Source organism: Ruegeria sp. I3, assembly GCF_056532525.1.
In genome coordinates this window covers 110,172-805,527 of the sequence record NZ_JBQFNI010000003.1, presented here as the reverse complement: position 1 = coordinate 805,527, position 695,356 = coordinate 110,172, and the positions used below count along the sequence as shown (strand labels likewise).

Here is a 695,356-nt window from a genome sequence, read left to right as displayed (position 1 = left end):
TAGAAAATCCCAGAGCAGCCCGTGCAGACTACAATTGATCACCCCGATCAATTGCTTAACGATCAAACCTCGCCAGGCTCATAACATGAAGATCGAAGTATCGTAGTCTCTACTGAGATGGACAAAAAGACAACGACGATCCGCTTGTCAGCATGCCTCTTAGAAGAGTGAGCAATGTAGTAGAGTTATCAGTTAAATTCAAACTTTCGTCACTGGACGCTTTCGAAGTGCAGGTTTTTCCGTAGTCCCGAGGATCTTTCCCAAACATCTTGTTTCCAATTCGCGAACTAAGAGTTTCGAATTTAGTCGTGGACACATTTTTGCCATAATGCCATCTTGGCACAGAGGGCGGCATGTCTTTATTTTAGCACTTTCTAGTTTTTCCAACTGGATTTGAGGGGGTTACCTAGTTCGATATGCCGCCCCACGAGCAGTCTTCTGATCGTCCAATGAATTAAGCGCATTTTCGGTGGCGTTGATATAATGCGCGTTCAAACCTTTTGTATCGCGCAATTGGGTATAGTTATGGTGTACTTCGACAGCGCCATTAGATTCTATGGGCGCAGTTTCAGGTATCTTTCCATTGATCGTTGCGCGCCGAATGATGTGCAATCGGCGATGCAGAGGTGCAACAGGTCAAGATAGAAATGCCATCAGAACGACCCCAACTAACGTCCTGAGAGCGGTATCTGAGCAAGTAAGCGCTGCCTGGATAGCAAGTTTCCGCAACGTAAGCATAAGCTCACTTTTCGCCTTTCAAGACTTGCTCTATGCCGGGTGCAGCATTCCGGTGGGGGCCGATATGAAACTCAGTGCGTTGGAAATCCTTTGCGTCATTTTGGCAAGTGTTGTGGCAGTGGTTGGTTTTGCCGGAGCCGTGAATGCGCTTGTTTCAGCGATCTAATGTAGCACCGCAAAGTTGTAGGGCCTTTAGGCGCATGTTGTCGCGCTCGTGACAACTGTTCTCTCGGGGTGTCGGTGGCTTTGTAGTAAGACATTGAAACTAAAAAATTAAAGAAACACCATGTACTTCTTTTTCGTTCATCGTTGACGCCGTCGTCGCCCAAAGTGAAAAGGCCTAGGGCCCGAAAACAAGCCCGCTTCGTCCAAATCTCGCGGTAGCGGTATTAGATTGAAAGCGTCGCCTCGTATTCCACCTAGCAGAGGGGTTGGCGAGGGGGTCGAGCCAACCCCTCTGAAGGGGATACACGGAACAGTGAAAGTGGTCCGTTGAGCTCAGGTTATGCGATGCGTGTAGGCCCGTATATTGGGGGTTCCCCGTAGTTGGGAAAATTAATCTTTCAGACACATTCCGGACATCTCGCCCAGATACCAAAACGATACGGCGCGCCTAGAAGATGTCTGATGATTTCTTGAGGGGGTACGAGTTTGGCGCGTCGTACCTTGAACCTCGATGATTTCCCAAAAACCTCAAACGAGGCTGATAACGTTGCCCTGCTTCAAGGACGCATCCGCCGCATCGGCCAGCAACTGAGCCCGCAGCCCATCGATGATACTTGGTGCAAGTTGTCCTGATCCGGACACAGCGGCGATGAAATGGGCCATCTCGGCTTGATAGGCGCCTTCGTAGCGTTCAAGAAAGAAATGCTGGGCGGGGGCTTTGCGGAAACCCGACGGAGTCGCGACCTCAACCACATTCTCCAACATGTTTTCGGCCCGCAACATGCCCTTCTCGCCATGCACCTCGATGCGCTGATCATAGCCATAGCTGGCGCGGCGCGAGTTGGAGATCTGGCAAATCTTGCCACTGGCCGTCGTCAGGGTTACGGCTGCGGTGTCGATGTCTCCGGCTTTGCCGATCTCGGGATCGACGAGCGATGATCCAACAGCGTAAACGCTGATAGGTTCTTCGCCCAGCAAGAAACGTGCCATATCCAAGTCATGAATCATCATATCGCGGAACAACCCACCCGAGCTTTCGATATAGCTGATCGGTGGCGGCGAGGGGTCGCGGGACAGAATGGTGACAATTTCGACCGCGCCGATCTCACCTTCGGCGATGCGGGATTGAATATTGGCAAAGCTCGGATCAAAGCGGCGGTTGAAGGCCGTCATGAAGGGCACGCCGGTGGCTTCGACCACTTTGATGCAATCGCGGATGCGGTCAGCGGACATGTCCACTGGCTTTTCGCAGAAGATCGCTTTGCCGGCATTCGCCGCTTTATGGATCAGATCGTAATGGGTGTCGGTCGGAGTACCGATGACGACAGCATCGACATCTTTGCTTTCGATCAGTTCGTTCGCCGACAGGATCTGTGCGCCAGTTTTGTCGGCCAGCATCTGAGCCGGTTCTGTGAATGCGTCCGCCACTGCGCTCACCCGTGCGCTATCAATCTGCCCGATCGAGCGCGCATGAACCTGACCGATCCGCCCGCATCCCAATAGCCCAATATTCAGCATGTCATGCCCCTTTGAACGCTTTCAGTACTCGGCGCGTCGCCTCGACCACCGGTTCATGTGTATCTTTCAGTATTTGAACGCGGTCGAACCTGTCCGGATCGGCATTCACGGCCGTTCGCAGGGCATTCCCAAAGGCCATTCGCAGCTCGGTCCCGATGTTAAATTTGCAGATTTTCGATCCGCGCGCCAGCGCAGCACGTTGCGCAACCGGCACGCCCGAGCCGCCATGGATTACCAGAGGTATATCGGTCACGGCTTCGATGGCGCGGATACGGGCCTCATCCAGACCGCCCTCTTTGTTCTGTTGCAAATGGACGTTGCCGACCGAGATCGCCATTGCATCCACGCCGGTCTCTCGGGCGAATTGCGCGGCTTCCTCCGGGTCGGTTCCGTCCGAACCTTCACCACCCGAATAGCCGACAAAACCGATTTCCCCCTCGCAGGAGACACCAGCGGCATGGGCCATCTCGGCAATTGCAGCGGTCTCGGCGATATTCTGTTCCAAAGGCTTGCGCGATCCGTCAAACATGACCGAGGTGAAGCCGCTGTCGATGGCGATGTGGCATTCGTCATGGGTGTAGCCATGGTCCAGATGGGCCACGACAGGCACACTGGCCCCTTCGGCCAGATGGCGGAACATCTTGCCCAGAACCGGCAGCGGCGTGTGTTCGCGGCATGATGGGCCGGCTTGCAGGATGATCGGTACGCCTTCGGCTTCTGCAGCGGCCACGTAGGCACGCATATCCTCCCAGCCCAACGTCACCAACCCGGCCACGGCATAGCCGTCACGCAGCGCGGGTTGCAGCACGTCCGATAATGTCACAAGGCTCATTTGAACTTGGCCACCATGTCCATAATGCCCGGGATCGTATGCAGCTGGGCTGCATGGGTCGGTTGGAAATACTGCTTCAGCGAGCGCTGACTGAGCCCGCCGAGGATGGTGAAATAGTACATTTCATAACCCGGCAAAACTGCGCAGGGGTGATAGCCCTTGTCCAGCAGGATCGTCGAGCCATCCATGATGTGATAGGCATCACCCGGCTTGTTGTCTTCGCGCTGCAGCATCTGGACGCCAGAACCATAGTTGGGCCGGAAGCGGAAATTATAGGTTTCGTCATGGCGGGTTTCGATCATTTCGCCATCGTCGCTTTTGCGGTCGGTGTCATGTTTGTGGCTGGGAAAGCCGGACCAGCCGCCCTGACCCACGGTATAAAGTTCAGACACCAGCAAGCGGCCGACCTTGTCGTGATGGTTCGCGCCCAGAATGTGTTTGATTTTTCGATGGGTTTTGGTGTCGTCCGATCCATACTGCACCAGATCCAGCTCGGGTACGCGGACATCAAAGGGTTCAAGCACACGGTCGAATTTTGCGCCCGCGATGAAGGTTTCGGTTTCATCCGTCATGCAGGTTATTCGAACCTTGGCGCCGACGGGAACGTATACGCCCTCGGGCTCGCCATCCCAGACGTCGATGGTGCGGTTGCCAAGGTTGGTATAGATCGCGCCGTCCACATCGACATCCACGGTACCGGTGGCGGGCACGATGCAGGTCTCATAGCCCGGTACGGCATATTCGAACACCTCGCCCTTTTTCAGTTTGACGATGTTGAAATAGTTTAGCGGCACCAGATCATGGTCGGCATCGACGATAGGTTTGTTCTGGTTGTCATGGGGCGCAATATGCATCTGCGGCTCCTTTCAGGTATCGGTTGGGCCCGGGTGTTGGGCCAGAAATTCGTCAAGTTCGGGCGTCGTCGGCATGGCCCCGGCGCAGCCGGGTTTCGACACGACGATCGACGCGCAGGCCGAACCGCGCAGCACCGCATCGCGCAGGTCATGCCCCGCAGCGGTCGAGGCCAGCAGTCCGGCCAGAAAACTGTCGCCTGCGCCGTTGGGCTTCACGGCGGTAACCGGGTAGATGCCGGTGCGGACCTCTTGCCCGTCTGCCAGCGTAATGGCCCCCTCATGGCCCATCTTGTAGATCACCATCTTGCCGTTGGCCGCCAATTCGCGGGCCTTGTCTAAACCTTTTTCGATGCCGCCCGCCATAAAGCCGAACTCTTCATCATTGCCTACGATCAGATCGCTTTCATTCCCTGCGCGGGTCAGAACCTCTGAGGCGACTTCGGGTGATGGCCAACTATAGGGGCGGTAATCGATGTCGAAGATCACCGGCAGGCCTGAGGCGCGCGCATTTTCAAACGCGCGGAAGGTGGCCGAGCGTGAGGGTTCCGCAGCAAACACCGTGCCCGCCGTGATCAGGGCTGAGAAGGCGCTGTAGTCGACCTCATCCATATCCGCCTCGGTTACCTGGAAATCAGCGGCGCCGTTGCGGTAGATGACATTCTGAAAGTCTTCGATGCAACTTTCGTAGACAGCCAAGGACGTACGCGCCTCGCCACCCACAGCTCGGACATATCTCGTTTCAACGCCATAGTCCCGCAGCCGGTTCACACAGAACCGCCCCACGGCATCATCCGAGACCGAGGTGACCAGCGCCGCTTGCGATCCCAGCTTCACCAGTCCGGCGCAGATATTGGCGCTTGATCCGCCCAGATCGGCGCGAAACACCTGTGCGTCTTCGCTTTTGGTTCCGACCGGATCCGCAAACATGTCCATTCCGGCCCTGCCGAACACGGCAAAGCGGTTACCTTTTATACCTTCGATCAGAGTCACGTGCGCCCCTCGGTATTGCCTGCCCGCGCGGCATCCAGCACCTCGGGGTAGGGATAATTCAGGCCCAGCAACTGCCGCAGATCGGGACTTGCCTGATCAAGGAAATCCTGCGGTAGCGCAGCGGGCATATCTTCCATCGGTTTAACCCATTTGGGCAGATACTGGATCAGGATCGCGCTGCGGTCGTGATCCGCTTTGTTCGGCATCGCGCAATGCCACGTTACGCCATAGAACAGAGCAACATCGCCAGGCTCACCGGTCATCTGCTCGCATTTGTCATAGAACTTGTCTTCGGGCGTGGGATAACGAAGCTCTTTCTGCGATCCGGGTACATAGCCGGTCGCGCCGCTTTCCTTGGTGAACGGGTCCAGCAAAACCGAGACCTGTGCATTCATTGGAAATGATCCATTCAGACCGACGGGATGCGTTTCGGGGCTGTGAAAGTCCCAATAGGGATAGTCGACATGCGGCTCCTGCCCCGGCCCGCCCGGCAGGATGCGATTGGCAGCGATCGAGCCCATGATGAACTCGGTCCCCAGAAACTTGCGGAGGATCTTCATCAGAACCGGATGCGCAGCCATGCGTGAAAACACGTCGCCCTTGGCCAACAGATTCCAGACCCGCCGCTGCAGGTTCAGTTTGCCATCCTCTTCCGCAGCGCCTTGGAAATGGGTCACTTTCTCGGCCGCCGTTTCGGATTCGGCCATGACGATGGCACGTGCCTCGGCGATCTCTTCAGGGGTGAAAAGGCCCGAGATTGCGACGACTCCATCACCGTTCAGCAATTCATCCACAATGACGTCTGGGTCAGCCGTTTCTACCTTGAACCGTTTCATCAGATGCCCTTGCGTTGTTTTTCGCGGGTCGATTCCCATTCGACATGGGCGTCACGAACCCTTTCGTCAGCCGAAGTGTGGGGCGTTCCAACCTCCCACCATGCATGGCCTTCAGTGGTCCAGCCTTCATAGGCGTCCACGTTCATCACAATCACATAAGTCTTATCGCTGGCCTTGGCGCGCTTGAACGCTTCGGCCAGTTCTGCCGGGTTCGCGACCTTTTCGCTGGTGGCCCCCATCGAGGCCGCGTGGGCCGCGAAATCAACGCCAAAGGCTTCGGGGATGGTAGGGCAGTCTTCCAGCAGGTTGTTGAAGCTTTCGTTGCCTGTGTTGTTCTGCAGCTTGTTGATGACTGCAAAACCGCCATTGTCCAGCACCAGAACAATCATCTTTTTGCGGCTCAGAACCGAGGAATAGATGTCCGAGTTCAGCATCAGATATGAGCCATCACCGCAAAACGTAATCGTGTCCTTATCCGGCTCACGCTCAGATTGGGCAATGCGCGCCCCCCAAGCGCCTGCGATCTCATAGCCCATGCAGGAGAATCCGAACTCAACATCAACGGTGCCAATATCCAGCGTGCGCCAGTTGGCGGTGACTTCAGCGGGCAGACCTCCGGCAGCGGCGACCACGCGGTCACGCGAGTCACAGAGTTCGTTCACAACGCCGATGGCCTGAGCATAGGAATTTGGACGGTTCCCGTAAGACACATTCTCAGCCACGTAAGCATCCCAATTGCGGCGCTCGTCTTGCGCCAGTGAAACCCAATCGGATGCAGCCGTGTAGTCAATTGCCTGTGTTAGAGCCTGAATTGAAAGCTTGGCATCCCCAACAACTGGTAAGGACATGTGCTTACCCGCATCATGCCGCGCAGCATTGATCGAGATGAACTGAGCGTCTTTGGCAAAGGCGGTCCACGATCCGGTGGTAAAATCCTGCAGCCGCGTGCCAACAGCGACGATCACATCGGCTTGCTCCGCAATTGCGTTGGCACTGTCCGATCCAGTGACGCCGATCGGGCCAATGTTCAGCGGGTGGGTCGCCAGCATATTGGCGCGGCCCGCGATGGTTTCGACGACCGGGATCTGAAGCTTTTCGGCGAATTCGGTCAGCTCGGTCACGGCTTTGGAATACTGCACGCCCCCACCCGCGATGATCATCGGGCGTTTCGCGCTTGCCAACGCGGTAGCGGCATCGGCGATTTCATCCGCATCGGGAGATTGGCGACGAATGCGATGCACTTTTTTCTCAAAGAACTTCACCGGGTAATCATAGGTCCAACCCTGCACATCCTGTGGCAACCCGAGGAACGCCGGCCCGCAATCGCCCGGGTCCAGCATTGTCGCTATAGCGGCGGGCAGAGATTGAATGACCTGTGCCGGATGCGTGATGCGATCCCAATAGCGGCTGACCGGTTTGAAGGCGTCATTCACACCAAACGTCGGGTCATAGTAGTTCTCCATCTGCTGCAGAACCGGATCCGGTAAGCGGGTGATGAACGTGTCCCCGCACAACATCAGCATTGGCAGCCGGTTCGCATGGGCCAGTCCAGCAGCAGTCAACAGATTCGCAGTGCCGGGGCCTGCGCTAGCGGTGCAGAACATGAATCGCTGACGCAGCCACTGCTTGGCATAGCCTGCGGCGGCGAATCCCATGCTCTGTTCATTCTGTCCGCGATACAACGGCAGCTCATCCCGGACAGTATTCAGTGCCTCGCCCAGGCAGGTCACATTGCCATGACCAAAAATCCCGAAGCCCCCGCCACATAGGCGATATTCCTGACCATCGATCTCTATAAACTGGTTCGACAGCCAGCGAATGATCGCCTGCGCCGTTGTCAGGTAAACAGTTTCGTGTTGCGCGGACATGTCTGCGGGCTCCTTTAGGAAAATTATGATGCAGTGCCGAATGCAGCTTGCGAGAGTCCTATTCTCACGATACAAGTTTTGCAACCGGTTGCAAATGGTTTTCAAGAAAAAGCGAGGGAGGACGTCGGAATGGCAGAGATCGGCATTGGCATTCTAGGCGGCGGATATATGGGCAAGGCTCATGCGGTCGCCATGTCCTCGGTTGGGGCGGTGTTCAACACGGCCTTGCGACCACGGTTAGAGATGGTGTGCGCCTCGTCACCGGAAAGCGCTGAGCGGTATCGTCAGGCCTATGGATTCGCGCGCTCGACGGATGACTGGCGTGTGTTGGTGAACGACCCGAAGGTCGAGGCCGTTGTGATCGCCACGCCTCCGGAAACACATCGCGAGATCGCTCAGGCAGCGTTTGCGCTGGGCAAACCTGTGCTGTGTGAAAAGCCTTTGGGCGCGTCGCTGGAGGATGGTGCGGCGATGTCAGCAGCGGCCGAGGCCTCGGGCTTGGCCAACATGGTTGGTTTCAACTATATCCGCACCCCGGCCAGCCAATACGCTCGCGCTCTGATAGCCGAAGGAGAGATCGGCGACATCACATGGTTTCGGGGTGAGCATACCGAAGATTTCTACGCGCACCCTCAAGCCCCGGCAACCTGGCGTACAACAGGAATGTCGAACGGAACGATGGGTGATCTTGCGCCTCATATGATCAATGCCGCACTGGCTTTGATCGGCCCGATTTCACGCGTGATGGCCGAGGTCGAAACCGTGCACAATAGCCGCCCGGGTGGCGAAGTTGACAATGACGACCACGCTCAGATGATGGTGCGGTTCGCGAACGGAGCAATGGGATCGATCTATATCAGTCGAATCGCGACTGGGCGCAAGATGGGCTATGCCTATGAGATCAGTGGCACCAAGGGTGCGATCCGCTTTGATCAGGAAGACCAGAACGTTTTGTGGCTCTACCGTATGGAGGGTCCCGAAGCTGAGCGTGGCTTTCGCAAGATCCTGACCGGCCCTGCGCACCCGGACTATGAGCCGTTCTGTCAAGGGCCGGGCCATGGCACGGGCTATCAGGATCAGATCATCATCGAGGCGCGAGATTTCCTGCGCGCGATCGAGACAGGTAAACCGGTCTGGCCGACCTTCCACGACGGGCATGAGGTCAACCGGGTCGTCGCTGCGGCATTGGCATCGTCAGCGGATGAAAGCTGGAAAAATATCGAAGATTTCTGAGCATCGGAGACAAGACAAGATGAGCATCAGAATTGGCAATGCGCCCTGTTCCTGGGGCGTGGAATTTGCGCAGGACCCGCGCAATCCGCATTGGAAAACCGTTCTCAGCGAATGCGCTGCGGCCGGGTATAAGGGTATCGAACTCGGCCCGGTGGGTTTCATGCCCGAAGACCCTGCGGTGCTGGCCGATGCGCTGGCCGAGCATGATCTTGAACTGATCGGCGGCGTTGTGTTCCGCAACTATCACGACCCCGACGCGTGGGAAGACGTGCTGGACGCCACCCACCGCACCGCTCGCGCATTGAAAGCGCATGGGGCGCAGCACATGGTGCTGATCGATGCGATCTCACCCCGCCGCGCGCCAACCGCTGGTCGCGCCGATGAGGCTGAGCAGATGGACAAGGCCGAGTGGACGGCGTTCCGGGATCGGATTTCTGAAAGCGCGCGGATCGGGTCCGAGGAATACGGGCTGACCGTTGGGATGCACGCTCATGCTGCGGGCTTCATGGACTTTGAACCTGAACTTATCCGTTTGCTGGACGAGGTCGATGAAAGCCTTCTTAAAATTTGCTTCGATACGGGGCATCACTCTTATGCCGGGTTCGATCCGGTCGGCTTCATGAAGCGCTACGTTGATCGGATCTCGTACATGCACTTCAAGGATATCTCTCCGACAGTGAAAGCGGATGTAATTGCCAATCGGACGGGCTTCTATGATGCTTGCGGGCAGGGGATTTTCTGCAATCTGGGCGACGGCGACGTGGACTTTCCGACCGTTCGCCAGGTGCTGCTGGACGCTGGTTTCACAGGATGGTGCACGGTCGAGCAGGATTGCGACCCAACGCTCGACCCTGATCCTGTGGGGGACGCGCGGAAGAATCGTGAATACCTTGAATCAATTGGTTTCAGTTAAGGAGGTCCAGACCATGACCAAGCTGAAATGGGGCATGATCGGAGGCGGCGAAGGCAGCCAGATCGGACCGGCGCACCGGTTGGGGGCGCTGGCGGACGGGCATTTCCAATTCACCGCCGGAGCGCTGGATCACAGGCCTGACATTGGTCGCGAATACGCCCAACGATTGGGTATCGCGGCAGACCGAGCCTACGGCGACTGGACCCAGATGCTGGAAGGTGAGCGCGGGCGCGAGGATCGGATTGATCTGGTCACTGTAGCCACTCCAAATGCGACGCATTTCGAGATCACCAAAGCGTACCTTGAGGCCGGGTTCAACGTGCTGTGCGAGAAGCCCATGACCATGACGGTGGAAGAGGGCGAAGAGATTGTCAAAGTCGCAGAGAAATCAGGAAAGATTTGCGCGGTAAACTACTGTTACTCGGCTTATCCGATGGTGCGTCAGGCTCGTGCGATGGTGCGCGCAGGTGAGATCGGCAAGGTCCGTCTGGTCGTTACCAATTTCAGCCACGGCCATCACGGAGACGCCACCGATGCTGACAATCCACGCGTGCGCTGGCGCTATGATCCCGCGATGGCGGGTGTTTCCGGGCAGTTCGCTGATTGCGGTATCCACGCGATGCATATGGCCGGATTCATTGCGGATGATGAGGTTGAGACCCTCTCTGCAGATTTTGCTTCAACCATTGGCAGCCGTGAACTTGAAGATGATGCCATGGTCAACTTCCGCACGACAAAAGGCGCTGTTGGCCGGTTGTGGACCTCTTCGGTCGCCATCGGTCGGCAGCACGGGTTCGACATTCAGGTGTTCGGAGAAACCGGCGGTCTGCGATGGGCGTCGGAGCAGCCGAACCAGCTTATCTACACGCCTGTTGGTGGTCGCCTGCAGATCATAGAAAAAGGCGAAGGCGGGCTGCATGAAGACGCGCAACGTCTCAGCCGGGTGGCGATTGCGCATCCCGAAGGGTTCCCGTTGGCGGTTGCGAATATCTATTGCGATCTCGCAGATGCAATTGCCGGGGAAACCCGCGACGGCTTGCCCAATGCGGCAGACGGCGTGCGGTCGATGGCGGCTGTGCATACAGCGGTCGAGTCGGCGAAACAGGGCAGCGCGTGGATGGATGCCCGGCCACCGATGTTTCGTTAACTCTCAGATACGGGGCGCAATGTGCCCCGTTCCACCACCGAACATGGGAATATCCGCGCCTCCGGATATCGGTCGGGTTCGTTCAGGGTTGCCACCATCAGCTCGATCGAAGAGCTCACGATTTGCCGGATCGGCTGATGGATGGTGGTGAGATCAATATTCTCCCACCGTGCCATTTCCATGTCGTTCAGGCCGATGATGCCGATGTCTTCGGGCACCTTTAGGCCACTATCCAGAATTGCGGACAACACCCCGATGGACAACACGTCATCACCGCAGAAATAGGCATCAGCCCGCTCAGATTGCAGCAAGCGTAGCATTTCCTGACGACCTGCATCGAATGAGTAAGCCTCAGCAAACGAGCAGGTCACATCAATGCTAGGATGCCGGGCCATCTCTGACATGAAGCCTGCATGGCGATCCTGGGTCGAGGTCGCCGCTTCGGGCCCGCCTAGAAAGGCTACTTTCGTATAACCACGCGCGACCAGCTCGCGGGCCGCCATGCGTCCGCATTCCACATTGTCAATCCCGACCACATGAACCTGCGGTGAAGAGGATGACCGGCCAAAGCTGTGCACCACTGGTACGCCGGCATCCCGAAACGCTTTTGCGAAGCCGGGCGGCAAGGTCGACGACGCTACGACAACGCCATCGACCGAATACTGGCGCAGCATTCGTACCGAATTTTCGGGTTCAACCTCGTCGGTCAGATTCACCAGCAACGGGCGCAGGCCTCGGTCCTGCAGCCCCCTGGTAAAGAGGTCGAAAACTTCAAGAAATATCGGGTTGTGGAAGTTGTTCGAGACCAGCCCGATCAGCTTAGTTCGGCCTGTGGTCAGAGATGAAGCCAGTGCATTTGGGCTGTATCCCAGCTCACGCGCGGCCTTCTCGACTTTTCGGCGCATCTTGTCGGAAACCGAGGCCCCATCGGTGAAAGTGCGCGACACCGCCGAGCGTGAAACGCCGGCGCGTTCTGCAACCTCTTTCAATGTGACAGCCATGATCCGTCTGACCTTCCTGCGTTTAGTGGCAGTCCTTTTACCTGTATTCTTTGGCAGATACAGTATGAAACACATCTGACACCGTTTGCAACCGGTTGCAAAATTTTGACAGATATGCTCTAACTCGAGTCGGAGAGGTGCGAAGGACTGCCTCAATCCGCGATAACATGAGTTTTGGGAGGACATCATGACTTCACTGACGAAGAAGTTGGCGCTGGCGGCGGCGGTAGCTGCGACGCCTCTGATCGCAGCCACGGGCGCTGCGGCGGAAGGTGAGAAATACATTCTGGTCAGCCACGCGCCAGACAGCGATAGCTGGTGGAACACGATCAAGAACGGCATCGCGCTGGCAGGCGACCAGATGGGTGTCGAAGTCGAATACCGCAATCCGCCCACTGGCGACCTTGCTGATATGGCGCGGATTATCGATCAGGCGGCTGCTTCGGGTCCGAACGGGATCATTACCACGTTGGCGGATTATGATGTGCTGAGCGGACCGATCAAATCAGCGGTCGATGCGGGCGTTGATGTCATCATCATGAACACTGGTACGCCGGATCAGGCACGGGAAGTTGGTGCCCTGATGTATGTGGGTCAGCCCGAATATGATGCCGGATTTGCTGCAGGCCAGCGCGCCAAGGGTGACGGCATCGGCTCGTTCCTTTGTGTGAACCACTATATCGTTCAGCCCTCAAGCCAGGAACGTTGTCAGGGCTTTGCAGACGGCCTGGGCATTGAACTGGGGGATCAGATGATCGACGCCGGTCAGGACCCAGCCGAGATCAAGAACCGCGTGCTGGCCTATCTGTCGGCGAACCCGGATACTGATGCGGTTCTGACACTGGGTCCAACCTCGGCTGATCCGACAATTCTGGCGCTGGAAGAAAATGGTATGGCCGGTGACATCTATTTCGGCACCTTCGATCTGGGTGGTGAGATTGTCAAAGGCATCAAGTCTGGCGTGATCCAGTGGGGAATTGATCAGCAGCCCTTCCTGCAGGCTTACCTGCCGGTTGTTGTGATGACCAACTACCACCGCTATGGCGTTTTGCCGGGCAACAACATCAATTCGGGTCCCGGCTTCGTAACTGCTGATGGTCTGACCAAGATCGAAGAATTTGCTGGCGAGTACCGCTGATTCTTACAGCGCGGGTGCCCCGCCAAAGCGGCGCCCGCCAACAACTATCTGACGCAAAATCACTGCTTAACTCGGAGGGGCGTTCTAATGAGCGAGTCTGCTCAAAACACGGCTGTAACCGACGAACGGATTAAAGAAATATCGCCGCTGCGCAAGGCCTTGATCCGGCCTGAACTCGGCGGGATGGTTGGCACCGTTGCCGTCTTCACCTTCTTTCTTTTGTTCGCTTTTGACAGCGGCATGTTCAACGCACAGGGCATGATGAACTGGTCGGTTGTCTCGGCGCAGTTCATGATCATCGCCGTAGGTGCGTGCCTTCTGATGATTGCCGGTGAGTTTGACCTGTCAGTCGGGTCGATGATTGGCTTTTCGGGCATGATGATCGCAATTTTTTCGGTCACGCTGGCGTGGCCGGTCTGGATGGCGATTCTCGTCACGTTTGCAATGGCGGTGGCAATCGGCGCGCTGAACGGTTGGATCGTGATCCGGACTGGTTTGCCCAGCTTTATCGTAACGCTGGCCTTTCTGTTCATTTTGCGCGGCTTTACAATCTTCCTGCCGCAGGTGATCGAGCGCAAAACTATTATCGGCGGTGTGAAAGACGCAGCCGAAGGCGATTGGCTGGCGCCGATCTTTGGTGGTAAAATTTTGCAGGGATTGTTCCAATGGCTCGGGGATGCCGGGATTATCGCCGTATTCGAGCGTGGCACCCGCGCCGGTCAGCCAGTTGTGGATGGTATTCCAATGCTGATCGTCTGGGCGATCGCACTGATCATCTTTGGACACGTGCTGCTGACCAAAACGCGGTTCGGCAACTGGATCTTCGCCTCGGGCGGGGATGCTGAGGCGGCGCGCAACTCGGGTGTGCCTGTGAACCGGGTCAAGATTCTGATGTTTATGTTCACGGCCTTCTGCGCCACCGTCTTTGCCGTCTGTCAGGTGATGGAGTTCGGATCGGCTGGTGCTGACCGGGGTTTGCTGAAAGAGTTCGAGGCGATCATCGCCGTGGTCATCGGCGGCGCGCTTCTGACCGGAGGATACGGCTCGGTACTGGGCGCAGCGCTGGGCGCGCTGATCTTTGGGGTGGTGCAACAGGGGTTGTTCTTTGCCGGTGTCGAAAGCTCGCTGTTCCGGGTCTTCCTTGGGGTGATCCTGCTGGGGGCGGTGATCCTCAACACCTATATTCGCCGCATCATCACGGGAGAGCGTTGATATGAATCCCGAACATGAACCCATCATCCAGATGAAAAACATCGAAAAGCACTTCGGCAGCGTGATCGCGCTGGCGGGTGTCTCGGTGGACGTGTTCCCCGGTGAATGCCACTGCCTTCTCGGCGACAACGGTGCTGGCAAGTCGACCTTCATCAAAACCATGTCGGGCGTGCACCAGCCTACGCATGGAGAGATTCTGTTCGAAGGCCACCCCATGCATTTCGCCGACCCGCGTGATGCCATCGAGGCCGGGATCGCAACCGTGCACCAGCATCTGGCCATGATCCCGTTGATGTCGGTCTCGCGCAACTTCTTCATGGGCAATGAGCCGGTAAAGAAGGTCGGACCTCTTCACTTTTTTGATCATGACTATGCCAACAAGGTCACGATGGAAGAGATGAAGAAAATGGGGATCAACCTGCGCGGCCCTGATCAGGCGGTGGGCACGCTGTCAGGTGGTGAACGCCAGACCGTCGCCATCGCGCGGGCGGTGCATTTCGGCGCGAAGGTTCTGATCTTGGATGAACCGACCTCGGCCCTTGGGGTGCGCCAAACAGCCAACGTTCTGGCGACCATCGACAAGGTGCGCAAGCAGGGGATCGCGGTGGTCTTCATTACTCACAACGTCCGCCATGCACTGGCGGTTGGTGACAGGTTCACGGTTCTCAATCGCGGGCAGACGCTGGGTACGGCGCAGCGCGGTCAGATCACCCCGGAAGAGCTGCAGGACCTAATGGCCGGTGGTCAGGAGATGGTCGAGCTTGAAGGCAGTCTGGGCGGAACCGTCTGATACATTTTTGCCCCGCTGGCTGTGCTGGCGGGGTGACTACTTCTTCTCGAAGTACAATATGACCTCACCCAGCCTTACGCCAAAACGCGAAACATAGGCTCGGTTCAATAACCGGTCATCCGACAACAACCACATCCAGTCATCGAAATTGACACGCATGGTGCCGTCTTTGACGGGCAGGTCGATTTTGTACTTCCAGTTAAACGTATCGCCCCTTTCGACCCCACTGGCTGTGCCCAGCACACCGGGAGCGGTGCCGGTCCAAGTGTCATCGCCGGTCTTGGTCAGGGTCCAGATCCGTTGTTCGGTCGCACCATCGTCATAGACGAAATCTTCGACAAGCGTCAGAGTCTCTCCGTCCCATGTGCCGTCAATATCGACCTGGAAGCGACGCGGGACATTACCTAGTACATCCTGAAACTGACCATAAGCGACAGTCCTACCTTCGAAGAACTCTTCAAGGTTCAGTTGACGATCTGACAGAAACGTTTTTGGTATACGCGGTTTGGCCGAGCATGCGGCGAGGATGGCCAACCCCGCGATCGCGACACCTGCAATAAGGGTACGGCGGGGGATCATTGCAAAACCCTCAGCTCAGAGTCTGCATCGTGGCCGTTTGCGCCATGCAGATGGGTGGATTTCACTTCAGGCGCAGGGCGCATCGTGGCGACCAGCTCGGCCACCTTGATCCCGAATTTTCGCATCTCGGACCGGTTCATGATTACACCGTTCTCCGTCAGATACATCCAGTCGGTCACATCCAGTGTATGCCCGCCCGCGTCCTCGGGCAGGATGATGCGATAGGTCAGCTTGACGGTTGAGCCTGAAATCACGCCTTTGCCCTCGCCGACTATATCGTCCGCTGTTGCGGTGAATGTGTTACCCGTGCCTAACGTCAGATGCCATTTGCGGGTCATCTGTTTGCCGTTGGAATAGGTGAAATACTCGGAAAGCGTACCGGTGTTGCCATCCCATTCGCCGACCATACGCGCGACAAAGCTGTTCGACATCTTGCCGTTGGGGCCATAGATCAGCCCTTCCGACAGGATCTCTCCATTCAGGTTCTTCTTCAGCGAAAACTCAGGCCCGGTTCCGCTGTAGTCGGAGGGTGATTGCGAGCGGAAACTGAGGAACCGGTTCTTCACAGCAAACAGCGCAAAAATCGCAAGCAGACAGATCAGGAGCGTTTTCATTTGGCAGAGACCTCTGTCGGGAGAGTCAGGACCATGCCAAACGCTCCGAGTTTCAAGATGCAGGGCAGCACCGCATAGGCGAGGGTGAGTGTATTCAAAGCCTCGGCAGAATTGGCCTGTCCAGGTGTAAAGCCGCTGCGTTCCAGTAGCGGCAGTGTGAAAAAGGCGGCCAGAGCTAGACCCAGCTTACCTGCGAAAGACCAGATGCCGAACGCAGCAGATGCGTTCAGCCCGGCCCGGGTCAGAACGACCGAGAACATAGCGGGCAGGACAACCATGTCCGCCCCAAGCGCCGCGCCGGATGCGAGGCATATGATGGCGAAACCGATGAGATTCCCAGGGGCTAGAAGAGCGGCCCCGACAAAGCCGAGAATGGCCAGCGGCATGGCGATCATCAGAGTCTGTTTCGGGCCAATTCGGTTGCTGAGCCTGGCCCAGAACGGAACGCTGAGCCCGGCGCTGAGGAAGAACAGGATCAGCAATGGCCCCGCTTTGCCTGGCAGTTGCAGCCGATCTTCAACAAAAAACAGAAACAGGGTCGAGGTGATGGCGACGGGCAGGCTGTTGACCAACGCAAGGGCAAGCAGACGTAAAGCCCCTGCCTGTCCTAGGCCTGCAAAGGACAGCCCTTGACCGGTGATCGGCGTGCGTCGCCACATTGGCAGAGTAACAGCCAGAGTCACAACGCTCAGAAGCCCGAGAAACACTCCAAAGGCCGGATACCCTTGCGCGGCTGCGCCAAGCGCCACGAACACAGCGGGTGCTGCGGCTGCTATGATAACTCCGGTCAGTTGTCCGCCTTCGCGGAAGGCGGCTAGTGTCATCAGTTCCTTCGCGCTAGCCTGTTTCGCCAGCGTGGCGCTGCGGCCATAAAGCAAGATGGTCCCGAGGCTGTAGGCCGAGAATAACAGGATCAGAATAGACACTAATGCGGCGATACTTGCCCCTTCTGGCAAACCAAACAGCAATGGGAATCCAATCGCCAGACCCAGCGCAGAGGCGGCGGCAAACAACATTTGCCCACCGGGCCAGCGATCAATGGCCCAGCCAATCAGTGGATCTTGCACCAGATCGACCAGCCGAATGACCAGCAGAATGGTGCCAATGACCCCCAGCCCGATACCGAGATTCACGGCTGCAAAGCGCGGCAGGTGGATGTAAAGCGGGATACCTGCTGCAGCAAGCATCAGCGCATAGAGGCTGACACGCGGGTACAGCATCACTGCCCCTTCAACTGCTGTGTGAACGAGGCGGATCGTGTATTGTTACCCAGAAAAATTGACATGAAGCTGCGTGTGATACCCGGATTTGTCAGGGTGCAGGTTTTGCTTCCGTTGCGCCAGAAGCTGACGCTGTTGGGGCCTTGCGCGATGGCCAGATAGCTATCGCCTTTGCTGACCGCCTGAAAACAGCCCTGCAATTGGGCTTCCGTCGGCGCAGAATTGCCTTGTCGGGCCATCTCTTCCAGTGTCGACTCGACCAGCGCTTTTTGTTTCAGGTTTTTTCGATAGGTCAATTGTAGGCCGAAATTCTCGTTCCAGCTGAATGCGGCACCGCCGGGCGTGTAAAGCTTGGCGTCATAGAGCGGCAGCCCCAGAAAACGGAATGTCCCGGCGCCGCGCAGCTTAGGATCTTTGATTGCATCCGACAAAGGCGAAGCCGCCAGTCCGCCGGGGACCATCAGCGCCAGTGACAGCAGCGCAGCGCAACAGGTTCTATACGCTGGCCGAAACAGCGAGGTCCGTTTCAGGGATACCATTGTCAGCTCCGATGCTCTGCGGGATGGCGGTGAGGCGCTCGACAACATGCATTGCGCTGGCAATCCCGTCTTCGTGGAAACCATGCCGGTTATACGCCCCGGCAAACCAGGTTCGGTTCTGTCCCTGCATCTCGCGGATTTGCCCTTGCGCGCGCAGGGCGGCTTTGTCGAACACCGGATGGGCGAACTCGACCTCGTCATAGATTTTGTCCGCGGGAATGTCTGATGCGGCGTTCAGGGTCACAAACAGTGGGTCACTGTCGGGGATATTCTGAAGCCGATTCATCCAATATGTGACCCCAACATTGCCCTTTTGCGATCGATAGGTCCAACTGGACCAGCAAGCACGCCGCCTGGGCATTTGGCGGGGATCACAGTGCAGGATAGCTTTGTTCGGTTGATATCTAATCGCACCGAGCGCCGCTTTTTCCGCTTCGGTCGCTGCATCACCCAAGATGGCGAGAGACTGATCGGAATGGGTTGCCAGTATGATTTCGTCAAACAGAGCGGCCTCACCTCCTGCATGGACGGTGACGCCCAGATCATGCCGCTCGATCCGCTGCACGGGTGCGGACAGTCTGATGTCAGCACCGCGCGCACGTAGCGCAGTTTCGATCCGGCGGACATATTCGATGCTGCCGCCTTTCACGGTGTACCACTGGTGCTGATTGGCACGGCCCGAGGCCAGCAGCGCGTGATTGCGGAAGAACTGCACCAGCGAGCGGGCTGGGAACTGATCGACGAACTCGACCGGAGTTGACCAGATCGCGCCGCACATCGGCATCAGATAATTGTGCCGGAACCAGTGGCCGAGACGCAGTTGATCCACAAGCTCACCGATCGTGGTGTCGTCGTCCTGCGCGGCTTCGGGGGCCTCTTTGCCAAACCGCAGGATATCGGCGATCATCTTGTAATAGGCTGGACGCGCGAGGTTGCGTTTCTGCGCGGTCAAAGTGCGCAGATTGTTCAACCCATATTCGATGCGGCCATTGTCGATAGTTGCGCCAAAGCTCATCTCACTTTTGGTAACTGGCACGTTCAGCTCATCAAACAGCCGGGTCAAATAGGGGTATGTGACATAGTTGAAGACGATGAAACCGGTATCTACCGGCTGATCTCCGTTCTTTCCGGCCATCACCGTGCGGGCGTGGCCGCCCAGTCGAGGTTCAGCCTCGAACACGGTTATATCGTTGTCTTCGGAAAGGTAATAAGCTGCGGAGAGACCTGAAATGCCTGCGCCTATGACTGCGATTTTCTTGCGTACGCCCCGGGTTTCGTCGAACATTCCATCCTCGTTATTCGGTATTTACAACAAGATACGCAGGGAATGAGCCTTTGGATCAACCGAGTTAGAAGTTTTTTTCCGACGCGCTATGTAGTGTTATCTGGCCGAATGCTACGAGCGCTGGGCGTGATCCATTGCTGCTGTCAGAACGTATTCGACCTACTAGTACGAAAAAAGACTTACGCATGAGCAGTTTTGACGGAAAAACCTATTGGATCATTGGCGCCAGCGAAGGGCTGGGCCGTTGCTTGGCCGAAAAGCTGAGCCGCGAAGGCGCGCATCTGATCCTTTCTGCTCGCAATGCCGAGCGATTGGATGAAATCTGTGGCACCTTGCCTAATGCACGTGCTGTACCGATGGATGTGACTGATCTCGACACTGTGCGCCGCGCTGTGGTGGAGGCTGGCTCAATTGACGCGCTTGTCTACAACGCAGGCGCCTATGAGCCGATCAGTACGTCAGATTGGGACACCGATGCCGCTTTGGCGATCAGTGATGTGAACTATTCCGGTGCGCTTCGGGTGTTGGGTGAAACCGTCCCAGGATTTGTGGGCTCAGGCAGTGGTGATATCACGCTGATCGGGTCGCTTGCCGGGTATCATGGGCTTCCCAATGCGATCTCGTACGGGGCCAGCAAGGCTGCGCTGATCTCGCTGGCCGAGACCATGCGGCACGATCTGGCAGGGTCAGGCGTGACGGTGCGCATTGTCAATCCGGGGTTCATCAAGACCCGTCTGACCGACAAGAACAGTTTCAAAATGCCGATGCTGATGACACCCGAAGATGCGGCCGATCGCGTATTGCGCGCCATGTCCCGTCGCCGGTTTCGAACCGATTTCCCGATACCGTTCTCATGGGTTGTGCGCTTGATCGATTATTTGCCCGATATTCTGGTGTACCGGGGAAAGTGACCCTATCCGCAAGTAAGCCTCTGAATTGTGCCTGCGCCGTTCACATAAACGTTCAGCCGGTCGATGCGATAATCCTGCGTGGCAATATCATCCGGGCCCAGAACGCGCGACCGTTCAGGCAGTTGGGCTTGTATGGTTGAAACCGGCTCACCAATGGTGTTCGCAAACGGTTCTCCCTTACAAAATGCAAGATCAACCGGTGCCTCCTCTAGTTCAAGCGCCGCGTCCTGCGGTGCAGAGGTCTCAGAACATGCGGTCAGAAGAATTAGGATCGGAAATAAACGGTACATTGGCGCAGGGCTTTCTGGTGATGTCGTTTCTGAAATATCAAAGATTTAGCCAACCTGTCATGAAAGCGCAGTTGAAAAAACCCTGTATTTGACGCAGGGTCGGGCAAAACAGACAGGGAGACAAGCACCATGCGTACCCGTGCTGCCGTCGCCGTTCAGGCAGGCAAACCTTTGGAAGTGATGGACGTAAACCTTGAAGGCCCCAAAGCGGGCGAGGTTCTGGTCGAGATCAAGGCGACAGGCATTTGCCATACCGATGAATTCACACTGTCGGGCGCCGACCCTGAAGGCTTGTTTCCCGCCATTCTGGGCCATGAAGGCGCAGGTGTCGTGCTTGAGGTCGGCCCGGGTGTAACCAGCCTGAAACCCGGCGATCACGTCATCCCGCTTTATACGCCCGAGTGCCGTGAGTGCGAATACTGCCTGCATCCCAAGACCAACCTGTGCCAGGCAATTCGCGAAACCCAAGGCCAGGGCCTCATGCCGGATGGCACCTCGCGTTTTTCTACGTTGGATGGCGATCCGATCCTGCACTACATGGGCTGCTCGACCTTCTCGAACCATACGGTTCTGCCTGAAATCGCGCTCGCCAAAGTGCGTGAGGACGCGCCCTTTGACAAGATCTGCTATATCGGCTGCGGCGTGACCACCGGAATTGGCGCGGTGATCAACACTGCCAAGGTAGAAATTGGCAGCCGTGCCATCGTGTTCGGCTTGGGCGGTATCGGCCTGAACGTGATTCAGGGCCTGCGTCTGGCTGGCGCGGATCAGATCGTGGGCGTTGATTTGAATCCAGCCAAGGTGGAAATGGCGACCAAGTTCGGCATGACCGATTTCGTGAACCCCTCTGAGGTCGAAGGTGATCTGGTGCCGTATCTGGTCAACCTGACCAAGGGCGGCGCGGATTATACCTTTGACGCCACAGGCAATGTCGGCGTAATGCGCGCAGCGCTGGAATCGGCTCACAAGGGCTGGGGTGAATCGATCATCATCGGTGTGGCTCCTGCGGGTGCCGAAATCTCGACCCGACCGTTCCAACTGGTAACAGGCCGCTCATGGCGTGGCACCGCGTTTGGCGGAGCGCGTGGACGCACCGACGTCCCGAAAATCGTGGATTGGTACATGGACGGGAAGATCGAGATCGACCCCATGATTACCCACACCATGGGCCTGGATGACATCAACCACGGTTTCGACCTGATGCATAAGGGCGAGAGTATCCGATCAGTGGTCGTCTACTAAGGCTCTATAAGGGCTGAAATGGATTGCACGGCGCGCTGCAATGCGCGCCGTTTCTTATTCTCCGGGCCTCGTCGCTCCAGTATCTGACCGCGGCGACCTGACGCGCAGCACAGGCGTATTAGCAGAGGTAGTGTTTGATCGGCTCTCTCGCCAAACCACGAAAACACCTGATGCGATGATGATACTTGCGCCAACGGCGACCCAGATATCCGGGTGCTCGCCAAAGAAAATCACGCCGAAGATCGTGGCCCAGATGATCTGGCTGTATTGACTGGGCGCAATGACGCCGGCGGGGGCGGCGCGATAAGCAAGGATGATCAGGTGCTGTGCGATTACCGAGAACACCCCGACAAACGCCATCATCGCCAGATGCAGCAATGATGGTGGTTGATAGACTGCCGGTTGGGCGACGCTCATGACGGCGATGGCCAGCAGCATAGGATAAAGGATCAGGACGGCAGAGCGTTCTTCATTCCCGATTTTGCGGACAAGAACCGAAGCAAATGCGCTGCAGAAGGCTGCTGCCAGAGCCGCTAAATGGCCCAGGGTGATTTCGGTTGCGCCAGGGCGCAGGACGATCAGGACGCCGATCAGGCCGACGCCCACGGCCGCCCACCTTTGGGCTCGGACCACCTCACCCAGAATCGGAATCGACAGAACAGTTACGATCAGCGGGAAGGAAAATAGCAGGGAATAGACTTCGGCCAGCGGCAGCACCGAAAAAGCGTAGAAGGCACAAGACATGGCCATGATCATCGTCGCTGATCGCAACAGCACCAACCACGGATGCCGCGGCAGGAAATTCCCAGTGGTCCGATCGGCCAGAATTGTTACTGCCATAGGGACAAAGGAAAACAGCGTCGCAAAGAAGATGATCTGCAAAACCGAATAGGTGCCACCCAGCACCTTGATCAGCACGTCATGCGTCGCGAAGACGGCAAAGCCTAAGAACGCAAAGGCAAGCCCACGAAGGGTGGAGTTCTGAGCGCTCATGACAAAAGCCTCAATCATAGATGGATCGTTTGGGGTGTTTGATGTTTGCTTAGACCCAAATTGGTCTGACGGGTAGCCCTTATTTTATCGCTAACATTCTTTTGCAGGCAGGGTTGCAGATTTTGCAATACGCAGGAAACGGGTCGAGTCCAAAACAAGCGATTGCCATGATCATCTCAAATCAAGGAGAAACATCATGCACGGAATTTCAGCCCTACCAACACAGCAGGTTCAGGCATATCGCGCCGGTGCGCCGGATGGATATGGAAACCCACCAGAGCGTGCGATTTCCAATGGGGCGGGCAACCCATGCCGTCATTGTTTGAAATACATACCGGAAGGCAAAGAGATGCTGGTGTTGGCGCACCGACCCTTCCCGGAAACGCAGCCTTATGCAGAGACTGGACCGATCTTCCTTTGTGCCGACCCCTGCGCACGCTATGAAAGTGAGGATGTGCTGCCCGAGGCGTTGACCGACTCGCCCAACTACCTGATCAAAGGGTATGGTCCGGACGACCGAATTGTCTATGGAACCGGGATCATCACCCCACAGGCGCAGTTGCATGAGGCGGCTGAAAAAATCTTCTCCCGCGCTGAAGTCGCTTACATCCACATCCGATCTGCTCTGAACAACTGTTATCACGCACGGATCGATCGTGTCTAAAGCTTGACGCGGTGCATCCCCCGATGTGGTTGGTTCGGGTCGTTGACAGTTGCGTCGTCGACCCGACTGGAGGTCAACGCAAGGAACACATCCTCAAGATCAGCTTCTTCAGTGCGGACGTCCTGGATGCGAATATCGGCCTGACGTACAGATTCCAGCACCTGCTCGGCTGTAGTTAGGTTGCTGTGGTATTGCAGCACAAGGTCGCCGTTCTCACGTTGCGCTGCAATCACGTTATCCGCTACAGGCAGAGTCTGAATGGGGCTATCCGGCACGATCACCATGGTTCGGCTGTCCATGCGGCCTAGCAGATTGGCCGTGCTGTCTTGTGCGATCTTTTCGCCGTGATTGATAATGGCGATCTCGTCACACATCTCTTGCGCTTCTTCCAGATAGTGCGTGGTCAGGATGATGGTCATGCCCTGTTCGTTCAGCTTGCGCACATTGGCCCAAAGCATCTGTCGCAGTTCAATATCCACACCCGCCGTGGGTTCGTCGAGCACCAGAATCTTGGGATGGTGCACCAGCGCTTTGGCCAGCAGCAGACGCCGCCGCATTCCGCCCGAAAGCGTGCGCGCATAGGCCTCGGCCTTGTCGGCAAGGCCAACGAGGTCGAGGATCTCATCGCTTCGCCGATCAGACTTGGGAACACCGTACAGCCCGGCCTGAACTTCTAATGCGCCTCGAGGTGTAAAGAACGGATCAAGGTTCAATTCCTGAGGCATCACGCCGATGGCGGCGCGGGATTGGCGCGGGTTTTGATCCTGGTCGAAGCCCCAGATCGAGACGCTGCCAGACGTTTTGACCACCAGCCCCGCCAGAATGTTGATCAGGGTCGATTTGCCGGCTCCATTCGGGCCAAGCAGACCGAAAACGGACCCCTGCGGTACCGTCAGGTCGATCCCTTTCAAAGCCTGTTTCTCGGGCTGGCCCTTGCCGCCGCGATAGGTCTTGCGCAGTGATCTGATTGTGATTGCCGCATCGGACATGTGGCCCTTGCCCCCGGTTTGCTCATCGCCCATAAACGCACCTAATACATGCCCACGAGGCCGACAACCAAAGAAGGATCGCCAGCCGTGACCATCGAAGCGCCGGAAACCAAGATTGTCGATAATACCCGTGTCGCCTGCGATGGTGGCGAGGGTGCGCTGGGTCATCCGCGCGTCTGGCTGCAGATTCCCGAAGACACTGGTTGGGTCGAGTGCCCCTATTGCGATTGCAAATACGTGCTGCGTGGTGAGGACTCTGGTCAGGACGCGTAAGGGCGATCAGGACGGCAGGCGGTCGTAACTGGCGAGGATGGATAATGCTGTTCACAGCCAAAACGATTGACCTTTCCGACAGCCAGCCAATCGCGAACGGGACTGTGCGCAGTGTCTATGACTTTCCCGGTCATCCTGACCTTCTGATCAAAGTTTTTACCCGGTCCCAAGATCGTGTCTCGCACAGGCTTGGCAAGCGACTGGCATGGAAACTGTTCCCCGAGGCGCAGTATCGCAGCACGCTAAAAGAGCTGGAATGCGAGCTGCGGGTATCGCTGAAACTCGGGACGGAAATTGAGCGTTCACCCCTGTCCAGGATGTTGGGCGTGGTTCAGACGACGCATGGGGCGGGGGTTGTGGTTGAGCGCATTTCTGGCCTTGATGGCGGGCTTGCACCCAAGCTTTATGAAGTCTGCCGCAGTGGATTGGACGCCCCGGTTTTGGAAGCGTTGAATGCATTCGTTGCGCAGATGTTTGACCTTCACATCGTCGCGCGCGACGTCAAAAGCTCGAACATCGTCTATGGAACGCGGGGGGCGGGCCCAGCCTGTTTCCTGATCGATGGATATGGTGAGCGGAACCTCATCCCACTGCGCAGCCTGTCCCAACGTCTGAATGATCGCTCGCTGAACAAACAGTTCTCGTTGATCGCGCAAAAAGCAGGCTTGGCTTGGAATGCGGATAAGCGCACTTTTTCGAATAGCTAAGGCCAGACCACGGGCAAATTAGGTCGCAACGAATTGGCCAGGTGGCCTCGTCTTTCGTGCAGCCCTTCTGTACAACTTGGCGCAAACCAGCGCAGGAGCCTCATATGACCACCACCCAATTCGGAAAAGGCTGCCATCTGCATCTGATTGATGGATCAGCCTTTATCTTCCGCGCCTATCACGCTTTGCCGCCGTTGACGCGGAAATCAGATGGGCTACCGATTGGGGCCGTGTCGGGCTTTTGCAACATGCTGCAGAAATATGTCGAAGGAAACGCCGGGCCGGATGCGCCGACCCATGTCGCGGTGATCTTCGACAAGGGCTCGCATACGTTCCGAAATGATCTGTATGATCTCTACAAGGCCAACCGTGAAGCGATGCCCGAGGATTTGCGCCCGCAAATGCCGCTGACGCGCGAAGCCACCAAGGCGTTCAACATCGCCTGCAAAGAACTTGAAGGCTATGAAGCCGACGACATCATCGCGACCCTCGCCGTTCAGGCGCGTGAGGCCGGTGGGCGGGTGACCATCGTCAGTTCTGACAAAGACCTGATGCAGCTTGTGGGTGGCGGTGTCGAGATGCTGGATGCGATGAAGAACAAGCGCATCGATCGCGACGGGGTGGTTGAGAAGTTCGGCGTCGGGCCCGAGCGTGTGGTCGATGTGCAGGCTTTGGCCGGGGATTCGGTGGATAACGTACCGGGCGCTCCGGGCATTGGTGTGAAGACGGCAGCGCTGTTGATCAATGAATATGGCGATCTGGAAACCCTGCTGGATCGCGCTGAAGAGATCAAACAGCCCAAGCGCCGCCAGACTCTGATCGAAAAGCGCGACCAGATCGAGCTTTCGAAGAAACTTGTGCAATTGGATGAAAACACACCGTTGGATTTCACTCTGGATGACCTTGAGGTGAAGGATCCCGATGCTGAGACTTTGATGAAGTTTCTGGCAGAGATGGAATTTCGGACGCTCACCAAACGCATTGCTGACAAGCTGGGCGTTGAGTCCCCCGTCATCCCCGATATATCCACGCCCGAGGCGGAGTCACAGGCCGAAGACGTCCCATTTGATGCAACGAAATACGAATGCGTGCGCGATGCTGCGGCTTTGCAGAAATGGATCGATCAGGCATACGAGCGCGGCTGGGTTGCGGTGGATACCGAAACCACTGGCCTGAATGAGATGATCGCCGATTTGGTCGGGATTTCGCTATGTGTCGAGGCGGGTGAGGCTTGTTACATCCCGTTGACTCACCGTGAAAGCGCGACCGATGATTTGTTCGGATCGGATGCGCTGGCCGATGGACAGATGCCGCTGGATACGGCTCTAAACTTGCTGAAACCGATGTTTGAGGATCCGTCGATCCTGAAGATCGGACAGAACATGAAATACGATGCCAAAATCTTTAAGCGATATGGCGTCGACGTCGCCCCCATCGACGACACGATGCTGATGTCCTACGCCATGCATGGCGGTGAGCATGGGCATGGCATGGATACGCTATCTGAACGCTATCTGAGCCATACGCCGATTCCCATCAAACCTCTGCTTGGCTCGGGCAAGTCTGCAATCACTTTCGACAAGGTGCCGATTGACGAGGCCACGGCCTACGCTGCCGAGGATGCGGACATCACCCTTCGCCTGTGGAAATTGTTCAAGCCGCAGTTGCATCAGGTGCAGGTGACGACGGTGTATGAAACACTTGAACGTCCATTGGTGCCGGTTCTCAAAGAAATGGAGATGCATGGCATCAAGGTCGATCGCGATGTTCTCAGCCGAATGTCAAATGCATTTGCGCAGAAGATGGCCGGATTAGAGGCTGAAATCCACGAATTGGCGGGTGAGAACTTTAACGTCGGTTCGCCAGCGCAACTGGGTGAAATCCTGTTCGACAAAATGGGGCTTGAGGGCGGCAAGAAGGGCAAGACCGGTAAGTACTCGACCGGGGCGGACATTCTTGAGGACCTTGCAACGGAACATGAACTGCCGCGCCGGGTGCTGGACTGGCGGCAACTCTCCAAGCTGAAATCGACCTATACGGACGCGCTGCAGACCCATATCAATCCTGATACGGGCCGGGTGCATACGTCATATTCGATTACGGGGGCGAATACGGGCCGTTTGGCCTCGACCGATCCGAACCTGCAAAACATTCCGGTGCGGACTGAGGAAGGTCGGCGCATACGTGAGGCGTTCATTGCCGAGCCGGGCAATGTGCTGGTCAGCCTTGATTACAGCCAGATTGAGCTTCGGATTCTGGCCCATATCGCCGATATTCCGACCCTGAAACAGGCGTTTGCGGATGGATTGGACATTCACGCAATGACGGCGTCCGAGATGTTTGATGTTCCGTTGGACGAGATGACGCCGGATATCCGTCGTCAGGCCAAGGCGATCAACTTTGGTGTGATCTACGGCATCTCGGGCTTTGGGCTGGCGCGCAATCTGCGCATTCCCCGGGCGGATGCGCAGGGTTTCATCGATCGCTATTTCGAACGTTTCCCGGGCATCCGGCGCTATATGGACGACACGATCGCGTTTGCCAAAGAGAATGGCTATGTCCAGACCCTGTTCGGCCGGAAAATCCATACACCTGAGATCAATGCCAAGGGGCCGCATGCGGGGTTCTCGCGTCGTGCTGCGATCAATGCTCCGATCCAAGGGACGGCAGCAGATGTGATCCGGCGCGCGATGGTGAGGATGCCGGATGCGATCAACGGCTTGCCCGCTAAGATGCTGTTGCAGGTGCATGACGAATTGCTGTTCGAAGTGGCCGAAGAGGCCGTGGATCAGACCATCTCGGTCGCGCGCGCGGTGATGGAAGGGGCGGCTGATCCGGCAGTGAAGCTGGATATCAAGCTGGTCGCGGATGCCGGACAAGGCGCGAACTGGGCCGAGGCCCATTAGGGGCGGCGCAGCTTATCAAGCCCTGCGGGCCCTCTTTGCAGCGGGTCAGGCTTCTGGCCTGACCAGGCGGGCGATCAGGCGTTTTACGAAAGGGCCCAGCGTCAGGATGACGGTAAAGGCGATAGGCCAGCAAAAGGCCCAAGAGGCCATCCAGTCTCCCAGTGTTGAAGGGCTGAAGCCGATAGCTTTGAGCGTGGCTATGCCGGTGACGACGCAGGACATCAGGCCGGACATGATCAAGGCGAACAGGGCATTGGCATAGCGGGCAGATATCATGCGGGGCATCCTTGGCGTGTCGATGCCCTCAATTGCGCCATTTCAGTCTGAAAATCCAGCGTTCATGCAGGGTTTAATACTGTATCCAAGCCAGTGAGTCCTCAGTCCGCCGGGTTGAGGGGTTGTATTCGGCGCTGACCCAGCCGCTGTAATCCGACTGGTCCATCGCAGCAAACAACGCGGCAAAGTCCATTGTACCCAGTCCGGGTTCCGAGCGATCCGGCGCAGCCCCGATCTGTGCATGGACAATATGGGGCTGAAAACGGTGCCAAATCGCCAGCGCGTCGCCGTGGATCATCTGCGCATGAAAACTGTCATATTGTAGGCCGACATTTGCGCGGTCGACGCGGTCCAGCACTTCGGCGGCCAGATCATAATTGTTCAGGAAGTAACCGGGTTGCGATACGGGGTTGAGCGGTTCGATTGTAAACCGCTGTTCCGGCGCAAGATCTGCCGCCCATTGCAGGTTCTCGACAAAACAACGCAGGGCCTCGGGGCCGGAAGCGTATCCGGCCATAACGTGAATCATCTCTGGCCGCAGCAAATCCGCGTAGCGCAGAACGCGCCGGATATCGGACTTAAACCTGTCAGAGCTGCCGGGCATGGCGGCGTAACCCGGTTCACCGCCGGTATAATTCGGGGGCGGGGCGTTGATCAGCACCAGATCAAGCCCGCTGGACAGCAGCGCGCGGCGGGTCTCTTTGGCCGCGAGGCCGTAGGGGAAGAGAATTTCAACAGCCGTAAACCCGGCCTGCGCGGCGGCTTGAAACCGGTCGAGATAGGGCAGTTCTGCAAACAGCAGTGAAAGATTGGCGGCAAATCTGGGCATCGGGCATCCGGTGTCGAACTTTGCAGAGCCTAACGATCACGACGGCCACGTGAAAGAGACTGAAAACGACAGATTGTCGAAAATCGGCCAGATAAAGGCTTTCGAATCAGGGACCATCAGGCTCAAGCGGTATCCCGTTGCGAGGGCCGCGCCAACAATAAGGTCTGATCACGATGGCCATGAGCCCTGAACCCGCGCGCGGGACCGCTATAGCTGTATCTGACGGTCGACAGACCGCGTTCACCGGAAATACGCTGGCGGTGGCTTCGATGCTGACGTGGGCGGCGGGGTTCCCGGCGGCTGAGATCCTATTGCAAAGCTGGCCACCTATCGCACTGTTCGCGGCACGGATGTCTCTTGCGGTGTTGGTCATGGTACCAATCTGGCTGATTCTGGACGGACCGGCTCAGGTATTGCGCGCCCGATGGGGCCATGCCCTCCTGGTCGGCGGTTTGGGGCTAGGGTCGGGGATGTTCCTGATCCTTGTAGCGCAGAAGCTGACCGACCCAGTTACCGTTGCCATTATCGCCTCGTGTGCGCCTTTGATCGCTACGATCATGGAGCTTGTGGCGGGAACGCGGCGATTGCGCTGGAGCTTTGCGCTGGGATTGGTGATTTCAATCATTGGCGGCCTGATTGCCACCAGCGCGGTGGCACCGGCACAATTAGGACTGGGTGCGATGTGCGCAGTGGTGTCTACCGCGCTGTTCTGTTGGGCCAGCATGGCCACTGCGCGCGACTTCCCCGAGCTTAGCCAGTTGGGCCGTAGCACCATTACCTTGGTCGGAGGATTGTCGACCGCAGCCATTCTAGTACCGTTAGCCGGATTGCTGGGGCTAGAGGTCTTGCCTACACGCCCCGTTGATGTGGCGCAGATGGGTATGTTGGTGTTCTACGCACTGTTCTCACTGGGCCTGAGCCAGTTTTTCTTCATAGCATCAGTAGGAAAATTAGGGGTCGCCCTGGCGTCATTCCACATCAATATCGCGCCATTTTATGTGATGGTGATCATGATGGCGCTGGGCGAGGACTGGAACTGGACCCGCGCGCTGGGCGCGTCGCTGGTGGCGCTTGCAGTCGTGCTGGCGCAGGACCGCAAGCCGCGACCGGTTCAATCCTCTAGCACATCAGATGCGATCAGTGGGAAAAACTGGCCGTCCGACCAGACACCAAACCAACCGTCGTGATGTCTGGCGATCTCGACCAACCGGTAAAAGCTCTTGCGATCAATGCGCGCCTCAAGATTCGCGCGCATCAATATGTAGGGTGAGGGCTCATCAGTTTCCGTATTTAGGACAATGCGGATCGGGTGATCGGGCCCGGCGATGGCTGTATCGCCCACTTGCGTCGTAAAAGTCAGACGTTGGGCTTCGCCTTGTCCCTCATGCTCAAAATCAACGGCAACAAACGGCGCATCCTCGACGGTGATTCCCACCTTTTCAGCGGGAGTGACGAGAAAGTACCCACCCTCTTCTTTCTTAAGAATTGAGGAAAATAGCTTAACAAGCTCGACCCTGTTGATCGGTGACCCTAGATAACTCCAAGTGCCATCTTTGGCGATCCGAATGTCCAGATCGCCACAAAACGGAGGATTCCATAGGTGAACGGGCGGCAAACCCCGCGTTTTGGCCGCTTTGACCGAAGCCGCCAGACCGTCTGGTGAAGGGGTCACGGGTTTTTGTCCGCTCATTGCTTTTGCCATTTCCTCTCAGCGCGATACACTTCAATCATAACAGTCCACGGAAGGGAACCTCATGTCCGAACCTGCCGACCTCGTGTCCGAGATCGAAGCGCTGGAAAACAAGCTGCAAGAGGCCAAATCCTCGATCACCCGCCGCTTTATCGGGCAGGAGAAGGTCGTGGACCTGACCCTGACCGCGCTTTTGTGCGGCGGTCACGCGCTGCTGATCGGTCTGCCGGGGCTGGGCAAGACGCGGTTGGTCGAGACGCTTTCGACCGTGATGGGCCTGCATGGCAACCGCATCCAGTTCACGCCGGACCTGATGCCTGCTGATATTCTGGGCTCGGAAGTGCTGGATACTGCCGAAGATGGCAGCCGCCATTTCCGGTTCATCTCCGGCCCGATTTTCTGTGAGTTGCTGATGGCGGACGAGATCAACCGTGCCAGTCCCCGGACCCAATCGGCGCTGTTGCAGGCGATGCAAGAGCGTACGGTGACAGTCGCGGGCGAAGACCGCGAATTGGGCGTACCGTTCCATGTGCTGGCAACGCAGAACCCGATTGAGCAGGAAGGGACCTATCCATTGCCCGAAGCTCAACTGGACCGGTTTCTAGTGCAGGTCGACGTGGAATATCCGGATCGCCAGACCGAGCGTGATATTCTGCTGGCTACCACGGGTGTTGAGGAAGCCGAGGCGCATCAGATTTTCACCAAAGAAGCATTGCTGGCCGCACAGGTTCTGTTGCGCCGGATGCCTGTAGGAGAGTCGGTTGTCGAACTGATCCTCGATCTGGTCCGCGCCTTCCGCCCGGATGAGGCAGGTGTGTCAGAGCGGGTGAAGGAAACTGTTGCCTGGGGTCCCGGACCGCGCGCTGCGCAGGCTCTGATGATGACCGTGCGCGCAAATGCGATGCTGGAAGGCCGTTTGGCCCCCAATGCCGAGGATGTTCTGACCATGGCGCGTCCGGTTCTCAGCCACCGTATGGCGTTGAACTTCGCGGCGCGGGCACGTGGTGACAGCCTCTCTGACCTGATTGAGTCCACCGCTACTGGGCTGGTCCGAAATGAGGCCGCGGCGTGAGCGCCGCCCAGACCCTACGCGAACGCTCCGAGGCCGAAGCGTCCCGGTTGCCGCCGTTATTGGCGCGGGCCGAGCATCTGGCCGGAACCGTTTTATTGGGCGATCACGGGCGGAGACGCTCGGGTCTGGGGGATGATTTCTGGCAGTACCGCCCTGCGCAGATTGGCGACAGTCGCCGGTTGATCGACCATCGCCGTTCGGCCCGTGGTGATCAGCAGTTTGTACGTGAGCGCGAATGGCAGATTGCACAGTCGATCATGCTTTGGGTCGATCAGGGCGCGTCGATGCGGTTTGCTTCGGACAAGAACTTGCCGACCAAGGCCGATCGTGCGCGCCTGCTGGGGCTGTCGACCGCTATCCTGCTTGTGCGTGGTGGCGAGCGCGTTGGTCTGACTGGCACGACGCTGCCCCCGCGCAGGGGGAATGCTCAGATCATTCGGCTGGCCCAAGCCTGGTCTGAAGATGCGCAAACCGATTACGCGCCACCCGAACACCGCGCCATGATCCCGCATGCGCGTGCGGTGTTTATCTCGGATTTTCTTGGGCCGCTGGACGAGGTCGAGCTGGCCCTTACCAAAGCCGCTGACCGGGGCGTGCGCGGCGTGTTGCTGCAGGTTCTGGACCCCAGCGAGGAGTCCTTTCCCTATTCGGGACGTACCATTTTTGAAAGTGTTGGTGGCACCGCTCGACATGAAACCTTGAAGGCCGCTGATTTGCGCGATCGTTATCTGGATCGCTTAGCGGCGCGCAAGGACGCGCTGACCCACCTGTGCCGCGCGACTGGCTGGCAGATGGGGCTCCATCACACCGATGACAGCGCTCAATCGGCTCTGTTGTGGCTTTATCGCGCCTTGGATGGGGGTGCGCAATGACGGTTCTTGCCGGAATCGGATTTACCGCGCCTTGGGTGCTGCTGGGTCTTCTGACCCTTCCGATTTTGTGGTTGATCCTGCGTGCCGTCCCACCTGCACCGATCCGACGTCTTTTCCCGGCGGTCACCTTGCTGCTGGGATTGAAGGATGATGAAAGTGTTTCGGACCGTACACCATGGTGGTTGCTGCTACTGCGGATGCTGGCAGCCGCAGCGATCATCATCGGGCTGGCAGGGCCGGTGCTGAACCCCTCACGCGATGAGACCGGATCCGGGCCGCTTCTGCTGGTGCTGGATGCAAGCTGGGGGGGCGCGACACGTTGGTCCTCGACACTTGATCAGATTGATGCGCAATTGACGGAAGCCGGGCGGGCGGGTCGTCCTGTGTCGATCTTGCGTCTGACTGAGCCTGAGGCACCTGTGTTTCAGGCCGCCGAGGCGTGGCGTGGTCGTCTGCCGGGCCTTACACCGATGCCGTGGCAGCCAACCGAAGCGCAGATTGACCAAACTCTGATCGCGTTGGGACAGGTCGAAGGTGGCTTCGACACCCATTGGTTCAGCGACCGTCTGTCCTATGTCGGCCATGATCGTTTGACTTCTGCCCTGCAGGCGCGTGGGGACGTGATTGTCTACCAATCCTCTGCACCTGTCACCGCGATCTTGCCCGCCACCTATCAGGACGGCGCAATCCGACTCAGCGTACAGCGCGCTAATCCAGGACCAGAGGAAAGAGTCACCGTTCTGGCGCAAGGGCGCGACCCGGCAGGAGCAATGCGGGTGCTGCAATCGACCAATCTTGAGTTCGAAAACGGCTCTACGCAGGTGGAAATTGATCTTGCGCTTCCATCGGAACTGCGCGCACGCATTACACGGTTCGAGATTCAAGGCCAGCGCTCTGCCGGTGCCATTACACTGACAGATGACAGCCTGCGTCGGCGCGAAGTGGCATTGATCGCAGGTACCCTGAACCGCGAAGGGTTAGAGTTACTGTCGCCGCTTCACTACCTGACACAGGTACTGATTCCGACCGCTGATTTTGTCGAAGGCGGCCTGGCCGAGGTTCTCCCCGCGAACCCGGATGTGATCGTATTGGCGGATGTGGCCAAGCTGTCCGAGTCGGAACAGGCTGAAGTCGTCGAATGGGTTGAACAGGGCGGCCTGCTGCTGCGCTTTGCCGGCCCACGCATGGCCGCCAGCGATCTGGGGCGCGATACTGAGGATGCACTGTTGCCGGTTCGACTTCGTAGCGGTGGCCGCTCGGTCGGCGGCGCCATGAGTTGGGGTGAAGCGAAGGGGCTTGCTCCGTTCACTGAAAACTCGCCGTTCTATGGGTTGGAGATTCCTGCGGACGTCTCTGTGACCACTCAGGTCATGGCACAACCAGACCCTAATTTGGCGGATCGGGTCATTGCGTCACTGTCGGATGGCACACCATTGGTGACCCGAAAACCGCTGGGGCTGGGGCAGGTGGTTCTGTTCCATGTCACGGCTGATGCGGAATGGTCCAGCCTGCCGCTGTCCGGGCTGTTTGTCGAAATGCTCGACCGGCTTGCCGTTGCCTCTGCTGCCAAATCGCGCCAAGAGGCTCAGATGCAGGGCACCGTATGGGAGCCGATTCAAATAATGGATGGCTTCGGTGTTTTGACTGACGCAGGAACGCTGCCCGGTGTCGATGGAGTCGAACTGGTTTCTGGGCAAATCGGGCCGGACCTGCGCCCGGGGCTTTATGAAAACGGCAAGCAGAAACTGGCGCGGAATGTTCTTGCCGAGGATGCTGTACTATCCCCGGTGATCTGGCCGTCTGACGTCCCAATCCGGGGTCAGGAGATCAGCAATGAGACTCCGTTGGAAGGGCTGTTGCTTGGCCTTGCATTGTTGTTGCTGACAATCGATGTGATTGCGTCTTTGGCGTTGTCGGGGCGCTTGGCCAAGGCAACCCCTGTTGCATTTGCGCTTGCTGCCCTGTTCCTTGCCCCCGAGGTGCGGGCACAGACCCCCGAAGACACCGATTTTGCATTGAACGCGACGCATGAGCTTGTGCTGGCCCATGTACTTACCGGGAATGCTCAGGTCGACGATATCGCGCTGGCCGGGCTGCGGGGGTTGGTGCAGACGCTGCATTTTCGCACTTCGGTCGAACCCGCCGACCCGATTGGCATCGACCTTGAACGTGATGAGCTTGCATTCTTTCCGCTGCTCTATTGGCCTGTTACTCCGGACCAGCCGCAGCCCTCGGTTGAAGCTTATGCAAAGCTCAACGCCTATCTGCGGTCGGGTGGGATGATCCTGTTTGACACGCGCGATGCCGATATCGCCGGTTTCGGGGCCTCCAGCCCCAATGGGCGCAAGCTACAACAGCTGGCGGCACCGCTGAATATCCCCTCGTTAGAGCCTGTTCCGCGTGACCACGTGCTGACTCGCGCCTTCTACCTGCTGCAGGATTTTCCCGGACGATATTCTGGCACCGAGGTCTGGGTCGAAGCCGCGCCACCCGATGCCGAGCAGATCGAAGGAATGCCCTTCCGAAACCTCAACGATAACGTGACCCCGGTGGTGATCGGCGGTAATGACTGGGCCGGGGCCTGGGCGGTGGATCGCAACGGTCAGTCCCTGTTGCCCGTGGGTCGCGGTTATGCCGGAGAACGACAGCGCGAGTTGGCCAATCGGTTTGGGGTTAATCTGGTAATGCATGTGCTGACCGGGAATTACAAATCCGATCAGGTTCACGTGCCCGCGCTTTTGGACAGGTTGGGACAATGACCGGAACCGTCATCTTTGACCCGCTAATCCCGTGGCCGTTTCTGGCAGCCGTGGCATTGATTGCCATGTCAGGTGTGGTTCTGGCGCTTTGGCGCGGTCTGTCGGGCTGGGCCCTGCGCGGCTTGGCGGCCTTGGTCATCCTCGGGGCGCTTTGCGGTCCTGTTTATCAGGTCGAAGATCGCGCGCCGCTTACCGACATCGTGTTGATGATCGAAGATGAAAGCGCCAGTCAAACCCTATCGGATCGTGCCGAACAGACTGCTCAGGCTGCCAACGACCTCGCGACCGAGATCGAAGCCCGAGACAATACCGAGCTGCGCCGCATACAGGTTGGTGACGGCGATGGTGACGAGGGCACGCTGGTCATGGCTGCGCTGAACGCGGCGCTGGCCGAAGAACCCCGTGCGCGGATTGCGGGCATTGTCGTGGTGTCAGACGGCATCGTTCATGATGCAGACCTGGCACCCGACCTGCCTGCTCCAATGCATCTGTTGCAGACCGGGCGGGAAGGCGATTGGGATCGGCGCCTGATCGTGCGTAACGCCCCAGCCTTCGCCATTATCGGTGAACCCGTGACCCTGACCCTGCGCGTCGAAGATACTGGCGCTGCGCCTGCTGGAGTTACTAACGCTCCGCTTGAGATTTCCGTCGATGGAGGTGAACCCGAGCAGTTCACCATTCCAATCGGTCTGGACGTCGAGCTCCCGATCACGCTGCCGCATGGTGGTCGGAACGTCATCCAGTTCACGGTCCCGCAGGCCGAGGGCGAACTGACCGACCGCAACAACACGGCTCTGATCCAGATGAACGGTGTGCGGGATCGCCTGCGTGTTCTGCTGGTATCGGGCGAGCCGCATCCGGGCGGGCGTACTTGGCGCAACCTGCTGAAATCTGACAGCTCGGTTGATTTGGTCCATTTTACCATCCTCCGGCCGCCGGAAAAACAGGATGGCGTACCGGTGGATGAGCTCTCACTGATTGCCTTCCCAACGCGAGAGTTGTTTCTGGAGAAGATCAATGATTTCGACCTGATCATCTTTGACCGCTACAAACGGCGCGGCATCCTGCCTGCGATCTATCTGGATAATGTTGGCGACTATATCGTCAATGGTGGCGCGGTGCTGGTCGCTGCTGGCCCTGATTTTGCCACGGCTGACAGCCTGTACCGATCCCCTCTTGGGCCGGTCCTGCCCGCAAAACCCAGTGCGCGGGTTTACGAGGAACGGTACGTGCCCATGGTCACCGATCTGGGCCAGCGTCATCCGGTTACCGCTGATCTGGGCGATGCTGAGACTTGGGGCGCTTGGCTGCGCCAGATCGATGTCAGCCAGCTGTCCGGCAATATGCTCATGACCGGCGTGGATGATCGTCCGTTGCTGCTGTTGGATCGCGTGGGTGAAGGCCGTGTGGCGCTGATGGCATCAGACCACGCCTGGCTATGGAGCCGCGGCTTTGAGGGTGGTGGCCCGCAGCTGGAACTACTCCGCAGGCTGGCGCATTGGATGATGAAAGAACCCGAGCTTGAGGAAGAGGCGCTGTGGGCCGAAGCGAACGGCCAGTCCATGCGCATTATCCGTCAAACGCTGGAGGATGAGGTTGGCCCAGTCACCGTCACCCCCCCCAATGGCGACACCTTGGAGATTACGCTAAACGAAGTCTCGCCCGGTCGGTTCGAGGCGCAGTACTTCGGCCCTGAAATTGGCCTGTACCGTCTGGAAGAGGGTGCGCATTCTGCCGTGATCGGTCTTGGTCCTGCTGCACCAAAGGAATTCGAGCGCACGATCGCGACCGATGAGATTCTAAGCCCCGTTCTGGCCAGCCTGCGCGGGGGAACGATCCGGTTGGAAGAGGGTCTGCCCTCAATCCGGAATGTCCGTGCGGGCCGTCCGGCAGCAGGTCGGGGCTGGATCGGTCTGACCCCGCGCGACGCCTATGAAACCCGCGATGTTACACAGGCCGGGTTGCTTCCACCCTGGCTGGTGCTGTTGCTTGCCGGTGGGTTCCTCTTGGCCGGTTGGTTGCGTGAGGGACGTCGCTAACGCTGCTTAAGCACTTTTTCATGCTCTACCGCGATGCTCTGAGCAGATTATCGCGGGAAAACTTTACATGAGTCTTGCTGAGAAACTGGCGCAGGAACGGCGCGCACGACTGGCGGCCGAGCGGTTGTTGCATCTGAAACAGGCCGAGTTGTCTGCTGCCAACCGCAAATTGGGACGCCATGCTATCGCATTGACACGTCAGATCGATGAGACTCAGGCCGAGGTTGCGACGGTTCGCGATGAAAACGAAAAGGTCAAATCCGATCTGACCGTTGCCAATGCCAAGATCGAAGTGGCTGAACGCCGCCTGTGGCATTCGATCCAGACCATCCCTGACGGGTTTGCTTTTTTCGACGGCAACAACACACTGATCGGTGCCAACGCCGCTTACCTAAGCGTTTTCGATGGGCTGGAAGAGGTCGCGCCGGGGATCAGCTACACGCGTATTCTCGAAATTCTGACCCATGAAGGGATCGTGGACATCGGCGCGGAAAATATCGCGGACTGGCAGGCGCGCATGCTTGCACGCTGGGTGCAACCGCACCCCGAACCCGAGGTGATCCAGTTGTGGAACGGCCAGTATATCCGGCTGATTGATCAGCGGGGCCACGGCGGTGACGTGCTGAGCCTTGCGTTGAACATCACAGCCTCGGTCCGGCATGAGGCCGAGCTGAACGCCGCGCGTGAACGGGCCGAGGCCGCAAACCGCGCCAAATCCGCCTTTCTGGCCAATATGAGTCATGAGATTCGCACGCCGATGAACGGGATCGTCGGCATGACCGAACTGCTGACCGAAACCCCGATGAACGAAGAACAAAGGCTCTATGTAAGTACAATTCGCAATTCGGGCGAGGCTTTGTTGGTCATCATCAACGATGTTCTCGACTATTCCAAGATCGAGGCCGACAAGTTGACGCTGCACCCCGAACAGTTCGATTTGGAGCGCTGTATCCTTGAGGTCGCGATGCTGTTGCAACCCAGCGTACGCGACAAGGGCCTGACCTTGCTGGTGGACTATGACCTGTTCCTGCCGACGCTTTTTGTGGGTGATCCGGGGCGGATTCGGCAGATTCTGACCAACCTTGTCGGCAATGCAGTGAAGTTTACCGCGCAAGGCCATGTCCTTATCCGGGTGACCGGTGTTCCTGACGCGACAACTGAAACCTGCGACATCCACGTGGCCATCGAGGATACGGGTATCGGAATCAAAGCCGACAAGGTCCCGCACATCTTTGGTGAATTCAATCAGGTCGAGGATGCCCAGAACCGCCAATTCGAAGGCACGGGTTTGGGGCTGGCAATCACCAAGCGGCTGATCTCGATGATGGGGGGTGCCGTCTGGGTCGAAAGCGACGCGGGCAAAGGATCTTGCTTTGGTTTCCGTATCACACTGCCCACGGCCGAAGGTCCGCAGCCCGTTCCGCCCGATCTGGCGGGGCAGTTGGGCCAGGTTCTGGTGGTCGAGGATATGGCCGTCAACCGCGCCATTCTGACCAAACAACTGAGCCGCCTTGGGTCTCAGGCGCTCACGTGTTCAACAGGGGCTGAAGCGCTTTCTGCAATGGACAAAACTATTGATCTGGTGCTGTGCGATCACGATCTGCCGGACATGGACGGTCTGGAACTCGCCACAACACTGCGCGACAAAGGATGGGGTGATCTGCCAATTGTGGTGATGTCGGCCAATCCGGGTGTGATTCATGCCGACCCGGCCCATCGCCTGATTGACGGCGTGTTGCAAAAGCCCATTCCTCGCGCCGAGCTGTATTCACGGCTGATGGCGCTGGGTGCTCCTGTATTCAAGTCGGATCGCAGTGACGACTGCGTCGCTGATCCCGAGACTCATGCGCAAGTTCCGCAGAATCAGAGGCTGATGCGGGTTCTGGCAGCCGAGGACAATCGAACCAATCAACTGATCCTTCAAAAGATGACCAAAGATCTGAATATCGATTTGAAATTCGTCTCCAATGGGTTGGAGGCGATCGAAACCTTCGCCAGTTTCGACCCGGACCTGATTTTCATGGATATCTCGATGCCAAAGATGGATGGGAAAGAGGCGACGGGTGAAATCCGGCGGCGCGAGATCGGAACGGATCGACATGTTCCCATAGTGGCCCTGACGGCCCATGCCATGACAGGGGATGATCAGGGCATACTGGCAGCCGGGCTTGATCATTATCTGACCAAACCGTTGCACAAGAAGCTGATCCACAAGATGATACTGGAACATCGTCCAGCCGATGCCCAATTGGTCGGTGCAGAAGGTGAAAGTACGGAATAGGATCGATTTATGTCAGATGAGCGCGGTTTTCGCCCCCGGGGATTGGGTGAGATTGCAATTCGCTGCGCCGATATGGCGGCAATGGTGTATTTCTATGAGAAGGTGATCGGGTTGCAGCGATTGCAAGGCGACCATAACAGCGCCATCACCTTTTTTCGGATTGCCGAAGGGTTTGGTGGACATACACAGGTGCTGGCCCTGTTTCACCAATCTGTTGGCTCTGAGCGTGGATCGGGCCAGACTGGCGCGGCAGTGCCAGTAACAGGGGGCGCCTCGGCCCTGCACCATATCGCGCTGTCGCTGCCCTTTGTCGAACAGGATGCTGTCATGCGCTGGTACGACCAGATCGACCAGCCTTATCGGGTCGAGCATTTCGGCTGGATCGGCTGGCGCGGTATCTTCACCCAAGACCCCGAAGGGAACACCGTTGAGCTTGTAGCCTACGACCCTTCACTGCTTGATCAGGCCTGATAGGGGCGAACAAACACAGGTTTGTAGTCGTCAGACAGATCTGCCCTGTATTCATAACCACCGCTGTCGAAATCCAACAGGCCACTGGGATCGGTCAGGCGGTGCTGGATGATGTAGCGTGCCATCGCACCGCGCGCTTTCTTGGCAAAGAAGCTGACGATCTTGGGGGTGCCGCCCTTGTCCTCCATGAAGACCGGGGTCACAACGGGCAGCTTCAGTGCCTTCAGGTCGACCGCGCCGAAGTATTCCTGACTGGCGCAGTTCACCAGAACCTTGCTGTCAGTTTCGGCGGCCTGCGCGTTCAGCACCTTGCTTAGCTGATCGCGCCAATATTCGTACAGGTTTTTTCCGCGTCTGGTTTTCAGTTTACTACCCATCTCAAGCCGGTAGGCCTGTATGGCATCCAGCGGGCGCAATACGCCATAAAGCCCCGACAGAATGCGCAGGTGATCCTGTGCCCAGGCCATTTCGTCGGCATCCAGCGATGCGGCTTCAAGCCCTTGATAGGTATCGCCCGCAAACGCCAGTGCGGCAGGGCGCGTCGTCTCCGCATCGGGCGCGTCCGAGAACATACGATACCGGTCGCGGTTCAGGCGGGCCAAGTCGTCGCTCAGATCCATCAGTTTTTTCAGATCGCCCAATGTCAGATTGCGTGCTGTCTTCGACAAGCGGATCGCGTCATCCTGAAAATCGGGTTGGGTTAATTCGACGTTTCGTTCTGCCCAATCCAGCCGCTTGGCCGGGGAAATCACTACCAGCATATCCGCCCTCGTTTCTCGCCTGTTCAGGCGTATCTAGCCCGCCTGTTGCAGCACGTCCAGAAACGCCGCGCCAAACCTTTCGTGACGACGGTCACCCAGAACCTGCTCCATCGCTCGTGGATCATCCGGGTGCAGTTGCGCCACTTTCGCCAGTTGCGAGGCCGTACAGCTTAGCGGTTTGTCGATCCCGTCGGGGCCACGCGACAATTGCGATTGAACCTCAAGCAACTGATCGTAAATGTCGCCCTGATTGCGGCCGGCAAGTTTGCGCCTTGCGGGGTGCAGCTCTTCTACCGCGCCGGTCAGCACCTCAAGGAAAGTGGAACCATAGCGTTCCAGTTTCTTTGACCCGATACCGCTGATCCGCGCCATGTCATCCAGATTTGCAGGTCGGGTTTCTGCCATCTCGATTAGGGTGCGATCAGGAAAAATGACATAAGCCGGGACCCGAGCAGCCTCGGCCAGTGCGCGCCGCTTGGCCTTGAGCGCCGAGAGCAGCGGCGCGTCTTCCTCGGACACCATCGCTTTGACAGCGGGTCGTCGGGTGGCTTTGCGGATGGTATCCTTGCGCAGATCGATCAACGCCTCACCTTTCAGGATGGGTTTGGCGGTTTCTGTCATACGCAGCGCGCCGTGGCGTTCAGGGTCGGGGCGCACCAAATCATGGCCCATCATCTGCCGGAAGATCGCTTGCCATTGCGGGCGCGACCAGTCCTTACCGATGCCGTAGGTGGACAGATTGTCGTGTCGCCGTGCGCGAATTTTATCGGTCTCGTTGGCAAGCAGAATGTCGATCAGATGACCTGCCCCGAACCATTCCTCGGTGCGTAAAATCGCGGACAGAGCCATGCGGACGGGCGTTGTGCCGTCGAAGATTTCTGGCGGGTTGTCGCAGAGATCGCACTTGCCGCAGGATTCAGCCTGTTCCCCAAAATACCCCAGCAAGCTCTGGCGGCGGCATTTCAGTGCTTCGGCCAATCCCAGCAGCGCGTTAAGACGCGCATGATCCGCCATGCGCCGTTCAGGTGGGGCCAGCCCTTCGTCGATCTGTGAGCGTCGTAGTCGGATATCGTCAGGCCCGAACAAGGTCAGGGTCTCGGCTGGTCCACCATCGCGCCCGGCGCGACCGATTTCTTGATAATAGGCCTCGATCGATTTCGGCAAATCCGCATGGGCGACCCAGCGGATGTCCGGCTTGTCGATACCCATGCCAAAGGCGACCGTAGCGACGACAATCAGCCCGTCCTCGCGCGCAAAGCGAGCTTCCACGATGCGGCGATCCTCGGCCTCCATCCCGCCGTGATAGTGGCAGGCCGTGTGACCTTCGGCGCGCAGGGCTTGCGCCAGCACCTCGGTCTTGTTGCGGGTCCCGCAATAGACGATGCCGGACTGGGTTTTGCGCGCGGCAGCGAAATCGAGGATCTGTTTGCGCGGTCCATCCTTGGCGGCAAAAGCCAGATGGATATTGGGCCTGTCGAACCCCCGCAGGAATTTGCGCGGCGCGACACCGTCGAACAGTTTTTCGACGATCTCGTCCTGCGTTTCCGCATCCGCTGTCGCGGTGAACGCGGCGAGGGGAACATTCAAAGCGCGCCGCAGCTCTCCGATCCGCAGATAGTCAGGGCGGAAATCGTGGCCCCATTGGCTGACACAATGGGCTTCATCCACCGCGATCAGATTGACGTTAATCCTACGCAGCATCCCCAGCGCCGACCCGGCGGCCAGACGCTCGGGCGCCATATACAGAAGCTTGAGCCGCCCAGCCTCTAATGCGTCCCACACCGCATCAGTTTCTTCGGGGGTGTTGCCCGAGGTGAGCGCGCCCGCCTCGACACCGGCTTCCTGCAGCCCACGCACCTGATCGCGCATCAAGGCGATCAGCGGAGAGATCACAACAGTCACGCCGTCTCGCAGCAACGCAGGTAATTGGAAACATAAGGACTTGCCCCCACCAGTGGGCATGATCGCCAGCACGTTTTCACCTGCGGTCACGGCGTCGACGATCTCTTCCTGACCGGGGCGGAAGTCGTCGAATCCGAAAACGTCTCGCAACAAGGGTGCGGAGTCGAACATGCGACGGAGGGTCCTGTTTTATGGTTTATCTGCTCTTAAGACAGGACCATCACATACTAAGATTCGGTGAACAAGAGGTCAGTAGAAATAGACCGCGTTGTTGATCAGGATTATCCGCAACGCATAGACTCCGATCAGCACCACCAGAGGGGTCAGATCCAGACCGCCCATGGCGGGCAGAATGCGGCGAATGGGGCCGTAGATCGGCTCTAACAAACGGTTCAGTCCGTACCAGATTTGCGCCACCAGTTGCTGGTGCAGGTTCAGCACCTGGAAGTTGATCAGCCAGCTCATGATCACATGGGCAAGGATGATGAACCAGACAATGTCCAGGATCAGCAGAAGGATTTGGATCAGCGACAGCATGGGCACTCCGTTCGTCAATTGTCCTGAGACCTAAGCGTCACAGCCGCAAAGAGCAAGTGCGCCCCAACAGAACGCTTGCGAATTGACCCAAAGCCCCGTCTTATGATCGCAACAATAATAATATGGGGCAGAGATGGCTGAGATTTCCAAGCGTAAGCGCATCTGGGGCTGGTGGTTTTTCGACTGGGCCAGCCAGCCGTTCCACACATTGCTAGTGACCTTTGTCTTTGGCCCCTATTTCGCCGGGGTGGCGGCTCAATACTATGCGAATACCGGATTAGACACCGATGCAGCGGCGGCGCAGGCGCAGACCGTCTGGGCGAATTGCCTGACCATAACTGGGCTGATCATCGCGTTCGGAGCGCCCCTGTTGGGCGCGATGGCGGATGTTTCGGGTCGACGCATCCCGTGGATTCTCGGGTTTTCGGTGATGTACGCGGTGGGGTCTGCCGCGTTGTGGTATACGATGCCCGATGGCTCGAACATGTGGTTGATGCTGTCGGCTTTTGGTCTGGGCTTTGTGGGCGCAGAATATGCACTGATCTTCATCAACTCTCAGCTGCCCGATCTGGGTGACGATAGAGAAGTGGGCGAGATTTCAGGTTCGGGCTTCGCCTTCGGCTATTTCGGAGGCCTGCTATCGCTGGCCATCATGCTGGCGCTGTTTGTTGAACAGCCCAACGGCAAGACCTTGATTGGTGTGGATCCGTTGTTCGGGCTGGATGCGGCAACGCGTGAAGGGACGCGGTTTGTCGGCCCCTTCACCGCTGGATGGTTCGTGTTGTTCATGGTGCCGTATTTCCTGTGGGTTCGGGATGATCCTGAGACCAACAAACAGGGTAGCGTGGGTGATGCGCTGCGCTTGCTGGGCAAGTCCGTGGCGGCTTTGCGTCACCGGGTCAGTCTGGCGACCTATCTGGGGTCTTCTATGTTCTATCGCGACGCGTTGAACGGGCTATACAGTTTCGGAGGCGTCTACGCGCGGTTAGTGCTTGAATGGGACCTGATAAAAATCGGCGTATTTGGGATCGTCAGCGTTCTGGCCTCGGCCATCTTTGCGTGGATCGGGGGCAAGATGGATCGCAAGTACGGCCCTAAACCGGTGATATTGGTTGCGATTTGGGTTCTGATCTTTGTCTGCGTAACGGTTGTGTCGATGGATCGAACACAGATCTACGGAATTTCATTACCCGTAGGCTCGGGCCTGCCGGACATGGCGTTCTTCGGGTGCGGAGTTCTGATCGGCGGCATGGGAGGTATTCTGCAATCCGCCAGCCGTTCAATGATGGTACGCCATACTGATTCCGCCACCCCGGTCGAGAGTTTTGGGCTGTACGGGCTTTCGGGTCGGGCGACCGCCTTTGCAGCGCCGCTATTGATCGGAATAGCAACAGCAGCAACCGGTAGTGCAAGACTGGGGGTGTCACCGATCATTCTGTTGTTTATTCTGGGCCTAGTCCTGATGCGCTGGGTGAAACCGGAAGGGGATCAGAGCAGATGATTTTACTACGTTTTTTGGCCGTTCTGGCCGCAATAGCACTGCCAGGCGTGGCCACGGCACAGCCCTTGGCCAAACAGTTATTCGGAGCCCAGAAGGTTGGGTCGCAGCAAAAATCTGCCGCATTCGGCAGTTATTCGCGCGGGTGCGCCGCCGGGTCGGTGCAACTCCCTGAAACCGGGCCAACTTGGCAAGCCATGCGCCTGTCGCGCAATCGCAATTGGGGGCATCCTCAGGCGATCGACTATGTGCAGGATCTCAGCCGGTTTGCCGCGAAACAACCGGGGTGGAATGGTCTCTATATCGGGGATATCAGCCAACCGCGGGGTGGGCCGATGACCTCGGGCCATCGTTCGCACCAGTTGGGTTTGGATATCGATATCTGGATGCTGCCGGGCGATAACATGCGCCTAAGTCGCAAAGCACGCGAGAATATCTCGTCCATATCCTTGCGCCGCGCGAACGGCGCGTATGTAAACGGCAACTGGACCAAGCAGCACCATGCGGTATTGCGCGAAGCCGCTAAGGACAAGCGCGTTGCCCGGATCTTCGTATTCCCGGGTGCAAAGGTGCAGATGTGCAATGACGAGAAGGGCAACAAAGCCTATCTGCGCAAGATCCGGCCATGGTGGGGACATCACTATCATTTCCACGTGCGGCTGAAATGCCCGAAAGGATCGAAAGGCTGTGTAAATCAGGACCCGCCACCCAAGGGTGATGGTTGCGCCGAGGCGCAGCAATGGGTGCGCAATATTCTGACCCCACCGCCACCTGATCCAAATGCGCCAGCACCGAAAAAGCGTCGTGAGTTTCGTCTGGCTGATCTACCCCAGCAATGTACCGCCGTTCTGCAATCCAACTGATCACGGCGCTTCTGCTGGCAGGGACTGTTCAGGCGGTGGAGCTTAAGCAGGCTTCGCTGCTGGACAGCTATGTCTGGCGCGACAACGCCGACTGGTTCGGTGGATTTTCGGCGATTCATATCTCTGAAAACGGGCGGAACATGGTCGCTATCAGTGACCGGTCAACATTGATCACCGCGCGGATTGAACGAGATCAAGATACGATCAGAAACATCCAAATCCTTGACCAGTGGCCGATCCTGTCCAGCAAAGGCCGTATCTTGAAGGGGAGGGCAGGGGATTCCGAAGGGCTCGCCGTTGCTGCAGATGGCAGCGTTTACGTCTCGTTCGAAGGCGTTCACCGAGTCGTGCATTACACTGCCCCCGACGCCAATGGACGGGTTCTGCCGCGCCCGCGAGAGTTCCTGAATATGGACCTCAACGGCTCATTTGAAGCGCTGGCGATAGATGGTCGCGGGCGGTTGTATACGCTGACCGAAAAGACCCGCACTGTTCGGGGCGATATACCGGTCTATCGCTGGGATGGCGCACGCTGGTCAGCGCCTTTTGTGCTGCCGCCCCGTGGAAAGTTCCTACCGGTTGCAGCGGATTTCGGGCCCGACGGGAGGCTCTATGTGTTAGAGCGTGCAGTGGCTTTCATCGGCTTCCGCTCACGCTTGCGACGCTGGGTGATCTCTGGCGACGTGCCCAAGGCCGAAGAAACGCTGTTTGAAACCGCTACCGGGACCCATGATAATCTGGAAGGTCTTTCGGTCTGGCGCGATCAGGACGGGCGGTTGCGCGCAACCATGGTATCGGACGACAATTTTCGTTCCTTGCAACGTACCGAGCTGGTGGAATATTTGCTGCCCGATTGACAGGCGGCAGACAAAGGTCTAAACGCACGGCCTGCCTCGGGATGAGCCTGGGGCCAAGTCGCCGCTACCTTGTCAAAACGGGCATCTGAAAATGCAACGCAGCTTTATTCCCGGCATCCTTGCCATGGCCTCGATCGTCGTGGCCTCAAACATCCTGGTCCAGTTCCTGATCCTTGACGGCCTGTTGACCTGGGGTGCCTTCACCTATCCGTTGGCCTTTCTGGTCACGGACATCATGAACCGTGTCTACGGCGTGGGTCCGGCTCGCAAGGTCGTATTCGCCGGTTTTGTCACCGGTATCATCTGCTCGCTGATCGGCAGCCAGATCATGCTGCAGGGTGACGGCTTCACCTATGCCGCCGTACCGCTGCGCATTGCTGTGGCTTCGGGCACCGCCTTCCTGATTGCGCAATTGACCGACGTCACTGTGTTCAACTCACTGCGTGGTGGCCGCTGGTGGCGCGCACCGCTGGTGTCGACACTGGTTGGCTCGGCGCTGGACACAGCGATCTTCTTTACCCTGGCGTTCTCGGCCTCGGTTACCGTCTTTGGTGCCAATGCAGATGCAGCGATCAACTGGGCGTGGGAGCCTGTGCCGTTTATGCTAAGCGGCCCGATGGCCCCGCTCTGGGTAACGCTGGCCTTCGCCGACTGGCTGGTGAAACTGTCGCTGGCGCTAATCGCCCTGATTCCGTTCAAGGTGATTGTTGTCCGTTTGACCGCCGCGCAGCCTGCATAAAAAAGTGCTTTGAGATTGGCGCATCTTGTGTCAGGCTCAGAGTTAACCGCAACAGATAGAAAAGGAGGTGATCCAGTGTCGAGAAAGAGATTGGAGAGAGGTGTTGGAACAACCGGGGGGATCGCCTGTTAAGGCAGCCCTTGGCGGAGCGCTCGCTCCGGCTGGTCGATTGATCTAACCGACCCAACCTCCTGAACTTTCGAAGGGCCGTCCCGCCGGGGCGGCCCTTTTTGTTTTCAACTGCGCCCTGTAAGGTCCGATCCATGTTGCGCATCACCGACGATATCGCCCTGCAAGACTGGGAAATGACCGAAAGCTTCGTGCGGTCCTCTGGTCCGGGTGGGCAGAACGTCAACAAGGTCTCCACCGCCGTTGAGCTGCGGTTCGAGGCCGCGCGCTCACCCTCCTTGCCTGATCCGGTCAAGACACGTCTGAAACGGCTGGCCGGACGTCGCTGGACCAAGGACGGCGCGATCATCATTCAATGTGAAGAAACACGTTCTCAGGCCCGCAACCGCGAGATTGCGCGTGACCGGTTGGCCGAGTTGATCACGCGCGCACTGGTCAAACCCAAGCGTAGGATCGCGACCAAACCTACGTACGGTTCGGTCAAAAGGCGGTTGGCGGCAAAGAAAGCCCGCGCGGATGTCAAAGCCCTGCGAGGCAAAGTGTCCGAAGATTGATCTGGCAGTTTCGCTGCACGTTGCTACTCTGCCGATGCAAGACGCAGGGGAGGTAAAGCCATGAGGCTTGAGGGAAAAACCGCCATCGTAACCGGCGGCGCATCCGGGTTCGGCGCTGGGATTGCGCAAAAGTTCCTGACCGAAGGCGCCCGCGTGATGATCGCAGATATCAATGGCGAAGCGGCTTCTGACATGGCGTCTGCGGTCGGCACGAATGCCATCGCACAGCACGTTGACGTCTCGGATGCGGCATCGGTTCAGGCCATGGCAAATGCGGTGTCGGAAGAATTCGGAAAGCTTGATATTCTGGTGAATAATGCGGGCGTGACGCACCTGCCGGCCCCACTTGAGGACGTCGATGACGATGAATTCGACCGCGTCTTCGCCGTGAACATGAAATCCGTCTACCTGACCGCGCGCGCCTTTGTTCCGCAGATGAAGACACGTGGCGCGGGGGCGATCCTGAACGTGGCCTCAACAGCGGGCCTGTCGCCGCGTCCTAATCTGAACTGGTACAACGCCTCCAAAGGCTGGATGATCACCGCGACCAAGACGATGGCCGTCGAACTTGCCACTTCGGGCGTGCGCGTCAACGCGATCTGCCCGGTGGCGGGTGAAACCCCGCTGCTGAAATCCTTCATGGGTGAAGACACCCCGGAAATCCGCGCCAAATTCCTGTCAACGATCCCGCTTGGTCGCTTCTCAACTCCCGAAGACATGGCAAACGCCGCCTGTTTCCTCTGCTCGGACGAGGCCAGCATGATCACCGGCACAGCCCTAGAAGTGGACGGAGGCCGATGCATCTGATCCGCCCTTCATCTGGCCATAAATATCTCCGCCGGAGGCAGCGCGCGCCAGCGCGATTTCCGGCCCAGTGTGCGAGACGAAAATGAACCCCGGACCCAGAAACCTGATCACTGATGTCGCTGGCCTCATGGTTGGCAATGCGCACGATGATACGCTTAAATCAGGCACAACTGTCCTGACGGCGGACAACCCGTTCACAGCTTCGGTTCATGTGATGGGCGGCGCCCCCGGCACGCGTGAGACCGACCTTCTGGCGGTCGACAAAACTGTTGATCGGGTCGACGCGATTGCTTTGTCCGGCGGCTCGGCCTTTGGACTGGATGCGTGCTCGGGCGTTTCAGACGCATTGCGCGCTCAGGGGCGCGGATTTCAGGTCGGTTCGGCCGTCGTGCCCATCGTGCCGGGCGCGATTCTGTTCGATCTACTCAATGGTGGAGATAAGAACTGGACCGAAAATCCTTATCGCGATCTGGGGAAGTCTGCGTATCTCACCGCCTCACCAGAATTTGAACTGGGCTCGGTGGGGGCTGGTACCGGCGCATTGGCCGCGATGCACAAGGGTGGCTTAGGCTCGGCTTCGTTAAAGCTTGAGGGTGGCGTAACCGTCGGTGCGCTGGTTGCGGCCAATCCGCTTGGCAGCGTAACCACACCGGGTGATCGGCATTTTTGGGCTGCGCCGTTTGAGATCGATGACGAGTTCGGTGGATTGGGGCCAGACCCGGCCTCGGGCCTTGGTTCCTCTCTTGTCAGCCGCAAGGCGCAAATGATGCATTCTGTTCCGCCAGATCACGCAAACACCACGATTGCTATAGTTGCAACTGATGCAGCGCTGACCAAACCGCAATGCCAGCGTCTGGCGGTAGCAGCCCATGACGGCATCGCCCGCGCCATCGTGCCTGCGCACACGCCTGGCGATGGAGATCTGGTATTCGGTCTCAGCACCGGCGCGCGCACGGTTGGCCCCGAGGCGATGGCGATGATCGGCCATGCGGCCTCGATCTGTCTTGCACGCGCAATCGCCCGAGCGATCTATCTGGCCACGCCCAGCCCGGGCGACCTGCTGCCGTGTTGGTCTCAGTTACATGACTTCGGTTAAGGACGGCCCCGATCGCCTGTGACACAGTGCCATCGCGCGGCAATCTGCGCGTTGACTCTCTGCTGTGCCAGCGATCCATTCGGTGCAGCCAATTCGTATCGGAGCAAAAGCTATGAATCGTATCCTTGCCACCGCAATTGCCGGTCTGCTGGCCTTACCTGTCTATGCAGAGGGTGACGCCGAAGCGGGTATGAAAACTTTCAACAAATGCAAATCCTGCCACATGATTGCTGACCCTGCGGGTGAAGTTATCGTTAAGGGCGGTAAGACGGGTCCGAACCTGTACGGAATCGCAGGCCGCACCGCCGGCACTGAAGAAGGCTTCAGATACGGCGATAGCATCGTGGCCGCGGGCGAAAATGGGCTGGTCTGGGATGAAGAGACTTTCGTTGCCTACGCCCAAGACCCCAAAGCATTCTTGAAAGACTATTTGGGGGAAACCTCGGCCAAGTCGAAAATGACCTTCAAGCTGAAGAAAGGCGCCGAAGACGTTTACGCCTATATCGTGAGCGTTTCGGGAGAGTAACTCCGCCAACAGGTTTACAGACGAACTTCGAAATGCCGCAGCCCCTGCGGCCTTTCGTGCGATTGATTGACATTGTAATCAGCGCCACTTTGGTGAAAACCGGTAAGGCCATGTGCACCGGAGATCGCCAACAGGAGACGACAGATGGGAATCTTGATCCCGGCTTGGGTTGAGGGCGAACTGACACCCGTCGACAAGCTGGAGGCGCATGAAAAGGGGCTGCGACACAAGGCTGTGTCCGTGTTTGCCGTGCGCGGGACCGAGATATTGCTGCAACGCCGGGCGATGGGCAAATACCACACGCCGGGTCTATGGGCGAATACCTGTTGTACGCATCCGGATTGGGACGAAAGCGCTTCGCATTGTGCCGTCCGGCGCCTGCGCGAAGAATTGGGCATCACCGGGCTCTATCCCGAATACCGGCATCGATTGGAGTATCATGCCGATGTCGGCAACGGAATGGTCGAGAACGAGGTGGTCGATGTCTTTCTGGCCCATGTGCGTGGGGCTCTGAAAATCGAGCCTAACCCGGAAGAAGTGATGGATATCCGCTGGGTCGATTACCACGATCTGCTGGCCGAGGTGAAGCGGCACCCCGACCGATTTACCCCGTGGCTCAAGATTTATCTGCACAATCACGCTGACACGATATTTGGACCTGACCTGATAATCTCGGCCAATTCATAACCCTGCCTTGCAAGGCGGACGCAAGCGGCATACATCAACGCGTCATGGCCAAGCAGAAGCAGAACACTGACCCGAATTACAAAGTGATCGCCGAAAACCGGCGTGCGCGCTATGACTATGCGATCGAAGACGATCTCGAATGCGGTATTGTCCTGGAAGGGTCCGAGGTCAAATCCCTGCGTGCCGGTGGGTCGAACATTGCTGAAAGCTATGCGTCCGTCGATGATGGAGAGCTATGGCTGATCAACAGCTATATCGCGCCCTATGAGCAGGCCAAGGTCTTCAAACATGAAGAACGCCGCCGCCGTAAACTGCTGGTGTCACGCAAGGAACTATCGAACCTGTGGAACGCGACCCAACGCAAAGGCATGACGCTGGTGCCGCTGGTGCTTTATTTTAATCACAAGGGTCGGGCGAAGCTGAAGATCGGCATCGCCAAAGGTAAGAAGCTGCACGACAAGCGCGAAACGCAGGCCAAGCGCGACTGGTCACGGCAGAAACAGCGCTTGATGAAGGACCACAGTTAGAACGCCATGGCCGCCTGAACCGCGCGTTGCCAGCGTGCATAGGCCGCGTCTCGGTCAGCTACGGGTTTTGCAGGCTCAAACCGCCGGTCCAGATCCCAGGTTTCGGCGAATCCGGCCTGATCCGGGTAGACACCCGCTTTCATGCCCGTCAGCCATGCGGCACCAAGCGCGGTGGTTTCCTGCATCACCGGGCGGTCGACCGGGGCGCCCAGAATGTCGGAAAGCCCCTGCATGGCCCAGTCCGAGGCGCTCATTCCGCCGTCGACGCGCAGGATCACGTCAGTCTCTGCGCCCCAATCGCCCTGCATGGCGTGCCACAGGTCGCGGGTCTGGAACGCGATGCTTTCCAGCGTGGCGCGCGTGATTTCGGCGCGGCCTGAATTGCGAGTCAGGCCAAAGATTGCGCCCCGGCAATCGGGTTTCCAATAAGGCGCGCCCAGCCCAGTAAAGGCAGGGACGAGAACAACGTGCTGGTTTGGATCCGCTTTGGCGGCCAGTTCACCGCTTTGCGGTGCGGTTTCGATGATTTGCAACGCATCGCGCAGCCATTGCACCGCCGCACCGGCAATGAAAATCGAGCCTTCAAGCGCATAGGTTTTCTGCCCGTCCAACTGATAGGCAATTGTCGTTAGCAGCCGGTTTTTCGACTCAACTGGCTGCGTACCGGTGTTGAGTAGTGCGAAACAGCCCGTGCCATAGGTGGATTTCATCATGCCCGGCTGGAAACAGGCCTGTCCGATGGTGGCAGCTTGCTGATCCCCCGCCACGCCGAGAATTGGAATATTACCGCTAAACAGCGAGGTCGATCCGAAGTCTGCGGCGCAATCGCGCACGTCGGGCAACAAAGCTTGGGGGATGTCCAGCAAGTCGCAGATCTCGGTACTCCATTCCCCTTTGTGAATATCGAATAGCAATGTGCGGGCCGCATTGGTGGCGTCGGTGGCGTGCACGCGCCCTTCTGTCAGTCGCCAGATCAGGAAGGTATCGATTGTGCCAAACAGCAGCTCTCCGGCGGCGGCACGGTCGCGTGCGCCGGGGACGGTATCAAGCAACCATTTGACCTTGGTGCCTGAAAAATAAGGATCTAGCAGCAGACCGGTCTGGGCAGTTACGTCATCCTCGCATCCCGCTTTGCGAAGACGCTCGCAAATCTCAGCGGTGCGACGGTCCTGCCAGACGATTGCGTTGTGAATGGGGGCCCCGGTGGCGCGATCCCAGATGACAGTGGTTTCGCGTTGGTTGGTAATCCCGATGCCAGCGATCTGTGCCGCGGATACACCTGTCGTTTGCATCACTTCACGGCAAACCGTCAGAACGCTGTCCCATATCTCCTCGGCATCATGCTCAACCCAGCCTTCCTGTGGGAAATGCTGTGTAAACTCGTGCTGCGCAGTGCCGACGCGCTGCATTTGCGCGTCGAACAGGATTGCACGAGACGATGTGGTGCCCTGATCGATTGCCAGAATATAGGTCATTCCTGCGCCCCTCCCGCTTTGGTTTTGCAGGACTTTAGCGCAAACACAACCAAACGTGCCAGAGGGGAAATCAGACCGGAGACACCGGTAGATTGTCGATCAGCCGCACGCCGTCGACCAAGGCTGCCGCAAACAGTCGTGCGGGTCGTTTGGCATGGGTCATAGGCTCCAGCGTTTCAGCGCAGCGTAGTTGCAGATACTCCACTTCGTTGAAGCCGGCGGCCAAAAGATCGGCCTGTGCCTGAGAAGCCAAAGCTTCGAATTCTTCGCCGTTTTCCAGCGCCTGAACAACTGCACGCATGATACGATGTTTTTCGGCTGCGATGGCCAGACCATCCTCGGATAGCCTTTGATTGCGCGAAGACATTGCGAGGCCCGAAGGTTCACGCACCGTGGGGCAACCAATCACCTCGATCGGGATATCGAGGTCGCGGGCCATCCGGCGGACGATCATAAGCTGCTGATAGTCTTTTTCCCCGAAATAGGCTCGATCCGCTTGCGTTTGCAGGAACAGCTTGGCGACAACTGTTGCCACACCATCGAAATGACCCGGGCGGAATTCTCCCTCCATCGCGTCGGTCAGACCCGAGACCGAGACTGTGGTGGCGAAGCCATCAGGGTAAATCTCATCCGGGTCGGGCACGTATATCGCATCGACGTTGTAAGGCGCGAGCTTTTTCGCGTCTTCTTGTTCGCTGCGCGGATAGTTGGCGAGGTCTTCGGGGTTGTTGAACTGCTTGGGGTTTACAAAGATCGTCACGATCACCCGGTCGCAAGCCGTCTTCGCGGCTTCGGCCAGCGACAGATGCCCCTGGTGCAGCGCACCCATGGTGGGGACAACTCCGATCACCTCACCATTCAGATGCCAATCACGGGTCAGAGCGCGCAAGTCTGCCAGTCGACGCAGAATAGGCGCGGTCATGACTTGGGTCCTTTGACGGGTACGGCATCGGCAAAGACATGTTCGTCTGCCGGGAAGCTTCGCGCACGAACCTCGGTTGCGTATTCAGCAATGGCGGCTTCGGCCAGCGGGCCAAGATCAGCATAGCGTTTGACGAATTTCGGTTTGAAGGCGGTGAAAAAGCCAAGCATATCGTCCACCACCAGAATTTGCCCGTCACACCCGGCCGAGGCACCAATGCCGATTGTGGGGATCGCAATCTCAGCGGTAATCCGGTTGGCCAAACCCTGCGGAACTTTCTCTAACACGACCGAGAACGCGCCTGCTTCGGCGACGGCCTGGGCGTCGGCCAATACGGCATCGGCCTGTTCGTCGCGCCCTTGTACCTTATAGCCACCCAAAGTGTTTATCGACTGCGGTGTCAGGCCAATGTGTGCCATCACCGGGATCCCACGTTTGACCAGAAACCGGATGGTTTCAGCCATCTCGACGCCACCTTCCAGCTTAACCGCCCCAGCTCCTGTTTCCGACATCAGCCGGGCTGCGTTGCGAAATGCCTGAGCCGGGTCATGCTCGTAGCTGGCGAAAGGCATGTCGATCACCATCATTGCCTTGTCCAGACCACGGGCAACGGCCTGGCCGTGCATGATCATCATCTCCATCGTCACACCAAGAGTCGACGTCAACCCGTGCAACACCATGCCGACGCTGTCACCGACCAGAACGAAGTCACAATGCGCATCCATCAACTGCGCCATCGGTGTTGTGTAGGCGGTCAACGAGACCAGAGGATCAGTACCTTTCCGGGCGCGGATATCCTCGGCGTTCGGGGCTTTCTTGCGGGCGGTGGCGCTCATGCTCGCTCCTCGCAGGGTTCATGTTGCAGCGCGGCATAGCAGATGCGGCAGGCGCAAAGAAACCCCGGTTGCGCCAACAATTCCTTGATTGACCTCGGGTTTGCGAGGACATTGGTCGCAGATCGGCCCGAAAAAAGCAGGGCTAGCCAATTTCAGTGGGGAGAGATTTTCATGACAAAGCAGCGCTTTCGCTCGTTCGCGTCGGCCCTAGCCCTTGGCGCGGGCCTGTTTGCCACGCAGGCCATGGCCAAATCTGACATCACCATCGCCATGCAGCTTGAGCCACCGCATCTGGACCCGACCAGCGCTGCGGCGCAGGCTATCGATTCGGTTGTCTACACCAATATCTTCGAAGGCCTGACCCGGTTCATGGGGGATGGCTCGGTGGTGCCGGGGCTGGCCGAAAGCTGGGAAATCTCGGATGACGGTACCGTTTACACATTCAAGCTGCGCGACGGTGTGACATTTCACGATGGCACAACGATGGATGCCGAGGACGTCAAGTTCACCCTTGATCGCGCCACGGCAGAAGACAGCGCCAACGCGCAGAAGGCTTTGTTTGCGGGCATTAAAAGTGTCGAGGTGGTGGACCCCCTGACCGTTCAGGTGACGTTGAATGAGCCGAACGGGAACTTCCTTTTCAATCTCGCCTGGGGTGACGCGGTGATCGTTGCGCCCGAAAGCATCGAGAATATCAAGACCAATCCGGTTGGCACGGGGGCCTTCACCTTCTCTGACTGGCTGCAGGGTGACAGCATCATCCTGAATCGCAACCCCGACTATTGGGGCGAACAGCCCGCGTTAGAGACCGCAACGTTTAAGTTTATCTCGGATCCGACCGCCGCCTTTGCCGCCATGATGGCCGAGGATGTAGACGTGTTCGACAACTTCCCCGCACCCGAGAATCTGCCGCAATTCGAGGCTGATCCGCGCTTTCAGGTTCTTGTCGGCTCGACCGAGGGGGAAACCATTCTGTCGACCAACAACAAACAAGCCCCGTTTGATGACATATTGGTCCGACAGGCATTGGCCCACGCGATTGACAGGCAGGCCATCATTGATGGGGCTATGTTCGGCTATGGCACACCCATCGGTACGCATTTTGCTCCGCATAATCCGGCTTACGTCGATCTGACCGGCAATTCGGCCTATGACCCGGAAAAAGCCAAGGCGCTGCTGGCCGAGGCCGGGTATCCCGATGGGTTCGAGACCACGCTGCACTTGCCGCCGCCTTCCTACGCCCGACGCGGGGGTGAAATCATCGCTGCGCAACTGGCCGATATTGGCATCACCGCCGAGATCATCAATGTGGAATGGGCGCAATGGCTGGAAAGCGTGTTCAAGGGCAAGGAGTTTGGCCTGACCATTGTCAGCCATACCGAGCCGATGGATATCGGTATTTATGCACGGCCCGACTATTACTTCCAATATGACAGCACCGACTTTCAGGCATTGATGGACACGCTGAATTCGACCACGGACCCTGATGAGCGCACACGTTTGTTGGGTGAGGCACAGCGCTTGATTTCGACCGATTACGTCAACGGGTACCTGTTTCAACTTGCCAAACTTGGCGTGGCCAAGGCCGGTGTTGAGGGGCTATGGGAAAACGCACCCACGGCAGCGATCGATCTGACCGGGATCAGTTGGTCCGAATAGAAGAACAGAGTTGGACCGGGGCGATGGCCAGCGCCCCGGCGCGAACTGTTGCACCATGAAACCCACAAGGATTCTGGTTTGGCGGGTTTCTTTTTGTCTATCTTCTCGTGCCTTAGGCGCTGGACCCACACGGGATGTGACCCTAACGTTTCCAAATGCTCCGCTACGCCCTCAAACGTCTGCTGTCGCTGATCCTGAGCCTGGCTGTCGCCTCGGTTGTCATCTTTGCAGTGATCGAGGTCGCGCCCGGTGATCCGGCGTTGTTCATGCTGGGCGTGAACGCGCAGGCCGATACATTGACTGCGCTGAGAGCTGAACTGGGCCTCGATGTCTCGAAGATCGAGCGGTACTTTAACTGGGTCGGCGGGATGCTGGTTGGGGATTTTGGTACGTCCTACACCTATCGCACACCCGTGTCGCAGATGATCGCAGATCGATTGTGGGTGTCATTGCCGCTGGCTTTATACGCGCTGACCCTGTCCACGCTGATTGCTTTCCCCGCCGGTATCTACGCAGCCTCACGGCGCGGCAAACCGGGTGATCTGACCGTGATGGGTGCGACTCAGCTTGGTATCGCGGTGCCGAATTTCTGGTTCGCGATGATGCTGGTGTTGGTCTTTGCCATCAATTTGCGCTGGTTCAATGCCGGCGGTTTCGCGGGTTGGGAGAACGGCATTTGGACCGGTCTACATTCGCTGACCCTTCCAGCCATTGCATTGGCCCTGCCGCAAGCGGCGATCCTTGCGCGGGTTATGCGCTCGGCTCTGTTGGATATTCTGGCCGAGGATTTTATGCGCACCGCACACGCCAAGGGCCTTTCGCGTCGGCAGGCGCTTTGGCGACACGGAGTGCGGAATGCGCTGATCCCGGTACTGACGATCATTGGACTCCAATTCTCCTTCCTGCTGGCGGGTTCGATCATCATCGAACAGGTGTTTTATCTACCCGGCCTCGGGCGGCTGGTTTTTCAGGCCATATCGGCGCGCGATCTGATCGTCGTGGAATCGGTAGTTATGCTGCTGGTCTTTGCCGTCATCATGGTGAACTTTTTTGTCGATCTGGCCTATGCCGCAGTCGATCCAAGGCTGAGGAGCAGGACATGAGCCGCAACCTGATCCTTGGCGCGACGCTGTCCTCACTGGTGGTGCTGGCAGCGCTGGTGTCCTTTGTCTGGACCCCATACGACCACGCCGCGCTGAGCATTCCGGCCAAGCTGCAGCCACCCAGCGCACAGCACTGGTTCGGTACCGATCATTTCGGACGCGACATGTTCTCGATGATCATGGTTGGTGCGCGCACCTCGATTGCGGTGGCGCTGGTCGCGGTCGGGATTGGCATGGCGCTGGGCGTTCCCTTGGGTCTGGCTGCCGCTGCGCGCAGTGGATCGTGGCTAGATGAATTCATCATGCGCGGCAATGATCTGGTCTTTGCATTCCCCTCTCTCGTCATCGCCATTCTGATCACCGCCGTCTTTGGTGCCGGGGCCATAAACGCGATCATCGCCATCGGTATCTTCAACATCCCCGTTTTTGCCCGCATCACCCGAGGCGCAGCTTTGTCTCTTTGGGAGCGCGAGTTTATCCTTGCCGCCCGCGTGTCAGGCAAAGGCGCGGCACGGATATCGGCTGAACATATCCTGCCCAATGTCGCCAATCTGCTGATCGTTCAGGGAACAATCCAGTTCTCACTTGGCATTCTGGCCGAGGCCGGGCTGTCCTATGTCGGTCTTGGTGCGCAACCGCCTACGCCAAGCTGGGGCAGAATGCTGGCCGATGCGCAGACGATGGTTAGTTTTGCCCCGCATTTGGCTCTGATTCCGGGTCTTGCCATCATCGTGACGGTTTTGGGCCTGAACCTTCTGGGTGATGGCTTGCGCGATTGGCTGGACCCTCGGATACGGGTGGCCCGCGCATGAGTCTTTTGCAGATCAAGGACCTCTCGTTGGCCATCCATGGCACGCCGATTTTAAAGAAGATCAACCTGTCGATTGCCCCTGGGCAGATCGTGGCTGTGACCGGAGAAAGCGGTTCGGGCAAATCAATGACAGCCTTTGCCGTGATGCAGTTGCTGCCAAACGATGCCGAAGTAGATGGGGTGCTAGAGTTAGAGGGCCAGAACCTGCTGAACCGGTCTGAGGCCGAGATTTGTGCGTTGCGGGGCGCTGCGATCGGAATGGTTTTCCAAGAGCCGATGACTGCCCTGAACCCGGTGAAGACCATCGGCGATCAAGTTATGGAGACTATCCTGATCCACAAGGCCATGCCCCCGGCCAAAGCGCGCGCTCGGGCCGAAGAGGTTCTGGCCCGGGTTGGATTGCCAACCGACAGGTTTCCGTTGAAGCGTTATCCTCACGAACTGTCAGGCGGTCAGCGCCAGCGAGTGGTGATCGCCATGGCGATTGCACTGCGCCCCCGACTGTTGATCGCGGATGAGCCGACAACGGCGCTTGATGTGACCACGCAGGTGCAAATCCTTGATCTGCTTAAAGGGCTCGTGTCGGAGTACGGCATGGGTCTGCTGATGATCACGCATGATTTGGCGGTGGTTGCAGACATGGCGGATCAGATTGTGGTCATGCGGCATGGGGAGGTTGTTGAAACGGGCGCAACAGATCATCTCCTGCGCCATATGCAGCACCCTTACACCCGTATGCTGTTCGAAGCTTCGGGGCATCAAGTCAACCTGCCGACCTCTCCTGCACCGCGAGCGTTGCTTGAGGTCGAGAACGTGGTGCGGGACTACCGTCTGCCCCGAACGCGCCTGTTTGCCAGGCCCGGCCATCATCGGGCCGTCGATCACGTCAGCTTTACCCTGAATCGGGGGGAGCGTTTAGGGCTGGTTGGAGAGTCCGGTTGTGGGAAATCGACCCTAACACGAGCCATTTTAGGCTTGGAGGAGGTGCAGCAAGGCCGCATTTCCCTTGATGGCCAGCCTGTTTTCACCGGCCACAAACCCAATCTGGCAGTGCGACGCAAGATGCAGGTGGTGTTTCAGGACCCTTATGGCAGCTTCAATCCCCGCCACCGGGTCGCGCGCCTGATCACCGAGCCATTTCATTTGCTGGACACCCCGCCAACCGGTTCTGAACGGCAGGATCGCGTCGCTGAGATGCTTACCGCCGTTGGCCTAAGCCCCGATGATGCGGGCCGCTACATTCACGAATTCTCGGGTGGGCAGCGGCAACGTATCGCTATAGCGCGCGCTCTGATTATTCGACCCGAGTTGATCCTGTTTGATGAGGCTGTCTCGGCGCTGGATGTCTCAGTCCGCGCCCAAGTTCTCGACCTGCTGGCCGAACTTTGTGCGACTTACGATCTGACTTACCTGTTCATCAGCCATGACCTGAGCGTGGTTCGAACCATCACCGACCGTGTGTTGGTGATGCAGGCCGGCAAGATTGTGGAACAGGGTGAAACCGAGCAAGTCTTCACAGAGCCTCAGCATCCTTACACACGAACTCTGATCAATGCGGCACCGAAATTGCCGGAGACTGGACGAGGCGCTGCATGAAAAACCCTTGTATAGAGCCTGATATTGGAGCTTCCGATGACTAACCCCCTCTGGTTCGATCCCAACCTTTGCCTGATCGGCGGAGAATGGAAAATGCCCGCGTCAGGTCAAACCTTGCCGCTGGTGAATCCCTCGGACGGTTCCGAAATTTGCCAGATCGCTCGAGGTGGCGAAACCGATATCGACGCTGCGGTGCAGGCCGCCCGATCCGCGTGCGATGGCGATTGGGGTCGCATGACGGCCCTGGAGCGTGGGCGTATTCTCACCCGACTGGGGCAACTGGTTCTGGACCGAGTGGATGAACTGGCACAGCTAGAGGCGATGGATGTCGGCAAACCGCTGACCCAAGCGCGGGCAGATGCGGTAGCATTGGCGCGGTATTGCGAATTTTATGGTGGCGCTGCGGATAAAGTGATGGGCGAGACCATTCCCTATCTGGATGGCTATACCGTCTACACGTTGCGCGAGCCGCATGGTGTGACCGGCCACATCGTGCCGTGGAATTATCCGATGCAGATCATTGGCCGTTCTGTCGGGGCGGCGCTGGCAATGGGTAACGCCTGTGTTCTGAAACCGGCGGAAGAGGCCTGCCTGACCGCACTGGCCTTCGCGCATCTGGCGATACAGGCGGGCCTTCCGCTTGGTGCCCTGAATGTGGTGCCCGGCCTGGGGGCTGAGGCGGGCGCGGCCCTGTCGGCACACCCGGGTGTGGATCACATTTCATTCACCGGTTCGGTCGCGACAGGCGCGTTGGTTCAGCAGGCGGCGGGACGAAACGTTGTTCCGGTGACACTGGAACTGGGCGGCAAGTCGCCGCAACTGGTTTTCGATGACGCCGATCTGGATGCCGCGCTGCCGTATCTGGTGAATGCGGGTATACAGAATGCGGGCCAGACCTGCTCGGCCTCTTCGCGCATTCTGGTGCAGCGCGGTGTTTATGATGCGGTGAAATCCCGTATGGCGACTGCCTATCAAGAACTCACCGTTGGTCCGGCGGTCCGGGATTTGCGCGTCGGTCCGCTGATCTCAACACGGCAAAAAGAAATCGTGACCGGTTTCCTTCACCAAGGCTCGGACTTGGCGATTGCCGCCGAGGGCCAGATTGCGGCTGGCGCACCCGAATCCGGCGCATATGTCCGGCCCACATTGTTCTCGGATGTGCCGCCCGATCATGCCTTGGCGCGGGATGAGATCTTTGGCCCCGTACAGGTTCTGATCCCGTTTGACACCGAGGAACAGGCTCTAACCATAGCAAATAGCACCGAATATGGCCTTGTTGCCAGCGTCTGGACCCGAGATGGTGGGCGGCAGATGCGGCTGGCCAAGGGTTTGCGTTCGGGGCAGGTGTTCATTAACAACTACGGCGCGGGCGGAGGTGTCGAGCTGCCTTTTGGCGGCGTTGGAAAATCCGGCCACGGCCGCGAAAAAGGGTTCGAGGCACTTTATGGTTTCTCACAACTGAAAACGGTTGCGGCCTACCACGGCTAAACGATCACTTCGATCGGCTCCTGCGCTCCAACGCCAAAGACGCGCTTGTACCGCTCAATCTGCTCGGCGGGTCCCATCGCCTTTTGTGGGTTGTCAGATAGTTTGACCGTCGGGTAGCCATTGGCCGAGACCGCCTTGCAGACTAGCGAAAAGGGAGCCAATGCGTCATTCGGTACAAGTTCGCGGAAGTCATTGGTCAGCAACGTACCCCAGCCGAACGAGACATTGGTTTGATCCGCGAACTGAGCGTGCAATTCGCGTATCTTGTCCACATCTAACCCGTCCGAGAAAATAACCCGCTTCTGCGTCGGGTCTTCGCCGCGTGATTTCCACCAGTCTATTGCGATTTTTGCGCCGGTAGCGGGGTCGCCGCTGTCAACGCGAATGCCGGTCCAGCCTGCCAGCCAGTCAGGCGCGCGGTCCAGAAACCCTTTGGTGCCATACGTGTCGGGCAGAATGATGCGCAGATTTCCATCATGTTCCTCGTGCCAGTCGCTAAGGACGTCATAGGGCGCCTGCGCAAGCGCGGCGTCGTCTTCGGCGAGCGCAGAATACACCATAGGTAGTTCATGTGCGTTGGTGCCAATAGCCTCAACTTCGCGTCGCATTGCGATCAGACAGTTGGACGTTCCGGTAAAGGACGAGCCCAAACCTTCAATCATGGCCTGCACACACCAGTCCTGCCAAAGGAAGGAATGCCGCCGCCGCGTGCCGAAATCCGCGATCCCAAGCCCCTCAATAGTGCGAAGCTGGGCTATCTTTTCCCATACGCGTGTCATTGCACGGGCATAGAGCACCTGTAGTTCGAACCGGCGCATATCGTTCAGAACCGCGCGTGAGCGTAATTCCATCAGTACGGCCAGCGCCGGGATCTCCCATAGCATGACCTCGTGCCACTTACCCTCAAAGGTCAGCTCATACTGATCACCCTTACGCTCCAGGTGGTAAGGGGGCAGGCGCAGGTTCTCGAACCATTCCATGAAATCCGGGCGGAACATCTGACGCTTGCCGTAGAATGTATTGCCCCGCAACCACGTGCTTTCCCCACGACTCAGACTTAGCGAGCGGATGTGATCCAACTGCTCGCGCAGCTCGCCTTCATCGATCAAACGGGCCAATGGCACGTGATTCGACCGGTTGATCAGCGAAAACACCACATCGGTTTGGGGCTTATTTCGAAACACTGACTGGCACATCAGCAGTTTGTAGAAATCTGTGTCGATCAATGACCGGATAATCGGGTCAATCTTCCATTTATGATTGTAGACCCGCGTCGCGATATCGACCATGGGGACCTCCTGCAATTTCCGTTGTTAGATCAATCGGAGCACGAAATGGCAAGAGTCGCGGAATTGGGAACAATGCCCACGACAGAACACATTACGGGCTTATTGTGGGTTTCCTTCACGCTTTAGTGAGGGGTGGGGATGGAACTGAAGGTTGAAGTTAGTGAATGAGTCTCGAGTACGATTTTGACATTGTTGCAATAGCTCCGGATGAGGTTGATCCTGAGCATGGGCAAACATCGATAACTGGGCGGCCCCCGGTGCGGGCGCGGTTCAGGGATATCAAGACGGCAGACGCTTTGCGCGCTGCATCGCCCAAGATTCGCAGAATATTTCTGGAATCAGGATTTAGCCTGGACGAGTCGGATGGGCATCTTGCCCGAGGTTATTTTCGGCCAGAAGAGGCTGAAGATCGCCTCCTGATCCTAAAGCGGCTTTTTGCGAATATCCGGAATATGGGTGTCCAGGGAGAGTATAGTGGTGAGTTCGATTTCCATCACTTCTTGGGCCATATCAGGACCGCAAAGCCCGGGACCGTGAACCGGAAAATGCCCGAGCGACCATTGCAAGCGCCACGCCCAAGACCAGTGCGTCCAAAGCGTCGCACGGTTTCTGGGCGTATCGGTTTCGCGTTAGGTCTTGCCGTGATCCTGTTTGTGTTTCTGAAACTGCTGGCCGAGCATGGTGCCGCGCTTTGATCCTCAGGCCAGTGTCACACCTGCTGCGCGCATGGCCTGTTCTGCGACAGCCAAAGATCCGTCCATATCAATGGCGCGGCACAAGTTGCTTAAGACAGTGACATCAAACCCCAGCTGTGCCGCATCTACCGCCGAATAATGCACGCAGAAATCTGTCGCCAAACCGACCATGGTCAGCTGCGTGATCCCGCGCGTCTCAAGATAGCCTTTTAGACCAGTGGGCGTGGAATGGTCGTTTTCGAAAAACGCGCTATAGCTATCGATAGCGCTGCGAAATCCCTTGCGGATGATCAGATCGCCATCTGTTCGCAAATCCGCATGGAAGTTCGCGCCTGCGCTGCTCTGAACACAGTGATCGGGCCACAAGACCTGAGGGCCATAAGGCATGTCGATCATCTCGAACGGCGCTTTGCCAGTATGAGAACTGGCGAATGAAGAATGCCCCGCCGGGTGCCAATCCTGTGTCAGGATCACCGTATCGAAGGTATCCATGATCGCATTGATCGGTGCGACGATCTCGTCCCCTCCGGCAACGGCAAGCGCGCCGCCTGGGCAGAAGTCATTCTGAACATCGATAACGAGCAGGGCGTGGGACATGCTGGCCTCCTAAAGTCGTGTTATCGGTATGGTGCGCAGCGGGTATCGTCAATCCGGTCTCTTGTGTGTTTTTGCCAAGGGCATTAGATCGCCCACATGTACACAATCGCTGCCCTATATCATTTCACGCGTTTTCCCGACCCAGATGCGCTGCGCCCAGCTTTGCACGAGCTTTGCCGCGCGCAGTCGGTGAAAGGCACCCTGCTGCTGGCGCAAGAAGGGATCAATGGCACCATCGCCGGACCCCGCGCAGGTATCGATGCGGTTCTGGCTCATATCCGTGCGTTGCCAGGATGCAGTGATCTTGAGTGGAAAGAGGCGACTTCGGACCACCCGCCCTTCGGCAAGATGAAGGTGCGGTTGAAGAAAGAGATCGTGACGATGGGCCAGCCCGATGTCGATCCCCGCGCAAATGTCGGGAATTACGTCGAGCCTGAGGACTGGAACGCGCTGATCCGATCAGATGATGTGGTGGTGATCGACACCCGCAACGATTACGAGGTGGCGATTGGCACGTTTGAGGGTGCAATAGACCCTAAAACAGCCAGTTTTCGCGATTTCCCGGCGTGGTGGGAACAGAACAAGGACCGCTTTCACAACAAACGCGTTGCCATGTTCTGCACCGGTGGCATCCGGTGCGAAAAATCCACCAATTATCTGCTGGGGCAAGGGGTCGAGGATGTCTATCACCTGAAGGGTGGCATCCTGAGGTATCTGGAAGAAACGCCACCCGAAGACAGCACTTGGCAGGGTGAGTGTTTTGTATTCGACAACCGCGTCTCAGTTGGTCATGGTCTGGTCGAGGGGCCGCACAAGCTATGCCATGGTTGCCGTCGCCCGATCCTGCCCGAAGATGTGAAACGCCCTGAATACGAGCATGGCGTATCCTGCCATCGGTGTATCAATGAGACTTCAGAACAGGACAAGGCGCGGTTTCGCGAGCGGCAAAAGCAGATACAGCTGGCCCGCGCGCGGGGCGAGGAACATCTGGGTTCTGACTGAAATCAGCTTGCAGGCCACGTTTGAAATCGGATGATTGTGCGCAAGCCCAACCGACGGAGCGCTCATGACCCACGAACCCAGAACCCTGGAAGAATGGAAATCAACTTTGCTGGCGGCGCTTGGACTGGTCTTGGCAAGCTTTCTTGCGTGGTACGGTCTGTCGCGCCTGAACGAAGCCACTGCAGGCGACACCATTGGCACGCTTTCCTCGGTAGGCCTTCTAATCTGGATCGCCTCGCAGTCCTGGTACTACATGACCCAGGTGAAATCCCCCCGGAGGTTGTTGTTCCTGATGGGGGTGTCCTTCATCCAGGTCGTGCCATTCCTTTTCGCAGCCGTCTACGGCGCGTTTGGATATAAAGACCATTGTGTGATCGGCGCCGAAGGGCCAGCCGATATTCTATATTTCTCATACGTCACCTTCACAACGGTCGGATATGGGGACATGTCCCCAACCGGCTTTTGCCGTGGGCTGGCTGTGGCCGAGGCTGTGACGGGTTACATCCTGTTGGGCATGTTTGTGGCCGCCGCCGTCGCGCTATACGCGCGCAACCACGGCAAATAGAGCGATTTATTTATTATGATCGATCCAGCGCGACATCATTTGTTTGTCGCGGAAACACTCGGACGGGATCGGGCGGCGCTTGCTGCGCGAGATACGTTCGGCAAAAGCAACCTGCTTACCTGTTGGGTAGTTTGCAAAGGGCGACGGATCATGCGGCTTATGGGCTGAAATCCAGTCCGACAGGGATTTGCGGTCACGCTGGGCCTCGACCGGAATCTCAAGCGCTGATTGTTGCGCGATGGCGCGGGCAAAGCGCATCTGCCGATCTGTAACTGGCAGCAGGTGATAGTCGTTTGTCGGGCCGCTCAGGGCGGAATTTCGCATGTTCTGGGCCATCGGGTAATTCTCTGACTATGTAGAACATAAATAGAACATTAACCTTTCGTTTCAAGGGAAGACCCTTTGTATTAGGCGAGATCCTGCCAATTTGCGACTTGATTGACTGATCAGTCAATAATCGATAGTTCGATCCTCAACGTACGCGATCTCTTTGCCTAAAGAGATTTCTGAACACAAAGGGAACCGGCATGAAGTTTCAACCCAAGGCCAGCCACTTCATCAATGGCGAGTATGTCGAGGACACCAATGGCGCGCCCATCGACGTTATCTTCCCCGCCACCGGAGAGGTCATCGCACGGCTACATTCCGCCACGCCTGAGATTGTTGAAAAGGCTCTAAACAGTGCAAAATCGGCCCAAGCGGCCTGGGCTGCCCTATCGGGCACCGAGCGAGGCCGTGTGCTGCGACGCGCGGCCGACATCATGCGGGATCGCAATCGTGACTTATCGATCATCGAAACCCATGATACCGGCAAACCTCTGCAGGAAACGCTGGTGGCCGACGCTACCAGCGGCGCGGATGCGCTGGAGTATTTTGGTGGTCTGGCGGCCTCGCTGACCGGCGAACATATCCCTCTGGCAGACGGGGATTTTGTCTATACCGTCCGCGAGGCGCTGGGCGTTTGTGTGGGCATTGGGGCATGGAACTACCCGACGCAGATCGCTTGCTGGAAGGGTGCCCCGGCGTTGGCGTGCGGAAACACAATGATCTTCAAGCCTTCCGAGACTACTCCGCTGTCGGCATTGCAAGTAGCCGAGATTCTGATCGAGGCAGGTGCACCCAAAGGCGTCTATAACGTTGTTCAGGGCTACGGTGATGTAGGCGCCAGCCTGGTGACCGACCCCCGAGTGGCCAAGGTCTCGCTAACAGGGTCGGGTCCAACGGGCCGCAAGGTGTACGCTGCTGCCGCCGATGGCATGAAACATGTCACCATGGAATTGGGTGGCAAGTCCCCGATGATCGTGTTCGACGACGCCGACATCGAAAATGCCGTGTCAGGCGCCATTCTGGGAAATTTCTACTCCTCGGGACAGGTCTGTTCCAACGGCACTCGAGTTTTTGTGCAAAAGGGAATCAAGGAAGCGTTCCTTAAGCGCCTGTCTGAACGCCTTGCTACGGCGAAAATCGGCGACCCGATGGATGAAGAGGTCAACTTTGGCCCGATGGTCAGCGAAAACCAAATGAATATCGCGCTTGGCTATGTCGAAAAGGGGAGGGCCGAAGGCGCGCGGCTGATCTATGGCGGCGAACGGGTCCAAGGCGATGGTTTCTACATGCAGCCCACGGTTTTTGCCGATGTTAAGGACGATATGACAATCGCGCGCGAAGAGATTTTCGGCCCCGTGATGTCGGTGCTGGACTTCGACACCGAAGAAGAGGTTTTGGCCCGTGCCAATGACACTGAATTCGGTCTGGCCGCCGGCGTCTTCACCAACGACCTAACCCGCGCCCACCGCATCGTGGCAGGTTTTGAGGCGGGGACTTGTTACATCAACACTTATAACCTGGCCCCGGTTGAGGCGCCTTTCGGCGGCTCCAAGATGTCGGGCGTCGGTCGCGAGAACTCGAAACTGGCAATCAACCACTTCAGCGAGATGAAGACAGTCTACGTCTCGATGAATGATGTGGAGGCCCCATACTGAGTAAATCCGGTTGAATAGTCTCTGTTCTTGACAGTTCACGTCGGGGACAGAGCACATGCTGGTTCGTACATATGGCTAAATTCCTCAAGACGCCTCGTCCGCAAACCGGAGATCAGCCTGTGAAAACACACGCCCAAGCTTTTGTGATCGGTGCAGTTTGATCCTTTATCAACTGGCCAAGTTTGGTTGGATTGACGTGGCGATGCTGGAAAGGGCGAGCTATCTTCGGGCCAACCCCAGACCATGTCCCCGGCACAATACGCAATGCCAATTGTAGCGATTGTTTTGGCGGAGCATGTTCGCATCTGGGCTGAACACATTTCTGGGGCGGGTCTGCCGGATCCCGATGTGGCAACCGTAGTGCCCTGGAATACGGTTTCAGAAAGTCCGAGTCACTCGGCCCGGTTTACCAAGGGCAGATGTGGTGATCGTAATCTCAGATAGAGTTGTCCAAGAACCAGCACACTTGAACGCGTGCGGTGGTCCTGAATGATCATTGAGCCAGCTGTAGATCTTCGACACGTTCACTGAGTTTACCGCCACTGTCCCATGGGCATCATGGATTGGCGCATAGGAAGTCCAAATGAATTCAATACCTTTGTTAGAGGCTGATTTTGGCGTCTATCAGCCTACAGGCCAAAGCAGTTACACTTGTCTCTGCAAGAACAGACTTCCAAGGTTCAGTTCGGGTCGATTGCGCGCACTGTCTCAAGCATTTCAGTGATCTGCGCGCGTGCGATGGTGCTGTCCTGTAATAGCATTGCGGCGTCCGACAACGGCTTGTCCGGCTGCCGCGCAACAGGCTTGATCAGGGATGTTCGGATGCGGGACAAATCGGTGAAGGTGTTTGACCTCGCTTCATCCGCACCGCCGGAGCCCGCCAACCAGTTGTATCGATCGGCCATCTCGTGCTTCCCGCCTGCCTGTAATGCGCGCGCGGCGGCATCGAAATCCTGTGTTTGCATCATGGCCTGGGCGCGTAACTCTTGTGCGGTGTCCGAGGAATCGTCCGCGATTTCCAGCAGCGCCTGACGGGGACGGTTGTCCATCAGAGCCGCCTTTGCCCGAAGCCGAGCACGATCACGGCTGCGTTCCCGATCTTGCGGTCGGTTTGCCAGCGCGTAAGCCTGCGCTGAAAACCCAAGGTCAGCCAATCGCTCTGCCATGGATACGGCAGTTTCGACCGCCAGCGCGTTGCGTCGCTTGTCCTTCAATTCCATCACATGGCGCAGGAAAGTAATGTCGTCCGCCCGCTCCGCCAGCAATTGGAATACCTGATCTCGTGTCCTCTGCCATTCGTCGGAATCCGAGACATCCTCAAAACTGGCAAGAGCTCCGGTAAAATCCTGCGACAAAGCCATCGCCAAAGCGTGTGCACGCGCCAACATCGGGCCAAGTTCGGACTTCCGAAGCTCGCGCGCATAACTTGCAGCTAAATCGAGGTCGCGGGGCGAGACCGTACCCCGGTCCGACCACCGCTTTTCGATCAACCGCGCAAGTGCCAACGGCGCATCGGTCGCGGCATCGGGCGCCGATATGACCTCGGTCAACAGCGTTTCTGCTGTATCGGTATCCCCTGCAGCATCCGCGATTTTGGCTTGGGCGAAGGTTACATCAGCGGGTTCGTCCTCTAAGACCCGTTCGACCGCACGCAAGATCCGGCGCGATACTTCAAGTCGGCCTGCCGAGACAAACATCTCGGCGATATCCGGGCCGAGATGTTGCCTGAGATGCCACGGCAGCCGACCAAAACTGCGTTCGATCGCCTTCACATGCGCATCGGATTGAAGTTTACCCTTACTCAAAAGCGCCCAGAGTGCGGCGGCACCATCACATCTTTGCTGTCCTTCCAAAGGGTTCGGCGTCGGCGCAGGCAACCCGTCCATCACTGATGCGATGGCCGCTACTCTGCGCTGCTCAACCGAGGTCTCCGACAACAAAGACAGGGCTTGGTGCGCTTCTACACCGAACCCAAAATACGTGTAGAGCTTCGCCAAATCCATTGCATACGCCTGGTCGACACGATCGAATTCCAGAAATAACCCGACCCGCAATTCGGCCACATCCTCGGAAAATGATCGAGCGCCCGACCATGTCTCAAAACCCAGTTCGCTGTCCGTGATACATTCCGGTTTGCTATCAATCTGAGGAACTGCCTGATTGCTCAGCCCCGAAACCTCATCGAGCACCGAAGACAGTCGCAGATTTGGCACCAGCTTTTCCGAAGATCGCAGCGGCCCAAAACTGGACGATTCCCTGCTTCCGACACCTGCCAGTTCAAGATCAACAACCTCTCGATCAGCGCTTTGCAATATACGTGATGCCAACTGCTCCTCAAAATTTCGTTGATTTAACTGCAGCAAAGGCAAGGCCAGTTCGGTGGCTGGAATATCAGTAGGTAAGGGTTTTGGGGCCGGGATACTTGCAGTCCTGGGAAGCGCCTCTGGCTCTACCGGGTCATTTGCAGGTGTACCCTGGCCGGGTGCGATATCTATGACCACCATAGTTTGGCGATGCAGAAACGCCGTTGCCACGCAGTCGCACCCAAAAGTCATCTCCAACGCTGCACCTGGCCCGACCTGTTGAAGCGATTGCAGACGGTTCCCCGACAGACGGTCGAAGACAGCTGCAGTGTTGAATGTCGCAGTATCGATGCCAATGCTCAGCCGCGCGCCGTTCTCGACCGGATCCAACATCCAACCGGTGCCAGAGGGGACCTGTACCACCAGACGCGTGTATCCCTCATGCTCGCCCGATCGCACGGTCAAAGCCTGTGCTGACGCGCTTGTGCCCCATGCGAGCAAGACCAAAGACAATGCGCGGATCATGCTGCAGCCTGCTTGAGTTCCTTAAGCGCGTCTTCAAGTTCCGAGAAACCGGGCCGGTTGTGGGTCGGTGTGTTCTGGCGGCCGACCTCAATACACATGGCCGCGTTGTGGTTGTGAAGATTAGCCACCAGAACCTCTTTGATGAGTTGGTAAAAGTGGTTGTCTTCTTCAACAACAGATTTCAGCTTGCCCGCGAAAGGACCCACCAATCCATAAGCCAGAAAAACCCCCAGAAACGTCCCAACCAACGCGCCGCCGATCAGCTTACCCAGAACTTCCGGTGGTTGGTCGATTGATCCCATCGTCTTGATCACACCCAAAACGGCGGCCACGATCCCCAGGGCGGGCAACCCGTCAGCAACGGTTTGCAGCGCGTGGCTTGAATGCATGGCATGGTGGAAGTTCGCCTCCATCCGCTTTTCCAGCACCTCCTCAACCTGGTGCGGGTCGTCATAGTTCATCGCCGCCGAGCGCATGGTGTCACAGATCAGATCCACCGCTTCTTTGTCGGCTTGAATCTTGGGATATGCGGAAAATAGCGATGAGCTTCCTGGCTCTTCAATGTGCTGTTCTACCTCGACCGGGTTCGCGCGTGCGATCCGGATCAGAGAGAACAACAAGCATAACAGATCGCGATAATCCTCGGGCTTCCATTTGGGTCCTTTAAAAACTTTCGCGATATCCTTGGCGGTGTGTTTTACGCCGCCGATATCATTGCTGATCAGAAATGCGCCGACTGCGGCCCCTCCGATCATCATCATCTCGAAGGGCAGTGATTTCATAATGATGGCCATCTTGCCGCCTGCGGCAAGGTAGCCGCCGAATACCATGACAAAGATGACGGCAATTCCGATGAGCCCGATCATGAAAGGCCTCCAGCGTTGAGGGTGCAGATAGATATGGCCATGAGGGTCATTCCTGTGGGGCACGTGCATTGCGCCCGGCCATGATCACGCTGATGGTGTAAGCAGCCTCGGGGCTGAGACCGGCCATAACTTCAGCGGCAGCTTCCGGTGGCATGCGAGACAGGAAGCCAGCGGCGAATACCGCGTCCATCGTTTCGAACAACGCGGCGGCATCTTTGGGCTTCATGCTCTGATACACGTCAGTCAGTTGTGTCAGATCGTTTTCGGCGGCCTTTTCGGCAATCGCCACCGTTTCACGCAGAGCGTTCTCGGCGTCCTCCAGCATGGTGAGCCGGGTTTCGATGGCCTGATCAGCAATGTCGAGCGCCCGTTCCCGGTCCAAAATCGTGCTTTCACGCTGGTTTAGAGTCTTTTGACGGCGCAATAGTTCCGTAAGCAGCAATTGTAGATCTGCCGCATTCGCCTCTTTGCGTTCACCACCGTCGGGCGAGGCCATGTTTGGTTCCGCGCCGCGGGCAAGTGCAGGCCCGGCCTCAAGCCCGATGCGAATAATCGCAGAGCCGACCATCAGCAAGGAAATGACGGTCAGAACACCGCCGCGCGCTCGGCGATCAGGCGCTTTTGCCCGGTTGCGACTCATTTCGCTGCTCCGCCAGATGGAGCGGCGTGCCGAAAGAACATCAGGCCTTCTGGTTTCTTTGCGGGCGGCTCTGGTGGTGCTTCCGATGGCTCAGTCGAGACCTCAGTTGGTTCACCAGACGGATCGGATGCAGTTTCTTGTGCTTCGCCGGGCTGCTCAGACCTGTCCTCAGCAGGTGCGTCATCTGGCTGATCCATGGGAGCGTCTGGCTCAGAGGGCTCTTCCTGAACGACATCGTGCATCGAGGCCATCATAAGCTCCAACCGTTGTGCGACGGTTTCTGCCCGTTCGGTCAGCGTCTGCAACGCGGTGCCGGAATCATCCGAAGCCTGACGCGCGCTATCCAGCGATTTTCGCAACTCTTCTGCTTGCGAGGACAGCACAGAAACGGCGCCACCCACACCCTTCTCAAGATCGGTAAACCGCTTCAGGCGTCGCGACAGAACGAAACAATACAGACCAGCCCCAAGAGCGCCCGCAACCAGCAGAATATCGGCAATCAACTCCACCATCGCCTCCTAATTCAGTACAAATTCCATGACCAGAACGTCACGCACGCGGCCTTCGCCAACGACGATCCCAATGCGTCGTAGCAGGTGTCCGCGGATCCTCATCAAAGCCAGAGAATCTTCCAGATCGGTTAACTCAAGGGCGCGCAAATAGCTGTTCAGAACGTCCATGATTCGCGGCTGCATCTTTTCAACCTCGGCGGCGTAGCCCGCATTCACTTCAAGCTGCGCGTGAAATTTCAAATGTCGCGAATCATCTGACTTGACCGAGATGATCACCGGCGGAAGATCGACAAATTTCACATCGGGAAGTGCCTTTACGGAAGCGTCTTCGCCTTTCTTTTTGGCTTCTTTCACCATCTCGGACCCACCTATGGGAAGCAGGCCGGATGCAGTTATGAAATAGCCGCCAACACCGCCCGCGATAGCCAGAATCAGCCCAAGCATAAAGCCTTTTTTCCCTGATTTTTTAGGGGCTTCCACCTCATCTGCAGTTGCGTCGGTCATGCCGTCCTCATGAATCTGTTCGGCAACCGTCATAACCCCTCAGGGACTAACCGATTGTTAAGGGCAATCGTCCAAACAAGGGCAGAGCCGCACAGAATGTCGGTGAGTCGGAGGTAAGCGTGCAGCAGATCGGAACTGTCTGGGCAAGTTTGGACAGGCGCAAACAAATTATCGTGGCCGGTGCCGTGGCACTGGTGTTTCTGGGTGTGCTTGCGATGTCACGGATTGTGACAGCGCCGTCGATGACGCTGCTTTATGCGGGGCTCGAAAGCGGTGCAGCTGGGGATATCGTGCGGGCGCTGGACCAGCGTGGTGTGACCTATGAAATAAGGGGTGGCTCAATCTACGTCCCCGGCGTTCAGCGGGATGAGTTGCGGATGACTTTGGCTAGCGAGGGCCTGCCTGCGAACGGCAATCGCGGTTACGAACTGCTGGATTCGCTCAGCGGCTTTGGCACTACGTCGCAGATGTTTGATGCCGCCTATTGGCGCGCAAAAGAAGGAGAGCTGGCGCGCACGATTGTGGGCAGCCCGCATGTCAGCAAGGCCCGGGTGCACATCGCCAACAGCTCCTCCAACCCGTTTCAGCGCAGCATAGCACCAACCGCTTCGGTTTATCTGGTCCCGTCGGGTGCACCGATTAACGGAGATCAGGCAAAGGCGATCCGGTTTTTAGTGGCGTCGGCGGTTAGCGGGCTGGCATCGGAAAACGTCACTGTGATTGATTCGAATGGGGCCGTGATTGGCGCGCAGGACACGGCGGTGGCAGCCGATACTGCAGATGATAAGGCGCGCCAATTGCGTGAGAAAGTTCTACGTCTGGTCGAAGCCCGGGTCGGGGCCGGCAACGCGGTGGTTGAGGTCAGCGTAGATACGGTGACCGAAACCGAGTCTATCCGGGAACGTCGCTTTGACCCCAAAGGCCGTGTTGCAATCAGCACGGATGTTGAAGAACGGTCGGACAGTGCGCGTAATCAGTCGGCGGATGTGACAGTGGCGTCGAATTTGCCGGATGGCGACGGGGCCGGAGGCGATGAATCCAATTCGAATGCCACTCAGACCCGCGAACGGGTGAATTATGAGGTGTCAGAGACCGAGTTGGAAGTTCATCGCGCGCCAGGTGCGATCAAACGTCTGACTGTCGCGGTGCTGGTCAATGGTGTTCGAGCGGCAGGTACAGATGGCGTCGAGATTTTTGAACCCATGCCGCAGCCCGAGCTTGATGCACTGCAAGAGCTTGTGGCTTCTGCGGTCGGGTTTGATGCTGAACGCGGCGACGTCATCACACTGAAATCGCTCGACTTGCCCATGGTTGAACCCCAGGGAACGTTGGTGTCCGGGTCGATCTGGCAGAACATGCATATCGACGCTATGTCGCTAATCCAGATGGTGGTTTTGGCGCTGGTTTCCCTTGTTTTGGGTCTGTTTGTCATACGGCCAATTCTGACGAAATCTGCGGCATCGGCGCTGCTGCCAGCAGGTGCACCGGTCGAGGTCGCCCCAGCGCCTTCCCTGACCGGGGAAATTGCGACCGCAGATGCGCCGGACTTTGCACCGCTCGCGGATGCGGCGCAGCCGAATGTTCCGGCGATTGCCGCTGCGCGTGGGGAAGATCCTGTCGACCGTTTGCGCGCCATGATCGGCGACAAGCAGGAAGAGACGGTAGAGATCCTGCGCAGCTGGCTTGAAGAAGGCGAGGAGAAGGTGTGATGTCGATCGCTCATCTTCTTGAAGACTTCACCGCCCCTGCGGCTGGGGTGGCCGTACATCTACTGGATGAAGACGCACTGGAAGAACAGCGGCTTGCTGCATTTGAACAAGGCTATGGGGCGGGCTGGGAAGATGCGGTTCAGGCGCAGGAACAGACTGGCACACAGCTAAGCTCCGATCTGTCGGCGACGTTATCCGACCTGTCCTTTACCTATCAAGAAGCATTGACCCGCATGACCCTGTCGCTGGAACCGATGTTCCAGAGCCTGGTTCAGACTATTCTGCCTGAGACGATCGAGCATGGCTTTGCGAAGCGATTGACCGAGCAGATTTGCGACATGGCGCGTGAGCAGGTCGGCCAGCCACTGCAGCTGACTGTTCCGGCGGGCACTTCGGATCAGGTCGAGGCGATGCTGCCGCAGGATATCTCGCCGCGTCCCCAGGTCATCGAGGATGTCTCGCTCCAGCCGGGACAGGCGCGATTGCAGGTGGGGATCGCCCAACGCGAGGTGGACTGCGCTGCCTTGCTCTCATCCATTGCTGCAGCGTTCGACGCATATCTGTTTGAAGCAAAAGAGGCTTTGTCAAATGAGTGATCCTCAACCACCGAAACCCGAAAAACCCAACCCGTTCGAGACTGTTCCGATCGAAGTCACCGTCTCGGTCGGGCGTGCGCGGCCTTTGATCCGTGACCTGTTGAGCATGGGCGAAAATGCCGTACTGACACTGGACAAGCGGATCGAGGATCCGGTTGACCTCTATGTCGGGGACCAATTGGTAGCGCGCGGTCTGTTGGAAGAGATGGAGGGCGACCAGTCCGGGCAACTGGCTGTACGGCTGACCGAAATCTCGGATCTGCAGAACGGGATCGGATGATGCGCTACCTTTTTTGGCTGGCATTTTTGCTGGTCATACCCTCCGGTGGCGCGGCGCAAGAACTGTCGCTGTCCCTGGGCGAGGGCGGGTCGATCTCGGCCCGGACCATCCAGTTGATTTTGCTGATCACGGTGCTCAGCCTGGCACCGGGACTGGCGATCATGATCACCTGTTTCCCGTTTTTGATCACGGTTTTGGCGATCCTGCGGCAAGGAATCGGCTTGCAGCAGTCACCGCCAAATATGTTGATCGTCAGTCTGGCGCTGTTTCTGACCTATTTCGTCATGGAGCCGGTTTTTACCGAGGCGTGGGAGACCGGGATTCAGCCGATGGTCGAGGAAACGCTTGACGTAGAGCCTGCGCTGGAACGCGCGCTAGTGCCGTTTCGCAGTTTTATGGCAGCGCGCATTGATGTCGACACGTTTCAGGCCATGGCAGACCTGCGCCCGGATGATGCTGCGATCCAACTATCGCCCGAGGCCCCGTTATCCGTGCTGATGCCGTCCTTCATGTTGTCGGAAATCGCGCGGGCCTTTCAGATCGGGTTCCTGATTTTCCTACCTTTCCTGATAATCGATCTCGTTGTCGCAGCGGTTTTGATGTCGATGGGAATGATGATGGTGCCCCCGGCTACAGTCTCGCTGCCGTTCAAATTGGCGTTTTTCGTCATCGCTGATGGCTGGGCCTTGATCGCCAGCGCCTTGGTGCGCAGCTATGCGCCATGACTATTGCCGTGTGATCTGTAGTCGGGCGCGCAGACCCTGATCTCCGGCCTCGAAACTCAGCGTTCCGCCATGTTGTTCGGCAACGGTGCTGACAATTGTCAGGCCCAATCCGAACCCGTCCGAAGATCCGATGTTTGATCCGCGCTGGAACGGTGCCAGTAGCGCCTCGATATCCGCGACCGATAGGTCGGTGCCCTTGTCTTCGACGATGATCGTGGCGGTCTGTGCATCAGTTTCCAGTTCAACCTCGGCGTGACGACCGTATTTCAGGGCATTATCGATCAGATTGGACAAAGCTCGTTTCAATGCGATGGGCTGACCCGTCACCAGGATGCGCCGCGTTTCCGGCAGCGACGCATGCCCACGGCGTGACATGAAAACAGACGACGCGCTTTCGACGACAACGGGATCAACGGCTTTCAACGACACAGGCCGGTCCATATCCTGATAATCGGCCACAAGCGATTCAACCAGCGAGGTCAACGATATCTGGCGCGGTTCCTCGACGCTGAGTTCCGATCGCGTGTAAGTAAGCACGCTTTCTATCATGCCGGTCATCTGGTCCACGTCGGCCTCGAGCTTTTCGCGCAACTCGCCATCGGGAATCAGCGCCGCACGCAGCCGGACCCGGGTTGCAGGTGTCCCCAGATCGTGGCTGACACCCGACAGTACAATGGCGCGTTTCTCAAGCTGCGCACGTTCGGCATCCAGGTGATCATTCACCGCAGTCACGATATCGCGCAGCTCTTCGGGCCCGTCCGCGTCATAGCTTTGCGGCCCGCCGCGACGTCGGCGGTCACCAAGTGCCTGAGCAAAGCGTGCGAAACTGTCAGAAACATTCCCGACCGAGGTCAGAAGCACCGCCAAGGACACAATGCCCAGCAATATTGCGGGCAAACGCAGATCAACCGGCGCAGCCTTACAGCCCCAGATTGCGGTGCCGTCGACTTGCTGCCAGACCCCGCGCCCGAATTGCGCGATCAGGATAGGTTCGCTGCAATATGTGGCCAACAGGCGGGTCAGGTTCCCCATCTTCTCGGGGCCGGTCTGATCGCTGCCAGATACGATGTCTGAAACCGGATAGACCAGTCGATCCGATAACACCGCAAGCGTCAATTCGCGGCCACTCAGGGGGGCTGAACTGTCGGTCAGGATCGACAGATTGGTGACAAAGCGGCGATCCGCAAAGCCGGGCATTTGCTGGAACGCTCCACTATCAGCAAGCGCGGCTGCCTCGGTTGGCAATGGGTTGATCAATAGGCCGGGTGGCGGCGCCATCCCCGTTCGCAAGTCTTCGTATATGGTGAAACCAGCAACAAATGCTGCGGTCTGGTACCGGTTCCACGCCTGTGCCGAGGTGAACCACATCCCGGCAGCGACCAGCCCCGCGACAAAGGCGGACAGGGTCCAGAGCCAGCCAAAACTGCGCAGGCGCAGGGTCATGCGTCCTCATCCACCATAACGTCAGCGGTAAACAGATAGCCAACACCGCGCTCGGTGCGCAGCATCTGGGGGTCTTTTGGATTGGCCTCGATTTTCGACCGCAACCGCCCCACCAGCATATCTATGGCACGGCCTTGCGCCTCGGGCTTGTCGGCCTCACCGGTTACATCCAGTGCGGCGGCGATCTCATCACGGGTCAGCGGAATATGCGGGTTCGCCAGCAAAACCTTCAGCAGGGCGGTCTCCCGTTGGGACAGGGAAACCAGATAGCCTTCGGGCGAATGCACCTCGTCCCGTTTGCCGTCAAAGACCCAGCCGTCAAAGTGAAAGGTGCGCGTGCGGCGGCGGTATGCCAGCGAAGGCGTGCGTCGGGCGCGTTGCATCACCGCACGGACGCGGGCCAGCAACAGTTGCGGGTTGAATGGTTTGGCGATGTAATCGTCTGCTCCAACCTCATATCCTGCCATGCGCTGATGATCCGCCGACAGGGCCGAGACCAGAATGATCGGTACATCCTGTTCGGCCCGCAACCGGGCACAGATCTCGACGCCGTTTTCATCGCCCAGCATCACGTCCAACAGGATCAGGTCGATCCGCCCCGAGGTTAGATGCGTGCGTATTTCACTTTCGGAACTGGCAGGCAGAGCAATATACCCGTTCTGCTGAAAGAACTGGGTCATCATCGACCGCATCTCCGAATCGTCATCCACCACCAGGAGCCGGGGAATGCCCACTCTGTTTCTCCTCCTCAGGGTTCTCCGTCGCCGCCAATTGTAACGAATGGAAACGGATTCAAGGCCAACGTAACACGGGGTAACAAAAGCGGTGAAAATTTCCACCTTGTCAGGATATTGCATCGCATTCTGCGTTGCCATGCGGCATTCCGTTAGCGCTATATCACCTATGGCCGCCCTTGGGGTGGCACCGAATTCTCAGGGAGGAGAACAAAAAATGAAGCGTTTTGCATTTGCCACCGTGTCGACCTTGGCCGTAGTGGCCGGGTCGGCTGTTGTGGCTGAACCAAAGGCCGAAGTTCTGCACTGGTGGACATCCGGTGGTGAGGCGAAATCGGTCGCGGTTCTGCAGGAAGAGTTCGCCTCGAACGGCGGCACATGGACCGATATGCCGGTCGCAGGTGGCGGCGGCGATGCGGCCATGACTGCGCTGCGTGCCCGGGTTCTTGCGGGTAACGCGCCGACTGCTGTTCAGCTGAAAGGACCTGCCATTCAGGAATGGTATGAAGAGGGCGTTTTGGCAGACATTTCATCCGTGGCAGAAGCCGAAGGCTGGGCCGATGTGCTGCCAGCATCGATTGCAGGCCACATGATGTGCGAAGGTACGTGGTGCGCAGCACCTGTGAACGTGCACCGCATCGACTGGATCTGGGCCAATGCTGACGTTCTGGCCGCCAACGACATTGAAATGCCCACAACTTGGGAAGAGTTCAACGCCGCTGCCGAAAAACTGCAGGCTGCCGGAGTGATCCCGTTGGCCCATGGTGGCCAGGCGTGGCAAGACGCCACAGTGTTCGAAGCGGTTGCGCTGGGACTGGGTGGCCCCGAGTTCTATCAGAAAGCCTTTGTCGATCTCGACCCCGAGGCGCTGACCTCGGACACCATGGTTCAGGTCTTTGATCAGATGCGCACCCTGCGCGGTTATGTGGACGAAAACTTCTCAGGCCGCGACTGGAACCTTGCCACCGCCATGGTGATGAATGGCGAAGCAGCCTTCCAAATCATGGGTGACTGGGCCAAGGGCGAATTCCTGGCGGCTGGCAAGAAGCCCGGCGAAGACTTCCTGTGTGCCTCGACCCCCGGCGACGGATATCTGTACAACGTCGACAGCTTCGCCATGTTCGAAGTGGAAGGTGACGACAACCGCGCTGGTCAGGAATTACTGGCCAAGCTGATCGTCGCGCCGAAGTTCCAGGAAGTGTTCAACCTGAACAAGGGCTCGATCCCTGCGCGGACTGATGTGGCGCTGGATGCGTTCGACATCTGCGCGCAAATCTCGGCCGAAGATATGGGTTCGACCTCGGCAGGCGGTTCGCTGCTGCCGTCTTACGCCCATGGTATGGCGCTGCGCGGGTCGCAGGCCGGTGCGATTACGGATGTTGTGACCGCACATTTCAACTCGGATATGTCCTCGGCTGACGCGGTTCAGCAACTGGCGGACGCGGTAGCAAACAGCTACTGATCCAATACGCTCTGCCCCTATAGTGAGGGGCAGGGCATCTTTCCCCGGAGGCTAAAATGTCCGAATGGCTGGAAAACCACCTGCCCAAGGTGGTGCTGGCACCGTCGTTCATCGCCGTATTGATCTTTGTCTACGGATTTATCGGATGGACCGCATGGGTGTCGCTAACCCGATCGAAACTACTGCCGAAATACGAGATCAAAGGCTTCATTCAGTATGAACGCCTGTTCGACTCACCCCGCTGGGATACGGCGATCAACAACCTGTATATCTTTGGCGCGCTGTTCATCGTGATCGCGATGGTACTGGGCCTGTTGCTGGCCATCCTGCTGGATCAGAAGATCCGCGTCGAAGGCGCGATCCGGACGATCTACTTGTACCCGATGGCGTTGTCGATGATCGTGACCGGTACGGCGTGGAAGTGGATTTTGAACCCGGGCCTGGGCATCGAATCCATGGTGCAGGGCTGGGGCTTTCCGAATTTCGAATTCGACTGGCTGGTGAACCCTGACTATGCGATCTACACTATCGTGATCGCCGCGATCTGGCAGAGTTCCGGCTTCGTCATGGCGTTGTTTTTGGCCGGTTTGCGTTCGGTCGATGGCGAGATCATCAAGGCCGCACAGGTCGATGGTATCCCCACGTGGCGCATCTATACGGCGATCATCATCCCTTCGATGGCCCCGATTTTCCTGTCTGCTTTCATCGTGCTGGCGCACCTCGCAATCAAAAGCTTCGACCTTGTCATCGCCCTGACTGGTGGCGGTCCGGGCTACGCAACCGATCTGCCCGCTACTTACATGTATGCCATGGCGTTTTCGCGCGGCGATATTGGTCAAGCAGCCTCGTCCGCGATGATCATGATGCTGGTCGTCTTTGCCATCGTGGTTCCCTATCTTTACTCAGAGCTGAGGGCGAAAAATGACTGATCTGTCGATGCCCCAAACACAAACCCGCACCCAAAGCGCTACGGGCAAGATTGCCCTGCGTTGGTTGCTTTATGTCCTGCTTGGCCTGTTTGCACTGTATTATCTGATGCCGCTCTTCGTGATGTTGACGACATCATTGAAAAGCCTTGAGGAAATCCGCACCGGCAGCCTGATTTCGCTGCCGCGAGAGGTCAGCTTTGACGCTTGGAAAACCGCATGGTCCGGCGCTTGTACCGGTATCCAGTGTGAAGGTTTGCGACCCTATTTCTGGAACTCGGTTTTGATCGCGGTGCCTGCGGTATTTTTGTCGACCCTGCTGGGTGCGCTGAACGGCTATGTCGTGGCGCAATGGCGGTTCAAAGGGGCCAATATCATCTTCTCGCTGATGCTGTTCGGTTGCTTCATCCCGTTCCAAGTTGTTCTGCTGCCAATGGCACGTCTGCTGGGTATGATGGGGATTGCCGGAACCATTCCGGGCCTGATCTTTGTCCATGTGATCTACGGGCTGGGCTTCACCACGCTGTTCTTCCGCAACTACTATGTCACCATTCCGGCCGAGCTGACCAAGGCGGCGCGGGTTGATGGGGCCGGCTTCATGCGGATCTTCTGGTCGATCTTCCTGCCGCTGTCGCTGCCCATCATCGTGGTGACCGTGATCTGGCAGTTCACGCAGATCTGGAACGACTTCCTGTTTGGCGTGTCGTTCAGCCAGGCAGGGACACAGCCCGTAACTGTTGCGCTCAACAACATCGTAAACTCCACCACCGGCGTCAAAGAATACAACGTCGACATGGCTGCCGCGATCATCGCAGGGCTGCCGACGCTGCTCGTCTATGTCGTTGCCGGTAAGTATTTCATCCGCGGCCTGACCGCTGGCTCAGTGAAGGGATAAGACCCATGGCTCCCATCCTTGATATCAACAAACTCTACAAGAATTACGGCGCGACCGAGATTCTGAAAGACATCAACATCTCGATTGAACCGGGCGATTTCCTGGTGCTTGTCGGCCCCTCGGGCTGCGGTAAGTCTACGCTGCTGAACTGCATTGCGGGACTGGAAGAGATCACCGGTGGCACATTGTCCATCGGCGGCAACGACATGACCCATGTCAGCCCCAAGGATCGCGACATCGCGATGGTGTTCCAGTCTTACGCTTTGTACCCGACCATGTCGGTGGCCAAGAACATCACCTTCGGCATGAAAGTGCGCGGCGTCGATCAGGCCACGCAGGAAGCTAAGCTGAAAGACGTCGCCTCCTTGCTGCAGATCGAGCCATTGCTGAACCGCCGCCCCAGCCAACTGTCGGGTGGTCAGCGTCAGCGGGTCGCGATGGGCCGGGCGTTGGTGCGCGACCCCAAGCTGTTCCTGTTCGATGAACCGCTGTCGAACCTTGACGCCAAGCTGCGGGTCGAGATGCGGACCGAGATCAAGAAGCTGCACCAGACACTGGACGCCTCCATTGTTTATGTCACCCACGACCAGATCGAAGCGATGACGCTGGCCACCAAGATCGTGGTCCTGAAAGGCGGGGTCGTGCAGCAGATCGGTACTCCGGCCGAGATCTACAACAACCCGGCCAACCTGTTTGTGGCGGATTTCATGGGCTCACCTGCGATGAACCTGATCCCGGCACAGGCATCGAACAATGGCTCGGGAACGCAAATCTCTATTGCACGCGAATCCGGTGAAACGCTGGTTCTGAACGATGCACGCGACTTGTCTCTGCCGCAGGATGTCATCCTTGGTCTACGCCCTGAAGATATCGCCGAGGCGGGGTTCCGCGCTGGCGCAGGCGTGCAGGAAGCCGCCTGCATGGTCGATATGGTCGAACCCGCAGGGGCAGATACCTATGTGGTGTCGGAATTGGGTGGCAAGCAGGTCACGGCGCGGCTGCATGCTGAAACCAGCGCGCAGGCCGGTCAATTGCTGAACTTGGCGTTCGACATGAGCAAGGTGTCCTACTTTGCCAAGGAAACGGGTGAACGGCTGAACTAAGGGACCGTTGGCCCGCACCAACCCGGGGTGGGCCATAGCAATCACGGTCGGTTTTGGCCGGTTAATTTGAAATATGCTATCTTGGGACGTAGCGAAGGGAGGCGCGCTATGTCCGATCCGTATTCCGATCTGGCCGGGCAGGATATCTCGGTCCAAGAGCGTATCGCCGAAGCTATGGAAGCGCGGTGTCTGGAGCCGGCGCAGAAAGAGATCAGGGATAGCTATCTAAGTGATCTGATTGTCCCTGAGGGCGGGTTCGCGGTTGAGCTGGGTTCAGGCACCGGGCACATCACGCAAGAGCTGCTGTCAGTTGGCGGGGTGGAGCGCGCGCTCGGCATTGAGCCCTCACCGGTTATGGTCAAACGTGCGAGAAACGGCTTCGCCAGCGAGAGCAATCTTGTTTTTGAAACCGGCGATGCAAAGGCAACCAGGCTTGAAGATAGCTCAGCAGACCTTGTTCTGGCGCATACACTGTTGTGCCATGTACCCGGCCCCGACGATGTGGTTTCCGAGGCCTTTCGGATACTGAAACCGGGCGGGATATTCGCGATTTGCGATGGGGACTACGATACCGCCACAGCGCAGATTGCCGATTTTGATCCTCTGGATCAACTCATTCGGTTCATGATCAATCAGAACGTCACAAACCTTTGGATCATGCGCCAGATTGGCGGTGTACTCTCTCAGGCAGGTTTTGAGCTGGGCCGTCGCCGGGGACACGGTTATGTAGCCGAAGGAGAGGCGACTTACTTTCTGACCGTTATCGACCGTGGTGCGGATCGAATGGCCGAGACCGGGTTGTTGGCGCCTGAAACGGCACAGGCGCTGAAATCCGAGGCCCGGGCGCGTGTGTCTGCAAACACGTTTTTTGGCTACATGTCTTATGTCAGCCAGATCGCGCGCAAGCCTGCAACCTGAACAAAAAAGCCACCGCGCGAACGGGTCGAGCGGTGGCCGGCGTAGGGTAATACCTCTGATCAGCCAGTCTTTTTCAGATCTTTGATCAGGCGATTCAGGTCGCCGCCGCGCGCATCCAGCATTGCGCCAATCTCTGTGCGCTCGGTCAGCAACAAATTTACACCTTCGATGAACATGTTGTAGAACTTGCCACGGCCCGATTTGTCGGACACCAGGAATGTCACTTCGAACGGGGATGAGCCGCGCAATTTGACCGAGGTTCTGACCTCGTATCCGGTCTTGATCTTGCGCGCGTTACGCACGGTGACCTCACCGCCGATGAACTCGCGGAACCGGCGACCATATTTGCGCGAAATATAGCCTTCGAACGCTTTGGTGAACTGACGCAGCTGTGCGGATGAGGCTGTGCGTGCATCCGCCCCCAGCGCATAGCGGGCCATGATCGGCACATCACCGTATTGCACAAAGATCTTTTGAAAATCACGCAGCATGGCATTTTCGGATTTACCCGAGTCAATGATACGCGTGATATCGGCCACAACGCTGTTGACCAGCTGTTTGGCCTGCGCTTCGGTCAGCGCGAACGCGGGCAGAGGCAATGCGGCAACTGTCATCCCGGTCAGGGCGGTGGCCACAAAACGGCGTCGGTTCAACAGGTTATTCGGCATAGGGGTCCTCGTACGGGTCAAGATAGGGGTCTCTGACAGGGTCGGTCCCGGTGGTGGCGTAGGGATCGTCATACAGACCCAGATAGGCGTCTTCATCATCCCTTGCCAGTTCAAAGCGGCGATTTTGCAGGTAGATCGTACGCGCCTGCGCGTAACTGTCTGCACTTTCGTACAGAATCGAATCAACTGTATCCGAGAACCGTCCGCGATCTCCCATCCGCCGCACGACCTCGGCATAGACACCAATATTGTCGACCGGGCGGGTCGGGCTAAAGTTGATCGGATTCGAGAACAGGTTGACCACGACGCCGACCGCATCGCGCGCAGTGGACGGGCCATAGAAGGGCAGTTCCACATAAGCACCTTCGCCCACGCCCCAGACATGCAGGGTTTCGCCGAAATCAGTGTCAACAGGCGGCAGGTTCAGCTCATCCGCCGGGGCTGACAGGCCAAAGCCGCCCACGGTCGAGTTGATCAGAAAGCGCAGCAGCGCATTGCCGGACTGTTTCAGATTGCCTTGCAGCAGATAGTCCAGCGCCTGCCCGGGCATCGTCAGGTTTTCGGCAAAGTGATTGAAACTGGTAACCATCGGATCTGGTACGATCTTCACATAGCCTTTCGAGGCCGGTCGGAACAGGAATCGGTCTACACCCAGATTGAACTTGTGAATGCCCCGGTTGGTCCCTTCATAGGGGTCAAAAATCTCACCCCGCGCCGCTGCGTCCTGAGGCTGCGTCGCGCATGCCGATAGGACCGTCAGGATGCCGAGTATGATCAGGTGCTTCAGACGAATGTAACTTGGCACTGTCTTCGTTACTCCGAAAATTGCCCAGCGGTATCTGGGCCTTCAATCAATACAGCCTTTGCACCCTTGGTGGCGCAATTGGTCTCACATAGAGGTTTCGCGCAGGATTTGAAACAACAACTCGCGTTTACCTCAGCCGATGGGGCGACGTAAAGTGACACGAATTCAACACTTCCTGAATAAGAGGAGACCTGCCCAGTTTGCAGGCAATGGGAAAAATCCCGCTTTCACGCTTTCGGAAACAGGTTTTCCCGGTTAGCGTCCGCGCGGAATCACTATGAGATGAGGATAATCCACATGAGCATCGCAGCAAAACTGGACAGCCTGGGTATCAGCCTGTCGGACGCACCTGCTCCGGCAGCGAACTACGTTCCTTTCGTGCGCATCGGCAAAATTGTCTACGTGTCGGGCCAGATCTCCAAGGCGGATGATCTGATCACTGGTAAGCTCGGTGATGATATGGATGTTGAGGCAGGCGCCGCTGCAGCCAAAGTCTGCGCCATCAACCTACTGGCTCAGGTCAAAGCGGCCTGTGGTGGCGATATCGACAAGCTGGTGCGCGTGATCAAGCTGACCGGTTTTGTAAACTCGACCGCTGATTTCACAGAACAGCCGAAGGTGATCAACGGGGCCTCCGACTTCCTGGTCGAAGCGCTGGGCGACGCCGGTCGTCATTCGCGCTCGGCCGTCAGCGCAGCCTCATTGCCTTTGGGTGTTGCCGTTGAAATCGAGGGTATTTTCGAGGTTCAATGAAACCGTCCCTTCCGTCTGAGTTCCTGCAGCGCCCGATAGCACATCGCGCGCTGCATGACATTTCTGATCAGCGGCCCGAGAATAGCCGGGCCGCCATTCGTGCCGCAATAGACGCCGGTTATGGGGTCGAGATTGATCTGCAACGCACCCGTGACAATCGGGCCATGGTGTTTCACGACTATGACATGACCCGTCTGACTGGGCAGCCCGGACCGATCCAACAGATCACCGAAACACAAGCGCGGGCCCAGACGCTTCTGCATTCTGACGGTGAAGGTATCCCCTCGCTGGAAGAGGTGCTGGGCCTTGTTGCGGGACGGGTGCCCTTGCTCATCGAGTTGAAGGATCAAGATGGTGCAATGGGCCCCGATGTCGGTGCTTTGGAAGCAGATGTTGTAAGCGCACTGAAAGACTATGAAGGCCCGGTCGCGCTGATGTCGTTCAACCCGCATTCAGTCGCAGAGATTGCACGCCTTGCGCCACATTTACCGCGCGGTCTCGTTACCAGTTCTTACGAGCCCAAGGTCGAGCTTCTGCCGAAAGCCGTCTGCGATCATCTGCGCAACATCCCGGATTTCGACCGCGTTGGAGCCAGCTTTATCAGCCATGAAGTCATCGATCTTGACCGCCCCCGGGTCGCTGAGTTGAAGGCACAGGGTGTGCCGATCCTGTGCTGGACCGTGCGCTCGCTTGAACAAGAAGCAGAGGCACGCAAGGTTGCCGATAATGTTACGTTCGAAGGCTATCTGGCCGAACATCCCGCTTGATCCCGGCGCGCGCGATCACAGATAAAGGTGCAGCGCGGAGGGGATATGGATCAGGCACAGATTGAGGTTCGGGTTCTGACATCGGTCTCGCAGATTTCCGCGAGCGACTGGGACAGTTGCGCCTGCTCCGAGGTTGCCGATGGCGGGCGACCGTTTGATCCGTTCACGACACATCGGTTTTTGCTTGCCCTGGAAGAAAGCGGCTCGGTCGGGCGCGGTACTGGCTGGCAGCCGCAATACCTGACAGCCTATCTGGACGGGATGCTGATTGCGGCAGCCCCGATGTTTGCCAAGTCGCACTCCCAAGGTGAATACATCTTCGACCATAGCTGGGCTCATGCCTATGAAAGCGCGGGCGGGCGATATTATCCCAAGCTGCAGATCGCGGTGCCCTTCACACCCGCGACTGGCAGGCGTTTTTTGGTGCGACCCGGCTACGATGCTGTCGGGATCTCGGCGCTGGTGCAAGGAGCGGTGCAACTGGCCGCCGAGAATCGAATTTCCTCGCTGCACGCTACTTTCTGCACCGAGGCCGAAGCGCTGGCAGGTGAGCAGATGGGCCTGATGGTCCGCCACTCGCAGCAGTTTCACTGGCTCAATGATGATTACGCCGATTTTGACGAGTTTCTGGCTGCGCTGTCCTCGCGCAAACGCAAGAATATCAAGAAGGAACGCACGCAGGCCTGTGATTTCGGTGGGCAGATTCGAACAATCACCGGCGATGATCTGCGACCCGAGCATTGGGACGCGTTCTGGCGGTTCTATCAGGATACTGGCGCGCGAAAATGGGGCTCGCCCTACCTGACGCGACAATTCTTTGATATCGCTCAGGAAACCATGACGGATGACATCGCTTTGGTGCTGGCCGAACGCAATGGATACCCCGTCGCCGGTGCGTTAAATTTTGTCGGGCGGGAAACGCTGTATGGCCGGTATTGGGGCTGTGTCGAACATCACCCCTGCCTGCATTTCGAACTGTGCTATTATAGGGCGATCGACTTTGCCATTGCGGAAGGTCTGGCGCGGGTTGAGGCCGGTGCGCAGGGCGAGCACAAGCTGGCGCGCGGCTATCTGCCAACCCGCACGCATAGCTTGCACTGGGTTGGCGATCCGGGTTTTGCTGATGCGGTTCAGAAATATCTGGACGCCGAGTCCCACGCAGTGGGAGAAGAGATCGAGATTCTGACGGATTTTGGTCCGTTCAGGAAATCGAACCCGGAGGAACAGCAATGACCGAACTTCTGTCAACCGAGACCCGCGGCCCGCTGCTGGACCCGCTGTTCAGAAATGGCTGGACCATGGTCGAAGACCGCGATGCGATCACCAAGACCTTCATCTTCGATAATTTTGTCGCCGCCTTTGGCTGGATGACGCAGGTGGCGATCTGGGCCGAGAAATGGAACCACCACCCCGAATGGTCGAATGTCTACCGCACGGTCGAGGTGGTCCTGTCGACCCATGATGTTGGCGGTCTGTCTGCACAAGACGCCAAGCTGGCGCGTAAGATGGACAGCCTGCTAACGGTCTCCGCGTGAACCCGTACCACCGGCCAGCAATGTTGCCGTTCCCAGCTGCTTGAATTCTGCCGGGGTTATCGTGCCGTCGCTGACATTGATATTGCCCGGAATTCTGATCGTACGGGTGCCGACGGACCGCACGCTGCGGGCCGACGGATTGATGTCGAGACACCGATTTTCATAGCAGGTCAAACCGCTGGTATTGATCTGAATCTGCACCTGACCATCAGGGCCGCTGATCACCGGGGATTGCTGTACGTCACATGCGGCCAAAGCCACCAGGCTACCGAGGCAGATCCATTTAATCATGACAAGCTCCTGCCAACCAAGTTGGCGTTTAATCTAAGAGACCGTTGCCATCCTTATCCGCAGCGTCAAAATCGTTCTGCATCTGGCTGACATACTCTGCCTTTGAGATAAGACTGTCGCCATCCCGGTCAACGGCTTCGAACTGTTTGATATCCAAGAACGGTTTTGCTTCGCTCAGGCCCAGAGTGCCGTTCTTGTCTTCGTCCATTGCCTGAAATGCATAGTCCGAGAAGGCGTTGAATTCGTCCTTGGACAGGAAGCCGTCATTGTTGGTGTCGATGTTATTCAACTCGGCCTCGTGCAGTTCTGCGACAGTCTCTGCGTTTGCAGCAGCAGCCATCACGAATACGGTGGTGATAATCAATACTCGTTTCATCTCAAATCTCCTCAGCACGCATAACGTTCGCCAGACACGCCACCCGCAGCGGCGCCCGCCGCCGTCAGGATGGTCTTTCCTGAACCACCGCCAAATTGATTGCCGATCACTCCACCGATCAGGGCGCCGCCTATGGTACCACTCAGGCAGGCGATCTCGTGCTGTCGCGCAGCCTGTTGTTGGGGTGTGGGTGCAGGTCCGCACGCCGCCAGGGCCCCGGCGGTGCCAAGAAACAATGTAAGAAATTTCAGTCGCATCAATGAACTCCCCAGTTGTATGGGCCAAGTATTGGCGCATCGGGGCGTTGCATCAAGTTAAATGCGTTTCACGTGGCCCCGGTCAAACCGGGGCCGACAGGGATCAGATACTATCAAGCAGGCCTTCACCAGCCGAGACCTCACAGACACCGGGGTTTTCTTCCAGATTCATCGCCACAACCTTGCCGTCTTCAACCAGCATTGCATAGCGTTTGGAGCGTGCAATCAGGCCTACGGGCGGGGCGTCGAAATCCATGCCGATGGCCTTGGTAAACTCGGACGCTGCATCGGCCAGCATGGTCAGCCCGGCCGCTGTTGCACCGGTGCTTTCTCCCCAGGCGCCCATCACGAAAGGGTCGTTGACCGAGATACAGATGATTTCCTCTACACCCTTGGCATCGAACTGGTCCTTGGTCCGCATGAAGCTTGGTACATGAGCGGTTGTGCAGGTTCCGGTGAACGCACCGGGTACAGCGAAGATCACAACCTTGCGCTCTTTGGTCTTGTCTGAAATCCGAACCTCCTCGGGGCCTTCGGCACCCATCTGGATCAGCGTGGCCTCGGGCAGCATGTCACCTGTTGCAATCATTTTTACGCTCCTGTCATTTGGATTTGCAGAGTCGGGCTTTGCCGCAATATAGGTGGTCGAAACAAAGTAACCACGTGAATTCTGCAGGGTGAGCGAAACATGAGCCATATTGTCGTGATCGGGGCAGGGCAGGCCGGTGCTTCTTTGGTAGCACGGCTGCGCAAGGACGGGTTCGAAGGTGACATCACCCTGATCGGAGCCGAGCCGCATTTGCCCTACCAACGCCCGCCCTTGTCCAAGGCTTACCTGTTGGGCGAGATGGAGCTGGAGCGCCTGTTCTTGCGGCCCGAGAGCTTCTATGCCGAAAACAATATCACCCTACGGTTGGGTCAACGTGTGACGGCGATTGATCCAAAGGCCAAGACGGTGACCCTCGGCGATGAGGTGATCACCTATGATGAACTGGCGCTGACCACTGGGTCCGACCCACGCCGCCTGCCCGCAGCGATCGGGGGCGATCTTGAGGGTGTCCATGTGGTGCGAGATCTCGCCCATATCGACGAGATGGAACCTCGGGTATCGGATGGCGCCCGCGCGCTGATCGTTGGTGGCGGCTATATCGGGCTTGAAGCCGCCGCCGTTTGTGCCAAGCGCGGGGTCAGGGTGACCTTGGTCGAGATGGCCGACCGCATCCTTCAGCGTGTTGCGGCGAAAGAGACAAGCGACTACTTTCGCACGCTGCACACCGAATACGGGGCCGACATTCGTGAGGGCGTCGGGTTGGATCGTCTGGTTGGTGAAAACGGCAAAGTGAAGGGTGCTATTCTGACCGACGGCACCGAGCTTGAGGTGGATTTCGTCGTGGTTGGCGTCGGCATCGCGCCGTCGATTCAATTGGCTGAAATAGCCGGGTTAGAGCTGGATAACGGCATCAAGACCGACGCCCATGGCCGCACCTCAGATCCGTCGATCTGGGCGGCGGGCGATTGCGCGTCGTTCCCGCATGGCGAAGGCCGTATCCGCCTGGAAAGCGTGCCGAACGCCATTGATCAGGCCGAGATCGTGGCCCAGAACATGTTGGGCGCGGCTAAGGATTACACTGCAACGCCATGGTTCTGGTCCGATCAGTATGACGTCAAGCTGCAGATCGCCGGGCTGAATACCGGCTATGACCGTGTGGTGACTCGCAAGGGTGAGGGCGCGACGGTGTCCTTCTGGTACTACAAGGGCGATCAGCTGATCGCGGTCGACGCGATGAATGACCCGCGCGCTTATATGGTCGGCAAACGCCTGATTGATGCGGGCAAGACCGCTGATCCGGCTGTTGTTGCCGACCCAGAAGCGGACCTGAAACCGCTGCTCAAAGCGTGAGGATCATCGCCGGAGACTTCCGGGGCCGGGCTCTGACTTCGGTTGGCAAAGGCGATGCCGGTGCGCATCTTCGCCCGACCACTGACCGGGTAAGGGAAAGCCTGTTCAACGTTTTAAATCATCAGATCGACTTCGACGGCTTGCAGGTTCTCGACCTGTTTGCGGGCACCGGTGCATTGGGACTTGAAGCGCTGTCTCGAGGCGCGTCCCACGTCACGTTTGTCGATGATGGGAGGGTCGCGCAGGGTCTGATCCGCAAGAATATCGCCCTGACCGGAAGCGCCAGCCAGACCACTTTGATCCGGCGGGATGCGACCCGTTTGGGCGAAAACCCGGGCACTGTTTGTGATCTGGTTTTTCTGGATCCGCCTTACGGAAAAGCTCTGGGTCAAAGGGCACTGGCCGCGGCTACCCAAGGTGGTTGGTTGTCTGATGACGCTCTGATCGTCTGGGAAGAAAGCACCCCCATGCTCGCGCCCGAGGGCTTCACGCTGCACGACGCGCGGAAATATGGCGACACGCATATCTCGCTGATGTGGCGCACAGGGGGCTGAGATGCACGATCTGGTTATCTTTGATTGCGACGGCGTTCTGGTCGATAGCGAGGTTTTGTCCAATCAGGTCATGGTCGACAATCTCGCTGGCCATGGTCTGCACTTGTCCTTAGCCGAATGCATGTCCCTGTTTGTCGGCGGCACCATGACCGGTGTGCTCGACAAGGCGCGCGAGCTGGGGGCTGATCTGCCGGATGACTGGACTGATCAAATCTATGCGGAAATCTACGAGACGCTGAAAGCAGGCACGCCTCTGGTCGCGGGTATCCGTGAATTGCTGGCGCAACTGGATGCAAGTGACATTCCCTACTGTGTCGCCTCAAATGGGCGGCCTGAGAAAATGAAGATCACTTTGGGCCAGAATGGTCTTTGGGAGCGTTTTCAAGATGTGATGTTTTCGGCTCAGGTGCTTGGAACGGGCAAGCCCGACCCGACCCTGTTCCTGACCGCTGCCCAGCATTTCGGCGCAACGGTGCCGGTTGTGATCGAAGACAGCGAAAACGGTGTCACCGCAGCAATCCGCGCCAATATGCGCTGCCTGGGCTACGCGGCCCATGATGATGGTGCGCGATTGGAAGAACTAGGGGCCGAAGTGTTCTCCGACATGTTACATGCGCCCAAGCTTTTGGGACTTTGAGCCATAAACGTGTTATGCTTGGTCCATGGACCGCGCTATCACACCTCCGCTCTGGGCTTTTTCGAAAGACGCCGACACCACAACTGGGCCTCCACCCAAACCGATGCGCGCGCCGGTGTTCATTCACGACGCGGTTATCCCGTGGCGGGATGAAACCTTACTGCTGAAGCTATTACGCGATCAGGCGACCGATCAGGACGAATAGGTCGGGTGATATTTGCCGCCCGGTGACAAGGTGAAAATCTCAACCCCATCTGCGGTCACACCGACCGAATGCTCGAACTGCGCCGACAGCGATTTGTCGCGGGTCACGGCAGTCCAGTCATCGGACAGTGTCTTGGTTTCAGGACGCCCCAGATTGACCATCGGCTCGATGGTAAAGAACATGCCCTCTTCCAACACAGCTCCGGTACCCGGACGACCATAGTGCAGGACATTTGGTGGCGCGTGGAACACCCGGCCCAGACCGTGGCCGCAGAAATCGCGTACAACGCTCATCCGATGCGCCTCGACATAGGCCTGAATGGCGTGGCCGATATCGCCGAAGGTATTGCCCGGCTTGACCATCTCGATACCTTTGAACAGTGCGTCGTGGGTCACCTGAATCAGCCGTTCGGCCTTGCGCGGCAATTTACCCGCCACATACATGCGCGACGTATCACCGAACCAGCCATCAACGATGACGGTCACGTCGATATTCAGAATGTCGCCATCCTTCAGCTTTTTGTCACCCGGAATGCCGTGACACACCACGTGGTTCACGCTGATGCAGCTGGCGTGCTGATAACCCTTGTAGCCAATGGTTGCCGATTCCGCACCTGCATCCTCGACCATCTGAGTGATCAGCCCGTCAATCGCACCGGTGGTCTGGCCGACAAAAACATGTTTAGCAATGTCATCCAATATCCGCGCAGCCAGCGCCCCTGCCGCATGCATGCCGGCAAAGTCACTCTGTTCATAGATGCGGATACCGTCTTTGGTCAGACGGCCACGATGTTCTTTCATCGGTGCGGGACTCCAAATATTTCACGCAGCACTTCTTTTACGCTGCTTGTGCAGAAAGTACCAGAGGGTGCGCGGTGGTGAATGTTTTTCAGTTGATTTGGTTTAACACGTAGACTGATAAGGGCTCTTGGTGATCAAGGCAGACGAAAGTGAGTTGGGAATACGCCGACACCGCTTCCTGGGCCAACAAGAATAATCTGTCTTCCGGTTCGCAGACGTCTGCGAATACTGTTCGGGACATCACAAACGACGTTAACAGCACGCGCCGTGTCTTTAAGAGCGATTGGCCTAGGGCACTTCCGATAATCTCCCATATTGGGATCACTAACAACAAATGTTATTTCTACCGTGCGAAAAGAGGGAAGAGAAACAACCATCGGGATCGTCGCCGCCACTATAAGAAAGCCCGCAAGCGCACTTACCAAAGGCATGAACAATATAGACAATGTTGTTTTTATTGGCTCTGAGAATTGGATGCCTTCGGATAAGCTAAGGTGAACCGCCCAAAGTGCTGTCGCTCCCGAAATTGCTCCCACTACGCATGCAGGCCAAAAAGCCCAGGAAACCCAAATCGGAGAGGGAACAAACGCTACGCCAAAAAATCTAGCCAATACAGGTATCCCTCCCAAAATCATTAGGGTCACTGAGATTGTTCGGATACGCTTTTCTAAACGGGTGTTCTCGGTCTTCGGTAGTGCCGTCATTAAGTTGTCCTTTGAGAATCTCTAAGCAAATTCGATAGAAATAGTCGGGTTCATCTGAATTTTTTCTCAGCAATTGATTGACGAGTTGACCAAAACACCTCTTGGCGAAATCTGCGTCCCGTAAACCAGCTTCTCCACCCCCTGCGCTTGCGCCACCTCAAACGCCGCCGCATAAGCCGGATCAATATCGGTAGCCAGCGCAAACCGGTCGCAATCGGTCCGTTGAACCAGATACAGCATCACCGCCCGATGCCCTTGTGCCGCCATAGCCGCCAGTTCGCCGAGATGTTTGTTACCGCGGGCGGTCACACTGTCGGGGAATTCAGCTAGGCCGGGTTGGCGTGAGAGGGTGACGCTTTTGACCTCGACATAAGCATCGGGTAGGCCCGGCCCAGTCAGCAGGAAATCGATACGGCTGTTTTCACCGTATTTGACCTCGGGGCGCACGGTTTCATAGGCGGCCAGCTCGGGGATTTCGCGCGCCTCGAGCGCCACCCGAAGCGCCTTGTTGGGGACTGATGTGTCGACCCCTGTGAAATGCCCGTTCTCATGATCGACCAGCCGCCAGCCGTATTTCAGCTTTTTCTTCGGATCGTCGTTGGGCTCCAGCCAGATTTTCTCACCCGGTTCTGCCAGCCCCATCATTGAGCCCGGATTGGCGCAATGGGCTGTCACCTCGCGCCCGTCTTCCAGCCTGCAGTCTGCCAGAAAGCGTTTGTAGCGGCGGATCAGTCGAGCGGGGACAAGGGGGGTTTCAAATCGCATGGCCAAGGGCCTATACCTGCCCTAACGGTCGATCAAGAGGGAGGGCGCGTCATGGCCAATCCAACCGCTGCAATGTTGGTGATCGGGGATGAGATCCTCTCGGGCCGCACCCGCGATGCCAATATGCATTATCTGGCTGGAGAGCTGACCAAACACGGCATTGACCTGAAAGAGGTGCGCATTGTCAGCGATGATGCACCCGCGATTGAGGCAGCCGTAAGGGCGCTATCAGAGGCCCATGACCATGTGTTTACCAGTGGTGGTATTGGTCCGACCCATGACGACATCACCGCTGACTGCATCGCCCGTGCCTTTGGCGTGCATATCGATGTTCGCGACGACGCGCGTGCATTGCTTGAGGCGCATTACGAGAAATCCGGGCTGGAGCTGAACGACGCTCGCCTGCGCATGGCGCGTATTCCGGAAGGGGCCGAATTGATCGACAACCCGGTCTCGACCGCGCCCGGCTTTACCATCAACAACGTCCATGTCATGGCCGGGGTGCCTTTGGTTTTTCAGGCCATGGTTGCGAGTGTTCTGCATTCGCTCATCGGAGGTAGCCCGCTTTTGTCGCAGACGCTGCGTGTGGATCGGGGTGAAGGCGATATTGCAGCAACTTTGGCCGCACTGGCCAAAGACTTCGGCGATCTTTCGATCGGCTGTTATCCGTTTCAGACGAATGGCGTCTTCGGAGCCAACGTCGTCGTGCGCGGCACCGAGGGTGGACGGATCGATGCCGCCATGACCCGCCTTGCGAAAGAGATCGAGCTTTGAATCCCGATTGGGCCGCTGTTGTCGATGGCACATGGCCTGCCGCCGGCTATCAAACGCAAGGCCCATTTCGACTGCGGCAAGGACAGGGCGGAGGTTCACGCGTCTCTGCCGCCAATCGCACCGGGAACGTCACCAGTGCCGATATCGATGCGGCCGAAAGCGCCATGCAGGCGATGGGTCAAAAACGCATCTTCTGCCTGCGGCCCGGAGATGAGGCGCTGGATGCAATGCTTGCGCAACGCGGCTACGACATCCTTGATCCGGTTAATATCTATTCCTGCCCGGCGCAGCAGTTGACCGATATCCCGATCCCGCGCGTGACTGTTTTCAACATCTGGGAACCGCTGGCCATCATGCGTGAGATCTGGGCGCAGGGCGGTATCGGCCCCGAACGGATTGCGATCATGTACCGGGCACCGTGCCCAAAGACCGGCCTTTTGTTGCGCCACAGCGATCAGCCCGCAGGAACCGGCTTCGTGGCGATCCATGAAGGTATCGCGATGGTTCACGCGCTGGAAATCCTACCGGATCACCGCCGCAAGGGGTTGGGCCAGTGGGCCATGCGCGCCGCGGCCTTTTGGGCGCTGGACAATGGCGCGCAGACGCTTAGCGTGATCTGTACCAAGGCGAACGCGGGGGCCAATGGCCTCTACCACTCGCTTGGGATGAAGATCGTCGGAGAATACCACTATCGCCAGCGCGTCTGAGGAGGACGAATTGACCAAACAGGACATGCCCACTGCCCTGGATCTGCCAATGGTGGACCCACTACCGTCAGAGACGCAGAAATACTTTGATATCTGTGTCGAGAAACTGGGAATGGTGCCGAATGTCCTGCGCGCCTATGCCTTCGATATCGACAAGCTGAATGCCTTCACTTCGATGTATAATGATCTGATGCTGGCCGATAGCGGGCTGACCAAGCTGGAACGCGAGATGATTGCGGTCGTGGTGTCCTCGATCAACAAATGCTTCTACTGCCTCGTGGCTCATGGCGCAGCGGTGCGGCAGCTTTCGGGCGATCCGCAGCTGGGTGAGATGCTGGTCATGAACTACCGCGTCGCCAAATTGGACGCGCGCCAACGTGCAATGCTGGATTTCGCAGCCAAGATGACCACCGCCAGCACCACAATCGAAGAGCCCGATCGCCAGCTTTTACGCGATGTCGGGTTTTCGGATCGCGATATCTGGGACATTGCCAATGTCACCGGTTTCTTCAATATGACCAACCGCGTGGCCAGTGCCACTGCCATGGTCCCGAACCCAGAGTATCACGCGCAGTTCCGATGATCCGTTTCCTGTTCCTTAGCCTCCTTTTGGCCGTGCCTGTGCAGGCGCAGGAACTGACGTTGCCCGCCAGCGCCCGGCAGATTTCGGATCGCACCAGTGCATTGGACAGCTACGACCTGCCAACCGGCGTGTTTGCCGACGGCGCGGTTCCATCCCGCACTGTCGAAGGGCGTGTCGAGCGGCTAACATGGCGTCTGCAGGCCGGGTCCAGCACGACGCTGCAAATTCTTGCACCGCTTCGGGATCAGCTTCAGGCGCAAGGTTTCGAGATCGCGTTTGAATGCGAGGCACGCAATTGTGGCGGTTTCGATTTCCGCTTTGGCACCGAAGTGGTGCCGACGCCTGACATGTATGTGGCGATCCACGATTACCGTTTTCTATCCGCCTCCCGCGGTGACGAAGTGCTGAGCCTGCTGGTCAGCCGCAACCCGCCGGATGGCTATGTGCAGATGATCCGGGTGACCCCGCAAGGTACGCTGCCTGCGCAGCCACTTGTGATCGAGGAAACCGTTGAGGGCCCTGCCGGGTTGCTAAACGATCTCAGCAGTACCGGACATGTCATCCTTGATGACCTGCACTTTCGCACCGGCGAAGTCGCGCTGGGCGAAGGGTCGTTTGCCTCGCTTGCGCTGCTTGCGGGCTATCTGGCCGACAATCCTTCGACCCGTTTGGCGCTGGTAGGGCACACGGATGATACGGGCGCATTGCAGGCCAATATTGCGGTCAGCACCAAACGGGCGGAAGCCGTGCGTGCGCGCCTGATCGAAGCGCACGGTGTTGCCGCCGACCGGATCGAGGCGCAGGGCGTAGGCTATCTTGCGCCCATCACCTCTAACGCTACGCCCGAGGGCCGCGATCTCAATCGCCGGGTCGAGGCGGTGTTGCTGGTCAACTAACAGGCGCGAGCACCGCGGACACCCTGTGTCCCCCTTGCCCTGATGGCGCGGTCTGATGCACACTTGCAGCTAATCGGTGCGTCTGTCTTGCCATCAGGCCTGTTGGCAGGCAGTCCCACCAGTCACCATGCTTTGGGAGGAATGCGTCATGGCATCCAAAACCGAAGATACCACTCCGCCGGATAACACGGTCCCACAGCAATCCATGCCCGAGGTTAACAGGCTGACGGCCGAGGATATTACCGCATCGCTGAAGGCCGGGTTTTCCGACTTCCTCGCACACCCGGTCATGAGCGGCTTTTTCGGCCTGTTCTACGCGGTTTTCGGCATCCTGTTCGTTTGGTGCCTGGTCGGGCTTGGCAAGATCTGGATGATCATTCCTGCCGCCGTAGGCTTTCCGCTGGTTGCCCCATTTGCGGCCGCCGGGCTTTATGAAATGTCCCGCCGGTTGCAGAAAGGGGAAAGCTTCGGTTGGTCCGAAATCCTCAGCGTCATGGCACATCAGCGCAAACGCGAAATGGGTTGGATGGCCTTTGTCACCCTGTTCATTTTCTGGGTATGGACCTACCAAATCCGCCTTTGGCTGGCGATCATCCTGCAAAAGGCGTCCTTCTCGGATTTCGAAGGGTTCATGAACACCATCTTCTTCACACCGCAAGGCTGGACCTTTCTTGCGGTCGGCACCTGTATCGGCGCTTTTTTGTCGGCGGTCCTGTTCTCGGTGACTGTGGTGGCCATGCCCATGCTTCTGGATCGGGAAACCAACTTTGTTTCCGCCATGCTCACTTCCATTCGCGTGGTCGCTGAAAGCCCGGTGGTAATGCTCAGTTGGGCGGCGATCATCTCGGTCACCATGCTTTTGTCGCTGGTTCCGGCGTTTCTGGGGCTGATTTTCACGCTGCCGATCCTGGGCCACACCACGTGGCACCTGTATCAGCGGGCCGTATCACCAGAGACTAACTGATGCATCGCTAAACAAAAAAAACCCGTGCTATTCAGCACGGGCCGTTTAGGTGCCACAGGGAGAATTCTACCAGTCCATCGGACCCTTTTCAGCAAAGGATTCGACAAGAAAATCAATGAATGCCCGCACCTTGGGCTGGGTAAACCGGCCCGGCGGGTACACTGCATAGACGCCCTGAACTTCATCCGGCAGCGAAGGCATGGCGTCCACCACCTCACCCGATTTCAGTGCGTCGGCGTATAGATAGCTGGGCAGATGTGCGATCCCCAGCCCAGAGATGGCTGCGTTCAGCAGCGACTGCCCGTCATTCACGCTCAGCCAGCCAGCAGTGCGGACCTGACGCTTCTCGCCCGAAGGCGCCGTCAGCTTCCACACGCTGCCCGAGGATTGGCTGGAGTAATGCAGCAGTTTGTGTTCGTTCAGATCGTCGATCTTCTGCGGGCGTCCGAACTGCTCGATATATCTCGGCGACGCGACCATGCGTTTCACTGTTTCGGTCAGCTTGCGGGCGCGCAGCGTGCTGTCTTCCAGCTCGCCAATGCGCACGGCCACGTCAAAGCCTTCGGAAATCAGCTCAACATAGCGGTTGTTCAGAACCATGTTCACGGTGATGTCCGGATAGGCCGACAGGAAGTCCGACAGGACCGGCGACAGGTGATTGACGCCAAAATCTGTTGCCACAGAGATCCGCAGCAGACCAGAAGGCGCAGATTGCATCGAAGTCACCAGCGCATCCGCTTCGCCTGCGTCGTTCAGCACGCGACGGGCGCGATCATAATAGGCCAACCCGATCTCGGTTGGCGAAACCCGGCGCGTTGTCCGGTTCAAAAGCCTTGCCCCCAACCGCGCCTCGAGGCTCGAGACGTGTTTAGACACGGCTGATTTGGAGATGCCCATTTTCTTGGCCGCGTCGGTGAAACCACCCTGGTCCACCACGTTGGAAAAGGCCTCCATTTCAGTTAGTCGATCCATTCTCGTTCCCCAGGTCTTCCGTTCGTTGTCTCTTTATCGCGATCAATCTGGGCAAGAACTGGGCAGACATGGGATAATATCAGGGTTTTGAATCGGATCGTTTGCAACTAGGAAACGCCCGGGCCTATATGCCGCGGACCATGCCTTTCGATACAAAACCCCGTTTTCTGGACTTTTTTCCAATCGTGCTATGATGAGAATGGCATTTTTGTGACCACGGAGGAGACTATGAAAGCCCTATTTGCTGTCATTACCCTGTGTCTGACCGCCAGCCTTGCGTGGGCCGGAGGGGAAACACCATCGAATCCAGATGCGAAGGTCTATTTCGTCAACCTGTCTGACGGTGACACCGTGCAATCACCTGTGACCGTAGTCTTTGGCCTCAGCGGCATGGGCGTTGCCCCCGCTGGAACCGAGAAGGAAAATACAGGGCACCATCACCTCCTGATTGATCGCCCACCACTTGGGCAGGGAGAAGACGGTGCGGACGAACTGTCATACGGTCTGCCCGCAGACGACAATCACATTCATTTCGGTGGCGGTCAGACCGAGGTGACTTTGGAATTTGCTCCGGGTGAGCATACTTTGCAGCTGGTGCTTGGGGATGCAGGCCATGTCCCTCATGCGACGCCCATTGTGTCCGAGGTGATTACGATCACTGTAGAGTAACAATTCACCTTCGCCGCAAAACACGATTATGCGTCGGCAGGCAGCAGGAATATATCGCGGGCAAGCTGCATGTTGAGACGTTCCGCAGAATACCATTGGTTGAGTACTGACTTGGCCATCAGGTCGGAATTTTCCTGTGCGAAACTCTTAAAGTCAGTAGCTTGCGTGTTGGCCAGCCGCTCTGCGATCAGGCTCATGAATGCGTAGGTGATTGTCAGATTGAACTTGTTCGGTGCGCCTGCGTTCGCTGCTAACGTGCGAATTCCCTTGGCGTAGATCGCTGCGGCATCGATGAAATCATACTTGCGTAGCAGGTCATAAGCGACTTGCACATGTTCGACGTGTCCGAACGTTGCGTTGTCGATTGCGTGTGCTTCAAATGCGATGGTGACGTCGGCGTATCGCGATGCGCTCATTCTTCATCCTCCTTGAAACGGTGGCTGTCTTCAGCTGTCCAATCGAAGTCGTAGACACTTTTGAGTTGTTTGATCTTCTTCAGCGTCTCTTCAGAGAAGGCTGGCTTGTTCTCAAAGCTGTGCAGCGCGATGCCCTCAATCAGGTCGCCAAGGGTCATGTCCAGCGATTCTGCCAGCCCTTTGAGAACTTTCAGAAGCCGCTTCTCGATTCGAATTCCTGTTTGGGTGCGTTCTATGTTCTGACTCATGTGGTACATATGTATATTGATAACAACTGAGTCAAGGAAAACGAAAAAAGCCGCCTCTTCCGGGGCGGCTTTCTCCAGCGCACTGGCATTACAACGTCAGAACGCTGCCGCCAGACGTGTGCCCTGATTGATCGCACGTTTGGCGTCCAGCTCAGCTGCCACATCTGCTCCACCAATCACATGCGGGGTCATTCCACGTTCGAGCAGCTCATCCGCCAGCGACCGGTCCGAGACCTGCCCGGCACATAGGACGATCGACTCGGCTGCGATCACGGTTGGATCATCGCGGGTTTCGCCAAAGCTGACATGCAGGCCGTCCTCGTCGATGCGCTCATAATTCACACCACCAACGAAACTGACGCCCTTCATCTTTAATGTCGCGCGGTGGATCCAGCCCGTTGTCTTTCCCAGCCCCTTGCCGTGACGCTGCGCCTTGCGCTGCAGCAGCGTGACCTGCCGTGCTGGTGCTTCGGACTGCGGGCCCTCGGGGGCCAGGCCCGAGCGGTGTTCTGCGGGGTCGGTCACGCCCCATTCCTTCATCCACAATGGAAGGTCCGTGGTTGGGCTGTGACCGTCTTCCAGCAGGAATTCGGAGACATCGAACCCGATGCCTCCGGCCCCGATCACGGCGACGGTGCTGCCGACCTTGGCCTTGTCGCGCAGCACGTCGATGTAGCTGAGCACATTGTCCCGATCCTGGCCGGGAATCTGCGGATCACGAGGAGTGACACCGGTGGCGATGACCACCTCATCATAACCGGTCAGATCATCCGCACTGACCTCGCGGTTCAGTTCGACCGTCACGCCTAGGTCGTTCATCATGGTGCGATACCAGTCGACCAGTCCCCAGAACTCTTCTTTCCCTGGCACCTGTTTGGCCATGTTCAACTGCCCGCCTATCTCGGCGGCGCGATCAAACAGGGTTACATCATGGCCGCGCTGGGCAGCTGTCATCGCAGTGGACAAACCTGCAGGGCCAGCGCCGACAACGGCCACTGTCTTGCGTGTCTCGGCCTTGCCGATCACCAATTCAGTCTCATGACAGGCGCGCGGATTGACCAGGCATGAGGTCAGCTTGCCGCTGAAAGTGTGGTCCAGACAGGCCTGATTGCATGCGATGCACGGGGCGATCTTCGCGGCTTCATCCGCAATCGCCTTGTTCACGAAATCCGCATCGGCCAGCATCGGCCGCGCCAGAGACACCATATCGGCGCAACCGGTCGATAGAACTTCTTCGGCAACCTCAGGCGTGTTGATCCGGTTCGAGGTGATCACCGGAATCCCGACCTTACCCATCAGCTTCTTGGTAACCCACGCAAACGCTGCACGGGGAACGCTGGTGGCAATCGTCGGAATCCGCGCCTCATGCCAACCGATACCGGTGTTGATGATCGTTGCCCCGGCCTGCTCAATCCGCTGCGCAAGTTCAACGACTTCGTCATGGGTCGACCCATTGGGCACAAGATCAATCATCGAAAGGCGATAGATGATGATGAAATCGCTCCCCACGGCTTCCCGCGTGCGGCGCACCACCTCGATAGGCAGACGCATCCGGTTCTCGTATGACCCACCCCAGCGATCCTCGCGCTTGTTGGTGTGGGTCACGAGGAACTGGTTCAGGAAATACCCCTCGGAGCCCATGATTTCGACCCCGTCATAGCCCGCCTTCTGGGCCAGAACAGCCGCGTTGACGATGTCGCTGATTTGCTTCTCGATACCCTCTTCGTCCAACTCATGCGGCGGAAACGGAGAAATTGGGGATTTCACCGGGCTGGGGGCCACGCATTTCGGACCATAGGCATAGCGCCCCGCATGCAGAATCTGCATCGCGATCTTGCCGCCTGCCTCATGCACACGTTTGGTCACAATGGAATGGTTCGCCACCTCTTCATCATTGGTCATCATCGAGGCCCCGGGCAGCACCGAGCCCTCAAGGTTCGGGCCAATCCCACCCGTCACCATCAAAGCAACACCACCGCGCGCGCGATCCGCGTAGAACTCGGCGACACGGATCCAGTCGCCGGTCTCTTCCAGACCGGTATGCATCGAGCCCATCAGCACGCGGTTCTTCAACGTGGTAAAACCCAGATCCAGCGGGGCCAACATGTTTGGGTACGCAGTCATGGCAAACTCTCCCTCCCGACTTTGACCGTCAGATTGACCTTCGCGTCACCTTTGTCACGCGAAACCTAACGTCATTCCCTTTGCCTTTACTGCGGCGCTTGCTAGAGACGCAGCAAAGCTTAATCACGAGGCCGCGCATGACCCCTGATGAAATCGCCAAACTGCCCTATCGCCCCTGCGTGGGACTGATGTTGATGAATGCCGAGGGTCTGATCTTTGTCGGTCAGCGCAATGATCGCCACAAGGACGCCTGGCAGATGCCTCAGGGTGGCGTGGACAAGGGCGAAGACCCGCGCGATGCGGCCCTGCGCGAGCTTTGGGAAGAAACTGGAGTGCCCGCTGATCTTGTGGAAATCATCGCCGAGACCGACGGCTGGCTGCCCTATGACCTACCGCATGACATTGTGCCGAAAATCTGGAAGGGCCGGTATCGCGGGCAGGAGCAGAAATGGTACCTGATGCGGTTTCTGGGCCGGGATGATCAGATCGACATCGCAACCGAGCACCCCGAGTTCACCCACTGGAAATGGCAGACCACGACGCGGCTGGTCGATGAGATCGTGCCGTTCAAAAAGGACGTCTACCAGCAGGTGCTTTCTGCGTTTCAGCCGCATCTCGGGTAGTTCGGGTTAGGAACCAAGCGCCGTAATCACCGCTTTGGCCAGCGGCAGCGGGGAATAACCGGTATCGGACGGTGTAAGCCCCAATCGCACGATCACCAGATCACGCGAAGGGAATATCCCGACCGATTGCCCATCGTGTCCGGCCATCCAGACCGCATCTTCGAACGGGGGTTCTCCACCCGGCACGTCGCGCCACAAGTGACCTTTGGCATATGCCCCGCCCGAGACAGCAACCGGTTCGAACATCCAGTCAGTGAACCCTTCGGGCAGAATTTGCTGCCCGTCCCATGTGCCGCCCTGCAGCAGGAATTGCCCATATCGTGCCCAATCCCGCGCTGTGGCGTACATATAGCTTGAGCCGACAAAGGTGTCAGAAACATCAGTTTCAAGTATGGCCGAGGTCATGCCCAGTGGCAGCAGGAGTGCGCGCTGCGGATAGGACAAGCTGTCATCTTTGACCTGATCCTGCCAGACCCGCGCCAAGACGGTGGATGTGCCCGACGAATAGTTGAATTCAGTATTTGGCTCAGCCTCGGCCTCAAGCGAAGTGACAAACCCCGCCATGTCGTCGCTCAGATATAACATCCGAGTCACGTCCGAGACGTCACCATAGCCTTCGTTCCATCGCAGGCCGCTGGACATGGTCAACATATCCTCGACGGTAATGTGCTGCCGGTTGTCCTCTGCCCAATCGGGAAATGAATCGACCAGTGTATCCGTCAACTTCATCTGACCGGATTTTATCAGCGTTCCAATCAATCCAGAGGTTATGGTTTTGGTCATTGACCAGCCCAGAAGAGGGGTATTTTCGTCGAATCCATCCGCATAAGCCTCACCAATGATCCGGCCATCATGCACCACAACAACGGCGCGGAAGCCCTCTCCCAGAATGGTCGGGTCCGACAGAACCATTGCCAATTTGGAGTTCTGCGCTGGGGCCACTGTAGTGCCTTCCGGCCAAAGTGCATCAGACAGCGCGGGCAGAGTGTTTAGCTGGGTGCTGACCGGTTGGGCCTCATGCGTATTCGCACATCCCAGCCCCTCGCGATATTGGCTGGTCGCAGGGGCGAAGATCCCGAGTAGCTTTGCAGATACTGATTGCGCCTCTGGGTCAACCGAGACCGAGACGTGTTTCAGCAACGGATGCCCGGGCGCCTGCACATCAACCGCCAGAACCTCTTGCGCATCCCGCCCGGCGATGAACACGTTAGAACAGACGATCTTGGCCGAATAGTTGGTCCCGACTCGCAACAGGTCGGGCGGAGAGATCAGCAAGTACCCAACGCCGGCCACAAGCCCCAACGCCAATGTTCCTGCGGTGATCCTGAGTGCTCTGCCCAACATGAATTGGCTCCCCCCTTACATCAAAAAAGGGTAGCCATTCCGAAATGTGACGCACCAGCGTTACGTTGCGTTTCGCGGGATCAGAGCAATCCCTCAGCCTGCAGCAACTCCTGCATGTTCGCCTCTGGGCGCGGGCCGATATGGCTGATCACCTCGCGGGCACAGACATTGCCGATCCGCGCACAGGTCTCGTAATCGCGGCCTGTTGCCATGCCATAAAGAAACCCGGCGGCGAATTGATCGCCCGCGCCGGTCGCGTCCACGGGTACGACCTTTTCAACCGGTACATCGATGCGCGCGTTGCCGTTCAGAACAGTCACCCCGTCGCCCGACCGGGTGCAAACGACCAGAGGGCAAATCTCGGCCGTTTTCGCCAGCGCCTCCTCAAGATCGTCGGTTTCGAACAGCGATTTGATCTCGGCCTCGTTGCCGATTACAAAATCCAGCTCATTCTCGATCAGCAGCAGGAAATCGACCCGGTGCCGTTCTACACAGAACGGGTCAGAAATGGCGATGCCCGCCTTGCCGCCACCCTTATGGCAGTTGCGCGCGGCTTCAAGGAACGCGGCTTTGCCCTTTTCCTTGTCGAACAGATAGCCCTCGAGGAACATGATCTGGCTGTTGCCCGCGACGTCTTCCGAGACATCCCGAGAAGACAGCTCGGACGAAATACCCAGATAGGTGTTCATCGACCGCTCGCCATCCGGTGAGACAAAGATCATCGAACGCGAGGTTGGCAGCTCGCCCCCCGGCACCGGCGGGTTCACAAAATCCACCCCGTCTTCGTTCATCGCATCGGCATAGAAACGGCCCAGCGCATCATCATGCACCCGCCCGATAAACGCCGAATCCAGACCCAGTGCACCCGCACCCGCAATGGTATTGGCAACCGAGCCACCCGGAGTCTGCACCCGGCCTTCCATCGAGGCGTACAGTACCTCGCCGCGTTCCTGTTCGATCAGCTGCATGATGCCCTTTTCGATGCCCATCAGCTCAAGGAAACTGTCATCGGCTTGGGAAATCACGTCCACAACGGCGTTTCCGATGCCGGTCAGTTGGTAGGTTTTCATAGAGTCTTGTCCTCAAATTCGCAGAGATCGCGGATGATACAGGTAGGGCACTGCGGTTTGCGTGCCTTGCAGTGATAGCGGCCATGCAGGATCAGCCAGTGATGCGCATGCAGCTGAAAGTCGGTCGGTATGTTGTCTTCGATGGCGCGTTCGACGGCGTCCACATTCTTGCCCGGGCAGATGCCGGTGCGGTTGCCGACGCGAAAGATATGCGTGTCCACGGCCTGCGCCGGATATCGCCACCACATGTTTAGGACAACATTGGCTGTCTTGCGCCCCACACCCGGTAGCGATTGAAGCGCCGCGCGGGAGTTGGGCACCTCACCGCCATAGTCTTCGACCAGAATGCGACTCAGCTTGATTACGTTCTTGGCCTTCTGGCGGAACAGGCCGATGGTCTTGATATGTTCGATCAGACCTTCTTCGCCCAGATCCAGCATCTTCTGTGGCGTGTCGGCGATCTTGAATAGCGCGCGCGTAGCCTTGTTGACGCCGGCATCGGTCGCCTGCGCTGACAGTGCGACGGCAACGACCAGAGTATAGACGTTTACATGCTCCAACTCGCCCTTGGGTTCAGGGTCGGCGTCGTGAAAACGCGTAAAGATCTCGCGGATCTTGTGGTATCCGAGTTGTTTGGCCATCCGAGCCTTAATGCCCTGCCAGACAAGCGGTCGCAATTGAAAAGGTGCGTTTTGGTTTTGCCTAGGCGCGGGTCTTGGTCGATTTATCCCTATGCCTCACTTCTGCAGTCGGAAATCCACCCCCGCCGTTGCAAGTTGATCCCTGATCCCCTGCCACCGGTTCGGATCAGCCGCCAGAACGGCTGCCGAATTGATCTGAACCCGGTATCCTCGATTGAGCGCGCCCTGCGCGGTCTTATTCACGCAATGACACCCGTCCAACCCTGTCAGAACCAGCGTTCCGATCCGTTTGTCTTGCAGGAACCGTTCAAAGCCCGGCGAAGAAAAGGCGTCACCTACGGATTTTACAAACTCGGCATCGGGATTCAGCGCAAGACGCGGATCCAACCCAACTCCGTCGGAACCTGCGTTGCCGCGCCCCTGATTGAACCACCCGTTCAGCAAGTTCGCCAGCCGTCCCTTGAATTCATGACGGATGGCAATCACGGACCAGTCAGACTGGCGGGCGCTGTCCGTCGTTGACCGGATCGTCGACAAGGCACCCTCAATTTGTGCGTCATCCCAGGTGGGTATCGAGGTAAAATCTGTTTGCATATCGATCACCAGCAGCGCCGTTTCAGGCCGCGATGCCAGGTCTATTTTGGCTCCGGTTGTCGGAGTGCCAATCTTTCGGATTTGCAAGAGGATGTACAACACGGCGATCATGATGCTTGCCGCCATTATCCAAAGGACGGTCATGTCAGGCCTCCTTGGCGAGTTCTGCGAAATAGCGGGTCAGGGCCAGCTGAACCTTGTGATAGGCGACAAGCTCTGACGCAGAAAAGTCCTGTGCAAAGCGTGTCAGCTTGGCCATCTCATCCGCTCTGATTGCCGTGATCGTCTCTTCGCCCGCAGGGCTCAGCCGGTAGCAGTAGGTGCCTGCACGTTTGGGATTGGGCTGGCTTTCGATCAGCTGTGCACCCATCAACTCTTTTAAGATGCGCGAGACATATTGTCGTTTCAGCTGCAGCTCGGCGCATAGCACCGGGGCTGTCGCGCCGGGAGATAGCGACAGACCTTCCAAAAGGGCACGTTGCCCGACGGTCACGCCTTTGCGCTGGCTGCCCTGCTCAACTGCTGCCGTGATGTTCCGCAGCAAAGGCCGGGTGGCCTGAACTGCCTGATAAAGCTGATCCAACCTGTGTCCCATACCTGAATGGTAGGAGAAATCGATTTGATTCGTCAACTCAGTTGACAAGATAAAGCGCAGGTTCCGGGTCGCAAGATCGACAGGGGCGAGTTACTGTTCCTGTAACTGATGAGGTGACCGATGAACGTCCAGACAGCAGAAAGCGGATATCATTATAACGTCATGCGGCGCGCGATCGAATTGATCGATCAAGGCGGAGAGAGTCTCAGTCTTGATGAGTTGGCTCGCCAGATGGATATGAGCCCTGCCCATTTTCAGCGTCTGTTCTCACGCTGGACCGGGGTCTCACCGAAGCGATACCAGCAATACCTGACCCTTGGCCATGCCAAAGCTCTGTTGCACGAGCGTTTCACCACGCTGGAAACCGCTCATAATGTGGGGCTGTCCGGCAGTGGTCGGCTTCATGACCTGTTCCTGAAATGGGAATCCATGAGCCCGGGTGAATACGCCCGCAAAGGCGCAGGTCTCACGATCTACTGGGGCTGGTTCGAGTGCCCCTTTGGCCCTGCGCTGGTCATGGGAACTGACAAGGGAATCTGTGGAATCGCCTTTGGGGCCGAGACAGGCGAGGAGGCGGCGATGGAAGACATGATCTCTCGTTGGCCCAATGCTGATTTTGTCGAGGACCCGATGCGCCTGCGGCCTTGGGTGCTCAGCGCCTTCGGTGCGGCCAGCGACCGGTTGGAGCCGACCCCACTCTACCTGATTGGCTCACCACTGCAGATCAAGGTATGGGAAGCGCTGATGCACATCCCTTCGGGGCAGGTCACCACCTATTCCGAGATCGCGCAGCGGGTCGGCTCACCCCAAGCGGTGCGCGCCGTGGGCACCGCAGTTGGGCGCAACCCGGTCAGTTGGCTGATTCCCTGCCACCGTGCCTTACGCAAATCGGGCGGCCTGGGTGGCTACCACTGGGGACTGCCCGTCAAGCGCGCCATGCTGGCCTATGAGGCGGCGCAGGCCGACGCCTGATTGACATTCTGGCGCGTCGTTGCCATATGCACGGCAGGTTCGGGTCCCCTGCCGTTCGCGGCCTTAGGCTTTGGTGAAACCCGATTGAATCACATCTGTTGCCCTTTCCTGGCGCGCGGATGGCAATGCGAACCCCGTCCAGATTTCGCGCCCGTTTCAGGAAACGAGGCACACCATGACACATATTCAGAACATCGCTCCGGTTGCGGAGCTGAAAGAGCAGGCAAAACGCCTGCGCAAACGCCTGCAGGACGCCGGAGTGAAGCTATCGCATAGCGAGGCGTTGGAACTGTTGGCGCATCAACTCGGTGTGCGGGATTGGAACACGTTGCACGCGATGGCAGGAAATCGAGTGCAGTTGCGCGTTGGTGACCGGGTTGAGGGTCGATATCTGGGTCAGCCCTTCACCGCCGAAATCCGCGGTCTGACCATGATCGGGGATGGCGGACATCGCCGGGTGACCCTTCAGTTCGACGTGCCCGTAGATGTGGTCCGGTTCGACAGTTTTTCGTCCCTTCGCCAGCGGGTGACAGGTGAGATTGGCTGGGATGGTCGATCCACCCGCCACACGTCGGACGGAGAGCCGCAGCTTATCGTCCGACCTGCCTAAGAAACAAAGCGAGGCACCCTTAGGGTGCCTCACATTTTGATAGCACCAAGATTGACTATTCGGCGGCCCAACCGCCAACGGCCTTGACCTCAAGGAAGTCCTCCAGTCCCCAAACCCCGCCTTCGCGGCCATTGCCGGACTGTTTCATCCCACCAAACGGGGACCCAGCGCTGCGCGACTGGCCGTTCATCTCAACCATGCCCGACCGCAAGACGCGAGCCATTCGGTTGGCGCGTGCACCGTCTTGGGTCTGAACATAATTGGTCAGCCCGTAAGGTGTGTCATTGGCAATCTCGATGGCTTCTTCTTCGGTATCGAAGGGGATCATGGTCAGAACCGGGCCAAAGATCTCCTCGCGCGCGATGGTCATCTGGTTGTTGGCATCTGCAAAGACCGTAGGACGCACATAGTAGCCCTTGTTCAGTCCTTCAGGGCGACCGGTACCGCCTGCCACCAGACGCGCGCCCTCATCAATTCCTTTCTGGATCAGGTCCTGAATTTTGGTCCACTGCACTTCGTTCACCACCGGTCCGATATGTCGGCCTTCTTGGGCGGCACTGCCGACGGTGACCTTGTTTGCCACTTCGGCGGCTGTCTCAACCGCCTGATCATAGATCGGACGCTGCACCAGCATCCGGCTGGGCGCGTTACAGCTTTGACCGGTGTTGTTCATCATGTGCAGGACGCCGCGTTTTACCGCCTTTTCGTCGGCATCGGCGAAGACCACATTGGCCCCTTTGCCGCCCAATTCCAGATGCACTTTCTTCAGTGTATCCGCCGCATTCTTGGAAATCGCAGTGCCCGCGCGGGTCGAACCGGTGAAGCTGACCATATCAACATCTGCGTGCCCCGAGAGCTGAGAGCCCACGCCCACGCCATCGCCATTCACCAGGTTGAAAACACCAGCCGGGAAGCCAGCCTCATCCATCATCTCAGCAAAGATCATCGCGTTCAGCGGGCTTTGCTCGGACGGTTTCAGCACCATCGTGCAGCCCGCAATCGCCGCCGCGCCGACCTTGAGCGTGACCTGATTCATCGGCCAATTCCATGGGGTGATCAGGGCTGCCACACCCACCGCTTCATAGATGATCCGGTCATTCGGCGCATGATCGCCCAACGGACGTTCGAATTGGAACGCCTTGGCGGCACGGATGAAGTTTTTCAGGTGATAGATCCCCGCGCCCGATTGCTGGCTGCGCGCCATTTCGATCGGTGCACCCATCTCCATCGACATCGCCTGGGCCAGATCCTCTGAGCGGGTGGCGTAAATATCGACCAGTTTCTCTACCAAAGCGATGCGCGCGTCCACCGGGGTTGCCATCCAACCAGGCAGAGCAGCTTTGGCCGCGGCGACCGCTGCGTTAGTGTCAGCCTCTGACCCCAATGAGATCACCGCGCATGGTTCTTCGGTCGACGGGTCGATCACTTCGAAATCATTCGGCTCTGATGGGGCGACCCATTTGCCGTTGATATAGAAATCGCGTTTTTCGATCATGGCTCATCCTCCGGATCAGGAATCAATCGACCGAACGGTCGGTTTTCATTCGCACTCTGTCACCCACCCGGGTGTCGGGCAAGGGTAAAACATAATTTGATCAAATTATCTACCTACTGAATCTTCTGACAGCGCAACATGAATGGTTTAACCTCTGCGCAAAGTGATTAGGTTGGCAGCAATCGACTCGCGATTTTTCACAGGAAAGGAGTTTCCCAATGGGTTTGCGCATCAATGATACGGTCCCGAATTTCACCGCAGAGACAGATCAGGGCACCGTCCAGTTTCATGACTGGATTGGCGATAGCTGGGCCATCCTGTTCTCACACCCCAAGGACTTCACTCCTGTTTGCACGACCGAGTTTTCGGCAGTTGCGCAGCTGAACGATGAATGGGCGGCGCGGAACACCAAAGTGATCGGCGTGTCGGTCGATGGTGTCGAAGATCATAAGAAGTGGAAAAAAGATATCGAGGCCTATGGCAACGCCAACCCCGGCTTCCCGATCATCGCCGATGACGGTCTGGCTGTGTCCAAAGCCTTCGACATGCTGCCGGCCGAGGCCTATCTGCCCGACGGCCGCACGCCTGCCGACAGCGCAACTGTACGCTCTGTCTTTATCATCGGACCCGATAAGCAGTTGAAACTGTCCATGACCTACCCGATGACCGTGGGCCGCAACTTTGCCGAGATTCTGCGTGCGCTGGATGGCCTGCAGATGAGCGCCAAGGGCGTGGCAACCCCCGCAAATTGGGTGCCGGGTGAGGATGTGATCATTCCACCTGCGGTCTCCAACGATGAGGCAAAAGAGAAGTTCGGCGAGTTCGAAACGATTTTCCCCTATCTGCGCAAAACCAAAGCGCCATCGTGATTGGATAATGGGCGGGGGGCACAAGCCCCCGCCCTCGTTTAGTGCGCAAACGCTGCAGTAGCTCCACAAGGGGCACACAGCTCCGGGCGCAGCATCTGCACTTCGTACGGTTTCAGAACCGGCAGCACCGTATCACCATAGCCGCCTGCGTCGGAATGAAGCTCGGGGAACAGCTCGAATAGTTCCTCCTTCACCGCACTGCTCATCGCGTCCAACGTGTATCCGCCGGGATAAAACGATTCCGACCACAATCCTTCGACATTCACCAGCTCATGCTGGTCGAATAGAATGTGAATGTACTCGACGCCCCCGCTTGGCGGTACTTGCGTGATAGACTTGCCGTTGAGCAGAGACTTGGCCGTCGCCAACATCATCGGGTGACTATGATGCAGTTCCAACGAAGGTGAGGACACGACAACCCGATGCTGAGGTGACAGCAGCAGATCTCGCGATGGTGTCTGCGGCCCAAGACTGCCCGCACTGATCCGGATCGGGCAATGCTTAGGGGTCTGTCTCAGATCCGCCTCACTCATCCGTCGCCGACCCACCCAGCGCACGGCCCGACCGGTGCCATCTGCGGTGATCACATGATCGCCTGCTTTGACTTCTTCGATCAGACGCTGGCCCGGTGGTGTCAGAATATGTGACCCCGAAGTAAAGCAGACAAAGCTGGGAAGGTTATCATATTCGACCGCAGGTGCAGTACTCTGGGCCAGTGAGTTGCCTGTCAGTACATCGTTAACGGCAACGTTTCCCGAGGTCACAACGATGTATTGCGTACCCGAGAATTGCAGCAGTGTGTAGGTGACCGGTGCACCTCCGACCGTCGCGCTGTAGCCTTCAAATATCTGAAAGCTGCCGGAGTTGCTCAGCCCGGGGATTGGGAGGGTATCGAACTGTTGGCTGCCGTTGTTGTCCGGATTTTCGAGAAAATTATCATCATCAGTAATGGTGACCTGAAACCCCTGGGTCACCGTCACACTGGGGTTGCCAAACGGATCTCCGTCGATCTCAAAGATGGTGATAGAGGCCAAAGCGCGGCGACGTCCCAGATGATTTGGATTTCCTTAACTTTGAGCTAACTCAACTTAGAAGTGTTAACATATCGTTTACCGTGACGCGCAGGGCTCGAAAGCGGCACTGATCGAAAAAGGCAGATTGGCTATGGTTGGATCGACTGTGTGCACGCCTGCCGAGGCGGTGGTTGGAATCGGATACGTCGGTTGAACGCGGTCTCGCTGCCAAAGGATCGTATCTTCTGATGGAAACTGAAAACCGCACTGACTGCGCTGACCAGGCGAAACATTGCCATGATGTTCGATACCACAGAGGCTGCGTATCTCGAGGCGATCAACTGGGATCCGATTTTGGACGTCGAAAGGTTGCGTTGAAGGCAACCGTGACGCGGCTTTCTTTACTTTGGTTTGGGTGGACCCAATGGGTCAGATAGGATGGAAAAAGGATCATTTCGCCGGCTGCCGGGCGCAGCTTCTTTTTGTTCCGAAACGCACTCGCCTGAAGTATGCGCCAGTGAGGCAACTCGTTTCGAGGGTCGAGAAACTCAATCATTCCAGACGAACCTTCTTCGATCTCGGGTTGAGAAACATAGTACACTCCAGACCAATGCGCGCCGGGATGAGTATGCGGCGCATTGTACCCGCCGGAAGGATTGTCGTTTATCCACCCGAACAGTTTCAGGCGAAGTTTATCCAGTTCAACCTTGTCTGAGACCTTTCGCGTTATTTGAAACACCGCATCTTCGGCCGCGTCTCGCAAATTCTGAATAGCGGGCGTATCGCGATCAAAGAGGTTTCCGTTTGAGTGCCATCCGCCGCGATTGGATTTTGAGGCACCCTCGTCTTCCTCACGCATCTTTTCGGCCTCAAACAGAATCGCCGCATTAAGCGCTGCACTGTTAGGCACCACAAATCGCATCATTGGAGTAGAGAAGAGCTTTTCGAATTTCTTGGCTTCGGGCATATCCTCGGTGTCACCTTCAAAAACTACATGGCTGTAAATTCAGATCGGTCCGAGATCAAATTCAGGAATTTGCTCCTGAAAAATTTTTCGGCGCTCTCCAAATCCACGTTCCCGCACATTGCGCGCATTACCCAGTACCGTTGAGGATATAGTTCTTTGGTTCAAGTCTGGCCTAACCAACCTAAGTTATATTCCCATCGCAAAGCGCCGATGTTTTAGTTCAATTGGCAATTCCTTTGAGGATGGGAACATGAACAAGAAAACTATCGGTCTGACATCAACTTTCGTTCTGATGGCCACCACGGCGCTTTCGCAAACCACCAAGCAAGACATCATCGACGAACTCACAGAACAAGGTTTCCAACGAATCGAAATAACCAACACGCTGTTTGGGAATCTTCGCTTTGAAGCGACTGGACCTGGAATCGAGAGAGAAGTGGTGCTGGGGAAAGACGGAACCATCGTTCGGGATCGTTCAGAGCGAGACGATGAGTTCGACGATGAGGAAGATGACGACGAAGATTTTGATGACGAAGATGACGACGAAGGATTTGATGACGAAGGTGACGATGACGAAGGCGATGGGGAAAACGATAGCGAAGGCGACGATGGTGAGCGCGACAGCGAAGGCGACGATGGTGAGCGCGACAGCGAAGGCGACGATGGTGAGCGCGACAGCGAAGGCGACGATGGTGAGCGCGACAGCGAGGGCGACGATGGCGAGCGCGACGGTGAAGGTGACGATGGCGAAGGGGATGACGAAGGCGACGATGATTAATTCAGCTTCCAACTTGAGCCCAAGCGAGATTGGGGTTTGAACAAATGGTTTAAAAAAGAAGCCATGTTCAAAGCGGGGATCGCTGTATATGCGATCTCTGCTTTGACGTTTGTGATCGAATTGATTGGCGAAATAACAGGGTACTACATTTTTTCCGCGAGTTGGGTGGTCCATGAAATCACGGCTCTCATCACCCTATTTGGGTTTATTCTTGGGGGGCTTTTGATTTGGCAAAGCCACAGGCTGTTTTTGCGACGTCACCAAGAAGTCAAACAGAACCTGCGAAAGGCTCAAGGCGAGTTTTTTCGGATGCTGGAACTACAGTTCGACCGTTGGGGCCTTAGTGCTGCGGAACGAGATGTTGCACTTCTCACCGTAAAGGGCCTGTCCCTCGCAGAAATAGCTAAACTGCGCGAGACCAGCGAGGGAACAATCAAGTCCCAGAACAATTCAATCTACAAAAAAGCTAAGGTCAAATCGAGGACGCAACTGTTAGGCGCGCTCATAGAAGAGCTTTTGATCGAAGAAAAGAAATAAACCAAGAAACGATCGGATATCGTCGTAAATTCATTCATTTATCGGCAATGAGTAGAAAAGAACGCCCAAGTAGATGCCTCGGGCCTGTAAAGCCAACGTTTTAAGTGGTTGCGAGGCTCTGTTTCAGGGCAATGCACTCAGCGATTAAAACTGTATCCTCATCTAAATTGAAGCCTACCCCAGCACCAGCTGATGATCGGCACATTCCACAGTATCGCTACGGCACTCGACATTCGCCCAAAGAAAAAGGCCCCGGCAGATTACCGGGGCCTTCGTTCTTGCAAAAGAGGCAGATTACTCTGCGCTTTCCTCTTTCTTTTCTTTCTTCTCGGGAACGATCTCTTCGCCGGTTTCCTGATCGACAACTTTCATCGACAGGCGCACCTTGCCGCGATCGTCAAAGCCCAGAAGCTTGACCTTTACTTCCTGACCTTCTTTCAGAACATCCGACGGATGGTTCAGGCGGCGGTTTTCGATCTGGGACACGTGTACCAGACCGTCGCGCTTGCCAAAGAAGTTCACGAAGGCACCGAAGTCGACGATCTTGACCACTTTACCGGTGTAGATCTGGCCCTCTTCCGGCTCAGCAACGATCGAGTGGATCATCTCATAGGCCTTCTTGATCGATTCACCGTCGGGCGACGCGATCTTGATGACGCCGTCGTCATTGATGTCGACCTTGGCGCCCGAAACCTCGACGATCTCGCGGATGACCTTGCCGCCTGAACCGATCACTTCACGGATCTTGTCGGTGGGGATGTTCATGGTCTCGATGCGCGGGGCGTGGACCGAGAATTCGTTGGTCTCGGACAGGGCTTTGCCCATCTCACCCAGAATGTGCATCCGGCCGTCCTTGGCTTGCGCCAGGGCTTTCTCCATGATCTCGGGCGTGATGCCCGCAACCTTGATGTCCATCTGCAGCGAGGTGATGCCGTTTTCGGTGCCAGCCACTTTGAAGTCCATGTCGCCAAGGTGGTCTTCGTCACCCAGAATGTCCGACAGGATGGCATAGTTGCCGTCATCTTCCAGGATCAGGCCCATGGCCACACCGGCAACCGGCGCTTTCAGCGGGACGCCCGCATCCATCATCGACAGCGAACCACCGCAAACCGACGCCATCGAGGACGAGCCGTTGGATTCGGTGATCTCCGACACGATGCGGATCGTGTAGGGGAAGTCGGTCGCCGCAGGCAGAACCGCCTGCAGGGCACGCCATGCCAGCTTGCCGTGGCCGATCTCACGACGGCCCGGGCCACCGACGCGGCCAACTTCGCCAACCGAGTAGGGAGGGAAGTTGTAATGCAGCAGGAAGTTGGATTTGAAGTTGCCGTGCAGTGCGTCGATAAACTGCTCATCGTCGCCAGTGCCCAGCGTGGTCACGGCCAACGCCTGAGTTTCACCACGGGTGAACAGGGCGGAACCGTGGGTCCGCGGCAGCATCGAGGTTTCTGCGACGATCGAACGGATATCGGTGGTCGAACGACCGTCGATACGCTTGCCGCCTTTGACGACGTCACCGCGCAGAATGCCAGCTTCCAGCTTCTTCATAGCGGAACCGAGGTTGCCGTCTTCTAGTTGCTCTTCGGTCAACGCTTCCTTGATCGCTTCACGGGCCGCGGCAACAGCGGCGGTGCGCTCTTGCTTGTCGGTGATCGCGAACGCGGCGCGCATCTTCTCTTCACCGGCAGCCGAAACAGCGGCGGACAGCTCCGAGTAATCGGGGGCGACAAATTCGAACGGCTCTTTCGCGGCTTCTTCGGCCAGCGAGATGATCAGGTCGATCACGGGCTGAATTTGCTCATGCGCGAAGTTTACCGCGCCCAGCATTTCCGCCTCGGACAGTTCGTACGCTTCCGATTCCACCATCATCACGGCGTCTTTGGTACCGGCGACAACCAGGTCCAGACGCTGTTCAGGGTTCAGGCGCAGGTCCTGCATGTCGTCGACGGTCGGGTTCAGAACGTATTCGCCATCCTCGAAACCAACGCGGGCACCGGCGATCGGACCCATGAACGGCGCGCCGGAAATGGTCAGAGCAGCGGATGCCGCGATCATCGCAACGATGTCGGGGTCGTTGACCAGATCGTGGGACAGCACGGTGCACATCACCAGAACTTCGTTTTTAAAGCCGTCAACAAACAGCGGGCGGATCGGACGGTCGATCAGACGCGCGGTCAGCGTCTCTTTCTCGGTCGGGCGCGCTTCGCGCTTGAAGAAGCCACCCGGAACCTTACCGGCGGCATAGTATTTTTCTTGATAGTGCACGGTCAGCGGGAAAAAATCCTGACCGGGCTTTTGAGCGCGGGCAAAGGTCACGTTTGCCATCACGCTGGTTTCGCCCAGCGTGGCAATCACGCTGCCGTCGGCCTGACGGGCAACCTTGCCGGTTTCCAGTGTTAGCGTCTCTTCGCCCCACTGAATCGATTTCTTTGTTACATCAAACATATGCGTATCCTAGAACGGAGCACTCCCGCCCCTGCGGGTCTCCGGTTTGCATGGCGGCCCCATTGCCGCCGACCCCACTTTATCTTCCATTCGAGTGCCGGGGTCAGGGCACAACGTCTCAGATGACTGGCCCATACATGAGTTTGGAAGCTTTGGAAAGTCGGGAGTTTTTGGGGGGCAGGGGATTGCCTAACCCCCGCCCAAGCAGGGCAGGGGTCGACATGTCATAGGATCGCGTGCGCCAGGATCATCACCACGCCGCAGCCCAGCGCATAGCCGGTGTCGACCGCGATGGCGAAGCCGCTTTTCTGCGCCCATGCCCCGACCGATGCGGCCTGAGCAGCCACCGCAAGGATCGCCAGCACCGCAACGCCAAGGCTGTTGGTGGTCTCGGTCACCGCGATCACGGCGGCCAGCAGGATCAGGAACACGATCTGGGCCGCCATCTGCGGCAGGGGTGGAGATTCGGGTGGGGTGGGGTCGATCCGTGTTCCCTCGGCCCAGCGTTTCTGAAAGCCGACGGGTCCATAGACCAGCCAGCCCAGCAGAAAGGCCGCGATCACACCCACGCCAAGGGCGAGCCAGTTGATCACAGCGCACCCTCCAGTGTCTCAAGGATACGGGTCCAGCCACCTTCATGGTTGTTGCGGCTTTCTTCTGAAGGGAAGCGGATGTGGTGCAGGCGCAATTCCGTACCCTTGTCGGTGGGCGTGAAATCCAGCGTCACAGTGGAATCGTCCTGACTGTAGGGTGAATTCCAGGTGAATTGCAGCCGGTTGGGCCTGTCGATCACCTTGTATTCGCCCTCATGCGGCAGATCTCCGGCCTTGGGCGCGCGCATGATGATCTTGAAACGACCGCCCACCTTGGCGTCGGATTTCGCCTCGGGCACGGTCATGTTGGGGCCGGGCAGCATGAACTTGGCCAGCATTTCCGGGTCGAGCCACGCATCAAATACCTTTTCAGGCGGGTGCGGGATGGCGCGGGTGATTTCAAGGGACAGTTCCGTCATCTTCTGGGTCCTCCAAAGCAGTTTCCAAGGCGTCCAGCCGAAGCGCCCAGATCGAACGCAGCCCGGCGAACCAGTCATCCACGGCTGACAAGGGGGCCATCTGCACCTCGATCAGATGCTCGCGCCATTCCGTCCGGCGCTGCACCAGCCCAGCACTCTCAAGCACCTTGATGTGCTTGGACACCGAGTTGAGGCTCATATCGAATTGCCGCGCGATATCCGTCACCCGCAATGGTCCCTGCTGCGCAAGCATTGTCAGGATCACGCGGCGGGTCGGGTCGGATGCGGCCTTCAATATTGCATTGAGGTCATAGCGACTCTCTCGTTCAACCATTTGGATGAATTACCTGCCTTTTCTGCTTCAGTCAACCTTTTGGGTGAATAACAATTTATCCACGGTACTGAAAGCTGAATCTACAGCTTTCCCGGCGTAAGCATTCGTAAAATCGAATATATTTGGTGAAAATTTAGTATCCGTATAGGCTGAAACCACCATACCTGCGGTCGAGACGACGGAAACGCGCCAAGGGACTACGAATACCACCTCCGTCCGCCGGTCGAATACCTTGGCGTTTGCATATTGCGAACAGAAGGGTAGACGCATGGCACAAACCAAGAAAATGCTGGATCCGGATCCCCGGATTTACGATTTTGAGACCGAATATGAGCTTGGGCAAGACAATGTCCGGCCCTTCGGTCTGGATATCCATAACCCGGTCTTTTTGATCTCAAGCATCCTGATCTTTGCGTTCGTCCTGATCGCGCTGGCAAATCAGGAGGCAGCGGCAACCTTCTTCGGCTGGCTCCGGCCTTGGCTGACCAGCACGTTTGACTGGTTCCTGGTACTGTCGGTTGACGCAATCACCCTGTTCTGTCTGGTGCTGATCATCCTGCCTGTCGGAAAAGTTCGCATCGGCGGCAAGGACGCCAAGCCTGACTATTCCTATGCCGGTTGGATCGCGATGATGTTCGCCGCGGGTATCGGCATCGGGCTGCTGTTCTTCGGCGTGATGGAGCCGGTCTATTACAACTTCGCCGAAGGCGGTAATGCACGGCCCCTAGGCATCGATATCGCGGTGCCCGGCAATGAGTATATTGGCATCGTTGGCACAATCCACCATTGGGGATTGGAAGGCTGGGCGGTTTACGCGGCCGTCGGTCTGGCACTGGCGATCTTCAGCTACAATCTCGGTCTGCCGCTGACCCTGCGCTCGGCCTTCTACCCGATCCTGGGCGAACGAGTCTGGGGCTGGTGGGGCCATCTCATCGACACGCTGGCCGTGTTTGCCACGCTCTTTGGCCTGACCACCTCACTTGGACTAGGCGCTCAGCAGGTGGCTGCTGGATTGAACGAGGTCTTTGGCATCGAACCCAGCCCCACGGTCACCGTCCTGCTGATCATTGGCATCACCTTGATCGCATTGGGATCGGTCCTGATGGGCATGGATGCAGGTGTCAAACGGCTGAGTGAGATCAACATGATCATGGCCGTGGGCCTGTTCATCTTCGTCATCGTTGTCACCGGTGTTGGCACCGCCATCGCGCGGTATTTCAACGTAATGGTGGATTACGTGACGCACCTGCCTGCTCTGTCCAATCCATTCGGTCGGGAAGACACCAGTTACTTCCACGGCTGGACAACCTTCTATTGGGCCTGGTGGATTGCGTGGTCACCTTTCGTGGGCATGTTCATCGCCCGCATTTCCAAAGGTCGTACGGTGCGTGAGTTCGTGATCTGCGCCTTGTTGGCACCCACTGCGGTATGTGCCTTGTGGATGTCGACCTTTGGCGGCGCAGCCATCGACATGCTGAACGCAGGCGGAGCAGAGGGCGTCCGCGCCACAGTGATCGAAAGCTATGCCCCCGAGGGCGCGCTGTTCGGCTTCCTGAAAGAGCTGCCGCTTTACGGCATCATTGCCCCGATCGCTCTGATCCTGATCGTTGTATTCTTTGTCACATCGTCGGACTCAGGCTCGCTGGTGATCGACACGATCACGGCAGGCGGAAAGATGGACGCACCGGTTGTGCAACGCGTGTTCTGGTGCACGCTTGAAGGCCTCGTCGCAATCGCACTGCTGCTGGGCGGAGGTCTCTCTGCCTTGCAAGGGGCAGCGGTGTCGACTGGAATTCCGTTTACCTTGGTGGTTCTGATCATGTGCTACTGCCTGTGGCTGGCGCTTAAATCAGAAAAGGCCAAGATGTAACTGGGATTATCCTGAGAAAACCGAAACGCCCGCCAATTCGGCGGGCGTTTTTGGTCCGGAGCGGCCCCTGTAGCGCGTGCCCATGCAGAAGTCGTCAGGAGCGTACCAAACGGCGGTCAGTGCAGCGAATCCTTGCGTTTGCCTTGGGTTGGATATTCCATCTTTTCATCTTCTAGGATCCCGCGAAGAACCGCCGCTGTCTCAACCTTCGAAATTGCCTTCTTATGGTCGTAGGGATTATTCAAAATCGACCGCGCATTTGTGGCGTTGGACGTCTCAGACATCTTGGTTGCAAACACCCGGCTCAGAATTGACTTCAATGGCATCATTCAACTCCCGCAACATATGGTCATCAAATCCTTGCCGCTGCGGGTCAGGTCCAAGCCACTTGAGGGAAGGGCTCAAAGACCAACTTCCGTGAGTGTGAACCCGCAGCGACACCGTCCATGTAAGAAAAATAGGGTGCCGAGAAAGGGGGAAGAAATCTGCTGTTCGCATCATTTTTTTGACCGCTTGGAAAAAAATCACGGCACTGCTTACGCTTACGTCAACCTTCTAACCTAGGGCCCGGCTTTCGCGACGCGGCGTCACAATTCGAAACCCAAGGTCAGCCCCCCGGATACCGCCCGTCGCCGCGCCAAATTGGACAGAAAACGAAAGAGCCCATACCCTGACTCCGGGCAAATCTTGGCGCAGCGCGTGTTTCTTGTGATGTGGCCGGCCCCCTCGACGTTTTGAAATTGGATTATTCCGGGACCGTAATGAGGAAGCTGTTATGAACCTTTCACGATTGTCTCTGTTGCTGGTCGTTTTCATTGACGTGATGGGTTTTGGATTGATCGTGCCGATTTTCAACACGATCCTGCTGGATCCACACCAGGCTTTCCTCGCACATGGAACAGCGACGAATATCCGCCAGCTCGACTATACGATTCTGATTGTCGTCTTCTTTCTGTTCTACTTTTTCGGGGCGGCCTTCATCGCCAAGTTGTCGGACTATATCGGGCGTAAAACAGGCATCATGATCTGCCTTACCGGTGCCCTGATCGGCTATGTTCTGACTGTGGCCGCGATCATGACGTCCAGCTATTGGCTGTTGCTTTTGGGGCGCGCCATTTCCGGGTTTACGACGGCCAACCAACCCATTGCGCAGGCCGCATTGATCGACATCAGCCATGACGATCAGGAGAAATCAAAAAACCTCGGGATGATTGTTGCGGCATCCGCGCTGGGCCTGCTCGGGGGGCCACTGATTTCAGGACTGCTCAGCGACCAAAACCTGATGGGATCATTCGCGTCACTGGAACTGCCTTTCTACGTCGCCATTGCCCTGATCCTGATCAACATGGCCCTGATCCTGTTCTTCTTTTCCGAACCCGGTTTCAAAAGACAAAAAATTGACTTCGGGCTTTTAGATGTTGTTTTGAACTTGTGGAAAGTCTTCTCGCACCCGGTCGTTTTGCGGCTTTCGGTCGTCATGTTGTTCTCGCTGATGTGCCTGAATGCGTTTTTCTTCTTCATCGACACGTATCTGCTGACCCGGTTCAAGTTCAGTACGCTTCAAAACAGCATGGCCCTCGCCGTGTTCGGAGGCTCCATGGCCTTTGGCAGTGCCTACCTCACCGCGCCGCTGCATAAGCGCTATAAAAAGTTCCCGATTCTATATGTTTCCATTGCCGCAATGGCGCTTGGGATATTGGCCTTCATGCTGAACCCCATGGCCGATCTGACCTATGTCCTGATTGTTCCGATAACCATCGCGTTCGCGATCATGTACCCGACCATGCTTTCGTTGTTTTCCGCGAGCGTCGGCCCAACCGAGCAAGGTTGGGTCATGGGTGTGACAGTCGCCATTTACGCGTTGGGCTCCGGGACCATTACGGCCCTCAGCGGATCCCTCATGGCAATCAATTTGCGGATGCCTTTCGTGCTCGCGGTCATCTGCGGTGTACTGGCATTGATTGCGATGGCGAAACTGTTTCGCCATCCCGGCGTTCAGGCGCTTGATACCAAAGGCAAGTAGGTTTCATCAGTGTGTCCCGAACGAAAATGGGCGCGCCCGTTACAGGCACGCCCAGTAAAAAAGGGAGGACTATGAAAAACCTGACGCTCGAAACAAAAGAAGCGCCTACTCACTAACACCCTCAGAATGGCGCAATCTTTGACCGCGTTCAGTGAAGTGGTTCACAGGAAGTTAAAAAAGTTTGCGCTTCTTTGCGTAGCGGTAAGGTTTGGGCCGCGGGTATGTGTGTGCCGTCTCTCATGAACATGGCGGGAAATCCGCGCGCCGCACAGTTCACTGGATTAGAGAGTGACCAAAACAAATACGCCCACCAAATGGCGGGCGTACAAGATGTACAATTTGTACGAACAGGGCCTCAGCGCCTGTACAACATGAACAAAACGCGTTTAGCGGCGGATGCCCAGCTTTTTGATCAGGTCCTGATAGCGTGCTTCTTCTTTGCCCTTCAGATAGTCCAGCAGCTTACGGCGCTGAGCAACCATCTTCAGCAGACCACGACGACCGTGGTTGTCTTTCTTGTGGGTTTTGAAGTGCTCGGTCAGGGTGTTGATGCGCGAGGTCAGGATAGCAACCTGGACTTCAGGCGAACCAGTGTCGCCGTCCTTGGTTGCGAATTCTTTCATGACGCGTGCTTTATCAGCGGCAGTAATCGACATCGGGGTCTCCTTTAAAGGTTAGAGTTGATGGCGCAGGCCGGGATGTCGTCCAGCACAGGCCCATGGAGAAAACCGCACCGATTCCGATGCGGATGGGCGCGTATAGGCGCATTCACCGCAAATGGCAAAGGGATTCTGCAGGCTCAACTAGTGAAGGCGTACTGCTCCAACTGGGCTTCGGTCACAAACTGAATATCTTCAACAGTCAGACCCTCTGCGCCAAAAAGCTGAGCGACGTCTTCGCCATTGACCCGAACATGGGTCAAGCTGTTGTTTTCACTGTCCTGTTCGATCGTCAATTCCGGTTCTTCCGGGTTGTCCCAGGTGATCAGAAGCTTGTCGTGGCCGATCTGGAAATCCATGATTGTCGTGGCTTCCTGCTCGGGGTCGGACTGTACAACGATCTCGTCCTCGCCCTCTCCACCGGTGACCACATCGCCGTCTTCGGCAAGAATGACGTCGTCCCCAGAGCCCCCGTTTAGGAAGTCGCGCGCATGCTCGTCCGGACCATCTTCTCCGGACAAGATGTCATCACCATCTCCGCCAAACAGGGCGTCTTCACCGGCACCCCCAACAAGGTAGTCGTCGCCATCTCCGCCTTGTAGCGCGTCGTCGCCGTCATCGCCGCTTAACGTGTCATCGCCCTGACCACCAAAAAGCCGGTCATTCCCATCACCGCCGCTCAGATCATCTGTTCCGAAATGACCATACAGGTCGTCATTTCCTGACATTCCGTCCAGCACGTCGTCACCATATTCACCATGGAGCACATCATTCCCGAGGTTGCCAAACAGGACGTCCCCGCCACCACCGCCATACAACACGTCGTTGCCAGCGCCGCCGTCGATCCAGTCGTCCCCGCCATATCCGTTGATCTGATCGTTGCCTTCCTGCCCGGTCAGAACATCCGCATCCTCATCGCCCGCAATGACCAGATCGCCTTCATACTCGGACACAATCTCACCAGTGTCAGAGTCGGTTTCCTCGGCAGAGCTGGGCTCGTCGACATTCTCGTCCGCGTCAAGCAAATTGCCTTCCGACAGGTCGTCGTCGGCCGTTTCCTCGATGCGATCGTCTTCCTCCTCGTCATCGCCTTTGTTTTCTGGCACAAGTACGTCGCTGATTGCGTAGGCGGCACCACCCATGGCGGCCATTCCGAATAATCCGATCAGAAACATATCTACCCTCCGCAAGCACAATGGCTCCGAGTGTAAAACATCTCATGCAAACAATGGCTTGGTCAAAGCGAAGCTGAGAGCGTGGTTAACCCTTTATCACCAGGGTTCGGGCTGCTGAGTGTACGCAATGTAGAGAGGATGCTTCGGATGCCCGTCCTTGGTCAGCCCAAGGTGGAACAAGGGCTGGCCCGTGCCGCGCAGCAAGTCCTCAACTGCGGGGCCGCGTTCCAGATGTGCGCCATGGGTGCCCCAGGCGGCGATGACCTGATCCGCCCATTCCACGCCGTCTAGGATGGCTGCGTCATTCTCAGGCCCCACCGGATCTGCAGATGCTCGCATCTTGCGCGGATCAGTGTCGCGCCAGGCAAAGATATTGGTGACCTGAAAAGCTCCGAAACCCAGTGTGCGTGCGCGACGCTCGCAACGTTCCACCGTGGGGTCGTTCTGCACCTCGGTCGCCGTCGACGGATTCAGCATCACAAACAACGCCTTGCGGCCCGCCGGGTTCCAGATACGGGTCAGGCTATAGCGGTATTTTTCGCAATCGGAGTAGATGGCAGTCGAGGGCGCGTCGCCCTTGGTATGAGAACGGGTGATCATGCAGTCGGGTTTGGCTGGAATTAGGCCCGTTTACAAGGGGCGATGTCCTGATCCTTAACTTGTGCTATACCTGCCTTCATTTGAACGGCTTATTCTGGGGGAAGACATGACATTCGAGACATTGGATCCGGCGGATTGGGAGCAGACCCGCAAGTTAGCACATGAAATGTTGGATATGGCGTTGGATCATACGCGTGATGTGCGTGATAGGTCGATTTGGAAAGATATGCCGACTGCCATACGCAACGGGTTCGAAACGCCTGCACCTCAGCAGGGTATGCCGTTGGGTGATTTGATGGATGATGTCCAGTCTCAGGTCATGCAGTATCCAATGGGCAATATTCATCCCCGGTTTTGGGGCTGGTATATGGGCGCGAGCAATTTCACTGGCGCGATGGCGGATTTTCTGGCTGCGGTTCAGGGATCGAACCTAGGGGGAGGGAATCATGCGGCAGCCCTGATCGACCGACAAGTCGTCGACTGGCTACGCGAGATGATCGGTCTGCCGGAAGGGGCCAGTGGGACATTGGTCAGCGGCGGCAGCGTGGCAAACTTGATCGGGCTGACGGTGGCCCGCAACGTCAAATCCGGGATCGACATGCGCGAAGAGGGCATCGCCGCCATGGATAAGCCGATGCGGTATTACGGATCGGATCAGATGCATAGTTGTCACCAAAAGTCGCTCGAAACACTGGGTCTGGGCAACAAGGCGCTGCGGCGTGTTCCTACGCAAGACGATTTGACGATGGATCTTGAAGCGCTTGCCGGCATGGTCGCGCAGGATCGCGCAGACGGCCTTAACCCCGCTTGTGTGATTGCTACCGCCGGAACCGTGAACACAGGCGCCATCGACGACTTGTCGGCGATTGCCGATTTCTGCCGCGAGGAAGGCCTGTGGTTTCATGTTGACGGCTGTATCGGTGCGTTAATTGCAATCGCCCATGATAACAGTTGGCGCGTGTCCGGCATCGAACGCGCGGATTCCGTCGCGCTCGACCCACACAAATGGTTACATGCGCCTTTCGAAGTGGGTTGCGCATTGGTGCGAAGCCATGATGCCCACCACGCGACATTTACTCTGACCCCGGAATACCTGGAACCGCAATCCCGAGGCGTCGCCGGGGCGGCGTTTTTGCACGATTACGGCATTCAGACTTCGCGTGGGTTTCGAGCGCTCAAGGTCTGGATGTCCTTGAAGGAGCACGGCGTTCAGAAATTCGGCAGGCTCATTGATCAGGATATCGAAAAGGCGCGTTATCTGACTTCGCTGATCGAGGCAGAGGATGACCTCACCTTGATGTTCCCCACCAATATAAACATCGTTTGTTTCCGCTATGACCCGGGCGGTCTCAGCCCCGAAACTCTGCGTGCGATTAACAGCGAAATCATGTTGTGCCTGCAAGAGGAAGGCACAGCGGTTTTATCGGATACAACGGTTCAGGGGGCGCATTGCCTACGGGTGGCGGTCAACAATCACCGCACGCAAAAGCAGGATCTGGATCTACTGGTGTCCGAGATACTTCGACTGGGTCACAAATTGCGTATCGCCGCCTGAACAGTCATCAGTTGGCGGCAAAGACGCGGCTTGGGTGCAATTCGCCCGACTTGTAAATTCCTACGGCCACGGCCTTGCCATCCAGCGAGGCCCAGGCCTCGTCGCCGTATTCTACGTCAGAGGCCAGCACCATGCCCGGATTGCCATTCCGCAGACGGGTGGCTCCTTCAGAGGTGCATTTCAGCTCGGGTAGGTCCGATAAGCCGGTTTCCAGCGGATGCAGATAATTATCCAGTGCGGTGGTTTTGGCCATTTCGTCGATCTGTTCGATGGTCAGGCCATCCTCGGCCTCAAACGGGCCGGACCAGATGCGGCGCAGTTTTTTCACGTGGCCGTGGCAGCCGAGCGCCTCACCCAGATCACGCGCAATGGAACGGACATAGCCACCTTTGCCACAGGTCATCTCCAGCACGACGTGGTCTTTGTCGGGGCGGTCGATCAGCACCAGTTCCTCTACCCAAAGAGGGCGGGCGGTCAGTTCTACATCCTCGCCATCGCGGGCCAGCTTATAGGCGCGTTGACCGTCGATTTTCACGGCCGAGAACTTGGGCGGCACCTGTTTGATATCGCCCAGAAACGGGCCGAGCGCTTGTTTGATATCCTCATCCGAGGGGCGCGCAATGCTCTCAGCGATGACTTCGCCCTCAGCATCATCGGTGTTGGTGGCCTGCCCCAGCCGCACGGTGAAGGTGTAGGCCTTCAGCGCATCGGTGATGTAGGGGACGGTCTTGGTTGCCTCACCCAGCGCAACGGCCAAAACGCCGGTTGCCTCTGGGTCCAGCGTGCCCGCATGGCCCGCTTTCTTGGCGTCCATCGCCCAACGCACCTTGTTGACCACCGCGGTCGAAGTCATGCCAGCGGGCTTATCCACCACCAGCCAACCGGAAATGTCGCGGCCCTTGCGTTTGCGTCCCATTCTACACCTTGAGTCTTGCTGAGGCGCGCGAGTTAGCGGATCGTTTCGATGCTGTCAATTTGCCGGAACGTCCTCGACGACACCCACGATGGGTCCCAGCGAAAACCCGATATCCGACCGGTTGCTGGCGCGATCATACATGCGGGAAATGTTGCCATCGAGAAACAGCGCATTCGGTGTTTTCAATACATCGCGGAATAGGCTGCCGAATTCGTGGAAAGTGACGTAATCGTCCGAGATCGCAAACACCGCACGCGTGCCATCGGCGCTGGTGCCCACCCCGTTTCGGGTGTAGCGCGAGGTTGAATCCGGCAGAAAGCGAGGGTGCAACTCTCCGTTGATCACCAGCATGGGGCCCGATTGTGTCGCAAAGCGGCACTGCGGCGCCTGATCGACGAAATCCAAAGTCTCGAACACATCGGCACGGTTTTCACGGATGCAGAACACACCGTTGGGCAGCAGGCCGAAATTGCCGGGTCCGGCATTCGGTATCACGCGCATCTGCTCTTGCCCTTCTTCGACATAGTGGCCGACGGGCGAGCGGTCGTCATGGTACATGCCCGCATTCATCGCAAAGACGAGCCTTTTCCCCTGAGGCTCCAACGCCTCATTCACCGAAGAGAAATGACCCAGCAGATCGCCATTTTCATCGTTCAGAAACAGGCGCAAATCTTCCGAGGTATCCACCTCGCAAACCGTATATCGCTTGTCCTCATGAGTCAGCTTCTCGCAAGTGACTGCAGAGACTTGCGCGGCCCAAAGGACCGCACACAGCGTGACAAGGGTACGGATCACTCGTCCAGATCGCGGCGTACCGCGTCCTGATTAAACATACGGCGGGTGTCGTCCAGTCGATCAAACGTGTCATCCAGACGGAACCGCAGGTCGGGTGAGAATTTCAGGCCCACCTTCTTGCCCACTGCGCGCCGAAGCTCACCCTTGTTTCGAGCGAGCAGTTCGATCACGTCCTCCTGCCCCTTGCCGCCCAGGGGCAGCACGTAGGCGGTGGCGATCTTCAGATCGGGCGAGGTGCGCACCTCACCCACGGTGATCGACATGCGGTTCAGGTCGGGGTCGTGGACATCTCCGCGCGCCAGAACCTCGGACAGGGTGCGGCGGATCAGTTCGCCGACGCGCAGCTGTCGTTGGGAAGGGCCGGGGCCATCGTGGAATTTGTTCTTTGCCATGCCCCCCGATCTAAGCCCAAAGCGGGGCTTTGCCAAGCGGGCGCGAACGGGTTAGGAGGCTTTGAGCCGACTTTAGAAAGGACCAGCGCAATGACCCATATTCCGGGGATCGTCATCACAGGGGCTTCGGGCCGTATGGGGCAGATGCTGATCAAGACCGTGTCTGAGAGCGATCAGGCGCGTCTGGTTGGTGTGGTCGAGCGTAAGGGCCATGACTGGATCGGTCAGGATGTGGGTCAGGCAATGGGCGGGCAGGCGCTCGGTGTTACCGTCACTGACGATCCGCTGGAGGCATTTGCGCAGGCGCAGGCTGTTATCGACTTTACGGCGCCCGAGGCGACGCTCGAATTTGCCGCGCTGGCAGCACAAGCGCGGTGCGTTCACGTGATTGGCACCACCGGAATGACGGATGAACAGATCGCAGCTTTGGAACCTGCCGCGCGCCATGCCGTGATTGTGCGGGCCGGGAATATGAGCCTCGGGGTAAATCTGTTGGTTCAGCTGACCAAGAAGGTCGCTGCGGCACTGGATGAGGATTTTGATATCGAGGTCATCGAGGGGCATCACCATCACAAGGTCGATGCGCCTTCAGGCACAGCTTTGATGCTGGGCGAAGCCGCCGCCGAGGGGCGCGGTGTCAAGTTGTCGAATGTGGCCGATAGGGGCCGCGACGGTATTACCGGTGCGCGCAAACGCGGCGATATCGGCTTCCACGCGATTCGTGGCGGAGACATTGTCGGCGAACACGATGTCCTGTTCGCGGCACCCGGTGAGCGTATCGTGTTGCGCCATCTAGCTACTGACCGTGCGATCTTTGCCCGTGGGGCGCTCAAAGCCGCGTTGTGGGGTCAAGGCAAGGCGCCGGGCCAGTATGACATGGTGGATGTTCTGGGGCTGTAGGCTCTATCGATCGGGCAGATGAAAGCTGTCTCAGCTTGCCTGAATGTGCCGGTCGACCATCCGTTGTACCATCGGTGCGAAATGGGCGAAATCCGGGGTCTCCATATCAGCGCGTTTTCCCGCTTCGTCCAGATAACGGACCTGAATGATCTCTTTCAGGTTCGGATTTGCCTCGAACTCGGCTATCTCCTTGGCACTCATCGGACCACCCTGCAGTTCCAGCGTATGGACCGAGGCTTCGGACAGGCGATTGAAATACTCCGGCTTGGTGGCGCAGAGATACCGCTTGGCTGCCACGTGGTACCGGCAGCAATCGGTGATGACCGACGGAAAGAACTGCTCCAACACCTCGGCACCTGCATCTTCATGATGCCGGTCCTCGGTGTCGTCCGGATGGTAAGTGCCGAATTCCGACGTAAAATGGCCAATGTCGTGCAACAGCGCACCGACGATGATTTCTTCAGACTGTCCGTTCTGTTCCGCAATCGTGGCACCTTGCAGCATGTGCTGGGCCATGGTGACGGGTTCCCCCAGATATTCCTCACCCCCCCGACGATCGAAGATGTCACCGATAAAGGCCACGATATTGTCCCGGTTTAAGGTCGAGAAATCGGGTTTCATTCCGCCGCCTCTGGTTGTGTCATCTGCATGGCGGCCAGTGTCGAAAGCAGCCCATCCTTGTCAGCATAGCATCCCTGCAACCAGCGAGACCCGGCCCCGGAATAGCCCAGCCGTGCATGCATTACGCGAGTGTTGTCGACGATGAAACTTTCGCCCGGTTCCAGCTTGAAAGACACGCCCATAGCGGGATCGTCAATTATCTCGCCCAGCTGGCGATAGGCTGCATAGTAGGCTTCCATCTTGTCAAAGGGTACATCCACGAACGGCGCAGACGAGCGGTTGTTGAAGCGAATGCCGATCAACTCGCCATCGGGGGAAAGCTCGATCATCGGGCGACGTGACCGCAAACAGACCCCGTCCGAACCTTTATACTCGAACCGTGCCGGATAGCCTGCAAGCAAGGCGAAGCCCTCGGGGTTCAGATCGCGCAGACGCTCAGCCGCGCGGAAACCATCGACAACGATGGAATCGCCGCCTTCGGCCGAATTCTCAAGGCAGTAGAGGATTTGCAGTGTCGGCACCGGGTCGCGATAAGGGTTGTCGGTATGGGCCTGCAACCCCAACCCAGTATAGGCGAGGTTGGTCGGGTTCACCTCGGTCCGAACCTCGAAATAGGGGCCGTAATTTGTCTGGCGCACGTAGCCGAACAGATCGGCCACTTTCAGCAGCGATTCCGGCTCGGTTGGGCCACCTGTCAGCTTGGCAAAGCCGTACTCCGCGACGGCAGCCAGCCAGCTGCGCTTGGCCTCAGGGTCGGTGTGCACCCTTTCCCAGTCACCGCTGGGGGCGCTGATACCACGCTCCCATGTGGTGACGCCGGATGCGGTGCGGCCAACTTCTTGCGCCTGTTCGCGGTCATAAACGTGATCGGCTAGCCAATCGGCAGGGAACATCACGGATTTGTTTTCGGGCTGGAACGTAACGCTCAGATCGCCATTTCGGATCTCGGCAGCGCTGATCGAGATATCGGAGGGGATATCGCCGATTGTGATCAGGCGCTGCCCGTTGCCGGGGGCGCGGGTCTCGGGGTCCAGCGCATTGTCGCGCAGCCAAATGGCGTGGAAGCGGGCCTGGGTACTATCGGAAAACGCGATAGTGACCACAGATGGGTCGAAAGTGGCTGAGCGCAGCATGGGGTCTCTCCTATTCGGCGCGGACTTTGCTTGAGGAGATACGCGCTCCGTGGCATTACTACAATTAAACCTTATTGCCACTGAGGGCTGGAAATACTTATGGCTAAGAAGCAGATCGGTTTACCTCCTTTGGACTGGCTGCGCGTGTTCGAAGCCGCCGGGCGATTGGGCGGTTTTTCTGCTGCCGCGCGCGAATTTGGTTTGACGCAGGCGGCGGTCAGTCAACGGATAGGCAATCTTGAGGCGTGGCTGGGCCGGTCATTGTTTGTGCGCGAAGCCCGCGGTGTTTCGCTGACCATCGAAGGCGAAAGCTATCTGCCATTGGTGCAGGACAGTCTGCAAGCACTGGAACGCAATACCGAGGATCTGTTCGGCAAAACTCCGCGCGAGCTTCGGGTCGCGGGACTTTCGTCGCATATCCACGCGCTGGTTCTGCCAGCCTTGCCCACGTTCCTTGAGGCGCAGCCAAATGTGCGTGTAATGACAGATTCGATGGCCCGCCGCGCCTCGCTGGAGGAAGAACGTACCTGGCTGCAGATCCGCTATGGCAGAGGTGTCTGGCCTGGACGAAAGGCAAAGCTTATTGCGCCCGAAGTGCTGGCACCGATGGCCGCATCCGGCATCAACTGGGGTGCGCCGCTGATTGATTTGCGCGGAGAACGCCCCGGCTGGAAGGACTGGGCGCAGGTTGCGGGGGTTGATGAATTACCGGCTGGCCGGATCAGTTTCGACTCGGTGGGTCATGCGATCACGGCGGCGCGTCAGGGCATGGGGATCGCCTTGGGTTCAATCCCTCTGGCATCGGGCAGCATCAAGACTGGTCAGTTATACAGACTGGATATGCCTGAGCTTAGGACAAAGGATGGCTATTGGCTGACTTGGCCCGAGGATCGGGCAAGATCGAAGCGGCAAAGGGCGTTGATAGACGACTTTCTGCAAGCGCTGCGGGGCGGGGCCTGATCAGAAATCGATGGCGATGCCCTTTTTTTCCCAATCACCATAGCGTGCCGGATCGGGACCGTCGCGCCCACCCAGTTCCTTGGGCTGCGCCTTGGCTTCCGCTTCGGCCTTTTTGCGACGTTCCTCAGCCTCGGCCAATGCGCGCTGAGCGGCGGGGGGCAGGTCTTTGCGCTCGTCACTCATGACATCGGGTTCCTTTCTGTTCAGGGCCTTGATATACGCCCTCGTCCGCCTAAGGCAATGCGGCAAAGGTCACGAGAGGCACTCAGCATCATGTCAAACTCTGCAACCGCCGCGCGGCGCAGTGCAATCTATCTGCTGGATCAGATATTGGGCGAGGGGCGGCTGTTACCTGAATGTCTGGCGGCCGGCGCATTGGATCGTCTGGTACCCGAGGATCGCGCGCGCGCGCAGCGTCTGACGATTGAAACCCTACGCGGGCTTGAGCGTGCCGACCGGCTGTTGGCCGATCACTTGCGGCAGACACCGGCGCTAACGGTGCATAACGCGCTGCGGCTTGGAACGGTCGAGTTGTGTCAGGGCGAGGCCGCGCATGGCGTGGTCAATTCGATGGTCGAGATCGTGGGACGCTCGCGCAAGCATGGGCGGCTCAAGGGGTTGGTGAATGCAGTCTTGCGCAAGATTGCCGCCGATGGACCGGATGCTTGGCCCAAGATGCGCGTGCCCCGTCTGCCCGACTGGCTGCGCGATCCTCTGATCATGGCGTGGGGCGATGACGCAGTAAAGGGTATGGAACAGGCCCATTTCAATGGTTCACCGCTGGACGTGACGCTGAAACCGGGCGCCGAGGCGCCGGGCGGAGAAGCCCTGCCCACCGGCTCAGTCCGTTTGCAGGATGCGGGGCAGGTGTCGGCTTTGCCGGGCTACAAGCGTGGAAACTGGTGGGTTCAGGATGCGGCAGCGGCGCTGCCTGTGCGCGTGCTGGCCCCGAAAGCCGGGGAAAAGGTGTTGGACCTTTGCGCCGCGCCCGGTGGCAAGACGTTGCAATTGGCTGTGGTAGCGGCAGAGGTCACGGCGCTGGATATCTCCGAAACACGGTTGGAGCGGGTGCGCGAGAACCTGAAACGGACAGGTTTGAAGGCCAAGGTGATCGCTGGTGATGCGCTGGACCATCAGGGCCAGTATGATGCCATCCTGCTCGACGCGCCGTGTTCGGCCACGGGCACGATTCGCCGCCATCCTGATTTACCCTTCGCCAAGGATGGCTCGGAATTCGGGGGATTGATCGAACTACAGGCCCGGATGCTGGCCCATGCCTGGACCCTGCTCAAACCCGGAGGCCGATTGGTATATTGCACCTGTTCCTTGTTGCCGGACGAAGGAGAGGTGCAGATCGAAGAGGCGCTGGATCAATACCCGGATATGCAGATTGACCGTGCGGCGCTTGAGATTGCGGGCGTTGAACCAGACTGGATTACAGAAGAAGGTGGCTTGCGTTTGCGCCCGGATTTCTGGGCGGACAAGGGTGGCATGGACGGGTTCTATATCGCCTGTCTGAACAAATCCGCTTGAGGCGACGCTTTTCGATGACTTGACGCGCGGACCGGTCTATCGTGTGTTCAAGCGCCCGCAGAGCGCAAGGGGCAGAGTCGCAAGCGTCATGTCAGAATCGGACACAATGGCCAATCGCTGGATGCGGTTTCAGAACCGCCTTTACGCGCGCCTGAGCCAAAGGCGGAAGGCGGTTTCGGGATTCGTCAGCCAGCCTGAGCCGCGCACCGTCGGTTCGTTTGCACGCGGGCGACAACTGGTGGCCGGGAATCTCCTTTTCGCTGGATATCTGGTCGAGGCGGATGACACCGATCTCTGGGATGTTGCTGCGCCCAGTCCGGATTTTGATGATGAACGCCACGGTTTCATCTGGCTGGATGATCTGGCAGCCGTCGGCGATATGCGCGCCCGTGAAAAGGCGCAGCGATGGGTCTGGGGCTGGATCACCGCACATGGGCGCGGGAAGGGACCCGGCTGGGCGCCGGACCTGACCGGGCGTCGGGTGATGCGCTGGATCAACCACGCGCAATTTCTGCTACGCGGCGCTGATGAGGCGCAAAGCAGAGCTTTCTTCCGCTCCTTGGCACAACAAACATGGTTTCTTTCCAAACGCTGGACAGCAGCAACACCAGGATTGCCGAGATTCGAAGCGCTCGCAGGGCTGGTTCAGGCTGGATTGGCCCTGGAGGGGTTGGAGCAACTGGCTGATCCCGCATTGCGCGCACTGGCCCGGGAATGCGACCGCCAGATCGATGCCGAGGGCGGCATTCTCACCCGCAACCCTGAGGAATTGCTGGAGGTCTTCACACTGCTGGCCTGGACTTCTGCTGCACTTGGTGAAGTTGGCCGGGGCACGCCTGCCTCTCAGACCGGGGCGATCAAGCGCATTGCACCTACTCTGCGAAATCTGCGTCATGCAGATGGATCTCTGGCCAGATTTCACGGGGGCGGGCGTGGGCTTGAAGGGCGGCTGGATCAGGCACTGGCACAAAGCGGTGTCAAGCCGCAGCAGCATTCGGACCTGTCAATGGGTTATGCACGATTGGCCGCCTCGAGAACCACGGTTCTGGTGGATGCCAGTGCGCCTCCCAAAGGTGCTGCGTCGTTCAACGCCCACGCATCCTCGCTTGCGTTTGAGCTGACCTCGGGGCGCCGTCCTCTGATCGTGAACTGTGGATCAGGCGGCAGTTTTGGGCAGGAATGGCGCAGGGCAGGGCGCGCGACCCCGTCGCATTCGACCCTATGCGTCGAAGGGTATTCCAGCGCCCGGCTTGCAGAAGGCGCAAATGGGTCGTCGCAAGAGGCATTGGTGGATGGCCCGCAGGATGTGCCCGTAGATTTCGAGGATGCCTTCGAAGGCACCCGCTTCATGGTGGGTCATGACGGCTATGCCAAAGTGTTTGGCCTGACCCATGCCCGCACGCTTGAGCTGCGTTTTGATGGGCGTGAACTGGTTGGTGAAGATATTCTGTTGACTGCAACAGATAAGGCTAAACGTCAGTTTGACCGGGCGATGGACGGATCGGGCCTTAAGGGTGTCGCGTTTGATATCCGTTTTCACCTGCATCCAGATGTTGATGCGGCGCTGGATCTGGGCGGAGCAGCGGTGTCGATGGCGCTCAAAAGTGGTGAGATCTGGGTTTTCCGCCATGATGGTGTTGGAAAGTTGTCAGTTGAACCAAGTGTTTACCTGGAAAAAGGCCGATTAAAGCCGCGCGCGACAAAACAGATCGTTCTATCCGGGCGCGCAATGGAGTATGCGACGCGCATCCGGTGGACGCTCAGCAAGGCTCAGGACACAGCCTATGCCGTGCGGGATACGCACCGGGACGAGCCCGTTTTCGACTGACGCCAAAAGGACCTTTGGACCCATGACCGACCTTCACCCCGTGCGCCGCGCGTTGCTTTCCGTTTCCGACAAAACCGGGCTGATCGAGCTGGGAACGGCGTTGGCCGAACGCGGGGTTGAACTGCTTTCGACCGGCGGTACCGCGAAGGCGCTACGCGATGCGGGGTTGGAGGTGAAAGATGTCAGCGAGATCACCGGCTTCCCTGAGATGATGGATGGCCGGGTCAAAACGCTGCACCCGATGGTCCATGGCGGGCTGCTGGCTCTGCGCGATAATGACACCCATGTCGCCGCGATGAACGAACATGGTATCGGCGCAATCGATCTGCTTGTGGTAAATCTCTACCCATTTGAAGCGACCGTGGCCAAGGGCGCTGCCTATGATGAGTGTATCGAGAACATCGATATCGGCGGCCCAGCCATGATCCGTGCCGCATCGAAGAACCATGCTTTTGTAAACGTGGTTGTGGATGTCGAAGACTACTCGTCGCTGCTGGATCAGCTGGAAGAGAATTACGGTAAGACTTCTCTGGGCTTCCGTCAGTGGTTGGCGCAAAAGGCCTATGCCCGCACTGCCGCTTATGACACAGCCGTGTCCAACTGGATGGCCGATGCGCTGGAGCTTGAGGCGCCCAAACGCCGCGCCTTTGCCGGTGAGCTGAAACAGACCTTACGATATGGCGAGAATAGCCACCAGTCGGCAGCGTTCTATGTAGATGGCTCGGGTCGTCCGGGCGTGGCGACGGCGGTACAGCATCAGGGCAAGGAACTGAGCTATAACAACATCAACGATACCGATGCCGCCTTTGAGCTGGTCGCTGAGTTCGACCCGGCCGAAGGGGCAGCTTGTGCGATTATCAAGCATGCCAATCCGTGTGGTGTAGCGAAAGGTGCGACGTTGCTTGAGGCCTATAAAGCCGCGTTCGACTGCGACAGAACGTCGGCATTCGGCGGTATCGTGGCGTTGAATCAACCGCTGGACGCGGAAACCGCGCAGGAGATCACGGGGATTTTCACCGAGGTTGTGATCGCTCCGGGGGCGTCAGACGAGGCCAAGGCGATCTTCGCCGCCAAGAAGAACCTGCGCCTGCTGACGACCGAAGCTCTACCGGATGTGACCGCCGGTGGTAAAACTGTGCGACAGGTGGCAGGTGGCCTGCTGGTGCAGGACAAGGATAACGGCTTTGTTGGTATGGATGACTTGAAGGTGGTCACCAAAAAAGCACCATCTGAGGAACAGATGCGCGACCTGCTGTTCGCGTGGAAAGTGGCGAAACATGTCAAATCCAACGCCATCGTCTATGTCAAAGACGGCGCGACCGTGGGTGTCGGCGCGGGGCAGATGAGCCGCGTTGACTCGGCACTGATCGCGGCAAAGAAAGCAGCGCGTATGGCTGATGCGCTGGGCTTGCCCCAGCCGCTGACCATCGGTTCGGCCGTAGCTTCTGATGCATTCTTCCCCTTCCCCGATGGGCTTATGGAGGCCGCCGAGGCAGGCGCGACATGCGTTATTCAGCCCGGCGGTTCGATGCGTGATGATGAAGTGATCGCGGCGGCGGATGAGGCCGGTCTGGCAATGGTCTTCACCGGCATGCGGCATTTCCGTCACTGATGCGCGGTTCGTTCATCCTATGGGCCGGATTGGCGGCGTTTTTGATCGACCAGATGAGTAAGTATCTGGTCGTGCACGTAATGCGCGTAGCGCAGGGCGATATCGACGTGCTGCCACCGCTTCTGGTTTTCAGATACGGCGAGAATCGCGGCATCAATTTTGGCCTATTTCAGGGCGACGGTGACGCCGCCCGCTGGGTGCTGATCGGGGTTTCCGTGGCGATCTGCCTGGGCGTCCTGATCTGGCTGGGCCGCATCGCTCCTACGAAGCTTCAACAATTCTGCGGCGGTCTTCTGATCGGCGGGGCGCTGGGAAATGTCGTGGACCGGGTGCTTTATGGCTATGTTCTGGACTTTTTGAACATGTCCTGCTGCGGGATCAGCAACCCTTTTGTGTTCAATCTGGCGGATGTGTTCATATTTGCGGGAGCTTTGGGATTGGTCCTGTTCGATGGCAAAAAGCCCTCGTGACCTGCCGGACGATATGCGATAAAAGCGCCTGAAACTGGCTGGAGACACTGATGCGTATGCCACGCGCCATTCTTGTTCTGACACTCGCCGTTGTCGTTGCGGGCTGTTCCGATATTGGTTTGCGCAATCTTGATCCGCCCGGAGCGGGGCCGGATGAATTTTCGGTATTGCCCGTCAAGCCGCTGACCCAGCCCAAGGACTACGCCTTTCTTCCAGCGCCGACTCCCGGCGGTGCAAACCTGACCGATCCTAACCCCAAAGCGGATGCCGTTGTGGCGCTGGGTGGTAGTGAGGCAGCGCTGAACCCGAATACCGCAATACCGGCCAGCGATGCGGCGCTTGTGACGGCCTCAAGCAGATATGGCGTTCCTGCCAATACGCGTCAGGTAACGGCCGAAGAGGATGCGGCTTTCCGCAAAAATCGCGGTCGCTGGACCCGCCTGCGCCTGTTCCCGGTTGATCGGTACTCGCAGGTCTATGAACGTCAGTCAATCGATGCGAACGCGACCAATGAAGCGGCGCGTCGTCGTGGGATCGAAACGCCGTCGGCCCCGCCGCTGGAATGAATTCTTCTTAACTTTCCGTCATTGGCCTTGAACCCCGGCGGCACCACCGTAGTTTGAATATCAGAAATGAAACGGAGGATGCCCCATGGTTCGGGCCCTGGCACTGTCGGCTGCCCTGATCGCCGCCACCCCCTTGTTCGCGAAAGAGGGGCAAGAGGCTGTCACCACATTTACGCTTGAAAACGGCATGGACGTCGTGGTGGTCGAGGATCATCGCGCGCCTGTTGTTCAGCATATGGTCTGGTACCGGGCCGGATCCGCCGATGAACCGATCGGATCCTCTGGCGTTGCACATTTCCTGGAACATCTGCTGTTCAAAGCCACCGACACAATGGAAGCGGGCGAGTTGTCAGCCACTGTCGCGGCCAATGGCGGCAATGACAACGCTTTCACTTCTTACGACTACACCGCCTATTTTCAGCGCGTCGCCGCTGACCGGCTGGAACTGATGATGCGGATGGAGGCAGATCGTATGCGCAACATCCGCCTGACCGAGAATGATATCATCACCGAACGCGACGTGGTTCTGGAAGAGCGTAATCAGCGGACCGAAAACAATCCACGCGCTCTGTTCGGAGAACAGATGAATGCAGCGCAATATTTGAACCACCGTTACGGAGCGCCGATTATCGGCTGGCGCCACGAGATGGAGGCGTTGGATATGGACGACGCCCTGTCCTTCTACCAGACCCATTATGCACCCAATAACGCCATATTGGTCGTCACCGGAGATGTTGACCCCGACGAAGTCAGGGCGTTGGCCGATCAGTACTACGGTGTTATTCCAGCCAACCCTGATTTGCCCGAGCGGATACGCTCGCAAGAACCACCCCAGACTGCCGAACGTCGCCTGACCTTCAAGGATGCGCGTGTCGCACAACCCTACGTGCAGCGCAGCTATCTGGCCCCTGAACGGGACGCCGGTGAGCAGGAGAAGGCCGCTGCCCTGTTTCTTTTGGCGGAATTGCTGGGAGGAAGCACAACCTCATATCTGAATGAAAAGCTGCAATTTGAGCAGCAGAAGGTGGTCTATACCGGTGCGTTCTACAAGGGGGTCTCATTGGATGACACGACCTTTGATCTGATCGTTGTGCCGGCTGAGGGCGTTTCGCTTCAGGATGCGGAGGATGCCATGGATCAGGCCGTTGCGGATTTCATCGCGGAAGGTGTCAAGGATGAAGACCTGGAGCGCATTAAGATGCAGCTCCGCGCCGCGCAGACCTATGCGCGCGATAACGTGGACGGTATTGGAAACCGCTATGGTCGTGCGTTGACCAGCGGGTTGACGGTCGAGGATGTGCAGGCCTGGCCCGACATCCTGCAGGCTGTGACGGGTGACGAGATCATCGCGGCTGCCCGTGAAGTGCTGCAACCTGAAACCTCGGTCACTGGCTGGCTGATGCGTGACGATGAGGTGACACAATGAAACGGTTTGCCGCAACGCTGATTGCGCTGATCATTGCCCTTCCCGCCTGGGCCGAGATTAAGATCAAAGAGGTAACCTCGCCTGGTGGTATTACCGCTTGGCTGGTCCAAGATCATTCGATCCCCTTCACTGCGCTGGAACTGCGGTTTCGTGGAGGAACGTCGCTGGATGATCCCGATAAACGCGGCGCGGTTTATCTGATGAGCGGCCTGATTGAGGAAGGCGCCGGCGACATGGATGCCCGCACCTATGCACGCGAACTTGAATCTCTGGCTGCATCCTTCAGCTACAGGGCAACAGATGATACGGTCTCCATTTCGGCGCGGTTCCTGACTGAGAACCGGGATGAAGTGATTGATTTGCTGCAGACCACAATTCATGAACCGCGTTTCGATGAGGATGCGATCGATCGGGTGCGCGCTCAGGTGATTTCGGGTCTGAAGTCCGACCAGACTGATCCAAGCGATATTGCCGGACGTAGCTTTGCTGAAATGGCATATGGGGATCATCCTTATGCGTCGGACGGTAAAGGTACGATTGAAAGCGTTTCAAGCCTGACCCGCGACGACATCGTCGCTGCCTACGACAATGTCTTTGCCAAGGACAGACTGTATGTCGGGGCTGTTGGCGACATCACGGCAGAAGAGTTGGGCGTACTGTTGGACGAATTGCTGTTGGATCTGCCAGCAACCGGGAAACCCATTCCAGACAAGGCGAAGGTCACCATTGATGGCGGTGTCAGCGTAGTGGACTTCAACACTCCGCAATCCGTCGCCCTGTTCGGGCAAAGTGGCATTGATCGCGACGATCCCGATTTCTTTGCGGCCTATATCCTGAATCACATTCTGGGCGGCGGCGGATTCGAAAGTCGCCTTATGCAGGAAGTACGTGAGAAACGTGGCCTGACCTATGGCGTGGCGACCTATCTGGTGCCCAAGGATCTGGCGTCGGTGTATCTGGGCTCGGTCTCATCTGCCAATGACCGCATCGCCGAAGCGGTCGAAGTGATCCGACAGGAATGGGCGCGCGCGGCTGCGGAAGGTGTGACGCAGAAAGAATTGGATGACGCCAAGACCTATTTGACCGGGGCCTATCCGCTGCGTTTTGACGGCAATGGCCAGATTGCCGGAATCATGGTCGGGATGCAGATGGAAGATCTGCCTATCGACTACATTGCGACTCGCAACGACAAGGTGAATGCAGTGACCTTGGAGGATGTGAACCGGGTGGCGTCTGAACTGCTGAACCCCGAGGGTCTGCATTTCACCATCGTCGGCAAACCGGAAGGGGTGGACGGCTGACGTCGTCCATCTACCCGCTGCCGAACAGGATTATTCGTTGTTATTGAATAATTTTTCTTGGAATTGACCGCAGTGGGTGATGCGAACCACTGGCGGAAACAACGAGTTTGTGAACTCTTCCAGGGCGCAGCGCCAGACAGAAGATCGGCAATTCTCCGCCTTAAGTAATCGTTAACTCGCCTTGGCCATACTTTGGCCAGAAATGTCGAGAATTCTATGTTAGTCGGGAACGGAGATGGGGTTCAGAAGATCAACATCTCCTGAGACGAGGCTTGGGACGGATAGCGGCACCATGATAGTTGCGATAATGGGATTGGGAATACTTGCAGGGTTGTTAACCTTTGCTGCCGCTTTGATTGTCGGTCAATCTCTGCTCAGCGCTTTCGCACTTTACGTGGTGGCCGGTACGCTGACATCGCTTTTGGTAGCAGCGGGTATCTATTTCAGAAGCTCTTGAATTTGGTAGGTTGGAAATAAAGCCCAGCGACTGAAAAGTTTGCCACCAATCGGATTCCTGTGTTCTAACCTAAGCTTGGCCCTTTTTCGCTGCGCGCAGCATCTGACCCATCATCTGGCCAAACTTGCCCGAGCCGCGCTGATACAAAGCCCCGTCAACGGCCATGACTGTTCCGCTGATATAGCTCGCCATATCAGAGCTAAGGAATAGGCAGGCATTTGCCACATCCTGAGGTTGACCCCAGCGACCCAGCGGGACGTCCCGACGCAGCTCTTCATGGGCGTTTTCGGTAGGGGCCAGCCGTTTTGCGCCTTCGGTTCCTTCGATAAAACCCGGAACGACCGAATTCACGCGAATCCCTTCGACGCCCCATTCCATTGAAAGGGTTCGGGTGATTTGATCAACGCCCGCCTTGGCGGCGCAAACATGGGCCTGCCCTTCGTAAGGCAGATAGGATTGCGGGGCCGAAATGTTGATAATGCTGGCACCGGGACGTTTGAGATAGGGGTAGGCCCCTTTCATGACGTGGATCGTGCCCATCAGATCGATATCTATGACCGCCTTGAATGCATTGACCGACATTTCAGATGCCAGCGCTGGGAAGTTGCCGGCAGCACCAGAAATCAGGACATCGAAATCTCCAAAAGCGTCGTGGAATTGCCTAAGGCCTTCGGCTACGGCCTCTGGATTGCGAACGTCGAACGCCGCGCCGATCGCGTCGGATGCGCCTGCTGCTTTCAACGCGGCCACGGTATCATCGACCTTTGCCTGCGACCGGCTGGCGACAGCCAGATTAGCACCCGAGGCCGCAAAGGCCTCGGCAATGCCGCGATTGATACCGCTGGTGCCACCAATGACGATGACGGTCTTACTTGAAAAATCCATTTAGGCCTCCGGTGGTACGGGGGCCTTACTCTCCGTAGGGCACCCAGATGTTTTTCACTTCGGTCGCAGCCTGCAGGAAGCGGCGCGAATGGTCCACGCTCCAGTCAAATGCCGTCGCGTTATTGACCCAAGTCCGCTTCAGATTTCCGGCCGAGACGACCTCGATATCTTTAGACAGATCGGTGGACGAGAACGACCAGACCGCATCCACGTTCAGATGCGAGGCCAGCGGCTTTGCCAGCTCTGCGTGGCTGCCGGTCAGGATGTTGACCACACCGGCTGGCACGTCCGAGGTTTCTAGGATCTGGTAAAAATCCGTTGCTGCCAGCGGGTAGGGCTCACTTGCCGCCAGAACCACCCGGTTGCCCATCGCAATCGCTGGCGCCATGGTCGAAACTAGACCCAACAGGGGTGCTTCATCCGCACACAGGGTGCCGATCACGCCAACCGGCTCTTTCATGGCAATGGCGACGCCCCGGATCGGAACACCATGTACTTGACCATCATACTTGTCCGCCCAAGCGGCGGCGGTGAACAGTCGCTGGATCGAGGCCTCAACCTCTTTCGCGCCTTCTTTCTTACCGATCATCGCATCAATACGAGCAGCGAACTCGCCCGCACGTGCCGAGAGGTTTTCACCGATGTAATACAGGATCTGAGCCCGCAGATGGCCGGTGGTCTTGGACCAGCCTTTTGCACCCGCTGCAGCCTCAACCGCGTTGCGCACGTCCTTACGGTTGGCCAGACCCACATGGCCAAGTAGGCCGGATTTGCCCCAGACGGGTTTCGAATAGCCGCCATCGGGCCGCGCCTGCTTACCGCCGACATACATCTTGGCGGTGCGGTCAATAGGATCGACTGGAGCGCCTTCGCCCATTGCCGCCTCAATCTTCGTCAGCGGTTTGGCCTTGGCTTTGGGCTTGGTATAAGCCGTCAGCCCTTCCCAACCGCCTTCACGGCCAAAGCCGCTTTCGCGTACACCGCCGAACCCGGCAGCAGCGTCGAACAGGTTAGTTGCGTTCACCCAGACCACGCCCGCAACCAGATTGGGCGCGATATCCAACGCGAGGTTTACGTTCTCGGTCCAAACAGTCGCGGCCAGCCCGTAGCGGGTGTTGTTGGCCAACTCGACCGCTTCTTCCGGGGTGCGGAAGGTCGAAGAAACCAGAACCGGGCCAAAGATTTCTTCCTGCATCAGCGGATCGGAGGTTTCGAGCCCAGAGATCAGCGTTGGTGGATAGTAGCAGCCATTCGAGGGCAGCTCACAGGCCGCCTGATGCACGTGACCCGCAGTGTTGCTCTCGACCATTCCTTTAATGGTTTGCAACTGAACCGGGTCCACAACCGCGCCCACATCGATGCACTTGTCCAGCGGATCACCAATACGCAGATTGTCCATCCGGGCACGCAATTTGTCGTGGAAGCGATCAGCGATACCCTCCTGCACCAGAAGGCGCGAGCCCGCACAGCAGACCTGGCCCTGGTTGAACCAGATCGCGTCGACCAAGCCTTCGATCGCTGAATCAATATCGGCGTCGTCAAAGACGATGTAGGCGGACTTGCCGCCCAGTTCCAACGTCAGTTCCTTGCCAGAGCCAGCGGTCGCTTCACGGATGCGACGGCCCACGACGGTCGAGCCGGTAAAGGCGATTTTGTCGACGTCCGAAGACACAATCATCTCACCAACGGCACCATCACCTGTGACGATGTTGACCACGCCTTTCGGCAACCCGGCCTGCATGCAGATGTCGGCAAACAGCAGCGCGGTCAGCGAGGTGTACTCGGCCGGCTTCAGAACCACCGTGTTGCCCATTGCGATTGCAGGCGCGATCTTCCACGCCAGCATCAGCAGCGGGAAGTTCCACGGGATGATCTGGCCGCAAACACCCAGTGCTTCGGCATCTGGCAATTCACTTTCCATCAACTGCGCCATGCCGGCGTGATAGTAGAAATGCCGCTGTGCCAGGGGGATGTCGATGTCGCGGGATTCTCGGATCGGCTTACCGTTGTCGAGGCTTTCGAGCACAGCAAACAAACGCGAGTGCTTCTGCAGCAGGCGCGCAATCGCGTAGAGGTAGCGCGCACGACCGGCACCGCCCAGCTTCTCCCATTTCGGCTGCGCTTTGCGCGCTGCAGAAACGGCGGCGTCTACGTCAGCCTGCTTGGCTTGTGTCAGCTTGGCCAGCACCTCTCCGGTTGCTGGGTTGCGGCTGTCGAACCCTTTGCCGGGTTTGGTAAACGCGCCATCGATGTAGTGGCCGAACTTGTCGCCCTGATCGACCAGCCAGGCCAGTGCCTCGGCTGCGCTTTCGGGGGCAGGGCCGTAGTCCATGGTCTCGAAAATCTCTTTGACTGTCATTGTTTTTGTCCTCAGCCCATGGAGTGACGGTAACCGGCAGAGTAAGCGCCGGTGACATAGTGTTCCAACTGCCGCTCAATGTCGCCCAGCAGTGATGAGGCACCAAAGCGAAACAGGTCCGGCTCCAGCCAGCGGTCGCCCAGCTCGTCCTTGATCAGCGACAGATAGACCAGCGCATCCTTGGCCTTCGAAATCCCACCCGCAGGCTTGTAGCCTACGCGATAGCCGGTGCGGTCATAATAGTCGCGAATGGCTCGGATCATTACCAACGACACAGGCAAGGTGGCGTTGACGCTTTCTTTGCCGGTCGAGGTCTTGATGAAGTCTGCCCCTGCCATCATGCACACCAGCGAGGCACGGGCGACGTTGCGCAGGCTGCCCAGCTCTCCGGTCGCCAAAATGGCTTTGACATGTGCGTCGCTGCAGGCGACGCGGAAGGCCTTCATCTCATCATACAGGGCCTGCCAGTCGCCAGACAGCACATGACGGCGCGAGATGACGATGTCGATCTCCTCCGCTCCGGCCTTCACGCTTTCTTCGATCTCTGCAACACGCAGATGAAACGGAGAGAGCCCGGCCGGGAAGCCAGTGGATACCGCCGCAACCGGAATACCAGTGCCTTCCAATGCGTCCACAGCCGTTTCGATCATGTCATGGTAGACACACACCGCTCCGGTTGTGATCGGCGGCATGTCCAGCGCCTGCAGAACTGAAGACGCGACAGGCTGACGAGCCTTTGCGCACAGGCGACGAACCCGCCCAACCGTGTCATCGCCCGATAGCGTGGTCAGGTCGATCATTGTGATCGCCTTGAGCAGCCATGCGGCCTGGTATTCTTTTTTCACCGACCGCCGACCGGGCAGCGTCGCTGCGCGGCGCTCGATGGCCGAAGTGTTGGCCTGCACGGCCCGCACCCAATCCAGATCCAGATCCATTCCTGGGTTCCGGGGCTCGGTCACTTGCGGCAGATGCGGGGTGCGCACGGTGCTTTCTGAGCTCTGCGTTTCCATTATTCCGTCCTTTTGGAGGTTCGCGTCAAAATCGCATGGGTCGCAGCGAAAGGGAAGGTGTGCCAGCGTCGTAAGGGGCAAATTTTTGACCAAATGGACAAATATAGTCGTTTTCTTGCGAGTAATTCGCATTTGCATTGACTTAGTTGCGAATGGTTCTCATATTTTGACTTAACAGGATAACCGTTCGGAGTCTGAAATGATTCGTCGATCGCTACTTACGGCATTGGCTCTCGTGCTTGTGTGGCCCGTCGCCGCAATCGCTCAAGCGCCGCTGAAAGTCGTCGCCACCACCGGCATGATTGCAGACGCTGCGCGCCAGGTCGGCGGTGAACAGGTCGACGTGAAGGGCTTGATGGGACCCGGTGTCGACCCTCACGCCTATCGCCAGACCCGCACCGATATTGTTGCGATGACCCGCGCTGATCTGGTGCTGTGGCACGGCCTCTATCTAGAGGCTCAGATGGAAGGTTTCTTTGACGATCTGGGCCGCAAGCGGACAGTGGTTGCCGTGGCGGATGGCATCGACACATCGAAACTGCGCGCCCATGACGATTACGCTGACAAATTTGACCCGCATGTCTGGATGAGCCCGGTTCTGTGGCGCGATGTCGTGATCGAAGTGCAGGAAGCTCTGACCGAAGCCCGGCCCGAAGCGGCAGATAAGTTCGCAGCCAACGCACAAGTTTTTCTGGCCGAGATCGATCTGCTGGCCGCCTATGGCAAGCAGGTTTTGGCGGCCGTTCCCGAAAACAACCGCGTGTTGGTGACTGCGCATGATGCATTTGGCTATTTCGGTGATGAATATGGCTATGAGGTGCTGGGTATTCAGGGCATCTCAACCCAATCCGAGGCAGGGTTGAACCGGATCGGTGAATTGGTCGAAACTCTGGTAGAGCGTCAGCTGAACGCCGTGTTTGTGGAGAGTTCCGTTTCAGATCGGTCTATGCGTGCCTTGATCGAGGGTGCTTCGGCCGAAGGTCACAAAGTGGGCGTCGGCGGAGAGCTTTATTCCGACGCCATGGGCGAGCCGGGCACTTATGAGGGCACCTATATCGGTATGCTCGATCACAACATTACCGTGATTGCCGGCGCGTTGGGGGCGGATGTGCCCGAGCGCGGCATGAACGGAAAACTGTCGGCGGGGTTTTGAGCCATGATTGAACTCGCCACAGTTCAAGGGGTTTCTATCGAAGGGCAGGACATTGATCTCTGTCCTCTCGCCATACGGGGTTTGACCGTCTCGTACGGTCAGAAGCCAGCGGTTTTCTCGGTCGATATGACGGTGCAGCCCGGCGCCATGACGGCGATTATCGGGCCAAATGGGGCTGGCAAATCAACCTTGCTAAAGGCTGCTTTGGGGATCGTGTCTCCGTTGTCGGGTCAGGTGACCGTGTTTGGTCAGCCGCTCGAGGACCAGCGGGCACGCATCGCCTATGTACCACAGCGCGCCAGCGTGGACTGGGATTTCCCGACGCGCGTGATTGATGTGGTGCTGATGGGCTTGTCGCGTCAATTGGGCCTGCTGGGTCGGGTTCGTGCCCGCCATACCGCCCGTGCCATGGACTGTCTGCACCGTGTCGGTATGCGGGAATTTGCCGACCGTCAGATCGGGCAGCTTTCTGGTGGTCAGCAACAGAGGGTCTTTCTTGCGCGCGCATTGGCACAGGATGCCGACATGTATTTGTTGGACGAACCTTTTGCAGGCGTGGACGCCGCGACTGAAAAGGCGATCATCGCCGTGCTGAAATCGTTGAAAGAGGCTGGCAAGACCGTTGTTGTAGTGCATCACGACCTGGCCACGGTCACCGACTATTTCGACCATGTGTTCCTGATCAACACCCGCAAAGTGGCCGAGGGACCGGTGGAGCAGGCCTTTACCGCTGAAACGCTGCAGGCCGCTTATGGCGGACGTCTTGCAACGGCTCAAATCGATCAGATTTCGCGCGCGCTGGGGTAGTCATGCTTTGGGAGGCTTTGACGTTACAGCTTGGCTATAACGCCACGCTGGTTGCTATTGGTGCGACGTTACTGGGCGTTTCAGCAGGTGTGACGGGCACGTTCTTATTCCTGCGTAAACGCGCGCTGGTTAGCGATGCCATCAGCCACGCGACCCTACCGGGCGTTTGCCTTGCCTTCATGGTGCTGGTGGCTTTCGGTGGTGATGGGCGTAACTTGATCGGACTGCTTGCAGGTTCGGCAATATCCGCATGGGTTGGTTTGCTCTGTATGAACTGGCTGACCAGTCGCACACGTTTGGCAGAAGATGCAGCGATCGGCGCAGTGTTATCGGTGTTCTTCGGTTTTGGTGTCGTACTGCTGACGGTTATTCAAACCATGGGGGTTGGACGCCAGGCAGGATTGGAAGGATTCTTGCTGGGTTCTACTGCGGGGATGCTGTGGGCGGATGCTCTGGTCATCGCGATCGGGGGCGCGGCAACTTTGGTGCTGGTGATGATCATCCGCCGCCCGATGACGATGGTCGCCTTCGATCCTGAATATGCCGCTGCGCGCGGGTTGCCCGTGCATCGGATTGATCTGGCGATGATGGGGCTCGTGATGGCGGTGACCGTGGTCGGGTTAAAGATCGTTGGTCTGATCCTGATTGTTGCTCTGCTGATCATCCCGCCTGTGACAGCGCGGTTCTGGACGGAGCGATCCGACCGCGTGGTCGTTCTGGCCGGTTTGGCCGGAGGTCTTGCAGGGTTTCTGGGGGCAGGTATTTCGGCCTCGGCTCCGAACCTGCCGACCGGACCGATCATCGTTCTGGTCAGTTTTGGGTTCTTTGCCCTGTCGCTCCTGTTCGCGCCGGTTCGGGGCGTGTTGGCAGCTATTCTCAGCCACCTTCGGTTCCAGCGTCGAGTGCACATTCGGCAGGGACTGCTTGCACTGGCGCAGGGGCAGCAAATCTATGAACCCCTAACCATTCGCCTGTTACGCCGCACCGGCCTTGTGCGCGCCGATGGAGTTGCAACGGAGGAAGGGAGGGCGCGTGCGGCCAAGGCCCTACGAGACGAAAAGCGGTGGGAGATCGTCCGCGCGGATCAGGCGCATGAGGCCTCTGCGGCGCTGTACGATGGGCTGCGCGATATCGAGACCGTGCTGACTCGCGATCAGATCGCCGAGATTGATCGTCGTATCGGCGGCCCGCAGGAGGTCACGCCATGAGCGGAGAAGAGTTCGTACCCCTGTCGCTGACGCCTTTGTTGATTGGGACATTCGCGGCCATCGCATGCGCTCTGCCCGGTAACTTTCTGGTGCTGCGCAAGCAAGCGCTGATTGGCGACGCGATCAGCCATGTGGTGTTGCCCGGTATTGTCGTCGCGTTTCTGCTGACAGGCGCAATTTCAACCTGGCCGATGATGCTTGGCGCAGCAGGGGCTGCTGTGGTCGCCGTGGTTATGATCGAAGCGATCCGGCGATTGGGTCAGATCGAGCCGGGGGCAGCGATGGGTGTCGTATTCACGACCATGTTCGCCGGTGGTGTCCTACTGCTTGAGCAGACTGACACTTCGACCGTCCATTTGGACGTTGAACATGCGCTTTACGGCAATCTGGAAAGCTTGATCTGGCTGGATGCAACGGACTGGTCGTCGCTGCTGGATCTACAGGCATTGGCAGGGTTGCCACCTGAATTGCCGCGCATTGCGCTGACACTGACGGGGGTCTTGCTGTTCACGTGGTTGTTCTGGCGACCGCTCAAGATATCGACCTTCGATGAAGGCTTTGCGCGCACAATTGGTATCCGCACTGGTGCGTTAGGGATGGCTCTGGTGATCATAGCTGCGATTGCTGCTGTCGCGGCATTTGATGCAGTGGGGTCGATCATCGTGATTGCAATGTTCATCTGCCCGCCAGCTGCGGCACGGATGATGACCAACCGGTTGGAAGTCCAGATCGTCTGGAGTGTCCTGTTCGCAACCCTTTCCGCCGTGTCCGGTTATGTTTTGGCAGGCTATGGCCCATTGTGGTTGGGGGCTGCGGATGCTGTCAGCGCCGCAGGAATGATCGCCACGATATCAGGCCTGATTCTGGCGCTGACCGCTGCTTTTGGCCCATGCCGAACCCGCAGCGGAGCGCCCAGTCAGGCTTGACTTGGCGTATTCACGCCAACGCCCATCACGCAGTTTCGGCTGAACTTCGCCAAGTGGAAACAATCACGAATTCTTAACAAGATTTATTCCATTTTCGGTGATACCAAACTTTCAATTGGAAACCACAAGACCACCACTCACTCTGGTATATCCGGCCAGTTCTGACCTTAGTCGCTACCCCCTTAACGGCGCGGTCAAACTGGCCGGATACCTCGTTTAAAGCCCGCTCTTCACAATTCAAACCAGTGGTCGAATCGCGTGCACATATGCTAGGTCTAGCGGTATGGTGTATGCTAACCCCAATATCAGCGACGATCGGCCGGTCATTCGACAGCTTGACGACGCAGCGATCAACCGGATTGCAGCGGGTGAAGTCGTGGAACGGCCTGCTTCTGCCGTCAAGGAACTGGTCGAAAACGCCATCGATGCCGGGGCCACACGCATCGCCATTGAGGTCGCGGATGGCGGCAAGACCCTGATTCGTGTCACAGATGATGGGTGTGGGATCGCAGCCGGGGATTTGCCACTGGCGCTGTCGCGCCATGCGACATCGAAGATCGACGGCGCCGACCTGTTGAATATCCACACCTTTGGATTTCGCGGTGAAGCACTGCCCTCGCTGGGGGCTGTCGGGCGTTTGACCATCACCAGCCGTGTCTCGGGTGCTGATGCGGCCTCGATCCAAGTGTCCGGTGGCAAAATGGATGCAGTGAAGCCAGCAGCCTTGCGCGCTGGGACTGTGGTTGAGTTGCGAGACCTGTTTTACGCCACCCCGGCACGGCTGAAGTTCATGCGCACGGACCGGGCCGAGGCGCAGGCGATTTCAGACATTGTGAAACGTTTGGCGATGGCCGAGCCTTCGGTCGCGTTCACCCTGCGCGATGTCTCGGGCGGGGGAGAGGGGCGCGTGACCTTCCGCGCCGACCGCGAGAATGGCGATCTGTTTGATGCGCTGCATGCCCGATTGGCGCGCGTTCTTGGCCGTGAGTTCGCTGAGAATGCTTTGCAGATCGATACCACACGCGAAGGGCTCAGGCTTTATGGCTATGCCGCGTTGCCGACCTATTCGCGCGGGGCTGCAGTGGCGCAGTATCTGTTCGTCAATGGGCGACCCGTGCGGGACAAGATGCTGACCGGTGCGCTGCGAGCGGCCTATTTCGATTTCCTCAGCCGCGACCGGCATCCGGCGGCGGCGCTGTTCATAGATTGCGATCCAACGTTGGTGGATGTGAATGTACATCCGGCAAAATCCGAGGTTCGGTTCCGCGATCCCGGCCTCGCGCGTGGCTTGATCGTGTCCAGCCTGCGTCACGCGTTGGCCGAGGCCGGGCACCGGGCATCTTCGACCGTGGCCAACGCAACCTTGGGTGCGATGCGGCCCGAGCTCGCACCTGCAACCCCGGCGCGGGTGTATCAAATGGATCGCCCGTCATCCGCGGCGCGTCAGGCGGCCTATCGGGCGCAGTCTCCGGGCTTTGCGGAACTGTCGCAGGACTATAGCGGACGCATCATGGAACCGGTGTCCGAAACTGCACCGGTGGATGAGCCGCAAGACCTGCCCTTGGGGGCGGCGCGCGGGCAGGTGCACGAGAATTACATCATCGCCCAAACGGCAGACGGCATGGTGATCGTGGATCAACACGCCGCACATGAACGGCTGGTTTACGAAAAGCTCAAGGCTCAGATGGCCGAAAATGGCGTTGCTGCACAAGCGTTGTTGATCCCTGAAATTGTCGAACTAACAGACGGCGACTGCGCGCGACTGATGGCCGTTGCAGAGGACCTGTCGCGCTTTGGATTGACCATCGAACCCTTTGGTGGCGGGGCAATCGCCGTGCGCGAAACTCCGGCCATTCTTGGCGAGGTCGATGCCCGCGCGATGATCCACGATATCCTTGATGAGCTCTCCGATCAGGGCGAAAGCCAGATGGTGCAAGCGCGGATCGAGGCGATCCTGAGCCGCGTGGCCTGCCATGGCTCGGTTCGGTCTGGCCGTCGGATGCGGGCCGAAGAGATGAATGCCCTGCTGCGTGAGATGGAGGCGACGCCCCATTCCGGGCAGTGCAACCACGGGCGGCCAACTTATGTGGAACTGAAGCTGAGCGATATCGAACGCCTGTTCGGCCGCAGTTGATCCGCTGGCCCGCTCGGGCTATGAAGAATAAAACAAGAACATCCGAGGCGATATGATCGAGATTGCTGGCACCCAATATGCGTTGAATGACCCTATCATCCTGATTGCAGGCGGGGTGGTGGTATTGATTCTGCTGCTTCTGTTTCTGTCACTTCGAGCGTCACAGCGTTCAGCTCGGATGGCGGAGCCGCTGGCCCGGCAGATGGCGCACCTTGGGCAGCATGTGCAGCAACTGGGCCAGGGGCAGGAACAACTGCGGGGTGGCCTACAGCATGTCTCGGACACGCAGGCCAATGCGCAGGTGCAGGTGATCCAGACCGTTGAATCTCGCCTGTCATCGGTGCAACAGCAGATGAATGACCGGCTGGCCGATAACGCGATGAAATCGGCACGCGCCCTGGCTGAGATGCAGGAGCGGATGAAGGAATCGCTGCATGGTTCGTCGAAACAGACGGCGACCTCGCTGACGCAATTGCAGGAACGTCTGACGGCCATCGACAAGGCGCAGGACAATATCACCAAGCTTTCAGGCGACGTGCTGTCATTGCAGGATATTCTGTCGAACAAGCAGACGCGCGGGGCATTCGGGGAAATCCAGCTGAACGATATCGTTTCAAAGGCGCTGCCATCAGATAGTTTTCAGCTGCAGGCCACGTTATCGAACGGACGGCGCGCTGATTGCCTGATCAACCTGCCGAACCCTCCCGGACCGATCGTGATCGACAGTAAGTTCCCGCTGGAAGCCTATGAGGCGCTGATCGGATCGACCAACGACATGGAGCTGAAAGCAGCGGTACAGATGTTCCGCAGTACCGTGCGCAAGCACATCAACGATATTGCCGAGAAGTACATTCTGGACGGTGAAACTGCAGATGGTGCGCTGATGTTTCTACCCTCTGAGGCAGTCTATGCCGAGCTGCACGCCAAGTTCCCTGAATTGGTGCAAGAGAGTTTCTCGAAACGCGTTTGGATCGTTTCACCCACAACTTGCATGGCGACGCTGAACACCATGCGGGCGATCCTTAAAGATGCGCGTATGCGCGAACAGGCCGGTGCGATCCGCAAGGAATTGGGGCTGCTGCATAAGGATGTGGAACGTTTAGGCGACCGGGTGTCGAACCTCGACCGTCATTTCGGGCAGGCTGCAAAGGATATCTCGGAAATCAAGATCAGCGCGGAAAAGGCGGGTCGCCGGGCGCAACGGTTGGACAATTTCGATTTCGAAGAGCTTGCGCCGGATGACCAAACAAACGTCGTGCCGCTGGGCAAAACCGAAGGGTAAGCGTTATTGGATCGACAGGTCCAAATTGTAACCAACCGTCTTGCCTGTGTCGCGATCGTTACCCATCAGATAAACACGTATGGTGTAGTCGCCATCATCGGGAAGCTCGATCCGGGCGGTATTTCCATCGATTGAGCCGTTGTAAATTGCGACGCCGTCGCTATCCGGCGGCAAGATGTTAAAGTAGATCACGCCGTTGCCATTGGTGTCACTGACCTTAAGGTCGGCGAACATCTCCTGCCCAGCCTTGGCTCCGAGTTTATAGTCGAAATATTCCTCGCCGGTGACAGTACCGTTCACCATCGTGCCGAAACTGCCCGGTTGGAATTTAACGTCTGCGGACATCTGTGCGGAAACGCTGGCTCCAAAAGTCAGCAAAAGCGCTGTGACTGCCATCCTTAAGAACATTGAAAACCCCGATTTAGTTAGCGTCGATAGACAACCCTACCACAACGGATCAGATTCGAAGGAATGGCTGGAACAGGCGCGGCATCAGCTTGCTGAACTTCAGTGGAGCATCAGTGACGGCCAGGCAAATGCAGTCTTCAGAAATATCTGCCGTAGGGGTATGATGGATAGACTGGTCAGCGATTTCGACATCGCCGCGGTCGAAGCGGTCGATCTCGTCAGAGAATGCACCCTGCAGGACCATCGTCAGTTCTATGCCTTTATGGCTGTGATCCGGCACCGCTGCCCCGGCGGGGATAAACAACAACCGGGCGGTGGCTTCGCTGGTCGTGGGCAGGATTGCCTGTTTGACACCCATGCCGACGGGCTTCCATTTGATCGCGTTCACGTCGCCACCGACATAGTCCTGCAGCGGTGTCGGAAGAACTGCACAAGACGGGTGCGCGGGTTTCACCTTTGGTGCGCCCTGAGCAATCAATGCCATTGTTGCCGCCAGTGAGCCGTCACTCATGCTTGCTGACGCATCTTGTTCCTGCAAAACGCATCCGCCAACTGCGTCAAAGCTTTCAGCGCGGGCGCGACAGTGGTCGCACAGAGAAAGATGCGTTGCGACCATCAGGTCAAACGCTTCGGGCAGATTGCCTGCGGCATAGGCCATTAGCAGGTCGTCTGTCAGGTGATGTTTAATCTCGTTTATCATGCTCGTCATCTCAGTTCATCGCGTGGCGCAAGCGGTCCAGCGCCAGCCGTATCCGTGATTTGATCGTTCCCAAGGGCAACCCGGTCTGAGATGCGATTTCTCGATGGCTCAGATCTCCGAAGTAGGCCTTCTCGATCAGCTGTCTTTGCGCCTCAGGTAATGCCGCCATGGCATCACGCAGCTGCGCGGTTTCCTGTTGCAGCGCTAGAACGTCTTCCTGTTCCGGCTCCGCCTCCGGCCCCCACCCGAGGTCTTCGGGTTCTGGGCGGCGTTGCTTGCGCAATACGTCAATGCGCTTGTTCCTTGCGATCGTGAACACCCAGGTCGCAACCGTTGCCCTTGTCGGGTCAAACAGATGCGCCTTGTGCCACAAGGTCGCCATGACCTCCTGCGCGCATTCTTCAGCCAGGGCGGCATCCGAACCGGACTTGATCAGGAACGCCTTGATACGAGGCGCGAAATGCTGAAACAGTTCGGCGAAGGCCGCCTGATCCTGAGCGTCTCGGATTCGACGGACGTGTTCCACCCAATCCTTTCTGGCGCCACAAGTATTATTCTCTCCGTTCACCGAGTTGCCCTTAAAACGCTTAGGTCCGCGCCAAACAATTCTTCCAACAGCTTCTGCCGCCGGTTCGTCCAATGTCGCGGTGTCAGTCTCGGTAAACATAACCACAATACGTGGGGACACCCAAGGTGGATCAGTCGGTTGGATAAATTTCATCCAAAACCGGCTGAATATCGTATTGTGAGATACCAGATATGCGGAAATGCATGTCAATTGAATGATTTGCGGGCAGGACGGAAAATCTGTTTCATGAACAGAATTGATTATATCGCGGGCCATACCTTTCACGGGCGCAAAGGTGCGGTCGAGAATGCGTTTCGCTATTCCGTCGATTACATCTTGCTAGACCCCGAGGCCCACCCCAAGACCCCATACCTGTTTTCGATCAATGGCGCGAACCTGACAAGCTGGCGAGATTGCGATCATGGGGGTGAACCTGGTCAGGGTCGCGGGGGGATCTGGCTGCGTGAGTGCTTTGAGGCGCAAGATATTCCACAACCGGACAGGATGACCTTGCTGACACAACCCCGTGTGTTAGGGCATGTGTTCAATCCGGTCAGTTTCTGGTTCTGTTTTGATAAAGATAACCAGCTTTATGCTGTGGTGGCCGAGGTGACCAACACTTATGGCACACGCCATAGCTACTTGTGCCACAAACCCGATCTTTCACCGATTGCACCTACCGATCGGATACTTGCGGACAAGCTGATGCATGTCTCTCCGTTTCAGAAGATCGAGGGCACCTATACCTTCCGCTTTGACTATCAGGACGAACGTGTTGGTGTCTGGATCGATTATGGGCGTGCCCGAGGCGGTTTGATTGCCACGCTGACCGGTCCGCGCCAGCCGTACAGCAACCGGATCATTCTAAAGTCTCTCTGGCGGCGTCCGTTCGGCGCGCGCCGGGCGGTGTTTCTGATCCACTGGCAGGCTGTGAAGCTGTGGTTCAAACGGGCGCGGTTCAGCCCGTTTCGTACCGCGCCGGTTCCCGATCAGCCTGTATCCCGGTCGCGGCACTAAAGCCCTCCGCTTTGCGCAAGATCAAAGACGATCACCTGTGGGATCGTGCAGAAATGCCTGGACCGCGAACACGAGGAGTTGAGACAGATGTTGGAAATCTCGGCAAGAAAGATCGCCCAAGTCGCCATGATGGGGCGTGAACTGGACCGGGCCGAGGGCGAATTGCGCGCATTCATCGACCGTATGGGTGAGGATGAGCAAGCAGAGCTGGTGGCCGTCATGTGGATCGGTCGAGAAAGCTTTTTTGCCGAGGATTTGGCCGAAGCGATTGCGACGGCTAAGTCCGAAGCCTCGACGCCTTGCGCGGATTATCTGATCGGAACACCGCATTTGTCGGACCATCTGGAAAACGGTTTGGATGCGCTGGGAATTTCAGCCGAGGACGTTGAAAACGATCTGATGTAGTCGGTGATCTGGCGACGGGTCAGCTTATCCTAGCGTATGAAGCAAAATTAATGCGGCCTTCCGTCGGGGTTAATGTCGAGTTCTTTGATCAGGTTCATCAAACACAGCGATGAATCTAGGAGGAACCGTCATGGCACATGTCAATGCAACCGGAGCAGATCATCGGGATCTGCTTTTTGGCCAACTTGTGAACCAAACAGTGCCAAAGTCAGGATGGCAGCGCCGCAAGGTCTACAAGAACACGATCCGGGCGCTTGAAGAACTCAGCGATCGTCAGCTTTTTGATATCGGCATTCCGCGTGGTGAGATCAGGCGGCGCGTATATCGAAACGTCTATCAGAACATACCCTATCTGAACGGCGTTTAAGCCTTTCCGGCGCTGTACGGATATCGGTCCATTGTAAATTTTGCTGAGGTAACGAGTATGCTGGATGCCAACCCAATCCCGAAACAAACCCCTTCAAAAAGCGCATTGATGCTGTTTGACCGGGCGATGAGAATACACGCGATCAGGGCGGATATCGTTTGTGCCGCCCAGGAACTGAACCGGCTTTCTGATTCCGATCTGTCAGAACTGGGCATCAATCGCTGTGATGTTGAAGCGGTGATTGCGCAATACATCTGACGATAGCGGGTTAAGCCGCATTAAGAACGCAGCCGCTCCGAAGGTACCGGAGCGGCTGTTTGTGATTTAGGCCGTGTGGTCCACGATCTGCAGGTGCTGTGCCAGCGTGTCGATCTCGCGCATCCAGTCCTGCACCAGCTTCGGGTCGCTGGGTGCAGCGTGAACTCCTGCGGGAATAGCGCGGTTCAGCACGGCCTCGACGGCCAGTGAAACCGGGATCGAAACCAGCCGCGCCATCGCCGTCCCGCGCGCGTCGCCCCAGGCATCCATGACATAGGTTTTGTGCCAAACTTCAACGCCGTCTTTATCCGCCTTCAGGCCCACACATAAAACCACGCGGTCAGGCTCGCCCTCGTCATAGGCGTTCTCGGCCCAGAACTGATCCGACATCTCTTTCAAGCGCGCATCGCCTTCGGGGCCGGACAGCGTTTCGATTTCGGTGAACACATCCGACCACGCCTCAGCCCAGCCGTTCAGGCGCAGGGTGCCACGGACAAATTCCTTGACCGGCCAGTGATCCTCGAACTGGTACTCGGCCTTGAAGGGGATCGAGTCGCGGTTCGGGTAGACTTCGAAGCTTTCCGGAGTGGGCAGCGGTGCGATGTAGCTGGTGATCGCGTCCCAAGGTCGGGCGACATCCAGCGGCGCGTAGTCCCGGATTGACTTGGAAGGAGAGCGCAGCGCCTTGAGCACACCCAGAGGTGACCAGCTGAATTTGTAGCGGAACGGGTTGGGATTCTTGGGAACGCCTCCGCAATAAGAGATAAAGCTCAGGTGGTTTTGCGGATCAAACGCGTCCGAGGCGCGGTAATCGGCAACCAGAGCGTGCGCCATCAGATGGTCGATGCCCGGGTCCAACCCAACTTCGTTAACCAGTGCAACCCCGGCCTCGCGGGCCTTGTCGTCCAGCGCGCGCATCTCAGGTGCGATATATGAGGAAGAGACAAAGTTGGCTTCTTTCGAGATTGCCAATTCTGCCAAAGGTACATGCCAGTCACCAGGCAGCATCGATACGATGACGTCACCTTTTCCCAGCACCTCACCCAATGCATCGATGTCGAAGGCGCGGATGTCGTCGGTGAGGTCACCGACCTCTGTCTTGGCCTTCTCAATGGTCCGGTTCCAGACAGTGACTTTGTGCCCGCCTTCAATAAGACGGCGCAGGCCGGGGATGGCCGACAGGCCGGTGCCGCACCAGTGAATCGTCATCGCTCAGATCCCTTCAATATGAGTTTTGTAAGTTGCTTCTGCCCGGCCCCAGACGCCGCTATCCAGATCGGTGAGGGTCAACAACGACGGAAGTAATTGCGCCGCGTAGTCTTCGGAACTTTCGACAGGCAGCATCGACGGCAGGTTGTCGATCGCCATAACATCCATCACCGGATCGGTGGCCACGCGCAAGGCGGGGGCATCCCATGTGGTCGCGCGGTCATAGACCGGCACTGGGTTGTAATCGCTATCCGGGTCGCAGGCCACATCGCCGATAGCTGTAAGGTTCCGCGAGGTGGTCAGCGCTGACCGTGGGACAAAGACCGGTGTGCCGGGACGAGCGAAGATACAGTTCAGGAACAGGTCGTGGTCGAGGATTTCTGGGAATGGTCCGCCGCGGGCGGTTTCAGCCATGTCCCATTTGGTAACGCTGACGCCCATTGCCTCGCAGAGATCAGCCGCGCCTGTGCCAACACGGCCCAACGCACCGATGACGATGGCGCGGGGACGGTCGGCGCCGGTGGAGTCCAGCTCAGCCAGCAATTCGGCATTCAACGTGTCTTTGTTCTTATAAACACCAACCGGCGGGCATTCTTCATTTCGTTGCTGGGCCGCCCATGTCTTGAGCGTCACGGCAGCCCCCGCGTATCCAGCCCAATAGCCGAAAGCGGCAACCCGGCGGCCGTTTTCCTCGACCAGATACTCCAGATCATAAAGTGTGCCGCCGCCAGCCTTGAACCGCTGCAAAAGCGCGCGTCCTGAATGTTGCCCCTTATAGGCATGGCCGAACATGATATGGCGGTGGGGCAGGGGCGTGCCGTCCTCGGGCAGCTCCTTGAGGCCAAAGATGATCGCGTCCAGCGGGGCATTGGGCCAGGAATTCTCAGCCGCGATTTCACAGCCCGCGTCCTTGTAGCCATCAATTGCGATGGCGCGGACGGAACTTTCCTCGACCGTCACGCGGATGCCTGCCGCGATCAACGCGGCAGTGCCTTCGGGGGTCAGCCCGACCCGTTCCTCGTTCGGGCGCTGTTCTGCCCGGACCCAGAGATGTGTCATTCCAATTCCTTTTGTCAGAGCATACCGGCAGCGCGTACCGCCTGTACCGAGGGACGCGCCTCCATCGCTTCGCGGAAGGCGATGATCTTTGGAAAGGCCGAGACGTCAACACCGTCGCCCTCCAGCCAGCTGCAAACCACGTACAGGTACGCGTCGGCCAGCGAGAACGCCTCGCCCAAAACAAACGGCCCACGCAACCCGTTCGACGAGATATATGCGCAGGACCCAGTCATGTTTTGCGCGACTTTGTCCTTCATGTCTTTCCAGCTGGATTTCTTGTCTGCCCAACGGGGCCCGCGCATCTTGTGGGCATGGTTCACATGCATGGTCGAGGCGAGATAAAACATCACCTCTCGCATCCGCGCCGCCATAACCGGATCTGATGGCACCAATCCCGCCTCGGGCGCTTTAGCGGCAATGTATTCCAGCAACGCTCCGGTTTCGGTCAGAATGCCGCCATCCACAACCAGTGCCGGGACCCGACCTTTTGGATTGATCTGCTTATAGGCGGGTTTGGTTTGCTCACCTCCGGCAAAGTCCAGTTGGATGGCCTCATACTCAAGCCCGGCCTCTTCCAGCGCAATTGCCACGGCGACCGAGATTGTGCGGGGGGCATAATAAAGTTGCATTGTAGCCTCCTTACAGATGGGTCTGCGCGAACTGACGGTCTGGCGCTTCCAGATGGGGCACTGCGTTGAACAGAACCGGACTTAGCTGCGCGCCAATCGGGTGCAGACGATGCATCGACGTGTTCATGATGGCAAGCGCCACCCGCGCCATCGATGGGATATCCAAGCCCATCGCCTGCCGCACCACCATCGAGATCAGCCCGCCCGAGGTTACGACAATTGCCGGACCGCCTTCGGTACCTATCTCTCGCAGAGCGTCGCGAACGCGAGTCTCGAACTCTTCAAAGGTTTCCGGCGTATCTTCGATCTCGCCCCGGGACCATGCGGCAAAGGTGCGGGGCAAGTGCTCGACAAAGCCTTCGCGGTCGGTTGGTATTTCAACCCCGTGCTGCTGTTGGAACAACTGGGCAAGGGTGAAATACTCGATCTCATTCAGCCGCGCATCCCGAGTTGGCTGCGGCAGCCCCATGCTGGCCGCAGTTTCCACGTGCCGGTTGAGTGTGCCGCAATAAACCCGAGGGTAATGCAGGCGGGTATCGCGCAGATGCGCGCCCAGCCAACGGGCCTGTTGGTGACCCAGTTCGCTCAGCCGGTCATAGCTCAGCTCATCCCGTGCGGTTGTGTTGGCCTGCCCGTGGCGCACTAATGTGATATGTGACATGATGATCCCTCTTGCGTTGACGTCTTAGGGCAGGTTCGGGGCCGGGACCAGAGGGCTTTCACGCGGGCCCGAAAAAACTCCTATATCAGGCGAAGTTTACCGCTATGGTCACCCCGACAAGGAGGACCCATGGCTGTCGATCACACACGGTTTCTGACCGATCTACACACGCTGCGTTCATTCGGGGCTTCGGGCGTCGTCAAGGGCGTCGTCCGCCCCGCCTATTCCAAAGCTGATATCGCCGCGCGCCAGTGGCTCGCCGGGCGCATGACCGAGGCTGGCCTGACTCCGCATGTCGACCCGGTTGGAAACCTGTTCGGGTTGGCTGATGGACCCTCGCTGCTGATGGGCTCGCATTCCGACAGCCAGCCCGAGGGCGGTTGGCTGGACGGAGCGCTGGGCGTCATTGCGGCACTGGAAATCGCGCGCTCCAGTGACCGACCCATCTCGGTCGTCAGTTTTCAGGACGAAGAGGGGCGGTTCGGCGTCACCACCGGATCGGCGGTCTGGTCAGGTGGATTATCTTTGGAACAGGCGGACGTGCTGACTGATGGCTCAGGCGTCACCTTTGGCAGCGCGCGGGCTGAAATGGCAAAGAAGTCGCAAGGCTTTGTTGATCCTGCTCGGTTTAGCGGTTTCATCGAAATGCACATCGAACAGGGCCCGGCACTGGATGCAGCCGGTGAACAGATCGGCGTTGTCACCGATATCGTCGGCATCCGCGATATGGCCATCACCTTCCAAGGCCAGCAAAACCACGCCGGAACCACGCCAATGCATTTGCGACGTGATGCGTTTCAGGCCCTGTCGCTGTTTAACGCGCGTCTCAACGACCGGTTCCGTAATGTGGTCACGCCGCAAACCGTCTGGACCATCGGGCGTGTTGATGTTCACCCCAATGCGTCCTCTATCGTGCCGGGACGGGTGCGGTTTTCGATGCAATGGCGCGACGGCGATCCTGAGCGTCTGGTGCGTATGGAAGACATCATTCGCGCGACCGCACAGCAGATTGCCGAAGAGCAGGGCGTAACACTAACCTACGGCCCGATGCTGGGGTTAGAGCCCGTCAGCATGGACCCGGTTTTGCGCGGTGCGCTGGAAAGCGGCGCGCAGGCCATTGCGCCTGGGCGTTGGCGCAATATGCCATCCGGAGCGCTCCACGATGCCACCAATGTCTCGCGCCTGATGCCGGTTGCGATGCTCTTTGTCCCGTCGATTGACGGAATCAGCCACGATTTTGCCGAAGACACAGCCGAAGAGGATTTGGTTGCAGGTCTCAGGGTGCTTGATCGCGCAGTCCATTCCCTTGAGGAATGAAGGTAAGTTGAAGACCATTTCACGATTTTCCACGCTAAACCAAGTTACTATCGGGGATGTCCACCAGCTATGGGTGGGTGCTCGGCACAGTTTTACTGACTCCGAACAAGGAGTGTTGCCTAACGGAAAAAAGTTTCCTATAGGAACATTATTGATGCATGCACCCGTATACTGTTCTGCCGTGATCGAGGCGATCTGCTGAAATCCTGGGCTGAATCGTTGCAATCTGTGCAGCTTGGGTCAGACTGACAGGAACGTTTCTGGGTAACTGATACAAAGCAGGTGGCCACCATGACTTCATCCTTAAAACGCACGCCTCTTTACGCTTTGCATGTTGAGTTGGGGGGTAAGTTGGTTGATTTTGCGGGTTGGGAGATGCCTGTTCAGTATCCTTTGGGGATTATGGGGGAGCATAAGCAGTGCCGTGAGAAGGCGGCGGTGTTTGATGTGAGCCATATGGGTCAGGTGATTTTGCGGGGCGAGAATGTGGGCGAGAAGCTGGAAGCGCTTTGCCCGCAGGCCTATGCGACGCTGAAGGAAGGCAAGGCGCGGTACGGGTTCTTTACGAACGCAGAAGGCGGGATCATGGATGACCTGATCGTGTCGAATGCGGGCGATCATTACTTTGTGGTGGTGAACGCGGCGCTGCGGCATCAGGACATTCCGCATATGCGTGAGCACCTTGAAGGCGTTGAAGTGATCGAGATTTTCGACCGCGCGCTGGTGGCGGTTCAGGGCCCTGCGGCGGAAAACGTTGTGGGCGAACTGTGCCCCGCCGCGCGTGATCTAAAGTTCATGGAAACCACGGTTGCCGATATCAACGGTGTTGAGTGCCGTATCTCGCGGCTGGGCTATACCGGCGAGGATGGCTACGAGATCTCGATCCCCGAGGACAAGGCGATCGAGATCACCAAAGCCTTTCTGGCGCATGAGGATTGCGAGCCGGCCGGTCTGGGCGCGCGCGACAGCCTGCGGCTGGAGGCAGGTCTGTGCCTTTATGGCAATGACATCGACCAAGGCACCTCACCGATTGAGGCCTCGCTGGCTTGGGCGATCCAGAAACGCCGCAAGGAAGAGGGCGGCTTTCCGGGGGCGGACCGCGTGCAGAAGGAACTGGCCGAAGGTCCCGCGCGCAAGCTGGTGGGCATCAAGCCCGAAGGCCGTGCGCCTGCGCGTCAGGGCGTGGAAGTGCAGTGCCTTGAGGGCAACAGCATCGGTCAGATCACCTCGGGCGTGTTTGGCCCCACGGTGGGTGGACCGGTGGCGATGGGCTATGTGAGCAAAGGCCATGGCGAGCCGGGCGAGAAGGTGAACCTGATCATCCGGGGCAAGCCGCAACCGGCTGAGATCGTGGCGCTGCCCTTCGTCAAACAGAATTACAAGCGTTGAAGTCAGGAGAGAGAGACATGGCAACCTATTATTCCGAAGAGCATGAATGGCTGAGCGTTGACGGCGACACCGCCACGCTGGGCATCACCAAACACGCCGCCGAGCAATTGGGTGACGTGGTGTTCGTGGAACAGCAGGAAGCAGGCGACGAGTTCGAAAAAGGCGGCGAGATCGGCGTGATTGAATCCGTCAAGGCGGCGTCCGAGCTTTACGCACCGGTCGACGGCGAGATCACCGAGGTGAACGAGGCGCTGGCCGACAATCCCGGCGCGCTGAACGAAGACCCCGAAGGCGAGGCCTGGATCTACAAGATCAAGATCGCGGACGCCTCGCAGCTCGAAGACCTGATGGACGAGGCCGGCTACAAGGCCTTCATCGGTTAACTCAGGCGGCGGGTCCGTGCGCGGACCCGCCCCTTCATCTGTTTCCAAATACTTCCGCCGGAGGCTCCTGCCGTCTCCGCCGGGCCTGACCTATCCTTGAGGAGCGCACACATGGCCTTCAAACTGACCGATTACGAAGCCTATGACTTCGCCAACCGCCGCCATATCGGGCCCAGCCCGACCGAGATGCGCGACATGCTCAAGGTGATCGGCTTCAAGACGCTGGACGAGCTGATCGACGCCACCGTCCCGCCGGCGATCCGGCAGAAAGAGCCGCTGGACTGGGGTCCGGCGATGACCGAGCGCGATGCGCTCTTTCACATGAAAGAGGTGGCGAGCAAGAACAAGGTTCTGACCTCGCTGATCGGTCAGGGCTATTATGGCACCACCACGCCGGCGCCGATCCTGCGCAACATTCTGGAAAACCCGGCCTGGTACACGGCCTACACGCCTTATCAGCCCGAGATCAGCCAGGGCCGACTTGAGGCGCTCCTGAACTTCCAGACCATGGTCAGCGACCTGACCGGGCTGGACGTGGCCAACGCGTCCTTGCTGGACGAAGCGACTGCTGCGGCGGAAGCCATGGCGATGGCCAAGCGCGGTGGCCGGTCCAAGGCCAACAATGCAGCCTTCTTTGTCGACAAGAACTGCCACCCGCAGACCATCGCGGTGATTAAAACGCGCGCCGAGCCTCTGGGCATCGAGGTGCAGGTGGCTGATCCGGACACGCTGGATGCGGGCGCGGTCTTTGGCGCCATCTTCCAGTACCCCGGCACCCATGGCCATGTGCGCGACTTCACCGCCGAGATTGCGGCCCTGCATGAACACAAGGCGATTGCCATCGTCGCCGCCGATATCCTGTCGCTGGCGCTGCTGAAGTCGCCCGGCGAGATGGGCGCGGATATCGCCATCGGCTCGACCCAGCGCTTTGGTGTGCCGATGGGCTATGGTGGCCCGCACGCCGCGTATATGGCGACCACCGACAAGCTGAAGCGCTCGATGCCGGGCCGGATCATCGGTGTCAGCATCGACAGCCGGGGCAACAAGGCTTACCGCCTGGCACTGCAGACCCGCGAACAGCACATCCGGCGTGAGAAAGCCAACTCGAACGTCTGCACCGCGCAGGCGCTGCTGGCGGTGATTGCCTCGATGTATGCCGTGTATCACGGCCCCGACGGCATCAAGGCCATCGCGCAATCGGTGCACCGCAAGACCTCGCGTATGGCTGCCGGTCTGGAAGAGGCAGGCTTTGCTGTGGAGCCGGAAGTGTTCTTCGACACGATCACGGTTGAGGTTGGCCATCTGCAGAAAACGGTCATGGAGGCCGCTGTGGCCCGGGGCGTCAACCTGCGTAAGGTCGGCGACACGAAAGTGGGCATCAGCCTGGACGAACAGACCCGCCCCGAGACCATCGAGGCGGTCTGGGGGGCCTTTGGCATCGACCGCAAGGATGACAGCTCGAACGTGGCCTATCGCCTGCCGGATTACGCGCTGCGCGAAAGCGAGTACCTGACCCACCCGATCTTCCACAAGAACCGGGCCGAGGCCGAGATCACGCGCTACATGCGCCGTCTGGCCGACCGCGACCTGGCGCTGGACCGGGCGATGATCCCGCTGGGCTCGTGCACCATGAAGCTGAACGCCACGATCGAGATGATCCCGGTCACCTGGCCCGAGTTCGGCAACCTGCACCCGTTCTGCCCCGAAGATCAGGCGCAGGGCTATCATGAGATGATCGATGATCTGAACGACAAGCTGTGCCAGATCACCGGCTATGACGCGATCAGCCAGCAGCCCAACTCGGGCGCGCAGGGTGAGTACGCAGGCCTCTTGACCATCCGCAACTATCACTTCGCCCGGGGCGAAGGGCAGCGCAATGTCTGCCTGATCCCGACCTCGGCGCATGGGACCAACCCGGCCTCGGCGCAGATGGTGGGCTGGCAGGTTGTGCCGGTGCAGGCGGATGAGAATGGCAACATTGATCTGAATGACTTCCGCGCCAAGGCTGAAAAGCACTCCGATCATCTGGCCGCCTGCATGATCACCTACCCCTCGACCCATGGCGTGTTCGAGACCACCGTGCAGGAGGTCTGCCAGATCACCCATGATCACGGCGGTCAGGTCTATATCGACGGCGCCAACATGAACGCCATGGTCGGCCTGTCGCGTCCCGGAGACATCGGCGGTGACGTCAGCCACCTGAACCTGCACAAGACCTTCTGCATCCCCCATGGCGGCGGCGGCCCCGGCATGGGTCCGATCGGCGTCAAGGCGCATCTGACCGAGCATCTGCCCGGCCACCCGGAATACGGCACTGCCGTGGGTCCGGTCTCGGCGGCGCCCTTTGGGTCGCCCTCGATCCTGCCGGTTAGCTGGGCTTATGTGCTGCTGATGGGCGGCGCGGGTCTGACCCAGGCCACGAAAGTGGCGATCCTGAACGCTAACTACATCGCGGCGCGGCTCAAGGATGCCTACCCGATCCTCTACACCTCGGAAACGGGTCGTGTGGCGCATGAATGCATCCTCGACACCCGCCCGCTGGACGAAGCGGCCCATGTCAGCGTCGATGACATTGCCAAGCGTCTGGTGGACAGCGGCTTCCACGCGCCCACCATGTCCTGGCCGGTGGCCGGCACCCTGATGGTCGAGCCCACGGAATCGGAACCCATGGACGAGCTGGACCGCTTCTGCGACGCCATGCTGTCCATCCGCTCCGAGGCACAGGACATCATCGACGGCAAGATCGACGCGGAAAACAACCCGCTGAAAAACGCTCCCCACACGGTGCGCGATCTGGTCGGCGACTGGGACCGTCCCTACACCCGTGAACAGGCCTGCTTCCCCCCAGGCTCCATGGGCGTCGACAAATACTGGTCCCCCGTCAACCGCGTCGACAACGCATACGGCGACAGAAACCTAATCTGCACATGCCCGCCAATGACCGAATACATGGACGCAGCAGAATAAACCTCAATCAATAAACCCCCGCCAACTGGCGGGGGTTTCAATCCGAGTTCGGGAACGATTGCTCGCGGCCGAAGCACTAGAGAAGGTGGAGGAGAAATGAAGCATTATGTCCCTGCAAATGACCATGCGCATTTGACCGAAACCACGTTGGCACGACCCAAACGAGACCATCAGATCGAGATCATTCTTTGCGAGGGCGGAGCGGAAGCATCGGCAGATATGCTGGTTGATTTCTATCGTGCCCTGAATGAACTGAACGAAGGCCATACATACATTACAAATATCCGCACCATTGCCGACGGTGCTGCGGGCGGACCCTTGCACTGGGCCGGGCGAACCGCGATTTTCTGGGGGGATATCTACAAAAGCTGGCCTCTGACACCGTCGGACAAAACCTGGATCGCCCAAGTATTGAACCTGTCCTACCGATCAATTCTCGTTGGCGGTGCAGTGTTTCTTCTCGCCCAGACTAGTCGCGCAACCAAGCGGATTGCATCGGTTCACCCCAACTTTTCTGCCGCAGCGCAAGAGGTTGGACTGATCGACGTCGGTTCGGGTACATACTGGTCCTCAGATAGCCGCACCCATAGCGCATCAACCAGATTGGGCACGTTGCGTTTGTTGTCCGATTTTGTTGCCTTTGATCACGGCGAGCATCTTGCCGAGTCAGTACGCAGCTATATCGGGTTGGCCGACAGGCAAACTACATGCGCAAGCCAACAGGCAGCTCGATTGATCAGACGTTCAAAAGCCGACCCAATGGTGCGACAGGTTGTTGAAAAGATGCAGAACAATCTGGAGGATCCGCTTAGGATACCGGAACTTGCGATGGCGCTTGGTACATCAACGCGCCAGTTACAGCGGCGGTTTCTGGACAGAACGGGTGTAAAACTGCTGACAACGTATCGGGAACTTCGCCTAGAACGGGCCTATGGCCTGCTTCAATTTACCGAGATGACCTATCTTGAAGTGGCGACAGCTACGGGCTTTTCTTCCACAAGTGCATTGGTGCGTGCGTTCCGGGATCACTATGATGCATCGCCTGAAAGTGTACGAAATCGGCGATTTGCAGGCAAAACTCAGGCTGTTTAGCTTGATCGTGTGAATCGACAGCGCAGTCGAATGCGGTTGATACCACACTGGGCCTGAACTTTTGGCATTCACCATTCATGAGGTTGACGACAGATACGATTGTTAGTCCAGTTAACAATGCTTTGCCACCGGCCCAAATATTGGCCCGGCTAAATCCTCAGTTGCCGTCTTTCAGACAAGCTCGCAGCTACGCGCTGGCCAATTGTTGTCGTAGGACCTCTCGCTTGAGATCTGCGAAGTTGATACGCTGGTGTTTCGATCGATACGATATTGTACGGGCCGGTTATCCATCCAAGTCCGCACTGGGAAAAGAGAGCATGAAACCTAGGAATTTCGTTCCGAAAGGGGCCGCGACGTTCGACATCGATTATGACGGATCATCCAACGAGATCTATTTTCTGTTGCTGCCGAAACTCACCATGCTTGCCTTTAGCGCAGCGGTTGAACCGCTGAGGATCGCCAATCAGGTCACCAACAAAGAGCTCTACAAGTGGTTTCTGATCTCAGAGGATGGGAACCCTGTTCGATGCTCCAATGGAGTCGAAATAGCAGCTGACTTGGCTCTGCATAATTTACCGCGATCATCCAGATTGTTTGTGTGTTCAGGGATCGAACCATCGGAAAGCATTAATTCAACGATCCTTTCGTGGATCAGCCGTCAGAAAGCGTTTGGCTGCAAGCTTGGTGGAATTTGTACCGGCGCATTTACGCTGGCCAAGGCAGGTATGCTGACCGGCAAGAGGTTCACACTGCATTGGGAAAACCAACCCGCCTTTGTTGAACACTTCGAACACCTGACACCATCGGCTAACCTGTATGAGATTGACAATGATCTGATGACATGCGGTGGAGGTAACGCGGCAACCGATATGGTACTGGACATGATTGAAACCGACTTCGGAAAGGATCTGGCCATCATCGTCTCGGACATGTGCATCCACTCACGATCCAACAATCAAAAAACGCTCCAGAAATCCGCGTTTTCTGTCGCGTTGGGCAGTCGGAACCAATACCTGATCAGCGCCATCCAGATCATGCATGAGAATCTGGAAGAGCCTCTGGATATCTCTGAGATCGCCAAGATCGTTCAGATTTCTCGCCGACAGTTGGAGCGGCTGTTTCAAAAATATGTCGAGGTTTCCCCGGTACAATTCTACATCGAGTTGCGTGTGGCGCGCGCTTACGCGTTGCTAAGCGAAACAGAAATGACCGTTGCTGAAATTGCGGCCGCCACGGGTTTTGGCAGCGCGACCCAACTGACAGTTCGGTTCAAGAAACGATACGGCGCAGCGCCGACTTCATTCAGGCGAGGCTGGTCGGGACAGAACGATTGAGAGATGCCGGGCCGGTGGACCCGTCTGCCATCGTACTCTACCAATCAGGGCTAGAGTCCGAGTTCGCCCCGCTCGGATAGCACCTATAATCTGGGAACATTAACCGCCATGGAATTGAACCAACCCGAACTTCGCCAACTTAGGCGGTCATTCCACAGACACCCCGAATTGGGCTTCAATGAAACGAAAACCAAAGCCAAAGTTGCGGCGCTGCTACGTCAATACGGGCTTGAAGTTCATGAAGGCGTGGGCGTGGTGGGTATCCTCAGGGCCGGTCAAGGCAACCGCGCGATCGGATTACGCGCAGATATGGACGCGCTACCCATTCAGGAAGCCAGCGATCATGATTACGTGTCACAAAATACCGGCATTATGCACGCCTGTGGCCATGATGGTCACATGACGATGCTGTTGGGCGCAGCAAAGACTTTGTCCTCGGATTCCGGTTTCAGCGGCACGGTGGTGTTCCTGTTTCAACCGAATGAAGAGCTTGGCCTGGGGGCCAAAGCGATGCTGGACGAAGATGTCCTAACGCGATTTCCAATCGAAGAAGTCTACGCCATACATAACCTGCCCGGGGCACCCGTCGGGCAGATGTCGACCCGAACCGGTTTAATATGCACATCGGAAAGCCTTTTCGAAATTACGATCAATGGGCAAGGCGGCCATGCGTCCATGCCGCAGTCTGGACGTGATGCGCTAACCGTGGGGGCAGAAATCGTTCTGGCGCTTCAGACAATTGTTGCGCGCAAGCTGGCCCCGGGCGCCGGGGCGGTTGTGTCGGTGACCGAATTTCTGACCGATGGGCAGCGCAACGTCCTGCCAGGAACCGCGACGCTAAAGGGTGATGCGCGGGCTCGCAGCCCTGAAGATCGAAACAAGATCGAAGAACAAATGCGCAAGATTGCACATGGCATCGCATCCGCCCATGGCGTCGAAGTCCAAGTGGATTTCAAAACCGAATTCATCGAAACAGTCAACGCACCGATCCCGACCGAGGCTGCCATCCGCGTCGCGCAGCTATCCGGGCTGGACACACTTCCCAATCGTCAACCGATGAGCTTTTCAGAGGATTTCGCGCATTTTTGCAAAGCCGTACCCGGCTGCTTTATCCTATTGGGCAACGGTGAATCCGGCCCCAATGGTCAACCGCTGCATTCGAACGACTACGATTTCAACGATGCGTTACTGCCGATCGGCGCGGAATTCTGGGCAAATCTCGTGCGCGATAGGCTTCCGCTTCAAGACGAAGACTGAACGGGGCCCAGCAACATAGCACCTTCGAACGGCCGTCAGATGAATGATCTAAGACGGCCGCTCACACTATAATTTGGACCTTACCCTTGCTAGAGCCTGATGCGGAATGCCGCAAACCCATCAGCGCCTTCACCGGCATCCTCGATGGTGACGCCTTTGACTTCGCCCATGTAGTCGCGCGCCTTTGGACCAGTTTCAAACAACACGGTGGTGCCAGAAAGCGGCGCAAACGACCAGTTTGCATCGGCCTTGGGATCGATTGTTCCTTGCTCGACGATATACCGCACGATCACGTCGCGGTTGGTGTCAGGGGCTTCGAACACGACGGTATCACCCATTGCGCCCGGGAAAGAACCGCCGCCCGAAGCACGATAGTTGTTGGTGGCAATGATGAACTCCATGTCATCCGTGACCGCCTCACCGTTGAAGGCCAAATCTACGATACGGGCTGCATCCGGGTTGATCTCTTCCCCCTTGGGTCCAAAGCGCGACGGTTGCGATAAGTCGATCTGGTAGGTCACACCGTCCATCACGTCGAAATTGTAGGAAGGGAAGTCCGGGTTTAGCAAAATCGCATCCTCGGATCCCGCCTCGATCTGGTTGAACATACCCGCCGAGCGTTCCAACCAACCCCGAACCTGAGCACCGTTCACGCGTACCGCGCGCACGGTATTGGGATACAGGTAAAGATCAGCCACGTTTTTGATCGCAACATCGCCCACCGGAACATCTGTGTAATAGTCCGGGCCGCCGCGACCCCCGGCCTTGAACGGCGCTGCAGCCGATAGGATGGGCAGACCTTCATGTTCGGTGCCCTTCATCATCTCTTCGACGTACCATTTCTGCGCGATCGAGACGATTTGCACCGATGGGTCATCCGCAACTAACGCGAAGTAGCTGTGCAGCGGAGCCGAAGTCTTGCCGACCGCGCGGCGTACATAGGCCAGTGTTTCGTCGTGATCTTTCGCCACCGAGTCCAGCACCTTCTGATCGTCGCCAACAAGTGCGGTGATCGAACGGTCTTCGTTTCGCTTTGAAATCGGGCGCGCCTCGGACGTTGTCGTCACAACCCGCCATTCGTTTCCGTCGCGCTCAAGCAGCAGATCCAGCAGGCCAAGATGTGACCCCCAAAATCCGCCCATCACCGCCGGTTTGCCCATCAAGGTCCCCTTGTCGACATCAATGCCGGGACGATCAGCAAAGGTAGCGGACGGGAATACGAGGTGATTGTGCCCGGTCACCAGCGCGTCGATGCCATCGACCCCTGCCAAAACGACTGAAGCATTTTCCATTCCATCAGCGTGATCCGCATCCCCAATGCCGGAATGCGACAAGGCGATGATCAGGTCGCAACCCTGCTCTTGCATCTCGGGGACATAAGCCTGCGCCGTTTCGACTATGTCACGCGCCTGCACGTTGCCTTCCAGATGCTTGCGATCCCAGTTCATGATCTGAGGCGGAGTAAATCCGATGACACCAACCTTGATCGGATGCTTGCTGCCATCCCCCATTTCAATCTCACGCTCAAGGATGGCATAGGGCTTCACCAGAGTCGTATCATCGCGGGGGGACGCCCCAGTCTCTTTTGCAACATTGGCCAGAACCACGGGGAATTCTGCACCAGCAAGCGCTTTTTCAAGAAAATCTAGGCCATAGTTGAACTCGTGATTGCCCAAAGTGGCAGCGTCATAACCAACAGTATTGAAGGCAGTGATGATCGGATGGCTGTCGCCTTCTTTCATGCCACGTTCATAGGCGATATAGTCGCCCATCGGATTGCCTTGCAAAAAATCTCCGTTATCGACGAGCAGCGAATTAGTCGCCTCTGAGCGTATCTCATTAATGATCGAAGCGGTTCGCGACAAGCCAACTGTATCGCGAGGTTTGTCCGCATAGTAATCGTATGGGAACACGTGAACATGGATGTCAGTGGTTTCCATGATCCTCAGATGCGCCTGATTGTTGGCCGCCGCCGCCGAAAAGGGATGCAAGGTGATGGCAGCAGCGCTGGCGGTCGTAGTGGCAAGAAACTGACGGCGCGAAATCAAACTACGATTGGAATAGGACATAAGGCACCTCTCAGGTTTGTGGATCGACGCGTGTTCTGGATGCTTTTCACAACAAGGGTATGACAGTGAAGATCTTTGCATCAAACATGTCGAACTTGGGGGTAGGATCCTAAAAGCCTATTGTATTGAATTGTACAGTCCAAGCCACTTTACGCACCAAAGGCGATTGCAGTGAACTGCCCGCATCGTCAGGCCTTCCAACCGATGGATGGCGGTTTCCGCGAGAGCGATGGCTGAGAGACAGACAGCGGTCAAAGCGCGTCGCAACGCGCATTAGACCCTTGAGCCTATCGGATATGATCTCGATGCGGTTTTGCCGTCTGTACCGACGCTTGTCATATTTGACCGGGGTCTTGCGCGGACCATAATCGGCAGGAGCGGCACGTCAGCGCATATCATTGTGAATGAAAAAGACTATTTCTCTCAATACACACCTATCGTCGAACCGGGGCTTTCTAGGCGACTTCGGGATGAAGGGTCTAGGCGTGCTATCTGCGCGTCAGCCAGCCGATGAACTCAATCATGATTTCAGTTCAATTTTCCAATCGGGAAAAAAGTGAAAGCTGCAAGTCAATGGCTTCCGAACTTGACGAAGTTACGATGGCCAAAACTGTTTGAAAAGCAAATACCCATTGCCTTTTCCACCAAAGCAACTAGTAGAGACGCGACTTCGTATTCGGGCCCCCTCTGACTTTCCTGCGCAGACTTAGATAATGAGCGATTTTGTCATGACACAGACATCACTGGACAACCTGCTACACAAACTTAATGCGAAGCAGGCTGTGATCGGGATTGTTGGACTGGGATATGTTGGACAGCCCCTGGCCCTCAGATATACCGAAATTGGATACCGGGTCATTGGCTTCGACCTGGATGCCACAAAGGTGCAGGACTTAAACTCCGGTCACAGTTCGATTGAGCATATCGACGATGCCCGCATCACAGCGGCACGGGAAAATGGGTTCGAGGCTACCACGGATTTTTCGCGTATCGCTGAGGCGGATGGCATTATGCTTTGCGTGCCAACGCCACTCAACAAATATCGCGAGCCAGATCTGAGCTTTGTCACCGACACGTGCGATCAGATAGCAGATCATTTGCGTCCGGGACAGGTTATTGCACTGGAAAGCACAACTTATCCAGGCACAACCAAAGAAGAAGTTTTGCCTCGGCTTGAGAAGAACGGCCTCAAGGTCGGCGAGGATATTTTTGCGGTCTACTCACCTGAACGGGAAGACCCAGCCAACCCGGATTTTACCACCAATACCATCCCAAAGGTTGTCGGCGGGCATACAGGCGCCTGCCTGAAAGCGGGTATCGCGCTTTATGAACACGCAATTGATAAACTCGTACCAGTAAGCTCGACTGAAACTGCCGAGATGACAAAGCTTCTGGAAAATATCCACCGGGCGGTAAACATTGGCCTCGTGAACGAGATGAAAATCGTTGCTGACCGCATGGGGATCGATATTTTTGAGGTTATCGACGCGGCCGCGACCAAACCCTTCGGGTTCACGCCTTACTATCCGGGTCCGGGACTTGGAGGGCACTGCATCCCCATCGATCCATTTTACCTGACCTGGAAAGCACGTGAATACGGCATCAACACACGCTTCATCGAATTGGCCGGTGAAGTGAACACGGCGATGCCGGAATATGTGTTTGGCAAACTCGCCAATGCGCTGAATGATCGCAGCAAAGCGATTCGTGGCAGTAAAATTATGGTTTTGGGCATCGCGTACAAAAAAAATGTCGACGACATGCGTGAGAGCCCTTCTGTCAGCTTGATGGAGCTGATCCGAGACAATGGCGGAGACCTCAGCTACTCGGACCCCCATGTGCCCGAGTTTCCCACGATGCGGGAACACTTCTTCGAATTGTCATCTGAGACCCTTACCCCTGAGGTTCTGTCGGAGCAGGATGCAGTTATTCTGGCGACCAATCACGATGCCTTTGATTATGAGTTGATCAAAAAACACGCGAAGCTCCTCATCGACACCCGCGGTAAATACCGTACCTCTGAGCAAAATATTGTTCGTGCTTAAATGAAACTGCGTCCGGCTCTGCGTAGCTGAGCCGGAACACCTGGCGGATGGTACTTAGGAACGGCTGTCGCTCGTATGATCGCTTACGCGGGACCAAAACTCTGAATGGTTTGACGGTGTCCTAAGCGCTGGATGAATGCGCTGAGTATTGGACCCGCAAGGCAAAAATGTCGGCACTTTCCTGCCATTCCAATCAATTCATAGGTACGAACACCGCCTAAACAACTGGCGGCGCATGAAACGCGCGTTGTTCCGGTGCAGGTAGGCAGATATAGTTGTGGGAAATGTCAGGCCGCCTTCGGGTACAGGAAGATTGGCTGTTGACGAGTTCCAATTGTGAGCAATCAAGGGCCAAAACGCGTGAGCTTGAAAAACCGCAACACCCCGCCTCAGCGCCATGAGCTGCGAAAGGTGCGTAATCAGGGGAACAGTTTCCTGGCGCTTGCCTTCATTTTCAGCGTTTTTGTCAATCTGCTTATGCTGACCGGACCGCTGTTCATGCTACAAGTGTATGATCGGGTCCTTGGGTCACGCTCGGTCGAGACTTTATCAGCGCTATTTCTGCTTGTCGCGCTGCTTTATGCGCTGATGGCGATGTTGGACTATGCGCGCGGCCGAATTGTGGCTCGGTTCGGAGCGCGATTTCAATCAGCACTCGATGAACGCGTGTTTGAAGGGACCATGCGACGCGCATTGTTCCCACAGGTTCGATCAGCACCTGCGACAGCATTGCGAGATCTAGAATCGATCCGTGCATTATGTGCCTCGCCCGTTTTGTTGGCGGTAATGGACATCCCTTGGACTCCAATCTTTGTGGCTGCAATTTTCCTGTTCCACCCGTTGCTAGGCTGGTTGGCCGTCGCAGGCGGAACGCTTCTGGTTGTTATCGCCCTACTAAACCAAGCGTTGACCCATCGCAAAGTGGCAGATGCTCAAATCGCCTCTGCCAAAGCAAATGCATTTTCTGAACACGCCAGACAAGCTGCCGAGGTCGTCAGATCTCAGGGCATGCAGGAAGATGTCTCAAAACGCTGGTTGAACCAACGCACCGAGGCGCTTTCTCAATCCATATCCGCAAGCGACTGGACCGGCAGCTTTACTTCGTTGACTAAGTCTCTGCGGCTGTTTTTGCAATCCGCCATGCTGGCGCTTGGCGCGTTGCTGGTTCTGCGCAACGAAATGACGCCCGGTGCTATGATTGCTGGCACGATCCTTCTAGGTCGCGCTTTAGCTCCGGTCGAAATGGCGGTGGGTCAATGGTCGATGATCGAACGCGCGCGCACGGCATGGATTAACCTGAACACATTTCTTGATTCAACGCCCCCCGAGGCGTCGCGCACCAAATTGCCCGTTCCGAAAGCACATCTTGTCGCAAAGGGCCTGACGGTGATCCCTCCGGGCGCGAAGACACCGACACTACGGAATGCGGCACTTGAGTTGCGCCCCGGCACAGCTCTGGGTGTGATTGGTAAAAGTGGGTCTGGCAAAACAACCCTAGCCAAAGCGTTGTTGGGCCTTTGGCAACCGGCGGCAGGGGAAATCCGTTTGGCCGGCGCTACACTTGATCAATACGACCCTGATGATCTCGGGCAACATATTGGCTATTTGCCACAGCAAGTGACCCTATTTAACGGAACGGTTGCTGAAAACATCGCCCGGATGTCACAAACCCCTGATCCCGAAGCTGTAGTTGCCGCAGCGAAAACAGCCAATGCGCATGAGCTGATTCTGGGGCTTGAGAAAGGATACGATACCTTCCTTGAGGGCAATGACAGCCAGCTTTCCGGTGGGCAGAAACAGCGGATTGCATTGGCGCGCGCTCTCTATGGTAATCCGGTATTGTTGATTCTGGATGAGCCAAACTCGGCCCTGGATGCAGACGGAACCCTCGCCCTGAACAACGCGGTCCGCGAGCTCAAGAGCGCGGGCAAATCCACGATTATCATGACGCACCGGCCTCAGGCGATCTCGGAATGCGACGATCTTGTCGTTGTCGAGAAAGGCCAGATCGTCAAATCCGGTGGGCGCGATGAAGTTTTGAACACGATGGTCCAAAACGCCAACGTTATCAAAAGGCACCTGAACAAGGTGGGTGAATAATGGCAGACAAGAGTTCACGTCCCGTTTGGAGTATTAAAGCGCCCGCTTTTGTCGGCCTTTTGGCTCTGGCAGTTTTGATCCTGGGACTGGGATTATGGAGCGTCCGCACTGAGCTGGCCGGTGCTATTATCTCGCAAGGTGTGATCGAAGTTCAGAGCAATCGTCAGGTCATCGAACACCCCGATGGTGGCGTTGTAGGCGAGATATTCGTACGTGACGGTGATGCAGTGGCGCGTGGGGACATGATGCTGCGGCTTGACGATACGTTTTTGGCCTCGGAGCAAACGATCGTGGAATCTCAGCTATTTGAGTTACTTGCCCGAAAGACTCGGCTAGAGGCTGAACGGGATGGTGCTAACGCAGATACGTTGAAGAAAAATCTGCAAGAGCTCAAAACCCGCGAATCGATCGACGACGATCTGTTGGAAGGCCAACAACGTCTGTTCAACGCCAGGTTGGAAACGCTGACCCAGCAGATCGACCAGCTTGGGAAACAGAAGATACAGATCCAGAACGAAATTGAGGGGACGCAGGCGCAATTGGCGTCACTGAATACTCAGGTCGAATTGATCAGAACGGAGCTCGAAGATCAGCAAGGTTTGCTTGATCGCGGCCTGACACAGGCCAGCCGCGTTTCTGCATTGCAGCGGGAAGAGGCAAATCTAACAGGGCAAATCGGCAGCCTCGAATCCACAGTTGCGCGACTGACAGGCCAGATCGCCACGACCGAGATTCAAATTGTTGAATTGCAGGCCACGCGGCGCGAAGAAGCCATCACCGAGCTTCGGGATGTGCAGTCTCGCGTTGTAGAACTGGCAGAACGTCGTCTTTCCCTTTCCGAGCGTTTGTCGCGTCTAGACATCCGTGCACCCGTCGCTGGCACAGTTTACGACAGTCAGGTTTTTGCCATCCAGTCTGTGATCCAGCCGGGTGAGCCGATGATGTATGTAGTGCCGCAGGATACGCCCTTGTTGGTCGCAGCACGGGTGGATGCGTTGCATGTGGATCAGTTACATCGCGGGCAGGAAGTCGCCCTGCGCTTTCCCGCATTCAATCAACGCGACACGCCTGAGCTGAATGGCCGTGTGATCAATGTATCAGCAGATTCATTCACAGATGAGACAAGCGGCTTTACCTTCTACCGTGCTGAAGTTGTGCCTGACGAAGGACAACTGGACCGTTTGAATGGTCAGGAACTGTTGCCAGGTATGCCTGTCGAAGCCATGATCAAAACTGATGAACGCACTCCGCTTTCTTACCTGGTCAAACCATTGGCAGATTACTTCTACCGCGCGTTTCGAGAATAGCACCGGTCACGCAGTCTCATTCAAACTGCCTCGATATTGCCAAGCAGTATTGAGGTCATGTCGACCGACAGATCACTATCAACAATAGTGACCTCTGCTCCGGTTTCGTAGGTGACGTTGCTGCGTGAAATTCCGGATAGATCCGCATTTGCATCCAGAAAAACCCACTCAGCGTTGTGCGCAGAAGGCTGGCCAACCGCAACCTGAAGAATTGCCAGTGCATCCAACGCGTTTACCGATCCATCCCGGGTGATATCGGCCGCAATGTAATTTTCGGCCGTTGCCGGACCCCATGTCGGATCAAGGCCAACCGACATGCGCAAAACCTGCAATGCATCCAGCGCTGTTATCTCGCTGCTAGCCGTTGAATACGATTTGATGATGTCCAATTGGCCGGAAAACGCGCCGTCTGGTAGATCCAGATCAAATTCACCTTGTGCATTTGCCTGCGCAACAATTGCAGACCCTCCGTCTGGGGTGAACCGGATTTCAGCATTTCCCAACGCTGCGTTTGGAGTCGTCGAATTCAGCGTGAACCCACCAGCTACCCCGTCTGATGAGTTGTTATCCGGCCCGCTACCCAGATTGACAGGAATATGATCGGGACCACCAAACCCTGCGCCGAATACCTGCTCAGTTGTCAGGGACGTGCCATTAGCTGAAACAAGTTCTATCGTTTCGTCGCGATAAGCGATTTGGGCGCCTCGAGCGGTGGAAGTGAAATCCAACTGCGCTGGGGTGCGCAGAAACGGATAATCGGTCAGATCCAAACGATCGGTGCCGGCCTGAAAGTCCGTGATCACAGTCGGGCCACTTGTTTGACGGATCACAAAGATGTCCGCACCAGCACCACCCGTCATGGTCGTGGAACTGGTGCCCGTAATCAGCATATCGTCCCCTGCTCCGCCGTCCAGAATAGTGTCCAGTACACCGCCTTTTAGCATGTCGTCCTGCGCGGTTCCGGTTACTGTTCCGAACCCTTCGGCAACAATTCCAAGGTCGGCAATCGATATACTCAGCTGAGTGAGCCCTGCATCGTGTTGAGATGATACAAATATCTGCAGTTCATCCCCCATATGCGCAACGCTGATCGTTTGAACATTTTGCAATCCACTGTCCAGGGTATCAGCAAAACTATCCATATGGATGAGCTGCCCGTCCGGCGTCATTGTAAACAGCGTGATCCCATCATCCCCGCCCCCAGCCACCACGAAAACCCGACCATCAACCTCAAGGACTGAAAGATCCTGTACGGCCCCAAACCGGGTATGCAGGGTGTCCAGAATATGATCCGTCGGCTTTAACTGCCCGCTGGCGTCCAATTCCATAACGCTTAGCGAATTGCTTTGTGATCCGGCCACAACAATCCATGACTTTCCATAGGCTTGAATTGTCTCAACCGCCGTAGGAGAACTGATGCCCAGCGTTTGGATATCGTCATTACCGGCAACCTCAGAGAGCACGCCACTGCCTTGATCGATCGAATATGACGAGATTGTTCCACTGGTTGCATCTGCGCCGACAATGAAATGATTCGACCCCGATTGCAGGGTCTGAAGCGTACTGGCAGACGCGTTGATGCTATGCGCCGGGCTCAGCGATCCATCACCATTGATACTATAGGTGCCGATCTGGCCTGTGTCCTCATGCGCAAGCGCAAGCAAGTCGCCAGCCCCAATCGTTACCTGGACCGCTGCAGCGATATCCCCGCCGCCCGTCAAGGCATCGGTTTCTTGCAAGGCACCCATAGTGCCATCCGCGTTTAGTTCATAACCCACAAGCCCTGTGGCAGTATCGACGTCGAGGACCAGTTGATCATTGCCCGCCAGATGAATCGGGGTTCCGCTGTGCCCGACCTGATGGGCAATCGAGGCATCGAAATATTGTTGGTCCTGTTCTTGTGGGCCAGCCCCCTCCACAAGGTGCCAAGACACGAGCCCTCCCCCGGGTCCGCTCGTGCTGTAAAGATACGTTTCCCCGTTAAACGTTTTTAAAGCCGTATCGCCGATACCTGAATCGAGCGCTGCGGTCCCCGTTGCCACCACTCTTTCGAACTGAAGCATCATCGCCCATTACCCCCTGCCACCCCTGGCAACACATACAGGATGAAACGATGTTCGGTTCTGAACCAGAACAGAAATGTGGTGAAAACAAGGACTTCAGTTCCAGATTAACTCAAATTTTTCGCAGCGGTCGAATGGCTCAGAAGATCAAACCACAGACCAGATCGGCCGAAAACAGCATATCACGCAACGACCAGCGTCCATCTAATGAGAGGGCAAAATGACCAAAGATACCGTTTCGACCAATAAATCGACCACGGACGCCGGGCCCGATGCGCAACGTACGCGCCATATCCGCAAATGGTTCGACAAAAAACTTCAGCGATGGGTAGGACGCGGGGTTGCTGGCGGCCTTGGCTCGACACTATTCGCATTACCAGCTCTTGCGCAGGCCACCGATGAACAGCTTGCGTCTCATCAGTTTGCTGAGTCAATTCCGGGCGTTCGGGTGGCAAAGCTGCTTTCGAATGGCGACGTGCAGCTGAAACTGACAGATGGGCGGACGATTGTTGTCTCTGCCGAGAACGTACAGATTCTGGAAAACGGCACCATAATGGTTGCAGATGAAGTCGTCGGCGAAATTGCACAATTAGTTCTAGCCGCAGAGGCCGCAGGTGCGACCGCAGCGACCGCTGGTGGCGTAAGCGGTGCCGGGCTGGCCTTGGGCGGGCTGGGAATAGCCGGTGCTGCAGCTGCCGGTGGCGGAGGCGGCGGCGGTGGAGACAGCGACGATGAAACTGATGCCGAACCCACCGTTACCCCCTCACCTCCTCGACCGCCCAGCCTGAACCTGGCTGAGTTGCAATCAAACGCATTGAGTAATCTCAGCAGCCAAACAACAGCGCCGGAAGGAACAACGACTGTAGAAGTTACCATCGGATCGGTGACAAAATCAGTCACTCCTGCAGGCGACGGAAGCTGGAGCGTTTCACTGACGCAGGCCGAGGCAGCGGCCCTGCCTCAGGGGATCTCGGATGTTTCTGTGCGCCATCTGGATGGTAGCGGGATGGAGCTATCGGCTGAAACCGCAAGGTTCGACGTTGATACCATTCCGCCGGTCCTGACCATCGATACATTCTCGGCGGGTGCGGTAATGAATGCTGCAGAACAACGTACAAATCTCGAAATCTCTGGCACAACGGATGCCGAGAATGGGCAGACCGTAACGGTAGCGATTGGTGGGCAATCCTATAGTGGCACCGTTTCGGGCGGCGGCTGGAGCGTTTCGGTGCCCGCTTCAGATCTTACCACGCTGCCAGACGGGTCAAGCGTCACGGTGACGGCTGATGTATCGGATCGCGCAGGGAACCCAGCAGCTCAGGCCAATGGAAGTTTCGACACTGATCTGACTGCGCCTGATCTGACACTAAACCCAGTGGGTGGCGGTTCAATAGATCTGGCCGATGTCGTTGGGGATCTTGTCTTGTCGGGCACGACCACAGCTGAAAACGGCCAGGTGGTCAATGTATCTTTCGACGGTCAGGATTACACGGGTTCTGTATCGGGCGGCAGTTGGTCAGTGACGATCCCGAATGCCGATTTGTCTGGTTTGGCAACCGGTGTGCCCGCATCCGTTTCAGTTGCCGTCAGCGACACAGCAGGCAATTCGGCAACACCGATATCGGTATCCGTTCCGGTCGATCTTACGGGCCCATCAATTGCAATCACTCCCTTGTCGGTCGGGGCTATCCTGAATGCGGTCGAAACCGGATCTGACCTGGTCGTAAGCGGGACAACAGGGAACGTAACCGACGGGCAGCAGGTAACAGTAGCCCTTGATGGGCAGACTTATACCGACTCGGTCTCGGGCGGCAGTTGGAGTGTGACAATCCCCAGCGCCGATCTCATTGCGCTTGCCGATGGCGGAGATTTCAATATCACAGGCGACGTGACGGACGCCGACGGCCTTGTCGCCCCGCAAGCCAGCGTCAACTTATCCAAAGATGTCACCGCCCCAACTCTGAGTATCGACAGTTTTTCGGACGGAGCGGTTTTGAATGCTGCGGAACGTGGTACGGACTTGACCATTACGGGCACTACATCCGCCGAAGATGGTCAGACAATCACCGTAAATCTGAACGGCCAATCCTACACAGGACAGGCCTCAACCGGGGGGTGGTCGGTCAGTGTCCCCTCGGCGGATTTGGCGGCGCTACCCGATGGGGCCACGAACAGCGTGACAGCAGATGTCTCGGATGCCGCCGGCAATCTGGCGATACAGGCGACCAACAGCTTTGACACGGACTTCACCGCCCCGTCGCTCGCCATATCATCACTGTCAGGTGGAGCTGTAATCAACCTGACCGAACAAGCAACGGATCTGGTGGTCTCGGGAACTTCTGATGCGGCCAATGGTACGCAAGTTTCGGTACAGATCATCCAATCCGGAGGTGCGGTTCTGACCGGCGGAACCGCCACTGTAAATGGTGGCATCTGGACATTCACAGCGGCTGCTGCCGATTTGAGCAGCCTGCAGGACGGGCAAACGTATGACGTGAACGCCTCAATCACGGATGCGGCTGGCAACACGAATGCAGCGACTACCAGTTTCAGCACCGACCTCAGCGCACCAACAATTGCATTGAACCCGCTTTCGGTTGGATCGGTTCTGGATATCGTTGAACAGGGAACAGACCTCAATGTGTCGGGGACAACAAATGCCGAGGACGGGCAGATTGTAACGATTAGCCTTAATAACCAGACCTACAGTGCGGTGGTTTCCAGTGGCTTGTGGAGCACAAGCATTCCTTCGGCGGATTTGGCCAGTTTGGCCGATGGAGGCAATTTTGCGGTCACGGCATCGGTTCAAGACGCCGCAGGAAACCCGGCAACCGATGCGACAACCATGTTGGCCACGGATTTCAAACCTATCCTCTACATCGATGATCTGGGTGCCAATAGTGCCGTGTCGCTGAGCGATGCACAAAACACTGGAATGACCGTATCAGGCAGTTCCGCAGGCCTGTCAGCCGGACAAGCGGTCGATGTTACACTTAACTCGGTCTCGCTTGGTTCGGCGACGGTTGCGGCCGATGGGAGCTGGACCCTGTCCGCGCCTGCCGCAAGCTTTGCCTCGATTGAAGCGGGAGACGCCCTCGATTTCGAAGCACAGGCGACAGTCGCAGGCGGCCCCGATCCTGATCCGGTGTCCGAACACGCAATTGCTCATGTTCCGGCGGCCTACACCATCGTTGAAGCCGGTCGCAGCGGAACGACAGTGACGTTCGAGGTCTACGCAGATTCCGATCGCGATATCTCAAGCGGTCTGGCCTTTACCGCCGAGCTGGGGTTCGATCCTTCGGTGGCGACCTACGATAGCGGCTCCGAGACAGAAAACCCTGACTTCAATCTCTTTCTGGCTAACCCGAATGGAGGTTCCGCAATCAGTTTCGCGGGCGCGGCCACGAGCTATGGGGATTTATCGCAGCCTGTGGTGACATTTACCATGACAGTTCAGGACGCGAACCAACCCATCGTCTTGACGTTGACCACTCCAGACGGAGGGCCATCACAGCTCCATCTCGGCACCAGTGGGAATGATACCATTACGGGCTCGGATGTTGATGATGTCATCCGCGGCAACCAGGGCGACGACACCATAGATGTGTCCGGGGGGGGTCGAGACGTCATCGTTTTCGAAGCTGACCCATCTTCAAATGGCATTGATACGATCAATGGTTTCACACTGGGCCCAGCAACCAGCGTTTCTGACGCCTTGATGTTCCAGGGGTTGAATACCACATCGCTTCGCGGCGACGGGACCGGTGTCGAGACCTTGGTGGCCGGCGGCACAATTGGTGCCAACACCGGTTTCATCGGGCTGGAGACCACGCTTTCGGACCTTGATCTGGATACAATCACTAGCGCAGCCGAAAACCTGAATGGTGCTCAATCAGGTGATGAGATGTATCTGCTGGCAACGGACGGCACTGACAGCATTCTGGTCAAGGTTGACTATTCTGGCCCAGATTCGGCGTCGGTCGAAGCGCTTGCACAGTTCGACGGCCTTTCCGATCTGAGCAGTTTGTCCGACGACAACATCCTGATCACCGACCCAACTGGCGCTTCGGCCTAAACGGCGCACGTAGCTTGGGGCGATGCACAAATGTAGCCTCGCCTCTTCAGGACAAGAGGATCACATGGCAGAGAACGGCCTTTTCCCAGTCAGCCTTGTACGGCACAGGAATCGATTCTGGCGCCGGTTCACATCATACCAATTTGTTGCAGAGATGGACGCCTGTCCCATCGTCATCTCAGAAGTTCCGCAAATTGCCACATCTTTTCCGATTGTGTTCCTGTCAAACCAAACAGGTTTTTCTCCCGTCGCACTATTCTCAGTCATCCCGGAAATGGCACCGCCCTTCGTCGACCAAAACGGTCGCTGGCTTGCGCCTTATGTGCCCTCAGCGTTGCGTTGCTTTCCATTCCAGGCAGAAGCTATGAAAAAGGGCGGCTCTCGGTCACGTCTGTTTGTCGACGAGGATTCAGGGTTGGTTACACATGACCCTAAAGACCAACCATTTTTTACAGTGGACGGACTTTTGACGCAGGATCTCTGCCGTGTGCGCCGCTTTCTGCAAAATCGCCTGGCCTCGGCAAACAAAACGGACCAAGTCTGCTCTTTGATCGCTGAAATGGGTCTGCTTGTACCACTGGACGAACAGAATGGCGTCACTTTGACCGAGGGTTACTGGGGCGTTGATCCAATTCTGCTGGAACGATTGCCCGAGTCTTATAAATTGGCCCTGCTTTCCAGCGGCGCGCTACGGTTGATTCACGCTCATCAAGTATCCCTGTCGCATTGCGTTTGGCTGTCCAGTGCACAGAGCCAATCAGGCACGAGGAGTTCAGAACAAAACGACACCATTGGCGGATTCATGACTGCACTTGCTGAAGAGGTTCGGCACGGACAATGCAAGGAGGGCGCGATCCATGCAATGGGTTAAGTTCGGGCTTGGAATCCTTGGCATAACAGCGGGGTTACTGTCAGTTTCAGCCTGCACCTCAACGCCCAACCTTGCCGATGTCGAGACATCTTTAACGCGAGGAACGACCGGAGCAAGCGCAACAGCGCGATCAAAAGAACTTTCAAAGAACGCTTTTGACCAACAAGTGCGACAGGCTGTTCAGAGCAGTTCGATTGTGGCACGAAGTGGGTCCAAAACAAGGACAATCCAAGCTTACCAGAATGCCGCTGGCGGTGCATTTTTGGCTCAGGCTTTATTGGGGTTGATAGCACGGCCCGTTCAGACGAACTCCATTAGTAGTGAAGTGCCGTCTTACTTGCGGGTATCAAACGGTCATGAATCTAGAATGGGTGTATTGACCGCGAAATCCCGAGTGTCGGGTAAGAAACGCAACGACATGCAGCTACAGGAACGGCTGATTCTGGCAGAACAGAACTTCGCTTTGGCCAATTACGCCTCATTGAGCCTAACTGAGCGCATTCTGGATTTTCCGAGGTTCACGATGGACGCGCTGGATAAGTCGCTATGAATGTTGATCGTGCAACTCTGACCGAACTGGAAGCTTGCTTGTTGAATGTCGCGGCGACACTTGAGCGACCGTTGACAGTGGCAGCACTGAACGCCTGCCAATCTGGTGATACAGGTGAGTTGACCGTGCGCGATGCGATGCACGCGGCACAACGAGCAGGCCTGCAGGTCGGGTTTGGTGCGCGAAAGCTGTCGGCATTTGATGCATCGCTGGCACCTGCGATCTTGTTGTTGGAAGGCGATCGCGCCGTTGTGTACCACGGGCGCACGCGCAATGGCGATCTATTGCTTTACGACCCCGCTTTGGATGACGGTATCGGAGAGGTTCCCGAAAGCGGCGTGGGCGAAGTCTACACGGGCTATGCATTGTTGTTTCGACCCTTGCACCGCGACGAGGTTAACGCAGATCAAGCGGATCAGCGGGGTCATTGGTTCTGGTCGGCACTTTCCGCAAACCGCTGGTCTTACGTTCAGGTGGCGCTGGCTGCGGCGATGGCAAACGTTCTGGGGCTTACGACCTCAGTCTTTATCATGATCGTCTACGACCGGGTTTTGCCCAACGAGGCGACCGAGTCGCTGATAGCTTTGACGCTTGGCGTGGGGTTGGCGCTTCTTTTTGACTTCGCGCTGAAGCTCCTTCGCGCGGGGTTCATAGATCGCGCCGGCCAGAATGCTGACATGTCCATGGGACGGCGAGTATTTGACCAGGTGCTGAATATTCGCATGTCGTCCCGAACGGGCTCAACGGGTGCAATGGCCAGTACCATCCGCGAATTCGAAACTTTGCGTGAATTCTTCACTTCTGCCACACTCGTCGCTGTCGTAGACTTGCCATTCATCGCGGTTTTCATATTCGCGATCTATATGGTGGGCGGCCCGCTGGCGCTTGTTCCAGCACTCGCTGTACCAGTCGTTCTTCTCAGCGGACTGGCTGTTCAACCGATCCTGTCGCGTCTTGCTGAACAAAGTTTTGCAGACGGACAATCCAAGCAATCTGTTCTGGTTGAGGCTGTATCAGGCTTGGAAACCATCAAGACAACCGCCGCCAGTCGGCAGATGCGAATGCGGTGGGAAGGTGCAATTGCACGCCAGTCAAACTACGGATCACGCAGCAGGGCCGTTACTCAATTTGCCCTGAACCTAACTGGATTTACTCAGCAGGCCGCGCAAGTTCTTATCGTCTTTTATGGTGTATTTCTGATCACGGATGGCCAGACGAGCATGGGGGCACTTGTTGCGTCGGTGATGCTGACCGGCCGTGCCCTGGCACCGCTGGGACAATTGGCGCAAACCCTGACACGTGTCAATCAGGCACGCAGTGCCTACCGCAATCTGGACACGTTAATGCAGGCGAGCAATGAGCGGCCTGAAGGCAAATCTTGGATCAGCAGATCCGAGTTTTCCGGGCGGATAACGTTTAACAATGTTCATTTCGCATATCCTGATCAAACGGAAGACGCGATGAAAGGTGTTTCATTTACAATCGAACCCGGTGAAAAAGTCGCTGTCCTGGGCCAGATTGGGTCGGGCAAGAGTACGATTGCGCGACTGCTGTTGGGCCTCTACCAACCGCGCGTGGGCTCGGTGATGTTGGACGGGCTGGACATTCGCCAGATTGATCCCGGCGACTTGCGGCGAAATATTGGTTCAGTCTTGCAAGACATCTGGCTGTTTTCCGGTACCGTCCGGGAAAACATTGCCAGCGGGTCGGTGCGCCCGCGTGATGATGAACTGATCCGTGCAGGGCGCATTGCAGGTGTCGAAGATTTTATCGCGCGGCACCCACGGGGCTATGATCAGCCTGTAGCCGAACGAGGAGAAGGATTGTCAGGTGGTCAAAGGCAGGCGATTGCATTGGCCCGGGCGCTTATCGGGCATCCTCCTATCCTGCTGCTGGATGAGCCTACGAGTGCGATGGACGTCAAATCCGAATCCGAAATTATACGCCGCCTTAAAAAGACCACGCCAGATACCACGATGATCATTGTGACGCACCGAACCAGCCTGCTGGAACTGGTTGATCGGGTCATAGTGATTGAGGATGGCAAAATTGCGATGGATGGACCCAAAAACATCCTGACGCAGGCAGTTCGCAAACCCGGGAGGCATCTGAATGTCGCGGCATCCTGATCTGGAAAGCCTCGCCCGTGAAATGCGTGGAGGGTCACCGCTGCGGGGATCATTGCTGCTGCTCCTGATACTCAGTTGTTTGATAAGCGCCGTCGCCTGGGCTCATTTAACTGAACTCGACGATGTCGTGAGGGCAGATGGGCGTATCGTGCCATCCGGCGATATTCAGGTGATCGAAGCGACCGAACCCGGTGTTTTGCGGTCCGTTCACGTGCGCGAGGGTCTGGTGGTTGAGGCTGGTACATTGCTGATGGAGCTGAATACTACTCAGATCGAACGAGAGTTGAGCCAAGAGCAACAGCGTGCCTTTGGTTTGATGGCCCGCGCACAACGACTACGTGCCGAAATCGATGGGGCTGAGCTTGAGTTCGACGACGATCTTCTGACTGGCGCGCCAGATGTCGTGCGGTCGGAGACTGCGCTGTACCACGGTCGGCAAGCAGAACTTGAAGCTGAGATTGCAATTCTCTCTCGACAGCGCGAACAGCGGCAACGCGAGTACGAAGAGGGATTGGTTGACCAGGTCACGTCAACCGAGACCCTGAATGTGTTGGCCGATGAGCGCGCTATGATGGTGCCATTGGTCGAACAGAAGATGGAACCGGCAACAACCCTTTTGGCCCTGCGCCGTAGCGAGGCGGAATGGAAAGGCCGCAAGGTCAGAGCAGAGGCGATGATCAACCGGTTGAAGGCCGGGCTGGATGAAGTGGATGACAAGGTCCGCGCGACGCGTAGTCGGTTTCGTAGTGCCGCACTAACTGATCTGGCTTTGGTTTCGGCAGAGCTTGCCGCCTTGCAACCTGCCCTACCCTCTTTGCGTGACCGTGCGTCTCGCGCGCTGATCCGGGCCCCCGTACGGGGTGTCGTAAACCGGATTCACCGGACGACGATCGGCGGGATGGCCCGAAGCGGTGAGGAACTGATTGAGATTGTTCCGTTGGACGACAGATTGTTGGTGGAAGCCTATGTCCGGCCCAAGGACATCGCCTTCCTGCACCCAGAGCAAAAGGTCAAAATCAAGATCACGGCCTACGATTTTTCGCGGTACGGCAGTCTGGATGGTGAGATCGTTCGAATCGGTGCCGACACCATCACTCGCTCGGAACGAAGTGAAGAAGAGGTTTTCGTCGTCGAAATTCAGACGTCAGACACGATGTTGGATGCGGGTGGTACAGCGGTTGAAATCATCCCAGGAATGATCGCTCAGGTCGATATTCTGTCAGGCCGAAAGTCAGTTCTGGATTATCTGATCCAACCTGTTCTGAAGATAAAAGACGAGGCGCTGCGCGATTGAAGAGAACGACAGATGGGCAGCAGATAGCAAAGCACCAGCCGATAGACATCTTAGGCGTCGGGGGGGACCGACGACTAAGACCAGGTCACGTCACCAAGAAAGATATATCCCGCACCATATATCGTTTTAATAAGGCGCGGGTTTTTGGGATCTTCGCCCAGCTTCGTTCGCAAGCGGGAAATCCGAACATCCATAGCGCGGTCAAAGCTGTCACCTGCCCCGCCACCCAACATGTCCTGCATGCGCGCGCGGCTGATCAGGCGTTTGGGACTTTCAAGAAACAATCGCAGAACCTCACCTTCGGCATGACTGAAAGGTGTCTCGACGCCATCGGCATTGATCAAGACATATCGATCAAACTGTGCTGTCCAACCATTGAATTCGGCTATGTCTGAATTCGGCGTTGCTGGTCCAGTAGAGCGTAGCCGGGCGCGGACCCGAGCAATTACTTCGGCTGGATCAAATGGTTTGGTGATGTAATCATCTGCGCCAAGCTCCAATCCCGTTACCCGGTCCTGTACCTGAGCGCGGCCTGAAATGATGATGACGGCAGCACCTTGCTCAAGCGCAAGTTTGTGCACAAGTGCAAGACCGTCGGTATCCGGCAATGATAAATCCACCAAACACAGATCCGGAGTGACCCTTTTCAGCGAAGCTTCAAATTCACGGGCACGTGAAAAGCTTTGAGTTTGAAACCCGGCATCTTCCAGCGCTTCCGTTAGGATACGGCGGATTTCAGGTTCGTCATCGAGAATGGTCACCAAAGGTTGTGTCATTCAGGCGGCCTCGGTTCGGATCAACGCCGACAATTGCGACGATGTGAATGGTTTGCTTAGGACAGGTGCACGGGTCAATGCCTGATGATGTAGCGGGTCATTTAGCGGCAGCGACGTCATCAGTATACAGGGCAACGCACCATTCAGGCGGTCGACAATGTCGATCCCAGTGCCTTCGCCCTCCAGCTTAATATCTGATAGAACCAGCGCGATATCACCGATTTCCGACGTCAAGGTCAAAGCTTCATCGACCGAGCTTGCCTCGATCACCGAACACCCCAAATCGACCAGCATGTCCCGGAACTGACTGCGCAGGTCATCGCTGTCTTCAACCAACAATACGAGACCCGCTTGCGCGGACGGGGCAGGACGGTAGGGCAAACGTATCACGACCGAAGCACCAGAAGGCGTGTTGCGCAAATTAAGGTCACCGCCCGCCAGCTTTACCGTGTCGTAGACCATTGGAAGTCCCAACCCCGAGCCATCGCTGCCTTTGGTGGAAAAGAATGGGTTTAACGCTTTCTTTAATGCTTCCCCGGTAAACCCCGGGCCAGTGTCCGACACCGTGATCTCAACCCATATTGTCCCGATTGCATGCGCAGTGATCGTGATCTGGCCCGATGTGCCGCAAGCATCCCGCGCATTCAGAACCAGGTTCAGCAGTGCATCCTGAACCATGCCGGGATCGAGCATCAGCGCCTTGTCGGGTAGAGTATTGACCACCGACAACCCCATGCCCCGCGGCAAGGACGGGGTGGCAAGGATTCGCAAATCCTCAAGTAAACCGCGCATATCCGTCGCCTGAGGTTGCGGCGTGCGATTGCCGGTCATGTCTGCGATGCGATTCAGCAGTTGCCCCCCGCGTCGGGCAGTTTGTTGCGTAGCCGTGACTAGCTGATCGGCTTCCTCGGGTAGATCCATCCTCTCTAATCGCGCCTGCATGCCCAGAATGATGGTCAGCAAATTAGAAAAGTCATGGGCAAGCCCGCTTGTCATCTGCGCCGCCATGGCTCTGCGCCGCGTTTGCTGAAGGGCGACACGGGCTTGAGTTTCTTCGGTGATATCCACCGACATGACATAAACACCACCCGCTTTATCCGGGGTGAATGATACCCGAATGCGGCGTGAATCCTGATCTTCGGTAAACTCGAAAACCGAAGGTTGGCCTCCATAGGCCTGTTCCAGATGTGGCTTTACCCGGTCATAGGCAGATGACCCCAAAGCCTTTGATATATGAAGGCCTAGAATGTCAGACGGACGGCCGGGCATGACCGAACTGAGGCGGCGGTTTGAGTAATCGTATCGTCCATCGGCATCCAGATGCGCGATATGAGCCGGCATCATCTCGGTCGTCATCCGCGTGCGGGCCTCGATCTCGGTCAGTTGACGCTTGGCTTCTTCCAGCGCTGTGATGGTTGCGGCCAGTTTGCGGTTGGTTGCGGAAAGCTCTTCGGCATGGCTCAGAAGTTGGTCAGACAGTTCTTCTGAACGGGCGCGCAGCAAATCTTCTACCCGCTTCGTGCGAGTTATGTCGGTATAGACGGCCACCCAACCCCCATTGGGCAAAGGTGCACCTTCAACCGAGATCACCTGACCATTGGGCCGGGTGCGCTCCATATAATGCGGCTCGAACGCGAGGGCCTGTGAAACGCGTAGCTCGACCATCTCGTCAACATCGCCGACCGAACCGTATTCCCCGCGGCTAGCGAGAAAATAAATTGTGTCGCGAAACAGAGCCCCCGGCTCGACAAGTTCGTTTGGCAGGTCGAACATTTCCTGAAACCGCAGGTTGCTGACAACGAGACGCAATTGGCTGTCATAAATTGACAGCGCCTGACCGATCAGGTTCAGGCCAGCCGTGGTCATCGCCTTGATGCGCTGTTCGGAAATGTCCAAATTCATCCTCCCCTGCGCCCATGGGTATCACCAGTTCAGGCGCAGGTGTAGGGAGATTTACCTATCCGTGCAGCGGCAAATTGTTCGCGGCACGGTAGGCTTGAACATAGCCGCGTGCCACTGATCGAACGGCTGTCCCGATCTGCGAATACGCCTCGTCCGGCAGGTTGGCAAAGGACACACGGGCCGACCATCCGGGCGCATCAAATCCGCTGCCGTTCAGCAAAACGATGCCATAGTCTTCGGCCAGCTTGAACGCGATATCCAATGGATGAACATTCTGCTTGATCCAAGCCACGACATCTTCACCGACATATTTTCGCAACCAGTATTCGAAATCGATGATGCCGTAATAGGCGTCGTAATGCTCACCTGCCTGCACCTCGATGCCCATCGCTTCGGTCAGCAGTTTGAAACGGCGATGAACCAACTCCATACAGGCGGTCTGATAGATCTTCTTGCTGTCGACCAACTCACTGAGTGAAAACAGTGTCATCATCACCTGCTGCGGCAGCGACAGGCCCGCCGTGTGGTTCAAAGCCACATCGCGGCTATCGGCCACAAGCCGGTCGATAAAGCGAATGTCGCGCGGTGTCAGGCTAAGCGTGCCATAGCGCTTGTCCAGGGCCTGTTTGATCTCATCCGGGTGATCCGCCAGTTTCAGATCGAAGATGTTGTCTTGCGCGACAGCAATCACGCCAAGACGCCAGCCGGTGCAGCCAAAGTACTTGGAATAGGAATACACCCCGATCGTGTTGCGTGGCAGATGGCCCATGACCGAGGTAAAATCATGCACAAAGGTGCCGTAGACATCATCCGTCAACACGATCAGATCGGGACGGTGGTTTTCCACCAAATCCGCCAGTTTGCGCAGTGATGCGGTGCTTAGTGCAACCGAAGACGGATTGCCCGGGTTGACCAGAAAGAACGCCTTTACCTTGGGATCTTTCAGCTTTTCCACTGCGGCATCCGTCAGTTGGAAGCCGTCTTCCTCGTCGGTTTCCACATGGACGGATTCAAGGCTGTAATCCTCAAGCTCTGGCATTTCCAGATAGGGGGTGAAGATCGGTGTACACAACGCGATCGTATCACCCGGGTTCAGCAGCCGATTGGCTTTGAGCGTCTTGAAGATATAACACATCGCCGCCGTGCCGCCTTCGACTGCGAACAGATCGAACTGAGCGTCAGGCCGGTGACCTCGGCACATGGACCACATCAGGTATTCATGGGCAATGGTGGCATTGTGTTTCAGGATGCGGTCAGGCACCGGATAGTTATCACCGATGATCGAATCCGTCAGTTCATGCACAAACTCGTCCGCATCGAAATCAAATGCGGATATGGCATGCGCCACGAGCTCAAGCAGCGTATCGACGCCCGGCGTGTCGGAATGATCAGACGCCCAGCTCTGCAGCCGTCCATGGCAACCTTTTTGCACCGGCATTCCGCCTAAACCAGCGGGGTGGTCCATCACACGTTTGGATTCAGTTATGGCAAATTGACCAAGGGCAAAGAACGCCTCACGCGGACGGGTGGCAACCCAGTTAGGATTGCCGCGCCCCGCGTTCAGGAAAGCGCTATTGGCCTTACCCGCCTCGGCCGAGGCCAGTTTGATCAGCTCATCCTTGATCTGAAACGGGCTGAGTGCTTCGTAATCGTGCAGCGCTACTCTATCCATAACGTGAACCTCTCCAAATCAGCTTAGGATCAAAACAACGACCATCCCGAAGATGGTCAATAGTGTATTTCCGATCGCATACGGCATTCCGTAGCCAAGCGCCGGGATGCGACTTTGCGCGGCTTCCTGGATCATACCCAACGCGGCAGTGGTGGTGCGTGCGCCTGCGCAGGCACCAAACAGAATAGCCGGGTGGAACTTGAATACGTAATGCCCGACGTAAACTGCAAAGATCATTGGTAGCGAAGTCGCGACGATTCCCCATAGCAGCAGCGCAATACCGGCCTGTTGCAGTCCCGCGACAAATCCCGGCCCTGCGGTGATCCCTATCACCGCGATAAAGACGTTCAGGCCCAGCGTGTTCATCAACCACAGTGCCGGCCCCGGGATGCGCCCAAAGGTCGGGTGCACCGTACGCAGCCAACCCAGCACCAGCCCAGCCAGCAGCGCGCCTCCGGTAGTGGAAAGGCTGATCGGGAAACCACCCATCATGACTGACAATGTTCCAATGATGCCGCCGATGAAAATCCCCCAGCCTACAAAGGCCAGATCCGTGGTGTCTACCGGGCGGTCGGCATAGCCAATCTGGGCAACTGCGGCCTCGACATGCCGCTTGCTGCCCTGAATTGTGACGATGTCACCACGATGCACGACTGTCCCGGGTAGCAGCGGCAAATCCTGCATGTTTCGCATCAGTTTCGAGACATAAATGCCCCGCGCGATCGACAGTTTGCTTAGCTCTTCAAGCGTCTTGTTATGAACCTCTTTGCTGGTGATCAGCACATCCAGTTTTTCCGACGGTATGCTCAGCAGATCAGGCGCGTCAGCTTCTGTAAGATTGGTCTCAAGCAAACCCACCAGATCAGCGCGGCGGCCTGAGAACATCACAACATCTCCGGCCTGCAATATGGTGTTATCATCTACCTCTATGATCTTCCCGTCACGTCTCAGGCGTTCGGCATAGATGCGGATACCGGGCATCAGATCTTTGACCGGTTGCCCTAGCAAATCGCTACCTTCTGGGATCTCAAAGGCCCGCGCCTCGATCGCGCGATATGCCGAGACGATGCCATCACCGGTTTCAACCGACGTCGTGCCACCCAGCTTAGCCTCATATTCCTTGCAGGCCGCGACCAGATCGACGCCAATCAGACGCGGGCCGATCTTGGCCAGAATGATGGCCGACCCGATTGTGCCGTAAATATAGGTCACCGCATAGGCAATCGGAATCTGGTTCGCATAGGTTTTGGCCTGTTCCGCCGACAGGCCCAGCTGGCCGATTTGGTCGGTGGCAACACCGATCGCCGCTGAAATCGTCTGCGATCCGGCATAAAGCCCCGCGGCATAGCCAAGTTCCAGACCCGCGACCTTGGCTGCGATGATCGGGATTACAAGGCAAAGTGCGAGCACGCTGAGCGCAAAGAACACCTCGCGCGCGCCGTCTGCTTTCAGGCCGCGGATGAACTGAGGTCCGACACCGTAGCCCACAGCAAAGATGAACAAGATGAAGAAAGTCGATTTGACCGCCGAGTCGATTTCAATCTGGGCCTGCCCGATCACCACCGCCGCCAACAACGTTGCCGTGACCGTGCCCAGACTGAACCCCATCAGTTTCCAGGGACCAACGAGAAAGCCGATACCGATGGACAGGAACACCGCCAATTCAGGGTAGTTTTGAAGAATATGCACCAGCCAATCGACCATCAATCACCTCTCAATCCGCGCCTGACAGGCATTTGAGGCAAAAGCCGGAGACAAGGTGAAGAAGCGCCCAATTGGCCCACTTGCTGCCCGACCAAGCCGCCTGTTCGAACACACAACCGCAACAGGAAAACTTCGGCCTCACGATACCTTACAAAGGACATTTGTCTATAATTATCTGAATATTAATAGTTCTGCTTGTCCGCCCTCATTCAGAACATCCTGACTGAGCCTGCCCCACAATGCAAACACGCGAAACGCATGGCTCGCCCGCTCTGCCTGCTCCAGAGCCGGAACCATGGGCTTCACTGTCGCTCTACCGCAATGCGCGGGCGCAAAATCCTGAGGGGTTCGAACAAATCCATTGCAGCGACCCGGTGTTTGCCATCACATATCGCTATGACACGGCCGACGATTATTTCCGAGACCAGCGCAACCGGCGTTTGTATCCGCCTTGCCGGAGATCTGCGCACTCAATCGTTGGATCGTGTCGAAGCGGGTTTTGCTGCCCAAAAGCCCAACGGCCAAGATGTCATTGTGGACATGTCGCAGGTGGAATCGCTGGATACCGGAGGGGCCTGGCTAGTCGCCAATCTGGTGCAGCGGATGGGAAGCGAGGGCGCTCAGGTCCAGCTCGAAGGGTTGGCCCCTGCGCATTCGTCATTGATCGAAACAGTATCGCTCAACATACCCGAGGTTACAGGAGAAGAACTGCCGCCGCATGGCTTTGTGAATTGGGTTGCCCGGATTGGGCAAAAAACTTTTGGCGCCTGGCAGGACACATTATCAATCATCGGCTTTCTTGGCCTTACTCTGCATCGATTGGTCCGGACTCTGATCATGCCATGGCGACTGCGTCGTGCTGCCTTGGTGTCACAGATGGAGCAAGTCGGCTTCAAGGCGCTGCCGATTGTGTCCTTGATGGGTTTCCTGATCGGCGTCGTTCTGGCCTTTCAGGGCGCGACGCAGTTGAAACAGTTCGGGGCTGAGATCTTTGTTGTCGAATTGATCTCCATCTCCATCCTGCGTGAGCTTGGTATCCTGCTGACAGCGATCATCGTCGCTGGTCGCTCCGGTTCGGCTTTTACGGCTTCGATTGGCTCGATGAAGGTGCAGGAAGAGATTGATGCGATGCGCACCCTGGGGTTGGATCCGATTGAAGTTCTGGTCATTCCCCGTGTTCTGGCGCTGTTGATCATGTTGCCCATTCTTGGCTTTGTTGCCGATATGGCTGGCCTGATCGGCGGAGCGTTGATGAGTTGGATCGACCTCGGTGTCAGCCCCGGCATGTTCCTGACCCGGTTGAAGGAAAATACCGGCGTCGCACAACTTGCCGTCGGGATGATCAAGGCACCGTTCTTTGCACTGGTGATCGGTGTCATTGCCTGCTGGCAGGCTATGCAGGTCAAAGGTTCATCCGAAAGCGTTGGTCAGCGGACGACAGCCTCGGTCGTGCAATCGATCTTTATGGTCATCGCCATCGACGCCCTGTTTTCGATCTTCTTCTCAGAGTTGGGGATCTGACATGGATGGCGCCGCGCTTCAGGACAAGCCCCAATCCGACACGAAACGCGAAGCCGTTATTCGTGTGCGCAATTTAACCAACCAATTCGGCGAGCAAGTGGTCCACGACAACCTCAACCTCGATGTCTGGCGCGGTGAAGTGCTGGGTGTTGTCGGTGGATCGGGCACTGGGAAGTCCGTGCTTTTGCGTACGATCGTCGGGCTGAACAAGCCCAAGTCGGGAAGTATTGAGGTTCTTGGCGTCGATGTTCTTAATGGCCCCGAAGAAGAACGTCAGCGGATCGAAAGAAGCTGGGGTGTGGCATTCCAGGACGGTGCGCTGTTTTCCTCACTGACTGTATTGCAGAACGTGATGGCGCCTCTGCGCGAGCACACGGGTATCAGTGAAAAATTGATGGCCGCACTGGGTGGTCTGAAGATCAGTCTTGTTGGCTTGCCTCAACTAAGTTGTAGCAAGTTCCCTTCGGAACTGTCCGGCGGAATGCGTAAACGCGCCGCGTTGGCCCGCGCCCTGTCGCTGGACCCTGAAATCGTTTTTCTGGACGAACCAACTGCCGGGTTGGACCCGATCGGGGCCGCCGCATATGATGAACTGATCGGGGAACTTCAGCACACGTTGGGGCTGACCGTGTTCATGGTAACGCATGATCTGGACAGCCTTTATGCCATATGTGATCGCGTCGCGGTACTTGCGGAAAAACGCGTGCTGGTTGAAGGTCCGATAGAAGAGATGACCAAGGTCGACCATCCTTGGGTTCAGGAATATTTCACAGGCCCCCGCGCCCGTGCGGCACAACAGAAGGGGCAGGACAGGTAGAGGCGATGGAGACCCGAGCGAATTACATCCTGATCGGTGCGTTCACCCTGGCGGGCATCCTTGGTGCCTTCGGGTTCTTTCTGTGGCTCGCCAAATTCGAAGTGACCCGGCAATACGCCTATTATGATGTGTTGTTCGACAATGTCTCGGGCCTGTCGGCTGCAGGTGGCGTAAATTACAACGGCTTGCCTGTGGGTCAGGTGGTTTCCCTGGACTTGGACAAAGATGACCCGTCAAAGGTGCGAGTGCGGCTTGAGGTTGATGCCGACATCCCTGTTACCAAAGAAACCATCGCACAGTTGCAATCTCTGGGTGTGACAGGGGTTGCTTATGTTGAGCTTTCCGGCGGGTCCCCAACCGCAGAAAGGCTGGCCCAGAACAGTGTCATCCCAAGCAAGCGCAGTTCGATTCAATCCTTGCTTGAGGGTGCGCCAGAGGTTCTGGAAAAGGCGGTCACCCTGTTGGAGAACCTCAATTCGGTTGTTGATGACAAAAACCGAAAGGCGGTGTCGGATATCCTGAACAATCTGGCAGAAGCGTCGGGCAAGCTGGATAAAACTCTGACGGATTTCCAGTCGCTCTCGTCCGATTTGGGCGGTGCGGCCAAAGACGTTGGAGAATTTACCAAGAGACTGGATACGTTGGCAAACACGGCCGAGACGACGTTGAGCACAGGAACGGACACGCTGAAGAGCATCAAAGAGACCTCAGAATCCGCCAAAACAACGCTAGAGACTGCAAATAACGCCATTGCCAGTGCTGAAAGCGTGATTCAGGAAGATATCCGGCCCTTTATCGAACGCGGGTCAATCCTGGCCGAAAGGCTGACTCGGCTGTCAGATGAAGGCAGCGTTACGCTTGAGGTAATCAGCGAGACTGTTCTGAATGCAAACACCACCCTTGAATCGGTTACATCGACTATGGATTCAGCCAAAGGGGCGCTCGATTCAGCAGAGAGGGCGTTTGACTCGGCAAACCGCGTGATGGACGAGGATATCTCGCCTGTCGCTGAAGATGTGAGTAAGGCGGCCAATCAGGTTGCGGAAACCGTCTCGAATATTACCGAAAAGATTGACAAGATTTCCGACGATGTTCTCAGCGCCTCCCAATCGGCGTCGGATCTGCTGGGAACCATCGACGGGATCGTTCAGGACAACCGCCGTCAGGTTTCGGACTTCTTGCGCGTTGGGTTGCCTCAGTTCATCCGGTTCATCGAGGAATCACAGCGTCTGGTCATCAGTCTGGATAGATTGGTCGACAAGGTCGAACGCGACCCGGCCCGCTTTTTGTTAGGCACCCAAGCATCGGAGTTTCGTCAATGATACGGCCCTTAATATTGACTCTGGTTTTGGCCGCTTTGACGGGCTGCACGGGCTTGGGCACGCTGCGGCAGGCTTCCAAGCCTAATGATTTGTATTTGCTGACACCCAAAAGCACGTTCTCGTCATCGCTGCCGCGTATCCAAAAACAGATCGTTGTCGAAGAGCCCACAGCGACGGCGGCCGTGAACACCGATCAGATCGCCGTGCAGCCCACCTTGCTTCAGGTTCAGTATCTGCCGCGGGCCCGATGGGTGGATCGCGCTCCGTTAATTGTGCAGGCGCTGATGGTCGAAAGCTATGAAAATTCCGGCAAGGTCGCGGCCGTAGGACGTTCGACTGTAGGCCTAAGAGCGGACTATGTGATCGCGCCTGATCTGCGCGAATTTCAGGGCATCGTCATCAGCGAAACCGAAGACACGAAAACGGTCCGCGTAGAAGTGCGCATCAATATCAAGATCATCGATGAGTATGAGGACAAGATCATCGCTTCAAGCTCATTCCAGGAAGCAGTGCTGGCGACCAGCGACAAAACACCCGAACTGGTTGAGGCCTTTGATATCGCCTTGGGCAAGACAATGCGGGATGCCGTGGAATGGAGCATCCGCAAAATTCATACGCATACGCTCAATAACCCGCGATCAAGACCTAGCTAGTGGTCGCTAGAACTGGCTCGCTGAGGCGACTTGCCAGTCAGCGGCGAACTCTTCGGGGATGATCTTGCCCAACAAAGAGCCGTCATCCAGAAAGCTGTATAGCTCGGCATAAGACCGCTCTCGTTCATCCGCATTTCGGCGCCGGATGTCAGCAGGGCGCAGGTCGGAAACTTTTGCTTTGCCCATAGCCCCTAATATCTCGCGGAAACTTTCAAGCGTCGCGTCATGAAACCGATGCACGCGCTGTCGTTTCTGTGGCACATTCACCGCCCGCCCACGGATCGGATCTTGCGTTGCCACCCCCGAAGGGCACCTGTTGGTGTTGCAATGCAGCGCCTGAATGCACCCCACCGCAAACATCATTGCCCGCGCCGCGTTACACATATCCGCACCCAGAGCAAATTTCTCGACCATATCAAATCCGGTGGCCACTTTGCCCGAACAGATCACCCGCACTTTGTCGCGGACTCCAATACCGCGCAGGCAGTTGTTCACAAAGATCAGCGCCTCGTTGAGTGGCATCCCCAATCGGTTGGTAAACTCGACCGGGGCAGCGCCAGTGCCCCCTTCCGCGCCGTCCACCGTGATGAAGTCAGGCAGAATCTCAGTTTCCAACATCGCTTTGCAAATCGCCATAAACTCGGATCGACGACCGATGCACAGTTTGAAGCCTACGGGCTTGCCACCTGACATCTCTCGCAGATGCTGAACGAAATGCATCAATCCAGTCGGTCCATCAAAAGCCGAATGAATAGGTGGGGAAATCACATCCTGATGTACTGGAACCCCACGAATCTCGGCGATTTCTTCATCCACCTTTGCCGCCGGTAGGACCCCGCCATGAGACGGCTTCGCCCCTTGCGATAGTTTGATCTCGATCGCCTTGACGACATCTTTCTTGGCCTTTTCGGCAAACAGGTCCTTATCGAACCCACCTTCAGGCGTGCGGCATCCAAAATATCCTGTTCCGATTTGCCAGATGATGTCTCCACCTTCTGCCAGATGGTGGGGGGACAGTCCGCCTTCGCCCGTGTTATGCGCAAAACCCCCATCTTTTGCACCGCCATTCAAAGCACGGATTGCGTTGGCGCTGAGTGCACCGAAACTCATTGCTGATACGTTCAGGCGCGACGCATTGTAGGGTTTGTCGCACTGAGGGCCGCCCAGTATCACCCGTTCTTCGCTCTCTTCGACGTGCTTGGGGGATAGCGAGTGATCAGCGCGGTGATAACCTACCGTCATGATATCGTACTGAGTGCCAAACGCCTGAGTATCCACCTGCCCCTTGGCGCGGGAATAGACCAGACTGCGGATGATCCGATTATAGGGCCGCCCGCTCTCATTGGTTTCAACGAAATACTGCCGGATTTCAGGGCTGACAAACTCCAACATATATCGGAAGTGACCCAGTACCGGGTAGTTGTTCAGCACATTATGCTTGGTTGTCAGCATATCGTAGAGACCGACAACCGCATAGGGGATCAGTATGATCAGCAACCAGTGGGCGGGTGGCCAGAAAAAACCCCAAAGCAAAGTCAAAGGCAAGCAGACATAGCTGAGGAAATAGTAAAGCCTGCGAACAATCATTTTCTATCTCCCTGAGTAGCGCTGTGACAGCGTGACCTTGAATGGACATTGGGTCCATGACCCTGCTCTTCATCCAGAACGTGGAACAAATTGACCTGTTTGCGCAAGCCCTTGCTAATCAAACAAAGATAACGGTTGGGTTAGCGAGGCCGGTTGAACCAAGCAAAAGCAGTCTGTATGCAAAATGAAACGCTGGTCAGAGCAGGATCAACCGCAGTGTCGAAAACAGCGCCTGCATTCGGGCATCGCGCCCTGATGTATACAGCCGTCTTTGTGGGGGGTGCTGCAGGGTCGTTGCTGCGCGAGCTATTTTCGCTGGAGATCCCCGGCGCTCCGTTCCTGACCGCGACTTTCGGCATCAATGTTGCGGCCTGTTTCGTTCTAGGTTGGCTCTATGCCATTCGAAATCGTGTCCACGCCCACGTCCTGCATCTAGGGGCCGTCGGATTTTGCGGTGGGCTATCGACGTTTTCCTCATTCGTTGCCGAGCTGGAAAGACTGGCAGAAACCGGGAATTGGTTTGTGGTTATCGCCGTAATCGCGGAGATCGCATTTGGTCTTACGGCGGCGGTTCTTGGGGAAGCGCTGGGTCGGCGGCATCATTCCCGGGAAACATCGGAATGACGACCTTGTATCTGCATGCCATGTTCGCATTGGGCGGAGGATTGGGGGCTGTACTGCGGCATTGGCTGGCGCTTCGGGTGACGCATGATCTGCCGTACTCGACCCTGATCGTGAATGTTCTGGGCAGCCTTCTGCTGGGTCTATGGATTGGTTATCTGGGTGGCTCTGCAGAAATGGGCGAAGAGGAAAAACGCCTTGTATTCGGGTTTTGCGGCGGCTTCACCACATTCTCAAGCTTCGCCTATCAATCGCTGCAATTGCACCGTGAACGGACGATCGTATTTGCCGCCGGTAACATCGCTCTCAGCCTCGCATTGTGCTGGTTCGCGCTATGGCTGGGCCTTGTTCTGATGCGCTAGTGAACGGGTGCTGCAGCCCTTTGGTCGGGCCTGGGCGCGCGGCAGAAGAACAACAGTGGGATCGTGGCCAACGCCAGCAGTCCAAGATTGTTGAATACAGTAAGGTACGAGATCATCTCGGCCTGCCGTGCGATCTCTTGTCCCAAAATGGCGGCGCCCTGGGCGCTATCGGGTGTCAGCCCCAGCGGCGCAAGATAAGCCTGTGCAGCAGGATTGTAGGGTGTCACATTCTGGCTTAGCACTGCCGTATTGGTTTGCAGGCCACGCACGACCCAAGTCCCCACCAATGAAATACCTACCGAAGAGCCAAGCTGCCTGGTGACGTTGAATAGGCCCGAGGCCTCATCCTGCCTTGATTTACTGATGCTCTCGAATGCCAGAATAGACATCGGCACAAACACCAGCCCCATCCCCAGACCACTGACAAAGCCCGGCCAAGCCAGTTGCCAGAAACCGGCGTCGAGGTTGAGCGTGCCCAACATGAAATTCCCCACTGCTGTCAACAGCATCCCCAACCCGGCTAAAACTCGTGGATCAAACCGGGTGACCAGTACGGCCCCGGTCAGCACCATCGATGCACCTGCGGCGATTCCGCGCGGAATGAACAAATGACCGGATACGATCACGGGGTAATCGAGCAGGCTTTGCACAAAGGTTGGCAGTATGGCGATCCCGCCAAACAATGAGATCGCGAACCCCGCTATCACCAGGTTGCACAGGGCAAAGTTGCGATCCGCAAAAAGGCGCAAATCAACGACAGAATGCCGGGATGTCAGAGAATGGACTATGAACCCCAGCGCCCCAAGAACCGAAGCGATCAGCGCCAGCTGTATCATCCTCGATGACAGCCAGTCCTTGGTCTCACCTTGGTCAAGAATGAATTGAAGGCATCCGATGCCAAGTGCCAGCAGCGCCAGACCTTTCCAGTCGATGCGCACCTCTTCGGTTTTGTCGTCCGGCAACTCGCCCGCTAAAAGCAGCAGGGCCATGGCAGCGACCGGAAGGTTGACGAAAAACACCATTCGCCACGAAAAATACTCTGTCAGGACTGCGCCTACAGTTGGGCCCAACACTGGTGCGACCACCACGCCCAAGCCAAAGACCGCCATGGCCTGCCCCCGTTTTTCGCGCGGAAAGGCATCAAACAGGATGGACTGCGACAACGGGATCAGGAACGCGCCGAACATCCCCTGCGCCAGGCGGAACGCGACGATAGTCTGAAGACTCCATGACAGGCCGCACATGACAGACATTGTGGCAAAACCCGTGACCGCAGTCAGGATCAGCCTGCGCCGCCCGACCCGACGCGCGACAAACCCGGTCAGCGGCATGACCACAACGGCTGAGACGATATAGCTGGTTAAGATCCATGTCGCCTGATCGGTTGTGGCCCCAAAAGCCGCCTGAATATGCGGCAACGCAACATTGACGATGGTACTGTCCAGAACTTCGAGAATTGCACTGAGCACGACGGCCACGACAATCACGCGATTGATATGGCCGGCATCAGTCATTGGCTGGTTCCGGTTGTATCCACCGTAACTTTGCTGCTGCCTCCTACACGTAGCGGAGCATCAGTTGGATCAAGCTCAATCCGCACCGGGAAACGTCGAGTGACCTTGACCCAGTTGCCGCTGGAGTTTTCGGACGGCAACAACGAAAACGTATCGCCCGAGCCTCGACCGATCGACGCAACCTTGCCGGTCAGGGTCGTGTCTGGAAGCATATCCACCTGCACTGTGACCGGCTGACCGGGTCGGATGCGTGGCAGTGATGTTTCCTTGAAATTTGCATCGACCCACCAGTCAGACGACTCGACAATGGAAAATTGCGGCGCATTGGCCGAGACAGACGACCCTGGCCGCAGCGTCAGATTTGCGATCCAGCCATCGGCCGCGGCATAGACCTTGGTCCAGACAAGATCGGCCTGCGCGATTTCCAACGCAGCCTGCGAGGACAACACATTGTCCTGCCGGGCCGCGAGGCCACTTTGCAACGCAGAAAGCTCGGACCGGCTGGTGGTCAACCGGGCCGAAGCCTGTGCGAATTCGGACGTAGTTTGGTCCAGCGAGGCCTGCGCGAGGTCCCCGTCCGAAAACAAAGCTCGGGCGCGTTCAAGATTGCTCTGCGCGGTTTCGTAGAAAGAGTTGGCGCTTTCGACAGCGGCCTGTGCAGCGGTGATCTGGTTCGAGAAGGAGTCAGCCTGCTGAATGGCACTGTCCAGATTAGCTTTGGCCTGATCGACCGAGGCTTGGAACTGTGTCGGATCAATCGAGAACAGCAAATCGCCTGCATTGACCGGCTGGTTTTCGACCACCGCAACGTCTGAAACCTGCCCGGTCACCTGTGCGGCCACGTAGATGATATTCGCGCCGATATAGGCGTCTTTTGTTGACGGATACCGCTCTTCATGCCGCCAGAAAAGGAACAATCCAATAGCAATCGTGACCAGTATCCCTGCGGCGGCAATTGCCTTGAATGACTTCATAAGCAGCTTCCTTCTCGGTGCCTAATCGAGCGACCTCACATCACCTGCATATGCATGCGCATGGCCAGATTGCCCAGAATCCAAACTGTCCCGCCGATGATAATCAGCAGAACAAGTGTCGAGAACAGAACCAGGTCCAGATCCTCTCGGCTGCTGCGGCGGCGGTCGATGTGTAGAAAATAGATCAGTTGAACAACCAGTTGTGCCAACCCCAGAAGGCCGATGGTCATATAGACGCCTGGTGTTTCAATACCAAAATGATAGGCGATCACAAATACCACCAGCGTGAGCAGCAGTGACCCACCATAGCCAATCACGTAACGCCGCCGTTCGCGGTGATGCATCTCGGATCGTTTATCCATAGGCCAGCCCTCCGAAATACACGATGGTTATTATGCCGATCCAGATCAGGTCGAGGAAATGCCAGAATAGCGCCAACCGCACCATACGCGACATCAGCAGATCGGTCAGCCCGAACACACGCAGCTGAATACCCAGCACGATTAGCCACAGACACCCGGCTGCAACATGCAAGCCGTGGAGCGGTACGAGACCATAGAAGGCCGACAAAAACCCGCTACGCTGTGGGATACCGCCTTGGGCTGCCATGTTCATGAAATCACGGATTTCCAAAACCAGAAAACTGAGCCCCAGCAGCAGTGTCACTCCGAACCACAGCACGATCCGTGCCCGAGGCAGGTTGTATTTCAGCGCCAACATCGCCAGCCCGACGGTCAAACTGCTGGTCAGCAGAATGAGAGTCTGGGCAAAGATGCTTTTCAGGTCGAACAGCTCATGCGGGCCCGGACCGCCGGCCTGCGCGTCTATCATGGTGATATAGATCGCGAACATCAGGCCGAAATAGACCAGATCGCTCATCAGGAAGACCCAGAAGCCGAAAGTGACGACCTCGGTCGCCTTGTGAGCGCTGGCGTGGTCCTCACCGAGGTTTATCCCCGGATAGCTGTGCTTGGGTGCGCGCCTCATATCACGGCCTCCATATCCGGGCGGGCGAGGCCGCGATTCTCCGGTGTACTTTCATGATCGCGATCCACAGCGGCGGTGCTGTGGACCAGCGCCAACCACGCCTCGTGTTCTTTGCGGACCTCTTCGGCGGGGATGATGACCTCGGTGCTGGTGTCGAAACTCCAGATGATAATGGCGAGGATCATCGCGATGGTCATCAGTGCTGCCAGCCACCAGATCCACCAGACCAGAGAGAACATCCAGATGCCACTGAGCACGCAGAGGATAAACCCGATGCCGGTGTTGCGCGGCATCTCGATATCTTCGTAGGCCGCGGGTGCAGGATAGGCTTGTCCGCGCTCCTTAGCTGCAGCAAAGTCATCGCGCTCGCCAACCTGCGGAATAATAGCGAAGTTGTAGGGTGGCGGTGGAGACGGGATCGACCATTCCAGCGTACGCCCATCCCAAGGATCACCGACCGGTGCGCGGGTCTGTTCTCGGTCGCGTATACTGACCCACAATTGGACCAGGATCGAAAGCAACCCGCAAGTAATCACCAGCGATCCTATGACGGCGGTGATCATGTAGGGGTGAAAGCTGGGATCCTCCCAACTGAACGACCGGCGGGGCATGCCCATCAGACCAACGAAGTAGAGCGGCATGAAGGTCAGCAGAAACCCAACTGTCCAGCAGAAAACCGAAACGCGGCCCCAGAACTCGTTTAGACGGAACCCAAAGGCCTTGGGGAACCAGTAGTTATAGCCGGCGAGCAACCCGAACAGCACACCGGGTAGCAACGCGTTGTGGAAATGCGCAACCAGAAACAGCGTATTGTGGACCTGATAGTCGACGGTTGGATTGGCAAGAACCACTCCGCTGAGGCCGCCGATGACGAACAACATCAAAAACGCAAGGCCATAAAGCATCGGGACCGAGAATCGAATCCGCCCACGGTACAGAGTCGCCATCCAGTCATAGACCTTTACCCCGGTCGGAATGGCGATCAGCATCGTGGCAATCCCGAACACCGCGTTGATCAGAGCGCTTTGCCCCATGGTGAAGAAATGATGCAACCAAACCGTGAAGGACATGACCGCAATCGACATTGTTGCGATGACCAGTGAGTTGTAGCCATAAAGCCGCTTGGCCGAAAAGGTGGCAAAGACTTCGGAATAGATGCCGTAGGCGGGCAGGACCAGCAGGTAGACCTCGGGGTGACCGAACAGCCAGAACAGGTTGGCATAGTTCATCATGTTGCCACCAAGGTCATTGGTGAAGAAGTGGAAATCGAGATATCGGTCAGCGGCCAGCAACAATGCAGCTACACCAAGGGGGGGCATGGCAAAGATGATCAGAATCGAGCTGCAGATTATCGTCCAGCAATACATGGGCAACCGCATGAACTTCATCCCCGGCGCACGCAGCTTGTAGATCGTGACGGCAAAGTTGATGCCAGTCAGTGTTGTGCCCACGCCAGAGACCACGATGGCCCAGATCCAGTAATCCGGCCCAACGCCGGGATTGAACGCGGCCCCGGTATAGGGCGGATAGGCGGTCCAACCACCTGTTGAGAATTCGCCCACCACCAGCGAGACCATCAGCATCAGCCCGGCCGAGACGGTCAGACCAAGCCCGATCTGGTTCATCACCGGAAAGGCCACGTCGCGCGCGCCTATCATGAGCGGAATTATGTAATTAGCGACGCCAAAGACAAAAGGTACCGCGACGAAGAACACCATTATGGTGCCATGAGTGCTAAACAGTTCCGCGAAATGCTCGGGTTCCAGAAATCCGTCCCCCGGTCCCGCCGCCTGTTGGGCCCGCATCACCACGCCTTCCAAGACGCCCCGCGCCAGCATGACGATGGCGAAGACAATGTACATGATGCCGATCTTCTTGTGATCAGCGCTGGTCAGCCAATCGCGCCAGAGCGGGCCCCACAACCGGAACCACGTCAGGATGCCAATCACTACCACTACGCCCACGATCACAATAGCAGCAGCAGCGTTTGCAATGATCTCATTTGCGCCAGGGTTCTGGATCAGTCCAGCGATGGGAAAGGCATCCCAGCTCAGGCGACCGAAGAAACCGGTCTCGGCATTTGTCATTGGCTTGCCTCCTGCCCGTATTCAGCCGTTCCGGGTTGCTGATCCAACTGCAGAGGCTCTCCGCTGTGATAACGACGCAGGATCGAATGGAACAGGTCGCCCTCTTCCAGCGTGAAATAAAGCGCATTCAGCGGCATGAGTTCGGTGCCCAATGCCGCCTGTACCTCATCCCGATCCGTACGCATCGCCAACGTCCGATAGGTGCTTTCGGTCAACGGTATGCCATGCGCTTTAACACTGGCGACCCATGCCTGAAAATCCTCGGGCTGCATCGCTTGCGCCAGGAATTTCTGCTTTGTGAATCCTCGGCCATTATACTGTGTGTTCTCGCCTTGCATCGTCTCAGGCGAGTCTGCCACCAGGTGTAGCCGAGTCGTCATCCCCGGCATGGCATAGATTTGCCCTGCCAGCGCCGGGATCATGAACGACTGCATCACCGTGTCTGTGGTCAGCGTCATCGCAACTTGCTGTTTGATCGGTATGCCCAGTTCTCCCACCGTTGCGATGCCATGATCTGGATAGATGAACAGCCATTTCCAATCGAGACCAACCACCTGCACATTTAGGGCGGGCCCTTCCCCAAACGGGGCCGAATAAGGGTCAAGACGATGTGTCGCTTTCCAGAGATAGAAGGACAGGATCATCACGATCACCACCGGGACGCCCCACATCAGAAATTCTAGCTTCGCCGAAAAATCCCAATGCGGAGTGTAGGCTGCGCTTCCTCCTTTCCGTCGCCGATAGCGAATGGCGATCAGCGGCACCAGAACCAGAACCGGAATCACCGCGATCAGGATCAGGGCCGTCGCACGCAAAAGATGGGTCTTTTGCACCGCCGCGATCGGGCCTTGAGGGTCCATGAAGCTATCGCTCGCCCCGGCTGTCTGTGCCGTCGACATCAGAGCAACAAGCGTCACCAAGGCGGGCACAGCGACTGAAGACATCCGGGAAAAGGTCAAGCCTGATGATCCTCTTGCGGCGGGGGTTCCCGGCAACTATCGGCAGAGTCACAGATTTTCTCAAGGACTTTTGCAAAATTGCCCGAACACCCCGATGTTGACATAAAGTCATGCGCACGCGAGACCGGTCATATGCGTTTGGTTCTTGCTCTCCTCTCCCTGCTTTGTCTTGCGGCCCCTTCGGCCGCGCAGGATCGCGCTGCGGTTGAGCGTCAGTTTCAGAGCTGGCTGCAACAGACCATATGGCCTCAGGCAAAAGCCAAGGGCGTTTCGAAACGCACATTCCAAAGTGCCTTTGACGGGGTAACACTAAACTGGGACCTTCCTGACCTGGTTCCGCCGGGCAGCTCTAAAAAGACACCCAAGCAACAACGGCAGGCCGAGTTCGGCTCACCTGGTCGTTATTTCAATGCCGGATCAGTCCAGGGTGCCACCTCCGTCGGTCGCAAGATGGCTAAGCGCCACGCGGACACGCTATCACGTGTCGAGACAGAAACCGGCGTACCCGCCCGAATCATACTGGCCATCTGGGGCCGCGAAAGCGGATACGGACAAGTCCCGATCCGCCATAATGCGTTTCAGGTGCTGGGCACCAAAGGGTTCATGAGCACACGGGCAGAGTATTTCACGGCTGAACTGATTGCTGCGCTACAGATCGCTGAATCCGGTCACGGCCAAGGCCACGCACTGAAAAGCAGTTGGGCGGGTGCCTTGGGGCAGCCTCAGTTCATGCCCACAAATTTTCTGACTTACGCGCGCGATGGCGATGGGGATGACCGGGCTGATATCTGGGGCTCGGCCTCGGACACGATTGCATCGATCGGCGCGTATCTTGACGAGCACGGATGGGTGACAGGCCGCGACTGGGGGTTCGAAGTTATCCTACCCACGACCGTTTCTTGCGCGTTGGAGGGCCCTGATCAGGGGCGATTGATCCGCGATTGGGTCGCCATGGGCGTAAATCGCGTTTCCGGCAAACCTTTTCCGGCACATGAACTTGATGCCGAGGGCTATCTTATGATGCCTGCCGGTCGTAGCGGTCCGGCCTTTATCGTAACGCCCAATTTCTATGTCCTCAAAGACTATAACACCAGCGACCTTTATGCGCTGTTTGTGGGTCATGTCGGCGATCGCATCCAATACGGAGTTGGCGATTTTCGGGGTCGTTGGGGCGATGTCGGCAATCTCTATCGCTCAGATGTCGCCAGCATGCAGCAGGTGCTTGTTCAACAGGGTCATGACGTCGGTGGCGTCGATGGCCTGCCCGGATACAAAACCCGACGCTCGATCGGGCGCTGGCAAGAGGCTTCTGGAAGCACACCAACCTGCTTCCCCGATGCCTCATTGAAGGCCGTTCTGAAGCCGTAGCAGCGTACTGATTCGCCATTTACGAGCATCAATGCGAACACATTCACCCACGGTGATATGTTGAGCTTCACGAAAATGTCACTGCCACGAAGCGTTTCAAAATAAAATTTTAACACCTCCGCCGGCTGCGGTTCTAATCAGCCTTTGTGGTCTTCACCCACCGCAAAACCCTTTACCTTTGCTTCAAAACTGACAGGTTCATGGGCAGTGAAAGATAGCTTTCGCATTCGGATCTCCGACATTGCCTGATGCATGAATGCCGAAATTATCGATCTTGGCACGATCTAGATCAAGGTAAAGTCCAGACAATTGCCGGAGACAAAATGGCAGACAAGCGCCCACCGCGAATGCGGTTTGGACGTTCGAAACCATAAAAAATGGGAGTAAACACATGAACAAAATAATCAGAACCTCTTTGGCAGGACTGTTGTCCTCGACCATCATTACCGGTGCTGCAATTGCTGCCGGTACACATCCCGAAACCGGAGAAGCCCTGGCCGACGATCAGACCTTCACCTATCGGATTCTCGATGAACACAGCTCGGTCGACCCACAAGTCGTAGAAGATGTATCGGGTGCAGAAATTGTTCGCGATCTGTTTGAAGGCCTGATGAATCAGGATGAGGACGGTAACCTGGTTCCTGGTGTCGCCACCGAATTCTCGGTCAACGATACAAAGGACGTTTACACCTTTACCCTGCGCGATGAAGCGAAGTGGTCGAATGGTGATCCGGTGACCGCAGGTGACTTTGTGTATGCCTGGAAGCGCGCCGTCGATCCCGAACTGTCGTCGCCCTATGCGTGGTTCATGGAACTGATGTCGATTGAAAACGCTGCCGAGATCATCGCGGGCGAAAAACCGGTGGATGAGTTGGGTGTCAAAGCCATCGACGACAAAACGCTGGAAGTCCGCCTGAGCGCCCCCCTGCCCTATTTCCCGCAGATGACCACACATTCGACAACCTTCCCGGCACCGCAGAAAGTGATCGAAGAATTTGGTGACGCCTGGACCAAACCGGAAAACATCGTCTCGAACGGCGCTTATGTTCTGACCGAGCACCTGCCGCAGGAACGCTCGGTACGTGAACGCAACACCGCCTATTGGGACAACGATAACACCATCATCGACAAGGTCGTGGCGCTGGTCATCAATGATGAAAACGTCGCCCTGACCCGCTATTTGGCTGGCGAACTGGACCGCACCGAAATTCCAGCCGGCCAGTACCCACGTCTGAAGGAAGAGCACCCTGTAGAAGCCATCAGCTTCCCACGCCTGTGCAACTATTATTACACCTTCAATCTGTCTGATGGTGGCCCCGAGGCTTTCAAGGACCCGAACGTCCGCCAAGCCCTGTCACTGGCCGTTGATCGTGCGATCATCACCGAAAAAGTGATGGCAGGCGGTCAGCCCGAAGCCTACACCTTCGCCCCCGAAGCAACCGCAGGCTTCACCGTCCCGGCCGTTGAAATGGCATCCATGTCCCAAGCCGAACGCGACGAGTTGGCGAAGGAGCTGCTAGCAGAAGCAGGTTATGGGCCTGACAACCCTCTGAGCTTCCAGATGGTTTATAACACCGCGGAAAACCACAAGAAGGTCGCCGTTGCGCTGAGCCAGATGTGGAAGCAGAAGCTTGGCGTGAACGCCGAACTGGCAAATATGGAGTGGAAAGTCTTCCTCGAGGAGCGCGGCAACCAAAACTTTGAGCTGGCACGTGGTGCTTGGTGCGGAGACTACAACGAAGCGTCGACCTTCCTGGACCTGCTGCAGTCGGACTCGGGCTATAATGACGGCAAATATGCCAACGCGCGCGTTGATGAGCTGCTGGCCGAGGCCAAAACCTCGGACGATCCGGCTCCGCTTTACACCGAAGTTGAACGCATCATCGCCCAAGAAACGCCTGTGATCCCGATCTATCACTACGCAGGCGTCTATATGATGGACAGCGATGTAGGCAACTGGCCGGTGAACAACGTCGAGCAGAACTGGTACTCGAAGAACCTCTACAAGCTCGCTGAATAATCGTCTTTGAACCACGCCCTGCCCCGGAGACATCCGGGGCAGGGCCAATAAACACGGGGGCATGAAATGCTTGCCTACAGTTTAAAGCGGCTGCTGGTCGCTATTCCGACGATCCTGTTATTGATCGTCGCCTGCTTTTTCCTCATGCACATCGCGCCTGGCGGGCCATTCACCTCGGAACGGCCATTGCCGCCGCAGGTTCTGGCCAATATCGAGGCGCGTTATGGATTGGACCAACCGCTGTGGAAACAGCTTTGGGACTATCTGTACAACATCGTGGTGCATTTTGATTTCGGACCGTCCTTCAAATTCAAGGATCGGGATGTAAACGACATCATCGCGCAGGGTTTCCCGATTTCGTTGACCTATGGTTCGTTGTCTTTCCTGGTGGCAACTTCCGTTGGCGTCGCGCTGGGAATTGCCGCTGCAATCAAACACAACAGCTGGATTGACTATTTTGCGGTTGGTCTGGGTATCGCCGCTCAGGCGCTTCCGAACTTCATCATGGGGCCGATCCTGATACTGACCTTTACCCTGTGGTTGGGGTGGCTGCCGGGTGGCGGCTGGCATGGCGGTCAATGGCAGTATCTGGTGATGCCGGTGATTGCGTTGGCGACCTCCTACATGGGCTCAATCGCAAGAATTACGCGGTCATCGATGCTGGAGGTTCTGAACTCGAACTTCATTCGAACTGCACGGGCCAAGGGATTGCCGACAAGAACCGTGATCTGGCGCCATGCGCTTAAGCCGACATTGCTTCCCGTTGTCTCGTACCTCGGGCCGGTTTTTGTCTACGTTCTGACCGGTTCGGTATTTGTCGACATCTATTTCTCAACCGGTGGTCTGGGGCAGGCCTATGTCGGCTCGGCCTTGTCTCGCGACTATGCTGTGCTGCTGGGGGTCACCATCCTTTACGGCGCGTTGACCGTGGTTGTGAACCTTCTGACAGACCTGGCTTATGCCTGGTTCGATCCAAAAATCCGATACTGAGGGGCAGGCAATGCTTGGAAAATCACAAAAAGCCGCCCATCTGGCCGAGGAAATCACTGATTACACGGTCATTCAGGGGCGCTCGCTTTGGCAGGACGCACGGATACGTTTTGTCCGCAACAAGGCCGCAATGGCCAGCGTTTTCATTTTGGGTCTGATCGTGTTGTTCACGATTGTTGGGCCTTACTTCGCGGTCTGGAACAATGAAGAGATCGATTGGAACGTCATGGGGGACGTGCGCGGCATGGGGATGCCATCCATCGAAACCGGACACTTTTTCGGCGTCGATGATCTGGGGCGCGACCTATACAGCCGTGTCATTCAGGCCACCACCACATCGCTGCTGGTCGGTTTGATCGGGGCCGCGACCGCTCTGATCGTCGGCACCTGCTATGGCATCACCGCTGGATATATTGGCGGGCGCACCGACAGTGCCATGATGCGGTTCGTGGACATCCTGCTTGCAATTCCGGCAACACTGATCATCATTTTGCTGCTTGTCGTCGCGGGACGATCCTTTTTCATGCTGTTCATCGCCTTGGGCGCTGTTGGTTGGCTGACGATGGCACGGATTGTTCGGGGGCAAACCTTGACCCTGAAGAACCGCGAATTTATCGAAGCCGCGCGCGCCGCCGGTGTCAGCGAATTTACCATCATGTACCGTCACATTCTGCCCAACCTGTTGGGCGTTGTGATCGTGTACGCTTCGTTACTGGTGCCTGAGATGATCCTGACCGAAAGCTTCATCTCGTTCCTCGGCCTCGGAATCTCAGAACCCTACACATCGTTGGGCCGCCTGATCGCCGAAGGTGCTGGCACCATGGCGTATGGTACGCTCTGGCAGCTGATGTTCCCACTTACTTTTTATGTCGCCATCATCATCACCATGTTTTTCATCGGTGACGGGCTTCGCGACGCTCTGGACCCGAAGGATCGCTGATATGAGTCTGTTTTCCGTGAAGGACCTGAGCGTCCGATTTGATACACCCGACGGCGTGGTTGAAGCTGTAAAGGGCATCAGTTTCGACATTAATCCCGGCGAATGTCTGGGCATCGTCGGCGAAAGTGGCTCGGGCAAAAGCCAGACGTTCATGGCAGCGATGGGGCTGTTGCCCTCCGCTGGCCATGCGTCTGGTTCTGCTTTGCTGAATGGTCAGGAGATCCTGAATCTACCTGTGAACAAAATCAACAAGATCCGTGGCTCAGACGTCGGCATGATTTTTCAGGATCCGCTGACCGCCCTGACCCCACATCTGCGGGTCGGCCAGCAGATGCGCGAAGTGCTACAGGTTCACGAAGGTTTGCAAGGCTCGGCTGCCCGCCAACGTTGCCTTGACTGGCTGAATCGCGTTCGCATCCCCGAAGCGAAACGGCGGCTGGATCAATATCCACATGAATTGTCTGGTGGCATGCGTCAGCGTGTGATGATCGCCATGTCGATGCTGTGTAATCCCAAACTTTTGATCGCGGATGAGCCGACTACTGCGTTGGATGTGACCGTTCAGGCCGACATTTTGGACCTGATGGTACGGTTGCAAAAGGATGAAGGTACGGCCATAGCTCTGATCACCCATGACATGGGCGTTGTTGCGCGCATGTGCGACAATATTCAAGTCATGCGTATGGGTGAGTTTGTCGAGGCCGGTGACACGCGCGAAGTCTTTCGTTCTCCTCAGCATGATTATACCCGAACGCTACTTGAGGCTATGCCGCGAATTGATGCGGGCGATGCTCCGAAAGCTCTTACGCAGACGGAAGAACCGTTACTGAAAGTGGATGACGTCAAGGTGCATTTCCCGATCCATGTCTCGGGTGGTCTTTTTGGGCACAAGGTACCCCTAAAAGCCGTTGATGGCGTGAGTTTCGACATCCGAAAGGGCGAGACCCTGGGTGTTGTTGGAGAATCCGGCTGTGGCAAATCCACGCTGGCCCGGGCTGTGCTGCAATTGATCGAACCCAGCGCGGGTAATGTCAGCTGGCTGGGGCATCCGATCGTCGGGCTGAAACGGGCCGAGTTGAACAAGTACCGCAAGGACCTGCAGATCGTGTTTCAGGACCCGCTGGCGAGCCTTGATCCACGGATGACAATCTCGGCCTCGATCGCGGAACCGCTGAAAACCTATCGCCCGGATCTGACCGAGCGGGAACGCAAAAAGTTGATCGCCGAGATGATGGAGCGTGTTGGCTTGAAGGCCAACATGATTAACCGATATCCGCACGAACTATCCGGGGGGCAAAACCAGCGTGTTGGAATCGCGCGTGCCATGATCAACAAACCAAAACTGATTATCTGTGACGAGGCAGTCTCTGCGCTGGATGTGTCCATTCAAGCCCAGATCGTAGGATTGTTGCGTGAACTGCAACAAGAGTTTGGCCTATCGATGATCTTCATCAGCCACGATTTGTCTGTGGTACGTGCGGTTTCGAACCGGATCATGGTTCTATATCTGGGCCGCATCGTTGAATTGGGCGATGGTGAAGTGATCTGTTCCGAACCGAAACATCCTTACACTCAGTCCCTGATCTCGGCAGTTCCGATCCCTGATCCGGATGTCGAGCGCAGCCGCCAACGGCTTAAACTGCCTGGAGAATTGCCTTCTCCCATGGATCCGAAAGCAGCTTTGCGCTTTCTACCCAGCAGATTGTCTATGGGTGAGACCAACTATGTACCTCAACTCAGTGAGGTTGCCCCGGATCACTTCGTCGCCGAACACGATCCGCTTGAGGCGATTATGGCCAATGCATAATCTTACGCGTCCCGATCCAATCTATCGGGCGCGTTTTAAACTTTATTGAATAAGTGATTAGTGGATTGGTTCATTGATCCAGCTTTCGGTCGTGTTTCGTTTTGACTCTGCCCTTAAGTTAATGGCAGATTCCAGCGAACCCGTAACTAACCAGCCGGGTGCGATTGATTGGTAGGATTTTAGATTATATGTGGGGCTCCGGCATCACCGAGAGTCGTCGGCAATATAAAGAATTAGTGAGGTAGTATGGTACGCAAAGTCACCAAGGCGATATTTCCCGTAGCGGGAATGGGCACTCGGTTTCTTCCGGCGACAAAGTCGGTGCCAAAGGAAATCATGACATTGGTTGATCGTCCACTGGTCCAATATGCCATCGACGAAGCGCGTGCGGCCGGGATCACTGAATTCATCTTCGTGACATCGCGCGGAAAATCAGCGCTTGAGGACTATTTCGATCACAATCTCGTGCTGGAGCAGGACCTCAAATCCAAGGGCAAAGACGAACTGCTTGAAGTATTGAACGCAACCAATATGGAAAGCGGAGCAATTGCCTATATCCGTCAACACAAGGCTTTGGGATTGGGGCATGCGGTCTGGTGCGCCCGTCGACTGATCGGGGATGAACCCTTTGCCGTGATGCTGCCCGACGATGTGATTGCCGCCGACAAACCCTGCCTACAGCAGATGGTCGAAGCCTATGAGGAAACCGGCGGCAACATGGTCGCCGCGATGGAAGTTCCCAACGAAAAAACCAGCTCCTACGGTATTCTGGATACCGGCCAGAATGTTGGAACGGTTGTCCGTGCCAAAGGAATGGTTGAAAAACCGAAACCCGAGGACGCGCCATCCAATCTAGCGGTGATCGGTCGTTACATCTTAGGTCCTTCGGTTCTATACAATCTGAACCAGAAAAAGAAGGGAAGTGGCGGCGAAATCCAACTGACCGACGCAATTGCCGAGGATATAGGCAATGGTGTTCCTGTTTTTGGCTACAAGTTTGATGGACAGCGGTTCGATTGTGGTTCAAAGGCTGGCTTTCTGCAAGCAACGGTCTCGTTCGCATTGGCCCGCGATGATCTGCGCGACGACCTAAACCAATATCTGCATGAAGTCGTGGCCTCTGATCGGGCCGCGCAGTAGGCCTAATTGTGTCAGCTATTCCGATTTCAATTCAATAGTTTAAGCTAATAGGTTCAGAAGGGGCAGGCATTATGAGCATGGTCTATCCTGTAATTTTATGTGGCGGATCCGGTACTCGGCTTTGGCCGTTGTCGCGTAAAAGCTACCCCAAACAGTTTGTTCCGCTGATTGGTGAAACCAGCCTGCTGCAGCAATGTGCCGAGCGGTTGAAAGGCCCGACCGACACGCCTTACGCCAAACCTCTGATCCTGACCAACGAGGCTTTCCGCTTTGTTGTCCCTGAACAATTGATGGCCATCGGAGTCGATCCGGGTCCAATCTTGATCGAACCCGAAGGACGCAATACTGCACCTGCAGTGCTGGCCGCTGCCCTGCACCTTTCATCCATTGATCCCGACGGGATGATGCTGGTAGCCGCGTCGGATCACGTCATTCCAGACAGTGCGGCCTTTCACGAGGCCGTCACCGAAGGTGTCCGAACAATAGCCGAGCGTGGAGATCTGGTGACGTTTGGGATCACACCCGACCGACCCGAAACCGGATATGGCTACCTTAAGCTCGCCCAAGCACCGGACTCGTCAGGCGCTTCTGTGCAACTTGACCGGTTCGTTGAAAAACCCGATCTTGAAAACGCCAAGGCAATGGTGGCTGAAGGGAGTTATCTTTGGAACTCGGGCATCTTTTTGTTCGCGGTCCGAGATATCCTTGAGGCTTTCGACCAGCATGCACATGATCTAATTGCGCCCGTTCAGAAGGCGGTTGAGCATGCACAGTGTGATCTGGGCTTCCTGCGGTTAGATCCCGAGGCCTGGGCGACAGTTCAGGACATCTCTATCGACTATGCGGTTATGGAGAAGGCCGACAATCTCAGCGTTGTCCCTTATGCCGCCGGGTGGTCAGACGTGGGCAGCTGGTCTGCCGTACAAGAGCTGAGCAACCCCGATCCAGACGGCGTTGCAACTGCCGGCGAAGTGACCGCCATAGATTGTCGCAACGTGCTTGTGCGTTCTGAATCGCCCGCGCTAGAAGTTGTTGCAATGGGGTTAGAGAACGTAATCACCGTGGCTATGCCTGACGCGGTTTTAGTCGCCAGCATGGACCGGACGCAAGACGTCAAGCAGGCCGTCGCAGCATTGAAGGCAAAAGGCGCCAAGCAGGCGGTAGCATTGCCCGTTGATCATCGCCCTTGGGGATGGTTCGAAAGCCTCGTCATCGGCGATCGGTTTCAGGTCAAACGCATTCACGTCCATCCCGGCGCTTCGCTGAGCTTGCAATCGCATCACCATCGGTCCGAGCATTGGATTGTCGTGGAAGGCACCGCCGAGGTGACTATTGACGACAAGGTACAGCTCGTGTCTGAGAATGAATCCGTCTATGTGCCGCTCGGGGCCGTGCACCGGATGGTAAACCCAGGCAAAGTGCCAATGGTTCTTATCGAGGTGCAGACCGGGACCTATTTGGGTGAAGATGACATTATTCGCTACGAAGATGTCTACGCGCGTGACTGAGATCTGATTTCAAGAACTGATCCAAGTTTTGGGGCATCTGCAAGGCAGATGTCTCCATATTTCTGAGACCAAATCTTAAAATTTCGAAACCTGGGCGTTCGGCTGGGTCAGGCGGGATTTACGCACATCACGGCAGTGTAGCGCGCAATCATCATCGGACCGACACCACAGGAGGATGCCCATGCCACAGAACTCTCCCCGTCTAAATCTGCCCTATCTGCAACCCGCGCAGGCCCAAAAACATGTGACCCATAACGAAGCGCTGCGTGCGCTAGATCTGGTGGTGCAGCTAAGCGTTGCGTCCGTTAACGCGACTATCCCACCAGCTGCTCCTGATCAGGGTGAAACCTATGCATTGGGCACGTCTCCGACCGCAGCATGGTCCGGACAGGATGGAAAACTGGCGGCTTGGTTGGACAACGGGTGGCATTTCTTGACGCCCGACATGGGCTGGCGGGCTTGGGATCAAAATGCAGGGCTGTTGAAAGTCTGGGACGGGTCGGCGTGGATCGACCCGCCGGTCAATACACAGAACCTTTCCGGGATCGGCATCGCAACCGGATCAGACAGCACCAACCGTCTGGCCGTACGTAGCCCTGCCACCTTGTTGACGCATGAGGGCGCTGGCCACCAACTCAAGATCAACAAGGCTGGTGCCGGTGATACTGCCTCGCTGCTGTTTCAATCGAACTGGACCGGCCATGCCGAAATGGGCCTATCCGGCGATACAAATTTTTCAATCAAGGTCTCGCAGGATGGCGGAAGCTGGGTCGATGCTTTGCGGTTTGACGCCACAACCGGAACAGCCAGCGGAGCGGCTGTGCAAAGCAGCGCCGATGACACCACCTCGGGTCGCCTGATGCGGGCAGATTACGGGTACGGACCGGGCAATGTGCTGGGCACCGTATCCGAAAGCAGCGGCGTACCCAGCGGAGCGGTGATCGAGAGGGGCGGCAATGCAAATGGTGACTACACGCGCTTTGCTGACGGAACCCAGATTTGCACCGCCGTTCTAAGTGCGGTGGCCTGCACGACCGCAACTGGTAGTATGTTCGCCAGCGGTACCGCCAATTGGGATTTCCCTATTGCCTTTGCTGACAGCAGTTCTCCCGCTCTCAGCGGGAACGGCGGCGGTATTGGCCGATTTATGGGGTTTGACGCACCTTCAGAAACTCAAGCGACGTATCAGGTGATGGCTCCATCCTTGGACGCTACCAGTATAGCGCCAACAGTGATCGCAGTCGGTCGTTGGTACTGAATAAAGACCGTTCGGGCCATCGCCCGGACGGTTATCGTTCTTGCAAATTGGTTTCTGACCGATCCAGACAACACGCAAAGATCTGTCTTATCCTGTACCAAGATCGATACCAGGAACCCAGCTAACAACCCTATCATTTCACTCTTTGTGAAAGCGACAGATCAATGCCAGTTACAAGGCCGCCGTCCATACGCGATATCGACCCTGCCCGGTTACTTCGCGGATCAGCCCCCTATCGCTGAATTTGTCCAGATTTCGCTGTGCCGCTGCACGCGAGGCATGGGTCAGTTCTTCGGCCAGCGGGGCGGAAACCATCGGCCAAGCCGTTAATGCATCAATCAGCAAGGGTGGGGTTCGACCGCTTAGGTCCGAAATGGCGTCGCGGGCGCGCCCTTCCCAAGCGCTGATCCGGTCCAAATGCAGCAAAGCCGCAAGTGAGGCCTGGCCTGCCCCCTGAATCCAGGCCGAAAGTTTCTCGTCCAACGATCCTGCCCCCCGCAATGCACCTGGGCCCGACAGAGAAAGCGGCATGAACAATGCGCCACCTCGACCCATCGCGGCGGCATGGCGGGCCGCGATGACCGCGGCCTCGGTATCCTGTCCGATGCCAGGAGACAACGCGCGCCACGCGTGAAATCCGATGGCGGCCTGGGTAACCGGGTGCAAACCGGCGACATTTCGCATGGTTTCCGCCAGATCAATCACTGCTTCGGGTGTATCTTCGAAACCTTGGGCCTGACGGTCTAGAAAAGCGGTCAGCCCCGCATCCCAGCCGCCCTCTGATGGCGCAGCACCCGACGACAGCCGCCTCACTGCCCATCCCGCCCGATACAAAGCCTGCACATCATCACCGGTTGCTCCGATCCGCAAACCGGTCCAAAGCGCAAGGCGGTCGACGCTGATCCGATCGCCCGTCCACCAGCCCAGATCCGAGACCTCCATCAGGGCCAGACGGTGACCCCACCCCTTGGGACCCGCGCGCAAACGTTCATCCAGAGCTCCAAATGTCACGGCCAGATCGGCAAGTTCAGCTGATAACTCGGATTGGGCCGCACTCCAGTCCCTTGGGTCAAACAGCAAACGCTGGTCCGGTCTCGGTACAGAGGGCAGAAATTCTCCCGGGTCTTCTTCGCCGTCGGGCGGAAGGAACCACAAATCGTCGTCTTCCGGCGGATCGGCGTCATAGATGCTGCGCGGCCCTTCTTCCAAGGCCTCATCATCCGGGTCCGGTATCTGAGGGTTCGGCTTCATGTCGGGTATTCTTCGGGCATTTACCGCGGTTCACAAGTGGTTTTGCGGATTCTTGTCGCTCAGCCTGAGAACGCCTCGGTCAAAACACTTAGTTCTCCACTCAGGTCTGTTTGCGCATCTCCACCCAACAGCATATAGCCGTAGCCATCATTCGCCCATGTCGCTGTCGCAAGACCACTGAGCACCGCAAGGTTCACATCCTTGACCGGTGCTCCCGCGCCTTGCCGGATCACACAAAACGCCACCGGATTACCCTGGGCGTCAGCAAAGACCACCTGCACCAAAGGTTTACCTTTGAACGACAGTACCTGAGCACGTTTCAGATCAAGGCCCGGCAGAGTTTCCAACACGTCCCGGTTCAGTGAACGACCCAACTGAGCCTCGGCCTGAACAAACTGCGCGTCCAGCGTTTGCTGAGAATTGTCCAGATCGGCAATCGTGTCCGGTGAATAAAGCGATTGATAGATCGCAGCCTGCTCCGCCCAGCCCAATGCCTGTGGTCGCGTGGCCCAGAATGTTGCAGACGCAGCAATAACAGCAACTGAGGCTGCGACCGTCAGCAAACGGAGCGGTCCGGCATTGGATTGTTGAGCGCTCGGAATGGGCAGATCGATCGAAGGCGCCTCAGTTGGAATGCCTTCAAAAGCCTGCTGCACAACCTGGGCAAATGGGTCGAGCGCCATGAGACGGTGTTCGAGTGCAGAATCCTCGGCCACCGCGTCTTCGATGGCGCGGGCTTCGGCCTCATCGAGGCTGCCTTCCAGATAGGCCAGAAGTGTTTCGTCGGAAAACTTCATTTGCCACTCCGTTGCACGGTGTCAGCCGCATCGTGCTGCATAACGGTTTTCAGTTTCTGCCGGGCATTGGAAAGCCGGCTCATGATTGTGCCGATGGGTACGTCCAGCATATCCGCAGCTTCGCGGTAGCTGTAGCCTTCGACAAACACAAGCATTACCGTTTCACGTTGCGCCTCTGGCAGCTGCATCACTTGAGTAAACACCTGAGCGGCGAAAATATTCGTTTCTGAATCAGGCCCTGTCGCGACTAATTCCGCCTCGGGCGTGACTGAAAGCGCCTGCGCCTTTCTTACGGATCGCGCCCGTATCTCGTTCAGCCAGATTGAACGGCAGATCGTCATCAGCCAACTGTCCAGCCGTTCATACGAGGTGACCTGGTGGTGCTTCTCCAACGCACGCAATGCCGTCGCCTGCAACAGATCATCCGCAACGTCCGACGCACCCGACAAAGCCAGCCCAAACCGCCAGACCCGTTTCGAGTGGGTCTGGATTGCGCCGCGCACGGCTTGTTCGGTGCTCATCTCAACACTCATCGAATAAAACGCGACCTGTGTGTGTTTGCTTTGACATGGGACCGGGCCCGCTTGGTCAGAACTGTCATAGATCCTGGAGGAAAGAAATGAAACTTCTGTTCAAAACAATCACGATTGCGTCGGCTATTATTGCAGGCCCGGGTCTGGCTGCAGATTGGACACTAAACCCGGATGCGTCTCATCTGGCTTATGGAACGGTCAAGATCGATGATGTTGGAGAGGTCAATTCTTTCACCAACCTTTCGGGTCATGTCAGCGAAGATGGCAAGGTTAGTATCGATATCGATCTGTCGTCGGTCGAAACGAATATCGACATCCGTAACGAACGGATGATCGAGTATGTGTTTCGCAAAGCCGCGACCGCAACCTTGAGCGCGAATATTGATATGGACCAAGTGTCGAAGCTGGATGTGGGTGCCAGTAATACGATTGAGGTGGATGCGAAGCTGGCTCTGGCGGGGACCGAGGTGGAATTCTACACCGATATGTTTGTCCTGCGTGTGGCCGAAGATGCCGTCATGGTTTCAACCAACGACATGGTGTTCATCAGCACCGAGGATGCGGGCGTTTCGGTAGGCGTAGACAAGCTGATGGAGTTGGCACAACTACCCAGCATCACCCGCACCGTACCGGTGACCGCACGATTGATGTTCAGTCTCGAAGGCTGAAACCTAAGAAAAGTACGGGGTCGAATTTGGCCCCGGCTTATGCCCCCCAAGTGTCGCTTAGGCGATAGCCGCCAGGCCATGGGTCATCGGGGTCCAGCATGTGCTGGTGCGTACCCGTAATCCAGCCTCGCCCCGAGATTTCCGGGGTGATCGCCACGCGGCCGTTCAGATCATGCCGTTCTACGATACGGCAGCGAAATTCACTGTTGATGACTGAACGCGCGTGGTAGCGATCGGTCATCGTTATTTCTCCCTTGGCCAGCAAAACCGCCATCCGCGCTGAAGCACCGGTGCCACAAGGTGAACGATCCAGCTTACCCGGTTTGATGGCGACAGTATTACGTCCGATGAGAATATCGCCCTGACGATCGAGCGGGCCTGCAATCTGGCAGAACGAAATGTGGCTCCAGTCTTTAGTAGGGTGATCGAAGCCAAGCTGCTCATTGGCAGCATCGGTGATGCGCGCGCCAGTCCTTGCAAGATCAGCCCCTTCATCAGGGGTAAGCTCGAAACCCAGATCGGCGGCATCGACGATTGCAAAACTGTCGCCACCAAACGCGGTATCCACGCGCAACGTCCCGATGCCCTCAACCTCGATCCGGGCGTCCAGCTTGTCGACGAAACTTGGCACATTATGCACAAAGATACGTTCGGCCTTACCATTGCGGCATTCGGCGCGGACGCGGATCAACCCTCCTGGGGCTTCCAATGTCAGATGGGTTTCAGGCTCGTGCATCGGAAGAATGCCACTGTCCAACAGAACCGTTGAGACACAAATCGAGTTGGAGCCTGACATCGGTGGCGTGTCTTCCGGTTCCATGATGATGAACGCTGCATCGGCCTCGGGGTTTTTTGGTGGAACCAGAAGATTCACATGGCGAAAGACACCGCCGCGAGGTTCATTCAGCATGAAATCCCGCAATGTCTGGTCTTCAGCGATAAAGGTCCTTTGGTCCCATACCGTCTCTCCCGGAGGCGGAGCGACACCACCGACGATAACGTCGCCCACTTCGCCTTCAGCATGGGCCGAGATCACATGGATGGTTTTGGAACTGCGCATAAAGCCTCCGGAAAGCCGATGGATAATGCGCAGTCATGCAAAACAGATCCGGTCTGGCAAGCCCTATCGCAGCCGCTGACCCGTCTCGGGATCGAACAGCATCGCACGCTCAGGACGAACCGAAAGCCCGATGCGGTCACCCTTCGTACTGCGTTGGTCTTCCCGTTCTTCCACAATCAGCTTATCGCCATTTGGCGTCAGCAGATAAGAATATGAAACACCACCGAGCGCTTCGGTCAGATCAACTGTGCAGGTGTCACCGTTTCGATCCACCTGAATATGCTCGGGGCGAATACCCAATGTTACTTTCGTCGCTCCTTTGGGAACGCTCTCGGTGACCGGGACATCATCAGTAAGTGCAGGGTGCCGCACCATGCCGTCCACGATATCGCACTCAAGGAAGTTCATTGCAGGAGACCCGATGAAACCCGCCACGAACTTATTGTCGGGGTTGCGATACAGGTCCATAGGGGCTCCCACTTGCTCAATCCGACCGTCGCGCAATACCACAATCTTGTCGGCCATGGTCATCGCTTCAACCTGATCGTGCGTAACATAGATCATCGTCGCGCCGATTTCCTGATGAAGCCGCGCAATTTCAACCCGCATTTCCACGCGAAGTTCTGCATCCAGATTCGAGAGCGGTTCGTCGAACAGGAAAACCTCGGGGCCGCGCACAATGGCACGCCCGATCGCGACCCGCTGACGCTGACCGCCGGACAACGCTTTGGGTTTGCGTTTCAGATATTGATCGAGCTTCAGAATATTTGACGCTTCCTGAACCTTCTGGTCAATCTCGGCCTTGGCAACACCGTTCATCCGCAGACCAAAACCCATGTTCTCGGCCACGGTCATATGGGGATAGAGCGCGTAGGTCTGAAACACCATCGCCACTCCACGCTTGGCCGGATCCACATGCGTGACTTCGCGTGCACCGATATGGATTTCCCCGTCCGAGGTTTCTTCCAAACCCGCGATCATCCTCAACAGCGTCGACTTACCGCAGCCCGAGGGGCCCACGAACACGCAAAACTCACCATCTTCAATCTGCAGATCAATCCCGTGAATGACCTGCGTCTGGCCATACCGTTTGATCGCGCCTTTCAGGGTTACACCTGTCATGTTGCTTGCATCCTATTCTGTTGGCCCTCGGGGAACCGCCACGCCTGTGCTTCTGTGCCGATCTGTTCAGCGACGCGCCGGACGCGCGGCACCCAAGATTGCAATTGCTCGAAATCCATTCGCCCAGTCGATCCTGTCACCGATAGGGCCCCCAACATGCGGCCCCCGTTAGTCAGAATCGGGCAGGCAATGCAGATGATGCCGGGCTCATGCTCTTCATCATCAACTGCGTAACCGCGGCTGCGGATCTTAACGAGATCAGCCCGCAATGCCTTTTCCGAGGCCAAGGTCTTGTCAGTGAACCGATGAAAGCTTTGTTGCGAGATTGTCTTTTCCAACTGTGCCTCGTCCAAATAGGCCATCATCGCTTTGCCAACGCCTGTGCAATAGGCCGGGCCGACCTTGCCGGCCTCGGAATACATCTCAATTGGTCGTTGCGCGTTGCGCTTATCCACATAAAGCACCTGCCCGGAATCAAGTTGCGCCAAGTGCACGGTCTCCCCTGTCTCGGCGCTGAGAGCGTCCAGGAAAGGCCGCGCTATTGGAGCTAATGAGCTATGCGTCCATGCCGAATGCGCCAATCGCACCAATCGCATACCTGGCGAATAGGTCTGCCGTTCCGGTTCGTAGTGCAGCATGCCCTGATTGGTTAGTGACTGCAGAAAGCGGTATAGCGTCGCCTTGGGAAATTCACTGCGTTCCAGCAATTCCCCGAACCGCACCGGGCGTTCGAAGGCCGCGACCTGTTCCAGCACGTCACATGCTTTTCCTATTGTTCCGTCACCTGCCACGGGTGCCTGTTCTCCTCCACTTTCCCTCGGCTTTGGGCACGAGGGTCTTGACAAGAGTAGCCGAGTCGATGTGTAGTTTTCAATATATAAAACAAGGTTTCAATATTTGAGACCAATATGGAAGCTTAAGGGAGGAAACTATGCATTCCATGTTCAAGCGCACAGCGGCTGCTTTGGCTGCCAGTGTGGCACTTGCTGCGCCCGTCGCAGCAGAGCTGACCGGCGAGCTGCGAATCTTCCTCGATACGTCCAACCCGGCGCCGCGCGCGACGATGGAAGCGATGATCGAGCGATTCGCGGCCGAACATCCCGGTCTGGAAATCGAAACCACCGTGATCGACCGTGAGGCCTACAAGACCCAGATTCGCAACTTCCTGACGGCTGACACGCCAGACGTTGCCACCTGGTATGCAGCCAACCGGATGAAGCCTTATGTTGAAGCGGGTCTTTTCGAAGACGTCTCGGACCTGTGGGCTGAACCTGAAATCGCCGACAATCTGGCCTCGACCAAAGGTGCGATGACCATTGATGGCAAACAGTGGGGCGTTCCGTACACCTACTATCAATGGGGCGTTTATTACCGCAAAGACATCTTTGATGAGCTGGGTCTGACCGAGCCGACCACTTGGGAAGAAGAACTGGCCAACTGCCAGAAGATCGTCGATTCCGGCCGCGCCTGTTATACCATCGGCACCAAGTTCCTGTGGACAGCAGGTGGCTGGTTTGACTACCTGAACATGCGCACCAACGGGTTCGACTTTCACAATCAACTCGCAAATGGCGAGATCAGCTGGGAAGACGACCGGGTTAAGCAGACCTTCGCCAACTGGAAACAGCTGATCGACATGGGCGCATTCATTGACAACCACCAGACCTATAGCTGGCAAGAAGCCCTGCCCTTTATGGTCAACGGTGAGGCCGCCGCCTATCTGATGGGTAACTTCGCTGTGGCTCCGCTGCGTGAAGCAGGCCTAACCGACGATCAGTTGGACTTCTATCAGTTTGTCGCCATCAACCCCGATGTTGAACTGGCTGAAGACGCGCCGACCGATACGTTCCATATCCCAGCCAATGCCTCAAACAAGGAAGCCGCGCGTGAGTTCCTGCGTTTCGCAGTCTCTGCGGACGAACAGACCGAAATCAACAACGGTGCAAACCTCGGCCAGTTGCCTGTGAACGCGCAATCCGCAGTGGACGACGACAAGTTCCTGCAGCAGGGCTTTGTCATGCTATCGTCTAACAGCCCCGGCGGTGTTGCACAGTTCTGGGACCGCGACGCACCAGCGGAAATGGCAAAAGTGTCGATGGAAGGCTTCCAGGAATTCATGGTCAAGCCGGACAACGCTGACAAGATTCTGGCCAAGCTGGAACGTGCGCGCGAGCGCATCTACGACAACTAAGTCTTGTCCAGGGTCGGGCTGAAGCCCGGCCTACACCTTGCACAATAGTAGGGCGGGCTTCAGCCCGCCTTCTCCCACCAGATCCGAGATGCCCATGACCGCTGCCGTTGACGCCCCCGAGCAAGAAAGCTGGTTCCACAGAAACCAACAGCGCATCGCGCCCTGGCTGTTTTTGGCTCCGGGTCTGTTGTTCTTCATGGTCTATGTGATCATCCCGGTCTTTCAGTCTTTCAATCTGTCTCTTTATGAATGGGACGGTTTAGGTGCAGCTGAATATGTCGGCTTTCGAAACTATGAAGATCTGTATTGGGAATGGGTGGACCGCGACGCTTTCTACATCTCGCTCAAGAACAACCTGATCTGGCTGATCCTGTATCTGGCCGCAATCCCTGCAGGCTTGTTTATCGCACTGTTCCTGAACCAGACGGTCTGGGGCATCCGCCTCTACAAGTCTTTGTTCTTCTTTCCCTTCGTCATCTCTCAGGTCGTCGTTGGGCTAGTATTCACATGGTTCTACGACCCAACCTTTGGCCTGCTAAATGAATTCCTAAGCCTCTTTGGCCTCGGTCCACTGAACGTGCTGGGGGATGAGCGCTTCGTAACCTACGGCATTATCTTCGCAGGTCTATGGCCACAAACGGCCTATTGCATGATCCTCTACCTCACCGGCCTGAACGCCGTCGACCCCGAACAGATCGAAGCCGGGCGTCTGGACGGCGCAAAAGGTGGGCGAATGCTGTGGCACATTATTCTGCCGCAGCTGCGCCCGGCAACCTTCATCGCATTCGTTGTGACAATCATCGGCGCGCTGCGCAGCTTTGACCTGATCTCGATCATGACACAGGGCGGTCCTTTTGGTTCGTCCCGCGTGCTGGCCTACTACATGTTCGAGGTCGCGCTGTCCGAATACGGCTTCCGCATGGGATATGGCGCAGCTATCGCTGTGATCCTGTTCCTGATTATGCTCTGCTTCATCGCCTACTTCCTGTGGTCGATGTACCGCGAAGAAAGGGGGCACTGAGATGTTTCCCAAACCGATCGAAAAACAACCCCGTGCGGCACAGATCACTTATCAGGCGATGTTGCCTCTGGCACTGCTACTATGGCTGGGGCCCCTTTTGGCGGTCGCACTTTTCTCGGTCAAACCAGCCGCAGACTTCACCAATGCGAATTACTGGGGGATGCCGTCCAGTTTTGAGGGCGCGTTCAACTATGGTCAGGTCTTTTTCAATTCGGATATGCCACGTTACTTGATGAACTCGTTCCTGATCACCGTACCAACGGTAATCGGGGCCGTTGCACTCAGTTGCATGACAGGCTTCGCGCTGGGGATCTACAAATTCAAATCGAACCTCTGGATCTTCTTCATGTTTGTGGCGGGCAATTTCGTACCCTTCCAGATCCTGATGGTCCCCGTGCGCGATCTCACGCTGGAGTTGGGCCTTTACAACACCAAAACAGGGCTTGTGCTATTCCACATCGCCTTCCAGACAGGGTTCTGCACGCTCTTTATGCGCAACTTCATCCGCGCCCTGCCATTCGAACTGATCGAGGCCGCACGGGTTGAGGGCATTAGCGAATGGCGAATCTTCTGGTACGTCGTTCTACCGCTGATGAAACCGGCCATCGCCGCACTCAGTGTCCTGATTTTCACCTTCATCTGGAACGACTATTTCTGGGCTGTTGTCCTGACCCAAGGGGCCGAAAGCCAGCCCGTGACAGCCGGGATCACCAGCTTTAACGCGCAATTTCGCGCTGCTTATCAGTTGATGAGTGCCGGTTCTATAGTGGCAGCCCTGCCGCCGGTTGCCATGTTCTTCCTGATGCAGAAACACTTCATCGCGGGCCTGACCCTCGGTGCCGTAAAATAACGTCAAACCAGAGGTTTACCTCATGACCAAGATCACCTTTGTAGGTGCAGGTTCCACGATCTTCATGCAGAACATCGTGGGCGACGCCCTGCTCACCCCTGCCCTTGCAGACAGCCACTTTGCGCTGATGGATATCGATCCGGTGCGCTTGGCCGAAAGCGAAGCTGTGGCCAAGGCCATGATCCGCTCAGTCGGCACGGGTGCAACCGTCTCAACCCACACGGATCGTCGCGCGGCGCTGGACGGCGCAGATTTCGTGATCACTGCCTTTCAGGTTGGCGGGTATGAGCCATGCACGGTGACAGATTTTGAAATCCCAAAACAATATGGCCTGCGTCAGACTATCGCCGATACGCTGGGTGTTGGTGGCATTATGCGCGGCCTGCGCACTGTGCCCGTTCTGTGGGGCGTCGCGCAGGACATGATGCAGTTGTGCCCCAACGCAACGCTGCTGCAATACGTGAATCCGATGGCCATCAACACCTGGTCTCTGGCTGAGCGCTTCCCTAATCTGAAACATGTCGGCCTGTGCCATTCTGTCCAGAACACGGTCGAAGAACTGGCGCATGATCTAGACCTGCCCAAGGCGGACTTTCGCTACAAAGTTGCCGGTATCAATCACGTCGCGTTCTTCCTCAAGCTCGAGCATGAAGGCCGCGATCTGTATCCGGCTTTGCGTCAGGGCTATCGCGCCGGGCATTTACCCAAGCCTCCGCTGCTAATGCCGCGCTGTCCAAACAAAGTCCGGTACGAAGTGATGGACCATCTTGGATACTTCTGCACCGAAAGTTCCGAGCATTTTGCAGAATACGTTCCTTGGTTCATCAAAGACGGTCGCAATGACCTGATCGAACAGTTCAGCATACCGCTGGACGAATACCCGACCCGCTGTGTCGAGCAGGTGGCCAATTGGAAGGAACAGGCCAAGACCCTGACAGATGGTCGGAACATTGAAGTAACCCGAAGCCATGAATTCGCCGCCGACCTTATGAACGCAATCGTGACAGACACGCCGTACACAGCCTACGGCAACCTGCCAAATACGGGTCAGATTCCGCAATTACCCCTAGGTGCAACGGTTGAAACGCCGTGTCTGGTTGACTCGAATGGCGTCCAGCCTTCCGTGGTCACGGATATCCCGCCACAACTGATCGCGTTGATGCGGACCCAGATCAACGTACAAGAGCTAACGGTTCGCGCGCTGACCGAAGAAAACCCCGAATACATCTATCACGCCGCAATGATGGATCCCCATACTGCGGCCGAGCTGGATCTGCGCCAAATTCGCAGCCTCGTCACCGATCTGCTTTCTGCCCATGGCGATTGGCTGCCAGATTGGTGCCGTCCAGCCCGCGCAGCTTGATCTTCCTCTTCTCAAAAAACACTCAATTCCAACGCCAGACAGACAGAGCTAATAATGACCAAGAAACGCCGTTCACAGCATTGGTACGGAAAACTTGATAAGGACGGGTTCATTCACCGGTCCTGGATGAAAAACCAGGGCTTTCCGGATCACGCTTTTGACGGGCGCGCCATCATCGGCATCTGTAACACATGGTCGGAACTGACGCCCTGCAATTCGGGCCTTCGTGATCTGGCCGAAGGCGTGAAACGAGGCGTGTGGGAGGCAGGCGGCTTTCCAGTGGAATTCCCCGTTATGTCGCTGGGCGAGACCCAGATGAAACCCACCGCCATGCTGTTTCGCAACCTGCTGGCGATGGATGTCGAGGAATCGATCCGCGCCTATGGTATCGACGGCGTTGTCCTGCTGGGTGGATGCGACAAGACCACCCCGGGGCAGCTGATGGGTGCAGCCTCGGTCGATTTGCCGTCCATCGTGGTTAGCTCTGGCCCGATGCTGAACGGCAAATACCGGGGTCAGGATATCGGCTCGGGCACAGATGTCTGGAAGTTTTCCGAGGCTGTTCGTGCCGGAGAAATGACACTTCAGGATTTCATGAACGCTGAATCAGGCATGTCGCGTAGCGCGGGCGTGTGCATGACTATGGGCACCGCTAGTACCATGGCCTCATTGGTTGAGGCGATGGGCATGTCGCTGCCCACCAACGCCGCCCTGCCTGCCGTTGATGCCCGCCGCATGGCACTGGCGCATCTGACCGGCAAGCGCATTGTCGAGATGGTGGACGAGGACCTCAAGCCATCAGATATCCTGACCAGGGAGGCGTTTGAGAATGCCATCCTCGCCAATGCAGCCGTCGGAGGATCGACAAACGCAGTGGTCCACCTGTTGGCACTTGCAGGTCGCGTGGGTGTCGACCTGACGTTGAAAGACTTTGAAATCGGATCGGAAATCCCCCTGCTGGTCAATTGCATGCCTTCTGGCAAATACCTGATGGAGGATTTCTGTTATGCAGGCGGTGTGCCAGTGGTTCTGAGCGAACTCAAACCTTTCCTGCGCCCGGCAAGAACAGTTCTGAACAAGGACATCTCGGCCCACTGTGAAGGGGCTGAGTGTTTCAACACAGACGTCATCCGCCCATTTGACGATCCGGTAAAACCCGCCGCAGGCCTGCGGGTTCTGCGCGGCAATCTTGCGCCCAACGGGGCAATCGTGAAGCCTTCGGCGGCCACAGATGCACTGCTGGAAACCGAGGCCGAAGCATACGTTTTTGAAAGCATCGAAGATCTGAAAGCCAATATCGACCGCGACGACCTACCAGTTACACCTGAGACCATTCTGGTCCTCAAAGGTTGTGGGCCCAAGGGCTATCCAGGGATGCCCGAGGTTGGGAACATGCCGATCCCGGCCAAGCTGGTCAAAGACGGCGTACGCGACATGATCCGGATCTCGGACGCGCGTATGTCTGGTACTGCATTCGGGACAGTTATCCTGCATGTCAGCCCTGAGGCTCAGGCCGGTGGTACGTTGGCGTTGGTCAAAACCGGTGACCGTATTCGCGTGTCCGCCAACAAGGGCGAGCTGCAGCTGCTGGTCGACGAAAAGGAACTGGACGCCCGCCGCGCCCTGTGGCAACCGGACGATCCGCATTACTCGCGCGGGTATGCGAAGCTTTATATCGACCACGTGTTGCAGGCTGATCGCGGCGCGGACCTTGATTTCCTTGTGGGCAAAGACACGCGCCTAGTGACGAGAGAGAGCCACTGATGGATCAACCTGCTACATTTCAAGACCTCAACGGAGCCTCTGTTTATATCACCGGCGGCGGTTCGGGCGTTGGTGCAGCGTTGACTGACGGGTTCATGGCCCAAGGGGCTAAAGTTGCCTTTATCGGTCGGTCAGATGCCGGTGAATTTGTCGAACAGATGCGTGACAAGCACGGCCGCGCCCCCTTGTTCCTACAGGGTGACATGACTGATACCGAGCTGTTGCACGCCACCATGGCCAAAGCAGCTGAAGCCCATGGCTCGATTAAAGTGCTGGTCAACAACGCCGCGAATGACAAGCGGCACTCACTTGAAGAAACTACAACCGAGTTCTGGGACTGGATGATCGAAGTCAACCTAAAGGCCTACTATTTTGCCTGTCAGGAAGCCGCGCGACAGATGAAGGACAAAGGCGGTTCGATCATCAATTTCAGTTCGATCAGTTACCTGATGGGGAACGCAGGTTATCCAATCTATACAAGTTCAAATGCGGCAATCACCGGCATGACACGCTCGTTGGCGCGTGAACTTGGGCCACATAAAATTCGCGTCAACGCGCTGGCACCGGGATGGGTTCTGACACAGAAACAGCTGGACATGTGGGCCACACCCGAAGATCTGGCTGCGCATATGGATCGCCAGAGCCTGAAAGAGCATCTGACGCCCGAAGACATGATCGCACCAACCCTGTTTCTGGCTTCAAGCGCAAGCCGTGCAATGACCGGGCAGTGCATGGTGGTTGACGGCGGCGTGGTAGGAACGGGGTGACGCTATGAATGTCGAGTGGATCGCTGTTGACTGGGGAACATCTCATCTGCGGGCATGGGTCATGCAAGGTGATAGCGTTTTGGCACAGGCCGCGTCGTCAGATGGTATGTCCCGCACAGCCGGCGGAGGTTTTCAGGCAGCCCTGCTAGCTTTGATCGAAGATTGGCTGCCCGGGCAACCGGTAGATGTGATCGCCTGCGGAATGGTTGGGGCACGGCAAGGTTGGGTCGAGGCCCCGTATTCCGCTGTTCCGTCCGAACCAATCCCGATCGTACCATTCCGTGTTCCAAACACCGATCCGCGCATTCGGGCCTTCGTTGTTCCGGGGCTGAAACAGACCAGCCCTCCCGATGTGATGCGCGGCGAAGAGACTCAGATCGCGGGGTTCCTCAGCACGCATCAGAATTGGGACGGTGTGATTTGCCTGCCCGGTACTCATACGAAGTGGGCCCAGATCAGTGCCGGAGAGGTGGTCAGTTTCCGAACCTTCATGACCGGCGAGTTGTTTGATCTGCTGCGCGGGCAATCCGTTCTGCAGCATTCAATTGACGAGGGCTGGGACGACGCGAGTTTTACCGAAGCGGTTGCCGACATGCTGTCGAAACCCGAGCAGCTGGCAGCGCGCCTATTCGGGCTACGGGCCGCTGATTTGCTGCACGGTCAAAGCAAGAGCGTTGCACGCGCCCGTCTTTCAGGGTTCCTGATTGGCGCCGAGCTTGCCGCATCGCGGCCCTATTGGCTGGGCCAACAATTGGCGATCATCGGCTCGGAAAGTCTGACCAAGGCCTACGCGACCGCCCTGCAGCAACAAGGTGCCATGGTCGAAACCGCAGACGCCACAATCGCAACACTTGCAGGTCTGTCTCAGGCCCGAACATTAACGAGGCAAACCGCATGAGCCGCCCAATCATCGCCATTCTGCGCGGGTTAACCTCTGACGAGGCGCTACCGGTCGGTCACGCCCTGCTGGAAGCGGGAATTGACCGGATTGAGGTTCCGCTGAACTCTCCCGATCCGCTGGAAAGTATCCGAGTTCTCGCCTCGGAGATCGGGGACCGCGCGCTTATTGGGGCGGGTACTGTATTGACCCCCGATCAGGTTGACGCGGTTGCCGATGTCGGGGGCAAACTGATCGTTTCGCCGAATTGCGATGTGTCCGTGATCCAACGCTCTGTCGCGCTTGGGCTGCAAAGCTGGCCGGGTGTGTTCACGCCGACCGAGGCCTTCGCAGCGCTCCAGGCCGGGGCTACAGGGTTAAAACTTTTCCCCGGTTCGCTCGCAGGTCTTGCAGGGTTGGCTGCGCTACGCCCTGTTTTGCCGACGGGCGCTCAGGTCTTTGCGGTGGGCGGTGCGGGCCCCGAGAACTTTGGAGCCTGGATCGAGGCCAGCGCCGACGGCTTCGGAATTGGGTCTGCGCTCTATAAGCCCGGAATGTCAGTTGGAGATATAGCAAACCGTGCCCGGCAAATCGTTGCCGCCTATGATGAGGCCGTTGGATGAGTCAGGTCTATGACGACCGCCCCTGCGAATTAGGCGAGGGGCCATTGTGGCACCCTGAACGGCAACAGCTTTTCTGGTTCGATATCATCGGCAAACGACTGATGACGCGAGAAAATGAACAAGCGCGTAGCTGGGCGTTCGATGAACATGTCTCAGCCGCAGGATGGGTAGACCGTGACACTTTGCTGATCGCGTCGGAAACCGGCCTGTGGCGATTTGGGCTTGAGAGTCGAGCCAAAGATTTGATCGCCCCGCTTGAGGTCGACAATCCGGTGACTCGATCCAATGATGGGCGCGCCGATCCTTGGGGCGGGTTCTGGATTGGCACCATGGGCAAACAGGCAGAAGTAGGCGCAGGTTCGATCTATCGCTATTGGAATGGCGAGCTACGGCCATTGGTCCGAGATATCACCATCTCAAATGCAATCTGCTTTGCGCCGGACCAATCCTGCGCCTATTGCAGCGATACCGCCACCAAGCTGGTCATGCGTTGGGAACTGGACGCGCAGACAGGCTGGCCCATAGGCAAAGCGGCGGTCTTCCTTGACCTGCGCAGCGAAGATCTGAACCCGGACGGCGCTGTGGTTGATCGCTCCGGAAACATCTGGATCGCCCAATGGGGTGCCAGCCGGGTCGCAGCCTATACGCCCAGCGGTCAGTTCCTGAAAGCTGTCGTCTTCGATGCCAAACACACTTCGTGCCCGAGTTTTGGTGGTGATGACCTGACTACACTGTTCTGCACCACCGCCCGCCAAGGGCTGGACGCGGACACCCTTGCAAGAACGCCGACGAATGGCATGACACTCACCGCGCCAAATGTGGCGCAAGGTCAAGCTGAACACAGAGTTATACTATGAAGCCGGAACTTGGCGTTTGCTATTACCCTGAACATTGGCCCGAAGAAAACTGGGCTCAGGACGCCGCGCGCATGGTCGAGACTGGCTTGAAATGGGTCAGGATCGGCGAATTCGCCTGGAGCCGAATGGAACCCACTGCTGGAGACCTGCAATTCTACTGGTTGGATCGCGCGATTGAAACCTTGGGTGCGGCAGGGCTGAAGATTGTGCTGGGCACCCCGACGGCAACACCTCCGCGATGGATGCTGGACAAGCATCCCGACATGCTGGCTGTGGATGCTGATGGCAATCTACGCAAGTTCGGCTCACGCAGACATTATTGCTTTAGTCACACCGGCTATATCGACGAATGCAAGCGGATCACGAAGATCATGGGTCGGCGCTATGGCCGCAACCCGTATATCGCTGCTTGGCAAATCGATAACGAATATGGCTGTCACGATACGACGCTCAGCTATAGTGCTGCGGCGTTGTATGCTTTTCACCGCTGGCTGGCGGACCGATACAACTCGATCGACGCGTTGAACGATGCCTGGGGGAATGTGTTCTGGTCGATGGAATATAACAGCTTTGATCAGATCGAGCTGCCGAACCAGACCGTGACCGAGCCCAACCCGGCACACGTCTTGGCGTTTCGCAGGTTCAGTTCGGATCAAGTGGTGGCGTTCAACAAGGCCCAGGTCGATGCGCTGCGGCCGCTAACGGATCAACCATTGCTGCACAATTACATGGGGCGTGTGCTGGAATTCGATCATTTCGATGTAGGCAGGGATTTGGACATCGCGACGTGGGACAGCTATCCGATTGGCTTCTTGTCGGATCGGTTGGAAGTGGACGAGCCGCACAAGACTGCATTTCTGCAGCAGGGTGATCCGGACATGCAGGCCTTTCACCACGACCTATACCGCGCCGTCGGTCGAGGCCGTTGGTGGGTCATGGAACAGCAACCCGGTCCAGTGAACTGGGCCCCCTACAACCCGGCACCCCTGCCCGGCATGGTGCGTCTCTGGTCGCTTGAGGCGGTGGCCCATGGGGCCGAAGTGGTCAGCTATTTCCGCTGGCGGCAAGCGCCATTTGGGCAGGAGCAGATGCATGCCGGTCTACTTACCCCGCATGGCGACGAAGCACCCGGTTTGGCCGAGGCGCGTCAGACCGCCGATGATCTGGCCGCGATAGGCACGGTTCAGCCTATCCATGCGCAGGTTGCTATCGTCTTTGATTATGCATCTGACTGGGCCTGGACAACGCAGCCTCAGGGCGCGGGGTTCGATTATTTCCGGCTCGTATTCTCTGCCTACCGCGCGCTGCGGCGCGCTGGGTTGTCGGTGGATTTCGTGCCTCAGGACGAGGTCGGCAAGGAGCACTATAATCTGATCCTAGCACCGGGCTTGGCTGCCCTAGGCGATCTTGAACAAAGGCTAATACAAGGGTGTGATCTTGCTGTTCTGGGACCGCGCAGCGGGGCAATCACCGCAGATTTTCAGATCCCTGATTCGGGGCGCCCAGGTCTTGATGGCCTCAGCAGCCATGTCGATCTGATCGAAACTTTGCCACCCGGCGTAACCCGTATTGTCGAAGGGGGTGGTGCTGCGGAACATTGGGTTGAGCGCTTGTCAGGCTCCGCGCAAAAATTGCTTTCTTTCGCAGATGGCACTGCGGCGTTGCATGGCGGTGCCGGTCTTTGGTATTTGGCGGGGTTCCCCGATGAGGCCCTTTGGGATCGCGTCATAGCCATGGCGGCCCAGAAAACGGATCTGGCGCTCCATCCGATGCCCAAAGGGCTGCGGCGGCGCGAGACGCAGTCGCACGAAGCGCTGATCAACTATAATGCGCATTCAGTGACATGGGACGGCCAGCAGATCGAGGGATGTGATGTCCTGTTCAGGACGCGCGGTTCATATAAACGTTAATCTAGATACCGCTAACATAACCTGTTAGATGGCGTGACGCTGGTCATGGCTCCAACAGGTTGCGACAATGAAATATACCCGTTCTGACTTTCCCAATGGCTTTCTGTTTGGTGCGGCTTCCCCTGCAGAACCGGCAACTGGGCTAGACATGCACCGCTTTACAGTTCGTTGGCAGCACATCGTGCCAGACGGTCGCATTCCTGATGCAAGCGCATTGGATCAGTGCGAGCAGCGGATTGATCAGCTTTTGGCACACAGCATTCGGCCATGCATTGTGCTGGATCACAACGATATCCCCCCAGCGCTGGAGGATATCGGCGGGTGGCGCAATCGAGTAATGGCCGACTATTTTGCAGCGTTTTCTGAGGCAGTCGTCGCTCGGATGGGTGATCGGATATTCAACATCTCTACCTTGAACCCGTCCGTCGGAATCGAACGCGACCCTCGCACTAATGCCCGCAGCCTGCACCATCAATTGCTTGCACAGGGCGCGGCGCGTCAGGAAATGCGGAGCTATGGGATGGCCAATCTGGGTGTAGAGGTCGATCCGCTCATCCTTGATACGATAACCAACGGGCAATACCCGCAGTCTTTGCTGGATCGATTGGCCCGCCACTTTCCCGAAAATTGGCGGGATGATTTTCCCATCATCGCCGAGCCGATTGATTGGTGCAGCGTAGTCGTGAAAGAAGGCACTGACATAGACATGCTCATGCGCACAACACATGAGCAATCGCTGCCTTCATTCGTGACCGTAGCTGCCGATGCGGGTCACGACTTGGTGCATACGCTGGAGCGCATGCATGACGCGCTTGAATCCGACACCTTGGTACACGGCATTTTCGTTCAGTCCGGGACCGACGTCGAGGCGTTGCAGACAATCCAAACAAGTGACGCCCAGCCGGCCCCATGGCTTAGACCTAAGGGAGGGTTACACGCACATTGGAATCTGGTGGCCGATATCGGCGGCACCAATACTAGATTGGGCGTCGTAACCGAGGGAGAGCTGACCGATCTTCGCAAACACCCCACGGGCACCGTAAGCGACCTGCAAGACGCATTACACAGTTTGTGCGACGAGGTCGGGACACAGCCGCGCGCTGTGGTCGCGGCCGGGGCGGGGCCGGTTCAGGACGGCACCATTCGCCTGACCAATGCCAATCTTGATCTTTCCGAAGACGCTCTGGCCCGAGCAACCGGCGCGCACCATACCTATGTCATCAATGATTTCACGGCTGCCGCATGGTCAGTCGCCGAGATTACCGAGAATGATGTTGAGGTATTGCAGGGCTCACCCGCTCCACCACTGGGGACACGGCTAGTTGTCGGGCCGGGAACCGGGCTGGGTGTGGGCGCCCTGCTCTACTCCGAAGGACATTTTCACACCGTTTCCGGCGAGGGCGGCCATGTTGGATTGTCCCCGCGCCATCGTGACGAGGTCGAAGTTTTCAGCGCAGCGCGCCAGATCATACCCGACTGCTTTTTTGACGATACGCTCACCATCGAGGCCGAGATGTTCCTGAGCGGAACTGGCCTACCGGTTCTCTATCAGGCGATCGGAATGGCCGAAGGTCAGCCCAACGGCATGATACGTTCGGCAAAAGACATTCTGCAGGATGCTCAGGACGGCTCGGATGCCTGCGCTGTTAAGGCGGCGCGAATGTTCACCGAGCATCTGGGCGCCATCATGGGCGATCTTGCTGTCGCTCTTATCCCCGCCGGAGGCGTATTTCTGGTTGGCGGGGTGGCCGAAAAGAACCGCTGGCTGTTTGGTCAGGATTTTCTGCGGGCCTTCAACGCAGGAGGTCGGTTTGATGAACTGCGGCGATCAATGAACCTGTATGTGTCGGAGCAGAATGAGTTTGGCATTGTTGGCGCTAACAATTTCTGTAAGAATGCCTTGGCGCGGTAATTTGGCCGTGCATTTTCAAGCAGGCCGAGGGATAGCAGAATGATCCTGTGCTGTGGAGAAGCTCTGATCGATATGATCGCCGAACCAACGGTTTCTGGCGGCAAAGGGTTTGTCCCACATTCCGGTGGTGCAATCTTCAACACCGCGATTGCACTGGGTCGTCTGGGCATACAAACGGGGCTGCTGTCAGGGCTATCTACCGACATGTTCGGAGAGCAGTTGATCGCCGCCTTGCAGATCAGCCATGTCGCGACCTCGCACGTTATCCGCTCGGACCGTCCTACGACACTTGCATTCGTGCAGTTGAGGGATGGGCACGCCACATACAGTTTTGTCGATGAGAATACGGCGGGCCGGATGCTGCGGCCCGAAGACATGCCGGATCAACTGCCGGGCGTTTCCGCACTGTATTTCGGAGGGATCAGCCTGGCTTGCGAACCATGCGCTGATGCGTACGCGGCCGCACTTGATCGTCATGGCGCGGATCATGCAGTGATGTTGGATCCCAATATTCGACCCAGCTTTATCAAGGATCAGACCCGATACCGGACCCGCTTGAACCGTATGATCGCAAAGACCGACATCATCAAAGTTTCCGATGAAGACCTTGATTGGATTATACCGGGCCCCGAAAGCCATGGCGAGAAAATTCCCCTGCTGCTTCGTGCAGGACCAGCGATTGCAATCGTGACCAAAGGGGGGGATGGCGCGACAGGCTATCTTTCTGATGGAACGGACGTATCCGTACCCGTCCAGAAAGTTAAGGTTGTGGATACTGTTGGTGCTGGCGATACGTTCAACGCAGGTGTGCTGGCCGCGTTGAGCCAAACCGGTCACCTCAACAAACCCGCCTTGCGCACTTTGCCCACAAGCAGTCTTCGCGACGCGCTTGAATACGGTGCAAAGGTCGCTGCCGTCACCGTATCCCGAGCGGGGGCAAACCCGCCTTGGGCACAGGAGCTCTGAAGGTATACAGACCGATGCCGTGTTCAAGCTAAGACAGCAGCAAGGTCCAACGCCGCGTTCTTAATCGCAGCTGAAACAAAAGGCCCCCGAGATTGCTCGGGGGCCGCTTTGTTACCACAGTATCGGAAAGAACGATCAGCTGCGGCCTTTCCATGGCACCAGCCAGTTCTCGGCCTTGCGCATCAGGATATCGATTCCATATCCGATCACCCCGATCAGGACGATCCCCATAATGACAATGTCGGTCAGCTGGAATTTGGATGCGGCGATGATCATCATGCCGGCGCCCTTTTGTGCGGCAACCAGTTCAGCCGCAACAACAGTTCCCCAACAGACACCCATAGCCACACGTGCACCGGTGAAAATCTCGGGCAGCGAGTTGGGCACGATCACATGGCGCATGATCTGCCATTTCGACGCCCCCAGAGAATACGCTGCGTGGATTTTCGAGATGTTCACACCGGACACACCAGCCCGCGCGGCGATGGTCATGATCCAAAGGGCCGCAAGGAACAGCAGAACGATCTTGCCGGTCTCCCAGATGCCGAACCAGATGATCACCAGTGGGATCAGCGCAAGTGGCGGCACAGGTCGCATGAACTCGACAATCGGATCGAACCAGCCGCGGAACCAACCGGATAGGCCCATTGCATAACCCAGCGGAATCCCCACAAGCGCACCTGCGATAAACCCAGCAATCACGCGCAACAGCGACCAGCCCAGATGCTCCCAAAGCGAGAAGTTCTGGTAGCCCTCATTCGCAATCTCAAAGAACCGGGCCACAACGGTTTCAGGGGCTGGAAGCCAGATGGGGTTCATCTGCAAGCCCTGTTTGGGGGTGAAACTGATCGCCCCTTTCCCGGTCAGCGTTACGGTACCATCGCCTGTATCAACCTTTTGGCCTTCACCTATAGGTGTGCCGTTGATCGCGACGATCTTTGCACCCTCATTACGTTTGGCATCATCGTTCTTGTCGAACAGGATCGTCGATGAGCGGCCCGCAGCAGCTGCAACCGCATCGTCTTTGGCAAATCCGCTGCCGGGCTCGACCTCGAATTTTTCTGCTTCCTCACCGAAGGCTGGAACGCGAACAAAAATCGTGGCTTCATCCGTGCTGCCATCCGCGTTTTCGAGCGTATAGGTGAATTGCGTATCACCTACAAATGGGCCCGGCACATGGATCGGAAACAACTTCGAGCCGGTGAAAGCCGCCCAGATTACAAAGATCACGAGAACCGAGATTATCGATGCAGCCCTATCCGCTCGTACGGCACTTTCGTCGCCGAAAGTCACAGTTTTCAAGCTTGTGAAATCCTGACGCGATTGCAAACCGCGGCGTAACGCGTAGACGATAAAAAACGCGCCACCGAACAGGCCGATATAGAAGAGAAGTACAATCATGATGCCTGCTCCGTCCGACCCATAATTTCTTCTTCCATCTCCCAGATCATCGAGAGGATCTCATCGCGCTTTTCCGCAAAACCTTCGGATTTCTTCACATCACGCAGATCGGCATTCACACCGCGTTCAGCAAAAGGCAGATTGTATTCGCGGTGAATGCGCCCCGGTCTGGGGGCCATGACAATCAAACGCTCACCCAGCAACAAGGCCTCTTCGACCGAGTGGGTGATCAGGATGATCGTCTTGCCTGTTTCTTTCCAAAGCTTCAGGACAAGGCCCTGCATTTTCTCACGGGTCAGCGCATCCAAAGCACCCAGCGGTTCGTCCATCAGGATGACGTCCGGCTCGTTTGCCAGGCACCGCGCCAACGCAACACGCTGCTGCATCCCGCCCGATAGTTCATAAACCGCCTTGTCCTTGAAATCCTGCAGCCCGACGACCTCAAGCAGATGGTCGGAAATCTGGTCACGCTCGGCTTTGGGCATGCCTTTCATGCGCGGGCCAAACTCGACATTTTCCCGCACGTTCATCCATTCGAACAACGCGCCCTTCTGAAACACCATCCCGCGTTCAGCATCAGGGCCTTTGACCAGATGGCCGTTCAGTTCAATCTTGCCAGATGTCGGCGCCAGAAATCCTGCAACGATGTTCAGCAACGTCGTTTTACCACAGCCCGACGGGCCAAGGACAGACATCAGCTCACCCTCTTTAAGGCTGAGTGAAACATCTTGTAGGGCCTGTACTGAGGAGCCGTTGGGTAAGTCAAAGCGCATGGACAATTCTACGATGTCCAGTTCAGGCATCCTGCCTCCTTCCTGCTTTCATAGCTGTCGACCGGCCCGAAACCGGGGCCGGTCGCATGAAATGTCCTGCGTGATTAGTTATTCGCAGCTGTCAGCGGGCCTGCATTAACGGCACCATCATACGAATCCAGAGCGGATTCGATGCTGCCTGCCGACACGAACACGTTTGCAACACCCTGCATGAAGTCTTGCGCGCCACCGCCCAGCCACTTCTCGGACAGCTGGTCTTCAACTGACGGGAAGGTGAAAGTCGCGATTGTGGCTTCAGCGTCTGCAGGATCCATACCAGCATCCTTGGCAATCACCGGCAGCATTTCATCTTTGCTGTCTCCTGCGTTCCACTTGGCGTTGGCATCTGCGGTAACCTTAAGGAACTTCGACAGAAGCTCGGGCTCTTCTTCGATGAAGCTTGCCGGAGCGCTAGTGACGTCGAACACCAGGATACCGATCTCTTCTTTTTCAGCACCGGTCAGCAGGATGTTGCCATGCTCGGTCATGCGACGAAGCGCGCCACCCCAGCCGCAAACCATGTCGAGGTTGCCCTGCGCAAATGCCGCGGCGCCATCGGCCGGAGCCATGTCAACAATTTCCATTGAACCGATGTCGACACCAAAGTGAGACATTTGCGACAGGAAACCGTAATGCGCAGCTGTGCCGATCGGAACACCGACCTTCTTGCCGTTCAATTCACCCGCATTGCCCTTGTCGATTTCAAGCGCTTCGGCAACAACGCAGTTGTCGTTGTCTGAATAGCTGACCGCCACATCGACGATCTGGATGTCCTGACCGGCCGAAGTGGTTACCACAAACGGTGGTACCCCTTGGCTGACTGCGATCTGTACATCACCCGAGGCCATCGCAGCTGACATGGCGGTACCGGTGTCGAAAGACACCCAGTTGATCTTGACGCCCAGTTCTTCTTCGTAGGTTCCGTTTGCTTTCGCATACTGGAACGGCATCGGCCATTCGAGGAAATATGCAACCGTCAGTTCATCAAGCGCGGCGGCTTGTGAAGCGGTAACGGCCGCAATCCCGGCATATGCTGTTGTGAGCAGATATTTCTTGATCATTTTGACTATTTTCTCCCTGCTGGTTCCACTTGTCGGCTCTTGAAACGTCCGAACTCTGGAACAGTAGAAAAACCATAGTCCTTACGCGTTGAATTAGTAAATCAAAATACTGGTTGCGTAAAAAGCGAAACTTTGTTTCGCTTTTGACTGATAGTTCGCTGGTTTGGGAGCACCCGATGACAAAGAAAGCACTCAGTCTCAGGTGGCTGGAGGTCTTCCAACTTATTTCCAAGTTGGGTTCAATCCAAAAGGTGTCAGCTGAAACCGGTTTGTCAATCAGTACGGTCTCCAATCACTTGCGCAGTCTTGAAAAGGCGCTGGATGTGGATTTGGTGGACCACAGCCGCAGACCCATGGGTCTGACACCCGCAGGCACGGTGTTCTCACGACATGTGCATGACGGCCTGATCGCCTTGAAACGGGGCGAGGCCGAGCTTCGCTCGGGCAGTTGGCAACATGCAACAGATTTGCGTCTGGGCCTGATTGACGATTTTGACAGCCGGGTCGCGCCAGAACTGTTCCGTCATCTCTCTGCAAGCCTGCCGCGGTGCAATTTTCGCCACTTTACCCGCCCCAGCCATGAGATTCTTGACAAACTGCAGTCTCAAAAGCTGGATGCAGGCGTTGCGACCCGACCTCCTGAGCACTTTGAGGGGTTAATCGAATTCCCGCTACTTCGAGATCCGTTTATCGTCATTCTTCCGCCTGCATATGACGGACCGGTCGAGGAACTGACCAAATCAGACAGTCCGCTTCCGCTTTTACGATATTCGCGTGATCACACCATAGGCAGACTCATCGAAATTCAGCTAACCCGCAGCAAGATTAACCTACCCAACCGGTTCGAACTTGAATGTAATCAGTCAATTATCGGACTTGTCGCCGGGGGCAGTGGTTGGACGATCACGACTGCCGCCAGCTACTATCGCGCACGGCGATTCCACAAAGATACACGCGCATTACCTTTCCCGGGCAAAAGCTTTGCGCGTACCGTATCGTTGTTCACGACCAATATCTATCCGTCGACAACCACACGACTGATCCACAACACACTGCAAAACCTGATCCGTCGTCATGTGACCGAGCCTATGAATTCGCGGTTTCCGTGGTTGAATGACGACTTTCGAACCATTCCCGCACCCCCCGAATGAGCAACCAGGTAATCTGAGCGCAATATCGAAGTTATTTTCCGGCTTTTTCGAAACCGGGTACAGTGCGCTTGACCGACGCGCCCCATCCGCTGTGATTAGGCCTGACCTTGCGGCTTGAATACAGGCGGCATTCTAAACCCAGAAACCTACCCAGCGGCACATGTTGGCAAGACCTACCGGTCTTGAACCATGTGCCGGGCCCAGATCAGGACAGCTTGATGCATCTTTCCCGTTTTCCCCGTGTTTTTCTTGCCCATCTGCCAACACCGCTTGAACGGATGGATCGTATGTCCGAGGCTCTGGGAATCGATCTGTGGATCAAGCGAGACGACTGCACCGGCATGTCGACGGGTGGCAACAAGACCCGCAAACTAGAGTTTCTGTTCGGCGAAGCGCTCGAACAAGGCGCAGACATGGTGATGACACAAGGGGCAACGCAATCGAACCATGCGCGTCAAACCGCTGCATTCGCTGCCCGGCTGGGTTTGAAATGTCATATCCTACTGGAAGACCGCACCAGCTATAACAACGCCAACTACAACAACAACGGCAACGTTCTGCTGGATCATTTGCATGGCGCAACCACCGAGAAGTTTCCCGGCGGCCACGACATGCCCGCCGAGATGGAGCGTTCGGCCGCGAAGAAGCGTGGAGAAGGTCACAACGTCTATGTCATTCCGGGCGGAGGTTCGAACCCGATCGGAGCGCTTGGCTATGTAAACTGCGCGCTAGAGCTTGTGAGCCAGGCCAATAACGCCGGTCTCAAAATCGATCGAGTGGTGCATGCGACGGGCTCCTCGGGCACGCAAGCCGGGCTGGTCACCGGGCTTTGTGCCATGAATACGGGCATTCCGGTTCTTGGCATTGGCACCCGCGCACCGCAGCCCAAGCAAGAGCAGATGGTCTATGATCTAGCCTGCAACACGGCTGAGAAATTGGGTTGCCCAGACGTGGTGCGGCGCGAGGATGTGATGGCCAATACCGACTATGTAGGCGACGGCTACGGCTTGCCGACCGAAAGCGGCATTGAGGCGATCCGCATGTTTGCCGAACTGGAAGGCATTCTGCTCGACCCGGTCTATTCCGCCAAAGGGGCCGCCGGTCTGATCGATCTGGCGCGCAAAGGCTCGTTCAAGGATGAGCGTGTGGTGTTCTTGCATACCGGAGGCTCGGTTGGCCTGTTCGGTTATGATTTCGCTTTCGATCACACCGACCGCTGGGTCAATCTGTAAATCACGGTGATAAGTTCCAGCAAGCAGGTCTTCGCATGAAACCCCGCGTCACCGGCATATTGGGCGGAATGGGCCCCGAGGCGACAATTCTGTTGCAGCAGCGCGTGTTATCCACGGTACAGGCGGCGGATGATGCCGATCACCTGCCACTACTGATTGACATGAACCCACAGGTGCCTTCCCGCATCTCGCACCTGATCGAGGGCAACGGGTCTGATCCCGGGCCGGTTCTGGCCGATATGGCGAGAAGATTGGAGCAATCAGGGGCAACCGCGCTTGCGATGCCGTGTAACACCGCACACCACTATGCGGCGCAGATAGAGGACGCCGTCTCGATCCCCTTTCTGAACATGGTAGACCTGTCCGTGGATCAAGCGGCGCAACTCCTGCCTACTGGCAGCCAGGTCGGAATTCTTGCCTCCCCAGCGCTGCGAAAGGTCGGAATTTTTGACGCCCCCCTGAACCGCGCCGGATTTACCGCAATCTGGCCCGAGGATGAAGACAGGATGCTCGGCACGATCCGCCACATCAAATCTGAAGGGCCAACCGGCGCTGCACTCAGCACACTTTCCGACGCTGCTAACGCCCTTTCGGGCCGGGGTGCCGCGCTTTTGTTTGTGGCCTGCTCCGAATTCTCTCTGCTCACCCGCGACTTGCCCAAAAGCGTTCCGATCATCGACACCGTCGATATTCTGGCGGGCGCTATCCACTCCCACTCTCTGACGCGTTGAGGTTTCCCATGGCCGTCTCTTATCTGAAAACCGCCCTGCCCCGCCCCGATGCAGAAAATTCGGATATCCGCGATATCGTCGCAATCATGCTCTCCAATATCGAGCGCGAAGGCGAAGAGGCCGTTCGGCGCTATGCCGGAACGCTCGATGGCTGGACGGGAGAGTTCGTGTTGACTGATGAAGCGCGCAAAGCCGCATGTGACCGCGTGCCTGAACAGGTCAAAGACGACATCCGCTTTGCCCATGCCAATATCCGTCGATTTGCCGAAGCGCAGATGACCACGGTGAGCGAATGCGAGATCGAGGTGATGCCCGGCCTGATCGCAGGTCAGAAACAGATCCCGATCGCTAGTGCGGGATGTTACGTTCCTGGTGGTCGGTATAGCCATATCGCAAGTGCGTTGATGACGATTACCACGGCAAAGGTGGCTGGGGTGTCCCACATCACGGCGGTCTCGCCACCGCGTCCCGGTGCGGGCATCCCCGATGCAATAGTTTATGCGATGGACCTTAGCGGTGCAGATCTGATCCTGAATTTGGGCGGAGTTCAGGGGATTGCTGCGATGGCCCATGGCTTTTTTGGTGCGCTTCCTGCCGACATTCTTGTCGGTCCCGGAAATTCCTATGTCGCCGAGGCGAAACGGATGCTGTTTGGTAAGGTTGGCATCGACATGTTTGCAGGTCCAACCGATACCTTGGTAATTGCCGATCACACAGCATCGATCGAGACCGTCGCCTGGGATCTGGTGAGCCAAGCCGAGCACGGCGTCGATAGCCCTGTCTGGCTTGTCAGCACCGATAAAGCTCTGGCCCAGGGCGTTATCGCGCGCGCCGATGCCCTGATCGACAGTCTTCCCGAGCCGAACGCTAGTGCAGCGCGCACGGCATGGCGCGACCGGGCCGAGATCATTCTTTGCGACAGCCGCGACGAGGCTGCCAGGGTCGCCAATAACTACGCGCCCGAACATCTGCAGGTGATCGCCGAGGACCTGGATTGGTGGCTGGACCAACTGACCACCTATGGATCGCTGTTTCTGGGTGCCGAAACAACAGTGCCCTTCGGCGACAAGACGTCCGGGCCAAATCATGTTTTGCCGACAAGCGGAGCGGCCCGATATACCGGCGGTCTGTCAGTGCATAAATTCACCAAAACGGTGACATGGCAGCGCTGCTCAGCGCAAGCCTCGCACGAGCTTGCTGAACGCACTGCTAGGATCAGTCGGATGGAAGGCATGGAAGGCCACGCACGCGCGGCAGAAATGCGATTGTCTAAAGTGTGCTAAATCTGGCCCAAGGATGCTGTTGATTAGTCAGATTCACCGCATCACGAACGGATCGGGGATCGGATCGTCGCTTGTGCGCAACCAGACCGATTTGACCCGTGTGTAATCAAGCGCCGCCTGTAGGCCCCCTTCGCGCCCGTGGCCCGACAGTCCATGACCTCCGAATGGAGCAATCGGGCTGACAGCGCGATATGTGTTAACCCAGACAATGCCAGCCCGAATTCTGCGGATCATTCGATGTGCGCGGGTCAAGTCTTTGGTAAAGACACCCGACGCCAGCCCAAACGCGGTGTTGTTGGCTATTTGTATCGCCTCCGCTTCGGTCCCGAAACTGACGACTGAGAGGATCGGACCAAAGGCTTCGCGCGTCAGACAGGGCGCATCAGGCGCGTCCGTACAATCAATGATTGTCGGTGGAAAATAGTGCCCCTCACGGTCCAAAGGTTGCCCACCCGCTATCACGGTAGCCCCTGCCGAGACGGATTCAGCAACCAAATTTGCCGCTGTCACAAGCTGAGCCTGAGTGCACAGCGGGCCAACTTCGGTCTTTAGGTCATCGGGCGCCCCGATCACGATCTCACCCGCTTTTTCGGTGAGCCGGGCCAGAAACTCATCTTTGATCTTATCAGAGATTACCAATCGCGATCCCGCCACGCAGCTTTGCCCGGTAGCAGCAAAGATCCCCGAAACCTGCGCGTTCACAGCACTTTCGATATCGGCATCTTCGAATACGATGAACGGGGATTTTCCGCCCAGTTCCAACGAAGTCGAAGCGAGGTTTTCAGCCGAGTTGCGCACGATATGGCGCGCGGTTTCCGGGCCGCCTGTAAAGGCAACATGATCGACATTCGGGTGACTGGTCAGAACGGCGCCGCATTCCGGCCCGAAGCCGGTGATGACGTTCAGAACTCCGGGCGGGAAGCCTGCCTGATCGAAAATACGCGCGAATTCCAGCATCGGGGCCGGACCATCTTCGGATGCTTTCAGAACGACTGTGCAACCGGCGGCAAGCGCCGGGCCAATCTTGACCGCAGACAGGAACAGTTGCGAATTCCACGGCACTATGGCGGCCACCACACCAACTGGTTCTCGGCGCAGCCAAACCTCCATGTCGGGCTTGTCGATCGGCAGGTGCGCCCCTTCGATTTTGTCCGCCAATCCGGCATAGTAACGGTAGTAGTCCGCGACATAGGCGATCTGAGCAGAGGTTTCGCGAATGATCTTGCCGGTATCGCGCGTTTCAAGCTCGGCTAAGGTCTGAGCATTTTCGGCGACCAGATCGGCCAGCCGGTACAACAGTTTACCACGCGCCGTTGCTGTCATGGTCGCCCATTCGGGGGCATTCAGCGCTGAACACGCAGCCTCAACCGCGGCGTTCACATCATGTGTTCGGGCCTCAGGCATTTTCGCCCAAACGGTGCCCGTCGCGGGATCAAGGCTGTCGAAATGCGCGGTCCCATCCGAAAACGTGCCGCCGATATAGTGCTGAAACTGCCGCATTTTCTCTCCTTAGGCGAAGGCGGGCATGACGTCCGCGATGAACCGCTCTAGCGAGGCTTTCTTGCGCTCAAAGCTCATCCCACTGTCGATCCAGAAAGAATACTCATCATATCCAAGATCGCTATAGCCCTTGAGGCGTTCGATTGCTTTGTCGGGCGTGGCGATCACATTGTCCCGGATCATCGCCTCGGGCGAATAGAAGGGATGGTTAGCGATGTCGTCATCGCTCAGCGTCTGGATCAGACCCTGCGACACAGGGCGTTCGTTTTTGAACCACGCGCCGAAATAGCAATAAAAGCGATTGATCTCTTCCGCCGCGCGACGGGCATCCGCCTCGTCCGAGGCAATGTAGGTGTGGTTCAACAGCATGATTTCGGGGCGCGGGACGTCATGGAATTTGGCACAAGCGGCATTGAACGTATCCATCAGCCGGGTGATCTCTTCGTCGCCCTGCCACAAAGGGGTGACCTGCACGTGACAACCGTTCGATACCGCAAACTCATGACTGTTGGGATCGCGCGCGGCAACCCAGATCGGTGGACCGTTGTGTTGCAGAGGCTTGGGTGAAGATGTGGTTGCCGGGAAAGAATGAAACTCTCCGTCCAGCGCATGATCGCCCTCCCAAAGACCCCGCACTGCCGGAACAAGCTCGCGCATACGCTGGCCTGCCTCCCAGGCGTCCAGCCCCGGCACCATCCGCTCGTATTCATAGCTGTAGGCGCCACGCGCAATGCCCAGATCCAAACGGCCATTCGTGATCATGTCCGTCATTGCGGCCTCTCCGGCCAGCCGGATCGGATGCCAGAACGGAGCGATAACGGTTCCGGTTCCCAGACGCACATTGTTGGTCTGGCGTGCTAGATCGACGATATTCAGGAACGGGTTCGGCGAGATGGTGAAATCCATCCCGTGATGTTCGCCGGTCCAGACCGCATGCATGCCGCCCGCATCAGCGATCTTGGCCAGTTCTATGAAGTTTTCATACAGCTCCTGCTGGTCCTGATCGGGAGAGGTGCGTTCCATATGAACGAAAAGCGAAAACCGCATGTCAGTGACCTCCTCGTGTAATCGGGCGAACCTCGCCGCTGTTCTTGTTTCCGTAGTAAATGCCAAAATCTCCCAGCCGGGATTCCTCGGACAATCGTTCCAGCATGGTTCGGGTCGCCGTGTCGGTTACAGTGCCAAAGGATACGACGTCCAGCGGGACGAAATTACCTTTCTTCGGCTCACCATCTGCGGCCTGACACAGAAACGCGATATGTTGACGCTTTTTCTCAGCATCCTCGTAAACCGAGTAAACAAAGCCCGGCTCTGCGGTCAGCCCGGTGGCCTCAATCAATTGTTCCAATGCCGCTGAAACACCTCCTGACCCAACCACTGCCTCGGGCGGTGCAAGCGCGCCGTCACCGGCATCGATCAACAGAACCTCACCTGCGCGTTCGATCAAGGCTGAGACGATCAGGCCGGTGTCCTGCATCAAGGCACCAGCAGCTGTTGATGGTGTTACATAGGCCCCCCTGACATATCCGAGACCGGGTGCCGGAGTATTGTCGAAGGCTTTGACCTCGCCGATCAGGATCACATGATCCCCCGCTTCGACGGTTTTGTGCATAGCGCAGTCAAACCAGGCCGACGACCCATCGATCAACGGCGATCCCGCAGGTCCACGCCGCCACTCGACGCTGGCAAACCGGTCTTCGACGGGCCGGGCAAAGGTATTGGATACCTCGATCTGTGTCTCTGACAGGATATTGACGGCAAACCCGTCAGCGGCAATCAATGCGTCATAGTTCTTTGAACTGTTGGCGAGACAAACCAGCACAAGCGGCGGGTCTAGTGAGACGGATGTGAACGAGTTCGCGGTAAACCCGATCGGGTTACCTTGGGTATCATGCGACGTAACCACGGTGACGCCCGTCATGAACGCTCCAAATGCATTTCGCAGCGTGCGGGGATCAAGCGAGGTCATTGCGCAATCCTTTCTTCGGCGGGCTGGCCGAGCCATTCAACCAGATGCGCTGTTACTTCATCGGGTGCTGTCAAGTTCACCATATGTCGGTGGCCTTGGATCACAACGGCCCGACCGTTTTGAACTGCTGCGGCCATAGCTTGTGACATAGCCGGGGTTGAGTTCGAGTCTCCGTCGCCGGTGAGCGCCAGAAACGGGCACGAAATCAGATTCATCTTGCTGGCGTAAGTGGCATCGCCCCGCGCAAAAGCGGAATAGGCGATGGCGTAGCCTCGTTGATCCACAGACCCAAGCCACGACGCCACCTGCGCACGGGCAGCCAGATCACCCGGACTGTCACCAAACCAGCGCGACAACGGCGTTTCCAGATCAACTCGACCCGCGCTGATTTCAGCGGCCCGTTGGATGACTGCGGCGCGGGCTGAGGCATCGCGACAGAAGACGCCGTTCAACATAGCAACACGGCTAGTGATGTCGGGGTGCTCTGCCGCAAAGCCGGCGGCAATCAGTGCCCCCATTGAATGCCCGATGATTGCGACCGGAGCCAGATTCAACGCGTCGACAACATCATGCATCCAGCCAACAAAATCCGGCAATTGGCTTCCAAATGGCAGACGGTTACTGCCTCCATGCCCCGGCAGATCAACCGCAATTATACGGCAATGCTGGCTCAGCGTGTCAAACTGAGGGCCCCAGGCCGCAGATTGCATGCCAACGCCATGGATCATAAAGACCGGTTGCCCTTCGCCCGCCTCTCTGAACGCGACTGATCGGCCCGAGTTAGACAGCTGCAGGGTTGTCAACGTCATGACCAAGTTCCTCGATGTCCTGATAGCGATCCCCGATCCGGTGGTGCGGCCGCCCTCCAATCGATGCACCCAGTGCAATCAGAATCTCATCTGCCGCAGGTGCATCTGCGACCGAAGTCTGGATCGTAAGGTAGTGAGAGCGACGACCCCCATCATGTTTGTCCATCAAGGGGATCAGCAGCGGCGCATTGGCAGGGCCGCGCGTATTGCAGAAGGAAAGGTAGGATTTCGCGCCGACTGCTTTGCGATAATGATTGCCAAAATGCAGCGTGTGGATCAGGGCCGACGCATGCTCAACCTCTCCGTTCAAGCCCACAATCGCGGATTTTCCATAGGCTTCGACCCGGTCGCCGCCACCTGAAGCATCCAAAATCATTTTGGTCAGCAACTCCCCCAATCCGGGGGCGCAATCGCGGATCGCGGGGCCAAGATCTTCGACAAAACCCTGACCAGCCCAAGGGTTCCGAATGACAGCTATTGCGGCAATTAGCTTCAGCGGAGTGTCCGCCAACTTACCACCCTCGATCAGAGTGTCTTCGACATGCAGAAGCGTTTTTCGAATTTCGGCGGACATGGTGATTCCTTTGGCAAGCCTTTGGTCGAGAATATGGTATACCATAATACGATATGTCAATCATACTTGTTCCGGATCCGTACCACAGATATGAAAGCGTCGATGATGAACACCGACTCCACCCTACAAAAGATCGAAAAAGCACCGCAAACCTTGCGGGATATCGTGCAAGCGCGCCTGCGCGAAGCGATCATCGCCGGGCATTTTGCCCCCGGTGAGCGGCTTGTTGAACGCCCGCTTTGCGATCAGCTTGGTGTCAGCCGCACCGTCATCCGCGAGACGATCCGGTTTCTGGAAGCCGAAGGTTTGGTTGAGATTATCCCCAACCGCGGGCCAATCGTCTCGACCCTCAGCTGGGACCAAGCGCGGCAAATCTATGACATCCGCTTACAGCTAGAAGGCTCAGCCGCCGCCGCCTGTGCACAAGCGCATGAGACAGGTTTCGCAAACGATCTGGGCAAGGCATTGAAAGCAGTGGGCGCGGCGCAGAATGACACCGAATGGTCAAATCTGCTACAGGCCACAACTCGCTTCTATGAACTGATTTTTCTACAGGCTGGGCACAGCATCGCCTGGGATGTCGTGCAACGTCTGAACGGCCGGATCAGCCGCCTGCGGGCCTTGACCCTCGCAGCGCGGAACCGAGAGCGTACTGGGATGAGCCACATGACTGCCATCCATGATGCCATCCTCAGTGGTGATCCTGCCAAAGCCCGAAAAGCAGTCGAAAGCCATATCGCGGATGCTGCACAGACCGCGCGCGGCTTTTTGGAAAGCTCTGAAACCTGAGTGCTCGGCAATTGAGCCAGAATTCCAAGATTCTGATATCAAAGCTTTCAAAATCTGCGTATTTTCGTCAGGACCGCCCTGATCTCACGAAAGCACCGGAATGCCGCGTCAGTCTGCTCCCAAAGACCTCAGTCTCAAATGGCTGGAACTGTTTCAGATATGTGCGCAAAAGGGCTCGCTACAGGCGGCCGCCAAGGAAACAGGGCTGACGATCAGCACCGTTTCCCATCACCTGCGCAATCTCGAAGACCATCTGGGCGTTGAGCTGTTCAACCACACCCGTAGACCCATGGTTCTGACCCCAAAGGGCCGGGTCTTCCTGCGCATTATCGACGATGCGCTGCACCTGATCCGAAAGGCCAAGGCCGAAGCGTCTGCAGGAAGCATCACCGAGGCCAGCTATCTGCGTTTCGGCACGATCGAAGACTTCGACAGCGACATTATTCCAGAGCTGGCGGTCTATCTATTCGCGAATATGCCCGCCTGTGATTTCATGTACCACACGGATTCCAGCCACGCGATTATCGACATGCTGCGTGACAGGCAGTTGGATCTGGGGATTTCCACTACTCCTAGCGAACGTATGCGCGATCTGCAGGATCGCCCCCTTCTGCGCGATCCATTTGTGATCGTTTTGCCTGCGGTGAGTGACAAGTCTTTGCAAGACATTGTTGAGGGTCGAACTAAATTGCCGTTTCTACGATATTCCAGCAATCTGATCATCGCGCGCCAGATCGAGTCCCAATTACGCCGGATGGGGATTTCGTCCTCTCACAGGTTTGAATGCAGCAACAATCAGACGCTGATGTCGATGGTGTCCTCCGGTGCGGGTTGGACCATCACGACGCCGCTGCTGTATTCTCGTGCAAAACGGTTTCAATCAAAGCTGTGCATGCACCCGTTTCCGGGCAAGAGCTTTGCACGCACACTGGCACTGGTCGCGACGCCGGATTGTTCAAGATCGGTGATTGAGCTTGTGGATGCCAAAACCCGATCACTGATCAATGACCGCATCATTTCCCCACTGCGCGATGATATCCCGTGGCTGGCGGATAGTTTCAAACTGATCGAATAGCACTGGATCAGCCTTCAAAGAATTTTGAAGCGATCTCGGATTTGCCGATCCTGTTCGTCTGACAGGTATCTTGGCGTATGGGTCTGCAAAATTTCTTGCGCCCGATGTCGCGCGCGGCTCCAGGCATCTTGCGCTCCGTTTTCTGCCCAGGTTCGCGGCTCGTCCCTGTCTGCGAGTGAGGGATAAAAGTAATCCCGTTCCATGGCCGCAAAAGTATGCTGACCACCCAGAAAATGGCCCTCGCCCAGAACTGCTTCGCAGATCGCGTCAAAGCCCAGATTCTCGTGTGTCACCTCTATGCCCCTCAAAGCGCGGTAGGTGTACGAGTGCATCTCATCATCCAGCACGAACGCCTCAAAACTTGCACCCAGCAACGAGGCCGTCATGCCTGAGCTTTCATAGATCAGATTACCACCTGCCAGCGCCGCCGCCATTGAGGTCAGTCCCTTTTCCATCCCGTATTGAGCGTCGATCGCCTTGGCATCAGACATCGAACAGGCCACGCCTGAAGGCAGCCCAAGCCAATTTGATAATTGTGCTGATGCTGCATTCAGGACAGCCGTCTCTCCGCTGCCACCTGAGAACGCGCCGGTCCGAAGGTCAATCACCAGTGGCCAATTCGAAAAGACCATAGGAAACCCGGGCTGGATCGCGTGGACCATTACTAGACTCGCAAGAGTTTCTGCCAATGACTGCGCCAGAAAACCAGCCAAGGTCGCTGGTGCAGTCGCGCCGGCCTGAGCAGCGGTGATGCAAGAAATCGGAATATTGTGTTCGATGCAGGCGTAGACCACATCCACTGCGTCTTCGCCGTAGCGCATCGGCGAGATCACCGGGCTTATATGTGCTTTCATGAACGGGCGTTTTGCGAATTCACCGGGTCCCCCGGCTGCGATATCCAATATCTCAACAATTGGCGCAACGTGCTGCGCCAATGTAAAAGACGTCGCGGTGGGCTTGGAGGTATTCTTCAACAGCGCATAGACGGTGTTCACATCCAGATCGAAGGTTTCCTCCAGATCGGTTGCAACGCAACAGCGGGTGAACCAGCTGACATTTGGCAAGACATCCTGAAGACGCGTGAAATCATGCAAGTCCTGCAAGGTCGAAGGCCGATAGTGACCACTGCGCAGATCAAGCGTCTGAACCGCCGCCCCTCCGGTTCCGAAATAGACGCGATTACCGCCAACTTCGATGGATCGGGCTGGATCACGCCCGTGCAGAACGAAGGTCTTGGCGGCCTGATCAATCGCCTGTTCCACAAGTTGAGGCGAAAAAAGTATCCTCCCCTCCCCGCTATCTTGCGCCCCAACCGCCAACAAATCAGAACGCAAGCGATCCGGCACCTCGCCGATCCCCAGCTTCTCAAGAAGATCCAGAGCTGTGTTGTAAATCCGCTCAAGCTCAACCCCAGTCAAGGGTTTGTAAGCGCCTCCCGGTTGACCTGGCGGACAGGGGTCGAGCGCAGGCTTTTCAGCCCGCTGTGCGATACGTCCTTTTCGACCGGACCTTTTCGCCTGCGGCGCAGCCATTTGTGATCCTCCAACCGCATCAGGTGGATCAATTCAACTAAACGCCTAAAGCCAATTTCAACCGCATTCGAATTACTACGAGTTAATGAGCTTTTATTTTCGATTTTTTACGTAACAATATCCAACCGCTTGTGAACCAACTGACAGAACAGGCTAATCCCCAAAAGACTACCTACCGGAGGGTCCTTGATGAAATCGCGCACTAAAGTGGTCGTCATTGGCGGCGGTATCGCCGGCTGCTCGACTCTGTATCACTTGACCCGTGAAGGTTGGACCGATGTGGTGCTGGTCGAGCGCGATGAGTTGACCAGCGGCACAACTTGGCATTCGGCCGCGCAGGTGACCAATTTTGGCATGAACCAGACCATGGTTGGTCTGAAGACCCACTCGATCAACCTGTACAAGGAACTGGCCGAGGATCCGGACTATCCTATCAACTACCATCACGGTGACGGCGGCATCCGGCTTGCAAATACGCCTGAGCAGATGCAGGGGTACCACCATTTTGCGTCTATGGCGCGCGGAATGGATGTGCATTTCGAGGTCATAGATGCAGAGGAATGCGCCCGCCGGCACCCGTTGATTTCCACCGACAACCTTCTCGGTGGGCTATGGGATCCGCTAGATGGCGACATCGATCCGGCTCAACTGTGCCAAGCACTGGCACGCCGCGCGCGTAAAGCCGGGGCCGAGGTGTATCGCAATACTCCGGTCACAGGACTGACACAGCACAAGGACGATACCTGGACGGTTCACACGGAACACGGCAATATTGACTGCGATATCGTAGTTAACGCTTGTGGTTATCGGGTAAACGAAGTGGGCGCGATGATGGGCGTGCACCACCCTGTCGCTTCGATGGAGCATCAGTATTTTCTGACAGAAGAAATCGCAACGATCCGCGACGCAGGCCACCGGATGCCCCTGCTGCGCTGTCCGATCAGCGACTATTATTGTCGGCAGGAGAAGAACGGCTTGCTGGTCGGTTTCTACGAGCAGGATTGCAAAACCTGGGGCATGGACGGGATCGATCCGAATTTTGTGAACGCGCTGTGCCCTGACGATCTGGACCGCGTGACGGATGTGCTGGAAGGTGCCTTCGCACGCATGCCTGCACTGATGGATGTCGGCATTCATACAGTGGTGAATGGTCCGATCACCTACACAATTGACGGCGCACCTTTGGTCGGGCCAATCCCCGGAAAGCGCAATGCTTTCTGCATCATCGGTCTGCGCGCGGGTTTGGGCGAAGGGGGTGGCCATGGCTGGCTGCTGGCCCAACAGATCGTTCACGGCGAGGCCTGTTATGACACGTGGTGCCTTGATCCGCGTCGGTTTACCGGCCACACAAATGTGGAGCTGACCGCGCTGAAAGCCATCGAAGATTACCAGAATGAATTCCGCTTTCATTTCCCGCACGAACACCGGCCTGCCGGTCGCCCCGCCAAAACCACACCGCTGACCCCGATCCTCGCAGCAGAAGGGGCTGAATTTACAGTGGTCAACGGTTGGGAGCGGGTCGACTACATCAAGCCTGCACCAGATTTTCACCCAACGCTGAGTTTCAGTTTTGATGAGACCTTTGACGTCGTGGCAGCGGAAATCAGAAACCTTCAAGAAAATGTCGGACTGGCCGAAGTGAACGGCTTCAACCGGCTGGAAATCACTGGAACCGATCGGCATCGGTTTCTGGATCGGATGATGTGCGGCGCGGTGACAAAACGCGACGGGCGGGTCGGCCTTGGTTATCTGCTGAACCACCACGGGATGGTCAAAGCCGAGGCCACCATCGCCAACCTTCCCGCGAGTGATCGCGGCCCGGCACGGGTCTGGTACGGGTCCGCCGCCGCCAGCGAATACCATGATATGGACTGGCTAAAGGCGCATCTGCATGATGGCGAAGATGTGCAAATCCGCTCACTCACCAATGATCAGATAATATTAGTGCTGGCCGGACCCAAATCGCGCGACGTGCTGTCCGCTTGTGCTCGAGGAGACTGGTCGCGAGAAGCTTTTCCCTGGCTGTCAGTTCGCGAGTGTTTTGTCGGGTTCGCGCCAGCAACTGTATTGAATATCAGCTTCTCAGGGGAACTGGCCTACGAGATACATGTCCCGAACGCCTCACTATACGCGGCCTATCTGGCGCTCAGAAAAGCTGGCGAGACGCATGACTTGAAATTATTTGGTGCTCGCGCCGTCGAGTCCATGCGGATGGAGAAAGGGTTCTTGCACTGGAAAGCCGATCTGCTCACAGAGTTCGACCCGTTTGAGACCGGTTTGGATCGGTTCGTGAAACTGACCAAAGGCGATTTCATTGGCCGAAACGCGTTGCAGAGACGCCTTGAGAACGGGCCTCAAAAGAAACTGGTAAGCCTGAAAATCGATACAACCAAAGCACCTGCCTATGGTGGAGCCTCTCTGATGTTGGACGACATGGTTGTTGGTACGATCACGTCAGGTGACTGGGGCCACAGAACAGGGCTAAACCTTGCTTACGGCTTTGTGAATCCGGAATTTTCCGAACCCGGCAGCCGAATGCAACTTGACCTGTGCGGAGAAATGATCGCTGCCGAGGTGATTGCGCCGTCCCCGTATGACCCGGACCTCTCACGCGTGCGAGGCTAATCCCAAAGTTACTCCCCGTTTCGATAGGCTGTTGGTGTCTGCCCGAATTGCATCCGGAACGCCCGCGTCATTGCGCTTGGGTTCTCATACCCGCAGCGGCTGGCGATCTCGGCCACGGACTGCTGGGTCTCGACCGCAAGTTTACGCGCCAAATTCAGACGCAGGCGACGATAGAGCGCCTGCGGTGTTACACCCAGCTCGGACAAAACCCGGGTCTCAATCTTCTTTTGAGAGCACCCGAGCTGACGAGCGATATCCTTTATCATTACTGGCGCATCCAACGTGCCCTGCATGACGCCCAGCACCCGATTCACCAGCCTGTCTTCGGATTTCATCTGTGGTGAAGCAGCACTTGGTTCACCACGGTTCATCAGAAGATGCGCCACCTCCATCGACAACAGCGGCCCGTGATCCGCAAGAATCAGCGCAGTCGCCAGATCATAAGCAGCCATCGCGCCTGAGCAGGTGATCCGGTCCCGGTCGATCACAAAACGTTCCTGCACGACCTCGACATCGGTAAAAGTTTCTTCGAACCGGGAAAGTTCATCCCAGTGAATGGTCGCGCGATGCCCTTCCAACAGTCCCGCACGCGCGAGCAACCAACTCCCTGTGTCCAGACCAGCCAGTTTGCGATGACGGGTTGCGGCCCTGCGCAAAGCGCGATGAGTATCGGGAACCGAGTGTTCCAGATACCCATAAGACGGCATGACAACCAAAGCATCACCCGCCTCAATGCCCATCGCTCCATGAGGCGCGACTTGCAACCCGCTGGAGCTTTGGACTGGCGCACCATGGGGTGAATAAAACTGCCAGGCATAGAGATCTTGCCCCGCCAGTGTATTCGCCGCGCGCAGAGGCTCGACCATGTTGGCGAGGCAAAGGTTCGAGAACCCGTTGAACAGCAAAAAGTTATATATCTGGGTCAAATTTTTCTAACTCGGCATGATATCGTACGATTACTGCATGTCATCGTGTCAGGCAATTACGTTTCATTGCCAATCAGACATCAAGGGAACGCGTCATGCAATTTGGCTTAACCGAAGAACAGGAAATGATCGTCTCAACAGTGCGGAGCTTTGTTGAGAACGAGATTTACCCCCACGAAGCTGAGGTCGAACGCACCGGACAGGTGCCGCAAGAACTGGGCGACGAAATCAAGCGGAAATGCATCGAACTGGGGTTTTATGCCTGTAACTTCCCCGAGGAAGTTGGTGGCGCAGGTCTCTCGCATCTTGATTTCACTCTTGTCGAACGCGAGCTCGGCCGAGGTTCGATGGCATTGACCCATTTCTTCGGTCGCCCGCAGAATATCCTGATGGCCTGCAACGCCGACCAGCGAGAACGCTACTTGTTGCCTGCCGTGCGTGGCGAAAAGATGGATGCTCTAGCTATGACCGAACCTGATGCGGGGTCAGATGTTCGGGGCATGAAATGCCAGGCCGTTCGCGATGGCGGTGACTGGGTCGTCAACGGTTCGAAACACTTCATCTCGGGCGCGGAGCACGCGGATTTCTTCATCGTATTCATCGCAACAGGTGTGGATGAAACTCCGAAAGGCCCCAAAAAACGGATCACTTCCTTCCTCGTAGATCGTGGTACGCCGGGTTTTGAAGTGCGCGAGGGGTACAACTCAGTCAGCCACAAAGGCTACAAGAACTATATCCTGTATTTTGACAATTGCCGTTTGCCCGACGCACAGGTTTTGGGCGAGGTCGATGGCGGTTTCGCGATGATGAACGAGTGGCTCTATGCAACGCGCCTGACGGTTGCTGCTTTTTCGGTCGGGCGCGCGCGGCGCTGTTTTGATTACGCACTGAACTACGCGGCTGAGCGCAAGCAATTCGGCCAGCCAATCGGCAAGTTTCAGGGTGTTGGCTTTCAGATCGCCGACATGATCACCGAGATCGACGCTGCTGACTGGCTGACGCTCGCGGCCGCATGGCGACTGGATCAGGACTTGCCCTCAAATCGCGAGATTGCCTCGGCCAAGCTTTATGCTTCGGAAATGCTGGCAAAGGTCACGGATACGACGCTGCAAATCTATGGTGGCATGGGTCTGATGGACGACTTCCCGATCGAACGGTTCTGGCGGGATGCGCGCGTAGAACGTATCTGGGATGGTACGAGTGAAATCCAGCGGCATATCATCAGTCGTGATCTGCTGCGGCCTCTGGGTGCCTGAGGCCCGAATGAGCAAGGATATCTCCCGTCTTCTACGCCCGGAATCCATCGCGGTGATCGGCGGCGGCGCGTGGTGCAAGCAGGTTATCCTGCAATCGGAACGCATGGACTACGCAGGGAAAATCTGGCCTGTCTATCCCAAGGCGGATGAAATTGCCGGGCACAAGGCCTACGCACGGATTGAAGACCTGCCATCGTCCCCGGACGCGGCCTTTGTTGGCATCAACCGTCACGCCACCGTTGAGGCCGTTCAGGTTCTGTCAGACATGGGCAGCGGCGGAGCAGTTTGCTTTGCCTCTGGCTTCTCGGAAGCTGCAGCCGAGGATCAGGCAGGAGGAGATCTGCAATCAGAGTTGATCAATGCAGCAGGCAGCATGCCCATTCTTGGGCCGAACTGCTATGGCTTTATCAATGCGCTTGATGGTGCACTGTTGTGGCCCGATCAGCATGGAGCCGCTCGGGTAGATCGAGGCGTTGCCATTCTGACCCAGAGCTCCAACATCTCGATCAACCTGACTATGCAGAAACGAGCTCTGCCGATTGCCTATATGGTGACTTGCGGGAACATGGCGCAGACCAGTCAGGCTGAGATTGCCTTGTCGCTGATCGATGATCCACGGGTCACTGCCGTCGGTTTACATATCGAGGGCTTCAAGGATATCCGCGAATGGGAGGCCTTTGCTGCCAAAGCACATCGGAAAGGCGTGCCTCTGATCGCACTTAAGGTGGGTGCATCCGAACAGGCGCAGGCAGCAACAGTTTCTCATACCGCCTCACTGGCAGGGAGCGATGCGGGTGCGCAGGCTTTGCTAAACCGGCTGGGCATCCCGCGCCTGTCCTCGCTGCCCGAGTTTCTGGAAACCCTGAAATTGTTGCATTGTTATGGGCCTTTGCCGGGGGGCAACATTGCTTCGATCAGCTGCTCGGGCGGCGAGGCCAGCCTGATCGCAGATATGGCGATCGGCACTGACCTCAGATTTCCAGAACTGTCCAGAGACAAGCAAACCCGATTGCGCGATGCGCTTGGTCCGATGGTCGCACTAAGCAATCCACTCGATTACCACACCTATATCTGGCGCGATGAAGATGCGATGGCGAACGCTTGGGCCGGAATGACTGGCGACGACATAGATCTGACATTCACGATCGTTGATTACCCGACCACCGATCCCACAGATTGGGCCGCTGCCACGCGTACAGCACAAAAAGTGCGGGCAGATACGGGTGCGCGTTTTGCCGTGGTTTCTACCCTGCCCGAATTGCTACCTGAAGATGTAGCACAAACCCTAATGGAGGCCGGTGTGGTACCCTTCATGGGTCTCCGCGAAGCCCTTTCTGCCACGCGCGCGGCGGGTCAGGTCGCCGTACCTGCAAGCGCGCCAGTCTGCTTGCCGGGTACGTCTGATGTCAAGCATACGTTATCCGAAGCCGAGGCCAAGCAAGCTCTGGCTGCCCATGGTTTGCGCATCCCTCGAAACAGGTCCGTCCGAAGCGCAAAGGAAGCCCTCAGCGCGGCGCAAGAAATGGAAGCGCCATTTGCTGTCAAAGGTGTCGGCCTTGCCCACAAGTCCGAACATTCCGCTGTACGATTGAGGGTTCAGGCTGCCGATGTGACAGGTGTGGCAGCGGATATTGGAACCGATGAGATCCTGATCGAAGAGATGATCACGGGTGCGGTGGCTGAAATCCTCGTCGGTGTGGTGCGGGACCCTGCCCATGGCTTTGTGCTGACAATAGGGGCCGGTGGTGTCTTGACCGAAATATTGCGCGATACCACCTCTCTTCTGGTCCCGGCAACATCCGACAGTATTCGCGCTGCTCTCGGCGAACTAAAGATCGCGTCATTGCTGGCAGGCTATCGCGGCCAACCAGCGGCTGATATGGATGAAATCGTTGCCGCCATTCAGGCCGTTCAAGACTATGTAATGCAAAATGCCGAAACGCTCGGCGAGGTCGAAATCAACCCGCTTCTCTGCACGCCCACCCGGGCGGTGGCGGTGGATGCGCTTATCAGAAAGGCCTGAGAAATGGACCCGATCAAGACCCGCCGTGACGGCGCAATTCTCGAAGTGAAGCTGGATCGGCCAAAAGCCAATGCAATCGATCTAGCTACCAGCCGCATCATGGGGCAGGTATTTGCCGAGTTTCGCGATGATCCCGAACTGCGCGTCGCGATCTTGACCGGAGCAGGTGACAAATTCTTTTGCCCTGGCTGGGACCTGAGGGCAGCCGCCGAAGGCGATGCCGTAGATGGAGATTATGGTGTCGGTGGCTTTGGCGGTTTGCAGGAGTTACGCGATCTGAACAAACCGGTCATCGCGGCCATCAATGGTATTGCCTGTGGTGGCGGGCTCGAGCTTGCGATTTCCGCCGATATGATCCTGGCCGCTGAACACGCAACTTTTGCCCTACCTGAGATTCGATCCGGAACCGTTGCAGATGCGGCGAGCGTCAAGCTACCCAAACGCATTCCCTACCACATCGCGATGGAGCTATTGCTGACTGGACGCTGGTTCGATGCCGAAGAAGGTCAGCGTTGGGGCTTGGTCAATGAAGTCCTGCCTGCCGATCAACTGATGGATCGTGCCTGGGAATTGGCGCGTCTGCTCGCCTCGGGTCCTCCGCTTGTTTATGCTGCGATCAAAGAGGTCGTGCGCGAAGCTGAAGACAGCAAATTTCAGGACGCCATGAACCGCATCACCAAGCGCCAGCTGCGCACCGTCGATATCCTCTATTCCAGCGAGGATCAGCTTGAAGGCGCAAAAGCCTTCGCTGAAAAGCGTGATCCGGTCTGGAAAGGAAAATAAGTTCAAAACACCGCTGCCTTCATCGCATTGGCGCAGTTTTGCGCCAATCGCTCAGCTAAGCTTGTTTTTTGTCAGAACACACTTTTACTATCCTGCAATTCAGGCCAAAGCTACTTTAACTGGAAGAAGGAATGTCAAAGCGGCCCGATGCAGGACAAGAAAACAGAACCAGAACTTGAGATCGGGCGCACCCTGCAGCGTTTGCGACAGGAACGTCAGCTCACGGTGACCGAACTCGCCGCGCAGTCAAAGGTTTCCGCGCCGATGATCAGCCGGATCGAAAATGGTCATGTGTCACCGTCCCTTGGTACCTTACACGCGTTGGCAGATGCACTATCTGTCTCTCTGATGGCGATGTTCAGCCATACCGACACGACCTCGGATGTGCATCACGTTCAGGCGGGAACCGGGTTGCCGTCGCGGCGTATCACACCAGACCATGCCCATGATTATCTACTGCTCGGCAAACACAGCGGGCCTAGCGGGTCATTCCAATCCGCACGCATCCGCATCTCAAAACAAGACCAACGCAAGTTGCCTAACTATCAGCACGAAGGCTACGTCTTCATCTACATGATTGAAGGCAGTGCGATCTATGGCTGTGGGACCGAAGAGTTCCAGATGTCAGAAGGTGACACGCTCAGCTTCGACGCCAAGCTCCCACATGGGGTGCGGGACATCCTGTCAGCCGAGATTGAATTCGTGACCGTGTCAACGCGACCGCATTGATCTTTGCAGATGCCCTAGGTTCCACGCCGCGTTTGCCATCCGATCAGGCTGAAACACGCAAACACTACTGCAGCAACACAAACAATGGATGGCCCTGCAGGCGTATCAAACACGTAAGCAGCCCGTAGCCCGGCGATTGCGGAGAATGCGCCAATCGCCGCCGCAATCAATGCCATCGCTTCCGGAGATCTGGCCAGACTGCGCGCAGCCGCCGCCGGGATGATCAGCATTGCAGCAATCAGTAGAACACCTACGACCTTTATCGCCACGGCCACTGTAACTGCCAGAGACAGCGTCAGGATCAACTGCTCTCGCTTGGGGTCAAAGCCGCTGGCATAGGCCAACTCTTCATTCATGGTCGCCGTCAAAAGCTGCGACCAGCGCCATACGATGAGGGCCACGACAAGCGCTGCGCCACCCCAGATCACAACCAGATCGGTGCGTGACACCGCCAGAATATCACCGAAGAGATAGGCCATCAGGTCGATGCGAACACCGGACAGGAACGATACGGCGACTAGACCGAAGGCAAGTGCAGAATGTGCTAGAACACCCAGCAGTGTATCCATCGCGTAGCCACGTCCGGACAACAGTGTCACGGTAAGTGCCATTGCAAGCGCAACAGCTAGCGCCCCAGTAAAGATGGACAGCTGAAACGTCAGCGACAAAGCGACACCCAAGATTGCCGCATGGGCGGTGGCATCCCCGAAATAGGCCATTCGACGCCAGACAACAAAACACCCCAGTGGTGCCGCAGCAAAAGCAACGCCAACACCTGCAAGCGTCGCGCGCGTCATGAAATCATCCAGCATTATTCTGCGGCTTCCTGAGAGGTTTCACAGTGACCGTGATCGTGATCATGGTCGTGATCATGGCGATAAAGGGCCAGTGCGCCTCCGGTACCCGTTCCGAACAGGGCCCGATATTCCGGGGCCGAGGCTACGACTGCGGGGGACCCTTGGCAGCACACATGACCATTGAGGCAGATCACCCTGTCAGACGCGCTCATGACCACGTGCAATTCATGGCTGATCATCAATATGGCGCATCCGGTTTCACGCCGGACCTCCTCGATCTGACGATAAAACGCCGCCGACCCCGGTTGGTCGAGACCCTGAGTGGCTTCGTCCAAAAGCAGAACGTCGGGCCGATTGATCAACGCTCGCGCCAGCAAAACGCGCTGAAACTGTCCGCCTGACAATTGCGACATTTGGCGCTTTAGCAGATCCGGCACCCCAGCAGTTTCAAGCGCTTCTGTACATTGAAGCCTAGAGACACGCTCCGTCAGACGCATGAATCTTTCCACTGATATCGGCAGGGTCGGATCAATGTGCAGTTTTTGGGGGACATACCCGATTTTTAGCCCAGGCTTCAGTGTAACCTTACCTTCCGCAGGCTTGGTCGCGCCAATGACGGCACGCAACAGGCTGGTCTTTCCCGATCCGTTTGGACCAACGATCGTCACGATTTCACCAGCCTCAATCGTCATGCCGACATGGCGCAGAACGGTATTCGCGCCATAACGCACGCTGAGATTTTCAACGGTGATCAGGGTCATGTCTACGCCTTCTCGGTGCAGTCTGGGCAGAGTCCCTCGGCTTCTACAACGGTTCGCTCGATTTCGAAACCCGCCGCGCGCGCGGCTGCGCCGAGGACGCCATTGGACGGTGCCGACTGAGCTTCGGCGACAGCGTCACATTTTCTGCAGATCATGAAGGCCGGGGAATGGACCTCTCCGGGATGAGAGCAGGCCACAAAGGCGTTCAAACGTTCAATCTTATGGACGAACCCGTACTGGACCAGAAAATCCAGCGCGCGATAAGCCACCGGCGGCTGCGAGCCAAAACCGGCTTCGCGCAAACGATCAAGTATAGCGTAAGCCCCAAGCGACTTGTGATCTTGCAACAGCATTTCAAGAACTTTTCGCCGCACAGGGGTTAGCCGCAACCCTTCTTCCCTGCACCGAGCATCCGCTGTGGCCAACGCCGTTTCGACGCAATTCTTGTGATCATGCTCCTGAAATCCTACCGGCGCATCTTCACCAACCGAAATGGGGTGCGTCTCGCTTGTCATGTTACTCCATATCATATAAGTCGGTCGTAATGTTATAAAATCACATAGAGAACCTGATGTCCAGAAAGTTGCTCCCACTAGCCATGACCACTGCATTGATGGCCGGAACCGCCGTGGCGGATGCACCCAAGGTTGCGGTTGACATCGCACCCGTTCACTCATTGGTGGCCCGGGTGATGGAAGGTGTCGGAACACCTGATCTGATCATACAACCTGGCGCATCGCCTCACGAATACAACCTTCGTCCATCAGAAGCAGCCGCACTGCAAGAGGCTGATCTGGTATTCTGGATTGGCGAGGACTTGACCCCTTGGATGGAAGGCGCTGTCGAGACGCTCAGCGCTGGTGCATCGGTTACGGAATTGCTTGAGTCGGACGGAACGGTTCTGCTTGATGTCCGTGAAAACGCAGCATTCGAAGCGCATGACCATGGCGACGAAAAAAACAACGATGATCTTGCAGAGGACGAAGAGCATGATGAGCATAGTCACGAGGAAGAGCATACTCATGATGATCAAGAAGCTCATGAGGGCCACGCACATGGCGCGCACGATCCTCATGCCTGGCTCTCTCCGGCAAACGCGGAAATCTGGCTGAACACAATCGCGGTGCAGCTTTCTGCAGCTGACCCAGACAACGCAGATGCCTACTTTGCAAACGCGGCAGCGGCGCGTGAAGAAATGGCCACTCTTTCAGCGGAAGTGACCGAAACACTGGAACCAGTCAAAGGTGGCAGCTTTATCGTATTCCACGATGCCTATCAGTATTTCGAAGATGCCTTTGGCTTGCCGGCCTCGGGCGCAATTTCCCTCAGCGACGCGACTGCCTCAAGCCCGGCAAGGATCGCCGAAATTCAAAGCCGTATCCGCGACGAAGGTGTGGATTGTGTTATGACCGAACCGCAGTTCAACCCCGGGATCGTCACAACCGTTCTTGACGGTACTGAAGCCAAAACCGGCATCATGGACCCGCTGGGATCTGATCTGGAATCCGGAGCGGATCTGTACTCGCAACTCATCCGCAATCTGGCCAAAACACTGTCTGAGTGCCTCTGACTCAATCAACAGCCCGGTCGGGATTTGGTTCCAACCGAGCTGAAGTCTGAGTGGTCTTTCCACTCATCGCTCCAACAAAGTCATCAGTATTCGGCTACCGGCCTCTCTAAGCTGTCCAATTTGGCGGCTAAGCTGCCGGCGCAAGTCAATCATCGCCAGCGAACTTTCGATGCCGCGCTCGACCAGAGGTTGGATCACGCCAATCTAATCCTCCAGAAACGCCGCCTCCACACCTGTACGGTCGGGAAGATCAAATTCTTGTCCGGATATCTGAGCCTCAAGTCTCGCGCGCGACGCGATCGCAATCGCCTGTCGCGGCCCGCCAATCGCCCAGATCACGCCACGAATACGAAAGGGAAGGGCAGATCGACCAAAGCAACCAGCGAGGCAGACGTAAAGAAATCCCGGACGACCTCAAAATCCCGAAGAACTAGGCCATGCGTCCATTCTGCCCGCCCCGGGCTTACATTTTAAGCACCATCAACTGATTGAACAGCCGTTCGGTGATCTTCAGGTCCGCCCATTTTCCCGCTGTATCGATGAACCGTGTCCGCAGGTTCTTGATCAGGAAATCGAACAACAGTGCAAGGCCAACTCCGACGACCAGAGCCAGCAAGCTATCAACCACTTCGTTTGGCAGAATGGGGTCATGAACGACCATGGTGAACAGCGACGTCGTCGGCCCAAGCACACTTATCACCAACGCCGCCAACATATTCTGAATGTAGACCACGCGCAGATCGCTAAACGCAGACCAATACCATTGGCCTTGCGGGGCAGAGCGGTCCTCGTCCGAACGGCGCGAGCATTATGCGCGCAATATCCAGCGCGTCTTGCGCAGCCGTGTTTCCTGTCGCCGCCAGATCTGAGGTTCGCTGAATCCGCTGCTGGCATCGATCGCAAGAAAGCGTCGGTGTCTTCTCGATCCAGAACCACTAAAGGTTGAACATCTGGGGCAAACGCCAGGACCAGAAACAAGTACAGGTCCAGTTTCAGTAACCGCGCTTTCCCAAAACCTGACTGTAGCCCACCGCTTCCACTGCGCTGACCGCCTAGGCGACTTCATCGCCCTAGAACACCCGAAAGATATCCACCTCGGACAACCCAAGACCCAAATGCTCTGTCAGTAGTCGGAGGTGCGTATTCAGCGGGTTAGTCGCAGTCGGGTTCACGACGGATATCACAAGGTTGGATCGGTCGGCTGTGCAACACCCAACGCGTCCAGGATATCGCCCGTGACCGCCAGCACGGCATATTCTGCACGACGTGCCTGAGCCTCAAGCTGGATCACCCGAACCTGCGCAAGATTCAACTCGCGCAACGCATCCAATATCTGTACCAGCGTGCTGCGCCCGATATCAAACTGTCCACGAGCTGCATCCAGCGCTTGCTCATTGATCTCGACAGCGCGCCGGGCTGTGGCGAGCCGTCGCTGGATTGAATTGGTCTCTTCCAAGGCCTGGGAGAGATTACGTTGCAACTCGCGCCGCAATTCTTCTTCATCAGCCCGGCTTTGTTGAAGATTCGCCCTTGCGGTTTCGACATTGGCGCGCGCGGATCCCCCTTGGTAAATCGGGACCGTTACACCCAATCGGGCCTGCACTCCGTCGTCGATACTGCCCTGGTCGAAATCTGTCTCAAGAATCGCAGAGAGTGTTGGGCGGGTCGCTCGTTCAGCAACCACGACCTCTTGTTCACGCACTTGACTGAAGGCGACCTGAGTACGCAGACGCGGGCTGCGTGCAACCATTTGCTGCGAGGTGGCCGCTGCCAGAATGGGTGCGGGGGGGATGGTCGGAATTATATCGGGTCGCGTTCCGAAGACTTCGACCCATGTTGCCGTCGCCAGTTCCACATCCGTCTGAGCCTGCGCTAATTCTGTCTCGGCGTTAGACTTCCGCCCCTGCCCCGCCAGCAAATCTGCCACCGATCCGGCACCGGCATCAAAACGGGACTGGAGGTCGCTGACCAAAACGTCCGTACGATCCAGATTCTGCTGGGCTTGTTCTTCGAGGCGGCGATTTCGATCCAGATCAATTATGGTCTCGATGGCCTCGAAGCTCAGCGCGCTCAGCTCTGACAATTCGTTTAACCAGGTCTGCCGGGCTTCAATCTGACGCAAACCCACACGACCCGAGACTTTGCCACCATCATAGATGATCTGGCTAAGCCGCAGGATCGGTACTGTATCCCCATCGGACGTCAGGGATGTCTCGGCCTCGATCTGCGGCAGGAACGCGCCTTGCTCGGAATCAATGCGGGATTTCGAAGCCAGAACGCTGGCGGCTCCGGCTGCGGTGGTGGGCGACGTCGCGACAGACCTTCGCACCAACTCAGCGAATTCAGTGCGTGCGACATTTCCCTTCAGATTATTCCCCCCCGATAAGGGAGCGGGGGCTGGTGTCGCCCCGGGATCAAAGGACTTGGTTCCCTGTAAATCCTGACTGCAGCCCGCCAAAATAATAGTGGCTATCACAACCGACAACCATGCCCTCATCCCGCCAAAGCTCCTGATTTCAACTCTGAGATAAGCAACAAATTTCCAGTCAGTTAATCGTGGAACTTGCTGCCCGCATTTTGCGTTACAGGAGAAAGTGCGGTAAAAAAGTAACCATATTCTTTACGAGTTTAATGTTCTGGCACGACATCGGTTTATCAAGATGCGGGTCCAAAAAAATCAAGCGGAGCAAGGGCGCAGATCCCATCTGGTAATCCGCGAGCTTTCGGCCGCCAGCCATGTTCTGTTTGGCAAGTGCGATTCAACCAATCACAACTCATCCAACCTTGTTGCCTTGGCTCCAGACACCGCGCAAAACTGGTGTTTGACCCATGCGACGCACACGCAGAACGTCACCGCGCAGGCCAACATTCAGGATGCCACGGTCATCAAGACCAACAGCCGTCGCAGGATTACGTGTAACCGTGGCCACAGCACGAGGCAGGTCGTCCCAAACATTGGCAAGATGAAAAGCCGACAGCAGTAGCGCAGAGGGCACGTAGTCGGAAGACACAATTTCCAGAAGATCGGCCTTTGCAAGATCTTCAGCCGCGACATTGCCGGAATGCGAGCCGCCACGGATCAGATTCGGGGCACCCATCATGACGGCGATGTTGCGGGTACGGCAGGCCTCGGCCGCCTCGAACGTGGTTGGGAACTCGGCGAAAGTCACACCATTTTCGGACGATTTTTCGACATGCTGCGCCGTGGTATCGTCATGGCTGGCCAGCGCGGCGCCAAGACGGGCGGCCTCGATCACTGCACCGGCTTCGTGCTTTTCTCCGAAACGCTGCTGCAAACCACGCAGGTTCTCGACATGTGCAACGAAATCGGCGTCGGTCATACCGCGCTTTTTGGCGACATAGGTCTTCAATGCACTCAGATCGCTGAATTGGCGTTGACCCGGCGTGTGGTCCATCAGACTGACAATGCCAACCCTGTCTTCCGGCCCGAAGGTCGCCAATTCCTCAAGCAGTGTCTCCGAGCAGATCTCGGCCCGCAGGTGAAGGAAATGGCTGATCTTGAAATAGCCTGCGGCGCGCGCCGACAACAGTTCGTCCGCCAGTTTGCGGGCATAATCGATGTAACGGCCCTTGCCGCTGTGAATGGAACCTACTCGCATGGCGTCGAACACGGTTGTGATTCCGGTCGAAGCCAGCTCGCTATCATGCGCGATCAGGGCCGGAAGATGAGGCCAGTCCACTTCCGGGCGAGGCTCGATATGACGTTCGATGTTATCGGTGTGCAGCTCGACCAGTCCCGGAAGGATGTAATCACCTGCACAATCGACTGCGCCGGTCGGAACATGATCCCCTTCGGTGATCTCGGAAATGACGCCCTGTTCGATTGTCACCGAACCGGTTACTACCCGATCGGGCATCACAAGCCGGGCATTCGCAAGGCACAGATTATCTGACATATCGCTGTCACAAGCCTTTGCCAAAGAGGGCGCGGGAAAAGGGGAATTCATGTCATACTCTCGATTTGCAATCTACTACGTGCCGCCCGAAGGACCATTGGAACAGTTCGGCGCGCGCTGGCTGGGATGGGATGTCGTGCAGGGCTGCGAGGTGCCTCAGCCCGATCTGCCCGATTTGCATGACGTTACGATGACACCGCGCAAATACGGCTTTCACGGAACGCTGAAACCACCCTTTCAACTGGCCGGAGGTTATTCGCTTGAAGCCCTGAAAGCGGCGGCGTCTGAGATGGCCGCTGGCCTGGCGCCTTCGAGCTGTGAAGGGCTGGGTCTGACGAGGCTGGGCCGGTTTCTCGCTTTGACCCCACAGGGCGATGTGAGCGGCTTGCAAAGAATTGCTGCGGCCTGTGTACGTGAGCTTGACCCGTATCGCGCCCCAACCAATGAGGCTGAACTTGAGCGGCGGCGCGGTGCAAGGTTGAGCCCACGTCAAGACGCACTGTTGATCGAGTGGGGTTATCCCTATGTGATGGACGAGTTTCGGTTTCACATGACGCTGACGGGTCGGCTGCCGAATGGCGATATTCCTGTATGGACCGAGGCGCTGCGCCGCCATTTGCCAGCCTTGCCCGAGCCCTTCGTCATCGACCAAATTGCCTTGTGCGGCGAGCGCATTGATGGGCGTTTCGAGCTTATTCATCGGTACGCGCTCGCCGGTTGAAGGACCCCTGCGGCGCGCGCAACCGTCTCGGCCAGTGGGCCATCGTTGGAAATGGTGATAACGTCCAACCCATCGGGCAAGGGTTTTTCTGCCTGAGCAAGCCGATTTGCAATCTCGCTATCGCTTTCTCGGCCGCGAGACGCCAAACGCCGAGCAAGAGTTTCCGGCTTCGCGGTGATATTCAGGACAATGAAGCGCGGGAATTTTTCTGCGGCCTCGAGCAGAGCTTTGCGCGAGAAATTTGCCAGACAATCTGCGCCATCACTCAGCCGATCTTTGACGGCAACCGGTATCCCGTAGCAAAGCCCATGAGCAACCCAATGCACCGCAAAGGCACCATTCGCTGCCATTTCTTCAAATTCGGCGATTTCGACGGCGTCATAGTCTTCCCCGCCCAACTCTGGTGCACGGGTGATGACGCGGCGCACCAAATGCAAATCGGGCAACAAGTCACAAAGCCCTAGCATCACACTGTCTTTGCCAGCCCCCGACGGGCCAACCACAGCGATGAGGCGACCCCGGGTCATGCCGCGACCTCGGGCGAAAACTGACTGGCGTCGATTTCGCGATCACAAACGCGCGCCCTAGCCGCTTCGTCGTGAAAGATGCCGATGATTGCAGTACCACGCGCCTTTGCCTCTTCGATGAGCCTTAGAACAACCTCGCGATTGGCCGCATCCAGACTGGCAGTCGGCTCGTCCAACAGCATCGCGGGATAAGAATGGGCGAACCCGCGTGCGATGTTGACACGCTGCTGTTCACCACCCGAGAAGGTAGTCGGTGAAAGGGTCCAGAGCCGCTCGGGAATGTTCAGTTGCCGCAACAGAGCTTCAGCCCGCGCCTTCGCGTCAGCAGCGGAAATGCCCACAGCCCGCAAGGGCTCGGCCACGACATCGACGGTGGGCACGCGCGGAACCACGCGAAGAAACTGGCTGACATAACCCAGAACCTCGCGGCGCAGGGCGATAACTGTCCGAGGCTCTGCCTGCACGATATCCACATCACCGATGCGAATTTCTCCGCTTCGGGCCAGATAGTTGCCATAGATCATACGCATGAGGGTGGACTTGCCCGCTCCAGACGCGCCCGTCAGCGCTACGCATTCGCCCGGAGAGACCGAGAAGGATACATCATTCAAAACCTCAATCACGGCCGCGCCTTGATTATGGAGGGTGAAAGTCTTTGAGACGTTATTAAGCTCAATCATTGCTCACACCTGCAAAACGGAACTGACAAGAAGTTGGCTATAGGCGTGTTGCGGGTCATCCAGCACTTGATCGGTCAGGCCTGCCTCGACCACGCGGCCCGATTTCATCACCATCAACCGATCTGCCAGCAGGCGCACCACGGCCAGATCATGCGTGACGATGATCGCCGACAAGCCCATGTCGCGAACTAACCCGCGCAACAAGTCGAGCAACCGCGCCTGAACGGACACGTCCAAACCGCCCGTTGGCTCATCCATAAACACCAGCCGAGGACCGGTCACGAGGTTTCGTGCAATCTGCAGGCGCTGCTGCATCCCGCCCGAAAAGGTCGTCGGGCGATCATCCACACGGGAGGCATCGATCTCCACTCGTTGCAGCCAATCCGTGGCCTTGTCACGTATGTCGCCATAGTGACGCTCTCCAACGGCCATCAGCCGTTCACCTACATTCCCACCGGCACTGACGCCCATGCGCAACCCGTCGCGTGCATGTTGGTGGACAAAGGCCCAATCGGTACGGCTCAGCATCCGGCGCTCGGGCTCGGACATCGTTACCGTGTCCTGCGGACCTTTTGCGCGGGTGTCGAACACAACCTCTCCGGCATCCGGGGTCAGATGCCCGGCCATGCAATTCAGCAGTGTCGACTTACCTGACCCGCTTTCGCCAACGATCCCCATGACCTCGCCGGGATAGAGGTCGAATGACACATCAGCACAGCCAATGTTTGGGCCATAGCGCTTTGTGATGTCCCGAACAGACAGCAAAGGTGTCATGCGGCGTCCTTTCCTTTGTGACCCGCCGCCTGGCGCGCCTCGCAATAGTCGGTATCCGAGCAGACGAACATCCGCCCACCCGCGTCATCGATGATTACCTCGTCCAGATAGCTGTCTTCGGCACCGCACAAGCCGCAGGCTTGGTCGGCCTTGGACGCCTCAAACGGATGATCCTCAAAATCCAGTGAGACAACCTGCGTGTAGGGTGGCAGCGCGTAGATCCGTTGTTCACGCCCAGCTCCGAACAGCTGGATCGCAGCCATATCACCAAGCTTTGGGTTATCGAATTTCGGGATTGGCGACGGGTCCATTACATAGCGGCCTTCGACCTTCACCGGGTAAGCATACGACGTCGCGATATGCCCGTGACGACTGATATCTTCGTACAGCTTCACATGCATCAGCCCGTATTCCTCAAGGCTGTGCATCTTGCGGGTTTCGCTCTCTCGCGGTTCCAGAAAGCGCAACGGCTCGGGGATAGGCACCTGATAGACAAGGATCTGACCTTCTTGCAGCGGCTCCTCGGGAATCCGGTGGCGAGTCTGAATGACGGAGGCGTCGCTTGTCGTTGTGGTTGTTTCAACCCCCGCAGTGCGCTCAAAGAAGGTGCGGATCGAGACCGCGTTTGTGGTATCGTCCGAGCCCTGATCGATCACCTTGAACGTGTCATCCGGGGTCAACACAGCGGCCGAGACCTGCACACCGCCCGTACCCCAGCCATACGGCATGGGCATTTCGCGCGAGGCAAACGGCACCTGATAGCCCGGGATCGCCAGACTTTTCAGAATTGCACGGCGGATCATCCGCTTGGTCTGCTCGTCCAGATAAGCAAAGTTATAGGCGTTCATTCCGCAGCCTCCTGCACCTGATTCGCGCCAGCCTCGCGGCGTAGTTTGCGCACCAGTTCCAGTTCAGACTGGAAGTCGACGTAATGCGGCAGCTTGATATGCTCTAGAAACCCCGTCGCTTGAATGTTGTCCGCGTGATAGAGAACAAACTCGGCATCCTGAGCAGGTGCGCCAACATTATCCTCACCCAGTTCTTCCCACCGCAGCGCACGGTCGACCAAAGCCATCGAGATCGCCTTGCGTTCCGTCTGACCAAACACAAGCCCATAACCTCGGGTGAATTGCGGCGGCTCGGTTTTGGAGCCCTTGAACTGGTTAACCGTTTCACATTCGGTCAGAACGACCTCACCGATTTCGATGGCAAAGCCGAGTTCAGGGATCTCCATTTCAACCGGCACGGACCCGATCCGAAGCTCTCCAACAAAGGCGTGATTGCGCGCGTATCCGCGCTGTGTGGAATACGCCAGACCGAGGGTGAAACCTTCATCCGCGCGGGTCAGCGCCTGAAGGCGCAGGGCGCGATCGGCGGGCATTTCAAGCGGCTCGCGGGTCAGATCAGGTGGCGGCGTATCGTCATGCGGCGCTTCCTCGATCAGGCCTTCGCGATTGAGGAAATCCGTGACATGCGGCACTTCACCCAGTTCAGCTTCGCGCGCTGGGGCTTTGGGCACCTCACCTTCAGCAGCCAGTTTGAAATCCAGTAAGCGATGAGTGTAGTCGAAGGTCGGCCCAAGCACCTGCCCGCCCGGTAAATCCTTGAAGGTTGCCGAAATGCGCCGGTCGCAAGCCATTGCCCCGGTATCAACAGGCTCGGATGCGCCAAAGCGTGGCAACGTGGTTCGATAGGCGCGGATTAAGAAGATGGCCTCGATCAGATCGCCGCGCGCCTGCTTGATCGCAAGCGCGGCCAGATCAGGATCGAACAACGAGCCTTCGGCCATAACCCGATTGACCGCCAGGCTAAGCTGTTCGCGGATTTGCGCGATGCTCAGTTCCGCCACATCGGTATCACCGCGGCGTTCTTCGGCAAGCCAAGCGTGGGCGTTCTCAATCGCGCGCTCACCGCCTTTTACTGCGACATACATCAGGACACCTCGGTCGTTCTTGGCAAAGCCGCTAGGCGGCTGCTATTCGTGAAGATGAAGTCGAGCCCCAGTGGATATAGAGTCTGATTATGCTGAAACGCCTCAAGCTCGGGCAATGAAAGTGCGGCTTTATCCTTGATTCCCGGACCTGTCAGTGTCGCCCCTGAAGCGATGACTTCGGGGCATTCCACGATCAACGTGGCAGAACGATCCGGATATTCAGACGTCCCGATCGGGTATGCGTTCAATGGTCCCAGATCCGACCACGCACCAATGGCAATCATACAATGCGACGGGCCGGTCAGCGGTGCGCCGGTGTGGAATGCAAGCCAGCTGCGTACGGCGTCGCAATCTAGCGCACCTGCCAGATAAACGGGCGTCTCAGTGTCGCAAAGCGTCAACAACACCGCACCTGCTGCTGGTGACATTGGGGCCGGAGGAACTGCGCCAGAAATCTCTTGCACGGTACCGGGACGCGCCATTGCTTCCATCACGCTGCGAAAGGCGTGGGCAGATTGGATCGCGGGATCTTTGAAACCGCCGATCAGGGCTTCTGACTGCATCAATCCTCTCCTCGTACCATGGTGAAGAAATCAACCTTAGTGGCTGCGGCTTTGGCGGCACGCGCGGCCTTTGCATTGGTCAGCTCATCTCGCAAAGGGGTCAGCACTTTTGTGCGCAACAGATCAGACACATCTGTCTGCATCAGTGCATCAACCAGCGCGGCGACTTCGGCATCTTCTTTCCGACGGCCTTGTATATAGGCATGTCCGACTTCGCCCGCCCCCAGAGTCAGCGCACAGCGTGTTACCGTCATTTCGCCCAGATTGAACGGCGCACCAGTCCCACCTGCGCGAGCCCGAACCATGGTGCTGCCAATCTCAGGAGCACGCAGCCATGTGAAGCCGGGGCGAGGCATCGCTGCATCCAACAGGGCGGCCACGCGTCCCTCCGGCGCTTTGGCCAGCAGGCTCATCCAAGCCTTCCGGTCCGCGTTTTCATCAAAAGTGTCTTTCATCTCGACAACTTTTCCATATACTATACAACTATACACATCTTATCATATTTGCCGCCGTCAGACAGAGGAATTTTGTGAAACTTGCGTGACACTCCCACCAAAACCCCGATCTGGAAGGCCATCGCCGACGCACTTCGCAGCGATATGGCCGAAGGGCGCTATGGCCCGGGTGATAAGCTGCCAACCGAAGCGGCACTGGCAGAGCGGTTCGGTGTGAACCGCCATACAGTGCGTCACGGCATCTCGGCCCTTGTGGATGAGGGCCTAATCCGAACGCGCCGGGGCGCGGGCGCTTTCGTGGCAGCCACGCCCACCGATTACCCCATCGGCTCGCGGGTGCGATTCCATGAAAACCTCATCGCTGCTGGTCGCAGACCAGAAAAGAGGGTGCTTCATGTTGAAGAACGGGCAGCGACCGAGGGTGAGGCCACCGCGCTAACCGTTTCACCCGGTGATCAGATCTGTGCGTATCACGGCCTCTCATTGGCGGACGGGCACCCGATTGCCGTGTTCGAAAGCATGTTTCCTCTTGATCGACTGCCTGGCATCAGCGCAGCGCTGCAAGACACCAGCAGCGTTACCGAGGCGTTAAACAGGTCGGGCGTCACTGACTATTCCCGGGCCTCAACCCGGCTGACGGCCACGCGCGCCACGGCCACCCAAGCGCTACATCTGCAGGTCTCTGAAGGGGACCCGCTTCTCAGATCATCCGGGGTGAATGTGGACGAAAAGGGACAACCGGTTGAATTTGGCCGAACCTGGTTCGTCGGAGACCGGGTGACACTGACCCTTGAGAGCTAAGGTTCGTATTTCTCCAGAAACGCATCAGCCGTCAGAGCACGGAAATCGTCGAGCGCCAACCGCAACTTGTCATGAGACCAATTCCACCAGGCCAAAGCGATCAACCGATCGGCGATGTGTCGTGGCTGACGCAGTCGCAAGGGTCTTGCAGGTGTACCGGCAACAATTGTGTAGGGGTCTACATCCTTCGTCACCAAGGCACCCGCAGCCACAACGGCCCCGTCACCCAGTGTGACCTCGGGCTTTATCATCGCGCCTGCGCCAATCCATGTATCGTTCCCGATATGGACAATTCGGGATTTGCGGTGACTGAAAAACACCTCGTCCCGATCCGCATCGTCCCAATAATCGTTCGAGCGATACAGGAAATGGTGACAGGACGCCGTGTGCAGCGGGTGATCAGTTGCGCCGATCCGCGAAAACGCGGCGATGTTGGCGAACTTACCGACCTTCGCGTTGGCGATGTCGGCATAACGATCGCAATAGCTGTAGTCGCCCATTTTTGTATGTACGACGCGGCTGCCCTTGCCGATTTCAACATAGGCCCCGAACGTGCTTTCCGTAATCTCACATTCGGGGTGAATGCAGGGCTGTTCCGCTGAAAGCCGCGCCATCAGTCTTTCCGCCCGATCAGCTTGCCGCGCAACCAGCCCGAGGCCCAATCCATGAACATCACCATGATGATGATCAGGACAATGTAATAGGCGACCTCTTCCCAATCTTTCTGCGTCTGGATGGCTTGCGTCAGCATCAGTCCGATGCCGCCACCGGTGATCGCACCGATGATCGTTGCCGAACGGGTGTTGGATTCGAGGAAATAAAGAATTTGTGCCAGCAACACGGGAACGACCTGCGGGATCACCCCGAACCGGTAACGCTGTAGCGGTTTAGCCCCGGTCGAGGACACCCCTTCGATCTGTTTCTGATCAACGTTTTCCAACGCTTCCGAGAAAATCTTGCCAAACGTACCCGTGTCGGTGATCAGGATGGCCAAGGCCCCCGTCAATGGTCCGGGACCGAAGGCACGTGCCAGAACCACGGTCCAGATCAATGCGTCCACACCGCGCACAAAGTCGAAAAGACGGCGCGTTGCGGCGCGAAGCAACATGATCGGCGAAAACCGTTTGGCGGCGAGAAAGGCCAATGGCAGCGCGATCATCGCGGCACCCATCGTACCCAGAAATGCCATCAGGATCGTTTCTCCGATGGCCCAGGCCACATCCTTATGCCGCCACATCGCGTTGTTCCACCAGTCAGAGATTGCGCCTGCGATATTCGAACGGCTTGGATCGATCTGCGCGCCAAACAGGATTTCACCAATCCCATGGCCGTGGTACGGACTGTCAAGCGTGAACCAGAACAGCTCCCATCCCGGGAAATAGTTGAACACTTCGGTCCGGGCACCGGTCATGGTGATCCGGCCCTCAGGCGTTGTGACGCCAACACGCCGTTCAGATGCGGAAATCCAGTCGGGCAGTTCAGAGGGCAGATTTGTCGTCAGGCGACGTCCCTTGGCCTGCACTTCGATCAACTGAAAGTTGGGTATTTCAATCTCGGTCCGGTTGTCGGGCAGGAACCGCACGATATGGTTGCGGCCCAGATCAATCGTTGTCACCTCATCACCCGATACCCAGTCGGGGCGCTGACCTTCGGGATAAGTGCCCTTGCGCTCGCCCTCCACGGCATAAGTCACCTCGCCGGACCGGTTATCGCGTGTGACATGTACTTTGTGTGACCAGCTATCAGAGGCCAGCGTGACGGCGTTGTCCAGATTGGCGCGTTGAGCAAGGCCCGGCAGGTCGAAGGCAAAGAAGATGTAGGTGAGATAAACGAGGATCACGACAGGGATGCTAAAGCCGATCAATCGTTTACGCTGAAATAGCTTTTCGGCGTCAAGCTTGGCCCCGTCCAGCCCGAAGTTCCAATCAATTGTGGTCATTGGCCCTGCCCTTCGGTCAGACGGTTGCGGTAGCGGCTGGACACCTGATCGAAGAATACGATGGTGCTGAATAGCAGGATGAAAATCGCGCCGGCCTCGTCAAAACGACCCGGACCCCAAGCCATGGCATTGCGCAGTTCGTAACCCAACCCTCCCGCGCCGACGAAGCCCAGGATGGCAGAAGCGCGAATATTGATCTCAAATCGCAGCAACGTGTAGCTGATATAGTTTGGCGCGACCTGTGGCAGGATACCCAGCATCATCTGTTTCGACCAGGTCGCCCCGGTCGAAGCCAACCCCTCAACCGGTTTCAGGTCAGCGTTTTCGGATACTTCCGAGAACATTTTACCAAGCGCCCCTGCGGTGTGGATTGAGATAGCGATCATCGCCGGCACCGGACCGCCCCCAAGGACGAAGATCAGCACAAGCGCGATAACGATTTCCGGCACTGCGCGCATAACATCCGAGATACGCCGGAAGACCGGGATTAGACCCGGCCATTTCGCCAGCCCGCGTGTGCCAAGAAGCGACAGGATCAGACCACCGATGGCCCCGATCAACGTGGAAACTGCGGCAATGTTCACCGTCTCAACCAGTGCAGGGAAGTACTTCACGATCAGGCCAGGCAGATCGGCCCGCTTTTCCCAAGCTTCAGACAGCACATCCGCCGGGTAATCACCGATCTGATGCAATCCGTCCCAGAACCCACCCGCGTTTCGGGAATCCGCAATGTTGAAACCTGATACCATCAGGACCACAAAGATCAGCAGCGTCAGCCCGCCATAAAGCCTGCGCTTGTGAACTTGTGCCATATAGCTGGATTGAATGGTCTCAACGCCGCCTGGCGCCGCACCGATTGATAAATCTGCCATCCCGAGCCCCGAATGAATAAAGACCGGCAACCCCAATGGGTTGCCGGAAACGTCATGTGCGCGCGTTAGCCACCGATTTTGGCTTTGCGGGCCTCAACAATCGAGATGTAGGTGTCATGCGATACCGGCTGGAAACCCAGCGTCTCGCCTGCCGCCACACCATAAGCGCAATCGGGGTCACGCTCGTGCAGGCCATCGACAAGATCTGTCATGGTCGCACGGACATCGGCAGGCAACGCCTTGCGCAGAACCACAGGGCCTTCGGGGATAACGTTCGATTTCCAGATCTGGACCATGTCGTTCATGTCGACAAGACCTGCGTCAACCGCTTTGCGCAGGGCACCAGAATTGTATCCATCTTCCCAGTTGCCCTGACCATCGGCCCAGGTCACACCACCATCAATGTCGCCATTATTCACAGCGACGATCGTCTGCTCGTGGCCACCAGTGAATTTGACCTCACCGAAATACTCACCCGACTCCATGGTGATACCTTCTTTGTATTGCGGGATTTCGATCGACGGGATCAGATAACCTGAGGTCGAGTTCGGATCACCAAACCCAAACACTCTGCCTTTCATGTCGTCCAGTGAGGTGACGCCACTATCCTTGCGGGCGAACCCAATCGAGTGATACCCGATTGAGCCATCCACATTGACCTTGATCAGAACGGGCTCAACCGCGTCGGGGTCTTGCAGATAGGTGGCCGCGTAAGAAGAGGCTCCCAACCATGCCATGTCGAGTGTGCCACCCAACAAGCCCTGGATCACACCGTTGTAGTCCGCCGGGGCGAACAGCTTGGTCTCAACACCCAAAGCCTCAGACGTATAGTCTGCAAGACACTGGTACGAGTTCATGCGGTCCTGGGCATTTTCGCCACCGAGGATGCCAATGCGAAACTCGGTGATTTCTTCGGCAAGAGCAGCAGTGCTCAAAACGGTCGTGGCGGCAAACGCCAGTGCGAGGTTCTTTTTCATCATTTTCTCCGTTCGGTTAGATGAAGGTGGCCCGCGACGGACGCGGGGGAAACTGGCTCAGACGTAGGCTTCCGCTTCGCGGACCTCTGGCCTGTCCAGTGTTTCGATCTCGGTCGAGGTTGCGGCCTCGGAAAAGTCTGCACCTGCACCGTAGATGTCGCGCGCTACGCCCGTGGTCAGCTGCGCAGGGGTGCCGTCGAACACAATCCGACCATCACGCATTCCGATGACCCGGTCGCAGTAGCGACGCGCGGTATCCAATGTGTGCAGATTAGCAATGACCATGCGGCCGTCTTCTTCGTGAATGGCGCGCAGCGATTGCATCACAACCTGTGCATTCATTGGGTCTAGCGAGGCGATCGGTTCATCCGCCAGAATGATCTTCGGGTCCTGCATCAGCGCGCGGGCGATGGCGACGCGTTGCTGCTGGCCGCCTGACAAGGCTTCGGCTCGTTTGGGTGCTTGCTCGGCAATGCCTAGCCGATCCAGAATTTCAATCGCCTTATGAATATCCGACCGCGGGTACAGGTTGAACATCGTCGAAAAGGTCGATTGCCTGTTCAGCGTGCCATGCAAAACGTTCGAGACGACATCCATGCGCGGTACAAGATTGAACTGCTGGAAGATCATCGCACAGCGCGATTGCCATTCGCGTTTGGCAGCGCCGCGAAGCGCAGAGATCTCTTCGCCTTCAAAAGTAATTGTGCCGGTCGTTGCATCGCTCAGACGGTTGACCATGCGCAAAAGCGTGGATTTTCCAGCCCCGGAGCTGCCTATAATCCCGATCATGGTTGGCTTGTCGACGACGATATTCGCCGAATCCACGGCCCGTTTGTCACCAAACTTTTTGGTCAGCTTTTCAATTCTCAGCATATCGCCCCCATCGTTGCGAGGCGGATAGAACGTCAAAACAAAAGCTTCGTGACGCTTTTGAATCGTTTCGTTTACATCTACGCGAAAGATTTGTGACAGGCGCGATGATTGCCTGTTTCTGCAGCGAGTGTCGTATCTCGCAGGGCTCCACGCGAGTTTTATCCACAGGGCGTCACAAAACTGTTACGCTTGAGCGCAGAAAGAACTAACCTTCACCTATGACCCGTCTTCATGCCAGCCTTCTTCTTCTATGCCTCGCGGTGCCTTCTACTGCGCAGTCTAAAATGGCGGATGTCAGCTGTGATGACAGCGCGCGGATGGCACAGACACTGAAACAGGTTCTGGGGGCCGAACGTCAGGGCATGGGTTTGCGCGATCCCGAAACAATGCTGGAGGTTTGGGTCAAACGTACAAGCGGAGACTGGATGATCGTTCAGAACTACGCCAACGGTACTTCATGCATCGTCGCGATGGGGGACCATTGGCAAGGTGAAGTGCCAGACCCGGCTTAGGCAGGTGTCAGCAGACCGCGCGAACTGCAGACGCGCAATCTCGCTGATTGTGTCGTTCCTTCTGAAGATCTCGCGAAGGGATCAGATCAGTCCAGCAGCCCACGTTCGGTCAGGACTTTGCGAGCGACACGGAAGCATTCAAGAGACTGCGGGACGCCACAATAAATGCCGATCACATGAATGATTGATCGGATTTCCTCTTTGGTGACACCATTGTTCAACGCGCCGTTACAGTGGATTTCCCATTCATGCATCTTGCCGAGTGCCCCAATCATAGCGAGGTTCATCATCGAACGGGTCTTGTGATCGATCGTGTCATCCCCCCAGCCGAAGCCCCAGCACCAAGCAGTCATGTTCTCTTGGAATGAGCGGGTAAAATCATCCGCCGCTGCCAGGTTCTTCTCAACATACTCGGCGCCCAGCGTCGACTTGCGCTGCTTCAGGCCATGTTCAAACAGGTTGTCGTCCATCATTCTCTCCTCAGGTGAAACGACCGATCTGCAACTTAGTCGGTCCTGGCTCGATATTCCGCTAAAGCCGCCGTCCCTGACTTACAACCAACCCCACCACCGAAGGCAAGGGGGCTCAATCGCGACGTTCTGGTCGGGTGTGCCCTTTGGCACAGCGTTGGCTTCGGTGATGTCTTATCTGGCCCATCCTCAGCACGTAACGTTATTCAATCGCCTCGCGCATCCATTGTTGAAGCTTCGCAACGGAATGCTCGCTCATGACGCCACAGGCCGGATCAAGCACCAGCGGTCCCGGTTTGTACCCTTTGGATTTCAGGCCGCGGTGAACGGATTCCACTAACCGAATATCCTCGGCCACAGTCGTTTCGCGATCCTGAGTGGCAAGGCCACGGATCACGTCGCTTTCATGACCGCCTTCTGTGTACCACCCACGCCAGACGGTACAGCTGTCCACTGTATTTGCCCGCCAATGATAGGTGTTCAGAACATTTCCTGGATAGCATTGGAACGAGAACATCGGCCACAGGAACCAGCTTTGATAGTCGCCCGCATGCTTGTTGCTTTCCAGATCAATCGGATAGGTCATCTTTTCGAGGCTTTGGCACTCGGTCGTGTGACGCAGCACGTAACCTCCCGACACATCGGGCTGAATGTCATAGGTTTCCGGTTTGATCACGCCTTCGGCAAAGGTCGGGTGATTAGTTGGGCAGTGATAGCATTCCGAGTAATTCTCGATCGAAACCTTCCAATTGCAGTTCTCAGGAATTTCGACCCACTCTAAGGGGGCCAGAGCGTTAGTGTTCGGCACGAACTCAGACAACTCGTCCCGGACACCGGGATACCATTCGTCCATCGTTGCCGCGTTATCGTCCAAATTGACAAAGATGAACCCGAGGAAGTCTTCGGTCCGTACTTCGGTCAGACAAATTTTCGCGCGATCAAAACCGGGAACTTTCTTGATGTTCGGTCCAGACCGCAGGCCGCCGGTAAGCTCATAGGTCCACTGATGATAGGGACAGACCACTACACGGGTATTTCCGGTTCCGGTCACCATTTCATGCGCACGATGCTGGCACACGTTGTAAAAAGTCCTGACAAGATTGTCGCGTCCGCGAATGGCAAAAAGGTTCTGACCTGCGATTTCGAACGCAAAGTAATCGCCTACATTTGGGATATCTGCCGCATGACCTGCGAATTGCCAAGTTCTGCACAACAGGCCGTTCATCTCTTTGTCGAATATGTCAGGATCCGTATAGTACCGGGCCTCGAGCGAGTGGGTTGGCAGGACAGTCATATTTTTTCTCCTGATACAAGCCGAGCTGGTGTTTCAGTCAAAAAGATCGCGTCAGGATTCGTAACATCCGTACGCGTCACAATGCCACTTGAAACACCTGTACCGCACATTGCTTACCTCGGTATGTACATTTGTGCCATTTTTCATTGACAGTGGTACATATGTAGCAATAGGAAGTCCACAGAATTCCATGTCTCGGAAACAGGAAGTTGCGATGTCTAAAAAGGAACTGCCTGCACGCGCAAAGGTCGTCATTGTCGGCGGTGGCGTCATGGGTTGCGGACTGGCCTATCACCTGGGCCATGAAGGTTGGGGCGAAGACACGGTGCTGTTGGAAAAGGCCGAGTTGACTTCGGGCTCCACCTGGCATGCCGCTGGTCAGATCACTCACTCCACCAGTTCCTACGGGCTGGGCAAGATGGTCGACTATAACATTGGCCTCTATTCCAAGACACTTGAGGAAGAAACCGATCAGGCGGTCACGTGGCACGGCTGCGGTTCATTCCGTCTGGCCTATACCGAGGATGAGATGGACTGGCTGCGCCACACATTATCAGTTGGCCGAGCGCTGGGGTTCAACATCGAGTTGGTAGGGCCTGACTTCATAGCTGAAATGCACCCCTACTATAACCTCGACGGTGTCATTGGCGCGCTTTACACGCCAGATGACGGTCACGTTGATCCTTCGAACGTGACTATGGCCATGGCCGCTGGGGCCCGTCAGAAAGGTGTGAAGATTTTCCGCCACTGTCGCGCGACCAACATCACCCAGAACGATGCAGGTGAATGGGTGGTGAAAACCGAACAAGGCACCATCACCTGCGAACACGTGGTCAACGCCGGTGGCACATATGCCCGTCAAATGGGCGAATGGTCGAACCTGCAATTACCCATGACCTCGATGACCCATCACTATTTTGTCACTGAAGATGTGCCGGAATTCAAAGACCTGACAACTGAGCTGCCGGTGATCCGCGATGACAAGATGGTTTCGGGCTATATCCGCATGGAACAGAAAAAGGGCCTGATCGGGATCTATGAAAAGGAGAACTCGAACTCTGTCTGGCATGATGAATGCCCATGGGAGTACGAAAACTGGCTGTTCGAGGCGGATTATGACCGTGTTATGCCATGGCTGGAAAACTCATTAGAACGGATGCCGATCTTTTCTGAACTGGGCATCACCCGTGAAGTCCATGGTGCAATCAGCCACCCGCCAGATGGCAACCCGATGGTCGGCCCCGCACCGGGCGTCAAGAATTACTGGTGCTGCTGTGGCACGCAGATCGGCATCGGTTGGGGGCCTGGTCTGACCCGTGAACTGGCCAAATGGATGGTACACGGTGCTGCTGATATCAATATGCGTGACTACGATCCGCGCCGCTTTGGCAGCTATGCCAAGAAAGACTGGCAGGTCATCAAGGCGCACGAGGATTACAAGCTGCGGCACGAGATCCCCTTTCCGCATTTCAACCGCCTTGCAGGGCGTCCGATCAAACCCTCGCCGCTTTATGAGATCCTCAAACAAAAGGGCGCGGTCTATGAAGAGGTTTTCGGCCACGAACGCCCCCGCTGGTTCGCGCGCAATGGTGTTGAACAGCGTGACCACTATTCGTTCCGCCGTAACGAGGTTTTCGACATGGTGGCGCTGGAATGCCAAGCCGTGCGTGAGCGTGTTGGTATCATGGACGTGACCGCGTTCACCAAAGTCGAAGTTTCAGGCCCCGATGCCTATGCCTATCTTGACCGTCTGACGGCCAACAAGATGCCACAGAAAGATGGCTCAATTACCTTGACCCACTTTCTGAACCGCCGGGGCCGTATCGAGCTTGAGACGACCATCGTTCGCATAGCGGAAGACCGCTATTATCTGGTCTGCGCGGCGTTCTTTGAACAGCGCCTTGTCGATCACTTGAACCAGAACCTCGCGGGAGAGACCGTCTTTGTCAAAACGCTCTCTGAAGATTGGTCGGCTTTGTCCCTGAACGGGCCAAAATCCCGCGAGGTGCTGGCCAGATGCACCGACGCGGACCTGTCCAACGCCGGGTTCCGCTGGCTGTCGGCTCAGGAAATCACCATCGCGGGGCACAAGGTCTGGGCCTTTCGCATGTCCTATGCGGGCGAGTTGGGTTGGGAATTCCACATGCCAGATGAAGCCTGCGTTGACGTCTACAGCGCGCTATGGGCTGCGGGCGAGAACTATGGCATCGAGAACTACGGCTCGTTTGCGATGAACAGCCTGCGCATGGAAAAAGCATTCCCCGGTGCTGGAGAACTGACCAACGAGGTCACGTTGCCAGAGGCCAATGTCAGCCGGTTCTTCAAGCTGGACAAAGAGTATCTGGGTGTCGAAGCAACGCGCGCCAGTGCCGCTCAGTCTGAGGCGGGCGAGATGCCTTGGATTTGCGCCTATTTGGAGATCGAACCGGATGGGGTCGAAGATGGTCATGGGGGCGAGGCTATTCGGATCAACGGCGAGGTTGTCGGTGCAACAGCCTCGGTCGCCTATGGCCACAGCGTCGGCAAAATCCTCGCCTTTGCTTACGTCAAGCCACACGTGAATGTTCCGGGCACAGAGATCGAAGTAGTTATCGCTGGTGTACCCCGCAAAGGGCGTGTCCTCGGCGAAGCAGCCTATGATCCGAAATCCGAACGCCCACGCACGGACGCAGTTCGTGAACTGGCGTGATCTGAAAACCAGAGCATCGGCCATCGCGGAAGCCCTATGGTGACGCCATGAAGATAACCCGTATCCGTGTGTTCAAAACCCCCCTGCCCTATGTCGGCGGATCATACGGCTGGGGCGCGGGCAACGCGATCACAACGTCGATGTCATCAGTTGTGGTGATCGATACGGATGCGGGCCTGCAAGGATGCGGTGAGTTTGCCCCTTGCGGCGAGAACTACATGATCGCCCATTCTGAAGGGGTCGAAGCCTTTGCCCGCCTCGCCGCCCCGCGCTTGCTGGGGGAAGATCCCCGCCAGCTGTCCAAGATCGAACGGTTGATGGATGGCACGGTCCAAGGTCACGGCTACGCCAAAGCGCCCTTTGATGCAGCGTGTTGGGATATTCTGGGACGGTCCACCGGACAACCTGTTTGGATGCTGATGGGCGGCAAACTCACCGATGGTGCACCGATTTACCGGGTTGTGCCGCAGAAACCTGTCTTGGCAGAGACCATTGCCGAGATGGAACAGCACCGGGCAGCGGGATACCGGCAGTTCCAGATCAAGGTAGGTGGCGACTGGGTGACCGATATCGACCGTATCCGCGAAGGCGTGCCCCTGCTGAAACCCGGTGAAAAGGCTATGGCAGATGCCAATCAGGGTTGGCGCGTTGACAACGCCATCCGTGTGGCCCGCGCAACCCGTGACCTGGACTTTATCCTCGAACAACCCTGCCACAGTTACCACGAGTGCCAGCAGGTGCGCCGCGTAGCCGAGCAACCAATGAAACTGGATGAATGCGTCACCGGGATTGAAATGGCCCGACGCATCGTGAACGATCGGGGTACCGAAATTTGTTGCTTGAAGATTTCTAACCTGGGCGGCCTGTCCAAAGCCCGCCGGGTGCGTGATTTCCTGATTGATCACGGTATTCCGGTTGTCTCCGAGGACACATGGGGCGGGCAGATCACCACCGCTGCGGTCGCCCATTTTGCGACCTCAACACCCCAAGAGATGCTGATCAATTCAACCGATCTGATGAACTACAACACCCGTAACACCGGGATTGGCGGCCCCACAGTAAGGGACGGTAAACTCTATGCCACAGATACTCCGGGGCTTGGGGTGACGCCGGACTTTGACAGCCTTGGCCCACCTGTCGCAACCTACGAATCCTGCGCCTAATGGAAACCGCCAGATGAAGATTACTCGCATCACCGCCTGGGAAGTCCTGCTGACCTCGCATGACACCTATTACATGGCTGAGGGCAAGACCTGCGATACGACGGTTTCAGTGGTTGTCCGTCTGGATACCGATACCGGCGCATCGGGCTGGGGAGAGGTTTGTCCGATCCCGCATTATCTACCCGCCTATGCCAAGGGCGTGGTTCCAGCACTTGAAGAGATGGCACCCGTTCTCATCGGCGCTAACCCGGTTGGTCCCGAAGCGCTGATGGAGCGCCTTAATAAGCATCTGATCGGGCATGGCTACGCCAAGTCAGCCATTGATACAGCGCTTTGGGATCTGACCGCACAGGCAGCGGGACTACCGCTATATGCTTTGCTCGGTGGGCGCGCCGTTGCCGATATGCCGCTGTATCATTCGATCACCTGTATCGCACCGGAAGAAATGGCGCACATGGCGCGCGATGCCTTTGATCAGGGCATGCGACAGTTTCAGGTGAAGCTGGGCGCGGACGACAACTGGGAAGCCGACGTTGCTCGTTTGATTCAGGTGCGCGAGGCTGTAGGTGATGGCCCGTTGGTTTATGGAGACTGGAATTGCGGGTCAGATACGCTGACCGCTACACGAGTTGGCCGCGCTGTCTCGCATCTGGACATAATGCTGGAACAACCCTGCGCCACGATTGAGGAATGCGCCCATGTCCGCGCCGCGACTGGTCTGCCGATGAAGCTGGACGAAAGCGCCTGTGACATTCATTCGGTTCTGGCAGGACACCGCGCTGGCTGCATGGATGCCGCCGCACTGAAACTGTCGAAGATGGGCGGCCTTTCGACGATGCGTCAAATCCGCGATCTCTGCCTGTCGCTTGGCACGCAGATGTGCATCGAGGACACTTGGGGCAGCGATGTTACGACGGCCGCCTCGCTGCATCTTGCAGCCTCAACCCCAGCGCGCGGCATCATGAATACCTGCGATTTGTCCCACTATGTCAAACCGCGTCTCGATCCGAATGCACCTAGCCGCTGGAACGGTCGCATCGCCCCACCCGAAGGCCCCGGCCTTGGCGTCACGCCTGATGCAGACGCTTTGGGCCAGCCAGTAACCATCATCGATTGATCCCAACCCCGCACGCCAAGAGGCCTGTCATGGAAGACTTCAGCAACGCCTATCCTTCACATGATCCCGAGTGGGTCAAAGACATGCATGCGGATCATTATCTGCAAAGCTGGTCGAAACAGGGCAGCCGCCCGCGTGTCATAACCGGCGCTCAGGGCAGCTGGTTCTGGGACAGCGATGGCAAGCGCTACCTCGACTTCCAATCCCAACTGGTAAACGCAAATATGGGTCATCAGCACCCCAAGATCGTACAGGCGATCAAAGATCAGGCGGACAGGCTTTGTTACATCGGCCCGGCCATGGGCTCGGATGTTCGATCAGAACTCGCGGCAATCATGACCGAGATCACACCTGCCAACATCTCATCAACCTTTTTTACAACCGGAGGGTCAGCCGCAAACGAAACCGCCATCCGTGTGGCACGGCATTACACCGGTCGGACAAAGATCATCGCTCGCTACCGTTCCTACCACGGGGCAACCGGTGGCACGCTATCGCTGACCGGCGACCCGCGCCACCATCTGACCCGCGCCGATATGCCGGGCATCGTACGGATGCTTGATCCTTACGTCTATCGGTTGCCAACAGGCCACAAAGACCCGGCCCAGTGCCCGGTCGCCCAAGGCGGGCCGCATCTGGAAGAAATCCTGATGTATGAAAACCCCAATACCGTGGCTGCCGTCATTCTGGAACCCATTGTCGGCACAAACGGGATCATCGTGCCACCCGACGGATATCTGCAATCTATTAAGGCAACCTGCGAAAAATACGGCATCCTACTGATCGCGGATGAGGTCATGGCCGGGTTTGGCCGGACCGGAAAATGGTTCGCCGTCGATCACTGGGGTGTTCAGCCGGACATCATTTGTTCGGCCAAGGGCATCAACTCGGGTTACGTGCCGCTTGGCACCATGTCCGTCAGTACCGAGCTGCATGACTGGCTGCGCGATTACCCATTGCCCGGAGGCCTGACTTATGCCGGCCATCCGCTGGCCTGCGCATCTGGCATCGCCGCGATCCGAGCCATGCAGGAAGAAGGCACGCTGGCCCACGCCACCGCGATGGGGGAAAAGATGCGCGCAGAGCTGCACAAGCTGGCAAAGAAACACCCCTCGATCGGGGATATTCGCGGCAAGGGCATGTTCAACGGCATCGAACTGGTCAAAAACCGCGACACCCGCGAACCGCTGGTGCCATTTGCCGCCAAAGGCGAAGACGCCAGACCCATGAGCGAGATGATGAGCTTTGCGATGAACGAAGGCCTCTACCTGTCCTTCTTCTCGAACGTGATCCGCCTGACCCCACCGCTCAACATCAGTGAAGACGACCTGATGACAGGGCTGGCGATTCTGGACCGCACCCTCGACATCGCCGACCGGGAGTGTCTCTGAGAACTAGTCGGCGCGAACGCTCGCATCTCGGAAATCCAAAGCCATCACATAGCCCTACGCCGCAGCCTCCGCTCGTTGCGAGCGCAATCACAAAATGAACGCTCTGGTCAGACCCATCTACGCGTTGCTAACCAAGAAGGCCTGCGCGGCCTTCTGGAAGGAAGGCCAGGCAATCACGGCAGCATATCGGATATTCTGCTAAATCCCGCCAGATCGAAGCCAAAGGAAATTGGATCGCCGACCCGGTTTACGCTTTCAATACTCAACAGATTGCCAGCGCGCATCTTTGACATCCAGTCCTGAGAAACAGGAGAACGGGCAAAACAACCCTGTGCTTCGCAGGTTAGAAAATCCAGCCGCGCGATCTCGGCATCATCCACTTTAGCAATCAGCCCTTCAGAGAACAGCAGGCCAAATGGCAGTGTCAGCACCGCTTCGATCTCGTCTCTGCCGGCAGGTTTGACGAACGCAATCGAGGCAAGCCTTTGATTGTTCTCGGTTAAGATAATGGTCTGGGTCATTTCACAAATCAATTCAGTTCCGTTGACCTGATTGCTGCAGTTGACCGACCACAATGGCGCTTCGTTTTCCTGTGCGCCAAGTTGAGTTGTCAAACCGAACGACGCCACCAAAGCGTAGATCCAAGTTTTCATACTGCTGTTCCTCATAAACTAGAATTGTATCCCAAGGCCAATGCCAACCTGCAGGGCTTCGGTTGAGTCTCCAAACATATGGTCCAGGCTCAGGTTGATAAAGCTGCTGTCATCCAAAGCAAACAATCCCAACCGCGCGGACACGACGCCGTGGGCGTCACCGATATAGCTGGTATTCACGAACCCTCCGTCGGCGGCGCTGGCCCCACTGAAGCCAGCGGTTACCGACACCGTGTCGTCAGACGAGAGGATGGCACCGGCGCGCAGGCTCGCACGCAGTTTCTGCGAGGCGCTCAGGATCTGCTCGGTCCCGATCTCAATCGACGGCGTCAGCGAATAGATCATCTCGTTGTCGTCCTGCAAGACGATACCTGACAAAGTGCCATCGCCATTGCTTTCCGTCGCCAACCGCGTCGCATCGACGGCCAGTTCGGGGCGCAGGTACGCTCCACCAGTGCCAAGTCTTTGATCATACGCCAGGCTGAGCCGCAGGTTCTGGTGGTTCATCTTGTGCTTGATCTCGCTGACACCAACGGTGTCCACAATAGTGCCATTGGGCAAAACACCCCGGATCCCACCTGCACGGCTTGTATCGTAGTTTGACCAACCTGCCGACAGCATGGCCGCAAACTCCCACGCGCCTGTGTATTTGGTCAGCGATGCACCCAGATTGAACCGATCGCCGGATGCATTGTATTGCGATCCGTTCTGCAGGCTGATCTGGTCGTAGCCCAGGGCAAACCCTGCATACAACTCATCCCCCACCGGTAGACGGACACCCGCCGACCAATTGGTGTTATTGACGTTCAGATCGTTGTAAATCCCGGTCTGCTCGCGGTCGAAGAAATAGCGGCCGCCGGTAAACCAGATACAGTTACGCGGATCATCCCCGGCTTGATAATTGGTGTAGCGTTCGCAGTTTTGCAGCGTATCCGCGAATACCCGCGTGCCAAAATACGCATCCACCGCATCTGCGGCGTAGTCCGCTGTCGACAAGCTCTCAATGGCCGCGATCACATCGGTCTCGGATTGCATGTTCCCGATCAGCGCCAAAAGCTCGCCCTGTTCGGACGTTCCCCGCCCGTTCAGGACATCATTGATATAGTCACCGATCGCGGTCTGGTTGGAGTTCATCCTAGGCGTCGAATAGTCTGGTGTGATCACCAGATCGATCGAACTGCCGTCCGACGTCGCCCCGTTCAAACCAATGGAGTAATCAAGAACCACAGTGTCCTGGATGGTCGTGCCAGCATCTGCGGCCGTTCCATCGGGATTGATGATGACAAGCGGCAATGCGCGTTCGAGCGTGTTCAACCGCGGCACCAATGTACCACCAATGGTGGCATCCCCGGTGACATTGATCAGATCGCTGTCTCCACCCGATATGCCAGTGGTTCGGAAATACACGTCGAACGTTGAAGTCGCAGTGCCGCCAAAGGCCAGACTTCCGGTCACGTTCGTGGTCTGGCTAACATTCTCGGTGAAGGAAAAATCATCCGCTTGAACAGCAGCCGTCAGGCCTCCGTCGACGCCCCAATTTGCGCCCAGAACCAAGTTGCCATCCACCTGCATGAGCCCGGCGTCGCCCAGATTCACGGTATCCAATGCATAGAAGGTTGCACCATCTTCCACGGTCAGGCCATTCGTCCCGTCACCAAGGTTCAGGTTACCGAGCGCGCGTCCGGACAGCGTGATTTGTTCATTGCCATCGCCGCCGTTCACCAGTTGGTTATTGCCCGCGATCAGCACCGTGTCTTCTGATAGGGTCAGCGTGTTGTCGGTTCCTCCTTCGACAATGATAGAGGCAACCGAGTTCGCTTGCCCGGTGCCACCCATGACAACACCATCGAACCCAAGCATAATGGCGTCTGCACCGTCACGGCCTTCGGATTGTGCAAAGACACCAATGCCACCGTCGCCGACCGACAACACATTGCCGGTCAGGGTCATGTCGATAGCACCGCCCGACCCGGCGCCACCTGCGGCACCCCGGAATATGGAATCGACGATGCCGCCACCACCACCCAACGACTGCGCGGCGACACCGATCGCGTTCTCTCCGCTGGTGACCGTGTTACCAGTTTGCGAGAACAGAATGTCCCCGCCGTCCCCGCCATTTGCAGCTGACAGATTTACGGTCACCTGGCTGGGGTCCAGGTCTGTCGTGACAAGACCACCGCCGCCGCCGATGCTCTGGATCACGAACGCATGCGATCCGGTACCACTTGTGTTTACGTCACCGGTATTGGTGAAATCGACGATGCCGCCATCTCCAGTTGAATCGTCCTGCGCCCCGAGGGTCACATCGACGCCTCCAAGACCAGCAACGACAGCTTCACCCCCGCCCGCGCCGATGCTTTGAACGCTTTGGCCAAAGGACCGGTCACCGCTGGTGAAGACATCTCCATTCAGATCAAGATCGATATCACCGCCGTTGTTGCGGAAGCTTGGATCGGACCCCAGGATTACCGAAGCAAACCTGTTGGTATCAGCCGTGCCCGTGCTGTTGAGCACCAGCTTACCGCCGCCGCCGCCAATAGATTGCGCCGTAACTGCCGAGGAAAACGCACCATCTGTGCCGACATCGCCCGTCCGGCTGCCGAACACATCGCCACCTGCTGCATCATTCGTATCAATCGCGCCCAGGCGCGCATCAATCTCGATACCGTCGCCATCCTGAAGGCTGATGTTGTTGGCCGATGTGCCACCACCGCCGCCAACACTCTGCAGCATCAGACCTGTCGAGCGGTCACTGGTGGTCGCTATGTTACCGACGTGCGACTGGGCAACCTGGCTGCCCGCCGTGCCCGAAACATCATCACCGCCCAGCGAGATGTCACTGATATAAACAGTGCCGGTTCCACCCGCGCTTGCCGTCGCGGTCGTAAAGTCGACCGATGTTTCGGAGTTGCCGCCGCCGCCATTGACGGATTGTGCGAAGATGGCCTCGCTGCCTGCACCATTCACCAGAATGTCACCGGTTGAATTGACAGTCGCGGTTCCCACCGATCCGGTGGTCCCTTCTCGCGCGCCCAACACATGAGAGATCGTGTAGTCCAGCGCCGAGACCAAGGGCGACGATACCGAATATCCCGCATTACCGCCGCCGCCACCAACGGATTGGGCATAGATACCGAACCCGTTTTCAGCGTTCACGACAATCGTACCGGTATGGTTGACCGTGACATCTCCACCATCCGCCCCGTCGCCACCAGAACCGCCAATGGCGATCTTCGAGTATGACTTGCCGGTCATTGTGTTTTTGAGGTCATTCACATCCATCGCAACGGCCAATCCACCATTGCCACCACCGCCACCGACGGATTGTGCGAAGATACCGTAGGCACCTTCGCCATCAACGCGGATGTCGCCGGTATTGGTGACAACCGAGTTTCCGGCAGCATTGCCACTGCCACCCGAACCACCGATGTTCAACTGCGCGGTCGGAGAGCTGTTGTCCCCAGTCTTTAGCCGCAGCGTCCCAGTAATCGAACTCCCACCATTGCCGCCGCCGCCACCAACGGATTGAGCAAAGATGCCATGCGCACCTGCACCAATGGTGATGATCGTACCCGCATTTGTGACGGCCACGTTGCCTCCGGTTCCACCGGAACCACCCGAGCCACCCAGGCCAAACTGCAACGCCCGCCGAGTGCTCGCCTCGGCCCCGCCATAGCGACCATCAACCGAGATTGTCGATCCGCCATTGCCGCCGCCACCGCCGATAGACTGCGCGAAGATACCGTGGCTTTCGGCTCCGCTGGTCACGATCGTACCATCGGCTTCGTTCACAACAGTGGTTGTACTGCCAGAACCACCGGTGCCGCCGGTGCCACCAATAAGGATCGCGTTTGTCGTAGACCCCTCCGAGGACCGGCCCAGAACAATGTTTCGAACCTGCTGTGCATCACCTCCGCCACCACCGACCGATTGCGCGTAGATACCCACCGACTTGTCGCCCGTGGTCAGTATCACGTCCCGGTTGGTCACAGATACCGCCGCCGACATCGCACCCGAGCCGCCGTTGCCGCCGATGGATAATGTCGCGGTGTTTCCAATCTCTTTACGCAGGCTGATGATGCGGTTTTCCACGACACCACCCATGCCGCCGCCGCCTCCGACGGACTGCGCAAAGATACCATGGGCCATGGTGCCTGCTGTGCTGATTATTCCGTCGCTCACAACGGTCACGATGTCCGAGGTCATACCGTCCCCACCTGTACCGCCTATGTTGATCGATGCTGTGGTGCCGACTGTGGACGGGTTGACCACAGCTTTGATGGTATCGAGGTTCGATTGTCCGGCCTGTACCATGCCGCCAGTTCCGCCTGCGCCACCGATGGATTGCGCCATCAGCCCAATCGAGCGATCTCCGAACGTTGCGATCTGGGCAGTGTTGGTCACGTCCACCGTGCCACCAACGCCTCCGGTGCCGCCGGTACCACCGATGGACAAGGCAATTGACGTGCCCTTGCCAGCCGAGTTGCTGGCCTTACCGCCATTGCCTCCGCCGCCGCCAACTGACTGCGCAAATACGCCATGTGCGTCATCGCCCTGCGTGACGACGGTGCCCGCCACCACAGAAGTCACATCGCCTGCCGCGCCACCCGTACCGCCTTCAAGCCCGACTGACAGGCTGGCTTTGTTGCCTTTGCTGTCGCCGGATTTCGGGGTGCCGATGCTGACCGAAGTTGATGACGAGTTACCCCCGCCATTGCCGATGGACTGTGCAAAGAAGCCATAAGACCGGTTGCCCGTCGTGCTGATCGCGCCGTTCGAGCTGGCATAGACGTCCCCGCCGCTGCCCCCGGTTCCACCCGTGCGGCCGATCTGGATGTTTACATTGCCGCCATCGACCGACGTCGATGCCGAATTGTAGCCAGCATTGCCGCCGCCGCCGCCAACGGACTGCGCAAAGAGACCATGAGAGTCCGCGCCCGAGGTCGTGATGTCGCCTGTATTGCGCACATCCACCGAACTACCGATTCCGCCCTCACCCGTGCCGCCGCCAATAGCCAAGCCAAAGCCTTTGTTGGTCGCGTCGGAGGCAAGCTCATAGGTCATGCCGAGGTTCAAGGCGGCGTTGCCGCCGCCACCGCCGATGGATTGCCCAAACACACCGTGGCTGCCATCTTGCAAGGTGACGATATCACCATAGTGGTCAACATCGACCTCGCCACCGTCCCCTGCCGTACCTGCATCGCCACCGATGGCAACCACCGCCGAAACTCCGGTTTTGTTGCCCGAGGAATCTGCAGGGTTCACCTTGCCTTCAAGCTCATCCAAAACCGCGTTGTAGTTGGCGATGACCGAGTCATCGACGCCGGTATTGGTCGGTGTCTTGCGATCCGTGGAATCGCCGGTGCCGCCGTTACTTTGATTGCCGGTGGTCTTGCTGATACCCACAACTGCGTTGATCCCCGCATCGCCGCCGCCGCCGCCAATGCTCGACGCCTCGATACCGTGCGATCCAACGCCATCGGTCGTGATTGTCCCCGCAGCAAGGGCCGCTGTGCCACGCGCGACGGTCACGTCACCCGCATCGCCGCCACCGCCGCCAAAGCCGCCGATCCCCATCGCGATAGGTGAGCTGTCCTTGGTACCAACAAAGGTCGCATTAATGCCGCCGGTACCACCGCCGCCGCCGATGCTCTGGGCAAAGATTCCGCGCGCGTGATAGCCATTTGTTGCGATGTTGCCGGTCTGAGTGACCGACACGTCACCCGCATCCGCACCAGTACCTCCGTGGCCGCCAAGGCCGCCCACAATGCTCAGATCCGTTTTGCCGTCCGAGTTGTTGGAGTCTCCATAGTTCAGCTGCCCGGTCACGTTCAAAGCACCGTTGCCACCGCCGCCTGCGATCGACTGGGCCAAAACTCCATGTTTCCAGTTGCCGGCGACTGACACAGTTCCCGCGTGATTGACGCCCACATTGCCCGAGACATTGCCGTCACCGCCAAAGCCTCCGACGCCAAACGTAACCGAAGGGATCTTGCCATCTTTGCTGAGCGCGATTCCACCCGAGACATTCAGACCGCCATTGCCGCCGCCGCCGCCGATGGACTGCGCCAGTAGACCCGCCGAACCGTCAGTATCCGGCTTTTCTTCGTTGAAGACACCCATGTCGATGAACAGGCGTTCCAACCCGAAGTTCGACGCCAATTCCTCGGTCTCATCTACGATCGAGTCGCCCAGGAAATCACGCAGTTTGTCTTCGAACGTCGTTGTGTTGGGGATCGATATATCGTCCGGGTTCGTTGTAACCGTAATATCCGCTTGCGAGGTGACCGTGACGTCTCCGGCCTGACCGCCATCGCCTGCGAAACCACCGACGCCCACGATCAGAGAGCTGTCGGATACGATCCCGCCTGACACGTTCAGACCACCGTTGCCACCGCCGCCGCCAACGGATTGGGCCAGCAGGCCGGATTGGCCAGTGCCGTGAGCTGTGATCGTACTGCCTGCGCCAATGTTCACATCGACATTTCCGGCGTCTCCACCGCCGCCACCAAAGCCCCCGACGCCCACGACAACCGCGTAGGATTTGCTGCTATCTGTCTGGCCTGCGCCGGGTTTGCCGCTTATCGCGAGGCCACCCGAGACGTTCGTACCACCGTCACCGCCGCCGCCGCCAAGCGACTGAGCAATGATGCCACTGGCCCCTTTGCTTTCATCAACAGCTAAAGTGCCATCCGATTGCTCGACCATCGGAACGGCCTGCACATTGCCGGTATAGTCCAGATCGACGTCACTTGCGTCACCGCCAGCCCCGCCAAAGCCGCCAACACCCGCTGAAACCGAAAAGATCGTGTCCGACCCCGATGGTTTGGTCAGCGCCAGAGTGCCCGAAATATTCACGCCCCCGGTGCCGCCACCGCCACCAAGGCTTTGCGCAAACAGACCATGCGATCCGTCACCCGCCGTCACTACATCGCTTTGAACATCCAACGTGACCGCATCGGCATTGCCACCACCGCCACCAAAGCCACCAAGTCCCAGGGCAACCGCTGCACCGGATTTGCCGGTGAGATTGACAGCGCCAGAAACGTTCAGACCGCCGTTACCGCCGCCGCCGCCGACCGACTGGGCCATGACACCAATACTGTCTACGCCAGTGGTTACCACCGAAGTTGTGCCACTGCTGTCCGTTCTTGAGCGCAATGTGCTGTTCACTTCACCAGCGTTACCCGCCCCGCCACCGAAGCCGCCAACGCCCAGACTGACCGAGCCGCCATTTTCCTGGCTGATACCCAACGAGGCCGAGATATTAGTGCCGCCGTTGCCACCACCGCCGCCAAGGCTCTGTGTCAGGATCCCGGTGCTGCGATCACCTGTTGTGGTTACTCCACCGGTGATTGTCGATTGCACCAACGCTCCGGCATCAGCGCCGCCGCCGCCAAAACCGCCCACACCGATGCCGACCGCCGCATTGGCTGATCGGGACAGAGACAGCGCTGCCGAGATGTTGGTGCCGCCGTTGCCACCACCGCCGCCGAGGCTTTGCGTCAGAATGCCGACCGAGTCATCACCGGTTGTCATGACATCTCCGGTGACCCGCTGCGTGACGTTATCTGCCGCACCACCGTCCCCGCCAAAGCCGCCGACGCCGATCCCCAAACCGCCGGAATAGTTGCTGGCTAAAGAAATGGCCCCGGAAATGTTTGTGGCGCCATTGCCGCCACCTCCGCCAAGGCTTTGTGCGATAATACCTGCCGACCGCGGACCCGAGGTGCTCACATTGCCCGAGAACGTGTTGTCGACTACCCCGCTGGTCCCGCCTCTGCCGCCGAAGCCGCCCACGCCGATACCTGCCGCACCCGATCCAGTGCGTGCGATGCTCAGAGCGCCCGAGATGTTGACGCCGCCATTACCGCCGCCGCCGCCAACGGATTGGACCAGAACGCCCGTCGCGTTCTCACCACTTGTAGTGACATCGCCGGTGACCGACCCCGTCGCCGAGCTCGCAGCACCGCCATCTCCACCCGAGCCACCGATGCCAACCCCAACGGCGCCGCCTCCGGTGCCCGAGATGTTCACGGCGGCTGATACATTCAGCCCACCATTGCCACCGCCACCCGCAGCAGATTGCACCAAGACGCCGCCAGAATTGTCACCGGTAGTGGTAACATTGCCAACGATCGTGCCTTCGGCAGTATCCGCGTCGCCCCCGTCGCCACCGCTGCCACCAAGACCAACAGACGCACCACCGCTGCCGGTTCCTGCGACAGTGACTGTGGCGGAAACATTCATGCCTCCATTGCCCCCACCGCCGCCAAGGCTTTGCACGATCACCCCGCCGGATTCATCGCCTTGTGTCGAGACGTTTCCGTTCAATGTGGCTTCAACTGTGCCTCCGTTGCCGCCGGTACCGGACGCCCCACCAAGACCCACGGATGCCCCACCCGAGCCGGTGCCCGCCGCGGCCACTGCAACCGAGACGTTCATGCCACCATTACCGCCGCCACCGCCGACAGATTGTGCCAAGAGACCGCTGGAGGTTTCACCTTGCGTGATCAGATTCCCGGTTACATTCGCCGTGACCGCCGAGGCGTCACCGCCGCCAGTTCCACGACCGCCCAAGCCAACTGCCGCAGCGCCAGAACCCGTACCTGCGCCACCGACGGAAGCAGAAACGTTGAACCCGCCATTGCCGCCGCCGCCGCCGATTGATTGCGCCACAACTGCGCTGGACTGCGCACCTTCGGTTTGAACACTATTGGCAACCGTCAGGCCAACAACACCCCCCGTGCCGCCGCTGCCACCGGACCCACCCAGGCCAACGCTGATCGCGCCCGATCCGGTGCCGGCCCCAGCCAAAGCCGGTGAGACATTGAAGCCACCATTACCACCGCCGCCACCAACGGACTGCGCGAGGACACCCACCGAAGCATCCCCTCGGGTCACAACGTTTGCTGTTGTGCTGGCCGTTACCAGACTGCCGTCACCCCCGGCAGATCCTGAGCCGCCCAACCCGACCGAAACCGATGCCGCACCCGTTCCAGCCCCCGAAACGGTTGGCGAAACGTTGAACCCTCCGTTACCACCGCCGCCGCCAAGAGACTGCGCAACAAACCCGCTTGAAGCAAAGCCATCCGACAGGATGGTACCGTTCGAAGTCAGCGTGACGGTGCCGCCATTGCCGCCAGTATCGCCCGAACCGCCGAGGCCGACACTCACCGCGCCACTGGCTGTTCCTGCACCCGACAAGACCGGGGCTACGTTGAACCCACCATTGCCGCCACCACCGCCGATGGACTGCGCAACCACGCCCGAGGATTGATCCCCCCGGGTTTCGACCGCGTTGTTCGACGTAGCAATTACCGTGCTCCCATCACCACCTCCGCCGCCGTCGCCGCCCAAGCCGACCGAAACGCCCGCCCCAGCGGTGCCCGAACCCTGAACCGATGCGCTGACGTTGAAACCTCCGTTACCTCCGCCACCGCCGATGGACTGCGCGAGGAAGGCTGTCGCCGAGTCGCCTTGCGTCAGAATTGTCCCACTGGATCTTAGCGTAACCGACCCGCCATTACCGCCACCTGCGCCCGTTCCACCAAGCCCGACACTGACCGCACCGCTTGCAGTACCTGCACCGGCCCCGGTCCCCGAGATATTAAACCCACCATTGCCGCCACCACCGCCGATGGATTGGGCGACGACGCCTGAAGAACGGTCCCCGACAGTTACAATCGTATTTGTGGTCGTCAGATTGACTGTGCCACCCGTCGAGCCCGTACCTCCGTCGCCGCCAAGGCCAACTGAAACTGCACCGCTCGCAACCCCAGCCCCTGCAAGTGACGCGCTAACATTAAAAGCACCATTGCCACCGCCGCCGCCAACGGACTGCGCCAGAACGGCAGTTGAGTCCGCGCCACCGGTGCTTACGGTGCCTGTGACTCGACCGGTCACCGATTGAGCGATTCCACCTCCTGAGCCGTCGCCACCAAGGCCTACGGTGACGGCACCGCCACCTGCCCCCGCACCAGCAACACCGGCCGTCACGTTGAAGCCACCATTGCCACCACCGCCGCCGATGGATTGGAAAACTACGCCGCCTGAACCTTCGGACACTGTTGTGACGTTTCCTGCAACCTGGCCTTCAACCACGCCGCCATTGCCGCCTGTATCGCCGTTGCCGCCGAGCCCGACGCCAATTGACCCAGCACCGGCTCCTGCCGCTGCCACTCCGGCGGTGACATTGAAACCACCATTACCACCGCCACCGCCGATGGATTGAATAACGACAGCCGTCGAGCGTGCACCTTCGGTCCGAACGTCGCCGTTGACGCGCACGCCGGTTACCGTACCGCCTATGCCGCCGCTGCCTCCGTCGCCGCCAAGTCCGACTCCAATCGTTCCGGCACCGCCACCGCCGGCCGCCAAGCCAGCAGCGACGCTGAAGCCGCCATTGCCACCGCCACCGCCGATGGATTGCACCACGACCGCACCGGCATCATCCCCACGGGTGATGACATCCGCATCAACTTGGGCCGTCACTGTACCGCCCGCACCTCCACCGCCAGCTTTACCGCCGAGGCCTACACTGATGGACCCGGCAGCGCCGCCCGCAATATCGGCACTGGCACCGATGGCATAACCACCATTACCACCGCCGCCGCCAACGGATTGCGCAACGACACCGCTGGAGAATGCGCCACTGGTTTCGATTGAGGTCCCACCGGCACGCAAAGTGACGTTGCCACCGATACCGGCACCACCACCATCTCCGCCGACACCGACGTTGATCCCGACCGCAGCGCCTCCGCTTGCGCTGATACCGGCCGCGATGCTTCCACCACCATTACCGCCACCGCCACCCACGGATTGCGCGATGATCGCGCTGGAGCTTGTGCCAGTCGTGGTCACGTCAGCATTGGTATAGACCTGAACAAGTCCACCATTGCCCGCACTGCCGGCCTTGCCGCCAATTCCAACTGATACGTTGCCCGAAAATAGTGCCGAGGCGCCACCGGTCGCGGCGACCGCCAATCCACCATTGCCACCACCACCGCCGACGGACTGAAACAGCATACCTGTCGACCGGTTTCCGGTCGTGACGACAGTGCCTTCAAACCCAGCTGCTGTTGCGACGCCACTACCATCGAACTGGCCAACCGTGACCGGACCACCCGTGCCGCCCGTACCACCGTCACCGCCAACCCCAACAGCCAGCGAACCCGATACCGGACCTCCAGAGGCTGCGACAGATACGGCATAGCCACCATTGCCCCCGCCACCGCCAACAGATTGCAGCATCACCCCAACCGAGTCGTCGCCACCGGTTTGTACAGAAGCTGAACCGCTGCCGCTAAGCGTGACCGTCCCACCGTTGCCACCATTGCCAGCGGACCCACCAACCGAGACCGATGCCGCGCCAAATGCGCCAACCGCAACCGAGACCGCTCCGCCACCGTTGCCGCCACCGCCGCCGACGGATTGTGCAAATACACCTGCCGAGCGCGCGCCCGAAGTCCGGATAGCCGACGGCTGGCTGCCATCGGTGTTGGATAAGGTTACGTTGACATTGCCACCGGTCCCTCCGGCCCCGCCATCACCACCGATGGCTACCCCGACAAACGCACCTACCGAACCGGACGAACCACCATTGCCGCCACCGCCACCAATCGACTGGGCCAGAATACCCATCGCATCATCACCCGAAGTGGTGATGATCCCGTCATTCACGATCGTCACAGTGGACCCGCTGCCACCGCCGCTGCCATTGCCTCCGACCGAGACCATTCCACCGGACGAGCCACCATCACCGCCACCGCCGCCGATGGATTGCGCGATAATCCCGCGGGCGTTGTCGTCTTCGGTTACAATACGCCCGTAGTTGCTGACGCTTACCGCAGCGCCCGTTCCGCCCCGAGATCCTGTGCCACCAATCGCAACAAGCCCATAGGAGTTTGCACCGGTTCCGCCGCTGCCGCCGATGGATTGCGCCATGACACCGTCTGCCCCAATGCCCGAAGTCAGGATGCTTCCCGAACCTTGCACAGTGACATTCACCGAGTCCCCGCTACCGCCGTTCGAGCCCACACCACCAAGAGAAAGTGATACCAGGCCGCCTGCAGTTCCGCCCGAACCACCGCCGCCGCCGATGGACTGGGCAACAATACCGCGCGCGAAATCACCTTGTGTTTCAATCGCGCCACCATGCGAGACGTTAACCCTGCCTCCATTTCCGCCATTATCGGCCCCGCCAATGAGCGAAACCAACAAGTTGCCACTTGTCCCCGCTGACCCCCCCGAACCGCCGATGGATTGGGCGTAAATACCGTTCGCATAGTCGCCGGTCGTCAAGATGCTACCGCTTGAGGTCGTGTTTACCGTTACGGTGCCACCGCTACCGCCATAGCCTCCGTTACCGGACGAGCCAACCAGCCCCCATTGTGACCCACCATTACCGCCGTTGTTCGAAACGCTCAGCGCATAGATGCCATCAGCCGAGTCGCCGGACGTAGAAATGTCACCCCGCTGCGTAACGGTTACGTCGCCACCATCTGCCGAGTGGCCACCGGTGCCCCCACCCGGAGCCGCGAAGCCGCTGCCACCATCACCAGCCTCGCCGCTGCGGCTGAAGGCAAATATACCGTCATAGCCGTCGCCCGATGTCTGGATCGTGCTGCTGGAGGATTGTGTTGCGTTTACCGTGCCGCCCTCCCCGCCGTCGCCGCCATCGCGCCCGTCCCAAAAGCTCAGATACGAGTCGCCGCCCTGACCACCGTCACCGCCAACGCTACCCACTTGCCAACCGACATTGCTGGTTGCGTTGACATTCCCGCTCAGGGTTTGAGTCTGGGTTGGGCCATCGGCACCGTTTCCACCTGAACTTGGTGGCACAACAAGCGCACCATCGCGCCCATTGCTGCCATCTCGCCCGTAAACGACCTGGCTCACACCGTTAGGTCCGGAGACGTTCACCGGCGGGGTGACAGAGCCAGGAGTACCCGAACTGTTGAAGTTGCTGTTGTACTGAGACAGGGTCAGCTGAGTGGACAAGCTGGCCGTTCCGGTCGCACCAGAATTACTGATCTGAGCCGTTGTTCCCGTTATCGATACAATCTCAAATGCCAGCGGGGGATTGTCGGAGTTGTAAATTGTATCGCCGGCATCTTTGACGAGAAACACATAGCCATCCGCCGTCTCAACAAAAGCCGTCGTCCCGGCTGTAGGTGTTGAAGCGGGATCCACAATCAGTGCAGTGACTGTCGTATCCAGACCAGTCACAGGGTTGTTAACAGTGTCTCCAACAATTGAATCTGCAGTCGGCGCGGCAAGCAAAGGTGTTGAATTAAATAGAAAAATAGAAAACGCAAACAGCAGGTTTGAAAACTTTGACACCTTGAGACCCTACAACCCAATTCACCAGCACAGAAGGCAAAGAAGAGCTGCACCCAAAAGCAACACATTGCTTTTGGGAATTTCCCCATCACCACCTAAAGAAAGATATGCGCAAGTTTAAGGAGAGTGGATTTCTTAAATTTGTCTAAAACTGGATTTGGTTAAAATAGTGCTAAAATGCCACAACTTGGGTTCATCCCTAAGGCTGGATCAGTTCGGCTGAGTTGGTTTAGGTTCACACAACTTTTCGAAAAAATGAAAGAGCACACTATGAAGGCTGTCCTGTTCGAGAAGTTCCAACAAACCCCCAAGGTTGTCATAGTCGACGACCCTGCACCCGATACTCATGGCGTTGTTCTGAAGGTCGAAGCCACTGGCGTTTGTCGCAGCGATTGGCACGGGTGGATGGGGCATGACAGTGATATCGAGCTGCCTCACATACCCGGTCATGAGTTGGCTGGCGTGGTCGAAGCCGTCGGACGGGATGTAAAGAACTGGAAAGTTGGCGACAAGGTAACCGTGCCTTTCGTCTGCGGCTGCGGAACGTGCAGCGAATGTCACGCAGGGCATCAGCAAGTCTGTCTGTATCAAGAGCAACCCGGCTTTACCCATTGGGGCAGTTTCGCGGAATATGTGCCAATTCATCAGGCTGACCTTAATTTGGTCGCGCTGCCTGAAACCATGGAATTTGCAACCGCCGCCAGCCTTGGCTGCAGGTTTGCCACTTCATTCCGCGCGGTCGTCGATCAGGGAAGGGTCTCGGCCGGTCAATGGGTTGCCATACATGGCTGCGGTGGGGTCGGTCTGTCAGCCGTTATGATTGCTGCCGCCGTCGGGGCCAATGTCATCGGGGTTGATCTAGACGAAGCCAGACTCGAACTTGCGCAAGAACTGGGTGCAGTTGCGACCATTAACGGTACAGACGCTGATGTTCCCGAAGCGATCCGCGAAATCACCAAAGGCGGCTCCCATGTGTCAATCGACGCATTGGGTCATCCCGTCACTATGACCAACTCAATCCTCTGCCTGCGTCCGCGCGGCAAGCACATTCAGGTCGGTCTGATGCTGGGTGATCACGCTTCGCCAGCAGTACCCATGCCAAAGATCGTAGGACAAGAGATCGAACTGCTTGGTTCGCACGGGATGCAGGCACATCGCTATGACGCGATGCTCGACATGATAGAAAATGGCAAGTTGGATCCGGCCCGGTTGGTAGGGGAAAAAATCAGCCTGGAAGACGCACCCAAGGCCTTGATAGGGATGGATAAGTTTACCTCAATCGGTGCGACGGTCGTCACAAGGTTCTGAGTCACAAACAGGATCCGCCCCGTGCGAAAATGGCGCCACTAAACGGCGATTTCAAAATGCATCACTCAATTGGCAAGTTCTGTTGGTATCGCAGAAAAATGGGCATCGCCTGATCCCAAAAGGTACTTTCGGACCGCCAGGTCGATTGATTTACTCTGTTCTGAATAGACACCGCAGGCAGTGAGCGCTTCACGGGCGGTAATGCGCTCATCAAGCCGTTTCCAGATTGTTTTCGCGGCATAAGGGTGTGGAAACGGCCGCCAAGCCACACCCATTGTCATACCACGCAAGTATTTTAGCTGTTGGCGATGCGCGGAATAAAGGATGGTCTGCGCAATGCTTCCTTCCTTGCCGCATTCATGTTCGGTGGCGAAGATCCTGTTACCGCGCAGGGCAACCAGCCCTTCGTAGCGCGAAATCTGCCGAACGCTTTTGTCCGGGGACGTGGCGTTTTCGTGCGAGCGGATCGTCACCACGCCATCCACCTCCTTAAGTCGGATCAGAGAACAAAAAATGCGCCCCTGCCAAGACGGTGTGCAAAAGAAAGAATGATAGAAGCCCACATAGCGTCTGAGATTCTTCACCTGATCACTGTACGGCTTAACAAACAAGCTGGCAGGAGTTTCTTTCCGACGGACGATCGAGTCTTTCAATGTTTCTTCAAAATCCGTCCGAGGCGTAAAAAGCTGCGCCTCAGGCAGATCGAAATACCGAGCGATACGGCGCAGGTTGTGGGCTGATGGCAAGCTTTCGCCGTTGAGGTAGCGATTAAACTGCTGCCTGTTCAGGCCGATTTCTCGACAGACTTGCGAGATATTGCCTCGCTCGGCGCACAAAGACCGTAAATTTGCGGAAAAACTTTCGGACATAAGCGTCATTTTTTTCGCGTTTTGACGCTATAATGCTAAAGATTGAATAAAAGCGCGTAAAGTAGCTCAGTTCAATAATTTTCGGAATGCGGGTTGGCTGTACCAAACGCAACAACGGGACCTCGCTCCGAATGTTCACAAAAATCATCGAAAACACCTGGATCCCCCTGCCGGATGGTCGGAAACTGGCTGCACGAATTTGGTTGCCCGAAACCGGGCCGTCACCCGCCATTCTGGAATACCTCCCCTATCGCAAACGGGATGGAACTGCGCCGCGAGATGCCACCACTCATCCAGTATTTGCCGAGGCAGGATACGCATGCATCCGCGTCGACATTGCCGGAACCGGTGATAGCGAGGGGCAGTTCGACGACGAGTATTCGGAACAGGAACTCCGCGATGGTGAAGCCGTTCTGAGTTGGATCGCCGCACAAAACTGGTGCGACGGAAACATTGGGATGATCGGTATCTCCTGGGGAGGATTCAATGGGCTGCAGCTGGCCTTTCGCCATCCGCCCGAGCTCAAGGCGGTGGTCAGTGTCGCCTCGACCGTGGATCGGTACGCCGATGACATACACTTCATGGGCGGCTGCCTGTTAAGCGACAATATCAACTGGGGCAGTCAGATGTTCGCCTATTTGACACGGCCCGCAGACCCCGAGCTGCGATCTGATTGGCGAGAAGACTGGCTTGCCCGACTTGAGAATGTACCATTCTCAGCAGCCGATTGGCTACGTCATCCAACGCGCAGCGCGTTCTGGAAACATGGCTCGGTCTGCGAGGATTGGTCGGCGATTCAAGCTCCGGTTCTTGCGATAACGGGTTGGTCGGATGCATATGTGAACGCTCCGCCAGCGCTGGCAGCAAATCTGGCCGTGCCGTCAAAGGCGCTGATCGGACCGTGGGAGCACCGCTATCCGCATATCTCGAAACTGGAGGCAGGGGATTTCCATTCCGAGGTGATCGGCTGGTTTGATCGCTGGCTGAAGGGGCAGCAGAATGGCGCCGAAGACCTGCCCGCCTACCGAACCTATATGCAGGATCATTTTGGCCCGAGCAAAAAGAACAAACCCAGGCAGGGCCGCTGGATCGCCGAGACAGAATGGCCGTCGCCCAAGGTCAGTGATGAAGTCTGGCATTTGGGATTGGGTGGGTTTTCCGACGTCGCCATTACGGCCGAGACAACCGTATCGAATCCGGCCCATATCGGACAGGCTGGCGGGTATTTCTGCCCGGGCATGCGGATCGACAATGAGTTGGCCGAAGATCAGGCAGCCGATGACGCACTGTCGCTTTGTTTCGATACGGCACCGCTGGACAAGCCGCTTGAACTGCTTGGACGGGCGCGACTGAAACTGTCCTTCACCGTGGACAGACCGGTAGCCCAACTGATAGCGCGGTTGTGTGATGTCGCCTCAGATGGGGTTTCTCAGCGGATCACCTATCGGGCGCTGAACCTGACGCACTACAAGAGCCACGAGACCCCTGAAGCGTTGGTTCCCGGTCAGGTCTACAGTGCGGAAATTGCACTAAATGAGTGCGCGCATCGCGTGAAACCCGGTCATATCCTGCGTCTTGCGCTGTCTACATCTTACTGGCCAATCGTTTGGCCCGCGCCAGAAGCAGCAGAGGTGACGTTGCAACTGCAAGGTTCGGCGCTGTATTTGCCGGTTCGGACGATGTCTGAGGAAGCTGATCCTGCACATCCCGGACCAGCGCAGGATTATCCGACGTTGCAAAGCACCGAGCTGCGCGCGCCGTCGGGCCGATCCGAACGGCGCATCGAAGCGGACGGAACCGTCATACTTGAGACATTCGACGACTACGGCAAAGCACAGGACCCCGGCCACGGCCTGATCGTCGGAAGCCACGTCGCCATGCGCTATGCGATCCATCCCGATGACCCAGCGACCGCGCAATTCACGGCGGGCTGGCGTTTCACGTTCGAGAGGGACGAATGGCAGGTCGAGATCAGCACCGAAAACGCGATGACCTGTGACGTCGAGAATTTCTATCTGCATCGAAAACTGCGCGCCACCGAAGGCGCGGACAAAACAGAAGTTCTGACAAAGGAATGGAACGAAACCATCCCGCGCAGGCTTCTGTAAACGATCTGACCCAAGGGAGAACATCATGAAAATCGAATGGACAAAAGCAAATGTCGGGCGCAGGGGCTTCTTGAAAGGGGCAACTGCGCTTGGGGCGGCATCCGCGCTGCCTGCAAGCTGGGCCAATCGCGCCTTCGCCGCTGATGACGGGGTGTTGCGGGTGCGCGCCTACGGTGATGCCCAGAACATGGACCCCGCACATTCCGTCGGTGTTGTCGAAGAAGAAGTGCATGCCTCGATTTACAACAAGTTGATCCAATACAAGCCCGGCGAGGAATGGGGTTGGCAGCTGGATGCGGCGGCGATGATCGAGCAGGTTGACCCGACCCATATCAAGTTCGCCCTACGCGATGATATCGGTTTCACCAATGGCTTCGGTGCGATGACCGCTGAAGACGTGAAATTCAGCATGGAGCGCATCGTGGACGATGCGACCGAAAGCCCAAACAAGCCCGATTTGGGTCCGTTCAGCTATGTCGAAGTGAGCAGCGAACGCGAAGGTACCATCGTTCTGAACGAGCCGTTTGCTCCGATTTGGTCGATCGCCCTGCCCTACATAACCGGCAACATCGTCTCGAAAGCTGCGGTCGAGGCCGCAGGGGGCCGCATCGGGGCTGATCCGGTCGCTGAATCCGGCCCTTATCTGCGGGACAGCTGGTCACCCAAAGAAAAAACCGTGCTTAAGCGCAACCCGGATTGGAAGGGTGACGCACCAACATGGGACACAATCGAAATCCTGCCGATCGACGACGAAAACACCGCCGAGATCGCCTTTGAGGCGGGCGAACTGGACATGACTCGGGTTTCGCTGGGATCGGTCGAACGCTATCGGGCCGGTGTTCCGAACGGCGGATCTTTGGTCGAGAAACCCTCACTGTTCTATGTCTGGTTGGGCATGAATCTGGATCACCCCAAGCTTCAGAACCCAAAACTGCGTCAGGCGATTCAACATGCAGTCGACGTACCAAGCATCCTAGAGGCGGCCTATTTTGGAGCCGCTGAACCCTCGACAGGCATCATCGCACCTGGCCTTGCGGGCCACCGCCCGCAATCTCTGGTCCCTCCGGCGGCAAACTTCGAGAAAGCGGCGCAATTGCTGGCGGAATCTGGCGAGACCAATGTGACGCTTACGTTGGACACGCTGAACAAGACCACTTTCACCACGACGGCTCAGATCATCCAGGCAACTCTGGCGCAGATCGGGATCACGGTCGAAGTCAACGTACTGGAATCCGGTGCATTCTGGGCAAGCGGAGACAACGAGAACCTGCAACTGGTTCTGAACCGCTTCTCGATGACCCCCGATCCATATTATGCGACGGCCTGGTTCACCACCGAACAGGTCGGCATCTGGAACTGGGAGCGGTTCAGCAACGCTGAATTTGACGAAATTCACAACTCGGCATTCAAGGAAGCGGATGTGGCCAAGCGCGCTGAGATGTATCAGCGGGCGCAGGATCTGATGGAAGAAAGTGGTGCCTACCGCTTTATCACCCACGAGGCGACACCGGTGATTCACTCGGCTCGTGTCACCCCCGCGCTAAGACCCGACGGTCTGGCACTGCTGCGGTACTTCGGCAAGGCGACCTGACCTCCCCAAGGTCGGCTATGTCCGGCGGGGTTTGACGCCCGCCGGATAAAACAGCTCGCCACCCATCCACAAGGAGCCAGCTTTTCATGTTGAAGTTTGCAACCCGCCGCTTCGGGCTAGCGCTGCTTATCCTGTTCGTGGCGGTTACCGTCATGTTCCTGATGATCCGCGCCGTCCCCGGGGACCCGGTCCAGATCATGTTGGGGCCACGCGCAACACCTGAGCTTCAGGCCCAGCTCACCGCTGCGTTGGCGCTGGATCAACCAATCTGGAAACAGCTGGTCATATTCTATGGAAACCTGGTCCGTGGCGATCTGGGAACCGACGTATTCTCGGGCCGGTCCGTGACAGATATCGTGTTTCAGCAGCTACCCTACACTCTGGAACTGATCTTTGCGTCGATCCTGTGGTCCGCCACTTTGGGAATTGCGCTTGGGGCATATGCCGCTGCCCATCCAAACACTCTGATCGATCGCATTGCGGCGGCGATTTCGGTCAGTTTTGTTGCAGCACCCGCCTTTGTCGTAGCACTTCTGTCGCTATTGGTCTTTGCCGTGCATCTTCAGTGGTTTCCAGCCATCGGCGCGGGGGAAGGCTTCTGGGGTCGCATTGATCACCTCGTTTTGCCCGCCTTTGCCATCGGGCTAAGCTGGGTGGGCTACATCGCGCGGTTGGTGCGCGCCTCGATGTTGGAAGTCTTAGGCGAAAACCACGTTCGGACCGCACGTGCCTTCGGTATCGCAGAGCGCCGCGTGGTGATGGTTTATGCCTTGCGTATCGCCATTCTTCCGGTTGTCACGGTGATCGGCGTCGGCATGGGTTTCCTGCTGAGCTCGGCCGTATTCGCCGAAATAGTGTTCGCGCGCCCGGGTCTGGGGAAGCTGGTGATCGACAGCATAACCACCCGCAATTACCCGATTGTCATGGGCTCGGTTCTGATCTCAACCGGTTTGTTCGTCGTGTCGACCGCACTGGCGGATCTGATCAATGCGTGGCTCGACCCACGCGCTAGACAAGCGCATTGAGGAAAGCCGAAATGGAAAAATCTCGTTCTGAACTTGGTCAGATCATTGTCGGCGTCGCCCGCGACCCTCTGGGTCTGATTGGTTTGGTCATTGTCGGCACCATCGTCTTCTGTGCGATTTTCGCCTATTGGATTGTGCCCTATGATCCTGTGGCCATGGATATCAAAGCCCGGTTGCAAGGCCCGTCTGCCGAGCACCTTCTGGGTACGGACCAACTTGGCCGCGATACGTTTTCCCGCGTGATTGCAGGCGGTCAGGTTGCGTTGAAAGTCGCCTTGCCTGCGGTCTTTGGTGCGATGGTAATTGGCCTAACCTTGGGAATGATTGCGGGGTATGGGCCAAAATGGCTCGACAACCTGTTGATGTTGTTCTTTGACACCATCCGATCCTTCCCAACCGTGATGTTCGCACTGGCCGTTGTGGCCCTGGTCGGTCCCAGTTTGCAAACGGTTGTGTTCGTGGTGATGGCGACTTCGATCCCAACCTATGGCCGTGTGGCGCGAACGCAGACCCTGACGTTGCGCAATTCCGAGTTCATTCTGGCCGAGCGGTCGATGGGGGCCAGCATGGCCCGCATCTTGGGTGTGCACATGCTACCAAATATCGTGGGGGTTTTGGCCGTCCTGGCTGCTATGGACATCCCGACGGTAATCGCGCTTGAGGCGGGGCTGTCCTTTCTCGGGCTTGGTGTGAAGCCCCCAACCCCCAGTTGGGGCGCACTTCTGAAGGACGGGTATTCCCTGATCCGACAGACACCTTGGCTGGTGGTGGGCGGCGGTCTGCCGATCATTCTGGCAACCCTGGGCTTTACGTTTTTAGGGGAATCCCTGCGCGACGTGGTTGATCCCAAACTGAGGAAACAGCGATGACCGAAACTCTTCTGGAAATCGAGAACCTCAGCGTCGATTATGAAACGGCACGCGGAGATCTCAAGGCATTGCGGGATATCACCTTTGACATCCGCAAAGGTGAGATCGTGGGTATTGTCGGTGAGTCTGGTTGCGGAAAATCAACCTTGATCTCGTCGATCCTGCGGCTGACCGCACCGAACACGCGGTTCCGGCAAGGCGAAATACGCTTTAAGGGGCAGGATCTGTTGCAAGTGCCTGAACGCAGGATGCGTGATCTGCGCGGGGCCGATATCTCGATCATCTTTCAGGACCCGATGCAGACCCACAATCCGGTTCTGACCATTGGCCAGCAGATGGTCGATATTCAGCACCGGTCCAAGGCTAGTAAGCCGGAAAAACTGGCCAATGCGGCAAAGATGCTGGGGGCTGTCGGTATCCCGGACCCAGAGGCGCGGTTAAAGCAGTTCCCGCATGAGTTCTCGGGCGGGATGCGGCAGCGGATCGCGATCGCCATGGCGTTGATGTCAGAACCCGACCTGCTGATCGCGGATGAGCCGACCACCGCGCTGGACGCCACGCTTGAGGTGCAGATCATCGAACGCCTGAAAGAGCTGCAGCGCGAATTCCATTGCGCCATACTATTTATCTCACACCATCTGGGTGTGATCGCGGAACTGTGCGACCGAGTGGTTGTGATGTACGCAGGCGCCGTCGTCGAAAGCGGTGAAGTGCGCGAGATTTTTCACAATCCCAAGCACCCTTACACACGCCGTCTAATCGACTGTGACCCGGGCCATATCAAGGAACGCGCACGGGTCCTGCCAACCATTCCGGGCGAAGTACCCGATCTGGCCAACCTGCCCGGTGGATGTATCTTCCGCGACCGCTGCGACCAGGCGATGCCGCGCTGTGCAATGGACGTTCCCCCCTTGGATCTTCTGAAAGAAGGGCATCACGCCGCCTGCTGGCTGAACCATGAGGAGGCCGTGACATGAGCCTGCTGAACGTCCACGACCTGCAAACCAGCTATGGCCCTGTCAACGTGCTGGCTGGCGTCAGTTTTGAGGTCGAAGCTGGCGAAACCTATGCGCTTGTCGGCGAGAGCGGCTCGGGCAAGACAACTGTCATCCGTGCGATTGCTGGTCTGGCCCCGGCGCAAGCCGGCTCGGTCGTGTTTGACACGCAAGAGATACGAGGCGCGCCGGAACGGGTCATGCGCCCACTGCGCAAGGACATGGCGATGATGTTTCAGGACCCTGTGGGCAGCTTGTCACCACGCCTGACAATCCGAAGCTTGATCACGGAACCCTATCGCATTCAGGGCATGAAAGATCGCGATCTGGATGCCGAAGCCAAACGTCTGCTGGAAATGGTGAACCTGCCGGTGCATTTCACGGACCGCTATCCCTATCAATTGTCCGGTGGCCAGGCACGACGGGTTGGTGTCGCCCGCGCCTTGGCGCTGGAGCCGAAACTGATCCTGGCGGATGAACCAACGGCAGGGCTGGATGTCTCGGTACAGGGTGAGCTGCTGAACCTGCTCAATGACCTGCGGGAACGCCTGGGCCTTGCGATGGTGATCATCACCCACAACCTGAACGTGGTGCGCCACGTGGCAGACCGCATGGGCATTATGTATCTGGGTCGACTGGTCGAGGAAGGCACGACCGAGGCGATCTTCGACGATCCGCGCCACCCCTATACCCGCTGCCTGCTCAGCGCCAACCCCGAGCCGGATCCCGATGCGCGCCTTGAACGGATCGCGCTCAAAGGTGAGCCGCCCAGCCTCTTGCAACGCCCGTCGGGCTGTGAGTTCCGCGAAAGATGCCCGTTTGCCAAAGACATCTGCACACAGACACCGCAATGGGAGGTTGCGGCGGGCCACGGGCTGCGCTGTCTCGCACCCTTGTCGGGTGCGCCTGCTCCGGGTCACTAAAGGATGAGGGAAACACTCTATTTCGGCGGTCCCATCCTGACGATGGACGCCGACAATTCCCGACCCGAGGCGGTGTTGGTGCGGGACGATGTCATCATTGCGGTGGGGGACGAAGCAACGCTGCGGCGGCAGATGTCATCCGATGCGGGTGTATATGACCTAGCTGGCCAGACCCTGATCCCAGCCTTCATCGACTCACACGGCCACTTCCCAGATCCCGGCTTCATCCAGCTGTTTCGGGTTGATCTTGCATCACCTCCGCGCGGCGCGTGTATGGATATGGCGCAAGCTTTGGAAAAGCTGCGCAGCCGGGCCGAAGAGACGCCTGAGGGCAATTGGGTGATGGGCGTTTTGTTCGACAACACCGCCATTTCAGAAGGCCGCATGCCTACCCGGGCCGAACTGGATGATGTCTCAACGGCGCATCCAATCTGGGTTCTGCATGCTTCGGGTCACAATGGCGTGGCCAATTCGATGGCGCTGAAGCTGCATGGCGTCAATCGCGACACCCCGGACCCGGCCGGAGGGCGTTATGGCCGCGACCCCGATACCGGCGCCCTGACGGGGCTGGTCGAAGGGCTGTCGGCCATGGGCGAAATGGGCGACACTGATTTTCTGATCGACCGGGACAGGTTCTGGCAAGGGTTCAACGCCTGCCGTGATGAGTATTTGTCCCACGCAGTAACTTATGCACAGAACGCTTGGGCATCGCAGGTTATGCTCGACCACTTTGCCAGCCTTCGTGCCGATCAGGATCCCGGCATTGATTTGGAATTATTGCCAATTGCCGATCTGGAACCGGCTCTGAGCCAGGGCTGGATCGACAATAACTGGCCCGGCAACCCACATTTTACGCTGGGTGCGCGCAAGCTGTTTACCGATGGCGCATTCCAATTACAGACTGCCTATCTGTCTGCGCCCTACCACAAGTCGCTGGACCCCGATCACCCCTGTGGCATGATCTATGCCACGCAGGTCGACATGGATTCCGAGGTTCTCGGCCTACACGCTATGGGGTTTCAGATCCACTGCCATTGCAACGGGGATGCCGGAGCCGAGATGTTCATCGATGCGGTGGACAAGGCCTTGTCAGCGCATCCGCGAGACGATCACCGCCATACAATCATCCACGGCCAGGTTCTGCGCGACGATCAACTGGACCGCATGGCGCGGCTTGGAATAACTGTCAGCTTCTTTTCAGCACATGTGCATTTCTGGGGGGACCGACATTACGATACCTTCCTCGGCCCGGAACGCGCTGAACGGATTTCGCCAGCCGCAACTGCGGAACGATACGGTGTACGCTATACGATCCACAATGACGCGTCGGTTACGCCAACGCGGCCAATCCATCTGGCGCATTGCGCGGTGAATCGACTGACTGCATCCGGCCGGCAACTGGGTGAAAAGGAAAAGGTCAGCGTACTGTCTGCACTACGGGCACAAACCATCGATGCGGCGTGGCAAGTATTTAAAGAAGATCAGCGCGGTTCGATTGAGCCCGGAAAACTGGCAGATTTCGCCATCCTTTCTCGCAATCCCCTAGATGATCCTGAACGGCTGCTCGACACATCGATTGTTGCAACCATCCGGCGAGGTCAGATTGTGTTTGGCACCACCAAATCCAGAAAAGAACTGGAATTTTAGAATGACAGCCAAACGCATTGCCATTGCAGGATTTCAACACGAAACCAACTGCTTCGGAGCGACCAAAGCGGGTCTGCCCGAGTTCGAGATGGCAGATTCATGGCCCGAAATGTTGCATGGCGCGCGTGTCATCGCAGACACCAAAGGCATGAACCTACCCATCGCCGGGTTTTCTTCCGCCGCGAACCAGGCAGGTTTCGAGCTTTTCCCGATCCTGTGGTGTGCGGCAGAACCTAGCGCTCATGTCACGGATCACGCGTTCGAGAAGATATGTACTATGATCTTGGATGGCCTTCGCGGCGCGGGACCGCTGGACGGAGTGTATCTCGACCTGCACGGTGCCATGGTGACTGAAAGCCTTGCCGATGGTGAGGGAGAGCTGTTGCGCCGAGTACGTGATCTGGTAGGGCGGGATGTTCCGGTCGTAGCGAGCCTGGACCTGCATGCCAATATCTCTGACCAGATGATCTCGCAGGCGGACTACCTGGCAATTTTCCGCACCTACCCGCACCTCGATATGGGCGAAACCGGCGCGCGATGTGTGCCGGTTCTGCAAAGGCTACTGGCCGGAGAGAAACTGCACAAAGCCTTCCGGCAGGTGCCCTATTTGATCCCATTGCACGCGCAATACACCTGGGCCGCACCGTTTGATGAGATTTATCAGTTGCCCATCCGGTTTGAACAGGCCCATGTCTATGCAGAAATCGCACTGGGTTTTACAGCGGCAGACTATCCCGATACTGGTCCGTCCTGCGTTGCCTACGCGACCAGTGCCGCGCAAGCGACCGCCGCAGTAGATCAAATTGTCGACCTTTTTCTGGCCCGAGAACCTGATGTGGACTGCTCTATGTTGTCGTTGGACGAAGCCGTTCTGGCCTGTCGTTCGCATCGCGACAAACCGCTCGTGTTAGCGGATGTACAGGACAACGCAGGCGCAGGCGGCACATCCGATACCACCGGACTACTGGCCGCTTTGATCGAGGGGGAAGCGCAGGAGGTTTTGATGGGTCTCTTCCACGACGCCGAAAGCGCAGAGAAAGCGCATCGTGCAGGCCAAGGCGCAATACTGAACCTTGCCATCGGCGGAAAATCAGGTCTGCCCGGGCACCACCCCGTTGAGGCAAAGTTCGAAGTTCTGGCCATCGGAGATGGCATCTGCCGATACTCAGGTGAGATGTACGGAGGCGGCATCGCGACGCTTGGCAAAACGGCCGCTCTGAGGATGATAGAGTCTGGCGCGAAGATAGACTTGGTCGTCACCAGTGTGCGCAACCAATGCCTAGACCGCGCTCATTTCACCCATATCGGCCTGAATCCCACATCCTATTCAGTGATCTGTGTCAAAAGCACCACACATTTCCGGGCGGATTTCCAGCCCATCGCAAGCGACGTGAAAGCCGTTGCCGCTCCAGGCACATTTCTCTGCGATCTGGACCAGATCCCCTATTACAACATCGCAGGCAAACGCCGCATCGAAACAAGTGGACCCAAAACCAGAAACCATTGATTTCCCACCCGCATCGCAGCTCGCAATCGACATAGCAGGCGCAGAAACTGCATCGAGATCCCGCTCGTAAACTAAGAGATTGGAAACTTCTCGCTTCACGTTTTGACAATGCTGCGTCATCATTCGCTTCAAACCTACAGAAGATTGGGCTTAAACCGCTTCTGTTCGGCAGAAACCCAAACCCGTCATGACCAAGCTTTGATGGAGCAACCTTGTGGGGCATCCCGAACCAGCGAACGGACCCTGCTAGCGACACACCATTATGGAAGCGGTTGCGCGCGTTGATCGTATAAGCCATCGTTTGGACGAGTTCGAAGTCTCAACCTTGCGCCTCTGGCAATCAGAAAAAATGTTTGGATCAGAAAAATGCAGCGATTAGTTATTCTTGGCGCGGGGGGAAATGGGCGCGTTGCCGCTGAAATTGCGGAGCTGTCAGGATGGAAACAAGTTGTGTTTCTTGACCCCAATTGGGAAAGCCAACGCCAAAGTGGTATTTGGCCAGTAGTCGATGATGATCGCACGGATGTGCTGATGAGTCAGCCTCATGACAGCTTTTTCTTTGTTGGAGTAGGTGACAATAAGAAACGTGCATTTTTACAAGAACGACTAGAAGATCTTAATCTGCCTATCGCCACTTTGGTGCACCCCAAAGCAATCGTGTCTCGTTATGCAGACGTTGCACCAGGCTGTTTGATTTCAGCCGGTGCCGTTGTGAATATCGGCTGCAAGATTGAACGCGGGACAATCGTAAACACAAATGCCAGTATCGACCATGACAGCAGCGTCGGCGCATTTTGCCATGTAGCGCCCGGTTCTCAGATCGCAGCAGATGTTACTTTGGGTGAGCGGGTATTCATAGGCGTCGGGGCAAGCGTGCGAAATGGAATTACAATCCTGGCCGGAGCAGTTGTTGGCGCAGGCGCTACGGTGATCAAAACGGTCGCGGCGGAGCAGTTAGTCGCTGGCACTCCGGCCCGCCCACTAAACCGCACTGATCGCTAACACTCTCATGAAAAGGATTATTTAAACCGGAAATGGTAAATGCGTAAACTATCTTGCACAATATGGTTTCAATCTTCATCGCGGGCAACATTGTCTCGGACGAAACTAAGAAAGTTTGCCTTTCGATTGCGTGCACGGCGTAGGATATTGGTGTTCTTTCAAACCCAGATACCGAAGGAGCATGCAAAACAGATCAAACGGTACAAGCGTTTGGGATTGATCGAAGTTTTCCAGGTTGACGGTCTGGCGGGTTTCTACTCCGAAACGGACTTTCAGATCGCCATCCAGACTCAGTTTTTGGCAAAGTACATCGTGTCAAAAATTGCCCCGTCAATGCTATCGAAATCCGGGTTCAGTTTTGACAGAATAGACATATCCAATATGTCTGCAGGTTTAGAGTTACAGCTGGCCGATAACCTCTATTCGAGAATCAGACAGTTTCTTGCGATATTTGACAAGTGCAAGGTCGATAAGAACGATCTTTGGGAAGATTTTGGGAATTCACTTTTGACAAATCTTAATGCCCAGAGCCTTTGGTACCCAGGGCGTTATCAGGAATGGCCGGCCCACGTTAATCTAGTAGCAAAGGAACCAAACTTCTTTAGACCTGACATTGAAACTTCAGGGTTTGGGCATTTCCCAGATTCACGACCTCAGACACTCCTTTTAGGTAACCCAGGGCAGCCGACATATCTTCGATCCGCTGAAGCGATCGGCTACGCCGAACTAAAGTTGGGAAAGCGATTTGATGCGATTTTCGAAGTTCGATACCCTAATAAGATTGCTCCTTTGCATTGGGGTGATGAGTTTGTCTGTCACTCTTCAGAGTTCTATCTGAATTCACCCGAACCGGCCCTTGGTGACGCAAAACTAAGACTCGCACTACCCGAACAGAATACCAGCAAAACAGTACATGCGCAGTTGTCCAAATCCGACCCGCTTTTGGTACAAAGATTTGGGTTTAACCCAGAGAACTGGTTTGCTCTATTGTTAAATGAAACACTCGCGGCAACGAATACCAGACTGCCTAGGATAGCAGGGTTCTATCACTGCCTCATGAACCATCCGCAGTTTGAGAATATCGAAACGCTCGTTTGCTCACCCAGCCGGTCCGCAGTTTTTGTCCCCATCGCGTTGGGCCTGAAGCAAAAAGGCGTCAAGACCATAGAATATCAGGCTTTTTTCTGGAGCGCCCATCCCAGATATCAAGTCCTTGATATGAATCTCTTTGTCTGCTCGGATGCAGCAACAATGAAGGTTATCGAAGAGAAAATTGACCGCGTTAGCCACAAGACTAAAGTTGTGCTTGGACCATCTTTTGGCATGGCAAATTTCATGAAAGACTACGCGGTTTCTTTGTCAAAAGAACCCGAGGAAGAATCACCTAAACCAATAGGTATTGCCCTGCAACCGATCAATGATAAGGAATTCGAAGCCGCGTGCCGTCTAATTAGGGACGCCGGGTACGATATTCTGTGTCGACCACATCCAAGGTTGGACCGGGCTCAGGTCAAAGCCCAGTTTGGGAGGTACGGCCAAATCGATGACGGCACACTTGTGGACTTCATCCGAAACACTTCTCTGGTTGTAACCGGGTTTTCAAACGTTGCATTGCAAACTGCTTTGGTGGGTAAAACCGCTGTCTGCCTACCCGTGCCAAATCTTTTGGGATTGAACCTGTCAGATGCTTCGCAACACATTCACCTGTGTAATGACTTGGAAGATCTTCACAGATTTCTGGGTACAAGTGAACATATCAACGAAACCCCAAGTTTTCACGATCCTATCAGCCATTGGTGCGAGATCAGGCGGGCAGAGACGCCTGACCAGATATCGACATTTCAGGCTAATGGATAAACGCTTGCGCGATCAACGTCACTTAACGGCAACGCAATGACTGAAGTCGTCTCGATTGCCTTGCGAGCTGCAATCATAACTTCCAGAGCTAATGTCGCGTCGATCAACGAAGCGCCGCCTTCGCTGCGGTCATTTAACAGATCAAGAAACACGTCACGCGTATGATTGACTACATCGCCGGGAACAAAATCCTTCCACGGAATCTCCTGTAAGGCAGCACCATAGAAATGCTTCGGGAGGTCTTGTGTTTCTGGTTTACGTACAAAGACTTGAGGAGGTTCCGAAGTGAATGGCATCAGCACGCGCCCGCGTTCAAATCGGAACTCATATCCGCCGATGACACCGATATCATCACCGATCTCCAACAGCAAACGTCGTTGTTTGGGATAACTTACAAGAACGGCACCTCCCACGTCTTTGAATTGCGGGCCACGTGGGTTTGTTGACTCTGGCTGAGTACCAACCGCTGAAACGTAAAGGGGAGTATCGGAGAACATCCAATTTGCGAGATCAAAATAATGTGTGCCTAGGTTTCCCAATCCACCAGCACCTTGTGTGATTACAAAGGATTGCAATTTCCCGAATTGAGGATCCCCATCAAACTGGCGTATTGTTCGAAGCACATTCCAGCACCGGTGATTGTGATTGACCAACGCATTGATACTATTGTCCTTAGCGATCCGCACCATCTCCAAACCGTCTGCAACTGAACAAGCGACCGGTTTTTCTACCAGAACCATTTTCACGCCTGCGTCGACCAAAGCGCGGAACAAATCAGCGTGGCTATCTGCAGTCGTCGAAATTGCTACGATGTCTGGAACGTTAGCGAGAAAGGCATCCATCGAATTAACTAGAACCGACACGAGCGTCGCGTCTTGTGTCACGCCCCACGGCTCATCAGAACTGTCCAGAATCTTAGCAAGTTCAAGGCCAGCTGCGCGCCCAGCAAGCACAGTGCGATAGCCCATGCGCCCCAGGCCAATTACTCCAAAGCTCTTTGTCATCTTTATCCTTCGCTATCTGTCACGATCTTGCGCGCGCGCTGCAAATCCTCGGGCCTACCGATATCGATCCAATCTCCGCTTGTCGGAAAAATGCGCGTATTGATTTTTTGCTCGCGCAAAACATCGAACAATGATGGCAGATCGAAGAATGTTCCGCTTGGAACGTGATCAATGGCAGTGCGATCTAGCACATAATACCCGGCATTTATGAAGTACTTATAAGTAGGCTTCTCGCTCAGAGACCTTATTTCGAAACCTTCGGTCTCCACGACTCCGAAGGGAATTTCGATTTCATGTTCTCGCACTGCCATCGTCGCGCAGGATTTCTGATCCAAGTGGAATTCAAGCATCTCGCGGTAGTTTGTCGAACACAAGATATCCGCGTTGGTGACAAAGAACTGATCAAAGACACCGGCATCGACCAAGGAAAGTGCACCACCGGTCCCAAGGCGTTCTTGCTCTTCTACGTATTCGATGCGTACACCCAGTTTGTCGCCGGATCCGAAGTGATTACGGATCATCTCAGCCTTGTAGTTGACGCAGAAGATGAAGTTTTCCAAACCGTTGTTTCTGAACCGCTTGATAATTTTCTCAAGGATGGGTTCGCCATCAACTTCCAGCAGCGGCTTCGGTTTGTCTTTGGTCAATTCCCCAAGGCGCGAGCCAAGGCCACCAGCCATGACTACAACAGCTACATTGTCCAGTGTACTACCTGGCAAATGCGGGGAAACAGCAACCGACACAACCGATCCTGTCTGATCAACGATCGGAGCAAAAGTGATTTTGTTGCGCATTAAGAACTTTTGCTGATCCGAGTGAGTTACCCCAGCGTCAATTGTTCGCGGCGATTTATTCATCAAATCTTCTGCAGTCTTGTCGACCAATGGACCTTGAATCATCGCCCGTCGAAGATCTCCGTCAGTCACGGTACCCAGCAATTTGTTTTCGGGCCCGACTACGAGGGCAAACCCCACGGCTGAGTTATCTATGATCTTAAGAACTTGGCGAAAATCATCCGTCGGAGAGACAAAAATTGAAGCAATTTCTTTCAATGCTCATTTACCTCTTTATTCTCAGGATTTTGCAAATCTTGCTTTGCCAGAAGATCGAATGCCAACTCGGCAAAGCTCCAATCGTCTTCCGTGTCAATATCTAGCGAGTATAAGCTGTCCATCTCGTATATATCTGTTTTATGGCAAATTGCCCTTTGTTGAATAGTCAATGCCTCCCTTGACCACGCATAGATAGACCCATTCAACTGAAAGACTTCTGGTGCATCTTGCCGTCTCTTGACATCGCCGCTAAGAGGCTTGGACAGCGAGTAAGTTCCTTGGTCGGCGTCAAATTCAAGAAGGTTGAAATACGGAGAGTTCTTGGCGCGCGCTACACTGAGCACACTATCGAGCTTATCGTCTTCGAGCCTGGATACAGCCTCCTGAATATGTCGGCTTTGCCGTAATGGAGATGTTGCCTGTAAAAGCACGACGGTAGTGTATTTCTTGGCAGACAGGGCTTCGCATTCGGAAAGTGCGTGCAATACAACATCCATCGATCCAGCCAAATCTGATGCCAGCTCATCTGGTCGTTTGATACATCTGGTTGCGCCTGTTTCCTTTGCGATCGCTAGATAGGTGTCGCTATCACTGGAAACCGCGACTTCCGTAAATATGCCAGCGGCGACCGCATGTTGGACGCTATGGGCCAACAAAGGTTGGCCACGAAAATCCCGGATGTTCTTGTGTGGAACACCTTTGGACCCCGCCCTAACCGGGATGATGCACAACCTCTCAGTCATTAATCGGGTCACCTTCACGATAGTCTTTTGAAGCTGATGTACCAAGCATCTCCCAAAACAACAGCGGGTCCTTGCCAGACGCCGCACGTTTTGTTGATAGATTTTCCAGCGTGAAAGGATTTCCTTTGGAAATGTCCGCCTTTGCTACCAGACGTTTTCGTGCCGCATTCATCGTGCTGCGCTCTTCCGGCGTACAGCATTTGACAGAAGAGCCAAGCATTGCTTCGACTTCTCTGACGCTAGTAAAAATAGCGGCAATTTCATCTGGCTCAGCTGAAGCCGCGTGATCAGGACCCTCTAGCGAATTGTCGAGTGTAAGGTGTTTTTCTATGCAGCACGCACCAAGCGCGGCGGCCGCAATTGAAGCGGTTCCACCCAGCGTATGGTCAGAATAGCCGACACGCAAACCAAACGCTGAGCGGATGGTGCCGATTGTATGCAAATTTGTAGCTTCTGGGCTGGATGGATAATTTGAAACGCAGTGCAGGATGGTCACTTTGTCTTGCAGACCTGCGCGCAGTTCCGGATCCGCCCACGCCATACTCATATCGTGCCTACTGGGGGCAGCAGGTGGTGCCGGACTATATCCTAACGCTAGAAGACCCAGAGCGCGCTCAATTTCCCCCAAGTCGGACATTCCGGTCGATAGAATAATATCGCATCCGGTCTGTGCCGCAGCATAAAGCAATGGCCCGTTATTAAGATCACCCGAACCAATTTTTAACAGGCTTTGCCCAAGCCCCTTGGTCAATAATTCGAGGCTCACAATATCAAACGGTGTCGATAGGAAACCAATTCCGCGTTCCGAACACTTCTGAATGAGGGTGTGATGCGCAGCTTCGTTCAATTCCAGATCGATGAGCATTTCAAGCTGCGTTTTACTGGAACCGATCTGTTGCTCTTGATAGTCGGCCAACGCAGCAGACTTTGATACCATCGCTTTGGCAGAGAAGGTTTGAAACTTGATCAGGTCAGCCCCGGCATCGGCGGCTGCATCGACCAACGCAAGGGCTTTGTCCAGCTCCCCGTTATGGTTTACACCGGCTTCGGCAATGAGGGTTATTTTGCTATTCAGCATGATTACGACTTTCTATCGCAGACTGTGGAAGCGCTTCGCCAGTATTTCGTGGCGCGAGCGATTGCGGGATACTGATCGCAAAGCGTCAACGATTTTCGCCGCACTGTGTCCATCCCCATACGGATTGACCACGTCTTTGTCCGAATACTCCGTTGTTGCGTGAATAGATGCCAGGATCTGATCTTTTGTACCGGCGCAATCGAAGACACTTGTTGCGCGCAATCGGCCTTTTTGTCGGTCCCCAATATTGATTGTTGGGACCGACAAGCTAGGGATTTCGTAGAGGCCGCTGGACGAATTGCCGATGACGGCCTGCACTTGACGAACAGTGTTGAAGTAGAGGGTCTGACCCAAGCTTTTTTTGAAAATGGAACTTGGCCGCTGAGCAACATAGGCTTGTAAAGCGGCATTGAATTCTGCCCCGCCTGTATCGGCATTGGCACCAGTGAAAATTAGCTGCGCGTCTGGAAGCTCGTCCAATGCCGCCAATAATGCATGCAATTCTGAGCGACCGAGATCTTCTTTCAAAGTAGTGGGATGCAACGTGATCAGGTAAGTAGAGACACCATCAGATAAGCCCAATGCTGCAAAAACATCGGCTCGCGACATCTGTGGTATGTTGTGCAACGCATCAAGCCCCGGGCTGCCCACATTTACTACGCGCCAGAGTTCTTCTCCCATCTGAAGCACATTCTGCGCCGCATCATCGGTCGACGTACAATGCAGATGGCTTAGTTTTGTAATCGCATGCCTGAAGGCGTCGTCATAGGCTTCTTCGGTGACATCACCACCGCACAAATGGCAAACGGGAATTCGATGAAGGGCCGCGGCTGTGGCAGCCCCTAGAACCTCGAACCGATCGCCCAGAAGCACGACCCAATCGGGCGCCAACCGCCCGAGAGCCTGAGCTACGCCCATGGTTGCAAGCCCTGCACTGACTGCCGGACCAGTTGCAGTGCTGCTATCAAGGTACATCTCAACTGTCTGATCGACTTGAAATCCGTCTTGTTCAATTTCTGAAATCGTGGCGCCTTGTGACGTTGCGAGGTGCCCTCCCCCTGCGATAATACTCAACCTCAGCCCATCACAGTCAGCAATTTTGTACATAGGCCAACGTAGTAGTGAATAATCCGCACGACCTGTCGTGATGCAGGTCACATGGAGGTCTGAATCTTGCACCTGTCGCTCCTGAAAATGTCTTGTTCCTGCTCGGTTTCTATTTCATTCGCTCGTGCCATGCCACCTGTTTGCAGACTTTTTGCTGCTTGACCAGAGACCAAAATTACCGGAAAAGCCGCATCATTAAAAATGGAGTGTCCTATGGAGAAGAAGGATTTATCACCCCTTGCAACGGGGCGAGTTGAAAGCCTTTTCCAAAGTGATCTCTGGGCTAAACGCGACGAGATTCATCGTGTTATGAATGGCGCGCGCGTTCTAGTAATCGGCGGTGCTGGCTCAATCGGCAGTTCCACAGTCAACGAGATTTTGCCGTTTCGGCCGGCCGCGCTGCATGTCATCGATCAGAATGAAAACGAACTGGCAGAATTGGTGCGCAATCTACGGTCGGCGGAATCGCCAATAGACGTAAATGACTTCCGCACGCTGCCACTTGACTATGGTTCGCCCGCATTTCGAGCGTTTGTGAGAAATGAAGGACCCTATGACTTTGTTCTGAATTTTGCCGCCATTAAACATGTAAGATCCGAGAAGGACGGCTACTCAACGCTTCAGATGTTCGACACAAACATCCTGAAGCAGGCGCGCCTCGTAGAGCTGTTAAAACATGTTGGATTTAACGGAAGATATTTCAGTGTTTCCACGGATAAAGCTGCAAATCCAACATCTTTGATGGGCGCTTCAAAGCGAGTCATGGAACATGTGATGTTCGATGACGGATTGATCGACGGTCTTAACTGCACGATCACTTCTGCCCGTTTCGCAAATGTCGCCTTTTCCAATGGATCTCTACTTCAGAGCTTTGAAAAGCGTCTACAAAAAGACCAACCTTTGGCCGCACCTAAAGGCACGCGGCGTTACTTTGTGTCGCTGAAGGAAAGCGGCCAGCTATGCTTATTGGCCGCGACAACCGCCCCGCACAAGCATATTATGGTACCAGATCTCGACCCAGAAACTGCACTTGTAGAAATGCAATCCGTTGCCGAAAATGTTCTGGTGGCGAACGGTTATCAGCCAAAGCACTACACTGATGAGGCGCAGGCCTGCGTTACGGTACTAGCCGACAAAGCAACAGGGCATTGGCCTTTACTTCTAACTCCATTGTCGACTTCGGGCGAGAAGCCATACGAAGAATTCGTCGCCAACGGCGAGACCTGCGTTGAGCTAGGATACGATGCTCTTTTAGGCGTGCAATACCTACCGCTCGAAGACGCGGGCGTCATGAGGCAACTTCTTGCTGAAATGCAAGAAATATTCAAGAGGGCTGAATCCGAGGCAATCTCTAAGGAATCCCTGAAAGCTCTGATCGCCCTTGCGGAGCCAGCATTCCTCGACAGCCACAAGGAAACTGGCATGAACCTTGATCAAAGGGTATAGCTATGATCCCCCTGTGCATTCCGAATATTTCTGGCAACGAAGGCAAATATCTCGCCGAGTGCGTGTCCTCGACTTTCGTGTCATCCGTAGGCCCATTTGTGGACCAGTTCGAAGCGAGAACCAAAGAGGTAACCGGTGCAGCCTGGGCGGTCGCAACCTCGGCAGGCACGACGGCTTTGCACACCGCCTTGCATTCGTTGGGTGTGGGCCCCGGAGATCATGTGATCATTCCTTCACTGACATTTATTGCTACGGCAAACGCAGTCTCGCACTGCCATGCGGTGCCGATCATCATTGATGTCGACGAAGAACGTTGGGGTATGGATGCAAGCCTCTTGTCTGAGTTGTTGGCACGCGAATGTACCCGCGATGCGAGTGGAGTTTTGCGTTATTCTAAGACAGGTGGGGCAGTCAAAGCAGTCATGCCTGTTTTCGCAATGGGGCTGCCCGCAGATATGGATGCGATTGTTACTGTAGCTAAGTCTCATAAACTGCCCATCGTCGCCGATGCTGCCGCTGCTATTGGCGCCACTTACAAAGACCGACCTCTTGCGCAGATGGGTGCGGATCTGACGGCATTGTCCTTCAACGGAAATAAGCTGGTGACATCAGGAGGGGGAGGTGCGATCGTCTCGGGAAAAGACGTCGGTGGAGCGGAGATCAAACACCTGACGTCGACTGCGCGCGTCGGTGCCGCATATGATCACGACATCATCGGCTTCAATTACCGAATGACAAATGTACAAGCCGCAGTGGGTGTCGCCCAGCTTGAACGTCTTGATGAGTTTCTTCGAAACAAGGCCAAGATCGCCGCAACTTATGCCAGCCAATTTGAGGACTTGAATGGAGTTCTTTCGTTTCCCTCGCCCGATGACAGCAACGGTTCAAATTGGCTATCGGGTATTTATCTTCCGGATGCGTCGCTTGCGTTAATGTCTCAGTTGCGAGAAGCGCTTTCGCACAATGGGATCGAAGGCAGGGCCTTCTGGAAGCCCATTCACATGCAAGCCCCTTATAAGAGCTGTCCGCATATGTTGAGCGGAAGATCAGAAGCCATCTGGGAACGTGTTCAACCATTGCCCTGCTCCACCCATCTCGAGGATCTTGAACAAGAACGCGTGATTGAAGTCGTGCGGTCTGTTCTGGGGCGGATCTAGTCTAAGTGCCACCAATATCTGATAAAAACCTTGAGCTTTTCATCAGCGCGATAGAGAAGATAGAAGACTTCGAAAAGCAAGGTGTAGTAACGCGCTGGCGCTATCGTGGCTTTCATGTCTGGCCAATCGTCAAGTATGTAATTGTGAAACAGATGGTTTTTGCGATGAACCGCAACTACTCATCTTCCGACCGGTACAAGCGATATCCGAATTTCGCCAAGCGCAACCGGCTCCGACCCGCTTATTCGAGGCTATTAAGTAGAAAGCCAGCCGATAGTCTTCGGTCCGTTGACACTCTGCCGATCGAACAGTTGAAGAACCACAAATACTGGTGTCTTGGTTCGGGATCAGGTTTTTATGATTTGGATGGTGAAAAGGCAAGCCAGCATCACCACGCGCTTCGCGTCGCGTTGATGGAAAATGGGCACCGGAGCATCGGGCTGTACTCAGGGTTCGATCCCGATACTATGCCAGCTCGCTCGGAATATGGACCTCATGCTTCGCTAGACCCGTTTATTAAGAATGTCGCGCTAATAGCGCGAGTACCGAAACTTTCGCACGCGTTTTTGTATAAGCACTTTAAATCCATAGAGTCGGTTGTCAGTCTGACCGGCCATGGTGACACCGAACTGTGTGCTTTCGTCGACACAGTAATTGGGAGAGTTGATCACGCGGCAAACTGCTTTACTTACCTTTTCCGTTCCATGCGGCCGGATGCAATAATTACCAGCAATTATGCGTCGTTTTATGGTTGGGCACTGGCACACGTCTGTCGGCTATACGATATTCCGTACATTGACATCCAGCACGGCATCGAGGGACGTTTCAACGGGTCCTACTATTTCAAAAATACGCCAAAAATGGATTGGTCAACTTGTCCTACAGCGCATATGTGCTGGACTGAATCGGACGCCGAAAGCTTCATGAGGCAGAACGCCAAACGCCGTGCTGCGGTCGTTGGTCCGACATGGGAACAGTTTGCCAAGTTTTTGCCTGATCAATCTGACCGCAACCGCAGAACCCTTTCCGACTTTCAATCGCGTAACGGGCCATTAGTGCTATTTGCAGCGCAACAAGCTGATGACATTCTGTTGGCCCAAAAATTGCACCAATCCGGCCTCAACATATTATTTCGTTGTCATCCTCTACGAAAAGACGAAACCGAAAAACTTGTGGATGCGACGCAACTAGCGGCGCTGGGATGCTCCTTGGCATTTGAGACACCGCTTCCGTCACTTCTTGATGCAGTTGACGGTGTTATAACGGGATACTCTGCCGTAATCCTCGAAGCATGCCTCAAAGGCGTGGCGGTGTTGGCAACCGGCAGTTATGCTAGCCTTCTGGAGGCAGACTACGCGCGTGAGCTCGACGGACTCCTCACCATCAAATCCGGCATAGCGGGTGATGAAAAGATTTACGCAGTACTAGAATGGGCACGACGAATAGAGCGCGAGAGTTCTAGAAAAGTGCAGTCAAGGAAATCGTACTCGGACGCATTGGAAGCTTTGGGAATTACCCAATAGGAAAACGACCCTTCAAAAGTGTGGAGACACTAGTGGTCACGCGACAGTATTTTGGCAAATACCTTCATGCGCGATACCTGATTGCGCATGCTGGGAAGTCGGTGACCATCATGGTAGATAAAGTTGGAAACCATATCAGGCAACCCGGGTTTTAGTCCTTCTGGATCCGCCGCAATCTTGATTGGATTCACTTGGAATGATTCTCGACATTGCTCTGTAAGCGTTTCAAGTGGCTTTAATCGCAGCCGCCTGTTGGCAGTAGCTATTTCGACATTCCAGTTTCCACCAGACCGCCAATCTGCAAAACAACTAAAGAGCGATTGATCTCCGACTAACCCGCAGCTTGCGAACCGTGATCCGTTCGGATGCCAGGGGATTTCACCTTGCCTTACTGCCCCGGAAATTAAGACCTCACCTAAATCCTCGGAGGCCTGACCCAGATAGAAGGCCATGTCAAAAACATGTGACGAATTTGCGTAAGGAAGATTCGCCAAAACCTCAGGTGGGTGCACACCCAAAGATTCGAGCCTGTCTGGTAGTTCTGTGAACTCGAAGTGGATCAATTGCGCACCGCCATCTTCATTGATGAGATCTGATGCATGCTGGGTTGATTTGAAGAATCTTCGGTTGTACGCAACGCGAATGCAGTCTTGCCTATCAAGCTCTGCCAAGGCTTGCATATCCTCAAGGTCTATGCCTCCAGGTTTCTCGACAAGGATTGACTTTATGCCCGCGTCAAGAAGTGAGGCGCAAACCGCAGACAATTGGTTCAAATTTACCGCCACAATTGCTGACGCGCCGCGCACATCCGTTTTCTTGAGCTGCTCTGTAAGCGGGCCTGTTCCGGCTATTATACCGGTTTCCGCTTCAAACCGTTTTGCAGAGTCAACGCCTCGCCCCAAACAACGAAAGGAGATGCCCAGATGTCTTAGAGTCTTGGCGTAAGCGATTGCCATGTTGCCTGCGCCAACTAGTACGATGTCCACAATACACCTCCGATTACTGAGTGCTCGTTTCACATCAGTCTCTTCAGATGAGGTCAACTACAATCTGAAGGCAAAGAGTGAAAATGATCTTACGGTCGGATTCGAGTACCAATGATCAAGCTACAATTTGATGCATAGTGTCAGGCTTCCCAACTAATGGATTACGGTTTCCGCGAGAACGATGGCTGCGAGGCAGACCTTTGGACAGCAGTCAAAGCGCGTCGCGACGCGCCTCCGGCCCTAGAGCGTGCCGAACATGATCTCGATGCGGTTTCGCCGCTTGAATCGGCGCTTGTCATATTTGAACGGGGTCTTGCGCTACTTTCGGCCCAGATTGCAAGCACGTATCCCTTTGTCTCGCAGTGCTTCCCGGAACCTGTCGGCATCGTGGCCGCGTTCCCCAAGCAATCTTTTGACATTTGGAAGGCTGCCAGGCAGCGTGTGTGCGCCAATTTCGTCGCTCACCTGTCCAGCGGTGACAAGCAGGTTGAACGGGCGCCCTTAGCTATCGCAGATGGTGTGCGATTTGGAGTTCATGTCGCCCTTGGCTCGACCATTCAGACGATCACGCCACCTTTTTTGGCAACCACTCTGGTCGCGGTACAGTGTGCTTTTAGATAGGCCGCGTCGATCATAACAACCTTTTGCGCGCCGTATTCGGCACCAAGCTCAGCCATTATCCGCGCAAGAACCTTTCCTGCTCCAGCACTTCCATCGGCTGTACAAGGTCTTGCGCGGGTCATATGCGACAGGAGCATCACGCCAGCGCAAACCATGCGATTGAATAAGATTATTTCACTCAACACGCACATGTTGTCGACTCTGGGCCTGCGGAGTTGCGGACTCAGATCGTGATGATTTGCCCACATTAGATTTTAATCAGAATAGTGAAGGAAACCGCAACGATCGGAAACACCATCACACCGGATACCTCCGCTCAAACAAACTGGTCTGAGATCCGACCGGTTCGGCGTTGGATGTAGACGGCAAGTGTAGCTATCGATAGACAACTTCCACAGGGTCAAACCGAAAACGAGGGCCCGAGGCAACCCAGGCAACAGGAAGAAACTATGAAGCGCTGTGCAATTGTACAATTTGAACCGCGCCATGAAGAAGTCATCCCCAGCTTGGTGGCCGCCTGTAATGCCAACGGGTACCGGCCACGAATCTTTCTGCATCGCCGGATCTTAAAGCTGCGCGGAGATATCATGTCCTTGGTGCCGGGATTGGAATTTGATGTTGAGTATGTGCCTTTGAGCACACCGGATTACCGGGCTGCGGATGCACCAAAACATATCAAGTCTACTTTGGCTGCAATTGAAGCGGCCGAACATGACTTCGTCCTGATGGCCTCTTTGAGTCGTCCAAAAGCGGCAAGCTGGGCGCATGGAGTGAAGAAGCCATTGATCATGGTCCTGCATAATCTGGATCAGTTCAGCCAGATGGCACCCCTGCGCGAGACGCTTCAGATGCCAAATACGCGCTACATCAGCCTGAGTGCACATGTCACGGCTGAATGGATCAGCCGGGTGGGCAAAGCCCATATGGACAGGATCGCGACGTTGGAGCCGTTTTATTGGATCGATGATCCGGAACCAAAGTTGGTCCAGCCGCGTCAGGTCGTGATCCCCGGCAACGTTAACATGCGGACACGTGATTACCCTGGCTTGCTGGATCTTCTTGGCAATCGACCGGACGCCTTTCAGAATCTGCATTTCATCCTACCGTCAGGAGGCGGAGATCGCGCCAAGGTTGAAAGTGAGATCCAGGACCGAAAGCTTGACGCGCGTTTTACGTGCGTGCCTTTGGACAACAGCGGGCAGGTCGGGCATGCCGCGTATTTTGACGCACTGGCAGGCGCTCAGGTGATACATCCGCTCATGCCATTTGACTATGAACAATATCAACGGATCAAGATCACATCTGCCCTGTCCTCATCGGGTGGATTCTGTGTGCCGATCGTCATGGACCGCTGGTCAGAGGCCTGTTACCGACCACCAATGCTGATTGCTGACAATGGGTTGGAGGCAAGCCTGACCCGCATTTCAGAGGCGAGTGATGCAGAACTCAGCGATCTGCAGGTAGCACTGAAGTCTTACCGCCGATCTGCACTTGCAAACGGAGCTGTCGGGCTAAGACGGCTAATTGAACAATAAGTGCATCTATCCGGTTCACTCTCAGCCTTTTAGATCCACCTACCACCGAGTTGGAAATCGCCCAAGTTGGCAACATGATGCCGCGCCGTACATTTTTCGTTCCTATGTGAAATTCGCAGTTCAGAACATCTGCAAAACCGTTATTCTCAATGAGCACCACATGACATGCGGTCTGGCGGATCACCAGACTGAAGCGTCGGATCAAAGGAATGGAATGACACGAAAGCTAGCGATCCTGACGGTCAAAGATGAAGGCGCGTTCCTGTTGGAATGGCTCGCCCATCATCAGATGGTTGGTTTCACTGATTTTCTGATCTTCTCGAATGATTGCGCGGATGGCACCGATCTGATGTTGCACCGACTCGAAGAGATGGGGCAAATCACTCATGTCAGCCATGAAGCCAAGCCCGATAAGAGCGTACAGTGGCAGGCTATGAAACAAGCCGCCAAACATCCTCTATTGAAAGAAGCAGACTGGATATTGGCGCTCGATATTGATGAGTTTGTAAATATCCATATTGGCGACGGCTCATTAAACGCGCTCATCCATAGCCTCCCCGAGGCGGATGCGATCACGCTCACCTGGCGGCTATTCGGAAATGCAGGGATCGTTTATTTTGAAGATGCGCCGGTGACCCAACAGTTCACTTCGTGCGCCCCCAAACCCATCCTTTGGCCGTGGCGCGCCTCGATGTTCAAAACGCTTTATCGCAACAACGGGATTTACCGTAAACCAGGCATTCATCGGCCAATTTCGCCTGATCAGACCCGCGTGGATGAGGCGCGCTGGTATGATGGATCAGGCCGTTTGCTTGGTGGCGATCATCGCCGCCAGCGGGTATTTTCCAACTATACCCAAGATACGACCATGAGGGTTCAGCTTAACCATTATGCTTTGGGCGCGATGGACTCCTTTCTGCTCAAACGTGCGCGTGGACGTGGGGTGCATTTCAAAGAGAAAATCGGCATGGATTATTGGGTCGATTACAACTTTAACAGCGATCAGGACGTCTCTATTTCCCGCTACCAATCTGCACGGGCTGCTCGGGTTACCGAGCTAAAATCAGATGCCACACTGAAGAAGCTACATGACAAGGCCTGCGAATGGCGGCACAAGCGATTTAAGGAACTTTTGGAGTCAGAACCTGAACGCGCGTTTTTTGCTCGCCTGATGATGGCTGGCCAAACCACACCTCTGACGGAGCATACGGCCCGTCAGCTTATTTCAGTTGCCATGCGCGCGAACCAGAAAGCCGCCGCAGAATCCGAGTAGGAGCCTTCCTTCGTGCCGCAATCATCAATAGCCCCTGAATATCTCTCCACCCTTGCAGGACGTACGCGGCGGATATTTCAGGTCGGTTTCAACAAGTGCGGCACAAGGTCGATTTCCGCCTTTTTAGATAACAACGGCATTCCGACGGTTCACTTCAAGCGTGGCAATCTGGCCCGCGCGCTCGCTAACAATCTTAAGTATGGCTATGCGCCGCTCAATGGCATCGACCGTTGGGTCGGCTACACCGACATGCAGATGGTGAGCGGCTCACGCGTGATTGAAGGTTGCCGTTATTTTCGTCAACTCGCGGCATATTATCCCAATTCCTATTTCATATTGAACACTCGAGACAAAGACAGGTGGATCGCAAGTCGCCGAAACCATGGCAATGGGTTTTATGCTGAGCGTTATCGTAAGGGTATGAATTTCGAGTCGGTTGATCAGGTAATTGATCATTGGTCAGAAGAATGGGATCGGCATCATCAGGAGGTGCCCGAATTTTTTAAGGACAAGCCGGATAAATTATTGATATATAATATAGAAACAGACAGGCCTGACCAGATGTCCGAGTTCCTTGCGCCTGATTTTAAGACTGATCCGACTTTATTCGGCCATGAGGGTAAAACGTCCGGAGGCAATGACGCCGACGATGCGGTTTCTCCGAATTGAGATGTCATGGCCTGCTTATTTGAGCAGCATAAGAAATCGAGTGTGGGCGAGAACGAAAGGTTCGGTCGCCAACTCTCTGACGAATGAATGCGACATAAAACTTGCCCAGCTTAGCTGGCTAACGGAGTGACAAGACTGAACAGGCAGGCTGCGCCGCCGCGCACCTTTTGATTGCCTTGTTTCCTATTGTGTCGGCGATGCTCTCGCCTTTGGCAATTTTCTTGGAAAGGCCGTTGATTTCGATAATTTGGGCAATGAGCTTCGTAACTGTTGGTTTACTCTTGGTGCTGTGAGAGCACAAAATCCAGACCAATATCGAGGCAGTGTGCACTGTGGGTGATCCAGCCCATAGAAATCAAATCAACACCGGTGTTCGCCACAGCCCGCACATTATCTGGGGTTATCCCGCCTGAAGCTTCGGCAATGGCTTGACCATCAATCATGCCTATAGCTTCGCTTAAGGTTCTTGGATCCATGTTATCCAGAAGCACCGCATCAACACCGATTTTCAGAACTTCGGCCAGCTGCTCCAGCGTGTCGACCTCGATCTCGATCTTGACCATATGACCGACTGTCTCTTTGGCCCGCGTCAAGGCCGGGCGGACACCCCCGGCTATGGCGATGTGGTTGTCCTTGATCAGCACCGCGTCACTTAAGGAGTAGCGATGGTTCATGCCGCCGCCTGATCGCACAGCGTATTTCTCTAAAGCCCGCAAACCGGGCGTTGTTTTTCGGGTACAGACGATGGCAGCACGCGTGCCTTCGACGCGGCGAACCATATCAGCAGTCACACTTGCAATACCCGATAGATGACCCAAGAAGTTGAGCGCCGTACGTTCGGCAATCAGCAGACTGCGCGACGGCCCTTTGAAAGTGGCGATCACTGCGCCGGGCGCAACTGTCCCACCATCCTCGACATGGCGGAATATTTTGATCGCCGGATCTATCAGCTCACAAGCCAATTCAGCACAATCCAGACCGGAAATACATCCGGATTGGCGCGCGCAAGCCACAACTTCGGAAACATGATCCGAAGGAATAACAGCCGAGGAGGTGACATCTCCGGCGAGGCCCAAATCTTCATCAAGTGCGCGGCGGATCACCGGCTCCAGCATCGTTCGGGGCAACGGGGCTAGGGGCATGATAGTCATTTCTCAAGCAGTCCTCAAAAAGGGTTCCTGACTGGTCAAACTCGCATGAGCAAGTACTTCGGTCAGTGTCATCAAAAGAGATTGCGCGTTCGCCTCAGGATTGGGGAAGTCACTTCGGTAATGTCCGCCCCGCGATTCACGGCGCAGATCGGCAAAGACCGCGATCGAAAGCGCGACTAGTGCAGGGTCAGAAGCGCAGGCAGCGGTTTCCACCATCGGCAACAACTTTGAAATGGCAAAACGTAGGCCCGTCTGGTCACGGATCACACCCAGATATTTTGAAACCAAAGGCCGGACAAAGCTTGGATCAGAATTAGGCAGCACGTCCACCGCAGGAGCAAGTGAGAGATTTCGCAATTCACTCGTGGCAACATCATTTGCGGCGCGGCGTCCCATCACCACTGCCTCCAGCAGTGAATTGCTGGCAAGGCGATTGGCACCATGCAGGCCAGTGGCCGCGCATTCACCTATGCCCCATAGGCCTGGCAGGGTGCTTCGTCCATACTCATCAACGGCGATACCGCCCATGTGGTAATGCGCTGCCGGAAGTATTGGAATGGGATCGCGTGCCGGATCAATTCCGCTTGCTGCGCACAATGCATGGATGCCGGGGAACCGCTGGACAAAATATGTACCAAGCGCGGCGCGAGCATCAAGAAACGCTCTCCCACCTTCTAATATGACCTGATGCACGGCACGAGCCACCACATCGCGCGCGGCCAGTTCCGCCCCCGGTATATGCGACATGAAGCGCTTGCCGGTTTGGTCGATCAGAATTGCGCCCTCGCCCCGGACGGCTTCACTGACCAATGCCAGAGGTGTCTGCTTGGTATCCAGCGCTGTGGGATGAAACTGGACAAATTCCATATCGCGCAAGGCTGCCCCGGCGCGGGCGGCCATCATGACACCCTGGCCGAAATTACCTGAAGGGTTGGTGCTTGCACCAAACAGACCGCCGCAACCGCCTGTCGCAATAACGACCTGAGATGTGCGCAATACCTCTGCTTGGGCATCTTTTTGCAGATGAACGCCTGTGACGTGTCCGTCTAGCGTCAACACCCGTCGGGCTTCGACTCCGGTCAAGCAAGTGATCGACTGGCATTGCAACACGGCACTCGCAAGGGCCGATGTGATTTCGGCTCCGGTGCGGTCGCCGCCTGCATGCAGTATGCGGCGGCGGGAATGCGCGGCCTCGCGCCCCAAGGCATATGTGCCGTCGGCGGTTCTATCGAAACGAACACCATGTTTCTCTAACACAGTGATCGCCTTTTGCGCTTCGCAGAGAATGGCCGACGCCACGGTTTCATCGCACAGCCCGTCGCCGGCCCGCATAGTATCGACCAAGTGTTGCGCAGGATCACCATCCGCGCCTAGTTCGGCGGCAATCCCTCCTTGAGCCCAAGCGCTGGAACATTCCTGGCCCAGCCCAGCACGTGTGATTAGCACTACTGGTCGTGGGGCCAATTCCAGCGCAGTTATCAGCCCGGCGATGCCGCCACCGATGATGGCAGTTCGACCATGAAGCCCTTCGAGCCAGATCATTTCACTGCCAGCATCCGTTCTACCGCGCGGCGCGCATCTTCGGCGATGGCCGGTTCGACGGTGACTTCGTGATGACCCAGTTCCAATGCGTTGCGAATGTTGCGCAGACTAATGCGCTTCATATGTGGACACAGGTTACAGGGGCGCACGAATTCCACCTCAGGATGGTTCAGCGCCACGTTGTCGCTCATCGAGCATTCGGTCAGCAGGCAAACCCTCGTCGGTTTTTTGTCACCGACGAAATCCGACATGACTGCGGTAGAGCCAGAAAAATCTGCTTCGGCAACCACTTCGGGCGGGCACTCAGGATGGGCCAGGACCGTAACATCCGGCCACGCTTCGCGCATTTCACGTATATCGGCTGGAGTAAACAGTTCGTGCACCTCGCAATGTCCATGCCATGCGATCAATTCGACATCGGTCTCTTTGGCGACGTTCTTGGCGAGATACTCGTCCGGGATCATCAACACGCGCGGCACTCCGAGGGATTCCACCACCTTTACTGCGTTGCCCGACGTGCAGCAGATATCCGATGCCGCCTTCACCGCTGCCGAAGTGTTTACATATGTGATCACCGGAACGCCGGGATGGGCTTCACGCAGAAGCGCAATATCCTCGGGTGTGATGGAATCCGCCAGTGAACACCCCGCGCCCAAATCTGGGATCAGCACCGTCTTTTCCGGGTTCAGCAGCTTGGCAGTTTCCGCCATAAAATGTACACCAGCCAACACAATGACATCGGCATCAACCTCGACAGCTTCGCGCGCAAGCGCAAGGCTGTCGCCCACGATATCGGCAACTCCGTGGAAGATCTCCGGCGTTTGGTAATTGTGGGCGAGGATGACCGCATTCCTCTCGCGCTTGAGATCAAGGATGGCTTCCAGATCATCTTCAAACAGCATCCATTCGGGTTGCGGGATGATCTGCTTTACCCGGTCGTAGAGGTCTGGAAGGCGAAAATCTTTCATTGGCTTCTCCATTTATACTCGAATCGAGTATATTGAAGTCATGCTTATTCTCGAATCGAGATTATGTCAAGCGAGGTTCAGGACCGGGAGAGAGGTAATCTGACGCCCGACAGCATGCGAGCCTCTAGAATGGCCGGCCTATATCGGAACAGGCGCGCCGGGCGACCACCGGTGCCGCTGGACATTTCGCCGGTATCTTCAATCAATTCCTGCTGATCAATCTGGCGGCGAAAATTGGGTTTGTGCAGGTGTAGACCAGACAGCGCTTCGACTGTGCGCTGTAACTGCAGCAAGGTGAAGCTTTCGGGCATGAGCTCGAACACAACCGGAGAGTATTTTATCTTGGCCCGCAAGCGAGATATGCCGGTGGCGAGAATGCGACGGTTGTCCGCTTCCATGTGACGACCGAATTCAGGAGTGTCAACAAGCCCTGCTTCGTACATCAGCTCATAACGTTGCAAAACCAGTTCTTCGTTCCAAGTCTTCCCATTCAAACCAAACAGATAGTCCACACGCTGCAGTTTTAGCGGATCACTTCCTGCCCAAGCTGAGATACGTTTGATAATTTGCGGTAGCTCTTCTGGGCTGCGATCACGATGATCCTCCCATGGGAAGTACTGATACCAGCTACGCCATGCCGGACGTCCAGCACCGGTAGTATCCTGCTCTCGCACCAGACCGAGATAGCTGATCGAGATACGCTGAGAGTTGTCGGCATAACCCGAGCGTGGATCGCGATCCCTGTCTGCAAAGGTATAAAGCTGTTCAAGATATCCCACCGGATGGCCGGTCTGCGCCTCAATCCAGGCCCGCAAGCCGCTTTGCAAGCTGCGGTGTGAAGATTCGAACGGTCCCGAAGGTAGCGCGTTACCGCCACGCAAGGTCATGACACGCGGCTGATCATCAGTCACGGCGATTAGGATTGCGATCAGTTCGGCAGGGGCTAGTCCACTTGGCAAGGAATTTCCTGTTTGTAGAATGTCGCGAAGCGTTGGTTAGAATGTGCGTTCTAACCCAAATCTAATACCTTGGCTTGAAGAAAAATACCGTGTGACGGGTGCTTCTTAAGAGAACAAGCTTTTCTGGCCCAGTTTATCGCCCCACTGATCAACCATCAGGCTACTACTTTCGGTCCAACGAACTCGAAATACAGTTTCGTCTCACGACTTGAGCAGTATCGCAAGATATGGGTTCGGGCTGACCAAACAGCCCGTTGAGGTATTCGTTTCGCTAAAGTAGTTCTCGGACCGGTCTTACGTATGATCTTTTTGAAGGCTGCCGTTTCCGCAAAGACATTATTGATTACACTAAATACTTCGATTTGCGACACACAGTGTCTTATCGAAATTTGGAAGCGATCATAGCATATCGCAGCTAAGGTCTGACCACGTCACATTCGACAGTTGGGTTGTGAAGCTTCCTCCAGTTCGAAGATACCCATCCGACCCGCGGCGCTAAGCAGCCAGTTCTTTGAATCGTTGTACGGGACAGGGTCCAGGAGTGAATTGAAATCTACGGATCGGGACCTCTGGGTAGTTTGATATCTTGGCTGATGTTCACAAATTGCAAGTTTCAGAACATCCCAGTTTGATTTTTGCGTCATGCGCTTTGGCTTTCTTAGGCTGAAGATTCTGATCCCGCATTGACACCACGGATGAGAGTGTCCGCGCACGGCGGTAACAATCCAGCAGTCGTTCGGGCGGGGCATTCTGCTGCTCCGATACCAGCACTACTGGTCGAAAACTTCTCCCGGTCCAATAGTTAGAAAGAGAGAGGCCCAGGGCAGCAAAACCCTGAGCCAGCTTTCAATCGGACGGTCCCGTCTCAGCCGCCACTCGAGTTTGCTAACCCGGGCTGGGCAAAATCATTGGCGGGTGGTGTCAAATCCTGCACACCGGTGCCGGGCATCAACTCGAAACCCAAATCGAATTGATCCAGGGTCGAAGCCAGTTGCGCTACGATCTCGGGGTTGCCCTCAGACTGCGCGGTGCCATCAGCGAGCATCTCGGTCAATCTGCGCTCACCGGTCATGACCTTTTCCAGGTCCGTGCGGCTCAGACTGATCGAAAGATCGGCGTCTTCCGCCACCTGATCGACGATATGAGTCAGAGTGGCATTGCTCATCTCGACAACGATGTTCTCGTCCCGATCGGGGATCGACAGGTTGATGGTGAACTCCATATCGGCGGCTTTGGCGCTATTGACGCGAATGGCCAGAAAGTCGAGCCACATCGTGGTCTGCATCGCCTTGATCGTATCGGGACCGGTGGTCTCGATGGTAGCGCCCTGCGGAATACCGTTGCGCAGTTCGAACGCCGCACCAAGGAACGAGTTGCGGACCGAAGGGCTTTCCTTCTGATACCCGATTTGCTCGAACGCGTCGGCCAACAGGTCCTTGGCGGCCTGGTTCTGTGGCTCGGCGTAGACCAGTTTGTTCAGAATCTCGGTTGCTTCAAGGTATTTGCCGGTGTCGACTAATTCCTGCCCTTTCGACAGGATCGGTTGGGCGCCGCCCATCATCTCGACAAACAGCGGAGCGCTGTCTTCTGGCGACAGGGGTGTCAGCGTGGTGGGGTTGGCATCCCAGTAGCCCAGATAACGGTTTATCACCGCCCGGCTGTTATGCTCGACCGAGCCATGATAGCTGCGCGCGGCCCATTGCTGCTGCAGGCTTTCCGGCACGTCATAGACGTTGTGAATCTGATTAATGGTCACGCCTTTGTTGGCCAGATTCAGTACCCCGTTGTTAAGATTGGCGTAAGTGTCACGCTGCGCACGCATCACTTCCTGAATGCGCTCATTTCCGTAACGGGGCCAAGAGTGAGAGGCGAACATCAACTCGGCATCCTGCCCAAACTTGTACAGCGCGTCATTGACATGCTTGGACCAGCTCAACGCATCGCGCACCAGTGCGCCACGCAAGGTATAGATGTTGTGAATTGTGCCAGTGATGTTTTCCGCCGCCCAGAATGCCTTGAGCTCGGGGAAATAGGTATTCATCTCAGCAGGTGCTTCAGTACCCGGTGTATTCTGGAAGATCATACGCACGCCGTCTACGGTGATCTCTTCATACGCGTCCGAGACATAGCGGGTCGGTTCGATCAGACCCGTGGTGCCAGCCGAGATGTTCTTGCCGATGGACTGATCCACATGGCCGAACGGGCTGCGTGGCAGCAATACGCCGTATTGAAAAAACAGCCGGCGGTTCATCACGTTGCCCGCATAGACGTTTTCGGAAACCGCATGTTCCATGAAACCTTCGGGCGCGATCACCTCCACGCCGTTTGCCACGTCCTCATCGGTGATCACTCCGCGCACACCGCCATAATGGTCGGCGTGGGAATGCGAATAGACAACCGCCTTGACCGGCAGTTCGCCCACGGTGTCGTTCAGCAGCTTCAGCGCTGCGGCGGCAGTTTCCTTGGAGGCCAGCGGGTCAAAGATGATCCAGCCGGTATCGCCACGAATAAAAGTGATGTTGGACAGATCGAAGCCACGCACCTGATAGATGCTGTCGTCGAGAATCTCGTACAGGCCGAAATTCATGTTCAGGATCGCCTGACGCTGCAACGACGGGTGGATCGAGTCGAACTCTTTGCCCTCGAGCAGATAGTTATAGCTGCCGATGTCCCAGGCGACGGTGCCATCCTCGGTTTTGATCTGGCGGTATTCTGGAACCGCAATTAGCCCCTTGCGGCTTTCTTCAAAGTCACGCTCGTCATCGAACGGCAGGTTATTGCGTTGGGTTTGCTGGAATTCGATCGTGTAATCCGAGGGCAGCTTGCCCTTCGGGTCAAAGTGCTGAGGACTATCATCCTGCGCGACGGCAAGGCCTGAGGTCAGCGTCAAAAGGGTGACGGTCAAGAGTAAGGTGGTTCGACGTGGCATATATAATCGGTTCCTATCATGAACGCTTCAAAAGAGATCGCAGCGCAGGAGGTCTGACGGGACAAACCACGAGGTTGAAATTCGTCCCGCCGGTGCATTGACGTCCAGAAGTGCCGAGATGCGCGATCTTTTGGAAGCCGGGTGCCTGCCTGTACGACCAGCAGTGCGGCCCTCTTATCCGCAGAATTTTTCCCGAGAAGTGCAAACATGTTGCCACCTGTCGAAAAACACATGTATCAACGAGGCCAACATAATGGTTTTCCTTGGTTTTCCCGAGGCAGAGGGATATTGAAGTGGATACTACCGAGCGCGAAATTCGGGTACAGATGCAACGTATCCTGGATCATCCGGATTTCACCGCCAGCCCCAAACGCCGCGCATTTCTGAACTATATCATCGAGGAATATCTGGCCGGTCGTTCAGATCAGATCAAAGGCGTGTCGATTGCCATGTCGGTCTTTGACCGCGACGAAAGCTTCGACCAGCAGGTCGATCCGATTGTCCGACTTGAGGCGCGGCGACTACGGCAGGAGATTGACACCTATTATGCCGGGCCCGGTCGGGGCGATCCGATACGCCTCACCATGCCCAAAGGAGGATACGCGCCGCGGTTCGAAAAATCTTCACTGCCCGGCCCTGTTCCGGCACCTGCTGACGCCCGGCCCAATGCCGGGCTCAGAGGGCGACGACGCGCTGGGATTGGACTGGCTGTCGCCTTTGGCCTGGCATTGTTTGGGCTGATCTGGGGATTGGCCCGTTCAGGGACGCCCGAGGAACAGGCAAATCACAGCTTGCCCAAAGGACCCGTCGTGGCTGTACTGCCCTTTGAAACTCTGGGAGAGGGCCCCGAGTACCTCGCCGATGGTCTTACCCGGCAGTTGACGACCGAGTTGATCCGGTTCCGGGACATCTGGGTCTTGCCCCTTGGCAGCACACTGCATTCTGGTGAAACTGAGATTGATACGGCGAGCTTGCGTACAGAATTCAACGCTGATTTCGCGCTGGAAGGCAGTGTGATGGACAGGGGCGACACCTTGCGCCTGTCCGCACGCCTCATTGATCTGAAAGACCGAAGATATATCTGGTCGCAAAGCTATGAGGTCAGCGATACCTCCAAGGAGATCTATGCGGTACAGGACAGCATTATCCGAGATGTAATGGGTAAACTGGCCGGGAAATACGGGCTACTGACGCTTGGCGCGATGCGAGATGCCGATAGAATTCCACCCAACAATCGCGATGCTTATGACTGTGTGCTTGGTTATTACAGCTATCAGGTAACCATCAATCTGGATCGCCATGCCGAAATCAAATCCTGCATCCTGAACGCGCTTGAGAAGGCTCCGGATTATGCCGAGGCCTGGGCGGTGCTGTCGAACCTGTATCTGCAACAGATACGTTTTGGGCTGGGCGGAAATCGCGAACAGATTCTGGCCGCAGCCGATGCCGCAGCACGCCGGGCGGTCGAGATCGACCCAAATCTGGCGGCGGGACATCTGATGATGGCCAATATGCGGTTCGTGCTTGGTGATTTTGCCGGGTTCCGCGAGGCCGGGCAACGGGCGATTGACCTGAATCCGAATGATACCGACGTTCTGGCCCATTACGGGATGCGTCTGGCGTTCAGTGGCGAATGGGACAAAGGACTTGCTATTGTAGACCGGGCAATCGCTCTGAACCCTGTGCATCCTCAGTGGTATCTGTTTCCGCGGGTTTTTTACGAGTTCGACCGGGGCGACTATGAAGCGGCGCTGGCACAATTGGAACAAATCGATATGCCAGGTTTCTTCTGGACCCATCTATGGCAGGCCGCGCTACACAGCAAACTGGGAAATGGGGAACAGGCCCAGGCGGCCCTACGCAGCTTGTTGGTTCTACGCCCAGATTTTTCATCTGTTGCATCGGATATACTTGCCATTTGGCAACTTGACGCCACATTTAAGGAGAACCTGTTGGCCAGCCTCCAGAAGGCTGGTTTGTCAGATTCTTGACCGGCTTATCCAGTTTCCGCACACTTATTCATCGGTGGGTTTCACAGTTATCTGGAATCGCATCACCCTTGTACGCAGCAATAAGTAAACCACGTCAGATGGCTGACTTTATATCATCAGATCGTAGTTCGATTTTCTAGCTTTCACGCAAGCGGGCCAACGGTCGCTGCCGGTCCATGTCTGGAATGGTTTGTCAGAGTTGGCGCATTTTGGGGACGGCCTTTTACGTAGTTTCGGCATTGCAAAGCACTTTGCTCATCGGTGCTCAACATGCGGAAGTTGATTATCTGTAGCCTGAAAGAAGCGCGCTTCTGGGTGGGATATGTCAATTCGATGCGCCAAAATGCAAGGCAATCGAGACGCGTCTTCGGAAGATCTGCGCGACACAGTTCACCCACCCAATCACGCCGGTTTCTTTATCTGTTACAACTGAAACGTTTATTCGGCATCAGAGCACTCCTTCTCTGGTCAGAGTTTGCCCCAAATTACGAACTCTGTTCGGACCCTTTTCTGAGTCACGGCCAAGGCCCCTTTCGATAAACCACTGAGTAATCTGCAGCCATTACTAGCCCACCACTCCGTGACCACGCACCTGCATGCAGTTCACAAGCACATGACGCCGCGCCATTTCGTCATTGTACTGGCCGCGCACAGATCCGACTATGCCACCTGCGATCGCACCTCCGATGACATCTTCCTTCTCGCCAACAACCCAACCAGTGACCGCGCCATCAATAGCGCCGAACGTAGCATCCATTTTACGCTGCCCGGGATTGAAACTCGCGGCCATCAATCGGCATTCAGCCTCATCTGTGTAGAAGGTCGCATTCCTGGTTCCGTCAACCATCAGTGGCTTCTGCATCGGGTACTGAGTGCATGCGGTAAGACTGATGAGAGCAACAAAAATGAACTTTTTCATCGCAGCTTTCCTTTCGGGAATCGAAGTAATTGCTTGGCGTACACGATAAACTTGCCTGCCTAGGCAAATCTCATTTAGGAAGTTTACGATTGTCGAAAAATAGCCCAGCCATTTTACGCAGCGTAAAATTGCATTTGTTTCGCTGGCTCGGTCGCAAACTTCTCTGGCGCATGAATGCAGCGCCTTTCTTGCGCAGCTAAGTTGGCTAAATAGGCAACTAGATTAACGCGAAAAAACCGTCGGCCGAGCATGCCGAAGGCGTGACGGCACGCAGCCGCGTAGGGCTGCGGCACAAGAAAGTCGGCGGCCCGAAAGACCTTTTTCAATTTTCATAGGGTCTTCTATTCAGCCGCGTAACGCTCCATGTCGGCAAGGCGCGTGTATCCGTCCCGCGTCTGTGGTGTTTTAATGCCTAGAATATTTCCGGCGATTTGGGTCCGGAGAATCTGTGCGGTCCCGCCGCCGATAGTGAACATGCGCACATCGCGATACATCCGCTCCAGAGGTTCACGATCGCTGTAGCCGCGCGCGCCGAACATCTGCAGCGCATCGCTGACCACCTTAATAGCCATCTCGGACGCAAAAAGCTTGGCGCGGGCGGCCATGGTCATATCGGGATACTGACTGCCGTTTTGGCCACGCGATCGTGCCGCTTCATGGAGCAGCAGCCTAGCTGCATGAACTTGCGTGTCCATATCGGCCAGCATCCATTGAAGCCCCTGGAATTCTGCAAGCGGGCGCCCGAACTGTTCACGTTGAACGAGGTAGCGTTTTGCATGTTCAAGTGCCCCTGCCGCAACACCCATAGCAACTGCTCCCGCACCGACGCGTTGCGAATTGTAAGCGTTCATCAGGTCGGCAAAGCCACGCTTCAATCCTGAAGGCGGTTTGACCAGCCATTTCTCGTTGATCTCGACATTTTCGAACCGCAATTCTGCTTCGGGCATACCGCAAAGGCCCATCGTGTATTCGCGACCCACCACGGTGAACCCCTTGGGCGAATCTCCTGACATCGGGTCGGCAAACAGAATGAAACCGCCAATCCCCTGATCGACGCCTGCCTCATCGAGCACGCGGGCAAAGATCAGGTACAGCTTCGAGACCCCTCCACCAGTGATCCAATGCTTGGACCCGTTGAGGATGTATGTGCGACCCTGTTTCCGCGCGGTAGTCTGCATATCGGTCGCGGCACTTCCCGAGTCAGGTTCGGTTATGCAGATCGCAGGCTTATCTCCTGCCAGGACATGCTGAGCACAGAAAGCCTTCTGCTCGTCATTGCCGTACCCCATGACCGCACTGATGCCGCCCATGTTGCCCTCGACAACGATGCGGGCGGTCAGGGTGCAGGTTTTTGCGATCTCTTCCACCACCATGGTGACATCCAGAAAACTCGCGCCCTGCCCACCATATTTCTTGGGAATGGTCATACCCATGATGCCAGCATCGGCCAATTCGCCAACATTCTGCCAGCAATACCTGCGCGATCTGTCCCAATCTGCGGCACGTTTCTCAAATTCTGGGGCCAGTTCTTTCGCAACGTTCACAAGCGGATGCGGCATGCGTGTCCCTCGTCTCTGTTTCTTAACAGAATACGCTTGCAGTAATACAACACAATCGAATAAAATTGGATATCTAATCCAATATACCTTAAGTTATGCAGACACGTTCTCTCAGAACCCTCATACGGGTCTCGAATGTCGGCTCCTTTGCAAAAGCGGCCGAGCAGCAAAACATGACATTGTCTGCACTTTCAATGCAGATGAAGGCGCTTGAGGTGGAGCTTGGCGTCGACCTCTTTGACCGCACCGTACGACCACCGCGACTTACACCAATCGGCCGGAGCATCGTCGCGGCATCGATCCCGCTCCTGCAGCACGAAGACAGCCTTCGCAAAATCTGTCGCCCGACGGACACGCTTTTTGGGCATTTCCGAATAGGATTTGTCACAACTGCTGCCGTTCGCTTGCTGCCGAACTTCCTGAACAACGCAAAACGTCAAGCACCGCAAGCGACCTTCTCATTCGAAACCGGCCTGTCCAAGGTTCTACAAGAAAAGGTTGTAAGCGGTCAGCTTGATGCCGCCCTTCTTACAGATGCAGAAGGTGTTCCCGACACGCTTGCGGAAAAGGTGCTTCGAGTGGAACCCTTTGCCTTTGCAGCCCATGAGAAATTGCTGAAAGACGGCCTCGCGGGTTTATTGAATGCGCAGCCCTTCTTTCACTTTATGCCCGACACCGGGATCGGAAAACTCATTGCTGGAGAGATGCTTAAGCACAAAAGACCAAAGGGTTCCGAAACCATTGTCCTTGATAACCTTGAAGCGATTATGGAGTGTGTTTCGGCAGGCTTGGGTTTTACGCTTCTGCCTGTCCCCGATGTTTTGCGGTATCGGTCTGACGACGTCAAAAGTATTTGTCTTCCACAATCGTCGGCTCGGAAACTTGTTCTTGCGACCGTGCGCAAGGGCGCGCTGGCTGGAAGTGAGGCGATGCTTGCCGCGCTATTTTCGACAGGCGAGGCCGTCGCTGCGAGCGAATAAGAAACACCTTTCCTGCACTCGCGGCTTCGGCTTGATCGACTAAGGTCTTGAAACCCTCTTTTGGGTTCAGGCAAGAACGACCGGAACCGGCCTTGGATAAACCGTTTAGATGCTGCGATGCAGCCTGTCTAACTAGCCACTCGCTACGGGAGCGATGGCCGCATTCACGGGAACTCAAAAATCGCGGAACAGATCAGGCTATTGCAATTGTAAAAGGCGTGTCCGCCTCGTGCATTTCTCCAAACTGGCGCCGTGATGTCTTAAGGCGCGCTTGACCAATATTGGGATCATGTTTCCCAAGGTGGATTTGAGCCAATCTCTGTGATCAGAAAATCCATGAATACCCGAACTTTGGGAGATAATACGTTGGACTTGGGATAGATAAGCCATAGAACATTGTCTTCCGTAGCCTCAAAGTCTGGCAGAATTTGCATCAACCGGCCCGATTTCAGGTGATCATACACGCTCCACAGTGCGTTTAGGGATATTCCGGCGCCGGCCAGAGTGGCGCAGACCTGACTTTGGCCGTCGTCGATGATCAATTGACCCTTGGCCATCGCTGGATCAAATGTGGCTTTCTCACCTGCCTTTCCCGTTAGCGTGCGCAATTGGCGATTTTGGAAAGCGATCAGGTGGTGGCTTTTCAGATCGGCAGGTGTTTTGGGTGTGCCGTATGTGTCAAGATAGTGCGGCGCGGCGCACAGTATGCGTCGGTCATCAGCCAATTTTCGGCCTTTCAGGCTGGTGTCGACAAGCGGCGCATTTCTTAGTGCAAGGTCGTAACTCCCCTCGATAAGATCAAACTGCACATCCGACAGGCGCAAATCGAGCGTCAGATCGGGGTGCTGTTGAAGAAATTTCGGCAGGATTGGTGCAATGTAGAGCTGAGCAAAGGTGCTGGGTGCAGCGAAGCGCAATGTACCGCGGATGGTCGCTGTTTGTTTGCCCAACGCCGTAAGTGCCGCCTCTTCCTGCGCAATAATCTCTCGGGCGAAGGGCAGGAAATCGGCACCTTCAACAGACAGCGACACTTTGCGCGTTGTGCGATGTAACAGTTCGGAACCCAGGCTTTGCTCCAACTTGGCAAGCTTTGCGCTCGAGACAGCTGGAGCCATGCCCAAAGCGCGCCCCGCCGCACTGATGTTCAGCCTTTCTGCCGCCGCTACAAACAATCTCAGCGCGTCTGTATCAAGCCCCATTATATCGCAAACCCGAATTATCAATCCATGAATGGGCAGTTTATACGCAAATAGATTAGCGTTAAATCCCCTTCATGGATGCAACTCGGCATGGGAAGGAGACGCAGATGACGCGGACAGCCACAGTCAACTACCACGTTCACAAGCCCTGGCGGCAAGCCTTTGAACTAGATGCAGGCGGGATTGCTGGTAATTTGATTTCGCCCGAACTGGCCAGCACGGCTGTTGCATTGACAGATGCCCGCACCACGAGCAACACAGTTACATTTGCGTCTGATGCTGTTGAGTTCGCGCTGCTGGAAACGCAGGTACAAGATTTTACCGGCGAGGTCTGGAAACCGACATACGATGCGGAACTAACGGCAATGCTCTCGAACAAGTTAGGTGCGCGCGAGGTTGTGGTTTTTGATCACACGGTTCGGATAGATGACCCAGGAGCGACGCGCAAACCCGCGCGCAACGTCCACAGTGACTATAGCAAGGACGGAGCCGAACAGCGGCTTGTCGATCTTTTGGGTGCCGAGGCCGCAGCGGAGTGGGCGAGCGGTCACTATGCTTTTGTTAATGTGTGGCGCCCTGTGGATCATCCTATCAACTCAGCACCCCTGGGCTTTGTTCGCCCGTCATCAGTTGAACCGTCTGATTGGATTTTGCTGGACCTGATCTATCCCGACCGCAATGGGCAAATAATGGGGCTGGTAGGAAACCCCAGGCATGAATGGATTTATCAATCGAAGATGACGCCGGATGAGGTCGCGATCTTCAACATCTATGACAATCAAGGTGCTCCGTCGATCGCGCATAGTGCGCTTGATATGGTCGAAGATTCAAACGTCAACACCATTCGCAAAAGCATCGAGAGCCGCACCTTGGTGCGCTATTAAAGGAGAGCCGGACATGTTGGATAAAATGCAGCCTGCTGATTTTGCCCAAATCAACGTGGCCTATAACCGTGTATTTCGACCGGGACGGCTGAGCGTTGGCCTTGTGTTGCCGCTCGAAGCATATGCAGTCGGTGCAGAGCCGACGCTTCGGGATCATCTGGAAGCGGCTCGGAAAGCGGAGAACCTCGGGTTTGCATCACTTTGGCTGCGCGACGTGCCATTCAACGTTCCAAGCTTTGGTGATGCAGGACAGATTTTCGATCCATTTGTCTATCTGGGTGCGCTTGCTGCGGTGACGGACCGAATTGCCCTTGGAACGGCGAGCGTGATCCTGCCATTGCGTCACCCCGCTCATGTAGCCAAGGCGGCGGCGAGCGCGGATGTGCTCTCGGGCGGACGGTTGCTCTTGGGTGTAGCCTCCGGGGACCGGCCTGAGGAGTATCCGGCTATGAACCAGAGCTATGATGACCGCGGGGCACGTTTCCGCGACAGCTTTGACTATATCCGCGCCGTTGGATTGGACTATCCCGAGCGTGAAAGTGCACAGGGTACGCTGTCTGGCGGGATTGACCTGCTGCCAAAGCCGCATGGGACCCGCCTGCCGATGATTATTACGGGTGGTAGCCAGCAATCCCCCGATTGGGTGGCGCAGAACGGCGATGGTTGGTTGACCTATCCGCGCAATGCGACTGCCCAAAGGCAGGTTATTGCGGACTATCGGAGGCGCGGGAAGGAAGCGGGCCAGCCAGACAAGCCTGTCATGCAATCCCTGTATATCGATGTCGTTGCCGATCACGCCGCACCGCCGCGCCCGATCCATCTTGGGTTTCAGTCTGGCACCGATTTCCTGCGTAGCTATTTACGTGAAATAGAAACGCTTGGGGTCAATCACGTTGCACTGAACCTACGGTTCAATCAAGCGCCCATCGATACAACGCTCGAACACCTGGCGGATACCGTACTGCCCGACTTTTCCTAAAGGATCAGATCAATGAACAAGACTATACTCATTACAGGTTCAACCGACGGCATTGGTTTGCTCACGGCAAAGAAGCTGGCCGCCGATGGACACAAAGTACTTCTGCATGGACGCAGTACCTCCAAATTGGACAGCGCTGCCACCGACGTCGGCGGCGATGTCGAAACTTATACCGCTGATCTGAGCGATCTGTCCGCAGTGCGAGAACTGGCTGAAAGCGTAAAGGCCAAACATGACAAACTGGACGTGTTGATCAACAATGCAGGTGTGCTGAAAGCTCCGCAAACCGTGCTTGCGAATGGACAGGACATCCGCTTTGTCGTCAACACACTCGCACCCTATCTGCTCACAGAATTGCTGATGCCGATCATTCCCGCCGACGGGCGCGTCGTGAACCTGTCATCGGCAGCGCAGGCCCCGGTGAATTTAAATGCACTGGAGGGCAGTGTTCCGCTGGATGATATGGAGGCTTACGCGCAAAGCAAGCTGGCGATCACCATCTGGACCCGGGAATGGGCCAAATCTCTGTCCGATGCACCCGTCATGGTCGCGGTAAATCCGGGATCGCTGTTGGCCTCAAAGATGGTGAAAGAAGGATTCGGCCTAGCCGGGAACGATATGAACATCGGCGCTGATATCCTGATTGACGCAGCATTGGGTGATCGGTTCGCTGATGCGTCAGGTGCCTATTTTGACAATGACAGCGGTGCCTTCGCGAATCCACATGCCGCAGCACTGGACAAAGCACATGTTGCCGACGTCATGAACTCGATCAGAGGTTTGATTAACCAGACCAACTGACCCGCGCTGCGCTAAATCCAGACGCGCTTCCAACTTTAACCTCCCTTACCCCTCGCGCGTGCCGCGTCGAGGCCCAAGAAAGGACTGTCTGATGAAATATGAGAGCTTTCAAACCTTTGACGTTGCTGTTGAAAACGGCATCGCAACAGTCACATTCAACTTTGGCACCGTAAACGTGCAAGGCCAGGAAATGCTGGCCGACCTCAACAGTCTGGCCATGCGGCTAGAGCGAGACCGCGAAACCAAGGTCGTGATCTTTCAATCCGCCAACCCGGAAATCTGGGTCTGCCACTACGATACCGAGCTGCTCAAGGATATGTCGACTGAGGCCGTATCCCGGGAGGACGCACAGCTTTTGGACCTTCAATCGGTCTGCGAACGGATCAGCAAGGTGCCACAAGCCACCATCGCAAAGCTGGAAGGGTTCGCACGTGGTGGCGGACACGAGTTGGCGTTGGCGCTCGACATGCGATTTGCGGCGCGGGGTAAGTACAAGTTCATGCAGATGGAAGTTGGAATGGGCATCCTGCCTTGCGGCGGCGGTGCTTCGCGCATGGCACGTCAAACCGGCCTTGGAAAAGCGCTTGAGATCATCCTGAGCGCACAAGACTACGATGCGGATGATGCAGAACGTCTGGGCACCATAAACAAGGCTTTGGAGCCAGATGAGATTGGCCCGTATGTGACAGCGCTCGCCGAGCGGATCGCAAAATTCCCGGCAGAGTCGATCAATGCCTGCAAGCAGATGGTCTATGAATCCATTGACAAACCAATTGATGAAGCGCTGAAGGCCGAAGCCTATTGGCTGTATCAGGCCACAAGCAAAACCCCGGCGGTCAAACGGTTCACCATCGCGGATGAACAGGGTCTGGAACACGACATCGAAAACCAGCGCAAGTGGGGCGATCTGGTTATGCAGGTTCAGGATATCAACTGATCCGTCCTCCAACACAATGATCACGTCAGGCGTGCGCTGTTCAAAGCCGCGCCTGACACTTCGCTAAAAAAGGAATATCCCAATGAAAGCAATGGTTCTGAACGCCTACGGACCCGATGCACCGTTCGAGCTTGTAGAAATGCCTGACCCGGTCGCAACGTCTGGGCATGTAGTCGTCAAAGTGGCCGCGGCCAGCGTCAATACCGTCGATACAATGATCCGAAGCATGGGCGCGGATCTACCTCTGTCCCCCAATTTGCCCGCGGTCCTTGGCATGGATTTTGCTGGCACAATCACAGCCGTTGGCGAAGGTGTTACAGGTTTTTCCATAGGCGATGAGGTGTATGGCTGCGCCGGTGGTATGATGGACCTCCCTGGTTCGCTAGCCGAGTACATCAATGCGGATGCCCGCCTGATTGCACACAAACCCAAGACGCTGAGCATGCGAGAAGCCGCGGCGCTGCCTCTCGTAGGCATCACCGCCTACGAAGGATTGACGCGCGCCGGTGTCGGCGAAGGGCAGACCGTTCTGGTTCAAGGCGGTGCCGGTGGCGTTGGTCATGTTGCCGTTCAAGTTGCGCGCCACCTTGGCGCAACCGTGTCGGCAACAGGTCGCGGAGCGGATCAGTTAGCCCTCATCGAGGGTCTCGGTGCGCGCCCGTTGGATTTCACAACCCAAAAGGTCGAGGACTACGTGGCCGAACACACTGATGGCGTGGGCTTCGATGTGGTGTTTGATAGCGTGGGTGGGCAGAACATGACGAACTCGTTCGAAGCGGCCAAGCTCAATGGCCAAGTCGCCTCAACCGTCGCGATGGTCGAGATTGATCTGACACCTGTGCATTTCAAAGGTCTGTCTCTGCACGTCGTCTTCATGCTGATCCCGATGATGCATGATGTCGGGCGTCAATCCCATGGTGACATCCTGAAAACTCTGGCGGAAATGGCGGACGCAGGCCAACTCAAACCAATTGTTGACGAACAGAGGTTTGGGTGGACCAATGTCGATGCAGCCTATGAGCACCTGACAAACGGAGCGGCGGTCGGAAAAGTTGTTGTAGAGCTGTGAACGGAACCGGCCGGGATTGGTGCGCAGAGATAAAATTGCGCACCATTCCAGTATGGCCTGATATTGATATCGACCATCAGTACTCAGCCAAGCTGAATCCAAGTTGCAGCTCAGATTGCTATGAACTCAAAGCACTGGTCGGAGCTGACGCAGCACATGGATCCCCTCCGCTGCTGGCGATACTAACTGATACCGCCATTGCGGATTCCAGTCCCAAGAACCTTTACTTCCAGCCAGTGGAAACCAAATGCGATCACGCCCGCGACGAGAATATAGAATACGGCCAACAGGATTAGCGGCTCGTAAATAATGAAAGTGTCGGAGCGCACACGTGAAGACACGGCGTAAATGTCGACGACAGTGATCGTCGCAACCAATGGAGTTGCTTTGAGTTGCAATATGGTTTCACCGCCCAATGTCGGCAAGACGTTGCGGATAGCCTGCGGCAACCAGATACGGCGAAACATGGTGAAACGTGGCATGCCAAATGCCTTGGCTGCCTCAAGCTGACCCTTGGCGACCCCTTTGAAGGCACCGCGCATCACCTCTCCTTCGTAGCCGGCATAGGACAACGTCAGCGCCAGTACTGCATATGGCCAGGCCTGTCGCAAATAGGGCCACAACTCGGAAGAGCGTATCCAGGGGAACTGCGGAAACAAAGACCCAAGCCCATAATACAATAACCAGAGTTGCAGCAGCAGCGGTGTGCCGCGGATGATAGTGCAAAATGCCTTGGCCGGGGCGGCAAGATACCAAGGCCCTACCGCCTGTGCCAATCCAAGAGGAACGGCGAGTAGGAAACCCAAAACTACGGTGACCACCAACAGCCAGATTGTCGTCCAAATGCCCTGAAGGGCGAGCGGCGCATATTTCGGGATCCAGTCCCACTGAAGAGAGACGGCGCACCAGACAACGATTCCAGCGAATATCAGCATTATCACAATGCGATGTGGTTGCATCAACGATCTGAAATCAATCATCTGCCCCCTCCTTTAAGGGAGGGTTGGCCGCGACGCGCCCATTTCTCAATCCGAGCGAAGATGCCGCCCGAACACAGCGTTACCATGAGATAAAGAAAACCCGCTGCCAGAAAGAAAGTAAAATAGGCGCGTGTGCTGCTTGCAGCCTGGCGGGTTTCCAGTGTCAGTTCATTAAATCCCACAACAGCGAGCAACGCGGTATCTTTGGTTGCAATCAGCCACAGGTTGGCAAGACCTGGCACGGCGAAGCTCATCATGGCCGGGATTGTCACGCGGCGCATGGTCATGAAGGCGGGCATACCGTAGGACTTGGCCGCTTCGATCTGACCGGGCGGAACCGCCTGAATCGCGCCGCGCAAAATCTCGGTCGCGTAAGCGCCCTGGACCACACCCAGCACCCATATGCCTGCGCCAACACCACTGACCTCAACCCGACCCCCGCCCATTGCGGCGGAGATTTTGTTTATGATGTCAGATCCCACGTAATACAGGATCAGGATCAGGACCAGCTCGGGCACAGCCCGGATCACCGTCGTGTAGATGGCGAGAAGATCGCGCGTGACCTTCCCGCCATAGAGTTTGCCATAAGCTCCGAACAATCCGATCACGAGACCGAGGGCGTAAGCGCCGAAAGCGATCTGCAATGAGTGGGACAATCCGCGCAGCAGATTGGCCCCCCATCCCGGCGGCGAGAGCGACAAAAGCTCTGCGCTCTGCGCCAATCCAAGTGAATCCAACAGTCCGTTCACAGCAGCGGCTTAGTAAATGCTGGCCGAGAAATAGTTCGATGTGATCTTCTCGTGCGTGCCATCGGCAAGAATTGCGGCGATGCCTTTGTTCAGCGCCTCACGCAGGTCATCTTGCCCTTTGCGCACGCCAGCCCCAACGCCGCGTCCCAGAATAGCGGGATCATCTGCAACGGCGCCTTTAATTTCACAGCAAGCGCCCGCATCCGAGTTTACAAAGTCGGCCATGGCGATGCTGTCTGCTTGAGTTGCATCAATACGGCCTGCGAACAGGTCCTGATTGGCCTCATCCTGTGTCTGATAAACCCGCAGTTCAGCATCCTTGAAATATTCCTGCGCATAGGCCTGGTGGATGGTCGAAGCCTGAATGCCGACAACTTTACCCGCCAGCGACTCTGGTGTCGCTTCGATATCCATCGATTTGTCCGCAACGATCACAGCGGGTGTGTTGTAGTAAGGATCGCTGAAATCAATGGTTTTCAGCCGCTCCTCGGTGATCGACATAGAGGCCATGATGGCGTCGATTTGCTGCCCGGTCAGCGATGGGATGATACCATCCCAGGCTACAGGCGTTATAACACAGTCCAGTTCGGCAGCGGCACAGACAGCATTGATAACATCGATCTCCCATCCAACCCAGTTGCCTGAGCTGTCAAGCGAAGCGAATGGTGGATAAGGTTCAGCCGCGATACCGATCTTGACCTCTTCGGCTCTGGCGACACCAACTGAAAGGATGGCGGCGGCAACTCCGGACGCAAGCAGTTTCTTAAGGTTCATTTTGTTACTCCCTTTTGGTTCATTAGTTTGTTTTGACTGAATCAGGCGACCGAGCTGAGGAACTGCCTCAACCGCTCTGATTTTGGATTACCGAAGACCTCGGCAGGTGGACCCTGCTCTTCAATGCGGCCTTCGAAAAGATAGACAACGTGGCTGGCAACTTCGCGCGCAAATTTCATTTCATGGGTGACGAGCAGCATGGTGCGTCCTTCACCAGCGAGATCACGGATCACGTTCAAAACTTCGCCGACCAACTCGGGGTCCAGCGCCGATGTGGGCTCATCGAAAAGCATCACCGAAGGATCTACGGCAAGCGCACGGGCAATGGCGGCGCGCTGTTGCTGACCGCCAGATAGATAGGCCGGAAAGGTGTCTGCCTTGTCACCAAGCCCTACCCTTTTCAACAGGTCGTGCGCCCGCGAGATAGCCTCTGCCTTTGGCACCTTTAGGACATGTATCGGCACTTCGATCACGTTCTCCAGAAGCGTGCGATGCGTCCACAGATTGAACTGCTGAAAAACCATTGCCAGCCGCGTTCGGATACGCTCGATCTGGCGGCGGTTCGCGGGGCTACCATCGGCGTGCATTTCAACCAATTCACCGCCTATGGTGATTTTTCCCGAGCTCGGCGTTTCCAAGAAGTTGATACAGCGCAGCATGGTGGATTTGCCCGAGCCTGACCCCCCGATGATTGCGACAACGTCCCCCTTGTTGGCAGTCAGGGAGACACCCTTCAGGACCTCTAGCGCACCAAAGGATTTGTGCAGGTCCTCAATCTTTATCGCCTCAATGGACGCAGTGGCTTCGGGTGTGGGTGATGCTGCTTCGGCTGTGTCCATATCTAACAATCTTCTGATTTCAGCTTGCAGTAAGCCTCGAATCTCGCAATTATGCAAGTGTATAATAACTCCATGCCATGGATGACACTGACGTGCAGGACGACAGCCGCAAATTTAAACGTGAATCTGCTGAGTTTCGGCGCGAGGCGCTGATATTGGCGACTTTGGACCTGATCGCCGAGATGGGCGTCCGCGGTGCCACGGTGCGTGAGATTGCAGCCCGCGCGAACGTGACCCAAGGGTTGATCCGTCATTATTTCTCTTCAAAAGAAGAGTTGGTTCAAGCGGCGTATGAGCACCACATGAATACGCTAACCGATCAGACAGCAGCTTCGTCAGGAACGGGAAGCGCAGTATCTCAGTTGACCAACTTCGTTGACGCGTCGCTACGACCACCAATCGTTGATCCAAGCGCCGTGGCGTTGTGGGCCAGCTTTCTGAACAAGGTGCAACATGATTCAAAAATGCAGCGCATTCACCAGCAGACCTATAACTATTTCCGGGGTCACCTCGAGGAACTGATCGTCGCCGCATTGCTGGAAACCGGACGTTCAGTTGCTGCAACGGAGGCAACGCAACTGGCCATTGCTTGCAACGCGGTAATCGACGGCCTTTGGTTGGAAGGCGGTGCGCTTCCGGACGCGTTTTCCGAAGGGCAACTGGCGCAGATCGGCTTAGACTCGGTAAGCGCCATCTTAGGGATTCCAATAAACAAAGAGGCGGAGCAGCCATGAAGACCACATCTGTGACTGAGCGTTTAGCGGGGTTGGGTGGTGCCAAATGGGGTGTACACCTGAAAGCACGCGATCTTATCAAAGCCGGAGCGGATATCGTCGAAATGACGATTGGAGAACCGGATGTGCCCGTGCCAGCCGCATTGGTAGAAGCCACCGTAACCTCCTTGCGGGCACAACGGACAGGGTATTCCAACGGGCGCGGTGAAGCCGGACTGCTTGACGCGCTTGCTGCTCGCTATTCAACCTCTCGTGGGCGGCCCTTCGGACCCGAGAACTTTTTGTGCTTTCCCGGGACGCAAACCGCCCTTTTCGCAGTGATGTCCGGGATTGCAGAGGCCGGAGACGAGGTTTTGGTTGGTGATCCGATGTACGCGACATACGAAGGAGTCGTGCGTGCATCCGGGGCGGATATGGTGCCTGTGCCGCTTCGGCCAGAGCACGGGTTTCGCATGCAAGCCGAAGATATTGCCGCACGCATCACTCCACGCAGCCGCGCCATTCTTCTGACAACGCCACACAACCCGACAGGTGCAATTCTGACTACCACGGAAATTGCCGAAATCGGGCAGCTCGCCATGGCGCACGATTTATGGATCATCTCGGACGAGGTCTATGAAGAACTGATCTTTGACGAGGCCGAATTTGCTTCACCATTGGCAGACCCGAAACTGGCGGATCGTGTCATAGGTGTATCATCCATCTCGAAATCACATGCTGCCCCAGGGTTTCGTAGCGGTTGGTGTGTCGGACCAGCAGCGTTTTGTGAAGCGCTGCTGCCGTATTCCGAAACAATGCTCTTTGGCAATCAGCCCTTCATCGCGGACATGACCGAAATGGCAATCCGCGACGGGTCCGAGGTTGCGCCCGGCATGGCCGCTCGTTTCTCTGGCCGCGCCACCCTGCTGGCTGATCGTCTTGAAGCAGAAACGGATCTGACGGTTCATCGCCCAGAGGCGGGAATGTTCGCCCTCATCAACGTTTCCGCCACCGGGTTTGATGGCGAAGCTTATGCGTGGGATCTGTTACAGGCCGGGGTGGCTGTCATGCCAGGGTCCGCCTTTGGCGGCGGTCTGAAAGACTGGGTCCGGGTCGCGCTGACGATTAGTGACGCCGATTTTGCCACAGCGGTTTCTCGCATCATTGATCACGCCAACAGCAAATCACGCGAGGTTGCATGAGCGGAATGACAATCGGTGAAGCTTTGGTTGCCAAGCTTCGCCAAAGAGATGTGACCTGCGTCTTCGGAATTCCGGGCGTTCACACGGTCGAACTTTACCGCGGTCTTGCTACTTCGGGCATTCGTCATATCACGCCCAGGCATGAACAGGGTGCTGGTTTCATGGCTGATGGCTACGCGCGTGTTTCGGGGAAACCGGGTGTGACCTTTGTGATCACCGGCCCCGGATTGACCAACACCTTGACACCGATGGCGCAGGCGCGCGCTGATTCAATTCCGATGTTGGTGGTCTCTGGTGTCAATAAAACCGCTTCACTTGGCAAGGGCTTGGGACATCTGCATGAATTGCCAGACCAACTGGGGCTGGCCAGAACAGTTGCGTTGGTGTCAGAACAAGTTCCCGACTCCAACGCTCTGGACCCGGTCTTGGACCGTGTTTTTCACGATCTTGCCAACGGTCGCCCAGGGCCGGTGCATATAGAGATCCCGTTGGATGTAGCAGCAGAAAAATATCAAAAAACACCAGTCGAGACGCTCGATCCAGCACCCCCGTTCAATCCAGATTTAATCTCACAAGCGGCAAGGCAACTGGCTAAAGCAAATCGAGTTGTCATTCTGGCGGGCGGTGGCGCGAAAAAAGCGGAAACCGATTTACAGACATTGGCTGAAACCCTCGATGCCCCCGTCGTGCAAACCGTCAACGCACGGGGCCTGATGCACGGACATCCACTGACCGTTCCTGCCAGCCCCAGCCTCAAAGCAGTACGCGAGCTGATTGAAAGCGCTGATTGCGTTCTGGCTTTGGGAACCGAATTGGGGCCAACCGACTATGACATGTACGCCACCGAGCAAATAGCAGGAAGGTCAGGCCTGATCCGGGTGGATCGCTGCAGCGATCAACTGGCGCGACATGAGGCAGCGCTTACCATTCAAGGTGACGTTAATTTGGTTGTACCGGCGCTGTTTGGGGCATTGTCCAATGAGGCCAAGCAAGACGACGGTGCCGAACGCGCCAGCAAAACACGCCGCGCCGCCTGGGAGGAAATTGGTCCGGACTATCGCCATCAGGTCGAAATCCTGAATGCCATTCGCTCAGAAGTTCCGAATGCATTGATGGTCGGAGACTCAACCCAACCAATTTATGCCGGCAATCTTTTCTACGACCACGACCGGGCCGGTGGTTGGTTCAACGCAGCAACGGGATATGGCGCGCTCGGCTACGGGATACCCGCTGCCATCGGCGCGTCGATCGCCGATCCGACTGCAAGGGCGATCTGCATTGTCGGCGATGGAGGTGCACAGTTTTCATTGCCTGAAATCATGGCCGCAGCAGATGAAAACCTGCCGGTCACCTTCGTGATCTGGAACAATCATGGATACCAGGAAATTGCCGCGTCGATGCGGGATGTGGGTGTGACCGTCATAGGATGTGATCCTTCGCCCCCGAATTTTTCTGCATCAGCCAAGTCTTTTGGCATTCCATTCACCAAGGTTCCGGCCGAACCACAGGCTGTCGCGCAGGCGTTGCGCGAAACTGTCGCTTTAGATGGGCCTGCAATGATCGAAGTCATCGCTCCGAAATGTGAACCTCAGAAAGATTGAAACATGTCAGACCCGACCTTTGAGTTCTCCCGCGCAATCACCCGCCGCCCGGCTGCGACCATTGCTGGTGGTTTGCGTGCGAAGGATATTGGAAACCCCGATTTCGAAGGGATGATGGCGGCACACAAGGCTTACGTGGCTGCACTGAATAGCACCGGGGCTGAAGTGATCGAACTTGATCCCCTTGACGCGTTCCCCGACGCACAGTTTGTCGAAGATACAGCCGTTTGCCTGCCGCAAGGCGCTGTGCTGATGCGGCCAGGCGCACCATCGCGGATGGGTGAGGTGGCAGAAATGGCGCCAAATCTTCGCGCTTGCTACGAGACGGTTCTGGAAATCAACGGCCCCGGCCATATCGAGGGCGGAGATATTCTTGTAACGGGTCGCGAAATTTTGGTGGGCAGATCAGACCGCACTGATGCTGAAGGTGTCGCCGAGCTGTCTAAAATCACCTCCGCGTGGGGCCACAAACTGCGCGAAGTGTTTACACCGGAAGGCGTTTTGCACTTCAAGACAGATTGTTCACTGATGGATGCCGAAACAATCCTGTCAACCCGAAGACTTGATGCATCAGGCTGCTTTGAGGGCTACCGAGTGCTTCATGTTGCTGATGGGGAAGAAGCTGCTGCCAACGCGATCCGCTTCAACAATCTGGTGCTGATGGCCGCAGGCTTCTCGCGCACAGCAGACATGTTGGATCGTGAAGGGTATGAGATCGTAGAAATTGACAACACCGATTGCGCCAAGCTGGATGGCGGCATGTCATGTCTCTCGCTAAGATTTTGAAGGGTTATTCGTCAACTTTTGGTTATCGGCGGTCTTTTAGTTGGCGAATGAATATCAGCCGCGCGCTATCTGCGACAGCCGGGGCCGTTCTCTGAATCTGATCATTGCGGCAGGATAAGTCAGCTATGCATATCCGCATCCATGATGGCGCGGATCCGTTGTAAATCCTCAAGTTCGATGCTGGTGATCTCGTCATAAAGGTTGCGAAACTCGGGCTCATCCATCAAAAACTCAATCTTAGCCTGGTGCCAGGCAACAGCTTTTTCGTGTAGCTGCGCAATCTGCGGAATGGCTAGCAACGCTTCCATCGCCACTGACAATCTGGCCTGGTTGCGTTGGATAGTGACGTCCTGATACTGGTTCCAATCCATCCGTATCCAATAGTTGCGCCCGACAGTGCGATCCACATGAAGGGCCCGTCCGCGTTGACGCTTGACCAAGAAAGACTGCGCAGATCTTAGTGCGTAGTGGTTTAGCTGGACCAGTTCATAACCGATGGTCTTGATATCGGATCTCCAGCCATTCTTTGCCACTTTGAGCGTGATATCCTGACCCGATCCATTGACCCATAGCACCTGTCCGGCTTTTGCTTCTTTCAGCTTATTGGGCCGGTGACAGCTTAGTTTACGATAGGCACGAATATTCCTGGTGGCGGTCTTGAAGCCCCAAGCGGTATGCGGTTTGGGCAGATATGACGGAGCGCATCGGTCAAATTGCGCAATGACCGGCCTGTCCTCGTAGGTCTTTATCCCGGCCGACCCAAATTGCCGCCAGGTCATGGCAATATTGCTGACCCCCTCGGGCAGGCGCTTATAAAGTTCCGGCAGTGTCCCGTTACCAAAGCGGATGTTGATAAACTCATCCACATCAATATGGATAACCCAATCAGCACGTTTGACCACCTTGAGCTTTGCAGACTGGTTCAGAGCCCACTGTTGCGGGGAATTGCCCTTCCATTTGTTGTTGTCGACATGCGTGACAAGACCGGTTTTGGCCAGCGCATCCAGCATCAGATCCGTGCCATCCTCGCAGCCATTGGTATATATAACAAAGTGATGCACCCCGATCGATTGATGGTATGCAATCCATTCCAATAGGAAAGGGCCTTCGTTTTTCATGCAACCGATCAGCACCGTGCCGCTGGTACCCTCTGGCGGCCTGAGGTCCACCGGCACCGTGTCACCCATGGGTTGACTTTCGTCAAAACTGGTCAGGTCATTGCGCGGCAAGAAGCGACGGGCAAATGGCAGCACTTCTTTTGGAGTGGATTCTTCTTTTGCAGAGGATGCCAGGGTAGAGAATGCAGGAGGCTGCGCAGTCAGATCATCTGGCCATTCAATCCGGTTAGCTATCGCATCGGCACCAAATTGTGTGGCCCAAATTCTGGCGCGATCAGATCCTGAATCAAGATCAGTCAAAATCAGGATGTCAGCCGCCAATTGCCCCAAAGCTTCGTGGACTCGACCAACAGAGACTTCCGTGGTGAGGTTTTCTGCTAGCCCTGGCATGGCCAAAAGCATGAACCGCGGTCGCTCATTAGCAATCGCACTGGCGAGTGCGGGCAAAAATTCGGGCGGCTCGGCCTTTGCACGTCTTCGCCGCGTAATCTGCGCAAACGTAACCAGTTGCTGCTGCAAACCTGCATTATCGATACTCAAAACAGACGCAACCCCATTGGCTTGGCGCGCCTGATCCCGAGCTGTGTCGCGTATATCCAGGATTAGCTGCATTAGTCAGCGGGCTCTTGATGGATGGGAACCAGCTGGTCGCCAAGGGCTTTTTCCAGTTTTCGGATGGTTCGCCGCCGCTGCCGCCAGAACATTTCTTCCCAGGCCAGATCAGGTGAGACAAATCCTGCATCGGCAAGCATTTTATGCAATCTGGACATGTCAAGCTCTCCAAGTGAATGGCGGTTGGGCCGACCGCGCGAAGCCAATACCCAATCAGTGCGAATGGCATTGGCGACTAAAGGCTCTTGCCCGCAAAAGGCCGCTAGCTGAGCCGAGATATTGTGATGCACCGAAGAAGTGCGGCGCGGGATCATTGCAACCTGCTGATCTGGACGGCCTACCAGAGCAAAAAGATGCAGTGCCGACCCGTCTAGTGCAACGATCTGACGGGCGGCTTTGTAACGCGCGATCTGCTTTTCCATCGGGTGTTGTTCCGGATAGAAAATCTCGTACCCGTTCTGGCGCAAATTCTCTTCGAGAAACTCTTCTCCGATAACGCCACCCCGCCGTATTCCAAGACCTGCGCGCGAGATATAAAGCCGCTCCGGCCCATCAGGGGGAACGTCGGCGCCAAAATTTTGATGGATCAAGGCACGATATTCAGGCGTTCCCGCCACAATCGGACCCAGCCCAAACCCCTGACCGGGCACATGCAGATGTTCTATCTGAGTTGGCTCGGTCACCACTTTGATTGGAAGATCAATACCCAGAAGCGTAAAAAAATTATGCTGCATAGGGCGTGTTTCATCCCCATTGGCGGGTCGCTTGGGGGTAAAGAGGACCCCATCAATATCCTTCGCGATTGCCGGCAGCGGCCAAAGACGTGCGGTGCTTTCAGCCAGGAAATGACCAAAGTGTACCCATAACAGCCCGGCATAAAGCCAGCGACCCGACAATTGCGGCAAAGGGTCTGTTGGCGATACCGGTTGGGTGGTCATGGCACGCTTTCCCCGCCAAAGCGCCCCATGCGCGCAATATTCCCGGTCTTCAGTCAGAACACCGGCTTCCTGCACCGTATCGGAGACTGCGGGCGGAACCACGATAGCCCGCTCAAGTGCAACAAGTTCACGTGACCATCCTTGATCAGGCTGAGGAGGTTGGTTCAGATCATTATCGTTAAGCGTAGACATCTTTGTTCACACCCGGTCAGAGCGACCGGGTCGACAAAGACATGCTTTTAGTCGGTCTTCTGGTGTTAAAGGCCGGGATAGATGATCGGCGAATATCCTTGTGATCTGTAGCCAGCTTCTTTGACATTCGCCTATCCCATAAACTGGACCCCAGATTAATCCAAGATCTGTGTTCGGGCTTCATAACATTCGGCCCTATTCACCCCAGTATTCTGATATGGCCGTACCTGCGCCGCTGCAAGTAATCGTAGTGAAATTTCTACGCCAGAAAAAGTAAAGGCTCTATCCGTAGGAAGACAATCGAATATGTTGACAGTGTCGCAGTTTATCATCCTTGCCTGAAGCGACCGCCATTACTTTGATTGCCAAGTTGTTGCACGTTGTACTCAATACAGTGGCCGGTTGGGGAACTGTTTGCCGAACAACTTGGCACTACGGTGTTAGCAGATGACGCCTAGTGTTTTTGATTCCGATCGTCCGAAACTTGGACACATACTGGCGCTTCTGACTTGCCCAGACATTTTAATCTTGGTCAACAGACTTCAGCACATCCTGTGGCATCGCCTTAGAGGGATCGATGTCATGTTTCTTGCATAGCTTGGCGACCTGGCTGTTGGGATGCGGCAAAGGAAACCCACCGTCCATATTGTATTTCTTGCGCATGCTTGAGCCGCCAATGTGATGAACCCCCAACGCGTTTTCATCGAGCGATATGCGGGAAAACCGCGGCCGAAAATAATTCAAGCGCATGGCTGTTGGTTCTTGGGAATAGAATGACTCGGGTGGCAGGGCGTGTTTAACTTCACCGTTTTTGCCCAGAAAATAAGAGATAGCCTGAGGCCCGAACGTATAAAATGGCAGCTGCGACAGGTTTTCCAACGGTACCGAGAAAGAGCCGTCTTCATTGGACTTGCCAATGGAAACATCAATATTTTTTTTCCACGGCCAGTCATTGGGGATCACGATCTCGGACCCGTTCATAAAGTCATGCATACCCTGCAATGTTGGAGAACTGTGCGGCAGCCGGAGAGCCGCGTTGTTAAAATAGCGTTTCTCTTTTGCGAAAATATACGGAATGTCGGGGATCGGCTGCATACACAACATATCGCAATCCATCCAGATTTCGTCGGATTCCCGAAGCATGTTGATCCTGAAAAAATCCGACAACGGGGCATAAGCGCTGTTTCGCTTTTCGTTTCGCCATATTTTCAGGTGGTCAGGCAAGAAAATACGTGCATCCGCATTTTCAACGCCCGGTGGTGTGTTCGTGATTTCTTTCAAAGAGTACAACTTGACCTTATGGCCGTGATCCACAAAGCTTTTGAGGCAGAGTTGCTCGAAAAAAGTCAGACTGGATCCATGCCAAAACGATGAAATTACTGGAGAAATTTCCATGCTGGATCAATGCCCGTTATATTTTTCGCTTGCTCCGCATTAGCATGGCTCCGGAATTCGATCCACTGGTTTAATGATCCCGATACAAGCGCAATTGTGATGGTGACCCAACCGTCCAATATGAACTGTCTGTAGCGCAGGTCCGCTAGTCAGAATTCTCGCACCTTTGTGTTTCGCGAAAAAGAACGAGCGGTAACGATCAAACTTTAGGGGCTCGCAATAAGCAGTAATTGTTTGGTTACCTCAACTTTGATCCAATTTTCTCAGTCCTCCCCGACAAAGGTCGCAAGATCACCCAAACTGTCTTAAATCGGATCGTCCAATAAGACCTCAGGATGCTCTTGCTTAAGGCGGAAAATTCACCGATCAAGGTTGCCACAAATCCAGACTTTTTGGGCAATAGAGGAAGCCGGTGACTCTAAAGACGTGCAATCAGGGATTTTGGCCCTTCCCAAACACAGGACTCCTTTAAAGATGGCCACCTGGGGTGTCGTTACCATGGTCAAAGAGCCGCCAGAGCTGGTGGCTATATTTGCTTCCTATTATGCGTCACTCGGCGCGCAAGAGATCTTTATCTTTATGGATGGTGATGATCCGAAAGCGCGGCAACTTCTGGCTCAGATACCGAACTGTCGCGGTGAAGTGATGGATGACACGTTTTTTCGAAGAAACTGGGACTGTGCTTATCCGGAGAACGTTAACAGACGCCAAAGACTGATAGCGACAAAAGCCTATCGAGAAGCAAAAGTCGATTGGATGCTTTTCCTCGATGCGGACGAGTATCTGCAAGCCGATGATTTTGCGCAAGAGCTTGCTGACCTGCCCTCGGATGTTGATACGATTTCAATTCCTAATGGCGAGCGTGTGTTTTCAACCGAGGACACCACACCCGGACTTTTTGGTGGTCTTATGCTGAAGCCTAAGCACACCCGCGGCTATGTCGCCCGAAGCTTATTCGGAGAAGAACGACTCAAATACAGCGACAGAGGATTTTGTGCGCATCGTTTCGGAAAAAGCGCCACCCGAACGGGGAAGAACATCAAATTAGGTGTTCATGCGCCACAGCGGTGGAGAGGCAACATCAAGCGACATGTTTCTCAACAATCGGTCATTTGTCACTTTGACGGACTGACCGAAATTCACTGGATGCTCAAATTGCTGAGATATCATGATATGGGAACATATGAATCACCTAAGGGCAGCAACGATTTCCGCTATGAACAGGTCCAATTCCTGAAAAATTCATCTTCTATGAATGCTGTTCAAGAGCTTCATGACATTATCCGAAAATACGACAAGGACACCGAAGAAAGACTGAGGGGTCATGGTCTTCTCGATGATGTGCAGGTCCGCCCTTTCCGGGGTTTGGATACTTATTATCCTGAACACGAGTTTGACTTGTCGGTTGAGTGGTTCAACGAGGTTCTGAAGACGAATATGTCGGACCTCTATGCGAGATTACCGACATGATGTTTGATGCAAATAGTCTGACCTTATGCAAAACATGCTCTACCGGCCGCTCATCCTTGGAATGGAGCAAGAATGACCGAAACGAACCCTGATGTTGCGATCCAGTACCGTGGATTGAAGATACCTTCATCGCCATTTCTGGACGAAACGATCATGAATCTGATCGAGCAGGACAATTATGAAAGCTGGGAAATGGATGGCGCTTTGAGCGTCGTTCAACCTGAGGATCGTATTCTGGAAATGGGCGCCGGGCTGGGTATCGTGAGTGGTGTTGTCGCGCTCGAGAACAAACCAGAGGCTATTCCCAGTTTTGAAGCCAATCCAAATCTAATTCCACACATCCGTCGTTTACATGCCCTAAATGGGCTTTCAGACCGGATCGAAGTCCGGAATGCGATACTAAGCGCCAATCCAAAGGATCCCGACTCTATTCCGTTTCATATTGACGCTTCATATCTAGGGTCTTCAGTTTTTGATAATGAAGGTGAATCAACAACATCAGTGCGCGTAGCTAAAGCGGACTTCGAAGCGGTGAAACGAGAGTTCGCTCCGACGGTTCTTGTGATGGATATTGAGGGGGCGGAACTGGATTTCTTGAGGAATGCGGACCTGTCGGGCATTCGAGCCATTGTTATTGAATTCCATCGCCTCATTTATGGGCACAAAGGTGTCCGGGCCTGTAAAAGGATTCTTTCGAACGCGGGTTTTCTACGGCTGGACGATTTGTCCTGGAGGGTTGTTTGGACCTGCACACGAGATCTTGGCTGAACCGCGTCATTGAGACGAGCATTTCCGAACTATGCGAATTGGCCAAGGCAGTTGAGCGCCCTGAAATGAAACGTTTAGCCGACTTGTGACCTGAATTTGCCCATAGCAATTTATTCGTTGCAACTATGTGCATCTGCGGACGGGAACTTGTGACAGGACCTCAAAGAACTGTTTCTGCCTTCAATCTCGGATCGCGGGGCTGGGTCAACGACCACGATGTCGGCGCTGGGTGTCCCTGTCTTATTGTGCCGTTTTCCGGTCATAGCATCTGGAAACACCACCATTTTGCGACACCGGCAACACCCCGAGTTAACTTCAAAGCTCAAAGCGAAGCCGCACCCATCATACGGTGTGCAACAAAACTGTTGACGAGACCTGATCTCATCAATAATCGGTAACCATCTGTTGGGGTGCCCCTCGGGGCTGAGATGCAGACATGCAAACCCATTGAACCTGACCCGGTTAGGACCGGCGGAGGAAACAGGCATACCGGGCGCCCCGTGTCACAACTCGTGTCACAACGCAGGCTACGGGTCTTTCCACGCACATCCTGACCATGACAATGAGGGATGTGCCATGGTTGCGACAGCATTGACGATTGCCGGTTCCGACAGCGGGGGCGGCGCGGGAATTCAGGCAGATCTTAAATCCTTCGGTGCAATGGGCGTGTTCGGTTGCAGCGTGGTGACCGCGATAACCGCGCAGAATACCTGTGACGTGACCGCAGTACATCCGGTACCCGACAATGTGGTCGCGGCTCAGATCAAGGCGGTCCTAGACGACATCCGCATAGACGCCATCAAGATCGGAATGCTGGGTACGCCATTATTGGTCGAAACAGTGGCCCGTGCATTGGAAGGTTTTTCCGGACCTGTCGTCCTCGACCCCGTCATGGTGGCGAAATCCGGGGTCGCCCTGCTTGAAGATAAAGCGATTGCCGCGCTGAAGCAGTATCTTCTGCCGCGCGCTGACCTGCTGACACCAAACCTGCCCGAGGCGGACAAGCTGCTGGGACAAACCCATAAGGGCGACAGTGCCGGACTGGTTGCGCCGTTGCTGGCGCTAGGTCCTAAGGCAGTTCTGATCAAGGGCGGCCATGCCGATGGCATTGATTGCCTTGATGTGCTGGCAAAGTCAGGGTTCGTTGTCACGCTGGGGGCACCGCGGATCGCGACCCGCAACACGCATGGTACTGGCTGCAGTTATTCCGCAGCAATTGCGGGCTGCCTTGCGCGCGGCATGGATCTTGAGACTGCGGTGCGGCGGGCGCATGGCTGGCTGCACGCTGCAATAAAACGTGCCGACGGGTTGGAGATTGGACAAGGCCATGGCCCGGTACATCATTTTCACGAGATGTGGGCATGAGCGCTGTCACCATTCTGGGTGCCGGGGTTGCCGGGCTTTGCGTTGCAGCCGAGCTGGTGTCACGCGGTGTTTCCGTACGGATGATCGACCCGGCAGGTCCCGTGAATACGCATTCCTGCAGCTGGTGGGCCGGGGGCATGTTGGCACCGGAATGCGAGGGCGCAGTCGCCGAACAGCCCGTTGTGGAACACGGGCGCAAAGCAGCGGATTGGTGGCAAAAGCAGGGGGCGCAGTTCGGCCAGGATGTGATCCGGAACGGTACCATGGTTGTCGCTTTGGGTCGGGATCAGAGCGAGCTGGTGACATTTGCACGGCGCACCGAAGGTGTGGAATGGCTGGACCGTGAGGGCATCGCCCTCCATGAGCCACATCTGGCCGAGCAATTCGGCAAGGCGTTGTTCATCGCGAGTGAAGCGCATCTCAATCCCCGCCCGATGTTGACCGGGTTGCATGCGCAGCTGGTGGCCTCGGGCGTTGAGTTTCTGACCACAAGCGAAACGCTGGGTCAGGTAATCGACTGCCGTGGTCTGGCCGCGCAGGATCGGCTGAGCGATTTGCGCGGGGTAAAGGGTGAGATGCTCATCGTGCGCTGCCCGGACCTGTCGCTATCGCGTCCCGTGCGGCTGCTGCATCCTCGTTTCCCGCTCTACATCGTACCGCGCGGCGATGGCGTATTCATGTTGGGCGCAACCCAGATCGAAAGTGGGCAGCGCACCCGCGCAAACCTGCGATCCGTGATGGAACTAATGAATGCGGCCTATGCGCTGCACCCGGCATTTGGTGAGGCCGAGCTGCTGGAAATTGGCGTCGATGCCCGCCCGGCCTTCGCGGACAATCAGCCGCGCATCCGCCATTTCGAAGATCGCATCATGGTGAACGGGCTGTTCCGGCATGGCTATCTGCTTGCTCCGGCGTTGGCGGGGATGGTGGCAGATCTGGTGACCTGCGGCACGCAGCCCGCGCTTTGGTACGAGAACTGCCAAAACACGAAAATCGCACACAAAACACTGGGGAGAACCACATGAAACTGATGGTGAATGGTGAGGCCGTCGAGGCCAAGGGCCCCAGCCTTGCCGATCTTCTGATCGAACTAGGCAAAGGCAATGACAAACTGGCCACGGCGGTGAACGAGGTGTTCGTTCCGGCATCAACACGTGCGGCGCAAATGCTTTCCGATGGGGACCGGATCGAGCTGGTTTCGCCGCGGCAGGGGGGCTGACATGCCGGAATTCTACGGCAAGGAAATAGCGTCGCGCCTGATGTTGGGCACCGCGCAGTATCCGTCGCCCGCAGTGCTCGCCGATGCGTTTCGACGTTCGGGCGCAGGCATTGCCACGGTGTCGCTGCGTCGCGAGGCGGGTGGTGAAAGGGCCGGGCAGGATTTCTGGTCTCTGATCCGTGATTTGGGTGTCGCGGTGTTGCCCAATACCGCCGGGTGCCACTCGGTACGCGAAGCGGTCACCACGGCGCAGATGGCGCGCGAACTGTTTGAGACCAACTGGATCAAGCTTGAAGTGATCGGCCATGCCGATACACTGCAGCCCGACCCGTTCGGCCTTGTGGAGGCGGCGCGCATCCTTGCCGACGAAGGGTTCGACGTCTTCCCCTATTGCACCGAAGATCTGGTGCTGTGCGAGAAACTGATCGAGGCAGGCTGCCGGGTACTGATGCCCTGGGGTGCGCCGATCGGCACCGGATTGGGGCTGAATAATCTCTACGGCCTGCGCTCGGTCCGGGCTCATTTCCCCGAGGTGCCTCTGGTGGTCGATGCAGGGCTGGGTCTGCCGTCGCAGGCGGCACAGGCCATCGAAATCGGCTATGACGCGGTGCTGCTGAACACGGCGGTCGCTAAGGCAGGTGATCCGGCGGCGATGGCCGAAGCGTTTGCGCGCGCGGTCGAAGCGGGGGCTTTGGCCTTCGGTGCCGATGCGATGGAACCACGCGACATGGCCGCGCCCTCGACCCCTGTTTTTGGAAAGGCCATGTTGTGATCTTGCCGTCGTTCTACCCGATCTTCGATGACATCTCATGGCTGCGCCGAATGCTGCCGCTCGGGGTGCGGTTGGTGCAGCTGCGCATCAAGGAACATCCCCTGGATGCGGTGCGCGCGCAGTTGGCGGAGGCGCGGGATTTGTGCCGCGACCACGGCGCGCTGTTGGTGGTCAATGACTATTGGGAACTGGCGATTGAGCTAGACTGCGACTGGGTGCACCTAGGGCAGGAAGATCTGGATACCGCTGACCTTGACGCGATCCGAGCTGCTGGATTGAAACTTGGAGTCTCAACCCATGACGAAGCAGAGCTTAAGCGTGCGCTGGCTTTGCGGCCTGACTATGTGGCACTCGGGCCCGTTCATCCGACCATTCTTAAAAAGATGAAATGGCACCAGCAGGGTGTCGAAAAGCTGACCGACTGGAAGGCGCGGATCGGACCTATTCCGCTTGTGGCGATAGGTGGCATGTCGGTCGAGCGCGCGCAGGGTGCGTTCGCCGCCGGGGCCGACATCGTGTCCGCCGTGACCGACATCACCTTGAAGGACGACCCAGAAGCCCGTGTACGCGAATGGCTAAGGATCTGCCTATGAGCCGCTATGCACGCCAGATTGCTGTACTTGGCTTTGGCGCGTCGGGGCAGGAAAACCTGCGCACCGCGCATGTACTGGTGATTGGCGCAGGAGGGCTTGCCGCACCAGTGCTGCAATATCTGGTCGGGGCCGGTGTGGGACGTATCCGTTTGGTTGATGCTGACAAGATCAGCCTGTCGAACCTGCACCGCCAAACGCTGTTCCGTGAACGCGACATAGGGCAATCCAAAGTGCAGGTGGCAGCACGTGAAATGATGGCGCTGAATGATGAGGTGCGGATCGAACCGGTCGAAACCCGCTTTGATCCGGCCAATGCCTCGCAACTTTGTCAGGGCATCAATCTGGTGCTGGATTGTGCCGACAGTTTTGCCGCCAGCTATGTGGCCTCGGATGTTTGCCTTGATGCCGATTTGCCGCTGATCAGCGCCAGCGTGGTGGGCTCGGAGGGCTATGTCGGGGGCTTCTGCCACAAGGCTCCGGGTCTGCGCGCGCTGTTCCCGGATCTGCCTGCAAGGCTGGGTTCCTGTGACGCCGATGGCGTGCTTGGCCCGACGGTGGGTATGATCGGCAGTCTGCAAGCGCAGATCGCGGTTGCGGTGCTGAGCGGGGACCTTACGCCAATGGGGCGTCTGGTGACCTATGAGGCCACCAGCATGCGCTTTGGCGGTTTTCGCTTTGACGGCGCGCCGGATCCCGCACCAGAGCCGGACTTCATAGCGCAAGAGATGCTTCGGGCCGACGATCTGGTAATCGACCTACGCGCCGCAGATGAAACTGGCCCGGAGCTGGCCGGGGCTCAGCGTCTCAGTGTCGATGAAATCGATCCGCGTGACCCCCTTTTGCAAAACAACAGACGCCTCATCCTTGCCTGCCGTTCCGGTCTTCGGGCCTGGCAGGCGGCGATGCGGATTTCCACGAAAAACGGGCCCGAAATCAAGCTTCTGGCCCTTGGTGACAACAACTGAAACGAGGAAACCGAATTGAAACATTTTCTGACCGTAGCGGCGATGCTGATGGCTACACCGACGCTGGCACAAGACAAGATGACTCTGCTGCTGGATTGGTTCGTAAACCCTGATCACGGTCCGATCATCGTAGCGCAGCAAAAAGGTTATTTCGCAGACCAGAATCTTGAGGTCGAGATTGTGCCGCCTGCTGATCCCTCGGCCCCACCGAAACTGGTGGCCGCTGGGCAGGGTGACATTGCCGTGAGCTATCAACCAAACCAGCACCTCCAGGTAGCCGAAGGTCTGCCGCTCATGCGTGTCGGCACGTTAGTGGCGACACCTCTCAGCTGCCTTTTGACGCTGAAGGACGGCCCAATCCAGGAAATCAGCCAGCTAAAGGGCGGCAAGATCGGGTTCTCAGTTGCCGGCGTAGAAGAAGCGGTGCTGAGTGCCATGCTGGGCAAGCACGGCGTCGCGCTGGACGAGATCGAGATGATCAACGTCAACTTCTCGCTCAGCCCCTCGGTCATGTCGGGGCAGGTCGATGCGGTGATAGGTGCCTATCGCAATTTTGAGCTGAATCAGATGGAAATCGAAGGCGCCGAAGGCCGATGCTTCTATGTCGAAGAAGAAGGGGTGCCAACATACGACGAGTTGATCTATGTCGCCAACCCCGAGCTGATGGACAAGGACAAGGTGCGCCGCTTCCTGCGCGCCACCGAGCTGGCCACGCAATACATCGTCAACAACCCGGATGAAAGCTGGGAGGTTTTCAAAAGCTACGCGGAAGAGCTGGACGACGAGCTGAATGCAAAGGCTTGGGTCGACACCCTACCCCGCTTTGCCTTGCGTCCTGAGGCGCTGGACGAAGGCCGTTATATCCGCTTCGAGGAATTTCTGGCCAAAAGCGGCCTAGTCGAGGGCACCCGCCCAGTATCGAAAATCGCGGTCGATCTGGGGGCACAATGAACTACGGCACCTCATTTGAGGCGTGGCGAGCGGCGGCCGGGGAAACCTGGCCTGCCTATACCCGCCACGCATTCGTGCGGGGCATGGGTGATGGAACCCTCCCGCGCGCGGCGTTTTTGCATTATCTCAAACAGGACTACGTTTTTTTGATCCATTTCGCCCGCGCTTGGGCGCTGGTGGTGACCAAGGCCGAGACCGTCGCGGATATGCGCCTCGCCGCGGGGACAGTGAATGCACTGATCAATGACGAGCTTGCCCTGCATATCGGCATCTGCGCCGAGGCTGGGATTTCCGAGGAAGAACTTATTGCAACGCAAGAGCGTCAGGCTAATCTTGCCTATACACGCTATGTGCTGGATGCCGGGCATTCAGGGGATATGCTTGATCTGCTGGCCACACTGGCCCCCTGCGTCATGGGCTATGGTGTGATCGGGGCGGAGCTTTCGGCGACAAAGACCTCGGAAACCTATGCCGATTGGATCAACACTTATGGCGGGGAAGATTACCAACAGGTCTGCTGCGATGTTGGCGCGCTGATCGATGGCGTGGTAGCGCGGCGAATCGGGGATGACCCGCAAAACTGCCCACGTTGGGCAAATCTTTGCGACCGCTTCCACAAGGCGACCGAGCTTGAGGTCGGCTTTTGGGGCATGGCATCGCAGCCATGAGCCCGGCCCCCGCCCTATATCTGCGCGGATCACTGTCGATTGGCGACACATCCATCGCGCACGGCATTGATCTGCGACTTGATGCAGGGCGGTGGACCTGTCTTCTGGGGGCCAGTGGTGTGGGCAAATCCACAGTGCTCAAGCTGCTGGCCGGACTGGGAGACCATGTTTCTTTGGACGGTGAAATCTGGGCCTCGGACGGTGGCGCGCTGGCCGGGCGGGTGGCCCTAATGGCGCAGAGTGATTTGTTGCTGCCTTGGCTATCAGCGCTCGACAATGTGGCAATAGGGGCACGATTGCGCGGCGAGACGCTTGACCGGGATCGAGCCGAGCACGTGCTGGAGCAAGTTGGGCTAGGCGCGCATCTAGACAAGAAACCGGGAGAGCTCTCCGGTGGGCAGAGACAGCGCGTGGCCTTGGCCCGAACCCTGATGGAAGACCGCCCCATTGTGCTGCTGGACGAACCTTTTTCCGCCCTTGATGCCCTGACTCGGGTGCATATGCAGGACCTCACCGCACAGCTGCTGAAGGGACGTACGGTGCTGCTTATCACCCATGACCCGGCCGAAGTGGCGCGGCTGGGGCAGAACATCATGATCATGACGCGCGACGGGCTGCACCCGGTCGAAACTCCAATGGGCAGCATCCCGCGCCCTGTTGATGATCCGGGCGTGCTGGGCATCCAGGCCGCGCTGCTTCAACAACTCAGGACGAACAGATGAGCGCAAGCGAAACTCTCAGGGCGCTGAACCAGAACAACTGGACAGCGGCCACGACACATGACTTTACCAATGCGCTGGCAACCGGAATGCTCGATCACGGCAAAATGGCTGGCTATTTACAGCAGGATTACCTTTTCGTGGAAGGCTTCGTGCGTCTGCTGGCCTCAGCAGTGGCGCATGCACCCAACCTCGCCGATGCTGTGCCGGGCGCGCGCTTTCTGGGCCAGATCTGCGGGCCAGAGAACACGTACTTCCTGCGTGCATTAGACGCGCTGGACGTGCCCCAGGCAAGCGAAGCCGCACCCGAAACCCTGGCGTTTCAGGCCCTGATGGACGAAGCCCGCACATCCGGGCGCTACGAGCGGATGCTGGCGGTGTTGGTGGTCGCGGAATGGGTCTATCTGGATTGGGCCAGCCCGGTCGAAGCCCGCGCCGAAGATCTGCCGTTCTGGCTGGGGGAATGGATCACTCTGCACTCAGGCGACGGGTTCGAAAGTGTGGTGGCCTATCTGCGTGAGCAATTGGACGCGATCTGGCCGACCCTTTCGGACCAGGCACAGGCCGAGGTCGCTGCAACCTTCGGCAAGGCCGTCGCCCTTGAGCGTGCCTTTTTCGATGCCGCATGGGCAGGCTTCCCGGTAGCCCGATGACAGGTTGGCGTGCGGGTATCGCCGCCACCGCAATGGCAGTAGCGCTTTGGCAACTGGTGGTTTGGGCCACCGGCTTGCCGCGTTTTATCTTGCCCCCGCCAGCGCTGGTTTCCGAAACCATTTGGAACAGCCGCAACCTTCTGCTGGAGCATGGGCTGGTCACCGCGACCGAAGTGCTGATCGGGCTGGCCCTTGGCGCAGTGCTGGGCGGGCTGTCGGCCATCGGCCTTGCCGCCTCACCGCTAGCACGCGCGCTGGTGCGACCAATTTTGGTGTTTTCCCAGACCATCCCCGTCTTTGCTCTGGCACCGATTCTGACCCTGTGGCTTGGCTTCGGGCTCGAGGCCAAAATCGCCATGGCGCTGCTGATCATTTATTTCCCGGTCACTTCGTCTTTCTTTGATGCACTGATGCGCAGTAATCGCGACTGGCTGGATCTGGCTCGGGTCATGGGGGCGTCGCCCGCCCGAGTAATGTGGCACATCCGTATTCCATCTGCTCTGCCCGGATTTGCCAGCGGCCTGCGTCTGGCTGCTGTCTATGCTCCCATCGGTGCCGTCATCGGTGAATGGGTCGGAGCGTCGCGTGGGCTGGGATATCTGATGTTGTTGGCCAATGGCCGTGCCAAAACCGACCTGATGTTCGCCGCGCTGATTGTGTTGGCGGTACTTACCATCATCCTGCACGCAACGGTCAACTCCCTGTGCAATCGGTACCTGGATCAGCGTGATCAGATATGAACAAAGTACTGACCATCGGTATACGCGAACGCGGAGATCGAATTTAATCGTGCCACCAGCTGTGATGAAAGAGCTCAATGCTAGAGTACATTGATTTCCAGAGCGTCATGTTAAACAAAGCTAATTGGTCGAGCGGCGAACACAAAGTGTGCCGCAGTCACTTGTCCAAGAGTCCTACCTTAAGGATCAACTTGAATTAAACCGAACCAGAACGCGTAGCGTCATGGTCTGAAGGTGGTTTATCATTGCCAGTGGCCACTACTTCCGCTGGTCAGGCCTCCGCATCCAGAGAAGTCGAATGGTTTCCGTAATTTTTGCAACGCGGATCACATAGTGAACGCCCCACACACCAAAGGCCTGTTTGGTTGAAAGGTCCTGGTTCCTCAGAAGGTTTTTCAACGTCTTGAAGGAAGGGATCAATTTCTGCACAGGCGGGATGTAATTTACGATGCCGCGCTTGGCATTGCGGCGCAGCCTAGCTCCCTCAATACGACGGGCTTTGGTGATGTGATCCCCAAGACTGTCGCGCGCCGGATGACGGACGATGGCGTCTTCGGCAAACACAATCGCTTCGCCCGCAGATTGAGCACGATCATTCCATTCCATGTCCCCGCCGGACAACACCGTGTCGTTGAACCGACCGATGCGATCCATAAGCTCCCGCCGTACGATCAGATTGGCCGTAACCGCACGCCCCCGTTCCACCCATTTTTTTTGCTCTAACCCCAAATGAACATCATATAGTTCGGTCGTCTTCCAATCCTGCCCGTTCGGGATCAGCACAACATTGCCGCCAAAGCGATTAACCTCGGGGTGGTCTTCGGCTATTTTCAACCCGGCCTCTAGATAGAGCGGGTCAGGCTGACAATCGGAGTCGGTGAAAAACAGCAGCTCCGAGGCGGCTTCTTCGATTCCTCGGTTGCGCGCTGCGTATGAGCCGGGTTTTGCCTCACTTAGAATGCGGGCGTTGGCGGGCAGGCGAAACCCGTTGGGCATGGGGTCGGTCGGGTCATTGTTGACTGCAAGTATCTCGAACTGGTTTGTGTTCAGTGTCTGAGAGGCGAGCCCATCCAGACAAAGCTGCAATTGGTCCCAGCTTTGATAGGTCGGGATGATCACTGACGCGCTCAGGGGCGAACGCGCCGGTGTAATGTCAGGCCGTTGGATCACGTCGGGATCATCCGGCATTGACGGCGTTCGAGTACTGATGGTCATACAGGGTTTTGAATGGCCCCGGTTTCTTCAGCAACTGTTGGGCGCTGCCCTGCTCAAGAACTTCACCAGCCTCAATCACCACGATCTTGTCCGCATGCATGATGGTTGAAAGCCTGTGAGCCACGATGATTGTCGTACGCCCTTCGGTCAGGCGGCCCAATGCCTCCTGAACCAGATGTTCCGACCGCGAGTCCAGCGCACTTGTCGGTTCGTCCAGCAGCAGGATCGGGCTGTCGCGCAAAAGCGCGCGCGCAATCGCAAGGCGCTGTTTTTGACCACCGGACAGGAAGGCACCATTTTCACCAACCAGAGTGTCAAAGCCTTTCTCAAGCGACATGATGAAGTCATAGGCATTCGCGGCCTTGGCAGCCTCGATCACATCGTCTTGCGAGGCACCCTCACGGCCAAATCGGATGTTGTCGGCGATTGAGGCCGAAAACAGAAACGTCTCTTGCCCGACGAACGACATGTTCTGGCGCAGTGATTTGAACGAGGCGTATTTGATATCCTGACCATCGATCGATACCGAACCACTGGTCGGGTCATAAAGGCGCAGGGCCAAATTCAAAATGGTCGACTTGCCGCCGCCGGACAGACCAACCAGAGCGGTGGTCTTGCCAGCTTCGAACGTCAACGAAAGCCCTTTCAGGATCGGATCGCGACGACGGTAGCCGAAAGTGACGTCGTCGAACACCACCTCTCGCGGACCATCAGGCAGGCTTTTGGGATTGGCCTCTTCCGGCAGAGTTTCAGGCTCGTCCAACATATTGAACAACATCTGCACCCGGCGCAGACCCAACTCCATCTTCACCCGCACCTTCGTCAGGCGCTTCGCGGGCTCGTAGGCCATCATCACAGCGGTCACGAACGACATCAGTTCACCCGGAGTGGACGCTGCAGCGCCAAACAGCTTACCAGCGCTCAACCCGATGACCGAGGCAATTGCAAACCCGGCCAGGATATCCGTCAGCGGGCTCGTCGCAGCTTGCAAACGCGCAAGCTTATTGCGCCGCTTCTCGACGCTTTTCACGGCCGAGTTCATCTTATTGGCCATGCGCTCTTCCAACCCGAAAGTCTTAACCACGCGAATGCCAGACGAGGTTTCCTGAATGACTTTCATGATCGCGCCCATCGATTGCAGTTCCATATCTGCAATCTCGCGAATCTTTCTGAGCAGTATCCTGATCCCTAAAACCGCCAGCGGGCCGACGATCAGGGTAAAAAGGGATAATATGGGTTGCTGATAGAACATAACAGCCAGCAGACCGATCAGGGTCAGCATATCGCGAACTGCCGTGGTCACCATTATCTCAATCACCGTACGCGCTGCCTGGGCCGTTTGTGTCACCTTCAACAACAAATCCGAGCTTTCTGTCAGGTTGAAGAATGAAACACCCTGCCGCAAAAGCTTATCGTAAAGCTTGATCTGTTGTTTCGAGACAATCCGGTTCCCGGCACGCGTAAGGGCCACAATCTGGACGTAGGTTGCAATGCCTTTGACCAGGAAGATCGTGAACACGGTCATCGAAACGCCAAAAATCTTGGCTGAGTTTTCACTGTCAAACAGCGAATCCACAACATCGCGCATGATAAAGGCGATACCCGCGGTTGTTGCCGCAACAAATACCATCGCGATGATCGCGATCGTATAAGGTACCGCTTGCTCGCGCATATTCTCGGAGAGAAGTCGCCACAGGACGGAATCACTCAATACAGCCGCAAATTTTGATTTGATCTTTTGCAATGCACATGTCCACTGTGATCAGGATTGAGCTTTGTCACATCTGACGCGCTCATAAACAGTTTCCGCTAGATAGTCGCCTGTTGCCAGTTGAGCAAGCCCGCGCCCTATTCTGCCGCTTCAATGCGAATTGTTCGAACCGAAGGGTCTACACGTGAATAAGCGGCCAAAACCCTCCCCGACCATTTCTGTGCAATGTAATCCGCCATGAAACGCGTTGGCGCAATCAGCGTCGCCAGGCCCCCTGCCCTTTCAGTTTCGTTCAGATGCTTGAACCAACTGGACCAAAGTTCTGGGTCACGCTCATGTAGGATCGATTGAACCTGTGCCCAAACGTCTTCACCCTGTGGCGGCGGAATCGATGGCTTTGACTGAAATGGCACAACATTGGTATCGCGCTCTGGCTTCTGCTGCATTCGTTCCTGGAAATCCGTTCCGATCACGGGCCAGGCTTCCATTGTGTCCAGCATGATCTGCTTGAGGTCGAGTTCATAAACCGCAACCCGACCCCGAGCGGCGGGTCGTTTGACCGCAATCCAGCCTGCGCTGCGCAGCTTAGCCATCTCACGTTTAACTGTGCGTTCGTTCACGGACCACAACCGAGCGATCTCTTCCCGGCCAATCGACAGTTCATTGGAGCGCCAGTTATAGCGCGTGGTAATTAATGTCATGATGCGAAGAACACTGCGATGACGATGCTTGTCACCTGATAAGGCGTGAACGGCGAGCGCCGACAAGATATCGTACTTCAGTGCAGGCGCATTTCGCCCGACCGGTTTCGCAACCTGCATCCGTTTCCTCACCGCTCTTTTATTGCCTCATGCGGGCTGATCCCGCCGTAATCGCGCCGTTTCCCAACGCTTTTCGTGATTGTTCACTGATTAGCGTCCAATACTTCGATTCTGTCAAGAGTTCGTTGAGATCACGCTATTTGATAGCTGCTATTCGCCATCAAAAAATAAAAGAAATAGGTGAATTTATGGTGATGGGGGGCATACAGGGTGTCCCCTTATAGAGTAATAATGTCCCCCTATATGCCGTATTTGCTTGAGTTGTGTCCCCCTAAATCTGGTAGGATATCCGAAGTCAGGACGATTGCAGAGAGCAGCAGCGTTCCGAATCGGTCAGCACTAGATACGGCCATATTTTCTTACCCGTGGGTAACATCACAACCTTACAATAATTTCTTTTGCCAAATATGCAAATCGGGCGTAAATAACAAAAGAGAGAAAAATAACGTCCAGAAGAATGAGAACTGAGGCATGTACACGCACGAAGACCTGAATGCATTGCGCACCCAGTCCCTGAAATTGCAGGGCTGGATTCGCCAGCAGACTTTCAGCCCTGAGATGGAGAAGACGCTAAGGCGGTTCTCAAGCTGGGAGGTGTCCGAACTGATCTTTAAGGTGAACCAATCGACTTTCCGAGGAAAGCTGGCCGCCGATCCTTCATTGCCGGGAGGCGAGGTCGAGCCTGATGGGCGGCAGCGTTGGTTTAGTCTGGAAGAGGTAAATGAGCTCAGGCGGCGGCTTAAGGTTAATCGCAAAGCGCTCACTCCCCCACGCCCTGCGGGCAAGCGGGCGGTTCGGGCCGCTGTTGCCAATTTCAAAGGGGGGGCCGGCAAGTCGACCGTGGCGTTGCATCTTGCGCACGCCGCTGCTCTGGACGGCTACCGAGTATTAGTGGTGGATTTTGACCCTCAGGCGACGCTCAGCCATTCGATGGGTCTGACCGATGTCGCTGAAGATTTCACCGTCTGGGGTATCATGGCGCGGGATCTGATCCGTGAAACCGAGCGCATGAATAACCGCCCTGCGGCTGCGGAGTCAGGAACCGCCCTGCCCCGCCGAGAATTACCACCTTCTATAACGGATATGGGCCTCGGCGAACTGCGCATTTCTGATTTTATCAAGCAGACCTCATGGTCAACGATTGATGCGATCCCTTCTTGCGCCAACGCTGCTTTCGTCGAATTCGCATCAGCACAATATCGGCACCTGAATCCTGAGTGGTCTTTTTTTGCAGCTGTGTCCCGCTATCTGGATCAAATACCGAATGATGCTTATGACCTGATCCTGTTCGATTGCCCGCCTGCGATAGGATACCAATCGATGAATGCGGTGTTCGCAGCAGACATGTTGTATATCCCGTCGGGGCCCGGATACTGGGAATACGATTCAACCACCTCATTCATTGGACAGTTGGCTGAAGCCCTCGAAGATCTGGCCTATGGTTTCGACAAGACCTTACCCACGGGTAAGATTGGTTTACCCAAGACATTCTGCGAAATTCGGTTTTTGCTTACGCGCTACGAACCGGGGAATGCACTGCACACAGCGATGTATGACGCATTCCGCAAAGTCTTTGGTGAGCACCTCGCCGAGCACCCGGTCGAGATGACGCGTGCGGTCGAGCAATCTGGTCGGTTCCTGAGTTCAGTTTATGAGATGGATTACCGTGAGATGACGAGGGAAACTTGGCGTCGCGCGCGTTCGACATTTGATAATGTTTATGATGAATTCCGGGGCGTCATGCTATCGGCCTGGGACAAGCTGGAGGATGACGTATGAGCCGAAAACGCAGAATGTTCGATATCGATATGCCAGCGATGGAAGAAATCCCGGTTGGCAAGGTTCCGGATAAAGCGCTTGAGAAAAGGCGCGGACCAATGGCTACTGCAATCTCCGAGAACGCTAATGCGCTACGCGACCAGCAAACTACCGAAGATGCAATCAGAGTCGAAAATGACAGGTTAGCGCACGAGCTTGTACGACTACGTTCAGAAGGGTATGTTACTGAACAGATCGCATTGGCGGATGTTGTTACCGAGCGCCTGACGCGCGACCGCAAGCCTGGCCCTGATCCTGAGTTGGATGAGTTGAAGGCTTCCATTCAGGATGTGGGTCTTTCGAACCCGATTCGGGTCGAGCGTCGCAACGATGGACGCTTTGAGTTAATTCAAGGAATGCGCAGATTATCGGCATTTCGCGCATTACTTGAGGAAACTGGCGACGCGCGATTTGCGACGATTCCGGCCGGTGTTTCTGACGTTGCAGAGCTGGATGATAGCTATCGTCGCATGGTCGATGAAAACCTGATCCGAAAGGATATCTCGTTTGCGGAAATGGGCGCGCTTGCGCGTGCCTATGCGGAAGATCTCGCCAATGATTGTCCGGATGTCGACAAAGCGGTTTCAACCTTGTTCAAATCTGCAAGCTATACCAAGCGCAGCTATATTCGGGCGTTTGCGAGTTTGCTGGCCATGTTGGAAAAGGTTCTTATGCACCCAAACGATATTCCACGGAATGTGGGTGTTGAGCTCAAACGAAAGCTCGACTCTGATCCCGGATTGATCCGACAAGTCAGTACGGCTTTGGTGAATGAACCAAATCGCGACAGCGTGCGCGAAGTGGCCATTCTTCGCGATTTTCTCACAATCGAAAATGCGACCGCCGCCAAGCCAAAGGCTGAAGCCGTTGGTAAACCACGCCGCGCGAAGACAACGTTTCAGGTAAGGGGCAGGGCAGGGATTGCAAAGTGTTCTGCATCCAGCGGAAGGATCGAACTTCGCTATGATCTCGATTTTACCCGTGTCGATAGGGCTAAATTAGAACGTGCTGTGGCCACCTTGATCGAGGATCTGCGAGAAGAAGACGATCTTACCCACGGGTAAGACGGGCTTAGCGAGATAGATCCGAAGCGCGGCGCTGGTTAATTTCAGCGCCGTTTTTTTGCACAAACAGACCAATCGTGTAATACGGTACCCTGGGAGACCATCTAAACGCTTAGCTTTTACCGCCCGGCCTCAAATTCTTGTTTTGTAGTTCGGGCAGGTATGTTCCGAGCAGAGTTGACGACTAAAAGTTCAGGCCATCAGTAGAAGGTTTCTTAACGTATTGATATGGAACTAGGGCAGATAATCTACAATTTATGTAGTTAGTCGCGGCTGAACAGATACACAGTTTTCGCGGCAGGGCAGGGACGACGCGATCGCTTCTATCTTCGAGCGCCCCGGCACTACATTTCAATGGGAAGACCAACATAGCGTACCGAAACATATTCGAGGCGCGTGAGCATATAACGGATTGGCCGTGAGCACCTATCAATGATGGATATGATTGCGCTGTGGCTTGCCAAAGAAAGGGCGGCGATGGGTTGAATGATTGACCGAGTAGAAGGTCATTTGGGCGTAGTGTGCAAAATACTTTAATAAGTATTATTAAGAGCTGTATCGGTCTGCCTACTTTAATGCGAAGGCGCCCCATCTAGCCGGCTTAGGGGCCTGCTGAATCGTGATTTAAGGACAGGCTTTGTTAAAGCTTGCTAAAAAAACAATGACTCTTCTCAGTATTGAAACGCCCGAAGCAACCAGAAAGATGTTCGGTAACCTGATCCGATACTACAAATACCGGATTAATCGCGCGAGAAGCGCCTATAAGAATATATACTGGCCTGATAGATAATCAGTATACGGGCGGCGTTATCTGAGACAAAACCTTCTCGCTTACTTTTGTTGCTTCAAGGCTACATATGGCATTCGCCAACAGCGCGCTCTCATCCCTGGATGACGTTCTGACGTTGCGTGCCCAGACCCTGAATACCAAGCTCCATTTTGTCGCCGGGATTCAAGTAGGTCTGCGGGTTCTGTCCCATACCAACACCCGGGGGTGTGCCTGTAGAAATTACGTCACCGGGTTGCAAAGACATAAATTGCGACAGATGCGAGATGACCGTCGCTACGCCAAAATGCATCGTTTTGGTTGATCCGTCCTGATATCGGTGCCCGTTTACCTCAAGATACATCGGAAGGTTCTGCGGGTCGGGGACTTCGTCTCGTGTTACCAGCCAGGGGCCAATTGGGCCGAACGTGTCCGCAGACTTTCCTTTGACCCATTGGCCAGAGCGATGAAGCTGAAAGTCACGTTCTGACAAATCGTTCACCACGCAGTAGCCGGCGACGTGGTCTATGGCTTCCGCCTCAGAGACATATTTGGCCTCTTTGCCGATAACAACTCCCAGCTCAACTTCCCAATCGGTTTTGACCGATCCGCGCGGGATTTCTACGGTATCGTCGGGGCCGGCGATGGCCGAGGTGGCTTTGAAGAAGATCACGGGCTCAGCAGGCAATTCCATGCCGCTTTCTGCTGCGTGATCGGCATAATTCAGGCCAATGCATATGAACTTTCCAACATTGCCAACGCAAGGACCGATGCGCGGGTTGCTGTCTACCAATGGCAGGCTGGCCAAATCTAGTGCGCGGAGCTTTTCAAGAACGACATCGCCAAGAGTATCGCCCGAGATATCATCCACCACACCGGAAAGGTCGCGAACCGAGCCGTCTGAGGCCAAAATGCCGGGTTTCTCAGCGCCCTTCGGACCATAGCGTAGTAGTTTCATTGTCAGGTCCTTCCTGCTCAGATCGTCCAGCCGCCATCTATGGCAAAGGGCTGGCCCGAAGTGTATTTGCTGGCATCACTGGCCAAATACAGAGCCAGTTCAGCGATCTCTTCCGCTGTGCCAATACGGCCCATCGGTTGACGGGCGATGAAATCAGTCATTGCCTGCTCATAATCCCCGGTGGTGCGAAGCCGGTCATGCAGGCTGGGGCTGTCCACCGTACCTGGACAAATCGCGTTGCACCGAATGCCCTGGGTCACAAAATCGGCTGCCACAGACTTGGTCAGGCCAATCACCGCTGCTTTTGACGCGCAATACGCAAATCGGTTGGGCACGCCTTTCATGGACGATGCGACCGACGACATATTGATGATCGATCCTCCGCCTGCTTTCAGCATTCCGGGTAGAGTCAGTTGGATCAGTCTGAACATGGCCTTTACGTTGAGGTCAAAGCTGAAATCCCAATCCTTTTCAGTGCATTCAAGAATTGATCCCCCCGCTACATAACCTGCGCAGTTAAACAGAATGTCCAGTTGCGGCAGATTGACCGCTGCATCTGTAACGGCCTTATCGTCCATTACGTCCAGTTGCAGCGGTTCGATACCCGGAATACCGCCCAATTCGGCAAGCGCAGCATCGTTGATGTCGCTGGCTATCACCCGTGCGCCTTCGGCAGCGAACAATTCGGCGGTTGCACGGCCAATGCCTTGGCCAGCTGCTGTGATGAGAGCGGTCTTATCTGCAAGCCGGTTGGATGGGTTGATTGTCGACATGAACAACCTCACAATATCTCGGGTAGAAGCTCGGATGGGATGTCCTGATAACAAACCGGCCGCAGGAAACGGCGTATCGACAATGTTCCCACGGATGTTGCGCCAAAGTTGGTTGAGGCGGGGTAGGGGCCTCCGTGAACCATGCTATCGCAAACTTCGACCCCGGTCGGAAAGCTGTTGGCCAACAATCGCCCAGCCTTTCGTTCAAGCAGCGGTAGCAGTGCCTGAGCGTCGGGTTTGTCGCCAGCGTCCAGATGTAGTGTGCAGGTCAACTGCCCTTCGATGGCCCGCGCGATCTGTTGCATCTGAGAGCTGTCGTTCACGCGTACGATGATGCCCAATGGTCCGAAGACTTCTTCTTGCAGCTTCCGATTGGCGAGCCAGTCATCACCTGAAACAGTGAACAGGTATGGGGCCGCATCGCGTGACTTGCAGCTTGTGCCGATAATCTTCGATACACCGGTACCAGCAGCTACACGCGAAACTCCGTTTCGGTATGCCTCCGCAATTCCATCGGTCAGCATTGTCTGCTCGGCCACCGAAGACAGGCCAGCCTCTGCCGCTGCTTGAAACGCGTCAGCATCAGGACCGTCGATGATCACGGCGATACCGGGGTTGGTGCAGAACTGTCCAGCGCCCATGGTTAGGGACGCGGCCCAGCCATTGCCGATTTCAGCACCGCGCGCGGCCGCCGCTTGCGGCAGTATGAACATCGGATTGACTGAACCCAGTTCGCCAAAAAACGGAATGGGTTCATCGCGTTGCGCGCATAAATCGAACAGCGCCCGTCCACCTCCGAGGCTGCCCGTAAAGCCAACCGCCCGGATCAAGGGATGTTGCACCAATCGCGTGCCCACATCCCGTTTGCCACCCTGTACCAATGAAAACACTCCGGGATGAACTCCGGTCGCCTTGATGGCGGCGTCGATGGCCTGCGCCACGATCTCGCCCGTGCCGGGATGGGCCGAATGGCCTTTAACGACAACCGGACATCCTGCGGCCAGTGCCGCGGCGGTATCGCCCCCAGCAACCGAGAAGGCCAATGGGAAGTTCGACGCGCCGAACACCGCAACAGGACCCAGCGGGCGCTGGATCATGCGCAAGTCGGGGCGGGGCAGGGGTGTACGATCCGGCATGGCCGGGTCATGGCGCATGTCCAGATAATTACCCGCTTCGATGTGATCGGCGAAGAGGCGCAGCTGGCCGACGGTACGGCCACGTTCCCCCTGCAGGCGCGCCTCGGGCAAGCCGGTTTCCTGAGTGCCGATTTCGGTGATGGCATCCCCGCGGGCATCAATCTCATCTGCGATCTTGCGCAACAGCGCGGCACGTTCGGTACGAGAGGACCACCCGAAAGTGGCAAATGCCGACTCTGCTGCCTCCACCGCGTTATCAATCATCGCCGCTGTCCCCACAGAAAAGTCATGGCTTGGTCCATGCGCTGGTTCTGACGCAAAAGTGGTGTCTGCGCCGATCCATTCGCCAGCTATCAGGTGTTTTCCGGTCAACATATTCGTTCTCTCTTACAGCAGGCCGCGATGGGCGAGGTTTCGCATCAGGTGTGATGCCCCAAAGGTCCATTCGGGGCATTCCGTCGACAGGCGCACGGTGTTTGTCAGCGCTCCAAGGCGCGTATTGGAGATAGTGACGACATCGCCAATTTTGTGAGTGAACCCACCGCCAGGTGTGTCACGGTCTTGGGTCGGGGCGAACAGGGTGCCAAGGAAAAGCATCAGCCCATCAGGATATTGGTGATGGCGCCCGATAGTCTGCTTCACAAGGTCTGCAGGATCGCGACTGATCTGGGACATAGATGAGCTTCCGTTCAGCACAAATCCATCCGATCCGGTCACGGTCAGCGCAAGTTCAGCCTGGCGTACATCGTCCAGTGTGAACCCATCATCGAACAACCGGATCATTGGTCCGATCGCGCAAGAGGCATTGTTGTCCTTTGCTTTGCTCAGCAATAAAGCCGAACGACCTTCAACGTCACGCAGGTTGACGTCGTTCCCCAGCGTAGCGCCCTTAATCTCGCCCTTAGAAGTAACGGCCAGAACGACTTCGGGCTCGGGGTTGTTCCAGGTCGAAATCGGGTGAAGACCGATTTCTGAACCAAACCCGACCGAAGACAAAACTTGTGCTTTGGAGAACACCTCGGCATCGGGGCCGATCCCGACTTCCAGATACTGGCTCCAGAGGCCTTCGGCGATTAATGCTTCTTTGACATCTGCGGCGGCGTTTGATCCCGGCACGATGTTCGAAAGGCTGTCGCCGATCCGGTCTCCGATGCGCGCCCGGATCGCGTCGGCTTTGGCAGGATCGCCTGCGGCCTGTTCCTCGATCACGCGTTCGACCATGGAGCCCGCAAATGTAACACCACAGGCCTTAACCGCCTGAAGGTCGCACGGCGCGAGCCATTGGTGGTCGGCGTCCAAAGGGCCGATTTCTTCACCTTTCGCGTTGCGCACATAGTCTGCCGAATCTTCGCGTTCCAGAATGTCCCGGACGGTTGGCGCCGTTTTCGACGTAATGTCGATAACCTGCCCATTGCGCAGGGTGACCACGATGGGTCCGACCCCAGCACGCTCAACACGCCCGAGCCACAGCCCGTTTGGTTCTAATGTAGATAAAGTCATTTCAGCCCCTGAGGTTATAGGCTCGGGCGGTGTTACCCCCCAAGATCGCCTGGCGTTCTGTGTTGCTCAACTGGATCAGCAGCGCGTCGGTGGTTTCACACCAGTGCTCGTAACTGCTGGCCAAGGTGCAAACCGGCCAATCGCTGCCCCAGATCAGACGCGACGGGCCGAAGGTGTTTAGCAGGTGGTCCACATAGGGGCGTAGGTCTTCGATCGTCCAATCTGCGGCAGCCTCGGTCACGAGGCCGGACAGCTTGCACCATGCGTTTGTATCCCGAGCCAAGGCCGCCATGTTGTCAGCCCAATCATACAGGATTGCGTCTTTGATCAACGGTTTCGATCCATGGTCGATGACAACGCGCATATCGGGGTGACGTTCAAGAAGTTGCCTGAGCGGGCCCAGATGTTGGGGCACGGTCAACGCATCGAATGTAAGGTCATGCTGTTGGACAGCCTCAAAAGCTGGTGTCAGCGTGTCGCCGAGCATCCAAAAAGGGTCAGCGATGTCCTGTATCATCGGGCGAAGGCCAACTAGTGCCGGGTGGGCGTCTAACGCAGAAATCTGTGAGCCAACATCATCGGCTTCAAAATCAACCCAGCCGACAACACCTTTGATAAACGCATTCTGGTCGGCCAGCGAGAGCATGTATTCCGTCTCAGCCACAGTGGGCGCCGCCTGGACAAGGACTGTGCCATCGATCCCGGCAGCCTTAAGCAGGGGCATTAGATCGTCCGGCGTGAAATCCCGGTAGATCGTATCCAGATCGGGCGTCAGCCAGCCATAGTCGCAACGCGCCAAAGCCCAGAAATGCTGATGCGCGTCGATCCTCATGCGATCACACCCTTTTTCAGGATGATGTTGCCATAAAGCCTGCGTTCGCCCGTTTGAACGATGGCAAACGCGTTGGCCGCACGCTCGTAGAATGCAAACCGTTCCAAGCCCTGAACTTTGGCCGGGTTGTCGGCGGTCGTGTCGATGATGCGTTGAAAGTCCGCGACTGCGTCGGGAACCGCCTCTGCGTCGCCGACAACCTGCATGGTCAACGCCGGATCAGGAACGAACGTATCCAAAGGCATCACAGAAAGTACGGCCTTCAACATTTCACTGGCTGTAGACCCATCGGCCCTGATGCAGTCTAGTCCCATGCTGGTGCCCGGAAAATTCGCATCTGCGATAACAATCTCATCCCCGTGGCCCATGGCCCTGAGGGTGAAAAGCAACTCCGGCGACAGGATCGGATCGATGTTACGCAGCATCTGCAGTCTCGCTTGGCAGAGGCGCATCCGGTCGGATCAGACCTTCGGATCGTAGGTCCGCCCACAGGCCCGGGGGAATGTCACGCTCCATCAATGCCACATTGGATTGGACTTCGGATGCGTTTACGGCTCCGGGAACTACTGTTTTGACGCAAGGATGACCCAGAACAAATTGCAGTGCTGCAGCAATCAACGGAGTGTCGTGCGCCGCGCAAACGGCTTCGATTTTGCGAACCCGGTCCAGAATGTCTTCGGGCGCGTCAGCATAATTGTACTTGGCGCCGGGCACTGCTCCGGTCGCGAGAATGCCTGAATTGTAAGGTCCTCCGAGGATGATTCCGACATCGCGCTGGTCGCAGAGTGGCAGGAAACTGTCGAGGGCCTCTTGTTCAAGCAATGTATAGCGCCCAGCCAAAAGGAACCCGTCGAAGTCGCCCAGCCCAAGAAGTTTCTCGCAAACCTGCCATTCGTTTACACCTGCGCCGATTGCTGCGATTTCACCCGCATCGCGCAGCTCGGTCAAAGCCTTGTAACCTCCGCCATCAAACAGTTCACGCACCTTGGCGTCCGAAACCTCTTGGCTGCCTTGGCTGAAGACACAGACATCATGGACCAGAAGAATGTCAGAATTGGCGACACCGATCCTGTTGCGGCTTGCCTCGTAAGACCGCATTACGCCGTCATAGGTATAGTCAAACACGATCCGTTTCTGCGGTACATCGACGAAAGCTTCGGGCGTTACTTCATGCGGTTCGCAATCCAGTAACAGGCGACCGATCTTGGTTGAAAGCTGGATGTTTTCGCGCCCGAACCGACCAATCGCCTGCCCAAACCGATGCTCTGATCGGCCAAGCCCGTATTGCGGCGCTGTGTCGAAAAACCGGATGCCTGCGTCAAAAGCGGTCTGCAATGCCGCCTGCGCGTCCTCGTCCGAGACTTTTCGGTACAGGTTCCCCAATGGTGCCCCACCGAACCCCATGCGGGTCAGGGGAACGGGCCGCGTGGTCCGGTTGTTCAGTAATTCTGTTTGGGAAACGGTCATCCTGCCTCGCTATTCAGCTGTGGGGTGAGGTTGAACAGATGCGGCTTCAGTTGCTCCAACTGCTCAATGCGCGGCATCAACTGCCCGAGGTGGGCGCGCATAGCGACCTGCGCGGCCTGTTCGTCGCGATTGCTGATTGCCTCGAAAATGGCCCTGTGTTCTGCCAGTGTTTCAGCGATCCGGCCAGGGGTGGGCAGCAATAGCATGCGTGCGCGACTGACCTGTAAGGAAACGGTTTGGGCAACGTCGGCGAGGCGGCGGAAGCCTGTAAATTCCATCAGAAGACTGTGGAACTCTTCATCAGCCTGATAAAAGCCTGGGATATCATCATCCATAATCAACAGTTCCTGCAGACGCATGTTGCGGCTTAACCTTTTACGCTGAACGTCGGTTATGTCGCGCGCGACTTTGGCGACAGTTGCAAGTTCAAGCGCTTCACGCAGGAATACGCCTTCGCGGATCTCGTCCATCGAAAAGTAGGATACGCGAGTGCCTGATTGCGGCACTACATCCACCAGACCTTCCGAGGCCAAACGCGCGATCGCATCGGCCACAGGTGCGCGCGACACACCCAATCTTTCACACACAGGTGCCTTCCTGAGGTTCGCTCCGGGTGGGAAATCCAGTGAGAGAATCGCCTGCTTCAATGAGTGGTGAACCCGCTGAGCGAGCGGTCCTTCGATCGTTGTGATCTCGGGCAACAGTTCGGCATCAATATCTTGGTGTTTGTTCATACTGCATAAGTTAGCATTCTAACATGTTAGTTGACAAGTAGAGATATTGGATTTAGCAACATTGACCAAGCAAGTGGAGAAGAGATGCGAGCGAACGGCAGCATAAACGTTTTGGAAGAGGCGGCTCGCGATGTCGTGAAGCTAAATCCGCAGGACAACATCGTTATTGCTTTGCGTGACTTGCAAGCGGGTGAGCAGCCGGCACATGTTCCCGTGCAATTGGCTGCGCCCGTTACCCGCGGTCACAAGCTTGCCGTGTCATCAATCCAAACTGGCGAGAATATTGTCCGCTACGGTCAGATCATCGGGCAGGCCAAATGCGATATAGCGCCTGGCGAACATATCCATGTGCACAACCTTGGCATGGGGGCGCATCAGCAGGATTATGCGCATGCCAGCGCCAACACCCCGCTGCCTGTTTTGACTGAAAAGCGTACATTCGACGGATACCATCGATCTGACGGTAAAGTGGGAACCCGAAACTACATCGGGATTCTAACCACCGTGAACTGCTCGGGTTCAGTAGCGCGTTTTATCGCCGACGCAGCGGAAAAGACCGGGTTGTTGGAAAGCTATCCCAATGTTGACGGTGTGGTCCCGATTGTGCACGGGACCGGATGTGGAATGTCCAGCAAGGATGAGGGCTATGCTACCCTGTTTCGGACGTTGGCCGGCTATGCACAGCATCCGAATTTCGGGGGTATTCTGCTGATCGGTCTGGGCTGCGAAGTCATGCAGGTGGCAGATCTTGTCGGCGGTCGACCAATCCGCGCTGACGGTGCGCTGCGTTACATGACCATTCAGAACGAGGGCGGAACACGCCGCACTATCGAACGGGGGCTGGCGGAGTTGCGCGGCATCGCCCATCTGGCCAATCAAGCCGAACGCGCTCCGGCTCCGATCAGTGCCATCACGGTCGGTATGCAATGCGGCGGCTCGGACGGGTATTCTGGGATAACCGCGAACCCGGCGGTGGGGTATGCGTCGGATTTACTTGTGCGCCATGGAGGAACAACGATCCTGTCGGAAACCTCGGAAATCTACGGTGCCGAACACCTGCTGACCCGGCGGGCCGAGACTGTTGAGGTGGGTGAAAAACTGATCGAACGCATCCACTGGTGGGAGGACTACACGGCCCGAAACGGCGGTGAGATGGACAACAACCCAAGCCCAGGCAACAAGCGCGGGGGGCTCACAACCATTCTTGAGAAATCGCTTGGTGCCGTAGCTAAGGGAGGCACCGCGCCACTGCGAGACGTCTACAAATTCGGTGAGATGATCGACAAGAGCGGGTTTGTCTTCATGGACAGCCCCGGTTTTGATCCGTGTTCGGTCACCGGGCAAGTCGCTTCGGGTGCGAACCTGATTGTGTTTACCACCGGGCGCGGTTCGGTGTCTGGATATCAGCCAACGCCCTGCATCAAGCTGGCCACCAATTCCGAAATGTATGCCCGCATGGCCGAGGATATGGATCTGAACTGCGGTGACATCGTGACAGACGGGATCAGCATCGAGAGCAAGGGCGAAGAACTGTTCGAAATACTGATCCGTGTCGCCTCAGGCAAGAAAACCAAAAGCGAGGAACTTGGATTTGGGGGCGTTGAATTCGTCCCCTGGCAAATTGGTGCGGTGATGTAAACCGCGTTGGCCCAAGGGGAGAGGGGCAAATGGGAGGCAACAAAAATAGACTGGTCGAAATGACGGGGATTGATAAGTTTTTCCCCGGCGTGCACGCGCTGAAATCCGTGCAATTCGATCTTGAACCGGGTGAAGTTCACGCGCTGATGGGCGAGAACGGTGCCGGCAAAAGTACGTTGATGAAAATCCTGTCGGGTATTTATCAACGTGACGGCGGGACCTTGAAGATCGAAGGGCGCGAAGTCAGCCCGACAACCCCGCGCGAGGCGCAGGATCTAGGTATTGGGATCATCCATCAGGAACTGAGCCTGATGAACGACCTGACTGTAGCCCAGAACATTTTTATCGGACGCGAACCGCGTAAGAGCTTTGGCCGTTTGGACGAGGCGGCGCTGAATGCGCAGACTGCCGAAATCTTTGCTTCGATGAACCTCAGCCTTGATCCCAAGGCGTTGGTTGGCAGCCTGACCATCGCAAAACAGCAAATGGTCGAGATCGCCAAGGCACTGTCCTTTCGGTCCAAGGTGCTCATCATGGACGAGCCAACAGCGGCCCTGAATGACGCCGAGATTGCTGAGCTGTTCGTGATCATCCGCCGCCTTAAGGCTGAAGGTGTAGGCATCGTTTACATTAGCCACAAGATGGACGAGCTGAAGCAGATCTCGGATCGCGTGACGGTTATGCGCGATGGGGAATATGTCGGAACAGTTGGGGCTGCTGAAACCCCGATCAGCCAGATCATCGCCATGATGGTGGGCCGAGAGGTCAAGGAAGAACCGCTGGACGTGCCCGACCTGGGTGATGCGGAGATGTCTTTGCAAGTCACCGGGCTGAGCCGGAGCAACGAAATTCAGGACGTCAGTTTCTCGGTCCAAAAGGGTGAAATTCTGGGATTTGCCGGTCTGATGGGCGCAGGTCGTACAGAGGTTGCACGGGCTATCTTCGGGGCCGATCCCAAGGATTGCGGCGAAATCCGGGTACATGGTCAGGTGGTGTCGATCAAATCACCCACCGACGCCGTCAAAGCGGGGATTGGATACTTGTCCGAGGACCGAAAGCATTTCGGTCTCGCCACTGGTATGAATGTACGCGACAACATCGCGCTTGCCTCGATGGACCTATTCACCGGCGCAGGCGGGGTTCTGCACGATGGTGAAATCAGCGACACCGCCAAAAGCTACATCCAGCAATTGGGCATTAGAACGCCATCGGATGTGCAGGAGGTTCGCCTACTGTCAGGCGGCAATCAGCAGAAGGTTGTCATCGCCAAATGGCTGCTGCGCGACTGCGATATTCTGATCTTTGACGAACCGACCCGCGGTATCGACGTCGGCGCGAAATCCGAGATTTACAAGTTGCTGGAAGAACTGGCAGGGCAGGGCAAGACGATCATCGTGATCTCGTCTGAACTGCCCGAAATCATGCGCCTCAGCCATCGCATCGCCGTGATGTGCGAAGGGCGGCTGACCGGCATTTTGCCCGGCGGAAAAGACACCACTCAGGAAGACATCATGCATCTGGCCACGCAACGTGCAGCGGCGATGCAGGTAACAGGGACAGTCCAATGACCACAGCAACCGACATCGAAAAGAAAAAGCCACTCTCGGGTCTTGCGGACAGCGGCGCGTATCAAAAGCTGTTGGCCTTTGCCAGTTTGATCGTTCTGCTAATCGGTTTTTCCATTGCTTCACCCAACTTCATGCAGACGTCGAACATGATTGCCATCCTACAGGCGACATCGGTCAATGGCGTTCTGGCCGTCGCCGCGACACTGGTTATCATCACCGGTGGGATCGACCTGTCTGTCGGCACACTGATGACCTTTTGCGCGGTGATCGCCGGCGTGGTGCTGACATATTTGGGAATGCCGTTGCTGTTAGGCGTGGCCGCAGCCATTGCAGCTGGAGCATTCTGCGGGCTTTGCTCCGGTACTTTCGTCGCCAAGATGAAAATCCCGCCCTTCATCGCCACACTTGGGATGATGCTGATTCTCAAAGGCCTGTCGCTGGTGATCTCTGGGACACGGCCAATCTACTTCAATGACACGCCGGGCTTTGACCAGATCTCGCGCGGGTCGCTGATCGGTGAGGTTTTCCCGTCACTGCCCATCCCCAACGGTGTGCTGATCCTGTTCCTGGTGGCCATCGCGGCTTCGTACATTCTGGGGCGCACAGTTCTGGGTCGTTACGCCTTTGCGCTTGGCTCTAACGAGGAAGCGGTGCGTCTGTCAGGCGTGAACACCGACATGTGGAAGATGCGCATTTATGCGCTGGCCGGAGCGATCTGCGGCATCGCCGGTATCCTGATCGCCTCGCGCCTGAACTCGGCGCAACCGGCATTGGGTTTGGGATACGAATTGGAGGCGATCGCAGCCGTAGTGATCGGTGGCACGTCTTTGTCCGGTGGGCGCGGCACGATCCTGGGCACGTTGATCGGCGCCCTGATCATGGCTGTACTGACCAACGGATTGCGCGTGCTGTCAGTCGCGCAGGAATGGCAGACCGTTGTCACCGGCGCGATCATCATTCTGGCCGTCTATGCCGACATGGCGCGGCGCAAGAAATCGGGATGACCAAGCAACTAAATCAAAGACCAAAACGACCAACTGGAGGAGAAAACATGTTAACACGTCGTTTCATTCTGGGTGCGCTCAGCGCAGCCACCCTGGCAGGTCCCGCCTCGATGGCGGTAGCCGAAGAGATTTACATTCCACTGGTATCCAAAGGGTTCCAACATCAGTTCTGGCAAGCGGTGAAGTCCGGCGCCGAACAGGCAGCAGACGAGTTTGGTGTCACCATCACGTTCGAAGGTCCGGATAACGAAACTATGGTGGACCGCCAAATCGACATGCTGGCTGCCGCTTTGGCCAACAACCCCAAAGCCATTGGGTTTGCCGCTCTGGACAGTCAGGCCGCAATTCCGCTTTTGAAGCAGGCCAATGAAAAGGGCATTCCGATCATCGCCTTCGACAGCGGCGTTGACAGTGACATCCCGCTTTCAACTGCGACAACAGACAATCTGGCGGCGGCTGGGCTTGCAGCCGACAAGATGGCCGAAAAAATCGGCGGCAAGGGTAAAGTTGCGGTTGTCGCGCATGACCAGACCAGCCGAACCGGCATCGACCGCCGCGACGGTTTCGTCAATCGCATGGCTGAGAAGTACCCGGATATCGAAGTCGTCACAGTTCAGTACGGTCAGGGCGACCACCTGAAGTCGACCGAGGTCACAAAGGCGATCCTGACAGCAAACCCCGATCTGAATGGCATCTTCGGCACCAACGAGGGCTCGGCCATCGGCGTTGTGAATGGCGTTCAGGAGCTGGGCACCGAGGGTTTGGTGATCATCGGTTATGACAGTGGCAAGGCCCAGAAAGACGCAATCAAGAGCGGCCTGATGGCGGGTGCGATCACGCAAAACCCTGTGGGCATCGGCTATGAGACTGTGAAAGCAGCGGTTGCGGCTCTGAATGGGGAAGAGGTTCCAGGTCTGATCGACACAGGCTTCTACTACTACGATGCCTCGAATATTGACGACCCGAAGATCTCGGCCGTTCTGTACGACTAAAAGTACTTATTAACTCTGTTCGGCCTGCCTTTTTGGTGGGCCGGACAACCAATGTTCATCGTTCGGGTGGGTTATGTCAGGTTTTGCGGGGCAACGGCGTTTGGGTCGCAACACCGGTCTGTCGCTGCTCTGCGTATGTCCTTGGTGCGTCGATGATGGGTTTAAGCCTAATTAGCAGAAATTTTGGCAAATTGATTTAATACTCGAAGTCTGGACATAAGCTAACCTGTTGCAGGCGATTAACTTTTCAGCTTTCAATCAGCAAGCTCTATACACCAATATGTTACAAGCTATTGACCATCGACGAATGCGCCACCAGCGCGTGAGTGGTTCGCGGTATCGCCGCGTCGAAGGCAAGTTCGTGATCTCTTACAATGGCGATTAGTCAGGTCTGAAAGGCGTGACGAAATCCCAAACTGCTGTAAACAAATGCATGAATCGCTATCTATCTAAATACCCCAGCCGATATGGGAATATCTGGGATGCAGGATGCATGCCCGCTTCTACGATGTCTGGTTTGTGATGGCGGTACAGGCTGCGCCAATGAGGTTGGATCGTCACTCTCTCAACACCGTCCTGCAAAGCGATGTCTCTAGAACAACGCTCAGGTTACAAATCGTCGGCCTGACCAGCGGTTTCTCAACCAAGCGAAGGCATGCGTGAGGGTGTGATCGGGCCGACGAAATTGAAATTCGCGAACCATATTGTTCTTGTGGCTGAGCTCTCTTGGCTCGATGGTCTCAATTTCCACCCACAATGCCCCAAGTTTTTTTGTGAGTAGTTTTGCAAAAGGGCGCATATATCTTGCCAGAATGACATTTTCGCAGGAATGGTTCCCGATGACCAAAATCACTCCAGAATTGCTTGAACAAATCCGTGCCCGATTTGCGCAGGTTGACCACTGCCCGCAGCAGGGACCGCGTATTTTCTTTGAAAACGCGGGTGGGGCGCTGACGCTGAATTCGGTTGTGGGTACCTCGCAGGCTTATGCTGCGGTCCCTGACAATCAGGGCCGCGACAACCCGGGAAGTCACGAACTGGTGCGGGTAATCAACAAGGCCAAAGAAGATATGGCCGTGTTCATGAACGCCCCCGGTGGCCAGTTCTTTGTCGGCGAAAGCGGGACCGAGCTGCTGTTTCGTTTGATCATGAACGCCTGTCTGGGCACCGCCACCGGTCGGGTACTTGGCACAACGCTGGAACATCCCGCGACCCGAAGCGCTTGCGCGCGTTGGGCCGGGGTGGCCGGGCAAGATCATGTTCTGGTGGTCCATGACGACGCCACAGGCACCGTCACCGCAGATGCTTATGCGGCGCAGGTAACGCCGGACACAAAGGTTGCGACTATCGTGCACACCTCGCCGGTGACCGGTATGGGCGTGGATGTAGCGGCTGTGGCTGCCGAAATCCGCACCGTTGCGCCCAATTGCTTCATCATAATCGACGGTATCCAGCACGCCGCGCATGGCCGGATCGACCTGACCGCCTATGATGTCGATGGCTATGTGATCTCGCCCTACAAGGTGTTCTCGCGCCATGGTTACGGGGTGGCCTGGATTTCTGACCGGCTGACCAAGCTGCCACATAACAGCTTGATCGACGGCCCCGCCGACAATTGGGAAATGGGGACACGCGATACCGGCTCTTACGCTACAATGTCTGACGTAATCAGCTATTTCGAATGGTTGGGCGCACAGGTCAGCGACGCCACCGACCGGCGCGCAAAATTCGTTGCTGCCGGAGAGGCGATCCATGAGCAGGAAAAAGCGCTGACTGATGCGATGATCCGCGGAACCGGCAACCTGCCTGGGCTGGCCGAGATGGAGAAGGTGACCATTCTGGGCGGTGTCGATAACCCTGCACGCGAGGGGCTGGTGTCACTGCAGGTCGAGGGCGTGCCGTCGGTCGATGTGGTCAAGCAACTGAACGAACAAGGCATCCGTACGCATTTGCGCAAGGCCGATCACTACTCGGGCAACATCTTGACACCGCTTGGCATGGACAGCTGCGTGCGTGTTTCGATGTGCCACTACAACAGCGTCGCCGAAGTGGCCCAGTTTCTGGGTGCAATGAAAACCATCGCCGCCTGAGGCATTTGAGAGGGGAAGCACATGAAAACGCATGCGCAAGCGGTTGTAATCGGCGGTGGCCTAGCCGGCTGTTCAATTCTGTATCATCTCGCCAAGTTGGGTTGGACCGATGTGGTCCTGCTAGAGCGGGACGAACTGACCAGCGGCTCGACCTGGCACGCGGCGGCCAACATTCATGGGCTGCATGACAACAACAATATCACCCGCATCCAGCACTATACGATGAATCTGTATATAGAGCTGGAACAGGAAACCGGTCAAAGCTGCGGTGTGTTCCAGCCAGGTTCGCTCTATTTAGCGCAAACCGAAGAACGTGAGCATCAGCTGCGCCTGCAGGAAGCCAAGGCTAAATTTTATGGTTTGAACTTCCACGAGGTCAGTCGCGAGCAGGCCAAGGAACTGCACCCGCTGGCGCAGTTCGACGATATCCGCTGCATCATGTATGAACCCGATGGCGGCAATGTGGATCCCTCGGGCGTGCCCCACGCCTATGCTGCCGGTGCCCGCGCCATGGGAGCAACCATAGAACGGTTCTGTCCGGTGCTAGGTACGGATCAGCAACCCGACGGGTCTTGGATCGTGCGTACCGCAAAGGGCGATATTCACACGCAATGGGTGGTGAATGCCGCTGGTCTTTGGGGCCGCGAAGTTGCGGCGCTGGCGGGGCTGACTCTGCCGTTGCAACCGACCGAGCACCAGTACTTCGTGACTGAATCCATCGAAGAAGTTGCCAATCTGGGCCGTCGCCTTCCGTCAATTGCAGACCGGGATGGCGAGTACTATTTCCGTCAGGAAGGCAACGGATTGCTCATCGGGGCCTATGAGAAGGACATGAAGTTCTGGGCCGAGGACGGTACGCCGCTGGACTTTGCCCATGACCTGTTCCCCGACGATTTGGATCGGATCATGGAAAACGTGATCCGCGCTACCGAACGTGTGCCAGTTGCCGCCACCGCAGGGGTCAAACGGGTGATCAACGGGCCGATGATCTGGTCTCCGGATTCCAGCGCCTTGTGGGGTCCGGTGCCCGAACTGAAGAACTATTTCCTCTGCGGCGGACTGATCCCGGGTTTCTCGCAATCGGGTGGTCTGGGCCTGCTGGCGGCGCAGTGGATGATCGAGGGCGAGCCGCAATACGACATGTTTGCATGGGATCTGGCCCGCTTCGGCGACTGGGCCGACAAAAAATTCACCAAGGCACGGGTTGAGGACCAGTATACCCACCGTTTTGCCATCCACTTCCCGAACGAGGAGCGTAGTGCAGGTCGCCCCGCCCGAGTCCGCCCTGCCTTTGAAATGCAGAAAGACATGGGCTGTGTCTTTGGTCTGAACTGCGGCTGGGAGCATCCCCTATGGTTCGCCGATCAGCCCGGCGTGCAGGAAACCAACGGCTTCACACGCCAGAACTGGTGGGAGCCGGTGGGACGTGAGGTACAGATGCTGCGGGAGAATGTGGGCGTCATCGACATATCGAATTTTGCGAACTACATCATCAAAGGACCCGGTGCGCAAGATTGGCTGGATCACTTGGTCGCCAACCGCGTACCGACCGTGATCGGGCGGTCTTGCCTGACGCCGCTGATCTCTGTCCGTGGCGGCGTGGCTGGAGATTTCACCATAACCAAGGTGGCCGATGACGAATACATGATGATCGGATCGGGCATGGCCGAGCGCTATCATCAACGCTTTTTCAACATGATCGACCTGCCAAAGGACACAACCTTCGAAGTCGCCACCGACCGCATAGCAGGGTTCAACGTCGCCGGTCCGAAAGCGCGTGACCTGCTGCAGCGGCTGACCAATGCAGACCTGTCGAACGAGGCGTTCCGCTTTATGCGCTCGGCCACAATCGAGGTTGCAGGTGTCACCTGTCTGGCCATCCGCGTCAGCTTTACCGGCGATCTAGGGTGGGAGTTGCACTGCGCCGAAGAAGATCAGACCCGCCTGTACGCTGCGCTGCTGGATGCGGCCAAGCTGCTGGATGGCGGCCCCGTTGGCGGCCGCGCGCTGGGGTCGTTGCGGATCGAAAAAGGTTATGGCTCATGGGGCCGTGAGTATTCGCAGGAATACTGGCCGCAAGAGGTCGGGCTGGCGGACCTGATCAAGCTGGACAAGGATTTCCTGCACAAGGATGCGTATCTGTCGGTCAAGGACAACGCCGCGCGCGAAGTGCTGTCAATCTTCGAGGTCGAAGTCTCCGAGGATGCCGACGCTACCGGCGGTGAGCCGATTTTTACCCCGGATGGTACCCCGGTTGGCCGCGTGACATCCGGTGCATACGGCTATTCGGTCGGCAAATCGCTAGCGCTTGGCTATATAAACCCTGGGTTCGCGCAACCTGGTGATACGGTCGAAGTGTTCATCCTTGGCAAGCCCCATAAAGCGAAAATCCTGTCCGAGCCTCCTTTTGACCCGGATGGAAACCGCCTGCGTGATGTTAAACCGGCACTGGAAGGGGCTGCCTGAGAAGCCCCGTTGCAGGTCAGCGGTTCATGCTGGCGGCGGCGTTTAGCAGCCAGTCCTGAAACAGCCTGACCGACGGTGAAACGGGTTTTTCCTTGAGACGCACGAAATAGGCCCAGGGGCTGTCCAAATCGAATTCGAACGGTTCGATCAGCAGCCCCCGGTCCACATAAGACCCGGCCAAAGAGCGGGGCAGAGCGACGCAGCCCAACGACTTCGCCGCCATCTCCATTGCCAGATTTGAAGCGTTGGTCCGCAGCCCTTCCTTCTGGTTCAGGTCTGCCAGATCAAAATGGCGTGCGACCCGTTCCCAATAAGCTGGACGACCCAGAATATGGATCAGAGGTGCCTCTTGCAGTTGCGCCGGATCGGTCAGCTGCGCGCCATTGACTGTGAATTCGGGCGCGCACACGACCGCAAGCTTTTCGGCCCACAGCTGCCGCGCGCCCACCGTCACATCGTCAATATGATTGACCGTTATCGAAATGTCCGAGACGTTCGGCTCGACATCAATCCAGACGGTGCCGTGTACCGTCAGGTCGATATCCGGGTGCTGGTCGCTAAAGCCCCGGATTACGTCTGGTAGCCAATTCTCGGCCAGGCTGACCGGGCAAGACACGACGACTTTGCGGGTGTGTGACCGCTGGATGACCGATTGTGTGGCCACGTCAATCTCATGCAGAGCATGCCGCACTGAAGGCAGATACGCCTCGCCCACGTCGGTCAGCGACAATGACCGGGCATGGCGCACGAACAGAGGCCGCTGCAAAAACTCTTCGAGCGAACGCACATGGTTGCTGACGGCCGATTGGGTGCAGTTCAGCTCATCTGCCGCGCTGGTAAAGCTGAGGTACCGGGCGGCGGCCTCGAAGGATCGCAGGAAGATCAGGTGGGGCAGGTTCATCATGGCGACATATTCCTGGGCGGGCGGATGGGTGGTGCGCCGGGAATCCTGTTTCGCGGCGGGAATTGATCTGGTTCATATGCTACAATGGAGCGGAGCCAAAGCTACAAATTTTCCGGGGCCATTGCCCTCGTATTGTTTTCGTGCTGCGATGGGCAAACACACTTAGGTTTTGGCCGAACCCGAAACCTCATCTGTAGGGCATCGTGACCAACACATTTCAAACTATCGCAAAGTTTGCGCTAAATCGAAGGGTGCAGGATTTCCCCGACAGCGCGCTCGAAGCGGCAGCACTGATGCTGCTGGACACGATGGGGATCACCATCGGGTCCGGACCGATGCAGGCCGGTCAGATCGCGCGTGACAGCGCAGTGGCGCTTTACGGTGCGGGCGATCCGGGCCTCAGCGCACGGATGCTGTTCGATGGCCGCAAGGTTAGCGTTGCCGGCGCGGCTTATGCCGCTGCGACTCAGACCGATAATCTGGATGGCCATGACGGCTATAACCCCACCAAGGGCCATATCGGTGTTGCCGTTGTGCCGGTTCTGGCGGCTTTGGCGGAAACGGTCGCGGATTTTTCCGGCCCCGAGGCGTTGGCGACCGTAACTATTGGATACGAAATCGCCGGGCGCGCCGGGATTTCGTTGCATGACACAGTCAGCGACTACCACACTTCCGGCGCATGGAACGCGTTGGGAGTTGTGGCCGTTGCCGCCCGTCTGCGCGGGCTGAGCGCGGAACAGATGCGGCAGGCCATGGGCATCGCCGAATATCACGGGCCGCGCAGTCAAATGATGCGCGAGATTGCCAACCCCACCATGCTGCATGACGGCTCGGGCTGGGGCGCGCTGGTGGGTGTATCCTCGGCAGTGCTGGCCGAGAAGGGATTTACCGGCGCGCCGGCGATCACCATAGAGGCGGATGAGGTCGCGCATCACTGGCGGGATCTGGGCAGCTTCTGGCAGATGGAACATCAATATGTGAAGCCCTATCCGATCTGTCGTTGGGCCCATGCAGCGATCGACGCCACCAGGGCGCTGATGCGTGAATATGGCCTGTCTCATCAGGACATTGCCGCGATTCAGGTGAACACTTTCCACGAAAGTGCCTGCCTGTTTCAGGGTATGCCGGATGACACTTCGAAGGCGCAGTATTCGCTGCCCTTCGCTGTGGCGACGATGGTGGCGCACGGCCGTATCGGGGTCGAGCATATCACCGGCGCGGGCCTCTCCGATCCGCTGGTCGCGGCGATTGTCGACCGTATCTCGGTGGCCGAGACCGCGCGCCATTCCGCCCGATTTCCTCAAAGCCGCGTTGCTGATGTCGTCATGACCTTGACGGATGGGCGGGAACTGGCGTCGGGCGACGTCCACGCGCGCGGCGGGCCCGAGGCACCCATGGACCGTGACGAAGTGATTGCCAAGTTCATGGAGTTCGCCACTCCACCGCTGGGGGTCAGCCGTGCCGCCGCCATACGCGACGCGGTTCTGGGGTTGCAGTCGCCGGACGCCAAATTCTCGGATCTCGGCGCGCTGATTTATGACGCCGCTGACAACCGCTGAAATCAGGACAACAAAAATGCCGCTAAGGCTGCTGAAATACGGGCTATCCGCCGATTACCCTGTCACCGGAGACATTCCGGCCACGCCAGAGCTTAAATCCAGTTACGATGTGGTCATCGTAGGTGGTGGCGGCCACGGAATGGCCTGTGCCCACTACCTATCAAAGTATCACGGCATCACCAATGTGGCTGTGCTGGAAAAGGGTTATCTGGCGGGCGGCAACACCGCGCGGAACACCACTACCATCCGCTCGAACTACATCACCAAAGAGGGCATCGCGTTCTACAAGGAAGGTGTGCAGCTTTACGGGGAGATGAGCGAAGAGCTGGATTTCAACGTCATGTTCAGCCAGCGCGGTCAACTGACGCTGGCCCATACCGAGGCGACGATACGCTCGTTCCATCTGCGGGCCGAGATGGGTAAACACGCGGGCACCCGGATTGAGGTCGTTGATGCGCAGACGGTCAAGGACCTGTCCCCGCATCTGAATATGGATGAGGGCGGGCCGTTGGAAATCATCGGCGGATTGTGGCACGCCGATGGAGGCACTGCGCGGCATGATGCGGTGGCCTGGGGCTATGCAGCGCAAGCCAGTAGGCGCGGGGTGGAAATTCATCAACGTACCGAGGTTGAAGGGTTCGACGCTGCCGGCGGCAAGATCACAAAAGTGCGCACCAATCGCGGTGATATCAGTGCCGGGCAGGTGATGATTGCTGTCGGGGGCATGAACTACGATATGGCGATGAAAGCCGGGGTAGAATTGCCGATCCGTTGCTATCCGTTGCAGGCGATGGTCTCGCAGCCGCTGAAACCGTGGCTGCACACGCTGGTCAGTTCGGTCAGCCTGCACACCTATCTGGTGCAGTCATCGCGAGGCGAGATCGTGATCGGCGGTGGCTCGGACCCTTATCAGCTGTATTCCACCCGCTCGACACTGGACATGAAAGAACATCTGGCCGAAGGCGCGGTACATTTGTTCCCGTTCCTGCACGGGGTGCGTCTGCTGCGACAATGGGCCGGGATTACCGACATGACGCCCGATTACTCACCCATCATGGGTGCCAGCCCATTGTCCAACCTATGGCTAGATTGCGGTTGGGGCACCTGGGGGTTCAAAGCTACTCCGGTGGCGGGCAAGTACATGGCGCAGTCCATCGCCAACCAGAAGGTCGCGCCGATACTCGAACCCTTCACAATGGAGCGTTTCGCCACCTTTGATCTGCTCAATGAAATGGGCGCAACTGCCGCGAGCCACTGACATGAAGATCCTGATCTGCCCGATGAACGGGCCCCGCAATATTAATGAATTCCAGAGCTTCGGCCCCCTGCGCGCCAACCCCGACCCGGATGCAACCAGCGATCAGGACTGGGCGCGTCACCTGTTCCGCGCCGACAATTCACGCGGAACGCTGGTGGAATGGTGGCGGCACGTGCCCTCGAACTATTTCTTTCTGGCCGAGCGCAACGCCACCACGAACGAGGTGATCCGCACTTTTGACCCCTCAGAGCTGGAGCAAAGGTGATGGCCCGACTTCCCGCACCCTGGGGCAACAGGATCGATCGAGATGCGACGGTATCGTTCAGCTTTGAAGGGCAGGCGTTTCAGGGATACGAAGGTGATGTGATCGCCTCGGCTTTGGCCGGGCAGGGGAAGTGGATGCTGTCGCGCTCGTTCAAATACCACCGACCGCGCGGTGCGATGTCGATGGCGGGCACCGAGGCCGATACGCTGGTGCAACTGCCCTCGGACCCGAACGTGCAGGCCGACCGGCATCCGATTTCGGCAGGGCTGCAAGTTATGGCGCAGAACGTCAACGGATCACTGGCGCGAGACCGCGACGCATTCATGGACAAGCTGGGGCGATTCATGCCGGTGGGGTTCTATTATCGCACCTTCATGGGCCCGACGCGCAATAGCTGGCTGAAACTGTGGGAGCCGTTGATCCGCAAGAAGGCGGGGCTGGGCGTTCTGGATATCAACGCACCGAATGAAGACTACGAAAAGGCCAACCTGTTTTGTGACCTGCTGGTCGTCGGCGCGGGGCTGGCCGGGTTGACCGCTGCCATCGAAGCCGCCGAAGCCGGGGCTGACGTCATCCTGGCCGAGCAGGAGCCGGTATTGGGCGGCGCGCTGACCTATGGCCGCGATGTCGACAGGCTGTCCGACCTACTGGCGAACGTGCAAAGTCTGCCGAACCTTCGCATCATGACCGATACAGTGGTGAACGGCTGGTTCGAGGACAACTGGCTGTCGCTGATCCGGGGCAACAAGCTGTTCAAGACGCGCGCGCGCGAGGTTCTGCTGGCCACCGGCTGCATCGAACAGCCTGCGATCTTCCGAAACAATGACCTGCCGGGCATCTTGCTGGGCACTGGCGCGCAACGGCTTATGCGGCACTATGGTGTGAAACCGGGCAAGCGCGCGGTGGTACTGGCCGCCAATCTCGACGGTTATCGGGTGGCGCAGGATCTGTTGGACGCAGGCGTAGAACTGGCGGCGGTGGTTGATCCGCGCCCTGGCGGCAGCGGCGGCGAGCTTGGCCAGCAACTGTCAACAAGGGGGACGCGTGTCATTCACGGCACCGTGGGCGAGGCGCGTGGCAAGACCCATGTCGCGGGTGTAAAGGTCGGCGGCGACTGGCTGGATTGCGATCTGTTGGTGATTTCGGTCGGCTATACGCCAATGTGGCAACTGCCCTGTCATGCTGGCGCGAAACTTGGGTACAATGAAACGGCGGCGCGGTTTTCCCTGTCTCTGCCAGACGCTCCGCTGGGCATTGCCGGGGGTGTTGCCGGGGTCTTTGCGCCTGATGCGGTGGTGGCCGATGCGCAACGCGCGGCACAGACGGCGTTGACTCGTCTGGGGCTGCCAACCCGCGACATCGCGCAGGTCGAAGATGTCGAGGCTTCGTTGACGAATTTCGAACCGGCAATCGCCGGGCATCCCAAGGGCAAGGATTTTGTCGACCGGGACGAGGATATTCAGATCAAGGACCTGCAAAACGCGGTTAAGGAAGGCTATCGCGAGCTGGAGCTGATCAAGCGCTTTACCACAGTTGGTATGGGGCCGTCACAAGGGCGGCACTCGGCGCTGGCCACCGCCCGGGTGGTGGCCAAGGCGACCGACCGCACAATCGGGCAGATCGGCGTGACTACCGCCCGTCCGCCCTTTGGCCCCGAAACGCTGGGCGTGCTGTCTGGTCATCATCACCCGGCAGACAGGCGCACCGCGCTGCATCACGAACATATCCGGTTGGGGGCGGACATGCGCCCGGTCGGAGCGTGGTGGCGGCCTTATTTCTACGGCCCCAAACAAGACGCCAAGCGCCTTATCGAAGAAGAGGTGCATGCGGTGCGCAATGGGGTCGGCGTGCTGGATGTTTCAACTCTGGGCGGGCTCGAGGTGCGTGGCCCGGATGCGGGCGAATTCCTCAACCGCATTTACACCATGGCCTATAAAAAGCAGCCTGTGGGCCGTTGCCGGTACTGCCTGATGACAAACGAAATGGGCACGGTGATCGACGATGGCGTGGCGTATCGGCTGGCCGAGGATCTGTTCTATGTCACCGCCACCACCGGGGCCGTGGCGCGGGTTTATTCGGATATGTTGTTCTGGAATGCGCAGTGGCGGTTGGATGTGGATGTGCTGCACGTCACCTCGGCCTTCTCGGGCTTCAACATTACCGGTCCCAAGGCGCGCTCCGTGGTCGAGGCGCTGGACAGCGATATCGATTTCTCGCGCGATAGCTTTGCCTATCTCGACGGGCGCAGCGGCATGGTGGCCGGGGTGCCAGTGCGCGCCATGCGGATTGGGTTCACCGGCGAGTTGAGCTACGAGCTGCACTGCCCCACCAGCTATGCCCACACCCTGTGGGATGCGGTGATGGCGGCGGGTCACGCGCACGAGTTGCGCCCTTACGGGCTGGAAGCCAGCCGGATTCTGCGGTTGGAGAAAGGCCATATCCTGATTGGTCAGGACACCGACGCGCTGACCTCGCCGGATGAGCTGGGGTTCGAATGGGCGATCTCGAAGACCAAGCCGTTTTTCGTGGGCAAGCGCTCAACCGAGATGCGCCGAAACAAAGGCCTGCCGCGCAAGCTGGTCGGGCTGACATTCGACGGGCCAGATGTACCGGGGGAAAGCTGTCTGGTACTGAGGGACGATGTACCGGTGGGGCATGTGACCTCGGTCCTGTGGTCGCCGACGCTGAACACCCATATCGCGCTGGCATATGTGCATGGCGATGACGCTACGCAAGGATCGCAGGTCACGGTGAAGTGCCGCAATGGCAAGCGCGTCGTTACAACTGTGCGCGGCCACACCTTCTTTGATCCTGAAAACAAACGGCAGGAGGTGTGATGATGCGAACCTATCCGCTTGACCCAAAGGGCGCTGCTGAAGGCACACCGCTGGTTTCCGGGCAGATTTTCCTGCAGGACCTGACCCATACGCCGCGTTTTGGCCTCAAGGGCCGAGGCACCGTGGCGTTTTTGCAATCGCGGGGCCTGAAGGTGCCAGACGTCAACGAAACCGCCGATGGCCTTCTGCGTCTGGGTCAGGAAGAGGTGGTGGTACTGGATGCGCCTGCCGACCTGTATGCCCGGTGGCAGGTCGCCGCCACGCCAAAGGGCTATTATTCCTGGCGCGAGGAAACCTGGGCCATGATGCACCTGACCGGCCCGCGCCTGTTCGATCTGCTGGCCAAGATTTGCCCGGTCGACCTGTCGCCCGGTGCCTTTCCAGTGGGAAAGATCGCCCAGACCCGCGTGGGCTATGTCGAGGCAATCACATGGCGCAACGACCGCAAAGGTGTGGGGTTCGATGTCCTTTTCGACGTCGCCGCCACTGCTTTTTTCGCCAACGCGGTAGCCATTGCCAGCGCCGAGTTCCAACCGGAGGTACCCGCATGAAATCCCCCACCGTGATCTTGCACACCGATAACCCCGACGCTGCCCGTGCGGTTCTTGCTGAAGGTCATCCCGATCTGCCGATCCACACCTGCGACAGCTACGAGGCGCTCACGGGTTTGATCGAGGATACAGGGGCTGAAGTTGTCTATTCCGTTCGCTTTGCGGGCACCCCCGGCTTTCCACGCGCAGCACTGGTCGAGAACCCGCAAATCAAATGGGCTTCGGTCGGCGGCTCAGGTACCGATCACCTGAACCCTTGGAACCCTGATGAGGTAACGGTGACAAATGCCGCCGGGGTCGCCGCCGATATGATGGCACAATATGCGCTGGGGGCGATGCTGCATTTCACGCTGGATTTCCCGGGCTTTCGTGCCGCGCAGGCGCGGCGGGACTGGATCGGCGGCAAAGTCGAGCCCATCGACAGCAAGACGGTGCTGATCATCGGCCTTGGCAAAACAGGAGAGGCTGTTGCGGCACGAGCCAAAGCTATGGGGCTGAACACAATCGGTGTACGGGCCCGCCCGAAACCGACCCCCAACGTGGACGAGGTACACGGGATGGAGGCTTTGCCTGATCTCTGGCCACGCGCTGACTTTATCGTCGTTTGCGTACCACTGCTGGACAGCACGCGCGGTCTGGTCGGGGCGGAGGCTTTTGCCGCCATGAAACCGACGACGGTGATAATCGACGTCTCGCGAGGTGGGGTAATTGACGAAGCACCTCTACTGGCCGCGCTGGAACAGAACCGGATCAGAGGCGCGGCGCTGGACGTGTTCGTTACCGAACCGCTGCCTCAGGGGCACAGGTTCTGGGAACTGGACAACGTGATCGTCACACCGCACTGCAGCTCGGTCTATGACGGCTGGGATCTGAAATCGGTCCGCATGTTTTCCGAGAACCTGATGCGCTATCGCAAGGGCGAGGTGCTGAACAACATCGTAAATCCACAACGGGGATACTAGGTCAATGGCACGAGACAGACGCAGCGGCGGGCGACGCGGCAAATCCGGGCGCGCGGCGGCGGGAATCGAACAGCTGCCCTGGCAACAGGTGCGCAACAGCTATCCGCCGTTCGAGCTGTTGAACCCTGAACAGATGGATCAGCTGCATACAACCTCGATGCGCATTCTGTCCGAGGCCGGAATCCGGGTGATGGGCGACAATGTTATGGACATTTTCGAACGCGCGGGGGCCATCGTAGACCGCGACACCAAGACCATCCGTATGGACGAAACCATTGTCGCCGAAGCGTTGAAAACGGTGCCCTCGGAATTCACGCTGACCTCTCGCAACCGCGCGAAACAGATTACGCTGGGCGGCGATCATGTGAATTTTGGTTTGGTTGCCGGGCCGCCGAACGTACATGACTGTATCAATGGCCGCCGTCAGGGTAATTACGATGACTATTGCAACTTCATCCGGTTGGCGCATCACTTCAACGCTATCCATCTGATCGGCAATCAGGTGATGGCCCCGATCGAAATGCCCGCCAACAACCGCCATCTGGACACCTACAACGCCAACCTGAGCTATAGCGACCTGAGCTTTCACTGCACCGCTATCGGGCGCGGGCGGGCGATGGATGGCATCAACATGATGGCGATTTCGCGCGGTCAGAAACCTGAGGACATGCGCGGCGATCCGGGAGTGATCACAATCATTTCGGTGAACTCTCCACGCCTGTTCGACGATGCCATGGGTGACGGCCTGATCGCGATGGCCGAGTATGGTCAACCTGTGACGGTCACGCCATTCACTCTGATGGGGGCAATGACACCGGTCACGCTGCCTGCCGCGCTGGCGCAACAGAACGCCGAGGCGCTGTTCGGTGTGGTGCTGACGCAGTTGGTCAGCCCGGGAGCGCCTGTCATGTATGGCTCGTTCACCTCGAATGTGGACATGAAATCTGGGGCTCCGGCCTTTGGTACACCGGAGAATGCCAAGGCGAATATTGTCGGCGGGCAGTTGGCGCGGCGCTATGGCATTCCGTACCGGACATCGAATGCAAATGCGTCCAACGTGGTGGATTTGCAGGCGGCATACGAAACGATGATGGCCACCTGGGGCGCGGTTCTGGGAGGGGCTAATATCGTCTATCATGCCGCCGGCTGGCTTGAGGGCGGGCTGACCGCATCTTACGAGAAATTCGTTATGGATATCGAGATCATCCAGAACATGATGGAATTCCTCAAACCGATGAAATTTAACACGGATGAACTGGGCCTGGACACCATCAAATCGGTGCCCACTGGCGGCCATTTCTTTGGCGTCGATCACACGATGGAACGCTATGAAACCGCGTTCTACAAACCGATGCTGTCCGACTGGCAGAACTATGAAAACTGGGAGGCGGCCGGAGCCAAGGACGCCCTGCAACGCGCCACCGAGGTTTGGCAGCAGGTGCTACGCGAGTATCAGATGCCCGAGATGGATCCCTCCGTGCGTGAGGAGCTGGATGCCTATATCGCCAAACGCAAGGAAGAGATCGGCAGCGGCGAACCCTGATGGAATATCGGGGCAAGGGGGTCGACCGCTGCCCCGGTTCGGTTACAGCAGATCGAACAACCGGCCCGGCAGCGCCTCGTGGCGTGGCAGACCCAGCGCCCGCATCAGGCAGAACATCATCGCCTGATTTGAGGTCACTACCGGCTTGTCCAGCGTGTCCTCGATCCGCGCGACCGCCTCGACCGCGCGCATGTCAGTACAGCTGAGCACGATGGCCTGCGCGTCCGGATGGTCGGCCTGACAGGCGAGGTCATAAACTTCGTCCGGGGTCAGCTCTCCCTGCCCGTAATTGCCCAGTTCGCGGCCCACATCAGCGCAACGCACGGTTTCGATACCGTTTGCGGCCATGAAATCCATCGCCTGCGTGTTGATCTCGCCCAGATAGGGCGAGGAAAAGCCCACTTTCGTTGCCCCAAGCGCCTGAATGGCGACGATCAGCGATCCGGCGGCGGTCAGCGATTGCGCCCCCGATCCGGCCTTGATCTGTTGCGCCAGATCGGCGTCGAAAGACGGCCCATGGGTCAGTGTGGCCGAGGTGCAACCATACAGCACCACATCCGGCCGCACGCCCGAGATCATCCGCAGATCGTGGCTGATGTCCGAGGCCCCAAGCCCCGCCATCTGGTCAGAACCGGGGATTTCATCCACGTCATAACCACCCATGCGCTGGAAATGCACGGTGGTGTCCGGGCAGCGCATCAAGGCCATGTCGGCCTCGAGGTTGGTGTTGGTGAAGGGCACCAGCACTCCGATCTTGGCCCGGGTACGCGTTTCGTGGCTCATGACGTTACCTTTCTCAGAACGGCCAGACAGCGATCCATCACCGGCGTGTCGCAGATCGTGGCGCGCAGGCAGTCGGACAGACCATAGCCGCCCATACCGCGCATCAGCAGTTTCTCGGCCCGTAGCGCGGCGTCGGCCTGTTGCGCCTGCTCGGTCGAGGCAAAGTGGATCAGCACGAAATTGGTGTGGCTATCCGGCACGATCAGCCCCAGATCGCGGCAGTCCTGCGCGAACCGATCGCGAATGGTTGCCGTTTTCGCGACCACGTCCCGCATATGCACCTGATCGCGCATCGCTGCCGCTGCCGCAGCCTGCGAGGCAATCGAGATGTTGTTGGGGTTCAACAGCTTGCGCAGCTCTCTGGCGATGTCGGTGGGGAAATAGCCCCACCCGGCGCGTGCCCCGGCCAGCCCGTAAGCCTTGGAGAAGGTGCGCGTGATAACGGTATCTCCCCGGTCCGCCAGCCCGAAAACCTCAGTCGGATCGTTGGCGGCATCGGCGAACTCGGCATAGGCCTGATCGACCACCAGCAGCACGTCGCCGGGTAGCGCGTTGCGCAGGCGCAGGATCTCGGAATTCGGGATCAGGGTGCCGGTGGGATTGCCCGGATTACAGACAAACACGATACGGGTCGCCGGGGTGACGGCGGCCAGAACCGCGTCGACGGATACGGTCAGATCGACCTCGGGCGCGGCGACGTATTTGGCCTGCGCCTGCGCCGTGGCCGAGGCCACGAAGGCATAGCCATACTGCGTGCCCAGCACGTGATCGCCGGGCCCGGCAAAGGCGCGGATCAGGCAGCCGATCAGCTCCATCGAGCCCGCGCCACACAGCACCCGCGCCGGGTCGACCCCGTGTACCCCGGCAATGGCCGCGCGCATGTCGGGCCATTCGGGATCGGGGTAGAGCGTCAGATCAGCCAGCGCTGCCTGCCCGGCCGCCACGGCGGACGGACTGGCCGGAAAGGCGCTTTCGTTCTGCGCCAGCGAGATGGTGCCTTCACCACCCAGATCGGCCAGCGCATAGGCGCCCATGGCGCCGACATGAGAAACCGGACGGATCATGCGTCACCTCCGTAGGCTTTGGCGCCCTCGGCGCTGACCAGACCGCGTTTGAGGTCCAGCGCCAGCGAGTCCCGATCACGGTCTGCCGGGTCGCCGAAACCGCCGCCGCCCGGGGTGTCGAAGATCAGGTAATCGCCACCTTCGACCCGCAGCTCTCCCTTGCCGGGAAAGTCGCTGTCGCCATCACGGAACCGGATGCGCCCCGGCGCGCCGGGCTGACCGCCCATGCGGCCCAGGGCGGGGAATTTCAGCCGCTCGACCGACAGGAACACGATGAAGGGTGCGCCGTTGGCCGATGTCATCTCGATCCGCTGCCCAAGCCCGCCGCGATACTTGCCCGCGCCACCGGAATCCGCGCGCAACTCGCGTCGCCAGATGGTCACCGGCGCGACGCTTTCGGTGATCTCCACCTGCGAACCGAACACGCCCGAGGGGTAGGCGGTGGCTGACAGACCATCCGCATGCGGCCGTGCACCGGTGCCGCCATTATGTACCGGTTCCACTGCGAATTCGCGCCCACCGTCGCGGGCCACCTCGGGGGCGTGGCGCATGGGCAGGTCGAACATGCAGCTTGCGCCCTCGGCGGGCACTGCATCAGGCAGTGCCTGATGCAGACATCCCAGCACCAGATCGGGTGTCACCTGACCCAGCGTGTGCCGCATCGCGACCGGCACCGGGCGCTGTGCGTTAAGGATGCAGCCCTTGGGGCCGTCGACGGTGAACGGCTCCAGCGATCCGGCATTGTTGGGGATGTCCGAGCCGACGATGCAGCGCAGCGCGAACACCGTATAGGCGGTGGCATAGTTCAGCGGCACGTTGATGCCCTTGCGCGAACAGCCCGAGGTGCCGGTGAAATCCACATGCATCCCCGATTTACTGACGGTCAGCGCGGCGTGCAGTTCCAGCTCATTCTCATAGCCGTCCATTTTCAGGACGTTTTTGTAGATACCTTTGGGCACCTCGGCGATGGCCTCAAGCGTGCCACGGCGCGAAGTGTCGATGATATAGGACCCCAGCGCATCCAGATCGGTCAGGCCGAACTCTTCCATCATCGAAACCAGCCGGTTCACCCCGGCCTCGCAACAGGCGATCAGGGCATAGATGTCACCCTCGTTGGCGATGGGCTCGCGGCTGTTGGCGCGGATGATGTCCAGCAGCAGCGCGTTTGGGGTGCCTTCCTCGACCAGTTTGCAGGGCGGAATCAGCAGCCCTTCGTCATAGATGTCGGAGCCTTCGGGGCCCATGCCCAGACCACCCAGATCAACTAGATGCGAGGTGCACGAGGTAAAGCCCACCACCTTGCCATCCTTGAACGCGGGCATCATCAACAGGAAGTCGTTCAGATGCCCCGAGGCCAGCCACGGATCGTTGGTCATGTAGATATCGCCCGGTTTCATGGTCTGAACCGGGAAGGCGGCGCGCAGATGCTGCACCGCTTCGGCCATGGTGTTAATATGGCCCGGCGTGCCGGTTACCGCCTGTGCCAGCATCCGACCATTGACGTCGAAAATCCCGGCTGAGATATCGCCGCACTCACGCACGATGGGGGAGAAGGCGGCGCGTATCAGGGTCTGGCCTTGTTCTTCGACCACCGCCAGCAGACGGTTCCACATCACTTGCAGGCGGGCGGGGGAAAGATCGGTCGTCATCATGCGCCTCCTTTCTGGTCCTGAACCAGGACGAGGTTTCCTATGGCATCCACATGGGCCGAGAAATCGGCCGAGACCAACGTTGTGGTCTGCGGTTCGTGGATCAGAGCGGGGCCGTGTATGTGATCGCCGGGGTTCAGGTCAGCCCGCGCCACGAATGCGGCCTGTTTCAGCGCCCCGTCCACATCGCAGGTGATCGGGCAAGTGTCGGGTGCGGTGATGGTCGTCAATGCAGGTGTTGCGGGCACTGGTGGCACGGCGCTGTCAAGGGTCGCGGCGCGCACCGCCCAGTTGAGAATCTCAATCTGCATCCCCGGCACCGGGCGTGAGAACTGCTTGCGATATTCTTCCTCAAAGGCGGTGGTCAGCGGTGCAATATCGTCTGCCGTCAGATGCCGGTCGGGCAGGGTGATCTCGATCTCGTGACCCTGACCGTTGTAGCGCATGAAGGCGGTGCGCTGGGTTTCGGTCGGGGCATCGCCCGCGCCCTGGGCAACCACGCCTTTGGCTTCGAAAATCATTGCGTCGAACAGCGCGTTGATCTCATCCATGTCCATGCTGTCCAACAACGAATAGCGCGAGCGGACGATTTCGAACGACACGGGTGCGAACAGGAAGCCCACGGCAGACCCCACGCCCGGATTGGGCGGGATTACAATGCGGCTGACCCCGGCGGATCGTGCCACCCGGCTGGCATGCAACGGCCCGTTGCCGCCAAAGGCAATCATCGTGCGTGGTCCAAGATCCTTGCCCGATTCCACCGCGTGCATCCGGCCCGCGCTGGCCATGCTTTCGTCGACGATGCGGCTGACGCCGTCGGCTGAGCCAACGGCATCGAGATCTAGTTTCGACCCGATCACCCGGCTCAGCGACTGTTTGGAGCCTTCGGGGTCCAGCTTGATATGCCCCTCGGCAAATGTGTCGGGCACGATGTAGCCCAGCGTAATGTCGCTGTCTGTCACCGTGGGCTCGGTGCCGCCGCGCATGAAGGCCACGGGTCCGGGTTCAGACCCCGCCGATTTCGGACCCACGGTCAGGCGTCCCAACCGATCCACCCCGGCGATGGAGCCACCGCCCGCGCCGATCTCGATCATCTCGATCACCGGGATGCGCACTGGCATGCCCGAGCCCTTTATGAACCGCGCGGCGCGGGCGATCTCGAACTGGCGCGAGGTCTGCGGGCGGGCCTTGTCGATCAGGCACAGCTTAGCGGTGGTGCCGCCAACGTCAAAGGACAGCACCTGATCCAGCCCGGTGCGGGCGGCGATGCGGGCGGCCAGAATGGCCCCTCCGGCGGGGCCGGATTCCACCAGCCGGATCGGAAAACGCGCGGCGGTGCGCACGGTGCACATGCCGCCGCCCGCCGTCATCATCAGGATCGGACAGGTCACGCCCTCGGCCTCGAACCGGTCGACGAAACGGGCCAGATAGGTCTGCATCAGCGGCTGGATATAAGCATTGGCAACGGTGGTGCACAGCCGGTCGAACTCGCGCGCCTCGGGGCTGACCTCGGACGAGATCGAGACGGTCAGATCGGGCCGCTTCTCAGCCAGCACATCGCGTAGGCGGCGTTCATGGGCGGGGTTGGCATAAGCGTGCATCAGGCAGATCGCTATGGCCTCTGCGCCGCTCGCGTCGATATCGGCCAGCAGTGCGTCGATGGCCGAGTCTTCGAGCTCGATCAATACCTGACCACCCGCCGACATGCGTTCGCGCACGGTCAGAGCACGCTCGCGCGGCACCAGCAGGTCAGGCTTCTCGAGGTTGATATCGTATTGCGAATAACGCCGCTCATACGCGATTTCCAGGATGTCGCGAAAGCCTTCGGTGGTCACCGTCGCCACCACCGCGCCGCGACGTTCGATCAGCGCATTGGTCGCCAGGGTGGTGCCGTGGATAAAGCCGGTCACCTGATCCAGCGTCCGGCCCGATTGCTGCATTACTCGCGCGGCCCCTTCCATGGCGCCGTCGGCAGGGTTCTGATGGGTGGTCAGGGTCTTGGTGGAGGCCAGGATTGTCTCTTCGCCAGAGACAAGGACCGTATCGGTGAAGGTGCCGCCAATATCGATGGCCAGGCGCAGCGTTTGAGTTGTCATGAGGTCTTCCGAAATTTCTGTAATCGCAGCGTAAAGCAAAAGGCCCGAGGCCCTGCTTTATGCAAGGATCACAAGATCACAGCCGGTTGCGCGGCGGTCCGTAGGATTCGGAATGTCAGTCTGTGTCATGGGCGAAATGTGCAGTTTCAAGATAGCGGCAGCAAGCTGGATTACGACAGAAAGGCCTGCAAGCGACATCTATCGTCTCTGCAGGCCAGAAATCTGCCGACACGGGCCACCAGACGGAGAGCGCGCGATCAGGCAAGCCACCAGCGTTCAGGGGCTTTGGCACCATCCATTTCCCAATTCGCGGCGATCTCGCCCTGGGCGACGGTTTTGGCAACACCCATGATATGATTGGCGAACATCGGAACGATCGCACCGCCATCATCATGAACCAAAGTCTGCGCTTCGGCATACAGAGTGCGGCGTTTGGCGTCGTCCAGCTCTGCACGGGCCTCGACCACGATGGCGTTGAAGCGATCGGCGGCTTCGCCTGTGCGCCAGGCGGTCTCGTTCCATTCGGTGTCGTTGGTATAGGCCGATGCAAACATCCAGTCCTCGGTCGGGCGGCCCGACCAGTACGAGAATGACCAGGGTTTCTTGTTCCAGACATTCGACCAGTAGCCATCCGAGGGTTCGCGAACCACTTCGATTTCAATACCTGCTTCGGCCGCGGATGCGGCGATCAATTGAGCCGCATCTACTGCGCCAGCAAATGCCGCGTCTGAAGATGACAGCTGCAGCGCGCCGCTATGGCCTGATTTCTTATAGTGATAGGTGGCCTTTTCAGCATCAAATTCGCGTTGCGGTAGATCGCCGTCGAAATAGCGGTTGGCGGTCGAGATCGGATGATCGTTGCCCAATGAGCCATGACCCAGCAGGATCTTGTCGACCAGTTCCTGACGTTTGACTGCCAGCTTCAGCGCCATGCGCAGATCGTAATTGTCGAAGGGCGCGGCATCGACCCGCATTGGTATCGTGTAATGCAGGGTCGAGGTTTTCTCGAGGATGTTGATATGTGGTGCCCGCGATAACAGGGCGACCGTCTTGGGATCGACCCGGTCGATTGCCTGGACTGATCCGTTCATCAGCGCAGTCTGGCGCGCAGTCGGGTCGATGATAGTAAGGAACTCGACCTCATCGAAATGGGCCCGATCCTGTTTGAAGTAATTCGGGTTGCGGCGCGCCTTTACCCGCACGCCCGGCTCGTACACCTCAATGATATAGCCACCGGTGCCGATACCGGATTGCGGGTCGGTCAATTTGCCATCGGTCGAAGGCATTATGACCAAGTGATAGTCCGACAGGATGTATGGGAAGTCGGCATTGGCTGATTCCAGCTCGAACACCACGTTGTTGCCATCGGCGCGCATTGATTTGATTTGGGCGACCAAGCCGTTCACCGCAGATTTCGATCCCTCGCCACGGTGGTGGTCGATAGTGGCGATGACATCGGCAGGGCTAAGGGTTTGGCCATTGTGGAACTCGACCCCTTCACGCAGGGTGAATACCCAAGTGATCGCGTCGTCCGAGGAATACTCGGTCGCGAGTTCGGGCACCAAATTGCCGCTTGCATCTACTTCGACCAAGTTGTTGCCGAACAGATAGGCGACAGCGGTGTTGATCGTACCTTCATAGGTTGCTGGATCTAACGAGTCGGTGGTCGAACCGCTGCCAAAGCCAAATTTGATTGCTCCGCCTTTTTTGGGGACCTGCGCAAGTGCTTGTCCGGATAGGCTCAATGCTGCTGGAACGGCAAGGCCTGCAGCCAGTGCGCTTGACATGAAGCTGCGACGTGAAACCCGACCGCTCTGCAGTTTCTGCATCTGAGAGGACAGGAAAGGTGATCCGGGCTTTTTCATTTGAGGCCTCCTGGTTGAACCTGTTGTTCACAATGTTCTTTGAACCGCAGCACGCAGGCCCGTTCCGAACGTCCAAGCGAAGATCACTCGGCTGTACGGCTTCAACAAACGAAGAAAACGGGGACATAGGTCATGTTTTCTTTGTCAGTGTTGCGGAGATGATCTGTCTAGACTGCGCGCACCCGCCGAATGAAGCCCCGCAGACGCAAGGAGTTCAGATGCATCCGGTTCTGGTGACGATACTGAAACGCCTGGGACTTGGCGTAGTGACCCTAGTTGTCGTTTCCATCATTATCTTCTGCTCAATCCAAATGCTGCCCGGCGATTTTGGTGAGGCTGTACTGGGCCAGGCCGCGACCGAGGAAACGGTGGCGGCGTTCCGGGCCGAGCTTGGCCTCGATAAACCTGCCTATATCCGATATTTCGACTGGATCGGTGCGTTGGTGACCGGGGATCTGGGAACGTCGTTCTCAGGTCGGGCGAGTTCGGGTGTGGATCGATCACGTCCGGTAGTGGAACTGGTCGCACCGCGCTTATGGAACACATTGTTTCTTGCGGGTATGGCGGCGCTGATCTCGGTTCCGCTAGCGCTGTTTCTGGGTATTACCACCGCGCTGTGGCGCAATTCGCGCTATGATAAGCTGGCCAGCGCCAGCACCTTGACGGCGATCTCATTCCCCGAGTTCTTCGTGGCCTACATCCTGATTTTGCTGTTCGGAACGCTATGGCCGGTGTTGCCGTCGTTGGCCAATGTGGAGCCAGGGATGCCGCTGGTCGAGCGGATCTTCAAATGCATATTACCTGCGCTTACACTGACACTTGTAATCGTCGCGCACATGATGCGTATGACGCGGGCTTCGCTGATCAGTCTTCTAGCTTCACCCTATGTCGAGATGGCGCGGTTGAAAGGAGAGAACGCCCGCCGCGTGGTTCTGCATCACGCGCTGCCCAATGCGTGGGCGCCAATTTCAACGGTGGTCGCGTTCAACCTGGCCTATCTGGTAGTTGGAGTGGTCGTGGTCGAGGTGGTGTTCGTGTATCCCGGCGTCGGCCAACTGATGGTCGATGCGGTCAGCTCGCGCGATATCCCGGTGGTTCAGGCGTGCGCCCTGATATTCGCCGCCACATATGTCCTTCTGAACCTGATTGCCGACATCATTGGAATCGTCACCAACCCGAGGCTTCTGCACCCAAAATGAGCCAGACAAGCAAGGCATATTCAGCCGCCGCCGAGGTGGGTCGCGTGCGGACCCGTCGCAGCAAGCGCGAGCGTATTTGGATCGAGCTGAAGAAAGCGCCGCCGACAGCAATTTTCGGCATGTTTGTGATCCTGTTCTATCTAGTCATGGCAATCGGAGCGCCGGTCATCGCGCCTTATGGTGAGGCCGAGGTATTCCCGACGCCTTACGCACCCTGGTCGTCCGAGCATTGGCTGGGTACCGACCAGATCGGGCGTGATATTCTGTCGCGGCTGATCTATGGTGCGCGCAACACCATCGGTATCGCTTTTGTCACTACGCTGCTGGCGTTCTTCATCGGAGGTGGTCTGGGGCTGATCGCTGCGATTAACCGCAGTTGGCTGGATCAATTGATCAGCCGGGGCGTAGATGTATTTATGGCCATTCCCAGCCTGATTTTCGCGCTGATGCTGCTGTCGATTTTCGGCTCGTCGGCGCTGTCGTTGATTTTGATTATTGCGATTCTGGATTCAACCCGCGTGTTCCGCCTGACTCGCGCTGTGGCGGTGAACGTGGCAGTGATGGATTATGTCGAGGCAGCCCGGCTGCGCGGCGAAAAACTGCCTTGGGTGATGCGTCGCGAGATTTTGCCCAACATCATGCCTCCGCTGGTGGCCGAGTTCGGGCTGCGATTCTGTTTCGTGTTCCTAACCATCGCTGCGCTCAGCTTTCTGGGCGTCGGTATTCAGCCCCCCACCGCCGATTGGGGAACCATGGTGCGCGAGACCGCCAACCTGATCCAATTCGCCAAATATGATTTCAAGGCCGGGGTCACGCCGCTGCTGCCCGCTGCCTCGATCGCGTTGATCACTGTGGCGGTCAACTTTGTCGTCGACTGGTTCTTGCACAAAACAAGCGGATTACGCGATGAACACTGAGACTGACCTTCTGCTGGATATGCGCGACATCCGTATCGAGGGGTTCTCGGACGAAAAGTGGAATCCGATCATCAGAGGTGTCAACCTGACCCTGAAGCGCGGTGAGGTGCTGGGCCTGATAGGCGAAAGTGGCGCGGGCAAGTCGACGCTGGGCAAAGCGGCTATGGGATACACTCAGCCCGGCTGTCGTATCACGGGCGGTTCGATCCGGTTCAAGGGGCAGGAGTTGCGGGATCTGGACGACCACGTGCTGCAGCATCTGTGGGGATCGCGGATAGCCTATGTGGCCCAATCGGCGGCTGCGTCGTTCAACCCGGCGCATAAGTTGTTGGATCAGACCGTTGCTGCAACGGTGCGCGAGGGACTGCAACCCGAGAATTTCGCGCGTGAGGATGCCCGCGCGCTTTATGCCTCGTTGTCGTTACCGCATCCCGAAACGATTGGTGACCGCTATCCGCATCAGGTCTCCGGGGGCCAGTTACAGCGGATCATGACAGCCATGGCGATGTCACCCCGTCCCGATTTGATCATTTTCGACGAACCGACAACTGCGCTGGATGTGACGACCCAGGTCGAGGTTCTGACTGCTATGCGCCGGATCGTCGAAGAATTTCATACCGCCGCAATCTACATAACCCATGACCTGGCGGTGGTCGCGCAGATGGCGGACCGGATCAAGGTGCTGCGCTATGGAGAAGAGGTAGAAGAGGCGGAAACGCGCAAAATGCTGTCTGCGCCCGAGCAAGAGTATACCAAATCCCTCTGGTCCGTGCGGCTGTTGCAAAAACAAGCCGAGACTTCGGATGATATCATCCTTAAAATTGACGGTGTGGATGCGGCCTATGGCAAGAGCGCCAAGGTGTTGCACAATGTGTCAATCAGCCTGCCGCGGGGGCGCACGGTGTCGATTGTCGGCGAATCCGGATCTGGTAAATCGACCACGGCGCGGGTGATCACCGGCTTGCTGCCAGCCACAAGCGGGCAGGTCACGTTCAATAGCGAGGTCCTGCCAAACGAACTGAAAAATCGCAGCCGTGATCAGCTGCGCAGAATTCAGATGATTTATCAGATGGCCGATACCGCGATGAACCCGCGTCAAACCGTAGGTGAAATCATTGGACGTCCGCTGGAATTCTATCATGGTCTGCGGGGCCGGGCGCAGGAAGGCCGGGTCATCGAACTGCTTGAAGCCATCGAGTTGTCGGAAGACTTCTACGATCGTCTTCCCAGCGAATTGTCCGGCGGACAAAAACAGAGAATTTGCATTGCGCGCGCTCTGGCCGCGGACCCTGAGGTGATTATTTGTGACGAAGTGACGTCCGCACTGGACCAGATTGTGCAGGAAGGCATACTGCAATTGCTGATGCGCCTACAAAAGGAGCGCGGAATTTCCTATCTGTTCATCACGCATGACATTGCCACGGTCGAGGCTATTTCGGACGAGATTGTTGTGATGCTGAATGGTCAAGTCGTCGAGCAGGGATTGAAGAATACCGTTCTATCCGAACCCTTCCCGGACTATACAAAGCTGCTGCTAAGTTCGGTTCCCGAGATGGACCCGGATTGGTTGACGAACCTGCTGAAAGAGCGAAAAGAAAATCACTTAGATACAAAACATGACACTGCGTAGGCGCGGGCAATAACAACACTTGCGAAGCTCAGTCGCAGTGGACTTCTCATTCTGCTTGTATTCCGAAACTCTTTTTTACCGGCACAACAATAGATCGATACGCAGAGAACCTGAAACTCAGGAGCAACTCGCGAATTAAGGTGGCTTTTGACTGGATCGCATTGATGTTCTTGGTCACGATCAGTTCAATACTCTTTTGGGCTGCCATAGGGTTAATACTTGAGGTCACCGCAGGCCGTGTAATTGCCCCGTTCTTCGACACCCCGTTGGTGACATGGGTTGCAGTCATCGCAACCTTCCTCGCCGGTTTTCCTCAGACAGTGCGCGCGAAGCCTTGTCGCAAAATACGAGTGCAAGGCTGCGATCAATAATGTGCGAGCGGCGCTTGTCGTGATGACTGTCCCAATGGCATCATCTCCGACGGTCATGGGACTGCTCTCCGTAATGGGTGCTCAAGTAGTGGCTGGAATGCTGCAGAGCGCACCTTACATGCGTCGCAAAGATCTTATCGACTAAACCTCCTAGCACGACATCGTCCAATTTGGTGATGCCTTATGAACAATAGATCTGGGACCGAGTGAACGTCGATCTCAATCTGGCATCCCCTGTCTTGTTCGTTGGAGGTGGTAGTAGCACTTTGCCCACCAACCTGCTCGCACCGCGACCACTGATGCAGGTCGCCCGGTTTTTTTCTGATCGACCCTGGCGAGCGGGCGCAGAGCTTTTACATCTCGTTTTCGCCCAACCTGACTCATGGGGGCAACGCAATCCTTCGAACGCAGCATTGGGTGCAAATGCGTTATGCGGGCCCGATCCCGGTTTCCGAATTGGCCCGCACCGCTCGACTTTAGCTGCGCACTTTTGGATTCCGATTCCTGACGGCCACGGGTTTCACGCCATCGGAATACCTGCGACAGCTTCGCATCACCAATGCCTGTCAGAGGCTGGAACTATCCCAGTCCAGTATCGAAACCATCGCGCGGGATATGAGGTATATGGTTGTTTCAGCATTCCGCCGAATGTTTCACGAAGTAGTCGACCTCTCGCCGGGAGATTACCGCAAGCGCTTTTCTTTTCTCAAAGACGCTTCGCATTTAAGAAAATGACGTCTGAACAGCCTTTCTTGGGTCTGTTTTTGCTTTGGCCAAGCGTAATTGCGAAGGTCTGATACCTCTGCTTTCTTTTGTAATCACGACCTTGACGATATGGCGGCCTCGATGCTTCGATTGATTGCCTCGATCGGTCCCATTGCGTTAACACTCGCCAAAACGCCCATATGGCTATAGTAGTCGATCAAGGGTGAAGTCTGTTCACGATATTCAATCAGACGTGCAGCGACTGTTTCGGCCTTGTCGTCAGCACGGCGCTTAAACTCGGAGCCTCCGCAATTGTCGCAGCGTTCCGCTGCCTCAAGCGGTTTGAATGTATCATGGTAACCTTCGCCACATCCTGCACAAGTAAAGCGACCGGAAATGCGGTCGACCATCTTCTTGTCATCCACCGCAAGACTGACGACAGCACTGATCTGCTGCCCCGTTTCCGCCAATAGTTGATCCAATGCGCGCGCCTGGCTAAGCGTGCGTGGAAATCCGTCTAATATCACCCCTCCGGCACAGTCCGAATCCCTCATACGGTCACGCAAGATCGAAATGACGATGTCATCTCCGACGAGCCTGCCTTCAGCCATGATAGCTTCCACCGCCTTGCCTGTTTCGCTGCCGCTTTCAATCGATCTGCGGAGCAAATCGCCTGTCGACAACTGAACCAAGCCAAATTTTTGCTCAAGCAGTCGGGATTGCGTTCCCTTACCGGCACCAGGAGGGCCGAGAAGGATTAACACTTTAGACGTATTCGGGCTGGTCACTCTTTTTCCTCTTAGAGAATATCGTAAACACGACTTGGAATAGACCGCTCAGTGCCATTTCAGATGTATTAGCGGTGTATGACGGTCGTGTGTGGGCGTTGCTTCTGATCCCTAGACCAGACTATCGCACCACATGTACGGAACAGTTTGCATGCCTGACTACGCGTGCCGCTGTGGACCCCAGAAGATAATCCTGCAATCCAGGCTGGTGGCTTGCGATAACGATGCAGTCTGCATTGTTATTCGTTGCATAATCGAGAATTCCACGGCCCGACTGTCCTTCGACAATTTCAATTTTGGAGTCCGCTACCCCGTCCACTAGTGGGCCCAGTTTGTCAGTAACACTGGTCTTTGCGATATCCAGATGGTTTTCTGGAAGCAGGTCGCTTGTGTATTGCGGAAGGTGCTCAATGACATGCAATAGAGTGATATGACCACCATCCGAGCGGAGAGTTTGTGCGACATCCAGCGCTCTTTGCGCGTCGCGGTCGGTATCAAAGGAAACAGGGACTAGAATATTTCCATACATTTCTGGTTCTCCAGCAGGTAGAAAAATTCAACAACCAGAGCAGGGAACAGGTCCGCCTGCCCTGGTTGTTGAAGTTAGGCCCGTAGCATTATCGAGAAGAGGGGCTACTGGGCCGGGGAGGGTCATCTTACGCTGCCACGAACATGTCTTTGTATCGGTCGCGCAGGATGTTCTTTTGAACTTTGCCCATGGTGTTGCGGGGCAGTTCGTCCAGCAGGATCAGTTTGCGTGGATGCTTGAACCGCGCCAAGCTACCGCGCACGGCCTCCATCATTGTGTCCAGATCGGGGGTTTGGCCCGGCTCTGCAACGATCACGCCCAGAACAGTTTCGCCGAAATCGGGATGTGGAACGCCCACCACGGCGCTTTCCAGCACGCCGGACTGGTCATCCAGAACCAGCTCGATTTCTTTGGGATAGATGTTGTAACCGCCTGAAATAATGAGGTCTTTGTTGCGGCCAACAATATGAACATAGCCGTCTTCGTCGATCCGGCCCAAATCGCCAGTGATGAAGAACCCGTTCTCGCGCAGTTCGGCGGCAGTCTTCTCCGGCATCTGCCAGTAACCTTTGAACACGTTGGGCCCGCGTACCTCGATCTCGCCGATCTCGCCCTGAGCCAGCGCATTGCCGTCTGAATCACAGATCTGCAGCTCGACCCCAGGCAATGGAAAGCCCACCGTGCCTGCGCGGCGGTCACCGTCATAGGGGTTCGAGGTGTTCATGTTAGTTTCGGTCATGCCATAGCGTTCAAGGATGCGATGGCCGGTGCGTTCTTCGAACTGTACATGGGTTTCGGCCAGCAAGGGTGCCGAGCCTGAAACAAACAGGCGCATATGTGCGGTCAGATTCTTGGTGAAGCGGTCATCGTCCAGAAGGCGGGTGTAGAAGGTTGGCACGCCCATCATGGTCGTGGCATTGGGCATCCGCCCGATGATCTCATCCAGATCGAACTTGGGCATAAAAACGATGCTGCTGCCTGCAGCCAGCGTGACATTGGTGGCCACGAATAGTCCGTGAGTGTGAAAGATCGGCAGCGCATGCAGCAGCACGTCGTCGGATGTGAAGCGCCATTCTTTGACCAGCGTCTGTGCATTCGACAACAGGTTGTTCTGGGTCAGCATCGCACCCTTCGATCGGCCTGTAGTCCCCGATGTATAGAGGAATGCGGCAAGATCGTCGCCATCACGGTCAACGGTCTCAAAGCTGGCAGGCATTGCTGCAGCCTGCTCCATCAGGCTGCCGCTGCCATCGGCGTTCAGGGTTTCCACCTTCGCGCCTAGCTGCGCACCAACCGGGGCGAGTTTCTCTTCGCTGCGGCTGTCACAAACGATCAGCGAGGCGCCACTGTTTTCGATGAAATAGGTCAATTCATCCACAGTGTAAGCGGTATTGAGCGGCAGGAATACAAGACCTGCCTGCGCACAGGCAGCATATAGCGCCAGCGCTTCGGGCGATTTCTCGATCTGTGCCGCAACCCGGTCGCCGGGTTTCAGGCCCAGCTGCGTCGCCACATGGGCGATTTGTGCGGCGGTGCTCAGGAAGTCCTGATGGGTGATGGTCGTTCCGTCGAGCAACTGCAAAAAGGCTGTGTCTTTACCGGCATGTGCGCCGAACAAACCGTCATAGAGAGGATTGGCCATAAGGGTTACCTTTCCTGTGTCGTGGTGAGAGAGGCCGACGCGGCAAGCGATTTGGCCTCGGACGAGGCGATTATCTCGCGGGTGTTGGCGAACTGTTCGTGGTTCTGCGCTACGCGGCCAAGGTCATAAAGATAGTTGACCATGGTGCCACCGGACTGTGCCCGGCCCTTGTCCGAAACATCTGCGTCGGCATGAACCGCATGGACCAGCGCACCGTTGCCAAGATGGAACCGTGCCACCGGATCGAACGGCAGATCGCCCCGACCTTTGGCGTTCAACAGGTAATGTGCGGCCAGTGCTTTCATCTGATCGGGCTCTTCGATGTTCCAATCGATGCCTTCCTGCGACAACCATTTGGTCAGCCCCGGAATTGGCGAGAGCGTGACGAAGGTTTTCAGCCCCGCCAACTCAGCCGACAGGTCCGAGGCCACCTGTTTGATCAGCGAATTGCCGAAAGAGATGCTGGCCAACCCGGCCTGACAGTTGGAGATTGAGTAGAACACAGCCGTATCGGCCTGATCTTCGGGCAATGGATCGCGGTCTTCGGCGAGCAAGGCCTGTACGGAACCCGGAATACCGCTGTTCAGCGCCACTTCGACAAAGATCAGCGGCTCATCAGGCATCGAGGGATGAAAAAAGGCAAAGCAGCGCCGGTCAGTGGGTTCCAGCCTGCGGCGCAGGTCGTCCCAGCTGTCGATGGCATGGACCGCCTCATACGCAATGATCTTTTCCAGAATATGCGCCGGGCTTTCCCAGTTGATCGGGCGCAGCACCAGAAAGCCACGGTTGAACCAGCTGGCAAACAGGTGCCGGAAGTCCAGGTCAAGCGCCTGCAATTCGGGCTCCTTGCCGCCCAGCCGCAGCAGATCAGCGCGCATCTGTACCAGTGCGCCGGTGGCACCGGGCACGCGGTTCAACCGGCGGATCATTTCCTGCCGGGCCGGTTCCACCGCAGCCGCAAAGCTGCGATAGGTCGCTTTCGATGGGTCGCGTTCGTATTCATCCAGCGACGACCGCACCGCCTCGGGGTCGATATTCATAGCCGAGGCGATATAGCGGAAGAACTCCAGCTTTTCGTCGTCGTCCAGAGTATCGAACCGGGTCAGGATTTCCTCGGCCAGCGCCAGCCCCGAAGTTTCTCCCGCTGACCCAACCAGCGCGTCGGCCAGTTCGGTCAGCGGTCGGCCATCCGGAGCCACCGCGCTGTCGCGGCGGTAACGCCGCTCGAACACGGTGGATAGAAGATCCGCCAGCAGGGTCATACCGCTGCTCCCATCACCAAGTCAGGCAGCCATGTGGCCAGACCGGGGAACAGGCACAGCAGGACAATCGCGATCACCATGCAGGCCACGAAGGGGAGAGAGCCTGTCAGGATGGTCTTGAGCGAGATGTCGGGCGCAATGCCGTTGATCACATAGAGGTTCAGGCCGACAGGGGGCGAGATCAGGCCAATCTCCATGTTGATGGTCAGTACAACCGCAAACCAGATCGGATCGAAGCCAGCGGTGGTGATGATCGGCAGCAGGATCGGTGCTGCCATCAGGATCACAGCGACGGGCGGCAGGAAGAACCCGGCGATCAGCAGGAACACGTTGACCGCACCCATCAGAACCCAACGGTTCACGTCCAGCGTACCGATCCATTCGGCAATCGCCTGTGTGATGAACAGCGAGCTGAGCATGTAAGAGAACACACCGGCAGCGGCGATGATGAACAGGATCATCACGCTTTCCTTGGTGCTGTCGCGCAGCACGACCCAGATGTCCTTGGGGTTCCACAGCTTGTAGATGATCATCGCGATCAGCAGGCAGAGCAGGGCACCGACAGCAGCCGTTTCCGACGGGGTGGCGATACCGCCATACATGGCGTAAAGCACACCCAGAATGATGCCGAGGAAGGGCAGCACGCGCGGCAGAATCTCGAACCGTTCGGCCCAGGTGTAGCTGCCCGAACCCAGACGGGTCGCGTCACCGGATTTCCAGGTCGAATACAGCGACCAGGCCATGAACAGACCCACCAGCATAAGGCCCGGGATCACACCGGCCAGAAACAGACGGCCAATCGAGGTTTCGGTGGCAATACCGTAAACGATCATGGTGACCGATGGCGGGATCAGGATTCCCAGAGTACCGCCTGCAGCGATCGAACCGGCGGCGACGCCGTCAGGATAGCCACGTTTGCGCATCTCCGGGATACCCATCTTGCCGATGGCGGCACAGGTCGCGGGTGACGAACCGGACATAGCCGCAAATAGGGCACAGGCACCGAGGTTTGATACGACCAGACCGCCGGGAACACGGGTCAGCCAGCGTTCCAGCGCTTCGTACAAATCCGCTCCAGCTCTGGTAGAGGCGATTGAGGCCCCCATGATGATGAACATCGGGATAGACAGAAGGGCGAAGTTATCGAGTTTGCCGAACAGGATTTCCGGCATCAGTTCCAGCGAGCGCGGTCCGTCAAAGACGATTAGGAACCCAGCCGAGACGATCAGCAGGCCGATGGCCACGGACACGCCCGAGAAAAGAACAAGGATGGTGGCGATGGCGACAATAGCGCCGAGCAGAAGGGGATCCATCGGCTTTACTCCAGACCAAATGGTTTATCGATGCCAAGCAGGACGGCGACGAGATCGGCGAGCAATTGCAACAGCAGCAGACCAAAGCCAACTGGGATGGCGAGGTAGGGGATCCACAGGCGAACGCCCCAAACGGTGTCGGATTTCCATCCGCGCTCCCATGCGAAATGCCAATATTCGTAGCCGTAGAACAGCATGACTGAGACGATGGCGATGGACAGGACCGAAGTCAGGATCGCCATGTAAAAGCGGGCTCGAGGTGCGAGCGAAATCGGGATCAGGTCAACATTCACGTGACCGCGCAGACGCTGCACATAAGGCAGACCGACCAGGGTTGCGGCGATGACCAGATAAATGACCGCTTCGGTTTGCCAAATGGTCGATTGATTCAGCACGAAGCGCACGATGATCATCTGGCAGGTGATTGCGACAGCAGCGACGATCATGCCTGCGGAACACCATCCAGCCAGAGTTGAAAGCGCAGCGACAAAGCGAAGGAAGGGATTGTTCCCTGTGTGGGAAGCAACGGCAGAGCTATGACCGGCCATTTGCGCCTCCTGTGATTGAGATGCAATTAAGTCTGAAGATCAGAGAAGATCAGAACCAAGATCGGATGCCGAGCGGCGGCAGGCCGCCCGGCAAGTTGGGGTCATTCGACTGCCAGAGCCTTGTCCAGCAGGTCCTGCCCATCAGGAACCTCTTCTACGAAGGCCTTGTAAGATGTTTCCATTGCCAGCGTACGCCATGCTTCGAAGTCTTCGGCGCTCATCTCCGCAATCTCAACACCGGCGTCGGCAAAAACTTTCGCCGAGTTGGCGTCCTGTTTCTTGGCCTCTTCCAAATAGAAGGCCTGTGCCTTTTCCGATGCAGCCAGCAATGCGGCTTGCTGATCTTGGTTCAGTCCGTCGAAGGTGGATTTGTTCATCAGCAGCGGCTGATACATGAACCACAGCGCCACATCGCCCGCAGGGGTATAGCAGGCAACCTGCTCGTAGATGCGGTAGCTGACAAAGGACGAGGACGACGTGTTGGCCGCCTGCAAAACGCCGGTTTGCATGGCGTTATAGATTTCCGACGACGCCATTGATGCGATCGAGGCATCAGCGCCGGCCAGCATCTGCTCGAAGGATTTACCTGCCGCGCGAGTCTGCAGGCCTGCGACATCCTCAGGGTTCGTGATGCACTTGTCTTTACCGGCGAAGCCACCGGCCAGATAGCCATGCACCAGCACCATCACGTCGTCCTGAGCCATTTTCTCTTCCAACGCCTCCATGAAGGGCGAGTCGGCCAGACGGGCAGCGTGATCGTGGTTTTTCACCAATCCCGGCATCAGCGTCAGATTATAGGCAGGCTGCTGACCGCCGGCGTAGGACAGCGGCAGTATGGTCATATCCAATTGACCGCGGCTGAGCGGCTTGTACTGCTCGCGCGGCTTGAACAGCGATTTCGAGCCGAAAATCTTGATTTCCAGATCAACGTCCGCCGCCGCAACCTCGTCTGCAACAATCTGTGCTACTTGATGGCGAATGTCCTTGTTCGACCACTGATGTGACAGGCGCAGTTCCTCCGCTGACACCAATGTACCTGCGGATGCAAGCGCCAACGCAGCGACGGCCGTTTTGAACACTGATTTCATTTTTTCCTCCCGTTTTCAGTCCCGGATGAGCCGGGGATGAATAGAAGCATAGGGCAGTAATGTTTTTTTAGTCAAGGTTTTTGTATACAAGATATGATTTCTTGAGTTCTCGCCTAATCACAAGTAAAACAGAAACCTATGGACCAACGACTTGCAGATACCATCGCTCAGGATTTGGAAGAGCTGATTTTTGACGGGACATTTTCGGACGGTGACCGTCTAGATGAGGTCAAACTGGCTGAGCAGTTCGGGGTCTCACGAACGCCACTTAGGGAAGCATTCCAGAGACTTGCCTTGTCGGGGTTGGTCGATCTGATAGCGCGGCGGGGCGCTTTTGTCCGACAGCCCGGCCCGGTGGAACTGATGGAGATGTTCGAGGTCATGGCCGAGCTTGAAGCCGTTTGTGGTCGACTTGCGGCGTTGCGCATTTCCGATGAAGCTTTGCTTGAACTGACCGAAGCTAACAGCAAATGCCAACTGGCCGTGGATGCGGGCAATCCCGATGCGTACTACCTGGAAAACGAGCGGTTCCATCGAATCATCTATCAACAGTCCGGCAATGCATTCTTAGAGCAAGAAACTTCCAAGCTGCACAGAAGGCTCAAACCATTCCGTCGACAGCAGCTTCGGTTCCGTGGTCGTATGGCCCAGTCCATGGCCGAACACGAAGAAATTGTCAGAGCCCTGAAAAAAGGCGTACCGGAAGAAACAGCGAATGCGCTGCGTGACCATGTCGCCGTACAGGGTGAGAAGTTTCGCAACCTTATGGCTTCACTAAAGAGCGCAGCTGAGTAGCAGTTGCCGTTAATACACGCGGAATTTCATTGTGAGCGCGACTGAGCTGGTCAGCTAGCGTTGATGCCAGTGCGCCATTGAAACAGATCTCAAGTATAATCGAGTCAAATTTCGAACCCATATTGACGCGGCAGGATTTCCTATTGTCCTATCCCCCTGGTAGGGATATGTGGTTGCGATATGAATCACAAGCACACCTCACACCCAACGATTATCGCGCGGCTTAAGCGGGCCGAAGGCCATCTTGCGAAAGTCATCAAGATGTTAGAACAGCAGAGTCCCTGCACAGACGTCGCGCAGCAACTACACGCGGTTGAAAAAGCAGTTACGAACGCAAAACGAGCGCTTATTCACGACCATATCGATCACTGTCTGACGGGCAGCGATGATTCCAGGCAAGCCGCGGAAGAATTGAAGAGTATTAGCAAATATCTTTGATCCGATGCTTTCAGTTCTGAAAAATCGAACATATCGCCATCTGTTCTTCGCCCAAATCGTAGCGTTGTCGGGCACTGGTTTGGCAACAGTGGCTCTCGGCTTGCTCGCCTTTCAGCTTGCCGAAGATTCTGCTGCGTTGGTGCTGGGAACTGCGCTTACGATCAAGATGGTCGCATATGTCACAGTGGCGCCTTTAGCTGCCGCATTCTCGGAACGTCTGGACCGGCGCGCAATGTTGGTCGCGTTAGATCTGGTCAGAGCGGCAGTTGGCTTGGCGTTGCCCTTTGTTTCCGAGGTATGGCAGATTTATGTGCTGATCTTCATCCTCCAATCGGCATCCGCCGGGTTCACACCGACCTTTCAGGCAACCATTCCTGATGTCTTGCCGGATGAGAAAGAATACACCAAAGCACTTTCTCTTTCGCGATTGGCCGTGGATATGGAGAGCTTGTTGAGCCCGATTTTGGCCGCCGCACTGCTAACGGTCATGAGCTATGATAATCTGTTCTGGGGCACCGTCTTGGGCTTCCTTGCATCAGCCGTTCTGGTTGCATCCGTATTACTGCCATCGCCGAAACCTTCCAAACCGAGAGGTATCTACGATCGGACAACACGCGGAATGCGGTTATATCTCAGGTCGTCCCGATTGCGAGGATTGCTGGCGGTAAATTGGGTCATCTCGGCTACGGGCGCCATGGTCATTGTCAACACAGTTGTCATTGTCCGCAGTGATTTGGGATTGTCAGAAAGTGCCGCCGCTTTGGTTCTTGCCGCTTTCGGGGCAGGGTCAATGATGATGGCGATGACTATCCCGAGCTTGCTGGATCACCACAGCGAGCGCGCGGTCATGCTATCCGGTGCGATACTGAATATACTTGCATTGGCGCTATTGGCCCTCAGCGTCGTAGCCATTCCTATATCAATGTCGACCATCATGGTTGGCTGGTTTGCGATCGGCGCGGGATACTCAGCAATGCTCACTCCTGGGGGGCGTGTTCTGACGCGGTCCGCCCATCCTGAAGATCGGCCTTCCGTGTTTGCAGCGCAGTTTGCATTGTCACACGCCTGCTGGTTGATCTTTTACCCGGTTTCCGGCTGGTTGATCACTGAATTCGGAACCCTGGTTACGATGCTCGTGCTGGCGGTTCTGGCGTGCCTCGGCTTGATTACGGCATGGCGTATCTGGCCAATAGACGCAGATCTACCTGTAAAGCATGAGCATCCAGATTTGCCGCCCGACCACCCTCACCTGAAAGGTGCGGGGCCGCACAAACATGTGATCATCGTCGACAGTTTGCATCGCCAGCTGACGCGCTCGGTGCGAGCCTCTGATCGCCTATGAGGTGCTGCTATTCGAAAAGCACTTAAAAAATGTGTAGATATAAAGATATATTGCATGTTTATAAAAGATGGTATTGGACGTGTTTATCCGTCTTCACTAGGCATTCAGTGCCAAAGTTAAACGCCTTTTGTCTAAACCACCCATGGATGGGAGCGAAGTTGGTTGCAGAGCTACAACGTATAGAAGCACCACCCCGCTTCGCTTTACGGGCTGTCTATACTGGGCCCGCACAGTGTATTTTGGACTGCTTCTTGATTGTCTGACAGCCTCACTTGTAGCTGGTTCTCATGTTCATTAAGATCCGGCAGTCACCCATCAGGCAGAAGCGTCAGCCAAATCGGCTCCTGTGGCTTCTGGGCTGGGTGCTCAATTCGCTTCACGACATGTGTCGCACAATCAAAGTAACAAATCCTCGGACGACGACAGTGCCCCGGTAAAACTCACTGCCAACCACAGCACGACGCATGTACATGAAGTACCTTTTGTCGCATTTCAGATGGCGACGGCGGCTGAGCGGGGTTATCGATCGATCTGCCTTATGTCGTCACGGTGTTCGCAGGCAACAGACATTTTCCATCCTCCAAGACTTGGGTGATCGCACGCATGAAGTTCACGTATCGCACGGGCTGAAATCTTCTTCAGACTGATAGCGACGTGTCCGCCCACCCAGGCAATCTAATGCGCAATCAAAAGTCACATCAGAAGCTCTGAGTATCGATGTCGGACTTTCTGACCCAACAGTTTTGGAGAATCGAAATGCCAATTCTTACCCGCCGCGCCGCCCTGATGGCCGAGCGTGTCGCCGGCCCTTCGGCTTCGGCGGAACTGGTTGCACAGATCGAGGACGAGCTGGGCCTAAACGACCCTCTGCCCGTCCGCTATGTCCGGTGGCTGGGCGATGCACTGACCGGTGATCTGGGCATCTCGCTGCGGTCCGGCAAACCCATCGGGCAGGAGTTCGCCGAACGCCTGCCCATAACCGCCGCCCTGCTGATCTGGGGTGGTGTGATCGCCTTTTTCCTATCGCTGCTGGTCGGCCTTGCGGGCGCAATCAGCAATGGTGGCTGGATCGACAGGCTGCTACGGGCGTTTTCGCTGCTGGCGGCCTCAACACCCAATTTCTTTGTCGCGGCCCTGCTGGTGATTCTGTTTTCCGTCACGCTGAGCTGGCTGCCCGCATTTGGCGGCGCAGGCGTGGCCAGCTGGATCATGCCGTGCCTGACCATTGCGCTGTTTCCCGGCGCGGTGCTCAGCCGTGTGGTGCGCGTCGGCCTGCAAGAGGTGATGGCTCGCCCTTTCGCCACCACTGGCTTTGCCAAGGGATATGGCCGGTCAGGCGTGCTGCTGCGCGAGGCGCTGCCCAATATAGCTGTGCCTTACCTGACCACATTCGGCGCGCAGTTCACGCTGATGATCATCGGGTCGATCGTGGTCGAGACGGTCTTTGCCCTCGAAGGCGTCGGCGCGTTTTTCATCGAGGCGATCCGGTTCCGCGATTTCGTCTCGATGCAGGCGATCCTGCTGACCTTCATCGTGTTCTTTGTGTTCGTTAACCTGTTTGTCGACCTGCTGTGCATGCTGATCGACCCCCGCATCCGGAGGCAGAAGAATGCATATCCTGAAAAAATTGCCGTGGCTGGTGATCACCCCTTTGGCCCTGTTCACCTTGATCGCCATTCTCGCTCCGTGGATCAGCCCTTATGATCCAACTGCGCAGAACTATGGCGCCATCCTGCAGGGTCCTAGTGCCGCCCATTGGCTTGGCACCGACTATCTGGGCCGCGATATGCTCAGCCGTCTGATCAATGGCGCGCGTGTGTCTCTGTTTGCCATTTCGATGGTGCTGGCCTCGGCGTTGTTGATTGGCGTGGTGATCGGGTCTTTAGCAGGCTATGTCGGCGGCAAGGTCGAGCTTGTGCTGATCAGCGCCATCGAAATCGTACTGTCGCTGCCCAGCCTGATCGTGGCGCTGGCTTTCATCGGCATCTTCGGCCCCGGCTACTGGTCGATGATCGCGACGCTGACCATAGCATGGTGGGCCAACTATACCCGCATGAGCCGCTCCGTCGTCGCATCAGAACTGCATCAGCCGTATATCGGGGCCGCGCGGATCATGGGTGCGGGCCATGTACGCATATTCTCGCGCCATATCCTGCCGTATGTGCTGGCGCTGGTGGTGGTCTATGCCTCAGCGGATTCAGGCGCGCTGGTGCTGGCGATTACCACGCCGTCCTTTCTGGGTTTGGGGGTCGAACCCCCCACACCGGAATGAGGCCAGATGTTGGTCGACGGCATGAGCTATCTTGAGGAATATCCCCGCCTCGTCATCGCGCCCGGTCTTGCCCTGACCATGGTGGTGGTCAGCTTCAACCTGCTGGGTGAACATTTCGCGTTGCAAAAAGTGCCGCGCGCGCTGAACCCGCGCCGTTTGCGTAAGCTAAAACGGGAACGCCTCGGCGACGAGGCCGAGATTCAGGCCAAGGAGGTCAAAGCATGACCCAACCCGTTTTTCAAATCGAGGATCTTGTGATCGATCTTTATACTGAGCAAGTCTCGGTCCGGGCGGTCGATACCGCCTCGCTGTCGGTGATGCCGGGTGAGATTCTGGCAATTGTCGGCGAAAGCGGATCGGGCAAAACGGTGATGACGTTGGGCCCGTTGGGCCTTCTGCCCGAAGGCGTATCAGTCGATATTCGCGGCAGTGCTGTGTGCGGCGGGCGATCGCTGCTGAACCGCTCCGACCGGGCGCTGGCGGGCAATCCGCGCGTGCTGATCGCGGATGAGCCGAAAACGGCACTGGACGCCACCGTGCAGGCGCAGATTCTGGAACTGATCAAGGATATCCAGCAACAGGAAGATATCGCGGTGGTGCTGATCACCCATAATATCGGCGTGGTCGCTTCGGTCGCCGACCGCGTGGCGGTGCTCTATGCGGGTCGGGTGGTGGAAAGCAGCACGGTTGCGTAGGTGCTAACCGCACCGGTGCACCCCTATACGCAGGGGTTGCTGGCCTCGGTCCCCGATCTGCGGGCCAACAGCAACGAAGTACCCGAGGGCATCCCCGGATCGCCCCGTGATCAGTCGCGGCTGCGCACCGGTTGCCCGTTCGATACGCGCTGTTCGCGCATGCTCCCGGTCTGCGCCACCCAACGCCCGGCGCTCATCCCGGTGCCTTGGACGGCACTCATGTCACAGCCTGCCACGCGGCGCAGGCGGAACTGGAAAGGGCCTGAGATGGAGACGCAAAACGCAATCGAGGTTCACGACTTGAAGGTTCATTCCCCGGCAGCGGCCCCGACCGGATGGTGCGTGCGGTGGATGGCGTAGATCTGATCGTCGCGTGCGGTGCTTTTCGCGCCATCGTTGGCGAATCCGGCTGCGGCAAGACCACATTGGCGCGAGCCATGGTCGGGCTGCAACCGGCCAAATCGGGTTCGGTGCGCTTTCTGGGGCAGGATCTGGCCGACGGGATGCGCGACCGCAAGGCGCTGGCAAAACAGATGCAGTTCGTGTTCTAGAACCCGCAGGGTGCGCTCAGCCGTCGCCAGACGGTTTATCAGTCGCTTGAGGAACTCCTCTCGATCCACAGGTTCGGTCGCAAGGATCGTCAACAGCGCATCGCCCGACTGATGCATCTGGTGGGGCTGCCTGAAACGGCGGGTGAGCGTCTGCCACGGTCTCTGGCCGGCGGGCAACGGCAGCGTGTCGCGATTGCTCGCGCCCTGATGCTAGAGCCCGAAATTCTGATCTGTGACGAACCGCTTTCAGCGCTGGATGTCTCGACTTAGGCGCAGATCGTGAAGCTGTTCGTAACCCTGCAGCAGGAACTCGGCCTGACGGTACTGATGATCTCGCACGACTTGGCGGTGGTGCGGGAAATGTGTAGCGACATGACAGTGATGTATCTGGGTCGCGTGATGGAGAAAGGTTCAACCGAGAACCTGTTTAACGATGCACAACATCCTTATACCCAAGCGCTTTTGTCTGCTGTCCCGTCTCCCGACCCGCGTATTGAGGCAACCAGGCAGCGCATCGTACTACACGGTGACCCGCCCAGCCCAATGGACCGGCCACCCGGATGCCGTTTCCAGACGCGCTGTCAGCGGGCGCAAGACATATGCCGGCAAAAAGGGCCAATTCTCACAGGTCAACACAATGAACACGCAGTTGCGTGCTATTTTCCTGGTTCGGCTGCACCGCGAGAACACGCAAATTGAAGTCCTGATCTGTCGAGAAGGAGATCTTTAGGCCTTTTCGGCAGATCGGAGACTTCCCGCTGACAATGATATCCAGGGTTGCGAGACAACGATTATTGACGCTAAGTGATTACGATAGCGCATGAAGAAAAACGGACGGAAAACCGTCGCGGGCAGGAACAGTTATGCAGATTGTGTCGGGCAGACAACTGGCTGATTGGATCAGACACGCGTTTATCGCGATGATGGTTCTATGCGTATTTGCCTGGTCAGTGGCCCCGTCTTTCACACACTCTGCCAACTATTTGCTTAGCGTGTCAGAACGCAGCCAGATAATGGGTGATCACGGCCATTCCCATGGCGAAGCACTGGACAATTACTGGGCGCTGCATGGCCATAGTCACGATGCGGTCGATCATGATCACAGCTCGGCGATCCTGTTCCTGGTTGCCGAGGCGGAATCGGTCGACAGATTTAGGTTGCCTGATGCGCTGGAACCGTTTCTGGACAAACCTGACCCCATATATAGGCTTGACCGACCTCCGCGCGTGTGACCGAACCCGCTTTTGCGGGGTTTGACGATCAATCACACAACATAGCGGAGAAATATCTCATGCAAACCGTCCAAAGGGGCCGGTTAGGGGAGGCTATGCGCCAATCCCTGACGCTGGCAGCCCTTGTCTTTGCGGCGCTCGCCTACAGCGCGTCTTATGCCGCAGCCCATAACGTCACGGCTGGCGATGCCGGCTATATTCAACAGATCTGGGGCGTCAAACTGATCCCCTTCGCCTATCTGGGTGCCAAGCACATGGTGACGGGATATGACCATATCCTGTTTCTGTTAGGGGTCGTGTTTTTCCTGTACCGGGCCAAACATGTCGCCACCTATGTCAGCATCTTTGCCGTGGGCCATTCCACGACCATGCTGCTTGGCGTCTACTACGGCTGGAACGTCAATGCTTACATTATTGATGCCATCATCGGTTTGTCTGTCGTCTACAAGGCGCTGGACAATCTGGGAGCGTATCAGCGTTGGTTCGGCCATCAGCCCAATACCAAATGGGCCACGCTGATCTTCGGCTTTTTCCACGGCCTTGGTCTCGCAGCCAAGATTTTGGACTATGATATGCCCGAAGACGGGCTGTTGCCCAACTTGCTGGCCTTCAACGTCGGCGTCGAAATCGGCCAGTTCATAGCCCTTGCCCTGATCCTGATCTTCATGGGGTTTTGGCGCAAATCCAAATTCTTCTGGAAACACGCCTATGGCGTCAACGTCGCGATGATGGCGGCTGGTTTCGTGCTGATGGGATATCAGCTGACCGGCCTGTTCGTCTCAGCCTGAATAAACGGAGATACACATGTACAATTCTGAAAAACCAAGCCCCGAAGAACTGCCTAGCTCGGCCCAGTTGATCAAGTCCACTATCATTGCGGCCGTGGCCGCTGTGGTTTTGCTGGTGACCGTGGTTCTGCCCGCAGAATATGGCATTGATCCCACTCGGATCGGCAGTGTTCTTGGTCTGACCGAGATGGGAGAGATCAAGACCGATCTGGCCGAAGAGGCCGCTCGGGACGCGCAGCAGGCACCAGAAGATCAATCCAGCTTGTTTAAGGATATCTTTGGCGCCTTTGTGGGCGCCGCCTATGCGCAGCAAAGTGCCGAGCCCTGGGCGGATGAATTCTCGTTCACTCTGACCCCTGGAGAAGGAATCGAGTGGAAGCTGGTCATGGATGAAGGTGCTGTGACTGAATTTGATTGGGTTGCCGAAGGCGGCCAGGCAAATTTTGAACTCCATGGCGACAACGCTGACGATTCCATCAGCTATGAGAAAGGCCGTGGCAAAACCGGTGCAAAGGGAACATTGGTTGCCGCATTCACCGGCAATCACGGCTGGTTCTGGCGCAACCGTGATAAGCAGGACATCACGATCACCGTGAAGCTGCGCGGTGCCTACAGCGACATCAAGCGCACCTATTGATATCTTAACGCCCCGTTTCGTCTGAAACGGGGCGTTCCACAGATCATTTGGCTCACGACCCGTTGCGTGAAATTACTCTATCTCAGTTGCTTAATTTCATTCCTGAAAGCTTCGGTTGGGTTTGAACATCCGTGGCGCTTTCTTGTTCTCCTTCAAGGAATCCCAAACCGCTGACACATAGGATACAGGAGCGGCGATGCCTGCGTCTAGCCGACTGTGAGGAACCGATATTCGCTTAGAATGTGTAGGTTTAGGCTGGCCGAGAATTCCGGCGGCGAGGATTTGTTTTCCAAGCCTAAGTATCCCCACACAAATGCTACCAGTTACTGTCCCCGATCTTGAAATGAGCGGTCGAAAGCGAATTCCAATCGAAGGGGAGAATCCCAATCCGTTCGAAACAGGCTGGCGCAATCACTTTCCTTCAATTCTATGATACGCGCAGCTGTCTTGGTGAGTGATGTACTTCGAATTCCCATCAAATTTCGAAGTCTTCTTCTACGCGAATTTTTACAGATTAACCCTACATAAGCAGTCGATACCCAAGCCTTATTAGCTTCATGATACCATACTAATAGATGACGGTTTCCGCGAGCGCCGGCTGCGAGCAAGACCTTTGGACATCGGTCAAAGCGCGTCGCCACGCGTCTCCAACTCTTGAGTCTGTCGGACATGATCTCGTTGCGGTTTTGCCGTTTGTAACGGCGCTTCCGTCGGCTGTTGAGAGTCCTGCACGGGCCATAAGCGACAGGAGCGCCACACCAGCGCAAGCCATTGTGATTGAAGAAAATTATTCCGTTAAATACACACCTATCGTCGACCCGGGGCTTTCCAAGCGAGTTCGGCAAGAAGGACTTAGACGTGCGATCTGCCCGCCAGCCAGCCTGAAAAGATCACGCATTTCAAAGTTCCGTTATCGATGCCGTGAAGCATGCAGTGCGATCTTAATCAATGAAGCCGGGCGTTGGTCTCTTCTTTAGTGAATTCGTCGACCGCCTTTTCTTAATGGCGTTGCGCTGGTGGCAAATCTGCGGAGGATCTCGAAAAACTGGTCAACAGTTTCCGGCTTGAGGCGGACGAGCGTTTCCTATCCGGCCGCCGCGAACCTCTGCGTCAAACAGACGATCATAAACCCTAAGAACCAGTTCGGCGCAAGGTGGTCGAGTTTTTCCTGCTACTGGCGGAATCGCCGATCAAATAGTGCTGGAACGGCTACATTGCGGATGCGGCAGATGGTCTGCCGCGTTTGCAAACTCTTACCTCTGGTCTCTGGACATCTATGGGGATTAACGTGTGCGGTTTAGGATATGCGACGGTGACTGGTGAACTGCTAGACGAACTGCTCTCGGGCCAACGCCGTGCAGTCTCCGATCTCGACTGTTACTGTTAAACCTATCCCATTTCGCGATTTTTACCTGATCAAGGCGTGTACGGCAGACTGGAGAGAAACCGACAGGACACGGCTAATCAGCGAAGCGAAAAACCCGCCATCGCGCATCGCATTTCTAGCAAAGAAAGTACTGTCGTCGCAGCATTTACCAGCCCGCGGATATTTTGATCCCATGGCCCTTTCCACTAAAAAGCCCTGTGCGTTTCACGTCCTCGCGGTGCCATGGAAGTTCTCCGCTTCCGCGTTTGCAGCGCGAAGCATGAAGGCGTGTTCTGAAGCGACGAAGATCATGGTCACCCCATAGTCGCGCAGCTTGACCCCTGCTTCTGCGCTGGCTGCAAAGGTCATCAGCGTCTTGCCATGTGCTTTGGTTGCATCGCCCGAGCGTCGCATTGCATCAAGAACCTTTGGGTCGGACTGATCAGTCACGCCGTAGCACACCGCAAGATCCGCAGGCCCTACAAAAATCCCGTCGATGCCCTCGGTCCCGGCGATATCATCGACTTCTGCGACGCCTTCTGGTTCTTCGATTTGGGCAATGATAATTGTCTCTTCTTCGCTTTGCTTGAGGACATCAGCCATGGATCGAGTCGCAAACCCTGCCCACCGGGTTGATCCGGCATAGCCGCGACCTCCATGGCCAAAACGACCCTCGCGCGCAATGCGACGGGCCTTTTCGGCGCTGTCAACATGCGGCACAACAATACCTGTCGCGCCACTGTCGAGCGCCTTGAGAATTTCGTCCGCAGACCCAGTCGGCACCCGCACCAACGTCGGCAACCCCAGAGCCCGGGCGACGGCGAGGCAAACATCCAACCGACCCCGGTCAAAGGGTGCGTGTTCCGCATCCAGGCACAAGAAGTCCAGTTTTGACTTGGCAATTATCTCGACCAGTTCATGGGCTGGTGTCTTGAGAAACGTTCCGACGAGAGGCTCGCCAGAAAGCATGCGTTGTTTGAAATTCATGGGAAAGTCCTGAAGGTTTTGTTTGGGCGGCACATGGCAATTGGCAGCCAAGCGGTTTGGAAACATCGGCCATAGCGTAGAGCATTGAAGTTGGCAGGGCCAGACTATCGAACAGTCGTTATTGCGTTTTCACCCGAAACGCTGTTCTTGTCGAGGCTTGCCGGTAGTGTTGGCAGGCGCAACTCTGAAAAGGTGTTCACATGGTATTCGATATCCGTTCCAAATGCTTCACAGATCTGGTGCACCCTGACGCTCAACTAGAAGAAATCGCTAGCGGTCTGGGGTTTACCGAAGGGCCAATATGGCACCCCGAAGAGCATTGGCTAGTATTCTCGGACATTCAGGAGAGCCATCAATACAAGTGGAGCGAGGGTGAAGGAGTTCGCGTTTTTCGCACCCCATCCAACCAAGCGAACGGAAATTGCTTCGACAAAAGCGGGGCAGTGATCTCTTGCGAGCACGCCAGTTCGCATTTGGTACGCCATGATCACGGCGGCAAGCGGGTTACTTCGATCGCCACGCATTTTGATGGCAAAGAACTAAACAGCCCCAACGATGTTATCTGCGACTCGCACGGTCGGATTTGGTTCACTGATCCCAGTTTTGGTCGTATCCGAGAGGATCTTGGCATTCTGAGAGAGCAAGAACTGCCGGTGCAAGGCGTGTTCCGGCTGGATCCCGACGGCACGTTACACCTTGTCGCGGATGATTTTCAGCAACCCAACGGGTTGTGTTTGTCAGCTGACGAAACAAGGCTGTTTGTCAATGACAGTTGGGGTGGCCATATCCGCGTCTTTGATGTCGCCGCTGATGGCTCACTGACCGGTGGGGTGGTCTGGGCCGATGTTGTTGGCGATGGGGCAGGGGTACCGGACGGTATGAAGTGCACCCGCGACGGCCAGATTTTGTGCAATGGTCCCGGCGGTGTACATCTGTTTGATGCCCAAGCGCACTGCCTTGGTGTCATTCTGACGCCGCAGAAATCTACCAACTTCTGCTTTGGTGGAGCCGAGTTCAGCATGCTGTACATCACTGCCAGCACGTCCGTTTACCGTATTCCGACCAAAATGATTGGCCTGCCTATGATCTAAGAACCACCGTGGGTCATGCGGTCCAGAATATCGACACCTTGTTGCTTCCAGAAATGAAGCAGATCGATGAAAATCCAGTTCTCGGCCAGTTTATCACCTTTGCGACGATAAATGTCTATCACCCGGAACTCACCGGCTTTGTCAGTGGCAGGCATCCCCATGAACCCGCCGGTTGGTCGGGCGGTAAAGTTCGGCCAGCCAAAAAAGCCGCCATAGTGGCCCTCGGCCATGCGGCAGATATGGTTGGTTTTTGACCGGTCGGCAAACCCAGCACGGAACGGGCCAGCGTGTTGTTTGGCGTAACGTTCGATTGTGTAGGTCGCACCGATACCGGATGGCCCCCACCAGATCATGTCTTCGCACCATGTGCGGCGCAACTCATCTTCAAGGCTGAGCCCGCTGTCCCACCGCCCAAGATCGGAGATCATCGCGTTGATAGCGGCCAATGTCTTTTGGCCGTCTTCGGCGGGTTGAGGCGTGAACATCAGGCCGTCATGGGTCATGGGCCCGGGCTGGACAAGTTGTGCGGCGGTCTGCGGCGGGAAGGGCTGCAACCCGGCCTGAATCATGAAATGCGGGATGTCGAAATACATCGCGGTTTCGACAATCTTACCGTGCTCAATCCTGTTGAACTCGCAATAGCGCAGCAAGGCCATTTTTCCGGTTGGCGCAATGCCCAGCCAGTCCTTGTCGAACAGCCCCATGAGATGGCCCATCGAAACAACCCAGACTGAATTGAACCCGTCGATTTCATTTTGACCAGCCATGAACACGTCCATCCGACGCTGCAAGTTAGTTAGGCTGTGATTCAGCGGCTGCCAGAATTTTTGCGCCACGTTGCTAGCGCCACGCAGCTCGTTGAACGGGTGAAAGCCGCGCCACAGGAGGTCCTCGGCGCAATACTCAGCGATCACATCAGAGTGGGCTGATTCCTCTGCATCGCTCAGAGCTTTGTAGAAGTTCAGGACGATTTCTTTCTCAGCTTCGTAAGACATATCTTTTACTTTCAATGCTTTGCCCGGAGGGAAGCGTCAGTCTTTAGCAAGATTGCGGGCGCTTTTGCATTCGCTTGCAAAAAATACTTGCCAGATGTTCCTTTGGATGTCTATGCTTTTGCAAACGTATGCACTCAGGTGCAACTGGGAGGACAGTATGGCCGAGATTCAACTGCGCAATGTTGGAAAACGTTGGGGTTCGTTTGTTGGAGTGGACAATTTCGACCTGACAATATCCGACAAGGAATTTCTGGTGCTTCTCGGCCCGTCGGGTTGTGGCAAGACCACGACGATGCGCATGATCGCAGGTTTGGAAGACGCAAGCGAGGGTGATATTCTGATCGACGGTACCCGCGTCAACGATATGGAGCCAAAAGACCGCGACGTCGCGATGGTGTTCCAGTCTTACGCATTGTATCCGAACATGAATGTCTACGAGAACATTCGTTTCCCGCTGAGGGTACGTGGCATCGACGCTTCCACCCATGACGAAAAAGTGCGCCGTGCGTCGGCGATGGTAGAGTTGGACGACTTTCTGCATCGTAAGCCGGCAGAACTGTCAGGTGGGCAACGTCAACGGGTGGCTCTGGCGCGTGCGATTGTACGCGAGCCCAACGTGTTCCTGATGGATGAGCCGTTGTCCAACCTTGACGCAAAACTGCGCGTTTCGACTCGCGCGCAGATCAAGAACCTTAGCCATGAACTGGCGGTGACTACGATTTATGTGACACATGACCAGATCGAGGCGATGACACTGGCCGATCGCGTGGTGATCATGAAGCAGGGTGTTGTCCAGCAGGTTGGCTCTCCGACGGCGATCTACGACGAGCCTGCGAACACGTTTGTCGCCAGCTTTATCGGCAACCCGGCGATGAACCTGGTTGATGGCGATGTTCAGGGCGGTGTGTTCCGCGCGCAGAATACCGAAGTGCATGGTCTGAATGCTCCGGATGGCCCAATAACTTTGGGTTTCCGCGCCGAGGACGCCAATGTCGTAGAAAGCGGGGGCGAGATTAACGCGCCCATCTATACGCAGGAATTGCTGGGCGACAGCACCATGGTCTCGGTTCGGATCGGCGGAGCGCTGGTCTCGGTCAAGGCCGACAAAACCTATCGTGCAGAAATCGACGATCAGGTGTCGATTCATATCCATACCGATCACTGCCACCTATTCGATGCGCAAACCGGCGCGCGCCTTGAGATCTGAGAGACGAAAACCAATCCCGCAATGACGGGACAATCTCGGGTGCAGGCTTCGAAGATGCACCCAATCACCTAGGGAGGAATCAAAAATGTTTCTAAAGAAAATCGCATTGGCCGGGTCACTGACCGCCTTTGCTGCGAGCGCGGGTTATGCCTGCGAGATCACGGATCGGGTCAACATCGTCGGCAACGAATTTGCCGCCATTCAGGCTGTGGCCGCTGCCGCAAAGGAATGCACGGGCGCATCTGTTGAATCCAACCTGACATCCGAACACCAAACCATCAACGTGGCCGGTCTGTCGGGCAATCCGTCGGAATACACCTCAGCCATCATCGCCAACAGCTCGATTGTGGCGTTGATGAATGAAGACGTTATCCGACCGCTCAATGACCTGGTCGAAAAACATGGTCAGAACCTGCAGCCGGGACAGTTAATCAAGATCGGCGATGACATCATGGCCATCGCCTTCATGGCGAACGCTCAGCACCTGATGTACCGCAAGGACGTTCTGGAACAGGCAGGCGTCGAAGTGCCGACCACGTATGAAGAACTGCTCGAAGCGGCCGAAGCCATTCGCGCGCAGGGCATAATGCAAAACCCGGTTGGCGGTGCTTATGCTGCGGGATGGAATCTGGCGCAGGAATTCAACAACATGTTCCTTGGCTATGGAGGTACTCATTTCAAGCCCGGCAGCGCAGAGCCCAACGTCAATACCGAGGCCGGTGTCAAAGCGCTGAACATGATGAAGGCTTTGTCCGAGTATATGAACCCCGACTTTCTGACCCATGATTCCAATGCCACCAACGCGGAATACCGCGCGGGCAATGTGGCGATCATGAATATGTGGGGGTCACGGGCGTCACAGCAGACCACAACCGAAGGTGTCTTGCAGGAAGTAATCGATGGCCATGCCATTGCAGCGCCGCTGACCGTGGGTGGCGGCACGACTCCGGCCTCGACCCTTTGGTGGGATGGATGGACCGTCGGCAAGAACATCTCGGATGAAGAGGCTGAGGCGACTTTTGTCGCGATGACGCATGGCGTCCGCCCCGAAATGTTGAACGATGAAACCACGCCGCTGGCAGTCTGGTTGATCGAAGGGTACGAACCTGCAGACGACGCGCAGGGTGTATTTGACGCTGCCAAAATGGGCACGACTCCTTATCCGATGCTGCCCTACATGGGTTTGATGCACAGTGCACTCGGCAATGAACTTGCCGATTTCATGCAGGGCAAGGAAAGCGCTGAACAGGCGCTGGCCGATGTCGAGGCCGCCTATCGCGCCGCGGCAATCGAACAGGGCTTCCTACAGTAAAACGCCCCTCGCGGGTGCCCAATTTGGGCACCCGCCCAATCAAGCCGACACGGGAATTGCGACATGCGCCATAAGACATTCCTTTGGTTTTTCCTGCCCACAGGACTTGCAATGCTGCTGTTCATTGCAATGCCCATCGTCTCGGTGGTGATCCAATCCATTTATGCCCCACACCCGGCGGTTCTGGTGGAAGTCGAAAACTGTACTCCGCTTGTCGGGTGCACAACCGAGACCACCATCGATCAGGAAGCCACCGCAGCGCTTCGTGCCGAACAACCATTGGGCAGGTTTGTCGGGCTGGATATCTACTTTGATCGCGGCCACCTGGCGATACAGGAGGTTGGCGAAATCTGGGCGGCGAGTGACACGTGGGGTGACCTTTTCTCAGAGGTCGGAAACTTGCCCTTCTATCGGGCCATGGCCTTTACGCTGACCTTCACATTCATTGTGACACCCCTCACGATCATTCTGGGGCTGGTGATTGCGCTGGCGGTCAACTCACTGCACCGGCACCTCAAGGGTTTGATGATCTTCTTCTCGCTCTTGCCCATGATTGTGACACCGCTGATCGGCTCGCTCATTCTGTTTTGGATGATTGACAGTCGTGGCGTCATCGGCAATGCCCTTGTAAACTTGGCCGGAGATCCGGATTTCAGTCTAAAGGCTTCGACCGGGCTGATGTGGGTGGCGCTGATGGTTTATGGCGTCTGGAGTTCGGCCCCCTTTGCCTTCGTGGTGTTCTATGCCGGTTTGCAAACTTTGCCCAAAGATCAGATCGAGGCGGCCCAGATCGATGGGGCAACCCGCTGGCAACAGGTCAAATTCGTGGTTGTTCCCCATCTCATGCCACTGGTTACGTTTGTTGCGCTGATCCAGTTGATGGATAATTTCAAGGTGTTTGAACCGATTATTGGCTTCAGCGCCGGTGCCCATGCGCAATCGCTCAGCACTTTCATCTTCAACGACCTCGGCGGTGAAACGCGACAGCTGTCCTCTGCGGCCGCTACGTCTGTGATCACGATTATCGGGGTCGCCATTCTGTTGTCGCCCGTGCTTGTCCGCACCTGGCGTGACTTCAAAGGAGCAAGATAACATGGCCAGTCGTGCGCAAAGAATGCCCAAAAGCCTTCGGATTGCTTCGTCGCTTTTTGTGATCCTTTGGTTCATCCTGGCCGCTTTCCCGTTCCTCTGGACGGTTTGGGGGTCGTTCAAGGTAGAGCTGGATTTCTTCTCGATCGCCGATTGGACGAACGCTCTAACCGGCGCGCGGACCGAGGCAGTTTATGGCTCACCCTTTACCACCACCGGTTACGAAGGGGCCTGGATTCAGGAAGAATTTTGGCGGAATGTTCTGAACACGGGGATCGTTTGCGTCTTTGTGGTCGCCATCTCGCTGACCATCGGAACGCTGGGGGGCTACGCGCTTTCGCGGTCGAGCTATAACTACACATTCTGGCTTTTGATCACGGCGCTGATCTTCCGCGCAATGCCGCCGATCACGTTGGTTTCGGGTTATTTGTTACCCTTCTTTGAATGGAATATCTGGGGGATACTGCCGACGACAATCATCGTACTTGTCGCGATCAACCAGCCGTTCACCCTGTGGATGCTACACGCCTTCTTCAAGAACATCCCCAGCGAGCTTGACGAAAGCGCAAAGGTCGACGGCTGCAACCAGTTTCAGGCCTTCCGCCGCGTGATCATTCCGGTGATGTGGCCGGGTGTGATCACCACGGGGCTGTTCTCGTTTCTTCTGGCCTATAACGACTTTGCCGTTGGGGCGATGCTGTTGTCAGAAAGCAACCGCACAATGGTTCCAGCCATCGCCGCGTTCCTTGGTACAACGCAAACCGAGGGCAACGTAATGTTCGCCGTTGCGGCCGTGGTTTCTGCGACGGTTCCGCTGTTCATCTTGGTGATGTTCTTCCAGCGTCAGATTGTGGGCGGTTTGACCGCCGGGGCTGTGAAAGGCTGACGCTGATGGGACGCACGCATCCTCAGTCCGTATTTGCCCATGCGCACGCAGCCAGCCTGAATATGGCTGCGTGCCGGGCAAGGCGACCAGGGCGAATTCCTTTTGCTTTGATGCGCGCAGGGCCTTGCGGGGCGTTTCTCCGCAGACGCCTTGAACAGATCCTATAGAGACAAAGTTAATGGAACGCCTCGACCGTAAACCCTTTCTGAATTTCATCGCCGCGCAACGCCATCCAGGCAATTTCCGGCCAGCCTATGAGGGATTCTTCGCCCCCGGTGCACATGTCAACGTGGTGCATCCTTTCAACGAGGTCGCGGGTGGCCTCGGGCTGCACGATCACGTCATCGCCCCGCTCGCAGCCTCCTTCGATGGGCTTTTTCGGCGCGATGATATCGTCATGGCCGGTGTATTTGAAGGACAGGGCTGGATCAGCGCCACCGGCTATTTCGTCGGTCGGTTCTCGCGCGACTGGCTTGGTATCCGCGCCACAGGTGAGCTTGCCTATCTGCGCTTCGGCGAGTTCCACCGCATGCAGGATGGCAAGGCGGTGGAGAGCTATATCTTCTTCGATATCCCAGAACTGATGCTGGCTGCAGGGCAATGGCCGATCACCGATAGCCCGGGCAAGACCCGTGGCTTCACCGGGATGATTCAGGGTCCAGCAAGCCATGATGGCATCTTGACCACGCCGCAAGACCCAGTCGAGGGGGCCAAGAGCTATTGTATGGTCACAGAAATGCTGGCCAAGCTTGCCACCAAGAACGAGGCCTGGCGCCCGTTCTGGCATGACAACATGGTCTGGTACGGCCCCGGCGCCTTCGGTTCTTTCGTCGGGCTCGAGAGTTTTGCAAGCTTCCAGGTGCCTTTCGAGGCCACCTTCGAAGGTTGGTCCGGAGGTAGTGCGGGAAATGGCATGACTGCGCATTTCACCCGCTTCGGCGAAGGCAATTACGTATGCTCGGGTGGCTGGCCTTCCTTGACTGGTGTCCAGGTGAAACCCTTCCTCGACCAGCCCGCAAGCGGAAAACGCGTCTTCATGCGGGTCTGCGACTGGTGGCGTCGAGAGGACGATCTGTTGGTCGAAAACTGGGTTTTCGTCGACATCCCGCATGTGTTGTTGCAGCTGGGATATGACCTTTTTGCCGACATCGCCGAGCAAGCCGCATGAGCAGCTCTGCAAGACATAACGCCGTTGGCCGCCACCCGGCGCTCAACCGGATGCCGAGGGATTTTCTGTCAGCTGATTGAGCTACCCGATGAAGACAGAATTTCTATTGGCACCAATACAAGGATGAGAAAGATGAAGGGTTCCCGCCCGGAACAGGCCGTGCTGACACGTGATACGGACCTCGACAAAACAGAAGACACCCGCCGTGTGATTGAAACCATGGTGGATGGTCTGAACGATCACCGCATAGATGACATCGGCGAATTCTTCTCGGAAGGCTTCCGCTGGATGGGCAATCAGGGCTGCGGCACAAAAACTGGCCTGAAACAGTTTCAGGACAATTGGCAACGCCCGTTTCAGGCGGCTTTTTCGGACAAGACCTGCATCGACGAAGCGCGCCTTTACATGGGCGAGTGGGCGGCTGCGTTTGGCCGACAGGAAGCAACCCATTCGGGTGAGTTCCTGGGGATCGCCCCCACCGGAAAGCGGGTCGAGATCCGATATATGGATTTCTGGAAAGTGGTCGACGGCAAGATCGTCGACAATTGGGTGAATGTGGATTTCGCCCATGTAGCGGCACAGCTGGGTGTCGATCTGTTTAACGGTGAAGGCTGGGAAGCATTTGACCGGGGTGAGAAGTCTCCGCCCCGGCCTGAAACTAAGGATTAGGACAATGACAATCGAGTATCTGAAACGTGGTAAGTCCGATGCTGACCGGGCCGAGGATGACGCCAAAACACGCGCTGTCGTCGAAGCGACACTGAAAGACATCGAAACACGTGGCGATGCTGCGGTACGCGAGCTAAGCGAGAAGTTCGATAACTATTCGCCAGCATCGTTTCGGTTGTCTCAAGACCAGATCGACGACCTGATCAATCAGCTGACGGATCGAGAGCTGGCGGACATCAAATTCGCGCAGGAACAAGTGCGCAACTTTGCACAAGCTCAGCGCGACTCGATGCTGGATATCGAAGTTGAGACTCTGCCGGGCGTCATTTTGGGCCACAAGAACATCCCCGTACAATCGGTGGGCTGTTATGTGCCCGGTGGCAAATTCCCGATGGTGGCCTCGGCGCATATGTCGGTGGCGACCGCCTCGGTGGCGGGCGTACCACGCATCATCGCCTGCACCCCTCCGTTTCAGGGCAAACCCAATGCAGCGGTGATCGCCGCCATGTATTTGGGTGGGGCGCATGAGATTTACGTGATGGGCGGCATTCAGGCTATCGGCGCCATGGCGTTGGGAACCGAGACGATTGATCCAGTCCACATGCTTGTCGGTCCGGGTAACGCCTTTGTCGCAGAAGCTAAACGTCAGCTATTTGGTCGCGTCGGTATCGACCTGTTTGCCGGCCCGACCGAGACCATGGTGATTGCTGATGAGACCGCCGCAGACGCAGAGCTATGCGCGACCGATCTTCTGGGTCAGGCCGAACATGGTTATAACAGCCCCTGCGTTTTGCTGACCAACTCGCGCAAACTGGCCGAGGACACGATGGCCGAGGTCGACCGGCTGCTGGGCATTCTGCCGACAGCGGGCACTGCAAAAGTGTCGTGGGAGGAATATGGCGAAGTGATCGTCTGCGATACGTATGACGAGATGCTGCAGGTCGCCGATGACATTGCATCTGAACATGTGCAGGTCATGACCGATCGCGACGACTGGTTCCTTGAGAACATGACTTGTTATGGCGCATTGTTCCTTGGACCGCGTACCAATGTCTCGAACGGTGATAAGGTTATTGGCACCAATCACACGCTACCTACCAAAAAAGCTGGCCGCTATACTGGTGGTCTATGGGTCGGTAAATATCTGAAAACACATAGCTATCAAAAGGTTCTGACTGATGAGGCGGCAACCTTGATCGGCGAATATGGCTCGCGCCTATGTATGCTCGAAGGTTTTGTGGGGCACGCCGAGCAATGTAACGTCCGCGTACGGCGTTACGGCGGCATCAATGTCCCCTACGGCGCGCCTGCACCTTACAGGGACGCCGCAGAATGAGTGACAGGCATACTGAGCACAAGACCCTGATCGCACAGATCAGGGCTGCGATGTATGACTTTACCGAAGCCGGTGTCCGGCAGGCGTTGGATCAGATTTGTTCTCCCGACGCTGTGTTCCATCTGAGCTATCCGTTTGGTGACACCAATGGGAGTAGTGCTTATTACGATTGTTGCTATCGCGATCTTCTGACCGCATGGCCCGATCTTGAGCGCCGCGATTATATCGTCATGGCTGGACCTGATGAATTCGGGGCTGATTGGGTTGGATGCGGCGGGTACTATACCGGCACTTTCGCGGGGCCATGGCTGGAGATTCCGCCGACAGGCCATCAGGTCACCATGCGGTTTCACGAGTTTTACCGGATCGAAAATGACAAAGTCGCCGAGGTGCAGGCGCTTTGGGATATCCCCGAAGTGATGGTGCAAGCGCAGGCCTGGCCCATGGCACCCGGTTTGGGGCGGGAATGGCATGTTCCGGGACCCGCGACGCAGGACGGGCTGGTGCCCGGCCCGTATGACGAGGCCAAGGGCAAAGAGACTTGCCAGCACATTGTCGACATGCTGAATCATCTGACCAAACATCCCGCAGAAGGTGGTCCGGAGGTGATGGAGTTGGAGCGGTTCTGGCATCCTCGGATGAACTGGTACGGCCCCTCGGGGATCGGCACAGGGCGGGGTATTGCGGGGTTCCGTAATTGGCATCAGATTCCATTCCTCAACGCAATGCCGGATCGCGGGCAGGATGTAGATGACATCACCTGTCATTTCTTTGGCGACGGTGACTATGCGGCTGTTACGGGTTGGCCCAACATGATCCAGACTGTCACTAATGATGGCTGGATGGGGATCGCACCGTCGGGCAAGAAGATCACGCTGCGCAGCCTCGATTTCTGGCGGCTTGAAAATGGCAAGATTCGCGAGAACTGGGTTCTGGTTGATCTGCTGGATACCTATCGCCAGCTGGGTGTTGACGTCTTTGCCCGTTTGCGAGAGTTCAACAAGGTGCGCGTTCCGGGCCGCATTCCATTTCCGGTTGGCGAGGTCTGATATGTCCCAATTTCCCAGCACCCCAAGTTTCAATCTTAACGGCAAACGCGCATTGGTCGCGGGCGCGTCGTCCGGTATCGGCATGGCCTGTGCCGTAGCGCTGGCAGAGCATGGTGCCGAAGTGACACTGGCGGCGCGGCGCAAGGATGCGTTGCAGGATCTGGCAACAGAGATGACCGCTCGGGGATGGTTGGCGAATATACTTGAACTGGATGTTTCTGACGTTGCAGGCACTGCTGATGCTGTCGCGCAAAACGGGCCGTTTGATATCCTGCTGAACTCAGCCGGTCTGGCCCGACACAGCAGGGCCGTGGACACACGGCCCGAGGATTTTGATGCGGTAATGGATGTCAATGTCCGGGGGGCCTATTTTCTGACCCAAGCGGTGGCGAAAGGATTGTTAGAAGCTGGGCGCCCCGGATCGCTGATGAACATCTCCAGCCAGATGGGCCATGTAGGCGGGCGGGAAAGGGCCGTCTATTGCGCGTCAAAATTCGCAGTCGAAGGCTTTTCCAAGGCGATGGCGCTGGAGTTCGGTCCTGCAAAAATTCGGGTCAACACGATCTGCCCAACTTTTATTCTGACCGATTTGACCAAGTCGACTTTTGATGACCCGGACAAGCGCGCATGGATATTGGACAAGATCAAGTTGGGCCGCCCGGGCGAGATCGAAGACATCATGGGGGCAGTGGTTTATCTTGCAGCGGATGCATCGGCTTTGGTGACGGGCACCGCGTTGATGATAGACGGAGGTTGGACAGCAGACTGATGGCGGCGCAAAAAGTTACATCCATGGAGGTCGCCCGCCTCGCCGGGGTCAGCCAGTCTGCCGTTAGCCGTGTGTTCACTCCGGGGGCGTCAGCCTCGAAGAAAACGATTGAAAAGGTGCGTCAGGCCGCCAAGCAACTGGGCTATCGGCCGAACGTCCTTGCGCGTGCCGTAGTGTCCGGCAAAAGCCGGATCATTGGGCTTGTTGTGGCGTATCTGAATAATCAGTTTTATCCTGAAGCACTGGAAAGGTTGACGAATACGCTGCAGGAGCGCGGCTACCATGTGATGATATTCATGGCGTCGAACCAGGCCGAAAACGTCGATAGCGTGGTCGAGGAATTGCTCGACTTTCAAGTCGACGGCATAATCGCGGCATCGGTGGCCCTGTCGTCGACCTTGTATGAACGTTGTCGGACCGTTGGCGTACCGATGGTGTTGTTCAATCGGGCACAGGATGACCTCACTATGTCATCGGTTACATCCGACAATGTCGCCGGTGGCCGAAAGGCAGCCGAGTTTCTGCTGGCTGGCGGTCATGAGAAGATCGGATATATCGCCGGGTGGGAGGGCGCTTCGACCCAGCGCGATCGTGAAGCGGGGTTCGTAGCGGCCCTGCAAGAGGCGGGTGTCAAACTGCACGCCCGTGGAGCCGGAAACTTCATCGCAGAACAGGCGCGTGAGGCAACGCTACGCATGTTCGCGTCCGATCCACCGGACGCTGTGTTCGTGGCCAATGATCACATGGCGATCTCTGTGATGGACACGCTGCGGTTCGAGTTGGGCCTGCAAATTCCGGCCGACGTCTCGGTTCTGGGATATGACGATGTCGCCGTTGCCTCTTGGCCAGCCTACAATCTGACAACTATTCGTCAGCCTGCCAATCGGATGGTTGCCGAAACCGTCGATATTCTACTTAGCAAGATCGAAAATCCCGCTGCTGCGCCCCGCCGCACCGAGATTGACGGACCTTTGATCGTTCGCGGCTCCGCCCGCATACCTGAAGGATGGAAGACATGAAGGGATTTGATCCCAAATTCAAAGATTTCCCGGATTATATCATCGGCATCACCAAAGAGATTTGGGAAGACCGTGGCATTGCGACTCTGCATCAATATTACAGCCCAGACATCGTCGTCCGCTCGCCCGGTTCGGTTGTGTTGGGTAACCAGAATGTCATTGGTGCAACAATGGCCACGTTGGCCGAGTTCCCCGACCGTCAGCTGCTGGGCGAGGATGTGATCTGGTCGGGCACCCCGGAAGAAGGCATGCTGAGCTCGCATCGTATCCTGTCGACCGCCACGCATCGGGGCAATGGTGTCTATGGCAAAGCCACCGGAACTCGCTTGCGATACCGAATTCTGGCCGACTGCCACGCCATCGACAACATGATCGATGACGAATGGCTGATCCGAGATCAGGGTGCGATTGTCCGGCAAATGGGCTGGGATCCCAAGGAATATGCCGCCGATCTGATAGCGCGTGAAGGTGGGGCCGAGGCCAGTGTGAAGCCTCTGTCACCCAAGAACGACATCGAAGGCCCCTACAAGGGGTACGGCAATGACAATGAATGGGGACACCGCCACGCGGATCTGCTGACACGGATAATGAATGCAGATATGGGCGCGATTGAACGAGAGTATGACCGAGGCGTGCAGACCGAATATCCCGGCGGTGTCACGGGCCATGGCTGGGATTCGGCTGATCGGTTCTGGATGTCTTTGCGTGCAGCCATGCCAAGCGCAACCTTCACCATCCATCATCAGATCGGGCGCGATGATCCGAATATGCCACCCCGCTCGGCCCTGCGCTGGAGCTTGCATGGCAAGCATGACGGTTGGGGCGTGTTCGGCAAACCAACAGGTGCTGAGTTGTATGTGCTGGGGATCAGCCATGCCGAATGGGGCGAGTTGGTTGGAGGCGACATCAGGCTGCGACGCGAATGGACCTTGTTCGATGAAACCGCGGTCTGGAAACAGCTTCTGTTGGAAACCGGGGATCTCTGATGCCTCAAACGCGCGTCGCATTGGATGCCAGTGAAGGAACCCGGCGGTACCACGGCCACCGGGCGTCCTTGCGGGCGCGGCGGCTGAATAATCGCCCTCCGGGTGCATGAGGATCGAGACCTCTTGTACCAATTCAATGAACGGAGACTATTATGAGCACGATCCAACAACGCATTGTCCGCTACGGCGAACTGCAGCCTTGTAAAACCGCATTTATTGACGCGCACACGCCTGGTTCGGACCAGAAGGAAAACTTTACCATCGTAGGCGGTGGCGTATCCGAAAGCCCCGATCAGCATGTCCACATCACCGACAAAATCGGTTTCAATATTGGCGCGGCGGGGCAACCTCCGAAATGCCGGAATTCGCTGCACAGCCACACCACGGCCGAGGTGTTCTTTGTCGCCAAAGGACGTTGGCGGTTCTTCTGGGGTCGCTATGGCACTGCGGGTGAGTTTATTGCCGAGGAAGGTGACATATTTAACATTCCAACTGGCATCTTTCGCGGTTTCGAAAATGTCGGGCAGGATTATGGGATGATCATGTCGATCCTGGGCGGCGATGATGCGGGTGGCGGTGTCACCTGGGCACCACAGGTGATCGAAGACGCGCAGGCGCATGGGCTGATGCTGGGCGACAATGGCGTGCTGTATGACAGCAAGAAGGGTCAGGAACTGCCCCACAACGTGCGCCCCATGCCGCTGCTGACCGAAGAAGAGCTTAAGAGCTATCCGGAAGTTCCGGTCGAAGATGTTATCGGCAAATATGTGGCACGCTATTGGGATCTGATGGCGCTTTCCGCTAACAAGCCAGCCAAAGTGATTGGCGAAGATGCCCTGATCAAGGATAAGCCTGGGTTTGAGGTCGATTTCCTCGGGCGCGGTTCTTGTTTGAACGAACCCGTCGCGGCGCATATGCCCGTCGTCCTCATGCCTGCGAGTGGTCATTGGCGGATTACAATCGATGGCTATGAAACAACTTTGTCCGCAGGCGACACAGCGCTGGTTCTGTCAGGTGAAAGCTACAGTATCGTGCCCTCAATGACCGGAGAGGCCGGTCTGTATCGTATCACGGCAACGGACGATCCCGCCGGTGCTACCTGGACCGGTGCATAAAGGCAAAGTTGCGCGCTCCGATCTCCTTCGGGGCGCGCAGTATGTGACCCGTTCTTCACTTTGGACTCGGCACAGGGAAGTAATTGAATTGGAGATGACATGATGACCCGAATTTCAACCACCCACGTGGGGAGTCTGCCGCGTAGTCAGGAAGTCGTCGATTTCATCTTCGCGCGCGAGCGGGGGGAACCGTTCGATCAGACAGATTTTGATGCCTGCATGACGAACGCGGTGTCCGAAACCGTAGGCAAACAGGCTGCAGCGGGGATCGATATTGTATCAGATGGCGAGACTTCGAAAATCTCTTACGCGACCTACGTCAAGGACCGCTACACCGGGTTTGCAGGCGACAGCCCGCGCAACGCTCCGGCTGATCTGAAGATGTTTCCGGGCTTTCTTCAACGTTTGGCGAATGATGGCGGAACTCCGCAATACGCGCGGCCCATGTGTGTAGGCGACGTGCGCTCGAAAGGGCAGGGCGAGTTGCAGAAGGATATCGACAACCTCAAAAGAGCCATGGCTGAGCACGGGATTGAGCGCGGATTTATGAATGCTGCCAGCCCTGGTGTGATCTCTCTTTTTCTGCAGAACGACTATTACCCGACGCGCGAGGCGTATTTGGCCGCGCTGGCCGATGCGATGAAATCCGAATATGAAACCATCGTCGCGGCGGGCCTGGATCTTCAATTGGATTGTCCCGATCTTGCCCTGTCGCGCCATATGCTGTTCACCGACCTTTCTGACGAGGAATTTGTCAGTATTGCCGAAATGCATGTCGAAGCGCTGAACCATGCATTGCAGGATGTGCCCGCCGACAAGGTTCGGGTTCACATCTGCTGGGGCAATTACGAAGGTCCGCATTGCTGCGATATCGGAATGGACAAGGTGTTCTCGACTTTGATGTCAACCAAGTCGCGCTATGTGCTATTTGAAACCTCGAACCCGCGCCATGCACATGAATGGACGGTGTTCCGCGACCGCAAGTCCGAGATACCGGATGACAAGGTACTTGTGCCGGGTGTGGTCGATACCACCACAAACTTTGTCGAACACCCCGAACTGGTCGTGCAACGCCTTGAGCGGTTCGTGAACATCGTGGGAGCGGAGCGGGTGATTGGCGGATCGGATTGCGGTTTTGGCACTTTTGCGGGGTTTGGCGCTGTCGATCCTGATATCGCCTATGCCAAACTGGGCGCGCTGGCCGAAGGGGCTGCTCTGGTCTAATGACACCACTTGTCCTTTTGCCGGGCATGATGTGCGATGCTCGGCTATTCTCGCCGCAAATTGGTGCTTTGTCTGGCAGATATCCGATATTTGTCGCCCCCATTGGTGCGCATGATACGATGCAGGCTTTGGCCGCCGAGGTTTTAAGACACGCGCCCGACCGGTTCGCATTGGCCGGTCTTTCCATGGGAGGCATTGTTGCGATGGAAATACTGCGGCAAGCACCGGGGCGTGTAGCGGGGATGGCGTTGATGGACACCAACCCGCTGGCAGAGGCGGATCAGGTCAAGGCGAGGCGTGAGCCCCAGATTGAGGCGGTTAAAAACGGTCGGCTACGCGATGTGATGGCCGAGGAAATGAAGCCCAACTATTTGACCGATGGCCCTGATCGACAGGCAATTCTGGACCTATGCATGGATATGGCTATGGCCTTGGGGCCGGAGATTTTTGTTAACCAATCCAAGGCCCTACGAGATCGCCCGGACCAAAGTCACACATTGCGCGCTTTCAAGGGATCTGCGCTGGTCCTTTGCGGCCGTCATGACGCGTTATGCCCAGTCGAACGCCACGAATTGATGCATGACCTGTTGCCGCAAAGCCGGTTGGAAGTCATCGAACGCGCGGGGCATTTGCCAACTCTGGAACAACCGCGGCAAACCGCGGCGGCGCTGCTGCGCTGGCTGGAGACTATCGAAACAATCTAAGCCGGATTTCCGCAAGGCCGTAGATAGCTCTGGCGGAAACTGACTACGATATTACTCTGTCGGACTTGGAGCCTCTTTCGTAGCGTGGATGCAGCAGTAACATTTAAGGGTTTCAGAAGCACCCAAATCTGGTTCAGAGCCTGCTGTCGCAATCAAAACTGCACTTAAGTCGGGGCACACGCGATACACCAAATACAAAGCCTGCTACCAAGTCTCTGACGAAGATTGCCTCGTTGCACGCAGCCACCCGCGGAAAGTGGTGGAAGAGGGAGGAATTTGCTGTTTGGCGTGACAAGCTTTTCAATCGTCCGGAATGCCCCGGTGGATGATTGTCTGGTTTAGCCATGAGTGGCGATTGCGGTCGCCGCGTACCGGACAGTTTGATCGTTCTCTGCAACATTGACAGCTTCGAATAGCAAATGTTGTTATCGTAACGACAGGCATCGTCCCGAGGAGAAGAGCTATGCAAGACGTCGCGGATCAATCCGCTGGCTATGATGAGCACATTCTGATTTGTGACGATGACATCGAGTTTGCTCAGGGTGTTTGTGCATTTCTGACTGACAAAGGGTACAAAATCGAACACGCGCAAGATGTACCCGCTGCGCGGTTGATGATGGCTGATGAAACCTACAGCTTGTTTCTGCTGGACCTCGTGATGCCAGGAACTAGTGGTAAGGTGTTATGTCACGAGATCGCTTCGCGCATAGATGCCGGGATCATCATGATCAGTTCGATTGATGACGACGCCGAGCGGATTTCCCTGCTGGAACTGGGCGCGGATGATTACATCATTAAACCATTCAACGAGTTGGAACTCCTCGCGCGCGTGCGTGCTGTGCTGCGCAGGCGTGCTGGTGGAACGCAGGGAAAATCCAGGGTTACCCGGTTCGGAGAATGGGAGCTTGTTGAAAACGAGCGACATCTCAAAAGCGAGGATGGTCGTCTCATCACACTCACCTCAAGCGAAGTGCGGGTTATGCGCTTCTTTGCTGAAAACCCGGACGTGTTGTGTACCCGAGAAGACCTTCTTGCCGTTGCCCGGACCCGACAGCATGGCGGTGCAGGAGACAGAAGCGTTGATGCTCTGATCAAACGGTTGCGATCGAAGATTGAGAGCGACCCTTCAAATCCGGAATATATTCGAACGGTCTGGGGGCAGGGTTACATCTTTCGTCCAGGCTGAACTCCGGAATCAAGCGGCAAAAGCACATTAGCCCTAAGGCCCCCGCTAGGGCGGTTTTCAAGCGTAACAGTGCCCCCCTGATCGACAACAATCGCCCGGACAATAGCAAGGCCGAGGCCTGTGCCGGGTTCGGTGGCTCCAAGTCTCTGGAAAGGCTCAAACGCTGTTTCAAGTTGTTCGGCTGGGATACCTGGTCCTTCATCGTCTATGTGAATTGCGGCCAAATCGTTCGACGCGGTCAAAGAGACATTTGTTCGACCCCCGTATTTGACCGCATTCTCCAACAAGTTTCTAAGAACCCGGGTAAGCGCGTTATGTCTTCCTTTGACCACCGCAGATTGTTCGATTGTGCAGGTCACATCGCGACCCGCCTCAACCTGTTCATCTACAAGCGCCTCAACCAGTGAGCGCAAATCCAGGCGTGCAAGCTCTCCATCGTGATGCGTTTCGCGGTTGAGGTTGGTGACGGAGTTTACAATATCGCTGATGGTTTCCAACCGCTTGAGCAGTTGCTCTTTGGGTGCTGTTGGTTCCAATTTCTGGATCGCATCGTGCATCCGTGCAATCGGTCCCTTCAGGTCATGCCCGAGGCTACGAAGCAAGGTTGTCTTGTACTCAAGCGCCAGAACAATCCGGGCTTCCATGCGATTGAACGCAATAATTGTGTGGCGGATATCAATGGCACCCGCCTCGACGAGTGGGCCGACTTCTTCACCCCGGCCGATCAACTCGGCATTGACGGCCATCGCGCTCAGCGGTCGCATCACTTTCTGAATAAGAAACGCAAGTGCGCAAAGCAGGGTAAGCGCGACCAGACTGTCGATTGAGCCAACGATGACCAAAGGTACGATGTTCTTGTTTTTCATGAGCAAATAGCAGTTCAGCCATTCGTCATCATCCTTGAGCCGGACCGAAAAAACGCTCACCAGAAACGCGTCAACGCTTTCTGCATCGATAGGTTCGCCCGAGTGGCTCTTGAACAGTTGCAACAGCGCGCTTTGGTCGTGTTTGGCGTCAACGACCGTGTCTGCCACGGACAGTTCCGCGACGGCGATCCCGCGGTGTTCCAGCCGCGCCGTCAGCCAGTTAGCCAGATTCGGGCGGTCGCGGCCATTGGCCAAAGTGGTTGCTGCATCCTGCGTGTCGACCCTAACACTCCATTCTGCAGGAAAGAAACCAAGCGCTGCTTCGGAGCGGCTGTCAGGAGGCACGCGGGCCAGGGTTGAAACCACCTGCGCAAGAAAGGCATCGCCCCTGTTTCGGATCTCTTCAGCGCGAGAGTTTCGGATCTGGACCACGTCGGTGACTACCGAGAACACGCCGACAATCGTCCAGCTGATAAGCACGATGCTCATAACTTGTGTTCGAAGTGTCAGATCATTCCAGCGCATTGCGCGTAGGCTCCCTGTCCCATCCCCCTGACTTGGGACGCTAATTCAAATACCGCCGCATTCCCAAGCGGAAATTGCAACCGCCATGCCGCTGATGATGCAAAGGGGTTTCACCCACCGGTACCGCACTTCCGGGCACCCGGTTTCGTCAGCTCGGTAAACAACCGGCCAAATTCGTCAATTGAATCAAAGTGTGACAAGCCCTTGGGGCATCGGCGGCTGGTCTCCAAGTATCACCCACAGAGTTTTTATTGGGAGCCAGCTATGTCAAAGCATTCATCCGTTCATCCACAACTTGCCAGCGCCCGGCGCGCGCTGAAGGGCAATCTGATTGCCACCGGCGTTTTCAGCGGTGTTGTGAACCTATTGATGCTGACAGGGCCGATTTTCATGCTTCAGATCTATGATCGCGTGATGTCTAGCCAAAGCGTGAATACGCTTGTCGCGCTCAGCACACTTGTCGCCGGTCTGTACTTGTTCATGGCCTTGATTGACGGCGCGCGGACCCGTGTGCTGGTTGCCATGGGGCATCGCTTTGAACAAAGGCTCACCCGAACAGCGTTTGATTGCACTTTGTCCGAGCCGTCGCGCAACCGTCCGGGTGGCAACCCTGCGGCGGCAATTCAAGATGTCGAAAAAATTCGCGGTTTCCTGTCGGGTCAGGGTGCCGGAGCTTTGTTCGATCTGCCGTGGATCCCGGTCTATCTGGGATTGGTTTTTGCCATGCACATGTGGCTGGGTATGGTCGGTGTAATTGGCGCGCTGGCATTGGTTGCCATTGCCATCGTTACGGATATCAAGGTCCGCGCTGCCGCGTGCGTTCAGTCTGAGCATTCAGCCAAGCGCAATCGTCTGGCAGAAGCCGGCCGCCGGAATGCCGAAATGGTTCGCGCGATGGGGATGCAGTCCAATCTGGGCAAGACCTGGCAAGATGTGAATGATCTCCACCTTGGTGCGAGTGCTAAGGCGGCCACTACTGTCGGAGTGTCTGGTAGCTTTACCAAGGTGTTCCGCCTGGCACTTCAGTCCGCCGTTCTTGCGGTCGCCGCTTATCTTGCCATCCATGGACATATATCGGCTGGCTCAATCGTTGCGGCATCGGTCATCATGTCCCGTGGCTTGCAGCCTATCGAGACTCTGGTCGGTAGTTGGCGCAATCTGGTTGCTGCCCGGCAAGCATGGGCTCAGCTGAAGCAAACTCTTTCTGGTGACGAAGCTGACCGTCGTATTTCCATGCCCAAGGCACAGAAGTCGCTGACCGTTGACGGCCTGATCGCTGCCCCTCCGATGGCCACTGCCGCTGTTCTCAAAGGTGTTGGTTTCGATATGAAAGCAGGCGAGGCACTGGCTGTGATTGGAACGACCGGCAGCGGAAAATCAACCTTGGCGCGCACACTTGTTGGTGCATGGTCGGCGGCCAAAGGCAGCATCAGTCTCGACGGTGTGCCGATCGACCAGTACCTGCCTGAGGAGCTTGGCCCCCAGATCGGTTTTCTGCCGCAGGATGTTGAGCTCTTTGACGGAACGATCGCCCAGAACATCGCGCGTTTTGATCCCGAGGCGACGGACGAGATGGTGATTGCCGCCGCCAAGGCAGCGGGTGTTCACGAACTGATCGCTAGTTTCAAAGACGGCTATGCCACCTCGGTTGGCGAGCGTGGCGCGGCCTTGTCCGGTGGTCAGCGACAGCGTGTTGCCCTTGCACGAGCGCTTTATGGTGATCCATTTCTGGTGGTTCTGGACGAGCCCAACTCGAATCTGGATGCCGTGGGCGAGGCTGCACTGAACCATGCCATTCTCGCCGCCAAGGCACGCGGGGCGATTGTGATCGTCATCGCGCACCGGGCGAGCGTGCTGGGTTCAGTCGACAAGATTCTGATTATGGAAGACGGTCGCGCCGGAGATTTTGGTCCTCGTACAGAAGTGATGGAGCGGTTGCGTCAACGCAATCAGGCCGCCGCCGGAGCTGCACAGCCTGCCGCTGAACAGAAGACCGTCGAACAACCCCAACAAACAGAAATCGTTGCCGCCACGGGCTGACCCAGGCCGGCGCTGTAAACAGAATGAATGGAGGAAGTCATGAATACCAACAAGAATTCCAACACGAACAACAAAGGGTTTAGGGATTGTTCTGCCCAATCCATCGGCTTTGGTCTGGTCGCAATTGCTGTGCTCGCCATAGGATTCGGTGGTTGGGCGATGAAAGCCCCGATGTCCGGGGCGGTCGTGACGGCTGGTAGTGTGGTGGTCTCGTCCGACCTCAGAGCTGTGCAACATCCCGACGGAGGTATTGTCGGCGCGATTCACGTCAAAAACGGAGATAGGGTTGAGGCTGGCGATGTTGTTCTGACACTTGATGATCAGCTGTTGTCAGGCAGCCAAGCCTTGGTCGATGACAGGCTCGTGGCGCTTGAAGCGCAGTTAGTTCGTCTGACGGCCGAGCGCGATGGTCTGGACGATCTCGTACTGTCCGAGGAGCTTGCGGCCCGAAAAGACGAAGACAAAGTTGACCGCGCACTCGCAACGCAGCGCGCGGTGATGGAAGCACGTCGTCTGTCGCAGGATGGTGAAGTCGCGGCCTTGGAAGAGAAAATTGAACAGGCAGAGCAGGAAATTGTGGGCCTGGAGGCGCAGCGCGAAGCTTCCGAAGAAGAGATCAAACTGATCGACAGCGAATTGGAGGGTCTGACGCAGCTCTTTGAAAAGGGTTTAGTACCTGGTACCCGGGTGACGACTTTGCAGCGTCAAAGAAGCAGTCTTGTCGGTAATAGTGGCGGCCTGACCTCTCGGATCGCAGTCGCCCGTGGTCGTATCAGCGAGACGCGTATCCATATCCTGCAACTGGAAAAGACCTTCCGCGAGCAGGTGATGAACGAGATCTCCTCGCTGGAGGTCGAACTGGATGGCTTGAAAGAACGTCGGAGCGCGGCCGCGTTGCAGTTGGCGCGGGTTGACCTTCGGGCTCCGGCGGATGGCATCGTGCATGAATTGGGTGTACATACAATCGGCGGCGTGGTGTCTCCGGGCGAAACGCTGATGCAGATTGTGCCCGAGGATGACGGGTTGGTGGTGACCGCTAGTGTCATGCCACAGGACATCAACAATGTCGCCTTGGGCCAGGCTGCGAGCGTTATGATCGGGGCGTTCGATCAACATGTTGCCCCTCGCTTGGATGGGCACGTTGAGTTTATCTCGGCTGATTTGAAAACAGATCAGATGACTGGCTTACCCTACTACGAGGCGCGGGTTGCTCTAAGCGAGGAGGCTGTCGGACTTTTGTCTGACCGCCAGTTGAGCCTGCTGCCGGGTATGCCGGCTGACGTCTTCATCGAAACCGGCGAACGTACCCTGTTCCAGTACCTTCTTGATCCTCTCAGTAAACAAATCCGGACCACGTTCCGGGAGGTCTGATCGACCGCATGATGTGAGCTGCCCAATAGGAAGAAACAGCTAAAACCAGCGCCAGAAATGGCGCTGGTTTTTTCGATCCTGAAGGCGAGGAGGGGCGTTGGTGGTACCTGAGCGGGTGCTGGTCCACATCTTGGAAGCGCGTCCTGTCAGAAAAGAGATGATGCCCGGCTTGAGAGCCTATTTTTGTCATACTTTGTAACAATTTAGCCCCCTTTTTCGCGTTGTAATGAAGGGGTCGGATAACCACCTTTTTGTTATACCCGAGGAGGAAGTTTCTAAGATTTTTTGGGTGCTAAACAAAGTGTGTAACAAGGAGAAATACAATGAAACATGTAACCGCTACGAGCTTCGAGAAAGCCAACGACGATGTCATCGCCGTGCCCCCGATTCAGCCTTTTCCAAAGTGCGGAACCGAGGTGCCAAACGATGGTGAAGACCTGGTGGCTGTAAATCCGTTGCCGATTAATCCGCTGGTTGCCGATCCCATCGAAGATCTGGTTGCCGTGAACCCGCTGCCTTTTGGTGCGGTTCCTGCCGGTGAAGGTGACGACGTCACCGCAGTTTCCCCGATCATGCCTGACCCCCGGTGTGGTACCGAGGTTCCGCAGGATGGTGAAGACCTGATCGCAGTAGCCCCGCTGCCTTATGGTGCGGTTCCTGCTGGTGAAGGTGACGATGTGACCGCAGTTTCGCCGATCATGCCTGATCCCCGTTGCGGCACCGAAGTGCCACAGGACGGTGAAGATCTGGTTGCAGTGAACCCGCTGCCCTTTGATCCGATCGTTCTGGATCAGGGTGATGACGTCATCGCTGTACCCCCGATCCTGCCGCTGCCCAAATGCGGCACCGAAGTACCGGAGGATGAGTATGACCTGACGGAAATGGCGCCTCCGCCGCTGTGCGAGATCGTACCGACTGCAGGCGGCGAAGACATCTGCGGAACCCCCGTTCCGACCGACAGCTTCTTTGTCGATATGGTCGCCTAAGTGGGGCGAAAACTCAGCGATTATCTATCGCTGCACAACCAAAATCCGGGCGTCTTAGTTCCTGTTGAAACGGACGCCCGGGCAAACAAAGGGAAAACCAAACTCACCGGCTGGGGCCTGAAACAGGCGCCAGCCGGATTGCTGGTTTTCTCAGGCCGTGGATTCCATTTTTGTCATACTTTGTAACAACTTAACTGGCTTTCGCCTGTTGAGATCAACAGCCTGAAAAACCACATCTTTCCTATGATCTGTGATGCGTATGGGCCCGAACCTCGGGTGTCGACCATCCAGGAAACAGGAGGAAAGACATGAAACATGTTAGCAAATCAAAATTCCAGCCCAACTCGGCGAGCACGCTCAACATATCGGTTGGTCTTGGTGAAACGGATGACGATCCTATCGTGATCCCGCCGGTTAGTCTGCTGTCGGAAGAAAGCAGCGAATTGCAGGACTACGTCTGGGAAGATTCAGCCTCGGACGACGAGACTGTAGCCAGCAACAAACCTGATATTCCCGTCTGGACCGGTGGTAAATCACCTGGCGATGGCCACAGCGGTTGGTGGGATAACTATGGGACCCATCTGCATGACACCAGCGGCACCTATGTCGGCCGCGATGTCAAAGCCCGTGGTGAATACAATATGGCCGATGGTGAGGTGAGCTTTGAAAACCTGATGCACCGTCTCTCAAGTGGGCAAAGCAAGGGGACATATCTTTACACCCGTATCGAAGGGAATGACGGGGATAACATCATCCACGGTTGGAACCCCGAAAACTGGGATAACTATGATGGCGGCACCTCGATCAAGAATTACTATTCCAACTATCATCATCGGGACAATATCTCGGGCGGTGACGGAGATGACATCATCATCGCCTACCGTGGGAACGACCAGTTGTTCGGTGATGGCGGTAATGATGTCATCTATGGTGGCGGTGGCCACGATTACATCGATGGAGGTGAAGGTGATGATCAGCTGTTCGGCGAATCCGGCAACGACAAGATCATTGGCGGCGGAGGCAAGAACATCCTTGTTGGCGGCGAGGGCGATGACATCCTGATTGCCGGGAATGAAGGCGACAAACTGTACGGTGGTACTGGTAACGACCTTCTTGTTGGCGGTGACGGTGATGATGTCCTGTTTACCGGGCATATCGACGAAACCTCTGCCGACACGCTTTACGGTGGAAAAGGGGCCGACACCTTCGTTATTGGCTCTGTGCCTGAACCAACAACTCATGATCCCAACCATAACCAATCGAATGGTCTGGGCGAAGAGTGGCTGGAAGAGGCAGGTAATCTGGCACTCGCCAAGATGCTGCCAGGCGCGAAGCTGTTCATCAACCTTGCCAGAGGCCTGATCGACGGGATCAAGAACATGTTCAAGACAGAGGAGCAGGTTGTCGAAACCGTCAACCCGCCGAAGGTGTCTCTGGTCGAGATCCTCGACTTCAACCCGCTTGAAGACAAGATCATTGTACCAGTCAACGTGGAGGGGCCAGTAACGCTGGACCTGCAGGCATCGATCGTTGATGGCGCGGCATTCGATCTGGTTGCGCTTGATCCGGCCGACAACAAGTTCAAGGTGATTACAACCTTCTATTGGGATGAGGCGTCGAACATCTTTCCGGGCGCAACAAGTATCTCGCAGCAGAACACAGATGCCTTCATTCAACGGTTGAAAGAAACTGCTCTGATCACGGGGCCGGATGGTGCGCATTATGGCTTGGGCCAAAAGATCGACCTTGGCCTGAGTAGTGAAGACCTTGCAGGTCTTGGAACCAGCAAGTTCGTCACATTCGGGGCGTTCGGCGGTGTTTCGATGGTCGGCTTTCACGACGAGGATCGTCAGTTGGGAACAAACCACAACGACGTTCTGCAAGCCTATACGTCCGAGCGCGATACCCACGGCGGAAACGAGGCCGAAATCCGTAATGACGGCAATGATGTTCTCTACGGCTTTGGCGGTGACGATATCATGGCTGGCGGTGGCGGCTTTAATAAGCTGTATGGTGGAGAAGGCAATGACACGGCCTGGTATGGTGACAGCCTGAGCGGCATCTATATCGACATGAACAACAAGGCGGAAGATGCCAGCGGTGAGTATTACTGGGCCTGGCATGGCAACAGCGCCAATCCGTTCGATCTCAATGACGAGATTCGCGACAAGGAAGGCTATGATCTGCTCTGGAGCGTCGAGAACATCTATGGCAGCGACCATGATGATGTGATCATCGGCGACGACGGCGATAACGTCTTCACCTCGGGTGATGGTAAAGACGTGCTGACCGGTAACGGAGGAGCTGACACCTTCATTCTGAACGGCGGCGGGAACACGATCACCGATTTCGATGCCAATGAAGGCGACCGTATCGAGATTGACCTCGACGCCTACGGGATGACCGGCTGGTTCGATCTGGATCACCGCATTGAAAACGGCCAGATCGTGCTGTTCAACAAGCTGACAGACGAGATCATCGTGCGCTATGACGATGACGGGAACGGATTTGACCCGTCATACATCGACCTGCGCAGCTTGGTTGGCAACGATGAAGAAGGCTATCAGGTTGTCTACGAACCGCCCTTTGGTGCAAACACGCTGGAGTGGTTCGAGAAGTATGGCAACCGGATTGATGCCGAGGTCGGCGAAGAGCTTGTTACCGTAGATGGCACCGATAGTTGGGACTACATGATCGGTGACACCGGCAGTGGTGGATTGACCCTGAATGGTGGTGCTGGTGATGACTACATTGTTGGCGGTGCGCTCAATCAGTTCGCTACTCTGAACGGCGGCGACGGCAATGACACCATCTTGATCCGCAAAGGCGCGATGATCACCAATGCAAATGGTGGAGACGGCGACGACGTCATCATCCTTGATGCAGACCAGTCTTCAGAAGCCGGGTTTGCCAATATGTTCGGTGGCGAAGGCAGCGATACTTTTGTCATCACCGGCCCGGGCAGCCAGTATGGTGGTCAGGTGATCCGGGATTTTGAGGCTGACGACTCGATTGTTATCGATCTGGAAGGGTTCGGGATCTCGTCTCTGGATCAACTTCAGATCGAATGGCGTTCCAGCACTCACTGGGTCACGGCAAATGGCCAAAAGGTGATCAGCGTACAGGGTGTTGATGAGCATTTCGATGTCATGCAGCACATCAGCGAGCTGACGGCTCAGCAATCACAGGATTGGGGTCTCTGATCATCGCCTGATAACAAAAAAAACGCCTCAGCCGGTCTGGATCGGCTGAGGCTTTCTTAACAGTTCGATCTGGCAATGATGCAAAGTTAATTATTGCGACATTCCAAATTTGGCGAAGACTCGCGCAACTGCACCTATCTTTTGCTCAAACCCCGCTATAACCCACTGACGTACAGCGTTTTTTAGCGCATCAAAAGGTTGGCCTAGGCCCGCATCCGCTCAGATTAATTCGTTAATGAACTCTTAACGTGTCCTGAACTTCTGACTTGTTACGCAAGTTGGGCCTGAATTCATCGGGCTAATAAAGCCGAAACACTTGGGCTGAAACAACGACAAGATGGGAGTCTGTTTCAAGATGAGTAATGGAACATATGAAGAATTTCGCGACGCTTTGCGTGCATTTGAATCTGGTTGGGATCGAGATCGATACGACGCAGGAATCATTCAGGATTGGCAGCTGAACCAATGGGCCGGTGGGGCCGTTGCTGACTTCTATCCAAGCTATTCCAGCTGGTCTGATCTAAGCAGTGATGAATGGGACGCGATGTCCTATCGCTCGATGAACTCGCTTGGTTTTGTTGGATATCAGTTCGGCGAGGCGCTGTTAATTGACCTCGGGTATTACACCGATGATGTCTATTATGGGAATGGCGCGGCTTCGAACACCTGGGATGGCACATGGACCGGTAAGAACGGGGTGAATTCGCTGGCAGAGTTCACAACCGCCGAAGCGCAGGAGCGCGCGATTCAAGAAGCTTTTGGCTACAATCTTCAAGTCATCGAAACCGGGCTGGGCTATCAGGGAGAGAGCCTGTCCGACTATCTCGGCACGACACGCACTTATCTGGAAAATGGCCAGGCCGTCTCTGTCACGCTCAGTCTCACTGGCATAATGGCCGCCGCGCACCTGCGGGGGGCATGGGGTACGTTGGCTCTGCTTCAGGGTGGAAGTGTATCCACCGATGAATACGGTACTTCGATCCTGCGGTATGTCTCGCAATTCGGCGGTTATGACGCGCCGAGTATCGAAGACGCTATCAAGGTATACACCGACGGTGTCTTGCCCACGGATACAAATGGCGGCACCGATAACGGGAATACGTCGCCGCCCGTTGTCCCACCGGTTATACATCCGGAACCCACGGAACCGACCGGCAACGGGACTGCTGACACCACAGAAGATACTGCGGATGTGGTGATTAACTGGGCTTGGGGCACGAATGCAACGATCCCGGATTTCGACCCTACGACCGATACGATCTTCATCGCATGGGTCGGTGCAGACGCGTTGGAGGTTGCCGAGATTGATGGCGCGGTTGTGTTCTCGATCCCGTCCAATAACCAGGCCACGACCCTCAGCGGTGTGACACTTGCTGAGCTGAGCCCGGCAAACTTCACTATTCTGGACAATACCGCCGCAGCTGAAGTGCTTGGGCTGATAGGCACTGATGGTTCAATGCCGACCAGCGGTGGCGATGGTGGCGGAGATGGTGGTGGCGGTGGCCATAGCCACCAACATATGCACGTCATGCTGGGCCTTGCCAGCGAGGCACAGACGGTCGAAGGCTTCCTGCCCGCGATGGGAGATGTCATCGAAATCGGACCGGACATTGGGGCTGATAACTTCTCGATTTTCGAAGAGAGTGGGGACGCTCTGGGGCAGACCGTTAGAATTGAGCTGACCTCGGGCAATGTAACCAAGCAGATCGTATTCACTGGCTTTGGCCTGTCCGATCTTTCGCTCAGCAATTTCTCTATCACGGATCAGACGGTGTTGAACGAAGTGTCCACAGCTTTGGGGCAAGTTATCGTCTCGCCGGGAGACGGAGAGGGCTATGACCTCAGTTATGATGCAGACGGGTCAAATCCGCCCGCGATCACCGGCAATACAGACACGGGCGGGGTGAAATACCGGGCCGATAGCAACGCTGACGACATAACCGGATTCCACCCCGGTGTGGACGAGTTGGACTTTGGCGGTACGTCGGTTCACGGCATGATCGTCACCAAATCCAAGGCCGGCGAGATTGTTATCGACAGCCCATGGTCGGACGCGGCGCAAATCGTGCAAGGTGTCACCTTCCAGGACGTGACCATCGACAGCTTTGGTGTGGTCGGCAACGAACACCTCCGTCAGGATATGGGCGGCGTTCTTAGTTGGGAGCAGGGCGTAGGACCTCGCGATGCTGACACAGTCTATGTTCGCAGCCACGAATATGGCGTGCACGAAGTTATTGACGGCTTTGATCCTTCAACGATGAAGATCAGCTTTCTGTATTTCGGAACCCGCGAGCGGCTTAGCGTCGAGGACAGTGGCGATGGTCTGGTGATCTCATCCTTGCCGACCGGACAAAGCATCACGCTGACCGGCGTGACCAAGGCTGACCTGATCCCGGGTCTGGTCGAATTCCATTTTGATCAGGTGATGGAAGACAATCTTGAGGTACCATTTGGCTTTGACCAGAACGATGTGACGTTGGTTGATCGCACCATACTGCTGACCCCACAGGCTCCTGTCGGGGCGACGACAGACGGTTATCAGACACGGGTCGGAGATCTGACAGGGGGATCGACCCAACCAGATATCGGTAGTGGAACCAACGAACCCGGAAACAGCCAAACCCCAGGAGTTGTGACCTTCGGCGCTGAAGCGGATGTGGCAGAGCTTACCTGGAACTGGGGGGTAAAGACCCAGATTATCGGTTTTAATGCCGATGAAGATATCATCGATTTCAACGCTTTGAGCGAAAGCGATGTGTCGGTCACCGAAATTGATGGCGATCTTATCTTTGAAGTTATCGGAAATGGCGGCCATACCGTTACACTTCAGGATGTTCAGGCCGAGGATCTGGATCTTGGCAACCTGACGGCTGATGACTGGAACAGTGTTGCCGAAGCAGAAAGCGCCCTGACAGACCAACTTGAAGCGCTCGGCATGTCCATCGCCTGAGGCTCTCCAATAAGTGGTTCCCGGTCTGCGCTAGGCCGGGAACGAAAACAAACACATGAAAATCGATGGGCACTGGCCTCGTTTCCGGTTCGGTTCCGTGATCAAGCCATGCGACCATAATATTAATGCTCGGATCGCTTGCGCTAGGTTCTCGTGGCTGGCTTTTTTATCGTTTGTCCTTCCGGCTCTACTTAAACATTACTCCAATAGGCTGCCGGGCGGAGCGTTTAGCATATCAATTTGCTAAGCCAAACTAATCGGATGTCTTTGACAGAATTTGGCCACCGCTGCAGAGTCGGGTTGCAGGCGTTTCCAGTGCGGAAGAAACCCATGATCGCAACCGTTAGAAGTGTGAATCCGATTAAAGCCTTCTTTTTGTTCGTTTTGTCCTTCGCTTGTTTTTGCGCTACAAGCGCTTCGTCCCAAAACTCAGTGCCGCAAGTCGTTCTAACGGATGAGATCGTGCAGCGCATAGAAACACAGCGCGCAGCCGATCAGGTATTCGCGGCTGACTATCAGGCATTGATTGACAGTGCAGAAGCGCATTTGCAGTCGCCTACTATTGTTGAGGCAGTTCGGAATGGAGATGGTCAGCTTCACGAAGCTTTTCGTGGATTTGGACAACGTCCGGTCGAACGCCTCACCACACTGGCTTTGGCTTGGCGATTGACTGGTGACAGTCGATATGTTGATCGCGCCAGAACCGAGCTCTTGCAGTTTTCGGAACTGGAAACATGGCAGCCCGCACACTTTCTGGGATTAAGCCGTGTCACATTGGCGGTGTCGCTCGGATACAGTTGGATTAGTGACAATCTGGACGAAGAGGATCATCAAATCATTCGATCGGCACTTGTCGAGAAGGGGTTGAAAGAAGCCGCAAAAATCTACGATCTGGATACGCTTTATTATGACAAGGGTTGGGTCGCCCCCCAACGCTGGGTGAATCCAGTATCTGTTCCCGCGTCGCTTCCTGATGGGACGGCTACTGCGGATATCGCCTGGCCCGTTGCATCCTTCAACTGGAACATCGTTTGTAATGCGGGAATGATCGTCGCTGCTCTGGTTGTGTCAGAAACAGAACCGGAACTGGCTGATCATATTATTGAGCAAGCGCAGGTTTCACTTAGAAATGGGTTGGCAATGTTTGCTCCGGATGGGGCTTGGCCAGAAGGACCGATGTACGGGGCTTTGTCCGCCCGGGACGCGGCGGTGGCGTTTGATGCGCTTGTTTCCGTCCTCGGGCATGATTTTGATCTCTCTAGAATGGTAGGGTTGGAGGATTTTGGGGAGTTCCTGATCCATGCATCTGGGCCAACTGGCATGCTGTTTAACTTTGGAGACAGCGATACAAGCACTGACCTTGTTGTGTTGACCTGGTTGGCGTCGCGGTTCAATCGTCCGGGCTACGGCACTAAGATAAATAGCAAAATGCGGTCTTCCCATCCAGCATTTGAGCTGATCTGGCAGCAGCGTCGCAATAGTGAACCAATCACTGCCCGATCAACATCCTATTGGTCTGGAGGGCTTGGGATCGTAACCATGCGGTCTGGTTGGAATGACCCTAAGGCCAGCTATATCGGCCTCAAGGCTGGGCCGCTTAGCAGCCATCACAATGACCTTGATGCGGGCACCTTTGTGCTTGAAGCCGACGGTGTACGTTGGGGGGTGGATCTTGGGCTCGGAAATTACCAATTGCCCGGCTACTTTACTGACAAACGTTTTGACTATTATCGAACCGCCACGATCGGGCAGAATACACTGACCTTTGACATGGCAAATCAAATCGAAACGGGGCGGGCCTATGTTGAGGAGTTGGCGCAGTTTCCAGGCTTCGATTTTGCAATCGCCGATCTTTCAGACGCCTATGGAAAGCCCAAGGGAACGGTCAGACGAGGCATAGCTCTTGTCGATGGAACGACAGTGTTGGTTCAGGATGAAATTAGCTCTGATCAACGGGGGCGGGTGGCGTGGGCAATGCATACCGAAGCGCAGGTAACGGTTGATGGCTCCAGGGCCACATTGCGTCAGGATGGGAAAGAATTAACCGCGCGCATACTGTCGCCGCCAAACGCCACCTTCTCTCAACTTTCAGCCAATCCTTGCGAAACGGCATTCAATTCTGAATGTGCGATGCAGAATCCGAATTCAGGCGTTACACGGCTCATGATCCAGCTTGATCTTGATGAAAGCGACAAGCGTGAAATCATTGCCGTTACTTTTGAACCTGATGCACAGGCCGCAAACAAGCCGGTCATCCCGTTAGGTGAGTGGCGACTGAACGCGACCCTCTCGAACGATGTTGTGAAAAAGCACATTGATCGGTTGCCTGCTGAAAACTCACGATAGGTTTGGGTCAAACTTGAACGACCTCAACCCTGGATTTGGGCGATGCTGGGTGCGCTCAAGGAATGTAGTACGCACCAGAAGTCGCACTATGTTTGGAAACGAATAGAAGACGGCACCCTAGCGCCTGAAGCAGCGCATGGCGACCTTCAGATACGATAGACTCCGTTTCAAGTTGTCTGGCTGACCCGATCCAAATTATTAAGCCTATACAGCTTCGTGCTCACCACTGCTTAGATATCGGCGCAGGGTTACGCCAAGCCCAAACACAGCTACATCCCCCAGAACCGAGAGCGCGCGATGCGCGATCGCTGCGCTTAGACCGACTCGCTGATCAGTGAAAAGGCCAAGTCCGAGAGCAATAATTCCGTCTCGAATACCGATACCACCGGGTGCGCCCGGCATCAGAAAACCGATGACCCAGGCTGTCGAAAAGATTGCGATGCATTGCAATATACCGGCGCCATCCTGAGGGTAGATCGCCCGTGCGACACACCAAAGTGACAAACCCAGCATCAAAAAGTTGAAGCTATGCAGAAACAACAGGATCAGGCATTTTGAAATTGTGAGCTTCGGTTTTCCCGCTTTGCGCCAGATTACAATCTGGCCAATCATGATGCAGGCCAGAATTCCGAAGAAGATGATTGTCATCTGTCCATCGAGCCAGGATCCTGGAAGGTCTGCAATTACTGCGGCGACAAGATCGGGCATGGTCAGGAGCACAATTCCGACGACCAGAGCACCGCTGGCGAGCAGAAAACCGATCTCGAGCAACAGAGATGACGCAATAATTGCGGATGGCACTCCATCACTCTTTGCGAGGGCGAAACGTCCCAAAAGGTGGGCAACATTGCCGGGGATGTATTTCCCGATCTGCGATACCATTAACTGACTTTCAGCGCGCGTGCGCGGTAGGGCAACGTCATAGATGTTTAGCGTTACCCCCCCCCAAGTCACAGCACCTACGAGCTGCGACAGCACATAAAGGGTAAACCCACCTAGCAGTGCATAACGGGCGCGGCCTGACCCGAAGTCGAGCACTGCAATGTCTCCTGCGTGTCGAACCAGAATGATTCCGATGAAGATCAGGGCAGCAGCGGTGCCGATATAGCGCAGGGCGGTAGCCATCTCCTTATGTTTTGCGCGCCACTACAAGATAGCCATTTCCAAATTCGGTGTTAAGGAACGATCGCTACCGCTCTCGTTGGTAAGGTCGTTCGCTGTTTTACCCGATTTGGCGTTGGTTTCTAATATCTGCCCATAGGCTCGAGCACGCCAATACTCCATGATATTGGCCAAAGGAAAACCGTAGCACTCAATAGTCTCGACGGTGAAGCCGGCGTCCTGAACCGAATGTACTAAAAGTTCTCTACTGTAGCGCCGAACATGCCCGGCCCAAACGTCGGCCGCATTCCAGCGGGATGGGTGCGCAGGCGTAGACAAGATCATTCTTCCACCGGGTTTCAGATAAGTTTGCCATTCTCTCATGGCCTCAATATCTTGCTCCAAGTGCTCAATCACTTCAAATGACATGATCAGGTCGAAGGAGTTTCTCCAATCCGGGTCAAGCTCGGCTAAGAGTGTCATAGGGCTGGCTTGAGTGTTGAGCTTATCTGCCAGTTCAAGGGCTTGCTGCGAACGATCTATGCCATAAGCTTCAAAACCCTGTTCTGCCAGTTCTGACAATAGCGCAGCCGGTCCGCACCCGATGTCAAGCACTCTGCAAGGCATCAGATTTTTGAGATGCCGCATAACCCGATCACGCCTTAGAAGATACCGTGGCGCGGGCACCCAATTGGATTGCGGCAGGGCCGGGCCAAAGTGCCTGTGATAGATGGCAGAAGCACTATGCTCTGCGGAATTAATGGCGGTATCAGTCATGTCGACCACAGTTTTATCCGGCTTGAGGTGCACAATGAAACAAGTATCCGCAAAGGGTCCGCGCGATCTCATGCGGCTGGGCCATTTTCAGTTTGTCTTCAGGCATTACCGGATAGCCCTCGTGCCTCAATTCAGCGATGGCATCCAGCAGCGCTTCGGGATTTGAATGAGGGATAAGCTTCACCCCGAGAGCTTCGGTGCCGAATGTTTCGATCATGGCAGGTGAGCTTCGGGTGATCACTGAACGCCCTGACAACAGCGCCTGATAAACCTTGTTCGGCACCACTGACGCAGCCTTGCCAGAGGCGCCAAAAATGCCGAGGCAGATGTCGGCATTTGAAATTGCCTCGGTCAGTTCCTCATAGGGAACCCACTTCTGCCAGGAGATATGATTATGCTCCGCATCCACCAGAGCTGTCTCGAGCAATAGGCGCTCTTGCCCGGTGCCAATCAGGTGCCAATTGATATCGCGACCTCGATCCGAGGTAGCTGCCGTCAATATCGTTTTAAGCCCATGCAGCGGGATGAGCTGTCCGTAAAACAACGCTCTAGTGGGACCGTCGTGGCGCGCAGGAGGAGGCAGACGCTGGAAGGATCCCGGCTCAGCTCCCACCGGCACTGCTCCAATCCTGGATTCAGGCAAATTGAAGATCCGTGCAATATGCTCGGCATGCGCCTTCGTATCGAGCAAGACATGATGCGCTGCCCGGCAGGCCAGCCATTCAGTGACCCAAAGCATCCGGCCCGGCAGTGACTTGGCCCCAACCATACTTCGATCGTTAACGACAGTGTCGTAAAGCGAAAGGAACATGTCCCAGGTGATCTGCCGCCGACGTAGCAGGGCAAAGGGCCACAACACCAATGTATCGAGCGCGCCAAGATAGGGAACCATCACTGCATCATGACGAGGCGCACGCAAATAATGCAGGATCAGAAGGGGATAGGCCAAGAGCGCGCTGAACAACACTCGGATCATCACAGCCATGTTCAATTGGCTTTTATCCGCGTGTTTGGGCCAAATCTCTGCGTGGATTTCAATTACTTCTACGCCGAGCTCTTGCAATCCAGTTCGGAGAATTCGAGTACGCGGTTTGCTAAGATCATATGTTCCCCAAAAAATCACGCGCTTGTTGCCGGGCTCAGATGGTATCGGAGTGGTGCTGACCACCCGAGGGGAAAGAGGCATATCGGCATTCATAGCGAAAGCATCCGGAAGCCGGTATAAACCTCTCGATCCAAGCTTTCTGGCGCGACCGGAGCCACACCAGTATCCCAGATCAGCCTGACAGCAACACCTTTCGGTCCGTTGATTGTTACTGCCTCTGCCGCAATGCTGAGAATGTCTCCAGATGCGACGGCACTTGTATCAATCTGTACTGGCTGGCTGGTTTCGACCCGATACCTCCCGGGGAACGGAAGTGCCAATTCAACCGGTTCGCCGGTCAGCGTCACTGATCCTCCGGCAAGCCAGATCGATCCCGAATAGTGCACATATGACTCGCGTAATATCTTGTGGTCCTCAGGCAGCAGCACAGGCTCGGCTCCATTGGCCGAACTTGGGTCCATCGTCAGCGTCAGAGCAGTTTTGTTGGCGATAAGTAGAGGCGGCTGCTGTTCTGCGATGATTTTGGCAAATACGGGCTGGCCCGCCGCCTGATAGCGTGCAACGCCCCAGCCTGACATGAAGAAACCAGGATTCGGGAAACTTGCGATCATGTGGCTGTCATCAATATAGGCGACCGGATCTGGGAACAGGCGATGAATTTCCGCAATAGTGGCGCGCTGGTTTCCTGCACGATCTTGCAGTGCTAGGGCTGCCTGGACAAAAAGCCCCGCAAGCATCACCATCACCAGTTGTGCCGAGCGTCGTGATGATCCAAGCCTCTGTGCTCCGATCGCGACGGCTACCATCAGGAGTGGGGTAGCGAAGGGGTAAAAATAGACAAAGGCATTGCGATAGATCACCACCGAGAGGAGCGGTGCAGCAAAGAGCGCAATCAGCAGTACCCGCCGAGCATTCCGACCGGCACACAGACCGATCCCCACAAGAATGATCTGTGGGAGGCTGAGCATAGCCCAACTCATGAATTCAGTTGATCGTGGGAATATGCCGCTTTTCAACAGCGTCATATTCAGCGCGTCCTTTGCATTGTTTGCCGTCTGGTTGCCTTCGGCGACGCGAAGGCCAGACGCATGCCAGAGGTAGAATGACACGCAAATGCCAGCCGCCAAGATACCCGTGATAATGATGCGCCGTACCGCTATTCGATCTTCGATCCTCCATATCAGCACGGCCAGAAATGCGGGCAGATAGAGTGCCGATTTGATCGTAACCAGTACGGCCAGAGCGCTCAGAAGCGCTGCCGCCAGTGTTTGCCAGACAGACAGGCGCGTGGTCAGCAAGATTGCAATCGAAGAAGTCAGTAACGCCGCAGCAATGGGATCGGCACGGAAACTGGCGCCATAGGCCAAAACGTAGCCTGAAGTCAGGAAACCCAGAGCAGCGATATCGGCAATTCGCTGTTCGGTAAAATACAGGGCGATACGGTGCACAGAAATTGTGGTCAGCCCGACGCATGCAACCATCACAAGCCGGGCTGCAAATATCTGTTCCATCTCATGACCCGGCAGCGCATCGAGCCATGTGAAACCATGCACGAAGAAGGTCTGCATTGGACGGTCCAATCGACCGTCGAGGAAGGCATGGACATGTGACAGGAAATAGAATTCGTCCCAATTCACATTGTGAGTATACGCCAGCACCAGCATAAACACGAAGACAACGACAATGCTCGCACGTACCACTCGATCAAGAGTGATAGCCCCTACCAATCCGGCGTTTCGCTGATCGCCTAGCGCCGGATTATCCATTCTCTACCGCCCTGACCGGGTCGAGGGAAATTACTTCAGTAGGTCTAATCGGCGCGCGCAGCAACTCTCGGGCCCGGATGTCTTCCAGCAGACTACGGTTGGTGGCGATAAGATCGGCCAGGATACCAACGGCGAACAGTATCGTGGCCATTGCCAGCAGCACACCGGACAGAACCAGCGACTGAACATGCCCGGCCCCCCCGTCTGTCGCGTAATAATAGAGAAATCGCCCAACCCCGATTAAGCCAGGCAAGGCGAATACTGCCGAAAGCGTCAGGAAGAACTTCAATGGTGCATAGATCACAAAAACGCGCAGAATAGTTCTTGCGGAGCGGGTGACATACTCTCCGATACCTCTGAACAGACGAGACGGGCGTGTTACCTTGTTGACCCGAACAGGCACCGAGGTCTTCGGGATATGTTTGCGTCCGGCCTGAATGATGGTTTCCAGAGTGTAGGTATAAGTGTTGACAACACAGAGTCGGGCAGCGGCATCTCGGGAATAGGCGCGAAATCCGCTGGGCGCATCAGGGATTTCTGACTTGCTTGCCAGTCGCACGACCCAACTGCCCAGCCGTTGAAGGGTTTTCTTCAACGGCGAGAAGCCCTCGATCTCTCTGATCGGGCGAGCGCCGACCACGATTTGTGCCTTACGCTTCAGTATCGGATCAATCAGGGCGGGAATGTCGTCTGCGCAATACTGATTGTCTGCATCGGTGTTGACGATCACATCGGCGCCCAAAGAAAGCGCATACTCGATGCCGGCACTGAACGCACGGGCGAGGCCGACATGGCTGCTCATTTCCAGAACGTGATCAGCTTTGGCATTCCAGGCGACTTCAACGGTCCGATCGGTGGAGCCGTCGTCGATGACCAGTACTTCAACTTTACTGACGCCCGGAATCGATCGGGGAATTGCCGCGATCGCTTCAGCAAGGGTTTCCTCCTCGATAAGCGCCGGTATTTAGACGACAAGCATCCTGATCATGTCATATTGACAACTATTGAGTGCAATTACATCTTATTTTGGGACAAAATTGTGTCTATAAGGGGTAATTGTTGAGCCACCTGAAACGGTTGCACGCTCCTTTAAACGATTCGTATAAACGATTCGTATGAAATCTTGATGGTTGGGGCGTCATCGGAGTCGACCGAAAACTGCTTTACTCTAAATCAGTGGATTGCGACCAGCCGTCGATCTGCTCAAATCAGCTCGACGCTGTAAATCGCTTCGAGCGATCAAGAGATCAACTCATTGGGGCCGATCAGTTTTACTCACGCCCGGCCTGGAAAATCCATTCTGTGTGAGGGTTCGCCTTCACGTCTTCCAACATTTTTAAGACCTCGGCTTTCCATCCAGCTTTGATCTTTAAAGCCAGTTGAGACGGCGGCCGATGGTTGGGTTCAAGGATCGCGTATTCATATCTGAGCGGTTTCTTGAATGGCAAAAAAGCGACCTTTCCGTCGGACAGGTTCAATTCTTGCTCGGTCACGACGGTCAGCGGATCAACGATGCTGCAACATTGCCCGGAGCTGACGAAGGGGATGAGGGGCTGAAAATACTGGCAGGTCACTGTCGGATTGTACTCAGCACCGACCTCCTCGAATTCCTGCCGGATTTTGCGCTGGAATGGGTGTGACGCATGCAAGCCGCCCATGGGCGTATCGTTCAGATCAGACAGTGTCAGCCTCTTACGCGAAGCAAGTGGGTGGGTGCGGTCAATGGCACAGAAGCAATCTGCTTTGATTAGTTCGGCAGAGTACTGCGGTTCCTTGCCCGCCGAATGTTCGAAATCAGCAAAGCCGAAGTCTATGTTCTGGGTCCCTGCAAGCTCCATAATCTGTGGTGAACTGCGGGTGGAAAGAGTGATGCGAATATCGGGGTTTTCTCCGACCGACTGGCTGATGAAACGCGGGAACAAAAAGGCGGACGGGCCGGGCATCGTTGCGATGTTCAGGCTGCCTGCATGCCCTTTGATCAACCCTTCCATTGTGCTGGAGATGGTGGCGAGACGGTCCAGAATGCCTGTGGTTTCGGCCAAAAGGTAGTGCGCTTCAGGAACCGGAACCAGGCGTCTTCCCTTGCGTTCAAACAGGGTCAGACCTAGCGTTTTTTCCAGGTTTTTCAACGCAAGGCTAATCGCCGGCTGAGTGCGATTCAGTTTCTTGGCAGTTTGCGAGATAGAGCCGGTCTCCATCACTTCGCGAAACACTGTGAGCTGCATAAGGTTCATGATGAATGTATAAATAAAACCTTAGTTTTGTGAAGTATAAAAAATTTGCATTTATGCGAATCGTCTCTACGCTGAGAAGATCGAATTCGGGAAAACCGAATCCAGCGATCCAACAACGGAGATGATTATGAAATTCGTGAAATGTTTGACCGGACTGGCCTTGGCAGGCGCGCTTGCCGCCCCTGCGCTGGCGCAGGATCCAACATTCTTCCGCATCGGGACCGGTGGCGCAGGCGGAACCTACTTCCCCATCGGCGGCACCATCGCCAACGGAATTTCTGCCCCTCCGGGATCTCGCCCGTGCGAAGAAGGTGGCCAATGTGGCGTCCCGGGCCTGATCGCAATCGCGCAATCCACGACAGCGTCGGTGTTCAACAATGCCGCAGTGCAGAATGGTGAGCTTGAGGCCGGTCTGGCCGCTGCCGATGTGACCCGTTCAATGTATCTGGGCGAAGGCAAGTTCGAAGGTAAACCTCATCCTAACCTTCGCATCGTAGCAAATCTGTTCCCCGAGGACCTGCATCTCGTGCTGCCCGCCGGTCAGACGATCAACGACCTGGGTGATCTGGAAGGCAAGCGCGTCGGTATCGCACAGGCCGGATCGGGTACGCAGGTTGCTGTTCTGCAGATGCTCGACGCCTGGGGTGTAAACCGCGACAATATGGATGAAGCCGAACTGAACAACAGTCAAAGCGCCGAGCGTTTGGCTGACGGTCAGTTAGACGCCTATTTCTACGCTGCGGGCTGGCCAGTTGCCGCGATGGTACAACTGTCGTCGACCAAAGGCATGAACCTGCATTCGTTCAGCGATGAAGATCTGGCCAAGATCAACGAGATCATTCCGGCCTATATCCCTTCGGCTATTCCGGGTGGTGTCTATGAAGGCATAGATGCGGAAACCAAGACCCCTGCGGTCAGTGCTATGCTGGTTGTGTCCTCGGATCTGTCGGAAGATCTGGTCTATCAGCTGACCAAAGCCCTGTGGAACGACAACACCCGCAAGCTACTGGACAACGGCCATGCCAAGGGTAAGCAGATCACGCCCGATACCGCGCTGGATGGTGTAGAGGCGCTGGGTGTTCCACTGCATCCGGGTGCCGAGAAGTTCTACAAAGAAGCCGGACTTCTTCAGTAAACGCAACAAACTGAACCGTATCGTCGGTGCCCCTATGTGGGGCACCGCACACTGGAACTATGCGAAATCGGGAGGCCATCATGTCCGAGACCCAGAAACTTGATGACCACGAATTGACAGCCGAGGAACTAGCGGCCATCGAGGAACAGTTCGATGAAGGTGCCGCCGTCCGGCAGGTGACGCCCACCGCTGGAAAAGTTCTCCGTGTTGTGGCCCTGATTTTAGCGTTCTACGAATTCTTCACGGCCGGATTCGGCCTGCCCGCAGACCACTGGCACATGGGCATCTACCTCGCCCTGCTGTTCATTCTGGTCTACGCCACAATCCCGATTGTCGGGGCCAAAAGCCTTTATGCCCTTAAGGTCAGCCGGTTCCGCATCGGTAACATCCCATTATATGACCTGGTTTTCATGGCGCTTGGCATCGTTGCCGCGCTTTACGTCGGTGTTGCCTGGCGCGGCATTCCGTTTCTCGGAATCGAAGAACAGACCTTCCGAATGGGCAACCCAAACAACTACGACGTGTTTCTGGGCGTCATCATCATCCTATTGGTGCTGGACATCGCGCGGCGCACGCTGGGTTGGGTACTGCCACTGATCATCTGTGTGTTCATCTCATACGCCCTGCTGGGGCCATATTTTCCCGGCCTGCTGCAGCATCCAGGCGTGAACTTCAAAACCTTCGTCTCGTCGATGTATTTCCCGCAGGAAGGTATCTACGGCGTCACGCTCTGGGTGGTTTCGACCATCGTATTCCACTTTGTTTTGTTTGGGGTCATCGCTCAGCGCACCGGGTTGGGGCAGCTGTTCATCGACAACGCGACTATACTTGCGGGCCGTTATACTGGCGGTCCGGCAAAGGTATCAGTGGTTTCCTCGGCTTTCTTTGGCACGATCTCGGGCTCATCGGTGGCCAACACCGTATCGACCGGCGCGTTGACCATTCCCAATATGAAGCGTCTCGGATACCCGGGCCATTTTGCGGGCGGGGTTGAGGCTGCGTCTTCTGCTGGTGGCCAAATCACTCCGCCGATCATGGGCGCTGCGGCCTTCATCATGGCCGAGTTCCTTGAGGTCCCCTACACCACCATTGTAATTGCGGCGATCTTTCCGGCGATCCTGCACTATGTAGGTGTGTTCGCCGTGGTGCACCTGATGGCGCGCAAGCTGAACCTGAAAGGTCTGGCGAAAGAGCAACTGCCGCAACTCAAAGCCGTCTGGGCGGAAGGTTGGGCCAATATCGTGCCACTGATCGGCCTGCTGGTGGTGCTGTTTACGGGCTACACGCCATTCATGTCCGCTTTTTGCGGTATTTCTCTGGCGGTCATCGCGGGCATGTCGCGGATCAAACAGCCGCCAACGCTGGTCTATGCCGCGGCTTTCCTGGCTTTTGTGCTTTGGAAATTTTCGGATGGCGGGTTCGACCTGACGATGACCGCAATCCTTTGTGGCCTGTCGGTTATTGCCACGCTGAATCCACAGAAACGGATTGAAGTGCCCGAGATGCTGCAGGCGGTCGAACTGGGCGTGAAGTACTCGCTGGCCGTTGGTGCCGCAGCGGCTGCGGTTGGCATCGTGGTCGGAGTGATCAACACCACTGGCATCGGCTTTCGCATTGGCTTCATGGTGACACAGGGCGCGGGCAATCTGGCTTCAGATATTTACAACATGATCTCGTTCGGCAGCTTCCAGCTGTTTGCCATGGAAGACCTGCAGCTATTCATCTCACTGGTCTTCATAGCCATCGTCTGTATCCTGATGGGCGCGGGTATCCCGACCACAGCGTTGTACATCATGCTGGTATCGGTCGCACAGCCTGCTTTGGCGCAGCTCGGCGTTCCTCCCATCGCCAGCCACCTGTTCGTGCTCTATTACGGCGTGGTGTCAGAAATCACACCACCGGTCTGTACGTCGGCCTACGCGGCTGCTGCAATTGCCAACTCGAATCCGTTCCGCACTGGCCTGTCGGCATTCACTCTTGGATTGGGCAAGGTGATTGCGCCGATGGCTTTCGTATATGCGCCAGTTCTGCTGTTCGTATCCTCAACCGGCTTCAATTTCTGGGAGTTCACTTACACCGCCGCCAGCTGTATCGCCGGGGTTATCGCGCTGTCGGCTGCGGTTGTGGGCTACTGGCTGAAACCGATGAATGTTGCGGCGCGGATTCTGATGGCCCTTGCGGGGATTATCTTTGTCGCGCCCAGCCTGACGGCAGACCTGATCGCGCTGGCCGTTGCCTCGCCTGTCATCGTCACCCAATTGATCGCGCGCAACCGCAGTCAATCTCCGGCCTGAACTGATGACAGAACAAGTGACCATCATCGGCGCAGGAATCGTCGGCATCTGTTGCGCTTTGTCGCTGCAGGAACGGGGCATTCAGGTTCGGCTGATCGATCGAGGTGAGCCGGGTCAGGAAACCTCGTTCGGGAATGCTGGTGTGGTTTCGCCTTGGTCGATCATTCCGCAAGCAATGCCCGGTATCTGGAAAATGCTGCCCAAAATGCTGCTAGACCCTAAGAGCGCGCTGTCAGTCAGGCCCAGCTTCTGGCCCAAAATGATTCCTTGGGGGTTGCGATTTCTCGGAAACTCAGGAGAAAAAACTGTTCGCGAAGTTTCGGACGCGATGGAGGTTCTTTGTCGCCCCTCCGTCGATCTGTACCGGCGTCATTTACTTGGTACCGGGCACGAGAACCTGATCACCGATAGCTATTACATCCACGCCTTTCGCCGACCAGAACAGGCTGATCTGGACGGGCTTGGATATCTTATCCGCCGAGAAAAAGGCGGCGATCTGGAACGCGTCGACGGTGACGAACTGCGCCGATTGGAGCCCGCTATGTCCGAAGCGTTCAAAGGTGCGATCGTGATCAAAGGGCAAGCGCGTGTAACCGCTCCGGGACGTGTGGGAGCGGTTTTGGCCGAAAAGGCGCAAGTGCAAGGTGCTGAGATTGTGCAAACCGAAGTCACCAAGCTTACCCCCGCGGAAGAGGGTGGTTGGCAGATTGCAACTGCGCAGGATACGCTAACCGCCAGCCATGTTGTTCTTGCGGCAGGCGTATGGTCTGCCGACCTGTTGAAACCATTGGGATTGCCTATGCCCCTCGTGGCCGAAAGGGGCTATCATGTCGAATTCCCAACCCCTGCGGTCGAACTGAACAACTCGGTCATGGATGTGGATGCAAAGGTGGTCGCAAGTTCGATGCTTGGGGGGCTTAGGGTCGCCGGTACGGCTGAATTCGGCAGCGCCGATGCACCCGCTGACCCACGGAAGAAGCAAATCCTGTCCCGACAGGCCAAGGCCATGATGCCCGAGCTTGATACAGGTGAGGCGCGGTTTTGGATGGGTCGGCGCCCGTCATTCCCGGACAGCTTGCCCGCAATCGGGCAAGTAAAAGACCAAGAGGGACTCTATGCAGCGTTCGGGCATTCTCATTACGGGCTGATGATGGCCCCGAAAACCGGCGAGCTAGTGGCGGATATCGTCTCGGATCGCATCCCGAATATCGATTTAGCACCGTATACACCAACCCGGTTTTGAACTTTCAAATCAAAAAAGGACCTGATGACAATGCCAATTTATCAAGGCGGCCAGAATATCTGCGGGGCCTCAATCGGTGTGCTTTGCCTTGAAAGCTATTTCCCAAAGCCACCGGGCCATATCAAGAACCCGTCCAGCCTGCCATTTCCGGTTCTGTATGAAATGATCGACGGGGTGACTGTCCCGAAACTTCTGAACAACCCTACGCCGGAATTGCTTGAACCCTTCATCGAAGGTGCCAGACGGCTTGAGGCCGAAGGCGTGCGCGCCATTACCGGCAGCTGTGGCTTTCTTGCGCTGTTTCAAAAGGAACTCGCGGCAGCGGTTTCTGTTCCCGTCTTTGCCTCCAGCCTGATCCAAGTGCCGCTGGCTTATCACATGACCGGCGCGAACGCTCCGGTGGGTGTTTTGACTGCAGACGCGTCTGCTTTGACCGCCCGGCATTTTGAAGGCGTCGGTGCCGCCGGTGTTCCGGTGGCGGTGAAGGGACTGGAGGACACTAGTGAATTTGCAGAAGTGATCTTGCGGAATACCCGCACCCGTATGGACACAGACCTGATCGAGGCCGAGGTCCTGAACGCAGCCCGTAGCCTGATGCTTGAGGCCCCTGATATCCGCTCGCTGGTTTTGGAGTGTACAGACCTGCCGCCCTACGCATCGCGCCTTCAGGAAGAACTGCGCCTTCCCGTGTATGATCTGACGACACTTGCGCAAATGGCACATTCCGTAGCGGCCCGCGAGCTATACTCTGGATTGATGCCCTGGCAGCGTTAGTGCGTGCCAATCAATTCGAATGAAGGAATGACATGGACCATGGCCGTAACCTCAGGATATCTGAGGTCTTGCAACAATGCCAAAGCTGCAGGAGTGCTATGTGACCATTGATCTGTCTATTTTGATGGCCGCCATTTGCCTCGGGGCAATGCTGCAGGTTGGCGTGGGCATCGGTTTCAGTATCATCGCGGGTCCCCCGATGATGATCCTGCTCGGCACCTCGACGGCGGTTCCCATATTGCTGTTGCTGAATACCCTTGTGTCAGTAGTCGCGACGGACCGTCATGTACTGAAGAACAACAAGCCACTCATTCTTAATGCGATCATCGCATGTTGTGTCGGTGTAGCTGCCGGTCTTACTGTTTATCCGTTGTTGAACGAGACATTTGTTCTGGCCTTGACGGCCTGCTTGTTGTTGATCGGCTTGATCACCACCCTGCTTCCCTTGCGCGGCACAATCGGGCGTTTTGGGTTTTCAGCCATTACAGGATTGTCCGGGCTTGCAACCGTCTGGGCGGCAACACCGGGCCCACTTATGGTGTTTGGTTTGATCGCAAAGGGCCGTTCAGCAAAAGAGGTGGCCAAGCTGGTGCAACCTATCGCGCTGGTGGCTTATGGCATTGCATTCCTGTTGCACAGCCTGTCCGAAACGCAGGCCATCACATACGGGCCGCAACTGCTCGGCTTTGTCATAATCACGCTGGTAGGCAGCCTGCTTGGACGGGCAGGGGGCCCTTACTTGCCGCAATCGGTCGTCATAGCCGCGATCCGCGTGGTTTCTTTCATCGCTTGCTGTGTCCTGTTCCAGCGCGCCTATATGATTGCATAATCCCGGGAGGTACACGATGCAACGAAACGACAATCTGGAGAGATTTCCTCGCGCCCGGCTTATGTCGGGCCCGACACCTCTGGAACGTTTGGACAGGTTGTCAGCGGAATTGGGGATCGATCTCTGGCTCAAGCGCGATGATCTGACGGAGCTTGTGTTTGGCGGCAATAAAACACGGCAGCTCGAGTTCTACCTCGGCGATGCTCAGCAACAAGGTGCCGATACCATTCTAATCACCGGTGCTGTTCAGTCCAATTTTGTCCGATCTGCAGCAGCGGCGGCCGCTAAGCTGGGCATGCAATCCGTGCTTCAATTAGAAGAGCGTGTCCCAGATATGGACGAAGAGTATTACAGGTCCGGGAACGTATTTTTGGCACAGATTCTGGGTGCCGAGCATATGAGCTATCCCGAGGGCGAAGACGAAGTTGGGGCCGACGCGGCATTGCACGCGCGTGCTGACGAATTGAAGGCCCAAGGCCGCACGCCATACGTCATTCATCTGGGCTTGAATCATCCACCTCTGGGGGCGTTGGGCTATGTCGTTGGCGGACAGGAATTGTGCGCCCAGATGCCCAATTTCGATGCGGTGGTTGTGCCGTCAGGCAGTGGTGCTACGCATGGCGGTTTGCTAACCGGTCTAGCACTGGAAGGCAGCACGGCCCCGGTATTTGGAATATGCGTGCGCAGAGATCGCGAGAAGCAACACGCCCGCATGATGATCGTTCTACAGAAACTTGCAAACTTGCTGGATGTTGATGCCGCTCAATTGCGGGCGCGGATCGATGTCTATGACGATGCATTGCCGCCAGGTTACGGCAAAGTGAACGCAAGAACGCGTGCCGCACTGGAAAAAATGGCACGGACCGAAGGGGTTTTCCTCGACCCGGTTTATTCCGCCAAGACATTCGCCGGTTTGATGCATCTGGTTGAAAGCCAGAAGATTAAACCTGGTCAGAAGGTCATTCTGCTGCACACCGGCGGGCTGCCGGCCCTTTTTGGATATCAAAATGAACTGGCGGACAATCTGACTTGAATGAACCTCGGCCTCGGAATGCCGGCTTCTGATCTATGGCTCCCATTGGCATTTCAACGCTTGTGCCGTGGGCAGCTCAAATCACTGCTAAATTCAACAATGAGAAAGTACAAGTTATGACAATCACCCGCATCGAAACCGGTCAGCGCATGAGCCGGATCGTCAAACACAACGGCGTTGCCTACCTGTGCGGTCAGACTTCGGACGCGCCGACCGTGGCAGATCAGACGCAGGACATTCTGGCCAAGGTTGAGGATCTTTTGCAAAAGGCAGGCAGCGACAAGACCCGCATCCTAAAATGCGAAATCTGGTTGGCGGATATGGCAGACTTTGCCGAGATGAATGCCGTTTGGGACGCTTGGGTGCCCGAAGGCCACGCGCCCGCCCGCGCCTGCGGAGAATCCAAGCTCGCCCGTGATGTATTGAAGGTCGAAATGATCGTGACGGCAGCTTACGACTGAGCGGCGGCTGATTGCGGTTAATAGGGTAGGTTTTCTGGACCTTTGCAAGTCCAGTCCCTCGGAGATTGAGCTATTCATGGTCTAGAAAACACCCTAGGTCTTCGCTTCTGGGTTCGCGTGCCCACATTTGCGTCTCTGAAAGCGATTGCTGACGGGAGATGACGGCGATGCGTTAGTTTCGCAGTTTTACCACCAACTGGCATGTAATGAGCCCCCGTTGGGTTCTTATCGATTGCCCAAAGTCACTGTCGTGGATTCAAATCCTTACGCATCCTGGGTGAGTCAAGAAACAACACAGGATAAATAGCGCTATTCGAGTGTTATCTCAGATCATTTTGGCCGATTCAGGACTTCGCTATGCTGCTGTTAATACAGCAAATTATTGCTTTCCGAATTTGACCAAATAGCTGCGGCGCGTATTGCATCGACTTGCAACGAAACGAGCGATCAACTCTTTCTCTTTGCAAGATACGTCCAGGTTGGTCCGGCAGTTTCCCCTGATCCATCCGGCAAAGGAATACGCATCAACTTCTGCGCCAGAGACTTGATGTCATACATTGCTGGGACCAGTGACCTTAGCGCAGTCTTGTCCGTGTTGAACGCAATGTGCAGACCATCAAGCAGGCCGGACCAGGCCGCGTTAAATTCGGCAGATATTTCTTCGATCTCTGGCGCGTTCTTGAAGTCTTTTTCGGACGGATCATCCCGCATCGGGGATACCGCGCTCCAATCGACGATGAGGTCGCCACCGGTGGGCGGGCCGTCTATGCTGTCATCTGGTTTATAATACCGGCTGTGCAGGATTTCGTTGAACTTGAAATAGTGCGCAACATCCTCGCGGTGGTCAGGGCCAGGGATCATGTCTTTGTCACCAGCTCTGTGACCAAGGTCTGCGCCTTCCCCTTCATCCATGATTTTCTTTATCGCCTTCAGCGCGGCCTTACGGCGCTGCGACGGGGTACCAATCACCTCGATCACCTCACCTCCAGCTCCGAAATAGTCGGCGTTGGTGATTTGTCGTACCTCATTACCGGTAAAAATCGCGGCATCCCCATAAGTATTACAGGCTTTGCGCAACCTTTCCCGGATGTAGATGTAAAAACCTCCGATCGTATGATAATCACCGCTTTTCGCAGCTCTTTCATCTTTTGGTGCCGTTTCAACCGCACGAAAGCTCTTTATTTGGTCTGGTGTAAACCTGCGCAGATAAACAGTTGGACCGCGGCCGTTTAGCAGTGGCTGGGGGTATTTGGGCAGCAGCTTAGGATTGTTCAGCTCCGGAGTTCCGCCAATTGAATTCATGACATTCGCCGCAAGAACCATGTGGAGCATTTCTTCGACCATAACCTGCCGGATCACTTCGATGGGTTCGGCGTTTACGATTGTTGGCTCAGACCGGTCATACTGGCCTTGTTCGAGGATCGAATAACACGCAGTCGCATAGGGAGGAATGGTAGTGAGTTCAAGAATAAGCGCGTCCTGAAACAGTTTACACAGTGTCGCGCGCTCTTTCTCCAGTTTGTCTTTCGAGGTCATTTTGCCCCCCCTTTCCGAACAGCATCCGATATTGCTCTGGAGGCTCGGTAAGCCATTGCCGACATCGTGAGTGTCGGGTTCGATGTTGCGATTGTTGGCATCGATCCGGCGCCTACCATCCACAAATTGTCGTGATCCCAGGTTCGCATTACGTCATTAGTCACCGAATTGCGCGGGTGCGTTCCGATCCGATGGGTTCCGACAAGATGACCTGCGCCAAAGAACGTATATCCCCGGCCGTCATAGGTGAAATATCCGGCGTCAGACGGATTGTAGGCCGTGTGGTTTCGAATACCCAGGCGCTGAAAAATCTGCGTGCAGGTGTCGTACGCCGTCGCCAAACCGGCCCGCGAATAGTCATCCAGATCATAGCTGATCACAGGGCGATATTCACCCATCGGAGTGCGATAGGCGGGATCAATCGTGACTCGGTTGGTCGAGCGGGGCAGTTGTTCGACCATCGTACCGATGCGAACCTGTCTTTGAACATCGTGATATAATTGGTCACGAAGCGCTTTGCCAAAGAGGTTCTCCTGTTCAACAAAGCGCGCCACATCCGTGTTTGGGGCCCCGGTGGCAAAGTTCCAGCCCCAGTTTCCGATCTCGAGCCTATGTGCGGCAGTTCTGTCACGAAAGGTCCCGTCCCGGAAATTGGCGTAGCTTGACGTCGATCCCGGCCCACGAAACGGACCAACTGGCTCGGGCGCGGAGCCCCAAGTCATCATGTAGGGATGATCCATCAGGTTGCGGCCCAATTCGCCGCTGGTCCGACAAATCTCGGAAGCCAGTGCAAGAGTTACGTTTTCCACCGCTCCACCGGCAAGGACGTATTGTTTGCCTTTGGCACGGCGCAGTTCGTATTGCGCGACGCCGGGGAAAGGGTACTTCTTGTAAACGATACCCGAAACCCGACCGCTTTCGGCAAGTTCGACCTTGGACGCCACGGCTTGCGTGATTGTCTTCATGTGATGTTTGCGGAGATGCCTGGCATCATCCAGCGTTTTCATCGCATTGTATTTTGCCTGGATTGGGCAGATCGGGATGCAGCTTGAGTTGCCCTCGCAGCGTTGGCCCATATAAGCAAATGGACCGGTCGATCCTCGCGGGCGAAACTGATGCCGCATCTTGCGGCCCACGGGTATGCCATTGGCATTCTTTGGCTTACGCGGGGTTGAGTTGCGGCCTTGCGGCGTGCGTGAGACTTTCAGTTTGACCGTGTCTTTAGGGTCTTCGCCAATTTCAATGGGCATGCCGTCTGCCCGGGCAAAGAACCCGTCGATATAAGACGAGGGTATCGAGTGCATGGGGAAGTCATATCCTTTGGCAAAGTACCCACGGTTATCATGCTTGCCCGAGGTCTTTATTCCCAGCGCTCTGGGTGTCTGTTCCTCGGCGTCTGCTGAGACGCCGATTTCCCACTCGGCTCTTTCATAGTCGGATCGAATATCCTTGTAGCCAAATGGCCAATCGACCCCCTGGCCGAACCTGCTCTGCATTTCGAAATCTGCGGGCATCATCCGAAGGCTGGTGCCCAGCCAATGCAAGGAGGTTCCGCCATAGGCACGCAGATAGTTGCTGCCGAAGGGCAACGGGCCACGTTGAACAAAGTACCCGTTCGTGTCCGGTTCGGTGCCGCGAACCGCCGTGATGTCCAGCACCGAAGGTGACGGCAAAGTCGGCAGATCCGGATAGGGTGAGTTCGGTGTTTTCGCCAACGAGAGGTAGTACTGATCCAGATAGGATCGGTAGGTCTCCCACGTTTTGCCATGATCCGCACCGGCCTCGAGGATCAGAACAGTGTGCCCTGCTGACACAAGCTCTTTCGCCAGAATGGCACCGGAAAATCCTGCCCCTACAATGACCACATCATAAGTTCTGTCGTCGTCTGTAATCGCGTTCATTGGCCCGCCTCCCGTTTCCGAGGAGGTTCAAGCGCCCAAGCACCAAAACCCTGCTGCTTTGCCCCCATGGGATGGGCACCGATGGCGTCCCAGACCAACCCTTCCTTGTACGAGCGTGTCGAGATGATCTTGACCACATCAAAGCGAGAAGCGCCGTAGCTTTCGCGCCATTCTTGCGAAAGTGGGACCCACTGACCCGTGTACCAAAGCTGAATCAGCGAACGCGCAATCGGGCCAAGGCACCTGTCCGACAGATAAGTTTGGCGGATAATCTGATCATCGTCCCCTTGCCCGAGGGATTGAGCGTGAGACAGAAACCGGCTCAAAATCTCTTCTGGTAGAACCTGTCGGAATTGATGCCAGTATTCCCCGGTGCACCCGGTCCCTTGCAACTCGGCACTATTGTAACCCGTCAATGCCGCGCTGACCGTCAGGAAGGCTTGATGGGCGGGACTGTTGTCATGCTGTGACATGGCGGTCTCCATCAATGGCATCCACGTAGAACCCGCGCGGCTCGAAGCAGGCGGGGGGGCTTTCAAAAACCTGTGCGGCGACAGGGGTGAAGTCGGTGAACAACCGATGCATGTCCCGTGTCATAGAGAAATCGTTGTTGCCGAGTTTCAGTTTGAATGTCTTGGCGATGCGCTTGCCGTCCTTGTTGTCCAGCATTGCAGTTTCGAAGAGGCCCGAGATTGTCCAGCGGGTCCAAACAGTACGGCCAAGGCCGGTCGCGAATTCTGGGATCGGAGTGCAATTTGTTGTCGTCCACTGATTACCACTGAGCTTTCCCAAATCGGCGGTCAAATCGTAGACGATGGTTTGCGGGTCGTCGGGGTTGACCAATTGAATCCACCAGGATTTCGGAGAGATTGGCGGATGGCCTTTCATCTTGGCGTTCAGCGACGGCACTTTGTAATTGAACTGCCCCAGAAACTTGGGCTCGCCAAAGGCCTGACGCCCAGCCTTGACAGCAACCGCATTGTCTGCGGCTACGTGTATTCGCAGATGCCCGATGGTCTTGGTCTGATCGCGGCCGTGCAGATACTCGGTCAGGGACATCTTCGGAACGCCGGGCACCCGGTTCGAAGGGTAAGCCAGAAGGTTAAATTCAACCTCGTTCACAAAGCCCAAGGAATTGTCATAGTGGGCGGTGTAGCGTTGAAAATTCAATAGAATGACAGCTTTGTTCTTTCCATTTTCATCGGGGAACTCCGCCACGCACAATCCTGTACCCTTGACGAAGGGTTTGGCGGCTTCGACCGAGGTATACCAATACATCCATTGGCATTGCAGAGAGGCATAATAGAAGGGAAATGTATCAAACTGCTTGGGCAGTTTTGGCATGACACCGGTGACATTCGTCTGATGGCAGCGGTCACCTTTTGATTTCTTCTTAGTCATAATGGCTATGTCCTCCCGACTGGCTTTGACTATCTCGTATTTTTCAAATGTCCTGTGATGAGCTCTCCGTTTTTGCAGTTCCAAGTTTATTCAGAATAGCGCGTGTCTCGGCCAAATCCGGACCATCGAACCCGGCGACTTCTTCAACCGCTTTTTTGATCCGGTTCAGGCAATCGGGGGGTGGATCAAGCTTTGCCAGCTCTTTGATCGTACGCAGCAGTGGACCAAAATGCCCGCGGTCCAGCGCCAAACTGACAGCCTGCTCGAAATGATCGATACACGCTTCTTCATGACCTTGGGCAAGCGACAGACGTCCTCTTAGCCGGGTCAAACCGACAATCCAGAATTGTTCCCCCCCACCCAACGTGATCTGCTCGGCTTCGTCCAAAAGCTCTTCTGCGAGTTCGAGATGTCCGTGCAGGATGGCCGCGTCTGCATAAAGATACAGAAAGAAACTCAACCCCAGCCGGCAGCCGGTATCCCGCCATTCCTGAAGACCAAGTTCGATTTCCTTCAGCGCGCCGTCGCCCAACTCGTTCCGGCGTGCCCATCCGTTCATGATCCGCGCCCATCCACGCCAGAACTGAAACGAGTACTCCTCTGACAGCGCAATCAGATTGGCCGAGCTTTCCAGTACAAGGTCTTCATCGCCGCGGAACTGCGAGATCCAACCCAGAAATGCATTTGCAAAGGATTGACTGAAGGGATGCGCTGTTTCTTCCGCGTGAAGCACGGCCTTTTCGATCGCGTCCAAAGCGCTTTTCGTGTCGCCCGACAACCAGCAAGACAGCGCACGATATCCCTGAAGCGCGACGGATAGATCAACGACGTCAAAATCCAGCCCCATGAACCGGTGCTCAAGCGACAGATTGACATCAATCCCTGCCTGCAGATGCGTTAGGGCGTCCTGCGGCTGGCCAAGATATGTCTGCAGCGAGCCAAGTGATCTCTCGGCGGATACAATGGCAAGAGGGCTTTTCAGATCCTGACAAAGCGACACCAGGCGATCCGCATTCTGTTTCGATACAGCATATTCGCCCCCCAGCATTGTCGATCGGAACTGGCCATAGACGACTTTGAACAACCGCTCTGTTTCGCCGTATTCACGACACAAGGTTTGTGCCCGGGCATATGCGGAAAGGACCGAATTGTGTGCGTATCCTCGTACAAACGCCAAAGGAACCGCGATGGTGATTTGCAGATCAATCTCGCGCCGGTCGCGGTCTTGCGACGCAGGCAGTTCCTGCAGACATTCCAGGGCGTGCTGCAGATGGGTGATGGCCTCAACATTTGCAGAATGATCCAATGCCTGGCGCGCGGCCCGCATAAGGTTGAGCTCGGCCGCCAAATAATCACCGGCCCGCCAATAGTGATGGCCCAGAATCTCTGGCTCGTGTTTAACAATTTCCTTGTAGTTCTCTTCAAGAACCGCCGCGATTTGACCGTGCCATCTGGACGCTGTCGAACGCAGCATGGATTGATACGCCGCATCCTGTACCAAGGCGTGACGGAACCGATATGTGTCTTCCACGCCTCTCAGCCCGGCGGGAACAATCAACTCTGTTTCAAGTAGCTGCTCCAGCGCTCTGGTGATTTCCTGATCGCTCCATTTCAAAACGTGGCTAAGCAGGTTTCTTTCAAAGTTGCGCCCGATTGCAGCAGCGACCTGCACGATTTCGCGGCTGGCGGATAATCGGTCCAGCCTGGCCATCAAGGAATCCTGCAGAGACTCCGGAATCGCCATGGACAACTCGGCCTTACTTTGCCCCCGGCTTGCCAGCAGACCGGATTCCATTGCCATTTTGGTCAGTTCTTCGACAAACAGCGGCACGCCATCGGTTCGGTCTGCCAACTGGGTCAGAACCTCATCCGAAGGCCGGATCCCCGAAATGCTTTCAACCAGTTTGAAGATATCGCGCCGGACCAGACGGTTCAGCTCCAAGGTGGTGACATGTGACTGGTTTCGCCAGGGTGACTGGAATTCACTGCGGGCGGTCATCAAGACCAGGCAGCGTCTACTTGATAGTTGTTCAACCCATCCGTCGACAAACTCAAGCGTGGAAGCATCGAACCAATGTACGTCGTCCAGCAACAACATCAGCGGTGAAGATTGTTCTAATCCTGCGCAAAGCCGCAGCAACGCTTCGATCAACGCACCCTTTTCCCGTTCAGGCGCCATTGGTTCAGCCGGGATTGAAGTGTCTTCCAGCGCCACTAGGCGCAGAATGGGCATAACACAGTCAGGATCATCGAGACCGAGTTCAGACAAAAACCCGATGATCTTAGCTCGGTTCTGTTCTGGAGTCTCATCAGGTGTCATTCCGGTCAACGCCGTAAGCGCGTTTTTTATCGGGTAAAATGCGCTGCTTTGATGAAGCGGTGAGCCGAACAGAATGAATTGCGACGCATCTTCTTCGGCCAGATCATCGCTCAACCCAAAGGCGATCTTAGACTTTCCGACACCCGCATCGCCGGTCAGCAACAGCACTTGCCCTTCACCTTCCAGCGCACCCTCCCACCGAGATCGGACCAAGGCAATTTCCGCCGTCCGACCGATGGTTGGTGTTTTGTCGTGTGAAAAGTCTTTGCGCCCCGTTTCGAACCCCAAAACCTTCTGCCGGGCCTCAAACAGCTCTAGCGGAGCGCTAATCCCTGCCAATTGCGGCGCGCCCAAAGACACAAAGTCGAGCCGTTCACCAATCAGGCGTCGCGTCACCTCGGAGATCACGACTTGCCCGACCTCGGCAACGGACTGAATACGGGCCGCCACGTTCGGTGTGTCTCCGAACAGCCACATCTTTTCGTCCAATGAAGAGCTGTTGGCGGTGCCAACAACAACGGGTCCAGTGTGAATTCCGATACGAACGTTGGTCGCAACCGGCTGGCTGGAAAATCCAACTTCAATACCCTCTGCCATCTGGGTAATTTCAAGCGCGCACAGCGCGGCCGAATAGTGACTCGCCTCTTGCGCGACGGGGTAACCAAAGACAGCTACAACACCATCACCCGCATAGTTTGCGATCTCACCGCCAAATTTCGCAACCGTGCTACCGACCAGATCGCGATATTGGGTGATAAGCTCACGATAGTCTTCGGGATCAAATTTTTCGGACAACGCGGTAGAACCAACCAGATCGCAGAACATGACGGTTAGTTGCCGTCGTTCCGCAACATTTTCGGGTGCGGGCGTTAGTGGCGGTGAATTGTCTGGCTCTGAGTTTTTGACCGACGCTGATCCGACCAAAGACGCACCGCAGGCCGTGCAGAACTTTGCCTTTCGCAAAGCTGGGGCTCCGCACGCTGTACACGTAAGGGACAGGGCGTTTCCACAGCTTTGGCAATATTTCGATCCGGCAGGATTGGCCGAACCACAATTTGGGCAATTAACGTCAGGACTTACCAAAATGGTCGCCTTCGTAAGTTTAGATAGATCAGGTCAAAATTAGAAACGATAGAACGAAATCACGGCTTCTTATAACATAATATCAACAATGCGTCGCCCAACAATTCCTGATGGATGAACCAGGCTGCAACTTTACCCGGCGCAAAGCCCCGTGGATCAACAAAATTACAGGGTTTCCTTGGGGCGGCCGGGATCGCCCGACCTAGCTTTAGCCGTTGCTCGACCCAGCTTCGGGGCGTACGAATCCCTGAATGCGATCAACGTTCATGACCTGAAAGAATGGGCTCTTGCTCCCTGGGGCAGAAAGAAAAAGGTGACCATTTTTTTTCAGGAACTTCGAAAAGTCCGATCCTTTGCTCAGGTGTTTTTTAAATGCCTTTTCGTTTTTGTAGATTTCCACGAACACAATCTTATCGTCATCGCATGGCGGGACCGAGTCCGCGCCACCTGAGTGCACAAGGTAACCCCAGGTATCAGGTTCGTTTTTCTTGACGTCCCTAGCAAGCTGCCGGAGTGCAGCAATACCTTCGGTCCGGGTTTCTGGGTTCAGATACCAAATCGCAATCGTGGTTAGCATTTCCTCGCTCCTTTCATGGGTTGGACTGATCGTCTAAATGCGGGTCCAACGGTTTGGTTGCCGCTCAATATTGGCAACGTCACCGGCGGAACGGGTCGCTAATCCTGGGCATTTGTTGAGTTCAATTCTTCACTTACTGCGCAGGTCTTTGGCTACCTTGAACCGGCGACACGGTTCCGCCGAAAAATAGTCTTTAACAAGTATCCAAGCGGTGATGGTTATGCATCCAGCTGCAAGTCGGCCGCACGTGGAAGAATGCGCGCGAACTCACCGCCACCGAGGCTGTGTTTGACCTGCGTGTATATCATAAAGACGGGCGTAAATCCCGAATTTATGTTGCGACCACGCCTTCTGCGACCCATTCGTCGAACTGGGCCAATACATGATCGCAAAACGCGGCATCGTTGATATGTGCGTCTATTTCGGTCATAGGAACGCGCCCGGGCATGACTTTACGGGCCTCATCCATCATCTCGGCCAGGGCTTCGGGATTATACGCCTCTTCACCCTCCTTGTCCCAGGCTTCGACCCCGTGAACGGGCAGAAAAAAGTGAACCGGGCCAGTTGCGGCCTCCAATCGGTTGGCAAGCTCCCGCACCCAGGCACGGCGTTCATCGCCATTGAAGACCGAGCTTTTTATCAGGCGATTATGTTCATGGAATGGGCGGTCGGCATACTGGTCAGGGATTTCCTGCCATCCAGCAAAATCCAAAAGATCCAACGCACCCGGTGCGACCAGTTGTGGCGTGCCGACACGCCCGGCATTTGTCACGCGATCCTCACCGCTGGAGACCACGGAACCCGCCAGCAGGTTCCCGAACTCTTGCATGCAGAAATCCATGACACAGGCAAAGGCTCCTTCACCCGCCAGCTTTTCGAAAGCCATGCCACCCATACCGGTGGAATGAAAAACGGCAACCTCGAACCCGCGCTCTTCCAGCGCCGGTTTGAGCGTCTTCATGTAACGCAGACACGAGGACCCAAGGCTGGTCATCCCGATCAGCGGTTTGCTGCGATCCGGTATTGTGGCAGCCTTTGCGGCACCAACTACAGCGCCAGCAGCTTGCGCAAGCGAGGATTGACAGATCGAATTCATACCGTAGAGCCCTCCGGCCCACAGGATCATCTGAATGTCCGGGGCCAGTCGGTGCGGCGGGATCAGCGGAGAAAAACTGACGGTCGACACGATGTATTTAGGCACCCCCATTGGCAAGGCCTGTGCACAGTCCAGGGCCAGATCGGTGCCCATAGTGCCCCCGGTCGCCAGCATCCCGTCAAATCGCCCATCCGCATAGGCTTGGGTAACGGCCTTTGAGGCACCGTCTGACATCACGCGAAAGGCTTTGTTCTCGTCCCCTTGTGCGATGACATCTTCGATGGTCATTCCAGCCGCTTGGGCGACGTCGTGCTTGGAGATGTCGGTTGGCTCCAAAGGGTCGCCCAATACCGAGACATCCATCGTCAACACATCCGCGCCCTGCGCCTTGATCGCCTGTTCGATGAACCGCATCTCGGGTTCTTTCGTGTCGTAGGTCCCAATCAGCAGGATTGTCTTTGTGGTCATTGGTTCCTCCTATTCATGCGACCTATGGGCCCCAGACAAAGCGGTGAAGACACGTCGTACAGACACCCCGCAGTCAGAGCTTTATCCAGGCGGTTTTCAATTCAAAGTACTTCTCAAGCGCGTGCAAAGATTTGTCATGCCCGTTCCCGGATTGACCCACGCCCCCAAGCGGAACGGTCAGGTCCGAGCCGCCATAGGTGTTCACATGCATGACCCCGGTCCGCACTTCGGCCACCATGCGATGCGCGCGACTGAGGTTCGAGGTCCAGACTGCGCCTGCGAGCCCATAGACGGTGGCATTGGCAAGCCGGATCGCCTCGGCTTCGTCTTTAAAGGGAGCCACGGCCAAGACTGGGCCGAAGACTTCGTTCTGGAACAGATGATCCGTTTCTTTGACACCTGCCATGACAGTGGGGGACATGTAGTACCCGCCGGTTTCGGTCAGAATGCGGTCACCGCCTGTGCGGAGTTCAGCCCCCTCTGTCTCGGCTGTTGAGACAAAATCCAGGTTGACCTCCAGCTCTGAAAGGCTGTGCACTGCACCGATCTGGCTGTTCAGGTCCAACGGATCACCAACACGAAGGGCTGCGGCGTGGCGCGTGATCTCGGCCACAAAATCCTCGTAGATGTCCTGCTGCACCAGCAGGCGCGAGCCCGCGATACAGACCTGTCCGGAGTTGCGGAAAATCCCGGCGGCCGAGACCTTTGCAGCTTCCGCCAAATCGGGCGCGTCAGCGAAAACAATATTCGGAGACTTGCCACCCAATTCCAGATAGCATCGTTTCAGATTGGACCGCGCCGAGTATTCCAGCAGTCGCCGACCTGTCGCGCCCGATCCCGTGAAGACCATGATGTCCACATCCATCGACAAGGCCAAAGCTTCCCCCACGACCGACCCGCGCCCGGTCACCACGTTGAAGACGCCATCCGGAACTCCGGCTTCGGCAGCCAGCTCAGCGATTTTAAGCAGGCTGAGCGATGCGCTTTCTGCAGGCTTCAAGACGATGGAGTTGCCCGCCGCAAGGGCAGGGGCGATTTTCCAACTGCCGATCATCAGCGGGAAGTTCCAGGGCACAATCGCCCCGACAACTCCGACAGGTGCATGATGCACAAGGCCCAGAACGTCATGGCTGGTTGGCGCAACCTGTCCGTAAATCTTGTCGACGGCTTCGGCATAGTAGCGGAAGGTGGCGGCGGCCGAGAGCGCCTCGGCCTTATAGGCCATATTGATCTCGGTTCCGTTGTCGCGTACGCCCAGCACCGCGATCTCGAGCGCGCAGGATTCGATCAGATCCGCCAGTTTCAGCAGAACCTTCTTGCGTCCTGCAGGGGCCATGCGCGACCACCGGCCATCCTCAAAAGCGGTCCGCGCGGCGCGCACCGCTGCATTCACATCCGCCGGGCTGCCCTCGGCGATTTGAGCGAGAGGCTGGCCGTCGATGGGCGACAGCACCTCATGCAGGGCGCCAGTTTCACCGGCACGGAAATCGCCATTGATAAAGTGTCCGCGTGGGGCAATCTCCTGCACGCGCAAGGCATCGATGGAAGACTGATCCATGAAAGCTATCCTTGTTGGTTCGGGTGGTCGGAATCCACGGCTGGGACATGGGGTTCGGGGCGCAGCTTGTTTTTGAACTCGTAGTACAGCGTGCGGAAATGCAGGATCAGGATCAGCACAATCAAGCCGAACAGAATGGCTGCGATGGGCCGGTCGATGAAGTCCAGCGGCGTCTTGACCCGAGCCATTGCGCTGCGAAGCTTGGTTTCCATGATTCCGCCCAAAACCATACCCAGGATGATTGGAACAATTGGCAGATCAAGCCGTTTGAGGATTAGGCCAAAGACACCAAACCCAGCAGCGATCGCGCAATCGGTGATTGAGTTGCGTAAACTATAAACCCCGACAAAGGCTAAGATCAGGATCATCACACCCAGGAAGCGTGTGGGAATCTGAATGATCTTAAGCAGCAGGTTTGTAGAGAACAGCAGAAAGACCAGAACGATCACATTCAGCAGGATCAGCGCCATATATAGGGCCATGACGAAATCCATCTGGTTCTCAAACAGTTGCGGGCCGGGGATCACGTTGTGAACATAGAAGACCGACAGCATCATCGCCGTAAGCGCTTCGCCGGGTATACCGAGGGCGAGTAGGGGGATCATTGCTGCCCCCGGCACGGCATTGTTCGCGGCTTCGGATGCCACCAACCCTTCGGGCGAGCCATCGCCGAATTTGTCGGGATTTTTCGAGCTTTTCTGAGCATAGGTGTAGGACAGAAACTGCGAAGTGAACTCACCTGTTCCCGGCACCATGCCCATAAATACCCCGATGCTTGAAGAAACGGTGGCGATCCGTTTTAGGCCCAACAGTTCCTTCAATCCGGCAAAGATATTACCGCTGACGTGAGTGTCTTCTGGTGCATGGTTCTTTTCCAACAGCAAAAGAAAAGCCTGGCTGAGCGCAAACAGGCCCAGCACAACCACGATCAGGTCAACGCCTGACGCCAGCCAGCTTTGATCGAAAGTATAGCGGCGCGTATATTTGACGGGCTCCAGTCCGACCGTGTTCAAAAAGACGCCAAAGGCAGCCAGCATGCCTGCTGCAAAGATCTGCCCTCGATGGGCCAATACGACCAGAACTATACCCAACAACGCGGCCAGAAAGATCTCTCGGCTGCCAAAATGCGGTGCGATCATGGCCAACACTGGCGAGAGCACCATAAGGCAGATGATGGCAAAGACCCCCCCGAAGAATGAAGCTGAATAAGCCAGCGATAACGCCCTGTGGCCTTGGCCGCGCTTGGTCATTGGATAGCCATCATAGGTCGTCAGCGCATTGACCGCCGTGCCGGGCGTGTTGATCAGGATGGCCGGGATCGCGCCGCCATACATGGATGATCCGTAAATCCCCAACAACAAGGTCAGACCGACGATGGGCTCAAAGGCAAAGGTTGCGGGCAACAGGATGGCGATGGCAACGGCAGCGCCCACACCGGGCAGCGCGCCGATGATGACACCACCGATCGAGCCTATGAACAAGGCCACGATGACCTGCCATTGCAGCAGGATTGAAACACCGGACAGAAGGGTATCCATACGTGCCTCCCTACAAATATGTCAGCGCAAAGGCGCGGATCGAGTCGGGAAGGTATTCATAGACAGCCCCTGCTGGGATTTTGACTTGCAGAAACGCTCGGAACACGATGGTGACGACGAAGCCGAACAGGGCTGCGATGCCGATCGCGCCCGAGCCTCGAAACCCTGAGCGCAGCGTCAGAAACACCGCGAACAACATGGTGGACGGCAGATAGCCAAGCTGTGGCACCAGTAGGACATAAATCAGGAAATAAGCCACATATTCCAGAGACCGGACCCAAAACCCGACCTCGGCCCAACGGCCATCGATCCGATCGGATAAGGCAGAGCTGAGCCAATGTAAAAAGCTGAACAAGACCATGCACCACACGGCGACGGTGGGCCACAGACCGGGTTGAGCAAACCATTTGGTCCGCTTGACGACCTGCGTCTGCTCCCCAAGCTGAGACAGCAGAAACACCGAGAAAGCCAGGAACAATACGGCAAAGACAATATCACCCGGACGGCGATACCGTTTGAACATGTCCTGAAGCGTTCTTGCGATCATTTCATCCTCCCAGCCCTATGAAGAAGGCGCGGAAATCACTGCCCGCGCCTCGATCCGGGGTGTTACTCGCCTAGAATCTCTTCTATTTTGGCGAATGACGCTTTATCTTGCTCGATCTGGGCATTCGAAGCATCGGGATCCTGCCAATAGATCAGCGCACCGGTTTCTTCGGCAAGCTTTTTAGCCTTGTCCGATTGCAGTGCTTTTTGGGCTGCGGCGGTGATTTTTTCGCGAGCCTCGGGCGGCGTGTCTTTGTGAACAAACAATCCGTTCCACAGCGCCAATGGCAGGTCTGGGTTAAGCTCAACCACTGTCGGCGTATCCGGTACCAGAGCGATCCGGTCGCCGCCGATGCTGGCCAGCACGTTCACTTCATCCAGACAGGGCAGAATAAGCTGGAGCGTGGTGTTGATGACATCAACGTCACCGGACGCCAAGGTGTTGCAGTCCAGCGCATCGAACGCGGCTTCGCTGGCAAAGTCGAAACCGCTGCTGACAGCGGCGGCAAAAGTAACCTGCGTGGGTGGCAGAACCGAGCCAAAGTGGCCGAGTGCCACGTCGTTTGACTTGCCGTGTTCCACCAACTCATCCCAGCTTTGGAACGGGGCGTCTTTGCTCGACGCGATTACGAACGGGTAGGTCAGGAAGATGCCGATCGGTTCAAACGGGTTCGGGTTCAATTCAGGAATACCAATCTCGGGCCCGATGACCGGAACACCAATCACAAACGACCCGATCGTATAGCCATCCGCCGGTGCTGTGGCGACTTCGACTGCGCCGGGGAAAGGACCACCACCGCCGCCGGGCTTGTTCACAACAGCTGCCGGTACCCCGTACATCGCCTGAAATTCATCTGCGATCATTCTAGTCAGGACGTCTTCAAGATCACCCGGAGGCCAAGGAACCACAAAGGATACCGGCTTTTCGGGGTATTCTGCCAAAGCGGCCGTTGCAGAGGCGGCCATCACGGCTGCAGCAATAAACTTTTTCATTTACACCTCCCAGTGATTGGTTCATTATTTGAACCGTGTTAACAATAATAATCTTGCTTTGTTAAGTTCATTCTGTCAAGGATAACCTCAGCGGAAGGAGGCAAAACACATGGGTGCCGCACTTAATGCCCTAAAAATGCTGGACTTATTCTCAAACACGATGGCCGAAATCGGCCTGAGTCAGGCCGCGCGCCTGTCAGGATTGAACAAGGCGACAGCCCTGCGTCACCTACGAGCGCTTGAAGAATTCGGGTTGATCGAACAAAACCCGCAGTCAAAGACCTATACCATTGGACCAGCTGCGCTGCGGCTTGCGGCACTGCGCGAGATTGCCAAACCCGGCCTTGAAGGCGCGCGCCAGAAAATGCACTTGGCCATGCAGGAGGTTGGCGAAAGCCTGCATCTAACGCTGCTGGAACAGGGCAGCTTGCAAACCGCCATCGTGGTTGAGACAACAAAGCACAGCGTTCGTGTCAGCCTTGATCCAAGCGAGATCATCCCGGTCAACGCGACTGCGGCGGGTCTATGTATGCTCAGCTTTGGCCCACCTTTCCTGCTGGATCGTCTGGATCAGGAAGCGCAGGTACGTTTCACCGAATCCACCCTGACAGACCCGGATCTGATCAAGGAAAAAGTTGCTCTGATCCAGCGGGCTGGCTGGGCCAACAGCAACGGCAGCTACGAAGAAGGTGTTTTTGGTTTTGCAACGCCAATCTTTGGCATCGATCAAATCGCCCTTGGAACCATTTCGATCGCCGTGCCCGAGATTAGAGCCACTCATGAGCGCCTGCCCTTGATCCTGAAATCCCTTCAATCCCTCTCGCGCGATCTGACCGCAAATTTCGGCGGCCAAATGCCCGAGGCCTTTCCAACCGAGTTCCACCCATGAGCGAAAGTGGACAACCCCGGAGAACCGCAACATGAAAGACTCCAACTTTCTTAAGGAGAACAACGCCCGCCATTTCTGGCATCCGATGGCGCACCCGGCCGACAGCCGGAACAACCCTCCGACCATTCTGACCGGCGGGGAAGGAGTTAGCATCATCGATGTGGACGGGCACAAGGCCATCGACGCCGTAGGTGGCCTTTGGAACGTCAACCTGGGCTATTCTTGCGATCCGGTGAAACAGGCGATCGCCGACCAGCTATACGCCCTGCCTTATTATTCGACCTTCCGGGGCACGAGCAACGACAAGGCGATCGAGCTGTCTTACGAGTTGGCACAGTTCTTTGCTCCTGATGGGCTGACACGCGCCTTTTTCACCTCGGGCGGATCGGATTCTGTGGAAATCGCACTAAAGCTTGCGCGTCAGTTCCACAAAGTCCGGGGCGAGCCTGGTCGCACCAAGTTCATAAGCCTTAAGCAAGGATACCACGGTACTCATTTCGCAGCCGCCTCGGTCAACGGGAACCAGAAATTCCGTGCCGCGTATGAACCCATGATGCCCGGCTGCTTTCATGTGCCCGCACCTTGGACCTATCGCAATCCGTTTGACGAAACCGACCCTGAACGCCTGGCTCAGCTTTGCGTCAAAGCGCTTGAAGCCGAGATTGCGTTCCAGGGGGCCAACACGGTTGCCGCCTTCATCATGGAGCCGATTTTGGGCGCAGGCGGCGTAATTCCGCCGCACAAAAGCTTTATGCCCATGGTGCGTGAGGTTTGTTCGAAGAACGGTATTCTGCTGATCTCAGACGAAATCATCACGGCGTTTGGTCGAACCGGTAGTGAAAGCGGAGCGAGACATTGGGGCGTCCAGCCTGACATCATGACGACGGCCAAGGCGATCACCAATGGTTATTTCCCGTTTGGCGCCGCGATGATCTCGGGGGCAGTTGCCGAGGTATTTGAAAATGACACAACCGGGTTGGCATCCGTTGATCAGGGATACACCTATTCCGGTCACCCCGTCGGCGCGGCGGCGGCACTGGCGGCTCTTTCAGAAATCAATCGTCTGCGGATTTGGGAAAACGCTGCAGCACGCGGGGATGAGCTGTTCGAGGGCTTGAAGAAACTGGCTGAAAAGCACGAGGTGATCGGTGACGTCCGAGGGGGCGAGGGCCTTATGTGCGCGCTGGAACTGGTCTCGGACCGCGCAACCAAAGCACCGATTGCCAAACAACTGCCAATACAGGTGCAAAAGGCAGCTTATGAGGATGGTGTGATGGTGCGCGTATCTGGCAACAACATCATCATTTCCCCACCTCTGATTGTCACATCCGACGATGTTGCCAAGATCCTGTCAGCGCTGGATACAGGATTGTCGAGTTTGTAGTCGTCGCGCAGACCCCGCTTGCCAACTGGCGGGGTCAAACCTTAACAGCCTGCAGCTCTTCAAGTAGGTCCAGTAGCTCATCAAGCTTCTCTCGCCCCATCTGCGCCTCAATACTATTTGAAATGGCCAATGACGCTTGAAGGTTGTCTTTCAAAATCTGCCGACCCGCATCTGTAATCATCACCATCGTCCGCCTTTTATCCTGGCTGTCCTGACGACGTGTGACCTGCCCATCGGCTTCCATACTGCGCAAAATGCGGGTCAGACTGGGCAGCAACAGACAGGCTTCTTTGGCGATGGCGCTTTGTTCGACCTCGCCAAGTTCATCCAGCACGCGCAGGACGCGCCATTTTTGCTCGGATATCTGTATATCCTGCAGCATGTCCCTGATGGGGGCCATGATCGTTTCGCGGGCGCGCAATAATGCAATGGGAAGCGACCTTGAGGTGCTCTTGGTATGGCTTTGAGTGTTCATGCCGCCTTCTAGTGTGCTGCCCTAGGAAATGCAAAGATTAACAACGCAACTTCTTGACGACATAATCTCATAATGCTAAACATGTTAATTAATAACGGAGGAATCATGCCGCATTTTCACGTCGAATATTCCGGGAATCTGGAAGACAGGATCGACATGGGCGGTCTGTGCGATTACATCCGTGCAACGGCCGCTGAGATTGACACCTTTCCGCTAGCAGGCATTCGCGTCCGAGCGATCCGTGTTGATCACTATGCCATCGCAGACGGAAATCCAAAGCATGGGTTCATCGATATCTCGATCCGGCTGCGGGCCGGTCGTTCGCAGGCCGACAAGAAGGACGCAACGCAGCGCATCTTCGAGGCGGCCCGAACCTATCTGGAGCCCGCCATGAGCCAGCATTCCATCGCGCTGTCGCTTGAGATGCGCGACATCGATCCCGACCTCTCCCCCAAAACCGGCACGATCCGCGACCATCTGGAGGCCTGACCATGAGTGACCTGCACAAGAATATTGAACGGCTTGATGGTTTCCTTGCCCGTTTCAAGAGGACTGGGATAAAGAACCGGATCGCAGGAGAAGATCAAGATGGGTCAGCAGGGGTGTTTCAGTCGATCTCTCCGGTGGATAAATCGGTGATCTGCGACGTTGCCCATGGCACGGCGGAAGATATCGATACGGCGGCACAGGCCGCGCATAATGCCTTTGCAGACTGGCGCGACATGCCCGCTACGGAGCGCCGCCGGATATTGCTTAAAGTTGCAGATGGCATTGAGGCAAGAGCCGAAGAGATCGCGCTGTGCGAATGCTGGGATACCGGCCAGACCCTGCGCTTTATGTCCAAAGCCGCCCTGCGAGGGGCTGAGAATTTCCGCTATTTCGCCGATCAGGTGGTTCAGGCGCGGGATGGTCAACACCTGAAATCACCGACACTGATGAACATAACCACCCGCGTCCCAATCGGGCCCGTTGGTGTCATCACGCCGTGGAACACCCCGTTCATGCTGTCGACATGGAAGATCGCTCCGGCACTGGCCGCTGGCTGTACGGTCGTCCACAAACCGGCTGAAGATTCACCGCTGTCTGCGCGGCTATTGGTCGAAATCGCGGAAGAAGCCGGTCTGCCCAAGGGTGTGCTGAACACTGTCAACGGTTTTGGTCCAGACGCCGGTAAGCGGCTGACCGAAACTCCATTGATCAAAGCCATTGCCTTTGTCGGTGAAAGCCGTACGGGCAGCATCATAACCAAGCAAGGCGCAGATACGCTGAAACGGATGCATCTGGAGTTGGGCGGTAAGAACCCGGTAATCGTCTTTGACGACGCCGACTTGGATCGCGCGCTGGATGCGGTGATCTTCATGATCTATTCGATCAACGGCGAACGCTGCACGTCTTCTTCGCGGTTGCTGGTACAAGATACAATCAAGGAAGAGTTCGAAGCCAAGCTGATCGAGCGCGTGAACAATATCAAAGTCGGCCACCCGTTGGACCCTGCAACCGAGATTGGCCCTCTTGTAACGGAAGAGCATTACAACAAGGTCACTTCATACTTCGACATCGCCAAGGAAGACGGCGCGACCGTCGCGGCCGGTGGCGTCAAGGTGGGCGAAGAGGGGTACTTCGTACGGCCCACCCTGTTTACTAACGCTAACAATCAAATGCGCATCGCACGCGAGGAAATCTTTGGCCCTGTCCTGACCGTGATCCCGTTCTCGACTGAGGAGAAGGCGCTGCAGATCGCAAATGACACGCAATATGGTCTGACCGGCTATGTCTGGACCAACGATCTGACCCGCGCGTTACGTTTCACGGACAAGCTTGAGGCCGGAATGATCTGGGTGAACTCGGAAAACGTGCGCCATCTGCCCACACCGTTTGGCGGGGTCAAAGCATCCGGCATCGGGCGCGACGGCGGCGACTGGAGCTTTGAGTTCTACATGGAACAAAAGCATGTCGGCTTTGCCACAGGCCAACACAACATCATGCAGTTGGGTAAGCTATAGCGGCCCCTCAGACGACAATCGCGCGAAAAACCTTAACTCTAGGAGGAGACCATGGGAGAAATCGTTCTTGCCGCCAAAATGACCCATGTGCCGACTCTGCTCATGTCTGAGCAGGAAGGCCCGGTTAAAGGCAAACGCCAGCCTGCCATTGATGGTCACCGCAAAATCGCGCGCCGTGCAAAAGCGCTGGGGGCGACCACGGTGATCATCTGCGACACGCATTGGGTGATCAATGCCGGGTTCCACATCAACGCCAATGAAAAATTCGAAGGTCTGTTCACGTCGAACGAGTTCCCGCAGTTCATCCAGGACCTGCCCTATTCCTATGAGGGCAATCCTGAAATGGGTGATGCCATCGCAAAGATCGCGTCGGACAAAGGCGTCTACACTTTAGCGCATCACTTGGACAGTCTCGAACTGGAATACGGTACGCTGGTCCCGATGCGCTTCATGAGCCGCGAGCATGATATGAAAGTCGTCTCAGTCGCGGCCTGGGCCACGGTGCATAGCCATGACGAAAGCCGGGTAATTGGTGAGGCCATCCGTGAAGCGGTTGAGGCCAGCAATGAAAAGGTGCTGTTGGTCGCGTCAGGCTCGTTGTCGCACAAGATCTGGGCGAACAAGGATTATGCCGCCAATAACGGCACTTTCACCATCAGCTCGGAATTCAACCGTCAGATGGACTTGCATGTGCTTGAGATGTGGAAGAACGGCGACCACGCCACGTTCCTGAAAATGCTGGGCGACTATGCCAATTTCTGCTGCGGCGAAGGCTCGATGCATGACACGTCGATGCTCTACGGAGCGTTGGGTTGGGACGCCTATGACAAAAAATGCGAGGTTGTGACCGAGTATTTCCCAAGTTCCGGCACTGGTCAGACCAACGTCATCTTCCCCGTTTAACAGGAGGTTTCAATGCCCGTTCCAGCCCCCAACCTGTACCCCGACTTCAACACGATCCGGCTGAGCCATGTTTGCCTGAACGTCAGCGATCTTGTTGCTTCGCGCAAATTCTACTCGGAGATTCTGGGTTTGCAGGTCTCGGACGAAAGCGACACACATGTCTACCTGCGCGCTATGGAGGAACGTGGACATCACTGTGTGATCCTGCAGAAATCCGATCAGCCGGCGACTGTCGAGGTCATGGGCTTCAAAACATTCGACGAGGATGATTTGGATCGGGCCGAGGCGTATTTTATATCCAAAGGCCGACCGACCTCATGGGTTGATCGCCCCTATCAGGGCCGGACTCTGTTAACCTCGGACAATATGGGCATACCGCTGGAGTTCTATCACAAGATGGATCGTCTGGAGCCGATCCATCAGAAATACGCACTCTATCGTGGTGTGAAACCGCTGCGGATCGATCACTTCAACTGCTTCTCAACCAATGTCGATGACAGTGTCGCATTCTACAGTGATTTCGGGTTCCGCGTGACCGAGTATACGGAAGACGAAGACAGCAAGAAACTGTGGGCCGCGTGGATGCACCGCAAGGGTGGGGTGCATGATATGGCCTTCACCAATGGCAAAGGCCCACGGATGCACCACGTGGCCTTCTGGGTGCCAACACCGCTGAACATCATCGATCTGCTCGATCTAATGGCCACCACCGGCTATGTGTACAACATCGAACGCGGCCCGGGGCGACATGGTATTTCGAATGCTTTCTTCCTGTATATTCTCGATCCCGACGGACACCGGATTGAGATTTATTGCTCGGATTATCAGACCGTTGATCCCGATCTGGAGCCGATCAAATGGGACCTGAAGGACCCGCAGCGTCAGACGCTCTGGGGCGCTCCGGCACCGCGTAGTTGGTTTGAACACGGCACATCCTTTGTCGGTGTGGATGTAAACGAGCCAGACCTGTCTGCGTCTCCCATCATCGCACCGTAAGCAAAGTATGCTTGATCTAAAACATCTTAGTATGGGCGGGTTCCATAACGCCGAGGAGGCCTGATGCACATTGCAACCTACACTGCCAACGGTGAAACATTTTTTGGTGCGATCACTGATGAAGGCGCGGTCGCACTAAACAGCGAATTTGCCGAGTTCAAAAGCCTCTACGAGGTTGTCGCCGCTGGTGCGTTTGGCCAATTGGCCGAGGCTGCCGAAGGAAAGCCGGTAACCCATACGGATTTCACCTTTGAGATGGTGATGCCGGATGTCCGTCGCATTCTGTGCGTTGGTGTGAACTTTCCAGATCGCAACGCGGAATACAAAGATGGCAGTGCCCAGCCGAAATACATGTCGCTGTTTCCGCGCTTCGCCAGTGGATTTACCGGCCATAATCGCCCTCTGATCCGCCCGCCCGAAAATCACACGCTGGATTACGAGGGTGAAGTGGCCATCGTGATCGGCAAAGCAGGCCGCCGGATTTCGCAGGACGATGCTTATGGCCATATCGCAGCCTTGACCCTGTGCAACGAAGGGACAATCCGCGATTGGGTTCGGCACGCCAAGTTCAACGTCACGCAAGGCAAGAACTGGGACAAATCGGGTGCCATCGGCCCTTGGCTGGTCCCGTTCACCGATGCCGCCCAACTGGACGACGCCCGCATTCAGACCCATGTGAATGGTGAATTGCGGCAGGACGATACGTTGAACCGAATGATGTTCCCGATCCGGCGTGAGATTGAATACATATCGACCTTCATGACGCTTCAACCGGGCGATATAATCGTCACCGGCACCCCAACCGGCGCAGGTGCACGATTTGATCCGCCAAAATACTTGGCTCCCGGCGATGTGGTTGAGGTATCCGTCGATGGGATAGGCACCCTGCGCAACACCATTGAGGATGAGCAGATATGACCCCCGAAGACCATGCGCGCGCTGCCGCCGATCTGCTGAACGCGGAAAGGACGCGACAGCAGATCGGTCTACTGACATTGCGGTATCCCGAAATGGCGATGGATGACGCTTATGAAGTGCAGAATGCCATCTATCGGGCCAAGCTGGCGGAAGGGCGCAAGGTCATCGGCTGGAAGATCGGGCTGACCTCGAAAGCGATGCAATATGCTTTGAATATCGACATTCCTGATAGTGGTATCCTGTTTGACAACATGGCCTTTGAAAATGGCGGGACCGTTCCCGCAGGTCGTTTCATCCAACCCCGGATCGAAGCCGAGATCGCCTTTGTCATGAAAGAAGCCATTGGTGGCGCCGATGTGAGCCGCGATCAGGTTTTGCGGGCGACCGACTATGTTACTCCGTCCATTGAAATCCTCGACACGCGTATAAAGCGGGCAGACCCTGAGACTGGAAAGTCACGCATAGTATTCGACACGATCAGCGACAACGCCGCAAATGCCGGCATTGTACTAGGGGCGGAACGCCACCCAGCGGATGCGTTTGACCTGCGATGGGTAGGGGCCCTAACCTTCCGCAACGGTGAAATCGAGGAAACCGGCCTGGGTGCGGGCGTATTGAATGATCCGGTCGAAAGTGTGGTCTGGTTGGCCCGTCGCATGGCGCAATACGGCCAGAGCATTGAACCCGGCCACGTAATCCTGTCCGGCAGCTTCATTCGCCCGATCGAATGCCCATCGGGTGCGGAAATCCACGCCGATTTCGGATCGTTCGGATCCGTCGACATCAATTTTGCCTAAAGGAGCAGCGACATGCCCGCACCAAAGAACACCTTTAAGGCCGCATTAAAGGCTGGAAAGCCTCAGGTCGGGTGCTGGATCGGAATGGCCGACGCATATGCAGCAGAAATTTCCGCGACCGCAGGGTTCGATTGGTTGTTGGTCGATGGCGAACACGCACCAAACGACCTGCGCTCGACCCTTGAACAGGTGCGAGTGATCGAAAGTTCGGGCAGCGCGCCCGTTGCACGTCTACCGATTGGTGAGACATGGATGATCAAGCAATATCTCGATGCGGGTGTTCAGAGTATTCTGGTGCCGATGGTCGAAAGCGCTGATCAGGCGCGCGAACTGGTACGCGCGGTGCAATACCCCCCACACGGCGTCCGAGGTGTGGGATCATCCCTTGCGCGGGCTTCGCAATTTGCCGAGATCACGGACTACCTCGATACGGCGGATGGGCAGATTTGTCTGCTGCTGCAGGTTGAGAACAACGCGGGCATGGCCGCTCTGGACGACATTCTGACGATTGATGGAGTAGACGGAGTTTTTATCGGACCTGCAGATCTGGCCGCCGACATGGGTCATATCGGCAACGCCGGGCATCCAGATGTTGTAGGGGCCATTGAAGACGCGCTGACCCGCATCGTCGCGGCAGGTAAAGCCGCGGGTATCCTAACACTGGACCCTGCAATGCAGCGTAGGTGTCTTGAGATCGGCGTGACCTTTCTGGCCACTGAAATTGACGTCACCCTTTTCGCAAAAAGCATGCGCGCCAAAGCGCAAAACGGCCTCGCGCTTTTGCCGCGACAGAACGCAATCGGATCGGCGACAACAGAAAATGCCAGCAAGTACTTACAGCAATTGTGTAAACATTGGTCACATAAGGGACAGGTCGAGTTCGATGTAAATACTGGAACCGTTTTTTTTGACAGTGGTAATGCCGTCGAACTAAAGGCGACGCCAGTAGCACTGGAAGTTCACGCCTCGGCGCAGCCACGCGATGACTTGGACAGTTGGAAGACAGTGATTTCCGATCACCTGAAACGGTTTGCCTTTCGCGAAGAGTTTGAACTGAACTGGGATGACTAGCGACTTTTGCTAAGCTGGATATCGCAGAAAAACAAAGAGGCCCTTCAGGAACTTTGTTTTTGGTCGGAGTGAGAGGATTCGAACCTCCGACCCCTGCCTCCCGAAGACAGTGCTCTACCAGGCTGAGCTACACTCCGACCGTGGCGTGTGACCTATACCTCGTCATATCGATGTGCAAGAGGGATTTTGCGCGTACACACATATGTCGTCGCTGGATTCGAGGGGTGGTTTTAACCCTTCGCCTGATCTGCGAATTCGCTGAGTCACTGCAACGGATCGGTTCGATACAGTCGGATTTTTGTTCCGCCGTGATCAACGATTGGGCCGGGGGGAAGCATTGGCAATCGCGTTGCGCGGGCAAGTCCGGGTGTGGTGGTGATGATGCCTACACGCCATCGCTGGAAACGACTGGATAATACCTTGCCTAAACTGCCATAGAGCGACCGCAGGCGCTTTTCATCACCGATGCGTGTCCCGTAGGGTGGATTGACGATGACCAGCCCAGCTGGGCCTTCTGGCGGCTTGATATCACTGACCGAACAGTGCTGAAATCGGGTGGCATGATCCACTTGTGCCTGTCGGGCGTTAGAGCCTGAAGCCTCGACTGCGCCTGTATTGCGATCTGAGCCAAAGAATCTCAGCTCTGTTTCGGGTTGACCGGTACAAGCGCGCATTTTTTGCCAGACATCTGGATCGAAGCTTGCCAAATCTTCGAATGCGAACTGACGTGAGCGGCCTGGGGGCAGACCAAGTGCAATTTCAGCCGCTTCGATAACGAATGTTCCAGAGCCACACATCGGGTCCAGAACCGGTTCAGACCCGTCAAACCCACACTCACGCAGGAACATCGCGGCCATTGTTTCCCGCATCGGGGCCTTGGCGACTGCAGGCTTATGACCGCGCTTGTGCAAGAGCTCGCCGGATGTGTCGACGGAGATCGTGCATATGTCTTTTTCGATTCGTAGCAGCACGCGGACTTTGCCATCGAGTGAGATTGAGGTGCCGAGCCCCTCGGATATGGCTTGTTCGATGCGCTGTCGCGCCGCTCCTGCATGATAGATACGAGATTTGCGGCAGGTTGCTTCGACCTTCACGGGAATGTCTGGCCTGAGATAACTCGCCCACGGGAACTTTCGGGCGCGCTTGTCCAATTGCGCCAAATGCACGGCGGGGAAACTGCCCAGTCGCACCAGAACCTTGTTGGCACCGCGCAATTCCAGATTGGCGCGCCAGACTTCCGGCCAATCGCCACGGCACACGACACCACCTGGAACGATCCTGGCGCCTGAGAATCCGCGCTCTATGGCCTCGGCACACAAAGGCGTTTCGAGCCCTGGAGTGGCAATCAGAAAAATCTCGAATTTATCATTGTTGTCCATTGTGGTTGCTTACACCGGTTGATCAGCCTGTGCGACACGCAAATTAAATGGGCAAATTGTTCTGAACGACCGTAAGCTCAAAAGAATGTGACATTCCTTTTCGATTTTGGGCGGTAACAGGTTTGCGTTTGCACTCATCCCCGCGTAAAGGAGCCGTGATCGGAAATACGCCTGCGGATTCTGGTCGGATAATGGCGCTTTCGCGACCGGACAGACGGGAAATTTCGTGTTATTTCCTGGCATCATTGTAAGATGGCGCGCAGCAGGCGCAGGACAAAGGCTTGGAAGAACGTAGCAACATGCAAACTTTCAAACTAAAAAAAGGGTTGGATTTGCCGGTTGAAGGCGCGCCCGAACAGAAAATCCAGCCGGGGCCTGAATTCTCGTCGGTTGCCGTTCTGGGCAGTGATTATATCGGATTAAAGCCCAAGATGCTGGTGCAAGAGGGCGACGCGGTCCAGCGAGGAACGCCGTTGTTCTGCCACAAGGATGCGCCCGACGCGATGATGGTCGCGCCGCTGACCGGTAAGGTCGTGGCAATTAATCGCGGGGCGCGGCGTGTATTGCAGAGCGTGGTGATCGAGGTTTCGGATGCCAATGACGCCGGCATAGATTTCTCGGGCACCGGCGATGCCGAGACCGCCGAAGGTGTTACGGCTATGCTCTGCGCGGCCGGGCTGTGGACTTCTTTCCGGACACGTCCTTATTCAAAGATGCCCGAACCAGGCTCCAAGCCTACAGCAATCTTCGTGACAGCCATGGACAGCGATCCACTGGCAGGTGATGCGGCATTGGTTATTGCGGATGCGGGCGAGGCATTTGCGGCTGGTCTCGCAGCTGTCTCAAACCTGACCGACGGCAAGACTTATCTGTGCCAGCAAGAGGGGGCATCCATCCCCGGTTCCGATCTGCCAGGTATAGAAGCGGCTGCGTTTTCCGGCCCACACCCCTCGGGCCTTGCTGGAACTCATATTCACTTCCTTGAGCCGCTGGGAGGGGACAAGCAGGTTTGGACCATTGGCTACCAGGACGTGATCGCGATCGGTCGTCTGATGCAGACCGGTCATCTGGATACAAACATCGTGATTGCTCTGTCTGGACCGGGCGCGCGCCAACCGCGCCTGATCCGCACCGTGATGGGCGCGTCGACGGATGACCTGACCCGGGATGAAGTGAACGTCGACGGGATCGCGCGGATCATCTCGGGGTCGATCTTGTCGGGGCAGCATGCCGATGGTCCGACCGCCTATCTGGGCCGTTTTGCGCGCCAGATCAGCATTATTCGCGAAGATCATGATCAGCACACACTGGGCTGGATTCTTCCTATGCCTTCGAAATATGCGGTACAGCCTGTTTTGGGATCGGCTTTTGCCAAGAAGCTCTATTCATTCACGTCTAACCTGAATGGTGGTCGCCGCGCGATGGTGCCGACGGGTGTATTCGAAGAGCTTATGCCCCAGGATTATCTGCCGACGCAATTGCTGCGGGCGCTATTGGTGATGGACACCGACACCGCGCAGGCGCTGGGTGCACTGGAACTGGACGAAGAAGACCTGGGCCTTGTGGGCTTTGCCTGCCCTGCGAAATATGAATATGGGCTGGCGCTGCGCGACTGCCTCACCAAGATTGAAAAGGAGGGCTGATCCACATGGGTTTGCGCAGCTTCTTCGATCGGATCGAGCCGAACTTTACCAAGGGCGGCAAGTACGAAAAATATTTCCCCATCTACGAGATGGTGGAAAGTTTTATCTACACTCCGAAAACCGTCACGACCGTCGCGCCGCATGCGCGCTCTTACGTGGATATGAAGCGGATCATGACCTATGTCGTGATTGCTACGATCCCCGCAATCCTCTGGGGGATGTATAACACTGGCTATCAGGCAAACTCGGCCATTGCTACGTTGGGAACGGATTCGGCAACAGGCTGGCGGATTGCGATCCTGCAGGTGTTCGGCATCTCGCTGAACCCTGACAGCATTTTCGCCAATGTGATGCATGGATTGATGTATTTCCTTCCGATCTACATTACCACACTGGTTGCGGGCGGTATTTTTGAGGTCATCTTCGCCACTGTGCGCGGCCATGAGGTCAACGAGGGTTTTCTAGTAACCTCGATGCTTTACACACTGATTATGCCTGCGACAGCGCCATTGTGGCAGGTCGCGTTAGGCATCATTTTCGGTGTCGTGATCGGTAAGGAAGTATTTGGCGGCACGGGCAAGAACTTCCTCAACCCAGCGCTGGTCGGACGCGCTTTCCTATATTTCGCCTATCCCGCGCAAATGTCGGGGGATTCAGTCTGGACCCCGGTGGATGGATTTTCCGGGGCGACTGCTTTGGGTATCTCCGCTGCTGAAGGCGTTCAAGCACTGGCGGCCGACGGGATCACCTGGGCCAATGCCTTCTTCGGGCAAATTCAGGGTAGCTTTGGAGAAACATCGACGCTGGCTTGCTTGATTGGCCTGGCCTTCCTGCTGACGACCAAGATTGCCAATTATCGCCTGATTGTGGGCTGTCTTGCGGGCACCATAGGCTTCACGCTTCTGCTGAATCTGATCGGATCAGACACAAATCCGATGTTCGCGATGCCTTGGTACTGGCATATCGTTCTTGGGGGCTACGCCTTTGGTCTGGCGTTCATGGTAACCGAGCCCGTTTCGGCCAGTCACACCAATATGGGCCGCTACATCTATGGCGCGCTGATTGGTATCATGGTTGTGATGATCCGCGTCATTAACCCCGCTTTCCCAGAAGGTATGATGCTGGCAATCTTGTTCGGAAACGTTTTTGCGCCGCTGATCGACTATTTCGTCGTCCAGGCAAACATCAAACGGAGGGCGCGTCGCCATGTCTGATACGCAATCCAATGAACCCAAGGGAGCGATTGCCAAGTTTCTGGCTGCTTCGCCAGATTCGGTTGGCAAGACTATCTTTGTTGCCGTTGCCGTCTGCCTTGTAGCCTCGATGGTCGTGTCTGCTGCTGCGGTCAGCCTGCGCCCGGTGCAGGAAATCAACCGTTTGAAGGATAAGCAAGTCAACGTTCTGCAAGTTGCCGGCATCTACGAACCAGGCATTGATGTGACCGAGGCATTCGCTGCCTTTGAGCCGCATGTACTGGAATTGTCTACAGGTGAATTCGTTGACGATCAGTTCGACGCGACCACCTTCGATGATATCGCTGCTGCCAGCGATCCAGAACTGAGCGTCGCTTTGGACGATGACCCGGCTGGGATCGGGCGCAAGTCCAAGTACCGCGTGATCTATCTGCTGCGTGATGATGCCGGGGCGCTCGACAAGGTAATCCTGCCGCTTCACGGCTATGGCCTCTGGTCCACGCTCTATGGTTTCATCGCGCTGGAAAACAACGGCAACGATATCTACGGCCTGCAGTTCTATCAGCACGGTGAGACACCGGGCCTTGGCGCCGAGGTGGACAATCCTCGCTGGAAGGCGCTGTGGAATGGCAAAAAGCTGCGCGATGATGCAGGCGATCTGCAAATCACCGTTGCCAAGTCGCAACCCGCAGCAGGCCCTGATTTCTATGTCGATGCGCTGGCAGGCGCGACGCTGACTTCGGTTGGTGTCGACAACCTGGTGAAATTCTGGATGGGTGACGCGGGCTACGCTCCGTTCCTGGCCAAACTGCAAGCAGGAGAGCTTTGATGTCTCAGACCAAGAAAGAGATGCTGGTCGACCCGCTTGTCGACAACAACCCGATCACGCTGCAGGTGCTGGGCATCTGTTCGGCGCTGGCGGTGACCTCGTCACTGCAGGTGTCGATGGTGATGGCGCTGGCGGTGATCTTCGTGACCTCGTTCTCGTCCTTCTTTATCTCGTGCCTGCGAAACCAAATCCCGGGTTCGATCCGGATCATCGTACAGATGGTTATCATTGCCTCACTGGTGATCCTGGTGGACCAGATCCTCAAGGCTTATGCGTTTGAGATTTCAAAAACACTGTCGGTCTTTGTCGGCTTGATCATCACCAACTGTATCGTGATGGGCCGGGCCGAAGCGTTTGCCATGAAGAACCCCCCGGTCGCGTCCTTTATCGACGGTATGGGCAACGGCATGGGCTATGGTCTGATCCTGCTGCTGGTAGGTTTCATTCGTGAGCTGTTTGGCGCCGGGTCACTGTTCGGTGTCACCATTCTGGAGACCGTCAACAATGGCGGCTGGTATGTGCCCAACGGCATGCTGCTACTGCCGCCGTCGGCTTTCTTCATCATCGGTCTGATCATCTGGGCCTTCCGCACATGGAAGCCGAACCAGGTGGAAGAGCGTGAATACAAAATACAGCAGGTAGAGGCCCACTGATGGAAGGTCTGATTTCACTGGCCGTAAAGGCCATCTTTGTCGAAAACCTTGCGCTCAGCTTCTTTCTGGGGATGTGTACCTTCATCGCTGTTTCGAAGAAGATTTCAACTGCGCTGGGTCTGGGCATCTCGGTCATGGTGGTGCAGGCCATCACCGTGCCGGCGAATAATCTGCTGCTGAACTATCTGCTGAAACCAGGTGCGCTGGCTTGGGCAGGTTTCCCGGATGTGGACCTGACGTTCCTTGGACTGATCTCGTATATCGGCGTGATTGCGGCGATGGTTCAGATCCTAGAGATGGTGCTGGATAAGTACTTCCCCCCGCTCTACAACGCGCTGGGGATTTTCCTGCCGCTGATCACTGTAAACTGCGCCATTTTGGGTGGTTCACTGTTCATGGTGGAACGCGACTACAATTTTGCCGAAGCGGCGACTTACGGTCTGTCCTCTGGCTTTGGCTGGGCTCTGGCGATTACCGCGATGGCGGGTGTTCGGGAAAAGCTGAAGTATTCGGACATTCCCGATGGTCTGCAAGGCCTGGGCATCACTTTCATCACCGCTGGACTGATGGCAATGGCCTTCATGTCCTTCTCGGGCGTGAAACTGTAAGGAGGGCGGAATGGAAACCTTTGGCTTAGGTGTAGCCCTTTTCACCGTTATCGTTCTTGGTTTGGTTGCCATCATCATGGCGGCGCGGTCCAAGCTGGTTTCAACCGGTAACGTGAACATCACCATCAATGGTGAGAAAACAATCTCGGTCCCGGCGGGAGGCAAACTGCTGCAGACGCTTGCGGCAGAGAAGCTATTCGTGCCCTCCGCTTGTGGTGGTGGTGGCACCTGCGCGCAATGTCGCGTGCGCGTGCATTCCGGCGGTGGCTCGATCCTGCCGACCGAGGAAAGCCATATCACCAAGCGCGAGGCGTCTTGTGGTGACCGGCTATCCTGTCAGGTTGCAGTCAAGCAGGATATGGACATCGAAGTTCCCGAAGAGGTCTTCGGCGTCAAGAAATGGGAATGCACAGTTCGCTCGAACGAGAATGTGGCGACCTTTATCAAAGCCCTGACGCTGGACCTCCCGGAAGGTGAGGATGTGAATTTCCGCGCTGGTGGTTACATCCAAATCGAAGCGCCTGCACACCAACTCGCCTATACGGATTTCGACGTAGAAGAAGAATATCGCGAGGATTGGGATCGCTTCAATCTATGGCAGTACAAATCCGTCGTCGCCGAACCGATCGAACGCGCCTATTCCATGGCAAACTATCCGGATGAAAAAGGCATGATCATGCTGAACGTCCGCGTGGCTTCGCCCCCTCCTGGGTCCGAAGGCATTCCTCCGGGTCAGATGTCGTCGTATATTTTCAACCTGAAACCGGGCGACAAGGTCACAATCTCAGGTCCCTTTGGTGAGTTCTTTGCTCGCGAGACAGAAAAAGAGATGGTCTTCATCGGTGGTGGTGCTGGTATGGCCCCAATGCGCAGCCATATCTTTGACCAGCTCAAACGCCTTGAAAACCGCAACCGCAAGATCAGCTTCTGGTATGGAGCGCGGTCGAAGAAAGAGATGTTCTTTGTCGAAGATTTCGACACGCTAGCCAAGGAATTCGACAATTTCGAATGGCACGTTGCGTTGTCGGACGCCCAGCCCGAGGATGACTGGAAAGGCTACACTGGCTTTATCCACAACGTTTTGTTCGAGGAATATCTGAAGAACCACCCCGCACCCGAGGATTGCGAATACTACATGTGTGGTCCGCCAATCATGAACCAGTCGGTCATCAACATGCTGCTGGATCTGGGCGTGGACCGCGAAGACATCATGCTCGACGATTTCGGCGGATAAACAGAATTGGTCGGTTCCAACCCTTGGGACCGACCATTTTCATTTTGGGGCTGATGTTGGGCAGGCTGCCAATATCAACGTCTGCATTTGGCGAATTCCGCTTCATACTTTGCCGCATTGGGCAGCAGGTCTTATGTTAACCGGATGGATCAAAAGGCTTATCGCATCTCAAACACCGCCTGATCAGACGGTGAATCTGCATTCATTGGCGCCTACAGAAAAATTCTACGCAATCGGAGACATTCATGGGAGGTTGGATCTTTTACAACGGCTCCTGCCTGCGCTAGATAACGACTGTCCGGTGGTGTTTGTAGGCGACTATGTTGACCGGGGCGGATACAGCGCGCAGGTGTTGCGTCAGCTACATCACCTCGACACGAACCCCGAAACCTGGGCGATCTGCCTGAAAGGCAATCACGAAGATATGCTGCTTGGGTTTTTGTCCGATCCAACACGGATGGCGCGTGTCTGGCTGTATAATGGCGGTGCTCAGACTTTGGCTTCGTTTGGGCTTGCGGATATTGACCAGTCCAACCCGCAAGCCGTTGCCGAACAACTGCAGCAAGCGATGGGACAACCGCTTCTGGACTGGTTACAAGATCGGCCGCTGACCTGGACGAGCGGGAATGTAACGGTTGTTCATGCCGCGCTTGATCCTTCGCAGCCGGTCGATCGGCAACAGGACAGAACTTGCCTTTGGGGGCATCCTCATTTCCGCAAGAAACGCCGGAAAGACGAGCAATGGGTGGTGCATGGCCATACCATCGTCGACGAAGCTCAGGTCGAGCATGATGTCATTTCGATTGATACAGGTGCGTTCATCACCGATCAGTTGACGGCTGCGGAAATCTCGCCTGGTTCTGTCCGATTTATCTCGACCGCGCACACCGGAATCGCGCGCGTATCAGCGTAAGTCGCTAGCCGACGATCATTTGCTTCATTCTAAGTGCTTCGTATTCCAGTTCTTTCAAGCGGAAATGAACCACATCGCCAATGGTGATCACCCCGCGCAGATTTCCATCACTCAGTACGGGCATATGCCGGAACCGGCCTTCGGTCATGGTTTTCAGCACGTCGTTCAGATAATCTTCGGGGCTGCAGGTTTTAACCTCGGTCGTCATAAGATCAGCCACGGATTGGGGTAGGGTCTGGCCGGGCGTTTCCGCCATACGGCGCACGATGTCACGTTCGGACAGGATACCCTGCAGGGCACCATTCTGATCCGTCACAACAACGGCCCCGATGCGTTTTTCGCGCAAGATATCCACGACCGAGTGAATCGTGTCGTTGGGCCGCACCGAAAACACAGCATCACCTTTGCCTTCCATCAGTTTCGCAACCGTTGTCTGGGTATGCGACAGATTGGTCTCAACTGATTGACTGCGGGTTGTCGCCGCGGCCTTGTCGCCGCGTGTCGGAGGCTGGTAAGAGCTTGGGGCCATGGGCGGTCTCCTCTTTCACCGGTATTGTCCTTACAACCTACCTTACCGCAGGGACCGGCCCTGTATAGGGTGCAATTTCGAAAACCGGCGTAACTTGGCCACTTCAAAAGGAAATTGCTTGTGAGCAACCTGTATCTGACGCCACCAGTTGCCGCGCTGATATTCTTTATAGTGGTGGTCTGCGGCCATAATTTTCGCATGGCTTGGAAACAGCAATCGGAAGGTTGGCAAAAGCGCGCTTGGCTGTTTGGCGTCCCGGCAGCAATCGGGCTTTTTACATTGGCGTTTTTGCCGCTCAAGATTTGAGGCCGGTTTGACTCTGAACAGGCTCACTGGCATATGCCGGGCAAGAACACTCCCGGGAGATTGCACCATGCGCCCACTGATCGCACTGGCCTTACTTTTGACTGTTTCGGCCTGCTTGTTTGGCAAAGAGCCTGACGTGGTACGCCTGTCCGGCGAGACGATGGGCACCACGTTCAACATCACCGCAATCGGCGATGATTTGGACGAAGCAGCGCTGGGGCAAGCGGTTCAGGAGACCCTGGCGCAGGTCAATGCCAAGATGTCCAACTGGGACCCGAATTCCGAGGTCTCGACCTTCTCGGCCTCAGGCAGCACGGACCCCATGCAAGTGTCAGACGAATTTGCCTTCGTCATCGAGGCCGCAAATGAGGTTCACGAGAAATCCGGTGGTACGTTTGATGTTACCCTTGGTCCGCTGATCGAATTGTGGGGGTTTGGACCGCGAAAACCTGAAGACCCAATTCCGGCAGATGACGAGATCGCGACAGCGCTTGGGCAAGTGGGACAAGCGCGGTTGTTAGACTTGGATCGCGGAGCGGGCACTTTGGCCAAGTCAGAGGCCGGAGTCGGGATCAACCTGTCTGCGATTGCCAAAGGCTATGGCATCGATGCGGTTGCCGCACAGCTGCGCGAGGTCGGGATCGAGAACTATATGGTCGAGATCGGTGGTGATCTGGTGACCATGGGCGCGAATGACAAAGGCGAAAGCTGGCGGATCGGGATCGAAAAACCCGAGACTGGCGCGCAATCAATCCAGTTGATCGTGCCGCTCGACAATCTGGGAATGGCGACCTCGGGTGATTACAAGAACTTCTTCGAACAGGACGGGGTGCGCTATTCGCATATCATTGACCCGACGACGGGCCGCCCGATTACTCATCGCACCACTTCGGTTACTGTTTTAGCAGACAACGCCATGATGGCGGATGCGTGGGCAACGGCGATGCTGGCATTGGGTCTGGAAAAGGGTCTGGAACTGGCCGAAGAGCATAAACTTGCCGTGTTCTTCATCTCTCGGGATGTGACAAGCGGAGAAGAAGCCTATATCACCGTACAAAGCAGCGCCTTCAAGGATGCGCTGGGGACCAACTGACCGGTAGGAACCGCTATGAGCACCTTTATTCTAGCCTTTTTCCTGTTGCTGATCGTCATGGTTGGCATGGCGCTGGGTGTGATGTTGATGGGCAAAACCATCAAAGGCAGCTGCGGTGGCCTGAACGCGATCTCGGGTGCCGATAAATGTGTGGTCTGTCAAAAGGATATCGATCCCGACAGCCCTCTGCGCGACCAGTTGCAGTGCAAGCGTGCGAAAAAGATGCTGCAACAGATGGAAGGCTAGGATAACCCTCTTGGCATGAACAAAGCCAAGAACGTCCTCTTCATCATGTTCGACCAATTGCGCTGGGATTACCTCAGCTGCTACGGACATCCACATCTGCATACGCCAAATATTGACCGTCTCGCCTCGATGGGTATGCGGTTCACACGTGCCTACATCCAGTCTCCGATCTGCGGCAGTTCCCGTATGTCGACCTATACCGGCCGCTATGTGCATTCGCACGGCGCGTCATGGAACGGAATCCCGCTGAAAGTTGGTGAGATCACCATGGGCGATCACTTGCGCAAGGCAGGGATGGATTGCTGGTTGGTTGGCAAGACTCATATGCGCGCAGACGCCGAGGGCATGGCTCGTTTGGGGCTTGAGCCCGACAGCCTGATCGGGGCACGCGTCGCTGAATGCGGGTTTGATGTCTTTGAGCGCGATGACGGGATGCGCCCCGAAGGGCCGGATGGGTTTTATGACCCGGATGGCGCCAAAAGGTACAACGAGTATCTGAAAGACAAAGGCTATGAGAGTGACAACCCCTGGCACGACTTCGCCAATTCGGGGCTGGATGAAGAGGGCAATGTACTTTCGGGTTGGTTCCTGAAGAATTCGTCAGAGGCCGCGAATATCGCCGAGGAAGACAGCGAAACGCCTTATCTCACCTCTCGCGCCATGGAGTTCATGGAAAACCATGACGGGCCGTGGTGTTGCCACCTTAGCTATATCAAACCGCATTGGCCCTATATTGTGCCGGAACCCTACGCCTCGATGTATGGTCCCGAACATATTCTGCCTGTCATTCGGTCCGAAGCTGAACGGCAGAACGCTCATCCGGTGCTGAAAGCGTTCATGGATACGAAAATCGGCCAGACCTTCTCGCGTCAGGATGTACGCGAGGCCGTGATCCCAGCCTATATGGGCCTGATCAAGCAGGCTGACGACCAAATGGGGCGGCTGTTTGACTGGATGGATCAGACCGGACGAATGCAGGACACGATGATCGTGCTGACCTCGGATCACGGGGATTTTCTGGGCGATCACTGGATGGGAGAGAAGACCTTCTTCCATGACGCCTCGACCAAAATGCCGCTGATCATCTTTGATCCATCGCCCGAGGCTGATGCCACACGCGGCGCCACATGCGATGCATTGGTCGAATCCATCGATCTAGCGCCCACGTTTCTGGAGGTTGCAGGCGGTGAACCCGCAGGGCACATTTTGGAGGGGCATTCGTTGCTGCCCATCCTGCACGGTCAGGCCGAAAGCACTCCGCGCGATGTGGTGATTTGTGAGTACGACTACTCCGCATCCCCCATTGCGCAGACACTGAACGCCTCGGTTCGGGATGCGGTCATGTTCATGGTCGCAAACGAGAAATGGAAGCTGATCCATTGTGAAGGGGGCTATCGCCCGCTTTTGTTTGATCTAGAGAATGATCCGAATGAGCTGACGGACCTTGGCGTAAGCGATGAGCATGCAGACATCATCGCCGAGATGTATGATCACCTGTTCACCTGGACGCGGCGCCAGTCGCAGCGCACGACCCGGTCGGAAGAACAACTGCTAAACATGCGTGGATCAAGCCGAGGAACAGGCGTGGTGATCGGTATTTACGACGAAAACGAGATGCCGCTTGAGCTGACCGTTAAATACCGCAACCGCAAAGCGCGACCCTTTGGGGACTACAAGACAGATTAATTCTTCATTCGCGGCCCTAATGACGGTTCAACCTTGAGCGGGCAGGGGGTAGAAGACAGCAACGCCGCCTCAATCGGAGAGCTTTCATGACCGCCCCAAAGCCCGTTGTCCTTTGTATCCTTGATGGTTGGGGCCTATCCGACGACACCAAGGCCAATGCGCCTTATCTGGCAAATACGCCAACCTTTGATGCTCTCATGGCTGAAGGTCCTCATGCGCAACTGATAACGCACGGGCCGGATGTGGGTCTACCTAGTGGTCAGATGGGTAATTCCGAGGTTGGTCACACCAATATCGGGGCTGGGCGCGTGGTTGCGATGGATCTGGGGCAGATTGACCTAGCCATAGAAGACGGTTCTTTCTTTCACAATGAGGCGCTGCAGAGCTTCATCGCTAAGGTGAAAGCTGCAGGCGGGACAGCGCATCTGATGGGGCTGGTATCGGGTGGGGGCGTGCACGGGCACCTGGATCACATCGTAGCTGCCGCCAAAGCGGCTACCGATGCGGGTGTGCCTGTGGCGCTACATGCGATCACCGACGGGCGCGATGTGGCCCCGAAATCGGCCTTTACCTATATCGCCGAACTCGAAGACCGGTTGCCCGATGGCGCAAATGTCGTCACCGTCTGTGGGCGCTACTTTGCCATGGACCGCGATAATCGCTGGGAACGCGTTTCCGAGGCCTACGACGCAATAGTCAAAGGTCAGGGGCGCACCATGGCCTCGGCCCATGAGGCCGTCGACCATGCCTACGCCCAATCCGAAACCGACGAGTTTATCGCGCCCACGGCTCTTGCTGGTTATTCCGGTATTAAGGACGGTGATGGGTTCTTTTGCCTGAACTTCCGCGCCGACCGTGCCCGAGAAATCCTGCGGGCAATTGGGGAGCCCGGTTTTGCCGAGTTCGACTCCGGTCCGCGCCCGCAGTTGTCGGCGTTACTGGGCATGGTTGAGTATTCCGATGGCCATAACGATTATATGACGACCGTATTTCCCAAGCGGGATATCGTGAACACGCTGGGCGAATGGGTTGCTAAGCAAGGCCTGCGCCAGTTCCGGCTGGCCGAGACCGAGAAGTACCCTCATGTCACTTTCTTCCTGAACGGTGGCAAAGAGCAGCCCGAGGGTGGCGAGGATCGCTTCATGCCCAAATCGCCCAAAGTGGCGACATATGATTTGCAGCCCGAGATGTCCTCGGCCGAAGTGACAGAAAAGTTCGTCGAGGCGATCCACGGCGGATATGATCTGATCGTCACCAACTACGCCAATCCAGATATGGTTGGTCATACCGGTGATGTGCAAGCTGCGATTGAAGCCTGTGAAGCTGTTGATCAAGGGCTGGGGCAGGTGGTTGCAGCGCTGAAGCAGGTCGGGGGTGCGATGATCGTGACCGCAGATCATGGTAACTGCGAAATGATGGTCGATCCGGAAACGGGCGGTCCACATACGGCCCATACGCTGAACCCCGTGCCTGTCGTTCTGGTCGGCGGCCCCGAAGGTTCAAGCCTGCGCGATGGGCGCTTGGCCGATCTTGCTCCAACTTTGTTGCAGCTTATGGAATTGCCGAAACCCGTTGAAATGACAGGGGAAAGCTTGCTGACATGAGATTGAGCCCGATCGTTGCTGCAGCGCTGATTTGGGCCACCCCTGTCGTCGCCCAAACCAGCCCGTCAAAGGCGGCACTAGAAGCGGCCGAGATGCTGGAGCAAGCCTCGATCGCGTTGACTGAGGCCGAATCTGCCCGCGACCGGGTCAAAGCTCTGACCGAAACCATAAAAGCCTACGAGGCTGGTCTGAGCGCCATGCGCGACGGCCTGCGCCGCGCGGCCTTGCGCGAGGCGCAATTGACTGCAGAATTGCACGTACAAGAGCAGGAGGTGGCGCAGCTGTTAGGTGTTCTGCAGACGATCGAAACCACCGCGCCTCCAGTACTTATGCTGCACCCGTCCGGCCCACTTGGGGCCGCGCGCACTGGTATGATGTTGTCCGAAGTCACGCCTGGGTTGAACGCGCAGGCTCAGGCGCTTGCAAACGAATTGCAAGAGGTACAGACACTGCGACAGCTTCAACAAAACGCTGCCAATACGCTGACCGAAGGGTTGGAGGGTGTTCAGGATGCCCGCACGCAGCTTAGTGAGGCGATAGCGGACCGGACCGATCTGCCGCGCCGTTTCGTAGAAGATCCTGTGCGTACAGCGATCCTGATATCCTCGACCGAAACGCTGGATGGGTTTGCCAGTGGGTTATCCGAGATCACCGATGGTGAGATTGAAGATACAAATGCAGATGTCTCGGGCCGGAAAGGTCAAATCGCCTTGCCCGCACAAGGGGTCATGCTGCACCGGGCGGGCGAAACGGACGCAGCGGGGGTAACGCGCCCCGGGCTGGTGCTGGGCACGCGACCCCGCGCATTGGTCACCGCGCCAACGGCTGCCACGATCCGTTACCGCGGGCCCTTGCTGGATCTCGGGAATCTTGTGATCCTTGAACCCCAGCCCGGATTGCTATTCGTGTTCTCAGGTCTGCAAGAGGTATATGGTCTGACCGGGGAAGTGATACCCGAGGGTACTCCGGTAGGTTTGATGCCGGGTGAAACTCCGGAAATCGGCGCTATTATGTCAACAAGCGGTGATGGCACTGGAACTGACTGGTCAGAAACGCTCTATATAGAAGTAAGACAGGATAACAGCCCAGTGGACCCGGAATCATGGTTCCGGACGGACAAGGATGGATAAACGAGTATGAAGAAATTTGTGATGGCCGGACTGGCCGGCACCGTGGCAGGGATAGTCGCAACAACACAGATCGCAGGCCCTTTGCTTGCGCAAGAGGCCGAGAACAAGGCAAGCGTTTACGAACAACTTGATCTGTTCGGTGACATTTTCGAACGTATTCGCGCCCAGTATGTCGAAGAGGTAGAAACCGACGAGCTGATCGAGGCTGCGATTGACGGGATGCTGACCTCGCTAGACCCACATTCCAGCTACCTGTCGCCTGATGATGCCGAGCAGATGCGCGTGCAGACACGTGGCGAGTTTGGCGGGCTCGGTATCGAAGTTACGCAGGAAGAAGGCTTTGTCAAAGTTGTATCGCCCATCGATGACACCCCAGCGGACGCTGCTGGTATCGAAGCGGGCGATTTCATCACTCATGTGGATGGCGAGAGCATTTTGGGGCTGACGCTGGATAAAGCCGTGGACCTGATGCGCGGCCCGGTGGGATCGGAAATCGTGATCACAGTCGTGCGTGAAGGCGAGCAGGAGCCATTCGACGTAACGATCGTTCGCGACACGATCAAGCTGACCGCAGTTCGTGCACGTACCGAAGGTACAAGTGTCGTGTTGCGTGTCACGACCTTCAATGACCAAACCTATCCGAACCTCAAGGAAGGACTGGAAGAACAGATCAAAGAGGCCGGAGGCATCGAAAACGTCAATGGCATCGTTCTGGACTTGCGTAACAATCCCGGCGGGCTGTTGACACAGGCCATCAAGGTCTCTGACGCGTTCCTGGATGAGGGCGAAATCGTCTCGACCCGGGGTCGCAATCTCGAAGATGGTGAACGATTCAACGCAACACCCGGCGATCTGACCGGAGGCAAGCCCATCGTTGTGCTGATCAACGGTGGTTCGGCCTCGGCGTCGGAAATTGTCGCGGGCGCCTTGCAGGATCACAACCGCGCCATCGTGGTTGGCACTAAGAGCTTCGGCAAGGGATCGGTGCAGACGGTCATGCCGCTTCGGGGTGACGGGGCTATGCGTCTGACAACCTCTCGCTACTACACGCCCTCGGGTCGTTCGATTCAGGCGCTTGGCGTCAGCCCGGACATCATCGTCGAACAACCACGCAACAACCCGGTTGACGAAGAAGAGGAAGATACAAACACCCGCACCCGGTCCGAGGCCGATCTGCGCGGCAGCCTGAATAATGACAGCCTCAGCGAGGACGAGATTCGCCAGATCGAAGAGGATCGCGCCAAAGCCGAAGCCACCGCAGAGCTGCGCGAAGAGGATTATCAACTGGCATATGCCATCGATATCCTCAAAGGCCTGTCCGCGTTCAATCCGACCGGGCCGTCACAATAATGGGGAGGGGGGCCGCCATCAGCGGCCCTATTCTCGCACCCTGAAGCGTTACCCTTCGACCTTGTGCAGTTTTTTCTCATCCAGCATCAGCGCCAGGACGATTCCAGCAGCGACTGAGATCGTGGCGAATACAAAAGCCATATTCATTCCGGTATCAAAGGCCGCCGCAATGGCGGCCTGAACCTTTTCAGTTTCACCTGAATTCAACTTTTCAAGCACTGCTTTTGCCGAGTCTGTGTTCAGCGTTCCACCATTGATCGCTTTCTGATCAGCCTCGGACATTTTGATGCCTGACGCGGTCAATCGGGTTTTCAGGCTGGACAGGCTTGTCACATACATGACCGCCGTCGCACAGGCGACCGCGATTGCCCCATAGACGAGATGGGTCATGAAACTCAGGCCGCCAACCAGTCCGGCGCGTTCCGGCTTAACCGCGCATACAGCGGCTGTTCCCGAAGGCCCGACCGTCAGCGTTGCGCCCAAACCAATCAGCGCCATTCCGGGCAGAATCTGAAAATATCCGGTCCCGGAGGGCATGATGACAACGCTTGCCGCCCCGACTGTGGCGCAAATATATCCCCAAAACAGCAGTCGCTTGGGCCCAAAATCGTTATACAGCGTACCCGAGACGATCGATCCGACCGCTAGCAACACCGTCAGCGGTGCCAAACCCAGCGCCGATTGGAACACAGACCATCCCAAGACTTTTTGCATATACTGCGGAAAATAAAGCAGCCCGACAAAAGCTGCCGAGACGTTGAACATATTCAGACCTAAGGTAATCAAAAACTCTCGGTTCTGCATCAACTGAGGCATTAGCAAGGGTTCCTTGACCCTCTTTTCGACTTTCGGAAACAGGAAGAACAAAACGGCGCTGACAAAAAACAGCAGCAAAAGCGGCAGCGAAGTCCAGCCCCAATCGGCACCAACGTCCAAACCGTAAAGCAAGAGCAAAACTGCAAAAGACAGGATACCCATCCCGGCAAAGTCGATGTGTTCACCTTTCTTATGCTCGGTCTCACGCTCCATCAGCAGGATCGCAGTCGTCATCGAAATGCTGGAAAACACCACATTGGCGAGGAAAAACAACCTCCAATCACCCAGATTGACCACCGCGCCGCTAATCATCGGTCCAAAGACATTACCCGTGGTGACACCCGCCAGTATCAGCCCCATCACCAATGCGCGGTGTTCTTCTTTCGACACTTTGGTGGCTCCAAATGCCAGTGTGCAGGGCCACACGCATCCCGCCCCGATCCCCTGCAATGCGCGTGCGCCGATCAGGTAGTCCAAACCGGGTGAGACAAAGCATAAAACCGACGCAAACAGAAAGATCGAAAGACCGATGATCATCATCTTGCGATGACCATACATGTCACCCAGGCGACCTCCGGCCACCATCGTCATGGCAAAGAACAGAGCGTAAATATTCAGAACCCACTGGGTGCTGGTGATGTCGGCGTCAAAGCTGTTTTCGATTGCCGGGACCAGCATGAGGGCACCGGTAAAATCGATCCCGATCCCGAAACCCGTCACCATCAGCGCGATGACCTTTATGATGCTGTTGCGATCCATAGGCCAATCCAATGATGCACGTATGGACCTGAAAAGATAGGGACAATCCTATCGGTACTGTGGTCAGGTTTCGCTTTGAGATGCCTGAGAGCGGCGGAACGCGCGCTTTAACATGTCCAACTCGGCGCGCAACAAAGCGACTTCGGCCCTCAATTCATCTGCGGCGGGTGAACCGGCGATGATGGTGAAATCCCCCAGCTTATGGCCTGTTGTTCCATCGTGAATCACGACAGTATGGACACCTTCCGACAGGGCGGCGGGCGGCACTGGGATGCGCAAGGCCCAGCCATCTTTTGCTGGTTCCAACTCAACATCAGTCAAAGGCTCACCAAGAAACAGCACCTTGATCTGAGGGGGGCTTTCGCTGGTCAAATGGCCTTCCCACAGGCCGTTTTCGAAGCGGATTGGTGTCAGGGTGGTATGAGACATTGAGTACCCTTTACAGATCGGCCCGGTGGTAACGGCAGAATGTCAGGTCACGAAACACCACACGGTTCATCGCGGGTTGATCAATGATCAGATCCAGCCAGAGTTTTTCAATTCGACGCTCATTCACCTTCAGATGGGCCAGATCAAAATCTACAGTCGCCGCAGGTGTTGAAAGATCAAGTTCGCGCAGAACCTGCTCGGTATTTGGGCCATGCTGAATGTTCAGGCGGGCGAAGACTACGGTAGAACGCTCGCACTCAACCAGAGTGTCGACCCGCATCAGATGCTGGCGGGACAGATTTATGGCGGCATCCGTGGGCAGATCAATGGAAAGCGACAGGAAAGATCCCTGAAAATCAAATACCTCAACGGCCAGACTGAAAGGCGCCAAATCCTTGTCTCGCCGATTTCGGATTTGCTGCAGCCCGATCTCGACCTGGCTGCAATCGTGAAACAGGATGACCTGCCCATCCATCCGCGCCTTGCGCGGGGCCGAGGCTATACCTTTGCGGATCAGTGGCGTCCGCCACAGGTCCGGTCGCCACGACCAATCCGTTCCCAGGGGTTTTGGAAACTGCGTCGCCCCAATCAAGGGTTGGATCAGGCGAGCATCAGCTTTTTGAATTGCTTGTTCAAGTTTGCCGCGCAACCGCCGGGCGTCATCACGTTGGCGGCGAAGCTCAGGCAGTGCGAGGTGGTCAGACTGCTGCGCGGCACGCTGCCAGCGCCCCAGAGCCTTTAGTTGAATATATCGATCCAGTAACCTGCCCATCGCCCCATCTTTCAAGACAGCCCCTCTTTAGTCAAAGTCGGGGCAGGGGACAAACCAGTCTTACTTGATTAGCGGATAAATCTTCCCGAATCCTAAATGTGATCTCCTATCCAGCTGGTTTCTGCGTCGCAAAGAGCCGCCATTCTTGCAATAGCTCGGGCCGAGGCTTACCGTCGGCGCTCGGACAATCGGCATTTGTCCCGGATCATACAGGCTCATCATGAGGCAGGGGAATGGAACCCACCCTATTTTCATTCATATGGAAGCATTCGAAAAAACAGCAATTGGTCCTGCTATTGCTGACCGTTTTGTCATTTCCGTTCCTTTACGCTTCGTTGGAGCTTCCTAAGCAGATCATCAATGACGCGATTGGTGCGCCCGCAGACACGGTAACGGTACTCGGTATCACCGTGACGCAGGTGCAGTACCTGCTGATTCTGTGCTTTGCCTTTTTGGCAACTGTCATCGCCAGTGGCGTGATGAAAATGCGCATCAATACCATGAAAGGCATTCTCGCTGAACGGATGTTGCGTCGCCTGCGCTTTACCTTGATCAGCCGCTCGATGCGCTTCCCCAAATCCTATTTCGCCACCACCAGCCAAGGTGAACTGGTATCGATGATCACGTCCGAGGCCGAACCAATGGGCGGGTTGATGGGAGACGCCATCGCGCAGCCCGTTTTTCAGTTCGGCCAGATGATGACGATTGTCACGTTTCTTTTCATGCAAAGCGTGTGGTTTGGTCTGGCCAGTATTGCATTGATCCCTTTGCAGGCTTGGCTGATTCCCAAATTGCAGCGTCAGATCAACCTTCTGAACAAGGATCGCATTCAGGAGGTCCGGCGGCTGAGCTCTGAGATTGGCGAAAGTGCTGCTGGTATCAGCGATCTGCGCACCAATGGCGGCTGGCGCTATCGTCTGGCGCAATTCAGCCATCGGCTAGGAACCTTGTTCGAGATCCGCTTTAAGATCTACAACAAGAAGTTCTTCATGAAGTTCCTCAACAATCTGATCACTCAGATGACACCCTTCCTGTTCTATTCAGTAGGCGGCTATCTGGCGATCACGGGCGAGGTGACAGTAGGCGCATTGGTCGCCGCGTTGGGCGCATATAAAGACCTCAGCGGCCCTTGGAAGGATCTTCTGACCTACTACAACCAGGTACAGGACATGTCACTGCGCTGGGAAATTGTGACCGAACGGTTTGCCCCATCGAATATGATACCCGAACAGTTGTTTGAGGGCGTCCCCGAGGCAATCCCGCACCTGACCGGCGATATCGAACTGCGCAACGCGACCGTTCGTGATGATGACGGCAAGACCATCCTTGAGGATATTGATCTTACCATTCCCCAAGGCGCCCGGGTTGCGATTCAGTCGAAACACGCTTCGGAACGCAGTGCGCTTGCGCAGTTGCTGACGCGCGAAGTGCTGCCGGTTCAAGGCGAGGTTCTGATGGCTGGCCACAACCTCAACAGCCTGCATCAGGCGGTGATTGCGGCGCGGATCGGCTATGCCTATTCACGCCCCTACCTGTTCGACGGAACATTGGGTGATAACCTGCTAATGCCGCTGCGCACGCATCCTCAACACGAAAGTGGTGCATTGCAGGCCCCCTCACGCCGCCAGATCGAAGCCGTGCGCGCCGGGAACCCACCCGATTCACTGTCCGATGAATGGATCGATCCAAGCCTCGCGGGTCTTGATGACATTGAGGATATTCGCGATTGGTGGTTCCAGCTTGTCGAAGCGATGGGCATTGATGAATTTATGTTCCGGCGCACTTTGCGCTCTCAGTTCGACCCGGAAGTACACCCGGTGCTGGCGAAAGAAATAGTCGATCTGCGAGATACCGTTGCTACACGCCTGCAAGAGCGCGGTTTGGACAAGTATGTCTATCGGTTCGATCCTGACCAGTTCAATCCCGCCGTGCCCTTGGGCGGGAACCTGCTGTTCGCTTCACCGACGCATGATATCGCACCGGACATTCTGGCGGGGGACCACCGGTTTCTGTCGTTGCTTACGGGCAATGGCCTTGATGATGACGCGCTCAGCATCGCTCAGGCCGTTCTGGAAACCCTAAACCAGACTTTCGGGCGAGATGGGGCCGATCACCCGTTGTTCTTGCGGCTTGGCATGTCAAAAGACATGTACCACCGTCTGCTCGATATCGAAGAGCGCCGCAAAACCAAGGGCGAGGAAGCCATCGGCGATCAGGAACGTGCGCTGCTGTTGACCGTCCCATTCATGCTGACCGCTGAACAAATCGGCCCAAGTTTCCCTGAGGAGTACAAGGACAAAATCCTTTCCATTCGTCACAGTCAGGCCGAACGGCTGCGGGGCGCTATGGGTGCGATGTTCGTGCCGGTGTCACCGGATGTCTACGTTCCCCGCCTGACAGCAATGGAAAACGCTCTGTATGGTCGGGTATCCATCATGGCTGGTGCTCATGCAGAAGAGATCGAAGATCTGGTCGCGGAGGTTCTGAACGAGGCCGGGCTGCGCCGAAGGGCCGCCGCGATCATCTACGACCTGCCGTCCGGGTTAGGTGGGAACAACCTTCCGACAGTGTTTCAGGAGCGTGCTGCCTTTTCTCGTGCCGGGATCAAACGCCCCGATATCCTGATACTCGACAAGGCACTGGCCAGCCACGACTCTGAAAGCCGCCTGCGGACCCGTCTGAAGCTGCGCGAGTTATTACCCGACTCGATTATGATCTTTATGGAGGATCATTTTGCCCATCCGGAAGCCTATGATTTGTTTGTTGAAATAAAGGACGGTCGCATCGATGGTGTCTCACGCGTGTCCACCGATGCTGAAGACACCGGGACGGACGACCTGAGCCGGAAACTCAAGATCATTTCTTCTACCGAGTTGTTTTCACGAGTCGATGGGCGCAACCAGCGTCTTCTGGCGTTTTCGGCCCAATGGTACGAGGTCGCGGCAGGTCAAACCATTTTCGCACGTGGCCAGGCTCCCGATGCGGCGTATTTGTGTATTTCGGGTTCGGCGAGCCTGAATTGGCTGAATGAACACGGTGAAATGCGTTCGCTCTCGATAGTAGAACCCGGGCGCCTTATCGGCGATCTTGCGATTATCACCAATGAGCCGCGACAATTGGATTTGGTGGCCCTCACGGATTGCTCGTTCCTGCGGATCGGCGCGGAGGAATTGCGTGCTGTGATTGAAAGTGACGCGGGCGTTGCGATGAGGTTGCTTGAAACCGTGGCCGGATATTTGTCCACGGTGTCCGAGCGGTTGCGTGACCCCAACACTCCAATTGGGGATGACCTGCCTTCTGTAAATGCTGAGCAATCCGATGAGCACTAACGAAAGGCAGGGTGCCTATTCAAGTCATCAGCAATTGCTAGGTGCCGCCCGCAGATATCCCGAGATATGGCGCTTGTTGGCTGGTCTTGCGCTGGTCTCAGTGGTTGTGGTCACGCTCAATGCAATCATGTTCGCAATCGTTGCCAGTCTTGGCTCATCAGGGTCGGCGGTCACATTCTTGAATGGATCGTCGCCAACAGCGCTCCTTATTGTGCTCTCCAGCTTTATTTTTGTCACTATTGGCGTGGCGTTGGGGGCACGACTATTTCAGCACCGGTCACTTGCCTCGGTCCTGGGCGAACAATCCATCGCAATCTGGCAGTTTTGGCGCGTTGTTCGCGCATTGCTTCTGCTGGGTGCAGTCATATTCATACTCCCCCCCTATGACCTTGGTGCACCATTGGTGGCGAACCTCGCGTTAACCAAATGGCTTTTGCTGCTTCCCTTATCCGCTGTTGCGGTGCTGATTCAGACCAGCGCCGAGGAAATCCTGTTCCGAGGCTATATGCAACAGGGCCTCGCCGCGCGGTTTCGGTCTCCGCTGATCTGGATGGGTCTGCCATCAATCTTGTTCGCAGCTGGCCACTACAGCCCCGCGACGGTCGGAGACAATGCGGTCTTGATTGCCATCTGGGCGCTGACATTTGGGCTTTTGACCGCCGATCTGACCGCGCGAGCGGGTACGCTGGGCCCCGCCATTGCGCTGCATTTTTTCAATAACATCGCGGCTCTGCTTGTCATTTCGCTTCCCGACAACCTTGGTGGCCTGGCCTTGTTCCATCTTCCTTATGAGGCATCGGACGCCGAAGCGTTGCGACCTTGGTTGCTAGTCGACTTTGCGCTGATGATCGTGGGGTGGCTCACCGCAAGATTGGTCCTCAGGCGCTGATTGCATTTCCCGGCATTGCGTCTTATTTGACGTCAACGCCGCATTATCAAGGTTCCGACATGAACTGGATCACAAACTACGTCCGCCCCCGGATCAATTCGATCTTCTCGCGCCGCGAAGTGCCCGAAAACCTTTGGCACAAGTGTGATGAGTGTGGAACCATGCTGTTCCACCGCGAATTGGCGGAAAACCAGAATGTCTGCACCCAGTGCGACCATCACATGGCAATCACGCCGCGCGACCGGTTCCAACATCTGTTTGATGGCGGTATTTTTTCCGAGGTTGATGTCCCGGCACCGAAAGACGATCCCCTGCAGTTTCGGGATCAGAAAAAATACCCTGACCGCATGAAGGCGGCCCAGAAAAAGACCGGCGAGAAAGAAGCGATGCTGGTCGCCGTTGGCGAAATCGGCCGTACCCCGATCGTGGCTGCCGCGCAGGATTTTTCGTTCATGGGCGGATCGATGGGCATGTATGTAGGCAATGCCATCATTGCTGCAGCACAGGAGGCTGTTAGGCTACAGCGGCCCCTGATCCTGTTTTCGGCAGCCGGCGGCGCGCGGATGCAGGAAGGCATTCTGAGCCTGATGCAAATGCCGCGTACGACGGTCGCAGTGGAGATGCTCAAAGAAGCAAACCTGCCCTATATTGTTGTCCTGACCCACCCGACTACAGGCGGCGTTACAGCCTCGTACGCGATGCTGGGTGACGTTCATATTTCGGAACCCAATGCCCTAATCTGTTTCGCCGGACCCCGTGTGATCGAACAGACCATTCGTGAGAAACTGCCCGAAGGATTCCAGCGCGCTGAATATCTGCTGGATCACGGGATGCTCGACCGAGTGACCAAACGCACCGAGATGCGGGATGAGCTGATCACCATCACCCGAATGCTGATGAAGCAGCCCCCTGCGGTCAAAGGCGACCTTCCTGCGCCCGAGCTGGAAGAAGCCCCAACCGAGGCACCCACCGAGGACGCGGTCGAAAAATGACCTCCCCATCTTCGGATGCCATCCTAGACCGGATGATGGCGCTGCACCCCAAGATCATCGACCTGACCTTGGACAGGGTATGGCGTTTGCTGGCGGCACTGGACAATCCTCAGGTTAAGCTGCCTCCAGTCATTCATATCGCTGGAACCAATGGCAAGGGCTCGACCCAGGCCATGATCCGGGCGGGGCTTGAAGGGGCAGGGCATGCGGTCCATGCTTATACCTCACCTCATCTGGCCCGGTTTCACGAGCGAATCCGACTGGCAGGTGAGCTGATTTCCGAACCCGAACTTACCGCCGTGTTGGATGAGTGTTACGCCGTAAATGGCGGTGAGAACATCACCTATTTTGAAATCACCACCTGCGCCGCGCTGCTGGCATTTTCCCGCACCAAAGCTGACTATACGCTGCTCGAAGTCGGGCTGGGCGGGCGGCTGGACGCCACCAACGTGATCGAACGGCCCGAGTTGACGGTCATCACCCCAGTCTCGATCGACCATGAGCAGTTCCTGGGCGACACTTTGGGCAAGATCGCCGCTGAAAAAGCCGGAATCATCAAGCCGGGCGTTCCCTGCATCGTCGGCCCGCAGCAGGATGAGGCGCTGGAAGTCATCGAATATACCGCAGCCCGTCTGGGCGCTCCGCTATTGGTCCACGGGCAGCACTGGCATGTTCATACTGAGAACGGTCGCCTTATTTATCAGGACGAAACCGGTTTGCGCGATCTGCCTATGCCAAACCTACTGGGTGCTCATCAGATCGAAAATGCAGGCGCGGCTCTGGCTGCGTTGCGCCACCTGCAAATGGGCGATGATGCCTACGAGGCCGCTGTGGCCAAGGCCGAATGGCCCGCGCGCATGCAGCGGCTAAAAATCGGTCCTCTGGTTGAGCAGGCCCCTCAAGCTGAGTTGTGGTTGGATGGCGGTCACAACGCGGCTGCAGGCACTGCTTTGGCCGAGGTTTTAGTGTCACTACCAGAACGTCCCACGCATTTGATTTGTGGTATGCTGAATACCAAAGATGTCACCGGTTATCTCGCGCCATTGGCCCAAAGGGCAGACAGCCTGACGGCCGTATCGATCCCGGGTGAGCAGAATACGCTGAGCGCGGACGAAACCGCCGCCGCTGCTGCTAAGGTGAATCTGGCCGCCACAACAGCAGACAGCGTCACAGACGCGCTCGCCGCAATCACCGCTCAAACCCCTGATGCACGCATTCTGATCTGCGGGTCGCTTTATCTTGCGGGAAACATCCTTAGAGAAAACGCCTGATCCTCCGCCTGATGAAAAAGATTCTGCGCCAGGGCAGCAGCCCCTATCTGCCCCAATCCTTGTCTTGCATCTCCCGCAGGCGCGAGGCCGTACGCTCAAACTCAAAAGTTCCTTCCCCTTCGACATAGAGCATCTCAGGCTCTGCGGCGGCGGAACAAATCAGCCGAACTTTCGCCTCATAAAGCGCATCGATCAGGGTGACGAAGCGCTTGGCCTCATTGAAATTATTGCGTGACAAACGCGGGATGTCTTCAAGAACCAATACCTTCAGCGCTTCTGCGATGGCCAGGTAGTCTCCCGGACCCAACATTCGTCCGCAGAGGTCATAAAACGAGGCCCGTGCAACGCCGTTGCGAAAGGCGGGCAGGACAACTTCGCGACCCTTCACCTGAAGGGCCAGCTCTTCTGCCGGTCCACCCGACAGATCATTCCAAACTCCACGAATCTTCTCCCGCGCTTCGGGCCCAATGGGGGTGAAGTAAACCGGCGAGCCTTCAAGTCGGTTCTGCCGGTAATCCGTGGGTGAAACCAACTCCCACACTTCCAGTTGCTCTTTGATGTGCTGTATGAAAGGCAGAAAAAGCTGCCGGTTCAACCCATCCTTATATAGATCATCCGGATGTCTGTTCGAAGTCGTAACGATAACGACACCACCCTTGTAGAGCAGATCAAACAACCGCCCCACGATCATCGCGTCGGTGATATCGATGATCTGCATCTCATCAAAGGCCAGCACCCGCGCCGATTTGATGACTGCATCGGCCACAGGGACCAGCGCGTCCTCAACGCCGTCTTCACGCGCCTTGTGCAGACCGGAATGGATTTCCTGCATGAACGCATGAAAATGCACCCGTCGAACTGGGATTTCACCCAATGTCTCGACAAACATGTCCATCAACATCGACTTGCCGCGCCCAACACCTCCCCAAAGATACAAACCCTTGGGTGGCGGCGGCGCTTTGCGGAAAAATCCACGCTTAACCGGTTCGGCCAAGGCTGCCCGAATGCGCTCAAACCGGGGCAGCACAGCCTCTTGCGCGTCGTCCCGGGTCAGCGTCCCATCAGCAATAAGATCTTCATAGTGCGAAATTAGAACCGTCATGTGTTGAGCCATACCGATCGCTTCGTGTGTTGAAAAGAAACCTTTTTTCCAGACACATCAATTTTGCTGAACTGGCGTCACAAAACTCCTGAATTGACGCGCCGAGTTGTACCGCTAACGTCTGCTGGAACCAATCTTCGGAGCCTTAATGTCGCAATCCACCCGTTTGCTGAACCCGATCCTGATCGTCGGCTGCATCGTAATTACAGTCAGTTTTGCCGTACGCGCCTCTTTTGGTGTGTTCCAGATACCGATTGCAGATGAGTTCGGCTGGCTACGCAGCGATTTTTCGATGGCGATCGCCATACAAAACCTGGCTTGGGGGATCGGCCAGCCGATCTTTGGCGCCATTGCGGAAAAGATTGGGGATCGGCGCGCCATCGTTCTGGGCGCTTTGACCTATACGGCGGGAATGGTCCTGACGGCATGGTCCGTTACCCCGTTTGAACATCAGATGTATGCCTGGCTCGTGGGTTTCGGGATCGCTGGGACGGGGTTTGGCGTGGTCCTTGCGGTCGTAGGTCGTGCCTCATCGGATGCGAACCGCTCGATGTCATTGGCGATTGTCACCGCAGCGGGCAGTTTCGGGCAAGTCATTGGCGCACCCACAGCAGAGTGGTTGCTGACTTTCTTACCCTGGCAGCAAGTGTTTCTGATCTTTGCGGTGGCTATCCTTGCATTGATCCTGACATTGCCATTCATGCGCGCGCCTCAGCCCGTCAGCAGGTCGGAGCTAGAAGAGAGTATGGGGCAGATCCTGTCCAAGGCATTCCGCGACCCGTCTTATTCGCTGATTGCGATCGGCTTTTTCAGTTGTGGCTATCAACTGGGCTTTGTCACAGCCCATTTCCCCGCCTTCGTCACCGAGATGTGCGGCCCGATCCAACCCGGAGGCCTCTTACATTCGATGGGGATCACCACAACTTCAGCCTTGGGGGCGATTGCGATTTCGTTGATTGGGTTGGCCAATATCGGCGGAACCCTTTTGGCCGGATGGGCTGGAAATCACTTTCCGAAGAAGTACCTGCTCGCGGCGGTTTACACCGGCCGAACGCTTGCCGCAGGTGCCTTCATCGTGTTCCCAATCACGCCCTTGTCCGTGATCGCATTCTCGCTTGTGATGGGATCGCTCTGGTTGGCGACCGTACCGCTAACATCTGGCCTTGTCGCACATCTCTATGGCCTGCGGTACATGGGCACGCTCTACGGGATCGTATTCCTGAGCCATCAGATCGGCAGTTTTCTGGGCATCTGGTTAGGCGGGCGCATGTACGACCAATTCGGTGATTACACCATGGTTTGGTGGATCGGCGTCGCTATCGGAGCGTTCAGCGCCATCATTCACCTGCCCATCCGCGAAAATCGCTCACCAACCGGCGTGACAGCCTGAGCTATGCGGCCTCTTCAGCGGTCAGCAGCCCCTCAGAAACCAATCGATCCGCCCAACCCTGCGGATCGATGAAGTGATGCGTTTGCCATCCGCGCGCCCTTGCTGTTTCGATATTCTCGATCCTGTCATCTGCAAACAAAAGCGCCGAGGGAGGGATGCCGCAATCGGCCTCAACCATTTCGTAAATTGGCATATGAGGTTTGACCGTCTTCATCCGACCCGAGACGTATTGACGATCAAACTCATTCAGAAACGGATAAACGGTAGTGGCATAGTCAAAATTCTGAACCCCAAAATTCGTCAGGGCAAAGACCGGGATCTTCTTGGTCCGCAACGCGCGCAGAAGTCGCGCTGAATGTGGGATCTCGGGCGCGGCCAGTTCGATCCAGTTGTCATGCCACATTCGGATTTCATCGCGCCATTCCGGGTACTTGTCCGCCCAATTGTAAATCGTATCCGTGAAATGATGGCCCTGATCTACCAGATCATTCATCCCATGCAGATCGACCTCGTCAAACATGGCGCGACGACGATCCTCGCCGATTACCCGATCATAATAGCGCTCGGGCTGCCACTCGATCAGCACATTTCCGATGTCAAAGATGACGGCTTCAATGGCCATGACTTAATCCCATACCAGTTCAATCACCACCGACTGAACCAAGCGCAGGTCAGAGATGCAAGCGCCAACCGCCGCGCGGCACGCGCTGCCCAGCCCAACGGGAGGATACGCATCTTTGATGCGTCTCTGACCGGCGGGAGCACTACCTGCGAAGGGCAGCGCGTATCTCGCGCTCAAGCGCATCTAGAAAACGCGACCGGTCGGCTTTGCTAAATGGTTTTCCCCCGCCACCTGTCCCCAGCGGGTTCGCCGCGCGAAGGTCCGCCATCAGATCGCGCATTGCCAATTGCTGGCCGATATTGGCCGCAGTGAAAGCCTCACCACTGGGCCGAAGCACGCGTGCTTCGGCTTCAATACACTTGGCGGCCAGCGGTATATCAGAGGTAACGACAATATCGCCGGTGCCGCAGCGTTCGGCAATCCACTTATCCGCCTCATCTGCTCCCGAGGCGACGATCACTACCTGCACCAACGGGTTGGCGGAGGGGCGTAGCCCTCCGTTTGAGACCAGAACCATCGGCACCTTGTGCCGGGTTGCCACCCGTTCAGCCTCGGCCTTGACCGGGCAGGCATCCCCGTCGATGTAAAGCGTCGTCACGCCTCTTTGACCTTTGGGGCTGACTTCGCCTTTGGCGTCGATTTGCGCACCTTGAATTCGTCCGGAATGGGCATCCGGTTAAAGGCATCCAGCCCCGCGATTTTGTAAGCTTCGGCAAGGGTCGGATAGTTGAACGTGTTCTGCACGAAGTAGTCCACCGTGCCTTTCAGGTTCAGCACCGCCTGCGCAATATGGATCAGCTCGGTTGCCCCTTCGCCAACGATTTGCACACCTAGAACCCGCCGGGTCTTGAGCGAAAATAGCATTTTCAGCATGCCATGCTCCAACCCCATGATGTGCCCGCGTGAGGTTTCGCGGAAACGGGCCACGCCCACTTCGTAGGGAATACCACGCTCCTGCAGTTCTTCCTCGGACATCCCGCAGGTTGAGATTTCGGGGACCGAGTAGATCCCATACGGATACCAGGGGCTTTCCGGCAGGGTTGGAGTCTCCAGCGCATGACAGGCCGCGACCCGCCCTTGTTGCAACGAAGTTGAGGCCAACGACGGATGCCCGATGACGTCTCCGGTGGCATAGATATGCGGCGCCGAGGTCTGATAGGTCTTGCGGTCCACACTGATACGATCGCGATGATCCGTTTCAATGCCAACCGTATCCAGGTTCAGCGCCGAGGTTGCCCCCATCCGCCCGGCTGCAAACAGCAGCATCTCGGCCCGGACGTGCCGCCCATTGTCCAGCGTGATCTCAACATGGCTACCGGCGTCTTCTATTTTCTCGACGGCTGCCCCCAACCGCAGATCGACGCCATTTTCACGGATCTGATGTGTGAAATCGTGGATCAGTGTCTTGTCGATGAAATCCAGAAACGTCTCGCGCGGTTCGATCAACGTCACCCGGACATCAAGCGCCGAGAACATAGTTGCATATTCAACGCCGATTACGCCCGCACCGATCACGCAGAGCGAACGCGGGATTTCCTCCATCTCAAGGAAATCATCCCCATCGACGACAGTTTTGCCATTGAAAGGCACGTAATCTGGCCGGTAGGTCTTGGTGCCGGTGGCGATCAGGAATTTGGCTGCTGTCAGACGCGTGGATTCGCCTGCATCCGTAGCCACCTCGATCTCGTGTGGCCCCGTGAACGTCGCCAACCCGTTCAGCGTTTCAACATGGTTGCGGTTGAACTGATGCTCCAGCACATCGACCTCATGATCGAGTGTCATGTGCAGCCGTGCTTTCAGATCCTCGGCGCTGATCTGATCCTTGACCCGGTAGGAGCGCCCATAAAAACTGCGCTCGCGCCAGCCTGACAGGTTCAGCACCGTCTCTCGCAAGGTTTTCGATGGGATCGTTCCGGTATGAACAGAGACACCACCAAAACGATCTTTGCGGTCAATCACCAGCACCCGGCGCTGCAATTTGCCTGCCTGAATCGCCGCCGCCCGGCCTGAAGGGCCCGAGCCGATGATGATCAGGTCATAGTCATATTTGCTCATGCCTCAGTCCCCATACAGCGCTTCGGCGTGGAAGGTGATGTGATCCTCCATAAAGGTGGACACGAAATAGTAGGAATGGTCATAGCCGGGCTGCAGGCGATAGGTGGCCTGCTGGCGACGCTCGGCAATTGCCTGCGCCAGTGCCTCCGGGCGCAACAGATCCATAAACTGATCGTTTGCACCGGTGTCGATCAGGACCGGTCCGTCAAAGCCTGTGCTTTTCATCATCGCCGACGCGTCATGCTTGGCCCATGCGGTCTCATCATCGCCCAGATACGCGCTGAGTTGCTTGCGGCCCCAATCCGCCCCCATGGGGTTCGAGATCGGCGAGAAGGCCGAAACAGAGCGGTAACGCCCGGGCAGGTTCATCGCCAGCGTCAATGCGCCATGCCCACCCATCGAATGTCCTGTGATGGCCTGACGATCAGGATCAATCGCAAAGTTCTCGGCCAGAAGGGCCGGCAACTCTTCGGCAACATAATCCCACATGTTGAAGTGAGGCGTCCAAGGGCCTTGCGTGGCATTGACATAGAATCCTGCGCCTTGGCCAAGGTCATAGTCTTCGTGATCTGCCACGCCTTCGCCGCGTGGTGAAGTGTCGGGGAACACAAGAGCAATGCCTTGTTCGGCCGCCCAGCCCTGGGCACCCGCCTTCGTCATGGCATTTTCATGGGTGCAGGTCAGGCCCGACAGGTACCACAGAACAGGAACGGGGCCGTCCTTGGCTTCGGCTGGAAGAAACAGGCCAAATGTCATATCACATTTGCAGGCCGAGGAAGCATGGCGATAAACGCCCTGCACACCACCAAAACAGGCATTTTCCGAAAGGGTTTCCATCAAGCTGATCCTTACGTTGTTTCCGGGCCATGGCTACCGGTCTGCAGCGTCGGCGTAAAGTGCAGCCACCTCTGGAAAGCTCATTTTTCGAAAAGGTGAAGATCAGAATCCGCTGACCCATCCTATCGCCAGCGGGACGGTCAGAATGCTGGCGATGGTAGATAACAGGATGGCAGCAGATGCCCGTTGCGGGGCCACACCGTAGTGCGCGGCCAGCATGTAAACATTGCCTGCAACTGGTAAAGACGCCGCCGCGATTGCGACCATCGCAGGGAATGAGGCAACCGGGATCAGCCAAATCACCATAAGTGCCACGAAAAACGGATGCAGCACCAGTTTGCAAAAACTCAACCAGCCCGCGATCTGGATGCGCTCGGCCGATTTGTCTGCCAGTGACGCCCCGATGGCAAACAGCGCCCCCGGCGTAGCCGCACCGCCCAGAATTGTCAGAAAATCATTAAGCGGGGCTGGTACAGGCACCTCTAACGCAGACCAGATCAATCCGGCGGAGATTGACAAGATCATGGGGTTTCTCAGCAGGCCAATCCCGATCAGGCGCATCGTCCCCAGGCTGAGCCGACCATCGCGGCCACCGTTGATCAGAATCACGATCAATGAGGAAAACACAACCAGATCAACTGTCAGCACCAACATCACGGGACCAATGGCGGCTTCGGAGAATAACAGCGCAAGCATGGGCAGGCCCAGAAACCCAACATTGCCAATAGCAGCACATTGCGCCTCGACCGCGGCGGTGGGGATGTCCAGCCCTCGGAGATAAGCGATAGCCGTCGCCAGCGCATAGACGCCAGCAGTGCCGATCAGATACCCGATCACCAGCCGACCGTTGAAAATTTCGGCAAAGGGCAGGGTGGCGGCAAACCGAAATAGCATAGCCGACAAAGCAAAGAAAAACACGAACTTGGTTAGATATGCTGTCGCCTCGGGAGGGAAAAACCGGCTGCGTCCGGCCCAGAACCCCAGGCCGATGATTGCGAAAAAGGGGAGAGTGCGCAGAAATATCTCGACCATGGCAACGTGTTAACATGGCTGGTCAGGCTCGCAAGGTTGACGCACGGTCGGCGGTACGATTGAAGCCGTAACGTTGTGCCAAAACCGCTATCGGAGTGAAAAGCGTTGAAACTGAACCGAACGGTTTATAGTGTTGCGGGATATCGCAATCCGGAGACATCATGACCCAAGCCGCCACCATCCTGCGTACAGGCCGTAAATTCGACCAGGTGTTACGTGGGGCCCGAGAGGTTTTCATGGCGGATGGGTTTGAAGGCGCAAGCGTCGATGACATCGCGCGTGCGGCGGGTGTTTCGAAGGCAACGCTATACAGCTATTTCCCCGACAAGCGACTGTTGTTCACCGAGGTTGCCCAGACCGAATGTCGCCTGATGTCTGAACGCATCCTTTCGATGATCGATGAGACCAAGCCAGCCCGCGAGGTGCTGACGATAGCAGCCACTCAGCTTACGGCTTTTCTCGTCTCGGACTTCGCGCAGCAAGTCTTTCGCATATGTGTGGCCGAGCGCGACCGATTCCCCGAGCTTGGTAAAGCGTTTTATGAAGCAGGGCCGAAGAACGGCCAACGCCAGATGGCCGAATATCTGACCAAGGCGGTTGGTAAAGGTGAGTTGGCGGTTGAAGACGTCAACATCGCGGCCGAGCAGTTTTCTGAACTGTGCAAAGTCCGACTATGGGGCCGCGCGGCGTTCGGTATCCAAAATCGATTTGACCAGAACGAGATAGACGAGATTGCATTACAGGCCGTCGACATGTTTATGGCCCGCTACGGCGTTTGAACTGCGTAAGTTCGCCAGCGATCAATCACATTGATGGTAAGAAGTCGTGTTGGTGCGGGTGGAGGGACTTGAACCCCCACGCCTTGCGGCGCCAGAACCTAAATCTGGTGCGTCTACCAATTTCGCCACACCCGCAACCCGATGCCGAAGCACCGCGACGACGCGCTGAATAGCAAAGCTTTTGAATGAGTGCGAGAGGTAAAATCAAGCGAGAGGGCAGTTTATTATCGTCTCGCTGGAAACAATCTTTTGCCCAAGTAAGTTTAACCAGAACTCGCATGTGCCAAATGTTAAAGAACGTGCCTTGGACAGTGAGAATGCGGTTTGGCCAGTCTTTCCAGCACGAACAGTGCTCAGGTGCTGGTTTTGGTCGTAATTTCACCTGTGTGAAGGCCCGTTCTCTGGTCCTTCTTTTTGTTTCCATTTAGCGAACATTTATCGCAATTTTTCTCTTTATCTTAAACTCGCATACGTTGAGTCGCTGAAAGATTACTTTGTGTGGGGCACATTTCAAAAAAGTGTAACTTGAGGTGAGTGGTTTCGTGTCGAATTTCAATCAGAGGTTCCTTCGATCACAGAAATAGAAATTATTTTTATATATTTCAAAAACGTAAGAAGCAGCATGTAAATCCTTGACGCCACGGAATCTCGGACTTTTTAACAAGCAATCAAAGCCATAAAAACTTGGGCAACTCGTCAACGTCGTGGCTTACACTCTCATAGGTTGAGGTATTTCTATGAGACGCCATCATAATTGTGCCACATTTCAAACGCCAAAATATCCTATTCGCGTCAAAATAACACCGCGGTAATCGTAATTGATTGGGCGCAGGAGTTAATGAGTCTTTTTGCCTTCTGGCACCGTGCGAGTTTCTGCTCAACTCCAGAACAAGGGTCTCTGTCGTGACCAACCAGATCAAATCCGTTGCTTCCGAGCAAGACGCTGTCAGCCTTGCGCGTGAAAGCTTTATTGGCGAACTGAAAACCCTGAACCGTCAGCACCCTGGCACAGGATTCGGCGTCGCTCTCCGTACGCATTCGGGCAATCGCTACTTGCTGGCTAATGCCCGCATGCCGCTGCCTGCCAACAAAACAGATGATTTTCCGACCGGACGCCGTGTGGCTTGTTTGGAAAATGGTGAAGGCTTCAGTTCAATCGAAGTTCTGGCTGATTCTTTCGCATATGAATCGATTTCACCGCGAACCGAGGCCGCAATCCTCGGCAACGCGCTGGACCTGATCGCACGAATCGACACGCTTGCAAGCCTGCCTGACGGGGCAGGGAACCACATCGCTGCAACTGGTACCGGAGGCTGACCATGGCGCGTAACGACCACCTTCTGTCTGTCGGAAACGAGTCCCTGTCTGAGATGACAGAGGCAATGACCTCGTTGACGACACAGATCGACCAACTGACAGAGGTGGCGGATGCACGGTCTTCCGCACGGCTGGCTGCGCTCAAGACCAAAATGGAGAATTTTACCGCCAGTGTCACGATGGTGGGGCAGGTGAAGGCCGGCAAATCCTCTATCGTGAACATATTGGCCGGGCGGCCAAATCTTTTGCCTTCGGATGTGAACCCGTGGACCTCGGTGGTTACAACGCTGAACATCAACACCCGCACAGAAGGCGACACCCGTTCCAAATTCACATTCTTCGAGCAGGAAGAATGGGACAATCTGATGGTTGGCGGCGGTCGTCTGGGCGAGTTGGCCAATCGAGCCGGTGCCGATGATGAGATGGACGATATTCGCCGTCAAATCGGCGAGATGAAGGCCAAATCAGAAGAGCGGCTTGGGAAGCACTTTGACCTGATTCTCGGTCAGAGCCACCAGTATGATTATTTCGACGATGAACTGATTCAGCGGTATGTGTGCCTTGGGGATGAGGATGACCCGGATATCGACCCCAAGACGGGTCGTTTCGCCGATGTGACTAAATCGGCCGAGCTGTTCATGGATATCCCGCAATATCCGATCTCGCTCAAGCTCTGCGATACCCCAGGTGTGAACGATACCTTTATGGTACGCGAACAAATCACCCTACGCAGCCTGCGTGGATCAGAGGTGTGTGTTGTTGTTTTGGCTGCCAGCCAGGCGCTGACCACGATGGACATGGCGCTAATGCGGATCATCGCACAGTTCGAGAACCGCCAGATCATCCTGTTCGTGAACCGCATCGATGAATTGTCAGACCCGGTCAATCAAGTGCCTGAGATACGTGATCGTATTCAAGACACACTGAAACAGAACAACATAGACGCCAACACCAGCGTTGTTTTTGGCAGCGCTCTGTGGGCCGAGGCTGCGCTGACCGGAAACCCGGACATTCTAACTGAGGAATCGCGCGAGGCGTTGAACACCTTTTACCTGGCGGCTGGATTTGGCGATCAGGCTGCATCGCTGGATAAGATCTGGGCGCTATCAGGATTGCCTGATCTGCTGCTCGCCATGAATGAGCGTATCGCTGAGGGTGCAGGAACGCGTCTTTTGGATCGCGTTCGCCATCGGGCGCGCAACATCGCCAGCCAGATCCGGGCTACTGCAGTGGCCAAGACGCTGTCAAACTCTGACGGTATCGTTCGGGACCTGGATGGTGCGTCGCCCGAAGAAGCGATCGCAAAGGTTTCGGCTGAATACGAAAAGAAAGCCTCGGAACTGACAACCAAGCTTCGCGACAAGGTATTAGAGCGACTTGCGTCCGCAGAAGCAAATTTTGTCAAACGTGCGACGGATTCTCTGATCTCACATCTGGAACAGAATGGTGAGCAGGGTACATGGCAATATGATCCGGCAGGTCTGCGCACCTTGCAGAAGGCGGCATATTTCAGCTTTGCCCGATCCATGCGTAAGGATGCCGGTGCTCTGTATTCGGCTGCTGCAGCGGACGTGGAGGCACTGTATCAGAAGCTGCTGGGCAACCACTTGGGTGAATTCAACATCGAAGCCCCGATCGTGCCGCGTGTACCCCCGCCATTAGGGATTGGCCGCACAATCGCACTGGACCTGCAGAGCACATGGTGGCGACGTTGGTGGCAACGCCGCAAAGGGTTCGAAGCCTATGCCGCAGATTATACGCGACTGATCGCGTCCGAGGCGAACTCGATCACCAAAGACATCGAGGAAAACCAGATCGCCGCCGTACTAGAGAACGTGCGGGCCACGTTGACCGACTTTATTGCCGAACAGAAGGACACGCTGCTCAGTATCTCGCAATCGCCTGAAAGGGCTGCGGCCCAGATGGCCGAGCAGAAGCCGCAGAAATCACGTGACGATATTCTGGGCGATATCCTGAAAGACCTTAGTAACGAAGCAGCATAAGAAGAGTTATGGTAAAAGAATCACAAACCCGCTTCGTCTCTCCCAAGGCTTGGAACCGCATCGAGCAGTGGTCCCGCCGCAAACCTGTGTTTGCGCTCATGGGGGAATTCAGTGCAGGCAAATCGACGTTGATGAATTTCCTGCTGCGCAAACAGGCACTGCCGACGCAGGTCACAGCCACGCAACTGCCGCCGATCTGGTTCAGCTGGGGCAATCGACCCGCCTATATCAAACGCCATGATGGTAGTACGCAGAATATCGAATTGGATCAGCTTGAACAGGTTGGTGTCAACGACGCCCAGTTCATTCGCATCTTCCTTGAAGCCGATATTCTTGAGGCGGTCGACCTGATCGACACACCCGGCATTTCGGACCCGAAGATTTCGACGGATGTCTGGCAACGCGCAGTTGGCCAGGCCAATGGTGTGTTGTGGTGCACGCACTCGACCCAAGCTTGGCGCGAAACTGAACGTGCCACATGGGTTTCGCTGCCGGAACGGCTGCAGCATAAATCGCTTTTGCTGGTGACGCGCGCAGATGCATTGAATCAGAAAGACCGGCAGAAGGTCTTGCGCCGCGTAAATCGCGAAGCGGGTCATTTGTTCAATCGCACGATCCTGTTCTCGGCCCGTGATGCTATCATGGCCCGTGACAAAACCGGTGACGCCGAGCTGTGGTCACGCAGCGGCGGCGGCAAGATGGTCGACAGTTTCCTTGAGATCACTGAGCAGATCATGGACAGCCGTGCGGATATGCTGTCGCGCTATCAAATTGACAAATCCCTGTCAGACGCACCCAAAGTTCAGCCATCGCGGCCCGAGAAAACCTCTGGCGATGCACCGCTGAAACTTGTCACGCCGATGGAAGATGACTCTGCCGAGAATGATGTGGTTACAAGTTTCCCGGTACGCCCTGCCCGCGTGGAACGCCGCACCGAGGAGTCCGGACAGGCGCGGATTGATGCAGAAGAAGCCGAGCGGATGCGCGCGGAAATGGCTACCGAAGCGGAGCCTGCTGATGAAGACTTACGTGCCTTGTTCTCTGACAAGACGGAAGATCCGCTGGATCTGAACCTCTTGGCAAACCCCATCACCGACGTGGATGAGTTTGATTTCATGGATGACGATGATGAGGAAGAGCAGGAAGATGCCGAACTGATCGTCTTGGGTGAAGAAGAGGACGAAGCGGAAGCAGTCGAAGCTGCGGACACCGAACAAGAGCCGTCGGAAGACGCCGAAGAATCATCAGATATCGAAGTATCGGTTTCGTCGATTACGGCCCTGTTGGCGGAACAGTCGGAAAACTCGGCAGACGAATATGAACCGGAGCCCGAATCGAATGCGCTGGCTCCAAACCGCGTCGTTTCAATGGTGGGTGAAGCTGCTGCCGAAGAGATTGAAGATGCAGCCGATGACAAGGCAGATGATTTGGGCGATCGCCTCATAGAAACGCCACTCAGTGCTGCAGCAATGTGGGGTGAAATCGTGGCGCGTGAGAACCTGCCTGACGATGCAAATGGCCTGAAAAGCGCCTTTGCAGCATTCTTGTCCGAGTTTGACCAGATTGCGTTGGAACATGACGCTAAGCGGAATCAAGACATACCGGGCGCCGTTTCTGAGGCTCGCAAAAACGGCGGAGCGGAGTGGCATGCGATTTAGATTAAACCCGAAGGTGGGCATCTGAATGTCGATTGACTCTGCTCTGGCTTCGGCCATCGAAACCATACCCGACTGCATCGCAGCCGGGTATGTCGACATGGAGACCGGCATGTTATTGGGCGTCGACGCGTCGGACCAAGACAGCGCTGATGCGCTCGAAAATCTCGCACTTGCAGTAGCTAATCTGTTTCAGGGACGCGGAATGAAGGGATTCGAAGAACTTCTGCGTGCGGCAAAAATCGACGATACTGAACACCCCGGATTTGGGGAAATCGCGGTGTTCTCAAACGACCGGCTGCACATCTTTCTCAGGACAACAGAATATCCTGATCACGTGGTATGCTATATCTGCCGCGACAGCGCGAATGTCGGGCTGGCGCTTACGAAATCACATCTCAGCCTCGGGCCGGTGGCGGCCGCGGTGTAGACGGGACCAGAGGGGGTCACGCATGATGGATAGTGAAATACTGGATATGCTCGAAGGGATCGGGCGGACTTCGATCGCGCGCTTATCGCCTGCAATCTACCTATCGGGTAGCAGCGCACTGTTACGCCGGAATGAGGTGCTGGGGGCCATCCGGGGCACGATCTTGCCTCGGCGTTTGGAATTTACGGCGGCTGACGGGGCAACTTTGGCTATCGAAGTCAACAGCTCTCGGGTCACCGACGTATTCCGCTGTGCTTCGGGCCCTGTCCCGGATTTTGAAACCGAAGCACGCGAAAAACTGATCGAACGACTGGCGCAAGTGGTGTCGGAAATTGCAACGGCACCCGGCCCGCTTGAGTTGGTTTCTCTGCGCCCGGATACGGCGCTTGAGGCTGATGACGTAGGGGTTACCTTTTCGGAGGTCGAAGCGGCCTGCGCGCGGATTGAACTAATCGAAGAGCCACGCATGGCCATCGTTTCCGACCAGACCTTAGAACCAGAAGCCCAGCCAGAAACTGAGTCACAAGGCGCCACCAGTATTGCCGGAAAATTCTTTGAGGGCGCGGATCGGTTCGCATTAGGTCGAATACTGATTGGGTCGACTGAAGACGAGATGCAATTTGACGGGTTGTGTGCGCAGGGCCAAGACGCACATCCGGACACGGATATATTGGCCCGATTCACCCGGGATCTGGCGGGATGGCAGGCCGATGGATCCGATGCTTTAACTGATCCACAGCTGATCGTCATTCGCCCGACAGGTGGACAAGGCGCGGGTCTCGCCATCTTGTGCGACGGTCAGGAAACCGCCGCCGCCGTTCATGACGCCCGCAAGCTGGGCGCTGTCGTCAACCTATGGAAAACATTGAATAGCGCCGTTGAATAACCGCGTTCCTGCCAAATAGTGTCCACTTTGCAAAGTTAAACAAAATACGAGTTACCAGGGTAAATCTTATGAGTGAGTTAAACCGCCGCGAGCTTATTCGCATCGCAGAAGACATGAACGGGACGAGCAATGACGAAACGCGTCACTTCATCTCGCGCATCGTTGACGACTTGTCGAACCTCAAGCCTTCGATAGCATTCGTAGGTCAAATCAAGGCCGGAAAATCGCGCTTGATCAACGGTTTCACCGGGCATGCAGAATATCTACCCTCGGACGTGAACCCATGGACGACAGTGATCACCGACATGCATTTCGGTCATCCGTCCGGTCGGACGTCGGGCGCCGAGTTTCATTTCTTCGACAATCGCCAATGGCAGGCCCTGATCGCCGAAGGTGAAGAGTTGCGCAACATGTTCCCTGATGAAGAGGACAGCTACAAGCGCGAGATGATCGAAGAGCAGGTCGAGGCAATGAAAACCCGCGCCAAGCTACGCTTGGGGGAAAGCTACAAACACCTTCTTGGCGAGCATCACGATCTGGATGAACTGACCTCGGATGACCTGGCGCGCTATGTCTGTGCCGGGGATGACCCGACAGATGAAGACCAGTATGACCCCGGTTCAGATCGGGGCCTTTACAGCGACATCACCCGTAAGGCCGAGGTCTATTTTGACATTGGCCATTTTCCGTATCCGGTGACAGTCACAGACACACCCGGTGTCAATGACCCGCTGCTGATCCGTGAAGAGATCTCGCGCCAGTATCTCAAGGAATCCGACTTTTTCGTCGTCGTGCTGTCTGCGCATCAGGCGTTGTCGCGGGCCGATCTGAAGCTATTCCGCCTGATGCAAGCGCTAGAGCTTGGTCAGATCGTGGTCTTCGTCAACCGCGTGGACGAATTGGGTGGTGGCGCCGAAGATGCCGGCAAGGTGCGCACTGACGTATTGGATGGGCTTGAACAGGCGCTTGGCAACTCGGAGATTGACGTTCTGATGGGCAGCGCCCAATGGGCCCATTATGCGCTGACCGGGGATGAAACCGGAATCGACCATGATCAGATATTGGCGTGGTTGAGGGCGCATCCCGAACAGATGAAGCAATATCTTGACGGCGTCGAAGAGATCAAACAAGGTCCCGGCCCCATCAGCCGCGAAGGTGTATTGCGATTTGCCGCGATGATCGCGTCGGGTCTGCCCGATCTGCGCCGTCATGTGACCAAAGCCCTGACCGAAGGACCGCGCCAAGAACAGCTTAATATCGCGTGGCAGCACCTCAACAGTTTTGCCCAAGGTGAGCTTGAGCGCAGCACGGCGCGGCTTCGTGCCATTGAGGAAAAGGATGGTCCTGACACAGCGGATGTCGAAGAAAACAACAAAACGCTTTCTGAGTTGCGCGCGCTAGTTGAAGATAAATCCAAGGCCATCACCAATGATATGGACGATGTATTGGCCAATTTGCGGGGTGTTATGGATGACACCGTCGCCGAGGCTGTCTCGATCGTTGTGCGCGGCCCTGATGGGCAATCGCCTTTGCTGGCCAAAGACGGAGATACCGAGCTGAACTTTACGCCTCTGCGTGAGCGGATGCGCGAGCTTGTCCAGGGCGCGACACAGGTGGTACGGCAGCGCATGCTTAGTGAGCTTTACGCGATCGATATGCAGACCAATGCTGCTTTGCGCGCCCTGCCCGGATGGCAGGAACCCGCGGACAATCGCATGAATACCAGCGCGGTGCGTTGGTTCCGTCCGAATACAAGCGCACTGACGCGTGGCATCACGGTTGAGTTGCGTGTGACATGGCTGTCGCGACTGATATCGCGTCGCAGTGTGTTGAACCGCGCCGAACGGATGATCGTTCAAGAGTTTGAGATGATCGGAGACGATCTTGTAGATACCGCCAGAAGCGACCTGATCGAACGGATGAAAACCGTTCTTGACCATTATATGGCGCTGCTGGCCGGGCATCTGGAACATCGCGCAGGCCCCGATGGGTCGAACGCGCGCACCGAAGCGCAACGTGCGGTTGACCAAGCGCGGCGCATCAGCGATGAACTAGGGGCGGTGCACGGAACTGCACCCGTGGACACTCGACAGGCAGAGGCCGCAGAATGATTGAATTCCCCGGAACCGAGAAGGAAGTGCGCCAGCTAGAGCGTTTCCTGACCGCCACCGAAAATGCACCCTCATCGGCAGAGCTGGATGATATGCGCGCCCGCGCGCTGGCCCATGCCGAGCGGCTTTCGAACGCGGTTTCCATTGGTTTTGCCGGGGAGTTTGGAGCCGGAAAGTCCAGCCTTGCCAACATGCTGGCGGGGGCAGACATTCTGCCCACCGGGCCGCAGCATCTAAAATTGCCCCTGGTGATCGTGGCCTATGCCGATACGCCTGAGACAACCGTTGGTTGGTGGGACAAGGAACCCAAAGTCTATTCCGGTATAGCGCTGGAAAAGGCAGCGGCGGATGAACCCGATTTCATCTCGGTCGGGTTGAATACCCCTGCCCTGCAGGAGATTTCGCTGTTTGATTTGCCCGGTGCCGGTGCACTGGATGATACCTACAAACAGACTCTAAATTTGCTCGACTATGTGGATTGTGCGATCTGGTGCACCAATGGCACCAACGCCTGGCGTGAAACCGAACGCCATTTGTGGTCGCAGGTCCCTCAAAAGCTGCGCAATAACAGCTTGTTGGCTGTAACACATGCCGATTTGCCTCCGGTGCGGGATGCTCTGGATCGGGTAGTCGCACGCCTGAACAAGGAGAAGGGCGATTTGTTTCGCGCGGTTGTGACCATCGGCACCCCGGTAGCGGTACGGGCCATGGAACAAGAGCCTGAACCCGACTTTGCTTTGTGGGAAACCTGTGGCGGGCAGAACTTGGCAGAACAGGTTTTGCACATAGCCTCTGATCACCGTCGCCATGATCTTGAGGCCGCCCAAAAAGATCTGGCTGAAGAGTTTATGCCTTATCTGGAGAACCTTACTGGTGCGGCTTCGACAGATGGCGCTGAGGCCGACGGCAATACTGTGCAGGCAAGCCTAGAGGCCGCCCTGCCCCCCCTGGACAATCCGATCCTTGAAGACTGGCTTGCGGCCATCGCCAGCATTTACAACGATCTGCGTGAAAGCTCGGATATTGAACCGGCGGCCTTCCTGCAAAGCTGTCAGGAAATCGTCGAGGATTTTGCCGAAAGGTTAGAATCTGGTACCGAAATCGATCCCAAAGCAGACTGGGTTCCGGCCGAGTTTGAAAAGGCCACTGACCTGTTGCTGTTGCTGCAGTTTGAAACCGGGGACGCACCGCTGAAGGATGCAATAAGCATTCTCGCACAACTCAGCGACAATCTGGCTTGGGCGGGCAGCTCTGTTGCGTCGGCGCCCCCAAAAACCGGCACATAAGTTTTTCCCGCTTGAATTGAGCCGCATCGCAGCGATTCGAAGCGTTCGGAATCAGCGCGATATTGTTTCGAATTCGTGGACCAAGCCTCTATTTCGGCGGTATAGAATCCATTTCCCCCATCAAGCAAACACAACATATAGTGTAATGAGGGTATGGATTTACTATATGGGCGATTTCGAATTTTGTGATCCATAGTGAAGCCATCAGGCGGCCCCAATAAAGTCAAATTTGAAACGTCTAACCGTCTTAAGTGTCCTGCGGTTGTGTTTGGTTGTGAGTTCGCGGGCTGAAGCCCTGGTTATCTATGCCGCAACAAACGAGTAGAATGGGCGGGAAGAAATGAGCCACAACCAGGCGGTCGGCGCAACGCACGACGAACCTCAGATCGAAGGATTGCAGCCAGGCGCAAAGCTGCTGCGCGGACAGTATGAAATCCTCCGGTTCCTAAGCAACGGCGGGTTTGGGATCACCTATCTCGCGCGCGATAGTCTGGATCGCGATGTGGTCATCAAGGAATGCTATCCGGGGGCGCTCTGTCAGCGGAATGGTGATCTGGTCGAACCTGCCAACCCTGACCACAAAGAAGACCTGCGCGCCATTATCGACCTGTTCATTCAGGAAGCACGCAACCATGCGCGGCTGGTTCATCCCAACATCGTCGACGTGCATCAGGTGTTTGAGGACAACGACACCGCTTATATCGCGATGGACCTGATCCGCGGATGCGATCTGCTGGATTATGTCGAAAACCCCGAAAACAAGAGCGGACCGGACTTTATCGTTCAGGTCACCGAAAAAATGCTGTCTGCGGTGTCGTTCATTCACCAAAGCGGCATGCTACATCGCGATATTTCACCCGACAATATCCTGATCGATGAGAATGGCGAACCCATCCTGATCGACTTTGGCGCAGCACGCGAGCAGGCGGCACACAAGTCAGCGGCGCTATTGACGCTGCGCGTGATTAAGGACGGGTATTCGCCGCACGAATTTTATGTGCGTGGCGCGGATCAGGGCCCCAGCAGTGACCTCTATGTACTGGCTGCAACGCTGTATCATGCGATCAGCGGCGAGCGACCGATTGATGGCCAGACACGTTTGAATGCGTTCAACAACGGCCAAGACGATCCTTATGAACCGCTGACAGGGCGATTCAAAGGTTATCCTGACGGGTTCCTTGAGGCGATCGACAAAGCAATGGAAGTGCACGCCACTGACCGTGTGCAAACCGCATTGGACTGGCTGCGTATGTTCCGTGGTCCCGGTGTGATGTTCGACAGTTTCGCGTATCGCCCGGTTTCGGTCATTGTTGGCATGGATCGCAAAGACGAAGAGGCCGAAAAAGAACGGATCAAAGCCGAAAGCGAGAATGCAGAGGCCGTCGTGACCGCCCTGCTGGCCGGGAATTCTGATCTGGCCCTCGGGAACGAGGAAAAAACGGAAGACACTCTTGCTAAATTTGCACCTCAGGACGAGGCCGTTGCTGCAGTCGACACCGTTGTAAAAAGCGGCTCGGGCGGCAGTGGCAAGATGATCGCGGGTATCGCGATTGTATTGGCGGCACTGGCCGGAGGTGGATACTTCGTAATGACGGGCGATCAGCAATCGCCCGAGGCAACTCCGGTGACTGCAGAGGCTCCGACTACTCCGGTGCCCGCAGAAGCAGCTCCGGAACCCGTCGAGCAGACCGCCGAAGCCACAACAGAGCCGCAACAGGCCGAAGTCGCTTTGGCATCAGAACCAGAAGCGGCGCAGGAACAACCTGTCGAGCAGGCTAATGAGGTGCCGGAAGCCGCCATTGTGTCAGAGCAGCAACCCGAAGAAATCGCCTTGGTGGAACCTGAAGTAGTGGAACCTGAAGTGGCGGAACCTGCGGTTGAAGACATCACACCCATCGTACCTGCGACGCCGGTAAATCTCGCCGAAAACCAGGTCGCATTTGGGCACTGGGATATTGAGATTCCATTCACGATGTCCAAGCGTCGCAGCTCGACCGGGAGTGTCATTGCCATCAATGCATTGAACGCCGGGCAAGATAGGTCGGTGATCGGGGATTGGGTCGAACGGGGCGCTACGATTTTTACTCTGAATGGTGAACCTATTCGTCCGGACACAACGCTTGCATCGTATGTTCTAGATAATTTCTCGGTCGATCCAGACGGGTATATCCGTGTAGCAGCGCGCTATCGCAGTCTGGGCGAAACACGCGCGCAGAATGGATTGCTGGCCCTGCCCGCCTTCCGCAGTTTTGGCCTTCTGAACGGTTATTCGTTTGATGTGGCTCATGCGGGCGAGGCAGGTTGGCAAACCGTCGTCGCATCTGTTCCGGAAGAAGTTGCTGGCAGTTTGCAGCGGGGGGATGTGCTGCTGCGCGAAACACAGACTGGTGTCTCGATCAATGAGCCCGAGAGTCTGGACGGCATCCTTGCTCAACTTGTTTCCGACAACCAACCCGAGGCGCGCCTGAGCATACTGCGCAACGGAGCTGAAAGTACTGCGGTCATGCAACTAACGCAGGAGTGATCGCCCAGTTGATGTGACTATCGCCAGGTCAGTGTGCTGGGGGTGCCGCCCATCGCGTCACCCCGTCGGGGACCAACCCGTCGCGACGTAAATGTTTCTCTGTTTCCTCTTCATCAGTGCCCTGCGCCTACGGCGAAGCGGTTTGTAGCAGTCCCGCGGGTAAAACCCCGCATCAGAAATCAAAGAAGGTGACGACACCATGTTCAAATACAAAAGCCCTCTGAGCCGGCTTCTAGAAGGTGCCGGAAAACCGAAAGAAGAAGATGCGGTGGAAACCGAAACCGAAACCGTTGCGGAAGCGGTCGAAACAGAAAACGCTGCTCCGATTGCGGATTTCAACGCCCTGCGCGCGGCCCTTGCGGGTGGAAACGTTAGCTCGGACAGCTACGAGGAAGCAGACGAACTGATCCCCGAAGAACCGATGCCCGAGTTTACGGAAGACCAGATCGAAGATCAGGCGACCGAAGAAGAAGTGGCCGAGGTTCAAGAGGTCGAAGAAGATGAACAGATTGTCACGCTTCATCTGACTGCGGAAGACGAGGTTCAGGACGATGAACCCGAAGTCACCGTAGAAGAACCAGACGCCATCGAACCTGAAGTCGTATCTGAAGTTGCGGGCGAGGTGGAAATCGTCGCAGAACCCACACCGGAACCGGAGCCTGTTGATGTAACCCCGGAACCCGCCATGGTCGCACCTGCACCTGCACCTGCACCGGCTGAAGATCGGCGTTCTCGTGTGAAGACGACGTTTTTGGGTTTCGAGCGTGCAGACACGCATGTTCAGGAGCTGATGGAAACAGCTGAGCCTGTTGAAAAGACAGAAGCGGCCGAACAGACATTCCCGGTTGGCTGGCTGGTTGTGACCGCCGGACCGGGCCGGGGTGCCGCGATTACCTTGACCGAGGGATTGATGCAGATCGGTCGGAATGACGATCAGGCTATTCAGCTGGATTTCGGCGACACCGGGATCTCTCGCAGCAATCACGCCGTCATCGCATATGACCCAGAGGACCGGAAATGCTATCTGGGCCATGGCGGCAAGGCCAACTTGGTGCGCCTGAATGGCAAGCCTGTGCTCAGCACCATAGCCTTGTCCAGCGGCGATCTGATCCGGATCAGCGAAACCTCGATCCGCTTCACCGCTTTCTGTGATGACGGCTTTGACTGGCGGGATGCCGATTAATGCTGGCGACTCCTGCATATGATATTGCCCTGATCCTGGACCAGGGTCAGCGCGACTCGCAGGAAGACGCGATTGCTGCGCGGGTCTCTGACGCGGCAGACGCGGGTTATGTCGTGATTGCCGACGGTATGGGCGGCCATGAAGCGGGCGAAGTCGCTTCGCAGTTGGTCATTTCAGCCTGGCGCGATGCGATGGATGCCCAGTTGGATGGGCCCGACCTTGCTGAGAGCGCACTGCTCGACGCTCTGCCGTTGGCCGCAATGCAGGCCAACGCCGCTATGGCGAGCCATAGTGAGGAAAACGAGGTCAATCTGGGCTCCACCCTTCTGGGCATGTTGATGCTGGATCAACGCGTATTCTGGATCTCGATCGGTGACAGTCCACTTTACCTGTTCCGCAATGATGCCCTGTCACAGGTCAACGAAGATCACTCGATGGCCCCGGTGATCGACGAACAGCTCGCACAAGGATTACTGAGCGCGGAAGAGGCACAAGGCCATCCGGATCGTAACCAACTGACTTCGGTGATCATGGGGGCTGCGATTCCAAAAGTGGATTGTCCGGAACAACCATTGGCGCTGATTGCGGCAGATGTACTGATCCTTGGCAGTGATGGTCTGCAACATCTCGGCAATTCCGAGATCGAAACGCTGGTGCGCACGCATATTCATTCCCCGGCTCGCGATATTGCTGATGCGCTGCTTCAAGCACTGCATGCAAAGGCAGACCCGGATCAGGACAACATTTCAATCGCCGTGGTCAAACCGGCACAGACTTAGACAGGCAGTGAAACAGGACAAAATGCGAAACCATCTTATCATATCCACCCTCGCTCTTGCTGCTGCAACAGGTGCAGCATCGGCGCAAGAGGCGTGTTCGACTTATGAAATCCAGCCCGGTGACAGCTTGCGGGAACTGGCAATTGCCGTCTACGCGACGGAAGATTACCGGGTCATCTATGATGCGAACCGGGATACGATCGGGTCGAACCCCAATATCATTCGCGTCGGTGATGTCCTGACTTTCCCTTGTCTTGAAGATATCGGGCGCGCGGCGCAACTGCCGGATACCGAAGCTGGCCGCATGGCTGCCGAAATGGCCTCGGAACTGGTCAAAGCTGCCGAGGAACGGGCTGAAAAAGCCATTGCCGAGGCCGAAGCTCGCGTCGCCGCTGCAGAGGCCGAAGCTAAAAAGACCAGCGAAGAAGCCGTAATCGCGGCCAAGGCTGCGGCCAAGAAAGAGATCGAAGCAGCGCGTGCGGAAGGTGCCGCATTGATCCGCAACGCGGATGGTGGCGAAAGCCCTGAAATTCGTGACCGTCAGATTTTGTTGATCACGGGTGGTAACTACGCCCCGTTTACGGATGAAGCGCTGCCAAATCGTGGGCTTTATACCAACCTGGTTGAAACCGCGATGCTGCGGGCCGCGCCCGAGCAGTCCTACAAGATTCAGTTCGTTAATGACTGGTCGTCGCATCTGGACCTATTGATGCCGACTCTCGCCTTTGACGCCACATTCCCTTGGTCGCGGCCGAACTGTGAACAAGCCGCTACGTTGTCGGAAAATGATCGTTCACGATGCGAAACCTATAATTTCTCAAACCCATTCTACGAGGTCGTTGATACGTTCTTCGCAAAAAGCGGTTCGGGTTACGAAGAGACTCTGACTTATGCAGATTTCGCGGGCACAACGATTTGTAGGCCGGAAGGTTGGTCACTGTCGCATATGGATGCAGTTGGTCTTTACGAGCCTGCAATCAATCTTATGCGCCCCGTTTCACCCGATGATTGTTTTCGCGCAGTCATGGATGGCACAGCCGATATCGTCGCGATCGAAGCGCATCTGGCGGTCGAAGCAATCGGGCGTCTGGGCTACGAACATCAGATCATAGAAAACCCCAACCTAGCGGCAATCAAGTCGCTTAACGTCATGACCCACAAAGATAATCCGGATGGGGAAGCGATCCTTGAGACGCTCAACCAGGGTCTGGCGATCATGCAGCAATCAGGCGAGTGGCGCGACATCGTATCTACCGCACTGCGCTATCAAATGGAAAATGGCTAAGGCCTTGATTGGCCCAACGAAACAAAGTCTGGAGGAAGTGGACATGTTTAACAAGAAATTGAAGAAAGCAGTACTGTCGGCATCAGCCTTCACCGCCCTGAGCGCAGGTGCAGCCGCCGCTCAAGAGGCCTGCTCCAACTATACGGTTCAGGATGGTGACACATTGGCGACCATCGCCATTGCCGCCTACGGCACCTCAAACTATCAGCCGATCTTTAACGCTAACCGCAACGCAATCACCAATCCCGGTTCGCTAACCCCCGGTCTGGTACTGGCGCTGCCCTGTGAGGATGGCAGCCTGCCCAACGGTCAGAGCGCGCAAGAACTGATCGCGGCAGAAGAACAACGTGCTGCAAGCGTCAAGCGCTCGAATGTCTACGCGCCTCCGATCAAGATGGTCGCTGGCAACGGTTGGGAACCGTTCACTACTGAAGATCTGAGCGGCGGTGGCATCATGACCCGTCTGGCGACGACAAGCCTTCAGCGTGCTGGTAACAGCCGCGATTTCTCGGTCAGCTTTGTAGATGACTGGAGTTCGCATCTGGACACACTGTTGCCACTGGGTGCGTTTGATATTTCGATCGCATGGACTGTACCGGATTGTACCAACCGCTCATATGAGTGGTCTGCAGAGACCGAAGCCCGGTGTACCCAATTTGTCGCTTCGGTTCCGGTATATGACATTGTCGGTGGTTTCTTCACTTTGCCTGAAAGCGAATACGCAAAGGCGACAGATTTCTCCGACCTTGAGGGCTCGACCGTTTGCCGCATGGCAGGCTGGAGCATGGTGGTGCTGGAAGAACAAGGGCTCAACCGCGAGAACACAACTGTGGTCCAACCCAATTCGGCCCGCGAATGTCTCGATGCCGTATTGACCGGTACGGCAGATGTGGCTGCATTCGAAGTCGATCTGTTTGCCTCGACAATGAAAGACATGGGTTTGACCTCGGCGGATATTGTTGAGAACCCGTATGTCTCGACACTGTCTTCGATGAGCTTCCTTGCACACCGCACCAATCCATTCGCGCGCGAGTACATCGCGATGATGAACAAGGGTTTGATCGAGATGCGCGAATCCGGCGAATGGTACGCGATTATTTCCGACACGCTGCGCGAACAAAATGAAAAGCTGAACGCAGCATCAAACTAATCCCTCGGTCGTTATGACCTTTCTTAGGGGCCGGTCTTCGGACTGGCCCTTTTTTTGTCGGTGGGTCAGAATCTTCAATGATAACGGCAAAGCCAACTGACTAGGCCTCAGACGTGGCGCAGTCAGCATTTGGTCTTATTTGCACATACATAATGATTATTTTTATCCTTAATCGCTCATAAAAGGCGGCCGTCTACGGGAATCCCCGAATATTCAGCGTGAACGATAAGCTTAGGATGAACTCAACTGCACCGGTGAGGCGTAAGCCCCACCACTCACTCAGAAAGAGGCTGGCTATGGGGGCTGGCCTTTTTCTTTTTCAGGGCATGAAAAAACCGGCCCTCTTCGGACCGGTTTCTCTTTAGGCGTTTATGCAACCCTGGCTTATCCGATGATCGCATTCAGGGTTGCACTTGGCCGCATCACCGCAGCCGCTTTGGCCGGATCAGTGTGGTAGTATCCACCCAGATCGGCGGGTGCGCCCTGCGCTGCCGCCAACTCGGACAAAATTTGTTCTTCTTTGTCCGCCAACTCTTTCGCGAGCGGTGCAAACTCGGCGGCAAGCCCAGCATCATCGGATTGTCCCGCCAAAGCTTCGGCCCAGTAACGAGCGAACCAGTAGTGGCTATCGCGGTTATCCGGCTGGCCGACTTTGCGGCTGGGTGACTTGTTGCTATCCAAAATTCCCTGCGTGGCAGCCTCGGCAGCGGCGCCCAGGACGCCCGCTTTGGCGTTGCCCTTGCTGTCAGCGAGGAAGTTCAGGGATTCTCCGAGCGCACAGAATTCACCCATGGAGTCCCAGCGCAAGTGGTTTTCTTCAACCAGTTGCTGAACATGTTTCGGCGCCGAACCACCTGCACCGGTTTCGAACAGACCGCCGCCATTCATCAGTTTAACGATTGATAGCATCTTGGCCGACGTCCCCAGTTCGAGGATCGGGAACAAGTCGGTCAGATAATCCCGCAATACGTTACCGGTGATGGCGATGCTGTCCTTGCCCGCCGTGATAGTTTCCAGCGACTGGCGGGTTGCTTCACGCGGGGCCATAATCAAGAACTTGTCGGCCACGCCTGCTGCTTCAAGCGCTGGTTTGACATACTTAATCAGCTCGGCGTCATGGGCACGGTTTGCGTCCAGCCAAAAGATCGCCTCGGACCCGGTCAGGCGCTGACGGTCCATCGCCAGCTGGATCCAGTTCTCGATCGGGGCCTTCTTGACGGTGCAGGCGCGCCAGATGTCGCCCTTTTCGACGTTGTGGGAATGCAGCGTTTCGCTATTGGCCAGAACGATACGGATTGCACCATCTGCGGGCGCTTCAAACGTCGTCGGGTGCGAGCTGTACTCCTCGGCCTTCTGCGCCATCAATCCAACGTTGGCGACGGCTCCTGCGGTGGCTGGGTTCAGTGCACCATTGGCTTTGAAGAAATTGATGGCCTCATCATACACCGGTGCATAGCAACGGTCAGGGATCACACAGTTGGTATCGCCCTTGGCGCCGGTTTCGTCCCAACCCTTGCCACCAGCACGGATCACTGCGGGCATCGAGGCGTCAATGATAACATCAGACGGGACATGCAGGTTGGTGATGCCACGGTCCGAATCCACCATATACATCGACGGACGATCCCCTTTGATCGCATCGATTGCGGCGACGATGTCTGCGTTGCCCTGAACCCGCTCAAGCAGGTCCCCCAGACCCGAGTTCGGGTTTACACCCAGCGCGTCCAGCTCTGCACCGAATTTCTCGAACACGGGGGCAAGCCACGCCTCGACCGCATAGCCGAAGATAATCGGGTCACTGACCTTCATCATCGTCGCCTTCATGTGCAGCGAGAACATGGTGCCGTCTTTCTTGGTGTCCTCAATGGCTTCGGTCAGGAACGACGACAGTGCCTTGACCGACATGAATGTTGCGTCGGCCACGGTGCCTTCGGCCAGTGGCCAAGCGTCTTTCAGAACCGTAACGCTGCCATCTTTGCCCACAAACTCAATCTTGGCATCGCCGGCTTGCGCCGCAGTGATCGTTGCCGATTTCTCATTGGCGTAAAAATCATTGCCCGGCATCGAAGACACTTTGGTCTTGCTGTCCGCGCTCCACTCTCCCATCGAATGAGGGTTCTTCTGGGCATAGTTCTTCACAGCGCGCGCTGCGCGGCGATCGCTGTTGCCTTCGCGCAGGACCGGGTTCACGGCCGAACCCTTGATGGCGTCATAACGCGCACGGATCGCTTTTTCGTCGTCCGTCGAAGGCTCTTCGGGGTAGTTCGGAATGTCATAACCCTGTGATTGCAGCTCTTCGATGGCTGCCACCAGCTGGGGCACCGACGCCGAGATGTTGGGCAGTTTAATGACATTTGCGTCCGGTGTTTTCACCAGCTCACCTAAAGCAGCCAGATCATCAGTAATACGCTGTTCGTCTGTCAGCTTTTCGGGGAAGGTCGCGATAATACGCCCGGCCAGCGAAATGTCTTTGGTTCCGACGCTGACACCGGCTGCTGACGCAAACTTGCGGATAATGGGCAGGAACGAGGCGCTCGCCAGCTCGGGCGCTTCGTCTACAATGGTATACAATACGTCGAAGTTCGATTTTTCTGCCATATTCCCTTACCTTTTTTAAGCCTTTCAGGGGCGTGCGATCCAAGAGCATGTGCCGCCGTGACATAGGCACCAATCCCAAAGGGGACATGACGGCCCCACGGGTGACTCTGATTTGACAGGGCCTCCCTTAAATGAGGATTGGCTTGGGATCAATCGTATTGAGCGGCGCAAATTGACACGGGTCGAATTAGTTTGGGCTATTGAGTGATATCACACACCCGGAAACACCAACTCAAATCGCGCACCGGTCTTGGAAGGCACCAGCAAAATCCGCCCGCCATGTGCCCCTAACAGGTTTGTAACGATGGTCAGGCCCATCCCGGTCCCTCCCTTCTCGCGGGCGGTTGTAAAGAATGGGTTGAAGATGCGGTCCCGATTACCGTCGGATATGCCGGAACCATCGTCTTGGACAACCAATCGACCGAGTTCTGCGTGCAGGACCACCTGCCTTGCCCCGTGACGGCGTGCATTGTCCAGAAGATGTTGCAGGGCAATTTTCAGGCCAGAGGCTGCAAGGTTCAATGCCTGATCGCCGCCTTCTATGCTGATGTCCAGTTCGGGAAACGAAGCGCGCAACTGATCGGCAAGATCGTTCAGGCTTGCCTCCCCATGATGTTCCGGCACTCGTGCCTGTGCAACCGTGTTAAGAGCGCTGAGCTGCGTTTGCATCTGATCGCTTGCGCCCAATATCTGTTGCAGCAATGCGTGATCCTGGTCCGAGAGCGTTTCGGCCTCGGCCAACAACTCTCCTGCCGCACGGATCGCGGTGACAGGGGTTTTCAACTCATGCGTGACATGATCTGCAAAGACGCGGATCGAAGCTTCGCGCCGTTGCAGTGTATCCGCCATGCTCAGAACCGAACCGGCGAGGCGCGACAGTTCTTGTGTGCCGTAGTGATCGGGCGGCTCGGCGCGTTGCCCTTGTTCAATGGCCCCTGAATAGGTCGCCAGCGACGTTATGGGGCGGAGCAGAAGCCGAACCATAAGGTATCCGACCACTCCGGTCGCACATCCGATCACGATCGCCAGCAAGCCCGCAGCGTTTCGAAACCCGATCTCAGGTCCAAGATACCGCAGCGCGATCAGACCCAGCAGAGACAGGGCGAGCGTACCCGCGAGACCTCCGCCAAGAACAAAACCCAGCGAAGGGCGCCATTTGCGTCTCAGCCCGGCCATGCACCCATCCGCAATCCGATCCCATGCACGGTTTCGATGGCACCGGCCCAGCCCTGATCCCCCAACTTGCGTCGTAAGTTCCGCAAATGACTATCCAGTGTCCTATCCGAGACCGGACTGCCTGCGCCATAAATCGCATCAACCAATTGTGGTCGCGAGACGATGGCGGCGGGCGTTTGCATCAGGCGACGCAAAATCGACAGCTCGGTTGCGGTTAAGGCAAGCGCATTGCCGTCGACCCGAACCAAATGCGCCGACACATCCATTTCAACCGGGCCATGCCGCAGTAGAAGCTCTGCAGCACCCGGTTTGCTGCGTTTCAGGATGGCTTTGATCCGTGCAACCAACTCACGGGGGCTGAAAGGTTTGGTCACGTAATCATCCGCTCCCAACTCGAGGCCCAAAATGCGATCAATCTCGTCATCACGCGCGGTCAGGAACAAGATTGGTACGTCCGAGCGTGCCCGCAAGCGACGACAAACCTCAAGCCCATCGATCTCAGGCAGGCCGACATCCAGCACGACAAGATCAGGCGCTTCCCGCATCGCGTGGGTTAGAGCCATTTGGCCATCGCGGGCGGTAACCGTTTGGTAGCCCGCGCGCTCAAGCGTGATCGAGACCAGCTCTCGCAGGCGTGGATCATCATCCACGACGAGGATTTTCATCTACCTTCTCCGGCATGGGTTCGACGGCCAGATTACGGATCACCCGATCTGCGCGAAAGCCCCAATTCCTCCAATTGTCGACGACCGGAGGGGTTACGCAATTGCGTACCCGTTTGTCCTTCAGCAACTCTGCCGCCGCCATCTCATTGAGCTGACATGCGTAGTAGGCATCAAACCGTATCGGATTTTCCAGATTCCAACGGGCGATTAAGGCTGAAAAATTCACGAAGCAGCATGCATAGAGCACGCCAATCCCCAGGATCGCAGATCGCAGCAATAACCAACGGTTCGATTTACCCTGCAAAATTTGCCAACCGGTCAGACACAAGCCCACAGCAACCAGCGCCATCCATATTGCCGCATGAACACGCAAATAGGTCAGCCCGTAGAAATCAACGTAAAGCGACAGGCGCATCAGCGATGAGATCACCAGCAGTACATTCTGCGCCAGCCACAGCATCATCCATCTTGTCAGCCCCTGCCGCTCGTTCAGATAGGGTCGCGCGGCCAAGGCAAATGCGCCCGCCAGCAAAGCTGTGACCAAGAGTGGGTATGCCCCGCGATGAGCATATTCAGCATAGGTCATCCCCTCGGGCAACTTGGCATTGCCCCAGAGAAAGACCATGTCCATCCCAGTTTGCACCGCCAGCAGCAAGTTGAACACCATTAGCGCATTGGCAACGGATTGGGCATTCAAGCCAAAGGCAGGCAATGGGCGCTTGCGTCCGGGGCCAAATCGGGGGGCAAGCAAGTCAGGCCGCAGGGTGACCGCAAGAAAGGGCCAGATCGTGATTGCCGCCCCGATCCAGAATAGCAGTCGGTCGAACCGCAGATCAAATCGCCAAATCCGATCGATCCAATCAGACAAGACCGGATTGGCCGCAACCATCAGCGAAGCAAGGATCAGTGCGCCTCCGATCGGGAAACTCCAGTTGCGCAGTGTACGAAGGCCAACCCCGTCAACGCGGGAAACCGAATGACCTTTCTGAACCGCCTCTACCCCGTGTCTGAGCGCCAATATTGGAAACAGGGACAGAAACCGGCGAACCGAAGCGACCTCATGATTGCCCAGCACGGCCCAACACAGCGCAATGGTCGATCCACCCAGCAAGAAAGCTATGGACAGGGCTTGAACATATTCCACCACCGGAAGAATGCTAAGCAGCAAAAGAAGGGCTGGCCCGACAAGTCCACCACGGCGACGCAGCAAGGCAAACACGACAGCGGAAACTGCCAACACAAAGAGTGCGATTGAAAGGCCAGGAGAATGGTCGAAAAACAGAAAATCGGCGAGCGCAACCAGAAACGCCAAACCCAAAAAAGCGTGGCGATTGCCGGGTTCCGCTAAGCCATCGGCTCGGTTTGTGCCTCGATCAGGGGTGTCCAGCCACCAACTATCTTGTAAAACTGATGCCGGTACACCGCGCACGATGAACTGTCCCATTTAACTGCTCCTTGTTTGTGTTGGTTCTGTCTGGCCTAGGCAGGTGCAGATCACCGCGTAAGGGTCGTGCATTTTTTGTGCAGAGGTGCTTTTCGCAGCGCAGCCTCTTCCCCTTGTGCGTGCCGGTGGCTAAGACGATCTTCCAACCGCAAGTCAGGAGGCCCCTTTGGACCGTATCGCCCGCACCATCGCCACCGAGATTAACGCCCGCGCGGAACAGGTTGGGGCCGCGGTCAGGTTGTTGGATGAAGGTGCGACCGTGCCCTTTGTCGCCCGTTATCGGAAGGAAGTGACCGGCGGGCTGGATGATACCCAATTGCGCACCCTTTCCGAGCGACTGAATTATCTGCGTGAGCTTGAGGCCCGGCGCGAGGCGATTCTGTCCTCGATCAAGGATCAGGGGAAACTGACGGACGATCTGGTGAAATCGATCGCCCAAGCCGAAACCAAGGCGCAGTTGGAAGACATTTATCTGCCGTACAAGCCCAAACGCCGGACCAAGGCGATGATTGCCCGCGAGAATGGTCTGGAGCCGCTGGCCGATGCGATTCTGTCGGACCGGTTGGCTGAACCAGAAGGGCTGGCTGAAGGGTATCTGATTGAGGCTGTCCCCACGACCAAAGACGCGCTGAATGGTGCACGGGACATCATCACAGAGCGGCTTACCGAAAACGCTGCTTTGCTGGGAGAGCTCCGAAACTTCATGCAACGTGAGGCGTTGCTGAGCGCAAAGGTCGTCGAGGGCAAGCAACAGGAAGGTGCCAAGTTCAGCGATTACTTTGATCATTCCGAGCTTTGGTCGAAAACCCCGTCACATCGAGCGCTGGCCATGTTGCGCGCCTCAAAGGAAGGGATCGTAACGCTCGACATTGCTCCCGAACCCGAAGCGGGCGCCGCGCGGGCCGAGGCCATGGTTGCGGCTCATCTGAACACGCGCGGTGATACTCCTGGTGACAAGTGGCTACGCAAGGTCGCGGGCTGGACATGGCGGGTCAAGCTGTCGCTGTCGATGATGGTCGAGCTGATGGCCGACCTGCGCAGCCGCGCACAAGACGAGGCAATTCAAGTGTTTTCGCGCAACCTAAAGGATCTGCTATTCGCTGCTCCGGCGGGGGCACGTCCGACGCTTGGGTTGGATCCCGGCATTCGCACCGGGGTTAAAGCCGCCGTGGTGGATGCAACCGGCAAGGTGGTTGCAACGGATACGCTATATCCGTTTCAGCCCAAGAATGATCTGCGTGGTGCACAAGCGGCAATCCTGAACCTTATCGCTACACATAAAATCGAGCTTATTGCCATCGGTAACGGCACAGCCAGCCGCGAGACTGAGCGTTTGGTGGCCGATACGCTGTCGCTTCTGCCCAAGACCGTCAAAGCGCCCACCAAGGTCGTCGTTTCCGAGGCTGGAGCCTCGGTCTACTCGGCATCCGAGCTTGCCGCGCGCGAATTTCCCGACCTCGACGTCTCGCTACGTGGAGCGGTCTCGATTGCCCGCCGGCTGCAGGATCCCTTGGCTGAACTGGTCAAGATAGAACCCAAGAGCATCGGCGTCGGCCAGTATCAGCACGATGTGGATCAGCACCGCTTGTCACAGTCACTGGAGTCGGTGATCGAAGATGTGGTGAACGCTGTGGGCGTGGATCTGAATACCGCTTCAGCCCCCTTGCTTTCTCACGTCTCGGGTCTGGGACCGGGATTGGCCGAGGCGATCGTCACGCACCGAGATATTCATGGTGCCTTTGCGTCTCGCAAGGATTTGCTGAAGGTGGCCCGCCTTGGTCCGCGCGCCTTCGAGCAGTGTGCAGGTTTCCTGCGAGTTCGTGACGGTTCAGAGCCTCTGGATGCCTCCTCGGTTCACCCCGAGGCTTACGTTGTCGCCCGTCGGGTAGTGGCAGCATGTGGGCGCGACATTCGCCAAATCATGGGGCATGAAGGCGCGCTGAAAGACCTGCGCGCCGAGCAGTTTGTGAGTGACACCTTCGGCTTGCCAACGGTTCGCGACATTTTCACCGAATTGGAGAAGCCCGGCCGAGACCCGCGACCCAGTTTCAAAACGGCGTCGTTTACGGACGGGGTTGAGGAAATCACGGACCTGAAGCCCGGCATGGTGCTGGAGGGTACCGTCACCAACGTCGCCGCCTTCGGCGCGTTTGTCGACATTGGCGTGCATCAGGACGGGTTGGTTCATGTCAGCCAACTGGCCGATCGGTTCGTGAAGGACCCGCATGAGGTGGTCAAAACCGGGCAAGTTGTCAAAGTGACGGTGGTCGAAGTCGACGTTCCACGTAAGCGCATTGGGCTGTCCATGTGCAAGGACGGTGGTGCTTCGGCACGCGAGGGCAATGCACTTCGTGGCAAGGGCAAACCGGCACGAACACCCAAGCCAGGGGAACAGCGGCGCAGCCATGGGGGTCAGAGCACCCAGAACGGGGCCTTTGGTGACGCTCTTAGAGACGCCTTCAATAAACGTTAGGCGGCAACCCTGTCATAGGGCTAAATACGAGGCGTGTTTCTGCAAGACCTACATTCACCTAAGCCCCGGCAGACAGAAAGAAAAGCAGGGCGCTAACATTCGGGTGTTGCAACTCGGACCATGATCTGGATGATGCTGGCCCATGATGGCCGAAAAATTCGGCCAACCGTATGAAAATGCGGCCACAACAAAAAATGGGGAGACGACTTATGTCATTCAAAACTCTGATGCTTGCCGCCAGTGCAACGGCGATGATCGCGGCGGGCGCTTCGGCGGAGACGCTGCGATGGGCCCGTGCAGGTGACGCGCTTACGCTGGACCCGCATGCACAAAACGAAGGCCCGACCTCGGCCATGGCGCACCAGATCATGGAAACGCTGGTGATGCGTGATCACTCAGGTGCACTGGTTCCATCGCTGGCGACCGAATGGGCACCATCGGAAGAAAATCCGAATGTCTGGGTGTTCAAACTGCGCGAGGGCGTTACCTTCCACGACGGTGCCGAGTTCGACAGCGAGGATGTCGTGTTTTCGCTGAATCGCGCGATGACGCCGGATTCGGATTACAAGGAACTGTTGGCCTCTGTGAAAGAGGTGCGTGCGCCCGACAAGTTCACGATCGAGATCGAAACTGACGGACCGAACCCGATCATGCCCAACAACCTGACCAACATGTTCATGATGGACAAAGGTTGGGCCGAGGCAAACAACGCTGTCAAGGTTCAGGACTATGAGGGCGGCGAAGACACGTTTGCGGCCAAGAACGCCAATGGCACCGGTCCCTACAAGCTGGTCAGCCGCGAGCCGGACGTGAAAACCGTCCTGGCCGCCTATGACGGCTATTGGGGCAAGGATGAGTTCCCGCTGCAGGTGACCGAGATCATCTATACCCCGATCCAGAACGCCGCGACCCGTGTTGCCGCGCTGCTGTCGGGTGAGGTTGATTTCATTCAGGACGTGCCCGTACAGGACCTCGAGCGTGTAGCCGGAACCGATGGTCTGGACGTACGCACCGCGCCGCAGAACCGGGTGATTTTCTTTGGCATGAACATGGGCGATGCTGATCTGACCTCGGACAATGTGGATGGTAAGAACCCGCTGGCTGATGTCCGCGTTCGACAGGCGATGTCAAAAGCGATCAATCGTGATGCGATCAAACAGGTCGTGATGCGTGGTCAGTCTGCTCCTGCTGGCATGATCTCACCTCCATTTGTGAATGGTTGGGATGCAGATATGGATGCGTCCTCGTCAACCGATATCGAAGGGGCCAAGGCGTTGATGGCCGAAGCAGGCTATCCTGATGGATTCTCGCTGACCCTGAACTGCCCGAATGACCGCTACATCAATGATGAGGCGATCTGTCAGGCAGCGGTTGGAATGCTGGCCCAGATCGGCGTCACAGTTAACCTGGACGCCAAACCGAAAGCCCAGCACTTCCCGTTGATCAACAACCTAGAAACAGATTTCTACATGCTGGGCTGGGGTGTTCCGACTTATGACTCGGAGTACATCTTCAACTTCCTCGTCCATTCGAAGGGCGAAAAGTACGGCTCGTGGAATGGCACACGCTATTCCAACCCGGATCTGGATGCCAAAATCGTGGCCCTTGCCTCTGAAACTGATCTGCCCGCACGTGATCAGCAGATCGGTGATATCTGGCAGGTTGTTCAGGACGAACAGCTTTATATCCCGATCCACCATCAGGTGCTGAACTGGGGCATGAAATCGGGCGTGGGCACCATCGTCGAGCCGGAAGATTCACCGAAGATCAAGTACTTTGAGATGAACTAAACTATCCTTTGTGATGGTATGCAGGGCGCGGAAACGCGCCCTGTTCTTGTTTGCGCCGTCGGTAACGGACATGTGATCTCGGCGCAGGAACGGCTTTACGTGGCAGCGAAAAAGCTGGATTGTTTCAGCGCTAACAGGGAGATTTCGCCATGATCCTCAGAAACAGTGCAATCGGCCTGACCATGTTGCTTGCAAGCGCCGCGCAGGCGGCCGAATTTAAGTGGGCCTCGACCACCGATCCGCAGACGATGGACCCTCACGCGGTCAACTCGGCCCCAGTTCTCGGTTTCCTGAACAACGTCTACGAAGGGCTGGTCCGCCGCGGAAAGGATATGAGCGTTGAGCCCGCGTTGGCTGTCAGTTGGGAACCGATCGGCGACGGCGAAGGATGGCGGTTCAATCTGCGTCAGGGCGTGACCTTTCACGACGGAAGCAGCTTTGACGCGCAAGATGTGCTGTTCAGCTACCAACGCGCCTCGGGTGAGGCTGCGGACACGCGCAGCTGGTTCGCTCCTGTCAGTGACGTCATCGTAGTTGATGACTACACAGTTGATATCATGACGACAGCACCTAACCCGCTGTTTCCGTCATCGATTGCCAACTGGATGATCATGGATCAAGACTGGACTGAGGCCAACGACGCCGTGGTCCCCGACAAAGAAACCGGAAACTACGCCACCATCAACGCCAACGGCACCGGCGCGTTCAAGGTGACCGAGCGCGAGCCGGGTCTTAAGACCGTGTTGGAACCTTATGAAGGCTGGTGGGGGGATGTTGAACACAACATCACCCGTGCAGAATTTAATCCGATCCAAAATCCTGCCACGGCCGTAGCGGCGCTGCTATCGGGCGATGTGGACATGATCAACCCGGTCCCCATTCAGGACGTCGCACGGCTGCAGCAGAACGCAGACGTCGATGTCATCCAGGGCATTGAGGCGCGCGTGATCATGCTGGGCTTCGACCACGAGGCTGACACGCTGAAATACACAGACGATGCGGGCAAACCCAACCCGTTCCGTGACGCGCGCGTGCGGCAGGCAGTTGCGCAAGCGGTGAATGTCGACGCCATTCTGGCCACGATCATGCGCGGAAATGCCGAGCCCGCATCGCAGCTCGTCAGCCCAGCCATGAGCGGGTTTTCCGAGGCCAACGCCGGACGCCCCGCGTTTGATGTGGAAGCTGCCAAGTCCCTGCTGGCCGAGGCCGGATATGCAGATGGTTTCTCATTTGGCCTGAAATGCCCCAATGACCGCTATCTTAATGACGAGGCCGTCTGTCAGGCCGTCGTTGGTATGCTGGCTCAGATCGGGATCACCGCCGAGCTGGACGCGATGCCAGTGCGGAACTATTGGCCGGAACTGCGCGAAGATAATTACGACATGTACCTGCTGGGCTGGAGCCCCGGTACGTTCGACGCCGAGCATCCGGTCCGGTTCCTTGTCGCAACCCCGAACGAAGAGAAAAAGCTGGGTAGCTGGAACTTCGGCGGCTTCTCGAATGCACGTGTCGATGAGCTGTTGCCGATGATCCAGTCAGAACTGGATGAGGCCAAGCGTCAGGCGATGCTGGATGAGGTTACCCAAATCTATCAGGACGAACACGTTTATGTGCCGATGTATGTCCAGCCGTTGGTTTGGGGCACACGCAGCAATGTCGAGGTCACGCAGCGTCCGGACAACTTCTTTCTGCTGCGTTGGGTGAATGTGAATTGATCGGCGGCAACGTCGCGTTGGGTTGACAGCACTCTCTTGACCATCTGGTCAAGGTCGGCCTAGAGAGACCGATCTACGAGGGAAACATATGTTCGCATATATCGTCAGACGGATGTTCCAGTCCGTCATAGTGCTGTTGGTCGTGGGGTTGGTCGCCTTTTCGATGTTCCGATTTGTTGGCGACCCGATCGACAACATGCTGGGGCAAGAGCGCACGCAGGCCGACATTGACCGCCTACGGACCGAGCTTGGGTTGGACCAACCCTTTGTGGTGCAATACGCCAAGTTCCTGCAAGGCGCCGTTCAGGGCAATTTCGGTGTGTCTTATCGCCAGGGGCGACCGGTCTCGACCATCCTGGTGGAGCGCGCTCCGGCGACGTTGGAATTGGCCTTTGTATCCGGCTTTCTTGCGATCACGATGGGCATTGCCCTCGGTGTCTTTACTGCAATCCGACGACAAGGGATCGCTGCCAATGTGATCATGACCGTTTCCTTGATCGGGGTTTCGCTGCCGACGTTCCTCATAGGTATCCTGCTGATCTATGTTTTCTCGGTTGAACTTGACTTACTGCCCAGTTTCGGGAGGGGCGAGACGGTTATGATTGGCAGTTGGTCCACCGGGTTTCTGACGACCTCGGGGCTCAAGGCGTTGATATTGCCTGCAATCACGCTGGGCCTCTATCAAATGACACTGATTATGCGGCTTGTCCGGTCCGAGATGCTGGAGGTTCTGCGCGCTGACTATGTCCGCTTTGCCCGCGCCCGAGGGCTGTCGGACCGGGTGATCAATTTCCGCCACGCGCTGAAGAACACTCTTGTGCCGGTGATCACCATCACGGGCCTTCAGCTGGGGTCGATCATCGCTTTTGCCATCATCACCGAAACGGTGTTCCAATGGCCGGGCGTCGGCTTGCTGTTCATCAACGCGATCCAGTTCGTGGATATCCCCGTTATGGCTGCCTATCTGATGCTGATCTCGGTGATGTTCGTGACAATCAACCTGATTGTCGACCTTCTGTACTATGCCATTGACCCGCGCCTGCGTGTCGACGCGAGGGCCACATGACCGAAACGATGGAAACCCCGAAAGTCGCGCCTAAATCGCGTATGGCTAAATTCTGGGACAGCGATTTCGCCTGGTCTTTCCGGCACTCTCCGGTAGCCATGATCGCATCTTTGGTCGTGGTCATTCTGGTGCTGGCGGCGATCTTTGCCCCGCTGATCGCGCCATATAACCCGTTCGATCCAGCAACACTGAACCTGATGAACGGGTTCACACCACCAGGTACGCCCAATGCGTTTACGCAAGAGACCTTTTTGCTAGGCACAGATGACCAAGGGCGCGATGTGTTCTCGACCATCCTCTACGGGTTGCGCATTTCATTGTTCGTAGGTGCCTCTGCTGTGCTTCTTGCCTTGATCATCGGCGTGATCCTCGGTCTGATCGCTGCGTATTTCGGAGGTTGGATCGAGACGCTGATCATGCGTATCGCAGACGTGCAGCTGACGTTCCCGGCCATTCTGGTCGCGATGCTAATCTTTGGGATCGCCAAAGGGATCACTCCGCCGGAATACCGCGATGAGATGGCAATCTATGTTCTCATCATCGCAATTGCGTTGTCGGACTGGGTGCAGTTCGCACGCGTCGTCCGTGGTGCTGCTCTGGTTGAGAAAAACAAGGAATATGTACAAGCCGCGCGCCTGATCGGGCGTGGATCGTTCCCGATCATGTTCCGTCACATCCTACCCAATGTCCTTAGCCCTGTTCTTGTTATTGCGACCATCTCGCTGGCGCTAGCAATCATTGCTGAGGCCACATTGAGTTTTCTGGGTGTGGGCGCCCCCCCGACCCAGCCGTCGCTGGGAACACTAATCCGGATCGGGCAAGGTTTCTTGTTCTCGGGCGAATGGTGGATTTTGTTCTTCCCGGCCTGCACGCTTCTGGCCCTCGCCCTGTCGGTCAACTTGTTGGGCGACTGGCTGCGCGACGCGCTGAACCCAAAACTGCGGTGATTTCATGAGCCTTCTGACCATCCAAGACCTCACCGTCGAATTCCCGACCCGCCGCCAGCTGTTTACCGCAGTGGACCACGCCAGCCTTTCTGTAGAACCCGGCGAAATCCACGGACTTGTGGGCGAATCCGGGGCAGGTAAATCCACCATCGGCGCTGCCGTGATGGGCCTTCTGGAACGCCCAGGTCGCATTGCCAGCGGCCAGATTAAGCTGGGCGGCGATAAGATCAGCGGCATCGATGCCGAGGCGATGCGCGGGCTGCGCGGCAAGAAGATCTCGATGATCTTTCAAGACCCGCTTACGTCGCTGAACCCGCTATTTACAGTGCGCGAACAACTGGTCGAGACGATCCAGGCCCATCTGGGTGGATCCGAGGCCGAAGCAAGCAAGCGCGCCCGTGATTTGATCGACCGCGTTGGCATCCCAGACCCGGATACTCGGCTGGATCAGTACCCGCACCAGTTCTCGGGCGGCATGCGGCAACGCGTGGTGATTGCTCTGGCACTTTGCACCGAACCGGATGTGATCATCGCCGATGAACCCACGACAGCTTTGGATGTTTCGGTTCAGGCCCAGATTCTGGACCTGATCAAGGAACTGGCACAAGAGCGTCAGGTGGGTGTCATCCTGATCACCCATGATATGGGCGTGATCGCCGATACAACTGACCGCGTGACCGTGATGTATGCGGGCAAGGTGGTTGAAAGCGGCACCACGGCACAGGTGATGGGCCAGCCGCAACACGAATACACCAAGTCCCTGATCGCAGCCGTACCACGCCCGACGCTGAAACTGCATCGCTTCCCTCAGATCAGCTATGGCGGGCGTGAAACGCGTTTCGCGATCGAGGATATGGCACGCCACTGGCCCAAGGTGGATAACGACGCCAGCAAACCGATCTTTGAAATCCGCAACCTGACGAAGAAATTCCTGCAAAAGCGTGGATTACTGCCTTGGGATCGTACCTACTTCACCGCTGTCGACAACGTCAGCTTTGACATTCGCGCAGGTGAGGTCTTTGGGGTTGTCGGTGAGTCCGGATCGGGCAAGTCCACCGTCGCGCGGATGATTGCGGGGCTCTATCCTGTGGATGGTGGTACCATCACCTTTGACGGGCAACTGGTAAGCGATCTGAGTAATCGTACGGTGCAGGAAGAGTACCGCAAGAACATCCAGATGATCTTTCAGGACCCCTACTCGTCTCTCAATCCGCGTATGCGGGTGGATGAAATTGTGGCGGAGCCGATCCGCCATCACCGCCTGATGGAAGGTGCCGACGTCAAGCGCCGCGTGGACGAATTGCTGGATCAAGTGGGTTTGGGGTCAGAGGCCGGGCTGAAATATCCGCATGAGTTCTCGGGCGGTCAGCGCCAGCGCATCTCGATCGCACGCGCACTGGCGACACAACCCCGGTTCCTGATCTGCGATGAGCCCACAAGCGCGCTCGACGTTTCGATCCAGGCGCAGATTTTGAACATCCTGAAAGACCTGCAAGAGCATCTGGGCCTGACCATGCTGTTCATTAGCCACGACCTACCTGTGGTGCGCCAGATGTGTGACCGAGTTGCGGTCATGAAACAGGGACAAATCGTCGAGGTTCAGGACACCAGCGATCTGTTTGCCAGTCCGAATACCGAATACGCGCAAGAACTGTTGCGGTTGATGCCGAAACTCGATGACCTGTCGACTGACGGGCTTGGGGTCGAAGCGGAATAAGGCCGCTACACCCGTTGCAGGCGCTCCGTGACTAGAAGCCTTGTTCGAATGCCCGGAACTCGGCAGCGATAGCCGCTGCTGCTATCGCCAGCAGACGCTCGCCATCCTGAGGATTGGCCAAAGCTGAATGCGACCCAACGCGGCCATCCGGGAAGTCCGCGCGATGCTCGTCGGGTGGACCATGGCGATCACCTGCGTGATCCCGGATGTATTCGGCGCTGAGTTTCTGGGGCGGCTCAGCGGCCTGATTGGCAGGCAATGGTCCAAGCAAAGACTGGGTTATGGCAATCTCCGAGGGGGTGGCGTGCATCCCTTCCCAATCTCCATAGAGCTGCTGTCGCAGAACATTCACTGCGTTCGGCTCCCACCAGCTACGGATCAGCAATTGACCACCGGCAATTTCGCTTTCGATCTGCCGAAGAGGCGCCAGATTGGCCCCGTGCCCATTCACTATGAACACTCCAACGAAACCTTGCTCCAAGAGCCCCCGGATCACCTCATCTGCGATGGTGCGAAAGGTTTCGGCTGAAATAGACACCGTTCCGGGAAATCCCGCGTTGAAAGGCGCTGGCGTGTAGGCCAGCGCCGGAGCGACGATACCCTCGCATTGCATGGCGGCAGCGAGTGCGACAGCCTCGGCGCAAATCGTGTCGGTGCCAATGCGACCCATCGGGCCGTGCTGCTCGGTCGATCCAACCGGCAGCAACACGGCCGCACCGGCATTGATACGAGTGTCAACCTCGTACCATGTCATGTGCTCAAGTTTCATGACTTTGAAAACTCTCGCAGGCGCTCCAGTTACTAGGGCCTCTGATCAGAGACCCCAGCGTTCCCGGTTTTCGTCAAAAAAGCCTTGGGCTTTTTTCACTTCAATCCAGTTGTTCACATAGTTGATCCAGACCTGATCACTTTGCGGCAACAGCATCGCGATAGGAGAAGGAGAACGCGGCCCGGCATTCTTGACGCGGACGACCGGGAACTTTGCTTCAAGGGTCGATCCCTCGATATTCGAGGTTATGAACACATCTGCACGACCGGCCAAGACCTCCTGAAAACCACGCGCGGGGGCTTCGACTACTTTGATATCCGCATCGGGGAACCATTCGCGCACGCGCTTTTCAAAGGTGGTGCCCAGAGTAGTAGCAACCTTCACGTCTGGCTTGTTGATCGAGTCGTAGCCATCAAATTTGTCGGCCTTTTCCTTGGTTGTGTAGGGAAACAACTCAACCGCGATGTAACTGTCGGAAAACCCTGCAACTTTCATGCGCGGAGGTGAGATAGAAGCCGAACCGGTGATGTGGTACTTCCCCGCTACCACACCATTGACCAATGTTTTCCAGTCGGTGGGCACATATTCGACCTCAACACCCAGATCAGCGGCCAGCGCGTTCATGATGTCGATATCATAGCCTTTATAGCTGTTAGTCGCCGGGTCGCGCAGTGACATCGGATTCCAGTCACCGGTTGTCCCCACTTTCAGCACGCCGTCATCCAAAATTTCATTCAGAGCCGACTGTGCTTGCGCAGCGCCGCTGATCACAAGACCGAGCGCAGCCGCAGCCGCGACTTTAACAAAACGTTTCATGTGGTTCTCCCGTTGGTGGCGTTAGTCTTTTATTACGACATTGCTTCTTGATTTAAGCGTAAAGAAAAAGATAACCTCAAGCAACTAATTAACTCATAGTAATCACAAGTGGGCCAGCAGATGCCAAACGCAGCGATCGAGCTTGTCGACGTAGACAAGTGGTTTGGCACATTTCACGTGCTCAAGAACATCAACCTGACAGTCAACAGTGGTGAAAAGGTTGTGATCTGCGGCCCATCCGGATCGGGTAAATCAACGGTCGTAAGATGCATCAATCAGCTTGAGAAACATCAAAAGGGCACCATCCGCATCGATGGGGTCGAACTGAACGATGATGCCAAATCTGCAGCCACCATCCGGTCAGAAGTTGGCATGGTGTTCCAGCAATTCAATCTGTTCCCGCATCTAACAGTGCTGGAAAACCTGACCCTTGGTCCGATCAAGGCCCGCGGGTTGAGCCGAAAAGAAGCCGAAGACAAAGCGCGCCACTACCTTGAGCGTGTTCATATACCCGATCAGGCCGACAAGCGCCCGATACAGCTTTCAGGTGGACAGCAGCAGCGAGTGGCAATTGCCCGTTCGCTTTGCATGGAGCCCCGGGTCCTTTTGTTCGACGAACCCACCTCGGCGCTCGACCCCGAGATGATCTCCGAAGTGCTCGACGTGATGGTCGAACTTGCCGAGGAAGGCATGACCATGGTTGTGGTGACCCATGAGATGGGATTTGCCCGAAAAGTGGCCGACAACATGGTGTTCATGGATGCAGGCGAGATTGTCGAACAAGGTAAGCCCGAGCATTTCTTCACCAATCCAATGTCTGAGCGGTGTCAGAAATTCCTGAGCCAAATTCTGCAGCATTGAGTTGGGTCCGATGAAAAAAACACTTCTATTCCTCCCCCTTTTCTTGCTGATCACGGGCTGTTCGTCCTCACAGACCTGGGGTTGGTACGTCATCGATCCAACCACGGCTTCAGGCTGGACCAATGTAAAATTCCTGATTTCGGGCATGGGTGCGACCATTCAGATTTCGCTGATTGCGGCAGTTTTGTCGATTGTCATTGGATTGCTGGTTGCCCTGCCGGGTCTGTCGGAAAAGCGCGGCTGGCGGCTGGTAAACCGGGTATATGTCGAATTTGTCCGCTCGATCCCTCTGTTGCCTATGCTGTTTTGGGTGTTCTACGGGTTGCCGATTGTCTTTCAGTCGATGGGTATGAACATCCCAATCGATCCCTTCTGGGGCGCAATTATCACCCTTGCGATATCGGACAGCGCCTTTACCGCCGAGATCTACCGTGCCGGTATACAATCTATCGCAAAAGGGCAAAGCGAGGCGGCGCAAACGATTGGCCTGAACTATTTTCAGACCATGCGCTATGTGATCCTGCCGCAAGCGATCCGGCGCATTCTGCCGCCGCTGGCCAACCAGTTCATCTACATCGTGAAGATGAGCGCATTCGCCAGCGTCATCGGCATGCAAGAACTGACACGCCGTGCGAATGAGCTGGTAGTGACGGAATACCGCCCGCTTGAGATCTATACCTTGTTGATCTTCGAGTATCTGGTGCTGGTACTGATCATCAGCGCCGGTGTGCGTTGGCTCGAGCGCCGGATGGGCGCAGATGAGCGCGGATAAGGAGCATAAGATGGACTGGAAAGACTTCATGGCCGAGACCGAGGCCAATATTGGTGCATTCTCGAAAGAAGTGCCCGAAACCGTGCGTGGTTTCGGCATCATGGGTAAGGCGGCCAAAACAGATGGTGCGCTGAGTGAAAAGACAAAGGAATTCATGGCGTTGGGGATTGCCATCGCGACGCGCTGCGACAGCTGCATCGGCTTCCATGTCAGCTCATTGGTGCGGCTGGGTGCGACCCGCGAAGAGCTGTGCGAAGCGCTGGCTATGGCCACCTATATGGGCGGCGGCCCGTCTTACGCCTACAGCGCCAAGGCGTTGAAGGCGTTTGATGTGTTTTCAGAGTAATAGACCGGTACGCGGTCCGATTTCATTGGATGGTTCTTGCCATGGCAGTCACCGAAATCCGTAATGAAGGGATGCGAATTGGTGGCAAGATCATCATTACCGCTGAGACCATCCCGGTTCACTACCCCTATACCAATGAGGTCGTGGGCCATGTGCCCGCAGGGCAGGCTGAACACGCGCGCCGCGCCCTCGAAATTGCGGCCCACTACAAGCCCGAACTGACCCGCTATGAACGCAGCCAAATCCTGCAACGGGCTGGAGAGCTGATTGGTGAACGTCGCGATTACCTCACCAAATGGCTGGTGCTTGAGCTTGGCATCTGCCATCAACACGCGATCTACGAGACCAAGCGCGCGCAGGATGTCTTTCAATTTGCAGCGGCCGAGGCACTGAAGGATGATGGCGAAATCTTTGCGTGCGATCTGACCCAAAACGGTAAAGCCCGCAAGATTTTCACGATGCGCGAGCCTGTGACCGCAATCAGCGCGATCACTCCATTCAACCATCCACTCAACATGGTCAGCCACAAGGTTGCTCCGTCGATCGCCACCAATAACTGCATGGTCTGCAAACCGACCGAGTTGACGCCTCTGACCTGCCTGACGCTGGCCGATATCCTTTATGAGGCAGGCCTGCCGCCTGAGATGTTTCAGGTGGTCACTGGCTGGCCACAGGACATTGGGAATGAGATGATCACCAATGAAAACATCGACATCATAACCTTCACCGGTAGTGTTCCCGTGGGCAAGATGATCGCAGAGAAAGCGGTTTACAAACGTCAGGCGCTGGAGTTGGGCGGTAACGATCCACTGATTGTTCTGAATGACCTCAACGATGCCGATCTAGACAGGGCCGCAACGATCGCCGTAGCCGGGGCCACCGGCAATTCGGGACAACGCTGCACTGCGATCAAGCGAATACTGGTGCAAGAGAGTGTCGCGGACACCTTTGTGCCTTTGGTGCTGGAGAGGGCCAAAAAGATCAGGTTCGGCGATCCGCAGGATCCTGAGACCGAGCTGGGTTGCGTGATCCACGAGGATGCGGCCAAGCTTTTCGAAGATCGTGTTCACTTGGCCCAGAAAGAGGGAGCAGAAGTCCTTTACCACCCCGGACGTCAGGGCGCGCTGCTGCCGCCGATCGTGGTCGACGACGTTCCCCACGACTCTGCGTTAGTGATGGAGGAAACTTTCGGCCCCATTATTCCCATCATTCGCGTGCCCGACGACGATGACGAGGTCATGCGCATCTCGAACTCTACTGTGTACGGCCTGTCGTCGGGGGTATGTACCAATGACCTGAACCGCGCAATTGCCTATATCAATGGGCTGAACGTGGGCACCTGCAATATCTGGGAACAACCCGGATACCGTATCGAATTGTCCCCGTTTGGGGGCATCAAGGATTCGGGCAATGGTGTCAAAGAAGGGGTCATCGAGGCCATGAGGTTCTTTACGAATGTCAAAACCTACTCGCTTCCTTGGCCCGGTTGAAGGCTTGTTGAAGATTGCAATGCACACCACCAGTGATGCATGCTCGCTCAGCCAAGAAATGACCGCTTGAGCCATTCGGCTCTTGGCGTCATATGTGCCTTCGAACGCACGCGCGATGCCCCGAAACAAGGAAATACCTCATGCAAAAGGTTCTGATCACAGGTACTGCCGGATTTATCGGGTTCCATCTTGCCAAACTTTTGCTTGAGAACGGTTGCCGGGTTCATGGCTTTGACGGGATGACTGATTATTACGATGTCCGCCTCAAACAGAGCCGACATGCGCTGTTGCTGGAGAACCCAAATTTTTCGTGCGATGAAGGGATGCTGGAAGATACCGCCAAGTTCGACCAGATCGCTGATGCTTTTGAACCGGACGTGATCATCCATCTCGCAGCGCAAGCTGGCGTCCGGTATAGCCTGGAAAACCCGCGCGCCTATGTCGAAAGCAATGTTGTCGGGACGTTCAACGTTATGGAAGCTGCGCGGCGGCACAAAGTGCGGCATCTGCTGATGGCTTCGACTTCGTCGATCTACGGGGCAAATCCTGACATGCCCTTCGACGAGTGCGAAAAAGCAGATCATCAACTCACTATGTACGCAGCCACCAAAAAGGCAAATGAAGCGATGGGGCATTCCTATGCCCATCTTTGGGATATACCGACAACCATGTTCCGGTTTTTTACGGTTTATGGCCCGTGGGGACGCCCTGATCTTGCATTCTTCAAATTTACCGATGCAATCCTCAACGACCGCCCGATAGACATCTACAACCACGGCGACATGTATCGTGATTTCACATATGTGGATGACCTGGTGCGCGCAATCTCTCTGCTGATCGACGTTGTGCCTGTTCGCCCCAAAGCCCCCGAAGACATCGCCGAAGGTGACAGCCTGAGCCCGGTCGCTCCCTATCGCATAGTGAACATTGGAAATTCAGACAAAGTGCGTTTGTTGGATTTCATCGACGCCATCGAAGAAAGCCTCGGCAAACCCGCGATCCGAAACTATATGGAGATGCAGTTGGGCGATGTGCCTGCAACTTGGGCCAATGCCGATCTGCTGCACCGCCTGACCGGTTATCGCCCAAAAACCGAAATCAAGGACGGCATTCAGGCCTTCGTGGACTGGTATCGCGTATATTACGGTAAATAGAACCTGCCTAAACCTGAATTCGCCGGCGACAGCACCGATTAAACCATCAGCGCGATCAGATCGCTTTTTTCAGTGCCTCGATTATCTGCTCTTGCGAATTCTCCTGCAGATACGGGTGCATCGGCAGGCTAATCACTGTTGCGGCGGCCTGATCGCCAACAGGCAAGTCGGCATTTGGGTCAGAAACAGCTAGTTGCTTGTTCAACGGCAGTGGATAATGCACAGCGGTCGGAACCCCGGCGTCTTTGAGCTTAGCTTGCACATCCTCACGATTGTCCACGCGTATCGTGTACTGCGCCCAGGCGCTGGTCGCCCCCTCCATCAGCGTCGGAGCGGCGATATTGGTTTCCTTCAGTAGCACTTTGTAACGGTCCGCGACGGTGTCCCGCAGGACCAGTTCATCCTCGAAAATATCCAGCTTGCACAGCAGGATCGCAGCCTGCAACGTGTCCAGACGGCTGTTAACGCCAACCCTGATATGGTGATAACGCCGGTCCTGCCCGTGCCGGGCAATCTGGCGAAGAATGATGCTCAGATCATCGTCCGAGGTGAAGATCGCACCACCATCGCCGTAGCAACCAAGGGGTTTCGATGGGAAAAAGCTGGTGCAGGAAATCGTTGACAGGTTTCCTGACCGTTTGCCACGCAGCGATCCGCCGAAGCTCTGTGCGGCATCCTCTATGACAGGTAGGCCGTTTGCCACAGCCACCTCGTTAATTCGTTCGAAATCAGCAGGTTGGCCATACAGCGACACCGGTATAATTGCCTTTGTCCGGGGTGTGATCGCAGCGTCAAGCTTGTTGGGATCAAGGTTATAACTAGTCTGGTCAATATCGACATAAACCGGCTTTGCGCCCAGCAATTTGACGGCTTCAGCCGTGGCGATATATGAAAATCCGGGCGTGATGACCTCATCCCCCGGCCCGACCTCAAGCGCCATCAAGGCAATTTGCAATGCATCCGTTCCATTGGCGCAAGTGATGCAATGTTTAGCTCCCGTAAAGGCAGTCAGCCGTGCCTCTAGTTCAGCCACTTCTGGGCCAAGAATGTACTTTCCATGCGCCAACACATTGGCAATGCCAGCATCAAGCTGATCCTTAATACGTTTCTGTTGTTCCGCCAGGTCAATAAATTGCATCGCTAAAACGCCCTATTGGTTCTTGAGGAATTTCTGCAAGCTGTACCTCTGCAGTTTCCCATACATAATCCGGCACCGCTCGACCATGTTTATTCGTCGGCAAAGACTTAATACACCGGGTCTGTTTGGCACGGATTACCGCAGTACTAATAACTGGGCGGACCGTTTCCCTGTATTGCCCAGTGCCCAAAACGTCATGGGTGGTGGGACAACATGCAGACGATCCGTTTGATCAAAGTACCGTGCTGCTCATCAGCTTCGGATGCTGCTCACCTTTGCTTGCTTCGATCGAGGCATTGCGGATATGGCTGACCATCGCAATTGCAGGCCGGTTTTCATTCAATCCAAACCCGTTCCCGTTCAGAATCTCTTCGTAGCTTCGCGTGTGCAAGTCGGCAAATCCGCCCGAGAATTCGATCTCTTCCCCATCAATAGTGATGGAGCGATAGGTTCTGGCTCCGGTTTCTCGCGCCTCTGCCGGAACGTCATTTACGTCCAGCGACAAGAACCAACGGCACCGGGCGTGTTCAAACTCAAGATAGCCCGCGGCCTTGGTCGGGGCATTGAGATGCACATGGTTCGCCTGAAGATCTCCGAAGAGGAAGTGCAGCATGTCAAAGAAATGCACGCCGATGTTGGTGGCAATACCGCCAGATTTGCGGACATCCCCTTTCCAGCTCTCCAGATACCAACGTCCACGGGACGTGATGTAAGTCAGATCGATCTCGTACTTGGTATCTTTGGGGCTGTTTCGAATCTTGTCCCTAAGAGCAATGATCGAGGGATGTACGCGCAACTGCAGGATCGTGTTTACGGTCTGTCCGGTCGCCTGTTCGATCGCTTCCAGGCCATCGATATCCTCTGGGTTCAACACCAGCGGCTTCTCACAGATCGCATCGGCGCCAGAACGCAATGCAAACCGCATGTGGCTGTCGTGGAGGTAATTCGGCGAGCAGATCGAGACATAATCAATTTTGCCCGCTTCGCTGCGACGTAACATGTCAACATAGCGATCAAAACGCTCAAACTCCGTAAAAAAATGTGCATCGGGGAAGTGGCTATCGATAATCCCAACGGAGTCGCTTGTGTCCAGAGCAGCCAACAACGTGTTTCCGGTATCCGTTATCGCCTTCATGTGGCGCGGCGCGATGTATCCTGCGGTTCCTATTAGTGCGAAGTTGCTCATTCGGTGCGTCCCAAGTGCTCAAATTGTGCTACAGCGCTTCCAAGAATTTCTTTGGGAAGTCAATAGAGGCAGGCATTTCAAGCATCGCCAATCACGCTGGAAACCCCGATCAACCTCTGTTAGAGCGGTCCGGAATTGTCAGAGCTAGATTGATCTTCGACCGATGTCAGACACCCGCCCCAAATCTCAAAAAACCGTTTTCTGTCTTACCTACCACGAGATAACGGCGGATGCGCGCGTTCTTAAAGAAGCGCGCGCGCTTCAAGCAGCGGGCCATAACGTACATATCTTCTGCGACTGGCCAGGGGGAATGCCGCAAGAAGACAGCATCGATGGCATTCGGATCACGCGATTCAATTGGCAATCTTCCGAACATATTACCAACGACATGCTAAAGCGTTTCTTTTTTGTGGATCGTGTTTCGGATGAAGTAGATAAGCGCGTTCTGCCCTATATTAAGTCTGCAGCGAGATTGAATAGACTCAAATCCAAGTTTCGAGAGTTTCTGTCAGATGAAGAAGTTCTGAAGCTCGACCCGATGTACTACAAAAACTACAGTGGCCGAGAACGACGGAAACGTAAGTTTGCTCACAAACGGCTTCTCTGGAAGATTAAGCTGACATCCGGAATTGGTGACGCTCGGAGAGATCTGAAGCTGTTTAGTTCTGACGCCAGAGAGGTCAGGGAAGGGTTCTTCAAACTCTATCAACTAAACTCTCTCTTATTCGCTGAAAACCTCTGCAACCTCAGATTTGATGATACCCCGGACGTCATTCATGCTCATGACATCTATTGTCTCCCGGCAGGCGTTGTGCTTGCAAAACAGTTTGGGGCGAAGCTTGTATACGACGCACATGAATACGAACCAGCGCGGGCGACGAAGAATCCAACTGATGGATCGAACTTTGCAGAAAACCTAGAAGACGATTGTCTCCCCTTCGTCGATTATATGATCACCGTATCGTCGTCCATCGCAGATTTGTATGCCAAACGCTTCAAAGATAGTCCGACACTTATCCTCAATGCTCCAGAGATAGATGTTGATTACATGGATAGTCGTAAAGAAAAGGCGTTGGATCAGCTTTCTATCCGTGCTCAGGCAAACGTTGCTGACGGGGCGCCCTTGATTATTTTTACTGGCGGCATTCAAATGTCACATCGTGGGCTAGATAAAGTTCTTGAGGCTTTGGTTCATCTTCCCGAAGTCAAGTTAGCTACGATGGGCCCACGGCACCTCCGAAACGACAAGTGGTTCATGAGTGTCGCTCATGACCTAGGTGTGGATGATCGGGTTACCTTGCTTCCACCTGTGGCAGCTCCAGATGTACCAGTCGCAATTAGTACAGCAGACCTCGCTATATGCCCGTTTCAGGACGTATCGCTCAATCACCGCTACGCAATGCCCAACAAGCTTTTTGAGGCAGCATTTGCTGGCGTACCAATTTGTGTTTCAGATCTTCCAGAGATGCGTCGGTTTGCAGAGTCTCTCGGTTTCGGACGAGCAATGGACGAAACAGATCCTCTGAGCATTGCTGAAGCTATTCGGGATGTCTTGGATCATCCCGAACGCTTTACGTTAAGCGCCGCCAACAGAAGGAAGCTTTGGGAGACTTACAGCTGGCCTGCGCAAGCCAAGAAGTTGGCGGCGCTCTATGAAGGTATTTAAACTCGCGCGGCTAGTATCTGTGCGATTTGTTGCGAAGCGGTTCCATCACCATAGATTTCCACCTGATTCCCGGTAGTCCCTATCGCACTGAGGATACCATCCTCGATATCCCCTTCTGTGGGTGAAACGATACGATTCCAGCCGCTTTCAACAAGCTCAACCCATTCTGTTTCCGTTCTAAGAGTGACGCAAGGGACGCCGTAAAAATACGCTTCTTTCTGCACTCCGCCAGAGTCCGTAGCAACCAGCACCGCATTGCTTTCTAGAGCGACCATATCCAAGTACCCGACTGGGTCTATTGTTTGGACATGTTCGAATTTACTACCGATTCCTTTTATCCTTGCGGCAGTACGTGGATGCAATGGCAAGACAACCGGATGTTGTTTCGCAACCGCCTCCAGACCATCAACAATGTTTGTTAACGTTTCTGGCGAATCCGTATTTTCAGCTCTATGGATCGTCGCAAGTATGAATCCGTTTGCGTCTACCCCAATGTCAGCCAAAATTGTTGATTTCTGCTTGGCCTTTTCACCAAAGTGTAGTGCTGCGTCGAACATCACGTCACCGACTTCAAAAATTTTGCTCTCCGAAATGCTTTCTCTTCGCAGATTTTCCACAGCGTCGCTGGAAGTCGTGAACAGAAGGTCGGAAATGTGATCCGTTAGCACTCGGTTCGTTTCTTCGGGCATCTTTCGATTATAAGAGCGCAGCCCGGCCTCGACGTGCGCCACCGGGATATGAAGTTTTGAGGCGACCAATGCACCCGCCAATGTTGAATTCGTATCCCCAAAAACAAGGAGCGCATCTGGTTCATGTTCTTGAATGACGGGTTCAAGTTTCTGCATCATCAGTCCTGTCATGGCACCATGACTGCCTGAGTTCACCGATAGGTTGATGTCGGGTTTTGCAATTTCTAGTTCGTCGAAAAAAATCTTAGACATCGAATCGTCATAGTGCTGTCCTGTGTGAATCAGCAGCTCTGTTACTCCCGGCATGGAACGAAGGGCTCTGCTCACCGGAGCCAATTTAATAAACTGAGGGCGTGCGCCAACTACAACTGCGATTTTCACGGTAGCTCCAAATAAGTAATAACCTAAAACTGCGCTAACACACGGCCTATATAAATTCCACGTGATATCTTGTGACTGTTTTGCTCACGTAGGTTCAGACTAGCTTGGCGTTAGATGCCAGCGCGCTAGCGCTCGGACCTATCGAATTAAATCGCACTGCATGCTTCGCGCCTCTGATATCGAAGCTTTGACACGCGTGATCTTTTCTGGTTGACCGACGAACAGTTGGCACATCTAGGACCCTTCTTTCCGAAGTCACCTGGAAAACCCGGGGGCGATGACAGGTGGGTGTCGAGCGGAATAGTCTTCTTCGCCCGCTATGGTTTGCGCTGGCGCAACGCGCTATGAAGGCTGCCCAAAGGTCTTTCTCGCAGACATCGCTCACGCGGAAACCGTCTCTATTGGTTGGGGATCATGACCCTACTGAAATGGCCAAAATCTCTTACCACAATACAAGCATTGCCAAACTTATCGATTCAGAATGGGTTCTATTAGACAGCATAAGGCCGGTGCGCCTGAGCGGCGACCGGCCTTTTCCAATCAGAAATGTGCCGAATTGGAATTTGCGGGCTTGGCGACCGGAGGTGCAAAGCGGGTCAGGTCGATCCCTTCGACAGCGGCCTTGTATTCCTCGATTTTCGGAGTTCGCCCGAGGATGGCAGACAGTACAACTACCGGTGTGGAAGCCAGAAGGGATTCACCTTTCTTATCTTCCGAGTCCTCGACAACACGCCCTTGGAACAAGCGGGTAGATGTCGCCAGAACAGTATCACCTTTCTCAGCCTTTTCCTGATTACCCATGCAAAGGTTGCAGCCCGGACGCTCAAGATACAGCGTATTTTCGTATTCGGTTCGCGCTGATGTCTTGGGGAAAAGATCGTCGAATTCGAAACCGGAATATTCCTGAAGAATGCTCCACTCACCTTCTTCCTTCAACTCATCAACTATGTTGTAGGTTGGCGCCGCGACGACCAGAGGGGCCTTGAATTCAATCTTGCCCTCCTTCTTCTCAAGGTTCTTAAGCATCTGCGATACGATGATCAGATCACCCTTGTGGACCATGCAAGATCCGACAAATCCCAGATCCACTTTCTTTTCCCCTTTGTAGTAGGAAACAGGCCGGATCGTATCGTGCGTATAACGCTTGGAGACATCCGCGTTGTTCACATCAGGGTCGGCGATCATGGGCTCGTTGATCTCGTTCAGATCAACGACCAGCTCGGCAAAATACTCGGCATTTTCATCCGGCCTCAGGGCTGGAACTGCGCCGGATCTGATCTCGGCTATACGTGCGTCGGCTTTGTCGATCAGGCCTTGCAGGGTCCGCGCCTCATTCTCCATGCCCTTGTCGATCATGATCTGAATCCGACCTTTGGCGATTTCCAGTGACTCGATCAGGGTCTCGTCTTCGGAAATACAGATCGAAGCCTTCGCCTTCATCTCGGCCGTCCAGTCGGTGAAGGTAAAAGCCTGATCCGCCAGCAGGGTTCCGATATGAACTTCGATAATACGCCCTTGGAACACGTTATCGCCGAAAGCCTTCAGCATCTGCGCCTGTGTCGCGTGGACCACGTCGCGGAAATCCATGTGATCGGCCATTTTGCCTTTGAACGTCACCTTCACAGATTCCGGAATGGGCATGGTTGCTTCGCCCGTGGCCAGTGCCAAGGCAACGGTGCCCGAATCCGCCCCGAAAGCCACACCTTTGGACATGCGCGTGTGCGAGTCGCCCCCAATGATGATGGCGCGATCATCCACGGTGATATCGTTCAGAACCTTGTGGATCACGTCGGTCATCGAGTGATATTCACCCTTGGGATCGCGCCCTGTGATCAGGCCGAAATTGTTCATAAACGCCATCAGTTTGGGGATGTTGGCTTGCGCCTTCTTGTCCCAGACCGAGGCGGTGTGGCAACCGGACTGATACGCACCATCGACGGTTGGAGAAATCACGGTCGCCGCCATCGCCTCAAGCTCTTGCGAGGTCATCAGGCCAGTGGTGTCCTGCGATCCTACGATGTTGACCTTGACCCGTACGTCCGACCCGGCGTGCAAGACCGTGCCTTCCACTACTCCCAAAGCGTTGCGGTTAAAGATCTTTTCGACCGCGGTCAGGCCCTGTCCATCTCGGCTGATCTCTTTCGAAGGCGCAAATGCCGACTTCAGCTCGACTCCCAGTGTCTGTGCTGCAAATGTTTGCAACTTCTTGCCGAACACGATGGCGTAGGATCCGCCGGCCTTCATGAACTCCTGCTTTTGCGGAGTGAAGGACGAGGCAATATCAACAAGCTCTTTGGCGCCATCGGCGTCATAAAGCTTTTTGTCTTTCGTATTGATTGTGAGCACTGTCCCGGTTTCGACCGAGTACTTTTGCTCCAGGATAGGGCTGTCGTCATTGTTGAGGATCGGATTCCCCTCGGAATCGACTTTCTTGACCCAGTTTTTCAGGTCGATACCAATCCCGCCCGTCACACCAACGGTGGTCAGAAAGATCGGAGAGATACCGTTCGTGCCGGCCACGATCGGGGCAATGTTTACGAATGGCACATATGGGCTGGCCTGCTTACCGGTCCAAAGCGCCACGTTGTTGACGCCCGACATCCGGGACGAGCCAACTCCCATTGTCCCTTTCTCAGCAATCAGCATTACGCGTTTATCTGGGTGCTGGCGCTGTAATTCTTGAATCTCGTCTTGCGCTTGCTGCGAGATTAGGCACTTGCCATGCAGCTCCCGATCCGAGCGCGAGTGTGCCTGGTTGCCCGGCGACAGCAAGTCAGTCGAAATATCGCCCTCGGCAGCGATATACGTGACAATTTTGATCTCTTCCTCGATATCGGGCAGCTTGGTGAAGAACTCGGCCCGCGCATAGCTTTCAAGAATGTCGCGCGCGACCGGATTTCCGGCAGAAAACGCCTCCTTCAAACGATCCGTATCAGCCTCATATAGGAAGACCTGTGTTTTCAGCACTTCGGCCGCCTGCCCTGCGATCTCGGGATCACCACCCAAAGCCAGATCAAGAAGAACCTCAACCGAAGGACCGCCTTTCATGTGCGACAACAGTTCAAAGGCAAAGGGTACTGAAATTTCGTCAACCAGCGCTTCGCCCAGAATGATCTCTTTCAAAAAACGCGCCTTCTCGCCAGCGGCGCTGGTCGTGCCGGGCAGCGTATTATAGATGAAATAGTTTAGAGAATCCGCACGATGCGCATGATCGACGTCCTTGATCTGTTTAACAAGCTCTTTGACAAGCGCGCCGTCATCAATCGGTTTCGGATGCAGACCCTGCGCTTTGCGGGCTTCAATTTCGTCGAGGTAGTTGGTGTAAAGGCTCATGGCTCGTTCCGGTATATGTGGCTCGATTAGCAGGGGCTCAAAGACGTTATGAACGCCCGAGGATCCTAATTGTATGCGGCGGTATACTAAATGATCGGAACTTGCAACCCTTGCACCTGTGGCGCGATGTCCCGTCTAAAAGCAACACTTCACAAAGGATTTTGTGCCAGCCAATGACTTTCGATAAGTCCGCTATGTCCTTATCTGAACCCTGTTCCCGGACGATATGCATATAGACCGGCGAGGTAATGAATAGCCATAAGGCGTAAACCGCCCCTGCTTCGAATTACGTCAGGCAGTTGCTCGGGTCAGATAATCCTGAACCATATCGCCAAAACTCTGTTCAACAGCGAACTCAAAACCGCCCTCGCATCGCATCACCAGTGCTTTGAGGCCAAACAGCTCAGAATACGTTACCGCGTCATCATCAAAGGCAGAGGCGTGCAGATCAAGCGGACAGGCAATGGTCATCACATCCGCGGCTTGAGGGCCGGTGACGCGAAAGAAGGCAAGAGTGTCCGAAACCCGAACGATACTGATATCTGCAGGGCAGTCCGTGGGTTTGAGCTGCGCTTCCAGCACATCTTCCAGTTCCAGCGAAGCACGTACAATCCAGTGATTGCGTCCAATGTAATATACCTCAAACGCTTCCTGCATTGCCCTTGTGTTGGGGCGGCTTGGCAGGGAAGTTTCGACCCAATTTTGAACGACCTCGGGATCCCCTTTAAGGTCAAACAGCGCATTAAGGGTTTGGCGTTCGATATTGACGTCGTAGCTCATCTCAGGATCTCAGGCGCTGACCCTCGGGGTCATGGAATACAGGCTTTGTGATGGTCACCGGGATCACCTCGTCTTTCAGCCGAACATGCGCGGTTTGCCCGTGTCGCTCCTGCCCGTTCTTCAGCAACGCCAGGCCAACCCAGCGATTGTTGACGACGCTCCAGACGCAGGCGGTAACCAATCCTTCGGTCGTTTCTTTGCGACCTTCAGGGGTTAGTGGCGCGCCTTCGGGCACTTGCTTGTCAGGGTCTTCGGGCAAGATGCCGACCAATTCCCGGCGTTCCCCTACCGCTTCACGGCGCAAGTGGACCGAGCGCTTGCCTAGGTAGTCGGGCTTTTTCTTCGACATTGCCCAGCCCATGCCCAGGTCATAGGCGTCCACGGTGCCGTCGACCTCATGCCCTAGCGACAGAAAGCCTTTTTCTACACGCAAGACATGGCTGGATTCCGATCCTACAGGCAGGATACCAAAGGGTGCACCAGCCTCCATCACCTTGTCCCACAAGGCGGCCATGTGGCGTGGGGCAACGTTGACCTCATAGGATAGCTCACCGGTGAAGCTAACGCGCACAACCCGCGCAGGGAACCCCGCAACCGTACCGTCCCGGAACGACATGAAGGGGAATGCCTCGGGCGACAGATCGATATCCGTAAACAGCGCGTGCATGACATCGCGCGCGCGGGGTCCACAAATGGTGGCGTTGTTCCACTGGCTTGTCACAGTTGTGATCATGACTTGCCAGTCAGGAAACTCGGTCTGAAGCAGCTTTTCCATGTGCTGGTTGACGGCGTCTGCATGGCCCGTTGAGGTCGAGATCATCCAGCGGTGCTGATCCAGCCGAAAGGCCACCCCGTCATCTATGATCAGACCATCATCCGACAACATAAGACCATAGCGACCATCGCCAGGCTTCAGGCTGGACATGATGTTCGAATACAGAAAATCCAGAAAGCGCGGAACATCGCGCCCTTTAAGCTCGAACGTGCCGAGCGGCGAACCGTCGTATACGCCAACGCCTTCACGCACCGCGCGGCATTCCCGGTTCACCGCCTCTTGCAGGCCCTCACCGGGTTTGGGAAAAAACCCCGGACGGCGCCATCGGGCACCAGCCTCATACATCACTGCGCCATAATCCTTGTTCCATTGGGTCACCGGCGTGTGCCGGTAGGGGAACAACACCGAGTCCTCACGCAGCCCCCCAATCGCACCGAATGAGACCGGCGTGTAGGGAGAGCGGAATGTCGTCGTGCCAAAATCTTGCAATGGAACGCCCTTTTGCAGAGCAACGGTGCCAATAATGTTGATATTGCCCGTCTTGCCCTGATCTATGCCCATCCCGCCAGTGGTGTAGCGTTTGACATGTTCCACGTTGTCATATCCTTCACGCAGCGCCAGATGCACATCGCTGACCGCAACATCGTTCTGAATATCCAGGAATGCCTTTCCGCGTTGCCCTGGCACATCTACGCGCCATAGCGGTTCAATCGAATAAGGCAGCTCTGAACCGTCATCGATGATCCGATCCAGTGTGAGATCCCCCGCCGCCGCGCCGACGGCCCGACAGGATTGAACCGGTTGATCGGGCAAAAACGCAGCGAGTTCTTCATCAAACCGAAGTGTGCTGCGGGGCTGAGACCACAAATGCACGGTTGGGTTCCAGCCTCCCGAATGGGCCAGCAGATCGCAGTCGATCCAGATCCCAGTGCCTCCGGTCTTGTGAACGGCCTTCACTGCACGGACGCGTTTGTATCCGCGGATATCGGCCGCAACTGTTCCGGCATGGATGTTTATCCCCGGCACCAGATCCAATGCATTTTGCGGAACCGTGTCGCGGCTATCGAGGATCGCGTTAACCGTTACCTCAGCTGCAACCAGATCGGCGGCCACTGCGTAAGCGCTGTTGTTGTTGGTGAACAGAACCACACTCTGACCGGGCGTCACGCCCCAACGATTAACATAGGCCTGCACGGATGAGGCCAACATGACGCCCGGCCTGTCATTATTGGCAAACACCATCGACCGTTCCGTGGCCCCGGTGGCAATCACCACCTCAGCAACACGGACCCGCCAGTTGCGTTCTAGAATGCTGGCCTGATCCGGCTCGCGTTCATTGACGATCAGTAGGTTGTGTTCGCGATAGGCCCATACGGTCGCGTTCTGAAGATGGGTGACGTTTGCCATTTGGCTTAGTTCTTCAACCGCTTCGCCCACCCAATCCATCGCCGGACACCCGCCAATGGTCAGGGTGCGGTTCAGGAGGCTGCCGCCCGCTTCGGTTCCCTCGTCTGCGAGGAAGACACGCTTGCCCGCCCGACCAGCCTCAAGTGCAGCTTGCAGGCCAGCGGGACCTGCACCTGCAATCAAGACATCTGCATGAGCGTAGCGCGCTTCGAAATGCCCCGATGAAGGCGGGTGCGCAGGCGCTGCTGCCAGCCCCGCCGCCTTGCGGATGTATGGTTCAAACAGTTGCCAGTTAGGCCATTTGAAAGTTTTGTAGTAGAAGCCGGCAGGAATAAAACGGCCAATCAATTGATTGATCCCGCCCAGATCAAACTCGGGCGATGGCCAGCAATTGACCGAGCGTGCATTCAGCCCTTCGCGCAATGGAACCGTGGTCGCTGGACGGTTGCCCGAGGCGTCCTCGCCTTCCAGCTCCACAAGCGTTCCTGGCTCTTCGGGACCGTGTCCGACAATGCCGCGTGGGCGGTGGTACTTGAAACTACGGGCTGTTACTCGCACCCCGTTTGCCAGCAAGGCCGAGGCCAGAGTGTCCCCTTCGAACCCTTCGTAAGTTTTCCCATTGAACTGGAACGTCAGAGGGCGGCTTCGATCAACACGACCACCCACTGCGCGGCGATTAATCTGAGCCATCGGGCACCTCCACAATGTCATGTGTCACGGTATCCCGCCAGATTGTCAGCCACTCGCCGCAGCCCCGTGCGTGCCACCACCGCTCTTGCACAGGCCCCATCGGGTTGGGCGTTATGGTCAGGTATTCGACCCAATCAGCATCGCTGACGGCGTTGGTATCGGGTCGAGCAGCTCCGACCGGACCGCCATAGACGAACTCGCTTTCATTGCGCTTGCCACAGAATGGGCAGGGGATGAGCATCATGATCCTGTCCCTTCCTATCTCGCCGTTGTGGTGCCGGCTTCCATCACAAATTCCAGATGGCGGAAGCGGTCCAAAGTGAACGAGGCCATCAGCGGATGCGGCTCGCCTTTGGCGACCAGATGCGCAAGCGTCAGTCCGCCCGCAGGAATGGCTTTGTATCCGCCCCACCAGCCAGCGGTCACGAACAGCCCCGGTACCTCAGTCTGATCCATGATGGGCGAGGCATCATGGGCAATATCAAGATGCCCACCCCATTGGCGCATTAGTTTGAGTTTCTTGAAGCTCGGGAAAAGCGACAGCATCGCGGTCACAGTGTCTTCGAACACATGTTGCTTGATGTCGCGACGAAAGCTTTGCCCCATATCAGGAGCGCCGCCGATCACCATCTCACCCTTGTCAGACTGGCTGAAATAGAACCCACTGTCCGGGCAATTTACGATGACATCCACCAAGGGCTTCACAGGCTCGGACACAAAGGCCGTCAGGTTCATCGTGCGCAATGGCAGCTTGAGCCCCGCTGTCTCGGTCAACGTCGTGGTATGGCCCGATACGGCCACCACAACCTTTTTCGCCCGCACGGTGCCGCGATTGGTCTCGACACCTTCGATGCGCCCATCAGCGCCACGGATCAATGCTTGCACGGCGGTCTGTTGGTGCATCTCCACCCCCATCGCATCCGCCGCGCGGGCATAGCCCCAGGCCACCGCATCATGACGGTTTACACCTGCGTCCGTGTGGACCATTCCGCAGATGATCGGCAGGCGCGCATCTGGCCCACCGCCTGTCAGCGCAGGTATGCGTTTGCGCAATTCTTCTGCGGTGATTTGTTCATATGTCGAGCCATAGATGTCCATGACCAATTGCCGTCGCCGCAACTCTCGCAGTTTGGGCCAGGTCTGCACCACATCCACCATGGTGCGCTTGGAATGCATCATGTTGAAGTTCAACTCATGCGTCAGCCCTTCGTACATCTCGACGGATTTGACGTAGAACGGGATCGACTCGTCACGCATGTAATTTGACCGAATCGTAACCGTATTGCGCGCTATGTTTCCGCCACCCAACCAGCCCCGTTCCAGCACGGCGACGTCGGTTATGCCAAACTCTTTGGCCAGATAGTAAGCCGTGGCCAGCCCGTGACCCCCTGCCCCGATCACCACCACCTCGTACCGGTCTTTGAGCGGCGGGCTCCGCCAGGCTCGGGACCAGTTCTTATGACCAGAAATCGCGTTACGGGCGAGTGAGAATGCCGAATATTTTTGCATAGCAATCATAATATTTACTAAAAATAATCTATCATCAATAAATATATTTACCGTTAAGCAAAAATTCTTGGGCAATCAAAGGTCGTGGGCTACCATGGCGCATGACCTTCAAAATTGAACAGTTTCATCGGAATCTTGCTGGCAAATGGTCGGCCCGATCCCGCTGGCCCTGCTTTATCATAAACTGCCGCAGTTCACCCTCTCTCTGACTCCATGCAGACCGTGGCGCTTTGCGCCTGAATTCAAACCCGCCGGGAAATGAGGCGGATGCTATGGATGGAAGAACTATGATGAACACACCGGATACAGATACTGTTCAGCAAACGTATGCGCACGACGGCGTCGTTTTATTGAGAAACATCCTCAGGGACGATTGGTTAAATAAGTTGCGTGATGCCGTGGACGAAGAGGTCAAAAAGGGTGACCGGTATTTTGCCTATAAAAATATGCGTGAAAAACCGGGTATCTTTCAGGACTATTGTCTGAACTCAGATATTGGAAAGCGCGTGGCCGAGGTGGCGGGCAGCCCCTGGACTTCGTTGATCTATGACCAAATTTTCGTGAAAGAACCTGGCACACGCACCCAGACCGGCTGGCATACAGATCAGCCCTATTGGCCTGTGGCCGGTCCCATCATGACAATGTGGATCGCACTTGATCCTGTCGACCCAGACAATGGAGCGCTGGAATTTGTCCGTGGCTCGCACGCTTGGGGCGCAAAATACCGGCCTTTCAAAACTGACCAGCTTGGCAAGTTTCTTCACTATCTGGAAGAGGATAACCCGGACTATATCGACATGCCCGATTTCGAGGCGGATCGCACTAAATATGACATATTCCACTATGAACAGATGGAACCTGGCGATGCCCTGGCCTTCGATGGAATGACTGTGCATTCGGCGATGGGCAACCGAACCTCGACCCGTCGCAGGCGTGGATATGCGGTACGTTTTGCCGTTGAAGGTGCCACCTATGAACCGCGCGATAGCGTTACTGAATGGCTGCATGATGACGACCTGAAACCGGGTGCTCCCTTTGCCGGTGGGCGCTTCCCTGTCATCTATAGCAACACCTAAGATAAGGGGCCGGGAACTGGCCCATGTTCAGGTTTCAGGCTTGCCGAATTGCACCCTCTGGCACAGCGGCCTCGGCCTCGATCGCTCGGTCGAGCACGCGTCGGTATGTTTTTGCCCCGGCATCCAAACCCAGATCAATATGCGGTGTCTGAGCGTTTTTCATGCCCTTGTGCACTTTTTCCAGCACATCTTTGTCTTCAAGAAACGCCATCCGCGCACCATCATTCATGAATTTCGAAACCTCGGCATTGTCCGGATCAGAGTTGCGATGCTGGAACCAGAAATACCTGGTCTGATCCTCGTTGATTGGCGTCATGAAGTTGTAAGAGATGTTGATGAATGTCTCATCGACAGGATCTTTGTCATATCCACCCGTGCCAACCGGAGTATAGATGGACTTATTCAGCCCGATTGCGGGCATGCACATTTCGTAATGCTGCAAGCGGTCGCAATCGCCGTCGAACGAGACCAGTTTGGCATAGTAAGGCGATGGAGGTTTGTTTTCGATCCAGCGCGAGACAATCACGCCGCGATCTGTCTTTTTGACGTCCAGAGGCTCTTCATCCGTTCCCGCGCCGGCGAATGACGAGACATGTACCCAGGCCACGTGGCTGGGATCAAGCAGGTTGTCGCAAACCCAAAGATAATGGCAATCGATATCCATCACCCCGCCATCGGTTAGGCCCCAGCTCGTGTCATCAAAGTTTTCGATTGGGAAAATCAGGTCCGGATCAGCCAGTTCAGGATCGCCCATCCAGATCCAGAGCAGGCGATAGCGGTCGACAACTGGATAAGACTTCACCACCGCGCGCCGAGGCGTCATCCCCCGCTGCGTTGGGCTGTCCGTACATTTGCCCGAACAATCGAATGTCAGCCCGTGGTAGCCGCATTCGACCAGATCCCCTTTCAGATTGCCATCGGATAGCGGGAGCTTGCGATGCGGGCAGGCATTCTCAAGCGCAACGGGCGTCCCATCCTGCTGACGATAGAGCACAATGTTCTCACCCAGATATGTCTCAGCCTTCAGTTCGCGCCCGATATCCTTGCTCCAGGCGGCAACATACCAGCAATTTCTGAGGTACATGGTTTGCTCTCCAATTTGATCAGTTGGCTTAGCGCCATTATGGCAGCGTCAGTGCAATACACCATTCCGGATTTGTAATGATACATATAAGGCAAGCTAATTCGGCAGCATTACCGACGGGGGCAGATCGGGCTGCGAAGCAACTTCGGCCTTGATCCAGTTCAGGAACTCGCTGACTTTTTGGCTGTCTTTGCTATCAGGGCGCCGGACGAGCCAATAGGAAAGTGGCGATTGGGTCAGTTGCTGAAACGGTCGCACCAAACGGCCATCGCACAACGCATCAATCACCAGCGGTTCGCGCCCAAGCGCCACCCCCAGTCCCTCTATCGCTGCCTGTATGACCATGTTTGATTGGCCCAATCGGCGCGTGCGCACTCCAGACGGCAATGTCAGATTGGTTTGCCGCGCCCAGAACTCCCATGTTGGGCTGGACGTACCATGGTGCAGATTTTCATCTACGAGCAGTGTGTGCTGTGACAAATCTTCAATGCGCTTCAGTTCAGGCAACAGCGCGGGCGCGCAGACGGGAAACAGCCTTTCCCGCATAAGCAAATCAACTTCAAACCCGGGATATTCACCAAGACCATATCGAATGCCGATATCGGAATCTGCGCCGGAAAACGGATAGTATCCCGTATCCGTCGCGATCGAAATAGACAGGTCCGGGTGGGCCAAATCAAAGTGCAGAAGCCTTGGAAACAGCCAGTTGAATGCAAACCCCGGCAAGCATGAAATCACGATGGTCCGGTCCGCACGCGTTCGATCGCGAAGTTGCGCACACACATCTGAAATGCGCCCCAACCCATCCGAGATTGCCTGCGCCAATTGCTCACCTTCGCGGGTAGGTCGCGATTGCCGCGCACCGCGCACCAGCAAATCCCGCCCAAGCCATTCCTCGAGCGATCTGACGTGCTGGCTGACGGCACTTTGGCTGACCCCCAGTTCCTCGGCGGCGGGTGAAAAGCCGGAGTGGCGTACAACTGCCTCAAAGGCTCGCAGCGCGGAGTATGGCAGATTCAAGATCATATTAGTCATCCTAATGTCAGCCATTATCACTTTCAAATGGATTGCCGGCGGCTCTAGGCCGTAAGTTGATAATGTCAAGTAATCAGGAGATGTCGATGTCCGACATGACGCCAGAGCGGGGCGCTTACAATCTGCTGGTCAATTGCGCCCGCGCGGCGGCGGGTGAAAGGCTGCTGATTGCCTATGAACCTGCAGAGTTTGGATATTTCGACGCCGACAGCGTAAATGTTGTCAGTCAGGCGGCCCGTAAACTTGGGCTGGGGGTCGACACGATTGATGTGGGCTTCAATCCGGACAATCCGCAATTATCGCCCGATCTGCTTGCCCGGTTCGAAGCGGCAGACATCATTCTATTTCTGGCCCGGCTTGGGGATCAGTTGCGGTTCTCGGACATGCCGCAGGGTAAGAAAGTCATCGTTAGCTTCGCTTTAACCAAAGAAATGCTGGGATCTGGTTTTTCCAACGGCCACCACGATGCGTTCATGGAGCTTAAGGCCGATATCAACGCGGTCTTGGACGCGGCCAGCGAGGTGCGGATCACTTGCCCTTTGGGCACTGATGTAAGCGGTCGTCCAGTGATGAACCTGCAACCCTCGGGCGACACCTCGATCCTGCGTTTTCCGATGTCAGTCTTTACCCCGGTTCCTGCCCACAGTTTCTCGGGCCGTGTGGCGATCAGTTTTCTGACGGGAACGGGGTCGAAGTATTACGATGACTACACCATCGAATTCGACCGCCCCGTCTTTGCGATGATGGAGAATGGGCGGCTGCAGCGTTTTGACGGCGATCCCGCCAACGCCGCACGGGCCGAGGCGCATTATGATCGGGTAGCCAATCAGTTGGGAATTGATCGCAATTTCGTGCACTCTTGGCACGCAGGTATCCATCCGGGCTGCGGCTACCCCTGGGATATGCGCGAAAACTATGAACGCTGGGGTGGCTCCGCTTTCGGAAATCCACGCATCCTGCATTTCCACACCTGCGGGGCGTACGCCCCCGGTGAAATCAGCTGGAACATTATTGATCCTTCCATCGAAATCGATGGCGTAACTTATTGGGACCGCGGTACATTCCATGCCGAACGGTTGCCTTGCGGTCAATCAATCCTGGATCGGCACCCCTGCGCGGCCGCCCTGTTCGCCCATCCCGATCCGGATATCGGTCTGCGTGCAGTTGGCTGATCAATAGCGGCTTGATCGAATCACAAGCTGTGGAAATACTCTTTGATAATAGGGTCTGTTCGAGTTGGCCCTATGGTGCGGAGCACTCCCGTCTCCGGTGCCGGAATATGCGCAGAGGGCAAGACCCCCGCTCCGGCAAAATCATGGAAATCACATGTCAAAAGCTATTGTTACGCCGCTGACTCAGGCTCTGGCCGAAGGAAAACTGACGCGCGAAGAACTCAAGGGATTCATGCAACGCTCGAACGCGCCAGGGTTACGTCATCTTGCAATGTGGGTTTCGGTGCTGACCTGCACGACAACATTGATCACCCTAGTCTGGAACAGTTGGCTGATTTGGCCCGCGATGTTTCTGCAAGGGGTCGTCTTGGTGCATCATTTCTCACTTCAGCATGAGTGTGTACACTATACCGTGTTTCGCACCCGGTGGTTGAATGATCTGGTTGGTCAGATTTGCGGGCTGATCATCATTCTGCCCCATCGGTTCTTCCGATACGAACATTGTGATCATCACACGTATACGCAACTGAACGGAGAGGATCCCGAACTGATCCCGCTGCCCAAATCCCTTGGCGAGTACTTTTTGTACCTGTCAGCCCTGCCTTATTGGCGCGGTAAGTTTACTGAGCTGTTCCGACATGCCTTTGGGAAGCTCAGCAAGGCCGAGTTGAGTTTCATTCCCAAAGAGGAGCATCAGTCGGTCTATTGGGACGCGCGCCGCATGCTGGCCATTTACGCTTTGATCTTTCTGGCTATGGCCTCCACCGGATGGTGGGGATTGATCTGGTATTGGATCATACCCCTGTTTCTGGGTGAGCCGGTGATGCGATTCATACGAATGACCGAGCATGTCGGACGTCCCACCGTGGCGCAGATGTCAGAAAACACGCGCACCAATCTGGTGTCAAAGCCGATGTCATTTTTATGCTGGAATATGAACTATCATGCCGAACATCACTATGTCGCCTCAGTTCCCTTCCACGCTCTGCCCCGTCTGCATGAGAAGCTAAAGGATCATATCTTCGTCGAAAAAGGTGGATATCTGGCTGCGCATCGCGACATTCTGCGGCAGATCATGCAACGCAAAGCCGAGGCCTGAGAGATGGCGGCAGACAAATCTTGGCGCGATGTGATCGAGGCATCGAAGCTGGAAGAAAACTGGGTCACGCGGGTTCAGATCGGACCCAGATTGATTGCGGTTTATGACACGCCCAGCGGTGTCTATGCCTCGCTGGCATTGTGCAACCATGGCGGGGCTGATCTGTGTGACGGCTATTTTGATGGGCATGTTATCGAATGCCCATTGCACCAGGGCGCGTTCGATGTGCGTGATGGCAAGCCTGTTTCAGCGCCCGCGACCCGAGCAATGCGGGTTTTTGAGACACGGATTCAGGATGGAATGGTTCAGGTCCGAATGTGACCTGAACCTAGCGCTTGTCAGATCGTTTCTCTAGCCGCGCAAAGATGCGGCTGAGGCCGAAGCAGACGACAAAATAGAATGCAGCCGTTGTGATCCATGCCTCAAAGATCATCCGGGACGAAGCGACCAACTCGACGGTCTTGTAGGTCAGTTCCTGAACCGAGATCAGCGACAAGATCGAGCTGTCCTTGATTAGTGAGATGAACTGGTTGGCCAGCGGCGGCACGACCTTTTTCATCGCCTGCGGCAGCACGACATAGCGAAGCTCTTGCAAACGGCTCATACCGATCGAGCGTGCAGCTTCGCGCTGACCTTTCGGGATCGACTGGATACCTGCTCGGACAATTTCGCCGACAAATGCGCTTTCAAACAGCGCCAGAACGATGACACCTGAGACAAGCGACGGAAAGCGCCGCATCTCACCAAAGAAAAATGTCCAGATCTGGTTGTCTTCCTGCCGCGCAATTCCACGTGCCCAGCGTTCAAGGTTTAGTGCGTCGATCAGTTGCTGCGACAGGAAGAAAAAGAAAATAAAGACAACAACAACCGGTGGCACATTACGCAGAAATTCAAGATAAGTGCGTGCCAGCATGCGTATGGTCAGGTTGGCAGAACAGCGCGCGATCCCCAGAATTGTACCCAGAATGAGCGCCAAAATGCCGGAATAGATGCTGATACGAACCGTCGCCACCAAGCCTTGCAGCAATAGATTGGCAAAATACTCTTCTCGCCCAGTATGCCAGCCGACGATGTAGCTGGGGATCAATTCCCACCGCCACTTATAGTTCAGCGTACCTTCGATCGACAGCCAGATATATCCGAAGAAGGCGATCAATACCGCCACGATCAGATAATCTGGCCATCTGAGTTTTTTAAGAAATTCAGGCACCTGGGCGCTCCGCTTCAGGCCCGAGGGCGGCTGACCCGCCCCCGGCTAATTGGTTATTGGGCAACCTGGTCTGCCCACTCTTCAGTTGCGAACCAATAGTTGTGACGCTCTTCCAACCAACCCGACCGCCAGTTCTGAGCGATCCAATTGTTGAAAAAGTTCATGGCATCCGGATCGCCCTTGCGTACTCCGAACGCTTCGCCACGCGGATCATAGAGGTTATCGAACGGAACGGTCAGAGTTTCCGGATGGCGACCGGCCTCGCGGTTCGGCGTAGGTTGAGCCGCCATCGAAGCATGAGCGTTTCCGTTTAGCACTTCTTGCGTTGATGCACCGTCTTCATCAAACAACAGCAGCGTCGCGTTGGGGAAGTTTTCCGCGATCACCGTAGCTGGTGTCGCCCCGCGACGAGCGGCAAAGGTGACCTCAGGTTTATTGAAATCTTCCAAAGACATACCATCGGTCAACTGTTTGTTAGCCATAATAGCTAGGCCCGAATACGCGTAAGGATCGGTGAAGTTGATCGTCAAGTTTCGCTGCGCAGTCACCGACATGCCCGAGATGATCACGTCGAAATTGCCAGATACGAGCGCCGGGATGATGCCATCCCAGGCGGTCGGTACAAACTCGACCTCTACACCCATGTCCTCGGCCAGCTTGCGACCGACATCCAGTTCGAACCCGATCAGATCACCATTCTTGTCGCGCATCGACCACGGCACGAACAGCGAAAGACCAATCCGGATTACCCCATCCTGTTTGATCGTTTCAATCACACTTTCGCGGGACAGTTCCTGAGTCGCACTTTGCGCCCAGCCTGAGGTCGCCATGCCTGTTGCCACGACCGCGCCCAGGGCCGCCCCGAGCATTCTGCGAGATAGCTTCATCTTGGTTCTCCTTGTTGTCCGGTTGAGTTCTTGTGGTTATTGGTCGACGGCATATTTCTTCTCCAGATAGCTAACGCCAATCGACAGGATCAGGGTCACCACCAGATAGACCAGCGCGATGGTGAACCATATTTCGAAACTCATATACGTGTCGGATATGATATTGCGTCCGAATGTGGTGAGTTCGGCCACGGCAATGACGCTGACAATAGCCGAGGATTTAATCAAGTGGACGACCTCGCCCGTCATGGGCGGCAGCATAAAGCGAACAGATTGCGGTAGAATGATATATCTGTAGGTCTGATAGGGGGTCATACCGATAGACTTGGCCGCCTCCCACTGACCAGATGGGATGGCGTTGATCCCCGCCCGCAGGATTTCTGAAATCAAGGCTGAATGAAACACCGCCAAGGTCAAGATGCTGGCGGTATATCGATCAAATCCAAAGATAGGACCCAGGACATAATAGAACAGGTAAAGCAGAACCAGCAGCGGGATATTGCGGATCAGTTCAAGGTAGGCAACCGCGACAGCCGTACCAATCACCAAGCCCGACAAGCGCAGTAGCGCCACCAGTAACCCGATGACGGTTGCCAGCAGAAACGATATGACGGACAGTTTGATCGTGGCGACCAGTCCGATGGGAATTTCGCCCCACTCGAACCCAATCTCGGTGTTGCGGTACAGGAATTGGGGCACGCGATACCACTGCCAATTATAGCCCATACCCTGCGCGCCAACATATGACCCGTAGGCGATCAACCCGACAATAACCGCATAGATCACGACGGACACTAACACCGAGCCAAAGAACCGCTTGTATAGTGGTGGCTTCGGCAGCGCTTGCCCGCGTCCCTGTGATATGCCCAGATCGGTCACGTTAGTGTTCCAATATCTGGTTCAGGAATAGACGGCAGCGCTCGCTTGACGGGTTGGTGAAGAACTGATCGGGCGGCGAGATTTCAACGATCTGCCCCGACTCCATAAAGACCATCGTGTCGGCGACCTTGCGCGCAAACCCCATCTCATGCGTGACAACCACCATGGTCATGCCGGTATCGGCCAGTTCAACCATCACATCCAGCACCTCATTGATCATTTCGGGATCAAGCGCGGATGTCGGTTCATCAAACAGCATGATCCGTGTTTCCATGCATAAGGACCGCGCGATCGCGACGCGCTGTTGCTGCCCCCCCGACAATTGCGCCGGGTACTTATCGGCCTGCTCGGGAATATGAACGCGATCAAGATAATTGCGCGCGGTTTCCTCGGCCTGCGCCTTGGATAGCTTGCGCACCTTCATCGGTCCGATCATCAGGTTTTCAAGCACAGTCAGGTGCGGAAACAAGTTGAACTGCTGGAAGACCATGCCGACTTCCTGTCGCAGTTCACGGATTTCCTTGGCACCTTCATAGACTTCGATCCCATCGATCACGAGACGCCCGGAATTATGCCACTCTAACCCGTTGAAACAGCGGATCAGCGTGGATTTTCCCGATCCGGACGGGCCGCAGATTACCACCTTCTCGCCCTGATGAACGGTCAGATCGATGTTCTTGAGCGCATGGAAAGTCCCATAGAACTTATCCAGATTGGTCACTTCGATCATGGGGGAGAGCTGTGTCATACCGAACCTGTCAAGATGCGGATCAGCTGGCGCCGCTGATCTATGACGCTGTGGTAGTGCGATCGCAACATGAGGTCATGCACGCATGCGCACGAAGTCATTCGCGGCGATTCAGGCAGAGTGGAGAGATCTGGCAAAGCTTCAGAATCCTCAAATTCGTTGCGCGCTGTTCAATATGGTTGCTTAATGTGCAATATTCGTCAATAAAAAACTCAGCCGAACGGCACACGCCGCGAAAATAGAAACAGAAAACACGAGAGGAAACGTGAATGTCCGCCTGGATTCGGATGATATCTGACGAAGATGCCGACGAGCACCTGAGAGCGACTCTGGATCTGGCGCGCACACCACACGGGACCGTGGACAACGTGATGCGTGTGCATTCACTGCGTCCCAACACCATGAAAGGTCACGTCATTCTGTATCGCGCGTGCCTGCATGATGAAGCCAATTCCATACCCATGTGGTTTCAGGAAGTCATCAGCTCTTACGTATCGACGTTGAACACCTGCCCCTATTCTTATGCCAACCACTGGGCAAACGCCCGACATCTGATCGGTGACGACGCACGCGCCGACGCAATCGAGGCCGCGTTAAAGGCCCACCGGCCGCAGGATGCATTTGAAGGTGCGCAGTTGGCCGCGCTGATCTATGCGCAAAAGCTGACCCTGTCGCCGGGTGCAATGGAGGAATCCGAAGTTCGCGCATTGAAAGATGCCGGCTGGGAAGACGGAGAGATTCTCGAGATCAACCAGATCGTCGGATATTTCAATTATGCCAACCGATTGCTGAATGGTCTGGGTGTCACAACGGAAGGGGACGTGGTGGGCTACTACGCCGAGGAATGACGGATTGAATCATGCACGATGACACGCCGGGAAGACAGATTGATCGCGCTATTGGTGCCTCGCTCAGGGAGCTGCGCCAAAGCCGCAAGCAATCCGCCCGTCGGTTGGCAGAACAGTCTGGTATCTCAGCTGCTATGGTCAGCCGTATCGAAAACGGGTTGGTCTCTCCGTCAATCGATACGCTGGCTGCACTTGCCGAAGCGTTAGAGGTACCAATCGTATCGCTGTTTCGCGAAGCGCGGACAGACCACACCGACTATACGCTGGTTCGCCATGGCGAAGGGCTAAAGTCTACGCGACTGGCGGGCGGCCATTCGCACGAATACGTCAACCTTGCGCTGCATTCCCGGAAGGACCTGCGCTTTCAGGCCCGTCGTGTCACGTTGTTGCGCGATGAGGGGCAGCCACCCACTTATGTCGGCCATGGCGTCGTGTTTGTGCAGGTTCTCGAAGGGCAGGCCATCTATCGCTATGGCGAGGCCCGATTTACTCTTTCAGCAGGAGACAGCATCAGCGTCGATGCAGAGCTGAATCACGGCTTCGAAGAGGTTCTGACCCCAGAGTTCGTATTCCTGACCGTTCAGGCCGAACGTCCGTAGTGGCCAGTTGATATGGCCATCCCAACTGAAATTGATCTGACGCGCGGGCCAATCTCGACCCATTTCAGAACCCTGGCGATCCCGGGCGCTATCGGGATGTTGTTCAACACTCTCTACAACGTTGTCGACATGTTCTTCGCCGGCCTTCTCTCGACCAGCGCGCAGGCTGGATTGGCACTAGGGTTTCAGGCCTTTTTCATTGCCATTTCGGTCGGGGTCGGGTTGGGTGCCGCGATGAGCGCGCTGGTCGGCAACGCATTAGGCGCTGGAGACACTCGCGCAGCGCGGCGGTTTGCAGCACAGGGAATGATCTATGGTTTCATTGCAGCCTGTGTTCTGGCGGCGGCTGGTCTCTGGTACGGCCCTGCGCTGATAAATCTGGTTTCGGAACCGGGACCTTATCGCGATGCAGGTTTGCGTTATTTCCACTGGCTCCTATTGGCCTTGCCCGGATTTCTTCTGGCCTTCGGTTGCAATGGCATTCTTCAGGCACATGGTGACGCGGTTTCGATGCAACGCGCCCTCATGGTGGCGTTTTTTGCCAATATCGGTCTGAACCCCCTCTTGATCTACGGCATTCCGGGCATGATCCCGGGCATCGGATTTGATGGCCTCGCTGTATCGACGGTGATCAGCCAGACCGGTGTGATGGTGTTTCTGATCCGTCAGGTCCTCAGACGCCGCAGGATGAGGCGCATGCGCCCCCGAAACTTCATTCCGCGCCTACAGAAGTTCAAGGAGATCTCGGTTCAGGTGCTTCCCACAGCGACATCTTTCTTCGTGATGCTGCTGTCAGGTTTCGTCATGCAGTTCGCCCTGAAAATCTTTGGAGAGCACGCAATCGCTGGCTTTGGCATTGCCATTCGGCTTGAGCAGATTTTGCTTTTGCCGGTGCTGGGGGTCACGGGGGCACTGCTGCCCATCGCGTCCCAGAATTTCGGTGCCCGCGACTATGAAAGGGTACGCGAGGCACTGTTTTATTGCTGGAAAGTCGGGTTCATCATGACCGCCATCGCAGCCCCCATATTGTGGATTTTTGGCCGCCTTATGATGGGCTTTTTCACCGACGATCCCGAAGTGATCCGCGTCGGACTTAGCTATCTACGTGTCGATAGTCTGATCCTCCCGATCTACATGATGCTGTTTTCCATCAACTCGCTATTGCAAGCCTTGAAGCGACCGATCTGGACCGTGTGGATCAGCCTATATCGTCAAGGATTTGGCGTCGCCTTTTTTGTCTGGATTTTCGTCGGCCTGCTCGGCTTTAACGAAATTGGTGTCTGGTTCGGCACCGCAGGTGCCGTGGTGACTGGCTGGATGATCGCGTTGCTGATGACGTCCCATGTGGCTCAAAAAGAGCTGGGCGGGCTTTGGCTCAGGACGAGAACCGATCTGGGCTGAAGGCTTCTATATCGATTATATCGATGTCCGGTGATCTGCCAGCAATTACATCTGCGATTATCCGCGCCGTCGTCGCGCCCAGTGTCAGGCCAAGCTGTCCGTGACCCGTCGCAAAGGCGACGTTAGCCAGTCGCCTGCTGCGGCCAATGATCGGACGTGTGTCCGGTGTAAACGGGCGGCGACCCATCCGGCGTTCCGCATTATCAGTCTTCAAACCCGGTAATACACGGCATGCACGCCTGACCAGCACATCGGCTCGGTTCCAATTCGGCTGCGCGTTCAGGTCGGCAAATTCTGCGGTACCAGCCACTGCCAGCGCCTGCTGATACGGTGTAATGCCAAACCCACCTTTGGCATAAAACACCGTATGGCGGAGCTCGACCCCGCTATCTTTCAACGCAGTCGAATATCCGATCACCCCTTCCATCCTCAATTGAACACCCAGCGTCTTGGCCAAGATTCTAGACGGCGTTCCCGCAGCGATGACGAAATCATCTGCGCTGATCGATCGCCCATCGCTCAGCTTCACGCTTTTCACATGTTGTCCGTCCTGCGTAAAACCGATTGCTCTTCCTGCCACGACTGCCCCACCGCGGCTGCTAAAACTCTGCGTCAGCGTTTCAACCAATACCTTAGGGTCCGTCACAAAACTCCAGTCTCTAAGCAAAGCTGCATGTTTGAAATCAGATGCTATTGCAGGATCGATTTCATGCGCTTCCTGACCTGTAACTTGATCAATTGTGCAACCCAGCTCACGCGCTAGTTCAAAAGCTGCGCGCATGGTCGCAAGGTCATTGTCGTCGTCAAACAACTTGATTACCGGCCGTTCGACCAAAAGCTCAGGATGGCCTACATCTAAAAGCTGAGCCTTGAAATCCGCTGTTGCAGCAAACGTAAGTCTTGCCAGATCGGAGGCGATTGCGCGCATTTTCGAGCGACGCGCATTGGCCGTAAACCGTGCAAACCACGGCAGCAATTTCACCGCTGAGGCCGGGCGCAATGTCAACGGGGCCTCGGCATCCAGCAACCAGCCCGGCACTTTCATCAGCATCCCCGGCTGCGACAACGGCACGATCTCACCGACTGCGATACAACCGCAGGAAGCCCAACTCGCGCCCTCACCAACCGGACCCGGTTCTACGACGGTGACCTCGTGGCCCTGCGACTGCAATGTCAGCGCACAGGATATTCCGACGATGCCGCCGCCAATTACAACCACCCGTGCCATTACTGGGACCCCTACAGAAGTTCGCGAAGTTGCTTCATCAAGTCCGCCGTGACGCGAACACCATCCGCTTCGGCGGCAGCACGTTTCTTCAAGCGGCCATCTCCGGGAACGCGGGCATCCCCGTTACCTTCAATCTCAGCGCAGATGCGTTGGACATAGCCTTCAAATGCGGCATTCCCGAAACGCGCCGGATCAATCGCGATCAACGTTGAGCCGCCCTTGATATTCAAGGCACCGTGCGCTTCGCGGTTGGCATTGTCCACGGACAATGTTCCACCGGCCAGTGCCGCGCCAAGAACTTCGATCAGGAAGGCGATCGCCGCGCCTTTGTGCTCGCCAAACGGCAACAGACTGCGGGTCTCCAAAATCGCGTTGGGATCGCTGGTTGGCTGACCGTTCGGGTCAAGCCCCGCAGGGCGCGGCAATTCGTGCCCTTCAGCCGCGGCCATCCGGATGTCCATCAGCGCAACCATTGACGAGGCCTGATCCCAAACAACCGGCGCACGACCCGGTCGCGGGCAAGCAAAGGACATCGGATTGGTGCCAAAAACAGGGCGGGTGCCGCCTTGCGGCACCACCATCGAGAGCGAGTTCACAACACCTAGCGCTACCAGCCCAGCGTCCGCCAGCGGACCTGTATCGAAACGTAGTGCCCCCAGATGGTGGCAATTGGCACAAGTAAACGCGGCAATACCATTCGCGCGCGCCATTTCAATAAGCTCGTCTCGCGCTTTGGCGGCCACGATCTGGTAATAGCCATTGTCACCATCTCCGCGCAGAACCCCCGGTGCGATCCGTTCGACACTCGGGTCGGCCTCGGGGTTGGCATATCCCGAAGAAAAGCTCTGCGCATAAACAGGCAACATCCTTAACCCATGGCTACGCGGGCCGTCGCGCTCGCTCATCCGCACAAGCCCGGCCAGAACCGTGCTGCCATGTTCATCCATGCCTGCAGCCACAAGGACAGATTTTGCCAATTCCTCTACTTCGTCGAGTGAGAGAGCGATCGTCGAGTTATCGGCCATGTGCCTAATCCTGTCGTTGGTTGAGGAAACGGGCACATAAGTGCCCGCTTGCAGATCTGTTTAGGCGCTGTATTCTACCCGCTTCTTAGCGACGAATTCATCCAACGCCCCGCGCTGATCGTCCGGCATTGGTGGTTGGACGTAGGTGTTCAGCATACGCTGCGCCTCTTCCGTGCCAACGGTTTCTGCGGTTTTAGCACCTTCTGCTTCCCACTGTTCAAAGCTGTCATTGTTTTGCAAGTGGTTCATATGCATTGGGTTTTCGCGCGTGTGGTCAGTACCAAGGAAGTGCCCACCCGGTCCGATTTTGTCAATGTCGCCCAGCAACGTGTCCAGATTTTCCTCTTGCAGGCCGCTGAAGAAACGGTGGAAGTTCTCCAACTGCAACGCGTCCTGCACCCATTTTGAGTAGCTGACCCCAAGCGCGCCTTCAAGGAAGCCTGCTGAGTGTACGATGTAGTTTGCACCGCCCAGAAGCACCGGCCACATGGTGTTTGCGGTGTCGAACGCAGCCTGCATATCCGGGGATTTCGATCCGGTCCACATGGTACAGGTTCGCCATGGCACACCATAAAACCGAGCCATCTGCCCCACCAGAAGGTTCATCAGCCCGGGTTCCGGAGAGCCCATCATCGGTGCACCTGTCTTCATCGAAACGCCCATAATTGCCACCCCCAGCACCATCGGGGCTCCGCGCCGGATGATCTGGCTGTAGGCCATACCGGCCAGAGATTCTGCGATCAGCAGCGCCACACCACCCTGCGGGCTTGCAGGTGTGCTCGCCCCGGCAAGAACAAAGGGCGACAGCAGGCAGGGCTGGTTGGCGGCGGCATAGACGCGCAGGCTCTGCAACATGGTCTCATCCCAGACCAACGGTGTGTTGCAGTTCAGCAGGGCTGCCATCACCACATTGTTGTCAACAAACTCCTCACCAAACACGATGCGAGTCATCTCTACCGAGTCCAACGCCGCCTGTTCGGATAGAACTGAACCCTTGATCGGTTTGTCGGTCAGCGTCAGTGCGGCATGAACCAGCTCCAAGTGGCGTTGCGGCACGGGGACATCCTGCGGCTCAACCGGCAAAATACCCGGCACCATCATCGACTGACTCATCTGACTGAGTTTGAAGAAATTATGCGCATCCTCCAGCATCGAAGGGCGACGCACACCGTCCAGACCATAGACAAACGGCGCGCCATACGCATTGGCAAAGACCGAATGCCGATTGCCCACCCGCAGCGAGCGTTCCGGGTTGCGCGCGGCATAGCCCCATTCCGAGGGAACGGCCGAGATCAGGTCCATCAGCATCTCGCGTCCGATGCGCACCCGCTCACCCTGCACATCCGCACCGTACTTCTTCCAATCCGCTAAGGCCACCGGATCGCGGAACTCAATCCCTGTGGTTTCAAGTATAGTCATGGCCGCGTTGTGGATTTTCTCAACGCCTTCGGGACCAAGCAGATCAATCGGGCCAACTTTGCGGTTCAGCGTCGACAAGTAGACAGGGGGCGGGTTGGTGCGAGCCTTGACCCGCGCGGCACGTCCACCGCCACGGCCCGAGCGTGCTTTGACTTCTGCCATCTCAAATCCTCCTGATCAGGCGCGCGCGCGGGCGCTGGTGGGATCAACGGCGCAGGTATCGATCACTTCGGCCTCGCGCATTTCATTGTGGATGAGCACCTGCATTTTGGTGCCGGGTGCCGTCATCTCGTGTGGAACCAGCGCCATCGCAATGTCGTGGTTGCAGTAATACGAGAATCCGCCCGAAGTGACGCGTCCGATCAGCTTGCCATCGGCATAGACGCCTTCGTCAAACATCACCGAGGTGTCGCAGAACGGCAGCTTCAGTGTGACCAGTGTGTTGTATCCACCCTGCTCCTGCTGCTGTTGCAACGCGGCTTTGCCGATGAAATCACGTTCGGCCACCTGCCCGCCGATCTTCTCGGTCATTGCAACGAAACGGCCCAAATCGGCCTCATATGGGGTCAGGTCCTTGCAGATTTCGCGGTTGATTGCGCGATAGGATTTCTCAAGCCGCATCGACTCCAACGCTTCAAGCCCGAAAGGTTTCACACCCGATTTCAGCAGCAAATCAACGAGGTGGCGATTGTACCCGACCGGGTGGTGCAGTTCCCATCCCAACTCACCGGTGTAGGAGACGCGCAACAAGTGCACACCTTTGGCATAGCCCACCTCGCCCATCTGTGCCGACAGCCATGGGAATGCTTCGTTCGACAAATCATTATCGGTCAATGGTTGCAGGATGTCCCGTGCCTTGGGCCCAGCCAGTGCGATCACGCCCAGCTGTTCTGAGATATCCTCGATCACCACCGAGCCATCACCTGGCAGCACGCGCTGTAACTGATCCCAATTGTAGGCTCGCCAGTTCGGCGTCGATATCAGGTAGAAATCGTCGTCGGCATAGCGCACGATTGTGTACTCCGCATCCATGCCGCCCTTATCGTTCAACATCAGCGACAAGGTCATGCGGCCCACCTTGGGCAGCTTGTTGGCCATCAGGCTATCCAGCCATTTGGCGGCACCCGGCCCACGCACTGTGAACTTGGTCATCGGCGACATTTCGATGAAGCCAGCCTCTTCACGGGTGGTGCGCACCTCTTCCTGGACACGCTCCATATGGTTGGTGCGGCGGAAACTGTGTTCGGGGATCGCCTCTTCGGGCGATTTGGCAAACCAGCGAGGAAATTCGTAGCCGTTAAAGCTGGTCCAAACCGCGCCCTGAGCAGTCAAAAGATCATATGACCCCATGGTCTTCATCGGGCGCGCATCCGGGAAGTCCTCACCCGGAACATGCGCATCCATATGGGTGCCCCATGTCTCGCGCACCTTATCCATGGTCCAACGTTTTGAGGCGTAGTCCGAGAATCGACGCGGGTCGAGCTCCGACATATCCATGCCCGGATCGCCATCGACGATCCATTTGGCCAAACGGTTACCAACGGTGCCGCCCCAGAGGATGCCACCTGGCATGCCTTCGGCCAGCCAAAGGTTCTCATGCCCCGGTGCGGGTCCGGCCAGAGGCAGCTCGTCCGGGGTCATCTGGAACGGGCCACGGGTGTTGGCCTTGATCCCAACCTCACCCAAGGTTGGCACCCGTTCGATGGCGCGTTCCCATTGGGTTTCCACGGCATCAAAATCCTCGGGCAACAGATCGGCTCCGAACTCGGGCGGGACACGATCCTCGGCGAATAGTTTGAGGTCTTTGGTGAATTCATACGGCCCGAACTGGATCCCGCCCACATCTTCGCGCAGATAAGCGCCGTAGTCCTCATCCCGCAGGATTGGGAATTCGGGCAAGCCTTGCGCCCGGCGCTCTTTCAACAGCGGCACCGTCTCGGTCGTCCAATACTGGTGAACGATCGGGATACATGGCAGGTCCAGCCCCACGCGGCGCGCATTTTCGCGGGCGTAGTTGCCGGTGGCAAAGATCAGATGCTCGCAGGTGATCTCACCCTGATTGGTGGTCACTTTCCAGTGGCCATTGTCCAGCTTCTCATAAGCCTGCGCTTCGGTGTTCTGGTATACCTTGGCGCCGGCATCCCGCGCGAGCTTGGCCAACGCCATGGTAATGTCGGCGGGATTCACATAGCCGTCTTCCGTGTGCAGAATACCACCCCGAATATCTGGACTTTGGTTCAGCAAGGGATGAATCTCGGCAATCTCCTCCGGCGTCAGCAGTTGGCAGGGCACGCCCGCAGCTTCGGCAATCGAGATATAGGACTGGAACTCATCCCAGCGCTTTTCGGTATTGGCGACCCGCAGCTGTCCTACCTTACGCAGTCCGACCGAACTGCCCATCTTCTCTTCCACCTCGGTATAGATGCGGATGGTTTCCATCGTCATCTTCGACACGTTGTGCGACCGCACAAAGGTCACTAGCAAACCAGCCGCATGCCACGTCGAACCCGAGGTCAGTGTGGTGCGTTCAAGCATAACGGCATCAGAGCATCCATGTTCGGTCAGCCCATATAGAATTGACGCCCCGACGCACCCACCTCCGACAACCACGACTTTTGCATGTGACTGCATTCTGCAACTCCTTCAAATTGTGCACGACCAACCGGGGATCGCATTGCATGAGGAAAGATCGATATGATGTCCAAGGGGCTTGAGGACCCTTGGCACATCCCTTGATCATGTCTCAAACGGTTGTGGCGAATTTTCATATTGAACTGCTGGCGGGCAATTGCAAAAAGATTCACTTTGAATAAGATCAGCTAAGCCTGATCTTCGGATAGTGCTTATATAATATTGGATGTACAAACCATCACAGGTCAAATCACCTTGCTCAATAGGCCCTACGATCTTCCACCTGTAAGTTCGCTTATCAGCTTTGAGGCTGCTGCGCGGCATGTAAGCTTCAAGACCGCTGCAGAAGAGCTGAACGTCACGCCGGCCGCAATCAGCCATCAGGTCAAAGCGCTGGAAAACGAGCTGCAATGCGCGCTGTTTCTGCGCCATCATCGCGGCGTGGAACTTACTGAAAGCGGTGCTTATCTTCTTGTTGCCCTTCAACGTGGTCTGGAAGGCATCAGCGAAGCACTTGGGCAGTTGCGGCGTCAATATGACAGAAAAGGTGTGACGATCCGCTCAACCACGGCTGTCAGTTCACTTTGGCTCACCCCGCGCCTTGCGCAATTCTGGAAGCAATACGGACATGTTTCCGTGACGCAGGTCGTGACTGACCTCGGCATCGACACGTCAAAATGCGACCTAAGTATCCATTACGGCGATTCCAGTCGCGAAACGGGCATCTTCAAGACACTATTTCACGACAAGATCATGGCGCTTTGCAGCCCAAGGTTTGCGCAACAAAATCCCATCGAACGCGTTGAAGATATTGCCAGGGTCCCCCTCATTCATCTCGACGCTCCGGATACCGGCTGGACCGACTGGCGTGCCTGGACCCAGAAACTCGGCTATGAAGGCCCGCTGAATTCCGCGCATCGGGTCAACAATTACACGATCGCGCTTCAGGCCGCGCAGGACGATATGGGCGCGGTGCTGGGATGGGAGGGACTGACCTCGGAGCTGACCGCATCCGGAAAACTGGTCAGACTGTTGCCGCAAACCATCTCATCGCAACTGGATTTCTACGTGAAACTACACAACACCTCATCCGACCGCGCCAAGCTTGTGTTCAAGTGGCTCGGCCAAGCGGCTGACGGAAAGGTTTAAACTCGGCTCAGACCTGATCAGGACGAAATATCTTGGGAGCGAAGAACGAGGGCCTTACCGTTGATTTCTCGCAGTCCTGAATAAAAGCAAGAACACAAACACCGATCCGATTGAAGTTGTGACGATCCCCACCGGCAATTCCTGCGGAGCCAGCAGAAGCCTGCTGAGAATGTCAGAACCGGTCAACAAGGCAGCACCAACCATAGCGGCGGTTGGTAGAAGGTTTTTGTGCAGGGGACCTGCGATCCCGCGTGCAATATGCGGCACCATCAGACCGACAAAACCAATCACTCCGGCTACGGAAACAAACACGGCCGTTGCCAACGCTGCGGTGAAAAACATGCTGAACCGCAGACCCCGAACCGGCACACCCAGAGTAGCGGCAGTCAAATCCCCGGTCAGCAGCGCATCCAACCAGCGGCTGCGATAAAGCGAATAGCTCAGGATCAGCAGCAGACCGATGCACACCAACGGGAACGTTTCCCAACGGGCCAGGCCCAGCCCCCCCAGCATCCAGAAGATGACAGAATGAGCGGCGCGGCTATCACCGGCGAAGATCAGATAGTTGGTGATGGCCGAAAACAAAAATGACACAGCCAGACCCGCAAGGATCAGCTTTTCCGGTGCGCTGGTGCGAAGCCCATGAACCAGCGCCAGCACGATGCCCGACGCCACAAGACCGCCGCAAAAGGCAGCCAGCGGCAGAGTCCAGAAACCCAGAATATCTCCGGTCACGGTAATTACAAACACCGCCCCCGCTGCCGCGCCCGAGGACAGGCCGAACAGAAATGGATCGGCAAGGTCATTACGTGTGGTCGTTTGCAGCACCACGCCAACGATGCCCAGCCCGCCACCGATCACGGCTGCAAACAAAGCGCGGGGCAATCGCAGGTCGAATACGATCCTATGCAGCGGCGACATCTCTCCGTCCTGCAACCCGGTACCGCGCAATATCGCGGTGAAGGTGTCGGACAAAGGAATCGAGGTTGTGCCGTAGATCGTGGAAATCAGCAAAAGGGCGGTCAGAACGACCGCCCCCAGCAACAATGTCAGGCCCAATCGGCCCATATCAGCTCTGACCCGGATGCATCGCGCGCGCCATCTTCGAGATCGCTTCGATATTTGCCGGTCCCGGCGTCAGCTCTTCGTAGCGCAATCCGATCCAGCGTTCGTTCTTGACGGCGTCAGTCTGGGACATGACGGGATGTTCCTGCAGGAACTTGAAGGTGTCTTCGGCGCCATTGCCGGTCTGATAATCCAACAAAACCAGGAATTCCGGGTTCGATGCGGCAACGGCCTCCCACGAAGTGCGGCCCCAGCTCGTGTCCATGTCATGAGTGACGTTTTCACCACCGGCGGCTGTGATCATCGCATCGGGAATCGCGAATTTACCGGCGGTAAACGGAGCATCTGCAGGACCATCCAGAAGAAAGACGCGGGGCCTGGGCAGTTCAGCAGTCTTGGCTTCGATCGCTGCCAGCTGCTCTTTCCAGCCCAAGACCAAAGCCTCGGCCTTGTCTTCGACTTGCATCACCTTGCCCAAGCGCAACACATCGCCAAATAGAAGATCCATGCTGGCTTCGGGGCGATCCTTGTCCAGATGGACGCAGCTTTCGGTTAGAACCATGGTCTTGATTCCGAACGGTTCCAATGTATCTGGGGTCACATCACCACCCGGCTTCATGCCATAGTACCAACCGGCAAAGAACAGGTCGGGTTCAACCGCCACCAAATTTTCGACGGTCGGATATTTTGGCGCAAGCTCGGGGATGTCGCCACGCAGGGCATCAAAATCAGGGCTGGTCTTGTACCAGCCGGTGATGCCGGTCAGGCCGACGATCTTGTCCTGCAGACCCAATGCAAAGGCCATATCGGTCATGTTCATGTCATGCACAACCAGGCGCTCGGGCGCGGTATTAAAAACCAGCGGATCGCCGCAGTTGTCTACGGTGACTTCTTGCGCAGCAGCACCGCTTGCCATGGCGGTGGCCAACGCCACGGGCCAGATGTATTTCATCTCAGTGTGTTCCTTCGACTAAGTTGAGACTGTAGTTCTTCGAATATCAAGCGCCGGGATCATGCGGCCTTCGTGGAGAAAGCAGAGGAAATCAACGCCAAAAGTTTCGCGGACTCTTTCGGGTGTCAGCACCTTGTCCACCGACCCAAACTCGATCATGCGGGTCGATTTCATCAGCGCCACGTGTGTGGCGAATTCGGGGATCATGACAAGATCGTGTACGATCATGACCACGGTGATCCCAAGCTCGGCGACCAAAGACAGCATCCGCCCTTTTGCATCAGGATCCAGATGGTTGGTCGGTTCGTCCAGAAACAGCAACGAAGGGTTCTGCGCCAAAGCACGCGCGATATGGGCACGCTGACGTTCGCCTCCGGACAGTTGGGCCATGCGCTTGTCCGCGAGATTGGCGAGACCGGTCAGGTCTAAAATCCGGTCCAGCTCTTGCGCGTGGCCTTCGGCAGAGCGGTCCGCACGGATGGGTATTTGCCCCAGCGCAACATAATCGCGTAACGCCAAGCGTCCATCGGGCAGTTCCTGCTGACCTACCACTGCAATCATGCGCGCACGCTCTTTGGCCGTGAGCTGTTTCAGACTGCGTCCTTTGATCCGAACATCGCCAAGTGCCAGCGGCTCAGCGCCGCACAACAGATTGAGAAGCGTCGTTTTCCCCGCCCCGTTCGGGCCGGCGATGGCTAGAATGGAACCCTCGTCCAACTCGAACGAGACGCCCTGCAACAGGACATCTCCGTTAAGGGCATAATACTCAAGGTTTTCGGCAATCAGAAAGGGTGGCAACGTCATTGCGATGCCCCCTGTTCGATCCGCGGCATGCGCGAGAGGGTTTTATTGAACAACGCCTGCGGGCGATCAGTGGCATTTGTCCAGCCATCCGGGCTTTCACGATACTGCGCTGCAAACTCAGCCAGCGCCTGCACCTCATCCGCGGTCTGAATGCCACCAAAAAGGTATTGCGCCTTTCCTACGGCCTGGAACCCAACCGTTCTGGGACTATCGCAGCCTGCCATGCAAGACGACGCGCGGATCGCAAAACTGCGATGTAATTTCCCAGTCAACGCATCGCAAATTTCATCAAGGGGCAGCCCTTCAGTGCAGCTTTCGCAGACTAGAATGAAATGATCAGGCGTATCTGGCATGGTCCACTCCACTTGTTTCCAAGCGCATGCGGAAGCTGCCGACAATGTAAACACGCAATTGACGCGCCATCAAAGCCTCCTTCCAGGACGCCCCGCCCCGGGTTGGTTAAACATCTGATGGCAGGTCTCCTGACTTGCGGGTCCGCGCTCGGCCAACCTTCCCGACCCTGTGGACCAGTGGCTGTTTGGCCTTGCTCACCGCTTACAGTTGCGGGGGCAGTTACGGAATTGGCACCTTTTGGCAAACCTCACCGTATTCCCTTTTCATCCCGCGGCAACACCACCGGGAACCATCAATCGATTGAGTGCCCGAGAACACCGGACACGTCAATGATAAAGTCGAAGGCGCTCAACTCTGGTAGAGGATCGAGCGCCGCCAACCACGTGTCCGAAGCACCAGCCGAATAGCTTGGGCTGCGCGCCGAATTTGTCTGGCCACGGCTGTCCATAGTTGGTGTGTTTGGAAATTAGACAATCTGAGGTAAGCTGAACAAATTTAGAGGTTTAGCTTTGTCAGCGCCTTACCCCTGTTTGATCATTGCCTGGGTTTATCCAAGGAGACGGTTCTTTGACGCATGTTTCGCAAAACGCATTGCCGCCGGATATTGTTGATGATGTCATTGACCACAATCTCGAGGCCGTTGCACGGTGGAAAGGCCATCGCTTAAGGGCTCAGCATGGGCGCAGTCACGGGTGCGTGGCTGCAACATTCACCGTCAGAAACGATCTACCAGAACAGTTCCGTCACGGCCTGTTTGAACAGCCCGCTGCCTATTCAGCCGCACTTCGCTTTTCCAACGGCGCGCATCTGGATGACCGGAAATCGGATGCCCACGGGATGGCGATCAAGCTTTTTGACGTGCCAGGCCCCAAGCTGATCGACGCCGAGGCACTTGCGCATCTGGGGACCACACAACTCAGCGACGAGTTCGATTTCGTATTGGTCGATCAGGATGTGTTTCCCAGCTACGTCCCCGATGAATATGAGCGATTGGGCAGGCTTGTCGCCACATTACAAGCGGTCCAGCACGCGATCAAAGGGCGACGAAAATGGAGCCTTAGGTTGATCACCAAAGGGCTGCGCGCAGGATTTCGAGCCTTCCTTACTCGTGAAGGCAAGCGTCAGTTTCGCGTCGCGAGTGATTTTGCCTCGAACTATATGCACTCGCCTTTTGAGGTCCATTTCTGGTCGACAACACCGTATCGGCTGGGCCCCGATCTAACAGTCCGATACCTAGCCCGCAGCGCTAAACCAAAAGTTCCGGCACATCCGGTAGACGACCCAGATGGGATCGGTCAGTGTTTGCGGCAAGACGTGGCCGATGGAGATAATCACTTCGAGCTGTGTGTGATTGAGCCCCCGCGCCCGGCCGACGAATTCGATGTGCTAGACAATCGCATCCGGTGGGCATGCGATCCGCAACCAGATGCACCTCTTGATCCGTACCATCATACCGTCACGCCCGTGGCGGATATCACGATTCCCAAAGGTGCAGAATTTGATCCGCAGAGTGGCGACGCGATGAGCTTCTCGCCCTGGCGTGTCACGGCAGATCACGAACCTTTAGGACCGATTAATGCGATCCGACTCAGAACCTATCTGAGCCTGGCCCGCGCCCGGTTCCCGAACCGATGACCAAACGGAGATGTATTGATGCTGGACGTTGATGATCTGATCAAACTCGGATTCAAGATCTCCCCACCCGTTACGAGTTATTTAGCCGCGATCAGGCTTGCAAACGCCGCGAAGATCCACCGACCGCGGCCCTATACGATGGGCGCAGACTACACGACATGGCCCGGCGTGTTTTCCCATCGCTGGATCGGTCGGCATACAACGCCAGAAGACCTCTCACCCGTCCTGCCTTCAGAAAGCGAAGTTGCTGATCTCTTTCGCCGACGGACACAATTGGATGGCAGCCCGCTTACCTTGATGTGCCCGCAAGGATCGACACTTTTGTTTATCTCGGCCGCACAATGGTTTACTGACAGTTTCCTGCGCACCTTTGGGGCGAAAGGACCGGTTGATCAGACGGATTCGAACCACGAGGTGGATCTGTGCCAAATCTACGGGCTGAACGATTTTCAGACCGACATGCTGCGCGAACGCGATCCCGATACCAATGAATTAACCCACCGGTTGGCCTTTCGTCTGGATACACAAGGCGAGATGTGGGCCCCGAAGCTGTTTCAAAAGAACCAATCCGGTGGTGTTAAGCTTGCGCCCCCCTTTGATGGCAGTCTTGCCACTGGCGAGAATTGCGGAAAGCCCCTGCACGATCCATGCAAGCTGTGGAATGCGGTGAAACGGGCGCATCCGGGTCTCAGCGATCACGCAATCGACCAGCTACTGCTCGATTTTCATGCAACCGGGCTCGATAATGGCAATGGTACGATAGGCTATATCACGATCAATACACTGATGTTGCGCGCCCATAACACCTTTGCCGATCTGTTGTGGCGCGAAAAGCGCGGCATATCAGGCTGGGACAAAGAGCGTGTGTTCCAGACCACACGCTGCACCTTGATCGCATTGCTGATCAAGCTTGTGCTTGAGGACTACATCGCCCACATCGCCAATATGCCATTCAAACTGCCTGTTGGCGTCAATCGCTGGCAACCGTGGCATCATTCCAACCAGATCGCGATTGAGTTCAATTTGCTCTACCGCTGGCATTCGATGATCCCCGAGCGATTCATAATCGACGGCGCACAGGTTGGCCCGGAGGGGTTCAGATTCAATCCACGACTGGTCGAACAAACGGGCTTGGCGGAAATGATCCGATCATTGTCGCGCCAACCTGCGGCCCGCATGTCGCTGCGCAACACGCCCGATTTCCTGTTCCAAAGGCCTGCGCCCGGTGCTCCTGCCCCTGTCGAAGCTACAATTGCCCTGACGCGTAAGGCGCGTCTTCCGTCGCTGAACACTTATCGTCATCATTTCTGCCGCAAACCGCATTCAAGCTTTACTGAGATGGTTGGTGATCAGCCGTTTGCGGACGAATTGATTGCCGACCTGAGCCGGCTCTATTGCGACGTCAATAGGGTCGAGTTGTTCCCTGGTCTCTTTGCGGAACAGCACAAGGGCGATGTGATCATGGGCGATCTGATGACATCGATGGTGGCGTATGACGCGATCACGCAGCTTATGAACAACCCAATGGTGTCCAAAAACTTGTACTCGGCTGAGACTTTTTCAGAGAAAGGTTTTCAGTTGCTGAAGAAAACTTCGTCATTCTCGCAGGTGGCGCGATTTGTTGGCTTGGACCTGCAACCCGAAGACTGCACTTTAGGTCGACGTCCCGGCGGGACCTAAGACGCGACCGCGCTCTTCCAGCTCAGTAATCCGCGCGGCAACTTCCGTATCGGCTGGCCGGATGCAGGCAAGATCACTCAGCGCGCGCAATTCATACAGCGCCGCGCCCTGATTATTTGCCACGGCAATAGCTTCACGCAAAGCCGCCTCAGCCGCGTCGAACGGACCACCTTGTTCCAGTAGAAGAGCCGCCTTTATCCGGTATATTTCAGCTTCATAGTTCCGCTCGTCAGTGTTTTCTGCACATGTCAGACCAGCCCCCACCGCATCCAACCCTTTTTGAATCTCACCCAGAGCAAGATAGCCCCGTGCGAGCTCGGCGTTGACGAGCACGCCAGCCGCCTCGGCACCCGTTGCGTGCATCCTTCCCCAAGCGGCCTGCAGCATGGCCACGCCCTCTGTGGCCTCGCCGGTTCTGATGGCAGCCCCGGCAAGATGGGCCGTCGCAACAGCTTGGTAATAAGGGCCGCCCTTGTCCTGAACAGCCGCGCTCAGCGCCTTGGCCATACGCGCATAATCCGGGTGGTCCATCTGCATGTGGATTTCGGTCAACCAATGCATTGCATTTGCGATGATCAAGGGCTGGCCCGACGCAATCGCGGCGTCAACTGCCCGCTTGGCTTTGGCGAGTGCCGCCTCAGTTTTGCCCTGAAAGCTGTCAACCAGCGCGCTCATACTCTCGATTTGTATCACGGCTGCAATATCGGGGCTGTTTCCAGCTTCGGCGCGATGCGCATCCGCATGAGACGCCGCTTGTTCCAGAGCTGCTGCCGCATCCTGAAACCGACCGCGCGGGGATAGCGCGGCCCCACAGATGTAGTTTCCGACCATTCGGGTGTGGTGATCGTCATACGCATCGATGATCGCTTGCCCCCATTGCTCGGCGTTCTGGTAATCACCTTTGACCATTGCAGCGGTAAACAGACCCCTGCCCGCGCGAACAAGAGTACGTCTGTCGCCCAGCTTTTCAGCCAGTTCAAAACTGCGCCCAAAGGCATCGATTGCGGGCTCGGCACCATAACCGACATGCACGCGTTCGGCAGCGGCCAGAAGGAATTGCAAGTTCAATTCAGCTTTATCGCGTTGGTCTGCGGGCAACTCGTCCAACAGCCGCAATCCGTTTCGGGCATGCTGAGCCCCTTCGCGATTTGCGTGGCGCCTCAGGTTCAGCCGCGCGGCCTCCGACCAGGCGGCCACCGCCTTCGTTGTTTCACCGGCCAGTTCCCAGTGCCGCGCTATTTGTTCAGGCTGTCGGGCGGCTTCCGGTTGGGCGGCAAGGGCTTCTGCCGTGCGTCGGTGCAAATGAATGCGACGGTCCCGCACAAGGCTTTGATATGCCGCCTCACGCACCAATTCATGGCGGAACCGCCAGATCATTTCTGCGTCGTCATTCGCGCCGGGCAGATGTTGCAATATACCCGTGGCGGCGAGCCCAAAGATCGCGTCTTCGGACTCGTCTTCAGTCAGTTCACTGATCTGAGCCAGCAAAGGTGCCCCAAAGGCACCACCTATAACAGCGGCCTCGATCGCGGCACGTCGGAGTTCTCCGACCTCGTCCACCTGTTGCGCCAGGAGGTCATGCAACGTGGCGGGAATGTTGTCCACGATACGTTCAGGCGACGCAGCGATGGCGGCAGAGCACTCCTTGATGAAAAGGGGCACGCCATTGCCCCGCGCCAAAATTTGTGCCGTGGTGCGGTCATCAAGTCGCGCACCCGAGGCCGCCTTGGCCAGTTCTGACGATGTCGCATCATCGAGCGGTGGAAGCGACAATTGCTCAAGAGACGGTATGCTCTCTTTGATCGCTGATGGCGCCGGCATCCGCGAAACCATCAGCATCAGGACGGGAAGTGATGTCAGATGCTCGGCCACGTCGCGTAGCACCGAAAGGGTCGATGGGTCGACCCATTGCATATCCTCAACCACGACAAGCACCGGTCCCTCTCGGCTGAGTTTTTGGTAGACGCGGATGAATATGTCACTCAGCTGCGCGCGCAGTTCGTCCTCACTGGTCGTCCCGCTGTCGCCGGGGCCCGGGGCAAGAATGAAATACAGCGTGCGAAGTTGCGCGTCGTCCAGAATATCGCTCAGATGTTCTGACAACCGGTTGCGACGCGCGGCAATATCGTCCTGATTGTGGATGCCGCACCACCGTTCGACCTGTGATATGAAGGGAAAGAACGGTGTGCTGACATGGAACGGGCTGCAGTGATAGGTCACCCATGCCTGCGGCCCGACCGACGAACGCAGATCACGGATCAGGTGCGATTTGCCAATCCCTGCCTCACCCAATATGTGAATCACCCGCCCTCTTCCGGCTTCCACATCTTTCCACGCGCGGCGGAGTTGTCCGCGTTCGGCTTTGCGGCCAAGCAACGGGGTGCGGTTATGGCGGCGTGCTTGATCCTTGCCTTCACCGGTCAATCGATAAACTGGAACAGGCCGGTCGAACCCCGCGAGGTTCTGAACGCCTTGCGGCTCGAACTCCATTTGCTCGGCCCCAAGCGCCCGTGTTGCCGCAGAAACCATTGTTCCACCGGGGATCGCCAACGACTGAAGACGTGCCGCAAGATTTAACGTCGATCCAAAAATCGCGTCGGGCTGAATATTGGTCCCAAGCGCGATGTCCCCGACAAGAACTACGCCGGATGCGATCCCAATCCGGCACCTGAGATCGAGCGGACCCGCCATTGCGGGCAGATCAGTATGGATGCGCAGCGCCGCGCGTAGAGCGCGCTCGGCATTATTTTCAGACGCAGCAGGCCAACCAAAGGCGACGAGGATACCGTCGCCCACGATCTGCAGCACCCTGCCCCCGAACTCATCGGCAATTTGTTCGACCAGTTTATGATAACGTAATGTCGTGGAAAGCAAATCTTCGGGCTCAAGCATTTGAGCCAATACCGTGGACTCGACAAGATCCACCATCATGACAGTCAGATGGCGGTGCTCCATTGCGCCAAGATCAGTTTCCGGGCCGGTAGGGTGCAGCACCATCAGCGCGCTCCGCGACCGGCGCTCATGCGGCGTGGAGATGCAAGGCCAACGCCTTCCCCGGAACCCAAAAACGAGAACATGCCCCCCATCGCGAAGCCTTAAAATAATTAACAGATTGCTCGCACCGCCCCTCGACACCACGAAAACTGATTGTGAGACTATATGAAGCTTCGCATTCTGGCTATGCCCAACGCCTGCTGAAGCGAAGAAGTGCCTGATATTACGTGTAGGATTGAGAATGCGCGCCAGCGGACGAACGAATGCAATCGTCGGAAATCCGATCTGGCACGAATTTTGATCGCAACACGCCGTTCTTCTCCGACACCAGATAGCCAGTTCAACGCAAGCCACGAACAGCACTTGAACAATTCACCACAACAAGCATATTCGGTCGCCAAGAGAAAGCCTGATGATTTTGCCTTATCGCCCCGCGACACCTCAGAAGTGCCGAGCTGTTGTTGAAAGCAAGCCGGCAATGCCTAAGCGGTTGTAACTATCGAGCCCTAAAAGCTCTCAATTCAGCGGTTGAAAGAGACCATGAAATACGCCACTGGCGAAACCCAAAAGAAGGAATTCGATAAATGCGCATTGCGATGATTGGCACGGGATATGTCGGTTTGGTGTCCGGGGTTTGCTTCTCGGACTTTGGCCATGACGTGATTTGCGTCGATAAATCCGATGGCAAGATTAAGATGCTTCAGGATGGAGAGGTACCGATCTACGAGCCGGGTCTTGACGTGCTTTTGGCCAAGAACGTGGCTGCTGGCCGCCTGACCTTTACCACCGACCTGGCCGCTGCGGTCGACAGCGCGGACGCGGTGTTTATCGCGGTAGGCACACCTACGAGACGCGGGGACGGGCACGCTGATCTGACTTATGTGATGGCCGCCGCCGAAGAAATCGCTCAGGCCATCACCGGCTACACGGTTATCGTAACCAAATCGACTGTCCCGGTCGGCACCAACCGCAAGGTTCATGAAGTTGTCTCGGGTGCAAATCCGAAGGCGGAATTCGACGTCGCCTCGAATCCCGAATTCCTGCGCGAGGGCGCCGCAATTGATGATTTTATGCGCCCAGACCGTGTTGTCGTAGGGGTCGAAAGCGAACGAGCGGCGGATGTCATGGCCGAGATCTACCGCCCGCTTTATCTGCGTGATTTCCCGATCCTGACCACTGATCTGGAAAGTGCCGAGATGATCAAATACGCGGCGAACGCATTCCTGGCGACCAAAATCACGTTCATCAATGAAATCGCCGGTCTTTGCGAGCGGGCAGGCGGCGATGTCAAAGAGGTGGCGCGCGGTATTGGTCTGGATGGGCGGATCGGCAACAAGTTTCTGCACGCAGGCCCTGGCTATGGCGGCTCGTGTTTTCCGAAAGACACCGCTGCACTTGCCCGGATCGGACAGGATTTTGCCCACCCGATGCAGATCACCGAAACCGTCATTCGTGTAAACGATGAGGTCAAGAAGCGGATGATCGAGAAGATCCGGGTTGCCTGCGATGACAGCTTCAATGGCAAGACCGTGGCGGTTCTGGGTGTGACTTTCAAGCCCAACACCGATGACATGCGCGACGCACCTTCCCTGACCATCGTTCCCGCCCTGATCGGCGGCGGTGCCCAGGTCCGCGTTGTCGATCCGCAAGGCCGTGCCGAGGGGGAAGCGCTGCTTCCTGGCGTCGAGTGGATGGATGATCCCTACGCCGCGGCCAAAGATGCGGACGTTGTTGTCTTGCTGACAGAATGGAACGAGTTCCGCGCCCTGAACCTGAGCGAGCTGGCAGAGACTATGAGATCCCCCCGAATGGTCGACTTGCGTAATATCTACTCGTCCACGATGGTTCTGGGATCGGGATTTGAAACCTATGTCGGCGTCGGGGTTGGGGATCAGCGTTAGGGCTGGCACCGCCAATGCCTCTGGCCCAAATCAGCTGTTTGTGGCAGCCGTCTGATACAGTCGGCGCATGATCAGCGGCGTCAGATACATCGGTATCTGATAGGCCCCGATGAACACCATGATCGGCGCGGTCACTTCAGGTGGCAGTGCCACGAAGAATATCGCGATGTTCCGGTTTCCGGCGATCAGAGACACCGCCGTAGCCTCGGCCCCGGGCATTCGAGTTCGTGTGAATTGGAATGAGACAACCTGAGCCCCAAAGTTGATCAGACAGGCAAACGCGATCCAGAACAGCGCGACACGCGGGTCCACAAGTGCGGTTGCGCTCAATGATGGCATCAGGCCAACAACGAAAACGGACAGAGTAATCGTTGCCGCACCTTCCACGTTCAAAAGCGTAGACTTTGAAGGTTGGCGCAGCACCGTGCGGCGCAATATGACAGCCGCGAGAATCGCTATTGTGATGGTAAGAAAAAGCCGAAGCGCGGTCATCAGGACCGCCCTGAGATCACCCAATTCCGGCATCAGCCAAAAGATCGGTAACGCGGTCAGTGGCAAAACAGCCGTTCCAACCACGACTAGTCGCATCGCCGGTTCCGCAGAATAGCCCATCATCAGGCACATATTGGGGCTGCCGGATATTGATGGGGCTGCAGCCATGACAAACAATGCCAAAAAAACTGGCGAACCGGTCCATCCGCAGGCAATTCCAATCCCAACGACAGACAACGGCAAAACCAATTGAAAGGCGGCAATCGTTCCCGCAACTTTTCGCAGGTCAACCAGCGAACCCACAATGGCCCCCGGCTGCATTCGCAGCAGCGTCAAAAACAGCAGGAGCATGACCAAGGGCGGTAAGAGAGGCCGCATCGGTGCGGCCAGCCCCGGCAGCAGAAGGCCTGCGGCAAGGCCCGATACTAACACATATGGGCCGTGACGCGCCGCGAGGTGAAGCGGGTTCAACGGCGTCTACCCACCGGGGCTTTGACGCAGGTTTTCGGGCAGCCACGTCGCCAACTCGGGGAACCAGATCAGAACGAACACCATCAGCACCATGATCAGGAACATCGGGATCGCAGCGCGGGCGATATAGCTCATTTCATGATTGGTCATGCCCTGCATCACGAACAGGTTGAAACCGATGGGCGGCGTGATCTGCGCCATCTCGACAACGACCACGATGAAGATCCCGAACCAGATCAGATCGATCCCGGCGTCCCGGATCATAGGCTCGACAACGGCCATAGTCAGCACAACCGAAGAAATCCCATCAAGGAAGCATCCCAGTATGACGTAAAAGACCAATAGAACCATCAGCAGTTCGAACCGGGTCAGTTCCCAGCCCGCGATCAAATCCGCAAGCCCGCGCGGCAGGCCGGTAAAGCCCATCGACAATGACAGGAACGCAGCACCCGCTAGGATCAGCGCAATCATCGCACTGGTGCGGGTCGCGCCCATCAAACTTTCAGTGAAGGTCTTCCAGTTCAACGATCCCTGCCCTGCTGCCAGTAGCAGTCCGCCAATCACACCGAAAGCCGCCGCCTCGGTCGCCGTAGCATAACCCAGATACATCGATCCGATTACCACCATGATCAGCAGGATCACTGGCAACAGAAAGCGAGAGTTCTTAACCTTTTCGGAAAAGGTCAGCTTGCTCTCATCGTTAGGGTTCCAGTCTTTGCCAACTTTGGAATAGATGGCGACATAGCCCATGAACATGGCAGCCAGCACAAGACCGGGTAGGATGCCTGCAAAGAACAGCTTGGTGATGGACTCGTTGATCGTAACGCCGTACACGATCAAGGTCAGCGACGGCGGAATCATCAGGCCAAGCGTAGCCGCACCCGTCAGCGTGCCGATGACCATGCGTTCGGGGTAGTTGCGCTTTCGCAGTTCCGGGATCGACATCTTGCCAACCGTAGTCAGCGTCGCCGCCGAAGAACCCGAGACCGCAGCAAACACCGTACAGCCTACGATATTCGTGTGAACCAGCCCTCCGGGCAAAGGTGCCATCCACGGCGACAGGCCTTTGAACATGTCTTCGGACAATCGCGTTCGGTAGAGGATCTCGCCCATCCAAATGAACATAGGCAAGGCGGTCAGCGTCCAGGAAGAGGACGCCGACCAGATCGTCGTGATCATCACATCACCCACCGGGCGTGTCGTGAACAGCTCCATCCCGACCCAGGCGACGCCCATCAGGGCCAGCCCGACCCAGACACCGGTGCCCAGCAAGGTGAAAAGGACAAAGAGGAAGAGGATAATAACGGATATATTTTCCATGCTCTTACTCTCCGTGGCTCTGATCGGCCAGATCACGGGTGATGCGGTGATCACCCTTGAACAGGACATGGAACAGGTGATCGGTCAGCGCGATGGCCAGAATGACCGCTCCGATCAGCATGGTAGATTGCGGTATCCAAAGGGCGGTTTTATCTTGCCCCTGGCTGATATCGTTGAACTTCCAGCTCCAGTACACAAAGCGATAGGCATACCAGCAGAAATACCACATGACCGCCGAACCAATCGCAAAGCACCAGATTTCCAGAATTCTGCGAAAGCCATCGGGAACCGCGTTCAGGAGAATGGAGACTCTAATATGGCTGCCTCGGTTCAGGGCGTTGGCGAAGGCCAGAAAAGACGCAGCGGCCATCGCATATCCAGCATAGTCTGGCGCGCCGGGAAACACCTCACCGGTCCAACGGGCCAGCATTTGCACAACAATCAAAACCAGAATGGCAATCAGGCTGAGCGCCGCCAGAACCCCTGCTGCCAGATAAATGAAATCCAGTACGGACCTGAGCCCTCGCATTGCCGCCATGCTGTCCCCGCTGTGCTTTTTGTGGATTGGGAGCAGACGGCAGGATGAACTGCCGCCCGCATTCGAATGGTTACTGAGAGTTGAACGCGTCGACGATAGCTTTGCCTTCGTCTCCGGCGGCCTCAAGCCATTCGTTGGTCATGGTGACGCCGATTTCTTTCAGCTCATTCGTCATCTGTTCGGATGCAGGACCAACTGTCATGCCGCCATCGCGCAGACCCTGAAGCGTAAAGCCGGTATATTCCTTGGCGCGCCAGTTACCTGCATATTCGGCCAGTTCCGCACAGCCTTTGATGACGTTCTTGTTCGCATCCGAGACACCGGCCCAGACATCCGAGTTCACCATCACGTAGTTGCGCGGCAACCAGGCATCCACTTCATAGAAGTAGTTCAGGCTTTCCCAGACCTTCCGGTCATAGCCGGTCGACCCGGATGATACCATAGAATCCGCTACTCCGGTGGCAAAGGCCTGGCTAATCTCAGCCGCCTCGATGGTGACGGGCAGCATCCCAGTCAGTTCGGCCAGGCGTGAGGTGGCGTTGTTGTAGGAGCGGAACTTGATCCCCTCCATATCCGCAACCGAGTTCACTTCGTTCTTGAAATAAAGCCCTTGAGGCGGCCAAGGCACGGCGTAAAGCAGCGTCAGGTTCTGTTCAGCCAGCAGCTTTTCGATGGACGGCTTTGCCGCATCCCACAGCTTGGCGCTGTCGTCGAACGACGTTGCCAGGAATGGGATCGAGTCAAAGCCGAACAGCGCGTTTTCGTTCTGGTGCCCAGACAGCAGACGCTCACCAATCGGGGCTTGCCCGGTCTGGATCGCACGCTTGATGTCGGCACCTTTGAACAGCGAGCCGGACGGGTGTGTGACGATTTCAATCTCACCACCGGTTCCTGTGGTGACACATTTGGCGAACTCCGCGCCGGTGGCCGAATGGAAATTCGATGCCGAATAGGCCATCGGCATATCCCATTTCTCTGCCATTACTGGCGCTGCTGCGGCAGCCGTCAGAGCGGTTGCTGCCAGAAGGCTTGTCAGTTTTTTCATCATGTTTCTCCCTGTTGAGTTTTGAGACGCCGGCGTTCTTCGCCAGTCATTTCTATGTTGCGAAACGCGAGGGCGCGTAGACGCTCATGTCAGTGTTCGGTGTTCTGCCCGCAATCATCTGGGCCAGAAGTCGCCCCGTTTTCGGCCCGCCTGTCAGGCCAATGTGATGGTGCCCAAAGCCCATATACGCACCGCTGATCCCCGGAACCTCACCGATAATCGGGATCGAGTCGGTTGGTGCTGGGCGGTGCCCCATCCATTCCACTTCCTCCTTCCATGTCAAACCCGGGAAGGCCATCCGGGCATTCTTGCGCATCAATTCAAACGGCGCGCGTGAGGGTGGCGCATCAAGACCGCCAAATTCCACGATGCCAGCCAAACGAATGCGGCCATCCATCGGTGTGGCGACAAATTTGCCGGAAACCACCATGACCGGACTGCGCGGCATGGCAGAAGGCTCCACCAATTCAAGATGATAGCCGCGTTCGGTTTCAAGGGGAACAGAAATGCCTAAACGCTTGGCCAAAGGCCCCGACCAAACGCCCGCAGTTACAATTGCCGTATCGCACGCGATGGTTTCGCCTGCCGCCCGTATACCGGTTACGCGACCATTTTCCTGAACAACGTCATCGACCGCCGCACGTAGGATTGTGCCCCCATGTGCCTCGACATACGCCGCCAGATCTTTGACGTACCGACCTGGATCCGTGATATGGCCATGATCCGAAAGTTTCGCCGCAAAACCGATATCTTCACTATAGACCGGGTCGTAGGCGTGAAAGCCCGGGCCTTCCAATTCGTCCCATGTGAATCCGTTCCTGCGCCGAATGTCCCAGCCAAACGCATCATCATTGAAATGCGCGCGGTCCTTGTACAGGAACAGATAGTCAGACGGCACGATCCACTTTTCAGCGCCTGTGCCCTCGGCCAACGCTTTGTGCTCGTTCAGGCTATCGCCAACAATTGGCGTCAAAGCTGATGCTATGCGTTCCACATCTGATGCATTCGCATGACTCAGATAGCGGGTTAGCCAAGGGATCAGCTTTGGAAGATACCCCCATCTCAGGAACAACGGCTGAGACGGGCTGAGCAGCATTTTGGGCGCCTTCCGGAGCAGCCCTGGAACAGTCACCGGAACAATCGAGCATGACGCCAATACGCCCCCATTACCGTGCGAGGTGCCCTCTCCCGGTCCGGCCTTGTCGATCAGGATTACCTCGTGACCATCCCGCTGCAGCCAGATTGCGGCTGAAACGCCAACAATCCCAGCGCCGATGATCGCTATGGTCTTCTTCTCGCTCATGTCCCCACCGCCTTGGCCACTGCATAATGCTCAAGCTTGGTTACATCAGGCCTGTTGCCGAGGCCGGGTGCGTCAGGGACTACAACTTCGCCGCTGCTTACTTGGAAGGGATTTTCCAGAATGTCCTCTTTCAGGAAGTAGGAGGCTTGATAGAACTCGCAGCCCAACGTTATCTCAGGTGTTGCAGCAATCATATGTGTGCCCGCCAGATGCGCCAATCCGGCCTCGAACATATCACCGCCATAGGCTGTCAGACCATGTGCCGCAGCGATACGGGCCACAGTCTGGCCTCGTGTCGGGCCACCGGATTTCATGATTTTCACTGAAACCCCGTCACAGATACCGTCACGCGCTGCCCGCTCCATGTCTTCGGGGCCAAAGACGCTCTCATCAGCCAGAAGTGGGACGTCAATCATCTGTCGCAACTTGCCCATCATGCTGAATTGATGAGCGCGGACAGGTTGCTCAATGAAATCCGGAGCGAATTGCGCAACATCGCGAACCTGCGCCGGTGCATCCTCGATACTGAGTCCCTGATTGTAATCAACACGAACCCTGAAATCCGGATGGTTCTGCGCGAGATACTCCAACCGCATGATATCGAAGGCGTGATCTTTGAACCCGGTCTTGAGCTTTATAATCCGAACGCCATCGGCCTGCAATTGTGCCAGCAGCTCAACATCCTGAGCAAAATCCGGGTTCGCAATTGAGCAACTGAGTGGAATGATTCCCCGGCACTTCCCGCCCAGCAGAGACCAAACAGGAACCTCGCTGATTCTGCCCGCAAGATCCAGCAAAGCGGTTTCCAATGCAGCTTTCGCCTCGGTGCAATGAGCCACGGCATAAGCTGCCTGTGCCATGATCGCTGAACGGTCGCCCACTCTGGCCCCAACCACAAGTGGGCGCAAATAGCGATCAAGGGCTGCATAAGTGGCCTCTGGGGTGCCCGTGAAGACAGACCAGGGAGAGGCCTCACCAAATCCTTCACTGCCGTCCTCGGATCTCAGCCGCAGGACGACGACTTCGCATGTTCCTTCGACGGACCCGATGCCATGATCACGGCGAGACGTCACGGGCAACTCAAGGTGCCAAAGATCATAGCCGATGATTTTCTGTGTCAGATCGCCCATTGCACCCCCTGCCAATGGCCGAAGCCTGCCTTGACGAGGATATCATTTCAAATACTATATTATCTAGAGGTCATCAGGAAAAATGATACTATAGCGATGTCCCTGCGATTTCGTCAGCTACAGGCTTTTCACGCCATCATGGAAACCGGCACTGTCACGGGTGCGGCCTCGGTGCTTGGGATTTCACAGCCCGGGATCAGCAATCTGTTGGCACAGCTAGAGCGCGAAGCGCGTTTGCCGCTGTTTGAACGCAACAAAGGCCGGTTGCTGCCTACGCCAGAAGCTGAACTTCTATACCGCGAGGTTGATACGGTTGTTCGGGGGCTGGATCACGTAGCGCAGGCGGTCACGGATCTGCAGAACAAGCATCCGGGTCAATTGCAGATCGCCGCACCACATCTGCTATCCTTCGGCTTCATGCCGCGTGAGATCGCTCGCTTCGCAGAAAGCCGCCCGAACCTGTCGGTGAGTTTTCAGTCGCAGTATTCCTCGAAGATTCAAGAATGGGTAATCTCTGGCCTGTTTGAGATCGGCATTGTCGAGATGCCCATTCTGCATGACACACTGAACTATCAGGTCTTTGAGTTCGAAACGCTGGCGACCTTTCCGGAAACCAGCCCTTTGGCAGATTATGATGTACTCACACCTGAAATTCTAGAAAACGAACCATTCATCGTGATGGGGCCAGAGCATCAAACCCACCGACGAACTCGGGACATCTTCCAATCAGCGGGGCGCAACTGGCGGACCCAGATTCACACCCATCTGTCAGAAAACCTGCTAAGTTTCGTCAAGCAGGGCATGGGGGTCGCGATGATCGATCCCTTCACTGTCACCTTTGACGACGAGAGCGGGTATCAAACCCGCCCCTTCCGACCGGCTGTGATGCTTGATCTGGCCATTATCACCGCGAAAGGGCGACCCCTATCAACGATTGCACAGGATTTTCTGGCTCAGCTAACCCCTTCGATCGCCTCTTATGCCACCCATTCCGAAACCGGTGCAGCGGCCTCGTGAAGCGGTTGTGAGTGAATGTCGACCAATGTCGGGCCATCATGCTCGATAGCCTGTTTCAGAACTTTGGACAGGTCTTCGGGATCTTTGACAGTCCATGATTTCACACCAAAGGCGCTTGCAACAGCGGCGTGGTCGGTGCGGTTGAAATCAACATTGTAGTATCTCTGCCCAAACCCTGCGTCCTGTCCGGCCTTGATCCAGCCAAAGACCGAGTTCGAGAATACAATTGAGGTGATCGGCATGTTGTGCCGCACCATGGTTTCGAACTCACCACAGGTAAAGCCGAATGAGCCGTCACCCATCACCGACAAGGTCTTGACCGAAGGCCGCCCAATATGCGCACCCATTGCAGCACCCAATGAATACCCCAACGCCCCATGCGCCCGGTTAGTGATGAAATGCCGGCCTGGTGTCCGCCAGCGGTAATGCGCGCTAAAATATGGGCATGGCGTGCCGGGATCAGCGACAACAATTGCATCATCATCCAGGATATCCATTAGCGAAGCCATGACAGCCTCGGGCCGGATCGGCGTTTCTCGGCTGGCTGCAAGCGGGGCAAACGCAGCCAGTTTGGCCGCCCATGCCGCGCTTGATTTGGCCGCCCCGCCCAGCCTGGGCAGGTCTTGGCGTGCCGCCAATGCGTCCGCCAATGCTTCCAGCGCGAGACGCGCGTCGGCACAAATAGCGACTTCGGTCGGATAGTTGGCTCCGATCACCATCGGGTCACTGTCGATATGAATGATGGTGGCATCGCGCGCAGGGCTTCTCCAGCGCTCGGTCGTGACGGATCCTGCGCGACATCCGATGAACAGAACGACATCCGCCGCATCTACCACAGCGCGGGTGGCAGGCACCCCGCCATTCGATCCGACAACACCAAGCGCGAGCGGGTCTGTCTCGGCAATCGAGCCCTGCCCCGACACGGTCGTGGCGACAGGCATATCCAACAGTCCCGCAACCCGGCGCAGTGCGTCGCTTGCCCCTGATAGAACGGGTCCACCGCCACAAACGGCTACAGCGGATTTAGACTTTGAAAGTAACTCAGCTGCCGCCTCGACCGCATCCATATCGGGGCCTGCACGTTCCGCCGGATAGCTGCGATGTCTTGCATCCGCCCAGATCTCTGCCTCGTCCACCGGCGCTTTCTGAGTATCGAAGGGTAAGGCAAGATGTGTGGCCCCAGGTGTACCGGTGGTCATTGCACGGAATGCCGCACGAACCATGGCCGGCAATCGTGTGGCGTCATCCAGCGACGCATTCCACTTGGCCAGCGGCTTGAACAGCGCGGGTTGGTCCAATTCGGTCAGCGGGTACTTTCCCCGGCTGGTTGTTGCCACATCCGAGGTGATCGCAAGAATAGGAACCGAGCTTTCGTTGGCTTCGACCACGCCAGGTAGAATATAGGTCGCCCCGCCCCCAGACGGGCCTTCGCAGACACCCGGCTTACCTGTCACCCTTGCATAACCATCCGCCATGTAGGCCGCATGACGTTCATCCCGCGTCAGAATGTGCTGAATACCGTGATCCATCCGAGATAGCGCATCATAGAATGGCAAGGTTGTATCACCACATAGGCCGAACATGTGCTTCACGCCATGCGCCTCAAGCATACGGACCATTGCCTCGGCTCCGGTCAGGTAATTCGTTCCTGTCATGGTCGGCGACTCCCTCAATCTAATCTGCACACAGACCTGTATACAGTTTTGTATATTGATTTCAAGACTGGCCTGTGGCACCTGTGGGGCAACGACCAAAAGGCAGTACCAATGGCAGGTCCACGCGTTGATGATATCTACGATCAGGTGAAGGCCATGGCGGTTTCATTCCGCCTGCGTCCCGGCGATCGTTTGAACGAGGTCGCCCTGTCGAAAGAGCTGGGCGTCAGCCGCACCCCTTTGCGCGAAGCACTGAACCGGCTGGTTGCCGAACGTTTATTCGACTTCCGCCCGGGACAGGGTTTCTTTTGCCGCCCATTGGATGCCCAAAGCATTTTTGACCTGTTCGAGCTGCGCCAAATCATCGAAACCGCCGCCGTCCGCGCAGCGTGCACCAAGGCCACCACAGAACAACTGCAGGCGCTTCACGACGAACTTTATGCGACGGGTATCGATATCACCGGGCTTACCGTTGAAGAGGCTGTCACGCGAGATGAAGCGTTTCATCTGGGCATCGCCCGGCTGTCTGGCAACATGGAATTGCTGCAAACCCTGATACGGATTAATGAGCGCATTCGCTATATCCGATGGATTTCCATGAGTCTGGACCGGGTCCAGCGCTCAAAAGATGAGCATAAGCGTGTCATACAGGCCTTGATGAACCGCGACGCTGATGAGGCCGCACAGGCTTTGGGCACCCATATCAACAAGCGGATGGATCAGGTGCAGGACGCGGTGCGCCATGGGATATCAAGCATCTATATGGAAGGGTCGGACGATATCTCGACCCGCATCATTCAGGAGGCGCAGTCATGATCGCGCAGGGCGGAAAATCCATATACGGCGCATCTGTCGGCATCCTGATGTTGGACGCACAGTTTCCACGTATTCCCGGTGACATGGGCAACGCTCGGACATGGCCGTTTCCCGTGCTCTATCGCATCGTGCGCAACGCCTCGCCTGATCTGGTGGTCCGACAAGGTGCTGAAGGTATGCTTGGAGCGTTCATCGATGCCGCACGGGAACTTGTCAAAGACGGGGTAGACGGGATCACCACCAATTGCGGCTTTCTTTCGCTGTTTCAGGATGAACTGGCCGAGGCGGTTCCTGTTCCGGTCGCGACGTCGTCGATGATGCAGGTCGATATGGTGAACCGTATCCTTCCTGCAGGAAAGCGTGCCGGCATTCTAACCATCTCCGCCTCAACACTTACGGATGAGCACCTGCGAAAGGCACAGGTCCCCGACGGAACTCCAATTGGCACCACCGAAAGCGGCAGCGAATTCACAACCGCTATTCTCGAAAACGCATTGACGCTGGATGTGGACAAAGCCCGCGACGACAATGTCGAAGCAGCGCTTGCGCTGCAAGCGGGCAATCCCGACCTTGGTGCAATTGTACTGGAATGTACAAACATGTGCCCTTACGCGGCGGACATACAGCAGGCGACTGGTTTGCCAGTGTTTTCTATTGTTACTTTCATCAACTGGTTTCAGGCCGGACTAAACCCGCCAAGGTTCTGATCAAGTGAACAGTAAGTCCAGAGTAGCCGCCGCCTATAGCCAGATGGCGATTCTGGACCTATCGGCAACAACTTGACGGTGAACCAGAACCAAGCAATCAAGAAACGAAATCGGAACAGCGCCGAAACGATCATCGTTGACCTCAAGGCACCTGTTCCGACACCGATTAACAACAGTTCAGGAACCGAGACGCATGACGAAAACACCGATCGAGCTGTTGGCGGCCAGTGCCTCGGAAACCCGCCCAGTTGTAGCGCTGAGCGAAGGCACCGATCCCCGCATTGTTGCCGGAGGATTAGCCGCCCATAAGGCTGGTCTGGCAGATATTATTCTCGTCGGACCTGAGGCCGACGTTAAAGCGGCGCTCGCGGCAGAGGGTGGCTCAACCGGGGACGGTATCGCCATCCATGATCCTGCGCATTCGGAACTGACTGACGCTTTTGCGGCCGAGTATCATTCTCTGCGCAAACACAAAGGTGTCGATGAAGCCAAGGCACGCAAAGCCGCAGAATCGCCGCTGGTCTATGCCGCGATGCTGGTGCGAATGGGGCACGCAACAGGAACCGTGGGCGGGGCGGTCCATACCACAGGCGATGTGGTCAGAACTGCCATCCAGGTTATTGGAATGAAGCCCGATGCTGGTATGGTATCCTCGTTCTTTCTGATGTACCCACCCGAGGCCGCCGCTGAGGGCGCTCGCGCCATGCTCTATTCAGATTGCGGCTTGGTGATCGATCCGACATCCGAAGAACTGGCAAACATTGCGGCCGCTTCAGCGGTGTCCGCGCGGGCATTGCTGCAGGAAGAGCCAAAGATCGCGATGTTGAGTTTCTCAACAAAAGGCAGCGCCCAACACCCAGCGGTGGACAAGGTCGTCAACGCGACAGAAATACTGCGGGCGAAACACCCAGAGTTGAATGTGGATGGCGAGCTGCAATTCGATGCCGCCTTCGTGCCGTCGATTGGTGAGCGAAAATCCCCCGGGTCCTCGGTCGCGGGTCAGTCGAACGTCAAGATTTTCCCAAATCTGGATGCCGGAAATATCGGGTACAAGATGACTCAACGGCTGGGCGGTTATCTGGCGATCGGTCCGGTTTTGCAGGGGCTCGCCAAACCGGCCAATGATCTATCGCGCGGATGCAGCGCGGAAGATGTGACGCAGATCATCGCGGTGACCATCCTGCAGGCGCGCGAACCCTAAACTCGGCAGCCCGCCTGCTTTATCGCGCAGGCCCGCGACCCATTCATTACAAACAAAGGACCATCCGTTATGGCGTCCGCCGATCCTTCAGCCCTATCCCTCACCGAGCGGAGCAAGGAGCGTGTTCGCACGCTCTTTCCCGGCGTCATGATCGCCGTAACCGTTGCCGTCGCCGCCAAGTTCCTGTCCGAGCATTATGCTACCCCGGCCATGCTGCTTGCCCTTCTTTTGGGGATTGCGGTCAGCTTTCTGGGCGAAGAAGGAAAAACCGTTGAGGGGATCGGATTCGCCGCACGCACACTTCTGCGCCTTGGCGTGGCCTTGCTGGGTGTGCGCGTGTCGATGACCCTGATGCTGGGTCTGGGCTGGGACCTGATTGCCCTTGTGATCGTCGGAGTGCTGTTGACCATAGGATTTGGCCTGTCCGTAGCTCGTTTTTTTGGCCACAAATGGCGCTTTGCCTTTCTGACCGCCGGTTCGGTTGCAATTTGCGGTGCATCGGCGGCAATGGCGATCAGTGCAATCCTGCCCAAGGACGAACGCTCGGAAGAGCGTCTGATTTTTACGGTCATGGGCGTGACCGTTTTGTCCACCATCGCCATGATCGCCTATCCGATCCTCGTACGCTCATTAGGGATGAACGATATTGCGGGCGGTGTGTTTCTGGGTGGCACCATCCATGATGTGGCTCAGGTTGTCGGCGCGGGATTTTCGATCTCGGAACAAACCGGAGATACAGCGACGCTGGTCAAATTGTTCCGCGTGGCGATGCTGGCACCGGTGGTTTTGGTCGCTTCACTGATTATTCGTGGCTTTGCTGAAATGGACGCAGACGGGAAACGCCCACCGCTGTTGCCGGGATTCGTGTTAGGATTTCTGGTTCTCGCTGCGGCATCCTCATTCGGATTGATCCCGCCAGCGATTTCAGAATTTCTAAGCCAATGCTCTCGATGGTTGTTGCTTGTTGCGATCGCAGCTGTTGGGATGAAGACAAACCTTAAACAGATCCTGTCGGTCGGTGCAGCCGCAATCGCCCTCATCATAGTGGAGACGTTGTTCATCGCCGTGGTAATTCTGGCCGGGATTAACCTATTAACCTGAAGCAGTTACCAAGAGTTTCCGCCGACTGCGACGGCTGAACGGCAACCCCTGACAGTCCGGTGCGGGTTTGCCGATTGCCTTCGTGCGCGGTGTTTGGTTCATTGGCGACTCGCGCTTTGCAGCGCTTTTTCGTTCGATTCCGAATGGTCCCTCAAGCGAGATGAAGAATATGGACAACACCTTGCCTCTGCCACCCGGCCCGCATTCCGAACCGGGCTTTTGGCTTGATACATCTGAACACCGCACGTGGTTGAAAGATCAGGCTATGCGACAGTTGGCGTTTTTCAGCGCAAGTTGTCGGACCGAGCCAGGATTTTTCATCCTCGACCATGATGGCAGCCCGCTGCCAAACACATTGCAGGAACTGCACACGACTACACGCCTAGTGCATTCTTACGCTCTGGGGCATCTGATTGAATTTCAAGGCGCAGAGCGGATCATCGATCACGGTATGGCCTACCTCAACAGCCACCACAAAGACCGGGATCACGCCGGTTACCTTTGGGCTTTGGATGGCGACAACATCAAGGATGATCGCAAACTTGCCTACGGGCATGTCTTTGTTCTGCTCGCTGCCTCAAGCGCAAAACAGATAGGGCACCCGGAAGCTGACAAACTGCTGACCGAAGTCCGGGATATCCTTGATACACATTTCTGGGATGATGAGACCGGGTTGTTCCGCGACGAATGGAACCGCGATTGGACGCCGTTTTCCACATATCGCGGAATGAACGCGAATATGCACGGAGTTGAGGCACTGCTTGCAGCTTTTGAGGCGACAGGCGACGAAATCTATCTTACCCGCGCCGGTCGTATTCTGGATTTCTTTATCGGCCGGATCGCACCTGCTGAAAACTGGCGCTTGCCCGAGCATTTCACCTCAGATTGGCAGATTGACCGGGGCTATGCCGGTGACCCGATGTTCCGTCCCGCAGGCACGACCCCGGGCCATTCGTTCGAGCTTGGGCGACTTCAGCTGCAGCATTGGGATTTATCAGGTCGACCAAACTCGGGCGCGCCCGAGTCATCGCGACGATTGATTGAGCAGGCCCTCAAGGATGCGTGGCTGCCCGGCGGCGGCATGGCATATACGCTGGATTTTGGGGGTCGGGTCGCAAATGCGTCGCGGTTCTGGTGGCCAGTAGCTGAAGCCATTGGTGCGGTTGGAGCCCTGATCGCACTGGATAAAAGGCAAGAGGATGAAATTTGGTACAGAAAACTCTGGACCTTTGCGAATGAAACGTTCGTGGATCACCAACATGGCGGCTGGTTCCCGGCGGTGGATGAATCCGGTGACATCGTGACATCCATCTTTGACGGCAAACCGGATATCTATCATTCATTGCAGGCTTGCCTGTTCCCGCTATCGGGGCGCTTATCTCGGATGGTGCCGCTTTAGCGCGCGCGAATTCAAGCAGAGCGAGACCCGCATCGAGCCGGCTCAATTGAAGAGTCGGGGCAAATCTGCTATGTTAAATACATTCAACACCATCCGACGACCTGCGAATTCGGATGCGTTTCTTGACGAACGGATAGGAGAGTTGAATGGCAAATCAAGCACGTGGAAAGCGAACGACCCGAAAGGGCACTCTTGAGGTGAGACCACAACCATCGGCCCATTCCGCCCTGAGCGAACGGGCCGGGGCGTCAGGCCTCATGACCCCGCAAATGCTGAGCGAACGCGATGAGCGCGTCTCAAAAACTCGCAAAAAGGGCGGGCCTGCTTTGGAAGAAGATAATTCGGATCAATCCGGCAATGACGCTGATCCGACGGAACTGGATTACTAATCAATTACGCACATTTTTTTGACATGAGTAGATTACGGAGGCTGCTATGCCCTCGACCCATCAGCCAAGGATTTTCAACACAATAAACCTTACGGATTTCGATACTAACGGCCAAACCTCTACTGTGGGCGAGCCGACAGTTTCCAGCAACGGAGGTCAGATTCTGGCCACTGGCAACTGGTATGCAAGTCGGTCACTGGACGGCGGCCAAAGCTGGTCTCACATGAGTCCTTTCACGTTGTTCCCACCTGTTGACGGGGGGTTTTGCTGTGACCAGACCACGATTTACGACCCAAGCCGGGATCTGCTTATCTGGCTGCTTCAATATATCGAACAGGGGGGCACCAACACACTGCGGGTTGCGGTCAAACAAGGGCGCACCTTGGGGAACGACACATGGAACATTTGGGATTTCACCCCCACCGGGCTTGATCCCGCGTGGAACAATGAGTGGTTCGACTATAATCACGTTTCGTTGTCCGAAAACTATATGTATGCGGGCACCAATGTGTTCTCGGCCGGGGCTAACCAGTTTACCCGCTCGGTCATTCTGCGGATTTCACTGGACGAACTGGCGACCGCGGCAACGCTATCATTCGACATATTCGAAACAGAAGACAACTTCTCTCTGCGCTGCGTACAAGGCGCACGCGGCGCGATGTACTTTGCCAGCCACAACACGAACTCGCAGATCCGCGTATTCAGATGGGCCGAGAACGCCTCGGACGTAGATGAATTCGACATCGATGTCACGCCTTGGTCCGCAGGCAATTATTCCGCGCAGACCACCGGTGGCGACTGGATGTCGCGCACTGATCCACGCATTATGGCTGGTTGGCTGGGACGCGGCGTTCTGGGCTTTATGTGGACAGCTAATCGTCAGACCAACAGGCCACTCCCTTTCGTCAGGACCGTCCGCATTGACGAAACAACCATGTCATTGATTGACGAACCGGATATCTGGAACAGTCAGATCGCGTTCGCCTACCCCTCAACAGCTGTAAACCGGGTTGGTGATGTAGGGCTTTCGGTCTTTGCGGGTGGTGGGAATTTGCATCCGAGCCATGTTGTTGGCTCATACGACGATATCGATCTGACTTGGCGGCTGGCCCTCGCTCGACGGGGCACAGACACTCCGGGTCTGGGAAAATGGGGCGACTACACCAACTGTGCCGAGGTTGCCGATGATGGCTTCACCTGGCTGGCAGCCGGGTACACGCTGCAGGGCGGGAACACCCAAACTGACATCGAACCAACCATGACCTGGTTCGCACAGCAGCGCTATGACGCACCACGTCGCCATCCACCCGTTATCGTCTAAAATATTATAACCATCTATAATTCAGGGATCTACATCATGCACAGAGCGATTAAATCACAAGGCGTAAAGTCATTCTTGCGGCAGGAAGCACCTTGGCTACTTATCGCCTTTGTTATTGCTGACCTTTTCTACAAATGGGGGTCATTCGCCCTGGAATGCGTCGGCTTTCTGCTGACTTGGTACGTCCTGAGCCTTCTAGCCAGCCTGGTATCACGTATGCTGTGGGGGGAAAACTCAGCTGTCGGAGATTGAACCATCGATCAATCTTTTTAAGCTTGCGGACTGTTGGTTTGCATCCCGCCCTGGGACATTACGAATTTGTTGCGCGTAGGTCTGAAATCACTTCGGACAACAGCTCAATCCCTTTTCGGATAGAACCGGGTTGGATTGACGAGACGCCAAGACGAAAGTGGTATCTCCCTGCGGTTTTATTTGAAAAACAGGGCCCGATCGGCTCCACAATAACACCGCGTTTTAGGGCGGCTTGACATATCGTCATGGCATCCAATCGGGCCTCGGGATCAGAAAGCACAAAAACCGTTCCGCCAAATTCGCCCGTTTTCAGGAAATGGGGTAGCTTTTCACGGATCGTCGTATCAGCCAGATGCCAGCGCAGCTCATAATTCTGACGAACCCTGCGCAACAAGCCATCATAGTACCCCAAGTTAATAAACGCGGCAGCAGTGTGCTGAAGAATCATCGGCGGATGGCGCATCATCATTCCCCGGCAATCGCGCGCGGCGTCAATAAATTCTGGCGCAGCCGCCAGATACCCCAGGCGCAATCCTGGTGAAAGACCTTTGGAAAGGCTGCCCAAATAGATCAGTCGATCCGTGTCATCCAGACTGCGCAGCGGCAGCAAAGTAGAATGCCGGTAATCCACATCGCATTCGTAATCGTCTTCGACTATGTAAAAATCATACTCTTCAGCGGCCTGCAGCAAGGCCTTGCGGCGGCGCTCGGACATCGTAACAGTGGTTGGGTGCTGGCGATTGGGGGTTACGAATACCAGGTCAGCCTCGCGCAGACGTTCATCGACGATCAGACCCTCGCTATCAATGGGTTGAAACCTTACATTCCCAAAATTTGCCTGAAGGATCTTGCGTGCATCCGGATATCCCGGATCCTCCATAACCGCAGTTTTATCGCGCCCGCCGAACAACAGGCTGGTGATAAATAACCCGTTTTGCGAACCCAATGTGATCAGGATTGAATCGCTGGGTTCAAAAATACCGCGACGGGGCAGGATGCGCTGCCGGACCTGCTCGATAAGTTCAAAGCAATCCTCGTACAGCCCGTCCGCAGACCAGATTTTCAGGTGCTTTCGATTCATGGCCAACCGAGTGCATTCGCGCCAATCCGCAACTGGGAATGCGCCATCATCGATTTGGTTGCACACAAACGGATAGTCGTACTTGTACCAGTCATTCGGGCGCTGGATGGTTTCGATCTCTTCGGTGCGGCGCAGTTTGTTCAGTTTCTGGCCAATCGATGTGCGCTGTCTGGTGTTGGTTCGCCCAATCGCATCACCGTCCGTGCGAATCCCCACGTCAGAGCAGACATAATAACCCGAGCGGGGCCGGGCCTCGATCAGTTGCTCTTCTTCAAGCTTTCGATAAGCCGCGACGACCGTATTGATCGAAACATCGAGATCCCGCGCCAACCCCCGACATGAGGCAAGCTTTAGTCCAGACGGCATCAAACCTTCAAAAATGAGTCGTGAAATCTGCGAGACGATCTGATCTCGCAAACCGCTGGACTGAGATTTGTCGATGCTCAACCGTTGTGTCATGTCCTGTCAGGCTCTAGTCGCAAATTCTGCGACGCGATTTGCAAACTGTATCCATGTTTTCAAGTGCTCCATGCAAAGTGGAAACGACGCCAAATTCCCAAATTCTGTGCTGGCAATGCTGAAAGCAATAGCGCTCTTACTAAAAGCGGGTTGATGATAACTCAAAAAAGAGGCTTCAGCCAACGCTATGTTTTTAAATACTTATACCGACCTGAGATGTGCTTAAGCAACCTGCGCTGCCATTGTTGAACTTGTAACATCTTAACGCTCGGGACTGAATCGCGGCATCGAACAGTCACTTGGCGCGATGAAATCTGTACCCATTATTACAAACAACTGTATCTTTCTCAGTCGAACTCCTTCGCGTTTGCTGTAGCGATCCGGGAAGTTCCATGTCGAAATTAGGGATCACCCGGGCCGTTCGATGCGACTAGGGAGGGAGACCGTTCGCATGGTTTTGCAGGAGTGGGATATGCGTCGACTCTGTGAACAGCGATTCAGCAAACGTTTCTCTGATGTCCGTCCGGACCCCGACGCGAAGGGTCAAGTACATCAATTCAGCGCACAGATTTCTTGAGGGAGAACCAGATCCATGAAAAACACAACGAGGTTGGCATGCTGATGCGCGGTCTGGAAAAGCTGACAAGCGCAATCTCAGAAGTCATGGGCCGCATCGGCTGGTTTCTCATCTTGTATTGCATGGCGTTTGGCGTGTCGGACGTATTCATGCGCTATGTACTGAACGCGCCCTCCCAGTGGATCGGCACCACATTGCAAGCTGCGATGGTGTTGTTGGCCTGCACCGGCGGCGTCTATGCGTTGCAGCATGACAGTTTCGTCAAACTCGACCTGTTTTATGCAAACGCCAGCAAGCGGTCAAAGGCGATTTTGGATGTCCTGACGGCACCGATTGCAATCCTGTTTCTGGTCGCATTGATCTGGAAGGGTTACGAAGCCGCATCGCTGTCTCTGATGCTTAATCAGAAGACCCCCACATCCATTCCGATCCCGATTTATCCGATCAAATTTGCGATCCCACTCAGCGGAGCAATGGTTCTCTTGGTGGTCCTGAAACACTTGCTCCGCGACCTGCAAACGATCTTCGGGCGCAGTTAGGCACGCTGGCCTGGGCGCCTGCAAATACAAACGAAAATAGACTGATCCACTAACGAGGAGGAATAAACATGAAACCAAACAGGTTTGTGCACACAACCATGTGGGCAGGCGCCATAGCCGTGACCGCAAGCATTGCCGTCGCACAAGATGGGCCGCCGGATGAAGTAACCGAGTGGACCTTCCAGCCCGCATTTGACCAGACCGATGCCGGCTGGGACAATGGCCTGATCCCTTGGGTTGAAGCAGTTGAAAAAGCGACTGAAGGCACGGTCAAAATCCGTGTTGAGCCCGCAGGGGCGCTGGTCAGTGGTGCAGAGGCCTTTGGCGCAGCGGCTGCTGGTCTGACCGATGGCTACGCGGGCTGGGGTTCAGTCTATGGTGGCGACATGCCCGAAGGCATGCTGGCGTTTGGCATGGCCATGGGCGCCGACAACACCGAAGAAGCGTGGGAAGTGATGTGGGGCAACCCCGACTACCGCGTTGGTGACATCGTGCAAGAGGCCGCCAACGCGCGGAACCTGCAGTGGGCAGGCTGGACCAACCAGGGACCGAACGCAATGTTCACCAAGTTCCGTGTCGAAAAACTGGAAGATCTGGAAGGCCGCAAGATGCGCGCCGGTGGACCCCAGGCCATCTTCCACTCGACCATGGGCGGCGCGCCGGTCTCGATGAACGGTGGTGAGATTTACACCGCAATCAAACTGGGCACCATCGAAGGCACCTACTGGGATACAGGCGGCATCGATGACATGTCGTTCCAGGAAGTTATCGACTATGCGATCATGCCCGGCTGGAACCCTGCTCAGCACCAGGAGATCTTCATCAACCTGCAGAGCTGGAACGCCCTGACCGACTGGCAGCGCGAAAAGATCAACGGAGTTTTTGAAGAAACCTATTTCGAAACCAGCCGCATGCATGCGGAAGGTGTCGAAGAAGCGCTTCAAATCCTGCGCGATGCCGGTGGTGAAGTAATCGAGCTGAGCGATGAAGAAGTTGCTCGTATGCGCGAGAAATCCATTGCCGAAGTGTGGCCGCAGGTTGCAGCCGCATCCGAGGGCAACGCCAAAGGCGTGGAAATCTTCAAGAGGTTCCTGGAAGACAAGGCGAACGCGCAATAATCCCGCGCAATGTCATCTTTCCAATATAGCTAAAACTCCTTCGCTGGCCCGATCGTCGGGCCAGCGGACCAGACGGGCGCATGTCAGTGTTAAAAGCACTGCTGACACACAACCCGGCAAAGACCGCGCGAACGGCCACTAGGTAGGGAAACTAAAGATCATGAGCCTCGAACTAATTACAGCGCTGTATTTCTTAATACTGTTTGGGATCCTTTTCATGGGGCTGCCGGTTGCGTTCGGCTTGGGTGGAACAGCGGTTCTATTTGCCCTGGTTTTCGAACCTCGCGCGCTGTTGTCCGTACCCAGTGCATTCTATTCAACGCCTTGGAATTCGGTACTGGTCACAGTGCCATTGTTCCTGTTCATGGGCTCACTCATAAGATTTTCGGGGATAGCCGAAACGGCCTATGACGCCGTTTACAAGCTGATCGGCCACATTCATGGTGGTCTCGCGATGGGTACAGTTCAGGTCTGTACTGTTTTTGCCGCAATCACCGGCATCACACCGCCGGCGACCACCACGATGGGTCAGATCGCCTATCCTTCGATGATGCGCTACAAATATGATCGCCGTATCGCGATCGGTTGTATCGCGGCAGGCGGTGCATTGGGTGCGCTGATCCCACCAAGCGTTCCGTTCATCTTCTATGGATTGCTGGCCAAGGTTTCGATCGGTGACCTGTTCATGGCGGGGTTGCTGCCCGGCCTGATGCTGGCCACGTTCTACACGATCTACATCGGCGTACGTTGTAAAATCCAGCCCGAGCTGGGCCCCGCCCTGCCCGCTGATCAGAAATTCACCCGCACCGAAAAACTGACCGCCGTTCTCAGCATCTGGCCGTTTGCCTTACTCATCATCATCGTTCTGGGCGTCATCTGGGGCGGTATCGCAACACCGGCGGAAGCTGCCGCATTTGGTGCCGCAGGCGCCTTTGTCATCAACCTGATCTACGGCAAACTGACCTGGGAGGTGCTGAGGGAATCGTTGGTGTCCACCTTGAAGCTCAGCGGTATGGGGCTTTGGATTCTGATTGGTGCCACCGTCTATCTTAATGTGTTCAACACGCTTGGCAGCCAGGACCTGCTGACCAATCTGGTTCTTTCCATGCCCGGCGGTGCAACCGGCATCCTGCTGATGATGATGCTGATCATCCTCGTCCTGGGTATGGTGATGGATGATTGGGCCATCATCATGCTGTGCACACCACTGTTCATCCCGATTATCGACGAATTGGGGATCGACAAGCTGTGGTTTGGCGCGCTGTTCATCGTGAACATCCAAATCGCTTACCTGACACCTCCGTTCGGTTTTGTGCTGTTCTGGATCAAAGGGGTTCTGCCCAAAGATGTCAGCATGGGGGATGTCTACAATTCGGTTGGCCCGTTTGTGGCACTCCAGTTCGTTGGCCTGACCCTGATCTTCATCTTCCCGCAGATCGCCACCTGGTTGCCCAACATCCTGAAATAATCCGGAGGTACAGATGTATAACCATATCCTCGTTCCAGTCGCCCCTGATCACATCAACGACTGTGCCAAATCTCTGGATGCAGCAAGCCGCTTGCTGTCGGATGGCGGGACAGTATCGGTGCTGTCCGTTCTCGAAGAACTACCTTCGTATATCGGGTCGTACTTTCCACCCGAGCAGGTTCAGAAAAGCGTTTCTGATTTTGAGGACAAACTGAACGCATCGATGGAGTCTCCGAAGATCGGCACTCATGTTGTTACAGGTCATCCAACAAATTCCATTCTGGATTGGGCCGAAGAACACAAAGTGGACTGCATAGTGGTGGCGTCACACCAACCGGGCCTTTCGGACTATCTGATCGGTTCAACGGCTGCACGTGTGGTCCGTCATGCACATTGCAGTGTCGTGGTACTGCGCGACAAGTAGAGCAGAAGCATAACACCTTACAGGTGTTATGCGCGCAAAGTGGCTGGCCAATGAGGCCAGCTATTGTCGTTCAGAACCCTTGCATCAGCATGTCTACAGCCACGGTGATCTGCTCGAAATCATCTTTCAGATGACCCACTGGTGATTTGAGGAGTCCCACAGGAACAGCAGCCATGAACTGGGTCACCATTACAACCAGCTCACCATCTATCAGGAACTCAGGGTTGAGGCGGGTCGCTGGTTTCGGCGCATGTGCTTTTGGCAAAAGCGGCACCACTATGCGGGTATTCAGATCGCTCAGAAGATCGGTTTGCACATCCAGAAGATAGCCATCGCCGGAGGGGTTGGGGAATACATCGTATTTCGGCATCAGAACTGACGAAAGCGGTCCAAGGGCAACCCGTGCCGTTCAACATACGAGTTTGAGCTTTGCAGTGCCTCCGCGTTTTCGGCCCTCCACTGTGCTGCCTTCGCAGCGGTAACGGCGGCACGCACTCCTTCTTCGGCGGCACGCGACAGGTTCACGTTCAGCGCTCTGGCCTCGGTGAGCAAAGCGCTATCAAGTGATAGATTGGTCGGTTTGCGTGGTTGAGCGTTCATTCTGTCTTGGCCTCCATGTGCCTGAGAATATCAATATACTATATGCGCGTCAAATATGCGCATATCACCTAAAGGACTTCTCTGGCATCGTGGCTCGTTCTTATGGTATTTCATTCAATGCTCATTGAACGAGAACCTAACGATTTCGGTTGAAATCGTCCTCTCATCCCCCTAATCACGACCCTACCTCGGGGTGCGCTAAAGACCGCGCTGAGATGCCAATTGGCAAACCCGTTGAACCTGAACCGGCTAGAACCGGCGGAGGGAAAGGTACAGGTTTCATCCATCCTTACCCTCTCGCCGCATTGGAGGATGATATGAAACATCTGGCAATTGCTGCGGGAATACTGACTGCGACTTCGGCTGTGGCAGCCGATAAGCCCACGTTGACCGTATATACTTACGACAGCTTCGTTTCGGACTGGGGCCCCGGCCCGAAGGTCGAAGAGGCGTTTGAAGCGCAATGCGAATGCGACCTGAACCTTGTCGGCGTCGAAGATGGCGCGGCACTGCTGTCACGCATCCGGCTGGAAGGCGAAAACAGCGACGCCGATATTGTATTGGGTTTGGATACCAACTTGATATCGGCAGCTAAAGAAACCGGCCTGTTTGCACCTCATTCAGTCACTGCCGAGTATGCTCTGCCCATCGAGTGGACCGACACAGTTTTTGCCCCCTACGACTGGGGTTACTTTGCATTTGTTCACAATGCAGATTTTGCCGCTCCTAACAGCTTCCGCGAGTTGGCAGATAGTGACATCAAGATCATCATTCAGGATCCGCGTTCATCGACGCCGGGGCTGGGTCTTCTGCTGTGGGTCAAGGCCGCGTATGGCGATGAAGCCCAAGAAATCTGGGCTGACCTTGCTGACAATATCGTGACGGTTACCAAGGGCTGGTCCGAGTCATATGGCTTGTTCCTTGAAGGTGAGGCCGACATGGTTCTAAGCTATACGACCTCGCCAGCCTATCACCTGATTGCCGAGGAAGATGCCAGCAAAGCAGCAGCAGCCTTTGACGAAGGCCATTATATGCAGGTCGAGGTTGCGGCCAAGCTAGCCAATTCCGATCAGCCCGAGCTGGCAGATCAGTTTCTGAACTTCATGGTGTCTGACGCGTTTCAGACGATCATTCCAACAACCAACTGGATGTACCCGGCCGTAACTCCATCTTCCGGTCTGCCCGAAGGTTTTGAAACTCTAACGATCCCTCAGAAGTCTCTGCTGTTTGATCAGGACCAAGCCGCCATCGCGCGGGAACAGGCGCTTTCGGAATGGCTGGGCGCACTCAGCCAGTAAACCCGCTTCCTGGTGTCAGTGCTGCAGCGATCGTTGCCGCGCTGATATTGGGCACACTGTTCATGGTGGCGGTGCGCGCTGATTCTGGCGGTGGGTTTGGTCCAGCCGACTGGGCAGCCTTACGCTTCACCCTGTTGCAAGCAACACTCTCTGCAGTGTTCAGCGCTGGACTGGCTATTCCGGTCGCCCGCGCGCTGGCGCGCCGCCGGTTTACTGGTAGGCGCGTCCTGATCACGCTGTTGGGTGCACCTTTCATCCTGCCGGTCATCGTCGCCATCTTGGGATTGCTTCAGGTCTTTGGCCGGGCAGGATGGATCTCGGACGCGTTGGGCTATTTCGGTCTACCGCCCATTCGAATCTATGGGCTGCACGGTGTCGTTCTGGCCCACGTATTTTTTAATCTACCTCTGGCAACACGCCTGATCTTGCAGGGTTGGCAGGAGATCCCTGCCGAGCGTTTCCGGCTAGCGGCCCAACTTGGGTGCGAAGGAATGGCAATGTTCCGTTTGATCGAATTGCCAATGCTTCGCCGCATTCTGCCCGGAGTGCTGGCCGTGATCTTCGCCATTTGCCTGACCAGTTTTGCGGTTGCCCTGACGCTGGGTGGAGGGCCGCGCGCCACCACGATTGAACTCGCGATCTATCAGGCCTTTACATATGATTTTGACTTAGGGCGCGCCGCCTTATTATCCGCTTTGCAACTTGTCCTGACTGCAGCGGCTGCGTTGGCAGCCTTAAAGTTCTCGCGCGGCGACGGGTTCGGTACCGGCCTGAATCGTGAGATCCGGCGCTGGGATGGCCGAGGACCGCTGCTGGATGCGTTTTGGATTATCACCGCCGCCGCGTTCCTGCTGCTACCTCTGGCATCCGTCACGATTTCGGGTATCGCTGGGCTGTTTGAGATGCCGGTTTTGGTGTTCCGTGCCGCTATAATTTCAATCTGTGTTGCCGCCGCCAGTACCATGCTCCTATTACTGCTGGCACTGCCCATGGCGACAGCCGTCGCGACAGGCCGGTTCGGCATCGTCGAACTTGGCGGACTTCTTGGCCTCGCCGCCTCGCCCTTGGTCATTGGTACGGGTCTCTTTATTCTGATCCGCCCGCTGGCCAATCCTACAACTCTTGCGTTGCCGGTAACCGCGCTTGTGAACGCGGTCATGGCCTTGCCCTTCGCCCTTCGAATTTTGGTTCCCGCAGCGCGCGATGTGTTGGAACGGCACGGGCGGTTGGCACTGGCCCTGAACATGAACAACTGGTCCTTTTTCTTGCGTGTCATGCTTCCACGCCTGCGCCCCCAGATCGGTTTTGCCGCGGGCCTGACGGCGGCACTTTCCATGGGTGATCTGGGTGTGATCGCCCTGTTTGCAGATGCGCAGATCGCAACGCTGCCCCTGCAAATCTACCGCCTGATGGGCGCCTACCAGATGCAGGCCGCAGCAGGAGGCGCGCTGCTGCTGCTTATACTATCGATGGGTGCTTTCTGGGTTCTGGATCGAGGGGGTCGCTGGCATGCTGAAGCTTGACAATTGCATCATTGCAACTGGCAATTTCCAATTAAGCGCTGACTTTGAGGTCAAGGCCGGATCCAGCGTTGCGATCATCGGTCCGTCGGGGGCAGGAAAATCAACTCTTCTTGAAACTATCGCGGGTTTTCGAGACCTGAGAAGTGGGCACATCCAATGGAAGGATCATGACCTATCGACATTACCACCAGGCAGTCGACCGATCGCAATGCTGTTTCAAGACGGAAACCTGTTTCCTCACCTGAGCGCCGAACAGAATGTCGCCCTGGGCCTAAGGCCCAATGGAGGTTTGACCGCAGACGACCAACACCACATTCAATCGGCCCTCGGCCGCGTTGGCCTGCAGGGAATGGCGGCCAGAAAGCCCGCCGAATTGTCAGGTGGTCAGCAAAGCCGCGTGGCGCTGGCGAGGATACTTGTGCAAAAGCGTCAGGTGTTATTGCTCGACGAACCTTTTGCAGCGCTCGGGCCTGCCCTGAAAACTGAGATGCTCGATCTGGTCGCTGAATTAGTCGCCGAGACCAAAACCACACTGCTTATGGTCAGCCACGACCCACGGGATGCGCTTCGGATAACCGACCAAACCGTATTGGTTGCGGATCAAATCGCACATCCACCTGCTGAGACCGAGACACTCTTCAACAATCCTCCGCCAGCGCTGCGCGATTACTTGGGCTGAATGAACTGATCCAGACAAGCGTCCAGCACCTCGTGCACACGCGGACCAATCTCGGGGGCCTCAGAAGCGCGCGGGCCTGCAATGTTCAGAACAGTTACAGGGATGGCGCTCAGCCAAGTCCGCATCTGTTGCGCGCAATCGGCCTTTCCTTTTCTTATATCCACCACCAGATGCGGTTTTTCAGCATCAACTGCAAACTCAACCGTTTTCCGCGTGCCGGGACTGTCTGATCCGTCGATAAAAACAAGCGTGGCGTCACTGGCAAAGACGTTGAGCCTTGTCCGTTCAGCGACATCTTCAGACTTCGTTTCAACAAGCCCGCTGAGATGCGCCGGAATCAACCCATCCTCATTCGTTCGACCCTTCGGCACCCAGCCGCCATAGGGGATGCCATTTGCACGGGCAAACTCCAATGCGGCAGTGTCTACGCCGGTTTGTCCACCTGATACGATTTTCTGAACACGACGCCCGAATGGGATTCCGTCTTGCTCGTCTCCCTGCGTCAACGCGCAATACCAAATTGAAACGGATCATTCTGCGCAAAGAAAAGCTTACCCTCTGCCATCACATGCGCCTGGCCAGTTAGCTGAGGGACAATGCCCCCGCCATGCCCCGGCTGATAGGACAGCCTGTACGAACTTCCGATGATGCTTTCCTGAACGATTTCTTCTCCAGCGGACAAGCGCCGACTAGCCGCGAGGCAGGCCAGCCGGGCCGAGCTGCCGGTGCCGCAAGGCGAACGGTCATAGTCATCGTCGGGGCACAGAACAAAGTTTCTGCTATGAATACCTGCATTCGGTGAGGTGCCCTGAAAGATCACATGATCAACCGGCTCGCCATTTTCGCCACCAACTTCTTGCGCAATGCAGGCTTCGCGAATTGCGATAGCCATGTCGGTCAGCGGGCGAATGTTCTCAGGCGCAACCGGGATCGGGCTTGGCTCGACAATGAAGAACCAATTGCCGCCATAAGCGACATCGCCGGTGACGGGGCCATACTCTGCAGTCTCGACCGTCACGGAATGATGTACGCGACGGCTTTCAATGTTGGTGACCTGCACGGTGTTGGCGTCCAGCAGATCAATCTTAACCTCACCTACCGGAGTTTCGATTCGGTGCGCGCCAACCTCGATCTGTCCAAGATGCGCCAATGTTACGCCCAACCCGATCGTCCCATGGCCGCACATGCCCAGTACCGCATCCGCGTCAAAGTAGATCACGCCCGCTTTGCATTCAGCACTGACCGGTTCGACAAGGAGCGCCCCGACCATGCCGGGCTGGCCGCGTGGCTCCAGTAGAACAGACTTGTAGAACCGCTCATGTTCCGTTGCCAGTCGCTTGGCGCGTTCAGCCAGTGATCCTGAACCCAGATCAGGCCCCCCGTCCAGAATGACCCGTGTGGGCATTCCACCGGTATGGCTGTCAATCACATGCATTCCGCAATGACCCCACCCTGACGAACCCAATCGGTAAACCACGACTTAAACAAATTGTACTGTTGCTCGCAGTAATTTCTCTGGGCGTCGGATAACACGTCGGTTTCATTGAAATGCAGGCGGTATTCTTCTTCGCCGTTCAGCACCAGCAGATGCTTGTAGTAAAGAACAAGATCCGTGCCTTCGTCAAAACTTGCCAGAACGCCAAATGCCTCGTCCAGTTCGCGCGCACGCAACCGTGCTTCGGCATGTCCCTCTGCTGCCTTTTTCGAAAGCGCCGCAAGCAACAATGCCTCTTTGGGCAGCGCCGTTCCTATCCCGGTGATCGATCCGGTGGCGCCGCAATTCACAAACCCATGGTAGACTTCAGTATCGACGCCTACCATCAAAGTGACCTGATCGTCCTGCGATGTAATATGTTCGGCGGCATAGCGCAGGTCGCTCTTGCCCCCGAACTCCTTAAAGCCAACCAAATTCGGATGCTCGGCCCGCAGTGCAAAAAACAAATCCGCACGAGTGGCAAACCCATAGACAGGGCTGTTGTAGATGATCGCAGGCACGTCCGGTGCCGCAGAAAGAATAGCCTTGAAATGGTTCTTTTGCGCGGCAACCGATGAGCCTCGTGACAGAACCCGAGGGATAACCATCAACCCTGCCGCGCCGACCTTCTGTGCATGTGCTGCGTGCGCCACAGCGGAATTCGAGTTGATGGCACCCGTCCCCACGACAACCGGCAAGCCAGCGTCGACCAGTCGTTCCACGCCCTCCATCCGTTGGGCATCCGTCAGAAGCGGCCAATCCCCCATCGAGCCACAATAGACGACAGCGGACATGCCGGCCGCGATCATCTCTTTGCCCTTTTTGACCAGCGCGTCAAAGTCAGGTGTCCTGTCGGCCTTACACGGCGTCATAAGGGCAGGCATAGTTCCAGTGAAAATAGTCCGGTCCATGAGATATCCGTTTGCTCAGGTTGGTATTGGTATTCTACGCGAAAGCGCCGTGGCCTAACGTGTCATTCCAGCGAAACCCACAAGACCCTGGCGTCTTCCTTACTCGTAGAAATACAGCCATGCCCCATACCGCTATCGTAGTACAGAGAATCTCCGGGTTTCATCGGTAAGGGGCGGTAATGCTCGGATACGAATATCAACTCGCCACTGATAACGTACATGAATTCTTCGCCTGTGTGCCTGATCCAGTTCTCATATTCTGATATGTCACGCGCTTTTATCGTCGCGATATAAGGAAGCATTCGCTTACTGGTCAGGTCCGAGCACAGCAATTCGTGCATGTAGGTCGGCGTATTTCTTATCTCGCCTTGCCCTTTCGGCGTAAAATCACGTCGCCCCGAAATTCCCGATTGAGCGGACTGCAAGAACAGCTGTGGCGTGTTCATGTCCAAGGCCTGTGTCAGCCGCCGCACGATCTCGAAACTTGGACGTGTCTGGTTGTTTTCGATCTTTGAAAGTGTTGATCGACCGATTCCCGCTTCGCGCCCGGCCTCCTCCAATGTCCAGCCTTTTGCACGGCGTGCATCCCGGATCGACCGACCCAAAGCCGCCCCCTCGTCCTGTTCTTCCGGTCCGGCACCATCTTTCAGGTTGTCCTCAGACATGGGAATCTCCTTGTTTTATCAAAGCTTACTCATTTCCCCCGAGCCAAACAACTTTACTGTGATGAAATTTTTGTTGCCTTGCGTACACTAATTCCACTATAGGAAACAAAATTTCGTACACTGGAAACGAGATTACAGGAGGAGATCATGTTCACAAAATCGCTCACCGAGGCTGATCCCGTCATCGCAGCATCGATCGCACGCGAGGGCATACGCCAGGCTGAACAGATCGAACTGATCGCTTCCGAGAACATCGTCTCTCAGGCAGTGATCGATGCGCAGGGTTCCGTACTTACAAACAAATACGCCGAGGGCTATCCGGGTCGCCGCTATTATGGTGGGTGTGAATATGTGGATGAGGTTGAGGCCGAAGCCATTGATCGATTGAAGAAGCTGTTTGGCTGTGAATATGCAAACGTCCAGCCGCACTCAGGCGCGCAAGCCAACGGAGCGGTTAAGCTGGCACTACTCAGCCCAGGTGACACGATTCTTGGTATGTCGCTGGATGCTGGGGGTCACCTGACCCATGGCGCAAAACCTGCCCAGTCCGGCAAGTGGTTCCGTCCGGTTCAATATGGCCTGACCCAGGCCGGGCTGATTGACTATGATCAGGTTGAAGAATTGGCGAAAGCCGAAAAGCCCAAACTTATCATTGCAGGCGCATCGGCCTATTCGCAAAAGATCGATTTCGCACGCTTCCGCGCCATTGCCGACGAAGTTGGCGCGTGGCTTCTGGCAGACATGGCCCACATCGCCGGCTTGGTTGCGACTGGCCTGCATCCCTCGCCCATCGGGCACGCACACATTGTTACGTCGACTACGCACAAGACGCTGCGCGGTCCGCGCGGTGGGATTATTCTTACAAACGATGAAGCGCTGGCAAAAAAGATCAACTCGGCTGTTTTCCCGGGTCTGCAGGGCGGCCCCCTGATGCATGTGATCGCAGGCAAGGCAGTCGCATTTGGTGAAGCGCTGGAGCCTGAATTCAAAGAATATATGCAGCGCGTTGTCGACAGTGCCTCGGCACTGGCCAACGTGATGATGGCGCGCGGGTGCGACATCGTTTCGGGCGGCACTGAAAACCACCTTATGCTGGTTGATCTGCGCCCAGTCGGCGTAACCGGCAAAGACGCCGAAGCGGCGCTAGAGCGTGCAGGATTCACCTGCAACAAAAACAGCGTTCCGGGTGATCCCGAAAAGCCCACTGTCACCAGCGGCATCCGTCTTGGTACGGCCGCAGGCTGCAGCCGTGGGTTTGGACCAGAAGAGTTCAAACAGATTGGCCACATGATCGGTGATGTGTTGGACGCGCTGGCACAATCGTCTGACGGTGACGAGACCGTCGAAAAGGAAACCCGTGAAAAGGTCCGCGCGCTCTGCGCAAGCCACCCGATCTACTGAAAGAAGACCAAATGACTTACGATCTTATTGTCATCGGGGGCGGTCCGGGCGGCTATGTCGCCGCGATCCGCGCGGCACAGCTGGGCCTGACAGTCGCTTGCGTTGAAGGCCGCAGTGCGCTTGGCGGGACCTGTTTGAATGTGGGGTGCATACCCTCCAAAGCGTTGCTGACCTCCTCGGCCAAATATGCCGAACTTGCACATCTCTCCTCCCACGGTATTGCGGTCGAGGGGGCCAGCATCGATGTGCCCACAATGATGGGACGCAAGGACAAGATCGTAGGCGACCTGACCAAGGGCATTGCGTTTTTGTTCAAGAAAAACGGCGTTGATTTGATCGAAGGTTGGGCCAGTATTCCGGCCGCTGGTCAGGTCAAGGTAGGCGACGAAGTCCATGAGGCCAAGAACATCCTCATTGCCACTGGTTCCGAACCTACTCCGTTGCCAGGAATTGAGATTGACGAGCAAGATATCCTCAGTTCGACGGGCGCGATTGCGCTGGAGAGTGTGCCCGAGCACCTGGTGGTGATCGGTGCCGGTGTCATCGGACTGGAACTTGGGCAAGTTTGGGCGCGTCTCGGAGCCAAAGTTACGGTCGTCGAATATCTGGACCGCGTGCTGCCCGGCATGGATGGTGAAATTGCTAAGCTGGCGCAACGCGCGCTGTCAAAACGTGGCCTGAAATTCCAGCTGGGCCGGGCACTGAAATCCGTCGACAAAACGGATACTGGCCTGACACTAACTGTGGACCGCGTCGGCAAGGACAAAGAAGAAGTGATCGAGGCCGACAAAGTGTTGATCGCCGTGGGTCGCCGCCCAGTCACACGTGGCCTTGGTTTGGAAGAGCTGGGCGTGGCCGTGAACCAACGCGGTTTCATTGAAGTTGATGGCGCATTTCAGACATCTGTCCCGGCCATCTACGCCATCGGTGATTGCGTTCCCGGACCTATGCTGGCGCACAAGGCCGAAGAAGATGGTGTCGCCTGTGTAGAAATGCTGGCAGGCGAAGCTGGCCACGTCGATTACAACACTGTTCCCGGCGTGGTGTACACCGACCCCGAAGTCGCCTCGGTTGGTTTGACCGAAGAAGCACTGAAAGAATCCGGTGCCGAGTATTCGGTCGGCAAATTCGCCTTCATGGCGAACTCGCGCGCGCGTTCGACCGGTGAAACAGACGGTGCAGTGAAGGTTCTGGCAGACCCGAACGGCCAGATCCTGGGTGCGCATATATGCGGAGCCCATGGCGGCGATCTAATCGCTGAACTGGTTCTGGCGATGACAAAGGGCGCAACGGTGTCCGAAGTCGCTGCAACCTGCCATGCGCACCCGGCCATGGGCGAGGCCGTCAAAGAAGCCTGCCTCGACGCCTTGGGCCGCGCGATCCACGCATAAGGGAGACCAGCCAGATGACCATCCAGCTTCGCCCTCGCCACCCGGAAAAAGCCAAAAAGGCCGACAGTGTCATCCCGCGCAAGCCCAAGTGGATTCGCAAGAAAAAGGGCGACAGCGCTGAATACTATGAAACACGACGCCTCATGCGCGAGCATGATCTGGCGACGGTCTGCGAAGAAGCCGCCTGCCCCAATATCGGCGAATGCTGGTCCAAGCGCCACGCCACCATGATGATCATGGGTGAGGTTTGCACGCGGGGTTGTTCGTTCTGCAATGTCTCAACGGGTCGCCCGGATGCTCTGGATGTGTTTGAACCCGGGCGAGTCGCCGCCGCCGTCAAGAAACTGGGCCTGCTTCATGTGGTGATCACCTCGGTCGATCGCGATGATCTAGCAGATGGTGGGGCCGAGCATATCGCTCAGACCATCCGTGCCGTGCGCCATCAGAACCCCGGTACGACTGTCGAGGTTCTGACACCCGATTTTCTTGGAAAAGGCACTGCGTCAGAGATCGTATTTGAAGCGGCGCCGGACGTTTTCAACCACAATCTGGAAACTGTGCCGCACCTTTATCCAACTGTGCGACCGGGTGCACGCTATTACACCTCGCTGCGTCTGCTGGATGATGCCAAACGCGCGAACCCGGAGCTTTTTACCAAATCTGGCCTGATGGTCGGGCTTGGCGAAAGTCTGGACGATGTCCGTCAGGTCATGGACGACCTGCGCGCGGCCAATGTCGATTTCCTGACCGTCGGCCAATATCTGCAACCGACACCTAAACACCATCCGATTGACCGGTTCTGGACACCGGAAGAATTTGCCCAACTGGAACAGATCGCGCGTTCCAAGGGCTTTTTGCACGTGTCGGCAACGCCGCTGACCCGATCATCGTTCCACGCGGACGAAGACTTTGCCGCCCTTAAGCGGGCCCGCCAGCGGGCTTTGGCGAACAGGGCATAAACCTAACGCAAATGGGAGGGAAACCATGGAAGCGTTAAATTCAATCGTAGGGGCCATCAATGGCGTCGTGTGGGGGCCGCTGATGCTGGTTCTCATTCTCGGCGTTGGCTTCTTCCTGCAGGTCGGCCTGAAGTTCATGCCGATCCTGCGCATTGGCACGGGCTTCAGCCTGCTGTTCAAAGGCCGCGAAGGTCAGGGCGAGGGCCAGATCAGCCCGTTCAACGCACTGATGACCTCGCTATCTGCGACTATCGGTACGGGCAACATCGCTGGTGTGGCCACTGCTGTCTTCCTGGGCGGTCCGGGCGCCTTGTTCTGGATGTGGATGACCGCCCTGGTGGGCATGGCCACCAAATATGCCGAAGCTGTCTGCGCGGTGAAATACCGCGAAAAAGACGAGCTTGGTAACTATGTCGGCGGCCCGATGTACTACATCAAAAACGGCCTCGGCGCGAAATGGGCCTGGCTGGGTGTTGCATTTGCTCTGTTCGGCGCAATCGCGGCGTTCGGCATCGGCAACGGTGTACAGGCCAATGGTGTTGCACAGGTTCTGGAGTCGAACTTCGGCCTGAACACTTCGGTTACCGGCGTTGTCCTGATGGTTCTGACCGCGGCCGTGATCCTGGGCGGCATCACCCGCATCGGTGCGGTTGCAGGTAAACTGGTTCCGTTCATGGCGATTGCCTACATCGTCGCAGGCCTGCTGGTTCTACTGATCAACATCGGTAACATCGGCTCCGCTCTGTCGCTTGTTTTCACCTACGCCTTCACCCCGTCGGCCGCCGAAGGTGGTTTCGCGGGTGCTGCCGTTTGGGCCGCGATCCGCTTTGGTGTGGCACGTGGTGTTTTCTCGAACGAAGCCGGTCTGGGTTCCGCTCCGATCGCACACGCCGCAGCCGAGACCAAAGGTCCGGTCAACCAGGGCCTGATCGCGATGCTGGGTACGTTCATCGACACAATCATCGTCTGCACCATCACCGGTCTGGCGATCATCTCGTCGGGTGCGTGGACATCGGGTGAATCCGGTGCAGCACTAACCAGTCACGCATTCGAACTGTCGCTGCCGGGTATCGGTGGGTATCTCATCGCCATCGCTCTGTCGATCTTTGCCTTTACCACCATTCTGGGCTGGTCCTTCTATGGCGAGAAATGTGTTGAGTTCCTGCTAGGCGTGAAATCCCTGATTCCCTACCGCGTCCTGTGGATCGTCATGATCTATTTTGGCGCAACAGCGGATCTGGGCTTCATCTGGCTGCTGGCCGATACGCTAAACGCGATGATGGCCATTCCGAACCTGATCGCCCTGGCGCTGCTGAGCCCGATCGTCTTCAAACTGACGAAAGAGTTCTTTGCCTCAGGTGGCAAGTCCGAAGAGCCAGGCGGCACACCCGCCGAATAATCTCGGATGAAAATACGGGGGGCCATCCCGGCCCCCCGGCTTCAAACAGAATTCCATTTCTCGAGGAGAGACGTGATGGCCACGAAAATCCTGCTGCCGATTGATCACACCGACGACCGTTCGTGGAAGAACGCCCTGCCGCTCGCACAGGAACAAGCAAAGTTCTACGGCGCTGAATTGCACGCGATTGCCGTCATTCCTGAGATCATCCAGTTGCCGAATCTGCCCGCCAATTATGGCGCAGGCGCAAAAGACCACGTGCGCAATGCGGTGCAGGCCATACTGGATCACAACGGTGCATCTGATGTGGCGATCCATATCGAAGAAGGCAGCGTCTATCGTGAGATTCTGAAGCTCGCCTACAAAGAGGGCTTTGATCTGATCGTCATGGCTTCGACCAAAGGCGATTTCCCGAACTATGAGATTGGCCCGAACCTGGCCCGTGTCGTGCGCAACGCGCATTGCACCGTCACGGTTGTTCGCGACCAGTCCCGCTGATTGAAAGGTTAAGTTGATGACCGAATTAAAACGCACGCCTCTTTACGCTTTGCATGTTGAGTTGGGGGGTAAGTTGGTTGATTTTGCGGGTTGGGAGATGCCTGTTCAGTATCCTTTGGGGATTATGGGGGAGCATAAGCAGTGCCGTGAGAAGGCGGCGGTGTTTGATGTGAGCCATATGGGTCAGGTGATTTTGCGGGGCGAGAATGTGGGCGAGAAGCTGGAAGCGCTTTGCCCGCAGGCCTATGCGACGCTGAAGGAAGGCAAGGCGCGGTACGGGTTCTTTACGAACGCAGAAGGCGGGATCATGGATGACCTGATCGTGTCGAATGCGGGCGATCATTACTTTGTGGTGGTGAACGCGGCGCTGCGGCATCAGGACATTCCGCATATGCGTGAGCACCTTGAAGGCGTTGAAGTGATCGAGATTTTCGACCGCGCGCTGGTGGCGGTTCAGGGCCCTGCGGCGGAAAACGTTGTGGGCGAACTGTGCCCCGCCGCGCGTGATCTAAAGTTCATGGAAACCACGGTTGCCGATATCAACGGTGTTGAGTGCCGTATCTCGCGGCTGGGCTATACCGGCGAGGATGGCTACGAGATCTCGATCCCCGAGGACAAGGCGATCGAGATCACCAAAGCCTTTCTGGCGCATGAGGATTGCGAGCCGGCCGGTCTGGGCGCGCGCGACAGCCTGCGGCTGGAGGCAGGTCTGTGCCTTTATGGCAATGACATCGACCAAGGCACCTCACCGATTGAGGCCTCGCTGGCTTGGGCGATCCAGAAACGCCGCAAGGAAGAGGGCGGCTTTCCGGGGGCGGACCGCGTGCAGAAGGAACTGGCCGAAGGTCCCGCGCGCAAGCTGGTGGGCATCAAGCCCGAAGGCCGTGCGCCTGCGCGTCAGGGCGTGGAAGTGCAGTGCCTTGAGGGCAACAGCATCGGTCAGATCACCTCGGGCGTGTTTGGCCCCACGGTGGGTGGACCGGTGGCGATGGGCTATGTGAGCAAAGGCCATGGCGAGCCGGGCGAGAAGGTGAACCTGATCATCCGGGGCAAGCCGCAACCGGCTGAGATCGTGGCGCTGCCCTTCGTCAAACAGAATTACAAGCGTTGAAGTCAGGAGAGAGAGACATGGCAACCTATTATTCCGAAGAGCATGAATGGCTGAGCGTTGACGGCGACACCGCCACGCTGGGCATCACCAAACACGCCGCCGAGCAATTGGGTGACGTGGTGTTCGTGGAACAGCAGGAAGCAGGCGACGAGTTCGAAAAAGGCGGCGAGATCGGCGTGATTGAATCCGTCAAGGCGGCGTCCGAGCTTTACGCACCGGTCGACGGCGAGATCACCGAGGTGAACGAGGCGCTGGCCGACAATCCCGGCGCGCTGAACGAAGACCCCGAAGGCGAGGCCTGGATCTACAAGATCAAGATCGCGGACGCCTCGCAGCTCGAAGACCTGATGGACGAGGCCGGCTACAAGGCCTTCATCGGTTAACTCAGGCGGCGGGTCCGTGCGCGGACCCGCCCCTTCATCTGTTTCCAAATACTTCCGCCGGAGGCTCCTGCCGTCTCCGCCGGGCCTGACCTATCCTTGAGGAGCGCACACATGGCCTTCAAACTGACCGATTACGAAGCCTATGACTTCGCCAACCGCCGCCATATCGGGCCCAGCCCGACCGAGATGCGCGACATGCTCAAGGTGATCGGCTTCAAGACGCTGGACGAGCTGATCGACGCCACCGTCCCGCCGGCGATCCGGCAGAAAGAGCCGCTGGACTGGGGTCCGGCGATGACCGAGCGCGATGCGCTCTTTCACATGAAAGAGGTGGCGAGCAAGAACAAGGTTCTGACCTCGCTGATCGGTCAGGGCTATTATGGCACCACCACGCCGGCGCCGATCCTGCGCAACATTCTGGAAAACCCGGCCTGGTACACGGCCTACACGCCTTATCAGCCCGAGATCAGCCAGGGCCGACTTGAGGCGCTCCTGAACTTCCAGACCATGGTCAGCGACCTGACCGGGCTGGACGTGGCCAACGCGTCCTTGCTGGACGAAGCGACTGCTGCGGCGGAAGCCATGGCGATGGCCAAGCGCGGTGGCCGGTCCAAGGCCAACAATGCAGCCTTCTTTGTCGACAAGAACTGCCACCCGCAGACCATCGCGGTGATTAAAACGCGCGCCGAGCCTCTGGGCATCGAGGTGCAGGTGGCTGATCCGGACACGCTGGATGCGGGCGCGGTCTTTGGCGCCATCTTCCAGTACCCCGGCACCCATGGCCATGTGCGCGACTTCACCGCCGAGATTGCGGCCCTGCATGAACACAAGGCGATTGCCATCGTCGCCGCCGATATCCTGTCGCTGGCGCTGCTGAAGTCGCCCGGCGAGATGGGCGCGGATATCGCCATCGGCTCGACCCAGCGCTTTGGTGTGCCGATGGGCTATGGTGGCCCGCACGCCGCGTATATGGCGACCACCGACAAGCTGAAGCGCTCGATGCCGGGCCGGATCATCGGTGTCAGCATCGACAGCCGGGGCAACAAGGCTTACCGCCTGGCACTGCAGACCCGCGAACAGCACATCCGGCGTGAGAAAGCCAACTCGAACGTCTGCACCGCGCAGGCGCTGCTGGCGGTGATTGCCTCGATGTATGCCGTGTATCACGGCCCCGACGGCATCAAGGCCATCGCGCAATCGGTGCACCGCAAGACCTCGCGTATGGCTGCCGGTCTGGAAGAGGCAGGCTTTGCTGTGGAGCCGGAAGTGTTCTTCGACACGATCACGGTTGAGGTTGGCCATCTGCAGAAAACGGTCATGGAGGCCGCTGTGGCCCGGGGCGTCAACCTGCGTAAGGTCGGCGACACGAAAGTGGGCATCAGCCTGGACGAACAGACCCGCCCCGAGACCATCGAGGCGGTCTGGGGGGCCTTTGGCATCGACCGCAAGGATGACAGCTCGAACGTGGCCTATCGCCTGCCGGATTACGCGCTGCGCGAAAGCGAGTACCTGACCCACCCGATCTTCCACAAGAACCGGGCCGAGGCCGAGATCACGCGCTACATGCGCCGTCTGGCCGACCGCGACCTGGCGCTGGACCGGGCGATGATCCCGCTGGGCTCGTGCACCATGAAGCTGAACGCCACGATCGAGATGATCCCGGTCACCTGGCCCGAGTTCGGCAACCTGCACCCGTTCTGCCCCGAAGATCAGGCGCAGGGCTATCATGAGATGATCGATGATCTGAACGACAAGCTGTGCCAGATCACCGGCTATGACGCGATCAGCCAGCAGCCCAACTCGGGCGCGCAGGGTGAGTACGCAGGCCTCTTGACCATCCGCAACTATCACTTCGCCCGGGGCGAAGGGCAGCGCAATGTCTGCCTGATCCCGACCTCGGCGCATGGGACCAACCCGGCCTCGGCGCAGATGGTGGGCTGGCAGGTTGTGCCGGTGCAGGCGGATGAGAATGGCAACATTGATCTGAATGACTTCCGCGCCAAGGCTGAAAAGCACTCCGATCATCTGGCCGCCTGCATGATCACCTACCCCTCGACCCATGGCGTGTTCGAGACCACCGTGCAGGAGGTCTGCCAGATCACCCATGATCACGGCGGTCAGGTCTATATCGACGGCGCCAACATGAACGCCATGGTCGGCCTGTCGCGTCCCGGAGACATCGGCGGTGACGTCAGCCACCTGAACCTGCACAAGACCTTCTGCATCCCCCATGGCGGCGGCGGCCCCGGCATGGGTCCGATCGGCGTCAAGGCGCATCTGACCGAGCATCTGCCCGGCCACCCGGAATACGGCACTGCCGTGGGTCCGGTCTCGGCGGCGCCCTTTGGGTCGCCCTCGATCCTGCCGGTTAGCTGGGCTTATGTGCTGCTGATGGGCGGCGCGGGTCTGACCCAGGCCACGAAAGTGGCGATCCTGAACGCTAACTACATCGCGGCGCGGCTCAAGGATGCCTACCCGATCCTCTACACCTCGGAAACGGGTCGTGTGGCGCATGAATGCATCCTCGACACCCGCCCGCTGGACGAAGCGGCCCATGTCAGCGTCGATGACATTGCCAAGCGTCTGGTGGACAGCGGCTTCCACGCGCCCACCATGTCCTGGCCGGTGGCCGGCACCCTGATGGTCGAGCCCACGGAATCGGAACCCATGGACGAGCTGGACCGCTTCTGCGACGCCATGCTGTCCATCCGCTCCGAGGCACAGGACATCATCGACGGCAAGATCGACGCGGAAAACAACCCGCTGAAAAACGCTCCCCACACGGTGCGCGATCTGGTCGGCGACTGGGACCGTCCCTACACCCGTGAACAGGCCTGCTTCCCCCCAGGCTCCATGGGCGTCGACAAATACTGGTCCCCCGTCAACCGCGTCGACAACGCATACGGCGACAGAAACCTAATCTGCACATGCCCGCCAATGACCGAATACATGGACGCAGCAGAATAAACCTCAATCAATAAACCCCCGCCAACTGGCGGGGGTTTTCGCCCATCGGAAACCTGTGTTCCGATCTGAGCCTATTTCCAGTGTCGTTTTCCGCTGATGAAGCGTCTTTTACGCTTGCTGCAGGTGCAAACGACCCATACCTCTGTGCGTGGGACACCCCTCCCCAACGAGGGGCGTGTATCTGGAAGGGTAATACACATGACTATCGAACAACCGGCGACGCGGCCGGCCAACCCGCGTTTTTCCTCGGGCCCCTGTGCCAAACCCCCCACATTTGATCTGACCAAACTGGCGGATGCCGCCTTGGGCCGCTCGCATCGGGCTGCGGTCGGCAAGGACAAGCTGAAGGCGGCCATTGAAGGCACGCGAGAGATTCTAGGCATACCGGCGGATTATCGCATCGGCATTGTACCAGCCTCGGACACCGGTGCGGTTGAGATGGCGCTTTGGTCTTTGCTGGGTGAGCGCAAAGTTGAAATGCTGGCCTGGGAAAGCTTTGGCGCGGGTTGGGTGACTGATGTCGTCAAGCAACTGAAAATCGACGCTGAAGTGAAAACCGCCGAGTACGGGCAGATCGTCGATCTCGCGTCCGTCGATTTCGCCAACGATGTGGTGTTCACATGGAACGGAACGACTTCGGGTGTGCGGGTCCCAGATGGCGACTGGATTGCCGATGATCGTCAGGGTCTGACGATCTGTGACGCGACATCCGCTGCGTTCGCGATGGACTTGCCATGGGACAAGTTGGATGTGACAACGTTCAGCTGGCAGAAGGTACTAGGCGGAGAGGCGGCTCATGGGATGCTGATCCTGTCTCCGCGCGCGGTCGAGCGCTTGGAGAGTTACACCCCGTCATGGCCATTGCCGAAGATCTTCCGCCTGACCAAAGGTGGCAAGCTGATTGATGGGATATTCACCGGCGCGACGATCAACACACCCTCAATGCTTGCGGTTGAGGATTACCTTTTCGCGTTGGATTGGGCGCGTTCAGTCGGAGGCTTGCAGGGGCTGATTGCTCGTGCGAATGCCAATGCTGGCGCGGTTCATGCGTTCTGCGACCAAAATGACTGGATCGCCAATCTGGCCGAAGACTCGACAACTCAATCAAATACGTCGGTCTGTCTGAAGTTCACCGATACGCGCATTCAAGATGGTGCCGTTTTTGCCAAAGCCGTCGCCAAACGGCTTGAGGCCGAAAACATTGCGCTTGATATCGGTGCCTATCGCGACGCCCCTGCGGGTCTGCGCATCTGGTGCGGCGGCACGGTTGAGACATCAGATATCGAGGCGATGCTGCCCTGGCTTGCATGGGCTTTTGAAGCCGAGATTGCAGCGCAAACCGAAGCTGCCTGACCTTTTCTACCGGGCCGCATCCGGCCCGGACCTTCCACAATGTTCAAGGACCAAAAATATGGCTCCCAAAGTACTCGTCTCTGACAAGCTGAGCGAAACCGCCGTTCAAATCTTCCGCGACCGTGGCATCGACGTGGATTTCATGCCCGATCTGGGAAAGGACAAAGACAAGCTGGCCGAGGTGATCGGTCAGTATGACGGCCTCGCCATCCGTTCTGCCACCAAAGTCACGCCAACCATTCTGGAGAAGGCAGACAAGTTAAAAGTCATTGGTCGTGCCGGGATCGGCACCGACAATATCGACAAGGATGCGGCCTCGAAAAAAGGCGTGATCGTGATGAACACACCGTTCGGCAACATGATCACCACCGCCGAGCATGCCATCGCGATGATGTTTGCCGTGGCGCGGCAAATCCCCGAAGCCAGCACCTCGACCCATGCGGGCAAGTGGGAAAAGTCCAAGTTCATGGGGATTGAGCTGACCAACAAGACCCTGGGCGTGATCGGCGCGGGCAACATTGGTGGCATCGTATGCGAGCGTGCTTTGGGTCTGAAGATGAGGGTCGTCGCCTATGATCCCTACCTTGGCGAAGAGAAAGCCGCGCAGATGGGTGTGGAAAAGGTCGAATTGGATGAGCTTCTGGCCCGCGCTGACTTTATCACTCTGCACGTGCCGCTGACCGATCAGACGCGCAATATCCTGAGCCGTGAGAACCTGGCCAAGACCAAGAAAGGCGTGCGCATTGTCAACTGCGCCCGTGGCGGTCTGGTCGACGAGGACGCGCTGGCCGAGGCGTTGCAATCGGGTCATGTCGCCGGTGCGGCCTTTGACGTGTTCAGTGAGGAACCGGCCAAGGAGAACGCCCTGTTCAACCTACCCAATGTGGTTTGCACACCGCACTTGGGTGCGGCCACGACTGAGGCGCAGGAGAACGTGGCGCTGCAAGTGGCCGAACAGATCTCGAATTACCTGCTGACCGGAGCGGTCGAGAATGCGCTGAACATGCCCAGTGTAACGGCAGAAGAGGCCAAGGTCATGGGGCCGTGGATCAAGCTGGCCGGGCATCTGGGCAGCTTCATTGGTCAGATGACGGATGAGCCGATCAAGGCAATCAACATCCTCTATGACGGTGTCGCTGCGAACATGAACCTGGCTGCGTTGAATTGTTCGGTCGTTGCCGGAATCATGAAGAAATTCAACCCCGAGGTGAACATGGTCTCGGCCCCGGTTGTCGCGAGAGAGCGTGGCATCCAGATATCGACGACCAATCAGGACAAATCCGGTGCGTTCGAAGGCTATATCAAGGTCACTGTGGTGACGGAAAAGCGTGAACGCTCAATCGGTGGCACGGTGTTCAGTGACGGCAAGCCGCGGTTTATTCAGATCAAGGGCATCAATATCGATGCCGAGATCGGGGCGCATATGCTCTATACGACTAACGAAGACGTGCCGGGCATCATTGGTGCTTTAGGACAGACCATGGGCGAGAACGATGTGAACATCGCGAACTTTACTCTTGGACGATCCGAAGCCGGCGGTGAGGCGATTGCGTTGCTTTATGTTGATGAACCGGTACCAGCCGAGGCGCGCGCCAAACTCGCCGAGACAGGTCTGTTTACTCAGATCAAACCGTTGGAGTTTGACGTGGCCTGAAGGTCGCTGTTGAACTTCTGTGACAGATTGATGCCCGCGCTTGTCCAAAGCGTGGGCATCGCCTTTTCAAAGTGCTGATTTTGCGCCAGAAGTGCGGCAATCACCATTGCCCGAGGGGAAGCTGATGACCAATCCGATCTACGCAATTGGAGATTTGCACGGCCGCGTGGATGAGTTCGAGCGCTCCTTGGCGCTGATCGAACGCGATGGCGGCGCCGATGCCGAGATCGTGTATCTGGGCGATTACGTTGATCGGGGCCCCGACAGCCGGGGCGTTCTGGATCGGCTGATCGCTGGTCGCGATGCGGGCAAGCGGTGGATCACTCTGCTGGGCAACCATGACCGGATGTTTTCATGGTTCCTCGAAGATGTCCCACGTCACGACCCGCATATGTTGGTCGGGTATCATTGGCTGCACGAGCGGTTGGGTGGTGTCGAAACACTACAAAGCTATGGCGTGTTCTTCGATCAGCAGACACGGCTCGAGGATCTGCATGCAACAGCGCGGGGTGCGGTTCCCGATGCGCATCGGATATTTCTACAAGGGCTCATCGCCATGCATCAAACGCGCGAGATTGCTTTTGTCCATGCGGGCATTCGGCCCGGTATTCCCCTGAGCGAACAACGGGAAAATGATCTGGTCTGGATCAGGCAAACCTTTCACAACCACCGAGGTCCGCATCCGAAACTGATCGTCCATGGGCATACGCCGGTGGATCAATCAACGCATTACGGCAATCGCATCAACCTGGATAGCGGCGCAGGGTATGGCCGCCCGGTTGGCGTTGCGGTGTTCGAAGGACAGGATTGCTGGTTGTTGACGGACAAGGGTCGCGTTGCGCTTTTGCCTTGAATATCAGGTCTTGGTGAAAAGGTCTTTGCAGCGGTCACGCAGGATGTTCTTTTGCACCTTGCCCATTGTGTTGCGGGGGAGCTCGTCCAGCAGGATCAACTGGCGGGGATGTTTGAACCGGGCGAGCGCGTCCCGAACCGCACCCATGATGGCCTCGATATCTGGCGTGTGACCAGGGGTAGGGACCAGAATGCCAACCGGGGTTTCTCCGAAATCCGGATGCGGGACGCCAATTACCGCGCTTTCCAGCACGCCGGGTTGTTCGTCTAGCAGCAGCTCGATCTCTTTGGGGTAGATATTATACCCGCCCGAGATGATCAGGTCTTTCTCGCGCCCGACGATATGGACATAGCCGTCCTCGTCGATCCGACCCAGATCGCCAGTGATGAAGAACCCGTCTTCACGCAGTTCTGCGGCGGTTTTGTCGGGCATTTGCCAGTAGCCCTGAAACACATTGGGACCGCGCACCTCGATGATGCCGATCTCACCATCTGCTAGGGTTTGACCTGTTTTGGGGTCTGTGACCTTCAGTTCAACATCCGGCAGGGGAAACCCGACCGTTCCCGCCCGGCGTTCGCCGTCATAGGGGTTAGAAGTGTTCATGTTCGTCTCGGTCATGCCATAGCGTTCCAGAATGCGATGACCTGTACGGTCTTCAAATTGGACGTGGGTATCTGCCAGCAAAGGCGCTGAACCTGAGATGAACAGCCGCATATCCTGAGTCAGATCTTGGGCGAAGCGGTCGTCGCTTAGGAGGCGGGTGTAAAACGTCGGCACCCCCATCATCGCCGTTGCCTGTGGCATCAGGCGTAACATATCTTCCAGGTCGAACTTCGGCAGAAATATCATCGACCCGCCCGATGCGAGTACGACATTTGTCGCAACAAACAGTCCATGCGTGTGAAAGATCGGCAGCGCGTGCAACAGCACGTCATCATCTGTGAATCGCCATTCCTGCACAAGGGTCTCCGCGTTCGACAGCAGATTCGCCTGCGTCAGCATTGCCCCTTTCGAACGCCCCGTCGTGCCTGAAGTATATAGAAACGCAGCCAGATCATTTTCTGATCGGTGTGCCGGCTGAAAGGCCGGAAGCATGCCTAGGGCGCGTCGCATCAGGCTGCCTGAACCGTCGGCGTTCAGCGTTTCAAGCCGGGCATTGTTCTTTTGCGCGATCTCGGCAAGCCCTGCCTCATTTGCCTCATCGCACACCACCAGTGAAGCGCCGCTGTTTTCGATGAAATAGCTTAGCTCTTGCGTCGTATAGCCCGTATTGAGAGGTAGAAAGATCAACCCTGCTTGGGCACAGGCGGCATAAAGCGCCAGTGCCTCAACGGATTTCTCCACCTGCACCGCCACGCGGTCGCCCGGTTCCATTTCCAGTCCTGTCATGGTGTTGGCCAGACGGGCCGCGGTGTCCAGAAACGCGGCATGGGTCAGAGTCCGACCATCCGGAAGGTGTAAAAATGGCGTATCCTTGCCTGCATGGATGCCCAGCAAACGATCATAAAGCGGGTTGCCCATCCCGATATCCTTTCCAGCAGACGCGCACATTCTGCGGCAAATCTGTCGTGGAATTGGGGAAGCGTAAAGCCCGGACAATCAGAACTCGGTCGTCATCCGATATCCGGCCGCAAAATACATCTTGGCAAACGTTACCGGATGACCCTGCAGCCATGTGATACGCTCGGCAGTAAAAACGGGTTCACCTTCGGGAACGTCCAGAAATCCGGCCAAAGTGGTATCGGCGCGGCTGGCCAGAAAGGTCAACTCGACATTGGTGAACGGGACAGTTTGCACCAGCCAGTCATTGGGTCCGACGCTAGAGAAATCTGCCTGCGTGACCTGAGGTACGCTGTCTATCACGATCCAGCGGTCTTCGAACTGAAAAGGTGAATTGCCGGAGAAATGCATGCATCGCACGTGCATCACACTTTGATCAGCACGTAGGGCCAACCGGGCCGCCAGCCAGTCTGGGGTGATTTGCGTTTCACATGACACAAGAGCGTAGCGATAGGTTCCGCCCGCCGCTTCGATTTCATCTCGGACCAGTGGAATTGTGAAGCGCGCCTGTCGCTGCGGTGCGCTAAGGACCCGGGTGCCTGCCTTTCGGCGCCGTTCAAGAAACCCTTCATCCGCCAGTTCCCGCAGTGCTCTGTTGACTGTGGTGCGGGTGCACGAAAACTCGACCGCTAATTCTTGCTCATTGGGAAGCAGAGCGTCGGGCTGCAGATCGCCCGAGCGGATGCGGCGCAGGACGGTTTGCTTAATGTCTTTGTAGCTGGTTGTGTCGCTGGTTTGGGTCATATCAGATCAGATGTCTTCCAAAAGGTCATTCATCGCGGCACGATAATTGTTCAGGATCGCATCGCGGGCGATATGCCGCCCGCCGCGCACCTGATGTCGCCCGGCAGACCAAAGGTCGGTCACTGTTCCGTCAGGCGCGGCAAAGCTCAGGCCGTCAATCAATTGATCGTCGCGCAAAGTACACAGGGTGGGGTGACTTCGATCGATCGCAACCAGATCGGCCAGATGACCTATTGCGATCTCTCCGGCGTCGCGCCCCAGCGCCTGTGCGCCACCGCGGGCGGCTCCGGTATACAGCGTTTGACCGACCGAGCCTTCGCCACGTACCAGCACAGTGCGGGCCTTGTCGCGCAGACGTTGAGAATACTCCAGCGTACGCAATTCCTCGGGCAGTGAAATGCGCACATTCGAGTCTGAACCGACACCAAAGACACCGCCCTGCTTGATGTAGACGGCACCATTAAAAATACCATCCCCCAGATTGGCCTCTGTGATCGGGCACAGACCGGCCACAGCCCCGGATCGGGCAAGAGCGTGGGTTTCATCGTCTGTCATATGAGTGGCATGGATCAGGCACCATCGTTCGTTCACATCCACGTTGCTCAGCAGCCAATCTACTGGTCGCTGACCCAGAGCGGCTTCTACATCCGTGACCTCCTTCTCTTGTTCAGAGATGTGGATGTGCACCGGGCCTCGTGGGGTAGCGTTCAGCACTTGCCGTAGATCATCAGGCGAGGTCGCACGCAGAGAGTGCGGCGCGATGCCGATCTGGCTGTCTGCATAAGGCATCAGCGGCTTACAGTCCTCGACAAGCTGCAGGAACCTTTCCACATCATTGCCGAACCGCAATTGACCACCGGTCAGAGGCTCTTGCGCGACGCCGCCATAGGTGTAGAGCACCGGTAGATGTGTCAATCCAATCCCGGTTTGGCTGACTGCCGAGAAGATGCGCTGACTCAGCTCAGACAACTGCGCATAAGGCGTGCCGCCGGGTTGGTGGTGGACGTAGTGGAATTCCCCGACCGCAGCATACCCGGCTTCCTGCATCTCCATATAGACCAATGCAGCAATGGACTCGATCTGTGCAGGAGTGAGGCGGTCCAGAAATCGGTACATCAAGGTACGCCAGGTCCAGAAGCTTTCGCGCCCTGCTACGCGCGTTTCGGTCATACCCGCCATGGCGCGTTGAAAGGCATGGCTGTGCAGGTTTGCCAAAGCGGGCAGCAACACGTCGACCCGAGTGTCTTCGGGATTTGGCTCGGTCCCTGATTTCAGCGCAGCGATCCGACCGTCTTCGATTTCGACTCGTAGGTTGTGCACCCACTCAGAGCCTAACAGGGCCGTTTTGGCATGAACCGTCATCGTAATTCCATTTTGTGTAGACTTTATATTTTTAGCCGTATACGAAAAAATCAAGCGCAGGGGGAGCCCAAAAGAATCGCCATGACGAAAAAAACTGTTCTTCGTAGCAAACATGTAGCCACCATGGGGGGCGACCAACCTTATGGGATGATCGAGGATGGTGCGATTGCCATCGATGGGTCGGAAATCGTTTGGGTTGGCGCTCGGTCGGCAATGCCGCCGTCATATGCCGAGTGGCCGCAGAACGACTATGGTGACCGCTTGATCACGCCCGCTCTGATTGACGCTCATACTCATGTTGTGTTTGGCGGCAACCGTGCGGTTGAGTTCGAAATGCGCCTGAAGGGCGCGACCTACGAAGAAATTGCTCGCGCGGGTGGAGGCATCCTGTCGACCGTACACGGCACGCGGGCAGCAACAGAAGAAGAGCTGCTTGCAGGCGCGCTTTCGCGCGTGGACGCATTGCTGGCCGAAGGTGTGTCCTGCATCGAGGTGAAGTCGGGTTATGGGCTCGATACCGAAACCGAACTGCGTATGTTGCGCGCGGCGCGCCGTATTGCGCGGGAGCGCCCTATTCGGGTCAACACCAGTTTTCTTGGCGCACATGCCGTTCCGCCAGAATATGCGGGTCGGGATGACGCCTATATTGACGAGGTCTGCATTCCGACACTGCGCGCGGCTCATGCCGAAGGGCTGGTGGACGCGGTCGATGGGTTCTGCGAAGGCATTGCATTTGATCCCACACAGATCGAACGGGTTTTTGTTGTCGCGCAAGAGCTTGGCCTACCGGTGAAGCTGCATGCTGAGCAACTTTCAAATCTAGGTGGGGCTAAGCTGGCGGCAGCTTACGGAGCGCTATCCGCTGATCATATCGAATATTTGGACGCCGACGGCGTTACCGCCATGGCCAGGGCCGGAATGGTCGCGGTCTTGCTGCCCGGCGCGTTTTATACGCTGCATGAAACGCAAGCTCCGCCGATTGAATTGTTGCGCCAGAAGAATGTTCCCTTGGCACTGGCGACCGATTGCAATCCGGGGTCCTCACCCCTGACTTCTCTACTGCTAACAATGAACATGGGGTGCACTTTGTTTCGCATGACGCCTGAGGAAGCATTGGCAGGTGTTACCCACGTCGCGGCCCGCGCTTTGGGTCTGGATGATACCGGCGTGATCGCGTCCGGATTGCGCGCTGATCTGGCCGTCTGGGATGCTTCTCACCCTGCAGAACTGTCCTATCGCATCGGTTTCAACCCTCTGCATAAACGTATTTTTGGAGGTCAGGAATGACACCTCTGTTGCTTGTCCCCGGTCAGGTTTCGCTGGATCAGCTTGCCCAGATCTACTGGACTGAAGCCGCCATTTCGCTGGACGCCGCCTGCCGACCCAAGGTTGAGGTCGCTGCTGCCCGCATTGCGCAGGCTGCCGAAGGGACCGAGCCCGTCTATGGCGTCAACACCGGCTTTGGCAAACTGGCGAGTCACAAGATTGCGGCCAAAGATACCTCAACCCTGCAGCGCAACCTGATCCTCAGCCATTGTTGCGGGGTGGGTCCGGCCGTGCCGCGTCGTCTGGCGCGGCTGATGATGTCACTGAAGTTGCTGTCATTCGGCCGAGGTGCTTCGGGTGTTCGCTGGGAACTTGTCGAATTGCTGCAACAGATGCTGGCGTGTGGTGTGACACCTGTGATCCCGGCACAGGGTTCGGTCGGCGCGTCTGGCGATCTTGCACCACTGGCCCATATGACCGCTGTGGTGATCGGTGAGGGCGAGGCAGAGGTGAACGGTGTTTTTATGCCGGGTGCAGAGGCTCTGAAAACAGCTGGGCTAGAGCCGATTCAACTTGGTCCAAAGGAGGGCCTAGCGTTCATCAACGGGACGCAATTTTCGACTGCCTTTGCTCTGGCCGGATTGTTCGAAGGTTGGCGTTCAGCACAAAATGCGCTGGTGATTTCAGCGGCTTCAACAGATGCGATCATGGGATCCACGGCCCCTCTGCAACCCGAGATTCACGCGCTGCGCGGGCATCGTGGGCAGATCGAAGCGGCGGCGGCGATGCGGGCCACTCTGGAGGGATCTGAGATCCGCGAAAGTCACCGTGATGGGGATACGCGAGTGCAGGATCCATATTGCATCCGCTGCCAACCACAGGTGACCGGCGCAGCGATGGATGTGATCCGGCAGGCGTCCGCAACTCTTGTAACTGAGGCCAACGCGGCCACTGATAATCCGCTGGTTCTGACCGATCCGGATGCAATTGTTTCGGGCGGGAATTTCCACGCCGAGCCGGTAGGCTTTGCCGCCGATATGATTGCTTTGGCCCTGTCAGAGATCGGGGCGATCGCACAGCGTCGGATCGCATTAATGGTCGACCCGGCGCTTAGCTTTGATCTGCCGCCCTTCCTGACGCCCGAGCCGGGGCTGAACTCGGGTCTGATGATCGCCGAGGTCACGACGGCTGCGTTGATGAGCGAGAACAAACATCTGGCCAACCCATGTGTGACCGACAGCACACCTACATCGGCCAATCAGGAAGACCACGTCTCGATGGCGGCGCACGGGGCGCGGCGTTTAGGCCGGATGGTTGATAATTTGAACTATATTCTGGGGATCGAACTGCTCTGCGCCGCGCAAGGCATCGAGTTCCGCGCACCTCTTGCAACCAGCAAAGCGCTGACCAGCGTGGTTGGGCGTTTGCGCAACGATATCCCGTCGCTAGGCGATGATCGCTATCTGGCGCCCGAATTGGAAACCGCGAAGTCCCTAGTCGAAAGCGGAACTATTCTGCAGGCAGCTGCAATGCCCATGCCGGAGCTGTCGTGATGCAGGTTTTCAGTGTTCAGCGTGGCGATGGGCCCATCGTGCTGGGGCAGCCGCATGGCGGCACGTATGTGCCCGACGACATTGCCGAGCGACTGAATGCGAATGGGCAGGTTCTGGCGGATACGGATTGGCATATCAATCAGCTCTACGATGAGCTCTTGGCCAATGCGACAGTCGTGCAATCCCATATCCACCGCTATGTCATTGACGCTAATCGAGACCCTGCGGGTGTATCATTGTATCCTGGGCAGAACACAACAACTCTGGTGCCGTTGACCGATTTTGACGGTCAGCCGATCTGGGCCGAGGGGCAGGAGCCCTCAGTCGATGAGATCGAGGTACGTCGAACCGCCTACCACGCGCCCTATCACAACGCGCTTGAGCAAGAGCTTGAAAGGGTGCGGGCAATACACGGTGTTGCGATCCTGTTTGACTGCCACTCGATCCGAAGCAAGATTCCGTTCCTCTTTGAAGGCACCCTGCCAGATATGAACATCGGCACCGATGGTGGCGCGACCTGTGCCCCCGGCATTGAGGCCGCGGCCTATGAATTTTCGCATTCCTCCCCTTACAGCACCGTCCTGAACGGGCGATTCCGAGGGGGTTGGACGACCCGCCACTATGGCCGTCCTGATGAAGGCCAACACGCGATCCAGATGGAGCTGGCGCAATCTACCTATCTGTCCACCGAAACCCCTCCGTGGGCGTTTGACGAGGCGAAAGCCAAGCGCCTGCGTCGCTGGTTGGTGGATATTCTCGACGCCATCCAAGACACTGCATTGGAGCTTTGACATGACCGATCCTCGTAAGAATACCCGCGATATCTATCCGCCCACCGGCCCCGAACTGAACGCAAAAAGCTGGGTGACCGAAGCGCCGTTGCGGATGATGATGAATAACCTGCATCCGGATGTGGCCGAAAACCCGCACGAGCTGGTGGTTTATGGCGGCATCGGTCGCGCGGCGCGGACATGGAACGATTTCGACCGGATCGTCGCGGGGCTGAAAGATCTGGAAGAGGATGAAACCCTGATCGTCCAGTCGGGCAAACCGGTGGCGATCATCCGCACCCATAAGGATGCGCCTCGGGTTCTGATCGCCAACTCAAACATCGTGCCTCATTGGGCCAATTGGGATCACTTCAACGAGCTCGATAAGAAGGGGCTGATGATGTACGGCCAGATGACGGCCGGTTCGTGGATCTATATCGGTACGCAGGGCATCGTACAGGGCACCTATGAAACCTTTGCCGAGGCTGGCCGTCAGCACTATGGCGGCGACTTGACTGGCAAGTGGATTCTGACTGGCGGTCTGGGCGGCATGGGTGGCGCACAGCCTCTGGCGGCAGTGTTCGCCGGGGCCAGTTGTTTGGCGGTCGAGTGCAATCCGGATTCTATCGATTTCCGCCTGCGCACCAAGTATCTGGACGAAAAAGCCGAGACTCTCGATGAAGCGCTTGAGATGATCGACCGCTGGACCAAGGCGGGCGAGGCGAAATCTGTGGGTCTGCTAGGCAATGCGGCTGAGGTGTTCCCCGAAATTTATGCGCGGATGCAGGCCGGTGGTATGCGCCCCGATATCGTCACTGACCAAACCAGCGCCCATGACCCGATCAATGGGTATCTGCCGATTGGCTGGAGCATGGCGCAGTGGAAGGACAAGCGCGAAACTGATCCTAAAGCGGTTGAAAAGGCCGCCCGTGCCTCGATGAAACAGCATGTCGCTGCAATGGTCGATTTCTGGAACGCGGGCGTTCCGACGCTGGATTACGGCAACAACATCCGTCAGGTGGCGCAGGATGAAGGCTTGGAGAATGCCTTTGCCTTCCCCGGCTTTGTGCCCGCCTATATCCGGCCGCTGTTCTGCAAGGGCATCGGCCCGTTCCGCTGGTGTGCATTGTCGGGTGACCCCGAGGATATCTACAAGACCGACGCCAAGATGAAGGAGCTGTTCCCTGAGAACGAGCATCTGCATCGTTGGCTGGATATGGCGCAGGAACGCATTGCGTTTCAGGGTCTGCCCGCACGTATATGCTGGATCGGCCTTGGAGATCGCCACCGCGCGGGGTTGGCCTTCAACGAAATGGTTGCCAATGGCGAGTTGAAAGCGCCTGTTGTCATTGGCCGAGACCATCTGGACTCGGGCTCGGTCGCCAGCCCGAACCGCGAGACCGAGGCGATGCTGGACGGCTCGGATGCAGTGTCGGATTGGCCGCTGTTGAACGCTCTGATCAATACGGCCAGCGGTGCGACCTGGGTCTCGCTGCATCATGGCGGCGGCGTGGGCATGGGCTTTAGTCAGCACGCGGGTGTTGTGATCTGCGCCGATGGGACCGATGATGCCGCGCGGCGATTGGAGCGCGTTCTGTGGAACGACCCTGCCTCAGGCGTCTGGCGTCACGCAGATGCGGGGTATGAGATCGCGAAAGACTGCGCTCGCGAACATGGGCTGCGCCTGCCTGGTATTCTCGGTTAGATCAATCTGCCTCTGGTGAAAATGCTGCACCTGCGATATCCCGCAGGTGCGCTAATCGGAGGCCTGACATGTATGTAGCTACTCTGCTGACCAACCCTGCGGCCCCTTCTTTAGAGGCGACGCTGGTTGAGTCGTTGCGGAATGCATGGGGCGGGGGTGATGCGAACTGGCTGAGCCTCGATGAGGCGGCCGAGTTTTCCCTGCCAGAAACTCCCGACAATCGCTGGGACGTCTGGGACGAGTTGCAACAGATGGGCGTGGACCTGGTCGTGCAAAAAGCCGACGGTCGCCGGAAAAAGATGCTGCTGGCCGATATGGACAGCACCATGATCCAACAGGAATGCATCGATGAACTGGCTGATGAGGCTGGTGTCGGTGATCGGGTCAAGGATATCACCGCGCGTGCAATGAACGGCGAGCTGGATTTCGAAGGTGCGCTGACTGAGCGTGTGGGCTTGTTGAAAGGGCTGGATGAAAGCGTGATCGGCAAGGTTCTGAATGAACGGATCACGCTGATGCCCGGCGGCAAGGCGTTACTTGCCACGATGCGTGCGAATGGGGTCTATGCAGCGCTGGTCTCGGGTGGGTTCACGGCTTTTACGGCTAAGGTCGCCGAAGAGCTTGGGTTTGATGAGAACCGGGCGAATACATTGCTGGCTGAGGATGGCAAGCTTACCGGCGACGTGAAGCGGCCCATTCTTGGGCGACAGGCCAAAATAGAGGCATTGGAGCAGATCACAACACGCCTAGGTATCTCCGAGGTTGACGTGATTGCCGTTGGCGATGGAGCGAATGATCTGGGAATGTTGGGTCGGGCGGGGACGGGTGTCGCGTTGCACGCCAAGCCTTCGGTCGCTGCCGAATGTGATGTCCGCATAAATCACGGCGATCTGACAGCGTTGTTGTATCTGCAGGGCTATGGCAGGTCAGAATTTCAAGGCCTCTAAGGGGCTTCCTTTAATTTAACTATTGTGTTAAATAAGGCCATGAATACGCTTCTGGTCACATTCTCCGCTTTGTCTGATGCCACTCGGTTCTCGATTGTCGAGCAACTGATGGACGAAGGCGAACTGCCCGTCGGTAATTTGATAGAAGGCAAGGGCATGTCAGGGGCCGCGATCTCGCGCCATTTGAAGGTTTTGCGCGAGGCCGGGTTGGTGCAGCAGCGGGTACACGGCACGCAACGGATGTATTCGGTGCAACCCGAGGGGCTGCGCGCGATAGCCGAATGGACGATTTCGAAACGACATTTCTGGGAAAGCAGCCTCGACCGTTTGGAAGAGCTTATTGAAAGGGAAAATTCATGGCCGACCTGAAACTGGAACGAGATTTTCCCGTTAGTCCCGAGGTCCTGTTCGCATGGGTCAGCGATGGTGCGAAGCTTCTGCAGTGGTGGGGGCCCGAAGGGTTGCATGTACCGGAACATGATCTCGACTTTTCGCGCATTGGTCCGTGGTATTCGGTTATGCAGAATGGCGAGGGTCAGCAGTTCAAAGTCTCGGGTCACGTAACCCATATCGATCGACCAAAGTCTGTTGGATTTACGTGGGCTTGGCATGACGATCAGGACCAGCGCGGTGCGGAAAGCCATGTGACCTTTTCGGTTACCGCGACCAACAGCGGATCACGGCTGGTGGTTGATCACCGTGAACTTGTCGATGCCGAGTCGGCCACGAACCACAACGAAGGCTGGACATCGTCGCTGCGCAAACTCGAAGCACTTTGCAAATAGGTTTTCATCAGGGAGGAGCGATATGCCCCAATATTTGTTTGTTTATCACGGGGGTCACACCCCAACCGATCCCGCCGAGATCGAGGCGACCATGGCCGCTTGGGGCGCTTGGTTTCAGGAAATCGGCGGCTCATTAGAGATTCCGGGAAATCCTGTAGGCCAGTCCTACACGGTCAGCAGCGGAGGGGTTGAAGACAATGGCGGATCAAATCCGGCCTCAGGTTTCACGGTGGTGAAGGCCAACAGCATTGAGACTGCAACCGAGATGGCCAAAGGCTGCCCGATGGTCGTGAATGGCTCGGGCTCGGTCGAAGTGGCCGAGGTGCACGAGATCGAGATGTAAGTCTCAGCCGGGGAATCCCGGTGAGGGTTTGATTACACCACATTCCAACCCGCGGCGGCTGTATTGCGTGGCGTTCATGAATTTGCGGGTGGCCGGGTGATCGGCCTCTAGCACACCTAAATGCACTAGAATCGCGGCGATGGCGCATTCGCTGGCGCGGGTAGTACCGTCAGTGATTTTTAGCGCAACGCCCATGCGCTTTTCAGGGATGATGGCAACAAAGACGGCCTCGGCCCCTGTCTTGATTGCAACGCGCCCGTTCATCGCTCGCATCAACTCGGTACAAGCGCGGGTTTCACCTGCGACAAGTTCGGGATGTTTCACCATCGCTTCTGTGAGCTGCACCGCTGCTTCGCTGGAGCGGTCCGAACGGTCTGCGGCAGAGGCAAACCAAGCCATTGATCGCGCAAGTCCCACCAGAGACGTCGCAAAATTCGGCGCCGAGCACCCGTCGATTCCGTAGGTGGGACTGGTTTCGCTTGTGGTTTCTTCGATGGCAGACAGGCAGGCCTGCTGAACAGGATGGTCGATTTCCAAGTATTCCGGCCCGGCCCCCATATGCTGCGTCAAAGTCAGGAAACCGCAATGCTTGCCTGAGCAATTGTTGTGAATCTGGCAAGGCGTGTCATCTGCCAGTATCAGCCCGTCACGGGCCGCCATGTCGGCAGGTTCCTGCGGGCCGCAGCGCAGATCGGGCTCGGACAGGCCGAGGTGATCGAGCCATGCGGACACGCGGTCAGTATGGATATGCGCCCCGTTATGTGAAGCACAGGCCAAGGCCAGATGTTCGCTGTTCAAACCGTATTTTGCAGCTGCTCCCGAGGTGATCAGCGGCAGGGCCTGGATCATTTTGGCCGAGGAGCGGGGATAGATCACCGCGTTTGGATCACCCCAGCTGCGCACGATCTGACCACTATCGTCACAGATCACTGCATGGCCCATATGCTGGCTTTCCAACAGTGACCCGCGCCAGAGTTCTGTCATCGGTACGGCTTGTGTCATGTCCACCCCATCAATCATGCGCAAAAATCTGCCAATCGCCCTTTCGCCTGTGGCGAAACCTGCGTTAGTGTGTGTATGTCGACAATCATCGGAATACGCAACTGAACAGACGAACCGGCAGAGTTCGCACGTATTTCCGATGGGTATGAGGTAATAGGTCGGGCTAGGAGGCTGAACCGATGGGATTAAAGCTCGTTCGCGTGATCGCGGGCCTGTGCATGGCAGGAATGGCGACAACGGCAATTGCGCAGCAGGCGACCAGTACCAATCGCGTCGCTGCAAAAACGGACTGGAGCGTGTTTGTCGAGGACGACCCAACCGAATGCTGGAGCGTATCTGCCCCGAAAGAGACCGTGAACACACGCGGTGGCCGGGTCGTTTCCGTTCGGCGCAGCGATATCCTGCTGTTTGTGTTCTATCGTCCGAATGCCGAGGTTAAAGGGCAGGTGACCTTTACCGGCGGCTATCCGTTTGCGTCTGGTTCTACTGTCAATCTGGTTGTCGATGGCAGCGAGTTCGAGCTGTTCACCGATGGTGAGTGGGCATGGCCTGCGACCGCCTCGGACGATGCCAAGATCGTCACAGCGATGAAGCGCGGAAGTGAGGCGGTGCTGACCGCCCGTTCGGAACGTGGTACGCAGACCAAAGACACCTTCTCGTTGCTGGGCTTTACGGCCGCGATTGAAGACGCGGAAACGCGCTGCACGAACTAAGCCACAAGCAGATCAAATTCCGAAACCCAGCTTTCCGGCGGGGTTTTATTTGTTTGGTCTGATCCTGTGTGTTTTCAGAAATTTACGCCACGTAGAGCGGTGTTTCTTGATCCGTGTCAAAGCCTGCTTCCCCGTTTTCTGAACTAATTAGTTCAGAATTTGTTGAGGAGTCGGCAATGAACTTAAGCAAAAACCTGGCAGTGCTCTTGATGGCGTCTGCGGTGATCCTTGCAGGTTGTGAGAAAGGATTGGAAACCTATCCGATAACGGGTGAGCAATGTGGTCCGGAAGATCCCGTAAAGACCCTGGATGCAGAAGATTGCTACATCCCGCCAGCAGTAAACTAACAACAATGGGCCGCTTAAGTTTCTGCTTTAGTGGCCCATCTTGATTGGGCGCGCATCTTGATCTGTGATAGACAGATATCTCTGTCTGGAGGATTGATGGATGCGATGGGCGTTTGTTTTTTTGATGTTTCCGATATCCGCAATTGCGGATCCAACTATGGAGTGTATTGACGCCGGTTCGCAGGTGGAAATTGGATCTTGTGTTTCGAATATGGAATTGCGGGTAAACACAGCGATAGACTCCAGCTATTCGCTGGCGCTCGGCTCCGCACAAGAACTGGACGAGGTCACCGGACGGGTCGTCGCTGTGCCTGCGCTGGAGGCCTCGCAAAACGCGTGGGTGGCCTATCGCGATGCGCAGTGCGAAGCGGTAGGTGCTTCGTTCGGCGGAGGATCGGGTACGGGGATTGCCATCACAGCCTGTCGGGTTGACCTTGGCCGGGCGCGGGTTGACGAATTGTTGCGTTACGCAAATTGAAGCACGAATTCTTTTGATCTTTACGTGTGTTCCTATATAGAGGCGCATCCCAAGCCAGAATCCACCGAGATACGCCAATGTCGCCCAAAGCGCCGATCACTCAAGACGTCATGACCATCCCCCGCAAACTGCCCGAGGGGAAGATGAACCTTGTCGGTTTGACCCGCGATCGATTGCGTGAGGCGCTAATTGAACACGGCACGCCCGAAAAGCAGGCGAAGATGCGCACGGGGCAGATTTGGCAATGGATCTACCAATGGGGTGTGCGTGATTTTGGTGAGATGACCAATCTGGCCAAGGCCTATCGCACACAACTGGCCGAGCAGTTCGTAATCGAAATCCCCGAAGTCGTGACCCGTCAGGTTTCAGAGGACGGCACCCGCAAGTATCTGTGCCGCATCGCGGGCGGGCATGAGGTTGAGGTTGTCTATATCCCTGAAGATGATCGCGGAACTCTATGCATTTCATCTCAGGTGGGCTGTACTCTGACCTGCTCCTTCTGCCACACGGGCACGCAGAAATTGGTGCGCAACCTGACAGCGGCCGAAATTGTCGGGCAGGTCATGATGGCGCGTGACGATCTTGAGGAATGGCCAACACCGGGTGCGCCCAAAGATGAAACACGCCTGCTGTCAAATATCGTGCTGATGGGTATGGGCGAGCCGCTTTACAACTTTGAAAACGTCCGTGACGCAATGAAGATTGCGATGGACCCCGAGGGGATTTCTCTGTCCCGTCGCCGCATCACGCTATCGACCTCGGGTGTGGTACCCGAGATCGCGCGCACGGCTGAAGAAATTGGATGCCTGTTGGCGATCTCGTTCCACGCTACCACTGATGAAACTCGCGACGTACTTGTTCCGATCAACAAGCGCTGGAATATCGAGGAACTGCTGGAGGCGTTGGCCAGCTATCCCAACGCGTCGAATTCTGAACGGATCACGTTCGAATACGTGATGCTGGATGGCGTGAACGACAGCGACGAAGACGCGCATCGCCTGATCGCACATATCAAGCGCCATAACATCCCGGCCAAGATCAACCTGATCCCGTTCAACGAATGGCCGGGCGCGCCCTACAAGCGCAGCTCGAACAATCGTATCCGCGCCTTTGCGAACATCATCTATCAGGCGGGCTATGCCTCACCCATCCGCAAAACGCGGGGTGAGGATATCATGGCGGCCTGTGGCCAGTTAAAATCGGCCACCGAACGGGCCCGGAAATCGCGAAAGCAGATCGAGGCTGAAGCCGGGCTAAACCGTTAAGGGCATGGGCCGTGGCTTCGCGCGAAAAACTTAATGAATTGAGTGCTGTTTCCTTGTTCAAAATTTGGTATCTTCGGCGCAGACCCGCTCTGGATGGGGAACTCACCGACAGACACAAGGTGGTGAGATTGCCGGGGCGGTGCTGGTAACACCAATTAAGGCCGCTACCATTTTTCTGAAGCAAAGCGGCATTTAGGCGAACTGATCAGTCAGGGAGGCCACAATATGATTGTAAGTCACCGGCAAGTCTTGGGTATCGCAGCTGTTCTGGCGATCTCGGGATTTGTTCTCCACGCGGCATCTGCTCAGACCAAAGATCAGGATGCGCATTTGGCGATTGAAAACCCAGCCGATCTGACCAAGGAGCAAGCGCAGAAACACTATCAGTCATTGATACGACGCATGTCGCGGGGTTATGCGGCGGCACAGATGGACTTGATCCGAAACTATCAGAACTGGCCGTTGTTCAACGATGCGCCCTACATCTCGGCCACGCATGGGCAGCGCTATGTCAACAGCTATGCGAACCGCATGGCCCACAATTACGGCACATTGCAAGAAGGCGAAGAGCTGCCTGCGGGCTCGGTCCTGGCCAAAGACAGTATGACTGTCACAGATGAGGGCAATATCCATCCCGGCGCCCTGTTCGTGATGGAGAAACTGCCAGAAGGCACCAACCCGGAAACAGCCGACTGGCGTTATATCATGGTGATGCCGGACGGTTCGCTGTTCGGTGATACGATGGGCTTTCGCGCGTCAGAGGTCGATTACTGCCATGTCTGCCACGAGGCCGTCGCGGACCGGGACTATACGTTTTACGTACCCGAAGAGTATCGTGTCGCAGAGTGATCTTCAGGCCGCCGGGTCAGGCAGCTTCAGCTCGGTCGCTTCCTGACGACTGAGTTGCTCACCCTGTTTGCGTTTGGATAGGACCTCGCGGGCGAGCGCGTATTTCTCATCCTGCCAGAAGATCAAACAGCCGTTGCAGCCTTTGCCGCAACATCCCTCGGTTCCGATACGATTGGTTTTGAAGCGGCGCTCATTGCCGTCTTCGCCGATTTTCTCGACCAGCTCGTCACGACGGCGGGTATAGGCCTTAGGGTTGTCGCGACCTGAGGTTTCCAGCCCCTGCACCAGCTTGTCAAAGCGGATGCGGCTCCAATGTTCGTCGGTCAGGGCACGTTCTTTGCGAAGGACGGAGTAGATCGGGAAACGGGTGCGCAGATCGTCGATATCCTCGTGATCGAACAGGGTGAAGGGAAGGCGGATGATGGTTTTGGTACTGCCATGCACAACGTCCAGCCGCGCCCCATCATGAGCGCGTTCAAAGTCATAGACCCGCAGCAGAACCGTCTCGCGCGAAATCGGAGAGACGAAATCCAATACATCCCCCGGTTCCAGCTTGTTTTTCACCTCGACCAGAAAGGCATCCTCGGTCACCTCGGTGACGATCCCGGCATATTCCCACTGCGCAATCGAGGCTGTGTGTTCGTAATCATGTGCATAATTGGTCAGGCGGCCTTCGTGGAAAGCCAGCGTGTAGCCGCGGTTCCCGACTGTTTCGAGTTCACGCATATAGGGCTTCGGGTCCCAGTTCTCGGGGTCGGCGTGATAGTCGTCGATGGCCATACGATAGGCGCGCGCGACGATGGCGGCATAATACTCCGATTTGCCGCGCCCTTCGACTTTCAGACTGTCGACACCGATCTTCAAGTATTCATCCAGCTTGGGCATGATGCACAGGTCGCGGGAATTGAGGATGTAGGATCCCCGATCATCCTCTTCGATGGGCATCAAATCACCGGGGCGACAGCCTTCTTCCAGCAGGAATTCGAATAGGTCGGCGTTTTCATCGGTAATGCGCAGCTCCTGATGCGTTCCGTCTTTCAGACGCAGTTTCAGACCGTAGTTCCAGCGGCAGGAATTGGCGCAGTTGCCCTGATTGGCCCCGCGTTCGGCCATGAAGTTCGACAGTAGGCAGCGGCCCGAATAGGTCATGCACATGGCCCCGTGCACAAACGCCTCAAGCTTGATATCGGGGCATTTCTCGCGAATCTCGACCAATTCGGGGTATGAGACTTCGCGGGCCAGAACCACAAGCTCGGCCCCCTGATCCTGCCAGAACTTCACCGACAACCACGAACAGATATTGGCTTGCGTCGAGATATGCAGCGGCAGTTCCGGCGCGCGTTCGCGGACGTATTGGAACACTCCGGGGTCGGCGATGATCAGCCCGTCAGGTTTCACCGTGCGGACAGTGTCGATGTATTCGTCCAGCTTCGGAATGTCCTTATTGTGCGAGAACAGGTTCAGCGTCAGGTACGCGCGCCGGCCATGGTTGTGGCAAAACTCGACTCCCTCTATCACCTCTTCCAGCGAGAACTCGGACTTTGTCCGCAGCGACATATCCGGTGTGCCCAAATAGACCGCATCCGCGCCATAGAGGATGGCGAGTTTCAACTTACGCAGATTGCCCGCAGGCATCAGCAATTCGGATCTGGACTGGGTCATGGGGATACCGGGCTAAGGATCAAGGGCGCCTTCTACGCCAAAATCCCGGCTCCCAAAACCCCGTTAACTGCGACGGAATCGCGCTGTTCCGATCACTTCGATCAGTTGTTGGCGAACCGGTTCCGGTTGCGCCTCGACTGCGTTCAAAACCTCGCGCAGTTCGGCGCGCAGCCCATGCATCTGGTCGATCAGAGAGATCATCATCGACAGTGCATCGGCCTCCATGTCGTACTGGTCATGCAGTTCGCATGCCAGTTCCAGACGTGCAACGTCGATACGCTGATATCGCAGACCTTGCTCCGATTGCTCGGGGATCACGATCTCAGCGGCCAGATATTCGGTCAGGCGATCCGAAGTCAGGCGGGCGATGGCGTCGATCAGTTCGGCTTCGGTCAATGTGCGGCTCATGACGGCATTCCTTTGCGCGGATCATAGCCGTGGGTTTCGCGCCATGTCTCCATGAAGTGCTTCAATTCATCGTCTACCTTGTCTGGCATTGCGACCGTCAGTTCTATGAACTGATCGCCCCGTTCGGACGAGCCGCGTTTCTTGACCCCTTTGCCACGCAGGCGCAGGGTTTTGCCGCTGCTGGTGCCCGCTGGGACACTGACATTGACGCCACCGTCGATGGTGGGGGCGGGAACCTTGCCACCCAGAACGGCCTCATCAATGGTGATGGGCAGCGTGATGTGGATGTCATCGCCCTGACGGTCGAACACCGGGTGATCCGCAACCGAGATCGTCACAAGCGCATCGCCGGGAGGCCCATCGCCGTACCCCGGGGCCCCTTTGCCACGCAGGCGGATGGTTTGCCCGGTCGTGATACCCGCAGGTATCTTCACTTCAATCCGGTTCCCATCTGGCAGGGTCAATTTCTGGCTGGCTCCAAAAACGGCGTCAAGAAAGCTGATCTGCAGCGAGTAGTTCAGGTTGTGGCCCGGTGCATGGAACTCTTGGCTCCGCTGGCCATATCCACCCCGCCCGCGCATGAATTCGGCAAAGATGTCGGACATATCGTCTTGTTCAGCCGCGTGACCGCGATAAGGGTTGCCTGCAGCCTCGGCATAGTCGCGATAATATTGCTGCTGCGGACGTTCCTGACCCGAGGCATCAATCTCGCCATTGTCGTAGCGTTTGCGCGTCTCGGGGTCTTTCAGCAGGTCATAAGCAGCAGCGGCGGCTTTGAACTTGGCCTCGGCCTCAGCATCGCCCGGCTTGAGGTCCGGGTGGCAATCTTTGGCGATCTTCCGATAGGCTTTCTTGATCTCGGCATCGCTGGCGTCTTTGGCGACGCCAAGTACGGAATAGGGGTCGTCGCTCATCTTGCCTCTCGTCGATGTGGGGTTTGGCCTTGATGAAGGTATTTTATCAATTGATTTCAACAGGTCAAAAAGAAGAGGAGGCTAAATTGTCTCGTAAATCCCAGATGCTCTGCTAATATCAAGATGTTTCAGAGTGTTCATTGACGGAGATCACCCATGACACGCAGGCTCAAATCAGTGCTGGCTTTGTTGGCCGGGAACGCCATCGGGCTGTTATTGGCCAGTTTGCTGCTGTCGGAGTTTGCGATCCGGCCGATTTCCTTCATCGTGGTGGTGATCGTATTTACTCTAGTTCAGGTCATAGCCGAGCCGCTGATCCTGAAGCTGGGGGAAAAGAAGGCACCGGCACTGAAAGGCGGGATAGCCTTGATCGTGACCTTTATTGGCCTATTGGTCACGGATCTGATCACCGCAGGGCTGACGATTGGAGGTATTTCGAACCTGTTGGCCGCAACATTGCTGGTGTGGCTGGGCGCGCTGATCGGTAGTATTGTGCTGCCGATTTATGTGTTTCCCGAACTGCGCGAGACCAAGAAATAGTCACAGCGAGTCTAGGCTGACCTCAACAGCCTGCCACAGTTCGTCAACCGGTTCACAACCGACAGAGAGGCGGATGAAAGCCGGATCGACAGCATCCCCCCATCGGGCACGCCGCTCGGCCGAGCTGTGGACGCCGCCAAAGGAAGTGGCCGGGCGTAGCAAGGGGCAGGTGTTGATGAATTGCTCCGCTTTGGCCTCGGTCTCAAGCGTCAGGCTCAGCAAGAATCCAAACCGTTTGGTTTGTGCTGCGGCCAATGCGTGCGCCGGATCATTGGGTAGCCCAGGATAACGGATGTGTTTCACAGCCGGATGCGCGGCCAGCCGTTCGGCCAGAACCTGCGCCGAGCGGCACATCCGGTCAAATCGCACGTCCAGCGTTTCAAGTCCGCGGTGCAGCAACCAAGCTTCGTGTGGCCCTGGAATCGCACCAGAGACTCGGCGCCATTCTTCAACGCGCTCCATGACCTGAGCATTGCGGCTGGCGACATGGCCCATCAGTAGGTCCGAGTGTCCGCCCATCGCTTTGGTATCTGAACTCACCACCACATCAACGCCAAGGTCCAGTGGGCGTTGGCCCAAAGGGGTCATCGTGGTATTGTCGGCGATGGTGATGCCGCCGACCTTGCGCACGGCCTCTGCAATTGCAGGCAGATCAAGCATGTCCAGACCGGGGTTCGAGGGGCTTTCCAGAAATACCACATCGAATCCATCAAATCCGCCTTCGCCAAAGGCGGTTGTTGGGCGCTCTACGATGGAAACGCCCAGATTTGACAGAAACCGATCAGCCAAAAGCCGCGTTACGTAGTACCCGTCAGACGGGATTAGCAGCCGAGATCCGGCTTTGACCGTTGCAAACAGCGCCGCTGAAATGGCTGCCATGCCAGAGGGGAAACTAAAGCAAGGGGCGTTTTCCAGATGCGACAGGACATGTTCAAGATGTACCCAAGTCGGGTTGTCGACCCGGCCATAGCTGGCATGCCCATCCGGCGCGCCGGGCAGATGGTACATGCTGCTTTGGGTCAAAGGCAGGGCGACGGGGTCTCCCTTGTTCAGGGCATTCCCGCGCAGGTGCAACATTTCTCCGGTCTTCGGGCTCATGGCTCAGCGCCCCGGTATTTCATCGCGTGGGGGCGCGGGTTCCCAGTTCTCGATGATATCCACTGCCTCTTGCGCGGTGTCGACAAAGCGGAACAGGTCAAGATCTTCGTCCGAGATGGTGCCTGCATCGGCCAGCGCCTCCCAGTTGATCACCTTTTCCCAAAACTCACGTCCGAACAGCAGGAACGGCACGCGGTCCATGCGGCCGGTCTGGATCAGTGTCAGGGATTCGAAGAGCTCATCCATGGTGCCGAAGCCGCCGGGGAAGATGGTGATGGCGCGAGCGCGCATAAGGAAGTGCATCTTGCGGATGGCGAAGTAGTGGAAATTGAAGCTGAGATCAGGCGTCACGTATAGGTTCGGAGCCTGCTCGTGCGGAAGCACGATGTTCAGGCCGATTGAACACCCGCCCGCATCCTGTGCACCACGGTTACCCGCCTCCATCACGCCGGGGCCGCCACCGGTGACGATCACATTTTCGCGGCAGCCCGTCTGATTTGATTTCTCTGTCATCAGACGCGCAAACTCGCGCGCCTCATCGTAGTATTTCGACAGCCCGGCCAAGGTCTCGGTCCGCGCTGTGTGTTTCTGAGCGGGTTCCGGAATGCGCGCGCCACCGAACATGACGATGGTCGAGGTGATCTCACGCTCGGTCATGATCATCTCGGGCTTCAGCAGCTCCAGTTGCAGCCGCACGGGGCGCAGCTCATCCCGGCACAGGAAGTCATCATCAGCGAAGGCAAGGCGATAGGCCGAAGACCGCGTCTGCGGGGTATCCGGTACCTCGCTTGCGGTCGAGCGGTCGGTCTGTGCGTCGCGAAAGGGGCTGAGGCGATCTTCTCTCATATGCGGGGTTCCCTGCTTGCGTGTTTCCAAAACAGCTATAGGGTTCGCGGGCAGAGTGCCAGTCACGGAAAGACAAGAATGGATTGGAAAAGTGAAATATTGGCAGCGCGGGACCGCATTGCCGGACACGCGCAGGTCACACCGGTGATGGAAAGCCACATTCCGGGCTATCCGATTGAAATGAAGCTTGAACATATGCAGCACACGGGCAGCTTCAAAGCGCGCGGGGCGTTCAATACCCTGCTCAGCATGGATGTGCCTGCGGCAGGCGTCGTGGCGGCTTCCGGTGGCAACCACGGTGCGGCAGCGGCTTATGCCGCGCAATCACTGGGCTACCCAGCGAAGATTTTTGTGCCCGAACTTGCAGGTCCCTCCAAGATTGCGCTGATCAAGCGGATCGGGGCTGATCTGAGTGTTGTTTCGGGTGAATACGCCAATGCACTGACCATGGCGCAGGCGCATGAGGAAAGCACCGGCGCCATGCAAATCCACGCCTATGATGCGCCAGCGACGGTGGCAGGGCAGGGGACATGTTTTGCTGAATGGGACGCGCAGGGCTTGCAGGCGGACACAGTATTGGTGGCCGTGGGCGGCGGTGGGCTGATTGCCGGAGCTTTGGCATGGTTTCAGGGTGCGCGCAAAGTCGTGGCGGTCGAACCGGAAACCTCTTGCGCGCTGAATGCTGCGTTGGCTGCGGGCGAACCGGTTGATGTTTCCGTTTCGGGCATTGCAGCGAACGCACTGGGCGCACGGAGAATTGGTGAGATTTGCTTTGGTCTGGCCCAAGGTATGAGTTCGGTTCTGGTTTCTGATGATGCGATAGCGCAAGCCCAGAATACTCTGTGGCAGACGCATCGAATACTGGTTGAACCAGCAGGGGCTGCTGCGCTTGCCGCACTGATTTCGGGCGCTTACCAGCCGGAGCCGGGTGAGCGTGTCGCAGTGCTGATTTGCGGCGGGAACATCGCGCCAGATCCGCTAACAGGTTGAGAATACGGCTTGTAGATGTTGTTCATGGATTTTATCTATAATTCATGACCGCAACCATTGCCGACACAATCTATAATGCCCTGAGCCAGAAAATCATCACCGGCGATCTTCCTGCCGGTGAAAAGCTGCGTCAGGACCATATCGCGCGCGACTTTGAGACCAGCCATGTGCCGGTGCGCGAAGCACTGCTGCGGCTTGAGGCGCATGGATTGGCCAAAAGCGAACCGCGAAAGGGCATGCGCGTCACCGCGTTGGACCCTGCCGAAGTGCGTGAAGTGATCGAAATGCGTGTCGCGCTGGAAACGCTGGCGATGCAGCATTCCGTGCAAAAT

The 695,356-nt window shown here is 56.5% G+C and carries 620 protein-coding genes, 2 tRNA genes, 6 pseudogenes and 3 riboswitches (1 of these 631 running past the window's edge); of the genes and pseudogenes, 360 read left to right on the top strand and 268 right to left on the bottom strand.

Going from position 1 to position 695,356, the window contains the following annotated elements; genetic code table 11:
• Positions 1–1,431: 1,431 nt before the first annotated feature.
• The 6 genes from iolG to iolD are packed head-to-tail and all read right to left on the bottom strand — an operon-like array spanning position 1,432 to position 7,801.
• Entirely contained in the window at positions 1,432–2,421 is a 990-nt protein-coding gene (gene iolG / locus ACR0L9_RS12215; protein WP_480895756.1) for an inositol 2-dehydrogenase, read from the bottom strand.
• A 1-nt stretch (position 2,422) separates the two neighbouring features.
• Positions 2,423–3,253, bottom strand: a complete 831-nt coding sequence (locus ACR0L9_RS12210; RefSeq protein WP_170408596.1) for a class II fructose-bisphosphate aldolase — start codon at positions 3,251–3,253, stop codon at positions 2,423–2,425.
• Complete coding sequence (locus ACR0L9_RS12205; protein ID WP_170395026.1) at positions 3,250–4,107, bottom strand: 5-deoxy-glucuronate isomerase; 858 nt, start codon at positions 4,105–4,107, stop codon at positions 3,250–3,252. Before ACR0L9_RS12205 ends, ACR0L9_RS12210 begins: the two co-directional genes overlap by 4 nt.
• A gap of 12 nt (positions 4,108–4,119) precedes the next feature.
• The gene (gene iolC, locus ACR0L9_RS12200; protein WP_480895755.1) at positions 4,120–5,097 is read right to left on the bottom strand and encodes a 5-dehydro-2-deoxygluconokinase; all 978 of its coding nucleotides are present in this window, start codon (positions 5,095–5,097) and stop codon (positions 4,120–4,122) included.
• The gene (locus ACR0L9_RS12195) at positions 5,094–5,933 is read right to left on the bottom strand and encodes a phytanoyl-CoA dioxygenase family protein (RefSeq protein ID WP_480895754.1); all 840 of its coding nucleotides are present in this window, start codon (positions 5,931–5,933) and stop codon (positions 5,094–5,096) included. The genes iolC and ACR0L9_RS12195 overlap by 4 nt, the downstream gene beginning before the upstream one ends.
• A complete protein-coding gene (gene iolD / locus ACR0L9_RS12190; RefSeq protein WP_480895753.1) occupies positions 5,933–7,801 on the bottom strand; it encodes a 3D-(3,5/4)-trihydroxycyclohexane-1,2-dione acylhydrolase (decyclizing) in 1,869 nt (622 codons plus the stop codon). The genes ACR0L9_RS12195 and iolD overlap by 1 nt, the downstream gene beginning before the upstream one ends.
• Positions 7,802–7,930: 129 nt before the next feature.
• On the opposite strand from iolD, the gene ACR0L9_RS12185 reads away from it, so the two are divergent.
• Genes ACR0L9_RS12185 through ACR0L9_RS12175 form a run of 3 tightly spaced genes read left to right on the top strand, consistent with a single transcriptional unit; the run spans position 7,931 to position 11,094 of the window.
• A complete protein-coding gene (locus tag ACR0L9_RS12185; protein WP_170395018.1) occupies positions 7,931–9,034 on the top strand; it encodes a Gfo/Idh/MocA family protein in 1,104 nt (367 codons plus the stop codon).
• Between the two features lie 19 nt (positions 9,035–9,053).
• The gene (locus ACR0L9_RS12180) at positions 9,054–9,947 is read left to right on the top strand and encodes a sugar phosphate isomerase/epimerase family protein (RefSeq protein WP_170515248.1); all 894 of its coding nucleotides are present in this window, start codon (positions 9,054–9,056) and stop codon (positions 9,945–9,947) included.
• A 13-nt stretch (positions 9,948–9,960) separates the two neighbouring features.
• Positions 9,961–11,094 carry a Gfo/Idh/MocA family protein gene (locus ACR0L9_RS12175; RefSeq protein WP_480895752.1) on the top strand — a complete coding sequence of 378 codons (1,134 nt, stop codon included), beginning with the start codon at positions 9,961–9,963 and terminating at the stop codon, positions 11,092–11,094.
• Here ACR0L9_RS12175 and ACR0L9_RS12170 read toward each other — a convergent pair.
• Positions 11,091–12,095 (bottom strand): LacI family DNA-binding transcriptional regulator, encoded by a 1,005-nt coding sequence (locus ACR0L9_RS12170; RefSeq protein WP_170395012.1) that lies wholly within the window; start codon positions 12,093–12,095, stop codon positions 11,091–11,093. The two genes, ACR0L9_RS12175 and ACR0L9_RS12170, sit on opposite strands and share 4 nt — an antisense overlap.
• 187 nt (positions 12,096–12,282) lie before the next feature.
• Here ACR0L9_RS12170 and ACR0L9_RS12165 point away from each other — a divergent pair, with 187 nt between their 5' ends.
• The 3 genes from ACR0L9_RS12165 (at position 12,283) to ACR0L9_RS12155 (ending at position 15,235) form a co-directional block, all read left to right on the top strand.
• The gene (locus tag ACR0L9_RS12165) at positions 12,283–13,233 is read left to right on the top strand and encodes a sugar ABC transporter substrate-binding protein (protein ID WP_170395010.1); all 951 of its coding nucleotides are present in this window, start codon (positions 12,283–12,285) and stop codon (positions 13,231–13,233) included.
• An 87-nt stretch (positions 13,234–13,320) separates the two neighbouring features.
• A complete protein-coding gene (locus ACR0L9_RS12160; protein WP_170408588.1) occupies positions 13,321–14,445 on the top strand; it encodes an ABC transporter permease in 1,125 nt (374 codons plus the stop codon).
• Position 14,446: 1 nt separating this feature from the next.
• The gene (locus ACR0L9_RS12155; protein ID WP_170395006.1) at positions 14,447–15,235 is read left to right on the top strand and encodes an ATP-binding cassette domain-containing protein; all 789 of its coding nucleotides are present in this window, start codon (positions 14,447–14,449) and stop codon (positions 15,233–15,235) included.
• A 36-nt stretch (positions 15,236–15,271) separates the two neighbouring features.
• Here the strand turns inward: ACR0L9_RS12155 and ACR0L9_RS12150 are convergent, their stop codons facing one another.
• From ACR0L9_RS12150 to ACR0L9_RS12130, 5 genes are read right to left on the bottom strand one after another with little or no spacing between them, the layout of a single operon-like run.
• Complete coding sequence (locus ACR0L9_RS12150; RefSeq protein WP_480895751.1) at positions 15,272–15,814, bottom strand: DUF3833 domain-containing protein; 543 nt, start codon at positions 15,812–15,814, stop codon at positions 15,272–15,274.
• Complete coding sequence (locus tag ACR0L9_RS12145) at positions 15,811–16,428, bottom strand: DUF3833 domain-containing protein (protein ID WP_170426000.1); 618 nt, start codon at positions 16,426–16,428, stop codon at positions 15,811–15,813. Before ACR0L9_RS12145 ends, ACR0L9_RS12150 begins: the two co-directional genes overlap by 4 nt.
• A complete protein-coding gene (locus ACR0L9_RS12140) occupies positions 16,425–17,648 on the bottom strand; it encodes an MFS transporter (protein ID WP_480895750.1) in 1,224 nt (407 codons plus the stop codon). The genes ACR0L9_RS12145 and ACR0L9_RS12140 overlap by 4 nt, the downstream gene beginning before the upstream one ends.
• Positions 17,648–18,187: a hypothetical protein gene (locus tag ACR0L9_RS12135; RefSeq protein WP_170515239.1), complete on the bottom strand. Its 540-nt coding sequence runs from the start codon at positions 18,185–18,187 to the stop codon at positions 17,648–17,650. Before ACR0L9_RS12135 ends, ACR0L9_RS12140 begins: the two co-directional genes overlap by 1 nt.
• On the bottom strand, positions 18,144–19,472 hold the full coding sequence (locus tag ACR0L9_RS12130) for an NAD(P)/FAD-dependent oxidoreductase (RefSeq protein WP_480895749.1): 1,329 nt from the start codon (positions 19,470–19,472) through the stop codon (positions 18,144–18,146). The genes ACR0L9_RS12135 and ACR0L9_RS12130 overlap by 44 nt, the downstream gene beginning before the upstream one ends.
• A 185-nt stretch (positions 19,473–19,657) precedes the next feature.
• On the opposite strand from ACR0L9_RS12130, the gene ACR0L9_RS12125 reads away from it, so the two are divergent.
• On the top strand, positions 19,658–20,383 hold the full coding sequence (locus tag ACR0L9_RS12125; RefSeq protein ID WP_480706580.1) for an SDR family NAD(P)-dependent oxidoreductase: 726 nt from the start codon (positions 19,658–19,660) through the stop codon (positions 20,381–20,383).
• 2 nt (positions 20,384–20,385) lie between these two features.
• On the opposite strand, the gene ACR0L9_RS12120 is transcribed toward ACR0L9_RS12125, so the two are convergent.
• Entirely contained in the window at positions 20,386–20,673 is a 288-nt protein-coding gene (locus ACR0L9_RS12120) for an I78 family peptidase inhibitor (protein ID WP_170394986.1), read from the bottom strand.
• Positions 20,674–20,802: 129 nt separating this feature from the next.
• Here ACR0L9_RS12120 and ACR0L9_RS12115 point away from each other — a divergent pair, with 129 nt between their 5' ends.
• The gene (locus ACR0L9_RS12115) at positions 20,803–21,915 is read left to right on the top strand and encodes an S-(hydroxymethyl)glutathione dehydrogenase/class III alcohol dehydrogenase (RefSeq protein ID WP_170394983.1); all 1,113 of its coding nucleotides are present in this window, start codon (positions 20,803–20,805) and stop codon (positions 21,913–21,915) included.
• Between the two features lie 54 nt (positions 21,916–21,969).
• Here ACR0L9_RS12115 and ACR0L9_RS12110 read toward each other — a convergent pair whose 3' ends face one another.
• Positions 21,970–22,908, bottom strand: coding sequence for a DMT family transporter (locus tag ACR0L9_RS12110; RefSeq protein WP_170408579.1), 939 nt, complete (start codon positions 22,906–22,908; stop codon positions 21,970–21,972).
• A gap of 196 nt (positions 22,909–23,104) precedes the next feature.
• Between ACR0L9_RS12110 and ACR0L9_RS12105 the strand changes: the two genes are divergently transcribed.
• The gene (locus ACR0L9_RS12105) at positions 23,105–23,572 is read left to right on the top strand and encodes a DUF1203 domain-containing protein (protein ID WP_170394977.1); all 468 of its coding nucleotides are present in this window, start codon (positions 23,105–23,107) and stop codon (positions 23,570–23,572) included.
• On the opposite strand, the gene ACR0L9_RS12100 is transcribed toward ACR0L9_RS12105, so the two are convergent.
• A complete protein-coding gene (locus tag ACR0L9_RS12100) occupies positions 23,569–24,561 on the bottom strand; it encodes an ABC transporter ATP-binding protein (protein WP_170395098.1) in 993 nt (330 codons plus the stop codon). The genes ACR0L9_RS12105 and ACR0L9_RS12100 overlap by 4 nt on opposite strands.
• An 87-nt stretch (positions 24,562–24,648) precedes the next feature.
• Between ACR0L9_RS12100 and ACR0L9_RS12095 the strand changes: the two genes are divergently transcribed.
• The 3 genes from ACR0L9_RS12095 (at position 24,649) to polA (ending at position 28,447) form a co-directional block, all read left to right on the top strand.
• On the top strand, positions 24,649–24,834 hold the full coding sequence (locus ACR0L9_RS12095; RefSeq protein ID WP_480761017.1) for a zinc-finger domain-containing protein: 186 nt from the start codon (positions 24,649–24,651) through the stop codon (positions 24,832–24,834).
• A gap of 44 nt (positions 24,835–24,878) precedes the next feature.
• Positions 24,879–25,541 (top strand): YrbL family protein, encoded by a 663-nt coding sequence (locus ACR0L9_RS12090; protein WP_170394971.1) that lies wholly within the window; start codon positions 24,879–24,881, stop codon positions 25,539–25,541.
• 104 nt (positions 25,542–25,645) lie between these two features.
• Positions 25,646–28,447: a DNA polymerase I gene (gene polA / locus ACR0L9_RS12085; protein WP_480895747.1), complete on the top strand. Its 2,802-nt coding sequence runs from the start codon at positions 25,646–25,648 to the stop codon at positions 28,445–28,447.
• 45 nt (positions 28,448–28,492) lie between these two features.
• On the opposite strand, the gene ACR0L9_RS12080 is transcribed toward polA, so the two are convergent.
• Positions 28,493–28,723, bottom strand: coding sequence for a DUF2798 domain-containing protein (locus ACR0L9_RS12080; RefSeq protein WP_170408576.1), 231 nt, complete (start codon positions 28,721–28,723; stop codon positions 28,493–28,495).
• A 73-nt stretch (positions 28,724–28,796) separates the two neighbouring features.
• Complete coding sequence (locus ACR0L9_RS12075; protein WP_480895746.1) at positions 28,797–29,552, bottom strand: hydroxypyruvate isomerase family protein; 756 nt, start codon at positions 29,550–29,552, stop codon at positions 28,797–28,799.
• A gap of 179 nt (positions 29,553–29,731) precedes the next feature.
• Between ACR0L9_RS12075 and ACR0L9_RS12070 the strand changes: the two genes are divergently transcribed.
• Complete coding sequence (locus ACR0L9_RS12070; protein ID WP_480439074.1) at positions 29,732–30,739, top strand: DMT family transporter; 1,008 nt, start codon at positions 29,732–29,734, stop codon at positions 30,737–30,739.
• Here ACR0L9_RS12070 and ACR0L9_RS12065 read toward each other — a convergent pair.
• Positions 30,664–31,242 carry a DUF1285 domain-containing protein gene (locus ACR0L9_RS12065; RefSeq protein WP_480439072.1) on the bottom strand — a complete coding sequence of 193 codons (579 nt, stop codon included), beginning with the start codon at positions 31,240–31,242 and terminating at the stop codon, positions 30,664–30,666. The genes ACR0L9_RS12070 and ACR0L9_RS12065 overlap by 76 nt on opposite strands.
• A 64-nt stretch (positions 31,243–31,306) precedes the next feature.
• On the opposite strand from ACR0L9_RS12065, the gene ACR0L9_RS12060 reads away from it, so the two are divergent.
• The 6 genes from ACR0L9_RS12060 to ACR0L9_RS12035 all read left to right on the top strand — a co-directional run bounded on the left by ACR0L9_RS12060 (position 31,307) and on the right by ACR0L9_RS12035 (position 40,736).
• Positions 31,307–32,314 (top strand): AAA family ATPase, encoded by a 1,008-nt coding sequence (locus ACR0L9_RS12060; RefSeq protein WP_480895745.1) that lies wholly within the window; start codon positions 31,307–31,309, stop codon positions 32,312–32,314.
• Positions 32,311–33,186 carry a DUF58 domain-containing protein gene (locus ACR0L9_RS12055; RefSeq protein ID WP_170408573.1) on the top strand — a complete coding sequence of 292 codons (876 nt, stop codon included), beginning with the start codon at positions 32,311–32,313 and terminating at the stop codon, positions 33,184–33,186. Before ACR0L9_RS12060 ends, ACR0L9_RS12055 begins: the two co-directional genes overlap by 4 nt.
• Positions 33,183–35,945: a DUF4159 domain-containing protein gene (locus tag ACR0L9_RS12050; protein WP_480895744.1), complete on the top strand. Its 2,763-nt coding sequence runs from the start codon at positions 33,183–33,185 to the stop codon at positions 35,943–35,945. Before ACR0L9_RS12055 ends, ACR0L9_RS12050 begins: the two co-directional genes overlap by 4 nt.
• Entirely contained in the window at positions 35,942–37,984 is a 2,043-nt protein-coding gene (locus tag ACR0L9_RS12045; protein ID WP_480895743.1) for a hypothetical protein, read from the top strand. Before ACR0L9_RS12050 ends, ACR0L9_RS12045 begins: the two co-directional genes overlap by 4 nt.
• Positions 37,985–38,051: 67 nt before the next feature.
• Positions 38,052–40,265 (top strand): response regulator, encoded by a 2,214-nt coding sequence (locus ACR0L9_RS12040; RefSeq protein WP_480895742.1) that lies wholly within the window; start codon positions 38,052–38,054, stop codon positions 40,263–40,265.
• 9 nt (positions 40,266–40,274) lie between these two features.
• Complete coding sequence (locus ACR0L9_RS12035) at positions 40,275–40,736, top strand: VOC family protein (protein ID WP_170733948.1); 462 nt, start codon at positions 40,275–40,277, stop codon at positions 40,734–40,736.
• Here ACR0L9_RS12035 and yaaA read toward each other — a convergent pair.
• The 3 genes from yaaA to ACR0L9_RS12020 all read right to left on the bottom strand — a co-directional run bounded on the left by yaaA (position 40,727) and on the right by ACR0L9_RS12020 (position 43,936).
• Positions 40,727–41,497 carry a peroxide stress protein YaaA gene (yaaA, locus tag ACR0L9_RS12030; RefSeq protein WP_170515204.1) on the bottom strand — a complete coding sequence of 257 codons (771 nt, stop codon included), beginning with the start codon at positions 41,495–41,497 and terminating at the stop codon, positions 40,727–40,729. The two genes, ACR0L9_RS12035 and yaaA, sit on opposite strands and share 10 nt — an antisense overlap.
• 33 nt (positions 41,498–41,530) lie before the next feature.
• Positions 41,531–43,570 carry a DNA helicase RecQ gene (gene recQ, locus ACR0L9_RS12025; RefSeq protein ID WP_480895741.1) on the bottom strand — a complete coding sequence of 680 codons (2,040 nt, stop codon included), beginning with the start codon at positions 43,568–43,570 and terminating at the stop codon, positions 41,531–41,533.
• Between the two features lie 78 nt (positions 43,571–43,648).
• A complete protein-coding gene (locus ACR0L9_RS12020; RefSeq protein WP_170394943.1) occupies positions 43,649–43,936 on the bottom strand; it encodes a YggT family protein in 288 nt (95 codons plus the stop codon).
• Between the two features lie 133 nt (positions 43,937–44,069).
• Between ACR0L9_RS12020 and ACR0L9_RS12015 the strand changes: the two genes are divergently transcribed.
• The 10 genes from ACR0L9_RS12015 to smpB all read left to right on the top strand — a co-directional run bounded on the left by ACR0L9_RS12015 (position 44,070) and on the right by smpB (position 52,219).
• Positions 44,070–45,437, top strand: coding sequence for an MFS transporter (locus ACR0L9_RS12015; RefSeq protein ID WP_480895740.1), 1,368 nt, complete (start codon positions 44,070–44,072; stop codon positions 45,435–45,437).
• Positions 45,434–46,297, top strand: a complete 864-nt coding sequence (gene mepA, locus ACR0L9_RS12010) for a penicillin-insensitive murein endopeptidase (RefSeq protein WP_480895739.1) — start codon at positions 45,434–45,436, stop codon at positions 46,295–46,297. The genes ACR0L9_RS12015 and mepA overlap by 4 nt, the downstream gene beginning before the upstream one ends.
• On the top strand, positions 46,270–47,154 hold the full coding sequence (locus ACR0L9_RS12005; RefSeq protein ID WP_480895738.1) for an esterase-like activity of phytase family protein: 885 nt from the start codon (positions 46,270–46,272) through the stop codon (positions 47,152–47,154). The genes mepA and ACR0L9_RS12005 overlap by 28 nt, the downstream gene beginning before the upstream one ends.
• Positions 47,155–47,245: 91 nt before the next feature.
• On the top strand, positions 47,246–47,893 hold the full coding sequence (locus tag ACR0L9_RS12000; protein WP_480895737.1) for a queuosine precursor transporter: 648 nt from the start codon (positions 47,246–47,248) through the stop codon (positions 47,891–47,893).
• 263 nt (positions 47,894–48,156) lie between these two features.
• Positions 48,157–48,576: an alternative ribosome rescue aminoacyl-tRNA hydrolase ArfB gene (gene arfB, locus ACR0L9_RS11995; protein ID WP_170566874.1), complete on the top strand. Its 420-nt coding sequence runs from the start codon at positions 48,157–48,159 to the stop codon at positions 48,574–48,576.
• Positions 48,577–48,636: 60 nt separating this feature from the next.
• On the top strand, positions 48,637–49,383 hold the full coding sequence (locus ACR0L9_RS11990; RefSeq protein ID WP_480895736.1) for an SDR family oxidoreductase: 747 nt from the start codon (positions 48,637–48,639) through the stop codon (positions 49,381–49,383).
• An 82-nt stretch (positions 49,384–49,465) separates the two neighbouring features.
• On the top strand, positions 49,466–50,479 hold the full coding sequence (locus ACR0L9_RS11985) for a P1 family peptidase (protein ID WP_480895735.1): 1,014 nt from the start codon (positions 49,466–49,468) through the stop codon (positions 50,477–50,479).
• Between the two features lie 112 nt (positions 50,480–50,591).
• On the top strand, positions 50,592–51,005 hold the full coding sequence (locus ACR0L9_RS11980; protein ID WP_480895734.1) for a c-type cytochrome: 414 nt from the start codon (positions 50,592–50,594) through the stop codon (positions 51,003–51,005).
• Positions 51,006–51,149: 144 nt separating this feature from the next.
• Positions 51,150–51,692, top strand: coding sequence for an isopentenyl-diphosphate Delta-isomerase (gene idi / locus ACR0L9_RS11975; RefSeq protein ID WP_170394917.1), 543 nt, complete (start codon positions 51,150–51,152; stop codon positions 51,690–51,692).
• A gap of 44 nt (positions 51,693–51,736) precedes the next feature.
• The gene (gene smpB, locus ACR0L9_RS11970) at positions 51,737–52,219 is read left to right on the top strand and encodes an SsrA-binding protein SmpB (protein ID WP_170613398.1); all 483 of its coding nucleotides are present in this window, start codon (positions 51,737–51,739) and stop codon (positions 52,217–52,219) included.
• On the opposite strand, the gene glpK is transcribed toward smpB, so the two are convergent.
• From glpK to panB, 3 genes are all read right to left on the bottom strand, one after another.
• Complete coding sequence (glpK, locus tag ACR0L9_RS11965; protein WP_480895733.1) at positions 52,216–53,694, bottom strand: glycerol kinase GlpK; 1,479 nt, start codon at positions 53,692–53,694, stop codon at positions 52,216–52,218. The genes smpB and glpK overlap by 4 nt on opposite strands.
• Positions 53,695–53,764: 70 nt before the next feature.
• Entirely contained in the window at positions 53,765–54,616 is an 852-nt protein-coding gene (panC, locus tag ACR0L9_RS11960) for a pantoate--beta-alanine ligase (protein ID WP_480895732.1), read from the bottom strand.
• Complete coding sequence (gene panB, locus ACR0L9_RS11955; RefSeq protein ID WP_480895731.1) at positions 54,613–55,452, bottom strand: 3-methyl-2-oxobutanoate hydroxymethyltransferase; 840 nt, start codon at positions 55,450–55,452, stop codon at positions 54,613–54,615. Before panB ends, panC begins: the two co-directional genes overlap by 4 nt.
• A 171-nt stretch (positions 55,453–55,623) precedes the next feature.
• Here panB and ACR0L9_RS11950 point away from each other — a divergent pair, with 171 nt between their 5' ends.
• The 5 genes from ACR0L9_RS11950 (at position 55,624) to ACR0L9_RS11930 (ending at position 62,109) form a co-directional block, all read left to right on the top strand.
• The gene (locus ACR0L9_RS11950; RefSeq protein WP_170626742.1) at positions 55,624–57,111 is read left to right on the top strand and encodes an ABC transporter substrate-binding protein; all 1,488 of its coding nucleotides are present in this window, start codon (positions 55,624–55,626) and stop codon (positions 57,109–57,111) included.
• 155 nt (positions 57,112–57,266) lie between these two features.
• Entirely contained in the window at positions 57,267–58,214 is a 948-nt protein-coding gene (locus tag ACR0L9_RS11945; RefSeq protein ID WP_480895730.1) for an ABC transporter permease, read from the top strand.
• Positions 58,211–59,026, top strand: a complete 816-nt coding sequence (locus ACR0L9_RS11940) for an ABC transporter permease (RefSeq protein ID WP_170408556.1) — start codon at positions 58,211–58,213, stop codon at positions 59,024–59,026. The genes ACR0L9_RS11945 and ACR0L9_RS11940 overlap by 4 nt, the downstream gene beginning before the upstream one ends.
• Complete coding sequence (locus ACR0L9_RS11935) at positions 59,023–60,621, top strand: ABC transporter ATP-binding protein (protein WP_480895729.1); 1,599 nt, start codon at positions 59,023–59,025, stop codon at positions 60,619–60,621. Before ACR0L9_RS11940 ends, ACR0L9_RS11935 begins: the two co-directional genes overlap by 4 nt.
• A gap of 36 nt (positions 60,622–60,657) precedes the next feature.
• Positions 60,658–62,109 (top strand): aldehyde dehydrogenase family protein, encoded by a 1,452-nt coding sequence (locus tag ACR0L9_RS11930; RefSeq protein ID WP_480895728.1) that lies wholly within the window; start codon positions 60,658–60,660, stop codon positions 62,107–62,109.
• On the opposite strand, the gene pncB is transcribed toward ACR0L9_RS11930, so the two are convergent.
• Positions 62,106–63,398, bottom strand: coding sequence for a nicotinate phosphoribosyltransferase (gene pncB / locus ACR0L9_RS11925; RefSeq protein WP_480895727.1), 1,293 nt, complete (start codon positions 63,396–63,398; stop codon positions 62,106–62,108). The genes ACR0L9_RS11930 and pncB overlap by 4 nt on opposite strands.
• A 164-nt stretch (positions 63,399–63,562) precedes the next feature.
• Here pncB and ACR0L9_RS11920 point away from each other — a divergent pair, with 164 nt between their 5' ends.
• Positions 63,563–64,093 (top strand): hypothetical protein, encoded by a 531-nt coding sequence (locus tag ACR0L9_RS11920; protein ID WP_170514119.1) that lies wholly within the window; start codon positions 63,563–63,565, stop codon positions 64,091–64,093.
• A gap of 3 nt (positions 64,094–64,096) precedes the next feature.
• Here the strand turns inward: ACR0L9_RS11920 and pncA are convergent, their stop codons facing one another.
• On the bottom strand, positions 64,097–64,690 hold the full coding sequence (gene pncA, locus ACR0L9_RS11915) for a bifunctional nicotinamidase/pyrazinamidase (RefSeq protein ID WP_170515163.1): 594 nt from the start codon (positions 64,688–64,690) through the stop codon (positions 64,097–64,099).
• Between the two features lie 96 nt (positions 64,691–64,786).
• Between pncA and trhO the strand changes: the two genes are divergently transcribed.
• Entirely contained in the window at positions 64,787–65,692 is a 906-nt protein-coding gene (gene trhO, locus ACR0L9_RS11910; RefSeq protein ID WP_480895726.1) for an oxygen-dependent tRNA uridine(34) hydroxylase TrhO, read from the top strand.
• Between the two features lie 64 nt (positions 65,693–65,756).
• Positions 65,757–66,257 carry a potassium channel family protein gene (locus ACR0L9_RS11905; protein ID WP_480895725.1) on the top strand — a complete coding sequence of 167 codons (501 nt, stop codon included), beginning with the start codon at positions 65,757–65,759 and terminating at the stop codon, positions 66,255–66,257.
• Between the two features lie 6 nt (positions 66,258–66,263).
• On the opposite strand, the gene ACR0L9_RS11900 is transcribed toward ACR0L9_RS11905, so the two are convergent.
• Positions 66,264–66,581 (bottom strand): hypothetical protein, encoded by a 318-nt coding sequence (locus ACR0L9_RS11900; RefSeq protein ID WP_370644326.1) that lies wholly within the window; start codon positions 66,579–66,581, stop codon positions 66,264–66,266.
• Positions 66,582–66,784: 203 nt separating this feature from the next.
• Between ACR0L9_RS11900 and betB the strand changes: the two genes are divergently transcribed.
• On the top strand, positions 66,785–68,239 hold the full coding sequence (gene betB / locus ACR0L9_RS11895) for a betaine-aldehyde dehydrogenase (RefSeq protein ID WP_480895724.1): 1,455 nt from the start codon (positions 66,785–66,787) through the stop codon (positions 68,237–68,239).
• Between the two features lie 680 nt (positions 68,240–68,919).
• On the opposite strand, the gene ACR0L9_RS11890 is transcribed toward betB, so the two are convergent.
• Genes ACR0L9_RS11890 through ACR0L9_RS11870 form a run of 5 tightly spaced genes read right to left on the bottom strand, consistent with a single transcriptional unit; the run spans position 68,920 to position 73,589 of the window.
• Positions 68,920–71,067: a tetratricopeptide repeat protein gene (locus ACR0L9_RS11890; protein WP_480895723.1), complete on the bottom strand. Its 2,148-nt coding sequence runs from the start codon at positions 71,065–71,067 to the stop codon at positions 68,920–68,922.
• The gene (gene motA, locus ACR0L9_RS11885; protein ID WP_170408548.1) at positions 71,064–71,933 is read right to left on the bottom strand and encodes a flagellar motor stator protein MotA; all 870 of its coding nucleotides are present in this window, start codon (positions 71,931–71,933) and stop codon (positions 71,064–71,066) included. Before motA ends, ACR0L9_RS11890 begins: the two co-directional genes overlap by 4 nt.
• A 46-nt stretch (positions 71,934–71,979) precedes the next feature.
• Positions 71,980–72,573, bottom strand: a complete 594-nt coding sequence (locus tag ACR0L9_RS11880) for a MotE family protein (protein ID WP_480895722.1) — start codon at positions 72,571–72,573, stop codon at positions 71,980–71,982.
• A complete protein-coding gene (locus ACR0L9_RS11875; RefSeq protein ID WP_480762721.1) occupies positions 72,570–73,082 on the bottom strand; it encodes a hypothetical protein in 513 nt (170 codons plus the stop codon). Before ACR0L9_RS11875 ends, ACR0L9_RS11880 begins: the two co-directional genes overlap by 4 nt.
• 9 nt (positions 73,083–73,091) lie before the next feature.
• Positions 73,092–73,589, bottom strand: a complete 498-nt coding sequence (locus ACR0L9_RS11870; protein ID WP_480895721.1) for a flagellar basal body-associated FliL family protein — start codon at positions 73,587–73,589, stop codon at positions 73,092–73,094.
• A 119-nt stretch (positions 73,590–73,708) separates the two neighbouring features.
• On the opposite strand from ACR0L9_RS11870, the gene fliF reads away from it, so the two are divergent.
• Genes fliF through fliP form a run of 4 tightly spaced genes read left to right on the top strand, consistent with a single transcriptional unit; the run spans position 73,709 to position 76,899 of the window.
• A complete protein-coding gene (fliF, locus tag ACR0L9_RS11865) occupies positions 73,709–75,298 on the top strand; it encodes a flagellar basal-body MS-ring/collar protein FliF (protein WP_170819184.1) in 1,590 nt (529 codons plus the stop codon).
• On the top strand, positions 75,298–75,894 hold the full coding sequence (locus ACR0L9_RS11860; protein ID WP_480586394.1) for an ABC transporter ATP-binding protein: 597 nt from the start codon (positions 75,298–75,300) through the stop codon (positions 75,892–75,894). Before fliF ends, ACR0L9_RS11860 begins: the two co-directional genes overlap by 1 nt.
• Positions 75,887–76,174, top strand: coding sequence for a FliM/FliN family flagellar motor switch protein (locus tag ACR0L9_RS11855; protein WP_170394848.1), 288 nt, complete (start codon positions 75,887–75,889; stop codon positions 76,172–76,174). The genes ACR0L9_RS11860 and ACR0L9_RS11855 overlap by 8 nt, the downstream gene beginning before the upstream one ends.
• Entirely contained in the window at positions 76,171–76,899 is a 729-nt protein-coding gene (fliP, locus tag ACR0L9_RS11850; RefSeq protein WP_480895720.1) for a flagellar type III secretion system pore protein FliP, read from the top strand. The genes ACR0L9_RS11855 and fliP overlap by 4 nt, the downstream gene beginning before the upstream one ends.
• On the opposite strand, the gene ACR0L9_RS11845 is transcribed toward fliP, so the two are convergent.
• Together ACR0L9_RS11845 and ACR0L9_RS11840 are read right to left on the bottom strand one after the other, a co-directional pair.
• Positions 76,900–78,342, bottom strand: a complete 1,443-nt coding sequence (locus ACR0L9_RS11845; protein ID WP_480895719.1) for a sensor histidine kinase — start codon at positions 78,340–78,342, stop codon at positions 76,900–76,902. It lies immediately after the preceding gene.
• Entirely contained in the window at positions 78,339–79,076 is a 738-nt protein-coding gene (locus tag ACR0L9_RS11840) for a response regulator transcription factor (protein ID WP_170408540.1), read from the bottom strand. The genes ACR0L9_RS11845 and ACR0L9_RS11840 overlap by 4 nt, the downstream gene beginning before the upstream one ends.
• A gap of 217 nt (positions 79,077–79,293) precedes the next feature.
• On the opposite strand from ACR0L9_RS11840, the gene ACR0L9_RS11835 reads away from it, so the two are divergent.
• From ACR0L9_RS11835 to ACR0L9_RS11815, 5 genes are all read left to right on the top strand, one after another.
• Positions 79,294–80,538, top strand: a complete 1,245-nt coding sequence (locus ACR0L9_RS11835) for an ABC transporter substrate-binding protein (protein ID WP_170514081.1) — start codon at positions 79,294–79,296, stop codon at positions 80,536–80,538.
• 56 nt (positions 80,539–80,594) lie between these two features.
• Entirely contained in the window at positions 80,595–81,467 is an 873-nt protein-coding gene (locus tag ACR0L9_RS11830; RefSeq protein WP_039543053.1) for a carbohydrate ABC transporter permease, read from the top strand.
• Positions 81,460–82,359 carry a carbohydrate ABC transporter permease gene (locus ACR0L9_RS11825; RefSeq protein ID WP_170408537.1) on the top strand — a complete coding sequence of 300 codons (900 nt, stop codon included), beginning with the start codon at positions 81,460–81,462 and terminating at the stop codon, positions 82,357–82,359. The genes ACR0L9_RS11830 and ACR0L9_RS11825 overlap by 8 nt, the downstream gene beginning before the upstream one ends.
• A 5-nt stretch (positions 82,360–82,364) precedes the next feature.
• Positions 82,365–83,462 (top strand): ABC transporter ATP-binding protein, encoded by a 1,098-nt coding sequence (locus ACR0L9_RS11820; RefSeq protein WP_170408536.1) that lies wholly within the window; start codon positions 82,365–82,367, stop codon positions 83,460–83,462.
• A 108-nt stretch (positions 83,463–83,570) separates the two neighbouring features.
• Positions 83,571–84,380 (top strand): methyltransferase domain-containing protein, encoded by an 810-nt coding sequence (locus ACR0L9_RS11815; RefSeq protein ID WP_170664290.1) that lies wholly within the window; start codon positions 83,571–83,573, stop codon positions 84,378–84,380.
• A 59-nt stretch (positions 84,381–84,439) separates the two neighbouring features.
• Here the strand turns inward: ACR0L9_RS11815 and ACR0L9_RS11810 are convergent, their stop codons facing one another.
• Both ACR0L9_RS11810 and ACR0L9_RS11805 read right to left on the bottom strand, forming a co-directional pair.
• On the bottom strand, positions 84,440–85,048 hold the full coding sequence (locus ACR0L9_RS11810) for an MlaC/ttg2D family ABC transporter substrate-binding protein (RefSeq protein WP_170408534.1): 609 nt from the start codon (positions 85,046–85,048) through the stop codon (positions 84,440–84,442).
• Positions 85,038–85,853, bottom strand: coding sequence for an MlaA family lipoprotein (locus tag ACR0L9_RS11805; RefSeq protein WP_170598328.1), 816 nt, complete (start codon positions 85,851–85,853; stop codon positions 85,038–85,040). Before ACR0L9_RS11805 ends, ACR0L9_RS11810 begins: the two co-directional genes overlap by 11 nt.
• Positions 85,854–86,150: 297 nt before the next feature.
• On the opposite strand from ACR0L9_RS11805, the gene ACR0L9_RS11800 reads away from it, so the two are divergent.
• From ACR0L9_RS11800 to ACR0L9_RS11785, 4 genes are read left to right on the top strand one after another with little or no spacing between them, the layout of a single operon-like run.
• Positions 86,151–86,606 carry a RidA family protein gene (locus ACR0L9_RS11800; protein WP_170636567.1) on the top strand — a complete coding sequence of 152 codons (456 nt, stop codon included), beginning with the start codon at positions 86,151–86,153 and terminating at the stop codon, positions 86,604–86,606.
• On the top strand, positions 86,603–87,373 hold the full coding sequence (locus tag ACR0L9_RS11795) for a glycerophosphodiester phosphodiesterase family protein (RefSeq protein WP_480895718.1): 771 nt from the start codon (positions 86,603–86,605) through the stop codon (positions 87,371–87,373). The genes ACR0L9_RS11800 and ACR0L9_RS11795 overlap by 4 nt, the downstream gene beginning before the upstream one ends.
• Positions 87,374–87,418: 45 nt before the next feature.
• Positions 87,419–88,606: a GNAT family N-acetyltransferase gene (locus tag ACR0L9_RS11790; RefSeq protein WP_480895717.1), complete on the top strand. Its 1,188-nt coding sequence runs from the start codon at positions 87,419–87,421 to the stop codon at positions 88,604–88,606.
• A complete protein-coding gene (locus ACR0L9_RS11785) occupies positions 88,603–88,908 on the top strand; it encodes a 4a-hydroxytetrahydrobiopterin dehydratase (protein ID WP_170394812.1) in 306 nt (101 codons plus the stop codon). The genes ACR0L9_RS11790 and ACR0L9_RS11785 overlap by 4 nt, the downstream gene beginning before the upstream one ends.
• Here the strand turns inward: ACR0L9_RS11785 and ACR0L9_RS11780 are convergent.
• The 4 genes from ACR0L9_RS11780 to ACR0L9_RS11765 all read right to left on the bottom strand — a co-directional run bounded on the left by ACR0L9_RS11780 (position 88,891) and on the right by ACR0L9_RS11765 (position 90,421).
• Positions 88,891–89,199: a hypothetical protein gene (locus tag ACR0L9_RS11780; RefSeq protein ID WP_480771853.1), complete on the bottom strand. Its 309-nt coding sequence runs from the start codon at positions 89,197–89,199 to the stop codon at positions 88,891–88,893. The two genes, ACR0L9_RS11785 and ACR0L9_RS11780, sit on opposite strands and share 18 nt — an antisense overlap.
• Positions 89,200–89,227: 28 nt before the next feature.
• Positions 89,228–89,575 (bottom strand): penta-EF hand family protein, encoded by a 348-nt coding sequence (locus tag ACR0L9_RS11775; protein ID WP_170626752.1) that lies wholly within the window; start codon positions 89,573–89,575, stop codon positions 89,228–89,230.
• 11 nt (positions 89,576–89,586) lie between these two features.
• The gene (locus ACR0L9_RS11770; RefSeq protein WP_170466621.1) at positions 89,587–89,832 is read right to left on the bottom strand and encodes a glycine zipper 2TM domain-containing protein; all 246 of its coding nucleotides are present in this window, start codon (positions 89,830–89,832) and stop codon (positions 89,587–89,589) included.
• Between the two features lie 103 nt (positions 89,833–89,935).
• Positions 89,936–90,421, bottom strand: a complete 486-nt coding sequence (locus ACR0L9_RS11765; RefSeq protein WP_480895716.1) for a redoxin family protein — start codon at positions 90,419–90,421, stop codon at positions 89,936–89,938.
• 99 nt (positions 90,422–90,520) lie between these two features.
• Here ACR0L9_RS11765 and ACR0L9_RS11760 point away from each other — a divergent pair, with 99 nt between their 5' ends.
• Genes ACR0L9_RS11760 through ACR0L9_RS11745 form a run of 4 tightly spaced genes read left to right on the top strand, consistent with a single transcriptional unit; the run spans position 90,521 to position 93,128 of the window.
• Entirely contained in the window at positions 90,521–91,732 is a 1,212-nt protein-coding gene (locus tag ACR0L9_RS11760; RefSeq protein WP_223117218.1) for an NAD(P)/FAD-dependent oxidoreductase, read from the top strand.
• Positions 91,729–92,286, top strand: a complete 558-nt coding sequence (rsmD, locus tag ACR0L9_RS11755; protein ID WP_170394794.1) for a 16S rRNA (guanine(966)-N(2))-methyltransferase RsmD — start codon at positions 91,729–91,731, stop codon at positions 92,284–92,286. Before ACR0L9_RS11760 ends, rsmD begins: the two co-directional genes overlap by 4 nt.
• 1 nt (position 92,287) lies before the next feature.
• Positions 92,288–92,923 carry an HAD family hydrolase gene (locus tag ACR0L9_RS11750; protein ID WP_170626755.1) on the top strand — a complete coding sequence of 212 codons (636 nt, stop codon included), beginning with the start codon at positions 92,288–92,290 and terminating at the stop codon, positions 92,921–92,923.
• Between the two features lie 25 nt (positions 92,924–92,948).
• Positions 92,949–93,128 carry a hypothetical protein gene (locus tag ACR0L9_RS11745; RefSeq protein WP_170394788.1) on the top strand — a complete coding sequence of 60 codons (180 nt, stop codon included), beginning with the start codon at positions 92,949–92,951 and terminating at the stop codon, positions 93,126–93,128.
• Here the strand turns inward: ACR0L9_RS11745 and map are convergent.
• From map to sfsA, 3 genes are all read right to left on the bottom strand, one after another.
• Positions 93,116–93,928, bottom strand: a complete 813-nt coding sequence (gene map, locus ACR0L9_RS11740; protein ID WP_170515096.1) for a type I methionyl aminopeptidase — start codon at positions 93,926–93,928, stop codon at positions 93,116–93,118. The two genes, ACR0L9_RS11745 and map, sit on opposite strands and share 13 nt — an antisense overlap.
• 134 nt (positions 93,929–94,062) lie before the next feature.
• Complete coding sequence (locus ACR0L9_RS11735; protein ID WP_170514054.1) at positions 94,063–94,632, bottom strand: proton-conducting transporter membrane subunit; 570 nt, start codon at positions 94,630–94,632, stop codon at positions 94,063–94,065.
• Between the two features lie 66 nt (positions 94,633–94,698).
• On the bottom strand, positions 94,699–95,397 hold the full coding sequence (sfsA, locus tag ACR0L9_RS11730; protein WP_480895715.1) for a DNA/RNA nuclease SfsA: 699 nt from the start codon (positions 95,395–95,397) through the stop codon (positions 94,699–94,701).
• 51 nt (positions 95,398–95,448) lie between these two features.
• On the opposite strand from sfsA, the gene ACR0L9_RS11725 reads away from it, so the two are divergent.
• From ACR0L9_RS11725 to ACR0L9_RS11705, 5 genes are all read left to right on the top strand, one after another.
• A complete protein-coding gene (locus ACR0L9_RS11725; protein WP_480895714.1) occupies positions 95,449–96,171 on the top strand; it encodes a competence/damage-inducible protein A in 723 nt (240 codons plus the stop codon).
• Positions 96,168–96,878: a GNAT family N-acetyltransferase gene (locus ACR0L9_RS11720; RefSeq protein ID WP_480895713.1), complete on the top strand. Its 711-nt coding sequence runs from the start codon at positions 96,168–96,170 to the stop codon at positions 96,876–96,878. The genes ACR0L9_RS11725 and ACR0L9_RS11720 overlap by 4 nt, the downstream gene beginning before the upstream one ends.
• 25 nt (positions 96,879–96,903) lie before the next feature.
• On the top strand, positions 96,904–97,461 hold the full coding sequence (locus tag ACR0L9_RS11715; protein WP_480735565.1) for a peroxidase-related enzyme: 558 nt from the start codon (positions 96,904–96,906) through the stop codon (positions 97,459–97,461).
• A complete protein-coding gene (locus ACR0L9_RS11710) occupies positions 97,458–98,357 on the top strand; it encodes an OmpA family protein (protein WP_480751061.1) in 900 nt (299 codons plus the stop codon). Before ACR0L9_RS11715 ends, ACR0L9_RS11710 begins: the two co-directional genes overlap by 4 nt.
• Positions 98,358–98,505: 148 nt before the next feature.
• On the top strand, positions 98,506–99,321 hold the full coding sequence (locus ACR0L9_RS11705; RefSeq protein WP_170819195.1) for a DUF2189 domain-containing protein: 816 nt from the start codon (positions 98,506–98,508) through the stop codon (positions 99,319–99,321).
• A 66-nt stretch (positions 99,322–99,387) separates the two neighbouring features.
• Here ACR0L9_RS11705 and ACR0L9_RS11700 read toward each other — a convergent pair whose 3' ends face one another.
• Positions 99,388–100,293, bottom strand: coding sequence for a LysR family transcriptional regulator (locus ACR0L9_RS11700; RefSeq protein WP_170819196.1), 906 nt, complete (start codon positions 100,291–100,293; stop codon positions 99,388–99,390).
• Positions 100,294–100,521: 228 nt separating this feature from the next.
• Here ACR0L9_RS11700 and ACR0L9_RS11695 point away from each other — a divergent pair, with 228 nt between their 5' ends.
• On the top strand, positions 100,522–100,962 hold the full coding sequence (locus ACR0L9_RS11695; RefSeq protein WP_170466618.1) for a DUF4399 domain-containing protein: 441 nt from the start codon (positions 100,522–100,524) through the stop codon (positions 100,960–100,962).
• Positions 100,963–100,988: 26 nt separating this feature from the next.
• Here ACR0L9_RS11695 and ACR0L9_RS11690 read toward each other — a convergent pair whose 3' ends face one another.
• The 3 genes from ACR0L9_RS11690 to ACR0L9_RS11680 all read right to left on the bottom strand — a co-directional run bounded on the left by ACR0L9_RS11690 (position 100,989) and on the right by ACR0L9_RS11680 (position 103,750).
• Positions 100,989–101,378 (bottom strand): hypothetical protein, encoded by a 390-nt coding sequence (locus ACR0L9_RS11690; protein WP_170613343.1) that lies wholly within the window; start codon positions 101,376–101,378, stop codon positions 100,989–100,991.
• Entirely contained in the window at positions 101,375–101,626 is a 252-nt protein-coding gene (locus tag ACR0L9_RS11685; RefSeq protein ID WP_170408518.1) for a hypothetical protein, read from the bottom strand. Before ACR0L9_RS11685 ends, ACR0L9_RS11690 begins: the two co-directional genes overlap by 4 nt.
• 96 nt (positions 101,627–101,722) lie before the next feature.
• Positions 101,723–103,750, bottom strand: coding sequence for a 2,4-dienoyl-CoA reductase FMN-binding domain-containing protein (locus tag ACR0L9_RS11680; RefSeq protein ID WP_480895712.1), 2,028 nt, complete (start codon positions 103,748–103,750; stop codon positions 101,723–101,725).
• A gap of 137 nt (positions 103,751–103,887) precedes the next feature.
• Between ACR0L9_RS11680 and ACR0L9_RS11675 the strand changes: the two genes are divergently transcribed.
• The gene (locus ACR0L9_RS11675; protein ID WP_480895711.1) at positions 103,888–104,373 is read left to right on the top strand and encodes an RNA pyrophosphohydrolase; all 486 of its coding nucleotides are present in this window, start codon (positions 103,888–103,890) and stop codon (positions 104,371–104,373) included.
• A 6-nt stretch (positions 104,374–104,379) separates the two neighbouring features.
• On the opposite strand, the gene ACR0L9_RS11670 is transcribed toward ACR0L9_RS11675, so the two are convergent.
• The 5 genes from ACR0L9_RS11670 to ACR0L9_RS11650 form a co-directional block, all read right to left on the bottom strand.
• A complete protein-coding gene (locus tag ACR0L9_RS11670; RefSeq protein WP_480895710.1) occupies positions 104,380–105,717 on the bottom strand; it encodes a serine hydrolase domain-containing protein in 1,338 nt (445 codons plus the stop codon).
• A gap of 80 nt (positions 105,718–105,797) precedes the next feature.
• The gene (locus ACR0L9_RS11665; RefSeq protein WP_170802601.1) at positions 105,798–106,787 is read right to left on the bottom strand and encodes an adenosine kinase; all 990 of its coding nucleotides are present in this window, start codon (positions 106,785–106,787) and stop codon (positions 105,798–105,800) included.
• Positions 106,784–107,428, bottom strand: a complete 645-nt coding sequence (nth, locus tag ACR0L9_RS11660; protein WP_170598366.1) for an endonuclease III — start codon at positions 107,426–107,428, stop codon at positions 106,784–106,786. The genes ACR0L9_RS11665 and nth overlap by 4 nt, the downstream gene beginning before the upstream one ends.
• Positions 107,429–107,524: 96 nt before the next feature.
• Positions 107,525–108,166, bottom strand: coding sequence for a cysteine hydrolase family protein (locus ACR0L9_RS11655; protein ID WP_170426129.1), 642 nt, complete (start codon positions 108,164–108,166; stop codon positions 107,525–107,527).
• Between the two features lies 1 nt (position 108,167).
• Entirely contained in the window at positions 108,168–108,617 is a 450-nt protein-coding gene (locus ACR0L9_RS11650) for a MarR family winged helix-turn-helix transcriptional regulator (protein ID WP_170394734.1), read from the bottom strand.
• Between the two features lie 120 nt (positions 108,618–108,737).
• Between ACR0L9_RS11650 and ACR0L9_RS11645 the strand changes: the two genes are divergently transcribed.
• Together ACR0L9_RS11645 and ACR0L9_RS11640 are read left to right on the top strand one after the other, a co-directional pair.
• A complete protein-coding gene (locus ACR0L9_RS11645) occupies positions 108,738–109,589 on the top strand; it encodes a bifunctional helix-turn-helix domain-containing protein/methylated-DNA--[protein]-cysteine S-methyltransferase (protein ID WP_170394731.1) in 852 nt (283 codons plus the stop codon).
• A 175-nt stretch (positions 109,590–109,764) separates the two neighbouring features.
• Positions 109,765–110,199 (top strand): glyoxalase superfamily protein, encoded by a 435-nt coding sequence (locus ACR0L9_RS11640; RefSeq protein WP_170566940.1) that lies wholly within the window; start codon positions 109,765–109,767, stop codon positions 110,197–110,199.
• Positions 110,200–110,254: 55 nt separating this feature from the next.
• Here ACR0L9_RS11640 and ACR0L9_RS11635 read toward each other — a convergent pair whose 3' ends face one another.
• Entirely contained in the window at positions 110,255–111,694 is a 1,440-nt protein-coding gene (locus ACR0L9_RS11635) for an aldehyde dehydrogenase family protein (RefSeq protein ID WP_480895709.1), read from the bottom strand.
• Positions 111,695–111,912: 218 nt separating this feature from the next.
• Here ACR0L9_RS11635 and ACR0L9_RS11630 point away from each other — a divergent pair, with 218 nt between their 5' ends.
• A complete protein-coding gene (locus ACR0L9_RS11630) occupies positions 111,913–112,563 on the top strand; it encodes a peroxiredoxin (protein WP_170408508.1) in 651 nt (216 codons plus the stop codon).
• Between the two features lie 38 nt (positions 112,564–112,601).
• Here ACR0L9_RS11630 and ACR0L9_RS11625 read toward each other — a convergent pair whose 3' ends face one another.
• Together ACR0L9_RS11625 and ACR0L9_RS11620 are read right to left on the bottom strand one after the other, a co-directional pair.
• Entirely contained in the window at positions 112,602–113,597 is a 996-nt protein-coding gene (locus ACR0L9_RS11625; RefSeq protein ID WP_480895708.1) for a Hint domain-containing protein, read from the bottom strand.
• Positions 113,598–113,913: 316 nt separating this feature from the next.
• Positions 113,914–114,543: a TIGR02466 family protein gene (locus tag ACR0L9_RS11620; RefSeq protein ID WP_170426142.1), complete on the bottom strand. Its 630-nt coding sequence runs from the start codon at positions 114,541–114,543 to the stop codon at positions 113,914–113,916.
• Between the two features lie 250 nt (positions 114,544–114,793).
• Between ACR0L9_RS11620 and ACR0L9_RS11615 the strand changes: the two genes are divergently transcribed.
• Positions 114,794–115,321, top strand: coding sequence for a hypothetical protein (locus ACR0L9_RS11615; protein WP_480895707.1), 528 nt, complete (start codon positions 114,794–114,796; stop codon positions 115,319–115,321).
• A 36-nt stretch (positions 115,322–115,357) separates the two neighbouring features.
• A complete protein-coding gene (locus ACR0L9_RS11610; protein ID WP_170394711.1) occupies positions 115,358–115,858 on the top strand; it encodes a helix-turn-helix transcriptional regulator in 501 nt (166 codons plus the stop codon).
• A 294-nt stretch (positions 115,859–116,152) separates the two neighbouring features.
• On the opposite strand, the gene pnp is transcribed toward ACR0L9_RS11610, so the two are convergent.
• The 4 genes from pnp to ACR0L9_RS11590 form a co-directional block, all read right to left on the bottom strand.
• On the bottom strand, positions 116,153–118,303 hold the full coding sequence (gene pnp, locus ACR0L9_RS11605; protein WP_170515055.1) for a polyribonucleotide nucleotidyltransferase: 2,151 nt from the start codon (positions 118,301–118,303) through the stop codon (positions 116,153–116,155).
• A 224-nt stretch (positions 118,304–118,527) separates the two neighbouring features.
• Positions 118,528–118,896, bottom strand: coding sequence for a DUF1761 family protein (locus tag ACR0L9_RS11600; RefSeq protein WP_170648798.1), 369 nt, complete (start codon positions 118,894–118,896; stop codon positions 118,528–118,530).
• Positions 118,893–119,315 carry an SRPBCC family protein gene (locus tag ACR0L9_RS11595; protein WP_480895706.1) on the bottom strand — a complete coding sequence of 141 codons (423 nt, stop codon included), beginning with the start codon at positions 119,313–119,315 and terminating at the stop codon, positions 118,893–118,895. Before ACR0L9_RS11595 ends, ACR0L9_RS11600 begins: the two co-directional genes overlap by 4 nt.
• Positions 119,296–119,649: a metalloregulator ArsR/SmtB family transcription factor gene (locus ACR0L9_RS11590; protein WP_170684276.1), complete on the bottom strand. Its 354-nt coding sequence runs from the start codon at positions 119,647–119,649 to the stop codon at positions 119,296–119,298. Before ACR0L9_RS11590 ends, ACR0L9_RS11595 begins: the two co-directional genes overlap by 20 nt.
• Before the next feature lie 268 nt (positions 119,650–119,917).
• Here ACR0L9_RS11590 and ACR0L9_RS11585 point away from each other — a divergent pair, with 268 nt between their 5' ends.
• A complete protein-coding gene (locus ACR0L9_RS11585; protein WP_480895705.1) occupies positions 119,918–121,519 on the top strand; it encodes a BCCT family transporter in 1,602 nt (533 codons plus the stop codon).
• A 116-nt stretch (positions 121,520–121,635) separates the two neighbouring features.
• Here the strand turns inward: ACR0L9_RS11585 and ACR0L9_RS11580 are convergent, their stop codons facing one another.
• The gene (locus ACR0L9_RS11580) at positions 121,636–121,845 is read right to left on the bottom strand and encodes a hypothetical protein (protein WP_170394694.1); all 210 of its coding nucleotides are present in this window, start codon (positions 121,843–121,845) and stop codon (positions 121,636–121,638) included.
• Between the two features lie 449 nt (positions 121,846–122,294).
• On the opposite strand from ACR0L9_RS11580, the gene ACR0L9_RS11575 reads away from it, so the two are divergent.
• Entirely contained in the window at positions 122,295–123,542 is a 1,248-nt protein-coding gene (locus ACR0L9_RS11575) for an MFS transporter (protein ID WP_170664271.1), read from the top strand.
• Between the two features lie 386 nt (positions 123,543–123,928).
• On the opposite strand, the gene rpsO is transcribed toward ACR0L9_RS11575, so the two are convergent.
• From rpsO to ACR0L9_RS11560, 3 genes are all read right to left on the bottom strand, one after another.
• Positions 123,929–124,198 carry a 30S ribosomal protein S15 gene (rpsO, locus tag ACR0L9_RS11570; protein WP_050605082.1) on the bottom strand — a complete coding sequence of 90 codons (270 nt, stop codon included), beginning with the start codon at positions 124,196–124,198 and terminating at the stop codon, positions 123,929–123,931.
• A gap of 143 nt (positions 124,199–124,341) precedes the next feature.
• Positions 124,342–125,376 (bottom strand): calcium-binding protein, encoded by a 1,035-nt coding sequence (locus ACR0L9_RS11565; protein WP_480895704.1) that lies wholly within the window; start codon positions 125,374–125,376, stop codon positions 124,342–124,344.
• 96 nt (positions 125,377–125,472) lie between these two features.
• Positions 125,473–125,976, bottom strand: coding sequence for a DUF1643 domain-containing protein (locus ACR0L9_RS11560; protein WP_170513974.1), 504 nt, complete (start codon positions 125,974–125,976; stop codon positions 125,473–125,475).
• Between the two features lie 106 nt (positions 125,977–126,082).
• Here ACR0L9_RS11560 and ACR0L9_RS11555 point away from each other — a divergent pair, with 106 nt between their 5' ends.
• Positions 126,083–127,531, top strand: coding sequence for a pyridoxal-dependent decarboxylase (locus ACR0L9_RS11555; RefSeq protein ID WP_170626774.1), 1,449 nt, complete (start codon positions 126,083–126,085; stop codon positions 127,529–127,531).
• A 7-nt stretch (positions 127,532–127,538) separates the two neighbouring features.
• Here ACR0L9_RS11555 and truB read toward each other — a convergent pair whose 3' ends face one another.
• Genes truB through rbfA form a run of 3 tightly spaced genes read right to left on the bottom strand, consistent with a single transcriptional unit; the run spans position 127,539 to position 129,634 of the window.
• Positions 127,539–128,447 carry a tRNA pseudouridine(55) synthase TruB gene (gene truB, locus ACR0L9_RS11550; RefSeq protein ID WP_170566955.1) on the bottom strand — a complete coding sequence of 303 codons (909 nt, stop codon included), beginning with the start codon at positions 128,445–128,447 and terminating at the stop codon, positions 127,539–127,541.
• 54 nt (positions 128,448–128,501) lie between these two features.
• Positions 128,502–129,242: a phosphodiester glycosidase family protein gene (locus ACR0L9_RS11545; protein ID WP_170515043.1), complete on the bottom strand. Its 741-nt coding sequence runs from the start codon at positions 129,240–129,242 to the stop codon at positions 128,502–128,504.
• Complete coding sequence (gene rbfA, locus ACR0L9_RS11540; RefSeq protein ID WP_170408494.1) at positions 129,239–129,634, bottom strand: 30S ribosome-binding factor RbfA; 396 nt, start codon at positions 129,632–129,634, stop codon at positions 129,239–129,241. Before rbfA ends, ACR0L9_RS11545 begins: the two co-directional genes overlap by 4 nt.
• A gap of 90 nt (positions 129,635–129,724) precedes the next feature.
• Here rbfA and dapB point away from each other — a divergent pair, with 90 nt between their 5' ends.
• Positions 129,725–130,534 carry a 4-hydroxy-tetrahydrodipicolinate reductase gene (dapB, locus tag ACR0L9_RS11535; protein WP_480895703.1) on the top strand — a complete coding sequence of 270 codons (810 nt, stop codon included), beginning with the start codon at positions 129,725–129,727 and terminating at the stop codon, positions 130,532–130,534.
• A gap of 30 nt (positions 130,535–130,564) precedes the next feature.
• Here the strand turns inward: dapB and tmpB are convergent, their stop codons facing one another.
• The gene (gene tmpB / locus ACR0L9_RS11530; protein WP_480868514.1) at positions 130,565–131,155 is read right to left on the bottom strand and encodes a (R)-1-hydroxy-2-trimethylaminoethylphosphonate oxygenase; all 591 of its coding nucleotides are present in this window, start codon (positions 131,153–131,155) and stop codon (positions 130,565–130,567) included.
• Positions 131,152–132,288 carry a 2-trimethylaminoethylphosphonate dioxygenase gene (gene tmpA, locus ACR0L9_RS11525; RefSeq protein WP_480895702.1) on the bottom strand — a complete coding sequence of 379 codons (1,137 nt, stop codon included), beginning with the start codon at positions 132,286–132,288 and terminating at the stop codon, positions 131,152–131,154. The genes tmpB and tmpA overlap by 4 nt, the downstream gene beginning before the upstream one ends.
• A gap of 99 nt (positions 132,289–132,387) precedes the next feature.
• Between tmpA and ACR0L9_RS11520 the strand changes: the two genes are divergently transcribed.
• Positions 132,388–133,248, top strand: a complete 861-nt coding sequence (locus ACR0L9_RS11520) for a LysR family transcriptional regulator (RefSeq protein WP_170513952.1) — start codon at positions 132,388–132,390, stop codon at positions 133,246–133,248.
• On the opposite strand, the gene ACR0L9_RS11515 is transcribed toward ACR0L9_RS11520, so the two are convergent.
• Positions 133,249–133,431, bottom strand: coding sequence for a DUF1674 domain-containing protein (locus ACR0L9_RS11515; RefSeq protein ID WP_170394659.1), 183 nt, complete (start codon positions 133,429–133,431; stop codon positions 133,249–133,251).
• Between the two features lie 90 nt (positions 133,432–133,521).
• Between ACR0L9_RS11515 and ACR0L9_RS11510 the strand changes: the two genes are divergently transcribed.
• The 8 genes from ACR0L9_RS11510 to ACR0L9_RS11475 all read left to right on the top strand — a co-directional run bounded on the left by ACR0L9_RS11510 (position 133,522) and on the right by ACR0L9_RS11475 (position 142,441).
• Positions 133,522–134,781 (top strand): RsmB/NOP family class I SAM-dependent RNA methyltransferase, encoded by a 1,260-nt coding sequence (locus ACR0L9_RS11510; protein ID WP_480895701.1) that lies wholly within the window; start codon positions 133,522–133,524, stop codon positions 134,779–134,781.
• A gap of 88 nt (positions 134,782–134,869) precedes the next feature.
• Entirely contained in the window at positions 134,870–136,609 is a 1,740-nt protein-coding gene (locus tag ACR0L9_RS11505) for a heparinase II/III family protein (RefSeq protein WP_480895700.1), read from the top strand.
• Positions 136,610–136,631: 22 nt separating this feature from the next.
• Positions 136,632–138,221: a bifunctional phosphoribosylaminoimidazolecarboxamide formyltransferase/IMP cyclohydrolase gene (purH, locus tag ACR0L9_RS11500; RefSeq protein WP_170819212.1), complete on the top strand. Its 1,590-nt coding sequence runs from the start codon at positions 136,632–136,634 to the stop codon at positions 138,219–138,221.
• Positions 138,221–138,691 (top strand): signal peptidase II, encoded by a 471-nt coding sequence (gene lspA / locus ACR0L9_RS11495; protein ID WP_170819213.1) that lies wholly within the window; start codon positions 138,221–138,223, stop codon positions 138,689–138,691. The genes purH and lspA overlap by 1 nt, the downstream gene beginning before the upstream one ends.
• Before the next feature lie 50 nt (positions 138,692–138,741).
• Positions 138,742–139,257 (top strand): DUF3035 domain-containing protein, encoded by a 516-nt coding sequence (locus tag ACR0L9_RS11490; RefSeq protein ID WP_170466572.1) that lies wholly within the window; start codon positions 138,742–138,744, stop codon positions 139,255–139,257.
• 85 nt (positions 139,258–139,342) lie between these two features.
• Entirely contained in the window at positions 139,343–140,683 is a 1,341-nt protein-coding gene (locus ACR0L9_RS11485; RefSeq protein ID WP_170394641.1) for a M16 family metallopeptidase, read from the top strand.
• Complete coding sequence (locus tag ACR0L9_RS11480) at positions 140,680–141,984, top strand: M16 family metallopeptidase (RefSeq protein WP_170515008.1); 1,305 nt, start codon at positions 140,680–140,682, stop codon at positions 141,982–141,984. Before ACR0L9_RS11485 ends, ACR0L9_RS11480 begins: the two co-directional genes overlap by 4 nt.
• A gap of 292 nt (positions 141,985–142,276) precedes the next feature.
• Complete coding sequence (locus ACR0L9_RS11475; protein ID WP_170394635.1) at positions 142,277–142,441, top strand: hypothetical protein; 165 nt, start codon at positions 142,277–142,279, stop codon at positions 142,439–142,441.
• Between the two features lie 69 nt (positions 142,442–142,510).
• On the opposite strand, the gene ACR0L9_RS11470 is transcribed toward ACR0L9_RS11475, so the two are convergent.
• The 3 genes from ACR0L9_RS11470 to deoC are packed head-to-tail and all read right to left on the bottom strand — an operon-like array spanning position 142,511 to position 146,695.
• Complete coding sequence (locus tag ACR0L9_RS11470) at positions 142,511–143,326, bottom strand: SDR family oxidoreductase (RefSeq protein ID WP_170626783.1); 816 nt, start codon at positions 143,324–143,326, stop codon at positions 142,511–142,513.
• Positions 143,327–143,351: 25 nt separating this feature from the next.
• On the bottom strand, positions 143,352–145,685 hold the full coding sequence (locus tag ACR0L9_RS11465; RefSeq protein ID WP_480895699.1) for an aldehyde dehydrogenase family protein: 2,334 nt from the start codon (positions 145,683–145,685) through the stop codon (positions 143,352–143,354).
• Between the two features lie 11 nt (positions 145,686–145,696).
• Complete coding sequence (gene deoC / locus ACR0L9_RS11460; RefSeq protein WP_480751126.1) at positions 145,697–146,695, bottom strand: deoxyribose-phosphate aldolase; 999 nt, start codon at positions 146,693–146,695, stop codon at positions 145,697–145,699.
• Positions 146,696–146,894: 199 nt separating this feature from the next.
• Here deoC and ACR0L9_RS11455 point away from each other — a divergent pair, with 199 nt between their 5' ends.
• The 6 genes from ACR0L9_RS11455 (at position 146,895) to ACR0L9_RS11430 (ending at position 154,205) form a co-directional block, all read left to right on the top strand.
• A complete protein-coding gene (locus tag ACR0L9_RS11455) occupies positions 146,895–147,848 on the top strand; it encodes a metal ABC transporter solute-binding protein, Zn/Mn family (RefSeq protein ID WP_170513915.1) in 954 nt (317 codons plus the stop codon).
• Positions 147,849–147,851: 3 nt separating this feature from the next.
• Positions 147,852–148,655, top strand: coding sequence for a metal ABC transporter ATP-binding protein (locus ACR0L9_RS11450; RefSeq protein ID WP_170426192.1), 804 nt, complete (start codon positions 147,852–147,854; stop codon positions 148,653–148,655).
• 2 nt (positions 148,656–148,657) lie between these two features.
• Positions 148,658–149,863 carry a metal ABC transporter permease gene (locus ACR0L9_RS11445; protein WP_480895698.1) on the top strand — a complete coding sequence of 402 codons (1,206 nt, stop codon included), beginning with the start codon at positions 148,658–148,660 and terminating at the stop codon, positions 149,861–149,863.
• Positions 149,860–150,789 carry a metal ABC transporter permease gene (locus tag ACR0L9_RS11440; protein ID WP_170426196.1) on the top strand — a complete coding sequence of 310 codons (930 nt, stop codon included), beginning with the start codon at positions 149,860–149,862 and terminating at the stop codon, positions 150,787–150,789. Before ACR0L9_RS11445 ends, ACR0L9_RS11440 begins: the two co-directional genes overlap by 4 nt.
• A gap of 283 nt (positions 150,790–151,072) precedes the next feature.
• Entirely contained in the window at positions 151,073–152,923 is a 1,851-nt protein-coding gene (gene mutL, locus ACR0L9_RS11435) for a DNA mismatch repair endonuclease MutL (protein ID WP_480895697.1), read from the top strand.
• Positions 152,924–152,975: 52 nt separating this feature from the next.
• Positions 152,976–154,205 carry a DNA recombination protein RmuC gene (locus ACR0L9_RS11430; protein ID WP_480895696.1) on the top strand — a complete coding sequence of 410 codons (1,230 nt, stop codon included), beginning with the start codon at positions 152,976–152,978 and terminating at the stop codon, positions 154,203–154,205.
• Positions 154,206–154,208: 3 nt separating this feature from the next.
• Here ACR0L9_RS11430 and ACR0L9_RS11425 read toward each other — a convergent pair whose 3' ends face one another.
• From ACR0L9_RS11425 to ACR0L9_RS11415, 3 genes are all read right to left on the bottom strand, one after another.
• Positions 154,209–154,550, bottom strand: coding sequence for a hypothetical protein (locus ACR0L9_RS11425; RefSeq protein WP_480895695.1), 342 nt, complete (start codon positions 154,548–154,550; stop codon positions 154,209–154,211).
• 112 nt (positions 154,551–154,662) lie between these two features.
• Positions 154,663–155,313, bottom strand: a complete 651-nt coding sequence (locus tag ACR0L9_RS11420; RefSeq protein WP_480895694.1) for a ChrR family anti-sigma-E factor — start codon at positions 155,311–155,313, stop codon at positions 154,663–154,665.
• Between the two features lie 10 nt (positions 155,314–155,323).
• Positions 155,324–155,980, bottom strand: a complete 657-nt coding sequence (locus ACR0L9_RS11415) for a sigma-70 family RNA polymerase sigma factor (protein ID WP_480895764.1) — start codon at positions 155,978–155,980, stop codon at positions 155,324–155,326.
• Positions 155,981–156,127: 147 nt separating this feature from the next.
• On the opposite strand from ACR0L9_RS11415, the gene ACR0L9_RS11410 reads away from it, so the two are divergent.
• The 4 genes from ACR0L9_RS11410 to ACR0L9_RS11395 all read left to right on the top strand — a co-directional run bounded on the left by ACR0L9_RS11410 (position 156,128) and on the right by ACR0L9_RS11395 (position 157,928).
• A complete protein-coding gene (locus tag ACR0L9_RS11410; RefSeq protein ID WP_170566993.1) occupies positions 156,128–156,898 on the top strand; it encodes a DUF1365 domain-containing protein in 771 nt (256 codons plus the stop codon).
• Between the two features lie 87 nt (positions 156,899–156,985).
• Positions 156,986–157,303, top strand: a complete 318-nt coding sequence (locus ACR0L9_RS11405) for a DUF3775 domain-containing protein (protein WP_170408475.1) — start codon at positions 156,986–156,988, stop codon at positions 157,301–157,303.
• Positions 157,304–157,433: 130 nt separating this feature from the next.
• Positions 157,434–157,670 (top strand): DUF1127 domain-containing protein, encoded by a 237-nt coding sequence (locus tag ACR0L9_RS11400; protein ID WP_170394595.1) that lies wholly within the window; start codon positions 157,434–157,436, stop codon positions 157,668–157,670.
• Between the two features lie 57 nt (positions 157,671–157,727).
• A complete protein-coding gene (locus ACR0L9_RS11395; protein WP_223117180.1) occupies positions 157,728–157,928 on the top strand; it encodes a DUF1127 domain-containing protein in 201 nt (66 codons plus the stop codon).
• Between the two features lie 66 nt (positions 157,929–157,994).
• On the opposite strand, the gene ACR0L9_RS11390 is transcribed toward ACR0L9_RS11395, so the two are convergent.
• The 4 genes from ACR0L9_RS11390 to ACR0L9_RS11375 are packed head-to-tail and all read right to left on the bottom strand — an operon-like array spanning position 157,995 to position 161,486.
• Complete coding sequence (locus ACR0L9_RS11390; RefSeq protein WP_480895693.1) at positions 157,995–159,137, bottom strand: saccharopine dehydrogenase family protein; 1,143 nt, start codon at positions 159,135–159,137, stop codon at positions 157,995–157,997.
• A 3-nt stretch (positions 159,138–159,140) separates the two neighbouring features.
• Complete coding sequence (locus tag ACR0L9_RS11385) at positions 159,141–160,196, bottom strand: saccharopine dehydrogenase (protein ID WP_170598443.1); 1,056 nt, start codon at positions 160,194–160,196, stop codon at positions 159,141–159,143.
• 14 nt (positions 160,197–160,210) lie between these two features.
• The gene (locus ACR0L9_RS11380) at positions 160,211–160,825 is read right to left on the bottom strand and encodes a glutathione S-transferase family protein (RefSeq protein ID WP_480895692.1); all 615 of its coding nucleotides are present in this window, start codon (positions 160,823–160,825) and stop codon (positions 160,211–160,213) included.
• Positions 160,826–160,835: 10 nt separating this feature from the next.
• The gene (locus tag ACR0L9_RS11375) at positions 160,836–161,486 is read right to left on the bottom strand and encodes a histidine phosphatase family protein (RefSeq protein ID WP_170514965.1); all 651 of its coding nucleotides are present in this window, start codon (positions 161,484–161,486) and stop codon (positions 160,836–160,838) included.
• Positions 161,487–161,615: 129 nt separating this feature from the next.
• Between ACR0L9_RS11375 and ACR0L9_RS11370 the strand changes: the two genes are divergently transcribed.
• The 7 genes from ACR0L9_RS11370 (at position 161,616) to ACR0L9_RS11340 (ending at position 171,225) form a co-directional block, all read left to right on the top strand.
• Positions 161,616–162,803 (top strand): Zn-dependent hydrolase, encoded by a 1,188-nt coding sequence (locus ACR0L9_RS11370; RefSeq protein WP_170819224.1) that lies wholly within the window; start codon positions 161,616–161,618, stop codon positions 162,801–162,803.
• A gap of 291 nt (positions 162,804–163,094) precedes the next feature.
• On the top strand, positions 163,095–164,192 hold the full coding sequence (gene gcvT / locus ACR0L9_RS11365; RefSeq protein ID WP_480895691.1) for a glycine cleavage system aminomethyltransferase GcvT: 1,098 nt from the start codon (positions 163,095–163,097) through the stop codon (positions 164,190–164,192).
• Positions 164,193–164,209: 17 nt separating this feature from the next.
• Positions 164,210–164,575, top strand: coding sequence for a glycine cleavage system protein GcvH (gcvH, locus tag ACR0L9_RS11360; RefSeq protein WP_170393732.1), 366 nt, complete (start codon positions 164,210–164,212; stop codon positions 164,573–164,575).
• A 111-nt stretch (positions 164,576–164,686) separates the two neighbouring features.
• Positions 164,687–167,542, top strand: coding sequence for an aminomethyl-transferring glycine dehydrogenase (gcvP, locus tag ACR0L9_RS11355; protein ID WP_170509015.1), 2,856 nt, complete (start codon positions 164,687–164,689; stop codon positions 167,540–167,542).
• A 96-nt stretch (positions 167,543–167,638) separates the two neighbouring features.
• Positions 167,639–168,634, top strand: coding sequence for a helix-turn-helix domain-containing protein (locus ACR0L9_RS11350; RefSeq protein ID WP_480895690.1), 996 nt, complete (start codon positions 167,639–167,641; stop codon positions 168,632–168,634).
• Between the two features lie 317 nt (positions 168,635–168,951).
• A complete protein-coding gene (locus ACR0L9_RS11345; RefSeq protein WP_480895689.1) occupies positions 168,952–169,968 on the top strand; it encodes a GlxA family transcriptional regulator in 1,017 nt (338 codons plus the stop codon).
• 108 nt (positions 169,969–170,076) lie between these two features.
• Entirely contained in the window at positions 170,077–171,225 is a 1,149-nt protein-coding gene (locus tag ACR0L9_RS11340) for an amidohydrolase (protein WP_480895688.1), read from the top strand.
• A gap of 89 nt (positions 171,226–171,314) precedes the next feature.
• Here the strand turns inward: ACR0L9_RS11340 and ACR0L9_RS11335 are convergent, their stop codons facing one another.
• Positions 171,315–173,294, bottom strand: coding sequence for a bifunctional 2',3'-cyclic-nucleotide 2'-phosphodiesterase/3'-nucleotidase (locus ACR0L9_RS11335; RefSeq protein ID WP_480895687.1), 1,980 nt, complete (start codon positions 173,292–173,294; stop codon positions 171,315–171,317).
• Positions 173,295–173,538: 244 nt separating this feature from the next.
• Positions 173,539–173,652, bottom strand: a pseudogene (locus ACR0L9_RS11330) (IS5/IS1182 family transposase); the annotation flags it as partial.
• A 355-nt stretch (positions 173,653–174,007) separates the two neighbouring features.
• On the opposite strand from ACR0L9_RS11330, the gene ACR0L9_RS11325 reads away from it, so the two are divergent.
• From ACR0L9_RS11325 to ACR0L9_RS11315, 3 genes are all read left to right on the top strand, one after another.
• Complete coding sequence (locus tag ACR0L9_RS11325) at positions 174,008–175,339, top strand: nucleotide sugar dehydrogenase (RefSeq protein ID WP_480895686.1); 1,332 nt, start codon at positions 174,008–174,010, stop codon at positions 175,337–175,339.
• A 360-nt stretch (positions 175,340–175,699) separates the two neighbouring features.
• The gene (locus ACR0L9_RS11320) at positions 175,700–177,439 is read left to right on the top strand and encodes a type I secretion system permease/ATPase (RefSeq protein WP_170394562.1); all 1,740 of its coding nucleotides are present in this window, start codon (positions 175,700–175,702) and stop codon (positions 177,437–177,439) included.
• Positions 177,439–178,746 (top strand): HlyD family type I secretion periplasmic adaptor subunit, encoded by a 1,308-nt coding sequence (locus tag ACR0L9_RS11315; protein WP_170561493.1) that lies wholly within the window; start codon positions 177,439–177,441, stop codon positions 178,744–178,746. Before ACR0L9_RS11320 ends, ACR0L9_RS11315 begins: the two co-directional genes overlap by 1 nt.
• Positions 178,747–178,766: 20 nt before the next feature.
• Here ACR0L9_RS11315 and ACR0L9_RS11310 read toward each other — a convergent pair whose 3' ends face one another.
• Positions 178,767–180,680 carry a M10 family metallopeptidase C-terminal domain-containing protein gene (locus ACR0L9_RS11310; RefSeq protein ID WP_480895685.1) on the bottom strand — a complete coding sequence of 638 codons (1,914 nt, stop codon included), beginning with the start codon at positions 180,678–180,680 and terminating at the stop codon, positions 178,767–178,769.
• Positions 180,681–181,029: 349 nt separating this feature from the next.
• Here ACR0L9_RS11310 and ACR0L9_RS11305 point away from each other — a divergent pair, with 349 nt between their 5' ends.
• The 5 genes from ACR0L9_RS11305 (at position 181,030) to ACR0L9_RS11285 (ending at position 189,728) form a co-directional block, all read left to right on the top strand.
• Entirely contained in the window at positions 181,030–184,884 is a 3,855-nt protein-coding gene (locus ACR0L9_RS11305; protein ID WP_480895684.1) for an Ig-like domain-containing protein, read from the top strand.
• 64 nt (positions 184,885–184,948) lie between these two features.
• Positions 184,949–185,755 carry a SapC family protein gene (locus tag ACR0L9_RS11300; protein WP_480895683.1) on the top strand — a complete coding sequence of 269 codons (807 nt, stop codon included), beginning with the start codon at positions 184,949–184,951 and terminating at the stop codon, positions 185,753–185,755.
• Between the two features lie 367 nt (positions 185,756–186,122).
• Positions 186,123–186,305, top strand: coding sequence for a hypothetical protein (locus ACR0L9_RS11295; RefSeq protein WP_480895682.1), 183 nt, complete (start codon positions 186,123–186,125; stop codon positions 186,303–186,305).
• Positions 186,302–188,434 (top strand): type I secretion system permease/ATPase, encoded by a 2,133-nt coding sequence (locus ACR0L9_RS11290; RefSeq protein WP_480895681.1) that lies wholly within the window; start codon positions 186,302–186,304, stop codon positions 188,432–188,434. The genes ACR0L9_RS11295 and ACR0L9_RS11290 overlap by 4 nt, the downstream gene beginning before the upstream one ends.
• Positions 188,418–189,728: an HlyD family type I secretion periplasmic adaptor subunit gene (locus tag ACR0L9_RS11285; RefSeq protein ID WP_170646926.1), complete on the top strand. Its 1,311-nt coding sequence runs from the start codon at positions 188,418–188,420 to the stop codon at positions 189,726–189,728. The genes ACR0L9_RS11290 and ACR0L9_RS11285 overlap by 17 nt, the downstream gene beginning before the upstream one ends.
• Positions 189,729–189,802: 74 nt before the next feature.
• On the opposite strand, the gene ACR0L9_RS11280 is transcribed toward ACR0L9_RS11285, so the two are convergent.
• Genes ACR0L9_RS11280 through aspT form a run of 4 tightly spaced genes read right to left on the bottom strand, consistent with a single transcriptional unit; the run spans position 189,803 to position 195,782 of the window.
• The gene (locus ACR0L9_RS11280; protein WP_170394537.1) at positions 189,803–190,504 is read right to left on the bottom strand and encodes a response regulator transcription factor; all 702 of its coding nucleotides are present in this window, start codon (positions 190,502–190,504) and stop codon (positions 189,803–189,805) included.
• Positions 190,505–192,406 (bottom strand): PAS-domain containing protein, encoded by a 1,902-nt coding sequence (locus ACR0L9_RS11275; protein ID WP_480895680.1) that lies wholly within the window; start codon positions 192,404–192,406, stop codon positions 190,505–190,507.
• A gap of 55 nt (positions 192,407–192,461) precedes the next feature.
• The gene (locus ACR0L9_RS11270) at positions 192,462–194,078 is read right to left on the bottom strand and encodes a bifunctional aspartate transaminase/aspartate 4-decarboxylase (protein WP_480895679.1); all 1,617 of its coding nucleotides are present in this window, start codon (positions 194,076–194,078) and stop codon (positions 192,462–192,464) included.
• Positions 194,079–194,096: 18 nt separating this feature from the next.
• Positions 194,097–195,782, bottom strand: coding sequence for an aspartate-alanine antiporter (aspT, locus tag ACR0L9_RS11265; protein ID WP_480762765.1), 1,686 nt, complete (start codon positions 195,780–195,782; stop codon positions 194,097–194,099).
• 396 nt (positions 195,783–196,178) lie between these two features.
• Between aspT and ACR0L9_RS11260 the strand changes: the two genes are divergently transcribed.
• Genes ACR0L9_RS11260 through ACR0L9_RS11245 form a run of 4 tightly spaced genes read left to right on the top strand, consistent with a single transcriptional unit; the run spans position 196,179 to position 200,095 of the window.
• Positions 196,179–197,303 carry an ABC transporter permease gene (locus ACR0L9_RS11260; RefSeq protein ID WP_480895678.1) on the top strand — a complete coding sequence of 375 codons (1,125 nt, stop codon included), beginning with the start codon at positions 196,179–196,181 and terminating at the stop codon, positions 197,301–197,303.
• Between the two features lies 1 nt (position 197,304).
• Positions 197,305–198,120, top strand: a complete 816-nt coding sequence (locus ACR0L9_RS11255; RefSeq protein WP_170394521.1) for an ABC transporter ATP-binding protein — start codon at positions 197,305–197,307, stop codon at positions 198,118–198,120.
• A 5-nt stretch (positions 198,121–198,125) separates the two neighbouring features.
• The gene (locus ACR0L9_RS11250) at positions 198,126–199,442 is read left to right on the top strand and encodes an MlaD family protein (protein ID WP_170394518.1); all 1,317 of its coding nucleotides are present in this window, start codon (positions 198,126–198,128) and stop codon (positions 199,440–199,442) included.
• Positions 199,439–200,095, top strand: coding sequence for an ABC-type transport auxiliary lipoprotein family protein (locus tag ACR0L9_RS11245; protein ID WP_170407827.1), 657 nt, complete (start codon positions 199,439–199,441; stop codon positions 200,093–200,095). The genes ACR0L9_RS11250 and ACR0L9_RS11245 overlap by 4 nt, the downstream gene beginning before the upstream one ends.
• 6 nt (positions 200,096–200,101) lie before the next feature.
• Here the strand turns inward: ACR0L9_RS11245 and ACR0L9_RS11240 are convergent, their stop codons facing one another.
• Positions 200,102–201,682, bottom strand: coding sequence for an FMN-binding glutamate synthase family protein (locus ACR0L9_RS11240; RefSeq protein WP_480895677.1), 1,581 nt, complete (start codon positions 201,680–201,682; stop codon positions 200,102–200,104).
• A gap of 216 nt (positions 201,683–201,898) precedes the next feature.
• Here ACR0L9_RS11240 and ACR0L9_RS11235 point away from each other — a divergent pair, with 216 nt between their 5' ends.
• Positions 201,899–202,306 (top strand): fluoride efflux transporter FluC, encoded by a 408-nt coding sequence (locus ACR0L9_RS11235; protein WP_480895676.1) that lies wholly within the window; start codon positions 201,899–201,901, stop codon positions 202,304–202,306.
• Positions 202,303–202,665, top strand: coding sequence for a fluoride efflux transporter FluC (locus tag ACR0L9_RS11230; RefSeq protein WP_480895675.1), 363 nt, complete (start codon positions 202,303–202,305; stop codon positions 202,663–202,665). The genes ACR0L9_RS11235 and ACR0L9_RS11230 overlap by 4 nt, the downstream gene beginning before the upstream one ends.
• Here the strand turns inward: ACR0L9_RS11230 and ACR0L9_RS11225 are convergent.
• Genes ACR0L9_RS11225 through ACR0L9_RS11200 form a run of 6 tightly spaced genes read right to left on the bottom strand, consistent with a single transcriptional unit; the run spans position 202,662 to position 209,171 of the window.
• Positions 202,662–204,179: a DHA2 family efflux MFS transporter permease subunit gene (locus tag ACR0L9_RS11225; RefSeq protein ID WP_480895674.1), complete on the bottom strand. Its 1,518-nt coding sequence runs from the start codon at positions 204,177–204,179 to the stop codon at positions 202,662–202,664. The genes ACR0L9_RS11230 and ACR0L9_RS11225 overlap by 4 nt on opposite strands.
• On the bottom strand, positions 204,176–205,153 hold the full coding sequence (locus ACR0L9_RS11220) for an HlyD family secretion protein (RefSeq protein WP_170509660.1): 978 nt from the start codon (positions 205,151–205,153) through the stop codon (positions 204,176–204,178). Before ACR0L9_RS11220 ends, ACR0L9_RS11225 begins: the two co-directional genes overlap by 4 nt.
• A 35-nt stretch (positions 205,154–205,188) precedes the next feature.
• Complete coding sequence (locus ACR0L9_RS11215) at positions 205,189–205,515, bottom strand: cytochrome o ubiquinol oxidase subunit IV (RefSeq protein ID WP_255612219.1); 327 nt, start codon at positions 205,513–205,515, stop codon at positions 205,189–205,191.
• On the bottom strand, positions 205,508–206,140 hold the full coding sequence (locus tag ACR0L9_RS11210) for a cytochrome c oxidase subunit 3 (RefSeq protein WP_170422821.1): 633 nt from the start codon (positions 206,138–206,140) through the stop codon (positions 205,508–205,510). Before ACR0L9_RS11210 ends, ACR0L9_RS11215 begins: the two co-directional genes overlap by 8 nt.
• Positions 206,137–208,227 (bottom strand): cbb3-type cytochrome c oxidase subunit I, encoded by a 2,091-nt coding sequence (locus tag ACR0L9_RS11205; protein WP_480762768.1) that lies wholly within the window; start codon positions 208,225–208,227, stop codon positions 206,137–206,139. The genes ACR0L9_RS11210 and ACR0L9_RS11205 overlap by 4 nt, the downstream gene beginning before the upstream one ends.
• Positions 208,224–209,171, bottom strand: a complete 948-nt coding sequence (locus tag ACR0L9_RS11200) for a cytochrome ubiquinol oxidase subunit II (protein WP_480895673.1) — start codon at positions 209,169–209,171, stop codon at positions 208,224–208,226. Before ACR0L9_RS11200 ends, ACR0L9_RS11205 begins: the two co-directional genes overlap by 4 nt.
• A gap of 147 nt (positions 209,172–209,318) precedes the next feature.
• Between ACR0L9_RS11200 and ACR0L9_RS11195 the strand changes: the two genes are divergently transcribed.
• From ACR0L9_RS11195 to ACR0L9_RS11160, 8 genes are all read left to right on the top strand, one after another.
• A complete protein-coding gene (locus ACR0L9_RS11195; protein WP_480895672.1) occupies positions 209,319–210,554 on the top strand; it encodes a lytic murein transglycosylase in 1,236 nt (411 codons plus the stop codon).
• A 391-nt stretch (positions 210,555–210,945) separates the two neighbouring features.
• Entirely contained in the window at positions 210,946–212,574 is a 1,629-nt protein-coding gene (locus tag ACR0L9_RS11190) for a peptide ABC transporter substrate-binding protein (RefSeq protein ID WP_170407804.1), read from the top strand.
• A gap of 66 nt (positions 212,575–212,640) precedes the next feature.
• Positions 212,641–213,564: an oligopeptide ABC transporter permease OppB gene (gene oppB, locus ACR0L9_RS11185; RefSeq protein WP_170422826.1), complete on the top strand. Its 924-nt coding sequence runs from the start codon at positions 212,641–212,643 to the stop codon at positions 213,562–213,564.
• Between the two features lie 10 nt (positions 213,565–213,574).
• The gene (locus tag ACR0L9_RS11180) at positions 213,575–214,504 is read left to right on the top strand and encodes an ABC transporter permease subunit (RefSeq protein WP_170394482.1); all 930 of its coding nucleotides are present in this window, start codon (positions 213,575–213,577) and stop codon (positions 214,502–214,504) included.
• A 1-nt stretch (position 214,505) separates the two neighbouring features.
• Positions 214,506–216,311 (top strand): ABC transporter ATP-binding protein, encoded by a 1,806-nt coding sequence (locus tag ACR0L9_RS11175; protein ID WP_480895671.1) that lies wholly within the window; start codon positions 214,506–214,508, stop codon positions 216,309–216,311.
• Between the two features lie 246 nt (positions 216,312–216,557).
• Positions 216,558–217,451 carry a UTP--glucose-1-phosphate uridylyltransferase GalU gene (gene galU, locus ACR0L9_RS11170; protein WP_170407796.1) on the top strand — a complete coding sequence of 298 codons (894 nt, stop codon included), beginning with the start codon at positions 216,558–216,560 and terminating at the stop codon, positions 217,449–217,451.
• A 71-nt stretch (positions 217,452–217,522) separates the two neighbouring features.
• Positions 217,523–218,959 carry a mannose-1-phosphate guanylyltransferase/mannose-6-phosphate isomerase gene (locus ACR0L9_RS11165; RefSeq protein ID WP_170422831.1) on the top strand — a complete coding sequence of 479 codons (1,437 nt, stop codon included), beginning with the start codon at positions 217,523–217,525 and terminating at the stop codon, positions 218,957–218,959.
• 181 nt (positions 218,960–219,140) lie between these two features.
• Positions 219,141–220,217: a DUF2793 domain-containing protein gene (locus ACR0L9_RS11160; RefSeq protein ID WP_170646939.1), complete on the top strand. Its 1,077-nt coding sequence runs from the start codon at positions 219,141–219,143 to the stop codon at positions 220,215–220,217.
• Positions 220,218–220,388: 171 nt separating this feature from the next.
• Here ACR0L9_RS11160 and ACR0L9_RS11155 read toward each other — a convergent pair whose 3' ends face one another.
• The 3 genes from ACR0L9_RS11155 to ACR0L9_RS11145 are packed head-to-tail and all read right to left on the bottom strand — an operon-like array spanning position 220,389 to position 222,786.
• A complete protein-coding gene (locus ACR0L9_RS11155; RefSeq protein WP_480895670.1) occupies positions 220,389–221,468 on the bottom strand; it encodes a helix-turn-helix domain-containing protein in 1,080 nt (359 codons plus the stop codon).
• Positions 221,469–221,527: 59 nt separating this feature from the next.
• The gene (locus tag ACR0L9_RS11150) at positions 221,528–222,265 is read right to left on the bottom strand and encodes a hypothetical protein (RefSeq protein WP_170611657.1); all 738 of its coding nucleotides are present in this window, start codon (positions 222,263–222,265) and stop codon (positions 221,528–221,530) included.
• Positions 222,262–222,786, bottom strand: coding sequence for an RNA polymerase sigma factor (locus tag ACR0L9_RS11145; protein WP_255612221.1), 525 nt, complete (start codon positions 222,784–222,786; stop codon positions 222,262–222,264). The genes ACR0L9_RS11150 and ACR0L9_RS11145 overlap by 4 nt, the downstream gene beginning before the upstream one ends.
• Before the next feature lie 98 nt (positions 222,787–222,884).
• Between ACR0L9_RS11145 and ACR0L9_RS11140 the strand changes: the two genes are divergently transcribed.
• On the top strand, positions 222,885–223,466 hold the full coding sequence (locus tag ACR0L9_RS11140; RefSeq protein ID WP_170611659.1) for a YceI family protein: 582 nt from the start codon (positions 222,885–222,887) through the stop codon (positions 223,464–223,466).
• A gap of 37 nt (positions 223,467–223,503) precedes the next feature.
• On the opposite strand, the gene ACR0L9_RS11135 is transcribed toward ACR0L9_RS11140, so the two are convergent.
• The 3 genes from ACR0L9_RS11135 to ACR0L9_RS11125 form a co-directional block, all read right to left on the bottom strand.
• Positions 223,504–224,526 carry a trans-3-hydroxy-L-proline dehydratase gene (locus ACR0L9_RS11135; RefSeq protein ID WP_480895669.1) on the bottom strand — a complete coding sequence of 341 codons (1,023 nt, stop codon included), beginning with the start codon at positions 224,524–224,526 and terminating at the stop codon, positions 223,504–223,506.
• Positions 224,527–224,589: 63 nt separating this feature from the next.
• Positions 224,590–225,648, bottom strand: coding sequence for an ABC transporter ATP-binding protein (locus tag ACR0L9_RS11130; RefSeq protein ID WP_480895668.1), 1,059 nt, complete (start codon positions 225,646–225,648; stop codon positions 224,590–224,592).
• Entirely contained in the window at positions 225,645–226,439 is a 795-nt protein-coding gene (locus ACR0L9_RS11125; RefSeq protein ID WP_170394450.1) for an IclR family transcriptional regulator, read from the bottom strand. Before ACR0L9_RS11125 ends, ACR0L9_RS11130 begins: the two co-directional genes overlap by 4 nt.
• A 140-nt stretch (positions 226,440–226,579) precedes the next feature.
• On the opposite strand from ACR0L9_RS11125, the gene ACR0L9_RS11120 reads away from it, so the two are divergent.
• The 12 genes from ACR0L9_RS11120 to ACR0L9_RS11065 all read left to right on the top strand — a co-directional run bounded on the left by ACR0L9_RS11120 (position 226,580) and on the right by ACR0L9_RS11065 (position 240,749).
• Positions 226,580–227,839, top strand: coding sequence for an ABC transporter substrate-binding protein (locus ACR0L9_RS11120; protein ID WP_170394448.1), 1,260 nt, complete (start codon positions 226,580–226,582; stop codon positions 227,837–227,839).
• Positions 227,840–227,933: 94 nt separating this feature from the next.
• The gene (locus ACR0L9_RS11115) at positions 227,934–228,860 is read left to right on the top strand and encodes a carbohydrate ABC transporter permease (protein ID WP_170394445.1); all 927 of its coding nucleotides are present in this window, start codon (positions 227,934–227,936) and stop codon (positions 228,858–228,860) included.
• Position 228,861: 1 nt separating this feature from the next.
• A complete protein-coding gene (locus ACR0L9_RS11110; RefSeq protein WP_170394442.1) occupies positions 228,862–229,710 on the top strand; it encodes a carbohydrate ABC transporter permease in 849 nt (282 codons plus the stop codon).
• A gap of 22 nt (positions 229,711–229,732) precedes the next feature.
• Positions 229,733–231,073 (top strand): alpha-galactosidase, encoded by a 1,341-nt coding sequence (melA, locus tag ACR0L9_RS11105; protein ID WP_480600417.1) that lies wholly within the window; start codon positions 229,733–229,735, stop codon positions 231,071–231,073.
• A 54-nt stretch (positions 231,074–231,127) separates the two neighbouring features.
• Positions 231,128–232,837, top strand: a complete 1,710-nt coding sequence (locus ACR0L9_RS11100; RefSeq protein WP_480706229.1) for an IlvD/Edd family dehydratase — start codon at positions 231,128–231,130, stop codon at positions 232,835–232,837.
• Positions 232,837–233,604 (top strand): SDR family oxidoreductase, encoded by a 768-nt coding sequence (locus tag ACR0L9_RS11095; protein WP_170511963.1) that lies wholly within the window; start codon positions 232,837–232,839, stop codon positions 233,602–233,604. Before ACR0L9_RS11100 ends, ACR0L9_RS11095 begins: the two co-directional genes overlap by 1 nt.
• Before the next feature lie 4 nt (positions 233,605–233,608).
• The gene (locus ACR0L9_RS11090; protein ID WP_480895667.1) at positions 233,609–234,502 is read left to right on the top strand and encodes a 2-dehydro-3-deoxygalactonokinase; all 894 of its coding nucleotides are present in this window, start codon (positions 233,609–233,611) and stop codon (positions 234,500–234,502) included.
• Positions 234,499–235,104 carry a 2-dehydro-3-deoxy-6-phosphogalactonate aldolase gene (locus ACR0L9_RS11085; RefSeq protein ID WP_480895666.1) on the top strand — a complete coding sequence of 202 codons (606 nt, stop codon included), beginning with the start codon at positions 234,499–234,501 and terminating at the stop codon, positions 235,102–235,104. Before ACR0L9_RS11090 ends, ACR0L9_RS11085 begins: the two co-directional genes overlap by 4 nt.
• Positions 235,101–235,961, top strand: coding sequence for an SMP-30/gluconolactonase/LRE family protein (locus tag ACR0L9_RS11080; RefSeq protein ID WP_480895665.1), 861 nt, complete (start codon positions 235,101–235,103; stop codon positions 235,959–235,961). The genes ACR0L9_RS11085 and ACR0L9_RS11080 overlap by 4 nt, the downstream gene beginning before the upstream one ends.
• Positions 235,958–237,871, top strand: coding sequence for a beta-galactosidase (locus tag ACR0L9_RS11075; RefSeq protein ID WP_480895664.1), 1,914 nt, complete (start codon positions 235,958–235,960; stop codon positions 237,869–237,871). Before ACR0L9_RS11080 ends, ACR0L9_RS11075 begins: the two co-directional genes overlap by 4 nt.
• A 67-nt stretch (positions 237,872–237,938) precedes the next feature.
• A complete protein-coding gene (locus ACR0L9_RS11070) occupies positions 237,939–239,783 on the top strand; it encodes a family 1 glycosylhydrolase (RefSeq protein WP_480895663.1) in 1,845 nt (614 codons plus the stop codon).
• Positions 239,784–239,822: 39 nt separating this feature from the next.
• Positions 239,823–240,749, top strand: a complete 927-nt coding sequence (locus ACR0L9_RS11065) for a carbohydrate kinase family protein (RefSeq protein ID WP_480895662.1) — start codon at positions 239,823–239,825, stop codon at positions 240,747–240,749.
• A 135-nt stretch (positions 240,750–240,884) separates the two neighbouring features.
• On the opposite strand, the gene ACR0L9_RS11060 is transcribed toward ACR0L9_RS11065, so the two are convergent.
• The 3 genes from ACR0L9_RS11060 to ACR0L9_RS11050 all read right to left on the bottom strand — a co-directional run bounded on the left by ACR0L9_RS11060 (position 240,885) and on the right by ACR0L9_RS11050 (position 244,023).
• Positions 240,885–242,150 (bottom strand): ABC transporter permease, encoded by a 1,266-nt coding sequence (locus tag ACR0L9_RS11060; RefSeq protein ID WP_170394412.1) that lies wholly within the window; start codon positions 242,148–242,150, stop codon positions 240,885–240,887.
• A complete protein-coding gene (locus ACR0L9_RS11055; RefSeq protein ID WP_170394409.1) occupies positions 242,147–242,953 on the bottom strand; it encodes a taurine ABC transporter ATP-binding protein in 807 nt (268 codons plus the stop codon). Before ACR0L9_RS11055 ends, ACR0L9_RS11060 begins: the two co-directional genes overlap by 4 nt.
• 74 nt (positions 242,954–243,027) lie before the next feature.
• Positions 243,028–244,023, bottom strand: coding sequence for a taurine ABC transporter substrate-binding protein (locus ACR0L9_RS11050; protein ID WP_170394406.1), 996 nt, complete (start codon positions 244,021–244,023; stop codon positions 243,028–243,030).
• A gap of 176 nt (positions 244,024–244,199) precedes the next feature.
• Between ACR0L9_RS11050 and ACR0L9_RS11045 the strand changes: the two genes are divergently transcribed.
• The 4 genes from ACR0L9_RS11045 (at position 244,200) to hisD (ACR0L9_RS11030) (ending at position 248,420) form a co-directional block, all read left to right on the top strand.
• Positions 244,200–245,174, top strand: a complete 975-nt coding sequence (locus tag ACR0L9_RS11045) for a LysR family transcriptional regulator (protein WP_170394403.1) — start codon at positions 244,200–244,202, stop codon at positions 245,172–245,174.
• Positions 245,175–245,392: 218 nt separating this feature from the next.
• The gene (gene cuyA, locus ACR0L9_RS11040; RefSeq protein ID WP_480895661.1) at positions 245,393–246,406 is read left to right on the top strand and encodes a D-cysteate sulfo-lyase; all 1,014 of its coding nucleotides are present in this window, start codon (positions 245,393–245,395) and stop codon (positions 246,404–246,406) included.
• 35 nt (positions 246,407–246,441) lie between these two features.
• The gene (gene cuyB, locus ACR0L9_RS11035) at positions 246,442–247,137 is read left to right on the top strand and encodes a cysteate racemase (RefSeq protein WP_480895660.1); all 696 of its coding nucleotides are present in this window, start codon (positions 246,442–246,444) and stop codon (positions 247,135–247,137) included.
• A gap of 8 nt (positions 247,138–247,145) precedes the next feature.
• The gene (hisD, locus tag ACR0L9_RS11030; protein WP_170422870.1) at positions 247,146–248,420 is read left to right on the top strand and encodes a histidinol dehydrogenase; all 1,275 of its coding nucleotides are present in this window, start codon (positions 247,146–247,148) and stop codon (positions 248,418–248,420) included.
• Between the two features lie 33 nt (positions 248,421–248,453).
• Here the strand turns inward: hisD (ACR0L9_RS11030) and ACR0L9_RS11025 are convergent, their stop codons facing one another.
• The 5 genes from ACR0L9_RS11025 to ACR0L9_RS11005 are packed head-to-tail and all read right to left on the bottom strand — an operon-like array spanning position 248,454 to position 253,272.
• On the bottom strand, positions 248,454–249,920 hold the full coding sequence (locus ACR0L9_RS11025; protein ID WP_480895659.1) for an aldehyde dehydrogenase: 1,467 nt from the start codon (positions 249,918–249,920) through the stop codon (positions 248,454–248,456).
• 9 nt (positions 249,921–249,929) lie between these two features.
• The gene (locus tag ACR0L9_RS11020) at positions 249,930–250,967 is read right to left on the bottom strand and encodes an LLM class flavin-dependent oxidoreductase (protein WP_480895658.1); all 1,038 of its coding nucleotides are present in this window, start codon (positions 250,965–250,967) and stop codon (positions 249,930–249,932) included.
• Position 250,968: 1 nt separating this feature from the next.
• Positions 250,969–251,889: a flavin reductase gene (locus tag ACR0L9_RS11015; protein WP_480895657.1), complete on the bottom strand. Its 921-nt coding sequence runs from the start codon at positions 251,887–251,889 to the stop codon at positions 250,969–250,971.
• Positions 251,886–252,698: an alpha/beta fold hydrolase gene (locus ACR0L9_RS11010; protein ID WP_480895656.1), complete on the bottom strand. Its 813-nt coding sequence runs from the start codon at positions 252,696–252,698 to the stop codon at positions 251,886–251,888. Before ACR0L9_RS11010 ends, ACR0L9_RS11015 begins: the two co-directional genes overlap by 4 nt.
• Positions 252,670–253,272: an amino acid synthesis family protein gene (locus tag ACR0L9_RS11005; RefSeq protein WP_170394379.1), complete on the bottom strand. Its 603-nt coding sequence runs from the start codon at positions 253,270–253,272 to the stop codon at positions 252,670–252,672. The genes ACR0L9_RS11010 and ACR0L9_RS11005 overlap by 29 nt, the downstream gene beginning before the upstream one ends.
• A 102-nt stretch (positions 253,273–253,374) precedes the next feature.
• Here ACR0L9_RS11005 and ACR0L9_RS11000 point away from each other — a divergent pair, with 102 nt between their 5' ends.
• Both ACR0L9_RS11000 and ACR0L9_RS10995 read left to right on the top strand, forming a co-directional pair.
• Positions 253,375–254,061, top strand: coding sequence for a GntR family transcriptional regulator (locus tag ACR0L9_RS11000; protein ID WP_480895655.1), 687 nt, complete (start codon positions 253,375–253,377; stop codon positions 254,059–254,061).
• 100 nt (positions 254,062–254,161) lie between these two features.
• Positions 254,162–255,136 (top strand): LysR family transcriptional regulator, encoded by a 975-nt coding sequence (locus tag ACR0L9_RS10995; RefSeq protein ID WP_480895654.1) that lies wholly within the window; start codon positions 254,162–254,164, stop codon positions 255,134–255,136.
• A 14-nt stretch (positions 255,137–255,150) separates the two neighbouring features.
• On the opposite strand, the gene ACR0L9_RS10990 is transcribed toward ACR0L9_RS10995, so the two are convergent.
• Positions 255,151–256,668 carry a trimethylamine methyltransferase family protein gene (locus ACR0L9_RS10990; RefSeq protein ID WP_480895653.1) on the bottom strand — a complete coding sequence of 506 codons (1,518 nt, stop codon included), beginning with the start codon at positions 256,666–256,668 and terminating at the stop codon, positions 255,151–255,153.
• Positions 256,669–256,857: 189 nt separating this feature from the next.
• On the opposite strand from ACR0L9_RS10990, the gene ACR0L9_RS10985 reads away from it, so the two are divergent.
• Positions 256,858–259,293: a GcvT family protein gene (locus ACR0L9_RS10985; protein WP_480895652.1), complete on the top strand. Its 2,436-nt coding sequence runs from the start codon at positions 256,858–256,860 to the stop codon at positions 259,291–259,293.
• Between the two features lie 8 nt (positions 259,294–259,301).
• On the opposite strand, the gene ACR0L9_RS10980 is transcribed toward ACR0L9_RS10985, so the two are convergent.
• Positions 259,302–260,219, bottom strand: coding sequence for a GlxA family transcriptional regulator (locus ACR0L9_RS10980; RefSeq protein WP_480895651.1), 918 nt, complete (start codon positions 260,217–260,219; stop codon positions 259,302–259,304).
• 95 nt (positions 260,220–260,314) lie between these two features.
• Between ACR0L9_RS10980 and ACR0L9_RS10975 the strand changes: the two genes are divergently transcribed.
• From ACR0L9_RS10975 to ACR0L9_RS10960, 4 genes are all read left to right on the top strand, one after another.
• The gene (locus ACR0L9_RS10975; protein ID WP_480895650.1) at positions 260,315–261,475 is read left to right on the top strand and encodes an acyl-CoA dehydrogenase family protein; all 1,161 of its coding nucleotides are present in this window, start codon (positions 260,315–260,317) and stop codon (positions 261,473–261,475) included.
• A 7-nt stretch (positions 261,476–261,482) separates the two neighbouring features.
• Positions 261,483–263,498: an acetate--CoA ligase family protein gene (locus tag ACR0L9_RS10970; RefSeq protein ID WP_480895649.1), complete on the top strand. Its 2,016-nt coding sequence runs from the start codon at positions 261,483–261,485 to the stop codon at positions 263,496–263,498.
• 3 nt (positions 263,499–263,501) lie between these two features.
• On the top strand, positions 263,502–264,281 hold the full coding sequence (locus ACR0L9_RS10965) for a carnitinyl-CoA dehydratase (RefSeq protein WP_480895648.1): 780 nt from the start codon (positions 263,502–263,504) through the stop codon (positions 264,279–264,281).
• A 147-nt stretch (positions 264,282–264,428) separates the two neighbouring features.
• Positions 264,429–265,010 carry a helix-turn-helix domain-containing protein gene (locus ACR0L9_RS10960; protein ID WP_480895647.1) on the top strand — a complete coding sequence of 194 codons (582 nt, stop codon included), beginning with the start codon at positions 264,429–264,431 and terminating at the stop codon, positions 265,008–265,010.
• A gap of 14 nt (positions 265,011–265,024) precedes the next feature.
• Here ACR0L9_RS10960 and ACR0L9_RS10955 read toward each other — a convergent pair whose 3' ends face one another.
• The 3 genes from ACR0L9_RS10955 to ACR0L9_RS10945 are packed head-to-tail and all read right to left on the bottom strand — an operon-like array spanning position 265,025 to position 267,083.
• On the bottom strand, positions 265,025–265,822 hold the full coding sequence (locus ACR0L9_RS10955) for an iron chelate uptake ABC transporter family permease subunit (protein ID WP_480895646.1): 798 nt from the start codon (positions 265,820–265,822) through the stop codon (positions 265,025–265,027).
• Positions 265,822–266,568, bottom strand: coding sequence for a metal ABC transporter ATP-binding protein (locus ACR0L9_RS10950; RefSeq protein ID WP_170611711.1), 747 nt, complete (start codon positions 266,566–266,568; stop codon positions 265,822–265,824). Before ACR0L9_RS10950 ends, ACR0L9_RS10955 begins: the two co-directional genes overlap by 1 nt.
• Positions 266,569–266,570: 2 nt before the next feature.
• The gene (locus ACR0L9_RS10945) at positions 266,571–267,083 is read right to left on the bottom strand and encodes a Fur family transcriptional regulator (protein ID WP_170611713.1); all 513 of its coding nucleotides are present in this window, start codon (positions 267,081–267,083) and stop codon (positions 266,571–266,573) included.
• Between the two features lie 56 nt (positions 267,084–267,139).
• Here ACR0L9_RS10945 and ACR0L9_RS10940 point away from each other — a divergent pair, with 56 nt between their 5' ends.
• On the top strand, positions 267,140–268,138 hold the full coding sequence (locus ACR0L9_RS10940) for a zinc ABC transporter substrate-binding protein (protein ID WP_480895645.1): 999 nt from the start codon (positions 267,140–267,142) through the stop codon (positions 268,136–268,138).
• A gap of 463 nt (positions 268,139–268,601) precedes the next feature.
• Here ACR0L9_RS10940 and ACR0L9_RS10935 read toward each other — a convergent pair whose 3' ends face one another.
• From ACR0L9_RS10935 to ACR0L9_RS10925, 3 genes are all read right to left on the bottom strand, one after another.
• Entirely contained in the window at positions 268,602–268,871 is a 270-nt protein-coding gene (locus tag ACR0L9_RS10935) for a hypothetical protein (protein WP_480762794.1), read from the bottom strand.
• Positions 268,872–269,318: 447 nt separating this feature from the next.
• Positions 269,319–270,467, bottom strand: coding sequence for a TolC family protein (locus tag ACR0L9_RS10930; protein WP_170509543.1), 1,149 nt, complete (start codon positions 270,465–270,467; stop codon positions 269,319–269,321).
• A gap of 445 nt (positions 270,468–270,912) precedes the next feature.
• Complete coding sequence (locus ACR0L9_RS10925) at positions 270,913–272,055, bottom strand: alpha-D-ribose 1-methylphosphonate 5-triphosphate diphosphatase (protein ID WP_480895644.1); 1,143 nt, start codon at positions 272,053–272,055, stop codon at positions 270,913–270,915.
• Between the two features lie 49 nt (positions 272,056–272,104).
• Here ACR0L9_RS10925 and ACR0L9_RS10920 point away from each other — a divergent pair, with 49 nt between their 5' ends.
• Positions 272,105–272,776 (top strand): DUF1045 domain-containing protein, encoded by a 672-nt coding sequence (locus ACR0L9_RS10920; protein ID WP_480895643.1) that lies wholly within the window; start codon positions 272,105–272,107, stop codon positions 272,774–272,776.
• Here the strand turns inward: ACR0L9_RS10920 and phnN are convergent.
• From phnN to phnG, 7 genes are read right to left on the bottom strand one after another with little or no spacing between them, the layout of a single operon-like run.
• Entirely contained in the window at positions 272,752–273,303 is a 552-nt protein-coding gene (gene phnN, locus ACR0L9_RS10915) for a phosphonate metabolism protein/1,5-bisphosphokinase (PRPP-forming) PhnN (protein WP_480895642.1), read from the bottom strand. The two genes, ACR0L9_RS10920 and phnN, sit on opposite strands and share 25 nt — an antisense overlap.
• On the bottom strand, positions 273,300–273,983 hold the full coding sequence (gene phnL / locus ACR0L9_RS10910; RefSeq protein ID WP_170818200.1) for a phosphonate C-P lyase system protein PhnL: 684 nt from the start codon (positions 273,981–273,983) through the stop codon (positions 273,300–273,302). Before phnL ends, phnN begins: the two co-directional genes overlap by 4 nt.
• A 3-nt stretch (positions 273,984–273,986) precedes the next feature.
• The gene (phnK, locus tag ACR0L9_RS10905) at positions 273,987–274,757 is read right to left on the bottom strand and encodes a phosphonate C-P lyase system protein PhnK (RefSeq protein WP_170394315.1); all 771 of its coding nucleotides are present in this window, start codon (positions 274,755–274,757) and stop codon (positions 273,987–273,989) included.
• The gene (locus ACR0L9_RS10900) at positions 274,754–275,605 is read right to left on the bottom strand and encodes an alpha-D-ribose 1-methylphosphonate 5-phosphate C-P-lyase PhnJ (RefSeq protein WP_170509531.1); all 852 of its coding nucleotides are present in this window, start codon (positions 275,603–275,605) and stop codon (positions 274,754–274,756) included. The genes phnK and ACR0L9_RS10900 overlap by 4 nt, the downstream gene beginning before the upstream one ends.
• Positions 275,602–276,690, bottom strand: a complete 1,089-nt coding sequence (locus ACR0L9_RS10895) for a carbon-phosphorus lyase complex subunit (RefSeq protein WP_480895641.1) — start codon at positions 276,688–276,690, stop codon at positions 275,602–275,604. The genes ACR0L9_RS10900 and ACR0L9_RS10895 overlap by 4 nt, the downstream gene beginning before the upstream one ends.
• The gene (phnH, locus tag ACR0L9_RS10890) at positions 276,690–277,253 is read right to left on the bottom strand and encodes a phosphonate C-P lyase system protein PhnH (protein ID WP_480895640.1); all 564 of its coding nucleotides are present in this window, start codon (positions 277,251–277,253) and stop codon (positions 276,690–276,692) included. The genes ACR0L9_RS10895 and phnH overlap by 1 nt, the downstream gene beginning before the upstream one ends.
• On the bottom strand, positions 277,253–277,708 hold the full coding sequence (gene phnG / locus ACR0L9_RS10885) for a phosphonate C-P lyase system protein PhnG (protein WP_170394307.1): 456 nt from the start codon (positions 277,706–277,708) through the stop codon (positions 277,253–277,255). The genes phnH and phnG overlap by 1 nt, the downstream gene beginning before the upstream one ends.
• Before the next feature lie 81 nt (positions 277,709–277,789).
• Here phnG and phnF point away from each other — a divergent pair, with 81 nt between their 5' ends.
• Positions 277,790–278,509: a phosphonate metabolism transcriptional regulator PhnF gene (phnF, locus tag ACR0L9_RS10880; RefSeq protein ID WP_170818203.1), complete on the top strand. Its 720-nt coding sequence runs from the start codon at positions 277,790–277,792 to the stop codon at positions 278,507–278,509.
• Here phnF and ACR0L9_RS10875 read toward each other — a convergent pair.
• From ACR0L9_RS10875 to phnC, 5 genes are all read right to left on the bottom strand, one after another.
• Positions 278,506–279,123 carry a DapH/DapD/GlmU-related protein gene (locus ACR0L9_RS10875; protein ID WP_170407658.1) on the bottom strand — a complete coding sequence of 206 codons (618 nt, stop codon included), beginning with the start codon at positions 279,121–279,123 and terminating at the stop codon, positions 278,506–278,508. The genes phnF and ACR0L9_RS10875 overlap by 4 nt on opposite strands.
• Positions 279,123–280,448, bottom strand: a complete 1,326-nt coding sequence (phnE, locus tag ACR0L9_RS10870; protein WP_480895639.1) for a phosphonate ABC transporter, permease protein PhnE — start codon at positions 280,446–280,448, stop codon at positions 279,123–279,125. The genes ACR0L9_RS10875 and phnE (ACR0L9_RS10870) overlap by 1 nt, the downstream gene beginning before the upstream one ends.
• Positions 280,445–281,320 carry a phosphonate ABC transporter, permease protein PhnE gene (gene phnE, locus ACR0L9_RS10865; RefSeq protein WP_170509514.1) on the bottom strand — a complete coding sequence of 292 codons (876 nt, stop codon included), beginning with the start codon at positions 281,318–281,320 and terminating at the stop codon, positions 280,445–280,447. Before phnE (ACR0L9_RS10865) ends, phnE (ACR0L9_RS10870) begins: the two co-directional genes overlap by 4 nt.
• 65 nt (positions 281,321–281,385) lie before the next feature.
• Positions 281,386–282,297: a phosphonate ABC transporter substrate-binding protein gene (gene phnD, locus ACR0L9_RS10860; protein ID WP_480895638.1), complete on the bottom strand. Its 912-nt coding sequence runs from the start codon at positions 282,295–282,297 to the stop codon at positions 281,386–281,388.
• A gap of 57 nt (positions 282,298–282,354) precedes the next feature.
• On the bottom strand, positions 282,355–283,170 hold the full coding sequence (phnC, locus tag ACR0L9_RS10855) for a phosphonate ABC transporter ATP-binding protein (protein WP_170394291.1): 816 nt from the start codon (positions 283,168–283,170) through the stop codon (positions 282,355–282,357).
• Positions 283,171–283,388: 218 nt separating this feature from the next.
• Here phnC and ACR0L9_RS10850 point away from each other — a divergent pair, with 218 nt between their 5' ends.
• Positions 283,389–283,682 carry a hypothetical protein gene (locus ACR0L9_RS10850; protein ID WP_170407642.1) on the top strand — a complete coding sequence of 98 codons (294 nt, stop codon included), beginning with the start codon at positions 283,389–283,391 and terminating at the stop codon, positions 283,680–283,682.
• An 86-nt stretch (positions 283,683–283,768) separates the two neighbouring features.
• Here ACR0L9_RS10850 and ACR0L9_RS10845 read toward each other — a convergent pair whose 3' ends face one another.
• Complete coding sequence (locus ACR0L9_RS10845; protein WP_480436495.1) at positions 283,769–284,155, bottom strand: carboxymuconolactone decarboxylase family protein; 387 nt, start codon at positions 284,153–284,155, stop codon at positions 283,769–283,771.
• Between the two features lie 199 nt (positions 284,156–284,354).
• On the bottom strand, positions 284,355–285,446 hold the full coding sequence (locus ACR0L9_RS10840; protein ID WP_480895637.1) for an aromatic ring-hydroxylating oxygenase subunit alpha: 1,092 nt from the start codon (positions 285,444–285,446) through the stop codon (positions 284,355–284,357).
• Positions 285,447–285,660: 214 nt separating this feature from the next.
• Here ACR0L9_RS10840 and ACR0L9_RS10835 point away from each other — a divergent pair, with 214 nt between their 5' ends.
• From ACR0L9_RS10835 to ACR0L9_RS10820, 4 genes are read left to right on the top strand one after another with little or no spacing between them, the layout of a single operon-like run.
• Entirely contained in the window at positions 285,661–288,135 is a 2,475-nt protein-coding gene (locus ACR0L9_RS10835; protein ID WP_480895636.1) for an FAD-dependent oxidoreductase, read from the top strand.
• A 47-nt stretch (positions 288,136–288,182) separates the two neighbouring features.
• Complete coding sequence (locus ACR0L9_RS10830) at positions 288,183–289,298, top strand: mandelate racemase/muconate lactonizing enzyme family protein (RefSeq protein ID WP_480895635.1); 1,116 nt, start codon at positions 288,183–288,185, stop codon at positions 289,296–289,298.
• Between the two features lie 13 nt (positions 289,299–289,311).
• The gene (locus ACR0L9_RS10825) at positions 289,312–290,415 is read left to right on the top strand and encodes a mandelate racemase/muconate lactonizing enzyme family protein (RefSeq protein ID WP_480895634.1); all 1,104 of its coding nucleotides are present in this window, start codon (positions 289,312–289,314) and stop codon (positions 290,413–290,415) included.
• Between the two features lie 29 nt (positions 290,416–290,444).
• On the top strand, positions 290,445–291,806 hold the full coding sequence (locus tag ACR0L9_RS10820; RefSeq protein WP_480895633.1) for an aminotransferase class III-fold pyridoxal phosphate-dependent enzyme: 1,362 nt from the start codon (positions 290,445–290,447) through the stop codon (positions 291,804–291,806).
• A 173-nt stretch (positions 291,807–291,979) separates the two neighbouring features.
• Here the strand turns inward: ACR0L9_RS10820 and ACR0L9_RS10815 are convergent, their stop codons facing one another.
• Positions 291,980–292,459, bottom strand: a complete 480-nt coding sequence (locus ACR0L9_RS10815) for an invasion associated locus B family protein (protein WP_170407630.1) — start codon at positions 292,457–292,459, stop codon at positions 291,980–291,982.
• An 18-nt stretch (positions 292,460–292,477) separates the two neighbouring features.
• Positions 292,478–305,689 (bottom strand): hypothetical protein, encoded by a 13,212-nt coding sequence (locus tag ACR0L9_RS10810; protein WP_480895632.1) that lies wholly within the window; start codon positions 305,687–305,689, stop codon positions 292,478–292,480.
• Positions 305,690–306,073: 384 nt separating this feature from the next.
• On the opposite strand from ACR0L9_RS10810, the gene ACR0L9_RS10805 reads away from it, so the two are divergent.
• Complete coding sequence (locus tag ACR0L9_RS10805) at positions 306,074–307,111, top strand: zinc-dependent alcohol dehydrogenase family protein (RefSeq protein WP_480895763.1); 1,038 nt, start codon at positions 306,074–306,076, stop codon at positions 307,109–307,111.
• Positions 307,112–307,176: 65 nt separating this feature from the next.
• On the opposite strand, the gene ACR0L9_RS10800 is transcribed toward ACR0L9_RS10805, so the two are convergent.
• Positions 307,177–307,980 carry a helix-turn-helix transcriptional regulator gene (locus tag ACR0L9_RS10800; RefSeq protein WP_480586185.1) on the bottom strand — a complete coding sequence of 268 codons (804 nt, stop codon included), beginning with the start codon at positions 307,978–307,980 and terminating at the stop codon, positions 307,177–307,179.
• 131 nt (positions 307,981–308,111) lie between these two features.
• Between ACR0L9_RS10800 and ACR0L9_RS10795 the strand changes: the two genes are divergently transcribed.
• The 10 genes from ACR0L9_RS10795 (at position 308,112) to ACR0L9_RS10750 (ending at position 321,504) form a co-directional block, all read left to right on the top strand.
• Positions 308,112–310,088: a CocE/NonD family hydrolase gene (locus ACR0L9_RS10795; protein ID WP_480895631.1), complete on the top strand. Its 1,977-nt coding sequence runs from the start codon at positions 308,112–308,114 to the stop codon at positions 310,086–310,088.
• Positions 310,089–310,113: 25 nt separating this feature from the next.
• Complete coding sequence (locus ACR0L9_RS10790) at positions 310,114–311,679, top strand: ABC transporter substrate-binding protein (RefSeq protein ID WP_480895630.1); 1,566 nt, start codon at positions 310,114–310,116, stop codon at positions 311,677–311,679.
• Between the two features lie 86 nt (positions 311,680–311,765).
• On the top strand, positions 311,766–312,704 hold the full coding sequence (locus ACR0L9_RS10785) for an ABC transporter permease (RefSeq protein ID WP_480895629.1): 939 nt from the start codon (positions 311,766–311,768) through the stop codon (positions 312,702–312,704).
• Positions 312,705–312,715: 11 nt separating this feature from the next.
• On the top strand, positions 312,716–313,573 hold the full coding sequence (locus ACR0L9_RS10780; RefSeq protein WP_170394253.1) for an ABC transporter permease: 858 nt from the start codon (positions 312,716–312,718) through the stop codon (positions 313,571–313,573).
• Positions 313,570–314,550, top strand: coding sequence for an ABC transporter ATP-binding protein (locus ACR0L9_RS10775; RefSeq protein WP_170611755.1), 981 nt, complete (start codon positions 313,570–313,572; stop codon positions 314,548–314,550). The genes ACR0L9_RS10780 and ACR0L9_RS10775 overlap by 4 nt, the downstream gene beginning before the upstream one ends.
• The gene (locus tag ACR0L9_RS10770) at positions 314,547–315,491 is read left to right on the top strand and encodes an oligopeptide/dipeptide ABC transporter ATP-binding protein (protein WP_480895628.1); all 945 of its coding nucleotides are present in this window, start codon (positions 314,547–314,549) and stop codon (positions 315,489–315,491) included. The genes ACR0L9_RS10775 and ACR0L9_RS10770 overlap by 4 nt, the downstream gene beginning before the upstream one ends.
• A 3-nt stretch (positions 315,492–315,494) precedes the next feature.
• Positions 315,495–317,138, top strand: coding sequence for an amidohydrolase (locus tag ACR0L9_RS10765; RefSeq protein ID WP_480895627.1), 1,644 nt, complete (start codon positions 315,495–315,497; stop codon positions 317,136–317,138).
• A gap of 1 nt (position 317,139) precedes the next feature.
• Positions 317,140–318,645, top strand: a complete 1,506-nt coding sequence (locus ACR0L9_RS10760; RefSeq protein WP_480895626.1) for a M81 family metallopeptidase — start codon at positions 317,140–317,142, stop codon at positions 318,643–318,645.
• A gap of 366 nt (positions 318,646–319,011) precedes the next feature.
• The gene (locus ACR0L9_RS10755; protein ID WP_480568511.1) at positions 319,012–319,647 is read left to right on the top strand and encodes an acetyltransferase; all 636 of its coding nucleotides are present in this window, start codon (positions 319,012–319,014) and stop codon (positions 319,645–319,647) included.
• A gap of 216 nt (positions 319,648–319,863) precedes the next feature.
• Positions 319,864–321,504, top strand: coding sequence for a hypothetical protein (locus ACR0L9_RS10750; protein WP_480895625.1), 1,641 nt, complete (start codon positions 319,864–319,866; stop codon positions 321,502–321,504).
• On the opposite strand, the gene ACR0L9_RS10745 is transcribed toward ACR0L9_RS10750, so the two are convergent.
• From ACR0L9_RS10745 to neuC, 6 genes and pseudogenes are all read right to left on the bottom strand, one after another.
• Positions 321,489–322,508 carry a Gfo/Idh/MocA family protein gene (locus ACR0L9_RS10745; RefSeq protein WP_480895624.1) on the bottom strand — a complete coding sequence of 340 codons (1,020 nt, stop codon included), beginning with the start codon at positions 322,506–322,508 and terminating at the stop codon, positions 321,489–321,491. The two genes, ACR0L9_RS10750 and ACR0L9_RS10745, sit on opposite strands and share 16 nt — an antisense overlap.
• Positions 322,509–322,510: 2 nt before the next feature.
• On the bottom strand, positions 322,511–323,302 hold the full coding sequence (locus ACR0L9_RS10740) for a nucleotidyltransferase family protein (protein ID WP_480895762.1): 792 nt from the start codon (positions 323,300–323,302) through the stop codon (positions 322,511–322,513).
• Between the two features lie 114 nt (positions 323,303–323,416).
• Positions 323,417–323,560, bottom strand: a pseudogene (locus ACR0L9_RS10735) (CBS domain-containing protein); the annotation flags it as partial.
• The gene (locus ACR0L9_RS10730) at positions 323,557–324,303 is read right to left on the bottom strand and encodes an acylneuraminate cytidylyltransferase family protein (protein WP_170422970.1); all 747 of its coding nucleotides are present in this window, start codon (positions 324,301–324,303) and stop codon (positions 323,557–323,559) included. The gene ACR0L9_RS10730 and the pseudogene ACR0L9_RS10735, both read right to left, overlap by 4 nt.
• Complete coding sequence (gene neuB, locus ACR0L9_RS10725) at positions 324,296–325,381, bottom strand: N-acetylneuraminate synthase (protein WP_170422972.1); 1,086 nt, start codon at positions 325,379–325,381, stop codon at positions 324,296–324,298. Before neuB ends, ACR0L9_RS10730 begins: the two co-directional genes overlap by 8 nt.
• Positions 325,382–325,393: 12 nt before the next feature.
• Positions 325,394–326,560: a UDP-N-acetylglucosamine 2-epimerase gene (gene neuC / locus ACR0L9_RS10720; protein ID WP_480895623.1), complete on the bottom strand. Its 1,167-nt coding sequence runs from the start codon at positions 326,558–326,560 to the stop codon at positions 325,394–325,396.
• 141 nt (positions 326,561–326,701) lie between these two features.
• Here neuC and ACR0L9_RS10715 point away from each other — a divergent pair, with 141 nt between their 5' ends.
• The 3 genes from ACR0L9_RS10715 to ACR0L9_RS10705 are packed head-to-tail and all read left to right on the top strand — an operon-like array spanning position 326,702 to position 330,614.
• The gene (locus ACR0L9_RS10715) at positions 326,702–327,934 is read left to right on the top strand and encodes a polysaccharide biosynthesis protein (protein ID WP_480895622.1); all 1,233 of its coding nucleotides are present in this window, start codon (positions 326,702–326,704) and stop codon (positions 327,932–327,934) included.
• Positions 327,935–327,936: 2 nt separating this feature from the next.
• Positions 327,937–329,091 carry an aminotransferase class I/II-fold pyridoxal phosphate-dependent enzyme gene (locus tag ACR0L9_RS10710; RefSeq protein ID WP_480895621.1) on the top strand — a complete coding sequence of 385 codons (1,155 nt, stop codon included), beginning with the start codon at positions 327,937–327,939 and terminating at the stop codon, positions 329,089–329,091.
• Positions 329,092–329,096: 5 nt separating this feature from the next.
• Positions 329,097–330,614: a hypothetical protein gene (locus tag ACR0L9_RS10705; protein ID WP_480895620.1), complete on the top strand. Its 1,518-nt coding sequence runs from the start codon at positions 329,097–329,099 to the stop codon at positions 330,612–330,614.
• Positions 330,615–330,643: 29 nt separating this feature from the next.
• On the opposite strand, the gene ACR0L9_RS10700 is transcribed toward ACR0L9_RS10705, so the two are convergent.
• Together ACR0L9_RS10700 and ACR0L9_RS10695 are read right to left on the bottom strand one after the other, a co-directional pair.
• Positions 330,644–331,600 (bottom strand): Gfo/Idh/MocA family oxidoreductase, encoded by a 957-nt coding sequence (locus tag ACR0L9_RS10700; RefSeq protein ID WP_480895619.1) that lies wholly within the window; start codon positions 331,598–331,600, stop codon positions 330,644–330,646.
• A 153-nt stretch (positions 331,601–331,753) separates the two neighbouring features.
• Positions 331,754–332,469, bottom strand: a pseudogene (locus ACR0L9_RS10695) (IS5 family transposase).
• Positions 332,470–332,670: 201 nt separating this feature from the next.
• Here ACR0L9_RS10695 and ACR0L9_RS10690 point away from each other — a divergent pair.
• The 3 genes from ACR0L9_RS10690 to ACR0L9_RS10680 all read left to right on the top strand — a co-directional run bounded on the left by ACR0L9_RS10690 (position 332,671) and on the right by ACR0L9_RS10680 (position 335,698).
• On the top strand, positions 332,671–333,756 hold the full coding sequence (locus tag ACR0L9_RS10690; protein WP_480895618.1) for a hypothetical protein: 1,086 nt from the start codon (positions 332,671–332,673) through the stop codon (positions 333,754–333,756).
• A 160-nt stretch (positions 333,757–333,916) separates the two neighbouring features.
• On the top strand, positions 333,917–335,029 hold the full coding sequence (locus tag ACR0L9_RS10685) for a glycosyltransferase family 2 protein (RefSeq protein ID WP_480895617.1): 1,113 nt from the start codon (positions 333,917–333,919) through the stop codon (positions 335,027–335,029).
• 12 nt (positions 335,030–335,041) lie between these two features.
• A complete protein-coding gene (locus ACR0L9_RS10680; protein ID WP_480895616.1) occupies positions 335,042–335,698 on the top strand; it encodes a sulfotransferase in 657 nt (218 codons plus the stop codon).
• Positions 335,699–335,973: 275 nt separating this feature from the next.
• Here the strand turns inward: ACR0L9_RS10680 and nadC are convergent, their stop codons facing one another.
• The 5 genes from nadC to ACR0L9_RS10655 all read right to left on the bottom strand — a co-directional run bounded on the left by nadC (position 335,974) and on the right by ACR0L9_RS10655 (position 343,247).
• Positions 335,974–336,840, bottom strand: a complete 867-nt coding sequence (nadC, locus tag ACR0L9_RS10675) for a carboxylating nicotinate-nucleotide diphosphorylase (protein WP_480895615.1) — start codon at positions 336,838–336,840, stop codon at positions 335,974–335,976.
• A gap of 12 nt (positions 336,841–336,852) precedes the next feature.
• The gene (locus tag ACR0L9_RS10670) at positions 336,853–338,391 is read right to left on the bottom strand and encodes an L-aspartate oxidase (protein WP_480895614.1); all 1,539 of its coding nucleotides are present in this window, start codon (positions 338,389–338,391) and stop codon (positions 336,853–336,855) included.
• The gene (gene nadA / locus ACR0L9_RS10665) at positions 338,388–339,359 is read right to left on the bottom strand and encodes a quinolinate synthase NadA (RefSeq protein WP_480895613.1); all 972 of its coding nucleotides are present in this window, start codon (positions 339,357–339,359) and stop codon (positions 338,388–338,390) included. Before nadA ends, ACR0L9_RS10670 begins: the two co-directional genes overlap by 4 nt.
• Positions 339,360–339,436: 77 nt before the next feature.
• Positions 339,437–340,318, bottom strand: a complete 882-nt coding sequence (locus ACR0L9_RS10660) for an NrtR DNA-binding winged helix domain-containing protein (protein WP_170509435.1) — start codon at positions 340,316–340,318, stop codon at positions 339,437–339,439.
• A gap of 865 nt (positions 340,319–341,183) precedes the next feature.
• Positions 341,184–343,247 carry an alkyl/aryl-sulfatase gene (locus ACR0L9_RS10655; RefSeq protein ID WP_480895612.1) on the bottom strand — a complete coding sequence of 688 codons (2,064 nt, stop codon included), beginning with the start codon at positions 343,245–343,247 and terminating at the stop codon, positions 341,184–341,186.
• A 293-nt stretch (positions 343,248–343,540) separates the two neighbouring features.
• Between ACR0L9_RS10655 and ACR0L9_RS10650 the strand changes: the two genes are divergently transcribed.
• Complete coding sequence (locus ACR0L9_RS10650; protein ID WP_480895611.1) at positions 343,541–345,238, top strand: tetratricopeptide repeat protein; 1,698 nt, start codon at positions 343,541–343,543, stop codon at positions 345,236–345,238.
• Positions 345,239–345,803: 565 nt separating this feature from the next.
• On the opposite strand, the gene ACR0L9_RS10645 is transcribed toward ACR0L9_RS10650, so the two are convergent.
• Both ACR0L9_RS10645 and acdA read right to left on the bottom strand, forming a co-directional pair.
• Positions 345,804–346,157 (bottom strand): hypothetical protein, encoded by a 354-nt coding sequence (locus tag ACR0L9_RS10645; RefSeq protein ID WP_170394225.1) that lies wholly within the window; start codon positions 346,155–346,157, stop codon positions 345,804–345,806.
• A gap of 341 nt (positions 346,158–346,498) precedes the next feature.
• Positions 346,499–347,716 carry a 3-sulfinopropanoyl-CoA desulfinase gene (acdA, locus tag ACR0L9_RS10640; protein WP_480895610.1) on the bottom strand — a complete coding sequence of 406 codons (1,218 nt, stop codon included), beginning with the start codon at positions 347,714–347,716 and terminating at the stop codon, positions 346,499–346,501.
• Between the two features lie 95 nt (positions 347,717–347,811).
• Here acdA and ACR0L9_RS10635 point away from each other — a divergent pair, with 95 nt between their 5' ends.
• Positions 347,812–348,696, top strand: a complete 885-nt coding sequence (locus ACR0L9_RS10635; RefSeq protein WP_170512082.1) for a LysR family transcriptional regulator — start codon at positions 347,812–347,814, stop codon at positions 348,694–348,696.
• A gap of 287 nt (positions 348,697–348,983) precedes the next feature.
• Here ACR0L9_RS10635 and ACR0L9_RS10630 read toward each other — a convergent pair whose 3' ends face one another.
• On the bottom strand, positions 348,984–349,895 hold the full coding sequence (locus ACR0L9_RS10630; protein WP_480614248.1) for a LysR family transcriptional regulator: 912 nt from the start codon (positions 349,893–349,895) through the stop codon (positions 348,984–348,986).
• 107 nt (positions 349,896–350,002) lie between these two features.
• On the opposite strand from ACR0L9_RS10630, the gene ACR0L9_RS10625 reads away from it, so the two are divergent.
• The 5 genes from ACR0L9_RS10625 to ACR0L9_RS10605 all read left to right on the top strand — a co-directional run bounded on the left by ACR0L9_RS10625 (position 350,003) and on the right by ACR0L9_RS10605 (position 354,565).
• Positions 350,003–350,779 (top strand): CmcJ/NvfI family oxidoreductase, encoded by a 777-nt coding sequence (locus ACR0L9_RS10625; RefSeq protein ID WP_480895609.1) that lies wholly within the window; start codon positions 350,003–350,005, stop codon positions 350,777–350,779.
• 13 nt (positions 350,780–350,792) lie between these two features.
• On the top strand, positions 350,793–351,758 hold the full coding sequence (locus ACR0L9_RS10620; protein ID WP_480895608.1) for an LLM class oxidoreductase: 966 nt from the start codon (positions 350,793–350,795) through the stop codon (positions 351,756–351,758).
• A gap of 12 nt (positions 351,759–351,770) precedes the next feature.
• Positions 351,771–352,559, top strand: coding sequence for an SDR family NAD(P)-dependent oxidoreductase (locus ACR0L9_RS10615; RefSeq protein WP_480895607.1), 789 nt, complete (start codon positions 351,771–351,773; stop codon positions 352,557–352,559).
• A gap of 91 nt (positions 352,560–352,650) precedes the next feature.
• Entirely contained in the window at positions 352,651–353,496 is an 846-nt protein-coding gene (locus ACR0L9_RS10610; RefSeq protein WP_170596288.1) for an enoyl-CoA hydratase/isomerase family protein, read from the top strand.
• An 82-nt stretch (positions 353,497–353,578) separates the two neighbouring features.
• Positions 353,579–354,565: a zinc-dependent alcohol dehydrogenase family protein gene (locus ACR0L9_RS10605; protein ID WP_480895606.1), complete on the top strand. Its 987-nt coding sequence runs from the start codon at positions 353,579–353,581 to the stop codon at positions 354,563–354,565.
• 182 nt (positions 354,566–354,747) lie between these two features.
• On the opposite strand, the gene ACR0L9_RS10600 is transcribed toward ACR0L9_RS10605, so the two are convergent.
• The 4 genes from ACR0L9_RS10600 to ACR0L9_RS10585 are packed head-to-tail and all read right to left on the bottom strand — an operon-like array spanning position 354,748 to position 357,907.
• Positions 354,748–355,545, bottom strand: a complete 798-nt coding sequence (locus ACR0L9_RS10600; protein ID WP_480895605.1) for an ABC transporter permease — start codon at positions 355,543–355,545, stop codon at positions 354,748–354,750.
• Positions 355,542–356,294, bottom strand: a complete 753-nt coding sequence (locus tag ACR0L9_RS10595) for an ABC transporter permease (RefSeq protein ID WP_170423024.1) — start codon at positions 356,292–356,294, stop codon at positions 355,542–355,544. The genes ACR0L9_RS10600 and ACR0L9_RS10595 overlap by 4 nt, the downstream gene beginning before the upstream one ends.
• 9 nt (positions 356,295–356,303) lie before the next feature.
• On the bottom strand, positions 356,304–357,068 hold the full coding sequence (locus ACR0L9_RS10590) for a transporter substrate-binding domain-containing protein (protein WP_480895604.1): 765 nt from the start codon (positions 357,066–357,068) through the stop codon (positions 356,304–356,306).
• Positions 357,069–357,109: 41 nt separating this feature from the next.
• Positions 357,110–357,907, bottom strand: coding sequence for an ATP-binding cassette domain-containing protein (locus tag ACR0L9_RS10585; protein WP_170407522.1), 798 nt, complete (start codon positions 357,905–357,907; stop codon positions 357,110–357,112).
• 77 nt (positions 357,908–357,984) lie between these two features.
• On the opposite strand from ACR0L9_RS10585, the gene ACR0L9_RS10580 reads away from it, so the two are divergent.
• Genes ACR0L9_RS10580 through ACR0L9_RS10565 form a run of 4 tightly spaced genes read left to right on the top strand, consistent with a single transcriptional unit; the run spans position 357,985 to position 362,209 of the window.
• The gene (locus ACR0L9_RS10580) at positions 357,985–358,641 is read left to right on the top strand and encodes a TetR/AcrR family transcriptional regulator (RefSeq protein WP_480586152.1); all 657 of its coding nucleotides are present in this window, start codon (positions 357,985–357,987) and stop codon (positions 358,639–358,641) included.
• Positions 358,638–359,822: a pyridoxal phosphate-dependent aminotransferase gene (locus ACR0L9_RS10575; protein WP_480895603.1), complete on the top strand. Its 1,185-nt coding sequence runs from the start codon at positions 358,638–358,640 to the stop codon at positions 359,820–359,822. The genes ACR0L9_RS10580 and ACR0L9_RS10575 overlap by 4 nt, the downstream gene beginning before the upstream one ends.
• Positions 359,819–361,423 carry a 5-guanidino-2-oxopentanoate decarboxylase gene (locus tag ACR0L9_RS10570; protein WP_480895602.1) on the top strand — a complete coding sequence of 535 codons (1,605 nt, stop codon included), beginning with the start codon at positions 359,819–359,821 and terminating at the stop codon, positions 361,421–361,423. The genes ACR0L9_RS10575 and ACR0L9_RS10570 overlap by 4 nt, the downstream gene beginning before the upstream one ends.
• Before the next feature lie 3 nt (positions 361,424–361,426).
• The gene (locus ACR0L9_RS10565; protein WP_480895601.1) at positions 361,427–362,209 is read left to right on the top strand and encodes an arginine deiminase family protein; all 783 of its coding nucleotides are present in this window, start codon (positions 361,427–361,429) and stop codon (positions 362,207–362,209) included.
• Between the two features lie 119 nt (positions 362,210–362,328).
• On the opposite strand, the gene ACR0L9_RS10560 is transcribed toward ACR0L9_RS10565, so the two are convergent.
• The 3 genes from ACR0L9_RS10560 to ACR0L9_RS10550 form a co-directional block, all read right to left on the bottom strand.
• Positions 362,329–363,867 carry a glycosyltransferase family 2 protein gene (locus ACR0L9_RS10560; protein ID WP_480895600.1) on the bottom strand — a complete coding sequence of 513 codons (1,539 nt, stop codon included), beginning with the start codon at positions 363,865–363,867 and terminating at the stop codon, positions 362,329–362,331.
• A 71-nt stretch (positions 363,868–363,938) separates the two neighbouring features.
• Positions 363,939–365,069, bottom strand: coding sequence for a glycosyltransferase family 61 protein (locus ACR0L9_RS10555; protein WP_170596297.1), 1,131 nt, complete (start codon positions 365,067–365,069; stop codon positions 363,939–363,941).
• A 522-nt stretch (positions 365,070–365,591) separates the two neighbouring features.
• A complete protein-coding gene (locus tag ACR0L9_RS10550) occupies positions 365,592–366,464 on the bottom strand; it encodes a glycosyltransferase family 32 protein (RefSeq protein WP_480706332.1) in 873 nt (290 codons plus the stop codon).
• Between the two features lie 474 nt (positions 366,465–366,938).
• On the opposite strand from ACR0L9_RS10550, the gene ACR0L9_RS10545 reads away from it, so the two are divergent.
• The 13 genes from ACR0L9_RS10545 (at position 366,939) to ACR0L9_RS10485 (ending at position 377,347) form a co-directional block, all read left to right on the top strand.
• Positions 366,939–367,934 carry a glycosyltransferase family 2 protein gene (locus tag ACR0L9_RS10545; protein ID WP_480895599.1) on the top strand — a complete coding sequence of 332 codons (996 nt, stop codon included), beginning with the start codon at positions 366,939–366,941 and terminating at the stop codon, positions 367,932–367,934.
• A gap of 72 nt (positions 367,935–368,006) precedes the next feature.
• The gene (locus ACR0L9_RS10540) at positions 368,007–368,702 is read left to right on the top strand and encodes an FkbM family methyltransferase (RefSeq protein WP_480895598.1); all 696 of its coding nucleotides are present in this window, start codon (positions 368,007–368,009) and stop codon (positions 368,700–368,702) included.
• A 396-nt stretch (positions 368,703–369,098) separates the two neighbouring features.
• Positions 369,099–369,199, top strand: a riboswitch (TPP riboswitch).
• A gap of 79 nt (positions 369,200–369,278) precedes the next feature.
• Positions 369,279–370,067, top strand: coding sequence for a bifunctional hydroxymethylpyrimidine kinase/phosphomethylpyrimidine kinase (gene thiD, locus ACR0L9_RS10535; RefSeq protein WP_480895597.1), 789 nt, complete (start codon positions 369,279–369,281; stop codon positions 370,065–370,067).
• Entirely contained in the window at positions 370,064–371,092 is a 1,029-nt protein-coding gene (locus ACR0L9_RS10530) for an FAD-dependent oxidoreductase (protein WP_170596306.1), read from the top strand. The genes thiD and ACR0L9_RS10530 overlap by 4 nt, the downstream gene beginning before the upstream one ends.
• Positions 371,089–371,286 carry a sulfur carrier protein ThiS gene (thiS, locus tag ACR0L9_RS10525; protein ID WP_170596308.1) on the top strand — a complete coding sequence of 66 codons (198 nt, stop codon included), beginning with the start codon at positions 371,089–371,091 and terminating at the stop codon, positions 371,284–371,286. Before ACR0L9_RS10530 ends, thiS begins: the two co-directional genes overlap by 4 nt.
• A gap of 1 nt (position 371,287) precedes the next feature.
• Complete coding sequence (locus ACR0L9_RS10520; protein WP_480895596.1) at positions 371,288–372,058, top strand: thiazole synthase; 771 nt, start codon at positions 371,288–371,290, stop codon at positions 372,056–372,058.
• Entirely contained in the window at positions 372,055–372,651 is a 597-nt protein-coding gene (locus ACR0L9_RS10515; protein ID WP_170465689.1) for a thiamine phosphate synthase, read from the top strand. Before ACR0L9_RS10520 ends, ACR0L9_RS10515 begins: the two co-directional genes overlap by 4 nt.
• Complete coding sequence (locus tag ACR0L9_RS10510) at positions 372,648–373,616, top strand: HesA/MoeB/ThiF family protein (RefSeq protein ID WP_170395061.1); 969 nt, start codon at positions 372,648–372,650, stop codon at positions 373,614–373,616. The genes ACR0L9_RS10515 and ACR0L9_RS10510 overlap by 4 nt, the downstream gene beginning before the upstream one ends.
• A gap of 42 nt (positions 373,617–373,658) precedes the next feature.
• Positions 373,659–374,567, top strand: coding sequence for an ABC transporter substrate-binding protein (locus ACR0L9_RS10505; protein WP_480895761.1), 909 nt, complete (start codon positions 373,659–373,661; stop codon positions 374,565–374,567).
• The gene (gene tenA, locus ACR0L9_RS10500; RefSeq protein WP_223118545.1) at positions 374,564–375,235 is read left to right on the top strand and encodes a thiaminase II; all 672 of its coding nucleotides are present in this window, start codon (positions 374,564–374,566) and stop codon (positions 375,233–375,235) included. Before ACR0L9_RS10505 ends, tenA begins: the two co-directional genes overlap by 4 nt.
• A complete protein-coding gene (locus tag ACR0L9_RS10495; protein WP_480895595.1) occupies positions 375,232–375,957 on the top strand; it encodes an ABC transporter ATP-binding protein in 726 nt (241 codons plus the stop codon). Before tenA ends, ACR0L9_RS10495 begins: the two co-directional genes overlap by 4 nt.
• On the top strand, positions 375,954–376,607 hold the full coding sequence (locus ACR0L9_RS10490) for a TenA family protein (protein ID WP_480895594.1): 654 nt from the start codon (positions 375,954–375,956) through the stop codon (positions 376,605–376,607). Before ACR0L9_RS10495 ends, ACR0L9_RS10490 begins: the two co-directional genes overlap by 4 nt.
• On the top strand, positions 376,604–377,347 hold the full coding sequence (locus ACR0L9_RS10485; RefSeq protein WP_480895593.1) for an ABC transporter permease: 744 nt from the start codon (positions 376,604–376,606) through the stop codon (positions 377,345–377,347). Before ACR0L9_RS10490 ends, ACR0L9_RS10485 begins: the two co-directional genes overlap by 4 nt.
• A 258-nt stretch (positions 377,348–377,605) precedes the next feature.
• Here the strand turns inward: ACR0L9_RS10485 and ACR0L9_RS10480 are convergent, their stop codons facing one another.
• From ACR0L9_RS10480 to ACR0L9_RS10470, 3 genes are all read right to left on the bottom strand, one after another.
• On the bottom strand, positions 377,606–378,562 hold the full coding sequence (locus ACR0L9_RS10480) for a glycosyltransferase family 2 protein (RefSeq protein ID WP_480895592.1): 957 nt from the start codon (positions 378,560–378,562) through the stop codon (positions 377,606–377,608).
• A complete protein-coding gene (locus ACR0L9_RS10475) occupies positions 378,525–380,273 on the bottom strand; it encodes an ABC transporter ATP-binding protein (RefSeq protein WP_480895591.1) in 1,749 nt (582 codons plus the stop codon). Before ACR0L9_RS10475 ends, ACR0L9_RS10480 begins: the two co-directional genes overlap by 38 nt.
• A 137-nt stretch (positions 380,274–380,410) precedes the next feature.
• Positions 380,411–381,094 (bottom strand): DnaA N-terminal domain-containing protein, encoded by a 684-nt coding sequence (locus ACR0L9_RS10470; RefSeq protein WP_480895590.1) that lies wholly within the window; start codon positions 381,092–381,094, stop codon positions 380,411–380,413.
• Between the two features lie 471 nt (positions 381,095–381,565).
• Between ACR0L9_RS10470 and ACR0L9_RS10465 the strand changes: the two genes are divergently transcribed.
• Positions 381,566–382,873, top strand: coding sequence for an AAA family ATPase (locus ACR0L9_RS10465; protein ID WP_170423104.1), 1,308 nt, complete (start codon positions 381,566–381,568; stop codon positions 382,871–382,873).
• On the top strand, positions 382,870–383,976 hold the full coding sequence (locus ACR0L9_RS10460) for a ParB/RepB/Spo0J family partition protein (RefSeq protein WP_480895589.1): 1,107 nt from the start codon (positions 382,870–382,872) through the stop codon (positions 383,974–383,976). Before ACR0L9_RS10465 ends, ACR0L9_RS10460 begins: the two co-directional genes overlap by 4 nt.
• 881 nt (positions 383,977–384,857) lie before the next feature.
• Here ACR0L9_RS10460 and ACR0L9_RS10455 read toward each other — a convergent pair.
• The 8 genes from ACR0L9_RS10455 to ACR0L9_RS10420 are packed head-to-tail and all read right to left on the bottom strand — an operon-like array spanning position 384,858 to position 392,142.
• Positions 384,858–385,700 carry a fumarylacetoacetate hydrolase family protein gene (locus ACR0L9_RS10455; protein WP_170423108.1) on the bottom strand — a complete coding sequence of 281 codons (843 nt, stop codon included), beginning with the start codon at positions 385,698–385,700 and terminating at the stop codon, positions 384,858–384,860.
• Positions 385,701–385,717: 17 nt separating this feature from the next.
• On the bottom strand, positions 385,718–386,473 hold the full coding sequence (locus ACR0L9_RS10450; RefSeq protein WP_223118551.1) for an SDR family oxidoreductase: 756 nt from the start codon (positions 386,471–386,473) through the stop codon (positions 385,718–385,720).
• A gap of 8 nt (positions 386,474–386,481) precedes the next feature.
• Positions 386,482–387,984, bottom strand: coding sequence for an aldehyde dehydrogenase (NADP(+)) (locus ACR0L9_RS10445; RefSeq protein WP_170394153.1), 1,503 nt, complete (start codon positions 387,982–387,984; stop codon positions 386,482–386,484).
• A 12-nt stretch (positions 387,985–387,996) separates the two neighbouring features.
• Entirely contained in the window at positions 387,997–389,109 is a 1,113-nt protein-coding gene (locus ACR0L9_RS10440) for a fumarylacetoacetate hydrolase family protein (protein WP_480895588.1), read from the bottom strand.
• Between the two features lies 1 nt (position 389,110).
• Complete coding sequence (locus tag ACR0L9_RS10435; RefSeq protein WP_480895587.1) at positions 389,111–389,941, bottom strand: amidohydrolase family protein; 831 nt, start codon at positions 389,939–389,941, stop codon at positions 389,111–389,113.
• Positions 389,938–390,366 carry an RbsD/FucU family protein gene (locus ACR0L9_RS10430; RefSeq protein WP_480895586.1) on the bottom strand — a complete coding sequence of 143 codons (429 nt, stop codon included), beginning with the start codon at positions 390,364–390,366 and terminating at the stop codon, positions 389,938–389,940. The genes ACR0L9_RS10435 and ACR0L9_RS10430 overlap by 4 nt, the downstream gene beginning before the upstream one ends.
• Positions 390,356–391,408: an aldo/keto reductase gene (locus ACR0L9_RS10425; RefSeq protein ID WP_480895585.1), complete on the bottom strand. Its 1,053-nt coding sequence runs from the start codon at positions 391,406–391,408 to the stop codon at positions 390,356–390,358. The genes ACR0L9_RS10430 and ACR0L9_RS10425 overlap by 11 nt, the downstream gene beginning before the upstream one ends.
• Positions 391,405–392,142: a GntR family transcriptional regulator gene (locus ACR0L9_RS10420; protein WP_170394143.1), complete on the bottom strand. Its 738-nt coding sequence runs from the start codon at positions 392,140–392,142 to the stop codon at positions 391,405–391,407. The genes ACR0L9_RS10425 and ACR0L9_RS10420 overlap by 4 nt, the downstream gene beginning before the upstream one ends.
• 84 nt (positions 392,143–392,226) lie before the next feature.
• Here ACR0L9_RS10420 and ACR0L9_RS10415 point away from each other — a divergent pair, with 84 nt between their 5' ends.
• From ACR0L9_RS10415 to ACR0L9_RS10390, 6 genes are all read left to right on the top strand, one after another.
• Complete coding sequence (locus ACR0L9_RS10415; protein WP_480895584.1) at positions 392,227–393,780, top strand: UxaA family hydrolase; 1,554 nt, start codon at positions 392,227–392,229, stop codon at positions 393,778–393,780.
• A 29-nt stretch (positions 393,781–393,809) separates the two neighbouring features.
• On the top strand, positions 393,810–395,348 hold the full coding sequence (locus ACR0L9_RS10410) for a sugar ABC transporter ATP-binding protein (RefSeq protein WP_480895583.1): 1,539 nt from the start codon (positions 393,810–393,812) through the stop codon (positions 395,346–395,348).
• The gene (locus tag ACR0L9_RS10405; protein ID WP_480895582.1) at positions 395,345–396,352 is read left to right on the top strand and encodes an ABC transporter permease; all 1,008 of its coding nucleotides are present in this window, start codon (positions 395,345–395,347) and stop codon (positions 396,350–396,352) included. Before ACR0L9_RS10410 ends, ACR0L9_RS10405 begins: the two co-directional genes overlap by 4 nt.
• A gap of 47 nt (positions 396,353–396,399) precedes the next feature.
• The gene (locus ACR0L9_RS10400; protein WP_480895581.1) at positions 396,400–397,344 is read left to right on the top strand and encodes a substrate-binding domain-containing protein; all 945 of its coding nucleotides are present in this window, start codon (positions 396,400–396,402) and stop codon (positions 397,342–397,344) included.
• Positions 397,345–398,183: 839 nt separating this feature from the next.
• A complete protein-coding gene (locus ACR0L9_RS10395) occupies positions 398,184–399,434 on the top strand; it encodes an aminotransferase class V-fold PLP-dependent enzyme (protein WP_480895580.1) in 1,251 nt (416 codons plus the stop codon).
• 21 nt (positions 399,435–399,455) lie between these two features.
• On the top strand, positions 399,456–401,900 hold the full coding sequence (locus ACR0L9_RS10390; protein WP_480895579.1) for a GcvT family protein: 2,445 nt from the start codon (positions 399,456–399,458) through the stop codon (positions 401,898–401,900).
• A gap of 16 nt (positions 401,901–401,916) precedes the next feature.
• On the opposite strand, the gene ACR0L9_RS10385 is transcribed toward ACR0L9_RS10390, so the two are convergent.
• Entirely contained in the window at positions 401,917–402,804 is an 888-nt protein-coding gene (locus ACR0L9_RS10385; protein WP_170423129.1) for a LysR substrate-binding domain-containing protein, read from the bottom strand.
• A 203-nt stretch (positions 402,805–403,007) separates the two neighbouring features.
• Here ACR0L9_RS10385 and ACR0L9_RS10380 point away from each other — a divergent pair, with 203 nt between their 5' ends.
• From ACR0L9_RS10380 to ACR0L9_RS10350, 7 genes are read left to right on the top strand one after another with little or no spacing between them, the layout of a single operon-like run.
• Positions 403,008–404,363 (top strand): MmgE/PrpD family protein, encoded by a 1,356-nt coding sequence (locus tag ACR0L9_RS10380; RefSeq protein ID WP_480895578.1) that lies wholly within the window; start codon positions 403,008–403,010, stop codon positions 404,361–404,363.
• Positions 404,364–404,379: 16 nt separating this feature from the next.
• Complete coding sequence (locus ACR0L9_RS10375) at positions 404,380–405,621, top strand: FAD-dependent oxidoreductase (protein WP_480895577.1); 1,242 nt, start codon at positions 404,380–404,382, stop codon at positions 405,619–405,621.
• A 1-nt stretch (position 405,622) separates the two neighbouring features.
• Positions 405,623–405,886 carry a sarcosine oxidase subunit delta gene (locus tag ACR0L9_RS10370; RefSeq protein ID WP_170407402.1) on the top strand — a complete coding sequence of 88 codons (264 nt, stop codon included), beginning with the start codon at positions 405,623–405,625 and terminating at the stop codon, positions 405,884–405,886.
• Positions 405,886–408,723 (top strand): 2Fe-2S iron-sulfur cluster-binding protein, encoded by a 2,838-nt coding sequence (locus ACR0L9_RS10365; protein WP_480895576.1) that lies wholly within the window; start codon positions 405,886–405,888, stop codon positions 408,721–408,723. Before ACR0L9_RS10370 ends, ACR0L9_RS10365 begins: the two co-directional genes overlap by 1 nt.
• 2 nt (positions 408,724–408,725) lie before the next feature.
• On the top strand, positions 408,726–409,274 hold the full coding sequence (locus ACR0L9_RS10360; RefSeq protein WP_170423139.1) for an aminomethyltransferase family protein: 549 nt from the start codon (positions 408,726–408,728) through the stop codon (positions 409,272–409,274).
• Complete coding sequence (locus ACR0L9_RS10355; protein ID WP_170407393.1) at positions 409,271–410,236, top strand: D-2-hydroxyacid dehydrogenase; 966 nt, start codon at positions 409,271–409,273, stop codon at positions 410,234–410,236. Before ACR0L9_RS10360 ends, ACR0L9_RS10355 begins: the two co-directional genes overlap by 4 nt.
• A 4-nt stretch (positions 410,237–410,240) precedes the next feature.
• Complete coding sequence (locus tag ACR0L9_RS10350) at positions 410,241–411,779, top strand: trimethylamine methyltransferase family protein (RefSeq protein ID WP_170509326.1); 1,539 nt, start codon at positions 410,241–410,243, stop codon at positions 411,777–411,779.
• 42 nt (positions 411,780–411,821) lie between these two features.
• Here ACR0L9_RS10350 and ACR0L9_RS10345 read toward each other — a convergent pair whose 3' ends face one another.
• The 5 genes from ACR0L9_RS10345 to ACR0L9_RS10325 all read right to left on the bottom strand — a co-directional run bounded on the left by ACR0L9_RS10345 (position 411,822) and on the right by ACR0L9_RS10325 (position 419,236).
• On the bottom strand, positions 411,822–412,562 hold the full coding sequence (locus ACR0L9_RS10345; protein ID WP_170647024.1) for an aspartate racemase/maleate isomerase family protein: 741 nt from the start codon (positions 412,560–412,562) through the stop codon (positions 411,822–411,824).
• On the bottom strand, positions 412,559–413,626 hold the full coding sequence (locus ACR0L9_RS10340; protein ID WP_480895575.1) for a pyridoxal phosphate-dependent aminotransferase: 1,068 nt from the start codon (positions 413,624–413,626) through the stop codon (positions 412,559–412,561). The genes ACR0L9_RS10345 and ACR0L9_RS10340 overlap by 4 nt, the downstream gene beginning before the upstream one ends.
• A complete protein-coding gene (locus ACR0L9_RS10335; protein ID WP_480895574.1) occupies positions 413,623–415,275 on the bottom strand; it encodes a hydantoinase B/oxoprolinase family protein in 1,653 nt (550 codons plus the stop codon). Before ACR0L9_RS10335 ends, ACR0L9_RS10340 begins: the two co-directional genes overlap by 4 nt.
• Positions 415,275–417,371 (bottom strand): hydantoinase/oxoprolinase family protein, encoded by a 2,097-nt coding sequence (locus ACR0L9_RS10330; RefSeq protein WP_480895573.1) that lies wholly within the window; start codon positions 417,369–417,371, stop codon positions 415,275–415,277. The genes ACR0L9_RS10335 and ACR0L9_RS10330 overlap by 1 nt, the downstream gene beginning before the upstream one ends.
• A gap of 257 nt (positions 417,372–417,628) precedes the next feature.
• A complete protein-coding gene (locus ACR0L9_RS10325; protein WP_170611895.1) occupies positions 417,629–419,236 on the bottom strand; it encodes an ABC transporter substrate-binding protein in 1,608 nt (535 codons plus the stop codon).
• A gap of 218 nt (positions 419,237–419,454) precedes the next feature.
• On the opposite strand from ACR0L9_RS10325, the gene ACR0L9_RS10320 reads away from it, so the two are divergent.
• The 3 genes from ACR0L9_RS10320 to ACR0L9_RS10310 are packed head-to-tail and all read left to right on the top strand — an operon-like array spanning position 419,455 to position 422,982.
• Entirely contained in the window at positions 419,455–420,435 is a 981-nt protein-coding gene (locus tag ACR0L9_RS10320) for an ABC transporter permease (RefSeq protein WP_170647029.1), read from the top strand.
• A complete protein-coding gene (locus ACR0L9_RS10315; RefSeq protein ID WP_480895572.1) occupies positions 420,432–421,352 on the top strand; it encodes an ABC transporter permease in 921 nt (306 codons plus the stop codon). The genes ACR0L9_RS10320 and ACR0L9_RS10315 overlap by 4 nt, the downstream gene beginning before the upstream one ends.
• Positions 421,342–422,982, top strand: a complete 1,641-nt coding sequence (locus ACR0L9_RS10310; RefSeq protein WP_480895571.1) for an ABC transporter ATP-binding protein — start codon at positions 421,342–421,344, stop codon at positions 422,980–422,982. Before ACR0L9_RS10315 ends, ACR0L9_RS10310 begins: the two co-directional genes overlap by 11 nt.
• A gap of 46 nt (positions 422,983–423,028) precedes the next feature.
• Here ACR0L9_RS10310 and ACR0L9_RS10305 read toward each other — a convergent pair whose 3' ends face one another.
• Entirely contained in the window at positions 423,029–423,271 is a 243-nt protein-coding gene (locus tag ACR0L9_RS10305; protein WP_480895570.1) for a hypothetical protein, read from the bottom strand.
• Positions 423,272–423,833: 562 nt separating this feature from the next.
• Between ACR0L9_RS10305 and ACR0L9_RS10300 the strand changes: the two genes are divergently transcribed.
• Positions 423,834–424,088, top strand: coding sequence for a helix-turn-helix domain-containing protein (locus ACR0L9_RS10300; RefSeq protein ID WP_480895760.1), 255 nt, complete (start codon positions 423,834–423,836; stop codon positions 424,086–424,088).
• 83 nt (positions 424,089–424,171) lie between these two features.
• On the opposite strand, the gene ACR0L9_RS10295 is transcribed toward ACR0L9_RS10300, so the two are convergent.
• From ACR0L9_RS10295 to dctP, 7 genes are all read right to left on the bottom strand, one after another.
• The gene (locus ACR0L9_RS10295) at positions 424,172–424,822 is read right to left on the bottom strand and encodes an adenylate kinase (RefSeq protein WP_480895759.1); all 651 of its coding nucleotides are present in this window, start codon (positions 424,820–424,822) and stop codon (positions 424,172–424,174) included.
• 145 nt (positions 424,823–424,967) lie between these two features.
• Complete coding sequence (locus tag ACR0L9_RS10290; RefSeq protein ID WP_170423167.1) at positions 424,968–425,375, bottom strand: universal stress protein; 408 nt, start codon at positions 425,373–425,375, stop codon at positions 424,968–424,970.
• Between the two features lie 127 nt (positions 425,376–425,502).
• A complete protein-coding gene (locus ACR0L9_RS10285; RefSeq protein WP_480895569.1) occupies positions 425,503–427,017 on the bottom strand; it encodes a malonate--CoA ligase in 1,515 nt (504 codons plus the stop codon).
• A gap of 5 nt (positions 427,018–427,022) precedes the next feature.
• On the bottom strand, positions 427,023–428,279 hold the full coding sequence (locus tag ACR0L9_RS10280) for a malonyl-CoA decarboxylase (RefSeq protein WP_480895568.1): 1,257 nt from the start codon (positions 428,277–428,279) through the stop codon (positions 427,023–427,025).
• A complete protein-coding gene (locus ACR0L9_RS10275; protein ID WP_170423173.1) occupies positions 428,276–429,592 on the bottom strand; it encodes a TRAP transporter large permease in 1,317 nt (438 codons plus the stop codon). The genes ACR0L9_RS10280 and ACR0L9_RS10275 overlap by 4 nt, the downstream gene beginning before the upstream one ends.
• Positions 429,593–429,597: 5 nt before the next feature.
• Positions 429,598–430,140 carry a TRAP transporter small permease gene (locus ACR0L9_RS10270; protein ID WP_480895567.1) on the bottom strand — a complete coding sequence of 181 codons (543 nt, stop codon included), beginning with the start codon at positions 430,138–430,140 and terminating at the stop codon, positions 429,598–429,600.
• Positions 430,141–430,241: 101 nt separating this feature from the next.
• Positions 430,242–431,228, bottom strand: a complete 987-nt coding sequence (gene dctP, locus ACR0L9_RS10265; RefSeq protein WP_170423177.1) for a TRAP transporter substrate-binding protein DctP — start codon at positions 431,226–431,228, stop codon at positions 430,242–430,244.
• A 138-nt stretch (positions 431,229–431,366) separates the two neighbouring features.
• On the opposite strand from dctP, the gene ACR0L9_RS10260 reads away from it, so the two are divergent.
• The 13 genes and pseudogenes from ACR0L9_RS10260 to ACR0L9_RS10200 all read left to right on the top strand — a co-directional run bounded on the left by ACR0L9_RS10260 (position 431,367) and on the right by ACR0L9_RS10200 (position 439,978).
• On the top strand, positions 431,367–432,023 hold the full coding sequence (locus tag ACR0L9_RS10260) for a GntR family transcriptional regulator (protein ID WP_170423179.1): 657 nt from the start codon (positions 431,367–431,369) through the stop codon (positions 432,021–432,023).
• Between the two features lie 180 nt (positions 432,024–432,203).
• Entirely contained in the window at positions 432,204–432,461 is a 258-nt protein-coding gene (locus ACR0L9_RS10255) for a metal-sensing transcriptional repressor (protein ID WP_480735289.1), read from the top strand.
• A 4-nt stretch (positions 432,462–432,465) separates the two neighbouring features.
• Complete coding sequence (locus ACR0L9_RS10250; RefSeq protein WP_480895566.1) at positions 432,466–433,803, top strand: MFS transporter; 1,338 nt, start codon at positions 432,466–432,468, stop codon at positions 433,801–433,803.
• Positions 433,804–434,559: 756 nt separating this feature from the next.
• Entirely contained in the window at positions 434,560–435,507 is a 948-nt protein-coding gene (locus tag ACR0L9_RS10245; protein ID WP_480895565.1) for an ABC transporter permease, read from the top strand.
• The gene (locus ACR0L9_RS10240; RefSeq protein ID WP_480895564.1) at positions 435,413–436,075 is read left to right on the top strand and encodes an ABC transporter permease; all 663 of its coding nucleotides are present in this window, start codon (positions 435,413–435,415) and stop codon (positions 436,073–436,075) included. Before ACR0L9_RS10245 ends, ACR0L9_RS10240 begins: the two co-directional genes overlap by 95 nt.
• A 6-nt stretch (positions 436,076–436,081) precedes the next feature.
• Positions 436,082–436,300, top strand: coding sequence for a hypothetical protein (locus ACR0L9_RS10235; RefSeq protein WP_480586066.1), 219 nt, complete (start codon positions 436,082–436,084; stop codon positions 436,298–436,300).
• Complete coding sequence (locus ACR0L9_RS10230; protein WP_480586063.1) at positions 436,297–436,770, top strand: ABC transporter ATP-binding protein; 474 nt, start codon at positions 436,297–436,299, stop codon at positions 436,768–436,770. The genes ACR0L9_RS10235 and ACR0L9_RS10230 overlap by 4 nt, the downstream gene beginning before the upstream one ends.
• Positions 436,771–437,130 (top strand): oligopeptide/dipeptide ABC transporter ATP-binding protein, encoded by a 360-nt coding sequence (locus ACR0L9_RS10225; RefSeq protein WP_480586060.1) that lies wholly within the window; start codon positions 436,771–436,773, stop codon positions 437,128–437,130. It begins immediately after the preceding gene.
• Positions 437,106–437,591, top strand: a pseudogene (locus ACR0L9_RS10220) (ATP-binding cassette domain-containing protein). The gene ACR0L9_RS10225 and the pseudogene ACR0L9_RS10220 overlap by 25 nt, the downstream one beginning before the upstream one ends.
• Positions 437,592–437,600: 9 nt before the next feature.
• Entirely contained in the window at positions 437,601–438,020 is a 420-nt protein-coding gene (locus ACR0L9_RS10215) for an oligopeptide/dipeptide ABC transporter ATP-binding protein (RefSeq protein WP_480895563.1), read from the top strand.
• A 293-nt stretch (positions 438,021–438,313) separates the two neighbouring features.
• A complete protein-coding gene (locus ACR0L9_RS10210) occupies positions 438,314–438,553 on the top strand; it encodes a hypothetical protein (protein WP_170818278.1) in 240 nt (79 codons plus the stop codon).
• Between the two features lie 59 nt (positions 438,554–438,612).
• A complete protein-coding gene (locus tag ACR0L9_RS10205) occupies positions 438,613–439,341 on the top strand; it encodes a HupE/UreJ family protein (RefSeq protein WP_480895562.1) in 729 nt (242 codons plus the stop codon).
• A gap of 16 nt (positions 439,342–439,357) precedes the next feature.
• Entirely contained in the window at positions 439,358–439,978 is a 621-nt protein-coding gene (locus ACR0L9_RS10200) for a transmembrane anchor protein (protein WP_480895561.1), read from the top strand.
• A gap of 568 nt (positions 439,979–440,546) precedes the next feature.
• On the opposite strand, the pseudogene ACR0L9_RS10195 reads toward ACR0L9_RS10200, so the two are convergent.
• Positions 440,547–440,876: pseudogene (locus ACR0L9_RS10195) on the bottom strand (transposase).
• A 693-nt stretch (positions 440,877–441,569) separates the two neighbouring features.
• Positions 441,570–442,331, bottom strand: a complete 762-nt coding sequence (locus ACR0L9_RS10190; protein WP_480895560.1) for an HpcH/HpaI aldolase family protein — start codon at positions 442,329–442,331, stop codon at positions 441,570–441,572.
• Positions 442,332–442,531: 200 nt separating this feature from the next.
• Here ACR0L9_RS10190 and ACR0L9_RS10185 point away from each other — a divergent pair, with 200 nt between their 5' ends.
• Complete coding sequence (locus ACR0L9_RS10185; RefSeq protein WP_170407048.1) at positions 442,532–443,422, top strand: SMP-30/gluconolactonase/LRE family protein; 891 nt, start codon at positions 442,532–442,534, stop codon at positions 443,420–443,422.
• Here ACR0L9_RS10185 and ACR0L9_RS10180 read toward each other — a convergent pair.
• On the bottom strand, positions 443,419–444,417 hold the full coding sequence (locus tag ACR0L9_RS10180; RefSeq protein WP_480537155.1) for an ester cyclase: 999 nt from the start codon (positions 444,415–444,417) through the stop codon (positions 443,419–443,421). The genes ACR0L9_RS10185 and ACR0L9_RS10180 overlap by 4 nt on opposite strands.
• A gap of 157 nt (positions 444,418–444,574) precedes the next feature.
• Here ACR0L9_RS10180 and ACR0L9_RS10175 point away from each other — a divergent pair, with 157 nt between their 5' ends.
• The 15 genes from ACR0L9_RS10175 (at position 444,575) to ACR0L9_RS10105 (ending at position 460,136) form a co-directional block, all read left to right on the top strand.
• Positions 444,575–445,624, top strand: coding sequence for an ABC transporter ATP-binding protein (locus tag ACR0L9_RS10175; protein WP_170394099.1), 1,050 nt, complete (start codon positions 444,575–444,577; stop codon positions 445,622–445,624).
• Positions 445,625–445,709: 85 nt separating this feature from the next.
• Positions 445,710–446,936, top strand: coding sequence for an extracellular solute-binding protein (locus ACR0L9_RS10170; RefSeq protein WP_170394097.1), 1,227 nt, complete (start codon positions 445,710–445,712; stop codon positions 446,934–446,936).
• Positions 446,937–446,999: 63 nt separating this feature from the next.
• On the top strand, positions 447,000–448,028 hold the full coding sequence (locus ACR0L9_RS10165) for a carbohydrate ABC transporter permease (protein WP_170394095.1): 1,029 nt from the start codon (positions 447,000–447,002) through the stop codon (positions 448,026–448,028).
• Between the two features lies 1 nt (position 448,029).
• The gene (locus tag ACR0L9_RS10160; RefSeq protein ID WP_170394093.1) at positions 448,030–448,911 is read left to right on the top strand and encodes a carbohydrate ABC transporter permease; all 882 of its coding nucleotides are present in this window, start codon (positions 448,030–448,032) and stop codon (positions 448,909–448,911) included.
• 178 nt (positions 448,912–449,089) lie between these two features.
• Positions 449,090–450,079, top strand: coding sequence for a nuclear transport factor 2 family protein (locus ACR0L9_RS10155; RefSeq protein WP_480562170.1), 990 nt, complete (start codon positions 449,090–449,092; stop codon positions 450,077–450,079).
• Positions 450,080–450,211: 132 nt separating this feature from the next.
• Positions 450,212–450,748 carry an ester cyclase gene (locus ACR0L9_RS10150; RefSeq protein ID WP_170407056.1) on the top strand — a complete coding sequence of 179 codons (537 nt, stop codon included), beginning with the start codon at positions 450,212–450,214 and terminating at the stop codon, positions 450,746–450,748.
• Positions 450,749–450,752: 4 nt separating this feature from the next.
• On the top strand, positions 450,753–452,084 hold the full coding sequence (gene hisD, locus ACR0L9_RS10145) for a histidinol dehydrogenase (protein ID WP_170394087.1): 1,332 nt from the start codon (positions 450,753–450,755) through the stop codon (positions 452,082–452,084).
• Positions 452,081–453,133: an ester cyclase gene (locus ACR0L9_RS10140; RefSeq protein WP_480895559.1), complete on the top strand. Its 1,053-nt coding sequence runs from the start codon at positions 452,081–452,083 to the stop codon at positions 453,131–453,133. Before hisD (ACR0L9_RS10145) ends, ACR0L9_RS10140 begins: the two co-directional genes overlap by 4 nt.
• 1 nt (position 453,134) lies before the next feature.
• On the top strand, positions 453,135–453,902 hold the full coding sequence (locus tag ACR0L9_RS10135; RefSeq protein ID WP_480751485.1) for an SDR family NAD(P)-dependent oxidoreductase: 768 nt from the start codon (positions 453,135–453,137) through the stop codon (positions 453,900–453,902).
• Entirely contained in the window at positions 453,902–454,921 is a 1,020-nt protein-coding gene (locus ACR0L9_RS10130; RefSeq protein ID WP_170465610.1) for a LacI family DNA-binding transcriptional regulator, read from the top strand. The genes ACR0L9_RS10135 and ACR0L9_RS10130 overlap by 1 nt, the downstream gene beginning before the upstream one ends.
• On the top strand, positions 454,918–455,907 hold the full coding sequence (locus ACR0L9_RS10125; RefSeq protein ID WP_170422637.1) for a nuclear transport factor 2 family protein: 990 nt from the start codon (positions 454,918–454,920) through the stop codon (positions 455,905–455,907). Before ACR0L9_RS10130 ends, ACR0L9_RS10125 begins: the two co-directional genes overlap by 4 nt.
• A 152-nt stretch (positions 455,908–456,059) precedes the next feature.
• Positions 456,060–457,022 (top strand): cupin domain-containing protein, encoded by a 963-nt coding sequence (locus ACR0L9_RS10120; RefSeq protein WP_170611476.1) that lies wholly within the window; start codon positions 456,060–456,062, stop codon positions 457,020–457,022.
• Positions 457,023–457,124: 102 nt separating this feature from the next.
• Positions 457,125–458,246, top strand: a complete 1,122-nt coding sequence (locus tag ACR0L9_RS10115) for a cobalamin-independent methionine synthase II family protein (RefSeq protein ID WP_170611478.1) — start codon at positions 457,125–457,127, stop codon at positions 458,244–458,246.
• On the top strand, positions 458,246–458,950 hold the full coding sequence (locus ACR0L9_RS10110; protein WP_170561882.1) for an alpha/beta fold hydrolase: 705 nt from the start codon (positions 458,246–458,248) through the stop codon (positions 458,948–458,950). The genes ACR0L9_RS10115 and ACR0L9_RS10110 overlap by 1 nt, the downstream gene beginning before the upstream one ends.
• Before the next feature lie 463 nt (positions 458,951–459,413).
• Entirely contained in the window at positions 459,414–460,136 is a 723-nt protein-coding gene (locus tag ACR0L9_RS10105; protein WP_170394071.1) for a response regulator, read from the top strand.
• Here the strand turns inward: ACR0L9_RS10105 and ACR0L9_RS10100 are convergent.
• On the bottom strand, positions 460,115–461,491 hold the full coding sequence (locus ACR0L9_RS10100; RefSeq protein ID WP_480751490.1) for a sensor histidine kinase: 1,377 nt from the start codon (positions 461,489–461,491) through the stop codon (positions 460,115–460,117). The genes ACR0L9_RS10105 and ACR0L9_RS10100 overlap by 22 nt on opposite strands.
• A gap of 300 nt (positions 461,492–461,791) precedes the next feature.
• Between ACR0L9_RS10100 and ACR0L9_RS10095 the strand changes: the two genes are divergently transcribed.
• The 6 genes from ACR0L9_RS10095 to ACR0L9_RS10070 all read left to right on the top strand — a co-directional run bounded on the left by ACR0L9_RS10095 (position 461,792) and on the right by ACR0L9_RS10070 (position 474,423).
• Positions 461,792–463,567 carry a type I secretion system permease/ATPase gene (locus tag ACR0L9_RS10095; protein WP_480895558.1) on the top strand — a complete coding sequence of 592 codons (1,776 nt, stop codon included), beginning with the start codon at positions 461,792–461,794 and terminating at the stop codon, positions 463,565–463,567.
• A 39-nt stretch (positions 463,568–463,606) separates the two neighbouring features.
• Entirely contained in the window at positions 463,607–464,938 is a 1,332-nt protein-coding gene (locus tag ACR0L9_RS10090; protein WP_480895557.1) for an HlyD family type I secretion periplasmic adaptor subunit, read from the top strand.
• Between the two features lie 323 nt (positions 464,939–465,261).
• Positions 465,262–465,924 (top strand): hypothetical protein, encoded by a 663-nt coding sequence (locus ACR0L9_RS10085; RefSeq protein WP_480562188.1) that lies wholly within the window; start codon positions 465,262–465,264, stop codon positions 465,922–465,924.
• A gap of 308 nt (positions 465,925–466,232) precedes the next feature.
• A complete protein-coding gene (locus ACR0L9_RS10080) occupies positions 466,233–469,127 on the top strand; it encodes a calcium-binding protein (RefSeq protein WP_480895556.1) in 2,895 nt (964 codons plus the stop codon).
• Between the two features lie 355 nt (positions 469,128–469,482).
• Positions 469,483–472,077 (top strand): hypothetical protein, encoded by a 2,595-nt coding sequence (locus ACR0L9_RS10075; protein ID WP_480895555.1) that lies wholly within the window; start codon positions 469,483–469,485, stop codon positions 472,075–472,077.
• An 864-nt stretch (positions 472,078–472,941) separates the two neighbouring features.
• Positions 472,942–474,423, top strand: a complete 1,482-nt coding sequence (locus ACR0L9_RS10070) for a heparinase II/III domain-containing protein (protein ID WP_480895554.1) — start codon at positions 472,942–472,944, stop codon at positions 474,421–474,423.
• 204 nt (positions 474,424–474,627) lie between these two features.
• Here the strand turns inward: ACR0L9_RS10070 and ACR0L9_RS10065 are convergent, their stop codons facing one another.
• From ACR0L9_RS10065 to ACR0L9_RS10040, 6 genes are all read right to left on the bottom strand, one after another.
• Entirely contained in the window at positions 474,628–475,548 is a 921-nt protein-coding gene (locus ACR0L9_RS10065) for a hypothetical protein (RefSeq protein ID WP_480895553.1), read from the bottom strand.
• Positions 475,549–475,569: 21 nt separating this feature from the next.
• Positions 475,570–476,301, bottom strand: a complete 732-nt coding sequence (locus tag ACR0L9_RS10060) for a class I SAM-dependent methyltransferase (RefSeq protein WP_480895552.1) — start codon at positions 476,299–476,301, stop codon at positions 475,570–475,572.
• Positions 476,302–476,314: 13 nt separating this feature from the next.
• The gene (locus ACR0L9_RS10055) at positions 476,315–477,277 is read right to left on the bottom strand and encodes a glycosyltransferase (protein ID WP_480895551.1); all 963 of its coding nucleotides are present in this window, start codon (positions 477,275–477,277) and stop codon (positions 476,315–476,317) included.
• A 218-nt stretch (positions 477,278–477,495) separates the two neighbouring features.
• The gene (locus ACR0L9_RS10050) at positions 477,496–479,172 is read right to left on the bottom strand and encodes a hypothetical protein (RefSeq protein ID WP_480895550.1); all 1,677 of its coding nucleotides are present in this window, start codon (positions 479,170–479,172) and stop codon (positions 477,496–477,498) included.
• The gene (locus tag ACR0L9_RS10045; RefSeq protein WP_480895758.1) at positions 479,165–480,124 is read right to left on the bottom strand and encodes a glycosyltransferase family 2 protein; all 960 of its coding nucleotides are present in this window, start codon (positions 480,122–480,124) and stop codon (positions 479,165–479,167) included. The genes ACR0L9_RS10050 and ACR0L9_RS10045 overlap by 8 nt, the downstream gene beginning before the upstream one ends.
• Positions 480,125–480,443: 319 nt before the next feature.
• Entirely contained in the window at positions 480,444–481,406 is a 963-nt protein-coding gene (locus ACR0L9_RS10040) for a LysR family transcriptional regulator (protein ID WP_480568246.1), read from the bottom strand.
• A gap of 127 nt (positions 481,407–481,533) precedes the next feature.
• On the opposite strand from ACR0L9_RS10040, the gene ACR0L9_RS10035 reads away from it, so the two are divergent.
• The 7 genes from ACR0L9_RS10035 to ACR0L9_RS10005 all read left to right on the top strand — a co-directional run bounded on the left by ACR0L9_RS10035 (position 481,534) and on the right by ACR0L9_RS10005 (position 489,175).
• A complete protein-coding gene (locus ACR0L9_RS10035; protein WP_170394045.1) occupies positions 481,534–482,541 on the top strand; it encodes a TAXI family TRAP transporter solute-binding subunit in 1,008 nt (335 codons plus the stop codon).
• Between the two features lie 80 nt (positions 482,542–482,621).
• Positions 482,622–484,835 (top strand): TRAP transporter permease, encoded by a 2,214-nt coding sequence (locus ACR0L9_RS10030; protein WP_480751521.1) that lies wholly within the window; start codon positions 482,622–482,624, stop codon positions 484,833–484,835.
• 4 nt (positions 484,836–484,839) lie between these two features.
• Positions 484,840–486,078: an FAD-dependent oxidoreductase gene (locus tag ACR0L9_RS10025; protein ID WP_170818301.1), complete on the top strand. Its 1,239-nt coding sequence runs from the start codon at positions 484,840–484,842 to the stop codon at positions 486,076–486,078.
• A gap of 30 nt (positions 486,079–486,108) precedes the next feature.
• Positions 486,109–486,852, top strand: a complete 744-nt coding sequence (locus tag ACR0L9_RS10020; RefSeq protein WP_170596466.1) for an aspartate/glutamate racemase family protein — start codon at positions 486,109–486,111, stop codon at positions 486,850–486,852.
• Between the two features lie 76 nt (positions 486,853–486,928).
• Positions 486,929–487,681 carry a TSUP family transporter gene (locus ACR0L9_RS10015; RefSeq protein WP_170818303.1) on the top strand — a complete coding sequence of 251 codons (753 nt, stop codon included), beginning with the start codon at positions 486,929–486,931 and terminating at the stop codon, positions 487,679–487,681.
• 16 nt (positions 487,682–487,697) lie between these two features.
• A complete protein-coding gene (locus ACR0L9_RS10010) occupies positions 487,698–488,714 on the top strand; it encodes a D-cysteine desulfhydrase family protein (protein ID WP_480895549.1) in 1,017 nt (338 codons plus the stop codon).
• A gap of 116 nt (positions 488,715–488,830) precedes the next feature.
• A complete protein-coding gene (locus ACR0L9_RS10005; protein WP_170394035.1) occupies positions 488,831–489,175 on the top strand; it encodes a RidA family protein in 345 nt (114 codons plus the stop codon).
• Between the two features lie 447 nt (positions 489,176–489,622).
• On the opposite strand, the gene ACR0L9_RS10000 is transcribed toward ACR0L9_RS10005, so the two are convergent.
• From ACR0L9_RS10000 to ACR0L9_RS09950, 11 genes are all read right to left on the bottom strand, one after another.
• A complete protein-coding gene (locus ACR0L9_RS10000; RefSeq protein WP_480895548.1) occupies positions 489,623–490,711 on the bottom strand; it encodes a ferritin-like domain-containing protein in 1,089 nt (362 codons plus the stop codon).
• Positions 490,708–492,612: a GMC family oxidoreductase gene (locus ACR0L9_RS09995; RefSeq protein WP_480895547.1), complete on the bottom strand. Its 1,905-nt coding sequence runs from the start codon at positions 492,610–492,612 to the stop codon at positions 490,708–490,710. The genes ACR0L9_RS10000 and ACR0L9_RS09995 overlap by 4 nt, the downstream gene beginning before the upstream one ends.
• Positions 492,609–493,085, bottom strand: coding sequence for a hypothetical protein (locus ACR0L9_RS09990; protein ID WP_170511783.1), 477 nt, complete (start codon positions 493,083–493,085; stop codon positions 492,609–492,611). Before ACR0L9_RS09990 ends, ACR0L9_RS09995 begins: the two co-directional genes overlap by 4 nt.
• The gene (locus ACR0L9_RS09985; protein ID WP_480895546.1) at positions 493,072–494,013 is read right to left on the bottom strand and encodes a hypothetical protein; all 942 of its coding nucleotides are present in this window, start codon (positions 494,011–494,013) and stop codon (positions 493,072–493,074) included. The genes ACR0L9_RS09990 and ACR0L9_RS09985 overlap by 14 nt, the downstream gene beginning before the upstream one ends.
• Before the next feature lie 43 nt (positions 494,014–494,056).
• Entirely contained in the window at positions 494,057–497,416 is a 3,360-nt protein-coding gene (locus ACR0L9_RS09980; RefSeq protein WP_480895545.1) for an adenylate/guanylate cyclase domain-containing protein, read from the bottom strand.
• A 208-nt stretch (positions 497,417–497,624) separates the two neighbouring features.
• Positions 497,625–497,993: a putative quinol monooxygenase gene (locus ACR0L9_RS09975; protein WP_480895544.1), complete on the bottom strand. Its 369-nt coding sequence runs from the start codon at positions 497,991–497,993 to the stop codon at positions 497,625–497,627.
• A gap of 331 nt (positions 497,994–498,324) precedes the next feature.
• Positions 498,325–499,557, bottom strand: a complete 1,233-nt coding sequence (locus ACR0L9_RS09970; protein ID WP_480895543.1) for a Tm-1-like ATP-binding domain-containing protein — start codon at positions 499,555–499,557, stop codon at positions 498,325–498,327.
• Positions 499,558–499,630: 73 nt separating this feature from the next.
• Positions 499,631–501,115: an aldehyde dehydrogenase gene (locus ACR0L9_RS09965; RefSeq protein WP_480895542.1), complete on the bottom strand. Its 1,485-nt coding sequence runs from the start codon at positions 501,113–501,115 to the stop codon at positions 499,631–499,633.
• A 5-nt stretch (positions 501,116–501,120) separates the two neighbouring features.
• Positions 501,121–502,653 (bottom strand): tripartite tricarboxylate transporter permease, encoded by a 1,533-nt coding sequence (locus ACR0L9_RS09960; RefSeq protein ID WP_170407148.1) that lies wholly within the window; start codon positions 502,651–502,653, stop codon positions 501,121–501,123.
• 10 nt (positions 502,654–502,663) lie between these two features.
• A complete protein-coding gene (locus ACR0L9_RS09955; RefSeq protein ID WP_170394014.1) occupies positions 502,664–503,200 on the bottom strand; it encodes a tripartite tricarboxylate transporter TctB family protein in 537 nt (178 codons plus the stop codon).
• A gap of 62 nt (positions 503,201–503,262) precedes the next feature.
• Entirely contained in the window at positions 503,263–504,192 is a 930-nt protein-coding gene (locus ACR0L9_RS09950) for a tripartite tricarboxylate transporter substrate binding protein (RefSeq protein WP_170394012.1), read from the bottom strand.
• Between the two features lie 109 nt (positions 504,193–504,301).
• On the opposite strand from ACR0L9_RS09950, the gene ACR0L9_RS09945 reads away from it, so the two are divergent.
• Positions 504,302–505,081: an IclR family transcriptional regulator gene (locus tag ACR0L9_RS09945; RefSeq protein WP_170511797.1), complete on the top strand. Its 780-nt coding sequence runs from the start codon at positions 504,302–504,304 to the stop codon at positions 505,079–505,081.
• Positions 505,082–505,112: 31 nt separating this feature from the next.
• On the top strand, positions 505,113–506,465 hold the full coding sequence (locus ACR0L9_RS09940) for an aminotransferase class III-fold pyridoxal phosphate-dependent enzyme (RefSeq protein ID WP_480895541.1): 1,353 nt from the start codon (positions 505,113–505,115) through the stop codon (positions 506,463–506,465).
• A gap of 34 nt (positions 506,466–506,499) precedes the next feature.
• Here the strand turns inward: ACR0L9_RS09940 and hpaR are convergent, their stop codons facing one another.
• The gene (hpaR, locus tag ACR0L9_RS09935; RefSeq protein ID WP_170394006.1) at positions 506,500–506,940 is read right to left on the bottom strand and encodes a homoprotocatechuate degradation operon regulator HpaR; all 441 of its coding nucleotides are present in this window, start codon (positions 506,938–506,940) and stop codon (positions 506,500–506,502) included.
• A gap of 105 nt (positions 506,941–507,045) precedes the next feature.
• Here hpaR and ACR0L9_RS09930 point away from each other — a divergent pair, with 105 nt between their 5' ends.
• The 7 genes from ACR0L9_RS09930 to ACR0L9_RS09900 all read left to right on the top strand — a co-directional run bounded on the left by ACR0L9_RS09930 (position 507,046) and on the right by ACR0L9_RS09900 (position 513,628).
• Complete coding sequence (locus ACR0L9_RS09930; RefSeq protein ID WP_480895540.1) at positions 507,046–507,429, top strand: 5-carboxymethyl-2-hydroxymuconate Delta-isomerase; 384 nt, start codon at positions 507,046–507,048, stop codon at positions 507,427–507,429.
• 2 nt (positions 507,430–507,431) lie between these two features.
• On the top strand, positions 507,432–508,943 hold the full coding sequence (gene hpaE / locus ACR0L9_RS09925; protein ID WP_480895539.1) for a 5-carboxymethyl-2-hydroxymuconate semialdehyde dehydrogenase: 1,512 nt from the start codon (positions 507,432–507,434) through the stop codon (positions 508,941–508,943).
• A 51-nt stretch (positions 508,944–508,994) separates the two neighbouring features.
• Positions 508,995–509,846 (top strand): 3,4-dihydroxyphenylacetate 2,3-dioxygenase, encoded by an 852-nt coding sequence (gene hpaD, locus ACR0L9_RS09920; RefSeq protein WP_170561957.1) that lies wholly within the window; start codon positions 508,995–508,997, stop codon positions 509,844–509,846.
• 12 nt (positions 509,847–509,858) lie between these two features.
• Positions 509,859–510,842, top strand: coding sequence for a 3,4-dihydroxyphenylacetate 2,3-dioxygenase (gene hpaD / locus ACR0L9_RS09915; RefSeq protein WP_480895538.1), 984 nt, complete (start codon positions 509,859–509,861; stop codon positions 510,840–510,842).
• A gap of 63 nt (positions 510,843–510,905) precedes the next feature.
• Positions 510,906–511,760: a fumarylacetoacetate hydrolase family protein gene (locus tag ACR0L9_RS09910; protein ID WP_480895537.1), complete on the top strand. Its 855-nt coding sequence runs from the start codon at positions 510,906–510,908 to the stop codon at positions 511,758–511,760.
• Positions 511,757–512,557 (top strand): 2-oxo-hept-4-ene-1,7-dioate hydratase, encoded by an 801-nt coding sequence (gene hpaH, locus ACR0L9_RS09905; protein WP_480895535.1) that lies wholly within the window; start codon positions 511,757–511,759, stop codon positions 512,555–512,557. The genes ACR0L9_RS09910 and hpaH overlap by 4 nt, the downstream gene beginning before the upstream one ends.
• Before the next feature lie 12 nt (positions 512,558–512,569).
• Complete coding sequence (locus tag ACR0L9_RS09900; RefSeq protein ID WP_480895533.1) at positions 512,570–513,628, top strand: aldolase/citrate lyase family protein; 1,059 nt, start codon at positions 512,570–512,572, stop codon at positions 513,626–513,628.
• A gap of 60 nt (positions 513,629–513,688) precedes the next feature.
• Here the strand turns inward: ACR0L9_RS09900 and ACR0L9_RS09895 are convergent.
• Both ACR0L9_RS09895 and ACR0L9_RS09890 read right to left on the bottom strand, forming a co-directional pair.
• A tRNA-Pro gene (locus tag ACR0L9_RS09895) sits at positions 513,689–513,765 on the bottom strand.
• A gap of 126 nt (positions 513,766–513,891) precedes the next feature.
• A complete protein-coding gene (locus tag ACR0L9_RS09890; RefSeq protein WP_480895531.1) occupies positions 513,892–515,007 on the bottom strand; it encodes a THUMP domain-containing class I SAM-dependent RNA methyltransferase in 1,116 nt (371 codons plus the stop codon).
• A 299-nt stretch (positions 515,008–515,306) separates the two neighbouring features.
• On the opposite strand from ACR0L9_RS09890, the gene ACR0L9_RS09885 reads away from it, so the two are divergent.
• From ACR0L9_RS09885 to ACR0L9_RS09855, 7 genes are all read left to right on the top strand, one after another.
• Entirely contained in the window at positions 515,307–516,650 is a 1,344-nt protein-coding gene (locus ACR0L9_RS09885) for a Na(+)-translocating NADH-quinone reductase subunit A (RefSeq protein WP_480895530.1), read from the top strand.
• A 5-nt stretch (positions 516,651–516,655) separates the two neighbouring features.
• Positions 516,656–517,864 carry an NADH:ubiquinone reductase (Na(+)-transporting) subunit B gene (locus tag ACR0L9_RS09880; protein WP_480895529.1) on the top strand — a complete coding sequence of 403 codons (1,209 nt, stop codon included), beginning with the start codon at positions 516,656–516,658 and terminating at the stop codon, positions 517,862–517,864.
• Positions 517,857–518,672 (top strand): Na(+)-translocating NADH-quinone reductase subunit C, encoded by an 816-nt coding sequence (locus ACR0L9_RS09875; RefSeq protein ID WP_170393983.1) that lies wholly within the window; start codon positions 517,857–517,859, stop codon positions 518,670–518,672. Before ACR0L9_RS09880 ends, ACR0L9_RS09875 begins: the two co-directional genes overlap by 8 nt.
• Positions 518,672–519,325, top strand: coding sequence for an NADH:ubiquinone reductase (Na(+)-transporting) subunit D (locus tag ACR0L9_RS09870; RefSeq protein WP_152460184.1), 654 nt, complete (start codon positions 518,672–518,674; stop codon positions 519,323–519,325). The genes ACR0L9_RS09875 and ACR0L9_RS09870 overlap by 1 nt, the downstream gene beginning before the upstream one ends.
• Complete coding sequence (nqrE, locus tag ACR0L9_RS09865) at positions 519,325–519,933, top strand: NADH:ubiquinone reductase (Na(+)-transporting) subunit E (protein ID WP_050603817.1); 609 nt, start codon at positions 519,325–519,327, stop codon at positions 519,931–519,933. The genes ACR0L9_RS09870 and nqrE overlap by 1 nt, the downstream gene beginning before the upstream one ends.
• A gap of 10 nt (positions 519,934–519,943) precedes the next feature.
• A complete protein-coding gene (nqrF, locus tag ACR0L9_RS09860; RefSeq protein ID WP_170393981.1) occupies positions 519,944–521,167 on the top strand; it encodes an NADH:ubiquinone reductase (Na(+)-transporting) subunit F in 1,224 nt (407 codons plus the stop codon).
• Positions 521,168–521,300: 133 nt separating this feature from the next.
• The gene (locus ACR0L9_RS09855) at positions 521,301–522,080 is read left to right on the top strand and encodes a metallophosphoesterase (RefSeq protein WP_480585990.1); all 780 of its coding nucleotides are present in this window, start codon (positions 521,301–521,303) and stop codon (positions 522,078–522,080) included.
• 4 nt (positions 522,081–522,084) lie between these two features.
• Here the strand turns inward: ACR0L9_RS09855 and ACR0L9_RS09850 are convergent, their stop codons facing one another.
• The gene (locus ACR0L9_RS09850) at positions 522,085–522,609 is read right to left on the bottom strand and encodes a CBS domain-containing protein (RefSeq protein ID WP_170393976.1); all 525 of its coding nucleotides are present in this window, start codon (positions 522,607–522,609) and stop codon (positions 522,085–522,087) included.
• A 120-nt stretch (positions 522,610–522,729) separates the two neighbouring features.
• On the opposite strand from ACR0L9_RS09850, the gene ACR0L9_RS09845 reads away from it, so the two are divergent.
• The 7 genes from ACR0L9_RS09845 to ACR0L9_RS09815 all read left to right on the top strand — a co-directional run bounded on the left by ACR0L9_RS09845 (position 522,730) and on the right by ACR0L9_RS09815 (position 530,024).
• Complete coding sequence (locus ACR0L9_RS09845; RefSeq protein WP_170646884.1) at positions 522,730–522,915, top strand: hypothetical protein; 186 nt, start codon at positions 522,730–522,732, stop codon at positions 522,913–522,915.
• Positions 522,916–522,982: 67 nt separating this feature from the next.
• The gene (locus ACR0L9_RS09840; protein ID WP_170625667.1) at positions 522,983–524,008 is read left to right on the top strand and encodes an FAD:protein FMN transferase; all 1,026 of its coding nucleotides are present in this window, start codon (positions 522,983–522,985) and stop codon (positions 524,006–524,008) included.
• A gap of 15 nt (positions 524,009–524,023) precedes the next feature.
• A complete protein-coding gene (nqrM, locus tag ACR0L9_RS09835) occupies positions 524,024–524,254 on the top strand; it encodes a (Na+)-NQR maturation NqrM (protein WP_170393970.1) in 231 nt (76 codons plus the stop codon).
• Positions 524,255–524,269: 15 nt separating this feature from the next.
• Entirely contained in the window at positions 524,270–525,940 is a 1,671-nt protein-coding gene (locus tag ACR0L9_RS09830) for a sulfatase-like hydrolase/transferase (RefSeq protein ID WP_480895528.1), read from the top strand.
• An 86-nt stretch (positions 525,941–526,026) separates the two neighbouring features.
• Entirely contained in the window at positions 526,027–527,544 is a 1,518-nt protein-coding gene (gene gpmI / locus ACR0L9_RS09825) for a 2,3-bisphosphoglycerate-independent phosphoglycerate mutase (protein WP_480895527.1), read from the top strand.
• Positions 527,541–528,674, top strand: a complete 1,134-nt coding sequence (locus ACR0L9_RS09820) for a murein hydrolase activator EnvC family protein (RefSeq protein WP_480895526.1) — start codon at positions 527,541–527,543, stop codon at positions 528,672–528,674. Before gpmI ends, ACR0L9_RS09820 begins: the two co-directional genes overlap by 4 nt.
• Positions 528,675–528,680: 6 nt before the next feature.
• Positions 528,681–530,024, top strand: coding sequence for a S41 family peptidase (locus ACR0L9_RS09815; protein WP_480867758.1), 1,344 nt, complete (start codon positions 528,681–528,683; stop codon positions 530,022–530,024).
• Positions 530,025–530,072: 48 nt separating this feature from the next.
• On the opposite strand, the gene ACR0L9_RS09810 is transcribed toward ACR0L9_RS09815, so the two are convergent.
• The 3 genes from ACR0L9_RS09810 to ACR0L9_RS09800 all read right to left on the bottom strand — a co-directional run bounded on the left by ACR0L9_RS09810 (position 530,073) and on the right by ACR0L9_RS09800 (position 532,800).
• The gene (locus ACR0L9_RS09810; protein WP_223118634.1) at positions 530,073–531,599 is read right to left on the bottom strand and encodes an MFS transporter; all 1,527 of its coding nucleotides are present in this window, start codon (positions 531,597–531,599) and stop codon (positions 530,073–530,075) included.
• Between the two features lie 63 nt (positions 531,600–531,662).
• Positions 531,663–532,028: a hypothetical protein gene (locus tag ACR0L9_RS09805; protein ID WP_480895525.1), complete on the bottom strand. Its 366-nt coding sequence runs from the start codon at positions 532,026–532,028 to the stop codon at positions 531,663–531,665.
• Positions 532,029–532,038: 10 nt separating this feature from the next.
• Positions 532,039–532,800: a DUF6478 family protein gene (locus ACR0L9_RS09800; RefSeq protein WP_480895524.1), complete on the bottom strand. Its 762-nt coding sequence runs from the start codon at positions 532,798–532,800 to the stop codon at positions 532,039–532,041.
• A gap of 233 nt (positions 532,801–533,033) precedes the next feature.
• Here ACR0L9_RS09800 and ACR0L9_RS09795 point away from each other — a divergent pair, with 233 nt between their 5' ends.
• From ACR0L9_RS09795 to ACR0L9_RS09780, 4 genes are read left to right on the top strand one after another with little or no spacing between them, the layout of a single operon-like run.
• Entirely contained in the window at positions 533,034–536,129 is a 3,096-nt protein-coding gene (locus ACR0L9_RS09795; protein ID WP_480895523.1) for an ABC transporter transmembrane domain-containing protein, read from the top strand.
• Positions 536,119–537,018, top strand: coding sequence for a CPBP family intramembrane glutamic endopeptidase (locus tag ACR0L9_RS09790; RefSeq protein WP_480895522.1), 900 nt, complete (start codon positions 536,119–536,121; stop codon positions 537,016–537,018). Before ACR0L9_RS09795 ends, ACR0L9_RS09790 begins: the two co-directional genes overlap by 11 nt.
• A gap of 59 nt (positions 537,019–537,077) precedes the next feature.
• Entirely contained in the window at positions 537,078–538,010 is a 933-nt protein-coding gene (accD, locus tag ACR0L9_RS09785) for an acetyl-CoA carboxylase, carboxyltransferase subunit beta (protein WP_170407259.1), read from the top strand.
• Complete coding sequence (locus ACR0L9_RS09780; protein ID WP_170407262.1) at positions 538,007–539,281, top strand: bifunctional folylpolyglutamate synthase/dihydrofolate synthase; 1,275 nt, start codon at positions 538,007–538,009, stop codon at positions 539,279–539,281. Before accD ends, ACR0L9_RS09780 begins: the two co-directional genes overlap by 4 nt.
• A gap of 43 nt (positions 539,282–539,324) precedes the next feature.
• Here ACR0L9_RS09780 and zapE read toward each other — a convergent pair whose 3' ends face one another.
• Complete coding sequence (gene zapE / locus ACR0L9_RS09775) at positions 539,325–540,383, bottom strand: cell division protein ZapE (RefSeq protein ID WP_170562017.1); 1,059 nt, start codon at positions 540,381–540,383, stop codon at positions 539,325–539,327.
• A 148-nt stretch (positions 540,384–540,531) separates the two neighbouring features.
• Between zapE and ACR0L9_RS09770 the strand changes: the two genes are divergently transcribed.
• Positions 540,532–541,773 carry an MFS transporter gene (locus ACR0L9_RS09770; RefSeq protein ID WP_480895521.1) on the top strand — a complete coding sequence of 414 codons (1,242 nt, stop codon included), beginning with the start codon at positions 540,532–540,534 and terminating at the stop codon, positions 541,771–541,773.
• 1 nt (position 541,774) lies between these two features.
• Here the strand turns inward: ACR0L9_RS09770 and ACR0L9_RS09765 are convergent, their stop codons facing one another.
• The 5 genes from ACR0L9_RS09765 to ACR0L9_RS09745 form a co-directional block, all read right to left on the bottom strand.
• On the bottom strand, positions 541,775–542,395 hold the full coding sequence (locus ACR0L9_RS09765) for an HAD family hydrolase (protein WP_170625675.1): 621 nt from the start codon (positions 542,393–542,395) through the stop codon (positions 541,775–541,777).
• A 142-nt stretch (positions 542,396–542,537) separates the two neighbouring features.
• On the bottom strand, positions 542,538–542,993 hold the full coding sequence (locus ACR0L9_RS09760) for a YaiI/YqxD family protein (protein WP_170511868.1): 456 nt from the start codon (positions 542,991–542,993) through the stop codon (positions 542,538–542,540).
• Positions 542,990–544,450: a Si-specific NAD(P)(+) transhydrogenase gene (sthA, locus tag ACR0L9_RS09755; RefSeq protein ID WP_480895520.1), complete on the bottom strand. Its 1,461-nt coding sequence runs from the start codon at positions 544,448–544,450 to the stop codon at positions 542,990–542,992. The genes ACR0L9_RS09760 and sthA overlap by 4 nt, the downstream gene beginning before the upstream one ends.
• 3 nt (positions 544,451–544,453) lie before the next feature.
• Complete coding sequence (gene fghA, locus ACR0L9_RS09750) at positions 544,454–545,287, bottom strand: S-formylglutathione hydrolase (RefSeq protein ID WP_170562027.1); 834 nt, start codon at positions 545,285–545,287, stop codon at positions 544,454–544,456.
• 102 nt (positions 545,288–545,389) lie between these two features.
• A complete protein-coding gene (locus tag ACR0L9_RS09745) occupies positions 545,390–546,319 on the bottom strand; it encodes an AEC family transporter (protein WP_170393935.1) in 930 nt (309 codons plus the stop codon).
• Positions 546,320–546,480: 161 nt separating this feature from the next.
• Here ACR0L9_RS09745 and ACR0L9_RS09740 point away from each other — a divergent pair, with 161 nt between their 5' ends.
• A complete protein-coding gene (locus ACR0L9_RS09740) occupies positions 546,481–547,098 on the top strand; it encodes a TetR/AcrR family transcriptional regulator (protein WP_170732693.1) in 618 nt (205 codons plus the stop codon).
• Positions 547,099–547,148: 50 nt separating this feature from the next.
• On the opposite strand, the gene ACR0L9_RS09735 is transcribed toward ACR0L9_RS09740, so the two are convergent.
• Positions 547,149–547,233: transfer RNA gene (locus ACR0L9_RS09735), tRNA-Leu, on the bottom strand.
• Between the two features lie 768 nt (positions 547,234–548,001).
• Here ACR0L9_RS09735 and ACR0L9_RS09730 point away from each other — a divergent pair.
• The 12 genes from ACR0L9_RS09730 (at position 548,002) to ACR0L9_RS09675 (ending at position 563,707) form a co-directional block, all read left to right on the top strand.
• A complete protein-coding gene (locus ACR0L9_RS09730; RefSeq protein ID WP_170393931.1) occupies positions 548,002–548,415 on the top strand; it encodes a hypothetical protein in 414 nt (137 codons plus the stop codon).
• Between the two features lie 2 nt (positions 548,416–548,417).
• The gene (locus ACR0L9_RS09725; protein WP_170393929.1) at positions 548,418–550,418 is read left to right on the top strand and encodes a dynamin family protein; all 2,001 of its coding nucleotides are present in this window, start codon (positions 548,418–548,420) and stop codon (positions 550,416–550,418) included.
• A gap of 8 nt (positions 550,419–550,426) precedes the next feature.
• Entirely contained in the window at positions 550,427–552,076 is a 1,650-nt protein-coding gene (locus ACR0L9_RS09720) for a dynamin family protein (protein ID WP_480895519.1), read from the top strand.
• Positions 552,077–552,101: 25 nt separating this feature from the next.
• Positions 552,102–552,503, top strand: coding sequence for a hypothetical protein (locus ACR0L9_RS09715; protein WP_170407295.1), 402 nt, complete (start codon positions 552,102–552,104; stop codon positions 552,501–552,503).
• Between the two features lie 22 nt (positions 552,504–552,525).
• Positions 552,526–553,389, top strand: coding sequence for a hypothetical protein (locus ACR0L9_RS09710; RefSeq protein WP_480895518.1), 864 nt, complete (start codon positions 552,526–552,528; stop codon positions 553,387–553,389).
• Between the two features lie 68 nt (positions 553,390–553,457).
• Entirely contained in the window at positions 553,458–555,500 is a 2,043-nt protein-coding gene (locus tag ACR0L9_RS09705) for a dynamin family protein (protein ID WP_480895517.1), read from the top strand.
• Positions 555,497–556,786 carry a dynamin family protein gene (locus tag ACR0L9_RS09700; protein ID WP_480895516.1) on the top strand — a complete coding sequence of 430 codons (1,290 nt, stop codon included), beginning with the start codon at positions 555,497–555,499 and terminating at the stop codon, positions 556,784–556,786. The genes ACR0L9_RS09705 and ACR0L9_RS09700 overlap by 4 nt, the downstream gene beginning before the upstream one ends.
• 340 nt (positions 556,787–557,126) lie before the next feature.
• Positions 557,127–559,310 (top strand): serine/threonine protein kinase, encoded by a 2,184-nt coding sequence (locus ACR0L9_RS09695; protein ID WP_480895515.1) that lies wholly within the window; start codon positions 557,127–557,129, stop codon positions 559,308–559,310.
• Between the two features lie 199 nt (positions 559,311–559,509).
• Positions 559,510–560,493 (top strand): FHA domain-containing protein, encoded by a 984-nt coding sequence (locus ACR0L9_RS09690; protein ID WP_480895514.1) that lies wholly within the window; start codon positions 559,510–559,512, stop codon positions 560,491–560,493.
• Positions 560,493–561,272 carry a PP2C family protein-serine/threonine phosphatase gene (locus tag ACR0L9_RS09685; protein WP_480895513.1) on the top strand — a complete coding sequence of 260 codons (780 nt, stop codon included), beginning with the start codon at positions 560,493–560,495 and terminating at the stop codon, positions 561,270–561,272. Before ACR0L9_RS09690 ends, ACR0L9_RS09685 begins: the two co-directional genes overlap by 1 nt.
• Before the next feature lie 22 nt (positions 561,273–561,294).
• Complete coding sequence (locus ACR0L9_RS09680; protein ID WP_170611595.1) at positions 561,295–562,557, top strand: transporter substrate-binding domain-containing protein; 1,263 nt, start codon at positions 561,295–561,297, stop codon at positions 562,555–562,557.
• A gap of 43 nt (positions 562,558–562,600) precedes the next feature.
• Positions 562,601–563,707 (top strand): transporter substrate-binding domain-containing protein, encoded by a 1,107-nt coding sequence (locus ACR0L9_RS09675; protein WP_170393909.1) that lies wholly within the window; start codon positions 562,601–562,603, stop codon positions 563,705–563,707.
• Between the two features lie 384 nt (positions 563,708–564,091).
• Here the strand turns inward: ACR0L9_RS09675 and ACR0L9_RS09670 are convergent, their stop codons facing one another.
• The 4 genes from ACR0L9_RS09670 to ACR0L9_RS09655 form a co-directional block, all read right to left on the bottom strand.
• The gene (locus tag ACR0L9_RS09670; protein WP_480895512.1) at positions 564,092–566,305 is read right to left on the bottom strand and encodes an NADP-dependent isocitrate dehydrogenase; all 2,214 of its coding nucleotides are present in this window, start codon (positions 566,303–566,305) and stop codon (positions 564,092–564,094) included.
• Between the two features lie 210 nt (positions 566,306–566,515).
• Positions 566,516–567,481: a sensor histidine kinase gene (locus ACR0L9_RS09665; protein ID WP_170422740.1), complete on the bottom strand. Its 966-nt coding sequence runs from the start codon at positions 567,479–567,481 to the stop codon at positions 566,516–566,518.
• The gene (locus ACR0L9_RS09660; protein WP_170393903.1) at positions 567,469–568,146 is read right to left on the bottom strand and encodes a response regulator transcription factor; all 678 of its coding nucleotides are present in this window, start codon (positions 568,144–568,146) and stop codon (positions 567,469–567,471) included. Before ACR0L9_RS09660 ends, ACR0L9_RS09665 begins: the two co-directional genes overlap by 13 nt.
• Positions 568,124–569,590 carry a DUF4153 domain-containing protein gene (locus ACR0L9_RS09655; protein WP_480895511.1) on the bottom strand — a complete coding sequence of 489 codons (1,467 nt, stop codon included), beginning with the start codon at positions 569,588–569,590 and terminating at the stop codon, positions 568,124–568,126. The genes ACR0L9_RS09660 and ACR0L9_RS09655 overlap by 23 nt, the downstream gene beginning before the upstream one ends.
• A 166-nt stretch (positions 569,591–569,756) precedes the next feature.
• Here ACR0L9_RS09655 and ACR0L9_RS09650 point away from each other — a divergent pair, with 166 nt between their 5' ends.
• From ACR0L9_RS09650 to ACR0L9_RS09625, 6 genes are all read left to right on the top strand, one after another.
• Entirely contained in the window at positions 569,757–572,063 is a 2,307-nt protein-coding gene (locus ACR0L9_RS09650; protein ID WP_480895510.1) for a Tex family protein, read from the top strand.
• A 209-nt stretch (positions 572,064–572,272) separates the two neighbouring features.
• Positions 572,273–573,853: an ABC transporter substrate-binding protein gene (locus tag ACR0L9_RS09645; RefSeq protein ID WP_170393897.1), complete on the top strand. Its 1,581-nt coding sequence runs from the start codon at positions 572,273–572,275 to the stop codon at positions 573,851–573,853.
• Between the two features lie 149 nt (positions 573,854–574,002).
• Positions 574,003–575,568, top strand: coding sequence for an ABC transporter substrate-binding protein (locus ACR0L9_RS09640; protein WP_480895509.1), 1,566 nt, complete (start codon positions 574,003–574,005; stop codon positions 575,566–575,568).
• A gap of 88 nt (positions 575,569–575,656) precedes the next feature.
• Positions 575,657–576,634 carry an ABC transporter permease gene (locus ACR0L9_RS09635; protein WP_170393893.1) on the top strand — a complete coding sequence of 326 codons (978 nt, stop codon included), beginning with the start codon at positions 575,657–575,659 and terminating at the stop codon, positions 576,632–576,634.
• Entirely contained in the window at positions 576,631–577,581 is a 951-nt protein-coding gene (locus tag ACR0L9_RS09630; protein ID WP_170407343.1) for an ABC transporter permease, read from the top strand. Before ACR0L9_RS09635 ends, ACR0L9_RS09630 begins: the two co-directional genes overlap by 4 nt.
• A 4-nt stretch (positions 577,582–577,585) precedes the next feature.
• Positions 577,586–579,298 carry an ABC transporter ATP-binding protein gene (locus ACR0L9_RS09625; RefSeq protein WP_480895508.1) on the top strand — a complete coding sequence of 571 codons (1,713 nt, stop codon included), beginning with the start codon at positions 577,586–577,588 and terminating at the stop codon, positions 579,296–579,298.
• Positions 579,299–579,329: 31 nt separating this feature from the next.
• Here the strand turns inward: ACR0L9_RS09625 and ACR0L9_RS09620 are convergent, their stop codons facing one another.
• Together ACR0L9_RS09620 and ACR0L9_RS09615 are read right to left on the bottom strand one after the other, a co-directional pair.
• A complete protein-coding gene (locus tag ACR0L9_RS09620) occupies positions 579,330–580,067 on the bottom strand; it encodes a creatininase family protein (RefSeq protein ID WP_170511900.1) in 738 nt (245 codons plus the stop codon).
• A 45-nt stretch (positions 580,068–580,112) separates the two neighbouring features.
• Entirely contained in the window at positions 580,113–580,883 is a 771-nt protein-coding gene (locus ACR0L9_RS09615) for a transporter substrate-binding domain-containing protein (RefSeq protein WP_170393886.1), read from the bottom strand.
• A 120-nt stretch (positions 580,884–581,003) separates the two neighbouring features.
• On the opposite strand from ACR0L9_RS09615, the gene ACR0L9_RS09610 reads away from it, so the two are divergent.
• The 5 genes from ACR0L9_RS09610 (at position 581,004) to ACR0L9_RS09590 (ending at position 585,506) form a co-directional block, all read left to right on the top strand.
• Positions 581,004–581,744, top strand: a complete 741-nt coding sequence (locus tag ACR0L9_RS09610) for an amino acid ABC transporter ATP-binding protein (protein ID WP_480895507.1) — start codon at positions 581,004–581,006, stop codon at positions 581,742–581,744.
• Between the two features lie 10 nt (positions 581,745–581,754).
• A complete protein-coding gene (locus ACR0L9_RS09605; RefSeq protein ID WP_170562067.1) occupies positions 581,755–582,516 on the top strand; it encodes an amino acid ABC transporter permease in 762 nt (253 codons plus the stop codon).
• 10 nt (positions 582,517–582,526) lie between these two features.
• Positions 582,527–582,862, top strand: a complete 336-nt coding sequence (locus ACR0L9_RS09600; RefSeq protein ID WP_480895757.1) for a carboxymuconolactone decarboxylase family protein — start codon at positions 582,527–582,529, stop codon at positions 582,860–582,862.
• Positions 582,863–582,903: 41 nt separating this feature from the next.
• Positions 582,904–584,352, top strand: coding sequence for a phosphonoacetaldehyde dehydrogenase (phnY, locus tag ACR0L9_RS09595; protein WP_480895506.1), 1,449 nt, complete (start codon positions 582,904–582,906; stop codon positions 584,350–584,352).
• Between the two features lie 140 nt (positions 584,353–584,492).
• The gene (locus tag ACR0L9_RS09590) at positions 584,493–585,506 is read left to right on the top strand and encodes an NAD-dependent epimerase/dehydratase family protein (RefSeq protein ID WP_170646912.1); all 1,014 of its coding nucleotides are present in this window, start codon (positions 584,493–584,495) and stop codon (positions 585,504–585,506) included.
• A 55-nt stretch (positions 585,507–585,561) separates the two neighbouring features.
• Here the strand turns inward: ACR0L9_RS09590 and ACR0L9_RS09585 are convergent, their stop codons facing one another.
• Positions 585,562–586,644 (bottom strand): DegT/DnrJ/EryC1/StrS family aminotransferase, encoded by a 1,083-nt coding sequence (locus ACR0L9_RS09585; protein ID WP_480895505.1) that lies wholly within the window; start codon positions 586,642–586,644, stop codon positions 585,562–585,564.
• Positions 586,645–586,876: 232 nt separating this feature from the next.
• A complete protein-coding gene (locus ACR0L9_RS09580; RefSeq protein WP_480895504.1) occupies positions 586,877–587,830 on the bottom strand; it encodes a Gfo/Idh/MocA family protein in 954 nt (317 codons plus the stop codon).
• Positions 587,831–587,993: 163 nt separating this feature from the next.
• Between ACR0L9_RS09580 and ACR0L9_RS09575 the strand changes: the two genes are divergently transcribed.
• Positions 587,994–589,496 (top strand): glycosyltransferase family 4 protein, encoded by a 1,503-nt coding sequence (locus ACR0L9_RS09575; RefSeq protein WP_480895503.1) that lies wholly within the window; start codon positions 587,994–587,996, stop codon positions 589,494–589,496.
• On the opposite strand, the gene wecB is transcribed toward ACR0L9_RS09575, so the two are convergent.
• On the bottom strand, positions 589,493–590,566 hold the full coding sequence (gene wecB, locus ACR0L9_RS09570; protein ID WP_170422767.1) for a non-hydrolyzing UDP-N-acetylglucosamine 2-epimerase: 1,074 nt from the start codon (positions 590,564–590,566) through the stop codon (positions 589,493–589,495). The genes ACR0L9_RS09575 and wecB overlap by 4 nt on opposite strands.
• 210 nt (positions 590,567–590,776) lie before the next feature.
• Here wecB and ACR0L9_RS09565 point away from each other — a divergent pair.
• Positions 590,777–590,908: pseudogene (locus ACR0L9_RS09565) on the top strand (IS5/IS1182 family transposase); the annotation flags it as partial.
• 198 nt (positions 590,909–591,106) lie between these two features.
• Here ACR0L9_RS09565 and ACR0L9_RS09560 read toward each other — a convergent pair.
• The 5 genes from ACR0L9_RS09560 to ACR0L9_RS09540 all read right to left on the bottom strand — a co-directional run bounded on the left by ACR0L9_RS09560 (position 591,107) and on the right by ACR0L9_RS09540 (position 599,060).
• On the bottom strand, positions 591,107–593,899 hold the full coding sequence (locus tag ACR0L9_RS09560) for a bifunctional aconitate hydratase 2/2-methylisocitrate dehydratase (protein ID WP_480895502.1): 2,793 nt from the start codon (positions 593,897–593,899) through the stop codon (positions 591,107–591,109).
• 291 nt (positions 593,900–594,190) lie between these two features.
• Positions 594,191–594,679, bottom strand: a complete 489-nt coding sequence (locus ACR0L9_RS09555) for a sarcosine oxidase subunit gamma (protein ID WP_480814896.1) — start codon at positions 594,677–594,679, stop codon at positions 594,191–594,193.
• A gap of 1 nt (position 594,680) precedes the next feature.
• Entirely contained in the window at positions 594,681–597,551 is a 2,871-nt protein-coding gene (locus ACR0L9_RS09550; protein ID WP_480895501.1) for a 2Fe-2S iron-sulfur cluster-binding protein, read from the bottom strand.
• Positions 597,538–597,795 carry a sarcosine oxidase subunit delta gene (locus ACR0L9_RS09545; RefSeq protein WP_170393857.1) on the bottom strand — a complete coding sequence of 86 codons (258 nt, stop codon included), beginning with the start codon at positions 597,793–597,795 and terminating at the stop codon, positions 597,538–597,540. The genes ACR0L9_RS09550 and ACR0L9_RS09545 overlap by 14 nt, the downstream gene beginning before the upstream one ends.
• Before the next feature lie 14 nt (positions 597,796–597,809).
• On the bottom strand, positions 597,810–599,060 hold the full coding sequence (locus ACR0L9_RS09540; protein ID WP_170393855.1) for an FAD-dependent oxidoreductase: 1,251 nt from the start codon (positions 599,058–599,060) through the stop codon (positions 597,810–597,812).
• A gap of 272 nt (positions 599,061–599,332) precedes the next feature.
• Here ACR0L9_RS09540 and ACR0L9_RS09535 point away from each other — a divergent pair, with 272 nt between their 5' ends.
• Positions 599,333–600,136 carry a phytanoyl-CoA dioxygenase family protein gene (locus ACR0L9_RS09535; RefSeq protein ID WP_480895500.1) on the top strand — a complete coding sequence of 268 codons (804 nt, stop codon included), beginning with the start codon at positions 599,333–599,335 and terminating at the stop codon, positions 600,134–600,136.
• Positions 600,137–600,170: 34 nt separating this feature from the next.
• On the opposite strand, the gene ACR0L9_RS09530 is transcribed toward ACR0L9_RS09535, so the two are convergent.
• On the bottom strand, positions 600,171–601,220 hold the full coding sequence (locus ACR0L9_RS09530) for an aromatic ring-hydroxylating dioxygenase subunit alpha (RefSeq protein ID WP_170422580.1): 1,050 nt from the start codon (positions 601,218–601,220) through the stop codon (positions 600,171–600,173).
• A 96-nt stretch (positions 601,221–601,316) separates the two neighbouring features.
• The gene (locus ACR0L9_RS09525) at positions 601,317–602,246 is read right to left on the bottom strand and encodes a LysR substrate-binding domain-containing protein (RefSeq protein ID WP_170407021.1); all 930 of its coding nucleotides are present in this window, start codon (positions 602,244–602,246) and stop codon (positions 601,317–601,319) included.
• A 71-nt stretch (positions 602,247–602,317) separates the two neighbouring features.
• Between ACR0L9_RS09525 and ACR0L9_RS09520 the strand changes: the two genes are divergently transcribed.
• From ACR0L9_RS09520 to ACR0L9_RS09510, 3 genes are all read left to right on the top strand, one after another.
• On the top strand, positions 602,318–603,427 hold the full coding sequence (locus tag ACR0L9_RS09520; protein WP_480895499.1) for a hypothetical protein: 1,110 nt from the start codon (positions 602,318–602,320) through the stop codon (positions 603,425–603,427).
• Between the two features lie 154 nt (positions 603,428–603,581).
• Positions 603,582–604,526: a fatty acid desaturase family protein gene (locus tag ACR0L9_RS09515; protein ID WP_480895498.1), complete on the top strand. Its 945-nt coding sequence runs from the start codon at positions 603,582–603,584 to the stop codon at positions 604,524–604,526.
• A 3-nt stretch (positions 604,527–604,529) separates the two neighbouring features.
• A complete protein-coding gene (locus ACR0L9_RS09510) occupies positions 604,530–604,847 on the top strand; it encodes a non-heme iron oxygenase ferredoxin subunit (RefSeq protein WP_170635751.1) in 318 nt (105 codons plus the stop codon).
• A gap of 7 nt (positions 604,848–604,854) precedes the next feature.
• Here ACR0L9_RS09510 and ACR0L9_RS09505 read toward each other — a convergent pair whose 3' ends face one another.
• Genes ACR0L9_RS09505 through ACR0L9_RS09490 form a run of 4 tightly spaced genes read right to left on the bottom strand, consistent with a single transcriptional unit; the run spans position 604,855 to position 608,250 of the window.
• Entirely contained in the window at positions 604,855–605,736 is an 882-nt protein-coding gene (locus ACR0L9_RS09505; protein ID WP_170407012.1) for an amino acid ABC transporter permease, read from the bottom strand.
• Positions 605,737–605,789: 53 nt separating this feature from the next.
• Entirely contained in the window at positions 605,790–606,623 is an 834-nt protein-coding gene (locus ACR0L9_RS09500; protein WP_170393843.1) for a transporter substrate-binding domain-containing protein, read from the bottom strand.
• Between the two features lie 36 nt (positions 606,624–606,659).
• Positions 606,660–607,502, bottom strand: coding sequence for an amino acid ABC transporter permease (locus ACR0L9_RS09495; RefSeq protein WP_170407009.1), 843 nt, complete (start codon positions 607,500–607,502; stop codon positions 606,660–606,662).
• A gap of 1 nt (position 607,503) precedes the next feature.
• Positions 607,504–608,250 carry an amino acid ABC transporter ATP-binding protein gene (locus tag ACR0L9_RS09490; protein WP_480459463.1) on the bottom strand — a complete coding sequence of 249 codons (747 nt, stop codon included), beginning with the start codon at positions 608,248–608,250 and terminating at the stop codon, positions 607,504–607,506.
• 269 nt (positions 608,251–608,519) lie between these two features.
• Between ACR0L9_RS09490 and ACR0L9_RS09485 the strand changes: the two genes are divergently transcribed.
• The 3 genes from ACR0L9_RS09485 to ACR0L9_RS09475 are packed head-to-tail and all read left to right on the top strand — an operon-like array spanning position 608,520 to position 611,098.
• On the top strand, positions 608,520–609,098 hold the full coding sequence (locus tag ACR0L9_RS09485) for a peroxidase-related enzyme (RefSeq protein WP_170511709.1): 579 nt from the start codon (positions 608,520–608,522) through the stop codon (positions 609,096–609,098).
• Between the two features lie 11 nt (positions 609,099–609,109).
• On the top strand, positions 609,110–609,697 hold the full coding sequence (locus tag ACR0L9_RS09480) for a helix-turn-helix transcriptional regulator (protein ID WP_170393837.1): 588 nt from the start codon (positions 609,110–609,112) through the stop codon (positions 609,695–609,697).
• Between the two features lie 12 nt (positions 609,698–609,709).
• Positions 609,710–611,098, top strand: a complete 1,389-nt coding sequence (locus tag ACR0L9_RS09475) for an MATE family efflux transporter (protein ID WP_170611452.1) — start codon at positions 609,710–609,712, stop codon at positions 611,096–611,098.
• On the opposite strand, the gene ACR0L9_RS09470 is transcribed toward ACR0L9_RS09475, so the two are convergent.
• The 4 genes from ACR0L9_RS09470 to ACR0L9_RS09455 are packed head-to-tail and all read right to left on the bottom strand — an operon-like array spanning position 611,073 to position 617,401.
• The gene (locus ACR0L9_RS09470) at positions 611,073–612,326 is read right to left on the bottom strand and encodes an NAD(P)/FAD-dependent oxidoreductase (protein ID WP_480895497.1); all 1,254 of its coding nucleotides are present in this window, start codon (positions 612,324–612,326) and stop codon (positions 611,073–611,075) included. The two genes, ACR0L9_RS09475 and ACR0L9_RS09470, sit on opposite strands and share 26 nt — an antisense overlap.
• An 11-nt stretch (positions 612,327–612,337) precedes the next feature.
• Positions 612,338–613,351, bottom strand: a complete 1,014-nt coding sequence (locus tag ACR0L9_RS09465; RefSeq protein WP_480895496.1) for an Ldh family oxidoreductase — start codon at positions 613,349–613,351, stop codon at positions 612,338–612,340.
• Between the two features lie 60 nt (positions 613,352–613,411).
• Positions 613,412–614,932, bottom strand: a complete 1,521-nt coding sequence (locus ACR0L9_RS09460) for a trimethylamine methyltransferase family protein (RefSeq protein ID WP_170393827.1) — start codon at positions 614,930–614,932, stop codon at positions 613,412–613,414.
• A gap of 15 nt (positions 614,933–614,947) precedes the next feature.
• Positions 614,948–617,401 carry a GcvT family protein gene (locus ACR0L9_RS09455; RefSeq protein ID WP_170422564.1) on the bottom strand — a complete coding sequence of 818 codons (2,454 nt, stop codon included), beginning with the start codon at positions 617,399–617,401 and terminating at the stop codon, positions 614,948–614,950.
• Between the two features lie 255 nt (positions 617,402–617,656).
• Between ACR0L9_RS09455 and ACR0L9_RS09450 the strand changes: the two genes are divergently transcribed.
• On the top strand, positions 617,657–618,550 hold the full coding sequence (locus ACR0L9_RS09450; protein WP_170732625.1) for a LysR substrate-binding domain-containing protein: 894 nt from the start codon (positions 617,657–617,659) through the stop codon (positions 618,548–618,550).
• Between the two features lie 54 nt (positions 618,551–618,604).
• Here the strand turns inward: ACR0L9_RS09450 and ACR0L9_RS09445 are convergent, their stop codons facing one another.
• The 5 genes from ACR0L9_RS09445 to ACR0L9_RS09425 all read right to left on the bottom strand — a co-directional run bounded on the left by ACR0L9_RS09445 (position 618,605) and on the right by ACR0L9_RS09425 (position 622,173).
• Positions 618,605–619,618, bottom strand: a complete 1,014-nt coding sequence (locus ACR0L9_RS09445) for a FecCD family ABC transporter permease (protein WP_480895495.1) — start codon at positions 619,616–619,618, stop codon at positions 618,605–618,607.
• Between the two features lies 1 nt (position 619,619).
• The gene (locus tag ACR0L9_RS09440; protein ID WP_480895494.1) at positions 619,620–620,567 is read right to left on the bottom strand and encodes an ABC transporter substrate-binding protein; all 948 of its coding nucleotides are present in this window, start codon (positions 620,565–620,567) and stop codon (positions 619,620–619,622) included.
• A gap of 18 nt (positions 620,568–620,585) precedes the next feature.
• Positions 620,586–621,371 (bottom strand): ABC transporter ATP-binding protein, encoded by a 786-nt coding sequence (locus tag ACR0L9_RS09435; RefSeq protein WP_480895493.1) that lies wholly within the window; start codon positions 621,369–621,371, stop codon positions 620,586–620,588.
• Positions 621,368–621,724 (bottom strand): DUF1636 family protein, encoded by a 357-nt coding sequence (locus ACR0L9_RS09430; protein ID WP_170406981.1) that lies wholly within the window; start codon positions 621,722–621,724, stop codon positions 621,368–621,370. Before ACR0L9_RS09430 ends, ACR0L9_RS09435 begins: the two co-directional genes overlap by 4 nt.
• A gap of 102 nt (positions 621,725–621,826) precedes the next feature.
• Positions 621,827–622,034, bottom strand: a riboswitch (cobalamin riboswitch).
• Entirely contained in the window at positions 622,018–622,173 is a 156-nt protein-coding gene (locus ACR0L9_RS09425; RefSeq protein WP_480895492.1) for a hypothetical protein, read from the bottom strand. It overlaps the preceding riboswitch by 17 nt.
• A 119-nt stretch (positions 622,174–622,292) precedes the next feature.
• Here ACR0L9_RS09425 and ACR0L9_RS09420 point away from each other — a divergent pair, with 119 nt between their 5' ends.
• Both ACR0L9_RS09420 and ACR0L9_RS09415 read left to right on the top strand, forming a co-directional pair.
• Positions 622,293–623,360, top strand: coding sequence for a catalase family protein (locus ACR0L9_RS09420; RefSeq protein ID WP_480895491.1), 1,068 nt, complete (start codon positions 622,293–622,295; stop codon positions 623,358–623,360).
• An 18-nt stretch (positions 623,361–623,378) separates the two neighbouring features.
• Positions 623,379–625,040, top strand: a complete 1,662-nt coding sequence (locus ACR0L9_RS09415) for a peroxidase family protein (RefSeq protein ID WP_480895490.1) — start codon at positions 623,379–623,381, stop codon at positions 625,038–625,040.
• Here ACR0L9_RS09415 and ACR0L9_RS09410 read toward each other — a convergent pair.
• A complete protein-coding gene (locus tag ACR0L9_RS09410) occupies positions 625,014–628,037 on the bottom strand; it encodes an ATP-binding protein (protein WP_480895489.1) in 3,024 nt (1,007 codons plus the stop codon). The two genes, ACR0L9_RS09415 and ACR0L9_RS09410, sit on opposite strands and share 27 nt — an antisense overlap.
• Positions 628,038–628,618: 581 nt before the next feature.
• Between ACR0L9_RS09410 and ACR0L9_RS09405 the strand changes: the two genes are divergently transcribed.
• Positions 628,619–629,935: a UDP-glucose dehydrogenase family protein gene (locus ACR0L9_RS09405; RefSeq protein WP_480895488.1), complete on the top strand. Its 1,317-nt coding sequence runs from the start codon at positions 628,619–628,621 to the stop codon at positions 629,933–629,935.
• A gap of 30 nt (positions 629,936–629,965) precedes the next feature.
• Here ACR0L9_RS09405 and ACR0L9_RS09400 read toward each other — a convergent pair whose 3' ends face one another.
• From ACR0L9_RS09400 to ACR0L9_RS09375, 6 genes are all read right to left on the bottom strand, one after another.
• Positions 629,966–630,778: a hypothetical protein gene (locus ACR0L9_RS09400; protein WP_480895487.1), complete on the bottom strand. Its 813-nt coding sequence runs from the start codon at positions 630,776–630,778 to the stop codon at positions 629,966–629,968.
• A 126-nt stretch (positions 630,779–630,904) separates the two neighbouring features.
• Positions 630,905–632,218: a TRAP transporter large permease subunit gene (locus ACR0L9_RS09395; RefSeq protein WP_170393803.1), complete on the bottom strand. Its 1,314-nt coding sequence runs from the start codon at positions 632,216–632,218 to the stop codon at positions 630,905–630,907.
• A 4-nt stretch (positions 632,219–632,222) separates the two neighbouring features.
• The gene (locus ACR0L9_RS09390) at positions 632,223–632,756 is read right to left on the bottom strand and encodes a TRAP transporter small permease (RefSeq protein ID WP_170406962.1); all 534 of its coding nucleotides are present in this window, start codon (positions 632,754–632,756) and stop codon (positions 632,223–632,225) included.
• A gap of 70 nt (positions 632,757–632,826) precedes the next feature.
• Positions 632,827–633,801, bottom strand: coding sequence for a TRAP transporter substrate-binding protein (locus tag ACR0L9_RS09385; RefSeq protein WP_170393799.1), 975 nt, complete (start codon positions 633,799–633,801; stop codon positions 632,827–632,829).
• A gap of 52 nt (positions 633,802–633,853) precedes the next feature.
• Positions 633,854–635,104, bottom strand: coding sequence for an NAD(P)/FAD-dependent oxidoreductase (locus ACR0L9_RS09380; RefSeq protein WP_480895486.1), 1,251 nt, complete (start codon positions 635,102–635,104; stop codon positions 633,854–633,856).
• On the bottom strand, positions 635,101–636,234 hold the full coding sequence (locus ACR0L9_RS09375) for an enolase C-terminal domain-like protein (protein ID WP_480895485.1): 1,134 nt from the start codon (positions 636,232–636,234) through the stop codon (positions 635,101–635,103). Before ACR0L9_RS09375 ends, ACR0L9_RS09380 begins: the two co-directional genes overlap by 4 nt.
• 96 nt (positions 636,235–636,330) lie before the next feature.
• On the opposite strand from ACR0L9_RS09375, the gene ACR0L9_RS09370 reads away from it, so the two are divergent.
• Positions 636,331–637,251 carry a LysR family transcriptional regulator gene (locus tag ACR0L9_RS09370; protein WP_170406952.1) on the top strand — a complete coding sequence of 307 codons (921 nt, stop codon included), beginning with the start codon at positions 636,331–636,333 and terminating at the stop codon, positions 637,249–637,251.
• Here ACR0L9_RS09370 and ACR0L9_RS09365 read toward each other — a convergent pair.
• The gene (locus ACR0L9_RS09365) at positions 637,212–638,906 is read right to left on the bottom strand and encodes a thiamine pyrophosphate-binding protein (protein ID WP_480895484.1); all 1,695 of its coding nucleotides are present in this window, start codon (positions 638,904–638,906) and stop codon (positions 637,212–637,214) included. The two genes, ACR0L9_RS09370 and ACR0L9_RS09365, sit on opposite strands and share 40 nt — an antisense overlap.
• Positions 638,907–639,017: 111 nt before the next feature.
• On the opposite strand from ACR0L9_RS09365, the gene ACR0L9_RS09360 reads away from it, so the two are divergent.
• The 7 genes from ACR0L9_RS09360 to ACR0L9_RS09330 all read left to right on the top strand — a co-directional run bounded on the left by ACR0L9_RS09360 (position 639,018) and on the right by ACR0L9_RS09330 (position 645,840).
• The gene (locus ACR0L9_RS09360; protein WP_480895483.1) at positions 639,018–639,722 is read left to right on the top strand and encodes a GntR family transcriptional regulator; all 705 of its coding nucleotides are present in this window, start codon (positions 639,018–639,020) and stop codon (positions 639,720–639,722) included.
• The gene (locus ACR0L9_RS09355; protein ID WP_170422531.1) at positions 639,719–640,429 is read left to right on the top strand and encodes an aspartate/glutamate racemase family protein; all 711 of its coding nucleotides are present in this window, start codon (positions 639,719–639,721) and stop codon (positions 640,427–640,429) included. The genes ACR0L9_RS09360 and ACR0L9_RS09355 overlap by 4 nt, the downstream gene beginning before the upstream one ends.
• 193 nt (positions 640,430–640,622) lie before the next feature.
• Positions 640,623–641,630 (top strand): phosphate acetyltransferase, encoded by a 1,008-nt coding sequence (pta, locus tag ACR0L9_RS09350; RefSeq protein ID WP_170422529.1) that lies wholly within the window; start codon positions 640,623–640,625, stop codon positions 641,628–641,630.
• Between the two features lie 69 nt (positions 641,631–641,699).
• Positions 641,700–642,731, top strand: a complete 1,032-nt coding sequence (locus ACR0L9_RS09345; RefSeq protein ID WP_170406937.1) for a putative sulfate exporter family transporter — start codon at positions 641,700–641,702, stop codon at positions 642,729–642,731.
• Between the two features lie 169 nt (positions 642,732–642,900).
• Positions 642,901–644,130 carry an AGE family epimerase/isomerase gene (locus tag ACR0L9_RS09340; protein WP_170635733.1) on the top strand — a complete coding sequence of 410 codons (1,230 nt, stop codon included), beginning with the start codon at positions 642,901–642,903 and terminating at the stop codon, positions 644,128–644,130.
• A gap of 146 nt (positions 644,131–644,276) precedes the next feature.
• Positions 644,277–644,519, top strand: coding sequence for a hypothetical protein (locus ACR0L9_RS09335; protein WP_170393778.1), 243 nt, complete (start codon positions 644,277–644,279; stop codon positions 644,517–644,519).
• Positions 644,520–644,565: 46 nt separating this feature from the next.
• Positions 644,566–645,840, top strand: coding sequence for a hypothetical protein (locus ACR0L9_RS09330; RefSeq protein WP_480895482.1), 1,275 nt, complete (start codon positions 644,566–644,568; stop codon positions 645,838–645,840).
• Positions 645,841–646,150: 310 nt separating this feature from the next.
• On the opposite strand, the gene ACR0L9_RS09325 is transcribed toward ACR0L9_RS09330, so the two are convergent.
• A complete protein-coding gene (locus ACR0L9_RS09325; protein ID WP_170562173.1) occupies positions 646,151–647,632 on the bottom strand; it encodes an aminotransferase-like domain-containing protein in 1,482 nt (493 codons plus the stop codon).
• 615 nt (positions 647,633–648,247) lie between these two features.
• Here ACR0L9_RS09325 and ACR0L9_RS09320 point away from each other — a divergent pair.
• The 4 genes from ACR0L9_RS09320 (at position 648,248) to ACR0L9_RS09305 (ending at position 651,758) form a co-directional block, all read left to right on the top strand.
• Positions 648,248–648,748 carry a TRAP transporter small permease subunit gene (locus ACR0L9_RS09320; RefSeq protein WP_170393772.1) on the top strand — a complete coding sequence of 167 codons (501 nt, stop codon included), beginning with the start codon at positions 648,248–648,250 and terminating at the stop codon, positions 648,746–648,748.
• 68 nt (positions 648,749–648,816) lie between these two features.
• Positions 648,817–649,866, top strand: a complete 1,050-nt coding sequence (locus ACR0L9_RS09315) for a TRAP transporter substrate-binding protein (RefSeq protein WP_170393770.1) — start codon at positions 648,817–648,819, stop codon at positions 649,864–649,866.
• A gap of 160 nt (positions 649,867–650,026) precedes the next feature.
• Positions 650,027–651,334: a TRAP transporter large permease gene (locus tag ACR0L9_RS09310; protein ID WP_170393768.1), complete on the top strand. Its 1,308-nt coding sequence runs from the start codon at positions 650,027–650,029 to the stop codon at positions 651,332–651,334.
• Positions 651,335–651,347: 13 nt separating this feature from the next.
• Complete coding sequence (locus ACR0L9_RS09305; RefSeq protein WP_170393765.1) at positions 651,348–651,758, top strand: universal stress protein; 411 nt, start codon at positions 651,348–651,350, stop codon at positions 651,756–651,758.
• A gap of 70 nt (positions 651,759–651,828) precedes the next feature.
• Here ACR0L9_RS09305 and ACR0L9_RS09300 read toward each other — a convergent pair whose 3' ends face one another.
• The gene (locus ACR0L9_RS09300) at positions 651,829–652,128 is read right to left on the bottom strand and encodes a CcdB family protein (RefSeq protein WP_170393763.1); all 300 of its coding nucleotides are present in this window, start codon (positions 652,126–652,128) and stop codon (positions 651,829–651,831) included.
• Positions 652,128–652,358: a type II toxin-antitoxin system CcdA family antitoxin gene (locus ACR0L9_RS09295; protein WP_170393761.1), complete on the bottom strand. Its 231-nt coding sequence runs from the start codon at positions 652,356–652,358 to the stop codon at positions 652,128–652,130. Before ACR0L9_RS09295 ends, ACR0L9_RS09300 begins: the two co-directional genes overlap by 1 nt.
• A 179-nt stretch (positions 652,359–652,537) precedes the next feature.
• Positions 652,538–652,643: riboswitch (TPP riboswitch) on the top strand.
• A gap of 32 nt (positions 652,644–652,675) precedes the next feature.
• Between ACR0L9_RS09295 and thiB the strand changes: the two genes are divergently transcribed.
• Genes thiB through ACR0L9_RS09280 form a run of 3 tightly spaced genes read left to right on the top strand, consistent with a single transcriptional unit; the run spans position 652,676 to position 655,858 of the window.
• Positions 652,676–653,656 carry a thiamine ABC transporter substrate binding subunit gene (gene thiB / locus ACR0L9_RS09290; RefSeq protein ID WP_170562176.1) on the top strand — a complete coding sequence of 327 codons (981 nt, stop codon included), beginning with the start codon at positions 652,676–652,678 and terminating at the stop codon, positions 653,654–653,656.
• Entirely contained in the window at positions 653,632–655,179 is a 1,548-nt protein-coding gene (locus tag ACR0L9_RS09285) for a thiamine/thiamine pyrophosphate ABC transporter permease ThiP (RefSeq protein WP_480895481.1), read from the top strand. The genes thiB and ACR0L9_RS09285 overlap by 25 nt, the downstream gene beginning before the upstream one ends.
• Positions 655,166–655,858: a thiamine ABC transporter ATP-binding protein gene (locus tag ACR0L9_RS09280; RefSeq protein ID WP_480613968.1), complete on the top strand. Its 693-nt coding sequence runs from the start codon at positions 655,166–655,168 to the stop codon at positions 655,856–655,858. The genes ACR0L9_RS09285 and ACR0L9_RS09280 overlap by 14 nt, the downstream gene beginning before the upstream one ends.
• Here ACR0L9_RS09280 and ACR0L9_RS09275 read toward each other — a convergent pair.
• From ACR0L9_RS09275 to ACR0L9_RS09260, 4 genes are all read right to left on the bottom strand, one after another.
• Positions 655,846–656,364: a putative molybdenum carrier protein gene (locus ACR0L9_RS09275; protein ID WP_170818370.1), complete on the bottom strand. Its 519-nt coding sequence runs from the start codon at positions 656,362–656,364 to the stop codon at positions 655,846–655,848. The two genes, ACR0L9_RS09280 and ACR0L9_RS09275, sit on opposite strands and share 13 nt — an antisense overlap.
• Positions 656,361–657,293 (bottom strand): 4-hydroxyproline epimerase, encoded by a 933-nt coding sequence (locus ACR0L9_RS09270; RefSeq protein WP_480895480.1) that lies wholly within the window; start codon positions 657,291–657,293, stop codon positions 656,361–656,363. The genes ACR0L9_RS09275 and ACR0L9_RS09270 overlap by 4 nt, the downstream gene beginning before the upstream one ends.
• Positions 657,284–658,243 carry a dihydrodipicolinate synthase family protein gene (locus ACR0L9_RS09265; protein ID WP_170422500.1) on the bottom strand — a complete coding sequence of 320 codons (960 nt, stop codon included), beginning with the start codon at positions 658,241–658,243 and terminating at the stop codon, positions 657,284–657,286. Before ACR0L9_RS09265 ends, ACR0L9_RS09270 begins: the two co-directional genes overlap by 10 nt.
• Positions 658,244–658,305: 62 nt before the next feature.
• On the bottom strand, positions 658,306–658,908 hold the full coding sequence (locus ACR0L9_RS09260) for a helix-turn-helix domain-containing protein (RefSeq protein ID WP_170393747.1): 603 nt from the start codon (positions 658,906–658,908) through the stop codon (positions 658,306–658,308).
• A gap of 147 nt (positions 658,909–659,055) precedes the next feature.
• On the opposite strand from ACR0L9_RS09260, the gene glyA reads away from it, so the two are divergent.
• From glyA to ACR0L9_RS09205, 11 genes are all read left to right on the top strand, one after another.
• Positions 659,056–660,309 (top strand): serine hydroxymethyltransferase, encoded by a 1,254-nt coding sequence (glyA, locus tag ACR0L9_RS09255; RefSeq protein WP_170635727.1) that lies wholly within the window; start codon positions 659,056–659,058, stop codon positions 660,307–660,309.
• An 11-nt stretch (positions 660,310–660,320) separates the two neighbouring features.
• A complete protein-coding gene (gene lpdA, locus ACR0L9_RS09250; protein WP_170422496.1) occupies positions 660,321–661,700 on the top strand; it encodes a dihydrolipoyl dehydrogenase in 1,380 nt (459 codons plus the stop codon).
• 14 nt (positions 661,701–661,714) lie between these two features.
• A complete protein-coding gene (lipA, locus tag ACR0L9_RS09245) occupies positions 661,715–662,659 on the top strand; it encodes a lipoyl synthase (protein WP_170422494.1) in 945 nt (314 codons plus the stop codon).
• A gap of 25 nt (positions 662,660–662,684) precedes the next feature.
• Positions 662,685–664,058 (top strand): alanine/glycine:cation symporter family protein, encoded by a 1,374-nt coding sequence (locus tag ACR0L9_RS09240; protein WP_480613959.1) that lies wholly within the window; start codon positions 662,685–662,687, stop codon positions 664,056–664,058.
• 75 nt (positions 664,059–664,133) lie between these two features.
• Positions 664,134–664,556, top strand: a complete 423-nt coding sequence (locus ACR0L9_RS09235) for a universal stress protein (protein ID WP_170393736.1) — start codon at positions 664,134–664,136, stop codon at positions 664,554–664,556.
• A 16-nt stretch (positions 664,557–664,572) separates the two neighbouring features.
• On the top strand, positions 664,573–665,667 hold the full coding sequence (gene gcvT, locus ACR0L9_RS09230) for a glycine cleavage system aminomethyltransferase GcvT (protein WP_480895479.1): 1,095 nt from the start codon (positions 664,573–664,575) through the stop codon (positions 665,665–665,667).
• 17 nt (positions 665,668–665,684) lie between these two features.
• Positions 665,685–666,050 carry a glycine cleavage system protein GcvH gene (gene gcvH / locus ACR0L9_RS09225; protein WP_170393732.1) on the top strand — a complete coding sequence of 122 codons (366 nt, stop codon included), beginning with the start codon at positions 665,685–665,687 and terminating at the stop codon, positions 666,048–666,050.
• 111 nt (positions 666,051–666,161) lie between these two features.
• Entirely contained in the window at positions 666,162–669,017 is a 2,856-nt protein-coding gene (gene gcvP, locus ACR0L9_RS09220) for an aminomethyl-transferring glycine dehydrogenase (RefSeq protein WP_170509015.1), read from the top strand.
• A gap of 198 nt (positions 669,018–669,215) precedes the next feature.
• Complete coding sequence (locus tag ACR0L9_RS09215) at positions 669,216–670,370, top strand: phosphoserine transaminase (RefSeq protein ID WP_170406887.1); 1,155 nt, start codon at positions 669,216–669,218, stop codon at positions 670,368–670,370.
• 58 nt (positions 670,371–670,428) lie between these two features.
• The gene (gene serA, locus ACR0L9_RS09210) at positions 670,429–672,024 is read left to right on the top strand and encodes a phosphoglycerate dehydrogenase (protein ID WP_480895478.1); all 1,596 of its coding nucleotides are present in this window, start codon (positions 670,429–670,431) and stop codon (positions 672,022–672,024) included.
• 124 nt (positions 672,025–672,148) lie between these two features.
• Positions 672,149–672,877 carry a metallophosphoesterase family protein gene (locus tag ACR0L9_RS09205; RefSeq protein ID WP_170465563.1) on the top strand — a complete coding sequence of 243 codons (729 nt, stop codon included), beginning with the start codon at positions 672,149–672,151 and terminating at the stop codon, positions 672,875–672,877.
• A gap of 3 nt (positions 672,878–672,880) precedes the next feature.
• On the opposite strand, the gene ACR0L9_RS09200 is transcribed toward ACR0L9_RS09205, so the two are convergent.
• From ACR0L9_RS09200 to ACR0L9_RS09190, 3 genes are all read right to left on the bottom strand, one after another.
• The gene (locus ACR0L9_RS09200; RefSeq protein WP_480895477.1) at positions 672,881–674,398 is read right to left on the bottom strand and encodes a malonate--CoA ligase; all 1,518 of its coding nucleotides are present in this window, start codon (positions 674,396–674,398) and stop codon (positions 672,881–672,883) included.
• Between the two features lie 78 nt (positions 674,399–674,476).
• A complete protein-coding gene (locus tag ACR0L9_RS09195; RefSeq protein ID WP_480895476.1) occupies positions 674,477–675,181 on the bottom strand; it encodes a GntR family transcriptional regulator in 705 nt (234 codons plus the stop codon).
• A 6-nt stretch (positions 675,182–675,187) separates the two neighbouring features.
• Positions 675,188–676,543 (bottom strand): formimidoylglutamate deiminase, encoded by a 1,356-nt coding sequence (locus ACR0L9_RS09190; protein WP_480895475.1) that lies wholly within the window; start codon positions 676,541–676,543, stop codon positions 675,188–675,190.
• An 81-nt stretch (positions 676,544–676,624) separates the two neighbouring features.
• Between ACR0L9_RS09190 and hutI the strand changes: the two genes are divergently transcribed.
• The 8 genes from hutI (at position 676,625) to ACR0L9_RS09150 (ending at position 683,912) form a co-directional block, all read left to right on the top strand.
• Positions 676,625–677,830 (top strand): imidazolonepropionase, encoded by a 1,206-nt coding sequence (hutI, locus tag ACR0L9_RS09185; RefSeq protein WP_480895474.1) that lies wholly within the window; start codon positions 676,625–676,627, stop codon positions 677,828–677,830.
• The gene (hutH, locus tag ACR0L9_RS09180; protein WP_480895473.1) at positions 677,827–679,362 is read left to right on the top strand and encodes a histidine ammonia-lyase; all 1,536 of its coding nucleotides are present in this window, start codon (positions 677,827–677,829) and stop codon (positions 679,360–679,362) included. Before hutI ends, hutH begins: the two co-directional genes overlap by 4 nt.
• Positions 679,362–680,153: an N-formylglutamate deformylase gene (gene hutG / locus ACR0L9_RS09175; RefSeq protein WP_170732585.1), complete on the top strand. Its 792-nt coding sequence runs from the start codon at positions 679,362–679,364 to the stop codon at positions 680,151–680,153. Before hutH ends, hutG begins: the two co-directional genes overlap by 1 nt.
• Before the next feature lies 1 nt (position 680,154).
• A complete protein-coding gene (gene hutU / locus ACR0L9_RS09170) occupies positions 680,155–681,837 on the top strand; it encodes a urocanate hydratase (RefSeq protein ID WP_170399092.1) in 1,683 nt (560 codons plus the stop codon).
• A gap of 68 nt (positions 681,838–681,905) precedes the next feature.
• A complete protein-coding gene (gene serB / locus ACR0L9_RS09165) occupies positions 681,906–682,784 on the top strand; it encodes a phosphoserine phosphatase SerB (RefSeq protein WP_170818384.1) in 879 nt (292 codons plus the stop codon).
• 39 nt (positions 682,785–682,823) lie between these two features.
• Positions 682,824–683,153 (top strand): metalloregulator ArsR/SmtB family transcription factor, encoded by a 330-nt coding sequence (locus tag ACR0L9_RS09160; RefSeq protein WP_170399088.1) that lies wholly within the window; start codon positions 682,824–682,826, stop codon positions 683,151–683,153.
• Entirely contained in the window at positions 683,141–683,569 is a 429-nt protein-coding gene (locus ACR0L9_RS09155; RefSeq protein WP_170399086.1) for an SRPBCC family protein, read from the top strand. Before ACR0L9_RS09160 ends, ACR0L9_RS09155 begins: the two co-directional genes overlap by 13 nt.
• Positions 683,570–683,591: 22 nt before the next feature.
• Positions 683,592–683,912 (top strand): YciI family protein, encoded by a 321-nt coding sequence (locus tag ACR0L9_RS09150; protein ID WP_480895472.1) that lies wholly within the window; start codon positions 683,592–683,594, stop codon positions 683,910–683,912.
• A 3-nt stretch (positions 683,913–683,915) separates the two neighbouring features.
• Here the strand turns inward: ACR0L9_RS09150 and ACR0L9_RS09145 are convergent, their stop codons facing one another.
• Positions 683,916–684,914, bottom strand: coding sequence for an asparaginase (locus ACR0L9_RS09145; protein ID WP_480895471.1), 999 nt, complete (start codon positions 684,912–684,914; stop codon positions 683,916–683,918).
• 179 nt (positions 684,915–685,093) lie between these two features.
• Here ACR0L9_RS09145 and ACR0L9_RS09140 point away from each other — a divergent pair, with 179 nt between their 5' ends.
• From ACR0L9_RS09140 to ACR0L9_RS09120, 5 genes are all read left to right on the top strand, one after another.
• Positions 685,094–685,627 (top strand): invasion associated locus B family protein, encoded by a 534-nt coding sequence (locus ACR0L9_RS09140; RefSeq protein WP_170399079.1) that lies wholly within the window; start codon positions 685,094–685,096, stop codon positions 685,625–685,627.
• Between the two features lie 176 nt (positions 685,628–685,803).
• Positions 685,804–685,974, top strand: coding sequence for a hypothetical protein (locus ACR0L9_RS09135; protein WP_480895470.1), 171 nt, complete (start codon positions 685,804–685,806; stop codon positions 685,972–685,974).
• 157 nt (positions 685,975–686,131) lie between these two features.
• Positions 686,132–686,452, top strand: a complete 321-nt coding sequence (locus ACR0L9_RS09130; RefSeq protein ID WP_170406843.1) for a lysozyme inhibitor LprI family protein — start codon at positions 686,132–686,134, stop codon at positions 686,450–686,452.
• A 77-nt stretch (positions 686,453–686,529) separates the two neighbouring features.
• The gene (gene rlmN, locus ACR0L9_RS09125) at positions 686,530–687,717 is read left to right on the top strand and encodes a dual-specificity RNA methyltransferase RlmN (protein WP_170663306.1); all 1,188 of its coding nucleotides are present in this window, start codon (positions 686,530–686,532) and stop codon (positions 687,715–687,717) included.
• A gap of 225 nt (positions 687,718–687,942) precedes the next feature.
• Complete coding sequence (locus ACR0L9_RS09120) at positions 687,943–688,566, top strand: cytochrome P460 family protein (RefSeq protein WP_170425939.1); 624 nt, start codon at positions 687,943–687,945, stop codon at positions 688,564–688,566.
• A gap of 3 nt (positions 688,567–688,569) precedes the next feature.
• Here the strand turns inward: ACR0L9_RS09120 and ACR0L9_RS09115 are convergent, their stop codons facing one another.
• The 3 genes from ACR0L9_RS09115 to ACR0L9_RS09105 form a co-directional block, all read right to left on the bottom strand.
• Positions 688,570–690,228 carry a U32 family peptidase gene (locus tag ACR0L9_RS09115; protein WP_480895469.1) on the bottom strand — a complete coding sequence of 553 codons (1,659 nt, stop codon included), beginning with the start codon at positions 690,226–690,228 and terminating at the stop codon, positions 688,570–688,572.
• A gap of 63 nt (positions 690,229–690,291) precedes the next feature.
• On the bottom strand, positions 690,292–690,636 hold the full coding sequence (locus ACR0L9_RS09110; protein WP_170406831.1) for a hypothetical protein: 345 nt from the start codon (positions 690,634–690,636) through the stop codon (positions 690,292–690,294).
• On the bottom strand, positions 690,633–691,550 hold the full coding sequence (locus ACR0L9_RS09105; RefSeq protein WP_480895468.1) for a DnaJ C-terminal domain-containing protein: 918 nt from the start codon (positions 691,548–691,550) through the stop codon (positions 690,633–690,635). Before ACR0L9_RS09105 ends, ACR0L9_RS09110 begins: the two co-directional genes overlap by 4 nt.
• 156 nt (positions 691,551–691,706) lie before the next feature.
• On the opposite strand from ACR0L9_RS09105, the gene ACR0L9_RS09100 reads away from it, so the two are divergent.
• Complete coding sequence (locus ACR0L9_RS09100) at positions 691,707–692,090, top strand: hypothetical protein (protein ID WP_480895467.1); 384 nt, start codon at positions 691,707–691,709, stop codon at positions 692,088–692,090.
• Here the strand turns inward: ACR0L9_RS09100 and ACR0L9_RS09095 are convergent, their stop codons facing one another.
• Together ACR0L9_RS09095 and ACR0L9_RS09090 are read right to left on the bottom strand one after the other, a co-directional pair.
• Positions 692,091–693,188, bottom strand: coding sequence for a cystathionine gamma-lyase (locus ACR0L9_RS09095; protein WP_480895466.1), 1,098 nt, complete (start codon positions 693,186–693,188; stop codon positions 692,091–692,093).
• 3 nt (positions 693,189–693,191) lie between these two features.
• Positions 693,192–694,034 (bottom strand): LOG family protein, encoded by an 843-nt coding sequence (locus tag ACR0L9_RS09090; protein WP_480895465.1) that lies wholly within the window; start codon positions 694,032–694,034, stop codon positions 693,192–693,194.
• A gap of 78 nt (positions 694,035–694,112) precedes the next feature.
• Here ACR0L9_RS09090 and ACR0L9_RS09085 point away from each other — a divergent pair, with 78 nt between their 5' ends.
• Together ACR0L9_RS09085 and ACR0L9_RS09080 are read left to right on the top strand one after the other, a co-directional pair.
• On the top strand, positions 694,113–695,024 hold the full coding sequence (locus ACR0L9_RS09085) for a threonine/serine dehydratase (protein ID WP_170611365.1): 912 nt from the start codon (positions 694,113–694,115) through the stop codon (positions 695,022–695,024).
• 44 nt (positions 695,025–695,068) lie between these two features.
• Positions 695,069–695,356, top strand: the beginning of a protein-coding gene (locus ACR0L9_RS09080) for a GntR family transcriptional regulator (protein WP_170425930.1). The gene runs 312 nt beyond the window's last position; 288 of the gene's 600 nt are visible here — the first part of the coding sequence; the start codon lies at positions 695,069–695,071; the stop codon falls past the right edge of the window.

Coding starts and splice junctions, on each gene's coding strand:
- iolG (WP_480895756.1), bottom strand. CDS start 2,421: ATGCTGAATATTGGGCTATTGGGATGCGGGCGGATCGGTCAGGTTCAT.
- ACR0L9_RS12210 (WP_170408596.1), bottom strand. CDS start 3,253: ATGAGCCTTGTGACATTATCGGACGTGCTGCAACCCGCGCTGCGTGAC.
- ACR0L9_RS12205 (WP_170395026.1), bottom strand. CDS start 4,107: ATGCATATTGCGCCCCATGACAACCAGAACAAACCTATCGTCGATGCC.
- ACR0L9_RS12195 (WP_480895754.1), bottom strand. CDS start 5,933: ATGAAACGGTTCAAGGTAGAAACGGCTGACCCAGACGTCATTGTGGAT.
- iolD (WP_480895753.1), bottom strand. CDS start 7,801: ATGTCCGCGCAACACGAAACTGTTTACCTGACAACGGCGCAGGCGATC.
- ACR0L9_RS12185 (WP_170395018.1), top strand. CDS start 7,931: ATGGCAGAGATCGGCATTGGCATTCTAGGCGGCGGATATATGGGCAAG.
- ACR0L9_RS12180 (WP_170515248.1), top strand. CDS start 9,054: ATGAGCATCAGAATTGGCAATGCGCCCTGTTCCTGGGGCGTGGAATTT.
- ACR0L9_RS12175 (WP_480895752.1), top strand. CDS start 9,961: ATGACCAAGCTGAAATGGGGCATGATCGGAGGCGGCGAAGGCAGCCAG.
- ACR0L9_RS12170 (WP_170395012.1), bottom strand. CDS start 12,095: ATGGCTGTCACATTGAAAGAGGTTGCAGAACGCGCCGGCGTTTCACGC.
- ACR0L9_RS12165 (WP_170395010.1), top strand. CDS start 12,283: ATGACTTCACTGACGAAGAAGTTGGCGCTGGCGGCGGCGGTAGCTGCG.
- ACR0L9_RS12160 (WP_170408588.1), top strand. CDS start 13,321: ATGAGCGAGTCTGCTCAAAACACGGCTGTAACCGACGAACGGATTAAA.
- ACR0L9_RS12155 (WP_170395006.1), top strand. CDS start 14,447: ATGAATCCCGAACATGAACCCATCATCCAGATGAAAAACATCGAAAAG.
- ACR0L9_RS12150 (WP_480895751.1), bottom strand. CDS start 15,814: ATGATCCCCCGCCGTACCCTTATTGCAGGTGTCGCGATCGCGGGGTTG.
- ACR0L9_RS12145 (WP_170426000.1), bottom strand. CDS start 16,428: ATGAAAACGCTCCTGATCTGTCTGCTTGCGATTTTTGCGCTGTTTGCT.
- ACR0L9_RS12140 (WP_480895750.1), bottom strand. CDS start 17,648: ATGCTGTACCCGCGTGTCAGCCTCTATGCGCTGATGCTTGCTGCAGCA.
- ACR0L9_RS12135 (WP_170515239.1), bottom strand. CDS start 18,187: ATGGTATCCCTGAAACGGACCTCGCTGTTTCGGCCAGCGTATAGAACC.
- ACR0L9_RS12130 (WP_480895749.1), bottom strand. CDS start 19,472: ATGTTCGACGAAACCCGGGGCGTACGCAAGAAAATCGCAGTCATAGGC.
- ACR0L9_RS12125 (WP_480706580.1), top strand. CDS start 19,658: ATGAGCAGTTTTGACGGAAAAACCTATTGGATCATTGGCGCCAGCGAA.
- ACR0L9_RS12120 (WP_170394986.1), bottom strand. CDS start 20,673: ATGTACCGTTTATTTCCGATCCTAATTCTTCTGACCGCATGTTCTGAG.
- ACR0L9_RS12115 (WP_170394983.1), top strand. CDS start 20,803: ATGCGTACCCGTGCTGCCGTCGCCGTTCAGGCAGGCAAACCTTTGGAA.
- ACR0L9_RS12110 (WP_170408579.1), bottom strand. CDS start 22,908: ATGAGCGCTCAGAACTCCACCCTTCGTGGGCTTGCCTTTGCGTTCTTA.
- ACR0L9_RS12105 (WP_170394977.1), top strand. CDS start 23,105: ATGCACGGAATTTCAGCCCTACCAACACAGCAGGTTCAGGCATATCGC.
- ACR0L9_RS12100 (WP_170395098.1), bottom strand. CDS start 24,561: ATGTCCGATGCGGCAATCACAATCAGATCACTGCGCAAGACCTATCGC.
- ACR0L9_RS12090 (WP_170394971.1), top strand. CDS start 24,879: ATGCTGTTCACAGCCAAAACGATTGACCTTTCCGACAGCCAGCCAATC.
- polA (WP_480895747.1), top strand. CDS start 25,646: ATGACCACCACCCAATTCGGAAAAGGCTGCCATCTGCATCTGATTGAT.
- ACR0L9_RS12080 (WP_170408576.1), bottom strand. CDS start 28,723: ATGATATCTGCCCGCTATGCCAATGCCCTGTTCGCCTTGATCATGTCC.
- ACR0L9_RS12075 (WP_480895746.1), bottom strand. CDS start 29,552: ATGCCCAGATTTGCCGCCAATCTTTCACTGCTGTTTGCAGAACTGCCC.
- ACR0L9_RS12070 (WP_480439074.1), top strand. CDS start 29,732: ATGAGCCCTGAACCCGCGCGCGGGACCGCTATAGCTGTATCTGACGGT.
- ACR0L9_RS12065 (WP_480439072.1), bottom strand. CDS start 31,242: ATGAGCGGACAAAAACCCGTGACCCCTTCACCAGACGGTCTGGCGGCT.
- ACR0L9_RS12060 (WP_480895745.1), top strand. CDS start 31,307: ATGTCCGAACCTGCCGACCTCGTGTCCGAGATCGAAGCGCTGGAAAAC.
- ACR0L9_RS12050 (WP_480895744.1), top strand. CDS start 33,183: ATGACGGTTCTTGCCGGAATCGGATTTACCGCGCCTTGGGTGCTGCTG.
- ACR0L9_RS12045 (WP_480895743.1), top strand. CDS start 35,942: ATGACCGGAACCGTCATCTTTGACCCGCTAATCCCGTGGCCGTTTCTG.
- ACR0L9_RS12040 (WP_480895742.1), top strand. CDS start 38,052: ATGAGTCTTGCTGAGAAACTGGCGCAGGAACGGCGCGCACGACTGGCG.
- ACR0L9_RS12035 (WP_170733948.1), top strand. CDS start 40,275: ATGTCAGATGAGCGCGGTTTTCGCCCCCGGGGATTGGGTGAGATTGCA.
- yaaA (WP_170515204.1), bottom strand. CDS start 41,497: ATGCTGGTAGTGATTTCCCCGGCCAAGCGGCTGGATTGGGCAGAACGA.
- recQ (WP_480895741.1), bottom strand. CDS start 43,570: ATGTTCGACTCCGCACCCTTGTTGCGAGACGTTTTCGGATTCGACGAC.
- ACR0L9_RS12020 (WP_170394943.1), bottom strand. CDS start 43,936: ATGCTGTCGCTGATCCAAATCCTTCTGCTGATCCTGGACATTGTCTGG.
- ACR0L9_RS12015 (WP_480895740.1), top strand. CDS start 44,070: ATGGCTGAGATTTCCAAGCGTAAGCGCATCTGGGGCTGGTGGTTTTTC.
- mepA (WP_480895739.1), top strand. CDS start 45,434: ATGATTTTACTACGTTTTTTGGCCGTTCTGGCCGCAATAGCACTGCCA.
- ACR0L9_RS12005 (WP_480895738.1), top strand. CDS start 46,270: ATGTACCGCCGTTCTGCAATCCAACTGATCACGGCGCTTCTGCTGGCA.
- ACR0L9_RS12000 (WP_480895737.1), top strand. CDS start 47,246: ATGCAACGCAGCTTTATTCCCGGCATCCTTGCCATGGCCTCGATCGTC.
- arfB (WP_170566874.1), top strand. CDS start 48,157: ATGTTGCGCATCACCGACGATATCGCCCTGCAAGACTGGGAAATGACC.
- ACR0L9_RS11990 (WP_480895736.1), top strand. CDS start 48,637: ATGAGGCTTGAGGGAAAAACCGCCATCGTAACCGGCGGCGCATCCGGG.
- ACR0L9_RS11985 (WP_480895735.1), top strand. CDS start 49,466: ATGAACCCCGGACCCAGAAACCTGATCACTGATGTCGCTGGCCTCATG.
- ACR0L9_RS11980 (WP_480895734.1), top strand. CDS start 50,592: ATGAATCGTATCCTTGCCACCGCAATTGCCGGTCTGCTGGCCTTACCT.
- idi (WP_170394917.1), top strand. CDS start 51,150: ATGGGAATCTTGATCCCGGCTTGGGTTGAGGGCGAACTGACACCCGTC.
- smpB (WP_170613398.1), top strand. CDS start 51,737: ATGGCCAAGCAGAAGCAGAACACTGACCCGAATTACAAAGTGATCGCC.
- glpK (WP_480895733.1), bottom strand. CDS start 53,694: ATGACCTATATTCTGGCAATCGATCAGGGCACCACATCGTCTCGTGCA.
- panC (WP_480895732.1), bottom strand. CDS start 54,616: ATGACCGCGCCTATTCTGCGTCGACTGGCAGACTTGCGCGCTCTGACC.
- panB (WP_480895731.1), bottom strand. CDS start 55,452: ATGAGCGCCACCGCCCGCAAGAAAGCCCCGAACGCCGAGGATATCCGC.
- ACR0L9_RS11950 (WP_170626742.1), top strand. CDS start 55,624: ATGACAAAGCAGCGCTTTCGCTCGTTCGCGTCGGCCCTAGCCCTTGGC.
- ACR0L9_RS11945 (WP_480895730.1), top strand. CDS start 57,267: ATGCTCCGCTACGCCCTCAAACGTCTGCTGTCGCTGATCCTGAGCCTG.
- ACR0L9_RS11940 (WP_170408556.1), top strand. CDS start 58,211: ATGAGCCGCAACCTGATCCTTGGCGCGACGCTGTCCTCACTGGTGGTG.
- ACR0L9_RS11935 (WP_480895729.1), top strand. CDS start 59,023: ATGAGTCTTTTGCAGATCAAGGACCTCTCGTTGGCCATCCATGGCACG.
- ACR0L9_RS11930 (WP_480895728.1), top strand. CDS start 60,658: ATGACTAACCCCCTCTGGTTCGATCCCAACCTTTGCCTGATCGGCGGA.
- pncB (WP_480895727.1), bottom strand. CDS start 63,398: ATGGTCGATATCGCGACGCGGGTCTACAATCATAAATGGAAGATTGAC.
- ACR0L9_RS11920 (WP_170514119.1), top strand. CDS start 63,563: ATGAGTCTCGAGTACGATTTTGACATTGTTGCAATAGCTCCGGATGAG.
- pncA (WP_170515163.1), bottom strand. CDS start 64,690: ATGTCCCACGCCCTGCTCGTTATCGATGTTCAGAATGACTTCTGCCCA.
- trhO (WP_480895726.1), top strand. CDS start 64,787: ATGTACACAATCGCTGCCCTATATCATTTCACGCGTTTTCCCGACCCA.
- ACR0L9_RS11905 (WP_480895725.1), top strand. CDS start 65,757: ATGACCCACGAACCCAGAACCCTGGAAGAATGGAAATCAACTTTGCTG.
- ACR0L9_RS11900 (WP_370644326.1), bottom strand. CDS start 66,581: ATGCGAAATTCCGCCCTGAGCGGCCCGACAAACGACTATCACCTGCTG.
- betB (WP_480895724.1), top strand. CDS start 66,785: ATGAAGTTTCAACCCAAGGCCAGCCACTTCATCAATGGCGAGTATGTC.
- ACR0L9_RS11890 (WP_480895723.1), bottom strand. CDS start 71,067: ATGATCCGCGCATTGTCTTTGGTCTTGCTCGCATGGGGCACAAGCGCG.
- motA (WP_170408548.1), bottom strand. CDS start 71,933: ATGATCGGGCTCATCGGAATTGCCGTCATCTTTGTCATGGTATTCGGC.
- ACR0L9_RS11880 (WP_480895722.1), bottom strand. CDS start 72,573: ATGAGTCGCAACCGGGCAAAAGCGCCTGATCGCCGAGCGCGCGGCGGT.
- ACR0L9_RS11870 (WP_480895721.1), bottom strand. CDS start 73,589: ATGACCGACGCAACTGCAGATGAGGTGGAAGCCCCTAAAAAATCAGGG.
- ACR0L9_RS11860 (WP_480586394.1), top strand. CDS start 75,298: ATGTCGATCGCTCATCTTCTTGAAGACTTCACCGCCCCTGCGGCTGGG.
- ACR0L9_RS11855 (WP_170394848.1), top strand. CDS start 75,887: ATGAGTGATCCTCAACCACCGAAACCCGAAAAACCCAACCCGTTCGAG.
- fliP (WP_480895720.1), top strand. CDS start 76,171: ATGATGCGCTACCTTTTTTGGCTGGCATTTTTGCTGGTCATACCCTCC.
- ACR0L9_RS11845 (WP_480895719.1), bottom strand. CDS start 78,342: ATGACCCTGCGCCTGCGCAGTTTTGGCTGGCTCTGGACCCTGTCCGCC.
- ACR0L9_RS11835 (WP_170514081.1), top strand. CDS start 79,294: ATGAAGCGTTTTGCATTTGCCACCGTGTCGACCTTGGCCGTAGTGGCC.
- ACR0L9_RS11830 (WP_039543053.1), top strand. CDS start 80,595: ATGTCCGAATGGCTGGAAAACCACCTGCCCAAGGTGGTGCTGGCACCG.
- ACR0L9_RS11825 (WP_170408537.1), top strand. CDS start 81,460: ATGACTGATCTGTCGATGCCCCAAACACAAACCCGCACCCAAAGCGCT.
- ACR0L9_RS11820 (WP_170408536.1), top strand. CDS start 82,365: ATGGCTCCCATCCTTGATATCAACAAACTCTACAAGAATTACGGCGCG.
- ACR0L9_RS11815 (WP_170664290.1), top strand. CDS start 83,571: ATGTCCGATCCGTATTCCGATCTGGCCGGGCAGGATATCTCGGTCCAA.
- ACR0L9_RS11810 (WP_170408534.1), bottom strand. CDS start 85,048: ATGCCGAATAACCTGTTGAACCGACGCCGTTTTGTGGCCACCGCCCTG.
- ACR0L9_RS11800 (WP_170636567.1), top strand. CDS start 86,151: ATGAGCATCGCAGCAAAACTGGACAGCCTGGGTATCAGCCTGTCGGAC.
- ACR0L9_RS11795 (WP_480895718.1), top strand. CDS start 86,603: ATGAAACCGTCCCTTCCGTCTGAGTTCCTGCAGCGCCCGATAGCACAT.
- ACR0L9_RS11790 (WP_480895717.1), top strand. CDS start 87,419: ATGGATCAGGCACAGATTGAGGTTCGGGTTCTGACATCGGTCTCGCAG.
- ACR0L9_RS11785 (WP_170394812.1), top strand. CDS start 88,603: ATGACCGAACTTCTGTCAACCGAGACCCGCGGCCCGCTGCTGGACCCG.
- ACR0L9_RS11780 (WP_480771853.1), bottom strand. CDS start 89,199: ATGATTAAATGGATCTGCCTCGGTAGCCTGGTGGCTTTGGCCGCATGT.
- ACR0L9_RS11775 (WP_170626752.1), bottom strand. CDS start 89,575: ATGAAACGAGTATTGATTATCACCACCGTATTCGTGATGGCTGCTGCT.
- ACR0L9_RS11770 (WP_170466621.1), bottom strand. CDS start 89,832: ATGCGACTGAAATTTCTTACATTGTTTCTTGGCACCGCCGGGGCCCTG.
- ACR0L9_RS11765 (WP_480895716.1), bottom strand. CDS start 90,421: ATGATTGCAACAGGTGACATGCTGCCCGAGGCCACGCTGATCCAGATG.
- ACR0L9_RS11760 (WP_223117218.1), top strand. CDS start 90,521: ATGAGCCATATTGTCGTGATCGGGGCAGGGCAGGCCGGTGCTTCTTTG.
- ACR0L9_RS11750 (WP_170626755.1), top strand. CDS start 92,288: ATGCACGATCTGGTTATCTTTGATTGCGACGGCGTTCTGGTCGATAGC.
- ACR0L9_RS11745 (WP_170394788.1), top strand. CDS start 92,949: ATGGACCGCGCTATCACACCTCCGCTCTGGGCTTTTTCGAAAGACGCC.
- map (WP_170515096.1), bottom strand. CDS start 93,928: ATGAAAGAACATCGTGGCCGTCTGACCAAAGACGGTATCCGCATCTAT.
- ACR0L9_RS11735 (WP_170514054.1), bottom strand. CDS start 94,632: ATGACGGCACTACCGAAGACCGAGAACACCCGTTTAGAAAAGCGTATC.
- sfsA (WP_480895715.1), bottom strand. CDS start 95,397: ATGCGATTTGAAACCCCCCTTGTCCCCGCTCGACTGATCCGCCGCTAC.
- ACR0L9_RS11725 (WP_480895714.1), top strand. CDS start 95,449: ATGGCCAATCCAACCGCTGCAATGTTGGTGATCGGGGATGAGATCCTC.
- ACR0L9_RS11715 (WP_480735565.1), top strand. CDS start 96,904: ATGCCCACTGCCCTGGATCTGCCAATGGTGGACCCACTACCGTCAGAG.
- ACR0L9_RS11710 (WP_480751061.1), top strand. CDS start 97,458: ATGATCCGTTTCCTGTTCCTTAGCCTCCTTTTGGCCGTGCCTGTGCAG.
- ACR0L9_RS11705 (WP_170819195.1), top strand. CDS start 98,506: ATGGCATCCAAAACCGAAGATACCACTCCGCCGGATAACACGGTCCCA.
- ACR0L9_RS11700 (WP_170819196.1), bottom strand. CDS start 100,293: ATGGATCGACTAACTGAAATGGAGGCCTTTTCCAACGTGGTGGACCAG.
- ACR0L9_RS11695 (WP_170466618.1), top strand. CDS start 100,522: ATGAAAGCCCTATTTGCTGTCATTACCCTGTGTCTGACCGCCAGCCTT.
- ACR0L9_RS11690 (WP_170613343.1), bottom strand. CDS start 101,378: ATGAGCGCATCGCGATACGCCGACGTCACCATCGCATTTGAAGCACAC.
- ACR0L9_RS11685 (WP_170408518.1), bottom strand. CDS start 101,626: ATGAGTCAGAACATAGAACGCACCCAAACAGGAATTCGAATCGAGAAG.
- ACR0L9_RS11680 (WP_480895712.1), bottom strand. CDS start 103,750: ATGACTGCGTACCCAAACATGTTGGCCCCGCTGGATCTGGGTTTTACC.
- ACR0L9_RS11675 (WP_480895711.1), top strand. CDS start 103,888: ATGACCCCTGATGAAATCGCCAAACTGCCCTATCGCCCCTGCGTGGGA.
- ACR0L9_RS11670 (WP_480895710.1), bottom strand. CDS start 105,717: ATGTTGGGCAGAGCACTCAGGATCACCGCAGGAACATTGGCGTTGGGG.
- ACR0L9_RS11665 (WP_170802601.1), bottom strand. CDS start 106,787: ATGAAAACCTACCAACTGACCGGCATCGGAAACGCCGTTGTGGACGTG.
- nth (WP_170598366.1), bottom strand. CDS start 107,428: ATGGCCAAACAACTCGGATACCACAAGATCCGCGAGATCTTTACGCGT.
- ACR0L9_RS11655 (WP_170426129.1), bottom strand. CDS start 108,166: ATGACCGTCCTTTGGATAATGGCGGCAAGCATCATGATCGCCGTGTTG.
- ACR0L9_RS11650 (WP_170394734.1), bottom strand. CDS start 108,617: ATGGGACACAGGTTGGATCAGCTTTATCAGGCAGTTCAGGCCACCCGG.
- ACR0L9_RS11645 (WP_170394731.1), top strand. CDS start 108,738: ATGAACGTCCAGACAGCAGAAAGCGGATATCATTATAACGTCATGCGG.
- ACR0L9_RS11640 (WP_170566940.1), top strand. CDS start 109,765: ATGACACATATTCAGAACATCGCTCCGGTTGCGGAGCTGAAAGAGCAG.
- ACR0L9_RS11635 (WP_480895709.1), bottom strand. CDS start 111,694: ATGATCGAAAAACGCGATTTCTATATCAACGGCAAATGGGTCGCCCCA.
- ACR0L9_RS11630 (WP_170408508.1), top strand. CDS start 111,913: ATGGGTTTGCGCATCAATGATACGGTCCCGAATTTCACCGCAGAGACA.
- ACR0L9_RS11620 (WP_170426142.1), bottom strand. CDS start 114,543: ATGCCCGAAGCCAAGAAATTCGAAAAGCTCTTCTCTACTCCAATGATG.
- ACR0L9_RS11615 (WP_480895707.1), top strand. CDS start 114,794: ATGAACAAGAAAACTATCGGTCTGACATCAACTTTCGTTCTGATGGCC.
- pnp (WP_170515055.1), bottom strand. CDS start 118,303: ATGTTTGATGTAACAAAGAAATCGATTCAGTGGGGCGAAGAGACGCTA.
- ACR0L9_RS11595 (WP_480895706.1), bottom strand. CDS start 119,315: ATGACGGAACTGTCCCTTGAAATCACCCGCGCCATCCCGCACCCGCCT.
- ACR0L9_RS11590 (WP_170684276.1), bottom strand. CDS start 119,649: ATGGTTGAACGAGAGAGTCGCTATGACCTCAATGCAATATTGAAGGCC.
- ACR0L9_RS11585 (WP_480895705.1), top strand. CDS start 119,918: ATGGCACAAACCAAGAAAATGCTGGATCCGGATCCCCGGATTTACGAT.
- ACR0L9_RS11580 (WP_170394694.1), bottom strand. CDS start 121,845: ATGCCATTGAAGTCAATTCTGAGCCGGGTGTTTGCAACCAAGATGTCT.
- ACR0L9_RS11575 (WP_170664271.1), top strand. CDS start 122,295: ATGAACCTTTCACGATTGTCTCTGTTGCTGGTCGTTTTCATTGACGTG.
- rpsO (WP_050605082.1), bottom strand. CDS start 124,198: ATGTCGATTACTGCCGCTGATAAAGCACGCGTCATGAAAGAATTCGCA.
- ACR0L9_RS11565 (WP_480895704.1), bottom strand. CDS start 125,376: ATGTTTCTGATCGGATTATTCGGAATGGCCGCCATGGGTGGTGCCGCC.
- ACR0L9_RS11560 (WP_170513974.1), bottom strand. CDS start 125,976: ATGATCACCCGTTCTCATACCAAGGGCGACGCGCCCTCGACTGCCATC.
- ACR0L9_RS11555 (WP_170626774.1), top strand. CDS start 126,083: ATGACATTCGAGACATTGGATCCGGCGGATTGGGAGCAGACCCGCAAG.
- truB (WP_170566955.1), bottom strand. CDS start 128,447: ATGGGACGCAAACGCAAGGGCCGCGACATTTCCGGTTGGCTGGTGGTG.
- rbfA (WP_170408494.1), bottom strand. CDS start 129,634: ATGGCAAAGAACAAATTCCACGATGGCCCCGGCCCTTCCCAACGACAG.
- dapB (WP_480895703.1), top strand. CDS start 129,725: ATGACCCATATTCCGGGGATCGTCATCACAGGGGCTTCGGGCCGTATG.
- tmpB (WP_480868514.1), bottom strand. CDS start 131,155: ATGAAACCCGATTTCTCGACCTTAAACCGGGACAATATCGTGGCCTTT.
- tmpA (WP_480895702.1), bottom strand. CDS start 132,288: ATGCTGCGCTCAGCCACTTTCGACCCATCTGTGGTCACTATCGCGTTT.
- ACR0L9_RS11520 (WP_170513952.1), top strand. CDS start 132,388: ATGGCTAAGAAGCAGATCGGTTTACCTCCTTTGGACTGGCTGCGCGTG.
- ACR0L9_RS11515 (WP_170394659.1), bottom strand. CDS start 133,431: ATGAGTGACGAGCGCAAAGACCTGCCCCCCGCCGCTCAGCGCGCATTG.
- ACR0L9_RS11510 (WP_480895701.1), top strand. CDS start 133,522: ATGTCAAACTCTGCAACCGCCGCGCGGCGCAGTGCAATCTATCTGCTG.
- ACR0L9_RS11505 (WP_480895700.1), top strand. CDS start 134,870: ATGTCAGAATCGGACACAATGGCCAATCGCTGGATGCGGTTTCAGAAC.
- purH (WP_170819212.1), top strand. CDS start 136,632: ATGACCGACCTTCACCCCGTGCGCCGCGCGTTGCTTTCCGTTTCCGAC.
- lspA (WP_170819213.1), top strand. CDS start 138,221: ATGCGCGGTTCGTTCATCCTATGGGCCGGATTGGCGGCGTTTTTGATC.
- ACR0L9_RS11490 (WP_170466572.1), top strand. CDS start 138,742: ATGCGTATGCCACGCGCCATTCTTGTTCTGACACTCGCCGTTGTCGTT.
- ACR0L9_RS11485 (WP_170394641.1), top strand. CDS start 139,343: ATGGTTCGGGCCCTGGCACTGTCGGCTGCCCTGATCGCCGCCACCCCC.
- ACR0L9_RS11480 (WP_170515008.1), top strand. CDS start 140,680: ATGAAACGGTTTGCCGCAACGCTGATTGCGCTGATCATTGCCCTTCCC.
- ACR0L9_RS11475 (WP_170394635.1), top strand. CDS start 142,277: ATGATAGTTGCGATAATGGGATTGGGAATACTTGCAGGGTTGTTAACC.
- ACR0L9_RS11470 (WP_170626783.1), bottom strand. CDS start 143,326: ATGGATTTTTCAAGTAAGACCGTCATCGTCATTGGTGGCACCAGCGGT.
- ACR0L9_RS11465 (WP_480895699.1), bottom strand. CDS start 145,685: ATGACAGTCAAAGAGATTTTCGAGACCATGGACTACGGCCCTGCCCCC.
- deoC (WP_480751126.1), bottom strand. CDS start 146,695: ATGGAAACGCAGAGCTCAGAAAGCACCGTGCGCACCCCGCATCTGCCG.
- ACR0L9_RS11455 (WP_170513915.1), top strand. CDS start 146,895: ATGATTCGTCGATCGCTACTTACGGCATTGGCTCTCGTGCTTGTGTGG.
- ACR0L9_RS11450 (WP_170426192.1), top strand. CDS start 147,852: ATGATTGAACTCGCCACAGTTCAAGGGGTTTCTATCGAAGGGCAGGAC.
- ACR0L9_RS11445 (WP_480895698.1), top strand. CDS start 148,658: ATGCTTTGGGAGGCTTTGACGTTACAGCTTGGCTATAACGCCACGCTG.
- ACR0L9_RS11440 (WP_170426196.1), top strand. CDS start 149,860: ATGAGCGGAGAAGAGTTCGTACCCCTGTCGCTGACGCCTTTGTTGATT.
- mutL (WP_480895697.1), top strand. CDS start 151,073: ATGGTGTATGCTAACCCCAATATCAGCGACGATCGGCCGGTCATTCGA.
- ACR0L9_RS11430 (WP_480895696.1), top strand. CDS start 152,976: ATGATCGAGATTGCTGGCACCCAATATGCGTTGAATGACCCTATCATC.
- ACR0L9_RS11425 (WP_480895695.1), bottom strand. CDS start 154,550: ATGTCCGCAGACGTTAAATTCCAACCGGGCAGTTTCGGCACGATGGTG.
- ACR0L9_RS11420 (WP_480895694.1), bottom strand. CDS start 155,313: ATGATAAACGAGATTAAACATCACCTGACAGACGACCTGCTAATGGCC.
- ACR0L9_RS11415 (WP_480895764.1), bottom strand. CDS start 155,980: ATGTTTACCGAGACTGACACCGCGACATTGGACGAACCGGCGGCAGAA.
- ACR0L9_RS11410 (WP_170566993.1), top strand. CDS start 156,128: ATGAACAGAATTGATTATATCGCGGGCCATACCTTTCACGGGCGCAAA.
- ACR0L9_RS11405 (WP_170408475.1), top strand. CDS start 156,986: ATGTTGGAAATCTCGGCAAGAAAGATCGCCCAAGTCGCCATGATGGGG.
- ACR0L9_RS11400 (WP_170394595.1), top strand. CDS start 157,434: ATGGCACATGTCAATGCAACCGGAGCAGATCATCGGGATCTGCTTTTT.
- ACR0L9_RS11395 (WP_223117180.1), top strand. CDS start 157,728: ATGCTGGATGCCAACCCAATCCCGAAACAAACCCCTTCAAAAAGCGCA.
- ACR0L9_RS11390 (WP_480895693.1), bottom strand. CDS start 159,137: ATGACGATTCACTGGTGCGGCACCGGCCTGTCGGCCATCCCCGGCCTG.
- ACR0L9_RS11385 (WP_170598443.1), bottom strand. CDS start 160,196: ATGACACATCTCTGGGTCCGGGCAGAACAGCGCCCGAACGAGGAACGG.
- ACR0L9_RS11380 (WP_480895692.1), bottom strand. CDS start 160,825: ATGCAACTTTATTATGCCCCCCGCACAATCTCGGTCGCCGTGGCAATT.
- ACR0L9_RS11375 (WP_170514965.1), bottom strand. CDS start 161,486: ATGTCACATATCACATTAGTGCGCCACGGGCAGGCCAACACAACCGCA.
- ACR0L9_RS11370 (WP_170819224.1), top strand. CDS start 161,616: ATGGCTGTCGATCACACACGGTTTCTGACCGATCTACACACGCTGCGT.
- gcvT (WP_480895691.1), top strand. CDS start 163,095: ATGACTTCATCCTTAAAACGCACGCCTCTTTACGCTTTGCATGTTGAG.
- gcvH (WP_170393732.1), top strand. CDS start 164,210: ATGGCAACCTATTATTCCGAAGAGCATGAATGGCTGAGCGTTGACGGC.
- gcvP (WP_170509015.1), top strand. CDS start 164,687: ATGGCCTTCAAACTGACCGATTACGAAGCCTATGACTTCGCCAACCGC.
- ACR0L9_RS11350 (WP_480895690.1), top strand. CDS start 167,639: ATGAAGCATTATGTCCCTGCAAATGACCATGCGCATTTGACCGAAACC.
- ACR0L9_RS11345 (WP_480895689.1), top strand. CDS start 168,952: ATGAAACCTAGGAATTTCGTTCCGAAAGGGGCCGCGACGTTCGACATC.
- ACR0L9_RS11340 (WP_480895688.1), top strand. CDS start 170,077: ATGGAATTGAACCAACCCGAACTTCGCCAACTTAGGCGGTCATTCCAC.
- ACR0L9_RS11335 (WP_480895687.1), bottom strand. CDS start 173,294: ATGTCCTATTCCAATCGTAGTTTGATTTCGCGCCGTCAGTTTCTTGCC.
- ACR0L9_RS11325 (WP_480895686.1), top strand. CDS start 174,008: ATGAGCGATTTTGTCATGACACAGACATCACTGGACAACCTGCTACAC.
- ACR0L9_RS11315 (WP_170561493.1), top strand. CDS start 177,439: ATGGCAGACAAGAGTTCACGTCCCGTTTGGAGTATTAAAGCGCCCGCT.
- ACR0L9_RS11305 (WP_480895684.1), top strand. CDS start 181,030: ATGACCAAAGATACCGTTTCGACCAATAAATCGACCACGGACGCCGGG.
- ACR0L9_RS11300 (WP_480895683.1), top strand. CDS start 184,949: ATGGCAGAGAACGGCCTTTTCCCAGTCAGCCTTGTACGGCACAGGAAT.
- ACR0L9_RS11295 (WP_480895682.1), top strand. CDS start 186,123: ATGGGTGTATTGACCGCGAAATCCCGAGTGTCGGGTAAGAAACGCAAC.
- ACR0L9_RS11290 (WP_480895681.1), top strand. CDS start 186,302: ATGAATGTTGATCGTGCAACTCTGACCGAACTGGAAGCTTGCTTGTTG.
- ACR0L9_RS11285 (WP_170646926.1), top strand. CDS start 188,418: ATGTCGCGGCATCCTGATCTGGAAAGCCTCGCCCGTGAAATGCGTGGA.
- ACR0L9_RS11280 (WP_170394537.1), bottom strand. CDS start 190,504: ATGACACAACCTTTGGTGACCATTCTCGATGACGAACCTGAAATCCGC.
- ACR0L9_RS11275 (WP_480895680.1), bottom strand. CDS start 192,406: ATGAATTTGGACATTTCCGAACAGCGCATCAAGGCGATGACCACGGCT.
- ACR0L9_RS11270 (WP_480895679.1), bottom strand. CDS start 194,078: ATGGATAGAGTAGCGCTGCACGATTACGAAGCACTCAGCCCGTTTCAG.
- aspT (WP_480762765.1), bottom strand. CDS start 195,782: ATGGTCGATTGGCTGGTGCATATTCTTCAAAACTACCCTGAATTGGCG.
- ACR0L9_RS11260 (WP_480895678.1), top strand. CDS start 196,179: ATGACACGGCCGACGATTATTTCCGAGACCAGCGCAACCGGCGTTTGT.
- ACR0L9_RS11255 (WP_170394521.1), top strand. CDS start 197,305: ATGGATGGCGCCGCGCTTCAGGACAAGCCCCAATCCGACACGAAACGC.
- ACR0L9_RS11250 (WP_170394518.1), top strand. CDS start 198,126: ATGGAGACCCGAGCGAATTACATCCTGATCGGTGCGTTCACCCTGGCG.
- ACR0L9_RS11245 (WP_170407827.1), top strand. CDS start 199,439: ATGATACGGCCCTTAATATTGACTCTGGTTTTGGCCGCTTTGACGGGC.
- ACR0L9_RS11240 (WP_480895677.1), bottom strand. CDS start 201,682: ATGATTGTTCGCAGGCTTTACTATTTCCTCAGCTATGTCTGCTTGCCT.
- ACR0L9_RS11230 (WP_480895675.1), top strand. CDS start 202,303: ATGACGACCTTGTATCTGCATGCCATGTTCGCATTGGGCGGAGGATTG.
- ACR0L9_RS11225 (WP_480895674.1), bottom strand. CDS start 204,179: ATGACTGATGCCGGCCATATCAATCGCGTGATTGTCGTGGCCGTCGTG.
- ACR0L9_RS11220 (WP_170509660.1), bottom strand. CDS start 205,153: ATGAAGTCATTCAAGGCAATTGCCGCCGCAGGGATACTGGTCACGATT.
- ACR0L9_RS11215 (WP_255612219.1), bottom strand. CDS start 205,515: ATGGATAAACGATCCGAGATGCATCACCGCGAACGGCGGCGTTACGTG.
- ACR0L9_RS11210 (WP_170422821.1), bottom strand. CDS start 206,140: ATGAGGCGCGCACCCAAGCACAGCTATCCGGGGATAAACCTCGGTGAG.
- ACR0L9_RS11205 (WP_480762768.1), bottom strand. CDS start 208,227: ATGACAAATGCCGAGACCGGTTTCTTCGGTCGCCTGAGCTGGGATGCC.
- ACR0L9_RS11200 (WP_480895673.1), bottom strand. CDS start 209,171: ATGTCTTCAGTCGCTGTGCCCGCCTTGGTGACGCTTGTTGCTCTGATG.
- ACR0L9_RS11195 (WP_480895672.1), top strand. CDS start 209,319: ATGCGTTTGGTTCTTGCTCTCCTCTCCCTGCTTTGTCTTGCGGCCCCT.
- ACR0L9_RS11190 (WP_170407804.1), top strand. CDS start 210,946: ATGAACAAAATAATCAGAACCTCTTTGGCAGGACTGTTGTCCTCGACC.
- oppB (WP_170422826.1), top strand. CDS start 212,641: ATGCTTGCCTACAGTTTAAAGCGGCTGCTGGTCGCTATTCCGACGATC.
- ACR0L9_RS11180 (WP_170394482.1), top strand. CDS start 213,575: ATGCTTGGAAAATCACAAAAAGCCGCCCATCTGGCCGAGGAAATCACT.
- ACR0L9_RS11175 (WP_480895671.1), top strand. CDS start 214,506: ATGAGTCTGTTTTCCGTGAAGGACCTGAGCGTCCGATTTGATACACCC.
- galU (WP_170407796.1), top strand. CDS start 216,558: ATGGTACGCAAAGTCACCAAGGCGATATTTCCCGTAGCGGGAATGGGC.
- ACR0L9_RS11165 (WP_170422831.1), top strand. CDS start 217,523: ATGAGCATGGTCTATCCTGTAATTTTATGTGGCGGATCCGGTACTCGG.
- ACR0L9_RS11160 (WP_170646939.1), top strand. CDS start 219,141: ATGCCACAGAACTCTCCCCGTCTAAATCTGCCCTATCTGCAACCCGCG.
- ACR0L9_RS11155 (WP_480895670.1), bottom strand. CDS start 221,468: ATGAAGCCGAACCCTCAGATACCGGACCCGGATGATGAGGCCTTGGAA.
- ACR0L9_RS11150 (WP_170611657.1), bottom strand. CDS start 222,265: ATGAAGTTTTCCGACGAAACACTTCTGGCCTATCTGGAAGGCAGCCTC.
- ACR0L9_RS11145 (WP_255612221.1), bottom strand. CDS start 222,786: ATGAGCACCGAACAAGCCGTGCGCGGCGCAATCCAGACCCACTCGAAA.
- ACR0L9_RS11140 (WP_170611659.1), top strand. CDS start 222,885: ATGAAACTTCTGTTCAAAACAATCACGATTGCGTCGGCTATTATTGCA.
- ACR0L9_RS11135 (WP_480895669.1), bottom strand. CDS start 224,526: ATGCGCAGTTCCAAAACCATCCATGTGATCTCGGCCCATGCTGAAGGC.
- ACR0L9_RS11130 (WP_480895668.1), bottom strand. CDS start 225,648: ATGACAGGTGTAACCCTGAAAGGCGCGATCAAACGGTATGGCCAGACG.
- ACR0L9_RS11120 (WP_170394448.1), top strand. CDS start 226,580: ATGCATTCCATGTTCAAGCGCACAGCGGCTGCTTTGGCTGCCAGTGTG.
- ACR0L9_RS11115 (WP_170394445.1), top strand. CDS start 227,934: ATGACCGCTGCCGTTGACGCCCCCGAGCAAGAAAGCTGGTTCCACAGA.
- ACR0L9_RS11110 (WP_170394442.1), top strand. CDS start 228,862: ATGTTTCCCAAACCGATCGAAAAACAACCCCGTGCGGCACAGATCACT.
- melA (WP_480600417.1), top strand. CDS start 229,733: ATGACCAAGATCACCTTTGTAGGTGCAGGTTCCACGATCTTCATGCAG.
- ACR0L9_RS11100 (WP_480706229.1), top strand. CDS start 231,128: ATGACCAAGAAACGCCGTTCACAGCATTGGTACGGAAAACTTGATAAG.
- ACR0L9_RS11095 (WP_170511963.1), top strand. CDS start 232,837: ATGGATCAACCTGCTACATTTCAAGACCTCAACGGAGCCTCTGTTTAT.
- ACR0L9_RS11090 (WP_480895667.1), top strand. CDS start 233,609: ATGAATGTCGAGTGGATCGCTGTTGACTGGGGAACATCTCATCTGCGG.
- ACR0L9_RS11085 (WP_480895666.1), top strand. CDS start 234,499: ATGAGCCGCCCAATCATCGCCATTCTGCGCGGGTTAACCTCTGACGAG.
- ACR0L9_RS11080 (WP_480895665.1), top strand. CDS start 235,101: ATGAGTCAGGTCTATGACGACCGCCCCTGCGAATTAGGCGAGGGGCCA.
- ACR0L9_RS11075 (WP_480895664.1), top strand. CDS start 235,958: ATGAAGCCGGAACTTGGCGTTTGCTATTACCCTGAACATTGGCCCGAA.
- ACR0L9_RS11070 (WP_480895663.1), top strand. CDS start 237,939: ATGAAATATACCCGTTCTGACTTTCCCAATGGCTTTCTGTTTGGTGCG.
- ACR0L9_RS11065 (WP_480895662.1), top strand. CDS start 239,823: ATGATCCTGTGCTGTGGAGAAGCTCTGATCGATATGATCGCCGAACCA.
- ACR0L9_RS11060 (WP_170394412.1), bottom strand. CDS start 242,150: ATGATTGTACTTCTCTTCTATATCGGCCTGTTCGGTGGCGCGTTTTTT.
- ACR0L9_RS11055 (WP_170394409.1), bottom strand. CDS start 242,953: ATGCCTGAACTGGACATCGTAGAATTGTCCATGCGCTTTGACTTACCC.
- ACR0L9_RS11050 (WP_170394406.1), bottom strand. CDS start 244,023: ATGATCAAGAAATATCTGCTCACAACAGCATATGCCGGGATTGCGGCC.
- ACR0L9_RS11045 (WP_170394403.1), top strand. CDS start 244,200: ATGACAAAGAAAGCACTCAGTCTCAGGTGGCTGGAGGTCTTCCAACTT.
- cuyA (WP_480895661.1), top strand. CDS start 245,393: ATGCATCTTTCCCGTTTTCCCCGTGTTTTTCTTGCCCATCTGCCAACA.
- cuyB (WP_480895660.1), top strand. CDS start 246,442: ATGAAACCCCGCGTCACCGGCATATTGGGCGGAATGGGCCCCGAGGCG.
- hisD (WP_170422870.1), top strand. CDS start 247,146: ATGGCCGTCTCTTATCTGAAAACCGCCCTGCCCCGCCCCGATGCAGAA.
- ACR0L9_RS11025 (WP_480895659.1), bottom strand. CDS start 249,920: ATGCGGCAGTTTCAGCACTATATCGGCGGCACGTTTTCGGATGGGACC.
- ACR0L9_RS11020 (WP_480895658.1), bottom strand. CDS start 250,967: ATGCGGTTTTCGCTTTTCGTTCATATGGAACGCACCTCTCCCGATCAG.
- ACR0L9_RS11015 (WP_480895657.1), bottom strand. CDS start 251,889: ATGACCTCGCTTGATCCCCGCACGCTGCGAAATGCATTTGGAGCGTTC.
- ACR0L9_RS11010 (WP_480895656.1), bottom strand. CDS start 252,698: ATGACGTTGACAACCCTGCAGCTGTCTAACTCGGGCCGATCAGTCGCG.
- ACR0L9_RS11005 (WP_170394379.1), bottom strand. CDS start 253,272: ATGTCCGCCGAAATTCGAAAAACGCTTCTGCATGTCGAAGACACTCTG.
- ACR0L9_RS11000 (WP_480895655.1), top strand. CDS start 253,375: ATGATGAACACCGACTCCACCCTACAAAAGATCGAAAAAGCACCGCAA.
- ACR0L9_RS10995 (WP_480895654.1), top strand. CDS start 254,162: ATGCCGCGTCAGTCTGCTCCCAAAGACCTCAGTCTCAAATGGCTGGAA.
- ACR0L9_RS10990 (WP_480895653.1), bottom strand. CDS start 256,668: ATGGCTGCGCCGCAGGCGAAAAGGTCCGGTCGAAAAGGACGTATCGCA.
- ACR0L9_RS10985 (WP_480895652.1), top strand. CDS start 256,858: ATGAAATCGCGCACTAAAGTGGTCGTCATTGGCGGCGGTATCGCCGGC.
- ACR0L9_RS10975 (WP_480895650.1), top strand. CDS start 260,315: ATGCAATTTGGCTTAACCGAAGAACAGGAAATGATCGTCTCAACAGTG.
- ACR0L9_RS10970 (WP_480895649.1), top strand. CDS start 261,483: ATGAGCAAGGATATCTCCCGTCTTCTACGCCCGGAATCCATCGCGGTG.
- ACR0L9_RS10965 (WP_480895648.1), top strand. CDS start 263,502: ATGGACCCGATCAAGACCCGCCGTGACGGCGCAATTCTCGAAGTGAAG.
- ACR0L9_RS10960 (WP_480895647.1), top strand. CDS start 264,429: ATGCAGGACAAGAAAACAGAACCAGAACTTGAGATCGGGCGCACCCTG.
- ACR0L9_RS10955 (WP_480895646.1), bottom strand. CDS start 265,822: ATGCTGGATGATTTCATGACGCGCGCGACGCTTGCAGGTGTTGGCGTT.
- ACR0L9_RS10950 (WP_170611711.1), bottom strand. CDS start 266,568: ATGACCCTGATCACCGTTGAAAATCTCAGCGTGCGTTATGGCGCGAAT.
- ACR0L9_RS10945 (WP_170611713.1), bottom strand. CDS start 267,083: ATGACAAGCGAGACGCACCCCATTTCGGTTGGTGAAGATGCGCCGGTA.
- ACR0L9_RS10940 (WP_480895645.1), top strand. CDS start 267,140: ATGTCCAGAAAGTTGCTCCCACTAGCCATGACCACTGCATTGATGGCC.
- ACR0L9_RS10925 (WP_480895644.1), bottom strand. CDS start 272,055: ATGTCAGATAATCTGTGCCTTGCGAATGCCCGGCTTGTGATGCCCGAT.
- ACR0L9_RS10920 (WP_480895643.1), top strand. CDS start 272,105: ATGTCATACTCTCGATTTGCAATCTACTACGTGCCGCCCGAAGGACCA.
- phnN (WP_480895642.1), bottom strand. CDS start 273,303: ATGACCCGGGGTCGCCTCATCGCTGTGGTTGGCCCGTCGGGGGCTGGC.
- phnL (WP_170818200.1), bottom strand. CDS start 273,983: ATGATTGAGCTTAATAACGTCTCAAAGACTTTCACCCTCCATAATCAA.
- phnK (WP_170394315.1), bottom strand. CDS start 274,757: ATGACACCTTTGCTGTCTGTTCGGGACATCACAAAGCGCTATGGCCCA.
- ACR0L9_RS10900 (WP_170509531.1), bottom strand. CDS start 275,605: ATGAACGCCTATAACTTTGCTTATCTGGACGAGCAGACCAAGCGGATG.
- ACR0L9_RS10895 (WP_480895641.1), bottom strand. CDS start 276,690: ATGTATGTCGCAGTAAAAGGCGGTGAGCGCGCGATTGAGAACGCCCAC.
- phnH (WP_480895640.1), bottom strand. CDS start 277,253: ATGCAGTCAGAAGCCCTGATCGGCGGTTTCAAAGATCCCGCGATCCAA.
- phnG (WP_170394307.1), bottom strand. CDS start 277,708: ATGAAAGACACTTTTGATGAAAACGCGGACCGGAAGGCTTGGATGAGC.
- ACR0L9_RS10875 (WP_170407658.1), bottom strand. CDS start 279,123: ATGGCGCGGCTTTCAGCGGAACAGCCCTGCATTCACCCCGAATGTGAG.
- phnE (WP_480895639.1), bottom strand. CDS start 280,448: ATGACCACAATTGATTGGAACTTCGGGCTGGACGGGGCCAAGCTTGAC.
- phnE (WP_170509514.1), bottom strand. CDS start 281,320: ATGGCAGATTTATCAATCGGTGCGGCGCCAGGCGGCGTTGAGACCATT.
- phnD (WP_480895638.1), bottom strand. CDS start 282,297: ATGAAAAAGAACCTCGCACTGGCGTTTGCCGCCACGACCGTTTTGAGC.
- phnC (WP_170394291.1), bottom strand. CDS start 283,170: ATGCTGAGAATTGAAAAGCTGACCAAAAAGTTTGGTGACAAACGGGCC.
- ACR0L9_RS10850 (WP_170407642.1), top strand. CDS start 283,389: ATGACCCGTCTTCATGCCAGCCTTCTTCTTCTATGCCTCGCGGTGCCT.
- ACR0L9_RS10845 (WP_480436495.1), bottom strand. CDS start 284,155: ATGATGGACGACAACCTGTTTGAACATGGCCTGAAGCAGCGCAAGTCG.
- ACR0L9_RS10840 (WP_480895637.1), bottom strand. CDS start 285,446: ATGACTGTCCTGCCAACCCACTCGCTCGAGGCCCGGTACTATACGGAT.
- ACR0L9_RS10835 (WP_480895636.1), top strand. CDS start 285,661: ATGTCTAAAAAGGAACTGCCTGCACGCGCAAAGGTCGTCATTGTCGGC.
- ACR0L9_RS10830 (WP_480895635.1), top strand. CDS start 288,183: ATGAAGATAACCCGTATCCGTGTGTTCAAAACCCCCCTGCCCTATGTC.
- ACR0L9_RS10825 (WP_480895634.1), top strand. CDS start 289,312: ATGAAGATTACTCGCATCACCGCCTGGGAAGTCCTGCTGACCTCGCAT.
- ACR0L9_RS10820 (WP_480895633.1), top strand. CDS start 290,445: ATGGAAGACTTCAGCAACGCCTATCCTTCACATGATCCCGAGTGGGTC.
- ACR0L9_RS10815 (WP_170407630.1), bottom strand. CDS start 292,459: ATGAAAACTTGGATCTACGCTTTGGTGGCGTCGTTCGGTTTGACAACT.
- ACR0L9_RS10805 (WP_480895763.1), top strand. CDS start 306,074: ATGAAGGCTGTCCTGTTCGAGAAGTTCCAACAAACCCCCAAGGTTGTC.
- ACR0L9_RS10800 (WP_480586185.1), bottom strand. CDS start 307,980: ATGTCCGAAAGTTTTTCCGCAAATTTACGGTCTTTGTGCGCCGAGCGA.
- ACR0L9_RS10795 (WP_480895631.1), top strand. CDS start 308,112: ATGTTCACAAAAATCATCGAAAACACCTGGATCCCCCTGCCGGATGGT.
- ACR0L9_RS10790 (WP_480895630.1), top strand. CDS start 310,114: ATGAAAATCGAATGGACAAAAGCAAATGTCGGGCGCAGGGGCTTCTTG.
- ACR0L9_RS10785 (WP_480895629.1), top strand. CDS start 311,766: ATGTTGAAGTTTGCAACCCGCCGCTTCGGGCTAGCGCTGCTTATCCTG.
- ACR0L9_RS10780 (WP_170394253.1), top strand. CDS start 312,716: ATGGAAAAATCTCGTTCTGAACTTGGTCAGATCATTGTCGGCGTCGCC.
- ACR0L9_RS10775 (WP_170611755.1), top strand. CDS start 313,570: ATGACCGAAACTCTTCTGGAAATCGAGAACCTCAGCGTCGATTATGAA.
- ACR0L9_RS10770 (WP_480895628.1), top strand. CDS start 314,547: ATGAGCCTGCTGAACGTCCACGACCTGCAAACCAGCTATGGCCCTGTC.
- ACR0L9_RS10765 (WP_480895627.1), top strand. CDS start 315,495: ATGAGGGAAACACTCTATTTCGGCGGTCCCATCCTGACGATGGACGCC.
- ACR0L9_RS10760 (WP_480895626.1), top strand. CDS start 317,140: ATGACAGCCAAACGCATTGCCATTGCAGGATTTCAACACGAAACCAAC.
- ACR0L9_RS10755 (WP_480568511.1), top strand. CDS start 319,012: ATGCAGCGATTAGTTATTCTTGGCGCGGGGGGAAATGGGCGCGTTGCC.
- ACR0L9_RS10745 (WP_480895624.1), bottom strand. CDS start 322,508: ATGACAAAGAGCTTTGGAGTAATTGGCCTGGGGCGCATGGGCTATCGC.
- ACR0L9_RS10740 (WP_480895762.1), bottom strand. CDS start 323,302: ATGCGCAACAAAATCACTTTTGCTCCGATCGTTGATCAGACAGGATCG.
- ACR0L9_RS10730 (WP_170422970.1), bottom strand. CDS start 324,303: ATGACTGAGAGGTTGTGCATCATCCCGGTTAGGGCGGGGTCCAAAGGT.
- neuB (WP_170422972.1), bottom strand. CDS start 325,381: ATGCTGAATAGCAAAATAACCCTCATTGCCGAAGCCGGTGTAAACCAT.
- ACR0L9_RS10715 (WP_480895622.1), top strand. CDS start 326,702: ATGGAGAAGAAGGATTTATCACCCCTTGCAACGGGGCGAGTTGAAAGC.
- ACR0L9_RS10710 (WP_480895621.1), top strand. CDS start 327,937: ATGATCCCCCTGTGCATTCCGAATATTTCTGGCAACGAAGGCAAATAT.
- ACR0L9_RS10690 (WP_480895618.1), top strand. CDS start 332,671: ATGAAGCGCTGTGCAATTGTACAATTTGAACCGCGCCATGAAGAAGTC.
- ACR0L9_RS10685 (WP_480895617.1), top strand. CDS start 333,917: ATGACATGCGGTCTGGCGGATCACCAGACTGAAGCGTCGGATCAAAGG.
- nadC (WP_480895615.1), bottom strand. CDS start 336,840: ATGCCCCTAGCCCCGTTGCCCCGAACGATGCTGGAGCCGGTGATCCGC.
- ACR0L9_RS10670 (WP_480895614.1), bottom strand. CDS start 338,391: ATGATCTGGCTCGAAGGGCTTCATGGTCGAACTGCCATCATCGGTGGC.
- nadA (WP_480895613.1), bottom strand. CDS start 339,359: ATGAAAGATTTTCGCCTTCCAGACCTCTACGACCGGGTAAAGCAGATC.
- ACR0L9_RS10655 (WP_480895612.1), bottom strand. CDS start 343,247: ATGCCACGTCGAACCACCTTACTCTTGACCGTCACCCTTTTGACGCTG.
- ACR0L9_RS10645 (WP_170394225.1), bottom strand. CDS start 346,157: ATGAAAAAGTTCATTTTTGTTGCTCTCATCAGTCTTACCGCATGCACT.
- acdA (WP_480895610.1), bottom strand. CDS start 347,716: ATGCCGCATCCGCTTGTGAACGTTGCGAAAGAACTGGCCCCAGAATTT.
- ACR0L9_RS10635 (WP_170512082.1), top strand. CDS start 347,812: ATGCAGACACGTTCTCTCAGAACCCTCATACGGGTCTCGAATGTCGGC.
- ACR0L9_RS10630 (WP_480614248.1), bottom strand. CDS start 349,895: ATGGGGCTTGATACAGACGCGCTGAGATTGTTTGTAGCGGCGGCAGAA.
- ACR0L9_RS10625 (WP_480895609.1), top strand. CDS start 350,003: ATGACGCGGACAGCCACAGTCAACTACCACGTTCACAAGCCCTGGCGG.
- ACR0L9_RS10620 (WP_480895608.1), top strand. CDS start 350,793: ATGTTGGATAAAATGCAGCCTGCTGATTTTGCCCAAATCAACGTGGCC.
- ACR0L9_RS10615 (WP_480895607.1), top strand. CDS start 351,771: ATGAACAAGACTATACTCATTACAGGTTCAACCGACGGCATTGGTTTG.
- ACR0L9_RS10610 (WP_170596288.1), top strand. CDS start 352,651: ATGAAATATGAGAGCTTTCAAACCTTTGACGTTGCTGTTGAAAACGGC.
- ACR0L9_RS10605 (WP_480895606.1), top strand. CDS start 353,579: ATGAAAGCAATGGTTCTGAACGCCTACGGACCCGATGCACCGTTCGAG.
- ACR0L9_RS10600 (WP_480895605.1), bottom strand. CDS start 355,545: ATGATTGATTTCAGATCGTTGATGCAACCACATCGCATTGTGATAATG.
- ACR0L9_RS10590 (WP_480895604.1), bottom strand. CDS start 357,068: ATGAACCTTAAGAAACTGCTTGCGTCCGGAGTTGCCGCCGCCATCCTT.
- ACR0L9_RS10585 (WP_170407522.1), bottom strand. CDS start 357,907: ATGGACACAGCCGAAGCAGCATCACCCACACCCGAAGCCACTGCGTCC.
- ACR0L9_RS10580 (WP_480586152.1), top strand. CDS start 357,985: ATGGATGACACTGACGTGCAGGACGACAGCCGCAAATTTAAACGTGAA.
- ACR0L9_RS10575 (WP_480895603.1), top strand. CDS start 358,638: ATGAAGACCACATCTGTGACTGAGCGTTTAGCGGGGTTGGGTGGTGCC.
- ACR0L9_RS10570 (WP_480895602.1), top strand. CDS start 359,819: ATGAGCGGAATGACAATCGGTGAAGCTTTGGTTGCCAAGCTTCGCCAA.
- ACR0L9_RS10565 (WP_480895601.1), top strand. CDS start 361,427: ATGTCAGACCCGACCTTTGAGTTCTCCCGCGCAATCACCCGCCGCCCG.
- ACR0L9_RS10555 (WP_170596297.1), bottom strand. CDS start 365,069: ATGTCTACGCTTAACGATAATGATCTGAACCAACCTCCTCAGCCTGAT.
- ACR0L9_RS10550 (WP_480706332.1), bottom strand. CDS start 366,464: ATGGAAATTTCTCCAGTAATTTCATCGTTTTGGCATGGATCCAGTCTG.
- ACR0L9_RS10545 (WP_480895599.1), top strand. CDS start 366,939: ATGGCCACCTGGGGTGTCGTTACCATGGTCAAAGAGCCGCCAGAGCTG.
- ACR0L9_RS10540 (WP_480895598.1), top strand. CDS start 368,007: ATGACCGAAACGAACCCTGATGTTGCGATCCAGTACCGTGGATTGAAG.
- thiD (WP_480895597.1), top strand. CDS start 369,279: ATGGTTGCGACAGCATTGACGATTGCCGGTTCCGACAGCGGGGGCGGC.
- ACR0L9_RS10530 (WP_170596306.1), top strand. CDS start 370,064: ATGAGCGCTGTCACCATTCTGGGTGCCGGGGTTGCCGGGCTTTGCGTT.
- thiS (WP_170596308.1), top strand. CDS start 371,089: ATGAAACTGATGGTGAATGGTGAGGCCGTCGAGGCCAAGGGCCCCAGC.
- ACR0L9_RS10520 (WP_480895596.1), top strand. CDS start 371,288: ATGCCGGAATTCTACGGCAAGGAAATAGCGTCGCGCCTGATGTTGGGC.
- ACR0L9_RS10510 (WP_170395061.1), top strand. CDS start 372,648: ATGAGCCGCTATGCACGCCAGATTGCTGTACTTGGCTTTGGCGCGTCG.
- ACR0L9_RS10505 (WP_480895761.1), top strand. CDS start 373,659: ATGCTGATGGCTACACCGACGCTGGCACAAGACAAGATGACTCTGCTG.
- tenA (WP_223118545.1), top strand. CDS start 374,564: ATGAACTACGGCACCTCATTTGAGGCGTGGCGAGCGGCGGCCGGGGAA.
- ACR0L9_RS10495 (WP_480895595.1), top strand. CDS start 375,232: ATGAGCCCGGCCCCCGCCCTATATCTGCGCGGATCACTGTCGATTGGC.
- ACR0L9_RS10490 (WP_480895594.1), top strand. CDS start 375,954: ATGAGCGCAAGCGAAACTCTCAGGGCGCTGAACCAGAACAACTGGACA.
- ACR0L9_RS10485 (WP_480895593.1), top strand. CDS start 376,604: ATGACAGGTTGGCGTGCGGGTATCGCCGCCACCGCAATGGCAGTAGCG.
- ACR0L9_RS10480 (WP_480895592.1), bottom strand. CDS start 378,562: ATGACCATCAGTACTCGAACGCCGTCAATGCCGGATGATCCCGACGTG.
- ACR0L9_RS10470 (WP_480895590.1), bottom strand. CDS start 381,094: ATGCAGGTTGCGAAACCGGTCGGGCGAAATGCGCCTGCACTGAAGTAC.
- ACR0L9_RS10465 (WP_170423104.1), top strand. CDS start 381,566: ATGTACACGCACGAAGACCTGAATGCATTGCGCACCCAGTCCCTGAAA.
- ACR0L9_RS10460 (WP_480895589.1), top strand. CDS start 382,870: ATGAGCCGAAAACGCAGAATGTTCGATATCGATATGCCAGCGATGGAA.
- ACR0L9_RS10455 (WP_170423108.1), bottom strand. CDS start 385,700: ATGAAACTACTACGCTATGGTCCGAAGGGCGCTGAGAAACCCGGCATT.
- ACR0L9_RS10450 (WP_223118551.1), bottom strand. CDS start 386,473: ATGTCGACAATCAACCCATCCAACCGGCTTGCAGATAAGACCGCTCTC.
- ACR0L9_RS10445 (WP_170394153.1), bottom strand. CDS start 387,984: ATGTTGACCGGAAAACACCTGATAGCTGGCGAATGGATCGGCGCAGAC.
- ACR0L9_RS10440 (WP_480895588.1), bottom strand. CDS start 389,109: ATGACTTTATCTACATTAGAACCAAACGGGCTGTGGCTCGGGCGTGTT.
- ACR0L9_RS10435 (WP_480895587.1), bottom strand. CDS start 389,941: ATGAGGATCGACGCGCATCAGCATTTCTGGGCTTTGGCGCGTTGCGAC.
- ACR0L9_RS10430 (WP_480895586.1), bottom strand. CDS start 390,366: ATGCTGCGTAACATCGATCCGATCCTGTCGCCGGAGTTGCTTTTCACC.
- ACR0L9_RS10425 (WP_480895585.1), bottom strand. CDS start 391,408: ATGACCGTTTCCCAAACAGAATTACTGAACAACCGGACCACGCGGCCC.
- ACR0L9_RS10420 (WP_170394143.1), bottom strand. CDS start 392,142: ATGAACAAACACCAAGATATTGATGCCGAACTGTTGCCCGAGATCACA.
- ACR0L9_RS10415 (WP_480895584.1), top strand. CDS start 392,227: ATGCGAGCGAACGGCAGCATAAACGTTTTGGAAGAGGCGGCTCGCGAT.
- ACR0L9_RS10410 (WP_480895583.1), top strand. CDS start 393,810: ATGGGAGGCAACAAAAATAGACTGGTCGAAATGACGGGGATTGATAAG.
- ACR0L9_RS10405 (WP_480895582.1), top strand. CDS start 395,345: ATGACCACAGCAACCGACATCGAAAAGAAAAAGCCACTCTCGGGTCTT.
- ACR0L9_RS10400 (WP_480895581.1), top strand. CDS start 396,400: ATGTTAACACGTCGTTTCATTCTGGGTGCGCTCAGCGCAGCCACCCTG.
- ACR0L9_RS10395 (WP_480895580.1), top strand. CDS start 398,184: ATGACCAAAATCACTCCAGAATTGCTTGAACAAATCCGTGCCCGATTT.
- ACR0L9_RS10390 (WP_480895579.1), top strand. CDS start 399,456: ATGAAAACGCATGCGCAAGCGGTTGTAATCGGCGGTGGCCTAGCCGGC.
- ACR0L9_RS10385 (WP_170423129.1), bottom strand. CDS start 402,804: ATGATGAACCTGCCCCACCTGATCTTCCTGCGATCCTTCGAGGCCGCC.
- ACR0L9_RS10375 (WP_480895577.1), top strand. CDS start 404,380: ATGCCGCTAAGGCTGCTGAAATACGGGCTATCCGCCGATTACCCTGTC.
- ACR0L9_RS10370 (WP_170407402.1), top strand. CDS start 405,623: ATGAAGATCCTGATCTGCCCGATGAACGGGCCCCGCAATATTAATGAA.
- ACR0L9_RS10365 (WP_480895576.1), top strand. CDS start 405,886: ATGGCCCGACTTCCCGCACCCTGGGGCAACAGGATCGATCGAGATGCG.
- ACR0L9_RS10360 (WP_170423139.1), top strand. CDS start 408,726: ATGCGAACCTATCCGCTTGACCCAAAGGGCGCTGCTGAAGGCACACCG.
- ACR0L9_RS10355 (WP_170407393.1), top strand. CDS start 409,271: ATGAAATCCCCCACCGTGATCTTGCACACCGATAACCCCGACGCTGCC.
- ACR0L9_RS10350 (WP_170509326.1), top strand. CDS start 410,241: ATGGCACGAGACAGACGCAGCGGCGGGCGACGCGGCAAATCCGGGCGC.
- ACR0L9_RS10345 (WP_170647024.1), bottom strand. CDS start 412,562: ATGAGCCACGAAACGCGTACCCGGGCCAAGATCGGAGTGCTGGTGCCC.
- ACR0L9_RS10340 (WP_480895575.1), bottom strand. CDS start 413,626: ATGATCCGTCCGGTTTCTCATGTCGGCGCCATGGGCGCCTATGCGCTG.
- ACR0L9_RS10335 (WP_480895574.1), bottom strand. CDS start 415,275: ATGACGACCGATCTTTCCCCCGCCCGCCTGCAAGTGATGTGGAACCGT.
- ACR0L9_RS10330 (WP_480895573.1), bottom strand. CDS start 417,371: ATGACAACTCAAACGCTGCGCCTGGCCATCGATATTGGCGGCACCTTC.
- ACR0L9_RS10325 (WP_170611895.1), bottom strand. CDS start 419,236: ATGAAAAAGCCCGGATCACCTTTCCTGTCCTCTCAGATGCAGAAACTG.
- ACR0L9_RS10320 (WP_170647029.1), top strand. CDS start 419,455: ATGCATCCGGTTCTGGTGACGATACTGAAACGCCTGGGACTTGGCGTA.
- ACR0L9_RS10315 (WP_480895572.1), top strand. CDS start 420,432: ATGAGCCAGACAAGCAAGGCATATTCAGCCGCCGCCGAGGTGGGTCGC.
- ACR0L9_RS10310 (WP_480895571.1), top strand. CDS start 421,342: ATGAACACTGAGACTGACCTTCTGCTGGATATGCGCGACATCCGTATC.
- ACR0L9_RS10305 (WP_480895570.1), bottom strand. CDS start 423,271: ATGACTGCAACCCATGTCACCAACGGGGTGTCGAAGAACGGGGCAATT.
- ACR0L9_RS10290 (WP_170423167.1), bottom strand. CDS start 425,375: ATGTATGGAAATATTCTAGTCCCTGTTTCCTTTGATACCGACCGCGAC.
- ACR0L9_RS10285 (WP_480895569.1), bottom strand. CDS start 427,017: ATGGCCAATCCTCTCTATGACGGTTTGTTCGGCGCACATGCCGGTAAA.
- ACR0L9_RS10280 (WP_480895568.1), bottom strand. CDS start 428,279: ATGACCCTGCTGGCGGATCTTCTATCCACCGTGTTCGAGCGGCGTTAC.
- ACR0L9_RS10275 (WP_170423173.1), bottom strand. CDS start 429,592: ATGGATCCCCTTCTGCTCGGCGCTATTGTCGCCATCGCCACCATCCTT.
- ACR0L9_RS10270 (WP_480895567.1), bottom strand. CDS start 430,140: ATGGCCGGTCATAGCTCTGCCGTTGCTTCCCACACAGGGAACAATCCC.
- dctP (WP_170423177.1), bottom strand. CDS start 431,228: ATGAAATCAGTGTTCAAAACGGCCGTCGCTGCGTTGGCGCTTGCATCC.
- ACR0L9_RS10260 (WP_170423179.1), top strand. CDS start 431,367: ATGGACCAACGACTTGCAGATACCATCGCTCAGGATTTGGAAGAGCTG.
- ACR0L9_RS10255 (WP_480735289.1), top strand. CDS start 432,204: ATGAATCACAAGCACACCTCACACCCAACGATTATCGCGCGGCTTAAG.
- ACR0L9_RS10250 (WP_480895566.1), top strand. CDS start 432,466: ATGCTTTCAGTTCTGAAAAATCGAACATATCGCCATCTGTTCTTCGCC.
- ACR0L9_RS10245 (WP_480895565.1), top strand. CDS start 434,560: ATGCCAATTCTTACCCGCCGCGCCGCCCTGATGGCCGAGCGTGTCGCC.
- ACR0L9_RS10240 (WP_480895564.1), top strand. CDS start 435,413: ATGCATATCCTGAAAAAATTGCCGTGGCTGGTGATCACCCCTTTGGCC.
- ACR0L9_RS10235 (WP_480586066.1), top strand. CDS start 436,082: ATGTTGGTCGACGGCATGAGCTATCTTGAGGAATATCCCCGCCTCGTC.
- ACR0L9_RS10230 (WP_480586063.1), top strand. CDS start 436,297: ATGACCCAACCCGTTTTTCAAATCGAGGATCTTGTGATCGATCTTTAT.
- ACR0L9_RS10205 (WP_480895562.1), top strand. CDS start 438,613: ATGCAAACCGTCCAAAGGGGCCGGTTAGGGGAGGCTATGCGCCAATCC.
- ACR0L9_RS10200 (WP_480895561.1), top strand. CDS start 439,358: ATGTACAATTCTGAAAAACCAAGCCCCGAAGAACTGCCTAGCTCGGCC.
- ACR0L9_RS10190 (WP_480895560.1), bottom strand. CDS start 442,331: ATGAATTTCAAACAACGCATGCTTTCTGGCGAGCCTCTCGTCGGAACG.
- ACR0L9_RS10185 (WP_170407048.1), top strand. CDS start 442,532: ATGGTATTCGATATCCGTTCCAAATGCTTCACAGATCTGGTGCACCCT.
- ACR0L9_RS10180 (WP_480537155.1), bottom strand. CDS start 444,417: ATGTCTTACGAAGCTGAGAAAGAAATCGTCCTGAACTTCTACAAAGCT.
- ACR0L9_RS10175 (WP_170394099.1), top strand. CDS start 444,575: ATGGCCGAGATTCAACTGCGCAATGTTGGAAAACGTTGGGGTTCGTTT.
- ACR0L9_RS10170 (WP_170394097.1), top strand. CDS start 445,710: ATGTTTCTAAAGAAAATCGCATTGGCCGGGTCACTGACCGCCTTTGCT.
- ACR0L9_RS10165 (WP_170394095.1), top strand. CDS start 447,000: ATGCGCCATAAGACATTCCTTTGGTTTTTCCTGCCCACAGGACTTGCA.
- ACR0L9_RS10160 (WP_170394093.1), top strand. CDS start 448,030: ATGGCCAGTCGTGCGCAAAGAATGCCCAAAAGCCTTCGGATTGCTTCG.
- ACR0L9_RS10155 (WP_480562170.1), top strand. CDS start 449,090: ATGGAACGCCTCGACCGTAAACCCTTTCTGAATTTCATCGCCGCGCAA.
- ACR0L9_RS10150 (WP_170407056.1), top strand. CDS start 450,212: ATGAAGGGTTCCCGCCCGGAACAGGCCGTGCTGACACGTGATACGGAC.
- hisD (WP_170394087.1), top strand. CDS start 450,753: ATGACAATCGAGTATCTGAAACGTGGTAAGTCCGATGCTGACCGGGCC.
- ACR0L9_RS10140 (WP_480895559.1), top strand. CDS start 452,081: ATGAGTGACAGGCATACTGAGCACAAGACCCTGATCGCACAGATCAGG.
- ACR0L9_RS10135 (WP_480751485.1), top strand. CDS start 453,135: ATGTCCCAATTTCCCAGCACCCCAAGTTTCAATCTTAACGGCAAACGC.
- ACR0L9_RS10130 (WP_170465610.1), top strand. CDS start 453,902: ATGGCGGCGCAAAAAGTTACATCCATGGAGGTCGCCCGCCTCGCCGGG.
- ACR0L9_RS10125 (WP_170422637.1), top strand. CDS start 454,918: ATGAAGGGATTTGATCCCAAATTCAAAGATTTCCCGGATTATATCATC.
- ACR0L9_RS10120 (WP_170611476.1), top strand. CDS start 456,060: ATGAGCACGATCCAACAACGCATTGTCCGCTACGGCGAACTGCAGCCT.
- ACR0L9_RS10115 (WP_170611478.1), top strand. CDS start 457,125: ATGACCCGAATTTCAACCACCCACGTGGGGAGTCTGCCGCGTAGTCAG.
- ACR0L9_RS10110 (WP_170561882.1), top strand. CDS start 458,246: ATGACACCACTTGTCCTTTTGCCGGGCATGATGTGCGATGCTCGGCTA.
- ACR0L9_RS10105 (WP_170394071.1), top strand. CDS start 459,414: ATGCAAGACGTCGCGGATCAATCCGCTGGCTATGATGAGCACATTCTG.
- ACR0L9_RS10100 (WP_480751490.1), bottom strand. CDS start 461,491: ATGAGCATCGTGCTTATCAGCTGGACGATTGTCGGCGTGTTCTCGGTA.
- ACR0L9_RS10095 (WP_480895558.1), top strand. CDS start 461,792: ATGTCAAAGCATTCATCCGTTCATCCACAACTTGCCAGCGCCCGGCGC.
- ACR0L9_RS10090 (WP_480895557.1), top strand. CDS start 463,607: ATGAATACCAACAAGAATTCCAACACGAACAACAAAGGGTTTAGGGAT.
- ACR0L9_RS10085 (WP_480562188.1), top strand. CDS start 465,262: ATGAAACATGTAACCGCTACGAGCTTCGAGAAAGCCAACGACGATGTC.
- ACR0L9_RS10080 (WP_480895556.1), top strand. CDS start 466,233: ATGAAACATGTTAGCAAATCAAAATTCCAGCCCAACTCGGCGAGCACG.
- ACR0L9_RS10075 (WP_480895555.1), top strand. CDS start 469,483: ATGAGTAATGGAACATATGAAGAATTTCGCGACGCTTTGCGTGCATTT.
- ACR0L9_RS10065 (WP_480895553.1), bottom strand. CDS start 475,548: ATGGCTACCGCCCTGCGCTATATCGGCACCGCTGCTGCCCTGATCTTC.
- ACR0L9_RS10060 (WP_480895552.1), bottom strand. CDS start 476,301: ATGACTGATACCGCCATTAATTCCGCAGAGCATAGTGCTTCTGCCATC.
- ACR0L9_RS10055 (WP_480895551.1), bottom strand. CDS start 477,277: ATGATCCGAGTGTTGTTCAGCGCGCTCTTGGCCTATCCCCTTCTGATC.
- ACR0L9_RS10050 (WP_480895550.1), bottom strand. CDS start 479,172: ATGGATAATCCGGCGCTAGGCGATCAGCGAAACGCCGGATTGGTAGGG.
- ACR0L9_RS10040 (WP_480568246.1), bottom strand. CDS start 481,406: ATGAACCTTATGCAGCTCACAGTGTTTCGCGAAGTGATGGAGACCGGC.
- ACR0L9_RS10035 (WP_170394045.1), top strand. CDS start 481,534: ATGAAATTCGTGAAATGTTTGACCGGACTGGCCTTGGCAGGCGCGCTT.
- ACR0L9_RS10030 (WP_480751521.1), top strand. CDS start 482,622: ATGTCCGAGACCCAGAAACTTGATGACCACGAATTGACAGCCGAGGAA.
- ACR0L9_RS10025 (WP_170818301.1), top strand. CDS start 484,840: ATGACAGAACAAGTGACCATCATCGGCGCAGGAATCGTCGGCATCTGT.
- ACR0L9_RS10020 (WP_170596466.1), top strand. CDS start 486,109: ATGCCAATTTATCAAGGCGGCCAGAATATCTGCGGGGCCTCAATCGGT.
- ACR0L9_RS10015 (WP_170818303.1), top strand. CDS start 486,929: ATGCCAAAGCTGCAGGAGTGCTATGTGACCATTGATCTGTCTATTTTG.
- ACR0L9_RS10010 (WP_480895549.1), top strand. CDS start 487,698: ATGCAACGAAACGACAATCTGGAGAGATTTCCTCGCGCCCGGCTTATG.
- ACR0L9_RS10005 (WP_170394035.1), top strand. CDS start 488,831: ATGACAATCACCCGCATCGAAACCGGTCAGCGCATGAGCCGGATCGTC.
- ACR0L9_RS10000 (WP_480895548.1), bottom strand. CDS start 490,711: ATGACCTCGAAAGACAAACTGGAGAAAGAGCGCGCGACACTGTGTAAA.
- ACR0L9_RS09995 (WP_480895547.1), bottom strand. CDS start 492,612: ATGAACGCGATTACAGACGACGACAGAACTTATGATGTGGTCATTGTA.
- ACR0L9_RS09990 (WP_170511783.1), bottom strand. CDS start 493,085: ATGTCACAGCATGACAACAGTCCCGCCCATCAAGCCTTCCTGACGGTC.
- ACR0L9_RS09985 (WP_480895546.1), bottom strand. CDS start 494,013: ATGACTAAGAAGAAATCAAAAGGTGACCGCTGCCATCAGACGAATGTC.
- ACR0L9_RS09975 (WP_480895544.1), bottom strand. CDS start 497,993: ATGCTAACCACGATTGCGATTTGGTATCTGAACCCAGAAACCCGGACC.
- ACR0L9_RS09970 (WP_480895543.1), bottom strand. CDS start 499,557: ATGACCACAAAGACAATCCTGCTGATTGGGACCTACGACACGAAAGAA.
- ACR0L9_RS09965 (WP_480895542.1), bottom strand. CDS start 501,115: ATGGATCAGTCTTCCATCGATGCCTTGCGCGTGCAGGAGATTGCCCCA.
- ACR0L9_RS09960 (WP_170407148.1), bottom strand. CDS start 502,653: ATGGATACCCTTCTGTCCGGTGTTTCAATCCTGCTGCAATGGCAGGTC.
- ACR0L9_RS09955 (WP_170394014.1), bottom strand. CDS start 503,200: ATGATCGCAAGAACGCTTCAGGACATGTTCAAACGGTATCGCCGTCCG.
- ACR0L9_RS09950 (WP_170394012.1), bottom strand. CDS start 504,192: ATGAAAAAGTTTATTGCTGCAGCCGTGATGGCCGCCTCTGCAACGGCC.
- ACR0L9_RS09945 (WP_170511797.1), top strand. CDS start 504,302: ATGGGTGCCGCACTTAATGCCCTAAAAATGCTGGACTTATTCTCAAAC.
- ACR0L9_RS09940 (WP_480895541.1), top strand. CDS start 505,113: ATGAAAGACTCCAACTTTCTTAAGGAGAACAACGCCCGCCATTTCTGG.
- hpaR (WP_170394006.1), bottom strand. CDS start 506,940: ATGAACACTCAAAGCCATACCAAGAGCACCTCAAGGTCGCTTCCCATT.
- ACR0L9_RS09930 (WP_480895540.1), top strand. CDS start 507,046: ATGCCGCATTTTCACGTCGAATATTCCGGGAATCTGGAAGACAGGATC.
- hpaE (WP_480895539.1), top strand. CDS start 507,432: ATGAGTGACCTGCACAAGAATATTGAACGGCTTGATGGTTTCCTTGCC.
- hpaD (WP_170561957.1), top strand. CDS start 508,995: ATGGGAGAAATCGTTCTTGCCGCCAAAATGACCCATGTGCCGACTCTG.
- hpaD (WP_480895538.1), top strand. CDS start 509,859: ATGCCCGTTCCAGCCCCCAACCTGTACCCCGACTTCAACACGATCCGG.
- ACR0L9_RS09910 (WP_480895537.1), top strand. CDS start 510,906: ATGCACATTGCAACCTACACTGCCAACGGTGAAACATTTTTTGGTGCG.
- hpaH (WP_480895535.1), top strand. CDS start 511,757: ATGACCCCCGAAGACCATGCGCGCGCTGCCGCCGATCTGCTGAACGCG.
- ACR0L9_RS09900 (WP_480895533.1), top strand. CDS start 512,570: ATGCCCGCACCAAAGAACACCTTTAAGGCCGCATTAAAGGCTGGAAAG.
- ACR0L9_RS09890 (WP_480895531.1), bottom strand. CDS start 515,007: ATGGACAACAATGATAAATTCGAGATTTTTCTGATTGCCACTCCAGGG.
- ACR0L9_RS09885 (WP_480895530.1), top strand. CDS start 515,307: ATGCAAACTTTCAAACTAAAAAAAGGGTTGGATTTGCCGGTTGAAGGC.
- ACR0L9_RS09880 (WP_480895529.1), top strand. CDS start 516,656: ATGGGTTTGCGCAGCTTCTTCGATCGGATCGAGCCGAACTTTACCAAG.
- ACR0L9_RS09875 (WP_170393983.1), top strand. CDS start 517,857: ATGTCTGATACGCAATCCAATGAACCCAAGGGAGCGATTGCCAAGTTT.
- ACR0L9_RS09870 (WP_152460184.1), top strand. CDS start 518,672: ATGTCTCAGACCAAGAAAGAGATGCTGGTCGACCCGCTTGTCGACAAC.
- nqrE (WP_050603817.1), top strand. CDS start 519,325: ATGGAAGGTCTGATTTCACTGGCCGTAAAGGCCATCTTTGTCGAAAAC.
- nqrF (WP_170393981.1), top strand. CDS start 519,944: ATGGAAACCTTTGGCTTAGGTGTAGCCCTTTTCACCGTTATCGTTCTT.
- ACR0L9_RS09855 (WP_480585990.1), top strand. CDS start 521,301: ATGTTAACCGGATGGATCAAAAGGCTTATCGCATCTCAAACACCGCCT.
- ACR0L9_RS09850 (WP_170393976.1), bottom strand. CDS start 522,609: ATGGCCCCAAGCTCTTACCAGCCTCCGACACGCGGCGACAAGGCCGCG.
- ACR0L9_RS09840 (WP_170625667.1), top strand. CDS start 522,983: ATGCGCCCACTGATCGCACTGGCCTTACTTTTGACTGTTTCGGCCTGC.
- nqrM (WP_170393970.1), top strand. CDS start 524,024: ATGAGCACCTTTATTCTAGCCTTTTTCCTGTTGCTGATCGTCATGGTT.
- ACR0L9_RS09830 (WP_480895528.1), top strand. CDS start 524,270: ATGAACAAAGCCAAGAACGTCCTCTTCATCATGTTCGACCAATTGCGC.
- gpmI (WP_480895527.1), top strand. CDS start 526,027: ATGACCGCCCCAAAGCCCGTTGTCCTTTGTATCCTTGATGGTTGGGGC.
- ACR0L9_RS09820 (WP_480895526.1), top strand. CDS start 527,541: ATGAGATTGAGCCCGATCGTTGCTGCAGCGCTGATTTGGGCCACCCCT.
- ACR0L9_RS09815 (WP_480867758.1), top strand. CDS start 528,681: ATGAAGAAATTTGTGATGGCCGGACTGGCCGGCACCGTGGCAGGGATA.
- ACR0L9_RS09810 (WP_223118634.1), bottom strand. CDS start 531,599: ATGGATCGCAACAGCATCATAAAGGTCATCGCGCTGATGGTGACGGGT.
- ACR0L9_RS09805 (WP_480895525.1), bottom strand. CDS start 532,028: ATGTCTCATACCACCCTGACACCAATCCGCTTCGAAAACGGCCTGTGG.
- ACR0L9_RS09800 (WP_480895524.1), bottom strand. CDS start 532,800: ATGGGCAGGTTACTGGATCGATATATTCAACTAAAGGCTCTGGGGCGC.
- ACR0L9_RS09795 (WP_480895523.1), top strand. CDS start 533,034: ATGGAACCCACCCTATTTTCATTCATATGGAAGCATTCGAAAAAACAG.
- ACR0L9_RS09790 (WP_480895522.1), top strand. CDS start 536,119: ATGAGCACTAACGAAAGGCAGGGTGCCTATTCAAGTCATCAGCAATTG.
- accD (WP_170407259.1), top strand. CDS start 537,078: ATGAACTGGATCACAAACTACGTCCGCCCCCGGATCAATTCGATCTTC.
- ACR0L9_RS09780 (WP_170407262.1), top strand. CDS start 538,007: ATGACCTCCCCATCTTCGGATGCCATCCTAGACCGGATGATGGCGCTG.
- zapE (WP_170562017.1), bottom strand. CDS start 540,383: ATGACGGTTCTAATTTCGCACTATGAAGATCTTATTGCTGATGGGACG.
- ACR0L9_RS09770 (WP_480895521.1), top strand. CDS start 540,532: ATGTCGCAATCCACCCGTTTGCTGAACCCGATCCTGATCGTCGGCTGC.
- ACR0L9_RS09765 (WP_170625675.1), bottom strand. CDS start 542,395: ATGGCCATTGAAGCCGTCATCTTTGACATCGGAAATGTGCTGATCGAG.
- sthA (WP_480895520.1), bottom strand. CDS start 544,450: ATGAGCAAATATGACTATGACCTGATCATCATCGGCTCGGGCCCTTCA.
- fghA (WP_170562027.1), bottom strand. CDS start 545,287: ATGGAAACCCTTTCGGAAAATGCCTGTTTTGGTGGTGTGCAGGGCGTT.
- ACR0L9_RS09745 (WP_170393935.1), bottom strand. CDS start 546,319: ATGGTCGAGATATTTCTGCGCACTCTCCCCTTTTTCGCAATCATCGGC.
- ACR0L9_RS09740 (WP_170732693.1), top strand. CDS start 546,481: ATGACCCAAGCCGCCACCATCCTGCGTACAGGCCGTAAATTCGACCAG.
- ACR0L9_RS09725 (WP_170393929.1), top strand. CDS start 548,418: ATGGCGCGTAACGACCACCTTCTGTCTGTCGGAAACGAGTCCCTGTCT.
- ACR0L9_RS09720 (WP_480895519.1), top strand. CDS start 550,427: ATGGTAAAAGAATCACAAACCCGCTTCGTCTCTCCCAAGGCTTGGAAC.
- ACR0L9_RS09715 (WP_170407295.1), top strand. CDS start 552,102: ATGTCGATTGACTCTGCTCTGGCTTCGGCCATCGAAACCATACCCGAC.
- ACR0L9_RS09710 (WP_480895518.1), top strand. CDS start 552,526: ATGATGGATAGTGAAATACTGGATATGCTCGAAGGGATCGGGCGGACT.
- ACR0L9_RS09705 (WP_480895517.1), top strand. CDS start 553,458: ATGAGTGAGTTAAACCGCCGCGAGCTTATTCGCATCGCAGAAGACATG.
- ACR0L9_RS09700 (WP_480895516.1), top strand. CDS start 555,497: ATGATTGAATTCCCCGGAACCGAGAAGGAAGTGCGCCAGCTAGAGCGT.
- ACR0L9_RS09695 (WP_480895515.1), top strand. CDS start 557,127: ATGAGCCACAACCAGGCGGTCGGCGCAACGCACGACGAACCTCAGATC.
- ACR0L9_RS09690 (WP_480895514.1), top strand. CDS start 559,510: ATGTTCAAATACAAAAGCCCTCTGAGCCGGCTTCTAGAAGGTGCCGGA.
- ACR0L9_RS09685 (WP_480895513.1), top strand. CDS start 560,493: ATGCTGGCGACTCCTGCATATGATATTGCCCTGATCCTGGACCAGGGT.
- ACR0L9_RS09680 (WP_170611595.1), top strand. CDS start 561,295: ATGCGAAACCATCTTATCATATCCACCCTCGCTCTTGCTGCTGCAACA.
- ACR0L9_RS09675 (WP_170393909.1), top strand. CDS start 562,601: ATGTTTAACAAGAAATTGAAGAAAGCAGTACTGTCGGCATCAGCCTTC.
- ACR0L9_RS09670 (WP_480895512.1), bottom strand. CDS start 566,305: ATGGCAGAAAAATCGAACTTCGACGTATTGTATACCATTGTAGACGAA.
- ACR0L9_RS09665 (WP_170422740.1), bottom strand. CDS start 567,481: ATGGCCGGGCTGAGACGCAAATGGCGCCCTTCGCTGGGTTTTGTTCTT.
- ACR0L9_RS09660 (WP_170393903.1), bottom strand. CDS start 568,146: ATGAAAATCCTCGTCGTGGATGATGATCCACGCCTGCGAGAGCTGGTC.
- ACR0L9_RS09655 (WP_480895511.1), bottom strand. CDS start 569,590: ATGGGACAGTTCATCGTGCGCGGTGTACCGGCATCAGTTTTACAAGAT.
- ACR0L9_RS09645 (WP_170393897.1), top strand. CDS start 572,273: ATGTCATTCAAAACTCTGATGCTTGCCGCCAGTGCAACGGCGATGATC.
- ACR0L9_RS09640 (WP_480895509.1), top strand. CDS start 574,003: ATGATCCTCAGAAACAGTGCAATCGGCCTGACCATGTTGCTTGCAAGC.
- ACR0L9_RS09635 (WP_170393893.1), top strand. CDS start 575,657: ATGTTCGCATATATCGTCAGACGGATGTTCCAGTCCGTCATAGTGCTG.
- ACR0L9_RS09630 (WP_170407343.1), top strand. CDS start 576,631: ATGACCGAAACGATGGAAACCCCGAAAGTCGCGCCTAAATCGCGTATG.
- ACR0L9_RS09625 (WP_480895508.1), top strand. CDS start 577,586: ATGAGCCTTCTGACCATCCAAGACCTCACCGTCGAATTCCCGACCCGC.
- ACR0L9_RS09620 (WP_170511900.1), bottom strand. CDS start 580,067: ATGAAACTTGAGCACATGACATGGTACGAGGTTGACACTCGTATCAAT.
- ACR0L9_RS09615 (WP_170393886.1), bottom strand. CDS start 580,883: ATGAAACGTTTTGTTAAAGTCGCGGCTGCGGCTGCGCTCGGTCTTGTG.
- ACR0L9_RS09610 (WP_480895507.1), top strand. CDS start 581,004: ATGCCAAACGCAGCGATCGAGCTTGTCGACGTAGACAAGTGGTTTGGC.
- ACR0L9_RS09605 (WP_170562067.1), top strand. CDS start 581,755: ATGAAAAAAACACTTCTATTCCTCCCCCTTTTCTTGCTGATCACGGGC.
- ACR0L9_RS09600 (WP_480895757.1), top strand. CDS start 582,527: ATGGACTGGAAAGACTTCATGGCCGAGACCGAGGCCAATATTGGTGCA.
- phnY (WP_480895506.1), top strand. CDS start 582,904: ATGGCAGTCACCGAAATCCGTAATGAAGGGATGCGAATTGGTGGCAAG.
- ACR0L9_RS09590 (WP_170646912.1), top strand. CDS start 584,493: ATGCAAAAGGTTCTGATCACAGGTACTGCCGGATTTATCGGGTTCCAT.
- ACR0L9_RS09585 (WP_480895505.1), bottom strand. CDS start 586,644: ATGCAATTTATTGACCTGGCGGAACAACAGAAACGTATTAAGGATCAG.
- ACR0L9_RS09580 (WP_480895504.1), bottom strand. CDS start 587,830: ATGAGCAACTTCGCACTAATAGGAACCGCAGGATACATCGCGCCGCGC.
- ACR0L9_RS09575 (WP_480895503.1), top strand. CDS start 587,994: ATGTCAGACACCCGCCCCAAATCTCAAAAAACCGTTTTCTGTCTTACC.
- ACR0L9_RS09560 (WP_480895502.1), bottom strand. CDS start 593,899: ATGAGCCTTTACACCAACTACCTCGACGAAATTGAAGCCCGCAAAGCG.
- ACR0L9_RS09555 (WP_480814896.1), bottom strand. CDS start 594,679: ATGAGCTACGACGTCAATATCGAACGCCAAACCCTTAATGCGCTGTTT.
- ACR0L9_RS09550 (WP_480895501.1), bottom strand. CDS start 597,551: ATGGCTCAGATTAATCGCCGCGCAGTGGGTGGTCGTGTTGATCGAAGC.
- ACR0L9_RS09545 (WP_170393857.1), bottom strand. CDS start 597,795: ATGATGCTCATCCCCTGCCCATTCTGTGGCAAGCGCAATGAAAGCGAG.
- ACR0L9_RS09540 (WP_170393855.1), bottom strand. CDS start 599,060: ATGCAAAAATATTCGGCATTCTCACTCGCCCGTAACGCGATTTCTGGT.
- ACR0L9_RS09535 (WP_480895500.1), top strand. CDS start 599,333: ATGGATGGAAGAACTATGATGAACACACCGGATACAGATACTGTTCAG.
- ACR0L9_RS09530 (WP_170422580.1), bottom strand. CDS start 601,220: ATGTACCTCAGAAATTGCTGGTATGTTGCCGCCTGGAGCAAGGATATC.
- ACR0L9_RS09525 (WP_170407021.1), bottom strand. CDS start 602,246: ATGATCTTGAATCTGCCATACTCCGCGCTGCGAGCCTTTGAGGCAGTT.
- ACR0L9_RS09520 (WP_480895499.1), top strand. CDS start 602,318: ATGTCAAGTAATCAGGAGATGTCGATGTCCGACATGACGCCAGAGCGG.
- ACR0L9_RS09515 (WP_480895498.1), top strand. CDS start 603,582: ATGTCAAAAGCTATTGTTACGCCGCTGACTCAGGCTCTGGCCGAAGGA.
- ACR0L9_RS09510 (WP_170635751.1), top strand. CDS start 604,530: ATGGCGGCAGACAAATCTTGGCGCGATGTGATCGAGGCATCGAAGCTG.
- ACR0L9_RS09500 (WP_170393843.1), bottom strand. CDS start 606,623: ATGAAGCTATCTCGCAGAATGCTCGGGGCGGCCCTGGGCGCGGTCGTG.
- ACR0L9_RS09490 (WP_480459463.1), bottom strand. CDS start 608,250: ATGACACAGCTCTCCCCCATGATCGAAGTGACCAATCTGGATAAGTTC.
- ACR0L9_RS09485 (WP_170511709.1), top strand. CDS start 608,520: ATGTCCGCCTGGATTCGGATGATATCTGACGAAGATGCCGACGAGCAC.
- ACR0L9_RS09480 (WP_170393837.1), top strand. CDS start 609,110: ATGCACGATGACACGCCGGGAAGACAGATTGATCGCGCTATTGGTGCC.
- ACR0L9_RS09475 (WP_170611452.1), top strand. CDS start 609,710: ATGGCCATCCCAACTGAAATTGATCTGACGCGCGGGCCAATCTCGACC.
- ACR0L9_RS09470 (WP_480895497.1), bottom strand. CDS start 612,326: ATGGCACGGGTGGTTGTAATTGGCGGCGGCATCGTCGGAATATCCTGT.
- ACR0L9_RS09465 (WP_480895496.1), bottom strand. CDS start 613,351: ATGGCCGATAACTCGACGATCGCTCTCTCACTCGACGAAGTAGAGGAA.
- ACR0L9_RS09460 (WP_170393827.1), bottom strand. CDS start 614,932: ATGGCAGAAGTCAAAGCACGCTCGGGCCGTGGCGGTGGACGTGCCGCG.
- ACR0L9_RS09455 (WP_170422564.1), bottom strand. CDS start 617,401: ATGCAGTCACATGCAAAAGTCGTGGTTGTCGGAGGTGGGTGCGTCGGG.
- ACR0L9_RS09445 (WP_480895495.1), bottom strand. CDS start 619,618: ATGGGCCGATTGGGCCTGACATTGTTGCTGGGGGCGGTCGTTCTGACC.
- ACR0L9_RS09440 (WP_480895494.1), bottom strand. CDS start 620,567: ATGAAATACATCTGGCCCGTGGCGTTGGCCACCGCCATGGCAAGCGGT.
- ACR0L9_RS09435 (WP_480895493.1), bottom strand. CDS start 621,371: ATGACGTTGCCACCCTTTCTGATTGCCGAAAACCTTGAGTATTATGCC.
- ACR0L9_RS09430 (WP_170406981.1), bottom strand. CDS start 621,724: ATGCCAGATACGCCTGATCATTTCATTCTAGTCTGCGAAAGCTGCACT.
- ACR0L9_RS09425 (WP_480895492.1), bottom strand. CDS start 622,173: ATGGACAGCCGTGGCCAGACAAATTCGGCGCGCAGCCCAAGCTATTCG.
- ACR0L9_RS09415 (WP_480895490.1), top strand. CDS start 623,379: ATGCTGGACGTTGATGATCTGATCAAACTCGGATTCAAGATCTCCCCA.
- ACR0L9_RS09410 (WP_480895489.1), bottom strand. CDS start 628,037: ATGGTGCTGCACCCTACCGGCCCGGAAACTGATCTTGGCGCAATGGAG.
- ACR0L9_RS09405 (WP_480895488.1), top strand. CDS start 628,619: ATGCGCATTGCGATGATTGGCACGGGATATGTCGGTTTGGTGTCCGGG.
- ACR0L9_RS09400 (WP_480895487.1), bottom strand. CDS start 630,778: ATGCTCCTGCTGTTTTTGACGCTGCTGCGAATGCAGCCGGGGGCCATT.
- ACR0L9_RS09395 (WP_170393803.1), bottom strand. CDS start 632,218: ATGGAAAATATATCCGTTATTATCCTCTTCCTCTTTGTCCTTTTCACC.
- ACR0L9_RS09390 (WP_170406962.1), bottom strand. CDS start 632,756: ATGGCGGCAATGCGAGGGCTCAGGTCCGTACTGGATTTCATTTATCTG.
- ACR0L9_RS09385 (WP_170393799.1), bottom strand. CDS start 633,801: ATGAAAAAACTGACAAGCCTTCTGGCAGCAACCGCTCTGACGGCTGCC.
- ACR0L9_RS09380 (WP_480895486.1), bottom strand. CDS start 635,104: ATGAGCGAGAAGAAGACCATAGCGATCATCGGCGCTGGGATTGTTGGC.
- ACR0L9_RS09375 (WP_480895485.1), bottom strand. CDS start 636,234: ATGGGCGATCTGACACAGAAAATCATCGGCTATGATCTTTGGCACCTT.
- ACR0L9_RS09370 (WP_170406952.1), top strand. CDS start 636,331: ATGTCCCTGCGATTTCGTCAGCTACAGGCTTTTCACGCCATCATGGAA.
- ACR0L9_RS09365 (WP_480895484.1), bottom strand. CDS start 638,906: ATGACAGGAACGAATTACCTGACCGGAGCCGAGGCAATGGTCCGTATG.
- ACR0L9_RS09360 (WP_480895483.1), top strand. CDS start 639,018: ATGGCAGGTCCACGCGTTGATGATATCTACGATCAGGTGAAGGCCATG.
- ACR0L9_RS09355 (WP_170422531.1), top strand. CDS start 639,719: ATGATCGCGCAGGGCGGAAAATCCATATACGGCGCATCTGTCGGCATC.
- pta (WP_170422529.1), top strand. CDS start 640,623: ATGACGAAAACACCGATCGAGCTGTTGGCGGCCAGTGCCTCGGAAACC.
- ACR0L9_RS09345 (WP_170406937.1), top strand. CDS start 641,700: ATGGCGTCCGCCGATCCTTCAGCCCTATCCCTCACCGAGCGGAGCAAG.
- ACR0L9_RS09340 (WP_170635733.1), top strand. CDS start 642,901: ATGGACAACACCTTGCCTCTGCCACCCGGCCCGCATTCCGAACCGGGC.
- ACR0L9_RS09335 (WP_170393778.1), top strand. CDS start 644,277: ATGGCAAATCAAGCACGTGGAAAGCGAACGACCCGAAAGGGCACTCTT.
- ACR0L9_RS09330 (WP_480895482.1), top strand. CDS start 644,566: ATGCCCTCGACCCATCAGCCAAGGATTTTCAACACAATAAACCTTACG.
- ACR0L9_RS09325 (WP_170562173.1), bottom strand. CDS start 647,632: ATGACACAACGGTTGAGCATCGACAAATCTCAGTCCAGCGGTTTGCGA.
- ACR0L9_RS09320 (WP_170393772.1), top strand. CDS start 648,248: ATGCTGATGCGCGGTCTGGAAAAGCTGACAAGCGCAATCTCAGAAGTC.
- ACR0L9_RS09315 (WP_170393770.1), top strand. CDS start 648,817: ATGAAACCAAACAGGTTTGTGCACACAACCATGTGGGCAGGCGCCATA.
- ACR0L9_RS09310 (WP_170393768.1), top strand. CDS start 650,027: ATGAGCCTCGAACTAATTACAGCGCTGTATTTCTTAATACTGTTTGGG.
- ACR0L9_RS09305 (WP_170393765.1), top strand. CDS start 651,348: ATGTATAACCATATCCTCGTTCCAGTCGCCCCTGATCACATCAACGAC.
- ACR0L9_RS09300 (WP_170393763.1), bottom strand. CDS start 652,128: ATGCCGAAATACGATGTATTCCCCAACCCCTCCGGCGATGGCTATCTT.
- ACR0L9_RS09295 (WP_170393761.1), bottom strand. CDS start 652,358: ATGAACGCTCAACCACGCAAACCGACCAATCTATCACTTGATAGCGCT.
- thiB (WP_170562176.1), top strand. CDS start 652,676: ATGAAACATCTGGCAATTGCTGCGGGAATACTGACTGCGACTTCGGCT.
- ACR0L9_RS09285 (WP_480895481.1), top strand. CDS start 653,632: ATGGCTGGGCGCACTCAGCCAGTAAACCCGCTTCCTGGTGTCAGTGCT.
- ACR0L9_RS09280 (WP_480613968.1), top strand. CDS start 655,166: ATGCTGAAGCTTGACAATTGCATCATTGCAACTGGCAATTTCCAATTA.
- ACR0L9_RS09270 (WP_480895480.1), bottom strand. CDS start 657,293: ATGCATGTGATTGACAGCCATACCGGTGGAATGCCCACACGGGTCATT.
- ACR0L9_RS09265 (WP_170422500.1), bottom strand. CDS start 658,243: ATGGACCGGACTATTTTCACTGGAACTATGCCTGCCCTTATGACGCCG.
- ACR0L9_RS09260 (WP_170393747.1), bottom strand. CDS start 658,908: ATGTCTGAGGACAACCTGAAAGATGGTGCCGGACCGGAAGAACAGGAC.
- glyA (WP_170635727.1), top strand. CDS start 659,056: ATGTTCACAAAATCGCTCACCGAGGCTGATCCCGTCATCGCAGCATCG.
- lpdA (WP_170422496.1), top strand. CDS start 660,321: ATGACTTACGATCTTATTGTCATCGGGGGCGGTCCGGGCGGCTATGTC.
- lipA (WP_170422494.1), top strand. CDS start 661,715: ATGACCATCCAGCTTCGCCCTCGCCACCCGGAAAAAGCCAAAAAGGCC.
- ACR0L9_RS09240 (WP_480613959.1), top strand. CDS start 662,685: ATGGAAGCGTTAAATTCAATCGTAGGGGCCATCAATGGCGTCGTGTGG.
- ACR0L9_RS09235 (WP_170393736.1), top strand. CDS start 664,134: ATGGCCACGAAAATCCTGCTGCCGATTGATCACACCGACGACCGTTCG.
- gcvT (WP_480895479.1), top strand. CDS start 664,573: ATGACCGAATTAAAACGCACGCCTCTTTACGCTTTGCATGTTGAGTTG.
- gcvH (WP_170393732.1), top strand. CDS start 665,685: ATGGCAACCTATTATTCCGAAGAGCATGAATGGCTGAGCGTTGACGGC.
- gcvP (WP_170509015.1), top strand. CDS start 666,162: ATGGCCTTCAAACTGACCGATTACGAAGCCTATGACTTCGCCAACCGC.
- ACR0L9_RS09215 (WP_170406887.1), top strand. CDS start 669,216: ATGACTATCGAACAACCGGCGACGCGGCCGGCCAACCCGCGTTTTTCC.
- serA (WP_480895478.1), top strand. CDS start 670,429: ATGGCTCCCAAAGTACTCGTCTCTGACAAGCTGAGCGAAACCGCCGTT.
- ACR0L9_RS09205 (WP_170465563.1), top strand. CDS start 672,149: ATGACCAATCCGATCTACGCAATTGGAGATTTGCACGGCCGCGTGGAT.
- ACR0L9_RS09200 (WP_480895477.1), bottom strand. CDS start 674,398: ATGGGCAACCCGCTTTATGATCGTTTGCTGGGCATCCATGCAGGCAAG.
- ACR0L9_RS09195 (WP_480895476.1), bottom strand. CDS start 675,181: ATGACCCAAACCAGCGACACAACCAGCTACAAAGACATTAAGCAAACC.
- ACR0L9_RS09190 (WP_480895475.1), bottom strand. CDS start 676,543: ATGACGGTTCATGCCAAAACGGCCCTGTTAGGCTCTGAGTGGGTGCAC.
- hutI (WP_480895474.1), top strand. CDS start 676,625: ATGACGAAAAAAACTGTTCTTCGTAGCAAACATGTAGCCACCATGGGG.
- hutH (WP_480895473.1), top strand. CDS start 677,827: ATGACACCTCTGTTGCTTGTCCCCGGTCAGGTTTCGCTGGATCAGCTT.
- hutG (WP_170732585.1), top strand. CDS start 679,362: ATGCAGGTTTTCAGTGTTCAGCGTGGCGATGGGCCCATCGTGCTGGGG.
- hutU (WP_170399092.1), top strand. CDS start 680,155: ATGACCGATCCTCGTAAGAATACCCGCGATATCTATCCGCCCACCGGC.
- serB (WP_170818384.1), top strand. CDS start 681,906: ATGTATGTAGCTACTCTGCTGACCAACCCTGCGGCCCCTTCTTTAGAG.
- ACR0L9_RS09160 (WP_170399088.1), top strand. CDS start 682,824: ATGAATACGCTTCTGGTCACATTCTCCGCTTTGTCTGATGCCACTCGG.
- ACR0L9_RS09155 (WP_170399086.1), top strand. CDS start 683,141: ATGGCCGACCTGAAACTGGAACGAGATTTTCCCGTTAGTCCCGAGGTC.
- ACR0L9_RS09150 (WP_480895472.1), top strand. CDS start 683,592: ATGCCCCAATATTTGTTTGTTTATCACGGGGGTCACACCCCAACCGAT.
- ACR0L9_RS09145 (WP_480895471.1), bottom strand. CDS start 684,914: ATGACACAAGCCGTACCGATGACAGAACTCTGGCGCGGGTCACTGTTG.
- ACR0L9_RS09140 (WP_170399079.1), top strand. CDS start 685,094: ATGGGATTAAAGCTCGTTCGCGTGATCGCGGGCCTGTGCATGGCAGGA.
- ACR0L9_RS09135 (WP_480895470.1), top strand. CDS start 685,804: ATGAACTTAAGCAAAAACCTGGCAGTGCTCTTGATGGCGTCTGCGGTG.
- ACR0L9_RS09130 (WP_170406843.1), top strand. CDS start 686,132: ATGGAGTGTATTGACGCCGGTTCGCAGGTGGAAATTGGATCTTGTGTT.
- rlmN (WP_170663306.1), top strand. CDS start 686,530: ATGTCGCCCAAAGCGCCGATCACTCAAGACGTCATGACCATCCCCCGC.
- ACR0L9_RS09120 (WP_170425939.1), top strand. CDS start 687,943: ATGATTGTAAGTCACCGGCAAGTCTTGGGTATCGCAGCTGTTCTGGCG.
- ACR0L9_RS09115 (WP_480895469.1), bottom strand. CDS start 690,228: ATGACCCAGTCCAGATCCGAATTGCTGATGCCTGCGGGCAATCTGCGT.
- ACR0L9_RS09110 (WP_170406831.1), bottom strand. CDS start 690,636: ATGAGCCGCACATTGACCGAAGCCGAACTGATCGACGCCATCGCCCGC.
- ACR0L9_RS09105 (WP_480895468.1), bottom strand. CDS start 691,550: ATGAGCGACGACCCCTATTCCGTACTTGGCGTCGCCAAAGACGCCAGC.
- ACR0L9_RS09100 (WP_480895467.1), top strand. CDS start 691,707: ATGACACGCAGGCTCAAATCAGTGCTGGCTTTGTTGGCCGGGAACGCC.
- ACR0L9_RS09095 (WP_480895466.1), bottom strand. CDS start 693,188: ATGAGCCCGAAGACCGGAGAAATGTTGCACCTGCGCGGGAATGCCCTG.
- ACR0L9_RS09090 (WP_480895465.1), bottom strand. CDS start 694,034: ATGAGAGAAGATCGCCTCAGCCCCTTTCGCGACGCACAGACCGACCGC.
- ACR0L9_RS09085 (WP_170611365.1), top strand. CDS start 694,113: ATGGATTGGAAAAGTGAAATATTGGCAGCGCGGGACCGCATTGCCGGA.